The organism is Opitutus sp. GAS368, assembly GCF_900104925.1.
In the GTDB taxonomy this organism is placed as follows: domain Bacteria; phylum Verrucomicrobiota; class Verrucomicrobiia; order Opitutales; family Opitutaceae; genus Lacunisphaera.
The window spans coordinates 1,078,414-1,991,428 of the sequence record NZ_LT629735.1 but is presented as its reverse complement, the minus strand read 5'-3'; the positions used below and the strand labels follow the sequence as shown (position 1 = coordinate 1,991,428).

The following is a 913,015-nucleotide window of genomic DNA, read 5'->3' as shown; positions in this document are numbered from 1 at the left end:
GGCGCAGCAACGGGAGGGCGTTGGGCTTGCCGAACACCGGCACCGAGAATTCGCCGAACACCGCGTAGTTGTGACCGGTCGCCTGCACATGGTTGGCGCTGGCGACCAGCCCGGAGAACCCGGTGCTGTAATTCAAGACGTCGCTGACCACCGCGTCGCGGTTATACGTGCCGCCGAAGGCCATCTTGACCGGGCCGCCGGGCAGGTCGAACAGGTTGCCGTCGGCGGAGAAGTCCCAGGTGCGCGCCTCGGACGAGGTGTCGCGGCTGGGATAATAAGCCATCTTTTCGTAGATGGCCGCCTGGGTGATGCCGGCCACCCGCGCGTCGATGAAGGGGTTCAGCCGCTGCGCGGGATCGGTGTTGGCCAGCGCGGCGGTGATGCCCGAGCCGTCAAAGCTCCGGGTCAATTGGTCGGCCGATTGATGCTGGAAGTTCAGGCCGGTGTCCCACTGCCAGGTCTGGCCGACCTTGCCGCGCACCCCGAGAAGACCGTTATGCGCCTTGGTGTGGGTCTTCTGCCATACGGAGCCGAACTCGTAGTCGACCAGGCCCACCGCGATGTCCTGGCCGAAGGGATTGTAGGCGGCGGGCACGATCGAGGCGAAATTGCCAAAACCGTTGAACGTGGAGGCCGAGGTCACGCCGGGCTGCGTGTTGAAGAGGCCGCGGGTGTCGCTGAAGCTGTAGGTACCGTAGGCCTCGACCAGATCGTTGATCTTGTAGGTGAAATTCCCGGTCACGCCGTAACGTTCGGATTTGGGGATCAGGTCGAGGAACTGCGCGGTGTTGGCGCGCTGGATGTAGGAGGCGCCGTTGGTCTGGCCGGGAAAGGCGCCGGTGAACGAGGACAGCGTGGGCGTGCCGGTCACGCCGGGATTGATCACGGCGAAGCGGGTCGGGTTGACCGCGGGATCGGTGATGCCATTCAGGGTGCCGGTGCGCGCCTGCACGACTCCCGGGTAGCCCCAGAGGAGCCGCAGGTCGCGGCCATAGACCGGATTCCCATTGGCGTCATAGGTGGCGATGACCCCCCGGTGATCCTGGTTCTTGGAAAAACTGCGATCCGAGGCCTTGAGCTCCCCGCGGTCATAGTAGTCGACCGCCACCGAGCCGCTCAGTTTGCCCGCGGCAAAGCCCGTGGTCAGGGTGACCTGCCGCTCACGGCCGCCCCCATGCGCTGACGCCCGGTAGGAGCTGCTGAGCTCGTTGCCCTGCCAGTTTCTTTTCAGCACGACATTGATGACCCCGGCCACGGCGTCGGCGCCGTAGATCGCGGAAGCTCCATCAGTGATCACCTCGATATGGTCGATCATGCCGAGCGGAATCGTATTGAGGTCGACGAAGCCCTGCTGGGAGGAGGTGGAACGGTTGCCGGAACCCGACTTGGCCGCGCGCCGGCCGTCGATGAGCACGAGCGTCGAGCCGGATCCGAGGCCGCGCAGGCTGACGCCCGACACGCCGGTCTGGCCGGGAGGAGCATCTGACGCCCCGAGCACGAAATTGAAGGATGGAAAGGAGTTCTCCGTGCGCTGGCCGAACTCCGGGTTGAGTTCGTTCGGCGCACTGCCCCGCCCGGCGGCGATGCCGGAGTACGTTTGCGGCAGATAGTTCAGGAAGTCCGCCAGCGTCATCGCGCCGGTCGCCCGGATGTATTCGGAGTCATAGATGCTCACGGGCGAGGGACCTTCCGATTCCGTCTGGCGGATGCGGGTGCCGAGCACGGTCACGGTCGCCAGCCTGATGGCGCCGCTCTCGGTCTTCTCGGTCTTCCGCTTCACCCCCAGCGCCCCCGTCTTCTCGTCCTGCACCAGGACGAGGCCGGTGCCCTCGAGCATCCGGGTCAGCGCCTCGACGGGCGTGAACTCGCCCTTGATCGCGGCCGTGCGCACGCCGCGCACGGTCTCGGCCGCGAAGAGCGTCTCGCGGCCCGAGATCTCGGAAAATTGTTTCAACCGGATGCCAGCGTCGCCGGCGGGCAGGTCGTAGGTTTTTTTGGCGGGTTCGCCATCCTTCGCCAAGGCTACGGATGGCAGGGCCGCGAGTGAGAGGATCGACAACGCGACCAAGGTCAGGGCGCGGAGGGGGTGGAGGGGGTGGAGGAATGTGCGCATTGCGGTGTGCGGTGTGTTGTGGGCCGGAAGAATCCGGCCTTCTATCAAGACGAGCCGCGCACGCCGACCCGTAACATTTACGTCACTTCGTCCGGCCGGAAGGGAAAAATCAGGGACCGCTCCGCAGCACGGTCTGCCCGTCCGCGTTGGTCTCGGCCCGGATGTCGAGCGTGGTGGTCAGCAGCCGCACGAAGCCCTCGACGTTGTCCGGCCGGAACGTGCCGTCGATGCGGCGCTTCCTGAGCTCCGGGTCGGCGATGACGATTTGCTGCTGGTTCAGCCGGTTGAACTCCGCCACCGCGTCCGCCAGCGGCGTCTCGTAGAATTGCAGCCACGGCGCCTGCCAGGCCAGTTCCTGGCTGATCTCCTCGGCCGTGACCGGCGCGACCACCGGGACGGCGGGCGTCATCGCCGCCGCCGGGTCGGGCAACGCGACGGTGGCCCGCTCGCCCTGGGAAATCTCGGGCAGGCTCGCCAGGTCGCCGGCCATCTGCTCCGGCGTCGCGGCCACCTTGACACGGCCCTCGGTGACGAGCACCTCGACCGATTTCTCCTCGAGCCGGACGTTGAACGCGGTGCCGACGGCGCGGACCTCGACGCCCGCGGCATCGACGATGAAGGGCCGGCTGGCGTCCTTCCACACCGTGAAATGCGCCTCGCCACCGGTGAGCTTCACGCGACGCTCCCGCTCGGAGTATTGCACCACGACCTTCGTGCCGTCCTTCAATTCCACGCGGGAACCGTCCGGCAGCGCCAGCCGCTCGTTGACGTGCAGGTAGGACCGCGGGGTGAGCGCCATCATCGGCCGGGTCTCCCGCCACGGTTGCTGCCAGGCGAGGATCACGGCGATCGCCGCGGCTGCCGCCAGCGCGGAGGACCAGAGCCACGTCCGGCGGCGCGGCACCGCGAACAGGTCCGGGTTCGGCTCCGTGTCATGGCCCGGCTGCCACTCGTAAAGCTGCATCATGCGCTCCAGCGCGGCGGCGTGCTGCGTGACCGCCTCCGTGTGGCGCGGGTCGGCGCCGAGCCATTGCAAATATTCGTCCTGCTCGGCGGGCGACAGGCCGCGGTCGCGGCGGGCCAGCCAGGCGGCGGCCTTGTCCGCGATGGCGGCGGGGATGGGGTCGTGGGGGCGATGGAAGGGCTCGGTTTTCATGGCGTGTTACCGGGGGCCCCCACCGGCGAAAAATTCCGCGCAGAGCCGGATGCCCTGCGTCATCTGCTTCTCCACCGTGCTGAGCGAGACGCCCAGCCGGTCCGCGATCTGCTTCTGCGTCAGGCCGTAGGCCGTCCGCAGGGTGAAAATCTGCCGGGTGCGCTCGGGCAGCGACTGGATGGCCCGGGTCAAGAGCTCGAGCTCCTGTTGTTTGCTGACGGTTTCGACGACATCGTTGCTATCGGCTAAGACGGACGGCGGCGTCTCATCCGTAATCTGCTCGAAGCGCACCACGCGCTGGCGGCGCACCGCATCGAGGGCCAGGTTGCGCGCCGTGGTGAACAGCAGCGCGCGGGCCGAGCCGATCGGGCCGGTCTCCCGCGCGCGCAGCATGCGGGTCAGGCTCTCCTGCACGAGGTCGTCGACATCCGGCAGCGTGGGGAAGCGCGCCAGCAGCCAAGCCCGCAGGGCCGGACGGTGCGGTTGCACCTCCGTGGCGAACCAGCGGGCTTGTTCGATGTCCTGCGGTGGCATGGCGGGTGTCGGGCAGTGTCGCTCCCCCGCCCGGCAAAATCCAGCCGTTTGCCTCCGGGCCGGCCGGAAAGTGAAATTCGCTTACGGGTTCGTCCGGGCCGTCCGTCTATGGGTTGGCCGCCGGGCGGCCGGTTTCCGGTGCCTGCCGTGGGGCCAGTTGCGACTCATTACACGCGCGAGCGCAAACGCATCGGCCAAATCGACCAGTGATATGCCTTTGCGGCGGTCTTCCGGCGGACAGCACTTATGCCGCGAGAAAAACGATTTCACCCGGGTTCCCTGGTCATCGGCCACAACAACGAAGGTCTCGCCGGTCCGGCAGTTGGCGTGAATGGAAATCTGCCGCTCGACCTTTCCGCTCAACGGGGCGCCCTGGCAATAGTGCACGCAATCGGGCGATTGCAGCAGTTCCGCCAGCCGGGTCGCGTCGGTGTTCATTCCGCCGGCCTCCTGCGAATCGCGTCGATCAACCGACCCTCGTGAACACGCGATCGAGGCTGTTGCGTTTCGCGCCACCACGTCGTCTTCATCTCCAGACCAAGTCCGTAAATGTTGGTGCGGGAACGTGCCCGGCGGGGGACGGCCCGTCTGCGGGCAGCGCGGGAGTCGTGACCACCGCCTGCACCCGCAGGATCACTTCCCAATACTCCCTCAGGCCCAGCATGGTCCTTTCGTCGCAATCGAGCTCGATGCGCAGGCGGACGGTATGCGCGCCCATCGCCTCGCTGCTGAAGAACTCCGGGAACAGCGCGCGAAAGAAGAGCCCGCCCGTGACAAAGGAAAGCAAGCCGGGGCTGCGGCGGTCGGCGGTGATCAGCACGGAGTATTTCATGGTTAAAAGGGAACCGCTGCCGGGACCGGCCTTCCCTATGGACGGCAGGTTCCCGGCAGCGGCATTGCCCCCTTCGCCGAGGCTACGGAGGCCTGACCCAACACACATTGTTCAGTCACACACAGGGGATGATCCTTTAAGACGAACGAACCACGGGTTTCCGCCATGGCCAGGACAGGCGTCCCTGTCGGGTAGCGCCCCCACTCCAACAAGGGCCTAAGAAGGATGCCCGAGGGTTTCCTGTCTCGCCCATGAGGCCCTCACCCCACGCTAGTAAGATGCTGTAAGGATCCTGTAGAGCACCTGTAAGGAGCCTGTAAGGCAGTCAGGGGCCTATCGTTCCCGACCCACCCGGGGCTTCACCCCAAGCCTCGAAGCGCCCCGAAGGAAAGGACTCACGCGAAGACGCGAAAAGCGCGAAGCTGACTATAAACAAATCCTTGTTCCCCTTCGTTCGTGTCTTCGCGTGAACAAAAGCTTCTTTATGTAAAATCCCCAGGTCTCAGGTTTCAGGTTTCTTTTCCCCGCTCTCTACCGCAGCGCCGCGATGAGCCGCATGCGGGAGGACAGGCCAAACTTCCGCAGGCAGGCGCTCAGAGCTGCTCCCACTCGTCGGCTGGGATTTTTCTTTCCAGCACCCTTTCAACCTGCCGCAACAGCATCTTCAGCTGGGGCAACGAGTAGTCCGGGTTGGACGGAATCGTCTGTCGCTTCTGTCGGAAAACCAGAAACTCATGCCGGGTGCCGCGGTAAGGACCGGCGAAACCCAACGCGCGCAACCGGCGGATGAACTCACGCCTTTTGAGAGGATGCCAACCGGCCATGACGACGCTTGTTCAGGTCAATGCCCGCCAGTTTCGGCAGCGGATGGCCCAACCGCAGCCCGACCAGTACCCAGTCCTCCACAGTCGAGCGCAATTCGCGTTCGCATTCCTTGAGCGTGCCGCCAAAAGCCACGACCCCGGCCAGCTTCGGCACCTCACCGGCGTAGGTACCGTCGGCGAGTTTGTCGTAGTGGGCCAGTTCCATCGCGGCCTCGAAATAGGCGGTCAGCGGAAACATCATGCGGGCAAACTAGCCAGCCCCGTCGGCTTGGCAAGCCACGGTTGCGGAACGGCGCAACCAAGGGTTATCGCTCAGCCGCCGGCTTCTCCCACGGGCGCCTCAAGCAGCGCGGCTCATGGCATAAACGCGGAGCGGACTTTCGTGCGTCACCGCAGCGCCGCCATGAGGGCTGAAATCGTTCTCCTTCTCCTAATCGTTCTCTTTCTCTCCAACCGGTTCGGACCGGGAGCACGAGATAGATCCGGAGTAAGAAAACGAGAACGAAGTTAATCGCAGCCCCTTACCGCAACGCCGCCATCAGGCGCATGCGGGAGGTCAGGCCAAACTTCCGCAGGCAGGCGCTGACCTGGTGTTTCACCGTGGGTTCGGCCTTGCCGAGAAACTGGGCGATCTCCTTGTTGCTGTAACCGGCGCAAACGTAAGCCAGCACGCGTTGCTCGGCGGGGGTGACCGGCTCGAGCGTTGGCGGCGATTCGACCGGTCGCGGCAGCAGGCAGTAGCGTTCAGCAACCATCGGATTTCAAGATTTACACAAAGGAGCGAAGCAAGCGAAGGACCTGATTTTCACAGGAGATAACGGAGGAAACCGAGGATTCATCATTCCTATCCAATCTCTGTTCTCTCTGTTACCTCCTGTAAAACAGATCGGGCTTAGAGTTTGAGCAGACGTTTCACCTCGGCCTTGAGCCCGGGCCCGCGCGCGTTGGTCGAGACCACCTTGCCGTCCTGGTCAAGGAGGAACATGGCCGGGATCGAGCCGATATCATACTTGGTGGAGACATCGTTCTTCCACCACTTGCCGTCGAAATACTGCGGCCAGGGCATCTGGTTCTCAGCCGTGAAAGCGAGCATCTTCTCTTTGGCCTTCGCCAGCTTCGCGGCGGCCTGCTCCGCAGTGTCCTTCGGATTGGCGCCGGGATTCTCGAGCGAGATGCCGATAACTTCGAAACCCCTGTCGTGGTAGGCCGCGTAGACGTTCTTCACGTTGGGCAGCTCGGCGATACACGGGCCGCACCACGTCGCCCAGAAATCGACCAGCACCACCTTGCCGCGCAAGGCCTTCAGGTCGACGGGGCGGCCGTCCGCGGCCGTAAACGCGATGTCCAGGGGTTTGCTCGCGAGCTCCGCCCTTGCCTTCAGCCTTTTGGCTCTCTTTTCCGCCGCTTCCCGCAGGGACGCATTGGCGGATGCGGCGCAAAACCGCCACTCGGCCTCGGTGGTGCCCGGCTCGTTGCTCTCGAGCGCGCCCAGAAAATCCCCGGCGCGGGCGCCGAGCACCGGCAACTCCGCATATTTGGCCAGGTGTCTTTGGAAGCGCTCGCGCAGCGGACCGAAATCGTGGGGCTCTCCTTTGCTGTTGGCCGCGGCGGTGGCGTGAAAATCCCGCACAAAGAAAATCCATTCCACGCCTTCCCGTTCCCCGGGCAGCGCGTCCGGCGAGGCGAGGAGCGCCTGCCTGAGCTCGTCCGCCTTTTTCCCCCATGCCGCTTTCGCGCCCTCGTCAATCACGGCATCAGCGAGCCCCTTGGTCTCCGCTTCGGCGCCATACTGCTTCACGTAGAACGGCGCGTTGTTAAGCACCGTGAGCACCACATCCCAGCGGCGCGTATCCGCCGGATGGTTGGCGTAGAACGCGAGCCCGGCCGACTGGATCTGGTGGCGCGATTCATCGAGCCACGCGAAGAATTTCACGCCCCCCATCTCGGCCCGGGTGGCGGGCGGCGCGGCGTTGCGCAGGGCGTCGAAGGCGGCGAAATCATTGTCCGCGGAAGCGGCCGGTTGCCCGGCGGCCGCGAAGGCCGCGGTGGCGCCGACGCAGATGAAAGCGAGGAAAGATCGAAAGTTCATGGCGCGAAAAAATGTGGCGATCTCAGGGCGTGAGCCCGAGGGCTTCGCGGACATGGGGTTCGAGTTTCTCGCCATGGTTGTCGGTTGTCACGAGCCGCCCGTCCTTCCCGAGGAGGAACGCCGCGGGGATGGAGTTGATGGCGAAGCGATGGCCCACGGCGGTTTCCCAATACCGGCCGTCGTAGCCTTGGGGCCATGGCATGCCGTGGGCGGCCGCGAAGTCGCAGACCTGCGCCGCCGTCTTCTCCATCGCGCGGGGCGTGGCGCCGGGCGCCTTGTCGAAGGAGATGCCGATGATCTCGAAGCCCTGGTCGTGGTATTTTTCGTAGACGCGCTTCACATTGGGCATCTCCTCCATGCAAGGGGCGCACCACGTCGCCCAGAAATCCACGAGCACGACCTTGCCGCGCAGGCGGGCGAGGTCGACTTCCCGTCCGTCCGCCGCGGTGAACTTGAGTTCCAGCGGCGTGCGCTTCGCCTCAATGACCGCGAGGAGGCCGGCGGCCATCTGCTTCAGCGCGGGATTCCGGTCCTCGGTGGCGACCAGGCGGCGGAGCCTCGCCTCGGCGGCGGCGGGATCGGCCTTCGCCTTCACCCCGTAAAACTGCTGCTCGGCGAACTTGCGACGATCGGAACCGGGAAGACGGACGGCTATCTGGTCCAGCGTGCGCTCCGCGACCGCCAGGTCGCCCGCCGGTCTGTCATACCAGCCGGTCTCATCGTAGACCTTGAATTCGGCCACATGGAGCCACACCTGGTCGTTGACCCCCGGGGCCGCGAGCAATTGTTCGCGCAGTTCCACGCGCCGCTTCGCCCATCCATCTTTTTCCGCCTGGGCGTCCGGACCGGCAAAGACCCGCGGACTGTCGACCGCGGAGGCTACCGCCTCCCAGTGTCGCGGGTCGTCCGGGTAGTCGACGGCGAATTTTTCGGCCGCCCGGCCCGTCCGGTCGCGGTTCTGGCGGTCCGCCACGGTGCGTTCCTCCTTGCCGAGACCCTCGGGAACGCGCGCCGAGCGCAGGACCATGAGCCGGGCATAATCCTTGTCAGCATTCCCCTGCGGCGCGGCGACCGGGCTGTCAGATGTCGCCGTGGGCAGCGCGAGCAGCTGGCGGACGTTCTGCTCCAGTTTCTCGCCGTGGTTGTCCGTGCTGTAAATGCGCCCGTTCCGGTCCAGCAGGAAAGTCGTGGGCAGCGAACCGACGCCGAAGAGGGCGGCGAACTCGTTGACCCCATGCCGCTCACTGACCGGACGCTGGTCCCAGAGCTGGGGCCAGGGCATCTCCTGCTGGTCGAGGAAGGCCTGGAGCATCGCGGGGGTCTTTTCCACTCCGCGGGGTTTGGCCGGATCGCGCGGCACGATCTCGTCGGCGACGCCGACAATCTCGAGACCCAGATCGTGGTATTGCCGGTAGACGCGCTTGATCTCCGGCATCTGCTCCATGCAGGGCCCGCACCAGGTGGCCCAGAAGTCGATCAGCACGACCTTGCCGCGGAGCTTGGTGAAGTCGACCTCGCGGCCGTCGAACGCGGTGTGCTTGAGGCTGACCGGCTCGCGTCGGAACGCGATGGCCGCCGCTGTCTTTTTGGCCAATTCCGCGACCGGGGCGTTCGGATCAGCGGAAAGCTTCCTGGCATAGGCCTCGGCGGCGGCTTCATCGGCGTGCTCGAGGGCCCGCAGATACTGGGTTTCCGCGTAGGCCCGGCTGCCCGATTGCGGCGCCCGCTGGCGGAACTGCGCCAGCAGTTCCCCGGCCCGCGCCAGGTCCGCCGGTGCGGCGGGCTCGCGTTCGAGCAACGGTTTCATCTCCGCGATATAGGCCTGCGCGAGCACTTTTTCCGGCACCCCCGGCGAGGTGAGGATGCGGGTGCGCACCTCCTGCTGTTGGCGGACAAACGCGGCCGCCTCCGCGGGGTTCGCGGTCTGGCGTTTAAACTGGACGACATATCCGAGCGCCTCCCAAACCCGCGGGTCGGACGGATATTTATCGGCGAACGCCCCGGCGAGCCGGCTCGCGCGGTCGTAACTGACGTCATACCACGCGTGGCGCTTTTCCTGCGGCGTGCCTTCGGGCGGCCTCTGCTGCACCTGTTCCTGCAACTGCCCGAAAAGCGCATCGGCGTCCGACCCGGTTTGCGCGAACGCGGCCAGGGCAAGCGCGAGGAAAACGGTGAGTAATCGGGCTGTCGTCATGTTCGTGTTGGAGGTTAGAACGATTTGCGGATTTGCAGGTAGACATACCGCTGCCGGGGATCGTCCTGCCGGTTATAGAAGGCCGACTGGACGTCGCTGACGAAGCTCGGCTTCTCATCGAGCACGTTGAGCACGCCGAGGGTCCATTTCGTGCCGGCGAACCAGCTCTGCCAGCCCTTGGCGTGAACCTGATAAGGAATCTCACGGGTAAATTGGAGGTCCCAATGCAGGTAGGCCGGGATGCGGCCGCCGTCCAGCCCGGTGGCGGTCGGGAAAGCCGGCGAGGCGGCCGTCGTGCTGCTGGCATAGTGGCCGACATAGCGGCCGGTCAGCGTGACCCCGTAATTGCCTTTCAGCCAGGTGACCGCGCTGTAACCGCGCCAGCGCAATGGCCCGCCGGCACCCGCCGTCTCGATGAGCGCGCTGCTCGGGAGCGCCTGGGTTTGAAAATGATTGGTGAAGGAGATATTCGAATCGAAGATGAATTCGCCGAGATTCCCGAACTTGCGGTCGTATCTGGCCCGCAGGTCCACCCCGTTGGTTTTCAGCTGGCTCACGTTGATCGGACCGGAGTGAACCTCGGTGATGGCGCCCAGCCAGCCGGCGGCCAGATCATCCGCGGTCGGCGCCGCGCGGACAATGTAGGGAGCGAAATTGTCGGGGTTGCCGATGATCTGGACAAAGCTGGTGCGCAGGATGGCGTCTTGTTTCTTCGTGCTCCAACAGTCCACGGTGAGCGACAATCCCGGCACAAAACGCGGGGTGAAGAGCATGCCGTAATTGAACGAGTTCGCCGACTCCGGGCCCAGATTCGGGTTGCCCCCGTTGTAAAGCGTCCACGGCGTGGTCTGAATCGTGTTGCCGCGCTTGGGATCAGGCGTCAGCCCCGAAGCCAAAACCTGCGGGCTGACCAGGTCGCTGACATCGCTCCAATCCGGGGGATAAAAACCCTTGGTGTAGGAAACGCGGAAAGCAATGTCCCGGGTTACCTGAAGCTTGGCGGCGGCGACATAAGTGCTCGAAGCCTTGTTGGCGGCGGTGAAATCGAGCTGGCTCGACTGGTTGTGCCCGTTGGTTTTGTTGGATTCGTGCGAGGCGCTGAGGTTGAAGTCGAAGGCCTCGACCGGAATCGGGCGCCAGCGCTGGCCGATGACCGGAACGACCAGTTCAGCGGCTTCCTGCAGGGTCTCGCGCTGACTGTCGATCGGCAGGTTGCCGGGATCCTGCGGCACCCCGCTGACGAGCATGGCGGAATCGAGGCTGCCATTGAGCTCGCGGCTGCCTTTCAGTTTGAAGGAACGCTGTTTGAGCGCCAGCGAGGTCTGCACGGGCCCGGCGGGCAGCTGAAAGAGTTCGCCGGTGAGGCGCGCATTGCCCTCGGTGACGACCGAGCGGTTGCCCGCGTGGAAAGTAAACCAGAAATATTTCGCCGCATCGTCGGCGGACAGGGGAAACTGGGCATGGTCGGCCAGTATCGGGTAGATCGCGCGGCGGATGCCGACCGGGGCCGCCGCCGCCGGACGGGACAGCGCGGTCAGCTGCGACAGGTAGGTCAGCGGCGTTCTCACGTCGGAGGAGTTGTCCGCGTAGTCGATGGTGCCGTCGACAGACCACTCCCATTTCTCGCTGATCTTGCCCTTGAGACCGAGCACCGCCCGCGCCGTCCAGTATTGCTGGAGCGAGGTGGCGTCGGGGATCTCCCGGGCGTCAAGGTAGACCGTGACCGGCCGGCCGACGAAACCCGGGGTGACGTTGGTGTGAAACGGATTCAGCGGGTCGCTGGCGGTGAGGCTCAGGGACAATATCTCCGGGTAGTTGAACTCTCGCCGGTTGTAGCCGAGGGTGAACTCGCCGTAGGACTCGAGCTTGTCCGGGATGAACTTGTGCTCAACCTGGGCGTTGATGTTCGTGGAATTGATGGGCTCATAGAGCATCATCCGTCCGTAACGCTCCTGGGGCGTAAACTGGCCCGCCGTGCCCGTGAATGAAGCCGGGGTCAGGCTGGCGCTCTGGGCGGGGGAAGTGCCGGCGGAGATTTGGGCGAAGCGAACACCGGGAGCGCCGGGAATGCCGAGATCGTTGACTGCGGCGCTCGGCAGGTTGCCCACCACGATCGTGCCGGGAACGCCCGCAAAAGCCGGCAAGGTGAAGGTCTCGAACGCATACTGGCCGGTTGCCAGGCGCGCGGTGGAAGTCGGGCCGTAGTGCTTGAGCAGTTCATTGAGATAGTCCCGCTGGCTGGCGAGCAGCGGATCGCGATGCTGGTAGTTCAAGGTGAGCGTCAGGCTGGTCCGGCCGGCGTTGAAGGTGCGGCCTTCCACGTAGGTGAAGCGGTATTCGGTCGCGCCGCCGTCCGTCGAGGTGCCGATGTAGGTGGTGAGGTCGCGGCCGGAATAGTCCTTGCGCAGGATGACGTTGATCGCCCCGCCGATGGCGCCCGCGCCGTAGATGGCCGAACCGGCGTAAGGCATGATCTCGATCCGCTCGATGGCGGCGATGGGGATGCGATTGATGTCGGCGCCGCCGGCGGAGGTCGGGCCGGTGCGCGGAAGCGCACGACCGTTGATGAGGATGACCGCCTGCGACGAGGGCAGGCCGCGCAAGCTCGTGGTGGAGAACTGGGCGCCGGAGCCGAAGTTACCGACGACCGTCTCTGAGCTGACCATGGCCGAAGTCGTCTGCGGCAGGTAACGGAAAAGCTCCTCCATGCTGGTCGCCCCGAGGCGCTCGATGTCCGCCCGCGTCACGACACTATGGTAAAGCGGGGCCTCCGCTCCGGCCTGGAGCAGGCCCTTGTTGATCAGGCCGTCGACATGGTGCCCGGTGACCTCGACCGTATCGAGCACCAGCTTGCCGTCTTCAACTTTGCTTGGACTCGGGTGGTCGCTGGTCGGCGCCACCCTTGGGGCGTTTGGGTTGGGGTCCCTCCGCACGGCGAGCGCGCCGGTCTTCTCATCCTGCACGACGACGAGACCGGTGCCGTTGAGCATCCGGTCGAGGGCCGCGCGGGCGGTCAGTTCACCGCTAACCGCGTTGGTCTTGATTCCGCGCACCTGCTCGACGGGATAGACGATCTGCTCGCCCGACTGCTCGGTGAAGGCCTTGAGGCTTTTCACCGCGTCGGCGGCGGGCAAGTTGTAGTTTTTCTTCGGGGCGTCCTCGGCAACGGCCAGGACGGTGAAAGCCAAGGCACTGAACGCGGCGAGCAAAACGCCGCGGAGATTCCGGCGCAACGGCCGGGCAGACAGGGTGGAGGTGATCATGAGGCAGTGTGGTCACCCCTGCCGACGAATCTGCCGGATGTTTCCGTTAGGAACATTTGGGGAAATATTTCAGCCACGGGCAAAGGCAGGTAACCACTAATCCACACTAATTGAACACTAATTCCGGCCGCACGGATCGAGCACTGATAAAACCCAATCACTTGTTCACAGGAGACAACGGAGAGAACCGAGGAGAAACACCGGAACTCTCTGTTTCCTCCGTTGCCTCCTGTGAAATGGTTCGACGGTTTGGCCTCCCAATCCGTGTCTATCCGTGCAATCCGTGGTTAAAAGGCCCGGCCTCTTACGGGACTTTCCGCAGCACGATCTCGTCACCGTGCGGGAAAGCGGTGATCCCGAAGCCGGAATCAAGCAGGCGGACGAAGGTGTCGACGTTGTCGGCGCGGAAGTTGCCGCCGACCAGGATGGCGGCGGTCGCCTCGTCGCCCACGACGAGCTTGCGCCGGTTGTAGCGGTTGAACTCGGCGACGACATCACCCAGCGGCATGTCGACAAATTCCAGCCTCATGCCCTGCCAGGAAAGGGCGCGGTCGATCTCGGCGGGCGTGACGTCCTGCACGGCCGGTGCTGCCTCGGAGGTTAGATTCACGACCATGCGTTGTCCCGCCGTAAGGTATGTAGGGCTGTCGCTAGTCGACATGCCGGGATCAGTGGCAGAAGGTCCGTCGGCGAGCGGCGACCCTACAGACTCAATCACCTGCACCTTGCCCTCGGTCACGAGCACGCCCACCTCGGTGGAGGCGAGCGCCACGCTGAAGGCCGTGCCGACCGCGCGCACGGACACCCGGCCGGTATCGACGAAGAACGGCCGGTCGGCATTGTGCGCGACCGTGAAATGCGCCTCGCCGCTCACGAGCTGCACGCGGCGTTCGCCGGGAGTGAAATGCGCCTCAACCTTCGCCCCCTGGTTCAGCTCGATCACGGAACCGTCGGCGAGCACCAGCCGCTCCGGGCCGGGGTGGATGATGGCCGCCCGGTGCGCCACGGCCGGATCGGAGCGCGAAGGCAGCCAGACATATATGGCCATGCTGATCGCGGCGGCCGCGGCCAGCAACGATGCAGCGCGACCCGCCTTCGCCCAAGGGCTTCGGCGCGGTAGGAGCAGGTCGGGATTCGGAATGGCACTGTGGGCCGGCCGCCATTGCTCCAGCTTGTTGAGCGAAGCCCACACGCGTTCCAGTTGCACGATGGCCCGGCCGTGCAGCGGGCTGGCGTAAAGCCATTCGAGGTAGGTGTCCTGCTCGGCCGCCGACAGCCCGCGGTCGCGCCGTGACAGCCAGACCGACGCGGCGTCCTGGATTTCCTCGGAAATGATGGTGGAATCGGGAGACATCAGGAATTCAGCAGAGGGATTTAACCACGGATTTCACGGATGGGCACAGATAGATGCCCTTGGCTTGTCATCCTGAGCGTAGCGAAGGATCCAGCCACCCGTGCGCAGGCGTGCATCATACTGGATGAGGATGTCGCTGCGCTCGGAACTTCGCTGCGCTCAGAATGACAGGTGTCGTGAGTAAGTCTTTTATCCGTGGTCATCGGTGTAATCCGTGGTCAAAATTCAAGGCAGGCCAAAGCGGGCGAGGAACACGGCGCATTTGCGCATGCCGGTGGCGACCTGCGCCTCGACGGTGTGCTCGGCGATGCCGAGCCGGGCGGCGATCTCCTTTTGGGGCAGCCCGTAGATCTTCCGCAGGGTGAGCACCTGGCGGCAGCGGTCGGGCAGTGACTGGATGGCTTTGGTCAAGATTTCGAGTTCCTGGTTTTTGGCCGCCTGGTCGGCGGCGGTCGGGGCATCCTCGTAGACGGGCAGGTCGGCGATTTCCGCTACCGGGTCGAAGGTGACAACCTGGCGACGGCGCAGCTCGTCAAGGGCGAGGTTGCGGGCCGTGGTGAAGAGCAAGGCCTTGGGCGACTGCACCGGGCCGGTTTCATGGGCCTGCCAGACCCGGGCCAGCGACTCCTGCACCATGTTGTCCGGATCCGTGAGGGCCGGAAACTTGCCGCGCAGCCACGCCCGCAGCTCGGCGGCATGGGGTTGCACCTCCGCGGCAAACCAACCGGGGGAATCTGGATTTTCGGGCGGCACGGCCACCCCACCCTTTCTGCCTCCGCCCGGACCAAGTCGAGGCCATTTCCGTCCCGGCCTGGGTCGGTGAAAATTATTATCTTTCCCCTAACGGAAACCCCCGACCGGTTCGTCTTCGGGGTGGCCGGGGCACCCGACCCATCCCCGGGCTCGGCGGGAAGCGGGACTATCGGGCAAGCCGGGAGGGCTGGTCTTGGACCAGCCGTGGTCGGATGTGGGAGGGGCTTTATGCCCCGACTCAGCCAAATCTGTCGGGGCATAAAGCCCCTCCTACAAGGAATACCAGCTAACGCAGGGCGGCCATCAGGCGCATGCGCGAGGACAGGCCGAACTTCCGCAAGCAGGCCGGATTTTCCCGTCCTGCTGAGGATTTGCCCGGCTGGTTCGTCTAATAGGTCAATCCCCGCCGGCTTGCTTGGCTCCTTCGGCCTATGGCCAGACCAGCGCCCTTGTGCTACGGTTCACCTTCCATGTCCCCTGTTTCAGCTTCATCCTGGTCCCAACCGGAAATCTTTGCCCTCATCGGCCGCACGCCCCTGCTGCCGCTGCGCTTCGGGGCCGAGGGCGTGACCATTTACGCCAAGGCTGAGTTCACCAACCCGAGCGGCTCCATCAAGGACCGGCTGGCCCTCTCCATCCTGCGCGACGCCCGCAACCGCGGCCTGCTCTCGGCCGACTCCATCATCCTCGAGTGCACCAGCGGCAACACCGGCATCTCGCTGGCCCTGGTCGGCACGGCGCTGGGCTACCGCGTCAAGATCCTGATGTCCGAGACGGCCAGCGTGGAACGCCGCCACCTCATGCGGCACCTGGGCGCCGAGATCCAGCTGTTCCAACCCACCCGCGGCTATCTCACCGGCATCGAGCTGAGCCGGACGATGGCGGCCGCCGACCCGCGCATCTTTTTGCCGCGGCAGTTTGAAAACCCGCTGAACGCCCTCGACCACGAGGAGAACACCGGCCCGGAGATCATCATGCAGATGATGAAGAAGGTCGACGCCTTCGTCAGCGGCTACGGCACCGGCGGCACCCTCACGGGTTGCGGCCGGGCGTTGAAGCGCCACAACCCGGCGGTGCAGATCGTCGCGATGGAGCCGGCCGAGGCGGCGATGCTCTCCGGCGAGTCCCCGTGCTGCCACAGCATTGAGGGCGTCGCCGGCGGCTATGTGCCACCGCTGTTGACCGGCGCGGCGATCGACCGGGTGGTGAAGGTCACGAGCGCCGACGCTCTGGCCATGACGCGCCGCCTGGCCCGCGAATTCGGCCTGCTCGTCGGCACCTCTTCCGGCGCCAATATCTGCGCGGCCCTGCAGACCGCCCGCCGGCTCGGACCCGCCGCCCGGGTGGTCACCATTCTCTGCGATCGCGCCGAGCGCTATTATTCCACCAGCCTCTTTGCTTCGCCTGAGTTTCGCGCCAATGAGAACTCGGGACAAATCCCGGGCGGTCAGCTACGCCAAGCGACGGCTGGGACGAACCCCGGGCCCGTAGCAACGGGCAACGGGGCGGCCGCAACGGGACAGCCCGCCCCGATCGAACCGGAAGCCTCCTACGCGATCGGCATTTGAAATAAACCCCTTCCACCCTACTCTCACCCTTCCATGAAACTGCTTCGTTCTCTGTGCCTGTTGCTCGCCCTGCCCGCGCTGGTCCTCGCCGCCGAGTCCGGCGCGGTCAAAAAGGGCGCGGTGAGCGTGCAACTGGTCTCCGACGCGGCGGCCATTGAGCCGGGCAAGCCTTTCACCGTCGCCCTCCGGCTGCAGCACGACCCGCACTGGCACAGCTACTGGATTGCCGCGGGCACCGGTTATCCCACCGCAATCACCTGGACTCTGCCCGCGGGCTTCAAGGCCGGCGACATCCAGTGGCCCACGCCGCACATCCTGCGGGACTCCGCGAACAAGATCGTCGGCAACGGTTACAGCGACGAGGCCTTCCTGCTCGTGGAAATCACGCCTTTGCCTGAGTTTGCGACCTCAGTGGCCGGCAGCGCCAAAGGCGCGGGCAGCCGGCCGGAACAGAACTCAGGACAAACCCCGGGCGGCCAGCAGGCCGCAACGGGGCCCCTCGTCCTTGGCAACACTATTACTCTTTCCGCCGCCGTCGAATGGCTCATGTGCGAGGACGTCTGCATGCCGGGTGACGCGAAGCTCGAAATTGCCTTCACCGCCGGGGCCGCCGCCACCGACGCAAAGTGGACGAAGGCCGTGGCGGAAACCCGCGCCAAGCTGCCCAAGCCCGCCGATGGCTGGGACGTCGCCGCCTCGCACACCGACAAGACCGTCACGCTGCGCCTCACCCCGAAACCCGGCACGAAACACCGACCGACGGACCTGCATTTCTTCTCCGCAGATGCCTACACCGACTATGCGCAGCCGCAGAACGTGAAGGAGGAGAACGGCGGCTGGGTGCTGGAGATGCCGCTCGATGCCGCCGCGGACAAGAGTCTCAAGCGCCTGGTCGGTGTGCTCGCCTCCGCCAACGGCTGGACGGATGGCTCGGGTTACAACGGCCTCGTGATCGACGTGCCGTTCGCGGATGGCTCTCAGCCGTCGGCGGCCAGCGGCCAGGCGGTTGCTGCGCCGTCCAATCCTCAGGTTTCCTCGTCCGCCATAGCCTCGGCGAAGGCGGAAGGTTTCAGGTCTCAGGTTTCTGCCAGCTCCGCGCTCCCAGCTCCCAGCTCCCTGCTGGCTACGCTGGCCCTCGCCTTCCTCGGCGGCGTCATCCTCAACCTCATGCCCTGCGTCTTCCCGGTGCTCGGCATCAAGATTCTCGGCTTCGTCAACCAGTCGGGCAGCGACCAATCGCGGGTGGTGAAGCACGGCCTGGTGTTCACGATGGGCGTGCTGCTCTCGTTCTGGACGCTCGCCGCCGTCCTGCTCGCGCTGCGCGCCGGCGGGTCGCAACTCGGTTGGGGCTTCCAGCTCCAATCCCCGGCCTTCGTGTTCGGCATGGCTGCGTTCCTCCTGATCTTCGCGCTGAACATGAGCGGGCTCTTCGAGGTCGGCCTCGCCGTCACCGGGGTCGGCGGCAAACTGCAGATGCAGGACGGTTTCGCGGGCTCGTTCTTCACCGGCGCGCTGGCGACGCTGGTCGCCACGCCCTGCAGTGCACCGTTCCTCGCGCCCGCGCTTGGCGCCGCGCTGTCGCTCTCCGCCGTCGAGTCGTTTCTCGTCTTCACGGCGATCGCCGTCGGCCTGGCGCTGCCCTACCTGCTGCTCTCCATCTTCCCCGCGGCCATCAAGCTGCTGCCCCGGCCGGGCGCATGGATGGAAACGTTCAAGCAGCTCATGGCCTTTCCGCTTTACGCGACCGTTGGCTGGCTGCTCTGGGTGCTCGCCGGTCAGACCAAGGACGACGACAACGCGCTGCTCTTCATCACGTTTGGCTTCGTGCTCGTCGCCATGGCGGCATGGGCCTACGGCCGCTTCGGCCAGGCCCACGGCAAGCCGGGCAAGCAACTCTTCGGCCGCGTCTTCGCCGCGCTGCTCCTCGCCGGCGGCCTCTACACCGGCTGGCCGAAAACCGCGGAAGCCGCCCCGACCGGCAGCTACCAAGTGACGTGGGAGAAATGGAGTCCCGAGGCCATCGCCACCGCGCAGGCGGCCGGCAAATTCGTCTATGTCGATTTCACCGCGCGCTGGTGCGCCACCTGCCAGACGAACAAGGCCGCGCTCTTCCACAATGACGGGGTGCTCGCGGCCCTGGCGAAGGACAACGTCGTGCTGCTCAAGGCCGACTGGACCAACCGCGACCCGAAGATCACCGCCGAGCTGGCGCGCTGGAACCGCTCGGCCGTGCCCTTCAACCTGATCTACGCGCCCGGCAAGCCCGACCCGGTCGTGTTGCCCGAGCTGCTGACGCCGGCCCGGATGCTCGAGTCCCTGGCGCAGGCCAAGGCGAAGTGACCTCCGCGAACCGACCTACGGCGCGATTGTGACCTTGGCCGTGGTGGCGCCGCCGACAAACTGGGTGTTGAGCAGGATTTTCGTCCCGACCGAATGCGGGCGGGAGATGCGGTTGAGGAGGCGAACCACTGCGGCCCCGCCGATATCTTCGTTTGGCACCCGCACGGTGGTGAGAGCGGGCAAACCATGCGGCGGCTCGATCCCGTCATAGCCCGTCACGGAACAATCTTCCGGCACCCGGATCCCCCGCGCTTTGAGATCCTGGATCAGCTGATAACCCTGGTGGTCCGCGGCACAAACCCAGGCGGTGACCCGATCACGGCGGATCTTTTCGACGACTTGATCCGCGATGGCACCCGGGGAAAGGCGCGGGGCCAGGGCATGAACATTGAACGCGCAATCGGGAAGGAACTCCAGACCCTGCGCGTAAAGCCCCTCCACGAAGGCGCCAAACCGGCGGGCCTCCCACTGGCCGTTGATGCCGTATTCCCAGGCGACGAACCCGATGCGCTTATGGCCGAGCACCGCCAGTTCCCGCACCAGGCGAACCACCCCGATGGCATAATCGGTGTCGATGCTATCGACCCCCAGGTCCACGTAATCCTCCAGCGCCGCAACCGCCGATATCTTGCGCGAGAGAACCCCGATCGCTTCGGACGCGAACGGGTAGACCAGAATGACCCCCCGCCATCTTCCCTCACGAATGCGTCGAAACACCTTGTTGCCCCGCGCTTCAGGGTGGAACTCATCCGGATTCTGATATTGCACCTCGACGAGAACGTTTTCCACCGCCGCGCGTTCATGAATCCCCTTGAGCAGAAACGGGAAGGTCGCCGTGCCGGGCGCCTTGTTGCGCACCCCGATCAAGACCCCGATGGTGATGCTCTTGGCTGACCGCTTCCGATGAACCACGTGCTTCTGTGAAATGCTGAAGCCCATCTCCGCCGCCGTCTTTAGCACCAGCGCGCGAGTCTCCTTGGCGATGGAGGGATGGTTGGCCAGACTGCGCGAAACCGTGGTGCCCGAAAGCTTCAGCTTCCTGGCGAGCAGTTGTTGGGTAAGGGAGCTCATCGGCTGGCGGTAGGGAGAGGCGAGTCAGCAGCAGTCGAAAGGAGATGGCCCATGGCGGGCCGGCGGGCAACTGTTTCCACCATCAGCTCATTGCCGGCCGCCGGGAGACCCGGGGCAAGCGTGACGCTACGTGGTGCATCGGCCGCGGGAGGCAAACCCGGGGTGTATCGGCTGACCACCTCGATGAGCGGGGAATTCCGGGTAAACTCAGTTGTGGTGAACCGGCTCCATTTTGCGGCAATCGTGTCCGCGCTGTCCTGGTTGATGTCCGGAACCGCATTCTGGTTGTTGTTGTAGAAGCCCCAGTTGCCTCCGCCCGGCTCGTCCGCCCCGCCCCGCACCTTGTAGGCCCAATTCGTCCACGAAACATCGAGGGCGTTCAACCCGGTCATCCATTCCGCCCAGACATCATAGAACCCGTAGAGCGAGTATTCACCGGCGTAGATGGGCACATTCCACTCCTTCTGGAAGTGGGCGATGTCCTTTAACGCGTTAACCACCAGATTATGCTGCGCCTCATGGCTCCTGGCGTTGGACATGTCATAGTGGTGGGTCTCGTAGACCACGTTGGTCCAGCCATGGAAAGACGGCGGCGTAATGCCAGTGAAGCCAGACGGCGTGCCGATGTAGGCCGTGTTATCCGGCGGAGCCACGGTATAAGCCGCAATCAGGATGACATGATCGGGATCAGCGGCGCGAACGGCGCGGTAGACCCGGTCGAACAGCCCGGCCTTTTGCAAAGCCGCGTCAGAGTATTTCTGACCGGGACGGGGGGTTTCGTCAAAATGCACCAATGGTTCGTTGATGAGATCGTAGCCGGCAATCGCGGGGCTGGAACGATAGTGCGCGGCGATTTTCTCCCAAAGCCGGATCAAACGCCCTTGATCCTCCGGTCCGGACCAGAAGCCGTTGCAATTCTGCCCGGTGCCGTCGTCCCCTTCCCGCCCGCTGCTGGCCCAGGGACTGGCCCCGCCGGGCACGGCATGCAGGTCGAGAATGACATATATTCCGCGCTGGCGGCAAAGCTCGACGACCCGGTCCAACCGCATCCACGGATCAGGCTTCCAGCTGCCGTCCTCGCGCATGAAGTCCAGCCAGTTGAGCGGAATGCGGACGACGTTCATTCCCATCGTCCTGATGTTGTCGATGTCGGCTTGCCGGATCCAGGTCTCTTGAAAAACCCCGATCAGCCGGTCCGCCTCCTTTTCGCCAAACCGGTCCAACAGGGTCATGCGCACCGTATAGTCGTCGCCCTGCCGCAGATTGATCGCGGCGATCGACCATGGCGCACCCGTGTCTCCGGTCGCGCGTAAATGGAGATAGCGTGCGGTGCAGGAGCCGCCCAGGGTGATGATCTGGCCTCCGGCCGGATTTTGGTCGCTTTGCAACCGCATGTCCGACCAGGTCGCTCCATCCCGCGAAACCCGCAGCGACAGCCCGCGGGGCGGTGACCCCGGGCCGAAATCGATTACCATCTGATCGAAAGCGCGCAGCTGCCCGATATCGAGCGTGAATTCCTCCGCGGCGGCCAGTGCGCCCGGCCCCCACCCCGTCCGACCCTTCGCGTCCAAGGTGGTGGCATGAGTCCCGCGGGATCCAGCCGTCCGCCAACCTTCACCCCGGAGAGTTCCACGGCCGTTCGGTGACATCCAGCCCTCCTGGACAAACCAGCCCCCGAGGTTGGTGCCCCGCAGGGTGACCACCGCCCCTTTTCCTTTTTCCCTTTTCAGCACCGTGCCGTCCACCTTGAGAAAATCCGCCGCCGTGAGTTCCGCCGCCGATATCGGCTGAACCGCCAGGATCAGCCCGGCGGCAACCAAGACTCCGGATTTGAAGCAGATGAGGGTGGACATGGCAGCCTTACACCAGCCGATGCTCGGTTATTACTTGGCTGAACCACCGGGCGCTCAACTTGGGTGTGCGTTTCTGGCTTACGAAGTCCACGTGGACGATCCCAAACCGCCGGTTGTAGCCGTCCTGCCACTCGAAATTGTCCATGAACGACCACAGGAAATAGCCATGCACGGGCACGCCGTCGACAATGGCACGATCGAGTTCCTGCAAACAGCTCCGGGCATATTCGACGCGGTTCAGGTCGAGAACTTCACCGTCAGCTGCCGGCGTTTCATTGTATCCCGCCCCATTCTCCGTGATGAAAACGCTTTTCTCGCCATAGATTTCATGGACATGCCGCGTGCCCCAATAGAGGGCCCGCGGCGCCAGCCAAAGCCAGGGGCTGTCGGCGCGGGGATAATTCTCGGTGAATGGAACGGTTTCCGGGTTTCCGGCGGCATTGGCGCGCACGAACCGGCCGGTGTAGATGTTAAGCCCTAGAAAATCAGCCGGCAGTGAAATCAACTCAAAATCCTTTTCGGTGTGGACCGGCGCATCGGCCCCGGCACGGGCAAGATAGTCCGGATGATAGCGTCCCCGATAGATCGCATCGATGACCCGTGCGTTTTCCGCGACAAAACCCGCCCGGGCCGCGGCGATGTCCGCGGGCGTTTCGCTGACCGGGATCATGACCGCCGCATTGTCTGAAAGGCCCACCCTGGCGCCGCGCCCGCCGTGCTCCCGCACCGCGCGAACCCCATGCCCGTGGCACAGCAAGGCGTGATGGTAGGTCTGGTTGACCACAGCCTGGCTTTCGCGCACGCCCGGCGCCTTCTCGTCGCCGCCATAGGCCTGCTCGGTGAAGCACGAGATCTCGTTCAGGCTGATCCAATTCTTCACCCGGTCGCCGTAGGCCAGCACGATCGTGTCCGCGTAAACGGCAAACGCATCAACGACGGCGCGCGTGCGCCAGCCACCTTCGTTCTCCAATCGCTGGGGCAGGTCCCAGTGGAACATCGTGACCCACGGGGTGATGCCCCTGGCCTGGGCCGCATCGATCAACCGGTTGTAGAAATCGATTCCCTGCTGATTCCGAGGCCCACGGCCGGAGGGAAAGATCCGCGGCCAGGCAATCGACATCCGGTAGTTCTTCACCCCGAGCGCGGCCATCAGGGTGAAGTCGTCTTCAAACCGGTGGTAATGGTCACAGGCAACGTCGAGCGTGTCGCCGTTGTGGACTTTCCCCGGCAGGCGGCAGAACGTATCCCAGATCGAAGGCCCTTTGCCGCCTTCCCACGCCCCCCCCTCAATTTGCGGAGCGGCGGTCGCCACCCCCCAGACAAAACCCGGGGGAAATGACCGCGGCCCCACCCGGGCGAGGGGCGCGATCAGGCGACCAAGGGCATCGGCCCTCGGGGCATTTTCCGATTCAGCGGTTCCAGCGACGCCACCGTGATTTGATGGTGATATCATGACGAAGAGGTTTTAGGCGCCGGCGGCGCCGACGGCGGCCTTGCGCGCCCCTAATTCAAGTTCGATGGCCTTCATTTTCGGCTCATCCAGGCGGTAGAAGACAAGTGATGCGCCGCTCAGCAAAGCGAAGCCCGCGGGAATCAAGCTGAACATCAGGCTGATGGCGCGGACGGTGTCGGCGTTTTGGACCGCGTTGGCGACAAACCCCGAGTAGCTTAGCAGCCAGCCGAGCATCGCACTGCCCACGGCCAGGCCGATTTTTTGCGCAAACACCACCGCGGCGAACACCAGCGCCGTGCACCGCCGGCCCGATTGCCATTCCCCGTAGTCCGCGGTGTCCGCATACATGGACCACACGAGGGCCGGGGTGGGACCCGCCAGAAACGAGCTCACGATGTTCAGCCAGAAGAGCGCGGTGAAGTTCCGGGGCTCGACGAAATAGAATGCCGCGAGAGACAACGCGTTGGTCACGGTCAGGCCGATCATCAGATGCCGGCGGGCGATGAGCCGCAGGAACAGCTTTGTGGACAGGGCCCCGATGATAAACGCCACGGTTCCGCTGGTGCTGAACAAGGTGAACCTCGATTCGTCCCCCACCACATACTTGAAGTAGTAGATGAGCGAGCCATTGCGGATGGCCACGTTCACCAGGTTGGAAAACGCCGCAAAGAACAGGATGAGCCACGGGCCGTTCGCCCCGAGGCTGCGCAGGTCAGCGCGGACCGAGGCGCTTTGCCCGGCCGGCGGGACAACCCGTTCGCGGGTGTTCGCGAACGTGTTCAGAAAAAGCGCGACCGAGACCACGGCGAAGATGGCCATCGTCCTGGAGAATCCTTCCGCCACGTTCCCGTGGCCCAAGGCCTGCGTTAATGGCAGCGTCAGGCCTTGGATCGCGAAACCACCGCCAAACGCGCAGACAAACCGGTAGGTGGCGAGCGAAGTCCGGTCAGCGGACGAGGGTGACATCACGCCCATCAAGGCCGAGTAAGGAATGTTGATCGCCGTGTAGGCGACCCACATCAACGAATAAGTCACATAGGCGTAGGCCAGCTTGCCGCCCGGGCCCAGGGCCGGATTGGCAAACATGACGTAACCGAGCACCCCAAACGGGAGCGCACCCCACAGGATGTAGGGACGAAACTTTCCCCAGCGCGACGTGGTCCGGTCGGCGGCGATACCCATCAGCGGATCGAGCGCCGCGTCCAAAACGCGCGTGACCAGCATCAACGTTCCGACGGCCGCGGCCGACAAGCCGAAGACATCGGTATAATAATAGAACAGGAACAGGTTGAACGCCTGGAAATAAAGGTTCGAGGCCGTGTCGCCCAATCCGTAGGATAGCTTCTCTTTGAAACCCAGCCGTTGCTTTTCTGCGCTCACCGTGAAGGAAGTTGGATGGTTCGGGGAGACTTTCACCTGCGACGGATCGGGCGGAACCCGGTGATCCTTTGCCGGGGTCACCGGCGCCTGAAAGAAAGGACGCACGCACGGGAGACCCGCGCGTGCGTCGGGATTGCTGTTCTTCGGTTAGAAGGTGACACCCAGCGTCACGCGGGCGCTGAGGCCCGGCGCCCAGAGCAGGCCATAGTGATGCTGGTCGTTGAGGAGGTTGTCGATGTTGGCCTGGATATAGGCATCGTGCTTGTCGGCCTTGAACTCGTAGCGCGAAAACACGTTCACGGTCCAGCGCGGCGGCGTGTCCAGGATGATGGGCGAGCCGCTGTTGTCCTTCAGCGCATCACCCGCGTGGGTGAATCCGCTCTGGTATTCCTGCGGGCCGGTCCGCACGACACCTCCGCCAATGGTCAGACCCTTGAGACCGAACCGGCCCATCTTCAGATTCGTGAAGGCGCTCCAGGACCACTTCGGATAATCCATGCCCTGCGCCCCCGGGTAGATCAGCCCCTTGAAGGAGAAGGTCGAGGTGTGGGTTTCGTCCGTATACTGGACGTTCTTGTCATAATAACCCGACAGGCCCCACTGGCCGTTCGGGAACATCCAGGTCGCCCAGCGATCCTTGTCCTGATAGGGATAGTCCGGGAATTGGCCGAGCGAAAGGATCTTGTGATCGTTCTTCTCGAAGCTGAAGAGCAGCTGCCAGTCATCCGTCGGCGAGATGATCAACTGTCCGTCCCAGCCCGTGTTGCGGTCGGACTCGGGCGCCGAAAGCGACGGATTGTTCACGAACGAATTCGTGTCCTGCGAGGCGTTGTTGTAACCGGTGCCGCTGGGGGAACTGTTGAAGAACCAGCCGGGCCAGTTGTCGCTGCCCGGGTGCGCGGTGCCGGCGTCGCGGGTGTAGCCGTAAACCGCATCCATATAGGCCGCGCCGGCCGGATTGGACGCGTTGATCGTGGCATAGGCACTGCCGGGACCGCTGGCCGCGATCAAAGAGGCGAAGGCCGATTCGTTGATCGCGTTGCCGGTTTTGTCCCAGTAACTGACCGCCCCGGCGGATTTCGCCGCCGTCCAGGACGATTGAATCGCCACCCGCTCCGGATTGAGTTTGTCGCTCTGGTAGCTCTGCAGGCCGGCGGTCGTGGCGGTGGCACCGGCGGCACCGGCGGGCACGCCGGACAAGCCGTTCAGATCACCCCAATAGGCGTAATTGTTGTTCCATTGGATGAGCGGCACGGTCGCCCCCGTATTGTCCTTATAGGTGTATTTCGTGGCGGCGTCGGGATTCAGGTCCGTGATGTTGTAAACCACCGGCTTGGTCGGATCGAACTTGTGCGTCGCGGTCTGCGGCGCCCACCAGAAGCTTCCGTTCGGCTGCCCCTCCCGGGTGATTTGGTAGTGTGAAATCGTCCCGGATACCCGGCCGTGGAACAGGTCGAACTTGATGCCGATTTCCTTGTTGGTCGCCTTGACCGCATCCATGGGTTTGCCAGTGAGGTCGCGCGCGCCCGCAAAGTTGGGATTCAATCCCTGGGAACGCATGGCATAGATGCTGATGGCTTTGATCGGGGCAAAGCTCACGCCAATCTGATTCGTGCGGTAAGCCTTCGTGTCGGGGGCGTAGGAACTCGTGGCACCCGTGTCGATGGAACCGTCGGCGTAGTTGTAACCCACATCGTTGGTCGAGACCCCGTTGGAGTCGTTGCGCACGCCGCCCAGCAAGGTGAACATCCCTTTCAGGAACTGCCCCTGGTAAATGGCGTACTCGCCGGTTTCCTTGGCGATCGATCCGCTGGTGTGGCGCAGCCGCAGGGGCAGCGAAGGCGAACCGTCCCCTTGGGTCGCGTAGCGGAACGGGGTGGGATCGGAGGCGCTCTTCCAGTCGTAAACCTGGTTGTTGCCGTCGAGCGTGTAGAGGATGCTCGTGTTCGTGTCCTTCTCGGTCGAGACGCCGACGAGCACGTTGTTCTTGATTTCAAACCACGGATGCTTGTCGAACAGGTCGAGCTTGTAACTCAACTCGGCGCGGCCCTGCTTGGCCCGCTGCCCGTTCTTCACGTTGGACCAGCTGTAGGCCATGATGGAATGCGGCACGGGCGAAGCCGCCCAGTTGGCGTCCGTGTCGCCCCGGGCGGCATCCAGCGGCACGGGATAAACCGTGCTCCAGAGCGAAATCGGCCCGATGTTGTTGCCGACCGAGGCGTTTACGTCGCGGGTGTCGAACGTGACTGAGGACTGGTCATAGCCGACGAGGAAATCGAGGCCTTCGGCGATATGCTGCGTCATCTTGAACTCGATGTTCCCCTGGTAAGTCTTCTGATACGTATCCGGACCGGACCAGCGCATGGTGCGCAGGTGTTCCCCGGGGAAGGTGATAAAGCCCGCGTGCTCCTCCCGTCCGTTGTTGCCGAGCGCGTCCGCCCGGGCCCGGATGCTTTGGAAGCCCAGTCCGGTGGTCTGGTTGCGGCCGTATTCCAGGTCGAGGGTGAACTCCGTGTTCTTCCAAGGGCGATAGGTGAAGATCGGCGCCACGGCAAATTTCTTCACCTTGTAGTAATCCGTGTAGTCGCCGTTCTGCTGCGCCGCCGCGGTAATCCGGTAGCCGGCCTTGCCGTCGGCGAGCGGGCCCGTTTCATCCACCGTGCCGCGGATCAATCCGTAGGTGCCGAAGGTGAACTCCCCCGAACCTTGCTCCTTCGCCTCCGGCTGTTTGATGAGGTAGTTGACGACGCCGCCAAAGTTGCCGATGCCGTAGAGCAACGCGGCCGGTCCCCGCACCACTTCGATGCGGCTGACGTTGGCCGCATCGGTCGTCACCTTGCGCCGGAAGCCATCCCGGAGCGCGTTGTCCGTGGTGAAGCCGCGAATGACAATGGAAGTGTCGGTTTTGTTCGCCGTCTGCATTTCCGGGTTGTTCACGCCACCCGGGTTTTGATACTGGGCCAGGCCGTTGCCCGTGTAATCATTCTGCGACTGGAGCTGGATGCCCGCGCTGTAGCGGAGCGCTTCCCGCAGATTCACCGCACCGGTATCCCGGATGAAATCGGCCGTGATCACTTCCAGCGACATGGGGAGATCCTTGATCGCCGCATCCAGCCGCGTGCCGGAAGTCGCGTTGGTCGCCTTATAGCCCTTGTCCTTGGCCGTGCTGACCACAAAGGGATTCAGCACCAACGTTTCCGTGCCAAGGGCGCTTGAGGGGGATTCGGTTTTATCCGCTGGTTGCGATGGTGCCGTGGTTTGGCCCGATGCAGCAAACGGGGTTCCGAGACAGACAGTCACGATGGACGCTATTTTCAACAGTCGTGAAGCGAACGATTGGTGATGATTCATTGCGATGGGGGGTTGGGGTGTGTGGTTGACCCGGCTCGATACAGTCTTCGCGCCCCAAGAATTGGTCAGAAGTCTTGGGGCGTTTGGGGCTGATCAACTCAGAAAAGGTTGGTCGTGTGATTGCTCAGGCGACCGGGGGCTTCTCCGAGGGGGCGAATTCAGCGAGTCAATGTATTGTCTTAGGCACAAGAATTAATATTATATTATGCACTAAGTATTGCATCATTTTAACTCGTTATATGATACATTGATATGATTTAATCTGTTCCGCGACTTTACGTATTTTGCACATTAATTTGCATCGTTTTTCTCCATTATTTCTAGGCCCACGTAAGCGCGTTCTCCCCTCACTTCAGGCAAAGCGTGCGAAAGGCCCACCGTGTAGTGGGTCAGTTTGGTTTCTTCGCTGTTGTAGGTCGGGGTTTATCGGCCAAGTGACACCACGTCCCGAACGCTCAAGTGACAGGACGTGCCGAACACCGCGACTTGCCTTGGTTCAATGCTACCCCCGCCGAAAGCGATCGAGGATTAGCGGAATGGATTCCGCGATTTCCCCCGGCGTGACCTGAAGGTCGTAATGCGCGCGCAGCTGCCCGCGATATTGCACGAGGTAGGCCTGGGACTGCGCCACGAGCGCGTCGGTGGCCGCGACCGCGGGCACCTGCAGATCAACGAGCTGCCTTTGCTCGAACGTTTCCAGCTCCCGGACCACCCGGTCGAATTCCCGCAGCATCGTGGTGATTTCGAGTTTCATCAGGTTGTTGATGGTTTCCTGCAGCGGAATGATGGTCACCCCGGGCAGGCCGCCGAGTTCCGCGGCCTTGGCGTTCGCCTGCCGCACCCGGGCATCGACGCTGCGGATCAGGCCGCTCGACTGGCCGAACATCTCCCGCGCCGTCGCGGACATCAACTGCGTGCCCCGGTCGTAACCGGCCACGGCATTGTTCCGTGCCTGGCCGAGCATCTTGATCAGTTCGCGCAAATCCGCGCGCAGGTCCTCGATGATCCGTTCCCATTCGGCCAGCCGCACGCGGGCCCGGCTCTGCTGCAGGAAAACCGGCACGGCGGTTTGCAGATAGGCCGCGAGGTGCGAGTCCAGTTGTGCGGTGTAGTGCTGCCCGAGCCGCTCGCTTTCCTGGGCTTGCCGCTGGAGCACCTTTTCGCGCGCAAAAGCCGCTTCGACCTCCTGGGGTGTGGATGGACCGCCCTTGCGTCGCCCCAGTGCGGCCAACAGCCGGCCCGGCAGGGCGGTTCCTTCCCGCGCCTGTCCGGCGGTCGCCCGGGCTTCCTCCAACTGGGACTTGAGCTGGCGGGCATCGGCGCGGACGCAGGCGTCCTCCCTCAGGCATGCATCCAAGGCCTCCGGAAAGCCGGGCGGAGCGGAAGGGGTGGTTTCGCCGGCCATGGTGGAGCCATAACACCGGTCACCCCGCTCCGTCAACCTTCCCACCCGCCTCAGAGGCCCGCCGCGGCCAGCAGCAGCACGCCGCCCGCGGCGGCCAGGCAGTAATAGCCGAAAAGGCTCCAGCGGCCCGTCTCCAGCAGGCGCGACAGGAATTTCAGCGCCAGCAAGCCGGCCGCAAAACTGCAGGCCATGCCGAGCAGGCCGGGCCCGAGCAGCGCGCCGAGATGGAGCTGACCGCCGGTCGGGCCATGCGCCTTCAGCAGGCGCAGCAGCTCGCGCCCGATTGCCAGTGGCGTCAGCACGACGGCCAGGACGAAACTGAATTCCTCCAGGCGCATCCGGCCCACCCCGAGCAGCAAGCCGGTCGAGATGGTCGCCCCCGAACGGGAAAATCCACGGAACGGCAGGCACAGCCCCTGCACCGCGCCGATCCAGGCGGCCGCGCGCCAGTCCGGCGCCCGTTCCGTTCCGGCCGCCGGCGCCCGCCGGCCGGACCAAAGGATCAGCGCACCCGCGGCCGCGAGCGCCGCCCCGACCAGGAACAGGTTGCCAAAGAGCAGCTCGATGTCGCCGTGGCCCAGGAATATTTTCTCGATCAGGTGCTTGAGCACGAGTCCGACCATCCCGGTGAACCCGGTCGCAACGACGCTCAGGACCACGATCTCGCGGAACGCCGCCACGCTGGAGAAATAGCGCTCCCGCCACGCCCGCCAGAAATAGCCGATCACCGCGAACATGGTGCCGGTGTGCAACATCACGAGCAGGAAGGTCATCTCGGGGCTCGCCGGGTCGAGCCCCAGCAGCTTCTCGACGACAATGACATGGGCCGAGCTGGACACCGGCAGGAGTTCGGCGGCGCCCTGAACGAGGCCCAGCAGCAGGATTTGGAGAAAGGTCATGGAGGGTGAAGTGGTTGCATCGGACATCATGGTTGGCCCGATTTGCCCACCTAATTGTGGCCGACCGGCCGGGATTGCACGCCCGGAAATTCGCTCAGGCGTTGACACCCGGGGACTGATTCCGCCCATCGCAAAGCCGTCTGATTTCTCCTGCGCGTCGTCCTGCTGGAGCCTGGCCGGTGTCCTGTTCAAGCTGACGGACTGGCCGCCGCCGGCCGCGGGCTGTTGGTGCGCGGCAAGGCGCTGGAGACGTTTACCTCATTTTCACGAGGCGAGAATGAGGCCAGGAATCGAGCCCCCGGCCGTGGGCTACAGTGCGGGCCGCAGCAAAGCAGGACGCGCGGCGCATTGGTGGTAAGACCTGGTCTTACAACAAAATCAGGCCTGCCTCGGTATACACCGACCCGGCCGCGTGCTAGGCTCAGGCGCTATGCATAATAATAATAAACATACCCAAGGTTTCACGCTCGTTGAAATCATGATCGTCGTGGTCATCATCGGCCTCCTGGCCGCGATGGCCATTCCCGCGTTCCAGAAGGTCCGCCAGTCCTCGCAGGACAAAGCGGTGTTGAACAACGCCCGCCAGCTGTCGGCGGCCGCTGACCAATTCTTCCTGGAGAACGGTGTCTCCACCTGTGCCTCGACTGACCTCGTGGGTGCAACGAACTACGTGAAGGCCGTCAACACGGTCGCGCAGGAGACCTACCCGGTCGGCTTCACCCAGGGTGTCACCATTACGATCTCCGGCGTCGCCGGTGCCCGCACCGTGACCTACGCCCCATGATTTCCGGTGCGGTCCGCCCGGCCGCCGGACCGCCTCGGCCGGGATGACCGCCCGACCCCGCCCCGGTGGCCGGAAACCGGCCGCTTGGTCGCGTCTTAAATGAAAATTGCCGCGGGCCCCGAACCGCGCCATCCTTAGTGCATGGTCCCGCCGCATCTGTCTCGGGATAACAACCCGCCGCCGGGCAACTGGACGGCCGGTTTCTGGCTGCGGATCAGCTCCCTGCATGGCAGCCGGCGCCGGCGGCAGGTGGTATTGGGCGCCGTCGTGCTGGTGTTGCTGGTCGGGCTCGTGGACTTCGTCACCGGGGCCGAGGCTTCGATGCTGGTGTTCTATTTCCTGCCGGTGGCCCTCGCGGTCACCGGCCTGAGCTGGCGGGCCGGCGTCGTGACCGCCCTCGCGTGTGTCAGCATCTGGCTGGTGGGCGAAGCGCTGGCGGACCATCACTACAGCAACCAGCTGGTGCGCTGGTGGAACGCCTGCATCGCCCTCGGCACCTACCTCGTGCTCATCTGGCTGTTGCACAGCCTGCTGACCCTGCAGCGCCAGATGGAAGAGCGCGTGCGCCAGCGGACGGCGGATCTCACCGATGAGATTGCGGAACGCGAACGCCTCGAGAAGGTGATCATGGAGATCAGCGAGCGCGAGCGCCGCCGCATCGGCCGCGACCTGCATGACGACCTCGGGCAGCATCTCACCGGAACCGCGCTGGCCGGCCAGGTCCTCGGCGAGAAACTCCAGGCCCGCTCGGCCGAGGAGGAGCCCGACGCCTGGCACATCGTCACGCTGGTCGAACAGGGCATTGAAAAGACCCGCAACCTGGCCAAGGGGCTCCTGCTGGCGGAAATCGATCCCGACGGCCTGCGCACCGCGCTGCAGGAACTGGCCTCCGCCACGGAGGACCAGGCGCGCATCATCTGCGAATTCCACTGCGCCGAGACCATCCGGCTGGAGGACAGTATCGCCGCGACCCACCTCTTCCGCATCACCCAGGAGGCGATCCACAATGCCCTGCGGCACGGCAAGGCCAGATACATCGAGATCACCCTGCGGGCCGAGGCCGGACAGCTGGTCCTCACGGTGTTGGATGACGGCTGCGGTCTGCCTCCGTCGGCCGCGCGCGGCCACGGGCTGGGCCTGCGCATCATGGCGCACCGCGCTGCGATGATAAACGCCGGTTTCACCATTGAACGCCAACCCGACGGCGGCACGCTGGTCACCTGTCGCCTCCCCGCCTGATCGTTCCCCCATGTCGAAAGACACCCCTCTCATTCTCCCGGTCCAAACCGGCACCCGGATTTTCCTGGTCGACGACCATCCGCTGGTCCGCGAGTGGCTGGGCAGCCTCATCGAGCGTCAGGCCGATCTCGGCATCTGCGGCCAGGCCGAGGATTCCGCCTCGGCTTTCCGGGAAATCTCCCGGTTGAAGCCCGACGTGGTCATCGTGGACCTGTCGCTCCAGGGTGAGTCCGGGCTCGAGTTGATCAAGCAGCTGCAAACGCTGCACCCGGTGCCCCGGGTGCTGGTGCTCTCGATGCATGACGAGGCTTTTTATGCCGAGCGGACATTGCGAGCCGGAGCGCACGGTTACGTGATGAAGCGCGCCGCCACCGGCAAGGTCATCGAGGCCATCCGCAAGATCCTGAGCGGCCAGATCTACCTGAGCGAAAGCCTGGCGGCCCGCATCGCCCAGAAATTCATCGGTTCCAGCGCCCAGCCCGGTGAATCGCTCATGAGCACCCTGAGCGACCGGGAGGTGGAGATTTTCCGCTTCATCGGCCAGGGCTACGAGACCAAGCACATCGCCGAGAAGCTGCACCTCAGCCTGAAGACGGTGCAGACCTACTGCGGCCGCATCAAGGACAAGCTCGCGCTGGCCAATGCCACCGCCCTGACCCACGAGGCGGTGCGCTGGTATGAGCACGAGCAGCGCAATGCCTAGCCCGGCGGGGTTTCGGGGTTTGCCACGCCGGAAAATTCGCTCATGGGTTGCCGCCCGTGACTGATCCCGCCCACCGCAAAGCCGTCGGATTTCTCCTGCTCGCCGCCCTCGGCTGGAGCCTGGCCGGCGTCCTGTTCAAGCTGGTGGACTGGCCGCCGGTGGCCGCCGCGGGCGGGCGGGGCCTGATCGCGGCTCTGTTCCTGATCGCCGTGCGCGGCCGCGCGCTGCGGTTCACGTGGTCGCCGCTCCAGCTCGGCACCGCCTTCGCCTATGCCGGCTGCACCGTCCTCTTCGCCATCGCCAACAAGCTGACCACCGCGGCCAACGCCATCCTGCTCCAATACACCGCCCCGGTCTGGATCGCGCTGTTCGGCGCCTGGCTGCTCAACGAGCGCGCCACCCGCGCCGACTGGTTCACGATCGTCGCCAGTTTCATCGGCATGGCGCTCTTCCTCTACGAGGGCCTGCAGCTGAACAACCTGACCGGCATCCTCGTGGCGCTCGCCAGCGGCATCTTTTTCGCCGCGATGATCATGCTCCTGCGCAAGCAGAAGGATGCATCGCCCATCGAGTCCATCATCCTCGGCAATCTGCTGGGGTTCCTCGTCGGCCTCCCCGCCATGTGGTCGGCGGGCCTGCCCTCCGGCGGCAGCATCGCCGCACTGGTCGTCCTCGGCGTGGTGCAGCTGGGCGTCCCCTACCTGCTCTACGCCCGGGCCATTCCCCATGTGACGGCGCTGGAAGCGGCGCTGCTGCCGGTCATCGAGCCGATCCTGAACCCGGTGTGGGTGATGCTCTTCATCGGCGAGCGGCCCAGCCCGCTGTCGCTCCTGGGCGGCGTGATTGTGGTCGGCGCCGTCACCTGGCGCGCCATCGACTCGGTGCGGAACCGGATCGCGCCGGCGACCTAAGTATACTATTAGTTGACATCAGTCCGGGCGGGCAGGAGGACTGCATCATGGCCAAAACCCCTGCCCCTCTCAGTCTCTGGCCGCTTGAAGCGGTGTTGGACGCCTTGTCGCCGGAAGCCCGGGGTTCGGCCCGGCGGCGGCTGGCGCCCCGGCGCAAGGTCGGCGCCACGACCCGCGTGGGCACCGACACGCCGCTCTGGAACCGCCTGGTCGAGGAGGTGCGGCCCCTGCTGAAGATCCGCGGGGAAAAGGCCCAGCTGTCCCGGCTGCTCGGCGTGCACCGTCAGGCGGTGAATGAATATTTCGTCGGCCGGCGCCGGATGCCGGACGCCGAGCGTGTGCTGCTGCTGCAGGAATGGCTGCGGGTCCGCCGGGCGGGCAAGCGGCCGGCCTGGTAGATTGTCAACTAATAGTATACTTGGGTCCGGTGGCCGGGCCTAAGCTCACGGTCCATTTTTGGCGGCCGCGCCCTCCGAAGCCCTGGCGGAGGAGGGCTTGAGCTGGATCAGCACGTTGGCGACGGTGATGAGGCCGCCGCCGGCCAGCAGGTGCCACGTCAGCTGCTCGTTCGGATAATCGAACCCGCCCCACGTGGAAAACATCGCGGGCAGGAACAGCGCGAGCACCGAGGCAAACAGCGGCTCGATGCAGTAGATCAGACCGGCCTCGGTCGCCGTGATCTTCGGCTGCCACGTGTTCATCAGCACAAAGGAACCAAGCGTGCAGAACACCGTCAGCGCCAGCGTGCCGCCGATCCAGAGCGGCGAGTGCCACGGCGCCAGCAGACCGGCGGCCGAGGGCGTGGTGCCGAGCGCCAACCCGGCGAACAACAGGCCCTCCACCGCGAACATCACGAGCGTCACCGGCAGCGCGCGGTTGCCGGCAAACTCCTTCCGCTCGAGCAGGAAGATCTGCATCATGAAGAACACCGAGCTGAGCAGCGTCTCCCCTTCGCCGCGGCCGAAGCGCATCGCCCCGAAGTCGAAGTTGCCGAGAATCGCCACCCCCGCCAGCACCAGGACACTGCACGCCAGCACCGTGACCGACGGCCAGCGGCGGGAGCGCAGCGCCAGCCAAGCGGGGATCATGATGGCGTAGAACTGGGTCAGGAACGCCGACACGGAGGCCGACGTGAACTGGATGCCGTCGTTCTGGAACAGCATGCCGATGCCGGCCGTCACGCCGATGAGCGCCCCCTGCTTGAACTCGAGCCGCGTGAACGTGCGAAGCTGCGGCCCGAGCAGGCAAACCAGCACCGCCGCGGCGATGAGGAAGCGCGGGGCCACCGTGTAGGCGGTGATGAACCAGCTGCTGCTCCCCGGCACGAGCTGCTGGTGGGCAAAGACCATCGCCTTGATGACCGGGAAGCTCAGCCCCCAAAACAGGTTGGCGAGCAGCAGCATCAACAGCGCCTGCCGGTGGATCGAGGGAGGAGAAGATGTCATGGCTACTGGAGATGAATCTGCGGGAGATGGACGACTCCTGTCGATGCCGGAGGATTTTTAGCCACAAAAAGGCACAAGGGAATTCCGCCTGCCGCGTTGCCCTCCCGCGCGCCTATAGGCGCGACGCAGACTCACTTCGCGAGCCGGATCACTTTGTGCCTTTTCGTGGCCAACTCATCCGACCAAAACAAAACCGCCGCGGATTGCTCCGCGGCGGTTTCAAAGGTTTCGCTAAGAGCGGATGTCTTACGAGACGTGCTTGCTGACCAGCTTGGTCATGTCGAACATGCTGACGGTGGCCTTGCCACCGAACACAACCTTCAGCGCCGCGTCGGCGTTGATGTTGCGGCGGTTCTTGGAGTCTTGCAGACCGTTCTTCTTGATGTAGGCCCAGAGCTTCTTGGTGAGCTCTGTGCGGGGAAGCGGCTTCGAGCCCACGATGGGGGCGAGAGCGGCGTCCGGAGTAACCGGCTTCATGAAAGCGGCGTTGGGTTTACGAGTGGATTTAGCCATAGTGCTAGTCATCAAAGAACCGGCCGGACCCAATGCAACGATTTTCTAGAGGGAAAATCACATTTTCTCAGAGGAGAAACGGGGGGATTTCCGCCAAAATAGTCTTGCGGCAAATGCGCCGCGCGCTTTTCGCGCCACGCGCAAAACCTCGCGGCGGCCGAAAATGGACCGAACGGCTAGGGCCCCGGCGAATCCATCTGCACGAACTGCCGGTAAAGCGCCGCATAGTGGCCGGCCTGCGCCAGCAATTCCGCATGCGTGCCGCGCTCGATCACGCGGCCCTGGTCCAGCACCAGCACCAGGTCGGCGTGCCGGATGGTGCTCAACCGGTGCGCCACCACGAAGCTGGTGCGGCCGCGCAGCAGTTCCACCAGGGCCTTTTGCAGCCGCGCCTCCGTGATCGCATCAATCGAGCTCGTGGCCTCATCGAGGATGACGATCCGCGGATCGGCGACCAGTGCCCGGGTGAAGCAGACGAGCTGCCGCTGGCCGAGGGAAAGCCCGGCGCCGCGCTCGCCGACTTCCGTGGCAAACCCTTGCGGCAGCGCTTCAAGCAAATCCAGACAATCGAGCCGGCGCGCGGCCTCGCGCGCCTCTTCCTCGGTCGCCTCCGGCTTCGCCAGCCGGATATTTTCCAGCACCGTGCCGGTAAAAAGGAGGTTCTGTTGCTGCACCATGCCCATCTGCCGGTGCAGCGAATGGCTGGTGATCGTGCGGATTTCGCGGCCGTCCAACAGCACCTCGCCGCGCGTCGGCAGGTAGAATTTGGAAACCAGGTTGATGATGGAGCTCTTGCCGCTGCCGGTGTGGCCGACGAGCGCGACGGTCTGTCCCGGCCCGGCCGTGAAACTAACGTCGTGCAGCACCGGCTTGGCCGGGTCGTAACCGAAGGTCACGGATCGGAACTCGATCCGCATGCCCGGGGCATGCGAAGTAACAAGGGGCAAGGGACAAGGATCAAGGGCATCGGCCTCCCCTCCTGTTAATTGATCCTTGTCACTTGTTACTTGCGACCCCGTTGCCCGGGGATCGCGCAGCGGGGTCGCCGCCGGGTCGTCCTCCCACTCCGGTTTTACGTCGATCAGACGGAAGACCCGCTCGGCGCCGGCCATGGCCACGAGTGCCTGGTTGTATTGGTTACCGATGATCGAGATGGGGGCGAAGAACTGGTTGGCGAGCAGGAAGAACGTGATCAGGCCGCCCATCGTCATGTCGCCGTTGAACACGCGCCAGCCGCCGAACATCAGCAGGGTGGCGACAAAGAACTGGCTGTTCAATTCCAGCAGCGGCGTGAGGATCGCCGAGGTCCGCGCCAGCGCGATGTTGTATTTGGCATGGTCGGCCAGGAGGCTGCGGAAAAGCCCGGCATTGGTCTCCTGCCGCACGAAGCCCTGCGTCACGCGGATGCCATTGACCGACTCCGCCAGCGTCGCCGTCACGCGACTGAAGCTTTCCTGCGAGGCGCGGGTGTAGTGGCTGAGCCGCATGCGGAAATGCCGGTTGAGCGCCCACAGCACCGGCGCCATCGCCAGCACCACGAGGAACAGCACCCAGTCGCACCAGAGCATCACGACCGCCGAGAAGATGACCGAGCCGAACTGGATGACGCTGACAAAGAGCACATCCTGGATGCCGGTGCGCACGGCCTCGATGTCGCTGGTCACGCGGCCGATGATGCGCCCGATCTTCACGCGGTGGAAAAAGCTCATCGGCTGCCGCATGGTCCGCGCGAAGAGCTCGGCGCGCAGGCCGTTGACCACCGTCTCGCCGATTTCCAGCGCGTAGCGCTGGCGGAAGTGGAAGAGCAGGTCGGTGGAAAGCGCGAGCAGCCCATACACCACCACGCCGGTCATGATGCTCCAGGAAGCGACGTGGAAAAAGCCCCCGGGGCCGGCGGCCGCAGCCCCCGCGGCATGACCGGCGATCGGCCCCTGGATGATCAGCGCCATCAGCCAGCCCAGCGCCGGCAGCTGTGCCGCACGGACCAGCGTCATGAGGACCAGCGCCACGACCTTGCCCTTGATGGGCGCGGTGTAGGTGAAGAGGCGGCGGATCAAGCCCCACTCGAGCGGCTTTTGCAGTTCTTCGTCCTCGTCCTCGCGCACCCGGCGGACGAGGCCGACGTCCTTGATTTTTCCCTCCGGGGTCATGCGCCGCCCTCCCGCTCGCGCAGCTTCAGCTGCTGCAGTTCGCGTGCGTCGACCAGCTGCAGGTTGGCCACGCGCAGATACGGTCCCGGCACCTTCATCAATTCCTCGTGCGTGCCGCGCTGCACGATGCGGCCGTCTTCCAAGACGATGATGAAGTCCGCGCGCCGCAGCGTGCTCAGCCGGTGGGCCACGATGAAGGTCGTGCGGCCGGCAATGGCCCGGTCGAGCGCCTCGAAGATCTCGTGCTCGGTCTCGCTGTCGATCGCGGCCGTCGGGTCGTCGAGCAGCATGATGGCCGGCTCGAGCAGCACCGCGCGGGCGATCGCCAGCCGCTGGCGCTGGCCGCCCGACAGGGTCTGGGCGCCCTCGCCGAGCAGCGTGTCGTAGCCCTGGGGCAGGGCCGTGATGAAGTCGTGCGCCGCAGCGATCTTCGCCGCCTTCTCGACCTGTTCGCGCGTGGCGCCGGGATGACCAAACGCAATGTTGGCCGCGACCGTGTTGGAGAACAGGAAGCTCTCCTGGAAAACGATGCCGATGTTCCGACGCACCTCGTCGAGGTCGAGCCGGCGCACATCCACACCATCCAGCAGCACCCGCCCGGCCGTCGGATCGAAGAAGCGGGGAATCAGGCTCATCAGCACGCTCTTGCCCGAACCGGTGGCCCCGAGGATCGCGACGCACCGGCCGGGCGGCACATCGAGGTCGACGTCGTGCAGGACCGTCTCGGCGCCGTCATAGGCAAAAGAGGCCTGCTCGAAACGCACCGCCCCCACGAGCTTGGGCCGGTGCAGCGCGTCCGGGGCGCTCTTCACCTCGACCGGTGCGTCGAGGATCTCGAATACGCGCCGCGCGCCGATCAGCGACTGCTGCACGCTGTTCACGATGTTCGCGAGGTTGTTGACCTGCCCAGAGAACTGCTCGAGGAAACCGGCGAAGGTGAAGAGCCCGAGGCCCAGCGGCAGCCGGTCATGCGCCACGAGCCAGCCGCCGTAGCCGAGCAGGACTATCATATTGATGCGTGTCAGGAAACCGACGGCGGGCGAGAACAGGCTCATGCGCCAGAAGATTTCACGCTGCTGGTCGAAGCAGGCCTGGTTGGCCGCATTGAACTTCGCCCGCGCCTCGGCCTCGCGGCCGAAACCCTTGGTGACCGCGGCGCCCGAGATGCTCTCGGCCAGAATCTGCACCATCTGCTCCACCAGCGTGCGGTTGTTTAGCATCGCCGGCTGCACCTTCCGGGAAAACCAGGCGGAAAGAATCCACAGGATCGGCGTGGTCGCCAAGCAGGCCAGCGTCAGGCCCGGGCTGAGGGTCACCATGATGGCGACGTAGGCCGTGAGCGAAATGATCATAATGATGCTCTGGATCAGCACCTGGTCCATGAACATGCGCACCGACTGCACGTCGCCCGTCACGCGGGTGATGATCGAGCCGGTGCTGTTGGCGTCGAAGAAACGGAAGCTCAGCCGCTGCAGCTTGTCGTAGACCTCGCCGCGCAGGTCCACGACGAGCTTCTGCTGCACGAGGCGGTTGACCGAAACGGCATAGACGTAGTTCAGCACCGCGCGGACGAGGGCGAAAGACAGGATGAGGCCCGCGAGCAGGCCCAGCACCTTCAGCGGCGGCCAGTCCTCGGGGAGTGTCAGGTGCAGGCGGTTGGCCCCGAGCGGCGTGCCGTCGAGCTTGTGCCGGATGTAATCGATGCCGACGCCCGTGAAACTCAGGCCCCCGATGCCAAGCGTGAGCAGCACCAGCTGGATGCCGAGCACCTGCAGGCAGTGGAGCCGGTAGTGCCAGGCCAGGCCGAACAACCGCCGGACCAGCATCCGGTTGTCGGATGGCTCGGGGGCGGCGGCCTCGCGTGCGGCGGTCATGAACGGTTCACGCTACGGGGAACCCTTTTCAGTGCACGAAATATTTTTGCGGCTGAGGGGAAACCCCCGCGAAATCCGCCGCGGCCCCGTGGCGCGGCGACCCAATAAGCGCTTGCCAAAAATAGCCCCCCGGCCAGCCTCGGCGCCGTTGGGTTGGTTGTTTGTTAGATTCTATCGCTACGGAGAATTGTCAGGTGAGCGACCGTGTTCAGTGATGATTTGAAATCCGGATTTTCGGGGACGGGCGGTAAGGCGACAGCATCAGCTCTCATCATCACATGTCAGAAAACAGCAAGCTCTACGTGGGGAACCTCCCCTTCGCCACCACCGCCCAGGACCTCGAGGCCCTCTTCGGCGAGGTGGGCACCGTCAGTGTCGTCGAGATCATCTTCGACAAATTCACCGGTCGTTCCCGCGGTTTCGCGTTCGTCACGATGGCGAACGGCGAGGAGGCCCAGAAAGGCGTGGAGAAGTTCCACGGCCACCAGCTCGAAGGCCGCGCTCTGGCGGTCAATATCGCCCGGCCGCGTGAAGAGCGCCCGCCCGGTGGCGGTGGCGGTTTCCGCGGCGGCGGCGGCGGTGGTGATCGCGGCGGCTTTGGCGGCGGCCGGGGCGGTCGTGGTGGCGGCGGTGGCTATCGCGGCGGTCGCGGCGGCGGCGGCGGTTACCGCGGCGGCGGTGAACGCGGTGGTGGTGGTGGCTACGGCCGCGAATAAGCCTGCATCGCAGTATACTTTCGAGGCCGGACGTTTGTCCGGCCTCTTTGTTTATCCCATAGGTCTTATTCGACCTATACGTCCTATCTTAAGAACCGCCGCTCCCACTCCGGGTTCGGCAACGGCGTCGGCTGGTATTTCCCGAACAGCGTATAGCGCGAGCGGGCGACCAGCTTGTAGCCCAAATCGCGCACGGGAGCGGGAATGAACCGCATCCAGCCGACCGCGCGCCACAAGCCGCCGCCGGCCACGGCGCACGCCGCCAGCGCCCCGTCGGTGCGCAGCCGGTAGGCCCCGGGGGCGGGGTCATTCCAGTCGGACACAAACACCAGGCTGTCGAAATCCGCCACCGGCAGACCCTGGGCCCGCAGATACGCCTGGGCCGGCTCGCTCTGCAGCGGCGCGTAGTGGAGCCGGCCCGCCCGGTCCGCCCGCAGCAGCCGCTGCACCACCCGGTTGCACAGGCCGCATTCGCCATCGTAGAGGAGGACCGGGCGTCGCATCGGCGCAAGCTAGGCCGCGGGTCCGGCATGGCAACCATGGCGCGGGGGAAAATCCCGCTTGACGTTGGAAACCATAAATACTTTTAAAGTTTCCGTAGGTTTATGGCCCTCTCCGTCCCCAAGCTTCCGCCCCGCCCGGTCGGCGACACCCCGCCGGTGATCACCCGCATCGTGCGGCTGGCCCGCGCCCATTTTTTCACCCACGGCTATAGCCAGTGCACGATGGATGAGCTCGCCGCCGAACTGGGCATGAGCAAGAAGACGCTTTACGTGCACTTCCCCAGCAAGGAGGCCATCATGCGCGCCGTGATCGAGGACCTCGGCCGGGAGATCCGCACTTCGGCGGACGAGCTTTTCGCCAGCCGGCAGCTGAACTTTGCCGAGAAGCTGCGCGGGTTTGCCGAAGGCATGGTGGAACGGCTGACCAAGACGAACCCGCGCCTGCTGCGCGACCTGCAGCGCTTCGCCCCCGACCTTTACCGGCAGGTCGCCGAGATGCGCGAGAAGAACATCCCCTACGTCTTCGGCCGCTTCATCGAGGAAGGCCAGCTCGCCGGCATGGTGCGGCCGGAGGTGGACACCGCCTTCGCCGTGCAATTTTTCCTGCAGGCCATGAACGGCCTCTGCCAACCCGCCACGATGGAGCGGCTGGGCCTGGCCCCGCGCGACATCGCGCCCCGCGCCATCGGACTCTTTTTCGGCGGACTGCTCACCCCCGCCGGCCGCAAAGAACATGAAAAACTATTCCCCCGCTAAACCCGCGCTGGTCGCGCTCGCGGCCCTCCTCCTCGGCGCCTGCACCCGGCACGAGTCATCCGCCTACCAGGGATACCTGGAGGGTGAGTTTGTCTATATCGCCGCGCCGCTCGGCGGCCAATTGGAGAAACTCTCGGTCACCCGCGGCGCGCGGGTCGAGGCCGGCGCCCCCCTCTTCACCCTCGAGCAGAGCGCGGAACTCTCCGCCCTGCGGGAAGCGGCCGAGCGGCTGCGCCAGTCGCAAGCCCGGCTGGCCGACCTGAAGAAGGGCCAGCGCCCGTCCGAACTCGCCGCCCTCGAGGCCCGGCTGGCGCAGACCCGGGCCGCCGCCGAACTCTCGGCCCTCGAACTGCAGCGCGCCACCAAGCTGCACCAGACCACCGTCCTGTCGGACGACGACTTCGATCGCGCGCGCCTGAACCATGAGGCGGACACCAAGCAGGTGATCGAACTGGCCGCCCAGTTGGAAACCGCCCAGCTCGGCGGACGGTCCGATGTCATCGCCGCGGCGGAAGCGGATGCGGCGGCGTCCCAGGCCGCGCTCGACCGGGCCGGCTGGAGCGTGGCCCAGAAGAGCCGCTCCGCCCCGGTGGGCGCGCTCGTTTACGACACTCTTTTCCGCGAGGGCGAATATATCACGGCGGGCCAGCCGGTCGTCGCGCTGCTGCCGCCGGCCAATATCAAGGTGCGTTTCTTCGTCCCCGAGGCGGATTTTGCCGCCCTCAAGGCCGGCGCTGCGGTGAAAGTGGGGATCACCGGCCGCGCGACGCCGCTCGAGGCGCGCATCAGCTACCTTTCGCCCCAGCCCGAATACACGCCGCCGGTCCTCTACAACCGCGAGAACCGCGCCAAGCTGGTCTTCATGGTCGAGGCGGTGTTCGACCCCGCCGCCGCGAAGGATCTTCATCCCGGCCAGCCGGCGGACGTGACCGCCGCGAACTAACCCGCATGAGCGCGACCGACTTCGTCATCGACGTCACCGGCGTCACCAAGCGCTTCGGCCCGAAGACCGTGGTCGACTCGGTGGGCCTGCAGGTGCGGCGCGGCGAGATCTACGGTTTCCTCGGGCCCAATGGCTCGGGCAAGACCACGTTCATCCGCATGCTCTGCGGCCTGCTCACGCCCGACCACGGCTCCGGGACCTGCCTGGGCTATGACGTCCGCACGCAGCAGGCGGAGATCAAGTGCCACGTCGGCTACATGACGCAGAAGTTCAGTTACTACGAGGATCTCACGATCCGCGAGAACCTCGACTTCATCGCCCGGGTTTACGCCGTGCCCGACCGCGCGGCCGCCGTGCAACAAAGCCTCGACCGCCTCGGTCTCGCCAATCGCAGCCACCAGCTGGCCGGCCAGCTCTCCGGCGGCTGGAAGCAGCGGCTGGCGCTGGCGGCCTGCCTGATCCATTCGCCGCAGCTCCTCCTGCTCGATGAACCGACCGCCGGCGTGGACCCCAAGGCCCGGCGCGAATTCTGGGACGAGATCCACCAACTGGCCGCCGGCGGCCTCACGGTGCTGATCACGACCCACTACATGGACGAGGCCGAGCGCTGCCACCGCCTCGCCTACCTCGCCTACGGCAAGCTGCTGACCCACGGCACGCTCGACCAGGTCTTGCACAGCGCGCCGCTCTCGACGTGGACGGTCGCCGGCCCGGACCTGCGCGAGCTCGCCGCCAAGCTGCGCGGCCTGCCCGGCGTGGAGCAGGTCGTCGCCTTCGGCAACCTGCTTCACATCAGCGGCCGCAACGCGGCGCAGCTGGACGGCACCATCGCCTCCGTCCGGGACCCGCGGCACGAGTGGCGGAAAATCTCCTCCGGCCTCGAGGACGTGTTCATCAGCCTGATGGACACGGCGCGCGACAACTTCGCCTGACCATGCCGCGTTTCACCTTCCATCGTCTCTGGGCCATCGTGCTGAAGGAGTTCATCCAGATGAAGCGCGACCGCGTGACGTTTGCGATGATGGTCGGCATCCCGCTGATGCAGCTGATGCTGTTCGGCTTCGCCATCAATTCCGACCCGAAGCACCTGCCCACCGCCATCCGCGCCGCCGACCAGGGGCCGTTTGCCCGCACGTTCGTCGCCGCCCTGCGGCACAGCGACTATTTCACGATCGTGCGCGAAACCGCCACCGAGGAGGAAACCCGCGAGCTGCTCCAGCTCGGCGACGTGCAGTTTGTGATCAATATTCCCGAGGACTTCTCGCGCCGGATCCTCCGCGGCGAGCACCCGCAGGTCCTGATCGAGGCCGATGCGACCGACCCGGCCGCCACCGGCCCGGCCATCGCCGCCGCGCGCACTATCGCCACCACGGCGTTCACCCGCGACCTGCCCGGCCCTCTCGCCCGCCTGCGCGGGACGGACGGTCCGGTGGATTTCTCCATCCACGCCCACTACAACCCGGAGAACATCACCCAATACAATGTCGTGCCCGGCCTGATGGGCGTCGTCCTCACGATGACCATGGTCGTCATCACCGCGCTCGCCATCACCCGCGAACGCGAGCGTGGCACGATGGAAAACCTCCTGGCCACACCGGTGCGGCCCTTCGAGGTGATGGTCGGAAAAATCCTGCCCTACATCGCGGTCGGCTACATCCAGGTCACGCTGATCCTGCTCGCGGCCCGGTTTATTTTCGGCGTGCCAATGGTGGGCAACCTCGCCTTGGTCTACACGGTGGCCTTGCTGTTCATCGCCGCCAATCTCTCCGTCGGCATCACCTTCTCGACCCTCGCGCAAAACCAGCTGCAGGCGGTCCAGATGGCGTTCTTCTTCTTCCTGCCGTCGATCCTGCTCTCCGGTTTCATGTTTCCGTTCCGCGGCATGCCGGAGTGGGCGCAGTGGATCGGCAGCTGCCTGCCCAACACCCATTTCCTCCGCATCGTGCGCGGCATCCTGCTCAAGGGCAACGGCCCGCTCGAGATCGCCCCGGAGATCTGGCCGCTGCTGCTCTTCCTCGTCGTGGCGATGTCCATCGGCGTGAAGCGCTACCGCCAGACCCTGGACTAGGTGGGGCGCGGACTCCGTTCCGCGCCTTGGCGGCGACGGGACTCGCCGCCCTACCCCTTCCCGCCCGCCAGCTGCTTGGCGATCGGGCCGTCGAGGTGCATGACCGAGGTCGGGAACGCGAACGACAGTCCGCGCGCCGCGACCGCGCGCATGAACGCGAGGTTCAGCCGCTGCCGCAGCGCCATGTGCTTTTCGAAATCGGCGTTCTTCGCGACGTAGACCAGCCAGATGTCGAGCGAGGAGGCGGCGAGGTCGCGGAAGTAAACCTGCACCGAGGCCGCATCCACCTCGGGCTCGGCCAGGATGAGGGCGCGGATCTCGCCGACGATGGCCTCCATCTGCGCTGGCGTCGTGTCGTAGGTCAGGTTAAGCACCTGCTCGACCCGGCGCGCCGCGAAGCGCGAGAGGTTCACGATCGCTTCGGAAGAAACGAGCTTGTTGGGCAGGATGACGAGCGACTTGTCCACGAGCCGGATCTTGGTGGAGCGGAGGCCGATGTCCTCGACGGTGCCGGTATAGGTGACGATCCGTACGGTCTCGCCCAGCTTGAACGGCTGGTCGATGGCCACGACGATCGAGCCGAAGAGGTTTGCGATGGTGTCCTGCGCCGCGAGGGCGAAGGCCAGGCCGCCGAGGCCGAGGCCCTGCAGGATGGTGGAGACGTTGTAGCCGAGGCTCTGGACCGTGAGCAGCACCCCGAACACCACGAAGACCGCCACGAGGGTCTTCTTGATCCACGGCATGAACGCCGCCACGCCCATCTGCCTTGCCCGTGCAATCTCGTGGGCGTGGTCGACCAGCGCATCGAGCACATTCAGGAGCGCCCAGAACAGGTTGAGCGAGAAGGCCACGGTCGCGGCGCTGGCCAGATACTGGTCGGTGGTTTCGGAAAGCTTCAGCACCCGCAGCGCACTGAAGATGCCCGTGAGCATGATGAATGTCGCCACGGGTGTCTCGAGAACGGGGAGGAGCCTGTCGTCGAGCGTCGTCTCGGTCTTGGCCGTCAGCCTCCGAAGGTAGCCGAAGATGATGTTGGTCACCACCCGCCGCAGGAGCAGTGCGCCGATCAGGAAGACGGCCGCGATGGCGTAGTGCGTCACCGTGTTCTCGCTGGTCCGCACGTCGAATTGCTCGAGCACCGTGTCCACCATGTGCCGCAAGAATCCCGGCGCCGCCGGCACGTGCGCGGTGGCGGTCGCCGCCGCCGCCGCGGTCGTGTTGGCGTCATGCTGGGCCGCAGCGGGCGCAGGTTCCTGCGCCCGGAGGAAAAGCGCGGACACCAGCCAGAGCGCGGAGGTGATCAGGAGGCGGAATTTCATGACGGGAAAGGGCCCTTGGAAAGCCTTCGCCAGGGGCTTGTCAACGGTTTGGTTGGCTCAAACGGCGTCGTTTTTTTTCCGTGCCTTCCGCCAAACCAGCGCGAGCAGGATCACCCCCAGGGCCAGCAGCCCCTCGACGGTATGAACCAGCCACGGCTCGGGGTGGAAAGCGTCCGCGACGAGCCGGTCGGTCATGATCATGTCTCCGCCCACCTTGCCGAGAATGGCCGAGCCGACATAGATGACCACCGGGTAGCGGTCCATCAGCCTGGCCAGCAGGTTGCTGGTAAAAACGACCAGCGGAATACTCAGGCCCAGCCCGAACAGCAGCAGGCCGAAACTGCCCTTCGAGGCGCCGGCCACGGCCAGGACGTTGTCGAGGGACATCGTGATGTCGGCGACCGTGATAAGCCAGACCGCCTGCCACAGGTTCTGCGCCTCGCCCTTGCCTTCTTCGCCGCCGGTGTTGTCCACCAGCAGCTTGACGGCGATCCACAGGATCAGGAGGCCGCCGATGAGCTTGACGTAACTGATCGCCAGCAATTGGGACGCCACGAAAGTCAGTCCGACCCGCAAGACCACCGCCATGCCCGACCCGATGACGGTGCCCCACAACCGCTCCCGGCCCTTCAGGCGGCGAACGGCCAGGGCGATGACCACCGCGTTGTCACCGGCCAGCACGATGTCGATCAGCACAATGCTGAGGATGGCCAGCAGCCAGTCGATCGGGGTGTTCAAATTGGCGGTCGAGGTCACGACGGCAAGGGTATCGGTCATTTCGCGGCCAAGATTTCCTGTCCGCGGGCCGGCGTCAACGGCAACTGGCCGCGCGGCCGGAACCCGGCCCGGGGCGGAAAATAAAATCGCCGGGGCCGCTAAGCGGCTCCCGGCGATCATGTCCGCACGAGGCGGACTTGCTACCGGCGACCTACCCCTAAGCCTCCGGCAGCCCTTTGTCATAAGCTTGTCCCATGCCAGCGATGGTTACGGGACAAAATAAAACCGCCGGGCGCTGAACACGCCCGGCGGTTGCACACACACGTTCCCCGCTTGCGGCGGGGAGTCTTGCCCAAAAACTTAGTTGAGGGCGATCTTGCGCGGCTTCGCGGCCTCGGCCTTGGGCAGCGTGAGCCGCAGAATGCCGTTCTCGTAGGTCGCGGCCACCTTGTCGGCCTGCACCGCATACGGGAGGCTGAAGCTGCGCGCGAACGAGAGCACCTGCTCGCCCTGCTTGCGCGTGGCGCTGAGGCTGAGCGTGTCGTCGAGCAGCTCGATGCTGATGTCGGCGCGCTCGACGCCCGGCAGCTCGGCGCTGACCTGCAGGTTGTCCTTGTCCTCGTGCACGCTCACCGGGATGGAGCGCGCCGTGTCGGAAAAGGCGGCGGCGAGGAAGGAGTTGATTTCACGGTCAAAGCCGGTCCAGGGCGAACGGACGGCGCTGGTGGCGAGAGGCTGGCTGTAACGAATGAGGCGATACATGGCTGTTTCCTTGTTGGTTGGAGGTTGAACTGTGTGCCGCCTCTTTGCACCGCGCGTGCCGGCGGCCGGTGGTGCCCAACATGCCGCAAAGCCGGCACTTAGCCCGCCTCCCGGCACAGCCGCCGCGCCGGAATGCCCCGCAGTGTGACGGCCGGGCGGGAAACTCCGTCCCGCCGGCTTTTTTCCGTGGCTTCGGGATGCCCCGTGGCTTCTATTGCGCCCTACCCAAATGACCTTCGACTTCGACACCGTCATCGACCGCCGCGGCACCGACTCGCAGAAATGGCAGAAGTATGCCGGCCGCGACATCCTGCCGCTGTGGGTAGCCGACATGGATTTCAAGTCGTCGCCGGCGATCATCGCGGCCCTGCAGGAACGTGTGGCCACCGGCCTGTTTGGTTACGCCCGGCCGGTGAAATCCTCGGTCGACGCCTTCGTCGGCGCCCTGGCGCAGCGCTACGGCTGGCAGATCGACCCGGCCTGGCTCGTCTGGCTGCCGGGGCTGGTCGTCGGCCTCAACCTTACCGCCGAGGCCTTTGCCCAGCCCGGCGAGGAAGTGATGACGCTCACGCCAGTCTATCCGCCGTTCATGAGCGCGCCGAAGAACAGCGGCCGCGTTTCCACCCAGGTTCCCTTCCGGCACGATGCGGTCAACCGTCGTTGGGAGATCGACTGGGCGGCGCTGGAAAAGGCCGTCACGCCGAAAACCAAACTCTTCTTCCTCTGCAACCCGCACAATCCCGTCGCGCGCGTCTGGCGGCGGGACGAACTCGTGCAGCTCGGCGAGTTCTGCGTGCGGCACGATCTCGTGCTTTGCTCCGACGAGATCCATTGCGACCTCATCCTCGACGGGCTGCCGCACATCCCCACGGCGCTGCTCGGCGCCGAAGTGGCCAAGCGCACCGTCACGCTCATGGCGCCGAGCAAGACCTACAATGTCCCCGGCCTCGGCACCTCCATCGCCATCATTCCCGATGCCCAGCTCCGCGCCCGGTTTGTTCGCGCCACCGCAGGGGTCATGGCCGAGGTCACCGGGCTTGGCTATGTCGCCTGCGAGGCTGCCTACCGCGACAGCGAGCCGTGGCGGCAGGCCTTGCTGCAGACCCTGCGCGGCAACCGTGATTTTCTTTTTGATTTCGTCGCCCGCGAACTGCCGGGCGTCGTCATCGAGGCGCCGATCGAGGCCACCTACCTGGCGTGGCTCAATGTCTCCGCCCTCCAGCTCCCCGACCCCATCGCGCACTTCGAGGCTCACGGCGTCGGCCTGAGCGACGGTGCCTTCTTCGGCGTGCCGCGCGGCACGCACGTCCGGCTCAACTTCGGCTGCCCCCGCGCCACGCTCGCCGAGGCCCTCGTCCGGATGAAGCGCGCCATCGCCGCGCGCTGAGCGGCCCCCCATGCGCATCGGGCCCTACGAGCTGGATTCGAATCTGTTCCTGTCGCCGCTGGCGGGCTACACCAACCTGCCCTTCCGGCTCGTGGTCCGCGAAATCGGCGGCGTCGACTGGACCACGACCGACCTCGTCAACGCCCGTTCGCTGCTCGAGAAAAACAAGCGCGCCCTGCAGATGGTCAGCACCTGTCCGGCCGAGAAACGCCTCGCCGTCCAGTTGTTCGGCGCCGTGCCGGAGGAAATGCGCGACGCGGCCGTGATGGTCGAGGCGATGGGCATCGCTTCCGTCGACATCAACATGGGCTGCCCGGTGAAGAAGGTCACCGGCATCGGCGGCGGTTCGGCCATGATGACCGAGCTGAACAAGACCGCGGCGCTGGTGCGCGGCATGGTCGCCGCCGTGAAAATCCCCATCACCGCCAAGATGCGGCTCGGCTGGGACGAGAACAACCTCACGGCCCCGGACCTGGCCCGCGTGCTCGAGGACGCGGGCGTCGCCGCCATCTTCGTGCACGGCCGCACCCGCGCCCAGGGCTTCGGCGGTACGGTCAACCTCGCCGGCATTCGCGCCGTCGTCCAGGCCGTGAAACACATCCCGGTCATCGGCAACGGCGATGTGACCACGCCCGGGGCCGCGAAGCACATGCTGGCGGAGACCGGCTGCGCCGGCGTGAGCATCGGCCGCGGCGCGTTCTACAATCCCTGGATCTTCCGCGACACGCAGCACTACCTAAAGACCGGCGAGTTGCGCCCCGAGGCCGGCTATGCCGAGCGCGTCACCGTCATGCGCCGGCATCTCGAGTTGATGATCGAATTTTACGGGGAGGATTTCGGCTGCCGGCTTTTCCGCAAGCCGGCCGCGTGGTATGCCAAGCGCTTCGGCCCGGCCAAGGAATTCAAGAAGGGCATCACCCAGTTCGGCACCCGCGCGGAGTTCGAGGCCCTGCTCACGGCCTACGAGAAATGGCGCGCGCCCTTCCTCGACGAGCGCGGCGAGCTCAAGGCCCAATACCGGCCCGGCGCCATGGTCGCCTCGTTCATGCTCGATCCCGACGACCCGGCGGTGCTGCGCCGTGAGTCCATCCCCGTGCCCAAGGGCCCGGTGGACGTGTGGTGAGGAATTCAACCCACACCACCTGTCATCCTGAGCGCAGCGAAGGATCCGGTATGATGTGCGCCATCGATCATGCCGCCGGATTCTTCGCTGCGCTCAGAATGACAGGATTAGGATGGCCCTGAGTATTCGTTCCCGCTCAGATTCACTCACGATGTCCAACGTCACGCACCTCTGGGCGATCTTCCTCGGCACGTTCATCGGCCTGCTGCCGATCATCAACCCGCTGGCCGCCGCGCCCACCTTTCTGGCCATCACCGAGGGCGACAGCGTCGCGCGCCGCCGTGAGCAGGCCCGCAAGGGCTGCCTCTACATGGTGGCCATCCTCGTGAGCTTCCTCATCGGGGGCACGTTCATCATGAATTTCTTCGGCATCTCGATCCCGGGCCTGCGCATCGCCGGCGGCATCCTGATGGCCGGCATCGGCATGGACATGCTCCTGGCGCGCAACGCCGCCGCCAAGTCCGAGGACGAGGAGGAGCGCGCCGCCGCCGTGAAGAAGGCCGACATCTCCTTTTCGCCGCTGGCGATGCCGATGCTGAGCGGTCCCGGCTCCATCGCCGTGACCCTCGGTTTCACCTCGCTCGCCGACGGTTGGTTTGACTACCTCGCCATCATCGCCGGCATCATCACCGTGGCGTTGATCACCTATGTGGTGCTGCGGCTCTCCAGCCGGATTGTCGGTTTCATCGGCCCCGTCGGCGTGAACGCGATGACGAAGATCATGGGCTTCCTCATCATGTGCATCGGCGTGCAGTTCGTGGTGAACGGCGTGCTCGGCATCGCGACGGAACCCGCGCTGCTGCGCGCCATCAAGGCCGCGCTCGCGGCGCACTGATTGCCTCGGTTTCGCGCCGCGAGAACCGGGGACAAGCCCCGGGCCCGCAGCCGCGGGCAACGGTGCCGCGGCTCAGTTGCGCCGCTCGACCTTGGCGCCGGTCTTGTCCCGGAAGGTCAGCATGCGGGTCTCGGCATTGTAGCTTTCGAGGGTGATCCCCAGCTGGGGATTGACGAGATCGCCTGTCTGGTAGGACGTGCCGCCGATGAAGACGCGGGGATTGGCGCCGCCGCGCACGCCGCTGATCTTGAGATTCTCGACCGCCGCCCGGAACTGCATGCTCGGTGGAGGGGGCGGCGGCGGGGCCTCCGGTTTGACTTCCACCGGAGCGGTCACCACCGCGGCCGGAGCGGGAGTCACGGCCGGCTTGGTTTCCGCCGGTTTGGCCTCGGCGGGAGCCCGGGTGACGGGCGCGGGCGTGGGCGCGACCGGGGTCGCCGGAACAGCGGCCGGCTTCTCCGCGGGAGTTTGCGCGGGCGGCGGCACCGATTTGACCGCGGGCTTCGGCCGGGGCGGCGGTTCAGGCTGCGGGCGCGGGAAGACAAAGCCGCCGACTACCACGAGCGCTAACACCAAGGCACCGCCGCCGATGAAAAGGAGTTTTTTCTTCGAGCCCGCTCCGCCCTTCTTTTTCTTTGCTGCGGCCGACGGGGGAAAGTTGCCTCCAGGGGGAGGCGGGAACGGCGCGTTGGGCGGAGGCGGGGGAAAGGCCGCTCCGCCGACGAGCCGGGGGGGCGGAAACGGCGCGGGCGCGGCCTGCATGACCGGGGTCTCGGCGGGAATGGCGGCCTCGCTGGCTGGAGCCGGCGGGGGAAAGGGCGAAGGGGCCGCCTCGGCCGCCGGGGCGGGTTCGGCCGGCGCCGGTTCGGCGGTGATGGCGGCTTTGGGTTTCAGGCTGAATTTCGGTTTTTCCGCCACGGGCGCCGGGACAAATTCGACAGGCTCGGCCGGCGGCGGCGCGGGCGGCGGTTCCGGCGCAGGCGCGGCGGCGGGTTCCGGTTCGGGCGCCGGGGTGGTTTCCTGCACCGGAGCGGCCGACAAACGGGGTTTGAGACGGACCGCGGGGGCGGCTTCAGCCGCGGGGGTCGGCGCGGCCACCGGCGTCTCGGCTGGCGCGGTGTCCGGCGTGGCGGGTTGGGACGATGCAGCGGAAGGGTCGGCAGCCAGCTTGGGTTTCAGGCGGAGCTTGGGTGCGTTATCTTCGCTCATGCCTCCATGCCTAGCAGTTTCGCCCTCGCGGCGGAAACAAAAAGATTGCCCCTTCCATCAGCCTTGTGGCCCGGCCACGTGTGCCTTACAAACCGCCCCTACTGATGAAGCGTGCAGCGGGCAGTTATGGCGGAATCAGCTCCGTCGCGGTCAAAAAAGCCACCGGCCAGACGTGGCCCCAATGGCTGGCGCTGCTCGACCAGGCCGGCGCCCGGAAGCTCTCCCACCGGGAAATCGTGCAATGGCTCGAGCGGCAGCCGCGCCTGGCCGACTGGTGGCGCCAGATGGTGGCCGTTGGTTACGAACAGGCCCGCGGGCTGCGGGTGAAGCACCAGAAGACCGACGGTTTCGAGATCAGCGTCAGCAAGACCATGGCCGCCCCGGTCGACCGGGCCTTCGCCGCCTGGAAAAACCCCGACCTGCGCGAGCGCTGGCTGCCCCGCACCCCGCTCACCATCCGCAAGGCCACCCCGCACAAATCCATCCGCATCCTCTGGTCCGACGACACCTGCGTGAGCGTGAATTTCTGGCCGAAAGGCCCGCTGAAGTGCCAGGTGGTGCCGCAACATGGCAGGCTCATCACGCCCGAGGCCGCCGAGAGAATGAAGGCCTTCTGGGCCGGGAAACTCGAGGCCCTGCGGGTCTTCTTGGAAACGTGAGACCTCTCCTGACCATGCTGGCGGCCTTGGCGGCCGTCCTGACCCTGGCCCCCGCGCAGGAGGTCCAGGCGCACGGACTGGTCTTCGAAAAATGGGTACGCGATACGTTTTTCGCCGGCTACCGGCCGGTCAGTTACACGCAGCGCTGGGATATCCCGGCGACGGAAAACAAGGATCACGGCGCCATTCCGGTCAATCCGAGGGTCGCCAGGCTCGGCACCGCCGTGGATCTCGGCGACGCGCTGCGCCAGTATGAGATCGACGAGCCGTTCATGCTCATCATCGGGTTCTGGCAACAGGACGGCGGCGTAAAGCGCATGGTCAACATCATCGCGCCGGAAATCTCCCCGGAGCTGTGGCGCAAATTGTGGGGCCCGGTCACCTATGCCGATTTGCTCAAACTCGACGCGATCATCAAGGACACCGGTCCGGCCATCGAGGAAACCCGCCGCCGCGCGCTGCAGATGAAGAACGCTCCACCCTTCACCGAAGCCATCATCCAGGTGAACCCCAAGATCGACGATCAAGGCCAGCGCCGTCTCCAGTGCTCGATCCGTTTCCGCGATGTGTTCCAATATCTCGCTCCCGGGGCGGACCCGAAACCCCCGGAGCATCCCACCCTCTTTGGCGTCGAATACCCGGGTCCGATCGCCCCGAAGCCACCCGAGCTGAAAAAACCCTGACCGAGCGCCCGCATGACCGCCCCCACCCAACCCCGGCTGGTCCGTGCTCTCGGCCGGTGGACCATGGTGGGGCTTGTCATCAACAGCGTGATCGGCAGCGCCGCCTTCGGTCTGCCCGGCGACCTGGTCAGGTTCGTCGGAAATTCCGCGCCCTGGGCCTATGTGCTGGCGGCCGGCGGCATCGCCCTCTTCATGGGCGTTTTCGCCGAACTCGGCTCGCAGTTCAGCGAGGCGGGCGGGCCTTATCTTTTTGCCCGGGAAGGTTGCGGCCGTTTTTGGGGCATCCAGATGGGCTGGTTTATCTGGCTGGTGCGCCTGACGTCCGCCGCCGCCAACGCCAATCTCTTTGTCGTCTACCTGGGTGAATTCTGGCCCGGCGTGACGGCCACGGGGCCGCGCATTGCGCTGCTCGGTCTGCTGCTGGGCGGACTCGTGCTGGCCAATATCCGCAGTGTCGGCAGCGGGGCGCGGCTTTCCAATTTTCTCACCGTCGCCAAGCTGACGCCCCTCGCCCTGCTGATCCTGGCCGGATTCCTCTGGACCGGCGCCCCCGTCACCCAGCCGCCGGTGGCCGCCACGTCGGCGGGCTGGATGAACGCCGTCCTCGCCCTGCTTTTTGCCTTCGGTGGTTTTGAGGCCGCCCTGATGCCACTGGCCGAGGGCAAGGATCCGCGGCGCGATCTTCCCTTCGCGCTCTTTACCGGCCTGCTGGTCATCGCCTCCTGCCTGTTGCTGACCCAGATTGTCGCCATGCGCACGGTGCCCAACCTCGCCGGGAGCGCCCGCCCGCTGGCCGACGCCGCGCGCGCCCTCGTGGGCCCCGCCGGCGCCGGCTTCATCGCCCTCGGCGCCATGATCTCGACCTCCGGTTACCTGAGCGCGCAGTTGCTGGGCGTGCCGCGCCAGACCTACGCCATGGCCGAACGCGGCGATTTTCCCGCCAGCCTGGGCGGAGTGCATCCGCGTTTTCGCACCCCGTGGATTTCGATCCTGCTGTGGGGCGTGCTCGTGCTGGCGCTGGCCATCTACGGCAACTTCATCTGGAACGCCATCATCTCGGCCGGCGCCCGGCTCATCACCTACGGCATCGCCTGCGTCGCCCTGATCCGGCTGCGACGTCTGCGCCCGCACGCCGACGCCTTCCGCCTGCCCGCGGGCCCGGTGATTGCCGTGGCGGGTCTGGTGCTGTGCGCCGTGCTCGTCGCCCAGATGAGCCTCACGCATGCGGTCGTCATTAGTCTCATCGCCACCATCGGGCTGGTCAACTGGCTGCTGGTGCGTGGTAATCGGCCTTAATCCGCCTTGGGCGCTTCGGCCTTGGGCTCGGCGGGTTCCTCAGCCGGCGCTTCCTCCACCGGTTTCTTCGGCACCGGACGGACGATGGGCTTGCCGGAATTTTCCTTCCACCAGCGCAACCAGCCGTTGCTGCCGCTGTTCTCCTGCCCGGTGAGACTCTGCAATGCTTCGCGGATAGCCCCGGCCAGTTCGCTATCGCTTGCCTCCGCCGGGCGGAGGGCGGCGATGAGCGGCCCGACCGACCGGGTGTGACTCATTTTGCCCAGGGTGCGGACGGCCAGCAACCGGGCCGCCGGGGCGCCCTGGCGCATCACCACAAACAGCGGGTCCAGCAACGCCGGGTCGTCAAGTTTGGCCGCGGCATCCACCAGCAGATAGCCGAAGCGCAACTCCCCGGAGCGATCAAGCAGGGTGATGATCAATGGCGTGGCGTGCCGGTCGCCGCGACGCGCCAGTTCGATCACGGCGATCTCCCTGAACACCGGCCGGGCGCCGTCGCGTTGCGCGGCGGCGAGCAAGACGCCATTGACCCCTTCGCCCTGCACCCGCTCCAGCACATGCCAGGCGGCCTCGGGCGGCGTGTCCACGTCCATCATCGCCAGCAGGGGCTTCGCGGCCGACTCCGGCAGGGGCGGATGTGCTTTTTGCTCCCCGTCGCCGTTGTTTTCCTCCGGCGAATCGAGCGCCAGCAACGCGTGCGAACGCGTCCCCTCGTCCGGATCGGCCAGGGCCGGTGCCAGCACCGGCTCCAACTCCGCGCGATGCCGCGCAAGGAGCATGTCGACCGCCGCCTCGCGCACCGCCGGAACCGGGTCGGACTGCAACACCCGGCCCAGCGCGGCCGTCCCGCCCTCAACGGCGTATTGCGTCAGCCGCACGGCGCCGAGCCGCACCAGCGGATCCGGATCCTCCAAACTGCGGGCAATATCATCCTGCATCGCGGCGGCGGTGGTGTGCGCGTTCATATGCCGCTCCACTATTTCCAGGGCGAAATTCCCCAGCGCCGCCCGCGCCCGGTTGCGCACGAAGGGCTGCGGGTCGGTGGTCAGGGCCAGCAAGGCGTCCGCAACGGGACGCTGTCCGTGGTAATTCGCGGTGCTGAGCGCCGAGATCGCCGCGGCGCGGACCACGAATGATTCATCCTTCAGGGCCGAGAGCAGGGCCTCTCCCGCGATCGGGTCCACCAGCGGGCCGAGCACCAGCGCCACGCCGCACCGGGCCATCGGCGGGGTGGACCGGTCGCGCAGCATCGCCGCGAGCCGCGGGACTTTGTCGGAGGCGGGGTTCTGCAAGAGCGCCCATTGCACGGCTTCCTGCCGGCTGAGCATCGCGACGTCCGCCGCTTGGTCACGGCGGGCGGCCGTTTCAAATTCGTGGTCAAACTGGGTCCAGCTGTTCAGTTGCTCCTCGCTCAATTCCGCCGGATTGGCCGGGTAATCCGGGTCGTCGCGCAAAGCGGCCAGGAGGGCGGGAAAAGCGGAGGCCTCGCCGAACGCCCCGAGGGCCGTGGCGGCGATGGCGCCCAAACGCTCGTCCTTGGCCCGCAGGAGTTCAACCAGCGCCGGGACGGACGCCGCCTCGCCGCGGGCCAACAAGACCTTGGTGGCGGCCACACGGTGCTCGTCCTCGGCTTTCTTCACCGCGGCCAGAACCGGGGGCAGGCCGAACACGGTTTCCTCCACCTTGTAGACGGCCTCCAGGTATTCCGGCCGCAGCCGTTCATATGGCGCGTCCTGTGGCTGGCTGTAGTAGCGGTTGATGCTGGTCGGCGGATGGACGGTGCCTTCAAATTTCTCGTGGATCATTTCCTGCCCCTGATGAAAGAGTGTCACGCTGCCACTCAGTTCCGCCCCGCTGTATTGGTGCCCCATCACCGTGCCGACGTAGTCCGCCCCCAGGGCGCTGCCGTAAGTATCAACCCGCAGTTTCATATCCGCCGGCTCGCCCGGCCCCACGACTTTCCAGCCGGCGAATTCCAACGCCGCCTTGGTGCATTCCGCCAGGGGCAGCGGTTCGCGCGGTTTCTTGTCCCCGGCCGCGCCGTCGGAGGCTTCGGCTTTCTCCGCCTGGTCCTCGGCCCCCCAGGCCCAGCCCTGCTTGATCTCCAGACTCACCGTCCGGGCCTGGCGCAGGAGCTTCGCTTGGTCCGGCGTGAAGGCCCCGTTGTCCGCACCCCGCCCCGCGGCGGCCGCCAGCACGCCGACCAGAAGCATTATGACGGGCCGCGACATGAAATCCGGTTACATCGCGGCCGGTGCTTTCTTCGTGCTTAAGCCGAACGCCTCCCGCAACCAGCTCCAGGCCTTGCGCAGGCCGATGTCGCAGGTGCCGTTGATGCGGTAGGTGCGGGCAAACAGCTCCTCGTGGCCGACATAGCGCGGCGGCAGGAGCAGCAGGGTGCTGTTCTTGTCCGCCACCTTTTCGAAACCCAGCACTTCCGAGTAGAAAAACCCCTTGCCGACCACGATGCCGTCGCGCGGCACCTCGACCATACGCTCGGGCAGCACCAGCCACGGCCGGAACTTGAAGAGCAGTTTGCCGTCGGCGTCCTGGTGCAGCCGGCCGTAGGTGCGCCGCGGGGCATCGGCAATGTCGCGGCCGGTGAAAAGCTTGTTGTCGTCCGCCAGCAGCTGGAACCGGGTGCGCCGGAAGGTGAAGAAATCCCAGCTGAAGACCGAACCGAACACCATCAGGCGGAAGGCCCAGCCCGCCATGAAATACGCCAGGATGATGATGGCGACCGACAGCGTCGCCCCCACCACCGGATCAATGTAGGCCGTGGCCGCGACGAGGGACAGCACGCTGGTCCGGATGCCCTTCAGCGCCGTGTCCAGGCCGCCCCACGGGCTGAGCAGGATGAGCACGTTGATCGCGTGGCCCACCACCCACACGACGGCAAACACCGCGACCGACAGCGGCACCATCAGGAGTGTCAGCAGCCAGGACATGTCGAAGGCGGCGAGCGGCAGCACGCCGAAGCCGCCCGACACCACCGGCGCGTGCCCCAGCAGCCCAGTGGAGTGCATGATGAGCTTGGAACCCACCGTCACCAGCGAGGGAACCACGGCCCCGGCGGCGACCAGTCCGCTGATCTTGTTCTCCACCGTCTCGGCCACATCCAGCGGCTTCTTCATGCCTGGCGGCACCATGACCGCAAAGGTGTCCTTGAACGCGCACACGCCGACCAGCAGCAGCGCCGGCAGCCAGAACGAGACCTGCGCGAACCAAGGCAGCCGCGCCTTCTCCTCCGGTGTGCTCGCCTTCATCCATTGGTAGGCCCCGACTCCGCTGACCCCCAATAGCGGTGAGATGGCAATGCCCGTCACTTGGGAAGCCATGGTGGCCAGCTCGATGCCCGGGGTCTTTTCCTTCTTCTCGGCCGCCGGCGCGGAACCGGTGAACAGGACGGCGCAACACAACGCAAGAACCAGGGGCGCGAGGCGTTTCATGCCCCCCACCATACCGCTCCGCGATGCTTTGAAAAGCCCGCAAAAGACCGCGAAACAGCGACTCTGTAGCGACGGTCTAAGACCGCCGACTCCGGGAACGGCACCCCTGGCGCGCCGCTACCGCACCCTGCAAAAGCTACGGCCCGGCTCCCTTTCGGAGGCCGGGCCGCAACAACACACCTAACAGCTGAACCAAGGAACAAGACCTCATTTCGGGCGGATGATTTCACCCCGTCAAACCGTGAACGTCCCGCCGCCTTTTCTTAACCCGGCCGTGACCTTCCCGCCACAAAGCGCGCTCCTCGCCGTCATGGCGGAGGCCGGGTCTTCGAATCTCTTCCGACCCCATGACCAGGTGGAGCGCGTTGCCCCAACGCGCTTCGGAGCGTGCATCTGCAAACCAGCGTGTGGAGGACAACCCGCTCCACCCCGATTACCTGCAGGCCGGGCCCACAAAGCTTTGCCAACCGGAGCCGGCCTTGCTCATGTCGCTCCATGCCCCTGACGAAAGCCGAGCTCACCCGCCTGCGCGATCTGCGCGACAAGAAGCATCGCGAGGCGGCGGGCTTGTTCGTCATCGAGGGCGAAAAGGTCGTCGGTGAACTCCTCGCGGCGAAATTCCCCCTGCTGGAAATCTACGCGACGCCGGCCTGGCCGGAACTGGAGCGCGGGCGACCCCGCCCGCGGACTGCGGCGGAGTCGCCGCAGCTCCAAGTCTTTGAGGTCACCGTGGAGGACATGGCGCGCGCCAGTCACTTCCCCACCCCTTCAACCGTGCTGGCGGTGGGCCGGATCGCCCGCACCCCATTGGCCGCGGACGCGCTCGATCGCGGCCTGACGCTGGCCCTCGACGGGATCCAGGACCCGGGCAACGTCGGCACCCTGCTGCGGCTGGCCGACTGGTTCGCCCTCGATCGCGTGCTGCTCTCGCCGGATTGCGCCGACCTGTTTTCCCAGAAGGTCGTCAACGCCAGCATGGGCTCGTTCGCCCGCGTGACCGTCCACACCATCCCCTTGGCCGAGGCACTCGCCGGCGTGAAGGTGCCCGTGCTTGGCTGCGAACTCGCCGGTTACGATGTGCATACGCTCAAGCCGGCGCGCGATGCGGTGATTGTCATCGGCAGTGAGGGCCGCGGGCTCTCCCCGACCGTGCAGGCGCTGGTGACGAAGCGGGTGACCATTCCCCGCTACGGCGGCGCCGAGTCTCTCAACGCCGCCATCGCCGCCGCCATCGTGTGCGACAATCTGCGGCGGCTTTCGTCTTGAGGCGGAACGCGGCCTCCGGACGCGTTTTTAACATGCGAGAATCTTAAAAACCCGTCCGGAGGCCGGGTTCCACCTCGAGGCAACCATCGCATTCCCCCTGTCATTCACCGCACATCATTTGCCTCGCTGCCACCACACCACCAGCTGTCACCCATGCGTTCACGTTTTGTCCTTCTCTCACTCTCACTTTCACTCTCGCTCGCCAGCGCCGTCTTCGCCGCGGAGACCGGCCCGTTTGACTACGACAAGTCCGCCCCGCTCGACGTCCGTGAACTCGGCGTCGAGCAACGCGGCGGCGCCACGGTGCACGACCTCACCTTCGTCGGTGTCAAGGACCCCATCAAGGCCTACCTCGTCACGCCCGCCCAACCCGGGCCGCACGCCGCCATCCTCTACGTGCACTGGCTCGGCGACCCGGCGACCACCAACCGCACCGAGTTTCTCGATGAAGCCGTCGCGCTCGCCGGCCGCGGCGTGGTCTCGCTGCTCGTCGACGCAATGTGGGCCCAGCCCAAGTGGTATGGCCAGCGCGTGCCGGAGGAAGATTACGACCGCTCCGTGCAGCAGGTGATCGAGCTGCGCCGGGCCCTGGACCTGTTGCTCGCCCAGCCCGGCGTTGATTCGCAGCGTGTCGCCTATGTCGGGCATGATTTCGGCGCCATGTATGGCATGATTGCGGGCGGACTGGACCGGCGGGCGAAGACCTATGTCTTCATGGCGGGCGTGCCGCATTTCATCGACTGGGCGCTCTTCGCCCGCCAGCCCAAGGACCTTGCGGCCTACCGGCGGCAGATCGCCCCGCTGGACCCGGTGAACTTTGTGCCGGCTCTCGCCCCGGCCACCGTTTTCTTCCAATTCGCGAACAAGGATGAATACGTGAGCGCGACCCAGGCCACCGAGGCTTATGCCGCCGCGGGCGTGCGCAAACAGATGACCACCTATGCGGCCGGCCACGACCTGCACACCGCCGAGGTCGCCGCCGACCGCGTGGCCTGGCTCGCGCAGGAGCTGGGGTTGAAGTAAAGATCCCCGGGGCAAGCCCCGGGGCATTCGGAAAATGGAGGCGGGGCTATTAGCCCCGCGAGGCATGCATCGCGTGACCGCAACCCGCGGGACTGATAGTCCCGCCTCCATCCAAGCCGGAGCAAGCTCCGGGGTATTGAACCCAAAGGGAATAAAAAAGTCCCGCCGTTTCGGGCGGGACTGGGGTAAAAGGCGGCAGTCGGTTCAGCCCTTCTTCTTCGCGATCCAGGCGCGGACGTTTTCCTCGAGGATGTCGAGGGGCACGGAGCCGTTCTTCAACACGAGGTCGTGATATTGGCGGAGATCGAAGGCGGCCCCGAGCTGCTTCTTCGCGAGTTCGCGGAGCTCCAGGATTTTCAGCATGCCGATCTTGTATGAGGTGGCCTGCGCCGGCCACACGATGTAGCGGTTGGTCTCGGTGAAGATGTCGCGCTCGGGGTTCGGCGTGTTGTCGCGGAAATACTGCACGACCTGGTCGCGCGTCCAGTGCTTCGAGTGGATGCCGGTGTCGACCACGAGGCGGACGGCGCGCAGCAGCTCGTCGTTGAGCCGGCCGAAATCCATGTAGGGGTCGGTGTAGAAGCCGAACTCCTTCGGGAAATACTCGCAGTAGAGCGCCCAGCCCTCGACGTAGGCGTTGTTGCCGCCATACATCCGGAATTTCGGGATGCCCTGCAGTTCCTGCGCGATGGCGATCTGCATGTGGTGGCCCGGGATCGCCTCGTGGTGGGCGAGCGTCTCCATCTCGAAGATCGGCACGCCGCGCATGTCGACCGTGTTGACGTAATAGGTGCCGGGGCGGGAGCCGTCGGCGGACGGCTGCTCGTAAAACGCGCCGGCCGCGCCCTGCTCGCGGAACGGCTCGACCTGCTTCACGACGAGCGGGGCCTTCGGCTTGGTGATGAAGAACTCGTCGAGGCGCACGCGCATGTCGTCGATGATCTGCGTCGCGCGCTTCAGGTAGGCGGCCTTCCCCTCGGGCGTGGTCGGGTAGTAGAACTGCGGGTCCTCCTTGATGAACTTGAAGAAGGCCTTCAGGTCGCCCTTGAAGCCGACCTTGGTCATGATTGCCTGCATGTCGCGGTGGATGCGCGCCACCTCGCTCAGGCCCAGCTGGTGGATCTGGTCGGCGGTCATGCGCGTGGTCGTCGCCCCGCGGAGGGCGAAGGCGTAGAACTCGTCGCCCTCGGAGAATTTCCAGGCCCCGTCGTCGTCGGTCGCGATCTTCTGCTGGGCGGCCAGCACGGCGAGAAGCCTTTCGTAGGCCGGCTTCACCGCCTCGAGCAGGGCCGCGCGGCCGTCGGCCAGGAGTTTCGCCTTCGTGGCGGCATCGACATCTTTCAGCGCGCCGACCTTGCCCTCAAAGTCCTCCCACAATGCGCTCTTTTTCGCCGAGCCGTCGAACGGCTCGCCGCTGATAACCTCCTTGATCGAGTCGGTGACCAGCGGGAAGACGAAGCGCGGCGGGATGATGTTCTTCGTTTCGCGGATCTTCACGCCCGCGATGAGCTGGTCGAACATCGGGTCCATGCCGCGGAGCCGGGCGATGTAGGCGCGGGCATCGGCGGCATCGGCGATGGGATGGTAGTTGATGAGGAACGCCGGCGCCTCCGAGTGGAGGCCCGACATCTGGTTGAGCGGGTAGTTGTGGAAGCGCCAGCGCCAGCCCTCGATGCTGCGCTCGGCGTCGTTGACGAACATCCGGTAGCTTACCTTGGCCTGGTCGTTCAACGTCTCGAAGTCGATGGAGCGCTTCAGCTCGGCGAGATTCCGGACGGTGATGACGAGGTCTTCGAGCGCATGGGCGTCGGAGATGTCGTCCCACTTGTCGGTGTCCTTCTTGATGCCGAGCTGGGCCTCGAACATCGGGCTGCGGGCCACGGCCTCGTCAAACACGCGGTCGAAGAACGCGTTGGCCTTGGCGGATTCGGCGGCGATCTGGGCCGGCGTGGGATTATCGGCCGCGGAGGCCGGCCACGCCGCGAACAGGGCGACCGCGCATGCGGTCAGCAGACGGGTGCGGTTTTGCATAGGGGAACGCCTGTGTGCCGCGAAATCCCGCCGGGCGCAAGCCCTGTAGGGCGGGATCACCGCATCCCGCCTTCGTTCGAAAATAATATCACGGTCCAGGCGGGATGCGGTGATCCCGCCCTACAACTCCCCGTCGTATTTCACCCTGACCGCGGCCCGCCAGGCATCGAGCACGGCCATGTTGCCGAGCGAGTCGGCGTGGCTCATGACGGCCGATTCCAATTCACCGCGGGCAATGGCTTCACCCACGGTATCGGCTTCGATCGCATAAATGTCGGCCACCAGCCCGCACGCGATCTCCTCGGCCGCCGCGTCGGGCCGCTGGAGGATGATCCGGCCCGGCCCTTCCGCCGGTTTGCCGGGATGGAACGGGAACGGGACGTGAATGACTCCGTCCGTGCCATAAATGTGCACCGCGATCTCTTTCGCCATGGTCGTGCCGCAGGTGAGCTGGGCGAGCGCGCCGCCGGGAAACTTGAGCGTGGCGGCGGCCTGTTCGTCCACCTGGGCCTCCGGATGGATGCGGCCGGTGCCGAAAAACTCGACCGGCTCGGCAAAGGGCCGCCCTTGGGCCGCGCCGGCGACCAGCCGCGCGATGGACACCGGATAGCAGCCGATGTCGAGGATGCCGCCGCCCCCGAGGGCGCGGTTGTAGAGCCGCAGGGCGGGATTCACGGGCCGGTTGAAACAGAACGCCGCCGACACCAGCCGCAGCTCGCCGATGGCACCGGCGCGCACCAGTTCCGCCAGCTTGGCCGTCTGCGGATGACAGCGATACATGAAGGCCTCCATCAGGAAGACCTGGTGCTCGCGCGCCGCGGCCACCGCCCGGGCGGCGTCGGCCCGGTTGAGCGCCAGCGGTTTTTCGCAGAGGATGTGCTTGCCGGCCCGCGCAGCCCCGATGCACAGCGCCACGTGGGAATCATGCGGCGTGCCGATGTAGACGGCCTGCACCGCCGGATCGGCCAGCAGGGCGTCGTAGCTGGCGTGGCCCTTGATGCCGCCGAATTCCGCCGCGAATTTCTCCGCCGCCCCGCGGGTGCGGCTGCCGACCGCCACCAACCGGCCGGTGCGCGAGGCCGCGAGTGCCGTGGCGAACTCGTGCGCGATGCGCCCGGTGCTGAGGATGCCCCACTGGAGTTTCGCCGTCATCAGTGCGGCCACTCGTTGCGGGCGTCGTCCACCATCTGTTGCAGCACGGGAAAGCGGATTTCCCCGTAGTTGAAGGCGACGCGCAGCTTGCCCTCGCGATAAACCCAGGTCGTGGGAATCCAGGTGACCGGCAGACCCATGAATGAATTCAGCCGGTCGGCGGCCAGTCGCGAGGGATTGGGGTGCGTCAGCAGCAGCAGGTTGGGCTGCGCCCCGAGTCCCGCGGCGGCCAGGCGAGGAGCCGGATCCTGCCCTTTGTGCCAGATGTTGAGAAATACGACCTTCACGTCGGGATTCGCGGCGATGAACTTCGCCCAGCCGGTGGCGGGGTCGAGTTCGGCGCGGCAGTTCGGACACCACGGGGCCCAGAAATGCACGACCGTCACTTGCGGGCCGGCCACGAGCTCGGCCACCTGCATTTCCAGCGGGTCGGTCGCCGGGACCGCGGCCCGGAGCAGGCCGGCGGTCAGCAACGGGAGGAACCAAACCAATCGTTTCATGCCGGACAGGATGCGCAGCCGGCCGTTTTATTCCAATGCTTTCTGTGTCACCGTCAGGGCTGCGTCTCATGCAGCGGGACCGGGACAGATTTCTTGCGCACCTTCAGGTTCAGCAGCTCGACCGCGAAGGAGAAGGCCATCGCAAAGTAGATGTAGCCCTTGTTCACGTGCTGGTGCGTGCCCTCGGCCACCAGCGTCACGCCGATGAGCAGCAGGAAGGACAGCGCGAGCATCTTCAGCGTCGGATGCTGGTGGACGAAATCGCTCACTCCGCCGGCGTATCTCAGCATCACGCCGAGCGCGATCACGACCGCGGCGATCATCACGCCGAGCTGGTTCGCCATGCCGACGGCGGTGATGACCGAGTCGAGCGAGAAGACGATGTCGAGCAGCAGGATTTGCCCGATGATGGCGCCGAACCTCGGCGTGACCTTGCCGGGGCCGGTGTGCTCCTCCGCCCCCTCTAGTTTCTCGTGGATTTCGCGCGTGCTCTTCCAGATGAGAAACAGTCCGCCGCCGAGCAGGATCAGGTCGCGGCCGGACAGGGCGAACCCGAGGAGCGTGAGGAACGGGGCCGTGAGCTTCACCATCCAGGCCAGGCTGCACAGCAGCAGGATGCGGGTGATGAGCGCCAGCATCAGGCCGGTCTGCCGGGCTTTGGCCTGCTGGTCGGCCGGCAGTTTGCCGGCGAGGATCGAGATGAAGATGATGTTGTCGATGCCGAGCACGATCTCGAGCGCCGTCAGGGTCACGAGGCTGATCCAGATCTGCGGGTCGGTGATCCAGTCCATGCCCGCAGCAAGCCCGCCCGTCCGCTGGAGGTCAACGCCCCGCGGGGTGGAAAATCCCGCCGAGTTTCAACCCGGCGGGATCATGGCACCAGGCCCGCAAAAGCCAGGCCGAACCGGAGCCAGAAAGGAATCGTGAACAGCGCCAGCGCCGTCGTGCCGAAGATGATCTGCACGGCCACCAGCGGTTGCCCGCCGTAGACGCGGGCCACGATGATCGAGATCACCGCCGAGGGCATCGCCGCCTGGACCACCAGCACGCGCTTCAGCTCCACCGGGCACGGCAGGAAGCGGGCCGCGAGCAGGAACACCCAGGGCAACACCACCAGCCGCAACAGCCAGGCCGTGAGCGTCACCCGCGGGTTCACCAGCTGCTTCGGATCGTCAAGGTGCGGCTGGATGCTCACACCGGTCATGAGCAAACCAAGCGGGATCGCGCAGGCGGCGAGCACGTGCACAAAGTTCATCACCACCGGCGGCACCTGGGCCGCCGCGCCCGTGAGGTTGACCGTCACCGCGAGCAGCAGGGCCACCACGGGCGCGTTGATCAGCTTCCGCCAGCCCTCCCGCGGCGAGAGACCCGTCACGACGAGGACACCGCCCGTCCAGATGGCCGCTTCCACGCCGACGTTGTGCACCAGCAGCACCGCGCGGCTTTCCGGACCGAACATGGCATCCATCAGCGGCAGGGGCAGGTAGCTGTAATTCGTCAGCCCCACCGCCAGCGCAAAAGTGCGCAACCCGTGGCCGATCGTCAGCCCGAGCGCCCGGGCCACATACCAGCCAAGGGCCATCGACAGCAGCGTCAGCCCGAAGCCCAGGAGGGGCGGCACCAGCAGGTTGCCCGGCTCGCGCATGGCCGGGTTGGTCGCCACGGATTCAAAGATGAGACACGGGGTGGTGACCTTCACCACGAGGTTGAACAGGCTTTCCTCCGCCGACTCGGTGATCAGCTGCGTGCGTCGCAGGAAGGCGCCGAGCACGATCATCGCGAACACCGGCAGGACCGCCAGGAACAGCTGGCCGTAGGACATCATGCCGCCGGCCTCCCCGCCATCGCCCGGCCCGCGAGCCAGCCGCCGGTCCACGCCGCCTGGAAATTAAATCCACCGGTGATGCCATCGACGTCGATCACCTCGCCGGCGAAGTGCAGTCCCGGCACGAGCCGGCTTTCCATGGTCTTGAAGTCCACCTCGCTCAACCGCACGCCACCGCAGGTCACGAACTCTTCCTTGAACATGCTCTTGCCGGTCACGGCGAACTCCCCCTCGCCCACCTGCGCCGCCAGCGCGCGCAGCGCCGCCGCGGGCACGGTCGCCCAGGTCGTATCCGGCTTCAACCCCGCCGCCGGCAGCAGTTTTTCCCAGAGCCGCAGAGGCAGTCCGACCGGGCACCAGGTGCCCAGTTGTTTCTTGGGATTGGCCGCGCGGGCCCGCTCCAGTTCGGCGCGCAAGGCCTCGGCATTGAACGCCGGCGCCCAGTTGACGAGCAGGGTGAACCTGTAGCCGCAATCGTGCAAGGCCCGCGCCCCCCAGGCCGAAAGCTTGAGCACCGCCGGTCCGCTCAGGCCCCAGTGGGTGACGAGCAACGGCCCGCGCTCCTTCAGCGTCGTGCCCCGTACCGCCGTGACCGCCTCTTCGACGGAAATGCCCGCCAGCTCCTTCAGTCGCGGATCGTCGATGTGGAAAGTGAAGAGTGATGGCACCGGCGGCTCGATCGTGTGCCCCAGCCGCGCGGCGATCTCGAGGCCCGCATTGGATTTGTTGCCGCCGGTCGCCAGCAGGAGCCGGTCGCAATCGACAACCTCGCCGGTCGTGAGCGCGACCTGGAAGCCGCGGGCGGTTTTCACGGCCGTCTTCAGGCCTGTGCGCAGCACCAGCCGCACGCCGGCCTGGGTGGCGGCCCCCTGCAGGCAATCCACGATGGTCTGCGAGCTGTCCGTGACGGGGAACATCCGCCCGTCCTTTTCGGTTTTTAGCGCCACGCCGCGCGCCTCAAACCATTCGGCCGTGTCGCGCGGCTGCCACCGGTGGAAGGCCCCGAGCAGTTCGCGCCCACCGCGCGGGTAGCGTTTCACCAATTCCCGCGGGTCAAAGCAGGCGTGGGTGACATTGCAGCGGCCGCCGCCCGAGACCTTCACCTTGGCCAGCGGGTGCGCCGTCGCCTCATAAATTGTCACCGCACAATCGGGATCGGCCTCGGCGCAGGCGATGGCCGCGAAAAAGCCTGCCGCGCCGCCCCCTGCGATGATTGCCTGTCGTTGACCCATGGCCGGCGAGCGTGCGGCGGGGCCGGCGGCTTGTCCAAAAAGAAAAGCGCCGTGGCCCCACGCCACGGCGCTTCTATTGCACACACTGCTGCTTGAGCAGTAAGGGTTATTTGGCGTCGTCCGGCTTGTCGCCCTTCGTCGGACGGTCGCCACCACCGCGGGGACCGTGCTCACGCATCTTGGCGCGCATTTCGTCGAACTTGGTCGCCTGATCGGGAGTCAGGACCGCCCGCCGTTGGTCGGCAAAGCTCTTGTTGATTTCACGCCTCTTGGCCCGCTTGTCTTCCTTGGCCACAGACTTGTCGCCCCGCAGGGCGTCCAGCGCGGTTTTTTCCTGCTGGCCGATGTCCTTCCATTTGGCCTCCTGGTCGGCGTTCAGGCCGAGTTCCTTGGCCGCACGCTCCATCATGGCACCGGGGCCGTGTTCACGCTTTTGTTCGGGTTTGTCGACCGGAGCGACGGTGTCTTCGGCGCGCAGGGCCGGCACGGCGGCCATGGCCAGGATGAGGAAAAGAGGGACCAGTTTGAATCGGTTTTTCATGGAGTCGTTGTTGGGGTTCGGGGGATAGACGCCGCTTCGCCGCCGGCGTTGCATTATTTTGCCGGGATAATTTTCACCGGTGGTGTAACCTGCCCGTCACCCCACCGTCATGCGCCCGCTTTACTCCCGGATCGGCTTCCCCCAAGGTGGCGGGCGGCATTCATCATGAATTTCAAACGACTCACCGCCCTCGCCGAACCCGTGGTGTCCGCGGCGCGGCGCCGCCTGCCAGCGGCGGTGCGGACAGCGGCCGAGCAAGTCCCGGTCTGCTATGAACCGCACCCCAATGCTGCGCTTCAGGCCGAGGGCTGGGAGCCCGATATCCTCGGCTTGTTTGTCGGCCACGAACACCGGGGCGAACTCGCCGAGGATACGCCCCTGCCGCCCCAAATCCTCCTTTTCCTCGAAAACCTCTGGGACTACGCCGAGCAGGACGAGACCGTTTACCGCGATGAAGTGCGGCTGACCTACCTCCACGAGCTGGGCCATTACCTCGGCTGGGACGAGGACGAGATCGCACAACGGGGTCTGGATTGAGCGGCAACCTTCTCCTCGCCAAGGAGTCCCAACCACCGTTCCGGCCGGCCAGCGGGCTAAGTAGGGCTTTCATTCCCCCCCTGAATCTGCATATACCCGTCTTGGAAAACAGCTTTGCGCTCCTCCGGCGCAGCCCCATTCTCCGCTCCATTCACAACATGAAGAAGTTTCTCACCGCCCTTTTCTGCGTGTCCGCCCTCGCGGCCATGCTGCCTGCCGCGACCGGCCTGACCCGCGAGGCCGTGGTCTCGCACCTCGATAGCTGCGAGGCCATCCTGCAGGAAATCCAAGGCAACGTCCGGACCGCCATCCCCGCGGACAAGCTGCGCAACGCCAAGGGCATCGTCATCGTCAACCAGTTCCAGGCCGGCTTCCTGCTGGGCATCAAGGACGGCTATGCGGTCGCGCTGGTCCGCCGCCCGAACGGCAAATGGTCGGTGCCGGCCTTTTTCCGTGCCGGCGAACTCAGTTTCGGCCTGCAGGCCGGCGGCAAGGCCATCAATGCCATCTACCTCCTCATGGACGACAATGCGGCGCGCCTCCTCCTGAAGAACCGCATGAATTTCGGCGCCGAGGCCAAGGCGGTGGCCGGCATCCGCGCCGCCGAGCGCGAGGCCGTGAACAAGCCCCTGCCGGGCGACGCCAACGTGCTCGTCTACTCCACCACCGAGGGCTTCTATCTCGGAGCCGCCGTCAAGACCGGCTATATGTCCCCCGATGAAGATGCCAACCGGCTGTTCTACAATACGAACAGCCGCATGCCGGAGCTGCTCTACAGCGACTGGGTCACCCCGCCCCAAGAAACCCGCTTCATCATGAACTACGTGACGAACCTCACGCGGTAACCAGCCAATTCCCCTTCCTTTTCAACCCGCCGGGCTCCGGCGGGTTTTTTATTGGGCCCGCCACGCCGCCAGATGGGCGACGAGCCGCCCGAGCACATCGTCGGCGATTCGCGCTTGGGCCTCGGTGCGATTCGCGCCCGGCACTTCGATGGTGCCGGAGGTCAGCGCCAACCGGCCATTCGCCAGTCGCTGGCAGATCGCCCACCAGGCCATGGGCGATTTTACGCCGGCGGCGCGCGCGGGCTCGGCGTAACCAGTCGTCGCCACCGCCAGATCCGCCCCGAAGAGCCGTGTGGCGCCAAAGGCCATTTCCACCGCCACGCGCTGGGACACGCAGTTCACGCGTTTCGCGTGTGCGCGGTTCACGCCGAGCAGCTTTACCTTCTGGCGCAGGGTGTAGGCGGTGATGCCGCCGAGAAAATAATCCGAGGCCCCTGACACCGCCGCGATCCGCGCCTGCACATGCCCGGCCGTCAGGCTCTCCGCCACCGCGAGCGTCAGCGGCGGCCGGCGCATCATCAGCTTCTTCAGCTCGGCCGCGTGCGACATCACTTCAGCTCCAGCCCGACCGGACAATGGTCGCTGCCCATCACCTCGGGCGAGATCCACGCGCGCTTCAGCGCCGGTTTCAGTTTTTCCGATGCCACGAAATAATCGACGCGCCACCCGATGTTCCGGGCGCGGCAGTTCATCATCTGGCTCCACCACGTGTAGTGGCCGGGTCCCTTTTCGAATTCGCGGAATGTGTCCACGAACCCCTTGCTGAGCAGGGTGGAGAAGTTCGTCCGCTCTTCGTCCGTGAAACCGGCATTGCGCCGGTTGGTCTTGGGGTTCGTGAGGTCGATCTCCGTGTGCGCCACGTTCAGGTCGCCGCAAAACACCACCGGTTTGCCCTTCTTCTCGAGTTTTTTCAGAAAGGCCAGGAACGCGGGATCCCATGCCTCGGTGCGATATTTCAAGCGCGTCAGCCCGCGCTGCGAGTTGGGTTGGTAGACGTTCACGAGAAAGAAATCCTTGAATTCCGCCGCAATGACCCGTCCCTCGTCATCGTGGTCCGGCAGGCCGATGCCGTTGGTCACCCTAAGCGGCGGCACCCGCGTGAATATTACCGTGCCCGCGTAGCCCTTCTTCACCGCCGAATACCAATGCGGCGTGTAACCGGTCACCCACGCCACGTGCTGGACGTCGCCGGGGTGCGCCTTGGTCTCCTGGAGGCAGATGACGTCGGCGTCCACCTTCGCCATGTAATCGAGAAAACCCTTCTTGAGGGCGGCGCGCACGCCGTTGACGTTCCAGGAAACCAGTTTCATGCGGCCCCCTAGTTCGCCGTTTCAAATGCCGACCGCAACATGTTTTGCCTTTCGCACCCGTGCGGCCGGCCCATGCTGGCCCCATGCCCGGCTGCACCCTTGAGCTGAAGACCATCCCCAACGCCCCGCGCGACGAGATCGCCGGGTGGCTGGGCCCGGCGCTCAAGGTCAAGGTGCACGCCCCGGCCCTCGAGGGCCGCGCCAACGACGCCCTGCTTGATTTCCTCGCCGGCAGACTCGGCCTGCCCCGCCGCGCGCTCACCCTCATCCGCGGCGACAAGTCGCGCCACAAGGTCGTCCGCATCGCCGGACTGACGCTGGCCGAGGTCCGCACCCGGTTGTCCGCTGCCACATGACACAACCCGCCGTTGCCTCGCCCGGTCCCGGCCGGTGAACTCTCCCCTCGCCTCCCATGTCCGTCTTCTCGCCCATCCCGCTCGGTCAGCGCATTCCCGGCAGCCCGCACTCTGTCGCGTGCAGCCTGCCGACCATGCGCGACGTCATCGGGTATGAGGAAGGCCGGCCCGAGACCACGCGCCACATCGCCTCCGGCTACCCGCGTTTTGTCGTCCACACCCACGCCAAGCGGCTGTGCGAATACCTTGGCCGCCGACCCGAGCTCGCCGGCAAGTCGCTGTGGCTGGTCACCTCGGCCAGAATGGCCGCGTCTTTTGCGCACTATCTCGGCCGCACGGACCAGGCTGCCGCCCGACCATTTTCCGTCGAGGGCCTGGATGGCGTCGCCCACATCGACACGCCGGAGCTGAATGCCCGGGGCAAGGTCTATCTTCAGAACATCGGCGGTTTCCTCTCCTCGCGCGCCGCCGAGGATCACCTCGTGCGACTCGGCCTGTTGCCCGCCGTCGCACCGGAGAAGCTCTTCGCCGGTGATGCTGTGGCCGAGATCAGGCGTGTTTTGCGCGGCCCGTTTCCCGTCGCCGACGCCGACCTGCTGCTGGCGCCGAGCGGCATGAACGCCCTTTACGCCGCTTTCCGCGCCATCAGCACCGTGCAGGCGCGCGCCGGCCGCACCGCCTGGGTGCAGCTGGGCTGGCTCTACCTCGACAGCATCGCGCTGCTGAGAAAATTCACGCCCGACCCGGCGCGCGATTACCTGCGGCACGGCGACGTCACCGACCTTGCCGGACTGGAAAAACTCCTCGCCACGCACGGCCCGCGCCTTGCCGGCCTGATCATCGAGGCGCCGACCAATCCGCTCATCCAGACGGCCGACATCGCCGCCGTCACCGCGCTCGCGCGCCGCCACGGCGCCAAGGTCATCCTCGATCCGGCCGTCAGCTCGCCCTTCAACGTCGACCTGCTGCCCCACGCTGATCTCGTCGCCACCAGTCTCACCAAATACACCGCCCACGAGGGTGACGTCATCGCCGGTGCGGTCGTCGTGAACGCCACCCGCCCCGACGCCGCCGAACTCCGCGGACTTGTCGGCGCCCAGCTCGAACCCGTGCACGCGCGCGACCTCGCCCGGCTCGCGGCGCAAATCGATGCCACGTCCGGGGTCGTCGCCCGCATCAATGCCAGCACCCGCCAGGTCGCCGCATTTCTCGAATCACATCCGGCCGTCGAGAAAGTCTGGTGGGCGCTGCAACCCGCCACCAGGGCCAGCTACCTCAAGATCGCCCGCACCCCGGAATCGGCCGGCAGCATGATCTCGTTCACGCTCAAGGGGCCGCTCGCGAAGTTCTACGACGCCGTGCGCCTGCCCAAAGGTCCAAGCTTCGGCATGACGACCACGTTGATCTCCCCGTTCATCTATCTGGCGCACTACGATCTCGTCACGAGCGAAGCCGGCCGCGCCGAGCTCGCCGCCCACGGCCTGTCCCCCGACCTGCTCCGCCTCTCCGTCGGCACCGAACCCGTCGATGCTATCATCGCCGCCCTCAGCGAGGCTCTGGACTGAAGTCCAGCTTTGTTTGTGATGGGAAGTGCTTAGATCGAGTAAAATCTCTCCCTTTCCGAAACTCAGGTTTGCTACGCCGCGTAGCATCTCTTGAATGAGCCTTGTGACCAGCCCCTCCGCTAACTTGCCTGTCAATGACCTCGCCCTTGAGGCTAGTCTACGCGCGGTCTTGGCGGATCTCGTCCACAGGTGTCCATCTCTTACGAAAGCGGAGAAGCGTGAGCTACCATCTGATTTGCCAAAAGTCCGCGCTTCCTTTCTAGCGGACATCCGAAGGCAAATTCGACTAGGCGGGGATCCTTTGGGCGAAGCTTACGCCAGAATATTCTCCCCCGAAGAACGCCGAAGCACAGGAACGACCTTTACCCCAGCCAAAATCATCAGCCAGATGTTCGATTTGGCCGCGCGCTTGGTGCGAGACCCGGGCCTTGTCGTTGACTGTGGCGCTGGCAGCGGTCGCTTCACTATCGCTGCTTTGCGGCATTATCGCAAAGCCCACGTGCTGGCGTGCGAGATCAATCCCCTTCTCGCGCTTATCATCCGAGCCACCGCACGAGTCGCCGGCCTGGACTCGCGCATGAAGGTAGTCTTGGGAGATTTCCGCGCGTTGAAGTTACCTCGGCGCTCTACGCCAACCCTCTTCATTGGCAATCCTCCCTATGTGCGGCATCACGATATCGAGCCCCATTGGAAACGATGGTATCAGGATGAACTCGCCCGGCATCATATTACCGGCAGCCAGCTCGCTGGTTTGCACCTGCATTTTTTTCTAAAAGCCCGCCAACTTGGCCAACCCGGCGATGCGGGGTGTTTTATTACCTCTGCAGAATGGCTTGATGTGAATTACGGTAAGGACCTGCGAAAGCTACTGCTTAATGGTTTGGGTGGACACACGGTCCATCTCTTTCCAGCGGCACATCAGCTTTTTGCTGATGCCCTTACAACTTCCGCCATCACCACCTTTCAGGTCGGCCAGACCCATCATGGCATGGGTTTCACGGAGTCAAATGGGCAGCCACGTCGGCTCACCCATTGGGTGCCCACGCAAGAGCTCCAAGAGGCCCGTGCTTGGTCCAGTTTTGCACGGCCGCTGCGCCAAACAGCAACCGAAGCGACCGCAACGCTTGGTGACTATTTTCTGATCCATCGCGGTCAGGTGACCGGCGCCAATCATCTCTGGATCGCCAATGAGGCGACCCCACCGTTGCCTGCTTCCTGTCTTTTTCCTGCGGTCACTCACGCCAAAGAAATTATCCGGCTCGGTGGCGGCCCGCTGTGCGACCCTACTAATCTGCAGCGCGTCATCGATCTGCCTGCTGACTTAGGTGCCCTTCCCGCGCGAGACCGCCGCGTGGTTGAAGCCTTTATCGCCTGGGCTGAAACTCACGGGGGCACCGCTTCTTATATCGCCCAGCATCGCAGACCTTGGTGGCGAGTGAAACTAAAGGCGCCGCCTTCCATCATTATGACCTATATGGGCCGCCGCCCGCCTGTTTTTGCCCGTAACCTTGCTGACGCACGGTTACTCAATATCGCACATGGGCTTTACCCCAGAACCCCCATCGATGATCCAACCCTTGATGCCCTTGTTGGTTGGTTGAACGAACACGTATTGCTTTCTTCCGGCCGTGCTTATGCTGGGGGCCTGATTAAATTTGAACCTGGCGAGGCTATGCGCATTCCGATCCCACCGCTAGAGCACTTTGTTCATGTGGCCTGACCTAGCACGTCGGTGGACTCCCACGCAGATCACACAGGAGGCGGCAATCTCGCGGGATGATTTTCGCCAGCGCCGCATGGGTGAGCCGCTGCAAAAATACCTTGAAGCTTTTTTGCGTCTCGAAAAAGCGAATCGTCAGATTGTTGGTGGATTGGCCACCATTCTTGAGACTCCGGTTAATCAAAGCGCACTGGCAGAAGTCATGCGCAACCGGGATCTGCTGACTGCCTTGCGGTATGTTGGAGCGCCTCCTGTTTCAGAAGATGACTTGGAAACCCTTAGCGGGGATTCCCTAAACGCCACTCGCATTCTTTCCGACGCAGAATTCGCGACTGCAGTAAAAGATGTCCTCTGCGCAATTCTTGACCCCAAACGCTTCCCTTGGATTGCCGCTCGACGGGAGCCAACCAAGCAGGAACGTAGCGCAGCAATTCTTGCCTCAACAGTCCTGGCGTCATCTCAAGAAGTGCAAACAAAAAGACGCTCTGACGAGCGCCAGATCGTCGAGGGCCTGGTAGAGGGCGTCCTGATCGGACTGGGCTATAAGAAACGTGCCGCTCCACAAAAAGGCATCCAAAGTCTTCTTGGAGCAGATGTGCCAAAACCCGGCGAATACATGACCGGCTGCACGTTGGGTGAAAACAACGCCGATTTTGTTATCGGACTATGGGATAGTCGCTTGCTGGTGATCGAGGCGAAGGGTTCGAATTCGGCCATCAATAGCCGGAAGCGCCTGAACATGGAGGCTGTGCAGAAAGCCAAAGCCTGGGCCACCTTTGGACGTGATGTCATTTCTGCTGCAGCCATTCGCGGAGTTTTCAATCCCGCTGGAGTTGTTAGCGCGCAAGAAACACCACTGGTTATTTTCTGGGCTCATCGCATCGACGACTTGAAGAAGTTTATCGCGGCAACTCGGAGAAAACGAACCAGTCGGCGATAACTATGACTTGGTCAGCCGATGGAAGCGCCAGCCGAGCAGCAACGCGGCGGACCCCAATCCCGCGGCCAGTCCGGTCCACAAACCAACCGCGCCAAGTGAGGTGTGGAACGCCAGCCAGTAGCCGAGCGGCAGCGAGATGACCCAGTAGGCAATGAAGGTGATGACGGTCGGCACGCGCACGTCGTGCAGGCCGCGCAGGGCCCCGACGCTGATCACCTGCCCGCCGTCGAACAGCTGGAAGAACGCCGCCACCACGAGCAGCTCCGCCGCCAGTGACGCCACGTCCGCCGCCGGCGTGAACGCCGCCGTGATGGCGCGGCCCGCCAGCGCAAACGCCAACGCGAAGCCCAGCATGATCACCAGGCCGGTCGCCAGCGCGCCGAAGCCGATGGACCGCAGCGCCCCGGTCCGGCCCTCGCCGCTCGCCCGGCTGATGCGCATGCTCACGGCCAGCGACAGCCCGAGCGGGAACATGAAGGCCAGCGACGCGCAGCCGATGGCGATCTGGTGCGCGGCCAGCGGCACCGTGCCGAGCCAGCCCATCATCAGCGCGGACGCGGCAAACGCTCCGCCCTCGAACAGCAGCATGCCCGCCGCCGGCACACCCAGCCTCAGCAGCGCCCCGAAACGCCCGCGCTCCCAGCCCGCCCACGGTTCAGACCGCACGCAAGCGAATGTCGCTGAACTCCGCAGCCACACCGCGATGGCCGCCACCGCGGTAAAGCGAGCCAGGAGCGTCGCCCACCCGGAACCGACCAGGCCCAGCGCCGGAAAGCCCAGGTGGCCGAACACGAACACCCAGTTGAAAAACGCGTTCAGCGCGATGTCCGCGAGCATGATGCCCATCGGCACCCACGGCCGGCCGAGGGACTCGGCGAACTGGCGTTGCACCTGGAAGAACAGCGCAAACACGATCGAGCCCGCGATCAGCAGGTAGAACGGCCGCACGACCGCCACCACCTCCGCCGGCTGGCCGAAGCGATGGAGCTGCGTGGACAACACCAGCATGCAGCCAAAACCAAGCACGCCCACGACGAGCGCCAGCGCCCGGCCGTGACGGAGCCAGGCGGCGCAGCCGGCATCGTCGCCCGCGCCGTGGTCCCGCGCCGCAAACACGCCGGTGCCGAGCAGCAGCCCGAGGCCGACGATGTAGAAAATGTTGAATATGCCGTGCGTGAACGCCGCCGCCGCCAGCTCCACCTTGCCCACCCGGCCGATGAACGCGCTGTCGGTGAGCCCGATCAACATCTGGCTGACCTGCCCGACGACGATCGGAAAGGCCAGCGTCAGCGTCGGGCGCAGCTCGCGGCGAATCTCAGTGAAATCAAACACCCCGCCACGAAGGCCGCGACCGTGCCGGCCCGCAACCCGGTTTTTTATTGTTCCCCCTGTGCATCCTGCCTTCGTGGTGCACTGTCATGTCCGCCCTCGCGCTCGGTCTCGTCCTCATCGCCGCCATCATGCACGCGACGTGGAACCTGGCCTCGAAGCGCGCCGCCAGCGGATTGCCCTTCATCTGGATCGTCGGCCTGCTGTCGTTTGCGCTGTGGACGCCGGTGGTCGCGGTTTATTTTTGGCTGCACCCGGCGGTTATCACCGCGGCGGGCGTGGGTTTCATGATCCTGAGCGGCGTGTTGCACTCCGGCTACTCGATCTACCTGCAACGGGCGTATCGCACCGGGGATTTTTCGCTCGTCTACCCGCTGGCGCGCGGCACCGGGCCGCTGCTCTCCGCCCTCGCCGCCATCATCTTCCTCGGCGAGCGCCCCTCCCTTCTCGCCCTGGGCGGCATCGCGCTGATTGTTGGCAGCATCTTTTACCTCACGGGCGGCGCCGCGCTCTGGCGCAGCCATCCGCACGGGGTGGCGATCTTCAACGGCGTCACTTGCGGGGTGTTCATTGCCGCTTACACCTTCGCCGACCAGCGCGCGGTGGTCTTCGCGGCGATATCGCCGCTCCTGATCGACTGGGGCGGCAATGTCGCCCGTTCCGGGCTCTTCGCTCCGCTCGCCCTGCGCCGCTGGCCGGAATGCCGCGAAGTCTGGCGCAAAAACTGGCGCGAGTGCCTGACCGTCGCGGTGCTCGGACCGGCCGGCTATATCCTTGTCCTCACGGCCTTGACGCTCTCCCCGCTCAGCTATGTCGCCCCGGTGCGGGAAATCAGCATCCTCATGGGCGCCTATCTCGGCGCCCGGTTTCTACAGGAGGGCGACGTCCGGCACCGGCTCATCGCCACCGGCGGCATGGTCGCGGGCGTGATTGCCCTGGCGCTGGGCTGAAAGTTCGCGTCAACGCGAGCAGGCGTAGAGCACGCCCAGCACGATGGCCGCGAGGAACGCGAAGTTGAGCAGGGTCGCGAGCCAGCCGGCCGGCTTGGGGTTGTGCTTGCCCTCGGTGATGTCGCCGACGCGGATGCCATGCCCGCAGGACGGGCAACCCAATCGGCGATCGGGATCCCCGAAGGCGATATAACCGCCGCCGCCCTGGTGCACCTCCCGCATCACTTCCAGCTGCGCCGGCAGGTTGAGCGACCGGTGGCATTTCGGGCAGATGATCTGGGCGGAGGCCATGGCGGGCAGAGGGTGGATGCGGGGGCGACGCGGGAGGGGTGAACGACTAATCGCGCGTGTCAGGTCACGACCTGAGTGATTTCGCGCACGACCAAGACCCGCACCGCACCGCGCTCCGGATATTGGCGGGTCTCGAAATGACCCTTCACCCCCACCGCGAGACCGTCACGGATCCAGGCAAAGGCATCGATGGGCAGCAGCAGATCGACCCGCTGGTCCTGGTCATAGTGGAGCGACCAGCCCGTGGTCTCACCGCCGAGGGCCACGCGCTGTTGCAGCGTGCCCATGAGCGAGACTTCGCCGGCGGGAGCCGGGGCCGCCAACGGCGCGGGGAGCGAGCGCGGCATGAGCGCGAGCATGGGGAGCGGTGCCAGCGCGAGCCCGAGGAGACAGATTAGTGTTTTCATGGAAGGAAAAGTGGCTCGCGCCCGCCGGATCGGCAATCCCGGTCCGGCGGGCGCGAGTGGTTTAACCGCGCACGCAAGCGCACGCGGGCGGCCGGGGCGGCGGCGGGGGATTGTGGACCGTGCCGCTGGAACTGTTGACCGTGTAGGAACTGGGGTCCGCGTGTGCCGCCGTGGCGGCGGAGACGACGAACCCCAGGAGCAGGAGTAACCTGAGCGGTGTATTTTTCATGGAGGCGGGGGTGGAGGTTGCGGGTTTAATTTTTGCGTTCACCCCTTACTTACCGAGAATCGGCCTGACTCTGCGTGAGATTCGCACTTTTTCGCGGATTGCGCCGGCCGGAGGCGTCGGTTTGCATTCTGCCCATGGGGATCTGCGACGTGTGCAATGCCGGGAGCGATGGCGTGACGGTGCCCGTGCGGACATTCCAACGCGCAGTTGTGGATGGAAAATTCAATCCGTTTCAACTGCGCTTGGCGGTGGGTCGGGCCGGCTGGAGCCATGACCAGAACCTCGCTTACTGGTCAAAGGTGGTCCGCGAGAACGAGACCGACTGGTTTCTCTGCCACGCCTGTCATCGCGCCTTTCATGCGCAAACCCAGTCGGAGGCCGAAGCGGCGGCAACGCCCCGGGCCCCGGTCCAGGAGATCGGCTTGCCGAATTCGCTGGAACCCTTGCGGCGGCTGCACCCGCTGCCGCCACCCCCGGGCGTGCCTGCCGACTGGAAACCAGGCCTGAAAGCGGGACTCTTTGGCCGGGGCAAACCTTGGGGAGATGCCGGCCAGGCCACCGCGCTAATCCGGCACGGCCGAATTTCCGAGGCCCGCGAACTGCTCCAGCGCCTCGTCTTGCACGGGACGGACAATCCCACGCGCCTGCTGTTTTGCTTCGAGGGCCGCCGCCCGCCCCACGACGAGACTTTCAAGATCGGCAAAGTGGTCGCCGAGCTCCCCCCGGCGGACAAGACCCTCATTGACACCCTGGTGGCGTTCGGGGGAAGAGACTACAACTGGCTGGGTGAATCGTTTCTGGCTGCGGCCGCGACCCGACCCTCCTGTGAATTCGCCGCCTTTCTCCTGCTGGCAGACTTTGTGACGATGAGCGACCAGTGGCTGCAAACCCAACTGCTGCACCCACGGAAGCGCGTGTTGGAATCGATGATCGTCTGCCGGCCGCTGCGCGCCGTGGCCCTGTTGCTGGAGCGGCGGCACGACGAAGCCTGGGAATCATTCCATCATTGCATCACGGAGCCGGAGAGCATCGTGACCGCCTATGAAAAAGCGCTGCAACTCCCCGCCACCCCGGCCGAGCGGGCCAAGCTGACCGACGCGGGACGCATCTATGGCGAGGTCGGGCTGGGCCTTGTTTTGTTTGACCTTGGTTACACGTCGGAGCGCCGGACGCATTTCGCCCGGCTTGCGCCCCGGCTGGGCGGCGGGCTGGCCGAGGCCAGCCGGATGCTCGCCTGACTCCGGCGGGCTGACCGATGAGCGACCCCGCCCCCCGCCTCGGCAAATTGCAGCAGGCTCTGCGTGACGCCACCGCGGCGCCAACCCGCAGCCTCGCCCGCCTTTTCGCCTCGGCCGTGCTGCCGGATCACGGAGCTGCGCGCGCGCAGCTCCAGCGCGATTGTGAACTGATCGAACGCGCGCCCTTCCAACCGGGCGACACCATTGGCGACCGCTACCGGGTGGAAAAAATCCTCCGGGGCGGATTCGGCCTCGTGTATATCGGCCGTTACCTCGGGCCCGAGCAATTCACCCACAGCGGCAATCTCGTCGCGCTGAAGACCCCCCTGCCCCGCCACCTTGCCAACCCGGAGCTGCGCGAGATGTTCCTCGCCGAAGCCGCTCACTGCGTCGCACTGGCCCCCCACCCCAACCTGGTGCTCGCCTACGGTGTAGAGGAACACAACCGCCTGCCTTATCTGGTGCTCGAATACATCCCCGGGGCCCGCAGCCTCCAGGACGAGATCCTCGCCGGCACGACCGACTGGCGCACCACCCTGCGCACCGGACTGGGCGTGGCCCGCGGCCTGGCCTTCGCCGGACTGGTGCATGGCGATCTGAAACCGATCAACATCCTGCTCGGCCCGGAGGGCGCCGCCAAGGTCGCGGACTTCGGCCTCGCGCTGACGCCCGATGACGCGGCCGACGACATGCTGCTCGCGGGCACGCGGGGATTTTTTGCGCCCGAGATGCTCTCCGGCCGGCCGGCGCGCACCGTGGCCACCGACCTCTATGCCTGTGGCGTGGTGCTTTACGTTTCAGCCACCCGCTGTTTCCCGTTTCCACTGGAAGAATCCGCGCTCAACGTCGTGCAACCCGCGCCCGATCCGCGGGAAATCGTGGCGGATATCCCGCCGGCGTTTGCCGCTTTGATCCTCCGCTGCCTGGAACGGGATCCCGCGCGCCGACCCGCCGGTTTCGCCGCGCTCGCCGCCGAGCTCACCCACATCCATCGCACCTTGCTCGGCACTGAACCGGTCACCGATCCCGCGCCCGATGCCCCCGACCGGGCCGCCGCCCTCGTCAACGCCGCGCAGTCGTGGATCAACCTCGGCCGCCTCGACCAGGCGAAGGTCGCCGCCAAACAGGCGCTGCAGCTGGATCGGGAAAACTGGAAGGCTCACAGCGCGCTGGGCCTGGTGTTACAGGCCACGCAGGACCTGCCCGCCGCCTTGGCCAGCTTTACCGCGGCGCATGAATTTGCCCCCGATGCGCTGGAGCCCGTCGCCAGCGCCGCGCAGGCGGCGAGCGCCCTCGGCCGCACGGAGGACGCCCGCCGCTGGCTGCGCCTGGCCTTGCGGCACTGCGCGACGGCGGACCGTTTCGCCCCGCTCGACGGCTGCACCCAGCTGGCCATCGAGCTGCTGGAGGAAAAGGAAGCCTACGACCTCATCCACCGGATCCTCACGGAAAATCCCAAGGCGGCCATCACCTGGAACAACCGCGCGATCCTTATGCGCCGGATGGGCGCCTTTCCCCAGGCGCTGGAAAGCGCGGAACAGGCGCTGGCGCTGAATCCCACCTACGCCAAGGCCCATGTGCAGAAGGCCAACGCCCTGCTCGAGCTGGGGCGGTGGACGGAGGCGCTCGAAGCGGCCGGACGCGCCCTGACCCTCGACCAGACCCTGGCCGGCGCCCACAGCGCCAAGTTCTCGGCACTCGCCTCGCTCGGCCGCTTCGCCGAGGCGCGGACCTGTATCGAGCGCGGCCTGGCCATCCTGCCGGGCAATGAATTGCTGCTGCGCGCCCGCCGGAAGCTGGACTGAACCGGCCATCTACTTCGAGGCAATCGCCAGCCAGAGGGTGCCGCGCCCGCGCGCCAAACAGCCCGCTTTATGGATGACAGGACTCAAACCAACCCTCGATGTTGCCGCACTTGGCGCAGGTGCCGTCCGGACGCAGGTAGCGCGCCCGGTCGGTGAACGGCTTGAAAGCCGCTTTCGCCGCCCACCAGGCTCCGGTGACGGACCGGTCGGCCGTATGCTGGCAATGCGCACAGGTGACCGTCAGGTTTCGCGCGATCCGCGCCCCCGGCCAGACCACTTGGTCCGGCGCCTGGTTCTTCGCCCCCGCCCGGGAGTCATTCGCGCAATACTCCGACAAGGCCAGCCTCATGATCGTCACGACACCGGTAAGCGGCATCAGGCTGCGCGCGTGGCCCGACTGACGCACCTGCACCATGAATTCGCACGCTTGGCGGGCCGCCGGGTTCATCAGGTCGTGGTCGCCGCCATACATCGAGCGGTGAAACCAGTAAAACAGCGCGGCCAGCGCGGTGACTGCCAGCCAGGCCGGGTGCGAGAATATCGCCAGCGGTATGCTAACCGCGCCGAAGGCCACGCAGACCTTGGTGTTGAATCCACTCTCCCGCTGTTTGCCGAGCTCCCGCACGAAGACTTGGTCAAAGGTTACTTGGCTCATAAGATCAGGGTTGGCTGAGTTTTTGGAAAAGTTCGCGGACTTCCTCGTCGATCTCCGCCTCACTGCGGGCGTAGGTGGCGATTTCCTCCCGCAACAGGCGCTGATAGGCGCGGCGGGCGGTCACCAGCCGGTTAGCCACTTCCTTCTCGGTCAGGCCGAGCGCGCCCGCCAGCTCGTGCTGGGTGGGCGCGCCGGTGCCCTCGAGAATCGGGGCGATCAGCAGCCGGCGGAAAATCTCATAATGGGCGCGGCGGTCGGGTCCGGCATACTCCTTCTCCAGGACGACCAGCACGCGCCGGATCAGCGTCAGGGCCCAGCCGCGCAGAAAGGCCCGCTCCGGCGTGGCGTGGTCCGCGGGCAGCGCGCCCTCGGGCAGGTCCGCCACGTCGTTCCCGGCAAACCCCCCGGCGGGGCGGCGCCGCAGCGCGTGCTCCGCCCGGTGTGCTTTGGCGGCATAGTGCTGCAGCGCCGTCAGCAGCAGGTTGCGGAAGCGGCCGCGCGAGGCGTCGGCTTTCTCGAACAGTCCGTGCCGGATGGCGTGCAGGAAAAAATCCTGGACCAAGTCCTCTGCCTGCTCGGCCCGGCTGCCCCGGCCCCGGAGATAGGCCAGCACCGGATCGCGGTAGCGCCCAAACAATTCACCCAACACCCGCTGCTTGTCCTCCGCGCGGCCTTCCCGCAGCGCGGCCAAGCGAATCCAGTCGGTCTGCGGAAACGCGCTCATGCCTCGCGCCGGAGGCTATGGGGCCGAGGCCGCGGGTCACAATCCCATATTGCCCCTCAGGGGTGATTGCACTGGCGCCGGGCTGAGCCCGGCCTAGGCTTTCGCCATGCGCTTGCCCAAGGAAATCCTTGTCCTTCTCATTCTGCTGCTGGTGATGATCGCCGGAGTTTCCTGGTATGTTATCGACCGCCGGGCCAAGAATCGCGCCATGTCCCGGCCGGCCGCCGGGCAGTCCGCCTCGCCGGCGCCCGGCAAATAGGCCGCGGCCTACCGGACAACCGCCGCGAGTTCAGCCCGGGCCTCGGCGAGATCGTGCTGGAAGGACTCGCTGTGCAGGAAGTCCCGGGCCAGCTCCTGTCCGAGCACCCGGCCGGCGTAGATATCCGTCGGGTAGTGCACCCCGCCCTGCACGCGCAACCAGCCGGCCTCGCGGCCCTTCGCCAGGATCGCCTCGCGGCGGTCGGGAAAAAGCTCCGCGAGCAGCAGCGCGAAGACCGTGCCGCGGGTGGAGTGCCCGCTGGGATAACTGTAGTGTGTCAGGTCCTCGTGCTCGATGGCGCGCGGGAACCGGTCATGCGCCACGTGGTAGGGTCGCGGCCGCTTGAAGTATTTCTTGGAGTCATCCACCACCGCCTTGGCCTCGGCCTCGACTTCCTTGAAGAGCGCGTCGGTCCGGGGGAATTTGCCGGGCGTGAACCACGCGCCGATGGCCGGCGCGTAGTGGTAGATGGTCAGCGTGTTCTCGTCCTGGCCCAGCGCGATCTCGGCCGGCGTGGCGGCGGTGTGGGCGGTATAGGCGCACTCCAGGTCGAACCTGTCCTCGGCTGAACCAAGGACGGGCGGCGGCGCGAGCAGGGCGTTGGCATCGGGCGTGCCCTTCGGCAGGTAGGCGGCGGATACCCGCAGCGCAAGGAGTGCCGCGAGCAGGAGGAAGGCGGGGAAGCGGTGTTCTTTCATGGGAGGGCTCAGAACTCGGCCGACACCGTCAGGTAATAATCCCGCGGCACCAGCACGTTGTAGGTGCTGTTGAGCGGGTTGGCGTTGACGGATTTCAAGAGCTCAACCTTCCGATCAAGAATATTGTCCACCTGCAGCTTCACCTTGTAGCTGTGCAGGAAACCGTGTCCGGGCAGCTTGCTGCCGTAGCCGATCGCAAGGTCGACCAGGGAATAGCCGCCCTGGACCGCAGTCAGGGCCGTCGGGGGCAGCGGCAGGTCGGGGCTCGGCGCGCCGGAGTAGACGTTGTAGGGCCCGATGTATTTTTCCATCAGCGAGACGGAAAAGCCCGCACGGTCGTAGACGGCGCCAAAGCCCGCCGTGGATTGCGGCACGCCGTCGATCTGGCGCTTGGATTTCTTGTAGACCGCCCGGTTGAGCGAACCGTTGCCGAAGAGACTGAGGCCGCCGCCCACGTAATAGGTTACCTCGGTCTCAAGGCCGCTGTAGTAGGCCCCGCTCGCGGTGGTGTAGATCACGTCATTGGCGTTGGTCGGGTTGGCCGGATTTTGCTGCGTGATGGGAAAATGGACGAAATCAATCCAGTAGGCGTCAAAGTCGGCGTTGAACCGGCCGTGCTTGTAGACGGTGCCGATCTGGTAGTTGGTCGTCTCCTGGGGCGGGATGTCCGTCGTCTCCGGATGGTCGACCTGCAGGGTCGCCAGCGCCGGGGTGAGGAGGCCCTTCGCGTATTGGGCGTAGACCGACCAGTCCGAGGCGACGCGGTAGTTGGCGGTGACGCTGGGCAGCGTCTTCGTCCATTTCTTGGTGAAATACGCGGGCAGAAGATCCTTGGTCTGGTTCACGGAAGCGGCGATCTCGCGGCTGACACTGAGGTATTTGAGCCCCGGGGTGATCGTGAGGGCCGGCAGGGCGCGCCAGTCATACAGCACGAACGGCTGCACCGTCCGGGTGTAGAATTTCATGTTCCAGGCGTAGCCGCCGACCGAGTTCTTGTGGTTCAGGTCGATCATGCCGCCCCTCATGATCGGGCCGGTGTTGGCCGCCGGGTTGTAATCGAGGAAATAGTTGTAGCGCGGGCCATGCTGGTAATCGCCCCAGACGCCGGCCTTGACCGTGCCCATGTCGTCCTCGTGCGAGAGGAGCAGATAATCGCCCAGGCTGCGCACGATGTTCACCTTGAACTGTCCGCCGAGGTCGGTCTTGGCCGGGCCGGAATTGTTGTTCGGGGACTCGTGGCTGAAATTATTGTAGGAAAAGGTGTAGAGCTTGTCGCTCACCTTCCAGCCGTTGCCGAGGTCGGAATCCAACGCGATGTATTCCAGGTCGGTCTGCTTGCTTTGGTAGCTGTAGCCGACGTAGTTGTTGAAATCGGTCGGATCGTTGTCCTGCCCGAAGTTGCGCCCGAGCGTCTGGATCTGCGTCAGGGTCAGCGTGGCGGCGTTGGGATTGTTGAACAGGATGTTGTTATACGAACCGTAGACGGTGACCGTGGTGTTCTTGCCGACCGGCTGCAGGTATTTGAGGAAATAGGTGTTGCGCTTCAGGGTGCCGAGCGTGCGGTAGCCGTCGGTGCTCATGTTCTGATAGCTGGCGATGAGGGAGGCGTTGTGGGCCCCGGCCAGCGTGCCGGTGTTCACCTCGAGGTTGACGAGGCGCGTGTGGTAGCTGCCGTCGCTGAGCGTGGGGGTGAACGAGGGCTCCGCGCGCGGGTCCTTGGAGAACAGCGCGATCGTGCCGCCGAAGGTGGCCATGCCAATCGTGCTGGCGTCGCCCGGGCCGCGATCCACGACCACCCGGCCGAGGATCTTGGCCGGGAAATAACTCGTCGTGTGGTGGGTGTAGTCGTTGCCGTCGCCAAAGGGGATGCCGTCGAAGGTGACGTTATACTGTCCGTCGGTGAAACCGCGCACGATCGGCTTGGACTCGTTCAGGCCCGGGCCGTTGGTGGTGAAATTCGACACGCTCGGCGCCAGGTTGGCAATCAAGGCGTAGTCGGCTGTCGGCGTGATGCTGTTCTGGATGGTCTGCAGATTGATGATGGACTGCGGCTGGTAGGCATCCAGCCGGCTTTCCGTGGGCGCCATGGTCTGGGCGGAGGTCCGCGGGGCGGTGACCTCAAGGTCTTCCAAGCGGATCGCCGAGCCGCCGCCGGCGTCGTCGGCCAAAGCGCTGGTGATCAGCGCGGAGCTCAACAGGCTGGCAGTCAGCCGGCAGAGCAGGGTGAGATTCAAACGGGTGTGCGAGGTGGTAGGTTTCACCGCCCCAGCTTGCCAGCTGCCTGTGGCAAACGCGTTACGCCCGCGTGGCAGAACGGTGAACCTTCAGCCCATCGCGCCGTAATGTTCCGCAAAGTCTTCCGCCTCCACTCCGCGGACCGAGGGGTGCGCCGCGGTTTACCGGGCCGCGCGGACCAGGATGGTGAATTTTCGCGCGAGGTTGTTCCCCGCGGAATAGCGCACCGCCTCGGTGTCGCCCGCCGCGAGGTTCAGCGCCTGCCACGGGGTCTCGTCGCCCGTCGGTACATCTGCCGCATCCTTGAACACACAGCGTACCTGCATGGTGATGGCCTCGCGGCCGTGGTTGCGGAGATTGGCCACCACTTCAAGGCGGCCGGACTCCCCGAAGCGTTCCTGCAGGCCGGTGCAGGACACGGCTTCCTGCACCGGCCGGTCCAGCAGCTGAAATTTCTCCGTGTTCTCCAGCGAATACTTGGCGCTTTCCTCCGGCAAAAAGGCGGCGGGTTCGCTGGCGCAGCCGGCCAGCAGCCAGGACAGGATCAGGGGGGTGAGGGGGATCTTCATGGTGCGCGGTCTAGGGTCTGGGACAGCGTTGCGGGACAAAGTTCGCTTGTCACGGCGGGTTTTTGGGGCCACCAGCCCTTAACCCCACCCTGCCATGCTGAAAGGGAGTTTTGACCTGCCGGTGCTTTTCGACCTCGGGGCGACCTTCGCCTTCGCCCTCACCGGCGCGCTCGCGGCCATCCGCCGCCACTACGATATCGTGGGCGTGCTGGCCCTCGCCCTGGTGTCCGGCATCGGCGGCGGGCTGATCCGTGACGGCATTTTTCTGCGGGACGGCCTCACGCCGCTGCTCACGAACCCCGCCTACATGTATACGATCACGGCGGCCACGGTGGTCAGCCTTTTCTTCCGGCAGCACGTCCATCGTTTCCACCGGCTCATCGCGTGGGTCGATGCGTTGGGGCTGGGCGCCTACGCGGTGTTCGGCGTGCAAAAATCCCTCAACTCCGGCCTGCCGCCCTCGGCCGCCGTGCTCGTCGGGGTGATCAACGCCGTCGGCGGCGGCCTGCTGCGCGATGTGCTCACGCGCGAGGAGCCGCTGGTGTTCAAGCCCGGCCAGTTCTACCTGCTTACGGCGCTGGTAGGCGCTGTTGGGAAAGTGTTAGTTCTTCCGAAGATGGAATATAGCAATAGGTTACGCTTATATCGTCGGTGCCAATCGTGATTTTTTCGACGATGGATTCGATCACCCGGCGCTTTCGCTCGGTGGTCAGCTGGGGCCAGCGCTCGTAAAGCTTTTGGGCGTCCCGCAACACTTGGTCGGCCGAAACCTCGTTGATGCGGAGGAATGCCAGCTCCGCCTCCAAGGCCGGAATCGAAACACCCAACTGGCGCACCTGGTCCTCCAGCGGCCGGTAGAGCGCGGTGAAGCTCTGATCGTTCAACCGGCCGTCCAAGTAAAGTCGGTGCGTCCGAGTCATCTCTTCCTTGGTCTTCTCGATTTCCTGCCGGTGCAACGCGACCCGCTGCTCCTTCTCGTCCGTGTTCTTTTTAGCCGCCAGAAAATGCCGCGTGATGCGCTCCGGGTCGGCAAAGTAGTTCTTCAACTCCTCATGGAAGATGCTTTCCAAGTCCGCCGCGGGAATCTTGTTCTTACACTTATGGCAGACGTATTTCGTGGAAGTGGTGGGCACATACATGCGGTGGCCGCAATGACAGTGGGCGATGCCCGCGAAAATATGCGTCGGCCGCTTGGTGGGGCGCTTGTTCTGCTTCTTCCTCTCCTCGATCATCCGATTGGCCGTGCTCCAAACCTCCTCTGACACGATGGGCTCGATCGGATGCACGAACCACTGATCTTCCGGCTTCTCCTCGGCCGCCCAACTGCCGGTTTTTTTAAATACATTGGAGTAACGCACGCCCTTGGCGGTGGGATGAACAATACAGCGTAATACCGCCGTATCACTCCACGTCGCCCCCGCCCTCGTGCGATAACCCGCCTCGTTGAGCATCCGCGCCACAGTGCCAATACGGCGGTGTTCGAGGAACAGCTCATAGATTTGCTTCCGGATGATCGCTTCTTTGGGTTCGATCACCATTTTGCCGTCTTTCCAGACGTAGCCATAGGGCGAGGTGCCGCTGATCTGCTGGCCGAGTTTTGATCGCGTCGCAACGGACGCCCGGATGCGGTCGGCGATCTCCTCCCGTTCCCATTGGGCCATCGCGGCAATGATCGTATAAAACAGCCGGCCGGCCGGCGTGCCCGTATCCATCTTTTCGTGCAGTGACACCATGTCCGCCCCGTGGGACTGGAAGAAGTCCGAGAACTCCAAAAGCTCCCTGGTGTTGCGAGCGAGCCGCGCGAGCTTGGAGAAAATCAGCGCCGTGATGTGCCCGCGCTTAATGTCGTCCAGCATCCGCTTGGCCTCGGGGTGCTCCATGACCGTCTTGCCCGAAACCCCGGCCAGGTCGTAAACCTCGCGGACATTCCACCCGTTGAACTTGGCGTATTCGCGGGCGCGGGTCTCGTGGATTGCCGGGCTGTCGCCCAGCGCCTGATCCTCCGTGCTCACGCGAATCCAAATCCCCACCTGCTTGGTGAGTTCGGCCTTCTTGGGCCTCTCGGTCATGACGACCTCCTAGAATTTGTCGGGGATGTCGGCTTTCGCCAGCACCAGCGTCTTCCGCGGAATCCAGACGATCCGTTCGTCCGGCCCGCATCCAACCGTCGGCGGCAGCTGGCCCCGGCCGCGCGCGGTGATGTCGATGCCGATGACCGCAAAGTCTCCCGACGCCATCTCCAGGATGTCCGGGCAGCCGCTGAGACCGGCGCTTTTCGCGCCGTTCGCATGCGGGTCGGGTCCGAGGCGACGTAGGAACATGATTTACTTATGACTATAGTCTTATGCTTAGTCAAATTCATTATGACCATAGTATGAAGACGTGATCGCCCAGAAGAACCTCGATGCTGTCGGCTCTCAGGTAGCGGCCATTTTTCGGGCCGAAAGGGAGAGGCAGAAACTCTCCATGAACGGAGTTGCTGAACGCGCCGGGCTTTCACAATCGATGGTTAGTTTGGTCGAGCGTGAGGTGCGCAAGCCCACCCTTGAAACACTGCTGCGGATCTCGACTGCCCTTGATCTCGAACTTTCGGACGTGCTGCAGCGGGCCCAACGCGCAGCGCACCTTAAGGCGACGTAGCCCGGCTTTGTTTCCTCTGTTTGGCCGCGCTATACTGGCGGCATGTCGTGGTTCGCGGACAACTGGTTTACGGCCCTCCAAACGCTGGCGATTGTCAGCGGCTTCGCTTTCACGTGTATCACCCTGCGGCGTGACGCACGCTCCCGTCGGGTGGGTAACTTGTTCCAGTTGACAGCCCACCATCACGACGTGTGGGCCGAATTGTTTAAGCAACCCGAACTGCGCCGCGTTCTCTCGGCCCGGGCCGACCTCGACCGCGAACCCGTCACCGACAATGAAGCCCTGTTCGTCGGCTTCCTCATCCTGCACCTGAGCACCGCCCACCAGGCCATCAAACAGGGGCTGATGGACCCGCTGGACGGCTTGGGGGCGGACATCCGCACTTTCTTTGCGCGTCCCGTCCCGCGCGCCGTCTGGCAAAACCTGCGTCAGTTTCAAGACGCCGGATTCGTCGCCTATGTGGAGGGCTATTTCCATGAACGCGCGGAGAACTAGCGTAATGATTCCACGCCGGTTTTCTCGATCCGGGTAATTCGCCAACCGTTCTCAGCTCTTTCGAAGTGGAATTTACCCTGAAGCCGGAAACCCGCCCCTCGCGCCACCCTCGCCCCCGGATTGGAACTATAAAAAAGCATCTCATCCATCGGCTGCATCTTCCGCGGAGTCGGGGCGAACTGGAATTTGAAGTCCTCCTCCAGCGCCGGCATGAACCGCCAGATACCCTGGGCGTTGCACCGGATATCCGCCTCGAACGACATGACGTAGTGCTGCACTCCGGCCTCGGTGTTCATTAGTCCATCCGTTTTTCTGAATCCGGTCAGCTCGATCGCACCCTGCGACTGCTGGTGCACGACAGCGGCCAAGCCCTGGCCCGCCGCGACCTCTTCCGGCCCCTCCGGCGGCTTGGGCGCTTCGGGCTTGGCTTGTGGCTTGCTTTCCAAGGCCGCAACCCGGTCGCTCAGCTCGGCGACAGCCTTCTCCAAACGCGCAATAGTGGCGCGCAAATCGCCGGTTTCCTCGCCGCGGGCACTCCCACAAAAAGCGGCCAAACAGACCGCGACTAACATACGGATGGTTCTCATAGGTAAGATCAGAGTTTTCGCTTCATCAGGTCGGCGATGGCTTGTATCGCCGCATCCTCGCGCCGCTTTTTCTCCTCCGGCGTCAGTTGTGGATAGATCCGTTTCACCTTGTAGCCCCGGATCTGCTTGGCGGTCGGTTCCGGCGGCACCGGGGGTGGCAGTTCCCGCAAATAGCCGATCAACTCGTCCGGCAGGAAATAGTTCACCTTGGCCGCGGCCGCCTCGCCCAGGCTCTGACGCACGGCATTCTCGAGTCGCGCTAACCGCTCCCTGTCCACACCCACAGCGGCAACCAGCGGGTAACCGGCCTCCAGGCATTTGGCGACATTGCCGACCTCATGGTCAATCGTCGTGGTGATGGAAATCTCGCAGGCGATCGACACCCCGGCCCGCGACAGCGCCAAGTCCACGCTGCCTGAGTTATTGAGGATCGACTGCTCGATGACCGCCCGGAAGTCCAGCACCTCGGCCGCCTCCTTTAACCTCCGTTGCACAGTCGTGTGCTGCATCCCGCCTCTTCCTGCTGCCATTGTCATTCCTGATGGCTGCGCCGCACCGGCCACTGTCGTGTTTCCCATCGGGACTGGCCTGGGCACCGGCTGGCTAACCGGTGGGGTAGCCGGCTCGCTCTGGTTAACAGCGGGTGGCGGTGGTGCCCCCACCCTCGCCGGTTTGGCCCCAGGCTTTTCCTCCGCTTCCTCCGGCCGATGTAACGCGGCCTCCACTTCGGCCCTTGGCGTGGCATATGTCCGCCGCGAAAGCTCTATCACCAGTTCCCGCCTCGCCGCGGCCTCCTCCTCGGCAGGGAAGTCGGGTGGCGGCACATCCAGATTGAAATCATAATCGCTGCGCTCAACCCGGCACACCGCTTCGCCCGTGCCAAGGTTCTGCAAATCCCGAGCCTCGAAACCCGACAGCCCATGCTCAATCGTCCGCGCGTCGGCATCGCCCACCCGGAAGCAAACCCGCGTGTAGGGGTTCGACAGTACGGCGCCAGCCACCTCGGGATCCCGCTGCAACTGCCGTAACTCTTGGTGGGCCAGCGTGAGGCCGAGCCGATACTTCCGGGCCTCCGTCAGGATCCCCGCCATCGAATCCGTCACGAAATTCTGGAATTCGTCCACATACATCCAGAAGTCACGCCGGGCGGTTTCCTGCATCCGCTGCCGGCCCATCGCCATCTGGTGGAACTTCGTCATCAGCAGGCTGCCGAGCAGGTAGGAGTTCTCCTTGCCGATGGCGCCCTGCGACAACTTCGCCAGAAAAATCTTCCCGCTGTCCATGATCTCGCCGAAGTCCAGCCGGTTGGCTGGTTGCGATACCATGTAGCGAATCGGCTTCGGACTGAGGAAGGTCTCCAGCCGCGTCATCACCGGCCCGATGGACTTATTGCCGGAGAGCTGCGTGAAGCCCTTCTTCCAATAGTAGACGACATCCGGATCCTTAACCGTCGACAGAAACTGCTCGCGGAAACCCGGCTCCAGCAGGAAACGCCGTAGGTCGGCTAGTGTGCCGCCCCGCTCGCTCTCGAGGAAGGCCCGGATGGCGTTGCTGAGAACAATGCCCATTTGATCGCCCCAGCTCGTCGAAAGCCGTTGGAAGACCGACACCAAGTCAGAAGCGAGCAGGTTTTTCTCCAAGTCGGAATGAGCCGACAGAATGTTGAACCCGATGGAGAATTCCTCATCGCCGGGATCGAGCAGCACCACGTCACCGATCCGCGACGAGGGAATGCACCCCAAGATACGGTCGATCAGGTCGCCGTGCGGATCGAGCACGGCCAGCCCCTGACCGGCCTCGATATCCTGCCGGATCAGGTTGTAGAGCAGGGTCGTCTTGCCGGTGCCCGATGCGCCGACAATGTGCATGTGCTTGCGGCGCTGCTCGGCCGTCAGCCGCACCTCCCGCGTCTCGCCACCATGTTCATTCGTGCCGAGCAACACCCCTTCCTTGCCGGTCGCCACCACCGGTGCTGCCTTGGTCTTCCGCAGCATGCGCCGAAACTTCGGCGAACGCACCGCGCTCGATGGTAAGTGCACGAACCCGAGCAGTTCCTCAGCGCTCAGGATCATGCCTGCGCGGCGGCTCTGCCGGCGCACCACGTCCGCCACATGCGCTTCGTATGGGTAATCGTCGTTACGTAGCGGAATCAACTCGTTACCGTTAGGGTTGCCGAAGGCCCTTAGCCCGCTCGCCAGCGAGCGCAGGATGCTCGCGGTGCGGTCGTAGTCGGAGCTGCGCGCGGCAATCCGGACCACCGCAGCATACAGCGGCCGGGCCGTCTTGTTCCTCGCTGCCCCGGCTAGCAGAATTATTAGGCCGCAATGGGAGCCTCTAGTTTGTAGGGAGGGATGCCTTGGCCCACGATCCGCAAGGTCTTTTGGTCGATGATGACGCCACAACAATTGCAGATATAGAGGCGACCGTCCCACGAGCCTCCTCTAACCGGCTCTACCTGGCGCCCGGAGGCGTCGCATTCATAGAACCCATCGCCGCACGGTGTATTACCGCAGACACAGACCCATGCGTCCCGATCTCCTTTCTCACGTCTTATCTTTGCCATGCCCTGACCCTACCATGCCGCCTGAAATCACGCAAAGGCGGCCGGGTAACCGATGTGCCGGCTCTCCCCCTAACACGTCGCGCGGGCCAGAGCAGTCGTTGGCGGCTGGCCGGCTCCGCCAACGTCTGCGCCGGCCCGCCTTTTTGGTTCTTTTCCCAAAAGAAGGGCGGAAGCGGTGGCTGCGGGTTGACGGGCGGAGGCGAGGCAGCAGTCGAGCGGAGCCCGGCAACTTGAAGCCTCCGCGGGCGGGCCACGTCTTACCTCGACAGCCTCTCTCCCGCGAGTTTGGTTGGTAACAAACCATTGTTGTGACCGGTCGCCGCCCATCTCCATGCATCGCATTGTTGTTCCCGCGCAAATAAACGCCGCAGGTCTGCCGCACTTCCTTGAATTGATCGGACAACCCGTCACTGAGCGCACTGTCCTGCTAGACTTCGCCCAACTCCGACGCGTCTCGCCAGCCGGAATGGTAGCTCTGGTCGCAACTGTGAAGCGCTGGCAGCGCGACGGCCGCATTGTGTTGTTCGACAACCTTGGATCCTGCGCGATCACCGGCTACCTCCAGCGCATGGATGTGTTGAAGACCTGCGACGTGCAACTGCCCGAGCACTTTACCCGCCACCAAGCCGCGGGTCGATTCATGCCGGTCCAACTGATCGACCACCCGGTCGATGCCATGGGCCACGACATGGCGATGTGCGTCGCCCCCGGAGGCGACGATCTCGACCATCCATTGGCCGCGTTGTATGACCTCGTGTGGTATGTTCTCACTGAGGTCGCAAACAACGTCAGGCAGCACAGCGGCGGAATCGGCTACGCGACGGCGCAGGTCACCCAGCACGAGGGCTTCGTGCGGCTCGCCCTGGCAGACAACGGCAAGGGCATTCGGCAAAGTTTCCGCGACGCGGGGTTCTCGTGGAGTGCGGGACTGGACGATCCGGGCGCCATCCAAAAGGCGCTTGAGCCCTTCGTCTCCAGCAAGGGCAGCCCTACCAACGAAGGCGTGGGATTGACCCTCGTATCGGGACTAGCCCGGTTGACCGGGGCACGACTCCTGATCGTCAGCGGGCGCGGTATGTTAACAATGGACGCGCATGGGCATGTAATCGCTCAAGAACAAGGGCATGGTGCCGTATTTCAGGGAACTTTACTGGCCCTTACTGTTCCTCAAAATCAGGTGCAAGACTTTGCAGCGCTGCTTACTGCCGCCAAAGCCGCGGCTGGACTCTTGCGCCCGCCGGGTCTATCGGATAGCTTCCAACCATGAAACACGAACTGTTCCTCGCGACCGACTTCGGCCCGCAGCTCGCTGATGGCGAAGCAGCGAGCTGTTATCGCTTGGCGCGGGTCGAGCCCTATCTCAGCCTATGTGAGCAGGTCGTGCTTGATTTTACCGGCGTGCGGAGTGCTAACAGTTCATTCGTTAACGCTTTGGTTGCCGGTATTGTCGAACAGCACGGCCAAGACGTGTTGCACAAGGTTGCCTTTAAGGGATGCAACCCTGTCGTCCGAGTGTTGGTAGAAGCCGCCATTGCTTTGGGGCTTCGCAAAGTTGACGGTCGGGTTGACGCCTGAAGCGTCGTTGGGCGAGAAGGTATAACGTCTTGCCCCACGGCAGGTATGTGTTGAACTGACCTTATAGAGGAGTGTTGGTCGGGCCACCAACGCTTCCGATGCCCATGATTTTCGGCCCAGTAAGCTTTTTTGGAAATGGAAGCAGTGGGTTTCGTCGCTTGACATGGTAAGATTTTCTTACACAGTGTAAGGCATCCCGCCCACCATGAGCTACACACGCCCAGAAGTCCTCACCTGCCTAACAAAGGCCGTCCGGAAAATTCTCATTTTCCGAGGCAAAACCGAAGAAGCTGAAGAGCCTATCCCCGAGAACATCGACCCGGTGCTCACCCTCGGGATTCCCTCCCTCGACCTGGCCCAAGTCGGCCCGGAACTCGCCCGTGAATCCGACGAACTGGATCTGCCCAACGAAGTATACGATTGGGCCGATGACTCCAGCGGCACGCGGCGCTATCGCACACTCGGAGAAATTGCCGACCGCGTGATGGATCATCTGGCAAAACACGGAGGCCAGAAACATGAGTGACCTCGAAACTCGTCGCACCGAGATCGCTGATCGCCTTCGCGCGGCCCGAGAGCAGGCCGGCTTGTCCCAAGGTCAGGTCGCAACCCTGCTGAAGCTGCAGCGACCTGCTGTCTCGGAAATCGAAGCTGGTCGCCGTCGCGTAACTGCCGAAGAAATCGCGCAGTTGGCCGAAATCTTCGATGTCAATGTCGAGTGGATAATTTCAGGCACCGCCACGATGGCGGACCCAAAAGTTGAACTGGCAGCCAGAGAGTTAGGGAAGCTCAAGTCCGATGATTTGGACATGGTTCTCAAGCTCCTACGAACCATGAAGAGAAAGTGAGCTTCCCGCAATGGCCACCCTGACTCGCCCCCAAATAGTTAAAGCAATCGATCGTGCGCTCCGTTGCCGGCTGAAGGCCGGCTACGAGGCGATTGAACCGGTTTGCGTCTTCGACCTAGCCACCAAACTGAAGGTCGAGGTGCGCTTCGTGGCGGGCAACAGCTTCGGTGGAATGTATGCGAAAGACTTTGAAAAAATCCTGATTCCCACCAAGCGCCCGCCGGGACGGCAGGCGTTTACCTGCGCGCATGAACTTGGGCATTGGGCGTTCGGTCATGGCACCCGAGTCGAACTCATCGAGGAACTCGACAAAGGCGGATCGGACGATCCCGACGAGCGGATGGCCAATGTGTTCGCCTCACACCTGCTGATGCCCGACTGGGCGGTTGAAGATGCCTTCCGACGGCGCAGCCTGGTGCCGGCACGTTGCGAAGCGCTGGACTGCTACCGCATCGCGAACCAACTGGGGATCGGATACGAGACCCTAGTGCAGCACCTCCGCTACGGTGTAAAGCTGATCAAGGACGACCGGGCCGAGCGTTTGCTTAAGACCAGCCCCAAGGAAATCCGCACCAATGTCCTTGGCACCCCAGACCCACGGCACCTCATCATCGCCGACCAATATTGGTGGCGCGTGCCGATCGATCTGACCGTGGGCGACGCGCTGATTTTGCCGGTGGGCTTCCAAGCCGACGGCGCCGTCTTGCAGCAGATCGGCATTACCTTTCATGGCACGTGGTTCGAGGCGGTCCGGCCGGGTTACTGTCGCGTGTTCTCTGAAGACCACGGCTGGTCCAGTTTCGTGCGGGTGGCCCGCAAAGATTATGTGGGGCGCAGCAAATTCAGATTTTTGGAGGATCCCGATGTCAACGAACCGGCCTGAAATAATTGCTGAGACGAACCTGTCCTATGCTTGGGGCAAGGCGTTCCTGCGCATGATGGGGCCCGATTCGACCCATGCTCCCATCACTCTCTCCGTCGAGGCTTTCACCCCCAAGGGACTGCCCATCGAAGATCCGGTGATTCGTAACGCGACTGATGCTGCACTGAAGGCCCACGGTCTGCTTCCCGTAACCAACACCGCTTACACTATTTTCCCCAACGACGCCTGGGAATTCCAAAAGCAACCGCCACACGAGAAGTTCGCGCCGGGCTTCCGGAAATGGATTTTCCCCTTCATGTATCGTGCCCATCGAGGGAATCGCACGGGCACCTATTTCCAGCGCATGGTCGCGTTCGGGGCCGATATCGACAAGCAAGGACACTTGTCTCCAGCCCATGTCGATCAACCCGCCAAGATCCTGGCGTTCTGGCGCGGGGCCGGTAGTCACCGCCGCTCCGCACTGCAAATGGCGTGCTTCGACCCACACCGCGATCACCACGGGAAAGCCCGAAGCGGATTCCCATGCCTTCAGCAGGTTAGCCTGAGCTACGACAGTCAGCATGAGGGCCTGGCCATCACGGGCTATTATCCGAGCGAATTCATTTTCGACCGCGGCTATGGCAACTACCTCGGTCTTTGCCACTTGGGCCGATATATGGCCAAGAACATGGGTCTGCACCTCATCCGGATGAATTGCGTGATCGCCCACCCCCTACTTGGCGGCGAAGGTGTGAGTAAGACTCCGCTGCGCCCATTGGAAAAACTGATTCGCAACCAAATCGCCGCCGCAGAAGCCGCAGCGGCCGTCGCCTAATCCCGCCATGTCATTCTGGTCTAGTGAAACCCTTCGGCAGCGTATCCCGGCGGGTAACTTGGTTACCCCTTATGACGCTCGGCGCATCAAGCACGCGGCCTATGAGATGAGTTTGGGCAACGAGGCCTACGTCACCTCGTCGCCGATCAAGAAAAAGGTCTCTCTCTGGCCGGGCGATCATGTCGAAATTCCACCCGGCCAATTCGCCCTGCTGCACACGGCCGAAGTCATTAAAGTGCCCGACAGCGCCCTCGCGTTCATCTCCATAAAGGCCAAGATTAAGCTTAAGGGCCTTGTCAACGTATCCGGGTTTCACGTCGATCCGGGGTTCACCGGGCAACTCGTATTTTCAGTCTACAATGCAGGTTGTCGCTCGGTTCGGATCGGCTGCGGAGATCCGGTTTTTCTGATCTGGTTCAGTGACCTGACCGCACCTACGCGTGATCTCTACACCGGCGGTTACTCCGGCCAGCGGGGAATCCAGCCACAGGCCGTCATGGAGATTGATGGGGACATCGCTTCACCCGCTATGCTCACCGAGCGCATTCGCACGCTGGAATCCACCTCCAAGTTCCACGCCAAGCTGCTCTGGAGTTGCCTCGTTGTCCTGATTCTCGGCATTGTGGGGCTAATCATCCAGAATAACACCGGCCACTACTCGAGTAACGAAGCGCCTGCCACGGCTCCTTCCAACAAGAAACCGTAACATGAACCTCGGTCATCTCATTGTCGTCGAGGGGCCCGAGAACACGGGTAAAACCACGCTCGCGCAAGTATTGCCTACAGCCCTTGCCCAGCGGGGGGTTCACGCCGAATACATGTCATTCCCAGGACGCGGCACCGCATCCATCGGAGCCGTGGTCTATGATCTAGAGCATAAACCCGACCGTTTTGGGATCACGGCGCTGCCAGCGGCAACTCGCCAAGTTCTCCATTTAGCAGCACATCTCGATGCAATAGAGTCCCGCATAAAGCCGGCCTTGGCTTCCGGCCGCTGGATTGTGCTTGATCGGTATTGGTGGTCGATGTGGGCCCATGGCCACGCCCAGGGTCTCTCCACCACCTTGCTTAATCAACTCGTCAAAATAGAGTGCGACGCGTGGCAACCTATTAAGCCTGCGGTGATCTTTTGCACCCTACGCCCGGCCCCATTCGACGATCCGCTCACCCCGCAATGGGAAGCCGTCCAAGCTGCTTATCGCCAATTGGTCGAGGTTCAGGGGGCACATGCCCCTATCGACCAACTGGGGCCCACACAATCGGTCGAGGATCGCGTAATATCCTGCTTGGCTCGCCTCACAACGCTCGGTGTGCTCCCGCGACTCTAATGCCTACAACTGCTCGAAGAAACCTCGCCTCTTTCACGCCACCACGACCGAACATTTTGGTTCACCTTTCGCCGGCCAAACCGACCGTCGTTTACGATACTTATTGGAAATTCAGCACCGAGCGGCAACGGATTTTCTTCGCGCGAATCGCCGGCCAGCCTGCACCTTGGACGGACGACCCCGTGCTCCAGGCGCACAAATTCACAAACGCCTACCGGGCCTCTGACCGAGTCAGCCAATATCTCATCCGTTCGGTGATTTACCGCGGAGACCAAGATCCCATTCAGCTTTGTTTCCGCATCCTGCTTTTCAAGATCTTCAACCGGATCGACACTTGGGAACTATTGGAGCGCGAATTTGGCGAAGTTCGTTATGCGCCGGGCTTCGTTCGCGCCTACGATCAAGTGCTGACGCGCGCCATGGCGGCAGGGAAGCGGATTTATTCTCCGGCCTATATCATGCCCTCCGGTGGAAAACTGAACAAGACTGGGCGGAAGCACCGTATGCACCTTGATCTGCTCGCCCGGATGATCACTGACCATCTTCCTCAAAAACTCATTGAGGCCGGCTCCATGCAAGAAGCGTTCTCCCTGCTTCTGGGCTACCCAACCATCGGCGACTTCCTGGCCTATCAATACGTCACAGACCTCAACTATAGCCCGTTGCTGAATTTCGATGAGATGCACTTCGTTGTGCCCGGCCCGGGCGCACTTAATGGCATCGCTAAATGCTTTGCGGACTTCGGCGGACTGACGGAAGTAGACCTCATCAAGATTGTCGCTGAGCGCCAAGAGGCAGAATTCACCCAGCGCGGCTTGAAATTCCAATCTCTGTGGGGTCGAAAACTGCAGCTCATCGACTGCCAGAACCTCTTTTGCGAGGTAGATAAGTATTCACGCGTGGCGCATCCCGAATTCGGCAGTGGTGGGCGCACACGCATCAAGCAGCGCTTCTCGCCACATAGTGCCCCCATTTCCTACTGGTTCCCGCCGAAGTGGAAGATCAATGAGCGCATCACGCTCCGACCCATGGTGCCGCATGATTCACTCCTTTGAAGGCAACACGGCGGACGAGGCCTGGCGCGAAGCGGCCCTCGCCCTCCTACAAGGTCCCGACACCACCGTCCAAGAAAGCCGGGTGGGGAAGACGCGTGAATTGCTGCACGTTGCCTTGCAGATTAAGGATCCTCGCCAGCGATGGATCGTCTCACGAAGAGATGCCCTAAACGTCGCCTTTGCCCTCGCGGAAGTGATCTGGATACTCGAAGGTCGCAACGACGCCCGCTTCCTGGTTTATTTCAACCGAAAGCTAACTCACTATGCTGGAGATGCACCGGTTTATCACGGCGCATACGGTGAGCGGCTACGAAAACGATTCGGTCTCGATCAATTGAGACGGGCGACCAGTGCCTTGCGCGGTAATCCCCAGAGCCGTCAAGTCGTGCTGCAGATTTGGAGCAGCGAGGATGATCTCCCGCACATTGACGGACAACCGGTTTCGGCAGACATCCCTTGCAACCTGGTTTCGATGCTCAAGGTGCGCGGGGGACGCCTTGATTGGACACAAGTCATGCGCAGCAATGACGCTTACCGCGGGACTCCGCACAATATCGTGCAGTTCACATGCCTCCAAGAAGTGATTGCCGGGTGGCTCGGCGTTGGGCTGGGCACCTATACGCACTGGAGCGATAGCCTCCACTTCTACGAGGACAGCCTTCAAAGCAGCCCAGTGGCTCCAGTCCAAGCTACTGTGCATATGAACACAGATACTCTCAGCCTTCCCGAGGCGGAATTCGACCGCATCTGGCCATCGGTAATGCGTCTCGCCGAGGCGATCACTGATGAAACGCATTCCAGCAAGCAGCTCATGGAGATGCTGGCGCAGACAGCTCTTCCGCTCGGCTGGGCTAACATTGTCCGCATTCTGTTGGCCGAAGGCCTCCGTCGCCGTCGAGCGATCAACGATATTCCCGCCGTCGTTGAAAGCGTCAGCAATCCAGCACTAAAGGATCTCTGGGCCCGATGGTTTGTTAGGGTGGGATCGCCCTAGCAAACTTTGGCAGTGAAATGCCTCTGCTGCGCTACAGCCCAGCAATCAATAGATCGTAGGGAAATCGTCTTTCGTTCTCAGATATTTGATCGAGGGCAAAAAACGCTTCGTAGAATTGCCGCAGTGTGCGACCCTCCGTTTCAGCCAGTGCAGCCTTAATCTGCCAATCAGTGACTTTCGGATTAGCTCGGCCTGCTGCTCTGGCTTTTTGGGCCAACTCTTTTCTAACCTGTTTTCTTCTGAGCTTGAAAGGGTCGCGTGCGCGATTTTCGCGAACCACATTTTTGTATGCACCGCGAAATGCTTTTTCGACAGTGAAAAATGCAAATTGCGCACCGCTGAAGATTTTGCCCTGCAAGGCCGCTAGCGCCTTATGGCCATCGTCGGTAGCAACCAATGTTCGGTAAAACGCCTCGAATCCATTGAGCAGTTCCGGCGTCTCCGCTTCGCGGTCACATCCGACGACCCCGACAAATGGCGCCGGTTTAAAAGCAGACATTGCTACAATTTGATGAATCCCAAAACAGCATGAAAAAGTAACCAACAGGTTAAACCGGGTCGCCAAATTAAACCGCAGCAAGTGCGGGCCGAACTCTTCCCATGAAACGAAGCTGTCATCTCTGAGACCGAATCCCTCATCATTCCCGTGCAACTCGAAATGTAGCACAGGAACAGCTGCCGACACCCCGGCGTAGATTGCGTCCATCTCACGAAACAGGTCATCGCGAGAGAGAACAAAATGATAAACCATCTGTATCCCTTCAGGTGTATCGCGATTCCAGTTTTCGGTTAGCCGCCGGCCTGGCTCGCCATCGCTCTCCTTCAACGATTCAATAACGTGTATGGTATCAAATCCGTATTGAGTGGCCATGCCCTATTGGTATGAGTTGATTAGTTCGTGGTCGTCGAGCATTGGATGATTGTTATCTAGGAACAATGCCCGCGAGTGAATTTCATCTACCGGCCGTCTTCGACCTGTGCGCAACGTTCGCTTTTGCGCTCACTGGGGCGCTGGCTGCGATCAAGCGAGGTTACGACATCGTCGGCGTCTTCTTCCTGGCGCTGGCTTCTGGTATTGGCGGAGGACTGATCCGTGATGGTGTTTTTATCACCGGAACCGGACCAACTCCACTCCTCGCCGATCCGCGCTACATTCATGTCGTTGTCGGGGCTACCATCTTTGGCGCCCTTTTCGGAGGTCGAGTAAAGCATCTGCACCGACTCATTGCTGTGCTCGATGCCTTGGGCCTTGGCGCCTATGCGGCCTTCGGCACGCAAAAGGCGTTGGCCTACGATCTTGCCGTTCCGGCCGCCATTCTGGTTGGCGTCATCAATGCCGCCGGCGGCGGCCTGCTCCGCGATATCATCACCCGTGAGGAACCCCTAGTATTCAAGCCGGGCCAGTTTTACGTTTTGACCGCACTAGGCGGTTCGGTCGCGTTCGTGTTTCTGACCATTTATCTGAATATGCCGGCGACTAAGGCTGCGCTTTGGGCGATTGCGATCACGTTCACTTTCCGTGCGCTGACTATTGCCTTCAACTGGCGCACAACCTCGGTCGCTCCGCTAGTGGAACCCGAGAAATAATTCCCAACAGCCGAAACGTGTCAGGTCTGCTGTTGGGTTGCATGATCGGACAACTCGGGATCGAAACCGATGAAAGTAACGACCTTCTCGCGCCGCCATTCGGTAGGATAGTGAAGATTGCGCTCCCAGAAATTCACCGACTCGAAGCTAACTCCTATGATGGCTGCAACTTGCTTTAGGGTTAACTTCCTCTTCAACCGCGCGCACATGAGGTAATCTCCAAGTGATTTTGGTGCCGTAGGGATTACTGAGGTATCTCGCTGTTTTATGGGCCTTGGAGCGGGTTTGGTCACCCGAATCGTGAGTGCATGTTTTGGCAGCAAACCCAGTTGGCGCCGTCACCTTCATCTGCGCCGGTGTCTACCTCGCCATCACCGCTTCCCAGGCGGCGCTGCTGGCCATGGCGGTGACCTTCCTCTTCCGGTCGGTCACCATCGCCTTCAACTGGCGGACGGCCCCGGTGTCCTCCGGCGCCATCTTCACGCAGGGCGACGCCCCGCCCCGCAAAGACTAATCAGTTCTTCGCGACGGCGGGCCGGAACTCGTCGCGCAGCCAGTCGCCCAGCATGCCCTTCTCGTAGCGGAGCGGGTCGTCGCGGATACCGTCAATCCGCATTTGGAAGGACATGTCCTGCAGCTTGCGTTCGCCTTCCTTGATCACCTGGCCGTTTGCATCGGTCAGCTTGAAACTGAAGGTCAGGCGCGGAATGTAGATTTCCTTGATGATGCGGACGTCGTTGAACTGCGGCCCGCGCCACGGCTCGAAGTCGCCGGCGAGGTCGATGTCCGTGAAGGTGATGGTGAGCTTCTGTCCTGGGGCGAGCCGGCTTTCACCCTGCTGCTCCAGGTATTCCTCAATCGGCGGCAGGTAGCGCGCGCGGCCGCGCTCATTGTCGGAGTCCGACGCGTTGTCGCGGAGGTCGGTGAATTTTTCGGGGTGGGAGAAGACCACGGTGACCCGGCTGGCGGGCTTGGACTCGGCGGCAAACAGCGCTCCGGCGGCGGACAAGCCGAGCAGGAGCGTGCAACGGATGAGGCGGGTAAGGTTCATGGCGGGGGTGGGCTGGCTGGAAACCTAGCCCGTTCCCCGTGCATTGCAACCGGCGGAATTCCTCACTTGGCCACGGGAACCGGCAACCCCACCGGGGCCGGGCGACCGCGCTTGTGCGCCAGCCAATGACTGAACCGGTCCATGTAGATGTAGATGACCGGCGTGATGTAGAGGGTGAGCATCTGCGAGACAAGCAGGCCGCCCACCACGGCGAGGCCGAGCGGCCGGCGCGAGTCGGCGCCCGCGCCGAGCCCGAGGGCGATGGGAATGGCGCCCGCCAGCGCCGCAAAGGTCGTCATCATGATCGGCCGGAACCGCACGAGACAGGCCTCGGTGATGGCCTCCTGCGCGTGGAAGGCCGCCCCCTGCTCCTTCTCCTTCGCGATGGCGAAATCGATCATCATGATGGCGTTCTTCTTCACGATGCCGATGAGCAGGATGACGCCGACGTAACCCATGACATTCAGCTCCTCCCGGAAGGCCCAGAGCGTGAACAGCGCGCCGAAGCTCGCCGCGGGCAAACCCGAAAGAATCGTCAGCGGATGGATGAAATCCTCATAAAGAATGCCGAGCACCACGTAAATCACGAGCACCGCCATGATGAGCAGCAACCCGAGGCCCTGGAGCGACGAGGCGAAGGCCTGCGCCGAGCCCTGGAATCCGTAGCTGATGGTCGCGGGGAGTTCCCGGCGGGCCAGGTCGCCGATCGCAACCGCCGCTTCGCCGAGCGAATAACCGGGCCGAAGGTTGAAGGAGATCGTGACCGCCGGCAGCTGGCCAAGGTGGTTGACGGTCAGCGGGCCGACCTCGCGGCGCAGCGCGGCGACGGTGTCAAGGGGGACCAGCTTGCCGTTCCGGTTGCGGATGTAGATCAGGGAGAGCGATTCGGTGTTCTTCTGGAATTCGGGCGCCGTTTCCATGATCACGTAATACTGGTTGGTCGGCGTATAGATGGTGGAGACCTGGCGGGTGCCGTAGGCGCTGTAGAGTGCGTCCTCGATCTGCGCCGGCGTGACGCCGAGGGCGGCGGCGCGGTCGCGGTTGATGTCGACGCGCAGCTGCGGATTGGAAATCTGCAGGTCGGAGTTCACGTCCTGCAGATCGGAGAGCCCGCGCATCTTTCCCTCCATTTTCTGCGCCGCGGCATAGAGTTCCGTCAGGTCGCTGCCGAACAGCGTGAACTGGTAGAGCGCCTTGGTCAGCGTGCCGCCCAGCCGGATGGGGGGCAGGAGCTGGGGGAAAACGCGCAGGCCGGGGATGACCGACAGCTCCTGGCGCAGCTGCTGCACGATCACGGCCGCGTGCGGCCGCTGGTTGCGCGGCTTGAGCAGCATGAAGATGCGCCCCTGGTTGCCGGTGGTCCCCGTCGGCCCGCCGCCGATGGCCGACATGAAGGTGTCCACGTAGGGATTCTTGGCCACGATGGCCGCGGCCGCCTGCTGGTGGCGCACCAACTCGGCGAATGAGACATCCTGCGCCGCCTCGGTGAAGGCGAAGATCTGGCCCGTGTCGTCCGTGGGGATGAACCCGGTGGGCAACACGCGCGCCACGAGGACCGTCAGCACGGCCATCAGGCCGGCGATGCCGACCGTGACCAGCCGGTGGCGCAGCGCGATCCGCAGCGTGCGCCCGTAGAAGTCCCGCATGCCGTTGAACAGATTCTCAAAAACCTGGTAGAGCCGGCCGTGCCGCTCCACCTCGCCCGCCCGGTGCGGCTGCAGGAAACGGCTGCAAAGCATCGGCGTCAGCGTCAGCGACACCACGCCCGAGACCAGGATGGCCGCGGTGATGGTGACGGCGAACTCGTGCAGCAGCCGGCCGAGGATGCCGCCCATGAACAGCACGGGGATGAACACGGCGACGAGCGACAGCGTCATCGAGAGGATGGTGAAGCCGATCTCGGCGGAGCCCTTGAAGGCGGCTTCCCGCACCGGCATGCCCTGCTCGGTGTAGCGGACGATGTTCTCGAGCATGACGATCGCATCGTCGACCACGAAGCCGACCGACAGGGTGAGGGCGAGCAGCGAGAGGTTATCCAGCGTATAGCCGGAAAAATACATCGTGATGAAGGTGCCGCACAGGGCCATCGGGATGGCGACGCCCGGGATGACGGTCGCGCGGAGGTTGCGCAGGAAGACGAAGATGACCAGCACCACGAGGATGATGGCCAGGGTGAGGGTGAACTGCACGTCGTTCACCGACTCGCGCACGGTCTGCGAGCGGTCCGCGAGGATGTTGAGCTCGACGGAAGCCGGCAGCTGGGACCGGAACGCCGGCAGCAGCTTGCGCACCCGGTCGACGACCTCGACCGTGTTCGTGCCCGGCTGTTTCTGCACCGCGAGGATGACCGAACGGTCGCCCCGGGCCCCCCGGTAATACCAGCTGGCCACGTGGATGTCCTGCACGCTGTCGATGACCTTCGCCAGCTCGCCGAGACGGACCGGCGCACCGTTGCGGTAGGCGACGACGATCTTGGAAAATTCCCCGCTGCCCGCGAGCTGCCCGGTGGCAAGGATGGTCATCGCCTGGCGGTTGCCGTCGAGGACGCCGGTCGGCAGGTTCACGTTGTGCGCGGCGAGCGCGGCGCGCACGTCGTCGAGCGCGATGCCCTTCGCCGCGAGGGCGCGGGGGTCGAGCTGGACCCGGAGCGCGTATTTCTGCGCGCCGTAGACCTGCACCTGGGCGATGCCGTCGATCGTGGAAATCCGCTGGGCCAGGGTGGTCTCGGCGTATTCGTCGACGATGGACAGCGGCAGCGTGGGCGAACTCAGCGCCAGGTAGATGATCGGCTGGTCGGCGGGGTTGGTTTTCCGGAAGGAGGGCGGCGCGGGCATGTCGTTCGGAAGCCGTCGCTGCACGGCCGCAATCGCGGCCTGCACGTCCTGGGCCGCGCCGTCGATGCTGCGCTCGAGCGAGAACTGCAGCGTGATGGAGGTCGAACCAAGGCCGCTGGTCGACGTCATCGAGTCGATGCCGGCGATGGTGGAGAACTGCTGCTCGAGCACCGTCGCCACGGCGCTGGCCATGGTTTCGGGCGTCGCGCCGGGCAGGCTGGCGCTGACCTGGATGGTCGGGAAGTCGACGTTGGGCAGGTCGGAGACCGGCAGGAGCTTGTAGGCCATGACGCCGAAGATGGTCAGCGCCGCGGTGAGCAGCGTGGTCATCACGGGCCGGCGGATGCAAAGGGCGGGCAGGTTCATGGCTCAGTCCTCGGTTGCCGCCGCCGGGGCCGGCGCGGCGGCACCCAGCGTGGCGAATTCCACCTTCACGCCCGGCAGAAGCCGGAGCTGGCCGTCGGTGACCACCGTCTCGCCGTCCCGCACCCCTTCCGCCAGCAACGTGTGGTCGCCGTCGGTGCGCGCCACCTTCACCTGGCGGAGCTCGACGGTCTTGTCGTCCTTCACCACGAACAGGGTCGAGCCTTCCTGGCTGTTCTGCACGGCGGTGGTGGGCACGACCACGACCCCGCGGTCAATGTCCACCTCGGTCATCACATGCACGAACTGGCCGGGCCAGAGCGCGTGATCGGCGTTGTCGAAGAGCGCCTTGAGGGTGATGGTGCCGGTGGTGGCATCGACCGTGTTGTCGATGAAATCGAGCCGGCCGTCCGTGCGCACGAGATGGGTGGTGCGCTCGGTGATGCTGATGCCGGCCCGCTTTTCCGCCTGCGCGGTCCGGATGGCCGCCAGGGCGGTTTCCGGCACGGTGTAGGCCACGGCGATCGGCGCCAGCTGGTTGATGGTGACGATGGAGGTGTTGATGTCGTTGGCCTTCACCAGCGCGCCCTCGTGCAGGAGCAGCTGGCCCGCGCGGCCCGCGAACGTTGCCCGGATCTCGGTGTAACCGAGCTGCAGCTCCGCGTTGGCGACCGCCGCCTCCCTGGCCTGCACCTGCGCCCTGGAGGTCTCGGCCTTGGTGGCATACTGGACGTATTCCTCCTTCGAGATCGCGGCCTGGTCGTTCAAGCGCTGGTAGCGATCGAGATCGGCCTGGGCCTGCCCGGCCATGGCGCGGGCGTTGGCGAGGTCGGCCCGGGCCGCGAGCAGCCCGTTCTCGAACGGCCGGCGGTCGAGCGTGACCAGCAGGTCGCCCGCCCGCACGTCATCGCCCTCCTTGAAGTTGACCTGGGCAATGATCCCGTCGACCTGCGACTTCACGGTCACGCTGCGCAGGGCCTGCACATTGCCGATGGACTCGATGCGCCGGGGCACGTCCTGCCGCACGGCTTTCGCCACCTGCACCGGCACGGCGGGTGCGGCGCCCGCGGTCGCGGCATTCTTGCTGCAACCGGCGGCCAGCAGGAGCACGGGCAACGGCGCGAGGGGGATCAACCAACGAAGCAGACGGGAGGGGATGTTCATGAAAGGGAGTGATGGCCGTTGGCCTGCAGGCGGAGGAGGTTGGCCTTGATGTGGGCGAGGTCGTCGAGCAGCGCCGTGCGGCGGGGCGGCGGGAGTCCGCGCAGGTAATCGGCCCGGAGTTCCCCCGCGAGGGTCTCGAGTTTGGCAAAGATTTTCTCGGCCCGCCGCGTGAGGCTCAGGTGATAGGCGCGGCCGTCGGCGGCGTGGTTGCGGCGTTCGATCCAGCCCGCTTTCTCCAGCCGGCCGGCCTGGCGGCTGACGCTGATCCGTTCCATCTGCAGCAACTCGGCGAGTTCGCTCTGCGTGGCGCCGGGCTTCCGGCCGAGGTGGAAAAGGAAGAGCCATTGGGCGCGCGTCAGATCGAGGTGCCGCACCCGGCGGTCGAACTCCCGCCGCGCCAGCCGGTTCACCTCGGCCAGCAGGGAGGCGAGGTTACGATCGGTGGCGGAACTGGGCCGGAGGCCGGGCATGAGGGGCAATTAGTAAGCTAGCTTACCTTTTCTGGCAAGCTTCCGGCGCAAGTTTCCCGGCCGCTGCAGAATCAACTCGGAAATCACCCGTTTGGTCGTGTTCCGGCGCGGTTTGCGCCCGGGCAAACCGGCCAAGTTGATCGCACTTGTTCCCAGATTTTACCCGCCCTTTACGACAAAATTTTCCGGCGTTTTTTGCTCCGGTCGAACCCGCTTCGCCAGCCACGGTCGGTGGCGGTGAACCCTCAACCAAAGGAATCCCACCATGAATACCTATGGTCACAAGATCATCATTGTATCACTGCTCGCCGGCCTCGCTTCGCTGGCTTCTTCCGGCCAGGTGCTGAACGGCGCCGCCGCCGGTGCCACTGCGGTCCGGATGCCGGCCACACCCGTCATACCCCCGCCCCCGCCGCCACCGCCTAGCGTAAACGCCAGCGCGGCGGCCCAGAGCGCCGCGGCCACATCCGCCGCGGTCCGGGCACCGGTCAGTTCCGCTGCCACCAATGCCGCGGGCAGCACCGCGGTCAACGGCTCGGCGTCAACCGGCCTGAACGCCAACGCCACCACCCACGCCGCGGCGCAGGGCCAGGTCAACGGACTCGCGGTCGCCACCGAAGCCTCCAAGCAGGCTTCCGTGACCGTGAACACCGCCGACACGGTCGCGCAGATCCAAACCGCGGCCTTTGCCCGGCGCGATGAGGTGACGACCGAGGTTCAGGCCCGCCTCGATGCCTCGGCCTCTGCCATGGCCGACCTCGAGGTGAAAACCGCCCAGGCGGGTGAAAAGTCCCGCGCGGCCTTCGCCAAGATCCTCGTGGACGTGCGGGCCCGCGAAAAGGCGCTGCGCACCAGCCTGCGGGCCGCCGCCAAGGCCACCAAGGAGGAATCCTGGGGCGCAATCCAATCGGAACTGGCCAAAAACTACGGGGCCTATGCCGAGATCGTCGCGCGCGCGGAAGCCTCCGCTTCAACCGACGCCGGGACCAAGTAATCCCCGCGATCGTTTCCCGTCCGCTGTCGCGCCCCGGGTGAAAATCCGGGGCGCGTTGCGCCACCCCAGCCTTCCCTTCCCCCGACGCATTCCCGCCATGAAAACTGTTTTGCTTTTCGGTCTCCTGACCGCCTTCAGCACCCGCCTGCTCGCGGACCCCAGTGTCTCCCCGTCACCGGCCCCGACCCATTGGCTGCTCGGCACCGGCTTTGACTACAGCCGCGGTGACTACGGTTTCGCCACCGACACCGAGATGTTCTCCGTGCCGCTCAACCTCGGCTGCGACCGCGGCCCCTGGATCCTGCGGGTCGCGATCCCCTGGATCACCATCAAGGGTCCCGCCGCCATCACCGGCACGGGCGGAGCGGCCCGTCCGACCGCGGCCTCCGAATCGGGCCTCGGTGATATCCTGACCAGCGCCACCTATCAATTTGGCGAAGCGCTGGGACCCGTGAAACTGGATTTCACCGGCCGCATCAAGTTCCCGACCGCCGACGAAGCCCGGGGCCTTGGCACGGGGAGGACGGACTTCTACGGTCAGTTCGACTTCTATCGCACCTACGGCGATCTCACGCCGTTCGCCTCGGTCGGGTATCGCGTGCTGGGCAACAGCGCGGTCTACCACCTTCACGACGGCGTTTACGCGTCCGGTGGCACGCACTTCCGGGTTTCGTCCGCGACGGTTTTGACCGCCGCGTTCAATTGGGGCCAGCGCATCATCAACGGCGGCGATTCCTCGACCGACCTGACCCTGGCCTTCACCCACGACCTCGACGCCCAGTGGCAGCTCGGCGGCTATGGGTTGAAGGGCTTCACCAACGCCAGCCCGAACTACGGCGCCGGTCTGCAGATCAACCGTCGTTTTTGACTTCCGGTTTTGCCCGAAGGCCCTGTGCGCGGCGCCCGGCTCCCCGGGCGCCGTTCTTTTTTCCGCGGGCGGCTTGCAACCACGGCCCGGGCCGCAACACTCGGGCTCCCACCCGCCCCGCATGAGTCGCTTCGTCCTCGCGCTCGACCAAGGCACCACTTCGTCCCGGGCCATCGTCTTCGACCGGCATGGCCGGGCCGCAGCGGTGGCCCAACAGGAGTTCCCGCAGCACTACCCCCACCCCGGCTGGGTGGAGCACGATCCGCTCGACCTTTGGGAAAGCACGCGCCGCACCGCCCTCGGCGCCGTGGCCGAGGCCAACCTCACGGCCCGCGACCTCGCCGCCGTCGGCCTCACCAACCAGCGCGAAACCACGCTGCTGTGGGACCGCCGCACCGGCCGGCCGCTCCACCGGGCCATCGTCTGGCAGGACCGCCGCACGGCCGACCTGTGCGCCAAGCTGAAGCGACGCGGGCTCGAACCGTTTTTCCGGAAAAAGACCGGCCTGCTGCTCGATCCGTATTTCAGCGGCACAAAGCTCGCGTGGCTGCTCGACCGCGTGCCCGGGGCCCGCCGCCGCGCCGAAAGGGGCGAACTTGCCTTCGGCACGGTCGACACCTGGCTGCTGTGGCAGCTGACCGGCGGCCGCGTCCACGCGACCGACGTCTCCAACGCCTCCCGCACCCTGCTGCTCGACCTCCGCACCGGCGACTGGGACGACGCGCTGCTGCGCGCGCTCCGCATTCCCCGCGAGGTGCTGCCGGAAGTGCGTGCCAGCAGCGGGATCTTCGGCGAAATTTCCGCGGTGCCGGCCCTGAACGGCATTCCCATCAGCGGCGTCGCCGGCGACCAGCAGGCCGCGCTGTTCGGCCAGGCGTGCTGGCGGCCCGGCATGGCGAAGAACACCTACGGCACCGGCTGCTTCCTCCTCCTGCACACGGGCCGCCAGCCGGTCGCCTCGAAAAACCATCTCCTCACCACCATCGCGTGGAAGATCGACGGCCGGCTCGAATACGCCCTCGAGGGCTCCGTCTTCATCGGCGGCGCCGTGGTGCAGTGGCTGCGCGACGGCCTCGGGCTCATCGCCAAGTCGGTCGATGTCGAAAAACTGGCGGCCAGGGTCACCGACAACGGCGGGATTTATCTCGTGCCGGCCTTCGCCGGCCTCGGCGCCCCGCATTGGGACGCCGCGGCGCGGGGGATCATCACCGGCCTGACCCGCGGCAGCAACGCCGGCCACCTCGCCCGCGCCGCGCTCGAAAGCATCGCCTACCAGAGCGCCGACCTGCTCCGCGCCATGGAAGCCGACGCCGGCCGGAAGCTGCGCGAACTGCGCGTGGACGGCGGCGCGGTCGGCAACAACGCGCTCATGCAGTTTCAGGCGGACCTCCTGCGCGTGCCGGTCGTCCGCCCGCGCACGGCTGAAACCACCGCGCTCGGCGCGGCCTATCTGGCCGGGCTTGCGGTCGGCTTCTGGAAGAACCGCGAGGAAATCGCCGCGCTCTGGTCGGCGGACCACACCTTCCGGCCGCGGGCCCCGGCCGCCACCACGCGCCGCCTGCTGGCCGAGTGGCATGGCGCCGTCGCGCGCGCCAAAACCTCTCCATAATCTGCCCCACCGGCTGCCGGGTAAAGCCCGGGTTAACCAGCTATTTTTTTACCAGACGGCCTCGGGCGGGCTTGCAGCCGGGCCCCCACCCGGGCAAATGTATCCGCCCACACACCAGCTTGCCGCATGAAAATTTTCCGTTCGCTTGCCGCCGTTTTGTTCGTGTTCGCGCTCGGCCTCGCCGCCCATGCGCAGGAAAGCAGCGAGGTCACCGGTCTCCGCGCCAAGGCCGTCAAGGGCAACGGCATCGCCCAATATAATCTCGGCCTGGCCTACGCGCAGGGCCGCGGCATTGCCGCTGATCAGGTCGAAGCCTTCGTCTGGCTGTCCCTCGCCCGCGAAAACGGCGCCCGGGGTCGCGCGCTCGACACCGTCATCGGTTCGCTCGACAAGGCCACGATCGAGCTGGCCACCCAGCGTCTCGCCGAACGCAAGACCGCCCTCGGCGTCCACGCGCCCGCCGCGACGGCCGTCCGCGCCGAAGTCCCGGTCGAGGCGCCCGCGGTCGTCGCCCCGCCCGCCCCGGGTGCCGCGATCGAAACCCGCGGCCCATCCGCCCCGGCGGTTCCCGCCGGCGAGGATTCTGCCAGCGCCACCCTGAAGGCCGAACGCGACGCCCTGGCTGTCCGCGTCAACAATCTCTCCGGCGACCTCGCCGAGCTCCGCGGTGAGCGCGATCGCCTGACCAAGCTGGCCGCGGACAACGAAAAGGCCGCCCGCACGGCCGAAACGCGCCTGGCCGAGCTGGCCCGCGCCACCGAAGCCACGAAGGCGGAGCTCGCGCAGACCCGCCAGGCCCTCGCCGCCAAGCCGCCGGCGCCCAAGCCCGTCGTCGACACGGCCGCGCTGGACGCAAAATCCCGCGAACTCCAGGCCGCGCAGGCCGAGCTCGAAGCGGCCAAGAATTTCGGCCGCCAAGTCGAGGACACCCTCAACAAGGTCAACGATGACCGGGCCCGCGTCGCCGCGAGTGCCGCCGCGGAGCTGGAGGCCGCCAGGAATTTCGGCCACCAGGTCGAGGACACCCTCAACAAGGTCAACGACCAGAAAACCGCGCTGGAGGCCCAGCTGGCCGCCGCGAAGCAGGAACTCGCCGCCAAGCCCGCCGCCCCGGCGTATCCGGACCTCACGGGCAAGGTCGCCGAACTCGAGACCGCACTCGCCGCCGCACGCAACGCCGCGCCGAAATACCCCGATCTCCGCGCCCGCGTCACGGAACTCGAAGCCCAGTTTGCCTCGCAGTCCGCGGAAGCCGGCCGTACCAAGCAGGAAATGGCGGCCCTCGCCAAGGCAAAGGATGACGCGCAGGCCGCGGCCACCGCTCGCGAACAGGAACTGGCCCGCGCCAACACCAAGCTGGCCGGCGACGAGTCTGCTTTCGCGGCCGTCAATCGGGAGCTCGCCGCCGCCAAGTCCGCCCTCGCGGCCAAACCCACGGCGCCCGCCTATCCCGATCTTTCCGGCCGCGTCAGTGAGTTGGAAGCCCAGCTCACCAAGGCCAAGCAGCCCGTCGCCCCGGCCTACCCCGACCTGCGCGCCAATGTGGCTGCGCTGGAGGAACAGCTCGCGGTCGCGAAACAATCCTTGGCGGCCAAGCCCGCCTACCCGGACCTGCGCAGCCAGGTCGGGGAATTGGAGACGAAACTCGCGGCCGCGAACTCCGCAGCCAGCGGCGCCCAACAGCAGATTGCCGCGCTGGCCCAGGCGAAAGCGAACGCCGAGCAAGCCTTGGCCGCCAAACCCGCGGCGCCCGCCTATCCCGATCTCTCGGGTCGCGTCCGCGAACTCGAGGCTGCGCTCACCACTGCGCGCAACGCGACCCCGGCCTATCCCAATCTTTCCGGCAAGGTCGCCGAGCTCGAGGCCACCCTCGCGCAGACCAGCGCAGCCCTCGCAGCCAAGCCGGCTGCGCCGAGCTATCCCGATCTCTCGGGTCGCGTCCGCGAGCTTGAGACCGCGCTCACCGTCGCCCGCAACGCCGCCCCCGCCTACCCGAATCTTTCCGGCCGGGTCGCCGAGCTGGAGTCGAATCTTTCCGCCACATCCGCCGAGGCCAGCCGCGCCAGGCAGGAAGTGGCCGCCCTGACCAAGGTGAAGGATGACGCGACCTCGGCGAAAGCGGAGGCCCTGGCCCAGGTCGCCACGCTGACCCAGGCCAGGCAGAACGCCGAGCAGGCTCTCGCGGCCAAACCCGCCGCTCCCGCCTATCCGGACCTGTCGGGCCGCGTCAGCGAACTGGAAAAGGCGCTCGCCGACTCCAGCCGCCAGCTGGTCGCCGCCCAGAGCGCCAAGGCCGCTCCCGCCTACCCCGATCTTTCCGGCCGCGTCACTGAACTGGAAGGCGCCGTGGCCACGGCCCTGCAGAAATTCGGTGCGGCCGATCAGGCCCGCACGGAGCTCGCGCGGCAATTTGACGACTACAAGAGCGCCACGGCCACGGCCGCCCGCGAGCGGACCACGCTCCAATCGAACCTGAAGATGCTGGAGTCGGACAAGGTTGCGCTCCGCCGCCAGGTGGACGCCGCCACGGCCGAATCGAACCAGCTGCGCACGCAGGTGGCCACGCTGAAAGCCCAAACCGTCGGCATCAAGCCGGCCGCGCCCGCTTACCCCGATCTGTCTGGCAAGGTCGCCGAGCTCCAGGCCGCGCTCGCCGCCAAGCCCGCCGCCCCAAGCTATCCCGATCTGTCCGGTCGCGTCAGCGAACTGGAAGCCGCACTCACGACCGCCCGCAACGCCGCCCCCGCCTACCCGAACCTCAGCGACAAGGTCTCCGAGCTGGAGACCAAGCTCGCCGCCTCGGCCGCCGCCGCCAGCCAGCAAATCGCCACGCTCACCCAGGCGAAGGACGCCGCGGAGAAATCCGCCGCTACCAAGTCCGTCGCGCCGGTCTATCCTGATCTGCGCGACCGCGTCGCCAGCTTGGAATCCGATCTGGCGGCCTCCCGGAAAGCGCTCGCCGCCAAACCCGCCGCCCCGAGCTATCCCGACCTCTCCGGTCGTGTGACCGAGCTGGAAGCCGCGCTCACCACCGCCCGCAACGCCAAGCCGGCTTACCCCAACCTCACCACGCGCGTGGCCGAGCTCGAAACCCAGCTGGCCGCCAAGCCCGCCGCGCCGAGCTATCCCGATCTTTCGGGCCGCGTGAACGAGCTCGAGGCTGCGCTCACCGCGGCGCGCAACGCCGCCCCGGCCTATCCCAATCTCTCGGGCAAGGTCGCCGAACTCGAAGCTTCCCTTGCCCAAACCAACGCCGCGCTCGCCGCCAAGCCGGCCGCGCCGAGTTATCCCGACCTCTCCGGTCGCGTGACCGAGCTTGAGGCCGCACTCACCACGGCGCGCAACGCCGCCCCGGCCTACCCGAACCTCAGCGACAAGGTCTCCGAGTTGGAAACCAAGCTCGCCGCCTCGGCCGCCGCCGCCGGCCAGGCCGGCCAGCAAATCGCCGCACTCACCCAGGCGAAGGACGCCGCGGAGAAGTCCGCCGCCGCCCTGTCCTCCGAAGCCACCAGCGCCAAACAGCAAGTTGCCGCGCTGACCAAAGCGAAGGCGGACAAGCCCGCCGCCCCGGCGTATCCCGATCTTTCCGGCAAGGTCGCCGACCTCACCGGCGAGGTCACCCAGCTCCGCGCCGACCGCGAGCGCATGCAGAAAATGCTCGCCGATTCCGGTCGCCAGCTGGCGGAGGCCACCGCCGCCACCCGCACCCGTCCCGTCGCCCCGCCGGGCTACGCGGACCGCATGCGCGCACTCGAGACCACCCTCGCCGCGACCAAGCAACAGCTGGCCGCCGCGCAGAGCACCCCGGCCTACCCCGACCTCTCGGGCAAGGTCACCGAGCTGGAAACCAAGCTCGCCACCGCGGAGAAATCCGCCGCCGAAAAGTCCGCCGCTCCGGCCTACCCTGATCTTTCCGGCAAGGTCGCCGAACTCACCAGCGAGGTCAGCCAGCTGCGCATCGATCGCGAGCGCATGCAACAGGTGATTGCCACGGCCGGCCGCCAGATGCGCGACACCACGGCGGACAGCACCCGCATCAAAGACCTCGAAACGCAGCTGGCCGCCCTGGCGTCCGAAGCTTCCCGTGCGAAGCAGGAGATCGCCTCGCTCACCGCGGCGAAGGATGCCGCCCAGACGCAGGCCGGCGGCATCGTCAGCGAGCGCGACGCCGCGCGCACCGCCCAGAATGAGCTCCGCAACACCGTCGCCCGGTTGGAGCAGGAGAAAGCCCAGCTCGCGGCCGCCAAGCCCCTCCAAGCGGGCGCCCCCGCCTATCCCGATCTGACCAACCGGGTGCGTGAATTGGAAACCCAACTCACCCGCGCCAACGCCGAATTATCCGCCGCAGGCCCGGCGAAGGCGGACCTCTCGGGTCGCGTCAGCGAACTGGAGGCCCAGCTCGCCCAAGCGAAGGCCGCCCCCCGCGACCGCCCCGCTCCCGCCTATCCCGATCTCTCCGGCCGCGTCCGCGAGCTCGAGACCGCCTTGGCGCAGTCACGGCAGCAACTCGCGACCGCCCAAGCCACCCCGGCGCCCGCTCCGGCCGCCGCCGGCGATACCGGCGATCTGGCCAAAAAACTTGCCGACACGGAAGACCGGCTCGCCACCTCCTTGCGTGGTTACGCCGCCCTGCAGCGCGAGCGCGACGCCCTGGCGGATAGCGCCGGCAAGTCCACCGCTGCCGTCACCGCGGAGCGCGATTCGCTCGCCACCCAGGTCGCCAGCCTCAACGGCCAGGTCGAGCAGCTGCGCACCGCCGCCCAGAACAGCTCGGGCAGCACGCAGGTCGAGCTGAACCGGCTCAACGAGTCGGTCGCCGCCCTCCAGCGCACGTCGACCCAGTCCTCCCGCGATCTCGCCGCCGCCCGTGCCCTTGCGCAGCAGCTGCAGGGCGCCAACTCCGTGCTCGCCGGCGAAAACTACCAGCTGAAGACGATGCTCTCCCGGACCACCGGTAGCCCGACAACGGCCCCGGTCGCGACTCCAGTCTCCGTCCCCGGCGTTCGCACCCACGTGGTGGCCTCGGGTGACTCGCTCTCGCGCATCAGCCAGCGTTATTACGGCACCGCCAACCGCTGGCAGGAGATCTACAACGCCAACGCGACCCTGCTCGGGCCCAACGGCATCCTGAAGGTCGGCACGGAGCTGCGCATCCCGTAGGGCTTGGGCAAGGTGGAGCGGCTTGTCCCCAAGACGTGCTCAGCGCGTTGAGGGCAACGCGCTCCACCTTGAGTTCCGCGCGCCCAGGCCCAGCACCGGCGGCGAGCCCGTTTTGGTATCGCCTCGTGCCGACCGGCGTGTTGCGTTCGGCGCATGTCCTCGCATTCGATCGCGTTCATCGGCACCGGCGTCATGGGCCGCAGCATGGCGGGCCACCTGCTCAAGGCCGGCCACACGCTGCACGTCTTCAACCGCACCAAGGCCAAGGCGGAGGCGCTGCTGGCCGCCGGCGCGCACTGGCACGACACCGCCGGGGCCGCGGCGGCGCAGGCGGACTTCGTGTTCACCATCGTGGGCTTTCCGGCCGACGTGGAAGCGACCTACTTCGGGCCCGGCGGCGTGCTCGCCACCGCCCGACGTGGCGCGGTCCTCGTGGACATGACGACCTCCAGCCCGTTGCTGGCCCGGCGGATTGCCGAGGCCGCGACGGCGAAGGGCCTGGCGGCGCTCGATGCCCCGGTTTCCGGCGGGGATGTCGGCGCCCGCGAGGCGCGGCTCGTCATCATGGTGGGGGGCGACGCGGCGGCCTTCGCGCGGACCAAACCCCTGTTCGAGGTCATGGGCAAGAACATCGTCCTTCAAGGCGGCCCCGGCGCGGGCCAGCATTGCAAGATGGCCAACCAGATCTCCATCGCCTCGATCATGATGTCGTGGTGCGAGGCGCTGACCTACGCGCAAAAGGCCGGACTCGACCCGGCCCGCGTCATCGAGAGCATCGGCGGCGGCGCGGCGGCCAGCTGGTCGCTCAACAACCTCGCGCCACGTGCGCTGAAGGGCGACTTCGCGCCCGGTTTCTACGTGAAGCATTTCCTGAAGGACATGCGCATCGCGCTGGAATCAGCCGAGGCGATGAAGCTCGATCTGCCGGGCCTGAAGCAGGCGAAGAAGCTCTACGACGAGGTTGCGGCCCGCGGCTGGGAGGAGAGCGGCACCCAGGCGCTGCTCAAATTGTATCAGGCTCAGGGTTGAACAGGTAGGGCGAGTCGTCCCGACGAGCCGCGGCTCATCCGGAGGATTCGCCCTACCCGAGTTCCCGCCGTTGACTTAACGGTATAGACAGCGGGTAAATTGCCGGCGGACCGAACCGCTGGTGTCGTGGCATTCTCCTACCCCGATGAAGACCAAATCCCTGCCCCTGTTCGCCGTCTGCACGGCCCTTCTGTCCGGCGCGCTCGCGCCGCTGCGTGCCGCCGATCCGGCGCCCGCCGCCGATTCCGAGAGCCCGGCCGTGAAGGAAAAGCGCCTGGAGTGGTTCCGCCACGACAAGTTCGGCCTCTTCATCCACTGGGGCCTCTACGCCATCCCCGCCGGCTACTGGAAGGGCCAGCGCTCGCCCGGCATCGGCGAGTGGGTCATGAACCGGATGAAGATCCCCGCCGCCGAATACGCGCAGCTCGCGACGCAGTTCAACCCGGTGAAATTCGACGCCGAGGCCTGGGCCCAGTTCGCCGAGGACGCCGGCATGAAATACGTCGTCATCACCTCGAAACACCACGACGGCTTCGCGCTCTTCCGGTCCGCCGCCAGCCCCTACAACGTCTACGACGCCACGCCGTTCCACCGCGACGTCATCAAGGAGCTCGCCGCGGCCTGCGCCCGGCACGGACTGCGCTTCGGCGTCTACTACTCGCAGTCGCAGGACTGGCACGAGCCCGGCGGCACGGGCAACAGCTGGGATTTCCCGAGCAACGAGGAGAAGGACAAGAGCGGCGCCTACGACAAATATCTCCACGAGAAGGTCGAGCCGCAGCTGCGCGAGCTGCTCACGAACTACGGCCCGCTCTGCCTCATCTGGTTCGACACGCCGCAAATGATGACCGGCGACCGGCCCAAGCGCCTGACCGACATCGTGCGCTCGCTCCAGCCGGCCACGCTGATCGACGGCCGGCTCGGCAAGGTGGGTGATTATCGCAGTACCGGGGACAATGTCATCCCGGCGAAAGCTTCCGACGACGCCTGGGAGGTGCCCGCCACGCTCAACCACACCTGGGGCTTCCGCAGCGACGACCACAACTGGAAGTCGCCCGGCGAACTCGTCTTCAAGCTCGTGGACATCGTCAGCAAGGGCGGCAACTACCTGCTCAACGTCGGTCCGCAGGCGGACGGCGTCATCCCGCAGACCAGCCAGGATAATCTCCGGGAGGTGGGAAAATGGCTGAAGGCGAACGGCGACGCCATTTACGGCACCACCCATTCGCCCTTTGGTGAGGAATTCGGCGACAACGCCACCAACCTGAAGGATCGCGAGGGCAAGCCGGTCTTCCTCGCCTTCGCCGACTGGCGCTGCACCGCCAAGCCCGGCAAGCTCTACTTCACGCTCTTCCACGTCGAGCGAGCGGGCCTCGACGGCTACTTCGCCCTGCCGGACTTCAAGAACAAGATCACCGCGGTCTACCAGCTCGACGATGCGAAGCGCACGCCGTTCGAGGTCCAGACCGCAAAGGACGGCCGCCGCTTCATCAACCCGCCGCGCTGGGTTAACGACTCCCTCGGCACGGTCTTCGTGGTCGAATACGAGGGCGCGAAAGTCGAGCGATGAGTAGGGGCCGCCGCTTGCCGGCGCCCGCGGGCGGCGTCAAGCGCCGCCCCTACAAAAATCACTCGATTGTCTTGCTCTCCAGGCCCGGGCAGTCGCGGGTCGTGATGCCGTGGGCGTTGCGGAGGTTGCACGTGGGAACGTCCGCGACCTTCGGCCATGTCACGCTGTCGAACAGCACGCCGGTGGCGTCGTCCAGCATCGCGGCCGGGCGCAGGTCCTCCTTTGCCGTGCGGAGCTCGACCCTCGTGAGGGTCAGGTTCTTCACGTGCCGGGCGAACAGGCCCCAGCTGGGCATGATCCCAAGACGGCCAGGCTCGGGATAGCGGGCCGCCTCATACTTGGGCACCTCGCGGGCCGCCTGCTCCTTCGTGCCGCCGCCGACGAAGTCGATGAAGATGTTGCTCAGCACGACGTCCTCGACCGGGTGGCCTTCCTCGCCGGCGATGAGGATGCCGCTCTCGGCGGCGACGTTGTGCGCGACGATGTTGTCGATCTTGATGCGGCGCGCCGTGCCCACCTCGATCGGCGCCGGGCCGCGCAGGCGCTCGCCGAGGCGGAGGTAGATCGGCGCGTTGTTGATGTCGCGCATCGTGATGTTCGTGATCGTGATGTCCTCCATCAGCCCGCCGTCCACTTCCTCCAGGGCGAGGCCGCGGCAGGATTCGAAGACGCAGTTCGAGATCGTGAGATTGCGGAAGCCGCCATTGGCTTCGGTGCCGAGCTTGATGCGGCCGGTGCCCTTGCCCTTCATCTCCTTGTTCTGGCGCGTGCCGTCGAGCAGCGTGCCCTCGTCGAAGCCGCTGACCTGGCAGTTGGTGATGGTGACGTTCTCGGTCGGCATGACCCGGCCGAGGCCGAAGGAGGCCTTCGGACAGATGCCGTCGTCGTAGGGCGAGTTGACGGTGCAGTTGGACACCCGGACGTTCTGGCAGCAGTCGAAGTCGATGCCGTCGCGATTGGTGTCGATCTTCAGGCCGTCGCAAGTCCAGTTCTGCACGCCGGTGGCGAGGATGCCAAAGTGGCCGCCGTGGTAGATGATGAAGTCGCGGAAGATGACATTGCGACAGTTCTTCAGCGCGATGGCCTTGTTGCCGACGCCGGCCGGCAGGGTGTCGCGGCCGGGATAGGTGAAGGGGCCGGGTTTTTGCGCGGCGACGGCATCGAGCGCGGCTTTGGGCAGCGGGAAGGCCACGCGGTGGTTGCCCTCGGGCGTGCCGGCTTCGCGGCGCGCGGCACGCTCCTCCGGCAGGTAATCGCGGCGCCCGCCGCCCCGGCTCAGGCCGCGGCCGAAAATGCGGCCCGGCCCGGTGATGGCGATGTCGGTCAGGTCCTCGCCCCAGATGAGGCTGTTATGCCAGTGCGAGTGGCCGAAGTCCTCGTAGTAGTCGACATTGGGCACCAGGCCGGTGGTCGCCTCCGGAGCGTCGTAGCCGCGGCTCAGGTCGGCCGGCGGCTCGGCGGCGACGATGGTCGCGCCGGCACCGAGGTGGAGCGCGACATGGCTCTTCAGGTGGATGGAGAAGCTGAGGTAGTTGCCCGCGGGAAAGACCACGGTGCCGCCGCCCGCGGCGGCCGCGGCGTCGATGGCCTTGTTGATCGCCGCGGTGTCGAGGGCGACACCGTCGCCGGTGGCGCCGAAGGAGCGCACGTTAAACTGTCCGTCAGAGACGGCGGCGGGAGCCGCCGGTGCCGTCGGCGGAGTCGTGCAACCGGCCGTGAGCAGCAAGGCCGTGGTGAGGGCGAGGAGCAGCTTGGGGTACCGCATGGAGAAAAGGGGGCGGGTTTATCGGGCGGGCCAGACGCGGATCAAGCATGTGCCATGACGCGGCACCCCGGCAACAAATCCGTCGCCTGACAGTATGATATCCTGCTGGCGCCAGAGGTCGCGCGCCCGCGCGGGCTGGGCGAGCCCGAGCTGCGCCCAGGTAACGGAAATTTTCTGCGTTTCCTGCGCGAGGTTGAAGAAGCCGATGGCGCGTGAACCGTCGGCGAGTTCCTTCACATAGACCTGCTTGCGCCCGTCGACGATGAGCTGCCGCGCCGGCCGGCCGAGCTCGTCCTGGTCGATCGCCAGCACCTCGTCGTTCGTGAGCAGGCTGAGGGTGAAGTCGTCCGCCTTCTCGACCGGGCAGCCGATGAGCAGCGGCGCGGACAGGAGGCACCAGAGGGTGATGTGGGTGTATTGCTCGTTGGGCGTCAGGCGCGAGGGACGGATGCTCCTGCCGCTGCCGACATCAACCGGGCCGATGACGAGCATGTCGGGGTCGTTCCAGTGGCCGGGGCCGGCGAACTCGCGCCATTTTTCCTGCTGGGACCAGATGTTGCGGACGTTGCCCCAGGCGTCGCGGATGTCCCCGGTCGTGCGCCAGGAGTTGGCGAGCGCGGCCAGTGCGGCGGCGTTGGCGAAGGGCGCGTTGTTCGACAGGCTGTAGACGATGTCGCGGCCCGAAGCGCGCAGGGCGTCCGCCATTTCCTTGGTCTCGGGCGCCTCGTTGGGATTCCAGTCGTATTTGAGGTAATCGATGCCCCACTCCGCCCATTGCTGCGCATCGACCGCGGCGAACGAGTGGTCGCCGAGATGCCAGGGCTTGATCTTGCGGTTGGGCTGCTTCGGCGACGGCGGCTTGACCCAGTCACCCGCCGGGTTGTCCGCGCTGCCACCGGGATAACCGGCATAACTGGTGATCCACGGCGTGGAATAGATGCCGGCCTTCAGGCCCATGGCGTGGAGCTCGTCGCAGAATTTCTTCAGGTCGGGAAATTTTCCGTTCGCCTGCAGCGCGTGGGCCGGGCCCGGGCGCGCGCCCTGCCAGGTGTCGTCGATGTTGATATAAGACCAGCCGTGCTCGACCAAACCTTGGGCCACGATGGCGCGGGCGGAGGCGAGCACCTTCTCCTGGTCGACCGACACGCCCCAGCAGTTCCAGCTGTTCCAGCCCATTGCCGGCGTAAGCGCGATTTTTTCCCCGACCTCGATGCGCCACGGCTGCGTGTCGGTGCCGTGGGCGTTGGTCGCGCGGAGCGTGACCCGGTGGGTGCCGGGCGCCGCGATCGCGCCGGTGATGCGGCCGGTCGCGGCGTCGAGTGTCAGCCCGGCGGGCAGGTCTTCGGCCGAGAATTTCATCGGCCGCTCGCCGGTCGCGGGGATCTGGTAGAAGAACGGGTGGCCGGGCCGCACGCCGAACACCCGCGCGCCGTTGAGGCGCGGCGCGGCCGGGGCCTTCGGGGTGAGAATGACATATTCCTCGGCGATGGCCGGCGGAAAGACCGATTTTGGCTTGTCCCCCTCGACGGTGAATTGCGCGTCGGCCCAGTCGGCCAGCGCCTGGGTATAGTTGTTGCCAAGGTCGCGGCAGATGAGGACGAGCGTCTTCTTGCCGCGCACGTCGAGATCGATGGCGGCGGCGGCCTCGCCCTTCTTCATTTCCTGCTGCCAGGCCGTCTGGCCGTCGACCTGCACCTCGAGGTGGACCGGCAGCGCCGACTCGGTGGCGTCGTCCACCCCGGCGAACGCCGTGAAACGCGTGGCGCCGTTCAGCTCGACGGCCGTGCGGTTGTCGGCCTGCGTGCCGAGCCCCTTGGGGTAGGCCCGGCCGGCGATGACCAGCGGCGAGTTTTTCGCGCTTTGGTCGGGCACCGGGCGCGCGTGCTCGTAGTCGGCGTCGCGGATGTTGACGACGGCGGCCAGCGGCACGGTCTCGGCGGAAAGCCGCGCCATCGCCAGGAGGAGGAGCAGGAAGGACCGCTTCATGGGAGTCTAGACGCTGGGAAGGGGTGAACCGGGTAATGGGATGAATCCAGCCGAACCCGGGAACCTACACGTTTGGGCGGGCGGGCGGCGGAGCTTAAGCGCGGCGAAGCTTGTATGCTTAAACCGCCTGCAGGCTCCGGCCGGGGTTCCAGATGCCCTCGACCATGACGGTGTGCGCCTGGGTGGGCAGCCCGCGCTCATTGCGCTCAAGCATGCTGATGAGCGTGTCCATCCCCGTTGCGCCGATAAGCGCGCCGTTCTGCCAGATACCACTCAAGGCGTGCCCCTGTTTCGGACAGGCCAGCGAGGCCAGGCCGACGTCGCCGGGCACGCGCCAGCCGAGACGCTTGAGGTGAGGCTGCAGCACATCGGCGGAGGGCGAGACGATGACGTCGGGCTGTTCGCGCTTGAGCCACGCGGCCATCGGGTCGAGCTGGTCCCAGTTCTCGAGGAGCAGGGAGTGGACGGGCTTGAGCCCCGCGAGCAGTTGGCGGCCGACCCCGATGCCGCCGTCCCACCGGCCGTGAAACCGCTCGAGGTGGCTGTGCAGCGCCACCAAGCCGGGCCGGCGGTAGCCCAGCTTGTGGCACTCGCGCACCACCTGCAGGGAGGAGAAGTAATGGTCATTGCACACCGTGGTGATGGTCAGGGCGGGCAACGGCACGCCCAGGCGGACGGAGGCGAAGTGCTCCCACCGCAGCGCCGGGGTCGGGGCGCCGTAGGCGAGCGGCCCGAGCAGCAGGCCGTGAATGCCCCGGGCATGCAGCATCCCGCTGAAGCGCTCGGGCGACATGCCGTCCTGATGCAGCCAGAATTCCTGGGTGCGGTAACCGCGCAGGGCGGCGCGCTCCACCGCGCCCTCGAGCATCAGGCGCACCGTGGGCGGGGCGGTCTGGCGCCACGCCGCGGGATCGTCGAGGCCGTTGACCAGCGCGATCACGGGCATCTCGCGGTGAGCCCGGCCCTGCCGGCGGATGCGCATCAGCGCCGACACGTAGGGATTGGGGCGGTAGCCGAGGCGCTCGGCCACCGCCTGGATGCGGGTGCGGGTCGCGGGCGGGATACGGGGGTTGTTCGCCAGGCACATCGAGACGGTGGCCTGGGTCACGCCCGCCTGCGCCGCGATCGTCTTCATCGTCACAAGGCTGCTCATGGGGTATTTAACGGTATAAGTATCTGGGCGCTTCTGTCTGCCTTCGCCAAGCTAATAATTATAGCAACCCTGTCGGACCGGGTAAACCCCCGTTCCAGCACCTAACTCCACCCCCCACTATGACCGCATTGAACCGCCGGCCCGCCGGTTTGTTCGCGTGGTGTCTGGCGCTGAGCGCCGTCACTGCGCTCGCCCAGACCACCCCCCCGCCTAAGAAGGAAGAGGTCGTCGAACTTTCCCCCTTTGAGGTCAAATCCCAGGAGAACCGCGGCTACATCGCCGCGGAAACCATGACCGGCACGCGCGTGGCCACCCAGATCAAGGATCTGCCCTACACCGTGAACGTCCTCACCAGCGAGTTCTTCGAGGATTTCGGCATGTTCCAGCTGGACGACACGCTGACCCAGGTCGGCGGCCTCACCGGCCTCGACATCGGCGGCGGCTTCAATCTCCGCGGCTTCAGTTCCACCTCCCAGCTGCGCGACGGCTTCTACCGGCTCGGCCGCTACGGCGAGACGAACGTCGACCGCATCGAGATCATCAAGGGCCCGAACGCCGGCATCTACGGCCGCACCTCGCCTGGCGGCATGGTCAACATGATCTCGAAGGCGCCGAACCCGAAGGATTCCCAGAAGTTCACCCTGCGCTACGGCAGCTTTGACACCAGCCAGGGCACGTTCGAGGCGACGGGCACCGTCGGCTCGCCCCGGACCTACTACATCGTCATCGCCAGCCAGTTCAACCGCGGCGCCGACCAGCCCTGGTTCCACATCCGCGAGAACCAGGGTTTCCTCGCCGTGAAGCATGACTTCGACAACGGCGGCCACCTGCTGGTCTCCGCGGAGTATTTCATGCAATACCGCAACGCCCCGCAGACCTCCGCGCCGATCATCACCGACCAGAAGAACTCCGCGGTCAACACGGTCTTCGAGGTGATCGGCTACGCCAAGAATCTCGCCAAATACAACGCCTTCGGCCCGAACAGTGAACTCAACCGCAGCTCCCAGACCGGCTTCCTCGCCTACGACAAGAAGCTGACCGACGTGTTCAGTATCCGCCTCGGCGGCCAGGTCTTCCAGGCCCGGCGCTGGGACTACAACCAGAACACGGGGTTCGGCGCCATCACCATCAACAGCCTCACGGCGGCCAACAACCTCACCTCGACGCGCGGCGCCACGCCCAACCGCGGCCTGATCTTCGAAAACGGCGGCGGCGTCCAGCTGGACACCGTGGCCCGCTACAACCTGTTCGACGGCGCGGTCGCCAACAAGACCCTCGTGACCATCGACGCCAACGACTACTATCGCTACGATCCCACGCGCAACAGCGGCGCCACCGCCGCCCTGGCGGCCTGGGGTGCGGCCGGCTCGGGCCGCGTGGTTGCCCTCAATCCCGATTACACGCCCACCGCCCCGCTCACCTATTTCTCCTCGAGCCTGGCCGACGGCGGCCAGGGCGCCCTCACCCGTTACACCCGGCGCCGGGCCACCGTCTATGGCGGCCAGTTCCGCCAGGAGTCCCACTGGCTCAAGGACACGCTGCTGACTTATTTCGGGCTGCGCTATGACAACGTGAAGTTCCGGGAGCGGGACTACCTGACCACGATCAACGGCGTCGTGCCGACCCTCGCCACGCCCAACATCGTGAACCGCTCCGTCACCCAGTCGAAGCCCAACATCGGCGCGCTCTACAAGGTGAAGGAAAACTTCCGCGTCTACGCCAACTACAGCGAAAGCTACTTCATCAACCAGACGGACAATCCCATCGACATCGCCAACCCGCTCTACAAGCCCGAGACCGCCAAGGGCTGGGACTACGGCATCAAGGGCTCCCTCTTGGACGACCGTCTGAATTACACCCTCGGCGCCTACAACATCCGCCGCTTCAACGTGCGCGTGACCGACTCGATCGAGAGCCCCGTCGGCTCGGGCAACTTCGTGACCGTCACCCAGCCGGATGGCGACCAGAAGGACACCGGCTGGGAAGCCGACGTCAACTGGACCATCGACCGCGCCTGGTCCACCGGTTTAAGCTACGGCCATGTGCAGGCCATCTACACGAATTTCGGCTCGGCCCGGCCGGAGGCCGTCGGCCGCAAGGTGCAGAACATCTCGCCGGAGAACGGCGGCGTCTACCTCAAGTTCAGCGGCTCCGAGGGCATGTTGAAGGGCTTCTCGGCCAACGTCGGCGTGACCTACGTGTCGGAAACCAACACCGAGGCGCCGGATGCCGGCGACACCGTCGCGATCATCGCCGGCGTGCCCACCGTGACCCGCAGCACCAACCAGTGGAAGCTGACTGTCCCGGCCTTCACGCTCTGGAACGTGGGCCTCACCTACCGGTGGAAGCAAGGCGCGCACGCCGACCACACGCTGCGCCTCAACGTGAACAACGTCTTCGACAAGGATTACCTGAAGGTGAGCAAGAACATCGGCGACCCGCGCGGCATCTACCTGAGCTACACGCTCGGATTCTCCGGCCTGCTCACGCACTGAGCCGCCTTCACCGCACAATTGCCGTCCGCTTGGGACGGCCGCCCGGATCCCCGGGCGCCAGGGGTGTTAGGTCAGAATAAGGAAGCCGGGCCGCAAGGCCCGGCTTCCTTGCGCCCGCCTCTTGTAGGAGCCTGCTTGCAGGCGATCTGGAACATCCGCTTCACCGATCACGCGCCGAATCGCCTGCAAGCCGGCTCCTACAATCGTGCCAAAGAAAGCGGGCCGGCCCGAAGGCCGGCCCGCGGGGGATGAACTCAAACCGATCCGCTCAGAACTCCTTGCGGAGGCTGGCGTAGACGATGCGGCCGTAGTTGTTGGCCGTGCGGGTGTCGTAGCTGTCGTTGAACGCGCCGGCCGCATACGGGGCCAGCTTATCCAGGATGTTGTTCGCTCCCACGGTGAGCGTCAGACCCTGCAGGTAGTGGCTCAGGTTGGCGAATTTGTAGCTGACCTGGGCGTCGAACGTGTCGAACGCGGATATCATCCGGAAACCGCCGACCTTGAGCTGCGTGCTGTCCGCCAGGTAGGCCGCGAACGCCGGATCGGACTTCGGGGTGCCGGCCTGGTAGAAGGCGAGCATCTTGGGCGACAGCACGAAGAGCGGGTCGTCCTGGTAGGAGGCGATGTGGTTGAACGTCAGCATGGCCGTGAGGTCCTTCCAGGCCCAGCGGACGCTGGTGTTGCTCTTCCACTTCGGAATGCTGCCGGGGGAGATCGGGTTGCCCACCGTGCTCACGAACTTGCCGAGATAGCTGACCTTTGGCAGGCCGGGGGCGTTCTGCTGGTCGAACTTCAGGAACTGGTTCGCCTGCGCCACGAACGTGAAGCGGCCCATGTCGGCGGTGTTCCAGACGTAAGTGGCGGTGTATTCCAGACCGGAAACTTCGCGCGAGGCGATGTTCAGGAAGTCGGAGAGCACCGCTCCCTTCGCGGTCACCCCGGGAAATGCGGCCACGAAGCTGCCGGCATTGTTCAACCGGCCGTCGGCCCGCCGGCGGATCTGCGAGGCAAACGGCGCGTTCGGGTTGATCGTCGCCGCGTTGCCGGGGATGAAGCCCGGGCCCTGGCCGGCGGCGTTGGCCGCGAGGATGGCGTTGGCATTGTTGGCGATGATGCCGGACACATCGATCGCGTAATAGTCCACCGTGAGGCTGAAGTTCTTCAGCAGGTTCTTCGGCTGGGCAACCAGCCCGACCGACCAGGCCTTGGATTCGGCGGGTTGGAGCGCGGAGTTGCCGCGGATGACGATGGTCTGCTGCGCGAGCGTCGGAAAGCCGAGCGGATCGGCGATCGTCGGATTGCTCGTGGCCGTCGGGGCAAAGACGGTGGCGGCGGTCGGGGCCAGGAAGCCCTTGCTCCAGCTGCCGCGGATCTTGTAGTCCTCGTGCGGCGAGAACTGGAGATTTACGCTCGGGTTGGTCTTGGTGAAGGTGCGGGAGTCAAACAACCCGGTGGCGGAATTGGTGCCGCGGACCGTCTGATTTTCCCGGCGGGCAAGCGCGCCGACCGAGAGATCGTTGACGAAGGGCAGGTTGTTCTTCTTCGAAAGCAACGGAACCTTGATTTCGGCGAAGACGGAACGGCCCAGATTCTCGGTGTAGTCGTGCGTCGCGAAGGCATTCAGGCCGAGCACCGAGCCGGAGGCATAAAGCGAATCGGCGTCGAAGGTGCTGCTACCCTTGGTGTATTCATAACCGGCGGCCAGGCCGAGCGGGCCGGCCGGAAGTTCGGCCACCGTGCCGGTGACCTTCGCGTTCCAGGTCGTGCCGACCGAATCGGTCAGCTGCCGCGCATGGGTCTCGGCCGCCTTGAGCGCCTTCGCGTTGTCCCAGTTGTAGGTGACGCCGCCGATGGTCGCGCTGCCCGTGGAAAAGGCCAGGGCGAACGGATTGAAATTGCCCAGCTGCACCTGCTGGTCGAGCACCGGCAGGGAGGGCACGCCGGCGTCCAGCTGGCGGAACTGCTGGTTGTCGACGGTGTAGGCGGCCTCCCAGCTCCAGCCGGTGCTGCCGATCTCGCCGCGCAGGCCGACGATGTATTTGAAGTCGTTGAAGACCTGCTCGTTCGTGCGGTTGTTGAGCTCGACCGAGCGGTAGCGGATGAGATCGCCATTGTCGTCGCCGAGCGCGAAGGCCCCCAGCAGCTGGTTGTAAGGGCCCCAGTGGCTGAGGCTGCCGACGGACACGCCGCCGCCGGCGGGCTCGGAATCAAGCGCGAAGGGCGCCGGGGCCAGGCCGTTGAGCGAGCGCAGTTGCGAGTAGAAGAAGTCGCCGAAGAACTCCAACGCCTTGCCCGCGATCTGGTGGTTGATGTCGAAGTAGAGCGAGTTGCGCTTCTGGCCGGGGGCCGAGGGCGAATACTGGCGGAAATTGAACAGCTGGTTCGAGCTGAACGTGTTCTGGTCCATCGTCACGTAATCGGCCGACGAGGTGGGCGTCGCCGTCATGCTGAAGCCGGGCTTCAACACGACGGTGCCCAAGGCCGCGGAAGTGACGTTACCGGCAAAGGTCGGCGAGCCGCCGTTGGTGCCGCCAAAGCGGCGGTTGTCGGCGTTGGCGGAGTTCGGCCGGTCGCCGGCGTAGAGCGTGCGCTTGTTGTAGAAGCTGCCCGTCACGACGATCGAGGTCTTGTCATTGGACACACCGGTGATGAAGGACGCCGTCAGCCGGTCGGCCGTGCCGGGCTTGCGCGTCGCGGCCTCGCCGCCGATGTCCACCGTCAGGCCGGAATAGTGCTTCTTCAGGATGACGTTCACGGCGCCGCCGATGGCGGCGGAACCGTAGATGATGCCCGCACCGTCGCGCAGCACCTCGATCCGCGCGATGGCCTCGATCGGGAGCATGTTGATGTTGGCCTGGCTGCCCGCCGGCCGGCCGTCCAGCAGCACGAGGGTCTGCGCGGCGCCCTGGCCGCGGAGGCTGACGAACGCGGCGCCGCTGCCGCCGTTGGAGTCGTTCTCGTTCGAGTTGGCGCCGCTGCTGACAAAGGACGGCAGGCTGCGCAGGGCCTCGATCGGGGTCATCGCGCCGCTGGCGCGGATGTCGGCTTCGGTGAAGATCGCCACCGGGGCGATCGGCTCGGCCGAGGTCTGGGGAATGAAGGAGCCCGTGACGGTGAATTTTTCGAGCTTCACCGTGTCGCCGGTGCCGGCGCTAGGAGTGGACTGGGCCCAAGCGGCGGAAGCCGCGAACAGCGCCAGGACGGCCGGTGCCAAAAGGCGCGACCCGTCCCGCCGCCAGCAGGAGTTGTTTGGTGTGTTCATGTGTGTCGCGTGGGTTGTCGCAGCCCCGCCCGCCGACACAACGCGACGTCGACCTCCGCGCCGCGGCTCAAGACCAACGCGTCAATTTCCGCCACGACCGTGCTCTGCCGGGTTCCGCGGTGGAACCGGACCGCCGGACCGGTTTGGACCCGCGCCAGTCCCGGTCCATCAGCCCGGCCAGAGACCGGGCACCACCTTGGGCAATGCCGTCAGCGCGACCACCGCCGCACCGCGAGTGAGATCGCCAGCCCGACGCACGTCAGATGGATGCAGAACTGGCCCCACGCCAGCCGCGGGACGAAGGGTTTCGTGTCGGGGATATACAGGCCGCGGAACTGCGCGAGCAGCGGCAGCACGGCCAGGTTCATGGCCAGGTAGACCAACGCGCCGAAAAGCAACCCGCTAAGCACCGCCTGGTCGCGGAGAAACCGCAGGCGCCGGCTGAGCCGGTAGAAGACGACCGTCCACGAGAAGGCCACGCCGAAGTGCAGGCCCAGGCCGAACGCCTTGACGCCCCACCCGCCCGCGAGGGCGGCGGCCCCGAACAACCCGCTGGCGACGACCTGCAGCACGCGCCCCGGCGTCAGACCGGCGTTGAACCACGCGGTGAGGAAGGCTCCGTTGATGTCGAGCACGCCGCAGATGAGACCGCCGGCCACGATGGCCCGCCAAGCCGGGGGTGCTGTTTGGGCGGTCGCGGCCGTCGGGTGGTTCATGGGCGCAAGGGGAGCCTGCCGGGACGCGGCCGGGGTTCAATCCGGCATCGGCGACCGCGACCGCGGGCAAGGCAAACGCCGCGTTTTCCGCCGTGACTCACTTCAAACGGTCCAGCACGGCGCGGTAGCTCGGGCCGATGGTCAGCTTGGTGCCGTCGTCAAGTTCCATGCCGCGACTGCGCGCCATCATCGGCACCACCCGGCGCACGCCGGACAGGTTGACGATGGTGGACTTGTGAATGCGGACGAACTGCCCCGGGTCGAGCGCCTCGTCGATCTTGTTCATCGTCATGCGCACGAGCAGCCGGCCACGATCCTTGAGGTGGATCTTCACGAAGTCCCCCTGCCCCTCCACCCAGCGGATGTCGCGCTGGTTGAGGAAGTGCAGCTGGCCGTCGGCCTTCACCACCAGGCGGGCGTGCTCGTTGGCCGGCGGCGCGGCGACCCCGCCGGCCGACTGGAAGTGCGCCAGCAGCGCGCGCAGCGTCTGCTCCGCGGAGCTGAGGTGTCCATCGTGCAACCGCTGCTTGGCGCGCTCGACCGCCGCCGCGAAACGCGTGTCGGTGAACGGCTTCACCAGGTAGTCCACGGCGTGCAGGTTGAAGGCGGTGAGGGCGTGGTTGTCGTAGGCCGTGACAAAGATGATCTCCGGCCGGCCGGCCGGGGGCAGCTGCTCGATCATCTCGAGGCCGGTGAGCATCGGCATCTGCACGTCCAGGAAGATGAGCTGCGGGCGCAGCCGGCGGATGAGCTCGAGCGCCTGCTCGCCGTCGGCGGCCTCGCCCACGACTTCGAGGGCGTGGTCCTTTTCCAGCAGGCCGCGCAGGGCGCGACGCGCGGGCTTTTCGTCGTCAATGATGAGGGTCTTGATGCGGTCCATAGGAAAAGGGGTCAGGCTGCGGGCGCCGGGTGCCACGGCAGCTCGAGGGTGATGACGGTGCCGTCGGGTCCGTTGATCGCGCAGTCCAGCCGGTGGTGGGGGCCGAACGTGCGCTCCAGCCGGGTGCGGGTGGCGCTCAGGCCGATGCCGTGGCTCTCCCCCTCGCGAACGTGGTGGCCGCCCTCGGCCGGGTCGTTGGCCACCTGCAGGCGCAGCCGGCCGCCGGCGCGCCGGGCGGTGACGGAGACGCGCCCCGGCGTGCGGCGCTGGGCGATGCCGTGCTTCACGGCGTTCTCCACCAGCGGCTGGAGGATCAGCGTGGGCACGAGGGCGTTGAGGCACTCCTCGTCGGCGTCGAAGTGCGGCACGAGCTTGTCCTCGAAACGCACCTGCTCGACCGAAAGGTAGCACTGGGCGTAGTCGAACTCCCGCCAGAGCTCGATCTCGGGCCGGCCGGCGTGGTTCATCAGCTGGCGGAGCAGCGTGGAGAGGAGCGCGAGCGCCTCGACGGCCTTGGCCGACTCGCCCTCGCGCATGAGCGCGGCGACGGCGTTGAGCGAGTTGAAGAGGAAATGCGGCTGCACCTGCTGTTTGAGCGCGGCCAGCTCGGCCTGGGCCAGCTGGGTGCGCAGCCGCTCCTCGCGCAACTCTACCTGGCGCTTCTGCCAGTTGACGTCCGTCACATACGCCACGAGCAGCACCGCCCAGTAGATGTAAAAGTCGATCAGGGTGTAGACGCTGAGCTGGCTGTAGACCGACTTGAGCGAGAGGTATTCCAGCTTCCAGTAGCCAAAGCTGATTTCGATCGCCCAGATGCGCACCACGTTGCCCACCGCCAGGACGGTCAGCGCCCCGAGGAAGTGCAGCGCACCGATGACGGCGACGCTCTGGTGGCGGCGGTTGAGGTCGCGCCGCAACCGAAAGATGAGTGGGGTCAGCAGCGCCCAGAGCCAGGCCCGATACATTTGCGCCACCCAGGTGTAGGCGTGCTCGGTCAAGGTGAAGGCACGGCCGTCCGCCGCCGTCGTGACATACGATTGCAGGATCAGCAAGAAGCCCAGCGCGGTCCACAGACCGAGGACGACGCGCCAGTTGAGCCGGCGGGTTTCAGGCATGGTGCAGGGTTAAGCCGCCGTTCCCGACAAAAGCAAGCACCCGCCCGTCGCGCCGTGCCGCGCCACCGACGCGATTGCAGGGTTCGCCGTGGAATCGCGCCATTCGTCGTGGGCCACGCCGCGGTGGACGATTTTCCCGCCCGCCTGCCTTCGCGTCAGCTCCGCGGCCCCGGCGGGCGGGTCCAGCGCTCGAGCTTGGGGACATTCCGGGCCAAGAACTTCGCGAGGAAACCCGGCAAGCCCATCTCGCGCATCTTGCCCACGACGCGCTCCTGCATCTGGGCCGCGGTGATGTCCGGCGGCGTGAATTCGCCCATCGAGTAGCACTGCGCGCAGTATTTGAGCGACAGGCTGCCGTTCAAGTTTGTGCCGCGATCGACCGCTTTCTTGATCGGCTTGCCGCAACTCTGGCAGGTGGATGGGTTCATGGGGACGCCTTCATGGATAAATAACGGTTGTCTCCCGGCTTGGGATGGAAAACCAACGGGCGGCCCGGGATTCACGATGTATTGCCGCCGGCCCGGGGGAAAGCCCTTAAATTCCTGTCATGTTTGCCCCGGTGGATTGACTCGACCCGGGCCGCGCCGCCAAAGTCTGCCCATGTCCCTGCCCGCCCAGTTCGCCGGCGTTACCGTCCACACCAAGGCCAATGTCTACTTCGACGGCCGGGTCGTCAGCCATACCGTGTTGATGCCCGACGGCGCCAAGAAAACCCTCGGGCTCATCTACCCCGGCAACTATCATTTCGGCACCGGCGCGCCCGAGCGGATGGAGATCGTGGCCGGCGCCTGCCGCGTCACCCTCGACGGCTCGACCGCCGCCAAGGACTACCCCACCGGCACCTTTTTCGACGTCCCGGGCAAGAGCGGCTTCACCATCGAGGTGAAGAGCGGCCTGTGCGAATACATCTGCTCCTTCCTGTGATTGTATAGGTGGGACGCGGCCTCTGGACGCGTTTTTCCCAGCGCACATCCCGAAAGCGCGTCCGAAGGCCGCGCTCCACCTTTCGCAAACGGGCTGGCGTGGCCGGCGAGCGGCGCTATGTTCGCGCCATGCGTTCATTCAAGCCGATGGTTTTGCTGGCCGCGCTGGGGTTCGCCTCCGCCCTCGCCACGGAAAAACTGGCCGACGGCCTCTACGCCGAGTTCACCACGCCGCGCGGGGTTTTTGTCACCGAGCTGCATTACCGCCAGGTGCCGCTCACCGTCGCCAGCTTCGTCGGCCTCGCCGAGGGCACCCTTGCCCCGCGCGACGGGAAACCGTTCTTCACCGGCCTGACCTGGTATCGCGTCGTGCCGGGCTTCGTCATCCAAAGCGGCAACCCCGGCCTCAAGGACACCGGCGACACCCCCGTGCCCTACACCTTCAACGACGAGTTCGTGCCCGGCCTGCATAATCGTGAGATCGGCACGCTCTCCATGGCCAACGCCGGCCCCGACACCAACGGCTGCGAGTTTTTCGTCACCCTCGGCGACTGCACCCGCCTCAATTACCTGCACACCGTCTTCGGCCGCACCATCCAGGGCCTCGAGGTGCTGCCGTTGATCCAGCCCAACGACGCCTTTACGATCAAGATCCTCCGCCTCGGCGCCGAGGCCAAGGCCTTCAAGGCCGATCCGGAAACCTTCAAGGCCCTCGCCGCCAAGGTCGCGCCCTATGCCGGCGCCGCCGAGCCCGGCCTCGCGGCGCATTTCGACGACCCCTCGCAATTGCTGCCGCACCCGATGGAATCCCAGCCGGACGTGCCGCCGCGCGCCAAGAATTTCAACTTCAAGCTGGCCAACTTCGAGCGCGCCACCGGCGTGCGCGTCGTGGGCCGCCTTTTCGCCAAGTCGCCCGCCGCCGCCGAGGATGCCGTGCCCGGCGCCTACATGCACGCGCTGGCCCGGAAACTCGGCGTGGACAAACACGGCGCGCTCGCCGCCTATTTCGCCGACGAGAAGGACTGGCGCGTGTGGCTCAGCGACGCGGCAGCCGATACTTTCCTCGGTCACCACGCCACCGCCGCCGATCTGGCGCCGGAGGGCCCGCTGCATGTGATCAAGACCGCCTTCATCGATGCCGCCGTGGCCGAGGGTGACGCCGCTTTCGCCCGGCAGCAGCAGGCCGCCCCGGCCGATCAGCAACCGCCACCCGCCCAACATTTGAAACTCCAGACCGATGCCATCCTCGACGGCCTCATCCTCAAACTCGAACCCAAATGAAATCCCGCATCTCCTTTTTTGCCCCCTGTTTTCTGTCCTCCGTCCTCTGGGCCCAGGCCGCGGACCTGTCCCCGGTAGCCTTGGCAAAGGGGGACGGCATCCGCGATTTCGTCAGCAACAAGGTCGCCGCCGACTACCCGAAACTCGAAGCCCTCTACACCGACCTGCACCTCCACCCCGAGCTTTCGCTGATGGAGGAGAAGACCGCGGCCAAGGTGGCGACCGAGCTGCGCGCGGCCGGCTACGAGGTCACCGAGAAATTCGGCGGTACCGGCGTGGTCGGCCTGCTCAAAAACGGGCCCGGCCCAACCCTGCTCATCCGCACCGACCTCGACGGCCTCCCGGTGCTTGAGGAAACCGGCCTGCCCTACGCGAGCAAGGACCGGGTCACCAATCTCGCCGGCCAGGACGTGCCGGTCATGCAGGCCTGCGGCCATGACATCCACATGACCATCTTCACCGGCACCGCCCGGATGCTCGCCGCCATGAAGGACAAATGGTCCGGCACGGTGCTTTTTGTCGGCCAGCCCGCCGAGGAGGTCGGCGCCGGCGCCCGCAACCTGCTTGCCGCCGGCCTGTATCGGAAATTCCCCGTGCCGGACTTCGCCATCGCCGTCCATGACAGCGCGACCCTGCCCGCGGGCACCGTCGGCACCATCGAGGGCTTCGGCTGGGCCAACGTCGACTCGGTCGACATCACCGTGCGCGGCCGTGGCGGCCACGGCGCCTATCCGCACACCACCATCGACCCCGTCGTGCTCGCCGCCCGCATCGTGGTGGCGTTGCAGACCATTGTCAGCCGCGAGACGCGCCCGGTGGAACCGGCCGTCGTCACCGTCGGCTCCATCCACGGCGGCACCAAGCACAACATCATCCCCAACGAAGTGAAACTGCAGCTCACCTGCCGCTCCTATTCGGACAACGTCCGCCAGCACACCCTCGCCGCCATCAAGCGCATCTGCCGCGGCGAGGCCATCGCGGCCGGCGTGCCCGACGACCTCATGCCGATTGTTATCACGAAGGAGGATGAATTTACGCCCGCGACCTACAACGACCCGGTCCTGACCCGCCGGATCCGCGGGGCTTTGGTGCAGTGGCTCGGAGCGGACAACGTGAAGACCATCGACGCCGAGATGGGCGGCGAGGACTTCAGCCAGTTTGCCCGCACCGTCGATAAAGTGCCGATCAGCATGTTCCGCGTCGGGGCCGTCGACCCGGCCAAATACGCGGAGAGCCTGCGCACCGGTGAACCGCTCCCCTCGCTGCACTCGAGCAAGTTCGCCCCGCTGCCGGAGCCCACGATCAAGACCGGCGTCACCGCGCTCACCGCCTCCGCCCTGGAACTGCTTGCGAAAAAATAATCCCATGCGCCAGTTCGGCATCCTGCTCATCCTCGGCCTCGTGCTCGCGTTCATCGCGTTCCAGGCCCGCACCGGCATCTTCCGGCGCGCCAACCCCGGCGAGCCCGCCAACAAATACATGCGGCAGATCATGGAAAATCCCCAGCTGAGCGAGGCCGACGCCGCGATCCTGCGCGAGCGCTACGGCAACGCGCACCTGAATCCCTCCGGGTTGCGCTACATCGAGCGCCACCCCGGGACCGGGCCGACCCCGGCCACCGGCAGCGAGGTCGTCGTGCATTACGACGGCTACCTGCTCGACGGGATGAAATTCGACAGCTCGCGCGACCGCGGCACCCCCTATGTCTTCCGTGTCGGCACGGGCAGCGTCATCAAGGGCTGGGACGAAGCCGTGGCCGCCATGAAGCCGGGCGAGAAGCGCACGCTCATCATTCCCTGGTGGCTCGCCTACGGCACGGCGGGCAAGAGTCCGATCCCGCCCAAGGCCACGCTCGTCTTCGAGGTGGAGCTGCTGGAAATCCGGTAGCGCCCGGTCCTGTCGTCCGGCCGCAAACCGCCCGATCAATGTCAACCAATAGTATACTTAAACCTCGGGCTTGAGCCGAAAACGACCGCCAGCTTAAGTATACTATTAGTTGACATTGATCGGGCGGGAAACCCGGACGGTTTCTCGCCTTGTTTGCCAGTGGCGGCCGGCGCTACAGTCCGAGCAGGCTGCCGTTGCGCTTGAGCCACCGCTCGGCGTCGCGCCACCACGGGCAGACCGCCTCGACCCGCGCCCAGAAGCGGTCGGAGTGGTTCATCTCCCGCAGGTGCATCAGCTCGTGGTAAAGGATGTAGTCGCGCACGGTGTCGGGGGTCTGCACGAGCCGCCAGTTGAGGGAGATGGTGCCGCCCGCCGAGCACGAGCCCCAGCGCGAACGCTGGTTGCGCACGGTCACGTGTTTTACGTCGGCCCCGGTCTCGGCCGCCAGCTCCCAGGTGCGCGCGGGGAGCTCGATCTTGGCCCGGCGCGCGAAGTGCGCCTCCAGCGTCGGCCGCAGGTCGCCTTCGAACGACGCCACGCGGAAAATATCCGCGGCGAGGCACACGGTCGGTTTGCCCGGAAATCCCGCGGAGCGCGGAGTTTCCGGGACAAACACCGGGCCGGCGGCAGCCGGCAACGGTGCCGTCGCCCGGCGGATCTCGGTCATTTCCCCGCGCCACAGCACGTGGGTGCCGAGGGTCCAGACCTCCGCCCCCCGCGGCTTGAGCGCGTGGCGCGCGCGCGCCCGCTCGAGCCAGTCGCGGTGTTGCTCGACAAAAACCCTGGCCTCCCGCTCCGAGCCCCGGGCGGGCACCGTGGCCACCGCCACCCCGTCGCGGCGCAGTGTCAGCCGGTAATGCCGGGCGCGCAGGCTCCGGACAAACACCAGGTCGGGCTGGGCCGGGGTCCTCGTTTCGAAAAATTCCTGCTGGTCGCCGCTCACGTGGCACAGGGCTAAACGGGCCCGGGACCCGAGGCCAGCCGGCAATTGCGCCCTTGTTCCATCGGTCCGGCGGCTTTTTTTTGCGGGTCGGCATCGAAAATCTCTTGAAAGAACCCGCCCGTGCAAGCTGTTTCAGCCTGAATGCTTGCACCCGTGATAAATACCGGTAGCCTGCCGGCCTGTTAATCAACTGAATGTCGCAAGGTCCGCACATCCCCCCTTTGGTTCTCCGTCGGTCTAGGGCTTTCACCTTGGTGGAAATCATGGTGGTCGTCGTGATCATCGGCCTGCTCGCGGCCGCTTCCCTGCCCGCCTACCGGCTGATCACGCTCCGTTCCAAGGCGGCCAGCGTCGTCAATGACCTGCGCACCTTTTCGACGGTCTTCATCGCCTACAGCATCCAGAACGGCCGCTACCCCGATGATGGCGACCCGCAGGTCGTCCCGCCCCAGGTGGCCGGCCAGCTGCCCGGCAATTTCAGCCAGCGGACCCCTATCGGCGGCGTCTACAAGTGGAATTTTGACACCCCTGCCGACGGCATCCCCGCCAAGGCCGCCATCATCATCCAGGCGGCGCCCGGCAATCCGATCCTGGACGACCTCGACCAGCTCGAGGCGATCGACAAGCAGATGGACGACGGCAACCTCACCACGGGCAACCTCCAGCTCGGTTCGACCAATTCGCTGGTGTTCATCATCGAGAAATGAGCGTCACCTACCGCATCACCCTGGTCCAGCTCAAGCCCGACGCCGGCGGCGTCGGCAGCGCCAGCGACAAGATCGAGCATGGCACGCACCCGGTCGAGGAAATCGTCCGGCTGGCCGGCAAACTCCTCGTCCTCGACCTCTCGAGCACCAAGGCCGAGCCCGGCATCATCGTCCAGCGCGGCGACAAGGGCTGGCGCATCGGGGTCCACCAGGGCCGCCTGCGCATGCACAAGAGCATGTCGCTCTTCGACGATTTCTGGACCGCCGATGATCCGGCCGCCCTGACCGAGCTCCCGCCGTTCCAGGTCGGCGCCGGTGCGCCCCAGCGCACCGCCTCGACCGCCGCGGCCCCGTCGCGCCACGGCGCCGTGCGCACCGTGATCGAGGCCGTCGGCCTCTTCGCCGCCGCCCTCGTGCTGGTGGCCGTCGGCCTGCGCTTCGGCCTGCCGCAACGCCACCTGAGCGACCTGCCGCCCGGGGTTGCCATCGTCACGGCCTCCGACGAGCGGGACACGATTTTCAAGACCGTGGCCGGCGTCTACTCCACCGACCGGAAGCCGGGCAGCCAGCTGGTCATCATCACGCCCGACGGCCAGGTTTCGGTCGGCACCATCGGCAAGGACGGCAAGGCCACCAAGCCCCGCTTGCAGGAGCAGGCCCGCGCCGGTCGCCAGGGCAGCGTCGCCTGCGTCGTCACCTCCTTCGGCGTCATCGCCGGCATCGCACCCCCGGACGAGGTCATGTTCGGCCGGTTCGCCTGGAAGAAGGCGCCCGCCTCGGTCACCGCGGTCAACTGACCGCGGCTCACAGCAGCTCCAGCCGCCAGTCCGGCGGCGTGCCTTTCTTCAGGATCAGCCAGCCGAAGCTCGCCCGGGCCCCGCGGTTTGGCCGCGTGATGCAGCCTGGATTCAGCCAGCGCACGCCGCGGGCATCGGTCTCGTCCCGCGGCACGTGCGTGTGGCCGTGCAGCAGCAGATGCACGCCCGCCGGTGCGCGGGGCGGCGGGATGTGCACGAGGTGACACTTCACCCCGGCCCGTTCGAGGCGCCGTTCCAGCGGCCAGAGGTTGTGCCATTCGTTGTTGCCGAGCACCGCGAACAGCGGTTTCCCCAGCGCCTCAAATTCCGCGAGCGTCTCCGGCTCGCACACGTCACCGAGGTGCCAGATCTCGTCGGCGGCCGCGAGTCGCGCCGGCAGGTCCGGGGGATACCGGTCGTGCGTGTCGGCGATGACCGCGATGCGCATCGGCGGTCAGCGCACGGCCGCGGCGAAGGCGGCAAGGACGAAGGGAGACATGCCCGGCAGCGTGCGGTTTTCCGTCTGCGCGGCAACCCTGTAGCGGCGGTCTATGACCGCCGATGAACGCGGCATGGTCAGCGTCGGCGGTCATAGACCGCCGCTACAGAATCTACTTGGCCGAAGGGACACCCACCAAGGGTACGTAGGGCTCCTCGTGCAGGTCGGCGGTGCGCCGGCCGGCGAGCAGCTGCCACCACACCCGGGCGCACGCGAGCACAACCAGCACGACGCAGGCGAGGAACACCGCGGTGATCGCTGCGTTGACCTGGGCGTTGAAAATCTGCCGCGCCAGGGCCGCGGACTCCGCCGGGACCGCCCCCGGCAGTTTCTGCGCGAGGCTCGCGGCTTGCGCGAGGAAACCGAGCCGGGGATTCGCGCTGAAGATGAGCATCAGCCCCGCGGTCAGCGTCACGACCAGCAGCCACGCCAGCGGCACGAGCGTAACCCAGGCATGGCGCGCGCGCCCCATCTTGATCAGCACGGTGGTGCCGAGCGCCAGCGCGATGACCGCGAGCAGCTGGTTGGCCACGCCGAAGATCGGCCAGAGCGAACGGATGCCCCCGAGCGGATCGATCACCCCCTGGTAGAGGAACCAGCCCCAGCCTGAGACGAAGAGCAGCGTGGCGGCGAAATTGCCCGCGGCCGACGTCGTGTGGCCGAGCGGTTTCCAGACATAGCTCAACAGGTCCTGCATCAGGAAGCGCCCCACCCGCGTGCCGGCGTCGATCGCTGTGAGGATGAACAACGCCTCGAACATGATCGCGAAGTGATACCAGAGCGCCGTGGCCGCCCGCCCGCCGAGCACGCCGGCGAACATCTGCGCCATGCCGAGCGCGAACGTCGGCGCACCGCCGGCGCGGCCGATCATGGTCTTCTCCCCCACGCTCGCGGCCAGATCGGCCATCTGCGTCTCCGTCACGGGGAACCCGAGCGCGGTGACGTTCGCCGTGACCGCCGCGGCCGGGCCCGTGAGATTGACGGCGAAATATTCGCCGGGCTGCATCGCGCACGCGGCGATGAGCGCCATGATGCCGACGCACATCTCCGTGATCATCGCGCCGTAGCCGACCACCCGGATGTGGTTCTCGTTTGCGATCAGCTTGGGCGTCGTGCCCGACGCGATGAGCGAGTGGAAGCCCGAGACGGCCGCGCAGGCGATGGTGATGAAGCAGAACGGGAACACCGGGCCCGGCAGGATCGGGCCGTTGCCGTGGATGAACTGGGTCAGCGCCGGCATTTTGAGCACCGGCGCGAGCCAGACGATGGCCAGGCCGAGCAGCGCCACCGTGCCGATCTTCATGAAGGTGCTCAGGTAGTCGCGGGGCGCGAGCAGCAGCCAGACCGGCAGGACCGCCGCCACCACGCCGTAGCCCATGAGCCACCACGACAGCGCGGGGCGCGACAGCGTGAGCCACGATTCCAGCGCCGTGCCCGGCAGATACCGGCCGCCCCACACCGCGGCGAGCAGGGCGACGACGCCGAACGCGCTGATCCAGCCCAGGCGCGACGAACCGTGGCCGCCGCGCATCATCAGGCCCATGGCCACCGCGATGGGCACGGTGGCCGCGATGGTGAACAGGCCCCACGGGCTCTCCGCCAGCGCGTTGACCACGACCAGCGCGAGCACCGCGAGCAGGATGGTCATGATGGCGACGATGCTCACCATCGCGACGAGCCCGGCGAACGGCCCGACCTCGTCGCGCACCATCTGGCCGAGCGATTTCCCGCGCCGGCGCACCGAGCAGAACATGATGACACTGTCGTGCACCGCGCCACCCAGCGTCGCGCCGACCAGGATCCAAAGCATGCCCGGCAGAAACCCGAATTGCGCCGCCAGCACCGGCCCGACCAGCGGCCCCGGCCCGGCGATGGCCGCGAAATGGTGCCCGAAGACGACCCACTTGTTGGTCGGCACGAAATCCTTCCCGTCCCCGTGCACCGCCGCCGGCGGCGCGCGCAGCTCGTCGAGCGTGAGCACCTTCGCCATGAGCCACGCGGAGTGAAAGCGGTAGGCCACCGCGAACACGCAGACCGCCGCGATCACCATCCACAACGCGCTGACCGGCTCGCCGCGCGCCAGCGCCAGCACGGCGATGGCCGCCACGCCGAGCACGACGACCAGGGTCCAGGTTCCAACCCGCAGCCAGGAGGGGAATTTCATGGGGTGAACAGGCCGACTAACTAGAGCCGGACGCCCCCGCATCCAAGCGTGAAATGGGCAACCCCTTCCTGTGCCCACCCTCGACCCGGCCGCTTGCGTTTCGCGTCCCGGGAGCTGACGTCAACCAATAGTTGATATCAGCCGGAAGCCCTCTGGATTATTTTTTCCGGACCTTGGATCCCGCGATCTTCCGTTTCAGCCACTTTTCGTAGAGGGCGGCGTCGAGGGGCAGGTCGACCGTCTTCTCCGTCCACGCGGACAGCAGCATGGCGTTGGCCAGCTCGAGCGAGTGGATGCCCTCGACCGCCGGGGCGATGAGCGGCACGCCGTCGAGGATCGCCGCGGTGAAGTTCGTCAGGATCTCGCTGTGCTGCCCGCCGTGGCCCAGGCCGAGGAGTTTTTCCTCGGTCGTGCCCGGCGCGAGGAACAGCTCGCGCGAGGTGCGGCTGAAGACGGAAGCGGGGGTCGCGTTGCGCACCAGCTGCAGCACGTCGTGCTCATAGACGATCCGGCCGCCGTCGGCCGCGATCTCCAGGCGGTTGATGCCGGGCGCCTCGCCGGTCGAGGCGGTGAACGTGGCATGCGCCCCGTCGGCGTATTCGAGGTAGGCGCTGACGTCGTCCTCGACCTCGATGTCGTGGTAGCGGCCGAAGTGGCAATGGGCCCGCACGCGCACCGGCATGCCGGCCAGCCATTGCAGCAGGTCCAGGTTGTGCACGCACTGGTTGAGCAGCAGGCCGCCGCCCTCGCCGGCCCAGGTGGCGCGCCAGCCGCCCGACTGGTAGTAGGCCTCGGGCCGGAACCAGTTCGTGATCGTCCAGTTGATGCGCTGCACCGCGCCGAAACTGCCGCCGCGGATCAGGTCGCGGATTTTCCGGAAATACGGGTCGGTGCGCTGGTTGAAGACGGCGCCGAACACCTGCTTCGGCCGGCGCTTCGCCGCCGCCACGACCTGCAGCGCCTCGGCCTTGTGCACCGCAAAGGGTTTTTCCAGCAGCACGTGCAGGCCGGCCTTCAGCGCCGCGAGCGCGAGCGAGGCGTGCGTCGGGTGCGGCGTCGCGATCAACACGGCGTCGACCAGCCCGGACTTCAGCAGCGCGGCCGGCTCGGCGAAGACTTTCACGCCAGACAGGCTGGGCTGGCGCGTCGGCGAACTCTCCGCCACGGCGGTCAGCGTAAGCCGCGGGATCTTGCCGTTGACCACCTGCGCCGCATGGCCGGCCCCCATGTTGCCGTATCCGATGAGACCGAGGCGGACCCGTTGCATGGCGGTCAGGGTGTGATCCGGCGCGCCACGGCCTGCGCCTTGAGGCAGAGCTCGGCGGCCTTGAACGCGTGGGCCTGCGACATGGCGGTCTCGGTGCGGTTCAGGCAGTCGAGGACGAACTCGCCGAAGAACCGGAAGCCGACCTTCCCGGCCACGTTGATGTGCTGTTCGCCCTTGTCGTCGACGAGGTAGAGGTTGTCGCCGGCCTTGTCGCGGGCGACGTCCACGTATTTGCGGAGCTCGATGTAACCCTTGGTGCCGAGGATCACGAGCCGGCCGTCGCCCCAGGTGCTGAGGCCCGGCGGCGTGAACCAGTCCACGCGGAAGTAGTGGCTCGCGCCGCTGTTGCCGAGCAGCGAGGCCTCGCCGAAGTCTTCGAACTCGGGCGTGTCCGCGTTGGCGAAGTTGCCGACGGCGGCGCTGCTCACCGTCGCGTCCGTCGAGCCGGTGAAATACAGGAACTGCTCGATCTGGTGGCTGCCGATGTCGCAGAGAATGCCGCCGAACTGGGCGCGGTTGTAGAACCACGCCGGGCGGTTGGCTTTGGGGCCGATGCGGTGCGGCCCGAGGCCGAGCACCTGGACAACCTTGCCGATGGCGCCGCCGTGGACGAGATCGCCGGCGTGCATGGCGCACTCCACGTGCAGCCGCTCGCTGTAGTAGACCATGTATTTGCGGCCGGTGGCCGCCGCGACGCCGCGGGCATTGTCCAGCTGGTCGAGCGTGGTGAAGGGCGTCTTGTCCGTGAAATAGTCCTTGCCGGCCTGCATGGTGCGGCAGCCGATGGCACCGCGCTCGTTCGGGATCGCGGCCGCGGCCACGAGCTTCACCGCCGGGTCGGCGAGGATCTCGTCGTAGGACCGCGCGACCTGGGTCCCGGGGTATTTCTCCAAGAAGGCCGCGACCTTCTTCGGGTCAGCGTCGTAGACCCACTTGAGCACGGCGCCGGCCTCGATCAGGCCGTTGCACTGGCCGTAGATGTGCCCGTGTTCTAGGAACGCCGCGGCGAAAAAGAATTCCCCGGGTTTCACCACTGGGCGGGGCTTGCCCTGCGGGGCATAGTTCATCCCATCGGACTTCTGGGGCATCCCGCTAAAAAGGCCTGACCGGCCGCGAACGCAACCCTTTGCGCGTTTTCGGGAGGGTCCGTGGCCGGAAAATCCACCGCCTGTCCCAATCTTTTGCCGTCGTGCTATTGTAGGGTATTACCCACCATGCCGCCTATCCGCGCTTTCCGTGCGGCCAACCCCTGCCCCGATGATCCGTCCACCCCGTCGTTTTCCCCTCCCGCTGGCCGCCTTGCTCGGCACGGCCGTCCTGCTCGCGGGCACGCCCGCCGCATTTGCCCAGGCCAAGAAAAAGCGCGACGCCTCCGGCCGCGTGGATCTCGCGAGCGAGCTGCCGGCGGATGCCCGCCAACTCGCCATCGGCGACGCCGCGCTGGATTTCTCTCTCAAGGGTGTGGACGGCCAAACCTACTCCCTGGCCGATTTCAAGGCCGCCCCCGTCCTGATGGTCGTGTTCCTGTCGAACCACTGCCCCTACTCGCACGCCGCCGAGACCCGCCTGCTGCCGCTCGCCCGTGAATTCCAAGGCCGGGGCCTCGCCGTCGTCGCCATCAATCCCAACAGCCCCCAGGGCGTCGCCATCACCGAGCTCGGCTACAGCAAATACAACGACAGCTACCCCGAGATGATTCTCTACGCCAAGGAGCAGGGTTTCCCCTTCCCTTACCTTTACGACGGCGACACGCAGCAGACGGCGAAAAACTACGGCTGCCTCGCCACCCCGCACGTCTTTCTCTTCGACCGGGCGCGCCGGCTCCGCTACGTCGGTCGCGTTGACGACTCGCGCTTCGCCAATCCGGCCACGGTCACTTCCTTCGACGCGCGCAACGCCGTCGTCGCGCTGCTGGCGGACAAACCGGTGCCTGTCGAAAAAACCCTCGTGGTCGGCTGCTCCACCAAGTGGAAGTCCAACAAGGCGGAAAACGCCCAGGCTGACGCGCGCTGGCAGCAGGAGCCCGTCGATCTCGCGCTGCTCGACGCCGCGGGGGTGGCGGCGCTGGCGAAAAACGACTCCAACCGCCTCCGCCTGATCAATGTCTGGGCCACCTGGTGCACGCCGTGTGTCGCGGAGTTCCCCGGCCTGGTTGCGCTCGCCCGCCAGCTCGGCAACCGCGATTTCGAACTGGTCACGCTCAGCCTGGATGATCCGAAGCAGCAGGCGGGGGCGAAGAAATTCCTCGAGCGGCAGCACGCCGCCCCGCCGGGCCGGCTCAAGCGCCTGCTGAAGGCCGAGGGCCGGGACGCCGTCAATTTTCTCTACACCGGAGCCAGCACCGGTGCGTTGGCCGCCGCGCTCGATCCGCAGTGGCCCGGACCGCTGCCGCACACCGTGGTCATCGCCCCGGGCGGGAAAATCATTTACCGCCATAACGGACCGCTGGACTTCGCCGAACTGCGCGCCGCCTTGATTAATGAACTGGGACCCTACTATAAATAAGACCGCATGTCCTCCGCCCCCCTTGGCTTTGGTCTCGTCGGCGCCGGCACGATTGCGGGTTTTCATGCGCAGGCCATTTCGCAACTGACCGGGGCCCGGCTCGTCGGCGTCGCCAGCCGCTCGCTCGAAAACGCCCGGAAAGTGGCCGACCAGCACGGCGTGCTCGCCACGGCCGACCTGGCGGCGCTGCTGGCCCGGCCGGACCTCCACATCGTCTGCATCACCACGCCCAGCGGCGCTCACCTCGAGCCGGCCCTGGCCGCCATCCGCGCCGGCAAGCATGTCGTCATTGAGAAACCCATCGAGGTCACGACGGCGCGCGCTGACCAGATCCTCGCCGCTGCGGACCAAGCCGGCGTGCGCGTCGCTCCGATCTTCCAGGGCCGCTTTGGTGACGGTGCCCGCACCATGAAAGCCGCGCTCGACGCCGGCCGCCTCGGCCGGATGGTGCTGGCCAGCGCCTACGTGAAGTGGCACCGCACTGCGCAGTATTACACCGGCTACCGCGGTTCGCTCGCGCTCGATGGCGGCGGCGCGGTCATCAACCAGGCCATCCACGGCCTCGATTTGCTCCAGTGGTTCGCCGGCCTGCCGGCCGAGGTGTTCGCCTGGTCGACGCGGCGCGTCCACACCGGCATCGAGGCCGAGGACACCGCGGCCGCCACGCTGAAGTTCCCCGGCGGCGCGCTCGGCGCCTTCGAGGCCAGCACCGCGCTCTGGCCGGGTTGGTCGCGGCGCATCGAGCTCTGCGGCGAGCACGGCTCCATCTCGCTCGAGGACGACCGTCTTGCCAAATGGGAATTCCGCGAGGCCCGCCCGGAGGACGACGCCATCCGCACCGGCGGCGCGGCCAACGCCCTCGGCTCGGGCGCCAGCGACCCCAAGGCCATCAACACCGAGGGCCACCGCCGCCAGCTGCAGGACCTGGTCGATGCGCTCCACGCCGGCCGCGCCCCCGCCCTCGACGGCCGCGAGGGCCGCAAGGCCGTCGCGTTCGTCAATGCGATCTACCAATCCGCCGGTACCGGCAGACCCGTGACCCTCGCCTGAACGACAGGCCCTTTCGTTAGCGAGTCTACCACGACCCGCCTCGCACCCATCGGCGGAAACCCCAAGCTCCAACCTCCAAGCTCCAGAGAATCTTCAATTCCCAGCCTTTGATCCTGAATGCTCTTTGGGATTTGGATGTTGGAGCTTGGAGCCTCGCAGGCGCCCCGAAGAATGCCCGTTCACTCCATGAATTCCCCCGCGCCCTGGTGGCGCACCTTCACCCGCGAGCACTGGTTCGTCTTCACCGTCGCCTCGCTGGCGTGGCTCTTCGACTGCCTCGACCAGCAGATCTTCAACCTGGCGCGCGACGGCGCCATGGAAGCGCTGATCCCGGACCAGACGCTCGCGACGGAATACGGCCCCTACACCACCTCGGTATTCCTGGTCGGCTGGGCGATCGGCGGCCTGATCTTCGGCGCGCTGGGCGACCGCTACGGCCGGGCGAAGGTGCTCACGTGGACCATCGTGCTTTATTCGGTGAGCACGGGCCTGAGCTCGTTCTCGACCGGCATGGCTGATTTCTGCGCCTACCGCTTCATCACCGGCCTCGGCATCGGCGGCGTGTTTGGCCTGGCCGTCGCACTCGTGGCCGACTCGGTGCCGGACCGCGCGCGGGCCCCGGCGCTCGGCCTGCTGCAATCCATCTCCACCTGGGGCAACCTGCTCGCGGGCCTCGCGGGCATGGGCCTCGGCGTGCTGGCCGCGCGGCACCTGCTGCCCTTCGGCCTGGCCCACTGGCAGGTGCTGTTCCTCGTCGGCGCGCTGCCGGCATTCCTCTGCGTGTTTGTCATGCGCCGGCTGAAGGAGCCGCCGAGGTGGGTCGACGCCAAGGCCGCGGGCGAAAAAGCCGGCATCAAGTTCGGTTCCTACGGCGCGCTGCTCGGCCACCCGAAGTGGCGCAAGCACGCCTGGCTCGGCCTCGTCGCCTGCAGCGCCGGCATCATCGGGCTCTGGGGCATTGGCAATTTTCATCCGAAGATCGTCGGCGACATCGTGGAGAAAGCCTTCGCCGGGCAGGGCCTGGACGCGGCCGCCATCGCGGACAAGAAAGCCTTCTGGCGCTCCGCCGGCCTGCTGCTCCAGAACCTCGGCGGCTTTGTCGGCATGCTCTCGCTGGCCAAGTTCGCGCAGGTGAAGGGCCGGCGCATCGCCTTCGGGCTCGCGCTGTTTCTCTCGTTCATTTCCACGCTGCTGGTCTTCCGTTACATGCGGTCGCTCGGTGATCTTTACTGGATGCTCCCGATCATGGGCTTCGGCCAGCTCTCGGTCTTCGGCGTCTACGCCGTCTACCTGCCGGAGCTTTTCCCCACCAGCCTGCGCAGCACCGGCACGAGCTTCTGCTACAACGTCGGCCGCATCATCGCGGCGACCGCGCCCTTCACCATGAGCCAGATCACCAAGCGCCTCGGCGGCGACATCGAGGGCTTCCGCACTGCCGGCATGTGGGTCAGCCTCGTGCTGCTCGTCGGCATCGCCGTCCTGCCCTTCCTGCCCGAGACCAAGGACCAGCCCTTGCCCGACGAGTGATTTGCCGGGCCCCGACCCGGACAAACACCGGGCTGGCAGCCGCCGCCGCGATGCCTTAGTCTTTTTCGGTCATGAGCCCGAACTACGCCATCGCCCACCTCGACGAGATTTCGCCGGTGCCCTGTCCGTGCGGCCAGTCGCGCCGCGCTTTCGTCACGCCCGACAACCCCGTGGCCACCATCCATCTCGTGGACGCCAGGGTCGACACGCAGACGCACTACCACAAGAAGCTCACCGAGATTTACCTCATCCTCGAGGGCACGGGTCACATGGAGCTCGACGGCCTGCTGCACCCCGTGAAGCCGATGAGCACCGTCCTGATCAAGCCCGGCTGCCGCCACCGCATCATCGGCCGGATCAAGTTCGTCAACATTCCCGTCCCCGCCTTCGATCCGCACGACGAGTGGTTTGACTGAGCCGGCCCGCACCTTTCCGCTTTCAACCTCCCCTCCCGCCCCATGCTGTTCCACCGCTTGCTGCCGCTCGCCCTGCTCCTGACCACCGCCCCGCTGCTCGCCCAGCACGGCGACAAACCTGGCGAGGCCCAGCAGGCCGTGCCCGGGCACATCAAGACGCCACCCGCGCCCGTCCTGGTCGCCGAAGAGGCGCTCAAGACCCTGAAGGTCGCCCCGGGTTTCCGCGTCGAGATCGCGGCGGCAGATCCGCTGGTCGGCGACCCGGTCGCGATGACCTTCGGGCCCGACGGCCGCATCTGGGTCGTCGAGATGCGCGGCTTCATGCGCAACGCCGACGGCAAGGGCGAAATGGAGAAAGTCGGCACCATTTCCGTCCTTGAGGATACTGACGGCGACGGGCGCTACAACAAACGCACGGTCTTCCTCGACAAACTCGTGCTGCCGCGCGCCGTCGCGCTGGTCGGCGACGGCGTGCTCGTGGCCGAGCCCCCGCACCTGTGGTTCTGCCGCGACACCAACGGCGACGGCGTGGCCGACGAGAAGACCGAGGTCTTTTCCGACTACGGCGGCACCAGCAACCCCGAGCACACCGCCAACGGCCTGATGTGGGGGCTCGACAACTGGATCTACAACGCCAACCACACCCAGCGCTTCCGCTATCTGGGCAACGGGAAATTCGCCAGCGAGTCCACGCTCGCGCGCGGCCAGTGGGGCCTCTCGCAGGATGACACCGGCCGCATCTTCCACAACAGCAACAGCGACCCGCTGCGCGCCGATCTCGTGCCGACCGCCTACCTGCGCCGCAATCCTTTCCTCACCAACGCCGCCGGCGGCAACGTCCAGCTTGCGCCCGCCGATCTTCCGATCTGGCCCGGCCGCGTCACCCCCGGCGTCAACCGCGGCTACAAGTCGCTCAACGCCGAGGGCAAGATCACCGCCGTCACCGCCGCCTGCGGTCCCCTTGTCTATCGCAGCGGACTTTTCCCGGCGGAATTCTACAACAACGCCTTCTTCGTCGAGCCGGCCGGCAACCTGGTGAAGCGGATGATCCTCACCGAGGCGGACGGCACCATCACCGCCCGCAACGCCTACGAGGGATCCGAATTCATCACCTCCACTGACGAACGTTTCCGCCCCGTCAACACTGCCAACGGCCCCGACGGCGCCCTCTACATCGTGGACATGTATCGCGGCATCATCCAGCACCGCATCTATATGACCACCTTCCTGCGCAAGCAGGTCGAGGAGCGCGGCCTCGCCGACGGCATCGGCATGGGCCGCATCTACCGCATCATGCCCGAGACCGCGGTCCGCTCGAAGGTGAAGTTCAACCTCGCCACTGAGTCCTCCGCGCAGCTCGTCACCCACCTTCGGGCCGCCAACAGCTGGTGGCGCGACACCGCGCAGCGCCTGCTCGTCGAGCGTCGCGATCCCGCCGCCGCGCCTTTGCTGCGTGAGATGGTCCGCTCGGGCCCGCCGCTGGCCCGCCTCCACGCGCTCTGGACCCTCGACGGCAGCGGTCAGCTCGACCGCGACACCATCCTCGCCGGCCTCGGCAGCACGGATGCCCGCGTCGTGGCCGCCGCCATCCGCCTGTCCGAGCCCTTGCTCGCGAAGGGCGACGACGACCTTTACCGCCGCGTGGCGGACGTGGACGCCTTCGCGCCCAACGTGACGCTGCAGCTGGCGCTCTCCCTCGGCGAAGCCAAGTCCCCGGAAGCTCTCGCGGCCCTGGTCGGGATCGCGGAACGCGCCGGCCGCCAGCCCTACATCGCCGACGCCATCGTCAGTGGCCTGGCCGGCCGCGAATTTGATTTCATCACGCGGGTCCTGGCCGACCCCAAGGGTGACGGCGCCGCGCCCGTCCTCAAGCTCGCCGCCGGTGCGGTGTTCAAGTCCGGCGACACCGCCCACATCACCGGGCTGCTGGCCGGCCTCGATCCAAAGACCGGTTTCCCCGACTGGGGCCGCGCCGCCGTGCTCGATGGCCTCGAGCGCTTCCTGCCGAAGACCCCCGAGGGCAAGCTCGTGGCCGGCAACCTGCCGGTCGAGCCGCGCGCGCTGCTGTTGCTGTCGGTGCAGGGCAACACGCCGGAGGGCAAGCAGGCCGCCCGCCTTGCCGGTTTTCTGAAATGGCCCGGCAAGCCCGGCCTGGAGAAGGAGTCCGCCGACATCGCCGCGCGGCTCACGCCGGAACAGAAGGTTCTCTTCGACAAGGGCCGCATCACGTTTGCCACCATCTGCGCCGCGTGCCACCAGGCCGGTGGCGAGGGCATGGCCGGCCTCGCCCCGCAGCTGCTCTACTCGAAATACGTGCTCGGCAACGAACGCCAGCTCGCCCGGATCGTGCTCAACGGGAAGGAAAAGGAGGGCCTGGCCATGCCGCCGCTGCGCGCCCTGGATGACGAGACCATCGCCGGCGCCCTCACCTACGTCCGCCAGTCGTGGGGCCATAATGCGCCGCCGGTCTCGCCCGCCACCATCGCCGAGGTCCGCAAGGCGGTCGGCGACCGCGAGGCGCCCTGGTCCGAGGAAGAACTGCAGACCGTGCCGTAGCTCGGATTTTATAACCCAAAGATCGCAGAGTGCGCAGAGTTGAATCTTCGGTAGGGGCGCTTGGGGGCAAGCGCCCGAGCCGTTGAGGGCAACGGCCCCTACCTCCGTGGTCTCCGTGCACTCTGTGTTTAAAACTGCCTGATCTTGGCTGTCTGCGCGTCCCACAACAGCCACCAACGTCTTAGCCGTTAAGCGCTCACCGGAGTGGCGGCAGCCCGACTGCCCCGATGCCGCCATGCGTGAGCGTTTCCCACGCCATGTGGTGGTTCACGCCGGTGGGCCGGTTGGTGGGGATCACCGCGGCCATGAGCGGCAGCGCCAGCCCGAGCCGGTCGTGGAAATGGTTGTAGGCAATCTCCCAGGTCGGGTGCAGGTTGAACTCGAGGTTGGGCGGCGGGGTCGCGGCATTGGGTTTCAGGAACTGCGCCTGGAATTCCATCGCGGCCCGGATACGCGCCCCTTGCTCGGCGTAGAGGTCGAGGCCCTGCTGACGGGCCGTCTCGGCGCCGTTGACCATTGAGGCGAAGGCCATGTTGGCATGCTGCGAATCGCGCGCCGTCTCCTGCAGCAGGCCGTCCACGAATTGCGGCGTCTTGCCCTTGTTGCCCCAGATCGCCGCCTGGCCGCTGGCCGGCCGCACGGGCGCGGCGCCGTCGGACCTGAGGTAGACCAGGGCCGGGGCGCGGCCGCGCCACATCTTCACGCCGGCATCGTAGAGCGCGCGGTCGTCGGTGAACACCCCGATATTGATCAGTGCCGCGGCCATGGAGATCTCCTTGTTGCCGTTTTCATCGGAGCCGTTGATGAGCGAAGGCACGTATTGCGTCTTCAGCATCGTGGCAAAGCGCGCGATCTCCTCCGGCGGCCAGAAATCGGTGGTGGCGCGGATGATCTCGGCGGCGCGCGGCCATTCCTCGGCGCACCACGCGGCCTGGATCGGGCCGTTGTTGTTGGTGTGGCCGCCGGTGAGCGTGGTCGCCCAGGCGTTCATGATGCGGATGGCGTTGTGCGCGTAGCGGGCATTGCCCGTAACGGCCCAGGCCAGGGCCTGCGTGTAAGCGGCGGCGCTGTCGCGTTGCTCGTCCTTGCAGCCCAGGTCGGGCTTGGAATAGGAGCCGCACTCGACGGTCGCGCGCGGGCTTGCCGTGTAATCCAGCGCCGCCATGGGGCTGGCCAGCAGCGCCGCGAAAGCGGATTTCTGGGGCTCTGCGCCGGCGGCGACGCGCTGCTTGATCAGATCGAGCTGCGCGCGGTTGACCAGGACGCCGGGATGCACGAAGCCGGCGGCCGGTTCGGCCGCGAGCGCCGGGAACGCGACGGAGAGAAAGGCAGCCGCGAGCGCGGCGAAACGGAGGGCACGCATAGGGACAGAGGCAGAAGAAGACGAAACGGGGTTCACCCAGTAATAGCTCCACGCCTTCCGACTAGGACAAATTGCGCCGCGCCTGTCCCAAATCCTGCGACCGGTGCTATTACCTCGTTGAACCCCCTTTTCACCCCGCAGCTGCCGGCCGCTCCGCGTGCCCGGTGCGTTTCCCCCGCCCGCCCATGACCCTCCCTGACCATACCCGTCGTGATTTTATCAAGCGCGCCGCTTTCCTGCCCCTCGCCGCCTCCGGCTTCGGCCTGGGCGCCACCTCCGCGTTCGCCGCGGTCGAACCGGTCAAGCGGGCCGGCGGGCCGTTTCTGAAGGTCTCCTGCAACGCCTACTCCTTCGCCCACCTGCTCGGCAAGAGCGGGGAGATGAACCTGCTGCAGCTCGCGGATGTGTGCGCGAAGCTAAACTTCGACGCGTTCGACCCGACGGGCTATTATTTCCCCGGCTACGAGAAGAACGGGCCGGGCGTGCCGACGGACAAGTTCATCTTCGAGCTCAAGCGCCGCGCGTTCGACCTCGGGCTCGGCATCAGCGGCACCGGCGTGGGCAACAACTTCACCATCGCGGACAAGGCCGCCCGCGCCCTGGACGTCCAGCGCATCAAGAACTGGACCGAGGTCGCGGCCAAGCTCGGCGCGCCGGTGCTGCGCGTGTTCGCCGACACCCAGATGCGCGCGGAGACCTGGGAGAGCGTCTCCCAGGGCGCCACCCGCGACCAGGTCGAGGCCTGGATCGCCGACGACATCCGCGCCTGCGCGGAGCATGCGGCGAAGTTCGGCGTGATCATCGGCGTGCAGAACCACGGCGACTTCCTCAAGACCGCCGACCAGCTCATCGCCCTCATCAAGCGCGTCGACTCCCCGTGGTGCGGCGCGATCGTTGATACCGGCTACTTCAAGGCGCCGGACCCGTATGCCGAGATGGCCAAGGCCGCGCCCTACGCCGTCAACTGGCAGGTCAAGCAGAGCCCCTACGGCGTGGAGAAGCAGGCTGAGGCCCCGACGGACCTGAAGCGGCTGCTGCGCATCGTCCGCGACTCGGGCTATCGCGGCTACCTGCCGATCGAAGCGCTGTCCCCGCGCGGGGCCGGCAGCGGCTATGATCCCTACACCATTGTGCCGAAGTTCCTCGCCGACCTGCGCGCCGCGATCGTCGCCACCGCCTGATTTTCGCCCATGAAATTCTCACCCCTGTTCGCCCTGATCCTCGCCGCCGCCGTCACCGGACGGAGCGCCGTCGAGGAAGCCATCGATTCCCGCTTCAAACCCGCCGCCACCGACCCGGTCATCGGCGACTGGGAAGGGCCGGCGGGCAGTCCCTATGTCGCGCAGGTCAGCCTCGACGAGCACGGCGACTACCAAGCCAACCTCCTGAACCAGTTCGACGTCGCGGACAACGTTGTGGTGGCGACTTTGCGCGGACAAAAACGTGAGGGGCGCCTCACGCTCAAGGGCGGCGGCTGGAGCGGCGTCATCGCCGACGGACATTTCAAGGGCGCCAAGGAGACCGAGGGTTTCGACCTGCAGCGGGTCGCCCGCCCGTCCCCGACGCTCGGCGCCAAGGCTCCCGCGGGCGCCGTCGTGCTCTTCGACGGGAAAAACCTGGACGCGTTCGCGAACAAGAAGGGCAAGGAGTGGCTCGTCGAGGACGGCCCGGCGCCGTGGAAAATCGTCGACGGCGGCATCCTCGAGGTCGTGCCCGGCACCGGCGGCGGCATCATCACGCACCAGAAATTCGGCGACTGCCACCTGCACGTGGAATTCCGCACCCTCGGCGCCCCGAGCAACAGCGGGGTCTTCCTGCAAACGCGCTACGAGGCCAACATCAACGAGACCTACGGCCGCACCGACGGCACGCCCAACGCCGGCTTCGACAACTGCACCGACAACATCCACCCGCGGATCCGGGCCTGCCGGCCGCCGCTGGAGTGGCAGACCTTCGACATCGATTTCCGCGCCCCGCGCTTTGACGCTGCCGGCAAGAAGACCGCGAGCGCGACCGCCACGGTGTTCTTCAACGGCGTCAAGATCTACGACCGGCAGGTGCTGGACCTGCCGCACGGCGCCGCCGGCCGCCTGGGCGAGGCCCCGACCGGGCCGCTCATGCTCCAAGAGCACGGCATGCCGGTGCAGTTCCGCAATATCTGGCTTGTCACCCCGAATCCGTGACGTGGCTCCGCCCGCCACCCCTTCCCCAACCCCCACACCGATCAAACCCCAGACTCCATGCACAACCCCACCCGTCAAATCCTGACCGCGGCCAGCGCCATCCTGCTGCTGGCGCTGGCCGCCCCGGCCCAGACCAACCCGACCGCGCCGGCCAAGGCCGACGAAACCGTCGAGCTTTCGCCGTTCGTCGTGTCGACCGAGCACCGCGACGGCTACATCGCCTCGGAATCCGTCACCGGCACCCGCGTGAAGACCCAGATCAAGGATCTGCCGTTCAGCGTAAGCGTGATCACGAGCGAGTTCATGAACGATTTCGACTTTTTTGACCTCGGCTCGGACCTGGCCTACACCGCCTCGCTGAACAGCGTGGACACCCAGGGCAACTCCACCCTGCGTGGTTACGGCGCGACCTTCATGCTGCGCAACGGCTTTTACCGCCTCGGCCTGATCGACCGCGTCAACACCGACCGCATCGAGATCATCAAGGGCCCGAACGCCGCCATCTACGGCTCCACCTCGCCGGCCGGCCTCATCAATGTCGTCTCCAAGCTGCCCCGGGCCACGCCCTATGAGCGCGTCCAAGGCACCTTCGGCAGCCTCAACATGCAGCGGGGCGAGATCAACGTGAACACCCCGCTCGGCACCGTGGCCGGCATCAACTTCTCCCAGCTGATCAGCGCCGAGGCTCAGGACAACGACACCGCGACGCAATACGCGCACAACAAGAACCGGGTCTTCGGCTACGACCTGCTGGCCAGGTTCAAGGACGGCAGCACCCTCAACTTCGAGTTCGACTGGTCCAAGCGCACCGGCACCGCGGACACCGGCGCCCTGCCCTTTGAATACAACATCAAGACCAAGACCTACTCCTCGATCCTGCGCCCGGACCTCGCCCACTTCAGCCAGGCGGGCCCGAACTCCATCGCGGACCGGAAGCAGCAGTCCATCTACCTGACCTATGACAAGCAATACAACCGGGTCTGGTCCACCCACGCGGGGTTCAACGCCTATCATCGCAAGGCCTTCAATTTCAACAACGGCACCCGCGACCAGTTCGACCCCTCGACCAACCAGTTCACCCGGCCGACCGTGGTCACCGATCCGCTCAATGAGGACGGCTTCGCCGTCCAGGTCGACACCCTCGCCCACTACCCGCTGATGAATGGAAAAATCGACAACAAGACCCTGTTCACCTTCGACGTGTCGAACAACTGGCGTTTCCGGCAGCAAAACGGCGTCAACACCAAGCTCTACACGATCCCCACGATCAATATCACCGCCCCCGACTACTCCCTGCCGCCGCTGGACGCCTTCAACATTGTGACCCGCCGCGACCATGTGCGCTGGCACATCGAGGGCCTGCTGCTGCGCCAGCAGGTGATGGCGCTCGACAACAAGTTGATCGGCTTCGCCGGTCTGCGCTTTGATCGCGTGACCTATAACCTGAACTTCGGCGACCAGTTCAACACCGGTGGCTCGAACCCCGGCAGCCTCAAGACCGCCGGCCAGGTCCTGCACTACACGGACACCGCGTTCTCGCCCAATTTCGGCTTCAACTACAAGCTGACGCCCCACATCGCCCTCTACGCCAGCCATAGCAAATCCTTCTCGCCCAGCGGGCAGGTCGCCAAGCTCGGCACGCCGCGCCTCGACAACGAGACCTCCATTGGCTGGGACTACGGCATCAAGGCGAGCTATCTCAATGACCGCCTCATCTTCACGACCGGTGGCTATTATATAGACCGTTACGGGGTGAAGACGACCCAGACCGATCCCACCACCGGCCTCAGCGAGACCGTCGCGGCCGGCACGCAGCGCGCCCGCGGTTTCGAATTCGAGGGCTCTTGGAGCGCGACAGACGAACTGACGTTCCTGGCCAGCTACAGCATCGTCGGCGCGAAGATCGTCTATAACGGTGACTCCGTCACCGATGTCGGCCGGCCACCGGCGGGTCTGCCGGAGTCGCAAGCCAGCCTGGCGTGGAAATACAACTTCCGGAAAACCGTGTTGAAGGGCTTCGCGTGGAACGGCGGCCTCACCTACTCCGGCCGGTCCTATTTCAACTCCACTGCGACCGACGCCCGGCGCAACGTCTACGCCGCGGGCTCCACGCTGGTCAACACGGGCCTGACCTATACGTGGAAGGGCGAGAATGGGTTCACGCATTCTATCCGCGTCAGCGCCAAGAACCTGCTCGACCGGGTGTATGTGACGAATAACGGCAACCTCGGCAACGACCGGGCCTATTACGTCGCCTACACGCTCAATCACTGAGCCGGGACCGGCTTGGGTTAGGGTGTCTGACCCCGGCGCTGGGTAGCGCCGGGGTCTTTTTTTGGCCGGAAAAAGGGCGCAAACCTGTCCCGATATTCCAGTCTGGCGCTATTGCTTTGATGACGTTCCCTGTCTCTTAACCCCAAAGCCCATGCCCTCGAAAACCCGCTCCTTTCTCGTCGCCCTGCTGCTCACTCCTGCCACCTTCGCGGCCAAGGCCGAGGGCCCGAAGGCCAAGATCATGGCCAAATACGACCTCGACCATGACGGCAAGCTCTCGGCCGACGAGATTGCCACCATTCGCAAGGACTTCGCCGCGGCACCCACCGGCGAACTCGCCCGCTTCGACACCAACAAGGACGGCAAGCCGTCCGACGACGAGATCGCCAAGATGATCCCCGGCTCCGGCAAGAAGGGCGGCGACAAGAAGGAAAAATCCGGCGCGAAATCTGGCGACAAGCCGAAAGACGCCCCGGCCAAGACGGAAGACGCCAAATAACACTGCCGTGACTCCCGCCGCCATGTCCTCCGCCGATCTCACGCTGGACCCCGACAGCCAGAAGCGGCTGATGGCGCTGATGACGCGGCACCAGCGGCAGATCTTCGCCTACATCTTCACGCTCGTCCCCCGGCGTCATGACGCCGAGGATCTGCTCCAGGAGACCAGCGTCGTCATCTGCGAGAAGTTCTCCGGGTTCACGCCGGGGACCGACTTCGTGGCGTGGGCCTGCCAGATCGCCTACTGGCGCATCCGCTACTCGCGCCAGAAGTTCGCGCGCTCGAAGGTCGTGTTCGACCAGACCGTGCTCGACGCGGTCGCCGCGACCGCGGGCACGATGCTGCCGGAAATCGACGCCCGCCACGAAGCCCTCGGCCACTGCCTGCAGAAGCTCCCCAATCGCGACCGCGAACTCGTGCTCACCCGCTACGAGCCCGGCAGCGGGGTCGAGGAGGCCGCCCTCCGCTCCGGCCGTTCGCTCGAGGCCGCCTACAAGGCGCTGACCCGCATCCGCAAACTGCTTTTCGACTGCGTTTCCCACCAGCTGGCCACCGGAGGTGCCCCATGAATCTGACCGACCCTGAAATCCTCGAACTGAACGAGCTCTGCAACGCCGTCATTGACGACACGCTGTCCGACGCCCAGCGCACGCGTCTCTCCTCGTGGCTGGCGGCGTCGGAGCCCGCCCGTCAGTTCTACGTCCGGGCTCTGGGGCAATCCGCCAGCCTGCACAGCTATGCCAGCGAGATGCATGCCGAGGCGCCGCGCGCGATGCCCGCGCGGTTCCCGGCCCGGATCCTCTGGCTCGGCGGTCTGCTCGCCACCGCGACCGCCGTCGCCGTCTTCTTTTCTCTCCGCCCGGGCCCGGCCGAGATGGCGGTCACCGCGCCCAAGCCCGTCGTCTTCGTGGCCCGGCTCAGCGCCGCCAAGGCCATCACCTGGGTCGGCGGCGGCTCCCTCCAACCCGGCGCGCTGCTGCGCAAGGGCCAGCATCTCGACCTCGCCGCCGGTTACGCCGAGGTAACCTTCGATTCCGGCGCGCGGGTCGTGCTCGAGGGTCCGACCTCTTTCGTCATCAACTCCGCCTGGGATTCCACCCTGCGCAAGGGCACGCTCAAGGCCAGCGTGCCGCCGCAGGCCATCGGCTTTCGCGTGTCCAACCCCTCCGTCGAGGTCACCGACCTCGGCACCGAGTTCACCATGATCGCGGACGCCTCGGGCGCCACCGACGTGCTCGTGCTCAAGGGCGAGGTCGAGGCCGCCCCGCACGATTTCGCCGAGTCGGACACGATCCTGCTCAAGGCGCGCGAGTCGCGCCGCTTCGAGGCCGACGGCGTCTCCGCGGTGAGCGACAGCGCGGAGAAGTTCGCCCGCTTCGCCGAGCCGCACCCGCTGGAGCGCTTCTCGACGGGCATCAATTATTTTCACTGGTCTTTCGACGAAATCGCCGGGGACGAGGTGCCGGCCCAAGTTGGCGGCACCGCCCAAAGCGAAGCCGGCACCGCACTGAAGATCGGCAACGCCGGCGACCTGGCCGCCGCGCGCCCGCCGAGTCCGCATGGCCGGGCCCTGCAGTTCGACGGCCGCCGGCAGGCCAGCGCTCATGTGCCGGGCATCTCCGGCAGCTCGCCCCGCACGATCGCGTTCTGGGTCAAGGTGCCCGAGGCCGCGGTCACCGACGCCTGGATGGTCTCCTGGGGCACCGGCCTGAAGAAGCTCAACTCGCGGCCGGTGCAAATCAGCTGGAACCGGCGGCCCGGCGACGGCTCGTTCGGCGCCCTGCGGACGGATTTCGGCGGCGGTTATGCCATCGGCGCGCAGGATTTGCGGGACGGGCGCTGGCATCACATTGCCGTTTACTTCGCCCCCGGGGAGACGTCGGACACGCCGGTGCAGGTGAAGCAATATATCGACGGGCGGCTGGAAAGCAGCCGCATCACCCTCACCCCCGGCACCGCGCGCGCCGCTTCCCCGGCCGCTGTCCCGCCGGCCGCCACCGATGTCGTCTGGCTGGGCTGCCGCCTCACCGGCAAGCAGCCGGAGCGCTTCCGCGGCGAGCTCGACGAGCTGTTCATCGCCGACCGCGGCCTCGAGCCGCAGGAAATCGTTTCCCTGATGAACGACAACCGCCTGCCCGTGACCGGGCTCGCCGCCGCCAACCCCTTCTGATCCATGCGCCGCCTCCTGTCCGCTTTGCTGGCCCTGGTCATGCCGGTCCTCGGGTTCGCCGCGCCGAAGAAAGTGCTGTTTTTCACCAAGTCCTCCAACTTCGAGCACAGCGTCATCAAGCGCCGGGGCGGCCAGCCCAGCTGGGCCGAGCGGGTGCTCGCCCAGGAGGGACCGAAGCACGGCCTGGAGTTCACCTTTTCGAAGGACGGCAGCCTCTTCACGCCGGAGTATCTCGCCCAGTTTGATGCGATCATGTTCTACACCAGCGGCGACCTGCTCGCACCCGGCAAGGACGGCAACCCGCCCCTGACGCCCGCCGGCAAGGCCGCGCTGCTCGATGCCGTCGCGCACGGCAAGGGCTTCGTCGGCGTCCACGCCGCCGCCGACACGTTCCACACCGGCGAGACCGCCGCCACCAACACCGACCAGCCGCGCACCTGGCGCTACCGCCGCGCCGGGACGGACGCCGACCCCTATGTCCGCATGCTCGGCGGCGAGCTCATCGTCCACGGCACCCAGCAGCTCGCCCGCGTCCAGGTCATCGACCCGAAGTTCCCGGGCTTCGCTGCGCGGGGTGACAGCTTCGAACTGCAGGAGGAATGGTATTCACTCACCGACTTCTCGCCGGACCTGCACGTCATCCTGTTGCAGGATACCGCCCACATGCGCGACCTCAACGCCAACGGCACCACCTGGCCGCCCAAGGGCTGGGACACGCCCTACCAGCGCCCGCCCTATCCCTCGACATGGGCGCGGATGCAGGGCACCGGCCGCGTCTTCTACACCTCGATCGGCCACCGTGAGGACACCTGGCTCAACCCGGTCTTCCTCGACCTCCTCTTCGGCGGCCTCGCGTGGGCCGTGCACAACGCCGAGGCCGACGTGACGCCCAACCTCGCGCAGGTTGCGCCCGGCGCCCACCAGCTGCCGCCCGTCTCGGGCCCGGTCGCCGGCCTGCCCAAGGATAAGAAGGCCGAACTCGATAAAACCCCCTTCCCATGAAGCTACCCCTCCGTCTAACCCTGTTTTTCACCGCGGCCGCGCTGGCCCTCGGTGCCGCCGAGCCGAAACGCCCGCGCATCCTCGGCATCTCCCATGCCGCTTTCTACGTGACCGACATGGCCAAGGCCCGTGCGTTCTATGAGGGCTTCCTCGGCTATGCGTCGCCTTTCTCGATCCCGCGCAAGAACGGCGGTGATCTCGTCTGGATCAAGATCAACGACCACCAGACCATCGAGCTCTTCCCGGGCGCGGAAGTCGCGCCCGACGCCCACCGCCTCTACCACATCGCCTTCGAGGTCGATGACGCCGAGGCCATGCGGGTCTATCTCCAATCGAAGGGCGTGAAGGTTCCGGACAAGACCGCGGTCGGCAAGATCGGCAACAAGAACTACTTCATCACCGATCCCAACGGCAACACGGTCGAGATCGTGGAATACCTGCCGGACGGCTGGACGATGCGCGAGAAAGGCAAGTTCCTGCCCGACTCCCGTGTCTCGGTCCATATGCCGCACGTCGGCGTCATGGTCGGCCAGCTCGACGCCTCGCTGAAGTTTTACGGCGACATCCTGGGCTTCAAGGAAACCTGGCGCGGCAGCAAGGGCGGCAAGACGCTGAACTGGGTGAACCTGCAGGTGCCCGATGGCACTGACTACGTTGAGTTCATGCTCTACGACAAATATCCGGTGCTGGACCGCGTCCACACTCTGGAGCACATCTGCCTCGAGGTGGCCGACGTCGCGAAGACCGGCGAACTGCTCAAGGGGCGCACGTTGCCGGAAGGCTGCAAGCCGCCCACCCCGATCGCCACCGGCGTGAACGGCAAGCGGCAGATCAATTACTACGACCCGGATGGCACGCGCGTGGAGGTGATGGAGCCGCACACCTTCGACGGCAAACCCGTCCCGCCCTCGTCCGCGCCGCCGCCGGTGTCACAGCCGCCCGAGCCGCCGGCGGCCGCTCCGCCCGCAAAGGCCGGCTAGAATCCGGCCGTCATCCCCGCCGGCGTCGCCAGACGCTGATGTCAACTAATAGTATACTTAGGCTCGGTCTCTCATGCACCGCCACCAAAGTCTTTCGCGGTTCAAGTATACTATTAGTTGACATTGCGTGCTTCCGCCACGCCGGGCCGCCGCGGCCTTCTTAAAGCAGCTGCGCGCCATCCGCCGCCTGCAAGTGGATCATCTCCGGGGTGCGACCGTGTTTCGCGCTGTAACCCTGGGCGATGCTGGCCGCGTCCTTCTCCGTGAAATTGTCCCTCGTTAGCGCCATCACGGCGCCGCCGAAGCCGCCGCCGGTCAAACGCACACCGAACACCGCCGGATGCTTTTCCAGAAGGTCCACGAGCAGATCGAGCGCGGGGGTGCTGTTCTCAAAATAGTGCTTTGAACTACGGTGCGAGGCCGTCAGCAACCGGCCGACGGTCGCAAGGTCGCCTTGTCGCAGCGCCTCGACCGTGTCGTGCACCCGGGCGTGCTCCTCGATGATATGCTTCGCGCGCTTTGCCAGCATCGGGGTCAGTTTTTTCTCCAGCGGTGGCAGCTGCGCCGGCGTGAGATCGGTGAGCAGGGCCACGCCCAGCGCCTGCGCGGCGGCGAGGCATTCCTGGTGGCGCGTCGCGTAGAGGCCGTCGATCAGCGCGTGCTTTTCACGGGTGTTGAAGATCCAGAGGTGGGCGCCGGTCGGGAACGGCACGCGGGAGAACACCGGGCCGCGGCAGTCGATGTGCACCAGGTGCCCCGCGCGGCCGAAGGCGCTCGTGCCCTGGTCGAGGATGCCGCAGGGCACGCCGACGTATTTGTTTTCCGCCTGGCGCCCGAGCGCGGCGAGCCGGTCCGGTGGCAGGTCCTTCTTTCCCGCGAGGGCCAGCAAGGCCAGCGCCGTGGCCAGTTCGAGCGCCGCGCTGCTGCTCAATCCCGCGCCGGCGGGTAGATCCGAATCAACCAACAGATCGAAGCCCGCGGGCCGCGGCAGGGAGAAATCCTGCAGGCTGCGCCAGACGCCGAGCGGATAGTTGGCCCACGAATCGGAGCCGGTGATCTTCGTGCCGGGGTCGGAGGGCAGCTCGAGCACCGCCGGGCCGTTGGCGCTGAAGAGGCGCAGCCGGCCGGCCGGGTTACCCTGTTCCGCGCTGCTGCGCGGCCGGGGTTTGTCCGGGCCGTCGCCCGGCAAAGGCGCCGCGGCCACCCACACATAACGGTCGATCGCCGCGCCGAGCACGGCGCCACCGTTGTAGTCGGTGTGGTTGCCGATGAACTCCACCCGGCCCGGCGCGCGGGCGATGACGGCGGGCGCGCCGCCATAGGTCCGGCGGAACAACGCGGTGAGGCTTTCAGGCGTCGGAGTGATCACGGGAAAGACGGTGGAAGGGCCCGCCGGCCCTGCAAAGGAAAAATCTGAAACTTGAGCCCTGAAGTTAAACCCTGCCCTGTCTCATCGCGAACCAGGGAGTGTTTTCAAATCCGGTTTGCGCAGCCAAGACCTCGCGGCCCCGGCTGGCAATCCCGCCCCGGCCGGCCGGGGCTTGGCTTCTTCCAGTCTTAACATCGGATTGAACATGCAAGGATCCAGCAGGATTCGCGCGTGCCTCTGAATCCTTCGCCCGGCTCAGGATGACAACCAGAGGATTTTGCGAACATGCCCTGACCTGTCCCTTGATTCCTCACACCTGAAACCTAACTCGCAACACTTCCGCACTCTGCCCCTTGCACGCCCGCGATCACGCCGGATTACCCGCTTCGTTTTCGTCCCGTAAGAACGGCGGCACCGGCCGGTCGGGCTCCGCCCGCCTCGGCCAAGGATGGACAAATCATGCCCGACCACCCAGTTTCGTGGCCTTCCGGTCAACCCCGACCCCAAAAGATGCGTTCGATTTCCTCCCAGGATGACTGATCACTTGTTGCGTGGAAGTTCCGCCCCAAAAATGCGGCCGGTGAAATTTCACCGCCGGTGGGTCCTGCTGGGCGGCCTGGCCTGGCTCGTGGCGGCGGCGGCTTGGGCGGCGACAAACGGGCAGGCGCCTCCGGTCATTTCCATCGAAGATTTCGCCCGCTCACCGGACCTCTCCGCGGCCCAACTGGCGCCCGACGGAAAGTTCATGGGCTATCTTTTCACCCATGAAGGGCGCACAGAGATGGGCTTTCTCGATCTCGCGACCGGCAAGGCGCGGTATTTCAATCCGGGTCGGTCCTTCGTCGGCAGCAATCTGCAGATGGCCGGCTTCAGGTGGGTGAGCAACGAACGGGTGGTGGTCCAGACCACGGTCTGGGGACACTTCATTGCCGGGCTGGCCGCCGTCAATCGCACGACCGCAGGCTGGCTCGGCCTGACGGGGGCCCCGCGTTTGGATTCGATGAGGACTGCTTCAGGGATGCTGCAGGCGTATGAGATCCTGTATGCCTCGGGTCACGATCCCACCCGTGTCCTGCTGCTCGAGCGGACCGCCAATGGCGGCGGGAAATCCCTTTATCCGGATGTGCTCATGATGGATGCAACCACCGGCGGTTATCAACACATCCTGGCGAACCCTGGGGAAGTTACCCACTGGCTGGCGGATTGGGACGGTGTGGTGCGTTTCGGCCTGAAATGGAATGGCAAGCTTTCGCAATTGATCTACCGGGAGCTTCCGACGGCGCCCTGGCAGTTCGTGCCTGATCTGGGGAATTCGGCGGGGGCGCGTTCGTTTGTGGGTTTGGACAAGACCGGCCGGATCATCCATGTGGCCCAGACCAGTCAGAAGGGCCGATGGGCGATCTACCCGTTGGATCTGCAAAAACAGCAGCTGGGCGAAGCCCTCTTCGCGGACGATGAATATGACGTCCTGCCGCCCGACTTCCGCCCCGGTTATGCCGATGAGCCGCTGGCGGAGGCCATCTACTCGGCCAAGACGCGGGAACTCCTCGGCGTGCGTTACATGACCGAAGGTCCCCGCCAAAAATGGTTCAATCCGGCCATCGCCGATTTGCAGCGGCAGATTGATGCGCTGCATCCGGGACTCATCAACCTGATCGTGAGCATGGACCAGGCGGAGGGCCGCCTGTTGGTGCTTTCCTTTTCGGACCGTGAGCCGGGGTTCTACTCCCTGGTCGATCTGGCCGCTCACAAGGTCAGCCCCCTCGGCCAGCGCATGCCGTGGATCAACCCGGAACAGCTGGCCGTGATGTATCCGGTCAAATGCACGGCGCGCGACGGACTGCCCCTGCATGGCTATCTGACGCTGCCGGCGGGGGGCGGCCGGAAGAACCTGCCGCTGGTCATGCTTGTGCATGGTGGCCCTTGGGTGCGGGATGTCTGGGGCTTCGATCCCTTGGTGCAGTTTCTCGCCAACCGCGGCTACGCCGTGCTCCAGATCAACTATCGCGGCTCGACCGGCTATGGGCTGGAGTTTGCGGCCAAGGGCAAGGCGGAAGTCGGCGGCGCCATCCAGGACGACATCACCGATGCGGTCCGCTGGACCATCGAACAGGGCGTGGCCGATCCCAAGCGTATTGCCATCATGGGCGCCAGCTATGGCGGCTACAGTGCGCTTTTCGCCCTGGCCAAGACCCCCGAACTCTATCGCTGCGGCATCGACATTGCGGGTGTGACCGATTGGCCGGACTTGCTGGAGACGCACAACAAGGATGACGACTACAAGATCGCCTATGCCTATTGGGAGGAACGGCTGGGTGAGATTAAGAGCGAAAAGGTGCACCGGCAGCTCACGGAAGCGTCGCCCATGAATTTCGCCGGGCAGATCAAGGCCCCGCTGCTGATCGTGCATGGCAAGGAAGACCAGGTTGTCCCGCTTTCCCAGACGACGCGGCTCGTGGCGTTGATGAAAAAGCAGGGCCTCGTTCCGGAAACCATGTATCTCAGCGACCTCGGCCACTCGTTTCCGCACGACAAGCAGGGCGTTGAATTCCTGCGCAAGCTGGAACGCTTCCTCGCGGCGAACCTAGGGCCGTAGAAAACCCGCCGTCCTGTCCTGGGTAAACCTCGGGGTATAAACTCCGCTGATGCAGGGAAATCGGGCGGCTGGAGAAAACTCTTGCGCGAGGGGTGGCAGGCCGTAGCTTCCCCGATTCCGTGCTGGGTCCCCATCGTCTAGCCCGGTTAGGACACCACCCTTTCACGGTGAGAACCGGGGTTCGAATCCCCGTGGGGACGCCAACGAAAAGCCCACCACGTTTCACACTATAAAACGGCGCGGTTAGTGGCCGGAATGGCCAAGAACCATGTCATTAAAACATGGCCACATACCACAACATCCGTTTGAACCAGCTTATAATGAACGTGTTGCGTTAGACCAAATTCAGATCGGTGGTGTCCTATGGTCCCGAGGGTGCGTGTTCGGGAAGCGTCTTGGCAAAATTTGGCCAGGAACTTTGTCATCAAGATGTGTGAGTTTCACACATCGCGGATTGTCGCAATTGCCTTGGGCGAACACCATGCCCATGTGCCCGATACTGACCATCAAAATTCGTCCCCATTGCTATCGGCCGCCCAGGCTGAGCAGACAGCCGTGTATTTGTTGACGCATCTCGACCAAGTGCCCCATTACATCCTGGCTAAGCGTTATGAGGAGCTCGCCTGTTTCGCTGACTACCTCCATGCCGACGTGCCGCCGGTGCTCGCGCAAACCGACCAGGCACTTTACCGCACCCTGCGGCGGGCCGTGACAGAGGCCCACGTTGCCGGTTATGGGCGGATGGACGGCGCGAACATTCGGGCGATGGCTGCAACCATACATGGAGAAATAAAGTCGGATTAACCGTTTTTGTCTAAAGTGGCGTTAATTACTTAATATGGCCTAATAACTGGATAGATTAGACTGATCGTGACGTCTGTGACGTCGGTCATAGTCCGGTCGCAACCAGTCGAACATCCCAAGAGGCATTTGCAGTAGACAAGCGGGCCTGAATGGTTGCCGGGCTCTCGAATCGTGCGTCGGAGCTCGAGGGATTGATTCCCAAAAGATCGAGGGTCATTTCGGCTCCGGCATGCACTGTCTCGGTAGGCACCAAGAGTGATCGTACGGCGTCTGCAGCGCGCATCGATGCCGGAGCCATAGCGAACAACCAGACCAACCCGACGCCAAACCATAGCCGTCTGGTGTACGAGCCGCAGATCATGACGCGTTGCCTTTCGCGGCGAGCAGAGGGGAAAACGCAACCCGCTCCTGGTAGAAAACCACGGACCAGAGCGCGATGCCGATGAGAGCTGGAGGGATCGCAGCAGGCGCCATGCAAAGGTGAAACAGGACGATGTTAACGAGCAAGGGCGCCAAAATCACCAGCGCAGCCCGCACGAATCGGTTCAGTAAGAGCAGCCCTCCTGCGATCACCTGCAGGGCAAACACGGCGACGAGATAATGCGAGACGAACATGGCACCGAGGAATTGCCCGGCGACTCCGGTCGGCGGTGGTTGCGGGATGAAGTTCAAGAATCCGTTGAGGCCAAAGATGAGAAACATGAGTCCGAGAAGGACTCGTGAGACGATGTAGGCGGCTTTTTTCATGGGAGGGTTTGATGGATGCGCTTCTGAACCGGCGCCACCGACGGAACCTATTTCTCGCGCAACGTCTTCAACGCACCGCCCCAAGCGATCACCTGATCGAGCATCGCGGCGACGGATTTTTCCTGGCGCGGATCGGGCTTGAAAGCACTGAAGTTTTCGAAATCCAAAAACAAGGAGAGCCCAACTTGGGCCCGCACCGTCGCGATTTGCAGTTCCGCCATGATCAGTCGAAGATTTTCGACCGCACGGGCACCTGACATGCCGCCATAGCCGATGAATCCCGCAGCCTTGTTGTTCCATTCCGCGTAGAGGTAATCGATCGCGTTTTTCAATGCTCCGGAGGTCGCGTGGTTGTATTCCGGAGTCACAAAGACATACGCATCAAATGACGCGATCTTCGCCGCCCACTTCTTGGTGTGCGGCTGTGAATATTGGCCCATGCTCGGCGGGACCGGCTCGTCCAGGAGCGGCAAGTTGTAGTCTGTGATGTCCACGAGCTCGAATTTCGCGTCGGTGCGACGGCGCGCGAGTTCGTAAGCCCATTTAGCCACGGCCGCTCCATTGCGACCAGGCCGCGTACTTCCGATGATGATGGCGATTTTGAGCATAATTTACTCCCTTGGGAAATAGGACTCACAAACCATTTGGTGAGATGAGGATCTTCATGGTTTTTGCGTCTCGAAGCCGTTCGAAGGCTCCGGGTGCGTCGTCGATGCCGGCGATCTGTTTGGTGATGCTAGTGAGCTCGGCCTGCGTAAGTGGGTTCTCAAGCTTCCAGCGCCGATACGGCTCGAGGAACAGCATGTTCTGAACAAAGTGTGGCTCAAAGTTGTGCTCGGTGATCGCGCGAAACGTGAAACGGAGTTTCGCTGCGGCCGCCTCAGCGAGCGGCATGCGGTAAGCCTGCTTGCCGGCGGACGCGCATTTTTCGGGAAAATCGACCGCACGGGCTGAGGTCATTGCACTCGGCTTGGTTTCGAATATGGTCGGTGGCCGATTGTCGTTCCAGATTACGAGAAAGTCGGGCCGATAGAACCGTTCTTGCGCACGCGGCAATCCGAGATCCAAGGCCTCCGGTTGTTCGAGGACGTATAGGACACCGCCCAAGCCAAGTATGGTGAGCAGGCCGGCGAACTCCATCTGATGGCTGTGGAGGACGAGCGTTTTGCCGGTCAGTCGGCATGGATAGCGCACGGTATAGCTCCGGCAGCCGTTTGGTGCCATTGACGGGGCAATTTCGCTCTTTTCGATGTAGTCGATTGCTTCCTTAGATAATTTAAGGGCAATGAGATGTGACTTTACATTAGTTGGTAATGTTGAGTTCATGACGGCCACAGGAGCGAACGCACCGTCAAGATGGCGGAAGCTGCATTTCCTAAAGGGCTGGCTCGGAAGATTGAACGTTCAGAGGAAGTGGCTTGCGCGGAGCCTGAAAATTGTCCGCTATCGGCGTGCGGGCCGCACTGAATGGAAGAATCAACCGTTCCGGATTTAACGGCAGCGGCTCGGCATCTCGAGAGCGCCCACACATCACTTGCGGAGGCTGGCCGTTGAACGTTTCCTGAGGCTTACAGCCTATCGTTTACTGCTTACCGCTCTCTCCAATGACTTTCGCCGAGATCGACTCCTCCCTGCCCCAAACCGCCGTCACCACCATCGACGGCCTCCCCTTCCCCCGGATCGCCTCCGGCAAGGTCCGCGAGATCTTCGACCTCGGCGACGCGCTGCTCCTCGTCGCCACCGACCGGCTGTCGGCGTTCGACGTCATCCTGCCCGACGGCATTCCCGGCAAGGGCGCCATCCTCACGCAGATGAGCCACTGGTGGTTCGCACAGACCGCGCACCTCATCCCCAACCACCTGCTGCCCGACCAGACCGGCGAATTCGCCCGCCGCGGGATCACCAGCCGCGACCTGCAGCTCCGCAGCATGATCGTCCGCAAGCTCAAACCCCTCGCCATCGAGTGCGTCGCCCGCGGCTACCTCATCGGCAGCGGCTGGTCGTCCTACCAGAAGACGGGCGAGGTTTGCGGCAACCGCCTGCCCGCCGGCCTGCCCCAAGCGGGCAAGCTCCCCGCGCCCATCTTCACCCCGACCACGAAGGCCCCGAAGGGCCAGCACGACGAGCCGATCAACGACGCCCAGGGCGCCGCCACCGTCGGCGAAGAACTCTACGCCCGGGTCAAGGCCCACAGCCTCGCGCTCTATGCATTCGGCCATGACCGCGCGAGACAGGCTGGCATGATCCTGGCCGACACCAAGTTCGAGTTCGGCACCGACGCCACCGGGAAACTGTTCCTGATCGACGAGGTGCTCACGCCCGACTCGTCGCGCTACTGGCCCGCGGACGAGTATCGCACCGGCATCTCGCCGCCCAGCTACGACAAGCAGTTCGTCCGCGACCACCTGCTCGCGCTCAAGTGGGACCAGAAGCCGCCCGGCCCGCGGCTCCCGGCCGACGTCATCCGCCGCACCCGGGACAAATATCTCGCGGCGCTGAAAAACCTGATTGGGTAATTTAACCGGTGACAATGGAGCCAAGACAGGAGGGTTGAATCTCTCCGTTTCCTCAGTTACCTCTTGGAAGAATAAATCACCTGCTCCCGTGAAATCCCTCCGTCTTCTGTTCTCAGTAATCTGTCTTCTGTGCGCTGCCACTGCGGCGCAGGCCCGCCTCGGCGACACGCTCGCCGAGATCAGCAAACACCGGGGCAAGCCCGTGGGAAAGCCGGACAAGAACAAGGCGGTCTGGGCCTTCGAGGGCGGCGACGAACAGCTGCTCTATGCCGTCAGATTCGACGACGCCGGGCGGTCCATCGGGGAAACGCTGAAGCCCAGCCGGACGGGAGCGCCGCTGCAGCGGGAATTCGTGCTGGATTTTATTGCGGCCCAGCGCGAAGTTCTGGCGGGTTCCACGACCACGCGCGAGCTGGCCGTCGGGGCGAAATACACCTTCGCGGGCCAGAACCTGGTCGTGGCGAACGGTGAATACGTCCTGATCGACGAGCCGCACGGCTTTCTGCTCGTGTGGCTCCGCGGATCACTGCCGTCGGTGACGGTGATCGCCCCCGCGGCCCTGCAATAACGCCACCGGGGGGTAAGGCCCCATAGGCGCCGGCGCGGCGGGGTGCTACGTTGCACCCATGAATCCACTGCTCCTGATCATCATCCTCATCCTTCTTTTCGGTGGTGGTGGTTTCTACATCGGCGGACCGGTCTACGGTGGCAGCGGCCTCGGCCTGATCCTGCTGATCTGTATCATCGTCTGGCTCTTCGGCGGCTTCGGCGGCAGCGCAAAGAAATAAGCTTAATCCCTTTCCCGCGGATAACGCGGATCAGACACGGATGAATGCCTTTATCCGCGGCCATCAGCGAAATCCGCGGAGAATTCCGTTTCCCCATGAAAAAGACCCACCATGACGGCCCCGTCGCGCCCTCGTCCAATTCCCGCAGCTTCATCCATGAAACGATCGCCGCCCGGGCCTACGAAATGTGGGACCACAGCGGCCGGCCCGACCACCAGGCCGATGCCTTCTGGCTCGCGGCCGAGTGCGAACAGGTGACCGGGAAGCAGCGCAGACCGAAGTCAGAGAACTGAAGACCGATGACGGAGGACCGCCATGGCCCTCCGTAACCATTTCCGTCCCCGGTTCTTCTTCATCTGTCATCTGATCTCCGTCCTCTGATCCCCATGTGGCCTTACGCGGCAATGTTTCTGGCGGCGCTGGCCACCGACCTGATCCCGGTGATCGGCCCCCCGGTTTGGACCGTCATGATTTTCATGCTGGTCAAGTATGACCTGAATCCGTGGGGGGTGCTCGCGGTAGGCGTGCCCGGATCGGTGCTGGGCCGCTATGGGCTCAGTCTCTATGTCCCGCGGTTCCTCGGGACGGTCATGAAGCCGCGCAAGAACGACGAGCTGCGGTTTGCCGGGAGCAAGCTGAAGGGGAGCCTCTGGCGCAGCTGGCCCTTCGTGCTGGTCTATTCCCTGCTGCCGATCTCCACGACCGCCCTGTTCTCGGCCGCCGGCCTCGCCCGGATCAAGCCGGTGCAGATCCTGCCGCCCTTTTTCGTCGGCAAGTTCATCAGCGATGCGGTCATGCTCTTCTCCGGTCGCTATGCCGTCACCAACTCCGTCGACCTGGTGTATGGCACCTTTTCCTGGAAAGGCGCCGCCACCATCGCAACCGGCATGGTCGTCCTCGCCGCCTTCCTCTTCCTCGACTGGCGACGGCTGCTGGAGCAGAAACAGGTGCGGATGGAATTCCGCATCTGGAAGTGATGGCGTCCGACCCGCACCCCCGGGCGTTTCCGGTGTCCTAATGGCATGGAAAAACAACCGGTCGTCATCACAGGCAGGATCAGACTCAAGCGTTTCGACCCGGCCTACTGCGGCGGGCGGGACAAGGCGGCGACCAAGGCGCGGACCGAGCAACTCGGCCGGCGGATCGGAGAGCTGCAGCCGAAACTCCACGCGAACGCCCGCCACGCGGTGCTCCTGATCTTCCAGGGCATGGACGCCAGCGGCAAGGACGGCGCCATCCGCACCGTGCTGCAATACGTCAACCCGGCCGGCGTCCAGACCGCTAACTTCAAGGTGCCCTCGGCGGAGGAAAGCGCGCACGACTTCCTGTGGCGCATCCACCAGGCGGTGCCGCGGCGGGGCAGCATCGGAGTCTTCAACCGTTCCCACTACGAGGCCGTGCTCGCCGAGCGGGTGCTGGGCCTCGTCCCCAAGCAAGTCTGGCGGGCGCGCTACGGGCAGATCGTGGATTTCGAGCGCATGCTGGTGGCCAACGGCGTGGTGGTGCTCAAGTTCTACCTGCACCTCAGCCGGCGCGAGCAGGCCGCCCGGTTCAAGGAGCGGCTGGCCAATCCGGAGAAGAACTGGAAGTTTTCCCACGCTGACGTGGCAACGCGCCAGCACTGGGACGACTACATCGCGGCCTACGAGGACATGCTCAACGCGACGAGCCATCCCGCCGCCCGCTGGTGTCTCGTCCCCGCCGATCGCAACTGGTATCGCGACCACGTCATCGCCGCCACGGTCCACCGCGCCCTGAAGGCGCTGAAGCTGAAGTGGCCCAAACCGGCCGAGTGGCAGGCGCGGGTGCGGGTAAAGTAGCTCGTGATTATTTGACCACCAAGACACCGAGCCACAAAGTTCAGAAAATATCTGTCCGGCTTTGGGTGTCTATCTTCTCCGTGCCTCTGTGGTGAACCCTCAGGTCAGCTTGAAGCCCAGGGCCTCGAGTTCGTTCAGGTGGAACGGCGCGCTGGCGAGAACCTCTTCCAACTTGGCCAAGGCCTCGGGCAGCTTGGGTGTGTTGAAAAGCGACGCCCCGTCGTCGGAGTCGTGGACGTTCACCACCCACGAGCCGGTCACCTCGTCCCCGACGTGAAACACGGCCCCGTGCAGGTAGTTGCCGGGCAGCCCGGGATGCGGGCCGGCGCCAGGCACCAGAAAGAGCGTGTGGAGCGGGTCGTGGACGGCGGCCACGCCTTGCTTGGCCCGGTGGTGGATGGCCTTGCCGATCACCGTGGGGCGGAAGCTTTCCGCCCGGGTGCGGTGGTCCAGCGGCAGCGACTGCACATAGCGGTCGTAGATGCTGGCGTTGGTTTCCAGCGCGGTGTCGTCAATCGTCCCGGCGATGAACGCCGCCAGGTTGTGGGCGTGGAAGAACGGGAGGGTGGCCAGCGAGCGTGCCGTGACATGCCCGCCCTTGTGGTCGGCGGAGACGTAAACCTGCTGCGCGGCGTAGAGCCGGCGGAGGGCGTCCTGATAGGCGGGTGTCGTCGGCGCGGCGCCGATGGGGCTCGCGTCAATCTTGTCGAGCACGGCATGGTCAAATTCGGCGTTGGGGTCGGTCATGGGGGAAGCGGCGAAGCCGCCGGAGGGATGAAAACTGAAACCTGAGACCTGAGGGGGGAAAGGCAGCTAAGGCTTAAACATGGAAGACGCCGAACACACGGAATTTCTCCTCCGTGCCGGCGGCGGCCTATTTCGTCGTGGTGGCGTAGGTGCGCGCGTGTCCGCGGGCGGGAACCGTCACGGTGTAACTCCGGCCGTCGGGCGCGACGGAGAGCTTGATCAGGTTGCCCGGGCAGCCATCGGCCGGCTTGAACTCCTCGAGGTTGGCGATGAATTCGTCGGGGGCGTTGGCCGCGGCCGACACGTTCATGCTCTTGTGCACCTGGTAGAGGGCCTGCAGCGAAGCGACGGTCTTCAGGCCGGCGAAGGTCTCGGGCTTGCCGCCCTTGGTCGGGCCGTTGTTCATCACGCACACGGTCGGGGCGAGGCTCTGCAGCAGCACGGGGTTGTTGCTGACCTCGAGGCCGTGGTGGTCGGTCTGATAGACGTCCACCGGGCCGACGACATTGTGCGGCGAGACCAGGCGGGCCTCCCGGTCCCAGGTGAGGTCGCCACCGTCGAAGAACCGGAAGCCGCCGAACGAAAGCAGGAAGACGGCGCTGTTGTCGTTGTCGGTCGGGTCGACGGCGTGCGGGGGCGGCGGCAGCGGGCGGGAATTCGTCACGCGGAGCTGGGCGGCCGTCGGGGCGACCTGTCGCTGGTCGGCGGCGAGGCAGCGGAGCTCGAAGGCCGCGCCCCCGGGAGCCGCGCGCAGCGGCAGCACCACGCCCGGCGCCAGCTTTTCGCGGCGGACCGGGAGGTCGCGCCAGGGCTTGATCTGCAGCGGAAAGGTGGACGGGGTGCGACCATCGGGATCGCCCGGGGGAATGCCGCGCTCGTAGATGGCGCCGACGGGCAGTTGCGCCGCCACTTCCGCGCCGCCGCCGAAGTGATCCACGTGGTAATGCGTGAGCAGCACGTAATCGAGCCGTTCCAACCCCGCGGCCTTCGCCGCTGCCACGATGCGCCCCGGGTCGCGCCCGCCGGGATTGCCCGTGTCGATCAACACGGATTCGCCGGCCGGCGTGACGATGAGCGTCGAACCGCCGCCCTCGCTGTCGATCCAATAGACATCGAGGGTGCCGTCCTTCGCTCCGGCGAAGGCGGCGGGCAGGAGGGCGAGGCCAAGACACAGACCGGGCAGGATCGCGGTGTTTTTCATGGGGCGCTGGCAGGGGAAGAGAGAACCGGAGTAAACCACGGAATCGCTGGAACGCACGGAAGTTTTAAGGCAGATTCTCTGCGGATTTTGCTGATGCCCGCGGATAAAGGCCTCCATCCGCGCCAACCCGCGTTATCCGCGTTATCCGCGGGAAATTTGCCGTCCTTCGCGTGAAACCTAGTCGCCGGAGTAGCCCGGGATTTTCTTCACGTCCACTTCGTCGATCTGCGCGGGGTCGAGGTAGTCCTTGGCGTAGCGCTCGTAGACACGCTGCCGGATGAAGATGTCGAACAGGTCAGGATCGATGTGGCCGTTGAGCCGCATGTGGCCGAGGATGTAGAGCGACTCGGTGAGCGTCTTGCCGGGCTTGTAGGGCCGGTCGCGCGCGGTGAGCGCCTCGAAGATGTCCGCGATGCCCATGATGCGCGCCTGCACCGACATCTGGTCGCCCTTCAGGCCGCGCGGATAACCCTTGCCGTCCATGCGCTCGTGGTGGCCGCCGGCGTATTCGGGAACGTTCTGCAGGTGGCGCGGCCAGGGCAGCGCCTCGAGCATCTGGATGGTGACGGTGATGTGGTGGTTGATGACCTGCCGCTCGGCGGCGGTGAGCGTGCCGGCGCGGATGGTGAGGTTCTCGACCTCGTCGGCCGTGAGAAAATCCACCGGTTCGCCCAGCGGGTTGCGCCAGCGGTATTTCGTCGCGATGTCGTGGACGCGGGCCTGGGCCTGCGGGGTCATGGTCTCGCCCCCGATGTTGCAGAGGCGGAGAAACTCTCGGTCCTCCTGGATCTCCCAGAGGCGGCCGCGGTAGGCCTGGTCGATGGCCTTGGCGTTCGCGCCCGGCTCGCGGGCGGCCTTGAGCGCGGCGATCTCGGCATCGCGCTTGAGGATCTCGAAGCGGGTGTCGATGAGATGGATGCGATCGAAGAGCGTCTGGAGCTTGGTGGCCTTGTCGACGACGTGGACGGGCGTCGTGACCTTGCCGCAATCGTGGAGCAGCGCGGCGATCTTGAGCTCGTAGCGGTCGAGGTCGGTCAGGTGCCAGAGTGCGTGCGGCCCCGACTTGGTCTCGTGCACCGCTTCGGCCAGGAGCATGGTGAGCACGGGCACCCGGTGGCAGTGCCCGCCGGTGTAAGGCGACTTTTCGTCGATGGCCTTGTTGAGCAGGCTGACGAACGACTCGAAGAGATTCTCGAGCTGCGAGATGAGCAGGCGGTTGGTCAGCGCGACGGCGGCCTGCGAGGCGAGTGACTCGGCCAGGCGCTGGTCGGTCTCGCTGAACGGCACGATGGTGCCGGTGGCGCGGTCCTTGGCGTTGATGAGCTGGAGGACGCCGATGATCTCGTCCTCATGGTTCTTCATCGGGACGGTGAGGAACGACTGCGAATGGTAGCCGGTGTGGCGGTCGAAGGCCTTGGTGCCGGAGAAATCGAAGCCCTTCTCCTGGTGGGCGTCCGCGATGTTGACCGTGCGGTCCTTCAGCACGGCGTAGGCGACGACCATGGAGTTGTTGTCCCGGCCGCGACTGTCGCGCAGCTGGATCGGCGGGAACGGAATCTTGACGCCGGTGGTGCCGCCCATGGCGACGCCGAGCGAGTCGGTGCGGATGATCTCGAAGACCAGCGCGTCGGGCTGGTCGGCGTGCCGGCGGTAGAGCGTGCCGCCGTCGGCGTTGGTGATTTTCTTCGCGGCGAGCAGAATGAGTTCCAGCAGCCGGGCGAGGTCTTTTTCCTGCGACAGCGCGACGCCGATCTGGTTTAGCTCCGCGAGCCGGCGATTGAGATCGTCCGGGGGTTCGCGACTGGCCGTGCTGTCCATCGCCCGAGCAAAGGGGAAACCCTCAGCCGATACAATCCCGGTGTGGGCCGGGTGGATGTCAGGCTGGTGAAAAATTACAGCAGCTCCAACTGCACCCCGCCCGGCCGGCGGAAGTGCGCCGTGGAGAGCGGCGCCTCCTCCCGGTTGAGCCCCGCGCGGCGGCAGGCCACCTCGAACATCTGGCTGATCTGCTCGGCGAAGATGCCCTCGCCCCGCAGGCGCGTGCCGAAGGTGGCATCGTAGAGCTTGCCGCCGCGCAGGTCGCGGATTCGCGAGAGCACACGCTCCTTCTTGCCCGGCTCGTGGTCGTCGAGCCACTGGAGGAAAACATCCTTCACCGCGTAGGGCAGCCTGAGCGTCACGTAACCGGCGCGGCGGGCGCCCGCCGCGGCCGCCGCGGCCAGGATGCCGGGCAACTCGTGATCGGTCAGCCCGGGAATCACCGGTGCCACCATGACCCCGACCGGCACGCCGGCATCGGCGAGCAGCTTGATGGCCCGCAGGCGGTGCTCGGGCCGGGCGGCGCGCGGCTCGAGCTTGCCCGCCAGGTCGGAGTCCAGCGTGACGATGGTCAGGTTGACGGCCACGCACTGCCAGCGCGCCAGCTCGGCAAGCAGGTCGAGGTCGCGGGTGACGAGGAAGTTCTTCGTGAGGATGCCGACGGGCTGGCGGAACTCGGCCAGCACCTCCAGGCACTGCCGCGTCAGCCGGAAATGGCGCTCGGCCGGCTGGTAGCAGTCGGTGACGCCGCTCATCAAAATCGGCGCGGGCTTCCATTTCCGTGCCGCCAGCTCGGCCCGCAGCAACGCGGGCGCGCGGCTCTTGACGAGGATCTTGGTCTCGAACTCCAGGCCGCTGCTCCAGCCGAGGTAGTCGTGATAGGGCCGGGCGAAGCAGTAGGCGCAGCCGTGCTCGCAGCCGCGGTAGCAGTTGAGCCCCCAGCCCATACCCAGGTCGGGGCTGTCGTGATGGGTCAGGAGCGATTCGGTGGCGTCGTGAAAAAACTGCGTGCGCGGGTGCGGCACCGACCCCGTGGCCGCGAACTCGGCATCGAGCCACTCGCCGTCGGGCGCGACGTGGATCGGCTCAAAGCGATTCGCGGGATTGAGGTTGGGGCCGCGGCCGGGGATGGCGGTGGAAGGCGGGCGCGCGTTCATCGCCCCCACGGATTGCCCGGCCGGAATAAAACGCAAAAAAATGATTCGGCCGCGGCGAAAGTTTTTATTTGGACGCGCCCGCCGGCCGCGTCTCCGCTCCGCGGCGCCCGAACCTGTCAAGGGGACCGCCGGTCCACCGAGGGAAACACCGCGGCGGCGATTGTCCGGAAATGAATTTGACGTCCGGCCCGCCGCCTACAGCCGGTTTTCCTTCAGCTCGCGCAAGGAATAGAAAGTCCCGCGCCAGATGATGCCGCGCCGCCAGAGCGTCAGCACCGTCGAGCGGACGATGGCGTAGTCCAGCACCGCGATCCCGGCCGGAAGGAACAGCCCGTGCCACCACCGGCCGCCGGCGAAGCGCTGGTGGTCCGCCGCGAGCAGGAGCATCACGGCGACCGCCGCCGCGTAGCACCAGCGCACCTCCCCCGTCGTGCAAAACAACGCCGCGAACGGCCAGAACACGCCGGCGGCATGGCCCGCCAACCCGGCCAGGATCAGCCACCATCGGTAATCCGTGCCCGCAAAGGCATTCTTCTCCAGCCCGCGGACCAGGTCGCCGACCGTGGGATACCACGCCACCGACAGGGCCCTGGCGCCGTGCACGATCTCGCTGAAGCCGCCCGATTTCATCAGCTTGCCGAGTTTGAGGTCATCGTCCGGCCGCAGGTGCAGCGGCACATGCCCGCCCAGCTTTCGGTAGGTGGAGGTTCGCACCAGGTTGAAGGCACCGATGCCGCCGTGGCAGCGGCTGGTCGGGTCGGGCACCCGCCAGGGCCGCACAAATAGGGCGAACACCAGGCTGAACGCCGCCACGCAAATCCCGAGCCAGGTCCCGCCCGCCTGCAGCGCCGGGATGGCGGCGAGATGGTCCAGGCTGTAGGCCCGGGCGTGGGCGACCGCGCGCCGCAACACATCCGGCCGGAAATGAATGTCCGCGTCGGTGAAGAGGATCCATTCGCCCGTGGCGGCCTCGCCGCCGTCGGCCAGGGCGTGGTTCTTGCCCAGCCAGCCCGCGGGCAGCTCGGTGACGTGCACCACCTTCAGCCGCGGATCGGCGGCGGCCAGCCGTTTGAGGATCGCGCCGGTGTCGTCCTCCGAGCGGTCGTTGACCGCGATGACCTCCAGGTCGGGGTAGTCGAGCGCCAGCATGGTCGGCACGGCCGCGCCGATGGTGGCGGCCTCGTTGCGCGCGGCGAACACGACCGACACGCGCGGCCAGACGGCCGGGGCCGGCGCCGCGAGCGTGGCGAGGCGGCGCATCCGGCGGTTGCCCCGGAACACTTCCCGGCCGACTGCCAGCCAGCCCAGCAGGATCAAGACGGCCAAAGCGAAAGTGAGATTGAAAGTGGGAATAGGCAGAAAGGTGGCGCGTTTGAGGCAAGCCCGTCCGGAGGCCGGGCTCCACCCAAATCGCCAGGTTCCTGCAGGCGGGATCACCGTATCCCACCGATTTGCGGCCATGATATCACGATCAAGGCGGGATGCGGTGATCCCATCCCGCCCTACAAATCACATCGGCAGATGGGTGTGGCCGGCGGCGCGCTCGATCTTGACGCGGCGGGCGCGCTCGGCGTTGGCCTCGAGCACGCTGATCCGGTATTCACCGACGGTCGTGTGGTCGTCGCGCTTGGGCACGCGGCCCAGGTGGCGGTGCACCCAGGCGGCGACCGTCTCGCGCGGCGTCCACTCCAGCGGCCAGCCGGTCTCGGCCTGCAGCTCGCGCATGGTGAGCGTGCCGCTGACCGTGATGGCGTGCGCGGAACGCTCGTAGACCGGGCCGCTCTCGATGTCGAACTCGTCGCGGATGTCACCGACGATCTCCTCGAGGACGTCCTCGAAGGTGACGAGGCCGGCGAGCGCCTGCTTGTCGTCGAGCACGACGGCGAGGTGGCTGCGCGAGGTGCGGAAGCGCTCGATCATGGTGTGGAGGGGCGTGGTCAGCTCGAACTCGACAACCTCGCGTACGAGCGGCTCGAAGGGCGTGTCAGGGCCGAGCACGCTGATCTGCCAGAGCCACTCGCGGACAAGGAGCAGGCCCTCGACCTTGTCGAGCGAGCCGGAGCAGACGGGGAAGCGGCTGTGGCCGCTGGTCTGGGCGGTGCGGAGATTCTCAGCCAGCGGCTGGTCGAGCCAGAGGGCGACGACCTGGTCGCGCGGGCGCATGATGTGCCGGGCCTGGGTCGCGCGGGCGCGGAGGGACTGCACCATGAGCTTGTTGATGAGGGCGTCGCCCGGATGGGAATGGCGGGCGTGGCTGAAGACGTATTCCAGCTCCTCGGCACTGAAGGCATGGTCGCCCTCGCCCGCCGGCCCGAGGCCGGCCCAGCGCAGGAAGAGATTCGCCAGACCGTTCAGCGCCCAGATGAACGGGAAGAAGACGTAATAGAAGCCCAGCAGCGGCGCCGCCACCCAAAGCACGACGCCCTTGGACCGCTGGATGGCAAGGGACTTTGGCGCCAGCTCACCAAAAATAATGTGCAGGAAGGTGATGACGACGAACGCTGTCGCGAAGGAGATCGACGAGACGGCGGCCGGGTCCGTGACGTTGAATTTTGCCAGCAGGGGCGCGAGCCGGTGTGCCAGGAAGGGTTCGCCCACCCAGCCGAGGCCGAGACTCGCCAGGGTGATGCCGAGCTGGGTGGCGGAGAGCGCGGCGTCGAGATGTTCGGTGGCCTTGAGCGCCAGGCGCACCTGCCAGCCGCCCGTCCTGGCCATCGGCCGAAGCTGGCTGGCACGGACCTTCACCAGCGCGAACTCGGCGGCCACGAAAAAACCGTTCGCCGCCACCAGCGCGAGGATGCAGAGGATTTCGAGGGAGAAGCCGAGCAGGGAGTGCATGGGAGGGACGCCGGCCGGAAGCTACGGCCCCCCACCCGGCGAGCAAATCATTTGGCCCGACCCGGGGTTAAGTCCCAACCGACAAGGCGGTTAGGCGGGTCAGGCCTTCGGGCCGGTGTCCGCCAAGAAAGCGGCGGCTTTTTGATCATCAAACTCCCCCTCCCAGCGGGCCACCACGACGCTGGCCAGACAGTTGCCGAGGACGTTCACCGAGGTGCGGGCCATGTCCAGCAGGGCGTCGACGCCGAGGATGAGGAAGGCACCGGCGAGCGGGAGCTTGAACGACTCCAGCGCCGCGATCAGCACCACGAACGACGCCCGCGGCACGGCCGCGACGCCCTTGGAGGTCAGCATGAGCACCAGCATCATCGTGATTTGCTGCTCGATGGTGAAATGGATGCCGGTCGTGGTCTCGGCCGCCTGGGCCACGAAGACGGACGCGACCGCGAGGTGCAGCGTGGAGCCGTCGAGGTTGAACGAGTAGCCCGCCGGCAGCACGAAGCCGACGATGCCGCGCGGCACGCCGACCTTCTCCATGTTCTCAAAGGCCTTGGGCAGGGCGGCCTCGCTGTTGGCGGTGGCAAAGGCCAGCGTGAACGGCTCCCGCACCGCCTTGACGAAGGGCCGCAGCGGCACCTTCGCCAGCCAGATCACCGTGCCGAAGACGAACACCACGAAAATGACCAGCGCGCCGTAGAGCGTGAACACCAGCTTGGCCAGCGTCACCAGCGAGCCGAGACCCTGCGCCCCGATCGTCACCGCGATGGCCGCCCCCACGCCGAACGGCGCGAACTTCATGATGAGACCGGCAAACTTGAACATCACCTGGGTCAGGCTGCCGAAGAACGTGAACACGGGCTTGCCGGCCTCGCCCGCCGCGATGACCGCCATGGCGAAAAGCACCGCGAAGACCACGACCTGCAGCACGTCGTTGCGCGCCATGGCGTCCATCACGCTCACCGGGAACATGTGGGTGATGATCTCGCCGAGGGTCAGCGGCTTCGCCAGGCCGGCGGTCGACTGGGCCGCGTTGGCCGCCAGCACCACGCCCGCCCCGGGCTTCACGACATTGACGACCACCAGGCCGACCAGCAGAGCGAAGGTCGTGACGACCTCGAAATAGAGCAGCGCCTTCCAGCCGATGCGGCCGACCTTCTTCATGTCGCCCGTGCCGGCGAAGCCCTGCACGACGCTCGCGAAGATCAATGGGGCGATCATCACCTTGATCAGGTGAAGGAAGATGTCGCGCACGACGCCCAGCCACTCGTTCCATCCCTGCCTCGCCTCCGGCGTCTGGCCGCTCATCCACCACCCGAGCAACACGCCGACGACGAGGCCGAGCAGGATCTGCTGCGTGAGGGAGAATTGATACCACTTGCGCGGTGCGGCGGCCTCGGCGGGAACGGACATGGGGGAGTCCGGCGAATCTGTACGGGCGACCCGGGGAGTGGCGAGCGAAAGTTGGGGCCCATTCTTAACCGGGCGGGCGGAAACCGGCCCGGCAGGCGGTCGGTTGAATTTTACGAGGAACTTGCTTCCCGCGCCGATTATCTAAGAAGGACCATGGACACGACCCACCACGATCCGGTCCTCAGTGACACCCACCTGATCAACCGCAAGAAAAGTTCCCCGTCCGCCGTGGTCATCGCCGTGCTCGCCATCGCCCTCGTGGTGACGGTGGTCACGAACATGACCAAGCTCCGTGACCGCGATACCCTGATCGCCAACCTCCAGACCGATCTCACGCAAGGCAAGACCGGGCTGACCCAGCTGCAGGCGCAGCTGGCCGACGCCCGGAACCAGACCGACGCGCTCGGCAAACAGCTCGAGGGCGCCCAGGCCCGCGCCAAGGATCTCCAAGGCCAGCTCGACCAAGCCAAAAGCGATGCCGCCGGCCTGCAGCAGCAGCTTGCCGACGCCAAGACCGCGGGTACCGGGCTCCAGACCCAGCTCGAAGGGGCCAACGCCAGCCTGGCCGAAGCGCAGAAACAGACCGAAAGCGCGAAGGCCACCGCCACCCGGGCCCAGACGGAGCTCACGCAAGCCCGGACCGACGCCGATGCGTTCCAGGCCCGGCTCAAGGAGGCCAATGATCGCGCGGCCAATCTCGAGCTCCGCGCCATCCGCGCCGAGAACGACCTCGCGGCCCTGCAGAAGGGCAAGAAAAAGTAATCACGGCCGCGAGGCTGAAGCGCCTCCTTCGCCAGGCCGCCGGAGGGCAACCTTCTTTGTCCACTGAATCAAGATTTGCCGCAGGTGGAATCAAAAGTTGACCGCGTTCCGCTGGGGAGCGCGGTCAACCGGTCTTGTGAAAAGAACTGACAGTTGGCCGGGATCATAAAGTGGAACCATCAAGTGGCCAAGATTGCCCGTCTGCTAACAGGATTCTCCGGCAAGTGATTCCAAGCCTGGCTCGACATGACCAAGGGCGGTCACACCATCAAGAAGCACACCCGAACCTCAGTCGATAATCACGCGGACTGACCTTCAAGTTCCGCTGGAAAGTGGTTCGCATGCGTTCTGTGCTTCCAAATCCAATTTGATCCGAAATCTCGTCGACTGATTTATCCGTGTCCTCCAGCAGCCGCCTGGCTTCCTCCAGGCGCATAAACTCAATGGCCTTCGAGGGCGTTCGGCCCGTGGTCGCGGTGTAGACCCGCGCGAAGTTGCGGGGGCTCATGCCGGCATGCGCAGCGAGTTGATCAACGTTCAGGTTTCGATCGCCGAGCCGTTCAATCGCCCACTCGTGTAATCTGGCGAAAGTATTTTTGCCCGCTATCTGCGCTTCCAGCATCGTGCTGAACTGTGATTGTCCGCCCGGTCGCTTCATGAACACGACATGTTGACGGGCAACGGCCATCGCCAGATCGCGGCCGAAGTCCTGCTCCACGAGCGCGAGGGCTAGGTCGATACCGGCCGTAACGCCGGCCGACGACCAGACCGGTCCGTCTTCGATATAGATTGGATCCGTCTCGACCGTCACACCGGGGTTCTGCTCCTGCAACACGCCGCAGTGCGCCCAATGGGTAACCATGCGGCGACCTTCGGCCAATCCAGATGCAGCAAGGAGTCTTCCTCCCGCACAAACTGAACAGACCCGTCGCGCGCGTCGTCCTTGGCGCGCGATCCACGAGAGGAGTTTGCGGTCGGCCAACGCAGCGTCCATCGCCCCCATCGCGCCCGGAATCATCAGTGTGTCGATCCTCTGTCGGGCGAGCCTGCTCGCTGGTTGACTCAAGAAGGCCGCGCCCAAATCCGTGACGATCTTTTTCCCTCTTAGCGACACCACCGGGCACTCGTAGCCATGTTTCCCCTTTTGCTTGAGAAAGTGCGACGCGCCAGCAAAGACGCTCAGGGGGCCGCTCAAATCGAGGGATGAAACGCCGTCGAAAATAATGAACGCCACCACGATCGGGGCACCTCGCGCCTGAGTTCGCGTTGGCGGAATTTCAGGGATCGATGTCATGGCAGTGTCTTCGCTGAAGTTGTAAACTGCACCCAAGTTAACTCAACCACCAACAACTCACCGACCGCCATGATACTCGTAACCCTCATTCTCGCCGGACTCGTTGCAGTCACCGCACTCGACGACTCCGAATCGCAATCGTCCTAACGCGGCGTCACTATGCAATGGTGACGCCGAACATGAATCACGCAGTAATAAAACCAATAAACCTCACACGAACCCAGGCGTTTGCGATGAAACATCCGCGATTCGCCGCTTAACAGGAGAAAATGTTTATGCCAAAGACATGGTTGATCACAGGCAGCTCTCGGGGCCTCGGCCGGGCGATTTCGGAGGCTGTGCTGGCCTCAGGAGACAATCTTGCCGCCACGGCCCGCAACAAGGATGGGCTAAATGACCTGATCGCAAAGTTTGGCGATCGCGTCCTCGTCCTTTCACTGGATGTCACCAGTTTCCGGTCCACTTGCGAGGCGGTAAAGGCAACTGTTCACAAATTCGGGCGGTTGGATGTGGTGGCGAACGTTGCCGGCTACGGCAATCTAGGCCCGATCGAGGACACCGAGATCGAAGACTTTCGAGCCCAAATCGAAACGAACCTATTTGGAACCATCTACCTTTCCAAGGCCGCAATCCCCACGATGCGGCAACAACGCGCGGGTCATATTATCAACTTTTCGTCCGTGGGTGGAAGAATCGGTTCAACGGGACGAGCGGCCTACTCAGCCGCCAAATTTGGCGTTGAAGGCTTTTCGGAAGTCATGGCGACCGAAATGGCGCCGCTCGGCGTGAAGGTGACCGTCATCGAACCAGGTGGCTTCCGGACCGACTTCGCCGGCTCCTCGACAAAGATTCAGGAGGTTCGTCCCGAATACGATTCAACGGTCGGCAAGGCGGCGCGCTTTCAGGTCGAATACAATGGCAAGCAACCCGGAGATCCCGCCAAGGCCGCCCAGGTCATACTTAAAGTGGCCGGGATGGATGAACCACCCCTGCGACTCCTGCTTGGCAGCGACGCGGTTGGAATCGTGGGAAAGGCGGATTTGAGAAAAGCCGAATCCGACAAGAAGTGGCGGCATTTGAGCACGTCGACGGACTTCCTACCGGCCACCTAGAAACAAGCTCTCAAAAAACCCTCAACACTTCAAAAAGTATGAACAAAACAACTTGGTTGATTACAGGCGCCTCCAGCGGCCTCGGCCGCGCCTTAGCGGAGCATGTGCTGAAGCAAGGAGATCAGGTGGTTCTCGCAGCGAGGTCGCTCGAATCCATGCAAACTTTGGCCGCAGCGTTCCCGGATACCGCGCTCGCCCTTTCACTCGATGTCGTCAATCCCGCCCAGAGGGCTGGCGTCATCGAACAAACCGAGAAGCACTTCGGCTCAATTGACTTCCTGGTGAACAACGCCGGGATCGATTTTATCGGGGCGGTTGAGGAGCAGGAGGAAGCCGACTATCGGAAAATTTTCGAGGTCAACTTTTTTGGTGCCGTCGCTCTTCTGCGCCTTGCCCTGCCCGGGATGCGAGCCCGCCGCAAGGGGACGATTGTCAACATGTCGTCCATGGACGGGATCGCCAGCTTCGCGGTGAATGGTTACTATTCTGCGAGCAAGTTCGCGCTCGAAGGAATTACCGAGGCCCTATGGCAGGAGATTGAACCGTTGGGCTTACGGGCGGTGTTGATCGAACCCGGTTCGTTTCGGACTGGGATCGACACCCGCACAAAATTCTCCGGCGAGCAAATCTACGACTATGAGGCAACCTCGGGGCTATTCCGGAAGGCGATGGAAAATGTCGGGGATGAAATGTTCCCCGGAGATCCCGCCCTGGCGGCCCGCGTCATCTACGAGGTGCTCAAATCGAATCGCAAATTGCATCGGATTATCATCGGAAGCGACGCCTACAAGAACATCGGGGGAAAACTCGCCGCGCTTCGAGCCGACTACGAAACCAACGACGCCTGGGCTCATTCAACCGATTTCAAGCAATAGGACGCTCGGAGCCGGGGCCTTGTCGTCTTGTTCTCGTCGTCCTGGTCGGGACAGAGGCGGATCACTCGGGCTGAGACAATCCCTGGATGCTGCCGTGCCAGGGCCCTTTGCTCTTCGGTCAACTCTTACCGCTCAACCAGCCGGTAAACCGAGTTCCGCGTATGGAAGACATCGACGCTCACCAGGGTTACGGTGGTGGAGGCTCTCGCGCAGGGCCACACCACTGCCGACTAAGCAAGTCGACGGTGGATCAGTCGTGTTAGCAGTCCCTTACCCAATAGGAAGCAGTATTTGGCCACAGGCCGATCGGAAGCACCAGCTGTCCGGAACGGCCAAGGAGTGGTTCCGTCGACAAAGAGTCGATTTGCTGATGAAATGACCACTCGTTGAAGCAACAGGTGGCCAAGCTCACTGGGCGACTGTTCTGTAAAACAGTCGCCTTCTGGAATCAAGCGTTGGCCAAATCGGATATTTAGGAATCATCCCATGGCCAAACTTGCACGTCGCACGCCGGCACATGTGTGAATATCGCACCCGTCGGTTGCCATAATCGAGCCAAGGATATTGGCATTCTTCATGTCTGAAGCACACAGACCGAGGCTCCTAGTAGAAATGCAAGCGTGACTAGCCGAACTTGGCGAATGCCGAGGGTTTAGCGCTACTCGAACCTCATACTCATACGGGAGGAGCAGGACAGGTCGCCATTCTTGGATATGGGCCGACCGCTGAGGTAGCATAGATTTTTCCTGTTCATGTCGTTTTTCTCTCTAAAAAACGATTGGACGCCTGAGCTTAAACCGAGTAGCTTTACTGCTAAGACCCTTGCCCATCTCCTTGATTGTGAGGCGCGCTCGGCAGTGATTGCAGGACCTCTTGCGGTGGCCGCCACCCTCAAACTACCCCCACTAACCCCAACTTAGAAAAAGCCTAAGATCGCGGCTATGATCTCCTTCACCTCCAGCCTTAAGGGCGGCGGCCATACGCCCAATGCCTTTTTCGTGGACGTATTATGCCGCCAGATCCGCGCGATCGAGAACAACAATCTGCGCTATCACATTCCGCGCCCGCGCCATCTCTACGAACAGCACGCGCGGATGCCCTACCATTTCAAACCCGAGATGTTCATCCAACTCGGCGGCGTTACGGAATTTTCGTTTCCTGACCAGCACATCACGCTTCAGCCTGGCGAAGTCTGCATCGTTCCGAAAGGCATGCCGCACGGCGAAGTCGTGCGCGCCGACCGCGAACCGTTCGAGAATGTCGTCGTCAGTTACTACAACAACACCGTCGATATCCACGTGGCGCACGAGGTCTCGCCTGGTTACCCGCGGGCGGACGATGTGCATTTCTTCACGACCAGTCTTTTCCACGATCTGATCTCCTATCTCGATCGCATCTGTGAATTCCACGACAGCGATCCGGCGGTGAACGCGCTCGCGATCAAAGGTCTTTTCCTCGCTGAGATTTCACTGTTGCGGACGTTGGTCGAGTCGCCCGATTCCCACCGGCCCGCGACGACTGATCCGGTCGCGCTATGCCAGTGGCTGATCCTGCACAACCTCCAGGTTGAAGCTCTCAGTCTTGAATCGCTTGCGGCGGAGATTGGTTGCTCGCCAAATCATCTCTCAAAGATATTTCACCGCACCACCGGCGAGCGGCTTGTCGAGCATATCAACCGGCTGCGCATCCGGAGCGCTATCGACGCTCTTGGCCGCACTCGCCTCAGCATCAAGGCAATCTCAGCCAGTTGTGGTTTTAGTGACGCAAATTATTTCGCGCGTGTGTTCCGTCAAGCGACCGGCCGGCCGCCACAGCAATACCGTGCCGACGTCCAGCGTCTCGACAGCGCGGTCGAACAGCCGGTGAAGAGCAAGGCGGGTGACGATGAGACTGGTTTCGAGTTCGGGACCGCCGCTGAGCCGCTGCCGTTGCACGCCAGAGCCTGAGCGTACGGCGTCACTTCCCCCTGCGCTGCGGTGACGCAGTGGGCTCGCGTCTTAGCTCTAGCCATGCACAGGCGGGGTAACCACGAGCAATGGCCGCTCCGGCGTGCTCCCTAAGATTTTCCTAGCGATTCCCGTAATCTCCTTGGGTTCGGCGTTGGCAATCGAGTTCCAGAGGCAACCATTTTGCCAGCACTTGCGAGCCCGGCGGCAGTTTTTACTGCGGTCGTTTTTTGCAGGATGCTCCCTAACTCCAATAGTAACCCCATGAACCACCCCCACCATTCTCCCCGGCTGCAGTCGGCCGCACGAGTGTTTGGCCAAATCGCCGCGATATTAGTCGCGTTTCCCTGTCTGATGTCCGCTCAAACAACCGCCCCGGTTCCGGCTCAGGGCACCTCGGCCAAAGATACTACCGGTGAACCAGTCTACGTGTTGAACGCGTTTACGGTCACCGGATCAATCAAGCCGGAGTCGCGGTTGAATAGTCCGCTGGCGATCACGACCATTGATCGCGCGAAGATCGAGACCATGGCACCGCGCAGCATCGACGAGCTGATGAAGGTCATTCCCGGTCTCTACATCGAGTCCAGCGGTGGCGAGGCCAACAACGCGCTCGCGGTCCGCGGTATCGGCGCCGGCAGTGGATTCAAATACGCGGTCATTCTTGAGGACGGTTTGCCGGTCGTCTCTGAGGCCGACACGTCGTTCACCACGGCGGACAACTACACGCGCGTCTCGACGTGGATTGCCAACGTCGAGGGTCTGCGCGGCGGCAGCTCCGGCGTGTTCACCTCCAACGCACCGCTCGCCACGATCAATTTCATCGGCCGCCAGGGCGCCCAGACGCCCGACGGTGAATACAAACTCGAGTTCGGTGACTACGGCTTGATCCGCAACGACGCGTGGGTCTCGGGTCCGGTCAACGCCCAGACCACCTACGCCCTCGGCGGCTTCTACCGCGTGGACGACGGCCTGCGCAGCCCTGGCTACAAAGCCGACAAGGGCGGACAGTTGACCCTCGCCCTCAATCACCAGTTCAAAGACGACAAGGGCTACTTCAAGATAACCGGCAAGGCGCTCAACGACCGCACGGCGTTTATGCTGCCGATTCCGCTCACGGGCACCACTGCGGACCCGAAGACAATCCCGGGTGGGCCTGACCTGCATACCGGCGCAACCGGCTCGCCAGACGTCCGTTTCTTTTCATTTCCCAATTCGCCGATCGGAGCGATCAACCATGACATCGCCGACGGCATTCAGGTAGACCTCAAATACATCGGCAGCGAGCTGCATGTGAAACTCAGCGACCAGCTGGCTCTCGAGAATCGCAACCGCTTCTCAAGCGTGAACAAATCCTGGAATTCGAATCCATTCAGCACGGCCACGAGCCTGCAGAGTATCGCCAACAGCCTCGCCACTTCGGGCAATGTCCCGGCGTCGACGTGGGCGGCGGCGCTCGGCTCCGACGGCAACTATCGTTTCCGACTCACGGCACCGGGACAGGCGGGCGCGGTCGTCGCGGCGGACGCGACAGCGGCCGCGGCGCTCAACGGCAACGGTCTTGGCGATCTAATGAACCACTGGAAGAGCGAGGCTATTTTCCGCGACTTTCAGGACGATCTGCGGCTGATCGCCAGCCTCAACGATGGCAAGACCACCGCGCTCGCAGGTCTCTACATGAAGACAGACGAGGAGACGAGGCTTTGGCAGTGGCAAACGATGCTGGTCGACGTCAGCTCGTCTTACCGCCGGCTTGATCTCTCTTACGTCGACGCCACCACGGGCCAGGTAATCGGACAATACACCTACAATGGCGCCAAGCAGGTGGGCACCACTTACCGCCATGGCACGGCCAACATTGACGAGGTCACGCCTTACTTCGATCTCACCCACACGCAGGGCCCCCTGATTCTCGACGCCGGCGCCCGGTTCCTGAACTTCAAATACCGCGGCTCCTACGAGACCGCCAGGACTTACGACCTGAACAGTTATGCGCAGACCACGGCGAATCCCTACCCGGCGCTACTGAACGCCCAGTTCGGCAGCGGCAACTATAACAACACGAATGCCGCCGAACATAAGGTGGCCTATACGGTTGGCGCCAACTACACATTCAGCCAAAATCAGGCGCTTTTTGCCCGCTACTCATCCGGTTCGCGTCTCTCGAACTCCGACATCATCATCCAGGCCAGCACCAACAAGAATGTTGGCAATGTCGTCCCTGCACACATCGAATCGCTCACCCAATACGAGTTCGGCTATAAATACGGTGGCCAGCACCTGGCGGCGTTCCTGACGTTCTTCTACGCGCGCCAGCGAGACGTGCCTAACACCGGCTTCCAGCTGGTGAATGGCACACCTGTGCCGGTGAGTTTCACCACGGGCCTCAACAACGTGGGTGTCGAACTCGACACCACGTGGAATCCGGTCCGCCATCTTTCGATCGATGTTCGCGGCACGGTGCAACAGCCGAAGATTGTCACGCCGGGTCTGGTCAACATCGCCGGCACGCTTACGTCACTCGACGGGCTGAATCCGACCCGCACGCCTAAGGTCTACGGCTCGGTCACTGGCACCTATACCTTCGACGAGACGTCGATCGGCCGACCGGCGGTCAACCTAGGCATCGCTTACACGGGCAGCCGTCCGACAAACCAGAACGCCAACCCGAATGCGATCCCGCTCTCGGCCTTCACCGAAGTAACGGCTGGATTCAGCCTCGCGTTCCACCACAGCCTTACCTTTCGACTCGAGGTGTCGAACCTGCTCGACAGCGCCGGCCTTACTGAAGGTGATCCGCGAGCGCCCTCCGGCAACGCGGGCGCCTACTTCAACGCCCGTCCGATCCTGCCGCGCTCCATCGTGTCATCGCTCACCTACAGCTTCTAATGCGCGGGACTTCCGGTATCATTATCCCCATGTCGCCTCTGCAGAGTGGGTGACCTCGTGATAGCGAAGGTCTCCCGCGCGGAATTCGCTATCGACTAGGTATTATGAGCGGGGCGCCCGGTGGATCCGGGCGCCCCTTGTGCCGGAGAATGGTCCGGTTTACCTTGCCGTGCGACCGCTGAAATTAAACCTCTAGTTCGCTCATCTTACCCCGGCCATGAAGCATTTCCGCCTCAAGCTTTCCCTGTTCCTGAATTATTTCCTGTTTGCGAGCCTTCTCAATAGCGTCGGCACGGTGATTCTCCAGGTGCAGCGGAACTTTGGCGTCACCTCGACGGCCGCCAGCGTCCTTGAGGCATGCAAGGATCTGAGCATTGCCGTCGCATCCTTCTTTGTCGCCGCATGGCTCCTGCGCATCGGCTACAAGCGCGCCATGCTTGGTGCGCTCGCGTTCATCGGCGTGGTTTGCGCGCTCGTGCCGTCGGCGCCGAGCTTCATGGCCACGCAGTTACTCTTCGTCGCCACCGGCGTGTGCTTCGGCGTGATGAAGGTCTCCGTCTTTTCGACACTCGGCCTGATCGCACGCGAGCAGCACGAACACACGAGCCTGATGAGCTTCCTCGAATCGTGCTTTATGCTAGGCATTCTCTCCGCCTACTTCCTCTTTAGCGCGTTCGTTGACGACGTTTCGCCGGCCTCGACGGACTGGTTCCGCGTTTATTACGTGCTCGCCGGGATCGCGGCCGTGGCTTTCTTGATGCTCTGGAGCGTGCCGCTGGACGAGACTGAGGCGCACAATCCAGCCGACGCCGCCTCGGCCGGTGGCATCGGCGACATGCTGCGGCTCGCGCTCACGCCGCTCGTGCTGGTTTTTGTCGTCGGTGTGTTCATTTACGTCCTCACCGAACAGGCAATCATGAGCTGGCTGCCGACGTTCAACAATCACGTGCTCCACCTGCCGCCCACCCTCAGTATCCAAATGGCGAGCATTCTGGCCGCATCGACCGCGCTGGGCCGCTTCGCTGCCGGCTGGGCACTTCGCCGACTGCCCTGGCTCGCCGTGCTGGGCGTGTGTCTCGTGGCCGCCGCCGTGCTCGTCATTCTCGCCTTGCCACTCGCCGCCGCGGCGAGTGCGCGCGGTGTGCCAATTACCGGCTGGCGCGATGCGCCTCTGGGAGCGTTTGTGTTTCCGATAATCGGACTTTTCCTAGCGCCGATCTACCCGACGTTGAATTCTGTCGTGCTTAGCGCGCTGCCCCCGGCGCGGCATGGTGCCATGTCGGGTCTCATCGTGGTCTTCTCCGCCCTTGGCGGCACCGCAGGTTCGCTCATCACCGGACGCCTATTCCAGCACTACGGTGGGCAAACGGCCTTTTATCTCTCGCTGATCCCACTCACTGCACTGGCCGTCTGTCTCGCGGTGATCTGGCGCATGCAACGCGGACGAACGGCGGGTCAGCACTGATTGCCCCATGCAGATTCACGAATTTAATCCTCTCTTCCGCGACGTGCAGCTGGCGCACGTGTTCGGCGATGACAAAGTCTTGGTCGACTGTCTGCCGCGGCGGTCGTTCGCGGAGATTGATGCGGCCTACGCCCGGCTTGCGTCAACGAATCCGGATCGCCACCGCCTACGCCGGTTTGTTGAAAAGAATTTTATACTTCCACCCAGTCAGGCTCCGGTAGTTCTGCCAACGCGGGGTGGCGATGTTCGCGAGCAGATCCGTCTGCTCTGGCGGACGCTGCGCCGTGAACCCGACGTGGCGTGTGTGGGTTCGACGTTGTTACCGTTACCGGAGCCTTACGTCGTGCCAGGCGGACGTTTCCGGGAGATCTACTATTGGGATTCCTATTTCACGATGCTCGGCCTGCGGGAGAGCGATAATGGGGAGATGGTCGAACACATGCTGGCCAATTTCGTGCACCTGATCACGCAGCACGGGCACATTCCGAATGGCAACCGCAGCTATTATCTCAGCCGCTCGCAGCCGCCGGTGCTGGCGCTGATGGTTGAACTGACCACGGCCGGTCGGCCGCCAGCGGTGCTCGCCAGTTTCCGCGGCGCACTTGAGGCGGAGCACAATTACTGGATGGATTTGACAGCGCCGACGCAACACGTCGTCGAGTTGCCTGATGGTAGCCGGCTCAACCGCTATTGGGACCAACTGGACACGCCGCGACCGGAGTCGTTTAGCCGTGACGAAGAGCTGGCGCAACGGACCAGCCGGCCGCGTGGCGAATTGTTTCGCGACCTCCGGGCGGCCGCCGAAAGCGGCTGGGACTTCAGCAGCCGTTGGCTCGGTGATGGGCAGCATCTCGAGACCATTCGCACGACACAACTGGTGCCGGTCGATCTCAACTGTTTGCTTTGGCAGCTAGAAAGCACCCTGGCCCGGGCGCATTCTGCACACGGCGATGCAGAGGGGCAGGCGCGCTTGGAACGCGCCGCGGAGGCCCGCCACCGCGCCATTGAGAAATACTGCTGGTCGCCCGACGCCGGGTTCTTTTGCGACTACGATCTTACGACACGCGGGCCGGGCACGCAGCTGACACTCGCGGGTGTTACGCCGCTGTTCTTTGGCCTGGTGGCGGCCTCGCAGGCGGCGGCGGTCGCTCGCAAAGTGCGCGAGTCCTTCCTCGCCGCCGGGGGCGTCGTCACGAGCCTGCGCACGACGGGTCAGCAATGGGACGCCCCGAACGGCTGGGCGCCACTCCAGTGGCTGACGGTGCGGGGACTTGTCCGTAGTGGCGAGACCGAGCTCGCGGGGGAAATCGCGCGGCGATGGACCCAGCTGAACATCACGACATTCGTGCGGACAGGCTTGCTGCTGGAGAAATACGACGTCGTAGACACCGGACGAGCACCCGGTGGCGGCGAATACGAATCGCAACATGGGTTTGGCTGGACTAACGGCGTGCTGCTAGAATTCATGCGCGACTACCCGCTGAGCTAAGGACCTGCGCGGCTGGGCAATCCGTATCTCCCATCCCCAACCCGAAGCATGCAATCACACCGCTTCATGAATCTTCACGAAATTTGCCGAAAGCAGGTCAGTTACCTGAAGCGTGATGCATTCAGGTATCGACCGGCAATGGTTTGCCCCAAATACAGGAGTCCCAAGCAAAATGAAAAATGTAACACGGCGTGAATTCTGCGGCAATATTGCCGCGTTGGCAGTGGTCGGCGCCTGGGCAAACCCAGGGACGATGCATGCCGGGGAGGCGTCTCAGACCACAACCCCGCTGTCCGCTAGAGAAAGCAAGTTCGCTCCTTGGACGCCCGGCTGCCTCGATATCCATCATATCGGGACCGGACGCGGCAGTGCGATGCTGGCCATCTGTCCCGACGGCACGACCATGATGGTCGATGCGGGCGCAAAGTATGATTCGCTGAAATATACTATCGCACCAAAACCAAACGCTTCTCGCCGACCAGGCGAATGGCAGGCGCGGTATGTGGAGCGTCATATAAAAGCCGCTCGAGCGGCCGGCATTGATCATTTGCTCGTGAGCCATTTGCACTCTGATCACATCGGGCAATGGACAGCAGAGTTACCCATTGCGTCTCAGGGAGATTTCGCACTGACCGGGATAACCGACATAGCAGAGCAAATCCCGATAAAGAAACTCATTGATCGAGCGTTTCCCGATTACGCTTATCCGTTCAGGGCGTCATTCGTGACCGATCCGGAGTATCGGTTCACATTCCGGAATTACAAAAAGTATGTCGATCACCGCATCGGTCAGGGACAGTTGGTTGAGCGATTTATTCCCGGATCGTCCAAGCAGTTGGGGCTTGTCCATTCCCCGGAGACATACCCTCAGTTCAACGTTCGGAACTTAGCTTCGAATGGCGACGTTTGGACGGGAAAGGGTGATGAAGTGGCTTCCCATTTCCCGCCGCTAGATCAACTGGAATCGAAGTATCAGCCGAGTGAAAATCAATGCTCCACGGCGATCCGTATCCAATATGGCGCCTTCAGTTATTATACGGGAGGCGACTTACCCAGCGAGTTGAATGAATGGTATGATGCCAAGCCATGGCCGAATATCGCTGGCGTTGTCGCGCGGGCCGCCGGCCCAGTCAGTGTGGCGGTCGCACACCATCACGGGTATGCGGACAGCATGGGGCCAGATTGCGTGCGGGCTCTTCGCCCCAAAGCGTTTGTGATTCAAGGCTGGGACTCAGCTCATCCAACGATCAAACCTCTCTACAACATGCTCAGCCGAGAACTATATCCCGAAGAGCGGGATATTTTCCAAACGGCGGTGAAGGAAGAAAACCTGATTGCCACACGCGACTTGGCCAAGCTCAAGAGCCTGAATGGACATGTGGTTATTCGTGTGCCTGCAGACAGTAAGTCGTTTCGCGTGGAGATTCTCGACAACGCTGACGAAGCCGACCGTGTGATCGCGACGCATGGACCCTACCTGCTTGGATAAGGGGAGCCACCATCCTCTGCGATGGCCCAGTGCAGAATACCCCACCATCTCACCACACACGATCTGGTTCCGAATCCGCATGATGGAACATTTCATGCGCTTGGCGACGGTGGCCGTGTCCATCGATGGTCCACTAACGGCTTACGCGAGACTGAACGCATCTGATGGCCAAGCTGGAATGGACGCATCAGGCGTCCCGCTTGGCCAACATGTGGGTTACTCGACAACCGTTTAGTTCTTACCTATCGGGGTATTGGTGGGCGCGCTGGGATTCGAACCCAGAACCAAGGGATTATGAGTCCCCTGCTCTAACCGTTGAGCTACACGCCCGTGTCAGGGCCGGAATGTGCAAACCGGCCGCGGGGAGGCGAGCCTGTTTCCTGCGCATCCGGCCCGGCCTCCACGGGTTTGGCTTCGTGAAGCGCCGGTCGTGGCCGAAGCTGTGCGCGTTTCCTGGGCGCCCGGGCGATTGTATTGCCCCGCGCAGCCCGCACGGCCGGTTAAACCCTAAACCCCGTCCCGCTTTCCCCGGTTGCGGATCGCCTGCAGGCGCCGAGCCTGTGGAATCGCCACCAGCTTGTCCAAGGCGACGGCCAGGGCGAGGAAAGCGACAAAGAAAAGAATGTTGGACATAATGATGGGAATGGTTGCCGGGTCACCGCAGACGGAAGCCCGAATTCTAATTTCGCCCCCAGTATGGGTGCTGAAGGCAATTCCTTCCATCCGTCCCCGTCCGATAGTCGTGTCAGCATTGCTCCTACAACGTCCGGCGGGGTCCACGGCATTTTGTATCTGACAAGTCCGTTGGTAGGGCGAGCGTCCCGCCGGGCCGCCGCCAACAACGGCTCATCCGGGGGGACTCGCCCGGCCTCTAACAAAAAGAGCCGGCCCTCGCGGGCCGGCTCTTGGTTTGAAACTTTTCCGACTCAGCCCTCGTAGGCCGGGAGGGTCTTGTCGACCGACTCCTTGGTGAGCTTCGCGTAGGCGGGCAGGCCGTTGTCGTAGGGCACCGTGACCTCGCCCTGGATGAGCGGGGTGGCGTAACGGAAGAACTGGAAGTTCAGGCTGACGCCGTCCTCGTTGATCCACTCCTTGGGCAGGCGCTTCGGGTTGCCGATGACGTCGCCCAGGGCGGAGAGACCGGTCTCGCAGGTGTAGTTGTCGCCGTCGCCGCGCACGAGCGTGACGAGCTTGTCGGTCTCGCCGGCGATGGCGGCCTTGACCGCGGCCTGGCCGGCAAGGAACGCCTCGTCGGCGTCCGTCTTCGAGGCGAGGTGGGCGGCCGAGCGCTGGGTGATGCCGAGGCGGGCGACGCGGCACTTGGCGCCGAGCTGCGACTCGATGAGATCCTTCAGGAACTCACCGACGCCGCCGAGCTGCGTGTGGCCGGCCGCATCGGTCGAGCTGGTCTCGACGGACACGTAGTTGCCGTCCTTGTCCACGAGGCCCTCGCCGACGACGACCACGGCGTGTTTCTCGCGCTTGAGGACGCGGCGGACATCATCGAGGAACTTCTCGTTGGTGAAGGGAACTTCCGGGAGATAGACGAGGTGCGGCGGATCGTTCGGGTGGTCGCGGCGCTTGGCCAGCGAGGCGCCGGCGGCGAGCCAGCCGGAGTTGCGGCCCATGACCTCTACGAGGGTGACGAGGTCGCCCTGGCCCATGGCCTCGGCATCGAGCGCGAGCTCCTTGACGGTGGCGCCGATGTATTTGATCGCGCTGCCGTAGCCCGGGCAGTGGTCGGTGGCGGGCAGGTCGTTCTCGATCGTCTTCGGGATGCCGATGACGCGGAGGTCGTAGTTCTGCGCCTTGGCGAGCTCGACGAGCTTGGTGGCGGTCTCCTGGGAGTCGCCGTCGCCGAGGTGGAAATAGTAGCGGATGTTGTGCGCCTTGAACACCTCGAGCACACGCTCGAACTCGGCGGGCTTCTTCAGCTTGCTGCGGCAGGTGCCGAGGGCGGCACCGGGCGTGTAGCGGAGGCCGCGGATGGCCTGCTGCGATTCGGCCGCGAGGTCGACGAGATCCTCGCCCAGGAGACCCAGCACGCCGTTGAGCGCGCCGTAGACTTCCTCGATGGCGGCATGGTTCAGGGCCTCGGCGACAACGCCTGCGACGCTGGCGTTGATGACGGCGGTGGGGCCGCCGGACTGGCCGATGAGACAATTACCGGTTAATTCTTCTGCCATGGTGTGTTGTGGTTAAAGCTGTTAAAGAAACGAAAAGAGGGTTCAAAAAAGGCGCCGCTCTTGATGCTGGCAAACTAAAACCTTGGGCCGGCGAAAAATTAATGTCGCGCGCCGCCGCGAAAGAGCGCGCCTTTCGCACGGCCCCGGACCCGCCCCGGGACGGAAACCCTCCTTCCATGTCTTCCGGGCGGGAAATATTTTCGTCGGAATGCGCAGCCTTACAGCAGCTTGCCGGGCCGGTAGTCCCCCGCGCCCTTGTGCTTCCTGGCGAGCGGCGCGACTGCGGCCACGAGGGCGTCGACCTGATGCGGCGCGGCGCCGACGAAGCGTTCGTTCTGGCCGAGGATTTCCTGCAGCTTCTTTTTGGTCAGACTGATCCTTTTATCTCCCGCGAGGCGATCCAACAGGCTGGCCTCGCTTGCCGCGGCGGAGCCCTTGGGCGAAGACGGGCCGCCGTTGCGCAGCGCCTTGGCCGCGGCCAGCGCGTGCTCCTTGATGGCCTCGTGCGCCGTCTCGCGACCCGCGCCCCCCTTCACCGCCTCCATCAGGATCGTCGTGGTCGCGAGGAACGGCAGGTTGCGCTCGTTCTCGGCCGCGATGGCCGCCGGGAAAATCTCCATCTGCCGCAACACGGTCAGGAAGGTCTCGAGCAGGCCGTCGATCGCGAAGAACGCGTCGGGCAGCGCCACGCGGCGCACGACCGAGCACGACACGTCGCCCTCGTTCCACTGGTGGCCGGCGAGGTTGGCCGTCATCGTGACGTAGCCGGACAGGATCGTCGAGAAGCCGCAGACCCGCTCGCAGTTCCGGGCGTTGACCTTGTGTGGCATCGCGGACGAGCCCACCTGCCCTTCCTGGAAGCCCTCGGTCAGCAACCCGGCGCCGGCCATGAGCCGCAGCGTGGTGGCGCAGCTCGCGGCGGCCGCGCCGGCCTGGTGCAGCGCACTGACCACGTCGAAGTCGAGCGAACGCGGATAGACCTGGCCGACCGCGCCGAGCGACGCCTTGAACCCGAGATGCTTCAGGATGCGCGCCTCGAGCTGGTCCACCTTGGCGGTGTCGCCGCCGAGCAGCGTGAGCTGGTCGAGCTGCGTGCCAACGGCGCCCTTGAGGCCGCGCACCGGGTAGCGCGCGACGAGGTCGTCGAGGCGGGCGCCGGCGATGAGCAGCTCCTGCGCGAACATCGCGAGGCGCTTGCCGAAGGTCGTGGGCTGCGCCGGCACGTTGTGCGTGCGGCCGGTGATCATGACGTCGCGGTGCTGCGCGGCGCGCTTCGCGAGCGCAAGCAGCGTGGCGGCGACCTTGAACTGCACGAGCTGCAGCGAGCGGGCCACCTGCAGTTGCTCGACATTCTCGGTCAAATCGCGGCTGGTCAGGCCGAGGTGGATGAACTGGCGCTTGGCCAGGTCGGAAAATTCCTCGAGGCGCGCCTTCACGTCGTGGAGGGTGACGCGCTCGCGCTCCTTGATGCGCTCGACATTCACGTCGCCGCGCACCCGCTCGTAGTCCTTGATCGCCTCGGCCGGGATGGCAACGCCGAGGTCCTTCTGCGCCTTCATCACCGCGATCCAGAAATCGCGCTCCAGCAGGATGCGGCCCGTCGCCGACCAGGTCTCTTTCATCGCGGGCGAGGCGTAGCGCTCGGCGAGCACGTTGGGGATGGTTTCGGCGGGAGGGTTCTGCGGCTTCACGGCGCGCAACGGTTAGGCTGACCCGGCGGGTCTGGCAAGACTGTAGGGCGGGATCACCGCATCCCGCCTGCGTGCGACCAGGATATCCTGATCGAGGCGGGATACGGTGATCCCGCCCTACAGTTTTCGGTCTTTCAACTTTCATCCTTCAACTTTCAACTACCCCCATGGCCCATTCCGTCGAGGGACACCTCAAGCTCAACGTCGCCGATTACGACAAGCTCATCCGCCAGCTCGTGCCGGGTTACGCGGCGATGCGCACCGCCCACATGGCGCTGCTGCGTAAGCTGCTGCCCGCCGACCGGCGCAGCGTGGTGCTCGATCTCGGCGGCGGCACCGGCGCGCTGGCCGAGGCCGTCGCGGAGACGCTGCCGCTGGCCGAGGTGGAGATCTGGGACACCGACCCGGCCATGCTGGCGGTGGCGCGCGAGCGCTGTGCGCGCTTTGGCGGCCGCATCCGTTATGTGGAGCGCTCCTTTGCGAATCCCCTGACGCCATGCGACGCGGTGGTCGCCGGCATTGCGCTGCACCACGTGAAGGACATGGCTGCCAAGGGCGCCATCTACCGGAACATCTTCGCCGCACTGCGGCCGGGCAGAGCTTTCCTCAATGCCGACACGGCCATCGCCGCGGGCGGCGTGCTGCGCGAGTTCTCTTATCAGGAATGGGTCAACGCCATGGCGCCGCACGGCATTACGGAGCCGCAGGCCCGGGCGCATTTTGCCAGCTGGGCCCACGAGGATTATTATCCGCCGCTCGCGACCGAACTGCGCCTGGTGGGCGAGGCCGGCTTCGCCGACCCCGAGTGCTTCTGGCGCGAGATCCCCTTCGTGATCTTCGGCGGGATCAAGTGACGCACCATGCCTGAATCACCGCCCGCTTCGCTGAATGGCGTGAAGATGCACGTGATCACCACGGCGGCCAACGGCGTGGTCGGGCGGGAAACCATCTTTGATTTTCACCAGGAGGGCCGGGTGGTGACCGCGCCCTACCGAGGCGGCAAAATCATGACCGGTTATCTGGCGGGCGTGTGGGAGGGTGACCTGCTCCATTTCCGCTATGTGCAGGTGACCGCGGACCAGGTCGTGCAAGGCGGCAGCTCGACCGCCCGGATATCCCGCTCGGCCGCGGGCCGCCTGCGCCTCGAGGAGAATTCCCAGTGGGACACCGCGGGCGGGGCGGGCACGAACATCTTCGAGGAAATCTGACCCCCGCCGGCCTAGATCACGCCGGGCGCCAGGCAGCGGACGGCCATGTCGCGCAGCACCGCCTCCTGCTCGTTGGGGCGGCGGATGATCTCCTCGAACGCGCGGATGAACTCCTGCTGGTTGTCGATCAACCGGCGCAGCCCCGGCAGTTTTCCCGTGCCGACCAGCTTGCCGACATACCACTGGTTCTGCGTGAAGAGGTTGTAGGCGCTCTTCTCGGTGTCGCCGCCGAAATGTTTCGCGTAGGCGCCCTGGGCGCGGGCCCACGCCGCCTTGTCGAAACCGTAGGGACCGGGCGCGCGCAGTTCGCCGGTGTCGAGCAGCACGCGCACCTGGATCAGGATGCGGTTGCGGTTCTGCAACGCACTGAGCACGGGGCGGGCGTCGTTGCCGTTGAAAAAATGCTGCTGCAGGGCGGCCAGCGTGCCGGACAGGTCGCCGGCGAAGAAGCGCTCGGCCGACGCGAAGAAGTCGCCCTCGGCAAAATTCGGCGTGAGTTCGTCGAGCTGCTCGTCGCCAATGACGCCGCCCTCGCCCACGAAGGTGGCGAGCTTCCGCACCTCCTCGGTCAGGAGCCGGGTGTTCGGACCGATCTTGGAGAGCAGCAGCTCGACCGCGCCGGGCCCGAAAGTCACGCCGCTGTCGCGCGCCTCGGCCAGCGCCACACCCGCCAGGGCCTCGCCGGCCGATTCGCCGTCGCCGCCGGCCAGCGTGAAATCCGCGTTGCTCTCGCACCACTTCGGAAACGAGCGCCGGCGGTCCACCGGGGCGGCGGTGACAACGATCACCACTTCCTCGGCGTTCACCTTCTCCAGCAATTCCTGCAAGGCCTCGACCTGCTTCAGCGTGCCGTCGGCGCGACCGGTCACGGTGTCGGCGAGAAAATTGACGTCCTTGAACCACACGACCCGCTTGCCGCCGAACATCGGGACCGTCTGCACGGCGTCGCGGAAACGGTTCACCGCGGTCTCGACCTCGTCCACGTTGTTGGCGAAGCCGCTGATGATCTCGCGGGAGAAGTCGTCCGCGTTTGCCTCGGACGCCAGCGCCTCAAACCGCTCCCTGCCCAGCCGGTTGACGATGAAGTCATCCGGCCCGCAGAAGATCGCGAAATTTTTGGTGGCGGCGGGCATGGGCGGGGATTTGCCCACGAAACGCGCCAAAGCGCACGCAGATTTTTCCGGGGTGGAACCCGGCCTCTGGACGGGTTTTCGGTGCGTTCGCCCATACAGCCTGCCCGGAGGTCAGGCTCCACCTTCGCCCTACCCGATCAGTTCGCCAGCGGAACCGCCACCCGGCGCGACTCCTTCACCACTTCGCGGCGCAGCCAGTCGATGGCGGCGGTCACGGCGCGCTCCTTCACGGCGCAGCGCGGGCCGGGATAAGTCAGCTTCTTCGTCCAGTCGCCGCCGGGAGCGTGCAAACCGACGTAGATCGTGCCGACCGGGTTGTCGCCGGCGCCGCCGGTGGGCCCGGCAAAGCCGGTGATGGCCACGCCGTAATCGGCGCCCAGTTGCTCGGCCACGCCGGTGGCCATGGCGACCGCGCACTCGGCGCTGACGGCACCGTGTTGCGAGAGCAGGCACTCCGGGCAGTCGAGGAGGAGCATCTTCGAGTCGTTGCTGTAGGAGACGATACCGCCCTGGAAAAACTTCGAGGCGCCGCAGACGTCGGTGAACGAGTTCGCCAGCAGGCCGCCGGTGCACGACTCGGCCACCGCCAGCGTGCGGCCCTGGGTGCGGAGCTGGTCGGCGACGACCTTCACCATGCTGTCATGGCCGAAGCACACAAAGTCCTCGCCCAACAGGCCGGCGCAGTCTTCCGCCAGCGCGCGCAGCGCCGTCATCGAATATTTGCCGTCGGGCGAACTGATGCGGCAGTCCACCTGGCCGAGATGCGCGCAAAAGGCGATACCGAGGCCGGGGTGCCGGTCGAACAGCGGCTGGAACTTGGTCTCGAGGGCCGATTCGCCGACCCCGGCGGTGCGGATCTGGATGTAGGCCTCGCCCTCGGCGAGCAGGCCGCGCGCGGCGAGCCGCGGGATCACCTGCTCCGTGAACATCGGGCGCAGCTCGTTCGGCGGGCCGGGCAGCATGACGAGCACCTTGCCGTCCTGCTCGACCCAGAGGCCGGGCGCCGTGCCGTTGGCGTTGGGCAGCACTTCGCCGCGCTCGAACTTGTAGGCCTGTTTGAGATTGTTGGCGGTCGGAACGCGGTTGAACTTCGCGAAGCGTTCCGTGATCGCCCGCTCGATGGCCGGGTCGAACACCAGCTTCTGCCCCAGCGCCTGCGCGAGGACGTCGCGCGTGCGGTCGTCGCAGGTCGGCCCGAGCCCGCCGGTGGTGATGATGACGGCCGATTTCGCCCAGCTCTCGCGGAATTGTTCGGCGATGGCGTCGGCCTCGTCCGTGATGGTGACGTTGCGCGCCAGCAGCACGCCGCGCCGGCCGAGCTCGGCGCCGATCCACGTCAGGTGGCCGTTGGCCGTCAGCCCCAGCAGCAGCTCATCGCCCAGCGTGAGCAATTCGTAGCGGGGCGCGGCAATGGGCGCGCGCGGTTTTGACGATTCCGAGGTGGCCATACAGTGTGTGGGGGCGCAACCTACCTCGTTTTTCCCAAAATGCCAGCCCCCGCATACAGCGAAGCCCTCCGGGCCAAGATCCGGGCCCTCCCGGACGGGCCCGGCGTTTACCTGATGAAGGACCGGCTGGGCCGCATTATCTATGTCGGCAAGGCCAAGAGCCTGAAGAAGCGCGTCTCCACCTACTTCCAGGCCGGCCGCGAGCGGGCGCTGCGCCACCAGCCGAAGATCCGCACGCTGATCGAGATGATCACCGACCTCGAGATCCTCGAGGTGAAGTCCGAGACCGAGGCGCTGCTGCTCGAGGGCAAGCTGATCAAGCAGTGGCGGCCGAAATACAACACCGACTTCACCGACGACAAGCGCTTCCTCCTTGTCCGGCTGGACCTGGACGCCGAGCTGCCGCGGTTCGTACTCACGCGCTTCAAGAAGGACACCCGCTCGCGCTACTTCGGGCCCTTCGCCCACTCCGGCCTGTTGCGGAAGACACTCGCGACGATGCGCCAGCGTTTCGGCATCCTGCTCGCCGACACCCACCCGAAGAAAACCGCGCCCGACACCTGGCAGCTCTACGATGATGTGCGCGCCGAGCTCTACGGCTGGCCCAACACCGTCACCACCGCCGAATACCGCGCGCGCGTCGCCGAGGCGTGCGCTTTCCTCGACGGCAAGAGCCGCGAATGGCTCGCGTCGCTCCGCGAGGAAATGACCGCGCGCGCCGCCAAACAGGAATTTGAGAAGGCCGCCGAGCTGCGCGATGTCGTGCTGGCGCTCGAGCAGACGCTGGCGCGCACCCGGAAATTCACCCGCGACCTGACCAAGCTGCAGCCCAACCAGGCCGCGCTCAGGGAATTGCAGTCCGCGCTCGGGCTCGAGTCACCACCGGCACACATGGAGTGCTTCGACATTTCGCACATCAGCGGCACGTTCGTCGTCGCGTCGATGGTGCACTTCACCGACGGCCGGCCGGACCGGGACCAATACCGCCGCTTCTCGATCAAGAGCTTCATCGGCAATGACGACTTCAAGGCCATGGAGGAGGTCGTGTCGCGGCGCTACCGCCGGCTCATCGCCGAGCAGAAGCAGTTTCCCGACCTGGTCGTCATCGACGGCGGGCGCGGGCAGGTCGCCGCGGCGCTGAAGGCCTTCGTCGGGCTCGAGTGCATGCCGCCCGCCATGATCGGCTTGGCGAAGAAACAGGAGACGATCATCTTTCCCGACGACCGTGCGCCGCTCAACCTGCCGCTTGGCAACCCCGGCCTCGGCCTGCTGCAGCGCCTGCGCGACGAGGCGCACCGCTTCGCCAATACCTACAACGCCGACCTGCGCTCACGCAAAATCAAGGAGAGCATCCTCGACGATTTCCCCGGCCTTGGGGAAAAGCGGCGGGCGGCCCTCCTCGTCCACTTCGGCTCGCTCGACAAACTGCGCGCGGCCTCCGCGGAACAGATCGCCGAGGTCCCCGGCTTCGGCAAAAAATTTGCCGAACAACTCCACGTCTTCCTCGCGACGGCCAAGCCGGTCACTTCCGCAGACGCACAATGAATTCCAGCGTCCGGTCGGGCAGGAGCCATTTTAGGAGCAGGAATATCTTGGCGTGCAGCGGACCGCTGTAGCGCGGCGCCGGGTTGTCGGCGGTCAATGCGCGCTCGACCAGCCGGGCAATGTCGTCCGGCACGCCCGCAATGCGGCGCATCGTCGCGGTGTTCTCGCTGTAGCCCTTGTAGAAGGGTGCGTAGGGCCCGGCGTGGGCGATGACCTCCGTCGAGGCGGCGTTGGCCGCTTCCACGAACTCCGTGAGGATGAACCCCGGCCGGATGAGCGTCACGCGCACGCCGAACGGCTTGAGTTCGCCGCGCAGGCCGTCGGTGATGGCCTCGAGCGCATGCTTCGTGGAATCATAGATGCTCGAGAGCGGGCGGGAGATCTTCCCGGCCACCGAGCCGATGTTGACGATGCAGCCGGTGCCGCGTTCGCGCATGGGAGGCAGCACGAGCTGGGTCAGGGCGATGAGGGAAAAGAGGTTGGTCTCGAAATTTTTCCGGATGGCGTCGACCGGCGCGATCTCGACAGGGCCGCGCGTGCCGTAACCGGCGTTGTTCACGAGGCCGTCGATCCGGCCGAATTTCTGCAGCGTGGCCTCGACGAGCTTCCGGCGGTCGGCGTCGCTGGTCACGTCGCCAGGCACGGCCAACACGTTTGCTCCCGAGGGATCCAGCTCATGGGCGAGCGCCGTGAGCCGGTCGGGACGGCGCGCGGAGATCACGACCTTCGCGCCACCACGGGCGAGCCGGCGGGCCGCCGCCTCACCGATGCCAGCAGAAGCGCCGGTGATGATGATGACCTGGCCGGAGAGGGTGGGCATGACTCAGCCATAGACAGGATTAAGCATATGAACAGAATTTTGCGCGGTTTCGCCCTGTCTCCGGTCTATCCTGCCCGCATGCTCCGCTCCCTCTCCCGTCTTGCTTGGTTTTGCCTTGGATTCGCCGGCCTCGGCGTCCTTCGGGCCGACGTCACGCTGGCGCCACTGTTCCAAGACCACGCGGTGCTGCAATGTGACCAACCCGTGCCGGTCTGGGGCTGGGCCGATCCGGGCGAAGTTGTCCTCGTCTCATTCCGCGGCCAGCACCAGCGGGTAACCACGAGCGCCGACGGCCGCTGGCTGGCGCGGCTCGCGCCCCTCGCCGCCAGCACCGGATCCGCCGAACTCGTGATCACCGGCAAAAACACGGTGCGCGTGGCCGACGTGTTGGTCGGCGAGGTGTGGCTGTGCTCCGGCCAGTCGAACATGGAGTTCCCCGTTTACGATCCCACGAGCAGGATCTTCCACCTGGACCAGGCCCGCACCGAGGTCGCGGCGGCAAACTTCCCCCTCATCCGGCAGTATAAGGTGGCGCGCGCCGTGGCGGAGAAGCCGGCCGACACCGGCCGCGGCAACTGGGCCGTGTGCTCGCCCGAAACGGTGGGCACTTTCACCGCCGTCGGCTATTTCTTCGCACGGGATCTGCACCGGACGCTCGGCGTGCCCATCGGAATCATCAACAGCAGCTGGGGCGGCACGCCTGTCGAGTCATGGATGAGTGCCGAGGCGCTGGCGTCGGACCCGGCGTTCCACGTCGTGGATGAACGCTGGCAACAGATGCTGGCCGATTATCCCGCAAAGAAAATTATCGCCGGCGAAGCCCTCGCCGCCTGGCGCCAAGCCGAGGCGGCCGCCAAGGCGGCCGGCGCCGGGGCGCACGCCGCTTTCCTGAAACAAAACCACCCGCCCCGGATGCCGCGCGGCCCGGGGGATTCATGGACGCCCCGCGGCCTGTTCAACGGCATGATCGCGCCGCTGGTGCCCGCGGCCTTCCGCGGCGTGCTCTGGTATCAGGGCGAGAGCAACGCCGGGCGGGCGGCCGAGTATCGCGCGCTGTTCGGCGCCCTGATTAGGCAGTGGCGCCGGACGTGGGGCCGCGACGACTTCCCGTTTTATTTCGTGCAGCTCGCCAATTACCGTGTGCCATCCGACGCGACGGGCGAGACCTACGCCTTTCTCCGCGAGGCCCAGTCCCAGACGCTTATGCTGCCGGGCACGGGCATGGCGGTGATCATCGACATCGGCAACCCGGGCGACATCCACCCGGGCAACAAGCAGGAAGTTGGCCGCCGGCTGGCTCTCATCGCCGCAGCGAAAACCTATGGCCACGGCGGCGAATCGTCTGGCCCGGTCTACGCATCCTCCGCCCGGGAGGGCGCCGTTCTTCGGGTGAAATTCTCCCACGCCACCGGGCTCGCCGCGCACACGGAACCGCTCGCCGGTTTTGCAGTCGCGGGGGCCAACAGGATTTTCCACCCCGCGAACGCCTGCATCGAGGGCGACACGGTGATTGTGTCTTCGCCCGATGTGCCGGAGCCGGTCGCGGTTCGCTATGCGTGGGCCAACAGCCCGGCCGCCGGCCTTTTCAATTTTGCCGGTTTGCCCGCCACGCCTTTCCGCACGGACAACTGGTGACGCCCGAGGACGGTAGGACGGATTACTCCGAGTCGTAAATCTGGACGCGGGTCCAGCTGCTCTTGAACTTGGCGATGAACGCCAGGTGGATCGGATCGGCCTGGTAGGCATCGTGCGCCGCGACATCGCGGCACTGCACGATCAGCGCAACGTCGTAGCTGTGGTCGATCACCGGGCGCGGCCCGGTCTTCGCCGGTGCGCCGACCGTGACCTTCATCACGCTCTTGATGCCCGTGAGGGTTTCCACGCCGCGCCGGAATTCCACGCGCCGGGCCGGGGTGAGTTCGGGCTTGAGCCAGAAATAGACGTTGTGGAACAGCATGGCGCCGGAAACCAACACGAGGGCCCGGCCCGAGGCAAACGCCGAGTGGGCCGGTTTTACCAGTTGTTGATTGTTTTGACCGCGCGCGCGGCCACACTCGACCTAAGATACCGGAGCATCGTCCGTCATACCCCCACTCCCTCCCATTAATTCCATGAATTCTCCTCTTCGTTTCCTCTCTGTTCTCAGTCTTCTGTCCTCCGTCCTCTGTCTCGGCGCCGCGCCGGTCAATTCCACCATCTCCGCCGTCACGGTCTACACCGACCGCGCGGTCGTCACGCGCTCCGCCACCGTCGACCTGCCCGGCGGCGCCACCGAGCTCGTCTTCGCCAACCTGCCCCAGGCGCTCGACGACCGTTCGCTGCAGGTCAGCGGCCGCGGCACGGCCCAGGCGCTCATCCTCGATGTCAGCGCGAAGCAAACCTACGTCGACTTTACGCCCAACGCCCGCGTGAAGGAGCTCGAAGACCAGCTCAAGGGCCTCGGCAAACAGGTGCGCGGCCTCGACGACCGCGCCAACCTGCTGAACACCCAGCAGGTCATGCTCGACAAGATGGAGACCGCGCTCTTCGCCCCGCCGACCAAGGACGTGCCGCGGCCCGACCTCAACCAGTTCACCAGCTCGCTCAACTACCTGACGGAGGCGAAGGCCAAGCTGGTCACCGAGCGTGCGACGCTCGACGAACAGCGCGAGGAACTGGCGAACAAGATCAACACCGTGCAGCAGCAGCTCAACGAGCTGCGCGGTTCCGGGGGCCGGGCGTTCAAGACCGTCACCGTCCGCGTCTCCGCCCCGCAGGCCGGCAATCTCGAGGTGGCCCTCTCCTATACCGTCCCCGGCGCCAGCTGGGCGCCGAGCTACGACGCCCGCGTGCTGAGCGGCGAGCGCGCCGTGGCGCTCGGCTACTTCGGCATTGTCCGCCAGAGCACCGGCGAGGACTGGAAGGATGTCGCCCTCACGCTCTCGACCGCCCGCCCCGGCCTCGGTGGTGCCGCCCCCGTGCTGACCGTGTGGAACGTCGATGTGTTCAATCCGATCCTGTTGCGTCAGCAAGCGGACAATGAGCGCCGCCGGGAGATGTCCGCCAAGGCGGCTTACGCCCCGGCACCGGCCATGGCCGGTGCGGTGAACATGCAGACGCTGACCAACGACGCCCCCATGGAAATGAAGGACGCCGAGATGGCCTCCGCCACGATCGAGTCCGGCGCGACCAGCGCCTCGTTCAAGATCGCCGTCGCCTCTTCGGTGCCGAGCGACAACTCGCCGCAAAAGGTGCCAATCACCGCGGTGAAGCTCACCGCCAATCCCGAATATCTCACCGTGCCGAAGCGCCTCGCGACGGCCTACCTGACCGCCAAGGTCGTCAACAACTCCGACTTCCCGCTGCTCGCCGGCGCCATGAATGTGTTCCTCGACGGCACCTTCGTCGCCACCAGTTCGCTGCGCACCGTGATGTCCGGCGAGAAGTTCGACCTGGCGCTCGGCGCCGACGAGGGCATCAGCGTGAAGCACAAGCGCGTGAACAAGTTCACCGAGGACACCGGCCTGACCAACTCCGGCAAGCGCATCACCTACGAATACCTGATCACGATCCAGAACAACAAGCGGACCGCCGAGCGCGTCATCGTGGCCGACCAGATTCCGCTCTCGCGCAACGAAAAGATCGTCGTGAAGCAGCTCACGCCGAGCGCCAGCGAACTGAAGCCGACCGACGAAGGCACGCTCAAGTGGACGCTCGACCTCAAGCCCGGCGAGAAGCGCGAGCTGACCGTGAAGTTTGCCATCGAGTATCCGAACGAGGTGAACGTCACCGGGATCGAATAACAGCCGATGCTGTAGGGCGGGGTCACCGCACCCCGCCTTTCGGCGAGTATATCATCACGTTCGAGGCGGGGTGCGGTGACCCCGCCCTACAGTTTGACATCTGAAAGCGCGATTGAAGGATCCGCGCCACCACGCATGGCCGAGTCGCTCACCCTCCTCGTTGACAACGGCTCGCTCGAGCCCGCCGCCACCCTCGCCCTGCGGGGGCTGGCGGTCCGGCTTTCCGGGCGACTCGGTCGGCCCGTGACCCCGGTGTCATTGCTGCACTCGTCGGGCATCGATCCGAAAGCTCTGGGCGGCGAAGCGGCCGAGATCGTGTTTCCCGCGCTCGAGCGCCGGTTGGCAGCGGGGCAGAACGACTTCATCCTCCTGCCGCTCTTCTTCGGTCCGAGCCGCGCCCTGACGGAATATCTGCCGGAAAACCTGGCGCGGCTGCGCCCGAGGTTTCCTGCCTTGCGCCTGAAGATCGCCCCCCCGCTGCACGCCGCCCGCGACAACCGGCTCGCGCACATCCTCGCCCAGCATGTCCGCGATGAGCTCGATTCAACCGACACCGGCCGGGTCGCTCTCGTGGATCATGGCAGCCCGGTCGAAGCCGTCACCGCCGTGCGCAACGAACTCGCCCAACAGGTGGCCGGTCTGCTCGGCTCACGCGTCGCCGCCGTGACGCCCGCCAGCATGGAGCGGCGCGCCGGGCCCGAATATGATTTCGGCAAGCCGCTCCTCGCCGATCTGCTGGCCGAACCCCCGTGGAATGCCGGCCGCGTGGTCGTGGCGATGCAATTCCTGCTGCCGGGACGTCATGCCGGCCACGACGGCGACGTAGCGAAGATCTGCCGCGCGGCCGAGGCGGCGCACCCCGGATTGAAGACGCACATGACGAAGCTCGTCGTCGAACACCCGCTGCTGCTGGACATCCTGGCCGACCGCTGGCGACAGGCGGGGTGACAATCTCGCGGGCGGGGTCGCCCGCGCTCCATGCGTTCTGGAGCGACGGCGACCTCGCCGTCGGTTCGTTTATTTCACGGCCTGCGCGTGCAGCCGCGGCAGCTCGGCCGCGAAGGACGACAGCCGCACGACCTCGCCGATGACGACGAGCGCCGGCTGCCCGGCGAGGCCGGCGGAAAGTTTTTCGGCGTCGCGCAGCGTGCCCGTGAGGATTTTCTGGGCCGGCAGCGTGGCCTCGCTGATCACGGCGATCGGCATGTCGGCCGTCATGCCGTGACCCAGAAGATTCTGCGCGATCTCCGGCAGCCGGCGCACGCCCATGTAAAAGCAAAGGGTCGCGCGCAGCTTGGCGAGTGCGCCCCAGTCGAGTGCCGACGTGTTGGCCGCGCACTGGTGGCCGGTGACAAAAACGACGGCCGAGGAATAATCGCGGTGCGTCAGCGGCAATCCGGCCGCCGCCCCCGAGGCGGTGGCGGCGGTCACGCCCGGCACGATTTCAAACGGAATGCCCGCGGCGCGCAGGGCCGCGATCTCCTCGCCGGCGCGCCCGAAAATCAGCGGGTCGCCACCCTTGAGGCGGACCACCTTTTTGCCGGCCGCGCCCAGGGTGACCAGCAGCGCGTTGATCTCGGGCTGGGTGGCACTGTGGCAGCCGGCACGTTTTCCAACCGCGTGTTGTTCGCAGCCCGGCGGGCAGTGCGCCAGCAGCTCCCGGTTGACCAGCTCATCATAGACCACCACTTCAGCCGCCTGTAAAAACCGCAGTCCGCGCAAAGTGACAAGGTCGGGTGCACCCGGACCGGCTCCAATGAGCCAGACAAAACCCCTTGCGGATGATGTGCTTGCATTTAACATGACTACTTTAGTCAGTATGACGTTGATTCAACTTTACCCGTTGGCAAACAAGTGCAACCGTTCTCTGCGTCATGCCTGAAAATACACCAGCGCCTGTCAGCAAGAACGAGCTGCTCAAACAGAACGATCCCACCCTCGCGGGACGAATCGCCGCGACGCTGGCCGATGCTACTACGGACCGTTTTTCGGAGGACGACACCCAGTTTACCAAATTCCATGGCATCTATCAGCAGGACGACCGCGACCTGCGCAAGACCGCAAAGAAATACATCATGATGATCCGCAGCCGCATCCCCGGCGGCGTCATGACCGCGAAGCAATGGACCGTTTTCGATGACCTCGCGACCAATCACGGCAACAACACCCTCCGCGTCACCACGCGTCAGTGCATCCAGTTTCACGGCGTCGTGAAATCCGGGCTGGGGCCGCTGATCAAAAAAATCAACGAGTCGCTGCTGTCCACCCTCGCGGCGTGCGGCGACGTGAACCGCAACGTCACCGCCTCACCCACGCCGGCAACGACCAAGGCCCGCGAGAATGTCTACGCCGATGCGCTGCGCACCGCTTACGCCCTCGCGCCGGTAACCAAGGCCTATCACGCCATCTGGATCGACAACGTCCAGCTCAACCTGGAGGCCGAGGAGAACAAAAATTTCAGCGACCCGCTTTACGGCCAGACCTACCTGCCGCGCAAGTTCAAGATCTCCTTCGTGGTGCCGCCGGTGAACGACATGGATGTGTTCACCAACGACCTCGGTTTCATCGCCATCGTCGAAAACGACCGGCTCATCGGCTACAACGTCGCGGTCGGCGGTGGCATGGGCCGCAGCCACGGCAACGTCCAGACGTTCCCGCGGCTGGCCGACGTGATCGGCTTCGTGAAACCGGAGAATCTGATCGAAGTTGCCAGGGCCGTGCTCACGACCTTCCGCGATTTTGGCGACCGCGCCAACCGCAAGCATGCGCGCTTCAAATATGTGCTCGAGGACCGGGGCGTCGATTTCGTTCGCAACGAGATCAACCGGCGCGCCAACCTCATCCTCGGCCCGGTGCGCCCCTACGAATTTTCCACCATGGGCGACCTCTATGGCTGGCATCGGGCCGTCGACGGCTCGCAGTTCCTCACCCTGTTCGTCGAGACCGGCCGCATCAAGGACGTCCCGGGCCATGCGATGAAAACCGCCCTGCGCCAGGTCGCGGAAAAATTCCCGCACCTCGAGTTCCGGCTGTCCGCCAACCAGAACGTCATTCTCGCCAACATCCCCGATACCGACCGCGCCGGCCTCACGGCGCTGCTGGCTGCGCACGGGGTCAAGGTGGAGAACCAGACCTCCCTGCTGCACGCCGCCTCGATGGCCTGCCCCGCGCTGCCGACCTGCGGCCTCGCGCTCGCCGAGTCCGAGCGCATGCTGCCGGGCCTGATCGACCGCATCGAGAGACTCGGCGGCGAACTCGGCCTGGGCGGCGAGGAAATCATCATCCGTTCCACCGGCTGCCCCAACGGCTGCGCGCGTCCCTACATGGCGGAGATCGCCTTCGTCGGCAAGGCCCCCGGCCGCTACCAGCTCTGGCTTGGCGGCAACGCCGCGGGCACGCGCCTCAACCGCGTGTTCAAGGACACGGTCAAGGATGCCGAGATCGAGGCCGAGCTGCGTCCGCTCCTCACCCGCTGGCGGGACGAGCGCTGGCCCGGCGAGCGCTTCGGCGACTTTTGTTCGCGGATTGTGTTGCCCGAACAAATCAAGGCGGGAGCGGCAGGGGATGCCGCTCCCGCTCCCCTTTCCACATGAATGATACCGCCGCCCTCACCCGCTGGAACGCCGAACTGCGCGCCAAGTCGCCGCTCGAGATCGTCCGCTGGGCCGTCGCCCAGGCCGGCGGCCGCGCCATCGTCTCCACCAATTTCCGCCCCTACGAGGCCGCGATCCTGCACGTCGCGACGCAGGTGCAGTCCGACATCCCGGTGCTCTGGGTCGACCACGGCTACAACCGCCCGGCGACCTACCGGCACGCCGAGGCCCTGCGCACGTCGCTCGGCCTCAACCTCAAGCCTTTCCTCCCGCGCCTGACACCCGCGCACCGCGACGCCGTCCATGGCCCGATCCCGACGACCGAGGACGAGGCCGGCCTGAAGAAGTTCAGCGCGCTGATGAAACTCGAGCCCTTCCAGCGCGGCATGCGCGAGCTCGCGCCGACCGTCTGGCTCACCGCGCTGCGCCAGGTGCAGAACCCGAACCGCGCCGGCCTCGACATCGTGTCACTCGACGAAAATTTTGGCGCGCTCAAGGTCAGCCCGTTTTTCTACGCCACCGACGCCGACCTCGAGGCCTACCTCGCGCAGCACGGGCTGCCGAACGAGTGGGATTACTTCGATCCCGCCAAGGCTGACGAAAAGCGCGAGTGCGGCCTGCACGCCGCTTGGGGCAAACAGGCGGTCAACGCCTGACGAAACGTTCTTCCATGTCCCGTTCGCCTTCTTATAAACTGAAGGCGGGGCTATCAGTCCCGCGGGTTTACGGCCGTGCCGCCCTTGCCTCGCGGAACTGATGGTTCCGCCTCCAAAGAAAACGCTTCTTCATCGTCCATGCCGACCAGCTACCATCTCGATCACCTGCAGCACCTCGAAACCGAGGCGATCCACATCATGCGCGAGGTCGCGGGCGAATTCGAGCGCCCCGCCTTGCTCTTCTCCGGCGGCAAGGATTCCATCTGCCTCCTGCGTCTCGCGGAGAAGGCGTTCCGCCCGTCGGAGCTGCCGCTGCCGCTGCTCAACGTCGACACCGGCCACCATTTTCCCGAGCTGAACGAGTTCCGCGACCGCCGCGCGAAGCAGCTGGGTGCGAAGCTCATCGTGCGCAAGGTCGAGGACGCCATCGCCCGCGGCACCGCCACGCCGGCGCCGGGCGAGGTTAGCCGCAACCGGCTGCAGATCCCCGTCTTGCTCGCCGCCATCGAGGAATACCGCTTCGACGCCTGCATCGGCGGCGCCCGCCGCGACGAGGAGAAGGCCCGCGCCAAGGAGCGCTTCTTCAGCTTCCGCGACAGCTTCGGCCAGTGGGACCCGAAGAACCAGCGCCCCGAGATCTGGAACCTCTACAACGGCCGGCTCAACCCGGGCGACAACATGCGCGTGTTCCCGCTGAGCAACTGGACCGAGATGGACGTGTGGGAATACATCCGCCAGGAGGAGCTCGAGGTGCCCAGCATCTATTTCAGCCACACCCGCAAGTGCGTGCGCCGCGGCGGCCAGTGGCTCCCGGTCAACGACATTCTCCCGCCCAAGCCCACCGAGACGGTCCGCGACCTCGTCGTGCGCGTTCGCACCATTGGCGACATCATCAGCACCGGCCTGGTCGAGTCGCCTGCCGCGACGGTGGACGACATCATCACCGAGATCGCCGCCGCGCGCGTCACCGAGCGCGGCTCCCGCGCCGACGACAAGGCCTCCGAGGCGGCCATGGAGGACCGCAAGAAGGCGGGCTATTTCTAAAATGTCCGTGCTCGTATCACCCACCACTTCGCCCGCCCGCGCCGCCACCACCGCCGCGCCGCTGCCGGTCGACATCCTGCGCTTCAACACCTGCGGCAGCGTCGACGACGGCAAGTCCACGCTCATCGGCCGCCTGCTCTACGATTCGAAATCGCTGATGGAGGATCAGATCGAGGCGCTCGAGCGCTCGGCTGACATCACCGGCGGCGGCGCGATCAACCTCGCCAATCTCACCGACGGCCTCCGCGCCGAGCGCGAGCAGGGCATCACGATCGACGTCGCCTACCGCTACTTCGCCACGCCGAAGCGCAAGTTCATCATCGCGGACACCCCGGGCCACATCCAATACACGCGCAACATGGTGACCGGCGCCAGCAACGCCAACGCCTCCGTCATCCTCGTCGACGCCCGCCTCGGCGTGATCGAACAAAGCCGCCGCCACACCGCCATCGCGTCGCTGCTGCGTATCCCGCATCTCGTCGTCGCGATCAACAAGATGGACCTCGTCGGCTGGAGCGAGGCGCGCTTCAACGAGATCCGCGAGCAGTTCGAGGCCTTCCTGCCGCGCCTCGACATCAAGGACGTCAAGTTCATCCCCATCAGCGCGCTCCACGGCGACAATGTCGTCACGCCCTCCGTCCACACTCCCTGGTATCCCGGACCGACGCTGCTCGGCCACCTCGAGAGCGTGCACATCGGCAGCGACTGGAACCTGAACGGTTTCCGCCTGCCCGTGCAATGGGTCAACCGCCCGAACAACCCGACCGACGCCCAGCTCCATGACTTCCGCGGCTGCAGCGGCCAGATCGCCGGCGGCATCGTGCGCACCGGCCAGAAGGTCCTCGTCCTGCCCGCCGGTCTCGTGACGACCGTGAAGGAAATCTGGACCTACGACGGCAGCGTGCCCGAGGCGTTCTGCCCGCAGTCGGTCACGCTCGTGCTCGCGGACGACATCGACGCCGGTCGCGGCAGCATGATCGTCGGCCTGGACAACCCCGCCGGCACCGGCACCGACCTGCACGCCAAGGTCTGCTGGATGCACTCCCGCCCGCTCGAGCGCGGCAAAAAATATTTCCTCAAGCACACGACCAGCACCGTGCAGGCCGTCGTAGCCGACATCGAGCACCGGCTCAACATCGAGACGCTCGATCCCGAGCCGGCGCCGGCCGCGCTCACGGTAAACGACCTCGGCGAGATCCGCCTCCGCGTCTCGAAGCCGCTGTATTACGACAGCTACGCGGTCAACCGCCTGACGGGCTCGTTCATCCTGATCGAGCCGGGCACCAACGCCACCGTCGCCGCCGGCATGTTGCTGCCGTCGCACGAGGCTGTGAAACCCGAGAGCGGCGACTTCATGATCTGAATTCGCGATGATTTTGTAGGAGCCTGCTTGCAGGCGAATTTGCACTCACGCCACCCAATCTCCATCAAATCGCCTGCAAGCAGGCTCCTACATCCAGACTCCGTCTCATGAAAATCTCCGTCAAAGTCGATTATGCCTGCCGCGTCATGGCGGAGCTGGCGCGGCTGCACGGCTCGGGCGAGCTCGCGCAGATCGACCATCTGGCGAAAACCGAGGCGGTGCCGGCCAATTTCCTCGCGCAGATCCTCGGCAAGCTTCGCACCGGCGGCCTCATCACCAGCCGGCGCGGTAATCTCGGCGGCTACACGCTCGCGCGGTCACCGGAGGACATCACGCTTTACGACATCATGATGGCCACCGAAGGCGAGTGCCTTGGCCTGAGCGGCAACTTCGCCGGCCGCAGCGGTCGCCGGCTCAAGCAGGTCTGGGACGACGTGCGCGCCACCCTGGTCGAGAAGACCAAGGAATACACGCTCGACCAGCTGGCCTCGAAGAACCCGACCGAGATGTATTATATCTGAGCCGGCGCGATTAGGTGTAGGGCGGGATCACCGTATCCCGCCTTTTTTGTGGCCGTTTGACAAATGGTGGAGGCGCCATCTATCGGTAAAGTCACCGCATGCTGGAACGCGATCACCTTCGACGATTGAAGGATGTCTGGATCGAGCCACCGATTTATTTTCTGACCGTTTGCACGGCACAGCGTGCGAAGCTTCTGGCCCATCCGCCTGCCGCGAAAATCCTAACCCAGGCGTGGCGCAGCTCACCCGCGATTTATCAATGGGTCATCGGCCGCTATGTGATCATGCCGGATCACGTCCATTTCTTCGCCACTCCGCGACCACAGGCAAGACCGCTTAGTGATTTCATGCGCGACTGGAAGAAGTGGACGACTTGGCGTTTCAATCGCGGCCAGCTTTCTCCAAGCGCGCTCTGGCAGGCTGAATTTTTTGATCACGTTTTGCGTTCCCCAAAGAGCTATGAAGAGAAGTGGCAATATGTCCGACAGAATCCGGTTCGGGCCGGGCTCACCGCTTCAGCCGAGGAATGGCCATATTCAGGTGAATGTGAAATGTTGACCATGTAAGCGAGCGCGGCGGGATACGGTGATCCCGCCCTACAGTCGCCCAGCGCGACTAGCGCCGCAGCGGCAGCATCCACTCCAGCACGTCGCCGATGCGCGCGGCCCAGGCGTGCTCCGTGTGCTCCGCGCCGGGCTCTTCCCGGCAGACGAGATCGACGCCCTCCCGCCAGCCCTTGCCGGCGAGGACGTCGCGGAACAACCGGATGACCTCCCAGCCGGGCTCGTTGGTGCCCATGTCGAGCCAGAGGCGCACCTCGGGTTTCTTGCGGAGCTTGGCGAAATCCTGGAAGACCACCCGGCTGTCCCACCACAGCGACGGCGACAGCGCCGCCACGTGGCCGAACACGCGCGGATGCCACAGCGCGAAGTAGAGTGACACGAGCCCGCCCATCGACGAGCCGACGAGCGCGGTGTCCCGCGGACCGGGCCGGGTGAGGTAGTGCGAATCAATGAACGGCTTCAGCTCCTGCACGACGAACTTCGCGTAGCGCTTGGCGTCGCCGGTGCTCTGGCATTTCTCGCCGTCCCAGCCGGCGAACCCGGCGGGGGTCGGCGCGTATTCGTTCATGCGGTTGAAGCCGGTGTTGTAGATGCCGACCATGACCGGGGCAACGATCCGGTGGGCGCGGATCAGGTCGGTCGCGCGGTCGCCGGCGTGCCAGGCGTTGCCCAGGAAGGCTGTCAGTGGGTCAAAGATGTTCTGGCCGTCCTGGAAATAGACGACCGGGTGCCGGCGGCCGCGGATCAGGCCGTAGCCGGGCGGCAGCCACACGACGATGTCGCGGGTGTTGCGCAGCCCGCGGGAGAGGAAGCGGTGATGAAGCCGGAGCGGGGAGTCGTTTTTGCGCGGGCGCGGCATGGGCGGTGGCCAGCATGCCAGCGACGGGGCCGGGCGAAGCCAAGCGGTTTCTCAAAGATGGAACCCGACCTCCGGGCGGGTATTCAGGGCGTGCGTCGAACCAACCCGTCCAGCCTATCCGCCATAGCCTTGGCGACGGAGGAAGGCCGGGTTCCATCCCGGATGGGCATTGACCCGGCCCGGTAATTGCATGACAGCGGAGGTGCGCCGGTTTCCCGGCGTGGGCTACATCCCGCCATGAACGAGCAACACGTCCGCTGGTATACGCGACACCTGAGCCGGGATTTTGAGATGCTGGTGTTCGGCCACACGGGTTACCCCGTCATCCTTTTTCCCACCTCGCTGGGCCGGTATTACCAGAACAAGGACTTCGGGCTCGTCGGGTCGGTCGCGCCGCTGCTCGATGCCGGCAAGATCAAGATCTACTGTCCCGACGGCATCGACGAGCAGAGCTGGTATAACAAGTCCCTCCACCCGGCCGACCGCGTCCGCACCCACCAGGCCTACGAAAACGTCATCCTGCACGACGTCCTGCCGCACGCCATGCGCGAGACGGGTCACGGCCGCGTCTGCCTGGCCGGCGCCAGCTTCGGCGGCTATCACGCCGTGAACTTTGCCCTGCACCACCCGGACCTGGTCGGCTATTGCATCAGCCTGAGCGGATCCTTCGACATCCGGCCGTTCCTCGACGGCTACTACGACGACAACTGCTACTTCAACAACCCTGTCGACTACCTGCCCAACCTGAGCGACCCGTGGTTCTTGGAGCAGACCCGCCGCATGGGTATCGTGCTCGGGACCGGCGACCGCGACGGCTGCCGCGACCGCAACCTCCACCTCTCGCACCTGCTCAACGCCAAGGGCATCCCGCATTTCCTCGACGACCGCCAGTGGTGCGGGCACGATTGGAATTACTGGCGGGACATGTTCCCGCACTACGCGTCGCTCATCCACGCCTGATCTCCTTTCTCATGAAAAAAATCGGCATTCTGCACGGCAAGGAACGCAGCTTCCCCGCGGCGCTCATCGAACGCATCAACGCCATGAAGGAACCCGGCATCACCGCCGAGGAGGTCCTCATCAACCAGGTCCGGCAGGGCGAACCCACGCCCTACGCCGTCATCCTCGACCGCATCTCGCAGGACGTCCCCTTTTATCGCGCCTACCTGAAGAACGCCGTGCTCAACGGCACCTCGGTCGTCAACAACCCGTTCTGGTGGTCGGCCGACGAGAAGTTTTTCAACAACTGCCTCGCGACCAAGCTTGGTGTCGCCGTGCCGAAAACCGTCATCCTGCCCTCGAAGGACCACCCGGCCGACTGCAGTGCCGAGTCGTTCGCCAACCTGGCCTTCCCCCTCGATTGGGACGGCATCTTCCAATACATCGGCTGGCCCGCCTACTTCAAACCGCACTCCGGCGGCGGCTGGAAGAATGTCTACAAGGTCCGCGACCAGGACGAGTTCTTCAAGGCCTACGCCGAGACCGGCCAGCTCGTCATGCTGCTGCAGTCCGAGGTTCACTTCGACGACTACTACCGCTGCTACTGCATCGGCGGCACCGACGTCCGCATCATGCAGTATGAGCCGCGCAACCCGCACCACCTGCGCTACGTCGTCGACCGTCCGCCGGGTTCGCCCGAGCTGCTGGCGCGCATCGGGCGCGATGTGCTAACGCTCAACCACGCGCTCGGCTACGAGTTCAACACCGTGGAATTCGGCGTGAGCGGCGGCGTGCCCTACGCGATCGACTTCTGCAACCCGGCGCCCGACGCCGACCGCAAGTCCGTCGGCGAGGAGAACTTCGCCTGGGTCGTCGAGGCCGCCGCGAAGATGCTCGTCCGCAAAGCCAAGGCGCACGACCCCGCGCAGAACAACACCGTTTGGGGCGGCTACGTCCAGGGCGCCGTCAAGACGGGCGCGCCCGCGGCCCTGCCGAAGAAGAAATGAGCCCCGTTCCATCAAGTCCGGCATCTGTCATTCTGAGCGCAGCGAAGAATCCAGATGAACTTGCGCATGAAACTGGATCCTTCGCTGCGCTCAGGATGACACGCCTCGGGAATAACCCCCCATCCGTCCTCCGTCCTCTGTCCTCCGTCTCCTGATTTATGTGCGCCACGCGGAAAAAGCACAAATTCACCCTCGGCATCGAGGAGGAGTTCCAGATCGTCGACCCGGTCACGCGTGAGCTGAAATCCCATATCGAGGAGATCATCGAGGGCGGGAAGCTCATCCTCAAGGAGCGCGTGCGGCCCGAACTGCACCAGTCCGTCGTCGAGATCGGCACCGACATCTGCGAGGACATCGCCGCCGCGCGCCGGTCCGTCACCGGCCTGCGCCGCGACCTTGCCGGCCTCGCCAAGAAGGCCAACTTGCGCATCGCCGCGGCCGGCACGCACCCATTCTCGCACTGGATCGACCAGAAGATCTCCGCCGGCGAGCGCTACCAGGGCGTGCTGAACGACCTTCAGCAGGTCGCCCGCGCCAATCTCATCTTCGGCCTCCACGTCCACGTCGGCATGCCGGACCGCGAGACCGCCATCCAGCTGCAGAACACCGCGCGCTATTTCCTGCCGCACATCTTCGCGCTCTCCACCAACTCTCCGTTCTGGGTCGGCCGCAACACCGGCTTCGCCTCCTACCGCCTGCAGATTTTCCAGCGCTTCCCGCGCACGGGCATCCCCGACCTGTTCGATTCCGTCGAGGAGTTCGATGGCTACGTCAACCTGCTTATCAAGACCGGGTGCATCGACAACGCCAAAAAGATCTGGTGGGACATCCGCCTGCACCCGCTTTTCCATACGCTGGAGTTCCGCGTATGCGACATCCCGATGCGCGTCGACGAGACCATCTGCCTCGCCGCCATCATGCAGGCCGTCATCGCCAAGCTCTACAAGCTCCACCGGAAGAACCTCGGTTTCCGCACCTACCGGGCCCGGCTGATCAACGAAAACCGCTGGCGGGCCTCCCGCTACGGCATCAACGGCAAGATGATCGATTTCGGCAAATCCGAGGAGGTCCCCACCCGCGACCTGATCAACGAGCTGCTTGAATTCATTGATGACGTGGTGGATGAACTCGGCTCCCGCACCGAGGTCAACTACGTGCAGGAAATCCTGGCCAAGGGCACCGGCGCCGACCGGCAAGTTGAGGTTTACAACCGCACCAAAGACCTCAAAGCCGTGGTGGACTATATCATTTCCGAAACACACCACGGCCTTGATCTCTGACGTCCCTTCCTCTGCATTTCCGGCTTCTCGCTCCTCGATTCCCGCTCCTCGCTCCTTCGAAATGCCTCATACGACCTCGCTGCCCGCCACTTTCGATCCCGCCCTGCTGGCCGGCGCCCACAACGCCATCCACGTCTGCCTCAAGCTGCAGTCGAACGAGCGCATGACGCTCATCACCGACCGCGCCAGCGCCGAGATCGCCGCCGCCCTCGTGGCCGAGATCGAGAAGACCGGCGCCGACTACCAGGTCCTCGTGCTCGAGGAATACGGCGCCCGCCCGCACCGCGACATGCCGAAGCCCGTCCTCGACGACCTCGCGCAATCCCAGGTCTCCATTTACGCCTGCATCACCCAGACCGGCGAGCTCCGCACCCGCATGCAGATGATGGACGTCATCAACCCGCGCCACATCCGCCACGGGCACATGGTGAACATCAACAAGCAGATCATGGTCGAGGGCATGCGCGCCGACTTCCTCGAGGTCGACCGGCTTTCCCAGAAGCTCATCGAGAAATGCCGCCGGGCGAAGCGGGTCACCTGCAAGACCGCGGCGGGCACCAACTACGTTGCCGAGCTCTCACCGAAACTGAACTGGGTCAAGACCTCCGGCCTCATCTCCCCCGCCAAGTGGGGCAACCTCCCCGGCGGCGAGATCTTCACCTCGCCCTTCAACTCCCACGGCCGCTTCGTCGTGGACGGCGTCGTCGGCGACTACCTCTGCCAGAAATACGGCGACATCGGCACCACCCCGCTGACGATCGACATCAAGGACAACCGCATCGCGAAGCTGGCCTGCAAGAACAAGGAGCTGCTCGCGGAGTTCGACGCCTATTGCCACACGGACGAGAACTCGAACCGCGTCGGCGAGTTCGCCATCGGCACCAACCTGGCCTGCACGCACATCATCGGCCACATCTTGCAGGACGAGAAGCTGCCCGGCATCCACATCGCCTTCGGACATCCCTATAGCGAGCACACTGGCCAGACCTGGAAAAGCACGACGCACATCGACTGCGTCGGCCGCTTCTTCGACATCTGGCTCGACGACGAGCAGGTCATGGCGAAGGGGAAGTTTTTGATTTGAAGGTGATGTCGCGAGTGGACGCGTTTTTTTAGCCACAGATTGCACGGATGAATACGGATAAACTGATTCATCCGGAAATCAGTGAAGCCATCATCGGTGCCGCGATGAAGGTGCTGAACACCCTCAAACCAGGTCTGGATGAAAAGGCTTACGAAAATGCCTTGGTGATCGAATTGCGCAGGCGCGGCCACCGGGTCGATCAACAGAAGCGGTTTGAAGTGCGCTATGAAGACGAACTGGTCGATATCCTTGTTCCCGATATGGTCATCGACGACCTTGTGATAGCAGATCCCAAAGTCGTCGAAGCCTTCAATGAAACGCACTTCGCCCAAATGCAGGGTTATCTGACCATCACCCAGCTTCGCCTGGCCCTGCTGCTGAATTTCAAGTTCGCAGATCTGCGCTGGAAACGGATCATCCGCTAGATCCGCTTCCATCCGTTTGATCCGTGGTCAAATAAAACTCCCGATCGCCTTATGATCCCCGCCCTCCGCCAGCGCTACAATGCCGCGTTCACCGAAGCGCGCTACGCGGCGTTCCTGACGGAGCTGAACAAGGCGGTTTACTGGCCGGTGGATTTCCGCGTGGCGGAGTCGCCGCTGTTTTTCGACGAGGCCACGACCCGCGCGCTCGTTCGCGCCTCGGATGATATCATCGGCCAGCTGGCCAAGCCGGCGTTCCGTGTCCACGCGAAGACGGCCATTCCGCAAGGGCTGACGGTGCCGAAGGAAACCGAGTGGCCGCACTTCCTCGCCGTGGATTTCGCGCTGTGCCACGACGCCTCCGGCCAGGTGCTGCCGCAGTTGATCGAGCTGCAGGGCTTTCCCACCGTCGCGTGCTGGCAGGCGCTGCTGACCGGCGCCTATAAAAAACATTTCCCGGAGATCCCAGCGGAATTTACCCCTTACTTTTCTGCGGGTGGAGCCCGGCCTCCGGACGGGCTTTCAGGATCCACGAACCCAAACCAACCTGCCCGGAGGTCAGGTTCCACCTTTGAAGAACAGGAAGAAGCTTATCTCAACGACCTCCGCCACGCGATGACCGGCGACTGCCTGCCGGAGAACACGGTGCTGCTGGAGATCACCCCCGATCAGCAGAAGACCCGCGTGGATTTCGCCTGCACCCACGCCTTCCTCGGCATCAAGCCGCTGTGCGTCACCAAGGTTCTCAAGCGCGGCAGGCAATTGTTCTACGGCTCCGGCGGCCGCGAGGTGCGGATCGAGCGGATTTTCAACCGCGTGATCTTCGACGAGCTGCTGCGTAAGAACCCGCCGATGAAGTTCAGCTTCTTCGACGACCTCGACGTGCAATGGGCCGGCCACCCCAACTGGTATTTCCGCATCAGCAAGCACACGCTGCCCTACCTCAAGAGCCCGTTTGTGCCCGACTGCCGTTTCGTTAGCCAGCTCGGCGGCGATATCCCGGCCGACCTGGAGAACTACGTCCTCAAGCCGCTCTATTCCTTCGCCGGGCTCGGCGTGGACATCGCGCCGACGCGCGAAAAGATCGCTGCCGTGGAAAAACCCGCCGAGTGGCTCCTGCAGCGCAAGGTGACCTACGCCCCCATCATGGAAACCCCCGACGGCCCAGCCAAGGCCGAGGTGCGGCTGATCTATGCCGGTGACGGCACCGGCATGCCGAAGCTCATCAACCAGCTCGTGCGCCTGACGAAGGGCGCGATGCACGGCGTGGATTTCAACCAGGGCCGCACCTGGGTCGGCGCGAGCGCGGGTTTCCACGCGCCACTGTGATCGGATTTTTTGCCACAAAAAGGCACAAAAATAATCTGTCCGGCCGGCGAAAACATCAACGGGCGCCTATAGGCGCTCCGCACACATGACCGGAGGCTTGGGCTCTTTTGTGCCTTTTTGTGGCCAAACTTCCCGGGTCTTGGTGGAGGGTCCGCGTCCCTGCGGGCCGCGATCTGGTTGCCATTCGCGCAACGGCCCGCAGGGACGCGGGCTCTCCATCGCCAGACGCGAAAGAGCCGCGGTGCACCCCTGCACCGCGGCTCATATGCACACACTCTGCCTTGCGACAGAAGTTGGTTGGAGCCTTAGAACCGGAAGTTTGTTCCCACCGTGAACGTGTTGTTCTGGTGGTCGTCCCGGGCGAGACCCGCGGTGACCGCCCACTGGCTGTCGATCCAGTAGTTGGCTTTCGCCCCGAAGTTCCACGTGCCATTGTCGTTGCCTGCGAGGGTCGGCGTGTCGGTATACTGGATGTAGGGCGTCACGGTGCACGCGGGCGCCAGCTGGAACTCCGCCCCGATGGCGGCCCGCCAGAGCACGGAATTGTCCCGGCCCGCGGGCGTGCCGCGCTGCCACGCGTAGCCGGCGCCGGCCTCGACGTAGGGCTTGCCCCAGGTGTAGGCGTTGCTGAAGGCGCGCAGGCCGGCCGTGACACTCTGGGTGTTCAGGCGGCTGCCTGCGAACAGGCCGGTCTGCGTCCAGTCATAGGCGAACAGGGCATCGAGGCCGGTGTTCAACGGCTGGCTGAAGGCGAACTCGAAGTTGTCCGCGTTGACCGGGCTGTGATCGAGGTTGATGTAGCTATAGGTCAGATTGGCGTATTGCTGACCCAGCAGGCCCTGGTGAACCGGCGTGGTGGCTTCCGGCATGGCCTCGGGCAGGCCGCCCGCCCGGGCCGACACCGCGAGGGCGAGGGCCGCCGCGGCGGAGAGGAGAAGATATTTCAGCGTAGTATTCTGTTTCATAGGTTTTGGTTTGTTGGACCACCGCGCACAAAGTTCGCGGCGACGTCTCCACAGAACACGGCGGAGCCGACCGGGTTCCGCGCCGCAAAAACTTCGCGGGCTTAAACATTTTTTTCCGGAACCGGCCCATGGTCGTATTGTCGCCCGCGCGTTTTCCGGCAGGTTTGGTCGTGGGTCAGTTTGATGTAGGCGAGCTTTATGCCCGACATTCCCCGCGACCTGTCGGGGATAAACCCCGACCTACAACAGTGAAGAAACCAAACTGATACACTACCGGGGTTTCCGTTGCTTGCCAAAGGGTGCGTCCTGGGTAGCGTCGTCTTCCCATGAAAGTTCCCCGTCTCCTCCTGCTCCTCCCCGCCATGTTCCTCTTCACCCGGGCCGCCGCCGAACCGCTCAAGGTCGGCGACCCCGCTCCCGCCGTCACCGGCATCACCGATTCGGGCGAAAAGCTCGCCTTGGCCGACGTATACAAAAAGCAGCCCTACACCCTCGTGTATTTCTACCCGAAGGCCGACACCCCGGGCTGCACCAAGCAGGGCTGCTCGCTGCGCGACGGCTACGAGGCGCTGACCAAGAAGGGCGTGGCCGTCATCGGCGTGAGCCATGACGATGTCGCCGCGCAGAAGGCCTTCAAGGAGAAGTATCACCTGCCCTTCACCCTGATCGCCGACACGGACAAGACCGTCATCAACGCCTTCGGTGTGCCGACCAAGAACGTCCCGCTGATGGGCGAGTTTGCCTCGCGCTCGGCTTATCTGATCAAGGACGGCAAGATCGTCTACACCGACTACAAGGGCACGACCGACAAGCAGGCCGAGGCCATCCTCGCCGAGCTGGCCAAGTAAGCCGACTTTCGCGTTGTCCATTGTCCATCTACCGGGCGGGGGCTTTGACCCCGCCTTTTTATTTGTAGGGTCGGCGCTTGTCGCCGGACCGGGTTTGCCGCACGCCGCGGTCCGCCGGCAAGCGGCGACCCTACAATTTAGAGGTCCGCGTCGTCGACGGGCGCCAGCACCTCGGCCCGCGGGTCGCGCCGGGCGCGCTCGATCCATTCGGCGAACAGCCGCATCTGCCCGAGCCATTCCGGCGGCAGCGGCGCCGCCACGAGGTCGATGATGCGCCACGCGCCCGTCCCGTCGATGACGACGTTGCGGTCGTGCGTGTCGGCCACCAGCCAGGGCACGCCGTCGAGGAAGGCCAGTCGCGGGTGGTCGCGGTCGGTCCGCAAAAACCGCGAGGGGATCGGGATCAGCCGCTCCGGATCGAGGTCGGAGACATCGGTCTTCTCGGGCAGCATCCGGCCCAGGGTCTGTTTCGCCACCGGGATGCCCTCCGGGGTGAGGCCGACCAGCTCGGTCGGGATGCCGAATTCGTGGATGAGCCGCAGTTTCTCGAACAGCATGCGGTAGCTGCCCGGCACGGCGGTCGCCTGCAGCAGGTCGCCCTCGCCACGCGCAAAGGCAAACGTCGCGCCGACATCGCCACCCTCGCGGAACAGGAAAAACTTGTAGACCGATTGCTGCCCGTCGACGAAGGCGAGCGCCTCCACGCCGCCGCCGATGCGACGCAGCTGGGTCGTGTTGGCCTCGAACGGGTCGTCCACCTCCGCGCTGAAGCCGAAATCCTCCAGCCTCACCAGTGGAAGCGTCGCCCGGAAGGCGCGGATGGCCTGACCCAGGGCGGCCCATTCGCCGCCGGTCATCTCCAACAGGCCTACTTCGTCTTCTTCGGCGAGGACGAGAGTGCGGTCTTTATCTGTTGCGATAGCGCATTGGGCTGCTTTTTCGCCCAGCTGATCGAGCGCCCGAAGTCGTTGCCGGTGACCGTCCAGAACAGCGGTCCATCCTTCCGGGCTGGGGAGGTGGGGGCCTGCGAGGAAGGTGGCTCGTCCGGTGAAGGGGTCCGTTTGCTGCATGAGTCGGGCACGCGCCCAAGGTCGCGGCGGCCGCGCCCGAACGCAAAAACTATTTGTCCGCAAGGTGTTCACACTCGAAAGCCGAGGCGAGAAAGTAACGGCCCGGAGCTTGCGCCGGGCTGGTTTCAGGGCAAAACCTCTCGCTTGACACCCCCCGCCCCCCCACGCGAATCTGATCCTCTTTTTGCCATAAACCTATGAAGCCTACATTCCGCCCGCATCGCAAGAAACGCGCCCGCAAGATCGGTTTTCGCGCCCGCAAGGCCACCCGCGGTGGCCGCAAGGTCCTCGCCGCCCGCCGCCGCAAGGGTCGCAAGCGTCTGACGGTCGTCTGAGGATGCACCTCCGCGCCGGGCAACGCCTGCGGCGCAACGCCGACTTCGGTTCCGTTCGCGAACGGGGCCGCCGCCTCGATTGCGGGGCCTTTCTCCTCACCTGGGCTCCGCGCCCGGGCGCGGAGCCCACCGCCCTCCCGCGGGTCGGGGTTGTCGCCTCCCGGGCTTCCGTGGGCAACGCCGTCCACCGCAACCGCGCCAAGCGCCGCCTCCGCGCCATCTACCGCAAACACCAGGCCCTCGTGCCGTCCGGCCTCGACCTCGTCCTCACTGCCCGCGCCGCCCTCCTCCGGCTGCCCTTCGCCGAGGTCGAACAAAGATTCACCGCCGCCTGCCTCAAGCTGGCTCCAAAAACCGCCTGATGCCCGTTTCCCGCCCGACCCTCGTCGATCTTCCCGCCCGCGCCGCGAGCGGGCTGGTCTGGGTTTACCAGAAGACGGTCTCGCCCGCGCTGGTCGTGCTGGACCCGACCGGCGGCTGCCGCTTCGCACCGACCTGCTCGCATTATGCCCGCGGGGCGCTGGCCGGGCACGGCTTCATCGTCGGCACCGGCCTCACGCTGCGCCGGCTCGCCAAGTGCGGCCCGTGGCACCCGGGCGGCGAGGATCCGGTCCCACCGCGCACCCGGCCCGTCTGCACCAAAATTTCCGCCGCTTAATTCCCACCTTTCATGGATAAAAAGAACACAGTCATCGGAGCGCTGCTCCTCATCGCCGCCCTGGCGAGCTTCTACTTCAGCGCCCGTTATGCGCCCCAGCAGCCCGTTCAACCCACCTCCACCGCCACCAGCGGCAGCCCGCTGGCGACGAACCAGGCGCCCGCGGCGGGTCCCGCCAGCTCCCCGAGTGACGCCACGCTCAGCGCGCCGACCACCACGGTCGCGGCGCCCGCCGAGTTTGTCACGCTCGCCAACGAGTTCATCGCGGTGAAGTTCACCAACCAGGGCGGCGCCATCGACTCGATCGCCCTGCTCAAGAAGGCCGCGCACCTCGACACCGCGCACAAGGAATCCGCGGAGCGCTATACCCTCAACGCCAAGCAGGCGGCCCCGGCGTTGAGCCTCGCCGACTTCCCCGGTGCCGACCGCAACGTCGCCTACACGCTCGTGTCCCAGACCGCCACCGAGGTCGTCTACCGCGCCGTCGCCCACAACCTCGAGGTCACGCGCCGCTACTCGCTGGCGAAGGCACCCGGCCTCGACGACTACCAGCTCCGCCACGAGACCACCTTCCGCAACCTGTCCAATGCGCCGCTGGCGCTGCCCCGCGCGGTCTTCAACCTCGGCACCGCCGCCCCGCTCAGCGACACCGACACCGGCATCTACCTCAACGTCGGCTACTATAACGGCGACAGCACCGAGTTTGTCCGCCGCGACCAGCTCGCCAGCGCGGGCTTCATGAGTTCCGGCCCGCCGCCGGCTTTCCTCGATCAGCCCGCCGCCATTCAGTGGGCCTCGGTGAAGAACCAGTTCTTCGCCATGATCCTCACGCCCGACCAGCCGGGCGTCGGCGTGCGCGTCGAGCGCGTGAAGGTGGACCCCATGCAGCCGGCCGAGAACCGCGGCGCCTACGGCGTCACCGCCTACGCCCAGTTCGACCTGAAGCCGCTCGCGGCCGGGGCCAGCACCACCTTCGGCGCCAGCTACTTTGCCGGCCCCAAGGAATACAAGCGCCTGGCGAACACCGACGTCTTCAAGCACCACGAGAACGAGGTGATGCAGTTCAACACCTACCCGGGAAAACTGTTCTTCTCGTCCTTCTTCGCCCCGCTGCTGCTGACGATCATGACCTGGGTGCACTCGGTGGTGCCGAGCTGGGGCTTGGCCATCGTCCTCACCACCCTGCTGCTCAAGATCGTCTTCCTGCCGCTGACCCTGGCCGCCTCCCGCTCCGCCAAGCGCATGGCGAAACTCCAGCCGCACATGGCCGCCATGCGCGAGAAATACAAGGACAACCCCCAGAAGATGCAGACGGAGACGCTGCGCCTCTTCAAGGAGAACCAGGTCAACCCGGTGGGCGGCTGCATCCCGATCCTGATCACGATCCCGTTCTTCATGGCGATGTTCACCATGCTGCAGAGCGTGTCCGAGCTGCGCTTCGCCTCTTTCCTCTGGGTGCACGACCTCTCGGCCCCGGACACCATCTACTCCTTCGGCGCCGTCACCCTGCCGATCCTCGGCCTGACCCACCTCAACATCAATATCATGCCGCTCTTCATGGGCGCCACGATGATCTTCCAGATGCGGCTCACGCCCACACCGACCACGGATCCCGCACAGCAGACCATGTTCAAGGTCATGCCGTGGATGTTTATGCTCTTCTGCTACAACTTCGCGTCCGGCCTCGCGCTCTACTCGACCATCAACGGCCTGTTTACCATCGGCCAGCAGATGGTCATCAACCGGATGCCCGAGCCCCAGCTGCCGATCAATGCCGGCGCCACTCCTGGCACCGTCAAGAACGTCACGCCGAAGAAAAAGAAGTGACGGTAATGGCGGTTGCCCTCAACCGCCCTTCTTCTCTTGTAGGGTCGGCGCTCGCGCCGACCTTGCGCCCCAATCGCGGTGCGTTCCCAGGTCGTCGCAAGCGACGATCCTACATCTCAATGCGGGGCGCTCAGGGCTCCATCTTCGCGCCGGCCTTGACCCAGGCCGCGAGCACCGCGCGCTCCTGCTCCGTGATGTTCGTGACGTTGCCCAGCGGCATGATGCGCGTGACAATGACCTGCTGGTAGAGCCGCGGGGCGTTTTGCACGAGGTCCGCCGGCGTGTGCAGCAGCACGCCCGCCTGCGGCTGGGTGTAGCCCGGATAGGTCGGCTGCGGCGAATGGCACATGATGCAGCGCTGGCCCACGATGGCGCGCACACGGTTGAACGTCACCTCCCCCTCGACCGGCGGCAGCGGCACGATGCGCGGCGCCGTCCACCACGCGACCATGCCGAGCAGCACGGCGCCGAGCGCGGGATATTGCCACGCGTGGACGCCCTTGTGCTTGCGGTTGAAGAAATGCCGGATGACCACGCCCGCCGCCGCCATCAGCATCAGCACCGCCCAGTTCTGCGGGTGCGAATAGGTGGAGCTGTAATGGTTGCTGATCATGATGAACAGCACCGGCAGCGTGAAGTAGTTGTTGTGCACGCTGCGCTGCTTGGCGCGCTGGCCGTCCACGGGATTCGGCGACTGCCCCGCGCGCATCGCCGCCACCATCCGCCGCTGGCCGGGGATGATGACCATCGCAACATTGGCCGCCATGATCGTGCCGATGGCGGTGCCGACATGGATGAACATCGCGCGCCCCCCGAACGCGTGCGACAGGGCCCAGGCCAGGACGCCGATGAAGGCGAAAACCACCACGCCGAGCACGCCGTCGCGCTTGCCGAGCGGGGACTTGCACAGCAGGTCGTAGACGATCCACGAACCGATCATGCTGGCGGCGCCGATGCCCACGGCCTGGAGCGGCGTGAGCGCCATGATGTTGCCGTCGATCATCATGGTCCCGGCCTTCAGCCAGTAGACCAGCACCAGCAGCGCCGTGCCCGAAAGCCAGGTCGTGTAGGCCTCCCACTTGAACCAGTGCAGCTTCTCCGGCAGCGCCGCGGGCGCGACGAGATATTTCTGCGGGTTATAGAACCCGCCGCCGTGCACGGCCCAGAGCTCGCCGCCCACGCCCTTCTTCGCCGCGTCGGAACCCGGCGCCGGCGCATCGAGGCTGTTGTCGAGCCAGATGAAATAGAACGACGATCCGATCCACGCCACGCCGGCGATGATGTGCAGCCAGCGCACCAGCATGCTCAGGAATTCCAGATAGTGTGCGTCCATAAGTTTTGCGCGCCATGCAAGCAGCGCGCCCGCCAGAGGCAACGCGGATTACCCGCGCCACCGCCCGCAAACCCACGCCGGAAATTTGTAATATAATACGTTACAAATTACGGTGCCCCCAGCGGGCGAGCCTGGTCGCCTGCATGAGGCAGACGCAGTCCTCGCCGTCCTCCGTGTGCAGCCAGTGCAGGTCGAGTTCGGGAAAGGCCCGGTCCATCGCCGCGCGCAGGCCGCCGACCTCGAGCACGACCACGCCGTGGGGCTGCAGGCGCTCGCGGGCCTGACGCAGGAGCTTGCGGATGATGTCGAGTCCGTCCTTGCCGCCATCGAGCGCCATGGCCGGCTCCTGCTTGAACTCGGCGGACAGACCGCGCAGCTCGCGGGTCGGCACATAGGGCGGGTTGCTGAGGATCAGGTCGTATTTCACGGCCGGCACGGCGTCGAACACGTCCGAGTGGAACAGCTTCACCCGCGGTGCGAGGTGGTGCCTGGCGACGTTGAACTTCGCCACGGCCAGCGCGTCGGGCGAGAGCTCGATCGCATCGACCCTCGCCTCCGCAAACCGGTGCGCGAGCAGGATGGCCAGGCAGCCCGAGCCGGTGCAGACATCCACGGCGCGCTTCACCGGCTTGCCCGGCGGGAGCCACTGCGGGATCTGCTCCGGCAGCAGTTCGAGGAAATACGAGCGCGGGATGATGACGCGCTCGTCGACATAGAACCGGTGTTCGCCCAGGAACGCCTCGCGCGTCAGGTAGGCCGCGGGCACGTGGTCCTCGGTGCGGCGCCGGAAGATCTCCTTCACGCGCACCTCCTCCTCGGGCGTCAGCTTGCGCCGCAAGACGGCCGGCTTGCTGTCGAGCGGCAGGTTGAGGGTGTGGAGCAGCAGGTAGAGCGCCTCGTCGTGCGCATTCGTGGCGACCTGCCCGAAGGCGACGCGGTGCTTCGCATAAAGTTTCTCCCCCCAGCGCAGCCAATCGCCGAGTGTGGCCCGCTTGCCGGGCCGAAGCCTTGGCGAAGGCCGGTCACCCGGCGTCGCGATGGCCGCGCGGCTCATAGGGCCACCAGCTGCATCACAATGGAGAACGGAATCGTCGCCAATTCCACCAGCAGGCTGATCATGTTCGCCACGGGCCGGATGTTGATCAGGATCAGCATCACCAGGCCGCTCCAGCGGGCGATATGGACGAAGGTCTCCTCCGACATGAACCCCAGGTGGCGGAGCAGGACCCCGCCGGGCAGTGGTGGCAGCGGCAGGCAGTCGAAGACCATCAGCGAGCAATTGATGATGATGATGACCCCGAAAATCTCGACCGGACCCTGATTGTGCAGCCGCAGGCAAATCCCGGCGATCACCGCGGCGACAAGGGAAAGGAGAATGCTGAAGGCGGTGCCGGCGAATTGCGTCAGCAGCACGCCTGTGCGCGGGTTACGGAAGTTGTGCGGGTTGATGGGCACCGGAGCGGCCCAGCCGAGGAAGAACCGCAGGCTCGCCCGGTCGAGCGCCGGCTGCAGGTAGAAGATGCAGATCAACGGCAGCACGATGGTGCCCAGCAGGTCCACATGCGGCATGGGGTTGAGCGTCAGCCGGCCCTCCAAGGCGGGCGTGCGGTCCCCCAGGCGGTGGGCCGTCCAGGCCTGGGCAAAGGCGCGAAGGCACAGGCTCGCCGCCAAAATGATGAAGTAAATCAGCCCATTACGCAGGACGAGGGGATCCATGGTCGGTCATTTCTCGCCCGCTTTGGCGAGCTGGTCGAGCAAAGTCTGCTTTTGCTTCGCGAGCTTGATCTCCGTCACGGTGTCGACCAAGGCGCGCGCCTCGGCGGGCTTGCCCTGCTTGAGCAGCACGTTGGCCTGTTGCAGCCGGAGCGTCTGGTGTTCGAGCGGCGTCTCGACGCCGGCATCGAGCTTCCGCCACAAGGCGAGCGCCTCGTCCCACTTCGGGGTCTCGAGGTCATAGTAGGCCTCGGCGCTCCGGTAGGCGTAACCGAAGTTGGCCGGTGCCAGCTCCGCGGCGCGGAGGAAGGCCTCCAGCATCGCCTTGTCGAGCGCCGGCCGCGTGAACTGCCCGGTCTGGATGAACTCGTCGCGCCCCTCGGTGAGCAGCTTGCCGAGGTGGTAGTGGTAGAGCGGTTCCTTGGGCTCGAGATCGATCGCCGCCATGATCCACGGGAGCGCCTCGACCAGCTTGCCGTCCTCGGCGAGGTGCCGGCCGATCTCGTTTTTCACGAGCGGGAGGTTGGGCTCGAGCTTGTTCGCCTTCAGCAGAATGCCGACCGCCTCGCGCGTCATGCCGACCTGGCCAAGGAGCATGCCGTAGGTGACGTAGGCCGGGGTGAATTCCGGGTTTTTCTGGATGAGCACGTCGTAACTGTTGATGATGGCCTGCAACTCGCCGCGCAGCCGGGCGACATCAACCTGGTCGCCCTCCTTGTCGGCCTTGGCCAGGATGTCGCGCTGGCGCGCGACGATCTCCTTCAGGGTTTTCTCCGCCATGGTCTCGGTCCGCGGCGGCGCCTCGGTCGCCCTCCCCGCGGTTGCGGCGATCAAACCGGCCAGCACGCCCGTGATTTTCCAAAAATTTCGCATCCGCCTACGACACGGACTCCGCCCGATCGTTCAAGGCTTTACGCCATATCTTATGCTGCGCTTCAGCAGCATTCATAACCCTGCCATCCCCTGTTGTAACCTGATTGCAACGTGCGCGATGGCACCAGCCGTGCTACTCTCTGTCCAGTCGTAAGACTATTGCTTTCAAAGGACCCTCCCCAACGAGTTCTTTGACTTTCGGTTGGATTCCCGGCGCGAGGCCGCGGGAGCTCAACCGGGACAGTGTGTAGGATTTCTCTGTCGGGTTGCCGGGATGCGCCGCTTTTGCGCGCCCGGCTTGCCCCAAAGCAGACTTTCGCCGCCGCCGGGCCTTTTAACCCGGCGATGGTGAAACGGGACGCCGATCTGCGGTCATTCCGGCCGGTGGTCGCGTCCTGTCCTGAACAGAAAAAAACCTCCGCCTTACCGCGGAGATATGAAAATGAACACAAAGTCCAAACTAGCCCTCAGCCTCGGTCTGCTCGTGGCGCCCCTCGCCCTGCTGGCGAAAACGCCCGAGAAGGCCTATGTCGAGTCCTACCGTGGCCGCACGGATATCCCGGTGCCCATCTCGGTCGTCACGCCCGAGGTGGAATCCCGGTTTGCCGGGCAGCAGGTAACGCTCGAGTTCGTCGTGGATGCGACGGGCAAGCCGATGCTCATCAGCTCGGCCTCGCCCAAAGCCGACGCCGAACTGGTCGCCGCCGTCACGGCCGCCGTCGCGCAGTGGAAATTCTCCCCTGCGCTGGTGGACGGTCTGCCGGTGGCCAGGAAAGTCGTGTTGCCGGTGAACATTGTCGACAGCCTCGACAATGCCGCCGTCGTCGCGATGAAGGAATAAACAAAGAAAACAACCAAGGCCGTCCCCCCGCGTCAGCGGGGGGCGGCCTTGTCATTTTCCTTTCGGTCCTCCGGCGCTTGCGTAGCGTCCCGCCATGGCGATGCGAGCAAGCGATCTCTGGACCTGGCGCGGCACGCTGGTGCGCGGGGATTATGCCAAGTGGGGGCTGATGCTCTTTGCGATCAAATACAACCTCGATCGCTTTATCGCCGCGGCCTGCTTCGGACGCCCGTGGTTTCCCTGGACTTATCTTTCGAGCATCCCCGGCCCCGCTCCGCGGCCGCCGGCTGCCGACCTGGAGTTGGATCTGATTCTGCTGCTGTTGAGCCTGCCGTTCATTTTCTGGGGCCTCGCAATGACCCTGCGCCGGCTGCGCGATGCCGGTTGGGCGAAGACTCTCCTCGTCCTGTTCTTCGTGCCATTCGTGAACCTGATGTTCTTCGCCTTTCTCTGCCTTCAACCCACCCGCGAGCCGCCGGCGATCAACGCCGCCCCGCCCCGCTGGTGGCGGAGGATTTTCCCGGCGGAAAACCCCTTTGCCGCCGCCGCGCTCGGCATTGCCGCCAGCGTGCTGCTCGGCCTGAGCCTGTCCTATTTCAGCGCCACTTATGTGAAAAACTACGGCTGGGGCCTCTTTGTCGGCACGCCGTTCATGATGGGGTTCTTCGGCGCCCTTTTCCACAGTATCGCCCGGCCGCGGACCTGGATGGAGTGTTCCTTGGTGGCCATTGTCTCGATCCTTCTCGTCAGCGCCTTGCTGGTCGCGCTGGCGGTAGAAGGCCTGTTCTGCTTGCTGATGGCCGCGCCGATCGGGCTGGTGTTGGCCGTGCTCGGCGCCACCGCCGGCTGGATCGTGCAGCTGGAACGTTGGTCGCACCAGCTCGACGAGGTGCGCCTCTACGCCGCAGCATGGCTGCTGGCGCCGGCCCTGCTGACCGTGGAAAGCCGGCTGCCGGCCGCGACCCCGCTGTTCGCGGCCACCACAGTCTGCGAGATCGCCGCGCCGCCCGAAGCGGTGTGGCGGCACGTCGTCGCCTTCGGCGAGCTGCCGCCACCCCGTGAGAAAATCTTCCTCGCCGGCATCGCCTACCCGGTGCGGGCCCGGCTGGACGGCCACGGGGTCGGCGCTGTCCGTTACTGTGAGTTTTCCACCGGCCCGTTTGTCGAACCGATCACGGTGTGGGACGAGAACCGCCGGCTGGCGTTCGACGTGAAGGCCCAGCCACACCCAATGCGTGAGTGGTCGCCCTACACGGAGATCCATCCTGCGCACCTCGAAGGGTTTTTTCGCTCCCGCCGAGGCGAATTCCGGCTCACCGCACTGCCCGGCGGGCGCACGCGATTGGAAGGCACGACCTGGTATGAGCAAAGCATCTGGCCGCAGGCCTACTGGAAGCCCTGGTCCGACTACCTTGTCCATGCCATCCACCGCCGCGTCTTGGAGCACATCAAGGCCGAGACGGAGCGTGCGACGCCATAACCGGGGCGGTCTGCTGCACCCGCCGGCAAAAAACACGACTACGTCACACGGCATGCGAACCGGTTCCTGAGCAGCAAGCCAAGCAGGATCAGCGTCCCCGCGCCAATGACCGGCCCGGCGGGCAGTTGCGACCGCCCGTCCGCCAGGCCGATGCCTAGCGCCGAACCGCCCCATCCGGCCACCGCATAAACCCAAGCGGCTAGCCCGGACCGGCCGCTGCGCGCCGGATAATACACCAGCGCCACGGAGTAGGCCGACACCCCGGCGACATAAAGCCATCCGGCCGCCGCCGGCACCGGCGTTTCTCCGTTGATCAGAAGGCCGGCAATCAGCAGCGAAGCCGCTCCGGCCAAAACCGTCCGCCCCAGCCAGCCCTGGCCGAGCGCCCAACCCGCCAGCACGGCCGCGCCCAGATGCACGCCGGCATTCAACACCAGCCGGCCGGAGCCGGTCCATAAAGCCTCCTTCAACGCCGGGGTGTGCTGGATGACATAAAACGCGGCGCTATCGAGGGCGACCAACGCCATGAAAACCACCACCCACGCCGCGATCCCGCCCTTGGAGTAATCGCCTGCCACCGGTGCGCCCGTCGCAACTCGGGGCACGAGCATGCGGCCACCCGTCAAACCGATGCCCACTGCGAGCAGGGCAAGCAGCGCCTGGGTCGCCGCACCGGCCTCAAAAACCGCAGGCAGGTTGCAAAACGCATAGGCCAGCCCCGTGCCCAGCCCGATGGTTAGCCCTAGGCGCGCATCCCCGACCGCCGGGCGCAGCATCGCCGCCAGCGTGACGGTCACCAGCCCCGTGCCCAGCCCGGTCAGCAGGGCCGCGCCATAATATCCCGCCATGGTTTGCACCGCCATCGACCCGGCCGCGCCACCGGCACAAACCCCGAGGCCCGCCGCCAGCAAGGACCGGCCGCGCGCCTCCTTGAAAACCCGCGCGGCCAACACGCTGCCCGCCACCCCGGCCAGGCCCATCACCGCCATGATCGGTCGCACCACTCCGACGCCTTCGCCCAGCCCCGCCTGCACCGCCCGCAGGAAACCAAACTGCGCGAAAATCAGGAAGTAGGCATAGACCGCCGCCACCGTGATCACGGCTCCCACGATGGTTTTCCCTCCCGGCTGGTAGGTTTGCGGCGCCATGCTTGTCGCTTATGACGCACCAAGTTGCGCAGTCGGCGCCCCGCCGCCACAGGAAAATACTTGCGCCACCCCCGGACCGGAGCCATCAAAGCGACCCTCAGTCCATGGTTTCGAACCACCACCATCACCACGTGAGCTAGCCTTCCCTCCTCGGGAAGGCCTGGAGCGCCTTGCCCGTGGCAGATGGAACCCGATTTTCCAAACCCCCGGCAGGTGCATCCGCCGGGGGTTTTCTTTGCCCCGGTTCCAGGCCCCCGGGACGCGATCCGCCCGCTCCCCGCCTCGCCAAACACTCCACTTTCACTCTCACTCCTTGCCTCGCCATAGCCCATCGGGCGACGGCGGGTCACTCCCTTGTCCGCCATGCCTCCCATCACCACGCCCAAAGACCGCCTCCGCCTCGCCCTCCAGAAAAGCGGCCGGCTCTCCACTGATTCGCTCGACCTGCTCAAAAGCTGCGGGATCCGCGTGAAGTCGCCCAAGGAGAAGCTCCTCCTCCACGCCGAGAATTTCCCCATCGATATCCTTTTCGTCCGCGACGACGACATCCCGCAGCTCGTCATGGACGGCGTGTGCGACCTCGGCATCGTCGGCACCAACGTCCTGGAGGAGGCCGCGCTCGAGCGCCGCACCAACGGCACGGCGGGCGGTTACTTCGTCGAGCGTTCGCTCGACTTCGGCGGCTGCCGCCTCGCCCTCGCCCTCCCCGAGGAGAAGCCCTACGCCGGCGTGAAGGACCTGCAGGGTCTGCGCATCGCCACCTCCTACCCGCAGCTGACCAGGCGCTACCTCGACGAGCAGAAGATCAAGGCCGAGGTCGTCTACCTCAGCGGCTCCGTCGAGATCGCCCCGCGCCTCGGCCTGGCCGACGTCATCTGCGACCTCGTCGCCAGCGGCTCCACGCTCGAGGCCAACAAGCTCCGCGCCGTCGAGACCATCTTCAAGAGCACGGCCGTGCTGCTCCGCAACGCCCGCGAGCTGGCGGCCGAGAAGTCGCACGCCCTCGAGATCCTGCTCCGCCGCCTCGACGGCGTGCAGAAGGCCGCCGACACGAAATACATCATGCTCCACGCCCCCAAGGCCTCGCTGGACCAGATCAAGAAGCTCCTGCCGGGCTCCGAGAATCCCACCATCCTCCCGCTGGCCGGCGACGACACCAAGGTCGCGCTCCACGCCGTCTGCTCGGAGGCCGTCTTCTGGGAGACCATGGAATCGCTCAAGAAGGCCGGCGCCAGCAGCATCCTCGTGCTGCCGATCGAGAAGATGATGCTCTGACCAACCATTCTGTCATTCCGGACGAAGTGAAGAATCCAGCACCACGCCCGCCAACGGCCATCATGCTGGATGCTTCGCTCCGCTCAGGATGACACGCTGAAATGAAACCGTTGATCTGGAAAAAACTCTCCGCCTCCCGCCAGACCGCCGCGCTCCGCCGTCCGGCCCAGTCGGCGCAGCCGGCGGTCGCCGCCGCCGTGCGGACGATCGTCGCAGCCGTGCGCCGCGACGGCGACGCGGCGCTCCGCCGCCTCACGGAGAAATTTGACCGGGTGACCCTGCGCTCGCTGCGCGTGAGCGCGGCGGAGTTTGCCACCGCGGAGAAATCCCTGACGCGCGCCGACCTGGCCGCGCTGCGCACCGCCTACCGGAATATCCGCGCCTTTCACGCCGCGCAGCAGCCGCGCGCTCTCCGCATCGAAACCCAACCGGGCATCGTCTGCGAGAAAACCGTCCGCCCGGTTGGCCGCGTCGGCCTCTACGTGCCGGGCGGCAGCGCCCCGCTGCCGTCGACCGCCCTCATGCTCGGGGTGCCGTCGCAGCTCGCCGGCAACCCGGTGCGCGTCCTCTGCACTCCGCCGGACAAAAACGGCCGCATCAACCCGTGGATCCTCTGCGCCGCGCGTTTTTGTGGCATCACCGAGGTCTACAAGGTCGGCGGCGCGCAGGCCATCGCCGCGCTGGCCTACGGCACGGCCAGCATTCCGAAATGCGACAAGCTCTTCGGCCCGGGCAACGCGTTCGTCACCGAAGCCAAGCAGCAGGTCGCCCGCGACGCCGCCGGGGCCGCCATCGACTTGCCCGCCGGCCCGTCCGAGGTGCTCGTCATCGCCGACCACCGCGCCAACCCCGCCTTTGTCGCTGCCGACCTGCTCTCGCAGGCCGAACACGGCCCGGATTCGCAAGTGGTGCTCGTCGCTTTCAGCGAAAAATTCGCCGCCCGCGTCCAGGCCGCCTTGGCGCGCCAGCTCTCCACCTTGCCGCGCGCCGCTATTGCGCGCCGCGCCCTGGCCAGGAGCCGCATTTTTGTCGCGGCGAATCGCGCCGAGGCCGTCGTCATCGCGAACGCCTACGCTCCCGAACACCTCATCCTGCAGGTGGCCGACCCGCGCGCGTTGCTGGCTTCCGTCACCACCGCCGGCTCCGTCTTCCTCGGCGACCTGACCCCCGAGTCGCTCGGCGATTACGCCAGCGGCACCAACCACGTGCTGCCCACCTATGGCTGGGCCCGCGCCTGCAGCGGCCTGGGGCTCGCCGATTTTCAACGCACCATGACCGTGCAAACCGCCAGCCAGGCCGGCTTGCAAAGGCTCGGGCCGGTCGTCGAGCGCCTCGCCCTGGCCGAGGGCCTCGCCGCCCACCAGCGCGCGGTGCGCGTCCGCCTGGATGATATTTCTGTAGCGGCGGTCTATGACCGCCGTAAAAACAATCGGCGGCGATCATAGACCGCCGCTACAGCCATGCCTTCTGTCGACCAAGTTCTCTCCCTCGTCCGCCCCGACATCCTCGCGCTGACGGCCTACAGCTCGGCCCGCAAGGAATCCAAGGGCGGCCGCGTCTGGCTGGACGCGAACGAAAACCCTCAGACTCCGTCCGCCGCGAAGCCGTTGCTCAACCGCTACCCCGAGCCGCAGCCGGCCGATCTGGTCGCGCAGCTGGCCGCGCTCTACCGCGTCGCCGCCGCGCAGGTGCTTGTGACTCGCGGCTCGGACGAGGGCATCGATCTTCTCCTGCGCACGTTTTGTCGCGCCGGGCAGGACGCCATCCTCATCACGCCGCCGACCTACGGCATGTATGTCGTTGCTGCCGGCATCCAAGGCGCCCGCACCGTCACCGTGCCGCTCATCCGGGAGAAAAACTTCGCGCTCGATGCCGCCGCCGTGCTCAAGGCCGTCCTTGCCGCGTCGAAGCCGTCTGGCGAAGGCGGGACGCCGGAGGTGAAACTTGTCTTCCTCTGTTCACCGAACAACCCGACCGGCGGCCTGCTCGAGCGCGCCGCGGTGCTGTCGCTGGTCAAATCGCTTGCGGGCCGCGCGGTCGTGGTGGTGGACGAGGCCTATGTGGATTTCTCCGGCCAACCGAGCCTTGCCGCCGAGATCCCGGTGAATCCCAATCTCGTCGTCCTGCGCACGCTGTCGAAAGCCTACGGCCTCGCCGGCGCCCGCGTCGGCACGACCATCGCCGACCCGGCCGTGATCGCTGTATTGCAGAAGGTGATCGCACCCTACCCGGTGCCGGCGCCGGTGCTGATTGCCGCCCTCGCCGCCCTCACCCCGGCCGGTCTCGTCGCTGCCAGGAATTCCGTTGCCGCGATCGTTGCCGAGCGCTCCCGTCTGGCCGTGGCGCTACCGAAGCTGCCGGCCGTGAAGCACGTCTGGCCGAGCGATGCCAACTACCTGCTCGTCGAGGTCGCCGATGCCACCCGGGCCATGATGGCCGGCCGCGCCGCCGGCGTCATCTGGCGCGACCGCAGCAAGGACGTTTCCAACTGCATCCGCATCACCGTCGGCACCGCCGAGGAAAACAACGCCACCCTGGAGGTTTTGTCCCGTGTGTGATCCCTGTTCCGCTTTTCCCGTAGGGTCGCCGCCAGCGGCGACCTCGACCACCAGGTCGGCGCAAGCACCGACCCCACACCTGTCATCGTCATGAAGAAAATCCTGTTCATCGACCGCGACGGCACGCTCATTGCGGAGCCGTTCGACCAGCAGATCGACCGCCTCGACAAGTTCGTCCTCGAGCCCGACTGCATCCCCGCCCTGCTCCGGCTGCGCGATGCCGGCTGGACGTTTGTCATGGTCACCAACCAGGACGGCCTGGGCACGCCGAGTTTCCGCGAGGAGGAGTTCCGCCCGCTGCAGAAGCTGCTGCTCGACATCCTTGCCTCCCAAGGCATCGCCTTCGAGGCCGTGCGCGTGTGCCCGCACACCACGGCGGACAAATGCGACTGCCGCAAACCCAAGACCGGCTTGCTCACCGACTACGTGAAGGATGTGTCTTGGTCGCGCGAGTCGTCCGCAGTCATCGGCGACCGCGAGACGGACGTGCAGCTCGCGCAGAACCTTGGCGTGCGTAGCTTCCGTTACGACCGGAAGACTCTCGGCTGGACGGAAATTGCCCGCGTGATTGCCGTCGGGCCCCGGCGCGCCACCATTGTCCGCAATACCAAGGAGACCAAGATCACCGTCGCGGTTGATCTGGACACGCCCGCGCCCGCGCAACTGGCCACCGGCATCGGTTTCTTTGACCACATGCTCGAGCAGATCGCGAAGAACGCCGGCATCGGCCTGGCCATCAAGTGCGAGGGTGATCTCGAGATCGACGAGCACCACACCGTCGAGGACGTGGGCATCGCCCTCGGCACCGCGCTCCGGCAGGCCCTGGGCGACAAGCGCGGCGTGGGCCGCTATGGCTTCGTGCTGCCGATGGACGAGGCTCAGGCCCAGATCGCGCTCGACCTGAGCGGCCGCGCCTATTTCACCTTCGAGGGCAAATTTCCGCGCGAGGTCGTCGGCGAGCTGCCGACGGAGCTCGTGCCGCACTTCTTCCGTTCGCTCAGCGACGCGCTGGCGGCCACGCTTCAGATGAGCGTGAAGGGCGAGAACACGCACCACATGGTCGAAACCCTCTTCAAGGGTTTCGGCCGGGTGTTGCGCACGGCCGCCACCCGCAGCCTCGACGGCGACATACCCAGCACCAAGGGAGTTCTCTGATGAATATTTTTTCCTGGAGGCGCGGCGACTCCGCCGCGCCTGACCAAGCCTCCGTGCCGGGGTCGGTGCGGCTCCAATGCTAGCCATCGTCGACAGTGGCGGCGCCAACATCGCCTCCGTGCGCTTCGCGCTGGAGCGGCTCGGCCTTCACAGCGAGCTGACCGCAGACCCCGCGGTCATCCGCGCGGCCGAGCGCGTCATCCTGCCCGGCGTCGGTTCCGCTGTGGAGGGCATGAAGCGCCTGCAGGCCAAGGGCCTCGTGGATTGCGTGCGCGGCCTGACGCAACCCGTGCTCGGCGTCTGCCTCGGCATGCAGCTGTTGTTCGAGGCTTCCGAGGAAGGAAACACGTCGACGCTCGGTATCATTCCCGGCCAGGTGGCCCTGTTGCCCGATTCGCCCGGCATAACCGTGCCACACATGGGCTGGAACACGCTCACGACCGGCCGCGAGGTCGGCCTGCTCGACGGCATCGAGCCGGAAGCCCGCTTCTATTTCGTTCACAGCTACGCCGCGCCGGTGAACGCCTTCACGCAGGCCAGCTGCCGGCACGGCACGCCGTTCGCCGCCATCGTGCAACGGGGCAATTTTTCCGGCTGCCAGTTCCACCCCGAACGTTCCGGCGTCGCCGGCGCCCGCCTGCTGCAAAACTTCGTGGAGGGCCGCGTATGAACCGCCCGACCCTTCGTAGTCTATCAGACTACCAACTGCGGGGGAGGGCGCGCGTATGATTATTTATCCCGCCATCGATCTCCGCGGGGGCCGCGTCGTGCGCCTGACCGAAGGCAGGTTCGACCAGGAGAAATCCTACGGCGACGACCCGCTCGCCGTCGCGCAGGATTTCGCCGCGTCCGGCGCCACGTGGCTGCATGTCGTCGACCTCGATGGCGCCAAGGATCCCGCGAAGCGCCAGACGGCGCTGGTCGAGAAAATCGCCCGCGGCAGCGGCCTGCGCATGCAGACTGGCGGCGGCATCCGCGACGAGTCGCAGATTGCCGCGCTCCTCGCCGCCGGCGCCCAACGGGTCATCGTCGGCAGTGTCGCCGTCAGGCAGCCTGCGCTGGTCCACGACTGGCTCAGGAAGTTTGGTCCGGAAAAGATCATCCTATCGCCGGACGTCCGCCTCGATGTCGCCGGCATTCCCCGCGTGGCCGCCGCCGGGTGGCAGGAAAGCACCGGCGTGGCGCTGGACGATTTCCTCACCGGGTTTCTCCTGGCCGGGCTGGTCCACATCCTCTGCACCGACATCAGCCGCGACGGCAAGCTGACGGGCCCGAACCGCGCCCTCTATGCCCGACTCGTGAAGAAATTTCCCTCCCTGCAAATCCAGGCCTCGGGCGGCGTGTCGTCGCTCGACGACCTGCGTGGGCTGAAGACCACCGGCAGCGCCGGCGCCATCGTAGGCCGGGCGCTCTACGAAAAGAAGTTCACGCTGAAGGAGGCTCTCGCATGTTGACCAAATCACAAACGCCAAACCCCAAAACTCCAAAGCCCGAATGCAGGGATTCGTCTGTCCTTTGGCGTTTGGCCATTGGCTTTTGGAATTTTTACCCATGCTAGCCCGCCGCATCATCCCCTGCCTCGACGTCCGCGACGGCCAGGTCGTCAAGGGCACACAGTTTCGCGACCACGAGGTCGTGGGCGACATCATCGAGCTGGCCCAGCGCTATCGCGACGAGGGCGCCGACGAGCTGGTGTTCTACGACATCACCGCCAGCAGCGACGGCCGCACGGTCTCGACCGACTGGGTGACCCGCGTCGCTCGCGTGCTCGACATCCCCTTCTGCGTGGCCGGCGGCATTCGCTCGCTCGACGGCGCGCGCCAAATCCTGCACGGCGGCGCCGACAAGATCTCCATCAACTCGCCCGCGCTGGAAAATCCCGCGCTCATCACCGAGCTGGCCACCGAGTTCGGCTCGCAGTGCGTCGTCGTCGGCATCGACAGCCGGCAGGAGGCCGGCGACTACTTCGTGAAGCAATACACCGGCGACCCGGACAAGACGCAGTCCACGCGCTGGCGGACGATCGACTGGGCGCGCGAGGCGCAGAAGCTCGGCGCCGGTGAGGTCGTCCTCAATTGCATGAACCAGGACGGCATGCGCCAGGGTTATGATCTCGCCCAACTGAAGCTTGTGCGCGACGTGCTGCGCATTCCGCTCGTTGCCTCCGGTGGCGCGGGCACCATCGCCCACTTCCATGATGTTTTCCGCCTCGCCGGTGTGGACGGCGCGCTCGCCGCGTCCGTTTTCCACAAAGGCACCATCAAGATTCCCGCTCTGAAGGAACAACTCATCGCCGACGGCATTTCCATCCGCCCATAATTCAAACTGGTAGGGCGGTGACTCCGCTCACCGCCTTGGCGCGGAACGGAATCCGCGCCCTACCCTTATCCCCCTCTCGCCATGAAACTCCCGAAACTCGACTGGAAGAAGAACGCCGGCCTCGTGCCCGCCATCGTGCAGGACGCCGCCACCCTGCAGGTGCTGATGCTCGGCTACATGGACGCCGCCGCGCTGAAGAAGACCCTGCGCACGAAGAAGGTCACCTTCTTCAGCCGCAGCAAGCAGCGGCTCTGGACCAAGGGCGAGTCGTCGAGGAATTTCCTGCACCTCGTGGACGTGAAGGTTGATTGCGACAACGACACGCTGCTCGTCACCGCCCGGCCCGACGGCCCGACCTGTCACCGCGGCACACCGAGCTGTTTTGGTGACGACGGTGCCAGCGGCGTCGGTTTTCTCGCCCAGCTGGAGCGCACGATCGTCGCCCGCCTCAAGAGCGGCGACAAGAAGAGCTACACGGTGCGCCTGGCCAAGGAAGGTGTCGCCCGCGTCGCGCAGAAGGTCGGCGAGGAGGGCGTCGAAACGGCGCTCGCGGCGCTGAAGAACGACAAGGCGGAGTTCGCCGGCGAGGCCGCCGACCTGCTCTATCACCTGATCGTGTTGCTGCGCGTGAAGAAGATGTCGCTCGGCGACGCCCTCACGGTCCTGGAAAAGCGCCACGCGCCGAAGCGCTGACGGGTCAGGGCCGGTCGTTCTTCGCCACCAAGGCGAAGAGACGCGCGGCCGCCGCGCCGCCGGTGGCTTCCGCCACCTTGGCCGGGACCGGCGGGGCCACCATTTTCAACCGCAGCTGCTTCAGGTCGCCGATGTGGTAGTTGTGGCACTGCAGGCAGCTGTCGCCCGCCTTTGCCGGTTGATGGCAGGTCACGCAGGTGGCCTTGGTCATCGGGGCGAAATTGCTCTGGAAGACCGCCGGATCGTGGTTGAGCCCGAAGCCGCGGGCGTGGTCCGCCGTCGCGTCGATCACGTGGCAGGTGGCGCAACCCTGATCGCCCATAAGGCTGAAGTGCGCGGTGTGTTTGAAGGTGGTGAACGGCCGCCGGTCCGGCTGCGGCTGGGCGGTTTCCCAATTGACGACCTGCCGGCCGCCAACCCGGTCCACCGTGTGGCATTTCATGCAGACGCCGGGAGCGCTCTCCGCCGACAGCTGGTTGAAGATCGCCTGCGCGGCCGGCGACGGATCGTTGGCCGTGGCGTCGATCCATGTAGTGAGGAATGGGTCCGCGTGGCCGCCCGGACGATAGTAGAGCGTGTAGTTTTGATCGCGCCGATACCATCCCCCTTCGGTCACGCGCGTCTCGGCATCATCGAACTCGAGGGCGGCGGAGGCCACCCGGGCAGCGGGCGCGGTGGCGGCCACCGGCGCTTGTTCCCCGCGGCGGTGGGCGGCCACCTCGGCCAGCAGGTTCGGCAGCCAGGCTTGCTGCGCGGCCAGCAGGCCGTCGGCGGAAAACTGGCCGGTGCGCCGCTCGCCGGCATCCATGGGTCCGAGCCGGCGCAGGAGCGCGGGCTGGCCCTGCGTGACCAGGTCCGCGAGCAGGCTCTTCACGCTCCAGAGCAAGCGCCCGGCCGCCGCTTTTTGCGCGGGGGTCGCCTTGGCCAGATCAGTGAGGTCCGCGGAACCGAGGTCCTGCAGCGCGGCTCGCGCCGGGGCGTCGGCCTCGAGCAGGCGGCGCAGGAACGGCGTGAGCCCGCCGACACTCTTGGCGGGCCATTCACCGACGACTTCGCCCGCCGCCTCCAGGACCGCGCGATCAAAGCCCGGCAGGCGGATAAACGCCACGCCCTTGGCACCTGTCCGGCCCTCGCCCGTGATCTGCCCGCCGTGGCAGGCCGCGCAGGTCTGCGCGAAATCCTTCACGAGCATCTGGCGGCCGTCGGCGGCCGGCGCATGGCAGGTGGCGCAGGAAGTAGGTGCGCTCTGGGCCGCCAGCCGCGCGTCGGGGAAATACTGACCCCAGTGGGTGGCGTGGTCGAAGCGGAGCTGCGTCCGCCGCTTGTAAGGGTAATCCTTGAATTCCGGGTGGCCGCGCGCAAAGCCATCGAACTGCGCCTGGTGACACACCTGGCATTGCTGGTCGGTCAGGCGCTTGAGATCAAAATCACGCCCATGGTGCTCGAGGTGGCAGGACGCGCAGGCGAGATCGTTCGGGCCGCCGGGCTGCAGCGCGTGCACCGCCGCCAGGGCCAGCGGCCGGGCCGGGGCCGCCGGCTGGTCGTTGCGCGCGAGGGCGGCGAGCTGGGCGCCGGTCAGGCCATGCGGCGAACGGTCCTGCGGGCCGAGGTCGTGGCACTTCAGGCAAAGCTGGTCGTGCGCCTGGCGCCGTTCCGCCCGCGCCGCCGCGGTGAACGCCAGCGGGGCCGATTCCAGGTGGCAGTCGGCGCAACGTTGCGTCGACATCGCGTGTTGGGGCGTGAGCGGCCCGGGATTCGCCCACTGGTTGCGGGCCCCGCCCCAGAGCGCCAGGAGCACGAGCGCCAGCGCGAGGCCGGCCAGTTTCCAGGCCAGCCGGCCGCGCACGCTGCGCAGACTGCGCTGCGGCGTGCAGGGTGGCACGGGACAGCCGCAGGATCCATCGGGCTGCGGACCCGGCTCGCAGGCGCCGCCGAGGGAAATCGCCCGCGTGCAGAACCAACGGTCGCCCTTTTTTGCCGGCAGACACTGGCCGGTGGCGCGGCATTCGCCCTTGGGTCCGGGACCGAAGACGCAGGCCTGGCACTCGGCGGCGCGCCCGCAGGTCCACTCGTCCTGCGGCCGGTCGTAAAGCTTCCGGTTGTAGATGATGCTCTGCAGCAGACGGCGCATGGGTAAAGAGGCGGCTACCGGTGCGAGTAGTGCAGGACCAGCCAGACGTGGCCGGCCGTGAAGACGAGGAGCACAAACGTCAGCGGGATGTGCACGAAGAGCCAGAGCTTGAGCAGGCGCTGGCCCGCGAACTGGTTGTCGAGGTTGCGCTTCGCCTCGATCAAGTCCGCCAGCTGGTCGGCGAGCGCAATTTCGCGGACACTCAGGAACTGGCGCAAGGCCTCCAGCTCGAGCTTGACCCGGTGGTGCTCGGCGTCCCCGCCCGCCAGCGGGGCCAGCCAGGCCGGCACGTGGGCGAAGTAGCCCGCCAGCACCCGCACATAGAAATCGCCCAGCGTGGTGGATTGCGTCTCCGTCTCCGCTCCGCGCACGACCTGCTTGACCTCGGTCACCAGCCGGTGGCGCAACATGGGAATCCGCTCGTAAACCAGGCTCTCGCCCGAACGCGTGAGGCGGGGTGGCAGCCAGCGGCTCAGCCAGAGACCGAGCACGCCGCTCCCGGCCACGAAGACGAAGGCGAGAGCCAGGGGAACCTCGACCGCCCCGTCCGGCCACCGGCCGCCGGTGTGCAGCACGAAGACGACGCAGGCGAGCCAGCCCAGGTAAATGTGCGCCTGCAGCCAGTGGCTCGCGCTGATCAGCGGGAAAAACGGCAGCTTCTTCCGGGCGTTGAAAAAGGTCAGGGCCAGCACCAGGGCCAGCAGCAGCCAGCCGGAATACAGCGCCACCGGCCGCAGGGCCACGCGCCCGATCATCCAGGCCGCGGTCAGGCCGCCGGCCACTACGAGGGTGGCCAGGGATAAAACCAGGCGCCGGGTGAAAAACGATTTCATCGCTGCAGCCAGGCCGTCAGGGTGTCCAGCTGCCGCATGTCGGCCCGCAGGAGCGCGTCGTGCGGACAGGCGCTCACACAGGCCGGGCCACCCGGCTGGTCGACGCAAAGATCGCACTTGGTCGCGCGCCGCACGGGTTCGCCGGTTTCCTCGGTCACAACCGGCAGCCCTTCTTCATCGTGCAGTGCGACCATCTGGATGGTGCCATAGGGGCAGCTCTGCGCGCACACGCTGCAACCGATGCACGTGTCGGGGTTGATGCCCACCTGGCCGTCGGCGCTCTCGCGGTAGATGGCCCCGGTCGGACAGCCGATCATGCAGACGGGGTCGACGCAGTGCATGCACGCGCTGGCCACCATCACGCCGCTCACCTCGGGGCCGTGCCGGATGAAGCGGGGGTTGTTGTCGTGGGTCGCCGCGCAGGCGCGGACGCAGTCGTCGCAGCGGGTGCACCGGTCGAGGTCGATCAACATTGCCGCGCGACCGTTGATGAACCGCTGCGCGACGATGAACTCCAAGAAATTGCTCCCGCCCAATCCCTGCGGGGCGACGACGGCCGGGGCGGGATCCGCCGCCAGCGTGAGCGCCGCCACTTGCGCCGGGTCCAGCCGGGGCAGGACATGTTCCTCCAGCACGGCGGTCGGGATGAAAAGCAAATCCACGTAGCCGAGGGCCCGGAGGCTGTTGCGCAACGGCACGTGCTGCTTGCCGCGCCAGCCGGTGACGATCTCCTTCAAGCCGAAGGCCTGCCCCTTGCCGAGGTAGCTGTCGGTGCGCTCGCCGTGGTTGTAGCGGCTGCTCACGCGGGCGAACCCGCTGCGCACGAGGAGCAGGCCGTTCGGGTAATCGCCTTCGCGCGCAATCACCGGCTCCTGTTCCAGCCGCTGGCGCTCGTCGTCCTTGTGGCCGCGGTGGTAGGCGCTGTGCCAGTCGAATTCGCCGAAGGTCTCGAAGCGGGTCGCGTCGGCGACCAGTCGCAGCGTGGCCTCGGGCAGGTTCCACAGCAGCGGGGTCTCCGCGAGGTGGCGCAGGAGACTGCGCTCGCGGTAACGGCGGTCGATTTCCTTCTTCCATTCCGGCGCATAGCTGCGGATCTCGCGCAGCCCCTGCCAGCGGATTTCCAGCAGCAGGGCCTCGCCGTCGGCCACCACCGTGGTGGTGCGGGGCGTGCGGCCGAGCGCGGCGATCTCGCCGAACAGCTCGCCGGACTGGAGCCGGATGCTCCGGTCGGCGTCGAGCACCCCGGGCACATCCTGCAGGAACAGGCGCGTCTCCCCGCCCTGGCCGAGCCGGAGGCCCGGCGGGGCGCCGCGGGCGCGGGATTGTTCGGCCACCCGGGGCTGCTGCCACCAGCGCCTGAGGCTGCCCCAGACGGACGGGCGCACCTGCTGGCGCCGGCCGAGCAACTCGGCCGCCGGTTCCTTGACCAGCACGCGCACGGCCCCGGACAGGATGACAAAGGCCGAGTGTCCGTAATCCCCGCGGCGGACGATGATCTCGCCCGGCATGAACCGGCGGATGCGCGCGTCGTTTTTCAGGATGCCGCGGAGCGGGATGGAGGGCGGGAACCGCTCGGGCCGGGTCGTGATGAAAAGCGGATGCGCCAGCACGAGGTTCACGTCCGCCTCGCTCATTTCCGTGCTGAACGGTGTGTCCCAGCGCTCCGGTTCCGCCTGCCGGGTGGCCTGGGAAAACGGCGCGAGGGAGCCGGGGACGATCGACGGGCGGGTGGCCGGTTTTGCCATGGCGGGGCGGGCTATCGGAGGCCGGCGACCCGGCAGGGTTCGCCGCGGCGGCTTTCCGGGCCGGGAAGCGTGGGCCCGGGGCTTGTTCTCATCGAGTGCATCGCAGCGGGTTGGCGGCACCGCTGCGCGCGAAGATTGGGGCGGGAAAATCCGGCGCAAGCTGAAACTCCGCCACAATCCGTTTGTCAGCCGCCCGGCGATGTCCGATAACCGCGGCGCGACACCGGTCGCCCCTCCCACCCGCCCATGCCCTGGACCTACCTTGGTGCCGCCCTTCTGCTGCTGGTCATCGGCCTGCTGGGCCTGAACCTGCTGTCAGCACTTCGCCGGATGCGCGAGGACGCCGCGCGGCGGGCGCTGGATCTCGCCCGCTTCCAGGAGGAACTCGCGATCCTGCGCGAGAAGCACCGCAAGGTGACCCTGGAGCCGCTGCCGTGGAACGGATTTCGCAAATTTGTCGTCAGCCGCAAAACGGCGGAAGGCGCCGCGGTCTGCTCGTTCTACCTGACGCCGCACGACGCGAAACCGTTGCCCGCCTTCAAGCCCGGCCAGTATGTCACCTTCCGCCTGCCCGACACGCGCCCCGGCGGCCAGATCATCCGCTGCTACAGTCTGAGCGACCATCCGCACCAGCCGCATTACCGCGTCACGATCAAGCGGGCCGGCGCCCCCGCCGGCGCGGGCACCTCGCTTGCCGGCGTGTGCTCCGGCATTTTCCACGACCAGATCCGCGAGGGCGACATCCTCGACCTGCGCGCGCCCCTGGGCAACTTCACGCTCGAGCCCGCCGACGCGGAACCGGTGGTGCTGATCGGCTGCGGCATCGGCATCACGCCGGTCTTCAGCATGCTCGCCACCCTCATGCACCAGAAAAGCCGGCGCACGATCTGGTTCTTCCACGGGGTCCGCAGCTCGCGCGAGCATCTGTTCAAGGCGGAACTCGCCGCCTTCGCCCGCGCCAACCCGCAGGTCCACCTGCGCACCTGCTACTCGCAGCCGGGCCCCGACGACCGGCTGGGTGAGGATTACCAGGTGGCCGGCCGGGTGACACTCGAACTGCTCCAGCGGGAACTGCCCTCCAATAATTTCCGTTTCTACTACTGCGGCCCGGGCGCGATGATGGAGGAGCTGACCGGCGGCCTCAAACAATGGGGCGTGCCCGACACGCACCTGCACTTCGAGGCGTTCGGCCCACTGAGCGTGAAGCGCGTCAGCCACGTCACCGCCATGCCGGCGACGCCGGCCGCCACGCGCCCGCTGGTCACTTTCCGCAAGACCGGCACGGCGGTGCCGTGGGACGGCACGCACGAGACGCTGCTCGATCTCGCCGAGCACCTGGGCATCGGCATCGCCTCGGGTTGCCGCGCCGGCAACTGCGGCACCTGCGTGCTCGCGATGCAATCGGGCGAGGTTTCCTACATCCAGCCGCCGGGCAGCCCGCCCGAGGCGCGGACGTGCCTCACCTGCATCGCCCAGCCCAAGGGGGACGTCGTGCTCGACGCCTGACCGGGCGGATTATTTCTTCGCGACCGGCACCGCCGGGGCAATGGACACGCGGATCACGCCGCGCCATTCCTGGGCGGCATAGTCCAGGGCCTTGTCCTCGGGGTATTGCTGGTCGAGGGCTTCCTTCACGCCGGGCTGGAAGGTCTTCGGGTCGCCGTGGCAGGCCAGGCAGGACTGCGAGGAGGCGATCGGGCGGTAGACCCGCCACTCGACCGGCTTGCCGGGCTGCTCGATTTTCTGCACGAGCATCTTGTCCACCGACTGGTCTGCCATCAGCTGCTTGTGAATCTTGTTGAGGGCCGCCTGGTCGGCGCCGTCCGGCGTGTTGGCGGGATTGCGGATCAGCAGGCTGGTGCGCCTGATGGCCGTGACCGACGGCTGGCCGGCGACCGGCTTCGGCAGCTCGAGCCGCTTGAGGTGCATGACGCTGACCGCGAGGCGGGGCTCCTTGGTGGCGAGCTCGCGGGTGACCTCGGAGACCAGCTGGCCGCCGACGCGGTCGATGGTCTTGTAGCCAAACTGGGCGATCTCGGCGACCGCCGGGTCGGCGCTGTCGATGAACGTGTAGACGGCGCCATCCGGCCGGGGGCCGGTGCCCACGGTTTCACTGTCGAAATAGGTGACCTTGTCGAGGGCGGGCGCCGGGGCCGGGGGAGTCTGGGCGGCGAGCACACCAACCAGCAGAAAACCGAGTGCGGAGTATTTCTTCACATTCATTGCGGAAACTCCATCCTGACGGGAAAATAATGCAAGCCTGCAAGAATCCCCCGGCCGCCGGGGACTAGCGCCGGGCTTCGGTCTGATCGGGCGGTGCGGCCGTTCCCAGGCTGGCCAGGTAGGCGAGCAGTGCCTCCCCGTCGTTGGCCGGTCCGGGGCCAAACAAGTGCGCATAGGACGGCATCCGCGAACCCGGCGTCACCGCGCGCGGTGCCTGCAGGTGCAAACGCTGCCATTCGCCGGTGCGCCGGGTGCCCACGTTCTGCAGGTCCGGGCCCTGGCGGCGGTTGCCGAACAGCGGGGGCCGTTGCCGCTCGATTTCCGGCAGCGGAAGCGCCGGGCCCCAGCGGTCCTCGTCGGCCGTGCCGGGGCGCACGTATTGCGAATGGCAGTGGATGCAGCCTTCGGCGATGTAGACCTCGCGGCCGCGGCGGATGAGCGCCGCGTCCTGCGCGGTCACGGACCGCACCAGCACCAGGCTGAGCAGGATGATCCGGGCTTCAGTGCGCATCTGGAAAAATCCCGCGCCCCAACAGCCAGGCCTGCGCCGCCGCCAGCAGCAGATCCGTCGCCGGCACGCTCGACCACGCCGGCGCCAGGCGGCCGGTGGCAACGGCCCACGTGGAGAAACAACCCACCGCCAGCCGGAACCAGGCGGTGAGCTCCAGCACGGCGCGCAGCCGTGCCGGCCCGCCGGCCAGACCCCACAGGTAGCTGAAGCCCACCAGGCCGACGAACACCCCGGTGAAACGCAGGTAGGCTTCCGCCTCGGCCCCCACCGGGCCGACCTGCATCAGGCGCAGCATCAACGCCGGCCGAAACACCAGCCCGAGGCCGGTGAAAAAATCCAGCAGGCCGGCGCCGAGCGCGAGCCCGCGGGCGGTTTTCTCAAGTCGGGTCGGTTTCATTTCGTCCGAGGGTTGCCAGCCAGTCAACGGAAGCCAGGAGCATCACGCCGCCGGCGACCAAACGCAAACCGTAGCAGAGATCGGCCACGCCGCCCCGGGTGGAGAGCAGCGCCGGGTGCGCCGCCTCCTGCCAGCCCAAGCCGGCCAGCACCCCGATGTGCAAGGCGCATCCCGCCTGCCACAGCCAGAAGCTCGTGGCGTGGGGCGCGCGGCCGGGCCCGAGGTTGAGCAACAGCGCCAGGTGCAGGCTGGTGACCAGTCCCGCCATTGCGAGGTGCGAATGCGCCACCAGCACGTTGGTGAACTTCACCCGGTCGGCCACCTCCGGCAGGAAGATGAGCCAGCCACTGAGCACGAGCAGCGCCCACCAACCGAACGCCGCGACCAGCCACCGGCGCGAGGCGGGCGCCCACTGAAAGCCGCGCGCATACCACCAGACCAGCGGAATCCAGATGACCAGGCTGCCCAACCCGACAATCTGGTCCGGGCGGTGGTGGGACGCATCGCCGTGGCCGATGCCGGCGTAAAGCGACAGGGACAGCGCGAAGCCCGCGGCAAACCACCGGCGCCGCCACGCCGGGCCGACCGGCGGCAGTCGCAGCAGCCACGGCATCAACCCGAAAATGCCCACGACGCCGAGCGTCGACCCGAGCAGGCTGGCCCCCGTGGCACCGCCTGTGGCGGGGTTGACCGGCGGATAGGCTCCGGGGGCCGCCGCCCAATAAAGCACCAACGGCACCGCGCCCAGCGCGGCCAGCAGCGCCCAGGCCCACGTCGGGATCCCCGTGCGCCGGCGCGCCTGCCACAACAGGCCCAGCCAGAGCACAAGTCCGGCGAACGCCCAGAAGTTCCGTGTCGGCCCGGTCCAGTCGAGGAACAGCTTGCCGCCCGCCCCGCCGGCCAGCCAGCTCAGCCCGCCCGCCAGCAAGGCGCCCGACCAAACCCGCACGGCCCACCGCGCGGCAAACGCCGCCCGGTCGTCCGCCGGCAAATAGTAGTGGAACAGCGCACCCACGAGCGGCAGCGCACACCAGCCGTAAAGCTGCCAGTCCAGGTGCAGCGGCACCCAGCGGCCGTAGGTCAGCGGGGCCAGCCGGTCATTGAGCTCCGGCCAGAGCAACAGCACGGCCAGCAGGAGGCCGACGAGATTGGCCGCGACGAGCCAACCCAGGCTGTGCCGCCGCACCGCGGTGACCGTGCGCGGGTTCACGCCGTTTCAATCCGGCCGGACCGGACGCGCAGCACGCGATCGCATTGCTCGGCGAAGCGCCGCTCATGCGTCGCGAGCACCACGGCGATGCCGCGGGTCTGCACCAGGTGCCGCAGCAGGTTGAAAACGGTGTCGCCCGTCTCCTCGTCCAGCGAACCGGTGGGCTCGTCCGCCAGCAGCAGGCGCGGGGAATTCATCAACGCGCGGCAGATGGCCGTGCGCTGGCGCTCGCCGCCGGAGATGTCCTGGATGCGGTGGTCCAGCCGGGGCGCGATGCCGACGGCTTCCGCCAGCTCGCCGATGCGCGTGCGGGTCGCGGCCGCGGCGGCGCCACTGGCGAGCGCCGGCACGCGGAGGTTTTCCGCCACGGTCAGGTCCGGGATCAAGTTGTGCAGCTGGAAGACAAAGCCCACGTGGCGGCGCCGCAGCGTCAGGCGGTGATCTTCGCGCCGCGGGTCGAGCCCGCAGACGGTGAGTTCGCCGGCGTCCGGCACGTCGAGCCCGCCGAGCAGATGCAGCAGCGTGCTTTTGCCGGAACCGGACGCGCCCCAGAGCGCCACCATCTCGCCGGCGCGCACCTCGAGGTCCACGCCGTCGAGCACGCGGACGCGGCCGGCATCGTAGGTTTTCCGTAAATCGCAGGCGACAATGAGCGGTGGTTGTTCCGATCCGGGGTTCATGGCTGATGTCAACTAATAGTATACTTAGGCTCGGGCGGCGGCGGGCTCATTCATAACGCAGCGCCTCCGCGGGTTGGATCCTCGACGCGAAGCGCGCCGGCCAGAGCGAGCCCGCCACGGCCGTGACGATCGCCGTGGCCATGATGCCGGCCAGCATCCCGGGTTTCACGACCGCCTGGACGTAGCCGTTGAACTGCGGCGTGTGCTCCAGCGCGAACAGGGCCCCGTAGCCCAGCGCCAGGCCGAGCGCCAGGCCGGCCAGGGCGATGACGACCGCCTCGCCCAGGATCAGCCCGGCCACCTGGCCCTTGGAAAAACCGCAGACCCGCAGCACCGCGATTTCGCGGATGCGGCTGAAGACCGACAGCAGCATGGTGTTGGCCACGCCGAGCCCGCCGAGCAGGAAGGCGCAGAGACCGACAGCCCACGCGGTGAAGTGCAGGATCTTGAACTGCGTGTAGCTCTGGTTGAACTCGCGGTTTTCCAGCGCCATCAGCCCCGGGTTCGCGGCCTCGACGGCGTGCTTGAACTCGGCCCCGCGCGCCTGGTCGCGCAGCTTGATGGCCACGACCGACGCCACGCCCTCGCGGCGGAAAAAGGCCTGCGCGTCCTTGAGCGGCAGGAACACGCCGCCGTCCTCGAAGCCGTTCTCCGTGGAGAAAATGCCCGCGACCGTGAACTCCCCCTTGCCGATGGCGATCTTCTGCTCGGCCTTCGCCCCGAGGAATTCGGCCGCGCGGGCCCCGAGCCAGATGCCGTCCTTGATTTTCCCGAATTCCCCGGGCCGGCCGGCCAGCCATTTCGCCCTCGCCAGGCGCGGGTTGGTCGGCTCCAGGCCGAAGCAGGTGATGATCGGCCGGTCGCCGGACGTCACCAGCCCAAAGAGCAGAGGCTCGGCGGAGGCGACGTTGGTCATCCCGCGCAGAACCGCGGTCTGGTCGTCCGGGACGCTGCTGAAAAACAGGTCCGAGACATTTTTCTCGAAGACCAGGTAGTGCGAGTCCACCGCGAGGATGCGTTCGAACATCCCGATGGCGCCGTTGACGATCGAGAGGATGGTCAGCATCGCCGCCACGCCGAAGCCGATGCCCGCGACGCCGATCAGGGCGCGGAGCTTGTGGCGGCGCAGGTTGACAAAGACGAGCGCGAGGAAGCGCATGGTGGGTGGTGGTGGTGCCCGGCCTCTGGCCGGGCTGGCCGCGCGTTCAATCAACCCGTCCGGAGGCCGGGTTCCACCTTAAACTCAGCCTTTCGGCTCTTCCACCGGGACGCCCGTGAGCTTGAAGCGGATCTTCACCTCGGGTGAGACCGTGAACACCAGCGCCATCCGGATCACCTTCAGCTTCCAGTCCTGGTAGTTGATGGTGGTCTCGCCCGTGATGGTGTAGGCGCCGTCGGTCTTGACGATATTGACGGGGAACTCGATGCGCTCGGTCACGCCGTGGAAAATCAGCCGGCCGGAGGCCTGGCCCTGGCCGTCGGGGGTGAGGGCGAGGTTGCCAAGCTCGAAGCGGCCCTCGGGGGTGCCGCCGCCCAGCCATTTGATCATGGCCGTGTCGCGCGAGTCGTTGCCCGTCTTGAGATCGGTGAATTTGAACGTGAACACCGCGCCCTTGATCTTGCCGGCGTCGTCCACCCCGACCTTGGCGTCATAGGCGTCGAGATGCGCGGTGAAGTTCTTGGTCGCGTTGACATCCACGTCCACGAAGGAGCGGCTCCGGTCGATCTTGAGCGTGCGCTCGGCGGCGAGCAAAACGCAGGGCAGCAACAAAAGGGGGGCAAGCAGGCGGAGGGTTTTCATGATCGGGCGAGTGTGGTTGTCCGGGTTCAGACCGCAAACCTCGGTTTCAGTGCCAAACTGTTACTTTTCGCCCCCGCGGCCTGTCGGGGATAAACCCCGCCCTACAGCAGCAAACAAACCAAACCACAACCAGCCCCGCTAGGTCTTGCCTGTTGGCCTGGGCGCAGCAAGCTGGGGGAAATTGTTTCCATGGCCACCCCGCGGAAATCCGCCGACCAATGGTTCGCCGAGTATGGCGAGAGCCATCAGGATCACACCAACGAGACGATCCACTGGATCTGCGTCCCATGTATTTTCTTCAGCGTGCTGGGGCTGCTGTGGTCCATCCCGGTGCCCGCGGCCATCGCCGGCCCGCTGCCGTGGTTCAACTGGCTGCACCCGGTGCTGCTCGCCGTGCTTGGCTTTTATTTCCGGCTCTCCGTGCCACTGGCGTTCGGCCTGCTCGGGTTCGTTTCCCTCTGCTACATCCTGGTCGAGGGACTGGTGCTGCTCGGCTGGCTCCCGGTCTGGGAAATCTGCCTCGGCCTTTTCGTGCTGGCGTGGATCGGCCAGTTCATCGGCCACCAGATCGAGGGCGAGAAGCCGTCGTTCCTCAAGGACGTGGTTTTCCTGCTCATCGGCCCCGCGTGGCTGCTGCACTTCATCTACAAGAAGCTGGATGTCGCGTATTGATCTGCTTGTAGGGTCGCCGCTCGCCGGCGGACCTCCGGGGTAAAGATCCCCGGAGCAAGCTCCGGGGCATTTGATCAAGACAGCTCGAAATCCAACTGCCCCTTGTGCAACTGACGATACTCACTCTTCCCGCCCTGTCCCTGAACATACGCGGCTATCACCTTTTCGCTGCCGTGCTGACCCACCGTGTTTACGAAATAGCCCTCCCCCCAGAACGCTCCGCCCCACAACTTCTGTTTCACTTCCGGCACCTGCGTGAACACCTCCCGTGCAACCACGCTCTTCACGAGCTGCACCATCCGACTCGGACTGTAACTCGGCACGGTTTGGATGAGAAAGTGGACATGATCCCGATCCAACCCGATCTCCAGAAATCGAACCTCCCAGCGCTTCTCGATCTCCAAGCACACTTGCCGTAGCACCTCATCCACCTTCTCACTCATCACCACCCGCCGATACTTCGCCGCGCACACCAAATGATACATCAACACAGAAACGTTGTGCGGCTTGTGCATATACCGACTCTCCATCCCTCATCTTCCCATCCATCCAAGCCGGAGCAAGCTCCGGGGTATTGGACCCAAAGGGAATAAACGCGGCCCGGCGACGAGCGCCGGCCCTACCTTCGGAACGCCAGAACCTACCCCCGCCCGCCGCGGAGCAGCACGACATTGGCGAGGTCGTTCTGCTCAAACTCGGCCCAGTAGCGGTCCTCGATTTTTTTGAGCCGGTCGTCGTGCGACGGCGCCGGGTCGACCCCGGGCGTGTCCATTGCGCGCTTCACCTGATCGCCGGCCAGGTCGCGGTCGGCAAGGCGGGTCACCAGCTCATGCCAAAAGACGTCGTTCTGAAACTCGCTCTGAATTTCGCGCACGCGCTCGTCCTCGGCCAGCTTCGGCGCCGGCTGCAGGCTGCCGTCTTCCATCGATTCCACGAAGTCTGCGCAGCCCGCGCCGGTCGCCATTTCCAGCAGCTTCTGGTCCAGGGCGTAGTAGCGCTTGGCGGCCGCGGTGTCCTCGCCCTGATAGCCGGTGACGGTCCACATGCCGAGGTGCACGAGTTCGAGGAGCTGGCGGTATTCCTTGGCGGTGAACGAGGCTTTCATAACCGCCCACCCTTGCCCGCCCGCCCCGTCCCGCAAGCGCGAAGTGGATGACAAGACGCGGCCTTGACCGCCCGGGGGCGGCTCCTTTCACTCGCCAGCTGCTCCCCACATCCAGTTGGGGGCGATCCTTCCCACCATGTCCAGCTCCGCCGAACCCGCCAACCTCATGGAAGCCCTCGTGTCGCTCGCGAAGCGCCGCGGCTTCATCTACCCGTCCTCCGAGATTTACGGCGGCCTCAACGGCTTTTTCGACTACGGCCCGCTCGGCTCCGAGCTCAAGAAGAACATCCGCGACTGCTGGTGGAACGACATGGTCCGCCGCCGCGACGACATCGTCGGTCTCGAATCCTCCATCATCATGCACCCGAAGGTCTGGGAGGCGTCCGGCCACGTCGCCGGTTTCAGCGACCCGCTCGTGGACTGCAAGGCCAGCAAGCAGCGCTACCGTGCCGACCAGCTTTTCTTTTCCCCCGTCGTGATCGACAGCAAAACGGTCGGCTACGTCTCCGCCCTCGAAAGCGAGAAGACCGGCGAGGAACTGCAAGCCGCCGCCGAGGCGTTCAAACGCAAGAAGGCCATCCAGGGCGCGCTTGCGCCGGTCACGCCGAAGGATTTCACCGAGGCGAAGGAAAGCGAAATTCCGCTCATCCCCTCGCCCGCCACCGGCGAGCCGGGCAGCCTGACGGCGCCGCGCGCCTTCAACATGATGTTCCAGACGAACGTCGGCGCGATGACCGACGCTTCGTCCGTCGCCTACCTGCGGCCCGAGACGGCGCAGGGTATGTTCGTGGACTTCAAGAACGTCGTCGACACGACCCGCGTGAAGCTGCCGTTCGGCATCGCGCAAATCGGCAAGTCGTTCCGCAACGAGATCACGCCGCGCAACTTCATCTTCCGCTCGCGCGAGTTCGAGCAGATGGAGATGGAGTATTTCATCCACGAAGACGCCGACTGGGCCAAGTGCCATGAGGAGTGGATCACCTGGTGCGAGAACTGGCTGAAGAGCATCGGCCTGCCCGCGTCGCACCTTTCGCGCTACGCCCACCCGAAGGAGAAGCTGGCGTTTTACTCCAAGGGCACGGTGGACATCATGTTCAAGTATCCCTTCGGCGTGCAGGAGCTGTGGGGCATCGCCGCCCGCGGCAACTACGACCTCACCCAGCACGCCACCGCCAGCGGCAAGCCGCAGGATTTGTTCGACGAGGCGTCAAAGAAGAAATTCGTGCCGCACGTCATCGAACCCGCCGTCGGCGTCGACCGCATCCTGCTCGCCGTGCTCTGCGCCGGCTACGCCGAGGAGGACGTCAAGGACGAGAAGGGCAACGTCGAGAAGCGCACCGTGCTGCGGTTCTCGCCGCGCATCGCGCCGGTCAAGGTCGCCGTGCTGCCACTGCTCAAGAACAAGGAGGCCCTCACCAACCGCGCCCGCGCGCTCCACGCCAAGCTGCAGCGTCGCTACGCCGTGCAATACGACGACGGCGGCGCCATCGGCAAACGCTACCGCCGTCAGGACGAGGCCGGCACGCCCTGGTGTGTGACCATCGACTTCGAGACCATCGAGAAGCCGGGCGATACCTTTACGCTACGTGAGCGCGACTCGATGCAGCAGAAGCGCATCACCGAGACCGATCTGTTTGCCTTGCTCGACGAACACGTTTATTGATTCCGTCATGTTCTCCACCCTCTCCCCCCGCACCAACTTTCTTGTCCGCGTTGCCCTCGGCTTTGGCATGGGCTTGCTGATGGCCGGTCTGCTGTGAGGCGGTTCCGCTATGGCCTCGACCCGCTCTGTCTGCTCTCCTGCGGCCTCTACGCCGCCTGCCGCTGGCTGATCCGGCCGCACACCAGCGCGGTCTTCTGGCACAGCTATTCCACGGATTACCTGTTCATTCCCGCGGCCCTGCCGCTCATGCTATGGGTCTATCGCCGGCTCGGGCTGCGGGCGCACGATCAGTTTCCGGACTGGCCTGAGATCGGCCTGCACTTCGTGGTGTGGTCCATCGCCGCCGAGGGCGTGGCGCCTCTCCTGTTCAAGTCCGCCACCGGTGACTGGTGGGACGTGGTGACCTACGCCGTCGGGGCGGTGATCGCCGGGGGCTGGTGGACCCTGGCGTCCCGGCCGGGCTTCGACCTGCTGGCGCCGCATTACACGTGGATGGAAAAGGTTCTCGCCGGCCCCCGCCTGCAACGCTGCCGCACGGCGTGGATCGACGAACTGGCCGGAACGCGCCGCCTGCTGGTCGCCGGGGTGGGCCATGGCCCGGCGCTCGCCGCGGTGCTGCGCCGCAACCCCGACCTGCGCGTGACCTGCGTGGACGCAAGTGCACGGATGCTCACGGTCGCCCGGCGGCGGGCCCGGCGCGCCGGGCTGGACATGTCACGCCTGGAATTTGTGCACGCCAGCCTGCCGGCATGGAGGCCGCCGGAGGCCCATTACGATGCCATCGCGACCCATTTCTTCCTCGATTGTTTTCCGCCAAGGGAGCTGGCCGCCGTCATCGCGACCCTCGCGCGGGCCGCAACTCCCGGCGCACTCTGGGTGGTGTCGGATTTTGCGCTACCCGCCCGCGGACCCGCCCGTTGGCGCGCGCGCGCCGTGCACAAGCTCATGTATCTGTTTTTTCGTCTGACCACCGGTCTGCCCGCTCGCCGGCTCACGCCGCCCGACACCCTGCTGGCGGCGCACGGCTTCCGGTTGCAACAGCGGGCGACCCAGGACTGGGGCCTGCTGCATGCCGACCTCTGGGGCCGCCAAGGCTGATTCCGGTTTCCGGAATCCCAAGGGTGGGCCTGCTGGCCCGAGGTTGCCCGGGGGTCATTCCCCAGCCCGGTGATTTGCCTTTGCCCCGCGTCCCGGCGCTGCCTGAATAGCCGCATGGTCTTCCTGCGCCGCTTCCTTCCCCTTCTCGTTCTCACCGCGTTGTGCACGGGCCTGGTGCTGCCAGCCCGGGCCAAGGACGCCCTGGATGAGCGGCGCGACAAAACCCGCGAGATGCGCGACGCGGTGCTGGCCGACCTCTACAAGGATAAGCCCGAGCTCAAGGCCCGCATCAAGAAAGCCGCCGGCTACGCCGTGTTTTCCAACGTCGGCGTGAACATAATCTTCGCCAGCTTTGCCGGCGGCCATGGCGTCGTTGTGGACCGGAAAGGCCACGAGACTTTCATGAAGATGGGGTCCGCCGGGATCGGCCTCGGGCTGGGCGTGAAGGATTTTCGCGGGGTGTTCATCTTTTACGACAAGGATAAGCTCGATAAATTCGTCGAGAAGGGCTGGGACTTCAGCGGCCAGGCCGATGCCGCGGCCAAGTCCGACAACAAAGGCGGGCAGCTCGCCGGCGCGGCCAACATCACCGAGGGCGTCGAGCTCTACCAGCTGACCAAGAACGGCCTCGCCCTCCAAGCCACGCTGCAGGGCACCAAATACTGGAAGGACCGGGACCTGAACTAGCACTACTCCGTTAGGTATAGAATGCCCCGGGCGACACACACCCCCTGACGGGCACCCCTCTCCAGAGGGGACCCAAACCAACGTCGGCGATAATCCCCTCTGGAGAGGGGCCTGTCGGCCATAAGCCCGGCGACAGCCGATAGCGCATAGCGACGGGGTGGGTCGGAATCTGACGGAGCAGTGCTAGGCCTCGGCGTCGATCAGCGCCTCGGGGAAAATCACCCGCGATACCTTGCGCGGATCGTAGAGGATGAAGACCGGCTGCTTTTCGCCAGCGTGTTTGCGTGCCAGGTCGATATCCGCCTTCCTCACGCGCTTCACGGTGACCGGTTGTCCGCCCGCCAGCGCCGGCCCGGCGAGGACGATCCGGCAGACCCGCTGGTTGTTGACCGTCATGTTGGTCTCCTCGACCGACACGACGTCCACCTCGGCCACCAAGCCCGAGCGCAACAAACGGCCCGTCCGTCTCCGGCCCACGAAAAACCATGCGACGAGGCCTCCACCGATCAGCGGGAAGATGGCCACGAATACCCCGCTCCAGCCACCCTTGCTCAACCGCGCCCCTTCCACACAGGCGATTTCGGGGCTGCCGCGCAGGTAGCGGACGGTGACCGCCGCGCCCGTGGCCCAGCGCTGGCCCGTGGTGTAGCAACTCGCCACGCGCACCCGGCCGTCGGCCGGCGTGTAGGCAAAGTCGTATTGGACCACGTGCGTCTTGTTGAGGGACATGTTGGTCTGGACCACGCGGCGGATTTCGCCCGGCGCCGTGCGGTCGCTGGCCGCCAGCTGGAAGTCGTCCAGGAATCTCCAGGGAAAGAATGCCACGACGAAAATCATGCCGAAGCCGCCAAAGACCAGGCCGAACAGCGGCAGGCATCCGCCCTTGCCGCCCCCCGCCGCCGCTTGGGCCACATGCGCCGGCACCTGTCGCGGCGGCGGGCTGGCCAGCAGTTGCGCGATGTCTTCCGCCGTGACTTTCATGGTGCTTGGTTCAATCCGTTCCGCGTTCCAGTTTAGTCCGAAGCTCGGCGATGAGTTCGTCGGTATCCCGGATGAAATCGATCAGTTCCCCCGAGATCGGACCCAGATGCTCCGGCTTGATGAGTTTTTCCTCCTGGCACGATTCCGTGGCGCGCAGCGCATCCTCCAGGTAACCGCGGGCGCGCTTGAGGCGCACGATCGTGTGGGCACAAAAATCCACCTCGGGCGGCCAATATTGACCGTTGAGCGCCCCGGCCAGTTTAGGTCCGGCTATCATCGTGGCGTCGAGCAGTTCGCACACGGGGTGTTCGTTGCCCGCGCTTTTCGGCCGCCATCCCCCGGCCTTCGCCGTATTGCGCAGTTGCAGGGAGAATTCCGTCACGCGCTTCACCAGCGGGTGCTCGAATTCCATCTCCTTTTCCACCTCGGGGTCCGGATTGGCCAGTGCCTCTCCGGCCGCCCGGTTCATATCTTCGATCCACCCTGCGTTGCGCGCCAGCTGTTCGGGCGTGGGTTCGGGCCGGCCTTCCTCGCGATGCAGCCGATCAATCTCTTCCTCGAGGATCTGTTCGTAGTCCGCCTGTTCGCCCTCTCGTCGGAGCCGGGTCTCGATGCAATCGGCCAGGCGTTCGCTTCTTGCCTGCATCGCCTCGGCCTCCTCCTCAGTCTGCGGCCGCGCTTCCCACTCCGCCGGCGTATCGTCGATGATCTTACCAGCCGTCCCACCTGCCGCCCCGGCAAGTCGGTCCATGAAATCCGTCAGGGCCGCGCTGTTGGCCTTGCGCTGATCGGTCTCCTCGACCTCGGACATCTCCCAGGCAGGCTCTCCGGCAACTTTCAGGTCGAAAGCCACCGTCTCAATGACTACGCGGCCGTTGCGCTCGCTGAACCATTCAAGGTAGAGTGAATTACCCCAATGCCACGGGAAAGGTTTCTTGGCCGTGTAGTAGTCTCCGATCTGCTCCGGCGGAATGTCGGGCACCTTGACCCTGCGGGAGGCCGTGATGTCGCCAACCATGCCTTTCTGGTGCCAGGCCAAGTCATCGAGATCCATCGGCCGGGGCTCGGGATTGGTAAACTCAAGTCGCCGGCCGGCAAGATCCCTCCAACCATTGCCCGCCAACTCCAGGAGCATGGGCTCGGTTTTTCCCACGAACCAGATCCGTCCGGTCACGCACCCGCGCACTCGGTTGTCGAGTTCACCACGGATCACCGCCTTGTCGATTCGCCAGGCCATGTGTCGGTTGATTCCCTTATTTCATCGCGAGCTTCCTGTCTGAGGCAATCTCAACCTCGATCAGTTTCAGTTTTGTCTTCTCCGGATGGTAATCGGGTCGCGGCGCGAATTTTTTCCGCATCAGTTTCAGCGCCGAGATTTCCTCCAGCACGAACGTCCGCCAGCCGGGCGGCGGCTCGCTCGCGCTGCCGCCCGAGACCTGCCAGCCGAGCACGGCGGGACGGTTTTCCGTGGCGCGCCCCAGCGCATGCGGCTCCACGCACCGCGCGTAGCCGTGATACTTGAATTGCACCTCGCGGCGTTCCGCCAGCGCCTCACGGAGCCGTTCCTCGACGGTCTTCTTCCGCGCAGCGGCCCAAAGCGCCGGGCCGAGGATCCAAAGCCACAGCCCGGTCGCGCCCACGGCCCGTAGGAAGCCGCGCCGGTTCATATCCGGTCCCGAGCTTGCGCGTCCGGCGCCCCGGGTCAAGAGTCCGTCCGTGATGGATGCCCATGCCCAAGCCCGCGCCCTGATCGACGCCGCGCATTCCGCCGACCCGAAACGCACCGGTGACGGCCGGGCGGCCGAGTTGGTTTATGCCGACCGCATGGAGGCGTGGGTCGCGCGCCTGGTGCCGGCCGCCACCCCGACCCTGCGCCTCGCCGCGCGCTGCCAGCACCTCGAACGCTGGAGTGTTCCCCGCACGACTTTCCCCGACGGCAAGGCCGGCTACCTCAAGTGGCGCCAGTCGCTCTACAAGAAGCAGGCGGACCGCGCCAGGGAACTACTGCTCGCCGCGGGCGTGGCGGCCGCTGAAGCCGACGAGGCCGCCACTTGGGTTTCAAAAACGGCCATGAAAACCAACGCCGGCACCCAGGCGCTCGAGGACGCGGCGTGCCTCGTGTTTTTGGAAAACGAGATCGCGGATTTTGCGGCGCAGCACGCCGACTACCCGCGGGAGAAGTTCGTCGATATCCTCCGCAAGACCTGGAAAAAAATGAGCCCGGCGGCGCAGTCGGCCGCCCTCGGGCTGGCCCTGCCGCCCGCGATCGGCGCGCTGGTGCGTGAAGCCGTCGGCTCCGCCTGACGCCGGCCAGCTTTTTTCACTCGTCGCTTCCGCCTATGGACAAAATCAACCTCGTGGAAAAGCTGGCCAGGTTCTCCGACCATTGGAACCCCAGGATCATCGCGGAGCTGAACGGCCAGCACGTGAAGCTCGTCAAGTTCCAGGGGCCCTTCGTGTGGCACCAGCATGAACACGAGGACGAGCTGTTTTATGTCGTGCGCGGCGAATTCCGGATGGAATTCCGCGACCGCACCGTCGAACTGCGGGCGGGCGACCTCCTCGTGGTCCCGCGCGGCACCGAGCACCGGCCGGTCGCGGACCGGGAGGTCGAGGTCCTGCTCTTCGAGCCGGCCACCACCGTGAACACCGGCAGCGCCGGCGGCGACAAGACCGTGGCGCGACCCGAGTGGATCTAGCCGGACGCGTCTGCCCGATCGCTGTTGCCGCGGCTGGCGCCGCCGTTCTCCATCGTTGCGCCCGGCGGGACGGGCCGCCACGTTGCCGTCCACCCGATGGAAGGCCCGCCCCCCAATTCGCCCCGCCCCTGGCGCTGGATCCCGACGCTCTATTTCGGCCAGGGTATTCCCTACGTGGTCGTGATGACGCTGGCCGTCGTCCTGTATAAGAATCTCGGGATCTCGAACACGGACATCGCGCTCTACACGAGCTGGCTCTATCTGCCCTGGGTCATCAAGCCGCTCTGGTCGCCGCTGGTGGACCTGTTGCGCACCAAGCGCCTTTGGATCGTCAGCCTGCAATTTGTCCTCGGCGCTGCGTTCGCGCTGGTGGCGCTAACCCTGCCGGCGCCCCATGCCTTCCAGGCGACGCTGGCGGTATTCTGGCTGATGGCGTTCAGTTCGGCGACGCACGACATCGCAGCCGACGGGTTTTACCTGCTGGGGATGCCGGCGCATCAGCAGGCGGCGTTTGTGGGCGTGCGCAGCACCTTCTACCGGCTGGCGATGATCGCCGGACAAGGCGGGCTGGTTTATCTGGCCGGCTCGCTGCAGGAATCAACCGGCAGTGTGGTCCGCGCCTGGACTTTGATCTTCTGGTTGCTGGCCGCTTTTTTCGTCCTGCTGTCTTTCTACCACGCGATGGCGCTGCCCAAGCCGACCGCTGATCGCGCCACGGTGCGAACGCACAATTTTTTCCTCGGTTTTGTGGAGGTGTTTGCCGCCTTCTTCCGCAAGCCCGGCATCGGCGTGACGCTGGCCTACCTGCTGCTCTACCGGCTCGCGGAGGCGCAGGCGCTGAAGCTCATTACGCCCTTCCTGCTCGACAAGCGCGAGGTGGGCGGGCTCGGCCTGACGACGAAGGATGTCGGTATCGTTTACGGTACTGTCGGGGTGATCGCCCTGACCGTCGGTGGCATCCTGGGCGGCATGGTCATCGCGCGCTTCGGCCTGAAACGCCTGCTCTGGCCGATGCTCATCGCCATGCATGCGCCCATTGCCGTTTTCCTCGGGCTTGCGCTTCTACAGCCGGCGAACGTCACGATCATCGGGAGCGCGATCGCGCTCGAACAGTTTGGCTATGGCTTTGGCTTCACCGCCTACATGGTTTACATGATGATGGTGGCGGAGGGGGAACATAAGACCGCACACTATGCCCTGTGCACGGGCTTCATGGCGCTCGGCATGATGTTGCCGGGCATGGCCGCCGGCTGGCTCCAGGAGCACCTCGGCTACGTGAACTTCTTCGGCTGGGTGTGCGTGACTACCCTGCCGTCCTTCGTGGTGACGGCGCTGCTCAAGGTGGATCCAGCCTTCGGGCGGAGGGCCGCCCCGGCCGGCTGAATCATTTTGCCACCAAAACCGGGAACCCGTGCTTGCGCAGCGCCCGGTGCAGCTCGCGGATGTGGGCGTGGTCGCGCGTCTCGACCGTGCACACGGCGTTGACCGCCGAGACGTCGGGGCCGCTGAAGGCCCGGTCGTGCTCGATGTCCTTGATGCTTGCGCCGCTCCCGGCCACCACGCGCGTGAGCTCGGCCAGGCCGCCCGGCCGGTCGCTGATCACCGCGGTGAAGCGCGTGAGCCGGCCGTCGTGCACGAGGCCCTTCTCGATGACGCGGCTGAGGATGGCGGGGTCGATGTTGCCGCCGCAAACCGTGAGCACGACCTTCCTGCCGCGCAAGCCGGGCAGGAGGCCGGCCATCAGCGCGGCCAGCGGGGCCGCGGCCGCGCCCTCGACGACGGTCTTCTCCAGTTCGACCATGCGCAGGATGGCGAGCGCGATCCAGTCCTCGGTCACGCGCACGACCTGGTCGACGCGTGAACGCGCCAGCTCAAAGGCGTTGGCGCCGACCTTGAGGACGGCCAGGCCGTCGGCGAGCGTCGCGCGGCGTGGAATCGTCACCGGCCGCCGGGCCTTCAGGGCGGCGGTGAAGCTGGCCGTGGCGACCGACTCGACGCCGATGATCCTGATGCGCGGCTGCAGCGCCTTGGCGGCGACCGCGAGACCGGCGATGAGACCGGCGCCGCCGATCGGGCACACGATGGCATCGATGGCCTTCACCTGCTCCAGGATCTCGAGCGCCATGGTGCCCTGGCCGGCGATGATGGCCGGGTTGTCGAAGCCGTGGATGTAAGCGAGGCCCTCTTGATCGACCAGCGTGTCGGCGTGGGCGCGGGCCTCGGCGAAATCGCGGCCGGACACGATGACGCGGGCGCCGAGCCGCCGGCAGGTGCTGACCTTGATGAGGGGCGCGTAGTCGGGCATCACCACCGTGACCGGGATGTGCAGCAGGCGGCCGTGGTAGGCCAGGCCGAGGGCGTGGTTGCCGGCGGACGCGGCGATGACGCCGCGTTTTTTCTGCGCGGGCTCGAGCTGCAGCAGCGCGTTGCGCGCGCCGCGCTCCTTGAACGAGCCGGTGCGCTGGAAGTTGTCGAGTTTGCAGAAGACGCGCGCGCCGGTTATTTCCGACAGCGGAATCGACTCCGGGCAGGGCGAGACGATGACGCCGCCGGCGATGCGCCGGCGGGCAGCGCGAATGTCTGCGAGGGTGACGGACGGGGTGGTTTTAATGGCGCCGTTCTAGCGCGCCCTCCCTGCTGCGCAACAAAGATGCGGCTACTTGCCCGGGGCCGGAGCTGGCGGCTGCGCCACCGCCGCGTGCTCCTCGGCCAGGAACGCCTTCGCCGTTTTCCTCCACCTAGCGGCGGTCAAAAGGGCGGGTGAAACGGAGCTGGTTTTCATGCCGAGGGGGATATAGGGGTGACGTTGCCTAGACAAGGCGCGTTCATCCCTCCACGGTTACGGCGGCGTCCCCCACCATGTATCAGGTCACTTTCTCCGAACAAAGCATGCGCGAGCTGAACAAGCTCGATAAACTGGCGCAGCTGGACGTCATCGAACCGATCAGCAAGATCCGCCCGACGGACCTGTCGCACCCGCGCGAGCCGCTGGGCAAGTTCCACCGCGGCGGCAAGGATTTCTACCGGCTGCGCGCCGGCGATTTCCGCTTCTATTTCGAGGTGCAGGGCGAGACGCTCCACACCCATTACATCCTGCACAAGGACTCGCTGGAGGACGCCCTTTTCCGGATGAAACTGCCGGTGAGCGAAAAGCAGCTGTTCGAGCAGGACTCGAAGTTCTGGAAATATCTCGAGAGTCTGACCAAGTAACGCCGCCATGTCAGACCTCCAGCAGCGCGACAACCCCTACAACGTCACCCAGGCCAGCCGGATTTATTTCCTGCCGAACCTGATGACGGCGGGCAACCTCTTCTGCGGCTTTGCGGCGGTCATCAAGTGCATCCAGGCGCGGCTGATCACCGACGTCGGTGAATACGCTCAGCTCCACCCCAACCAATCTTGGATGACCCTTTACACCCATGCGGTGTGGCTGATCCTGGCCGCCGTCATCTTTGACTCGCTCGACGGCCGACTGGCGCGCATGGGCGGCCGCACGTCGCTCTTCGGCGCGGAATTCGACTCGCTGGCCGACGTGGTTTCCTTCGGCATGACGCCGGCCCTGATGGTGTTCTTCCTGATCCTGGCGCCGCGGGAGGACTTCCAATGGTTCCGCGAGCTCGGGTGGATCGTGGCGTTCATCTACCTGCTGTGCGGCGCGGTGCGCCTGGCGCGCTTCAACGTCATCACCAACCCGCTGCTGCACCGCGCCGAGGCGGAATCGAGCAAGGATTTCGTGGGCCTGCCGATTCCGGCGGCCGCCGGCACGGTGGCGTCGCTCGTCCTGCTGTTGCTCAACATGGCCGCCAACGCCCGCGAGCTGCGCCAGCTGACGCTCGCCCTGCCGCTCATCCTCATGCTGGTTTCGTTCCTCATGGTGAGCACGATCCGCTACCCCAGTTTCAAGCAGGTGAACTGGGAGACCCGGACCCGCATCCGGACGCTGGTGATTTTCTTCATCGGGGTGGTCTTGGTCGTCCGCCTCCAGGAAGTGGCCCTTTTCTTTCTGTTCCTCGGCTACATCGCCTACGGCCTGTTCGCCCACTATCAGCGCGGCGTCCGCCACGCCCAGATGCGCGCCCTGCGCCGGAAGGTTGTGAAGATGAAGCAGGAAGTTTCCGAATAACTTTCCCCTGTGAACAAGCCGCCGGTTATTCGCGGTTATTCAGGCGGGGCTCACAGCCGCCGGCCGGTCCGCTTTCGCTCCGAAAAAGCCGGGTTATCGGCATAATCGCGCCCTATAATAATACGGATACTTTTCATTATTGTATCTCTCTCTAATCACCCTTTGTTAGTTACCGCACCCTCCCCGCCTTCCGCCGAATGAAATTCAAGATCAACCGCGACCACTTTAGCAACGGCCTGGCCCAGGTCCTCAACGTTGTGGGCTCCAAGGCCGCCATGCCGATCCTGAGCAATGTGCTGATCGAGGCGGAGAAGGACCACATTTCCCTGACCACCACCAACCTTGACCTCGGCATCCGGTGCAAGATCAAGGCCGAGGTGAAGGAAGGCGGCTCCGTCACGCTGCCGGTCAAGCGCCTGGCCACCATCGTGCGCGAACTGCCGAACGTCGACGTCGCCTTCGATTCCAGCGCCAGCCACCAGGTCAAGATCGCCTCGGGCGGTTCCAACTTCCGCATCATGGGCCTCGGGGCCGAGGAATTCCCGAAGCTGCCGGATTCCGGCGACGACAAGGCCTTCACGCTCGAACAGGGCGAACTCGCCACGATGCTGAGCAACGTCTCCTACGCGCAGTCCACCGACGAGACCCGCTACATTCTCAACGGCGTGTATTTCAACTTCAAGGACGGCAAGCTGGCGCTCGTCGCCACCGACGGCCGCCGCCTCGCGCTCGTCAGCAAGGAAATGGCGGTTTCCTCCGCCAACACCGGCGCCATCATCCTGCCAGCCAAAACCGTCGCCGAGCTGCTCCGCCTGCTCGGCAAGGGCGAGAAGCTCAAGATTGCCTTCAACGAGCGCCGCGCGGCGTTCCAGATCGACACGGGCAAGGACAGCAGCGGGCTGACCGACAGCATTTTCCTCTTCTCCAAGGTCGTCGAGGGGAACTACCCGAACTATCAGCAGGTCATCCCGAAGGAGACCCACCAGCGCATCAAGCTCGAGCGGGAGCTCTTCCTGCAGTGCGTGCACCGCGCGGCCCTGGTCACCTCCGAAAAATCCAACTCCGTCAAAATCAAGCTCACCGCCAACCTGCTGGAGATCACCGCGTCGTCGCCCGATTTCGGCGAGTCGCATGAATCGATGGCCATTTCCTACAGCGGCCCCGACCTCCAGGTGGCGTTCAACCCCCAGTTTGTCATGGACCCGCTCCGCGCCCTCACCAAGGACGAGGTGTTCTTCGAGCTGAAGGACGAGGTCAGCCCCGGCGTCTTCAAGACGCTGGAAAGCTTCGTGTGCGTCATCATGCCCGTGCGGCTGAGCTGAGCCCGCCGCGCGGGTCCGCCCGCCCAAAATTCCACCATGCCAGAAACAATCTCCCTGTTTCTCGCCCTGTCCGTCGCGGCGCTGCTGGCGCTGTTCTGGATCAATCTCCGCGTCGCGTCACCCGTGCTGGCGATCCCGATCCGCTGGCTGCGCTGGATTCTGTTCGCCCTCTACGCGGCACAGAGCAACGCGCAGTTCGAGTGGATCGACCGGCCGTTCTGGGCCGTGGCGGCGGCGGTGTTCCTGCTCTGGTTCCTGCTCGAGTCGGGCTTCAACTGGCTCAAGGTGAGCGCCATCAGCCTCAGTCCGCTGCCGCTGTTCCCGCGCTACGTGGTGAACAGCAGCGGCGACGAGTGGCCGACCCAGCAGCGCCTGCTCAAGGTCCGCGACTGGCTGCGGGCCAACCGCTTCACCCCCGTGCAGGCGCTCAAGGCCGAGCTTGGGGGCGGGATCTGGCTGCGCACCTCGGTCTATCACAACCACGATGGCACGCTGCGGCTGCACGTGCTCTTCGTGCCGCAGGAGAACGGCGCCATCACCGTCTGCTACAGCCTCGCCTCCCGGACCGCCGGCGGCCGCCGCTACGTGACCGACAACCTCTACATTCCCTTCGGCGGCTTTTACCCCGAGAGCTGGCACGTGGAACGGCGCCCGTGGCGGCGCAGCCTGGTGAAACAGGTGGCGCGGCACCTGGAGCGGGTGCGGCAGGACGGCGACCCCGTGTTGGCGTGGGACATCAGCCCGATCGAGGACATCAACCAGCAGCAGCAGCAGATGGAGATGATCAACACCGAGCTCGGTTACCTGCTGCCGCACGCCGACCGCGAGGAATACGGCAAAATCACCCCCGAGGGCCGCTTTCGCATCTGGAAGGAAGCCTGGCTGCTGGATTACCTGGGCATCGCGGGCCGCTATCACTGAGGGTGGAACGCGACCACCGGGCGCGTTTTCCGGACCAACCCGTCCGGAGGCCGGGTTCCACCGGTCAAAGCCCGGTTAAACCCCCGGGGCGGGGCAAAAATGACTCGTCTCGCGGCACTTTCCGGCTAACTCGTAGGTTATGCTCCTGCTTGCCGTCACCGCCTTCGAGAAGATCCAGACCCTGCCGCCGGCAATCTGGCTGAAGATCATCATCGCGATCGCGGCGTTCATCCTGACCATTTTCCTTTTCCGGCGGGTGATGAAGATGAACAAGATCATCGCCGCGGTGATCGTCTTCGTCGTCTGCACGGTCGTGTTTTTCTCCTGGGTCTACAACCGCAACGAGCCGGCGTTCCTGACGCCGTTCGTGTCGCGCATCGCGCCGTTTTTCCCCAGCGCCGGCAGCTACGCCGCCAAGCAGGGCAGCCAGCCGAAACCCTGAGCCGGCGCCGCGGGTCGCGCTATCCCGCGGCGGGCCGGGTTTTTATGACAGCGGCCGAAAAACAGGGTGGTTTTCGCCGGCAAAGCCGCGTAGCAAAGACCACTTCTTATGGCCAAATCGCACTCTGACATCGGACTCATCGGCCTCGCCGTGATGGGCCAGAATCTCGCCCTCAACATCGCGGACCACGGCTTCCAGATTTCGGTCTACAACCGCACCACCGAGAAGACCGACAAGTTCGTCGCCGAAAACCCGAGCACCCCCGGCGGGGTCATCGGCACCAAAACCCTCCAGGAATTCGTCGCGTCGCTCGCCAAGCCGCGCAAGGCCGTCATCCTCGTCCAGGCGGGCAAGCCCACCGACGCGGTCATCGACGGGCTCGCCGCGCTGTTCGAACCGGGCGACATCATCATCGACGGCGGCAACGCCCTCTGGACCGACACCATCCGCCGCGAAAAGGCGCTGCGCGAAAAAGGCCTGCGCTTCATCGGCTCCGGCGTGTCCGGCGGCGAGGAAGGCGCGCGCTTCGGCCCGTCGCTCATGCCCGGCGGCGAGTTTGCCGCGTGGCAGGAACTGAAACCGATCTGGGAGGCCGTCGCCGCCAAGGTGGATGCCAAGACGGGCAAGCCGATCCCCGGCGCCGCCCCCGGCAAACCCGTCACCGGCGGCGTGCCCTGCACGACCTACATCGGGGAGAACGGCGCGGGCCACTACGTGAAGATGGTCCATAACGGCATCGAATATGGCGACATGCAGATGATCTGCGAAGCCTACGCGCTGATGTCCGGCCTCCTCGGTCTCAAGCCCGCCGAGCAGGCGGAAATCTTCGCCGAATGGAACCACGGTGCGCTCGACAGCTTCCTCATCGAGATCACGGCCGACATCCTCCAGCAGAAGGACCCGGTCACGAAGAAGAAGGCCTTTGTCGATGTCGTCCTCGACACCGCCGGCCAGAAGGGCACGGGCAAGTGGACCTCGACCAACGCGCTCGACATGGGCGTCCCCGCCCCGACGATCGCCGAGGCGGTGTTCGCCCGCTGCATCTCCGCCATCAAGGACGAGCGTGTCGCCGCCGCGAAGATCCTCAAGGGCCCGGGCAAGAAATACCGCGGCTCGAAGAAGGCCCTCGTGCAAGCCATCCACGACGCGCTCTACTGCTCGAAGATCTGCTCCTACGCGCAGGGCTTCCAGCTCATGCGCACCGCCCAGCAGGAATACGGCTGGAAGCTCAACTTCGGCGAGATCGCCCGGATCTTCCGCGGCGGCTGCATCATCCGCGCCGCCTTCCTCCAGAAAATCACCGAGGCCTACGCGCGGAAGCCCGATCTCGCGAACCTCTTGCTCGACCCGTATTTCAACAAGACCGTGAAGCAGGCGCAGGTCAACTGGCGCAAGGTCGTGTCGCTCGCCGCCGAGTGCGGCGTGCCGGCCCCGACGTTCTTCTCGGCCCTCGCCTACTACGACAGCTACCGCTCGGCCCGGCTGCCGGCCAATCTCCTCCAGGCGCAGCGCGACTACTTCGGCGCCCATACCTACGAGCGCGTCGACCAGCCGCGCGGCAAGTTCTTCCACGTCGACTGGCCCGAGCCGACTCGGCCCCAGCTCGGCGTGTGATGCGCCGGCGGTAAACCCGCGAAAGATTGAATATTCCCGCCACCAGGGTCGTCTGACCAACATGCACCTCGGCCGCCTGCTTCTGATTCTTGGTTGGAGTGGAGCCCTTGCTTCAGGCTGGGCTCAGCCCCGGGAGGACAGAAGCCGTGATCATGACCGCGAGCGCGGTCCGCGGGTCATCCTTTATGAGGAGGCGGATTACCGCGGCGACAGCCTGGTGCTTTATCCCGGGGACGCGTTGGCGTCCCTCCCGGGCCGGACCTTCGAGCGCGGCGGCCGGCTCGATCGCCGGATTTCCTCCATCCGGATCGAGGGCGGGGCCGAGATTTATGTCTACACGGACGCCCATTATCGCGGGACGGCCATGCGGTTGACGGAAAGCGTCCGCGATCTCAGTGACTGTCCGTCGCCCGACGATGAGTCCGCCAGCCTGGACGACAGCATCTCCTCGTTACGGGTGGAGGCCCGGCGCCGCGAAGAACCCCGGAAAGAGCCCGGCCGGGCCAACGAGGCGCGGGTCATCGTTTTCGCGGACGCGGACTACCGCGGCGACAGCCTGGTGCTGCATCCCGGAGATGTGTTGGAGAACCTGTCGGGCAGAACCTTCGAGGGTGGCCGCCGGCTCAATGACGAGATTTCCTCCATCCGGATCGAGGGCGGGGCCGAGATTTATGTCTACACGGACGCCAATTTCCGCGGGGCGGCGATGCGGGTGACCGAGAATGTCCGCGATCTCACCGGCCGGTTGCTGCCCGGCAGCGTGGCAGCCAACTGGAACGACCAGATTTCCTCGCTGCGGGTCGAGACCCGGCGGCGCGACGAACCGCGGGTGGAGCCCGAGGTGATCATCAAGCGGGCCTATCTCGACCTGCTCGGCCGCGAGCCGGATGCCAGCGGGTTGCGCGACTACCGCGCGCTCGTCATAGACCAAGGCTGGACTGAAAGCATGGTGCGCGACCAAATCCGGCGCGGTGATGAATTCCGCCACGAAGGCGCGGACCGGATTGTCCGGCGCGCCTACCTTGAGGTGCTGGGCCGCGAGGCCGATCCGGGCGGACTGAAAACCTATCGCGCCAACCTTTTGGAAAAAGATTGGACCGAGGGGGATGTGCGGGACGCTTTGCGGAAAAGCGAAGAATACCGGAGAAAGCCGGCGAGTCCGCGATAGTCCCGCGGCTTCACGCCAGCTTATGGGGTTGGCGCGCCCGGCTTCATCTTGGCGCGATTTCTCCCGGGGTGGTTGCACCACGGCGCGGCGGGCGCACCGTGGACCGCATGATCGAAGCGAGCGTCATCCTCTTTGTTTTTTTGGTCGCGGGGCTGCTTTTTGTCGGGTCGCGCCTGATGGCGCAGAATGCCCGCAGCAATCCGGCGGCGGAGCTGGTGCGCTTGCAAGAGACTCTGGCCTGGCATGAAGAGCGCCTGCATCAGGCCAAGCAAAAGAACTGGGACTACGACATGATCAACCGCATTGCCGGGGAACTGGCGGAAACGCGGGCACAACTGGCCCGTCTCAATGCCAGACCGGTCGCGGCGCCGGCCTCCGGTTTGGAGCGCTCCTAGTCCGCGCCGCCGGGCACGTGCTTCCGGGGCGACCGGCCGGCAACCGAGTTTTTGCGGAGAAATCCTAGATGGGTGCCCTGGAGCCGGGGCTTCGGTTGACGCCTTGGCGAGGTAACGCATCATCCGGCAATCCTCGTGAGTGCCACCCCGCCCTCAGCCACCAGCAGGCTCGCGCCCGCCCGCCTCTGGATTCATCGCGCCCTGGCTGCGATTGGATTGCCCGTGCTGCTGGTGCTCGGGCTCGAGGGCGGCCTGCGACTGGCGGGCTTCGGCCGCCCCGCCGGTTTTCTCATTCCGGACGAGCAGCCGGGGTTTTACCGGACGAATCCGGATTTCGTCAGCCTGTTCATGCCGGGTGGCTTTGACCTGCGGCCGCTGAATTTCCGTGTCGCAGCCCGCAAGCCGCCCAACACCGTGCGGATCGTGGTGCTGGGCGAGTCGGCGGCGCAGGGCATCCCCGCGCCGGCCTTCGGCTTCGCGCCGCAGCTCCGGGCGCAGCTGCGTGCGCGCTATCCAGACAAGCGCATCGAGGTGCTGAACACCGGCATTGTCGCGATCAACTCGCACGTTGTCTACCGGATCGCCCGCGACCTGGCGGCGTTCTCGCCGGATCTCTTCGTGGTTTATCTGGGCAACAACGAGGTGGTGGGGCCCTACGGCCCCGGCTGCGCCTACCTGGCGGAAATGCCGCCGCTTTGGGTGATCCGCCTCAGCACGTTGGTGCGCGCCACCCGCACCGGCCAGCTGCTGGGCCGCGTGCTGGCGGCGTTCTCCCGGCGTGAGGCCCGACCGGAGGAATGGGGCGGCATGAGCATGTTTGTCGACCGGGCGGTCGCGGGCGACGATCCTCGCCTGGCGGGGGCCTACCGGAACTTCGAGACCAACCTGCGCGACATCGTGCGGGTGGCGGACACCGCCGGGGCGAAGACGCTGCTGTGCACCGTCGTGGCCAACCTCAAGGACTGTCCGCCCCTGCTTTCACTCCACCGTGCCGGGCTTACGGAAGCGGAGCTGGCGGCCTGGCAGCAGGCCTTTGACCGCGGCCGGCTGGCGTGGCGGCTCGGCGATGCGGCGGCGGCCCGGACCGACCTGGAGGAAGCGCGGCGCATCGACCCGCAATATGCCGACACGCTTTTCATGCTGGGCTCGCTGGAGCTGGCGGCCGGCGATCCGGCGCTGGCGCGCGCACGATTGCTCGAGGCGCTGCATTGGGACGCCCTGCGCTTCCGGCCGGATGCCCGCATCAACGAGATCATCCGGGAGGTCGCTGGCGCCGGCGGACCGGTGCAACTGCTGGATGCAGCAAAGTTGCTGGGATCCGACGCCGCATCTCCGGCGCCGCCCGCCGGCCGTGAACTCCTGTTCGAACATGTGCACTTCGACTGGGCGGGAAATTTTCAGCTGGCGTGGGCCATGGCCCAAGGGGCGGAGGCGCTGCTGTTCGGTCGGTCATCCGGTGCGCCGGCCTGGCTCGACTCCGACTCTGTCGCCGCGGCCCTCGCCTACACGCCCCACGAGCGGTTTTCGATGCTGCAACACATTGCCACCATCACCCAGCACCCGCCGTTCACAAACCAGCTGACCTATCCCGAGGACATGGCGCGGCTGGCCCGCGATCTCAACCGGGCGCAGGCGGAGGCCGCCACGGCGGAAAGCCGGCGTTTGGCCAAGACCCTGGTGCAGGCGGCGACAGCGGCCGACCCGGAGAATGCGGACTTGGCGAAAATCGAGGAGACGGTGGATGAGGAACTGGGCGACCCTGACGGGGCCTTGGCTCAGGCGCAACGCGCCCGAAGACTGCAGCCCGCAAACGCCACGCAGGCCGCCGATGAAGCCATCAAGCTCTCCCGGCTGGGACGCTATGACGAGGCGGAGAAGTTGCTGCGGCAGACCGCACTCACGTGCGCGCCCCGGGATCTCACGCTCATGGCGCCCGCTTTCGCCGATCTCTTCACCCGGACCAAGCGCTACGCGGACGGCCGCCGCTACTTTGACGAGGCGATCGCCCGGCGGCCGAGGGACAACAGCCTGCGGATGTTATCCGGCCGGCTGGCCGGGCTGGCGGGTGAGGCCGCGGCCGCGGAACAGGCCTACCGGGCGGTCCTGGCGGATGAACCCGGAAACCAGCCGGCTCTCGAAGCCTTGGTCGGGCTGCTGACAGAAACGGGACGAAGCGCGGCCGTGGAGGAAGCGACGTTCGCCGCCGCGGGAGCGCAGTCCCGGAATCAAGCCAACAACCTGCGCGCGGCCATCATCAGCGAGAACCGCGGAGACGAAGTACAAGCCATCCGGTTCCTGCGGGCCGCGGAGCGCAGCGGCCCGGTGACCTCGGCGGTTGAGCTGCACCTGACCCGGAAACTCCTGACCCGCGGCCAGGCGATGGAAGCGCTGGCGCACCTCGCCGAGGCCCGGCGGATCTCCTGGTATGAGGGTGATGCCGCGGCGACGGAGTCCATCGGGCAGCTGATCGACCAACTGCGGCCCGCCGGGCTGAACCGATGACTGCGATCCTCGGCATCTCCGCCTTTTATCACGACTCGGCCGCCGCGCTGGTGGTCGACGGCCGGATCATCGCGGCGGCGCAGGAGGAGCGGTTCACGCGGCGCAAGCACGACCCGGGTTTTCCGCGGCACGCGGTCGACCACTGCCTGCGCACGGCAGGACTGACGCCGGCCCGGCTGGACCACGTGGTGTATTACGAGAAGCCGTTGCTGAAGTTCGAGCGGTTGCTCGAGACCTACCTCGCGGTGGCGCCGGCGGGCCGGCGGTCCTTCTTCCACGCCGCCCCGCTGTGGGTGCATGAAAAACTCCAGCTGACGCGCGTGCTGAACGAGGGCCTGAGCGGCGAATACCGCCGACCGTATGTTTTCACCGAGCACCACGAGGCGCACGCCGCGAGCGCCTTTTTCCCCTCGCCCTTCGAGGAGGCGGCCATCCTGACGGTGGATGGCGTCGGCGAATGGGCGACAGCCAGTCTGGGCGCCGGGCGCGGCAACCGGATCGAGCTGACGCACGAGCTGCGTTTCCCCCACTCGCTCGGCCTGCTCTATTCCGCGTTCACCTATTTCTGCGGCTTCAAGGTCAACAGCGGCGAATACAAGCTGATGGGCCTGGCGCCCTACGGCACGCCGCGCTTCGCCGGCCTCATCCTGGAAAAGCTGGTCGAGCTGCGGCCGGACGGCTCGTTCCGGCTGGCGCTCGGATATTTCGACTATTGCGCCGGACTGACGATGACGTCGCCGGCGTTCGACCGATTGTTCGGCGGCCCGCCGCGCCGGCCCGAGGCGCCGCTCACGGCCCGCGAGCTGGACCTGGCGGCCTCCATCCAGCAGGTGACGGAGACCATCCTGCTGCGCATGGTGCGGCACCTGCACGGGCAAACCGGATTGAAAAACCTCTGTCTGGCCGGCGGCGTGGCCCTGAATTGCGTCGGCAACGGCCGGTTGCTCCGCGAAGGGCCGTTCGAGCGCATCTGGATCCAGCCGGCGGCGGGTGACGCCGGCGGCGCACTGGGCGCGGCGCTGTTTGTCTGGCACCAGCTCCTGGAAAATCCGCGCCACCCCGCGGCGCCGGACGGCCAGGCCGGTTCGTTGCTCGGGCCGGAGTTTACCCCGGCGGAAATCGAGACGGAACTGGCCGCGCGCGGCGCCGTTTACAGGCGCGCGGCGGATGAAATCACCCTTTGCGAAGAGACGGCACGGCTCATCGCGGCCGGCAAGGTGGTCGGCTGGGTGCAGGGCCGGATGGAATACGGCCCGCGGGCGCTGGGCGGGCGCAGCATCCTGGGCGATGCGCGCAATTCGGACATGCAGTCCACGATGAACCGCAAGATCAAGTTCCGGGAATCGTTCCGGCCGTTCGCCCCGATCGTGCTGGCGGAGCACGCCGCGGAATATTTCGACCTGCCCGCCGGCGCGGAAAGCCCTTACATGCTGGTGGTGGCGCCGGTATCAGCCGGCCACCGTCGGCCCGCGGCGGAAAACGCGGCCGCCGGAATCGCCCGCGTGCGCGAAATCCGCTCGGACATCCCCGCGGTCACACACGTCGACTACAGTGCGCGGGTGCAGACGGTCGACGAGGCCCGCAATCCGCGGCTGCACCGGTTGCTGCAGACGTTCCACCGACAGACGGGTTGCCCGGTGATGATCAACACCAGCTTCAACGTGCGCAGCGAGCCCATCGTCTGCACGCCGGCGGATGCCTACCGGTGCTTCATGGCGACGGATATGGACGTGCTCGTCCTCGGCGAATTCATCCTGATGAAAGAGGCGCAGCCGGCGGGCAACCGGCTCGATCCCCAGGCGCACCTCGATCAATTCGAAATCGACTGATCCCGGCCATGTCCCTCATCCGCATCAACCACCGCCCCGCCGCCCGCCACTTGCTGGTGTTTGCCCTGGCTTGGGGGATTTTTGCCGGAGCAGCCGGCTGGGTGCAGTGGTCCAGGGGTCGCGCGGGCCTCGCCTATGGCTGCTGGACACTCGCGGGGCTGGTGCCGGTGGTCGGCGCCTTCTGGCGCGAGGGGCTGCGGCGGCTTTACATCGGGCTCAGTTACGCCACCTATCCGATCGGCTGGGCGGTTTCCTCCGTGGCCCTGGGCGTGATTTACTATGTCGTCTTGACTCCGCTGGGGTTGATCCTTCGGGTTTGCGGCCACGATCCGCTGCAGCGCCGCCCCGCCGCCAGCTACTGGCACAAGCGGCCGGCGCCCCGCGACGCGGCAAGTTATTTCCGCCAGCACTGACCCATGGACCAAAGCCCCAAGAACGAATTCCAGCAGCAGGCGGCCGGCAAACAGCGCGGATTTTTCGGGCAGTTCCTCGATTTTGCCCGGCACAACAAGAAGTGGTGGCTGACGCCGATCCTGATCCTGCTGTTGCTCGCCAGCCTCCTGATCCTCTTGGGCGGCAGCGGCGTGGCGCCGTTCATCTATACGCTCTTCTGAGACGCGGCCCCGGCGTTCGCTCTCAGGGGGCGAGCAGGAAGGACAGCGGGAGGTCCACGCGCTGGCGCCAGGATTTTTCCGAATGCTCCGCACCGGGGAATTCCCGTGTGATCCAGTCGCGGCCCTCGGTGTAGCCGGCGGCGCGCATGACAGTGTCGACCCGCCGCTGATAGGGTTCGTAGCCGGCGTCGAGCGTCTCCGTGCCGTGGTCGAAATAGAACCGGTGCGCCCCGGGTTTCGGCAGGTGCTGCGCCAGCCAGCCGATGACCACGCCGTCACCGAGCGGCCAGTGCGTGGACACACAGCCTGCGCCACCGAACACGTCGGGATATTCACAGACGGCGTAGGCGGAGATGAGCCCGCCCATGCTCGAGCCCATGGTGGAGGTGTGCTCGCGCTCCGGCTGGGTGTGGTAGGAATGGTCGATGAAGGGTTTCAATTCCTCGACCAGGAACCGCAGGTAGGCGTCGCCCTGCGGGGGAAAGGGTTGGAGTTTGAACTCTGCGACCAAGGCAGCGTATTGCTCCGGTGACACGGCCTTTTGCGGCAGGTATTCGGCGAAGCGGGCCGGCGTGCACCAGATGCCGACGATGATCGCGCCGCGCGTCTTGCCGGCCTGCATGAGCCGCAGCATGGCCTGGTCGGCCGACCACGGCACACCGCCGTAGCTCGTCGCCGGGTCGAAGAGATTCTGCCCGTCGTGCATGTAGATGACGGGGTAGCGTTCGCCGGCATGGGCGTCGTAGCCCGGGGGCAGCCAGACGTCGACATTGCGCGGAGCCACGAAGCGCGAGGAATACGCCGGGTGGTGTTCGATCCGCGCACCCGAGGCCGCCGCCGGCAGCAGCGAGACCTTCACCGGGCCGCTCACCACGGTGCCGGCGAGGTTGTGCACCAGGACACGATACTCGGTGGCGTCGAAGCCGCTGGCGTGGGGCACGGTGTAGGTTGCGCCCGCGGCCCCGCGGATGAATTCGCCGTTGCGCAGCCATTGGTATTCGAGGTCGCCGGAGCCATCGGCCGCGGCGGTCAGGGTGAGCGTTTCGCCAAACACCACCGAAACCTCGGCGGGCAGCAGGGTGGTGAGGCGCGGCGATTTCGCACCGGCAATGCCGAACTGGGCCTTGCTGGGCGCGACGGTGATGCCGCCGACCTTCGCGGCGGCGATATGGCCGCGGAGGTCGTTCACCGTGGCGATGAACTCAAGTTTCTCGCCGGGCGCGAGGTCGGCGGGCGGCGTCCAGAAGACGCGATACGGCGCCGCGTCATCGGTGCCGAGGAGTTCGAACTGCCCGGGCCGCGAGGCGCGGGTCAGCACGAACGTGACCTCGGCCACGCCGTCGCCGCCGGAAACCTCCGCGCGGATCTCACGGCGGGTCGGGAACAAAAGGCCGTCGATCTCGCGCGAGCCGATGCCGAGCACCGCGCCTTCGACCGGCGCGACGAGGGCGATCCGCGGGGCGGCCGCCGGCACGGGCAGCGGAGATTCGGCCCGCCAGAGCGCGAACTGCAGCGGCGCGAGCGTGACGCGCACGGCGCCGTTCGCGTCGGCGGTGAGCGGCTCGTTGCCCGCGGCCTCGGGCGGCCGCGAGTCAAAGAGTGGAGCGAGCCTGGCTCCGGCCGGCTGGCTGGTGGGGATGGCCGCGGTGAGCGTGGCGGAGCGGGAGTTGTTGAAGGCGGCGAGGTATTCGACCTTTTCACCGCGATCGATGCGCGAGAAGGCGAAGAGGCCGGGCTCGGCGGTCGGTCGCAGGATCATCGCGCCGGTGCGGAGTGCGGCGTGGGCCTTGCGGAGCTGGCCGAGCCGGGCGAAGAAGCGGTAAAACGGGTGGTCCGGGTCGAATTTGTCATCGGCGCCGGTGCGTGTGGTGGCGAGGAGCGTGGCGTTCTTGAAGTCGGGTGCCTGCGAGGCGAACATGTCTTCGCGGGCCTGCATGTCGTTGCCGCCCTTGCCGACCATGCCCTGTTCGTCGCCGTAGTGCAGCACAGGCATGCCGCGCGAGAGATACAGCAGGCCGTGGCCGAGGCGCACGAGGTCGGCAAGTTCGTCGCGGGAGGCGCCGGGGTTGTCCTGGAGGAGGAAGTAGCCCCAGCGGCCGATGTCGTAATTGCCGAGCAGGGTCACGCTTGTGTGCACGTTGCTGTCGTGGTCGGTGTAGTAGTCGTCGTGCTGGAAGAAGTCCTCGAGCGCGGCGGCGGTGCCGGCCTGGGAGACGAACTTCCGCATGGCGCCGGCGAAGGCGAAATCGGTCGTGGCATCGGCGGGGATCGAGCCGGTGGAAAACTCGCTGAGGTAGGCGACGTCGCCGACCCCATTCATCACCTCGCCGAACTGCAAGAAGTCCGGTCGGCCGAGCGCGCGGGCCTTGGCGCGGATGGCGGGATTGAAGGCCTGCCAGAACGCGGTGTTCACGTGGCGCATCGTGTCGATGCGGAAACCATCGACGCCCCGTTCGACCCATTGGCTGAAGACATCGATGAAGCCCTGCACGACGCGCGGATGCTCCGTGAAGAGGTCGTCGAGGCCGACAAAATCCCCGAGGCTGGCGCTTTCGCCCTGGAAGGTGCTGTTGCCGCGGTTGTGGTAGAGCGTGACGTCGTTGAGCCACGCGGGGTTCTTGCTGTGCTCCTTGCCGGGCGGGACGACGGGCACGTAGGGGAAACTGCGCCCGGCGGAGAGCTTCGGGAAGGCTGTGGGGTCGTTGAGGCCGTTGTAGGCGACGGCGCGCTCGTCGAAGGGCGTGCCATCGGCGCCGCGATAGGGGGCCGTGGCCTTGTCGATGTAAGTGTATTTGTCGCCCCGGTATTTGATGATGTCAGCCGTGTGGTTGACGACGATGTCCAGATAGACGCGCAGGCCGCGCGCGTGGGCCTGGCGGAGGAACTCACGGTATTCCTCGTTCGTGCCGAGGTGGGGATCGAGGTTGAGGAAATCGGTCGCCCAGTAACCGTGATAGCCGGCGCTGCCGCTCTGCACCGGGTTGTTTTTGAAGGGCGGGGTGGTCCAGACCACCGTCGTGCCGAGCCCCTGGATGTAGTCGAGCTTCTGCGTCGCGCCGAGAAAATCGCCGCCGTGGTAATACCCGATCCGCGTCGGGTCGAAGCCCGTGTCCTCCGGCCCGCCCGGCAGATGGCCGGTGTCGTTGTCCTTGCTGCCGTTGGCGAACCGGTCCGGCATGAGGAGATAGATGGTCTGCCCGGCGCCCGGATGGGTTAGGCGCGGCACGCTGACCGCGGGCTGGGACCGGATCTGGCCGGCCAGCAGCAAAAGGGACGTGGTAAAAAGAAGGCGGACAAGAGGCAGGCGCATGGGGTTGGGTAAAAATAATGAACGCGCCCCGGAGGTGGTCAAACCGCCGGGCCGGGAGAAGACTTCCTTGGACCGGAAAAAACCTAGGTGGCGGGCAAAAGGCCGGCCGGGCCCGGGTGCAGGCGCGAGGCGGCGGTTTTCCCTCTGAAAACCCGGCGGGTCATGCCGGGATCCGCCCGGCCCGGCGGCCCGGCGCGGATGGTCCCGACCTAAGAGTTTTCCAACCCATCGCAGTTTTTTGGGTGGTTTGCGATTCGCGCCGCGGGCTGGGCTGGACGATTTTGACCCCACACACGGCGCACTCCCCCGGTACGCCTCCTACCCTGTTCATTGTTCATCCCTGAACTACCAGACACACCATGCAACCCCTGAACCCCCTCCCCCGATTGACGCGTAGCGCGAGCCTCCTCGCCGCTATTGCCTTCGCCAGCTCACTGGGCCTCGCCCAGCAGACGGCGCCAACCGCCAAGGACGACACCACGCCCGACAAAGACAAGGTCGTCGAGTTGGAAAAATTCACGGTCAAGGCCGGTTTCAGCGGCAGTCTCGCCGCCGCGGCCGAGGCCAAGCAGAACAGCCAGAATATCGTCGAAGTCATCATGTCGGAAGACATCGGCAAGCTGCCCGACGTCAGCATCGCCGACTCCCTCACGCGCCTGACCGGCCTGGCCACGCAGCGCACCAACGGCCGCAGCCAGCAGATCAGCATCCGCGGCCTGACCGGTGATTTCAGCACCGCCATGCTCAACGGCCGCGAGCAGGTTTCCACCAGCCTGAATCGGGGCGTGGAATTCGACCAATATCCGGCCGAGCTGTTGAATTCAGTCGTGGTCTACAAGACCGCGGCGGCGGACCTGACCGGCCAGGGTCTGGCCGGCACCATCGATCTGCAAACGGTGCAGCCTTTGAGCAAGACCGGCCGGACCATCGCCGTGAGCGGCTATTACCAGACGACCCAATTGGGCCAGCTCACCCCCGGGGCCAAGAAGGACGGCAACCGGTTCAACGTCGCCTACATCGACCAGTTTGATGACGGCAAGCTGGGCATCGCGCTGGGTTACTCCCACACGGACACACCGTTCGAGGGCCAGCAATTCCAGGCCTGGGGCTACGCCACCGATGCGGCCGGCAATTTTGCCCTGGGTGGCACGAAATCCTATGTCCGCACCAGCAATCTGAAGCGCGACGGCATCATGGGCGTGATCGAATACAAGCCCAACAGCTTCGTCCACAGCACGATTGATTTCTATTCCTCGAAGTTCGACGAGAAGCAGCTCCTGCGCGGCATGGAAATTCCCCTGTGGCCCGGCTGGGGCACCGGAACGACGGAAACCGCTTACACGGCGACCAACGGCTACCTCTCCTCGAGCACCTATACCGGGGCGCACCCCAACATCCGCAACGACACCTTCCAGCGGAAAGACGATCTCTACGCCGGTGGTTGGAACCTCAAGTTCGGTGACGGCACCGGCTGGACGACGATCTTCGACATGGGCTTCTCCAAGGTCACCCGCTCGGATGAGAACCTGGAAACCTGGTCGGGCCTCGGTTATCATCGTTCGGACGCAGGCGATACGATGACCATCCAGCTGTTCCCGGGCGCGGTGCCAAAGATCACGACGGGCCTGGATTATACGAACGCCAGCCAGTTTTTCCTGACGGATCCGGAAGGTTGGGGCAACAGTCCGACCCCCGGCGTCGCCGGCCCGGGCTACCTCAAGTATTTCCGATCGAAGGACGAGCTCGGCCAGCTCAAGCTTTTGACCAAGCACGAGCTGAAGAATTTCTTCAGCAACATGGAATTCGGCGTCAGCTATTCCGACCGCTACAAGCGGGACGGCGAAGGCCCCTCCGGCTGGGTTTACCTGACCGACGGCAAATCCCAGGATCCGTATCCCCCGGTGATCGGCATCACGGACATGAGCTTCCTCGGGATCAAGGGCATCGCGGCCTATAACCCGCAGGCGCTGGTGGACAACGGCACCCTGAGTTTCTATCCCAACAACGACACCGGGATCGTCGCCAACCGCTGGCAGGTGACCGAGAAAATCACCCGGCCCTACGTTCAGTTCGACATCGATCACAAGATTAACGGGATGCCGCTCACCGGCAACGTGGGTCTCCAGGTGATCAACGTCGACCAGTCCTCGAAGGGATACTCCGCGAACGGCAACACCTTGACGCCGGTTACTGACGGCGCCAAGTACACCGACGCCGCGCCCAGCCTGAACCTGAACTTCATGCCGGCGGAGCTGACGTACATCCGCTTCAGCGTGGCGCGCCAGATCGCCCGGCCGCGCATGTATGACATGAGGGCCTCGCGCACGTGGAGCTACAATTCCACCAACGCGGGCATGACCGATCTCAAGAACAGCCCGTGGAGCGGCGATGGCGGCAATCCGCAGCTCAAGCCGTGGAAGTCAGATTCCATCGACCTTGCCTTCGACAAATATTTCAAGGGCAACAAGGGCTACGTCTCGCTGGCGCTCTTCGACAAGAAGCTCCTCAATTACATCTACGAACAGACGGCGCTGCAGGATTTCACCGGCTACCCCGTCCTTACCGGCCCGGCGCCGACGCTCACCCAAGGCCCGACCAGCCATCCCGTGAACGGGCAGGGCGGTTCCATCAAGGGTTTGGAATTCACCCTGTCGCTGGCGAGCGAGCTGATCAGCCCGGCCTTCAAGGGTTTTGGCCTGGTGATGGGTGGCGCCTACACGGACAGCAATGTCGAGCCGTGGGGCCCCGGCAACGGGACCGCGCCCATCTCCGGCCTGTCGCGGAAAGTCGCCAACGTGACGTTCTACTACGAGCACAAGGGGTTCTCGGCCCGCATCAGCGAACGGTATCGCTCGGATTATCGCGCCTACATCACCACGTTCGGCGTGCCCAACTTCAAGGGTGACGTGCACCCCAATGGCGATTTCGCGGTGACCCAGCCGGAAAAAGTCGTGGACGCTCAGGTCGGCTATACCATGCAGTCGGGCCAGCTCAAAGGGCTGAGCTTCTATCTGCAGGCCTACAATCTGAACAACGAGCCGTTGATCACCTTCAACAGCGGCGATCCGCGCCAGGTCATCAACTACCAGAAATACGGCGCCTCTTACTCCTTCGGCGCTTCCTATAAGTTCTGATCGGGCGGCACCACTCCGTCCGAATCCCCGCGGCCACCAGCGCAAAACTGGTGGCCGCTTTCACTCTCGACCCACCGCCCCCGTGCACGTCCTGGAGTCTCCGGTTATCCGTGCGTGCCGGGCGCACCGCCCCTTCCTTTCGCGCGCTGGCGAACGGCCCATCCTTGGGGTTGGGGGTCGCCGTCAGCCGCCAGCGCGCGAAACCTGACTCCCGTGCTGCTCGCCGCCCCCCAGGATACGCCGACCATGGACCATCCGCCGCACAGCTGGCTCACCACCCGCACTGCCGGGGTGCTGGCTCACGTCTCCTCGCTGCCCGGGGCCTACGGCATCGGCAACCTCGGGCCCGGCGCGCGGGCCTTCGTGGACTTCCTCGCCGAGACCCGGGTGCGCTACTGGCAGATCTGCCCCATCGGCCCGACCGGCTACGGCGATTCACCCTACCAGCTGTTTTCGGGCCGGGCGGGCAACCCGTATTTCATCGACCTCGGCGAGCTGCAGGCCGCCGGGTTGCTCGAGGCCGCGGACCTGGCCCCGTTGCGCGCGCTGCCGGCGGGCAGCGTGGACTACGGCCGGCTCTACGAGATCTTCTGGCCCGTGCTGGCCCGCGCCCACGACCGTTTTGCCGCTTCCGGGGCAGAGCGGCTCGGCGGGTTCGACTCGTCGCTGCGGGAATTTTGCCGCGAGCACGCTGACTGGCTCGAGCCCTTCGCCGACTTCATGGCCTTGAAGGCGCATTTTGGCGGCCGCGCCTGGCCCACCTGGCCGGAGCAATACCGCCAGTGGAACGGCGCGCTCCGCGCCACCGCCCCGGAGAGCGTCCGCCGCGAGGCCGACCGGCACGCCTTCTACCAATACGTGTTCTTCGGCCAGTGGGACCGGCTCCGCCGCCACGCCGCCGGGCGCGGCGTCGGCATCATCGGCGACGTGCCGATCTTCGTCGCCCTCGACAGCGCCGATACTTGGCAGAACCGCGCCGTCTTTCGGCTCGATGCCCACGGCCAGCCGCTGGCGGTCGCCGGCGTCCCGCCCGATTATTTCTCCGCCTCCGGCCAGCTCTGGGGCAACCCGCTCTACGATTGGGATCACCTCGCGCACACCGGCTACGACTGGTGGATCGACCGGCTGCGCGCTGCGTTCGAACTCTACGACATCATCCGGCTGGACCACTTTCGCGGCTTTGACACCTACTGGGAGATTCCCGCCGGCGCGCCCGACGCTCGGGGCGGACGCTGGCTGAAGGGTCCGGGTCGCGCCTTCTTCCACGCGATCCGGGCCGCGCTGCCGGCGGCCCGCATCATCGCCGAGGACCTCGGCTACATCGGGCCCGAGGTGGTGGAACTGCGCCGCGCCGCCGGCCTGCCGGGCATGAAGGTGCTGCAGTTCGCCTACGGCCACGACGCCAACAACGTCAACCTGCCGCACTTCTACCCGCCCGACAGCGTCGCTTACACCGGCACGCATGACAACGTCACGACCCGCGGCTGGCTGGAAACTCTTCCGACGGCCCTCGCGTCCCTGGTGGACGATTACTATCAGCTCGGCGGCGCCCGCTCGGCCTGGCCGCTCATCCGGGCGGTCCTGGCCACGCCTTCGCGCCTGGCGGTGATCCCGATGCAGGACTTGCTCGACCTGCCCGCCTCGGCCACCCTGAACCGCCCGGGTACCAATGAGGGCAACTGGCAGTGGCGCTTCACCACGGCCGGGCTCTCGGCCCTCTCCGGTGAAAAATCCGCCAAGCTCAGCCATTGGATCAAGCTTTACGACCGCACCGGCGACCGCCCTCTGCGGGACTTCAGCGAACCCCCCGGGCACTGACCGCCTCATTCATGAGACCCCTTCGCTCCCTTTCGCTGCCGGCCATCTGGAACATGAGCTTCGGTTTCCTCGGGATCCAGTTCGGCTTCGGGCTCCAGCTGGCGAACATGAGCGCGATCTACGCGAAGCTCGGGGCGGACGCCTCCAAGATCCCCCTGCTCTGGCTCGCCGGTCCGATGACCGGCCTGATCGTGCAGCCCATCATCGGGGCCATGAGCGACCGCACCTGGACGAAGCTCGGCCGCCGCCGGCCCTATTTTCTGGTCGGGGCGATCCTCGCCAGCGTGGCCCTGTTCTTCATGCCGGACGCGCCCGCGCTCTGGGCGGCGGCGGCGATGCTCTGGGTGCTCGACACGAGCATCAACGTGAGCATGGAGCCGTTCCGCGCGTTTGTGGCCGACAAGCTGCCGGACGAGCAGCGCACGCTCGGCTTTGTCATGCAGAGCTTTTTCATCGGTATCGGCGCGGCGGTGGCGAACGCCCTCCCCACCCTCTTCGGACACTTCGGCGTGCACGGCAACGCGGCCAACGGGGTCCCGCTCGCCGTCCAATACGCCTTCAAGCTCGGGGCCGCCGCGTTTCTCCTCGCGGTGCTCTACACGGTCATCACGACCCCGGAGTTTCCGCCCGAGGACATGGCGGAGTTCCTGCGCAAGAAGCGTGAGCACAAGCGCTACAAGCTGCAGCCGAATTATGTCGGTGGCGGCGCCCTGCTGGGCCTGCTGTTCGGCGTGTCTCGCGGCGTGCTGGTGGACGGGGCCCTCGGTCTCTGGCAGCCGCTGGGCGGCGCGGTCATCGGCGCAATCATCGGCGCGGTGCTGAGCGGACCCGAGGTTTCCGCCGCCCTGCGCGAGATGCCCGTGACCATGAAGCGGCTCGCCGTGGTCCAATTCTTCACCTGGCTCGGACTGTTCTGCATGTGGATGATGTTCAGCCTGGCCACGGCGCAGCAGGTCTTCGGGACCACCGACCCGCAATCCCCCGCCTTCGACCAGGGCACGCTGTTCGGCGGCCAGACCTTCGCTTGGTATTCCATCGTGTGTTTCCTCGTGGCGTTCCTGCTGGCCCCGCTCGCGGCGAAGATCGGCCGCCGGCAGGTCCACGGCCTCGCGCTGGTGCTCGGCGGCGCGAGTCTGCTCGCGACGGGATTCATCCACGATCGCACCCTCTGGCAATGCACGATGATCGGGGTGGGTGTCGCGTGGGCGAGCATCCTCGCCATGCCCTACGCCATGCTGAGCAGCGCGCTGCCCGCGGCGCGGATGGGCGTCTACATGGGCATCTTCAATTTCTTCATCGTGCTGCCGGAAATCCTGGCCTCGCTGACCCTCGAACCCGTGGTCCGGCAGGTCTTCCACAACGACCCGGTGAAAGTCGTCATGCTCGGCGGGGCGTCCATGCTGGTGGCCGCGGTGGCCCTCGTCTGGGTGCCGGCCGACCAGCCCAAGGCAGGGACGTGATTTTATGAAACGAGCCCTGTCATTCCTCCTTGGCGCGCTGCTGGCGGTGTTGCCGCTGGCCGGTCGCGCGGCCGCCACCGATCCCTACCAGCCACAGCCCTACGTGAAGCTGAAGCACCCGGAATGGGCGAAGAACGCCACGATCTACCAGATCAACACCCGGCAGTTCACCCCCGAGGGCACCTTCCGCGCCGCGGAAGCACAGCTGCCCCGCCTCAAGGCGCTCAACGTCGACATCCTCTGGCTCATGCCGGTCCACCCGATCGGCGTGAAGAACCGCAAAGGCACGCTCGGCAGCCCCTACGCCGTGCAGGACTACCTCGGCGTCAACCCCGAGTTCGGCACGCTCGCCGACCTGAAGCATTTCGTCGCCGCAGCCCACGCCCAGGGCTTCCATGTGATCCTCGACTGGGTGGCCAACCACACCGCGTGGGACAACCCGCTCGCGACCGAGCACCCCGACTGGTATCAGCACGATCATCAGGGACACTTCCGCCCGACCCCGTGGTTTGACTGGGACGACATCATCAATCTCGACTACCGTTCGCCGGGCTTGCGGAAATACATGACCGACGCCCTGAAATATTGGGTGCGCGAGGCCGACGTCGACGGCTATCGCTGCGACGTGGCGGGCTTCGTGCCCGTGGATTTCTGGAACAACGCCCGCAAGGAGCTCGATGCGATCAAGCCCGTCTTCATGCTCGCCGAATGGGAGACGCGCGACCTCCACGCCGAGGCCTTCGACATGACCTACGCCTGGAGCTGGTATGACGACATGGTCAACATCGCCAAGGGCAAGGCCGACGCCGGCGCCCTCTCCGGCTACTACGCGTGGGACGAGGGCTTCTTCCCGGCGGACATCTTCCGCATGACCTTCGTCAGCAATCACGACAAGAATTCCTGGGACGGCACGGAGTTCGAGCAGTTCGGCGACGCATTGCCCGCCACCATCGCCCTGTCCGTCGTGGGCAACGGCATGCCGCTGATGTATAACGGTCAGGAAGCGGGCAATCCCAAGCGCCTGAAATTCTTCGAGAAGGATCCCATCGAGTGGCGCCAGCACCCCAACGGCGAACTCTACCGCCGGCTCTTCGCGCTCAAGCACGCCAACACCGCGCTGTGGAACGCGCACTGGGGCGCCCTCATGGTCCAGGTGCCGAACGATGCCGGGGTGTTCAGCTTCGTGCGGCAGAACGACCGCGACAAGGTCTTCGCCGTTTTCAACTTCACCAAGGACGTCAAGACCGTGACGTTCAAAGACGACCTCTTTCCCGGCACCTACACCGAATACCTCAGTGGCGAAAAAGTGACGCTGGACGCCGGCACGCGGCTCACCCTGCCGCCGTGGGGCTTCCGGATTTATGTTCGGTAGGAGCGGTTGCCCTCAACCGCCTTATTTTCCCACTGAAGGCGCCGTTTTCTCCGCCGGTACGCCGTGGGTGAAGTCGAGCCGGTCGTGATAGACCGTCTTCGGCTGCTCGTCCTGCAGCTGGCGCTGGGCCTCGAGCCGGGCGCGGTATTCCTGGGGCGTCGTCCCCTTGTGCTGCTTGAACACCCGGGCGAAGTAGGCCGGGTCGGAAAAACCGCTGGCATAGGCGATCTCCGAGATCGTCAGGGTGGAGGTCTCGAGCGCGAGGATGGCGCCGTCGATGCGGATCCGCTGGATGTAGTGCGTCAGCCGCTCCTTCGTCTCGGTGTGGAACAGGTGGGAGAGGTAGTCGGGCGAGCAGCCGAGCAGCTCGGCGATGTGTTGCACGCCGAGCTCGGCGTTGGCGAACTGCTCGCGCACGAGGCATTTCGCCTGGAAGACCTTCCCGATGTCGCTGTTGAGCCCGCCGGTGCCGGTCTCGACGATGTTGCGGAAGAGCCCGAGCAGGGCGAGGAGCAGGCCCTTGAGCACGGCGTCGCGCGCCGGGCCCTGCGTGCTGTGGGTCTGCGCCGTGGTGTTGGCCAGCGTGAGGAAGACCTCGAGGTTGGGCGCGTCAAAGAACTCGATCACCTCGATGTCGGGCTTGCCGGACCGCACCTCGTGCGCGAAGTGCAGGCTGAGGGTGTTGTTGTAGAAGCCGGCCACGAGGTTGCGGAAGGGCTTGTCCGGTTCCGGGTGCACGACCTCGCCGTGCGGCACGCCGGCGGGGATGATGCACATCTCGTCCGGCCCGAGCCGGAAACTCTCGCGGGGAAAGCTGAAGTTGGTCGCCCCCTGCAGGCCGAGGAAGATCTCGGGCCGGTAGTGGTAGTGCATGCCGCGCTTGTTCTGCACCGGCTTGAGCTCATGGGGCACGCGCAGCGTCAGGCGGTTGCGGTCGACCAGTTTCAGCGCCTGGTCGAAGGCCGCGCGCATTTCGGCGCGATTGTGCGCGCTCATCGAGCGGGCGGTGAAAAGAGCGTGAGGCGCGCCTGGGGCAGACATGGGGATGTCCCGGGCCGGTGTGTCGGCGGACCGGATCCTTGGGGTTGCCGGAAGCAATGCGCGCAAATGCCGGAAACATCAAACGGGAAATGATCCCGCGGCAGTCCTCCGGGATCAACGCAACGTCAACAGCCGCGTCTCGCCGAAGTCCAATGTCGTAAACTCCCCAGCGGAGACCCCTTGCGCCGCGCGGGCCGCCGCCAGGCCGTGCAGCGGGGCGTCGAGGCCCTCATCCGTGAGCTGGAAAGTGCCGAAATGCATGCCGATCGACTGCCGGGCACCGAGCGCGCGGTGGGCGCGGACGGCCTCGTCGGGATTCATGTGCACGGCTTCCATGAACCAGCGGGGTTCGTAGGCCCCGATGGGAATCAGGGCGAGCTCCGGGGCGCCCAGCCGGACGTTGATCTCGGCGAAATGCGGTGCCCAGCCCGAGTCGCCGGCAAACAGGATTTGGCCCGCGGTCGTGCGCAACAGGAACCCGCCCCACAGCGTCCGCCGCGCATCCCATGGCGTCCGCGCCGCGAAATGCTGGGCCGGCGTGCAGACGACGCCCAGCTCCGGCGTGGCGTCGCCGGTCTGCCACCAGTCGAACTCGCTCACGCGGTGCACCCCGCGCGATTCCAGCCAGGCTTTGTTGCCCAGCGTCGTGACAATCCGCGGCCGGTGCTGCCGGGCCAGCCACCGCAGGGCGGTGATGTCCAGATGGTCGTAATGGTTGTGACTGAGCACCACGACATCGATGCGCGGCAGCTCCCCGAGCCGCAGCGCCGGCGGCCGGGCGCGCTTGGGACCCAACAGGCCGAACGGCCCCGCGCGCGAGGCGAAGACCGGATCCGTCAGGATATTCAGGCCCGCCAGCTGCAGCAGGAAAGTCGCATGCCCGATGAAAGTGACCGCGACCCGACCCGCGGGCACGGCGTCCGGCAGGATTGGTTTTCGCGGCGCCGGCACCGTGCGCGGCCAGCGCTCACCTTGGCCCTGGACAAGCCGCTGATACCACCAGCGGGGCAATTGGGCGAAACCGCGCGCTTGCAGCCGGCCCGCCGGATTGAAGAAATGCGTGCCATCGCAATGGTCGCTGCGGGGAAAAGCGGTCGGCATGGCGGTGGTCGTCGCGCGGAGGAATCCCCGGCGGGAAATTGGCATCCGGCGGACCATGCCCAGCTTGCCCGCGTGCGCAAGCCTCTCCTCGGGTGGGAACGTGGCGGAATGCCTTGGCGTGGTTTTAGCCGGGTTCAGGCCGTGGACGGTAACTCATCGCAAGGGCCCGAACCAAACAGGCTTCACCCCAAGGCTGCGTCCGGCTTCGCCTTATCGATGTAGAATCCAAATCTACGGGACGTTAGTATTGGCGGACTCCGGCCGGCCATCCGGTCAGCCGCCTAGATGGCGCTCCATGGAATCGCGCGCTTCATCGATGAAAGGCAGTTCATCGGCCAATTCCAGACGGATATCCAGCCGGTCGGCGAGCGGTTGCAACGCCATCACCCATTCGGGCCGGCGAATGACGATGACCGCCGGGCGATCTCGCAGCGCGGTCAGGGCCTTTTCCCACACGATCGTGACCAGGTCGGCCCAAGCGCGGTCGGGGCTGGCCAGCTCCATCGTGTAGATGTAGCCGGTTTTGCCATCGACCATCAGGCCCAGGCGCGGGAAATAAGGCCGCCCACCGTCCGAAGATGGTATCATCGCGTGGAAAATGTCGAATTCGAGCACGCACTGGGAATTCTTGGCCCGTTCGGCCAACGCCCGCCACGTGGGCGGCACGGTTGGCGCTGGCGGACTGGGAAGAGGGGGCAACAGCCACCGCCGCCACTCGATCTGGGCGGCTTGGAGCGGGCCCTGCCGTGTCGCCGCCATCGTCACCGTGGGGAGCACAGCCCCGTCGAGGGCGCATGACGCAAAGAAGTCCGGCTGCCCGCGGGCCAGCTCCGCGCAGGCCAGGAGAGCCCGGGTGCCGGCGGTGAAGGCCCGCGCCTCCGCCTCATCAAAGTGCCACGGAAACCAGCCGGGCGAATGGCTTCGGAAGGAAGGCCAGGCGTGGCGCTCGCGTGAGCGTGGACGATGGCCGAGCGCGGCGAGCACGGAAAGATCCTCCGGGGCGAGATCCTGCTTCGCGCCCCACTCGAGCAGCAGCGCGTCCTGCAGGAACGCGGCGTCGCGCGGTGAATCCTCCAGTGCCGGCACGGTCTCGGCCAGGAACCGCAGCCCGGATTCACCGCGATGCAGGGCGAGACCAAAGACCAGCCCGGCGGAGCCGAGCACCGAGGGGAACCAAGGCCGGCCATCGTCGTCGATCACGGCGAATATGTCCGCATCGTCCAGCCAGGTCCAAGGCTGCGCGGTCCGGAACGCGTTGGCCGCCACGAGCAGTTCCTGCCAGACAGGCAGCGGCACGGAAGGAAGTTTGGGTTGGCGTCGGGCCATGGGATGCGAAAGCAATCACCGCAGTTTCGCCCGGGCCTGCGCCCAATAGGCCAGCAGCGCGCGGAAATCCTGCTCCTTGGTGCCGCTGTGGATCACATAGTCGTAGGCATTGCGCTCCGCCAGCTCGAGCTCCGCACTGTGCAGCCGGCGCTCCAGCTCCTCGGCCGTCACGGCGCCGCGGCCCTGCAGGCGCTCGCGCAGCACCTCGAGGGAGTCGGGCGAGACGAAGATCGTGACCAGCCGCTCGCGCAGCAGCGGCATCTGGGCCGCGGCGGCGCGGATGCTGCGCACGCCCTGCACGTCCACGTTGGCGACCAGGCTCGTGTGCGGCAGCCGGTCGAGCACGGCGGACTTGAGCGTGCCGTAGCGGTATTTGCGGTGCACCCAGGCCCATTCCAGAAAATCTCCGGCGGCAAGCCGCGCATCGAATTCCGGTTCGGACAGGAAGTGATAGTCGCGGCCGTTCACCTCGTTCGGGCGGGGCGGCCGGGTGGTGGCGGTGATGACGCGCTCGAAACCCGGGACCTCGGCGACGAGGCGGTCGCAGAGCGTGCTTTTGCCGACGCCGGCGGGGCCGGCCAGGATCAGGAGCACGGTCTTGGTCGGCACGGGCATGCTCAATAGGTGAACGCGGCGGCGGCGGTGGCCAGACCGTAGGAAAGCAGGATGGCGCCGACCAGCCGGACCCGCGAGGGCCGCTGGAAGAGCCAGTCGAAAAAGTCCCGCAGCCGGTAGGGCGCCGCGGCCAGATAGAGCGCGAGGCCGAGGCCGAGGTAGACGGCGGTGACCATCAGCAGCCGCTGCGGGTGCGAGTATTCCATGTAGGCAGCGTAGAGCAATGGCTCGGCGGCGAGCAGCATCAGCACGCACAGCCCGCGCACCGCCAGGAAGTCCGGCGTGTAGACGAAGGCCAGCACGGCCAGCACGCCGAAACCGATCATCACCGGTCCGGGGGTCTTGAAGAAGATCAGGTCCGACTCGTTCAGCTGCGAGCACCGCCAGATGAACCACACGGCCCCGGCCCCGAAGAACAGCCAGGCGCCGCGGTTTGACCGCGGCAAGGCCTTGGCGGTCGAGCCCACGAGGGAGTTGTTCCAGAGCAGCACGGCGCCGAGCAGCGCGACGAAGAGGCCGGGAAGGAGTGTGGCGAGGAAGAGACTCATGAAACGGATGGCCACGAAAAGGCACAAAAAGGCACGAAAACGGAAGAACTCTTTTTGGGCATTTTTGTGGCTAGGGGTTTTCTACGCCGGCGAGCGCCAGCGAGCCGTAGAGCACGGCGGTCGAGGCGCGCTCGATCTTCACCGGCGCCAGCGCGCCGATGAGCCGTTCGTCGGCGGCAAAGTGGACGATGCGGTTGCCGCGGGTGCGGCCCATGAATTGCAGGTCCTTCTTGTCCGGACCCTCGACCAGCACTTCCTGGGTGGTGCCGAGCAGCGTGGCGTTGCGGCGGTTGGAGTTGGCCTCGAGCAGGCCGAGGAGAACCTGGTTCCGCTCCTCCTTCACCGCGTCGGGCACCTGGTCGGCCAGGGTGGCGGCCGGCGTGCCGGTGCGGATCGAGTATTTGAAGATGTAGGCCATGTCGTAGTTGCAGGTCTCGAACAGCTCGCGGGTCTGCGCGAAGTCCTCCTCCGTCTCGCCGGGGAACCCGACGATGACGTCCGTGGAAAAATACATGTCGGGCCGCACGGCGCGGAGCGCCGACACGATTTCAAGGTAGCGCTCGCGGGAATAGGGCCGGTTCATTTCCTTCAGGATGCGGTTGGACCCCGACTGGAGCGGCAGGTGCACGTATTCGCAGAGTTTTTCCAGCCGGCCGTAGGCCTGGATCAGGTCGTCCTTGAACCCGCGCGGGTGCGGCGAGGTGAAGCGGATGCGCTGGAGGCCGGGGATGGCGTTCACCCGCTCGAGCAGCTGCACGAAGGGCGTCACCCCGCCCGTGTGGACGTAGTCGCGCCGGCCGTAGCTGGTGACGATCTGGCCGAGCAGGGTGATTTCCTTCACGCCGCGCTCCGCCAGCTGCTCGCACTCGCGCACGATGTCGTCCATCGGCCGCGAGCGCTCGTCGCCGCGGGTCTTCGGAACGATGCAAAAGGCGCAATCCATGTTGCAGCCCTGCTGGATCGAGACGAACGCCGAGACCTGCTGTGCCTCGAGCACGTGGTCGCGGATGGTGTTCTGCGAACCGGCCTCCTCGGCGATGTCGATGATGGTCGAGCCGATCGGCGCGCCCGCAGCCTGTGCGGCCCGGAGATTGTCGAGGTAGCCCGGCACCTGGTGGAATTTCTGCGTGCCGACGATGAGGTCGACGTCGGGCAGGCGGTCGAGCAGTTCGGCGCCGCGGTTCTGCGCCATGCAACCGAGGATCCCGAGGACGAAGTCGGGCTGCTTTTTCTTGCGGGCCGCGAGGTGGGCGGCCTTGCCGATGGCCTTTTGCTCGGCGGCATCGCGCACGCTACAGGTGTTGAGCAGGAGCACGTCACAGTTCTCCTCGTTCGCGACGATGCGGTAGCCCCGGGCGCGCAGCAACGCCGCGACGGCCTCGCTGTCGCGCTCGTTCATCTGGCAGCCGTAGGTTTTGATATGGACCCGGTTCACGAGGGAAGAGGGCCTTAACTACCTGCCCCGCCCGCCCGGTCAACGCGGGAAACCGGCCCGGCCGGACGCAAGGCTTGCCGCCCTCGCTCCGGATCCCGCAAACTGTCCCGCGTGAACCTGTTCCGCCGCCTCGCCTGGGTGCTGTTGCCGTCGCTCGCCTTCGGGCTGCCCGGATGGGCGGCGGGTCCGGAAGCACTGGTGATCCTCACCGGCGACCAGCACTCGGCCTATGACCGCACGGCGCAGGTGGTGGCCGCGGTGGACCGCTTGAAGGCCGAACATCCCGGCCTGCCGCTGGCCATCCTGCTCAACGGCGATACGCTCGAATACGGCAACATCGTCGCGCGCCGCAGCGCGGGCGCGGTGGACTTTGCGATGTTTGCCGCCCTCGCCCGCCGCGCCCCGACCGTCGTCAACCTCGGCAACCACGAGCCGGAATTCTACGACCTCGCGGAAACCGTGGCGCGGCTGCAAACGGCCGGCCTCACCGTGGTCACCAACATCACCAATCGCGCCACCGGACAGCTGTTCGCCCCGGCTTCGGCCAGGATCAGGCTCGGCGCCACCGAGGCGGTCGTGGTCGGCGTGACGACCGACAGCCTGGCCACCTATCGCGTGGCGGTGCGGCCCTCGCTCGATCTCGCCGACCCGGTGGTCTGGGCGCAGGCGAATTTTCCCGCTCTGCTCGCGGGGGCCCCGCTGCCGATCGTGCTGAGCCACGCCGGCATCAAGGCGGACCGCGCCATGCTGCCGCTCGTGCCGCCCGGCACGCTTTTCGCCGGGGCACACGACCACCAGCGCTTTGTGCACCCGTTTGACCACGGCGTGTATGTCCACTCCGGGTCGTGGAACGAATACCTGACGCTCGCGTGGCTGCACCGCGACGCCACCGGCGCCCCGCGCTGGGAAGTGGAGCAGACACGCCTCGAGCCGGACGGCCCGGCCGATCCGGAACTCGCCGCGCTGATTGGCGCGACCCGGCAAAAATACCTGACGCCGGAAGACACGGTCTTGGTAGCCCGCACCCCCGCAGCCCTCGGACCGGCCGCGGCGGCGCGGCAGGTGGTCGGGGCGTTGCGCGCCGCCGCCGGCGTGGACGCGGCCTTCATCGGCAACACCACCTTTGGTGCCGGACTACCGGCCGGCGGGGTCACGCGGGAGCAGTTTGACGCCTGCGTGCGCTTCGATGGCGCGATCTTCACCGCCGAGGTGGACGGGGCGCGGCTGCGACAACTGCTGGCGGCGGCCAACCTCGGGCCGGACACGCCGTTCGAACAGCGGCGGGGTGAGTTCTCCTTTGCCGACGGTCCCGCGGAAATCGACCCCGCCAAAACCTACCGCATTGCCACCACGGACTGGGGGGCGAAAAACACGGCGCGCTACTTTGGCGAGCCCGCCATTGCGTGGCGGGAGCAGCCGGTCCTGAAACTGAAGGCGGCGGTGCTGTCCGCTTGGCCGCGATCTTGAGCCGCGTCAGTCATTCCCGCGCCGGCCGCGGACCTTGCCGCGGCGGTTTTCCGCGCGGTGGTGCCGGGGGGCGCACCAGTCGACGATTGCCTCGCGGATCCAAAGCGCAATCAGCGCCAAGACCACCGGGCCCAGCACGATGAGAAGGATTTCAATGGCGCCTGGTTTCATGGGGGTCCCCGTAACGGAGGCCCCGGAGCCCATCTTTCAACAAAAGCGCCTCGCGTTGGCGGCGGGGATTACTTTGCTCGCCCTCCATGGGATTCTTCGACCGCAAGCCCGCCGACCAACCCGAGCCCGCCCCGGCGGGAGAGAAAACCGGCACGTCCGGCGGCGTCCTGCCGCAACTCGCGGCGGCGCGGGAAAAGCTGAAGGCGAAGGACGTGCCCGCCGCCATGGCCATCTACGAGGCCGTGCTGACCGGCGCCGGCGACCGGGCCGACGTGCTCGTCACCATCTCGGGTGACCTCGGCACGGCGGGCAACGTGAATGAGCTCATCGAGCTGCTCGCCCCGCGCTACGACGCCCAGCGGCATGGGGCGGCCGCCGGCATCAATCTGCTGCAAGCCTATCTCGTCACCCGCAACACCGACGCCGCCCAGCACCTGCTCGACCTGCTCTTTGAATTGCGCCGGCCCGAACTGGAGTCGCGGCTGGTGGGTTTTTCCAACGCCCTGGCCGAGCTGTTTGTCAGCGACACCGAGGCCGCGAATACGGCGCTGCCCGCGGAGGTCCCCAAGGTCGGCCTGGTGAGCATCAGCAAACCCATTTGGTTCTACGGGCTCGAGGCGCTGGCGCCGCACCTGCTGCCGCGCAAGGAGGGGAAGCGCCGCCGCGTGGCGTTCGCCCAGTGCGCCCTGCCGGGTCTGGAGGATGCCGCCACCCGGGCCGCGCAGCCGGAGGATTCTCTCGGCCGCCTGAGCCGCGGGCTGCCGCTGTGGTTTGCGGACACCTTCGCCGCCGGGGCGGGTTACGACACGATCGCCGCCGTGGCTGTGTCCGACCGGAAACACTACGCGCTTTTTCCCCTGGAGTGGGTGGCGGAGAACGTCCGTCAGCTGAACGACTCGGTCGAAGGCGGGCTCGACTATGTCGTCACCGGCGTCCTGCGGAACCGCAACGACGACTTCGAACTCAGCCTCCGCATCTGGGAGGTGAAAAAATACCGCGAGCTGAAGCTGTTCACCGCGCGCTGGACACCCTCGAACGCCGACGAGGAGCTCGGAAAATTCCAGGAGATCATCCGGACCTACATGGAGTGGTCGGCCCTGCCCGCGGGCAACGGTCTGGCCTACACGGTGCCGGTGGCGCCGCTGGCCTACGCGCACGCGCTTGGCGCCGAGCTCACGCTGTTCCTCGGGGAAAAGGACACGCTCGCGCCCGAACAGGTGCCGGCCGGCACGGACCTCCTGTTGCAGGCGGCGCAGGCCAATCCCGCCGCCGCCCGCGCCCAGCTGGCGCTCGTGGCCGCGCTGCTGCGGCTCAAGGCGCAGGGCCGCCCGGCCGACGCGGCCGCCTACCAGCACGCCAGCGCGTGGCTCGCGTCCCCCGCGGCGCAGGCGGCGGACGCGGCCGCGCTGATCATGAAGCTGGCGTGAGGGTTTGAAGATAACGCGGGCGAGGTCGCCCGCGCTCCATCCATTACTGGAGCCACGGCGACCCCGTCGTGGTTTTTCCCAACAAAAAGGCCCGGCGTAGAGCCGGGCCGGACTAGAACCAACGACGCGCGAAATCCCTTACGGGTGCTTGGCGTTGTAGTAGGCGATGAAATCGGCCGTCAGGTCGGCCTCGGGCTTGGCGTCAATCAGGCCGTCGCCTAGCTTGGCCAGGTCGAAAAGCAGGGTGATGTCGCGGGCGGTGGCGAAGGCGTGCAACTCCTTGCCGATCTCGGCGCTTACCGGGCCCTGGGCCTCTTGCTGGCGCTGGCCGTAGGCCTGCTGGGCGGCCTGGGACTTCTGCTGGAGCTCCTGCTGCAGGGCGAGGCCGGCGGTCTGTTTCTCCTCGATGGCCTTGGTGTTGGGGGTCGCCTCGGCGCGCAGCTTCGCGAGCTCGCCCGCAACGGTCCGGAGCTTCTCCTGCAACAGCGACAGTTCGCTCTGCTGGGAGCTGAACTCAAGCTCGAGGCCCTGGAGGACCTTGACGAGCTGCTTGATGCCGGTGGCGGGCTCGCTGAAGGCGCCGCTGTTGACAAAGGCCACGCGGGACGGCTCGACGGCCTTGATCACGGGAGTTTTGACGGGCTGGGCCGACAGCGGCGCGAGCAAGGCGGTGGCCAGCAGAGGAAGGGAGAGAAGGCGGACGAATTTCATGGGATGCTGACACGTAGACCTCCGCCGGGCTTTGGCAAAGGTTAAATCGTGCGCGTCTTGCCAGGTTTTAGGGTGGTCGCCGGTGCCGGAAAACCTGTCCGGCCTGTCCGCCACAGCCTTGGCGACGGCGGAAGGCCGGGTTGCGCCTCAAGGCGGAAGGGTGGCCAGCTGCCCGCACCCGGCGGCGATGTCGATGCCCCGGCGCTGGCGGATGGTGCTGGGCAGGCGGTATTCGCGAAGAATCTGCTGGAAGCGCCGGGCCGCGTCCTGGCCGGTCGGGGCGCCGCCGTAACCGGCCGTCGGGTTCAGCGGGATCAGGTTCACCTGGGCATTCTGGCCCTGCAGCAGCCGGCCGACGGCGTGGGCGTTGTCGGCGGAATCGTTTTTCCCTTCGATCAGGGTCCATTCGTAGAAAATCCGGCGCTGCTGCTTCGCGATGTAGTAACGACAGGCGTCCATCAGCTCGTCGAGCGGCCACTTCTTCGCCACGGGCACGAGGGCGGCGCGCTCCGCCTGGGTGGCGCCGTGCAGTGACACGGCGAGGTGGATGGGGCGGCCCTCGTCGGCGAGCCGGAGGATGCCCGGCACCACGCCGACCGTGCTCAGTGTGACCTGCTTCGTGCCCAGCGACAGGCCCGCGGAGTCGCAGAGGATCTCGGTGGCCGTCATCACGGCGTCGTAATTGTGCAGCGGTTCGCCCATGCCCATCAGCACGATATTGCGCAGGCGTTCGCCCCGGCTCGTCGGCCCGGGACCCTTGTAACCTACTAGGTTACAAGAGGCCTGGCGCAGCACCCGGTCCACGTGCAGTGCCTGGGCCACGATCTCGCCGGCGGCGAGGTGGCGGGCAAAGCCCATCTGGCCGGTGGCGCAGAAGACGCAGCCCATCGCACAGCCGGCCTGACTGCTGATGCAGGCGGTCACGCGCCCCGTGTAGCGCATGAGCACGGTCTCGATCCGGCGGTCGTCGGCCAGCGCGAGGAGATATTTGCGGGTGAAGCCGTCGGCGCTGTGCGTCTCGGTCGCCACGGGCAGCCGGGGGAAGGCGAGTTCGCCCTCGGCCTTGGCGCGGAAGCGCACCGGCAGCTCGGGCATGTCAGCCCAGCGCTCCAGGCCCTCGAGATAGACATAGGCCCACAACCGCGCGGCGTGCACCGGGCTGAAACCCCAGCGCACGACCTGCAGGCGCAGCGCCTCGCGGGTCAGGTCATGGAAGTTGACGGGAGCGGGTTTCATCAGCTGTAGGAGGGGCTTTATGCCCCGACCGGTCGCGGCGTAAAGCCGCTCCTACAGTTGCCATGCAATTATTTCCCGCCAACCTCCGTTTCCATGGCAAAAGTCATCCTGGCGGGCGGCAGCGGGTTCCTCGGGCGGGCGTTGGGCCGCACCCTGGCCGCGGCCGGCTGGGAGGTGGTTGTGCTGACGCGCGACACCGACCGCGTCCCCCCGTCGGACGACATGCCGGCGCTCCGCGCGGTGATGTGGAACGGCGAGACCGGCGGGGCCTGGGCGGCGGAACTCGAGGGGGCCGCCGCGCTCGTGAACCTGGCCGGCCGGAGCATCAACTGCGTCCACTCGCTGGAAAACAGCCGCGAGATCCTCAAGTCACGCCTCAACGCCGTGAAGGCCCTCAACAAGGGCTATGCGCGGACCAGGCATCCGCCGGCGGTCTGGGTGCAGTGCAGCGCCACGGGTTTTTACGGCAATGCCGGCGACCGCTTTTGCGAAGAGTCGCTGCCGTCGGGACCGGGCTTCCTCGCGGAGGTCTGCCGCCAGTGGGAAGAGGCGTTCGCCGCCCTGGACCTGCCCGACGTGCGCCGCGTCGTGCTGCGGCTCGGCCCGGTGCTCGACCGGAAGACGGGGCCGTTCCCGGCGATGCTGGGCCTGACCAAAAAATTCCTCGGCGGGGCCGCCGGCAGCGGCCGGCAGTTCCTGAGCTGGGTGCACCGCGACGACGCGGTCGCCGCGTTCGAGGCGGCCATCACCAACGCCGGGATGGCCGGGGTCTACAACGTCTGTGCACCGGGGGCCGTGACCAACACCGAGTTCATGCGCGAGCTGCGCACCGCCACGTGGCGGCCGTGGTGCCCGCCCGCGCCGGAGTTCATCGTGCGTTTCGTGGCCGAGCACCATTTCTACACCGACGGCAACCTGGTGTTGCACGGCCAGCGGGCCACGCCGCAAAAGCTCCTCGCGACCGGTTTTAAGTTCAAGCACCCGGCGCTGAATAGCGCGCTCCGCGACCTGCTCTGGACGGTGCGCTGAAGGTTGGCCCTGCCGCGTTGCTTTTTAACGGTTCCCCAAGCTAGCCTGCAGCCATGCTCGAGTGGCTGACCAAGTTCCTGCAGGCGTTCATCCCGCTCTTCGTGGCCATCGACCCGATCGGGCTGGCCGCCATCTTCCTCGGGCTCGGGCAGAACGTCGCGATCGAGCGCCGGCAAAAGATCGCCGGCCAGGCGACGTGGACCGGCGGGCTCGTGGCGCTGGGTTTCCTTTTTCTCGGGCAGAGCGCGTTCAAGGCGCTCGGTATCTCGGTGAGCGATTTCCAGGTCGCGGGTGGGCTGATCCTGTTCATCCTCGCGGCCAAGGACCTGGTTCAGTCCGCCGCCGAGCCGGAGAAAGTGCCGGAAGATTTCGGCGTCGTGCCGCTCGGCATGCCGCTCATCGCGGGGCCGGCCTTGATCACCACCCTGCTCGTGCTGGCACAGAACCAGTCCCTCGGCCTCGCGATCATCCTGGTCGCGCTGGCGGTGAACCTGGGCCTGGTCGTGCTGGCCCTGCATTACAGCGAGTGGCTTGGCCGCCGGGTCGGCGCGACCGGCATGCGCGCCATCTCGAAGATCATCGCCATGTTGCTGGCGGCCATCGCGGTCAGCATGATCCGGCAGGGCTGGAAGGGCTAGTTCCAGACAGCATGAACAGAATTTACAGGATGCTGCTGCTGCCCGGATCTATTTGGTAGATTATGTTCATTCGGTCCAAGATCCCGCCAGTGGTCCCTTCCCTTCTTGTTGGGCTTGCGCTCATCGCGGTGGGACACGCGCAGGAGTCTGACCTGCGGACCGCGGCGCTCCAACGGGCTGTCGTTGGCGCAGTATGGGACACGCAGGCGGAGTTCACCAGTCCCGCGCTCAAGGTGGACCAGCTCGGGATCACCGTGATCGACCTGCGCGGGGCGGCGCCCGTGCGCGCCAGCTATCGCGGCAGCGAACGGTTTTATCCCGCGAGCGTGATCAAGCTCTGCTTCCTCGCCTACTGCCACCGCCTGATGGAAGACGGCAAGCTGGCGGACACGCCCGAGCTGCGCCGCGGGCTGCGGGACATGATCGTTGATTCCTACAACGAGGCGACCAGCTACGTGGTCGACGCGATCACCGGCACCACCAGCGGGCCCGAACTGCCGCCGGCCGCGCTGGCGGCGTGGCATGAACAGCGCGGCGTGGTCACGCGTTACTTTGAGGCGCTCGGCTACCGGAACGTAAACGCGCAGCGCAAGCCGTGGGGCGAGGGACCCTATGGCCGCGAAAAACAGGACATCGCGGCGAACCCGCCGGCGCGAAACTTCCTTTCCACGGACGACACGGCCCGGCTGCTCGAGGAAATTGCGACCGGGCGGTGCGTCACGCCGGAGCGATCGGCCCAGATGCTGGAGTTGATGCGACGCGATCCTTTCACCCCCAGCGCCGATCCTGACAACCAGAGCGTCGGGTTCAGCGGCCCGGCGCTGCCGCCAGGGGCGAAACTGTGGTCGAAGGCCGGCTGGGTCAGCTGGGCGCGGCACGACGCGGCGCTGATCGAGCTGCCCGGCGGCGGCCGCGTCATCATCGTCACCTTCACCGACGGGCGGGAGCACGCCAACAACCGGGCGATCATCCCCGCAGTCGTGCGGCGCATCCTCGCGGCCCTGCCACCGACAAAATAATGGAATCAGAATATATAAAACGCGGAGATGTGCAGGGACACTTAAAGGTCATGGAATTGCTGCGTAAGTGGGATCCTATCGGTGTTCTGCAAACACCCAATGCGCCAAAAGATGAATATGATTTATATAGTGCAGATATTGTTCGGCTGTTGGATGCGGGCATAACGGAAGAACAGCTGAGCAAACACCTGAATAACATAGCGACTCAGCGCATGGGGCTAACGCGCGATATAAGTGGCGACCGTCCAATCGCACGAGAACTGGTTTCGTATTGGGTCGGTTGGAAGACTACTGCTTGAACGTCGTCAGCAGGTCGGCGTAGATCTTCGCCGAATCGGTCAGGTCCTTGAGCCGGGCGCGTTCGTCCACCGCGTGATAGTCGAAACCGCCCGGGCCGTAGCCGAGCGTCGGGATTTTCCGCACCGAGGCGAAGAAGTGCATGTCGTTGAAGCCGGTGGACACGGTGAATTTAGCCGGGCGGCGGCGGACGCGCGCCACGCTCGCGCGCATGGCACCGAACAACGGATGGGTCGGCGAACTGTAGCACGAGAAGTTGTCGGAGATCTTCTCGATGGTGATCCGGCACTGCGGGATTTTCTTCGCCGCGGTCCGCAGGAAGGCGCGGAGTTCGCGCTCGGCGTCGCGGATGCTTTCGATGGGCAGCACACGGCGGTCGATGGAAAAGCTGGCGGCGGCGGGCACGGTGTTGACCTTGCCGCCCTCGCCGGAGGCAAAGACGCCGCCGAGATTGACGGTCGGGTGCAGGCGCCGGCCGTCAGGCGAACGGAAGGTGCGCCGGGCCAGCCGCTGCTTGTAGGCGTTGAGGGCGAGCACGAGGGCGGACATCTTCTCGAGGGCGTTGATGCCGGCCGAGGGCGTGGAGCCGTGGGCGGCACGGCCGTGCACGCGGACATTGAGCCACACGACGCCGTTGTGGCCGCAGCATACGCCGTCGCCCTCGCCGCCCTCGCCCACCACGGCATAGTCGGCGCGCAACTTGCCGTGGCTCGTGACCCAGCCCGTGCCGAGCGTGCTGTCGGTCTCCTCGTCGGCGGTGAAAGACACCTCGACGTTGAAGCCGGGCTTCACGCCGACGGCGCGCAGGGCTTTCAGGGCAAAGACGATGCTGGCGATGGCGCCCTTCATGTCGGCGGTGCCGCGGCCGTAGATCCAGCCGTTCTCCACGACCGGGTGGAACGGGCTGCCGTGCCGCCACGAGCCGGACACCGGCACCACGTCGTAGTGGGCGTTGAAGTGGATGGTTTTCTTCGCCCCGGTGTCCCAGAAACCGATCACGTTGTAGCGCGGGTAGGCCAGCAGCTCCGGCTGCGTCTTTTTTTGCAGCGCCCGGGGGACCGGCAGCCGGCGCACCTGCAGGCCGAGCTCACGCAGGGTGGCCGCGAGCAGGGCGGTGATTTCGCCGTAGTTTTCGCCCGGGGGATTGACCGTGCGCAGCCGGATCAGCCTTTGCAGGAAGGCGACCAGGTCGGCCTGGTGGCGGTCGAGATAACGGGCGGGCGACATGCCGGCATCATGAACGGGCGGCGAGGCTGGCGTAAATGAGTTTCAGCGCCACCAGCGTGGCCATGACGAGGAAGATCGGCCGCACGAACCGGGCGCCGCGGGTCATGGCCAGGTGGGCGCCGAGCCGCCCGCCGACCACCTGGCCGGCACTCATGGCCAGGCCGGGCAGCCAGGCCACCAGGCCCGCCGTGGCGAACAACCCCACGGCCGCCAGGTTGCTGGCAAAGTTCATGACCTTGGTGTGGCCGGCCGCCCGGACAAAATCGTGCCCGAGCACCGTGACGAACGCGATCGTCCAGAACGAGCCGACGCCCGGGCCGAAGAAGCCGTCGTAGAAGCCCAGCCCCAGCCCGAACAACAGGTAGAAGGGCCAGCGTTCCATGCGATGGTGCCGGCTGGTCGCACCGAGGGCGGGCCGGAAGATCATGTAGATCACGATGGCCCCGAGCAGCCACGGGATGAGCGCCCCGAGGAATTGCGGGTCGAGCAGGTGGACCGTGAAGGCGCCGCCCAGCGCGCCGAGGGCGGTCAGCGCGAACCCCAGACGGCACTCGTGCAGGTCAACCGCACCGCGCCGCACAAAACTCCACGCTGCCGAGCCGGAGCCGAAGGCGCCCTGCAGCTTGGAGGTGCCGAGCGCCAGCGGGGCGGGCAGGCCGATGCCAAGCAGAACGGGCAGCGTGATCAGCCCGCCCCCGCCCGCGATCGCATCCACGGTGCCCGCGACCAGCCCGGCGGCGAACAGCGCGAGAAAGGCCCACGGCGGCAGATCGGGAACGGGTGGCATGGCGGGAATCAGCGTGCAGGGCGCGGATGATTTTGACAGCGCGGAGTGTAGGGCCACGATGACGGCACCATGGCACTGGCCGATATGCGGAAGGACTACAGCCTGGCGGGACTCCTCGAAAAGGACCTCGCGAAAAACCCGTTCCGCCAGTTCGAGCAGTGGTTTCAGGAGGCCGAGGCGGCGAAGATCGCCGAACCGAACGCCATGACGCTGGCCACCACCGGCCGCGACGGCCGGCCCGCCGCCCGCACCGTGCTGCTCAAGGGCTGTGACGGTCGCGGCTTTGTCTTCTACACCAATTACGAGAGCCGCAAGGGCCGCGAGCTCGACGCCAACCCCCGCGCCGCCCTGCTCTTCCCGTGGGTGGCGATGGAGCGGCAGGTCACCGTTGAGGGACCCGTGGCGCGCGTGAGCCGCGAGGAGTCCGAGGCCTATTTCCACAGCCGGCCGCGTCAGAGCCAGCTGGCCGCCTGGGCCTCGCCGCAGAGCACCGCCGTCGCCGGCCGCGCCGTCATCGAGGAAAGCTACCGCGTGGTGGAAAAAAAATACGAGGGGCGCGAGGTGCCCCTGCCGCCCAACTGGGGCGGATTCCGGCTGGCGCCCGAGACCGTCGAGTTCTGGCAGGGCCGGCGCAGCCGCCTGCACGACCGGCTGCGCTACCGCCGGGAAACCGGCGGCGATTGGGTGATTGAACGGCTCTCGCCCTGACCTGATGTCCGCCAAGAAAGCGAAACCGTCCCCGGCCAAGGCGGTCGCCCATCCGCCGGACCTGCCGGCGGCGCTCCCGCCGGCCATCGCCGCGTTGACCGGCACGCTGGCCACCCTCGGCGACGCCACGGTGGTCACCACCGACGGCTGGCAGGGCGGCGGCGTGGAGATACTGGTGGCCAACGAGAAATTTGCGGAGCTGACCGGCTATCCCGCGGCGGGTCTGACGGGACAGAACACGCGTTTGTTGCACGGCCCGCGCACCGACCTGCTGGCGCCCGGGGCGACCCAAGGCGACCGGGCCACCCGCCTGGCGGCGGGCGAAGGCTGGCTTTACCGCCGGGACGGGACGGTTTTCTACGGTGCGTGGAATTTTTCCCCCATCATCTTCCAGGGCCGGCCCAGCGGCTGCCTGGTCGGCATCTACCGCGATGTATCCGAGAACCGGCGTCTGCGCGAAGCGCTGCTGCAGTCGCAGAAGCTCGACACCGTCGGCCTGCTGGCGGGCGGCGTGGCGCACGACTTCAACAACCTGCTTTCCATCATCAACGGCTACTGCGAGATCCTCAGCGGCAAGCTCGCGGCCGTGCCCCACGCGCAGAAGGATCTGCAGGAAATTCACCGCGCCGGCCTCAAGGCCTCGGCCCTGGCCCGCCAGATCCTCGAGTTCAGCCGCCGGCAGGAAACCGAGGTCAAGGTCGTCAACTTCAACACGCTCATCCGCGAGATCGCCGAGATCGTCCGCCGGGTCGCGGGCGAGGAGATCGCGGTGGAGCTGCGGCTCGCCTCCGACCTCGGCAACGCCCGCATCGACCCCGCGCACTTTCAGCGGGTGCTGCTCAACCTCTGCTTCAACGCCCACGAGGCCATGCCGCGCGGCGGCAAGCTCACCATCCGCACCTGCAACCACCGGGTCGCTTCCGCCGCCGACCGCCGCGTGCCGGAAATGACCGACGGGCTCTACGCGGTCATGCAGGTCACCGACACCGGCCTCGGCATCGAGCCGGTGGTGCTGCGGAACATCTTCGAGCCCTTCTTCACGACCAAGGCCCACGGCACCGGCCTCGGCCTGCCGACGGTGCTCGGCATCGTCCGGGAAAACGGCGGGCACGTCGCGGTGCAGAGCCGGCTTGGCGCCGGCACCACCTTCGAGATCTTCCTGCCCGAGACCGCGGAACCCGAGCAGACCTCCGTCACCAAGCTCGGCGCCCTGCCGGCCATGCGCGGCACGGAGAACGTCCTCATCATCGAGGCCGACGACATCCTGCGCAAGATGATCGCCGGCATCCTCGCCACCGACGGCTACCGCGTGACCGAGGCGGCCACCCCCGAGGCCGCCGCCGCCGCGCTCGCGCAGACGAATCTGTCGCCCCAACTCGTGCTGGTGCACAGCCACACCAAGGCCGGCGCGGCTCTGGTGCGCCGGCTGCATGCCGCCAATCCGCGGCTCCGCGTGATCAGCACCTCGGCCACGTCGCCCGCCGCCCTCCCGCCGGATTTCCCGCCCGGGGCGCTGGTCCACCTGCCCAAGCCCTTTGCCCTGAGCACGCTGCTCCTCAAGGCCCGCAGCCTGCTTGATGCGGCGGGAAATTGACCCCAGGCAATCGCAAAGGCGTTGCGCCGCACCGGCGAAAGAACCAACCTGCGCGCGTCTATGGCCCTTGGCACCTCCAGTCCTCTCGGCCCCGGCCAACGCTCGCTTGCGGCCATTGTCTTCACGGACGTCGTGAGCTTCAGCGCCCGGATGCAGGCGGACGAGGAAACGACCCTGACCCTGCTGCAGCGCGACTTCGATGCCATGCGCGAAGTCTGCGTGCAACACCAGGGCTCCGTGCTGAAGACCACCGGCGACGGGCTGCTGCTGTATTTTTCGAGCGCCGTGCAGGCGGTCGCCTGCGCCCTGGCCATGCAGCGGTTCTTCGCCGAGCAGGCCAAGACCCGCCCCGCCGCCCAGAGCCTCGTCCACCGTCTCGGCATCCATCTCGGCGACGTCTTCGTCAACGAGCAGGACGTGATGGGCGACGGCGTGAACATTGCGGCGCGGCTGCAGGCCGAAGCCGAGCCCGGCGGCATCTGCATTTCCCAGACGGTCTACGATGTCGTGAAGAACAAGCTGGCGCTGCACGTCATCCGGCTGAGCCCGCGCGAGCTGAAGAACATCTCGCAGCACATCCCGATCTACAAGCTGCTGCTCGAGGCCGCGGCCGCCGAGACCGGGACCGAGGAGGCCTATCCCGAGGAGCCGGCGCCTGCCGGCAAGGGGCCCGCGAAGCGGCTCAGCCCGGGCATGAAAATCGCCCTGGCCGCCGTGCTGGGCGCGGCCTTGGCCGGCCTCATCGGGCTGGCGGGGTTCTCCTGGCTGCAGGAGAGAAGGGAAGCCGCGCGGGCCGAGGCCGCCCAAAACGCGATGGCCGCGACCATCGCCGAGGCGACGGCGGATGCCACCAGCCGCGAACGCGTCGCCAACACCCTGGCCGCCTGGCGCAGTGAGTTGCAGGACCAGCGGTCGACCGCGGCGGAGGAATACAATTTTGCCGAGCTGGCGAAGGGCGTGCGCGACCCCCGGTCCCCGGTGGCGGGCAAGCCCGAGGCCCAGCTCCGCCTCCAGGTGCTGGCGCGGATGCAGGGGCTCTTCGGCTGGCTGGCCACGGCGCTGCAACGCTACAACCGCGACAGCCCGCTGATCGTCCACGAACTGTCCGGCACCGCGCCGAAGGAAATCCGCGTTTTCGTGGGCATCGACCGGCAGCTCTATTACGCCGAGGGCGGTGCCACCCGCCAGCGCAACTGGGCGGAACTCCAGCCGCCGACCCTGGCCGCGATCATCGCCGGCGCGCTGCATGACGCGCAGCCCTTCCCGCCGCGCGACGCGGTGCTGGGCGCGCAGGCCTTCGCCGGGTTCTACCAGTTGCCCGAACTGCTGGAGGCCTTGCGCAAGGCCCGGCCCAAGCGTCCCGGCAAGTGAAGCTGCACGTCCTTCCCGTCCGCACCGGTGCCGCCGCGGAGAACATGGCGCTGGATTTCCTGCTCCTGCAGCGTTACCCGGAGCCGGCCGCCCCGCGCTTCCGGCATTACGAATGGCGCACCCCGGCTTTCACCTTCGGCTACAGCCAGAAAATCGAATTCGTCCGCGCCAATTTACCCCCCGAAGCCTCGGCGAAGGGGGGTGACCTTTGCCGCCGGCCCACCGGCGGCGGCATTGTCGACCACCGCCACGACTGGACCTATTCGCTCGTCCTGCCCCGCGGCCACGCCCTCTACGACGAGCGGGCCGCGCAATCCTACCGTATGGTCCACGAATGCCTGGCCGCGGCGCTGGACGCCCTCGGCCAGCCGGCCGCGGTGAAAACCGAGTGCGACAAGGTGGAGCGCGCTGACCCCGGCGCGCTTTCAGGGGAAGCGTCCTGCGGTCAGGCCGCCCCGCTCCCAGGAATCTGTTTCCAGCGGGCCGAGCTCTACGACGTCGTGCATCCCGCGACGGGCGGGAAAATCGCCGGCGCCGCCCAGAAGCGGAACAAGCACGGCCTGCTCTTCCAGGGATCGATCGAGAAGTCCGCGGTCGGGCCGGTGGACTGGGAGGAGTTCTCGGTGTGTTTTGTTGCCGCCCTGGCGCGCGCCTTGCGCGCCGAGGCGCAGGAAACACCGTGGCCGGACTTGAACGAGGACGAGGTCTCGGGCCTGACCGAGCAGTATTCCGCGCCGGAGTGGATTGGCTACCGCTGATACGTCTTCTGTAGGAGCCTGCTTGCAGGCGATAGGCGGACCATATCGCGTTCGAATCGCCTGCAAGCAGGCTCCTACAAGGATTGCCTCTTGCGCTCTATCAATCAGGCTCGCCCGCCTATGAAATCCCCTCGCGTCATCGCGTTGCTCCTCACGCTGGCGTTGTCCGTCACGGTCGTCGGCGCGGACAAGCGACCCCTCACCCCGCAGGACCTCTGGGCCGTCAAGCGCCTCAGCAGCCCGGCGGTTTCCCCCGACGGCAAGACCGTCGTGTTCACCGTCCAGGAATGGTCGATCGAGAAGAACAAGAGCACGTCGAACCTCTGGCTGGTCGACACGGCCGGCGGCGCCCCGCGCCGGCTGACCACCGCGGCCGGCACCGACAACGCCGCCGCGTGGAGCCCCGACGGCACGCGTCTGGCCTTCACCTCGAAGCGCGGGGACGACGAGGCCGCCTCGCTCTACGTGATGCACATCGACGGGGGCGAACCGGAGAAGATCCTCGAACTGCCCTTCGGCGTCTCGAGCCCCAAGTGGCTGCCCGACGGCTCGGGCCTCGTGGTCGTCACCACGGTGATCCCCGAGCTGGCCGGCACGTTCGCCAAGGCCGACCTCGCGGCCATGAAGAAGGAGATCAAGCGCCGCAAGGACTCCAAGATGACGGCTCACGTCACCGAGAACCGCCAATACCGCTACTTCGACCACTACATCACCGACAGCGCCGCGAACCGGCTGCTGGTCGTCTCGCTCGCCACGAAGGAGATCAAGGACCTCACGCCGAAGTGGGACCGGCTCTTCACGGTCAGCGGCGAAGTCGCCTACGATCTCTCGCCCGACGGCAGGTGGATCGCGCTGACGATCAACACCACGCCCCCGCCTTACCGCGACTATCCCAATCACGACGTCTATCTGCTGCCCACCGACGGTTCGGGCACCCTGAAGAACCTGACACCGGAGAACCGCGGCGACGACGGCAACGCGGTCTTCGCCCCGGATGGCAAATCGATCATCTTCGGCCGGCAGGAAACGCCCTATTACAGCGGCGAGTTCACCAAGCTCTGGCGGCACGACCTCGCGACTGGCAAAAACACCCCGCTCACCGAGGCGCTCGACTACTCGATCGACGGCGTGAAGTTCTCCCCCGACGGGAAAACCCTCTGGGCGGCCGTCGAGGCCAAGGGCGTGGTGCCGGTCTTCAAGCTCAACGCCGACGGCACCGGCCTCACTGCGGTCTACTCGCAGGGCACGTCCAGCGCCCTCGACGTCGCCGCCGGCACGCTGGTGTTCCTCAACGACAACACCAGCCGGCCCAACGAACTCTTCGCCCTCGACCCGGCGACCGGGGCCGTCCGCCAGCTCACGCACATCAACGACGCCTACATGGCGCAGATCAACCTCGGCAAGGTCGAGAGCTACTGGTTCGAGGGCGCCAACCACGAGCAGATTCACGGCTGGCTCGTCTATCCCCCGGATTACGACGCCACCAAGAGATACCCGCTCATCGAGCTGATGCACGGCGGCCCGCACACGATGAACCGCGACAGCTGGAGCTACCGCTGGAACACGCAGCTCTTCGCCGCGCCGGGCTACATCGTCACCTGGGTCAACCGCCACGGCTCGACGGGCTTCAGCGAGCAGTTCTGTCGCAGCATCCTCAACCAGTGGGGCGACATGCCGTTCGAGGACATCATGAAGAGCGCCGACTTCCTGATAAAGAAGCTGCCCAACATCGATCCGGATCGGCTGGCCGCGGCCGGCGCCAGCTACGGCGGCTACATGGCCGCGTGGGTGCTTGGCCACACCGACCGATTCAAGTGCATCATCGACCACGCCGGCGTGAACAGCTCCTACGCCCAATACGCGACCGACGTGCCGCACGGCTTCCCCGAAGTCATGGGCGGCAAGCCCTGGGACAACGTCGAGGGCCTGCAGAAGGAAAACCCGATGTTCTATGCGAAGAACTTCAAGACCCCGACCCTCGTTATCTGCGGAGAAATCGACTACCGAGTGCCCTATGGCAACGGCCTTGAGCTTTACGGCGTGCTTCAGGCGATGAACGTGCCGAGCCGACTCATGGTGTTCCCTGACGAAAATCACTGGGTGCTGCACCCGCAGAACGCCATCTACTGGCACTGGGAGATGCAGAACTGGCTCAGCCGCTACATTGGCGGCAAGCCCGTGATCGAGAAGCCGGTGTTCGATTCGGAAACAAAATAAGGTGGAGCGCGTTGTCCCCAACGCGCTTCTGTAGCGGCGGTCTATGACCGCCGTCCGGCGCTCACAGAGCGCCGCTACAAAACAAGCAGGCGCCGGTGCGAACACCGGCGCCTTTTCTTTTATGGCCAGCGGCCGCCGGAGCGGTCGGGGGTCGCAGCACTCAATGGTGCTGTTTGTCGGCGCGGCGCCGCAAGGCGGCACAGCGCAAGGAACCAACGGACTTTCTGCCCGCATTATCCCACAGTTTCCGAAAAAAACCACCAGGAGTTATTCACCAGCCTTCGCCAAGGCTTCAGCTGGCACGACCGGCCTTGAGGTGGAGCGCAACCTCCGGGCGCGCTGGGAAAACCCGCCCGGAGGCCGGGTTCCACCTTACGGCTTCGGCGCCGCCAGGCTGTAGATGAAGTGGTCCACGTGGCGGCCGTAGAGCCACTCGGCCTTTTTCAGCATGCTCACCTGCTTGAAGCCCAGCCGCATCGGGATTTTTTGCGCCCGGGTGTTGCCCGTGGCCGCGGCGACGACGAGCTGCTTGAGTTGCAACTCCGTGAACGCGTGCTCAATCACAACGCGGCAGCATTGGGTCATGATGCCCTGCCCGGCGCTGTCGGGCGCGATCCAATAGGCCGGAAAGCCGATGCGGTTGGCCCAGTCGATCCGGTTGTGGCCGATGACGCCCACCAGCCGGCCCAGAGACCAGATGCCACAGGTGAAGGCGCGCGTCTCCCGGTCGTCGCGCACGGTGCCGGCGATGTAGGCCGCGCTGTCGGCGACCGTGTTGGTGGCGTCCACCCAAGGCAGCCACTCGCGCAGGCTGGCCCGGTGCGCGTCAACGACAGCGAAAAGTGCCGCGGCGTCGACGGGTTGCAGCGGGCGCAGCTCGAGGCCGGGGTTTAATTTGCGGGAGAACACAGACGATTTGGTTTTTACAGGAGGAAACAAACGACGCGGAGAAGAAAAATGTAGGGCCGGTGCTCGTCGCCGGGCCGGTTTGATCTCTGTTATCTCCGCGGCCTCCTGTTCAAAAATTATCCGCCCTTCACCAGCGTGATCACGCACTCGAGGTGGCGCGTCTGCGGAAAAAGGTCGAAGGGCTGCACGGCCGTGAGCCGGTAGCCCGCGGCGAGGAAGCCCTTGAGGTCGCGCATCTGCGTCGCCGGGTCGCAGGACACATAGACCACGGCGCGCGGGCCGAAGGCGAAGAGCTGGTGGAGGAAGGACTCGTCGCAGCCCTTGCGGGGCGGGTCGATGACCACGGCGGTGTCGGCCGGCGCGAAATCCAGCCCGGCGAAGATCTGCGCGGCGTCGCCGGCGCGGAAAGTGGTGTTGGCAATGCCATTGGCCGCGGCGTTCTCCGTGGCGAACTTCACCGAGGTTTCGCTCAGCTCGATGCCCGTCACCCGCGTGAAGGCCGGCGCGCAGCTCAGCGCAAACAGCCCGCTGCCGCAGTAGGCGTCGACGAGGAACTTCGCCCCGCTGCCGGCGGCCTGCTCGCGGACGTAGCCCGTGAACGCCGGCAGGATGAACGGGTTGTTCTGGAAAAAGTCGCGGGCGAGGAAATGGAGGCGGAGCGGCTGCTTGGGTGGAACCCGGCCTCCGGACGGGTTTGCGGTAGACGCGGCCAAGCCTGCCCGGAGGTCAGGCTCCACCCCGAGCACCTCGTGAATCACCGCGTCGTAATCCGTGACGACCCCTTCTTGGGCGTGCCGGAGAAGCAGCGTCGAGTCGCGTTTGTATTCGCCAGCGGCAAGCCGCGCCTGGGTTTTGGCCCGCACCTCGGTCAGTTTCTCGTTGATCTCGGGAGTGGCGATGGGGCAGGTCGGAACATCAATGATATCGAATCGGGTGCCTTGCTTCAGAAAGCCGATGGGCTGGGCGGTAGGGCGAGTCGTCCCGACGAGCCGCGGCTCATCCGGAGGATTCGCCCTACCCGCATGAAAATGCGGCGTGAGCTTCGAACGGTAGCCGAACTCGCGGGGCGAACCGATGACGGGCATTACGGAGAACTCCACGCCCGCCATGTATTTCAACAGCTCCGCAACCTGCCGGCGTTTCCAGACCAGCTGCTCGGCGTAGGTCAGGTGCTGGTATTGGCAGCCACCGCACGAGCCGAACAGCGGACACTTCGGGGCGATGCGGTGTGGCGAAGGCGTGAGGACGGCGAGCAGGTCGGCCTCGGAGTAGTTCTTGTGGTTGCGGTAGACGCGGGCGCGCACTTTCTCCCCCGGCAGGGTGAAGGGAACCATGACGACCCAGCCGCCGGAAGGGTCCCGTTGCTGGCTGCTGCCAGCCCGGGATTTGTCCTGGCCGTCGCCAGGCAAAGCAACGCGGCCGAGGCCGACGCCGAGGTTGGTCAGCGTGGCGATCTCCATCTCCAGCTCGTGGTGATAGGGGAAGGGCTGGTCGTTGAATTTTCGGTTTTTAACCACGGAACACACAGAACACACGGAAAGAGGCGGTTAAAAGGAAATTGCTGCGGTTTGTTTCCGTGTATTCCGTGTGTTCTGTGGTTTCTCCCGAAAAGATCACCAGCCTCCAGAACCCCCGGGTCAAACAGCTCGTCAAGCTGCGCGAGCGCCGCGACCGCGACGAGGCCGGCCTGTTCCTCGTTGAGGGCTACCGCGAGATCCGCCGGGCGCTGGAGAAGGGCGTCCGGCCCAAGGAGCTGTATTTCAGCCCCGAGTGGTTTCTGGGCGAGAATGAGCCCGCGCTCATCGAGCAGGCGCAGCAGGCCGGGGCCCAGCTGTTCGAGCTGTCGAAGGATGCCTTTGCCAAGGTCGCCTACCGCGAGCGCCCCGACGGCCTGCTCGCCGTGGCGCCGCAGTGGAAGCACGGCCTGACCGACCTGACGCTGTCGCCCCGCCCCTTCCTGCTGGTCGTCGAATCAATCGAGAAACCCGGCAACCTCGGCACGATCCTGCGCAGCGCGGACGCCGCCGGCTGCGACGCCGTGATCGTGTGCGACGCGGTGACCGACATTTTCAACCCCAACGTCGTGCGCGCCTCGACGGGGGTGCTGTTCTCCGTGCCGATCGTGGTGGCGGACAGCGCCTCGGTGCACTCGTTCCTGGTGGAGAAAGGCATCCGGGTGGTGGCAACCACGCCGGATACGCCGAATCTCTACTCGCACGCCGACCTGCGCGGCCCGCTGGCGATCGTCATGGGCAGCGAGCAATACGGGCTCAGCCAGTTCTGGCTCAAGGAAAGTAACCTGCTCGTGCGCATTCCGATGGCCGGCCAGGCCGACTCGCTCAACGTCGCCATGGCGACGATCATCACGCTCTTCGAGGCGGTCCGCCAACGAACCGCTGATCGTTCCACCCAACACTAAACATGATCCCCTCCACCTATTCGCTCCGTGCGGCAGCTTGGTTGGCCGGGCTGCTTCTTCTGCCCGCTGCCGCCCGCGCGGCCGAGTCCCTCATCCCCGTCGAAACATTCTTCAGCCTGCCGGCCATCAGCGGTCCGGAACTCTCGCCCGACGGCACCAAAATTGCGTTCCTGTTTCCCAAGGACCACCGGATGGCGATCGGACTGTTCAACCGCCAGACCAACGAGGCGCGGATGATACTGGAAGGCGTGGATGAGAGCATCATGTTCTTTCACTGGAAAGGAAACGAGCACCTGGTCTTCGGTGCCGACGTCAACGGCAGCGAGTCCTATTTCATTGGCGTGAGCGACTTGACGGGGAAGAAGGTTCAGCGCCTGGCGGAGTCTCTCCGCCGCGGCGACCCGGACACGATTTACGGCAGCATGGCCAGAATCGTGAGCCTGCTGCCCGAAGATCCGGAGAACATCATCCTGGAAGGCACCTTTGTAAGCAACCCGGACAACCTTGTGTGGCTTAACACGACCGGAGAGATTGTGCGCTACAATTTCCGGACACAGTCCCGCACTCATCTCATTGGCATGGCCGATTCGGTGGACACGAAATTTGAGGATTTCGTAGCGGACAATACGGGCGTGCTGCGGCTCGCGCTGCGTCGCAAGAATCATGAGATTGCCTGGTTGATCCGACCGGACAGCAAGTCGCGGTTTAGTGAGATCGCGAAATCGCCCGAGCACGGTTATGCCGAACAGTGGGAGCCGCTGGAGTTCGCCGCGGACAACACCACCCTTTGGATTCTTTCCCGCGAAGAACAAGATCGGGGAGCGCTCTACGCCTATGACACCGTGACCGGACAGCACGGTGCGGCGCTCTTTGTCCCACCGGAGGGAGAAATCGATCACATTGTCACCGATTATCACCGCCAGCACCTGCTGGGAGTCGCCTATTTGTCCGATCGCATCCATTATCATTGGTTCGATGCCGGGCGACAGTTGCTGCAAGGAAAGCTGGAGAAGACCTTTAGTGGCAAAGCCTGTCACATCGTCAGCAGTTCAGCCGACGACACCGTGCATCTCGTCCGGGTCTCCAGCGACTGCGATCCGGGGGCCTATTATGTGCTCGATCTCAAGCACCCGGCCTTGGTGCAATTCAAGCGCATCCGGCCTGATATCGATCCGGACAAAATGCAGCCGATGCACACCTTCACCTTCAAGACGCGCGACGGGCTTGAGTTGCAGGGTTATCTGACGCTGCCGACGGGTGCCGAGGGCCGGCGGGTGCCGCTCATTGTGCATCCGCACGGCGGTCCCTTTGGTGTGCGGGATGCATGGGGTTACAACGGCGAGGTGCAGTTTTTGGTCAGCCGCGGCTATGCCGTGCTGCAGGTCAACTATCGCGGCTCCGGTGGCTACGGACGGGATTTCATCGACAAGGGCCGGTGCCAGTGGGGTCGCGCCATGCAGGATGACTTGAGCGATGCCGTCAAATGGGCGGTCGGCCAGGGAATTGCCGATCCCGCGAGAATCGCGATTTATGGCGCAAGCTACGGCGGCTACGCGGCACTGGCCGGCGTCACGCTTACACCCGAGCTCTACTGCTGCGCGGTCAATTATGTCGGGCCGTCTGACCTCAACATCACTTTCAAGAACCTGGGTGACGATGCCTTCAGGACCGATCAGGATTTCAGTTATCAAAACGCCTGGGTCGGTTCAGACAAGGCGTATCGCGATGCGACGTCGCCGGTGAATTTGGTGGAAAATATCCGGGTCCCCACGTTGCACGTCTACGGCATCAATGATCCCCGGGTGCGCATCGATCATTGGAAGCGGTTGGAGACGCAGTTGAAAAAATATCACAAGCCCTACGAGACCCTCACCGAAGAGCATCAGGGCCACGGATTCCGCGACGAACTGGCGTCGATTCACTTCTACAAGACGATGGAAGCTTTTTTCGCGCGGAACCTGGCGCCGGAACGCCCCGTCGCGGCCGGGTCGAAGCCCTGAGGGCGCCGGCGGATATACTCGCCGGTGGGGTCAGCCAGCGGTGGTCCGCCGCAGGTGCTCGATCAGCTCCGTGGTGCCGTCGGCCACGGTGACCAGCGGATGATAACCGAGGTCGCGGCGCGCGGCGGAGATGTCGAACCAGTGGTCCGTCGCCATTTCCTTGGCGACAAAGCGCGTCATCGGCGGCTCGCCCGGGAGCGGCAGCATGCGCCAGAGGGCTTCCATCAGGCCACCGGCGGCATAGGCCACCGGTCGCGGGACGTGGCGGGTGATTTCCGTAATGCCCACGCCGCGCAGCAGCTGGTTGATCCAGTCCCACAGGACGACAGGTTCGCCGTTGGTGATGAAATAGGCGCGGCCACCCGGTGGTGGGGCCCCGGATCCTTTGTAGCCTATTGGGTTACAAAGCGCGCCTTCCGCGAGCAGATGGGCGTCGACGACGTTGGAGATATGGGTCACGTCCACCCGGTTCCGGCCGGAGCCGATGATCTTCAGCCGGCCGGCCTTCGCCAGCGCCAGCACGCGCGGCACGACGTTTTTGTCGCCCGGCCCCCACACGAGGTGCGGCCGGAGCGCGACCGTGGCGAAGCTCGGGCCGTGGGCCGCCAGCACGACACGCTCGGCCGCGGCCTTGCTCGTCGGATAGCCGCACGGCGCCTGCACGCAGAGCGGGGCGGACTCGTCGATGCCGGCCAGGTCGCCGCCGTTGTAGACTACGCTGGGCGAGCTGGTGTAGACTAGGCGCGCCACGCCGGCTTCGCGGCAGGCATGGATCACGTTCTGCGTGCCGCCGACATTGACCGCGAAGAACTCCCGGCGGGAGCCCCACACGCCGACGCGGCCGGCGACGTGGAAGACGGTCTCGGCGCCGAGGCAGCCGCGCCGCAGGGCATCGGGGTTGTCGAGATCGCCCGGGATCACCTCGGCGCCAAGGGCCTCCAGGTGCGGCAGCGGCCGGCGGGCCAGCACGCGCACGCGCCGCCCGTCGGCGAGCAGCCGCTCGGCAATCTTGCCGCCGATGAAGCCGCTGGCGCCGGTGACGAAAACGGGGAAGTTTTTGCGGACGAGGAGCACAGGAATGGCAACTTGACGGGGATCAGCCCCGATCGACCAAGGCGGGTTTGGCCACAAAAAGGCGCAAAAAATCGACGGCCAATGCGACCGGCAAGGCGCCTAAAGGCGCGCGAAACATGGACGAAGCCACGGAAGGCACTTTTCGTGCCTTTTCGTGGCTAAAAAACCGATCGGCAGAATCGCTCATTGCTTCAGGACATCCCGGGGGATCTCGCGCTTGTCGAGCTCGTAGCCGTTATTGCCGGCGGCCCAGCGGGCGAGCGCGAGGCGGTGGATTTTGGCGTTGTGGCGGACATCGACCGGGAAATGCGGGTGCAGGTAGGCGAGCCGGATTTTGTCCGTGTGCTCATGGGCCGCGCCGAGTTCGCGCAGTTCGCGCACCAGTTTGCGCCGCAGCGAGGGGGTGGCGACCACCGCGCGCGACACCGGCTCGACCACGATGGCCGGGCGGCGCCCGTCATGGCCGGTGGCGATGAGCGCGCTGCGCGCGACGTTGGGGTGGGCGTTGAAAATCGGCTCCACCTGCGCGGGATAGAGCGGGCCCGAGCGGGTTTCGACCCGCTCGGCCTTGCGGCCGCAAAACCAGAGGCGGCCCGAGGCGTCGAGATAACCGGCATCTCCCATCCGGTGCCAGACGGCGGCAGGGCCGCCGGGTTGAGAGTCCTGAATTTTGGCCAGAGCCGTGGCTTCGGGCAGCTGGTCGTATTCGCGGGTGACGACCGGGCCGCGGACGATGATCTCGCCGATTTCGCCGGGCGGCAGCTCAGTCGCATTCGCCAGCGCGCCGATGGGCGCATCGGTGAGCACGATGATCTTGATCCCGACTTCCGGCACCGGCCGGCCGACACAGGTGCCTTTGCCGGCCGCGATCGCCGCGGCGGTTTCGCCGAGGACTTCCGGCGCGCTGATGCTGGCGATCGGGAGCGACTCGGTCGCGCCATACGGGCTGTGTGCCGTGCCGTTGGGCAGGATTTTCTGCAGGTCGGCGAAGAGATCGGGCGGCACCGGTGCGCCGGCCATGAGCACGCGCTTCACCGACGGGAGGGTCAGATTGTTCTTCAGGCAATACCGGCTGATGATCCGCCAGAGCGTCGGCGACCCGAAGGTGTTGGTAACTTTCTCCTGCTGGATGGCGCGGACGATTTTTTCGGGATCCACCGTGGCCGGCCGGCTCGGGTCGATCTCCGGCACGATGGTGGTCATGCCCAGCGCGGGGTTGAAGAGCGCGAAGATCGGCAGCATCGGCAGGTCCACTTCGCCCGGCCCGATGCCGTAGGTGTCGCGCACCAGCCGCAGCTGCGCCTCGAACATGCCGTGCTCGTAGCAGACGCCCTTGGGCGCACCGGTGGAGCCGGAGGTGAAAAGGATGGCGGCGAGATCGGAGGTAGTGACTTCGCAACATTGTAGGGTCGGCCCTTGTGGCCGGACCGGTCCGCCGGCAAGCGGCGACCCTACAGGAAACGTAAGCCGCGCCGTGGCTGAACCGCGGGCCCACACGCGGATCTCGACTGACCTGAAGGCCGAGCGGAACACGTGGCTCATCACCTGGGCCGGTGGGATGCCCAACAGCACGCGGGGCCGGGAGCGGGCGACGCAGGCGAGAAAGTTTTTCCGGCCCATGCCCGGGTCGATGATGACCGGCACGGCGCCGAGCTTGAAGAGGGCGAAGGCGGCGGCGATGAGCGGCAACCCTTGGCGGACCATGACCAGCACGCGGTCACCCCGCCGCACGCCGCGGGCCGTGAGGTTTCCGGTCCACGCGTCCACCTCGGCGTCGAGTTCGCGGAAGGAGAGGGCGAGATAATCGATGCCGCCGTCCGCCGTCCGCCCGCGCGGGATCTTCACCGCCGGATGGTCCGGCTGGCGTGCCGCCATCAGCGGCAGGTGGCGGGCGATGTTGGCGGAGTCGGTCAAAGGAGCTTTCGGATTTGGAGGGCTCGCGTCCCTGCGAGCCGCGGTCCGCAGAGACGCGGACCCTCCAGAGGATGGGTCAGCTTTTCCAGGCAGGCTCGGCCTTGAGCAGTTTTGCCTGCCACGGCAGCAGCACGGCGTCGATGGAGGAGGGATCACGGGCGATCAGCACGAGCTGGGAGCGGGTGGCGATGAGCGTGGGGTCGAGGTTGAGGCCCGACGCGAGGCGGTCGCGGTCGGCCTTGATGCGGTCCTGCCGGGCGAGTTCGTCCGGCGTCATCGGGCTGAAGTCGCGGCGGCGCTCGCGGCGTGGCAGCGTGTGCGGGTCGATCGCGAAACCGCGGCGGATGGCTTCGGCCAGCGAGGGGAACAGCCGGTCGTGCCGGCGGCCGAGGTTGACGCGCATGACTTCCTCCGGCGGCGCGCCCTCGTCGGCGGCGCGGGCAATCCGGACCAGCATCTCGTTGCCGACGACCTTGAACGGCGGGGTATTGATCTTCTCCGCCCAGCTTTCGCGCCAGTGCCAGAGGGCGTTGAGCACGCCGAGGCCGCGGCCGCGGAGTTTCTCCGAGCCGTTGACGCGCCACGCATTCTCGTCGGGGGCGGCGAAGCCCTCGCGGCCGGCCTCCATCTGCCAGCGGCAGCGCTGCTCGAGCCACTCGAGGCGGCCGAGCTTGACGAGTTCGTCGCGCAACCGGTCGCGCAGCGCAAACAGGTGAAACACATCCATCGCGGCGTAATCGAGCATGTCGCGGTCGAGCGGGCGCTGCGACCAGTTGGCCTTCTGGTGGTCCTTGTCGAGCTGGACGCCGAAGTTCGTCTCGAGGAGCGCGGCCAGGCCGAAGCGCGGGATGGCCAGCAGCTGGGCGGCGAACATGGTGTCGAACAGGCTGTGCGGTTGGAAGCGGCAGAGCTCCCACAGCAGGCGCAGGTCATAGTCGCTGCCGTGCATGATGAGCGGCTTGGCGGCGAGGCGGGGCCAGAGGGCGCCGAGGTCCAGGTCGGCCAGCAGGTCGACGAGGTGGATCTCGCCAACCACGTGGATCTGCAGCAGGCAGACCCGCGTCTTGTAGCGGAAAAGGTTGTCGGCCTCGGTATCGAGCGCGATTTCGGAGCAGCGATCGAGCGCGGCGTAGAGCGGCGCCAGCTGTTCGGGCCGGGTGATGAGCTGGTAATGCGGGATGGTGTTCAAGCGGACGGGGTCAGTTGTTCCAGGTGGTGAGAAAAGCATCGATGAGTTGCGGCAAGTCGGGACTGTAGCCGCCCTCGAGGACGGCGGCGGCCGGCCGGCCGCTTTCGCGCAGCCAGCGGCCGAGGGTGGCGAAGTCGTCGCGCTCGAGCGTCATCTCGGTGATCGGGTCGCCCGCGTAGGCGTCGAAGCCCGCGGACACGAGCACGAGGTCGGGTTGGAACGCCAGCACTACTTCCCACGAGCGGGCAAGCGCGGCCATGTGCGCGGTGCGCGGCGCGCGCGGCGCAACGATGAAATTGTGGCAGTTGGCGAAGGACGTCGTGCCGGTGCCGGGGTAGCCCGGATACTGGTGGACCGAGGCGAACAGCACGTTCGACCGGTCGCGCAGGATGTCCTCCGTGCCGTTGCCGTGGTGGGCGTCGAAGTCCCACACGGCCACGCGCCGGCCGGCGGCAGCGGCGTGGAGGGCGGCAATCGCGATCTGGTTGAGGTAGCAGAAGCCCATGGCCTGGCCGCGCGTGCAATGGTGGCCGGGCGGGCGCATCAGCGCAAAGGCGGGTTGCCCGGTCAGGGCGCGGTCCGCGGCGGTCAGCGCGGCGCCCACCGCCCGGCGGGCGTGTTCGTGGATGCCGGGGAAGTAAGGGGTGTCGTCGTCGATGTCCGGCGCATGCTGGATCCGCTTCAGGAGGGCCGGGGTGTGGGCGGCGAGCAGGGCGGGCTCGTCCGCGGCGGCGGGTTTTTGCCAGGTCCAGCCGGGGTGGACGGCCTGCAGGTGGGCCGCGGAGCGCAGCACGCGGGCCGGTTGCTCGGGTCGCATGGACGAGCCGTATTCGGCGCAAAGGGGATCGTGCAGGATGATCATCAAAGTTTGTCCGCCCACGGACAGCAAGGAACCACGAAAAAAGCCCAAATTGGCGTCCCAGTAAAGCGGGATTATCGCCTGATTTGCGGGCGGAGAATTCTTGTGTCCTTTGCCTGTTTTGGCAGCCATTGATACCGCATGAAAGTCGTCGTCCTCTGCTCGGGTGGGATGGATTCGGTGACCGCGCTCCACTGGGCGCGGGCGCACCACACCGTCGCCGCCGTGCTGAGCTTCGACTACGCGGCCAAGCACAACCACCGCGAGATCCCCTTCGCGGTCGAGCACGCGTCCCTGGTCGGCGCGCCGCACCAGACCGTGCCGCTGGATTTCATCGGCAAACTCTTCACGTCCGACCTGCTGGTGAGCGGCGGCGACATTCCCGAGGGCCACTATGAGGACGGCAATATGAAGCGCACCGTCGTGCCCTTCCGCAACGGCATCATGCTGGCCGCGGCCTGCGGCTTCGCCGAAAGTGCGCGGGCGGACGGCCTCGTCATCGCGGCCCACGGCGGCGACCACGCGATCTATCCCGACTGCCGCGAGGACTTCATGTGCGCCATGGGCGAGGCCATGAAGTCCGGCACCTACGCCGGCATCCAGCTGCTCCGGCCGTTCATCACCATGACCAAGGCCGGGATTGCCGCCGAGGGTGCGCGGCTCGGCGTGGATTTCGCCCGCACCTGGTCGTGCTACAAGGGCGGCGAGGTCCACTGCGGAAGGTGCGGCACCTGCGTCGAGCGGCGCGAGGCGTTCCAGCTGGCGGGTATGCCGGACCCGACAAAATACGAGAGCACGCCGCCGCTACCGAGGGGACCGGCGGTTTGATATAAGACCTATAAGACTCATAGGACCTATGTTAATCGCAGAAATCTTCCATTCGCTGCAGGGCGAAGGCGAGCTGACGGGCGTGTCGTCCGTCTTTGTCCGCACCAGCGGCTGCAACCTGCGCTGCAACTGGTGCGACACCCCCTACGCGTCGTGGTCGCCCGAGGGCGTGCAAATGCGGGTCGACGAGATTGTGGCCGAGGTGACGAAGCGTCCGGCCCGGCACGTGGTGCTCACCGGCGGGGAGCCGATGGTGGCGAGGGAAATCCGCGAGCTGGCCGCGGCGCTGAAAAAACTCGGCTACCACATCACCATCGAGACGGCGGCGACCATCGCGCCCGACAGCATTGCGTGCGACCTGGCCTCGCTCAGCCCCAAGCTGAGAAACTCCGCGCCCGACGAGCGCCTGTCGGCCGCGTGGCGCGGGAAGCACGAGGCCTTGCGCTGGCAGCCGGAGGTGGTGAAGGCCTGGCTCGCCGGCTACGGGTTCCAATTGAAGTTCGTGGTCGCTCAGGTGGCGGACGTGGACGAGATCGAGGGGATGCTCGCGCAGCTCGGCCGCGACATTCCCCGCGCCAAGGTGCTGCTGATGCCCGAGGGCACGACGGTCGAGGCGTTGCGGGCCAAGGCCGGCTGGCTGGGCGAGCTGTGCAAGGTGCGCGGCTACCGCTACGCCCCGCGGCTGCACATCGAGCTCTACGGCAACAAGCGCGGCACATGAACATCCCGCTGCTGCCCGTCGTCCATCCACCCCGGAAACTTTCGGCGGAACTCGCCGACCTGCGGGTGCGCGTCGCGGAGCGCGCCGTGACGATCCGGGAACTGCTCTACGTGTTGAAGGGCCGGGCCTACATGCTGCTGGTGATCCTGCTCACCCTGCCTTTTTTGCTGCCGCTACCGCTTCCGGGATTATCCACGCCGTTCGGCTTTGCGATCATCCTGATCTGCCTGCGGCTGGCGCTTGGGCAGCGGCCCTGGCTGCCCAAGAGCGTCCAGCGCCGGCAGTTGCCGGCGGGTTTCATCCCACGGTTGCTCGACCTGGCCGCGAAAATCATCGGCGGGCTGGAGCGGGTGTTGCGGCCGCGGTGGCTCGTGCTCACCGAGCACGCGCTGATCCGGCAGCTGCACGCCCTCGTGATGGTTGCCGGCGCCGCCATCCTTTTGCTGCCGCTGCCCATTCCCTTTTCCAACGGCCTGCCGGCCTGGTCCATTTTGCTCGTGGCCAGCGGACTCCTGGAGCGCGACGGCCGCGCGATCGCGCTGGGCTACGTGGTGTTCGCGCTCAGCGTGGTCTACCTGTGGCTGTTCGGCGAAGCAGCCCAGGGACTGGTGGAGGCCGGAATGAAATGGCTGCGGCGCCCGTGACGGACCTTGTTTTTTGGAGGGCTCGCGTCTCAGCGGGCCGTTGGGATATCATGTGCGAGCGGCCCGCCGAGACGCGGGCCCTCCAACTAGGCGGGATGCGGTGATTCCGCCCTACATCGACAGCCCGATTTTCCCGAACTGCGCGCCCGCTTCCATGTGCCGGAAGGCCGCCTCGGCGTCCGCCAGGGCGAAAGATTGGTCCACCACCGGTGCGAGCCGGTGCATCTCGACGAACTGCTGCATGCCGTGGAAATCCGCCGGCGAGCCCATCGTCGTGCCGAGGATGCTGATCTGGCGGAAGAAACTTTTCCGCAGGTCGAGGCCGGGCGGATTGCCGGTGGTCGCGCCGAAGAACGCGATGCGCCCGCCCGGCCGCGTGAGCTCGATGAGCTTGCCGAAGCCCTCGCCACCCGCGCTGTCGATGATGACGTCGAACAGGCCGCCGGCCTTCTTCTGCAGCTGGGCCGGCCAGCCGGCGTCACGATAACTGACGCCACCGGCCGCGCCGAGGGTTTGGGCGCGGGCAATCTTTTCGGGCGAACTTGAGGTGACCCACACCTCGGCGCCGGCGGCCGCGGCGAATTGCAGCGCGAACAGCGCCGCGCCGCCGCCCACGCCGGTGACGAGCACGCGCTCACCGCCCGTGAGCTGCGCGCGCGTGAAAAGCGCCCGCCAGGCCGTCATGCCAGCCAGCGGCAGCGCCGCGGCCTGCGGCCACGAGAGATGCACGGGCTTCGGGGCGAGGTTGGCGACGGGAATGGAAATCTTCTCCGCGAACGTGCCGCTGTCCGGCAGGCCGAGGATGCGGAATTGCGGACCCTGGGCGCGGGTATCGTGGCCCCAGTCGAGCGACGGGTTGATGATGACCTCGCGGCCGATCCACGGCTGGTCGGCGGCGTCGCCCACGGATTCGACCACGCCGGCGCCGTCGGAGCCGGGAATGACCGGCAGCTTGATGCCGGCGTAAAGCCCGAGCTGGATCCACAGGTCGCGGTGGTTGAGGGCGGCGGCTTTGAGGCGCACGATGGCCCGGCCGGGCACAGCAGCGGGCTCGGGCACCGATTGGAAGGCGACAGGCTTTTTGACCTCGGTGATGACGGCGGCGTTCATGCGCTGAAGAATAAAAGGGCCCGGTGGGAACGCAAACGTTCAGGCCGGGCGATGATTGAATGTAGGGGCGGTGCTTGACGCCGCCCGCGGGCGCCGACGAGCGGCGCCCCTACAATAACTAGCGCGGGCCGTCGGTGAACACCTGGCCGTTGATCACCGTGTTGGTGCAATGGCTGGTGTATTCGAACGGATCGCCGTCGTAGAGCGCGAGGTCGGCGTCCTTGCCCTTCTCGAGCGAGCCGGTGCGGTCGGCGATGCCGAGGAGCTTGGCGGCGTCGCTGGTGACGCTGGCGAGCGCGGCGTCGAAGCCGAGGCCGTTGGCGGCGGCCACCGCGGCCTCCAGCAACACGACGCGGGTCTTCGGCACGTAGCCCTCATAGCTGCTCTGCAGGGCGATGGGCACGCCGGCGGCGTGGAGCCTGCTGGCGGTTTCCACACTGAGGTTTTCCATGTCCTCGTTGCTGCGCTGCATCGTGGGGTGGACGATGACCGGGAAGCCGCTGGCCTTGATCTCGTCGAGCACCAGCGGGGCGTCGGCGCAGCCGTCGAGGACGATCTTGAGGTTGAACTCCCGGGCAAGGCGCAGCGCGGAGGCGATGTCCTGCTGGCGGTTCGCCGTGATGAGCAGCGGCTGCGTGCCGTCGATGGCGCGCAGCAAGGTCTCGTATTTCAGGTCGCGGCCGGGGCGCTTGGTCTCGTCCTTGGCCTCGCGCTTCTTGGCGTATTCCTGCGCCTTGATGAGCTCGGCGCGCAGCATGGCGACAGCCTTGGAGCGGTTGCCGGGTGACTTGCTGGCGGACGGACCGCCCTGGCCGGGCGCGCCTTCGACGACCGTGAGGCCGTTGCGCCCGAGCGTGACCGAGGTCATCGCGGCGGGATTGACGACATCCTCGTCGGCCGTGCGGCCGAGCGTCTTGATGATCATCGTCTGGCCGGAGATGAGGGCCGCCGGCGCGTGACCGGTGTTGACGGTGGTGACGCCGAACGAACGCACCCAGGCGACGAGCGGATCCTTGGCGTTGTAGGCGTCGATCGCACGCAGCTCGGGTTGCACGGACGAGGACTTGTCGAGCATGTCCTGATCCTGCGTTTGGTTGAGCAAACCGGACAGACCGACAGTGGCGTGGGCATCGATGAGCCCCGGCGTGACGACCGCAGCCTTGAGCACGCGGTAGCCGGCGGGGATTTTCACCGAGGCGGCGGGGCCCACGGCCTCGATCTTGCCGTCGTGCACGAGCACGACGCCGTTTTTTAGGGGCGCCCCGGCCATGGTGTAGACGGTGTCACCCGTGATGGCGAGGTCCTCGGCGCGCAGCGCGAACGGCGCGGCGAGGAGCGAGGCGAGGAGGAAGAAGCGGATAGCGGTTTTCATTGGTCACCTCCATTGGCGGCGGCGATAAGGTCCCAGGCACTGGTGAAGCAGCAGAGCTGGGCGCGGCGGGAATCGCCGGCGCCCGGGCCACCGACGGCGTAAAGGTGATCCTCGGGACGCGAGCGGTCGAAGACCTTCTTGCCCTCGACCCACGTCTCCTCGACGTGGGTGTAGACGCTCAGCGGGTCGCCCGAGAGCAGGATGAAGTCGGCGTCCTTGCCGGGCTCGAGCGAGCCGACGCGGGCGTCGAGGCCGAGGATCTTGGCGTTGGCGATGGTAACGGCCTCAAGCGCGCCCTTGCGCGTCATGCCGGCGCGGACTGCGAGCGCGGCCGAGCGGATGAAGAGGCGGGAGTCGGTGATCGGATCGTCGGTGTGGAAGCCGACGAGCACACCGGCTTTTTCCAGGATGGCGGGCGTGCGCCAGTCGGCGTCGCGCGTCTCGAGCTTGCCGCCCGGGGAGTCGATCATGATGACGGAGCACGGGGCGTGGGCGGCGGCGATCTCGTCGGCCACCTTCCAACCCTCGCTGACGTGGTGGAGCACGACCTTGAAGCCGAATTCCTTGGAAAGGCGGAGCACGGTAAGGATGTCGTCGTGGCGGTGCGTGTGGTTCTGGACGATGCGCTTGCCGTCGAGCACCTCGACGATCTCCTCGAGGGCCAGGTCGCGCGGCGGCATTTTCTCGGGGTCGCCGTTGGCGCGCTTGATCTTGTCGCGGTATTCCTGGGCTTTGATGTATTCCTCGCGCACGAGCGCGGCGGACTTGGCGCGGGTGCCGGGGAAACCGTTGGCGCCCTTCATGGAATTGGTGCCGTTGGCCATCTTGAGCCCGCCGGCGTTGGTGCCGTCGGGCAGCTTGATGAGCAGGTCGTCCACGACGCGGGCGGAGCGCAGCTTGAGATAAAGGGTCTGGCCGCTGATGAGATGGCCGGAACCGGGCATGACGTTGACGGTGGTGATGCCGCCGGCGCGCGCTTTCTGGATGGAAGCGTCGCGGGCGTCGAGCGAGTCGAGCACGCGGGCGTCGGGCTGGATGGGGCCGGAGCCGTCGCCGCCGCTGCCGGCGCCGATGTGGCTGTGGGAGTCGATGAGGCCGGGCATGAGCACCTTGCCGGTGGCGTCATGAATCTCGGCCCCGGCGGGGATGGGGACCTTGTCGGCGGCACCGACGGCGACAATCTTGCCGCCAACGACGACGAACACGCCGTTGGCGATGGGCTCGCCGGCGATGGGTATGATCTGCGCGCCCTTGAAGACCTGGGTCTTCTCTTGCGCACCGAGACTGGCGGCCAAACCAAGCACTGCCGCCAGGCATAACAGGGGACGTGTATGCATAGGCGGGCGATACTACCGGTCCGCGACACCCCGGCAAACGCAAAGACACAGTCGGCCCCAAAACCCGGCAAACAGCGGAGTGGCGGTTTGACGCAAAAGCGGTCATGGCAAACCTCCATTGATCGCATGACCGCCGCCGCCCACGCCGACAAGAAGCTCCACTATGCCTGGATCGCCGCCGGCGTGACTTTCTTCACGCTGCTGGCCGCGGCGGGCGCGCGCGCCACGTCGGGCGTCATCCTGCTGCCGTTCGGCAACGAGTTCCAGTGGAGCCGCTCGACGGTGTCGACGATCGTGGCGATCAACATCTTCCTCTACGGGCTCATCGGGCCGTTCGCCGCGGCTTTGTATCAGCGCTTCGGGCTGCGGCGGACGATGGTGGCGGCCATGGCGCTGCTGTCGGCGGGCTACGGGCTGTCGACGGTGGCGACCCATTACTGGCAGTTTGTGATCTTGTGGGGCGTGGTGGTGGGCATCGGTTCCGGCATGGCGGCGGCGGTGCTCGGCGCAGCGGTGGCGAACAAGTGGTTCACCGAGAAGCGCGGGCTCGTGATGGGCCTGCTCACGGCCAGCACGGCGACCGGCCAGCTGATTTTCCTCCCGGTCCTGGCGAGCGCGGTGACGACCTACCACAACTGGCGCGCGGCGCCGTGGATCGTGGCGGGTGCGACCCTGCTGGCGATCCCGGTCATCTGGTGGCTGATGCGCGACGGCCCGCGCGACGTCGGCCTGCGGCCGTATGGCGAGACCGGGCCGGTCGAGACGGCCGCGCCGGCGGCCGTGGGCAATCCCGCGAAGCGCGCCATGGATACCTTGATCGAGGCCATGCGCGTGCGGGATTTCTGGCTGTTGGCCGGCTCGTTCTTCGTGTGCGGCGCCAGCACCAACGGGCTCATCGGCACGCACCTGATCTCCGCGGCGTTCGACTGCGGCATCCCCGAGGTGCGGGCGGCGAGCCTGCTCGCGCTGATGGGCCTGTTCGACCTCGTCGGCACGACGGCGTCGGGCTGGCTGAGCGACCGCTACAACTGCCGCTACCTGCTGTTCATGTATTACGGGCTGCGCGGGGTCTCGCTCCTGTTCCTGCCCTCCGCGCTACTCGGGCCGACCGCCGGGCTGGGGGTCTTTGCCCTTTTCTACGGACTCGATTGGATCGCCACTGTGCCGCCGACGGTGAAGCTGACCGGCGAAGTGTTTGGCCGCGAGAAGGCCAGCATCGTCTTCGGTTGGATCGCGGCGGCGCACCAGGTGGGAGCGGCGTGTGCCGCCTATGCGGCCGGCGCGCTGCGCACGGCCACCGGAACCTACACGCTGGCCTTCTTCAGCGCGGGCGCACTGTGTGTCGTCGCTGCGCTGATCGTGCTGCCGATCGGCAAAGGACGGGCGCTGGCGCCGCAGCCGGCGTGAAGTTTGGAGGGCCCGCGTCCCTGCGGGCCGTTCCGCAGGTGATATCCCCTCGGCCCGCAGGGACGCGGGCCCTCCAGCAGAAGGCAACCGCCTTTACCGCTTCAGCTTCGCCCGGAGTTTCTTCACTTCCGGGCTGACGGCGGCGCAGCCCTCGCTGCCACAGCCGGGATTCTTCCGTTTGGCGAACGAACGCCAGGCGAACCACGCGACGGTCACGGCGACGATGGCCAGGGCGATAATCGTCTGGAGTTGCGGGCTCATGTCAGTAACCCAGCGCGCGGCCGGTCTGGTAGATGACGAAGCACACAACCCACGCGGTGCCGGTCATGTAGGCGAACTGGAACAGCGGCCATTTCCAGCCATTGGTCTCACGCCGCACCACGGCGACGGTGCTCATGCATTGCATGGCGAAAACATAATACACCATGAGCGTGAGGCAAACGAGCGGGGTGAAAAGTTTGGCCCCGCCCGGCCAGGTGGCCGTGGTGAGCGAGCGGCGCAGGGGCGCGACGTCGGCGTTTTTGCCGCCCGCGAAGTTGTCGACGCTGAACACGACGGCCATCGAGCTGACGAACACCTCGCGCGCCGCCATCGAGGTGATGAGCCCGATGCCGACGCGCCAGTCGAAACCGAGCGGCTTGATGACGGGCTCGAGGGCGTGGCCGGCGCGGCCGGCGAAACTCTGGGCGATCTGCTCGGTGGCCGTCGCAGCGGGATCCGGGTGCTTCGGGTAGGCGGTGAGGAACCAGAGCACGATGCTGATGCCAAGGATGATGGTGCCGGCGCGCTTCAGAAACAGGCCGGCGCGCTCGAACATCTGCAGGGCCACGTCGCGCAGCCGCGGCAGGCGGTAAGGCGGCAGTTCCATGATCATCATCGGCGGCGCGCCCTTCAGCAGGGTGCGCTTGAAAAGCCACGCGAAACCGAACGCGCCCAGCGTGCCGAGCGCATACATGAGCAGCATGATCCCGGCCTTGGTCAGCGCCGGCACGGCGTCGCCCGGCAGCAGCGCCGCGATCATCAGCAGGTAGACGGGCAGCCGGGCCGAGCAGCTCATCAGCGGCGCAACGAGGATGGTCACGAGCCGGTCCTTGGGATCCTCGATGGTGCGCGTGGCCATGATGCCGGGAATCGCGCAGGCGTAGGAGCTGAGCAGCGGGATGAACGACTTGCCGTTCAAGCCGACCCGGCTCATCAGCCGGTCCATGATGAACGCGGCGCGCGCCATGTAGCCGGTGTTCTCGAGCAGCCCGATGAAGAAAAACAAAATCAGGATCTGCGGCAGGAACACCAGCACGCCGCCGACGCCGGAGATGACGCCGTCGGTGAACAGGTCGCGCAAGTCACCCGGGGCCATCACGCCCTGCACCCAGGTGGCGAACGAGGCGATATGGGCGTCGATCCAGTTCATCGGGATCTCGGCGAACGTGAAAATGGAAAGAAACAGCGCGGTCATCACGCCGCCGAGCACCAGCCAGCCCCAGAGCGGGTGGATGACGACGGCATCGATCTTGTCCGATGCGGATGGGCCCGTGACCCCCGATTGCTGGACCAGGTTGGTGCACAGCTTGGCGATGGATTCGTAGCGGCTGGCGACGAGCGTGCCGGACCAGTCGGTCCCCTCACCTTCCCAGCGCTGCTGCCAGTGCGCGAGGATGTCCGTCGTGCGCTGGCTGAGCGGGGTGGAGCCGGCGACGCGCACGGTGTCGAAATCGGTCAACAACAGCAGTGCCTCGGCGCGCGCGACGAGCGGCGAACGATCGTCGCGGTCGGTGAGGGCCGCCTGCAGCTCGGCCACGGCGGGGGCGACGGCGGCGGGCACATCCCAGCTGTGGCGCGCGAGCGGCAGGTCGATGCGGCTCATGGCGAGCTTCAGCTCGACGAGGCCCTTGCCGTTGACCGCCTCGCAGGCGATGACCGGGATGCCCAGTTCCTGCTCGAGGCGGCCGACGCGGACCTGCAAGCCGGCGGTTTTCGCGAGGTCCATCATGTTCACGACGAGGATGACGGGGCGGCCGAGATCGAGGATCTGGTGGACGAGGTAGAGGTTCCGCTCGAGATTGGTGGCATCGACGATGCAAAGGATGCGGTCGGGCTGCGGCGTGTCGGTGCGACGGCCGAGGAGCACGTCGCGCGTGACCGCCTCGTCCGGCGAACGGGCCGCGAGCGAATACGCGCCCGGAAGATCGATGAGCTTGATCGGTTTGCCGTGCTGCGAGTAGGTCTCGCCCATCCTCTTCTCGACGGTGACGCCCGGATAGTTGCCGACCTTCTGCTTCAGGCCGGTGAGGGCGTTGAAGAGCGTGCTCTTGCCGCAGTTGGGATTGCCGACCAGCGCGTAGATCGGCGTGCGATCGCTGTGCGCGGCACGTTTCTTGCCCGAAGATACAATATGCGGAGGCAGTTCGGGCACGGCTCAGGACTCCACGGTGATTTGCGCGGCCTCGGCCCGGCGCAGCGTCAGGTGGTAGCCGCGGAGCTTGAACTCCAGCGGGTCGCCGAGCGGCGCCGCGCGCACGAAGGTGACGGTCGTGCCGGGCAGCAGGCCCATCTCGCGCAGGCGGACGAAGGTCGCGCCGGTCTTCGGGAAATCCTTCACGCGTGCACTGGCGCCAAGCGCGAGCTCCGAAAGTTTGAGCGAGGCGGACATGGCGCGGGCTTCAGCGCGCGCTTTCGGGCAGCGGCTCCACGAGGATGTTCATGGCTGCGCCGTGGCTGAGGGCGAGGCGGGTGCCGTTCACCTGGCAGAGGATCGTGGTGTTGCCGGAAACCTTGGTCACGAGGGCGGCCTCGCCAAAACCCATCTCGCGGACACGCTGGCAGAAGCTGTCGTCGCCGGTCAGCTCGCACACGCGGCCGGTGGTACCGGCGGGAAGCTGGCACAGGGGTGAGAGGTGGAGGTGCGGGGTGGGCATTGAAGATGAGACTGAGTATCAGGACAGAATCAGAAAAAAGCCCCGGGTCAATCTACTACCGTAGATTACTCAGGGCGAATGGTTTACCGGCGACGGCGTTTGACGGCGAGTTGGACGCCGGCGTAGCGCACGAGGCTCTGCAGGTGCTCGTATTGCTGCGGGTCCATGTCCTTGGCGGCCTTGAGCTCGTCCTGGGCGCGCTTCATGGCGGCTTCGACGACGTGTTCGTCAATCTTCTCCTCGGTGATCGCGTGCTCGGCAAGCACGCGGACGCGGTCGCCCTCAATCTGTGCGAAGCCGCCGCCGACGGCGAGCCACGAAGTGGCGCCGCCTTTGGTCACGCGGAGCTCACCGTCCGCAACCTGGGCAAGCAGCGGGATGTGGCCGGGCAGCACGCCGATCTCGCCCTCGACCGTCGGGACGACGACGGAGTCGATGGTGTCGGTATACACCTTGGCTTCCGGAGTGACGATTTCGAGGGTGAGGGGCATTTTGCAGGAAGGATTAAGTGACAAGGATCAAGTATCAGGATTGATGGCTTGGGCTCTTGTTACTTGGAACTTGTTACCTGTTACTTCGCGTGGAACGCGGGTTATTTCTTCGCAGAAGTGGCGATGACCTCGTCGATGCCGCCCTTCATGTAGAAGTCACCCTCGGCCACGTGATCGAGCTCGCCGTCGAGAATCATCTTGAAGCCGCGGACGGTCTCCTTGACGGGAACGTATTTGCCCGGCGTGCCGGTGAACACCTCGGCGACCGCGAACGGCTGCGAGAGGAGGCGCTGGATCTTGCGGGCGCGGTAGACCATGAGCTTGTCCTCGGGGGAGAGCTCGTCGAGGCCGAGGATCGCGATGATGTCCTGAAGATCCTTGTAGCGCTGGAGGACGCGCTGCACCTCGCGGGCGACCTTGTAGTGCTCCTCGCCGACGATGTCGGGCTGGAGGGCCTTCGACACGGAAGCGAGCGGATCGACCGCGGGATAAATGCCGAGCTCGGCGATGGAGCGCTCGAGCACGATCGTGGAGTCAAGGTGCGCGAACGTGTTGGCCGGCGCGGGGTCGGTCAGATCGTCGGCGGGCACGTAGACGGCCTGCACGGAGGTGATGGAGCCCTTCTTCGTCGAGGTGATGCGCTCCTGGAGTAAGCCCATCTCGTTGGCGAGCGTCGGCTGGTAACCGACGGCCGACGGCGAGCGGCCGAGGAGCGCGGACACCTCGGAGCCGGCCTGCGAGAAGCGGAAGATGTTGTCGACGAAGAGAAGCACGTCCTGGTTTTTCTCGTCGCGGAAATACTCGGTCATCGCGAGGGCCGAGAGCGCGACGCGCATACGGGCACCCGGGGGCTCGTTCATCTGGCCGTAGACCAGCGCGACCTTGGACTTGCTGAGGTCCTTCTGGTTGATGACGCCGGCCTCGGACATCTCGTGGTAAAGGTCGTTGCCCTCGCGGGAACGCTCGCCGACGCCCGCGAACACGGAGTAGCCGCCGTGCGCCTTGGCGATGTTGTTGATGAGCTCGAGAATGACGACGGTCTTGCCGACGCCGGCGCCGCCGAAGGCGCCGGCCTTGCCGCCCTTGATGAAGGGGCAGATGAGGTCGATGACCTTGATGCCGGTCTCGAGGATCTCGGCCTTGGTATTCTGGTCGGTCAGCGAGGGAGCCGGGCGGTGGATCGGGTAGCGTTTGGTGAAATTGACCGGGCCCTTGCCGTCCACGGCGTTGCCGGTGACGTCGAAGATGCGGCCGAGCACGCAGTCGCCCACGGGGACAGTGATCGGGGCGCCCGTGTCGACGACCTCCATGCCGCGCACGAGACCCTCGGAGGAGGACATGGCGATGGCCCGGGCCACGCCGGCGCCGAGGTGCTGCTGCACCTCGAGCGTCAGGAGCTCTTTCTTGCCGGAGACGGTGAAGCTGATGGTCAGCGCCTGGTAGATGGGCGGGATGGAGTTCTCGGCGAACTGCACGTCGACGACGGCGCCGATGACTTGGACGATTTTGCCGGTATTGCTCATGGGGAGGAAGGGCTGAAAGACTGAATGGCTGAATAGCTGAAATACTTCAGCGGGTTATTTGAGAAGGGTGACAAAGATGGCGACAAGCTCGCCGGCTTCCTGCTTGAGCGGGCCGATAAGCGCGGGCTTGAAACAGCCCTCAAGCTCGAGGAGCTCCATCCAGAACAACGATTCATCGGCTTCACGAAGGCAGTCGCCGAGCTTGGAACGGTATTCCGCGCGCGACCGACCACGTTGCGCTTCGCGATAGTTTGCGCCGACGGAGCCGCCGGCACGAAGAAGCTGGTCGCCCCACACGCGGGCGACGTTGTCCCGTCCGGGAAGTGTCCGGCAAGCACGGGCGATCCGGCGCGCAAACTCGCGCGTGCGGTCTCGCAGGTCTCCGTGTTGATGGAACATTGGTTTTTCATTGGCCCGTTTCAGCTTTTCAGTCCTTCAGTTATCCGGCCTTTACGTGGCGGAGAAGGCGGCGGCCGCGATCTCGAGAATTTCCTGGGTGATGCCCGCCTGGCGGGCCTTGTTGTATTCCAGCGTGAGGTCGCCGAGGAGCTTGGTGGCGTTGTCCTTGGCGGTCTTCATCGCGACCATGCGGGCGCTCTGCTCGGAGGCCTTGGCGGAGAGGACGAGCTGGTAGATGTAGCGGTTGACGTAGAACGGCAGCAGGGCCTCGAGCACGGACTTCACATCCGGCTCGAACAGCATGTCGCGGTCGTCGGTGAACTTCACCCCGTCGGCGCCGGTGCGGTTCTGCGCGATGAACTCGCGGACGTTGGTCAGCGGGAGCACCGGGCGGATGATGGCCTCCTGCACGAGGGTGTTCTTGTAGCGCGGGTAGATGACCTCGACGGTGTCGATCGTGCCCTCGAGGAACAGCTTCACCATGAACTCGACGACGACCTTCACCTCGTTGAACGCCGCGCGGTCGGAGACGGTGAAGTCGGCGAGGATGTCGCGCTTGGTGCGGGCGAGGAACTGCGCGCCCTTGCGGCCGATGGCCACATACTTGGCGGGCGTCTTGATCTCGGTGACGAGCTTGAAGAGGTTGGCGTTGAGCGGACCGCACAGGCCCTTGTCGGTCGAAACCACCAGGATGCCGCGGGTCTTCACCTCGCGCTTGGCGATCAGGGGATGCTCGAAGATGTTTTCGACGCGACCGGCGAGCGCGGCGAGCATGTCGGCCATCAGCTGGGCGTAGGGCCGGCCCGCGAGGGCGGCCGACTGCGCCTTCTTCATCTTCGACGCGGCGACGAGCTCCATCGCCTTGGTGATCTGGCGGGTGTTCTTGACCGACTTGATGCGCCGGCGGATGTCGCGGGTGGAGGCCATGGATTACGAAAGGCTGAAAGGCTGAAGGGCTGAAGGGCTGAAGCCAGTCAGGCGGGACGGCAGGCGATTGAAGCGGGTGCGCACTTTCGTTTTGGGGGAAGGATGAAGATATTCAGCCGTTCAGCTTTTCAGTTCTTCAAGCTTTCGTGACGAACGTCGCCTTCCACTCGTCGGCCGCGGCCTTGAGGCCGGCCTCGATCTCGTCGGAGAGCTTGGCCTCGTTGCGGATCTTGGCGAGAAGGGCGTCCTTCCGGCTGGTGAGGTAGTCCTTCCATGCGCTGGCGGCGGCCACGACGTTCTTCACCTCGATGGCGTCGAAGTAATTCTTCTGGAGGGCCCAGAGGATGGAGGCCTGGACCTCGATGGAGAGCGGGTTGAGCTGCGGCTGCTTGAAGAGCTCGACGATACGGGCGCCGCGCTCGAGCTGGGCCTTGGTCTTGGCGTCGAGGTCGGAACCGAATTGCGCGAAGGCCGCGAGCTCGCGGAACTGGGCGAGCTCGCCCTTGAGTTTGCCGCCGACCTGCTTGGTGACCTTGATCTGCGCGGACGAACCGACGCGGGACACGGAAAGACCGACGGACACCGCGGGGCGGATGCCCTGGTTGAAGAGATCGGTCTCGAGGAAGATCTGGCCGTCGGTGATCGAGATGACGTTGGTCGGGATGTAGGCGGACACGTCGCCGGCCTGGGTCTCGATGACGGGCAGCGCGGTGAGCGAGCCCTTGCCGTCGAGGCGCGCGGCGCGCTCGAGGAGGCGGGAGTGGAGGTAGAACACGTCGCCCGGATACGCCTCGCGGCCGGAAGGACGCTTCAGGATGAGCGAGATCTGGCGGTAGGCGACGGCGTGCTTGGAGAGATCGTCATAGACGATCAGCGCATCCATGCCGTTTTCCATGAACCATTCGCCGATGGCCGCGCCGGAGAACGGGGCGAGGTATTGGTTGGCGGGATTGTCGGCCGCGGTGGCGGAGACGATGACGGTGTATTCGAGCGCGCCGGCGGCCTCGAGGGCCGAGATGGTGCGGACGACGTTCGACTGCTTCTGGCCGACGGCGACGTAGATCGAGTAGACCGGGCGGAAGTCCTTGTTGCCCGAGGCCAGGCCGACCTTGTTGATGCGCGCCTGGTTGATGATGGTGTCGATGCAGATGGTGGTCTTGCCCGTGCCGCGGTCGCCGATGATGAGCTCGCGCTGGCCGCGGCCGATCGGGATCATGGAGTCGATGGCCATGATGCCGGTGAAGAGCGGCTGGGTGACGGATTTGCGGACCATGATGCCCGGGGCGATCTTCTCGACGGGGTAGAATTCCTTGCTGTCGATCGGGCCCTTGCCGTCGACCGGGCGGCCGAGGGCGTCGACGACGCGGCCGAGGAGGGCGCGGCCGACGGGGACGGAGAGGAGCTTGCCGGTGGTCTGGACCTCGTCGCCTTCCTTCAAGGAGGAGACGTCGCCAAGGACGACGCAGCCGACCTCGTCTTCCTCGAGGTTGAGCGCAATGCCGATGGCGCCGCCCGGGAACTGGACCATCTCGTTATACATGACGTCGGAGAGACCGTCGAGTTTGGCCACGCCGTCGGCGACGGAGCGGATGGTGCCGGTGTTTTTCTTGACGGCCTTGCTCGAGAGCCTGGCGATCTGTTGTTCAATCTGGTCGATGACGGTGCTCATCCTGAGTGGTGGTTAAAGGGAAACGCGGGGTTAGACGGCGGACGAAAGGGCGGCCAGCTGGCCGGCGATGGTGGACTCGTAGACATCGGAGCCGATGCGGACGCGGAGGCCGGCGAGCAGCTTCGGGTTGGGCTTCGCGGTGGCGGTGACCGGGCGGGAATAGTTCCGGGTCATGGCCGCCTCGATCGATTGCAGCGTGCTGTCACCGATCGGGCCGGCATGCTCGACGACGGCGTTGGACTTGGCGAGCTCGGTCGTGATGGCGCGGTGGTAGAGCTTGAGGACGGCGAGACCGTGACGCGGGACGTTCTTCTCAATGTAGCCGAGGACGCCGGTGACCTGCTCGGGCGAAACGGTGCCGTTGACGACACTCAGCTTGAAGAGCTGCTTCGCGAGGGCCTTGGTCTTTTTGTCGGCGCGCATCTTTTAAATCAGCTGACGGACAGTTCCTTGCTCGCGGCGTCGTTGTAGGCGGCGCGATCGGCGTCGGAGAGCTTCTTGGCGAGGACCTGCTCGGTGGTCTTGACGACGAGGCGGGCGATCTCGCCGCGGGCCTCGTTGAGCATTTTCTTGTGCTCGAGCTCGATGGCCTGCTGGGCCTTGGCGAGGGTGTCGGCGGCGCGGGTGGTGGCCTCGGCGTTCTGCCGGTCGGCGAACTCCTTCGCGGACTTGCGGGCCTCGTCGACGAGCTTCGAAGCGTCGAGCTGGGCGGCCTTGATGAGGGCGGCGCTCTCCGTGGCGGCGGCCGCGAGACGGGCCTGCGTCTCCTCGGCGTGCTTCAGGCCGTCGGCGATCTTCCTGTTGCGCTCCTCCATCGTGGCGATGGTGGGCTTGATGCCGAACCAGTAGAGGATGCCGAAGAGGATCAGGAAGCTGACAATCTGCATCGCGAGCAGCTTCGGTTCGACGCCGAAGTGCATGAAGGTCTCTTTCAGGCCTTCGATGGGACCGGGAGCGGCGCCGTGGGCGGCGGGTTCGGTGACGGCAAGCAGGAGGGTCAGCATGGCGGGAAAGGGATTGGCGGCGCGAAGCGGAAGAGGCGGCGCGCCGCCGGTTCAAACGGGATGATTACTTCGCGAGGAACAGCGCGAGGATGCCGAGACCTTCGGCGAGCGCCATACCGATGATGGCCTGGACGAGGATCTTGCCGGACGCGCCGGGATTGCGGCCGACGGCTTCGGCGGCCTTCTGGCCGATGAGACCGACGCCGATGGCGCCGCCGAGAAGACCGAAGGCGCTGGCGACGTTGCCAGTGAGTTCAGCGAGGATGGGATACATATGGTGGATGGATTTGTGGTTGCGGTTGCCGCCGTGCGCACGCGAGGCACGCTCCCGGCGGTAAAGTGGTCAGTGGTGGGATTCGGCGGCATGCCCTTCGGCGTGATCGTGGTCATGATCGTCGCCGTGGTTGCAGATAAGGCCGATGTAAACGGAGGAAAGCAGGGTGAAGACGACGGCCTGGATGAGGCCGACGAGCAGCTCCATGAAGTAGAACACGAAGATGAAGCCCGTGCCGTGGAGGAGGTTTTCGCCGCCGAACACATTGCCGAACAGGCGCACCGACAGGGTGAACGGCCGGATCATGATCGAGAACACCTCGATGAAGCCGACGATTAGGAAGACGAGCGACAGAAAGGGATAGAGCCAGGCGGGGGTTTCCTTCTTGTCGGCCTTGTTGCCAAAGAGGTCCCACAGGATGAGCTTTGGGCCGGCGTATTTGAAGATGATGACGAGGTAGGCGCCGAAGGAAACCAGGGCGAGGGCGATGGTGCCGTTGAAGTCCGAGTTGAACGGACGGATCCAAGGGCTGGTCAGGTGGAACTGCCCGTCGACGTCGTGGCCCCAACCGAGGGTGCCGACGCCCGGCAGCAGGCCCATCCAGTTATGGATCAGAATGAAGATGAAAAGAGTGACGAGCAGCGGAAACGCGGCCGGGAACGCCTTTTTGCCGATGATCGGCTCGAAAAGGTCGCGCAGGGCCTCGAGCAGAGATTCGAAAACCGACTGGGCCTTGCCGGGAAGAATCTTGGGCTGACGGATCGCGAGCAGGATGAGGGCAATAAACACCGCCGAGGTGACCCAACCGGTGGCCATGCTGTTCGTGATCGCCCAGCCGTTGCCGAAATCAACCAGTTTGGCGGCGGCCGGGGCGACTCCCTCGCCTTCTTCCGCGGCGAACGAAACCGTCGCAAAGCTCAGAGCGGCAGCCAGACCAAGGAGTTTCTTAACAGTGTGCATTTATTTTCCGGTGGGGTGTCTCGGAGGGAGCCCAAATAGGTAGGTTTTAGCCCTTCAAAGGGTCAACCCTCGAAATCAAAAAAGCCCAAGAGTTTGGTGGAATTAGCCCCGCCGTAACTTCAACCAGTCAGAACTAATGACGAAGCCGGCTTGCCTCGGCCTCGGTCTTGCGGTCATTTGTAAAGGATGGACCAAGCCACGCAGGACTTGCTCGCCGGGACCGAGCCGCCGCACCGCCCGAATGGCGAACGCAAGCTCGCGCACAATGTCTTCATGCAGATTACCTGGGGCCTACTGGGGGTGGCGGCCTTGGGGCAGCTGTTTCTGTTGGTGTGGCTGGATGTGATGTCCTGACCGCCACCAGCGACTGGTAGGCGGGAGCCCGGGCCTGAAAGACGGTTTCCTGCTCCAGCGGCCACGGCGCGGCCGGATCGAGTCGCCAGGTTTTCAGCGCCGGCAGCAGCGTCGCGACCGCGCGGAAATACTCGGTGTGGTCGGTGCGGAAATAGAGCCGCGTGCCCTCCCCCGCCCGGTTGGCCAGAGCCTCGAAGAAGTCGGCTTGCAGGATCCGGTTCTTGTGGTGGCGCTTCTTGGGCCACGGGTCGGGAAAGAGCACCCAGATCTCCTGCAGGGTCGCGCCGGACGGCAGGGCGTCGAAGAACTCCCGGGCCTCGGCCTGCACGAAATGGCAGTTGGCCAGTTTCGCCCGGTCGCGCTTCTTGCCGCTGCGGTTCAGCCGGTCGCGGATGATGTCCACGCCCACGCAGAATTTTTCGGGGAACGCCGCCGCATACTGCACGAGGAAATGCCCGTGGCCGGAGCCGATCTCCCAGGTGAGCGCCGGGCGCGCCGGTAGCAGCGCCGCGAGCTCCGCGCGCAACGCGGCCCGGCGTTCGGTGATGCGGGCGAGAAACTCGGGCTTGTAGGTCAACGCGCCCCATTGGTCTGGAAAAATCCCAAACGCCAAGAGCCAAATCGCAAATGGGTGGGGCGCGCTGACCTCAGCGCGCTGAGGGGAGAAGCGTCCTGGGGTCAGGCCGCGCCACCTTGGGGCACTCAGGCCTTCTGCACCCGGGGCAGCCGGACGAGGATGGCCAGTCCACCGCTCTCGCGGTTTTCCGCCCAGACCCGGCCGCCGTGCAGCTGCACGATGTGCTTCACGATGCTGAGGCCGAGGCCGGTGCCGCCGGTCTCGCGCGAGCGGCCCTTCTCCACGCGGAAAAAGCGCTCGAAGATGTGCGGGAGGTCCTCGGCGGGGATGCCGGTGCCGTTGTCGCGGACATAGCACTCGATCTCGTCCTCCATCGTGGCTTGCGCGCCGATTTCCACCCGTGAGCCCTTCGGGGTGTATTTGAGCGCGTTCTCGAGGAGATTGCCGAAGACCTGCGTGAGCTTGTCGCTGTCGGCTTCCACCGGCCCCATTTCCGCGGGCACGTTGACCACGATGTCGTGGTCGGCGCCGGCCGGCCGCCGGCGATACTCCTCGGCGAGGCCGTGGAAGAAGGGCGCGAGGGTCAGGGGGGCGAACTTCAACCCCGGGGTCGCCGATTCCAGGCGGGAGAGGACCAGCAGATCGTCGATGATCGACTTCAGACGGTCGCTGTGGCGCTGGATGGTTTTCAAAAACTTCGCCCGGTCCTCCAGCGCCATGGTCTCGTGGCCATCGACGAGCGTCTCGATGTAACCCTTGATGATGCTCAGCGGCGTGCGCAGCTCGTGCGAGGCGTTGGCGACGAAATCGCGTCGGACGCGCTCGAGCTTGCGCTGGCTGGTGAGGTCATGGATCACGAACAGCGCCCACTGCGATTTGCCGTCGGGGGACGGGATGGGCGCACCGGAGGCCTCGATCCAGTGCAGGTTCGAGCCATCGATGATCTCGAATTCCTCGCGGGGCAGTTCCTTGCCCGCGCGGGTGGCGCGCACGTAGTCGAGGAACGGCCCGCTGCGCACGATCAGTTCGAGCCGCAGGTTCACCAGGTCGCGGGTGCCGGGAAAAATCTCTCGCAGCGCGCGGTTGGCCAGGTGGATGTAATTGGACTCGTCCACGATCAGGACCGCCTCGCGCAGGTTGCCGAGGGTGGCTTCCAGCTGGGCCAGCTGGTCGGTGCGCTGCTGGCGGAGGGCGGAGTTGTCGGTGATGAGCTGGTTGACCGTTTCGGTCAGCGCGGGCCAGGCCGGCAGGCCGCCGTCGGAGGATTCCTCGCGCAACAGCGGCTGGCCGCGGCGCACGGCCTCGCGCAGGTGCTGCAGCGCCCGGTTCTGCCTCCGCAGCACCCACAGCAATCCCAGCAGGGCGGCGGTGAGGAGGGCGGAAAGCAGGACGGTCATGCAGGCAGTTTTTTGTCGGCAATCCGATACCCCACCCCGCGGATGGTTTCAATCCATCCCGCCTCCGGGCCGAGTTTTTCGCGCAGGCGGCGGACGTGCGTGTCCACCGTGCGGGTCTCGATCTCGGTCGAATAATTCCAGACGTTGAGCAGCAGGTGCTCGCGGGTCTGCACGCGGCCCTGGCGCTCCATCATCAGGCGGAGCAGCTTGAACTCGGTGGCCGTGAGCTCGAGCAGGGCGCCCCGGACGGTCACGCGATGGGTGTCGCTCTCGAGGAGAATGTCGCCCACATGCAGCTTGGCTGAGACGGCTTCCTTGGGCGCGGCCAGGCGGCGCAGGATGGATTCCACGCGCAGGACGAGTTCCTTCGGGCTGAAGGGCTTTCCCATGTAGTCGTCGGCTCCGGACTCGAGCCCCTCGATGCGGTCATGCGGCTCGGCCTTGGCCGTGAGGAAAATGATCGGGACCTTCGCGAGTTTGTTGTCGGTGCGCAGGATCCGGCAGATCTGGATGCCACTCAGGTGTGGCATCATTATGTCTAATATGAGCAGATCGGGCTGGTAGTTGCGGGCCTTGGAGATGCTCGCCGTGGCGTCGTTGATGGCTTCCACGTGAAACCCCTTCGCCTTGAGGTGGTAGGCGACCAAATCCGTGACATCGGGCTCGTCGTCGACGACCAGTATCTTTTTCTTCTCCATTATTGGCGGCGATTATTGGCGGTGGCAGGGGCCTTTCCAGTGAATTAACCGGCGTCACCAGATTGTCACACCAACCTCACATGGCGAGGCGACACAGGGTGGCTCAGGGCTTTTTTTCGCGCCGGCCGGCCGCGATCAGCACCATCAGGATGCTGATGTCGGCCGGATTCACGCCGCTGATGCGGCCGGCTTGGCCAAGATTTTCCGGACGAAGTTGGTTGAGTTTCAGGGCGCTTTCGCGGCGCAGGCCCGGGATCGCCAGGTAGTCGAGCGAGGAGGGGATTTTGATTTTTTCTACGTCCTTCAGTTTTTCGATCTGCCGCCGCTCGCGCTCCAAATACCCGCGATAAGTAACGCGATAGAGCACCTCCGCGCGCACCTCCTTGGACTCGGTGAGAAATGCAGCCGGCAGCGCTGCCGCGGCTTTATCCCGACGAATGGCGTCGGCCCACGAGCCGCCAGTGGTCTTATTGTTCTCGAGGTATTGTTCCCAATGCGTGATCTGGCTTAGTTTGCCAGATATTTTTCTCAAACGGCTTTCAGATAACAGTTTATGAATCTTTGCGTGCTCGAAAAGGCGAAGTTCGGCACTGCCGTGATTGAAGAGCAGTCGGTGCTCGGCCCGGCTCGTGAACATGCGATAAGGTTCGGTCGTCCCCTTGGTCACCAAATCGTCGATCAAGACGCCGATATAGGCCTCATGGCGTTGGATGATGAGCGGCGGCTCTCCCCTCGCCTTCAGGGCAGCGTTCACGCCAGCGACCAAGCCTTGGGCGGCCGCCTCCTCATAGCCAGAGGTGCCGTTGATCTGTCCGGCCAGGAAGAGATTCTCGACCTTGCGCGACTCGAGCGAAGGAAACATCTGCGTCGGTGGCGCGAAGTCGTATTCGACGGCATAGGCCGGCCGCAACAACATGGCCTGCTCAAGCCCCGGGATGCTGTGGACCAAGTCCAGCTGCACATCGAACGGCAGGCTCGTGGACAGTCCATTGATGTAGTATTCGTTCGTGTTGCGCCCTTCTGGTTCGAGAAACAAGAGGTGGCGGGGCTTATCGGCAAAGCGCACAAACTTGTCCTCGATGCTGGGGCAATAGCGTGGCCCCACCCCGGCGATCTCCCCGGAATACATCGCAGACTTGTGGAGGTTGTCCCGCACGATGCGTTCGGATTCCGGTGTGGTATGGGTCATCCAGCAGGAAACCTGCTCACTGCCCGGCTTCCAGCCAGCCCTGCGCTCCCCCGTCTGTTCCACGTGGAACAGGTCGCCTTGGTCCCGGGTGTCATGGAAGGCAAAGAGCGTCGGCTCGGCATCTCCCTTCTGCTCCTGCAGGCCGCTAAAATTGATACTCCGGCCCAGGATGCGCGGTGGAGTTCCGGTCTTCAGCCGGAGAAGCTCAATCCCCGCTTCCAGCAGACTACCCGACAAGGTCTTGGCACTGAAGTCCCCCAGCCGCCCGCCTTCGTTCTTGTTCTGACCTACGTGCATCAGTCCACGCAGAAACGTGCCGGTCGTAATCACGACGGTCTGCCCGAGGAAATCGATATCCAGGCTTGTTCGACAGCCCACGACCTTTCCGTCCTTGTAGATCAGCCCCGTCACGGTGGCCTGAAACACCTGCAGGTTTGGTTGCAGTTCCAAGGTGTGCTTAAGGCGGAATTGGTAGGCTTTCTTGTCGCATTGGGCGCGGGGCGACTGCACGGCCGGGCCCTTCGATTCATTGAGCAATCTGAACTGGATCCCGGTGACGTCAGTATTGATCGCCATCTCGCCACCCAACGCGTCGATTTCCCGGACCATCTGTCCCTTGGCCTGGCCGCCGATTGCCGGGTTGCAGCTCATCTGGGCGATCGTGTCGATGTTGCCAGTGAGGAGCAGGGTAGAGACACCCATCCGGGAGGCCGCCAAGCACGCCTCCACCCCCGCGTGGCCCGCTCCGCAGACGATCACATCAAATGGCTTTGGGTTATAAATCACGACTGGATAGATTCCTTATCAAATTATATATTTTGATATGGTATCATTTTCCGATGCAAAACGAGGCGAAGAGCCGATCGAGGACTTTCTCGTTGTCTATTTTGCCGGCGACCTGGCCAAAAGCCTCAAGTGAAACACGTAAGTCGCTCGCCACCAGCTCACTGGCTTCATTAGCCGCAAGTTTCTCCCCGGCGCTGATCAAGGCGGCCTTGGCTTGTCCAAGGGCATGCGCATGGCGGGCGTTGATCGCGATGAGCTCGTCGCCAGTTTCCACGTGGAACGCCTCGGCCAAGCGGACCACGGCGATCTCGAGCGCTTCAAGACCCGTCCCTTGCAGCGCGGAAATGTTCACCACTGGGAAAGCGTGCGGCAAATCACCGCGCGTGCCTGGCGGCAGATCGATCTTGTTGAACACGGCGATGGTGTTGGCCGGTGACATCCGCGACGCGAGCGAATCCGGCAGCGCAGGCCGCGCCCGCGAGGAATCAATCACCCAGAGGAAAAGATCCGCCTCGGCGGCCTGCTCGAGGGTCTTGTCGATACCGCGTTTCTCGAGCGGAGAAGGCAGGGCGTTGAGCCCGGCCGTGTCGATCAGCCGCAGCCAGTGCGGTCCGATCGCGATGCGCTCCTCAAGGTAATCGCGCGTCGTGCCGGGCTCGGGGCTGACCAACGCGCGCTCCCGGCCGACGAGCCGGTTGAGCAAACTGCTCTTGCCCGCGTTCGGCTCGCCGAGGATGACGGTCTTGATACCCGCGCGCAGCAATTCGCCGTAATGCGTCGTGGCCAGCAGGCGGCTGGTGCCGGTCAGCAGCTCCGTGAGTTGAGCCTGCACTTTCTTTCGGTCTTCGTCCGGCAAGTCTTCCTCGGGGAAATCAATATAGGCCTCGGTCATCGCCAAGATATTGACCAGCTGCGAGATAAGCGAGTCCATGTGCCGGCCAAGCGCGCCACGCAGCTGCTGATTGGCCGCAGCCAACGCACGTTCACTGCGAGCATGGATGAGGTCCATCACGGCTTCTGCCTGGCTCAAGTCCATGCGCCCGTTCAGGAAGGCGCGCTTGCTGAATTCGCCGGCCTCCGCCGGCCGGCAGCCGCGAGCGAACAGATCCTCGAGGATCTTTTGCGCGATGAACGGATTTCCGTGGCAGGAAATCTCCACCGTATCCTCACCCGTAAACGAATTCGGCCCGGCAAAATACGTGAAGAGCACGTCGTCCGTGAGCGCACCGCCAAGGTCGCGATAATCCGCGTGCTGCGCCTGGCGGGGCGGGGGTGGGGGGCCGAAAATCGCCCGTACCAGTTCCGCCACCTGCGGGCCGCTGGCGCGCACGATGGCGATCGCTGACGTGCCCGCCGGCGTCGCTAGGGCCGCAATGGTATCTCCGGAAAAGGACATCCGCTTCACGCAAACGAACCCCGCCCTTAAGGCAAAAGCGAAAAGCACCGGGGCGGCGCATCACTTTCACCGTGCGCCGCGCCGGCGTCCGTGTTTGCTTCTTCCCATGGGACTCGAAGCCAGATGTTCGCTGCGGATGGGGCGCTGAAGATCACGCACACCGGCGGTTTCGCGACACTCGGCCTGGCCGACCGGGCCACGGCGGAGAAATGGGCGTTGAAAATCCGTTATCCGAAAAGCCTGATCGACAAACTGGGCGTGAAACCGGATTCGCGCATCGCCGTGTTGGGCGTGACCGACCTGGAATTTCTCGCGCAGGCGCAAGAGCGCCTCGGCGCACCGCCGCCCCGGAAATCAGGCGCCGCATTGGATTTCATCTTCTACGCCGCCGACAGCGCCGCGGAACTGGCGGAATTGAAATCGCTGAAGACGCACCTGCAGCCCGCGGGGGCGATCTGGGTCGTTTCACTCAAGGGCAAGGCGGCCACGATCAAGGACACGGATGTGATGAAAGCCGCGCGGGCCGCCGGACTCGTGGACAACAAGGTCTGCGGTTTTTCCGCGACGCACACCGCGCTGAAGCTCGTGATCCCGAAGGACCGGCGCAAGGGGTGGTCCCTGTAGGAGCCTGCTTGCAGGCGATTCGAACTGGTCTCAAACGCTGCACGTCCTGATCGCCTGCAAGCAGGCTCCTACAAAAAAACGTGACAGAACGCTACGGCTTGCCGGGAGTCACGCCCTGCAGGGTGGGCGTCATCGGCACCGCGATCTTGGGCGAAGCCACTGGGTCTGGCTTGGGCGCCGCGAGCGCCGGCTTCTCCGCCTGAGGAGCGACGGGTGCGATCGGCTTGTTGAGCAACGTCGCGTGCACGACGGCATTGGGCAGGTCGCCGACTATCTCAGCCGCGCGCGCCTCGGCGGCCGCGATATCGGCGGGGCGGCGCGCGATCCGGTTGCGCACCTGGGTTTCGGCGTCAGACGGAGCTCCGGCCTGCTTGGCGACGATCAACCAGGCGAGGCCTTCGATGTAGTCGCGCTTCACGCCGCGGGCGCTGACGAGCATGGCGCCGATGTTGTGCTGCGCCTCGACCACGCCCGCCTTGGCTGCCGTGGTGAAATATTCCAGCGCCCGGCCGTAGTCCGGCGCATCAAGCAGTCCGTCGTGATAGATTTTCCCGAGCCGGAACCAGCCGTCGGCTGCGCCGGCCTTGGCGGCTTGTTCGTAGAGCGCGGCGGCCTTGGTCACGTCGCGCGGCACACCGTCGCCCTCAAGGCTGCGGTCACCGAGCTCGAGGCATGCCGCTGGGTCGCCCTTCGCGGCGAACACCAGCAGTTCGGGGACGTTTTTCCATTTCGGCCCGCCACCCGTGGTGGAAATCAGCTGGGGCGGGGCGTCGGCGGGTTCGGCAGCCTTCTTCGCGGCAAGCAGCGGGACGAAACTCGCGCAGAGCAGGGACAGCAGCAGGCGCGGGGTGGGGTGCATGGCGGGTCTCATTGGGACGGCTCCGGCAGGATTGGGTTCCGCTCCGATTTGGCAAGGCCGCGCGAGGACGGCGCGGTCTTGCTTTGACATTGTAGGGCGGGGTCACCGCACCCCACCTCGAACATGATATCCGTTTCGAACGAAGGCGGGATACGGTGATCCCGCCCTACACAGGACGCAAAAAAACCGCAGCGGGTGCTGCGGTTTGAAAAGGGGAGTCGGGACGCCTCAGTCTTCCGTCTCGGCGGTGATGGATTCGCCGCCCTTGACGCTGACCTTCTCGAGGATGGCGGCCGTCACCTTGGCGGCGAGGGCGGCGTTCGTGCGGAAGGCCTCCTTGGCAGCCTCGCGGCCCTGGCCGACGAGCTCGCCGTTGAAGGCGATCCACGCGCCCTTCTTCTCGAGCACCTTGTGGTCGAGGCCGAGGTCGATGAGCGAGCCGCTCGTCGAGATGCCCTCGTCATACATGATGTCGAATTCCACCTCGGTGAACGGCGGGGCGACCTTGTTCTTCACGACCTTGATCTTGGTGCGGTTGCCGATGACCTTGCCGTCGGGCGTCTTGAGCTGGTCCTTGCGCCGGATGTCGATGCGGATCGAGGAGAAGAACTTCAACGCGCGGCCGCCGGAGGTGGTCTCGGGGTTGCCGAACATCACGCCGATCTTCTCGCGGATCTGGTTGGTGAAAATGCACACGCAGTTCGTCTTGCTGACGACGGAGGTGAGGCGGCGCATGGCCTGGGACATGAGGCGGGCCTGGCTGCCCATGGTCATGTCGCCCATCTGGCCGTCGAGCTCGGCCTTGGTGATGAGGGCGGCGACGGAATCGAGGACGATGATGTCGATGCTGTTGGAGCGGATGAGCGTCTCCATGATGTTGAGCGCGTCCTCGCCGGAATCGGGCTGGGAGACCAGGAGGTCGTCGAGGCTGACACCCACAACCTTGGCGTATTTCGGGTCGAGGGCATGTTCGACGTCGATGAAGGCGGCGAGGCCGCCCTTGCGCTGGGCCTCGGCGATGACGCTCAGGCAGAAGGTGGTCTTGCCGGACGACTCCGGGCCGTAGATCTCGACGATGCGGCCCTTGGGCAGGCCGCCGACGCCGAGGGCGAGGTCGATGGCCAGGGAGCCGGTCGAGAGGGTCTCGACCTTCATCTTGGTGTTGCTGCCGAGGCGCATGATCGAGCCCTCGCCGAACTGCTTCGTGATCGAAGAGACGGCGAGCTCGATGTTTTTCTCGCGGGCGGGATTGGAGGACTTCTCGGCGGGAGCGACGCGCGAGTCGGACTTGGTGGCTTTGGACATGGGATCGTGTATGAGGGGTTAAAACAGCATCCTAGCGGATGGGACTGACAACAGTATGTCAGGAGCCTTTCGCCCGCGTTCGCACCCGGCAAGCGCGGAGTGGCCGAAAAACGGCCTAAAATAGGGCGGCGAATTTCTCAGGCACCCGGCGCGGCCGCCTTGTTGAAACCGAAGGCGAAAAACACCGCCAGCCCGATGAACGCGAGGCTCACGGCGTAGTTCCACTTCAGTTTTTCGCCCAGCACCAGCCACGCGAAACCGACGAACACCACCAGCGTGATGGCCTCCTGCATGATCTTCAGCTGGTAGCCGCTCCATGCGCCGTAGCCGAGGCGGTTGGCCGGCACCATCAGGCAGTATTCGAAGAAGGCGATGCCCCAGGAGGCGAGAATGGCGACCCACAGCGGCTTGTCGTGAAGATACTTCAGGTGCCCATACCAGGCGTAGGTCATGAAAACGTTGGAAACGGCGAGCAGCAGGATCGTGTTCATGAACCGGAATGCTGTGCAGCCGCCGTCCGGCCGCTAGAACAAATTTACCCGGCCGCTCGGCATGATCTGTAGGGCGGGATCACCGCATCCCGCCTTCGTTCGTATGTGATATAACCTGCGTGGCGGGATGCGGTGATCCCGCCCTACATTATTCCGTCATCGTATACACCGCGAACGACGGCAGCCAGTGCGAGCGGTTGAAGTCCTGGGCGTCGAGCAGGGGCAGGGCGGCGGCGTAGTGCGCCGCGCCGGCCTCGATGGCCAGCGTGCGCCGCGGGTCCTCGGCGTCAAGCAGGCCCGCCAGCCGGCGCCACACCCAGCCCTTGTTGAGGTTGAGGCCGATCAGGTGGGCGATCTTCGGGTCGGTCGGATCGCTGATCTTGGCGGGCTTGAGCAGGTTGGCCGGCTGGCCCTGCGCGAGGCGCGGCAGGAACAGGTCGAACCAGCGCAAAAACTGCTCGCGGGGCAGGATGCGCGCCATCAGCCCGGCCTCCACGAGACAGGGGGAATAGAAATCCTCGCCGGAGGGCTCGTAATGGCCCGGATAATCCTTGTCGTGGCCGAACCAGTAGGCGGCCCGCGACGTGCAGAAAAGCTTCAGCTCCTGGTCGTCGTGCGCGCGGGCGTGGCCGAGCACGAGCGCGACAGCCACCGCGGTGTTGCCGTGGATGCCGTTGCGCACCGGCGTGGTCAGCGCGCGCAGGTAGCGCATGAAGCCGGTGCGGATATACGAGACCAGTGGCGCCATGTTGACCTCGAGCTGCGCATCATAGGCGCGGACCTCCTGCGCCAGCTTGAGCAGCCACGCCCAGCCGTAGGGCCGTTCGAAGAATTCGCGGCCCGGCGCCTGGAAATACGCCGCCTCGGCGAGCATGTTCTCGGCCGTCAGGTGCTCGTGCAGCACGCGGCTGATCTCGGCGCGCTCGGGGAGGTTGGGGAACATCAGCGACAGGCGCACCAGCATCCAGTGCTGGTGGACGCACGAGTGCCAGTCGTAGCTGCCGTAGAAGGCCGGGTGCAGCTCGCGCGGCGGGCGGGCGTCCGCGGGGCCGTTCAGCATGTGCTGCAGGTAGTGCGGATACTCCCGGCGGATGTTGGTCAGGCCCAGGCGGGCGAACTCCGAGGCCTGGACGGCGGAAAGGATGGGAAAGGAGGCGGACACGGACGGGGAAAGGGACTATGCGGGGCGAAAGTTTAAGTTGAAGAAGAAAGGGTGCCGCATAAGTTGTGCCGTCCACACACTTCCTGCACCACACCATGAAAATCAAAGCCTATCTCAAACCCTCTTGCGGCTGGTCCAACGGCGTTCGCGCCATCATGCGCAAGCACAACCTCGCGTTTGAGGACATCGACATCATCAACAACCGCGCCAACTACGAGGAGATGGTGCGCAAGTCCGGGCAGCCCCTGTCGCCCTGCGTCGAGATCGACGGCGTGATGCTGGCCGACATTTCCGGCGAGGAGGTCGAGAATTACATGCTGGCCAACAACCTCGTGCAGGCCAACGCCGCCCCGGTGAACGTCGCCCTCAACGCCGGCTGCTCCGCCGAGGAGCACGAGAAGATGGCCGCGAAACCGGTCCGCTTCTTCTGAGCGCAAGCCGACGAAGGAATGATTTTTCCGGCCCGCCTTTTTGGCGGGCCTTTTTGTAGGGTCGCTGCTTGCGGCGACCTCGTGAGGGAGGTCGGCGCAAGCGCCGACCCTACAGTGCGAACCATCCACGGCGAGGTCGCCGTGGCTCCAGTAAATGGGGCGCGGGCGACCCCGCCCGCGGAATTCCTCAATACAGCAGCCGCGCGCGGATGGTGCCGGGCACGCTCTGCAGCTCGTCGATCGCGATCTCGCTGGCGGCGGCGTCCACGTCCATCACGCAGTAGCCGATGTGCTCGTTGGTCTGCAGGTATTGGGCGGAGATGTTCACCTTGTGCTCGCTGAAGCGCTCGTTGATGTGCGCCAGCACGCCGGGGACGTTGCGGTGGATGTGCAGCAGGCGGCTCTTGCCGGTGCCGGCGTGCTCGGGGAGGGTGACCTCGGGGAAATTCACCGCCGTCACGGTCGAGCCGTTGTTCGAGTAGCGGATGAGCTTGTCGGCGACCTCGGTGCCGATGTTGGCCTGCGCCTCCAGCGTGGAGCCGCCGATGTGCGGCGTGAGGATGACGTTGTCGAACTTCCGCAACGGCGACAGGAATTCCTCGTCATTGCCCTTGGGTTCGACCGGGAACACGTCGATGGCCGCGCCGCCGAGGTGGCCGCGCTCGAGGGCGTCGGCCAGGGCGTCGATGTCAACGACGGTGCCACGCGCGGCGTTGATGAGGTGCGCGCCCTTCTTCATGGCGGCGAACTGGGCCCGGCCGATCATGTTCTTCGTCTGCGCGGTCTCGGGCACGTGCAGCGTGACGACGTCGCTCTCGCCGAGCAGCGTGGCGAGCTTGGCCACGGGCCGGGCGTTGCCGAGCGGGAGCTTGCCGGAAATATCATGGAACAGCACGCGCATGCCCAGGTGCTCGGCGAGGATGCCGAGCTGGGTGCCGATGTGGCCGTAACCGACGATGCCGAGCGTCTTGCCGCGCACCTCGACGCTGCCCTCGGCGCTCTTGGTCCAGCCGCCGCGGTGAACGAGGGCGCTCTTCTGCGGGATGCCGCGCAGCAACATGATGGCTTCGCCGAGCACAAGTTCGGCGACGCTGCGGGTATTGGAGTAGGGGGCGTTGAAAACCGGGATGCCGCGCTTCGCGGCCACGGCGAGGTCGACCTGGTTGGTGCCGATGCAGAAACAGCCGATGGCGGCGAGCTTGGGCGCGGCGGCCAGCATCTCCTCCGTCAGCTCGGTGCGCGAGCGGATGCCGAGGAAATGCACGTCCTTCAGCGCGGTCTTGAGCGCGTCGCCGGTCAGGGACTTGGGCAGGCTGCGGACGGACGCATAGCCGTCGGCCGTCAGCGCGCTGGTGGCGTTGGCGTGGATGCCCTCGAGGAAGAGGAACTTGATGCGGCGTTTGTCGAAGGAGAGCTTTTGCATCGGAGGGCGGACATTCATCAATAAAACCCGCGTCCGGCAAGGCCCGTGTGCGTCACCCGGGCTTGCCAGTTGGGTGCCAATGGGTTCGCCTCGACGCCGTCATGCCCTCGAAACCCATCCCCGGCTCGTCCGGTGAAGTGCTGACCGGCCTGCCCCCGACCTACGTGCCGCACGCCGCGACAGGGCTGCTGCATCTGCCGCGCTTCATCGCCAAGGCCAAATACGTGAAGGCCAACGGCGCCCTGCCGCCCAGCTACGCCAAGAACTACAAGCGCGGCATGGACCGCTTCCTCTGCCTGCACCTCGGCGTCGACCCGGCGGCGGTGGAGAAGATCGTCTTCGAGTCGGCGACCGACGACGAGATCGACGGCAAGCTGAAGGCGCTGTTTCCAGCCGACGTGCGCGCCGCCAGGTGGAACCGCGACTACGTGCAAAAAGGCATGACGCCCTCCGGCCGCGAATTTTTGAAGGAGGCGCTGACCAACATGGGTTGCGCCGACCGCGTGGACCAGATCATCAGCGTGGTGGATTTGATCGAGTTTGATGAGGGGCGCATTGAGTAAGCGGCGACCACCCTTCGCCAAGGCTACGGCCGGCAAGCGAGGGCCGGATCGAGTAACGATTGTCATCCTGAGCGCAGCGAAGAGAAGGCGCGGGCGGTATTTTTCATCGTTCAATGTTCATTTCGGGAGCAGGTGAACAACGAATAATGGAAATTGAACAATGAACAATATCGGCGGTGGTTACCGCCGGCCGCGGCCCTCACGCGGGCGCCGCCGCCGCCAGCCGCTGGCGCACGAAGACCAGGTGGCCGCGCAGCTCGTAGAACTGGGAGGCGAACGAGGCCGGCACCTTGAGGCGGTTGACCTCCGCCTCGATCTCCGCGAGCTGCCGCAGCAAATCCTCCCGGCGTTCGGCGGTCAGCGGCCCGGTGGCATCGCGCTCGAGGCGCAGCAGCGGACGGTAGCAGCGGTAGATCCGCAGCGAGATGTTCCAGCGGTAGAGGACCGGGAGCATGCGGATGGCCGGGATGATCACGAGGGCGAGCGGCACGAGCGCGACCAGGACCCGGTTGAGGATGCTCGACAGCCAGAACGAGTTGGAGAGGCGGTAGAAGAACCCCATGCCCGACTTGTAGTAGACCCGCGCGTCGTCGCTGATCGGGAACTCGTGCTCGAGCGGCGCGGGAAACTCGCCGCGCTTCTGCAGCAGGCCCGCCTTGCCGTGGATCTCCTTCGCCGTCTCGAGCAGAATGTCGGACAGCGCCGGGTTCAGGTCGTCCCGCGCCACCAGCTCGACGGTGGGGCCGACGAGCACGACCTCCTTCACCGGCAGGTCCTTGCCAAGGTCGAACGAGCCCTCGGGCAACACCATCCGGTTCAGGGAGGGGAAGCGCCGGAGGTAGGCGTCGGCCTGGGCGAAGTTGAACAGCTGGACCTCCGGCGACTGCACGAGGTTGCGCAGGGTCTGGATGGGGGCCGAGTCGCCCATGAGGAACACCGCGTCGATCTTTCCCTCGAGCAGGCCCGCCGCCGCGGCCTGCGCATCCAGGTCGTCAAACTTCGTCGGTTCGCCGGTGATGCCGTTGGCCTCGAGGAGGGCGAGCGCCAGCGTGCGCGTCCCGCTGCCCGGGGCGCCCACCGCGAGGCGCTTGCCCGCCAGCTCGGCCAGGCGGCTGATCGGCGCTGCGTTGCGGTAGAAGACCAGCAACGGCTGGTAGGCCACGCTGCCCAGCGACACCAGGCTGTCCAGCTTCGCGTCCTTCGCCAGCCCGCCCTGCACGAAGCCGACGTCGACGCCCGGGCGGGGCGCCTGCAGCCGCCGCAGGTTCTCCGACGAACCCTGCGAGGGCAGGATGTTCAGCGTCACGCCGTGGGTGGCCAGGATCTTCTGGTAGCCGTCGGCGTAGCGCGCGAAGGAGCTGCCCTCGGGACCGCTGGTGATCGTGAGGGAGCGCGGCGGGGCGGAATGGACGACCCAGGCCAGCGCCAGGAGGCAGAGACTCGAGATGCCCAGGGCCACGACGAACGCCCAGGCCGGGCTGAAGCCGAAGGTCTCGACCAGCGCGGTCACCATCGGGAAACGGCTCTTGTTCTTGGAAGCATCCATGGGAAGACAGACCGCCGCCCGCAAGCTAGGTGCCCGGCCCGCCGAGCCAAGGGGAAAGCGAAGAGAAACCTGAAACTTGAAACCGGAGACCTGAAACAAGATTCACAGAAAGGCGCCAAGGCACGAAGTATAAGAGGGTGGAGGGCCCGCGCTTGTCGGGCCATAGGCTTGGCGACGGCCGATCCCTGCGGGCCGGGGATCTCACACGAAGAAGCAAAGCAGCGAAGGACGGACTGAAGCAGGGAAGCCCCCTTTGTTTCTTAGCTTCTTGGTGTGAAAACGCCTTTCTTGGATTCCCGCGCGGCCTTGCTGCGCCACCCCCCATTTCCCGCTTCCTTCCCCGGGCCGTTTGTGAGAATAATTCGGGGCACCCCAACCCCGAAACATTGCACAGGAGATGACGGAGAAAACCGAGAAAGACGAATCTGCGAATCTGAATCTCTGTTCCCTCCGTTTCCTCCTGTAAGAATTCACCCCATGAATGCCCTGCTCTCCCTCTGGCTGCCGATCCTGCTCAGTGCAGTGACCGTGTTCGTGATCAGTTCCCTCATCCACATGGTCCTCAAGTGGCACGCCTCCGATTACGGAGCCCTCACCAACGAGGACGCCGTGCGCGCCGCGATCCGCGCCGGCCATCCGGCGCCCGGCCGGTATGTCATCCCGCATTGCAAGGACATGAAGGAGATGGGCGGCGACGTGATGAAGAAGAAATACGAGGAGGGCCCGGTGGGGCACATCACGCTGCTCCCGAACGGCCCGCACAACATGGGCAAGTATCTCGGGCTTTGGTTTCTCTGGAGCCTGGTCATCTCCGCCGTCGCGGCCTGGCTGGCGGCGAAGGTCTTCGGGGTGGACCACGTCTATGCCCGCCCGGCGGCGAAGCTCGCCGCCGCGATCACGTTCATCGCCCACGGCTTCGGCACGGTCACCGAGTCGATCTGGATGGGGCGCCCGTGGTCCTCGAGCGCGAAGCATCTCCTCGACGCCGCGCTTTACGCGGCCGGTTCCGGGCTGGTGTTCTGCTGGCTGTGGTGAGCCGGCGGAGCCGGCGAACAGAGAACAGACGTCAGATATCAGACGTCAGACCGGGCATCTGCTTAACACAGAGCTCGCAGAGATCCCGGAGTTCAAGCCAATGGATTTATACCAATCGCCTCAAGCGACTACACTCTACACCAAGGTCGCCAAGACCGCGAAGCAGATCCTGCGAAGGGAAATATCTCTGCGTTCTTTGCGGCCTTCGTGTAAAAGCTTTGGGTGTTTGGTATTATACCCAGGGCTCTGCACTCTCTGCGTCCTCGGTGTTTAATTTGACGGGCGCTTGAACAGCACCTCGGCGAGGTCGGCTTTCAATTCCGCCAGGCTGTAGGCCTTCTGCACGGGCACATGCAGCAACGGCAGGCCGGCGCTGGCGAAGGTTGAATCCACGAAGGCGTCGCGCTGACGGCGGTCGTCGGCCTCGTGGGAGGAGTCGTCGAGTTCGATGCCGGCCAGCGGCGCCAGGTCGCTTTCCTTCACGAGCAGGAAATCCACGTGCTTGCGGTTGATCTTGTTCCGGGCGGCCAGCCGTTCGGCCCGATCCAAGCCGCGCGCCACACCGAAGATGTCCTCGAGGCGCACCTTGCCGAAGACGCGCACGCCGGCGGGCACGGCCCGTTCCAGCACCTCGAGGAAGACGCGCTCGGCCGGGGTGAAGAGGGATTTCCGCAGGTAGTAGACACCTTTCCGCCGGCCCGCCAGCTGGGCCTTGATGACGGCCCAGAGGAAAAACGCGACCAGGACCACGGCCACCAGGATGGAGATCGGTTGCATGTCTGAATTCGGCGAGGCCGCGCCACCCTCAGACCACCTAAACCGCCCGAGGTGGCATGGCAGTGGCAAAAGACCTGAGACCTGAGACCTGAGACCTGAGACCTGAGACCTGAGACCTGAGACCTGAGACCTGAGACCTGAGACCTGAATATATCTCACGCGACGTAGCGCGCAGCGAGAAGATGGTCAACCGACGGTTGGACCCGGAGTTCAGAGAGGCGGGAATCAAACCCTCAATGCAATGGCTCTGTGGACCTCTGCGCGCTCTGTGTTAAAATATCCGGCTCCCTCCCTCCAAGCCGGTTAAGAGCAAAAGAGCCTAAGAAGGATGCAAGAAGGTTACCAGAAGGTTGAGCGAAGGATAAGAGAGGGATGGAAGACCAGGCCAGCCAGGTCGACAGCCGGGCGTCCCCAAGTCAGTAGGCTCCAGTAAGGAGCCTGTATAGCACCTGTAAGGATCCAGTAAGGCAGAGGCGGGAGCTGCACTCTCGGTCTCAAGCAAGGTGTTTCCCCCCAGGATGGAACCAATGTGGAGCCAGAGTGGAGCCAGTGTGGAACCAAGTTGCGGGACCATGAACCCGCCACTCCCCCGGCCTCATGCAGGGTTGCACCCCCAGGTTAAAGCCAATCTAAAGCCAAGCTAAAGCCTGTCTATGGCCAAAGTATGGGGAAGCCATGGAACCAACCCTCCCGATGCGCCTCGGGGATTCACCCCGCACCCGAGCAAAGCCCGACCAAAGCGTGGCCAAAGCTCGACCAAAGTATGGGGATCCTCGGAGCCCAATACTCCCGATTCATCCCGGGGCTTCACCCCAAGCAGTGAGGCACAGCGAAGGGAGAACGAAGGGAGAACGAAGGAAGAGCGAAAGCACTCCGAAGGAACCCCGATCATTTTTTAACACAGAGGGCACGGAGGTCGCAGAGAGGAAACACCCCGAGGCAATTGACCTTGGGCATTCTGGGCGGCGCAGTGGTCACCTACTGGGCGGACGATGCGGTATCTGGCCATAGGTAGAAATTATCGCCAGTGGCCCCGGGCGATAGCCGGAGACTGGGCAACCGGCCGGATGCGTCAAACGCCAAGCGGCCCGGCTCAATTCAACCGACGACTGAAAGACATAAAACCTGACGCCTTTAGGTCCCTTAAAATACTTCTTTCCAGGATATTTTTGCGGGACACGAATGGGGTCCAAGTTAAAGACGTAGTCATCAGTCTTTGTGAACCAGAGGATAGTTTCATAGCGTCCTGAGAAGCGATTAGAGCAATGTAGCCCGTGTTCGAAGTGCCATATAATGCGGTTGCGAAGCTTTAGCCCTAGTTCTGCGAATATGCTGAATATTGCTATATCAAGCGGGACAATACTCCCAATGCCTCTTTTATCGACGAAGTTTCCAACCTGCCAACATATGCTGCCCTGAGGCTTCAGGGCCTTAACGCATGCCGTAATAGTGGCCTTTTGGAATTCCAGATAAGATTCAAGAGGACTCCGTTTTTCATAACTTTTGCCGATGTTATATGGCGGCGAAGTTACGATTAGCTGCATCGATTCGGCCGGAAGCTCGGCAAGCAAGTCCAAGCAACTCCCCTCGTAGACAACCGCGCGGGCGTCATGGCGAAAGCTCGAATAAATCTTCGGAGAGGGTTGCATCCAGATAGCGGCTATTAGTGCCAACTTTGCCGCTCTTGCAAGCTTCGCCCCAGGGAAGGGCTGGGCATCCTGACTCTTACCGCTTTGCGCTCTCCACCGGAAAGGGGGCTACAGTCTGCAAGGGAGGTTTTGGTTTCCGGGGGAGCCAGCGGGGGACGTCGCGTTTGTAGTCTTCGTAGATCGCCCCGAAGTTGCGGCGGAGGACGGTCTCCTCATACGCCAGCACCCAGACATGGATAATGCACACGAGGAGGACGAAATAGACGGCGATGTGTCCCGAACGCAGGAACAGGGCCTCGGCGCCGACTAGGCTAAAGACGGCGAGATACATCGGGTTGCGCACCCATTTGTAGAGGCCGCGGCGCACGAACTTCTTCGGCGGGTCGATCGGCGCGGGCGTCCCCTGGCCCTTCACGGCGAACAGCCACTGGCAGTGCAGGAAAACCAGGGCTCCGAGCCCGAACAATGCCGCACCGGTATATTGCTGCCACGCCCACACCGCCGGCCACTGGGGATGACGCTCGAACAGGTTCAACGGCACCCAGCCCACTATGAAGCCCGGGACCAGGATGGTGAAAGCGAGATTCTTTATGAGAAGCGTGAACGCTTTCATCGGGAAACCTGAAACCTGAGACCTGAAACCTGAAGGAGGGGCGGATTCACACTAAGAAGCGAAGAAGCTAAGTCGGTTTTTACCGCGGATTACACGGATAAACACGGATGGGGGTGGGGAAGATATTACTGAGGACAGATGACGGAGGACAGGCTGCGGAGGTTAACCGCGAAGGGCGCGAAGGTTGGGTATTGGATTCTTCCATTCGTGAAAATTCGTGTCCTTCGTGGTTAAATGATGGGGGTTGGGGAATGAGTTAAACCACGGACGAAGGCTTTGGGAGATGGCGTAGCATACACAGAACACACGGAAAGGGGCTGACCCGGATTTTTAACCACTAATGGTCACTAATCAGCACTAATGCAAAGAACAGTATCAGGCTGTATCAATTAGTGCACATTAGTGTGGATTAGTGGTTAAGCGGTTTGGGATCTGTTTAAGCGCGAAGGGCGCTAAGGGGGCGCGAAGGTTGGGTATGGGATTCTCCCATTCGTGAAAATTCGTGTCCTTCGTGGTTAAACGTTTGGAGTATTAAAAATTCAGGTCTCAGGTTTCAGGTCTCGCTCGGCGCGCTCAGCTCGCGCCGAGGATCTGATCCGCCTTCAGCGCGCCGAGGCCCTGATGGATGTTGTGGCGGAGGGTGTCGAGGTTCGCGCGGACCAGCGCGCCCATGCTCTCGCACTGAAGGTAGCGGTCGTTCTTGAAGTGCGCGGCCAGGCCTTCGCGCAGCAGCACGACGTTCTCCGGCGGGGCGATGGTGTCGCGCGCCATGGCGGTGAGCAGGACGTCGAGGCGCGACGCGGCCAGCTCGGCGCGGGCGAGCATGAGCGTCTGCTCCTCGCGCTGGTATTGGAACGCGGTCTTCAGGTGCAGGTGCTTCTTGCAGAACTCGACCAGCGGCAGGTTCTCCTTGAAAAACTGCGGCAGGTAGAAGGTCTTCCGGCCGTTGTGCGCCTGCTGGTCGAAGTCCATCGCGCGGATGCGGATCTGCGAGCCCTCGAAGTCGGGCGTGATGACGACCACGAAGTTGTAGCTGCGCATGTCGCCGAGCAGCTGGACGAAGCTGCGTTCGTTGAACTTCACCAGCTCCTTGGCGATGCGGATGGGGCGCAGCTCGGGGCGGTGCAGCCAGCGCTCGATGAAGATGTCGCCCGGGATGCCGGCGATGTGCTCCTCGACCAGCGTGGTGCCGGCGGTGAGGAAGTTCAGGCGGTTGGGCGAGAGCAGGTGTTCGAGCTCGAGGCCGTAGACGCGCGAGGCGTCGGCCTTCTTGATGTAGAAGTAGTCGGGATTGTCGTTGTAGGCGTTGACGATCTTGATGCGGAACGGCGTCGAGTTGCCGAAGCTGCAGAAGTCAATGCGGTCGATGTAGAGGTGCTGCATGACCGAGAAGTCGCCGTCCACGCGGAGCAGGGCGTAGATGCGCTTCAGGTCCTCGTTGAGCCCCGGGATCTCCTCGGCGGGGTAGGCGACGGACTCCCAGAGGGTGTTGCGGCCCTCGGTGTCCATCAGCGGGTGGGACTCGTGGAAGTGTCGCAGCCGCTCGTAGGTGACGGGCAGCTCGCGCTCGCGGCGGTAGCGCTTCAGGTAATTGCGCAAATCCTCGCCGACCGGGTAGCTCGGCTTCTTGCGCGTGCGCGCCTCGGGCGGGGGGGTGGCATCCATCCGGCGTGAATCTGCCCTACAATACCCGGATGACAAGACGGTAGGGCAGATTCCAGAGGACAGAGGACGGAAGACGGAGGACAGACTGCAAGGCAGGCTTGACCCGGAGTGATTGACCACGGATTGCACGGATGAACACGGATAAAGGCCAAGGCAGTGTTTTCACAGGAGCACGCGGAGAAAAGGCATGAGGACGAACTCTCTGTTATCTCTGCGGCCTCCTGTAAAATGATTGGGCTGTTTTCAATCCGTGTTCATCCGTGCAATGGTGGTTAAAAATCTTCACGGCCTTGCGCCCTGGCGTTAAACCATCTTCCGTTCGCGACATGCCGTCCCTGCGCCCCGAAACCCTCTCCCGCCTCGCGCGGGTGGCGCTGCTGGTTTTCTTCGCCTGGCTGACGGGCCGCTTCTGGCATCCCTATTACGGGTTCACGCGCTTCCTGCAGATGGACGAGGACAGCATGGCCCACACGCTGCCGGAGCTGCGCACGGCGCCGATCTTCCTCTACGAGGATGGCTACGACGGGCACTACTATGCGCAGCTGGCCGCGCGGCCGGCGGTGAACGACCCGGCGCTGCGCGGCGCCATCGACAACGTCGGCTACCGCGCGCGACGGATTTTGCTCAGCTGGACGGCCTGGGCCGCCGGTGGCGGCGACCCGGTGGCGGCGGTGCGCATCTACGCGTGGCTGAACCTCGTGATCTGGGCCGGGCTGGCCGCGCTGCTGGGGCGGATTTTCCCGCACGACTGGCGCGGCACCCTGACGTGGGCGGGGGTGCTGTTTTCCGCGGGAGCACTGCACAGCGTGCGGCTGGCGCTGACCGACCTGCTGGCGTTGCTGCTCGTCGCCGGCGCGACGGTGTTGGCGGAGCGCAACCGGCGCGGACCGGCGACGGCGCTCCTCGGATTGGGCGGGCTGGCGCGCGAGACGGTGCTGCTCGGCGCCGTGACCTTGCTGCCGCCCGGGAAGGGCCCGCGGGCCGACTGGCTGCGGGCGGTGGGCCGCGTGGGGCTGGTCGCCGTCCCGCTGGTGCTGTGGCTGCTGTATCTGCGCTTGCGACTGAATCCGATCCAGCCGGGCCTGCACAACTTCGCGCTGCCGGTCACCGGCTGGGCGGCCAAGTGGACCGAGATGTGGCGCCGGTTGCACACGGAGCCCGACCAGTATCTCACCCTGACGACGCTGCTCGCACACTTCGCGCTGACCGTGCAGGCGCTTTTCATTATTTCGCGGCCCAAACCGCAGGACAACTGGTGGCGGCTCGGAGCCGTCTACGTGGGGTTGATGCTCTTCCTCGGCCCGGCGGTGTGGGAGGGACATCCCGGAGCGGCGTCACGCGTCCTGCTGCCGCTGACGCTGGCCTTCAACGTGCTGGTGGTCCGCACGCGGGTTCCGTGGCTCTGGCCCGTCCTCGGCAATCTCTCGTTGTTGAGCGGCGTGCTGATGCTGTGGCAGGTGCCGCCCGGCCGGCACGAACTGACCGCCGGGTGGAGCCCGGCCGGCAGCTACGTGGTGCACACCGATGCGCACTGGTATGAGACCGAGGCCGGCCGGACGAGGAGCTGGGCGTGGTGTGCGCAGGAAGGCGCCCTCCGTCTCGACTTCCAACCCCGCCGGTCAGAAGCGGTGAACCTGCAGGTGGCCGTGAAGGGCTTCACGCCGCGGCGGTTGGAAATCAGGCAGGGCGGCCGCGTGCTGTGGCGGGGCGACCTGGCCCCGCGGGCCCAATGGATCCACCTGTTCGGCGTGGCGGTGACGGACGGCCACGCGCAACTGGAGTTCGCCAGCCCGACGCCGCCCCTGACGGAAAACGCGGCCAGCGGCCGCGAGCTGGGGTTTGCGGTCTACGAGGTGAAGGTGGAGTGAGGACGGGGGACCGAGGACGGAGGGCAGAAGACGGAGGACAGATTCCAGAGGACAGAGGACGGAAGACAGAGGACGGAGGACAGACGGCAAGGCAGAGCTGACCCGGAGTGATGGACCACGGATTGCACGGATGAACACGGATGGGTTCCAAACCAACCAAGGCGGGTCACCACTAGGGAGTGTTTTCAAAGCTCGGAAGGGGGACCACTAAAAGGATTCCGCCAACGGCGGAATCTACTTTCACTGCTCCGGCTGATCGCCGCCGCCGACAGGTTCAGGGGGCGGCTGATCGCCGCCCTCTCTGCCCGCGATTAGCGGGCCCCCGAAGCCCACCGCGCAGGCGATCAGCCGGAGCGGTTTCTGTGGATTTCACCCTTGGTGAAATCTCATTAGTGGTTCTTTTCGGAGGTTTGAAGACACTCCCTAATGGTCGCTAATCGGCACTAATTAAGAAAAGCAAACCGACTGGTTTTCATTGGCGTTCATTAGTGTGGATTAGTGGTGAAACAGCCTGGTGCCTTAAATCCTCAGGTCTCAGGTTTCCGGTTTCAGGTCTCCAAGCGGCCTTTAGGCCGCGCTCCGCCCTTGCCGCAGGCGGTCGAGGAGCACGGCGGCGATGATGATGCCGCCGGTCACAATCTCCTGCACCCAGTTGGAGAGGCCGACCTTGGTGCAGCCGTTGGCGACGACGCTCATGATCAGCGCACCGACCAGCGTGCCGGTGACCGTGCCCTGGCCGCCGGCCAGACTGGCGCCGCCGATGACGACCGCGGCGATGATGTTGAGCTCCAGGCCGACCGCGGTCGTGGGGTCGCCGCCCGTCAGGTAGGCAAATTGCAGCACACCGGCGAGCCCGGCGAAGAGCCCGCCGAGGGTGTAAACGAGGAGTTTCACGCGCTCGACCGGCACGCCGCAGAGGCGCGCGGAAAGTTCGTTGGAGCCGACGGCGAACACATGGCGGCCGAAGCGCGTGTAGCGCAGCACCAGCGCGACCAGCGCGGCGAAGACCAGCATCAGCCACACGCCGCCGGGCAGCGACCCGCGGCCGCCGAGGAGCATCAGCTTGTTCAGCCAGGTTTCGTCGGGATAGATCGTCTGCTCCCCGGCGAGGCCCTTGGCGGCGCCGCGGAGGGTGCCCATCATGCCGAGCGTCACGACGAACGGCAGCAGCCGCAGCCGCGTGATCAAAAGGCCGGAGAATGCCCCGCAGGCGGCGGCGGCGGCCACGCCGGCCAGGGCCGCGGCGAGCGGCGACCAGCCGTGCTGCACGAGCTGGGCGATGACCACGGTGCCGAGCGCGATGATGGAACCGACAGACAGGTCGATGCCACCGGCGATGATGACCAGCGTCATGCCCAGCGCGGCGATCCCGATGACGGCCGTTTGCTGGAGGATGATGGCGAAGTTATCCCAGGAGGCGAAGGTCGCCCAGCGCAGCGCCGCGAAGAAGGCGCTGATGGCGACGAGGCCGAGGAACGGGCCAAAGCCGGTCAGGAGGCGGCGGGCGAAAGAAGGTGTGGCGGAATCACTCATGTCAGGCGGCGGCGCCAGTGGCGGCGAGCATGATGCGGTGTTCGTTCCATTCGGCCACCGGGCGGGCGGGGCCGAGCACGCCGCGGCACATCACGGCGATGCGGTCGCAGGTGCCGAGCAATTCGGGCAGGTAGCTGCTCACCATGAGGACGGCCTTGCCGGAACAGGCCAGCTCGTCGATCAGGCGGTAGATGTTCTGCTTCGCCCCAATGTCGACGCCGCGCGTGGGTTCGTCGAGCAGGAGCACGTCGGCGCCGTTGCGGAGGAGGCGGCCGAGGGCGATTTTCTGCTGGTTGCCCCCGGAGAGGCGGCCGATGGGCTGGCCAGGACCGGCGCAGCGCACGCCGAGTTTGTCGATCCAACCGGCGGTCTCGGCGGCGAGCGCGCCCGGGTGGATGCGCCAGCCGAGTTTCGGCAGGGTGAGGTTGTGCTCCAGGCTGAGGTTGAGCGCGAGGCCCTCGGTCTTGCGATCCTCACTGAGGAGGCCCAGGCCCTGCTGCCAGCGCAGCCGCGGCGAGGCCGGGCCGGCGTAGGCGCCGACGCGGACGGAGCCGGCGCGAACCGCGTCGAGGGCGAAGATGGTGCGCAGCAACTCGCTGCGGCCGGCGCCGACGAGCCCGGCCAGGCCGAGCACCTCGCCGCGGCGGAGCGTGAGCGAGGCGGAGGACGGTTTCACCGGGCCGGCGAGGTCGTTCACCTCGAGCACGGTCCCGCCGGGGACGCGGGCGGTGCGCGTGTAGAGTTCGTCGACGGTGCGGCCGACCATCAACTGGGCGAGGGCGCCCATGGTCGTGTCGGCGGTGCGGCCGGTCGCGACGCTCCGGCCGTCGCGCAGCACCGTGTAGCGGTCGGACAGCGCCTGCACCTCCTCGAGGAAGTGGGAGATGTAGATAATGGACTGGCCCTGGCCGCGCAGGCGGCGGACCAGCGCGAAGAGCTGCTCGGCGTCCGTGCGCGTCAGGCTGCTGGTAGGCTCGTCGAGCACCAGCACGCGGCAGCCGAGGACGATGGCGCGGCCGATTTCAACCAACTGCTGCTCGGCGACGCTCAGCGAGCCCGCGGGGACGTGCAGGGGGATGTCGGGGCGGCCGAGCTGCGTGAGGGCGTCGGTGGCGAGGCGCCTTTCCTCGGCGTGGCGCAACCACCCGCGACGCGTGGGCTCGGCGCCGAGCACGAGGTTTTCGGCGACGGTGAGATGGGGCGCGATGGCGAGTTCCTGGTTGACCATCGCGACCCCGGCGCGGCGGGCGTCGAGCGGAGCGCGCGGCGCGAAGGCTGCGCCCTCGAGGGCCATGGTGCCGGCGTCGGGCGCATGGACGCCGGACAGGATCTTCATCAGCGTGCTCTTGCCCGCGCCATTTTCGCCGACGAGGGCGTGGACCTCACCCGGAGCGAGGTCGAAGCTGACGCCATCCAGGGCGATCGTCGCGCCAAAGCGCTTGCGGACGCCGGAGAGACGGAGGCGGGAAGTCATGAGAGCCGGATGATCACCACGGAATACACCGAACACACGGAAAGGCGGCGATTCTCACAGGAGGAAACAGAGGGAACGGAGGACGTTTTTGGGCGGGATTCTCCATGTTCTCCGTTGGCTCCGGTGCAACCGACCGGGTCAGTTCCCGAGCACGGCCTTCACCTCGGCGCTGGCCTGGTTGGCCGAGGTGACGAGGACGCAACCGGTGTCGATGAGGGGCGCGACTTTTTCGCCGCGCAGGTGCTTCACGGCGGTGGCGACCCCGAGGTAGCCCATGCGGGCCGGGTTTTGCGCGACCAAGGCCTGGATGTCGCCCTTGTTCAGGGCGCTGAGCAGGGCGGGCGAGGTGTCGAAGCCGACGAATTGCTTTTTGCCGGCGAGACCGGCCTGGCGGAGAGCGAGCAGCATGCCCTGCGTGCTGGATTCGTTGGGGCAGAAGATGCCGTCAGCCTCGCGGAGTTTGTCGACGAGGTTCATGGCCGCGTCCTGGGCGGAGGCAACGGTCGCGCCGCCGTAGCGGTTGTCGACGGTGACGGTGATGCCCGGGTGCTGCTTCATGACCTCGAGGAAGCCGGCTTCGCGCTGGGCCGTGCTGTCGGAACCCTCGGAGTAGCGGAGGAGGACGACCTTGCCCTTGCCGCCGAGCAGGCGGGCGAGTTCCTCGCCGCCGAGGCGGCCGCCGGTCTTGTTGTTGGTGGCGACGAAGCTGATGAAGTCCTTGCCCGCCTCGCCCTTGAGGCCGGAGTCGATGATCACGACGGGAATGCCATGTTCGCCGGCGCTTTTCACCGGGGTGCGCAGGGCGGTGTCATCGAGCGGGGCCAGCACGATGGCGCTCACACCCGAGCCGACGAATTGCTGGACGACACCGATCTGCTGGGCGCGGTCGTCCTCTTTCAGAGGGCCTTTCCAGAGGATCTCGACGCCGAACTCGGCGCCGGCCTTCCGGGCGCCGGCCTCGACGGATTTCCAGAAGCTGTGGGTCGTCCCCTTGGGGATGACGGCGATCTTGAGCGGCTCGGCCGCACGGAGAGCGGTGAGTGCCGCGAGGGCAAGAACGGGGGCGAGGAGTTTTTTCATGAAAGAGTGACAGGAAAAATGAAAGTGGGCTGACCCGGATTTTAACCACTAATGGTCACTAATCGGCACTAATCAGGAAGGGAGACGGGCCGGGATTCATTAGTGTCCATTAGTGTGGATTAGTGGTTAAAGGGCTTGGGATCGGTTCAACCGCGACAAGCACTAGGGAGCGCGAAGATTGGGAGGGTTCCTATTCGAGAAACTTCGTGTCCTTCGTGGTCAAACGTTTGGGGTTGTGGCATGACGACAGACGGAACTGCCTGCGTCAACCCGCCCGCGGTTCTGACAGACAACTTCGATGCTTATGCCGTTAAAAGCCGTTCAGTGGTCGGTCGAGAAACCGCGAGCCAAAGCTCAGGCGGATCATAGCGTCCCAAAGCGACCGTTGTTGACGCGGCGAAAAGCAGGGCATTTGCTCAAAGCCAAAGCCCATGATTGCTGGCGCAAGGCACGCACAAGCCATTCTATTGTTTTTAGTGTTTGCCGGCGTGATATCGGCGGAAGCACTCAAGAAGGATGAACTAAAGGCGGCTTTGGCCGACCTCACCACCAATATAGAGAGCGTCGACAATGCCGGATTCGAAAAGGCCGGCCGGGTCTTGATCAATGCGCTTTCCGACACCACGGAATCGCGGCTCAACTATCCCGCGGATTGTCTGGTTTGGGGATATAGCCCGCGAATGGATGTGAAGCCGACGGACATACTGGTGATCGCTTTCATGGCCGGGGTGACGCAGGAGCGCGTCTACGGTGATCCCAAGCAGGCCCTTTATCGCGGGTGGCTGAATGTGGCCAAGTATTACCAGCATTATCACGCTGACGGCACGATGGAAAAGCTCAAGGCAGTGGAGAAATTGTTAAGAATGGAGAAGGCCGGCGCTTTGCTGGCGGAAGCGCAAAAGGTGCAGGCGCTGCATCCGGAACTTTTCGACCGGATCGAGCTCGATCTCTCAAAGCACGACCTGCTTAACGAGCATCAGTGGGAGAGATGCGGCACAGTGTCGTTGCCATTGCCCGAAGGCTGGTCGGCCGTGGATAAACAATACGGACAAAACACCTACACGTTTCTACTGACCCCAAAATCCGGCAAAAAAGCCGAGATGACGCTCGTGTTTCTTCAGCACGCAATGAAGAGCAAGGACGAGATCCGCGATCTGACCACCAGATTGGAGCGAGGGCTGAGCACGTTGCTCGCTTACTCCGATGAGAAAAAGATCACCCCCCTCACATTGGGAATGAACCGGGGCGTCGGATTGATCGGCCAGCTCACCGGGGACGCACTCATCGATAAGCCGCCCCTCGAGGTCAAACACCGGGTGGTCTGGATGGCGGTGGGAGCGCCCGATGCGCACTGCACCATGATGGGCATCATGCAAATGGATTCCCCGGACAGCCCCGAAGCAGCGGAAATGATGGGGATTTTCACTAAGGCGGGATTCCGGCGTTCAGCCCAGAGCGAAGTGCTGGAAATAGAGGAAGTGAACGGGTGCTATGTCCTGGCGGTCCCCGTCGCGAGTTTGCGCCTACTGATTCCTCGGGGCGAGCTGATCGAGGGTCTCGACAACGCGCGGAACTTAAGGCGCAGTCCGAGGTATTTTTATTTCACTGATACCCGACAGGGCCTACAGGTCTCGGGCTGGTTTGAATCGGACAAGGACTACAAAGGGGCCAAGGATTTCTGGAAAACGGAAAACAAGGGCAACCGGTTGAATGCCCGGGAGGTTTCCTTTGAACAGAGCGGTCCGTGGGATCTGATATTCTATGAGACGGCGTTGCCGGAAATACAGCTGAATGGAAAACAGGCCGTGAAATTGACATCCACCACCATGCGAGCCGAATACACCGCAGCTGGCACCTGGATTGACCTGCACTGTTCAATCATAGCGCCAAACACCAGCCGTGACTCGCGCGCGACTCTACGGACATTTCTTCAGGGTGTGAAAGTAGACGGAAAATGATTGGAGGATTTTGGGGATGGATCGCGTGCCGTGTCAGTTACGGCGCCAGCAGCCGCTCGCACAGGACCACGAGCCGGACGCGCAGCGGCTGGCTGCGGGCGGCGAAGTCGCGCTGGAGCGTCTCGTATTCGGCGCGGCCCTCGGGGGTCTCGATGCGGATGGGCGCGAAGCCGAGTTTCTCGAGGTCGTAGGGGCTGGCGCGCATGTCCACCTCGCGGATGTCGCGGGCCAGGGCGAAGCAGTCGGCGATGAGTTCCGCCGGCGTGAACGGCGCGAGTTTGAACGCCCACTTGTAGAGATCCATGTTGGCGTGCAGGCAGCCGCGCTGCTCGAACTGCGGCCCGGTGGCGCGCTCGGGCTGCAGGCGGTTGAGCGGGCGCGCCGGTGCGGTGAAGAAGCGGAAGGCGTCGAAGTGCGAGCAGCGCACCGGCTGGGCCTCGACGATCCGCGCCAGCTCGTCCGGCGGGAAGCGCAGCGGCCAGGCGTTGTGCCGGATCTCCTCCGGCGACTGGCGATAGACCATCGCCCACTCGTGCAGGCCGAAGCAGCCGAAGGCCGGCGGGCGCTCCGCGGTAAGACGCAGAAGATTCAAGATCCACGCCAGGCTGTCGCGGCGCGCCGGGTCGAACGCGGCGACGTTCAGCGCCACGCCGCCGTCGGCCTCATGGTATTCCGGCCAGCGCAGGAATTCGCGCGCCGTGTCGCCCCGCAGCACGACGTCGGGGCCCGGGTGCCAGCGCTTCAACCACGACGGCCGGAAGCGGTAGTATTCAAAGAGGAAATCATGGACCGGGTGCTTCTCGCCGCGGGCGGTGCGGGCTTGGTGGGGATCGGTCCACGCGCGGACGCGCTGCTCGTGGGCGGCGCGGCGCTCGCGCCACGCGGCTTCGGGGAGGACGAGGCGGGAGACGGCGGCGACCATCAGGGCCAGACGATGACGGCGGTGCCCGCGATGATCAGCGCGCAGCCGATCGCGGTGCGGAGGGTGAGCGCCTCACCGAGCACCAAGGCGGCGAGCACGAGGGTCAGCGCCAGGCTGGATTTGTCCACGGCGCTGACCAAGGAGGCGGGGCCCAGTTGCAGGGCCTTGAAGTAGAAGAGCCACGAGGCGCCGGTGGCGACGGCCGACAGGACCAGAAACAGAAACGGACCGCGCGCGATGGCCGTCACGGCGCCGAGATTGCCCTGCAGCGTCACGACACCCCAAGCCAGGACGAGCACGACAGAGGTGCGGATGGCAGTCGCGACATTGGAGTCGATGCCCTTCACGCCGACTTTGGCGAGAATGGCGGTCAAGGCGGCAAAGACCGCCGAAAGGAGAGCGTAGGTCCACCACATGGGGACAGGATGAAGGACCAATGGTCAGGTAACAAGTGACAACACCAGCCCTACCGCGCAGCCAGCAGCAACCGGCGCACGCCCTCGATGGGGGCGGTGTCCAGGAAGCGCAGTTCGACGGGCCAGTTCAGCTGGCTGGCCAGCGAGCGGAGGGCCGTGGCCGCCGGCGGGCTGTTGAGGATCCGGCCGCTGACGCCGCAGGGCAGCGGGGCCGTCGGCCGGGGAAAGTGCCGGTGAATGACGTCGTCCGCCTGCCGCGCGAGGTCGGTGAGGGAATCGGCGATGACCTGCTGGGCGGGGCCGCAGTTCGCCGTGGCGAGCTCGACCACGCGCGGGGCGAAGGCGGCGATCTTGGCCTGCGCCGCGGCATCACTGTAAAAATACCGCGAGTTGGCCGCGTAGTCCTCCAGCCCGGTGTGGGCGCACAGCGCCGCGGCCAGCGGCGAGAGGGCGGCGCCGGCGGGGCGGGCCTGCAATTCCAGCAGGGCGACGGCGAGCCCGCGCCGGCCGAGGTCGAAGCCGCTGCCGGGATCGCCAAACTTCCAGCCGAGACCGCCGACATAATGGATGGAACCGCCGGGATCGCGCGCGCTGACGAACGAGCCGGTGCCGGCGTGCAGCACGAGGCCCGGCGCGCCGCCGGTCGCGAGTTCGAGCACGGGCGCGGAGTCGGGCCCGGTCACGACCGTGCCGAAACCGCTGAGCGCCGCGCCGACCTCCCGCCAGAAAGCGGGGGCGCCGGCCATGTAGAGATGGGTGGTTTGGATGACCGCGCCCGGCTGCTGGGCGCGCAGCGTCCGCAGGGCCTCGAGCAGGATGGTCCGCGCCTGGTCGGGGCCGACCTGGCTCGGGTTGCAGCCCGGCGCCATGTAGGTGGCGACGCCGGCGCCCGCCGGATCCACGAGAATCAGTTCCGTCTTGGTGCCGCCACCGTCCACGCCGATCTTGAAAGAGGAATTATTCACACGAAGAAACAAAGAAGCGAAGGGACGGCAGGGTGATCACGCCACTTGGCGGCTGAGGCGGCCGCGGTATTTCTTGGCCAGCTCGCGGTTGTATTCGATGGCGCCCGGCAGGTTCTGGCTGCGCAGGATGGGCAGCGGATGGCCGCCGGCCTTGAGCCAGGCGATCAGCTCGAGCGAAAGCAGGTTGAGCAACGTGGCGCCGATGAGCGTCGAGGTCGGGCCGGCCATGACGTCATCGGCCACCGGCGTGATCGCATCACCCGGCACGCCGCAGTTATCGAGAACGTAGTCGGCGATCGCGTGGAGATTTTTCCCGCCCGGGTGGACAGTCGCGGCGGTCCTGGACATCTCGACGCAGGTCAGGCCGACGACGTGCAGGCCCCGGGCCTTGGCGTAGAGGGCGACCTCGATCGGCGAGGAGTTTTTGCCGGAGTTGGAGATGACGATGATGGTCTCGCCCGGCAAGAGGCCGTATTGGCGGTCGTAACGCTCGGCGAGCTTGGTGCCGTAGCCGGCCAGGTTCTCGATGAAGCCGCCGGTCGGGTCAGAGATCCCGGTGATGCACATGAGTCCGCCGGCGCGGCCGATGATTTCGCGGGAGATGATTTCGCTGTGGCCGCTGCCGAAGAGGTGGAGCATGCCGCCCTTGGCGAGCGACTCGCCGATGACCGGGCCGAGCTGTTTCAGAACCGGCGCGTTCTGCGCGCAGGCCTTTTCGAGCAACGCGGTCGCCGTGGCGAGGTAGTGGGCGGGGAGGGACATTAGGAGAAACCTGAAACCTGAGACCTGAAACCTGAAAACGAAAACACCGGAGACAGAGAGCAGGATCGAACTAAGCCATTAGCGGGCATGGGTGTGGATTAGGGAGTATTTTCAAACCCGGTTTGTCATCCTGAGCGCAGCGAAGGATCCACCGCAGCGAAGACCATATCACGAGCGAAAGCATGGATTAGGATGTCGCTGCGCTCGGAACTTCACTTCGTTCAGAATGACAGGAAACGAGTATTTGATGGGTTTGAAGACACTCCCGAGTGGTCAAGGGGTTTTGGGTGTTTAATACTCAGGTCTCAGGTTTCAGTTCTCAGGTTTCGTTTTAGGTGGCTTCCCAGCGGCCGAAGATGCCGCAGGGGAGAACCTTGCCGTCGCGGCGGATGGGCAGGCCGACCTCGCCGCCGGAAATGCGGCCGCCGGCGCCGGACAGGAGGCCGGCGAGCAGGTTGACGACGACGGTCGGCGAGAGGCGCGCGGTGTAGGCGTTGATGAGGACGAAGACGGGGCGGTCGCTCAGCACCTCCTGGCACTCCTTCAGCAGCTCCCAGAGGTGGTCCTCGAGTTTCCACATCTCACCGGTGCTGCCGCGGCCGTAGGTCGGCGGGTCCATGATGATGGCGTCGTATTTGCGGCCGCGCTTGATCTCGCGGCGGACGAACTTGAGGCAGTCGTCGGTGATGTAGCGGACGGGCGCCTCGGCCAGGCCGGAGAGCGCGGCGTTTTCCTTGCACCACTTGACCATGCCCTCGGCGGCGTCGACGTGGCAGACACTCGCGCCGGCGGCGGCCGCGGCGACGGAGGCGGCGCCGGTGTAGCCGAAGAGGTTGAGCACGCTCACCTCGCGGCCGGCGGCCTTCGCGGCCTTGATGCGCGCGGTGAACCAGTCCCAGTTGACGGCCTGCTCGGGGAAGAGCCCGGTGTGCTTGAAGCTGGTCGGGTGGATCTTGAACGTCAGGTTGCCGTAGCGGATGGACCAGTGGTCGGGCAGGGGCTTGCGGTATTCCCATTTGCCGCCGCCGGTCTCGCTACGGTGGTAGAAGCCGTCCCAGTTTTCCCAGCGGCCGTTGCCGCCGGTGCGTGGCCAGATGATCTGCGGGTCGGGGCGCACGAGGGTGTAGGGACCCCACTGCTCGTGCTTCATGCCCAGGCCGCAGTCGAGCAGCTGGTAGTCCTTCCAGCCGTCGGCGACGATGAGGCCCGGGCGATCGATGGTCATGGGGCGCAACTTGGCGGCGATTCGCGCCGATGAACACGAAAAAATGGAATGCCGGGCGGGGTTGTGCACTCTCATGGCCATGCGTTTGCTGCTCCTGCCCGTCCTGCTGGCCGCCCCGCTCGCGGCGGCCCCGCTCCATTTCACCAGCGGCGAGGGCCGCACGCACCTGCTCGAGCTCTACACCTCGGAAGGCTGCAGCAGCTGCCCGCCGGCCGAGGAGTGGCTCGGCAGCCTGCGCGATGCGCCCGGCTTGTGGCGCGATTTCGTGCCGGTGGCCTTTCACGTCGTCTACTGGGATCACCTCGGCTGGCGCGACCGTTTCGCCAGCAAGGAATTCACCGCGCGCCAATACGCCTACTCCGCCGCGTGGGGCAGCGACACGGTCTACACGCCCGGCTTCGTGCTCGATGGTGCGGAGTGGCGGCGGAGCACGCCGCCATCCGCGTCCGCGGGGAAGACCGGCCTCCTGGCGGTGGAATATGCGGACGACGGCGCGTGCCGGGTGACGTTCGCCGCGGCCGGCGATTATGAGGTCCATGTGGCCTTGCTCGGCGGCGGGATCGTGTCCGGCGTCAAGGCCGGGGAAAACGAAGGGCGCACGTTGCACCACGAGTTTGTCGCGCTGGCACTGACCGTGGCGCCACTCCGCGACGGCGCGGCGGAACTGAAGCTGCCGCGAAAGGCCGAGCCAGGCGTCACCCGCCAGGCGCTGGCGGTGTGGATCACGCGGCGCGGCGATCCCACATCGCTGCAGGCGACCGGCGGCTGGGTGGACTAGCGAGTGTTGGCAAAAGCTGTAGGAGGGGCTTTACGCCCCGATGGGATGATATCTCCGTCAGCAGAATCGGGGCATAAAGCCCCTCCTACAGTTGGAGAAGCGGCCGTTTCGCATTTTGCAAACGCACCTCAGGCCGGCCAGGGCAGCTCGAGCGTTTCGCCCGGCGGCAGGGCGCGCCAGCGGGTGAGGAGAACGGCGAGACGTTCGCGCATCGTGCGGAACGCGGCGTCGTCAATGGCGGGCACGGCGGCGGCGGGTCGCTGCGCGCGGACAGCTTCGCGCACCAGCCAGCTGAAATCGGCGGTCGTGACTTCCGGGCCGCCCAACACGGTGTTGGTGAGCTGGCCGACGATGCACTCGGCCACGATGGCCTCGTCCGGCAGGCGGGCGGCGGTGCCCTTTTCCTCGAAGTCGGTGATATTCCAGCCCGCGGCCAGCAGGCCGTAGAAACCCTGCTGCAGACCGAGGGTCATCTCGACCGCGTAATGCGTGAGGTCATGCACCGGGCCGAAGTCGCCCGCGCCCAGCCGGCCGGTGGTGCTGGAGCCGTCGGCGCGCACAAAGGTGACCGTCGGGCGGCCGTCCTTCGCCTTTTTCAGGCCCACCTTCATCGTGAATCAGGTCCCGTAGAGCCGGTCGCCGAAATCGCCGAGGCCGGGCAGGATGTATTTCTTCGCGTTGAGGGTGCGGTCGAGCGCGCCGGTGTAGATCGCCACCTCGGGGTGGGCCTGCTGCATCGTCGCGACGCCCTCGGGGGAGGCGACGATGCACACAAAGACGAGCTCCTTGCCGCCGGCGGCCTTGACGACATCGACGGCCTGCGCCGCCGAGCCGCCGGTGGCGAGCATGGGGTCGACAATGATCGTGCGGGTGTTGGCGAGCGGCGGGAGCTTGCAGTAATAGCTGCGCGCCACGGCGGTCGTGTGGTCGCGCTCGAGGCCGACATAGCCGACGGAGACATCGGGGAAGACGTCGTGGAACGGCTGCAGCATGCCGAGGCCGGCGCGGAGAATCGGAACGACGACGAGGGGCTTGGCGAGCACGAGGCCGGTGAAGGGCTCGAGCGGCGTGTCGATGGATTTTTTCTCGGTGGCGAGGTCGCGGGTGGCCTCGAGGGCGAGCAGCAGGGAGATCTGGTAGCTCAGCGTGCGGAAGAGGGCGGGCTTGGTGGTCTTGTCGCGCAGGTGGGTGAGCACGTGGGCGCCGAGCGGGTGGGAGAGAACGTGGAGGGACATGGTGGCGGAGGACGGAGAGCGGCGGACGGAAGACAGAGGACCGAGAACAGAAAAGCAGGAGAAACTACTGCGGCTTGAGGGTCAGGGTGTGTTGCGCGGGCCCGGGCAGCAGCGGGGTCGCCGCGCCCTGCACCCACGCCTCGTGCCCGGCGCGGTAGTAAGGGGACAGCGGGTGGCCGCTCTGCCCGCCGGGCATCTCGAAGATGCCCTCCGCCTCGTGGCCGGGCGACACGACGAGCCGCTCGGACTGGCCGAAGCGCGGGCCCAGCACGCGCGGCATGTCGCTGTCCCCGGGCAGTTGCACCGCCGGCATGTCGAGCAGCCGGGCGACGGCAGCGGGCAGGAAGCGGCCGAAGGGGTGTTGCATGGCCAGCGTGTTGCGCGCGCCCCAGGTGAAGTGCGCGAGCGAGCCGCCGGTCTTCGCCACGTCGGCCGTGACGTCGTCCGCCGCGGCGAGGAGCAGCGCGGCCCACGAGGGCTGGGCGGGAGTGAGCAGCTTGGCCGGACGCGCGTGCACCAGCAGCCAGAGGGCGTCCTCATACCGGAAACCGTGCCAGGAGAAGGCGGGATATTCCCGCTGCGCCTGCTCGGCGAAGGGCGCGAAGGTGCGCTCGGCGACATGCAGGCGGAACGACCGCACCACCCGGTAGGCGACCGAGCCGGTGTCGGCGCGGCCGGACCAGGTGCGCACAGCGTCGCGCAGGGCGGCGCGGGACGGGTTTTGGGCGACAGCCTGGTCGTCCAGCACCGCGAGCAGGAATTTCTGCCAGCGGTCGAGGAACAGCGCGCGGTCGTCGAGCTGGATGGCGAGCAGGTCGGCCGGCACGGCTTTCCGGCCGGAAGCGAGCAAGGCGCGCAGGTCGTCGCGGATCTGGCCGCCGCGGGCACCGTCATCATAGCCGCTGTCGCCCAGCTTGGCGTAGGCCTCGCCGCCGACCGCGCGGTTGTTGGCGGTCCAGAGGGCGCCTTCCGCCGGGTTGGTGATCACCGGGATCTCCTCCGGTTTCAGGTAGCCGTCCCAGCGGCGGTCGCCATAGCCCCACGACACCGGCACGCGGCCGTCGTAACCGACGCGACGCGGCACCCGGCCGAGGATGGTCCAGGCGATGTCGCCCGCGGTGTCCCCGATGATGATGTTTTCATTGGGAAAGCTGGCGTGGTGGGCGACCGCGAGGCCTTCGGCCGTGGTGAGCGCGGTTTCCATGTCCAGAAAATGCAGGTTGGTGGCCTCGGCGTCGTGGGCGCTCCAGCGCAGGACCAGGCCGTGGCCGTCCTTGGGGCCGTCGATGACCGGGCCCCACCGGGTCCAGCGGGCGGTGAACGGCACGGGCTTTTCGCCCTTCACCCGGATCTCCTCCTTGCGCTCCTCGATTTCCTTCCAGCCGTCCGGGGTCTTGTAGAAGCTGTTCGCCGTGATCTCGGTCGCGATGGTGATGACATCCGACGTGTCGACGTAGGCGTCGGTGAAGCCCCAGGCGACGTGGCCGTTGCTGCCGACGACCATGAAGGGCAGGCCCGGCAGGGTGACGCCCACCACGCGGCGCGGCGCGGTCGCATCCGTCCACTGGAACACGGCGCGATACCAGACGTGGGGCACGCCGAGGTTGAGGTGCATGTCATTCGCCACGAGGGCGGCGCCGGTCGCCGTGTGCGCGCCACTGAGCGCGAAGGCGTTGGAGCCGACCACTTCCTTGCCGGCCGGCTCGAGCGCGGCGAAACCGGCCGCGGGGTCGGCCGCCGGCGCCTCGAAGCGCAGGGCCGGCGGCGGGGCCGGGGCAAAGGTGCTGCCGTCGAGCGCGGCGTCCCAGGAATTGCCGCGCGGGGCGAGGAAATCCATCGTGGCCGAGCCCAGTGTCACGCGAAGGGCGTCGCGGTTCAGCTCGAAGGAACCCCGGGAGTCCTGCAGGTCGAACCACATGGCGTAGATGCAGAGCACGGAGTCCTCCTCGCGCCAGGGCTGCGGTGCCGTACGCAGGACCAGGTATTCCCACGGGACATTTCCGAGCGCGGCGAGGCCGGCGTTGACCCCCTCGGTGTAGGCGGTGAGCACGGCGCGCTCGGCGGAGCCGGCCGACGCCACCACCTGCGTGGCGGTGCGCCGGAAACCGTGGAGGCGTGCGCTTTTGTCGAGGTCGACGGCGACCGTCCCGAACAGCTCGGAGAGTTCGCCCGCGCCACGCCGGCGCAACAGATCCATCTGGAAAAACCGGTCCTGCGCGTGGAGATAACCCGTGGCGCGGGCCACGTCGCGCCGGGTCGCGCCGGTGAGCGTCGGCACGCTCGCGGCGTCGCGCTCGATCTTCACCGGCGCCGTGAGGCCGGCGACCGTCCGTTCGCCGTCCAGCGGCGGCAGGCTGCCGCGCAGCTGCCACCAGCCCCAGGCCACCGCTGCGGCCACCAGCAGCGCCAGCCCGCCGAGCACGGCGGACAACCAGCGGAGGCGGGTGCGCCAGGCGGCCATATCACTGCTCCCAGGCGCGGGTGCCGACGGGATCGCGCCCCTCGTCGAAATCGAGGTAGTCGAACATGGTCATGACGGGCGCCGCCTCGAGTGCGCTCTCCTTGATGCGCTTGGCGAGCACCTCGGCGCCGGCGTCGCGCCAGCCGCGCTTCATCATGAAACCGTTCCAGATCTCGCACTCCTCGTCGGTGCGCGGCCCGCCCGTTTGGTGGCACCAGGCGAGGAGCTTCTCGTCCGCGCCGCCGGCCAGCACGCGGGCCTTGAGCGCGTCGTAGTGGATGCGCAGGAAATTGCAGCAGCGGCCGTCGAACCCCTTGCCCAAATTCGCGGCGTAATCGGCGGCGGGCAGCCGGCCGGCGGCGTGGAGGCGGATCTTGTCGAGCATGCGGCCGAAGTAAACCAGGCGGCCGACCTTGAGGTAGGGGCTGCGGAGACCGGGAACGTTTGCCATGCCGCCAGAATCCCGCAGAGTGGGCATCGAGGCCAGAATGAAAATATTTCCGCCCGGGAATAAGCCGGCCCCGCGCCGGTTCCCACCCCGGCCGCCGGACCATGGGTCCGGCGGCACCCCAACCCCCAGGCCCGTCCGCTCATGACGCTCCACGGCCTGGGCCCCACGCTGCAGCGCCTCGTGGCGCGACCGCGACGCCGAGCCCGTTTTGCTCAGGTTCCACGAAGTCCGGGCCCGGGCCGACTTCGAGCTGACCACGTCCGGCCTCTGCCAGCCGGGCAAGAAGTGACCGCCACCTTACTCGTGCCAGTAGTAGGCGAGGGTGGCGAGCAGCCCGAGCAGAAACGTCGGCACGTTGATCCACAGCTGGTGGAACGGCACGGCGTAGTGGTGCACCGCCCAGATGACCGCCACGTGTTTCACCGCGATCAGGCCCCAGCAGATGAGGATCAGTTTCTCCACCCGCGGGTCGCGCGGCACCGGGCGGCTCGCGTGCACCTCCTCCACGAAGGCGTAGTCCGGCGCATCCGGGCCGCGGCGGGTGATCCACTGGAGGAGGTTGGCGAACATCGCCGCCAACCTAGCCCGGCCGGGCCAAAACGCCAGCCTGCGGCGGCCGGGACCGTGGAAAAACTCTCGCGGCCGGCGCCCGCACCGCCAAGCCTGACCGCCGTCCAACCGGCCCACCCCGCCGCGCCCATGAAAATCAATTCCTCCGGCAACGAGATCAACTACCTGCTCCAGCAGACCCGCGTCCACCACATGCAGCTGAGCAGCATGGCCGACCTCAAGGCCAACATGCTCCTCACGATGGCGTCGATTGTCGTCACCCTCGCGGCGCCGCAGGCCATGAAGGCCGGCTCGCAGGCCCCGCTGCTGGTGCTGATCGGCTTCAGCCTGCTCACCATCCTGCTCGCGGCCTACGCGGTCATGCCCAAGCTGCCGTTCTCCGGCCGCCACGCCGCGGTGCCGGACGTGCAGAGCCCGCAGTTCAACCTGCTGTTCTTCGGCGATTTCATCGGCCTGACCTACGAGCAGTTTGAGGAGGAAATGGAGCAGGTGATGAACGACCCCTCGCGGGTCTTTCAGGTGCAGGTGCGAGAAATCTACACGCTCGGGGTCTTCCTCGCGCAGAAGAAATACCGTTACCTGCGGCTCGCCTACATGACGTTCATCCTCGGCCTGTTCGCGAGCTTCATCACGCTGCTGCTGACCGGCCGGGCGTGACGGCGCCCTAGCCGAGGATCGTCAGGACGATGCCGGTGAGCACGCCGAGCACGGCCAGGAATTTCTGGCGGCTGGGGACCTCGCCGAACAGCCACAGCCCGCCCGCGAACGCCACCAGCGTGCTGCCGCGACGCAGGCTGGAAACGAGCGAGACGAGGGCGGCGGGGTTGCGCAGGGCGTCAAAGTAGACGAAGTCGGCGAGCAACAGCGCGAAGGAGACGACCAGGATGCTCCAGCGCCAGTGAAAGACTTGGCGGGACCAGAGCCGCAGCTTCCAGCCGACGGCCAGCGGCAGGAAGAGCGCGGCGAGGTAGATCGAGAACCAGCATTGGACGGTCGCCGCGGAAAACCCCGCCCGGCCCAGCAGGAACTTGTCGTAGAGCCCGCTCAGCGCGCCCAGCAGCGTGCCCGCGAGCAGGAAGCCGAACCACTGGTCGCGGTGGAAGTGGATGCCCTCGCGCTGCCCCGCGAACGACAGGCCGACAAACGACGCCAGCGTGATCGCGATGCCGACGCCCTCCAGCGCACTTGGCCGCTCGCCCAGCACCAGCACGGCGCCGAGGAGGGTCCACATCGGGCCGGTGGCGCGCACGGGCGAGGCGAGGGATACCGGCAGGTGCTTGATCGCGAAATAACTGCAGACCCACGAAGCCGCCACGAGGGCCGACTTGCCCAGCAGCAGCAGGTGCTGGTGCCCGGTCAGCGGGGCCACGAGGAGCCCGGCGGGCAGCAAGCCCGGCGCGACGGCGGCCCCGGCGAGGAGGACGGCCCAGACCGTGGCGCTGCAGACATTGGCGAAAAACAGCACCGGCAGCACGGCGTTGTCGCGCACGGCGTGCTTGGTGCCCAGTTCGTAGCATCCGAGGAACAGCGCGGACAGGAGGCTGGCGGCAATCCAGGGCATGAAGCCGCGAGGTGTGATGACTGCGCCTCGGTAGCGCAAGCCCAAGACGGAAGGACATTGGCCGGGCTTGAAATTGCAGGGCGGGATCACCGCATCCCGCCGGCGTTCGAACATAATATCACGTTCGAGGCGGGATGCGGTGATCCCGCCCTGCAACAACGCAATCCACTACACGCGTCAGGCCAGCTTCGCGCAGGCGGCGTGCCGCGGGCAGGTGACGAGGTGGTCGTTGACCAGGCCGGTCGCCTGCATGAACGCGTAGCAGATCGTGGTGCCGACGAATTTGAAGCCGCGGAGCTTCAGATCCTTGCTCAGCGCGTCGGACTCCGCGGTGCGAACGGGAATCTGGGTGTGCTTCTTCAGATTGTGCTGGATCGGCCGACCGCCGACAAAGGCCCAGAGATAGCGATCGAAGCGGCCGAACTCCGCCTGCACGGCGAGGAACGCACGGGCGTTGAGCACGGAAGCCCCGACCTTGAGGCGGTTGCGCACGATGCCGGCGTTGGCGAGCAGGCGGGCCTGGTCCTTGGCGGTGTAGCGGGCGATGCGGGTGGCGTCGAAGCTGTGGTAGGCCGCGCGGTAGTTCTCCCGCTTTTTCAGGATGGTCGACCAGCTCAGCCCGGCCTGCGCGCCCTCCAGGATGAGCATCTCGAACAGGTGGCGGTCGTCGTGCGACGGCACGCCCCACTCGGTGTCATGGTAATGGTGCTGGAGTTCGGCCTCGGCCCAGGGGCAGCGCCCGCCTTCGCCCTTCGGGCTTCGGCGCGGCCGCTGACGCGGGTTTTGAATGGATTTATAGCTCATGCGGTAGAATGGCACAGAAGGCTGACAACAGCCTGTCAGGAGACTTGCCGTCGGCGCAAACCCCGTCGTAGTCTGACCTTCCTATGGGACGCCAATGGCTTCATGCGAAACGCGCGATCGTCAACCTGAAGAAGGGCCAGACGGTCGGCAAACTGGTCAAGGAAATCACGGTGGCCGCCAAGCTCGGCGGCGGCGACCCGGCGGGCAACGCCCGGCTGCACGCCGTCCTCGAGAAGGCCCGCAAGGCCAACGTGACGCGCGACGCCATCGAGCGCGCCATCGCCAAGGGCACGGGCGCCGGCGGGGACAAGAGCTCGCTCGACCATGTCGTCTACGAGGGCTACGCCCCGCACAAGGTGCCGGTGATCGTCGAGGTCTACACCGACAACCACCAGCGCACCGCGCCGGAGATCCGCGTGCTGTTCAAGAAGGGCGTGCTCGGCGCGGCCGGCAGCAACAAGTTCCTGTTCGACCACGTCGGCATCGTCGAGGCCCACACCGCCGACGCGGCGGCCGACCTGGAGGCGGTGGCCATCGAGGCCGGCGCGAACGATTTCAGCCCGCTGACCCACACGCAGAACGACGACATCCCGGAGGGCGCCACCGGGGCGCACTTCGTCACCGACCGCACCGCGCTGCATGCCGTCTCCGTCTGGCTGAAGCAGCACGGCTGGCACGTCATCACGAGCGAGATCGGCTACGTGGCCAAGCAGTATCCCGTGCTGGATGACGCGCACCGCGCCGAGGTGGGCGAATTCCTGCAGGAGATCGAGGACCACGACGATGTGCAGCGCGTCTGGGCCGCGGTAAAATAAAAATCCCCGCACCGGACGGTTGCGGGGAGGGAGGGAAAAAACGCCGGCTCAAAGAGCCGGCGTTGAGGGGAGAGAGAAGGAGCAACGCAAGCGTTACTTCTTCTTTTTCTTGCCGGCTTTCTTAGCCTTTTTCTTTTTAGCCATGACGCAGTGTCGGAAATTTTCCGCGCAGTTGCACTAAAAATATAGTCGTTCGTGAAAATATTTTCGGCGCGGAAAAATCCGGCAAATCCGGCGGAAATATTTCCCTGAAGGAAAAAATCAGTGGCCGGAAAAATTTCCGGTCATGCTGAACGCGGTGAAGAATCCAGGCGTTCGCTCATGACGCCACGTCCGTCGCCGTGGATCCTTCGCTCCGCCCAGGAGGACAGGCCGGAGGTCACCGGCCTCAGCGGCCGTGGAGCGCGGCGAGCTTCCGCCTTCGCCAAGGCTTCGGCGGACAGGCGCGGACTAACGACCATAGAGCGCGCAAAGTTCGCGCAGGTAATCCGTCGTGCCGCCGAAGAATTTCTCGAGCGCCGGCGCGCGGTAGCGCCACTGCCAGTTGCCCCCGGCCTTCGACGGTGTGTTGAAGCGCGCGGCGGAACCGAGCGCAAAGAGATCGGGCAGCGTGACGACGGCGAGGCGCGAGGCGCTGGCGTAGCTGGCGCGGACGAAATCCCAGGCGACGTCGGTCCCGTCGACCCGCAGGTAGCGCCGCACGTAGTTGCGCTCCGGCTCGGGCGCGGCCTGATACCAGCCGACGGTCGTGTCGTTGTCGTGCGTGCCGGCGTAGATGACGGAGTTCGGCGTGGCGTTGTGCGGCAGGTAGCCGTTCTTCGCGTCACTGCCCCAGGCGAACTGCAGCACGAGCATGCCGGGCAAGCCGGAGTCCTCGCGGAGTTTCACGACTGAGTCTGTGAGCACGCCGAGGTCCTCGGCGATGATGCGGGCGGACGGGTCGGCGGCCTGGAAGGCGCGGAACAGGTCGAGGCCAGGGCCGGGCACCCATTCGCCGATGCGGGCGTTCTTCGCCGGGTAGGGAATCCGCCAGTAGGCGTCGAACCCCCGGAAATGATCGATGCGCACGATGTCGCAGACCTCGAAGGTCGCGCGCATGCGGTCGAGCCACCAGGCATAGCCGTCGGCCTGGTGGGCGGCCCAGCGGTAAAGCGGGTTGCCCCACAGCTGGCCGTTATCGGAGAAATAATCCGGCGGCACGCCGGCAACGGCGACCGGCAGGAAGGTCTTCGGGTCGAGCTCGAAAAGTCCCGGGTGGGCCCAGGCGTCGGCGGAGTCGCCGGCGACGAAGATCGGCAGGTCGCCGATGATCTCGATGCCGCGCTCGCGGGCGGCGGCGCGCACCAGCGTCCACTGGCCGAAGAACAGATACTGGCCGAACTGGTAGGCTGCGATGGCATCGGCGAGCCTGGCGCGCAGCGGGGATTTCTTCGCGCGGGCGAAATCCCGCGCCTCGAGCGGCCATTCCCACCACGCGGCGCCCTGGAAATGGTCCTTCAGGGCGCGGAAGTAGGCGTAAGCGTCCAGCCAGGCCGCGCTCTTTTTGCAGAACGCGGTAAAGTCGCCGTAGGGCAGCGCCGGGCGCTTCTGCTTGAACTGCGCGTAGGCGGACTCGAGCAGCTTCGGCTTGAGCGCATAGATGGCGCCGTAGTCGGTCTGGTCGGCGGACAGCGCGGCGAGCGGCGCGAGGTCGGCGGGCTGGATCAAGCCGAAGGGAATGAGGGCGGCGAGATCGACGAGGGAGGTGTTGCCGGCGAAGGCCGAGAAGCACTGGTAGGGCGAGTCGCCGTAGCCGGTGGGACCGAGCGGGCAGACCTGCCAGTATTTCATGCCGGCCGCCTGCACGAAATCGAGGAAGCGCACCGCGTGCCGGTCGAGCACGCCGCAACCCTGGTCGCCCGGCAGGCAGGTGGGGTGCAGCAGGATGCCGGCGCCGCGCGCCTTGAGCCAGTTGAACAGGGGAAGTGGCACGGCTTTTTGGGGAGCTTTCTTCTGGGCGGAGGCCTTCATGAAATCAGAGAGTAGATCCAAGCAGGTTTGTCATTCTGAACGAAGTGAAGAATCCAGCAGTATTAACGCTGGCGCACGTCGTGCTGGGTTCTTCACTGCGCTCAGAATGACAGGGAATGGGCGTCGGTCGGTTGAAATCCGGTTTCAGTAGCCCGCGGCCTGGCCGTCCTTGCGGCTTTCGCTGGCGCCCCAGTAAACCTTGTTCACCGGGTCCCAGCGGATGGCCTGGTAGCCGCCGAAGGCGCCGATGCCGCCGACGATCACGTGGCCGCGCTGGGCGAGGGCGCGCGTGCTCGCGTAGGGAATGCCGCTCTCGACCTGCACCGTGCCGCCGTCGGTCATCTTCTCGCCGGTGGGCTCGCTCGAGCCCTCGTGCTGCCAGCGCGCGGCGTCGCCGGCTTCCTGGACGTTCATGCCGAAGTCGATCTGGTTGACGAGCACCTGGACGTGGCCCTGCGGCTGCATCGCGCCGCCCATGACGCCGAACGCCTCCCACGGCTGGCCGTCCTTCATGACGAAACCGGGGATGATGGTCTGGAACGGGCGCTTGCCGGGCGCGTAGACGTTGGCGTGGCCGGGCTCGAAGGTGAACATCTCGCCGCGGTCCTGTAACGTGAAACCGAGGCCGGGCACCGTGATGCCGGAGCCCATGCCGCGGTAGTTCGACTGGATGAGCGACACCATGTTGCCCTCGGCGTCGGCCGTGCACAGGTAGATCGTGTCACCGTCCTTGAGCGCGGGGTTGCCGGCGTCGTAGGTGCGGGCGGCGCGCGCCAGGTTGATGAGCTTGCGGCGCCCGGCGGCGTATTCCTTCGAGAGCAGGCCCGGCAGCGGGATTTTCGCGAAACCGGGGTCGGCGTAGAATTTCGCGCGGTCCTCGAAGGCGAGCTTCTTGGCCTCGATCAGCACGTGCAGGGCATCGGGCGAGTTGTAGCCCATTTTCGCCAGGTCGTAGCCCTCGAGGATGTTCAGCATCTGGAGCGCGGCGATACCCTGCGAGTTGGGCGGCAGCTCATAGACGTCGTAGCCGCGGTAATTGACCGAGACCGGCTCGACCCAGGTGGGCGCGTTCTTCTCGAAATCGACTTTGCGCAGAAAGCCGCCGTTCGCGCGCATGAAGGCGTCGATCTGGTCCGCGATCTCACCCTTATAGAAGGCGTCGCGGCCCTGGATGGCGATCAGGCCGAGCGTATGGGCCAGCGCGGGGTTCCTGAAAATCTCCCCCTCGCGCGGGGCCTGGCCGCCCGGCGCGTAGACGTCGAGGAACGCGCCGGGAAACCGGTCGGCCTTCGCATTGCGCACGCCGATGCCCCAGAGGTAGGCGATGTATTGGGTGACGGGGAAGCCCTCCGTGGCGTAACGGATGGCCGGCGCGAGGATGTCCTTCATCGGCAGCCGGCCGAATTTGCCGTGGAGCGCGAACCAGCCGTCGACCGCTCCGGGGACGGAGATCGGCAGGAAACCGCGGGGCGGGATGTGGCTGGGCGTGGCGGTTTTCGCCAACTCGGCCTTCATCTGTTCGTAGCTGAGTCCGAGCGGGGAGCGGCCGGAGGCGTTGAGGCCGTAGAGCTTCCCGGTCTTCGCGTCCCAGACGATGGCGAAGAGGTCGCCGCCCACGCCGTTGCTCACCGGTTCCATCAGGCCGAGTGCGGCGTTGGCCGCGATGGCGGCGTCGATGGCGGAGCCGCCGGCCTTCAGGATGTCGAGGCCGGCCTGCGTGGCGAGCGGGTGGCTGGTGCACACCATGCCGTGCGCGCCGAGCACGGGCGAGCGCGTGGCGAAGGCGCGGCCGTTGATGCGGTCGATCTGGGCGTTGAGCAGGGAACAGAGGACAGGGAACAGAAGACAGAGCAGGGTGGACCGGCGGATAGTCATGCCGACACCCTAGAGCCCGCCGGGGCCGCGTCAACGCGGGTCAGGGCACGATCGCCACGACCGTGCGCGGAGCGCCGCCGAATTTTTCCAGCTCGTCCAGCACCCCGTTGATGGCGCCGGCGTCGAGCGGCACCGTGCGGGTGACAATGGGCCCGAGGTCCAGTTTCCCCTCCAGGGTCAGCCCCAGCAACTCGGGGATTTCCCGGGCCAGATGGTCCGACACGCCGATGATTTCCGCCTCCGGGCCGAGTAATTCCGTGTAGGGCTGGATCGCCAGCGCCTGCCGGGTCAGGCCGGCGAGCGCCGCGCGGCCCAGCGGGCCGAGCACGCGCACCGCCTGTTGCATGGTCAGCGGCAGGCCGATGAGTTCGAGCGCCACATCGACCCCGCGGCCGCCGGTGAGGGCGCGGATGATCGTGACCGGGTCGGCGGTGCGGGCGTTGACCGGAATCGCGCCGAATTTTTCCGCCAGCGCCAGCTTGGCCGGATTGAGGTCGACGGCGTAGACGGCGGCCGCGCCGAGGGCGCGGGCCAGCTGGACGGCGGAGGCACCCAAACCGCCGAGGCCGAACACCGCGACGCTTTCGCCGGGTTGGAGGCGGGCCTTGCGCAGCGCGTGCAAAGCGGTCGCGGAGGAACACATCAGCACGGCGCCGTGCGCGAAGGAAATCTCCGCCGGCAGCGGAAACACGCTGGCCGCGGGCAGGACGATGTATTCGGCGAAACCGCCGGCGCGGTGCTTGCCGATCATCTGGCCGGTGGCGCAAAACTGCTCGTGCCCCCCGGCGCACCACGGGCACGCGCCGCAGGTGGCGAGGTAGTGCAGGCAGACCCGGTCGCCGGCCCGCACCCGGCTCACCTGCGGGCCGCAACGCTCGACCACGCCGGCGACCTCGTGCCCGAGCGTGAGTGGCAACGGCCCGGCGGGCGAGACGCCGGCGCGGTAATGGGCATCGGAGTGGCAGATGCCGGCGGCGTGAATCCGCACCCGCACGTCGCCGGAGCCCGGGTCGGGCACCGGAATCTCATGCAGTTCCAACGGGCGCCCCGGAGTGACGAGGCGGACGGCTTTCATGGGGGAGGCGGGCGGTTCGGGCTCAAGACGCGCCGCGATCAGAGCAGCTTTCGCGAAAAAGAAAAGGCCGGCGCCACCGGCTCAGGCCGGCGGCTGGATCAGCCGGTGCACCTTGAGCAGCAGCGTCTCGGGCTTGAAGGGCTTGGGGAGGTAGTCGTTGGCGAACTGCTCGGGCTTCTCCGTCTCGCTGCCGGCGGGCCCGCTGGTGAGGCCGCTGATGGCCAGGACCTTGAGGCCCGGCTTGATCCGCTGGAGGATGCGGGTGAGCGAGGCGCCATCCAGGTTGGGCATGTGCAGATCGGTGATCAGCAGGCGGATTTCGTCGGACCGGGGGATGAAGAGGGACACGGCCTCGGTGCCGCTGCCCGCGGCCAGCACGCGGTAGCCGTAGCGGGCGAGCGTGGCGTGGGTCACATCGCGATTGGTGGACTCGTCGTCCACCAGCAACAGGAGCTGGCCGTCACCCCGCGGGAGGAACGGCGCGGGCACCACGGCGTCGGCCGAGGCATCGGCTTCCGCGGCAGGGATATTGATGGAGAAGGTGGTGCCGCGATCGGGGGCGGTCTCCAGTTCAATGAAGCCCTGATGGGATTCCACGATGCCCCGCACCGTGGACAGGCCCAGGCCCGTGCCCTTGCCGGCCTCCTTGGTGGTGAAGAACGGTTCCCAGATGTGCTTCAGCGCCTCCGGCGAAATGCCGGTGCCGCTGTCCGAAACCTCGATGGTGACATAGGGTCCGGGCCGGGCGCCGGGGATTGCGCGGGCCTGCGCCGCCTCGAGCCGGCGGTTGGAGGTGCGGAGACGCAGCTGGCCGCCGCGGGGCATGGCGTCGCGGGCGTTGACGCAGAGATTGAGCAGCACCTGGTGAATCTGGGTGGGATTGGCCCGGATCGGCCAGGTATCGGAGGAAAAATCTTGCTTCAGCTTGATGGACTTGGGGAAGGTCCCCTCGATGACCTCGATGATGTCGCGGGCGAGAAGCTTCACCTGCATCAGGCGGGGCTCGCCGGTGGTGCCGTGGGCGAACGCGAGGATCTGCCGCACGAGCGCCGCGCCGCGTTCGGCGCTGTGCTCGAGGGTCTGGAGGAGGCGCTGGTCGAGAGGGTCGGTGGCGCGGACGCGCAGCATGGGGCCGGCCATAAGGATGGGCGTGAGCACGTTGTTGAGGTCGTGGGCGATGCCGGCGGCCAGCATGCCGATGCCCTCCAGCCGCTGGGCGCGGAGGAACTGCTCCTGGAGCTTCCGCTTCTCGGTGATGTCCGTGCCCACGCCGATCAGGCAGCGCCGGCCGTCGATCATGATCAGGCTGCCGGTAAAGAAGTAGGGGATGTGTTCCAGCTGCTTGGTGACGAAGTTGGCCTCGGCGTCGGACAGCCCCTTGCTGAAGACCTCGCCGATGCGCCCCTGGATGAAATCCTTTTCCTTGCCGGCGAAAAAATCGAGCGGGGACATGTGGGTGATCTCGGAATCCGTATAGCCCGAGACCTGGCTGAAGCGGGAGTTCCAGCGGATGAATTTCCCCTGCTCGTCGAAAAGATAGAAGATGCCCGGGAGGCTGTTGAGCACGGCATCGGAGAAATCTCGCTCCCGGGTGACGGCGGCCAGGGCCAGCTTCTGGGCGGTGATGTCCTGGATCGATCCGAGTATGCGGTAGGGGTGGCCGGTGGCATCGCGCAGCACGTAGCCGCGGTCCAGCACGTCGGCGTAACTGCCGTCGGCGCGGCCGTAGCGGTATTCATCCGTCCAGGTGGTCAGGCCGCGGGCAATGGCCTGCTTGATTCCGTCGTGGACGCGCGTCCGGTCGGCGGGGTGGATGCGGGCGATCCACGCGGCCCCGGTCGACCCGGCGGGGTTCGGCGGGTAGCGGAAGAGGATGCTGTGGCTTTCGTTCCACCACATGTCATCCGTCAGGAGATTCCAATCCCACACCGCGTCGTTGGTGGCGCGGGCGACGAGCTGGAAGCGCTCATTGCTCTCGCGGAGGGCGGCCTCGGCCTGCTGGCGGCTGCGCCGCTCCTCGCTTTCGCGCAGGGCGCGACGGATGGCGGTCGTCAGCCGCTGCATCCGGTCCTTGATCACGTAGTCGGAGGCGCCGGCGTGCACCGCCTCGATGGCGCGTTCCTCGCCGATGGTGCCGGACACGAAGATGAAGGGGATGCCGGGGGCGTGCTCATGGGCCAGCTTGAGCGCCGAGGTGCCGTCAAACCGCACGAGGGTGAAATCCGAAATGATGAGATCGTGGGTTCCGGCCTGGAGCGCGGCGACGTATTCCCGTTGCCCGGCGACCACCGTGACCCGGCAGTCCGGCCACTCCTCGGCGAGAATCTCCCGCACGAGCTCGGCATCATGGGCGTTGTCCTCAAGGTGGAGAATTTTCATGGCGGAGGGAAGCGGCGCTCAGACCGGGGGAGTGGAATTCAGCGGGGGCGGCTCGTTGAGCAGGGCCCAGAAGAAGCCGAGCTTGCCGACGGCGGAGATGAACTCCTGGAAGTCCACCGGCTTGACGACAAAGGCGTTGGCGCCGAGCTGGTAACTGGCCAGCAGGTCGCTTTCCTCGCGCGAAGAGGTAAGGACGACGACCGGAATGTGGCGCAGCTCCGGGTCGGTGCGCACGTGGCGGAGCACCTCGCGGCCGTCCACCTTGGGCATCTTGAGGTCGAGCAGGATGACCGCGGGCTGCGGGCCGGTGCGGGCGGCGTAGGCCCCGCGCCGGTGCAGGAAGTCGAGCGCTTGTTCGCCATCGTGGGTGACATGGATCTCGTTCACGAAGTGGGCATCCTGGAAGGCGGCGAGGATGAGCTCGACGTCGTTGGGGTTGTCCTCGGCGAGGAGGATGGGGCGGGGATTTTTCATGCGGCGGCGGAGGTGGAGGTGGCGGGCAGCGAGAAATAGAACGTGGCACCCTGGCCGGGCGCACCTTCGGCCCAGGTGCGGCCACCGTGGCGCAGGATGATGCGGCGCACGTTGGCGAGGCCGATGCCGGTGCCCTCGAACTCGGCCGGGCCGTGCAGGCGTTGGAAGACGCCGAAAAGCTTGTCGACATAACGCATGTCGAACCCGGCGCCGTTGTCGCGAACGAAGAACACCTGCTCGCCGGTGGCCGGGTCGCTCCGGGCCCCGACCTCGATACGCGGCGCCGGAACCTTGCCGGAGTATTTGACGGCGTTGTCGAGCAGGTTGGCCCAGACCTGCTGCAGCATGGCCTGGTCGGCGTGGACGCGCGGCAGCGGGGCGATGTGCCATTCGATGGGTCGGCCCGCCCGGTCCCAGCGGCCGTCGCGGATAATCGCGGCGAGCAAGGCGTCGTGGTCCGCGACCTCGCGCAGCTGGAGTGCCATCCGGCCCATCCGGGAAAACGACAGCAGATCGTCGATCAGCCGGCCCATCTGCCGGGCGGAGTCGGAGATGGTGGTCAGGTAGTGCCGGCCCTGGTCGTCCAGCTTTGCGGCCGAAAGCTTTTGGAGCAGGTTGGCGAAGCCGTCGACATGCCGCAGCGGGGCGCGCAGGTCGTGCGACACGGAATAGGAGAAAGCCTCCAGCTCCTTGTTGGCGGACTCGAGCAGGGCCGCCCGCTGTTTCAGGTTGGTGTTGAGCTGGCGGATCTGCGCCTCGACGAGTTTTTGCTCCGTCACGTCCCGGGCGATGGCATACATCAGCCCGTCATAGGGCACCGATCGCCAGGAAAGCAGGCGCCAGGAGCCGTCCTTGTGGCGGTAGCGGTTTTCAAACTGCAGGACCTTTTCACCGGTGGCGATCTGTCGCTCGACCTCGCGGAGCGTGGCGGGGCGGTCGTCGGGATGGACCAGGTCGATGTAGGGTTGCGCGAGGAACTCCGCCACGGTCCACCCCAGGATGTCCGTGACGGCCGGGCTGACGCGCTTGAAATAACCGTCAGGGCTCGAAATGCAGAGGAGGTCGAGCGACAGGCTGAAAAAGCGGTCCCGCTCCTCCTCGGCCTGCCTTCGCTCGGTCAGATCGCGAGTCACCTTGACGAAACCGAGCAGTTCGCCCGCGGGATTCCGCATGGCGCTGATGACAACGTTGGCCCAGAAACGCGTGCCGTCGCGGCGCATCCGCCAGCCTTCGTCTTCGAAGCGGCCCTGCGCCGCCGCCAGCCGGAGTTCAGTCTCGGGAAAACCAGAGCGGACGGCGTCCTCGGGATAAAAACAGGAGAAGTGCCGGCCGATGATTTCCCCGGCGGGGTAACCCTTGATCCGCTGGGCCCCGGAATTCCAGCTGGTGATCCGGCCGCCGGGATCGAGCATCAGAAGGGCGTAGTCGCGCACGCTGTCGATCATCAGGCGGGTGCGCATCTCGTTTTGCCGCAGTGCGTCCTCGGCCTCCTGCCGGCGCAGGAAATCGCGGCGCACGATGAACCCGGCGGCGACCACCAGCAGCGTGGCAACGAGGGAGCCGAGGCCGAAAACCATCACGGCCTGGCGCTGGCCGGCCTGCGCGGCGGCCGAGCGCGCGGCGAGCAGGCGGCGTTCCGCCGTTTCCATTTCGTTGAAACCTTTAAGGACCAGGTCCATGGTCGCCCAACCGGTGGTGTTGGGCGGGGGGTTGGTCACAGCCTCGAGCCCGACATTCCGGCGCAGCGCGATCCGCTCGCGGAAAAGATCGATGGCGCGGGCAACCAACGGGTCGAGCCGATCAAACCGCTGCAATTGCGCCGGGTTGTCGGCGATGACCTGGCGCAGACTGCGCCAGTTTTCACGCGCCACGGCTTCGTCGGCCTCATACGTTTGCAGCAGATCCTCTCTGGCGGTCAGGGCGTAACCCCGCGAGCTGGATTGCAGGACGAGCAGCTTGGTCAGCGTGACTTCCAGCCGGTAAAGCACCGCATGCGTGTGATCCACCCACCGGAAGGTCTCGGCCGAACGAGCGGCACTCCACCAGGCGGCCCCGCCGATAAATAGCATAAACCCCACGGCTGCAGCGAAACCGGCAGCAATCTTATTTTCCAATGTAAGGAGCACGTGGAATACCCTCCTTGGTCAGGGTTGGACAAAATTGGCCCGCTAAACTGTGGATTATCGTTAGAGGAGTAGCGGTGGAATTGAGGAGGCGCCCGGTTGCGGAGAGGTGAGGGGATCTGGATATTACTAGTGCAAGTTATCAGCAACCCCAAAAGCGTCTGTAAAATCAACCAAGCCATTCTCTTATCAACGAATGGCGCGCAAGGAGACCGGACTTGGATCAAAAGACCGGGACCAAAACAAACGTCCGCCGGCGCACGGGGCGCGGGCGGACGTTGGAAGCGGACCGGATTTACTTCGACTGGCGGAGGGTGATCTCGCCGTTCATGGACGACAGCTTGATGTCGACACCGCCGCCGTTGAGCGTGCCGGTCACGACCTTGCCGCCGGTGATGGTGGCGATCGGGGGGCGCGGCGCGCGGGGCGGCCGGGGGGCCATCGGCGTTGTCGGGGCGCGGGGCGCGGTCGGGTTGGCGGCGGCTTCGGCGGCCTCCTTGTCGGCCTGGGCCTCGTCCTTGTCGGCCTCCTTCTGGGCGCGCTCGGCTTCGCGCTTCATCTCGCGCGCGGCTTCCCGGGCGGCATCGGTGGCGGCGCGGATGGCGTCGCGCGAAGCTTCCATCGCGGCGCGCGCGGCCTCGCGGCCCGCCTCCGAGGCGCCGTAGGCGTAACTGTAGCCGGCGTGCCGGCTGCTCTCGGTCTTGGTCTTGAGCACGTCCTCGCTGAAATCCGTGAGGATGGATCCGTTGTGGGTGTTCATGCGGACGTTGGCCTTGGTGTCGGCGGGGACATGGAGGTTGATCTCACCGTTCATGGAGGTGATGTTGACGAGCTTCTGCGGGGCCTTGGTGTAGGTGGCGCGGACCTCGCCGTTCATGGTCTTGACCACGGTCGAGCCGCTGATGCCATCGAGCACCACGTCGCCGTTCATGCTCTCGACGACGATGTCGCCGTCGATGTCCTTCACCGAGAGGTCCCCGCCCATGTCGGTCTTGAGTTCGAGCGCCATGCTGCGGGGCACGGAGATCTTGAACTCGGCGTCGTGGCCGGCCCAGGGGCTTTCGCCGGCGAGGTTGAGGCTGACGATGTTGTCGTGCTCGGTGAGCTCGAACGTCACCTCGTCGTCAAGCCGGCGCAAACTGCCGGCTTTGGCCGGCTTGTTGTTCTTCTGGGAAAGGGTGGACGCGACGGTCACGGTGTCACCGTCGGTGCCGGTGATGCGGATGTCGGCCCAGGGCACGTCGAGCCGGAGGGTGGCCGGCTTGCCGGGGGCGGAGAGCTTGACGCTGGCGGTGGAGCCTTCGTCGTCGGCGCGGAGAGTGGCGCCGGTCAACGCGAACGCGAGGATCGCGGCGGGGATGAAACGGAGGACGGGGATGTGGGTTTTCATGTGAGAGCGGGCTTGGCGGAGGGCTTGAGGGTGGCGGAGGGGCTGTTCGCAGGTTCCGCGGGCAGGCGCAGCACGGCCAGCGCGCGGCGCGCGGCATCGCGGACGTTCTTGTCGGCGGCTTCGTCGCGGCTGAGCTGCTCGAACACGGATTGGGCGGCCAGATCGCGGGCGTTGGTGAGCAGCTCGATCATCGCGACCTGCACCAGGGGCGCCCGCTCGCGGGTGAGGGCGGAGCGCACGCCGGCGCGGACCAGCGAGTCGTCCGCGTGCGGTGCGAGCGCGTCGACCGCGGAGAGGCGGACGTTGACCGACGGATCGAAGGCGAGGGCGCCGACCAGTTCGCTGAGCACCTTCCGGTCGGGGGTCTTGAGGTCCATGGTGGCGAGCACGGTTTGCAGGCGCTCGCTCGTGGACTGTTGCTGGAGCAGGGAGTAGGTGACGAGCTGACCCATCGAGTCCATCTGGGCCTTCAGCGAGGCGATTTCCTTTTTGGCCGAATCGTCGGCCGGCGCGACCACGACGGGTTTGGCGAGATAGTGCTGTCCGGCGAGCAGGCCGACGACAAGCAGGGCCATGGCGAAGGCGAACTGGAGGGCCGGCTGCGCGGGCAGCAGCGCGGCAAAGAAGCGGTCGATGCGGCCGCGGGCGAGAGCGAAGGGGCTCGGGGCGTCGGCCTCGCGCTGGTGCGTCTCCAGCATGGCGTAGAAATTCTCCCGCAGGCGCGGGCTGGGTTCCGCCGCGGGCAGGGCGTCGAGCTTGCGCGTCATCTCCTGGAGGGCGGCCCACTCGCGCTGGCAGGTGGGGCAGCTGGCCAGGTGGGCGCGGAGCTGGGCGGATTCGTCGGCCGGCAGCGAGCCGTCCTGGTAATCGATGAAGCTATCCTGGACGCGTGAGCAGTTCATGGTGGATCCCCGGTGGTGTAATGAGGGGCGGTCAGGCCGCCTTTTCCTTTCTGATTTTGAAATAGACTTCGCGCAGCTCCTTGAGCGCGCGGTGGGCGCGGACCTTCACGGCCCCGACGGAGCAATCGAGCAGCCTGGCGATCTCCTTGTGCTCCAGATGCTGGAGGCGCGACAGCACGAGCACCTCGCGATGCTCGAGCGGCAGGCGGGCGAGGGCCGTGCGGAGCAGCACGACATCCTCGGCGGTGGCGGCCTGCTCGGAGGGCTGGGGCTCGGGCGCGGGTTGCTCGTGCAGGACGGCGGGGTCGGTGGGCGTCGGGGTTGAGGCGTGTTTGCGGAAGTGGTCGGCGGCGACCTTGCGCGCGAGGTGGTAGATCCAGGCGGAGAACTTGCCCTCGTCGCGGTAGGTGTGCCGATATTTCAGGATGCGGTAGAAAACAATCTGCACCAGGTCCTCGCCGACCGACGGCTGGTTGGTCAGGCGCACGAAGAAACCGTAAAGCGGCTTGTGGTAGCGCTCAAACAGGTCGCCCAGCCGGCGGATTTCACCCGCGCGGACGGCAATCATGAGTTCATGGTCGGACGTGGTTTCCACGGCGACGGGCAGGCTAGCGGCGACGGGCCGGGAGGGAACTCGGAACTGGGTGACGGCGGCGAGCATCATGGGAAGTGGTCATACGGGTGTGCGGCGGGTAATACCGCCCGGGGATGGAAAGGTTACAGTTTTCCACAAAAGGGCTGGTCCGGCCCGCCCGGGGCGCTAGCCTTAAGTCATGAATCGCCGCGATTTCCTGCTCAAATCCGGGGTCGCCGCCTCGCTGGGCCTGCTCGCGAGGGGCCCACTGTCCGCTCAGACGCCTGCGCCCGCCGCCCCGGCGGCTTCCGTTCCCGTCCGGCCGCCGCCGCCGGTGACCGAGTTCAAGGCGTTGCGGCGCAACGTCGGCTATTTCACCGGTCGCGGCGGCAGCATCGGGTGGCTCGTCAGTCCCGCCGCCGTCGTGGCGGTGGACACGCAGTTTCCTGACACGGCGGCGATCTTTCTTCGTGATCTGCACGGCCGTGATGGCCGGACCCTCGATGCCGTCATCAACACACACCACCACGGCGACCACACCGGGGGCAACGGGGTGTTCCGGCCGGTGACGAAAACGATCGTGGCCCACGCCAACGTGCCGGAGCTGATGCGGGCCGCGGCGGCGCGCAGCCCGAAGCCGCCGGCCGAGGCGGAACTGGCGCCCATGATTCCCGACGCCACGTTTCCCGACGCGTGGCGGCACGACTTCGGCGACGAGACGATCAGCGCGCGGTATTTCGGCCCGGCCCACACCAAGGGCGACATCGTCACGCTGTTCGAGCGCGCGAACGTCGTGCACCTGGGCGACCTGCTCTTCAACCGCATCTATCCCGTCGTCGACCGGCCGGCCGGCGCGAGCTTCCGGGGCTGGCACACCCGCTTGGAGGAGATCGTGAAAAACTATCCCGCCGACGCGATCTACGTCTGCGGGCACGGGCACGCGAAATTCGGCGTGACCGGCGGCCACGCGGACATCCTGGTTTTCCGGGATTACATCGCGGCGTTGCTGGCCCACGTGGAAACGGAAATCAAGGCCGGCAAACCAAGGGCGGAGATCGTGAAACTCGATAATTTTCCCGGGTTCCCCGACCTGCACGTGCCACCCGGTCCCGGCAACCGGCTCGGCGGCAACCTGGGCGCGGCCTATGACGAGCTGACGGGGGCGTGAAGTGGCGCCCCGCGCTCGGCCGGCTTGCATATCGATCATTGTCCGCCTTCGCCAAGGCGACGGCGGACAATTTCCTTTCCGCTTCGGAAAGGAAATTGGTGGAGGTGAGGGGAGTTGAACCCCTGTGCCCCGGGCCTTCACGCGCCGCATCTACCTATATAGCGTCTTGTAGAGTCTCATCCCCCGGGCACCAAGCCGCGAGCGCTCCGGGGAACCAGCCGTGGTTTGAAGATACCGCGGCGACGTCACGACGGCCGTCACCGTTATTCCTGCTGTCGACGTTCCTATCCCCTAGCAGGTGTCAGGGTAGCAACGTGGCTGCAATTTTTAGGCAGCCAGGGGCATTTCTTCGAATGTGCCGTTTGTTTGTTTTGAAGAGGGATTAACGAGAGACCTTCACTCTCGACAGGCAGCTGCGCGCTCCAACCTAGGGTCGAATCCAGAACACCCCCAAAGGGAGAAAGTGATGAATTGACCGGATGTGTTGAGCACACCGTCAAAGAACGTGGGAGCGGGAACGTGCCACATCGCGCCGCGAAAGCAAGCCGGGTGAATTCCGCCGCGCGGGGGCGTTTAATCCCAAAGAGTTAAAACGACCGGGAGGGCCTCGCACCCGTTGACGGTGGCGGCCGGCGAGAGTTTACTGCCGGCAACCCAACTGCGCGGCCCGTTTCGCCGCCACCCCGCCATGTCCTCCGTCGCCGAACCCCCGTCCCAGAAAAAACCGGCCGATGACGGCAAGTCCGTCATCGACATGTCGAAGATGAACGAGGGCCAGCGCGCCGCCCTCCAGGTCACCGAGGCGGCCCGCGAGTCGCACGACGACATCAGTTTTGTCGCCAATCTTTTCATGGGGCGCTGGAAGCCGGAGAAGCTCCACCCGCTGACCGACATCGACGCGGACGAGAAGCCCCGGGCGGACAAATTCCTGGCCGAACTCGCGGCGTTCCTGCGCGAGAAGGTCGACGCCGACCTGATCGACCGCACCGGGGAGATTCCCGAGGAAGTGCAGGCCGGGTTCCGCCGGCTCGGCGCCTACGGCATCAAGGTCCCGCAGCAATACGGCGGACTGGGTTTCTCCCAGACGACCTACTGCCGGGCCTGCCTGCTCATGGCCAGCCACTGCGGGAACACCTTCGCCCATCTTTCGGTGCACCAGTCCATCGGCGTGGCCCAGCCCATCCTGCTTTTCGGCACCGAGGAACAGAAGAAGAAATGGCTGCCGCGCTCCGCCGCCGGCGAGCTGTCAGCCTTCGCGCTCACGGAGAAGGGGGTCGGTTCCGATCCCGCGCGCCTGACGACCGAGGCAAAGCCCGAGGGGGACGACTTCATCATCAACGGCGAGAAGCTCTGGTGCTCGAACGGCACCCGCGCCGGGCTGCTCATCGTCGCCTGCAAGACGCCGTCGAAGCTGGTCGACAGCAAGCCGCGGACGCAGATCACCACCTTTGTGGTCGAGGCCAGGACCCCCGGCATCGAGGTGGTGCACCGCAGCCAGTTCATGGGCTTGCACGCGCTCTACAACGGCGTGATCCGCTTCACCAACGTTCGCGTGCCCAAGGCCAACGTCGTCGGCGGCGAGGGCCGCGGCCTCAAGGTCGCGCTGAGCACGCTCAATTCCGGACGCCTTTCCATTCCCGCCTCGTCGATCGGCGTCGCCAAGCGCGCGGTGCAGATCGCCCGGGAGTGGGGCCGGGAGCGCATCCAGTGGGGCGTGCCCATCGGCCAGCACGCCGCCGTGGCGGAGAAAATCCGCCGGATCGCCGCGCATGCGTTTGCGATGGAGGCCATGCTCATCACCACCTCGCGCCTGGTGGACCGCGACAAGAAGGCCGACATCCGCCTGGAGGCCTCGATGTGCAAGATGTGGGGCACGGAGAAGGCCTGGATGTGCCTCGACGAGCTGATGCAGCTGCGGGGCGGGCGGGGCTACGAAAACGTGGAGTCGCTGAAGGCCCGCGGCGAGAAGCCTTATCCCGTCGAGCGCATGATGCGCGACAACCGCGTCTCGATGATCTTCGAGGGCTCCTCCGAGATCATGCGGCTTTTCATCATGCGCGAGGCGCTCGATCCGCACCTCAAGATCGCCGGCGTCGCCCTCAATTCCGAGCGCCCGTGGGGCGAGCGGATCAAGAGCGCGTTCGCCGCGGCCGGCTTCTATGTCTGGTGGTATCCGAAGCAATGGCTGCCCTTCGGCGGCGGCGCGCCGGCCGGCATGCACCCGCGGCTGGCCGGGCACCTGGACGAGGTGGCCGGCCTCAGCCGCAAGCTGGCGCGCACGCTCTTCCACCAGATGGTGAAGTTCGGCCCGAAGCTGGAGAAGCGCCAGGTGCTGCTCGGCCGCATCGCCGACATCGGCACGGATCTCTTCGCCATCGCGGCGACCTGCATCTTTGCCCAGAAGCAAATCACGGACGGCCAGGCGGCCGACAAGGTGCTCATGCTGGTCGATGACTTCCAAGCCCAGGCGAAGCTGCGCATCGACCAGAACTTCCTGGGCATCGGCCGGAACGCCGACCAGCACGGCTACGATTTGGCCCAGCAGGTGATCAACGGTGACCACCAGTGGGTGGAGAAGGGCATCGTCTAAACCGTAGGAGCCTGCTTGCAGGCGATCCAGAGTGTGGCGGTCGGCGGGAACAACGAATCGCCTGCAAGCAGGCTCCGACAAAATGCCGCCAGAGATCAAATCTGTCGGTAACTCGCGACCACCGGCAAGTCGGCGGGCGCGAGGTCATAGTCCTTCAGCTGGTCCGGCGTGACCCAGGCCAGGGCGACATGCTCGTGCGGGTGGGGGGCGGGCGAGCCCGGCGCGAGCACGCAGACAAACGGGATCATCTCGATGACCACGCGGGTGTAGTCATAAGGGAAGCGCGGCAGGGCGCGGGTGATGACAATTTCGCAACCGAGCTCCTCGCGGATCTCGCGCACGATGGCGGTGGCCGGATCCTCGCCCGGCTCGACCTTGCCGCCGGCGAATTCCCACTTGAGCGGCAGGTGCTTGTCCACCGGGCGCTGCGCCAGGAGCAGGCGCCCCTCGCGCTCGATCACGGCGCAGACGACGGGAATGGGGCGGGAGGCGGACACGTGTGATGCTTGAACAAGGAGTTGCGGGTTGGTGCAACTTTTCTCCGCGTGTCGTGTTTTTGGGGTATGAAAACTTTCCTCAAAGTCCTCCTCCTGGCGGTCCTCCTGATCATCGCCATCAAGTTCAGCCCTGTGATCTTTCTCGGGGCCATCGTCGGCCTGATCCTGGCCGTTGTGCTCGGGGCGGTCGGCATCTCCCTCATCGCGGCGCTGTTCGCGGTCGTGCTCGCCCTGGCCGTCGCGCTCTCGCCCATCTGGATCCCCGTCCTGGTCGTGCTGGGTTTGATCAGCCTCTTCCGCAAGAGCGAGCGCACCCCGCCGGTGGTCACCGCCTGAGATTGTTTTCAAGCCAACCCCAAGCGGCGTCCGTCCGGGCGTCGCTTTTTTGCGTCCGGCCACTTGCCATGGCGGAGCCCCGCTGCCTCACTCGGCGGATGTCCCAGCCGGCCGGCGCCTCCCATTCTTTTGTTTCCCGCATCAGTCTCGTGGGCCGCAGTTCCGGCCTGGTGAAAAACCTCTCCGGGTTCCGCAAGCAGCACCACACGGTGCCGGATGCGGTCAACGCGGCGACCACGGCGTTTCTCGGCAAGCTGTGCGTGGCCGAGCTGGCGGCGGAGGCCGAGCGCTTTTTCCAGCGGAGCAAGGCGGCGTTTGCCTACAAGCGCACCGACCTCGCCCTCGAAGTAACCAGCCCGGCGGCGGTGCTGACCGCCCGGGACTTCACTTTCGAACTGGCCTACGCGCTCGAGCCGGCCGATCCGGCAGGCTACGGGGTGGTCCGCACCCTGCACAGCCTGAGTGACGGCGAACTCGTGGCGCGCCCGGCGTTCAACGAGCTGTTCGTCACGATGTTCACGGGGATGGTCTTCGCCCTGGCGAAGGGCGTGAAGGTCGAGGCGGTGATTGATGCGGTCGAAGCGCGCGGCGGCGCGGACGGCCTCGCGGTCAGCTACCCGTCGGACTGCCGGCAATGCGTGCTGCAGGTGGATGGGGTGGCCGCGGAAGTGATCTGCGACGGGGCAACCCTGGAGATGCGTTTTCCGAGACCGGGTTCGCCGGCGGAACTGGTGGAAGCGTTCGCGGCCGTGCGGTCGGCGTTTGCCCTGAGCAAGAGCCGCGTGCTGGCGGAGTTGCTGTGAATTTGATGCAGGGGTGGTGCTTGACGCCGCCCGCGGGCGCCGACGAGCGGCGCCCCTACAAAAGAAAGGCGGCCCGCAGGGGCCGCCGAGAGAACGAGCAGGATTATTAGGAGAACGAGAACGATTATTTTATCAGGTCGGCCACAAAGGCGCGCTCCTCGGCGAGCTCCTTGTTGGTCGCGGCGATCTTGGACTTCGCGAAGTCGTCCATGGCGTAGCTGGTGATGACCTCGTAGCTACCGGGCGTCGTGGTGCGCACGGGCATGCCGGCCCAGACGTTGGCGTCGAAGCCGTAGCGGCCCTCGCTCTTCACGGCGATCGAGTGGATCGCACCGGGCGTGACCAGCGAGCGGACGTGGTCGACGAGGGCGTTGGCGGCGGAGGCGGCGGACGAGAGGCCGCGGGCCGCGATGATGGCGGCGCCGCGCTTGCCGACGGTCTCGCAGAAGGGCCCCTGCAGCCAGGCGCGGTCCGTGATGACGGAAGTGGCCGGCTGGCCGTTGATGGTCGCGTGGGCGAACGCCGGGAACATGGTCGGGCTGTGGTTGCCGTAGATGAAGATGTCCTTCACCGCGGTGAGGTCGACGCCGGCCTTCCTGGCCAGCTGGGTCTGCGCGCGGTTCTGGTCGAGGCGCACCATCGCGGTGAAACGCTCGGCCGGGAGGCGCTTGGCCTGTGAGGCGGCGATCATGCAGTTCGTGTTGGCCGGATTGCCGACGACGGCGACGCGCGCATCGGCCGCGGCGACGGCGTCGATGATCTTGCCCTGCTCGATGAAGATCCTGCCGTTGTCCTTGAGCAGGTCGGCGCGTTCCATGCCGGGCCCGCGTGGTTTGGCGCCGATGAGCAGGCACCAGTTGGCGTCCTTGAAGCCGACGGCAGCATCGGAGGTCTGGACGATGCCCTTGAGCAGCGGGAAGGCGCAGTCGTCGAGTTCCATGGCGACGCCCTCGAGTGCCTTAAGGGCCTTCTCGATCGGAGCCTCGATCAGCTGCAGGATGACGGGTTGATCGGGGCCGAACATGGCGCCGGACGCGATGCGGAAAAGGAGCGAGTAACCGATCTGGCCGGCGGCACCGGTGACTGCAACACGGATGGGGGTTTTCATAGAAGCGGGCAGGTTAAGCCGGCCGGCGGCGCGAATCCACGTGAATTTTTCTTCAGGCCGGGAAATCAGGCGCGGTTCTGGCCGCTATCACTTGAAGCGGGGGGCGAGGGCGGTGTGGATTTCGCGCACCAAGGCCTCCGTCGTCGGCCAGTCGATGCAGGCATCGGTGATCGAGACGCCATAACGCAGCCGGTCCTTGGGTTGGGGGAAGGCCTGGTTGCCGGCGCCGAGATTGCTCTCGATCATGGCGCCCATGATCGAGCTGCTGCCCGCGGCGATCTGGCCGAGCAGTTCGCGCATGACCTCGGGCTGGCGCTCGGGCTGTTTGGCGGAGTTGTCGTGCGAGCAGTCGACGAGGATGGACTTCATCAGGCCGGCCTTCGCGAGCAGCTGCTCGGTCTGGGCGATGTGCGCGGGCGAGTAGTTGGGGCCGGTGCCGCCACCGCGGAGGACGACGTGGCAGTCGGGATTGCCGCGGGTGACGATGGCGGAGGCCGAGCCGTCGAGGTTGATCCCGAGGAAGGTGTGGGGCTGGGCTGCGGCCTTGATGGCGTTGATCGCGGTGGCGATGGAGCCGTCGGTGCCGTTCTTGAAGCCGAGCGGCATGGAAAGGCCGGAGGCCATCTGCCGGTGCGTCTGCGATTCCGCCGTGCGGGCGCCGATGGCGGACCAGCAGATCAGGTCGGCGATGTATTGCGGCGTGATGGGGTCGAGCAGCTCGGTCGCCGTGGGCAGGCCGAGGTCGAGCACGTCGCGCAGAAAGGTGCGGGCGAGCCGCAGGCCGGTGGCGATGTCATGCGAGCCGTCGAGATGCGGGTCCATCACGAGCCCTTTCCAGCCGACCGTTGTGCGCGGTTTCTCGAAATAGACGCGCATGACGATCAACACGCGGTTGTTCACCTCGCGGGCCAGCGCGGCGAGCCGGCGCGCGTAATCGCGGCCCGCGGCCAGGTCGTGGATGGAGCACGGGCCGATGACCAGCAGGAAGCGCCGGTCGTCGGTGAAGATCACCCGGTGGATGTCGCGGCGGGTGCGGGTGACGAATTCGGCCTGGGCCTCGGTCTTGGGCAATTCCGCGAGCAGCGCGGCGGGCGAGGGCAGGGCGCGGGTCTCGACGACATTGATGTCGGAAGTCTTCTGCATGAAGGGCCAGCTTGGGGCGGCCGGGCGGCGAGGATCAAGTCCTTGCTGTGTGCTACGAACTTAGGCAAAGAAAAGGCCGGTCGCCTACCCCTAAGCGACCGGCCATTGCTTTCTTAGTTACCCCAAAACTCCCCGCTAGGCGGGGAGAAGTGTTAGTTGACTGACATACTTCTACCTCGTTCCATGCGTTCGTCAACCAGAAGATCATAAGTTTCTTAAATTCTGTGTCAATATACTCAAAACCAGATACTTAAGTAATACAAAAATATGATTTCCTCTACGGCAACCCTCTTCGGATATCACCCCGAAACCCGGCTAAGAGTCACGGGGGAGGACGCCTTTGGTTTTCTCCAGGGGCAATTCACCAATGACTTGCGACAACCGCCGGGCCGCGCGACCTACGGGCTCTGGCTTAACCAGAAGGGAAAAATTCTGGCCGACAGCCACGTGCTGAGAATGGGCGAAAAGGAATTCCTCATGACCAGCGCGCATTCACCGGTGGCGGTCATTCGGCAGCGGCTTGAGGACTATATCGTCGCGGACGATGTGGTGCTGACCGACGAAACAGCCACCGCGCAAGGGCTGTTACTCAGCGGACCAGGGAGCGCGACAATCGTCCGACATCTGCTGGGTGAAGTGCCCGCGCCGGGTCGCTTTGGGCGCCAGGGTGAGATCCTGGTCTATGGCGGGCAGCGGTTGCCGCGGGAGAGTTTCGAGCTGCTCGGACCGGAAAGGGTCATCACGGAAATTCGCCGGCAGTTCGTGGCGCAGGGCGCGATTGAAGCGGCCGCCGCTGAAATCGAATTTGCCCGGATCTCGGCGGGGATTCCCTCTGTGCCGACGGACTTGGGGCCGGGCGATCTGCCGAACGAGGGCGGCCTGGAGGACTCGGCGCTGTCCTACACGAAGGGTTGCTACCTCGGGCAGGAAGTCATGGCCCGGTTGAAAAACCTGGGACAGGTGCGGCGCCGGCTGCACGTCGTGCGCGGACGCGGGGCGGCGCCGGCCTCGCTGGCGGCACTTTTCCAAAGAGAGAAGAAAGCGGGCGAGCTCCGCTCGGTCGCCAGTCGCGGCGAGGAGTTTGTCGCGTTGGCCATGCTCTCGCTGATCAATTTCAATCCAGACGCCGGGCTCAGCTTCGTTCCGGGCGGCCCCACCGTCGTTACGGCCGATCGCCATGGATGAGCTCGCCCAGCTGACCAAGCTCTGCCGCGGGCTCGGCGCCACCGTTGAGCAAGCCGACGCCATGGCGCGGCAGTTGATCAAGCGCGCCGATCAAATCGTCGCCGAGCGCGGACAGACACGGGAGGCGGCGATGGCTTATCTGCTGCGATTGGTGGTGCAGGGCCGCAGCGGGGAGGTGCCGCCGGAATTCCAACCGCCCGTCCCGGAAACTCAGAACAAGCCCGACAGTTCCGCGAAATAGGCGTCCACCCAGCGGTGGGCGCCGAAGAAATAGATCAGGGCGGCCACGCCCAGCATGGGGCCGAAAGGCACGTGCACGCCAAAGCCCAGTTCCGCCGGCTGCCCCTCGGGGGTTTCCGCGGGCGGCGCGACCGGAGAAGCGCGGCCGGTGGCCTTTTGCCAGAGCATCGCGGCGACAAACCAGGCGCAGCCGAGCATCGCGCCGCCGAACATGCCGAACAGCGCGCCCTTCCAGCCCACGAACGTGCCGAGCGCGCCCAGGAATTTCACGTCACCGAAGCCCATCGCTTCTTTTTTCAAAATCGCTTCGGCCCAGAGTGCGATCCACAGCACCACCGCCGAACCCACGCACAGGCCAAGCAGGGCGTCCCGGCCGGACCGCAGGCTGGCGACGGCGAAGAAGTCGTGGCTCTGGCCGTGCAGCGAGGGCAGCAGCAGCGAGAGCAACACGCCCGTCGCGGCGCCCCAGACCGTAAAGACATCCGGGATGATCATGTGGTCGAGATCGATGAACAGGGCACAGATCACGATGGCGCACAGCACGGCGCCGGCGACCGCCTTGCCAGCCGGGAACAGCAGCCAGCACGCGAGGAAGAGCAGGGCGGTCAGCAACTCGATCGCGGGGTAGCGGAAACTGAAGGGCCGGCCGCAGCATCGCGCCCGGCCGCGCAGCAGGAGCCAGCTCAGCACCGGGATGTTGTCATGCCAGGCGATGGGTTTGCCGCAGCCGCAGTGCGACGGCGGGGAGATCACGGACTCGTTCTGCGGGATGCGATAAATGCAGACATTGAGAAAACTGCCCACGCAGGCGCCGACGACGGCGATGAACAACGGGTAGAGCCAGGGGAAGAGCTTGGCGGCTTCTTGGTAGACTTCCATGTTCAGGCCGGGTTGAGCGCGGCCCGGGCTGCGGCCTGCATGACCGGCACGGGCACGGTCCCGCCGGTCCAGATCTCGAGGGAGCGGGCGCCTTGGTGGATCAGCATCGAAAGGCCGTTGGCGTGGGGGAGGCCCAGTTCGGCGGCCTGACGCAGCAGGGTGGTTTGAGGCGGGCGGTAAATCATGTCGTAGACCCGGGCGGGAGCGGGGATTTTTTTCAAGTCGAGGGGCGGAGCATCGGTGGGGGCGAGTCCGAGCGAGGTGGCGTTGATCACCGTGGCGCCCGCGGGCAGGCCGGGCGGCGGATTGGCCAGGGTGAAGCCGCGCACGACCGATTCGCCCGCGAACATCTGGAGGTTGAGCAGCAGCGCGTCCAGGGTCGCCGCGGTGCGGTTGCCAATCCAGAGCGACGCACAACGGGCCCGCAGGCACTCAACCGCGGCGCCCCGCGCCGCCCCGCCGGCCCCGAGCAGGATGATGTGGGCGCCGGCCAGCTCGGCGCGCAGGTCCTCCCGCAGGGCGGTGGTGAGGCCGTAGCCGTCGGTGTTGGCCCCGCGCCAGCCGGATTCGGAGTAGGTGAGCGTGTTGGCCGCCCCCGCGGCCCGGACAAAGGCGTCACTGGTGACCAGGTGCTCCACCGCGAGCGACTTGTGCGGCACGGTCAGGTTGAGGCCATGGAACCGGTTCTTATGGAAAAGGGAGAGGGCGCGCGGAAGTTCCGCCGGGGCGATGTCGAACTTGAAGTAATGCCAGTCCGCATACTTGGGCTGCGCCTGCGCGAGCTCGGCCAGGGCGGCATTGTGGATCGCCGGACTGAGCGAGTGCGCGACCGGCCGGCCGATGACGGCCAGAGCCGTGCCGGGAAAGGACCAGGCTTCCAGGTCGGCCAGGGTATGGATGGATTCGGCAACGGCGCTCATCAAGCGGCCGGAGCAAAGCCCGTTTCCCCGCGGAGAACGAGCCCGATTTTAAACCGGAGGACGACGGGCACGAACCCCGACAGAGCGAACTGATCTCACCCGGCAGGCGCGAAGCGCCCGGGCTTTTTAAACCGGCCGCCTTTACGGCTGCGCGTGCCGCTCGTGGGTCGACTCGAACTCGGCGACAAACTCGGCGAACAGCCGCGCGCGCTCCGGTTCGCTCGCGGCGGTGTAGTGGTTGACGAGATTGCGGCAGCAGCGGCACAGCACCTCGCGCACCGGGGTCGGGGCCAGGTCGGAGACGGAAGCGTGGACGCTGCCCGAGCGAAGCAACGCGAAGACCTCGCCGGCGTTCAGGAAGACCCCGGCGTTGAACGGGTCGATGAAGAACGGCACGTGTTCCTCGTAGCAACCGACCATGAAGTGACCGGGCAGGCCGACCGCCGAGAGGTTCAGCCCCGCGCGCTCCGCCACCAGCAGGTAGACGATGGAAAGTGAGATCGGGATGCCCTTGCGGCGGACCAGGACCTGGTCGAGGTAGCTGTTGAGCGGGTCGGTGTAATGGTCGGTGTTGCCGCGCAGGCCGTATTCGTGGAACAGGACGCGGTTCAGCACGCGGCATTTCTCGCGGGCGGTGGCGGGTTCGGCGATCAGCTGCCGGCAGCGGGCGGCCATCGCGTCCAGCTGCGTGCAGCAGGCGCCGATGTCGACGTCGGGATTGACGGTGCGACTGAGCAGCAGCGCCCCCGTCTCCAGTTCGTAGTTGAGTGAGCGGATGAAACCGCGGAACTCCGTGACCGGGTCGGAGAAATTCAGCTCGCGCAGATAGGAGGCGGCATGCAGGGCCAGCACGCGGTTGGACTGGCTGGTGAAGGAACGGAGCAGATCGACGCTTTCGCGGCCGTGCCGGGCGAACTGCGCGAGGAGGGCGGCGCGCACCGCGGGGGAGGGATCATCCAGCAGCGCCTCCAGGGCTTTTCGCTGCGCGGCCGTGAATTTTTTCGCTTCCACGGAAGAGCAGCCAAGTTGCTTCCGGCCGCAGCGCAACGAGGAAAGTTTTCACGGGCCGTAAGATTTTGCTGGTGTCGCGGGAACTAATCGCGCGGCCCGTAAAGGGCGGAACCGATCCGCACCAGCGTGCTGCCCTCGGCGAGGGCGGCATCAAGGTCGCCGCTCATGCCCATGGACAGTTCCCGCAGCGGGACGCCGGAGCGGGCGGCCAGCTGGTCGCGGATCGTCCGGAGATGGGCGAAGGTGCGGCGCGCCACGGCGGGATCATCGGAGAGCGGCGCGATGGTCATCAGGCCTTCGACCTGCAGGTGCGCCTTGGTCAGGGCGAGTTCGAGCAGGCGGGGGGCGTCCGCGGGCTCGGCCCCGAACTTGGCCGGATCGTTGCCGGCGTTGATCTGCAGCAGGACGGGCAGCTTGCGGCCGAGTTCGCCGGCGGCGCGATCGAGGACGTTCAGGAGCTTTTCGCTGTCGACGCTCTGGATGCGGCCGAAATGTTCGACGGCCAGCTTCGCCTTGTTGGACTGCAAGTGGCCGATGAGCTCCCAGCGCACGGCGGCGGCGGTTTGGGTGCGCTTTTCCGCGGCTTCCTGCACGCGATTTTCCCCGACCGCGGCCAGACCGTAGCGCGCGGCGTAATCCGCGGCGGCGGCGGGATGGGTCTTGGTCACGGGTAAAAGAGTCACTTCCCGGGGGTTGCGACCCGCCGCCCGGCATTGCTCCCCTATTCGATGGAGCAGGGCATCGGCGCGCATTCGGAAAGTTTCGTAATCGATAAACATCTAGGACAGCAGCTTTTAGGGTGGATTGCAGATAAGCATTGTTTATGCTGAACCCAATCCTAAAGGCCGCATGCAAATCGAAAACTTCAAAATCTTCGCCGATCTGGTCGAAACCAAGAGTTTCTCCAAGGCCGCGAAGTTGAACGGCATCACGCAGTCGGCGGTCAGCCAGCAGGCCCGGTCCATGGAACGGAATTTCAAGACGCTGATGATCGACCGGAGCCAGAAGCAGTTCAACCTGACCCGCGAGGGGCAGCGGATTTACGAGGCGGCCAAGGAAATCCTGCACGTCTATGAGAAGCTGGAGAGCGAGCTGCAGGAGATGAAAAAGGTCATCAGCGGCACCATCCGGATCTCGACCATCTATTCCATCGGCCTGCACGAGCTGCCGCCCTACATCAAAAAATTCCTGCACGACTACCCCTCGGTCAACGTGCGGGTCGAATACCGCCGCTCCAACCTGGTCTACGAGGATATCCTGCATAACTCGGTCGATTTCGGCCTCGTCGCCTTCCCGCAGCGCATCCGGCAGATCGAGAACATTCCCTTCCGCAATGACACCCTGGTGCTGATCACCCACCCCCAGCATCCGCTGGCGCAGGTCGGCGACGTGGACATCAAGGCGCTGGCCGGCCACAAGTTCATCGGCTTCGATCCCGACATCCCGACCCGCAAGGCCGTCGACCAGATTTTCCGCGACTACAAGCTCGAGATCACGCCGGTAATGGAATTCGACAACATCGAGACGGTGAAGCGCGCCGTCGAGATCGACCACGGTGTCGCCATTGTCCCGCATGCGACCGTCGTGCAGGAAGTGAAGCAGGGCACGCTCACCGCGATCAGCTTCAAGGGGAAGGAGTTCACCCGGCCGCTCGCCATCCTGCACCGCAAGGGCCGGGTGCTGACCCCGGCGATGAAGAAGTTCATCGAGATCCTCAACGTCGAGCCGACCGGCGAATAAAGCGCCCCCGAAGCCGCTTTTTCCGGGAACAAGACCGGAGCTGGTGTCTCCCACGACCACGCGCATGACTTCTCTCCGCCTCGCCTCCGTTCTCGTCGTTGTCGCCGCACTGGTCGGCGGAGCGGTGCTCCTCCAGAAAAACCGCCGCGGTCCGGCGCCCGCACAGATCGCCACGACGGCGCTGCCGGCCCCGGCCTGGAAGCTCAAGGATCTGGACGGCCACGAGGTCAGCTCCGACCAGTTCAAGGGCAAGGTGGTCGTGCTGGATTTCTGGGCGACCTGGTGCGGGCCGTGCGTCGAGGAGATTCCCGGCTACATCGCCCTGCAGAAGAAATACGCCGCCGCCGGCCTGGTTGTCGTGGGGGTGTCGATGGATCGCGCCGGTCCGGTCCGCGTGAAGCAGTTCGTGCAGGCCAACGGCATGAACTACCCGATCGTCATGGGCGAGGATGCCACGGTGGAGGCGTTCGGGAACTTCTCCGCCATCCCCACCACCTTTCTCATCAGCCGCGAGGGCCGCATCCTGAACCAGAAGACCGGGGCGGTGCCGCCCGAGGAATACGAAAAGCTGGTCAAGTGGGCGCTGAATTGAGCGCGGACCAGCCTGACCAGGCCGACGCCCAGCGGGCACGGTAGGCGGAAATCACCAGGGATTCCGTGTGCGCGGATACCGCTCTGCGCTCAGGCCGCCAGCCGGTCGGGCTTGGCCGGTTCCTCGCGCGATTTCTGTCCAGCCGGCCGCAGAGGCGGTTCCGGGGAGGGATGCACGGTCGAACCCGCCGACTCGGGCTCAGTGGCCACGAGCAGCGAGAGCAGCGTGATGACGATAATGGCAGAAATCATTGCTTGGTGAGGCCGGCGCTGGGTCAGAGCACAGGCGGCTGAAATTGTTCCGTTGCTTCTCTTAACGCAACGCAGCGGGGCTTTGTTGCGGGAATCCGCGGTCTTCGCGGCGTGGTCAGCGCCCCGAATGGCGGAGAAGAGAGGCAGATTCCGCTCCAGCGCAAGCTGCGCGTGCAAAAAACAGCCTGTAGCAATGTGCGGCGGCCGCAGGATTAGAAAGGCTATCGGATTATTGGCTGATCGACTCAGGCGGCCCAAAGACCCGGACGGCAAATTGCACGAACCGGGCCCGGGCCGCGGCCTGATCGTTGTCGCGGCAAATGCCACGGGTCAGATCTTTCATCCGGGGCAGGGTTGCGAGGGCGTGCAGCATGGCGCCGACCACGAAACTGAGCCGCCAGAGAAAATCCTCCGGGCTCAGCGTCGGGGCATGGCGGCGCAGCGCCTGCCCGAAGCGGGACATCACCGGCTGGAATTCCTCGGCGAGGAATTTCGTCATGAAAGGCAGGGGCTCGACCAGGCTGCGCCCAATGAGCCGCGCCGCGTGCCGACCGCCGTGGTCGGTATCCGCATATAATTCGAACAGGGGGCGAGCCATGATATCCACGAGCGTGTCCAGCGGCACCGGGGCCTCGCCTGCCTGCAGCTCGGCCTCGGTGAGGTTCCGGAGCCGGGACTGATTGATGGGTTGAAGGCGGCGCCGGATAATCTCCAGATACAAGCTCTCTTTGTCACCATGGTGATAATTGACCGCGGCGAGATTAACCTTCGCGAGCTGAGTTATCTGCCGCAAGGTTGTCCCATCGTAGCCATTCTCTGCAAATAACGACTCCGCTGCGATTAATACACGATCGAGCGTTTCGTTTGGCCGGGCATCACTCATGATATACGATAGTATTAAACGATCGTATTAATTCAGGTCAATCTTTCCTGAACCCAACCTGGCCCTTAGACATCGGCCCAAACCAGGTAGTGGGTCAGTTTGGTTTCTTCGGTGTTGTAGGTCGGGGCTTATCCCCGACCGAGCGCGTGGAATGTCAGCATAATGCCCGACCTGCATCAAACTGACGCACTACCCCAAACCGGCAGCAGTTGCGTCCGGAACCAACCCCCTAAGTTCGTTTCAAACGCCCACCCTATGAAGACAAAATTATTCCTGACTGCTTTTCTTGGTTTGGTCGCGGCCGGTGCCGCCTCGGCCGCGAGTGCGGACAAACCGGCCGCGCCGATTGAAGTGACTTTCATCGCGCCGGAAAAATTCACCGACGTGAAGGATGATGCGATGGGCACCGATCGCGGTCGCGACGCAGTGCTCGGCGAGTTGAAAGAGCACCTCGTGACGCAGGCGGCCAAATATATGGTGCCGGGCCAGCAGCTGGAGATCAAGGTGACCGATGTCGATCTCGCGGGCGATTTCGAACCGTGGCGGGGCCCGAATTTCAATGATATCCGCATCGTGAAGGATATTTATCCGCCGCGGGTCGACCTGGAGTTCCGCCTGCTTGGGGCCGACGGCAAGGTCGTGAGCGAAGGCAAGCGCCAGCTGCGGAACCCGGATTATCTGCTGACCGTGGCGCGGCCCACCGCGGACCGCCTGCGCTATGAAAAGGAAATGCTCAGCGACTGGCTGCGGCAGGAATTCAAGCGGGCCTCCTGAGCGTTGGATCGGGCGATGATTTTACGGGCGCCGGCATCGCCGGCGCCTTTTCTTTTGACCGGGCCGGGCGGGTGCCGGCACTCTGGCCGGGTGAAAGACGCGGTGCCACCCCCGGAGGACGCCCCTTTGCCCGAGGCGCAGGGAGTCTACTCGAAGTTCGAGACCGAACTGCAGGTGCGGCCCGACGACATCGACATGTATCAGCACGTCCACAGCAGCCGCTACATGGATTACGTGCTCGCGGCCCGGTTCGACCAGATGGAGCGTTGCTACCGGATGCCCATGGCTGAATTCCAGCGGCGCGGTTACGGGTGGTTCATGGCCGCGACCCAGATGAACTTCAAACGCCCGCTCGGACTCGGCGACCGCGTCATCGTCCGCACCTGGATCGAGCGGTTCACCCTCATCGGGGTGAAGGTGCAGTTCCAGATCGAGCGCGCGGCGGACAAAAAACTCAGCTGTGACGGCTGGTTCGACTACGTCATGGTTTCCATGGAAACGGCCCGGGCTGTGCGCCTGCCGGAGGATATCCGCGCCAAATACGCGATTTGAGACCCGGCGACCGCCCCGGCCAACCCGCTATCAGCCGGCGAGTTGCCCGCGGCGTTTAAAAAATACCCTTGCATTGTGGCCGCGGCTGAGGCTCTTTACCACCCTCGTTAGAGACAGCGTTTTGATGACAGGATCTGGTGAGTCGTAGGCTGAGCATACGCTTAAGTGATGATTTCGAAACCCACAGTGGGAACGGACTGGCAGATGGCGAAGGATCTACGATTTATCATATGAGCAATTCCAAACTATACGTTGGAAACCTGTCGTTCAACACCACCGAGGGCGAACTCCGTTCGCACTTCGAGCAATTCGGTTCCGTCACCGACACCTATGTCGCCATGGACAAGATGACCGGCCGCCCCCGCGGTTTCGCGTTCGTCACCATGGGCACCCCCGATGAGGCCAAGATGGCCATCGAGAAGACCAATGGTGTCGAGCTCGGCGGTCGCGCCCTGCAGGTCAATGAGGCCCGTCCGAAGGAAGAGCGCCCGGGTGGCGGCTTCGGCGGCGGCGGCGGTCGCGGCGGCTTCGGTGGCGGCGGCGGCGGTCGTGGTGGCTACGGCGGCGGTCGCGGTGGTCGCAGCGGCGGCGGTGGCGGCTACGGCGGTGGTGGCGGCGGTCGCTACTAATCCCCCGTTCGCACCCGCGAACAAACTTTCAAGGCGGAGCCCTTTGCGGCTCCGCCTTTTTCTTTTCCTATTTCCATCCAGAGCCGTGCGCCCAGCATCGCCGCGCATGACTCCCTCCGTTGCAGCCGTCAAAACCCACCTGGCCCGGCTCTCGGCCTGCGCGCTCTGTCCGCAGATGCAGAAACCCGTCGTCGTCGGCCGGCCGGTCGCGAGCCGGATCCTGCTGGTCGGCCAGGCCCCGGGAGACAAGGAGCCGAAACTCGGCCGCCCCTTTGCGTGGACTGCCGGCAAGACGCTCTTCAAGTGGTTCAATGAGGCGCCCGGCTGGACCGAGGACGAGGTGCGCGAGCGCATTTATTTCGCCGCCGTCTGCCGCTGTTTCCCGGGCAAGAAGGAAACCGGCGGCGACCGCGTGCCCGCCGAGGACGAGATTGCGAACTGCTCGCGCTGGCTCGCGGCCGAAGTGGCGCTGCTGCAGCCGCAGCTCGTGTTGCCGGTGGGCAAGCTGGCGATCACCCAATTCCTGCCGCCGGCCCCGTTGAATGATCTCATCGGGAAAAAACTCGCGATCGCCTACCGCGGCCACGCCATGGACTGCATCCCGCTGCCCCATCCCTCGGGGGCGTCGCCCTGGCACCGGATGGAGCCGGGCAAGACGCTGCTGCGCCAGGCCCTCGCGCTCGTGGCGGCCCATCCCGCAGTCCGGGCGGCCGGCTAGTTGACCTTGTTCCACACCGGCTCGCCGCGCACGGCGGCACGGGCGATTTTCGCGGAACTGGTGCGCATCTCGATCATACCCTCGGGGCTGCAGAACGCCGCGTGGCAGGTGACGATCAGGTTGGGCGTCGCGGCTTCCTCCGCCGTTTGCAGCGGCTCGTGCTCGACGACATCAAGCCCGGCGCCGGCGAGGCGGCCCGCGCGCAGCGCGGCGAAGAGCGGCGCCTTTTGCACGATGTCGCCGCGCGCGGTGTTCACGAGATACGACGCCGGCTTCAGCAGGGCGATCTCCCGGGCGCCGATCATGCCGTGGGTTTCCTTGGTCAGCGGGCAGTGGACCGACACCACGTCGGAAGACCGCAGCAACTCGTCGAGCGATTCCGCGCGCTCAATGCCCAGGGCCTTGCGCGTGCCGCGGGGCAGGTAAGGGTCGAAGAAGACGACGCGAAAACCCAGGGCCTTGGCCCGCAGCGCCGTGGCGGTCCCGATCGCGCCGAGGCCGATGAGCCCGAAGGTCAGCGTGCGCAGCCGGCGCATCTTCGCGGCCACGTTGATTTTCCAGCCCAGCCGCTTGGCCTCGGCGTCCAGCGGAAAAAGCTGCCGGCACAGCGCCAGGGTCAGCGCGATGGCATGGTCGGCCACCTCCTCGGTGCCGTAATCGGGCACATTGCAGACCGGGATGCCGCGGGCGGCCGCGGCCGCCGTGTCCACGCTGTCGTAGCCCACGCCGTTGCGGATGAGCGCCCGGCAGTTCTTGAGTTGGGCGACGACCGCCGCGTCGATGGGAATGTTGTGCCAGAGCAGCAGCACGTCCGCCGCCAGCGCCGCCGCCGGCAGCGGTTCGTGGAAATCCAACGCGATGGTCCGCACCTCGGCGGTGCCGTCGAGCACCCCGCGTTCCACGGCGGCGGGGTCGCTGAAGGTGAATTCCTTGGGGCAGAGGATGACAACGAGGGGCTGGGCCATGGCAAAAAGCAGCTAATCGCCGGCCCGGCACCCCCGCAAGCCGGGGCTCGCGGAAATTTGGTTGCACGGCCCGGGGCGGCCCGCTGCCTTGGCGCTTTCCATTTTCCATGATCACCGCCCGTCGCCTCTTCCTTTTTCCCCTGCTGGCCCTCGGCTGCGCCGTGGACGCGCCGGCGGCCAAGACGGCCGCCACCCGCCCGGCCTACGTCGGGGCCATCGTGACCGAGGCGGAGTCCGGCCGGGTGCTGTTCGAGGACAGCGCCGACACGGCGAATCCGCCGGCCAGCATGACGAAGCTGATGACCTTCGCCGTGCTGCAAGACAAACTGGCCGACGGTTCCCTCAAGCTCGACACGCCCGTCACGGTCGGCCGCGAGGATGCGAAGTTTGCGATGAAGTCCGACAGCACCGCGGTCTGGCTGAAGGAGAAGGAAACCTTCCCGGTCGAGGAGCTGATCTACGCCATGATGATCCAGTCGGCGAACGATGCGGCGCTGGTCCTGGCCCGGGCGGCGGCCGGTTCGCCGGAGGCGTTCGTGGAGCTGATGAACGCGAAGGCCCGCGCCCTGGGCATGACCCGCACGACCTTCCGGACGCCGCACGGACTGAGCAAGGGACGGGTTGATCCCAGCACGACCGACCTGACCACCCCCCGCGATTACGCGATTCTCTCCCGCCATCTGGTGCTGCACACCGATGTGCTCAAATACACGTCCATCAAGACCCGCCAGTTCGGCGCGGGCCAGCGCACACAGCTGGTCGCGATGCGCAACCACAACAACCTGCTGGGGAAATTCGCGGGATTGGACGGCCTCAAGACCGGCTTTACCGGCGGCGCCGGTTACTGTCTCGCCGCCACCGCCGAGCGCAACGGCCGGCGCATCATCGTTGTGGTGATGGGCAGCCCGGATTCCAAGGGCCGCGATCTCAAGGTCATGGAGCTGTTCGAGCGGGGTTTTGCCGCGACCCCGGTGGCGCTGCCCGCAATGAAGACCGAAGGCCCGGCCGCCGCCCCGGCCAAGCCGGCGGAGATACCCACCGTCAAGACCGACAAGACGGTTCCCGCCAGCCCCGCGCCGGCCAAGCCGCCTGAACAGGCCTCGACCGCCGCGGAACCCATGTTTAATTTCCGCGTCACACCTCCACCCGCCAAAAAACCGTGAATACCCCTGTCCTTCGCCGCCTTGCCTATGTCCTGCTCGCCCTCCTGGGCCTGAGCGCCGCCCCGCTTCACGCACAGCGCGAGAAGCTGCCGATGGAAGACTTGGAGTTCGTCGAGAAGAAATGGCCCGATGCCAAGCGCACCTACACCGGCCTGCGTTACCTCATCCTCAAGCCCGGCGATGCCAAGGGCCCAATGCCGGAAAAAGGCATGGAGGTCACCGTGCTCTACAAGGGCATGCTGCTGGACGGGACCGTCTTTGACGAGTCGCCCGATGCGGAGCACCCGCTCAAGATGCGGATCGGCCGCGGCAACCTCATCGAGGGCTGGGAGGAGGCCCTGCAGAAAATGCACAAGGGCGAGAAATGGCTGCTGATCGTGCCGCCGGAGATGGGCTACGGTGCGCGCGGCAAGCTGCCCACCATCAAACGCGACGCCACGCTCGTGTTCGAGATGGAGCTGATCGGCTTCATGAAGTGACGGAGCTGTAGCGGCGGTCTATGACCGCCGACGCAGGACATGCGATGTTCGCCGGCGGTCATAGACCGCCGCTACAGGTCTACTTCATCATCTCGGCCAGCGGCTTCTCGATCGCCTCGGCCCAGAGCTGGTAGCCGGCCGCGGTCGGGTGCAGCTGGTCCGGCATGATGGTCCACGGGATTTTCCCGTCCCGGCCGAGGAAGATGGCGTTGGTATTGAGGAAGCGCACGTTCACGCCGTCGCCCAGCTTGGCGAGCAGGTCGTTGGCCCGGTCGTTGGCGGCCACGCGCTTGCCCGCGTCCTCGATGGCAGCCTCGGTGATAAGGCCGTCGGTGTTGCGGCGGGCGTCGCGGGGCAGGATGGCAAGCAGCAGCACCTTCACCCCCGGGATCTTCGTCCGGGTCAGGTCGATGATCTTTTTGACGGCGTCCGCGATCTGCTCGCCGGTGTGGGAGGCGGAATTGTTGGTGCCGATCATGAGGACCACGACCTTGGGGCTGATGCCGTCCAGTTCGCCGTTCTCGATGCGCCAGATCACGTGCTGGGTCTGGTCGCCCCCGATGCCGAAGTTGGCCGGCTGGTATTTGCCGAAATAGTGCTCCCAGATGTGCGGGGCTTTGCCCCAGCCCTCGGTGATGGAATCGCCGAGGAAGAGCACGCCGATCGGACCCGCCTTGCCGCGGGCCAGGAAGGAGTCGTGCAGCTCGAAGAAGCGCTTGTTGCCGACCTTCGGCGCGCCGACCGAGGCATCGACCGGGGTGGTCGGGGCCATCATCGGGGTGGCGGGCACGGGGGCCGGCGCGGGCGTCTGGGCGACGGCAAGGGAAACCAGCCCGGCAAACGCGGGCACAAGGAAGCGGAGCAGCTTTTTCATAGGGTAGGCGGGGCAGTCAAATGACGGCCCGGTTTGAGGCAAGGCTTCCCCGCGTCACGCCGCTCAGCCCGCGCCGACGGACTTGAGCAGCAGCCGGCGCTGGGTCCAGAACCCGTCGGCGCTGTAGAGGGCGAGCCCGCACCAGATGAATCCATAGGCCTGCAGGCGCGCGGCGTCGAACGGCTCGCGGTAGAGAAAGTAACCGAGCAGGAACTGCACGCTGGGGGCCAGGTATTGCAACAGGCCGAGTGTGGTCAATTGGATGCGCTGGGCGCCGTAGGCGAACAGCAACAGCGGCACGGCGGTCACCACGCCGACGATGAGCACAAGCACGTGGTGCCAGGCGTCGACGCGGCCCAGGGCGCCCTCGCCGGTGTGGTTCCACCAGAGCAGCGCGCCCGCGGCGAGGGGGAACAGCAGCAAGGTCTCGACCGTGAGGCCGGTGATCGCGCCGAGCGCGGATTTTTTCTTCAACAGGCCGTAGCCGGCCCAGGTCACCGCCAGGGACAGGGCGATCCACGGCACATGGCCGACGCGGAACAACAGGAAGCCGACGCCGAGCGCGGCGCAGCCGATGGCGGTCCATTGCAACGGCCGCAGGCGCTCGTGCAGGAGCAGGGAACCCAGCGTGACGTTGACCAGCGGCACGAGGAAATAGCCGAGGCTGGATTCGATGACATGCCCGGTGTTGACCGCCCAGATGTAGACGGTCCAGTTGGCGGCGAGCAGCAGGCTGCTGAGCAGGTTGAGCCCGACCAGCCGGGAATCCTTGAAGGCGGCGCGCAGCACGGGAAAATTGCCCTGCCAGGCGATCACCCCCAGCAGGAACACCAGCGACCACACGATGCGATGAGTGATGAGCTCCAGCGGGGCCACGGCCGCCAGCTGCTTCCAGTAAATCGGCACCAGGCCCCAGATCAAAAAGCTGCCGGTGGCGGCGAGGGCGCCGCGGGTGGCATCGGGATGAGGGGAAATCTTGGACAAGGCCGGCCAACGTGGGGCGCCCGCGGGGTCGCGTCAACCCGCCGGGCAGTGTGCCGCACCGTAGCACGGGCTACTGTAGGGCGGGATCACCGTATCCCGCCTGCGTTCGCCGATGATATCACGGGCGAGGCGGGATACGGTGATCCCGCCCTACAGGCTATGGTTTTGGCTCGGCCGGCGCCGGGTTCTTGCAGGATTGCCAGGCGAGGAAACGCCACGCGCCGGCCTCCTCCCGCCAGACGGCGAGGAAATTCAGGTCGTTGACGACCTTCTGCCCGGCATTGCTCGCATGGATGACCACGCGCCCGGTCATGAGCACCACCCCCGGCCCGGCGGCCTTGAAGGTGCGTTCCTGATACTTGAAGGATTCGTAGACGGTGTTGTGGCTGGTCAGTGCCTGGACGTAGGAGGTCTTGGTGTCGACCTTGCCGCTCGAGTGGGCGTAGCGCAGCTCATCCGAAAAGATGGCGGCGAGGCGGGCCGGATCGGCGGCCAGGGTGGCGGCGATGCGTTCGTCGTCGGCCGCGCGGGCCGCGGCGATCGACTTGTCCTCGGCGGCGCGCAAGGCACCGGCGGCCAGGGTGAGCAGGAGCAGGAGGCGGGGTAGTGTTTTCATGGAGGACGGGGCCGGTCAGGTCCGGTGCACGGGCTGGGGCCGGCCGGCATCATCGATGGCGACGTAGGTGAACACGCCCGCGGTGACGCGCACCAGCTCGCCGCCCTTGGTGCGCTGGGCCCAGGCCTCGACCGCAATGCGCATCGAGGTGCGGCCGACCTTGAGGAGGGTGGCGTGACAGCTGACGATGTCGCCGACGTAGACGGGCGCGATGAACGTCATCGCGTCAATGGCGACGGTCGTGACGCGGGAGCGGGAAAGGTTGCGCGCATAGATGGCGGCGCCGAGGTCCATCTGCGAGAGCAGCCAGCCGCCGAAGATGTCGCCGTTGGCGTTGGTGTCCGCTGGCATCGCGATGGTGCGGATGACCAGCTCGCCTTGCGGCTCGGAGGAGGTGGGGGCAGGCGGATGGGACATGCGGGGCGAGGGTAGGCCGGGGCCGGGCGACTGGCAAGCGCCGGCCGACTTTGGCGTTGTTTTCAAGGGGCGGAGGTCGGATATTACGCGAACCATGACAGGCACAGCGCAGGCCGCTTTCGGGCGGTTGTTCCATGATATCGGCACCGTTGACCAGGTGGGCATCGAAGAGCGTGTCGCCAAATACACCACCCGCAGCATCAAGAAGGGCGCGAAGCTTTTCGGCCTGAAATTGGCCGCCTCGATGGTCGACCTCACCACCCTCGAGGGCAAGGACACGCCCGGCAAGGTCGCCTCGCTCTGCCAGAAGGCGCTCAGCCCCTCCGATGACCCCGACGTCCCGACCGTCGCCGCCGTCTGCGTCTATCCGTCCATGGTGAAATACGCCCGCCGTGCGCTGGGCGAGGACACACCCGTCCGCATTGCGTCGGTCGCCACCGCCTTTCCGTCCGGCCAGGCCCCGCTCAAGACCCGCCTCGCCGAGGTGAAGGCCGCCGTCGCCGATGGCGCGGACGAGATCGACATGGTCATCAACCGCGGCTCGTTCCTCGCGGGCGAGTTCCAGCTGGTGCAGGACGAGATCGCCGCCGTGGTGCAGGCCTGCGGCCCGGCGACCCTCAAGGTCATCCTCGAGGTCAGCGAGCTGGAGACCTACGACAACATCCGCGCCGCGTCCTTCCTCGCCATGCGCGTGCTGCGGCCGAACGACTTCATCAAGACCAGCACCGGCAAGACCTCGCTCAACGCCACGCTCGGCAACAACCAGGTGATGATCGAGGCCATCCGCGACTTCTACCTCGATACCGGCACCCCCATCGCGATGAAACCCGCCGGCGGCATCCGCACCGCCAAGCAGGCCCTCCAGTTCCTCATCGCCGTCAAGGAGACACTCGGCGACGAGTGGCTCAACAACACCCGCTACCGCTTCGGCGCCTCCTCGCTGCTCAACGACCTGCTCCGCCAGATCGAGAAGGAGCGCACCGGCGCCTACCAGGCCCCGTATTACTTCAGCGAAGCCGCCGAAAGCTACTGAGCTACTGAACAAAACCACGAATGGACACGAATTCACACGAATGGCCGCAGGTCGGACTAAATTCATCTTCGTGTCTATTTGGGTCCATTCGTGGTTAAAATCATTCCTCCCATGCCCACTCTGACGGAAAAAAAACGTCCCGCGTCCCGGTCCGCCGGCCGCCCGGCGCCCGAGCTCATCTTCGGCGACCTCTGGGAATACGATCCCGCGCCCGAGACCGCCGACCCGAAGCTCAAGGCCCGCTACGATTTGTTCATTGGCGGCAAGTTCACCGCCCCGGCCTCCGGCAAGTATTTCGACTCCATCAATCCGGCTAACGAATCGAAGCTCGCCGAGATCGCCCACGGCAGCGCGGCCGACGTCGAGGCGGCCTACGCCGCGGCCAAGAAGGCTCACGATAACGTCTGGGGCAAGATGCCCGGCAAGGAACGCGCCAAATACATCTACCGCATCGCCCGCCTGCTGCAGGACCGCGCCCGCGAGTTTGCCGTCGCCGAGACGATGGACGGCGGCAAGCCGATCAAGGAGTCGCGCGACTTCGACATCCCGATGGCCGCGGCGCATTTCTTCTATCACGCCGGCTGGGCCGACAAGCTCGACTACGTGGCGCCCGGCCGGAAGGTCGCGCCGCTCGGCGTCGTCGGCCAGGTCATCCCGTGGAATTTCCCGCTGCTGATGATGGCGTGGAAGCTCGCGCCCGCGCTGGCGATGGGCAACACCGTCGTCATCAAGCCGGCCGAGACGACCAGCATCACCGCGCTGAAGCTCGCCGAGATCTTCCAGGACGCCGGCCTGCCCGCGGGCGTCGTCAACATCGTCACCGGCTTCGGCGACACGGGTGCGGCCGTCATGAGCCACCCGACTGCGGCGAAGGTGGCCTTCACCGGCTCGACCGAGGTGGGCAAGATCATCATGCGCTCGCTGGCCGGCACCGACAAGAAGATGACCATGGAGCTCGGCGGCAAGGCGGCGAACATCGTGTTCGACGACGCGCCGATCGGCCAGGCCGTTGAGGGCATCATCAACGGCATCTTCTTCAACCAGGGCCACGTGTGCTGCGCCGGTTCCCGTCTGCTCGTGCAGGAGACGGTGGCCGCCGAGGTGCTCGCGAAACTGAAGACCCGCCTCAAGGTGCTGCGCGTCGGCGACCCGCTCGACAAGAACACCGACGTTGGCGCCATCAACTCGAAGGAGCAGCTCGGCACGATCGAGCGGCTCGTCGCCGCCGGGGTGAAGGAGGGTGCAACGCTCTATCAGGCGCCGTGCAAGCTGCCGGCCAAGGGCTATTATTTCCGCCCGACGCTCTTCTCCGGCGTTTCGATGAGCCACCGGATCGCCCGCGAGGAGATCTTCGGCCCGGTGCTCAGCATCCTGACGTTCCGCACGCTCGAGGAGGCGGTCGAGAAGGCCAACAACACCGCCTACGGCCTGAGCGCCGGCGTGTGGACCGACAAGGGCTCGCGCATCCTGAAGATGTCCACCGAGCTCAAGGCCGGCGTCGTCTGGGCCAACACCTACAACAAGTTCGACCCCACGTCGCCGTTCGGCGGCTACAAGGAGTCCGGCTTCGGCCGCGAGGGTGGCCGCCAGGGCCTGCTCGACTACTGCAAACTGGTATGAGAAACCACGAATGGACACAAATGGACACGAAGAGGGCCAAATCCTCCATAAGGAGCTGGTATACTCGGTTGTCGGTTGTGCCCTCGAAGTGCTCAAGGAAGTGGGACATGGGCTCCATGAGAAGCCTTATGAAAATGCGTTGGTGGTTGAGTTTAAACTCAAGGGTATCTCTTGCGAACAACAGCGACGCTTTGATGTGCTATACAAGGGCATTCAGGTCGCTGAATTTGTCCCGGATCTTATCGCAGGCGGTGTCGTGGTCGTTGATACCAAGGTCATTGAACGCATCACCGATCTGGAGCGCGGCCAGATGCTGAATTATCTTCGGATCACCAAACTGCGTGTCGGCCTCATCATTAATTTCAAGCGCGCCAAACTGGAGTGGGAGCGGATTATCCTCTGATCCCATTCGTGTGAATTCGTGTCCATTCGTGGTTTTCCCCAATCCTGATGTCTAACACCCCGTATCTCACCGCCCCGCAGAAACTGACCACGATGCCGCCGGGCATCCCCTACATCGTGGGCAACGAGGCCGCCGAGCGGTTCAACTTCTACGGGATGCGCGCCGTCCTCGTCGTGTTCATGACGAAGTATCTGGTCGACCGCAGCGGCACGCTGGCGCCGATGAGCGAGAACGACGCAAACAAATGGTATCACCTGTTCCTCTCGGCCAACTACTTCTTCCCGGCGATCGGCGCGATCGTCTCGGATGCCTTCTGGGGCAAATACAACATGATTATCCGCCTCTCGCTGGTCTACTGCCTCGGCAGCCTGGTGCTGGCGTTTGACCACACGCGGCTCGGCCTGACGCTGGGCCTCACGCTGATCGCCATCGGGGCCGGCGGCATCAAACCCTGCGTGTCCTCGCATGTCGGCGACCAATTCGGCGCCGGCAACCAGCATCTCCTCGCCCGCGCCTTCGGCTGGTTTTACTTCTCGGTGAACTTCGGCTCGTTCTTCTCGATCCTGCTCATCCCGGTCCTGCTCGACAAATCCGGCGCCGGCCTCGCCTTCGGCGTGCCAGCCGGGCTCATGCTGCTGGCCACGGTGATTTTCTGGAGCGGCCGCTACAAATACGCGCACATCCCGCCGGGCGGGAAGACCTTCCTGCGCGACACCTTCAACGCCGAGGGATTCGCAACCCTCGGTCGCATCGCGATCATCTTCGTGTTTGTTGCCGTCTTCTGGTCGCTCTGGGACCAGAGCGGCGGCGAGTGGGTGACGCAGGCGCAGAAGATGAACCTGCACTTCGCCGGCATCGACTGGCTTGCGGCCCAAATCCAGGCGCTCAACGCGATCATGATCTTGGCGTTCATCCCGCTCTTCCAATACGTGATCTACCCGGCGATCGATCGCGTGTGGCGGCTCACGTCGCTGCGCAAAATCGGCATCGGGCTGATCGTCACCGGGCTCTCGTTCCTCGTCAGCGCCTGGATCGAGACCCAGATCGCCGCCGGCCTGCGACCCAGCATCGGCTGGCAACTGCCCGCCTACGCGCTGCTCTCGGCGGGTGAGGTGATGGTGTCGATCACCGGTCTCGAGTTTGCCTACACCCAGGCCCCGAAGCACATGAAGGCGATGGTGCAGGCCATCTACCTGCTCGCGGTTTCCGCCGGCAATCTCTTCACGGCGCTCGTCCATGTGTTCATCGCCAATCCCGACGGCACCGTGAAACTGCACGGCGCGTCCTACTACAATTTCTTCGCGGCACTCTCGATCGGCTGCGTGGCGTTCTACGTCTTTGTCGCCAGAGCCTACAAAGAAAAATCCTACCTGCAGGGCGACGCGCCCAGCACTGAAATCGAAGCCGAAAACGCCGCCACCACATGAGCCGCCTGCCCATCACCAAGACCCCGAAGGTTTACGTCGGCGGAGCCTTCATCCGCTCCGAGAGCGCGCGCACCTTCCCGATCAAGGACGCCGCCGGCAGCTTCTTCGCCAACATCCCGCAGTGCACCCGCAAGGACCTGCGCAACGCCGTCGAGGCCGCCGCCAAGGCCGGCCCGGGCTGGGCCAGGCGCACGCCCTACAACCGCGGCCAGATCATCTACCGCCTTGGCGAGATGCTGGAGGCGCGCAAGGCCGACATGGCCGACGCGCTCCTGGTCGGTGGCGCATCCAGGCCCGCCGCCGCCAGGGAAATCGCCGCGACGATCGACCGCCTCATCTATTACGCCGGCTGGGCCGACAAATACGAGCAGGTGCTTGGCAACGTAAACCCCGTCGCCTCGCCGCACTTCAACTTCACTGTCACCGAACCCATGGGCATCGTCGGCCTGCTCGCGCCCGAGGAGGCGCCGTTGCTGGCGCTGGTGTCGCTCATCGCCCCGGCCATCACCAGCGGCAACACGGTCGTCGCGCTCGCCTCCACGGCGCAGCCCTATCCGGCGATTGTGCTCGGCGAGATGCTCGCCACAAGCGACCTGCCCGGCGGGGTGGTCAACCTGCTCACCGGTTTCCGCAAGGAGATGGTCCCGACTTTTGCGACGCACACCCACCTCCGCGCCATCGCGGGCGTGGCCAGCGCCGACGAGCGCAAGGCGCTCAAGCTCGGCGCGGCCGAGAGCGTGAAGCGGGTGAAGCTCGCCAAGGCCGAGGAGCCGGTCGACTGGTTCTCCGACAAGGCGCAGAGTCTCTACGACCTCCGCGACCACCTCGAATTCAAGACCACCTGGCACCCCATCGGCGCATGATGCCCGGCTACGACGACCGGAAGATCAAGAGCCGCCTCAAGGTCTGGTGGATTACCTGGGCCTTGGTCCTGATCTGGTTGCTGCTGGCCTATTCGGCTCTCACTCGCGGCAAGCCACTGCCCGCACCGACCAAGGACAACTCGCTGACCGGACTGATCGCCGTCGTGCCGCTGTTCGTCAGCATTGTCATTCGCTGGCTCGTGCTGCCGCGCGCCACGGACCCCAACCGGGCGTTTGTGCTCTTCATCGTGGGCATCGCTCTGGCCGAGGGCTGCGGCATTCTCGGCACCGTCTTCGGCGGGCCGTATCGTGACAGTCTCTTCGTGCTCGGCGGGCTGGGGATCGCCCAATACGTGCCGTTCTACGCGAGGAAGCTCTTCGACCCGAAGGGCGCGGGCTTCATTCCGAACAATTAGTCCTCACGACGGCCTCGTAGGGCGCGCCGTCCGAGCGGGGCAGGGAGGCGAAGATGGTGTCGGTCAGGTCAACCGAGACGAAGCCGGCGGTGTTGATGAGCCGCTCGAGCGCGGCGAACAGACCGCGGGCGGCCGGGGTCTTGGCGGGGGGAGTAGCGGCGGAAAGGGAGGTGGGCGGACAGCAAGTGTTCATGATGCGGCCACCCTACTCCGGTTACGCCCGGGCGCCATGGGCGGGTGGCTGGTTTCGCGCTGTGCTCCCGGCGATTCCGTCGAAGTGTGCTGCTACCTTACCCTGTAGGGTCGGCGCTTGCGCCGACCTATACACGCGAGGTCGCCGCAAGCGGCGACCCTACATTCAATCGATCAGCCGCCGAGCTTACCGGTCTCGGCGAGCCGCTCGAGGAAGATCCAGCAGCGTTTCGCGCGGACCTCGGAGCTTTTGGCCTGCTCGATGTAGCGGACGACCTGCCGGCGCATCGCGACGCTGTGCGCCTGCCAGCGTTCCCGCAGTTCGGGACGCGTGCGGAACGTGCGCGCCATCTCTTCGGGCAGATCCGGCTCGCGGGAGGCGGTGTCGCGCTCGAGCGTGAACTCCACGGTGTCACCGGCGTCCACGCCGGCGGCCTTCAGCAGCTCAACCTTGAAGGCAAACTTGAAGTGACCGCGCTTGCTGCTGGCGAACAACGTGACGCGATCGAGGTCGTCGTTGAAGCGGAGCAGGGCGTTCCAGCCCTTGATCGCGCCCTTGATGTCGGCGGGCGTGAGCGCGAGCGGGGCGACGGCCGCCTTCGGCACGTCGACCCAGCGGACGAGCGCGACCTTGTAGAGCTTGGCGCGAAGTTTGACCATGAGGCCTCGTTTCCTTGTAGAAGCCTGCTTGCAGGCGAATCGGACGCGTGGAATCGCCTGCAAGCAGGCTCCTACCAAAGATCCGGAAATGCAGTTTTGTTATTCGGGCAGCTTGACGCGCTCCTTGATCCACGCGTCGATGGCGGGGAGCTCGCGCTTTTTCACCACGGCGCGCAGGCGGATGAGGTCGGCGCCCTTGGCGGCCTCGGCGAAGGCGTCGACCGGCAGCTTCTGGCGCACGTAGTCCTCAAGCTCCGTGGCGCGGGCGGCGTTGGTGGAGGCGCGGGCGATGCCGGGCAGGAAGACGTTGCGGCCGAAGAAAGTGGTGCGCTGGAACAATTCGTCGGTGTGCGCCTGGGCAAATTCCCAGGCGAGGTCGGCATGCTCGTTGTTCGCGACCGCCGCGACGTTGCGCGAGGACTCGGTGGCGGACATCTCATCGCCGAGCGTGAGGGCCAGCGTCTTGGCGGCGAGCACGGGGTCGAGCGCGGCCTGCATGCCGCCGTAGGCGCGGCGTTTCTCCTCGGTGGTCTTGGCGGCCCGGGCCAGCTGGTGCAATTGCTCGTAGGTCTCGGGCGTGGCGTAGCGGCCGACGACATCGAGCACGGCGCCGCGCAGGTTGCCGGGCAGGCTGGCCGGATGGGCGAGGTAGGCCTGGAACCGGCGCGTGCACTCCTCGACGGTGGCGCGGTCGCCGTAGTTGCCGAGGGCGTCGACCACCTTCACGCGCAGGGTGGCGTCGAGCGCCGGCTCCTCCGGCTTGGCGTCCCAGCCAAGCCGGGCCAGCTTGGGCGAGAGCAGCTGGCAGGCCCAGGCCTGGAAGGCGCGGCGGCCGGGCTGGTCGAACTGGAGGCGGTCGATCAGCGCGAGCTTTTCCAGAATGTGCTCCCAGACAGGCTGACTCGGGCTGCTGCGCAACTGCTCGGCCAGGCCGAGCCAGGAGGTCGCGGGTTGCCGGCCGGCCTCGACCAGCGCCCAGGTGTCGCCGAGCAGGTTGAGCTGGTCGGTGACCGGCAGGGTGGTAATCTCGCGGCGCAGAGCGTCGCCCAGCGCGTCGTCGTAGAGCACGCGGTAGAAGCCCGTGTTGCGGAGATTGGCCTTGGGCGTGCCGCTGCCGGCGGGCCACGGCACGGTGACAGGATCCTTGTCGAGGAGGGTCAGGGAAACCGCGGAGAGATTCGCGGTGTTGGCAAGCGTGACGGGAATCCGCCACGTGAGCGGCGCGGCGGCGGGATCATTGACGGTGAAGCGTGACTGTTCGAGGCGAAGCGAGCGGGTTGGCATAGGGGCGCCGCTGGCCGGTGCCCGGGCGTCGACAAGCGACGCCCCTACGGTGGAGACGAGCACGATCGGGAAGCCGGGCTGCTCGGTCCAGCCGGCGGCGACGGACGCCACAGGTTTGCCCGAAGCCTCGCCCAGCGCGGCCCAGAGGTCGGCGGTGGTGCTGTTGGAATACTTGTGCTGGTCGACATAGCGGCGGAGGCCGTCGCGGAAGATATCCGGCCCGAGATAAGCCTCGAGCATCTTGAGGAACCCCTGGCCCTTTTGGTAGGAGATGGTGTCGAACGCATCGTTGGCCTGGCTCTCGTTGGCAATGGGCCGCTGGATGGGATGCGTGGTCTTGCGGGCGTCGAGCCCCATCGCGCCTTCCTTGGCCTCGGCGGCGCGGACCCAAAGCTGCCAGTCGGGGTTCAGCGCATCGCTGGCCTTGGTGCCCATCCACGAGGCGAAGCCCTCGTTGAGCCAGAGGTTGTCCCACCACGCCATGGTGACGAGGTCGCCGAACCACTGGTGCGCCATCTCGTGGGCGATGACGGCGAAGACGCGCTCGCGGCGTTCCGGCGAGGAATTCACCGGGTCGAACAGCAGCGCGGGGTCGATGTAGGTGATGCAGCCCCAGTTTTCCATAGCGCCGAAGGTGGCGAAGGCATTGGGCACGGCGATCTGGTCGAGCTTGGGCAGCGGGTAGCGGACGCCGAAATACTCGTTGTAGTAGGCGAGGATGCGCTTGGTGGACTCGAGCGCATAGGCGGCGGTGGCGCGCTTGCCCTCGGTGGTGATGATGCGGAGCTTCACGCCGTCCTGCTCGCCCTCGACGGTCTCGAACTCGCCGGCGTAGAGCGCGACGAGGTAGCTGGCCATCGCCGGGGTGCGCGCGAACACGACCTCCTTCAGGCCGTTGCCGAGCGGTTTTTCACTCACGGCGGGCATGTTGGCCACGGCCATGAGCTTCTCGGGCACGACGAGCGTGACGTCGTAAGTGGCGCGGTAGACCGGCTCGTCCCAGCACGGAAAGACGCGGCGGGCGTCGGTCGGCTCGAACTGGGTGCCGAGCATCAGCTTGTCGCCGGTGGGCGTGGGGTATTTGTCCACGAAGAAGCCCTCGGCCTGCGTGCCGATCTTGCCGCGGTAGGTGATCGTGATCGTGTGCCGGCCGGCCGGAAGCGCGGCAGGGAGCGTGAGCGTTTGCTTCGCCGGATCGAGGCGCGGCGCCAGGGCGCGTGGCGCGGCGGGTTCGTCGGTGAGCGCGGCGGAATCGATCGTGAGCTCGTTGGCGTTGAGCACGAGCTCCGCGACCGGCTGGAGCACTTCCAGCTCGATGGTGGCCGTGCCCGTGGTGGTGCGGGCGGTGAGATCAGGCGCGATGCGCAGCGTGTAGTGGCGCGGCACGACCGTCTTCGGCAGCTGGCCGGGAGTGTCGGTGAAGGCGAAGGGTTTTTCGGCGAGCAGCGCGGCGGGCAGGCAGCAGGCAAGCAGCACCGCTCGCGTGCCGCGGAGTGAGGTCAGCATAGGGTGAGGGAACGCTTGTCCGGCTCCGGCCGGGTGTCAACGGCCGGGCGACAAGACGGGCTAGCGGTGGTCGCGCTTCTTGAGGAAGCGGGCGATCTCGCGGGCGATGGGCATGGAAGGCGCGGTGCCCGGCTGCATGACGGACAGGGCGGCCACGGCGCTGGCATAGTGGGCGGCCTCGAAGATGTTGTGCTTGAACTTCACGAGCCCGGCGGCGAAGCCGCCGACAAACCCGTCCCCGGCGCCGGCGGTGTCCACCACCTCGACGTCGTGGGCGCGGATGCGCAGGTAGACGTCCGGCTGGGAGACGAAGCAGCCGCGGGCGCCGAGCGTGACGATGACCACCGGCACCTGCAGGCAGCGGCAGAGCCGGTGCAGGGCCTCGGGGCTGAGCGCATGCAGCGTGGCCTCGGTGAACTCGCCGCCGGCGTTGAAGGGCGCCGTGCGCAGCAGCGCGGCGCAGGACGGGCACTGTTTCACGAGGGCGGCGAACTCACTCTCGTTGGGAATGAGGACCTCGGTGTGCCGGAGCACGGCGGGATCGAACTCGGGCCGCATCGGCGCGGGATTGAAGACGGTGATGGCGCCGTTGCGGCGGGCGGTGCGCAGCACGTGGCCGACGGTGGCGTAAGCGGACTCGCCCTGGCAGACGACAACCTGGGCGGGTGCGAGCAGCGGCGCCGGGATGTCGCGCGGCTTGAGGCCGAGGTTGGCGCCGAGGGAGATGATGATGTGGTTCTGGCCCGCGCCGTTGACGGTGACGACCGCCGCGCCGGTGGCGTGCTTGGGTTTTTCGACCAGGTGCAGATGGAGGCCGGCGGTGCGGGCGAACTGCCGGGCGCCGGCGCCGGCCGCATCGGGCCCGACGGCGCCGATGAACAGGGTGGGGATGCCGGCGCGCGCGGCGGCGACGGCCTGGTTGAAGCCCTTGCCGCCGGGCCCGGGCCGGAAGTCGCCGACCACGGTCTCGCCCGGCCGCGGAAAGTTTTTCGTGTAGAACGCCAGGTCCTGGACAAAGCTGCCGACGACGACGACCGAGGATTTCATGCGCGGTCAGTTCAGGGTGGCCTCGCGCAGGACGTCGCGGAGCGAGTCGGTGCTGAAGGGTTTCTGGAGGAAACCGTTCAGGTTCTGGCCGGCAAAGCGCTGTTGGGCGTCCTGGGCGCTGTAGCCGCTGAAGACCACGATGCGCTGGTCGGGCTGCAGCTGGCGGAGCGCGGTGAAAGTCGCGTAGCCGTCCATCCCCGGCATGGTCAGGTCCAGCAGCACGAGGTCGAAGCGGCTGCCGCGCTGACGGAGAAAATCCAGCGCTTGCTGGCCGGACTCGGCCTGCTTCACGGTGAAGCCGAAGAAGGCGATCATCTGGGCGGCGGTGGCGCGCACCGCCTGCTCGTCATCGACGATGAGCACGGTGCCGCTGCTGCGCCAGGTGGGGGCGGACGGGGCGGAGGCCACGGACTTGGGGGCGGGCCTGGCATTGGGCGGGAAGGCCAGCGTGAAGGTGGCGCCCTGCCCGGGCTCGCTCACCAGCCGGAGCGCGCCCTTGTGACTGCGCATGATGCCGAGGGCCGCGGCCAGCCCGAGCCCCCGGCCGCTGCCCTTGGTGGAGAAAAAAGGATCGAACACCCGGGACCGCGCCGCGCGGTCCAGACCCGGGCCGTTGTCGGTCACCTCGAGGCAGACATAGGCGGCGGGCGGCAGCTCCCGGCCGCTGCTGGCCTCGGCCAGCCAGGCGGCATCCACCGCCAGGACGCGGGTGGTCAGCGTGATCACGCCGTCGCGGCGGCCGATGGCCTCGGCGGCGTTCTGCACGATGTTGAGCAACACCTGCCGGATCTGGGCCGGGTCGGCCATGAGGCCCGGCAGGTCCGGGGCCAGGTTGAGCCGGAGCTGGGCGTGATTGCCGATGGAGAGGCGGAGCAGGTCGGTGGTCTCGCGGACCAGCGTGTTGAGGTCCGTTATCTGCGGGTCGAGGCGACTGCGACCGGCATAGGCGAGCAACTGCTGGCACAGTCCGGCGGCGAGCTGCGAGGCCTGCTCGACCTGGTCCAGATTGCCGGTCAGCGGCGAGCCGGGTGGGAGGGACTGCCGCGCCAGGCTGGTGTTGCCCATGATGGCGGTGAGGAGGTTGTTGAAGTCGTGGGCGACGCCGCCGGCGAGCACCCCCAGGCTCTCAAGCTTCTGCACCTCGAGCAGCTTGTGCTCGATCTTCTCCCGCTCCCGCGCCGCGGCCACGCGGTCGGTGACATCGATGGTGATGCCGATCATGCCGGTGATGCGTCCGTCCGCCTCGCGTTGGGGCATGCAACGACCCTCGAAGATCACGCCGTTGATTTCACGCTGGATCGCGAGGGACTCGCCGGCGAGCGCGCGGCGAATGTCGCCGAGGATGTCCGGCCGGGCGGCGTAGCGGTCGAAAATCGACTGGCCCACGGCCGCGCCCGGCTGGTAGCCGATCGCCGTCAGGGCGGCCCCCTCGCACAGGGTGTAGATCCCCTGCAGGTCGGTCGCGAAGAGGATGATCGGCGCGTGCGCGAGGATGGCGGCGAGCTGCTTCTGGCGGAGATGCAACTCGGACTCGACCTGCCGGCGCTCGGTGATGTCGGTGACCTGCCCCACGAAAAACCGCGGCGCCCCCTGTTCGTCCCGGGCGAGGCCGACGCTGAGCGCGGCATGGATGACGGAGCCGTCCTTGCGGATGTAGCGCTTTTCCAGCTGGCCCACCCGGATTTCGCCGGAAGTGATCTGCCGGTTCAGCGTCAGGTTTTTTCCCACATCGTCCGGGTGGGTGATCTGCACGAAGCTCAGCTGCAGCAACTCGTCCCGCCGGTAGCCCAGCATGGTGCAGAGGGCGTCGTTGACCTCGAGGAGGCGGTTGTTCAGGTCGGCCAGGGCGATCCCGCCCGGGGCGTGATCGAAAATTATGCGTCGCACCTCGGCTTGCTCGCGCAACTGCACCTCGACCTGACGGCGCCGCTGCAGGTCGTGCCGCAGGACGGTGACGAGCAGGGCGGGGCCGGTGAAGAGGAGGATCGCGCCGCCCAGAAACCACAGGGTCATGAGGCGGGCCCGGGTGCGCTGCTCCAGCCACTGGGTGGCGTCAAAATCCACGCCGAGGACGGCCTCGACCAGGCCGCTGGCGTTGCGCAAAGGGGCAAACACGCTGACCCACCGGCCCCGGCGGTCCTCGACGATGTCCTCGTCAAAGATGAGTTCGCCCCGGAACGCGCGGTTGAGCGCAGGGGTGAGGCCTTCGTAAATCTCCCCCGGCGGGGTACGCTGTCCGCGCGCGCTCGCGATGCGGCCGTTGTGGTCGTAGTCCGTCTCCGAGTCCGCCAGCAGGAAGATCGCCCCATCGGCGCGCCGTCGGAAGGTGTAGACGTCGGCGATGGCGGGGTTGAGCTTGAGCCAGTTGATTTCCATCTGGATCAGCTTTTCATACAGGGCATCGCCGGGAGGCGGGTTGTCGGCCAGGCGCGCATGGCCGGCCTGCTGCATTTCCTGCACGTAGTAGGGCACCAGCAGCTCGACCTGCCGGCGGATGTTGCCCTGGGCGTCGTAACCCGCGCGGTTTACCGCCCACCACCCACCGCCGGCCACCACGGCCAGCAACAACCAGGTGATCTTGGGCAGGGACGCCAGCCGGCCGGTGCGGTGCAGCCACAGGCCCAGCCCCAGCCACAGGCTGGCCACCAGGACGAGGAACACCAGGTAGTCGGTATTTTGGGTGAACCAGCCGCTCATCGAAGCCCACATGAAGACAGTTCCCCGCGGCAAGGCAACCCCGGCCGCGGCCACTCATCCCGCACGCGGGCCGTTTGTCCAGTCCGCCCTGTCACCACGGGCGTTTCTCCCTGCTCATGTCCGGCGATGCCAGCTGAACAGGTCTCCCCGCTGCCCCGGCCGCGTCCGACGGACGGGCTTGCCGCCGCGCACCCGGGATTGTTTCGTGGCGCCATGACCGCTGCCCCCGTGATCGATGCTGCCGCCAAATTGCAGCGGGCGAAGGAGCGGCTCTATGTGTTGTGCCAGGTCGGCGGCTGGGGCACGTATCTGACCTCGCAGTTGGTTTTTTCGCGGGCGTTCGCCGACAAGACGGTCTCGCCCGGTCGCGACCCGCTGACGGAGGCCGCAATCATAGTGATGGTGGTCCTGATGGGCGTGGTGCTCACGCATTATGCCCGGCCGTTCATGACCCGGTGGGGCTGGCAGCAGCTGGGCTGGCGGGCGCTCCTGCCCCGGGTGCTCCTGATGAGCGTGGTGCTCTCGGTCCTGTGGAGCGCGGTGGGTTATGGCTATGTCTACGGCGTGGTCTGTGTGGCCTGGACCTCCAAATACAGCCCGTGGCTGGTTTTCCTGGCCAGCTGCCTCTACGGCGGCGGCATGCTGTTCGGCTGGCTGTGCCTGTATTTTTTCTACCATATCTTCGAGCGGCTGAACCGCCTGCAGGTCGACCAGCTGCGCCTCGCCGCCAGCGTCAAGGAAGCCGAGCTGCGCGCCCTCAAATCCCAGGTCAACCCGCACTTCCTCTTCAACTCGCTCAACAGCCTGCGCGCCTTGATCGACGAGGATGCGCCGCGCGCCCGCGAGGCGGTCACGCGCCTCGCCAACATGCTGCGCTACTCCCTGCAGTCGGGCCAGCAGGAGACGGTGTCGCTCGACGAGGAGATCCGCATCGTCGAGGACTACCTGGCGCTGGAGCAGATCCGCCATGAGAGCCGCCTGCGCGTCCGGTGGGAGGTCGCCGCCGAGGCGCGCCTGCTCAACGTGCCGCCGATGCTGCTGCAAACCCTGGTGGAAAACGCCGTCAAATACGGCATCAGCACGCGCCGGGAGGGCGGCGAGCTGGTGATCTCGGCCCGGATCGACGGCGCCGCCCTCAACATCCGCGTCTCCAATCCCGGCGACCTCGGCGCGCCCACGAGCGCGGCGGCCGCCCGCGCGGGTTCCTCCACCGGCGTCGGCCTGCGCAACGCCTCCGAGCGCCTGAAGCTCCTCTTTGGCGACCGGGCGACGCTCAGCCTGCTGGCCGAGCCGGCCGGCTGTGTCACCGCCGACGTCCTGATCCCGCTGAACCCCCCCGCCCGATGAAAGCCCTCCTCGTCGACGACGAGCGCCTGGCGCGCAACGAACTCCGCCGTCTGCTGGCGGCCCACGCCGACATCCAGATCGTCGGCGAGGCCGTGGACGTGGAGGACGCGCTGACCAAGGTGGGCACCCTCAGGCCGGAGCTGCTCTTTCTCGACGTGCAGATGCCCGGAGCCGACGGTTTCAGCCTGCTCGAGCAGCTCGAGCCGCCGCTCCCGCAGGTGATCTTCACCACGGCCTACGACGAGTTTGCCGTGAAGGCCTTCGAGTTCAGCGCGCTCGACTACCTGCTGAAGCCCGTCGATCCCAACCGCCTCGTGGCCGCGCTGGAGAAGCTCCGCCCGCGCGGCAGCGCGGCGCCGTTCGCGCCGGGCACCGCGTCGCACCGCCTGACGCTGGAGGACAAGGTTTTCGTCCGCGAGGGCGACCGCTGCTGGTTCGTGCCGGTGAAGAACCTCCGGCTGCTCGAGTCCGAGGGCAACTACACCCGCCTGTATTTCGACGACCAGAAGCCGCAGCTTTTCCGCTCGCTCACCGCGATGGAGGAACGGCTCGACGCGAAGAGCTTTTTCCGCGCCAACCGCAAGCAGGTCATCAATCTCGCCTGGGTCGAGGGCATCGAGCCCTGGTTCAGCGGCGGCCTGCTCGTGAAGCTCAAGGGCGGAATGAAGGTTGAGCTTTCCCGGCGCCAGGCGCAGGACTTCCGCGACCGCATGAGCCTATGAGAAAAAGACTGAAGGGCCGAATGACCGAAGGGCTGAACTTGGACCGGAAAACCTGGTGCCAACCCGGCTTCGGTCTTCTACGCCGGCTTTCAGCCTTTCAGTCCTTCAGTCTTTCAGCCTTTTTATGATCGAAGCCCACAACCTGACCAAGACGTTCAAGGACAAGAAGCGCGGGGTCATCACCGCGGTGGACAATGTGTCCTTCACCTGCCGCCCCGGACAGATCTACGGCCTGCTCGGCGCCAACGGCGCGGGCAAGACCACCACGCTCCGCCTGCTGGCCACGCTGCTGCAACCCACGAGCGGCACGGCGACTCTCGCCGGGCACGACGCCGCGACCGCCCCCGACGCGGTGCGCGCCAACGTCGGCTTCCTCGCCGCCAGCACCGCGCTCTACGGCCGCCTGACCGCCCGCGAGATGATCACGTATTTCGGCGAACTCAACGGCCTCACCGAGGCCGCCATCAAGGCCCGGATCAAGCAGCTGGCCGACGAGCTCGACATGCACGAGTTCCTCGACCGCCGCTGCGAGAAATTCTCCACCGGCATGAAGCAGAAGACCTCCATCGCCCGCACGCTCATCCACGACCCGGCGGTGATGATCTTTGACGAGCCCACGCTCGGGCTCGACGTCATGACCGCGCGGTCGATCGTCAAGTTTGTCCGCGAGTGCCGCAACCGCGGCAAGACCGTCATCTACTCCACCCACATCATGAGCGAGGTCGAGAAGCTCTGTGACACGGTTGGCATCATCCATGACGGCCGTCTGGTCGCAGAAGGGACGCTCGACGACCTCCGCCGGCGCTTCGGTGAGACCGACACCGAGGAGATGTTCGTCAAGGCCGTGGGCGGCGAAGCCGCACTGGTCGCCGCCGCCAACAAATAAATCCTCATGAAACTCCAAGCCATTCTCGCCGTTTATGTGAAGGAACTTCGCGAGGCCGTCCGCGACCGCCGCACGCTCATTTCCGTCATCGTCATCCCAACGGTCGCCATTCCGCTGATGTTCTTCTTCGTCGGCAAGGCGATGTCCCGCGCGTTTTCCCAGGCGCAGGAAGAACTCCCCACCGTGATGATTGTCGGCGGGGAAGACTCGCCCGGCATCGTGGCGACGCTCAAGTCCGCGCGCCATCCCGATCGCGACCGTCCGCTGGCGCGCATCGTGCCGCTGGGTGACTACACCCAGCAGATCACCAACAAGCAGCTCAGCGTGGCCGTGGAGATTCCCGCCGGATTCGAGGCGGCGCTGCAGGCCGGCGGCGCGCAGAAGGTCCGCCTCGACTACTTCGAGGGCGAGATCAAGTCGGGCATCGCCGCGGCCGACCTCGAGAAGTTCTTCAACGAATACCGACGGAAACTGGTGGAAAAGCGGCTGACCGACCGCGGTCTGTCGCCGACGGTGATGACGCCGTTTACGGTCGAGCGCAAGAACGTCGCCCCGCAGCAGCGCGTCGACGGCGCGAAGTTCGGCGGTTTCATTCCCTACCTGATCATCATCCTGTGCTTCACGGGCGCGATGTATCCGGCGATGGACACGACCGCCGGGGAGAAGGAGAGAGGCACGATGGAAACGCTGCTGTGCAGCCCCGTGCCGCGGCTCAACCTCGTGCTCGGAAAGTTCCTGCTCGTCCTCACGGGCTCGCTGACGGCGATTGTGTGCTCGCTGACTTCGATGGCCGTGATGGGCGTCGTCGCCGGCACCGTGTTTGGTGGCGGGGGCGGCCCGGTTGCGGCGAAGGCCTCGACCACCTTCACGATGATGCCCGCGATCGACCCACTCGGCATGTTTGGCGTGATGGCGATGGTGCTGCCGGTAGCGATGCTGTTCGCCGCGGTTGCGCTGACCATTTCACTTTTTGCCAAGAGCATGAAGGAGGCGCAAAGCTACCTCGCGCCGATGATGTTTGTCGTGGTTATGCCTGCAATCCTGGGACTGATGCCCGGCATCGAGCTCACTGCGCGCACGGCGTTGATCCCCATCTTCAACCTTTCCCTCGTCTGCAAGGAAATGCTCTCGGGTGTTTGGCACTGGAACTACATCGCCTTGATCTTCGGCTCGAGCGCCCTCTACGCAGGTCTCGCATTCGCGCTTTGCGTGCGAATGTTCAATCGCGAGAGCGTGATGTTCCGGGCCTGATTTTTGGTGTGGGTGCAAGCTGAGAGCCGCCCCATCGGGGCGGCTTTCATATTTCCGTAAAACCCGGCCGGCTGGGGGTAAACCCCGGGTAAATAGGCCCTAGGCCTCTAGTCGCGGCGAACCAAGCCTGCTATGTTGCGGTCGCACTTCTCACATCACCATGAACACGCCCACCAGACCGGCCACGCCGGACACCGCCCAGGAGGCCGCGCACCTCAAGAAACTGCGCGATCAGATTTCCACGGACATCGAGGCCATGCAGCAAAAGGAGGCCAGCCTGAAGGAATACGAACAGCGCCTGCGCCTGCTCATGGAGCACAACCAGCAGGGCCAGCCGGCTGCGCAGGCCAACCAGCACTACGTCACCGCCGGGCCCAACAGCCAGGCCGCGCTCGATGAGGAATGGGAGAAATACGACCGGGCCCACGCCCTGCTCGAGGCGGCCCGCCGCGGTCTGACCGACGACCGCCTGGCCCTCAAGGAGCGCGAGGAGAAGCTCGCCCGGCGCGAGGTGGATGTCGCCCGCCGCGAAGCCTGGATCAAGGCGCGCGAACAGGAGCTCGCGGCGGTCCCGGTTGTCGTCAAGGCGCCTGCGCCGGACTCGAACCCCTCCTTTGTCACCTCCCCGCTGCGGGCCACCCGCAAGCTGTTCCAGCCCAAGAAAACCAACGGCTGAGGCTCAGGCTTTTTCCAGCTCGGCCAGCCGGGCGGCGGCGGTTTCCCACGCGGAGGTCGCTGCCTGCAGCTGGTCGACAATGACGGAAAGTTCGCGGTTCAGGTGCTGGGCCTTGCCGGGTGAGGCATAGGTCTCGGGCGCCTCGAGTTCGGAGGTGAGCTCGTTCTGCTTGGTCTCGAGTTGCGCGACCTTCTCCTCGAGGTGGCCGACCTCGGTGCGGAGTTTCTTGATCTCGGCGGGATTGGGTTTGCTGGCCTTGGGCTCGGCTGACTTCTGACCTCGGACCTCTGTCTTCTGCACAGGGCGGGCGTCGGTGAAGCCGGCGGTCAGCGCGGCGCGGGCGTTGCCGGCCTTGGACTTCTCCAGGTAGTAGTCGTAGTTGCCGGCGTAGGGCGTGAGCCGGCCGGAGTGGACGTGCAGGACGGTCTGCGCAAGCGCGCGGATGAAATACACGTCGTGGCTGATGAAGATGAACGTGCCCTCGTAGCTCTTGAGCGCGTTGACCAGCGCGTCGATCGACGGGATGTCGAGGTGGGTCGTGGGCTCGTCCATCAGGAGCAGATTGGGCGGATTGACGAGGAGGCGGGCCAGCGCGAGGCGGGACTTCTCGCCGCCGGAGAGCACCGAGACCTTCTTGTGGACGTCGTCCTTGCGGAAGAGGAAGCCGCCGAGCACGGCGCGCGCCTGCTGCTCGGTGAGCTGGTTCTCGTTCGTGCGGAGCTCCATCACGTTCTCGAACACGGTGAGGTCGAGCTTGAGGTTGTCCGCGCGGTTCTGGGCGAAGTAGCCGGGCACCACGTTGCTGCCGAGGTTGATCTCGCCGCCCTGGATGGGCACGACACCGGCGAGAATCTTGAGGAGCGTGGACTTGCCGGCGCCGTTGGGGCCGACGAGCACGATCTTCTGCGCGCGCTCGGCCTCGAAGTTCAGGTCGGTGTAGACCACGTGGTCGCCGTAGGCCTGCCGGACGTTCTTGAGATTGACGACCTTGAGCCCGGAGCGCGGCGGCTGGGGAAAGCGGAAATTGATCTTCTTGAGGTCCTCCCAGGGCTCCTCGACGGCGACATCCTTGAGGCGCTCGATCTGCTTCTCCTTGGATTTGGCGCGGGAGGCCATCGAGGCCTTGGCCCCGAAGCGGTCGACGAACTTCTGGAGGTGGGCGATCTCGCGCTGCTGGTTCTTGAATTGCGCGGCCTGCTGCTCCTTGCGGGCGTCCTTCTCGTTCAGGTAGTCGTCGTAATTCCCGGTATATTTGTTGAGCGTGCCGCTGCGCAGCTCGAGGATGCCGTTGCAGAGCGAGTTCAGGAACTCGCGGTCGTGGGAGATGATGACCAGGCCGCCGGGATAGCGCGTCAGGTAGTCCTGGAACCAGAGCAGCGCCTCGAGATCGAGGTGGTTGGTCGGCTCGTCGAGCATGAGCAGGGCGGGCTCGCTGACGAGGAGGCGGGCGAGATGGGCGCGCATGACCCAGCCGCCGGAGAAGGACTTGGCGGGCTTGTCGTGGTCGGTCTCGCGGAAACCGAGGCCCGCGAGGATCTTCTTGGCGCGCGGCTCGAGCGTCCAGTCGATGTCGTAATCGTCGTCGTTTTCCGGGACGAGCTTCTTGCCGCTGGTGGCGATGGCGAGGATGCTCTCGTCGCGCACCGGGGCGCTCTCCTGGGGCAGGTAGCCGAAGTCGGCGCCGCGCTCCCACTCGATGGTGCCCTCGTCGGCCTGCTCCTCGCCGAGGATGAGGTTGAAAAGGGTGGATTTGCCCGCGCCGTTGGGCCCGACCAGGCCGAAGCGGTCGGTGCGCGCGACGAAGAGCGACACCTCGGAGAAGAGTTCCCGGGTGCCGTAGGACTTGGCGACATCTGCAATGGTCAGCATGGCGAACCCGCGAGTGAGCCCGCTGGCCACGCCTCCGTCAAGGGCTTTGCTCGGGCCGGGAAATTCAGGTCCCCGGCGGCACGCAGACCGTGGCGCGAGTCTGCAAACTGTCCTGGCTCAGGGCGAAGCGATAGCGTCCCGGGTAGTGCCGTTCGAGGCTAGCCCGCACGTCGGCCACGCCGTTTTCCGCCGTCACCGGCATCGGGGCCCGGCTTTGGCCCAGCCGGCCGGAATTGGCGACCTCCAGCAGGGTGAGCCCGTCGGTGGCCCGCTGGACCGTGACGGTGATTTCCAGCGGTTGTGCCGCGGTGCCGCGGCCCTCGTTGACGGCTTTTTCGACCAAGGGGAGGAGCAGGATGGGCGGAAGGGACTGGGCCAGCAGGGCGTCTTCCAGCGCAAAACGGATCCGGAGTGTTTCGGGTTGCCGCAGGCGCTCGATTTCAAGATAGGCCCGGACGAGGGCGATCTCATCGCCGATGGTGGTCGCCCGCTGCTGGTCGGTCTGGCGGACGGTGCTCCGGTAGAAGTCGGCGAGCCGGGCGGTCATGGCCCGGGCGGCCGCCGGGTTCTGGCCGATCTCGTGGCTGATGGTGGCGAGGGACCGCGCGAGGAAGCCCGGGTTGAGTTGGTAGCGGAGCAGTTCGAAACGGTGCCGCTCCTCCGCCACGGCGGCCTGGAACGCCTGGGCGCGGTTGGCCAGCAGCGACTTGATCAGGACATACGCCAGGGTCCAGATCAGGTAGATGGCGGTCCGGAAGAAAAAGAGGCCCGAACTGAGAATCTCCGCCGGCCCAAAAAATCCGAAGTAGTGGTTGACCGGGAGGCTGACCAGCACGTCCAGGGCGCCGGCGGTCATGCAACCGGCCAACACCAACGCCGCCGCCGATCCGAGCGCGCGCTCGGTGGGCCGGACCCGGCGGAAAAAGAGCCGCAGCAGACAGGTAAGGGTGATGCTCAGCGGCAATTGATAGGCTGTGATCAACAGCGCGGCCGGCATCGAGTCATAGACCGTCACTTTCAGCGGCAGGGACAGCAGCATGAAGCCGCTCCAACCGGCGAGCTGCAGCTGCCAGAAAAGCGGCACGCGCAGGAGCGGCGAGGGGGTGGGCGGACGCGAAGGGTCGGGCATGCGGGGAGGGACGAGGCGCGCCCATAACGCAACCCGGCCCGAATTGTTCAAACCCTATTTTCCCTCAGGCGGCTCGGGAGTCCGCGGCGGGATTTGCAATCGCGCGGGGCTTGGCGTTTCCTGCCTCGATGCCCAATCGCCTCGCCACGGAGCCATCCCCCTACCTGCGCCAGCACGCCGACAATCCCGTGGACTGGCGGCCGTGGGGCGAGGAAGCCTTCGCGCAGGCCCGCGCGGAGCAAAAGCCCATTTTCCTGAGCATCGGCTATTCGACCTGCCACTGGTGCCATGTGATGGCGCACGAGTCTTTCGAGAACCCGGACGTCGCCGCCGTGCTCAACCGCGACTTCGTGCCGGTGAAGCTCGACCGCGAGGAGCGGCCTGACCTCGACCGCGTCTACATGACCTATGTGCAGCAGACGACCGGCCACGGCGGCTGGCCGATGAGCGTCTGGCTGACGCCGGACCTGAAGCCGTTCTACGGCGGGACCTATTTTCCCCCGGAGGACCGGCATGGCCGGCCGGGCTTCGTCACGGTGCTCAACGCCATCACGCGCCACTGGCACGAAAAACGGGAGAAGATTCTCGCCGGCGCCGACGAGGTGGTGGCGGCGCTGCGACGCCAGGCGGCGGAGGGGCCGGCGCGACCCGCGCCCGAGGCGGGCGCACCGGCTCCCACCCTGCCGGAGGCGGCGAGCGAAGCCCTGACCAAGGCGTTCCAATATTTCTACGAGGCGCACGACGCAAATTGGGGCGGTTTTGGCGGCGCACCCAAGTTCCCGCGCCCGGCCGTGCTCAATTTCCTTTTCCGGCTGGCGGCATTGCAGGGAGCCCGGACCGCCGTGGGCACGGAGATGCTCAAGATGGCCACCCTCACCCTGCGCAAGATGGCCGAGGGCGGCCTGCAGGATCATGTCGGCGGCGGGTTCCACCGCTACGCGGTGGATGAAAGGTGGTTCGTCTCGCATTTCGAGAAGATGCTCTACGACCAGGCGCAGCTGGCGGTGAGCTACCTCGAGGCGCGGCAGGCGACGGGGCTCGAGGTCTATGGGTGGATCGCCCGCGATATTTTCACCTATGTGCAGCGCGACCTGACCGGCCCCGCCGGCGGGTTTTATTCCGCGGAGGATGCGGACAGCCTGCTGGCCCACGGCCGGCCGGAGCACGCCGAGGGCGCCTTCTACGTGTGGACCAAGGGCGAGATCGACGCGGTGCTCGGGGCCGACGCGGCGTTCTTTTGCGCCCATTACGGCGTGAAGCCCGACGGCAACGTGGAGCATGATCCGCAAGGCGAGTTCACGGGCCGGAACGTCCTGATGCAGCGCCAGTCGCTGGCGGTGACCGCGCGCGAGCACCAGCTCGAGCTGCCGGCGGCGAGCGACAAGCTGCTCGGCTGCCTGGAAAAACTCCGCACCGGGCGGGCCCGGCGGCCGCGGCCACAGCTCGATGACAAGATCATCGCCGCGTGGAACGGGCTGATGATCTCGGCGTTTGCGCGGGGGGCGCAGATGCTCGGCGAACGTCCGTATCTGGCCACGGCGACCCGGGCGGCGGAGTTTCTGCAGCGCGAACTTTACGACGGGAAAACCAACACGCTCTACCGGAGCTGGCGCGAGGGCCGCGGCGCCATCGCGGGCTTTGCCGAGGACCATGCGTTTCTCATCCAAGGCCTGCTCGATCTCTATGAGGCGGGCTTCGATATCCGCTGGCTGCAATGGGCGGAGCGCCTGCAGGTCGCGATGGACGAGCGGTTCGCGGACCCGGTCCGCGGCGGCTATTTCAATTCCCGCGCCGACGACCCGCATGTGATCGTGCGTTTGAAAGAGGACCACGACGGCGCCGAGCCGTCGGCCAATTCCATCGCGGCGCTGAATCTTCTCCGGCTGGACTGGATGCTGGGTGGTGGAGCGCCGCCGACCCCGGCGGCGAAGCGCCGCGAGGTCGCCGCGCCTCCAGGGGCCACCTATCGCGAGCGGGCGGTGCGGACCATCGCGGCGCTGCGCCCGGAATGGGAGGCCAGGCCGCAAGGGCTGCCGCAGCTGTTGTGCGCAATCGAGCTGGTGGTGGAGGCGCCGCGCACGGTTGTCCTGGCCGGCGATCCCGCGGCGGCGGACTTTCACGCGCTGGCGGCGGTGGCGGTGGAACGACCGGGTCCGCGCCGCGCCGTGCTGGGCGCCGATGGCGGGGCCGGCCAAAAATGGCTGGCGGCCCGGCGGCCTTACCTGGCGGACATGAAGCCCGTCGGAGGACGCGCCACGGCTTACGTGTGCGAGAACTTCGCCTGCCAGGCGCCGGTGGCGGATCCGGCGGCGCTGCGCCAGTCGCTCGCCTGAGCCCTAGATGGGCGGGCCCGGTTACTCGTCCTCGGCCACCTTGAGCTCGGCGGTGCCGCCCGCCGTGGTGTGCAGGAGATCCTGGATTGATTCAATGATCGCCAGCATTTCCGGATGCCGGGCGGCGAAGGTCAGCAACCGGATCCTCCGTTCATCAAGCTTCGCCTGGCGCACGGCGTCCATCAATTGGCGGGCCGCCAGGCCCAGGGCCCGGTCGTAAACCGCCAGTTTTTGCCGGACGGGCCCCAAGGTTGCCGGGTCGGCGAGATCGACTCCGCTCACGGATTCCAGCCAGAGCAGGGCAAGGCTGGCCATCTCGGGGGAATCGGACGGGTAGCCCATTTTGGCCATCAAGCGCGCAATGGTCTTGAACTTCACCGGGCGTCCGCTCTCGACATTCAAAATCGTATTGCGGTGGCAACGCGCCAACTTGGCCAAAGCCTCGTGGCTCAGGTCTTTTTGCTCCCGCAACCGGCGGAAAAGCTGCGCATATTGCATCGGGTGGTTGCATGATGGCGGTCCGAAACTTTGTCAACGCAGGCGACGTGCAAGAAAAGTTGTTGACAAAACATGTGCGCACAAAAAAGTTGTTAACCGCGATGAAACCCCACCGTCAGGGCCGGACGGGGGCGAGGGAGCAAGCGTTACGCCGTGCCCACGCCCACCGATTGCTCATGACCCTGGCGGGCATCTGCCGGGAATTGCGCTGGGCGCAATCCGACGAAGTGGTTTGCGCCGCCTACCTTGAGGTCGAGCAACATCTCATGAAACTGGTGCAGCAGTCGCAAAAAGAAAAATGGACGTGCACTCCGCCGATCAAGCTGCGCTGAGGCGCCGGCGGGCCCCCCGCGACCGCGTCCGGTTGCTCGTGGTCGAACAGGACGGGTTGATGCGAAGCGCTTTGGCGCAACTTTTGCAACGCGCGGGTTACGCGGTGCAGACGGCCGCGACGGCCCACGAGGCCTTGGCGGCCGGCCAGCAGTCGGACTGGGACTGCCTGGTGACGGAGCTGGACCTGCCCGACGCAAGCGGCCTGGAGCTGTATGCGCGGTTGCTTTTTCAAGGTCGGGAGCGGCTCCCGGCGGTCTTTCTGACCATCCGGCCACAGGCGATTCTGGAGTTGAGCCTCAAGGAGGCCTATTGGGTCCGGCTGCTGCGCAAACCGTGCGCTTTCACCGATCTTCTCGCGGCCTTGGAGCAATGCTTGGGCGCGTCGCAAACCCTTTGACGGCGATCACCGGGCCAGGGCGGCTTTCACCAGCCGCCGGTCGCCGTCATTGGGGGCGGGTTTGATGCCGAGCGCGGCGCAGAGCAGGTTGTAGACGTGGATGTTGTCCACGTCGGGAATCTCGACGCCGTGCTTGAAGGCGGGGCCGCTGGCGATAAAGAGCGCGCCCATGTTGGCGAGGGCGGGATCCCAACCGTGGCTGCCCTTGTTGTAGGTGAGCACGCGATTGGGCCAGCCGACCCGGCTCTCGATATTCCAGTGGTCGTCGGGGATGAGCACGACGTCAGGGATGCGCGGATTGCCCCGGTAGTGAAAACGCTCGGGGGTTTCGTCGCGGAGCCAGACGTGCAATTGCGGCGGGGCCTTGGCTCGGATGTGCGCGGCGAGTTCCGCCGCGGTGCCCGTGCCGGGCTTGGGGCGCACGCCGCCGGTCGGCCCGGTGGATTCCACCCGCACCCGGGCGACGTCCATTAAGTCCTCGAGAAAGATCACCCGGTCGGGGCCCTGCTCCGACATTCCGTGGTCGGACACGATCACGAGGCTGGTATGGTCGCGCAGGCCCAGGCGTTCCAAGCCGGCCAGCAGCCGGGCGATGGCGGCGTCCGCCCGTCGGACGGCATCCCCGGTTTCGGGCGCATCCGGGCCGAAAGTGTGGCCGGCATGGTCGACGATATCAAAATACAGCGTGCAGAAACGCGGGCGCTCCGCCGCGGGCGCGGTGAGCCAACCCAGCAGCTCGTCCACCCGTTGTTCCGTCGGGATCTTGCCGTCGAAGGGCTTGAAACGGCTGGGCCGCAGGCCGTGATTCTCCACCTCGGACCCCGGCCAGAAATAGCAAGCGCTGCGCACGCCCTGTTTTTCCGCGGTGATCCACGCCGGTTCACCCGCGGCCCACCAACGTTCCTCCTTGTTGCTGGCCGGCTTGCCCATGCTGAAAGTCTCGTTGAAGGCCGGGTCGAAGAACTCGTTGCCGACGATGCCGTGGTGCGCGGGATAGAGGCCGGTGACGAGGGTGTAGTGGTTGGGGAAGGTTTTCGAGGGGAACGAGGAGGTCATGCGCGTGGCATGAACACCGTCCCGCGCGAGGGCGCGCAGGGTGGGCGCGTCGTATTTCTGCAGGTAGTCCCAGCGGAAGCCGTCGATGGAAATGAGGATCAGCAGCTGGTTGCGCGGGGCGGCGGGCGGGGGCGTGGTGCACGCCGCCAAGCCGAGGATGAACAGCAGGCCGGCCAGGAGGCGGGGTGAAAGTCGGGGCGACATGGTTCAGCGGGCCAGCACTTCGCGGGCGAGGCGGTTGTCCCCATCGTTTGGCGCGGGTTTCACCCCCAGGGTGGCGCAGAGGAAATTATAGAGATGAATGTTTTCCACGTCGGCGAATTCGTGGCCGTGGCGGAACGAGGGGCCCTGCGCGATGAAAAGCGCGCCCATGTTGGGCGTGGCCGGGTCCCAGCCGTGGTTGCCGCGATCGAGATTCCCGGTGAACCTTTTCAGGACCGCCTTGCTTTCCACGTTCCAGTGGTCGTCCGCGATGAAGACGACGGCCGGGATCCGTGGATCGGCGCTGTAATGGTAGCGCGCCGGCACGGCCTCGCGCGCGTAGACCTGCACCTGCGGCGGGGCCTTGGCGCGCATCTGTGCGGCGAGCTCGGCCGGAGTGACCGTGCCGGGCTTGGGCCGGACGCCGCCATTGGGCCCGGTGGACTCCACCTCCACCTGCGAGATATCCAGCAGGTCCTCAAGGAACACGAACCGGTCGGCGCTCTGCTCGGACATGCCGTGGTCAGACACCACGACGAGGTTGACCTGGTCCCGCAGACCGCGGGCGGTGAGGCCGGCAAGCAGGCGGGCGATGGCGTCGTCGGCCTCCTTGACGGCGGCGGCGGTCTCGGGCGCGTCGGGCCCGGCCTTGTGGCCGACCGCATCGACGATATCTATATAAAGCGCGGCGAAGCGCGGGCGCCGGTCCGCCGGCAGGTCGAGCCAGGCGAGCAGGTCGTCCACCCGGCGGGCGGCGCCGATGCGGCCGTCAAAGGCCTTGTGGAGGCTCGGCCGGGTGCCGTGGATTTCCGCCTCGCTGCCCGGCCAGAAATAGACGGCGCTGCGCACGCCCTGTTTCTCCGCCGTGATCCAGATCGGCTCGCCCTGCTGCCACCAGCGCGCATCCGCGTTGTCCCCGGGCAGGTTCTTGCTGAAGGAGGCCTGCCGGACCGGGTCGTAGAAGTAATTGGAGACGATGCCGTGGTGCTCGGGCCGCAGGCCGGTGACGAGAGTGTAGTGGTTGGGGAAAGTCTTGGACGGGAACGACGGCGTCATCCGCCGGGCGTGCACGCCGGCGGCGGCGAGAGCCGTGAGGGTGGGCGCGTCGTATTTCTGCAGGTAGTCCCAGCGAAAGCCGTCGAGCGAAACCAGGATCAGCGGGCCGGCCGCCGGGGGCGGCGGGGTGGAGCAGGAAAGGAGCAGGCCGCAGAGCAGAAGGCCGAGGGCGGCCGAAAAGCACTTCATCCCCGCAAGTTGGTGGATTGCCTCGGGTCGCGCAACCTGCTTCCTGTGGGTGCATGACGGAAATCGAACGCCTGATCCTGCTGGAGGAACGCTACGCGCACCTGCAGCGCCACAGCGCCGAACAGGACAAGGTCATGCTTCAGCTGGCCGACGAACTGGCGAAGCTCCGGAAGGAGCTGGCGGCGCTGCGCACGCAGCAAGCGGGCGGACGCGACAGCGAGGAGGCGCCGGACGAGCGCCCGCCGCACTATTGAGACAGCTGGCAGGCCGGCCGGATTTTGTAGGGTCGTCGCTTGCGACGACCTCGCCTCACAACCCAAGGTCGCCGCAAGCGGCGACCCTACAACGGAGAAAGGCGATCAGAACAGCGCGGTGACCTCGACGTGCTGGCCAGGCTCGAGGAAAATCTCGCCCGAGACCGCCGCTGTCTCGTCGTTCTTGTAGAGCTTGCACGCAACGGGCCCCGTGGCCTCGTCGGTCGCCCAGCCCCACTTGCCGATGGAAACGAATTTCATCGGCAGACCCTTGTCCCAGCTGAGGCCCGGGCCGTCGCCGCGGATATAAAGCTTGTTGCCGATGCCGATGTAAGCGGTGACCAGCAGGCGGGTGGCGCCGTCGGCGGAGACGGAGGGCTCGACCGTGGCGGCGGCCTCGGCGGTGAGGTCATCGGACGGCGCGGCGGCCGTGTCGGCCGGGGAGTCGGGGAAAGCGGCTTCGCCGGAATTTTCGGTTGGCGTGTCACCCGGCATCGCCTCGGACATGGCGGCGAGCGTGTCCTCGGGCTTGGGCTTGCGCGGGGCGCGGGGTTTCTTCGGCTTGGGCTCCTCGACGATGGCGACGGGGGATTCCGTGACGGAGACGGATTCGACGACAGGCACGGCCTTGGGCTCTTCCTGTAACGGCGGTCTATGACCGCCGTCTTCCGTCAGCGTGGTTTCGGCCCGGCGGTCATAGACCGCCGCTACAGGGGCTGACGCAATTGCGGCGAGCTTCGCGTCGAGCGCGGCCACGGCGGCGGTGAGGCGGGCCTCGAACTTGCCGACGGCGGCGTCCTGGGCGGCGGCGAGCGATTTGCGGGTGGCGGTCTCCAAGGCGGCCAGCTCGGCGGTGGCCTTGTGAATCTTGTCGGCGATGACCGCCAGGCGCTCGCTTTCGCTCTGGCGCAGGGTGGCGAGCTCCTCGGTCAGGCGCTCCTTCTCCTCGTCCTCGGAGGTGGCCAGCTGCTGGTTGAACTCGGCGAGCTTCTCCTGCATGCGGTAGGGCAGGTTCTCGGCGGCGTGGGCGGTCTTGTGCACGGCCTCTTCGACCGCCTTGATCTGCGCGGCGGCCCGGGCGAGGCTCTCGCTGGCGGCGTTGAGGCGCTGGACATGGTCGGAAACCTTGGTGCGCTCGGTCTGGACGTATTCCGCGGAGTCGGCGGCGTAGTCGATGAGGAACGGGATCAGGCCGATGATGGCGGCCAGCCCGACGCAGACCACCGCGCTGACAAAGGGCAGGGGGGCGTAGGGGTTCTTGTCATTGAAAAAGACGATGATGAACGCCGTGAGCAGCAGGCCGAGGTCGATCACCAGAAAGATCCATTTGGGCAGACGGGGGGCGGGGTCCAGATTCATAGGCGAGTCGCGCGCACGCTTCTTTTCACGGGGCGCGGGCGGTTTCTCAAGGCTAAACGCAGTGGCGGCGCCGCCGGAAAAGAACCTTGAGCAGCCGGCGGAGCCGGGCAGACTGCCGGCACAGCCGATGAACTTTTCCCACTTCGTGCGGATCGACCGGGAGCGCCGCGGGCTGGAGTGTCACTACGTGGTGCACACCGGCAATCCGAAGTTCACGGTGGAACTGACGCCGGACCACGAGGCGCCGGACAAGCTCGGGCGGGGCGTCATCAAGCGGGTGTGCGTGCCGAACTCCTGGGCCGGGGACTACGGCCAATACGGCCAGTTGCTCGCCGCGGCGCAGGAGTTTTTCGGCCAGTCGCACCCGGGCGACGCCCCGGCGCGCCGGTAGGGCGGCGAGTCCCTCTTGGCCGGCCATAGGCTTGGCGAAGGCTGCCCGCCGCCGTGGCGCGGATCCGGCTTCGCCAGCGCTACGACGGACAAGGCGGAGCCCGCTGCCCTGCCTCACGCCATCAGCTGGCGCCAGGACTGGGCCAGGAACGAGACGAGCATGCCGATGCGGATCGAGCCCTCGAAGGTCAGCACGACCAGCACCCACTTGAGACCGCAGGTGCTGCGGATGAGATAGCCGGCGCCCGTCACCAAGATCAGCACGACGCCTTGGGCGCGGCCGACCGGGTGCAGCAGCAGCGTGAGCATCCAGGCATAGTAGAAGAGCAACCCGCCGGCCCAGGTGGCGGCCATCCAGCCGGCCATCGGCAGCTCGCGCGGGTCGGCGTTGACCCGGATCTGCTTGATGCCGAGGTAGCGCTCGCTGACCACGAGCTGCCAGAGCTCGAAGGCGAGGAAAAGCGGCGCAAGCAGCGCGGAGGGATTCATGGACGGAGTCAATTTCGCGGCCCGGCCGCCGCGAGGCCAGATTTTATTCCCTTTGGGTTCAATCTCCCGGAGCTTGCTCCGGCTTGGTCTTGAGATTCCACGGCGAGGTCGCCGTGGCTCCAGAACGAATTACTGGAGAGCGGGCGACCCCGCCCGCGGGTGGTTCGATCAATGCCCCCGGGGCTTGCCCCGGGGATCTTTACTGCGGATAGGTTTAGCCCCGCGCTCCGCGCGGGCTAAACCTGCGCGGAGCGCAGGTTCCACCAAAGACAGTGCACCGCATTCCGGGATGGAATTCCGCGGCCCGGGCGGTATGGTGCGGGCAGCGACCGACGTGCTGCCGGCCGTGCAATCCCAACCCCGGAGTCAGCCATGACCGCAATGTTCCTCGTGAAGTATCTTTGCACCGCGCTGGTCGCGGGCGTGAGCGGCGGCCTCGCGATGCAGCTCGCCATGCGGCTCATCGCGCACGGCGGCCACGTCAAAGGCGACATGATCCTCGCCCTCGGCAGCCTCATCACCAAGTCCCGCGACAACGCCTACCGGGTCGGGCTGATCGTACACGTGACGGCGGCGATCGGGTTCGGGCTGGTTTACACCCTGCTGATGGTGACGCTCGGCTACACGCACATGCCCATTTCACTCATGCTCGGGCTGGGGGTCGGCGCGCTGCACGGCCTGATCGTCAGCCTGATGCTGGTGTGGGTGGTGGCGGACCAGCACCCGCTGGAGGAGTTCAAGGAGACCGACCTGCTCGTCGGCCTCAGTCACATGGCCGGCCACGTGGCTTACGGTGGGGTGATCGGGTTGATCGTCGGCTTGTCGCCGCTCTGAGAAACTAGCTGCAACTTCGGGGTGGGGCGGGGTGTTTCAAGGGGCAACTCCCCCACACCATGCTGTCCGACCTCCGCCTTTCCCTGCGGACTCTCACCAAGAGTCCGGCCTTTGCCTTGATCGCCATCAGCACGCTGGCGCTCGGCATCGGCGTGAACACCGCGATGTTCAGCATCGTCGAGGGCATCGCCCTGCGCGGACTGCCGTTCCCGGAGCAGGACCGGCTCATCTCCATCTACACCACCACCTCGGGCAACCCCGACGACCGCGGGGGCCTGTCATGGGGCGAATTCACCGACCTGCGCGCGCAGCAGCAATCCTGCATCGATTACGCCGTTTATCAGGATCGCACGACCACCCTCAGCAGTGCCGGCGGCGACCCCGAACGTGTCGAGGGCACGGCGATCACGGCCGCGGGCCTGGCGACCCTGCATGCGCCCATCGAGCTCGGCCGCTGGTTCAATGCCGCGGAGGACAATCCGGGCGCGCCCGCCACCATCGTGCTTGGCCATGCGCTCTGGGAGAACCGCTTCAAGGCCGACCCCGCCATCCTTGGCCGGCAGGTGAAACTCAACGGCGAGTCCGCCACCGTCATTGGCGTCGCCCCGGCCGCGTTCCGCTTTCCGGAAAACGCCGACGCCTTCCATCCGGTGCGGGACATGTTTCGTGAGGACCAGCGCGACAACCGTCAGCTGTCCGTCTTCGGCCGGCTCAAACCCGGGGTCTCCGTGGCGCAGGCCCAGGCGGAGTTCGCGGCCATCGGGCAGCGCTTCGCGGCCGGGCATCCCGTGGAGACGAAGGGCGTCGGCTACCACGTGCAGACGCTGCGCGAGGTTTTCGTGGACCAGGAGACCCGCCTGCTGCTCGGCGTCATGCTTGGGGCGGTGTTTTTCGTGCTGCTCATCGCCTGCGCCAATGTCGCCAACCTGCTCCTCGCCCGCGCGGCCGCCCGGGAAAAGGAGCTGGCCGTCCGGGCCGCGCTGGGCGCCGGCCGCGGCCGCGTCGTGCGCCTGCTGCTGACCGAGACGGCGGTTCTGACCGGGCTCGGGGCCCTGGTCGGCCTGGTGCTGGCCTACGCCGGCGTCGTGCTCTTCCGCAACAACATCTCCGACCTCAAGCCACCCTACTGGATGGTCTTTGAACTCGACGGCACCGCGCTGCTCTACGCCGCCGGCATCACGACCGCGACCTGCCTGCTCGCGGGCCTCTACCCGGCGCTGCGCGCTTCGCGCACGGACCTGAACTCGGTGCTGAAGGACGGGGGGCGCGGCTCGACGGCGGGCGGACTGGGCCGGTTCACGCGCCTGCTGGTCATCGGTGAGATCGCCATGTCCTGCCTGCTGCTCGTCCTCTCGGGCCTGATGGTGCGCACCGTCGTAAAAATGCAGAGCGCGCCGCTCGGCTTCGACACCGCCGGCATCTACCACGGCCGGGTCGCGCTCCTCGACCGGGAGTCGAAGGGCGCCGCGCAACAGCGGGCGTTCTTCAAGCAGCTCGCCGCGCGGCTCCAGGCCGCCCCGGAAATCGCCAGCGCCGGCCTGGTGGATTCGCAGCCGACCTACGGGGGCAATGAACCGGTGGTCATCGACGGCCGGGCGCCGGAGCCCGCCGGCACGCGCGGGCCCGTGGCGACGGTCAAGGCGGCGTCCCCCGGCTATCTGCCGACGCTGGGCATCCCGATCCTGCAGGGCCGCAATCTCACCGAGGCGGACGCGGCCGAAGCGCCGGCCGTGGCGGTCATCAGCACGAATTTTGCCGAGAAATACTGGCCCGGTCGCAGCCCGCTCGGCCAGCGGTTCCGCCGGGGCGGCGGAAAACCCGGCGAGAAGCCGGAGTGGATCACGGTGGTGGGCGTGGCCCGCCAGGTCATGCAGGGGCGCTTCGACAACGAGGTGACGCCGCAGGCCTACGTTTCCTACCAGCAGACGGCCAACGCCGAGCTCGACCGCATGAGCGTGTTCGCCCGCGCGCGCCGCGGGGACGCCGCGCTGCTGGCTCCCGTCCTGCGCCGCACCGTGCGGGAGGTGCGCGACGACCTGCCGGTCTATTTCGCCCAGACGATGGACCAGATGCTGGCCGAGGCGGCGGCCTCGAAAAAAATCATCGCCTGGCTCTTCGGGGTGTTCGGCGCCGTGGCCTACGGTCTCGCGGGCATCGGCCTCTATGGCGTGATGAGCTACGCGGTCAGCCAGCGCACGCAGGAGATCGGGGTGCGCGTGGCGCTCGGGGCGACCCCGGGTGACATCCTCGCGCTGGTCTGCCGCCAGGGTGGCTGGCAACTGGGCCTCGGTCTCGGTCTCGGCCTTGGCGCCGCGTTCTTCGCCGGCCAGCTGCTCGCCACGTTCCTCTACGGCGTGAGCCCGCGCGATCCCGTGACGTTCGGCACCACGTTGCTCTCCCTCGGGCTGGCCGGCGCGCTGGCGCTGCTCATGCCGGCGCTCCGCGCGCTGCGGGTCAACCCGGTCGAGGCGCTGCGTGGCGAGTGAGGCGGTCAGTAGCCGACCGCCTTGCTGTCGGGCTTGCGCGAGTCCGCGGCGCCGAGCCGGAGGTGGGTGGCCGGATCGACCATGATGGTCATCGTGTCGTTCGGGTAGCGCTCGATGACGGGCACGCGCTGGGCGCCGAAAAAGTTGCGCTGCTCGAGCTGGTGCCCCTTTGCGCGCAGCGCCTCCATGGTGTCGGTGCTGAGCCCGTAGGGATCGTAGTTCACGACATCGGGCATCCACTGGTGATGGATGCGCGGCGCTTCGACGGCGAGCGAGACCGGCAGGTCGAAATCGATGACATTGGTGATCACCTGGAAAACCGCGTTGATGATCGTCGAGCCGCCGGGCGCGCCGGTGACGAGGAAGATCTTTTTGTCCTTGAACACGAAGGTGGGCGCCATGGACGAGAGCGGGTGCTTGCCCGGCGCGATGGCATTGGCCTCGCCCTGGATCAGGCGGAACTGGTTTGGCGTGCCGGGCTTCGAGGTGAAGTCATCCATTTCGTTGTTCATGAGCACGCCCGTGCCCGGGATCGTCACGCCGGAACCAAAGCCGCCGTTGAGCGTGAAGGTGTTGGCGACCGCGTTGCCGTCGGCATCGACGATCGAGAAGTGCGTGGTCTCGGTGGACTCGGCGGCCAATTCGGCGCGTCGCGCCTGGAGCATGGCGACCTTCGGCGGTTCCCAACCGGCCGGATTGCCCGGGGCCAGTCCGGCCGAGGGCGTGGCCTTGTTGGGGTCGAAATTTTTCATCAGCCCGGCGATATAGCCGCGATCCAGCAGGCCGGCGACCGGCACCTTGACGAAATCCGGATCGCCGAGGTATTCCGCGCGGTCGCGGTAGGCGCGGCGCATGGCCTCGATGAAGAGGTGGTATTTCGCGGCGGAATTCGGCCCGAGCGCCGCGACGTCGAAGGGTTCGATCATGGCGAACATCTGCAGGAGCGCGATGCCGCTCGAGCTGGGCGGCGGCATCGTGACGATCTCGTAGCCGCGGTAGGTCGTGCGCAGCGGCACCCGCTCGACCGCCGTGTAATTCTTCAGGTCGGCGAGGCTGATGGTGCCGCCGTTCCGCGCCATGGCGTCGGCGATCAGGCGCGCCGTCTCCCCTTCGTAGAACTCGCGGGGGCCGTTCTGCTGCAGCCGCGCGAGCGTCGCGGCCAGCTCGGGCTGGCGCCAGAGATCGCCGGCGCGCCAGAGCGCGCCGCCGTTGAGGAAGATCTTCTTGGAATCGGGAAACGCGCCGAGCTTCTCGGCCTGGCCGCGGAAGCGCGCCGCCGTGAATTGCGTGAGGCGGTGGCCGTCCGCGGCCAGGCGGCGCGCCGGCTCGATGAGCTCGGCCCACGTGAGTTTGTGGGAGCCGTATTTCTCGAGGGCGAGCGCCCAGCCGGCGACGTCGCCGGGCACGCCGCTCGCGCGCCAGCCGAAGGTGGACGAGCCGGGGCCCTTGAGCACGTTGCCGTCGGGGCCGAGATACATGTCGCGCGAGGCGGCGGCCGGCGCGCGTTCGCGATAGTCGATCGCGATGTCCCGGCCGTCGGCCAGGTGGATCATCATGAAGCCGCCGCCGCCGAGCGGCCCGGCCCAGGGATAAACGACGCCGAGCGCGAAACCGGTCGCCACCGCCGCATCCACGGCGTTGCCACCCCGCTGCAGCACATCGGCGCCGACCTGGGCGGCGAGTTCGTGCGCCGACACGACCATGCCGTGCTCGGCCTCGACCGCCATGCGCTGCGCGAACGCCGTGAGGGGCGCGGCCAGCACCAGCGCGGTGATCACCGGGGGGACGACAAAACGCGGGGTAAATCTCATGCGCGCATCATCCCGCGGCTCCGGGCCGGCTCAAGTCACAAACGCCGCGACCGGCCCCGCCGGATGATATCACTTGTTTCGGACGGAGGGTTGGCTATTGAATAACCGACCACCTAACCGGCCTGTAAGCAGGCTGAGCGTTCTTCCTTAACACCGTATGAATACCAAGATGTCTGATTCCCGGGCCGCTCACCGAGCCGGCCCGCGGCGGATGCGCGTTTTCGCGTCTCTCGCCTTGTTAGCCACGGCCACGGCCGCTTTCGGCCAGACGACCGCCGCCGCCCCCAAGGACGAAGTCGTCCAGCTGGAGAAATTCGTCGCCACGGGTTCCCGCTTCAACGACCGCACGGTGACCCAGTCGCCGGTGCCGATCGACGTGATCAGCGGCACCGAGATGAAGCAGGGCGGCTACAACGAGACCAGCCAGATGCTGCAGGCCAACATCCCCTCGTTCAACTTCCCGCGTCCGTCCCTCACCGACGGCACGGACCACATCCGGCCCGCCACGCTGCGCGGCCTCGCCCCCGACCAGACGCTCGTGCTGATCAACGGCAAGCGCCGCCACACCAGCGCGCTCGTCAACCTCAACGGCTCCATCGGCCGCGGCTCGGTCTCGACGGATTTCAACGCCATCCCGGCGTCCATGATCGAGCGCATCGAGGTGCTGCGTGACGGGGCCTCCGCCCAATACGGCTCGGATGCCATCGCCGGCGTCATCAACGTCATCCTCCGCAAGGACGCCGGCTGGGGCCTGAACCTCGGCTACGGCAAGACCAAGGTGGGCGACGGCGCGGACTACAAGCTCGATGCCTTTGCCGGCACCGCGCTCGGGGACAAGGGCTCGCTCTTCGTCAGCCTCTACCTGCGCGACCATGGCGCCACCAACCGGATCCAGCCGGATACGCGCCAGCAGTATTTCGGCATCAGCACCACGACGGGACTCCCCGTGCTGCCCTCCGGCAACTACGGCTCGGGCACCGGCCTCAGCCCGTCGAACGGCACGCTCGATCCCCGCGAGGCGACCGTCAACCGCATCGACCACCGCTTCGGCGACCCGAAGACCAAGGACAAGGGCATCTGGTTCAACGGCGACTACCCGCTGGCCGACGGCATGGACCTCTATTTCTTCGGCGGCGCCAGCGACCGCCACGCCAATGGCGCCGGGTTCTTCCGCCGTTCCGGTGACGACCGCACCATCCGCGCCATCTGGCCCGACGGTTTCCTTCCCTTCATTGATACCGTGGTCAAGGACTACTCCTTCGGCGGCGGCGTCAAGGGCAAGGCCACCGACTGGAACTACGACCTCAGCACCACCTATGGCACCAACATCCTGGATTACCGCACGTCGAACTCGGAAAATGTCACGCTCGGCAACGCCAGCCCGACCGCCTTCTACGACGGCCGGCTGAAGTTCGACCAGTCGACCACCAACCTCGACCTGACCAACTCGTTCAACGCCGGCCTGGCCACCCCGCTGAAGCTCGCCACCGGCGCGGAGTTCCGCGCCGAGAAATACACCATCACCGCCGGCGAGCCCAACTCCTACATCAACGGCGGCATGACCATCATCGGCGGCCCGTCCAACGGCAACCTCGGTGCGGTCGGCGCGCAGGTGTTCCCGGGCTTCAAGCCCACCGACGCCGGCGCCCACACCCGCAACTCCAAGGCCGTCTACCTCGACTTCGAGCAGAACCTGACCGACAAGTGGCTGGTCGACCTGGCCGGCCGCTTCGAGGACTACAGCGACTTCGGCAACAACAGCACCGTGAAGCTCGCCACCCGGGTCGAGGTCACCGACACGCTGGCCCTGCGCGGCTCCGTGAGCACGGGCTTCCGGGCCCCGCACCTCGCGCAGGAGTGGTTCAGTTCCACCGCCACCAACTTCATCGGCGGCGTGCCCTTCGACATCCTGACCTTCCCGGTCAGCAATCCGGCCGCCGTCGCGCTGGGCGCCAAACCGCTCACCCCGGAGAAGTCGACCAACTACAGTTTCGGTGGCACCTGGAACACCAAGACCGGGTTCTCGGCCTCCATCGATTACTACGACATCAAGATCAAGGACCGCATCGTGCTGTCCTCGAACTTCACCGGCGCCTCCGTCATCGCGCTGCTCGCCACCCAGGGCATCACGGGCATCGGCGGCGGCCGCTACTTCACCAACGCGGTCGACACCACGACCAAGGGCCTTGACGTCAGCGGACGCTACACGTGGAAGACGACCGACGCGGGCAAGTTCACGTTCACCGCCGGCTATAACCACAACACGACGAAGGCCGACAAGATCAAGCAGGCCCCGGCCAACCTCGCGGCCATCACCACCACGCCGCTGTTTGACCTGACCGAGACCACCCGCCTCGAGAAGGGCCAGCCGCGCGACAACCTCAACCTCTCGACCACCTGGGAAATCGGCAAGTTCTCCATCCTGGCGCGCGAGGTGCGCTATGGCGAGGTCTCGGCGGTGCAGTTTGCCAGCGCCACGCAGGCGCAGATCGACGCGCTCACGCCGGGGTATGATGTCTCGTTCGCGCCGGCGGTCCCGGGCGCGGTCGGCGGCACCACCGCCAACCAGCAGATCATCCAGACCTTCGGCGCCAAGTGGCTCACCGACCTGGATGTGACCTACCACTACAGCAAGAACATCACCGTTTCGATCGGCGCGAACAACCTGTTCGACGTTTATCCCGACCAGAACATCCGCTCAAAGGTCGTCAACGGGGTGGCCTTCAACGGGGCCGACAACGTCGGCATCTTCCCCTACAGCGGCATCTCGCCCTTCGGCTTCAACGGCGCGTTCTACTACGGCAAGCTGAGCTTCAAATACTGAGTTCGGCCGGGTCATCTTCAAGGCGCGGACCACCCGGTCCGCGCCTTTTTATTTTCCGGTCCACCAGCGGGTTGGACGGTATAACGCGACGGGAGATTGCCGACGGGGCCCGGCTGCGCACTGTGGGCGCGCCATGATCCTCTCCGTCGGCTGCGCGCTGGACTACCAGGTCCTGTCCCCCACCGCGCACTTCACCTTCAACGTCCTCGCCAACACTGACGCCCACCAGCGCCTGCTCGACGAGTCGTTGACGTTCACGCCGGAGGTCGTGCCGGAGAAGGTCTCAACGTCGAAGGGCAACCGCGTCGTCCGCGCCGAGGCGCCAGCGGGGCCGTTTGAGGTGCGCTACGCCGCCGAGGTCGAGGTCACCCGCCCGGTGTTGCCGGCCGAGGTCAAGGCCGACAATCCCGGCCGCCTGCCGCTCACGGTGCTCACCTACCTGCTGCCCAGCCGCTATTGTGAAAGCGACCGGTTCGCGCAGCTGGCCTGGGAACTCTTTGGCCAGACCGAAAACCGGGCCGAGCAGGTGCGCGAGATCTGCCGCTGGCTCGACGCCAACCTCACCTACGCGATCGGCTCGACCGACGGCCGCACTTCGGCGTGGGAGGTGTGGCAGGGCCGCAAGGGGGTGTGCCGCGACTACTCGCACCTCGCCATCGCCTTCTGCCGGGCGCTCAACATCCCCGCGCGCTACATCGGCGGCTACGCGGCCGGGCTCGACCCGATGAACTTCCACGCCTGCTTCGAGGCCTACCTTGGCGGCCAGTGGTATCTCTTCGATCCCACCGACCAGATCCCGCCCGACGAGATCGTGATCATCGCGCGCGGTCGCGACGCCACCAATGCGGCGCTCACCACCATCTTCGGCAAGGTGCAGATGACCCCCGTGCGCGTGACCACCGCGAAGATCCTGCCGCCGCCCGCCCAGGCCGCGGGCTGAGCCTCACGCCGGCCACAGCGAGCCGGGCGGACCGAAGCGCGTGTCGGCGGAGAAATGCAGGTCGAAGTGCTGAGCGAGCACCGTGAGCAGTTCCTCGGGGGTGGCGATCACGCGCTGCTCGAGAATCTCGGCGCCGCGCCGGTGGGTGAACTCACGATTGAGAACACTCCGGCGTGTGCCGTCCAGGCCGGCGCGCGCGGCGGTCAGGCGCTGGCGGAAATTTGATTCGGGGTTTGTGCTCGTCCACCAGTTGGCCAGCTCGCGGTCGATGAGCGGCATCTCCTCGCCGGTGAACTCGCAGACATCCACCCAGTCGTTCACCACCCTGACCTGATGCATGAGGACGCCGCCTTCGCGCACGAAGCGCCGCGGCTCATGGGGCGTGGCCTGCTCGGTGTTTTCCTCGAGACGGATGGCGGCGGTGAGCGAAAAGCTGCCGACACCGCAGTCGACCACCCACGGCGCACCGTCGAGGTCGACTTTCACGAAAAGATGCGTGCGCGGCGGGATGAAGTCGCGGGCCCGTTGCAGACGCACGCGCGCGGAGAGCGGCGTGACGTTGAACCCGAGCGCGCCGAGCACGTGCAGCAGCAAGCCGTTTTGCTGGAAGCAATAGCCGCCACGTCGCGCGTGCACGAGCTGCTGTTCGAGCGACGCGGGGTCCAGCTTCGGCGGCCGGTTGAGCAACACGTCGAGATTCTCGAACGGAATCGCCGCGGCCTGGTGCGCCGCGATGGCGTGCAGCGTCTCGAGCACCGGCGTGCGCGGGCCGGTGTAGCCGATGCGGGCGAAGTAGGCGTCGAGGTCGGGGACCATGGCCTGACCGTGGCATATTTCCGGGTGCCGTGCCACCAACCGATTAGTGTAACGGCAAATTTCCCGGAAATTGTCATGGAGATGGCGGCAGGTCTTGAAACCGGCCGTAAGCCAGAAAATGGGCCGCCTGGCGGATCGCCGTCCGGTCGCGCATCAGAAAAGGATGGGAGCACGGCAGCACCAGGTGGCTGGTCATGCCGGCCACCCGCGTCCGCTCGACGGAGACCTTGCCATCGTCAGGTCCGGGGATGAGCAGACTGTTGATCCAATTGATGGAATGGCGGCCGGCGATCACGCCGACGGGATAAGTCACCGGACCAAGCCGGTTGGGCACAGAGTCGGTGCCGGTGCCGAGCTGCCGGCCGGCGGGACCGTTGATCGCGGCGAAGAACCGCCAGGAGCCAAGCCCGTCGACGACTTCGCTCCCCTGGTTCGGCGGACCGAGCATGACGACCCGGCCAAGGGCCGGCAGCGCATGGTGGGCGAGATATTCGCGCACGAGGATGCCGCCGAGCGAGTGGGTGACGAAGTGAATCCGGGATGCGCCGGCCCTCTCGCAAGCTGCGACGGCGGGAGCGATGGCCCGGGCGGCGAGTTCCTCGATCGGCGCCGTGCGCGAGGGATAGTCAACGTTGTGGACGACGTAGCCGGCCGCTTGCAGTGCGTCCGCCATCGGCTGCATCGAGCGGCTCGTGCGACAGAGTCCATGAAGCAGAATGACGTGCTCGGTCGATGCGAGAGAACGGGCGCAGGGGGCGAGTGCGAGCATAAGGCAAAGCGACCGGCCGAACATGGTGCGAGTGAGGCGAGCGGCTCAGGCCCTTGAACCGGGCGGGCAGAGCGTGCGAAGAACTTCAAGCATGCGATCGTTGGTCGCGGCGTCCTTGACGGCGATACGGATGCTGCGCGGCCCGAGCCGGGCGCCCATGCGGACGGCATCGCGCAGGAACAACCCCTCGGCCCGGGCCAGGCGCACGAGGGTGTCGGCGTCCGGGCTGTTCACCGGCAGGTGGCACAGCAGAAAATTGGCGATGCCGGGCAGCACGTCCCAGCCGAGGGTGCGCAATTCCCGCGCCAGCGATTCGCGCAACGCGGCGGTTTCCCGATAACGGGCGGCATAATAGGCCGGATCCTGCAGGGCGCGGACGGCGGCGACCTGGGCCGGCAGGCCGATGACCCACGGCGGGGTGATGGCACGCAAGGCCTCGAGCTGGTGCGGGCCGGCACACAGGTAGGCGGCGCGGGCGCCGCTGAGCGCATAGACCTTCGACATGGACTTGGCCACGATCACGTTCTCCGAGGCGGCGGCGAATTTTTCCAGCGACTGGCCCGGCCCGGCATACTCGACGTAGGTCTCATCAATCCAGACGCGGGTGTGCCACGGGGCCGTGCGCAGCACGGCCTCCAGTTTTTCGCGGGGCACCTGCCGGCCGGTCGGGCTGTTCGGGTTGACGAGCGCGACCAGGTCATAGTCAAGGGCCAGCGCGGCCTCGAGTTTCGCGAGATTGACCGCGTAGCCCTTCGCCCGGTCGAGCGGCAACCGGTCCACGGTGCAGCCGATGACCTTTTCCAGCACGTGCGAGTATTCGCCGTAGGTCGGGTCGAGGATCAGCACGCGCGAGTCCGCGGTGAGCCAATGGCGGAAGACGCGGAAGATCAGGTCGGACGAACCGGCGCCCGGCAGGATGTTTTCCGGCGCGACGCCGCGGGCGGCCGCGAGGGTTTCGATCAGGCCGGCGCAGTCGGTTGGCGGCGAGGTACGCAGCAGCCAGGGCAGGTGGGCTTGCAGGGTGTCGGTCACGCCCGGGGCCGGCGGGAACCACGCGTCGAGCACGTCGGCGTTGATGATGTCGTGCCGGCGTTCGAGCGTGTCGAATTGTTCGCCGATGGCGGAGAAGAACGCCCCGCCGTGAAAACAGCTGGCCGGCTGGCGGAACGGGAACGGCAGCCGCCAGGCGGTGCGGGCCTCGAGTCGCGCCAGCAGCGGGGAAAACTCCATGGTGCGCTGCCGCAGGCCGGTGATCGTGCCGAGCACGAGGTCGTAGGTGACGGCGCCTGACTGGGTGGAAAGCCCGACCGGCTCCAAGCCGACCCGGCGGTAGAGGTCCATGACCTCGCGCCGGCCGATGCCGACGATGCGGGTGCCGCCGTGGGCCTCGACCCAGCGGTAGGCGGCATACATGAGCAGCGTGGCCAGCTCGCGCCCGCGGTGCGGCTGCAGCACCGTGAGCAGGCGGACCTCGTAGAGCCGGTCGTCGAAGGCAAACGGCAGGCTGCTGCGCGCGAAATACTTGTCCACGGAGAACGACGGTGCGCGCGGCGGCGTGATGCTGACGAAGCCGGCGATCTCGGGGCCGCAGCGGGCGGTCAGGTAGATGTTCACCGTGTCGAGCGCATCCCGCAGTGCGCCGGCGTGGTTCACGGCGTGCTGGCCGAGCTCGCGGGCGTAGATCTCGTGGCGCAGGCGGAAGATCTCCTCGCGGTCCTCCGCGTCGGCCAGGCCGAGCACGTAGGTGGCCTCGGTCTGCGGGAAGGAGAAGATTTGCGCGGGTCGGCGGGACAGGGTGGCGGTCGGGCTCATGGCGGGTGGGATTCAGTTGGCGACCGGGCAGGTCTTCTTGAGCACGAAATGGGTGGGCACGTAGACTAGGCCGATGAGCGCCGCGATCCACGCCCACAGGTAGGCGAAGGCCGGCAGCAGCCGCTGCGGCTGGGCGTCGCTCAGGCCGAAGACATAGTTCACGTTGCGCGGGGTCTTGGGATCCGCGAGCACGGCGCCGGCGCCCGGCAGGAAGAAATACGCCGCCAGGCACAGGCCCACGCTGAGCAGCGTCCAGCCGAGGAAAGCGCGGCGGTCGTAGCCCAGCTTGCGGACGAGATAGAACACGAGGAAGGGGAGCCAGCCGTGGAACAGCGACAGGCCGCGCAGGAAGACCGAACGGTTCCGGTCGAACATATAGTCGGTCATGCCGGTGAGCTTCCAACCCAGCAGGTGGGCGGCGAAGTCCGTGCACCACAGCGCCTGGGGCAGCAGGATACCGACCGCCGGCAGCGAGGAGAGCAGGGGGCTTTCCGTCCAGAGACCCACCAGGGTGAGCAGCAGGGCGACATCGCAGAAGTAGAGGAAGTTGGTCGGGCCGTAGTTGGCCCAATACACCGGGATCAGCACGGCAAGGAACGCGGTGTAGGCGACTTTCAACCAGAGCGGCACGCGGCGGGGACGCGGCGGAAGGAAGACGAAGGCATTCATGGGACGTGGTTGGGTTGAGGTTGACGGGGAAAAATGGGCAAGGCGGTAGCCTTGAGGGGTCTAAAACCGGGTCAGGCGGCGATCAGTTTTTCGAGTTCGCGGTGGTTGGTCTTGCCGGTGCCGAGCTTGGGGATGCTCGGCACGACGGTGATTTCGCGCGGGACGCAGAGATTGCTGAGCCCCTTCGCCTTGATGGCGGCGCGCAGATCGGCGAGCTGCAGCTTCGGTTCGTTGGTCACGGCGATGAGCTTCTCGCCCTTGTCCTCATCGGGCCGGGTGATTACGGCCACGGCGCAGCGGAGTCCGAACTGCGGGAAGGCGCCGGCGAGCGCGTCCTCGACCGCGGTGAGGCTGACCATCTCGCCGCTGACCTTGGCAAAGCGCTTCAGGCGGCCGCGGATGTGCAGGTAGCCGTCGACGTCCACGTGCACGATGTCGCCGGTGTCATACCAGCCCCCGAGCGCGGCGAACTTCACCTGCGCATCGGGATTGAGGTAGCCCTTCATGACATTCGGGCCGCGCACGAACAGCCGGCCGCCTTCCTCGACGCCTTCAACGGCTTCCAGCTTGTGCTCGAGACCCGGCACGAGGCGGCCGGCCGAACCGATGGACGGCTCCATGCGCGTGTTGAGGCTGATCATCGGGCTGCACTCGGTGGCGCCATAGCCCTCGAGAATGCGCACGCCGAACTTGCGCGCCCAGGTGTCGAGCGTGGCGGTCTGCACCTTTTCCGCGCCGGCGATGAGGTAGCGCAGGGAGTTGAAGTCGTAGGGGTGAGCCTTCCGCGCGTAGCCGTTGAGGAAGGTGTTCGTGCCCAGCAAAACCGTGCAGGTCTTGTCGTAGACCAGCGTCGGCACGACGCGGTAATGCAGCGGCGACGGATAGAGGAAGGTGTAGCAGCCGCGCACGAGCGGGAAGAGCGTGCCGCCGAGCAGCCCGAAGCTGTGGAACATGGGCAGCGCGTTGAAGAACCGGTCGGCATCCGTTACGTCGATGACCGCGATGGCCTGGCGGACGTTGGCGAGCAGGTTGCGATGACTGAGCTCGACGCCCTTGGGCACGCCCTCGGAGCCGCTGGTGAACAGGACGACGGCCGTATCCTCCGCGGCGAGCGGGGTGTCGCGCAGCCCGGCACCGCAATTCCAGGTGTGCCGGGCGAGCGCGGCGAACTTCGCGAAGCCGGAAATCCCGGGGCGGATCTCCTCGAGATAATGGAAGACGATGCCCGCCTCGGCCAGCGGCGCGATGTTGAGCCGCGCCTTCTCGAGGAACTGCCGCGAGGTGACGATGTGCTTCAGGCCCGCGAGCTGGGCGCAGAGCAGCATGACCGGGATGCCGGTGGAAAAATTCAGCATGGCCGGCACCTTCTGCGCGGCCCACAGGCTGAGCAGCGTGACGGGCTGGGTGTTGACGTTGGGCAGCAGCACGCCGACGCGTTCACCCGTGACCGGGCCGAGGCGGCGGCGCCATTCGTCCGCGAGCACGTCGGCCCCGACCAGCAGGCGGCGGTAGGTGAGTTCCTGGAAGGTGACGTCCTCGAGGGCGATGCGGCCGGGGATGTTGGCGGCGGTCTCGGCCACGGCCGCGAGCAGATTGGGCGGGCCGAATTCCATTTCCGTCTCGAATTGCTGCAGCGTCATCCGATCGCGCAGCCAGGTGGTGATTTTCTGCCGGGCCACCGTGTTCGAGACGTTTTCAAACGTCGGGGCCGTCAGCGCTTCGCTGAAATGCGCCGTGACGCGCGGAAACCAGCGGGTCCAGCCGTGGTGCCGGACGAAGCGCACGCGGGTGGCGCCGCGCAGGTAGCAGGTGATGATCCTGGCGTTGGTCTGGCGGATGAGGAAGCCGGTGCCGTCGTAGACCTTCATGAGGCTGCCGCTGAGCGTGATCCGGCCCTCGGCGAAGAGCACAAGACGGCCGCCCTGTTTGAGATGTTCAGCCATGTCCCGCACGGCATAGGGCGAGGCGTTGTCCACCGGGAAGGTGCGCGCATTGATCATCATCTTCCGGTGCAGCCAGCTCGTCTGGGCGGTCGTGCTGGAGGTGACGAACTTCCAGTCGTCGCCGAGCACCGCCGCCAGAAAGAGCCAGTCGAGCCAGGACACGTGGTTCGGCACGAGCAGCACCGGGCCGGGCGTCGTCAGCGCCGCCGTGTTGTAGGCGCGGAACCGGAAACAAAGGCGGGCGATAAGGCGGAGCAGCGCTTTCATGGTGAGACGGGCTTGGCCGCGAATTTCATCCAGGCCACGATGGCGGCGACGCCGAGGGCGAGGCCGAGGAACACGCCGCTGGAGCTGAGCCCGACCTTCACGCCGGCGAACACATAGGCGCCGGCCAGCAGCATGCCGAGGTTGTCGCCGAGGTTCTGCACGGCGATCGTCTTGCCGAGCTTGGCCGGGTCGGACTCGGCCTGCAGTGCGGCGTTGAGCGGGATGAGGAACAATCCGGCGGCCACGCCGGTGGCGATGAGCAGCAGCACGACCGGTACGACCAGGTGCAACGGCCCGAGCTGAACGACCGGCGTGCGCCAGAAACCGAGCGTATTGACCGTGGACAGCAGTGCCAGCATCGCGGCCAGGGCGAAACCGTAGGTCTTGGCGCGGCTCAGGTCGCCGACCGCGTGCAACTGCCCGGCGAGGATGCTGCCGAGCATGATGCCCACCGCGAGCCAGGCGCTGAGCAATGCGATCTGGGTGTTGTCCGACAAGTGCAGCACCTCGAGGCCCCAGGGCTGGAAGTTGATCTTCATTGCGGCGCCGCAGACCCAGAAGAGCGCCGTGCCTACGATCACGCGCCGGAGCCGGGCGCCGGCCAGCAGGTCGCGCAGGTGGCCGGTAAACTCGCCGATGCTTTCGCCGAGCCGGATGTCGGGCTTGTGCGGCGTGGGCGTCATCAGGAAGTTGAGCAGCAGCGCGGTGCCAAAGAGCACCCCGAGGACGCCGTAGGAGACAAGCACGCGGTCTTTGAAGACATCGGCCAGCGCCGAGCCGGTGATGTAGCCGCTGAGAATCGCGACGAGCGTGAGCAGCTCGACCGTGCCGTTGGCCTTGACGAGGCGTTCGCGCGGCAGGATCTCGGGCAGGATGCCGTATTTGGCCGGACCGTAGAAACACGCGCCGATGCCGACCACGAGGTAGCCGAGGCCCTGCCAGGTGGGGCCAAACCACACGCTCAGGGCGCACAGGCCGGTGCCGAGGAGCTTCAGCGCGTTGCCGCCGACGAGCCACATGGTCTTGGCGAAGCGGTCATTGAGGTAACCGGCGAGCGGGGCGAGCAGCACATACGGCACAAACAGCAGGCTCGTGTAGATCGTGTTGCTCGTGCGCAGCTGCTCGGCGGTGATCGCGCCCGCCTTCTGCAGGTAGGTGAGCTGGCCGACGATGACGGCGAGGATAGCGTTGTCGCCAAAGGCGCTGAGAAACTGGCCGGCGAGCAGGAGGAGGTAGTTGCGGTTCGGTTTCATCAGGAAACGGCAGAGGGTGGCGAGGCAGAGCGAACGGCCCGCCCCAGCGGAAGACAAAACCGGATGGGCCGCGACAGGAAAAAGACCAGCGCGGTCCCGGCGCCGGCGATATGCGCCAGGGTGGAAGGCCGGATGTCGGGTGAGTCGAATTGCGCAAACAGCGCCTGCGTGTGACTGGCATCGAAGGCGCATTTGGCCACGATCAGCGCCAACATGCCGGCCCACCACACCCGCGCTGTGCCGGTCTGGGCGAGCTGCGTCAGGGCGAGCAAAGTGATGGTCCCCGTGGCCAGGCCGGACAGGCCGCCGTAGGTGTGCATCGTGAGTTCTCCTACCAGCAGCCCCAGGCTGATCAAGGGCGAGCCGATTAAGATATAGCGGAGGAGCCAGCCCGGCCGCAGGTGTTCCAGCCAGGTGCCGGCGCCGAGCAGGACGGCCAGGTTCCAAGCGAGATGGGAGAAGGAGAAGTGCACCCAATGCCCGGTCCACAGCCGCCACCACTCGCCCCGGAGGATCGCGGTGCGATCGTAGAGGAGCGCGCCGTGGGTGGCCGGGGTGAACCAAAGCAGAATCGCCGGCAACACCGCGAGCAGCAGGACTGGGCGGAAGGATTTCATCAGTGCTCGGGTTCGTTGTAGGAGCCTGTTTACAGGCGATTGGGTAGGTGGCCTGCTGTCGGGCGTTTCGAATCGCCTGCAAGCAGGCTCCTGCAAATGAGGGGACAGGCGAAACGGCCGGCGAGCAGCAGCACCAGCAGCGCGGCGAACCAACCGTCCAACGCGCCGCCGCCGGTGTAGCCGGGCTTGTGCTCGATGTGGATGCTCTGCGGCTCCTCCTTGGCGCGGACCTTGAAGAGCTCGAGTTCCTGCTGCAGGTTGACGGTGAGATCCTTGGCGGCCTCGTCGAGGCTGCGCGCCGAGTCGGCCCGCAGTTCGGCGTCGGTGCGGATGGGAGTGGAGTGACCGTTGACCATGCTCACCCCGGGCGCGCGGAAGAGCAGGCTCCGGCTGGGAATGTCGTAGACGACGGCCTCCATGAGCGTGTGGGTGTCGTTCTTCTGGGCCGGCACGAAATACGCCCCGACAATGGTCCAGTAGGAAAGACTCCACGGGGTGTCGCTGGTGTTCTGGGCCTGGTCATAGGACACCAGGGCGACGACATCGATGCCCATGAGCCCATGGAGCTGGTCCAGGTTGTCAAACCCGCCGCCCGGGCGCAGGTAGGTCGTCGGCACGATCTCGATCGACTGGACAAAGGGCAGCGCCTTGAACTCCGCGGCCACCCGGCGCAGCAGGAGGGCTTTCTGCGTCTCGGAAATCATCTCGGGCGCGCGCCAGGCCTGGCCCTTGCTGGGTGCGGGCGGGACGAAGGCCACGCCGACCCGCAACGGCAGCCGCAAGGTAGGAATCTGCGGCTGGATGAAGGGCTGGCTCTGGTCCGGGTAAAGGAACTGCACGACGCTGTTCGCCTCGTGGCGGCTGCTGTTATACCAGGTGGCGCAACCGCCAAGACCGAGGGATAGGATCGCGCCGAGGAGCAGGGGCAAGGACTTGGATTTCATGGTGCGCAGGATACCGGAAAGGCCGCGGCCGCGTTAATCGATAAACCCGATGCGGGCCATTGAGCGGCCCAATGGATGACCGTAGCGGCGCTCTATGCGCGCCGTTTCCGGATGGCGGCGGTCATAGACCGCCGCGACAGGCCGAACTACATTGCGTCCGTCACGTGGTCTTGCACTGTCTGGCCTCGCATGAACATCCACCACCTGGAGCTGTTCTACTATGTGGCGCGGCACGGCGGCATCAGCCGCGCGGTGCGCAACATGCCCTACGGCATCCAGCAGCCGGCGGTCAGCAGCCAGATCCTGCTGTTGGAGGAGGATCTCGGGGCGAAGCTCTTCGAGCGCCAGCCGTTCAAGCTCACCCGCGAGGGGGAGGAGCTCTATGAGTTTGTCCGGCCGTTCTTCGACAACCTCTTTCCGGTGGCCGAGAAACTGCGCAAGCAGTCCGCCCCGTCGCTGCGCATCGGGGCTTCCGAGCTGGTGCTGCGCGACTACCTGCCGGCCGTCGTCGAGCAGCTGCGCCGCCACGAGCCGAAGCTGCGGCTCGGCCTGCGCTCGGGTTTCCAGCACGAGGTGGAGCAGTGGCTGCTCGACCGGGAGATCGACCTCGCCATCGTTCCGCTCGAGAGCAAGCCGCCCGCGCGGGTGCGCTGCCTGCGGTTGTTGCGCCTGCCGCTGGTGCTGCTGGTGCACAAGAAATCCAAGCTCAAGTCCGCCGCGACACTCTGGGCCGGCGGCGAAATCACCGCGCCCCTCATCTGCCTGCCGCCCACGGAGCCGATGACCAGGAATTTCCGCACGGGTCTGCAGCGCCGGCAGATCGACTGGCCGCACTCGATCGAGGCGAGCTCGATGGAGCTGGTCACGCGCTACGTGGCCAACGGCTACGGCATCGGCGTGAGCCTCGGCGACACCGAGGTGGTCAAACACCCGGACGTGCGCGTGCTGCCGCTCGAGGGTTTCGATCCGCTCGAGATGGCGGCGCTGTGGAGCGGCGAGCCGTCGCCGCTCGTGCGCGTGGTGCTCGAGGAATCGCAGCGCTTCGTGGCGAAACACTGGCCCGACCTCGCGGTGTCGGACCGGTTGGGGTAGGGCGCGGACTCCGTTTCGCGCCCGGCGGCGAAGGGACTCGCCGCCCTACCGCTTCGCCGCGACCCAGTCGTCGACCTCCTGCGCCAGCACGGCCAGCGGCACGTTGCCGTTCTGCAGGACGAGATTGTGGAATTGCTTGATCTCGAACTTGGGCCCGAGCGCGGCCTTCGCCTTGGCGCGCAGCTCCAGGATCTTCAGCTGGCCGATCTTGTAGGAGCAGGCCTGGCCGGGCCAGACCACGTAACGCTCCACCTCCGAGGGGGGAATGCCGTAGTCGATCGCCTGCTGGCGCGTCCATTTCATGGCGTGCAGGCCGGTGTCGACCACCAGCCGGCGGGCGCGGAAGAGCTCGTCGTTGAGCTGGCCGAGGTGGCCGACGAGGTCGCCGTCATACCAGTTGTTCTCCGCGGCCAGCTGCTCGGCGTAAAGCGCCCAGCCCTCGGCGAAAGCCGAGCCGCCGCCGAACACGCCGTCGCGCCGGTAGCGCGGCAGGCTGTCGGTCTCGCGCTGCAGCGCGATCTGGAAGTGGTGGCCCGGGACGCCCTCATGGTAGACGAGCGTGCGCATTGTCACCATTTCGAACTTGGGGCCGGGCAGCGGCGCCCAGAACGTGCCGGGGCGGGAGCCGTCCTTGGCCGGGCCGGTGTAGTGGGCGGCGGCGGTCTTCTCGGTGAACGGCGGCTCGCGCTTCACGACGACGGGCGCTTTGGGCGTGATGTCGAACACCAGCTTGGACCGCTCCTGCGCGTCCCGGAGGATCGATTCGAAACGGGCCAGGAGGGCGGGGCGCGGGTCGGCTTCCTTCGGCTGCTGGTCGGCCTCGAGCTTTTCCATGCGCTCCTTGATGGTGCCGTCCTGGTAGCCGAGTTGCCGGAACAGGGCGTCCATTTCCTTCTCAATGCGCGCGACCTCCGAGAGGCCGAGCGCATGGATCTGCTCGGCCGTCATGTCGGTGGTCGTGCTGCGGCGGAGGGCGTTGGCGTAGGCTTTGTCGCCGCCCGGCAGCCAGCAGATGCCGGCGTGGTCGGTGGTCAGCGGGAGCTGCGCTTGCAGCAGCGCCTGCGCGCGCTTGAAGGCGGGGATGATCGCCTCGGTGGTGATCTTCTCGGCCTCGGCGACAAACTGGGCGCGCTCGGCTTCCGTGACATCCTTGAGCTTGGCGGCGCGCTCGTCGAGCGAGGCGACGAACCGGTTCTGGCGCGGGGCGTCGGCGAGGAAGCGCTCGAACTGGCCGAGCGCGGACTTGGTGATGAAGTCCGGCATGAGAAACCCGCGCGCGGCGGCGTCCCTGGCCTGGGCGACGCCCTCGTCCATCTGGCCGGCGATGAGCGCGAGGCGGGCCAGGTAGTTCTCGACGTCGCGCTTGTTCCGGATGGGGTGCGACTGGCTCATGAAGTTCACGAGGTTCACGTGCAGCCCTTGGAACTGGTTGAAGACGTAGCTGTAGTCGGCGAACGGCTCGGACTCGATGATGCCCTTGAGCGACCACTCGATGGTGGCGGCGGAGACGCGCTGCTGGGCGTCCAGCGAGGCGCGGTCAAACTTCGCGAGCTCCGCGAGCCCGGCCCTGGCCTTCGCGACGCGTTCGGCGCGAGCTTCCTTGGTGATCTTGGTCAGCTGGCGGTCGAGCGCGTCTTGTTCGCCGGCGGGCAGGTATTGCTGGATGGTCGAGAACGTCGGGTTCGAGCGCACCCAGTCGGCGGAGAAGGTCTCGGCCCAGGTGTCGAAGTTTTTGTCGGCGGCGAACAGCGCGGAAACGCTGGTGGCAAGCAGGGCAAGCAGGCGGGTGGGTTTCATGGGGATGAAGTTTTACCACGGAATACACGGAACACACGGAAGGCTAGCCGAGAAAGACCAATGCGCCAAAAATTGCTTTTACAGGAGGAAACAGAGCCAACGGAGAAAAGCACAGCCTCCTGCCTTGCCTCCGTTTTCTCCTGTGCAAAACTTGCCTCCATGCCCCGAGTTGACGGCCTCCGCTCGCCCTCCGACAAGACCCTCGCCGGCCTGCACCACCTTGGCCGCATGCTCGACAAGATGCGCCTGAAGCTGGCCGGCCGGCTGCCCGAGGACTACCACCGCAACTACGGCCTGTCGGTCGGCCTCGACGGCAACCTGTGCGGTTTCCTCGACGTGAAGTTTGAGGAGGTCGAGGCGCGCGTGGCGCAGGGCGGCACGGACGAGGAGATCGCGGAATGGATTTTCGCTCGCGGCCTGCGCCCGAACCGCGGCCAGGCCAACGTCTGGAACGAATATGTGCGCAAGCTCGGCTGGAATGACCGCGTCTCCGGCTTTGTTGCCAAGGTGAAGAAGGAAGCCGGGCTGGAGGCGCATCCCGCCTGCACCACTTTCGAGCTCATCGACCTCAGCGAGGGCCGCGAGCCGCCGGTGCAACGGACCTGATTACCCACGAAGGCACGCGCCGTTGCCCGCTGCTGCCGGGCCCGGTGTTTGCCCCGAGAACTCCGTCCTCCGGCGGATTCTCAGGCAAAAAAGCACGAAGGTGGAGCGGCTTGACCGCAAGCCGCCCGAACATCTCCATCGGCCTGCCGGAGGAAACGCGCTGGACCGCGCGGCGTTGCGGAAAGTGCTGAGGTAGGTGGAACGCGGCTTCCGGACGCGTTTGTTGAATGCGCGAAAGACAAACCCGTCCGGAGGCCGGGTTCCACCCCTGGTGGAAAAGAAAAACCGCGGCAATTTGCCGCGGTTTGAATGAGGGAAAGATAGCGCGTTGAGGTCAACGCGCTCCACCTCAGGCTTTCTTCGCCGTGTCGACCGGGATGCGCATGCCGTAGAAGCTGCGATACACGAACACGAGCGCGACGACGAAGATCGCGGCGCCGAGCGCGTGCTTCAGGCCGGGCTCCATTTTCACGGCGATCTCGACGGCGAGGAGGCCGAAGAGCGTCGTGAACTTGATGACGGGGTTCAGCGCGACGGACGAGGTGTCCTTGAACGGGTCGCCCACGGTGTCGCCGACGACGGTCGCGGCGTGCAGCGGGGTGTTCTTCATCTTGAGGTCGACCTCGACGATCTTCTTGGCGTTGTCCCAGGCGCCGCCGGCGTTGGCCATGAAGATGGCCTGGAAGAGGCCGAAGAAGGCCATGCCGACGAGATAGCCGATGAAGAAGAACGGGTCGAAGAACGCCAGCGCGAGGCTGAAGCAGAAGATGACGACGAAGATGTTGATCATGCCCTTCTGCGCATACTGCGTGCAGATCTTCACGACCTCCTTCGAGGCCTCGGTCGCCGCGGTGGCGGCGTCGAGCTTCATGTTGTCCTTGATGTAGACCACCGCGCGGTAGGCACCGGTGACGACGGCCTGCGTGGAGGCGCCGGTGAACCAGTAGATGACCGCGCCGCCCATCAAGAGGCCCATGAGCGCCTCGGGGTGCACGAGCGAGAGGCGCTCGAGGACGCTGAAGTGCGGGTCGAGGGCCGAGTAGTGCGCCTGCAGCATCATGATGATGCCGAAGACCATCGTGGTGGCACCGACGACCGCGGTGCCGATGAGGACGGGCTTGGCGGTGGCCTTGAAGGTGTTGCCGGCGCCGTCGCCCTTCTCGAGCTGGTGCTTGGCGCCCTCGAAATCGGGCTTGAACCCGAAGTCCTTCTCGATCTCGGCGGCGATGCCGGGCTTGCCCTCGATCTGCGAGAGTTCGTAGACGGACTGGGCGTTGTCGGTGACCGGGCCGAAGGAGTCGACGGCGATGGTGACGGGGCCCATGCCGAGGAAGCCGAAGGCCACGAGGCCGAACGCGAAGATCGGCGCGGCGAAGCGGAACTGGTCGGGCATCATCGCCTGGAGGGCGGGGTGGCCGGAAAAGTAATACGCGCCGAACATCAGCGAGAGGATGCAGAGGCCGGTCCAGAACGCGGAGAAGTTGCCCGCGACGAGGCCGCTGAGGATGTTGAGCGAGGCGCCGCCCTGCTTGGAGGACGTGACGACCTCCTTGACGTGGCGGCTTTCGGTGGAGGTGAAGATCTTGGTGAACTCCGGGATCAGCGCGCCGGCGATGGTGCCGAGCGAGATGATGGTCGAGAGCACCCACCAGAGGTCGGGGTAACCCATGCGGTGGCCGAGCAACACGTAGCTGGCGGCGTAGGTGACGCCGATCGAGACGATCGAGGTGATCCAGACAAGGTTGGTCAGCGGGTGCTCGAGGTTGAAGTTCTTCGCGTTGCCCCAGATGGCCTTCGAGACGGCGTCGTTGATCCAGTAGCTGGCGAGCGACGTCAGCACCATCAGGATGCGCATGGCGAAGAGCCAGACGATGAGCGTGGCGCAGAGCGCGGGGTTGGCGGCGAGGGCGAGGGCGAGGAAGGCGATGAGCGCCACGCCGGTCACGCCGTAGGTCTCGAAACCGTCGGCGGTCGGCCCGACGGAGTCGCCGGCGTTGTCACCGGTGCAGTCGGCGATGACGCCGGGGTTGCGCGGGTCATCCTCCGGAAGCTGAAAGACGATCTTCATCAGGTCGGCGCCGATGTCGGCGATCTTGGTGAAGATGCCGCCGCAGATGCGAAGCACCGAGGCGCCGAGGGACTCGCCGATGGCGAAGCCGATGAAGCACGGGCCGGCGAGATCGCCCGGCAGGAACGCCAGGATGCAGATCATGAAGAACAGCTCGATGGCGACGAGGACCAGGCCGACGCTCATGCCGGACTTGAGCGGGATGAGGAGGGTGGCGAGCGGGTTGCCCTGGAGGGCGGAGAACGCCGCGCGGGAATTGGCGACGGTGTTGATGCGGATGCCGAACCACGCGACGCCATAGCTGCCGAGGATGCCGAGCACCGAGGCCAGCAGGATGATGATGACGTGCCCGGTGGAATTGCCCGAGAGCACGCCGAAATAATAGCCCATGCACACGGCGATGAGGACCCAGAGGCCGGCGAGGAACTTGCCCTGCTGGAAGAGGTAGGTCTTGCAGGTTTCCCAGATGATCTGGGAGACGTCGGCCATCGACTTGTGCACCGGCAGGTTCTTCGTCTGCACGTATTGCATCCAGCCGTAGATCATCGCGAGGACGCAGACCGCGAGTCCGATCATCAGGACGTTGTTGCCGCTCAGCGAGCCGCCAAGGAACTTGACGGAGTTGAGGTCGGGGATGTGGATGTCGGCCTCGCTGGCGAGGGCGGGGGAAGCGGACGCGGCCAATGCAGTGGCCAAGGCGCCCGCTCGTTTCCAGGGGTAGGATTTAAGCATAGCTGGGGGGATTGAGTGGGGGTGTTGGGCGCGGAACTTGGCAAACGCGCGGAAGTGAGGCCAGTTAAATCTGGGCGCCGGGGCGGAACCATTGACCTCTGAGGGAGTTTAATCCTACCTGCTGTTTCCCTCATGCCACTGCTCGAAATCAAGGATCTGGTGAAGACCTACGCCCGGCCGGGCGGCGGGGAACACCGGGTGGTGGACGTGCGGGAGTTCACCCTCGACGCCGGCGCCCAGCAGGCCCTGCGCGGCGAGAGTGGCACGGGCAAGACGACCTTCCTCCATCTCATCGCCGGCATCCTGGCCCCGGACAGCGGCAGCATCCGGCTCGACGGACGCGAGGTCGCCACGCTCGGCGAGGCCCGCCGCGACCGGCTGCGGGCCGAGGCCATCGGTTACATTTTCCAGACCTTCAACCTGCTGCAGGGGCATACGGCCTTGGAGAACGTCGAGCTCGGCATGGCGTTCGGCCGCGGGGTGGACCGGGCGCACGCCGCGTCGCTGCTCCAGCGCGTGGGGCTCGGCGACAAGCTCGGGCATTTCCCGCGCCAGCTCTCGACCGGCCAGCAGCAGCGCGTGGCGGTGGCCCGCGCCCTGGCCAACCGGCCGAAGCTCGTCCTCGCCGACGAGCCGACCGGCAACCTCGACCGCCGCCATGCGCGCGAGTCGCTCGAGCTGATCCGCGAGGTCTGCCGCGAATCCGGCGCCGCGCTGCTGCTCGTGAGCCACGACGAGCGGGTGCTGGCGGCCTTCGAGCACATGCAGGACTTTTCGGCGATGAACCGGGCGCTCAACATGACTGCATCATGAAATCCCAAACGCCAAAGGTCCAAAGGCCAAAGCAGAATCCTGAAGGTTCGGATTTTGAACTTTGTTGGGAGTTTAGCCCCTTGGTCTTTGGAGTTTTCCTGCCGTGATCTTCAACCTCATCTACCGCTCGCTGCGGCAGCATGCGCTCTCGACCGTCGTGACCGCCGCCAGCATCGCGCTCGCGGCCGGCCTGCTGCTGACGGTGTGGGTCGTGAAGACGCAGTCGCAGTCCGTGTTCGCCGCGACCAACTCCGGCTTTGACGCCGTGCTCGGCGCGCGCGGCTCGAAGCTGCAGCTCGTGCTCAACGCCATCTTCCACCTCGAGGCCTCGCCCGGCAACATCGACGCCAAGGACTACGAGATGATCCGGCACCACCCGGCGGTGAAGGCGGCCATCCCGATCGCGGTGGGCGACAACTTCCGCGGCTGGCGTATCGCCGGCACCGTCGAGCAACTGTTCAGCGACATCGAGTATGCCCCGGGCAGGCGCTACGCCCTCGTGCCGGGCGGGCGGAACTTCAAGATCGGCGAACACGAGGCCGTCGTCGGCAGCTACGCGGCGAAACAGCTCGGCTGGACCGTCGGCAGCACGTTCCGGCCGTATCACGGGCTGGCGTTCAATCCCGACGGCGAGCAGCACGAGGAAGTCTACACCGTGGTCGGCGTGCTCGCGCCGACGAACTCCCCGGTGGACCGCGTCATCTGGATCCCGCTCGAGGGCGTGCAGACGATGAGCGGCCACAACCCGCTGGCGAAGACCGAGCTCAGCGCCGTGCTCATCCAGTTGCGCGCGCCGACCGCCGGCCTGATGCTCAACAACCAGCTCAATGCCTCGGGCGGCAAACTCACCTTCGCCTATCCCATCGGCAGCATCGTGGCCGAGCTCTTCAACAAGATCAGCTGGGTGGACAAGGTGCTGACGCTCGTCGCGTGGCTCGTGGCCGCGGTGGCCGCCGGTTCGGTGCTGGTGAGCATCTACAACTCGATGAGCGCCCGGGCGCGCGACATCGCCATCCTGCGCGCGCTCGGGGCGCGGCGCCGCACGGTGTTCGGTGCCGTGGTGGGCGAGGCCGCGGCGATCGGCCTGCTCGGCTCCGCGGCGGGCTTCGCGGTGTTCGCGGGGCTGGCTGCATTCGTGGCGTCGATCATCCAGGCGCAAACCGGCGTGGTGCTCGAGCCGCTGCAATGGAACCCGGTCTTCTGGTGGGGCCCGGCGACCTTCACCGGCCTGGCGGTGCTCGGCGGCTTGGTGCCGGCGCTCAAGGCCTACCGCGTGCCGGTGGCGGAGACGATTGCGCCGGTGTCGTAGGTTTTTGTGTAGGAGCCTGCTTGCAGGCGATTCGGAGCCCGCGCCGACAGTCAACGCCGGGATCGCCTGCAAGCAGGCTCCTACATGGGAAACGGCTTCATGAGGTCATGCCTCCCACCAAATTCTTTGACGCCCGGCCGCCCATGGCTAGGTTCCGTGCCATGAAAAATCCGTGGCGCATCCTCTCCCTTCTGCTGACCGGCGCGCTGGTGCTGCGCGCGGACGAGCCCGCGAAGACGGACGGCTATGAGAATGTCGGCTTCGACCGGCTGGCGTCCTACACCTACACGCCGCCGGAGACCGAGACCGCCAAGCCGACCGACCAGATTCCCGCGCCGATCAAGGCGCTCGACCAGCACAAGGTGGCGGTGACGGGGTTCATGCTGCCCACCAAGATGGACAAGGGCCTCGTCACGGAATTCCTCCTCGTGAAGGACCCGATGATGTGCTGCTACGGCGTCATGCCGAAGGTCAACGAGTGGGTGGTCGTCAAGATGGTGGGTGGCGGGGTGAAGCCGCTGATGGACCTGCCCATCACCTTCGAGGGCAAGCTGAAGGTCGGCGAGATGTTCGAGAACGGTTACCTGACCGGGGTCTACCTGCTCGAGGGCGACCGGATGGCGGACACGAAAGGATAGGGCGCCTCGTCTGGGGCGAGGTAGACGCGGTAGATCTTATCGTCGGTGACGAAGCTTTCGCTCCATGGGATTGGCGGGCCGGGTGCCTTGGGCACGCGGCAGGATTTATGCGAGATGGCGCTCAACTGCCGGGCGTTGAGCTGCCCGGCGCCGGGGAGGGGCCGACCTTGCGGGTGGGTAGTGGTCAGCTTGATGTAGGTCGGGCTTTACGCCAATCGCCTCAAGCTACTACACTCTACACCAAGGTCGCCAAGGCCGCGAAGCAGATCCTGCGATGGGAAACATCTCTGCGTTCTTTGCGGCCTTCGTGTAAAAGCTTTGGGTGTTTGGGATTAGGCCCGACATGCCACGCGACCGATCGGGGATAAACCCCGACCTACAACAGCGAAGGGGCCAAACCGACCCATTGCCTGCGGGGGCGTCAGTTCCGGTAGGTGCCGAAGGAACTTAGGCCCGCCTCCACGGTGACTTGGAAGGTCTGCTTCACCTTGGTGTCCTTGAGGCTGAGCGTGGCGGTGTATTCGCCGGGTGGCACGAAACGGTTCACGTCGTCGCCCATGTACTCAAAGTGGTAGTCCTTCTGCAGGCGCAAATCCCAGTTGAACCGGTTGAAGCCGGGCACGGCGGGCTGCTCGAACTTGGCGACTTCGCGGCCGGTGGCGTCGGCGATGGTGAGCTTGAATTTCTCCCCGGTGAATGCCTTCACCCAGACGGTGAGGAGCACGCCTTCGGGCGGGTTTTTGCCCTCGAAGAAGCCGGTGCCGCCCGAGTCCACCCAGCCGGGCAGCAACATCCGGGCGTGGGCGGACCGGATGCTGAAAAGATGGATGTCCTTGGCCGCGATCTCGGGCGTGAATTCACGCAGGGGCCGGCTGTCGTCGAGCACGTAGAGCGAGCGGCCGTGCGTGGCGACGACCACATCGGCCTCGCCGGGGTGAATCTGGATGTCGTCGACGCGCACCGCGGGCAGGCCGCCGAATTTCACCCAGTTCCTGCCGGCGTTAAGCGAGGTGAAGAGTCCGAACTCGGTGCCGAGGTAGAGGAGGTTGGGGTTCACCAGGTCCTCGCGCAGGACGCAGGCGGTGGTGTTGGCGGGGAGATCGCCCGTGACCCGCGTCCATTCCGCGCCGAGCTTGGAGTACCTGTAGACGTAGGGCGTATCGTCGCCCGTGCGGTAAGCGGTGAAGACGACGTAGCCCGAATCGGCGTCGTAATGGCTGGGCTCGATGCGGGCGACCCACTTGCCGCGGGCCTCGGCCGGCACCTGGGCGGTGAGCTCGGTCCACTGCTGGCCCTCGTCGGAGGTGACCCAGAGGCGGCCGTCATCGGTGCCGGCAAAGAGGCGCCCGGCCTTGAGTGGGGATTCGGCAAGGGCGTAGACGACGGCGTAGTTCTCGGCGTTGCTGCCGACCGTGGCGGTTTTGTCGCCGTCGTTGTGCGAGAGGTCGGGGCTGATGATCGCGAAGGTTTCGCCGTGGTTGGTGAGCTTGAAGACGCGGTTGCCGCCGAGGTAAAGCACGTCCTTGTTGTGCGCGCTGCCGATGAGCGGAGCGCACCACTGGAAGCGGAAGCCCTTGGTGCCCTCGGTGGGCTTGGGCTGGGAGTCGCGCATCTCGCCGGTGCGGGCGTTGAAGCGGTGAACGGAGCCGCCCTGGGACTCGGCGAAGATGACGTCCTTGTCCGTCGGGTCGAACACCGCATAGAAGCCGTCGCCGCCGCCGATCATGGTCCAGTCGGAGTTGCGGATGCCCTCCTTGGTGAAGGTGCGCGAGGGCCCGACCCAGTTGGTGTTGTCCTGCAGGCCGCCGGCAATCCGGTAGGGCGTGGAATTGTCGAGCGCGATGCGGTAATACTGGCCGGCCGGCACGGAGTTCAGGAACTGCCAGTTTTCACCGGCGTCGAAGGTCTGATAAAGGCCGCCATCGGTACCGATGAGGAGACGCGGTGAGAGCGGGGGCGTGGGCTTGTCGTCCTTGTCGTCGGGTTTTTTCTTGGGCGGCGGCGGCACGCTGCCGGTCTGGATGGCCAGGGCGTGGACGTCGGCGTGCACGTTGCCGGAGCGGTCCTCGCGGAAGGTTCCGCCGGCATTGTCGGAGACGTAAACGTGCCAGGCGATGACGTAGACGCGCCGGTCGTTGGCGGGGTCGATCTCGATGCGGCTGAAATAAAACGGCCGGGGGTTGAAGGGATTGACCCGGGCCCAGGTGGCGCCGGCATCTTCGGAACGGAACACGCCGCCGCGGCGGCTGTGGTTCGTGTCGATGTCGCTCGTGCCGCCCTCGTCGCTCTGGACGATGGCCATGACGGTGCCGGGTTTGCTTTTGGCGACGGCCAGCCCGATGCGGCCGGTCTGGCTCGGGAGGTTGTTGGTCAATTTGGTCCAGGTCGTGCCGCCGTCGACGGACTTGAAGATGCCCCCGGTGTCCGCGCCGTCCCGGGTGGCGTTCACGCCGTAAAGAAAGGCCCAGGGTTTGCGCTGCCGGGCGTAGAGCGCGGCGTAAAGCACGTCGGGATTGACCGGATCCATCACCACGTCGGAGCAGCCGGTGATGGCGTCGTGCGGGGCGGGGGCGCCGAGGACGAGTTTCCAGGACTTGCCGCCATCGATGGTGCGGTAGAGTCCGCGTTCCCCGCCGTCGGTCCAGAGCGAGCCGCCGGCGGCGGCGAACACAATGTCGGGATTGGTCGGATGGATGACCAGGCGGCGGATGGTGCGGGAGTCCTTGAGGCCGGCGAACTCCCACTTGCCGCCGCCGTCAGTCGATTTGAACAGGCCGACGCCCCAGCCGGAGGAATTGCGGTCGTTGCCCTCGCCGGTGCCGGCCCAGACGATATCGCTGTCCGAAGGGGCGACGGCCACGGCGCCGATGGACTGGGCGGGCTGGTCATCGAAGACGGGGGAAAGGGTCACGCCGTTGTTGGTGCTCTTCCAGACGCCGCTGGTGGCGAAGCCGACGTAGAAAACCGACGGATTGTGCGGGTCGATGGCGATGTCGGAGATGCGGCCGCCCATGATGGCGGGACCCAGGGCGCGGGCCTTGAGCCCCTTGAGCTGGGCCTCATTGACGGGTTGGGCGGTGGCAATCAGGACGGGCAGTGACGCCAGGAGGGGGATCAGGGTGCGCAGCTTCCTCATATTCATAGGATGGGCATGACACCGGAGCCGGCCGGAGAGGGCAACCAAAAGCAGCAATGAAACGGGAGACGGGGCCTACCGCGAGATGTCGCGTTGCGTGAGGACCTTGAAGCCCTGCGTGTTGAGGGCGCTGGCGGCCAGGTCGTTGTCCTCGACACTGAGCACGAGGGCGGATTTTCCGCGCGGACGCATCAGGAAGGAATAGGCGTAGTGGATGTTCACCTCGACGGTCAGCAGCGCGCCCAGCACGGCGCTGAGCTGGGATTCGTTGCTGATTTCCACGGCGACCACCTCGCACTCGGTGAAGAAAAAATTGTTCGCCGCCATCAGCTCGCGGGCGCGGTCGGGGTCGTCCACGACGAACCGGTCGAGCGCGGTGTCGGTCTGGTCGATGGTGGTCATCGCCATGATGTGGACGTTGTGCTTCCCGAGGAGGGCCACGAGGTCGTGCAGCCGTCCGACGCGGTTCTCGATGAACACGGAGAACTGTTTGACGGGATCGGCGGCGACCGGTGCAGCGGTGTCAGACATGGGCGACAGGCGGCACCCTAGGGCGGCCGGACGGGGCGGTCAATGCCGCCTTGTGCCGGTGGGGTGTAAACCTAGTGTGCGCGAGTGCCCTCCCCGACCGACCGCCACACGACCGTGACGCAGCGCGCCGAAACCAGCGCGCGTTTTGTCGCGACCGGCATCCTGCTGAATCTCGTGCTCGGCGTGGCCAAGCTGGCCGGCGGCATTTTGGGTCACTCCTATGCCCTGGTGGCCGACGCGGCGGAATCCCTGCTCGACACCCTGTCGTCGCTGCTGGTGTGGGCGGGCTTCCGCGTCGCCGCCAAGCCGCCCGATGCGGACCATCCCTACGGCCACGGCAAGGCCTCGGCGGTGGCCGGGCTGTTCGTGGCGGGCACGGTCTTCGTGGCGGCCGCCGCCATCGCGTGGGAGAGCGTGCACGCGATCGTCACGCCGCACCAGGGGCCGCACTGGCTGACCCTGCCGCTGCTCGCCATCGTGGTGGCGCTGAAGGAGTTTTTCTCCCGCCGGATGCTGCGGCTGGACGCGCAATACGGCGCGACGGCGCTCAAGGCCGAGGCGTGGCACCACCGCAGCGACGCGCTCACCTCGGGCGCGGCCTTCATCGGCATCGCCATCGGCGTCATCGGGGGCAAGGGCTACGAGGCGGCCGACGACTGGGCGGCGCTGGCGGCGTGCGCGCTGATCACCTACAACGGCGTGGGTATCGCGCGGGCGGCGCTCGGCGAGATCATGGACACGGCGGTGCCATGGGAGACCGAAACGGAAATCCGGCGGCTGGCCGGCGTGGTGCCGGGCGTGCGCTACGTGGAGAAATGCCGCGTGCTGCGCAGCGGACTGAGCCTGCTGGTGGACATCCACGTGCACGTCGACGGCACGCAGAGCGTGCGCGAGGGCCACGAGATCGCCCACGCGGTGAAGGATGCGCTCATGGCGGCGCCGCTCGCCATCACCGACGTGGCCGTGCATATCGAGCCGGCGCGGATGTGATCAGGGCAGTTGGCGGGGGCTGACGACCACGCCGTCGTCGTCGCTGTAAACCCAGCTGCCCGGAGTGAAAGTCGCGCCGCCGAAAGTCACCGGCCCGTCGACGGTGCCCGTCATCGCCTTGGCGCTCTTGCGGGGGTTGGAGCCGAGGGCCTTGATGCCGAGGTCGATCCGGCCGAGGGCCACGGTATCCCGCACGGCTCCATGCAAGATGACGCCGGCCCAGCCGTTTTCCCGCGCCGAGGTCGCGATCATGTCGCCCAGCAGGGCGGTGCGCAATGAGCCGCCGCCGTCCACCACCAGCACGGCGCCGGCGCCGGGTTCACCCAGCAGTTTCTTGATCAGGGCGTTGTCCTCCCGGGTGCGGATCGTGCGCACGGGGCCGTGGAAAAACCGCCGGCCGCCATACTGGCGGAACTGGGTCTCGCAGCTCAGGAGCAGGTCCCCGTGCTGATCAATCAGGTCGGCGGTATTAATGGGCATGGGGCAGGGAAGTGGCTTCATCCTAGGCGCCGCCGCCGGCTAGTCGAGCGGCGGATCGCTTAAAAATAATTCAGAACAGGTTAAGGTTAGCTTTAGGGGCCGGTGCGATAGTGGGTCGGCTTTCCCCCACCATCCCCGCAACCCCTATCCCGAGAAGCTTATGAAAACCGCCCTCAAACTGCTTTGTGCATTCGTCCTCGGTGCCACCGTGCTGTGCGCCGCCGAGGCCCCCAAGAAGAACTGGACGCCCCCGGCCCAGAAGATCCAGGCCCAGGTGCTGTCTGACGAGATCATGGCCAACCACCCCGAGCTGATCAGCATCACCTTCCACGGCGTGCCCCCGGGCATGTCGAAGGTCTACACGATGTTCGCCGGCTCCTACCCGGACCGCATCGGCAACCCGGACGACCCGGATGACGTGATGATCATCGAGCTCGGCATCACCATCCTTGATGCCCGCTGGCACCGCCTGAAGGACCCGGTCAAGAAGTTCGTCATGATGATGCCGCTGCGCGACGCCGCCGGCGAAAACTGCGGCCTGCTGGTCGCCGCCTACAAGAACCCCGATTTCTCGCCCAACGGCAGCAACGCCAAGCTCGAGGCCGAGTTCTTCGCCAAGGGCACCAAGCTCCGCGACGAGCTGCAGAAGAAGATTCCGAGCTACGAGGGCCTGTTCGCCCCGGCCAAGTAACCTCCGTCCGCCCGTCCTCATGAAACTCAAGCTTGCCGCGCTTGCGGTGCTCACGTGGGCCGGCCTGTCGGCCGCCCCGCAATTCTACCGGCTGGAATCGGCGCTCACCATCAAGAGCCCGACGGTTCCGTCGTGGGATTACCTGACCTTCGACCCATCGCGGGACTGCCTCTACATCGCGCGCCGCGACGACGGCATCTTGGTTTACGACACCAAGGCGAAGCAGATCACCAGCGCCCTCGAAGGGTCCGCGGGCGGCAACTCCACGATCCTCGTGCCGGAGTTCGACCGCGCCTACGTCGTCAAGCAGGACGGCAATCTCCTGGTTTACCAGCTCTCCACGCTGAAGAAGACCGGCATCATCAACGTCGGCGACAACGCCGACAACGCCTTCTACGACCCGGTCACCCAGCAGCTCCTCGTCACCCAGGGCGACAGCAGCCAGGTGACCTTCGTCGACGCCAGGACCGGCGCCGCCAACGGTGTGCTCAAGATCGACAGCGAGAGCATCGAGGGCTGCGTCGCCGACGGCGAAGGCAACTTCTACACGGCGCTGCGCGACAAGGACAAGGTCATCAAGATCGACGCCCGGAAGCGCACGCTCCTCGGCGAGTGGACGATCGGTGGCCACGTGAAGCCGAACAGCGTCGCGTTCGACCCGGCGACCAAGCGCCTCTTCGTCACCACCCGCGGCGAAAACCCCGCGCTGCTCGTGTTCGACCCGACCGGCAAGATCGTCGCTGAAAGCACGATCGGCCGCGGCAACGACCAGATCGTCTTCGACGCCGGGACGAAAAAGATCTACACCGCGAACGGGTTCGACGGCACGCTGGTCATCATCGACCAGGTCGACGCCGACACCTACAAGCTCGCCGAGGCGGCCACCACGCGGCCCTACGCCCGGACCATGGCGCTCGACCCCAAGACCAAGACGGTCTACCTGACGACCGCCGAGGGCACGGTAGACCCGGCCAAGAAGCAACGCGCCGAGATCGCGCCGTTCTACCCGAACAAGTATTTCAAGGACACCTTCACGCTGCTGACTTACACGCGCCGCTGATCCGGCCCAGCCCCTGTTCCTTCCATGAATACCCCGTCATTCCTCACCGCGCCGCGGCTGGCCCTCGCCGCCGCGCTTGCCCTGGTCGCCTCCAGCCCCGCCTTCGCGCTGAAATACGCCGCGGTCGAGCACCACCTCAAGGCCGATCCGGCCATTCCCGCGTGGAAACCCGGCCCGGTCGCGTCCGTCCCCGAGGAAGAACTCAATCTCGTCGGTGCCGACATCATGGACGAGATCACGCTCGGCTGGATCAAGATGTTCCGCGAGGCCTACCCGCGCCTCAGCGTCACGATGGAGGCCCGCGCCTCCGGCAGCGGCGTGCCCGCGCTGACCGCCGGCATCGCGCACCTGGCGCCCGTCGGCCGCGAGGCCCTGCCGAAGGAGCACGATGATTTCGTGAAGAAGTTCGGCTACGAGCCGTTCGCCATCAAGGTCGCCACCGGCAGCCTCGGCTCGCTCGGCAAGACCGCGACCAGCATCGTGCTGGTGGCGAAAAGCAACCCGATCAAGGGGCTCACCTTCAAGCAGCTCGACCAGATCTATTCCAAGTCGCACAACCGCGGCGGCGAGGCGATCACGACCTGGGGCCAGCTCGGCCTCACCGGCGAGTGGGCCGACCGTCCGATCCACCCCTACGGCCTCAGGCCGCCCAACGGCATCGAGCAGTTCTTCAAGTGGAAGGTGCTGAACAACGGCGAATGGCGCGACGGCATCCAGAACGTCAAGGGCCAGGGCTTCACCCACGCGTTCACCGTCGCCTCGAACGACATGCACACGCAGCTCGGCGGCCTCACCTACGCGCTGCTCGCCAACGTCACCGACGACGTCCGCGTCGTGCCGCTGGCCGAGAAGGACGGCGACCCGTTCATCGCGCCGACGATCGACACGGTGTATCACCACGTCTATCCGCTCAGCCGCTACGTCTATATCTACGTCAACCGTCCGCCGGGCACCAAGCTCGAGCCCAAGATCAAGGAGTTCCTGAAGTGCGTGCTCAGCCAGCAGGGCCAGAACGTCGTGGCCGCCGAGGGCGTCTTCATGCCGCTGCTGCCCGAGGTTGTGCAAGAGGAGCTCGCCAAGCTCGACTGACGTGAAAGTCAGCCTGTCAGTCTCAGCCCTCGCCTTGCTGGCGGGGGCTTGTTTTTTGCGGGCGGCGGAGCTGCCCTGCGCCAGCGCCGAGAGCATGGACGGCCTGATGCAGGCCTGGACGGCCGGCTTCACCGCGCAGCACCACGGCACGCCGGCGCGCATCACGCTCCGGGCGAAATTCTCGGCGGATTTCACCGATCCGTTGGCGCGGGGCGAGGTGCGGGTGGCGCCCTACGCGCGCGAGCTGTTCGCCACCGAGCAGGCGCGCATCACGCAGCTCGCCGGGGGCGCGCCGCAGCTGGTGCCCGTGGCCACCGGCAGCCGGGCCACGAAGGGCGGCACGCACGCCATCGTGATTTTCGTGAACGAGAAGAACCCGCTGGCGCGGATCTCCCTCGCCCAGCTCCGGGAAATCTTCTCCCGCGCCGGCCAAATCACGACCTGGGGCCAGCTCGGCCTGACCGGCGGGTGGGCGGCGCGGAAAATCACCCTGCACGGGATGAAGGTGCGCCGCGAGACCGGCAACCCGCCCGGCATCGTCAACTTTCTGGAAAACCGCCTGCTCGCCGGCCGCGTATGGTGCGACGATCTGCACGAATACACCGACGTGCCCGGTGGCGCCCAGTCGCTGGAGCAAATCACCCGCGCGGTGGCGGCCGATGAGACCGCGATCGGCTACAGCGGCTTCGCCTATGCCGTGCCCGGCGTGAAGGCGCTCGCGCTCGGCGAGGCGGACACCGGCCCGTTCTACACCGGCACGGAGGCGGAAATCGCGCAACGCCGGTATCCGCTGGCGCGGACCATCTATCTCGTGACCGGGCCGGCACCGGATGCCGTGACCCGGGAGTTTTTGCGCTATGTGCTCGGCCCGGAAGGGCAGGGGGCCATCACGGCCGATGCGCAGGGGTTCTTCCCACTGGTCTCCGCCCCATGAACCCCGTCCAACGCGACTCGGACCGGTGGTTTGCGGAGCAGGTGCTGCCGCACGGCCCCGCCGTGCTGGCGTGGCTGCGGGCCCGGTTTTCGACGCTGTCCGATGCCGAGGACTTGGTGCAGGAAGCCTATGTCCGCGTTCTGAAGGCCCACGCGAAGGGGCCGATCGCCAATCCCCGCGCCTTTCTTTTCACCACGGCGCGCAATCTGGCGCTCAACCAGTTGCGGCACTTGCGATATTCGCAACCGAATGGCTTAACGGAAACCGACCTTTCAACTGTCTTGGATGGTGGCGCGGGCATCCCCGAGACGATCGTCCATGCCGAGGAACTCCAATTTTTGATCGCCGCCATCCAATCCCTGCCCGAACGCTGTCGCCAGATCATCACCTTGCGGAAAATCTACGGCCTGTCCCAAAAGGAGGTGGCGGCGCGGTTGCACATCTCCGAGCACACCGTCGAGGCCCAGGGCGGCATCGGTCTGCGAAAATGCGTGGAGTATTTCCGCAAACATAACCACGCGCGCTGATGCACCGGAATCATTACCCGGAAGCGGATGAAGACCCGTTGGCGGCCCACGCGGCGGAATGGGTGTTGCGCCAGGACCGCGGTCTGACCGCGGTCGAGCAGGACGAGCTGTCCCAGTGGCTGGCGGCCGACCCGCGACACCGCACCGCGTTTGCCGAGCACAGCCGCGGCTGGGATGAGCTTGACCGGCTGGCGGGCCTGCAGGCCTCGGTGCAGGCGAGACCCGATCCGGACTTGCTGGCCCCTCCGCCGGTGGCGGTTTTCCCCCGTCGGGCCTGGCGGCTTTATGCGCCCTTGGGCCTGGCGGCGGCCGCCGCCCTGATCCTCGGCCTGTTTTTCTCCCGCCCCGCGCCCCCGTCTTCCGCCCCGGCGGCCGGGCGCTGGGCTCCCGTGGCCCCGATCGAGGAGCGCCTCCTGACCGATGGCTCCGAGGTGCAATTGAACCGCGGCTCGGTGCTGACCGTCGAATTCACGCCCAGTGAACGCCGGGTCCGCCTGGTGTGCGGCGAAGCCCATTTCAGCGTGGCGAAGAATCCGCTGCGCCCGTTTGTCGTGGTCGCGCACGGGATCGAGGTGCAGGCGGTCGGCACGGCGTTCAATGTCCGGCTCGGCTCCTCGGCGGTCGAGGTCCTTGTCACCGAGGGCAAGGTGCACGTCGAGCATCCCGACGAGCACTCCCCCAATGGCATGAGCCCGGCGACCCCGCTGCTGCTGCCCGGTGACTGCGCCGTGGTGCCGTTCTCCCCGGCGACGGCCCAGGTCGCCCAGCTGTCGGGCGAGCAGATGGCGGAGCAACTCGCCTGGCAGCCGCGCCTGCTGGATTTCTCGGATGCGACCCTGGCGGACATCGCCGCCGAGTTCAACCGCCACAACCCGGTGCGGCTGGTGCTGGCGGATCCCGCGCTGGGCCGCGTCCGGTTGAGTGCGAGCTTCCGCTCGGACAACATCGAGGGCTTTGTTCGCCTGATGGAATCGGACTTCGGCATGCGGGCCGTGCGCAGTGATGAGGCGGAGATCAGCTTGCAGCACTGAGCCGCGGGCGGCGCCAAATACCTTTAGCGGAAAATTGTCCGCGGCGTTTCTTAGCAGGTGAACCCCAACCCCACACATGAAGTCCCCGTTTACCCTCTTGCGCCGGGCCCTCTGGCCCGTGTTCGGCTTGCTGCTGCTTTCCGGATCATTCCCCGCCCGGGTCTTCGCCGCGCCGGCGGAGCCGGTGGCCTTTGATATTCCCGCCGGGCCGGCCGGCCAGACGCTGAAACAGTTTGCCGCCCAGGCCGGGCGGGAGATCGTCTTCTCCCCGGAGGCGGTCGGTGGGGTTCAGACCCGCGCGGTCAAGGGATCGCTGCGGCCGCGGGAGGCCCTCGACGCCCTGCTCGCCGATACCGGCCTGGCCGCCAGCGAGGACGCCAAGACCGGCGCGCTGGCCGTGCGGCGCTCGGCTCCGGTCAAGGCGGACAAGAATCCCGCGCCGGCACCCAAGGCGGGGTCCGAGAATGCCGAGGAGGTCACCAGGCTGGAGACCTACGTCGTCACCACCGGATCGAACATCCCGACGGCGGCCGACGCCGCGGCCGTGCCGGTCGTCGTGCTCGGCCAGCATGACATCGCCCAGACCGGATTGAATTCCAACCTGCTTGAGATCCTGCGCAAGCGCATCCCGGCCTTCGCCGGTCGCAGCAACGCCGGCAACAGCAATGCGACCAACACCAACCAGAGCACCGCCGGCGGCTCGCAGATCGCCCTGCGCAACCTCGACACGCTCGTGCTCATCAACGGCCGGCGTATCGCCACCAGCGGCATCAATGGCAATGGCGGCAAGAGCTTCGTCGACATCAACATGATTCCCGCCGCCGCCATCGAGCGCATGGAGGTGCTGACGGACGGCGCCTCGGCCATCTACGGCTCCGACGCCATCGGCGGCGTGGTCAACATCATCCTCAAGTCCGACTACCGCGGCGGCGAGGTGGGCGGCCGCTACGCCTTCACCACCAACACCGGGCATTACAGCGAACGCTCCGGCTACTTTGTCGCCGGCGCCCACGCCGGGGACGCGAACATCACCGTGACCGGCAGCTGGTCCAAGACGGACCCGCTCTTCCAGGCGGACCGGCCCTTCCTCTACTCCCGCTACAACGCGGCCGGCGTCCTCGATCCGGCCCACGCGACGGATCCGGTCAACGCCAACCTGAAGCCCGGCACCAATTTCCCGGGCTTCGTCGCCGGCAACTACCTGAAGCCGACGCTGAACTCGCCCAGCCAGTCCAATCCCGTGGGCACCGCGGCGACGGCCGCCGGCATGGCCGACCTGATCGCCAACGGCACCTACGTCGCCGCCGGCGACCCCTCCATCCCGCTCTTCAATGTCGCGCCCTACACCAACATCCTGCTCGCCCAGGAGCAGCGCTCCGCCGTCATCAGCTATTCCGCGGTCATGATCCCGAAGAAACTGACGGTCTTCGGGGACCTGATGACCGCCGACACCCGCAGCTCCACCCAGAACCTCGGCGGCAACGGCAACTTCCTCGGCAACCTCCGCACCGTCACGGTGCCGGCGGGCGCGCCCTACAATCCCACGACCGGTGCGGTGGCCGGCGTCGTCGCCGGCACGCTCGACACCCGCGTGAAGACCTCCAACCACGCTCGCGGCGACCGGCTGACCTTCGGTATGCGCGGCGAGATCAATCCCGACTGGAACTGGGAGGTCGGCTACACCTACAGCGAGAACAAGCTCGACCAGCGCCTCGCCAACGTCGTCTTCGTCCCGAACTTCCTGCCGGCCATCAACGGCGGCTTCGACGCCTCCGGCGCGGTCATGGCCGGCGGCAAGTTCAGCAAGGTTACCTCGCTGGCCACCGGCGCGACCGTCGTCCAGCCCGCGCTCGATCCGTTCGCCCGCGCCGGCCTCGATCCCGCGGCCCTCGCCAACGTCTACGGCACCGAGCTGATCAAGGTGGACAGCCGGCTGACGTCGGTCGATGCCAAGCTCGTGGGCGCCTTCGGCGAACTGCCGGCGGGCCGGGTCGGCCTCGCGCTCGGCGGGGCCCGGCGCCGCGAATCGCTCTCCGGCCTGCCCGACAACAATTCCTACCGCGGCGACCTGACCAAGTCGAACTGGGCCGGCGGCGTGCTCTTCGACCCGTTCGGCCAGGGCCGGGACATCGACTCGCTCTTCGCCGAGGTCCGCGTGCCGGTCACCGGCGACAAGCTCGCCCCGCCCGCGTTGCACGCCCTCGACCTCACCTTGGCCGAGCGGTATGAGAAATACAGCGACGCCGGCAAATCCACCGTCCCCAAGATCGGCCTGCGGTGGCAGCCGGTGGACGAGCAGGTCACCCTTCGCTACACGTATTCGCGGTCGTTCACGGCCCCGACCCTCAGTGCGCTGTTCTCCACGCCCAACGGCGGCTTTGTCACCAACACGATCCTCGCCACCGCGCTGTTGGACCCGACGGTCGGCACCAAGACCTTCTTCTCCGGCAACGGCAACAACCCGGGGCTTCAACCGAGCAAATCGCACTCGAGCTCGTTCGGCGTCGTCGTGTCGCCCAAGGCCGTCAAGGGCCTGAGCGTGACGGTCAACTACGTCGACGTCACCCAGAACGGCCTGCCCGCCGGTATCGGCGGCAACGTCATCGTCGCCAGCGTCAACACCCTGGGTTCCGCCTCGCCCTATTTCCGCAACGCCGCGGTCGGCAACATCCCGGGCGGTCCCGGTTCCAGCCAGGCGCTGCTCGCCGCGCCCGGCGGCCTCAAGACCTACATCACGAGTCCCGGCTACGCCGGCGACCTCTACATCCTGGACAACCAGGCGAACTCCGGCACGGTGCACGTCAAGGCGATGGACCTCAGCCTGGAATACGAGCTGCCCGCCACCAGCCTCGGCCGGTTCACGGTCTCGACCACCGGCACCTACCTGCAGTCCTTCCTCGTCCAGCGCCTGCCCACCGACCCGGTCTACGAATACGCCGGTTACTCCACGAACGGCCAGACGATGAGCGGCACGTTCCCGAAATACAGCTTCTACTCCACGCTCGAGTGGAAGCAGGGCGACTGGGCCGCGCAGCTGGGCAGCACCCATGTCAGCTCGATGACGGACATCCTCAGCGGCCAGATCCCCGACCTTTACCTGGCCAATCCCGCGACGCCGCCCGCGACGAAGGTCGCCGCCTACACGACGTTCGACCTGCAGGGTTCCTTCACCTTCGGGAAGGGTGAGGCCTCCGCGCTGTGGAAATGCCTCAAGGGCCTGAAGGTCACCGTCGGCGTGAACAACTTGACCAACAAGATGCCGCCCTTTGCGCCGAAGTCGCAGCCCGCCGGCTCGAACAACAACAACGTCGACGTGGCGCAATATTCCCCCGTCGGCCGCCTTTGGTTCATTTCCGCCGATGTCAAATTCTGAGTCAGGCGGATGACTGGGTGAAGCAACCGGGGGTCGCGGGACCTCCGGTTTGCCCGCCCCGGATAAACGAGAATTAATGCACGATTCAGCTTCGGTTCATGGGACGGGGCCAAGATGCTCCCTCTTCCCGCGGGCAGACTGATTTCCCCTCCAGCCAATCCATTATGAAAAACCACCCCAAATCCGCGTTGCTCGCCGTTCTCGCCCTGACCGTTTCCGCCGTTTCCACCTTGGCCGCGGAGACCTCGCCCGACCCCACCTGGCGCAAGCCGGGCGACAACAAGATCTATGCCCAGCAGCTCGTGAACGAGCTGATGGCCAAACACCCCGAGCTGGTCGTCGTCGGCCTCCATGCCACGGTGCCCGGCGCCAAGACCGAGACCATGATCGCCACCAACCTCGATCGCGTCGGCAAGGTGGATGACGATGATGACATCGCCGTCGCCACCGAGCACAAGACGATCCTCGCCCCCAACATGAAGGACCCGGCCAGGTTCGAGGTGCAGATCCCGCTCAAGGACAGCGCCGGCAATTTCCTCGGCGCCTCCTGCGGCCTGGTGTTCAAATACAAGGCGGGCGACGACGAAGTGCAACTCCACGTCAAGGCCCTCGCCATCCGGGACTGGCTCGCCAGGAAAACCCCGGACCTCGCCACCCTCCTGCAGCCCGTCAAATAAGCCCGCCCCGCGTTTTTCCCTTCCGCCCATGATCACATCCCGCCACCTGCCCCGACTTTCCCTCGCCGCCCTGGCCGCCTGCCTCGGCGTCGCCGGCCTCCGCGCCGCCGACGGGAAAGTCCTGCTCACCCCCGATCGCTCGGTCAAAATCGCCGGCTCCAAGGGCAAGTTCGACTTCCTCGAGGTCGACACCAGGAACAACCGCCTCCTCGCCGCCCATGAGAAAGACGAGACCGCCGATTTCATCGACCTGAAGACCGGCACCGTGCTCGCCCGGCTCAAGACCGGCCCGACGGTCGGCATCACCACCAACCCCGCCGGCGACACCTACTACGCCAGCGTGCAGGACGACAAGCGCATCGCCATCATCGACGCCAAGTCCCTCAAGGAAACCGGCTCCATCGCGCTCACCGGCGAGACCGACGCCATCATCTTCGATGCCAAGGATGGAGCCCTCTACGTGACCCATGACAACGGCGACGAGGTCTGGGCCATCGATGCCGCCGCCGCGAAGGTCAAGGCGACCATCCCGGTGCCCAACGGTCCGGAGGGCATGGCGCATGACGCCGGCGCGGACCGCGTCTACATGAACAGCAAGACCACCAGCCAGGTCGTCGTCATCAGCACGAAGACCAACACCGTCGTCGCACAGTGGCCCACCGCTCCCGCCACCGGGCCGCACGGCCTCGCGTTCGACGCCGCGGCCGGCCGCATCTATGTCTCGGGCGACAACGGCATCCTGGTCGCGATCGACACCAAGACCGGCAAGGTCATCGGCTCGACCGAGATCACGAAGAAGGTGGATCAGATCGCCTTTGACGCCGGCACGAAGCGCATCTTCTGCGCCGGTCCCGGCCAGATGTCCGTCGTGCAGGCCACGAAGGACGGGGTGAAATTCCTTGGCAACGTTGCCAGCGCGGACACGGCGAAGAATGTCGCCGTCGATCCGGCGACGCACCAGGTGTGGACGACCTACACCGACGGCACCGACGCTTACGCCAAGTCGTGGCGGCAGCCTTGAGCCCGCACCCAACCTGATCGGGCGACCCCCTCCGATATGAGGCGTTTGCTGATACTCCTGCTGGGTGGAGCCGCGCTGCCCTTATGGTCGGGCCGGGCCGAGCCTTTGGAGCTCCCACCTTACGAGCCGCGGCCGGTGGTGGCGCCGCAGGGCGCGCATTATGTCACGCCCGACGGGGCGCTGGCCGTGATCGGCTACAACGACATGGAGCAGATGCTCGAGATGCTTGGCACGCGGTTCGCGGCGCTGCATCCCGACATCCGGTTCGCGCTCACGCTCAAGGGCACGCGCACGGCGCCGCCGGCCCTGGCCCGCAGCGAGTCGGCCTTTGCCCCGATGGGGGCGGAGTTCTCCCCGGAGCAGCTGGCGGACTACCGGGCGGTGACGGGCAGCGAACCCAGGATGTTCCGGGTGGCCCATGCTTCACTCGATCCCGTCGCCTTGAGCGGGCCGCTGGCGATCATCGTGCACCGGGACAACCCGCTCACGGTGCTCACGCTGGCCGAGGTGGCGGACATCTTCTCCGGCCGGACGGTGCGGGGGCTGCATCCCTGCGGCCTGTTGCCCACCACAGCCCTGGGGTTGTTCATGCGCCAGCGCACGATGGCCGGCGGTAATTTTGGCGAAGGGTTCAAGGGATTTCCGCAATCACGCGATGTGGTCGAGGCGGTGGCCGCCGACCCGCAGGCCATCGGCTTTGCGGCCGCCATGCGCGCCATGCCGGGGGTCAAGATCCTGGCCCTGGCCCCGGGATCCGGGGTGCCGCCCGTGCCGCTGACCGATGAGACCATTCGGAGCGGGCGCTACCCGCTGGATCGTTTTTTACTGATTTACACCCGCCAATCGCTGGAGCCCGTGGTGCGTGAATACCTGCGCTTCATTTTGTCCCGGGAAGGGCAGGAGGCAATCGCACGCGGCACACTGGGCTACCTGCCGCTCAATGCCGCGGAGCTCGCCACGGAACGGGCGAAACTTGATTGAGGAACTCAGGCTGGACCCCACCTGAAGGCGATTTAAGGTAGGGTTCAGATTGGCTTTAGCAAAATACCCTAGGGTGAGATTGCAGTCACTTGGATTGCCCGGCGCTTCACCGGTCACCTCTACCCTAACTCCAGACCCCACCCATGAACACCCCTGTTGCCCCCGCGGCACGTCGCGCCGCTTTCGCCTTTGGCTGGGCGTTTTCGGCCGCCCTGGCGGTTGCCCAAACCGCCCCGGAAACCCCCGCCACGCCGGCGCCCGCCGAGGAAAAGACCTCCGGCGAGGTCGTCCAGCTCGACACGCTCACGGTCACGACGGCCATCGGCACCTACCATCAGGAGACCTCCTCGATGGCCTCGAAGATCCCGATGGATCTGAAGGAACTCGCGTCCTCGCTCCAGATCATGAACGCCACGGCCATCTCGGACCGCAATGCGGTCACGCTGGTGGACGTGTTCGGCTACGTCGTCGGTGCCAACCAGTCGCAGTCCAACATCAACGGCTTCACCTTCCGCGGCTTCCCGAACACGGGCAGCTACACGCAGAACATCCAGTTCGACGGCCTCATGGGTCCCACGCTGAAGAAGGCCGCGACCAGCGCGGCCAACGTGGACAGCATGGAATTCCTGAAGGGACCGAACGGCGTGCTCTACGGGCAGATGAATCCCGGCGGCCTGCTGAACATCGTCACCAAGAGCCCCAAGGAAGTGCAGGAATCCTACATGCGGGTGACCGCGGGCGTCTATGCCGGCGAATTCAACAGCTTCGGTTCCAAAGTCACCAACACCTTCAGCTATGACACCACGGGCCCCGTCCCGGGCGTCAAAGGCCTGTTCTACCGCTTTGTCGCCGACATCGGCAGCGTGCCGACCTCGCGGCCGGGCAACTGGGACCGCATCTACACCTTCTATCCCTCGCTCACCTACAAGTGGAGCGCGGACACCAGCTTCACGGTCAAGATGGAGAACAGCCGGGATCGCCGCCGCGCGGATGACGGGCAGATGCCGATCTTCACCAGCGCGCCCATCACGGTGGTCCTCGGTGGGGTGAACGTCGTGACCGCGGCCTACGGCGAAAATGCCACCTTTGTCACCGCGCCCCTCAACACGGTTTACGGCGACCACAAGGACGGCAATCTCGACTATGGCGACGCCATCTCCACCTTCTTCCACACCGCGATTGGCGAGTGGCAGTTCCGTCTCAATTCCCGTTCGGTCTGGCATGTGGACGACGTGCAGCAGTTCACGCTCAACAATGCCAATGTCTGGTTCCCGACGTCCAAGTATGCCACGCCGACCTCCCTCATCCGGCGCCAATACAACCACGTCAAGAACGGCCACCGCTACAATTACATCGATGCCAATGCCTTCCGGAAATTCAAGACGGGTTCGCTTGAGCACACCGTGCTCTTCGGCGTCGGCGGCGGCTGGGAATTCTTCGGCAACAAGCGCATTGCTTTCGGCCCGAACGTGACCGCCGCCCAGGCCATCACGCTCTACAACCCGATCCTCGACCAGGTCCCGTATCCCGCCGAGGGCACCGGGGCCACCGACCAGAAAACCGACCAGACCGCCTTGGGCGAATATGTCTCCGACCAGATGAGATGGGGTAAACTCCATGTATCGGTCGGCGCCCGTCACGATCACCAGGAGGTTAGCGGCCTCGACAAGCTCAATCCGGGCCCGACCACCTTCTCCAACGTCCTCGATGCCTATACCAAACAGGCCGGCGTGGTCTACGATGTCACCCCGCAGGTTTCCGCTTACGCGAGCTTCAGTCAGTCGATCAAGCCGCAGACGGTCATCGCCTACGACACCAACGGCTTTTCCGACTTCCCGCCGGAGACGGGCGAGCAAAAGGAGCTCGGCGTGAAATTCGAGACGCCCGGCAAGAATCTCAACGTGTCCCTGGCCGGTTACGAGATCACGCGCACGAATGTCCTGGTCCCCACCGGCCAAAACTTCACGGTGGCCACGGGCAACGCCACGGCCGGCGCGGCCATTTCCCGCCTCGACGGCGGGCAGAAGAGTTCCGGCGTCGAGATCGAGGTGCAGTGGCAGCCCGTGAAAAACTGGCAGGTGCAGGCCGGCTATGCCTATTCGCATGCGCGCATCACGGCCTCCTTGAAATTCCCCGAATCGGTCGGCGCGGACCTTAACAATGCCCCCCGCAATACCGGCAATCTCTGGACCCGCTACAACTTCCCCACCGGCAGCCTGAAGGGCTTCGGCGTCGGCACCGGCATTGTCTACACCGGCGAAGCCTGGGGCGGCGACCCGACCTCGTCGGTCTACTTCAAGATGCCGGCCTGGAGCCGCGTGGACTCGGCCTTCTACTACAAGTGGAAGCGCTACGACTTCTCCCTGAACATCCAGAATCTCTTCGACCGGCGCTACATCTCGTCCGCCTTCAGCGCGCAGCTCCTCAACGTCGGCGAGCAGCGCAAGCTGACCTTCTCGGCCGGCATGAAGTTCTAAAGCGGGCGCCATCTGGTTCTGCCCTTCGTGGCCGCCGCATCCCGGCGGCCATTTTTTTTGCCCCCGGTTTCTTTAGAAAAATTCAGCGAAGCTTCATGCTGGCTTCAGGAGCCTTTGGCATGCTGGCCCCGCTTTCATTCCCGGCCCGCTCGGACGCTTTCCTCCATCACCCCATGAAATCACCCCGCCGTCTCGTTGCCGTGCTGCTGCTCTTCAGCGCACTGCTCGCTCCGTTTCTCTCCGCCGCCCCGGCAAGGATCAAGATCAAGCTGGCGCCCATGCCCGGCATCGGCCACCTCGTGCCGGAGCTGGCGCGCGGGCTCGGCTATTTCGAGCAGGAGGGCATCGAGGTGGAATACGTCAACGTCATGAACTACCGGGACGAGGATTTCTACTCCACCGAGCTGTTCAAGGACGGCACGATCGACGCCGAGATCTGCTGGTATCAGCGCGTCGTGTTCGGCATCGGCAATGACGCGCCCGCCCGGGCGGTCCTCCTGATCGAGAACAGCCCGCACCTGACGATCTCCGTGGCCAACCGGCTGAAGGACCAGATCAAGACGGCCGCCGATTTCAAGGGCCGGACCATCGCCGACTCCGAGGGGTTCTCGACCAAGCGCTACCTGACGGACACCGTCATCGCCCACGCCGGCCTGACCCCGGCCGACTACACCCCGGCGCCGGGGGAGCTCACGGCCAAGCTGCCCCTGCTGGTCAAGGCCCTCCAGGCCAACCAGGTCGACATTGTGTCGAGCATGGAGCCGCTGACCACCGGACTGATGGCCACCAAGCTCGTCACCCCGCTTTTTGACCTGGCCACGGGGGAAGGCACGCGCCGCGCCCTGGGCGATGTCTGGCCCGCCCGCTGCCTCTACCTGGCCCCGGACTACATCAAGGCGCATCCCGACCGGGTGCAGCGGCTCGTCAACGTCTTCGTCCGCACCCTGCGCTACATCGACACCCACAGCGCGGAGGAGATCATCGCGAAGCTGCCCGCCGGCTACTTCGCCCCGGACATGAACAACGATCTCTGGGCCGAATACAAGAAGGGGAAGATCGACGAGATCGCGAAGATCAAGCCGGGCATGGCGCACGGCGACTACTCGATCCCGCCGTCCGCGGCGAAGCTCGCCTGCGAGGTCCTCTTCCACACGAACTTCGATGACAGCCCGGAAGGCAAGTATCGCCGCGCCGCCGCCCAGAGCGGCAAGGTCCGCCCGGAGGACACCTACGACAACCGCTTTGTCGAAAAGGCCATGAAGGAGATCAAGTGATCCGCGGCAAAAACCGGACGGCGTGAAAACCTTCCTCCAGTCGGCCGCGCGCACAGGCCTGCTCGGGGCGATGCTGGCCCTGGCGTCCGTCGCGCGCGGCGCGGACTTTGACCCGGCCGGCCGGCCGGGATATTCCGCGCAGACCCCCAACGTGCACGGCGTGGTGCGGATCCACGACAGCGAGCTCACGCAGCACCTCGTGCACCTCTGGCAGGACGGTTTCCTGAAGCTCCATCCGCTGGTGCGCTACGACGAATACACCGTGCCGGCCTGGTTCAACGGGCTGTGCGCGGACACCGCCGACCTCGCGGTAGCCGGCCGGCGCGTCTACCTGACCGAGCTCAAGGGCTTCGAGAGCATTTACGGTTATCCGCCGCTCGAGATCACCTTCGCCACCGGCGGCTTCGACCAGCGCAAGGGCAACACGCCGGGTGTGATCATCTTCGTGCACAAGGACAATCCGCTGCAGCAGCTGACGCTCGACCAGCTCGACGGCATCCTCGGCGCCGAGCGCACCGGCGGCTGGTCCGGCTCGAAATGGACCGCCGACGCGGCGCGCGGCCCGGAGAAGAACCTCCGCACGTGGGGCCAGCTCGGCCTGACGGGCGAATGGGCGGACAAGCCGATCAGCATCTTCGGCATCGATGCCACGCTCAGCGGCTGGTCCGGCCTGATCCAGCAGGTGGTGTTCAAGGGCGGCGACAAGTGGAACCCCGTCATCCACGAGATCGTGCGCGGCGGCACCGAGGTGCCGGCCGACGCCCAGATTGTCGCCGGCGTGGCGCAGGACCGCTACGCCATCGGTTTCAGCTTCATGCGGGTGGTGGAGCAGAATCCCGGGGTGAAGCCGGTCGCGCTCGCCCGCGAGGCGGGCGGGCCGTTCGTCGCGCCGACGGAGCAGAGCTTTGCCGCGCGCAGCTACCCGCTGGTGACCTCGCTGTATATCTACCTCAACCGCCCGCCGGGGAAGCCGGTTCCGCCGCGGCTGAAGGAGTTCCTCGCCTACATCCTCAGCCGCGAGGGCCAGCAGGCGGTCGCCGCGGACGGCATGTATATCCCGCTGAGCCCGGAGGCCGCGCAGGCCGAGCTCAAGAAACTCGAATGATGATACAGCCATGAGGTTTTTGCGTTTTATTCGCTGGGAGTGTGATGCCCCGGAGCTTGCTCCGACGTGGATGAGGCGTTGTAGGAGCCTGCTTGCAGGCGATTCGGGCCAGCATCGCCTGCAAGCAGGCTCCTACCAAAGGAAGGCATACCGCATTGCTTCCTTCGTTGGGGCCGCCTTGGCGGCGCTGGCCGCTGCCGGCGCGCCCGCGGCGGAAACGCCGCCGCTGCCGGATTACCAGCCGGCCGCCAAAGTTTCAGGCGTGATCCGCACCTGGGGCAACCCGCATATGGCGGAGCTGTTGAAACGGTGGGAAGCCGGCTTCCAGCGCTACCACCCCGGCGTCTATTTTTCCGACAACCTGAAAAGCAGCGCCATGGCGATCGCCGGCCTGAGCGAATGGACCGCCGATCTCGCCCTCATGGGCCGGCAGATCCACACGTTTGAGTATTACGGCGTCTACCGGCGCTCGCTGCTGCTGCCGGTCGAGATCGAGGTGGCCACCGGCAGCCTGGACACGCCCGCCAAGTCGTCTGCGCTGTCGGTTTTTGTCCACCGGGACAACCCGCTTGCGCGCCTCACCCTGCCGCAACTCGACGGCATCTACGGCGCCCAGCGCGAGGGCGGCTGGCAGGGCATGAAATGGGAGCGCACGGTCGCGCGCGGCCCGGAGAAGAACCTCCGCACGTGGGGCCAGCTCGGGCTGACGGGCGAGTGGGCGGACAAGCCGATCCATGTTTATGGTCCGCCCGGGCTCGCCCCGGGCGGCGTGTCGTTTTTCCAGTGCCGGGTGATGGGCGGCGCCGACACCTGGGCGGAGGGGCTGAGGGAATTTGCCGACGAGAAGGAAATGATGGAGGCGCTCAGCAAGGATCCCTATGGCATCGCCTACACCGGGCGGTGTTACCAGACGCCCCGGACCAAGGCGCTCGCTCTGGCCGATAATTCCGGCGGGCCCTTCGTCGCCGCGACACGCGAAAGCGTGGCCAGCCGCACCTATCCGCTCGCCCGGCCGGTCTACATTTATTTCTCGCCGGACAACCCCGGCGGCGAGCCGGTGGCCCCCGATCCCAAGCTGCGCGAATTCCTCCGCTACATCCTCAGCCGCCAGGGCCAGGCGGACGTGGCGGGGGAAGGGGACTACCTGCCGCTGACCGCCACGGTCGCCCACGAGCAGCTCAAAAAGGTGGATTGAGCCTTGTCCGGCCCGTGAGGGCCGTGCGTCCGATGGAATGAATTAAATTTAAGGCAGGGTTAAGCATGAGTTAATGTCCTTTTGCGAATATCTGGCCGCCAATAGTTGTCAGTCCGGGCCCCGGCCCGATCACCCTTCACCCCTCCGTCATGAATCACGTTGCCCCTGTTCCGGCCGTCCGCCTTGCGCGGCGGCTTGCCCTGACCTTTGCGCTCTGCCTCGGCGCCCTCGCGGCCGTCGCGGCCCCGACAAACGTCCTCATTCGCGTGCCCGCCGGCACCCCGTCGCCGGCCGGCCTGCCCGAGCTGCTCGCGAAGTGGCGCCAGTCCGGCCAGGTTGCCAACGTGCTTTTCCTCACCCAGGGGAAACCGGAGAAGGCGGAGCACCCGGCCAAGTTCGAATCGCTCGTGGTGCTCGAGTTCCAGAGCGAGGGTTCCTATGAGTCCTGGCAGAAGGAGGCCGCCCCCGCGCTGCCCGCCGGCCTGATTGTGCGGCGCGCCGACGCGCTGGCGCACGGCGAGCTGACGCCCCGCGACTCGAACCGCTCCGTCTTCATCGTCAACACCTACACGCCCATCGTGCCCGCCGAAAAGTTCGCCGAGTTCGTGCAGGGCTACGTGAAGCCCCTCTACGAAGGCATGCGCGGCACCAAGCACCTCGTGCGCTACACCGCCTACCTCGAGCGGGGCGAGACCGGCAAGATCGACGCCCTCAACGTCCTGGAATACCGCGATCCCGTCGCCTTTGAGACGATGGGCAAGATCAAGGGCGGCATCCGCGAGAAGGTCGCCGCCGCGACGCCGACCTACGGGCAGTTCGACAAGATCAAGGACACGCTGCGCGTCGACGGCTTCGGCACGTTCGCCAGCTACACCGAGCTGCCGCCGCCGGACCTCAGCGACCTGCCGGCCTATGTGCCGGAGGTAAAGATCATCGGCGCCTTGCGCATCATGGGCAGCGAGCTCAAGAACGCCGTCGACCAGCTGGCGGAAGGCTTCAAGCACTTCCATCCCGAGGCGCGCGTCTCGACCAACTTCATGACCAGCAGCGAGGGCGGCCTGGCCGGCCTCTATTGCGGTGTGTCCGACGTCGCGCCGATGGGCGACGACGCCAAGATCACCGACCAGATGCCGTTCTTCAACACCTTCGGCTACATGCCGACGGAGATCTCGGTCGCGACCGGCGGCTCCGAGAAGCGCGGCTCGCTCTGGGCCTGGGCCATCGTCGTCAACAAGGACAACCCGCTCGAGGAAATCTCCGTCGACGAGCTCGAGCGCATCTTCGGCGCCGAACGCACCGGCGGCTGGGAGCTGGTGAATGGCGATTACCGCTACACCGCCAAATACGCCCGCCCGGCCGACACCAACATCCGCACCTGGGACCAGCTCGGGTTCAAGGGCGAGTTCGCGGGCAAGGAGATCTCGACCTTCGGTTACATCGCGCCAGGCTTCGAGATCGCGATCGAGCGCACCTGGTTCCACTGGTCGGACAAGTGGAACCCCAATTTCCGGGAATACGTCGAGGCCAAGCAGACCACGGCCGACGCCGACGGCGCGGCGGTCGCCAGCGAGCGGCCCCTCGAGGATCTTTCGCACAACAGGTTCGCCATCGGCATCGCCGGCCTGATGCACGTGAAGGACTATCCGAACGTGAAGGTCCTGCGCATCTCGAAGAAGAAAGGCGGCCCGGCCTACGCCCTGACGCCGGACAATGTCGCCAACCGCACCTATCCGCTGCTCCGCGACGCCTACTTCTACGTCAACAAGGCGCCCGGCCAGCCGCTGGACCCCAAGGTCCGCGAGTTCATGCGCTTCGTCCTCAGCCGCGAGGGTCAGCAAATCATGGCGAAGGTCGGCTTCTATTACCCGCTGAACAAAGCGTATTTGGAAGAGCAGCGCAAGAAGCTCGACTGAGATGACCGGGTAGGGCGAATCCTCCGGATGAGCCGGGCCTTGCGCGCGGCTCGTCGGGGACGACTCGCCCCACCGTTCCCCAACGCCCGCGACCCATGAGATTCGTCGGCATAATCGGACCGTTGTTGGCCGGGCTTTTCCTCGGCCCGCTCCGCGCCGACGAGGGCCGCAACGCCTCGCCGTACGCGCAGCAGGTGGTGGCGTCGCTGCCGGCCTTCCGGCCGGCGCCCGCGCCGGCGGGAGTCATCCGCCTGTGGGGCCACGGCAGTTTTTCGCGGCCGTTCATGCGGCTGCTGGTCGCGCGGTGGGCGCGGGGCTTTGCGCGCTTCCATCCCGACATCACCATTCGCGAGGAAACCTACGGCACATCGTCGGCGATTCCCGCGCTTGCGCTGGGCGCCGGCGACCTCGCCATCCTCGGCGAGGAGATCCTGCCCGAGGCGGTGGATACGTTCAGGCGCGTGAAACTCTACGAGCCGTTCAGCGTGGAGATCGCGAACGGCAGCGTGGATGTGCGAAACTTCGACTACGCGCAGATGTTTTTCGTCCACAAAGACAACCCGCTCGCGCAGCTCACGCTGACCCAGCTCGACGCCATCTTCGGCGCCGAGCACCGGCGCGGAGCCCCGCGCAATTTCCGCACCTGGGGCGACGTCGGCCTGACCGGGGAGTGGGCGGACAAGCCGATCACGCCCTACGGCTGGCGGACCGACGACAGCTTCGGTTTCTACCTGGAGCAGACCCTGCTTGCCGGCAGCCACCGCTGGAACAGCGCGCTGCGGGAGTTCCGGCACATCAACCGGCCGGACGGCAGCATCTACGACCATGGCCAGCAGGCGCTCGATGGGCTTGCGCAGGACCGCTACGGCATCGCGGTCTCCAATATCCGTTACGCCGGGCCGGACGTTAAGGCGCTCAAGGTGGCCGAGCACGAAGGCGCGCCCTATGTGGCCGTCACCGCCCGGACGCTCATCGACCATACTTATCCGCTCAGCCGCACGATCCCGGCCTTTCTCGACCGCGCGCCCGGCCAGCCGGTCGAGCCGAAGGTGAAGGAGTTTCTCCGCTACATCCTGAGCCGCGAGGGCCAGCAGGACATCGTGGACGACGGCCGTTATCTGCCGCTCGCCCCGGCCATGGTCGCGGCCCAGCTGAAAAAACTGGAATGAACCATGGGGAGAAAAGTTCGCTTTGGGTGGAACCCGGCCTCCGGACGGGTTTGCCTTCTTGCGCACCGAACAAACCCGTCCGGAGGCCGGGTTCCACCTGGTGGCATGGCAGGTTGGCGCAAGTAAGGCAGATTGCCGCCGGGCTGATTTGGACCGTCGCGCCGCTGGCCGCGGCGGAAGCGGTGCCGCTCAACCCTTATCAGCCGCCGGTCAACGCGACGCAGACGATCCGCATCTGGGGCGACCGCCACATGGACGCGCTCACCCGCGCCTGGGCCCGGGCCTACCGGGTGGCGCATCCCGAAATCAGTTTCGAGATCAAGCTGCTCGGCAACGGCACCGGCATGCCCGCGCTCTACCTCGGGCTCGCTGACCTCGCGTTCTTCGGTCGCGACCTGATCGTCACCGACAAGGACGGGTTCAACCACGTGATGAAATACGACCCGGTGCGCATTGAACTCGGCACCGGCAGCCTCGATGCGCCGGGCAAGGCCACCGCGCTGGCGCTGTTCGTGCACCGCGACAATCCCCTGGCGCAGCTCACGCTCGCGCAAGTCGACGCCATCTTCAGTGCGCAACGCCGGCGCGGCGCGCCGGCCGCCATCCGCACCTGGGGCCAGCTGGGCCTGACGGGCGAATGGGCGGACAAACCCATCAACCTCTACGCCGATGACACGCAGAGCATGGCCGCGCTTTTCTTCCAGCGGGTGGCGCTGGGGGACAGCCGCATGATGAACTGGGAGCATTTCACCGAATTCCAGGACATCCGGCACCCGGACGGCACGGTGACCGAGGCGGCGGCGCAGAGCATGGCGGCGCTGCGCGCGGACCGCTACGGCCTGGCGGTTTCGAACCTGCATTACCTCGATGCGCAGGTCCGGCCGGTCGCACTCGCGGCGCAGGAGGGTGGGGCGTATGGCCTGCCCACGGCGGAGAACCTGATCTCACGCCGTTATCCGCTGACGCGCACGATTTTCGCCTGCGCCAACCAAGCGCCCGGCCGGCCGCTGGATCCGAAGGTCCGTGATTTTCTCCACTTCATCCTCGGTCCCGAAGGCCAGCAGGTGCTGGCGCAGGACGGCCAGTATCTCCCGCTGATGGCGGCCACGGCGCGCCAGGAACTGGCCAAGCTTCCCTGAGCCGGGATCAGGCCATCGGTGGTGGAGCGGGTTGACCCTGGTCGCCTCTGGCGCCGCCACAGGCGGGTAACCCCAACCGGCTGGTTGGGTGCGAACACCCTGAAGCGCTGGGGTCAGCGCGCTCCACCTTGCCCTGGGCCGCTGGCGAATGGAGTGAACTTCAACTGCCTGAGTCCGGCTGAGCGCCGGGAAGCTGAACAAATTTTCAGGTGGCGTTAAGCCACGGTCTAGGTTGCAGGCGCATGCTGCAGGCTCACCCCGTTTGGTTCACCCCTTCGCTTATCGATGAAGCTTGCCGGATTCCTGTTGCCCGCGGGCCGGGCCTGCCCGTTCCCCGCCAGGATGATCCGCGCCCAGCGCGCGCCACTCCCATGAAATCGTCCGCCCCCTCCTGTTTCGTCGCCGCGGCCCTGCTGGCCGCTTCGCTTCTGCCGCCACTGCACGCCGAGCCCGCCCCGTCGGCGGACATGGTCAACGCCCTGAAGGCGCAGGCCGAGCACTTCCGCATCGTGCGCGAGCGCGGCGAGAAGGCCTATTACCAGCCCCGGTTCGACCTGAGCGCGCTGCCGCATTACCAGCCGTCCAAGCTGCTGACGGGCTGGCTGCGCATCCACGGCAACAACTACATCGCCGACGGCCTGCTGGGCGAATACTGGCAGAAAGCCTTCGCCAAGTTCCAGCCGGCCATCCGCATCTCCTATTACCTGCCGACCTCCGCCGGCTCCTTCGGCGCCCTCGATTACAACCAGGCGGACCTGATCTTTTCGCACCGGCCGGGTTTCTACGACCTGCTCGCCTACGAGCGCATGAAGAACTGCGACCCGGTGGAAATCACCGCCGTGACCGGCTCCTATGACGTCGGCGGCTGGGAAAATTCGTTCACGATCATCGTCAACGGCGACAATCCCATCAAGGGCCTCACGATGGAGCAGCTCGACGGCATCTTCGGGGCGGAACGCGAGGGCGGCTGGGTCGGCACCAACTGGCGGCCCGACCTCGCCCGCGGTCCCGACAAGAACATCCGCACGTGGGGCCAGCTCGGCCTGACGGGCGAGTGGGCGGACAAGCCGATCCACGTCTACGGTTTCAGCCTGCGCTACAATACCGCGACGGCCTTCTGCGACCTCGTGCTCAAGGGCAGCGACAAGTGGAACGAGACGATCAAGGCCTACGGCAACTACATGGCACCGGACGGCAAGCGCTACGTCGAGGCCGACCAGATCACCGGGGCCATCGGGAAGGACAAATATGCGATCGGTTTCAACCGCTACCGCGGCGAGCGGCCGAATGTCCGCCGGATCGCGATCGGCGACGGGAAAGGCCCGCTGGTCGAGCACACGATCGACAATATCCAGAACGGCTCCTACCCGCTGCTGACCCAGGTCTACTTCTATACCACGGTGCTGCCGGGCCAGAAGATGGACCCGATGGTGAGGGAATTCCTCCGCTTCATCCTCAGCCAGGAGGGCCAGGCCGAGGTCCAGCGTGACGGCAAATACCTGCCGCTCACCGCCGAGATGGTGCGCGAGCAATTGAAGAAACTCGAGTGAGCCGCCCCGGCGTCGCGCGAACCCCCGAAACCCTCCGCCCGTGACCGGCAAAACCAACCTTGGGCTGGGCAAAGCACTTGCGCTGGGCGGCATGCTGCTGGCCGCTGCGTCCGTCCGCGCCACGGAGCCGGATCTGCCGCCCGCCTACCGGCCGTCGCGGCCGGTGACCGGCACCATCCGCAGCTGGGGTCACGGCTTCCTGCGCCCGATGATGAAGCTGTGGGAGGAAGGCTTTCAGAAATACCACCCGGGCGTCCGGTTTAAGGACAAGCTGGTGACGAGCGCCGCCGCCATGGCCGGGCTCTACACCCAGCGGGCCGACCTGGGCGTGCTGGCCCGGGAGATCACGCCGCCCGAGGTGGCGGCCTACGAAAAGATGGTCCGGCAGAAGCTGACCCCGGTCACGGTCCTGACGGGCAGTTACGGCAACCAGGACAAGATCATGGCGCTCGGGATTTTTGTGAATCAGGACAACCCCGTCTCCCGGCTGACTTTTGCCCAGCTGGACGCCATCTGGGGTGCCGAGCACAAGCGCGGCGCGAAGGCGAACATCCGCACCTGGGATCAACTGGGCGCGACCGGAGAGTGGAGCGGACAGGCGATCCATCCTTACAGCGGCCTGGCGTTCGAGGCGCCGGCGTATTTCTTCTCCCAGACGGTGATGAAGGGCAGCGTGCTCTGGAACGAAGCGCTGCGGCAGTGCGAAAACGACGAGGACGAGGTCCCGTCGCGCGGTGATGAAAAGGTGACACCGAAGATCACGCGGCACGTTGACGCCTACCAGAAAGTGGTCGATGCCGTCGGGGCCGACCGCCAGGGCATCGGCCTGGCGGGAGCGGGCTATCGGAACCCTCACGCGAAACTGGTCGCGCTGGCGGTGGAGGAGGGCGAACCTTTTGTCGAGGCGACCGGCGAGAATGTGGCGAATCTCAGCTATCCGCTCGCGCGGCCTGTCCGGTTCTACATCAACAAGGGATCCACCGTCCCGGCGAACCCGGACGTGATTGAATTTCTCCGTTTCATCCTGAGCCGCGAGGGCCAGGCGTTGGTCGCTCGCGAGGGGGACTTCCTGGCACTGCCGGCCGCGGTCGCCCGCGAGGAGCTCGCGAAACTCGAATGAGATCAAGCTCCGCTGCACCGATGAAACGTCTCCTGACCCTTTTGCTCACCCTGGCCGCCCTCACCGCGGCGAACGCGCAATCCCGCGACGGCCTGGAGGTCCAGAAGGCCCGCGCGGAGCACGTCACCAGCCGGGGCAAGATGGCTTACTACACGCAGAAGTTCGACCTGGGCGGGCTGCCCGACTACGTGCCGCAGCAGGAGGTCACGGGCACGATCCGGCTGTGGGGCAACAACTACATCGAGGACAGCAACCTCGGCGCCGATTGGGAGCGGGAGTTCCGGAAATTCCATCCCGCGGTCAAATTCGACCGCAGCGGCCTGAAGAGCGGGTTGGTCGCCACCGCCGGTCTCGTCGCCGGCGTGGCCGACATCGTCGGCAACCGCCGCATCACCTTCGCCGAGGTCGAATCCTTCGAGCGCATGTTCAATTACGAACCGCTGGAGATCACCATGGCCCGCGGCTCCTACGATGTGCCGGGCTGGATGACGACCTTCTGCATCGTCGTCCACCGGGACAACCCGATCACGAAGCTGACCCTGAAACAGCTCGACGGGATTTTCGGGGCCGCCCGCGACGGCGGCTGGGAGGGAACGAGCTGGCATCCGGAGGCCGGGCGCGGCGCGAAGGAAAACATCCGCACCTGGGGCCAGCTCGGCCTCACCGGCGAGTGGGCCGACAAGCCCATCAACGTCTACGGGCTGAACCTCCGCTACAACAACTGCGACATGTTCGAGCACGTCGTCTTCCACGGCGGCGACAAGTGGAACGAGAACCTGCGGGAATACGCGAACTATGCCCGGGCCGACGGCACGCTGGCGATCGCCGCGGCGGAGTTGATCAAGGATCTCGGCCACGACCGCTACGGCATCGGCTGGAGCGGCATCCAGAATGTGACGCCGCAAACCAAGGCCCTGGCGCTCGCCGCTACGGACGGCGGGCCTTATGTCGCGCTCACCATCGAGAACGTCCAGAACCGCACCTATCCGCTGGCCTTCGACATGTTTTTCTATGTCAACCGCGCGCCCGGCCAGCCCCTCGACCCGAAGGTGAAGGAGTTCCTTCGCTTCGTCCTGAGCCGCCAGGGCCAGGAAGCGGTCCAGCGCGACGGCAAGTATCTCCCGCTCACGGCCGAGGTCGTGCGCGAGCAGCTCAAGAAACTCGAATGAAACCCGGCCACCGATTCTCGCTCTGGCGCGTTCTGCAATGGAGGCGGGACCATCAATCCCGCTTTGGAGGGCTGGTCTCCGCACCAGCCGCGGCCGGTCCGGAGACCGGCCCTCCACCGTCAATCAGCGGGACTGATGGTCCCGCCTCCAGTTGGGCGGCGTTTTGGCGCGAGGCCGCGGCCTTGTTCGTGATCTTGGTTGGCGCGGTTGTGGCCGCGGGCAATGCCGTTTCCGCGGAAGTTTCGTCCGACGCGCAGGCTGCGGCGCTGTCACCCCGACCGGTGCCGACCCTTGGCGCGCAGCTTGTCTGGATCGCGCCGGGAACCTTCACGATGGGCAGCCCGGCGACCGAGGCCGGCCACCGCCCCGACGAGACGCCGCAGACCGGGGTCACGCTGACGAAGGGCTTCTGGCTCGCGACCCTCGAGGTCACGAACGGGCAGTGGAAAAAGCTGATGGGCACCGACGTGCTCGAGCAGGCGCGCCTCGGGTTGGAGAACGACGAGAAGTTCCTCATCGGCCGGAAGGAAAAGATCCCGGTGCGCGATTTCTTCGGCTGGAAGAAGGGCGACGATCCCGGCCAGCTCATCGGCAACACCGACGACAACATCGCCATGCTCTGGGTGAGCTGGAACGAGGCCGTGGAATTCTGCCGCAAGCTGACCGCGTTGGAACGGGCCGCCGGCCGCGTGCCCGCGGGCTATGAGTTCCGCCTGCCGACCGAGGCCGAGTGGGAATACGCGTGCCGCGCCGGCACGACCGGCGCGACCTACGCCGGCGACATGGTGCTGCAACCCGACCACTCCGCGCCGGTGCTCGACGACATCGCGGTCTATGCCGCCAACTGCTCGGTTGATTATGCGGGCCACCGCATTGGCACGCCGGCGTGGCCGGACAAGAAATGGGGCTACGAGCGCGGCGGACCGAAGGCCGTCGGGTCGAAGCGCCCCAATGCCTGGGGGCTCTACGACATGCTCGGCAGCGCCGCCGAGTGGTGCTACGATTGGAGCGGACCGTTGCCCGGCGGCCATGTGACCGACCCGACGGGCCCGCCGACAGGCGAATATCACGTCCGCAAGGGCGGATCCTGGAGCAGCCTCGCCACGCAGACGCGCGCCGCCTACCGCAACTGGCACGAGCCCACCTACCGCTGGATCAACCTCGGCTTCCGCGTCGCCCTCGCGCCGGTGCTGCCGGCCCGGCCCTGACCCATGAAATCAAACCCGCTTCCCCTGACATGACCACCCGGACCGACGGCATCGCCGTGGCCGGGCCCCGGTCCAACTGATTCGCGAACCGCACAAGAAACTCCCATGAAACCTCATACCCTGATCCTGGCCCTCCTGCTTGGCACCACGGCGCTTGCCGCCGACACCTACCAGCCGGCCAAATATGACCTGAGTGCGCTGCCGGGCTACGCTCCCACCCAGCGCGTCACGGGCGTGCTGCGCATCTACGGCACGCCCCTGGAGGATCTCGTCGGAAAATGGGCCAACGCCTTCCGCGGCCACCACGGACAGGTCCGCCTGAACGCCTACCTGATCAACACCTCGCAGGCCTTCGCGGGTCTTGTGACCGGCTCGGCCGACATCGGCGTGATGGGCCACCGGCAGTGGCGCAACGGCTTTCAGGCCTTCGAGGCCCAGTTCGGTTATGCGCCGCTGGAGATCCGGTTCGGCACCGGCTCTTACGACGACCCGGCAGGCACGACGCCCGGGCTGATGTTCATCGTGAACAAGCGCAATCCGCTCGCCGGACTCACGCTGGAACAGATCGACGGCATCTACGGCGCCCAGCGCAGCGGCGGCTGGGTCAACGGCCGGTGGTCGACGGCGGTCGCGCGCGGCCCGGAGAAGGACATCCGCACCTGGGACCAGCTCGGCGTGACCGGCGAGTGGGCCGGCCAGCCCATCCACCTCTACGGTTCGGACGTCACGCTCAGCAACTGGGCGGACCTGATCGAGCGCGAGGCCTTCCAGGGCGGCACCAAGTGGAACCCCGCCCTCGTCGAAGAGCCGCGCGCCGACATCGGCACCAAGGCCAAGGGCAAGACCCGCGACCAGCAAGTGCTCGAAGCAGTGGAAAAGGACCCCTATGCGATCGGCTTCATCTTCCAGCGCGTCATCAACGCCAACCACGGCGACGTGCGCGTGCTGCCGCTCGCCCGGAACTCCGGCGGGCCGTTTGTCGTGCCGGGTGCGCAGACCTTCTTCGACGGCAGCTATCCGCTGCACAACGGCGCCTATATCTACCTCAACCGCGTGCCCGGCCAGCCGCTGGGTGTCCGCGAGAAGGAGTTCGTGAAATTCATCCTCAGCCGCGAGGGCCAGCAGATCGTGGCTGAAAACCGCCTCTTCATCCCCCTCAACGCCGAGCAGGTGAAGGCCGAGCTCGCCAAACTCGAGTGAGCCAAGCGCTCCCGCCGCCATGAAAACGAATTTCTCCGCCCTTTTTTCCCGCGCCGGCCTGTTGGCCGCCGCGTTGCTCGCCACGCCCTGCGTCCTCTCCGCCGCGGACGACCTGCCGGACTACCGGCCGCAGGTGCACGTCACCGGCGTGCTGCGCGGCTGCGGCAATCCACAGATGGCCGCCTTGATGAAACGTTGGGAGACCGGCTTCAAGCGCCTGCAACCCGACGTCCAGTTCGCCGACGACCTCAAAAGCAGCGCGTCGGGGCTGTATGGCCTCGACATGCGCACCGCCGACCTCGCCCTGCTCGGCCGGCCGGTCTACCCGTATGAACGCTACGGCATCTACGAACGTTCCTGGGTCTATCCGGCCGTGATCGAGGTCGCGACCGGCAGCGCGGGGGCCCTGCACAAGTCGCCCGCCTACGCGGTTTTTGTGCACAAGGACAACCCGCTGGCGCGGCTGAGCGTGCGCGAGCTCGACGGCGTGTTCGGCGCCGAGCGCGCGGGCGGTTGGAACGCCCTTACCTGGGACACGAGCGTGGCCCGCGGCGGGAAGGACAATCTCCGCACGTGGGGCCAGCTCGGACTCACGGGCGAATGGGCGGACAAGCCGGTCCACGTCTACGGGCAGCCCGGCCTGGGCGCGGGCGCCATCACTTATTTCCAAGCCCGCGTCTTCGGCGGCGCCGAGACCTGGAACGAGGGCCTGCGCGAATACGCCGACCGGCAGAAGATGCTGGCCGACCTCGCCCAGGACCCGCTTGGCATCGCCTACGCGCCGGCCGCCTACGCCAACGCCGGCGTGAAGACCCTCCCGCTCGCCGAGACCAAGGCCGGTCCCTATGTCGCGCTCAGCCCGGCAAGCGTGGCGGATCGCACCTATCCGCTGCACCGCCCGGTCTATGTCGTCTACACGATGGACGACCGGAACACCGACCTGACGCCGACCCTCGGTGACCCGCGGGTGAAGGAGTTCATCCGTTACATCCTGAGCCGGCAGGGCCAGCAGGACGTCGTCGCGGAGGGCGGCTACCTGCCGCTGCCGGCCCCGGTCGTGCAGGCGCAACTGCAGAAGCTCAACTCCACCGCGATTCCGCCCGAGCACCAGTTCATGGAGAACTGAATCCCGCAACCAAACCCGACACCTTCCAACCAACCCGACCCATGAACCCATTCCCATTCCGTTTTCCCACCGGCCTGAAGCCGGTGCTGTTCACCCTCGGTGCGCTCCTCACCGCGGCCGCCGCCCCGGCGGCGGACAACCTGATCAAGGTCCGCATGAGCTTCGACGACGACATGGTCGTCACGCGGCTCGCCGACAGCCTCGGCTACTTCAAGCAGGAGGGCATCGAGATCGTCCCGGTGGACATCATGACGCTCGCCAAGGACGACTACCTGCTGCAGGAGCCGCTGGTGAAGGGCCAGATCGACGCCGCCGAGCACTGGTTCAACCACACGATCTTCGGCGCCCGCCACGGCTTCCCGATCAAGGCCGTGATGATGCTCGATGACGCGCCGGCGATGAAGATCATTGTCGCCAACCGGGTGAAGGACCAGATCCACAGCGCCGCGGACTTCAAGGGCCACGTCGTGGCCGAGGGCGCGGGCTACGCCACCAAGGCGGTCATCACCGGCTACATGGCCCACCAGGCCGGCCTGCCGCGCAAGAGCTATACCTCCATCAACCACCCGACCGAGAACCGCCTGCAGCTGGTCGTCGGCGACCTGAAGGCCGACAAGCTGGACGTCATGACCTTCCAGGAACCGATTACCTCGGGCATCCTGGGCACCAACCTGGCCACGACGCTCTACGACTTGACCAGCCGGGAGGGGACCGTGAAGGCGCTGGGCACCCCGTTCCCCGCGCAGTCGATCCTGATGGCACCGCAGTTCATCAAGGACCACCCCGACACCGTGCAACGGCTCGTCAACGCTTACGTCCGCGCGATGCGCTACCTCAACAGCCACACGGCCGACGAGGTCATCGCCCGGCTGCCGGTCGATTTCTTTGGCGACAAGGACCGGGCGAAACAGGTCGCGCTCACCAAGAAGACGCTGACCAGCTACGCCAAGGGGGATTATTCGTTTCCGGCCGACGCGGTCCATCTGGTCGTCGACGCGATGCTGTGGGCCCGGTTCGACAACAGCGAGGAGGGTGTCTGGCGCGCCTCGGGCGACGCGTCCAAGGTGAAGGTCGACGAGCTCTACACCAATGAGTTCGTCGAGCGTGCCATGAAGGCAATCCCGGCGGCCACGGCGTCGGCGGAGCCGGCCAACGCCGGCGTCAGCATCTGGACGCAGAACGTCACCGGCTTCCGCAAGGAGCACGGCTCCGTCGGCGGCTATACCAAGCAGTGGGACCTGGGCGACCTGCCGCACTACGTTCCGAAGGTTCATCTCACGGGCACGCTGCGCGTCTGGGGCAACAATTACATCCGCGACGGTTACCTCGCTGGGTATTGGCAGGAGGCCTTCAAGAAGTTCCAGCCGGACGTCACCATCGAGTATCACCTGCCCACCACCGGCATCGGCATCCCCGCGCTGTCGTGCGGCGTGGCCGACGTCGCGATGAGCCGCCGGGCGATCATCATGGACCTGCTGACGTTCGAGCAGGTCTACCACCACCCGGTGACCGAGGTGGATGCGGTCACGGGCTCCTACGACGTCTATGGCTGGTCGCCGCCGTTCATCATTGTCGTCCACAAGGACAACCCGCTCGACCGGATCAGCCTGAAACAGCTCGACGGCGTCTTCGGCGGTGCGCGCACGGGCGGCTACGTCGGGAGCGTCTGGCACACGGAGTATCCTTTTGCCCGCGGGCCGGAGGAAAACATCCGCACCTGGGGCCAGCTCGGGCTTACCGGCGAATGGGCGGACAAGCCGATTCATACCGGCGGTCAGACCCTGCGCGGCAACCAGACCTCGCAGTTTTCCGATCTCATTCTCAAGGGCAGCGACCAGTTCGTCGAGGGCTACCAGGCTTTCGCCAATTACATCACGCCCGAGGGCAAGATCAACAGCTGGAGCCTGCAGGCGCAGCGGGCGATCGTGAAGGACAAGCAGGCGATGTTCTACGTCTCGCCGATGACGCTGAGCCCGGACATGAAGGAGCTGGCGGTCCAGGCTTATGACGGCGGTCCCTATGTGAAACGCACGCTCGAGACCGTCCACGACCGCACCTTCCCGCTTTACGGCCGGTATTTCTTTTATTTCAACCGCGAGCCCGGCCAGCCGGTCGACCCGAAGGTCGACGAGTGGCTGCATTTCATCCTGAGCCAGGAAGGGCAGGACTGCGTGCAGCGCGAAGGCCGCTACCTGCCGCTCACCGGCGAAGTGGTGCAGGCCCAGCTCAAGAAAATCGAATGATCCCGCCGATGAAAACCATCCCAGCTCTCGTCTTTCTGGCAGTGCTCGGCGGCGCCAGCCTGTGGGCTGAGGAGCCGAAGAAAACCGAGGAACCGAAGAACGCTGGGGTCAGCATCTGGACGCAGAACGTCTCGGGGTTTCGCAAGGAACACGGCTCGGTCGGCGGCTACACCAAGCGCTGGGACCTCAGCGACCTCCCTCATTATGTGCCCAAACAGCAGCTGACCGGCGTCATCCGGATCTGGGGCAACAACTACCTCACGGACGGCCCGCTCGGCGGTTACTGGGTGGAGGCGTTCAAGAAATTCCAGCCCGGCCTCACGATCGAGTATCACCTGCCGACGGGCACCATCGCGGTCTCGGCCGTCGCGGCCGGCATCGCCGACCTCGGCATGAATTACAAGGCCACCCTGTCGGACCGGCTCATCTTCGAGCAGGTTTTCCATCATCCGCTCACCGAGATCACGGCGGTGACCGGGTCCTATGACGTTTACGGCTGGGGACCGGCCGGCATGGTCGTCGTTCACCGGGACAACCCGCTCACGCAGATCAGCGTCAAGCAACTCGACGGGGTCTTTGGCAGCGCGCGGCTCGGCGGTTACGCCGGCAGCGTGTGGCACACGGAGTATCCGTATGCCCGCGGCCCGGAGGAGAACATCCGCACGTGGGGCCAGCTCGGCCTGACGGGCGAGTGGGCGGGCCGGCCGGTCCACGCCGGCGGCCAGAATCTGAGCTCCGGTGCGATGCTGCAGTTCTCCAACGAGGTGCTTATGGGCAGCCTGCAGTTCGTCGACGGCTACCAAGCCTACACCAACTACATCACGCCGGACGGAAAGATCAACAGCTGGAGCGTGCAGGTGCGGCGCGCGGTGGCGCGGGACAAATACTCCATGTTCTACGCCTCGCCCTCCACGCTGTCGCCGGACATGAAGGAGCTCGCGATCCAGGCCCGCGAGGGCGGGCCCTTTGTGCCCCGCACGCTCGAGACGGTGCGCGACAACAGCTATCCGCTCACCCACCACTCCTATTTCTACCTGAACCGCGAACCCGGCAAACCGGTCGACCCCAAGGTGGAGGAGTTCCTGCGTTTTGTCCTGAGTCAGGAAGGACAGGACTGTGTGCAGCGCGAAGGCCGCTACCTGCCGCTCACGGGCGCCATCGTCCGCGAGCAGCTCAAGAAACTGGAATGATCCGCGGCCACCCCTTTTTTTCATGAACCCAACCCCCGCCCTCACCATGAGCCGCGCGGTGCTTTGCGCACTGCTGGCTTTCCCCCTCCTGCTCACGGCCGACGACAAGCTGACGGTCGCGCCGAACGTCGCGAACGAGCCGACGAACGCCGGCGTCAGCATCTGGACCCAGAATGTCACGGGCTTCCGCAAGGAGCACGGCATCGTCGGCGGCTACACCAAGAAGTGGGACCTGGGCGAGATGCCGCACTACGTGCCCAGGCGGCAGCTGACCGGCACGCTCCGGATCTGGGGCAGCAATTACATCAAGGACGGGGATCTGGCGCAATACTGGCTCGAGGAATTCAAGAAATTCCAGCCGGGCCTCACCATCGAGTATCACCTGCCGACGGCCACGATCGCCGTGTCCGCCCTCGCATGCGGCGCCGCCGACCTCGGCCTGTGCTACAAGGCGCGGCTGACGGACCTGCTCGTGTTCGAGCAGGTGTTTCACCACCCGGTCACCGAGATCACGGCGTTCACCGGCTCCTACGACGTCTACGGCTGGTCGCCGGCGACCATCATCGCGGTGAACAAGGACAACCCGCTCGACCGGATCAGCCTGAAGCAGCTCGACGGGGTGTTCGGCGGCGCGCGGACCGGCGGCTACGTCGGCAGCGTGTGGCATACCGAGTATCCCTATTCGCGAGGGCCGGAGGAAAACATCCGCACGTGGGGCCAGCTCGGCCTGACCGGCGAGTGGGCGGGCAAGCCGATCCACACCGGCGGACAGAACCTGACCGCCGGCGCTTCCTATGACTTCCAGATCAAGGTGCTGCGCGGCAGCTACCAATTCGCCGAGGGTTACAACGCGGTCACCAATTACATCACGCCGGAGGGCAAGATCAACAGCTGGAGCCTCCAGGCCCGCCGCGCGATCGCCAAGGACAAGTATGCCATGTATTATATTTCCCCGGCCTCGATGGGTCCGGAGCTGAAGGAACTGGCGGTCCAGGCCTACGAGGGCGGGCCGTATGTCACGCGCAGCGTGGAATCGATCCACAACCACACCTATCCGCTCTACCACGAGTCCTACTTCTACCTCAACCGCGAGCCCGGCCAGCCCATCGACCCCAAGGTCGAGGAATTCCTGCGCTTCATCCTGAGCCAGGAAGGCCAGGACTGCATCCAGCGCGAGGGTCGCTACATGCCCCTCCTGCCGGACATCGTGAAGGAGCAGCTCAAGAAACTGGAATGATGGCGGCCCGCCCGGCCCGATCCCCTTTGTTTATGACTACCCAGCCCCACCGCTTCCTTGCTCTCGCATTTCTCGCGCTCGCGGCCGTCCGCGGTCCGGCCGCGCCGGCCGGGCTGCCGCACTACCAGCCCAGGCAACAACTGACCGGCGACATGCGCACGGTCGCCGAGAGCTCCGCCGACCCGCTGATGCTGGGCTGGGTCGAGGGCTTCAAGAAATACCACCCGCACTTCACGATCATCGACAAGGGCACGGCGCCGCTGGCCTGCGTGCCGGGCGTGATCTGCGGCGGCTACGATCTCGGCTTCCCCGCCCGGGAGATCTGGGCCTTTGAGGAAGACCTGTTCAAAAAGATCCGCGGCTACGGCTCGTTCGTCATCCAGGTCGGGCTCGGCGCGCAGAAGACCACGGGCCTGACCCCGACGCTCGCCGTCTACGTCAATGCCGGCAATCCGATCGAGCGGATCACGCTGGACCAGCTCGACGCCATTTATTCGGCCGAGCGTCGCCGCGGGCTCGGCCAGGACATCAGGACGTGGGGCGATCTCGGCGTGAAGGGCGAATGGGCGGGCCGTCCCATCAAGGCTTACAGTCACCGGCTGCCGAACGGGATCGACTACTTCGTCCAGAAGGTGGTCACCAAGGGAGCGGACTTCAAGAAGACGACCGTCGAGCTGCCCATGCGGCGCGCGAACTTCGGCCCCGACGATCTCATGGCCCAGGCCGTCGCCGCGGATGCGAACGGCATCGGGCTCGGCTGTTTTGGCAATATCATCCCGGGCATGAAGGCCATCGCCGTGGCGGATACGGACCGCGGCCCCTATTACACCGGCACCTTCGAGGAGGTGCAGGGCATGAAGTATCCCCTCTACCGCCCGATCTACATGGTGATCGACCGCGCCCCCGGCCAGCCGATCGACCCCCGCTTGGAGGAATTCCTGCGCTTCGTGCTCAGCGCCGAGGGCCAGGCAATCGTCACGGCCTCGAACGGCTGGATCGCCCTGTCGCCGGCGGTGGCAAAAGTCGAGCTGGCGAAATTGCACTGAGCCCGCTCCGACGATTTCCCGCCCGCGTTCCGAAAATCCAACCCCAACCGCCATGCCCCGCCCCTTGATCATGAAAAACCGCGTGCTGCTTGGCGCGCTGCTGACTTTGCCCCTGGGCGCGGCAGTGCGCGCGGCCGACGAAAAGCCGGCCGCCACCAAGGGACCTGAGAACGTCGGGGTCAGCATCTGGACCCAGAACGTCTCCGGGTTCCGCAAGGAACACGGAGCCATCGGCGGCTACACGAAGCGCTGGGACTTGGGCGACCTGCCACATTACGTGCCCAGGCAGCAGCTCACCGGCACGCTGCGGATCTGGGGCAACAACTACCTCAAGGACGGTTACCTCGGCGAATACTGGCAGGAGGGTTTCAAGAAGCTCCAGCCCGGCGTCACCATCGAGTATCACCTCCCGACGGAGGCCATGGCCATTCCGGCCCTCGTCTGCGGCGTCGCCGATCTCGGCATGTCGAACAAGGCCACGCTGACGGACCTCCTGTCCTTCGAGCAAATGTATCATTATCCCGTCACGGCGGTCTCGGCCACGACGGGCTCCTACGATGTCTACGGCTGGTCGCCGGCCTACATCTTGGTCGTGAACAAGGACAATCCGCTCACGCAGATCAGCGTGAAGCAGCTGGACGGGGTCTTTGGCGGCGCGCGGTCCGGCGGCTACGTGGGCACCGTGTGGCACGGGGAATACCCGTATGCCCGGGGCCGCGAGGAAGACATCCGCACCTGGGACCAACTGGGTCTCAAGGGCGAGTGGGCGGGCAAGCCGATCCACGCGGGCGGCCAGAACGTGCGGGCCGGCGCGAGCACGGGGTTCTCCGACAAGATCCTCCGCGGCAGCGGCGAGTGGGTGGAGGGTTACCGGGGCTTCACCAACTACATCACCACGGGTGGCAAGATCGTGACCTGGAGTGCGCAGGCCCGGGACGCCGTCGCCAAGGACCGCTATGCCATGTTTTATGTCTCGCCGCTCTCGCTGAGCCCCGACCTCAAGGAGCTCGCGGTCCAGGGCTACGATGGCGGGCCCTACGTTCCGAGGACCATCGAGACCGTGCGTGACCGCACCTATCCGCTCTTCAACCAGCAGCTCTTCTTCCTGAACCGCGCGCCCGGCAAGCCGGTTGATCCGATCGTGGAGGAATTCCTCCGCTATGTCCTGAGCCAGGAGGGCCAGGAATGCGTTGAGCGCGAGGGCCGCTACCTGCCGCTTACGGGCAAGGTCGTGCAGGAGCAGCTCAAGAAACTCGAGTGATCCCGCCGTCCATGAAAACCATCACCGGTCTGTCCGTCGCCGTCGCGCTCGCCACCCTGCCGCTCCTCCGGGCCGAGCAGAAAAATTCCAGCGGCCTCGCCATGCAGGAGGCGCGGGCCGAGAACCTCAAGCTCAAGGGCCCGAAGACTTATTATCCCGCCGACCAGTGGGACCTGGGCGACCTGCCCGCCTACGCCCCGAAGGAGCAGGTCACCGGCACGATCCGGGTCTGGGGCAGCAATTACATCACCGACGGCAAGCTCGGTGAATACTGGGAGAAGGCCTTCCAGCAATTCCACCCGGACGTGAAGTTCGAGTTCAACATGCTCACGACGCGCGCCGCCGTGCCGGCGCTCGTCTTCAGCGTGGCCGACCTCGGCATCGGCCGCAAGATCAAGACCGAGGAGCTCCAGCTCTACCAGCGCTACAAGAACCGCGACCCGCTCGAGATCGTCGTCGCGACCGGCTCCTACAACGTCACCGGCTGGAACCCCGGCTTTGGCATCGTGGTGGCGAAGTCCAATCCGCTCACGAAGATCACCCTCGAGCAACTCGATGGCATTTTCGGCGCCGAGCGGCTGGGCGGCTGGGTGGGGACCGACTGGCACCCCGAGAAGGCGCGCGGCCCCGAGAAGAACCTCCGCAAGTGGGGCCAGCTCGGCCTGACCGGCGAGTGGGCCGACCGGGAGATCACGCCCTACGGCCTGAACCAGCGCTACAGCCAGGCGTCCTGGATCTCCGATCGCATCCTCGGCGGCAGCGACAAGTGGAATGAGCGGCTGCGCATCTATGCCAACTACGCCTCGAGCGAATCCGGCGGCGCGGGCTCCAACATGGGCTTCGGCCGCCTCAAGCGCGGCCTGAACGAGGACCTGTCCAAGGACCCGTCCGGCATCGCCTACGTGGGCTCGCCCGTCGGCCCGAACCTGCCGCCCGAGTGCAAGCTCCTCGAGGTCGCCGAGACCGCCGCCGGGCCCTACTACGCCTACACCATCGAGAACCTGCGCAGCCGGAAATACCCGCTGCACGACGAGATCTACGCTTATTGCGACACGGAGAACGGCCGGCCCGCGGACCCGCGGGTGCGCGAGTTCCTGCGCTTCATCGCCAGCCGCGAGGGGCAGGAGGCGGTGGCGCGCGATGGCAAATACCTCCCTCTCACCGCCGAGGCCTCCCGCGAACAATTGAAGAAGCTCGAGTGACACCATGAAGATCAAACCCACCCGCGCGCTGTGCGCCCGTGCCCTTGTCTTTGGCCTCGCCGTCCTCGGCGCCGCCGCAGCCTGGGCCCAGGCACTGCAGACGAAGGAAGCGATCGAGCTGCAGGATCTGCGCAGCCGGATGATCGCCGCGAAGAAGGCCCAGGTCTATTACACCGGCAAGCGCTTCGACCTGGACCAGCTGCCGCACTACACTCCCGCGGCCGAAAAACTCTCGGGCACGATCCGCATCTGGGGGCTCAATTACCTGGGCGACTGCATGCTGGGCGAGTATTGGGCGAAGGGGTTCCGCAAATATTTCCCCGGCGTTAAGATCGAATACACGCTGCCGACGGCGCTCACCGCCACCAGCGGGCTCGTGGCCGGCACGTGCGACATCGGGGCCAACCGCAAGATGACCTTCACCGAGCTGCTCCAGTTCGAGCGCGTATTCAACCACGACCCGCTGGAGATCCCGCTCGCCACCGGTTCGCTCAACGTCACCGGCTGGTCGGATGTGATGGCGGTCTACGTCCACAAGGACAATCCGGTCGAGCGGCTCACGCTGGACCAGCTCGACGGCATCTTCGGCGCCGAACGGCAGGGCGGGTGGGTGGGCACCGTGTGGCATCAGGAATTCGCCCGCGGCCCGGAGAAGAATCTCCGCACGTGGGGCCAGCTCGGCCTGACCGGTGAGTGGGCGGACCGGCCCATTCATCCCTTCAGCGCGACCGTCCGCTACGACACGGCCACGAAGTTCTCCGACGCGGTGCTCCACGGCAGCGACAAGTGGAACGAGCAGACCCGGATGTTCGGCAACTACGCCGGTCCAAACGGCAGGTTCGTGATCTGGGCGGAGCTGATCGCCGAGGGCATCTCGGGCGACCTGGACGGCATCGGCTACTGCGGGGCGCAGAACCAGACCAAGGACATGAAGCCGGTCGCCATCGAGGCCTACCCCGGCGGGCCCTTCGTGCTGCCCACGCTCGAGACCATCCAGGCGCGGACCTATCCGCTCTTCCAGGCGAACTACTGGTATATCAACCGCGCGCCCGGCCAGCCGCTCGACCCGAAGGTGCGGGAATTCCTGCGCTACGTCCTCAGCCAGGAAGGCCAGGCGGAGGTCGTGCGTGACGGCAAATATCTCCCGCTCAACGCCGGTCTCGTGCAGGCCGCCCTGAAATCACTCCAATGAAACTCCCCCTGTTAAAATCACTCATCCCCGTATCCACCCTGGCCCTCGCTGCCGCTGCACATGCGGAAGAATGGGACCTCAGCTCCTTGCCTCACTACCAGCCCCGGCAGCAGGTCAGCGGCACCATCCGCATGGGCGGTGCGCAGATGGCCGGACTCGTGGCAATCTGGGAGAAGGCGTTTCAACAGCGTCAGCCTGGCATCAAATTTGCCAACGAGCTGCCGAGCAGCGATGTGGCCATGGCGGGCATGATCATGGGGACCGCCGACATCGCGCCGTGCGGACGCGAGCCCGCCTTGGAGGAAATCCTTGGGTTCACCGAGAAGTATTCCTACGACGTGACGCCGATCGTGGTCGGCTCCGGCGCCTGGAACACCCCGGGCGGCAGCAGCTGGTCGCCCGTGGTCTTTGTCAGCCAGGACAATCCGCTCACCCAGCTGACGCTGAAGCAGCTCGACGGGATCTTCGGCGCGGAGCGCACGGGCGGTTACGAGGAGAACAGCGCCCTTTTCGTGGCCCGCAACGCGCGCGGCCCGGATAAAAACATCCGCACGTGGGGTCAGCTCGGCCTCACCGGCGAGTGGAAGGACAAGCCCATCCAGACCTACGGCTATTCGCACACCGGCATGCGGCATTTCTTCGAGCTGCGGGTTTTCGGGGGCGGCGACAAGTGGAACCCCAACTACCGCGAGTATGCCGAGAGTGGCACGAAGATGGTGGCCGACGGCTCCGGCACCGGCAGCCACGACATGCTCGTCGCGCTGGCGCATGACAAATACGGCATCGGCTGGAGCGGCAACGGGCACGCCGCGAGCGTCCCGGGCCTGAAGGCCATCGCGCTGGCGAAGGACGACGGCAGCCCGTATTTTGCGCCGACCGAGCGCAACATGCAGACGCATGATTATCCGCTTTCGCGCATCGTCTTCATGTATGTCAACCGGGCCCCGGGCCAGGCGCTCGATCCGAAGGTGAAGGAGTTCCTGCGGTTCATCCTGAGCCAGGAAGGCCAGGACATCCTCGCCCACAACGGCCTGCACCTGCCGCTCCCGGAACCGATGCTGCTGGCCCAACGCAAGAAACTCGAGTGAGTCCCGCGATGAAAATATTCCGGGTGGCCGCAGGGATCGCCGCGTTGTTCACGGCCGCGGGTGCGCTCGGCGCGCAGAATTCCGCGCTGCCCGATTATCAGCCGGGCGCGCCGGTGTCCGGCGTGATCCGGATTTCCAGCGGCAAGGTCTACGGGGCGAAGCTGCTGGCGAACTGGGAGGCGGGCTTCCGGAAGTTTCATCCCGACGCGCGTTTTGAAATCAGCTACGGCAAGGGCTCCGGCGCGCCGCTGCGCGTGCTGTGTTCCAAGCAGTCGGATGTCGCCCTGATGGGCCGCGAGATGACGCCGCTGGAATGCGTGGGCTATTACCGGGAGTTCACCAACGACCCGCTGACCATCACCGCGGCGACGGGCTCCTACATCGCCCTCGACAAGACGATGGCGCTGGTCGTCATCGTGCACCCCGACAACCCGCTCGCGAGCCTGACCTTGGAGCAGCTTGACGGCATTTTCGGCGAGCAGCGCGCGGGCGGTTACGAGGGACAGTATTGGCGGACCGACCGTGCGCGCGGCCCGGAGAAAAACCTCCGCACGTGGGGCCAGCTCGGGTTGAAAGGCGAGTGGGCGGACAAGCCCATCCAGACCTACGGCTACGACATCCTGCGCAACGGCTTCTCCTTTTTCTTCAGCCAGCAGGTGCTGCACGGCGGTGACAAATGGAACCCCAATCTCACCGAATTCGGCTTCAGCATCGCCAACGGAGAGATGGGCATCAAGGGGGCCTCCCACCTCAAGGGCTCCGCCCCGCTGGTCGAGGCCGTCGCTGCCAACCGCTACAGCATCGGCTTCTGCACCGCCGGCGACCTGGCGCCCAGTGTCCGCGCGCTGGCCCTCGCCCCGGCGGGCGGCGCCCCGGTCGCACCGAGCAAGGAAAACGTGATCAGCCGCGCCTACCCGTTGACGCGGTCGATTTACCTGATCCTCAACCGCCCCGCCGGCGCGGAGATCGAGCCGAAGCTGCGGGAATTCCTGCGCTACGTCCTGAGCCGCCAGGGGCAGGATGCCGTGGCCCACGAAGGCGACTACCTGCCGCTGCCCGCCGCGGTTGTCCGCGAAAACCTCCAGAAACTCGAGTAAGACGCCTTTGGTCCCAGCAATCTTGACTACCCCCATGAAAGCCTTCCGAACCCCCATCGCCCTGCTTGCTGTGGCCGGCTGTCTGGCTTCCGCCATCTCCATCCAGGCGCAATCCGCGGCCGAGGTGCAGAAGAACCTCGAACTGTTCCGTCTCAACCCGAAATATGCGGGCGACTACCGGTCCTACGCCGACGGCCGGTTCAACCTGAACGACCTGCCCGCCTACCAGCCCAGGCAGGCCGTCTCGGGCTGGATCAAGATCCACGGGGCCGCCACCCTGGCGCAGGGCCGGCTGGCCAAACTCTGGGAGGAAGGCTTCATCAAGTTCCACCCCGACGTCCATTTCTCATATTACCTGCCGACCACCGAGGTGGCGCTCACGCCGCTCTATTACCACCAGGCGGACATTTCCTTGGTCCACGAACTGGGCTTCTACGACATCCTGCCGTATGAGCGCGTCCTCAATTCGCAGCCGCTGCGCATCGCGGCCTTCACCGGTTCCTTCGACATGACCGGCTACGCTCCGGCCTACAAGATCATCGTCAACAAGGCGAATCCGCTGACGAAGATCACGATCGACCAGCTCGACGCAATCTTCGGCGCGGCGCGCGACGGCGGCTGGGTCGGCACGGCGTGGCGCATCGACCTGGCCCGCGGCAAGGAAAAGAACATCCGCAACTGGGGCCAGCTGGGCCTCACGGGTGATTGGGCGGGCCACGCGATCCGGCCGCACGGCTTCAGCATGCGGGACCCGGCGGGCGTGTCCTTCAACGACCGCGTCATGAAGGGCAGCGACAAATGGAACGAGCAGATCATGACCTATGGCCCGCGCTTCGATCCGGCCGGCCGGCCGGTTTCGGTCGAGGAGCAGCTCAACCGCGCGGTCGCCGCCGACAAATACGCCATCGCCTACACCCTGGGCGGCGTCGATTCGCCCGACGTCAAGGTGCTCAGCGTCGCGCCGGCTTCCTCCGGCGACTATGTGGCGCTCACGCCCGAATCGGTGCAGTCCCGCCAGTATCCGTTTTTCCGCGAGGGCGCGATCTTCGTCAACCTGCGGCCGAACGGGAAACTGGAACCCCTGGTCGAGGAATTCCTGCGCTATGTGCTGAGCCGCGACGGCCAAAGCCAGGTGCAGCACGACGGAAAGTATCTGCCCCTCAACCGGGAGACGGTCGAGGCGCAGGTCGGGGTCGTCGATGCCGTCGGCGTCCATGCGGTGGTGGCCGCCCCGCCGAAGGACGCGAATGCGGAGGCGACGCTGCGGACGCAGGCCCTCCGCGCGGTCGCCATCGCCAAGCGCGGCGAGCAAAGGATGTATCCGCCGGACCAGTTCGACCTGAGCGACCTCCCGCCCTACAAGCCGAAGGCGATCCTCGACGGCTGGATCCGCATCCACGGCCTGAACTACATTGAAACCGGAAAGCTCAGGAAATACTGGGAGGAGGCCTTCGCCAAGGTGCAGCCGGGCATCAAGATCTCGTGGTTCCTGCCCACCAGCGCCGTCGGCTACGCCTCGCTCTACTATAATACGGCCGATCTGCTGCTGGGCGCCCGGCGCGGTTTGAGCGACAGTCTCGCGTATGAAAAGATCATGGGCCGCCAGCCGTTCGCGATCCAGTCCAACACCGGGTCGTTCGACCTGCCGGGCTGGGCCAACACGCCGGTCATCATCGTCAATGACAAGAACCCGCTCTCGAAGATCAGCATGGAACAGCTGGACGGCGTGTTCGGCGCGGAGCGCAATGGCGGCTGGGAAGGCACCACCTGGCATCCGGAATACGCCCGCGGGCCGGAGAAGAACATCCGGACGTGGGGCCAGCTCGGCCTCACCGGCGAATGGGCTGACAAGCCCATCCACGTCTACGGCTTCAACCTTCGCTACAATACCTCCGAGGGCTTCTCGGACCGCATCCTGCACGGCAGCGACAAATGGAACGAGGACCTGGTCGCCACCGGCAACTTTGCCAAGTCCGACGGCAAGCGCGTCGTGGGCGGCGACTTCATCGCCCGCGCCGTGGCCGAGGATCCCTACGCGATCGCCTACACCAACTACAGCGAGGAATACAAGCAGCCCGGCGACAAGGTGCTGGACCTGGCCGAGAAGACCGCGGGACCCTACGTGAAGCTGAGCATCGAGAATGCCCGCAACCGGACCTACCCGATGGTCAACTCCAACGCCTTCTTCATGAACGAAACCCCCGGCACGCCGATGAACCCGCTGGTGAAGGAATTCCTGAGCTTCATCCTGAGTCGCGAGGGCCAGGCCGAGGTGCAGCGCGACGGCAAGCACCTGCCGCTGACCGCGGCGATCATCGCGCGCGAGCGCGAAAAGCTGGAAAAAGGGTGGGGCAGCGAACCCTGAACATTTCACGCCAACCCGCAACTCGACCATCAGAACCATGAAATCATTCCCCTCTTCATTCCGGCGCAGCTTGTTCGCGCTGCTCGCGGCCGCTGCTTGCTTCGGCTGCGGCCTCAGCGGCGCGGCCGCCGACGAGCGGCTGCCCGCCTACACGCCCCCCGCCGGGCCCAACAAGGGCATCCTGCGCGTCTTCGGCGCCGGGCTGCACGGCCTCATGAACGCCTGGGAAGCCGGCTACATGAAGCACAATCCCGACGTGCGGATCGCCGACAACCCCGGCGGCAGCGATGCCGCCATCGGCGCGCTCCAGCACGGCACGGCGGAGATCGCGGTCTTCGGCCGCGAGCTCGAGTTGAACGACTACCTGGGCTTCTTCGAGGACAAGGGTTACAACCCGACCGAGGTCACCATCGCCAGCGGCACCTACGATGTGCCGGGCGGGAGCTGGGCGCTGATCATTTTCGTCAACAAGGAGAATCCGCTCGCGCAGCTGACCATGCAGCAGCTCGACGGCATCTTCGGCTCCGAGCGCACCGGCGGTTACGAGGGCTACGTGTGGAAACCCGAAAACGGGCGCACTGCGAAGGAGAACATCCGCACGTGGGGCCAGCTCGGCCTGACCGGCGAGTGGGCAAACCGGGAAATCCAGACCTACGGCTACGCCGCCGGCGGCATGGCGCACTTCTTCGAGATCGAGGTCCTGAAGGGTTCCAACAAGTGGAACGGCAACTACCGCCAATACGTCGAGAACGGCACCAAGATCCTCACCCCCGGCCGCGAGTCCTCCGGCGTGCTGGCCATGCTGGCCGAGCTCGAGAAGGACAAATCCGGCATCGCCTGGGCGGGCATGCCGCAGTGGAACCAGGTGCCGCAGATCACGGGCATCAAGGCCATCGCGCTGGCGCGTTCGCCCGGCGGCCCGTTCGTCGCGCCGAGCAAGGCGACGCTCACCGACCGCACCTATCCGCTGACCCGCAGCATCTACATCTGCCTCGACAAGGAGCCCGGCCGTCCGCTTTCGCCCAAGGTGAAGGACTTCATGAAATACATCCTGAGCGAGGAAGGGCAGGAGATTGTGCACCAGAACACCACCTATCTCCCGCTGCCCGCCGCGGTGGTCCGCGAGCAGCTCAAGAAGCTCGAATAACCCCCGCCCGGCATCCCCATGAAAATCAAAACCACCATCATGCTGCTGACCGTGCTCGCCGTGGCCCGCACGGCGTCTGGCGCCGACGGCGACAAGGTTTCCACCGGTCTCGCCATGCAGGAAGCGCGCGCCGCGGGCCTCAAGACCAAGGGCAAGAAGGCCTACTATCCCGCCGACCAGTGGAATCTCTCCGACCTGCCCGCCTACCAGCCGAAGGCGCCGGTCACCGGCACCATCCGGATGTGGGGCAGCAACTACATCACCGACGGCAACCTCGGCGAATACTGGGAGAAGGCGTTCCAGAAATTCCACCCCGGGGTGAAGTTCGAATACAACATGCTGACCACCCGCGCGGCCGTGCCGTCGCTGGTGTTCGGCGTCTCGGACCTCGGCATCGGCCGCAAGATCACCACCGAGGAACTCCAGCTCTACCAGCGCTACAAGAACCACGACCCGGTCGAGATCACCATCGCCACGGGCTCCTACAATGTCACGGGCTGGCAGCCGGCTTTCGGCATCGTGGTGTCGAAGGACAATCCGCTGGCAAAAATCACCATGGAGCAGCTCGACGGCATCTACGGCGCCGAACGGCTGGGCGGCTGGGTCGGCACCGACTGGCATCCCGAATTCGCCCGTGGTCCCGAGAAGAACATCCGCACCTGGGGCCAGCTCGGCCTGACCGGCGAGTGGGCGAACAAGGAGATCACGCCCTACGGCCTGAACCAGCGCTACCACCAGGCGGTGGAGATTTCCGACTGGATCCTGCAGGGCAGCGACAAGTGGAATGAGCACCTCCGCATCTACGCGAACTACGTCGGCGCCGATGACGGCAAGGGTAGCTCGATGGGCTTCGGCCGGTTGAAGCGCGGGCTCAACGACGACTTGGTCAGGGACCGCTACGGCATCGCCTACGTGGCCGCGCCCGTCGGCAAGAACCTGCCGCCGGAGCTGAAGGCGCTCGAGGTCGCGCGCACGGCGGACGGGCCCTATTACGCCTACACGATGGAGAACCTGCGCAGCCGGAAGTATCCGCTGGTCGACGAGATCTACGCCTACGCCGACGGCGCCACCGGCCCGGCGCTCGACCCGAAGGTGCGCGAGTTCCTCCGCTTCATCGTGAGCCGCGAGGGCCAGGCCGAGGTGATGCGCGACGGCAAATACCTGCCGCTCACCGCCGAGGTCTGCCGCGAAATGCAGAAGAAACTCGAATGAAACTCCACCACGTCATCCTGCTGCTGGGTCTCTGCGCCCCGGTCCTGTCTCGGGCGGACGAGACGGCGCCGTCGCCCGAGGTGCACCGCGACGCCCTGGACGTCCAGAACGCCCGGGCCGCTCGCGGCGCCACGCAGCGCGACAAGCAGTTCTATACCCGGACCTGGGACCTCGGCGCGTTGCCGGACTATGTGCCGGAACAGAAGGTGGCCGGCGTGATCCGGCTCCGCGGCAACGACGCCATCAACCGCGGGCACCTGTTCCAATACTTGGTGGAGGGTTTCCGGAAATTCCAGCCGGATGTCACCCTGGACATCGATCTGAAGTCGTCGGCCGTGGCGATTCCCGCGCTGGTGTGCGGCGTCGCCGACATCGGTATCGGCCGGCACATCCAGTTCATGGAGCTGCTGGGCTTCCAGCGGACCTTCAACCATGACCCGCTGGAGCTGGTGCCGCTCAACGGCGCCTACGACACGCTCGGCTGGAATCCCGCCTGGGTCGTGGTTGTGAACAAAAACAACCCGATCACCGGCCTCACCGTGAAGCAGCTCGACGGCATCCTCGGCGCCGAGCGCAACGGCGGCTGGGTGGGGACCACCTGGCATCCCGAGTTCGCCCGCGGCCCGGAGGGCAACATCCGCACCTGGGGCCAGCTCGGCCTGACGGGCGAGTGGGCGGACAAGCCGATCCACGTCCGGATCATGAGTCTGCAATACGACCCGACCAACACACTCTGCCGGCTCCTCCTCAAGGGCAGCGACAAGTGGAACGAAACCCTCACGCAGTATTGCCAGTATGTGCGCCCCGACGGGAAACTCGGCATCGGCGCACAGGATCTGGTCGACGATACCGGCAGGGACCCCTACAGCATCGGCGTGAGCAACCTCGCCTTTCTCACCCCCGAGACGAAGGCGCTGCCGCTGGCGGTCGCCGATGCCGGCCCTTACATCGCGCCCACCATCGAGAACGTCCAGGACCGGAGCTATTACCTGCACAGCAACAATTATTTTTATATCAACCGCGAACCGGGCAAGCCGGTGGACCCGAAGGTCCGGGAGTTCATCCGCTACATCCTGAGCCGCCAGGGACAGGAGGCGGTCGTGCGCGACGGCAAGCTGCTGCCGCTGCCGGCCGACGCCGTCCGCGAACAACTGAAAAAACTCGAATGAAGAACACGGACCCTGTTTCCCGATTTCCCCTGAGCCAGGGTGGAACGCGGCCTCCGGACGCGTTTGCTCCTGCCAGCATCCTGCAACGCGTCCGGCCGCCGCGTTCCACCTTCGCTTGGGGGTTTCTCTGCGTGCTGTTGCCGGCCGCGGCGTTCGCGACCGGCAATGCCGGCGCCCCCGAGGTGGCGTTCGTGGACGCGTTGCCGCTTTATGCCCCGGCCACGAAGGTTTCCGGCACGATCCGGCTCTGGGGCCACGGCAGCCCGAAGCACGACTTCATGGGCCGGATCATGGACGCATGGATCGCGGGCTTTGCGAAATACCAGCCGGACGTGAAATTCGAGAACCACATGTATGGCACGGCCTCGGCGATCGGCGCGCTCTACACCGGGGCGGGGAACCTCGCGATCCTCGGCGAGGAGATCAGCCCGGCCACCGCCGCGGCGTTCGAACGCGAGAAACACTACGCGCCCACGGGCATCCAGATCGCCACCGGCAGCCTGGACGTGAACTACTTCGACTATGCGCACATGGTTTTTGTCCGGAAGGACAACCCGATCAAGGGGCTGACGCTGGCGCAGCTCGACGCCGTCTTCGGGGCCGAGCACCGTCGCGGCCCGCGCAACATCCGCACCTGGGGCGAACTCGGCCTGACGGGGGAGTGGGCGGACCGCCGCATCCAGCCCTACGGCTGGCAGGTTGACGTGGACTTCGCGCTTTTCTTCCGCGAGGCCGTGCTGGAGAACAGCCACCGCTGGAACACCGACCTGAAGGAGTTCGTGCACGTCCTCCGGCCCGATGGCACCCAATACGACCACGGCCAGCAGATCCTCGACACGCTGGCGAAAAATCCCGCCGGCATCGCCATCTCAAACGTGCGCTACGCGAACCCGGAAGTGCGGGCGCTGCCGCTGGCGCGCAACGCGGGCGAGCCCTTCTACGAGCCGACCAAGGAGAACCTGATCGCGCAGACTTATCCGCTGGGGCGGATCATCCCGGCCTTCATCGACGTGCCGCCCGGCGGGCGCGCCGATCCGGCGGTGCGGGAGTTTCTCCGCTACCTCCTCAGCCGCGAAGGCCAGCAGGCGGTGGTGCGCGAGAGCGATTACCTGCCGCTCGGCGCCGACGCGATCAAACGGCAACTGGAGAAACTGCCATGACCAGACCAGACCAAAGCACATTCCAGGTGGAACCCGGCCTCCGGACGGGTTGGTTGGACACACGATCAAGAAAACCGGCCCGGAGGTCCGGCTCCACCTGGATGGCGGCAATGCTTCTGGCGCTGATGGGATTGCCTTCGTTGGCGGCGCAGCCTCTTTCCGGCGTGCTGCACGTCGCCGGCAACCCCGAGATGGCGGCCGTGGTGGCGCGCTGGTCGGCTGCGTTCCAAAAGCAGCACCCGGGGGTTCGCGTGGAGCCGCACCTCACGGGCAGCGACACGGGCATGGCCGCGCTCTACACCGGCAAGGCCGACCTTGCGCTGGTCGGACGCGCGCCGACCCTGAGCGAGCTCCAGGCCTTCGAATGGATTTTTCACTACAAACCGGCGCAAGTGGAGGTCGCGACCGGCAGCCTCGACCGCCCCGGCCAGTCGCCGGCGCCGGTGCTGTTTGTGCACCGGGGCAATCCGCTCGCTCAGCTTACACTCGCGCAACTCGACGCCATTTTCGGCACCGAACACCGGCTGGCGCCCGCGGACATCCGCACCTGGGGCCAGCTCGGCCTGACCGGGGAGTGGGCGGACAAGCCCCTTCATCTCTACGCACCCGACGCCATGTCGGGCACGGGGCGCTTCTTCCGCCATGTGGTGCTCAACGACAGCCGCATGATGAACTGGACGCAGCTCACGGAGTTCAGCGACACGGATGTGCCCCGCGCCGCCACGCATGACGCCGGGCGGCAGATTCTCGCCGCGCTCGCGCAGGACCGCTACGGTCTCGCGGTCGCCAGCCTCGGCTTCGTGCAGGACGGGGTCCGCCCCGTGGCACTGGATGGAATCCCGGCCACCCGCGACAGTTTGGTCAGCCGGCAGTATCCGCTGACGCGGGCCGTCACGGCCTGTTTCAACCGCAAGGCCGGCGCGCCGGCCGATCCGCTGGTCGCCGGGTTCCTGCGCTACATCCTCAGCCCTGCGGGCCAGCAGGAAGTGGCCGGGGCCAGCGCCTACCTGCCGCTCACGGCCGAGCTCGCTGCCGCGCAGGTCCGCCGGCTCGACTGAGCCTTCCCCCATGCAAAAATCATCCCTTCTCTTCAAACTGGCCGTCGGCCTGGCCGTGCTGTTCGGCGGCGCCGGGTTGTGCGCCGCCGAGGTGCCGAAATACACCCTCGCGACGGACAACCACATCTACGCGCAGCAGCTCGTGACCGAAATCATGGTCGCGAATCCCGGACTGGTGGCCGCCGGCCTGCACTGTGTGCCGCGGGGCGGCGACCGGCAGGCGATCATCGCCTCGACGCTGGATGTCATCGGCAAGCCCAGCGACCCGGAAGATATCCTGCACGGGGCCACGACCATCGTGCCGAGCACCAAGGCCCCGAAGCTGGGGGTCATGCTCCCGCTGCTCGACCGCACCGGGAAGGAAATCGGCTCGCTGGCCCTCCAGTTCAAATTCCAGGCGGGGGAGGACCAGGTGAAATATCTGGCCGAGGCCACCGCCATCCGCGACCATGTCGCCCGGCAGATCCCGGCCCTGGCCGAGCTGTTCAAACCCACCCCATGAAAACACTTGGTCGTGATTTTCTGACCGTCATCGTGGCCGGCCAAACAGGCAGGGCGGGTCGTCCCCGCCGAGCCGTGCATCGAACGGCTCATCCGGAGGATTTGCCCTGCCACCAACCAACCCATCAATGAAACCGGTCTCCTTATTGCCTGCTTTTTTTGGGCGCACGCTGCTTGGCGCCGGTCTGGTTGCGTGTCTTGCTGCCAACTCCGCGGCCGGCGAGTTCGATTTGAGCGGGTTCCCCGCCTACGCCCCGCAACAGACGGTTTCCGGCGTGATCCGCAATTACGGCTTCGGGTTCGGCGGGCTGTTCAGGATTTGGGAAGCCGGGTTTCAAAGATACCACCCCGGCGTCACCTTCCACGACACGTTCCCGACGAGCGACGCGGCCTTTCCCGCGCTGGTGACCGGCGTGACCGACCTGGCCCCGGACGGCGGCGAGCCGGCCATCACCGAGGTCCTGTCGTTCTACGAGGTCTATGGCTACCACGCCACGGACATCACGGTCGCGTCCGGCACCTACGACGTGGAAGGGCGGTCGCCGGGCATCGTGATCTACGTGCATCCCGACAACCCGCTGGCCCGGCTCACGCTGGCACAGCTCGACGGGATTTTCGGCAGCGAGCGCAACGGCGCGCTGCGCGGCTTCAAGTGGGACCTCAAGGCCGCGCGCGGCCCGGAGCAGGACATCCGCACCTGGGGCCAGCTCGGCCTGACCGGCGAGTGGGCGGACAAACCCATCCACACCTACGGCCACGCGCCGTCGGGCACCACGCGCTTCTTCCAGCTCCGCGTCCTGCACAACAGCGACAAGTGGAACCCCAACTACCGGGGCTACGTCGAGACCGGCAGCAAGATGATCGACGACGACGACAAGGTGGAACAGCGCGGCGGCGTGCAGCACATGCTCCGCGAGGAGCTGCTGCAGGACAAATACGGCATCGCGTGGACCATCGTGCCCCAGGCCGCCAAAGTGCCCGGCCTGAAGCCGGTCGCGCTGGCGGTGGCGGCGGGCGGCCCGTTCGTGGCGCCCAGCAAGGCGACTTTCCAGGACCGGACCTACCCGCTGGTGCGGAACCTTTATTTCTACCTCAACCGCAAGCCCGGCACGGCCGTCGACCCGAAGCTGCGCGAATTCCTCCGCTACATCCTGAGCCGCGAGGGGCAGGAGGCGATCGTCGCCAATGGCAACTACCTGCCGCTGCCGGCGGATTTCGCGGCGGCCCAACGGGCACGGCTCGACTGAAAAGGCGAGCCCGGCCCCCCTTATCTTATGGAAAATCCACCGACCCCCAAGACCGAGATCCTACGCCACACGCTTTCCGTGCGCGTCATTCACTGGTTGATCGCAATCGGCTTCATCCTCGCGATGGCGACCGGCCTGGCGCTCTACTGGTCCAGCATCCTGCACTGGCTGGTGCCATATTTCGGCGGGGAACAGAGCACCATCGCGATCCATTTTGTGGCGGGGCTGGCGCTCGCCGTCTCGGCCATCCCGATTTTTTTCCTGTGGCGCAAGCGGATGCGCTGGACGGCGACGGACACCTATTTCATCCGGCACCTGCAGGATCACGCCCTGCGGCCGGATCAACTGCCGCCCGCCGACACGGGCTTTTTCAACGGCGGCCAGAAACTTTATTTCTGGGCGTTCATCTTCAGCACCGCCTGGCTGCTGGTCACCGGCCTGGTGTGGTGGTGGCGGCGGGAGCCGTGGATGCCGCGGGAGGTGTATGTGGTCAGCCGTACCAGCCACCGGGTGGTGAGCGTGATCATGTCCGGCAGCCTGCTCATCCACATCTACAAGGCGACCGTGGGTGAACCCGGCACCTTCGCCTCCATGCTGAAGGGCACCGTCACGACCAACTGGGCCCGCCTGCGGAGGCCCGGCTGGTTCCGGGATCTGGGGCTGAAATAAGCCGCCCATGGCCGCACCCGCTCGCCGCTGGATTTTTCAAGTTCACCTCTGGTCGGCCCTGACGGTGGGGTTGGTGCTGCTGCTCATGTCACTGACCGGTGCGTTGCTGGTGTTCCGCCCCGAGCTCGATCCGGTTTTCAACCGGGACCTGTTCGCGGTCGCGCCCGGCGGGGCGCCGCGGACGCTGGATGACTTGGTGGTGGCGGCGCAGCAGGCGCATCCCGGGGCCAAGGTCGATTACGTGCGGTTGGCGCGCGAGCCCGGCGCCACGGTGCAGGTGGCCTTCCTCGACAAACAGGTCGTGTTCCTGCACCCGGCCACGGCGGCTGTGCTCGGCCGGCGCGGCCGCTACGAAGGGTTCTTCGGCCGCTGCGAGCAATGGCACCGGTTCCTGCTGCTGGGCAGCGTGGGCCTGTTCATCGTCCGCGCCGGCGCGATGCTGACGGCGCTGGTTTTGCTGACGGGTTTTTATCTCTGGCTGCCGCCGGTGCTCCGGGTGCTGCGGACCGGCCTGACACTCAATTTCAAGCTCAAGGGCCGGGCCTGGCACTTCAACCTGCACAAGGTCGCGGGATTTTATGCGGGCGTCGTGGTGCTGGGCAGCGCGCTGACCGGGCTGCCGCAGTCCTTCGATTGGCTGCAGCACGGGACCTACCAGGGCTGGGGTGCGGCGCCGGCCGCGGAGCTTCATTCCACGCCGCCGGCGGGGCCGGCGCACCCCGTGGCCCTGCAGGCCTGGCTCGACCAGGCCCGGCGGCTGGCGCCGGAGGCCGGTGCCCTGATGATCTATCTGCCGCGCAAGCCCGACGCGCCGGTCGAGATTTTTGCGACGGAGCGCGCGGCGGCCCATGAAAACGCCCGCAGCTATCTTTTCCTCGACGCCTATTCCGGGGCGGTCCTGCGCTGGACGCCGTATGCCGAGAGCCCGGCCGGGGTGAAATTCTACCTCACGGCCCTGTCCTATCATTTCGGCCAGTTCGGGGGCTGGGCCGGGCGCCTGATCCTGCTCGCCGGCATGCTCGCCGTGCCTATTCTGGCGGTGACCGGGCTCGCCATGTTCCTCCAGCGCGGGCGCGCGCGGTCAGCTTAACAGGAATTCAGCTGGAGTTCAGCTGGCTTTTATCCACGGCAGGCATGCTGGCTCCGGTCAGTCACCCCGCCGACGGACCCCCATACCCCCGCGCATTACCCCTCCCGCCTTATGAATACCCCCAAACCCACCCCGCCCGAGTCCGCGTCCTCTCCGTCGGGCTTCTGGCCGCACGGCTGGTGGAAGCTGATGGAGCGGCGCGTCGGCATCCTGCCGGTGCCGGTGCTCGTCGTGCTGGTCATCGTGCTGGGCGCGTTCATCTATACCGGGAAGTTCCCCGCGTCCGGCAAGACCCCGAACGATGTGTGCACGATGCTCGCGGTCCTCGCGGTCGGCGGCTTCGTCTGCGCCGAGATCGGCAAACGCATTCCGGTCATCAAGGACATCGGCGGCGCGGCGATCTTCGCGACCTTCATCCCGTCCTACCTGGCTTTCCACAGCTACATCCCGCCGGTCATCACCCAGACGGTGACGGATTTCACCAAGCAGACCAACTTCCTCTATCTCTTCATCGCGTGCATCATCGTCGGCTCGATCCTGAGCATGGACCGCACGGTGCTGATCAGGGGCTTCCTCAAGATCTTCATTCCGCTCGCCGCGGGCTCCGTGGCCGCGGCGCTCGTGGGCACGGGCGTCGGCACGCTGCTCGGCCTCGGCGCGAAGAACACCTTCTTCTATATCATCGTCCCGATCATGGGCGGCGGCGTGGGCGAGGGTGCCATCCCGCTTTCCGTCGGCTATGCGGAGATCCTGCACCTGAAGCAGGGCGAGGAGTTCGCCCGCGTGCTGCCGCCCGTCATGTTCGGCAGTCTCACGGCGATCCTGCTTTCCGGCACGTTGAATTTCGTCGGCAAGAAGTTCCCGCACCTCACCGGCGAGGGCCGGATCCAGCCCGGCGAGAACGACGAGCTGCACCCGCAGGAAGAGGCCATCACCGGCCACATGGACGTGGGCCACATCGCCGCCGGGGCGAGCATCGCCATCGCCCTCTACCTGCTTGGCGTGGCCGTGAACACGCTGCCGCCCGAGACCTTCCGCCTGCCCGCGCCGGTCGTGATGCTCTTCCTCGCCGTGGCGGTCAAGCTGGTCTCCGGCGTGCCGCCCCAGCTCCAGCACGGCGCCGGCGTCGTCTACAAGTTCTTCCGCACCGCCGTGACCTACCCGCTGCTCTTCGCCATCGGCGTGGCCCTCACGCCGTGGGACAAGCTCATGGAGGCGCTGCATCCCGCCAACCTCGTGACGATCGTCGCCACGGTGACGACGCTGATGGCCACCGGCTTCTTCGTCGGGCGCTGGGTGAAGCTCTACCCGATCGAGGCCGCCATCGTGAACGCCTGCCACAGCGGCCAGGGCGGCACGGGCGACGTGGCCATCCTGACGGCGGCGAACCGCATGCAGATGATGCCGTTTGCGCAGATCGCCACCCGCATCGGCGGGGCGATCACCGTCACCCTGGCGCTCATCGCCCTGAAGGCGATGACTTGAGCGAAGGCTCCGCCGTGCCGCTGTTTCGCGCCAGAATCATCCGCCCATCGCTCCGGCTTGGCGAATCCGTTCCCGCATAATGCTGGCATAATCATTGCCCTGATATTCTCCGCCTTCATTCTTCGAATCCCGTGAGACCGCTTGAAGCCCGCTCCCTCCGCCCGTCACTGTCCGCCGCCCGCCGGTGGCTGCCGGCCCTTGCGCTGTTGCTGACCGGCGGCTGTGCGACCTACCACCGCCAGCCGCTCGACGCCGCGGCCGTGGAGGCGGCGCTGCATCCGCCGCTGGCGGAGGCCCGGGTCACCGCGGCGAAGTTCCAACACCCGCTGATCAAGCCGCTCGCGATCGACGGCCGCGACGGGTTCACGCCGGACGAAATCGCCCTGCTGACCGTGATCACCAGCCCGCAGCTGCGCGCCTTGCGCGACCAGCGCGGGGTGGCGCAGGCGCAGGTCGTGCAGGCCGGGCTTCTGCCGAATCCCCAGCTGGGCTACACCCTCGACCAGCAGTCGGGCAACAGCGATCCGGCGCTCATCAACGGCGGGAGCCTCGGCCTGAGCTGGGAGGTCACCTCGCTGCTGGGCTACCGGGACCGGCTGGCCGCGGCCAAGTCCACCGCCGGCGCGCTCGACCTGGACATCGCCTGGCAGGAATGGCAGGCCGCCCAGGCCGCGCGGCTCGCGGCCTACCGCGTGCTGTCGCTGGAATCCCGCCTGCCGCTGGCGCAGGCGACCGAGACGGAGCTGGCGGATGCCCTGGCCCTGGCCCGGCAGGCGCACACGCAGGGCCATGCGACCACGGCCGAGCTCGCCGCGGCGACCGAGGCCTGGAGCGCGGCCCAGGACGCGCGCTTCGCCCTCGAGCAGGACCTGACGGCCCAGAGACTTTCCCTCAACCTGGCGCTCAACCAGCCGGCGGACACCCCGCTGAAATTGAAGGCGGGCGCGAATCCGCCGGAGTTGCCGTCGACCGCGGCCGCGGCGTTGCTCGACGGCCTGGAACAGCGCCGGCTCGACCTGGTGGCGCTCACCCTCGGCTACGAGAGCAGCGAGGCCGGCCTGCGCGCGGCCGTGAAGGCGCAGTTCCCGAGGATCGGCCTCAGCTTCGCCAAGGCGCATGACACCAGCAACGTGAAGACCCACAGCTACGGGGTCAGTGTCGACCTGCCGCTGTTCGACCGCAACCAGGGGGCGATCGCCGCCGGCCAGGCCACACGGCAGCAGCTCTTCGACGAGTATGTCGCGCGGGTCGCCGAGGCGCGCGCCAATGTCGTGCAGATCCTCTCCAGCCTGGCGGTGGCCCGCACCCAGCTCCGCACGCTCGAGGCCGAGCTGCCCGAGCTGGAACAGATCGCCGCCGCGCTCGACCGGGCGATGCAGACGCGCAATGCCGATGCCGCCGCGTGGCGGGACGCCCACGGCGTCCTGCTCGCCCGCCGCACCGAACAGGCGAAGATGCAGCAGGACATCCTCGAGCTCGGGGTGGCCCTGGAGCTCGCCACCGGCCGTCCCCTGCTCAGCCCCGGCGCCCTCAACTGATTTCCGTCATGAAAAAAATCCTGATCGCAGTGTCCGTCCTGGCCGTGGTTCTGCTCGGCTGGTATTTCCTCAAGCCGCACGGCACCGCCGCCGGGGAGGAAGGCGCCAAGCCCGCCGCCAAGGTCGAGACCGTCGCGCTCGCCGACCAGGCCATCGCCCAGACCATCGAGGTGTTCGGCGTCGTGGCCGCCGCGCCGTCGGGCGAGCAGGTCCTGGCCGCCCCCTACGACCTCCTCGTGCGCAAGATCAATGTCAGCGCCGGCAGCACGGTGGCCGCCGGCGACGTGCTGCTGGAGGTCGAGCCGAGCCCGGACGCGAAGCTCGCGGCCGATTCCGCGCGCAGCCTGTCCGCGCTGGCGACCAAGGCCCTCGCGGCCGTCCAGGAGCGTTACGACCTCAAGCTGGCCAACCGCCAGGAGCTCCTCACCGCCCGGCAGGCCGCGGAGGACGCGAAGCTCAAGGCCGACAGCTTCACCGCGCGCGGCCTGGGCGGCGACGGCCGCATCACCGCGGCCGCGGCGGGCGTGGTCAGCAAGCTCGACCTGTTGGCGGGGGCCCTCGCTCCCACCGGCACCGCGCTGGTCACCGTTTCCACCGGCGGCCAGCTCGAGGCGCGCCTCGGGGTGGAGGCGGCCGACGTCGTGGCGGTCGTCGCCGGCCAGGCGGTGACGCTCGAGTCTTCCAACCGCGCCGAGCCGGAAAAAGTCTCCACCAGCGTGCGCACGGCCGGGGCCGCGCTCGACCCCGCCACCGGCGCGGCCGAGGTGCGCGCGGCGGTTCCCGCCGGCGCCCCGCTCCTGCTCGGTGAGCACGTGCGGGCGCAGATCGAATTGCAGAAGAAGGACCACGCCCTGGTTGTGCCGCGCAGCGCCGTGCTGCCGGACGACGACAAGCAGGTCATCTTCACCGTGAAGGACGGCAAGGCCGTGCGGCACGAGGTGAAGCTCGGCCTCGCCACCGATGAGCTGCAGGAGGTCATCGGCGAGGGCCTGAAGGCGGGCGACCTCGTCGTCACCCTGGGCAACTACGAACTGGAGGACGGCATGGCCATCCAGGCGCCGGAGAAGGAGGACAAGAAGGACGACGCCAAGGAATCCGCCAAGCCGGCGGACGAGAAAAAGGCCGGGGACAAGGCCAAGGACGAGGCGAAGCCCGCGACGGAGGCCAAGCCGTGAATTTTGTCGCATGGATGCAGGCGCACCGGCGCTCGGTGCTGTTTCTTCTCGGCCTGCTGGTCATCGGCGGCGGCTTTGCGGCGTGGACCCTGCCGGTGGCGCTGTTCCCGCACGTCCAGTTTCCGCGCATCGTCGTGAGCCTCGACGCCGGCGACCGCCCGGCCGAGCGCATGACCGTCGAGGTCACGATGCCGGTCGAGGAGGCCGTGCGCTCCGTGCCCGGCCTGCGCAGCCTGCGCTCGAACTCCAGCCGCGGCAGCTCCGAGATCTCCATCAACTTCGAGTGGGGCCAGGACATGATCTCCGCCATGCTGCAGGTCGAGTCGGCGATCAACCAGACGCTCTCGGCCCTGCCGGCCGGCACCAAGTTCGAGGTGCGGCGCATGGACCCGACGGTGTTTCCGACTGTCGCCTACACGCTGACCTCCGAGAAGCAGTCGCTCACCGCGCTGCGGGACATCGCCTATTACCAGCTGCGCCCGCTGCTTTCCACCGTCCCCGGTGTCGCCAAGGTCGCCGTGATGGGCGGCGCCCAGGCGGAATACCGCGTGACCATCGATCCGGCCCGGCTGCAGGCCCACGGCCTGACGCTGGACGACGTGGCCAAGGCGCTTTCGGCGGCCAACACCATCAGCGCGGTCGGCAAGCTGGAGGATCACTACAAGCTTTACCTGGCCCTGGCCGACAGCCGCTTTCACAGCATCGACCAGATCGGCGAGACCGTCCTGCTCAAGGGGCCGTCCGGTGTGCTGCGCGTCGAGGACGTCGGCACGGTCGAGCTCGGCACCGTGCCGCAATGGACGCGCGTGACGGCCGACGGTCGCGACGCGGTCATCTTCCAGGTCTACCAGCAGCCCGACGCCAACACCGTGCAGATCGCCCGCGACGTGCAGGCGCTGCTCCGCGACTACCGCGGCCAGCTGCCGCGCGGCGTCAAGATCGCCAACTGGTATGACCAGAGCGAACTCATCGTCAGCTCCGCCGACAGCGTGCGCGACGCGGTGCTGATCGGCGTGCTGCTCGCCGGCGCCGTGCTGTTTGTCTTCCTGCGCAACGGCAAGATCACCCTGATCGCGATGGTGTGCGTGCCGGCGTCGCTGGCGGCCACCGTGCTGCTGCTCAAGGTGCTCAACAGCAGCTTCAACATCATGACGCTCGGCGGCATGGCGGCGGCGGTCGGCCTCATCATCGACGATGCCATCGTGATGGTGGAGCACATCGTGCGCCGGCTGCGCGGCGTGCACGGCGCGCACCGCGGCCGGGTCTGGTCCGCCGCGGCGGAGTTCACCCGCCCGCTCGTGGGTTCTTCGCTCTCGACCATCGTCATCTTCGCGCCGCTCGCGTTCCTCTCCGGCGTGACCGGCTCCTTCTTCAAGGCGCTTTCGCTCACGATGGCGGCCAGCCTGGTCATCTCGTTCCTCATCGCCTGGCTCGCGGTGCCCATCCTGACCGACCACTTCCTGGGCGAAAAGGATGCGGAGCAGGAGGAGGGGGGGCCGTTCACCGCCCGCGTCCACCGCGGGTATGCGGCCCTCATGCGCCGCGTGCTCGTCCGCCCTTCGCTGGTGCTCCTGGGGATCGTGCCCCTGCTGCTTGCCGCCTGGCTGTGCTACCAGCGCGTCGGCTCGGGCTTCATGCCCTCCATGGACGAGGGCGGGTTCATCCTCGATTACCGCGCGCCTTCCGGCACCTCGCTCACCGAGACCGACCGCCTGCTCCGCCAGGTGGAGGCCGTGCTCCAGGAAACCCCCGAGGTGCAGACCTACTCGCGCCGCACCGGGCTCCAACTCGGCGGCGGCCTGACCGAGGCCAACGAGGGCGACTTCTTCGTCCGCCTCAAGCCGCAGCCCCGCCGCGACATCGACGAGGTGATGGACGACGTGCGCAAGGAGGTCGAGCAGAAGGTTCCCGGCCTCGAGATCGAGATGGCCCAGCTGATGGAGGACCTGATCGGCGACCTCACCGCGGTGCCGCAGCCGATCGAGATCAAGCTCTATTCCGACGACGCCAAGCTGCTGGAAACGACGGCGCCGCAGGTGGCCGCCACCATCGGCAAGATCACCGGCGTCGTCGACGTGAAGAGCGGCATCGTGCTCGCCGGCGACGCCCTCACCATCAGCGTCGACCGGGCGAAAGCCGCCCTGGAGGGCATGGACCCCGATTCGGTCACGACGGCGCTGAACGCCCTGCTCACCGGCTCGACCACCACGACCAGCGTCGAGAGCGGACCCAAGCTGGTCGGCATCCGCGCGTGGATTCCCGAAAAGAACCGTCGCACGGCGGAAAACGTCGCCCAGCTCCGGATTCGCGCGCCGGACGGGCATTTCTTTCCGCTGCAGCGCGTGGCCGAGATCACACCGGTCATCGGCCAGCCGCAGATCGTGCGTGACGACCTCAAGCGGATGATCCCCGTGACCGGCCGCATCAGCGGCCGCGACCTGGGTTCGACCATCCGCGACGTGCAGGCGGCGCTCGCCAAACCGGGCCTCGTGCCGCGCGGGGTGTATTTCGCGCTGGGTGGCACCTATGCCGAGCAGCAGAAGGCGTTCAGCGGGCTCATCGCCGTGTTCGGCGGTGCCGTCGCGCTGGTGTTCCTGCTGCTGCTCTTCCTCTACGAAAGCTTCCGCACGGCCTTCGCCATGCTCGGCTGCACGCTGCTGGCCCTCTCGGCCGTGACCATCGGGCTGTGGCTGACCAACACCGAGCTGAACATCTCCTCGATGATGGGCATGACCATGATCGTCGGCATCGCCACCGAGGTGGCCATCTTCTATGTGTCCGAGCTCGTCTCGCTGCCCGATGACCTGCCGCCGCACCAGGCCCTGATCGAGGCCGGCGTGAACCGCATGCGGCCGATCGCCATGACCACCTTCGCGGCGATCCTCGCGCTCCTCCCGCTCGCCCTCGGCATCGGCGCCGGCTCCGCCATGCAGCAGCCGCTGGCCATCGCGATCATTTCGGGGCTCGTCCTCCAGATGCCCGTCGTGCTCATCATGCTCCCCGTGCTCCTGTCGCTGCGCTCGCCCGCGTCCCCGCCGCCCGCCGCCGCCGCGGTTTCGTCCCCGTGAACTGCCGCCTTTTGCTGCTCCTGGCGTTCGCGGCGGGCCGGCTCTCCGGCGTGATGATCGACGAGATCCAGGTTTACACCGACGACCTCAACGCGCCGGGCAAATTCGGGCTGGAGCTGCACGTCAACACGACCCTGCAGGGGCGCGACACGCCCGACTATCCCGGCGAAATCACGCCGCAGCACGGGCTGCGCCTGACGCCGGAATTTTCCTATGGATTGCCCCACGGGTTCGAGGCGGGGCTCTACCTGCCCGCGGAGCGCACGGGCGGCGGATCCTATCTCCTGGCCGGCTCCAAGGTCCGGCTCAAGTGGCTGCCCGTGCTGCCCGACGAGAAGCTCGGCGGCTGGTTCTTCGGACTCAATGGCGAACTGTCCTACCTCCAAGCCCGCTTTGACCAGGCGCAGTGGGGCTTCGAATTGCGGACGATGGCCGGCTACCGCGCCCCCGGCTGGCTGCTGGCGGCGAATCCCGTGCTCGGCTGGGGCCTCAGCGGCCCGGACAAGAGCGGCCGGCCCGAGACGGAACTGCAACTGAAGGCCGCGCGGGAAATCGTCCGTGGCGTTTCCTTCGGGCCGGAATATTACGCCGACTTCGGCCGGCTCGGCCGGGCGCTGCCCTCGGCGGCGCAGGCTCACACGCTTTATGCGGCCTTCGACGTCGACCTCCATCCCTGGGTCTTCAACTGCGGCATCGGGCGCGGTCTCACCAGCAGCGCCGATCGTTGGACGCTGAAGTTTATCTTCGAGGTGCCGTGGTAAGCCCCCAGCCCAGCCGACCATGACCACCCCGGCCAAAGCCACCCGCGAAATCACCCTGCGCTTCCTCGCCGAGCCGGGCGACGTGAACTTTGGCGGCAAGGTCCACGGCGGCGCCGTCATGCGGTGGATCGACCAGGCCGGCTACGCCTGCGCGGTCAGCTGGAGCGGACACTACTGCGTGACGGTCTATGTCGGCGGCATCCGTTTCCTGCATCCCATCCTCATCGGCTACCTGGTGGAAGTGAATGCGCGACTCATCCACACGGGCCGCACCAGCATGCACATCGCCATCACGGTGCGGGCGGGCGATCCCCGCGAGGGCGGGTTGACCGAGACCACCCGGTGCACGATGGTCTTTGTGGCGGTGAGTTCGACGGGGGCTCCCGCGCTGGTCCACAAGTGGGTGCCGGCGACCGCGGAGGATGTCGCCCTGGAAAATTACGCGCTCAAGCAGATGGAACTGCGCCAAGCCATGGAGGCGGCGCTGGTGCCACCGGCCGGCTGACGCGCGATCAGGCGACGCCCAGCAGCACGGTGGCGTTCCAGATCATCGGCCGCGGCTCGTCGCCGAGGGTGCGTTGCGTCACGGTGCGGAATTGCGTGATGCCCAGTTCGTCCTCGGTGACGCCGCCGCGCAGCAGCGCCATGATGAATCCCTGGCAGAGCAGCAGGCCGATATGGCGCTCCGCATTGCAGCGATCGAGGTGATGCACGGCCGATTCCTTCACGAAACGGAAACGGCCGCTCTCCCGCATCCGGGTGGCGTGGCCGGATTTGTCCCAGTGCCGGAGGTTGTGCACCAGGCCGCGGGCCTGCTCGAGGCGGCGGCCCGCCCGGAAGCAGGCGTCAAAGGCCTGGTCGGCTTCCCACGATGCGGTCGTGGGCGGCCACTCGTAGTCGCACACCACGAAGATCCCGCCGGGCCGGAGGAGGCGGCCGGCCTCGGCGAAGGTCCCGGCCGGTTCCATCCAGTGCAAGGCCTGCATGCAGATGACGAGATCGGCGCTCCCGGTTTCCAGTCCGGTCTCGTGGGAAAAGCCGGCGCGAAAGGAGACATTCGGGGCCGTGGTGACTTTCTCGGCCTGGCGGCGCATGTCGGGCGTCGGCTCGATCCCGATGACGCGCGCCGCCTTGTCGGCCCAATAGCGCGTCGAGAGCCCCGTGCCGCTGCCGAGGTCAACCACCAGGCCGGGCGTCGTGGATCCCGCGTATTGCCGGACCAGGTCAGCCAGCGCCGGGGGCGGACCCGCGCGATGACGGTCATACCGGTCCGCGAAGCCGGTGAACCGGCCGATGTTGCCCGCGAAGGATGTGGAATCGGACATGGACGGATCAGTTGAGGATTGAGGGATGGGAGTGGAGAGACATGAGCAAAGACGGAGGGCGCTGGTGATACTCGCCGCCGGCCGCTACTCCAGTTTCGCCAGCTCTGCCGCCACCTCGTCGGCGCGGAGCGGGAAATAGGCCGAGGTCGGGATGAACTCCTGGCCCTCGCGGCTGAGGATGAAGCGCAGGAACTCGCGGACTTGCGGCGGCAGCGGCCGGCCCGGCTCGCGGTTCAGGCGGATATACATGTAGCGCGTGAGCGGATAGCGGCCGCTCGCGACGTCGGCGGCATTGCCGGCGATGAAGGCGCCGCCCGTTTTCGCGGCGACCGGAACAGGGCGCAGGCCCGGGCCGCCTTCCTCGAAGCCGCCGAAGGCGATCGCGCCCGGCTCGCGCGCCACGGCCGCGGCGACCTCGGCGATCGAGCCCTCGTGCACGGCGGGACTCCAGGCGCCGCCCTTGAGCACGGAAATCTGGACGGACATCGAGTTGGGTGCGATGCGATAGGGCACGTAAATCGTGATCGGCCGGTCCGCCCATTCGCCGGTGAGGCCGAGCTGGCCCCAGGTGGTGATGGCCGCGGGCGAGCCCTGCCGGCGCTCGCGGCCGAAGATCGCGTCGATCTGCGGCACGGTCAGGCCGGCGAGCGGGTTGTGCTCGTTCACAAAGATGGCCTGCGCCGTGGTGCGCTGCGGGGTGTTGAAGCCGCCGCGTGCCACGCGGATCTCGAGCGGCTCGGGCTGGCCGCGCACGGCCTGGTAGATGACCTTCTCGCCCGGCCACAGTTCGCGGCCCATCGGCGCGAGGTCGGTCTCGCCGGCGAGCAGCGCCTGGTAGCCGTTCAACGTGCCCTGGTGGGACCAGCGCGCGCCGCGGTGCACGCCGGGCTGGAGCCGGGTGAAGGCCGCCATCCATTTTTCCATGAGCGATTCCATGCCGTCGCTGCCGACGTTGGCGATCGGGCCGCTGACCTGCGCGGTCGCGCGGTAGGACGCGATGGCCGGATCGACCGGGGCGAGATAACCGGCGAGCTTGGCGCGCTCCACCGCGGCGGCGGGGGCGTTCAGGGCGAAGAAGTATTTGTAGTCCGCGACTATCTGCTGGCCCTCGCGGCTGAGCACGAAGGCGAGGAACTCCTTCGTCTTCTGCGGCAGCGGTGCGCCCGGGCGCTGGTTCACCGCGAGGTAGAGATCGCGGGTGAGGGGGTAGGTGTGGTTCGCGACCGTCGCCTCGGACGCGGTGACGAATGGCCCGGGGTCGGCTTCGGCGAGCGCGAGGGTCTTCGTGCCCGGGGCGTCCATGAAGCCGGCGAAGGCGATCGCACCCGGCGTGGCCGCCACTTTCTGCAGCGCGGCGGCCGGGTTGGGCGCGATTTCCAGCCCGGCGGTCCACAGGCCATCCTGTAGCACGCGATGCTGGAAGACGAGCGCCAGGGTCGAGTAGTCCGGCATCGCCACCGCGACGACCGGCCGGTCGGCCCACTCGCCAGCCAGGCCGAGCTGGCCCCAGGTGAGCAACGGGGCGCGGCCGCCGCGTTTGCGCTGCGCACCGAAGAGGGCGTCGAGCTGCGCGAGCGAGAGTTGCGCCAGCGGATTGGCGGCGTTGACGTAGACCGCGAGCGCGCCGGACTGCCCGGCCGGCGTGAAGCCGCCGGTGCCCACGCGGACGAGCAGCGGTTCCTTCATCATGTCGCCCTTGAACTGGTGGCCGTAGGGCGCGAGCTCGGCGGGCCACGGTTCGCGGCCGAGCGGGGCCACGTCGGTCGTCTCCAGCATGAGCGCGCCGAAGGCCGCCGCGCCGCCGGGGTGCGCCCAGCGTTCCCCGCGGGTGACGCCGGGCTGGTGCTTCTGAAAGGCCGCGAGCCAGGCGTTCATGAGCGGCTCGATCGCGTCGTCACCGACGCTGTTGAGCCCGCCGCGAACCGTCTGTTCCGGTTTATATTCCGGCAGCGCCGGGTCGAGCGGGCCCGCGGCACGGAGCGCGCCGGCCAGCAGCAGCAGCGCGACAATCCGCTTCACTTGAGCAGGGCCCGGCTGGCGTCGGCCTGCCCGGCGCGCAGCGGAACAAAGGTGGCTTGGTCGAGGACGACCTGCTGGCCCTCGCGGCTGAGCAGGAACCTGAGGAATTCCTCCAGCACCGGATCGAGCGGCTGGCCGGGGCGTTTGTTCGTGTTGAAAAAGACCAGCCGGCTGAGCGGATAGCGGGCCTGGTAGACCTCCTCTATGCCCGGCGCGACGGCGGGGCCGCCAGTTTTTACTCCGAGGCTGAGCAGCTTCACGTCATCGCCAATGTAGGCGAGGCCGGCGTAACCGAGGGCATAGCGGTCGGCGGCCACGGCCGGTGAGATCGGGAAGACCGTCTCGGTGAAATGGATGTCGGGGCGCCATTCGCCGCGCTTGGCGCCGACGCTGAGCGCGCGCTGGCGGATGAATTCCTCAAAGCCGTTCCACGGCTTCACGCCCCAGAGATGAACGGGCTTGTCCGCCCACTCGCCGGTCAGCCCCAGCTGGCCCCAGGTGGTGATGGCGCCGCCCCCGCGGTGGTGCGTGGTGGAGTAGAGGGCGTCGATCTGGTCGAAAGTGAGCTGCCGGAGCGGATTGTCCGGGTGGACGAAGAAGGCGATGGCGTCGAGGAAGCCGAAGTGCCGGTAAGTGCCGCCCGAAATGGGCGCGCTGAACGGGGGATAGCCGAACTTTTCCGCGAAGCCCGAGATGTCGGTCGGCTTCAGCTCGCGGGAGACCATGACAAACTGCAGGTCGCCCTTGATGAGCTCAAGCGCGCCAAGGCTGCCGGCGTAGGGCGGTGGCACGTCGAGGACGACCTTGGGGTAGTATTTCTGGAAGGCGGCGATCCACTGCTTGGTCAGCAGCGCGAGCACGTCGGAGGCGGCGCCCTTGAAGTGGCCGCTCAGTTCGATGTCGCGCCGCGGCACGTAGGCGGGCAGGGCGGGGTCGAGGGTGGGTTGCTGCGCCTCGGGCACGGGCAGCGTGCGGCCCTGCTGTTTCCAGAGGTTTTGCTCGGCCGGGGTGGGCGGCTGGGGCAGGGTTCGGCCGGAAAGCGGGGCAAGGGCGCACGCGAGCAGGGTGAAACAGGTGGCGAAACGCAGCGGGGTGGGCATGGGCGGGTAGGGGTCCGGGGTTGGGGAAGGCGGGCGCGAGGCCCACACACGGCAGTATCGGCGAGGCGCCTTAATCGAAGGTTAATCCTCTCCTAACAAAAATTCAGTTTGGGCGCGGGATCGCCGGGCCCCCGTCCGCCCCGGCCAGGGGGAGCTCGAAGACCACCCGGAGGCCCTTGCCGGAGGCCGGCGCCTCGGCCCAGATGCGGCCTTGGTGCAGGGTGATGATGCTGCGGCTGATGGCGAGGCCGAGGCCGCTGCCCTTGTCGTGCTGGGCCGGGTGCGCCAGCCGCACGAAGCGCTCGAAGATGCGCTCCCGCTGGTCGGCGGGTACGCCCGGGCCCTCGTCGTCCACCGCCACGCGCCAGCCGGTGGTGCCGAGCTGCGAGGTGACGGTGACGCATTTGCCCGCGGGCGTGTAGCTCAGCGCGTTGGCCAGCAGGTTGAGCAGCACCTGCCGGAGCCAACGGGCGTCGAATTCCACCCGGCCCTCGCCGCCATGGATGTCGGCGAGGCGCACGCCGCGGCTGTCGGCGAGCACCCGGGCGTCCTGCGCGAAGTTTTCCATGAAGACCCGCGGGTCCTGCGGGCGGCGATCAAGGGTGATGGCGTCGGCCTCGGCACGGGACAGGAAGAGCAGCTCCTCGATGATCGTATTGAGGCGGTTGATTTCCTCGAGCACGATATGGAGCGACTCCTCCTGCGCGGGGTTGAGACCGCCGTCCATCAGCATCTTCTCGGACTGGAGGCGCATCAGCGAGAGCGGGGTCTTGAGTTCATGCGAGGCCTCCGCGGTGAACCGCCGCACCTGGTTGAAGGACGACTCCAGCCGGTCGAACATCTGGTTGAGGAGCCGGGCCAGGTCGGAAATCTCGTCCTCCACCGGGGCGACCGGGATGCGCTCGCTGAGGTTGTCGGAGCTGATGTGGTTGGCGGTCTCCTGGATCAGGCGCACGGGGCGCAGCGCCACGCGGCTCAGCCCGTAGCCGATGCCGGCGCTGGCCAGCAGCATGAACACCAGCAGGACGCCGGAGATTTCGTCGTAGCCCTTGATGGTCTCCGCGACCTGCACCTTGGGGGTGGCGATCAGCACGCTTAACGGGCCGAGGGCAAACTCGCCCACGCGGAGCTCGCCGAGGTCGTCCAGCATCACGTTGAAGGTGCGTTTGGCGGGCACCAGGCGGGAGTCGGAATTGCGGTAGCTGAAGACGGCGGCGAAGAAATTGGCGGAAAAATCCGGCTTGAAAGCGACGCGGGGAATGCTGCGGCGGCCGAGATTGCGCGAACTGTAGACGGCCCCATCGCCGGGTTGGTGGAGTTCGATGTAGAAGCGGGCGTAGGCCGGCTCATTGCCATCACGCATGCGCTCGCGGATCTCGGCGGGGGTGAGGGCGCCGGGATCGGGGCCGAAGTGCTCCTTGACCTGCTCGAACTGGGTGGCGTTGAGGAGGTCGAGGCTGCGGATGACGTGTTGTTCCAGCAGGTAGCGGCCGGCGCGGAACAGCAGCGCCAGGGTCAGCACCGAGGCCAGCGCATACCAGAAGGCCAGGCGGACACCGACCGACTTCATGTCAGCTGGTAGCCGACGCCGCGCACGGTCTTGAAGAGCGGCTTGGCGGGGTCGGCCTCGAGCTTGGTGCGCAGCTTGCTCATGTAGACGTCGAGCAGGTTGGTATCGACGTCATAGTGCGACTCCCAGATTTTCTCACAGATGAGGGTGCGGGGCAGCACGCGGCCGGCGTTCTGCAGGAAGACCTCGAGCAGGGCGAACTCCCGCGTGGTCATCTCCACAGACGTGCCGTTCTGCGTGACGGTGCGGGCCAGCAGGTCGACCCGGATGCCGCGGTGTTCGAGCACGGTTTCCTTGGTCGTCGCCTGGCGCCGCAGCAGGGAGCGGACGCGGGCGAGCAGCTCCTCCAGACTGAAAGGCTTGGGCAGGTAGTCGTCGGCGCCGAGGTCCAGCCCGCGGATGCGGTCCTGGACCGTGTCGCGGGCGCTCAGGATCAGCACCGGCTCGTTGAAGCCGCTCTGGCGCCATTCGCGCAGCAGATCGAGCCCGTCGCCGTCGGGCAAGCCGAGGTCAAGGATGATGCCGTCGTAGTGTGTTTCGCACAGGGCGTCCCGGGCCTCGGCGCAGTTTTGCGCCCAGGTGGTGGTGTAGCTGTGCTCGGACAGGCCTTTCTTGAGAAACTGGCCAAGGCGCTTCTGGTCTTCGACCACGAGGATTTTCATGGGGCTGGGGGTGGGGAACCTACCCGGAAGATGGGCCACGGGAGGGTCCGGGCGCCAGAGCAAATTACCGATTTAAGCCTCGGCCGGCTAAGTCACGCCCACCCGCACCCGCGCGCTCCAAAGGAAGGGGCGCGGGGCCTCCCCCAGGTTTTGCCCGGCGATCTGGCGCAGGGCGGGGATGCCGAGGGCGGCTTCCGTGACGCCCTTTTTCAGGAGGCTCTGCACGAAGCCCTGGCTGAGGAGCAGACCGGTGAGCCGGTCCGCATTGCCCCGGTCGATGTGATGCACGGCGATTTCCTTCACGTAGCGGAAACAGCCGCTGGCCTCCATGCGCGCCAGATGGCCGGCCTTGTCCCACCGTTGGAGTCCGGCCTCGACCTGGAGTTCCCGGCCAAGCTCGCGCGCAGTGCGCCAGCACGATTCGAAAGCGGCGTCCGCCTCCCACGAGCCGGTGGCGGGCGGCCAGTCATAGTCGCAGGCCGCAAAGACCCCGCCGCGCACCAGAATCCGGTTCACCTCGGCAAAGGTGGCCGTCGGTTCCATCCAGTGCAGGGCTTGCATGCAGCAGGCGATTTGCGCGCATCGGGCCCGCAGGCCGGTGGCATGGGAGTAGCCCGCGTGATAGGACACGTTGCGCGCTCGCGTGACCGTCGCGGCCTGCCGGATCATATCGGGCGTGGGTTCGATACCGGTGACGCGTTCCGCGTGGTCTGCCCAGTAACGGGTGGAGAGGCCTGTGCCGCAACCCAGATCGATCACGAGCGCGGGCCGGGACATCCCCGAAAACCGGGCCAGCAGTTCCGCCAGCACCGCCGGGGGCGAGGCGCGGTGGCGGTTGTAGAGGTCGGCAAAGCCGGTGAAGCGTGCAAGGTTCGGTGAAAAATCAACAGCAGGCATGGGAAGATTCCGGTTTGTCCGGCCCGGAGCAGGGCCCGGGCGGCCCGCCCTGCCGGGCCCGCCAGGGCCGAACAACAGCGGGGCGGGACATCGTCCTGCCCCGCGAAGTGAGGGCCCGCCCCGCCGGGGACCAGACTGGCCATGCGGGGCGGATTCCGGGGCCGGATCAGAACGGAAAGCGCACCGAAGCGGTGATCTTGCGCGGGGAGCCGGGCACCACGTCGGTCGGGGCATCGCCGCCGGCGATATAGGACTTGTCGGTGATGTTGTAGATGTTCACGGCGAAGTCATACCGGTGCCACTTGTAGTAGAGGGCCAGGTCGGCGCGGGTGACGGATGGGATGGTGAGTTTGGCCGTGTCGCGGTTGTCGAGGACCAGATTCTGCTGGCCCGTGTAGATGATGCCGAAACCCACGCCGAAGCCGCGCAGGGAACCCGAGGTGAAGTTATAGCGTGTCCAGAAATTCGCGCTCTGCTTGGGCGCGTTGGCCAGCTGGGCGTCGATCAGGTTGGTGGCGGCGGACTGGGTGACCTTCGCGTCGTTGTAGCTGATGCCGACCTGATTCTGCCAGTTCGGCACCGGCTGGTAGTTGAGCGACAGTTCCACGCCCTTGCTCTGACTCGCGAGCGTCCGGTAAACCTGGATGCCGGTGACCGGATCGAACACGTTCGGGACGGGCTCGATGACGTTCTCGCGGGTGATATCATAGAGGGACAGGAGGACGCCGAGCTTGCGCTCCATGAAATCGGCCTTCATGCCGATTTCCTTCTGGTTCGCGGTCTCCGGTCCGGGCTGCGGGGCGCCTTGGGCGACGCCCTGCGGCGGGGTCGGCTTGAACGACTTGGCGAAGCTCGCGTAGAACGACAGCGTGTCGTTCACCTCATAAACCAGGCCGAAGGAGGGCACCGTGGACTTGGGGTGGTTGGCCTGGCCGGGATTGACCACGTTGCCGGTCGAGAGGAGGACCGCCGAGTCCGTGTATTTGGTGTCGTACTTTTCGGTGTGCACGCCGACGTTCGCGCGCCAGTGCTTGCCCATGGAGATCTGGTCCGAAACATAGGCGCCAAGGTTGTAATATTTCGAGATGGCGATCTGGGTCGGTCCGGTGCCCGTGGTCGAATTGACGGTCGGGTAGGTCGTCAGGTTGTGGACCGGGTGGTAGACGCTGATGGGGGCGCCGATGGTGTTCTGGAAGATCCAGCGGGTGAAGTTGTGCGTCTCATAGCCGCTGTTCAGGCCGAACAGGAGGGTCTGCTTGAAGGTCTCGGGGCCGAAAGTGCCGTAGAGATTGAGGTCGAGATAGGTGTAGCGCCGGCGGTTCCAAGTGTCGCGCAGCCGCTGCGTGATCGTGCTGGCGTCGAGGGGGGTGGTGACGTTGATGCTCCGGTTCTCCAGGAGCCGGCGGCCGTCGGTGTGCTGCACGTCGCGGGAATTGAACTTCAGCGTCCATTGGTTCTGGAAGTGGTGGACGAACGAGAGATTGTAGACGTCGCCGAGCTCGTAGGACTTGTTCTCCGGATCCTGGTAGACCAGGGAATGATCGGTCGGCACGTTGGCCGCCAGGTTGAGGGGCGCCACCAGCGCCTGGTCCTGGATCGCGAAGCGGTGCTCGCGGTGGAACTCGAGCTTGAGGGTCGCCTCGGTGTTCTCGTCGAACCGGTAGGTAAGGGAGGGGAAGATGTAGTAATTCTTGGACCAGTCGAACTGGCGCCACGTGGGGGCGTCCTCATACGAGGCGATGAAACGATACAGCCAGTGCTTGCCGGCATCGAGCGGCCCCGTGCTGTCGAGCGAGGCCGAGTAACCCATGCTGTTCGTGCCCTGGCTTCCGGCGAAGCTGCCCACGGAAGTGGACAGGCTGTGGCTGGTCTTCACCGCCGGCTGCTTGGTGACGATGTTGATGAGGCCGCCCGGGTTCATCGCGCCGTAGAGGACGGAGTTGGGTCCCTTGAGCACCTCGACCCGGTCGACGTTGGCGGTGGTGGGCGAACCGAAGCGGGACGCGCCGCCCGGCAGGCCGTCCGTCTGCAGGTTGTTGATCATCGTGTTCGTCGCGCTGTTGGTGTAACCGCGCAGCGTGAAACCGGCGGCGGCGGGGCCCTCGCGCGTCATGCCGACGATGTAGGGGTAGAGGTCGTCCAGGGCCGTCGCCACCTTGTCGTTGATGAACGAGGTGTTGAGCACCTGGAGCGTGGCCGCCAGGTCCTTCATGTCGATGGGCATCTTGCTCGACGACATGCTGCGGTCCTCCTTGTAGGTGTCGATGGCCGTCGTGACCTTGTAAGTGTCGAGGGTCACCGTGTTTTCCGGCTCGGCCGAGGGCGTGGGGTCGGCCGCGAAGGCAGTGAGGCGGCAGGTCAGCAGACCGAGTGAAAGCAGCGCGAGCCGGCTGAAAACACGGCCCGAAGCCGTGGCAAGTGGGGTGGTTTGGTTCATGCAGGGTGGTGGGGTTCCTGCCTGAGACGATCTCGCCCCGGCAACACACTAAGGTTTTCTTTGCCCAAATCGCACCCCCCGGCCGGCAGGCGGCCCGACCTGCATGGCGCAAGCGGGCGCTAGAAGGCGTAGCGCGCTGACACGGTGATCTTGCGGGGCGCTCCCGGCACCACATCGAGTTCGGTGTCCGCACTGGCGATGTAGGACTTGTCCAGGAGGTTGGTGATATTCAGGCCGAGATCCCCGCGCTTCCACTTGTAGTAGAAGGCCAGATCCAGGCGGAAATTGGACGGAATCTGCATGCTCTGCGCGGGAATGTTGCTGAGCAGGCCGGGCCGGTCGCCCGTGAAGATCAGGCCGAGGCCCACGCCAAAACCGCGCAGGGCGCCCTGCGGCACATTGTAGCGGCCCCAAAAGTTGGCGCTATGGCGGGGGGCGTTCGGCACCCGGGCGCCCAAGGTTGCCGGATCCGACGATCCGGTGATCTTCGCGTCATCGAAACTGTAGCCCAGCTGCATCTGGCAATAGGGCCGGGGCTGGTAGTTCACGGACAGTTCGACGCCCTTGCTCTCCTGCGCGGTCTGGCGGAAAAGCGGAGCGTTGGTGACGGGATCGAACGAGAGCGGTATCGCCTGGGTGACCCCATCCCGCTTGATGTCGTAGACGGACAGCAGGACGTCGAGCGTGTTGGCAAGAAAGTCGAGCTTGGCGCCAACCTCAACCTGTCCGGCCTTTTCCGAGGGCAGGGTGGCGGCCGCCGGGTGCGTGGGAGTGGGGAGCGGGGCGGATTGGGGGGGCGTCGGCTTGAATCCCTGGCCGTAGCTGGCGTAGAACGATGTCGTATCGTCGGGTTGGTAAACCAAGCCGACCGAAGGCACGGTGGCCTTGGGCTTGTTGGTTTGCCCGGGGTTCACGACCGTGGTCGTCCGCTTGATGAAGGCGGAGTCGTAATACCTCGTGTCGTAGGACTCGTGGCGGAGGCCGGCCGAGGCCCGCCAGTGTTGCCCGATCTTCATCTGGTCCGACACGTAGGCGCCGTAGTTGTAATAGTGGGAGACGGCGTCCTGCGGCTGGTTGTTGGTCAGGTCCACCACGCCCAGCTCGTAAGGCTGCGGCCGGACGTTTTGCACCGGATGGTAAACATTGATCGCGCCGGGAAGATCCACGGAGAACAGGCGGTGGAACTCGTGGGTTTCATAACCGGCACTGAGACCGAACAGCAGCGTGTGCTGGAATGTCTCCGGCCCGACCGTTCCGTAAACATTCAGATCGTAGTAGGCATAGCGCCGGGTGTTTATGGAGTAGCGGTAACGCTGCACGATCGAGCTGTCTTCCACGGGCAGCACGCTCCTGAGCGTGTGACTCTCATCCAGGGTGCGACCGTCCCCGTGTTGCACGTCCCGGACGTTGAGCTTCAGGGTCCATTGGTTGTCGAACCGGTGGCGGAACACGAGATTGTAGGTCTCGGCCTTGTCGTATTCCTCGTTGTTCCGGTCGGTGTAGGACAGGGAGTGATCCGCCGGCACATTGGCGATGAGCAGGAACGGCGCCGCCAGATAGGAATCCTGGGAGGAATAACGGCGCTGCCGGTCGATCTCGATTTTGAAGGTCACTTCCGTGTCCGGGTCGAAACGGTAGGTCAGGGAGGGATAGAAGTAGTAATTTTTGCCAAAATCGAACTGCCGGAATCCGTTCAGATCCTCGTAGGACGCGATGAAGCGATACAGCCAGTGCCGGCCCTCGTCGAGCGGCCCCGTGCTGTCCAGGGTGGCGGTAAGACTGACGTCCTGGCCGAGTGGGCTGTGCTGGCCGGCAAAACTCGCCGCCGAGATGACAAGAGAGCTGCCCGGCTTCACCGACGGCTGCTTGCTGATGATGTTGATGATGCCGCCGGGGTCCATGACGCCGTTGATCACGGAGCTCGGGCCCTTGAGCACCTCCACCCGGTCGACATTGGCGGTCGGGGGTGAGCCGAAGCGGGACGCCCCGCCCGGCAGGCCGTCGAACTGGATGTTGTTGATCATCGTATTGGTGAAATTGTTGCTGAAGCCGCGCAGCGTGAAGCCGGAGGCGGCCGGGCTTTCCCGGGTCATGCCGACGACATAGGGGTAGAGGTCCTCCAGGGAGCGCGCCTGCTTGTCCTCGATGAACGACGCGTTGAGCACCTGCACGGTGCCGGCGACGTCCTTCGTGCTCATCGGGGTCTTGCTGCCGGCCGTGGTGGTGGCTTCCCGGTAGGTGCCCACGCTCGTGGTGACCGTGAAAGTGTCGAGATGCAGCACCCTTTCCTCATCGATCTTGGCCGCCTTGGGTCCGACCGGCGCGGCCGGGGAGGCGGGTTGCCGTTGCACGATGAGGGCGCCGGATTGTTTGTCCCACACCACGGTAAGCGCCGTGTTGGCGGTCAGGAGATCGAACGCCGCTTCCGGGGTGAAATCACCCTTGACCGCATTGGTTTTCACCCCGCGCACGAGCTTGGCCGGGAACACGATTTCCATGCCGGCCTGCTGCGCCGCGCGCTTCAGCGTGCTGATGGCGTCCCCGGCGGGGACGTCGAAGACCCTGGTGGCGCCTTGGGAGGCGGTGACCATGGCCGCGGGCAGCAGGGCCGGCAGAACTGTCCACCAAAGTGCGGCCAACCAACACAAACCACGGCAGGTAACCGCGGCATGGGGTATGAATTGATGCATGGCGAGAGGCGGCGGAGTCACCCAACACGTTTCCCGGAGGAGATTAGGCAAGAACCGTCCCCCGTGGGCGAGGACGTTCGTGAAGAAAATGCGGGGTGCATTTTGTCCGCCTCGTCCGCCGCCTGGCTCCTACCGGACTTTGTGCAGCACGATCTCGTGTTCGCCGCGGCGCTCGGCCCGCACGTCGCCGGTCAGCTCCAGCGTCCGGACAAAGCCTTCGATGTTGTCCGAGCGGATTGAGGCCACGATGGGCAGGCTTTCGAGTTCCGGGTCGGCGATGACGAGCCGGATGCCTTGGGTGGCCCCGGTGCGCCGGTTGAATTCGGCCACCACCTTGGCGAGGGCCGTGGACGAGAAATCCAGCAGTTGCGGCTGCCAGGCGAGCCGCTGCGCCATTTCCTCCGGGGAGACGTCCAGCACGCGGGGCGGCGGGGCGGCCGGGGCAAAGGAGATCACGGTCCGCTGGCCGGCGGCGAGCACGGGCACGGAGGCCGCGGGCAACTGGACCTGCACGTGGCCCTCGGTCACCAGCACCTCGACCGATTCCGGGTCGAGCCGGACATCGAAGGCGGTGCCGACCGCCCGCACATCGACGCCGTTGGCGCGGACAATGAATGGACGCAGGGGGTTTTTCGCCACGGCGAAATGGGCTTCGCCCCGCACCAGGTGCACCCGGCGTTCGGCCGGCGTGAATTCGACCTCGATGGCCGCGCCCCGGTTCAATTCCACTTCCGAGCCATCGTCCAGCACGCGGTGCTGGATGGCGGTGGCCGTGGTCAAAGCGGTCCAGTCCTCGGCGGATTTCGCCCAGGGGCGCCACACCGCGAACAGCAGGGCCAGGCCGGCGGCCACCGCCGCGGCGGCCGGCCAGAGCCAGCGAGGGCCGGCGCGGCGGCGCGCCAGGAGATCCGGGTTTGGTTCACTGCTGTGCTCCGGCCGCCATTCGGCCAGCAGGTTGAAATCGCGCCAGGTCCGGTCGTGAATCGACAGCCACTCGCCGTGCCGGGGGTCCTCGGCCAGCCATTGGAAAAACTCATCCTGCTCCTGCGCCGTGAATCCGCGGTCGCGGCGCACCAGCCATTCCGCGGCGGCGAGGTCGATGGGTGATTCGGGCCGGTCTTGCGGCGGTTGCTCGTTCACGGCCGGCCTCCTCTTTCCCGGCGATGGCGGGCGAAATGGGCCGTGCACTTGTGCAAGGCGATCGTCAGTTGGGCGGACACGGTGTGTTCGGAGATGCCCAGCTGGGTGGCGATGTCTTGCTGGGACATGCCGTAGACCTTCCGCAAGGTGAACACCTGGCGGCAGCGGTCGGGCAATGACTGGATGACTTCGGTCAAGAATTCCAATTCCTGGTTGTGGGCGACCAGGTCGGGAATGCTGGTGCCTTCCTCCAAGACGGCCTGCGTGTCGGTTTCCACTAAGGAAATCATGGGCACGATCTTCTGGCGGCGCACCTGGTCCAGCGCCAGGTTGCGCGCCGTGGCAAAAAGAAACGCCTTCGGGGACTGCACTTCGCCGCGTGCCCAAGCCTGGCAAACCCTCACCAGGGCTTCCTGCACGAGGTTGTCGATGTCACATTCGGGGGGAAACCGGCTTTGCAGCCACGCGCGCAGCATGGCCTGATGGGGCTGCACTTCGGTGGCGAACCACCGGGCTTGGCTGGAATCTTGGGGGGGCAAGGGGCGGCTGTGCCCCGGGCACAGCGTCGATGAGTATGCATGGACCGCCTGAAATGGCCATGAACTTTCCCTGAATAATTTTTAATTTCCGCCGGCGCGGCGTCGGGGCCTCGCGGAACCTGAATACAATTTCAGCGGACATTAATATTGAGGCAAGCCGGCCGGCCAATAGTCAGGGCCATGGCCCATACCCCCGATCGCCTTCACCTGCTGCTTCTAACCGGTGTGCTCTGGCCGGCCGCCCTGTGCGCCCAGACCGGACCCACCGTCGAGGAGCGGTTGCAGGCGCTGGAGCAGCAGGTCCAGGGCCTGACGCGGGAAAACGCCGATCTGAAAAAGCAGCTCGGGTGGAAGGACGCCACCCCGCCCGTGCTGCCCCAGCCGGGTGGTACGGAGGCGAGGCTGGTGGTGGGCGGCTTTCTCCAAGGGCAGGCGGAATTCGGCCGGGCGTCGGATCCGCGCTGGGCCGGCGTGCGCGACCGGTTCTATTTCCGCCGCGCCCGCATCTACCTCGCCGGCAGTTTCGCGGAGGACTTTGATTTCAAGGCCGAGCTCGACCTGCAGGGCAACACCCTCGGGGCCGGCACCGGCCAGCTCGCCCGCGCCAACGAGGTCTTCATCAACTGGCGCAAGTATCCGTTCGCCAACCTGCGCTTCGGCCAGCTCAAGCCCGCCTACGGCGGCGAGGCCCTCGCGAGCGACACCAAGATCCCGACGATCGAGCGGTCGCTGGCCAACGACCGCCTGACCGAAAGCCGGCAACTGGCCGTCGCCGCGATCGGCGATCTGCCCGGCAAGCAGGTCTCTTACTATGCCGTTGTCGCCAATGGCAACGGCACCAACGTCAGCGCGAACGACAACAGCAAGTTCCAGAAATCCCTGCGCGTGACTTATACGCCCGTGGCCACCGCGGCCGACAAGCTGACCTTCGGGGTGGACGGGCTCTGGACGGATGATGTCGGCGTGGCCAAGAGCGACCTGGGTTTCACCGGCAACTTGTTTACGGGCCGTCGGGCGATGCGCGGCGCCGACCTGCTCTGGTCGCACGGCCCGCTCGACCTGAACGCCGAGTGGCTGCGCGGCACCTTCCAGCCTACGGCGGCGGTCCCGGCGGCGAAGTTCGACGCCCAGGGCTGGCAGGTCACCGCGGCGTATTTCGTGATCCCCGGCCGGCTGCAGGCGGTGATCCGCGGCGAGGAATTCGACCCGAACACGTCGGTGGGCGGCAACACCGTGCGCTCGTATACCCTCGGGTTGAATTATTTCGTGAAGGGCGACGACATCAAGCTGGCCGTCGACTATCTCCACGGCCAGGTGCCGGGCTCCACGACCGATGGCGGCCGGCTGCTGACCCGGGTGCAGGTGGTGTTCTGACGCACGCCGCGGCGGCGCTCACTTGTAGTGCTGCGCGACCTTCCAGCCGACGTAGACGCCGAGGACGCTGCCCACTCCGCTCAGGAAGAAGGAGCCGAGCGAAAAAGCCTCCATGCCAAACAGCGTGGCGAGCAGGCCGCCCAGGGTGCCGAAAATTGTCGTGCCGGCGAAAATGCAAAGCTTGTTCACGTCGGCCAATATGACGGGTTGGTTTTTACACGCGAGCCGCAATGCGCTGCCGCTAATGATTAAAGGAATTTAACTTTAATCACTCCGCGCGGCCGGTCTTTCCCGTTTACTCACTCTCGCCGTCGGCGTAACTTCGGGGCATGAAGTCTACCTCCAAGCCCCTGAGCAAGAATCCGCATCTCATCCAGTGGGTGAAAAAGATGGCCGCGCTCTGCCAGCCCGAATCGATCCACTGGATCGACGGCTCGCAGAAGGAATACGACGCCCTCTGCGCGCAGATGGTGAAGGGCGGCACCTTCATCAAGCTCAACCAGAAGAAATGGCCGGGCTCCTACCTTGCGCGTTCGGACGCCGGCGACGTGGCGCGCGTCGAGGACCGCACCTTCATCTGCTCGCATTCCAAGGAGGCCGCCGGCCCGACCAACAACTGGGTCAATCCCTACGAGATGAAGAAGACCCTGCGCGGGCTCTTCAACGGCTGCATGCGCGGCCGCACGATGTATGTGCTGCCGTTCAGCATGGGCCCGCTCGATTCGCCGATGGCGCAGATCGGCGTCCAGCTGACCGACTCGCCCTACGCCGTGGTCAACATGCGCATCATGGCCCGCATCGGGAAGCCGGTCTTCGAACTTATCGACAAGGACAACAAGCGCGTCGTGCCTTGCCTGCACTCCGTCGGCGCTCCGTTGAAGAAGGGCCAGAAGGACGTGCCTTGGCCGTGCAACAAGGAGAAATACATCGTCCACTTTCCCGAAACCCGCGAGATCTGGTCCTACGGCTCCGGCTACGGTGGCAACGCCCTGCTCGGCAAGAAGTGCTTCGCGCTGCGCATCGCCTCCGCCATGGCCCGCGACGAGGGCTGGATGGCCGAGCACATGCTCATCCTCGGCGTCGAGGATCCGCAGGGCCGCAAGACCTATGTCGCGGCCGCGTTCCCCAGCGCCTGCGGCAAGACCAACTTCGCGATGATGATCCCGCCGAAGTCCTTTGCGCAAAAGGGCTGGAAGGTGTGGACCGTCGGCGACGACATCGCGTGGATCAAGCCCGACGCCAACGGCCGCCTCCGCGCGATCAACCCCGAGGCCGGCTTCTTCGGCGTCGCGCCCGGCACGGGCAACAACACCAACCCGAACGCCATGGCGTCGCTCGCGAAGAACACGATCTTCACCAACGTTGCGCTGACGGACGACGGCGGCGTCTGGTGGGAGGGCATGACCGACACGCCGCCCGCGCACGCCATCGACTGGCAGGGGAACGACTGGACGCCCGCGCTGGCGAAGGAAAAGGGCGTCAAGGCCGCGCACCCGAATTCCCGCTTCACCGCGCCGGCGAAGCAATGCCCCACGATCGATCCCGATTGGGAAAGCCCCGAGGGCGTGCCGATCCACGCCATCGTCTTCGGCGGCCGCCGCGCCACGACCATGCCGCTCGTTTATCAGGCCTTCAACTGGTCGAGCGGCGTCTACGTCGGCGCCACCATGGGCTCCGAGATGACCGCGGCCGCCGCCGGCACGATCGGCAAGGTCCGCCGCGACCCGATGGCCATGCTGCCGTTCTGCGGCTACAACATGGGCGACTACTTCCGCCACTGGATCAACATGCAGCGCAATCTCAGCGAGACGCCGCGCATCTTCCACGTGAACTGGTTCCGCAAGGACAAGGACGGGAAATTCATGTGGCCGGGTTTCTCGGAAAACATGCGCGTGCTGAAATGGATCGTCGACCGCGTCCGCGCCGGCGGCCGCGCCAAGGAGACGCCCATCGGCTGGATGCCGCGCTACCAGGACATGGAGTGGGAGGGCTTGGATTTTCCGAAGGAGAAGTTCGAGGAGCTGCAGACCTTCGACCGCGCCGCCTGGCGCGCCGAGGTGCTCGGCCACGAGGAGCTCTTCCTCGACCTGCACGCCCACCTGCCCAAGGAGCTCATGTTCGAGCGCGAGCTGCTCATCTGCCGCATGTGATCTGCGGCACCAATAAAATTGCCGAAACAAATCCCCGGCGCATGGTCTCAAGACCATGCGCCTTTTGCTTTTCCCGCTGCTGTTTCCCGGCTTGCTGACCGCCTTGCGCGCGGATGATGTTCCGCGCCCCGCGACCGCGGAGGAGACGGCGCTGTTTCAGGACGCCCTGCGGAACAGCGCGCAGGACACCGAGCATTGGGCCTACACCGAGACGACCCGGGCGAAGGTGCCCAAGGGCCTCGTGCCCGGCGAGACCGTCGTGCGCTTCGACCCGTCCAAACCCTACGCCGAGCAATACACGCCGCTGCAGATCGACGGCCAGCCGCCGACCGAAAAGCAGCTCAAGGAATACCGCCGGCGCGGTGAGAAGCGTGGCGCGCGCGTGGCCGAGGCCGCCCGGAACTCCGGGCCGCCGCCGGCGTCGCAGCTGAAGATCGCCGGCGGCAATGTGACGCTGGACCCGGATCATCCGCGGGTCGCGCGCACGGAGGAAGGGCGGGTGGTGTTCGAGGTGCCGATGCTGAGCGCCCGCAACGACATCCCGGTCGACAAATTCCTGGTGCTGGCCGCGGTGGACCGGGCGACCCGACAGGTCGAGCGCGTGGATTTGCGCGTGCGCGAGTCCTTCCGGGTGAAGCTGGTGGCCAAGGTGAAGGCCGGGGAGGCAAGCTTGGGTTTCACGGTGGTCGACCCCCGTTTCGGCCCGGTGGTCAGCGCGATAAGCGGCGATTTCAGCGCCTCGCTGCTGTTCATACCGGTAAATGGCACCTTCGAGCGCACCCGCGCGGACTGGAAACGGGTGAAATCCTACAACGAGCGTCTCCAGGTGAAGCTCGGCCCGCTGCAGCTGTCGGACTTCTAGGGGGTGTCAGACAAGTTCGGTTCATATTGTAGGAGCCTGCTTGCAGGCGATTTTGACCCGCGGAGCCAATCCCCACGCCTGAATCGCCTGCAAGCAGGCTCCTACATTCGGGAATTGGTCTCTTGAGATTATGCAGCGAACTTATCTGACGGGACACCAGGCCGGCCGGTTCTGACGTTCCGCAGAAATCCCGGATTGCCTGCCGGGGGCGCGCCGCCATGTTCCTGCGCAATGTCCACGCCCCCGTCGCCCCCGGATGTCGTGCATGGCGAGGAGTTCCTCCGCTCCCTCATGCGCCGGCAATTGAAGCTTTCCGTGGCCTGTGCGGCCACGTTCCTGGTCGTCCTGCTCGGCCTGCCGCTTGCCAATTATTTTGCGCCCGAGGCGATGGCGGTGCGCGTCTTCGGGTTCACGCTGAGCTGGTTCATTCTGGGTGTGCTGTTCTTCCCGTTCGTGTGGGTCATTTCCTGGCTCTTCATCCGGCGCTCCATCGCGCTCGAGGCGGACGAGGTGAAATCTGTCAGGCGCTGACGCCATGAACCTCCTGTTCGCTTTCCTCGACGGTGTCGACCCGTGGATCTTCGCGTTCTCGTTCCTGACGGTGGCGGCGACCATCTGGATGGGTTTCCGCTCGGCGAAGACCTCCAAGACCGCCAGCGATTTCTTCGTGGCCGGCCGCTCGGTGTCCGTCGGCTGGAACGCCTCGGCCATCTCGGGCGAATATCTTTCGGCCGCGTCGTTCATGGGCATCGTCGGCATGGTGATGGCGAACGGCTACGACGTGCTGTGGTATCCGGTGTGCTATGCGTGCGGCTACCTGTTCCTGCTCCTGTTCATCGCCGGGCCGCTGCGTCGTTTCGGTGCCTACACGATCCCGGACTTTGCCGAGGGCCGCTACGACTCGCCGCTCTTCCGCAAGATCGCCGTCTGCTTCGTGCTGTTCATCGGGTTCGTCTACACGTTGCCGCAGATGAAGGGTGCGGGCGTTACGCTCGCCTATATTTTTCCCGGCATGCCCTATTGGGGCGGCGTCCTGCTGGTCGGTGCGGTCATCACGCTGAATGTCGCGCTCGGCGGCATGAAGGGCATCACGCTCGTGCAGGCCTTCCAGTATTGGATCAAGATGTTCGCCATCAGCCTGCCGGTCTTCGTGCTGATGGCGGTCTACGGTTTCTACGGCGCCCACCTCGGGGCCAACCACACCGCCGCTGCGCCGGTGGCCATGGTCCAGGATGCCGGGGTGGCCCGCAAGCCGCTTGGGGAAAAGGCGCCGAAGGACGACAAGTGGGTCGCACCCTTCGGCCCGCTCACGACCAAGGCGGTTGGCGCCGCGGCCGCCGCGCTGCCCGCGGAACAGCGCGCGACCTACCTCGCGGAATACCAGAAGCCGTATTCGCTGCTCTACACCTACTCGCTGATCATCGCGCTCGTCTGCGGCACGGCCGGCCTGCCGCACATCCTGGTGCGCTTCTACACCAACCCCGACGGCGGCGCGGCCAAGCGCACGACGATGTGGGTCATGATCCTCATCGGCATCTTCTACGTCTTCCCGCCGGTGTTCGGCGTCATCGGCCGCAACCTCATGCCGGAACTCTACGCCGCGACCGGCGCCAAAGGACCGGACAAAATCGTCCTCGAGCTGCCGCGGATCCTCAACGGGCGCTTCGGCGTGCTCGGCAGTGTGCTCAGCGGCATCACTTGCGCGGGCGCATTCGCGGCGTTCATGAGCACGTTCAGCGGCCTGCTGGTCTCGATGACCGGCGCGTTCGCCCACGACATCTACGGCCGCATCCTCAAGCCCGGCGCCACGGCGGAAGAGCGTCTGCGCATGTTCAGGTTCGCGGCGGTGTTCATCGGCGGTATTTCGATCCTGCTCGGCACCCAGGTCGAGCAGCTGCAGATCAATTTCATGGTCGGGCAGGCGTTCGCCATCGCCGCCTCCAGCTACTTCCCGCTGCTCTTCATGAGCGTGTGGTGGCGCGGCATGACGATGAAGGGCGCCGCCACCGGCATGCTCGGCGGCGGCCTGTGCGCGCTGCTTTGCACTGGCACGATCATCTTCGGGGATATCGGCAGGATCGACCTCGTCTCGTTCTGGGTGCGCCACCCGCTGCTCCGCATCCTCGTCGAGCAGCCTGCCATCTGGACCATGCCGCTTTCCCTCGGCCTGATGTTTGTCATCTCGAAGGCGACGGCGGCCTCGGTGCCCGCCGACATCCGCATGAAGATGCTGGTGCTGCACGCGCCGGAGCAACTCGGACTCAAGCAGGAATACATCCAGGAACACGCGGCCGGCGCCGGGCACTAGGCCGCCGCCTTGACCAAGGCCAGGGCGGCCGCGCGAGCCTGCCCGGCCGCCTGTCGATCGCCAAAGGTGTGGGCGGTCACGATGGCGCCCTCGAGGAGCAGCGAGATTTGCCGGGCGACGGTTTCCGGTTGAACCACCTCGAGCTCGGCCAGCAGTCCGGCCAGCAAGTCGATGCCGCGCTGCTTGTGACGGACCACGGCCTGATGGACGGGCGAGTCGAGCGCCGGGTATTCCGCGACGGCGCGGATGAAGGGGCAGCCGTTGAAATCCGCGCTGGCAAAGCGCTTCTCCTGCTGGTCGAGCAAGGCGAGCAGCCGCTTGCGCGGCGAGGGGCCGGCGGCCTCCAGCAAGGCCGCCTGCCGGGCGCGCACCTCCGCGGAGCGGCGCTCCAGCACCGCGACGATCAGCTCCTCCTTCGAGGCGAAATGGTGGTAGAGCGTCATCTTCGCCAGCTTCGCCTCGGCGAGGATCGTGTCGATGCCGACCGCGTGGTAACCGTCGCGGTAGAACAGCCGGAAGGCGGTGGCGAGCAGGTGGTCGCGTTTGGGCGTGCTGGGGGCGGGGGAGTCGGTGGTCGCGGGCATGCCGGCAGCCAAGCCGGCTCCGGCACCGGGTTCAAGATTAGACAGGTTTGTCTAAAATGGGCTTGACTGCAATTAGACAGAACTGTCTAACAGTCGCCCATGACTTCTTCTTTTCCGTCCGGCGCCCTCTGCCTGTTAACCGTCTTCCTGGGCGCCATCCGGCTGTCCGCACAAGCCGCCGCCGACTTGACCGGCACCTGGCAGCTGGTCGCGGTCGACAACATCCTGCCGGATGGCAAACGGGTGAAACTCTACGGCGATGATCCGGTCGGCCGGCTGGTGTTCGATGCCGACGGCCACTACGCGCTCCAGATGATGAAGATTGGTCGGCCGCGCTTTGCCGGCAACGACAAGAACAACGGCACCGCCGAGGAAAACCGCGCGGCGGTGCAGGGGCTCAACACCCACTTCGGGCGTTACGAAGTCCGCCCCGACGAGGGGCTGGTCGTTTTCCGGATCGACCACGCGTCCTACCCCAACTGGGAGGGCACGGTGCAGGAGCGCCTGTTCAGACTGCAGGGCGAGGTGCTGACCTACACGGTGCCGCGGCCGACCACCGGGGCCGGGGCCACCAGCGAGGTGGTCTGGCGGAAGTTGAAAAAATAAGCCGGACGCGCGGGCCGATCAGGCTTCTTCCTCGGGCGGCGTGAAGCCGCGGCGCATGACGTTCTCGGCGACCGACCGCGGAAACAGGAAGTTTTCGAGGTAGCCCTTGCCGCCGGCCTTGGTGCCGCCGCCGGACATCTTGAAGCCGCCGAACGGGTGCCGCTCGACGATGGCGCCGGTGCAGCCGCGATTGAGGTAGAGGTTGCCCACGAGCATCTCGTTCTGCGCGCGCTCCAGCGCCTTCGGGCTGCGGGAGAAGAGGCCGCCCGTCAGCGCGTAGTCGGTGCCGTTCACGAGCGCGAAAGCCTCGTCGAGGTTCTTCGCCTTCAGGATGGCGACGACCGGCCCGAAGATCTCCTCGCGGGCGATGCGGTGCTCGGGCTTCACGTTCACAAAGACGGTCGGCGGGACGAAGTAGCCCTCAGCGGGCGCCTTGCCCTGGAACGCGAGCTTCGCCTCCTTCTTGCCCTGATCGATGAGGCCGAGAATCTTCTGCTGGGCGTCGGCGTCGATCACCGGGCCGACCATCGTGCCGGGCAGCGCCGGATCGCCGATGGGGAACGAATCACAGGCGGAAATGAAGCGCTCGAGGAAATGATCGTAGACCTCGTCGAGAACGATGAGCCGCGAGAGCGCGGAGCACTTCTGGCCGCTGAAACCGAAGGCGCTGTAGAGCGCGGCCGGGATGGCCTCGTCGAGGTCCGCGTCGTTGTCGATGACCAGGGCGTTCTTACCGCCCATCTCGCAGACGACCTTCTTGAGGTTTTGCTGGCCGGGCTGCGTCTTGCCTGCGGTTTCCCAAATCCTGGTGCCGACGGCGCGCGAACCCGTGAAGGCGATGAAGTCGACCTGCTTGTGGCCGACGAGGTGCGCGCCGACGTCCTCGCCGAAGCCGGGGAGGAACTGGAGCACGCCGGCCGGCACGCCGGCCTCGACCAGGAGGTCCATGAGCACGGCGCCGATGACCGAGGTCTGCTCGGCGGGCTTCATGATGACGCAGTTGCCGGCGACGAGCGGGGCGACCACGAGGCCGGTGAGGATGGCCAGCGGGAAATTCCACGGCGCGATGGCGACGCCGACGCCGCGGGGCGTCCAGGTCTGCACGCAGCGCTCGCCCGGGACGGCCTGCGTGACGACCGGCTTCGCGAGCTTGCGCATCTCGACGGCGTAGAAGCGGCAGAAGTCGATCGCCTCGGAGACGTCGCCGTCGGCTTCGATCCAGGGCTTGCCCGCCTCGAGGATGAGGAGCGCGTTCAGCTCCAGGCGGCGCGACTCCATGAGGTCGGCGGCGCGCTCGAGCATTTTGGCGCGGTCGTCGGCCGGCGTGGCGCGCCATTTCGGAAAGGCGGTCAGCGCGGCCGCGACGGCGGCCTCGGCGTCCGCGACCGTGGCGCGGGCCCACGAGCCGATGACCTGCGAAGGCTTGGCGGGATTGACCGAAGGGATGTATTCGCGATCGGAGATCTTTTTGCCGTTGATGATGAGCGGCCACTTTTTGCCGAGCTTCGCGGCGTAGGCGATGAGCGCGGCGCGCTGCTGGTCGCGGTTGGCGGCGATCGTGTAGTCGGTGTTGGCGGCGTTCTTGAAAACTGGAGCGGCGGCGACCCCGCCGCCGACGCGCGGCGAGGTCGCCGCGCCTCCAGCAGGAATTTTGCGCGCCAGCGGCTCGGGCGCGGCGGCGATGGCGCTGACCGGATTGCCGAGGAGCTGGTCCTTGGTGGCCTCGCCCATGTTCTTGATGCGGAGGAAGCCTTCGTTCGAGGTGTTCTCAAGCAGGCGGCGGACGAGGTAGGCCATGCCGGGGAGCAGTTCCCCGACGGGACAATACTCGCGGACGCGGTGGCCCATCTGGATGAGCGAGGCCTTCAACTCGTCGGCCATGCCATAGAGCGCCTGGAACTCGTAGGCGCGCGCGTCGAGGCCGAGACGCTCGGCCTGGGCGATGACATGGGCGACCGAGCGGACGTTGTGCGAGGCGAAATTCGGCGTGACGATGTCGATGTTCTCGAGGAGGAAGAGCGAGAGCTTCTCGTAGTTGGCGTCGGATTCGGGTTTCTTCTGCCAGACGGGGATGGGCCAGTCACGCTGCTGGGCGATGATGGTCTCGTAGTCCCAGTAGGCGCCCTTGACGAGGCGGACGCTGAGCGGACGGTTGTTCTTCCGCGCCCAGGCGACGAGGTCGCGCAGGTCGGCCTCGCAGTCGCGCAGGTAGGCCTGGATGGCGATGCCGATGGCGGGTTTCTGGGCGAACTCGGGTTCTTCGAAGATGGATTTGAAGAGCGAGAGCGTGAGGTCCTTCAGCTTGTAGCTCTCCATGTCGAAGTTGATCAGCGCACCGACTTCGGCCGCGCGGCGGAGGATCGGGCGGAAGCGCTCCTTGAGTGCGGCGATGGAGTTCTCCGGGTCGGCCGGATGGACGTCGGGCGTGAGCGCGGAGATCTTGACCGAAAGATTGAGGCGGGGCAGGGGGCCCTTGGGGCCGAGATCGCTGAAGCACGGCTCCGGCTCCTTCGTGTAGAACTTCGAGACGGAATCGAGGATCTCGAGGTTGCGCTGGAGGAACACGTCGGCCTCGGCGTCGTTAAGGACGGTCTCGCCGAGCAGGTCGATGGTGGTGGCGAGGCCGAGCCTGGCGTTCTTCTTGATCTGCTTGAGCAGGTCCTCGCCGGTCTGGCCGGCGACGAACTGGCCGGCCATGTCCACGATCTGGGCCTTGACCGGGGTGGCAACAAGCGCGGGGGCGAAGGACGAGGCGGCGAGGCCGGCCTTGAGGGCGGGGTTGAGCTCGACGGCTTTGTCGCCGAGATATTCCTGCAGGTGGCGGACGATCTCGCCGGACGAATTGAGGGAAGGGAGGACGTCGACGAAGCGAAAGAGCTGGGTCTTGAAGACCGGGTCCTTCATCGACCACTCCATCAGACGGGCGTAGGCACCCTTCTTGGAAAACAGCGCAGGGGGCGGCTGCTGGTCCATGAGGGCGAAGAGCTGTTCGCCCTTGGCGCGCACGGCGGATTCAATTTTCGGATCGGGAGTCAGGAAAACGGACATGGGAAAGGTAGCGGCGCAGTTTCGCCCGGTGTCATAAATAGGCAAGGGCGGCCCGGTCGGCCAAAAGGACCAAAAACGGGGCTTATCGGGGTCGTTAGGGCGGCCGTCAGCGAGGGGCACGACTTCCCCTCCACCCCGGGTGTTCTGCCTGCTTATGGGCTTGGCGTAACGTAATTTGCGTGGCAGGAGGTTTCTGCAACTCTGCCGCGCGGCGCCGTGTTCTTAGCGTGAATGAAGATCCTACAGTGCACACAACCACTACCGAAGGCGTAACGGCTCCGCCCGACTTCACGACGTTCATGCGCAATTACCAAGACATGGTCTATTCCACCGCGGTGCGGCTCATCGGCAATGAGACGCAGGCGGAGGACATTGCCCAGGAAGTCTTCATCAAGGCGCACGAACATTTCGAAAACCTCCGGGCCAGCCCCTCGGCCGGCGGCTGGCTCAAGACGGTGGCCACCAACCTCTCGATCAACCACATCCAGCGCTACAAGAAGCGCTGGAGCTTCTTCTCCGACCTCGTCCACAAGGACGACGAGGGGGGCGAGAAGGAGGTCGAGTTCGCCGCGCCCGACACGTTTTTTGCCGGCGTCGATTCCTCCGAGCGCCGCGAATGGGTCGAGCGCGCCCTGGAAAAACTCCCCGAACACCAGCGCGTGCCGCTGGTCCTGTATCATTTCGAGGACATGCCCTACGAGGACATCGCGAAGAAGACCCGCGTGTCCCTCAGCAAAGTGAAGACCGACATCCTCCGCGGCCGCGAGGCCCTGGCGAAAATCCTGGGGCGCAGCGGCTCCAGCCACGAGAAATTCGCCACCTGAAGGTGCCCATGAACAAAAAAATGACACCGGAGGATCTCGAGAAGTTCATCCATCGCGAATTGCGCGCGCTCCCGCCCCGCAAGGCGCCTCCCGGCTTTGAGCAGCGCCTGCAGGCGGCGGTGGAGGCCCGCCTCGCCCGGCAGACCGCCGCGCCGGAGCAACTCGAGCAATTCATCCACCGCGAATTGCGCGCCCTGCCGCCGCGCCGCGCGCCCCGCTCGCTCGAGTCGCGTGTGCTGGCCGCCATCGAGCACCAGGCGGCCGTCGCGTGGTATCACAAGTCCTGGGCCTACTGGCCCGCCGCCGTGAAGGCCGCTTTCCTCGCGGTCGGCACGGGTATCAGCGGGGCCGTCATCACCGCTTCCTACCTGATGAGCCAGGGCGTCGACACCGGCGCGATTGCCGCTGGGGCGGGCCACCGTCTCGGTTTCCTCGTCAGCCTCTACAGTGCGGGAAGCTGGATCGTGGAATTTGGCAGCAGGGCTTTCGGCAACATCCCTTCTCTCTGGCTTTACGGCGGCTTGGGTATCGTCGCCGCCCTTTACGCGACCTTCTTCGGTCTGGGCGCCGTTGCTTACCGCACTCTTTACCATCACGACTGATTTGATTTTCATGAAATTCCCTCGCCGACCATTACCCCTTGGCGTCCTGTCGCTGACTTTTTCCCTTTTCCTCGGCTCCATCCTGCGTGCGCAGGCCCCGTCCACGCCGCCGGCCGACCATAAACCGGAGGTCACCCAGCCGGCCCCGGCTCCGGCCAAGATCGAACCGGCGCCGATCCCCGCACCGGAGATGGTGCCGGTTGCCCCGCCGCCGGCCGCCCAAGCTGTGCCGCCTCCCGCCCAGACAAGTGCGGACCCGACGGCCGAGAAGGCCCGGCCGGATAATGCCAAGTCCGCAGAAAAGGCGTCGGATGATGCCGGACAAATGGACCAGCAGGCACCGGAGGCCGCACCGTCAGAGGGAAAGGCTTCCCGTCGCCACCATCGATCCACCCGCGATTCATCCGGCGACAGTGTGGCCGTGATGAATGACAACCATGTGCCCGCCGGGGTCACCGTCACCGGCGACGCGGTGGCGGTCATGGGCAGCCTGACCGTGGATGGGGAAGTGAACAGCGATGCGGTGGCGGTGATGGGTAACAACACCATCAATGGCATCGTGCATGGTAACGTTGTGACGGTAATGGGTGATGTTACCCTCGGTCCGAAGGCCAGGATCGAAGGCGATCTGGTCGGCGTCGGCGGCGAGATCCACCGTGACCCCGGCGCCATGGTGACGGGCCAGGTGACGGTGATACCTTTCGGTTCCGAGTTCAAACTCGACTCCGTGTCGAGCTGGTGGACGCACGGGCTCCGGATGGGGCGCCCCCTCGCCATCGGCGCCCATTTGGGCTGGCTTTGGATCGTCACGGGCTTCTCGGTGGCGTTCTACGCCCTTCTGGCGCTGCTCTTCCCGAAAGGCATCCGCCGCTGCGGCGACAAGCTGGTGCACCAGCCCGGCCTGACCATTCTGGCGGCCCTGCTCGGCATGCTGGCCTTGCCCGTCCTGTTCATACTGCTCTGCATCACCCTGATCGGTATCCCGGTCGCCCTCTTTTTGCTGCCGTTGGCGTGCATCATGGCCGTCCTATACGGCAAGGCGGCGATCTACACCTTGGTGGGCCTGAAGATTTCCGGCGACCGGCTGCACCCGGCGGTGGCGGCGATCATCGGAGCGCTGCTCTTTGTTCTCTTCTATCTCGTGCCCTTCGTCGGCTTGCTGCTTTCGGTCTTGGTTTCGTTTATCGGTTTCGGCTGTGTGCTCCTCACGCTCTCCACGCCGTCGCCCAAGGCGGCGGTTCAGCCGCCCGTTGCCCCGGTGGTGCCGCCGGCGCCGCCGGGCAACACGAGCCTGCCGCTGGTCGTGGGTGGTGGGGCGGCGGCACCCATTGGCGATGTGCCCCCGCCGGTCAGCCCCGCGCCGCCGGCCACACCGGCCGCCTTCGCCCCGCTGGCCGTGCCGCCCATCTCGGCGGCCACCCTGCCGCGGGCGGGCTTTTGGCATCGTCTTGCCGCCAGTGCCCTTGATGCGGTTTTGGTCGGCATGTTGTGCGGCTTCCTGAGCCACATGTGGCACGGTTTCGGCGTGTTCCCGTTCTGGTTTGCGCTCTATGGCGTCGTCATGTGGGCAAACAAGGGCACGACGATCGGCGGCATCATCTGCGGCCTGAAGGTCGTGCGCCTTGACGACCGCCCGATCGATTGGGGCGTGGCCATCGTGCGCGGCCTCGGCGGATTCCTCTCGCTGGCCGTGGCCGGCCTCGGGTTCATCTGGGTCGCCTTCGATGACGAGAAGCAATCCTGGCACGACAAGATCGCCGGCACGACCATCGTCCGGGTGCCGAAGGGCACGTCGCTGCTGTGAAAGCGATCGGCGATAAGCAGTAAGCTGTAAGCAGGACAGGGTTTCGCCCTCGCCTTTTCCTTTGCTGGACTTGGGCACTCCTAGCTCACAGCTTGGTGCTTAAAGCTTATGGCTTCATCACCACTCGTCGGAATCATCATGGGCAGCTCCTCGGACTGGGAGACAATGTCGCATGCCGCCGCGACCCTCGCGGCCCTCGGCGTGCCGTTCGAGAAGCGCATCGTCAGCGCCCACCGCACGCCGAAGCTGATGGTGAGCTATGCCGAGACGGCCGAAAAACGCGGCCTGAAGCTCATCATCGCCGGCGCCGGCGGCGCCGCCCACCTGCCGGGCATGACGGCCTCGCTCACCACGCTGCCGGTGCTCGGGGTGCCGGTTGAGTCCAAGGCGCTGCACGGCCTCGATTCGCTCCTTTCCATCGCGCAGATGCCCGGCGGCGTGCCGGTGGCCACCTTTGCCATCGGCAAGGCCGGGGCGATCAATGCCGCGCTCTTCGCCGCCTCGCTGCTGGCCCAGAGCGACGCGAAGACGAAGCGGGCGTGGGAGAAATTCCGCGCCACGCAGACGAAAAAGGTCCTGAAGGCGAAGCTGCCGTGAGCGCGGGCGAGGCGATTCTTCCCGGGAAAACCATCGGCGTGCTCGGCGGCGGCCAGCTCGGCCGCATGCTCGCGCAGGCCGCGACGCGGCTCGGTTACCGCGTGCATGTCTACGAGCCCCAGGCCAACTGTCCAGCGGGTGCCGTGGCACACCAGGAAGTCAACGCCCCCTACGAGGACACCGCGGCGCTGACGGCCTTTGCCAAGGAGTGCGATGTCGTGACCTACGAATTTGAGAACGTGCCGGCGCCGCCGCTGAAGGCGATCGAGGCAGTGACGTTGCTGCGGCCGCACTGGAGCGTGCTGGAGACAACGCAGAATCGCTCGCGCGAAAAGCGCTGGCTGCGGGACAACGGGTTCCCGCACGCGAAGTTCGCCGAGGGCACGGACATCGCGGCCGGCATCCGCGAAGTCGGCGTGCCGTGCGTGGTGAAGACCGCGGACTTCGGTTACGACGGCAAGGGCCAGTTCAAGGTGATGACGGACGCCGACATCCCGGCGGCGGTGAAGAAGTTCGCCGGCCAGCCGGTGGTGATCGAGCAGTTCATCGACTTTGCCTGCGAGGTTTCGGCCGTCGTCGCACGCTCGCCGGGTGCCGCGGTGCGCGTGTTTCCGATCGCGGAGAACATCCACACGAACCACATCCTGGATTTCTCCATCGTGCCGGCGCGCGTGGCGCCGGCCGTGATCGCCGCCGCCGAGAAGCTGGCGCGGCTCATCGCCGAGAAGATCAACCTCGTCGGCGTGATGGGCGTGGAGCTGTTCGTCACGAAGACCGGCGAGGTGCTGGTCAACGAGCTCGCGCCGCGCACCCACAACAGCGGGCACTGGACGCTCGACGCGTGCATGACCTCGCAGTTCGAGCAGCAGGTGCGCGCCATCTGCGGGCTGCCGCTCGGCGCGGTCACCCTGCTGTCGCCCGTCGTGATGGTGAATATCCTCGGCGATGCCTGGAAAAACGGCGAACCGAAATGGGACGCGCTGCTCGCGCAGCCCAACGTGCGGCTGCACCTCTACGGCAAGGCCGGGGCGCGCCCCGGGCGGAAGATGGGCCATTTCACCGTGACGGCGCGCGACGCCGACATGGCGCTGGAGTTCGCCGAGAAATACAAGGCACGGCTGGCCGGCTGAGCCGGTCCCCAAAACCTCCCGCGGGCTCCGGCCGAGGCGCTAAGTATACTATTGGTTGACATCAGCGCCTTCCGGTTGATGTCAACCAATAGTATACTTAGGCCCGGGGAGCGACGCGGCAGTCACAGACTGCGGCTGTCGGATGGTCATCCGCCCAGCGCGTAGAAGGCGTGGTCGCCCGGGAAGCTCGGGACGGGATGCGCGCCCAGCGGCCGCGCGGTGGCGGTGAGGGCCAGGGTCTTGGCGGCCGTCTCGCTCAGCACGCAGGTGGCGCCGAGCGGCTTGGTGGATTTCTCCATCCGGAAAAGGAAGATGACGTCGGTGCCGGCAAGCGATTCGCCCTGCAGGCCGCCGCTGATCCGGATACGGCCGTGGTGCAGGATGATGCGGAAAGGCCGGTGGCTGGTCGTCTGCAGCGCGACGAGCTCCTGCACGGCGGCGGCGACCTTCTCGGCGGGGTGCCGGTCCTGGCGCCAGTAAGCGAAGAGCGCGTCGCCGAGGTAGGCGTTGATGGTGCCGCCGGAGCGGACGAGGCCGGGGCGGACGAACTCGAGCCAGCGCTTGAAATCGGCCGAGGCCTGCTCGGCGCCGACGGCGTGCGTGTGCGCCGTGTGACCGATCAGGTCGAGCATGAGCAGCCAGCAATCGCCGGAGTGGATCTGCACCGAGGTGGCACCGGCCTCGGTGGTATGGTCGGCGGTCTGCCGGCAGCGGAAGGTCAGGGTGGTGTCGCCCAACTCGATCTTGTCGCCGTCGTGGAGCGCGACGCCCTGCTCGAGGCGGAGGCCGTTGTGGTAGGTGCCGTTGGTGCTGCGGAGATCGGTCAGCAACCAGCCGCCGCCGGGCGTGGGCTGGATCATGGCATGGCTGCGCGACAGGCCGGGCTGGTCCAGCGCGAGCGTGTTCGAGGCGATGCGGCCGATGGTGCAGGCGTTCTTGTCGAGCCAGTGCATCCGGCCGTCGGCGAACTCAAGCCAGGCTTGGGGAAGGGGGGCGTCCATGCGGCCGCGGGCGGTTACTTCAACCGCAGCCGCCAGAGGTTGTAGGCGCCACCGCGGTTGGAGAGGAAATAGACGACGGCCGGGTCGGTGGGCGACCAGGCGGGCAGGATGTCGTCGGAACCGTTGGCGGTGAGCTGCTGCACCTGCGAGCCGTCGGCGTTCATCACGTAGATGTTGTTGTTGGCCCGGCCCTGGTCGTCCTTGTCGCGGTCGGAGACGAAAAGGATGCGGACGGGACTGGCGAAGCTGGCGACGGGGTTGAAGCAGTTCGCGGCGAGGAAGGAGTCGTCGGAAATGAGGTTGGTCTCGAGGCGGCCGTCGGGCTCGACGGAGTAGATCTGGCGCTTGCCGGTGGACTCGTCGACGCGGGTGAAGTAGACCTTGGAGTGTTCGCGATGGCTGACCTCCTCGGCGTTGATCTGGAACTGGGTGGGCAGGGCACCGTCCAGCTTGACGTTGCTGAGCTGGGGCTTGGCGAGCGGATAGTTGGGCTCGAGGGAGAGGTAGACGACCTCGCGGTTGCTGTCGGTGTAGGTCGGGCCGTAGTTGAAGCGCTGGTCGTTGGTGATGCGGGAGACGCCGCCGGCCACGCGGTTGTCGGCGAAGTTGATGCGGAAGACGTCGGGCTTGCTGAGGTCGCCACGGTTGGACTGGAACACGAGGATGCCGCTGCCGTCGGGGGCGATGATGGGGAAGCAGTCGAAGTAGCGCTTGTTGTTGTCGATGAGCCGGGCGGTGCCGCCGCCGTCGTCCTCGATGCGCTTGAGGAAGAGGGCCGAGTAGAACTTGCCGGCGTCGTCCTGCGAGGTGACGGAGAGGATGGCCGACTCGCCGTCGGGCGTGATGGCGTAGGAGTTGAGGCCCTGCAGCGGGGCCTTGGGGTTCTGGTCGCGGCGGACGAAGCGGGTGAGGCGGGAGAGGCCGGCGATCTCGGTGGCGCGCTCGCCGGTGTCGAGCGTGGCGAGGCGGACGGCCTGGTTGACGACCATGCGCGCGCCGGTGGCGGTCATCTCGACCGTGGGCACGTAGAGGCCGACGGAGAGTTCGGTGACGGGCTTGAGGGTGAGGGCGAAGATGTCCTTGTAGTCGTGGGTCAGCGTGACGGCCGCCGGCTGGTAGATGGTCGGGATCTCGGCGGTCAGGGCGAAGGTCGGCCAGGGCCTGGTCTTGTCGGCGCGACTGAAAACCACGGAGACCTTCTGCGGCGCGGCGCCGAGTTCCTTGCCCTCGAGCGTGAGGCCGGCCGCAATGGCGGAACCGTCGGGGGCCTTGACCTCGACGCTGAAGACGCGCTCCTTGCGCAGCTGGCCGAGCATCAGTGCGGCGGAGGGATTGTCGTAGCCGAGGCTGAAGGATTCGCTCTGGTAGTCGGGCTTGGTGACGGTGATCGCGAGCGGCTTCCACGGGGCCGTCTTGGTGTCGCGCGTAAAGGTGGCGGTCTTGACCAGGGGCGTCGTGCCGGCCGGCTTGCCGTCGATGGCGACGCTGGCGCCGTCGGGACCGGACTTGATGGAGATTTCCTTCTCGGCGGTGAGCGGCGAGAGGGTGACGAAAATCTCACGGACCTTCTCCCTGGTGTTCCACGAGACGGTCTCGGTCTGGAAGCCGGGCTTCTCAATGGTGAAGGTATAATTGTTGTCGCGGCGCTTGAGCTCGATGGCGGCGGGGGCGGGGAGCCGCTGGCCGGTCTCGGTGGCGACGACGGTGGCGCCCGCGGGGCTGACGTTGATTTTGAGGGTGACGGCCGCATCGGCGATGGCCGTGGCGAGGGCCAGCACCAGAAACGAGGCAAGGCGGCGAAGCAGGCGCGTCATGGTGCGGGTAGCTAAGCCCCGGAGGGGAAGGCCGGTCAACCCGGCATTTTGGTTTCGTTCTGGCGTCGGGCCGGGCGGCCGATTGACTGCAGGGTGCACCACATGGACGGCCAGCCCGAAAAGACGGTATTTGTCCCGCGCAGCAGCAGCGCGCCGAAGGACCTGTTCCAGCCCGGCGACGTGGTCGGGCAATACAAGGTGGAGCGGGTGCTCGGCAAGGGCGGCATGGGCGTGGTCTACCTGGCGAAGCACACGGCCCTGAAGAAGGACTTTGCCCTGAAAGTCCTGCCGACGTTGCTGGCCCAGGACCAGTCCTTCGTGTCCCGGTTCAAGAAGGAGGGTGTGATGGTGGGCCGGCTCAAGCACAACCACATCGTCAACGTCACCGACTTCGGCGAGAGCGAGGGCAAGCTCTACCTGGTGCTCGAATATGTGGACGGCGGTTCGCTGGAGGAGTGGTTCGAGAAAAATCGCAAACCCGGCGGGGGCGCCCGGGCCGCCGAGGTGCAGCGGTTGACCATCCAAATCCTGCAAGGTCTCGCTCACGCCCACGAGGCGGGGCTGGTGCACCGCGACCTGAAGCCGGCCAACGTGTTGTTGGAGAAAACCGGCGAGGCCAAGATCTCGGACTTCGGCCTCGCCCGGGTGGGCGACGAGGCGGAATACCGGCGGGCCGGCGGCACGGCGTCGCCGTTCGCCGGCGACAGCGTCACGACGACCGGGGCCATGGTCGGGACGATCGACTTCATGTCGCCCGAGGCGCGCAACATGCAGCCGTCGGATGCGCGTTCCGACATCTGGGCGGTCGGCGTCATGACCTATTACCTGCTGACCGGGAAAAAACCGCACGGCTTTGCCGAGCCGCCGTCCAGGCTCGTCCCGGGCCTCGACCCCAAGTGGGACAAGTTCATCAAGGTGTGCCTGGCGGTGGACCCGGCGCAACGCTACCAGACCGCGGCCGCGGCCCTGGCGGCGCTGCGTCAGATCCCGCAAGGGAGCGGCGGCAGGAGCTGGCTCGCACCGGTCGGATTGGCGGTCGTTGCGGCCATCGGCGTGGCAGTGTGGCAGTGGCCACGGCCCGTCCCGGCCGGGGCGACGCCGGCCCCCGCGATGAAACCCGAGCCTTTCCCCGTGCCGCCCAAGGTGGAAACCAAACCGATGCAACCGGCGGCGCCGATTCAGCGCCGGTTCGCCCTGACCGGCCTGCCGGTCGGCGCGGTTGTAACCTATCGAGATCGGAATCACACGGTCGGGGCCAGCGGCCGGATGCTGCTGGACTTGCCGCCGGGCCCGCAGATGGTGCGCGTAACGACACCCGGTTATCTGGATTGGGAGGGCGAGATCGGCGGCACGGCCGGCGAGCTGGAGGTGGTCATCCCGCTGCAACTTGTGCCCCCGCATCCCGTGCGGTTCACCGGGCTGCCGGCGCAGGCACAGGTGAAGATCGCCGACCAGACGGTGGCGGCGGACGCCACCGGCGCCGCGTTGGTGGAACTGCGACCGGGCCACGTGACGCTCACGGCCACCGCGCCGAAATACGAGACGCTCGAGTTGGGCATGGACATCCTGCCCGGCACCGAGACGCTCGCGCTCGCGATGAAGCGCCTGCCGCCGGCACCGGAGGTGGTGGTGAAGCTGCCCGACGGCACGGCGTTGAAATTCAAGTGGGTGCCCGCGGGCAGTTTTTACCTCGGTTCGCCGGCGGACGAGCGCGGCCGCCAGCGCAACGACCTGCCGCGCGCCAAGACGGAGATACCGAAGGGCTTTTATATCGCCGAGACGGAGACCACCCAGCGCCAGCACCGCGTGCTTACCGGGAAGAACCCGAGCACCAGCCGCGCGCTGGGTGACGAAACGCGGCCGGTGGAGCAGGTGGCCTGGCGCGATCTCACCGGCCCCGGTGGCGCGATCGAGAAACTCAACGAGGTGCTGCACCGGCTCGAGCTGCCCTACCAAGCCGACCTGCCCGGCGAGGTCGAGTGGGAATACGCCTGCCGCGCCGGCACCGACGGGGCGCTGAGCGACGGCAGCAACCTCACCAACGAGCGCGACGACCCCGCGTTGAACGCGCTCGCGGTCTACGCGCGCGGCGGCGGGTCGCAGGACGCCCCTTCCCCCGTGGCCAAGCGCAAGGCCAACGCGTGGGGCCTCTTTGACATGCAAGGTAACGTCGCGGAATGGACCTACGGCATCCGCGGCAAACGCGAGCCCGTGCTGCGCGGCGGCAGCTGGAAGGTCGGCGCCGTGCACTGCCGCGCGGCGTCGCGCGTCGAGGTCACGCCCGAGACGCGGCCGACGGACGCGATGGGCTACCGGCTGCTGCTGCGGCCGCTCGAGGACTAGGCCGTCGCCGGCAGCACCACGCCGCGGCATTCGCCGAGGCCGATCCGCCGGAATCCGGCGCGCTCGGCAAACCCGCGCAGAATGACTTCGTCACCATCCTGGAGAAAGCCGCGTTCCTCGCCGCCGGGCAGGCGAAGCGGTTCGGCGCCGCGCCGCGTGAGTTCGAGCAGGCAGCCCAGTGAGTCCCGGGTCGGGCCGGAGACCGTGCCACTGCCGAGCAGGTCGCCCGGCCGCAGGTTGCAGCCATTGCTGGCATGGTGACCCAGCAGCTGCGCCAAGGTCCAATACATCTCCCGGAAATTGCCGGAGCTGAGGCGGTGCGCCGGTTGGCCGGCGGCGCGCATCCGGGCGGTGGTGAGCCAGGCCTCGAGAGTGAGGTCGAGCCCGCCGTGCGCGGCATCACCGGCGTCGGCAAGGTAGGACAGCGGGGCGGGGTCGCCGGACGGACGGGTGAAGGCCGGAACGCGAAACGGGGCGAGGGCCTCCAGGGTCACGACCCATGGAGAGATCGTGGTCGCGAAATTTTTCGCCAGAAAGGGGCCGAGGGGCTGATATTCCCAGGATTGGATGTCGCGCGCCGACCAGTCGTTCAACAGCACGACCCCGAAGAGGTGGCCGGCGGCCTCTTCGAGCGGGATCGTTTCACCCAAGCGGTTGCCCGGGCCGACGAAGGCGCCGAGCTCCAGTTCGTAATCGAGCGACTGACTCGGGCCGAAGATCGGGGCGGAGGATTCGGCAGACTTGGCCTGGCCGCTCGGGCGTCGCACCGGGGTGCCGCTGACGACGATGGACGAGCTGCGGCCATGGTAGCCGATGGGCACCCATTTGTAGTTGGGCAGAAGCGGCTGGTCGGGGCGGAACAGCGCACCGACATTGGTGGCATGATGGATGGAGGCGTAGAAATCGGTGTAACCGCCGATTTGCGCCGGAAGGCGCATGGTCGCGCCGGTTTGCGGCACAAGGCAGCCGCGGACCTTGGCGCGGAGCGGGGCAGGGCAGGAGCTCGCGCCGAGCAGCTCGCTCAACCCCGCGCGGAGCTCAGCCCAGGCGGGGGCGCCAAGCGCCATCAACGGATTGAGATTCGGCTGCTGGCAGACGGCGGCCGTCTGGGCAGGCAGCAGGCCGGCCTTTGCGGCAGCGCGAAGATCGAGGACCTGATCCCCGATGGCGACGCCCAGGCGTTCCGTCTGGTCCACGGCGGTGACGAATACGCCGTAAGGCAGGTTTTGCAGGGGAAAGTCTGCGATCGGTGTGTTGGCCGATTCGATCCAGCTCAGGCGTGCCGGATCATGGGTCTGAAGGGGGGGCATAACCGGTGAAAGGTTTTCAAACCTACGATGGGTTCAAGGAACGAACAAGAACCGAACGAACGACAGAGGAATCGGCGGGTTTCGGCGATTTACCGGGGCGAGCCGAATGCGTCCGACAGGGTTTAGTTTTCAAGCGACATTGGGAAGTTTTCGGTCACGGGCTCAGGGAGAAGACTGCACCGTGCAACGGACGATGCACCCCGGCAGTGGTCTTGTCCACTCACCGATATCGGAACAGGCGGGTGGAGGCCCCCGACAGAAAATGGAACGCAACCGGACGCAGCTGAATGACTCCGCCGAGATGGCCCATCCGTTGTTACCCTGCTTCGGACCGGGTGAGGCGCCCTGTTCCAGTTTGAAAATGCGCCAAGCCATTCACCGCAGATGACGCGCCGGAGTGGACCATTCATTGGTCCGCGGATCACGGTTGCTGCAACAGGCGCCGCATCATCTCCAGGTTCCTCTGCGCATTCCTGTTCCCGGGATTCAGCTGGAGCACCACCGTGAGTTGCTGGATGGCGTCGTCCAATCGGCCGCTGCGATAGTATGCTCCCGCCAGGTTGTTACGGGCTTCCAAAAAATCAGGTTTCAATCGCACGGCCGTTTCATAATGAGCAATGGCCTCGGGCAGGCGCGGCGGGAGCTTGGCCAGCTCATTGGCCAGATTGTAGTGCGCATAAAAATGATCCGGCCTCAGCCGCAGCACGCTCTCGTAGTGTGCGATAGCTTCAGAAGTCCGTCCAGGCAGCTGCGCGAGCACAGCCGCGAGGGAGTAATGGGCTTCGACGTAATCGGGCCGAAGCCGCAGAGCCATTTCGTAATGTGCCACCGCCTCCGGGAGGCGTTCCGGTGACATCGCCAGCGCATTGGCCAGGCCATGGTGCGCCTCGGGATAATCGGGCTGCGCTTGCAGCGCCGCCTTGTAGTGCTCGATTACCAATGGCAACCGTCCCGGGATCTTGGCCAACTCCACCGCGAGATTATTGTGCGCTTCAGCGTAACCAGGGCGGAGCCGCAAGGCGGTTTCATAGTGCGTGATGGCTTCCGCCGCCCCGTCCGGGCGCTTCCCGAGTTCAATCGCCAGGTTATAATGGGCGTCAGCGAAATCCGGCCGGAGCTGCAGGGCGGTTTGGTAATGGCGCAAGGCCTCGTCTTCCCGGCCGGGGAAACGCGCCAGCTCGATGGCCAGATTATTGTGGGCCTCCGCGTAGCTGGGCTGCAGCTGGAGAGACTTTTCGTATTCGCTGATCGCTTCCGCGTGCCCTCCCGGCATCCGCGCCAGTTCGACGGCGAGGTTGTAATGTGCGCGGTAGTTATCCCTTTGTTTTAGCGCGGTGTCGCGCCACAGCGTCACGGCGTCGCGGTAATCCTCGTTGCGCTGCACGGTCAATCCGCCGCACGCCAGGACGAGCACGGCAAAAACGCCAAAGCTGCCTTTTCCCAGCAAACCGAAAAGTCCGAGGACGACGGCCGCCACCACGGCGGCCAGCGGCAGATACATCCGGTGTTCGGCGACGGTCTGTCCGATCAGCGGCACGATACTGGAGCTCGGCATCAGGATGACAAAAAACCATGCACCGAGAAAACCGAGCGCGGGCCGACGCCGAAGCGCCACGAGCGTGCCGGCGATCAGGAACAGGAGCGTCAGGGCCTGCGGTGCGACCGGCCGGATTGTGTTCACGACGTCCACGCCGTAGTCCAAGATCAGCGGGTGGGGCCAGCACGACAGCCGCAAATATAGCACGACGGCCTCGCATTGCTTCAGCGCGTAGGACCACCAACTGACACCGAGCCCCAACCCGGCTCCGGCGCCCCGCGTTCCACCTCCACCGGCGACCAGCCAGAACAGCGGTAGCCACGCCGCGAACAGTCCGATATAAAAAGGCCGCCGCCGCTGAAGTGCCTCGCGGAATGTTCCGGCGACAAAGGTGCGATCGTAGAGCAGCACCATGAAAGGCGCGGTAGCCATTACTTCCTTGCACGCCATGCCAAGGGCGCAGCATGCGACCGTCAGCAGCAGCCAGCCTTTTGGCGCAGCCGTCGCATCCATGGCCCTGGAGAAAAAATACAGCGCCGCCAGGTAGCACAGGCCCATGAGCGATTCCGAACGCTGGACGACAAGGGTCACGGATTCGGTCTGCAGCGGATGCACCGCCCAAAGCAGGGCCGTGGTAGCAGCGAGAAGGGTGGCCGAGTCCGAGAACCGACCGTGGAACACCGGCTTGAGCAAAGTCCGTCGAACGAGGCCAAACAAGGTCAGTCCCGCCAGCAGGTGAATCAGGAGGTTCGATATATGATATCCCCGCGGGTCCGTGCCACCCCAGGCATAATTGAGCGCAAAAGTGAGGTTCAGAAGCGGCCGCCCGGTGACGGCGCAGCCGTCATTGGGCGGCCGCAACACGTCGCCCAGACGGGCAAGATGCCGGATGGTCGGGTTGTCCACAATCGCCGGAAGGTCATCGAAGACGAACGGTCCGGAGAGGCTGTTCCAATAGGCGGCGATGATGGCCAGTGCGATCATACCCCCCGGCAGCAACCGACGCCAAATCGGCGGGATGGCGGGAAGGGTAACCGGGGGTGATGGAATTGACCGGGCCAAAATTAACGGCGGCCTTTCTCAGAGGAGACTGACGGGGATGCTGGGATCAGGCACCAGGGAAACCGGCACTCTCTCAAGCCATGGACTCAGTTAGATTTTTCCTTGGCCGGCATTTCCTGGGCCTGCACGGGCGCGAGCCGGACGGAAGGATCGTTCGCGTCCATGTATTTCGCGAGGAATGTTTCCATTCGCCGGTAGAAATTGGTCCGCGCCGCCTCATTTCTGAATCCGTGGCCTTCATTGTCCTCGATGATAATTTCGTAGGTTTTGCCGTATTGCTTGAACTTCGGCTCGAGCCGTTTCCAATGGTCTATGTCGACCCGGGGGTCGTTGAACCCATAGGCGTTAAGCACGGGGATCTTGATGCGATCGACGAAATTGACCGGCGAATGATCATGTTTGTATTGGGCATCATCACCGATCCATTCCTTGGCATAGAGGTCGGAACCGCGACCAAAGCGGCTGCGACTCCAGCTAGTGATGATGGTTAGATCGGATACGCCGACATAGTTAACGGCGCAGCGATATAAGTCGGGGGTGAACGTCGCCCCGGCCAACGCGGCGTAACCACCATAGCTGCCGCCATAAATGGCGACGTGTCCGGCATCGGTGATGCGCTGGCTGATCGCCCATTTTACGCCGTCGGTAAGATCGTCCTGCATCTTTCCGCCCCATTCCCGTTTGCCGGCATTTTCAAATGCAGTCCCGTAACCACCAGAGCCGCGATAGTTGATCTGGAGCACGGCGTAGCCGCGGTTGGCGAGAAACTGCACCTCGCCATCATAACCCCAATAATCACGGGGACCATAAGGCCCGCCGTGGGGATTTATGATCAGCGGCACCGGGTGGGAATTGGCATTCGCGGGACGGGTTAGATAGCCGTGTAGCGTCAGTCCGTCGCGGGCCGTAAAAACGATGGGCTCCATTGGCCGCATCTTGTCCGGATCGATCTGGTGGTTAACCTTGCCGACGGCGCCGAGGCGACCGCGGGCCAAATCGAGCACGTAATAAGTGCCGGGATCGCAATCGCTTGTAGCAATTATCAGCAGCAATTTCTCATCCTGAGAGGTGCTGGCGATGTAATTCTCTGTTTTCGGTAAGGCGGCGTCGACCCGGGCTTTGAGCGTCGCCCAATGGCTGTCGAAGAAATGATAATGGGTTTTCTCCGTCGAATACATGACCCCATACAGCTTGGTGTAATCCCAAGACGTGATGATACGGTCGATTTCACCCTGCGGAGAGTTGAACAGTGGCGGGCTGAGTTGACCGGTGCGGACGTTTAATGCGCGGAGGCTTCCGGTGTCGGAGTGCTCTTTGCTGATAAGGTAAAGCGTTTCATTGTCGGCGGCGAATTGGAGGAATTCCCACAGTGGATCGTTGATGGGAAATTCAGCCGCTTTCGTGAAGAGGGCATCGGGAGTCGGGCGAATTTCGAACAGGATCTTATCCCCGCTGAAACGTTCGCGGGCCCGCATGATGCCATTGTTGTCCGCCACATAATTGCCCGCATCCACGGCATATCCGCCGGTGTCGACCGACCGACGCTCGCCGGTGCGAATATCCACGAGCCAATAGCGGAAATTATAACTGCCGATGCTCTTATTCCCTTCGATTAGTATGTGAAACGGGTCGAATCGGAGCGTATCTATCACACGCGCTTGATTGGCCATGTCCGAGTAGCGTTCACGATAGGACTCGGAAAGCTCCACTACTTTGCGCTTGTTGATGCTGATGGAGCGATAAGCAGGGGACTCATTGCCGCCGAGATCGCCGGAATAAACGATGTAGTCGCTGCCCTTCCAGAAATATTGCTTAATGTTTTCATCTTTGGCTGAGACGAGGGGTTCCATTTTGCCGGTGGCCAGATCCATGAGGGCGATACCGACCTTGCCGGTGCCCAGGGTGGTAAGAAACGCGAGGTATTTGCCATCCGGCGATAGCTGGACGGAGCGCATGTCAGGCTCGGCGAAAAAAGCTTCAAGTGGAAGAGCCGGTGCTTTGTCGGCGCCCCGGCCAAGGCCGGTCAGCAGGATCGCGACACTCACGGCAAAAAAACGGGGCAGCAAACGCAGGCATTTCAGTGGGGTGTGCATGGGGTCAAAAATCGCGCATCTCCCGTGCGGGAGTCAACGGGACAGCGCGATTACGCGGTTGAGGTTGGGTCGACTTACGCAAGTGGGAGGTTTTACATAAATAAAATAAAGTTGATACTCATCTATGGAAATGCTGCATTCATCGTAAGAAATTAGCCGGTTACGGGTAGTTTCCTACCAACACAACACACCTAGACTATGAACAATAGCTCCGTAAGTTATCTACGGAAGGCTTTGGCGCTGCTTAGCGTCGGGCTTTCTTTGTTCGCGGCCCAAGCCGCTTTTGCCCAGCAGACGGCTGCTGCCGCCAGCACCACCACCGACGACACGCTGAAATTGGATAAATATGTCGTAACTGGTTCGTATTTGCCTCCTGCGGCTGATGCCACTGCGGTCCCGGTGATCACGGTTGACGCCAACACCATCCAGAATTCGGGCAATAACACCAGTGTGCTGGAGATTCTGCGGAAAACCGTGCCGCAATTCACCGGTAACGGCAACATCGGCACCAACAACGCGAACGTCGGTAGCGGCAACACGCAGGGCGGCTCTTCGTTGTCGTTGCGCAACACCAGCACCTTGGTGCTGATCAACGGCCGTCGGGCGGCCTATTCGCCGACTTCCGCCTCGGGTGGCGCCCAATTTGTCGACGTCAGCCTGATCCCGGTTGCGGCCATTGAAAAGATTGAAGTGCTGGCCGACGGCGCGTCGGCCATCTACGGCACGGATGCGGTCGCCGGCGTGGTGAACATCATCCTGAAGACCGACTTCCAAGGTTTTGAAGCCGGGGTGCGCTATGGCTGGAGCTCCAACACCGGCCATTACGAGAACAAGTCGGCTTACATCGTGGGTGGTGTCACCAGCGGCAAGACCAGCATCACGATTTCGTCGGAGTATAGCAAATATACGCCCATCATGAACTGGCAGAGGCCCTATTCCGCGGTCACCTATGGCACGCCGACCTTTCCCGGTTCGGTGAACATCGGCGGCAGCTACTACTATCTCGACCCGTCCATCACGACCCCGACGGTCGCGCCGGGTGGCACCAGTGCAGCCGCTTTGGTCGCGGCCAACACCTATTCCGGTCCGCGCTCGGCCGGCGCCCAGTTCACGCTCTTCAACCTTTCCCAGTATGTCACGCAGACCGTCGGTGGCGATCGAAAGTCCCTCACCATGGCGTTTGACCACGAAATCAGCGATTATTTGAAGGTGTTTGGTGACTTCATGTTTGCCAACACCACCACCCACTCGCAGATCAACGGCCAGCCGATCAATGCGCAGCAGGCCATGAAGGATATCTTCAAGGCGACCGGTGGCGCCATGGGCTCGGCCAATGGCAATGTCCCGGCCGGTCAGTTTGGCAATCCCTTCAATGTGGCGGTCAATGCCCGCAATCGCCTCATTACCCACCCGCGCGAGTATAACAATGACGACACCAGCTACCGCGGGGTCGTTGGACTCCTGGGCAAAATTGCCGACAGCGGCTGGACTTGGGAAGCGGCGGCGGACTACAACCATGTGCTTGAGAATTACGCCAATCCCGGGGTCATCAATCAGCCCCACCTGAGCAATGCCACGCTGGTGGGTGACTTCAACTTCTTCTCCCGCGCCCCGATCAGCGCCGCCAACCAGCTGGCCGACCAGGTCGTCGGCACCGCGACGGGCTCTTTCATCAGCATCCTGAAGAACTTTGACTTTAAGGTGCGCGGCAAGCTGTTTGACCTCCCCGGCGGACCCGTGGACATGGCGCTCGGTGGCGAGATTCGTCGTGAGAACCTTAGTGGTATCGCCGACCCCCTGAGCGTGATCGACCCTGTCACCGGTGCCCTCGGCTGGAGCGGGGCCACCACGTTCTATCCGTTCAACGCTTCGCGCCAGGTGAAGTCGGAATTTGCCGAAGTCCGTCTGCCGCTGGCCAAGGATCTCCCCGGCGCCCATTTGCTGGAAGTGACCGGCGCGGTCCGTCACGAGGCGTATAGTGACACGAGCAGCCCGACGGTGCCGAAAATCTCGTTCCGCTATCTGCCGGTCAACGACGAGCTGGCCTTCCGTGGAACCTACTCGAAGTCGTTCTCGGCTCCGCAGCTCTACAGCCTCTTCGGCCCCGGTGGCATTGGTTTCACATCACCGTTTACCCTCACCACCAGTTCCGGCGGAACGGTCGCCAATTTCCAGACCAATTCGCAATCCGGTTCCAACCCGAACCTGAAGCCCTCCACCTCCAAGAACTATTCGTTCGGCGTGGTCTATTCCCCCAAGGCGCTGAAGGGTTTTTCGGTCTCTGTCGATTACTGGCACATCAAACAGGTCGACTTGGTCAGCACGGTCGGGTCGGCTAATATTCTCAACAGTGTCGAAGCGCTGGGCGCCTCATCGCCGTATATCAATGCGGTCGGCCTCGGCAGTTTCACTGGCCCGCACCCCACCGCCCCGGGTCAGATCAGCTCCGGTGTGCCGGATAATATCTATGTTACCGACACGCTCGTGAACATCGCCAGTCAGGAGCTGGCCGGCATTGATGCCACCATCAAATATACTTGGAACTCCGACCAAATCGGCCGCTTTGATTTCGCCTCGAACATCGGCTACTACTCAACCTATAAGACCAAGACTTTGCCGGACGTTGCGGCAGAAGAAGATGCCGGCCATTCGAGCGGCCTAAACGGAACGATTCCGCGTTGGCTGGCTTATTCTTCGGTTGCTTACAGCCGGGGTAAGTATGGTGCCTACCTCGCGTGGCAGCACATCCCGGGCGTCAACGATCTCAACGATGGAACCAACACCTCCAGCTTCGATTCGTTCGACTTGAGCGCGTCCTACACCTTCGGTTCCGAGGTCAAGTATCTCGCCGGGGCCAAGCTCACCCTCGGGGTTAATAACGTGTTCAACAAGTTTGGCCCGCTTGATCCTGGAGTTTGGACTGACTCGAACGTTGACGTCGGAACCTATGGCGCTGTGGGCCGCATGTTCTTCGCCGACATCAAGATTAAGTTCTAATTCGTCGGGCGCGAAAAGTTTTCGCTTTCTTTCAAGGCGGCCCGGTTTATCCGGGCCGCCTTTTTTTGCCCGCAAAAAACGGTGGCACCGCACGGCGGGAGGTTCATGGTCAGGACATGAAGCGATTTAAGGCAATTGCCCTCTTTCTGACTCTCATGGTTCGGCTGGCCGCGGCGGATGAATTCTGGCAGCAGCTCACCCCGGACGAACGCGCTGCCGCTGGCCTTGAGCAGCTCACTCCCGAACAGCGGGCGGTCCTCGACAGGCTGGCGGCCCGTTACGCGAAGGAAGGTGCACGCAGGGCGGTCGAAGTGGCAAAGGAAAAAGCCAAGGAAGAGGGCCGGGCCGAGGCCCGCGCCACGGCCCAGGAGAAAAAGAAGGCCAGCATCGGCCTTGCCCCGCGCGAGGACGATGAAACCGAGGTCGTGCGCACGCATATTCAGGGAGATTTTCATGGCTGGACCGGCCATACTGATTTCGTGCTCGAAAACGGGCAGCGCTGGCAGCAGGTGGATTCCGACCAACGGTTTTTCCCGAAAATGGTGGATCCCGAGGTGGAGATCCGGCCCTCCCGGTTGGGTGGCTGGAAAATGACCCTTCTCAGCGAAGGCCTTTGGATCAGAGTGAAGCGCATCCGCTGATTCGCGCTGCTTGGGAGAAGATCAATCCGCCACGGTCATCGCGCCGGCGTGAACAATGTTCTCAACGAAGGCCTTCCGGTAGCGTTGATAGACCCAGCCATCCAGGGTGCCGGACAGGCGTTGGGGCGGCACAAAGGTGGATCTTTGGTCTGAAGCTCGTTCAATCCTCTTTAGTTCCTCCTTAATTCCCTCGGGACCCGTCGGTCACCCTTGGGCTCTCTTGGGGCTATCCTAAGGCTATCTTTGCGCTATTCTTGGAGGGGCAAAGTCCGTTCCTCCTGACGAGCCGGAGCAAAACATCGCGCTACAGCGCGGGGAACGCCTGACGGCCAGATAAATCCGGGCTTCGGCTTCGACTCGTTCCTTGCCACCCCGGTTCCACCATTTTAAAACACGCCTTGGGGCAGGTGGATGTGCAGCGCCAGCAGTACGGTCACCATCATTTTTGTTGCGAACGCCCCGTTTGTTATTCCGCATCGGCGCATCGCGAGTCGAATGAGCATCAGGCGCCGTATCGCTTCACTGGCCCTTGGCCGCCCGTCATCGGAGGAAGGGCGTGTTGCCCGGCTGCAGTTCGGCCTGTTGCTGGTTCTCAGCCTGCTGTTGAATATCGGCTTCGAGCGCGCGCGCGAGTGGCAGCGCGTCGCCGAGGAGGAACAGCTCATCACCCATCTGCTGGGCTGGGACGGCCTGGCCTGGTATGCCTGGCTTCTGGCGGCGCCGTTCATGCTGCGGATGATCCGGAGCCATCCCTTGGACCTGGCTCCGCGGTTGGGACGGAACCTCGGCTGGCTCCTGCTTTGGAGCGTGCTGCTTTATCTGCTGGTGGTGAACCTCCGCTCCCTTCTGCACCTGTTGCCGAACCTCTGGTTGCCCGACGAGCAGGGCTTGCCGACCGACTGGCACAATTATTTCTACAATACCTTCCGCCTCTGGCCGCTGGATTTTCTGACCTACGGCGGCTTCTTCGCCGTATCCTTCGCCCTGGATTATTACTCCAAATACCGCCGGCATGCCGCGACGGCGGTGCAACTCCAGCTGCGGACCGCCCGTCTCGAGTCGGAGCTGACGCGGGCGGAACTCGCGGCTTTGCGCGGGCAGCTGCATCCGCATTTCCTCTTCAACAGCTTCAACGCACTGGCCACCCTCGTGCGGCAGCGGAAGAACGACCAGGCCGTGGAGATCATCGCCCAGCTGAGCGCCTTGCTCCGCCTGGCGATCGACCAGAACGGCCTGCACGAGACGCCGCTGGAGGAGGAACTCGACTTCATCCGACGCTACCTGGCGATCGAGCAGGTGCGGTTCGGCGAGAAACTGCTCGTCGGGTTTTCCATCGAACCGGAGGCGCTGGGCGTGCTGGTGCCCAACATCATTTTGCAGCCGCTTGTGGAAAACGCCGTCAAGCACGGCATCTCCCGCCGCACCACGCCCGGGTGGGTGACCGTGAGGGCCCGGCGGCGGGATGACCGGCTGCAGATCGAGATCGAAAATGACGGGGCCGACCCGGCGCCCGCGGCGATCGCCCCTTCGCAAGACAAGAAGCCGGGTATCGGATTGGCCAACACCCGGGCCCGGTTGACCCATACCTTGGGTTCGGATTTCGCCCTGGAGATAAATCCGCGGCTTGACGGCGGCGCGGTCGTGTCACTCAACCTGCCCTGGCGGCTTGCGCCGCAATCATCCCCTCCCCATGAAAAAAATCCGCACCCTGATCGTCGATGATGAACCCTTGGCTCGCGAAGGAGTGGCCGCCATGCTGGAGGGTGACCACGAAATCGAGGTCACCGGGACCTGTGCCGATGGACAGGCTGCCTTGGCTGCCATCAGGAGTGGCCGCCCCGATCTAGTCTTTCTCGATGTGCAAATGCCCAAGCTCAACGGCCTCGAGGTGCTCTCCGCGCTCAGGCAGGAAGAACGTCCGGTGGTCATCTTTGTGACCGCCTATGACAAATTTGCCATCCAGGCCTTCGAGCTGTGCGCGGTGGACTATTTGCTCAAGCCGTATCGAGACGCGCGCTTTGCCGCCGCCCTGGCAAAGGCCAAGCGGCAAATAGCACAAGCCCGGTCCGATGACATGGGCCAGAAAGTGGAACAGCTGCTTGGTTATGTGCAGCAAATGGTCCGGGCCGGGGAAAAGCCGACCGCCGTGCTTGTGCCCGAGCCGGGGGACCGGGTGGTTCTGAAGGCCGGCAGCGACCTGCATTTTATCAGGACATCCGACATCATCTGGGTCGAATCCCAGGCCGATTTCATCAAGGTCCATACCACGGGGGCCGCCAGGTTGGTGCGCGAAACCCTCCAAAACCTGCAGGACCGGGTGGATCCTGCGAGGTTTCTCCGCATTCATCGCTCTTCCTTGGTCAACCTCGATCATGTGAAGAAGGTCACGCCAGCGCTTTACGGCGACTACACGGTGTTGATGAGCGACGATACGAAATTGAGGCTGAGCCGGAAGAATCGCGGCAAGCTCAAGCAGTTGATCGCCAGTCTCTCGGCCAACGACAACGGCTGAAGCCGGGCAGTGGTGAGGCTTCCCGGGGTCCGGCCAGTGCTCTGGCCGGGTAAAACCGCATGGTGGCGTTCAAAAAAAGCCATGCACTCCGTCGGACATTGTTAGCCGTCGGTAAGAGGTAAGGAGCATTCAGTCGATATGCGGTTGCTGCGCGAGGGGGTGCAATTACCCAGCCCTCAAACACAACGACGTGTTTACACAACACCACTGAACTATGAATAAGAGCTCCGTAAGATCTCTGCGAAAGCCTTTGGCGCTGCTTGGCGCCGGGCTTTCTTTGTTCGCGGCCCAGCCCGCTATTGCCCAGCAAACCGCTCCGGCGGAAAACACCACAGACGCGGTTAAGTTGGAGAAATTTGTGGTCACGGGTTCCTACCTGCCGGTGGCGGCCAACTCGGTGGCGATCCCGGTGATCACGGTGGACAGCAAGTCCATCGAGAATTCCGGCAACAACACCAATGTCCTCGAGATCCTCCGCAAGACGGTGCCGCAGTTCAGCGGCAACGGCAACCTGGGCAGTGCCAATTCCAATGTTGGCAGCGGCTCGACCAACGGCGGCTCGCAGCTGGCCTTGCGCAACACCTCGACCCTGGTCCTCATCAACGGGCGCCGCGTGGCCTACTCGCCGGTCAGCTCCTCCGGCGGCTACCAATTCGTCGACGTCAACATGATCCCCGTCGCCGCGATCGACCGCATCGAGGTCCTCGCCGACGGTGCCTCCGCCATCTACGGTTCCGATGCCGTCGCCGGCGTCGTGAACATCATCATGAAGTCCAGCTACCAGGGCTTCGAGATCGGCGGCCGTTATGGCTGGACCACCAACCAGGGTCACCAGGCGACCCGTTCCATGTATCTCGTGGGCGGCGTGAGCAACGCCAAGACCAGCATCACGATCTCCTCGGAGTGGACGAAGGAAGACCCGATCTTCGCCTATGAGCGGCCCTATTCGGCCCAGACTTTTGGCACACCGTCGTTCGCGGGCTCGGTCAACATCGGCGGGGATTTCTACCTGCTCAAACCGAGTATTACGACCCCGACCGTGACTCCGGGTGGCCTGAGCCCCGCGGCCCTTGTTGCCGCGGGCACCTACTCCGGCCCCCGTTCTCAGGGGGATCAGTTCCAGTTCTTCAACCTCTCGAAGTATGTGACCCAGTCCATCGCCAACGAGCGCCAGAGCTTCTCGATGGCGTTCGAGCACAAGTTCAACGATTCCCTCCAGTTCTTCGGCGATCTGCTCTACGTGAACACGAAGACCGCCTCGCAGATCAACGGTCAGCCGCTCAATACCACGCAGGCGATGAAGGACATCTTCGCGAAGACCGGTGGCGCCCAAGGTTCGGCCAACGGTCTCGTGCCCGCCGGCACCTTCGGCAACCCGTTCAACGTCGGCGTCACTGGCCGCAACCGACTGGTCACGAGCCCCCGCCAATACCTGGATGACACGACCTCGATCCGGGGCGTCTTCGGGGTCAAGGGCTCGATTGCGGACACCGGTTGGAACTGGGAGGCTGCGGCCGACTACAACCGCGCCAACCAGCAGTATCAGAACCCGGGTGTCATCAACCAGCCCAACCTGAGCGCGTCGGTCCTCGCCGGTCACTTCAATTTTTTCTCCTATCAGCCGATTTCTCCGGCGGATTTTGCCACCGATGCCATCGTCGGCACCGCGCAGGGCGGTTTCATCAGCACCATGTCGAACTATGATGTCCGTGTGAATGGCAAGGTGTTCGACCTGCCGGCCGGTGCCGTCGATCTGGCGCTCGGTTCCGAGCTCCGCAAGGAAAACCTCAGTGCCACGGCTGATCCGCTCAGTCAGATCAACCCGGTCACCGGCGCCCTCGGCTGGAGCGGCGCGACCACGCTGTATCCCTTCAACTCGAGCCGCAAGGTCACCTCCTACTTCGCCGAGGTTCGCATCCCGGTCCTGAAGGATGCCCCCGGGGCCCACCTCCTCGAGCTGTCCGGCGCGGTCCGCCACGAGAACTATAATGATACGACCGACCCGACGGTGCCGAAGGTCACGTTCCGCTACCTGCCGATGAACGACGAGTTCGCCGTGCGCGGCACCTACTCAAAGTCCTTCTCGGCGCCGACCCTCTTCAGCCTGTTCGGTCCCTCCAGCATCGGTTTCACCACGCCGTTCACGCTTAACAAATCCGGCGGCGGCACGGTGGCCAATCTGCAGACCAACTCCATGAGCGGGTCCAACCCGAACCTGAAGCCGTCGAACTCCAAGAACTACACCCTCGGCGTGGTCTATTCCCCGAAGGCGATCAAGGGCTTTTCGGTCTCGCTCGATTACTGGAACATCAAGCAGACGGACCTCGTATCCTCCATCGGCACGACGACCATTCTGCAGGACGTCGAGACCAAGGGCGCGGCGTCCCCGTATGTCGGCAAGGTCCACTTCCTGAGCTTCACCGGCGCCAATCCCACGGCCCCGGGGCAGATCAGCGTCGGCCACGCCCCGGATGACATCTATGTCGTCGATACCTCCGTCAACATCGCGGGCGTCAAGCTCTCGGGCTTCGACGGCAAGATCAACTACACCTACAACGCGGACAACATCGGCCGTTTCGATTTCACGTCGAACATCGGCTACTACTCGAAATACGAGGTGACCTCGCTCCCGGGTTCCGCGCCGGAGGACGACACCGGCCTCGCCAGCTTTGCCAACGGCACGCTGCCGCGGTGGTCGAGCTACAGCACCGCCGAGTATAGCCGCGGCGCCTACAACGGCTTCATCGGCTGGCGCCACCTCCCGTCCGTGCGGAACATCGTCACGGATGAGAAACTCGCCTCCTTTGATTCCTTCGATCTGTCAGCCTCCTATAGCTTCGGCTCGGCGGTCAAGTATCTTGCCGGAGCCAAGCTGACCGTGGGCGTGACCAACGTGTTCAACAAGTTCGGCCCGCTCGCCCCTGATATCTTCACCGATTCCGGCGTCGACACGTCGGCCTACGGCTCGATGGGCCGGTTCATCTACGTCGACCTGAAATATAAGTTCTAAACGGCGCATCGTGCCCGTTTTCCCCGTAGGACGGCCCGGCTTTCTGGCCGGGCCGTCTTCACGTCAACACCAACACCCGCACATAACATGAACCCTAGCTCAGTTAAGAACCGGCTGGCCGCGATCCTTCTGATCGCCGGCATCATTGTCCCCGCCGTCGCCCAGCCCATCGCTTCGGAGAACGAGGCCAAGAAACAAGAGACCGTCCAGCTCGAGAAATTCGAGGTCACCGGCTCTCGCATCAAACGCACGGACATTGAGACGCCGCAACCGGTCGTCACCTATTCCTCCGAGTTGATCAAGAACAGCGGCTATTCATCGCTCGGGCAGTTTGTCCAAAGCCTGCCGTTCAACACCGGCTCCTCGAACTCGGTGTTTCAGGGCGCAAGTTTTACGCGGGGTGCGGCTACCGCCAATCCGCGCGGCCTGGGAGGCAACCGCTTCCTCACCCTCGTCAACGGTCGGCGCGCGCCGACCTATGCGCTGACCAACAGCGCCAACCAGTCCGTCTTCGATTTCAACAGCATCCCGCTCGCGGCGATTGACAGCATCGAGTTCCTGAAGGACGGGGCGTCCGCCATCTATGGCTCGGATGCGATCACCGGAGTGCTCAACATCAAGTTGAAAAAGGAATACACCGGTGTTTCCACCAACCTCTATGCCGGCAATACCCTGGGCCATGACAGCCTGGTCAAGTCGGGCAGTTTCCTGGCCGGTGGCGCCTCGGGCAAAACCTCGGCGATGGTGGTTTTCAACTATCAGGGCGGCAATTCCAGCTACATCCGGGATTACAACCGCTCGAAGACCACCGATTATTCCTTCGAGGCTCCGCGGGGCATCAATCAGAACAGTTCGAACAACTGGCCGGCCAATGTGAACTTCACCGCCGCGCAGGCGGCCGCGGCCGGTCTCACCGGGGGTTCCGGCCTCTATGTGCTTTCTGGTGGCGTTCCGACGGGGACTCCGACCAAATCGCAGTTCGTCCGTGTGGCGACGGCGCCGAACGAGAATCGCTATGACTTCGCGCAGGTCTACCAGTTGTCGCCACCGTTCGACTACTATGACACTTACGCGCACCTGAATCATGAGTTTTCCGACAAGCTTTCGGCCTTTGCGGAACTGTCCTACAGCAGCCACGTGACTCTTCTCGGCTTTACGCCCGCGGTCATCGCGAGCACGCAGAATGCCGGCACGGGTCCGACGGGTCTCCTCAATGTTCCGGCCTCGAATCCTTACAACCCCTTCGGGATCGATCTCACGAACTTCCTCTACCGGACGAGCTTTGGCCCGGCCCGGCAATTCGACACCGAATCGACCGGAGCGACCTTTCTCGTCGGATTGAAAGGCAAGATCAACCCGGACTGGTCTTGGGAACTGGGCGCCACGCGTGGTTTCAATGAGGTGGTGACCACGTCACGCAACCAGATCCGCGCCTCTGATTTGCAGGCGGCGCTCAACGGCACGACCCGCGCCACGGCGCTGAATCCTTTTGGCCCGTCGGATAACCAAGCCTTGGTGAACAGCCTCTTCACCATCTCCAACAGCAGCTCCCGGGTCGAGGCTTACGCGTGGGACTTCACGGTCTCGGGCAACATTTCTCAGCTGTCCCTGCCTGGCGGGGATGTTGGGGTGGCGGCGGGCGCCGAGTGGCGCCATGAGAAGCAGGACAGCCGGCCGGACACCCAGTCCTACGTCGGGAGTGGCGGCGGCCTGCCGCTGACCGGCGCGCGCATCGTCAAGTCGGCCTACGTCGAGTTCTCCTTGCCGATCGTCAAGATGCTGGAGGTCCAGCTCGCCGGCCGCCATGAGGAATACAGCGACTTCGGCAAGACGAACAAGCCCAAGGCCAGCGCCCTGCTGCGCCTGCCGGAGAATGACTATGTGTCCGTCCTGCTCCGCGGCTCCTATTCCAAGTCGTTCAAGGCGCCGGATCTCGGCCGTCTCTACGCCTCCCAGACCGTGGCCTTCTCCAGCAACCTGCTGCAGGATCCCCTCAGGCCGCAGGATCCGCCGACCCAGATGCGTATCGTGACGGGCGGCAATCCCAACCTGAAGCCCGAGAACGCCCGCGTGCAATACGTCGGCGCCGTCTTCGAGCTGTCCAAGAAGGTGAAGAATCCATGGCTGAAGAACCTCAGCCTCTCGGTCGACTATTTCGACTTCCTGATCGATGACGTCATCAGCACGCCGAACGCAAACTTCATCCTCAGCACACGCGGCCAGCAGCTCTACCCGAACGCGATCATCCGCGACAACTCGACGGAGAATCCGGGCCCGATCCTGCGTCTGTCGACCGTTCCGGTCAACCTGGCCAAGCAGTTCTACAAGGGCTACGACTTCGAGCTCGATTACGGGATCAACGATACCCGCATCGGCTCGTTCCGGTTCAAGGCCGCCGCGACCTACATCTCCTACATCGGCTCGGATGCCGGCACCGGCGCCGGGGCCATCAATAACGTAGGCCTCTATAACAATCCCCGTTTCATCGGCACCTTCGGCGCCGACTGGAGCTACCGCGACCACTGGAGAGCCGCCGTGACGGCCCGCTACTCCGGCCAATACTTCAACGACGGCTACACCGCGGCCGGCTGGGGTGAGAATCCCACCACCACGATCAATCCGTCGATCACGTATCGCGGCCTGTGGAATACGGACATCACCATCGGCGCCAACAACGTGATGAACCAAGAGCCGCCTCGCAACGGTTACGAGACTCTCAACTTCGACGGGAACACCTACGGCAATCTCTCCGCCGGTCGGGTTCTGTATATCAGAGTTAGTAAACAATTCTGATAAACCACCTTAGTTCGTAAAGGCATTTACCCAAATCAAACCTATTCTAAAAGGGACCCTTATTTATGAACATCATTCGACCAACCTACATTTGGAAGATCCTTCTCTGTGTGGTCGCCATTCTATCAGCGACCGCGAGTGCTCGTGCGCTCCCTCCTAGCTATGAAGAAGTCCTCGATTATGTCACAGCTAATATACCGAGCGCCACTAGCGAATACATGGAATACTTCACTGCAGGACCAAATGGGCTCCTGTGGAAGACAAGCATCACTATCGAAATGTGGGGTGATGGCACCTTTACGTTTACATACAGCAGCGAGTTGGTCCGTGTTGGTGGCGATGTTAGAGACGCTAACTAACCGAACCGATAATTTTGTCGGGGGTTTTAAGCCGACCTGACAACTTGCGGCCCTTGCCCTTCCTATCGTTTGGGGCAAGGGCTTTCTCTTTAAGACCATCCTTCATTTTCCTATATGCACGTCCTGAGTTCTTTTTCATATCTCTTGGCCCTGCCCGCCCTTTTGACTGTTTCTTTTGCGGCACCGCCGCCCGAGTTGCCGGTCGCGACGTTTTTCAAGCAAGCTTCACTGGCGCAGCTCGCCTTTTCTCCGGACGGCAAGCGCATCGCTTGTCTGGTCCCGTATGAGCACCGCATGAACCTGGCGGTTATCGACCTTGAGAACCGGCAGAAAAACCTGCTGACAAATTTTACTGACAACGACGTCGGCTCGCTGCGCTGGGCGGGCAATGACCGGCTGATTTTCACCAAGGATGGTGAGTTTTTGAAGAAGCGGATCCCGGCCAGCGCGGCGAGAAAAGAGCCGCAGGCCAGTCAGCGTGTGTCAGCCTAGGCCAGGAAATTGAGTGGCAGCAGGGGGCTGCTTGGCCCGGACTCGATCTTGGGCAATCCACGCTGCGGTGCCGGCTGACCGAGGATTCGCTTGGCCCGGTAATTCCTCGGGGTAAGGCGGCGAACTCCGTCGGTCAGCACCGCGTGGCTGATTGCAACCTGACCGACGCCGTGCACGGCAAGGCGGAGGGGCGTATCCGGGGTCGGGACTGGCACTGTAAACTCGCGCTTGAGCCGGCAGTGCGGGCGGGCGGCCTGGGCGCGGAATTCGATCGTGTAACGCGCAGCTAGCGGTCGCCACGTGCCGTCCGCATCCTGTTGTTCGACGATCACTTTCTGCACGGCCGGAGCGAAGTTGTGCACCATGAACTGCAGTTGCCAGACCCCGCATACCGGGGTGGCCTGCCAGACCAGCTCGGGGTTTCTAATCACGCGCTTCAACCAGTCTCTCCAGTCGGTCAACCGGGTTTCGTCCGCTTCGATCACAGCCTCGTTCTGGCCGCGCACCTGTGGGTCGCGGGTCCGCGCCCACATCGCCTGGGCGGCCAGCCGGCCGGTCTTCAGATCCCGGGCAAACTCCACCGCGGCGGCCTGCATGGCCTTGAGATGGAGCCCGGCCTCCGGACGGGCTGGTCCCAGCCGGCGCAACTTGAAGACTTCGCGGGCCGCCTGGCGCACGAAGACATCGCGACGGGCCAGATAATGCCGGAAAGCGAGGCTGGCGGCCAAAGCCTTCGGCCACGCCAAACCCGATGCGAGCAGGCGGGCGAAGAAGCGCTCCTCGTTTTGATACGGTTTGAGGCTTTCGCTGCCGGCAAATACGTCCCAGCGGTCGTTGATCTGCCAGCGGGCATAACCGGCGAACGCGTGCTCGTCGGCGGCCAGCAGCGCGCGGGCGGAAGGCCGCGCCGCCGTCATCTTAAAGGTCCGTTCCAAGCCCCGGGCCAGCATCGCCGTGGCGTCGTCCTGTGCGGGTTCCAGCCAGAGATTCGCCGCGGCCGCATCCACCAGCGTGGTCGTTTCCAGGGCGAGCCGGTAGGCCTCCCAGGAAGTCACGAGGAATCCCTCGGCCTTGACCGCGGTGCAGCGTTCCCACCACGAACGGATGTTCGCCAGCCGGTCGCCGAACACGGGCAGCGGTTCGTGGCGGAATGCACCGTTCATTGGGCAGCCGTAGTAGGCGATGCCGTGTTTCTGCAGTGCCGGTTGCAGGTCGCGTTCCGCAAAATTGAAGAACTCGACGCGTGGCTTCTTCGCGAAGGGATAATAATACCAGTCGTAAGCCGTGATGCCCCGGGGCAGCAGCGGAATGGCCTCGGGGGTGAAGTAGAGCATGTCGGCCCAGATCCCCAGCTGCAGGCCTTGCGTCGCGGCGACGCCGTGCAGCCGGTTGATGTGCCCGGCAAAATGCCCGCCGAGGCCGAGGCGCGCGACCTCCGCGCGGCAGCGCGGGCATTTGCCGAGGTGAAACGACTCGTCGAGCCCGACGTGCACCTTGCCCGCGGTGCAATACGGCGCCAGGTCCCGCAAAAGCCGCTCGGCGACCTCGCGGGTGCGCGGGTGCAGCGGACAGATCTGGCCGTGCGGCAGCGGACGATCGCGGTCGTCGCGCAGCTCGTTCAAGTCGCGCCACTCGGGGTGCTTGATGAGGTATTGCGTGTGGCCCAGCAGATTGACGATGGGCACGACGCGGATGCCATGCTGCGCCGCGGCCAGCACCAGTTCACCCAGCTGTTCATAGGTGTAGGCGTCATCGCGGCCGATGCCGGGCAGGCTGGGGTAGTGCACCGCGTCCTCGAGGTGCAGGTAAAGTTCCTGGTAGCCCCACGCCGCGTAGCGCGGCAGGAGGGCCCGCAGGAAATCCAGCTGCTCGACCTGCCGCGCGAGATCCCACTGGAAGGCTTTAATCGGCGTGGATTGCATTGTAGGAGCCTGCTGGCAGGCGATTTCGCGCGCCGAATCGCTTGCAAGCAAGCTCCTACGACAAGCGCCGGGACAGTCAGAAACTCAGCCGCGCTTCTGCTTGATGAGCTGCTCGAGTTTGACGATGTCGGCGGCGAATACGCGGATGCCCTCGGCGGTCTTCTCCGTGGCCATGGCGTCTTCGTTGAAGGCAAAGCGGAAGCCCTTCTCGTCAAAGCCCACCTTCTTGATGTCCGCGGTCCTGGCCTTGGCGGGGTCGAGCTTGCGCCCGAGCGGCTCGGTGCTGGCTTTGAGTTCGCCGAGCAATTGCGGGCTGATGGTCAGCAGGTCGCAGCCGGCGAGCTCGGTGATCTCGCCCTTGTTGCGAAAGGACGCACCCATGACCTCGGTCGCGTGGCCGAACTTCTTGTAGTAGGTGTAGATTTCCGTGACGGACTTCACGCCCGGGTCCTCGGCCGGGGCGTAATCCTTCCCGGTGCTCTTCTTATACCAGTCGAGGATGCGGCCGACGAACGGCGAGATGAGCTGGACCTTGGCCTCGGCACAGGCGACCGCCTGGGCGAAGGAGAAGAGCAGCGTCAGGTTGCAGTTGATCTTTTCCTGCTGCAGCAACTCGGCGGCCTTGATGCCCTCCCAGGTCGAAGCGAGTTTGATGAGGATGCGTTCGCGCGGGATGCCGGCCTTCTCATAGAGGCCGATGATCTCGCGGGCCTTGGCCATCGAACCGTCGCGGTCGAACGAGAGGCGCGCATCCACCTCGGTCGAGACGCGGCCCGGCACGATCTTGAGGATTTCCTGACCGAAGAGCACGAGCAGCCGGTCAATGATCTGATCCGTGCGCGCGGCGACGCCGGCGTCCTTGACCGCCTGGTCGAGCAGGTGGGCGTAAGCCGGCAGGGCCGCGGCCTTGAGGATCAGGCTGGGATTGGTCGTCGCGTCCTGCGGCGCGTATTCCTTCATGCTGGCGAAGTCGCCGGTGTCGGCCACGACCTTGGTGAATTGCTTGAGTTGATCGAGTTGGGTGGGAGTGCTCATGGTGAAGGAGTGGAAGAGGAGGATAAAACCGGCGGATGGGCCCGCAAATAGTTTCGCATCCACTCGAGGCCGCCGGCCTCGTCGGCAAAGGCGCCGTCGAGCTGCGATTCGAAGGCGGCATCGAGGGCGGGTTTGAACTGCGGTCCCGGCGGCAGGCCCAAGGCGATGAGGTGGCGGCCCAGCACAATGGGCTTGGGCGCCGCGTGTTCCAGCATCAGGCGCCGGGCGGCGGTGCGCAGGTGATCCAGGCGCCGCACCGTTTCGGCGGAAACCAGCGGAGGGCGGCCGAGGTGGTCGGCCTGCATCACGGCGATGAGTTCGTCGAGGGTCGCCGGCTCGATCTTGCGGGCAAGGCGCCGCACCGTGGTGTCCCGGTATTCCTCGGCGCCCTGGTGGTGCAGGAGATGGTTGACGACCAATTGGCGCACGTGGGGAATCAGGTCGAGCGGCGAGCCGATGCGCTGGAGGAAACTCTCGGCCAGCGGCCCGCCCGCCGCCTCATGCTCGGGGCTCGTCCAACGCAGCATGCCGCGGCGCTCGGCCTGCCTGGTCGTGGTGGCCTTGCCGAAATCATGCGCCAGCACGCTGAGGGACAGAATCCGGCGGACCTGGGGCGGACCCTCGCGCCAGGAAGACAGGCCGACCAGGGCATCGAGACAGTGATTGGTGTGGATCAGCACGTCGCCCTCGGGGTGCCACTCGGGTTCCTGCGGGACGCCATCGAGCGCGGCGATCTCCGGGAAATGTTTCAGCCAGCCGGCCTGTTTGAGGGCCATGATGCCGAGCGAGGGCTTTACAGCCTTGGTCGCCCACTTGTCCCACTCGCCCCAGACGCGTTCGATCGCCAGCTCCTGGTAGCTGTCGGAGATTGACCGGCACAGCGCCGCGGTCTCGGGCGCGAGCGTAAGCCCGAAGCGCGCGGCGAATTGGAAGGCCCGCAACACCCGCAACGGATCCTCGACGAACGCCGGGCCCGTGTGGCGCAGGATTTTCTTCTTCAGGTCCTCGGCCCCGCCGTGGAAATCGAGAATCCGGTTGTCCAGCGGATCGTAGGCGATGGCGTTGATCGTAAAGTCGCGCCGGGCGGCGGCCTCGGCCTCGGTCAGCGTTGAATCCGGCGCGACCTTGAAGCCGCGATGCCCGGCCCCGGTCTTGGACTCGCGCCGCGGCAGGCTGAAGTCGTATTCGGCGCCGTCGAGTCGGACTTTAATCACGCCAAAACTACGACCGACCAGATCCGTCGGTCCGAACGGCGCCAAGGCGCGCCCCAGCGCCTCGTAGTCGAGGCCATAGACCTCGATGTCGAAATCCTTGGGCTCGAGCCCGAGCAGCCAGTCGCGCACGCAGCCGCCGACCAGGCGCGGCCGGCCGCCGGCGGAGCGCAGGGCGGCAAGGGCGGCGAGCAGGGGCGGTGGCAGCTTCATTCCCGGGGCGACTTGAAGGCGTGCCAGGCGAGCAGCGTCCAGCCAAGCAGGAGAGCCGCGCCGCCGAGCGGCGTGACCGGACCGAGGACTTTCGGCCCGCCGAGGGCGAGCCAGTAGAGCGAGCCGGAAAACAGGACCACGCCGGCCGTCCAGCAGCGGCCGACCCAAGGCCAGCCCGGGAGGGCCACCAGCGCCACGGCGTGGATCAGGTGGTAGAGGACGGCCGTGCGCCAGGTATCGAGGGTGCCCGCGGCCGCGAGGGTGTCCTTGAGGACATGCGCCCCAAAGGCTCCCAGCGCGACGCCGGTGAAACCGAGCAGGCCGGCGGCAAGAAGGTTAAAGCGGGTGGGAGACTTCATGGGCAGAACGAGTGTGTGGACAACGGAGGCAAAAACAAACACATCCATGGCCAGTATGGTTTGTCATTCTGAGCGCAGTGAAGAATCCAGTTGGGCGATGGTTGTGCCCGCGCCGAAAGGCTGGATTCTTCGCTGCGCTCAGAATGACAGGAGAAGTGGAGTCGTTTGGGGAATAGGGGTGTTTCTCCTGCTGGCGGGTGCGATCCGTGCGCAGATCGACGAAGCCCCACCGGTGCGCATCGATGTCGCCTATGCCTCAAGCTACGTGTTTCGGGGTGTCGAACGGGCGGGTGATTCCGCGCAGGCGGCGGTGGAGTTCAACCGCGACAACCTTCGCGGCGGGCTGTGGATCAACCAACCCTTCAGCCAAGGCGATACCCGCGAGGTGAACCTGAACGCCGCCTATGCATGGCGGCCGGCGGATGCGGTCACGCTGGAAGCCTCCGTGGCGCACGCCTGGTTCGATGATGTGCCGGGCGGAGGTGTGAAACGTTCGCTCGAGGCGGGTCTGAACGCGACCCTCGCGCCGATCCAAGGCTTCACGCCGGGCCTGGCGTATTATCACGACTTCCGTTTGCGCGCGGACACGGTGCAGGCCTCGCTGGCGCGCAGCATCGCGCTGACGAAGCTGGGCGCGTTCCTCGAATTGAACTTCTTCACGGGGTGGGTGAGCGGCGACGACTGGCGGCCGGACGCACCGGGGCCACGGCGAGCTGACAGCTATGGTTATTGGGGCGGGGAGGCGCACGTGCCTTACCGGGTCGGACCGCATTCGACTGTGGTGGCCGGGCTGCATTATGCAGACAGCTTTGGGCGCTCGATAACGAATGGCCCGTTTGGTCGGACCGGACACGGGAAGTTGGGGGTCACACTCGGTGTAAACCTCGACTTTTGAGGGGTTAAGGCGTTCGCGGAGCGGTTTTCAGGAATGTGAAAGGTTCGGGGTTGACAGGGGTAGGCGAAATCCTTCCCTTTGGCCCCTTTCCGCAAATGAAAACCTATCTGGCCAAGAAAGAGACAGTGCAGCCCAAGTGGTATCTGATCGATGCCGAAGGCAAGGTGCTGGGCCGTCTCGCCGTTAAAGCCGCCAACATCCTGCGCGGCCGTCACAAGCCCACTTACACGCCCCACGTCGATACCGGTGACTTCGTTGTCGTCATCAACGCGAACAAGGTCGTCCTCACTGGTAAGAAGGAAGAGCACACCGAATACATGTCGTTCTCCGGCTACGTCGGCGGCGAGAAGTATCGCAAGCTCACCGATGTCCGGCGCGACAAGCCCGAGTTCATCGTCTCGCAGGCCGTCAAGGGCATGCTCCCGCGGAACCGCCTCGCGGCCAAGATGCTGACCAAGCTCCGGGTGTTCCCCGGCGCGACGCATGACCATGCGGCCCAGAACCCCGTCGTCCTTAAGTAATCCATGAGCGCTGAATCCTCCGTTTATCTCGGCACCGGCCGTCGCAAGTCGGCCACCGCCCGCGTCCGCATCCTCGCCGGCACCGGCGTGACCTCGGTCAATGACCGCAAGTTCGAAGTCTATTTCACGCACGATAACTTCGTGCGCCGCGCCCTCGCCCCGCTCGTCACGGCGGACAGCAAGGACAAGTTCGACGTCATCGTGAACGTCGCCGGCGGCGGCATCAGCGCCCAATCCGGCGCCGTCGCCCATGGCATCGCCCGCGCCCTGTTGAAGTTCAATCCCGAGCTCCGCGTCACCCTCAAGAAGGCCGGTCACCTCACCCGTGACCCCCGCGAAAAAGAGCGCAAGAAGGCCGGCCAGCCCGGCGCCCGCAAGCGCTTCCAGTTCTCCAAGCGTTAATCGCCCGAAACTGGAACACGTTTTCCCCCGAAGCGGAGCGCCTCACGGCCTCCGCTTCTTTCTTTGGCGGTCACGAAACTTCTCGATTCCCCCGGGGGAATTCATAATTCTACCACTTCCTTAAATGAATGTCGGCATTGTCGGCGCGTCGGGTTACTCCGGCGAAGTTCTGGTCAAATTCCTCCTCGGTCACCCGCAGGTCAAACTGACGGCGGTCACGTCGCGTCAGCACGCGGGCAAACCGGTCTCGGCCGTCATCCCGGCCCTGCGCGGCACCGCCGCCGACCAGCTCAAATTCATCGATTCCGACGCCCAGGCCCTCGCGGCGCGGGATGACATCGCCCTCTGGTTCCTGGCCCTGCCGCACGGCGCCGCGGCCGACTTCGCCAAGGCTTTGCTGCCGGCCGGCCGCAAGGTCGTCGATCTGAGCGCCGACTTCCGCGTCGCCGACCTGGCCACCTATGAGAAGTATTATGGCCGGCACCACGCCCCGGAGCTGCTGCCGGCGGCGAAGTTCGTCCTGCCCGAGCTGACCGACCCGAAGTGGAAGTCCGAGCTCAAACTGGCCGCCGCCCCGGGTTGCTACCCGACCAGCACGCTCGTGCCCCTCGCGCCGTTGCTCAAGGCCGGCCTCGTTTCGCGCGAGCACATCGTCGTCAATTCCTTCAGCGGCGTGAGCGGCGCCGGCAAGAAGGTCGAGGAACAGTATCTCTACGTCGAGCGCTCCGAGAGCGCCAAGGCCTACGGTCTGACCAAGCACCGGCACCTGGCCGAGATCGAGGAGCAGCTCTCCGCCGCGACCGGCGCGAAAATCGTGCTTCAGTTCAACCCGCACCTGGCGCCGATGCGGCGCGGCATCGCCACGACCATCACGGTCCCCGCCGCGAAGGGCGCGACGATCGAGGCGGTCTACGCCGCGTGGCAGACCGCCTATGCCGGCCGGCCCTTTGTGGCCATCCTGCCGGCGGGCGAAACCCCGGACACCGCGCATACGCTCGGCACCAATCGCGTCGACATCTCCGCCGTGCACGATGCGCGGACCGGCAACTTCGTGATCACCTCCGCCCTCGACAATCTCGTCAAGGGCGCGAGCGGCCAGGCCGTCCAGATCATGAACCTGTGGCTCGGGCTGCCCGAGGCCGCCGGGCTCGCCTGATTTTTTGCCCATGACCCAATTGATCGTCACTCCAGACAGCGCCGGCATCACGGAGGTGCCCGGCTTCGAGGCGGCCGGCGTGGCCTGTGACATTCGCGAGAAGCACGATCTCAAGCGCCTGGACCTCGCGTTGCTCTTTTCCCTGCGCCCCTGCACCGCGGCCGGCACGTTCACCAAGAACGCCGTCAAGGCCGCGCCCGTGCTGCTGTGCACGAGGCATCTCGCGCACGGCGGACCCTTCCACGGCATCGTCGCCAATTCGGGCAACGCCAACGCCTGCACGGGTCCGGACGGCCTGGCGGACGCGCATACCACGGCGCAACGCATCGCGGCCTCGCTCAACCTGAAGCCGACCTCATTCTTCGTCTGTTCGACCGGCCGCATCGGCCAGCCGCTGCCCATGCCGAAGCTGCTGAAGGGCCTCGAGCGCGCCGTCAGCGAGAAGGGCCGCACGGCCGACCACGGCCACAAGGCCGCCAGCGCCATCCTCACTTCCGACACGAAGCCCAAGACCGTCACGGTGAGCTTCACCTACGACGGCAAGAAACACTTCGTCGCCGGCATCGCCAAGGGCGCCGGCATGATCCAGCCGAACATGGCGACGATGCTCGCGTTCCTCGCGACGGATTTTTCCGTGCCGCGCAGCTTCCTCCAGAAAACCCTCTCCGAGGCCGTCGCCGGCACCTTCAACTGCATCACCGTGGACGGTGACATGAGCACCAACGACACCGTGCTGATGCTGGCCAACGGCCACTCCGGCGTCAGCGTCGGCGACAAGAGCCCGCGCGAGCTGCGGGTCCTGTTCGCCGAGGCGGTCTGGAAGGCCTGCGAGGTCCTGGCCGACAAGATCGTCTCCGACGGCGAGAAGATCACCAAGGTCATTGAAGTGAAGATCACCGGCGCCGCCTCGGCGGAGGACGCCGAGAAAGTGGCGCGGGCCATCGGCAACTCCCTCCTCGTGAAGTCCTCCTGGTATGGCGAGGACCCCAACTGGGGCCGGCTGGCCGACGCGGCCGGCTACGCGGGCGCCAAGCTCGTCGAGGCCAAGCTGGACATCCTCTACAACGACACGCCGGCCATGACCGCGGGCACGCCGCACGCCGACCTGAAGCCCAAATGGAAGGAGATCGTGAAGGCCCGCCGCTTCACCATCACGCTCAACCTGCACCTCGGGAAAGCGTCGTTCCGGCTGCTCGCGACCGACCTGACCGAGGGCTACGTGCACTACAACAAGAGCGAGTGAGCCTGGGGATCCTTGCAAGGACGGTTCCTTTGCAGGTCGGGGTTTATTCCTGACCGCGCCGGTTACATCGGGCATAAAGCCCGGCCTGCACCAATTTGGTCCATGGCCGGCCGCGTGACATTTGCGACCGGTTGCATTTTTTTAGTGAAATCTGCGCGCATTGCCTTAACAGATTCATCCACCCAACAACTGATGAACGCCGCGCCGCATTTCTCCGCCCACTCCTGAACGCCTGATGGACGTTTCCGAGGTCATTGCCAAAGCGCGCGTGCTTCTTGAGGCCCTGCCTTACATCCAGGACTTCCACGGCTCCACGTTCGTCGTCAAATACGGCGGCAGCTTCATGGACGACCCCGATTCGACCGTGCGCAAGAGCGTGGCCACGGACATCGCGTTCCTCTCCGCGGTCGGCATCAACGTCGTCGTCGTGCACGGCGGTGGCAAGGCCATCTCCAAGGCGATGGACGCCTCCGGCCTGAAGGCCAGTTTCGTCAACGGCCTCCGCATCACCGACGAGGCCACCATCGCCATCGTCAAGAAGACGCTCGACGAGATCGTGAACAAGGAAGTCTGCGACACGCTCGCCGCGGTCAAGGCCAAGCCGAAGGGCCTGGCCGGCGACAGCGTGCTGGTCTGCCAGAAGCTCGAGACCGACGACGACGGCAACAAGGTCGACCTGGGCTTCGTGGGCGACGTCACCGAGGTGAAGGTGAAGCTCATCAAGAAGGAGATCGCCGATGGCTTCATGCCGGTGATCTCGCCCGTGGCCGAGGGCTATGACGGCAAGCCTTACAACGTGAACGCCGACACCGTGGCCGGCCGCGTGGCCAGCGCCCTGCGGGCCCGCCGCCTGGTCTACATGAGCGATGTGCCCGGCTTGCTGGCCGATCCCAAGAATCCCGCGACGCTCATCTCCACGGTCAAGGTCGGCGAGGTGGAGGGCCTCAAAAAGAAGGGCATCATCGACAAGGGCATGCGCCCGAAGGTGCAGAGCGCGGTGCGCGCCCTGCAGGAGGGCGTCCAGCGCGTCCACTTCGTGGACGGCCGCATGCCGCACAGCCTGCTGCTCGAGATCTTCACCGACAAGGGCGTGGGCACCGAAATCGTGCACGGCTGAGCGCCGGCACGCGGCGCATTGCGCGCGTGCATTTGCCCCCTGGATCCGTAAACTGCCGCCCTCCTTCTTTTCCATGAGCCTGCCGACCATTGTCCGCACGAACACCGCCGAGCTTTACGACGCCTACGTCATGAAGAACTACGGGCGCGCGCCCCTGACGATTGTGCGCGGGGCGGGGGTCAACGTGTGGGACGACACCGGCCGCGAGTATCTCGACTTCACCTCGGGCGTCGCCGTGGCCGCGCTCGGGCATTGCCACCCGGTCTGGGTGGAGGCCATCCGGCGCCAGGCCGGCGAGCTCATCCATTGCAGCAATCTGTTCCGCCACCCCAACCAGGGCGAGCTGGCGCGGCGTTTGGTGCAGCAGGCCGGTCCCGGCCGGGTCTTCTTTTGCAACAGCGGCACCGAGGCCAACGAGGGCCTGATCAAGCTCGCGCGCCTGCACGGCCTGCGGAAGTCGGGCGAGGAAGGGAAGTGCATCAAGATCATCGGCGCCAAGAACGCATTTCACGGCCGTACCTTCGGCGGCATGAGCGCCACCCCGCAGGAAAAAATCCAGAAGGGATTCCGGCCGATGCTGACCGGCTTTGCCTTCGGCGAGCTGAACAACCTGCAAAGCTTCGCCGATCTCATTGATGGAAACACCGCGGCCATCTTCCTCGAGACCATCCAGGGCGAGGGCGGCGTCACGCCCTGCACGGACGAGTTCCTCTGGGGCGTGCGCCAGCTGTGCGACCAGCACAACCTGCTGCTGATGCTCGACGAGGTGCAGTGCGGACTCGGTCGCACGGGAACGTTCTACGCGTTCCAGCACTCCGGCGTGCGTGCCGACGCCATCGGCATGGCCAAGGGCCTCGGTGGCGGTTACCCGATGGGGGCCATCTGGGCGGCGGAGAAGCATGCCGAGCTGTTTACCCCTGGTTCGCACGGCTCGACTTTTGGCGGCACGCCCCTGGCGTGTGCGGCGGCGCTGGCGGTGCTCGACGTCATCGAGCGGGACAATCTCCTGCAGAAGGTGCAGACGAACGGCACGGTCTGGAAGGCGCAGCTCGAGAAACTCATCACGGAATTTCCGAAACAATTGAAGGCGGTCACGGGTCGTGGCTACATGCTCGGCCTTTTGCTACACGGCGAACCCGGCCCCTGCGTTGCCGCCCTGCGCGACGCCGGGCTGCTGGCCCCCCAGGCCGGCACCAACACCGTGCGGCTGCTGCCGCCGTTGATCGCCACCAAGGAACATCTCGACCGCGCGACGGCGATCATCCACGCGGTGTTCACCCAGAAAAACTGACCCCGCCATGAAACACTTCCTTCAGGAAACCGACTTTTCCCGCGACGAGGTCGCGCAGATCTTTGCCCTGGCCCGCCGGTTCAAGCAGGAGCGCGGCCATCACGAGAAGCCGCTGGCCGGCCAGACCTGGGCGATGATCTTCGCCAAGTCGAGCACGCGCACCCGCGTGTCCTTCGAGGTCGGCATCCACGAGCTCGGCGGCAATCCGCTTTTCCTCAACACCAACGATATCCAGATCGGCCGGGGCGAGCCGATCAGCGATACCGCCAAGGTGCTGGGCCGTTTCGTGCACGGATTGGTGGTGCGCACCTACGCCCATGGCGACATCATGGGATTGGCGCAGGACAGCGGCGTGCCGGTGGTCAACGCCCTGACGGATTTCCTGCATCCCTGCCAGATCTACACCGACGCATTCACCGCGGCGGAGCGCTGGGCCGGGCCGGCCGGCGACCTGTTCGCCTCGCTGCAGGGCCGCAAGGTGGCGTTCCTTGGCGACACCGGCTTCAACATGGCCAATTCCTGGATCTTGGGGGCGAATCTGTTCGGCATGAAGGTCTCTCTGGGCGGCCCGGCCAGCGACGGCCCGGGCAAGCTGATCAGGATGATGGCCGAGAAGATGGGCGGTTCCTTCCATTTTACCTCCGATCCCCACGAGGCGGTGGCCGACGCCGACATCGTCTACACCGATGTTTGGGCCAGCATGGGGCAGGAGGGCGAATCGGCCGAACGGCAGAAGCGGATGATGCCGTTCCAGGTGAACAAAAAGCTTTTCGAGGCGGCCAAACCCGATGCGCTCTTCATGCACTGCCTGCCGGCGCACGCCGGCGAAGAAGTGACCCAGGAGGTGCTCGACCACCCGCGTTGCGTGATCTTCGACGAGGCGGAGAACCGCCTGCATGTCCAGAAGGCCATCCTGGCGATGCTGGCACGCAGCCGGGGCTAAGGTCCGCGCAGCGGGTCAGTTCTTCTCGAGGACGAGAATCACGCGGTTGGCAGCCGTCTTTTGGAAGTTGCCCGTGCTGAGATTGCCATCGTCCAGCTTGGCGTCGATTTGCTGCAGCTGTTCGTCCGTGCAGGTGAAACCGATGATACAAATGCCCGCGGTGCCGGTGGAGGTGAGGGAATTGTCCCACTGCCACAGGCCGCCGATGGTGGTGGCACTCTGCCAACTCGCGGCCTTCAGGGTGTCGGTGATGGAGGTCGGGAGGTTGGGCACGACCCCCGGGGCGGCCGTGACCGGCCAGCCACCGTTGTTGGTGTTGAATATTTCAAAAGCCTGGGTGAAGACGCGAAAATCATTGATCACGCGGGTGTTTTGGGAGGAGCGCTGGCTGCGCCGGATGGCCGGAATCGCGAGTGCGGCCAGCAGGCCGATGATCACGACTACGATCATGATCTCCACGAGGGTGAAGCCGCGGGTTGGGCCAGTGCTGAACCGGGGTGGCGTGGTGTTCATACCGCGGGAGAGAGGATCCTCCCGGCCGGGGGGAAACGCAATCTTGGAGGCGGCGGGGAGCGCCAAATACCTGATTTTTACTTTGCGCAGGCGGGATGATTACCAACACTGCAAATCCTATCATGAAGATCGTCCTCGCATACTCAGGAGGCCTCGACACCTCCGTCATCGTCAAATGGCTGAAGGAAACCTACGACGCCGAGATCGTCACCTTTGCGGCTGATGTCGGCCAGGAAGAGGAGCTTAAGGGCTTGGACAAGAAGGCGCTGAAGACCGGCGCGTCCAAGCACTATACCCTCGATCTCGTCGAGGAATTCGCCCGCGATTTCATCTATCCGATGATCCGCGCCAACGCGATTTACGAGGGCCAGTATTATCTTGGCACCTCGATCGCCCGCCCGCTCATCGCCAAGGCCCAGGTGGCCATCGCGAAGAAGGAAAAGGCGGACACTGTCGCGCACGGTGCCACCGGCAAAGGCAACGACCAGTGCCGCTTCGAGCTGACCTACATGGCACTCGCGCCCAACCTCCAGATCATCGCCCCGTGGAAGATCGAGGCCTACCGCGAACTTTTTCCCGGCCGCGCCGAGATGATCGCCTATTGCGCGAAGCACAAGATTCCCGTCGAGGCCTCGCTCAAGAAGCCGTATTCGATGGACCGCAATCTCCTCCATATTTCCTACGAGGCGGGCATCCTCGAGGATCCGTGGTTCGATCCGACCACCAAGGCGAACAAGGCGATGTTCAAGCTCTCCGTCGCGCCGGAAGATGCGCCGGACAAGCCCGAGTATGTCGAAATTGATTTCGTGCAGGGTAACGCCGTCGCCGTGAACGGGAAGAAACTCACCCCCGGCGGCGTGCTGAAGGCGCTCAACAAGCTCGGAGGAAAACACGGCATCGGCCGCGTCGACCTCGTCGAGAACCGCTTCGTCGGCATGAAGTCCCGTGGTGTCTATGAGACCCCGGGTGGCACGATCCTGATGCAGGCGCACCGCCAGGTGGAGTCGCTGACGCTCGACCGCGAGGTGCTGCACTTGCGCGACGGGTTCATCCCGAAATACGCCGAGCTCGTCTACAACGGCTTCTGGTTCGCGCCCGAGCGCGAGATGCTGCAGGCGATGGTCGACGAGAGCCAGCGTTACGTCACCGGCACCGTCCGGCTCAAGCTTTACAAGGGCAACATCATCACCTGCGGCCGGAAGTCGAAGTATTCCCTCTACGACGACAAGATCGCGTCGATGGAAGGCGTGAAGAGCTGGTATAACCAGAGCGACGCCACCGGCTTCATCCGCCTCAACGGCCTGCGCCTGCGCGCGCGCAATCTCGCCCAGGGCGGGCCCAAGGCATAAGGCATAGGGAACTTTCCCCGGAAACCAGGCGGTCTTCCCGGGCCGCCTTTTTCGGGTCCGTGCGGTCCGGCGCGAAATTATGCCGGCTCGTCGCGCCCGTCGGCAGGCTGGCACTGGGAGCAGTCGGCCGACGGCGGCAAGACGTGGACGACCGTCTTCGACGTCCGCTACCGCAAGAAGGACCAGCACTACTCCGTCAGGTATATGATGCATCGAGCGACACACCCCGCCCTGCCGGGCACCCCTCTCCAGAGGGGACCCAAACCAACGCCGGCGATAATCCCCTCTGGAGAGGGGTGGCGCGTAGCGACGGGGTGGGTCGGAACCTAACGGAGTAGGGCTAGCTGTTCAGGGCCGCCGGACGGTGTGGCCCGCGGCGGTGAGCACCTGCTCCACGGCGTCAAGGCGGTCGGCCTTCACCAGCAGATAGTCGGTATCGAACGTCGCGACGGCCAGTGAGCTGATCGCGGCGGCCGCCAGCGGCGCGGCGACCGACGCAAGGATGCCGACCGCCCCGAAGTCGAAAGGGCCGGCAAATTTCAACAACCGCCAGCCAGCCTCATGCTTCACGCCCGCCGGCACCTGCGCGGCCGGGCACATGATGGACAGCTCGTCCGCCGTTCGCGTGGTGGAGCTGAAGACCGCGGAGCCGGCCCAGGCGGGAAAGGGCGCCGCGGCGGGCAGCCGGCACACGGCGAATTCGCCAGGAATGAGCTGGAGGCTGAGGGGCATTGCGACCGGGTGGGCGGAGTCTCCGGACGGGCCGGGGAGGGACAGCTCATCGGGGCGATCCGCCTGATCGAGCAGCCGGCATCAGAAGAGTTTGCCGGCCACGACGCCGACGGCGGTGATGGGGCCTGAGTCACCCATGCCATCGATGGCGCGATCCGCCTTCTTAAGGGTGGCCTGCACGTCCTTGTAGAGGCCGTCGTCGGCGAGCAACTTGCCGAGCGTGCCCTCACCCTTGGCGATCTTGTCGGAAACGCTGCGGACGTTGGCGACGCTGATCTTGAGGTTGTCGGCGGTCGATTGGTCGTAGAGCAGGACGCCGAGCGCGCCCTTGCCGCTTTTCACATCGGCCACGATGCCCTTGGTGTCGCTCATGAAGGTGCGCGCGTCGGCCGCGGCGAGCTTGATCTCGCCGACCGAGGCGAGCAGTTCGTCGTGCAGCTTCGGGTCGTTGACCAGCTTGCCGAGCGTGCCCTCGCTGCCCTTGATCTTGGCGGTGATGTCCTCGAGGTTGCTGATGGTCGCGGTGAGCTTCGGGCCGTTTTCGGCGACGAGCTTATCAAGGCGGGAGAAGATGTTGCCGCCGTCGCCCCCGCCGCCCATGGACTTGCCGATGTCGCCGACGACCTGTTCGAGCTTGGAACCGAGGTTGCCGAGCTGGCTGATGACCTCGCTCATGTCCACGGTGGGCTTGGTCTTGATCTCGTCGCCGTCCTTCAGCAACGGCCCGCCCGGGGTCCCGAAGGTGACGCCGAGATAGTTGCTGCCGAGAAGGCTGGACTGTTCGACGCTGGCGACGGCGTCCGTGGGGATCTGGATGCCGGGCTCGACGTCGATCACGGCCTCGACCCGGTGGCCGGCGAGGCGGGTCAGCCCGACGGCGCCGACCTTGACGCCGGCCATGCGCACCTCGTCGCCGGTCTTGAGGCCCTTGAGGTTGGCGAAGCCGGCCACGAGGGTGTAGCCCGGTTTCTTGAAGAGCCGCCCGCCGTTGAGCGACTCGAAGGTGATCCAGGCGAGCGCCAGGCCGAGCAGAAAGAAAAGGCCGACGCGGATGCTTTGGGATGTATTATTCATGGCTGTTCTCCAGTTGTTTGAAGCGGGGATTCTTGAGGTCGATGACCGGGTTGAGAAAGTTGGCGATGACCGGGTCGGTCGGGTGCTTGAATTCGGCGGGGGTGCCGACGCCGCGGATTTTGCCGTCCATCACGAAGGCCAGGCGGTCGGCGATGGCAAACGCGAGGTCGCGGTCGTGGGTGACCACGAGGCTGGTGACGGCGGTCTGCTCGCGCAGGGTGGCAATGATCTCGGTCAGCGTGGCCGACATCACCGGGTCGAGTTCGGAGGTCGGCTCGTCATAGAGCAGCAGCTGGGGCTCCATCACGAGGGCGCGGGCGATGGCGACGCGCTTCCTCATGCCGCCCGAAAGATCGGAGGGAAACTTGTTGGCCGCCTTCTCGAGCGACAGGATCGAGAGGGCGTGCATGACCCGCTCCCGGATGCCGGCCTCGTTGCACTGGCGGTGTTCGCGGGGATAGAGGGCGAGATTGTCGTAGACCGACAGAGAGCTGAAGAGCGCCCCGGCTTGGAAGACGAGGGCGAGGTGGACCTTGTTGCGGGTCTCGGGGTCGGCGGCGTCGAACTCGCCGATGCGGACCTCCCCGTTCGTGGCCTGCTCAAGGCCGGCAACGTGCTTGAGGAGGACGCTCTTGCCGGAGCCGCTGGGCCCCATGATGCAGAAAATCTCCCCGGGCTTCACCTCGAGGTTGATGTCCGTGAGGACGGTGGTTCGGCCGAATTTCTTGGTCAGGTGACTGACGGTGACGCCGAACGTCTTGCCGACGAAGGGTGAGGCGGTGAAGGCAGAGGTCATGACATGAGGAGGGCTTTGGTGACGAAGTAGTCGAGCACCAGGATGAGGATGAGCGAGGCGACGACGGCCTTGGTGACGGAGGCGCCGATCTCGCGCGGACCGCCGCGAGTGTTGAGCCCGATGTAGCAGCAGACATTGATGATCACGAAGCCGAAGACCTCGGCCTTGATCAGGCCGTCGACGATATCCCGCGGCTTCATGTAAACCTTGAGGGCGGTGAAGTAGGCCTCGGAGTCGACGGAGATGGAATGGGTGTATTGGCAGACGAGCGCACCGCCATACCAGCCGCAGAGGTTGGCGATGATGGCGAGCACCGGCATCATGACCGTGATCGCCGCCAGCCGCGGCAGCACCAGCATCCGCTCGGGCGGGATGTTCATGGTCGTGAGGGCGTCGATCTCCTGGTAGACCTTCATCGAGGCCAGTTCGGCCGTGATGGCCGACCCGACCCGGCCGGCGATCAGGATGGCCACCATGACCGGGCCGAGTTCGCGCGCCATGGTGAGGCCGACCAGCGTGCCGATGAACTGCTTGGCACCGAAATTCTCCATGCTGTAGCCGCTTTGCAGCGCGAGCACGCTGCCGATGAAGAAACTCAGGATGGTGACGATGGGCAGGGAAGTGTAGCCGATGAGGTAGCACTGCTCCATGAAGCGGGCAAACTGGCGCGGCAGCGTGGGCAGGTATTTCAGCGAGCGCACCAGCAGGAGCAGGGTGCCCCCGATATGGCCGATGATGGTGGTCAGGTAATTCATGGCGACGGCGGGGCCGCAAAGGTGTTGTTAACTGCTTTCGGGGAAAAATCGAACAGGGAAAATTTCCAGGGGCCCGTGCCTGGCGCGCGCGACCAGGCGAGCGGGCCCAAATGGAACTCCCGGCCCGTCGGGGAGTTTTTCCAACTGACCAGACTGAACAGGATGGAGCCGCGGGTGTCACCCGGTGCGCGCTGGTCGTAGCGGTAGATGGCCGTGAGCGGAGACCAGAGCTGGCGGACGGGCTCGTTGGTGGGAAAGAAGACCTCGAAGGGGCTGAGCACCTGCAACTGGCGCTGGCCCGCGCCGTTGTCCCACGAGCTGAAAAGCGGCCAGAGGTGGGTCTTGTGCGCCGGAGCGGCGGCGGGATTGGTCGTGCTGCGCTGGGTGAGCGACCAGTAAAGAAACCACAGCACCTGGTTTTGCTCCTGGGCGATGCCGTTGTCGGTCCAGCGCGCATGGCGGAACAGCGGCCAGGCGAACCAGGTCTTGTCGTAACCCTTGATCACCGAGTGCGTGTAGAAGGGGCCCCAGCGGTTCACCCGGCGCTGATCGCCGCGGCCCTGCACGAGAAACGGCCAGAAGTAACGCCGCTCGTCATAGCGATAGGGGTCGGTGCGGTGCGTGTAGCCGAAGAAGGGCCAGGCATAGTTCTCGCTGACATAACCGGGCGCGGTGTCGCGCGTGTAGAAGGGCAGCACCCCCAGTTTCACGTCGGGCTGCGGTTCGGAGAGATTTTTCGCGGAATGGTAGATCAGCGGCCAGAGATAAAACCAGTCGTCAAAATCGCCCTCTTTTCCCCGGTGGCCGAACAACGGCCAGAACTCGAAGCCGTGTTGCCCGGCCCCGTGAATGAAACGCAGAAAGGGCCACGGGGCATGCGTCGTGTGCGCCCCGCCTTTCTCCGTGTCCGCATAAAGAGGGAAGAGCACGAAATGAATGCGATCGTAACCGAAACGGGACTTGATCGTGCCGCCGACCGGCAACAGGGCCCGATAGCTTTCGGCCGGCTCGCCGGTGTCGCGGGAAAAATAAAACGGCCAGACGTCGAAACTGCGGACCGTCTGGCGGTCTCCGCCGGTTTCCTGCCGCCGGTTGATCAACTGGAAAAAACTGAATGAACGGTAGCCGTCGTCCCGTTGCCAAGTGAAGAACGGATACAGCAGCAGGGTGCTGGTCTTTGCGCCCTCCCGGGAGTGCAGGTAGAACGGCCGGAAGCCTTCCACCTCAGCCCCGTCTGTGCCAGTCTTCCGGAACAGAAAAGGCCCGAGGTATTCCCCGGATTCGGTGGCCCCGTCAGCTTTCACCTGCCGGACGGAAAAGGGCCAGAAATTCACTTCCTCGGCACGCAGGACGGCGCCCGTCATGAGGGCAGCACAGGACAACGTTACGATGAGCCGGGAAAACATGCTTGGTGAATTGGGTAAAGGCATTGCCTTTGCGCGACCCGGAAGCCAGTTAGGTGGCTGGCTGGGCCGGCCGGAAAGAGGTAAGCCGCCCCCCGTCCACGTGCAAATGCTATGTTGATACAACCACAGGCAGCAGAAAGTGTTCCCTTGTTTTCCCAGGCGGGTTGCCGGGTGGAAACCGGCCTAAACGGAGCAGAGCCATGCGGATAACCGGCGGGAAAGCCCGGGGCATCCCCTTGCTCCTGCCCAAGGGCGACGCGGTGCGCCCGGCGACCGACGCCATGCGGCAGGCGGTGTTTTCCAGTCTGGCGGCCCGGGTGGAGGGCGCGCGGTTCCTCGACTTGTTTGCGGGCAGCGGGGCCTATGGCCTTGAGGCGCTCAGTCGCGGCGCGGCTGGCGGGGTGTTTGTGGAGCAGAACGCCCGCACGGCGGATTTCATCCGCCAGAACATCGGGGCGGTCTGCAAGAGCCTCGGCCGCGAAACCACCGGATTGCAGGTGGTCACGGCGGATGCCACCCACGTGATGCCGGGCGGGGCCCCGGATCTGGTGTTCATCGATCCGCCGTATGAGATCATCCCGGAAGTGGCGCCGAAGCTTTTCGCGCGGCTCGAGGAATTGCTGGCACCGAAGGCGGACGCTCTCGTGGTGTTCGAGATGCCCGGAGGGCTGGAACTTTCGCCCGCCGGCTGGACCTGCGTGAAACGGCTCGGCAAGGGCGCGCGCCAGCCGACGGTGGCAATCTTCAGATCCAGCCGCGCTGCGCCTTGAGGAGCGCGACAGCGGCGATGCAGGCCGTCTCGGTCCGCAACACCCGCCCGCCCAGATGGACAAAGGCAAAACGGCCGGTGCGCAGCTGCGCCCGCTCATTCGCCGACCAGCCGCGTTCGGCGCCCAGGGCGAGCGCCACCGGCTGTCCCGCCACCGCCGGGGTCCGGCTGAGCGCCGCGGGCGATTCATAATTGTCGAGCGCCAGCCGGGCCGACCCGGCCGGCAGCGTGGCCATGACCTCGGCGAGGGTGCGGCCGTGCGAGACCTCCGGCAGCCGCGTGCAGAAGGCCTGCGCGGCACCGCTTATGACGCACTCCTCCCAGGCGCCGGAGGTCCACAGCGTGCTCCGGGCGTAGCTCGCCTCGCCCTTTTCCGTGCGGATGAAATGCAGCGCCGCCACGCCGAGCGCCGTGGCTTCGCGCAGGATGTCGCGGGCGGTCTGCGGCCGGGGCAATCCGATCACCAGAGTGAGCGGGTTGAGTGGAGGTGGGGATTCGCCCCACGAAAACGTGATGCGAAGCCGCTCCTCTTCCACTGCGACGAGCGTGCCCTTGCCGCGCGGTCCGTTCACCAAACCGGCGTCGAACGTGTCGCCGGGCCGCCGGCGCAGCACGGTGAGGATGTGCTGCGCGCGCGGATCGCGCCGGGGCAGGGGAAGCTCGACTTCCGAAGAACGAAACAAGATGATGTTCACGTGAATAGATTGAAGCAGCAACAGGTTGTAACACCGGGCAGACCGAAATGCGCCCGGTGACGCCAGCCACCCGGCGGCGGCTCGCTCCAACCCTATTTCAAGACAAGCCAGTGAACTCAGCGGACACAATCCCAGGAAAAAGCCCCGCCGGCCCGGTGGCCCGCGGGCGTGTCGTCATTGTGGAGGACCAGCGGATCGTGGCGGAGTTTTTCACCTACCACTGCCGCGATCTGGGCCTGCAGGTGTTGCAGGCCTGCGGGACTTGCGAGGAGGGCCTCGCCGCCATCCGCAAGCACCGGCCCGATCTGGTCCTGATGGATATCTCGCTGCCGGACGGTGACGGGTTGGAAATGTCCAAGGTCGTCCTCGACGAGCTGCCGTCCGTCAAGATTCTCGCGATCTCGTCGCACCGCGATCCGTGGACGATGCTGCAGGTGCAGCGCATCGGGCTCCACGGCTTCGTGGACAAGAACGAGCAGCGTCCGGAGGTGCTGTCCGAGGCCATCCACGCCGTCCTGGGCGGGCGGGTCTACTACACGCCCATCGTGAATGAATCGAGCGCCAGCATCCGGCGCGATCCGCGGGCCTTCATCCGGGTGCTCTCCGACTACGAGACCCGCATCCTCTCGATGATCGGCGAGTCCAAGACCGACGACGAGATCGCCACCGTGCTGGCCATCAGCCCCGCCACCGTGCAGTCGCGCCGGCGCGACATCATGCGGAAGCTCGACATCCACACGACCCCGAAGCTGATCCACTACGCGATCGTCAACGGACTCACGCGGGCGGAGCAGCTGGGCCAGAAGAAGCCGCCACTCTGACCCGCAGGTCGGCCAGCTGGACGGCGAACTCGCCCAAGAGGCGGCGCACCTCATCCCAGTGGGCACTGCCGACGGCGGCCTCGAGCGTGCGCTGGGTCTGTTCCATCTCGCGCTCGTAGATGAAACCGCAACGGCCGACGAGCAGGTGGGCGCAGCGGCCCGCCTCGGCGGCATCCGCTTGCGCCACGGCGGCCTCGAGTTGCCCGAGCTCGACCTCGAGCTCGGAAAGATACAGCGCCAGCTCGTCGGCGAAAGGGACGCCCTTTTTGCGGGCCAGCAGGCGCAGGTTGCCCAGCCGGTCGGCCGGGCCGCTGGAGGCCCGGGCAGACGGTTGCGCCACCGGCGCGGCGACTGGGGCGGGGGCGGTTGCCACCGGCTGGAGACCGGCGAGCGCCTTGGCCAGCCGTTCCCTGGTAACGGGCTTGCCGAGGAAGGCGTCCATCCCGGCGTCCAGGCACTGCGCCCGTTTTTCCGGCGTGGTGAACGCGGTGGTGGCGAGGATCAGGGCGTGGGCGGAGGCGTTGGGCAGGGTGCGGATGGCGCGGGCGACATCGACCCCGCTGAGGCCGGGCAGGTTGAAATCGAGGAAGACGACATCGAAGGTCTGCCGGCCGGCCAGCGCGAGGGCGGCCGAGCCTTCCTGCGCGGCGTGCACGATGAAGCCCATCGACTGCAGCAGGTCGGCCAGCACGATGCGGTTGTATTCCTGGTCGTCGACCACGAGCGCGGTGCGGCCCGCCGGGGCGGCCGCGGGGGTGGCGCCGGCGGCCGGCTCGGCGGCCGCCGCGGCGACGGCAAAGGGGGCGCTGAAATAAAGGCACGAACCCTGGCCCAGTTCGCTTTCCAGCCAGATCCGGCCGCCCATTTTCTCGGCGAGACCCTTGCACAGGGCGAGGCCGAGGCCGGTGCCGGGCACCCGGCCCTTTTGCGCGGCCGCGCCGCGCTCGAAACGCGTGAAGAGCCGCGCCTGTTCCTCGGCGGAAATGCCCGGTCCCTCGTCGGACACGGCGAAGATCACCTCGGTTCGCGCGATCCCCAGGCTCTTGCACCAGACGGTGACGCTGACCTGGCCGCGTCCGGAAAACTTCAGGGCGTTGCTGACAAAGTTGATCAGAATCTGGCGGATGCGGCGCGCGTCGCCCACCAGCTCGCGGGGCACGGCGGGTGAAACGGCGAGTTCCACCGGGACGCCGTATTTCTCGCTGTCGGCGCGGGTGATGGCGGCGACGGATTCGACCAGCTCGGGCAGGTCGAAGGGCTTCGGGTCCAGCTCGATCGCGCCCGCCTGCACCTTCGAGAAATCAAGGATGTCTTCCAGCAGCGACGAGAGGTGGCTGGCGCACTGCCGGAGCAGGCTGAACTTGCGGCGGCTCTCGGCGTCGAGGCCCTCGGTCCGGAAATTCTCGGCAATGCCGATGACGCCGTTCATCGGGTTGCGGATCTCATGGCTGACGCCGGCGAGGAATTCGTCCTTGGCGGCGCTGGCCTTGACGAGCTCGGCGGTGCGGACCTCGACCAGGGTCTCGAGCTCCTGGTTACGGGCCCGGATCCGGCGCTCGCGGACACGGATGAAGCCGAACACCGCCAGGCCGAGGGCGGCAACGTAGCCGGCGAAGGCCCAGCCCGAGCGATACCACGGCGGCAGGATGCGGAAGGTGAAAACGGCCGGTGCGCTGGTCTGGCCCGCACGGTTGACCGCACGGACCTCGAAGCGATAGTCGCCTTCGGACAGATTGGTGTATTCGAAGGAGCGGCGCGCGGAAGCGGAGGACCACTCTCCGCCACCCTCGCCGAGACGCGTTTGGAAAACCAAGTCCTTGCTGCGGACATAATCCCCGGTGAAAACCCTGAACTGCACCCGGTGGTTCTTGTGTGGGTAGGAGGGAACCGGACCGCCGGGCAGGTCCGGGACCTTGATGATAGGCGGTGCGGGTGGCAGCAGGGTCGGGATCTTGTCGTAGTCGAGGCGCAGGATGCCCTGCATGCCGCCCAACCACAGAATGGGCCGGTGGTTCTCCTCCGCAAAGGTGGCGGTGCGAATCGACCCGATGGCATCCAGGGAGCCAAGGTCGAGTTCGCGCCAGCGGGCCAAGCCGTCCCGGTCGAAGGAAAGGACTCCCGCGCCGTGCAGCGGACCTTGAGTGCCCGCCGGCAGCCGATAAACAACCAGAACATCCTCGCTTCCGGGGATGGCGCGCACGATGGACGGGGTGATGACCGGCAGGTTCGGTAGTTCGCGCAGGTCCCGGCCTTGCGGACCGGCCTGGAGCACGTGGTCTTTGAGAAAGAAAAGGAGGCGAGCTTCGTTTCCGACAACCCAAGTCAGCCCTTGGGTTGGCTGGGCGGTAACCGGGTCGATCAGCGGGGTGAGTCGCCTGGTGGCGGGATCATAGCAGAAAGCACCCTTGGCGACAGTGCCGAGCCAGAGACGGCCCGAAGAGTCTTCGTGCAGGCTGATGCATGTATCGGGCAGCTCCAAGAAACGGCTGCTCGCAAAAGAGCCATCAGCCTGTCGGTCCAACCGGACCAGCCTGTTTACTTCCGCTACATAGAACAATCGAGGATTCGTTCTGGCCGGTTGGACAAAAATGGCAGAGTTGGCTTGAAGCGGATAGACCGTGCGAGTGGTCGTGCCGTCGAACCAGTCGACCCCGCCAAAGCGCGAAAGCAGTAGGCCGTCATCACAAGGCAACATGTGGCCGGAACTCACGGCCAAGGAAGGCACGGCTTGGAATTGGGCGACTCCCTCGGCCGAAGTGTCCAGTCGATAGATGCCATCGTCTGTGGCGGCGTGCAGGGTGGACCGCCAGAACACAAGATCGTTGACGGCCTGCCCCTTCAGGCCGTTCAGAGCGTTGAACACCGTGCTTTCCCCCGTCGCCGGCAGGTGAAAGAAATCGGTGGGCGTCGTGCCGAGGATCTCTCCGGAGGTGTCAGTCGTCAGGCTGGTTATTTCGCGGCCGGGCAGACCGCTGCCCGTGTCGGCCCAGATGCGAATCACCCCGCCGGAGTGGTTGGCCAGGACCAGCCCACCCGAGACGGTGCCGATCGCAAGATTGCCGTTGGGCAACTCGGTAAAGGCACTTACGCGGTGCTGGGTCAGGTATTGGTTCAGACGTTCCGACGAAAACGGGGCCGGCTCACCAGGGCGGATCAAGCCCTCATTGCTGATGGTAATCAGCCCTGATTCATCCCGGATCAGGCCGATGATCAGCTTGGTCCCTAGCTGGCTCGCGGGCACACTCAGCTGCGGGCCGGCCTCGGTCAGTCGATAAAGACCAGTTTCGAGGTGATGAAACCAAAACTCGTCCCCGATTTTCAAGGGCGACAGGCGCAAGCTGGTAGGGAAAGGCGTTGCCTGGAAAGCCTGTCCGTCCCAGCGCAACAACTGGTCCTTGCCAAAGAAATAGATGTCGGAGCCGACAGATGCGCAGCCCCAGACGGCGCCGATTTCACGAAGTGACGGCGGCAGCTGCGGGACAAGCGAGTGATACTTGAAGGTCCCGAGCGGCTCCTCCGTGAAGTAACCGATGTCGGTGAACATGGCAGTCCACAGCCGGCCCACTTTATCCGGGATCAGGGAACGCAGGGAGTAGGGGCTGGGTTTGGCATGGGAGCTCCACGATTGGCCGTCGAAAACCTGCAGCGAATCCGATCCGATGAGAATCCGGCCAAGCCGGTCCTGCTGGATCATGGATTTGCGGGCATCCCCGCCCATGGCCCTGGCCGGGGTGATTTCCACCGGCGGCAGACCGGCGGTTCGGTCGGTCCAAGCGGCGTGCAAAATGGCCGGGTCATCGCCAAGCAGCAGGCAAAGAAGGAGGGTCGCTGCTTTTGAAAACCGGTGATGCACTTGGGAATAGGAAAGTAAATTATCGGCCGGCTGCAACCTCTTGTCCACACCTTGACTTAGGTCGCACGTCGCGAGTGGCAGCAGGTTGAGGGTCCCTCAATACAGGCGAATTCATCGGTCGGGTTTTTCGGGGTTCTCGGCCAGAATGCATCCATGTCCTCCTTCCTCTATTCTTTTAACGGGCTCGCCTCGAGCCTCCTCCTTAATGTCGGCCTGACCTCCCTCGCGGAGAAGCTCGACCCCATGCAGCGCGACGGCGGCGCCATCAAGAATGTCTTGAACATTCGCTCCGCCGCGTTTTGTGACACGGTGTGCAATTTCCAGACCGTAGCTTTCTGCGATACCGTGTGCAATTTCCGGACCGCAGCTTTCTGCGATACCGTATGCAATTTCCGGACCGTGGCCTTCTGCGACACGGTGTGCAATTTCACGCCGCAGGGCTCGTGATGAATCCGGCGCGCCCGGCGGCCGGGTGCGCTTATGTTTAGCCTCGCCGCGTATCGTTACCGCAACGTCCTCGCGTCCGCGGGGGGGCCGATCGAGCGGCTGGAATTCATCGAGACCGAGGTGCTGGGCGAGCGGCGGTTTCTCGCCAACGCCTATTTGAAAGAAGGCTTGGGCCCCAATCAAGCCGGGCGCCAGCTTTACAGCGGCGCCAATGGTAGCGGGGCATCGACCTCGCCGATGGTGGCCCGGTTCATGGCCATCTCGGAGGCCATGGAGCGCTGGGCTCATTGGCAGCTCCAGGCGGATGGCGCCCAAGGTGGCTACGGATTTGAGGTCGATTCATCGACCAATGGCATGTCCGCCTTTCCCGGCCTGTGGCGGCGGCAGGCCCGCGGCGGCGCCCTATTGGAGGCCGCGGAGCGCTTCAACATCCTGCATTGGTGGGAAGGCCACCTACGGGCGACCGAGTCGCCGAGCTACTGGCCGGACGTATCGGCCGCCACGATCCACTCACGGGCGCCAGGGGTGACGGTGATCCTGTTTCGGCGGACCAAGGCCGGCTTCGTCTCCTATGGGCACGCCGCGGCGGCGGACTACGTCACCGCCTGCCGCAAGGCCGCCGGGGAAATGGAGCGGCATGCGAGCGTGGTGGAGATCTTCGCGCGCAATCACGGCGGGCAGCTCCACGGTCAGCTGCCGTCGGACGCCCATCCCATTGAGCGGCGCAGCCTGTTTTTTGCGACCGATCAGGGGCACGAGCTTTTCCTGCAAAGGCTGCATGCCATCCCGACTGGCAAGGCCGCGGAGCCGCGTTTGGTTTTTGACGGACTGATCCCCGGTCCTTGGAGCCGGTATGCGGATGTCTGGCGGGTGCTCTACGTTCCACCCAGCCGCCGCTTCCTGGGCATGGAAGAGGATTATTTTTTCCTCTGAGAATGTTGGCTGGAAAATTTTGGTAAAAACCGCCGGCCCGACACCCTCCTGCGCCAAAGCCTCCGCTGTCGCTCCATGAAGCTATGGCGGACAGGACAAAGGATCGTCTGAGCTGGCCTGCCAGCCGTAGCCACCACACTCCAATCGCAAGTGAAATGTCCTCCTCCGCCAAGGCTTCGGAGGACAGCCTTCGCCATCGCTTCGCTCGGCGAAGGCTGGAGCGGCTAGTCGGAATCGAACCGACGACACCTGCTTGGAAGGCAGAGGTTTTACCATTAAACTATAGCCGCATTTTCGCTGGGAAAGAGTGCCCCCGGCCCCCCGGCCTTCAAGCTTTTGTTCGTTTCTCTTCAGGCCCCGGGGGATTGGGTGGAAAGGGATTGCCGCCGTTGAGCGAATAGGCCTAGCTTGCGCACACTATGGCGACTCCAGCGGCGGCAAAATCTCAGCAATCCAGCGTCAGGGCGGCCCAAGCACTGGCCAAACAGAAATCCCTCGAGAAGAAGGCCAAGACTTACGGACTCGGCCTCGCCGAGCTCTCCATTTTTACCAGCCAGCTCGCTTCCCTGCTGCAAGCCGGTCTGCCACTCGTGTCCTGCCTGGAGGCCCTGCAGGACCAGACGGAGGACCAGATTTTCCGCATCGTCATCCGCGATGTGCGCAACGACATCTCGACCGGCACGTCGTTCTCCGCCTCGGTGAAGAAGTTTCCCAAATCCTTCCCCAATCTCTTCATCTCCATGGTCGAGGCCGGTGAAGCGTCCGGCGGCCTCGCCGAGATTCTCGGCAAGGTGGCCGGCTACTTCGAGTCCACGGTCAAGCTGACCAAGAAGGTCAAGTCCGCCATGACCTATCCGGTCGCGGTCATCGGCCTGGCGATCGCGCTGGTCAACGTGCTGCTGATCTTCGTCATCCCGGTGTTCGCGGCGATGTTCGCGGACTTCGGCGCCAAGCTGCCCAAGCCCACGCAGATGCTCATCGACCTGAGCGATTTCATGAAGGCGATGCCGCCACATCTTGGCGGGTGGACGCTCGTCTTGGCCGCTTATGGCATCTATTTCTTCGGCAGCAAATACATCGCGACCCCCAACGGCCGCCGCCAGAAGGACAACTTCCTCGTGAAGGCGCCCATCTTCGGCAACCTCGTGCACAAGATCGCCCTCTCCCGATTCTGCCGCACCTACGCCACGCTCATGCGTTCGGGCGTGCCCATCCTGCGCACGCTGGAAATCGTCTCGTCCGCCAGCGGCAAGTGCCAGGTCGAGGACGCCTGCGCCGAGATCGCCAAGCACGTCAGCCAGGGCGGCCAGGTCTCCGACATCATGGCGGTCAATCCCTTCTTCCCGCCCATGATGAAGCACATGGTCAAGGCCGGTGAAACCACCGGCAACGTGGACGGCATGATGAACAAGATCGCGGACTTCTACGATACCGAGATCGATGCCACCGTGGGCGCGCTCACCTCCCTGATCGAGCCCTTGCTCATCGTGTTCCTCGGCGTGGTGGTCGGCGGCATCGTCATGGCCATGTTCCTGCCGATCTTCCAACTCGGTGCGGTGGCCGGCGGCCTGCAGTAACCTCCGCCCGGCGCTGAAAGCTCCTTGCCGGCCCGCGGTGACGCGGGCAACTTGCCCGCCTATTTCCCATGCCTTCCCTCCTCATTGTCGATGACCTCATCTCGATCCACGAGATGCTCGAGGCTGTGATCCAGCCGACCGGTTACAAGACCGCGTTCGCGACCGACGGGGAGAAAGGGCTGGCCCGCTACAAGGCGGAGAAATACGACCTCGTGCTCGCCGACATCGACATGAAGCCGATGGACGGCATCACGCTGCTCAAGCAGCTCAAGGCCTATGATCCCACCGTGGTGGTCATCATTATGACGGCCTACGCCAGCACCGAGAGCGCGATCCAGGCCTTGAAGTTCGGTGCGTTCGACTACCTGCAAAAACCCTTCAAGGTCGATGAGCTCATGCAGGCGCTAAAGCGCGGCCTGGAGTTCCGCCGCTCCGTCCTCGAACGCGAGACCTTGGGCACCGCTCCGGCGGTCCAGGCCGGGGATTTCGAGGCCCGGCTCCCGGGGCCCAGCGCGAAGATCAAGCGGCTCATCGCCCAGCTCAAGAAGCTCGCCACGGCGCGCACCCCCGTCCTCATCTCGGGCGAAATCGGCAGCGGCCACCTGGTGGCCGCGGAACTGCTGCATGCCGCCGGCTCGCCCGCGGGCAGCCCCTTCATCACGATCGATTGCCGGCAGAGCTCCCTGGAGACGCTGCGGGCCGGCCTGCTCGGGCAGAATGGCGCGGGCGGCGCCTGGGTGCAGGAGGCCCAGGGCGGCACGCTTTTTCTGCAGCACCTGCAAAGCCTGCACAAGGATGCGCAGGTGGAGATGATTTCCGTGCTCCGCAACAACGCCCATACTTTCCGCCTCGTGTGTTCCAGCGAGGAGGACCTGGAGAAGCTGGCGGAGGAGGGCGGGTTCAACGAGGAACTGTTCTACCGGGTCGCCGCGCTGCCGGTGCACCTGCCGCCGCTGCGCGAACGTCCCGAGGATATCCCGGTCCTGCTCAAGGAGGCGGCCGCGAAAGTCACGAACCCGCAGTTTGATGCCAAGATGGTGGAGTTTGCGGAGGACGCGCTGGCGGCGTTCCGCGCCTATTTCTGGCCGGGCAATTTGTTCGAGTTTACCCAGGTCGTTTCGCGGCTGGTCGCCTCCACCGAGACGCGGGTCATCACCGCGGCCCAGCTGCCGGTCTCTCTCCGCGAATTGAAGGACTGGCCGCCCCTGGCCGACTACCTCGCCGCCCAGGAAAAGGACTATCTCGCCCGCGCCCTGCAGGCTTGCCGGGGGGACAAGGCCCGCGCGGCCAGGGCGCTCGGGATTGACGTCAGCCGCTTCGGTTGAGGCCGGCGCGGCTCACCGCACCCACAACACGGGATTGCGGATCGGAAAGTTCCGGCGGATTTCCCCGACCGTCGGGTCCGGGTCGAGCTTTTGCCAGAGTTCCAGCCAGTCGCGCCGGCCGGTGGCGAGCGCGCCGAAAATCAGGCTGGGCTGCCGCACCGGCCAGTTGTCCCAATACATCACGTCGGGTTTCACGAGTTCGTTCGTCGGCTTGGCGGCGCCATCGGGCCCGGGCGCGGCCCGGTGGACGGTTTTCAGCCAGAGATTCTTGTCGGCGAGAAACGGCGCGAGCCAGGTCACGCCTTGCGCCAGGTTGCGGCCGTCGGGCAGTGACCACGTCATCAGGTTGTCGCCGGGCGTGGAGCACACGACGGCAAGCGCCGTCATCACGTCGAGGTTGAAAATGGAATAGCCGTAGGGCTTGGTGCGGCGCAGCTCCTCGGGGAAACTGCCGTCGGCGGCGAGCTGGCCCGGGAGCAGGACTCCCTTCAGGCGCGCCCGGCTCTCGGCCAGCGCGGCCTGGTCGCCGGTGAGCCGGGCGAAACAGGCGATCTGCAGCCAGGCGCAGGTGCCGTGGTTGTTCTTCGCGTTGCTCTCCTCGACGCCGTAGGGATGCGTGCGCAGCCAGTGCAGGTAGTCGCGGAACCAGCCGGTGAGCGCGGCGTCCTCGGCCGGGGTCAGCGCCTTCGAGCCGCGCAGGGCCTCGACCCCGAGCGCCACCTCGGCGAGGTGCAGGGTGTCGATCACCCCGATGCTGCGGCCGGTGCTGCGACCCTTGATGGCCTGCGAGTAGAGCAGGCTGGGGTTCATCCGCGTGGCCGGGTCGACAAACCACTTGTGCGCATGGCGCACGGCGGCGGCGGCGAAGCGTTCGTCGCCGCTGACGCGCCAGGCCGCCGCCAGCGCGCCGAAGTCCCGGGCAAAGCCGAGCAGCAGCTGGCGGTGGGCGACGAAGTTGTCGGGATTGGTCAGCCCGTCGCGCTGGAGGTAGGGACCGGCGGGATTGGCCGGGTCGGGCCACCAGTAGTCGCCCTCGGAGGAAAAGTCGTGCGGGCCGCCGGCGCTGCGGGGGTTGACGGCCGTGGTGATGCTGCGCGGTTCGCTGGCCAGGGCCGCCTCGGCGACCTGGACAATGCGGGGGCGTTCGAAGGCCTGGAGGTTGAAATCGAGGGGCATTTGATCGGAGGACAGAGGAAAGAAGACGGAGGACAGATCTGGAAAGGGGTGGCTGGAGCGGTCTTCGGTCTCCGGTTCTCTATCCTCCGTCTTCTGTCCTCGGTTCTCCGTGCCGGCAAGGCATCAGATGGTTGCATCGTTCAGCGCCGGCCCGGCGTTTATGTCACCGGAACGCCGTCGGATTTGCTCAATTCCCGCTTGCGCCACCCTAGGGGCGACTCAAACCTCGTTGAAATCTACGCGCATGCCCAAACGCACCGACCTTAAGTCCATCCTCATCATCGGCGCCGGCCCCATTATCATCGGCCAGGCCTGCGAGTTTGACTACTCTGGCACGCAGGCGTGCAAGGCCCTCAAGGAAGAGGGCTACAAGGTCATCCTCGTGAACTCCAACCCGGCCACGATCATGACCGATCCGGAGTTCGCCGACGTCACCTACATCGAGCCGCTCACGGTCGAGATTCTCGAGAAGATCATCGCCAAGGAACGCCCGTCCGCGCTGCTGCCCACGCTGGGTGGCCAGACCGCGCTCAACCTCTCGATGGCGCTGCACAAGGCCGGCATCCTCGAGAAATACGGCTGCGAGATGATCGGCGCCAAGCCGCCGGCGATCGAGATGGGCGAGGACCGCAACCTGTTCAAGGAGGCCATGCTCCGCATCGGCCTCGACGTCGCCAAGTCCGGCGTCGTCCACACGCTCGAGGAGGCCCGCCTCGCGGCCGAGAAGATCGGCACCTTCCCGCTCATCATCCGTCCGAGCTTCACGCTCGGCGGCACCGGCGGCGGCATCGCCTACAACCGCGAGGAATTCGAGCAGATCGTCAACGGCGGCCTCGAGGCCTCGCCGACCCACGAGGTCCTCGTGGAGGAATGTCTCCTCGGCTGGAAGGAATACGAGATGGAGGTCATGCGCGACCATAAGGACCAATGCGTCGTCATCTGCTCGATTGAAAATTTCGACCCGATGGGCGTCCACACCGGCGATTCCATCACCGTCGCTCCGGCCCTCACGCTCACCGACAAGGAATACCAGGTGATGCGCGACGCCTCGTTCGCCGTCATCCGCGAGATCGGCGTCGAGACGGGCGGCTCCAACATCCAGTTCTCCATCGACCCGCAGACCGGCCGCCAGGTCGTCATCGAGATGAACCCGCGCGTGTCGCGTTCCTCGGCGCTGGCGTCCAAGGCCACCGGCTTCCCGATCGCCAAGATCGCCGCCAAGCTCGCCGTGGGCTATACGCTCGACGAGCTGCGCAACGACATCACGCGCCTCACGCCCGCCAGCTTCGAGCCGACGATCGACTATATCGTCACGAAGATGCCGCGCTTCGCCTTCGAGAAGTTCCCCGGTGCCAACACCACGCTGACCTCGGCCATGAAGTCCGTGGGCGAGGCCATGGCCATCGGCCGGACCTTCAAGGAGTCGTTCCAAAAGTGCCTGCGCTCGCTCGAGATTGGCGCGCGCGGGTGGGGTGGCGGCGGCAAGTTCGGCGGCGACGAGCTGCCCGACGAGGCCACCATCCGCCAGAAGCTCGGCACGCCGAACGCCGAGCGCGTGTTCTATCTTCGCTGGGCGTTCATGGCCGGCCTCACCGAGGAGGACATCTTCAACCTTTCCAAGATCGACCCGTGGTTCCTGCGCCAGCTGCGGGAGCTCCACGAGATGGAACTGGAACTGAAGAAATTCACGCTCCAGACCATCGACATCGCGCTCCTGCGCCGGGCCAAGCAGTTCGGCTTCTCCGACGCCCAGCTGGCGCACATCCTGCAGTCCGATTTCGACACCGCCCGCGCCCACCGCAAGAAGGCCGGCATCCACACGACCTTCCGGCTCGTCGACACCTGCGCCGCCGAGTTTGAGGCGTTCACCCCCTACTACTATTCGAGCTACGGCGATGAGAACGAGGTGAAGCCCTCGACGAAGAAAAAGATCATGATCATCGGCGGCGGCCCGAACCGGATCGGGCAGGGCATCGAGTTCGATTACTGCTGCGTGCACGCGTCGTTCGCCCTGCGCGAGGCCGGCTTCGAGACCGTGATGGTCAACTCGAACCCCGAGACCGTCTCGACCGATTACGACACCTCCGACCGCCTCTACTTCGAGCCGCTGACGCTCGAGGACGTGCTGGAGATCTACGAGCAGGAGGGCTGCATCGGCGCGATCGCGCAGTTCGGCGGCCAGACCCCGCTCAATCTCGCCAGCGCGCTGAAGGCCCGCGGCGTGAACATCATCGGCACCTCGCCCGAGAGCATCGACACCGCCGAGGACCGGAAGCTCTTCGCCGCCGTCCTCGACCAGGTGGAGCTCAAGTCTCCCGCCAACCGCATCGCCATGACCGAGGCCGAGGCCATCACCTCCGCCGCCGAGCTCGGTTACCCGGTGCTCGTGCGTCCGTCATTCGTGCTCGGCGGCCGCGGCATGTTCATCCTCTACAGCGAGGCCGAGCTGAAGGACGTCGTCCGCCAGGTCTTCGACGTGATGCCCGGCAAGCCTGTGCTCATCGACAAATTCCTCGAGGATGCCATCGAGCTCGACGTGGACTGCATCAGCGATGGCGAGACGACGCTCGTCGGCGGCATGCTCGAGCACATCGAATATGCCGGCGTGCACTCCGGCGACGCCGCGATGGTGATGCCGCCGCACACGCTCTCGAAGGAGATGCTTGGCACGGTCAAGCTGGCCACCTACGCGCTGGCCAAGGCCCTCAAGGTCGTCGGTCTGATGAACGTCCAGTTCGCGATCAAGGACAACCAACTCTATGTGCTCGAGGTCAACCCGCGCGCGTCGCGTACCGTGCCGTTCGTGGCCAAGGCCATCGGGGTGCCGCTGGCCAAGCTCGCCGCGCGCGTCATGGCCGGCGCCAAGCTGAAGGACCTCGGCTTCACCAAGGAAATCCAGCCGAAGCACTGGTGCGTGAAGGAGGCCGTGTTTCCCTTCAACCGCTTCCCCGGCGCCGCGATCATGCTCAGCCCCGAGATGCGCTCGACCGGCGAGGTCATGGGCATGGACGACGATCTCGGCATCGCCTTCGCCAAGACCCAGATGGCCGCCAAGCCGGCGCTGCCGCTCAAGGGCAAGGTCTTCATCAGCGTGAAAGATGCCGACAAGCCGCACGTCGTGGAACTTGCCAAGGGCTTCATCGAACTCGGCTTCACCGTCTGCTCGACGACCAACACGACCAAGCTCCTGCAGGCGCAGGGCGTCGCCGTGCAGCCGGTCTTCAAACTCAACGAGGGCCGGCCGAACTGCGTCGACATGATCAAGAACGGCGAGATCTCGCTCGTGGTGAACACGCCGCGCGGCATGATCCCGCGCCACGACGAGAACGCCATCCGCGCCGCGGCCTACGCCAACAACGTCTGCATCATGACGACCATCACCGGCGCGCGCGCCGCCATCAATGGCATCCGCGCGATGAAGGCCAAGCTCGTCGACGTCCGCGCACTGCAGCTCTACAAGGGCAGCGTCGTGCCGATGTGACGGAGGGGGCAAGGGGCGGGCTGGTGGTCGCCGGGTTCCATATCGGCGACAGACCTCAATAGGAAAACCGGCACCCGCTCAAAAACCCGGCGATGTTTCGCCGTGATGACACACTTTGCCCGTGCCCATCGGGCAACCCGTGGTTAGTTCCTGCTCATGAAGCCGCCTGCCACGCTTGTCGCCCTGCTGCACGGCCCCGACCAGCCGGGCATCGTGGCGAAGACCGCCGGTTGGATCTTTGCGCGGCACGGGAACATCCTGCACGCCGACCAGCACCGCGACATGGAAGCAGGCGAATTTTTCCAGCGCATCGAGTGGGTCCCCGCCGGCGCCGACGCGGCACAGGAGGCCGCCGACCTTCACACCTTTGCCGCGACGCTCGGCATGGCGGCGCGCGTGGCGGTGTCGCCCCACCGCGCCAAGGGCGTGATCTTCGTCTCGAAGGAGGACCACTGTTTCCACGACCTCGCGCTCCGCTGGAAAGCAGGGGAGTTTGCCGGGGATTTTGCGTGCGTGATTTCCAACCACCCGGACCTGGGGGACGTGGCGCGGCACTATGGGCTGGCGTTCCACCACGTGCCGGTGACCTTGGCGACCAAGGCGGCGGCCGAGGCGCAACAGTTGGATATCCTGCGCGCGACCGGCACGGAGTTCGTGGTGCTCGCCCGCTACATGCAGGTACTGTCGGAGGATTTCCTGAAAAAAGCCGGCCAGCCGGTCATCAACATTCACCACTCGTTCCTGCCGGCGTTTGCGGGGGGCAAACCCTACCACCAGGCCCACGAGCGCGGGGTGAAGCTCATCGGCGCCACGGCGCACTACGTCACCGCCGTGCTCGATGACGGTCCCATCATCCAGCAGGACGTCGTGCGCGTGACCCACCGGCACAGCGTGGAGGACCTGGTGCGCAAAGGGCGTGATTTGGAGAAACTTGTGCTGGCTCAGGCCCTGCGCTGGCATCTGGACAACCGGGTGCTGGTCTACGGCAACAAGACCGTGGTTTTTGATTAAGGCCCGGAGGCTTTAACCACTAATCCACACTGATATATCACTAATCCGGATTGGTGAGGCCTGAGTGACCATGAGTGGTTAAAAGGGTTTTGGTCTTTTGCCTTGAGACGCTCCGGCACGCCGCTCAACCTGCGCGGTTCCATGAGTCAACTTCCCCCCGCCGACCAGTCGCCCCAGGCCACCACCCCGGTCTACGAGCCTGCCTTTGAAACCGCCGTCCAGACGTTCTGGGTCAAGAACCGCCAGGGCATCCTGGTGATGTGCGTCACGGCGCTGCTGGCCATCATCGGCACCTATGCGTGGCAGGCCGTCGCCGCCGGTCGCGAGTCGGACGTGCAGGCCGAATACGCGAAAATCGCCGACCAGCCCGCCAAGCTCGAGGGCTTTGCCGGCGCGAATGCCGGCCACCCGCTCGCCGGCGTCGCCTGGCTGCGCCTGGCCGATGAGAAATTTTCCGCCGGTGACTTCAAGACGGCCGCCGCCGATTACCAGAAGGCGGCCGGCAGCCTGAAAAACGAGGCCCTCCTCGGCCGCGCCAAGCTCGGCGCCGCGGTGAGCCAGCTCAATGGCGGCGACGTGGCCGGCGGTTCGGCCGCGCTTAAGGCCGTCAGCGCCGACACCACGCTCGGCAAGGGCGCGCGCGCGGAGGCGGCCTACCAGCTCGTCTCGCTTGCGGCGGATGCCGGCAAGACGGACGAGGTGAAGAAGCTCGCCGAGGAAGTCTCGAAGATCGACGCCACCAGCAGCTGGGCGCAGCGCGCCACCCTGCTGGTCATCAGCCCGGCCATCGCGGCCAAGCCCGGCGACGCGAAGCCCGCGGATACCGGCCTCAGCTTCAAGACGCCCGGTAAGTAACCGGCGCCATACTCAAAACGAAAGCCCGCCAATCCGGCGGGTTTTTCTGTTTTTGGAATCGATTCCGTTCAGGCGACCCGTTGTAGCCGGCGCCGGCGGATCAACACGCCGGCGAGCGACACCACGCCGAGAATGGCCGCGTAGGTGGACGGCTCCGGGATGGCGGTGGCTGAAGCGGTGTAAGAGAAATTGTCTATTGCGAGCGTGTTCCAGCTGGTGCCCGTAGTGGCGGTATTATCCAACCGGAAGGTGACTTGGCCGGACTGGTTGTTGAGAACGCTCAGCTGGGCTCCCGTGAGGGTGATGGTCGTGAGAGTAAGGGGATTTTGCGCCGGGTTGTTTGTGTAGGAGGTCGAAGCCAATTGAGTGAAGGTCCCGCTGGTTCCGATCTGGTATTGCAATTGAAAAGTGCCTGCGGTTCCTGCGCTGTTCGGAGTGAAAAGTTGAAAACTCAAGCCGTTGAAATTATAGCCCGCAGTATTGGTCAGAGAGAATGTGATGGAACCGTCCCGACTGGACGCGTCGCCAGCGCGCCAAGCGAGCGCGCGATCGCTGCCGGAGGACAGGCCCGCGGACCAAATCTGCCCGGCCCCGGGCAGGTTGCGGAAATAATTGGCGGTCGAGGCCGCGGCGTTGTTGGCCACCGGGGTGGTGTTCCAGGTGAAAGCAGACCCATTGCTAGTGGCGGTCGAATTTGTCCAGACGCCCCAGCCGGCGGGCAAGGCGGTTCCGAGGGAGTTGAAATCCTGCGTGTAGCCGGTGGTGATTGCGATCTGCGCTTGCGCTGTGCAGCCCAGGCCCAGCAGCGCCAGGCTCAGCCATCGATGGAGCGGTGTTTTCATGCACTGATTTATGCCGCAATCGTGAGCTGACGCCGAAAGGCCAAACGACCCCTTTTAAGGCGGTGATTTTGCGGCCACGTTCCGACCGTCTGTCGCCCGGTAGCTATTCACAGCGGGGCAGTTTACCGATACCTTAACTCCATGGCCCTGTTTTTTACGATCCCGCCGCTTGCCTAGGAAGCCGCAAATTAGCTCCAACTCAGGATTGGAAGATATTCGTTAGCGTCAGTTTTTCCTAGAGTGAGGACCACCGGATTGGAACAGGTTGATTAGCTTCAGCGCCAGGGCACCCTTATTAAGCAAACTCCGTGGACAGAAAACCCCGCGGCCTGCATCCTAAATCCACATAAGGGCGGCGAATTGCTCCACGATGCTGGCGACCAGGTTTTGCGTCATCTAACCGCGGCCTACGAGGCGCTGTTCAAGCTATGGAAACTCGGCGAATCACCGGACAAGGATCTGCTCGCTGCAAGGGGCAAAGTCATGAACGAGATTTTCCCACACGCGCACCCAGTGGAAACGCTCGCCTTCGCCGTGGAGACCGTCCTGAACCTGTATTATCCGACCGATCTTCCGACCTCTTCGCCGCTCCAGTTCTTCCGCCAACGCGAATGGAAGATCGTGCCCAATATGGCTTACAAGGGGGTCTGGCACTAAGATTCATTTCGTGCCTATGGTAGCTCGTCACTGATTCCGAAGAAAGACGTGCTTCCTAGCCTGCACCCGTGTGTTTGCGTGGCATTCGGCCGGAGCAATCGTATGGCGGGCTCGTGTGGGTCAGCTTGGTCGTGCGCTCGGCGTCGTCGATATGGACGGTATTCGTCGCAAACTAGGCTCAAAGTGGGCCTATCGACTTAGAGAGAGCATCACACTCAGCAGCGAGGAGGATTGGCAAGAACTGCTAGCCCTCCTTGCTGGCGGACAATTCACCCTTGAGCGAACGTTCGGAGGCGTTAATTGAATCCTAAGCTGAAACGCTTTTACGGGCCATAATCGCGGAGTCAGGAATTCACCCTTGGTTTTCTTCAACATGATAACCCGTAACGCCCTGCACTTTTCCTGCGTGAAACGGCGGTTGGCATATACATAGTTAGGCGTAGAAAAACGACGCGATGCAAACTCCCATTCACGACCCCAATTCTGTTTTCGCCACAGTCGCCCCGGCTGACACGCCACGCGTTATGGAAGCGCTGCGGAAGAAGAGAGTGAGGTTTAGCGTTTCTAATAATCCTGAGCCACAAGCCGACGAGTCGGGAGAGGACATTTTCTGGTTCTTTCCGACTGACGATATTCCCCGCATTCAAGCGACCATCCGTGAAGTCATTTCCAAGAAAGCCTAACCAATCCTCGCAGCCAACCCCACCGGAGGGTGGCTGAACTCAACGTTAGGCAGAACATCCTCTCCGTGCGTTCTCCTGAAGAAATCGCTGCAGCCCAAAATGTCACCGTTGTCCGTCTTATTGGCGTCGATCAGCCGCGTGTTCGTTACGGAGCAGAGAAGGAAGATTGGGGCGCAGATCGTAAGCCGTGTCACGATTGCGGCGTTTCAAAGGGGCAGCTTCATGTCCCAGGATGCGATGTAGAGAGATGCCCGGTATGCGGAGGACAAGTGATCTATTGCGACTGCGAAGAAGATGCCTAACCAGCCACTAGAGCCAACGTTCCCCGTCCCGCCTGATTCGCCCATGCCATCCCCGCTCTCGACTCCGTTCTCTTTTCGGGTGAGCGTGGCTCACCTTTAACAATCGGCGAACAGAACATGCCAGGCAGAGGATTTAAGATTCCCGAGGACATGTTACCCGAATTGCGCGGGCTTTCTTCCCTTGCCCGAAAAGAAGTCATCAGGGAGTGGTCTCGGATTACCAGAAAGTCGGGCACGGCGCTCGCTCTCGGGTTCATCAGCGCGCTCGGCGTATTCCTATTATTCGTTTGGCTCGGCCCATTGTGGGCGGATGTGCACGACTCCATCGCGAAGTGGTTCCTAGTATTCTGGACAGTTCTCGTTGCCATGGCTGCCGGTTTGTTTTGCGCCTATTCGGTCACACTAGAGGAAGCAGCAGCAATAGCACGGAGGCTCATTGAGCAGACGAAGAAAGAGCCGATCCAGTTGCCAGAGACAACGCGCGGGAAGTGACCGTGGTTCGCATGGCCCAGCTCCGCTCCACCTCTCCCCTAATTTCAGGTTCAGAGCGCGCTCGCCCGCGCGTGTCTCATCGTTAATGATCGGCGGAATATAGATGAAAGAAAGTCCATGGCTGCTTTTGGCTGCGATACCAGGTCTGCTTCTGGCGGGCAGCACCTTCGTGGTCCTCATTGTTTGGATTCTGTGTATCGCGGATATTTTTATTGGCAGCTATGCTCGTGTCTTCAGGGGTGGCGACCGCATCGAGCTAGACAAGTATCAGGGACTAATACTCCCACTCGATTGGTTGAAGAAGAAGATGCGAGCCAAGACTTGGTGGCAGTTGATCATTCGGATTTGGCTTCTCGGCGTAGCCTTGATTCTGGCCTCTGGCTCTTACTTCATAGTCGTAGGCTTATTGCAGAAGGACGCCGTCCGTCTCGTCACTATACCGAGCAAGAACTGAGTGCGCTGTTTTCCATCTCATCCGACCGAGTCCTGTTTTATCAAATGCTGTTCTATACGGCAGGCCGCAAAGGAGAGGTAGCATCCTTGGTCTGGGGAGACTTCACACTGAACAATCTTGAAGCGGCATCAGTTACGTTCCGCGCGAATGTCACAAAAACAAAACGGGAACGCGTCGTCCCTCTTATTCTACCTCTGGCTCAAAAACTGTGGATTCTCCGAGGAGAACAATACCGCAACGACTCCGTTGTTTTTCAGTGCATTCCGACGCGCAAACAACTGCTTCGTGATCTGTTCTCGGCGGCAATAGAACGCAAAGACGCTCTTGGTTGTGTCGTTCACTTTCATGCCTTCCGGAAAACGGCGCGGACACTCGCCATTGCGCATGGGGTGAGCGAGCGCGTGTGTGACGCGATACTTGGGCACGAAAGCGAACACCGGATGGGCACTCGATACACTGATATGCGCGGTGTTCCCCTGAGCGACTGGCTGAAACTGCCCTGGTTGGGCAGGGGAGGGGATAACGCACAACTACACTCACTCGTTTCACCTGAAATGCCCAATATTCGGCAGTTGGTCCTCCAGCTTGTCGAAGCTGTTAAAGTCCATTCATCAGACGGAAGAGAATGGTCGGGGCGACAGGATTCGAACCTGCGACCTCCTGGTCCCAAACCAGGCGCTCTACCAGGCTAAGCTACACCCCGTTAAGTGCGAGGCATGGGACGCGCTGCGGAGCCAGGTGTCAATGGCCAGGTTACCTGCCTCGTAAAACCGCGGGCCGACCCGCCCGGGCAAGAGGTTAGGGAGGTCAACCGGGGTGAAAAGTGCCTATAAATGCTTCTTGCGTCGTTACAGGAACCGCCCGTATATACGCCCCCTCAATCTCTTAAACAAATGGATACTCTTTCTCGCGATAGTAACAGCTCCGGCAGCGTCTTGCCTCTCGTTGGCGTGATCGCCGGCGGTCTCGCCTTGGTCCTCTCGATCGTGGCTCTCGTCAAACTTTCCACGCTCCAAAAGACCGTGGGTGAGCACACGGAGGCGATCTCCAGCAAGATCCCCGCCCTCGAGGCTTCCGTGAGCGCCGCCTCGGCCAAGGCCGAGACCGACATCAAGGGCCTGCGCACCGGTATCCAGACCGCCCTCGACCAGGTCGGTAACGAGATCGGCACAATCAACGCCAAGCTCACCAAGATGGAGGAGGCCATGAAGAAGCCCGCCCCCGCTCCGGGCAAGGGTGGTGCCGCCGCCGCCCCGACCGGCGTGCTGAACGCCGACGGCACCTATTCCGTCGCCCCCGGTGACACGATCTCGAAGATCGCGAAGAAATTCGCCGTCAAGGTCGATGCCATCGAAGCCGAGAACCCCGGCCTCGACCCGACCAAGCTTAAGGTCGGCCAGAAGATTCACATCCCGAAGAAGTAATTCCTCGGGAAATAAATTCGATGCCTCCCAGACCTTGCGTCGCGGAGGCATTTTTATTTTGGCGGGACGAGCAAGGTCTTTGGCCACGGATGCCACGGATGGCACGGATGGGTTTTATTTGTAGGAGCCTGCTTGTCGGCGATTCGGGCCGCCCTGCGAAATGCGATGCACGGAATCGCCGGCAAGCAGACTCCTACAACTGACCGGCGTTTAATATCCGTGATAATCAGTGGAATCCGTGGTTAAAAACATCCCCGACCAATCCCATGGCTGAACAACCGCCGCCGCCGAAACGTTGGAAAAAACTGGGCGCCCGCACGGTCGCACACACGCGCATCTTCGACGTGCTGAGCGTCGACTTCCACCATCCCGCCCGGCCGAAGCCACAGGATTTTTTTGTCATCCAGCCGCCCGACTGGGTGAACGTCGTGGCGCTGACCCCCGCGCGGCACCTCGTGCTCGTGCGGCAGTTCCGCTACGGCATCGATGATTTCTCGGTGGAGATTCCCGGCGGCGTGATGGATCCGGGCGAGGACGCCATCGCGGCCGGCGTGCGCGAACTGCGGGAGGAAACGGGCTACGTCGGCACGTCCGCGCGGCTGCTCGGCAGCGTCCACCCGAATCCGGCCATGCAGAACAACCGCTGCCACCTTGTGCTGGTGGAGAACGCCCGGCCGGTGGCGAAACTCGACTGGGACCCCGACGAGGAATTCGAGATCATGACCCGTCCGGTGGACGAGGTCTACCAGCTGGCCTACGCCGGCGGCATCACCCATGCGATGGTCCTGGATGCGCTGCTGCTTTTCACGCCCGTGTGGGCCGGGCTGAAAAAAGCATGAAGCACCCTGCAGGCTCCTGTTCCGTTGCCACGTGCTCGTGGCCCGGGGTTTGTCCCGAGAACTCCGTCCTCCCGCGGATTCACGGGCCAAGGCCCCCGTTTGACTTTGCCGGCGGCCAGCGTTAACTCCCCGGACCCAATGGAATCCACCGCGCCCGCTTCCGTCTTTGCCAACGCCCCCGCGGCGTTGGGTGCGGCCGGTCCGGGCGGCCTGCCGGCGCCGTTGGAGCAGGAGGTCCGTGCCATCTACCGGCGCAGCCCGCTTTACGGCCAGCGCTTCCCGCTGCACACCGAGCCGCTGCAGTGGTCCTGCTACCGCGAAATCCCGGTGCTGACCAAGCAGGAGATCCTGGACCGCGGGCACACGGCGTTCTTCGCCGATTACGCGGAGATCGAGCGCGGGTTCGCGCAGAAGAAATACGAATACGAGCACACCTCGGGCTCCACGGCGCGGCCGATGACCGTGGTGATGGAGGACGGCTGGTGGAACGCCCAGCTCAAGCGCGCCTACCTCGCGCACCCGCAGCTGGCGCAGTATGCGGAGCGGCCCTACCGCAAGGCCGTGCTCGCGCCGATCGGCTGCTCCAGCAACCTTTGCCCCTACGAGGACCATCCGTTCCCGCACCGCTATTTCGACGGCACCGTCTACCTGAACCTCTCGAGCGATCCGTTCGTCTTCGCCGAGGCCGAGTGGGACCGCATTGTGCTGGAGCTGCAGGCGCTCAAGCCCGAGGTCATCGAGGGCGAGCCCGTCTATCTCTCGCTGCTGGCGCGGGCCGTGAAGAAACGCCGCGTCAGCGTGCCGAGCGTGCGCACGATCATCCTGACCTACGGCAAGGCCAGCCGGCAGCACAGCCGCCGCCTCGCGGAGGTTTTTCCCGGCGCCGTGCAGGTGGATCTCTACGGCTCGACCGAGGCCGGCTACATTTTCGTGGGCGACGCGTTTGCCGACAACCTGCGGGCGATCGACGGCAACGCCTTCGTCGAGCTCGTGGCCTGGCGCCCGGAGCTGCCGGAGGTTTTCCAGATCAACGTGACGACACGCGACCGCGAGGCGATGCCGCTGCTGCGCTATTTCACCGGGGATATCGTGCGGCGCACGCCCGCGGGCTACCGGATCCTCGGGCGGGAGCGGGACCTGTTCTTCAGCGCGGATGGGCGCGTGGTGTCGGCGTTCGAGATCGACGCGGCGATGCCGGAGAACTTCGCCTGCTGGCACTGGAGCCTGGTGCAGGGCTCCGACAACCGCTGGGATTTCCAATACGTGGCCGATGAGGCGGCGCCGGCCGGGCTGGATCAGGCGATCGCCGGGGCGCTGGGCGAGGGGATGCGCGTGAACCTGTTTCGCCGGAAATTCATCCAGCCCGCGTCGAGCGGGAAATTCGCGCTGCTCAAGCCGCTGGCGCGCTGAGGGCGCGGCGGGCCGCGCCGCCAGCCGGTGGGCGCCCCGGGCCGGGCTTCTCAGGTGATTTAGACCCCCTAATTAATCGGGGGCCGGGCCCGGCGAGGCCTTTACATTATTTGGGTGCGTTGGTCTATTTAGCGGGTCAGGCCGCCCGCACACCCGCCACGTATCCCAGCCTCCCCGCGATGAATCTTCTTGGTTCACTCTTTCAGTCGTCCATCGGAAAGAAATTCCTGATGGCCTTCACCGGGTTGGTGCTGTTCGGGTTCGTCACCGGGCACCTCGTCGGCAACCTGCAGATTTTCCTGCCGCCGGCCAAGATCAATGCCTACGCGCACATGCTTGAGTCGCTGGGCGCCGCGCTGTGGCTCATCCGAGCCTTCCTGCTGCTCTGCCTTGTGATCCATGTATGGCTGGCGATCCAGCTCACGCTCGAGAATCGCGCGGCCCGTCCGCAGGCCTACGGGGTCGAGCACGTCAACCGCGCCACGCTGGCTTCCCGCATCATGGCCCGCACCGGCCTTGTCGTGCTGGCGTTCATCCCGTTCCACCTCGCGCATTACACACTGCGCCTCGGCCATCCGGGCTGGGGCGAACACACCTTCAAGCTCGCCGACGGCACGATGGTGCGCGACGTCTACAGCATGATGCTGCAGGGCTTCGGCAACCAGCTCGTCTCGGGCTTTTATATCCTCGCCGTCGGCATCCTGGCCTACCACCTCAGCCATGGCATCGTCAGCTCGATCCAGACGATCGGCCTGAAGAACGAGAAATGGACCGGCCAGCTCCAGCGTTTCGCCACGGCCTACTGCTGGCTCTATTTCCTCCTCAACGCAGCCATCCCGCTCGCCGTGCTCGGCGGCTTCGTCCACGCCTGATCTTCTCCGCCATGGCCAAACTCGAATCCAAGGTCCCCTCCGGCCCGCTCGCCGACAAGTGGCGCAAGCACAAGACGGAGATCAGGCTCGTCAACCCGGCCAACAAGCGGAAATACGAGGTCATCGTCGTCGGGGCCGGCCTCGCGGGCTCCTCCTGCGCCGCCACGCTGGCCGAGCTCGGCTACAAGGTGAAGAGCTTCGTCTTCCACGACAGCCCGCGGCGGGCGCATTCCATCGCCGCGCAGGGCGGCATCAACGCGGCCAAGAACTACCAGAATGACGGCGACTCGGTCCACCGGCTCTTTTACGACACGCTGAAGGGTGGCGACTATCGCGCCCGCGAGGCCAACGTCCACCGCCTCGCCGAGGTCTCGGTCAATATCATCGACCAGTGCGCGGCGCAGGGCGTGCCCTTTGCCCGCGAATACGGCGGCCTGCTCGCCAACCGCTCCTTCGGCGGCGCCCAGGTGTCCCGCACCTTCTACGCCCGCGGCCAGACCGGCCAGCAGCTCCTGCTCGGCGCCTACAGCGCGCTCTCCCGCATGGTCGGCGCCGGCGGCGTCGAGCTGCACACCAATTCCGAGATGCTCGACCTGGTCGTCGTCGACGGCCACGCCAAGGGCATCATTGTCCGCGATCTCATCACCGGTGCGGTCACCCGCCACAGCGCCGATGCCGTCGTGCTCGCCACCGGCGGCTACGGCAACGTCTTCAATCTCTCCACCTACGCCCGCGGCTCCAACGCCACGGCCATCTGGCGCGCCTACAAGCGCGGCGCCTGTCTCGCCAATCCCTGCTACACGCAGATCCACCCGACCTGCATCCCGGTGAGCGGTGACTACCAGTCCAAGCTCACGCTGATGTCGGAATCCCTCCGCAACGACGGCCGCATCTGGGTGCCGAAACGGAAGGAGGACGCGAAGAAGAACCCCGCCGACATCGCCGAGGCCGACCGCGACTACTATCTTGAGCGCATCTACCCGGGCTTCGGCAACCTTGCGCCGCGCGATGTCTCGTCCCGTGCCGCGATGCGCATGTGCGATGAGGGCCGCGGTGTCGGCGAAACCGGCCTCGGCGTCTACCTCGATTTTGCCGATGCCATCAAGCGCCTTGGCGAGCCGGCCGTCCGTGAGCGCTACGGCAACCTGTTCGACATCTACCACGAGATCACCGCGGAGAACGCCTACCAGACGCCGATGCGCATCTTCCCGGCCGTGCACTACACGATGGGTGGTCTGTGGGTGGACTACAACCTGATGTCCAACATCCCGGGCCTGTTTGTGCTCGGCGAGGCGAACTTCTCCGACCACGGCGCCAACCGCCTCGGCGCCTCCGCGCTCATGCAGGGCCTGGCCGACGGCTACTTTGTCATTCCTTACACGATCGGCGATTACCTCGCCGGCCAGAAGCCCGGCTCGCGACCCGCGACGGACCGCGCCGAGTTCAAGCAGGCGGAGGAGAACGTCACCGGCATGACGAAGCGTTTCCTGTCCAACCAGGGCAGCCAGCCCGTCAGCCATTTCCACAAGCGCCTCGGCAAGATCATGTGGGAACACTGCGGCATGGCGCGCACCAAGGCCGGTCTCGAGGCCGCGCTCCAGAAGATCCCCGCGCTGCGCGAGGAATTCACGGCCACGGTCAAGGTGCCCGGTTCCGCCGATACACTGAACCAGTCGCTCGAACAGGCCGGCCGCGTCGCCGACTTCATCGAACTCGGCGAGCTGCTCTGCCGCGACGCGCTCACCCGCGAGGAAAGCTGTGGCGGTCATTTCCGCGAGGAATTCCAGTGGCCGGACGGCGAGTGCAAGCGCGACGACGAGAAGTTCGCGCACGTGGCCGCCTGGGAATACCAGGGCGAGGGGAAGACCCCGCTGCGCAACACCGAGCCCCTCAACTACGAGTTCACCAAGATGAGCGTCCGCTCCTACAAGTAAGCCGAGGCCCCTCCCATGGTCGCTCCCACCAGCAAGAAACTTTTCTCCGTCACCCTAAGGGTCTGGCGCCAGGCCGGCCCCGCCGCGCCGGGCAAGTTCGTCGACTATCCGGCGAAGGGCGTGAATCCCGACATGTCGTTCCTCGAGCTGCTCGACGTCGTGAACGACGGGATCACGCTCAAGGGCGAGGAGCCGATCGCGTTTGCGCACGACTGCCGCGAGGGCATCTGCGGCACCTGCTCCTGCACCATCAACGGCAAGCCGCACGGTCCGGGCAAGGGCATCGCCACCTGCCAGCTCTACATGCGCAGCTTCCAGGAGGGCGACACGATCATCGTCGAGCCCTTCCGCGCGAAAGCCTTCCCAATCCAGAAGGATCTCGTCACCGATCGCGCGGCCTTCGACAAGATCCAGCAGGCCGGTGGTTTCATCTCGGTCCGCACCGGCGCCGCGCCGGACGCCAACTCCCTGCCGGTGCCGAAGGAGGACGCCGACCTCGCGATGGACGCGGCGGCCTGCATCGGTTGCGGGGCGTGCGTGGCGGCGTGCAAGAACGCCAGCGCGATGCTCTTCGTGGCCGCGAAAGTTTCCCACCTCGGCCTCATGCCGCAGGGCCAGCCCGAGCGCGACAAGCGCGTGCTCGCCATGGTGCAGACGATGGACGAGGCCGGCTTCGGCAACTGCACCAACCAATACGAGTGCAGCGCCGTGTGCCCCAAGCTCATCTCGCACGATTTCATCGCCCGCCTGAACCGCGACTACGTGGCGGCGCTGTTCAAGGCCAGGTTCAAGCCGGCTTCCAATGCGGCGGGCGGCGGGGCGGGCTGATTCCTTTCCAAGCTGTTACGGTTACAGGGTTGGACGGACGGGCACGGGGGTGTTGTTACCACTCACATCCCCTAACTACGGCCCATATGAAAACTGTCCTCCGTTCCCTCGTGATGAGCGCCTTGCTCATCTCCGTTACGCCGGTGTTCGCCCTGGCGAATACTGTCCCGGCGCCGCTCGCGGTGTCGCAAACCAAGCTGGCGTCGGCGCCGACGATCGTGTCGCAGCACACGGCCTTGTCCGCCGCCGAACTGGCGAAATATCAGCAACTGGAGCAGGCCGCCAAGGCCGAGACCGAAAAACAGGCCGCCGGCGAAGGCTTGGATAAATCCACGTGGATTATCATCGGGGTTATCGCCGTGGTGGTCGTTGTCGCAGTCGCGGCCGGCGGTGGCGGCGGCGGCGGTAGTGGTGGTGGCGGATATTGATTTCCCGCGAACCCAAACTGGCAACACCCTGCCGGTCGGTTTCCGATCGGCAGGTTCCTTTCTTGTGAGCATCTCCATCCGGTTGGCGGCGGTTCTCGCGGCCCTGCTGATGGGGGGCTGCACTTCGGTGAAGTCGTTCCGGGGGCTTTCGCTCACGGGCGACAGTCTCTACGTCAGCGGGCTGCCGCCGCTCCGGCAGAACCAGGATTACGCCTGCGGGCCGGCCTGCGTGGCGGCCGTGGCCGCCCACTGGGGCGTCGGGCTGGCGGAATTCAAGGCCAAGTGCCCCGCGGCTCCGCAGGACACCACGGGGCCGGACCTGCGGGCCATCGCTGAATCGCTCGGCCTCCGGGGCCTGGTTTACCAGGGCTCCATGTCTGACCTGCAGGACAACCTGAGCCAAGGACGGCCGATGATCGTCATGATTCCGCAGCCACCGAATCCAGCCTTGCGTCAGGCCGGGCTGATTGGCGCCCTCGCCTTGTCCGTGAGCGAGCATGTGCCTCATCCGTCGCACTGGGTGGTGGTGATCGGTGTCACCGCCGATCACCAGGTGATCGTGCACGATCCGGCGGCGGGTCCGTTACAGATCGAGTCGGCGGTCTTTGAGAAATGGTGGCGGCGGATGAACCACCTGTGTGTGTTGGTCGTCCCGGGGTAGCCGTGGCTTTTTGCCCTCGGCGCAAGCCTTTGCACGATTCTGCAACTTTCCCGGGAGCGGGGGTGTTCTTCAGGCATCAACCAACTGATCCATGAAAACCGCTCTCATCTCCGTTCTCACCGCGACCCTTCTGGGCTTCGCGTCCTTCGCGAGCGGTCGTCCCTTCGACGCCGCCGACTTCACCGCCATCATGTTCACCACCGGCCTGGTAGCTTGGACGATTGATCAATACAGCCGCGCCCCCCGGGCACTGACGCTGACCCCGATCATCCGGTTTCCGGCCCGCGTGAACGCCAAGGCCCCGGTCATCCGGCTGGCCGCCTGAACGGCCCCGTTTCTCCCGCTCGGCGGCTCCGGATGATTCCGGCGCCGCCTTTTTATTTAGCCGTGACGGGGACCGTGCCGGTTGCCGTCAGGTTGCTCTTGTCGGTCGTCTCGCCGTAAAGCTGGACCACGATGGTCGATTCCACGCGATAGGCGCCGGATCCGGCGGTCGCGGCCGCCGCGAGGGCGCTGTCAGCCGCCGGGCCGGCGGAGGCCAGCGGGCTGGTCCGTTCTGAGTGGGCTTGCGGCAAGACCGCCAAGGGCTCCCGGTCAATCACGGTGCCGATCAGCACGCCATTGAGATAGATCCGGTGGGTGGTCTGGGACACGAGGTAGGAAATGACATTGGGGTTGATCACGCGCCAGGACACCCGGGTGCTGCCGTCACTGGCGCGGGCCAGACCGGTGAGCCCGATTTTCACGCCGGCCGTGATGTTGTTGGAGCTGCTGCAGCCGGCGAGCAGGGCGAGCGAGGCGACCAGGAAAAACGGGGCAAGGAACTTTTTCATCGTCCCGCATATTGCGGGGCCCGGCACGTGCGGCAAGGTTAGTCGTCCTTGTCCTTGGCTTTCTTTTTCCCGCCGCTGCCGCCCAGTTCAAACTGGGCGATGACCCCGACGCAGGCCAGGGCAAGGATGGCCGGGAACATCCAGGGGTGGTTGTCGATGAGCGCCGGCAACTGGTCCGGCTGGCGGAAGTAATACACCCAGTCGATCTGGTTGGTGAAATAGGCCAGGGCCAGCATCGCGCGGAACGATCCCAGCAGCGCCGTGGACAGCATGATCAGCACCCGCTGGAGCTTCACGGCCAGGAAGCCGCCCACGACGCCCAGCACGCAGCCGCTCAGCAGGGCGACCATGTGGTGGAAATTGGCCAGCAGCAAAATGCCGAGGGTGGCGCCAAAACCGAATCCGGCCACAAACACCGCCGCGATATAAAGCAGGAACGCCAGGCCCGCGCCGAGCAGGCCGCCGACAATCAGGCTGGCCGTGATGCCGCCCGGTCCGAACCCCAGGGCGGTGGCCGCCATCTGGCCCGCCACGGCGCCGAGGAGGCCGCCGACGAGCGCGAGGGTGATCTTGAAAACCCGGTAGCCGAAAAAGCAGTCCAGCACGCCCCATGCGATCGCGGCGACGGAAATCCAGGGATAAAGTTCAGCGCTGGGTTGCACAGCGCCGGCACTAAGCCATGGCGCGGGCCAGCCGGTCAATCTGCTTTGTTGGCCGGGCGGTCGGCCCGGATAAAATCCCGGGCCGCCCACGAACGGCAACGGGACACGCCGTTCAGAACAGCATCACGGCCCGGGCGCTCTCGAGCACGATCCAAGCCGCGGCAAACGCGCTGGCCCACAGGAACAGCCCCTTGGCGACGCGGCGGCGGCGCAGGCCGCGCTCGTAGCGGTCCACGTTGAAGGAGCGGAAGCCGCTTTCCCCCAGGAAACTCGCAAACTGGGCGTGTTTGACCCGGGTCGTCCGCAGGCGCTTGTCGCTCCGCATGCCGAGGGCGATCGGCAGGTGGTTCAACAGGCGGCGGAACGTGTAGGACATGGGCACCATCCATTGGAAAATAGCGCTTCCACTCAAGGGGAATCTGGCTATCTGGACACCTTTCACGCTCACTTTACCTCGATGCACCACTTCCATTACACCGGCCAGAAACTGCACTGCGAGTCCGTCGACCTGGCGGCGGTGGCCCGGCTCCACGGCACGCCCACCTACGTTTACAGCGCCCGGACGATTGAGGACAACTACCGCCGTCTGGCCGCCAGCCTGACCGGGCTCGACCTCCAGATCTGCTACGCGATGAAGGCGAACTCCAACCTCGCCGTGCTCCGCCTCTTTGCCAACCTCGGCGCCGCCTTCGACCTCGTGAGCGGCGGAGAGCTCAAGCGCGTGACGGCCGCCGGCGGCAGCACGGCCCGCAGCGTTTTCGCCGGGGTCGGCAAGACCGAGGCCGAGATCCGGCTCGCGCTCGAGACCGGCGTGTTCGGCTTCCACGTTGAAAGCGAGCCCGAGCTGGCGCGCATCAACCACGTGGCCGGCCAGCTGGGTCGCAAGGCGCCCATCGCCATCCGCGTCAACCCCGACGTCGACGCCAAGACCCACGCCAAGATCACGACCGGCAAGAGCGACAACAAGTTCGGCATTCCCCTCAAGGTGGCCGCCGCCGCCTACGAGGCCGCCGCGAAATATCCGCACCTCGAGATCAAGGGCGTGCAGATGCACATCGGCTCGCAGCTCACCTCCGCCGAACCCTTCGTCGAGGCCGTGCAGAAGGTCATCCCCTTCGTCGAGCAGCTGAAGCAGGCCTACGGCATCAGCTATTTCAGCGTCGGCGGCGGCATCGGCATCGTCTATCAGGACGCCCTGGCCAGCGGCGACGCCGCCTGGTGGAGCGCCAGGCCCGAGGGCGAGCGCCCGCTTACGCCCGAGGCCTACGGCGCCGCGCTCAAGCCGCTGCTCGCCCCGCTCGGGCTCAAGATTCTGCTCGAGCCCGGCCGCTTCCTCGTCGGCAACGCCGGGGTGCTGCTGACCCGCGTCGAATACCTCAAGCGCGGCTCGAACAAAAACTTCCTCGTGGTGGACGCCGCGATGAACGACCTCGTGCGCCCCGCGATGTATGAGGCCTACCATGAGCTCGTGCCGCTGCTGCGCGACAGCGCGCGGCCCGCGCTGAAGGCCGACATCGTCGGCCCCATCTGCGAGTCGGGAGACTGCTTCGCCAAGGACCGCACGCTGCAAACGGTGGGCGAGGGCGAGTTCGTCGCCTTCATGAGCGCCGGCGCCTACGGCTACACCATGGCCAGCCGCTACAACACCCGCGCCATGGCGGCCGAAGTGCTCGTGTCCGGCAGCCGGTTCGAGCTGGTCAACGCCCGCGAAAATTTCGATGCTATGCTCGCCGGCGAGAAAATCCCCGGCTTTCTCAAAACCTGACGGCCCGCCCCATGTCCGACCCGCGCCCCCTCAATTTCACGATCATCGGCGCGGGGGCGTGGGGCACCGCGATGGCCGTGCACCTGGCGCGCCGCGGCCAGCAGACCACCCTGGTCACCCGCCGCGCGGAGCATGCCGCCCAGCTCCGCGCCACCCACGAGAACCGCGACTACCTGCCGGGCATCAGGCTGCCCGAGTCCCTCGTCGTAACCCAGGACCTGCGGCCGGCGCTCCTCGAGGCCGACGTGGCGCTCATCGCCTGCCCGTCCCAGTCGCTGCGCGCCTGGTGCGAGCAGATGCGCACCGTGCTCCACGACACCTCCCGGCTCCAGCTTTTCCTCAGCCTGGTCAAGGGCCTCGAGATCGGCACCCATCTCCGGCCCAGCGAGATGATGGCCCAGGTGTTGCCGGGGCTGAATTGCGGCACCCTGACCGGCCCGACCAACGCGGCCGAGGTCGCGCGCGGCCTGCCGGCGGCCATGGTCATGGCGGCGCAGCGCACCGACGAATTCGTGCCCAAGGTCCAGGCGGCCATGAGCGGCTCGACGCTGCGCATCTACATCAGCGACGACCTGGCCGGAGCGGAATACGGCGCCAGCCTGAAGAACATCTACGCAATCGCGGCCGGCCTCTGCGACGGCCAGCGGCTGGGCGACAACGCCAAGGCCGCGCTGCTGACCCGCGCGGTGACCGAGATGGTCCGCGTCGGCGCCGCGCTCGGCGCCAAACCCGAGACCTTCTACGGCCTCAGCGGCTTCGGCGACCTCGTCGCCACCAGCCACGGCGCGTGGAGCCGCAACCGCGAGTTCGGCGAAAAGATCGGCGCCGGCAAGTCCGTGGCGGAACTGCTCGCCGGCCGCAAAACGGTCGTGGAGGGGCACCGCACCACCGAGGCGCTCCACGGCCTGTGCCAGGAACGCGGCATCACCGCGCCGATCCTCACCGAGGTCTATGCCATTCTCTACCAGGACAAGAAGCCCACGGACGCGCTGCACGCCCTGATGACCCGCGAACTCAAGCGCGAGACCGCGGCACCGTTCGCGAAAAAGTAATCCGGTCGCAATCGATCGGCGGGCCGCAGCCCGGCCACTAGGGGGCTGGAGTGGCCGCAGTTTCAGGCGCGGGACCTTCGCCATCCCGGTGGGCGGTCAGCAGGCGGGGCAGAAAGGGGATGACCAGCAGCACGACGGCGGAGCTGCCGGAGTTCAGCAGGATCATGCCCGCGAAGCTGTGGTGAAACTGCTCGAAGATCCAGGAGCCCATCAGATCCGAGCCCGAGACCGAGAGGCTGCCCAGGCTGAAGATGAGGGCATAGCCGAGCGCGGCGAAATTCCTGGGCGTGGCCCGGGCCAGCAGGTCGAAGATCGGCATGAAGGCCAGGGCGGTGCAGAGCCCGTACAAGGCTTCGATCACGATGGCCGGGCCGACCGACCGGTAGCCGAAATAAGCCAGCGCCGCGGCCGTATGCAGGCTTACCCCCAACCAAAGCAGCCGGCGGAGGGCGATGTGGCGGCAAATCCGCATGTAGACGAGGCTGCCGCCCAGCCCGGCGGCAGCCGACACGAAACCGAGATACCCGATATACTGCGGCGTGAATCCGAGGGTCTCGCTCTGGTAATAAAACAACGGCGTCCCGAACCCGGGCGAAAACTTGATGAGCATCCAGAAGCCGGCGGCCGTCCAGAGCGTGCGGTGTCGGAACAGTTCCTTGAAGTGCGCCCGGGTCCGCTTGGGTTTGTCCGGCCCGGCCGGAGGGGCTTTGTTTTCCCGAAGCGTCTTCGCAAAAAGCCCGGCCAAAACGAGCATGAGGGCGGCATTGATCAGGAAGCCGTAATGGAACAGATGCGTGGCGATCCAGCCGCTGACGAGTCCCGTGAGAAGCCAGCCCAGGCTCTCGACGCCGCTGCGCACCGCACTGATGCGGCCGGTGGCGCCCAGCGTCTGGCCCACCTCGACCAGCATGCCGCCCAGCGTCGTGTGCACCATCATCAGCGCAAAGTTGATGGCCACGACCAGCCACAGCATGAAGCCGTAGGAGTCGTGCGCCAGGGGCAGGACCAGCCAGAGCACACCGGCCCCCGTGGAAAAGACGACCAGGTATCCCTTCCGGCGGGTGCCGAACAACCGCACGTTGTCGGCGAGCAAGCCGGCGAAGGGCTTGCAATACCACGCAAGCTTGGTGATCGCAAAGAAGCCGGCCAGCTGGGTCGCCGTCAGGTACAGGTGGTCCTTCAGCAGGAACCGCAGGGCTAGGTTGGCGATCCCCTCCCGATAGTCGCACAAGGTCAGGAACAGATACCCGGCCCCCACGAGCATCATGGCCGACCGCAACCGGGCGGCCGCCGGCTGGTCTTCGCGGCCAAAGGAAAGACCGTTGATCGCACCGGCCGGCGGTTCCCCGGGGCCGGCTTTACCGCTCATTTTTTCCGGCGGGTTCGATGACCACCCCGGCGGCAATCAAGCGGGCGTAGTCCGGGTCATCGACGCCGATTTCCCGCAAAATGGGGCGGTTGTGCTCGCCCAGGTCCGGGGCGCGGGAGCGGATCGAACCGGGCGTGCCCAGCAACCGGGGCACGACATGGTGCATCGGCAGCGTCGTCGTTTCCGGGTCGGGGTAGTCGGCGACAATCTCGCGCTGGATGAAGTGGGGGTCCGCGAGGATCTGCGTGACGTCGTAGATCGGCCCGACGGTGACCTCCGCCTTCTCGAAGAAGGCGACGTTCTCCGCCTGCGTATGCCGGGCGATGAAGGCGCCGATGATGGCGTCGAGCTCATCGACGTGTTTCAGGCGATCGGCGTTGGTGCGGAAGCGCGGATCGTCGTTGAGGTCGGCGCAGCCAATGGCGCGGAACAGGCGCTCGGCCATGCCCTGCGTGGAGCCCGACACGGCGACATGCTTGCCGTCCGCGCAGCGGTAGACGTTGCGCGGGGCGGAGTTGGTCGAGCGGCTGCCGGTCCGGAGCTTGATCTGGCCGGTCAGACGGTAGTTGGCGGCCTGAGGGCTGAGGATGGCAAACAGCGGATCGAGCAGAGGCAGGTCGATGACCTGGCCGCGGCCGCCGTTTTTCTCCACCTCGCGCAAGGCGATCATGACGGCCGAGGCGCCGTAGAGGCCCGCGACGCCATCGGCGAGATACATGGGGGGCAGCACGGGTTCGCGATCGGCGAAGCCGTTGAAGGAGGCGAAGCCCGACATACCCTCGATGATGGTGCCAAAACCGGGGCGTTGGCTGTAAGGCCCGTCCTGGCCCCAGCCCGAGATGCGGACGATCACCAGCCGCGGGTTGAGCTGGAGGAGGTCGGCGGGCGCGAGTCCCATCTTTTCGAGGACGCCGGGGCGGAAGCTCTCGATGAAGAGCGTGGCGGAGGAAACCAGCCGGCGGATCAGGTCGATGGCCTCGGGTTTGCGCAGGTCGAGGGCGAGGCTCTTTTTGTTGCGGGAATAGATCTTCCAGTGCGTCGACACGCCGTTGGTCTGCCAGGCCCGGAGGGAATCGCCCTCGGGTGGTTCGACCTTGATAATCTCGGCGCCATAGTCGCCGAGGATCTGGGTCAACACGTTGCCGGCGAACAGGCGCGACAGGTCGAGCACGCGGATGCCCTGCAGCGGGCCGCGGGCGCCGGGATCATAGTCGCGCTTTTTCAGGGGCATACGAGGAAATCAGGCGAGCTGGCGCGCGATGGCGAGGACGGCGTGGGCGCGCTTGAGGAAAGGCGCATCGATCATCCGTCCGTCGACGGTGAAGGCGCCGGCGGTCGCTTTTCCCGCAGCCTCGACCACACGGTGCGCGAAGGCGATTTCCTCCGCCGTGGGCCGGAAGATTTCATTGGCCGGGGCAATCTGGCTCGGGTGGATGCAGGACTTGCCAATATAGCCGAGGCGTTTGGCCGCGAGGGCTTCGGCCCGGAAACCCTCGGTGTCCTTGATGTTCGCATAGGCGGCATCGCAGGCCCAGATGCCGGCCTCGCCGGCGGCCAGGCGCACCGCCAGCTGAAGGTGGTGGATGGCCGCCGTGTCGGTGCGGTCGATGCCGAGCGGTTCCAGCAGGTCGGCAAAACCGACCTGCAGGCCGGTGACGCGCGGATCGGCGCCCGCGATCTCGGCGGCCAGGCGGAGCCCGCGGGGTGATTCGACATTGGCGAGGATGCCGATGGGGCGGGTCAGGCCGCGCGCCGCCTCGAGGCGGGCGAGGGTTTGGGCCGCCACGCGGATGTCGTCGGCTGATTCCACCTTGGGCAGATTGACCAGGTCGAGCCTCGGCCCGACCACGGCGGCGAGATCCGCCGCGAAATGCGGCGTCGTGAGGCCGTTGACGCGCACCATCAGGATTTTCTTGGACGCAATGAACTCGGCCGACTGCAGGGCTTGGCCGATGAGACGGCGCGCCTCGGGTTTGGCCGCCTCCAGCACGGCGTCCTCCAGGTCGAACGCCAGGCTGTCCGCCTGGCTCGCGAGGGCCTTCGGAAAAAGTTCTGGGCGGGAGCCGGGGACGAAGAGCTTGCTGCGCATGACGGGAGTGGGATTACTTGCCCGCGGGTTTAACCGGCGGCTTCACCAAGTAGAAGCGATATCCGTAGCTGTAGAGTCCCATCCGCAGGATGCCGGCGGGGGGCAATGCCTCGCCGGTCTTCAGCTCGACCAGCCCGCCCGTATCAAGGCCGCTGAGATTCACCTCGATTTTTTGGAAACCGCGCTGGAAATTGAGCACGACGAGCACCCGTTCGCCGCCTCCCGGAGCCGTGCGGAGAAAGGCGTAGTATTTGTCGTCGGCATTGGTCGGCACCGGGCGACGGCTGCCGGTCTGCTGCAAGGCCGGGTGGTCGCGCTTCAGGCGCAGCAGCCACTGCAGTTCGCCGTCGGGCTCGACCTTCATGTCGCGCCGGTCGTAGCCGATCAGGTCGCCGAGGCCGATTTGTGTGGCGAAGGCGAGGTGCGGCGCCTCGCGTCGCGTGGGGGCGGCCGGGTCCTGGAACAGGAGCGCCGAGGCAAAGAGGATGCCGCCGGCCTGTACCACGCGGTCGTGGGAGTTGCGGAGCGCCGTCTCGATCGGGTGTGGATCGCCGGCCTGGAATCCCTTCACGATCACATGGCTGCCGGCCACCCACCACGTGCCAAGGCCGTAATCCTCGACGCTGTTCCAGCCGCCTTCCTCGATCCAGGGCACCGGGTCCTCGCCAAATCCGCCCGCGCCCTCGCCTTGGATCCAGACGTTGCCGTAGGAGGCCATGACGTTGGTGATCTGCCGGCGGTTCTTCTGCCAGTCGCTGTTGCTGTTCCAGTTGACCGCGTCCATCATGATGCCGTCGATGCCGGTGTTCATCCAGAAGCGGACGATACGCTCCGCTTCCTGCAGAAATTCCGGACTCGACCAGTCATATTGGGGAAACCGGACGTCGACATCATGACCGTCCGCCCCGCCCCAGCGGGTCCAGTAGTGTTTCTTGGCCCGGGCGCTGTATTCCCAGAAGCCACGGCCGGGCGGGTTGAAGAAGATGTTCTGGGGAGGCGGAGGGGCGTCGCCGCTTTCACCCCAGACGAACCAGTGGGCCTCGGGGCTGCTGCGCCCCTCGCGGACGTCATCGCAGGCCTTCAGCCACGCGGGGGCGTCCGTGCTGATGTAACCGAGGTTGTAGGAGATGGCCACGGCCAGGCCATTCGCATGAGCGATCTGCACCAGCCGGCGGAAATCATCCATGTTACCCGCATCGGCGCGGATGGCGTAGTGATTCTTGGTGTCGAGTCCGCCGAAGCTGACACCGCCGTCCGCGGGCGAGACGATGTGGATGGCGGAAAATCCCTGGGCGTGCACTTGCTCGAGCAGGGCGGTCGTGCGGGCCACATCCTGGATCGGAAGCAGCTCGCGATCCTTCTGACTCGGGCTGAGGACGAAATACCGGCTGGCCGAGGCCTTTTCCCACCAGCGGGCCGGCAAATTGCCGCGGCCGGTATCGGCCGGGCTCGGGTGGGGGGCGGGTTGCGCGAGGCCGGTGACGGCGCTCAGCAAGGCAAGGACGGCAGGGACCGGCAAACCGCGGTTGGCTTTCATGGGGTGGGGTTGTGGGCAGGAACGGGCGGGATTCAACCGGCGTCGACCACGCAGCGGAAGCCGAGCATGCCGCTGCGGTCCTTGCCGGGGGACATCAGCAGGTATTTGCCGTGCTGGTCGAGCTGGTAGGCCTGCGGGAAATACCAGTGCGAGGTCTGCGGTTGGTAAGCGCTGCCGCCGCGGAGCGCCGCCGCGCGGGTGTGCTCGTCCATGAACTCATCGGTCCACTGCCAGACGTTGCCGACCAAATCCATCACGCCAAACGGGCTGGCGCCGCCGGGGTGCGCGTCGACGTCAGCGGGCGGCAGCAGGGTGCGGCCGCGATTGGGCTGGGGCAGGTTCGCGGTATTCCAGTCGTTGCCCCACGGATAGAGGCGGCCGTCGGTGCCCTGCGCGGCGTAATGCCATTCCCATTCGTGCGGCAGGCGCTTGCCGGCCCATGCCGCATAGGCCCGGGCGTCCTCGAGCGAGACCCACGTGACCGGCTTCTTTTCCCATCCCGCCTGCGGTGCGCCGTTTTTCCAGTCGCGGAGAAAGTGGTGCGCGTCCTTCGGCTGGTAGCCGGTTGCATCGGTGAACTTCTTGTAGTCGGCGTTGGTGACCGGGTGGCGGTCGATGTGGAATGACTTCACGGCCATCCGGTGCCGGTGGGCACGGCGGGCGGAGGGTTCCCACGGATATTGGAAGTCGAGGCCCTCCCAGGTGAAACCCTCGATTTCGATGCCCGTGACCTTGAAATCGAATTCGCCGGCGGGGATCGTCACCATGCCCGCGGGTGCGGCGGCGGCCGGCTTGGTCGGGGCGATGGGCACGATCTGCTGCGGCGCGGCCCGCCATTGGGCGGAAAGGGATTGGAGCGGCGCGGCGGTAAGCGCGCGCCGGCGCGCCAGGTAAGCGTCCAAGCCGGCGGGATGCACGCCGGCCTCAACGCCGAGCACGGCACCGAAGCCGCGGTTCTCCAGCGGGAAGGCGAGCGTGGCCTTGCCGTCGGTCAGGCGCGGGGTGAGTTCGGCTCCGTTCCACACGTCGTAGTAGCGGCGGCCGGCCTGATGGGCGACCAGCAGCTGGTCCCCCGCCAGGTCATAGTCGTAGCGGTTGACGACCGTCCAAAGAATCTGGCCCGGGCCGGGGAACATCGACGCAAAGACGCCGGCTTGCAGCGTGTGCGCGTAAGGCTCCCACTCGAGACTCACGAGCAGGTCGGGGAACTGCCGGTAGAGGTGCGCGATGCGCTGGAGCGCGGCACCATCACGCGGGGTGAACTGGTTCCAGACACCCCAGATGTTCTCCCAGGCGTTGTAGCCGGAACCGTTGAAGAAGATGTAATGAAAGTCGTTCGTGCGGTCGCGGCCCCACCGGTTCTCGGTGTTGCTCATATGGCGCGGCTCAAGCCACTTCAACTTGCTGACGGGGAGAATGACTTCGGTCGGGAGGAGCTTGCCCCAGCTCTGGAGATTCCACATCAGGGCTTCGTCCGACAGCGGCACGGCCTCGGGCTGAAACACGAGCGGATGACCGAGCTGGTCGGCCGTCTCGAGAAAAGCACGCGGCACACCGCTGTAGGTGTCGCCGTTGACGCCGTCGGCTCCGATCGCCTGGGCGAGGCGCACGACCGCTTCCCAATCGGACCGGCCGGCCGGTTGCGTGCCGTTGTCCCAGGCCATGGTGGGGATGAAGACCCTGACGCCGCGGCGCTGAAAATCAGCGACAGCCTGTTTAAGGCCGGCGAGCCCGCCGGGCAGGTCCGAGGCCAGCGCAGTCTGGTTGCGGTCATCGATGCCGATGTTGGGGTAAACATACCAGATGAGCACGCTGTCGATGCCGCCGAAACGGCGTTCGAGGTCGTCGAGATACTTGTCCACGGTGTATTTCCCGGCCACCGGGTCGTAGAAATACCGGTCCTCGACCATCATCTGGGCGTGGACGAAGTTGCGCTGCGCCCAGCGGAACTCCGCCCGCTCGTAGTTCGCCCCGCTGTAGCCCATGCGGGTGAGGTGCTCGTGGCGCCACTCGCGGAAATCGCGCCGCCAGGTCTCGGCGCGGCGGTTCACGTCGATCCGCCAATGGCCGATGTTCTGGAACGGCCAGCCCGGCACGCTGCCCGGGAGCGGGAGGTGCGGGCCGTTGCGGGCGTGCGACAGTTGAAACTCGGTGGTCTGGGCCGACGGGGCGCGTTGCGGTTCGCTCATGCGGGAAAGGGGGTGACACCGGACACCTTGGCAGAGTTTGCGGGGGAGAACATGACGAAAGTGGGGTCGGGCGCGGGCGAGGGGCGGAGCGAGAGAACTAGCGCAAACGTTTGCGTAGACTGCGCGGTCTGTCTATCAAAATCGTGCCTTGCCTGGGGCGGGCGTTGCGCGCAACGTGACGTCTCGTCCCCGCCGGACCCGCGCCCGCCTTCCCGTCCCCATGAAAAAACCCGCCAGCCTGATCGACGTGGCCCGCCGGGCGAAGGTGAACATCTCGACCGTCTCGCGCACGATCAACCAGACGGGCAAGATCGGCTCCGAAACCCAGGCGCGCGTGCTCAAGGCCATGCGGGAGCTGGGCTACAAGCCCAACCGGGTTGCGCGCCGGCTGCGCACCCAGGAGGGCAGCAGCCATCTGCTCGGTCTGATCATCCCGAACATCCAGAACAGTTTTTTTGCCGATCTGGCGCGGGGCGTCGAGGACGTGGCCTACAAGAACAACTTCGCCCTGCTGCTCTGCAATTATGATGAGGACGAGGCCAAGGAGCGCTTTTACCTGGACGTGCTGCAGTCGGAGTCCGTGGATGGCATCATCCTGCCGCCGATCCATGAGAATGATCCCGCGGTGCTGCAGGTGGTGCGCAACGGCATCCCGGTGGTCTGCGTCGACCGCAGTCTCTCGAGCGGAAACCTCGACAAGGTGGAGGTGGACAACCACACGGGCGCCCTGAAGGCGGTCGAGCACATCATCGCCCAGGGGCACAAGCGCATCGGCCTGATTGGCGGCCCCGCGGATTCCTCGACGGGACGGGAGCGCCTGCGCGGCTACAAGGACGCGCACACCCAGGCCGGGCTGCCGATCAAGGCGGAGCTGATCCGCTTCGGCGACTTCAAGCAGGAGAGCGGGCAAACCCTGGCGCACGAACTCCTCTCGCTCGCCGATCCGCCCACGGCGCTGTTTGCGTGCAACGGCCTGATGACGGCCGGGGCGCTCGAGGCCATTGCCGCGCGCGGCCTGAAGATTCCCAAGCAGGTCGGCATCGTGGGCTTTGATGAGCTGCCGCTGTCGAGCGTGTTCAACCCGCCGCTCACCGTCGTCCGCCAGCCGGCCTACGAGGTGGGCAAGTATGCGGCCGAACTGCTGCTGAAGCGCATCGAGGATGCCAAGCGTCCGGCCACAAGCCTCAAGCTCATGCCCGAGCTGATCATCCGGAAGTCCTGCTGAGCGCCCGGAAAGGTTTCGCTTGACGCAACGCACATGCAAACGTTTGCATGACGTTGCACCCCTTTTGCCCTGAATCGCGCAAGCCCCCCGGCCCCCGCGCAGCCCCTCTTCCGCTTTCCATGCCTCCTTCACCCCAGGTCGTCGTCGTCGGCAGCATCATGCAGGACCTGACCTTTGCCTGCGCGGAATTTCCCCGGGCGGGGGAGACGATCATGGCCCGGCTGGCCGGCGGGCAGGGCGGCAAGGGATCCAACCAGGCCATCGCGTGCGGCCGGACGGGGATGAAAACCGTCTTCATCGGCGCCATGGGCCGGGATGGGTTCGCCGGCCAGGTGACGGCCTTCTACCGGCGGGAAAAAATCGGCTGTCACCTGGTCCTCAAGGCCGGCCAATCCACGGGTACCGCGGTGATCCTGCTCAACCGCGAGGGCCAGAACCAGATTGTGATCGAGCCGGGCGCCAACGCCGCGCTGGCCCCGGCCGATGTGCCGCGGTCGCTGCTGGCCAAGGCCCGGGTGGTGGTGACCCAGCTGGAATCAAACCTCGCGACCACGGCCCATGTGCTCCGGGTCGCGCGGCAGGCGGGGGTGACGACCATTTTGAATCCGGCGCCGATGCGGACTGATTTTGGCCCCGCGCTGCTGCGGCATGTCGACATCCTGATTCCGAATGAAAGCGAATTTGTGGCGCTGGTCCGGGCCTTGCCGGGCATCCGCCGGCGCGGCTTCGATGAACGGGCGCTGCAGGCCATGCCCCGCGAAGCGCTGCACGGATTGTGCCGCCAGCTTGGCGTGCCAACGCTCATCGTGACCCTCGGCCGCCGGGGCTGCTTCATCTCGGAGCGGAGCGGCCATCATTTCATCCCGGCCCACCGGGGCATGCGGGTCGTGGACACGACCGGCGCGGGCGACGCGTTTTGCGGCGGTTTCGCGGCGGGGTTGGTCCGCCACAAGGGGGAGGTCGTCGCGGCGGCCCGCCTTGGCACGGCGGTGGCGGCGCTGTCGATCACCAAGCCCGGTGCCGCTTTTGCGATGCCGACCCGGTCCGAGCTGCAGCGTTTCCTACGGAAGACCGGGGCGGCCTGAAGACCGCCCGCGGCCAGCTTACCCGGGGGCGATTTGCAGCCAGGTGAGGCGCCAGGCGCCATCGGCCCGCCCCCCCGCCTCGAAATACGGACTGAAGGTCAGAGGGGGCCGATAGCCGAGGTTGAGCCGCACGGCCCGGGCCTCGCTGCCCGCGGGTGGGTCGAGCAGCTCGAGCGCCGCCTCGGGCTTGGACGGCAGGCGGATGGTCTCCTCGCTCTTGAAACCATCGATCAGGCCGGTGGCATAAACCAGCGGGCCGCGCGTGATCGCGGCGTAATCGAAATGCAGCACTTCCTGACTGACCGGCGAGCCGTCCGGGGTGCGCGATTCCTGGAGATTGCGATTCACTTGCCGGTGCAGCCGCGGCGGCATCGGCAGCTGCAGGGTGATGACATCGCCCGATTGCCAGACTTGTTCGAGCGCGGCGAAGGAATTGGGCCGGGCGGGGACAGCAACCACCGCGCCGTTGACTTGAATGACCGCCTGCTCCGCCCAGCCGGGAACGCGCAGCAGGATCGCGAATTTCGCGGACCGCTCCGGTTCAACCGTGATCCGAATGTCGCCCTCGAATGGATAGCGCGTGACTTGCTCGAGCCGGACGGCACCGGCGAACGGCGACGTCAGGGTGACCTGGCCCGGGCCGTAAAGGTTGACGGTGAGATGACCTTCACCCGTCACACCATAGGCGATCGGGGGCAGTTCCTCGAGGGCCCAGGGGCCGCTCGACTTGCAGCAGCGCCAGTAGGTGGTGAACACCCGCTTGCCGTTAGGGAATGAATAGTAGCACCAGTTGTCACCGTCCGGCGCCTGGGCGCCGAGCAGGTCGTTGTAGGCGGATTTCTCAATCTCGTCGGCATACCGGGCCTCGCCGGTCAGGGCGAGGAGCTCGCGGTTGAGCTGGATCCAGGAAAAAGTGGAACAGGTCTCGACGTAGCCGTAGGGGCTGAAGACGTGCGGCGGATTGAAGACTTCGCGGGACCGGTGGGCCACGCCGCCCCACGGACCGCCCCCGAGGGTCAGGTGATGCTGCCGGATGCTCTCCCATACCTGCTGCACGGCCTGCAGGTAACCGGGTTCGCCGGTCGCCCGGTAGAGCTTGGCCAGCCCGACCAGATTCCACGACAGTTGGTAGGCCTTGCCCGTGGCGATGAAAGCGGCGTCGGCGCCGCCGAGGATCTGCGGCAACAGCTCGAGGGCGGGGGCTTCGTTCGCCTGCTGCAGGATGAGTTTGGCGAGCTCGAGATATCTCGGCTCCCGGGTCACCAGGTAAAGTTCCACCGCCGGATCCAGCAGCACGGTGGCCGAGAGGCCGTGGTGATTTCCGAGCGAAGTGATGGCGATGCCGCCCTCGCTGAGCGTCCGCCAGCAGAGATCGCCAATCTTTCGCGCCGCGGCGATGTAACCGGGTTGGGCGAGGACCCGCCCGGCCGCGAGCAAGCCGAGGATGAGATAGCTGTGGACCCAGATATCCCAGGTGCGCTGGCCGGGAGCGCCGTCCCACGTGCGCGGGCCCGCCACCTGCCGGCACATGAAACGCCGGGCAGGGGCATAGGTGCCCAGGTAACCTGCGGCGTCCTGCACGCTCACCAGGTAGTCGGCGACGCGGCGCAAGCTGGATTCCAACCGGGGGTCGCCGGTGCGTTCCACGGCCTGCGCGGCGGCGCAGAGCCACTTGCCGGCATGTTCGCCATACCAGTCGCCCTCGTGGTTATGCGCCGTGTGCTGGGGGCAAAAGAGGGCGATCGGCGGACTGTCCTTGTCCTGGATGAAGCGGGCAAGGTGGGCGGTCTGGCTGGCAGCCAGGGCCCGGCCGAGCAGGCCGTTGAGCCTTACCTGCGCAGGGGAGGGGAAATTCATGGGGTGGCGCATGCGGGATGCCGAAAGGGTAGGGTGACAAAAAAGTTGACACGAGGGTTAAAAACAAAATGTTCGTCGTGCAAACGTTTGCTCATCCTTTTTGCCGGCGACCCCGCCGACCCCCGTCCGCCAACCACGTTACCCCTGTTGCCGTCCCGCCGGAACCACCTCCCGCTCCTCCCTCGCCCCTCCGGGCGTCGGTGACCCGTGCCCGGCTGTTCCCTGACTTTTCTCTCCGTTAATCTCCCCGTAAGCGCAAACGTTTGCTTAACACCTGCCCCAATGAATAAACACCCCGCCCGCTCCCACTCCGCCGCCGCGCTGCTTGCTGCGCTGCTGCTTGTCTCGTGCGTCACCCGCGGCCTGGCCCAGACCACCGCCGCGGCCAAGGATGACGACAAGAAAACCGATGTGGTCCAACTGGACAAGCTGACCGTCACCACCGGCTATCGGTCGCCCAAGGCGATCGACCAGATTCCCGGCGCCATCACCCTGATCTCCCCGGATGAAATCAACAATGCGCTGCTGCTCTCGGATGATCTGACCGCCGTGCTCGCCCGGACCGTGCCCGGCTATGCGCCCGCGACCCAGCAGATGCAGAACACCGGTGAGACCCTGCGCGGTCGCGTCGCGCTCCGCCTCTTCGACGGCATCTCCCAGACCACCCCGCTGCGCGAAGGCAGCCGCAACGCGACCTTCACCGACATGGACATCGTGTCGCAGATCGAAGTGATCAACGGCCCCTCGGCTGCGGAAGGCATCGGTGCGGCCGGCGGCATCATCAATTACATTTCCAAGAGCCCGACCAAGGATGGCAGCGAAGCCACCCTGCGCACCAAATTCTTCGGCCAGGGTTACAGCGACAGTTATGGCTACCGGGTCGGCCTGAACTACACCCACAAGGAAGGCGCCAATGATTTGATTTTTGGCGCGGCCTTTGAGAAACGCGGCGCGCCTTACGATGCCAACGGCCGGCTGCAGGGCTTGGGCGCGAGTGGTTCCGACAGCGATACGCAGTCCAAGAATCTGTTCATCAAGGCCGGGCACAGTTTTGGCGAAAACAACGCCCAACGCCTCACGCTGACGGTCAGCCAGTTCCGCATCGAGGGCATGGGACATTATGTTCAGTTGCTTGGCGACCGCACGCAGGGCATCACGGACTCCGCCATCCGCGGCGTGCCGCCCGGAGGGAGAGCCTCGTTCAATGATTTCAGCCAGTATGCACTGGCGTATAAAAACGACGCTCTTTTCGGCGGGTCACTGAATGTCCAGGCCTACAAGGCCAGTCAGGCCATGCGGTTCAACCCCGAGGTCGTCGCCCCCGACAAGGCTGATCCGGTCCTGGCTCCGCTGGGCGTGGGGATCGATCAGTCCGAAATCAACTCCCAGAAGAAGGGCGTGCGGAGTTCCTGGTCAGGCAAGGACGTTTTTGGGCTCACGGGCCTGGAGCTGACCCCGGGGTTCGACTATATGGATGAAACGGCCCAGCAACTGCTCGCGCTCACGGGGCGCACCTGGGTGCCCCCGATGAATTACACCAGCAAGGCCCCCTTCGCCCAGGCCTCTTACACCCAAGGCCCGGTTACCGTCAGTGGCGGGGTGCGTCACGAAGGCGGCACGCTCCAGGTGGACGACTACACCACGGTCTACTTTGCGCACAACACGTTTGTCAAAGGCGGCACCCTGGAATACAGCAGCACCCTGCCCAATGCGGGTGTCATCGTGCGGCTGCCGCAGAACTGGTCGGTCTTCGGTTCCTACAGCAAGGGCTTCTCGCTGCCGAACGTCGGCATCCCGCTGCGCAACGTGAATACCCCCGGCCAGACGGTGAACGGCATCGTCGACCTGCAGGCGGTGATCTTTGACAACAAGGAAGGTGGCGTAAGCTGGCACGGCAAACAGTTCAGCTTCAGCGGCTCCTACTATCGCTCCTATTCCGACCTCGGCTCGAGCCTGTCGGTGGATCCGGTGACCAAGGATTTCATCCTGCAACGCCGGCCGGTCCTGCTGCGCGGCCTCGAGTTCAGCGGGGAATACAAGATGAACGCGGCGCTCAAGTTCACGGCGATCTTCTCGCATACCACGGGCTACACCCGGACTTCCGATACCGGCCCGCTCATCCGCCAGCAGGGCATGAGCAATGTCAGCCCCGACAAACTCAACCTGTCCTCGACGTGGAAATTCTATCCCCGGGCCAGCCTGACGCTCGATGTGGAGCATCTCTTCTCCCGCGATATCAACATCGGCGCGCCCGGCGAGGAACACACCGTCGGGCTCACCCTCGCGCACCTCACGGCGACCTACTCCACCAAGAAGTGGGGTGACTTCTCGCTGGGCGTCGAGAATCTGCTGAACCACTACTACATCCTGCCCTGGGCCCAGATCGACCAGTTCCAGAACTACTTCGCCGGCCGCGGCCGCGTGATCTCGATCTCGCATGTGGTGAAGTTCTAAGCGAACACCCGGCGGCTTCCTCCTCCCGCCCGATGCTTTTCCGCGGACTGTGTTTCAGCCCCGGAGGGCATCGGGCGTTTTTTTATCCGCCCGTTGGTGTCGCCCGGTGCCGCCGCTGTAACTTTCCCGTGACGGCCAGTTGGTAAACGCCCATAGTGTGAAGATTCCCCCCGAGCCCCTCCGTTTCCTGAGAACCACCGGCGCGTTGCTGCTGGCGCTGGGCTGCGCCGCGTTGGTGGGGGCGGCCCCGCTGCTCCCGGTGCGCCTGACCGACCAGGGCAGCGTGACCGCGGGCGCCGGCAGCCAATTGGCGGTGGTGGATGGAATTCCCCTCGTGCTCGAAGGCGGCCGCGGCTGGAGGCAAACGGGAGCAAACAGCTGGCAGGAGCTGGCGTGGCGGCCCGCAGGCACGCTCACCGCGGTATTCGGGGACGGCCAGACGGCCTTTGCGCTGCTGGCGGACGGCCCGACCGACGCGACACAAAAGGTCCACCAGCTTTTGTTGACGGATGGACAGCTCTCGTCCCGCCCGTTGCCGGCGTTGCCCATGCCCTTGCGGGCCGTCCACGGCGCGGTCAAGGACGCCAAGGTTTTTGTCCATGGCACGGATCAGTCCGGTGTCAGCCGCCTTTTCGTCTGGTCGCGCAAGGACGGCGCTCCCGCCTGGAGTGCCTACGCCGGGATTGCCGCCGGCCGGGTCGAGGCGCTTGTGGCCCAGCAGGATTCGCTCTTTGCCGTGGTGACTTCCACAGACGGCACCGGTCAACGGCTGCACCAGTGGTCGGCGGGAGGGACCTGGATCGAGGCCTCGCCCTTGCCCGGGCCGCTCGCCGCCGGGGCGGCGCGGGCCGTGGGACAGGCCCACATTCTTTGCATGGTCGGCGACGGCGCGGCGCGGCGGATCGTGACCTATTACACGGTCACCCGCGTTTGGGCGGAACTCGGCCAAGTAGCCTTCGCCGGGATCCAGCCCGGCGCGGCGTGGGGCAACGGCTTTCTTCTCGCCCGGGCCGGCGACCGGCAGCTCACCCTGAGTCTCGTCGAACTGGTACCGACCAAGCTTCTGCTCCGGCCGCTCGACTGGGTCATGATCGTCCTCTATCTGGCGCTCATCGCCGGCATCGGGGTTTACTGTTTTCGCCGGGAAAAGAAGCAATCGACCGCGAGTTTTTTCGTGGGCAGCCGGACGATTCCCTTCTGGGCCGCGGGCATCAGCCTCTATGCCACCAATTCAAGTTCCATCGGCTACATCGCGACCACCGCGAAGGCCTTCGCCACGAACTGGCAGTATCTGCTGGGCAACATCTTCGGGGCGCTCGGCCTGATGTTCGTGGCGGTGTGGATCGTGCCCCTGCTGCGGCGACTGGAGCTCATGTCCGTTTTCACCTACCTCGACCAGCGGTTCCACAAGTCGGTGCGCCTCGCGGCCAGCGCGTTCTGCATCACGATGCACATGAGCGGCCGGCTGAGTGTGATCCTGTTCCTGCCGTCGCTCGCCATTGCGACCATCACCGGACTGAACGTGATCTGGAGCATCATGATCATGGGGCTGGTCACCATCGCCTATACGGCGTTGGGCGGCATGCGGGCGGTGATCTGGACGGATCTGGCGCAGGTCATCGTCAAGGTCGGCGGCCTGATCTTCGCGGTGGGTTTCATCATCTCCCGGCTCCACGGCGGGGCGGGCGAATTCGTGGCGACAGCGATGGCGGACGACAAGATGAAGATGTTCGACTGGAGCTTCGACCTGACCAAGGCGACCGTGTGGTGTTTCATCTTCCTGACCCTGCTCGAGACGGTCCTGACTTTTCCCAAGGACCAGATCCTCATGCAGCGGGTGTTCACCACCAAGTCCGAGAAGGAGGCGAGCCGGTCGGTCTGGGTGTTTGCGGTGATGGTCATCCCGGCGAGCGCCCTGTTCTATCTCATCGGCACGGGCCTGTATGTGTTTTACCACAGCCATCCGGAAAGGATGAACCCGCTGCTGCCGATTGACGCGACGTTTCCGCTGTTCATCGCGGCGGAGCTGCCGACGGGGGTAACCGGCCTGATGATTGCCGGGCTGTTTTCCGCCGCCATGGCGACGAGCTCCAGCATCCTGAACAGCGTCTCCACGATGGTGTCCGTGGATTTCTACGAGAAAATCGCCAAGCAGCCGAGCCAGGCGTTCAGCATCCGGCTGGCGGAGTGGGTCACGGTGATTGCCGGGCTCATCGGCATCGGTCTGGCGATCCTGCTCTCGCGCTTCAGCATCAATTCATTCCTGGACACCTCGATCGAGCTGGTCGGGCTCTTTGGCGGTGCCTTCGGCGGTGCCTACACGCTGGGCATGTTCACCCGGCGGGCCAACTGGCAGGGCGTGTTGATCGGCATGATCGTCAGCTTCGTCGTTACGTTCGCCGTCTGGTGGCTGCACCTGGTGCATCCGTTCCTCTATCTCGGGTGCTCGATTCTCATCTCCATTGTGGTCGGCTACCTGGCGAGCCTCTTCTTCCCGGCGCCGTCCGAGGAATCCATCGCCGGGCTCACGATTCTCACGCCGAAGCGCAAGCCGGTTGCCGGCCCGGCCTGATCAACGTCCCGGGGTGGGCGCCGGTTTGAGCCGGGTAAACACATATTCAATCCCCTCGACAAAGGTGGGTCGCCAGGTGTCCCAATTGTGGGTGCCGGCCACGACGCGCAACTGCGAGGTGGTCTTCGGCACGCGCCGGATTTTGTTGTAGAGCGTGTGCGCCTCGTAATCCAGGTCGTGCGCCGCCTGCGCCGGATCGGCCAGGGCATGTTCGTCGTCGCCCACGGCGATGAACATCACCAGCGGCAGCCCCTTCGCGACGAAGGCCGGGATGGTCGCCGGGTAATTGAGCGCGGTGTAGGTGTCGGCATCGAAGACCGCCGGCCCCTTGCCAAACGCGCCGAATTCCCGCGTGCTGGAATCCGGCGGCGGGAGCGGGAAGTAGACCGCCGGGCTGAGCACAATGGCGGCGCCGAACAATTCCGGATGGGCGAGCGAATAACGCAGCGCGCCATAGCCGCCCATCGAGTAACCGCCGACGATGCGGCTGTTTCGCTCCGGGCGCGTCGGGTAGGTGGCATCGACGTGGGCGACCAGGTCGCGCGTGAAGGCGCTTTCCACCGCTTCGCCCGCCGGCAGATCCTTGGTTCCGGCAAACTGCGAATCAATGTAGTAGCCGGCCCGGCGGCTCGACGACGCGTCTGGCATGACGGCGATCACGGCCGGGATCCGATGTTCGCCGATCAGACGGTCCAGGTCCGGCTTGATGGTGGTCCAGGCGGCCATCTTGTCGCCGCGCCCGTGCAAGAGGTAGAGGACGGGATAACGCACGGAGCCATCCGCCACATAGCCCGGGGGCAGGTAGAGTTGGTAGCTGATGCCGTGGCCGAGAACGGCGGATGCGCAGGCGCGCGATTCAATCGTGCCGGCTGGTTCCGCCGCCCAGCCCGGAAGCCCGGTGGCAAGCAGGCCCAGCAGAGCGAGGATCGGGTGGAAGCAATATCTCACGGCCCGATTCTTTGCGGGAGGTTCACGGCACGCAATCCGCGATGCGCGGCGCGGCGGGCAGGGGTGCCTCCATGAGCATGCAGTGATAAGAGGGGTGCATGCCGCGATCGGCAAAGCCGAGTGAACGGTAAAGGGCGATCGCGTTGAGGTTGTCCGGGAAAACATAAAGCGAGTAGCCGGTGATGGTCGGATGCAACTTGAGCGCCTCGCGCATCAGCGCCGTGCACAGGGCGCGACCCAGGCCCAGCCCGCGATGATGGGGCGATACGATGATGCGGGCGAGATGGCCGTAGGTCTGCTCGCGGAACCGTACCTGGCCGAAACCAACGAGTCCGTGCCCCGGGGATCCGAAGGCGAAGGCCGTGGTGTCCGCGTGATTGATATCCGTCCACAGGGACTCCGGCGTGGCCGGACAGCGGGTGCTGGGCCCGGCCCAGCGGCGCAGGGCGTCGTCCTCCGGGGTCCACGACAACGCCACGGCGGCGTCGGCGGGAGTGGCGCGGCGCAGGACGGGCGGCGGATTCACTTCACACAATCCGCGAAACGCGGCTGGGCGGCGGCGTGTCGCCGGTGCACTTCGGTGTAGATTTCGTCCGCGGTGCGGTCGATCTCGGCCCCGGCCATGAACTTCTTGCTGAAGCCGGAGATCTGGTCATCGATGGCCCGGGTGGCCGCGAGGAAATCGCCGATGAGCTCGCGGGGCGATTCGTCGCCGACCGAGATGCGGATGGTGGTCGGTGTGATGCCTGCCTCCTTGAGCGCCGCGGGGCCGAGTTCGGAATGCGACGTGAGTGCGGGGCAGAGCACGAGCGTGTTGCTCTGGCCGAGCGACACCATGTGGCCGAACATCGGGGCCAGCGAATCGAAGAAGCGCTCGAGCGTGACGCGCGAGATTTTCGCCGCCTCGAAGTTGATGGTGAACAGCGGCGCGGGCAGTCCGAGATAGGAGAGCCGGGCGGCGGTGGCGTGGTTCGGGTCCTCCGGGTTGGCCGGGCCGCTCACGGTGACGAGCGGGTTGGAGGCGAGCCAGCGCGCGAAGACCAGCGTGTTGATGCATTTCTTGAGCATGCGCTGCTCGAGCGTCTTCATGCCGGTCAGCACCTCGAACGCCTTGTCGGAGTCGAGGAACGCGCCCTTGATGTAGTAGACGTTCCAGAAAAGCGTGTCGTGCCAGCTCTTGCCGGACGGCGAAGTGTCGCCCTTCGGCAGGAACATGTCCTCGTTGCGGCCGATGACGACGCCGGCGGTCGTGGTGCCGTGGCCGGTAAGATCCTTGGTGTAGCTGTGGATCACGTAGTCCGGGCGCTCGGCGGGATTGGGCTGCTGCAGCGGGCGGACGAGGAAGGGCGTGCCGACGGTGGAGTCGCAGATGACGGTGAGGCCGGCCGCGTGCGCCGCGGCGCAGATGCCCGGCACGTCGAGGAACACGCCATGCGGGTTGCACGGGCTCTCGAGGTAGATGTAGATGCGGCGGCCGGTGGTGAGCTGTTCGGAGTATTTCCGTTTCACGGCGGCGAGCGCCTTGGTGAAGTCGGCGGTGGTGAAGCCGTCGAAGAACTCGACGCCCACGTCGAGATTCGAGCGCTTGCCGAACCAGTCGTGCAGGAGCTGGTAGGCGCCGCCATAGATGTTGCGCGAGGAGAGGACGACGTCGCGGTAGCCGATGAGGTGCGAGAGCGCGGCGTCGATCGCGCCCATGCCGGAGTTGAAGTTCCAGGCCATGTATTCGCCCGCCATCGGGCCGGCTTCGATGTCCACGATGTGGTTGGCGAGCGAGATGGACGTCGGGTTCATCAGGCGCGAATAGATCTCGTGCAGGAACTCGCGGCCCTGGAAGGCGTCGTCGATCCACTCGGAGCAGGCGTAGAGGTAGGTCGCGGTGCGGGTGATGACCGGCGTGGCCGAGAAGATGGCCGTGACGTTGTCGAAGATCGGGTAGGGGCCCTTCGCCAGCATCGTCGTGTTGCTGTAGCGGAGCGACTGGTGCGTTTTGCGCGACGGGTTCTGCAGCGTGTCGAGCAGCTTCGCCAGCTGGAAGGAGAGGAACTTCTTGGCGTTGAACAGCGCCAGCCGGTCCTGCCGCGGCAGGCGGCCGAGTTCGCGCGTGGTCGCCTCCCACAAATCCATCACGTCGCCGTGCGCGGCATAGAGTTTCTCGGCGAGTGCGAGCAGCGGCTTGCCCGCCTCGCTCCGCGGGTCGATGTGGAAATGCTCGAGTTGTTCGACCGCCAGTTCGTGGAGCGTGGTGGCCTGCGTGGTCTTGCGGCGCGGGGAAAGCAGTCGCGCCGGCGGGGCCTCCGGCTTGTGGGGTTTCTTGGGGGAAGCCGGGGTCTTTTGCATGGCGTAAAGTTGCTGTGTCATAAACGCGGTTGCAAGCAGCGGCTGGTGGCGGTCAGCTCATTCACCCATTTGGATTTAATGATGCATCCCAATCTCGACCAGGCCCGGCGGCTGCTCTGCCGGCTGCAGGACGCCATCCGCGATTCCGTGCGGACGGCGCAACGCCGCGGGGCCCGGCGGCTGACGCGCGTGGCGGCGGTCACCACGGCAGACACGATTTACGGCATCGACAAGGTTAGCGAGCACGCCGTGCTGGCCTGGTTCGGGAAAAACTGGCCAAAACGCTGGCCGGTCGAGTTGGTGATGGAGGGACTCGAGGGAGCCGCGGTCACCTTTCCCCGCCGCACCCCGATAAAGCAGACCCTCTTCAAGTGCATCCTCGATCCGATCGACGGCACCCGCGGGCTGATGTATGACAAGCGCAGTGCCTGGAGCCTCGCCGCGCTCGCGCCGCAACGCGGGGCGAAGACCAATCTCAGCGACATCATCGTCGCGGCCATGACGGAGCTGCCGACGGGCAAGGCGGGCTTCGCGGACCAGCTCAGCGCGGTGCGCGGGCAAGGCGTGCGGGCGGACCGGCTCGATCTGCGCACCGGCCGGCGGCGAAAATTTGTGCCGCGGCCTTCTCGCGCGCGCGACTTGGCGCACGGGTTCGCGTCGTTCGCGAAGTTTTTCCCGCCGGGCAAGGTGTGGCTGGCCAAGCACGAGGCGAAGCTCTGGCGGGCGCTCGGTGACAGCCCGCACATTTTCGACGACCAATACCTGAGCACCGGCGGCCAGCTCTATGAGCTGCTGATGGGACACGACCGCTTCATCGCCGACCTGCGGCCGCTGGCCTTTGCCCGGCTGCGCCTGCCGTCGGCGCTGACGTGCCACCCCTACGACATTGGCACGGCGCTGATCGCGCAAGAGCTGGGCTGCGTGGTCACGGCGCCGGACGGCAAGCCGCTGCGCGTGCCGCTCGACACGACCTCACCCGTGGCTTGGGTCGGCTACGCGAACCCAAGTTTGGCCCGGTTGATCGGGCCGAAACTCAAACGGCTGTTGTAGGGGCGTGGCTTGACCGCGCCCCTACCGATGGACCTCAGTCCTTCGACTGCTCGATCACCGTGGCCTTGCCGTCCCGGAAGGTGACGCGGATGCGTTCCTCTTTTTCCGGCCGGTAGGTCTCGATGTAGGCCGGGTTGTAGAAGACGCGGTAGCTGCGCAGATAGGGATCGTAGTAAATGCGCCGGTAGTAACCGACCATATTCGTGCCATCGTAGCGGTCGTAGTAGGTGTTGTAGATCCACACGACCGAGGTGCCTTCCGTGCGGACCGCCTGCCGCTTTTCGTCCGGCTTGCCGAGGGCGAGATAGACCATGTCTTGGGTGTAGCCGAGGTCGACGATGCCTTGCTTGATCTTGTCCTGCGTGGCGGCATCGAGCTTGGCGAAGACGTCGGGCTTTTGCTTGATGCGATCATCGACCGACTGGCAACCGGCCAGAAATCCGAGGCTGGCGGCGAGCATGAAGGTGGAGAGTAGGCGGTGGTTCATGATGGAAGGGGTAGACCCCGGCAATCTAACCGGGTTTCACGGAAAAACCAGCGCTGCTTCATGCCCGGTGATGGGTCAGGCGGTGAATGCCGCCCGCCACGGCCGGCCGGGCTCCACGCGGGCGAAAATTCCCGCCGCGGTGATCTCGCCGAGCTTGCGGTAGCTCTCCCATTGCGCCTCGTCGAAGAACTGGTCGGCGGTCGTTTCCTGGGGAAATTCCCGGTGCGCCGCGTGGTAGTTAAGGATGTCCATCGGTTCGGTGCCCGTGACGGTCGGCTTGAGCAGGAGAAGGAGGGATTCCTGTCCGTTGTCCTGGAACACGGCGCGGGCGAGCAGGGCACCGGTGGCGGAGAAGCCGGTTTTCCCGTCGATGTCCATGACCTCGGTCAGCGAGCCGGGTTGCACAGCCGACGGTTTGCCGACCGGCTTGGGCGGGAGCACCGTGATCTCGGCATTGAAGTCGAGCCGGGCCTTGCGGACGAGGTTGGCGAAATCATCCATCTGGCGTTCCGCATCGCCCCCGTCGTCGCAGATGACGATGAAGGGCAGCCGGCGGCGGAGGAGTTCGTAGGCGGCGGTGTTCTCGAAGTGACCGCCGTCGGTGAGATACCAATGCCGCCGGGCGGAGCCGTAGAAGCGCGCCTGAAACTCATTGAGCAACTGCGACTGCATGGGGAACAGGAAGCCGGGCAAATGCAGGAGAAAATCCGTCACGCGCGCCGGGAGGCTCGCGTGGCGCGCGGCCGGGATGACGCCGCTATCCCACCACCAGCCGAGGCGGACGTTGAAGAAGCCGCAGAGAAAACTCAGGCCGGGACTCGTGCGGGCGCCCAGCGCGGTGCTGACCGCCGCGCCCGAGATGCCGATCCACTGGCCGAGTTCCTTCTGCTCGATCTTGTGGGATTTGAGGCCGGTGCCGCCGAGGCAATGGAATTCGCTGCCGTTGTCGACGGGCTGGACGGCGGCGCGCGGCTTGCCGTCGTCCGCCATCCAAAGCGCATGGTGCCGCACCGCCGCGGAAAGGCCCACGGGTCCGATCGCAAGGTTGAAGCCCTGGCGGTCCATCTGCTCCGTCTTGCTGCGACCGTCCTGGGTTTCGTTCACCGTGACGTTGATCAGATGGAGCGGACCGCCGACCTCCTCGGGCGCATAGGTTTCATAAGGCACGACGTCGCCGGGGATGGTCTCGGTGATGCCCTGCTCGTCGAGGTTCCGCCGCCGGGGATTCGAGGCGCCGAGATAGGCCCGGGTCAGGCGGGCGCCATACAGATTGGCCTGTGAGGAGAGGTTCAGGAACCCGAGCTGCAATCCGCCGAGGAGGGCCAGGACGGTGAGGACATAGAGGCTCCGGGGCCATCGGTCCATCAGGGCGTGCGCGGCGGTATCGAGGGTGGTCAGCCAGAGGATCGCGAGCCCGAGGGCGGCGACCGAGGCCAGCCAGTCCAGGCGCACGCTGATCTTTTCCTTTTGGGAAACCAGCTTCGTGAGGAAATCGCGAGCCTTGCCGGCAAAGAGCAGGAGCACGGCGCCGACTCCGCCGGCCCTTACGGCCCACGCGCAATAAGCGTCCTTCAAGGCGTGCCTGTCGTCCCAGATGGTGGCACCGGCGGTGTCGAGCAGTGCCAGGCCCGCCAGGCCAAGCACGGCAATGAGGCAGTTCTTCAGCCAGCGCGTATAGCGGTTGCGGGCGTCGCCACTGAGGCTCGGCACCCAATACAGCGCACCGACCATGATCCCGAGCGCGAGCGGCGGCAGCACGGTCCAGAACCACGGGCTCCACTGGATGGGTATCTTGACCAGCTGGCCACACCAGTCGAGCCCGACGGGCGGCGGCTCGGGCGGCTTCCGGTCGACCAGGCTGACCAGGCAGAAAATCATGGTGAGAAACACCGCGAGGACAAACTGGATGGAGAGCCAGTTGCGGAGCGTGGCGGCGGCGGCGAGCAGCGCGTCGCCCGAGCCGTTCGGCATGAGGTAGCGGCCGTTTTGGCGGAGCCAGGAAACCTCGAACGAGTCGGAATCGGCGAGGGCGCCTTCAACTTTTCCAAAGTGGCCGGCGACCGGCGCGGACTGGCGCAGGTCGCGATGCCAGAAGAACACATTTGATTTGAGCCAGCTGGCGTCGGGTTGCTTTTCCGCGCGACCGCGGTTCAACCACGCGCCGTAGAAGCTGCCGAAGTAGCCGCCGCCGGAGACGGTCGAAAGGAAATCAATCTGGCCGAGAAGTTTTTTCCGGGCGAGGGCCTGGAACACGCCGAGGCAGAATGTGGCGCTGCGAATGCCGCCGCCGGATAGCGCGAAGCCGACGGTGTCGGGTGGGAATTCCGCGGGCGGGGCGCCGTGTTTCTCCGGCGGCACGCCCTTGAGCGTCTGGCGCCGCGCGTGCAGGGCGGCCAGCTCAAGCTGTTTGAATTTGGCGGGATAATAAGCGTCAGCGGAAGACTGCGCGGCGGGCTCGCCCGCGGGCGAGGAATCGTTGGGGGTGGACATGGTGGTGCATGGCCCGTGGAGGGACTACTAGGCCGCGCGGGCGGCGGCTTCAATCCCAATGCGGCCGGTCCCGATCGGTGGAGAAAGGCGCGGCCGGTGCCGTTGCCGGATCAGCGGGTTTCGGCCGCCGGGGCGGGACAGGCGGCGACCACCGGGCGCGGGGGAGCCGGGACGGTTTTCTTGTTTTTCGCGATGGTGATGACCGCCACGCCGGCGATGATCACGCCGGCCGCGACAAAGATGCGGGGCGAGACGGGCTCGTGCAGCACGAACCAGCCGAGGAACACGGCGACGACCGGGTTGACGTAGGCGTAGGTGCTGACGCGCGCCGGGGTGCTGTGCTTCATCAACCAGGTGAAAGTGCTGAACCCGATCAGTGAGCCGAAGACGACGAGGTAAGACCAGGCAAAGACCGAGCGGCCGGTGATGGCGGCAGGAGTGAAATGCAAAAGTTCGCCGCTGGCCACGCTGGCGAGCAGGAGCCAGCCGCTGCCGCAGAGCATCTGAATGCCCGAAGCGGTAAAGGGCTCGGCGGGGCCGGACGCGTAGCGCATGTAGAGCATGCCGACGCCCCAGAGGAGTGTCGCCGCCAGCAGCCCGAGCACACGCCAAGGGTCGAGGCTGCCGACGCCGGTCGCCAGCACGTCGGGGCCGACCAGAATCGTCAGGCCGACAATGCCCAGGGCCAGGCCGACGAAAGTGAGCGCCGCCGGCTTCGTGCCGCGCTTGCCGTCCTTGAAAAAGGCGTGGACGGCCCAGTCCATCAGGACAATGAATACCGGGCCGGCGGAGATGATGAGGGTGGCGATGCCCGAGGGGATCTTCTGCTCGGACCACGACACGAGGCCGTTGCCGCCGAGGCAGAGGAAGCCGCCGGTGATGGCGTTGTCGCGCCACTGCTTGCGCGTGGCGCGGAAGCCCTTGGTGAAGGCGATGAACGCGGCGACGATCCCGCCGGCAACGAGAAAGCGGACACCCGCCATCAGGAACGGCGGCATCGTCTCCACGGCGATGCGGATACCGAGGTAGGTGGAACCCCAGATGAGATAGATGGCGGCAAAGCCGGCGATGAGGGCGGTCTTGGTGGGATGATTGGTGGGCGTGGTCACAAAAGAGATGGGGTTCAGCGGGCGACGCCTGTATCGTTGAGCCAATGGTATTCCATGTAGCGGGCGGTCCGGGTGGCGGCGGCTTCGCCCAGCAGCCGGGCGACGATGTGCAGCGACAGGTCGATGCCGGCGGAGATGCCGGCGGAGGTCAGGACCTGGCCGTTGTCGGTGAAGCGGGTGTCCTCGACCAGGTCGGTGTTGGGGGCGAGGGCGGCCAATTCGGCGAAATTCTCGTGGTGGGTCGTGGCGCGGAGATTGTTCAGCAGGCCGGCCTGGGCCAGCACCAGCGAGCCGGTGCAGACAGAGGCGACGACCTCGGCCTTGCGCGCCCGCTGGCGGATCCATTCAAGCACCGTGGGTTTCTTCAGCAAAGGACGGGTGCCGGCGCCGCCCGGCACGACGAGAATGTCCGGCGGCGGGGCCGTCTCCAAGGTGAAGTCGGGCACGACCTTCAGGCCGTTCCGGGCGCGGATGCTGCCCGGCAGCTCGGCGACGGTGAACGTGTGGAACGTCTCGAATCCCGTCAGCTCGTTGGCGACGGCGAAGACCTCGAAGGGTCCGGCGAAGTCGAGCACTTCGACCTCGGGAAAGATGAGAATGGCAACGTGGCGTTTCATGGCCGTCTGTCCGCCTGCCGACAGCAAAAACCCGCGCGGGTGTCGCTACCGGGCGGGACGCGGTGTTCTCTGCGGGCGGGGGCGGTCATCGCGGGAAGATAATCGGAAATAAGAATCGGAGTATTGGCCGGTCGGCCAACCCGCCTACGCTCCGGAGGTGCTTCGGCGCGGTAAACGGCGGAAAGCGGGCGGTGAATTCGCACGCTCAGAGCTGTTTTTTGATCAGGTCGCCGAGCGTCTTGAGCGCGGCCTCGATCTCGTCGGACCACGGCAAGCCGCAGCTCATGCGCAGGCAGTTGTTGTAGCGGTTCTTCACCGAGAACAGCGCGCCGGGCGCGGTGTTGATGCGGTGCTTGAGCGCCTCGTGGTGGAGCTTGAGCGTATCGACCTTCGCGGGGAGCTCGACCCAGATGACGTTGCCGCCCTGCGGCCGGCTGTAGCGCGTGCCCTCCGGGAAGTAGCGCTGCATGGACTGGGCGAACTGGTGCAGCTGCTGGTGGTAGGCGCGGCGGAGCGTGCGCAGGTGGTGGTCGTAGCCGCCGTCGCGCAGGAACTCGGCGATGGTCTTCTGCAGCACCACGGGCGTGCCCATGGTGTTGGTGAACTTGAGCCGGCGCACGCGTTCGAGGTAGCGGCCGGGCGCGGTCCAGCCGATGCGGAAGCTCGGGGCGAGGGTCTTGCCGAAGGAGGAGCAGAGCATCACGCGGCCGTCCTTGTCCCAGGCCTTGAGCGGCTTGGGCCGGAAGTCGCCGCAGTGCGTGTCGGCGTAAACGTCGTCCTCGATGGCGGGCAGGTCGTATTCGCAGAGCAGGTCGTAGAGCCGCTGCTTCTTCTCATCGGGCATGAGGCTGCCGAGCGGGTTGTGGAAGTTCGGCATCACGAGCACGACCTTGACGTCGTTCTGCTCGATGGCGTCGCGCAGCTCGTCGAGGCAGATGCCCTCTCGGGAGGAGGTCGGGATCTCGAGGGCGCGGAGGTTGAGGCTCTCGATCATCTCGAGGAAACCGAAGTAGGCGGGCGTCTCGATGGCGACGGTGTCGCCCGGCTTGGTGACCGCGCGCAGGCAGAGGTTGAGGGCCTCGGAGCAGCCGATGGTGACGACCAGCTCGTCGTGTGCAAGCGGCACTCCGCCTTGCAGGTAGCGGCGGGAGATCTCGCGGGTGAGCGGCTCGTAACCCCAGTTCATGCTCTCGCGGCTGATGAGCGTGGGGTCGCGGCGGGCGACGGAGCCGAGCAGGCGCGCGAGCTTCTTGTTCGGAAACAGGCTGTGGTGCGGGCAGGCGGCGCCGAAGGGGATGTAATCATGGTCGACCGAGCGCTCCATGATCGCGGTCGTGAGATCCTTCACGCCGACGTAGGCCGGCTTAGCCATGGGCTTGGCCATGCGCGGCTCGGGGCTGAGGAATGGCGGGCGCGGGCGGACGTAGTAGCCCGATTGCGGCCGAGCCTCCAGGTAGCCGCGATTTTCCAGCACCGTATAGGCCTGCAGCACCGTGGCGATGCTGACGCCGCGCTGGAGCGACATGCGGCGGACGGACGGCACGCGATGGCCCGGGCGCAGCGTGCCCTGCTCGATGAGCGACTGGAGGGAGGTGGCCAGCTCGGCGTAGAGCGGCTGCGACAGCGGGGTTTCAACCGGCTTCGCGAGGGGCGAGGGCAGCGTTTGGATCATGGCGTGGAGAAAGGGACGGGCAGAAGGTAGCGGAAACCGCTGGAACACGGCAGCAGCAGCGTGGTTTAATTGAAACCAGCACAGTTGCCATGTTACGATTCTGTGACCAACACAATTTTCCCGAAAGCGGGAAAACCGGGATGAAAAAAGGCGGCCCAATCGGACCGCCTGGGTGATTTTCCGTTAAAATCCCGACTCAAACCTCGATTGCGCCGCGCAGGTAGAGGACAGCGTGGCCGGCGATCTTCACGCGGTCACCGGGCGAGCGCGCAGAGCAGATCATCGCCGCGGGAGGAAAGCTGCCGGGCGTCAGCGCGGTCCTGCCCAGGCGCTGCACCGGTTTGCCGATCACCTTGGGTCGGCGATGTCGCGCAAGCGACCTCAGGCATACTGAGTGAGCGCCGGTCCGGTAAGCCGGCAGATCTGCCATTCCTTCATCCGGCGGGCCCCGAGGGCCTCGTAGAATTTGATCGCCGGCTCGTTCCAGTCGAGGACGGACCACTCCATGCGGCCGCACCCGCGGGCGTTGGCGATCTTCGCGAGGTGCAGGAGGAGCGCCTTGCCGGTGCCGCCGCCGCGGAATTCCGGTTTAACGAACAAGTCCTCGAGATAGAGGCCGGGCTTGGCGAGGAAGGTGGAGTAGTTGAAAAAATAAAGCGCGAAGCCCGCGGGTTGGCCGTCGACCTCGGCGATCACAACCTGCGCGGCCGGCGGCGAACCGAAGAGCGTGCGACGCAGGGCGTCCTCGGTGGCGACGACTTCGTGCGCGAGTTTTTCGTAGACCGCCAAGCCGCGGATGAGGTCGAGGATCAGCGGGACGTCGGCGGCAGTGGCGGAGCGGAGGAAGCAAGGCATGGGCACTGACATAGGCACCGGGGCGGCAAAGGCGAGTGCATGAACGAGGGCGGACCACTGCACCGCCCGTAAAAAACAGGTCAACAGTCCGGGAATATTTTCGGAGCAAATCCTGGCCGACCCGGTCTGAGTTGAGCTATGAAACATTCCATTCAGTCTGCCCATGGATCCGTTCGTGTTCTCTTGGTTGCTCTCGGGCTGGCCCTGGCGGCCACCGGCCTGACCGGCTGTTTCGCCGTTGTGGCCGCGGGTGCCGCGGGCACCGGGGTGGCTTGGTATCGAGGCCAGCTCGAGGCCAATCTGGGCAACAATATCGATGCCGTCTTCACCGCATCGCAAAAGGCGCTCACCCAGCTGGAGTTTGCCAACATCAGCAACCAGAAGAGCAGCGTCGACGCCCAGCTCGTTTCCCGCACCGCGCTTGATAAAAAAGTCGAGGTCAGGCTCGAGAAGGTGACGGACCGTTCCACCAAGGTGATCATCCGCGTCGGGGTTTTCGGCGACGAAACCCTGTCTATGTCCATCTTGGACAAGATCAAAGCCGCCCTTTGAGTTTCCGGGTTTGCCGGGTCGAGATGTGGGATTGCAATGCGGGCAGTGGGCCCTGATACCAAGGCCTACTATTCCATGCTACGTAAGTTAATTTCCAAGATCCGGCAGACCTTCACCGCGGACGCCAAGCGCCCCGAAACCAAACCGGCCCACCCCAAGTCCAACCGGCCCGCGCCCAAAGGCGCCCAACCCCGCCACGACAAACGGGGCGGTCATGCCCCCCGTTCCGAGGCGCCCCGGCCGGCCGCGCCGACCCACGCCCCGGTCAGGCCCGCTGCCCATGCGCCGCGCGCCGCCCAGGCCGCCAAGCCGCTGCCCGAGGTGCCGAAGATGGACACGCCTTTCACCGCGCTCGGACTCGGCGACCGCATCGCCTACGCCGTGCAGAAGAAAGGTTACGAGACCCCGACACCCATCCAGGCCCAGGCCATCCCGGTCGTGCTCAGCGGCAAGGACGTCATCGGCTCCGCCCAGACCGGCACCGGCAAGACCGCGGCCTTCTCGCTGCCGATCCTCCAGCGGCTCGGCACGCACGGCCCGATCCGCTGCCTCGTGCTTGAGCCCACCCGCGAGCTCGCGCTGCAGGTCGAGGAGTCGTTCAAGGAATATTCCAAGTTCACCGACCTGCGCACGACCGTCATCTACGGCGGCGTCGGCTACGGCAAGCAGCGCGAGGACCTGGCGCACGGCATGGATATCCTCGTCGCCACCCCGGGCCGGCTCCTCGACTTCATGGAACAGGGCGAGATCAAGCTCGACCAGGTCCAGACGCTCGTCCTCGACGAGGTGGACCGCATGCTCGACATGGGCTTCCTCCCCGACGTGAAGCGCATCGTGGCCAAGGTGCCGAAGTCGCGCCAGACGCTGTTCTTCACCGCCACGCTGCCGCCCGAGATCGAGCAGCTCGCCGCGTGGGCGCTGCGCGATCCGTTCAAGATTTCCGTCAGCCGCGAGCGCTCGACCGCCGAGACCATCTCGCACGCGTTTTATCCCGTGGTGCAGGCCCAGAAGTTCGAGCTTCTCGCGCACCTGCTTGAGCAGACCCAATACCACAGCGTCATCATCTTCTCGCGCACCAAGAGCGGCGCCGACTACGTCGCCAGCCGCCTCAAGCAGGCCGGGCACACCTGCGCCGTCATGCACTCCGACCGCAGCCAGCAGGAGCGCGTCGACGCGCTCAAGGGCTTCAAGTCCGGCAAGCACGAGGTGCTGGTCGCCACCGACATCGCCGCCCGCGGCCTCGACATCGCGGACGTGTCGCACGTCATCAACTTCGACGTCCCGGAGAATCCCGAGGACTACGTCCACCGCATCGGCCGCACCGGCCGCGCGCAGAAGACCGGCGACGCCTTCACCCTCGTCACCGAGGAAACCTGGCGCGACGCGCGCAGCATCGAGCGCTTTATCGGCATGAGCATCGAGTGGAAGAAGGTCGAGGGCTTCAACTACACCTACTCGGGCATCTTCGACGGCGGCGGCATGCCGCAGGCCGCGCCTGAGAAGCCGAAGAGCCGCCTGATGCGCGGCGGCCGGCGCTAAAATCGAGCCTCCCGCCGGGGAGGCTTTTTTCGGTTGAACTATATTCCTTGGTAAGCATATAGATTTCGCGTGGAGCTGATCCCAATCTACGAATGCCTCTGCGATCCCACCCGCTTGCGCCTGCTGAACGTGCTGGCGCAGGGCCCGCTGTGCGTCTGCCACTTCCAGGAAATCCTCGCTGAGCCGCAGGTAAAGATCTCCAAACACCTCGCCTACCTCCGGGCCCGGGGCCTGGTCGAGGTCGAGCGGCAGGGCAATTGGATGGTTTATGGGCTGCCGGCGAAGCCGGCCCGCGAGTTGAAAGCCAACCTGGCGTGCCTGCAGGACTGCGCGCAGGAGGACCCGGTGTTCAAGCGCGACCTGGCGCGGCTGAAAAGGCTGGCGCCGAAGTTTGCCGAGACGAGCCCGTGCGGCTGCAGCTGAATCCCCCATGACCACCAAGACTCCCTACAAGGTTCTCATCCTTTGCACCGGCAACTCGGCCCGCAGCATCCTCGGCGAATACCTGCTGCGGGCGAAGGGCCAGGGCCGCTTCGAGGTGCACAGCGCCGGCTCGCACCCGACCGGCCGCGTCAACCCGCTCGCGGTGCGCACGCTTCGCGAGAAATACGGCATCGAGGCCGGCGGCGCCCGCTCGAAATCGTGGGACGAGTTCAAGGCTGTGCGGTTCGATTTCGTGATCACGGTCTGCGACAACGCAAAAGAGGCGTGCCCAATCTGGCCGGGCCAGCCGATGATAGCCCACTGGGGTTCCCCGGACCCTGCCGCCGTCGAAGGCACGGAAGAGGAGAAATTCCAGTTCTTCGTCAACGTGGCCTCGCAAATCGCCCGTCGCGTGGACCTGTTTTGCGCCTTCCCGGACGACCGGTTGCTCGATGCCGTCGCCGTGCGCGACGTGGGGCGGCAGTTCAAGCTGGAGGGCGAGGCCGGCCTGAAGCGCTGACCATTTCAAACCAACCAAGAACATGAACCTGCAAGAACTGAAGGCCTGCCTGCAAAAATGTCCCGAACTCGGTCTGGCCATCGCATTGCCGGACGGCCGCCGCGTGCCGGCCCATTGCCACGTGACCGAGGTCGGGCACGTGACGAAGAAGTTTGTCGACTGCGGCGGCGCCTTCCGCGCCTCCGAGGCGTGCGTGCTGCAAACCTACGTGGGATCATCCGTGGACGACGGCCACCGGCTGACCGCCGGCAAACTGGCGCACATTCTCGGGTTCGCGGATTCTTTTTTGCCCACGGGTGAACTTCCGGTCGAGGTCGAATACGAGGATGAGCTTGTTTCGCAGTATCGTGTCGAGGGTGCCGGCCTGGTCGGCGATGTCCTGACCCTGCAGCTCGGTCTCAAGCACACCGATTGTCTCGCCAAGGAGAAATGCGGCATCGACGAGGGTTGTGGCTGCAGTAACGAACCTGAATCTGCCGAAGCCGGCAGCGGGGCGTGCTGCTGACCCGGCCGCCGCGCACGCAACGTTTGGCGTTGCGCGGAGCAGGGCGGGCGTTTCGCTGGCCGGCGCTGATGAAACTCGACATTCCCGCCGGCGATTTCGCCGGCTACATCTTCGACCTCGATGGCACGCTGGTGGACACCATGCCGCTGCATTACCGCGCCTGGAACCGGGCGATGCAGCACGCGGGATTGAAGGAGGAGTTGAGCGAGGACCTGTTCTACTCGCTCGGCGGCATGCCGACGCGCGGCGTCGCCAAGGTTTTCGCGGACCACTACGGGCTCACGCTGGATGTGGAGAAGGTCTTCCACCAGAAGGAGGCGCTGTTCCTCGAGCTGAAGTCGGAGATGAAGGTGATCGAGGCGGTGGTCGCGTTTGCGCGGAAGGCGGTGAGCCAGGGCCGGCCGGTCAGCGTGGCGTCGGGCGGCCCGCGCGACATCGTGCGGCATACGCTGGAGCTGATGCACCTGCAGGATCTTTTCCCGGTGGTGGTGACGCCCGAGGATGTAGTCCACGGCAAGCCGGCGCCAGATATGTTTCTGCTCGCGGCGAAAAGAATGGGTGTCGCGCCGGCGCGCTGCCTCGTGTTCGAGGATGCGGTGCCGGGCATCCAGGCGGCCGAGGCGGCCGGGATGAAGTGGGTGCGCGTGCCGAGCCGGGCCTGAGCGGGCGGCCGCTTTTGATTTGAACCGGCGCCCGTCAGACGGTGGGCTGGCCGCATGACTTTTGCCGAACTCGCCAACAAGGGGATCCTGACGCAGCCGGTGTATGAACCGGGCAAGCCGATCGACCAGGTGGCGCGCGAGCTCGGCCTGGACCCGGCGGGCATTGTCAAGCTGGCGTCGAACGAGAATCCCTTCGGGCCGTCGCCCAAGGCGATGGCGGCGGCGGAGCGCGCCGTGCGCGAGATGAACCTCTACCCCGATGGCGGCTACTACGCCCTGCGGCAGAAACTGGCGGCCAAGTGGAGCCTCGGCCTGGACCAGTTCATCATCGGCGACGGGTCGAACGAACTGCTCGAGCTGCTCGGCCACGCGTTCCTTGCGCCGGGCGTTGAGGGCGTGATGCACCAGTCGTCCTTCATCGTCTACAAGCTGGTCACGCTGATGTTCGGGGCGACGCCCGTCGAGGTGCCGCTGGTCAACATGCAGCAGGACCTCAAGTCGCTCGCCGCGGCCATCACGCCGCGCACGCGCCTGGTCTTCCTCGCGAGCCCGAGCAACCCGGTGGGCGCGGTCAACAGCGCGGCGGAGATCACGGCGCTGGTGCGCGGGCTGCCGCCGCACGTCATCCTCGTGCTCGACGAGGCGTATGCGGAGTATCTCGACGAGGTGTTCGACCTGCGGCCGCTGATCGCGGAAGGACGGAAGGTGATCGGCCTGCGGACCTTCTCGAAGATCTACGGGCTGGCGGCGCTGCGCGTCGGCTACGGCTACGCCGCCCCGGAGCTGATCGCGATCGTGCAGCGCGCGCGGCAGCCATTCAACGTGAACGGCATCGCCGTCGCGGCGGCCGGCGCCGCGCTCGACGACCATGAATTCGTGGAGAAATGCCGGCGCGAGAATGCGGCGGGGCGGACGTTCCTGGGCGACGGATTCAAGCGGCTCGGGCTCGCGTTCGTGCCCGGCGGCGGAAATTTTCTGCTGGTGAAGGTGGGCGACGGCGCCGCGGTGTTTGCCGCGTTGCAGTCCCGCGGCCTGATCACGCGACCGGTCAAGCCCTACGGCCTGCCGGAATGGCTGCGCATCACCGTGGGCACCCGCGCGCAAAACGAGCGCCTGCTGGCGGCCCTGGCGGAAGTCATCCGTGTCTAGAGGCGGCGCGGACCGAGGGCGGTCTGCAGCGCGGCGAGGAGATCTTTTTGGGCAGGCAGCAGCAGGAGCCGGTCGCTGCCGAGCGCGGTCCGGGCCCGGGAGAGGATTTCGCGCGAAGGCTGGCGGGTGCGCAGGAACTGTCCGAGGTGGACGGGCAGGTTTGCGGCGGCCCCCGTGTCGAGCTCAAGCCGGATCAGATGGGTCAGCGCGGCCTGGTTGAGTGGATCGGCCTCGGCGGCGCGGCCCAAGACGGCGAGGGCCAGCTCACGGGCGCCCAGGGTGGAGAGCCGGTTGGCCACGGCGACGAGATTGTCGGCGCGGAGATTTTTCTGCGTGAGCAGATGGTCGAGCGAGAGCCGGGCCTCGTCCGTCCGTCCGAGTCCGCTCAGGGCGACCGCCTGCAGGCCGTTCAGGACCGGGGCGAACTGGCTGGTCCACTCGGGGTATTCGCGCGTGGAGCCGGCAAGGAGGTCGAGCGCCGTCTTGAATTCGCCCGCGACGATGTGCGCCTCGGCGACCATGAGGGCGGCGGCACCGGCGTTTTCGGGATAGGGGGCGAGGGACTGCTGCACACGGCGGGCCAGGGCGGGCTGGCCGGTGCTCGCGGCGAAGTCGGCGAGCAGCAGCAAGGCGGCGGGATCGCGCCCAAACTGCCGGAGGAAGGTCGCCGTTTCCCGTTCCAGCCGGACTTGGTCGCCCCGCCGGTGGTGGAGCTGAAGGTAGGCCACGCGCGGCGCCGGCGCGAGCGGATCGCCGGTTACGCGCTCGACGAGGGCGGACTCCCATTCGCTGCTGCGGCCCAAGGATTGGTAGTAGCCGGCCAGCAGGGCGAGGGCCGCATCGTGCTGGGGGTGGGTCGTCAGATGCTCCTTGAGGTGAAGCAGGGCCAATTCGGGATAGCCGCGTTCCCAGGCGATGCGTGCCTGCAGGAGGACACCGTCGGCGGTATCACCCAGGCGGTAGCGCATAAGCAGATGCTCCGCCTCGTCGTAATTGCCGTGATAATAGGCCGCGGTGGCCGCAAAGGTGGCAAGGAGAGGCTTGGTGGCGGAGTTGGTCGGCGCGGCCAGCATCCGGCTGGTGATCTGGAGCAGCTTGGCGTCTTCCCGGAACTCCAGCAGGAAGGACAGCGTGCTCTGCAGGTAAGCGGTATTGTCCGGCAGGCAAGCCAGTCCGTCGATCAGCACCTCCCGGGCGAGGTCGGGCCGGCGGTAGGCGAGATAGACCCGGGCGAGCAGCGTGCGGCCCTGGGTATTCGCGGGCGCCTTGCTCACGCCGATGCGCAGCTTTTGCACGGCGAGGGTGTAATCTCCCTGCCGGAGCAGGGCTTCGCTTTGCGCGATGTAGTGATTGCCCTGATTTACCCGGTATTGCGGCCACCGGCCGGGCCACAGCAGGTCGACATACTTTACCTCAGGGAAGTCCCGGCGGTATTTGACAAAGAGCCAGGCGCCAAAAGTGAGGAAAAGCCATGCTCCCACTCCCAAAATACCGGCCACCACCCCCAATCGGCACCACCAGATGCTTAAAATCAGCCTTTGCGGGCCTAAGTCCGATTTTTTAACAGGTCGCTGGTTCACGATGTGATTTAAATCCGCTGAATTTTCCTCACTAGCAAACAACCTTCAGACCGAGTGAGCCAGGCCTCTTTGTCATCGAAAAATGGCATAGTATAGGCTTGAATAAGAAAGTGATTTGCAGTTCTTTCGCCCACCTACTCTCAAACTGACCTAAGACTCTACACTGGAGCCTGATTAATGAAGCACTACATCACTAAAATCGCACTGTTCTCTCTCTGCCTAGGCCTGTCCACGGCTAAAGCCGCTCCATTCATGGCGGTTGGAGACAATGCCGAACTCTTCGTCACGGCCGGCGCACTGCTCTCTTCGGACGATAACATCTATCTGGGCGCCTCGGGCAAGAGCGATACCATCTACAGCTTTACCCCTGGTTTGGATCTGGTGTTTGGCAAAGGATCGGCCGTCACTGGCGACGTCTACTACAACGAGGAAATCCGCCGCTACAGCTCGCAGTCCAAGCAGAATGTTAATCTGGCCACGGTCGGAACCAGGGCGGCCTACTCCAATGGAGTTTCGAAAGCTGATTTCAACGCCTCGTATGCTGAAATCGCCCAGAATCAAGTCGGAGCAACCCTATCCAGCGACATCGCCCGGCGCAATGTCACGAACTTGAGCGGGAAGACGGAATTCGGTCTTACGGAAAAAACATCACTCTCCATCGGCTTGGCCTACGACAAGGTCCACTATGTTCCGGTTGCCTTTACGAGCAGCGATGTGTTGACGATCCCCGTCGATGTCTACTTCAAAGCCACCCCCAAACTCGACTGGAGTGCGGGCTATTCCTACCGGTCCACCGCCTTGTCGGGCAGCGGCGATGACAGTCGCGACAGTTTCTTCAATATCGGCGCCCGCGGTGAATTTACCCCCAAGCTGACCGGGCAAGTCCGGGTGGGTTATACCGCCCGCTCCTTCGACCGGGCCGGCAGCCAGTCTCTCGTTGGTTTGAGCGGGGGCCTCACCTACGCTTATTCCGAGAAAACGAGCGTCCTGATTAATGCCAGCAATGACTTCGGCAACTCCGGCACCGGTGACTCGACCAAGAACCTCTCCTTTGGCGCCAGTATCGCCAACCATCTCTCGGAACAGTGGGCCCTGAATGCCGGCCTCAGCTGGCGCTCGACCAAATATCCCACCCGCACCGATGATTATGTCGAAGGCTCGATCGGGGCGACCTACAGTTACAATGCTTACCTGAACTTCAACGCCAACTACATCTACCGGGACAACAGCTCGAACATGGCCAGCGCCGGAACAGCGTTCACCAACAATGTGTTCAGCCTTGGGGCCAGCGTCCGCTATTGAGGGCCTCGGTTGATTTTTTGACGGAAGAAGGTCGTCGATCTTCTTCCGTTTTTTATTCCTAAACTCCATGCGATCACGACTCATCGGGCTGCTGCCGCTCCTCGCCCTGCTGTTGGGCGTGCTGCCGGCCGCCGAAACGCCGGCCCCGACGCCGACTCCGGCGCCGACGGATTATGTGCTGCAGCCCTCGGACTTGATCAGGGTCCTGATCTTCCAGGAACCCGATCTCCTGCGCGAAGTGCGCATCACCCAGGAATACACCATCAACCTGCCGATGATCGGCACGATCGACCTTCGCGGCCGCACGGTGCGGCAGGCGGAAGAGATCATCCGCAGCCTGTATGATCGGGACTATCTGGTGAACCCGCAGGTCAACCTGACGGTGCTGGAATACTCGCAGCGGACGGTGCAGGTGGTCGGGGCGGTCAACTCACCCGGGTCCGTGGTGTTCCCGCCCGAGCAGAAAATGGGGCTGGTGGAGGCGATCGCCCGCGCCGGCGGGCAATCCCGCATCGCCGACCTGAAACGGGTGCAGCTCACCCGCACCAGTGCCGAGGGCAAGACCGAGACTTTCACCATCAATGTGGTCGACCTGATGAAGGGCGCCTCCGGGGAACAATGGCTCCTGCTCAAGGGCGATGTTGTCCTTGTGCCCGAAAAACTTTTCTGATTTGCGCAACATGGACACAGTGCCGAAAGCCGAGAAAGCCCAGGGATCGGGCGAAGCCTATCCCTACACCTACTATGGCACGAGCTACAGCGGCTACGGCTCGCCCGGGCATGGCGACAACCAGATGCAGCGCAGCATGCAGGATTACGTGCTCATCCTGCGCGAGCGGGCCTGGTATATCGTGCTCGTCTTCGCCCTGGTCTTCTCGGCGGCCACGATCTTCACGTTCACCCGCGTGCCCCAATACCAGTCCGTCGCCAGCGTGCAGGTATTTCGCCGCGATCCGGTCGTGATGCAGGTGCAAGGCGTGGTGGACAATGAAATCCGCTCGGCGGAGGACCTGAACACGCAGGTGAAGGTGCTGGAGAGTTTCGCCATCGTCCAACGGGTCGCCGACCGGCTCACGGGCGAGGACCTGAAGGCCTTCCTGGCCCCGTATCAGAAATCCGCGGCCTCGTCTCCTCCCAGTCCCGCCGAGATCATCTTCCGGGAACGCAAGATCGTGCCGGTGCGCCTGAGCCTCGTGCTCCAGGTGCAATACGCCCACCCCGACCGGCATGTCGCCGCCAAGGTCGCCAATCTGTTCATCGACGAATACATCGCCTACAACTCGCGGCTGCGCATCGAGGACTCCATGAAGGCCGTCGACGACCTGAAGGAGCGCGCCGAGCAACAGAAGAAGAAGGTCGAGGAACTGGCCATCAACCTGCAGGCCTACCGCGAGAAGAACAAGATGGTCTCGCTCGACCAGCGCAAGGACATCGTCACCGAGAAACTCAAGGCCCTCAACGCCTACGTCACCCAGACCACCTCGCGCCTCAACGAGGCGGAGATCCGCTGGCGCCAGGTGCAGGAGCGCAAGGCCACGCCGGCGCAGCTGCTCGACCTGCCCTTCATCTCGAGTTCGCAGCTGATCGGCCAGCTCGTGCAGCAGGTGTCCGCCCAGAAGATCGTCATGTCTCAGCTGCGCGAACACTACCGCGACAAGCATCCCAAGATGATCGAGGCGGTGAATTCCCTCGCCCAGACGGAGCGGGAGCTCAGCCGCGCCATCGACTCGACCGCCGCCATGTTCGAGGCGGATTTCCAGACGGCCAAGCGCAACGACGAGGAGGCGCGCGCCAACCTCGTCCGTCAGGAAAGCGAGTCGCTGGAGCTGGACCGCTACGCGGTGGAATATTCCAATCTCGTCCGCGATTACGACATCAACGAGCACCTGCTGAACAGCATCCTCGGCCGCATGCGTGAGACCTCGATGAGCAGCACCATCGAGACCCAGAGTGCGCGGGTGGTCGACCGGGCCGCCCCGGCGCTCAAGCCCTTTTCGCCCAATATTCCGCTCAACCTCGCCCTCGGTTTCCTCGGCGGCCTCGCGCTCGGCACGGCCTTCGCCTTCTTCGTCGCTTACATCGACGACCGGGTGAAGAGCTCCTTCGACATCGAGTCGGTGGTCGGCCTGCCGCTGATCGGCATCGTGCCCGAGATCAAGCGGCTCGACCAGCCCGAGAAGGCCCAGATCGTGGCCAACAACCAGGACAAGCAGGTCGTGGAATCCTTCCTCACGCTGCACTCCAGCCTTCGCCTCAAGGACGAAAGCAAGCGCGCCCAGGCCATCCTCGTGACGAGCACCATTCCCGGCGAGGGCAAGTCCTTCACCACGACGAACCTCGCCCTCACCTTCGCCGCCCACGGCGAGAAGGTCGTCATCGTGGACTGCGATCTCCGCAAGCCGAACATCCACAAGTCGTTTCGCCTGGAGAATCTCAAGGGTGTGATCGACGTGTGCGCGGGCACGCAGACGGTCGACCAGGTGCTCTGCCGGAACGTGCACCCGAATCTCGACGTCATCCCCGCCGGCGGCCGGGCCAAGAACCCCACCCAGATCCTCAACAGCAAGAACTTCGAGCTGATGCTCTCCGAGCTGCGCAAGCGCTACGACCGTATCTTCATCGACACCCCGCCGCTGGCGGCCGTGAGCGACGCCCTGATCATCCTCCCGCTGCTCGACGGCTCGCTGTTCACCATTTTCTTCAACCGCGTCCGCCGCAAGGCCGCGCAGTTCAGCGCCCGGAAGCTGCTCGAGGTGAATGTGCCGTGCTTCGGCGCCGTGCTCAACGGCCTCAACCTTGCGGTCTCCGGCTACTACTACGCCCAGTATTACGACAAGTCCTACAAGGACTACTACGTGACGATGGCGAAGCAGGACCCGGGCACGGTCGAGCGCTGAGCCCGGTTGAAGGCGGAGCGCGTTGACCTCAACGCGCTTGGTTGGTGATTCATGTAGGGGCGCGCCTTGTGCGCGCCCATGGGCGTGGACGAGCCACGCCCCTACATTCGACGCAAATGCTTCAGCGCCGTGCCGCGGCGCGCTTCAACCGGTCGTTGATGGCCGTCGCGAGCCCGCCGGGGTCGCCCGGCAGCGGCTCCATCCAGATCTGCCGGTAACGGCCCGCATCGGCCCGGCGCAGCACATCGTAGAGGTTGCGCGCCATCTCGGTCAGCGCTCCACGCCGGCTGAGCCAGAAGACATCTTTGGCCGGCTTGATGGCGGGCTGGCGCAGCAGCACGCCGGCGACACCGGCCGACAGTTTGGCGGGCGGCCGGCGCAGGACGAGCGGTGTGCGCGGGCTGTAGTGTCGTTCCAGCATGCCCGGGGCGAGCTGGCGCGTCCGCGAGCCGCGCGACTTGGCGCCAGACACCTTCACGCCAAGCAACTGCTGGATCTGCGCGGCGGTCACGACTCCAGGCCGCAGGATGCGCGGCCGCGCCGGGTTCGTGATATCCAGCACGGTCGATTCCACGCCGACGGCGCATGCGCCACCGTCGAGGATGTGCGGGATGCGTGAACCCAGACCTTCGCTCACATGGGCTGCGGTGGTGGGACTGATATAGCCGAAAAGATTGGCGCTGGGCGCGGCCAGCGGGATTTTCGCCAGCTGCAGCAGACGGCGGGCGAGGGGATGCGCGGGGGCGCGGATCGCCACGGTCGGACCGCCGGAGGTCACAAGGCCAGGCACGCAGGGCTTCTTCGGCAGCACCAACGTCAGCGGGCCGGGCCAGAATCGGCGCGCGAGGCGCCGGGCCGCCGGGTTGAACTCCGCCAGTTCCTCCGCGTGGGCCAGGTCGAGCACATGCACGATCAACGGGTCGTTGGCCGGCCGGCGCTTGGCGTGGAAGATCGCCCGGCAGGCCTTGGCGTCGAGCGCATGGGCCGCCAGGCCGTAGACCGTCTCCGTCGGGATCGCCACGAGTTCGCCGCGCTGCAACGCCGCGGCCAGGCGGCGCAGGTTGGCGGGGGTCGGGCGATGGATTTGGGCCTGCATGGATCCGGGCAATAAAAAAGCCGGAGCGAAGGCTCCGGCTGAAAGGCTAAGCCGGCAACGGCTTATTGCATCGTCAGCATGTTGCGCGCGCGCTTGATCTTGGCCGTGACCTTGCGCTGCTGCTTGGCCGAGAAGCCGGTGTATTTGCGCGGCAGGATCTTGCCCGTGTCCGTGATAAAGCGGCTCATCAACTGGGGGCTGGTGAAAGGAATTTCCTCGGGCTTGAGGGTCTGGGTCTTGGTTTCGGTCGTGCTCATGTTTGAAAAAGGAGTCGGAAGGTTGGCTTTCCACCCCGGCCTGTCAACGGGCATTTTTGGTTTGCCAAACCCCGTCCGCGGGCATGTCTGGAAATGGCTTTAGTCCCCGTAGCTCAAATGGATAGAGCACGCGTTTCCTAAACGTGTGATCCCGGTTCAATTCCGGGCGGGGGCACCAGCCTTCGCTCCTTTGGAGCTACGGCCCGGCAAGCCACTCTCGGGCGAAGGCGGTCGCGCCGAAGCTCGCCGAACATGGGCGGCTGCTACATTCCGCTGCGGAAGGTCTTGTGGTCCACGGTGCCGCTGGTGCGCACCAGCTTCAGGGCCTTGCCGTATTCCTCCAGTAGGCGCAACGCATAGCGGAGCCGCTGGCGCTGGAGGGTGTCCTCCTTGCCGAGGTCCGTCGCGCCGTCCGGTGTATTCAGGTTTTGTTCGGCGTGGTGGATGATGACATGCTCCGGGATCCAGCACAGCCGGTTGTTTTTGTAGCCGCTCATGCGCAGCTCGGCCACCGGGTAGCTGCCGCCGCGCATGGCCGACACGGTCACGATCAGGCCGGGTTTGTGGCCGATCTCGCCAGCGGTGCAGTTGAGCAAAAAGTTCTTCACGCCGGGCGTGGCCATGCCGCTCCACTCAGGGGTCAGGACCACCAGCGCGTCCGCCGCTTGCAATTCGGCCGAGATCGGATCCCACAGCGCATCGGGTGCGCCGCCCGTCGTCTCATCCCACAGGGGCAGGGGGTTCCCGCTCAGGCTGTAGAGATGCGCCTCGGCTCCGGGATGCTCGCGGGTCAGCACCGACTGCACATACTTCGCGACCTTGAGCGTCTGCGCTTCCGCCCGGTGGCTGCCGCTGAGGATGAAGAACTTCATGTGCGAACCTATGCCTTACCTAGGGCTTGCTTGCAAGCGGGCCGCGCGCAAACATTCCGCCCCGTGTCCAACTCCTTCGGCCAGAATTTCCGCATCACCACCTGGGGCGAAAGCCACGGGCCGGCCGTGGGCGTGGTCATCGACGGCTGCCCGGCGCGCCTGCCGCTGACGGCGGAGGAAATCCAGACCGACCTCGACCGGCGCCGCCCCGGGCAGAGCGATATCACGACACCCCGCAAGGAGGCCGACAAGGTCGAGATCCTGGCCGGCGTGTTCGAGGGCCTCACGACCGGCGTGCCCATTTCCCTGGCGGTGCACAGCAGCGACCAGCGTCCCGCCGCCTACGACGAGATGAAGGAGAAATTCCGTCCGTCGCACGCGGACTACACCTACCAGGCCAAATACGGCCATCGCGACCACCGCGGTGGCGGACGGTCTTCGGCCCGCGAGACCATCGGCCGGGTGGCGGCGGGGGCGGTGGCGCGGAAAATACTCTACCTCGCGAACAAGCTCGAGATCCGCGCCTACGTCACGCAGATCCACGATATCATCGCCCCGCCGATGGGCGGTTTCCCGACGCTCGCCGAGGTGGAGGCCACCTCGGTGCGCTGTCCGGACGAAAGCACCGCCACTCGCATGATCGAGCGCATCAAGCAGGCGCGCAGCGCGGGCGACTCCGTCGGCGGCATCATCGAGTGTCGCGTGCGGAATGTCCCCGTGGGACTGGGCGAACCGGTGTTTGACCGGCTCGAGGCCGACCTGGCCAAGGCCATGCTCTCGCTGCCGGCGACCAAGGGCTTCGAGATCGGCAGCGGTTTCGCCGGCACCCTGCTCAAGGGTTCGCAGCACAACGACGCCTTCGTGACGAAGGGCGGCCGGATCCGCACCGCCACCAACCATTCCGGCGGCGTGCAGGGCGGTATCAGCAACGGTGAGGAGATCGTCTTTCGCACCGCCTTCAAGCCCACCGCCACCATCCTCCAGACCCAGAAAACGGTTGATATTCGCGGGGCCGAGACCGAACTGCTGGCCCGCGGCCGCCACGATCCGTGCGTGCTGCCGCGCGCCGTGGTCATTGTCGAGGCCATGACGGCCCTGGTGCTCGTCGATCACTGGATGCGCCAGGCCGCGCAGAACCAAACCTTCAAGTTTTGATTTTACACCAAGAACGCAAAGTTCGCTAAGCGGCTTTGCCTTGGTTGCATTCTTGGCGCCCTTGGCGATCTTCGTGTGAAAATGAATTCTGTTTACTTTATCCTGGGCACGCCCGGCTCCGGTCGTCGCGCCATCGTGCGCGACCTGATCGAAAACGGGCTCGCGCCGGAGGAGAGGGCGCTGGTGCTGCTGGCGGAGGACGAGGAGGCCGACCCGGCGGACACCAAGCTGGTGGGCCTGCCGAACACCGAGCTTCGCCGCTGGAAGTGGACCGAGCCGGCGCTGCCGCCGGTCGAAGGGCTGGGAGCCGCAACGGTCTTCTTTATCGCCGACTCACGGATCAGCCCGATGGACCAGCTGGAAGCGCTCAAGCCCTGGCTCGAGGAGCACGGGGCCACGCTCGCCCGGATCTTCTGCGTCGTGGACTGCCAGCTCGCCGAAAAGCAACCGGTGCTCCGGCAGTGGTTCGACGCCTGCATCCATTTTGCCGACGTCGTGTTCCTCACCCGCCGTGAGGGCCTGGCCAACAAGTGGCTCAGTGATTTCATCGGCCATTTCAAGGACCAGCATTTCCCCTGTCATTTCGTGCAGGTCAAGACGAAGGGCGACCTCATCACGCCCCTGGTGTGGCTCGACCCCACCGCGCGCCGCGTCTCGCAATACTTCGACGAGGGCGAGAGCTATGAGATCGAAGGCCTCGAGACCGACGATGAGGAGGATGACGAGGAGGACTCCGGCCTGCTCCCGCCCGAGCCTTATTTCGTGCGGCTGAGCAGCGGCCGGCGCGAAAAGGAAGTCCCCGACCTCCGCGACTACCTGCCGAAGAAATAACCCGCCCGATTATCGGCGGAATCGCGGCAAGCGGTTGCGCTATACTGGGCGCATGATTCAACCAGAACTTTCCTTGGCCGCTTCTATCCAGTCCCTGCCCACGCCGCGCACGATGTATCGGGCGCTGGCCCGGCGCGACGCCGCCTACGAAGGCGTGTTTTTCACCGGCGTGAAGACGACCGGCATCTTCTGCCGCCCGACCTGCCGGGCCAAAAGGCCGAAGCCCGAGAACGTCGAGTTCTTCCCCTCGATCAACGAGGCGCTGCATGGCGGTTACCGTCCCTGCCGGCTCTGCCGGCCGATGGACAGCACCAAGCCCGTGCCGCCGCTCGTCGAGCGCCTGCGCCGCGCCGTCGAGGAATCCGCCGAGGGGCGCGTCAGTGACAAGGACCTCGCCGCCATGGGCATCGAGCCTTCGACCGCCCGCCGGCAGTTCCAATCGTATCACGGCATGACCTTTCATGCCTACCAGCGAGCCCGGCGGATGGGCCTAGCTTTGCGCGATGTGAAAGCCGGCAAGGCGGTCATCGATGTGCAGCTGGCGCGCGGCTACGAATCCACCAGCGGCTTCCGCGAGGCGTTCACGCGGGTTTTCGGCACGCCGCCGCGCGGGGCCAAGACCGGCCAGTGTCTGCTCGCTCAACGCATGGAAACCCCGCTGGGCACCATGCTGGCGCTGGCCGATGAGCAGAGCCTGCGCCTGCTGGAGTTCGCTGACCGCCGCGGGCTCGAACGCGAGCTCGTGCTGCTCCGCCGCCGGTTGAAATGCGCCATCGTGCCCGGCAGCAACGCCGTGCTGGCGGAAACACAGCGGCAGCTGACGCGCTACTTTGCCGGTGAGTCGCTGCGGTTTGACCTGCCGCTCGCGCCGGTCGGCTCCGATTTTCAGCGGCGCGTCTGGGCCGAACTGCGGCGCATCCCGGCCGGCCGCACCCGCAGCTACAAGGAAATGGCGGCGCGCGTCCGGCTGCCCAACGGGCACCGGGCGGTCGCCCGCGCCAACGGGTCCAACATGCTCGCCCTCGTGATTCCCTGCCACCGGGTCATCCGGTCGGATGGCGACCTTTGCGGTTACGCGGGCGGCGTCTGGCGCAAGCAGCGGCTGCTGGAACACGAGCGCAAGTTTGCCTTGGGTGGAGCACGCTGACCCAGTACGCGGTGTTTCCCCATGTTTCCGGATGGGTCCCGATGTGCTCTTCAGAGGGGAAATCAGAAACCCGATGTTTCCCGAAGGGGTCGAAAAGCGCCGAAACGGAAAGAGATGTAGAAATCAGGGTGTAGAAAAACACCAGCCATCTCCGGCGAGAATATAGATAAGCTGGGGACTGACGATCTAGTGTCCCGTCAGATAAGTTTGCTGCATAATCTCAAGAGACCAATTTCCGAATGTTGCAGGCGATTTTGACCCGCGGAGCCAATCCCCCACGCCTGAATCGCCTGCAAGCAGGCTCCTACACTATGAACCGAACTTGTCTGACACCACATTAGGGTGTGTTTGCAAAATACCTTAACCGCCCAATCTGGCGCTCAATCCATCACTTTCGCTGCCGGTCATCCTGAGCCGGGCGAAGGATCCAGAAGCACGCGTGACTCCTGCTGGATCCTTCGCCCGGCTCAGGATGACAATCAGAGGATTTTCCAAATACACCGCAGTAGCGCTCTCCTTCTGACCGGCTGGAAAAAGGACGGTCGGCAGGCCGAGGAAATTGCTTACACGCGGTAGAATTGCTCGGCGTTGCGCACGTAGAGCCGGTGCTGTTCATCCGGTGAGGTTCCGGACACGGCCTGGTCCAGCACCTCCACCCACCGCGGGTAGTCGGCGGCCTGGGTGGACACCGGCCAGTCGCCGCCGAACATCACGCGGTCAAAACCGAAACAGTCGATCACGTGGTCCAGGTAAGGGCGCAGGTCGGCCGGCTGCCACCGATCAAAGTCGGCTTCGGTCACGAGGCCGGAAATCTTGCACCAGACGTTGGGCCAGCGGGAGAGTTCGCGCAGTTCGGCGCGCCAGGGATCGAGCAGGCCGGCCTTGATGTCGGGTTTGGCAATGTGATCGAGCACGAAGCGGACCTCGGGGCATTGGCGCACGAGCCGGATGGTGCGGGCGAGCTGGCGGTGGTTGACGCACAGGTCGAAGCTCAGGCCGTGGCGAGGCAGTAGTTGCACGCCGCGCACGAAGCCGGGCTGCAGGCAGAATTCCGGGTCGGCCTCGAACTGGATGATGCGCCGGATGCCCTTGATGAGCGGGTTGGCCGCAAGGCGCGTGAGGTCGGCCTCGACCGCGTTTCCTTTCTCGAGCGGAGCCCATGGCACGATACCACGGATGCGCGGCTCAACGGCGGCGACCTCGGCGACCCAGTCTGCTTCCTGCTGGAATTGGGCGAAGTCGCACTCGCACTGCAGGAACACCATCTTCGCGACCTGCACCGGGCCGCAGGCGCGGCGGTAGTCCCCGATCAGGTGGTTGCGATTCAGCCGGGGGACATTCGCCAGCCAGGGATAGCGGAGCCGGCCGAGATCCCAGAGATGGAGATGGGAGTCGACGATCGGGAAGGCGGGCATGTGGGTGCGAACGGCAGGTTCGGTTACCGGTTCACCTGGTTCTTGAGCCGCTCGCCGCGCAGGCCGCGGGCGGCCTCCTTGGCGGCGAGGCGCTGGAGGCGCGGAATGCTGCTCTCGCTATACCAGGCGACGTGGGAGGTCAGCAGGGCGTTGGGCGCCGCGCGCAACGGATGATCGGCGGGGAGAGGTTCCGTCTCGAACACATCCAGGCCGGCGCCGGCGATCGTGCCGGCGGTGAGCGCGGCGGCGAGCGCGGCGGTGTCGATCAACGGGCCGCGCGCGGTGTTCACGACCACGGCGGTGCGCTTCATGATGGCGAAGCGCGCGGCGGACACGAAGTGCCTCGTCTCGGCGGTGAGCGGCAGATGAAGCGAGAGCAGGTCGGCCTCGGTGAAGAGCGCTTCCAGCCCGATTTTTTCCACGCCGTCGCGGGCCATGGTCTCGGCCGGCACGAAGGGATCGTAAGCGATGCGTCGTCCGCCAAAACCGCGCATGATCGCATGCGCATGCCGGGCGATGCGACCGAAGCCCGCGGTGGCGAACACGGATGCGCCGAGCGCGGGCATGGGTCGGTCGGGCGTGATCTTCCAAGTCCCGGTCCGCAGACGGGCGTCGGTCTGCGGCAGCTGGCGGGCCAGCGCCAGCGCCAGCGACACGGCGTGCTCGGCGACCTCGTTGACCCCATAGTCCGGCACATTGCAGACCGGGATGCCGCGGGCCTTGGCGGCGGCGAGGTCCACGTTGTCGTAGCCGATGCCATAGCGCACGATGACCTTGCAGCGGGTGAGCGCGGCGATGACGGTGGCGTTGATCGGCGCCCACTGCACGAGCAGCGCGTCGGCCTCGCGGGCCGCGACGACGACTTCCTCGGGCGTCTTGCACTGGGCGGCGGTGAGGGCGCTGCCGGCCGCGGCGAGGACGCTTTCCTCGGCGCGGAGATGGGGGAATCCGTGGTCGGTGATGACAGTGTGGAACTGGTTCATGGGATAATTCAGCGGCTGCCGGCGATCCGGGTATTCTGGCCGAGGCCCTCGGGACCAAGGCCGTTGTAACCGCCGTCGACCGGCAGGTCGGTGCCGGTGATGAAGGAGGCGTCGTCGCTCAGCAGGAAAAGCACGGGCCCGGCTATCTCCACGGGGTGGCCCAGGCGGCCCAGCATGTGGAACTGGCCCCAGACCGGGTCATAGGTGGTGCGATCGCCGCCGGCGGCTTTGTCCACCTCGCGGGTCCAGATCCAGCCGGGACTGACACTGTTCACGCGGATCCGGTGCGGAGCGAGGTCGAGGGCGGCGCAACGGGTGAGCTGGGCGACGGCGCCTTTGGCGGTGTTGTAGGTCCAGCGGTTGGGCTGGGCGATCCAGGCGGAGATACTGGAGACATTCACGATCGCGCCGCCACCCTGGCGTTGCATGGGGCCGGCGACGAGCTGGGTCAGCTGCGCGAAGGCGAAGGGGCCGACGGTGAAGCTGCGGAGAAAATCCTCGCGCGTGGCCTCGAGCCCCTTGGCGACGAAGGAAAACGCATTGTTCACGAGGCAATCGATCCGGCCGTGCCTCTCGAGGGCGGCGGCCACGAGTTGGCGGCAGAAGGCCTCGTCGGCCATGTCCCCGGCGAGAAGCAGGGGGGTGAAGCCGGCGGCCGCGAACGCCGCGCGGCCTTCCGCGAGGTCGGCAGGCAGGCCCGTCGCCACGACCTGAGCTCCCTCGCGCAGCAGCTCGAGGGCGATGGCGTGGCCGATGCCGTTGGTGCCGCCGGTGACGAGGGCGACCTTGTCGTGGAAACGCTGCAGGATCGGGGTGCGGGTGGGCGGGATAGGCATGGCGGGGCAGGGAATCGCTAGGGGCAAATGACGGCCTTCAGGTCGGCGCCTTGGGCGGCGAGCATGCGGTGGAAGGCGGGCACGGCGTCCTTCAACTCGAAACGCTGCACCCAGGAGAGCGTTTCGACCTGGCCGGAGGCCATGAGGTTGAGAGCCTGGCGGAGCTCGTCGATCTTCGCGGCGTAGGTGCCGAGCACCTGTTTTTCCGGCAGCGTGATGCCGTAGGTGTCGACAGGCAGGGTGTTCTCGTGGAGGCCGATCCAGACGGAGGCGCCGCCGGGGCGGAGCGCCTCGAGGGAGGTCCGTTTCGTGATCGCGCTGCCGACCGCATCGACGCTCAGGTCCGCACCCTCGCCGGCGGTGGCGGCGCGCAGGATATCGGCGACATCCTCCTCGCGCGGATTGATGACGCGGGCGGCGCCGAGCCTTCGCGCGACCGCGAGACGTTCCGGGCTGAGGTCGGCGACGAAGACGCGCGTGCCCCGCAGCACTTGCAGGGCCTGCAGGCAGAAGAGACCGATCGGGCCGGCGCCGATGACCAGGGCGGTGGCGGCGGGCAGGTGGCGCGTGAGGTTGACGACGTGGATGCCGTTGGCGAGCGGCTCGGCCAGCGCGGCGGCCTCGGCGGGCAGGCCGGCGGGCCAGGGGATGAGGCAGCGCGCCGGGACGTTGACGAACTCGGCGAAGGCGCCGGGCCGGTGCATGCCGAAGATCTGGCGGTCGGCGCAGAGATGGGTGTCGCCTCGCCGGCAGCGCACGCAGCGGCTGCAGGGCACAAGGGAATTGCTCACGACGCGCGCGCCCGGCCGCCAGTCACAGACCGCGGCGCCGGACTCGACGATCACGCCGCAGAATTCGTGGCCCATCACGAGCGGCGGGGTGCGCCGCGGGCTGCGGTTCTTGAAGGTTTCCAATTCGCTGCCGCATAGTCCGCAAGCGGCCACGCGTAACCGGACTTCGTCGGGCAGCAAAGGCAGGGAGGCGATCTCGGCGATTTCAAGGCGATCGAAGGCGGGGTAATACAATGTGCGCACTTTGTTCCTTTCGAAGGCTACCAGCCGTAGCCGATGGCGGTGGTGATCCGCTGGTCAGTCCGGTAGGCCGGGTTCAGCACGGATTGGTCATACAGATATTCGTATCGTAAACTGAGCGTCGAGCGGTTCACCGCGCGACTCACCAGGGCGGAGTTAAACCTCAGCCGATAATTGCCGCTCCCGAGGGGACCATGGGATGATACTCCCGGGTCGATGGGGAAGGTGGTGACGGTCTCGCTTGAGAGGGCTGCGCTCAGCTCCTGGCTGAAATGCAGGCCGTTGCCCCACGAGCGGGAATAGTCCTCGAACATCATGCCCAGAATCCCCTGGCTGTTGGGAGCGTCGCCGTGCTCCTGGAAGCGTCCGGAAACGGCAAAGCCTACGTGGGCGGCCTGCTTGGAGTTTTCGGCCAGGCGCAAGCCCACTCCGGCCTGTTCCTCGGCGCTGAGTTTGATGTTCCGGATGCCATCCCTGAATCCGGTGCTTAACGACTGGATGAATATGCGCTGAGTCAGGTCGTGGCGCCAAAGCAGGTCCGCGTCCAACCGGTCCGTCTGTCTGGTTCCGGCCAGCTCGGATTGGAGCAGCTTGGCCGTGATGCGATAGGAGTCCGGCCCGTCCTTGCCCGTGATCTCCACGCGCGAGCTGAGGTTTCGCACCAAGCTCACGCCCGACTGCTGGGAATAGCCAAACTCGATCTGTCTTCTCCAGGCGGCGCGCGTTGGCCTTTGGGTCGGATTGGCCGGAGCGATCCGCGCTGCGGCCTGCAGATCGGAATCCGTCATGATGGGCGGCGGCACGGCCAGGGCGGTGCGCGGAATGGAGATTTCACCAAGGGCATCATGCCATATCACGATGGTGTCCGCCGTTTCCCGGATCTGCTGCCCGCTGACCCGGTCCCCGTTGGCGAGACTCCAGGTCGCCGCCACGCCGGCGCCCGGCTGCAGGAGCCCAAGCCCGATCAGCAGTCCGGCGATGGCAAGGGGGAAGCGACTGGCAGAGTGCATGGGGTGGCTCAGAAGTGCTTCGGGTCGGCCGGATCCTGATAGCGGGTCGTGTAGGTTTTTTGGCTGGCAGCGAGCTTCAGGAAGACGTCGACCGGCACGACCTCGGTCGGGCCGCTGAGCTGCTTTACGATGTCGACGAGGCTGTTCACGTCATTGGACTCGCGGACGTGCACGAGGAGGAAGTAGGGCCGCTTGGCGTTGAGGGCGATGAGCTCGTTCAGGTCGGCGGCGACCTCCTCGCGCGGGCGGCGCGGGTCGATGTAGTATTCGTAGGAGAGCATCGGCCGGGTGTCGCGCAGGTCGCGCGTGCGAGCCGGGCCGTAGCCGTTGATGAAGCCGATGACGTTCGGGAAGGCCGCGTAATAGCGGTCGACGGTCTCCTTGGTGAGGTCCGTGTTGCCCACGTTCCCGTCGGCGGCGGAGTTGTCCATGATCTCCATGATGTGCTCGTCAAGGGCGGCCATCATCTCGCGGGCCTCCTGCATGAGCAGCGGAAAGCGGTCGGCCGGGATGTGGTTCGGATACATGTAGCCCGGACCGGAGAGCCCGCCGATGAAGTAGTCGTTGGGGGTGGCGCTCTCGTGGAAATACTCGAGCGCGGCGGGGGAGAACTTCGTCCAGTTCATCGTGACCTGCCACGCGAAGGGCAGTTTGCCGCGGCCGGGTTTGGTCCAGACGCCGATGCCGATGCTGTCGGACTGCACGAAGGCGAGGTAGACCTTCGGTCCGGCCGTGAGCCTGGCGTCGGGGGCGACGTGGCCGGGGTTGGTAAACTTGAAGCCCGGGGTGAAGCCGAACTGGCAGTTGAAACTCAGGTTGGGGAGGTTGTGCAGGCCCTCCATCTTGAGCCCGTAGCCGGAGAGCAGGGTGGTGTGCTGCTCCTCGGTGTCCTTGCCGTAGGCATGCCAGCCGAAGACGATCGAGCCGGGCTTCAGCTCGGAGAGCAGGCGTTTCTCGAGCGCGAGTTCCTCCGGATGCTGCGGATTGGCGGAGAGGTCGTGGAAGAACATCTTCTGGCGGATGCCCCAGTCGGCCATGGCGGGCTGGCGCACGGCGCCGCGGTGGCCGCCCTGGAGCATGATGGCATCGTGCGTGCAGCGCGCCCAGTAGCGGTCGACCGCGTCGGCGTAGATCTGTGCGTCGGTGCGGCCGGTGTAGCGGCCGGTGAGGTCGTCGATCTTCCGCAAGCCGTGTTTTTCAACGAGCGGGACCTGGGCGGGCGTGACCACCAAAGCGTCCTCCAGGCCCGCGATGGTGAAGGCGACGTTGAGCGAAGCGGGGACCGCCGGATCCCAGACGACGTAGCCCTTGGCGCTGCCGTTGAAGCGGGCGAGCGCCTCCTCAGCGGTCTTGAGCTCGGCGAAGCGCACGTCGTGCTTGCGCTGGTAGAACTCGAAGAGCGGTTCGGTGATCTCCCACTGGAAATCCTTCGGGTGAATGACGTAGAACTGCGGGGCGGCGCGGTTGGCGAGGCCCTGCAGGCTGAGAAGCAGGGTCTTTTCCGGCAGGCCGCCGGCCACCTGCCAGTCGCCGTCCCAGCGCATGAACGCGGCGGAACGGGCGGAATCGGCGGCGAAGGCGCCGGTGCTGCAGATCAGGGCAAAAAGTAAAATGAGACGGCGCATGGATTATTTCTCCTCGGAAACCTTGGTGAAGCGGTAGACGAGCGGACGGGGGCGGGAGCTGTGGAGCTCAATAAGCAGCAGTTCGCGGTCGCCCTCGACGAGGCGGTATTCGGCGTAGATCCGCATCACGGCCTGCCCCTGGGAGATCTCGATCGGTGCATCCGCTTCGACACGAAGCGTGCGGCCCGCGTCCAGCCACGCGGCGCGGACGGGCGTGGGCTGGCCCTTGGCGGGATAGAGCGCCATGTGGCGCTGCTCGACGCGGAAGAAGGCCGGCAGGGAGACGGGATGCGCGGTATCGACGGTGTTGGTGGCGGAGAAATCGGTCCGGCCCCACTTCAGGTCGTGCCGCAGGCTGACCTGGCTGCCGGTGACGCTGATGACGAGGTCCCACGCGTGCCAGCCGTCAAGGACGGTGCTGCGCGAGCGATCGAGGCGCCAGCGGCCCTCGAAGGGCGAGGTGGCGGCCAGTGCCACGATAGGCAGAAGCAAGAAGAAAAGGACCGGAGCGAGGAATGATCGGAGGTGTCGCATGATGGATGGGCGTGAATCGAAAGTGGAGGGGCGGGAAAGTTACGGCGTGTCGCGGAAGCGGAGTTTCTCCGCGTCGCGGTCGAGGTAGGGGATGCCGCGGGTCATCCAGTCGGGCGCGGGGGCGCCCTTGAGGAAGTGGTCGAAGAACTGGTGCATGCGGCGGGCGAAATCCTCCTGGTCAACGCGGCGGCGCGGACTGTGGAATTCGCCGTTGTAGTTGAACAGGTAGGCTTCCTTGCCCGCCCGGCGCAGCGCGAGGAAGAACTCGACGGCCTGCGGCCACGGCACGATGTCGTCGTGGTCGTTGTGCAGGATCAGCAAGGGCGTTTGCACCTGCTGCGCAAAGAACACCGGCGAGTTTTCCAGGTAGAGGAGCGGCGCGTCCTGCAGAGTGACGCCGAGGCGGCTCTGGTTCTTCTCGTATTTGAACTGGCGCGAGCGGCCCGAGCTCTCCCCGATGCCGGCGGCGGCGCTGGTCATGTTGCCCACGATCGCCCCGGCCTCGGCGGCGCGGAAGCGGTTCGTCTGTGTGATGATGTAGGAGGTCTCGTAGCCGCCCCAGGAATGGCCCTCGAGGCCGAGGGCGTTTTCGTCGACGCAGCCCCGGCGGACCACGGCGTCGACCGCCGGCATCACGCAGCGGTAGGCGCTCTGGCCCGGATGGCCGGTGGTGTAGGCGATGTCGGGCATCAGCACGAGGTAGCCGTTGCTGGTGTAGAAGGAGGGGTCGATGACGGCGGACGGCGTCGGCGAGAAGAACCGGTGCAGGTTGCCCGACAGCCGCTCGTAGATGTAGACGATCATCGGGTATTTTTTCCGCGGATCGAAATTGGCCGGCTTGCAGAGCATAGCGGTCAATTCCACGCCGTCCGTGCTGCGGTAGCTGATCAACTCGTCGGAGCCCCACGTGAACGGCGCCAGCTGGGCGCCGCCGTCGGTGATCTTGCGCGGCTGGGCAAAGGCCGGGTCAGTCGCGAGAATGTCGGGGAACTCGTCGAAGCGCGATGCGGTGAGCAGGAGGACGTCGGCGGACAGCGCCCGGCCGAGGTAGCGATAGTCCTTGTCCGCCCACAGGAGGAGCTCCGGCGGGGTCCGGCCGTCGGACGTGAAGCGATAGAAGCCGGTCGCGCGCGTCGCCTCTTCTTCGCCGCGAAGGATGAGCGGACGGCCCAGGTCGGCGCCGCGGGGCTCGGCGCCCGGCAGGTTCGCTTCGATCGGTTGGAGGCGCAGCTGGATCCGGTGCTCGCGGCCGAAGCCGCCGGTCAGGTTGCGGGCGGGGCGATTGTCGGGAAACACCTGCCAAAGGTCGAAGCGGTCGTAGATCAGCAACGAGGCGCCGTCGGCGGTCCACCCGGCCGTGCCATAGGCACCGGGCATTTCCGGCATGTCGTGATTCTCGTCGAAAACCGCGAAAGGCAGGCTCCGGCTGAGCGGGTGGACCGAGCCGTCGCGAGCGTCGAGGGCGAACCACTGGCGGTCTGCGTAGTAGGCGATCCAACGGTTGTCGGGCGACCAGCGGACGCCGGCCTTCTCCCCCAGCGCGCGGACCGCGAGCTGGCGCGCGCCGGTGGCGGCGTTGACGAGATAGAGGTCGGAGTAGGCGCCATCGTAGTCGAGACGCGCGCGGTAGGGGCGGTCGTCCAACCCGAAGGCGAGCGAGCCGTCGTCGTTGAAGGCGAGCGTGGCCAGCGCCGGATCGGCGAGCTGGCGGAAAGCGTGGCTCTCCACGTCAAGTTCGCCCACGTAGGCGCGCTTGCGGTCCTGCTCGGCGCGGACTTTCTGCAGCGGTTGGATCACCTCGTCGTTCCAGCGCCAGAGATCGGCGGAGACTTTTTCCTCATCGAGCAGCGCAGCCAGACGCGGATCGGGTGCCGCGGGCTCTGGTGCGGTGGACACGTAGAGCTTGCGGCCGTCGAACGAGAACGCCGGCGTCACGTCCCCACTGAGCACGCTGCCCGCCGGCACGCCGGGCGAGTAGGCGGACAAAACGGCGGTGGCTCCGGCTGAGCCCCGGTGCCAGTAATAAAGGGAAAGCCCCGGTCGTTTCGCGCCGGCCTCGCCGCGGTCGCTGAGGAAGATGCCCTGGCCCTGCGCCCGGTCCCACGTGAACCGCACGTAGCGTCCCGGACCGGTGGCGAGCGTAACGGGCGGCGCCGGATCGCCCGGGGTGACGGCATAGGCACCATCGGCCGATTCGTCCCCGACGGAGACGAGGAACACGAGGGTCCGGCCGTCGCGGGCCCAGACATACTCGGTGACGTGGGGAAATACGCGCTCGGTGGCCGCCGCGAGATCACGCAGCACGAGTTCGGCGCCGATCTTGCTCTCCTGAGGCTTGCTGGCGGGCCCGTTGGCGACAGCGGAACCGGGTGCGGCCGTCCTGAGATAGGCCAGCCAGGCGCCGCCGTTGGCTGGGATCTGATGGCTCTGCACGCCGGCGAGGTGCGTGACCTCGCCGGTGGCCAAAGTGACGATGGCGAGGCTCTCGGATGGAAGTTCGGCGGCCTTCTTCCCGGCCCGTTTCGCCGCCAGCGTCTCGGCTTGGGGCGGAAAGACTCCGGCGATCGCGAAGCGGCTGTCGCTGGTGAGGCTGATCGATACGCTTCGGCGCGGGGCCGGGCGCTCCGGATCCGCCTCAGATCCATTCAGCGGCGGCGCGGGCAGGGCGCCGGCCGGCACCCGCTGCTCGCGGCCCGTGGCGAGTTCCCGCACGATCACCTCACCGTCCCCCTCAAGCGGCATATAGGCGTAGGCGAGGTAGCGGCCGTCGCGAGAGATCGCCTCGTTGGTGATCGATCTCCAGCCGTCAAAGTCGCGATGTGAGAGAGGTCGCCGGGCCGGTTCGGCCGCGAGGGCGGGAAACTCGGCCGCGAGGACGAGAGCGATCGTGGCCAGAATGTGACTGAGGCGCATGGACGTGATTTTGCCTTACGGATTCCGGTCCACCGGATCGGTCGGCTGCTCGAAGTTGGTCCGGTAGGTCTTGGCGCTGGCGGCAAGCTTGAGGAAGACGTCGAGCGGGACGACCTCGACCGGTTCACTGAGACTGCCGAGAATCTGCGAGACCTTCTCGACGGTGTTGGACTCGCGGACGTGGAGCAGGAGGAAGTAGGGGCGCTGCGGGTTGAGCTGGATGAGTTCCTCGAGGTCGGCGGCGGCTTCGTCGACGGGGCGCTGCACGTCGAGATAATAGTCGTAGCTGATAAGGGGACGGCCGTCGCGGAGGTCGAAGGTGCGGGCGGTGCCGTAGCCGTTGATGAAGCCGATGGCGTCGGGATATTGCGCGTAGTAGCGGTCCACGACCTCCTTCGGCAGGTCGGTGTTGCCGAGGTGGCGGTTGCCCTCGGAGTAATCCATGATCTCGAGCACGCGGAGATCGAGGCGCTTCATGAGGTCGCGGCCGACGGCGGTGAGTGCGGGCCATTTCCCGGCGGGGATGGCCTTGGGATACATGTAGCCGGGGCCGGAGAGGCCGCCGATAAAGTAGTCGTTGGGGGACTTGTCCTCGTAGAAATACTGGAGGGCGGGTGGATTCATCCAGGCCCAGTTCATGAGCACCTGCCAGGTGTAGGGGATCTGGCCGCGGCCGGGTTTGGTCCAGGCGCCGATGCCCATGGCGTCGGTGGCGACGGCCGCGACGTAGACCTTCTTCTCCGCCGGGCGCGTCTCGGCCGGCTGCACGTGATGGTTGTTGGTGAACTTGAAGTCGGGCGTCAGCGGGATCTGCGAGGTGAAGGAGACGTTGGGGAGGTTGTGCAGGCCCTCCATGATGAGGCCGTAGCGGCCGACGAGCGAAGTGTGCGACCCCTCGGTGTCCTTGCCGTAGGAATGCCAGCCGAGGACGACGCTCGGGATGTTCTGGCGGCCGAGGATTTTGTTGAGCAGGGCAAGTTCCTCCGGGTCCTTGGGGTTGGAGGAGAGATCGGAGAAGAACGCGCGCTGGCGGATGCCGAAGTCGGCGACGCCCGGCTGCATCTCGGGGCCCGCGTGGCCGCCCATGACGACGTAGTAGTCGCGCGAGCAGCGCTCGAAATAGTGGTCGTAGGCCCATTGGTAGATCTGCGCGTCGGTCTGCCCGGTGAATCGGCCGCGGAGGTCGACGATGGGCTTCAGGCCGTGCTTGGCGGCGAGCGGGAGCTGGTCCTCGGTGACGGTCACGAGGTCCTCGACGCCGGCGATCGTGAAAGCGACGATGAGGGAGGAGCGAACGGACTTGTCCCAGACGACGACGCCCTTGGCGTATTGGGCAAAGCGGCCGAGCGCGTCGTCAGCGTCGTCCAGGCCGAGGCGGTCGAACTTAACCCCGTGGCGCTTTTCGAGGAAGGTCTCGAGCGGGCGGACGATCTCCCACTGCCAGCTTTTCGGATACTCGAGGTAGAGGCGGGGGTAGTCGCGGTTGGCCAGACCCTGGAGAGAGATGAGCAAGGCATGGACCGGCACATCGCCGTCCATGCGCCAGTTCTCGGAGAGCGGGACGATAGTCGCGGCGGCCGGGGCGTGGGCGACCTTCTTGGGGGCGAGGCGCTCGATGAGCGAGGAGTCGGCGGCGAGGCCGGCGGTGGCGCCGAAGACGAGCAGGGCGGAGAGAAGGGGTTTCATTTCGCGGCGGCGGTGGCGCGGGTGAAGACGTAGACGACGGGCCGGTTGCGGGTGCTGCGCAGTTCGGTGAGGGTGAGCAAGGTGCCGTGGGCGGAAACCTTGTAGTCGCTGAGAATGTTGACCGCGCGAGCCCCCTGCTGGGTGACGAGGACGAGGTCGGTGTTGAGGCGGAGAATGCGCCCGGTGTCGATCCACTCGGCGCGGACGCGCTTGGTGTGATCGGGGCTGATGTAGGCGCCGAGGTGGCGGTTGTCGGGCCACAGGAGGACGGGGACGGTGACCGTGGTGCCGGTTGTGACGGTCATCTCGTCGTCGAAAGACCGGCGGCCCCAGGCGAGGTGGCGGTGAATGGTCAGCGATTCACCGGCGACGGTGATGGTGAGATCGTAGCTTTTCCAAGGGCTGAGTTCGGTGCTGCGGGCGAGATCGATCGACCATGAGCCGGCGAGCGGGGAGGCGGACGGGGCGGCCGCGATGGCGTCCGCCGGGGCGGCGCCGAGGAGGGCGAGGAGGCCGAAAAGGGAGCAGAAACGGAGGAGGGGTGACATGGCCGGATGAGTCGCGGATATTAAAAAGGCGGAGGCCGTAGGGGCCTCCGCCTTGAAGGCTGACGAGCGGACGGCTTAGAAGTTGACGCTCGTGCGCAGGGTCCAGCTGCGCGGATCGGCGGGGGCATAGTTGCCCTCGTAGTAGACCTTGTCGGTCAGGTTGGTGACGCCCAGGGACGAGACCATCCTGTAGCCGAGCACTTCCCACGGGTAGGAAATGTTGCCGTCGAACACGCAGTAGTTGCCGGCCTGGAAGCCGCCGCGGTCGGGGTTCCAGTCGATGCTGCGGCTGACGACAGTCTTCGAGGAGTAGCGGGCGCCGAGCGCAAGGCTGAGGCCGCGCGCCGCGCCGGTGGTGAAGGTATACTTGTTGAAGACGTTCAACCGGTATTCCGGCACGTTCTCGATGCGGTTGCCGTAATACATCGAGTCGAAGATCTGGGTCGCCACCGCGGCGTTGTTGTAGGCCGTCGAGCCCGGGTGGGCGTAGAGCGGGTTGTCGATCGTCGCCGCCTGCCACATGTAGGCGCCGTTGATCACGGCCTGGTAGTTGCGATTAGGCGTCCAGGTGATGTCGAAGTCGGTGCCGGTGATCTGGTTTTTCACCCCCACGGCGCGCCAGCGGAAGTTGCGCGTGTTGTAGTAGGGCGAGGTGGGGGCGAACATCGTGGTGCTGTAGTTGAACGGCTCGTTGACATTGGCCTGCGCATTGCTGTCATCGAGCTTCTGGTCCTGGCGGATGCCGCGAAACAGCGAGAACGTGGTGACGAGCTGGTTGTTCCACAGCGCGGTCTTGACGCCGACCTCGAAGTTCTTGCCGGACTCGTTGTTCAGCGGCTTGTTGGCGCCATCCGCCTCGATGGCGGCGAGACCTTGGGCGACGCTGGTGATCGTCTGGCCGCGGTAGCTGAAGCTGCCGCCGTTGTTGGTCAAGGCGTCATTCAGCAGGTTGTTGATCCCCAGGGTGTCGTAGCCGCCGGCGGAGCCGGTGTTCAGCTTGAAGGTCTTGGACACCGTGGCGTAAACCGAGACTTCCTTGGTGATGGCGTAGGAGACGCCGCCCATCCAGGAGTCACCGTAGACGGTGCGGAAGCCCTGCGGGTCGCCGGCGTAGCTCGGCGAGTAGTTGTAAACGCCCGGAGGATAATTCGCCTGGTCGAGGTAAGCCGTATTGGGGACGACGAACCAGGGATCGTTGGAGGTCAGGTTCTGGCCGAAACCCTTGCTGCCCTCGCGGCGATAACCGCCGAGCATGGTGAGCTTGTCATCCTTGAGCGCCGTGCCCTGCCAGTTGAGGTAGAGCGCCGTGTTGGTGGAGCGATAGCCGTCGAGCAGGTTGCGGTTGATGTTGTAGATCTTGGAGACGGGGGGCTGGATTTGGACGGAGGGATCCCACATCGAGTAGACCTGCTGGGCGGTGAGGATGTTGCCGTTGCGGTCCTTCAACACTTGCAGCACCGGGACCATGCTGCCGGGGGACGGCAGGTTGTTGGGGTTGTTGGCCGGATAGTTGTAGCCGGGAACCGCGTAGTAGACCGCGCCAATCGAGGCCATGTATTGCTGGAAGGGCTGGCTGTAGACGCCGCCGAAGAGGAACTTGTTCTTGATGCCGAGGAAGTCGGCCTTGACGATGACGTCGATCTGATGGTCCTGCGTCCGGCGGTAATAGCCGTTGCCGCCGCCGCCACTGGCGGCGTTGAAGGTCATGCCGTCGGCGTTGGGAGCGTTTTGCGCGAAGATGTTGTTAAAGCGATCGTTGTCCTTCGTGTAAACATAGCGGGCATCCAGCCAGCTGAAGGGCGAGAAATCGACCGTGGCCGTGAAGGTGTTCACTTCGTTCGAAGAGAAGGCGCCCGAATTCGTGAAGTTGAAGTGCTTGTCTTGGACGCGATTGCCGTTCAGGTCCGTGTAGGAGGCATAGGGCGAGACCACGGACTGGGTGTAGATCGGCAGGCCGGGATCGTTCGCCGCCTTGCGCACGTCAGCCATGTAGTTGCCGAGGCTGTTGAAGATGCGGGCGCGATAGGCCGCGATCGGATCGGCGGCGCCGGAAACCGAGGCGGGGGCGGCGGCGATCAGGGCGGCGGAGGGATTCTTATAGGCATCGAACCAGCCTTGCGGATAGAGCCAGGCGGAGTCGTTGGCATTGTAGGACTCGGTCAGATGCTCGAGCTCGAGATTGACATGCAGCTTGCCGCTCTTGAACGGATTGAGGGTGAGCGATGGCGTGAAGTTGTAGTTCTTGTGGAACTCGCCGGTGCGGAATCCCTTTTGGTCGGCCCAGGCGCCGACCACGCGGAAGGCGGCGTTTTCCGCCATCGGGGCGTTGTAGTCCACCGTGACCTTCTGGCCGGCGTTGGACATGACCGCATAGCTGATCGCGGCAATCGGCTTGTCGAACAAGGGCTTTTTGGTGATGTAGTTGATGACACCGCCGGGATAGCCCTGGCCGAAGAAGACGGCCGCCGGTCCCTTCACGATCTCGACGCGGTCCACGTTGTCGAGGTTGTAGGCCGAGTAGCGGAAGATGCCGTCGCGGAGCAGGGAGTTGACCGTGAAGCCACGGAGGGTGAAGTTGCCCTGCGGGGTCGCGGAGTTGCCGGGCACCCGCATCGCGAAGCGCGAGTCGGGCGAGCCGGAGGAAGTGTAGCGGAGGATGTCGGTGATGGACTGGACGCCGGTGTCCTTGAGGAAATCCTCGCTCATGACCGAGATGTTCATCGGCACATTCTGAATGGCCATGCCGATGCGCGTCGCGGTGGCGGCGTTGGTCTTCAGGTAGCCGTAGTCGTTGCCGCTTTTCACCTCGAAGGGCGAGAGGGCGTAGGTCTCCTTGTCCTGGGGCTCCGCAGCGGTGGCGGGGCGGGCCGCACTGGTGGCGGCGGACACGGGAGAGGTCGGGGTGGCAGAGGCGGCGGCAGCCGGATGGCTCTGCGCCTCGATTTCGGCGAGACGCTTCCGCAGGGTAGCGTTCTCATCTTGGAGGCGGCGGAGGGCATCGGAGTCGGCCGACTGCGCAAGCGCAGCGGAACTCGTCACCAGCGCCGCCAAGCCGACGGCCAGCAACTTGCTGGCGCGGCGCGTGGAGGGGGTATTGGTAGGTATCATACTATTGGTTTGTTTTCGTTAACCGGCATTAGGTCCCGGTAAATTGGCCCCGCAAGAGGCGGGCACGGGTTACCGCGCGCGGCTGCCCGATGCTTCGGGGGTGATCAAGCGCGGGGAGACGATGATGCCGATGCGTCCGGCCGCATGGGGATTGTCGATGCGCCAGAGAAGGTGATCCACGACCTTGCGGACAAGCATGGGGAGGTTGATGTCGATCGCCGCGGGCGAGTGGTCGAGGTTGTGGTAGATGACCGGATTGTAGTTGCCCAGGACGGCCTCAAAGTCCTTGCCGGGCCTTTGGCCTGTTTCCCGCAGGGCCCGGAAAAAGGAGCCGCAGAAATGATCCACCGGAATATAGAGCCCGGTGGCCTTGGGGGTGCATTCCAGCAGGCGTTGGACGAGAATGCTGCTTTCGCTGTGCACCGGTGCGATTTCCAGATAGCTCGTGCCGCCGGGCTTGGCCTGGCCCAGAATCGTATGCACGGCGAGCCCGAGCGCGGTGGCTCGCTCAACGAAAGCCTCGTTGCGGCGGACAATGGCGCTGTAGTCCGGGTCGGTGGAGATGACCGCGACTGACTTGTGGCCGCGGGAATGAAGATAATCGGCCGCCATGCAGCCATTCTCGATATTGTTGGGCTCGACGTAGTCGCCCGGGTAAGCGGCCGACCGGCGGGTCATGAACCAGACGTGCGGGATCTCGCGCAGCTGGGCCAGGCACTCGGGCGACGGCTCCATGCCCTGGACGATCAGTCCATCAAGTTGCTCGTTCGCGATATTGCGGGGCAACTCTCCGGGATGGCTGGAGAAGAGCACGCGCAGGTCGACGCCATAGCTGGAATCGGCGGACTGCACCTGCAGCAACTGGTCCTGAAACCAATTCAGGCTGGGATTGTTGACCTTGGCCCCGACGAACCACACCCCAATCCGCTTTTGCTCCGCCCGGTGAACCTTGGGTCCGCGGCGGCGGTTAACCGGAGCCGGAACGTAGTTGTGTTCCCGCATTACCGCCCGGATACGGGCCAGGCTGTCTTGCGCGACCAATTGAGGTTGGTTGATCGCTCGTGAGACGGTTGCAGGAGAGACACGTGCCTTGTGGGCGATTTCTGTAATCAACATGGGATAGGGGTTCCCTTTCAGAACGTTTCATGATAAAAGCATGAAAATTACCGACTGAGTCAAGGGATTTCAGCCGAAAAACTTACTTTAAGTTTTTACGCCGTGCGTCGGAAGGCACGTCTCCAAGCGCCAAGCAGTTCCTTGCGACAGCGAATCGTGTCGGGCCACACCGGCGGATTGGTGCTGACGTGATATCCCACGGTCGTGCCCAGTTCGGGGCAGACCCAGAGTTCGCCCCGGGGCGCCGGGCCTTGCAGCCAGACGGTGAAAAGGTCTTCGGCAAACGCCAGGTAGTCGCGAAACTCGGGAGTCAGCTTTCCTCGGCCGTTGGTTACCGGGATCTGGCAGTGCTGGCTGCCAAACGGCCGGCAGTGAAACAGCCGGGATTGCTGGATCAGGCGGGGTTGGTCCAGCAGCCGGCGGGAGAAATCCTCCGGCAGCATGTGCTTCATCACCGCGGGATGGGAGTGGTCCCAGGTCACGGGTAGCAGGGTCCCCGTCTTTCTCCTATAGAGACGGGCGATTTCAGCGAGTTTCTCCGGGGTTTCCGTGCAAGTGTCCCGGTGGCTCTCGAGATGCGCGGACAGGCCGAGTTTCCGGGCGATGCGCACGGTCCTGATGATCAGCCGCGTGGCCGCGGCCGGGGTCGTGTCGTGCGCTCCCAGCATGCAGTTGACGTATTTGGCGCCACCGGCCGCCTCGATCTTCAGCAGGCCCTCGACATCGCGCCCGTCCCGGGAAAAGACGCGGCCGCAGATATCCAAGCCAAGGCGCTGCAAGTGAGGCGCCAGCTCGGGACGAAACATTTCCGCCACACCATCAAAGCCGGCGGCCTGGATGGCGGTCATCTTGCGTGCCAGCGACCACTCGCGCCGCGCGTTGGGGTGGCCGACCAACGACCAAAGGGTGGCGCAGAAATAGAGGCGGGGCGGGGGTGAAACAGTTTTCATGATTGAGATGAAAAGATATGAAAATAGATGTTGAAAAAAAAGGGAAAGCCAGCCCAATTTTTAAGCTTTAAGCCGATCCACGGCCTTAACCGGGTCACCCCGCCCGGCCCCCAGCCACTTTCCTGTTATGTTACCCCTTCCTTTTGTTCAGCGCGCTTCCTGGATTTGGTCCGCCGAAGGCACCCATGCGGCGCCGGAGGCGGGCGAGGGTTCGCCTTCGCACTATCAGGTCCGCTATTTCCGTCGCACCTTCGAGCTGGCCGATCTGGCGGGTTTGGCCCTTACGGTGCACCTCTCGGCTGACAGCCGGTATGTATTCTACTGCAACGGCGTCTGCTTGGGGCGCGGTCCGGCAAAGGGCGATGTCAACCACCACTTCTACGATACATTCGATCTGACGCCCCACCTGCGTGCCGGCCGGAACGTGCTCGCGGCGATCGTGCTGGATATGTCGCGGGTTGCCCACCGCCCCGCGCTGCTCGGGGCGCCGTGTTCGGTAATGACTTACGCCGGCGGCTTCGTGCTGGAGGGGGTCGTGGTGGACCGGGCCGGCACCAGCTTGGTCGATTTGCGGACCGACGCCCACTGGCGTGTGGCGGTGGATCGCGGCCACCGTTTTCAAAACGAGCACACCACCTTCGAGGGCTATCTGGGTTACTTCGAGCACCGCGTGTCCCGGCTGGTGCCGGCGGGATGGCACACGGTCGAGTTCGACGATTCTGGCTGGCCGGCGGCCTGCGTGCTTTACAAGGCCGAGCGCCTTGAGCACCGGCGCGATCCGGCCAGCCCCTACGGCCTGGTCCCGCGCATGATCCCGATGATGGAAGAGGGGGCGCCGGCGGCGTTCCCCGATGCATACGTCCGTGGCGGCGGCGCGGTGTCGTCGGAGTGGGCCGCGATGCTCGCGGGCGGTGCCCCGCTGACGCTCGCGGCCGGGGAGAGGGTCGATCTCGTTCTGGACTTGGGCGTGCTCACGACCGCCTTTCCCGTGATCACCGCAGCCGGTGGCGCCGGCAGCGTGGTGCAGCTCACCTACGCCGAAGCGCTGCGGTTGCCGTGGAATACGCCCGGCGCGAAACTGCTCGGCCGGCCGCAGCCGCTGGCCAACCTGGCCTCGCACTTTGCGGACGAGAGCTCGGGCTGGACCTTCGATCGCCGCGGCCGCGTCACGGGCTGGTGCGACATTTGGGAGCCATCCGGTCGGAAGGAAATTTTCGAGCCGTTGCACTGGCGCGCGTTCCGCTATGTCGGCCTGCAGCTCACGGTGGGATCCGAGCCGCTGACCATTCACGCCGTGCAGCAGCGCTTCACGGCCTACCCCTATCGGGTCGCGGCGACGTTTGCGTCTTCCGATCCCGGCCTCGACAAGATCTGGCAGGTCGGTCTGCACACGATGCGCCTGTGTTCGCATGAAACCTTCGTGGACTGCCCGCATTACGAGCAGATGCAGTATGCCGGCGACACCATGATCACCTCGAAGCTCGCGATGATGACGACGGGCGATTGCCGGCTGAGCCGCCAGGCGCTCCATCACTTCGATTGGTCGCGGCTCTCCGACGGACTGACCCAGGCGCGGTATCCGTCGCGGCTCGTCCAGATCATTCCCGCGTGGAGCATCCACTGGATAACGAACATCCGGGACTACTTCCTGTGTTCGGGGGACGCCCAGACGGTCCGGGAACTCCTGCCGGGGGTGCGCGCCGTGCTCGACTGGTATCGCCGGCACACCGACGCGGACGGACTGCCGGCCAAGCTGCCCTATTGGAACATCACCGATTGGTGCGCCTGGTGGCCGCGCGGGGTCGTGCCCGGAGCGGACGACGGCCCGACCTGCCTGCACGCCGCCCAATACATCAACGCGCTCGATGAGGCGGCCTGGATGATCGGCCGCCTGGGTCGGCCCGCGGAAGCGGCCGCCCTTTCAACCGAGGCGGCGGCGCTCCGTCGCACTGCGCACGCGCGCTTCTGGTCCGAAGCGGAGGGCCTTTACTTTGACCGCCCGGGCGGTCCGGAAGTCAGCCAGTATGGCAATGCCTGGGCGATCGTCGCCGGCCTGGCCGGCGAGCGGGAGCGCGCGATCATCATGAAGCGCTTCCCGTCCGACGCCAAACTCGCGCCCGGCTCCTTCTTTTGGTGGCACACGGGCTTTGGCGCGCTTGCCCGCTGCGGCCGCTACGACGAGATGCCGAGCCACCTCGGGCCGTGGCACGAGTCCATTGGTTACGGGCTTTCGACCTTCGTGGAGGAGAACAGCTACTGGCGGTCGCTTTGCCATGCCTGGTCCGCGCACCCGGTGCTCGAGTTCCAGCAACGCATCCTCGGGGTGGTGCCGACCGAGCCGGGTTTTGCGCGGATCACCCTGGCGCCCCATCTCTGCGGACTGACCTCCGCGCGCGGCAGTGTATGCACGCCTCGCGGCCTGATCGAGGTGGCGTGGCAGGTGGAGCAGGAGACCTTTACCCTGGAAGCCAAGGTTCCGGTCGGGACGCCGGTCTCGATCATCCTGCCTGACCGTTCCCGCCATGAATCCGCGGGCGGTGACATCCGGCTGTCGGTGACCCTGCCATGAACCCGGAATTGGAGCTCAAGGCGGAAACCAGCGAGGCGGTGGAGATCCACCGCCGGGACGGCGGGTTGTTGCTGCGCTATGTTTACCGGCCGGAGACCCTTGCGGACGAGGCGCCGCGACCATACGCCCATCCGGTCAATACGCTGGCCGGTGAGCAGCTCACGAATTTCCGCCCCAATGATCACCGTTGGCACCACGGGCTGAGCTTTACGATCAACTGCCTGGGGGGCTTCAATTTCTGGGGTGGCGCCACCTACCGCCGGGACGAGGGCTACCGGTTCCGGGCCGATCACGGCTGCCAGCGGCATGTGGTCTGGCGGGAGCGGACGGCCTACCGGCTGGCACATGCGCTCGAGTGGAGAGTCGGAGCCACGGGTGAACTCTTGCTGCACGAGGAACGGGCGCTCGTCCTGGCCGTGATCTCGCCCACGGTGTGGACGCTGCGTTGGACGGCGATATTGCGCAACGTGGCGCCGCGCACCTTGGACCTCGGCCAGTATGATTCCAACCAGGGCTTGGCGGGATCGCATTATACCGGCCTGCAGTTCCGCGGGGCCCGGGACCTGCTGGACGATCATGGCGACGACGGAATCGGGATCCGGGCCGAGGGTGGACTCGAGGGTGAATCCGCGGTGCACGGTGCCGCGGCTGGCTGGATGGAGTGGCACGGGCAGAAAGATGGTTCGCAGAGGCGCGTGCGCATCCGTTTCGCCAATCCGGCGGGTCCGCTGCACTGGTTTGTGCGGCGCCACAATCCGCTGGCCGCCTTGCCCTTTCAATACGCCCGCGACTTGCCGCTCGCCGCGGGCGCGGCCCTCAACCTCGACCACACCCTGACTTTTTCCGACGAATGAAACTCAACCGCCGCAGCTTCCTGCAGGGGCTCGGACTCGGGGCCATCAGCGCCCTGGCCGCCCGGGCCTCCCTCCCGGCCCTGCCCCCGTTCGGGACCCTGAGCGACGACGCCTTCTGGCGCGCCGTGCGCGCGCAGTATCCGTTGAGCGACGATCCGGTTTACCTCAACACCGGCGGCCTTGGGCCCGCATCGCAGCGGGTGCTCGACGCGGTGGATGCGACCATGCGGCAACTGCAGGAGCACTCCGAGACCGGCCACAACCTGCTGGAACCGGCCCGGGAGACAATGGCGCGATTCCTCGGGGCGGCGGCCGACGAGGTCTGCTTTGTCCGGAATGCGACCGAGGGCAATTCGATCATCGCCGCCGGTCTCGGGCTGAGGGCGGGCGACGAGGTGATCTTCGAGAGCCACGCGCACCCGGGCGGATCCTTCCCGTGGCTCAACCAGGCGCGCTTGCACGGCGTCGTGGTGCGCCTGTTCGAGCCCGACCCCGCCAGTCCGGAGGCGAATCTGGCGCGGATCCGCGCCCTCGTGACGCCGCGGACCAAGGTCATCCAGGTCAGCCACATCACCTGCACCACGGGGCTGGTGTTCCCGGTGGCGGCGATCGCGGAGTTTGCGCGCGCGCGCGGCATCTGGTTCCACATCGATGCGGCGCAATCCGTCGGGATGATCCCGGTCAACCTGCGGGAAATCGGCTGCGATTCCTGCGCGTTCAGCGGTCACAAGTGGCTGGGCGGCCCGCATGAGACCGGCGTGCTCTATCTGCGCCATGATCGGCTGGACGCGGTGGCGCTCACGGGGGCGGGGGCCTACTCCGGCGAACTGGCTCGGCTGCCGGGCGAGATCAAGGATTTCAACGCGGCTTCGCGGCATGAATACGGCACGCGCAACGCCGGCCTGATTGTCGGGCTGGCCGAGGCGGTCAGCTTGCAGGAGCAGATCGGCCGCGCCCGCATCGCCGCCCACGGCGGGGCCCTGGCGGCCGGGCTGATTCAGGAGTTGTCCCGGATCAAGGGCATCGAGGTGCTCACGCCGCGTTCCGAGTCCTTGCGCGCCTCGATCACCACGATCCGTCATGCCCGGGCCGACGCCGGAAAACTTTTTGGCTACCTCCTTGGGAAACACCGCCTGCGTTGCCGGCCGGTGACCGAGCAGGATCTCGGGGCCGTGCGCATTTCCACCCACGTTTTCACCTCCCGGGCCGAGGTCGAACGCACCATCAGCGCGGTGCGCGCCGCGGCGCACGATCTCTGACCCAACCCGATTTCGCATGACAAGAATCCTCTCCTCCCTCGTTCTCCTGGCCTTGCTCGCCAGCCAGGCCGGTGCCGCCCCGCAGCACGACCTTTACCTCTGCGCGGCCTTCAATAACGGCAGTCGCGTCATGGGCGCGAAGGACGGCTCGTCCAACGGCGTCTTCGTGCGCACGGGGCCGGATGAATTCGGGCATGTCGGCATCAACTATGCGCTGGCGACCTCGGTCACGTTTGATCCGCGCGAGGCCAACGTTTTCTACGTCGCCTGCCTGAGCGGGGTGCTGCGCACCCTCGATGGCGGCAAGTCGTGGCGGCTGGTCACGGGCTGGGACGAGACGGAGCCCAAGTCGATCGCGGTCGATTTCCAGGAGCCCGACACCGTCTACACCGGCCTGCCCGACGGCATCGTCGTCTCCCGCGACCGCGGCCAGACCTGGCAGCGCCGCGAGCAGGGCCTGCCGGAGCGGGGCAAATACACCCAGGTGGTGCGGGCGGATCGCACGCGGCGGGGCCGGGTGCTCATCGGCTGCGAGTCGGGCATCTATCTGACCGAGAATGGCGCGGCCTCCTGGAAGCGCATCCTGTCCACGGCGGATACGGTCGACGACATCCAGCAGTCGCCGCATGACCCGCAACAGTGGATCGCCGTCACCCAGAGCGCCGGCGCCCTGCTCTCGCGCGATGGCGGCGCCACCTGGAAAAAGATCGACGCTGTGCCCTCCGACAAGGCGCTCTACAACGTCGCCTTCGATGCGCGGGACCCCCGGCGCCTGGTCATCGCGAGCTGGAGCTACGGCCTGCTGGTCAGCGAGGACGCCGGCACGACCTGGACGGCGCGCAACGCCGGCCTGCCCGAGCCGGCGCGCGTCTGGCGCGCCGCCATCGATCCCGACAACGGAGAGTTCTACGCGGCGGTCTTCGGTCATGGGCTTTACGCTTCGGGCGACGCCGGCCGCACCTGGCGCACCGTTCCCGGCCTGCTGGGCGCCTCGATTCAAACCTTCACCTTCGTGCCGAAAACCGGCCGCTGAGCCCGGACCGGCCCCCAACCATGAAACGCATTCTTTCCCTTTTCTTCCTGTGTGGCGCGCTGGCCGGCCCGGCGCGGGCGCAACCTTCCACCACCGGCCCGATGCCGGCGCCGGTGACGGACTTCGCCACTGACGCCCGCCGCACGGCCTATCTGGCGCGGGCGAACGAAGTGCTGCAGTGGTATGTCGACTCGATCAAGCCCGGCGACCCGGCGACGTTCGGCTCCGGGCAGATTGCGGCCAAGCTCGCGCGCCACGAGGACGCCGCGACCGTTTCCGCCCGGGTGATCGAGCTGATGAGCGGGCCGCAGAGCCAGGACATGTTCTGGATGTTCCCCTGGACGGCGATTTCCTTCCTGGGCCGCGACCAGCTCTCGCCCGCCGCCAAGGCGGCGATCCGCGATGCCTGGCGCACCTATTTCCCGATGCGCGGCGACACGGAGAACCACTGGGCGATGTATTACACCTCGCTCTACCTGATGACCGAGCTCCACCCCGGCGAGCCGGCGGCGAGCTGGTTCAACGGCAAGAGCTCCGCCGAGAACAATGCCGAGGCGCGGGCCTACCTCATCCATTGGATGGATCTCGCGACCACGATCGGGCAGGGCGAATTCAATCCGACGCACTACATCGGCGAATACGCCATCCCGATGCTCTATCTCGCGACCTGGGCCCGCGACCCGGAGATGAAGATCCGCGGGCACATGAAGCTCGACTGGCTGCTCGCCGATCTCGCCGAGAACACCCTCAACGGCGTCCTGCGCGGCCCCAATGCCCGCACCGATGACACCTCGGTCATCCAGCGCTGGATGGCGCTGTCGTCCTATTTCAGCTGGCAGTGCTTCGGCAACACGCCGCCGCCGGCGGGCTACGGCGGCTTCGGCATCTGGTTCGCGGCCGCCGCGGCCAACTACGAGGTGCCCGAGGTCATCTTCCGCCTCGCGAACGACCGGTCGGAGGATTACCTCCAGCATGACCTCAAGCGCAGCCGCCGTCGCTGGCGCTACAGCGACGTGCTGATGGCGCCCGTCTACAAGACCAACTACATGCGCCACGATTACGCGGTCGGCTCCTATCAGGGCGGTCTGGTCGACCCGATCCAGACGCACGTGTGGGACGTCACCTGGGCCGTGCCGGACCCCCGCGGCGTGCACAACACGATGTTTTCGGCGCATCCCTATGCCTCGGCCCGGGTGATGCAGACCTATTTCACCGAGCTGCCCGACCACATGCTCGAGCTGCTCGCGAGCCAGGGCAAGCCGTCCTACGACGTGCCGGACAAGATCCTTGGCGGCTCCCCCTACGAGCATGTGTTCCAGGATCTCGACACGGTGATCGCGCTCTACGACATTCCCGAGGGCACGCGGTTTCCGCGGATCAACGGTTTCTTCTCCAAGGACCTCGTGAACGTCACCGAGGACAAGTCCGGCTGGATCTTCGCGCAGGGTGGCAACACCTACCTGGCCTACCGGCCGCTCGCCCCGTTCCACTGGGAGCACCTGCTCGGCTACAAGTCGCTGCCTTCGCCCAGCGGCTACAAGTGGGAGCGCGTCGACCTGGGAGAAAAGGGGGACAAGCTCCTCGTGAGCCCGCACCTGAAGAACGGCACGATCGTGCAGGCCGCGAGCGCGAGCGAGTTCAAGAGTTTCGACGCATTCAAGGCGGCGGTCGTGGCCCTGCCCCTCGAGTTCAAGCTGGAGCCCGTGCCGACGGTGAGGTTGAAATCGCTGCGCGGCCACGAAATCGTCTGCACGTTCGGCCAGGCACCGCAGGTCGACGGCCGGCAGATCGACTACACGAAATGGAAGCTCTTCGAGGGGCCGCACCTCAACGCCGGGAAGGGTTCGCGCAAACTGACCATCACCGAGGGGAAGCTCGAGCGCGTCCTGGACTTCAACACGCTCACCATCACCGACCGCGTCAAACCGTGAAGACGGCTCGTCCCGGTGGCGGGTCCTTGCTCTTTCCGCCCGTTGCTGGCCCGGCCTGAAATCACGCGTTGTCCGGCCGCCGCCCCCGTCACCCAACCACTCAAGTTTCAGATGAGTTATCCCTCCTCCCTCGCCCTGCCGCTGGTCCGCTTCGACCGCGGTTTCCTCGCGGGCCGGGCCCGCCTGGTCCGCGAAACCGTGATTCCCTACCAATGGGAGGCCCTGAACGACCGCCTTCCCGGGGCGGAGCGCAGCGGCTGCGTCCACAATCTTCAGGTGGCGGCCGGTGAAAAAGCCGGGCAGTTCCACGGCCTGTTCTGGCAGGATTCCGACCTCGCCAAATGGATCGAGGCCGCCAGCTACCGGCTCGCCACCCATCCGGATCCGGCGCTCGAGGCGACACTGGACCGGCTGATCGTCACCATCGCGAAAGCGCAGGTCGCCGACGGCTACCTCAACACCTACTTCCAGCTCGTCGAGCCGCAGAATCGCTGGGCCAACCTGCGCGACTGCCATGAGCTTTACGTTGCCGGCCACCTCATCGAGGCGGGGGTGGCGCATTTTGGCGCGACCGGCAAACGGACGCTGCTGGACGTGGTCTGCCGGCTGGCGGACCTGATCGCCCGCACCTTCGGCCCCGGCCCGGACCAACTGCCGGGCTACTGCGGGCACGAGGAAATCGAGCTCGCCCTCGTGCGCCTGGCCCGGGCGACGGGGGTCGAACGCTACCGCGACCTCGCCCTCTACTTCATCGAGCAACGCGGCCGGTCGCCGAATTATTTCGAGGCCGAGGCGGCGCGGCGGGCGGGCGACGACGGCAAGCTGCCCTGGCACATGCATCACGACGGCCTGGCCACCCTGCAGGCCGCCCGGCCGGTGCGGGAGCTGACCGAGCCCGTCGGGCACGCCGTGCGGATGATGTATCTGCTGGCCGCCATGATCGACCTGGCCGGCGACCGCCACGACGCGCCGCTGGCCGCCCAGTGCCGTGCGCTCTGGCAGGCCATCGTGACGCGGCACCTCTACCTCACCGGCGGCGTGGGCACCGAGCCCTATGGAGAAAAATTCTGCGAGCCCTTCGACCTGCCGCCCGACCGGGCCTATGCCGAGACCTGCGCCGCCATCGGCGTGATGATGTGCGCGCGACGCCTCCTGGAACTGGAGCTGCACGGCGGTTATGCCGACGTGATGGAGCGCGCCCTCTACAACAACGTGCTGTCCGGACTCGCGCTCGACGGGCGGACCTTCTTTTACGTCAATCCCCTCGAGGTGGTGCCGGCGGTCGCCAAGCGCCGCTACGAGTGCCATCTCGTCAAGACCCAGCGCGTGCCCTGGTTCGGTTGCGCATGCTGCCCGCCGAATGTCGCCCGTCTTTTTGCCTCGCTGGGCGACTATGCCTACTCGCAGATGCCCGACGGGCTGGCCGTCCATCTCTACGCCGAGGGCGAGGCGGGATTCCAGTCTGGAACCGGGGCGGTGCGGCTGCTCGTGCGGACCGACTATCCCTGGCAGGGGCGCGTCGAATTTCGCATCGAGCCGGAGTGGGCCGCCGCGGAATTCACCCTGCACCTGCGGATCCCGGGCTGGTGCCGGCAGCCCGGCCTGGTGCTGAACGGTGTCGCCCGGGAACCGGGGGCGGTCGATGGTTACGCCCGCATCAGCCGGATTTGGCGGAGCGGCGACCGGGTCGTGCTGGACCTGCCGATGCCGGTCGAACGGGTCCGCGCCAACACCCGCGTGTTTGCGGCGGCCGGCCAGGTCGCCTTGCAGCGCGGCCCCGTGGTCTACTGCGTGGAGGAAGCCGACAACGGCCCGCAGCTTTCGGCCCTGGGCCTGCCGCGCGACAGCCAGCTGACGGCGCGGCCCGAGCTCGACCTGCTGGGCGGTTGCGTGGTGCTGGAGGGCCCGGCGGTGCGCGCGGCGACAGGCGGCGCCTTGTATTCAACCGAGCCGGTGCCGGAAACCCCGGTGCAATTGCGGGCCGTGCCGTATGCCCTCTGGGCCAATCGCGGCGAAGGCGAAATGCGCGTCTGGCTGAGGGAAACATGAAAGCTTCAACCAGTCTTGGGCCAGGGCGAATCTCCTGGGTGAACCGCGGCGTGGGCGCGGCTCTTCGGGGACAACTCGCCCTGCCGGTGGCGCTGGCTTGCGGACTTCTGCCTCCGGCGGGCCGCGCAGCCGAATCCTTCGACGACTCCGCCCACGCCGCGCATGCGATGCTGACGCAGTTATGCGACGACTTTGGCGGACGGCTCACGGGTTCGTCCAACAACCGCGGGGCGATGGACCGGCTCGCGGCGGAACTGCGGACCCTCGGGCTGCTGCCGGAAATCGTGCCGTTCAAGATGCCCGGCTGGGAACGTGGGGCGGATTCGGTCCAGCTGATCGTGCCGGTGGCCCGGCCGCTGCGCATCGCGGCGCTGAGCTACACGCAGCCGCACCCGGCATTTGAAGCCGATGTGGCCGATGTCGGCGCGGGCGCGGCGGCGGATTATCCGGCGGATGTGCGGGGCAAGATCGTGCTGTTAAACCAGTCGTCGGCCCTGTCGGCGCGGGAATTCTCGCGCATCGCGGCGGAACGCGGCGCGCGCGGCGTCTTGTTCATCAACCGCGAGGGCGGCGGGCAGCTGCTCGCCCGCACGGGCAGCTTTGTCGGCGAGGCTCTGGTGCTGCCGGTGTATTCGCTCGCGCAGGAGGAGGGCGCGTGGCTGCGGCGGCTGCTCGCGCGCGGCCGGCCGGTGCGGGTGCGCATGGAAACCAAGTCGCATTGCCGGGAAGTCGACACCGCCAACCTGCGGCTGGTGTTCCCGGGCCGTTCGCCGGAGCGCGTCATCGTCGGGGCGCACTTTGACAGCTGGGACCTGGGGCAGGGCGCCTTGGACAACGGTCTCGGCACGGCGCAGCTTTTCGCGCTGGCGCGCGCGCTGCGCGGGCGCGAGCTGGCCCGCACGGTCGAGCTGGTCTGGTTCAACGGCGAGGAGCAGGGCTTGTGGGGCTCGCGCCACGCGGCGGCCACCCTCGGCGCCGCGCCCGTCGTGGCGATGATCAATCTCGACATGGTCGGCGTGCCGATCGCCGTCAACGCGCTGGGTGACGCGTCGCTCGTGCCGGCCCTCGAGCGCTGGAACGCCGGTCGCGGCGACCGCAAACTGCCGCTGGGGGTGGAGAACATCAACTGGTTCGGCAGCGACCACACGCCCTTCCAGCTGGCCGACGTGCGGGCGATCACCTTCAACGCGCCGATTCCCCGCGAATCCGTGCGCTACTATCATGATTTCGGCGACACCATCGACAAGCTGCCGGAAGAGATCGTGGTGAAATCCACCGCGATCATTGGCGACCTGGTGCTGGCGCTGGCGGGCGACCCGTCGCTCGGCGCGTTCCGTCGCGCGCCGGCCGAGACGGAGAAGCTCTTCACCGTATTTGGCCTGGAGCGGCGCATGCAGGCCATCGGTTACTGGCCGTTCCATTGACGAGCCCCCTCTTTTGCGGCCTAGCTGAGATCAGCCCCAACCCCCAACCACCCCCTCATGCATTTCTTCGGCCTCCACTGGATCGACGGACTTATCATTGTTGCCTACGTCGTCGCCGTGCTGTCGATCGGCAAGCTGCTGGCGCACGGCGTCAAGGGGCAGGGCGACTTTTTCCTCGGGGGCCGCTCGCTGGGCAAGTGGTTCCAGTTTTTCCTCAGCTTCGGCAGCATGGCCGACCCCGGGCAGGCCACGACCACGTCGAGCTCCGTCTACCGGCAGGGCGCCGGCGGCGCGTGGCTCGCGCTCATCACCCTGTTCCTCACCCCCTACTATTGGTTCCTCAATGTCTGGTTCCGCCGCGTGCGCCTGACGACCACGGCCGACCTGTTCGAGGACCGTTTTGGGCGGCGTTTTCTCAGCTCGCTCTACGCGAGCACGACGCTGATCATGATCATCGTGACGATCGCGGGCGGCAACGTCGTCGCCCTGAAGACGCTGCAGCCGCTCATGGTCAAGGAGCCGGCCGCTTACACCCCGGAAGAGAGGCGGATGGTCGACAATTACGGCGAGTTCATCCGGCTCCGCGCAGACCGCGCAGCCAATGTGCTGCCGACGGAGTCGATGGCCCGCTACGACCTGCTGAAGAACTACTACGATCGCGGCGAGCTGCAGCCGTATGTGACCTACCTGCAGCCGGCGCCGTTCTATCTCGCCTCCTCGCTGCTGGTGGCGGTCTTCATCGTGCTCGGCGGCCTCAAGGCCTCGGCCATGGTCGACGCCGTGCAAGCCGTCCTCGTCATCCTGATCTCGGTGATCCTGATCCCGTTCGGGCTGGCGCGGCTCGGCGGCGTCGGGACGTTGCACCAGAAGGTGCCGGAGGTTATGTTCAATCTCTTCGGCGGGGGCGCGATGAGCGAATACACCTGGTATTCCATCGGCGCGCTCCTGCTGGTGCAGTTCCTCGGCATCTCCGGCTCGCAGGCCAACATGACCATCGCCGGCTCGGCCAAGAACGAGCTGGCCGCGCGGCTCGGCGCGGTCACGGGCGGCTTCAGCAAGCGGTTCGTGACGATCGCGTGGGCCTACTGCGGCCTCATCGCCCTGGCCCTGTTCGGGCCCGGGCTGTCCGACCCCGACCAGGTCTGGGGCCTGCTGACCAAGTCGCTCCTGCCCGTCGGCCTCGTTGGCGTGATGATCATCGGCATCCTCGGCGGCAAGCTGGCCCTGCTCGGCGCGCAGTCGGTCGTGATGGCCGGCCTCGTCGTGAAGAACATCTACGAACCGATCTTCCCGGGCAAATCCGAGAAGCACTACATGGTCGTCGCGCGCCTGACCGTGCCGGTCTCCCTGGCGCTCGGCATCGCCATCGGCCTCTATCTCAACAGCGTGATCGCGCTGCTGAAATTCGCCATCGTGTTCCTTGTGATCTGGGGCGTGCCCATCACGCTGCTCTTCGTCTGGCGGCGCGTGACCGAAATGGCGGTGCGCGTCCAGGTCTTCACCATGCTTTTGCTGATCGTCGTGATGCCGTGGACGGTCCCGCAGATCCCGGCGCTGGCCCGTTCCGCCGCGCTTACGGTGATGACGCGCGAGCGCGTGGTCACGAGCGAGGCCGCGGCCACGGCGGCCGATGTCGCCGCCGGGCGGTCGGCCGCGGTCGGGACGACCTTGACCCGGACGCAGCGCCTCGAACCGGTTTCGGTTTTCTTCGAGGAAGGGGTCGTCCGCGCGGACCCGCAGGACCCGGCCTCGCCAAAGACCGGTCGCGGGCTCTTCCGGGCGGAGGTGTGGCTGATCTCGCTGCTGGGGGTCGACGTCGCCGGGTTCAATTCCGCGCAACTGATGACGACGCGCTACCTGGTGGACGCGCTGCTGCCGATCCTGATCCTGCTGGTCGTCAGCTGGCTGACGCCGCCGACCGACCCGGCGCGCGTGGCGCGCTTCTATGCGCGCATGAAGACCCCGGTGGCCGCGACGCTCGAGGACGATGCCAGGGAAGTCGCGGCGAGCTACGCCGACCCCACGCGCCTCGACCACACCAAGCTCTTCCCGGGGTCCAACTGGGAGTGGACCAAGTGGAACCGGCAGGACGCTCTTGGCTTCGCCGGCTGCTGTGCCCTGGTCGGGTTGATCCTGATCATCTTCAAGGCTGTGCTCGTGATCGGGAGCTGAAAGCCGCTGGTAACAGTAATATGTTACCAGGGGAATCGGATGACATGTTCCCGTTGCCCAGGACCACGATCATTCTCGATGAATCGTGCGCGGAGTTGCACGACGCCGTGGCCACGATGGCGCCCGTCTTTGTCTTCCGGCGCCGGAACGGCTTTCTCCCCACGTCTCCGGCTGCCGCGGCAGACGAACTGCATGAGGCGCTGACGGCGGGCCATGTGGCACCGCCCTATGTCTTCGTAGCCGCGTCCTTTGGCGGGTTTACGGCGCTGGCCTACGCCGCCCGGTATCCGGCCACACTCGCCGGTCTGGTGCTGGTCGATTCGTCGCACCCGGAGCAGGGCGCTGCCGCGGCTGCGGCGATTCTGCCCGGCGAACTTGGCATACCCGCGGTGGCGGCTTTCCAGCAACACCTGCAGGGTTTCGGTCCGATCTGGATCGAGGGCCGTGCGGTGGTGGCCGGGATTCGCGATCTCGGCGATCTGCCCCTGATCGTGCTGGCCGCAGGCCGCCCGGACATGCCGGCGGAATTGAGCGAAGCAACGCGGAGGGCGTTGACCCAAGGCTGGCATGCCCTGCAGCGTCGGCACGCGGCGCTGTCGCCCCGCGGCGAGTTGCGGATCGTGCCGGGCGCCGGCCACAACCTCGTGGCCACCGCCCCAGCCGCGATCGTGGCGGCGATCCGGAAACTGGTCACGCCCAGCGATAATTTGTAACGCATTACGTTACAAATTATCCGGTCAGTTGGTTCGGGAAATACCAGGCTGACCGGCTGGCCGGGCTGGATCTCGATGAGGCCGTCCTGGGCGGAGGCCGGGGGGGCGAAGCCGGCGTGCTCCAGGCTCGCAGTGTGGAGGACGATGCGGATTTTCTTGTCGGCTCGGTTGATGGGCTCGACTTTCAGGGTCGCGGTGCGGCCGTCGAGGGAAACGGTGAGCGCGAGCGTCACCGTGCCGGCGCCAGTCTGCCAGGCGTCGAGGCGGTTGACGGCGCCCGGGTGCAGCCACTCGACGGGCACGCTGCCGAGCAGGTGCACGGTATTTTCGCGATCATAGGCGAGCATGGAGCCGGCGAGCTGGACGAACATCGCGGCGGCGAAGCAATGCGGCTGGTCGCCGGCCAGCTTTAGCGGATCGCCGATGAGCGACTGCTCCTCCACCCAAGTGCCGCGCGGCGAGGCGTGGTTGGCTGCGGCATAAAGCATGTCGGCGGTCTTGGCGTCGTGTCCGAGCACCAGGTGCTGGAAGGCGATGAACAGCCCCATGCCGGCCCAATTGCCGCCGGGCATCCAGCCCATGCTCACCGGTAGACCCTGCCGTTCGACGGAATCGAGCACGGCGAGAGTGCCGGTCACAAGCTCGTGATCGGACGGGATCCAACCCTCGCCATTGAGGTGGGCGTCGAACACGGCCCATTGGGTGAGCTGGGGGATGGGGTCGTCGCCCTTGAGCCCGACCCGCACGGGCAGATAGAGGTTGCCTTGGCGGTCGCGTCGCTGGTCTCGCAGGCGGTGCCGGTCGTAGGCCGCACGGAATTCCGCCGCGAGCCGGGCGATCTCGCCGGCGTCCTGGTGGAGGCCGAGCGCTTCGGCCGCGCGGACGGTCGCGCGCAGGCCGGTGATCGTGCAATAGACGGAGGAATACTCCGCGCCGATGTCGAGGATGCCGCCGTCGCTGAATCCCGGCGGGAACATGCCGCCATACGGCGCGTCGGGCTGGGCGAGGGTCTTGTCCCGCAGGGCACGGATGCCCGCCACGCCGCGCATGATCTGCGGCCAGCGTGCCCTGGCGTAACTCCAGTCGCCGCTGATCTCGGCGTCGCGCGTCACCGCCCACAGCACCTCCGCGGTGGTGCGGTAGATCTGTTGCGGATGCAGCTCGTCGATGATGCCGTCGGTGTTCTGCTGCGCGAAAAGCGCATCCAGGGTCTGGCGGCCCGTGGCGGAGTCGCCGAGCATTGCCGCGAGGCTGGTCAGGTAAACGGCGTCGCCGGCCCAAAGCCCGCGATAGAGGGAAAAGCTGGAATCGAACTGTGACTGGCCGTTGATGTTCTCCCGCGCCTGGTAGAGCGTGCGGATCGAACCGTCGACGAAGGCCTGGATCCGGGGGTCGGCGACGGTGATGCGCCCGTAGGGAATCGCGATCCTGGCCCAGCGTTCGCGGCTCAGCCCGAGGGCCGCGGCGGGCGTCAGGGCCCGGGCGGCCGCAACGGTGGCGGCGTCGGCCTGGCCGGAAAAAACCCAGGCGCTGATCTCCGGGGTGCCGGGGGCGAAATCGAGCTGCCAGCCCGTCGCGGTCTTTGCCAGCCCGGTCGCGCGCGGTGCCGTCAGCACGAAGGGAACGCCGTCATCGGTGACGACACCGTCGGCGCGAAGCTCGAGCGCCCGGCCGGTCGCGAGGGTGAGCGTCGGTTGCGCCCGGTTCGAATACCGGGCGTGGATCAGGTCGGTGCGCGGCGGCGCCCGGCGGGCTTCGGTGCCGCAGGCGATGCGCAGCTCGGCGCGGTCGGCGGGCCCGCGGGAGCCGGCGACGAGTTCGGCGCGGGTGAGCCGGAGATCCGCCGGGTAAACCGCAATGGTGGCGAGCGTGGTGTTGGGATCGTGGCCCTGCGGTGCCAGGACCGTGACGTCGATCCAGCCGTTCCGGTCGGTGTCAATGGCATCGAACAGGAAGACCTGCGGCTGGTTGAGCGGGGCATTGAGGGCGAGATCGAGGGTCAGCGCCGGTGCGCCCTCCACGTGCATCTCGGCGAGGCGGTCGCCCAGGCGGAGCTTGTAGCTCTCGCAGAAACCGAGCATGACGCGCTTGGCGGCGCCGGGCGCGACGCGGAAGCGGTAGCGCAGCGGGCGCGTGATGCCCCAGGCGACGTTGCGAAATTCCGGCGAGGCCTCGCCCGGAGGTTTCGCCCAGCCGAGCGCGCCCGTGATGCCGTCCAGGCGCTCATAGGTGGCGGTGCGGCCCTCGGAAGGAGCGGGGGCGGCGGGCGGCAGCGCCAGCGTGGTGATCTCGATGGTGTCCGGGCCGCGGCGCAGCACGGTGCGCAGGGCCGGCAGGCGGGGGGAGTCGACCCAGTCCTGGCGTTCCAGGGCGAAGGGTTTGCCGGCGGCCGCGGCGGCGACCGTCGTGGCGGGCTGCACGTAGGGTCCCGGGCCGAAGTCGTAGAGGAGCGCGCCGCGCTCGTCGGCCATCGGCTTGTGCCAGTCGTCCGGCACGCCGAGCGGCTGGTGCCAGGTCGGTATCCCAAAACGCAGGTCGACCGTGCGATCCGCGGCGAGGACGGTCAGGGGAACAACCAGCAACAATGACCGCAGGGCGGGAGTGGACGCCAGAAACCGGGAAACCATGCGGCGAGGATTGATTTGCGCGGAACCGGGGCGAAATGAATGTTTATGAAAATTTCCGCCCAGATTGAATGTCGGGGAAAATTTGTTCTCCTTGGGCACCCCGTCATGCGTTCCCGGCCCCGACTTTTGCTGCTCTGTCTCCTGCTGCTGCCCGGATTGCTCCGGGCTGCGTCGCCCTCCGTGCTCGTGTGCGGTGGCGCCATGATGAACGGCGATCACTTCGCCGACAGCACCCTCGCGCTGATGCGCGAGCACTATGCCGGCTGCAAAAGGATCGCGCTGGTGCTCGACGCCACGGCGCCCGCCGAGCGCGACCACATGGAGCAGCGGCTGCAGGCGGCGTTCGCCCACCTGAACGGGGCCCGGTCGGAATCGCTGCACCACCTGGATGTCGCCGGCCAGCGGGCGCTGTTGGAAAAGGCCGATGGCATTTTCGTCGGTGGGGGCGAGACCTTCGTCCTGCTGGCGGCCCTGTATCGCACCGGTCAGCTGGCGCTGATCCGGGCGCGCGTGGCCGCCGGCGTGCCCTACGGCGGCTCGAGCGCCGGCGCGAATGTGGCGGGGCTGCGCATCGGCACCACGAACGATTTCCCGACGGCGGACATCCCGAGCCGCGAATCGCTCGGCCTCTTCCCGGCGGTGATCAATCCGCACCACCCGCGCCCGGCGCTCGCGACGGATTTCAAGGGCCGGGCGGACAAGATCGCGGGTTATCTTAAATTCAATCCCACCGAAACCGTGCTGGGACTGGGCAACACCTCGATCGCGCGCCTGCACGACGGTCGTGTGACTCTCGCCGTCGGCGAAGGCTGGCTTTACCGCGCGGACCGCGTGCGGGCCCTGCAGCCGGGCGATGAGATGGTCGAGCTGGAGCACACCGGGTCGTGAGTGGCGCCCCGTTCCTCCGGGAGAATTTTATTATGGACCGACAAACCCTCGTTCTCGGCTTCGCCCTCGTCGCGCTCCCGGTTTTGGCCGCGGCCGGACCGCTCCCGGCCACGGCCCCGCAGGTCGATTTTGGCTATGCTTTCGGCTACCCGCACCGGCTGACCGTGGCCCTGCCGGACAGCGGGGACAAGACGCTCGTCGATTGCGAACCCGGCCAGGTGACTCTCGCGTGGAGCTACGACAACCTGCTCAGCTTTCCGGTCGGGAATTTCTTCGGGCCGGCGACCCAGTGGAAGGTGACGCTGCGTCCCGAGGTGGATGGCGTCAGGCTCATGGCGTCGACGTGGCGCCGCAGCGAAGGCTGGCTGCCGGTGCTCACGGCGGAGTTCACCGGCCCCACGGTCCGCGCGACCCTGGAGGTTGCCGGCGGCAGCCGGGCGGCGCTCGTCCGGGCCGAGTTTACGAATCTCGATGCCACCCATTCCCACACGGCCGCGATCGATTGTGCGGTGCCCGGCAACTGGCGCGGCGTCAACCCCGCCGGCGTCGATCCCGGTCTGCCGGCCAATGCCCGCGACGCGTTGGTTGCCGGCTGGATGGCCCGGGCCGACCGCGTGATCCTGGCCGCCGTCGGCGGCGACGGCTACCAAGTCGCCGCCAACACCCTGCACCCGACCCTCGAGCTCAGGCCCGGCGAAACCCGCAGCCTTTGGCTGGTGCGGCCCTATCGCGTCTATGAGTCCATGCTCCCCGAGCTGCGCCGGCGCGACTGGGCGCAGGAGTTTGCCGACGCGAAGGATGTCTGGCGCCGGCTGATCGGACACACGACACGGATCGAACTGCCCGACGAAGGGGTGCGGCGCGCATATTACGCCGGCTTGGCGGACATCTTCATCATGCGCGAGCCCGTGCCCGGCGACTACATCGGCACGCTGCCCGGCACCGAACTTTACCGCGCCACCAATCCCGTCGAGGCGGCGATCGCGTCCATTGCGCTCGACGAAGCCGGCCTGCCGGTCGAGGCCGCCGACGGTTACCGCGTCGCCCTGGACTCGCAGAATTTCGACGGCTGCTGGTCGGAGTCGCAGGGCTGGGCGCGCACCATGTGGGTGGCGGCGGGCTTCAAGAGCTGGTTCGTGATGGAGCATTACCGCCTCACGCGCGACCGGGAGTTCCTGGCCAATGTCTTCCCGCGGATGCTCGCCAGCAGCCGCTGGCAGGAACAGCAGCGCCGGCGCACGCGGGTGCTGGCGGACGGACCGCGCCCGCTCACCTACGGGCTCCTGCCCCGGGGCATGGGTGACGGCGGACTCAAGGACGACGCCAGCCTCTACGGCGTCTTCCTGCCGCACAACATCTGGGCGGTCTACGCGGACCAGCAGGCGCTGCGGGCCGCCGAGGAATTGGGACTCACCCTGGAAGCCGCGGAACTGCGCGGCATCTACGAGACGGCGCGCACCGACCTGCTTGACGCGATCCGCCGCGGGGCAATCCAGGAAGACGGCTACCGGTGGATTCCGGGGGTCGCCGGCAAGACCAGCGGCAGCCGCTGGGGCGTGCTCAACGCGGCCTTTCCCGCCCGCCTGCTGCCGGCGGCGGACGAACTGATCACCGGCACCATCCGGAAAATGGAATCGAAGATGAGCCCGGGCGGCCTGCCGATCCACACGGGCTGGATGGAGGACGGCATGTGGGTGGCCATCGCCCCCGACAATCTCGGCGAAACACTGCTCCTGCGGGGCGACGGCGACGCCGTGGCCCGATACCTCTATGCCACCCTGAACCATGGCACGCCGCTCTACTCCTGGTGCGAGGAGCGGGGACCCGAGCCTGGCGCCGCCAAGACCACCGGGGACCGGCAACACCTTTGGACGCCCGTTGCGGTCCTGCGCCTGCTGCGCGACAGCCTGGTGTTCGAGGACGGCGACACGCTCCATCTTGCGCGCGGCACGGACCGGTCGTGGCTGGATCGCGGCGCAGTGGGCGGCACGGCGTTCCAGACGCACTTCGGCCCGGTGGCCTATGAACTGACTTATGCCGCCGCCTCGCGGCAGGTGCGCGGCCAGGTGGACCTGGCTGCCGGCCGCCCGCCCGCCGTGCTGCAAGTCCACGTGCGCCTGACTGGGGGGAAGAAGCTAGCCTCCGTGAGTGACCCGGCGGCCCGCGTGCTCCAAGACGGTGAGACGATCGAGTGGTCGCACCCGGGAACGCAGATCCGCTTCACAGCCGCCGTGAAGTAGGGCGGCACGAAGCGGAGCGCGGCGTGCCGATGCCGGGCTCCCGATCGTTCAGCCCAGCAGCACGGCACCTGTATCCGAGTCGAACACCGTTGTGCTCTTCGACGGCAGCGTGACCTGGACGACCCGGCCGTTTGGCAGCCGCAGCGTGCGCGGGCCGCCGGCGGCGGTGTGGACGAGCAGCAGGCCGTCGCCGAGGAGCGTGGTCTCATCGTGTTCGTTGAGCACACGGCATCCCGCCTGACGGGCGAGCGCGCGCCAGGTGGACGGCTTGTTGGGCGGCAGGGCGAAGGACCACCAGGTGGAGGTCGCATCCGCACGGCGCACCGCACTCGGTTCGCCGTCCGCCCAGCGGCCGATGACCTGCGCGTCCGGGGCGGCGAAGGCCGGCACCGGGAACGCGCGGTCGAGCGAAAGCACCTCCGTGCGTCCGTCGAACTGGAGGGTCTGCACGGCGGGAGAAGCCGGGTGCAGCCGGGTGGAGAAACGGGTCCACCGGTTGGCAAGTTCCGGGCCGACGGCCGTGCCGTTGCTCCAGCCGGCGTAGCCGAGCAGCACGACGTGGCGCCCCGCGACGGCGATCTTTTCCATGATCAGTTTCCATTGGACGTCGTCCAGCACCACGGTCGTGGCGAACACCACCATCCGATAGGGCGAAAAATCGAGCGCGGGCAGCTCGGACAACAGGGCGTCACCATGGATGACGCCGGATTGATGGAACGACTCGACCACGCCGTCCGTGAGCAGCCGGGAGACGGGATCGACCGACGAGATCGGCATGACGCCAAAGACCGTTTTTTCGGGGATGTGCCGGGCGCTGGCGATATGAGCGAACGACCAGGGGTCATGGATCACGAGCACGTCGGCCTCGCGGACGAAGGGTCGGCCGGCGCGCGACTGCGCGAGGGCGCGGATCCGGCCCCATTCCCGCTGGATGGTGGGCTCGTCCCACCAGCCGATGTTGCCCATGCGGGCAAACGCCGGCGTGCCGGCAATCGGGCCAAAGTCGAAGCACCAGGCGCCGCCGCCGCGGGTGACAGGCACGAGGAGGTTGCGCCGCAGCACCGCCACGTCCTCCTCCAGGGTGCTCGTGAAAGTCTTGTCCCACGGGCAGGGGCTGACGGTGGTCGCGCGGTCCATCTCGTCGACCCAGACCTTGCCGGCCCGGCGCACGGCGTCGACGACGCCGCGCGAATTGCCCGAACCGCCGAGCGGCATGGCGGTCGGCGTGTAGGCCGGCGTGGCGCAGACGAGATCAAGGTGGGGCGAGGCCAGCACGCGCGCGATCCCGAGGTGGCCGCCGGCGGCCTCGCGGCCGAAAAGGCAGTAGAAGTAGCCGAAGAACGAGGCCGTCGCGATCGGCCGCGGCCAGGAGTCGCGCACGGTCTTCGCCATCGCGATCACCGTGTCGGCGGTCTCCTCGTGCAGGAAGGTGTAGTAGTCGATCACGGCGCGCTGCCGGGCCGGATCGCGCAGCAGGGCGAGGTCGGCGGCTTCGCGGGCGGGCGACGCGGGCGGGGTCACCCCGGCCCAGGTCAGGCCCGGCTGCGCCCAAGCGCGGGCCAGCGCGGCCTCGTCGCCGTAGCGCGCCTGCACCCAGCGCCGGAAGACGCCGGTGGCGGCGGGGCTCGTGTCGGGATCGTGGCAGAAGAAACCCCATTGGTGCCATTCGCCGTAGACGCCATTGGCCACCTGGAGGGAGAACACGGCGGCGCCTTCCGGGGTCGCGGCGAGTCCGGCACAGAAACGCGCCAGCTGGCGGCGGGCCCACGCGCGCCACTTGTCCGAGTAGAAACTGGCGCGCACCGGCATGTCGTTGTCCCGGCCGACCCAGCGCTCGAGGCCCCAGCGCACCTCGGGCTGCGCGGGGCCGTCGGCATAGGCGCAGCATTCGTCGGGGTGGGCCGTGCACCATGCGGGCGGCGCGTTGAGGTGGACGCGGAGCATCACGTAGGCGTTGGGCGCCGCCGCCAGCACGCCGGCCACCTGCCGGCGGACGAGGGTGAAGTCCATCGTATCGTCCGGCCCGAGCAGTTGTTCCAGCCAGATGTCGGCCTGGAAGAGTTCGCCGCCCTGGGCGGCAAAGAGCGCGATGTTGCGCGCCGGCACCTCCTCCCAGGTCCAGCGGGCGCCCGGACAATCCGTCAGGGCGTAGATCTGCGGGGTGACCGGACGGCCGTCGAGCAGCAGCGTGGCGCGACCGGCGCGGGATTCGACCGTGGCGTGAACGGGGTTTCGCATGAGGTGATGATCAGGGACAGAGGGTAGCGCCCGCCGGGCCCGTGGAGGAAAATACGAAGCGGACCGGACCGCGATAAGCGAACTGAATGTCGATGAAAATTTCCCGCCGGCCGGGATCTGGCTACGAGGGGGTGTTGGCAAAATACCTTAACCGTCCAATCTGGCGCTCAATCCATCACTTTCGCTATCGGTCATCCTGAGCCGCGCGAAGGATCCAGCAGAATTCGCGCGCGCCTCTGGATCCTTCGCGCGGCTCAGGATGACAATCAGAGGATTTTGCCAACACCCCCTAGAAGACCGGGCCGAACGTGTAGCGCAGGCTCCACTCCTGGGTCTGGCCGGGGGCGAGGTCGAGGACCTGATAGGGCTCGATCGAGAACGTGTTGCTGTTGCCCCATACCAGGCACTCGCTCGGGGCAAAACTCGTCTCGAAATCGACGTGGGTGAGCACGGGATGCGTGAGCCGGACGGCGAGGTTCCCGCCCGCGGGCAGGCGCAGGAAATCCAAATGCCCGTCCTGCTCGTGGGCGAACCGGCGTTTTTGCGTGAACGCGCGGCCGGCCAGGGCGAAGCCGGGATTTTCCGGGAGCCCGGAGCCTTCCGGCAGCGTGGCGTCGATGACGCCGTCGGTCAGCGCGAAGAAGGGATGGCAAAACCACTCGAGGTGGAGCGGGGCGAGGCCCCGGTTGGTGAGCCGCGTGGCCGAGCGCACGGTGCGGCCGGTGAGCCCGATTTCGCGGCGCAGGGCATAGTTGCGGCCGGCGGCTTCCTGGTCCGTCTCAAAGACCAGGCGGTCGGCGTGCGCGGCCACGCGCCACTGGCACGCGCGGGTGACGGTGACCCCGCCGGCGGCGTCGAGCGCGAGCGCGCCTGCGCCCAGGGCGACGCCCTCGGCGCCTTGCCACGTGAGCGGCCGGCCGTCGCGGGTGCGGTGGCGGAAGGACTCCGGCAGGCCCTGGCTGTTCCACGCCGAAGGATCGGGCTTGGGCCACTCGGGGCCGGTGAGGACCGGGCCGGCGTGGCGGTCGTGCACCTGCCAGAGGCTGCCGCCCCAGCAAAAGCGCGGGCCGAGCCGGGCGCGGTCCGTCGTCGGATCGAGCAGTTCCAGGCGAAGGTCGGAGTTCGCGAGCGTGAGCACGGTGGATCAGCGCAGGCGCATGACGCGGATCGTGGTGTTGGCACCCTCCACGATCAGGGCGAACTGGCCGTGCGGCCGGGCCTGGATCTCAATGTCCTTGCCGACGAGTTCGTAGGGGATCGCCTCGTAGCCTTCCCAGATCTGGCCGTTGTCGAGCTTGAAGCGGTTGGCGGATTCCCAGGCGAGCACCCTGGCCTTCAGCGGCGGGAGGGTGCGCCAGTCGGTGTCGGAAAAAACGGGCAGGCCGAAGCGCTGGAGCAGCCCGCGTTTTTGCTCGGCGGACACCGCCGGAGTGGCGGCCGGCACCGTCGCAGCGGCCGCGCGGGTGGCGGTGAGATCGGCCTGCAACCGGGCGGTTGCGCCGGCCTCGTGGCGGATGAGCGCGGCGTCGATGACGCCGATCTCATCGGGCGTAAGACGGTCCAGCCCGGCGCGCTGCCATTCGGCGGTGGAGAGTACGGCCTTGAGTCCGGGGAAAACAGGCTGGGCGGAGCCCAGGCTGGTGCAGAACAGGAAGACGACGGCGAGGAGCGGGGTTTTCATGGGAAGCATTCAGGGGCGAAGGATGCCCTGGCCGGTGTCTTGCGCGGCGACCAGCCGGGCGAAGGCACCGCCGCGGGCGATGAGCGTGTTGAAATCGCCTTCCTCGAGGATGCGGCCGCCGTCGAGCACCACGACCCGGGTGGCGTTGCGGATGGTGGAGAGGCGGTGGGCGATGGTGATGACGGTGCGGCCGGCGGCAAGGCGGTCGAGCGCCTCCTGGATCAGGCGCTCGCTCTCGTAGTCGAGGGCGGAGGTGGCTTCGTCAAGGATCAGGACCGGCGGATTGCGCAGGATGGCGCGGGCGATGGCGAGGCGCTGGCGCTGGCCGCCAGAGAGCGTTGCGCCCCGTTCGCCGACGAGCGTCGCGTAGCCCTCGGGCAGGCGGTTGATGAACTCCTCGGCGTTGGCCTGCTGCGCCGCGGCGCGGATCTCGGCCGCGGTGGCGTCGGCGCGGGCGAAGCGGAGGTTCTCCGCGATGGTGCCGGAGAGGAGAAGGCTGTCCTGGAGCACCACGGCGAGTTGGCGGCGAACCCAGCGCATGTCCCATTCGGCCTGCGGCACGCCGTCAATGAGGATGCGGCCGGCACCCGGGGCGTAGAGGCCGAGCAGCAGGTTGGCGAGCGTGCTCTTGCCGGAACCGGAGGCGCCGACAAAGGCGATGTGTTCGTTGGGTTGGAGGCGGAGGTTGATGTCGTGCAGCACGCGGCGGTCGGGCGCCGTGGGGTAGGAGAAGGCGACGTGCTCGAAGACGATCTCGCCGCGGAGGCGCTGAACCCGGCGGGTGCCGTGCCACTCCTCGACGTAGGTCGAGTCGACCAGTTCCTTGATGCTCAGGTAGCTTTCGCGGCCGATGAAATACTGTTCGCTCAGCGCCACGAACGCCTGGATCGGCCCGAGCACGATCGGCAGGCCCGCCACGAAGGCGAAGAGCGTGCCGTAGGAGATGGTGCCGCGGATGGCGAGCAGGGCGCCGCCCGCCATGATGATGAGGGCGATGACCTGGCTGCTGACATACCAGAAGGTGCCGTAGATGGCATTCAGGTAGCTTTGGTGCACGCGCTGGCGGGCGAAATCCAGGCTGGTCCGGTCCAGGTCGGCCTCGGCCTGGCGTTCCTCGCCGAAACTGCGCACGAGCCGGAGGGCGGAGATGTATTCGCTGGCCGTGCCGGTGAGTTTTTCCTGGGCGAGGCGCGCCGAGTGGTTGCTGTGCTGGAGGCGGTCGAAGAAATGGTATTTTGCGAAGCTGTAGACGGGCAGGACCAGCGCGAGCACGCCGGCCAGGCGCCAGTTCAGGATGGCGAGGATCGCAAAGATGCTGGCGCCATAGAGGACGTTCGGCAAAAACTGGTTGAGGATGTTGTAGAGCAGCGCCTCGACCTTCTGGGTGTCGAACGCGTATTTCGAGAGCAGGCGGCCGGTCTTCTGCTGGTCGAGGTAGCCGAAGCTCAGGAACTGCAGCTTGAAGAAGAGCCGGCTGCGCAGCTCGACCATCATTTGGGCCATGGCCTGCGCGATCTCGTTGGCGCCCCAGACCGAGAAGATGTAGTGCACGCCGAGCAGCAGGAGGAAAATGCCGCCCAGCCCCGCGATGGCGGCGGGGTCGCGGGCGGGCACGGCGACGTCGATCATGCGCTGGAACAGCCACGGGCAGGGGGCGACGGCCAGCGAGCGCAGCAGGGCAAGCCCGAGCCCGCGCCAGAGACGGCCGCGGCTGGCCCAAAGGTAGCCGGTAAGTGAGCGCGATGCGATCGCCTCGCGGGTCATGGCGTGGACTCAGCCGGCCCGGGTCGGTTCGCCCTTCAACCGCTTGGGTGCGCGCTGCCCGTGCAGCGCGGTATAGAACGGGTCGCCCGGCCGGATGGAGCCGCGGGTGACGATTTCGCCGGTGAATCCCGATTTGTAGATGGCGGTCAGCAGCTCCAGCGTCTGGCGGGCCTGGTCCCCCGAGGTGAGCGGGCGGCGGTGGGCGTCCATGTCGCTGACAAAGGCGTTGAGCTGGGCGCCGTGGGTGGAGCCGAAGTCCGGCGGGAAATTATGCCAGGCCTGCAGCAAGCCGTCGTCCTGCGCCGGGGGGACCGGCGTGAGCTTCCAGTTGTCGCGCGTGTAGCTGTAAAGGTGGGTGAGCTCGACGGTGGCCTTCTGGTAGTCCAGCCGGAGGTAGGTTTCCTGGCGGGGACTGAGGGCGCTGTTGACGATGGAGCCGACGGCGCCGTTGGCGAAGGTGACGAGCGCCAGCGAGACGTCCTCGACCTCGACGGCGCGGTCGAGCGTGCGGACCACGGCGCGCACCTCGCTCCACGGCCCCATCAGGTGCAGGAAGTGGTCCATGGCGTGGATGCCGAGGCCCATGGTGGGTCCGCCGAGCTCCGTTTCCCAGCGGCCGCGCCACGGCACCGCGTAGTAGGCGGCGTCGCGATACCACAGCGTGTTGCAGACGCCGACCAGGGGCCGGCCGAGCTGGCCGCTGTCGGCGAGCCGGCGCAGGTGGCCGGTCACGGCGCCGAAGCGCATCTGGAAAATGCAGGCGGTGAAGCAGCCGGTGCGCTGTTCCGTGGCCTCGATCTGGTCGAGCTCGGCGAGCGAGCCGCAGAGCGGTTTCTCGCAAAGGGCCCAGGCGCCGGCCTCCATGGCGGCGATGCACATGCCGGCGTGCTGGGCGGGCGGGGTCGCCACCAGCACGAGGTCGGGCTTCTCCGCGGCCAGCATCGCGGCGTAGTCCGTGTAGTGGTGCGGGATGCCGTGCTTCCGGGCGAACTCGCTTACGCGGGCCGCATCGATATCGACCGCGGCTTCCAGGGTGACACGCCCGGCGGTGCCTTCTATGGCCCGGACATGAGCTTCGCCAATGGAACCGGTGCCGACGAGCGCGGCGCGGTAGGTTTTCATGTGGGCATCAGGCGGTGTTTTGGTCGGCACGGTCGAAACGGGATCAGACGCAAGGTCAGGCGTGGAATGGGAAGGGGCGGAGGTTCAGAAAAAAACGCATCGGCAGGGAATGCGCGATAGGAATCATTCTGCAAATGAATGAAAATTAAAACGACGAAGGGTGCGGCGTTGGGGGAGCATCTGGCCGCACCCGGTTTTCCGGGGAACGGTGAACGTCCGGACCGGGAGTGGGATCAGCCCACGCCCGCGAGACGGAGCAGCTTGCGGCCGGTCAGCCGACGGTCCGGCGGGAGGGCGTGCGGGGTAAGGCCGCCATGCGTTCCGGCCAGTTCCGCAAATTTCGCCCGGGTCGCGGCGACAAACTCGGCCACCGGCCGCCGCTCGCCGCCCAGCGCCATGATCTCCGGCAGCCAGCGATGGCCGTAGCGGACATGATTCTGCTCGTCGTTGCGGTCGAACGCCAGGAGCGTGTCGGCCTCGAAGTCGTTCAGCTCGCGCACGCGGTCCATGACAAGGGCCTTGGTCGGGAAGCTCCCGGCCTCGAATTCCATCGTCATCATCGCGTAGCGCTCGTGCGGCGGCATCCGGACGAGGAGGTGGTAGAGGTCGAGCGGGTGCTCGAGCGTCATGAGGTCCACCCCGAGTTTGGGCAGCTGCCGGTAGCCGAACTGGCTGTGCCGGGACTCGTCCCACAGGTGGCGCGCCAGATCGTGGTGCAAGTCGAACGGCGCGGCGGGTGTGTCGATGAAGAGGGTTGCGAGGTAGTCGACGGCGTCCAGCTCCATCATCAGCCACACATAGACCATGAGGCGGATGACGCGCGCGTCGGTCTTTGGGTCGACGAGCCAGGGGCGGACGATGGGGGTCTCGTCGGGATCAAGGCTGAAGGCGCTGGAACAGGTCGGATACTTGCCGCGGTTGCAGGTGGCGGGATGGACATAGGGCCGGAGCGCGGATTCCCAGACGAAGCCGGAGGACAACGGGGTGCGCGGGTGATCGCCGAGAAGGCCGCCATGGGCGGCGAGGGCCAGGCGCAGGTGGCGGATTCCCTCCGTCGCGTCGACTGTATCGAGATAGGGCTCCAGCTCGCGCGCATGGCGTTCCTCGTCGGCCACAAACTCCTCGACGAGCTTGCGCGAGGGCCAGTCGGCGAGGTGGTGGGTGGCCGACAGGTAGTGACGATAGGCTCCGAGCAGGGCGGGCTTGAGCACGCGGTAAAAGCCGGCGAGCGCAACGTAGCCGTCGGCGGGCATCGCGGCCTCGGTGAAGATCCGGCTGAGTTCCGGGCGCACGCTTTCGCCGGCGCCGAAGCCGCTCAGCTCGCGGCCGCGCTCGCGCAGGAAGCGCGCGTGGCCGGCGGATTCCCAGACGTGCTGGCAGAGCAGGTATTTCAGCTCGGGCTCACCGACGCGGCAGATGAGGGTCGTCGCGGTGCGGACGAACTCGCGTTCGATCTCGAAGAGCAGGCGCATGAGCCGGGCCATGTCCTGCACGGCGGCCATGCGGCCGGTGGCGGAGGTGGCGGGGGCGGGGGGCGTGGATGTGGGGGCGACCATGGGGTTTGGTGAGAGGGTCGATGGAGCTTATAACTCCCGTCGGCCCTCTAAAAAACTTTCGCTCAGCAGATGCGCCCCCGCTTGCCGGCGGTGCTGTGGCCCGGCGGATTGAGGCCGACCCACCGATCATCAACCGGCTCGCTGGCCCGCTGGTAGCGGGAATCGCTGGAGATGCGCAGGCGGTTGTCGGAGCGGTTGTCGAGGGAAGCGTGCACGAGAAACATGCCGAAGGTGATGAAGTCGCCGGCCTTGAACTCCGTGGTGAGCCAGCGACCGCCGAACTTGTTGCGCACGACCGGGGGGTTATGCGACAGCGTGCCGGTGAAGGTCCACTTGCCGGCCTTCGCGGCGTCGGCGTCCTTGGGCTTGTTCTCACAGTAGGCGTCGACGTCGCGGTAGACGTAGCTTTCCAGCAGGTCCATGCGCTTGTGCGAGCCCTCGAGGATCATCAGGCCCCCGAGCGTGAATGAGATGTCGCCGTAAGGCACCCAGCAGGTCATGTGCGAATGCGTGCCGCGGCCCATGTAGGGGAGGTCGCAGTGCGGGTTGGTGCCCTTGCCCGGCCCGATCGCGCGCAGCCAGGTGAAGTCATAGTGGCGGATCGGCTCGTTGAAGAACATCGCATAGAACTCCGGCAGGCGGCCCGCGTAGAGGAGCTGCTGGATCCTCGGGTTGTTATTCGTGAGCTCGGGCTTGAAGACGTAACCGGCGCCGGGCCGGCACACGGCGTCAATGGCCGGGTGGGTGGGGTCCAGCACACCGGCCGCGGCCAGGCCGTCGGTCAGCGAAGCCCGCGCGGCCAGCACTTCGTCGCGGTCGAGATAACCGGGCAGGTAGAGGTAGCCGTCCGCGGCAAACCGGCGGTGCAATTCCTCCCGGTCGTGGGCCGCGTCGGTTGAATCGCGCAAGAGGCCGACCTTGTCGTCGGCCATCTCCAAGGCGTGGCCGTAGGAATAGAGCTGGGGCAGCGGCGTGGTGGTAAGCATGGTGTCACCATACAGCCGAACGGGGCGGGAAAAAATGGTTGAAGTGGGAGAAGTCATGTAAATTTTGGGCGGATGCCCCCGCACCCCAAATACCGCTCCGAACCGTGGCTGCAAAGCCCCCTGCGCACTCCGGTGGGGGAGATCGAGCTGGCCGGCCTGCTGCGGAACGCGCAGGGCATCGACCCCACGGGCATGCGGATTTTGAGACGCTTCACCCTGGTGCTGATGGTGGAGGGCCAGGGCTACTACCGGGATGCGCGCGGCACCAAGCTCGAGCTGGGCCCGGGCGACGTGGTGCTGGTGTTCCCGGAGATCGCGCATGCCTACGGGCCGCTGCCGGGCGGCGAATGGACGCAGATCTACTTCGTGTTCGACGGGCCGCAGTTCCAGCTGTGGCGGGCGCAGGGCCTGCTTTCGCCGGAGCACCCGGTGCTGCGGCTCGGTTCGATGGACTACTGGCGGCGGCGCCTGCATGAGGTGACGAAGAGCGAGCCGCTGCACACGGCGGGGGCGCCGTTGCGCGCGCTGGGCCGCCTGCTCCACGTACTGACCGACATGGTGGCCGCGGATGCGGAGAGCACCCGGCAGGCGGGCCGGGACGCCTGGCTGGAAAACAGCCTGCGGCTGCTGGGCGACCGGAGCGCGGCCGGCTGGCTGACGCCACAGGAAGTCGCGCTGCAGGTCGGGCTGAACTACGAGAATTTCCGCAAGCGCTTCGTGGAGCTCACGCATGAGTCGCCCGGGCGCTACCAGAAGCGGCGCCGGCTCGAGTGGGCCTGCGCGGCGATCTACCACGGCGACTCCTCGCTGAAGCAGATCGCGGACACGCTCGGGTTCTGCGACGTGTTCCATTTCTCCAAGGCGTTCAAGCTGGAGATCGGGATCACGCCGTCGGATTACCGCCGCCGGGTCCGCGGGCATTGAGCCCGGGCCGACCCGGCGGCGGCGTCCGCACACACACAGCCAATTCAGGCATTCACCGTGCCGGCGGTCGCGGCCCAGCCTTCGGGCCAGGTCGTGCCGGGGATCGGGCGCCAGAAGATGTCCTGGTCGATGCGCGGCTGGCGGTGCCGGTATTTCTCCGTCAGACGCAGCTTCGTCTTCAGGTGCTCAACGAGATTCTCGCCGTAGAAGTAGGTGTTCTCGGCGACGCCGGAGAGCACGAGCACCTCGGACTGGGTCGTCTCCAGCAGCTCGATGAGACCGCGGATGTTCCCGAGTTCGAAGTCGATGGCGGCCTGAAGGCTTTTCTCGAAGGTTGCCTTGGTCGCGTCGTCCTGGGCGGCGAGGTAGCCGTAGACGTTTTCGCACCAGGCGCAGACGCTGCGGAGGGAGGAGACCCAGTGCAGGTAGGCGCGGACGCGGTCACGCAGGTCGGCGAACACGACGGCGGCCTGGCCGCCCGAGGATTTGGCCGTGGCATCGAGCCGGGCAATGAGCGGGCGGAGGCGGGTGAGGACGTTCTGGTCCATGTCGGCGGCCATCTTCGCGCCGGACTGCTGGGTGATGAGATCGAAGAGCACATCCTTGCCGAGATCGATGAGCCCCGGATTGTTGTGCTGGAAGCAGCCGTGGCGCTCGTAGTATTCGCGCTCGGCGGCGGGCACGGCTTCGGGGTCGGGGACGAAGGGGCGGTCCCAGGTGCGCTGCCAGCAGAAGCCGAAGGCGCAGTAGAGGCCGACGAGCGGCTGATACATCAGCGCTTCCTCGAATTCCCGCCAGGCGTGGGAGAGCTCGGCGGCCTGGGCGCTGCCGACCAGGGAAGTGGCGAACTCGGTGAGGACGGTCTCGATGGATTTATGCGGAAAGAACTGCGCGGCGCGGAGGGCGACCGGGTTGGGCCAGTAGGGGGCCCGGCCGGTGTTGGTCAGGCCGCCGAGGGCACTGATGCGGGCGACGCCGGTGTCGCGCACCGCCGCGAGTTTCTGATGGATCGAACGCGGGAACGGCAGGCCGAGCAGCGGCTCGTGGTTCATCACGCTCGAGGCGGAGTAGTGCAGCACGGGCTCGGCGCCGAGCTGGCGGGAGGCGGCGAGCGCCTCCTTTTCGCCTGCGTCCATCGTCGTGTGGAAAATGCTGCCGGCGACAGCCTGGTTCTCGGGATATTTCGGGTGCGAGTAGGGCACGTGGTAGCCGCGCACCATGAGCGACGGGCCTTCCCAGGTGACGTGCGGGCCCATGCCGGCCTTGATGTGGTCCTGCTCGACCTTGAAAGGCTCAAGGCGGAGGATCACGTCGAAGTCGGGATTGATCGTCGCGGCGGCCGACTGGAGGTTTTTGAGATAGCGGACGATGCTCTCGCCGGCGGCCTGGGCAATCTTGTCGTGGTTGCGCCACTCGCGGATCATGTAGGGGCCGCCGTTGCGGCCGACGTAGAGCGACGAGGTGTGCTCGAAGCCCGAGCCGCTGTCATTCGTCCAGACCGACATGTAACTGAGGTCCGGCACCGAACGCATCAGCTTCTGCAGGCACTCGCGGTAGTGGCGCTGCACGATCGGGTGGTCCTGCGCCAGGGTGTAGCGCGGCAGGCGGGAGCGGAACGGATGGTCGACCCGGGCGCCGCGGAGCGTCGGGTATTTGGCAAAAAAGCGCTCCGGCAGCGTGCGCGGCTCGAACATGCACACGCCCGGCTTCAGGCCGTATTGGCGGCCGAGGTTGGCGAGCTTGACGAGGTTGTTGAGATTCGCGTCGAGGTAGTGGCCGGGCCAGATGCCCTTGGTCAGGTCGGAATCGACGAAATGGTTGAAGCCCGGCGCGTAGGTGTAGAACTGCGGATAATATTCGTGCGCGACGAAATCCTCGAGCGGCATGTGCGCCTGCAGGCCGTTGACCTCGCAATGGGTGAAGCCGGCCTCGGCGAGTGAGGCGACGTAGTGCTCCTGATCGAAGTTGCGGGCGCTGCGCCAGTATTGGGTGAGGCAGGCGTCCCAATGCGGGCGGTGCCAGGCGAAGCTCGCGGGCAGCAGCACGCCGGCGGCGAGTTTTTCGCGGGTGAGGTCGCTGGTGGCGGTGGCGAGCAGCCGCACGGCGGCGAACAGGAACGAGCCGTGCGTGGCGCAGATTTCGCCGGAGCCGTCGTCAGCGACGCGCAACCACATCCATGCCGGGGCGTCGGCGGCGGCCGAAGGCAGCCTGGCCGGCCGGCCGCGCGCTGCCAGGCTGACGCTGACTCCGGGTCCGGCCGGAGCGACGCGGGCGCCGGTCAGTTTTGCCAGCTCGCGGGCGGCGGTGATTTCCCCCGGCTCGGCGGCCGCGGGATGATAGACGAATTTCAGGGAAAGGGGCGAAGGGGTTGACATGAGGTAAGGGAGTCGGGGCAGGTTTAAATCGCACCCGGTGTTGGCAACCGCAAAGCCCGCTCGACGCCAAGGAACACCAAACAATTCCCAGGAAACACATCGCCCAGAACACGGCTTTCCGGATGGACGGGCAACTTCTTGAGGCCGGCCCTGGCTGGGGCGGGCCGGGAGGGCTTCCGCCCAGTGGCACTCCCGCAGGGATATTCCTCCCATCTCCCTATGCCACAGGACCATCTCACCTTGGCCGAGCTTGAGCCGCCGATTAGCTGCCTTTCACCCACGGCCGCCTTGCCGTCGGTCGCGCGGTCTGGACCCGACCACGGCGCAGCGAGACTGCGGCGCCCAAAAAGCGCATCATCCATCAGCGTGGGGCGCGCTTGCACGGACCGGCGCGACCATTGCGGCGGGGTTGCGGCCGCCGGCGGAGGGCCGCGCTCCTCCGGCGGCTGTGCACGGGGCTCGCCGGTGCGCGGGGGTTTGGCGGCAACCAGAGCGAGGTTGACTGGGCTATTGGGACGACCGTTTCTGCGGTTACGCGGGCATGCTGACCGATCAATTCGGCGTGCTGGAAGCCGTCTTCTGGCGGTGGGGCCGGCGGCGCAGCCGAGCGGAGACGCCGCCGCTGTTGCGCCACGCCAGCGGACTGGTGCCCTCGGCGGCCTTGAAGGTGCGGTAGAAGGTCGTGATGTCCTCAAAGCCGCACTCATAACCGATGGAGGTCGCCGAGCGTCCCGTTTCCCGCAGCAGGCGCCGCGCATGGGCCAGGCGGTACAGCCGCAGCCGCTCCAGCCAGGACTCGCCGGTGATCCCGCGGAACAGCTGGGTGAAATGCCGCCGGCTCAATCCCAGTGCGGCGGCCGCCGCGTCCACGCTTTGCCGGTGGTAGAAGGTGCGGGACAGTTCCGCCGCGTAAGCTGCGACCCGGGCCTGGGCGGGCAGATGGGTGCGTTCCCCGCGCAGGGGTTGCCGGCCGCTGGCCGCGCGCGCAATATGGCCCAGGGCCTGCCAGGTGAGGCCGAGCATCATGAGGTCGGAGCCCGGCCGGCCCAGCGTTTGCTCGTGCAGCAGGTGCCGGATAAGCCCGCGAAACTCGGGGCCCCAAGGCGGAGAGGGAAAGTGGCGGTAAGCCCGGAAGACGCCGCCGGTCACGGGCGTCGGGGCAGCCGGGGCCACACACAACGCGTAGAGGCTCAGCGGGCGCGTGCCGCTGTCCTCGATGTGATGGCGCTCTCCGGCCGGCACCAGCACGACATCCCCCGGCTGCAGCGGCACCCGGAGTCCCTTGCGCACCAGCCAGCCGCCGCCGGCAAACGGCTGGATGACCTTGAGGAAATCGTGCCGCACCGGCGGCATGCGGAACCCACGCGTGTGATGGCTTTCCAGCACGAAGATCCCGTGGGCGGGAAAGGTGACTGCGACGGGTCGCAGGGCGCGGGAGGAGAACACGGGGCCCAGCCTGCGCAAGATCGCCCGAATTGCAAAGACCCATTGCCCGGGATGCCGCGACGCCGCCCCGCAAACCTGCTACTCTGGCTTTCGCCCCATGACCCTCACCGAGGATGCCGTCTTCAAATCAATGCGCCGCACCTGGCAGCCGGTGGGAAACTCGGCCGACCTGCCGGCGGGCCGCGTCACCGGCTACACGCTGCTGGAGACCGAGCTCGTCATCGCCCGATTTGCAAACGGCCAGGTGCTGGCCGCCGACGTCGCCTGTCCGCACAAGGGCGCCCGGCTTTCGCAGGGTTGCATCCGCGACGGCGACCTGATGTGCCCCTACCATGGCTGGAAGTTTGATGCCGGCGGCGCCTGCCGGTCGATCCCCTCGTTGCTCGAACCGAATGCCGGGAAGCAGGCGCTGTCGCACCTGCGGACCTATGCCGTGCAGGAGCGTTACGGCTTCATCTGGGTGCAACTGGAGCCGGGGCCGCTGGCGGACGGAAGGGAACATGCCTTGCCGCCGGTGCCCGAGTTCGAGGATCCGCGCTGGGCCTACCGGATGGGGCCTCCGATGGCGTTTGCCGCCGGCTGGCGGCGCGAGGTGGAGAACTATCTCGACATGACACATTTCGCCTTCGCCCACAGCGGCACCCTGGGCGTCTCGGCCGATCCGCGCATCCGCGGCATGGAGATCAAGGTCACCCCGGACGGCGGCTACCAGATGGACGCGCCGTTTCCCGCGCTGGAGACCGCGCACGAAATGCCGGGCAAGCTCCAGAGCGCCCACCACCGCCAGCAGCGCAGCTGGCTCCCGAACTTTACGACCATCCGGCAGCGCTTCACCGACGGGGACGAGCGGGTGCTCGTCCACATCCCGTCTCCCAACACGCGCGAAAGCTGCACCTGCTTCTGGTCGCTGGCGATCTCGCCGGGCTTCCGGGGGCCGCCGCCCGAGGCGCAGATGGACTTCGCGATCAAGGTGCTCGAGGAGGACCGCCGCATGTGCGAGATGCAGCTGCCGCGCGAGGTGCCCATCAATCCGGCGCGCGGCGGCTGGGGGGTGCTGGTGATGCCCGGCGACACGCTGGCCAACACTTTTCAGAAACAGCTCCGTCGCTGGCTGGCCGCCGGCGCTGCGGACTGAGCCTTCCCCGCAACCAACCCCAATAATCCCATGTGCGAATCCTGCCCGTCCTCCCACAGCTCCGTCAGACTGTCCACTGCCGCCAAGCCGGGGCGCGCGCAAGCCGCCGCCGCGGCGCGCGCGCCGTCCAAATCCGCCAAGCCCGCGAGCGCCGGCAACCCGAAGGCACCGCGCATCCTCACCACCACCGTCGGCTCGTATCCGGTGCCGGACTGGCTGGCGGCCCTGCCGAGCGAGCAGGGCGTGATCGACGCGACCCGCGTGGTGTTCGACATCCAGCGGCAGGCCGGCATCGACCTGCCGACGGATGGCGAACTCTACCGCTTTGACGTCAACCATCCGGACACGAACGGCATGATCGAATATTTCATCCGGCCGATGGCGAACGTCTCCGCCGTGGTCGGCCGCTCCGTGGCCGAGGAATTCACGCGGCATGCGCCGATGGGCTTCCGGCGCAAGCCGGCGGGAGTGGTGACCGGCCCGCTCGGCGAGGGCTCGCTCAACCTGCCGGCCGATTGCCGGCGCGCGGCGCTGGTCGCCGGCGGGCCGTTCAAGTTCACCGTGACCAGCCCCTACATGCTGGCGCGCACGCTGCTCGACCACCACTACCGCGACTTTGCCGCGCTCACGCTCGCCATCGCCGACGTCCTGGCGGCGCAGATGGCCGGCCTGCCCGCCGCGTGCGTGCAGGTGGACGAGGCGAACATTCCCGGCAATCCCGCCGATGGTCCGCTCGCGGCCGCCGCGATCAACCGCGTGCTCGACGCCATCGATCCCGGGACCGGGCGCGCCGTGCATTTCTGCTTCGGCAACTACGGCGGCCAGACCATCCAGGCCGGCGGCTGGAGCAAGCTGCTCGAATTCCTCAACAGCCTGCATTGCGACCACCTCGTGCTTGAGCTGGCCCACCGGCCGGCGGCGGACATCGACGCGCTCAGGCAGATCGACAAGAAGATCTCCCTTGGCATCGGCGTCGTCGACATCAAGGTCAACCACATCGAGACCCCCGACGAAATCGCGGCGCGCATTGCGGCCGTGGAGAAAAAGGTCGGTCCGGGCCGCGTGAAGTGGGTGCACCCGGACTGTGGCTTCTGGATGCTCAAGCGCTCGGTGGCGGACCGGAAGATCGAGGCGCTCGTCCTGGGCCGGGACAAATACCTCGCGTGAGCGGGGGTACGCCGGTCAGAACTCGTCGTAGGAGATGCAGCCCGCGGAGCCGCTGCCGGTCCGCTTCGGGCTCAAGATCACCCTCAGTATCGGGGCCGCGGCGCTGTCTTTTCGTTTTCTCGAGCAGCGATTCTTGCGCCTGAAGGACCGCTTCACCGACAAGCCGGCCATGTCTTGACACGAGGAACTGCCGGGGAAGCTCCGCTGGCCGCGGGCGGGCTACGGCCGCACCGGGAGCGAAGTGCGCCAAGCGTCGCGCTCGAGGCCCATCTGGGCGAGCGGAAGGGTGGCGAAGCCGAGCCGCGCGAGGGCCGCGGGATCGTGGGCGCTGAAGAGCAGCGCGGCCGGATCGAAAGTGCCGGGCGCCACCGGGGTGAGCTCGTTGCCGGGGAATTCCCGGCGGGTCTCGGCGCTGTCGGTCGGGAGCAGCGTGTAGCCCTCCTGGGTGTCGATGTTGAGATAATACGGGTCGAGCGTGGCCTCCGGCCGGGCGCGGCGGCGCATGAATCCAGCGTCGGCGACGAGGTTGTCGCGCATGGTGACGGTGCGGTGGAAATCGAAGGCGTAAAAATCGTAGGCATCGCACCAGCGGCCGGCACCCCAGGAAACGTTGGCCTGGATGACGTTGCCCTTGGGCACGGCGGGATCGTCCTGCAGGATGGTCTTCAGCCGCGGATACCGCGCGGCGTAAGGCGGCTGGTCCGCGTGCATTTCCCGGAACCGGTCGAAGAGCCAGGGAAAATCGCCGTTGAAATAATTCTGCGCCCAGCCGAGGCCGCGGGCGTCGATGTGCACGGCGGGATGACACTCGACGAAAAGGTTGTTGGCGACGGTGTTGTCGCGGCCGCCCCCGAGCTGCACGGCGCGGCCGGCGCGGTAAAAGACGTTGCCGCGAATCTGGTAGCCGCTGGAGAAATCGTCGAGGTAGACGGCCGTCACGCCGTGCAGCCCGGGGCCCTGCAGGTCATGCCAGTAGTTGTAGCGGATGACGTTGCCCTGCCAGGTGAAGTCACGGCCGGTATGAATGGCCCCCGCGTCGCCGGTCTCGGTGCAGACGTGGTGCACCTCGTTGAACTCGATCACATGGTCGTTGCCGCGCAGATACATCGCCTCGAACGGCGCGTCATGGATGAGGTTGTGCGCGACGAGCTGGCCGACGCCGTCGATGAACACGCCATACTGGCCGGTGCGCAGCCACTGGCTGAAGTCGTGGATGTGGTTGTTGCGGATCTCGTGGCCGGCGGGACTGAGCGTGGCGCGGTCGCCGCCCGCCACCCGGATGGCGCCGTTGGCAAGGTCGTGAAAGTCGCAGCTGACGACCAGGTGCCGCCGGCCGCCGCTGATGACGAGGGCTTCGCCGCCGAGTTCGCGGAACGTGGCGCCCGCGATCCGGCAGTCCTCCCCGCCGGTGATGATCACGCCGCTCCCGCGGCCGTGCTCGAAGATGAAACCCTCCAGCGCGACGTGCGCGACGCCGTCGAGCGTGACCAGCGGCGCGGCGAGCACGGACACGACCGTCGAGCCGGGTTCCATCGGTGCGGGCGGATAGAAATACACGCGGCCGGCTTTGCGGTCGAGATACCACTCGCCGGGCTGGTCGAGCTCCTCGAGGACGTTGAGGAAACGGAAGCGCTGCCGCGGCGCGTAGCCGTAGCTGTGATGCGGCGCGGCGAAGGTGATCTCATGCCGCACGGGGTCGATGGACTGGATGCGCTGGAAGGAGTCGTTCCAATCCCAGACCCAGTAACCCTGGGCGTAGATTTCGTCGTCCGGCGCCCAGGCCGCGGGCCGGTCGCCGTCATAGGTGATGCGCCCGTAGTGGCGGCCCACGGGCACGCCATCGAAACGCTTCTCGCGCTCCAGTCCCTCATTGAAGCGCTTGGGCCCGGATTGCGGCACGCCTGCGGTGAGCAACCAACCTTCGTTGGGATACCGCGCGAGCGGCATGCGGCGATCATGGAAGAACAGCTCGAGGCCTGGGCTGCCGCGCTGCTCGATGCGACCGAAGTCCCTGATGCCGGCGGAGCGAAGATCCGCGGTCCGCACCTGGCGGCGGCTGGCGGCGGGCAGGCGGGCGGCGATGACGGGGTCGGTGACGGGTTGCCAGTCGTTGAGTTCGCATCCGCCGGAGATGACCACCCGGGCTCCCGGCGCCGCGCGCCAGACGATCGGGGCGGCCGCGGTGCCGCTGTCTGCGGCGGTGAGGGCCAGCGGAGCGGAAAGCACATAGGTCCCTTCCGGAATTTCGACGATGACGCCGCCCTCGGGAAGCGGACCGCGAGCCTTAAGCGCGACGATGGCGGCGCGGGCTTCGGGGAGCGGCACGGTGATGATGACGGGGGTGGCATGGAGCGCCGCCGCGAGCAGCCATGCCGGAGTGATAATGCGGACGCAGCGGAGGGTGGAAAGCATGGCCTGAATCTTGGTGACCAGCTGAAGTAGGCAAGCGCCCGTAGGAAATAATTGAGGCGGGTTATGAAATTTTCATACCCAGTTCCCGCTGGGCGTTCGTTGCCCGGGCCTCATTGCCAGGCGCCTTGCTCGCGCCATATGTGGGAACCAAAAATCTGGCGACGGATGCCCGGGGAGCATCGCAAGCTCCAGGGTGGTCGGCAGGTCCTTTCATCGCGTGGCGTGTATGGTTTTTGTCCGGGGTCGGAACGGCCTGATCTTGGTCTGCTGGAACAGGCCGGAAACATTTTCTTCACGTCCGTATTCGTCTTCCCGTCAGTATCTGCCGTATTTCTCGCTGCGTTTATGAGCCTTTGGGTCTTCATCGAAGATATGGCCATCGGGTATCCGGTCGGATGGCGATCTTTGCGGTCATGCGGGCGGTGTCTGGCGCAAGCAGCGGCTGCTGGAACACGAGCTCGAATTTGCCTTGGGTGGAGCGCGCTGACCACTGCGCGCTTGTGGGAAACGCGTTGGGGTCAACGCGTTCCACCTCCGCAACAAAGTTCTTGCGCCACCCCGGGCGGAACGTATCCATGGCCCTTCCGTTTTTTGCCCGGGTGGTGGAATTGGTAGACACGCAGGTCTCAGAAGCCTGTGCCTAACCGCATGGGGGTTCGAGTCCCCCCTCGGGCACCATTTCGACAAGTAGACACCTTTGGTCAGCGATGACCAAAGGTGTTTTCTTTTGGTCAGTAGCGGTCGGTTTGCTTTCATTCCGCGGGACGAGCCAAGATCAGGGCTGATTTCCGGCCGGAAGTTACGGGCTTCCTTCACGGATCCGTCGAGTATTCGTCGTCAATTCTTCGGTTATTCTTCGGGTGTCCTTCGGGTGTCCTTCGGGTGTCCTTCGGGTAGGTTCACACTCCCTTCTTGCCAGCGAGCTGTAGGCTCCAAGGCAAGAACGAAAGGCAGGTGGCTGTTGGAAGAACTAAGTTTGGCCAAGCGGGTCGGCGACTTGGCGGCTGAGTTTCAACAGACCAAATCTTGGATGAGAGGTTCCTGCTTAGGCGCCGTGGGCGTGAACTTGACGGCCTCGCGGATGAAGGCCTCGGCCTTGGCGCCCTTGACGTCGTCATTGATGTGCAGCGTGCAGAGGCGCGTGCCGGCGGCAACAGGCTCGCCGATCTTGATGAGGTCGGCGATGCCGACGGCGTGGTCGACGTGGTCGGTCACGGCCGCGCGACCGCCGCCGAGCGCCATGATGGCGTGGCCGCATTTGAGGGCGTCGACCTCGCTGACGAACCCCCTGGCGTCGGTCGGAGCCTTGACCTCGAAAAACTTCTTCGCGGTCGGGAGAATCTTATAGTCGTCGATGACCTTCGGGTCGCCGCCCTGCGCAATGCACATCTCGCGAAACACCTTGAGCGCCGCGCCGTTGGCGATGGCCGCCTCCATCTGCTTGCGGGCGTCGGCCTCGTTCGTCGCCTTGCCCCCAAGGATCAGCATCTGGCCGGTGAGCGCATAGGTGACTTCCATGAGATCGGCCGGGCCGCGGCCCTTGAGGCACTCGATGGACTCGATGACCTCGGTGGTGTGGCCGGCGGCGCGGCCGAGCGGCTGGTTCATGGCCGTGAGGAGCGCGCGCACCGGTTTGCCGCCGGCGCGGCCCACCTCGACCATGGCGCGGGCGAGCGTAAGGGCGTCCTCTTTTTTCTTCATGAACGCGCCTTTGCCGAACTTCACGTCGAGCACGAGCGAGTCGATGCCCTCGGCGAGTTTCTTGCTCATGATGCTGGCGCAGATGAGCGGGATGCACTCGACGGTGCCGGTGACGTCGCGCAGCGAGTAGAGTTTTTTGTCGGCGGGCACGACCTGCGGGGTCTGGCCGATCATGGCGCAGCCGACCTGCTGCAGGATGGCGCGGAACTCCGGGACGCTGAGGTTGACCTTGAAGCCCGGGATGGCCTCGAGCTTGTCGAGCGTGCCGCCGGTGTGGCCGAGGCCGCGGCCGCTCATCATCGGGACCTTGAGGCCGCAGGCGACGGCGAGCGGGGCGAGGATGAGCGAAACCTTGTCACCCACGCCGCCGGTGGAGTGCTTGTCGACCTTGGCGCCGGGCAGGTCGCTCAGGTCGATGACGTCGCCGGAACGCATCATGGCGTCGGTGAGCCAGGCGGTTTCCTGCGGCGTCATGCCGCGCCAGAAAATGGCCATGAGCAGCGCGGTGGCCTGGTAGTCGGCGAAGGTCTTGCCGTCGGCCACGCCGCGGGCGAAGAACTCGATCTCGTCCTTGGTCAGCGCGCCGCCGTCGCGCTTCTTGATGATGATGTCCTGCGGGAAAAAGGTGGGGGTGCTCATGGGGATATAAACGAAGGGAGGGTAACCACGAATGGACACGAAAAGACACGAATGAAATCCACGGCGGGGTCGCCGTGGCTCCAAAGATCGCAATCCTGGAGCGCAGGCGACCTCGCCCGCGATGGCTTCGCTTTAAGCATAGCGCTCTTCCTTCCAAGGGTCGCCGACGTTGTGGTAGCCGCGGACTTCCCAGAAGCCGAGGCGGTCCTCGGCGAGAAAAGTGATGGTCTTGACGAATTTCGCGCCCTTCCAGGCGTAAAGTTTCGGGATGATGATGCGCGCCGGGCCGCCGTGTTCGCGCGAGACGGGTTCGCCACCGAACTTCGTGGCGAGCAGCACGTCGTCGTCGAGGCAGTGGGCCAGCGGCACGTTGGTCGAGTAACCGTCGTAGCTGGTGAAATAGACGAACTTTGCCTCCGGTCGCGGGGACACCAGCTCGAAGAGGGTGGTGAAGGCGACCCCGCTCCACTCGCAGTCGTATTTGCTCCAGGTCGTGACGCAGTGGAAGTCGCTCACATCGGTCACCTGGGGCAGGGCGTTGAGCTGCGCCCAGGCCAGCACGGCAGGTTTCTCCACGAGGCCATCGAGCGTCAGGCTCCACTCGGCCAGCGGGATGTCGGGCTGCACGCCAAGGTCGAGCACGGGGAAGCCGGCCGTGAGCTTCTGGCCCGGAGGCAGGCGGTCGGTCGCGGCGGTGTCGCGGGGCTTGAAACCCTTGGCCAGCTGCTTTTCGGCCCACTTCTCCTTGGCCGCGATGTAGCGCTCCTTCGACATGGGTGGTAAGAAATAGCCGGCCCGGAAAGTTAGGCAAGCGGGTCTTAATACACCGACTGGGTCGGCGGCCTCGGCGTCACCGCCAAGGCTGCCGTCACCAGCCGGGTCTTGCTCCGGTAATAAAGGGCCATGCCGCCTTGATAGATGATCGAGACCACAGCGAAAGTAAGGTAAGTGGCCAGGAAGGTGGTGCGCACCAGCGGCAGGATGTCCCCTCGCGCCAGGCCGGCTTCCTTGAGCAAGGCTTCCATGTCGGGGGTGAGGCTGGCCATGGCCGTGTCGGCATCGAAACTGCCCAGCCGGGTGACGCAGTAGACCAGGATCACGCTGAGCAAAAACAACTGCGAGCGCACGAGCCACGTCATCCCCGCCGGGTCGCGCCGCCGGAGCATCCGGTGCCCGCGGACTTCCATCCAGCCTGCGGCCGCCGCCAGCACGCCGATGAAGGTGCCCACCAGGTCGCCCAGCAGCAACGTGACCATGACACCCAAGCCGGCGATCACGATGACGCTCCAGCCGTTGAAACGGGCGATGGCCAGGACCCGCTTCAGGGTCTTGGCCTGCGGGGAGAGCTCGGGGACGGTCATGCGATTTGACTTTGCCATTATTGGCCGTGCACGGAACCTCTAATTTCACCCGTCATGCCGCCCCGTCCGAAGAAACCCTGGCCCTTCCGGATCGAGTATCCGCCCGAGCTGCCCATCAGCGCCCGGGCGGACGAGATCATTGCGGCCATCCGCGACCACCAGGTGCTGGTGCTCGCGGGCGAGACCGGTTCGGGCAAGACCACGCAGATCCCAAAGATGTGTCTCGTGGCCGGCCGCGGCGAGAAGGGGCGCATCGCCTGCACCCAACCCCGCCGCGTGGCCGCCACCTCGGTGGCCCGGCGCGTGGCCGAGGAGCTCAATGTGCCCCTCGGGCGCGAGGTCGGCTGCAAGATCCGTTTCGCCGACCAGACCTCCGATGACACCGTCATCAAGTTCATGACCGACGGCATGCTGCTCGCCGAGTTGCAGGCCGATCCGGAGCTGCGCGCCTACGACACCATCATCGTGGACGAGGCGCACGAACGCTCGCTCAACATCGACTTCATTCTCGGCCACCTGCGCCGGTTGCGCGTGCGCCGGCCGGACCTGAAGATCATCATCACCTCGGCGACGATCGACACCGAGGCGTTTTCCAAGGCCTTCGATGGTGCACCGATCATCGAGGTCTCGGGCCGGGTTTATCCGGTGGAGGTGATTTACTCGCCGCTGGAGGAGATGGGTAGGGCGAATCTTCCGGATGAGCCGCCGGGCAAGGCGGCTCGTCGGGACGACTCGCCCTACCAGAAGAAAAGCCGGCCGGACGACTTCACCTACATCGACGCCGCCGTCGAGGCCGTCGAGCGCGTGCTGCTTGAGAGCTCGGCCGGCGACGTGCTGGTGTTCATGCCCACCGAGCGCGACATCCGCGAGACGCGCGACTTGCTCGAGGGCCGCCGGCTCGGCCGAATCGAGGTCGTGCCACTGTTCGGGCGTCTGACTAACGCCGAGCAGCAACGCGTCTTTGCCTCCACCCAGGGCCGCAAGGTCATTGTCGCGACCAACATCGCCGAGACCTCGCTGACGATCCCCGGCATCCGGTTCGTCATCGACACGGGCCTGTCGCGCTTCAGCCGCTACACGCCGCAGAGCCGCACGCGCCGGCTGCCGGTCGAGCCGGTCTCGCAGAGCAGCGCCGACCAGCGCAAGGGCCGCTGCGGCCGCGTGAGCGACGGCGTGTGCATCCGGCTGTATTCCGAGCAGGATTTCAACGACCGGCCGCGCTTCACCCAGCCGGAGATCCAGCGCAGCAACCTGGCGGATGTCATTTTGCGCATGAAGGCTTTCGGTCTCGGCGACATCGAGGAATTTCCGTTCCTGAACGCGCCGCCGGCCAAGGGCATTCGCGCCGGTTACGCGCTGTTGCACGAACTCGGGGCGATCGACGATGCCGGCGTGTTGACCGATCTCGGCCGCGAGCTGGCGCACCTGCCGGTGGACCCGACGGTCGGCCGCATGATTCTGCAGGCTCGGAACGAGAAGGCGTTGCGGGAGGTGTTGATCATTGCGGCGGCGCTCAGCATCCAGGACCCGCGGGAACGGCCGCTCGACCAACAGCAGAAGGCGGACACGGCCCACAAGCGATTCACGCACCCTGACTCCGATTTTCTCACCTTGCTCGCCATCTGGGAGATCTACCACGACGAGTTCGAGGCCATGACGCTCGGCAAGCAGCGGAAGTTCTGCACGGCGCACTTCCTGTCGTTCATGCGGATGCGCGAATGGCGCGACGTGCACGCCCAACTTGAGGACACGCTGCGCGAGCGCGACGGCTTCACCCGGACCTCGATCTACGACGGCGTGAAGCAGGGACAGGAGGTGAAGCTCGCGCTCGGCACGCCGGCCTTCGCGGCGATCCACCGGTCCATCCTCGCGGGGTTGCTCGGCAACATCGCCACACGGACGGACGAGGGCGATTACCACGCGGCGCACGACCGGCGGGTGAACGTGTTCCCCGGTTCGGCGTTGTTTGAAAAAACGGAACGGAAACACAACCCGTCCGGAGGCCGGGTTCCACCGCCGAAGGCGAAGGTTGCGCGCTGGCTCATGGCCGCGGAAATCATGGAGACAGCCCGCATCTACGCCCGCACGTGCGCGCGCATCGACCCGCACTGGGTGCTCGACCTCGGGGCGCATCTGCTGCGCGTGGCGCACAGCGAGCCCTTCTGGAACGCCGAGGCCGGCCGCGTGCTGGTGAAGGAGCGCCGCCGGCTCTACAACCTCGAGCTGGAGACGCGCTCGGCGAGCTACGGCAGGATCAACCCCGCGCACGCCACCGAGATCTTCATCCGCGAGGGGCTCGTCGGCGACACGGTCACCTGGCCGTTTGATTTTCTCGTCCACAACCGCCGCATCCGCGACGAGGCCGAGACGCGGCTGACCCGCACGCGCAGCTCGGGCTACATGAATCTCGACGAGGCCGTCTACCGGTTCTACGCGCGGGAGTTCGCCAAGGTGGAGCCCGGCCTCCGGACGGGCTTGCAGGAATCCGGTAACGGGGAAAACCTGTCCGGAGGCCGGGTTCCACCTCAAGGCATCAGCAGCGTGCCCGAACTCATCGACTTCGTCCGCCACCAGCAGGCCACCAGGCCGAAATTCCTTTTCATGGCGGAAGACAGCCTCCGGTCCGACGAGGAAGTGGCGCATGATGCCACGGCATTCCCGGAGGCGATGCCGGTGGACAACCGCGTGCTGCCGCTCGCCTATGCCTACCAGCCGGGCAAGGAGGCCGACGGAGTCACCGTGCGTGTGAGCCTGGCCGAGGCCGAGGCGCTGACGGCCGCTGCGCTCGACTGGGCGGTGCCGGGTCATCTGCCCGAGAAAGTTGAGCTGATGCTCAAGGCGTTGCCGAAGGAGCAACGGCGCAACCTGATCCCCCTGACGGAGACGGCGCAGAAGCTGGTGCGCGACCTCGCTCTCATCAGCGCGCGGCCCAAACAACCGACGCTGGCCGAGGCGCTGGCGGAGCTGTTGTCGCCCCGGCTCGGCGTGCGCATCGATCCGGCGCTGTGGGACGCGAAGATTTTTCCCGACCACCTGCGGGTGCGCGTCGAGGTCGTGGACAACCGCGACCAGGTCCTGGGCGCCAGCCGCGATCTGGCGGAGATCCAAGCGCAGCTGCACAGCCGTTCGCGCGACGTGAGCAAGCAGGCGGCGACGGTGGACAACAGCGCGTGGCGAGCCGCCCGGGCCAAGTGGGAGGGCGAACCGGCGGCCGAATGGAAATTCGGCGACCTGCCGGAAAAAATCCTCGTGAGCGAACACCACGGGGTGCCGGTGCACGCCCATCCCGGCCTGAAGGCGCTGCCGGCAGGCGTGGCCGTGCGGCTGTTCGCCACGCCCGAGGAAGCCACGGCGGCGTCCCGCGCCGGGTTGGTGAAACTGTTCGAGACGCAGCTGCGCCACGACCTGGGTTGGCTGGAGAAGGATCTCAAAGCCCTGCGGATGCTCGGGACGCTGGCGGTGACGCTCACGACGCCCGACGCGCTGCAGGCGGACGCTTTCGAGTCGATCCGGCGCTGGGTGTGCGATGCGGGACGGATGGGTAGGGCGAATCGTCCCGATGAGCCAAAGGGCACGGCTCGTCGGGACGACTCGCCCTACCAGCTGACCAAAGCCGCGTTCGAACAGGCAATCATCAGAGCGAAGCAGGATTTGCGCGGGCTGGTGCCGAAGCTCGGCGACTGGCTGAAGGAGATCTTCACGCTCCGGCTGGCATTGCAGACCGCGAAGCAGACCTACCCCGGCATGGCCGACGACCTGGCGGCGCTGCTGCCGCCGGATTTCCTCCGCACCACGCCGTTCGAGCGGATCGCGCACCTGCCGCGTTACCTGAAGGGCCTGCAGGCGCGGGCCGAGCGCGCCCGGCGCGATCCGGCCAAGGATGCGGCGCGCGCGGCGGAACTGGCGCCATTCGTCAAAGCTGTAGCGGCGCTCTATGAGCGCCGGTCCGGCGGTCACAGACCGCCGCTACAGGGGAAGGCCGGCGAATTCCGCTGGCTGGTGGAGGAATTCCGCGTGAGCCTGTTCGCGCAGGAGCTGGGCACGGTGGAGCCGGTGTCAGCGGTGCGGCTGGAACGCATGCTGGCCGAGGTGGGTGGGGCGAATCCTCCGGATGAGCCGGCTCGTCGGGACGACTCGCCCTACCTGAAGCCGGCTACCGCAACATCAAAAAAGGGCGCCCCGCTGAAGAGTCTCGGCGCGCTGGACCAGCTGTTCCGGAAATAGGGCCGGGGTGAGATTTGGCGTTGTAGCGATGGGTGGGAACCGGGTAGGCTCCGCCCAATCTAATTACCCCCAATGAACACTTCGATAGCTACGCTGTTGGAAGGGAAGGGCCGCGCTTTGCACACGGTGCCGGCCCACGTGACGGTCTTTGAGGCCGTCCAGAAAATGAACCAGCACCGCATCGGCGCCATGCTCGTGCAGGACGGGCCGAGGCTGGCCGGCATCTTCACCGAACGCGACGCGCTCACCCGCGTGATCGCCGCCAGCCTCGATCCCAAGACGACCCCGCTGGCAAAAGTCATGACCACCAGCGTGCTCACCGTCGGGCCCGAGGCGACCGTCCAGCAGGTGATGGACATCTTCGCGGAGAAACGCTGCCGCCACCTGCCCGTGATCCAGGACGGCAAACTGACGGGCCTGATTTCCATCGGTGACGTGTCCCGCTGGGTGGCCAACGCCCACCGCGCCGAGGCGGAATCACTGCGGCAATACATTGCAGGCGGCCTCTCGACCTAATCATACCCTGAAAGGGTGGGGCGCCCGGGGGAATTCCCTTGCGAGAGGGGTTGGCGCTGTGGCTTGCTTGCCCCGATGAGTCCCCCGAATGTCCCCCGCCAGCCGGTGGAACCCATGCGCCAGGACATTGTGCTGCGGGTCGAGGCGGAGATGACGCGGCTGCTCTATCGCACGGCGGGCTTCGGGCTGTATTCCAATTTCGTGCTGGCGATCGTGCTGGCGGCCGGGGTCTGGACGTATTTCCCCATGCGGCTGACCCTGGGGTGGCTGGCGGTCATCTGCACGGTGAGCGGCGTCCGCCTGCTCCTGAACCAAACCTTTGCGCGCAAGCTCCTGCGCGACGACCAGCTCCGGCTGTGGCGCTCGCTGTTCTACTTCGGCGTGATCGCCGCGGGCTGCACCTGGGGCGTGGCCGGCTGGCTCTTCCTGCAGACCAACGAGCTGCTGCCGCGCTGTCTGGTCGTCTTCATCCTCGCGGGCATGAACGCCGGCGCGGCCCGTTCGCTCGCCTCGGTGCGCCTGTGCTACGCCGCGTATATCGTCACGACGCTGACGCCGGCGACGCTCGCCTTCCTGGTCTACCGCGAGCCCGGGAGCTGGACGCTGGTGGCGTGCACCTTCACGTATGTGCTCTTCCTGCTGAACACCGCGCGACTGCACCACCAGGACCTGCGGAAGCTTTTCTCACTGATCTTCGAGAACGAGGAACTGGTGGCCACCCTGAGCGACGCCAAGCGCCGCGCCGAGTCGGCCAACCAGGCCAAGACCGAGTTCCTCGCCACCATGAGCCATGAGATCCGCACGCCGATGAACGGCATCCTCGGCATGCTGCAGCTGCTCAACGATACCCCGCTGACCCCCGACCAGCAGGTGCAGCTCGGCGTCGCGGGCAAGTCGGCCGACACGTTGCTCCGCCTGCTCGACGACATCCTTGACCTGTCGAAGGTGGAGAGTGGCAAGCTGGACCTGGAGGAAATCGATTTTTCCCCGGCCGAGGCGGGCGAGGAGGTGGCGGCGCTGTTCCAGAACCAGGCGGCGGCCAAGCAGCTGCCCGTGCACTACCATCCCGGTTCCAACCTGCCGGCCGCCGTCACGGGCGACCCGACGCGCATCCGGCAGGTGTTGCTCAACCTCGTCGGCAACGCCGTGAAGTTCACCGAGCAGGGCAGCATCGATTTGTATCTCGAGACGGTCCGCATTGACGGCGGGGAGGCGGTGCTGCGGTTCCGCATCCGGGACACCGGCATCGGCATGGACGGGGCGACCCAAGCCAAGCTGTTCCAGAAATTCAGCCAGGGCGACAGCTCGATGACGCGGCGTTACGGCGGCTCGGGTCTCGGGCTGGCCATCTCGCAAAGCCTGGTGCGGCGCATGGGCGGCGAGATCAAGGTGACCAGCGCCCCGGGCCAGGGATCGGAGTTCTGGTTCGACCTGCCGCTCCCGCTGGCGCAATTGGCGGGCCCGGACCAGGCCGCACCGCGCCCGCCCCGGGGCCGGCTCAGCGGCCGGGTGCTGGTCGTCGATGATGACTGGGGCAGCCAGCGCGTCGTCGAGACGTTCCTGCGCAAGCTCGGCCTCGAGACGGTGATCGTGGACAATGGCGCCGAGGGCATCGAGCTGGCCGTCCGCGAGCAATGGGACGCCGTGCTCATGGACATCCAGATGCCGGGCATCGACGGGTTCGAGGCCGTGCGCCGCATCCGACGGCGGATCGAGGGCCGGTGGCTGCCCATCATTGCGCTCACCGCCAACGTGCGGACGGAGGATCGCGCCGCGGCCGAGGCGTCCGGCATGGATGACTTCCTGACCAAGCCGATCCGGCAGTCCGAGCTCCGCGCCAGCCTCGAGCACTGGCTGGAGCACCCGAAATGATTGCGCGGGATTGAATTTTGTCCGCGGCCCGCTAAGGTGCAGGCATGAATGTATCCCGATTCCTGCTGGCCGGTCTCGCCTTGGGCGCGGCCGAGGTGTTGAGCGCGAAGATTGTCACGAAGCCGGTCGCCTATGAGCACGCCGGCGTGAAGCTCGAAGGCTACCTCGCCTACGACGACACCAAGGTCTCCGCGGCCATGCCGGCGCCCGGCGTGCTGGTCATCCCGGAATGGTGGGGTCTGACCGATTACCCGAAAGGCCGGGCCGAGCAGCTGGCGAAGCTGGGCTACGTGGCGTTTGCCGCCGACATGTATGGCGCCGGCGTCACGACCACCGACCCGAAGAAAGCCGGGGAACTCGCCGGCCAGTTCTACGGCAAGCCGCTCATGGCCGACCGCGCCCGGGCGGGCCTCGACCAGCTGCTGGCCACGGGCCTGGTGGATCCCGCGCGGGTGGCCGCCATCGGGTATTGCTTTGGTGGTGCGACGGCGCAGGTGCTCGCCTACAGCGGCGCGCCGCTCGCGGGCATCGTGAGTTTCCACGGGGCCCTGGTCCCGGCGTCGGCGGAGGCCGCGGCGAAAAACCACGCGAAGTTCCTGCTCTGCCATGGCGCGGTGGACCCCTTCGTCAAGCCCGAGGAAGTCACCGCCTTCATGAAGTCGATGGAGGACGGCAAATTCGACTACCAGTTCATCAGCTATGCCGGTGCGGTGCATGCGTTCACCAACCCCGGTGCCGATGCCATCGCCAAAGCCACGGGCTTGCCCATCGGCTACAACGCCGCCGCCGACAAGCGCTCCTGGGCGCACATGAAGGGGTTCTTCGCGGAAATCTTCAAAGCGAAGCGGTGAGCCGACTCATCGCCTACCTGCACCCCAAGTGCAGCACCTGTGAGCGGGCCCGGCAGTGGCTGCGGCGCCGCGGCGTGGATTTTGCCGAGAAAGACATCCGCGCCACACCGCCATCCCCGGCCGAACTGCGCACCATGCTGGCGGCGCTGGGTGGAAAACGGGGCAGGCTGTTCAACACCTCGGGGCTGGAATACCGTGCCCTCGGCCTGGCGGCCAAGCTGCCCGGTTTGGACGATGCCGGGGCCCTCGCGCTGCTCGCGGGCAGCGGCATGCTGGTGAAGCGGCCGTTTTTGCTCGGTCCAGGCGTCGCCCTGGTCGGTTTCGACGAGAAAGCCTGGGCGGCGGCCCTGGCTCCGGCCTGAAGAAAAGGGTAACTTTTCGCCGGCGGCCGTGTTATCAGGGACACAACCCTATGAAATCCCTGCTTTCCCTCCTGACCCTTGGGGCCCTGCTGGCGGCGCCGGCCGTGCTTTCGGCCAAGATCACCCGCACCGTCGACAAGACCTTCACCGTGCAGCCCGGTGGCAACCTCAAGGCCGTCACCCAAGGCGGCGATATCACGATCCAGACCGCCGACACCCCGGAGGTCCGCATCCACGTCAAGCAGGTGATCCGCGCCTCGAGTGAAAAGGAAGCCGATGAGATCCTGGAGAAGTTGAGCCTGACCATGGAGCAGACCGGCAACGACGTAACCGCCGAGGCCAAATACGAGTCACGCCCGATGGGCTTCCATTTCGGCAGCTGGCCGCCGGTCAGCGTCTCGTTCGAGGTCACCGTGCCCAGGAATTTCAACCTGAACCTCAACACCTCGGGTGGCGACATCACGGCTGCCAGCGTGCAGGGCAACGTCCGCGCCCGCACCAGCGGCGGCAACCTGAAGTTCGACCGCGTCGACGGCGAGATCGACGCCCACACCTCGGGGGGCGACATTGTCCTCAAGGAGAGCACGGCCCGCGCCAAGCTCGGTACTTCCGGCGGGAACATCGAGGTTGACCGCGCCGGCGGCCCGACGGAGGTCTCCACCTCGGGCGGCGACATCACCATCAATGCCGTCGCGCAGCTGATCAGCGCGACCACCTCGGGCGGCAACGTCCGTGCGACCCTCACCGAGCCGCTCAAGCAGGACGCCGTCCTCAGCACCTCCGGCGGCGACGTGCGCGTGCACATCGTGAAGGGCGCCGGCTTCGAGCTCGACGCCAGCACCTCCGGTGGCGACGTCCGGGCCGAGGGCCTGACCATCACCATCGCCAAGGGCGGCGTGGGCAAGAGCCGGCTCGTCGGCAGCGTCAACGGCGGCGGTCCCCGCCTGAAGCTCCGCTCCAGCGGCGGCGACATCTCGGTGCGGACCGACTAAATTTCACCAGGCAAACTGGTGTGTGTGCAAAGGAAGCCAGCGCGAAAGCGCTGGCTTCTGACTTTCAGGGCATAACTTTCCTTGCTTGTCATTCTGAGCGAAGCGAAGAATCCACGCGTTCGCCGGCCATATCACGTTCGTGGCCGTGAATCCTTCGCTTCGCTCAGGATGACAGAAAACAGATCATGGGATTGATTGATACGCACACGCACCTCGAATCTTTCGCCAAGCGCGGCGAACTGCCCGGGATTTTGTCCCGCGCGAAGGCCGCCGGGCTCGAGGCGATGGTGACCATCGGCACGGACACCGACGACTGGACGCTCTATCGCGACCTGGCGCGCGAGCATGCCGGGCTGGTTCGCTACACCGCCGGGCTGCATCCCTGCAGCGTGGAGGCGGATTGGGCCGGGCGCGTGGCGCAACTGGAAGCTTACTGGGGTAGGGCGAGTCGTCCCGACGAGCCGCCGATATCCACGGCTCATCCAGAGGATTCGCCCTACCCGGTCGCGCTGGGCGAAATCGGGCTCGACCGGTTTCATCTGCCCAAGGAGCCCGCCGAGGCGGAGCAGATCCTCGGCTGGCAAAAGGCGGCGTTTGCCGAACAGCTTGGGCTGGCGAGGAAGCTCGGTTGCCCCGTGGTCGTGCATTCGCGCGGGGCCTTTGCCGAGTGCGTCGAAATGATCGACACCTCCGGCGTGGCGTGGGGGAAGGTGGTGTTCCATTGCTTCACGGAGGGACCGGCCGAGATGGCCGAGCTGACCCAGCGCGGCGGCTACGGGTCATTCACCGGCATCATCACCTACAAGACCGCGGAGGCAGTGCGGGCGGCGGCGCTGGCGCAGGGACTGGACCGGCTGATGATCGAGACCGACGCGCCCTATCTGACGCCCATGCCGCACCGGGGAAAGCCCAACGAACCGGCCTACCTGAAGCATACGGCGGAATTCTGCGCCGGAGTATTCGGGGTCAGCCCGGAACGGCTGGCGGAGGCCACGACCCGGAACGCCCGGCAATTTTTCAGCCTGTAGGGCCGCCGCTTGACGGCGCCCGCGGGCGTCCACGAGGGACGCCCCTACATCAAAAAAGCCGGTCGTTCGACCGGCTTCCGTGCTTCCGCTCCTTCGCGTTTCCGCGATTCGCCTTGGCTCAGGCCTCGTCGAACTTCTTGGCGAACAGCGCCTCGATCTCGGCCAGCATCGCCGGGGCGTCCTCGCCCGTGGCGATGAACTTCACCTTCGAGCCCTTGGCTGCGGCCAGCATCATGAGACCCATGATGCTCTTGCCGTTGACCTGCTCCTCATCCTTCTCGACCAGGACCTCCGCCTTGAATTTGTTGGTCACGCGCACGATCATGGCCGCCGGACGGGCATGGATGCCCATCTTGTTCTGCACGAGGAGTTCCTTCATGTGGGCGTTGGCTGGCGTAGTGGTGCTCTTTTCCATTGCGATTGGGCTGCAGGGTCGGATTAAAGGATAACGCAAAAGCCGGTCGTGCCCCGGCTTGCAATCACAAAGACCCCCGCATGCCAGCCTTCGCCATCATCGTGCCGTGCCGTTTGGAGTCCACGCGATTCCCGCGTAAGCTTTTGCATCCGATTAAGGGCAAGCCGCTTGTGCTGTGGGTGGCCGAGCGCATTGCGGCCCAGGCACCGGACTATCCGCTGTGGTTCGCTGTGGATCATGAATTACTGGCGGAATGCATTGAGGGAGCTGGGTTTAGGGCGATAATGACCGATGTCAGCCATCCCAGTGGCACCGACCGCATCGCCCAAGCCAATCGCACAGTCCGTGCCAGTTATGTTCTCAACGTCCAGGCTGACGAGCCGCTGGTCACCGCCGGCCAGCTCAACGCCCTGGCCCGGCTCATCCAGGGCGATTGTCCCATGGCGACGCTCTGCACGCCGTTCAAACGCATCGTGGATTTCTACAATGTCAACCAGGTCAAGGTGGTCATGAGCCAGACCGGCCGGGCGCTGTATTTCTCGCGGTCCCGGATGCCCTATTCGCGCGACCTCGGCCTGACCATTGACGACGCGTGGCTGGCCCAGAACACCTGCTACAAGCACCTCGGGCTTTACGCCTACAAGGCCGACTTCCTCGAGAAATTTGTGGCCATGCCGCCGGGCCGGCTGGAGCAGATCGAGAAACTCGAGCAACTGCGCGTGCTGGAGGCGGGCTATCCCATCGCCATCGACGTCACCGAGGATCCGACCATCGGCGTGGACACGCCCGAGGACGCGAAGAAGTTCGAGGCGCTAGTGTAGGGGCGTCCCTTGCGGACGCCCGCGGGCGGCGTCAAGCGCCGGCCCTACAGGAAGGCCTCAGATTTTCCCGGCCTTCCGCTTCTCGACCATCGTATAGAAGTCGGTGAAGAGCGGGTCGGCGTCGTTCGGGCCGGGGGCGGCCTCGGGGTGATACTGGACGGAGAACACCGGCAGCTCCTTGTGGCGGAGGCCCTCGACGGTGTTGTCGTTCAGATTGATCTCGGTGACCACCGCGCTGCGCTTCTCGAGCGACTTGGGGTCGGTGGCGAAGCCGTGGTTCTGCGCCGTGATCGAGACCTTGCCGGTCTCGAGGTTCTTCACCGGCTGGTTGCCGCCGCGGTGGCCGAACTTGAGCTTGAAGGTCGTGCCGCCGACCGCGTGCGTGAGCATCTGGTGGCCGAGGCAGATGCCGAAGATCGGGTAGTCCGGCAGCAGGCCGCTGACGGTCTGGTGGATATAGGGCAGGGCGGCCGGGTCGCCGGGGCCGTTGGAGAGGAATACCGCGTCCACGCCGTATTCGCGCACCTGCTCGTGCGTCGCCGTGGCGGGGAACACATGCACGTCGAAGCCGTGGCGGACGAGCTTGCGGAAGATCGTGAACTTCGCGCCGTAGTCGAACGCGGCGACCTTGAATTTCTTCTTGGGCGTGACCGTGGCGCCCTGCCTGGTGCCGACGGGGAGATATTGGGCGTTGTGTCGCGAGGCATCGCCGGCCTGCCAGTGGTAAGGCGCCGGGCAGGTCGTGTCCTTCACGTAGTCGCTGCCGGCCATGTCCTGCCAGGCCTTGGCCCGCTTGATCGCCTCGGCGTCGCTGAGCGGCAGGGTGGACAGGCAGCACTTCATCGCGCCATCGACACGGAGCTTTTTCGTCAGCGCGCGGGTGTCGACCTCGCTGATGCCCGGGATGCCGTATTTCTTCAGATAGGCGTCGAGCGACAGCTGGCTGCGCCAGTTGCTGACGATCGGCGAGACCTCGCGGACGACGAAGCCCGAGCATTTGGGCGCGGCGTGCTCCTCGTCCTCGGCGTTGATGCCGTAGTTGCCGATTTGCACGGCCGTCATGGTGACGATCTGGCCGAAGTAGGAGGGATCGGTGATGATCTCCTGGTAGCCGGTCATCGAGGTGTTGAAGACACACTCGCCGGCGATGGTGGCCTCGGCGCCGAAGGCGGCGCCACGGAAAACACTACCATCTTCAAGAGCCAGGATCGCGGGTTTGGGAGCGGACATTAAAGAGGCACGAAAAGCACTTCGTCCCCTCCTGTCTAGTGGTTTTCGAGGCAAACCCGTGAAATGTGCGCGGGTAAGGCGCGGACTCCGCGCCGCGCCTCGGCGGGCACCAGCCTTCGCCAAGGCTACGGTCTGGCAAGGCGGAGTGTCCGCCCTATCTTCAACCCTCGACCAGCCGGTAGCCGATGCCGGCGTCCGTCTTCAGGTGGCGCGGCGTGTGCGGGTCGGCTTCGAGCTTCTGGCGCAGGTGCGTCATGTGCACCCGCAGGTAATGGGTGTTCTCCTCGGCGTTGGGCCCCCAGAGTTCGCGCAGGATCTGCCGGTGCGTGACGACCTTGCCGCGGTGCTGCACGAGCAGATGGAAGAGCGCGTATTCCCGGGCGGTCAGGTGCACCTCGGTGCCGGCCCGGCGCACGAGGCGCGCCGCCTGATCCACCTCGATATCGCCGATTTTGACCACGGCCGGTTCGCTGGCCGCCGGCGTGCGGCGGAGGATGGCCCGCACCCGGGCCAGCAATTCGCGGCCGCTAAAGGGCTTGGTCAGGTAATCGTCCGCCCCGGCGTCGAGCGCGGCGATCTTGTCGTCCTCGCCTTCGCGCACGGAAAGCACGAGCACCGGCACCTTGGACCACTCGCGCAGCCGCCGGATGACCTCCGTGCCGTCGAGGTCGGGCAGGCCGAGGTCGAGAATGATGCCGTCGGGCGCGGCGTGCGCCAGCTCCTGCAGGCCGAGCTGGCCGGTCTCGGCCTCGCGCACCTTGTAGTGTTCCGCCTCGAGGGTCACGCGGAGCAGCCGGCGGATCTGGACCTCGTCGTCGATGACGAGGAGCGAGGACTTGGCGGCGGCGGCAATCACGACGGCAACATACCTGGGCCGACCGCAGCGTAAAGCCCGCAGAAGCACCGGCCCGTCGCGACCATCCGGCCCCGGAAAACTTGCGGCCCCTTTCACCACGAAAGGGGCCGCTTTGCTTATGAGTTATGAGCTAACCCAAAATTCAGGCGGAAAAACCGCTCAGACGGCGCTGTCGCCATGCTCGTTGGTGCGGATGCGGACGACATTCTCCAGCGGGACCACGAAAATCTTGCCGTCGCCGATCTTGCCGGTCTTCGCGGCGGAGGTGATGGCGTCGATCACCTTGCCGGCGATGTCGTCAACGACGGCGATCTCGATCTTCACCTTGGGCAGGAAATCCACGGTGTATTCGCTGCCGCGGTAAATCTCGGTGTGGCCTTTCTGGCGGCCAAAGCCCTTGACCTCGGTGACCGTCAGACCCTCGACTCCCGCGGTGCCCAGCGCCGCCTTCACTTCGTCGAGTTTGAACGGCTTGATGATGGCGATGATGAGTTTCATGCAAACGGGTCGTCGGGGTGGGTCAGGGCTTGGCGTCGGGGAGGGGGCTGGTGCCGGCGGGCATTGGGCTGGTCCGCTTGCTGCAGTGCGCATACCACCGCCCATCAACGCGGCTTCAAAACGAAGCCGGGAAACATCAACAGAGCATCAACCACCCGCCGCGGCCGGGATCGCTCAATCGGTGTCGAGCCGGTAGCCCGACCCGGCCTCGGTGATGAGGAACCGCGGCTGGTTGGGCTCCTCCTCTATTTTCTGGCGCAGGCGCGCCATGTAGACCCGCACGTAATGCGTCTGGGCTTCCGCCCCCGGCCCCCAGAGTTCCCGCAGGATCTGCCGGTGCGTGATGACCTTGTTGCGGTGCGTGACCAGCAGCCGCAGCAGCGCGTATTCGCGCGCGGTGAGTTTCAGCTCCTGCCCGTGCTTGGTCACCACGCGGCGCCCCAGGTCGACGGTCACCGGGCCGAACTGCGCCACGTTTGCCTCCACGGCGGCGGGTTCGCGCCGCAGGAGCACCCGGAGACGCGCCAGCATCTCGCCCCAGCCGAACGGCTTCGTCATGTAGTCGTTCGCGCCGGCGTCCAGCGCCTCGATCTTTTCCTTTTCCTGACCGCGCACCGAGAGGATGAGCACCGGCACCTGGCTCCACTCGCGGAGCCGCCGCAGGATCTCCAGCCCGGACAGGTCGGGCAGGCCGAGGTCGAGGATGATCACGTCCGGCCGGTGGTGGGCCACCTCGCCGAGGCCGCTCAAGCCGTCGCTGGCCTCGCGGACACGGTAGCCGGCGGTCGTGAGCGCGCCGCGGAGCAGGCGGCGGATCTGGTCCTCATCGTCGATGACGAGCACTTCGGACTGGGGGCCGGCCGGGTTCATTCGGCCGGGACACTGTCGTGCTGTTCGAGCGGCAGCAAGATGACAAACCGCGCGCCGCCACCCGGTTGGTTCTCCGCCGTGAGGCTGCCGCCGTGGGCTTCGACAAAACCACGGGCGATGGAAAGCCCCAGGCCAAGGCCGCCGGCCCGGTTGGGCTGGCCGCGGAAAAACCGTTCAAACAAGCGGGCCCGCAGGTCTTCGCTCAACCCGGGTCCGGTGTCACTCACGGCCAGCCAGATCCGTTGGTTGGACTCGTCCACCCCGGCTGACACGGTGATTTCCGCCGGGGGTGGTGCGTGGCGGCAGGCATTGTGCATCAGGTTCACCAAGGCCTGTTGCAACAGGTCGGAATCGCCGTGCACCAGGGGCAGGCCGGGGTCCAGCCGCACGTGCACCGTGCGGCCGGCGCGGACGTCGGCAATGCTTTTCAAGGCGGCGTTCACGAGATCGGCGGCGTCACACCAGTCGCGTTGCGCGCGCACGCCGGCATCGAGCCGGGTGGTGTCCAGCAGGTTGGTCACCAGGCGGCGCAGCCGCTGGGCGGCGACATGGATTTCGCCCGCCAGCGCCGGATCGGCCGGTCCCGTCGCGGCTTGCAGGCTCTCCGCCGCGGAAGCGATGACGGCCAGGGGGGTCTTGAGCTCATGCGAGACGCTGTCGAGCAGGGCGCGGTGCAACTGGTCGGAAGCGGTCTGCACGCGGGCCGACTCGTTGGCGGCGCGCAGCCGCTCGTGCTCCAGCGCCACGGCGATTTGCGCGGCAAAGCTCGCGAGCACGTCGCGCTGCGCCAGCGGGAAATCCCTTCCGGGCGGAATCTCGACCGCCATCACGCCAAGCAACCGGCCGGCGGCCGCGAGGGGAAAATGGAGGCCGTCGCCGCCTGTCACCGCCCGGGTGGAGCGGCCTGATTCCCCGTGGGCGCGAAAGATCCGGAGGGCGGCGGCCTGTTCGGTCTCGCTGATCGCGTAGGAGGTGGCCGGGTGCAGCGTGAGGTGACCGGGTCGGGCCGGGTCGGCGATCAGCAGGGCGAGCCGTGCGCCGAACAGCTCCCGGGCCTGATCGGCGGCGGTGCGCAGGACCTCGTCGGCGGATTGGGCCGAGGCGAGGAGCTGGGTGAGCTGGAGCAGGGCGGTGGCCCGTTGCGCGCGTTGCCGCTCGGACTGTTCCTGCTGGCGGATCCGCCCGGTCAGCCGCCCGGCGACGATCGCGATGGCAAAGAACAGGAAGAACATCATCCAGTCTTCGAAGCGCAGCAGCACGAACGTGAAAAGCGGGGGAAAAAACAGGTAGTCCCAGGTCAGCGCGCCCAGCGCGGCGGCGAACAGGATCGGCCCCTGGCCCAGCCGCAGGCTGAGCAGCACGATCATGAACAGATAGATGACCGCCACCGCCCAGTAGTCCGACCACGGCCGGATGAGAAAGCCGAAGCCGGTGGCGGTCGCAATGGCCAGGCTGGCCGCCAGGTATTCCCGCGCGGGCGAGGATGCGCCCGTGCCGCCCTTCAACCGGTGGAGGAAAGACGGTTGCGGTGCGGAGGAGTTCGGCGGCTGGCTCATGCGGTCACGGGTCGTTCACACGGGAGCCGGACGTCGGTGCCGCCGGCCTCAATGTTTTCCGTGTCGGGTGAAATACCACAGCATCAGGCCGAATCCAATCACCTGTAACGCGACAAAAAAGAGGATCAGGGGCATGGCCCGGAACCGGCCCTTCCACGGCCGGACGGGCTGAAGGTTGCGGAAGCGCTCGGTGAGTGGAACGATTTCGTAGTCGTCGAGCTCGGCCTTCATTTTCGCCGCACTTTCGTAGCGTTCGTCGGGGTTGCGCGCCAGCGCATGCAGGACGATCTCCTCCATCACGGGCGTCAGATGCGGGTTGAGTTTGCGCGGCGCCACGGGGTCGCCGGTGGTCCGGATGTTCATCACCACGTAAGGGCTCTCGCCTTCGAAGGGCACCTTGCCGGTGACCATCTCGTAGAGGATCGCGCCCAGGCTGTAGATGTCGGTGCGATGGTCGCCGCGGCGGCCGTTGACCTGCTCGGGCGCCATGTAGTCCGGCGTGCCCATGGTCGGCGAGAATCCGGCAAAGGTGAGCCGGCGCATCCGGGCGGCCTTGGCGATGCCGAAGTCGAGGATGCGGATGCTGCCGTCCTTGCAGACCATGATGTTCTGCGGTTTCAGGTCGCGGTGCACGATGTTCCGCTGGTGCATGTGCTCGAGCGCCTCGCAGACGCGGCTGACGATCTTCGCGGCCTCCTTTTCCGGCAGGGGCTTGGTGGCCTCCATCACCTTGTCCAGCGTCTGCCCGTCGAGATACTCCATGACCAGGTAGGGACGGCTCTTCGGTTTGTCGACCGGGATGATCTTGAGGATATAGGGATGGTCGAGCTGCCGGCCGATCTCCTCCTCGCGTTGGAACCGGGTGAAGGTCGCCACGTCGCTCTCGAACTGCATCAGCGGGACCTTCAGCGCCACGACCTGCTGGGTCTGGTGGTCGCGCGCCTTGAAGATGCAGGCCATGCCGCTGCGGCTGATCAGCTCGGTCACCTCAAATCGCTCATCAAGGACGTTGCCCGGTTCGAGTTCACTGCTCACGTTGCTGGGGTTGGGTTGGTTTTGGTGGACGAGCGGGATGCCGCGGAAATAAGTGATGAGGTCGGTCTGGTCGACGCGGATGATTTGGACGGAGATGTTATCGTCAACCTGCCGTTTCTCAGCCAGCGCAATCAGGCGCTGGCAGGCCTCTTGCGGCGGGAAATGGCTCGCGATTTCGCCGATCTCCTCGTCCACCACGAAGGCGTAGAGCCCGTCGGAGCATTGCACCACGATGTCCCCCTTGACCAGGGTTTCCTGGTTGCTGTCGAACTTTGCGATCGGCTCGTGGCCGACACTGCGGGTGAGCACGGAACGCATGGGGCTCGTCATGGCCCAGTGCTCGTGCATGACGCGGAATTTGACCGACAAGGCCACGTAGCAATGGTCGGTGGTGAGCCGCCGGATCTTGCCGTTGCGGACGAGGTAGACGCGCGAGTCGCCCACATGCGCGACATGCAGCACATTGTCGCGGAAAAAGGAGACCGTCAGCGTGGTCGCCATCTTGCCCTGCTCCGGCGTGGCGACGGCCGTGTCGTAGACCGCCCGGCTGGCCGCATCGAACATCGTCCGCTGCAGCACGCCGGCCGGCGTGGCGGGCAGCGCTTTCTGGAAGGCGATGAGCGCCGCCGTCACCGCCAGCTGGCTGGCCACCTCCCCGCGGCTCTCCCCGCCCACGCCATCCGCGAGGATCCAGGCCATGCCCTTGGTCCGGACCTGTTCTCCTTCCTCGTGCTGCCAGAACGAGATGAAGTCCTCGTTCGTTTCGCGAACGGGGCCGGCCACGGAGAGCTGCGCATGGGTGACTTGCACGGGGGGTAAAAGCGCGGGCCCTCGGATTGCTCCGAGGGCCGCGGGGCCGGTCCGGCGGAGCGGAGATCAGGTCTGGGACTGGACCGGGGCGGATAGCAGGACGGCCTTGCCAGCCGCCTTGCTGCGCCGCAGCAGATAGACGAAGCCCCAGACGCCCCAGAGGGCGACGACGCCCAGGGCGATGTAAGGCTCCTTCCAGCTCATGCCCGGGACCAGGCTCGAACCGTTCACCGGCAGCGGCCCGATGAGATAGAACAGCATGCAGGTGAAATTGGCGATCACGCCGAACACCGGCACGACCACGTGCTTGAACCCGCTGAAGCTGTGGTGCTCCTTGAAGGCCACCATCGCCACGATGCAGGTCGTCATGTAGAGCAGGAAGGTGCCGAAATTGCTGATCAGGGTGACGATGAGCAGCGTGTTGGGCAGCTTGGCGTAGGTCTCGGGCGAGAAGATGCCGAAGCCGTACCAGAAGTTATGCTTGTCGAGCGCCGCGGGCGTCGTGCTGCCGAGATACAGCCAGACCGTCACGATGCCGACGAAGATGGAAAGGATGCCCAGCGTCCAGATGGCGCGGTGGGGCGTCAGGGTCTTTTCGTGCAGGATGCCGAAGTGCGCGCCCATTTCCTCGTCGCGGCCCATGGCGTAGGTGACGCGGGCGCCGGTGTTGAGGCAGGCCAGCGTGGTGCCGATGAGCGCCAGGAACACGGTGAAGGCCTGGACCAGCATGAAGGCCGTGCCGGCCTTCGCGCTGCCGAAGGCCCAGGTGCCCACGATCTTCATCATGTCGCCGATCGGCGCGCTCGAGGCGCCGGCGGCCGGCATGGTGTAGCCGTTGTTCAGGAAGTAATTCGCGCAGAAGTATTCGATCAGGTAGCAGACCGCGCCCTGGATGACGAGCGACAGGATGATGGCCCGCGCCACGTCGCGCTTCGGGTTCTTCGCCTCTTCGGCCATCGAGGAGACGGACTCGAAGCCGACCAGGCAGAGCACCGCGATGCAGGCCTGCACGAACAGCCAGCTGAAATTGTGCGGCGCCACGACGGAGACCGCCGAGCTGTGATAGTTGAAGGTCAGCGGATCCGTCGCGCTGCCGGCCGTCCCGCTGATGCCGCCGTCCTTCTCCGTGTAGCTGATCGTGAAGAGGGTGGGGGTCAGGTGGCCGTCCTTGTCCTTGACCCACTTGCCATCCTTGTCCTTGTCGAAAAGCGGATAGGGATCGCCGCTGGCCAGGCCCATGGCGGTCAGCGCCGCCAACAGGTCGGGATCCTTGTTCTTGTCCTTGTTCAGGTCGTCATCCGTGACGGTGCGGTCCTGCTGCTTGATGGCGGCGAGCGGCACCGGCTTGCCATCCTTGTCGAGCACGGGTTTGCCGCTGGCATCGGTCTGGTTGATCACCGCGCCCTTGTCGTCGGTCTGGTATTTGGCCGAACCGTCGGCCCAGGTGTCGGGCACAGGTGCGCCCTTGTCGTCGGTCACATTGGCCTGGTCCACCTGGTAGTTGATGGCGGTGCCGTTGGAGAGGTGGATGGCGGTCGCCCCCTCCTTGTGGTTCATGCGGTAGCTCAGCGCCATGATGGAGAAGACCATGAGGGCGATGATCTGGATCACGTTCATGGCGATGTTCACGCCGGTCGAGCCGGACACGCCGCGTTGCGCGATCCACGACACGAACAGCGAGAACACGATGCAGATGAGAATCATCAGCAGGGGGCTGTTGTAGTTGCCGCTGAAGGTGTCGGGCCAGAACTGGGCGGCCAGATAACCGCCCAGCAGCGCCGTCACCCCCACCATGAGGCCGGGATAGATCCAGTAATACAGATGGCTCGCCCAGCCGGTGAAGAACTTGATGACGCGCGCATACTTGAACGCCTTCTTTTTCGAGATGAAGGCCTGTTCCGCGTAAAAGTAGGAAGAGCCGGTGCCGGGATACAGCTTGGACAGTTCGGCATAGCTGATGGCCGTCGCCAGGCACAGCAGCAGCGCGAGGAAGAAACCGAACCACATGGCGGCGCCGGCCATCGGCGCGCCATAAAGGGCCTGTTCTTCATACGTCAACCAGAGGAAAGCACCGGGAGCGATCAGCGCCATCGCGTTGAAGGTCAGGCCAGTAAGCCCGAGGGTAGGCTTCATCGAAGCGGTAGTTTTTTCAGCCATGGTATGTGTGTTTTGGGTTTTTGCCGAGGAACACGCACGTTTCTGCATCCGTTATACCACCGGGCATTAAGGTGCCGTTAACAAAGCCGCCAAAAGCATAAATAAATCGAAAACAAGTCGCCCACCGCCTGCCCGGCCCGGGGCTGACGCACGGCTGAGCCTCAAGCTTGCGGGGCGCACCACCACTTGCGCACAGCGACTACGGACCAGACGGCCTCCACGACGCCGAACGGCCATGCGCCCTGCAGGAATCCGTAAACCGAGCCGAGCGTGCACGATGCGGCGAACGCCAGGACGAACCACCGGCTGCGCGCCTCCAGCGCATAGCAGACCAGCATGGCGGAGACGGCGAACAGGCCGAAGAGGGAGAGTGGGTCCATCGGCGCAGTCACGCAGTGCGCCGCTGCCGGCGGACCGGAGCGAGCCGGCCCATGAGCCGGCTCGCGGCAATGGCGGTCGGACCTCTCATTCGTGGAGCACGGCACTGGGCGGGGTGTGCGGCAGGTAAATGGTGAACACGGCGCCGCCGCCGGGATTTTCGCCGACCATGACATCGCCGCCCTGGGCGGTCACGAAGCCCCGCACGATCGACAGGCCCAGGCCGAGCCCGCCCGCGTGCGCCGCGTCGCCGCGCTCGAATTTCTTGAACAGCCGCTCGCGCATCTCCAGCGGGAAGCCGGGCCCGCGGTCCGCCACGGTGAAAAACGCCCGGGTGCCGCTGCGCTCGATGCCGGCGGTCAGGAACACCTGCGTGCCTTCCGGGGTGTGGCGCGTGGCGTTGAGCAGGAGGTTGGCGAGCGCCTGTTCCATCAGCGCGAAATCGGCGCGCACCGGTGGCATGTCGTCGGGCAGCACCACGTCGAGCGGGTGGCCGGCCAGCGCGTCGCGCACGCCGTCGAGGGCGGCGTTCACGAGGTCCCGGGCGTCGCACCAGTCGAGCCGCGGCTTCAGCGTGCCGCTCTCGAGGCGGGTCTGGTCGAGCAGGTTGCCGACGAGCCGGTTGAGGCGGCGGGCGGCGGCCCGGCCCTCGCCGATCAGTTCCGCCCGCAGCTCCGGGGTGGCCTCCGCCAGGTTCTCCAAGGCGCCCGTGATCACGGCCAGCGGCGTGCGCAGCTCGTGCGAGACGCTGTCGAGCAGCACGCGGTGCAGCTTGTCGGACTCGGCCAACAGTTTTTCCCGTTCGCCGGCCGCGCGCAGGTGCTCGCCCTCGACGTTGAGCGCGAGCTGCCGGGCGAAGGCTTCCAGCAGGTCGCGCTGCGCCAGGGTCAGCGTGCGCTCCGGCGGCACGACGATGCCCAGCACGCCCACGGCCCGTTCCTCGCGCACGAGCGGCAGGTAGAACGCCGCGCTGGCGGGCAGGGTGTCAGTGAAGCGTCCGGCAGGGCGGCGGTTCCGGAAAACCCATTCGGCCACGCCGCGTTCCTTCTCGTCGAGCGCGAACGAGCCGGCGAAATGCGGGATGGCGCCGCCGGCCTCGTCGGCGAGCAGCAGGGCGGTCTTGGCCCCGAAGAGTTCATCCGCCTGGCGCAGCGCGGCGAACACGGCGTCATCCAGCGTCCGGGCCTCGGCCAGGGCGCGCGTCAGCTCGAACAGCGCCGTGGCCCGCTCCTCGCGCAGCTGCTCGTTCTGCGCCTGGGCGCGGATGCGCGAGGTGAGGTGGCCGGAGACGAGCGCGACCACGAAGTAGGTGCCGAACAGCGTCGCGTCCTCCACCTTGCTGATGGCGAAGGTGAATTGCGGGGGGATGAACAGGAAATCCCAGGTCAGCGCGCTCAGGACGCCCGCGGCGAACACCGGCCCGCGGCCGACCCGCAGGCTGAGCATGATGATCGCCAGCAGGTAGACCAGGCCGACGGCCAGGTAGGTCTCGGCGGCCAGCAACCGTCCGAGGAGCGTGATGACGGCGACGGTGCCGGCGGCCACCGCGTATTCCCGGGGCGCGCTGCGCAGGCCCCGGTTCATGGTCAGCAGCGGGCGGTGGCGGGCGGACTCGGCCGGGACGACGTAGATGTCGATGTTGCCGCCGAGCCGGAGCAGCCGGTCGACCAGCGTGCCGCGCACGAGGTCGAGGAACCGCCGGGCGCGCGGCTTGCCGACGACGATCTGGGTGGCGTTGTGCTGCAGCGCCGTGCGCACGAGGGCCGCGGCGATGTCGTCGTCATGGGTGACCACGATCTCGGCGCCGAGTTCGCGGGCCAGGGCCAGGTTCTTGTCCAGCAGCCGCTGGTCCTCCGCCGACAGGGCGACCGAGGGCTCGATGTAGACGGCGACCCACGGCGCGCCGAGGGCCGCCGCCATGCGCCGGGTCCAGCGCACCAGCTGGAGGGAGAACGGGCTCGGCCCGACCGCGACCAGCAGCCGTTCGCCGCTGCGCCAGACGGTCTGCTTGGCAGCCCCGGCGCGCAGGTGGTGCAGCTGCCGGTCCACGCGCTCGGCCACGAAGCGCAAGGCCAGCTCGCGGAGGGCGGTGAGGTGGGTGTCCTTGAAAAACCCGGCCTGCGCCGCCGCGGCCCGCTCGCCGAGATAGACCTTGCCCTCGCGGAGCCGCTCGAGCAGCGCCTCGGGCGTGAGGTCCAGCAGCTCGATCTCGTCGGCGAGCTCGAACACCGAGTCGGGCACGGTCTCGTTGACGGTCGCGCCGGTGATCTGGCGGACGGCATCGGCGCGGCTCTCCAGGTGCTGCACGTTGAGCGTGGTGTAGACATCGAGGCCGGTGTCGAGCAGCTCGACCACGTCCTGGTAGCGTTTCGGATGACGGGAACCGGGGGCGTTGGTGTGGGCGAACTCGTCCACCAGCACGAGCCGCGGCTTCCGGGCGAGGACGGCTTCGAGATCCATCTCGGCCAGTTGGGTGCCGCGGTAGTCGATCTGCTTGCGCGGGATGACGGTCAGGCCGGCGAGCATCGCCTCGGTCTCCGCGCGCCCGTGGGTCTCGACGACCCCGATCGCAACCTCCACCCCGGACGCGCGTTCCTGCTGCGCGGCGCGGAGCATCGCGTAGGTCTTGCCGACCCCGGGACACATGCCGAAAAAGACCTTCAGCCGGCCGCGGCGGGCCCGGGCTTCATCGCGATGGAGCGAGGCGAGCAGGGCGTCGGGATCGGGGCGGACGTTGAGCATGGCAGGCGATTTTACCCGTCAGTTTGCCGGGGCGGTGCGGAAACACCACTCGTAATCGTCGCGGACTGGCCTCAAGGTTTGACCGGCTGGGCGGGCGGCCAGGCAATGCGGGAGTGTCCGGAGGGCTGGTGGGAAGGATCCATGAACCAAAGCACGATGGTGAGGACAGAAAGCAGGATGAGCACAATCATGAACGCCACCTGGTCACGGGGCATGGGGCGGCGGGCTTTCATGGCGGGTTCCGGTCAGGGATCATTTTGCCGGGGCAAAATGATCGAGGGCGAGATTGAGCTGGAGCACGTTGACGACGGGCTCACCGAAGACGCCCCAGTCGCGACCCTGGGTGTTTTGCTGCACGAGCAGCTGCACCTGCGTGGGCGGAAGCCCGCGGGCCTTCGCGACCCGGGCGGCCTGCAGCTGCGCGTTGGCGACGCTGATGTGCGGATCGAGGCCGCTGCCGGAGGAGGTGACGGCGTCGGCGGGCACGGCGGTGTCGGCCGCAAGGCCGTTGGCGGTGCGGTAGGCGACGACGGCGGCCTTGATGGAGTCGGCGAGCTTCTGGCTCGTCGGACCGAGGTTGGTGCCCGAGGAGTTCGTCGCATCGTAGCCGGTGCCCGCGGCGGACGGGCGCGGCTGGAAGTATTTGTCGCTGGAAAAATTCTGCGCGAGCAGCCGCGAGCCGCGCACGGTGCCGTCCTTGTCGGTGACGAGGCTGCCGTTGGCCTGGTCGGGGAAGAGGGTCTGGGCACCGGCCCACACGGCCAGCGGATAGGCGCCGCACAGCAGCACGGCGAAGACCAGCGTGAGGAGGAGCGAGGTTTTGAATTCGGCGAGGAAGGTTTTCATGGCGTGGTTTGATTGGTAGGGGCGTCCCTTGCGGACGCCCGCGGGCGCCGGCAAGCGGTGCCCCTACAGTTGATTTTCAGACAAGGTGGGCCGCGGTGATGAGGACATCGATGAGCTTGATGCCGACGAAGGGGATGAGGATGCCGCCGACCCCGTAGAGCAGCAGGTTGCGGCGGAGCATGGCGGCCGCGCCGACGGGCCGGTAGGCCACGCCGCGCAGCGCCAGCGGGATGAGCGCGATGATGACGAGAGCGTTGAAGATGACGGCGCTCAGGATCGCGCTGAGCGGCGTGGCGAGGTGCATGACGTTGAGCGGGGCGATGGCGGGGAACACGCCGACAAGCATCGCGGGGATGATGGCGAAATACTTGGCGACGTCGTTCGCGATGCTGAAGGTCGTGAGCGAACCGCGCGTGATGAGCATCTGTTTGCCGATCTCGACGATCTCAAGGAGCTTCGTCGGGTTGCTGTCGAGGTCGACCATGTTGCCCGCCTCCTTGGCGGCTTGGGTGCCGGTGTTCATCGCGACGCCGACGTCGGCCTGGGCCAGCGCGGGGGCGTCGTTGGTGCCGTCGCCGGTCATGGCGACGAGGTGGCCCTTGGCCTGCTCCTCGCGGATGCGGGCGAGTTTCATCTCGGGCGTGGCCTGGGCGAGGAAGTCGTCCACGCCGGCCTCGGCCGCGATGGCGGCGGCGGTGAGGGGATTGTCGCCGGTGATCATGACGGTGCGGATGCCCATGGCGCGGAGCTGCGCGAAGCGCTCCTTGATGCCGCCCTTGACCACGTCCTTCAGGTGGATGACGCCCAGCACCTCGCGGCCCTCGGCCACCACCAGCGGGGTGCCGCCGCTGCGTGAGATGTTGTCTACGGTCTCGGTGACCGCGGCGGGGTAGACGCCGCCCTGGGCCTCGACCCAGGCCTTGACGTTGGCCGCGGCGCCCTTGCGGATCTGGCGGACGACCTGATTCGGGGTGACCGCGGCGAAGTCCACCCCGCTCATGCGGGTCTGCGCGGCGAAGGGGACGAACGTGGCGTGTGGCGCCGCGATGTCACGGCCGCGCAGGTTGAATTTCTCCTTGGCGAGCACCACGATGCTGCGGCCCTCGGGCGTCTCGTCGGCGAGAGAGGCGAGCTGCGCGGCGTCGGCGAGGCGCTCGGCGGGGATGCCGGTCGCCGGCAGGAACTCGGTCGCCTGGCGGTTGCCCAGGGTGATGGTGCCGGTCTTGTCGAGCAGCAGCACGTCGATGTCGCCGGCGGCCTCGACGGCGCGGCCGGAGGTGGCGAGAACGTTGCGCTGGAGGAGGCGGTCCATGCCGGCGATGCCGATGGCGCTGAGCAGGCCGCCGATGGTGGTGGGAATGAGGCAGACGAGCAGCGCGATGAGCGTGGTGATGGAGAAGGCGACGTTGGCATAGATGCCGAAGGGTTTCAGCGCGATGATGACCAGCAGGAAGATGATGGTGAGCGCGGACAGCAGGATCGTGAGCGCGATCTCGTTGGGGGTCTTCTGCCGCGAGGCGCCCTCGACCATGGCGATCATGCGGTCGATGAAGGTGTGGCCGGGCTCCGAGGTGACACGGATGACGATGCGATCGCTCAGCACGCGCGTGCCGCCGGTGACGGCGCAACGGTCGCCGCCGCTCTCGCGGACGACGGGCGCGGACTCGCCGGTGATGGCGGATTCGTCGACCGAGGCGATGCCCTCGATGACGTCGCCGTCGGCCGGAATGATGTCGCCGGTCTCGCAGACGACCAGGTCGCCCTTGCGCAGGTCGGTGGCGGCAACCTTTTCCTCCGTGCCGTGGCGCAGCCGGCGGGCGAAGGTCTGCGTGCGGGCGCGCTTGAGCGAGTCGGCCTGGGCCTTGCCGCGGCCCTCGGCGACGGCCTCGGCGAAGTTGGCGAACAGGACGGTGAACAGCAGCCAGAGGGCGACCTGCAGGACGTAGCCGAACGGCTCCTTGGAGGTGAAGAGCTGCTCGAACGTCAGCAGGGCGCCAATGAGGGTGACGAACATCACCGGGTTCTTCAGCTGGGTGCGCGGGTCGAGCTTCTTGAAGGAATCGGCGACGGCCTGGCGGAGGATGGCGCGGTCGAAAAGGGAGACGGCTTTGGTGCTCATGGGATTCGGGAAAGGATGATTTTAAAAAGCGGAACTCAGGAAATCAGGAATGGACGCATCTGGCCTTGGCCGGCTTTCCTGATTTCCCCATTGGAATTTAGAACAAGGTCCCGGCGTGCATCAGGTAGTGCTCGACCACGGGGCCCATCGCGAGGGCGGGCAGGAAGGTGAGCGCGCCGACGAGCACGACGGTGCCGATGAGCAGGATAATGAAGGTGGCGCCCTCGACCTTGAAGGTGCCGGCGCTGGCGGGGACGAGCTTCTTGCCCGCGAGGCTGCCGGCCAACGCGAGGATCGGGACGATCATCAGGAAACGGCCGATGAGCATCGCGAAGGCGCCGGTGACGTTGTAGTGCCAGTCGCCGTTCGCCGGGTTGCCGGTGAGGCCGGCGAAGGCGGAGCCGTTGTTGCCGACGCTCGAACTGTAGAGGTAGAGAATCTCGCTGAAGCCGTGCGGCCCGGCGTTGTTGAGGCCCGCCTGGCCCCAGTCGGTGACGCTGGCCCACGCGGTGCCGCCGAGAATCGTCGCGGAGAGGACAATCAGGACCAGCATCACGAGCTTCACGTCGTAGGCCTGGATCTTCTTGCCGAGGTATTCCGGCGTGCGGCCGACCATCAGGCCGGCGATGAACACGGCGAGGATCACGAAGATCAGCATGCCATAGAGCCCGGCGCCCACGCCGCCGAAGATGACCTCGCCCGTCTGGATGTTGAAGAGCGGCACGAGGCCGCCGAGCGGCGTGAAGGAGTCGTGCATCGCGTTGACGGCGCCGCACGAGGCGTCGGTCGTGATGGTGGCGAAGAGCGCGGAGTTGAAGATGCCGAAGCGGACCTCCTTGCCCTCCATGTTGCCGTCCGCGGCGGCGACGCCGAGCTGCTGGTGGATGGGATTGCCCGCGGCCTCGGCCGGCCAGCAGACCAGCGCGCCGGCGACGAACAGCGCGAACATCGCGCCCCAGACGGCCCAGCCATGGCGCTGGTTCTTCACCATGCGGCCGAGATACCAGGTGAGCGCGCTCGGGATCGCGAAGATCGAGAGCATCTGGAGGAAGTTGGAGAGCGGCGTGGGGTTCTCGAACGGATGCGCGGCGTTGGCGTTGACGTAGCCGCCGCCGTTCGTGCCGAGCATCTTGATGGCGATCTGCGAGGCCACCGGGCCCTGCACGATGATCTGGGTGTCGACCTTCTGGTCCACCATCACCGGCTGGTCCACCATCACGGGCTTGCCGTCGGGGCCGGCGGCCGGCCGGCCCTTGTCGTCAAGCTTCGGCGCCGGCGCCGTCACGGGCTGGCCCTTCTCATCGGTCTTCTGGACCTGGGTCGTGTAGGGCTCGAAGGTCTTCGCGACCGTGTAGGGCTTGAAATTCTGGATGATGCCCTGCGAGACGAGGAACAGCGCGAACACCAGGCAGACCGGCACGAGCAGGTAGTAGGTCACTCGGACGGTGTCGGTCCAGAAGTTGCCGATGGTGCGGGCGGTCTGCCGCGCGATGCCGCGCACGAGGGCGGCGGCGATGGCGAGGCCGACGGCGGCCGAGGTGAAGTTGTGGATCGTCAGCGCGACCATCTGCGAAAAATACGACATGGTCGATTCGCCGGTGTAGTTCTGCCAGTTGGTGTTGGTCGTGAAGCTGGCCGCGGTGTTAAACGCGAGATTCGGGCTCAGCCCCGGCAGGCCCTGCGGATTGAGCGGCAGGTGATCCTGGAAGCGCAGGATGAAGTAAGTGAACAGCAGGCCCACGAGGCTGAACGCCAGCATGGCGATTGTGTATCCGATCCAGCTTTGCTCGTTTTCCGGATCAATCCCGCAGACCCGGTAGGTCAGGCGCTCGATCGGACGCACGACCGGGTCGAGCCAGGTCTTGCCGCGGGCATCGAGCACCTGCACGAGGTAGAGCCCGAGGGGCTTCGTGATCAGGAGCAGCGCGCCGACATACAGCGCAAATTGGAACCAGGCGTTGAAATTGTTCATGGCAGGGACGATCAGAATTTTTCGGGCCGCAGCACGGCCACGACCAGGTAGACGAGGAGGGCGAGGGCGATGAGACCGATGAGGAGATTTTCCATGGGAGAAGGGGCCGGTGGGTAAGGCGGTTTAGCGCAGCCGCTCGCAGAAGACGGCGTAAGCGGCGCAGAGGATGAAAAAGCCCGCGGCCAGGGCGGCAAAAATCAGGTCGTTCATGTTCATGAGAGAAGAAAGATTCCCGGCACGGTAACAGAGCGGCCGGGCGCAGGCTAATTAAGAGGCGAGGCGCGGGCATTAAGAATTCGCTAAGGCCGCCGGCGCGCCGGTCGACCCAGCCGGGAAGGGGGGCCGCGCCCACGGTGCATCCGGCCGTTTGACACCCCGGCCAAAGCAGCTATCTCTGCAGTCCGCCCATGCCCTACACCGAAGACCGCACCACTTGGTTCGCCGGGCAGGGTCTATGGTCGCACGTGCCGGAAGCCGATTGGAAGGACTGGGTCTGGCAGCTCAAGAACCGGATCACCACGATCGAGCAGCTCGAGCGCTACATGACGCTCACGCCGTCGGAGAAGGCCGGCTGTTTGTTTGCCAAGGACAAGCTGGCCCTGGCGATCACGCCGTATTTTTTCAACCTGATCGACCGCAACGATCCGGATTGCCCGATCCGCAAGCAGGTCATCCCGCGCAGTGATGAGATGGTCATCTCCTCCGGCGAGATGCTCGACTCGCTCGGCGAGGACGAGCACTCGCCCGTGCCCGGCCTCGTCCACCGCTACCCGGACCGCGTGCTGTTCCTCGTTACCGACCGTTGCGCCGCCTACTGCCGCTACTGCACCCGCAGCCGGCTGGTGAGCAACGCGCAGGACTACAACTTCCATCCCGAATACGAGCAGGCCCTCCGCTACATCGAGGCGCACCCGGAAATCCGCGACGTCCTGCTCTCCGGCGGCGACCCGCTGCTGCTTTCGGACAAGAAGCTCGACCACCTGCTCGGCCGCCTGCGCGCCATCAAGCACGTGGAGTTCATCCGCATCGGCTCGCGCATCCCGGTGTTCCTGCCGTCGCGCATCACGCCGGAATTGGCGGACATCTTTAAGAAACACGGCCCGATCTGGATGAGCGTGCACCTCAATCACCCGAAGGAGGCCACGCAGGAATTGAAGGACGCGTGCGAGCGCCTGTCGTTCGCCGGCGTGCCGCTGGGCAACCAGAGCGTGCTGCTCAAGGGCGTGAACGACGACCCCGACGTCATGAAGGCGCTCGTGCACCGGCTGCTGCGGATGCGCGTGCGGCCCTATTACATCTACCAGATGGACCTCATCACCGGCGGCGCCCACTTCAAGGTGGATGTCCGCAAGGGCATCGAGATCATCCGTGCGCTGCGCGGCCACACGACCGGCTACGCGGTGCCGCAATACGTCATCGACGCGCCCGGCGGCGGCGGCAAGGTGCCGGTCAATCCCGACTACGTGGAGCAGATCACCGACGACGAGGTCGTCTTCCGCAATTTCGAGGGCAGGCAGTTCCGTTATCCGCTGAAGGCGGTGCCGGTCCCGGAGAAGTCCGCCGGCCTCGTGATGCCGGCGGAGATCCATCTGTAGTGGGTGGAACCCGACCTCCGGGCGGGTTTGTTCGATGTGCGTCCTGAAAACCCGTCCGGAGACCGGGTTCCACCTTGGTGAAGACGCATCACTTCATTTCATTGCGAACGTCACGGCGATGGTGGCGGTGATGGTCTTGTCCAGCGCGGTGGTGTCGTTGTTACCCTCCCAGCTCGTCGACGAGGAATAAAGCGGGTTGATCTGGACGACGCCCATCCGCGCGGTGCGCAGCTCCTTGATCGTGCGGCCACCCTGCGTCGCAATCTGCTCGGCACGGCTGCGCGCGTCCTTCGTGGCCTCGGCCATCATCTCGACCTTCGCGTCCCCGGCCTTCGTGTAAATGAACTCGAAGCCGTCGGATACGAACGCGACGCCCTGTTGCAGCAATTCGCCGGAATCGCTCGCAAGTCGCGGCACGCGCTCGACCTCGGGCGAGTGCACCTCGATCGACTGGCTGAGCCGGTAGCCGGTGCGCACGTTGGTCACGGTGTCGTCCTCCTGGTTGCGCTGCTTCGCGGTGAGCTCGCGGATCTGCACCGCGGAGGCGGTGAAGCCGTCGATGCCGCGCGCCGCGAGGAACGCGGCGACCTTGACGGAGTCGGCGCGCAATTTCTGCTGCGCCTCCAGCAGCGTGGGCGCGTCGGCGGAAAAACTGGCGCGCCACACGACGAGGTCGGAGCGCACATTTTTTCGCGCGGAGCCGGTGACGTTGATGACTTGGGACTCGGCGATGCGGGTCCACGCGTTGGCGAAGACGAGGGCGGCGAAGACCAGGCCCGCGGAAAGCGCGAGGCCGGCCAGCACGCCGAAGAGATGCGGACGGGAGGCGGAGGGTGTGTTCATGATTTCGTAAGTTTATGACAAGGCGGAGCGCATTACTGCGCCCGGAAATCGGAACCCAACCGCTGCGTAACCAACTGCAGCCCAGTGCGAAGCACCAGCAAAATTCCGGATAACTTATTCACAAAAATTACTGCAAGAAAGATTCAACGTTTTCGAACGAGTCGCGTCTATCCTAACGACATCAGTGCGTCGTTTTCATAGACGAACATTGTTTGTAGTTCTTACGGTTTGCTTGGTGTTAGGTCATGCAGGGCGTCCCGCAAGGGGCGCCCTTCATGTTTATGGGGTTGGAAAATCGCCCGGCGGGACATATCTCGGGCCGTCCGCTGCACCAAAGCGCCTCTGGCTACTGCGGCCGCCGGTCATAGGGGGAAGTTTTTCTTGCGCCGGCCGGCGCCAGGCGTATCGCTGGCGTTGCCTGTAGGGGTGTCCTCCGCGGAGGACTGAGATTGCGGTGCGCTCGGCCGCTCGACCCTTCGAACCTGGACGGATCATGCCGACGAAGGAAACAGCAGGCGCCGCGAAAGCGCCATGGGGCGCGTGGCGCCCCTTCTTTGGGAGTCCGTTTGGGGCCGGGCCTCAAATCCATGCAACTCCCGAACCGAATCCTCCCTCTCGCCCTCGCGCTGACAGTCCTATCGCTGCGCGCCCAGACCCAAGGTGGAGCGCGGCCTCCAGACGCGCTGGTCGGACAACCCGTCCCAAGGCCGGGTTCCACCCCGGAAGCAGTCGCGCTTGATCCACTCCGGGTGACCGCGGACCTCTGGGAGCAGCCGCTCGCCCGCATCCCGGCCAGCGTTTCCGTTTACGACGAGGCTGCGCTGCGCGCCGGCGCCGTCCGGCACTTTGGCGACCTGGTCGACGAGATCCCGAACCTGACGTGGACCGGCGGCACGTCGCGCCCGCGCTACCTGCAGATCCGCGGCATCGGCGAGACCTCGCAGTTCGAGGGCGAGACACCCGACTCGGCCGTCCGCTTCCTGGTCGACGACCTCGACTTCACCGGTCTCGGCACGATCGGGAGCACGCTCGACGTGCGCCAGGTCGAGGTGTTGCGCGGCCCGCAGGCCGGCGCGTTCGGCGCCAACGCCGCGGGCGGCGTCGTCCGGCTCGTGACCAACGCCCCCACGCCGTTCTGGACCGGCGCGGCCGAGGCCACCTACGGCGAGGACGCGCTGCGCACGGGCAGCTTCGCCATCGGCGGTCCGCTCATGCCGGCCAAGCCGGAGGAATTGATGATGCGCTTCGCCATCCAACAGAGCGACAGCGACGGTTTCCGGCGCAACCTCACGCTCAACCGCGCCACGAACGCGCGCGACGAGTTCACCAGCCGGCTCCGGCTCACGTGGAACCCGAACGACCTCTGGCACTGGGAGGCCGCGGTGCTCGCCGCCGACTTTGACAACGGCTACGACGAGTTCGCCCTCGATAACAACGGCCGCTACACCTACAGCGACCAGCCCGGCGTCGACACGCAGCGCTCGCTCGCCGCGAGCCTGCGCGGCACCTACCGCGGCTGGGACGGCGTGCGCCTCACGACCGTGACCGGGGTCACGCGCACCCGCTCGCGCTACGCGTTTGACGACGACTGGACCGCCGCCTCCTACATGGGCTTCAGCGACCTGCGCCGCCTGCGCTGGGTCGTGAACGAGGAGCTGCGCCTCGATTCCGAGCCGGGACAGGCCGCCGGGGCGATCAGCCGCTGGACGCTCGGGGCGTTTTACTCCGCCCTCGATGAAACCTCCCGTTACGGCTATCAGGATCTCTACAGCACCGATGACCTGAAGGTCGCCTATCACTCCCGGAACACGGCGCTATTCGGCCAGGTCGGCCACGACTTCTCCCCCGCCACGCGCCTGGTGGCCGGCCTGCGCGTCGAACGCATCGCCCTCAACGGCACGGGCAGCGATCGGGGCGTGGTCGTGCAGCCGTCGTTCAACGACACCCTCGTTGGCGGCAAGCTCACGCTCGAGCACGACCTGAGCGACCATGAGATCGCCTTCGCCTCGGTCACTCGCGGCTACAAGGCCGGCGGCATCAACATCGACGCCCGCATCGACATCGGGGTGGACCCGCTCACCTACGCGACCGAGACGCTCTGGAACTACGAGGCCGGTCTGCGCGGTCACTGGCTCGACCAGCGCGTCACCGGCGAGCTGACGGCCTTCTACCTGCAGCGGCAGGACGCGCAGGTGCGCGACGCCGCGGGCTTCGGCGGGACCTACCGGTTCTTCACCGACAACGGCCGGGACGCCCACGTCTACGGCCTCGAGGCCGCCGGCGCCTACGTCCTGGCCAAGGACTGGTCGGTGCGCGGCTCGCTCGCGCTGATGCGTTCGGAGCTGGATCCGTTCACGCTCGCCAACGGCAACCCCGGCGGCGGGCATGACATGGCCAACACCCCGCACTACGGCTACACGCTCGGCACACGCTACGGTGCCGACCGCGGCTTCTTCATCAGCGCCGAGCTGGTCGGCCGGGCGCAGCAGTTCGACTCGAACAACGAGAACGAGGCGCGCCGGGCCTTCCGCGTGGTCAACGCCTCGCTGGGCTATGCCTGGCGCGAGTGGACCTTCACCCTCTGGGCGAAGAACCTGCTCAACGAGAACTACGACAAGCTCGTGTATTTCTTTGGCAACGCGGACCCCGACTACATCCCGACCCGCTACGACGACCGCGCGGACCCGCGCCAGATCGGCGTGACCGCGGCGTATCGCTTCTAGTCCGGTCACCCAGGCATCAAGTATACTATTGGTTGACATCAGACCCTCGGGGCAGATGTCAACCAATAGTATACTTGGGTGGCGGGCCCGGGCCGACTGGTGAAGTGAGGGCGCGGGCTCAGCCGCGGGCCCCGTCCTGGCGCCGCAGGAGATACATCGGCGTGGTTTCGAAATTCTTGGCCGTCGTGAGGTGGCCCACGTATTCGGAGGTCACGCCGCTGTCCGGCTCCAGCCGCAGCAGCGCGGCGAAACCGGTCGTCACGTAGACCTCGCCCGTCGGCGTGCGGGGCTCGATGCGGGCGGCGCGCGTGAGGCCGCGGCCCATCACCATGGGCAGCCGCAGCACCGGGTCATAGACCGGCACCAGCGGCGCCACGTGGCCGCCGAGCCGGAGGCCCATGTCGGCCGGCAGGCCCGCGGCCGCGAGGTCGACCGACTGCAGGCGTTCCTGCAGGTCGAGCGCGAGGCGGGCGCCGTTCAGGGCGTTGTCGATCACCACGAACAGGCCGTCGCCCCAGGTGTTGCGCACGATCACGTGTTCACCGTAGCGGTCGAGCACCTCCGCCACCGGCTGCATGACGGTGGCGAGGAAAAGCTTGATGTGCTCGTCGTGCAGCCGGCTGAAGCCCTTGAAGTCGCCGAAAAGCACCGCGCGGATGACGCGCTTGGAGGAGACCGCGACGAAGGGCGCCGTCGTGGTCGTGCGCGTCGAGCGGACGGGGATGACCTCGGTCGTGCCGCCCGCGAGCCGCCACTGTTGCATGTCGTGCGCGGTCCCGGCCTTGTCGCTCGACTCGTCGCCGTCGAACACGGCGAGCTGCCAGGCGCGGGTGTCGATGCTGGCCGCGCGGTTCATGGCCTGGCCCATGGCGATGCGGCCGGCGTAGGAGAACAGCACGTCGTCCCCGTTGTAGGCGCTGTCGCTGGCGATCGTGACCGAGGTCGCCGCGCCGAGGCAGTGCCGGAAACGTGCGACCCAGTCGGGGCCGGCGGGCTCCACGCTGATGGCGATGAATTCGTCGATGGAGAAGGGCAGCACCAGGTGCAGCTCGACCCCAAGCTCCAGCGCGGCTTCCGCGATGATGATGTCGGCGCCGCTGGCCAGCGAGCCGTGCGCGAAGCCGACCCGGTGGGCCTGCAGGCTGGCGCGCACCTGCGCCGCCACGGCCGGTTGTTGCTCATGGGGAAACCGCGCGCGCCCCCCCGGTGGCGCCGTCATGTGTCCGCAAAAATGGATCACCTCGGGCTGGGCCAGGACCTCGAGGATCGGCGCGGGGTCGGCGCCGACGGCGTGGCACAGGAAGCGGAGCTGGCGGCGGGTGGTGGCGTGCGCGCCGAGGTCGTCCTGGGCCCCCACGGCGGCGGTCTGCAGCGCGGCGATGGCGCCGTCGGTGTCGCCGAGGACGAGCAGCGCCTCGGCCTTGGTGACCCAGGCCCAGTAATGGCCGGAGTCGGCGGGGCCGGTGAGGGCCGCGGTTTCCCGGGCGACGACCTTGAGCACATCGCGGGCGAGGGCGTGGGCCTGCGTCTGGCGCCCGGCGATTTGCCAGAGGGTCGCGGCATTGACGCCGGCATAGGAACGGCCGAGGCGCCGGTAAACGTCCTCGTAGGCGGCGGCGGCCGCGGCCGCCAGGGGCGGGCGTTCGGACGGGGCGGCCTGCAGCGCGCGGTCCTTGGCGATGCGGGCGGAAAGGGCGGCGATGTCCTCGGCGAGCGCCGGGGGCAACTGGTCGGCGGGCAGGGTGGTCTGGAGGCTGGCCGCCTCGGCCGCCGCGCGCTTCGAATTGCCGGACCGTGCCAGCGCCAGCACGCGCAGATATTGGATTTCCGCCCGGGCGACGGGGGTGAAGGGGGGGTGAAACTCATGCGTCGCCGCCTCCTCCGCGACGTCGTAGGCGGCGAGGTATTGGCCCCGCCGGATCAGGCCGCGGATCGCGCCGATCACCTCGGCGCTGCTCATGGTCGCGGTCAGCGCCGGCTTCACTGTGGGGACGGGAGAGGGCATTCGGCCTTACTGAGGTATTTCAACGGGTGTCAGTGAGGGTTTGGGCTGGCAAGGACTAAGCATAACCGCCATGAACTACGGGGACTTATGCCGGACAACACACACTCGCCCGGCGGCGTTTTTCCCAGCCTTGCGCGGGAAGACACAGACGCGGCCCGGCGCATCGCCGAAGCGATGCGGGCCTCCGGCGTCGGCGCATGGTTCCGGCCCCTTAACTGAACATGTCCGAGCCGACCAAAGCCGTTTTCCTGAGTTACGCCCGCGAGGACACGGACGCGGCCCGGCGCATCGCCGATGCATTGCGCAGCCAGGGCGTCGTGGTGTGGTTCGACCAGGAGGAACTGCGGGGCGGGGAGGCGTGGGACGCGAAGATCAAAAAGCAGATCCGCGAGTGCGCGCTGTTCCTGGCCGTGGTGTCCGAGCACACGCAGGACCGGCCCGAGGGCTATTTCCGCCGCGAGTGGAAGCTGGCGGTGGAGCGCACGCATGACATGGCGGCGGGCGTGGCCTTCCTGGTGCCGGTGGCGATCGATGAAACGGCCGGGACGGAGGCGCTCGTGCCGGATGAATTCATGCGCGTGCAATGGACGCGGCTGGCGGGCGCGCTGCCTACGCCGGACTTTGTCGCACAGGTGAAAAACCTGCTGGCGGGCGGCAACCGCCGCCGGCCGTCCTTGGCGCCGATGGACGCAAAGCTCACCACCGCTCCGACGCGCACGCGGCCGCCCATGACCGCGCTGCCGCCGCCCGCCCCCAAGCCCGTGGCGCCGGTGGCACCCGAGACCCCCGCGTCCGCCAGGAAATCCGGCCGCCCCGCCTGGCTCTGGGGCCTGGTGGCCGTCGCCATCATCGGAGTCGGGGTCGGCGGCTACTTGTTCTGGCCCCAGCCGGAACCGCCCGCGCCGCCGCCGCGGCCCGTCGCCGTCAAGAAACCCGCGCCCATTGTCCCCATTGCGCCCGCGCCCCCAGCCTGGACCACGAGCGAAAAATCCATCGCCGTCCTCCCGTTCACCAACATGAGCGAGGACAAGGACAGCGGCTATTTCGCCGACGGCATCCACGAGGACATCCTCACCAACCTCGCGCACATCGCGTCGTTGCGCGTTGTCTCGCGCACCTCGGTCATGGAGTATCGCGGCAAGACGGAGAACATCCGCCAGATCGCCCAAAAGCTCGGGGTGAGCTTCGTGCTGGAAGGCAGCGTGCGCCGGGCCGGCAACAAGGTGCGGGTGACGGGCCAGCTCATCCATGCCGCCACCGACGAGCATATCTGGGCCCAAAATTACGACCGCGACCTCACCGACATTTTCGCCATCCAGGCCGAGCTGGCGCAGGAAATCGCCAAGGCCCTTTCCGCCGCCCTGTCGCCCCAGGAAAAGGCGCGGCTGGAGCATCCGGCGGCCACCAATCCCGCGGCCTACGATCTCCTGCTGCGGGCGCGGCAGATCGACCGCAACGGCAACGACACCCGGCAGGAATTGGACACGGAGGAGACGATGCTGCAAAAGGCCGTCACGCTCGACCCCGCCTTTGCCAGTGCCTGGGCCAACCTGGGTGTGGTCCACGCCCAGATGCGGTTCAATGCCCTCGACACCTCGGAAGCCCGGCTGGCCAAGGCCCGGACGGCGATCGACACGGCGCGGCGGCTGGATCCGGACAACGCGGATGTGATCCTGTGCACCGGCGCCTATTTCTATTACGGTCTGCGCGATTACCCGCACGCGCTCGAGCAATTCGGCCGGATGACCCAGCTGTGGCCCAATTTCTACTTCGGGCCCTTCATGACCGGCCTGGTCCAGCGGCGGCAGGGCAAGTGGGTGGAATCGCTGGCCAACTTGCGCCGGGCTTTCGAGCTCGATCCCGGCTCGGCGGAGCACGCGCGCAACCTGATGATCTCGATGGTCGCCATGCGGCGCTATCCGGAGGCGATGGCCGAACAGGAGCGCCGCGTGCGCCTGCTGCCCGAGTCCCTGCGCGAATCGTTCGAGGTGGCGCGGCTGAAATATTTCATGAACGGCTCGACCAAGGAAGGTGACGAGTTGCTGGCCGGTCCGATCGCCGGGCGGGCCGACCCGGTGACCGCAGCCGGTTATCGCAAGCTCTGGGCGGCGATGAAGGGCGATCTGGCCACCGTGGCCCACCTCGACCGGGAACACCCGGATGCGTGGGCTCCGGGTCTGGGCAGCGGCGGCGGATCCCCGGGGGAGTATGCCTGGAACAACGCGGTCGTCATGGCGGCACAGGGCGACATCGCCGGCGCCCGGAAGCGCGTGGAGAAATACCCCGCCGAGTTGCGCGCCCGGCTGATGAACGAGCCGCAGAACGCCGTGGTTCTGTCCCAGCTGGCGCAGATCGAGGCACTGCTCGGGCACAAGAAGGAGGCGCTGGCCGCGGCCCAGCAGGCGCGGACAATCTTGCCGGAGGCGGTGGATGCGCTCTCGGCCCGTGGCCCGCATCTGGCCCTGGCCTTTGTGCTCGCCTGGACCGGCGACAAGCCGGCCGCCTGCGCCGAGCTGAAGCAGCTGCTCGCCACGGGCGGGCAGCCCAATGTCAATTGGCTGAAAAACGGCCCGTGGTTTGCGCCGCTCAAGGACGTCCTGACCTTCAAGGCCCTGCTCGCCGACCCGAAGAACAACGCGCCGCTTTACTGACATGGCCGACCCGACCAAAGCCATCTTTCTGAGCTACGCCCGCGAGGATGCCGATGCGGCCCACCGCATCGCCGAGGCGCTGCGGGGCTTTGGCCTCGAGGTGTGGTTCGACCAGAGCGAGCTGCGGGGCGGGGATCAGTGGGACCAGAAGATCCGCGGGCAGATCAAGGCCTGCGCCCTTTTCATTCCCGTCATCTCCGCGACCACCCAGTCGCGCGACGAGGCCTACTTCCGGCTCGAGTGGAAGCTCGCCGACGACCGCTCGCACCTCATGGCGGCGGGCAAGACGTTCATTGTCCCGGTCGTCATCGACGACACGCCGGAAGCCGGCGCCGTGGTGCCCGACTCCTTCAGCCGATCCCAATGGACGCGGCTCCCCGGGGGCGAACCCGCCACCGCGTTCATCGAGCAGGTGAAGCGGCTGCTCGACGCGCCGAGAAAGCCGGCGCTGAAACCCGATCTGCCGCGGCCGCCGACCCTGCCGCCGGAATTCAAGCAGGCGGCCCAGGCCAAGGCGGCGGCGGAGGCGGCGGCAAAAGCCAAGCCGGCTGTGCCGGGTTGGATGTGGGGTGTGCTGGCGGCTGTGCTGGTCGCGGTGGGTGTCGGCGTGATGTTCCTGCGCCGGCCCGAACCGGTCGTCCCGCCGCCGGCTCCCGTGACGGTGGCGACACCCAAGCCGGCCCCGGCGGCTCCCGCCCTCAGCGACAAGTCCATCGCCGTCCTGCCGTTCACCAACATGAGCGAAGACAAGGAGAGCGGCTTTTTCGCCGACGGCGTCCACGAGGACATCCTGACCAATCTCGCCCTGGTCCGTGAACTCCGCGTCGTCTCCCGCACCTCGGTCATGCCCTACCGCACGACGACGAAATCCATGCGGCAGATCGCGCAGGAACTGGGCGTCGCCTACATCCTCGAGGGTAGCGTGCGGCGTTCCGGCAACAAGGTGCGCGTCACCGGCCAGCTCATCCACGCCGCGACCGACGAGCATGTGTGGGCGCAGGCTTACGACCGCGACCTCACCGACATCTTCACGATCCAGGCCGAGCTCTCGGCGCAAATCGCCGGCGCCCTCAAGGCTGCGCTCTCGCCGGAGGAGAAGGTCCTGCTTGCGCGCCGGCCGACGGAGAACCTGGCGGCCTACGATGCCTACGTGAAGGCGCGCCAGATGGCGCTCAGCGGCACGACTCAATTGCTGGAGTCCCGCACCATCGAATCCCTCCTCAAGCAGGCCGTGACGCTGGATCCCAGGTTCGCCGCCGCCTGGGGCGAACTCGGGCGGCAGATCGTCTTCCTTTACTTTAACGAGCTGGATCGATCGCCCCAGCGCCTGGCGGAGGCCAAGGCGGCCATCGAGACCGCCGTGCGCCTAGCGCCGGACGCGCCCGAGGTCATTGAGAGCTATGGCGACTATTTTTATTACGGCTACCGCGACTACGTCCGGGCGGGCGAACAATACGAGCGCCTCGCCGTGCTCCGGCCCAACGACGCCAGCGTGTTCGGTTCGCTCGGGCTCATCCACCGCCGGCAGGGTCGCTTCAAGGAGGGGCTCGCCGAACTGCAGCGCGCGGTCGAGATCGAACCGAGGAACCTTCGCTACCTGCGCACGCTCCAGCAGCTGATGCAGGGTCTCGACCGCTATGACGAGGCTGCCGCCCTGCAGCGGCGCGTGATCGATCTCACGCCCGGCGATCCGATCGAGGAGGCCAACCTCGTGCAGATTCCGTTCTTCGCGCGCGGCTCCACGAAGGAGTGCACGGATTTGCTGACCCAGACCAAACCGAAGACGGCCGGGGAGGTTTCCATCGTCAACTTCGGGCGCAAGCAATGGGCGGTGCAGATCGGGGACTGGACCGAGGCGATCCGGCTCGACGGGGTGGAGCGTTATTTCGAGAACCCCTCTTTCCCGCATTGGGGTCAGGATCTCACGATGGCCTTCGCCCTCGCCGCCCATGGCGACCAGGCGGCGGCCCGGGTGCGCGCCGAGGCGGCCCTGCCCGCGGTGCAGGCCGACTTGGAGAACAAGCCGTCCGCGACCGCCTGGGACGCGCTGGCCGGGATTTATGTCCTTACTGACCGCAAGAACGAGGCGTTGCGCGCGGCTCGCCGCGCGATGGAGCTGGTGCCCGAGGCGGGCGATGCCGTGGCTGGTCCCGGCATCAGCCTGGTCTACGCCTCCACACTGGCCTGGACCGGCGACAAGGAGGCGGCCCTCGCCGAGCTCGCCCGGCTCCTCCGCACGCCCTTCGGGGAGAACATCTACTCGGCGAAATCCAGCCCTCTCTGGCTGCCACTGCACGGCGATCCGCGCTTCGAGGCGCTGCTCAACGACCCGAAGAACAACGCGCCGCTCTTCTAACATGAGCGACACGAGCAAGGCCGTCTTCCTGAGCTACGCTTCCCAGGATGCCGAGGCCGCGAAGCGCATTGCCGATGCGCTGCGCGCCGCGGGCGTCGAGGTGTGGTTCGATGCCGAGGGCGGGCTGGAGCACGGCGACGAATGGGACGCCAAGATCCGCCGGCAGATCAAGGAGTGCGTGCTCTTCATCGCCGTCATCTCGGCGAACACGCAGGCGCGGGAAGAGGGCTATTTCCGCATCGAGTGGGAACTGGCAGCGCAGCGCGCCCTCGGCATCGCCAGCGGCGTGGCTTTCATCCTCCCGGTCGTCATCGACGGCACCAGGCAACCCGGCGCGCTGGTGCCCGACCGATTCCGCAGCGTGCAATGGACCAAGCTGCCCGGTGGCAACGTGCCGCCCGACGTGCTGCAGCGCTTCCTGAAACTCTGGTCGCACCGCGCCGGCATGTTGAAGCCGGCGGCGGCCGAAGTGGTGGCGGATGGATCGGGTGGTAGCGAGACACCGCGCGGCGCGGGTCGATCCCGTCCGATCTGGCCCTGGCTGGTGTTGGGCGTGCTGGCCGTGGGCGTGGCATATTTGATTTTCAAGCCCCGGCGCAGCCCGGAGGAGATCGCGAAGATCGTGGCCGATACGCAGAAGCTCGCGCAGGCCGTCACGCCGCCCGCGGCCCCCCTGCCCGGCGACTGGCCAAAAGACCCGGAGCTCCGGCGCGCGATGGACCTGCTCAACGGCTCCGAGGCCAACTCGGAGGACTTCACGCTTGCCGAGGAGATTGCCAACCGCGCCCTTACGCAGCGGCCGACCGATCCGGAGGCGGTGATCGTCATGGCGCGCACGCAGGGAGCGTTCCTGCAGCGCGGCTTCGACCGCTCGGACGAGCGCATCGCCCTGGCCCGCCGCTACGCGGAGCGGGCCGTGCAGCTCGCCCCGAACGACGCCGAGGCTCTGGCCGCGCTGGGGTCGTTCGTCGCCCGCTCCGACCAGGCGCGCGCGATCGAGTTGCTCAACAAAGCCATCGCATTGAGGCCGGCCGAGCCGTTTATTTACCGGCAACGGGACAACGCGATGTTCAACAACCCGCAGGTGCCGGCGGCCGACGCCATTGCCTCCACGGAGAAAACCGCGGCGCTTTTTCCCGGCGACGCCCTGGCGCACTACGAGCTCGCCCGCCACTATCGCGACGTCGGTCGCATCGCCGAGATGGAGCAGGAACTCGACCGCACCATTGCGATCACCCCGATCGCCAACGCCATCGTCTGGAAATCGCGCATCGCGCTCTGGGGGCGCGGTGATCCGGCGGAAATGAAGGCGCTCCTGGAGCGGGTGCCGGGGCGCGTGCGTTCGCTGGAGCGGGTCGTGTTCAGCCGCTGGGCCTACGCGATGGCGACCGGGCAGTGGGAAGAGGGCCGGATCGCGCTGGAGGACCTGACGAGCAACTGGATCGAGGATTTCGACTACATCGGGCCCAAGGCGCTGCTCGCGGCGCAGCTGCTGGAGCAGCAGGGCAAGCCCGAGCTCGCCCGGTTGAAATACGAGGCGGCGCTGGCCGAGCTGCGCGCCCGGCAGGCGCGCACCCCGGGCAACGCCACGCTGCGCTCGCTCGAGGTCTGGATCGCGCACGGCCTGGGCCGGGACGAGGACGCCCGCACGCTCAACCGCACGCGGCTGGAGTCCATCCGCCGGCCCTACCAGTTCGCCCAGCTTTCCGACTGGTGGTTCTCGGCGATTCCCAGCTGCCTGCTCATCGGCGACCGCCCGACCGCGCTCGCGCTCATCCGCGAGGCGGTGACGCCGGCCAAGGCGGTGGCGTGGGACCGGACGGAGGCACAAAGACTGGGGGAGGGCGCGCCGGACACGACGGCCGCGGGCGGGCGGGCGGCGCTCCGGATGCGGTTCAAGTTCGACCCGCGCATGGCGCCGTTCCGCGGCGACCCGGAAATCCAGGCATTGCTGGCCGAGCCGGGGGAGAAATCCGCCGCGGCCACGCCGAACATTGACGACAAATCCGTCGCCGTGCTGGCCTTCGCCAATCTTTCCGACGACAAGGCCAACGAGTATTTTTCCGACGGCATCAGCGAGGAACTGCTCAATGTGCTGGCCAAGGTGCCGAAGCTGAAGGTGGCGGCCCGGACCTCGTCGTTTTATTTCAAGGGCCGCAACGAGCCCATCCCTGAGATCGCGCAGAAGCTCGGCGTGGCCTACGTCGTCGAGGGCAGCGTGCGCAAGGCCGGCGACAAGGTTCGCATCACGGCGCAGCTCATCAAGGCGGCCGACGGCTTCCATGTCTGGTCGGAGACCTATGACCGCGACCTGAAGGACATCTTCGCCGTGCAGGACGAGATTGCGAAGAACATCCTCGGCGTCGTGAAGGGCAGCCTGCTGGGCGAGGCGGAACTGCCGCACGCCACGACGACCAAGATCGAGGCCTACACGTTTTTTTTGCAGGCGCAGGGGGCGTTCGCCAAACGCGGCGAGGCCAACCTGCGGGAATCCATCCGCCTGTTCGAGGCCGCGCTGGCGATCGATCCGGACTACGTGCCGGCCCTGGTCGGCCTGGCGCAGGCCCGCGTGGTGCTGCCCAACTACGCCTACCTGAGCGGGGTCAAGGCGCGGGAGATCACGGACGGAGCGCTGCAGGCGGCGCGGCGGGCGCTCGCGCTCGATCCGCAGAACGCCGCGGCCCATGCGGTCATTGGGTGGGAGCTGTTCCAGTTTGAATGGCGGTGGAGCGAGGGCTTGGCGGAGGTGCTGCGCGCCCGGGACCTGGCGCCCAACGACCCATGGAACTGGAATTGCCTCGGCGACTATTACCGCTACGTCGGCGACTATCCCCAGGCGCTCAGCGCCAAGCAGCGGGAATGGGAACTCGACCCGCTCAGTCCCAACAGCCACTGGGACCTCAGCTACAGCAATCTGGTGGGGGGCAATTACGACCAGGCCATCCACTGGTCCGAGATTTGCGTGGGTCTGGCGCCGCACAACGTGGACAGCTACATGCCCGCGATCCTGGCCGCCGGGCGGGCCGGCCGGCTGGACCTGATGCGCCGGACCCTGGCGGCGGCCCGGCAGAATATTCACGAAGGCGAGGGGATGCTGCTCCTGCTCGGAGCCTACTGCGCGATCCTGGAAAAAAAGCCCGATGAGGCGCACCGGTTGCTCGCCCAGGCGGTGCCGCTGGCGGAGGGAGCCAGCGCCTCGCCCTCCTACCTCGGCTACTGCTACCTCCTGCTGGGGGAGGCCGATCAGGCGCGCATCTGGCTGCAGCGCGGCTACGACCGCTACGACGAGGCGATGGTTTGGAACGAAATCATCGATTTCGACGTGATCGCGGCCAACCCGAAGACCCGGCCGATTCTCGACCAGCCCAAGCTGAAGGAGCTCTATGAACTCCGCCAGCGCAACGCCCGCGCGGGCTTGAACAAACTGTGAGCGCCGCGGAGAACAAAGCCGTCTTCCTCAGCTACGCCTCGCAGGACGCCGAGGCGGCGAAGCGCATCGCCGATGCCCTGCGCGCCGCGGGCGTCGAGGTGTGGTTCGATGCGGAGGGCGGGCTGGAGCACGGCGACGAATGGGACGCCAAGATCCGCCGGCAGATCAAGGAGTGCGTGCTCTTCATCGCCGTCATCTCGGCGAACACGCAGGCGCGGGAAGAGGGCTATTTCCGCATCGAGTGGGATCTCGCCGCCGAGCGCGCCCGCGGCATCGCCAGCGGCGTGGCTTTCATCCTGCCCGTGGTCATCGACGACACCAAGGAATCCGGTGCACTGGTGCCGGACCGCTTTCGCACGGTGCAATGGACCAAGCTGCCGGGCGGGAATATTTCGTCCGAGGTGCTGCAGCGTTTCCTGAAACTCTGGTCGCACCGCACCGGAGCGCTGAAGCAGACGGCGGCTGATCCTGGTAACGCCGGGCTCGGTTCGGCCAGGGTCTTGCCGGCGTCGAAACGCCGGGTTGTCTGGCTCCTGCCCCTGGGGATCGCCTTGCTGGCGGCGGCGGGACTCGTACTCTGGCGGATGTCGCTCAAACCCGACGCGACTCCGGCCGTCGCTCCTCTTTCCGCGACTCGCCAGCTGGCGGCGAAGTCTCGCGCCCTGCTCGCCGCGGGGCGGGTCGTCAGTCGTGAAACCCTGGCCGCGGCGGATGATCTGGCCGGACAGGCCCTGAAGCTCGACTCGACGGACGCCGAGGTGCTCGCCACCTCTGCTCAGGTGGATGCCTTCATGGTCTACCGGGGGTTTGATATTTCCGAGGGGCGACGCCAGTCTGCGGCCAAGCGGGCGCAACGGGCCCTCGCGCTCGCCCCCGGTTCCTTCGAGGCCCGGCATGCCCGGGCGGTGGTGGCCGGATTTCTCCCGGGGTCGCCGGACATGCTGGCCGAATCGGAACACATTTATCGGGAGCTCTGGCAGGAACGACCGGCCGACGACGTCCTCGGGCAGGAACTCGGCCGGGTACTGCAGGACGAGAATCACTTTGCCGACGCCGCGGCGGTCTTTTTGCGGGTCAAGCAGCCGTTGGATGCCGGTTGGGCGTATTTTTTCGGCGGTCAATTTCAGGAGGCGGACAAGGTCGCGGACCGCCTGCTGGCGGAAAAGCACGACGCGCTGACCTTCGTCCTCAAGGCCAACGTGGAGCTGTTCGGTTTCGGGGACATGGCCGCCGCGCAAGCGGCCGTCGGCCAGCTGACCCCGACGGAATTGCTGAACGATGACGCGGCCGGCATCGCCTTGCGGCTGGCGGTGGTCCAGCGCGATGCACCTCGGATCCTGCAATTGCTCGGCGCCTTCGCGAATCCCTTCGTCTCGATCGGGGGGGTCAACTACCCCCGGCAATATTGGACCGGCCATGCCCAGCAGATGTTATCACATCCGGAAGCGGCCCGGAGCGAATGGCACGGTGCGTTGCAGGCGGTGGAGGAAAGGCTCAAGTCAAATTCCGCTGACGCCGAGTCCCTCGGTTGGGTCGCCGTGTTGCAGGCGCTGCTCGGGGAAAAAGAGGCCGCCGGGCAAGCGCTGCGACTTTACCTCAATTACAACCCCGTCGCCCCCGGGAGATGGGATTGGTGGGAAGGGTTGACGATCCTGCATTTGGGCGGACGCAATGACGAGGTCCTGGACCGGCTGGCGGGCGAACTCCGGCGACCTCACGGCCACCGGATGCTCTATCTTTTCGCCCGCTCCGGTCCTGAATTCGATCCCCTCCGCGCTGATCCGCGGCTGGAGGCTTTGCTCCGGGAGACCTTGCCCGCGGGCATGAAGCCATTCACCGCAACCACCGACCAGCCGGCCGGGGCCAAGGTCGACGATAAATCCGTCGCCGTGCTGGCGTTCGCGAATCTCTCCGACGACAAGGCCAACGAGTATTTCTCCGACGGCATCAGCGAGGAGCTGCTCAACGTGCTGGCGAAAATCCCTGGGCTGAAGGTGACGGCGCGGACGTCGTCGTTCCACTTCAAGGGCAAGGACACCTCCATCCCCGAAATCGCCCGGCAACTCGGCGTCGCCTACGTGATCGAGGGCAGCGTGCGCAAATCCGGCGACAAGGTCCGCATCACGGCGCAGCTCATCAAGGCCGCAGACGATGCCCACGTGTGGAGCGACACTTTCACCCGCGACCTGAGGGATATCTTCGCCGTGCAAGATGAGATCGCCGGCCTCGTGGCGCGGAATCTCCAGCTCAAGCTCGGGACGGCCGAGGTCCGGCGTGAAGTGGACCCCGAGGCGCACCGGCTGGTGCTTGAAGGGCGGCATTTCTGGAACTTGCGCTCGGAGGACGGATTCACCCGGGCCGAGGCGGCATTCCGCCGGGCGATTGCGCTCGCCCCGGAATTCGCCGCCGCCCATGCGGGTTTGGCCGATGTGTTGGCGACCCGGGCCGGTTACCGGGCCTACGAAGGCGTGCTCGATTCCTCCATCGGGTTGGCCCGGACCGAGGCGGAGCGGGCCATCGCCCTGGATCCGGCGATGCCGGAGGCATATCCCGCCCTGGGCCTCATCCGCATTTGGGAGGGCCACCCGGCCGAGGCGGAGGAGATCTTCCGAAAGGCGCTGTCGTTGAACCAGAACTATGCGCTGCCGCATCACTGGCTGTCGCTGGTCTATGAAACCGGGGGCCGGATCGACCAGGCGCTCACCGAGATCGGCCGGGCGGTCGCACTCGATCCGTTGTCCGGCATCGCGGTGGGCACCCACGGGCGGATGCTGATGGAAGCGGGCCGGTATGCCGACGCGATCGTCGCCTACGAACGGGCCGCGGCGCTGCTGGCCGACCGGCCGACGTTGCAAGCCGGCCCGGCGCTCTGCCTGTTCCGCCTGAACCGTGGCGAGGAAGCGGTGGCCCGGGCGAGAAAAACCCTGGCCGGGCAAACGCGTGAGCTGCGTCTTACGGCTGATGCCGAAGCCATCTATGTGCTCCGGCGGAACGGACATGAAGCCGAAGCAGCTGATCACGCCGCCCGCGTCCTGCCGGGTTTCCGCGCGGACAGTTACCAGCGCGGCGCGGTGCTGGCGGCACTGGGCCGCTGGGCCGAGGCGGCGCCTTACCTGGAGCGCACCCTCCCGATCATGCGGTATGTGTTTTACTGGGATCCGATGTGGGATGAATGGCGCGACGATCCGCGCTTTCAACAGCTGCTGGTGAAGCTCGATTGCGCGGAGGAATACAAGGTCGCGCGTGAGACCCTGGTCCGCCTGCAACAGGAACGGAAAGCCAAGGAATGAGCGACGCCACCAAAGCCGTCTTCCTTTCTTACGCGTCGCCGGCCTTCGCCAAGGCTACGGCCCGGCAGGCAGGACGCCGTCTGAAATCGGAGGGCAGGCATGAGTGAACCGGGCAAAGCGGTTTTCCTGTCGTATGCGTCTCAAGATTCCGAGGCGGCGAAACGCATTGCCGATGCCCTGCGCGCGGCCGGTGTCGAAGTGTGGTTCGACCAGAGCGAGCTGGTCGGCGGCGACGCGTGGGATGCGAAGATCCGGAAGCAGATCAAGGAATGCGCGCTGCTGATCCCGATCATCTCGGCGAATACGCAGCAGCGCACCGAGGGCTATTTCCGGCTGGAGTGGCGGCTGGCTGATCAGCGCACGCACCTGATGGCAACGGGCCGGGCATTCTTGCTGCCGGTGGTCATCGACGACACGCGCGACGCCGAGGCCCATGTGCCGGACTCGTTCACCGAGGTGCAATGGACGCGCCTGCCCGGCGGCGAAACGCCGCCGGCGTTCACGGCGAGGGTCAGGAAGCTATTGAGCGGCGCGGAAATAGAGCCCGGGCGACCCCGCCCGGGACATGAAACACGCGGCGAGGTCGCCGCGCCTCCAGGAAGCCGCGGCCCATCCAGGTGGTGGTGGGTGTTGCCGATCTTCGGCGTGACGATGGCGCTGCTCCTCGTGATGAAGGAAGGGCGCAAGGAACCGCCGCCGGTCGTCGCGCCATCCGCCTCCTCCACCCAGGCCGAAACGGAGCAGTTGCGGCGGCAGATCGTGCCCGACCGGTGGCAGCAGGAGGATTTCCAGGCGATGGCCCCGCGGCTCGACCGCATCATCCGGGACGACCCGGACAACGCCGACGCCTGGGCGCTGCGCAGCCTCATCGAGAGTCTGCAGGTCACGCGCAATTTCGACGCGGGCACCAAGCCGCTGGAGGCCGGCAAGAACGACGCCGACCGCGCCTTGCGCCTCGCCCCGCAGTCGCCCCTCGCCAGCCTGGCCATGGGGATGCACCTCGTCGCGATGATCAGCCGCGGCGGCGACGCCCAGGCCTGCCGGCCGTGGCTTGATCGCGCGGTGGGGGCGCTCCCGGCGAGCCCCTTGACGAGGTATTGCGGCGGGGTTTCACGCTGGCTGTCCTATGACTTCGCCGAGTCCGAGCGGGAGATGCACGCCTGGATCGAGGCGGAACCGCACGCCGGATTCCCCAATTGGATCCTCGCGCAGCTGAACATGGTCGCGCGGCGGCCCGACCAGGCGGAACAGTTTGCGACCGAAGCGGCCCGGGATGACGGCATCACGGGGATCAGGGCGCGCTACACGCTGTTCGAGTCGAGCTACTATCTCCGCGCCGACCTGGCCCGGAGTCGCGAGATTCTGCAGGGGATCCCGGCCGGTGGCAGCACGGTGCACCGCGTGGTGCATGCGCGCTGGCTGGTGGCCATGGCGGGACACCGGTGGGACGACGCCCTGCAGGAGCTCGCCCGCCTGCCCGAGAATTTTCTCTTCGACCGGGCGTTCCACGGACCGAAGGCGCTGCTTGCCGGCATGGCCCATGCGCGGGCTGGCCGGGCCGACGCCGCGAACGCGCAGTTCCGCGAGGCCGAGCGCCTGCTGCGCGAGCACCTGGCCGCGGACCCGGACAACGAGGAGCTGCATGCCGTGCTGGCGGTGGCCCTGGCCTGCCTCGGCCAAGCCGACGCGGCCCGCAGCGAGCTGGCCCTCGTCGAGCCGTTGGTGAGCGGCCGCGCGGCCAATGTCTACCGTGGTTCGCTCGTTATCCAGATCGCCCAGGTCCGCTGCCTGCTCGGCGACTACAGCGCCATGGCGACCTGGGTGCGGAAGCTGTTCGCCGAGAAATCGGCGTTTCCCTTCACGCCCGCCTCGTTCGCGCTCGACCCCCGCTTCAGCGGCGGGCTGGACGCGCCCGGGATCCGCGCGCTGCTGCAGGAGTTCGCCGCTCTCGCCCCGGCCCAGGCAAGCAGCGATGGCAAGTCCGTTGCGGTGCTGGCGTTCGCGAACCTCAGCGACGACAAGGCCAACGAGTATTTCTCCGACGGCATCAGCGAGGAGCTGCTCAATGTGCTGGCGAAGATCCCCGGGCTGAAGGTCTCGGCGCGGACGTCGGCGTTTTATTTCAAGGGCAAAGAGGTGCCGGTGCCGGAGATCGCGCGGCAGCTCGGCGTGGCCTACGTCGTCGAGGGCAGCGTGCGTCGGCAAGGCGACAAGGTCCGCATCACGGCGCAGCTCATCAAGGCGGCGGACGGCTTCCACGTGTGGAGCGATACCTTCACGCGCGACCTGAAGGACATCTTCGCCGTGCAGGACGAGATCGCCGGGCTGATCGCGAAGAATCTTTCCCTCAAGATGGGCATGGTGGCGGCCCGCCCGACGGTCGACCTGGAGGCCTATCAGGAGTATCTCACCGGGAAGGCGCTGTTCGCCAAGGCCAGCAACAACGATTTGCGGGCGGCCGTCGGGCACTTCGAGAAGGCGGTGGCGATCGAGCCGGGCTTCACGGCCGCGTGGGTGCAGCTGGCCAGCGCACATACGCGGCTCGGGCGTTGGGGCGGCACCCCGACCCTGCAGGCCTGGGCGGCGGCCCGGGCGGCAATCGACAAGGCCCGGGCCCTCGAACCCGAATCGCCGGAGGTGTTGCTGGCGCTGGGCTGGATTCTGCGCACGGCCGAGTGGGATTGGCGCGGGGCCGAACAGGCTTTCCGCCGCACGCTCCAGCTGCAGCCCAACCAGCCTGACGCACTGGCGGGCGCCGCAGTCCTGTTGTTCAACATCGGCAAGACGGAAGAGGCTTATCGTTTGGCCCAACAAGCAGTGGAACTCGACCCGCTCAATGCCTCTACGCAAATCGACCTGAGTATCATGTTTTACATGAATAAAAACTGGGCCGAGGCGGAACGGACGGCGCGCCAGGCCCTGCAGCTGGCGCCCGGCGGGTCCAGCTACCGTAGCATTCTGGCGTGGGGCCTGATCGGCCAGTGGCGTTATGCCGAGGCCGAGGCCGAAATCGCCCAGGACCGAGACGGGATCGACCGGATCAACGCCAAGGGCCTCCTGGCCCTCGCCCGCGGACAGGAGAAGGTGGCCCGTGATCAGCTTGCCCAGCTCGAGGGAGAATCCCGCGCCGATGGCGATCTCGCCGACCTGCAGCAGTCGATTGCATGGCTGTGTGCCTGCCTGGGTGAGAAAGACCGGGCCTTCGCCGCACTGGAAAGAGCAGCCGCTTCACGAGACCCGAGCATGGCGTGGTTGATCAACAGCTGGTATTTGGAACCGCTGTATTCCGATCCACGCTGGCCGGTGCTGGTGCGCAAGCTTGGCCTCGCGGACGACCAGTTGAAGCAGCCCTAGAACTCGGCCGCGATCTCGGCGACCTGCCGCTCGTAGGTGATGCCGCTGTCGGGCGGGAAGTGCTTCAGGCCGTCGGCGCGCAGGGTCGGGGCGTGGAGGCGGACGTAATCGTCAAATGCCTTGCGCGAGGGGAAAACATATTGCGTCTCCACGACGGCCGGGGCGGTGTTGCTGGCGCGGTCGGGCAACACGATGCGCACGCCCGTGGCGCCGCCTTTCATCACCTCGATCACGTGATTGGGCGAAAGCCATGCGAGGTAGCGGCCGCGGACTTGGACGGACGGGCAGGTGGTGCGGACGGTGTAGAGGATGGCGGGCATGGGGAGAGCGGAGGACGGAAGACAGAGGACAGAAGTCAGATTCAAACCACGGGAAGTCAAAATACAAACGCCCGCCGGGTGGCGGGCGTTGATGGAGGTGGAGCGCGGCGTCCTGCCGCGCTTTTAAAAACCCGTCCGGAGGCCGGGTTCCACCTTACTTACTTGGCGACAGCGCCCGGAACCGTGCCGGCCTTGATGAGATACATCTGGTCGGGATTGAGGTGTTTCTTGATGGCGCCGTTGACCTGTTCGAGCGTGAGCCCGCGGATGACGTCGGAATACTGGTCGAGCCAGCCCACGTCCTTGCCACGCTGGACGGCGATGAGCAGGTTCTGGGCGAGGCCGTTGGTGGTGGCGAGACTCACCTTGAAGGAGCCGATGAGGTTGTCCTTGCGGCGGGCGAGCTCGTCGGCGGTGACACCCTCCTTATACCAGAGGTCGAGCTGACGCTTCGTGGAGGCGATGCCCTTGTCGAGCAACGACGGGGCGAAGGTGGCCGTGATGGACCAGTCGCCGTCGGTGAAGGTGTCGTTCTTGAGCGAGGAGCCGATGCCGTAGGTCAGGCCCTCCTTGTCGCGGACGTTGCCCATGAGGCGGCCGGTGAAGCCGCTGCCGAGGATGGCGGTGGCGGTGCGCAGGGCGAAATAATCCGGATCGCCGTAATGCAGGCCGGTGGCCTGGCCATAGGTGACGCTCACGCTGGTCTTGTCGGCCATGAACACGGTTTGCTCCCGCGGGGCGTCGGTCGGCGCGGACTTGGGCACGGCGAGGGGCGGCGTGCCGCCGGTCCAGCCGGCGAAGCTCTTGCCGAGCTCGGCCTGCAAGGCGGGGATGTCGAGGTCGCCCGCGGCGATAATGGTGAAGTGAGCCGGGCCATAATGCCTGGCGTGAAACTGCTTCACCTGATCGAGGGTGGCGGCTTGGACGGCGGCGATCTTTTCGTCGGGCGGGGCCTGGCGGTTGGGATGACCGGTGGAGTAGACCGCGCGGGTGAAAGCGTCGGTGGCGCGGAAGTCGGTGCTTTCCTGCGCACGCTTCAGGTGGCCGACCATCTGCTGCTTCAGGCGGTCGAACTCCTCCTGGGTGAAGGCCGGCTCGCGCAGCTGCTCGGCGATGAGCGAGACGACCAGCGGCACGTCCTTGGCGAGGCAGCGGGCGTTGAACTCTGCGTCGTGGTCCCCGGCGGAGAAGTCGATGGAGGCGCCGACAGCGTCGAGCATCTCGGTGATCTGGGCCTTGGTGTGCTTGGTGGTGCCGCGGTCGAGCATGCCGCCGACCAGACTGGCGATGACGGGGTTGTCGGCCGGGTCCTTGGCGTCGCCGGCGGGCAGCGAACCGCGCAGGTAGACGACGTCCTTCACGCCGGTCTTGCAGGCGATGACGTCGATGCCGGCGACCTTGGTGCGGACAGTGCCGGCGGCGATCTGGGCGGACGCCGCGGAAACGATGATCCCGAGGGCGGAGAGGAGATAAAACAGGCGTTTCATGTTATGGTTTGTCATTCTGAACGGAGTGAAGAATCCAGGGGCAGTCGCGAAGCGTTTCAGGTGCGGGAATTCCGATGGATCCTTCGTTGCACTCAGGATGACAGGTTGTGGGTGTTGTAAGTGTTATTATTTGGCGGGCTTGGGCGCGGGCGCGGCGCCGGCCGCGAGCGGGATGAACCACCCGGTGGTGCTCTGGTCGCCGTTGAAGTACTTGTTGGCGATGCTCTGCACCGAGGCCGGCGTGACCTTCTTGAACTTGTCGCCGACAAGCACGAAGTTCTGCCAGTCGCCCGTGGCGATGTGCTCGTTGAGCTGGCCCGCGATGGCGAAGGAGCCGTCGCGTTGGAACGACATGTCGGTGATCTGCTTGGCGACGGCGGCGTTGACCTCCTCCGGCGTGACGCCCTCCTTCTTCAGCTTCTCCACCTCCTCCAGGATGATCTTCTCGACCTGGTCGTGCGTGGCGCCGGGGGCCATCGCGGCGAAGAGGATGGCGAGGGACGGGTCGCGGAAGTAGCCGGGGAAACCAAAGACATTCGTCGCGAGACCCTTGTCGACCAGCGCGCGGTAGAGGCGGCTGTTGTTGCCGTCGGTCAGGATGTCGGAGAGGATCTGGACGGAGGCCCAGTCGTCGTGGAGGCCGGCCGGGCTCTTGTAGCCGACGGCGACAACGCCGAGCTGGCCGGCGCGCTTGACGGTGACGCGGCGCGGGCCGGACTGCTCCGGCTCCTCGGTGTACATGTCGGGGATCGGGTGCGGGGCCTTCGGGTAGACGCCGTAGAACTTTTTGACCAGGCCGAGCGCCTCCTCCGGCTTGAAGTCGCCGATGAGGGTGACGGTGGCGTTGTCGGGCCAGTAGAAGGTGTCGTAGAACGCGCGGAGCTTCTCGATCGGCACGCGCTCGATGTCGCTGCGGTGGCCGATGGTGGAATGGTGGTAGGGGTGGGCGACGAAGGCAGCCTGGTAGATCTCCTTGATCAGCGCCTGGACGGGCGAGTTCTCGCCGCGCTCGAATTCGTTGCGGACGACGGTCATCTCGGGCTTGCGGTCGTTGTCGTCGAGCTTGAGGTTGCGCATGCGGTCGGCCTCCATCTCGACGACCATCGCGAGGTGCTCGCTGCCGAGGGTCTCGTAATAGTTGGTGCGGTCGAGATAGGTGGTGGCGTTGTACTGGGCGCCGGTGCGCTCGAGGAGCTGGTCGACGTTGTTGCCCTTGGCGCGGTCGCGGTTGAGGGTGCCCTTGAACATCAGGTGCTCGAGCAGGTGGGTCGAGCCGGTGCTGCCGGTGACCTCGTTGCGGGAGCCGACGCGGTAGGTGACCATGAAGGTCAGCACCGGCACGGAGTGGTCGGGCAGGAGGAGGACCTGCAGGCCGTTCGAATCGAGGCGGTATTCATCGATGCCGCCGAGGGACTTGACGTAGCTGAAGCCCTCGACCGACGCGGGCGCTGCGGACAGCGCGGCGGTCGAAACGAGGAGCACGCACAACGCGAGGAGACGTTTCATCATAAGCATGGGGGAGGAAGCGCCCAACCTAGTGTTCCCGGTCCCTGCTGCAACAAGACAAAAGCGACCGGGCGCCAATAAACCAGGCCTGTAGGGTCGGCGCTTGCGCCGACCTAGTCCGCAGCGTCCGGAAGCGATTTTCCAAACTGCCGGGCCTCCGCCAGCCATTCCGGTTGCGGGAATCCGCCTGATCTCATTTTATCCTCAAATCCCTACCGCACATGCCGGCCTGGAATCCATCCGGGCCAGGATTGTTGCAACGGGCAGAGGTTTGCGCAGTAGGGATTCATGAAAATATAGAAGGCGAAGTCTTCGGTCGAAGCCGTCTCGCGCAGACGGTGCTCGAAGAAATTCAACTGTCACGTCATCCGGTTGCTCGTGCGGGTGATCGCCGCCTTGATCTTGGCGACCACCTGGCTGACGGTGAGCCGCACTCCAAGTTCCAGCAAAAGATGAATGTGATCCGGCATGATGGTGCCGGCGAGGAGGGTGCCATCACCTGAGGCATCAATGGCCAGCAGGGATTGCCGCGCGATTGTTCGGGTGGGATCAACGATCAGCAGCGGCGCGCGTTTGGCGGTGCACCAGGTCAGGAAATAGCGGGTGCCGGGAGCCGAAGCGCGGCCCTTGAGCAGGTTCTCGGTGTGGCGGAGCTTGAAGGCCATGCGGGAACGTCCCGGTGGGCGTAGGTCGGCGCAAGCGCCGACCCTACAGGGAATGCAGTATCTTCTCCCGCAGGTGGGTGCACCGGAGTTTCGACTCGGCATTGCGCACGGCCATGCCGTAGGCCGCGGGCTCGCCGACGATGAAGACCTTCTTCCGGCCGCGCGTGATGGCGGTGTAGATGAGGTTGCGCTGCAGCATCACGAAATGCGCCTTGAGCAGCGGCACGATGACGACGGGATACTCGCTGCCCTGCGACTTGTGGATGCTGATGGCGTAGGCGAGGGCGAGGTCGCTGAACTCGCCGCGCTCGAAGGTGTGCTTCGCGCCGTCGAAGTCGGCCGTGAGCGTGCCCTTCACGCCGTCAATGGAGCGCACCTGCCCGATGTCGCCGTTGAAAAGATCCTTGTCGTAGTTGTTGCGCAGCTGGATGAGCTTGTCGCCCGGGCGGAACTCGCCGCTGACGGTCTTGAGGCCCGGCGTGCGCCCGTTGAGCGCGGCCTGGAGCGCGGCGTTGAGGTTGCCGACGCCGGCGACGCCCTTGTGCATCGGGGCCAGCACCTGCACGTCGTTGACGGGATCAAACCACTTGAAGTGCTGCGGAATGAACTTCGTGCAGAGTTCCGTGACCTTCGCGAGGCAGTCCTCAGGCGAGGACGCAGCGATGAAGTTGAGGTCGCTCCACGCCTGCGCCTTGGCGACCTCGCTGACGACCGGCGGCGGCGTGTTGTTGCCGCCGTTGATGGCGTGGGCGACCGTGACGATGAGGCTCTGGTCCTTCTGACGGTAGACGACCTCCAGGCGCGTGACCGGAATAAGGGCTTGGGAGTAGGAACCTTGTAGGGTCGGCGCTGGTCGCCGGACCGGTCCGTCCACAAGGGACGACCCTACGGCAATCAGATCCTTCAACACGTTGCCGGCACCCACGCTGGGCAGTTGATCCACGTCGCCGACGAGCACGAGGTGCGCGCGGACCGGCACGGCGGACAGCAGCGCGGCGGCGAGGCGCGAGTCGAGCATCGAGGCCTCATCCACGATGAGGAAATCCGTGGCGAGCGGCGCCGACTCGTTGACGGTGAAGCCCAGCTTCGTGCCCTCGAACTTGAGCAGGCGGTGGATGGTCGAGGCATAGCCGCCGGTCGTCTCGGCGAGGCGCTGGGCGGCGCGGCCGGTGGGCGCGGCGAGGTGCACGCGGGCCTTCTTGGCCTTCAGGATCTCGACGAGGGCGCGGAGGATGGTCGTCTTGCCGGTGCCCGGGCCGCCGGTGAGGATGCTGAACTTGTGGGAAAGGGCGTGGTGCAGCGCGGCACGCTGGAGGTCGTGGAATTGGAAGCCGGCCTTCTCCTGGGCCCAGGTGATGGCCGCCTCGACCTTGATGGCGGGCAGGCCGGAGGGGACGGAGTTAAGGCGCTGCACGACCTCGGCGATCTTGCGCTCGGCGCGGTCGTTGGCGGGCAGCTGCAGGAACGATGACGGATCGCGGAAAGGTGGAGCGCGGCCTCCGGACGCGCTTTCAGGATTCGCGACCGCAACAAACCCGTCCGGAGGCCGGGTTCCACCTTCATGCTGCACAATGCTCTTATCCTTGAGCAGCGCATCGATGCGGACCTGCAGCAGTTCCGCGGAGGTTTCGAGGAGGGTCGCGGAATAATCGACGAGTTCGCCGCGCGGGTAGGCGGTGTGGCCCTCCTCCTGCAGCGTCTCGAGGGCGTAGATCAGGCCGGCGTCGAGGCGCGGCGGGGCGTCGTTGGCGTAGCCGAGGTTGATGGCGATGCGGTCGGCGGTCTTGAAGCCGATGCCGTCGATCTCGCGGGCGACGCGGTAGGGCTCGTCGGTGATGACGCGCCTGGCCTCGGGGCCGTATTTGTTGACGAGCTTCACGCACTGCGAGGTGGTGACGCCGTAGGTCTGGAGGAAGATGTGCACCTCGCGCAGGGTCTTCTGTTCCTCCCAAGCGGTCTTGATGGCGGTGGCGCGGACCTTACCGATGCCCTCGACCTTGCGGAGCTTGCCTGATTCCTCGCTGAGGACGCGGAAGGTGTCGGTGCCGAAGGTGTCGACGATCTTGTTGGCGTAGACCTTGCCGATGCCCGGCACGAGGCCGCTGCCGAGGTATTTGCGGATGCCGTAGACGGAGGAGGGAAGCTCGGATTTGTGCGTGGCGATCTTGAACTGGGCGCCGTGCTGCGCGTGCTTCGTCCACTCGCCGGTGAGCTGCAGCGTCTCGCCGCACTGCACCCCCGGCAGCGCGCCCACGATGATCACCCGATCCTCGGCGGTCTTCGCCGCCTCGGGCCGCAGCTCGGCGATGGTGTAGTGGTTCTCCTCGTTGAAGAAGATGATGCGCTCGAGGACGCCGGTCAGGGAGATGGGGACGGGAGCAGCCACGGAGGCCTACAGATGCACACAGATGCGCGGCGAGGCAACACCGGGCGTGCAAACCCGGTTTCTGTAGCGGCGGTCTATGACCGCCGCCCGGCGCTCATGGAGCGCCGCTACAGGTTGTTCGACTTCTCCTCCTCAGGGTTTATGGCTCAGGCATGCGTTATTTCGAGGACCTGAAGGTCGGGGATAAATTCAACACCGCGGAATACGAGATGACCGCGGCGGAGATCATCGCCTTCGGGCAGAAGTTCGACCCGCAGCCCTTCCACACCGACCCGGCGGCGGCGGGCGGCACGCTGTTCGGCCGGCTGGTCGCCAGCGGCTGGCACACGGCGGCGGTGAGCATGCGGCTGATGGTGCTCGGCGAGATGGCGCTCGACGGTGGCGTCATCGGGCAGGGCATGGAGTCGCTCCGCTGGCCGCGCCCGGTGCTGCCCGGCGACCGGCTGCGGGTGGTGACGGAGATCCTGGAGCTGCGTGACGCGCCGGCCCGGCCCGAGCGCGGGCTGATCAAGCTGCGCTGCCGCACTTACAACCAGGACGGCAAGGTCGTGCAGGAGATGACGGCCACGCTGCTGGCGGCGCGCCGCCCGAAGTTGTAGGGCCGGCGCTTGCCGCCGGGCCGCAGAAAGTCCGTCGACGAGCGACGACCCTACAGACAGGCTGGCATAAAAAAGCCCGCCGGGCCGGGCGGGCTGGAAGAGGAAGCGGAGGCGCTCAGGGTTTTTGCGCCGGGGCGGGCATCGCCTTGGTTTCCTTCATGTCGGCCTCGAATTGCGTGGTCAGATCCTTCATCTTCGGCATGAGGTCGCGCTGCATGGACTGCATGAGCGGCATCATGCGCTGCATGATCTGCGGCTGCTTCGCCAGCATGGACTGGCCCTCGGCCGACTTGAAGAAGGCCACCATGGCCTTGAGCTCGGCCTCGCTGTAGACGTCGGCGTAGATCTGGTCCATCTGCGCGAGCATGCCCTTGGCGGATTCCATGGAGAGGTCCATGATCTTGCCCTGAAACTCGTCGAATTTCTTCCGCTGCGCGGGCGTGGCCTGCGGCGGGAGCGCGCTGGAGGCCATCTGCGCGGACATCTGCTTCATCTGGGCCATCATGCTGTCGAACATCTTGTCAGCCTTCACGGCGGCGATGGCCTCGCGCGCGAGGGTGAGCTTGGTGGCGTTGTTGTCCTGGGCGAAAGCGCCGGTCGCGAGCGCGAGCAGCACGGGAAGGAGGCGGGTGAATTTCATGGGGTGAAAGGATGGGCGCGGACAGCCTCGCGATCCGGGCGGCGGACGCAATGCCATTGCGCGGGCTTTGCCCTTGTTGCGGCGGCGGCCGGGGATAGAAACGGGGCATGACCCCCGCCGCCAACGTCCTGATCGCGCTCGTCGCGCTGCTGCACCTCTGGTTCCTCGTGCTCGAGATGTTCCTGTGGACCACGCCGTATGGCCGCCGGGTGTTCCAACTCACCCCGGAGAAAGCCGGGCTGACCAGGTCGCTGGCGATGAACCAGGGCCTCTACAACGGCTTCCTCGCCGCCGGGCTGGGGTGGGGACTGCTGGCCGGCGCGGACGGCCATGTCATCAAGGTGTTCTTCCTCTCCTGCGTGGTGCTCGCGGGCGTGTTCGGTGCCGCCACGGCCAGCCGGAAGATCCTGTGGGTGCAGGCGGTGCCCGGCGCGGTGGCGCTGGGTCTGGTCTGCGCGGCCGGATGATCTGAACTTGTAGGAGCCTGCTTGCAGGCGATGCGAAAGCGATGCGGTTCTCGGGTCGCCTGCAAGCAGGCTCCTACAAAATGAGTGCGCGGCCGGCCGCGGCGAGGTCGGGGAAGACCGCCGTGGCGCCGGCGGCGCGCAGCTCCGCCGCCGTGTGCGTGCCGGTGGTGACGCCGAGGAACGCGAGGCCGGCGTTGTGCGCGGTGGCCAGGTCGTAGGGCGAGTCGCCCACGAGCGCCGTCGTGGCGGCCGCGCCGCCGATGGCCGCCAGCACGTGCGCCACGAACCGGGCGTCGGGCTTGAGCCAGGGCGTGTCGTTGGCCCCGAACACGCCGGCCAGCAGCGGGTCCAGGCCGAGGTGCGTGCAAACCTGGCGCGCGGCGGGACCGCGCTTGTTGGTCAGCACGCCGCAGCGGGTGCCCGCGGCCGCCAGCTCCGCCAGCAACCCGGACGCGCCGGGCAGCAGGATGACGTCGTCGAGATTGGTGGCGTTCCAGTGCTCGATGAAGAGCGGCAGCGCCGCGGCGACGTTTTCGCGGCCCGCGAGCCGGGCGATGGCCTCGTCGAGCCCGCCGCCGACCGCGGCGCGGACCTCGGCGAGGGTCGGCTCGCGCAGCCCGAGGCGGCGCATGGCGTAGACATGACAGCGGTGGATGGCCGAAAAATGGTCGATGAGCGTGCCATCGAGGTCGAAGAGGACGGTGCGGAAACGCATGGGACGCCCGCAGGGAAACCACGAAACATACGAAAGACACGCAAAATACGGGAACAGAAAATTCTCGTCCCGGTTGAATAGGGGAGTGAGAGTAACGCCATGAGTCAACCTGGAGCCCCTGCCCGTGCCGGCGCCTCGCTGGCGGCTGACACGCTGACGGTGCAGGTGGCGGGCGACTGGCGCATCACGGCCCCGCACCCGGACTGGACCGACCTGATCGGTGACCGGCTGCCACGGCGCGTGGTGCTGTCGGGGGCGGAACTGGGCGCGTGGGACAGCTCGCTGGCGCTGTTCGTCTCGGCGGCCCGCCGCTGGAGCGAAGCCAACTCCATCGCCCTCGAGTTGGAAGCGCTGCCCGCCGAGGCCCTGCGGCTCGCCGCCCTGCTGGTCGAAGAACCGCCCGCGCCCGCGACGCAGCCGCTGGGCCTGCCCAACCTGCCCACCGCCATCGGCACGGAGACCGTCCGGCTCTGGCGGGAAACGAAGGACCTGGCCCAGCTGGTCGGCGAATGCGCGTTTAGCATCGGTCGGTTTTTCCGCGGCCACGCCCAATTCCGCTGGCGCGACTGTTTTGCCGAAATGCAGCAGTGCGGCGCCATGGCGCTGCCCATCGTGGGCCTGATCAGTTTCCTGGTCGGCGTCACGCTCGCCTACACCGGTTCGCTGGTCGTGCGCCAATACGGCGGCGACATCTGGATCGCCGACATGGTGGGCCTGGCGGTCGTGCGCGAGATGGGCCCCATGATGGCGGCCATCGTGCTGGCCGGCCGCACCGGCGCCGCCTTCGCCGCCACGCTGGGCAACATGAAGGCCAACGAGGAGATCGACGCCCTCGCCACGCTCGGCGTCTCGCCGATCGACTTCCTCGTCATGCCCCGGATCGTCGCGCTGTTCTGCATGATGCCGTTCCTCGCGCTCTATTCGGACGTCGTCGGCATCCTCGGCGGCATGGCGATCGCCGGGGCCCAGCCGCTGAACATCCCGGCGAACCTCTATTTCTCGGAGATGCAGACGATCGTGGACCTGTCGGACATCAACACCGGCGTGATCAAGGCGGGGGCGTTCGGCCTGCTCATCGGCCTGGCCGGCTGCTGGCGCGGCCTGCAGGCGGACCGCAGCGCGGCCGGCGTGGGGCAGGCGGCCACGGCCGCCGTGGTGACGGCCATCCTGCTCATCATCGTGTCCGATTCCATCTTCGCCGTGGCCTTCAACATCCTCGGTTGGTGAACCCCGCATGAACGTCGCCCCCGCCAACCCAGTCCCGGCCATCGAGGTCACCGACCTGGTGTGCGCCTACGGCGACCGCGTCGTGCTGGACCAGGTGTCGTTTGCGGTGAAACGCGCGGAGGTCTTCTTCATCATCGGCGGCAGCGGTTGCGGCAAGAGCACGCTGCTCCGCCATATGGTCGGCCTGCACACCCCGGTGGGCGGCACGGTGAAGTATTCCGGGCGCGACTTCACCGCGGCCTCCGCCGCCGAGCGCAAGGAACTGCTCCGCACCTTCGGCGTGCTCTACCAGTCCGGCGCCCTCTGGAGCTCCATGACCGTGGGCGAGAACGTCGCCCTGCCGCTCGAGCTGCTGACCGACCTCCGGCGCCGCGAGCGGGAGGAGATCGTCGCCCTCAAGCTCGCCCAGGTCGGCCTCGCCGGCTATGCCGACTACTATCCGGCGGAGATCAGCGGCGGCATGAAAAAACGCGCCGGCCTGGCGCGCGCCCTCGCCCTTGACCCGGCCATCGTGTTCTTCGACGAGCCCTCGGCCGGCCTCGACCCCATCACCTCGCTCAAGCTCGACGAGCTGGTGCGCCAGATCCGGGACACGCTGGGCACCACCATCGTCATCGTCTCGCACGAGCTGGCCAGCATCTTCGACCTCGCCGACCGGGTGGTGATGCTCGACCGCGACGCCAGGGGCATCATCGCCGAGGGCGATCCGCGCCGGCTGCGGGAGGGCAGCGCGGACCACCGGGTGCGGGAGTTTTTGAATAGACGTGGCGCGACGGTTCGGCAACAAGAGGAGCCTGCCCCGTGAAAACCAAACTGAGTCCCGCCACCGTCGGCATGTTCATCCTGGGGGCCCTGACGCTCTTTGTGGTGGGATTTCTCTCGTTCGGCGGCTCCAACATCTTCGTCAAGCCCGCGCGGTTCCTGATCTATTTCAGCGAGTCGGTCAGCGGCCTCGACCCGGGCGCCCCGGTCAAGCTCAACGGCGTGCGCGTGGGCCGCGTGGCGGCCATCAACGTCCGCTATGACGCGGCGAGCAAGGAGGCGCTCGTGCAGGTGACCTGCGAGGTGAACCGCAACATCCTCACCGACAGCACCGGCGTCCAGGTCGACCTGACCAACCCGGCCCGGATGCAGGAGCTCATCGACCGCGGTCTGCGCGCCCGCGTCAACCTCACCGGCATCACCGGCCTGCTCTTCGTGGAGCTCGATTTTGAGGACGTCCGCAAGTATCCCCCCAACCCCCGCTTCATGGCCGAGCCCCTGCCGGTCGTCCCCGCCATCACCTCGCCCATCGCCGAGGTGCAGCAGAGCATCGTGGAGATCGTGGCCAACCTCAAGCAGGTGGATTTCACCGGCCTCTCCCGGCAGCTGAAGACGCTCCTCGCCACCACCAACGACAAGGTGTCCGCCCTCGACACGAAGGCCCTTGGCGACAAGGTCGGCGGCGCTGCCGACGCCATCACGGCCTTCGTCAACTCCCCCGAGGCGAAGCAGACCTTTCTCAACCTCAACGCCGCCCTCACCGACCTCCGCGTGGTGCTGGCCCGCCTCGACGGCAACATCGGGCCGCTCAGCGACGAGATGAAGAAGACCATGGCCGACGCGCAGACCGCGCTGAAGTCCCTCGAGGCCGCCGCCGCCACCACGCAGCGCTTCGTCGCCTCCCAGGGCAACCTGGGCGACGAGGTCACCACGTCCCTCCACCAGCTCTCCGATGCCGCCGCGGCCCTCGAGCGGCTGTCCGACGCCCTCGCGCGCAACCCCAGCTCCCTCATCGTCGGCAAGAAGAAACCCGGCCAGCCATGAAGAACTTCGCCCGCTTTTCCGTCCTCGGTCTTCTGTCCTCCGTCTTCTGGTTGCTCGCCGCCTGCAATCTCCCCGCGCCGCAGGCCGACACCGTGCGGTATTTCACGCTCAGCGGCCCGGTCGCGGCGGCGGCCGACGGCGCCACGGTGCGCCCGGTGCAGCTCGCCGGCCACCTGCGCAACCGGGCGATGGCGGTGCGCATCTCGGCGAACGAGATCGTCTACAACGAGGATGTGCGCTGGGCCGAGGCGCTCGACGACGCCGTCACGCAGCTCCTGCGCGCGCGCGTCGGCGCGGCCGGCGCCGGCAGCATCATCACCGTGCAGATCCAGCGTTGCGAGCTGGTCCGCGCGGAGGGCAACAGCGTGCAGCTCGCGGCGACCTGGACGATCTTCACGCCGGCCACCGATGGCGGCGGCGGCGCGCGGCATGGCAGCTTCACCGCCAGCCCGCGCACCTGGGACGGCAAGGACTACGGCACGCTCGTCGGCCAGATCCGCGATGCCGTCAACGAGCTCGGTGACGCCCTCGCCGCCGCGGCGGGCGGGAAGTAACGGAGAACAGAGAACCGAGGACGGAGAACAGAGGACAGATACCGCCACACAGCCAAAACAAACCTAGCGACCCGACGCTTAATCCGTTCTCAATCGTCCGTCCTCGGTCCTCTGTAATCCGTCCTCCGAAAAATGGCCTCCGCCGTTGAATCCAAGCTCCGCGACCTGCTCGAACTGGCGCAGGTGGTCCTCGACGACCTGCCCGTCGGCCTGCTCGTCCTCTCCGCCCACGGCAAGCCGCTGTGGTTCAACCGCGAGGCCGAGGTCGTGTGTGCCGTGTGGAACCGCACGCCGCTCCGGCGCGACGCCCTGCCGCTGAAGCGCGCCGATTTCACCGTGCCCGAGGTGTTGTGGAAGGAATGCCAGGCGCTGCTTGCGGCGGACAACCCGGCCCGCGCCGCGCCCGATGCCCGCATCATCGGCGAGGCCGACCGCGGCCTGCACGCCGTCATCCGCCTGCAGCGCCGTCCGGGCCGCACCGGGCCGCCCGCCTGCTTCCTCCAGCTCGACTACCGCCGGCCCCGCGGCGATCGCGACCGTCCGATTTCCCCCGGCGCGCTCAGCCTGCTGTCCCGCCTGACCTTCCGGGAGCGCGAGGTGGCCCTGCGCGTCCGCGACGGCCTGACGACGGAGGAGATCGCCAAGGAACTCCGCCGCAGCAAGCTCACGATCAAGACGCAGCTCGCCGGCATTTTCCGCAAGCTCGGCGTCGCGAACCGCTCGCGCGTGACGGCGATGCTGAATCGCTGAGCTTTTGGACCGCCTGATTCAAGGCGGCCCAGCGCTACGCAAAATTGCGTAGTCGCGAATCTTTCGCGGCCGGCCCCGGCGCTCATTCTGTGGGCAGAATGAGCATGCGTGCAGTCGAGATACCGGTTCTTCAAGGGCATATTCGGACGAGAGCCACCGTCTTCGCAAACACCACCCATATGACCGATTTCAGCCTTAGACCGTCACCCAAGGCGATTCCCCGGGGAAACTAAAATACTAACAATAAACCAAAAGAGGAATGCCATGAATGATGCGAATGAACCCAAACCCACGCGTAAACGGGCTATCTGGATAGCCATGTTAGTCACGTTGGTGGGATTGACGATCCTGCCAGGCTTCACCTGCACAGCGGAAAAGGGTGCAGATGGGAGCTTCAAGGGGTCGATGCAGACATAATAATCCCACAGGCGGCCGCCTAGTGCGGCCGCCTGTATCTGCATGAAAGCTGCAATGAGTTCACGACTGCTTTTTTCTCTGCTGCTGGCCTCTGCGCTGGTTGGGTGTAACTGGACGCAGATTCTTGCTTTCCGGTCGCAGATGCGCGCCATCACTGAATTCACGGCTTGGGAAGGAAATGAAAACGCGACCTTCGTCTTTAAGCAGCCGCTGTTGACGATACGGGATTTGAATGATTTTGACGTGTATCCTGAGATGCTCGATGAGCGGAACGCCGTGCTGCGCTATCATCGGGTGAATGCCCCTCCCGGGACAGCGGTGGACTATGAAATCCGCCTGCTGTTTGTTGAGGGCAAGCTTGCCGGTTTAATATTTCCTCCTCCCTTGCGGGACGGTCTCGGGAAGGGGAACATTGTCGGGTTTTTTGCGATGATGGGCGGCGGAGATTTTCCGCCCGGTGTAGGGCTGAGGGCTTTCCCCAAGTCACAGTTAGTTGCAGCCAATCTTTTCCCAAAAGCGATGGAACCCCTGGGTCGCGAAGCCATGGTCCTATTAATACCAGCAGATAGCCGGAATCGACCGATCGATATCAAGATGACCGAGCGAGAAAAGCAGCCCGGGTATTACAGCGAATGCCTCATCAGTTTTAAACGCCGTACCGAGGCAAGTTGGACAAGATAGCAATCTCAACACCCCCCGCGCTTCGCGCCACTCCTATTCATGGTGGAAGGGGATCCAATCGATATTTGCATGAATCCCCTCTGTGCAGAGGGTTACCCGGAGGGCAGGGTGTGCAGGATTGAAGGATAACCCCCTTTCTATGGTCGAAAGAGGAAAACGCGCTGGGGTCGGCGCGGCTCCACCACCAAACTCACTTCAGCGCGGCGGCGATGCGGGCCAGGGCGGTGGTGACGTTCTCGCGGGAGTTGAAGGCGCTGATGCGCACGTGGCCCTCGCCGCACTTGCCGAAGCCGGCGCCGGGCGTGCAGACGACCTGGGCCTTGTTCAGCAGCAGGTCGAAGAATTCCCAGGAGTCCCGGCCGGTGTTGACCCAGATATAGGGCGCGTTGTCGCCGCCGATGCACGTCATACCGAGCTTTGTCACCGCCTCGCGGATCAGCTTGGCGTTGCCGAGGTAGAAATCCGTCAGTTCGCGCGTCTGCTTCTGGCCCTCGGGCGTGTAGACCGCGGCGGCGGCCTTCTGCACGGGGTAGGAGACGCCGTTGAACTTCGTCGTGTGCCGGCGGTTCCAGAGCGCATGGACGGCCTGTTCGTGGCCAGCGGCATCGCGAGCCTTGAGCGTCTTCGGGACGACGGTGTAGGCGCAGCGCAGGCCCGTGAACCCGGCGAGCTTCGAGTAGCTGCGGAACTCGATGGCGACGTCCCGCGCGCCCTCGATCTCGTAGATGGAGCGGGGGATGCCCGGCGTACGGACATAGGATTCGTAGGCGGCGTCGTAGAGGATGATCGCGTTGTGCTGCTTGGCGTAGGCGACCCAGGCGGCGAGCTGGGCCTTGGTGGCGACGGCGCCGGTCGGGTTGTTGGGGAAGCAGAGGTAGATGAGGTCGGCGCCGGTCGACGGCGGCGACGGCACGTAGCCGTTGGCCGCGGTCGAATCGAGGTAGGTGATGCCCGAGTAGCGGCCGTCCACGTTGGCGCCGGTGCGGCCGGCCATGACGTTGGTGTCGACGTAAACCGGATATACCGGGTCCGGGATGGCGAGCTTGGTATCGGCGGCGAAGATTTCCTGGATGTTGGCGACGTCGCACTTCGAGCCGTCGCTGACGAACACCTCGTCGGGCTCCACGTGGGCACCGAGGGCCTTGAAGTCGTGCTGCGCGATGGCCTCGCGGAGGAAGGCGTAGCCCTGTTCGGGGCCGTAGCCCTTGAAGGTGGAGCGGTTCGCCAGCTCATCGGTGGCGGCGTGCAGCGCCGCGATGCACACCGGCGGCAGCGGCTCGGTGACGTCGCCGATGCCGAGGCGGATGACCGGCTTGCCGGGGTTGGCGGCGACGTAGGCGTTCACGCGCTTGGCGATGTCGGCAAAAAGATAGGAAGCCTTCAGTTTCGAGTAATGGTCGTTAACGCGGATCATGGGAGCGGAGAGAAAGGGTGGCTGGGGCGCCCCTCCTTCGCCCTGTTGGGCTACGGAGGGCTCGTCCCCGGCATAAATGCCGAGGCGAGGAGGCTTGATAAAGGTAATCGCTTCTGGATAGTTCAAGCCCGTTCCGGGTCATGCAGAAGCTAGACAAAATCAACGCGATGCAATCCGCCGCCGCCGAGTTACGGTCGGCCGGCCGGCGCGTGGCGCTGATCCCGACCATGGGCGGCCTGCACGCCGGCCACGCCAGTCTCATTCGGAAGGCGCAGGAGGGTGGGGCGGCCGTCGTGGTGTCCGCTTTTGTGAATCCGTTGCAGTTCGGCCCCAGCGAGGATTTCGCCAAATACCCCCGCAACCCGTCCGGCGACGCCCAGCTGTGCGAGAAGGAAAACGTGGCGGTGTTATTCGCCCCGCCGGCCGAGGAGATGTTTCCGCGCGGATTTTCCACCCATTTGCAGGAAGAGGCCGTCAGCAAGCACCTGTGCGGCGTGTCGCGCACGGCGCTGTTCCGCGGCATGCTGACCTGCTGGCTGAAACTCCTCAACATCGTGCGGCCCGATCTGCTCGTGATGGGCGAGAAGGACGCCCAGCAGATCGCGGTGGTGCGCAAAGCCGCCGCCGACCTCTTGCTGCCGGTGGAAATCGTGACCACGCCGATCGTGCGCGACGCCGATGGCCTCGCCGTGAGCACCCGCAACAATTACCTGTCGCCCACCCAGCGCGAGGAGGCCCTGGCGGTCTACGCTTCGCTGCGCCGGGCGAAGGAAATGGTCGAGTCGGGGGTAAAAAGCACCGACCGGCTTGTCGCGGAAGTCACTCACCTGATCGCGGCCAAGCGGCGGCTGCGCGTGATCTATATTTCGGTCGTTGATCGCCATACGATGGAGCAATTGCGCGAGGTCACGCCCGGCCAGTGCCTCATGGCCATCTCCTTCTGGGTGGATGAGGTGCGGCTGACCGATAACATGCCTTTGTAGAAGGAACTGGAGCGCGGGCGACCCCGCCCGCGAGAATCGGCCTGACCACGGCGAGGTCGCCGCGGCTCCAGTTGTAGGGCGGGATCACCGCATCCCGCCTTCATGTTCATCGGATGGAGGTGGAGCGACTTGACCCCAAGGCGCTCAAGGACGTTCGCCGGCGGACAAAGCACGATGAGGTCGGCGCGCTCCACTCCACCAAGAAGGCGCGGTGCTGGAGCGCGGGCAACCCCGCCCGCGAGAATCGGTCTGACCACGGCGAGGTCACCGTGGCTCCAAGGAAGGGGGTAGCAGCACGCCAATCAGGGCTGTGAATAACTTGTCAGTCGCCCCCGGGTTTTCGCTCTGAGTCAGGGGCGTTCGAGTTTCTGTGAACAGCCCGTGGACATGCCATGAGTGACGCAAAAGCCGCGCCGGGGGTGATCAGGCTTTTGGCATGCCCAGCTGCAGCATAAGAGGACATCCCCCGGGCCAGGCGCGCAAAATGCTGGGGTTTATGCGATAAGGAAGGGCTTCCCCGTGAGCCGGGTGTTTCAGCAAGGATTCAGCAAGGGTCCAGCAAGACAGTAGGTCAGCAGCGGGCCCCGGCCAAGCCCGGACGCTCCGACGGCCAAGTCGGGGTTTTTACCGCGTCACGATGGGGTGACATCCGGGTGTGAATGAAAGCGGTGAAAGGGGCAGTTGCAGCGGGGTTGGCCGGTGACTGAGGAGTTGTATTTTTTGCGCATCTTTGTGACGACTGAGGCGTTGTGAGCGCCCATCTTCCTACCCATCCCCGCATAGCCATCGTCGGTGCCGGCGCGCTCGGCTGTTATTACGGCGCCCGGCTGGCCAGGGCCGGCCAGGAGGTCCATTTCCTCGTGCGCAGCGGCCGGGCGGCCATCATGGCCCGGGGCATCCGCGTCAAATCGCCGGGCGAACGCTTCCATCTCAAAAAGGTGCAGACCCACGCCTCGGCCGAGGACATCGGCCCGTGCGACCTCGTCATCGTCACCGTCAAGGCCACGGCCAACGCCGCGCTGGCCAAGCTTCTGCCGCCGTTGATGGGTCCGAACACGCTCGTGCTCACCCTGCAGAACGGCCTCGGGGTCGAGGAACCCGTCGCGGAGGTCGTGGGCGGCGAGCGCGTGCTCGGGGCCATTTGCTTTGTCGGCGTCACCCGCACCGCGCCGGGCGTGGTGCAGTGTTCCTTTCCGGGCCTGATCATGCTGGGCGAGTTCGGCCGGCCGGCGCAGGCCCGCACGCGCGAGGTTGCCGCGCTCTTCGAGGCCGCCGGCGTCAAGTGCGAGGCGCAGGACAATCTCGAGGAACTGCGCTGGAAGAAGCTCGTGTGGAACGTGCCGTTCAACGGCCTCGCCATCGCGGCGGGCGGCGTCACGACCGACGTCCTCATGGCCGACGAGGGCCTGCGCACGCTGGCCCGGCGCCTGATGGAGGAGCTCCTCGAGGCGGCGGCCAAGTTCGGACACACGATCCCGCGCACGTTCATGGACCTGCAGTTCGACCGCACGGCCCGGCTCGGCAAATACGAGCCGTCGAGCCTGATTGATTTTCGCGAGGGCCGCCCGATCGAGCTCGAGGAAATCTGGGGCGAGCCCGTGCGCCGCGCCAAGTCCGTCGGCGTGCCTGTGCCGCGCCTGGAGATGCTCTACTGGCTGATCAAGCGGCTGCTGGCCGCGCGGGACGGGCCGAAGAAGCGCCGCTGATTTTTGGAGGCGGGACTATCAGTCCCGCGAGGCATCAGCATCGTTTCTGGCAACCCGCGGGACTGATAGTCCCGCCTCCAGGCGGAAGAATCACCTCTCATCCCGAGGCTTGATGCCGGGCGGGCGGGCTCGCAGTGTGCCGTATGCAAAAAGACCAAGGTGTTCGCGAACTCACGGTCCGGGGTGTCATTTTGGGTGGTGCCATCACGCTGCTGTTCACCGCCGCCAACGTGTATCTGGGGCTGAAGGTCGGCCTGACCTTCGCCACTTCGATCCCGGCGGCGGTCATCTCCATGGCGCTGCTGCGCCTGGTCGGGAATTCCAACATTCTCGAGAACAACATCGTCCAGACGATCGCCTCCGCCGCCGGCACGCTGTCCGCGATCATCTTCGTGCTCCCCGGCCTGATCATGGTCGGCTGGTGGCAGGGCTTTCCCTACTGGACCACGGTGGCCGTCTGCGCGATCGGCGGGACGCTGGGAGTCATGTTCTCCGTCCCGCTGCGCCGGGCGCTGGTGACGGGCTCCGACCTGCCTTACCCGGAGGGCGTCGCCGCCGCCGAGGTGCTGAAGGTCGGCTTCGGCTCCGCCGAGGGCAAGGCGGAGAACGCCAAGGGCCTGCGCATGATCATCGTCGGCTCGCTGATTTCCGCCGGCTACGCGCTGCTTGGAGCGATGCGCCTCGCGGCGAGCGAGGTCGCGAAAAACTTCAAAATCGGTTCGGCCGCCACGGGTGCCTCGACGAGCCTCTCGATGGCGCTTATCGGCGTCGGCCACCTCGTCGGCCTGTCGGTCGGCATCGCCATGCTGGTCGGCATGCTCATCTCCTGGGTTGGCCTGGTGCCGCTGCTCACCGCCATGCACGGCGTGGGCGACAACGTCGACAAGATCGTCAACACCACTTTCCGCACCGAGGTGCGGTTCATCGGTGCCGGCGTGATCGGCGTCGCGGCGCTGTGGAGCCTGTTCCGGATCATGGGCCCGATCACCAAGGGCATCCGCGCGGCCATGGCGGCGTCCAAGGCGCGGTCGGCCGGGACCGAACTCGAGCTCACCGAGCGCGACCTGCCCATCGGCCTCGTCGGCGGCGTCATCCTCGCCCTGCTCGTGCCGATCGCCGCGCTCCTCTGGTATTTCAGCTCCGGCACCGCCATCGCTCCGGGCATCTGGCCGGTCATCCTCGGCACGCTGGTCTTTGTCGTCGTGGTCGGCGCCATCATCGCGTCGGTCTGCGGCTACATGGCCGGCCTGATCGGCGCTTCGAACAGCCCCGTCTCCGGCGTGGGCATCCTCAGCGTGATCGGGGCGGCGGTGCTCCTCGTGCTGTTCTATGGACACGGTGGCAGCCCGGAGCAGACCAAAGCGCTCGTCGCCTACGCGCTCTTCACCACCGGCATCGTGTTTTCCATCGCGACGATCGCGAACGACAACCTGCAGGACCTGAAGACCGGGCAGCTGGTCGGGGCGACGCCCTGGCGGCAGCAGGTGGCGCTGGTTTACGGCGTCATCTTCGGCTCGCTGGTGATCCCGCCCGTCCTCGACCTGCTCAACAAGGCCTTCGGCTTCGCCGGGGCGCCCGGAGCGGGCGAGCATGCGCTGGCCGCGCCGCAGGCCGCGCTCATCTCCGCGCTGGCCAAAGGCGTGCTCGGCGGCGACATCAGCTGGAACCTCATCGGCTGGGGCGCGCTGCTCGGTGTGGGCACCATCATCCTCGACGAGGTGCTGCGCAAGACCGGCAAGATGCGGCTGCCGCCGCTGTGCGTCGGCATGGGCATCTACCTGCCGATGGCGCTGACCCTCCTGATTCCCGTGGGCGCCGTGATCAGCCACTATTACGACAAATGGGCCGACGGCCAAAAGAACCCCGAGTTTGCCAAGCGCATGGGCGTGCTGGCGGCCACCGGGTTGATCGTAGGTGAGAGTCTTTTCGGCGTCGCGTTCGCCGGCGTCGTCGCCGTGGCGGGCACCGACACGCCGCTGGCGGTCGTCGGGGACAGCTTCGAGAAGCCGGGCATCATCATCGGGATACTGCTGTTCGCGGGCGCCATCGCCGCGTTGTATCGCTACTCCCGCCGCAGCTGCCAGACGGGCTGAGGCCTGCCCAGCACGAGGGAGTGTTTTCAAACCCGGTTTGTCATCCTGAGCGGAGCGAAGGATCCACGGCAACGAAGGCCATATCGCGAGCGAACGCATGGATTCTTCACTTCGTTCAGAATGACAGGAAACGGGTATTTGTTGGGTTTGAAAACACTCCCTAAAAGGATTCCGCCAACGGCGGAATCTACTTTCACCGCTCCGGCTAATCGCCTCCGCCGCCAGGCTCAGGGGGCGGCTGCTCGCCGCCCTTTCTGCCCGCGATTAGCGGGCCCCTGAAACCCACCGCGCAGGCGATCAGCCGGAGTGGTTTCCGTGGATTTTACCCTTGGTGAAATCTCATTATACCAAACACCCAAAGCTTTTACACGAAGGCCGCAAAGAACGCAGAGATATTTCCCATCGCAGGATCTGCTTCGCTGTCTTGGCGACCTTGGTGTAGAGTGGAGTAGCTTGAGGCGATTGGTATTAGTGGTCCTTTTCGGAGATTTGAAGACACTCCCTAGCCCTACTCCGTCAGGTTCCGACACTCCCGTCGCTACGCGCCATCAGCCGTTGCCGGGCCTATGGCCGACAGGCCCCGCTCCAGAGGGGATTATCGCCGGCGTTGGCTTGGGTCCCCTCTGGAGAAGGGTGCCCGGCAGGGCGGGGGGTGTCGCTCGAGGCATCATATACCTGACGGGAGTAGTGCTAGTAGGCCGGGGAGTAGGGGATTCCCCTAATTTAGGGTCGCCTTTGCGGGGCGGAGCGGCCTTATTGCAATCACTATGAAAACGACGCGGGTAATGCTTGGTTCGTTTTTCGCGGTGGCGGCGCTGTCTGCCGGACTGCCGCTTGGCGCTCAGACGATTCAGTTCATCACTATTAACCGAGCGCAACAAATGGTGCAAACGGACGCCACCACCACCAGCGCGGATCCCACCGTGCCTTTCACTTTCAGCGCTGAGGTCGACGGCAATAGCATGACAGCGTCCAGTCCGTTGACTGCAGCCAGTGTGACGTTCCCGAACTCGACGATGCAAAGCCTTACAGCGCCCAACATAAATAATTCCCAATGGAAATATAATGCCGGTTCCTATTCGAGTCTCGGCAACCTTGTGACCGCTTTCCCGAGCAGCACGTATACCATGAGCCTGACCGGTGATGCCACGCATTCGTCCTATACCGGCACTGCGAACATAACCCTCACGGATCCAACCGTAAGTCTCGTTGCGACACCCCTGCTTACGTTGACCGGTGGCGCGGGTGATGGTTGGAGCGGGGGAGTGTATCACCTGGATCCGAGCCATTCGCTGACCATCACCTTCAATCAGGTATTCACCGGGTCCCCTGTTGCCCACCAGGGATACCATTATGACGCCGCCGTCTTTGGCTCGACGAATACTTCGGCCATAGCTCAACCCTCAGGGTTTTTGCATTGGGATCCCACGGCCAATGCTGGTGCCGGTGCCGTGGCGGCAAATACCGCGCCTTCGTTCACGATCAGCGCGGGACAACTGGGCTACGGCGGAACATACACGCTCGAATCCCACTTCGACGATATTCAAGCTTTCACCTTGGGCGCTTTGGGGGCCAACGCCGCTGCCGGCCTGTTCGAAATCAGGACGCAACTCACCATCCAGACCGCCGTCCCCGAGCCCTCGACCTATGCCGCGATCTTCGGCGTGGTGGCGCTGGCGAGCGTGATGATCCGTCGTCGCCGTCGCGCGGCGGCCTGAAGCTAACCCAAGTCGTTTTCTTAAGCCGGGCAAGCCGCCCGGCTTTTGTTTTGGGTGTGCCTTGTCATCCTGAGCCGCGCGAAGGATCCATCAGGACAATCGCTCGCTGAAAACGCTTCGTTTAATCCAACTGGATTCTTCACTGCGCTCAGAATGACAAACCTTCTTGGACGCCTTCAAGCCACCCTATCTCATTCCTCGCCGTCCCAGTAATCGGCTTTGGTCATGCGGAAGAATTTTCCCTGCGGCCGGATGCCCCACTTGCCGGTGTCGGGGTAATGGAAAATGTCCACCGGCGGGTTGTCGGCGACGACATAGAAGACGAGATCCTTCTTTCCGGTGTTGATGAGCTGGTGCGCCTCGAGCGGCGGGTGCATGAACGCGTCGCCGGCTTGCACCTTGTGCCGCTCCTTGCCGCAGCGCGCCGTGCCGGTGCCGCTGACGATCACGTAGAGTTCCCACTGCGTCGTATGGGAGTGGAACGGGCACGCCGGCTTGCCGGGCGGCACTTTCACCAGCTCAAGGTTGAAAGGATGTCCCTTCTTCGGCCAGCCGCGGCGGACGTCGCCGAGGGCGCCGGAGATGTTCTTGCCGGCCTGGACGAACTTGCCCTTGGGCGATTTCCAGGGATCCCACTTCAGCTGGGCGATGTTGATTTTTTTCATTTTCCGCGGATGGCGCGAATAGACGCGGATGGCCGGAGGTATTTATCCGTATTCATCCGCGTAATCCGCGGTAATGTTTTAGTTGATCACCGGGTTGGTGAGCGTGCCGATCTTCTCGATCTCGACGACAATCGTATCGCCCGCCTTCAGCCAGACCGGCGGGTTGCGGGCGAAGCCGACGCCCTCGGGCGTGCCGGTGAGGATGAGCGTGCCGGCGGGCAGCGTCTTGTCGGCGCTGAGGAACTCGATGATCGCCGGCACGTCGAAGATCATGTCGGCCGTGTTCGAGTCCTGCATCGTCTGGCCGTTGAGGATCGAGCGGATGCGCAGGGCGTTGGGCTGCGGGACTTCGTCCCTGGTCACCAGCACGGGACCGAGCGGGCAGAAGGTATCGAAGCTTTTGGCGTGGTTCCACTGGCCGCCGCCGAAGTCGCGCTGCCAGTCGCGGGCGCTGACATCGTTGGCGCAGGTGTAACCGAGCACAAAGTCGAGGGCGTTGGCGCGGGTAGCGTTGCGACACTCCTGGCCGAGCACGATGGCCAGTTCGGCCTCGTAATCCACCTTGGTGCTCGGCTGCTTCGCCGGCAGGCGGATCGGGTCGCCCGAAGGCACCACGGCGCCGGGCAGCTTCATGAACCAGACGGGCCGCTCCGGCGGCGGCTTGCCGCCCTCGGCCGCATGCTTGGCGTAGTTAAGGCCGATGCAGACAATCATCGCGGGCGCAATGGGCGCGAGAAGCTTGCCGGGTTTGACGGTTTTGTCCGTCACCCGCCAGGAGCCGAGGATGTCGCCCTCGACGGCGCGGGCGGAACCGTCGGGTTGAAGTGCCGCCCAGGCCGGGCCGGTAGGAGTAAGGTGACGAATCAGTTTCATGAAGGTTTTTTAACCACGGATTGCACGGATGATCCCGGATGAAACCCCAAGGCAGTTGCACAGGAGGTAACGAAGGAAACAGAGAAAAGCAGATGGGATATCTCCGTTCGCTCGGGTTTCTCCAGTGAGGGTCGGACTTTCATACCGGAAGGTTTCACGCGAAGCCGCGAAGGTGCAAAGCTGAAAAGGGCGGGGCTGGTTGAGGTGCTGATTGAGGTGTAGCCACGAGCGTGAGCGAGTGGATTCAGTGAGGTTGAATCAGGCGATGATGAATTCGCCAGAATAACCCCCGGTAGTCTTCCTGACGGAGGTCGAGATCAGGATAGCCCGCAACACAAACTCCTGTGAAAGGATGATCCTGCCAGCGGGCGACTAACCCGGCTCGGACGGGATTTTGGAGGATGTAATTTGCCACTGCAAGAAACGCCCCGGACAAGGTCTCGTTGTCACGCAGAACCCGGTCATGCACCTGGTGCTGCCATTGGGCCGGCGCCAATTCCGGCCGGAGATGTTTGCGGGCGAATTCAATGGCAACCCGCTGGTCTGACTCAGGGCCGAGCCCCAGCCAGAGCAGGTGCATGTGATCCGGCATGAGCACATAGACAGGGCAAGCCAGACCGTAACGGGCGCAGACATGGAGGAGGATTTCGCGAAAGTGAGAGTGAAAACCGGGCGTCAACCAGCCGGTCGCACGATTCTCCAAGGTGAGTGTCCAGTGAACCGGGACCAAGCCGCGATAGGCTACGGGGGCGAGCCGGGGCAGATGGGATTTGTCCACTCGCTCACGCTCGTGGCTACTTTCGGAGAGAGGATCCATGGGTCGCGTTCAGCTCACGAGCCGAGGTGGACACGGAAGATCGCCGCGAGCCCCGCCTTGTCGAGGCGCTTTTCGGCGATGCCGATCATGGCGTCGTAGAGCTGGGCGTCGTCATATTTTTCAATGTCGATGCCATTACCTTCGAGAAAAGTGAGGGCCGAAGCCATGGCGGTGCGTTTGTTGCCGTCGATGAAAGGTTGGTTTTGCGCGATATGAAAGGCGTAAGCAGCGGCAATGGCGGCCAGGTCACCTTGTCCATAGAAGTAAGTCGCCTCGGGCTGCATCAGGGCCGAGTCCACCAAGCCGGGTTCGCGGAGCCCGTCGAGACCGCCATGCTGTTCGAGTGAGATGCGATGCAACTGCATCACCTTCTCGCGGGAAAGGAAAACGGGCTCATTCATATACCAAGAGGGGCGGTGTTCACCCCCCAGGCTATTGAGCCAGTTTGCGGAAGAGCTCGTGATGAGTTTTGAAAACCTTATCCGCCGCCTTCTTAAACGCGGCATCGTCCATGTAGCGCACACCGGTATTTCCGGCCTCAGGCGCAGGCGCCGCCTTCACCGGCTTCTTGGCGGGGTAGGGGGTGGCAGCTTCCTGGACTTTGCGCGGCTTCTTGTTCACGCGAGTAATGTGCGCCGCCGGTTGCCGGGTGTCAACGGGGGCGGAATACAGCAATCACTGTAGACCGGGCGCAGCTGTGCCGAGCCTGGAGGAGCGGCTTTACGCCGCGATGCAACAACCATCGGGGCGTAAAGCCCCTCCTACAACTGGAGGCGGGACCATTGGTCCCGCAGGGTGCTGCTGGCGTTTGCGCGGCTTCCCGTCTTACTCAAGTTCCGGGCGACGCCTGACGAGGTGGCAACAACGGCGGATTGGGCTGTTTGGTCACGTTTCCGGGGTGGATCACCCGGGTGGATCGGGAGCGGTTGGCCCTTGGCTGCCTTACAGGATCCTTACTACTCCTCTACAGGATCCTTACTGGATGCTACAGGCGTGGGGTGAGGACCCCGGGTCGTGACAGAAACCTGAGACCTGAAGGATGCTTCCCAAACCCGACTTCCTTCGCTTTTCCTTCGGGTATCCGGGTATCCTTCGGGCAACCTTCTTATACCAAACACCCAAAGCTTTTACACGAAGGCCGCAAAGAACGCAGAGATATTTCCCATCGCAGGATCTGCTTCGCGGCCTTGGCGACCTTGGTGTAGAGTGTAGTAGCTTGAGGCGATTGGTATTAGGCTCTTTCCGATTGAGGGTAGCGAGACCGTTTGACGCAGGGCAGGGCTGACTGCAACGGCCCCTGCCATGGTTCAGCTGGAGCTGAGCCCTCCACTCACGCCTTCGCGGGCGCGGCGTAAGCTTCAGGCGTGCGTGGGGGATGGCTTCGCCGCCTCCGCATACGCCTCCATCCCCACGCACGAGCACACCAGGTTGCGGTCACCGTAGACGTTGTCCACGCGGCCGGTGGCCGGCCAGAACTTCGCGGCGCGCGTCCACTTGTCGGGGAAGGCCGCGCGCTCGCGCGTATACGGGTGCGGCCACTCGGTGGCGCAGACGACCGCGGCGGTGTGCGGGGCGTGCTTGAGCGGGTTGTTGAGCTTGTCGCTCTCGCCGCTGGCGACGGCCGCCATCTCGCCGTGGATCGCCACGAGCGCGTCGCAGAAGCGGTCGAGCTCGGCCTTGGTCTCGCTCTCCGTCGGCTCGATCATGAGCGTGCCGGGGACGGGGAAGGACATGGTCGGAGCGTGGTAGCCGTAATCCATCAGGCGTTTCGCCACGTCCTCGACCTCCAGGCCGTGCTTTTTCCATGGGCGGAACTCCAGGATGCACTCGTGGGCGATCAGGCCGCCGGCGCCCCGGTAGAGCACGGGGAAGAGGGCATCGAGGCGCTTGGCGATGTAGTTGGCGTTGAGGAGCGCGAACTTCGTCGCGCGCGTCAGGCCGTCGGGACCCATCATCCGGATGAACATCCAGGAGATGACGAGGATGCTGGCGCTGCCCCACGGTGCGGCGCTGACGGCGCCCATGTGGTGGCCGCCGGTGTCATGGTGCAGCGGCACGACCGGGTGGCTCGGCAGGAAGCCGACGAGGTGTTTCGCCACGCCAATCGGGCCCATGCCCGGGCCGCCGCCGCCGTGCGGGATGCAGAAGGTCTTGTGCAGGTTGAGATGGCAGACGTCCGCGCCGATGTAGCCGGGCGAGGTGAGGCCGACCTGCGCGTTCATATTGGCGCCATCCATGTAGACCTGGCCGCCGTGGTCGTGGATGGCCTTGCAGATGGACTTGATCGAGGTCTCGAACACGCCGTGGGTGGACGGGTAGGTGACCATGAGCGCGGCGAGGTTCGCGGCGTGCTCGGCGGCCTTGGCCTTGAGATCGGTGACGTCGATGTTGCCGTTGGCGTCGCAGGCGACGGGCACGACCTTGAAGTTGCACATCGCGGCGCTGGCGGGGTTGGTGCCGTGCGCCGAGGTGGGAATGAGGCAGATGTTGCGGTGACCCTCGCCGCGCGACTCGTGGTAGGCGCGGATGACGAGCAGGCCGGCGTATTCGCCCTGCGAGCCGGCGTTGGGCTGGAGCGATACCGCGGCGAAGCCGGTGATCTCGCTCAGCCATTTCTCAAGCTGGGCGAACATCTTGGCGTAGCCCTTGGTCTGGTCGGCGGGGGCGAACGGGTGCAGCCGGCCGAACTCCGGCCAGGTGACCGGGAACATCTCGCTCGTGGCGTTGAGCTTCATCGTGCACGAGCCGAGCGAGATCATCGAGTGGACCAGCGAGAGATCCTTGGTCTCGAGCCGCTTGATGTAGCGGAGCATCTCATGCTCGGTGTGGTATTTGTTGAAGACGGAGGCGGTGAGGAATTCCGAACTCCGCGCGAAGGGCGCGGCGTAGTCGGACTCAACTGGAGCCGCGGCGACCTCGCCGCGGTCGGTGTGCAGCGAGGTCGCCGCACCTCCAAAAAGAGAGATCAACACCTGCAGATCCTCCACCGTCGTCGTCTCATCGAGCGAGATCCCGACGGTCGAGGCGTCGACCGGGCGGAGGTTGAGCCGCGCGGCGGCCGCGGCGGCATGGATCTGGGCGGCGGCGATGCCCGTGACGGTGAGCGTGTCGAAGACCGGCTCGGCGTTGATCTTCGCCCCGGCGGCCTTGAGGCCGTCGGCGAGCATCCGGGTGAGCAGGCGCGTCCGTTGGGCGATGCGCTTCAGGCCCGCGGGGCCGTGGTAAACGGCATACATCGACGCCATGACGGCGAGGAGCACCTGGGCGGTGCAGATGTTGGACGTGGCTTTGTCACGGCGGATATGCTGCTCACGCGTGCCGAGGGCGAGGCGCATGGCCGGGTTGCCCTGGGCGTCTTTGGAGACACCCACGAGACGGCCGGGCATCTGGCGCTTGAACTCGTCCTTCGTGGCGAGAAAGCCGGCGTGCGGTCCGCCGAAGCCCATCGGCACGCCGAAGCGCTGCGCGGAGCCGACGGCGACATCCGCGCCGAACTCGCCCGGCGCGCGCAGCAGCGTGAGCGCGAGCAGGTCGGTCGCCACGACGCAAAGCGCGCCGGCGGCATGGGCTTTTTCGAAGAAGGCCGCAAAGTCGTGGATGCTGCCCGTGGTGTCCGGGTATTGCACCAGCACGCCAAAGACCTTGCCGGCGAAATCATAGGTGCGGTGATCACCCGTGACGACGGAGACATTGAGCGGCTTGGCGCGGGTCTTGACGATGTCGATCGTCTGCGGCTGACACTTGTCCGAGACGAAAAACACGGATGCGTCGTGGCTCTCGCCGAGCTTCACGCGGTGGGCGAGCATCATGGCTTCGGCGGCGGCGGTGCCCTCGTCGAGCATGGAGGCGTTGGCGATCTGCAGGCCCGTCAGGTCGGTGACGACCGTCTGGAAGTTCAGCAGCGCCTCGAGCCGGCCCTGCGAAATCTCGGCCTGGTAGGGCGTGTAGGCGGTATACCAGGCCGGGTTCTCGAGGATGTTGCGCTGGATGACGCCCGGCGTGGCGGTGTCGTAGTAACCCATGCCGATGTAGCTGCGGAAAACCTTGTTCTTCGACGCGATGGCGCGCAGTTCGGCCAGGGCGGTGCTCTCGCTGGCGGCCGCGGGCAGGCGCAAGGGGCGCTTCAGGCGGATGTTGGCCGGGACGGCGGCGTCGGCCAGGGCGTCGACCGAGTCGAAGCCCACGGTCTGCAGCATCCCGGCGACATCGGCGGCGGGGGAGCCGGTGTGGCGGCGTTCAAAGGTGTCGAGCGGGGCGAGCAGGTCGCGCGGGGAGGCCATGGTCGGACGGTAGGCGAGGGCAGGGGCCGCGCAACTGAGATTTGGTCGGCGCCGGGGACAATTAAGCGTTGTTTTGCCGGCGGGGGCGCAGCTTATCGCCGGACATGACGGTAGGAGCCTGCTTGCAGGCGATTCCCGGGCGGACAATGTCCTGATCGCCTGCAAGCAGGCTCCTACACCATGCCAGAAGCTTTCACCTCCCGACAGGCTCGCGCCGCCTTCGTGGCGCGCCGCCTGGCGGAGCTTTATCCGGAGACGCCCATCCCGCTGGACCACAAGGATCCTTACACGCTGCTAGTGGCGGTATTGCTTTCGGCCCAGTGCACGGACAAACGCGTGAATCTGGTCACCCCGCAGCTGTGGGCTGTCGCCGACAATCCCGCCGACATGGCGCAGGTGCCCGTGGCGAAAATCCAGGGGATCATCCGGCCGTGCGGCCTCTCGCCGCAAAAGGCGAAGGCCATCAGCGGGCTCTCGCGGCTCATCCTGGACCGGCACGCGGGCCAGGTGCCGCGGACCTTCGAGGAGCTCGAAGCTTTGCCCGGGGTGGGGCACAAGACCGCCTCGGTCGTCATGAGCCAGGCGTGGGGCGTGCCGGCCTTTCCGGTGGACACCCACATCCACCGGCTGGCCCAGCGCTGGAAACTGACCACCGGACGCAACGTGGAACAGACTGAGCACGATCTGAAGGCCCTCTTCCCGTCCGAGCAATGGAATCAGCTGCACCTGCGCATCATCTATTACGGCCGCGAGCACTGCACGGCGCGCGGCTGCGACGGCACGGTCTGCGAGATCTGCCGGACACTCTTTCCGGGGCGGACACGGGCCGTAAAAACCCGCAAATAATCCCGAAGCGGCGGTTAAACGATAGGGGCGGCAACGGATGCCGGAGATTGCGCAAGATATGCGCAGTCGATCCGGCACCGATCTGTGATAATGGCGGCCGGGCCAATGAACATTTCACGCATCATGGCCGCTTCGCGCATCGATTCCCCATTCAGGCTGACTCTGGCCTATGTCCTGTTCGGGACAATCTGGGTCGCGGCGAACAACAGTCTCTTGATCTGGTGGCAGCCGGAGGACCGCACGATCTGGATGGCCGATGCGGCGAAGGATCAGGCGTTCGTCGTTATCACGGCCTCGCTGCTCTATGGCCTGACCAAACGGTTGGTCGAGCGGTGCGAGAAGACGGCGGAGTCGCTGCGCGAAAGCCAGCTGCGCTGGCAGTTTGCCCTGGAGGGGGCGGGCGACGGCTTGTGGGACTGGAACGCCGAGACCAACCGGGTGTTTTTCTCCAAACAATGGAAGGCCATGCTGGGGTATGCCGAGGATGAGATCGGCGACACCCGGGCGGAATGGGAAACCCGGGTGCATCCGGATGACCTGCCGCAAGTCCACGCCGAGATCGCCAGCCATCTCAAAGGAAAGTCGCTCGACTATGCGAGCGAATACCGGCTTCGCACCAAGGATGGCGCCTATCGGTGGATTCTCGGCCGCGGCCGGATCGTCAGCCGCAGTCCTGACGGCCGGCCCCTCCGGGTGATTGGCACGCATCTGGACATCACGGACCGGAAAAGCGGTGAGCGGCGGGTCAGAGACGCCCTGGGTTTCATGCAGGCCGTGCTGCACTCAGCCCCGTATGGCATCATCGTCTACAAGGCCGACGGTCGCACGGTGATCGCCAATGAGTCGGCCGCCCGCCTGGTCGGGACGGATGTGGCCGGCCTTCTCGGGCAGAATTTCCGTGAGCTGGAATCCTGGCGACAGCACGGCCTGCTGGCCGCGGCTGAGCAGGCCCTGGCTGCCGCCCGCCCGATGACGCACAACGGACCGTTGGTCACGTCGTTCGACCGGTCCATCTGGGTCGAAACGCGGTTTGTGCCGTTCCTCTACGAGGAGGAGAAACACCTGCTGCTCATCATGGTCGACGAGACGGACAAACGCCGCACCTTCGACCGGCTCCACCTGATGCACGCCGCGGTGGTGGTCGCGCCCGTGGGCTGGGTGGTGACGGATGCTTCCGGAACCATCGAATGGGTCAACCCGGGCTTCACCAAGCTGACCGGCTATACGGCCGAGGAGGCCGTCGGTCGCAATCCCCGGGTGCTCAAATCCGGGCGGCACACGCCCGGATTTTATGCCAATATGTGGGCGACCATCAAGCGCGGCGAAGTCTGGTCGGGCGAGATGTTCAACCAGCGCAAAGACGGCGGCCTGTATCACGAGTTCATGACCATTGCGCCGATCTCCGGGGAAAACGGGGAGATCCGGCACTTTGTCGCAATCAAGCAGGACATCACCGAACGCAAGGACCTGGAGAAGCAGCTCGCCCGGGCGCAGCGCCTGGAAAGCATCGGGATGCTCGCCAGCGGCATCGCGCACGATTTGAACAACATCTTCGCCCCCATCCTGCTTTCGCTCGAGCTGCTGAAGCTGAAGTATCCGACCGCGGACGCACGGAAGACGCTCGAGATGATCGAGAGCGCCGGCCAGCGCGGCGCCGGCATCGTGCGCCAGGTGCTGACCTTTGCGCGCGGCATCGAGGGGGAGCGCAGGCCGGTCCAGCCGAAATACCTCGTCAAGGAAGCGGCGCAGATCCTGGGCGAGACCCTGCCGCGCAACATCCGGATTGAAACCGAGCTGGCCGCGGGATTGCCGCCGGTGATGGGTGATGCGACCCAGCTGCACCAGGTGTTGCTGAACCTCGCCATCAACGCCCGGGATGCGATGCCCGCCGGCGGCTGCCTGGTGCTGGGCGGGCAAGCCTTGTTGGTGGATGAGGCCCGCGCGGCCCGCAACCCGCCGCTCAAGCCGGGGCCCTGCCTGGCCCTGACCGTGGCCGACAACGGCAGTGGCATACCCCCCCAGGTGCTGGAACACATCTTCGAGCCGTTCTACACGACCAAGCCGCTGGGCAAAGGCACGGGGCTCGGGTTGTCCACGGTCTACGGCATCGTGCGCAGTCATGGCGGGGCGGTGGAGGTCGCCACCCAGCTGGGGACCGGCACCGTGTTTACCGTCCTGCTCCCCGCGCTCGAAAGTCCGGCGGAACGGGTGGATTCGCGTCCGCCGCAAGCGGTGCCTTTCAGCGGCGCCGGCCGCCGGGTGCTGGTGGTTGACGATGAGGAAACCATCCGGCTGATCACGCTGCATGCGTTGCAGCGGCACGGGTTCACGGTCGAGGTCGCGGAGGACGGCCAGGAAGCCCTGGAAACCTTCCGGGCCGACCCGGCCCGGTTTGCGCTGGTGCTCACCGACCTGATGATGCCGCGCATGAACGGGCGTCAGCTGGCGCAGCAGATCCGGCGGCTCGCGCCCAGCCTGCCCATCATCGCCTCGTCCGGTTTGGCGGTGGATGGCAGCGGATCGGCCGAGGGTGAGATGAGCCTCAGTGCGCTGGGGGTGCGCATATTGCTGCGCAAGCCCTACACCGAGGCCGAGTTGCTCACGGCCATGCGGCAGGAACTGGAGCCGTGGGTTGCGGGGCAAAAGAATGGTTGATTCGCCCTTTGCGGCTGTTAACCGTCTGCCCCTCGTTATGGACGCTTAGCTCAGTTGGTTAGAGCACGTGCTTCACACGCACGGGGTCACAGGTTCGAGTCCTGTAGCGTCCACCAGTCTTCGCTCCTCCGGAGCCACGACTCGGCAAGCCAAGATCGATTAATCCCAAGGCTCTTATGCCATACGGCGAAGACTGCCGCGGCGAAGCACAGCGTAGCCGGGCAAAACCAATGAACGCGACGGCCGGCTTTCACTATGTCTACATTCTCCACTCGGAGGCTGGTGAGTATTTCTATGTCGGCCTGACCGACGATCTGGCCAGCAGGTTGGCCCGACACAATGCCGGTGCGGTGCCGCACACGGCCCGGCGTCGGCCATGGCAAATCAAAACGGCGGTCGCCTTCCGTGATCGCGAGCAAGCGGCTTTGTTTGAGAAGTAGCTGAAATCATCATCAGGTCGCGCCTTTGCCAAAAAGCGACTGTAGAGCCAGCCCGAGGGCGCTTTATCAACACTGCAAGGAACGTGCCACGTCAGCAGATGCGGCAAGGTAGGCGCCGCCGCTACGAACGGTGCGAATCGTTCTGGCTGCGCACCGAATTGGTTCTCACCAAGGCGGCAGCGATGACGCCTTTTTCTTTTGGGACGCATGCCGAAGCGTGCGTGCGCCGGCCTGCGCCGCGCCTTTCCTTGCTCAATCTCAACGTAACTGACCGCAGGGACCGGACAGCCAAGGCCCGGATGGTAGGTGACGTCCTAATTTGAATCTGGCTCCCATCATCTCGTTCGGCCACTGCTTGATCGAATGGGCGCCAACCAATGGGAGCAATGCCTTATGTAAGCCGACATAATCCTCATCTGCTCGTTTCGCATGTCTGCCCCTCTTTCTCCATTCGCTCACCAAACGTCTGTAACCATGCCATCGTCGAAATGGCATAGGGCACCGGCCATTCTGGTCCTCACCGTCCTGGCGCTTATTACCGTTGGCGGATTCGCGCATTCATGGTTCTCGCGGCAGCCAGGGGACCCGGCTGCAACTCTCTGGCTGGCGGCCGGCGGCGTGGCCGCCACAATCATTGCTCTGAGCCATGCCATCCACATTGCGCGCGCGTCGGAGAAAGCGCGAACCGAGATGGAGCGGCGCGCACTGGCCAACAATGCCACCCTGGTGCAACTCAAGGCCTTTTGGGAAACCGCCCCGCTCAGCATCATGCTTTTGGAGCCCTATGATCCGGAGGTGCCGGTCAAAATAATCGATTGCAACCCCATGTGCTGCGAGATCCACGGTTATTCTCGCGAGGAATTGATCGGTCAGAGTGTCGATCTTATCGAGGCCCAGCCCTGGACTGGAGAACACGCGGGCCGTTGGATCCGTGAACTCCATGAACACAGCCGCCTTGAAGGCGAGAGCAAGCACAGGCGGAAGGACGGCACGGTTTTCGACATCGACTACTTCACCAACCTGCTCGTCGTGGACGGCCATGAGCTCGTCCTCGGCATGGATCACGTTGCCACCGCGCGCAAGCAGGCGGAGCTGGCGAGGGACCAGATGCACCAGCAGTTGCGGGATGCGTCCAGGCAGGCCGGCATGGCCGAGGTGGCAACCGATGTGTTGCACAACGTCGGCAACGTGCTCAATAGCGTCAACGTCTCCGCCACGTTGGTGACAGACCAGCTGCGGCACTCCAAGGCGGCCAATCTGACCAAGATCTGCGAATTACTGGACCAGCACCGGGAGGATCTCGCGGGTTTTCTCACCAATGATCCCAAGGGCGCCATGATCCCGCTCTACCTGGGCACCTTGGCGGAGAATCTGGCCGGAGAGCAAAAAGTCATGACGGCCGAACTGGAACGCCTTCGCAAGAACATCGAACACATCAAGGACATAGTCGCGATGCAGCAGGACCACGCCAAGACCGCCGGCGTCATCGAGACGGTTTCCGTGCCTGACCTGCTGGAGGATGCCATCCGCGTCAACGCCGGCTCGCTCGCCCAGCACAATGTCGACACGGCGCGTGAGTATCTGGCTCGGCCCGTGGTCACGCTCGACAAGTACAAGGTCATGCAGATACTGATTAATCTCATACGCAACGCCAAGCACGCTTGCGACGAATCGGGCCGGACGGACAAGCGGATCACAGCGCGCATCACGGCAGACGACCAGCAGGTCCACATTGCCATCATCGACAACGGCGTCGGCATCCCCCAGGAAAACCACACCCGGATCTTCAACCAGGGCTTCACCACCCGCAAGCATGGGCACGGTTCCAGCCTACACAGTGCAGCGCTTGCCGCGAAGGAACTCGGCGGCGCCCTTAATGTGCAGAGCGACGGCCCCGGCTACGGCGCCACATTTATCCTGGAACTGCCCTTAAAGCCGGAGACGACCATTCATGAACCCCCCGTCCTCTGAAAAAATCTGCGCATCCTGATCGTTGACAACAATCCAAGCTGCCGCCCGCCCCTTTGACGCGAAGGAATGAAGTCAGCCGGGCCGATAAAGTTTTCTCAAATCCTAATATCTCAGACCAAGAAACCAAGAAACCGAGCAACCAAACGGCAACCAAAGTCTGAGCCCAGAGGGTGGGGTGCGGCTCCTGTAGCGGCCACCAGTCTTCGCTCCTCCGGAGCCACGACCCGGCAAGCCAGGATCGACCAGGGAGTGTCTTCAAACCCAACTAATACTCGTTTCCTGTCATTCTGAACGAAGTGAAGTTCCGAGCGCAGCGACATCCTCATCCATGCTTTCGCTCGCGATATGGTCTTCGCTGCCGTGGATCCTTCGCTCCGCTCAGGATGACAAACCGAGTTTGAAAACACTCCCTAATCCAAAGTCTCCCATGCCATGCGGCGAAGACTGCAGCGGCGCAGCGGACCAGGTCAATGAGCGCGACTCTCCGCTTAACGATACAAAGTCCCCGGGCCTTGCGACGGACATTCCCTATTGCTGAATTGTCCGTCTATGCCCCGTTCCGTGAAGACCGTCCTGCTCGTGGCCAATGGCGACCTGCGCCAGTCGGCCAATCAAGTCTGCTGGCCCGCCCAGGTGGCGATGGAGCGGAAGCTGACACAGGCCGTGGCCGCGCAGGGCGGCCGGCTGCAGCGGGCGCATCCCTACAAGCCGGCCGTCAAGCACGGCTTCATCGCCTCGCAGCAGGAGGGTCTGGCGGTTTTCGCCCGGCTCGATCCCGCCGCCCCGCTCATCGTGGCCGAGGCGGTCTGGCAGTATTCGCACCACCTGCTGGCGGGGCTGATCAGCCACCGGGGGCCCATCCTCACCGTGGCCAACTGGAGCGGTCAATGGCCGGGCCTCGTCGGCATGCTCAACCTCAACGGCTCCCTCACCAAGGCCGGCGTGAAATACTCCACGCTCTGGAGCGACACCTTCGACGACGACTATTTCCTGCAGGGCCTGGCCCGCTGGTTGAAGACCGGCGTCACCACCCACCGCACGCCGCATGTGCGGCCGTTCGGCCGGGCCCGGGTGCCGGCGAAAGCGAAGGCCGTCGCCCGGAGGATCGCGACCGACCTGCGCGTGAGGAAGTCCATCATGGGCATCTTCGACGAGGGCTGCATGGGCATGTATAACGCCATCATCCCCGACGACCTCCTCTACCGCGTCGGCGTCTGCAAGGAGCGCCTCTCGCAGTCCGCGCTCTACTACGCCGCCACGCAGGTGCCCGACCGGGAGGCGAAGGCCGTCTTCAACTGGTATCTGAAGAAGGGGTTCAAGTTTCACTTCGGCCGCGACGAGGCGACCGAACTGACGAAACACCAGGTGCTCTGGCAGTGCAAAACCTACATTGCCGCCTGCCGCATCGCCGACGCGTTCGGCTGCGAGAGCATCGGCATCCAATACCAGCAGGGCCTCAAGGACCTGCTGCCGGCCTCGGACCTTGTCGAGGGCACGCTCAACTCCACGGACCGGCCGCCGGTGAAGAACGCCGCCGGCCAGGTCATCCGCCCCGGGCAACCCATCGTGCATTTCAACGAGGTGGACGAGTGTGCGGGGCTCGACGGCGTGTTCACGAACCGCGTGCACGCCGCGCTCGGCCAGCCCGTCGCCAACACGCTCCACGACCTGCGCTGGGGCGATTGGGATCACTCCGGCACGACCAGCGACTACGTCTGGGTCTTCCTCATTTCCGGCAGTGCGCCGGCCGACCACCATATTGGCGGCTGGGCGGGCTCGGACTCGCTGCGTCAACCGCCCATGTATTTCCGGCTCGGCGGCGGCACGCTCCGCGGCATCGCCAAGCCCGGCGAGATCGTCTGGAGCCGCGTGTTCGTGCAGGGCGGCAGGCTCAAGCTGGACCTCGGTCGCGCCAAGGTCATCACCCTGCCACGCACCGAGACCGAGCGCCGGTGGAAGGAGACGACCCCGCAGTGGCCCATCATGCACGCGGTCACCTACGGCGTGGATCGCGACCTGATGATGGCGCGCCACCAGGCCAACCACATCCAGGTGGCCTACGCGAAGTCCGCGGCGGCGGCCGATCTCGCGGCCTACACCAAGGCGTCGCTCGCCGCCCAGCTGGGCCTCGAGGTGTCGTTCTGCGGCACCAAGGCCGACGGTTCGGCATTCTGATTGGAGGGCTCCGCCTCCCTGCGGGCCGGCTTGAATTATGCCGCGCTCACGGCCCGCAGGGACGCGGGCCCTCCAGTGTTACCGGTCAGATCACGGTCGGCGCGCTCGCCGTGGAAATCCTCGCCGGCCAGCTCCAGCACAACAAATACGGCGTGCCGGAAATCCCGACGACCACCTACGTCGAGGGCACCTGGCACGACGGCGCCACCTGCCCGATGCCGGCGAAGCGCTCGGCTGGGATCCCTGTAGGGTCGGCGCTTGCGCCGACCTGGCCTAGGTCGCCGCAAGCGGCGACCCTACACTGCGTCAACCGGCCACTTTTCGCTTCCCATAATCCGTCTGCCGGCAAATCTCTCCGCATGAGCGGTTACACCCCCGACCCGAAGCGCTACGAGTCGATCCCGTATGCCCGCTGCGGCCGCAGCGGGTTGAAGCTGCCCCGGCTCTCGCTGGGGCTGTGGCACAACTTCGGCGGCGCGGACCCGATCGACAACCAGCGCGCGCTGCTCCGCCGCGCCTTCGATCTCGGCATCACGCATTTCGACCTGGCGAACAACTACGGCCCGCCGCCGGGCTCGGCCGAGGAGAACTTCGGCCGCCTCCTGCGCGAGGATTTTGCCGCGCACCGGGACGAGCTCATCATCTCGACCAAGGCCGGCTATTACATGTGGCCCGGTCCCTACGGCGAGTGGGGCTCGCGCAAATACCTGCTCAGCTCGCTCGACCAGAGCCTGAAGCGCCTGGGCCTGCCTTACGTCGACATCTTCTACCACCACCGGCCAGATCCCGACACGCCGCTGGAAGAATCGCTGACCGCGGTGGCCGACGCCGTGCGCTCGGGCCGCGCGCTCTACGCCGGCATCTCGAACTACAACGCTGAACAAACCCGCTGCGCCGCCGCCATCCTCAAGGGGCTTGGCGTGCCGCTGCTCATCCATCAGCCGGTCTACAACATGTTCAACCGCTGGGTGGAGCCGGAGCTGTTGCCCGCGCTCATGGAGGCCGGCGCCGGCTGCATCCCGTTTTCGCCGCTCGCCCAGGGCCTGCTGACCAACCGCTACCTGGCGGGCCTTCCGGCCGACTCGCGCGCCGTGAAATCGGGCGTCTTCCTCAAGCCCGGCCAGATCACGCCCGCGGTGCTGGCGAAGATCCAGGCGCTCAACGAGGTCGCAAAGGCGCGCGGCGCCACGCTCGCCCAGCTGGCGACGCTCTGGCTGCTGCGCCGCCCCGAGATCACCACCGTCCTCATCGGCGCCAGCAAGGTGGCGCAGATTGACGACATTCATGCCGGCCTGACCCAGCCGCCGCTGGCCGCCGCCGAGCTGGCGAAGATCGAATCCATCCTCGGCAAGAGCTGACTTGGCGTCCGGCGTTTTTTAGTGGAGGGTAAGGCCGCCTCTTCAACCCCAGTCCCGCCCCGTTTCCGCCATGCCCAGACCTGTCACGCTGTTCACCGGCCAGTGGGCCGACCTGCCCTTGGTCAAACTCGCGCCGCTCGCCCGAAAAATGGGCTACGATGGACTGGAGCTCGCCTGCTGGGGCGACCACTTCGACGTCGATGCGGCCGCCGGTTCCGCGAAATACTGCCGCGAGAAATGGGCGCTGCTGGCGGACCACGGACTGAGCTGCCACGCCGTTTCGAACCACCTGGTCGGCCAGGCGGTGTGCGACCTGATCGACGAACGGCACCGGGCGATCCTGCCCGCGGATGTCTGGGGCAACGGCGATCCCGAGGGCGTGCGCCGGCGCGCCGCGAAGAAAATGATCACGACCGGCGAGGCCGCGCGGGCGTTCTTCGACGCGAAGCCCGGCAAGTCCGGGGGCCAGGCGGCGGCGGTCGTCAACGGTTTCACCGGCTCGTCGATCTGGCATTCGCTCTACGCTTTCCCGCCGACCTCCGCGGAATACTGGGAGCGCGGCTTCTCGGACTTTGCCAAGCGTTTCGGACCGATCCTCGAGGCTTACGACAAGCTGAATGTGAACTTCGCCCTCGAGGTGCATCCGACGGAAATCGCCTTTGATACCGCGACCGCGCAGCGCGCGGTCGCGGCGATCAAGGGGCACAAGCGGTTCGGCTTCAACTACGACCCCTCGCACCTTGGCTATCAGGGCGTGGACTATGTCGGCTTTATCCGCGCGCTCGGCCGCCGCATCTTCCACATGCACGTCAAGGACGTGTGGTGGGGCCACGGTGACGGCAGCGTCGGTGTCTTCGGCGGCCATGCGGGCTTTGGCGACGCGCGGCGCTTCTGGGATTTCCGTTCGCCCGGTCGCGGCGACATCAGGTTCGAGGACATCATCGTGGCCTTGAACGACGCCGGTTACGCGGGCCCGCTCTCGGTGGAGTGGGAGGATGTCCGCATGGATCGCGTGCACGGCGCCACCGAGGCGGCGGCCTTCGTGCGGCAACTGGACTTCACCCGCAGCACGCTGGCCTTTGACGCGGCCTTCGACAAAAAGAACCAATAACCTTGAACAGGAGGGAACAGAGAAAACTGAGATATTTCTTCCCTCTGCTTCCTCCGTTACCTCCTGTGAGAATTTTCCCCATCTGATGAATCGCAAACTTCGCTTCGGCATGATCGGCGGCGGCCGCGGGGCCTTCATCGGCGCGGTGCACCGCATCGCCGCCCGGATGGATGGCGAGGCCGAGCTTGTGGCCGGCGCGTTTTCCAGCGATGCCGCCCGCTCCCGCGCCTCGGGCGCCGACCTGCACCTGGATCCGAAGCGCGTCTACGGCAGCTACCAGGAGATGGCGCGCGCCGAGGCGAAGCGGCCGGCGGGCGACCGGCTCGACTTCGTGGTCATCGTCACGCCGAATCACCAGCATTTCCCGCCGGCGAAGCTGTTTCTCGAAAAAGGTTTCAATGTCGTCTGCGACAAGCCCGTCACGCTCAACCTCGCCGAGGCGAAAAAGCTGCAGGCGATCGTGAAGCAAGCGAAGAAGGTCTTCGTCCTGACGCACAACTACACCGGCAACGCCATGGTGAAGCAGGCCCGGGCACTCGTGGCCGCCGGCCAGCTCGGCCAGATCCGCAAGATCATCGTCGAGTATCCGCAGGGCTGGCTGTCCACGCGGCTCGAGGCCACCGGCCAGAAGCAGGCGGCGTGGCGCTCGGACCCGAAGAAGAGCGGCGCAGCCGGCGCGATGGGCGACATCGGCACGCACGCCGAGAACCTCGCGCGCTACATCACCGGCCTGCACATCGCCGAGCTGTGCGCCGACCTCACGAGCTTCGTGCCGGGCCGCAAGCTGGACGATGACGGCAACATCCTGGTCCGTTATCGCGGCGGCGCCAAGGGCGTGCTGCACGCCTCGCAGATTTCCGTCGGCGAGGAGAACAACCTGAGCATCCGCGTCTGGGGCGAGAAAGCCGGGCTCGAGTGGAAGCAGGAGCACCCCAACGAGCTCACCGTGAAATATCCAGACCGGCCCGCCGAAATCTGGCGGCGCGGCAACGGTTACGTGGGCGCGGCGGCGAAGAAGGCCGCGCGCATTCCGCCGGGCCACCCCGAGGGCTACCTGGAAGCGTTCGGCAACATCTACCGCGAAGCGTTCCGGGCCATCGCCGCCGAGGTGACGGGCCGGCGCCCGCCGCGCGACCTGGATTTCCCGACCATCGCCGACGGCGTGGAGGGCATGCAGTTCATCGAGACCGCGGTGCGCAGCGCCAAACTTGGCGCCCGTTGGGTGAAGTTTCCCCAATGACCGCTGCTCTCCATCGCTTGCTTGTAGGAGCCTGCTTGCAGGCGATTCAGGACATTCTCTGCCGGCGTAAATTCCGGGTCGCCTGTAAACGGGCTCCTACAAATTAAAACAGCCCCATGCCCCTCATCACCCCGGCACAACTGCAGAAAGGCTACGATGTCATCATCGTCGGCTCCGGCGCCGGCGGCGGGCAGACGGCCTACACGCTGACGCTCGAGGGCATCAAGGTGCTCATGCTCGAGGCCGGCCGCAATTACGTGCCCGAGACCGAGACGCCGATGTTCGAGACGGCCGACCAGGCGCCGCTGCGCGGGGCGGGCACGCCGGACAAGCCGTTCGGTTTCCACGACTCAACCATTGACGGCGGCTGGACCGTGCCGGGGGAGCCCTATACCAGCGCCATCGACCAGCCCGGGCGGAAATTCGAGTGGTGGCGGGCGCGCATGCTCGGCGGCCGCACGAACCATTGGGGCCGCTATTCGTTCCGCAACGGCCCGTATGACTTCAAGCCGCGGTCACGCGACGGCCTCGGCTTCGACTGGCCGATCGATTACCCGGATCTCGCGCCGTATTATGACAAGGTCGAGATGCTCATCGGCGTCTACGGCGCGAACGACGGCCTGGAAAACACACCCGATTCCTCGCCCGGCGTGCTGCTGCCCCCGCCCAAGCCGCGCGTCAGCGACCTGCTGGTGCAGAAGCACGCCCGCGGGCTCGGCGTGCCGGTCGTCGCGGCGCACCGCGCGGTGCTGACCAAGCGGCTCGATTTCGACCGGTTGCCCGCCAAACTCCACCCGGGAAACGCCTTTGCGCAAAAACACCTGCGCGCCGCCATGGAGGGACGCGCGGCCTGCTTCTGGGCCACGGAATGCGGGCGCGGCTGCGCCATCCGGGCCACCTACCAGTCGACCACGGTCCACCTGCCGCCGGCCATGGCCAGCGGCAACCTCGACCTCGTCACGAACGCCATGGCCCGCGAGGTCACCACCGGGCCCGACGGCAAGGCCACCGGCGTCACCTTCATCGACAAGACCACCGGCCATGAACACCACGCCGCCGGGCGCGTCGTCGTGCTGGCCGCCAGCTCGGGCGAGACGGTGCGCCTGATGCTCAATTCCAAGTCGGTCCGCTTCCCGTTCGGCCTCGCCAATTCCAGCGGGTTGGTCGGCAAATACCTCATGGACACGGTTGGCGCGAGTTTCTCCGGCCAGATCCCGGCGCTGGAAAGCCTGCCGCCGCACAACGAGGACGGGGCCGGCGGCGCGCACATGTATGCGCCGTGGTGGCTCTACAAGGACGCCGGCAAGCTCGGCTTCGCGCGGGGCTATCACATCGAGTTCGGTGGTGGCCGCCGTCAGCCCGGCATGGGCACGGCGGGCGGGTTGGAGTGGCTGACGGACGGCAGCTACGGCAAAAAATTCAAGGAGGACGCCCGCCGCTACTACGGCTCGTTCGTGGGTTTTGCCGGACGCGGTGAGATGATCCCCAACCGGGATTCGTTCTGCGAACTCGACCCGGTGGTGAAGGACAAGTGGGGCATCCCCGTCATGCGCTTCCACTGGCAGTGGTCCGAGCACGAGATCCGCCAGGCCGCGCACATGCAGCAGACCTTCGCCGACATCATCACCGCGATGGGCGGCCGGATGCGGCACCCGCCGCAGCAGGACGGCGCCAAGGCGATCGCCAACGGCGGGGTCATCATCCACGAGGTCGGCGGCGCCATCATGGGCGACGATCCCGCCAAGTCGGTGACCAACCAGTGGTCGCAGACCTGGGACGTGCCGAACCTCTTCCTGACCGACGGCGCGCCGTTCTGCAGCAACGCGGACAAGAACCCCACGCTCACCATCATGGCGCAGGCGTGGCGCGCGGCCGACCACCTTGTCGCCGAGCTGAAGAAGCAAAATCTCTGACTATGATTTCCATAATCCCAGGCATGGTTTCGGATATCGCCAAGTGGGAGGGGCTTTATGCCCCGACTTGGCGCGATGCCGACATGCGGTCGGGGCGTAAAGCCCCTCCCACATTGGGCTAACTCCGAACCTCTGACTAACCCATGAGCACCGACCCGCTGTCCCGCATGGACCGCCGCACCGCCCTGAAATGGATGCTGGCGGCCGCCGCCACGACGGCCCTAGCGCCACGCTTCGCCCGGGGCCAGGCCGGCACGCCGGCGGCCAAGGGTTACGGCACCGACCCGGACCTGATGAAGCATTACCAACCCGGCGAACTCTGGCCGCTGACGTTCAGTGACGCGCAGCGCCGCACCGCGGCTGCATTGTGTGACGTCATCATTCCGGCGGACGCCGAGTCGCCCGCCGCCTCAGCGGTCGGGGTGGTGGACTTCCTCGACGAGTGGATCAGCGCGCCGTATCCCGAACAGCAGAATGATCGCAAGATCGTGCTGCCGGGGCTCGCGTGGATCGACGAGGAGGCGACGAAGCGCTTCGGCCGGCCGTTCGCCGATCTCACCGACGCGCAAAAGGCGGCGATCTGCGACGACATCTGCCACCCGGCCAAAGCCAAACCCGAGTTCAAGCCGGCCGCGAAATTCTTCGCCACCTACCGCAACCTGACGGCCGGCGGGTTCTACACCACACCGCAGGGCCGCAAGGATCTGAAGTATGTCGGCAATATCCCGCTCGCCACCTTTGACGGCCCGCCGCCCGAGGTGCTCCGCCAGGCCGGCCTCCTCTGAATTTCTTATCCCCCCCATCCCATGAAAACAAAATTCCCCGTGCTCGCCGCCTTTTGCGCCCTGCTGGCCGCCCTGCCCGCCGCCGAGATGAACACCCTGACCCCGGCTGAGTCGGCGGCGGGCTGGCACCTCCTGTTCGACGGCAAGTCGATCGCCGACTGGCGGGCCAGCGACCAGCCCGGCACGTTTTCGGTCGCCGCCGGCGAGATTGTCGTGAAAGGTCCGCGCTCGCACCTGTTCTACGAAGGGCCGGTCGCGAACCACGACTTCAAGAACTTCGAGCTGTCGGTCGAGGTCCTGACGAAGCCCAAGGCGAACTCGGGCGTATATTTCCACACCGAGTGGCAGCCCGAGGGCTGGCCGGCGAAAGGCTTCGAGGTGCAGGTCAACAACACCCACAGCGACCCGAAGCGCACCGCCGGGCTCTACGGCATCAAGGACACCTACGACCAGGTCGCGAAGGACAACGTCTGGTTCACGATGTTCATCCGCGTCGAAGGCCGGCACATCGTGACCAGCGTGGACGGCAAGGTGATCATCGACTACACCGAGCCGGAAAACTGGACCCCGCCCGCCAATTTCCCGGGCCGCCGCGTGGCCCACGGCACTTTCGCCCTGCAGGGCCATGATCCCGGCAGCGAGACGCACTTTCGCAACCTCAAGATCCGTCCGCTGCCCTGAACCCCGCCCGCCCATGAAAACCAACCTGACCCGGCGCGACGCCCTGAAAACCCTCGCCGGCGGCCTCGCGCTGGCCTCGTTTCCGCGCACCGGCTTCGCCACCGGGGTCGCGCCCGCCGCCGAGACGACCCCGGGCGGCTTCCATCACTCGGTGTGCAAATGGTGCTACAAGGACATCCCGCTGGCAGAAATGGCGGCGGCGGTGAAAGGGTTTGGCCTCGAGTCGATCGAGCTGCTCGACCCCGCCGACTGGCCGGTGGTGCGCGCGGCCGGGCTGACCTGCGCCATGGCCAACGGCACGACGACGATTCCCAAGGGCTTCAACCGCCTCGAACACCACGCGGCCTACGTGCCCTCGATGATCGGGCGCATCAAGGCCTGTGCCGAGGCCGGCCTGCCCAACGTGATTGTTTTCTCCGGGAACCGGGCCGGGATGTCCGACGAACAGGGGCTCGAGAACTGCGTCGTCGGCCTCAGGCAGATCGTGGGCGAGGCCGAGAAGCGCGGCGTCACCGTGTGCATGGAGCTGCTCAATTCCAAGGTGAACCACAAGGACTACATGTGCGACCACACGCCGTGGGGCGTAGAACTGGTGAAGCGGGTCGGCTCCGAGCGGTTCAAGCTGCTCTACGACATCTACCACATGCAGATCATGGAGGGGGACGTCATCCGCACGATCGAGGAGAACCACGCTTACATCGCCCACTATCACACCGGCGGTAATCCGGGGCGCCACGAGATCGACGAGACGCAGGAACTCAATTACCCGGCCATCATGCGCGCCATCAAGGCGAGCGGATTCACCGGGTTTGTTGCACAGGAGTTCATCCCGCTCAAAAAGCCGCCGCTCGATTCGTTGCGCGCGGCGGTGAAACTGTGCAGCGTGTGAGGTGGAACCGGGCCTCTGGACCGGTTTGTTTGGCGTGCGTCCTGAAAACCCGTCCGGAGGCCGGGTTGCACCTCGTCTCTAGGGCGCCGCGCCCGCCGACGAGCGGAGTTCCGCGGGCGGTTTGAAGCCGACCAGCAGGATGACGGCGGCGACAGTCGCCAGGCCGGCGGGCACGAGCATCAGCTGCCGGTAGTCGACCACGCCGTCGTGGGTCAGCTTCGCCTGCAGCGGGAGGAAAAGCCATTTGGCGGCCAGGTCGCCGAGGCCGAGCACCAGCAGGTTGAACAGGCCCTGCGCGCTGGTGCGCACATCGGTGGGGAAGGCCACGTCGATGAAGATATAAAGCGTGGCGAAGAAGAACGCGTAGCAGACGCCGTGCAGCAGCTGCACCGCCACGACGGCGGCGACCTGGTCGCTCATAAAGGCGAACACCAGGAACCGCGCCGCATGGCCGAGGATGCCGATCGTCATTGTCCAGCGCCAGCCGAGGCGCTTCAGGCAGAAGCCCAGGCCGGCCATCGTGACGATCTCCATCACCTGGCCGATGCTCATAATCGGCATGATGTTCTCGGGCTTGATGCCGATGTGCCCGAGAAAGCCACCGGTCAGCAGGAAGTAACCGTTGTGCACCGTCGAATCGATGAAGGTGACGATAAACAGGACAAGGAGGAACGGCTTCTTGAGGAGCACGCCCAGCGCCTCGCGCCAGGCGAGCGCCTCGGTCCCGCCGCCGGCCGGCTTTGGCGGCGTGTGCGGCAGCGTCAGGCTGAACGCCGCCAGCAGCAACGAGGCGCCGCCGGCCACCCAGAAAATGTAGCCGAGCGCGTGCTGCAGCTCGGCGCCGCTCACGCCCTTGAGCACGAAATACAGCGGCCACGAGGCGAGGATCCAGCCGATGGTGCCGCCCATGCGCACGCGGCCAAACTCCGCCTGCGCGTCCTTCAGGTGCGAGAACACCAGGCTGTTCGCGACCGAGATCGTCGGCACATAGCAGATCGAGTGGATCAGCATCAACCCGAAGAACACCGTGAAGTCCTTCGTAAAGAAGAGCCCGATCATCGCGAGGCCGCCGATCAGGTGGCTGCCGGCCATGAAACGCTCGGCCGCGAACGTGCGGTCGACGAACTGGTTGCCGGCGAAGATGGCGAGCACCGAGGCGATGGCAAAGGCGCTGCCGATGAGCGCGATCTGCGTGCCGGAGAAACCGAGGCCCTCCATGTAGCCCCAGATCAGGGGCAGCCAGGCGCCCCAGATGAAGAACTCCAGCAGCATCATGCCGAAGAGCCGGAAGGTGAGGGAGCGGGCCGGGGCGGAGGTCTGGTTCATGGAGCGTAGGGTAATTTGTCTGGTTGTAGGAGCCTGCTGGCAGGCGATAGGATGCGGAGGCGGTTGACGTGCGGGGTCGGAATCGCCTGCAAGCAGGCTCCTACATGGGAAACCAATCTGGTCAGGGTTTGAGCGTCTTCAGGTAGCGCAGGCTCGCCGGGATGTCTTTCAGCGGCTGAACGCCCTCGTCCTCGATAAAGGAGTGCGTCACGCCGGCCTTGGCCGCGGCATCGAACACGGCGGGCCAGTCGATCTGGCCGTCGCCGACGGCGACCTTGTCAGTCGGCGGGGCGGAGCCGGTCGAGAGGCCCGTGACGGCACCCTTGCGGATGTCCTTCACATGGAGGAAACGCCAGCGGCCGGGATATTGCTGCAGCAGTTTCACCGGGTCCTGCCCGGCATGGAAAACCCAGAACACATCCAGCTCGAAGCACACGAGATCCGGTTTGGTCTCCCGCGCGATCACGGCGAACGGCGTGTCGCCGTGGGCGTCGGCCACGAACTCGAAGCCGTGCGGGTGCCAGCCGAACTGCAGGCCGGCGGCCCGGCAGGCCTCGCCCCAGGCGTTGAAGTCCGCGGCCACGCGATGCGCGTCGGCGACGCTGAGGCCCTTCTCCCTGTCGTGCGGGATCCAGGGGCAGATGATGGTCTTGGCGCCGAGAGCCTTGGCGTCGGCGATGGCCTTGGGCAGGTCATTCTGCAGGGCCTCATAGCCGGTGTGGGCGGCGACGGCCATGAGGTGGCGGGCCGACAGTTCCCTGGCGAAGTCGGCGACGCTGAGGTTGCCGGTGCCCGCGGTTTCCACTTCGGTAAAGCCGAAGCCCACGGCCAGGTCCAGCGCGCCGGTGGTGCTCACCTTGGTCTGGTCCCGCAGGCTCCACAACTGGAGGCCGAGATGATCGTGGAAGCCGGCCGCCGCCGCGGCGTGGCCGGTGAGGAGGGTCGCCGTGCAGGCGAGGGAACGCAGGAATTTCATCGGAGGGGGTTGGGGTAATCGGTCTGTCATCCTGAGCGGGGCGAAGGATCCACGGCAACGAACACTAGGTCATGGGCGAAAGCATGGATTCTTCACTTGGTGCAGAATGACAAAACGGATTGGAGCGGTTCAGATGAGCCACACGTCACCCTTCTTATAGGGCACGTTGCCGTCATAGCGGCCCGGCACCTCGACGTAGTGCAGCGCCTTCGTCGCGCCAGTCTCGGAAGTGAAATAGCCGAGGAGCGTGAGCTCGCGCATCATGCGGAAATAGTGGGGCGGCGGTGCATCGTCGTCTTCGTCCCTGGCCTTGCGCCGGTGCCCGGCGGCGTGTTGGCGCTGCTCGGCGTCGAGGGTGTTGAGGAACTGCGTGCGGTTCTCCGGTTTGCCGCCGATGAATTTCTCCCCGTAACGGGCCTCATAGTCCGCGGGGAGGCGGACCAGGCCGGTGCGGAACACCGCCTGCGCCGGGGGCGCGTAGCAATCGGCGACCATCATCGCGATGAAGGCGCCGATGTTCGCGGCCCGGGCGCCGGGGATGGTCGTGGCGGGGATGATGGTCTCGCCGATCTCGTCGAGCAGCGCGATGTCGCCGGCGCTGAAGTCCAGCGGCGTGGCCCGGCCGAAGTTTTTGGCCAGCAGCCGCGGGCCCACCACCGAGGCGCCCATCAGGACCGCCAGCTTGATCACCGCTTCGCGTCGGGTCATGTTCATGGGGCGGAGGGTCAGAGATTCTGGCGCTTGAGCTCCGCGACCGCGAAATCGGCGGCGCGCGCGGTCAGGGCCATGTAGGTCAGCGAGGGGTTGACGCAGGCGGCGGAGGTCATGCACGCGCCGTCGGTCACGAAGACGTTGGGCGCGTCCCACACCTGGTTGTTCCCGTTGAGCACCGAGGTCTTCGGGTCGCGGCCCATGCGGGCGGTGCCCATCTCGTGGATGCCGCGGCCGAAAGTGTAGCCCGAGTCATGGGGCTTCACGTTTTTGACCCCGGCGGCGGTGAGGGTCTCCGCGGCGTCGTTGATCATGTCGACGCGCATCTTGCGCTCGTTTTCCCGGATCTCGCAGTCCATCGCGAGCACGGGCAGGCCCCACTTGTCCTTCGTCGAGCGGTCGAGGAATATCCGGTTGTCGTGGTGGGGCAGGATCTCGCCGAAGCCGGTCATGCCGATGGTCCAGGGGCCGGGCTCGCTCAAGGCCTCCTTCAGCGGGGCGCCGATGCCAAGCTCGGCGATGTTGCGCGACCAGCCCTCGCGGCTGGCGCCGCCCTGGTAGCCGAAGCCGCGGACGTAGTTGCGGGGCTCGCTGCCCGCCACATTGCGGAAGCGGGGAACGTAGAAGCCGTTCGCCCGGCGGCCGTAGACCACGCGGTCGTCGAAGCCGTCGACGAGGCCGCTGGCGCCGACGCGGAAGTGATGGTCCATGGCGTTGTGCCCGAGCTCGCCGCTGCCGCTGCCGAGACCATCCGGCCAGACGTCCGTGGCGGAGTTCATCAGCAGCCAGGTGGAGTTGAAGGACGAGGCGCAGACAAAGACGATCCTGGCGCCGAACTCGTGGGTCTGGTTCGTCTCGGCATCGAGCACCTCGACGCCGCGGGCCCGCTTCGCGTCCTTGTCGTAGAGGATCCGGGTGACGATCGAGAAGGGGCGGAGGGTGAGGTTGCCGGTCGCCATGGCCGCGGGCAGTGTCGACGACTGCGTGCTGAAATACGCGCCGAACGGGCAGCCGAGCCAGCATTTGTTGCGGTATTGGCAGTTCACGCGGTTCTGGATCGGCTGCGTGATGTTGGCCGTGCGGCCGATGATCAGGCGGCGCGAGTCGTTGAAGGCGGTTTTGATGCGCGCGGCGACGTGCTTTTCCACGCAGTTCAGCTCCATGGGCGGCATGAACTGGCCGTCAGGCAGCTGGGGCAGGTGTTCGATCGAGCCGCTGATGCCGGCGAAGCGCTCGACGTAGTCATACCACGGCGCGATGTCCCGGTAGCGGATCGGCCAGTCGACGGCGATGCCTTCCTTGGCGTTGGCCTCGAAATCGAGGTCGCTGTGACGGTAGCTCTGGCGACCCCACATCAGCGAGCGGCCGCCCACATGGTAGCCGCGGAACCAGTCGAACGGCTTCTTCTCCACGTAGGGGTGCTCCCGCTCGTCGCACCAGTAGTCTCGGTTGTCCTCGTTGAGGATGTAGTCGCGACGCTGCACCGGGTGCGCCGCCAGGTCGGCGAGGGTGGGGCGGCCGCGGTGGGGGGTCTCCCACGGGCCCTTGAGGGCATTGACGTAATCCTTGATGTGCTCGATGTTCCGGCCGCGCTCCAGGAGCAGGACCTTCAGGCCTTTCTCGGTGAGCTCCTTGGCGGCCCAGCCGCCACTGATGCCCGAGCCGACGACGATCGCATCAAATTCCGAGGTAAGGGGAGATACCATGACGAAGGGGTGGACCATTGAGGCCGGCGGCCCGACGGGGAGCAATGAATTTCACGTGGAAGGTCTCCCTCATTCGAGGGGGGCCTTGGCGACCGGTCGTGGTGCCGGTGGTTTTCCCCGGCCGGTTGCGCTCCCCGACGGGTGGATAAAAGCCCGCTTGACAGTGGCGCGGGCGTGGGCACTTATGCCCCTCCCCTTGATGCAGGGTGGAGCAGCCTGGTAGCTCGTCAGGCTCATAACCTGAAGGTCGCTGGTTCAAATCCAGCCCCTGCACCCAATTTCCCAGTATGTCCGGAAATGTCACGAAGTGACATGAGATGACTAAGCTGCTCGCTACCAGCAGCCCGGACCGCGGCGACGAGTTGTGCGACAATGTCGTTGAGTGACACCGGATGGCTTGGCTTCCCGCATTTTTGTGCGTCCGGTTGTGCGTTGGTCCCCGCGGCTGTGACCCACGGCAGCTTTGCCATCTCCGCTTTCATCCCGAGACCGGCCCTATCGGTGTATACCTTGGCCGTCAGATTGGCGTCGGAATGGCCTAGAACGTCCTGTGCGGCCCTCTGGTTAACGCCGTGGTCTGCTCCCCAAGTTTGAAACGTCTTACGCAGGGAATGCAGGTGAATCACGAGACCGAGCGCGTTCTTGTGCTCGATGCCCGCCCGGGTGAGATGCTTCCGAAATAGATCATAACATGCGAGACGACCCTTTAAGGCCCTGTCAGTGGGTGACGCGTTGGCGTCGCGTGCAGCCTTTAGCAGCTCCACAAGCTCGGCTTTAAGATCAACGCGACGGCTATTGTCATTCTTCGTGGTCCCCTCACGCAATAGAACGTAAGGCGATTCGCCCTCTAGGTTCAGATCACCCCACACCACCGCATAGGCTTCGGACCACCGGCAGCCGGTATACAGCAAGAACTGATACCCGAGAGCGTATTGCGCGGCCACGCCCAAGAGCTGAGCAAATTCTTTCTGAGTATAATAACGAGATTGGCGGACCTGCTTCCCCTTGGTGTCCGGCTTGTCTAGCTTCGCGAGCGGATTTTTGGCAAGACGCTCGGTGCTAACTAGCCAGTTCAAAAAGGCACACGCTGAAACCTGATACTCTTTTTTGGTTTTTTGGGAGCAGGTGAGGGTGGTCTGCCAACTTTGGAAAGTGTCGGGCCGCACGTCATTGACTGCACGCCAGCCAATCTCTTTCGCCATGCGACTAAGACGGGTGGTTGTGTCGTGGGCGTGCTTCTTCGCGCACCCTTGGCTCAGAAGGTATTTTTCATATTCTGTCACCAAGACCGACACCGGCTTAGCTGCCGTCTCCCGCTGTGAATCAGGCGCGGACATGCCCTCTTGCACGCGCTGGGCTTGCAGGGCCATTTCCATGATCCGTTTTTGGGCGATCTCGCGGCTAGGTGTGCCAAGGGCCTTCCACACTCGTGGCCCGCTTTGCACCAACGTGAAATAGCCGCGGTGATTCACCACGACCTTTTTGCCGCCAACAAGAGCGGTAATCGGGTAAACGCGGGTATGAAATACTTTGTTCATTTGCTCTGAGCCTGGACGAAGCTTGCGGTGCGGCTACTCAGGCAGGCATTCAGATCACTAAGCCGGACACGCGGCCGACGTTCGCTCACCCGCACAATCGGAAGCGCCCCGGTGTCGATATATACCCGCCGAAACTGACGCAGGGACAGGCGCACGTATTTGGCGGCCTCATGGTAGGCCAGAGCTGGGTCGAGTGTGCAGGCGTTGCTCATTGCTATAACGTGAAGCGACCCTCCGCTTTGGCGCGAGAAATTGGCCCGAGCTGTTCAATAGCTTCCAGTTTGGCCTGTTCGATTTCTGGAAAAGACCACACGACGCCTCTTTCGAGCACGGCGAGGATGTCACAGCTCGTAGCCATGCGGTCCGCGATAGTAAAAACGACTTCCTCTCTGGATTTAAGGGGCTCGGTGTTTAAGCCGGCATCGTCTCGCGCTATGATAAGAGCGAAATCCGGCAAGAGTTGGGTAGAGCGAACTATCGCAATAGCTTCATTTAAGGCGTTGGCCCATTTCTTGGCAGCTTCTTCGGATGACGGAATATTCACAGGGCGATCCTGTGCTTCACTCAGAAGTTCATCGAAAATGCCTCCCTCGTTTATGCCATTTCTCCGAAGTTCATCCCATTGCTGCTTTTTCAGATGACGGCGCAGTGATTTGAAAGAGGTAAAGAAAGCACTCGGCCCGAATGCACCCGTATTTCCGTCTTCGAATTCTAGGCTCAGGCGCAAGCCAGTGAAATCGAAAGCTAAACCGAATGAGAAATCAGTGGGAACGAGGCGCCGGATTTCATCGACTAACATTAGGGTCGTTTCGCGGAGGGGAGAGGGGAGCAGAGCAATATTCTCGCGGTAGTCACCGGAGTGCAGGAAAACGGAACGCTCCTCAACGAGACATGAAGCGAGAAGTTTACGCGAAAGACGGGCAATGTTGTCGGCTGTCATGGTTCACTCCTTCTCGGTGAATTGGTCGAAAAGCTTTTGACTAGAACGGATCTTCTCTTGGCATTCGTCCAAGAATTCCAGCAGCGCAGCTCGCTTTGATTGAGATCGCGGTGATTCCATCGCTGCAGCCATGAAACGCGTTGCGACCTCTGTTAAAATGGCCGACCGGCGCATATGGGAGCACATGCTCAGAGCGTCTATAGCTTTTTGTTCTGCCTCGGTGACGGTAAAGCAAACAGTGTTGTTGCGTGGCTCATCGGGTCGACGGCCGGGACGATGCCCAGTTAAGGGCACATTTTGGCCGTGCATGTTATGTGCGGTGGCAGTCATGCCAGCATCAGGGAGGGACCTATAGGTTAAGTCAAGCGATAACCTATAGGTAATCTACAAATACGATATCTGGGTCTTTTCGGCTTTGATCCTGGACTAAGCAGGGACTGGAACGCTGCGAGCAACGGCCAGTTCTTCCGCAGACAATCCAAATAGGGCGGTGACTCGCTGTTCGATTTGTTCGCGCAGAGCAGTTGCTGTGCGCTCGTTAAGGCTGCGCTGATCTGGAGTGCGAGCCGCTAAGGCCGCATCGTTGGCCGCAATTAATTCTCTGACCAGTTGCTCGATGAAAGCACGTTCGGCAGTGCTTGGGATCGGCATAGGCAGATGCTCGATAAATTGTTTTCCGTGAGAATAGTAACCACCCCTGAAAGGGCTAGTGTTTGTGCGAACCATCGCCTCGCAGAGGGGATGATGTAGCACCGCAAGCAAGTATTCTAAGCTGACATTTGCCCCCAGTGTCGGCCGGATCATATAGTAGGGTCCATTGCCTCCTCCGGTGACGGTAATATTTGCGTCGTCGTAGGCGTATCTAGCTTCAAGTGAGAGAATTGGCAGTATGATCTTCGGGCCGTTAAATTTCGTAAGGCTTTGGGACCTACCAAACTGATAGAATTGCGTAAACCCTCTGGTTCCACCGACGACATTGCGACGAGCAAGCTCCGCTTGCCGGGCCGTTAAGTAAGCTAAGCAGTTTGGAAATAACCGCGCCATGTCCGCAGGCTGTATCAACTGCGCTTGCAGTCGCCCGCGCTCGGTAACGATCTGATAAGGGAATATCATCCAACGGTTCGCCTTTGCCCTAGAGAATGGGGAAAGAGGCATATCTTGCATGCAAGGCCGCAAAATCCCGCGCTCAATCGGCCAATCGCGACCATTCCATTCTAAGGTCGCGGTAGCTGCGTCATCTGCTTTCGCCTCGAATATATAAATGTCATCTTTGCTAGTTTGAACGCCAACGAAGATTTCGGCAACTTCGCCGAGTGGAGTAGGGAATGCTGCTCTAATACGCGAAAAGAGCGCGCGAGTAACATCGTCAGCAAATTCCCATGGCTCTGCCCCGAGATTCGCAGCAGGCAGCAACATAATTCTTCCTCGACTTCCATAACGCCACGCATCGAGGGTCTCTACACGTTCGATCTCCACCTCGGAAACACCGCGGCGATTCAAAACCAAAATACAAGTGTAGTTGGAAGCATCCCGGCCAAAGACCTGCTGCACACCAAAGTGAACAATCTTCTCCAGGGGATATCCGGTCGTTAATAGCTGGCGTAATGCCCTCCCTGCATGCGTCGTCATGAACTTGTGAGGCACAATAACGCCAAGTTTTCCGGACACTAACAGCAATGCGACCGAACGTTCTAAGAAAAGTGCATACTTATCGAAATTATCCTGACGAGCAGTAGTGTATGGCGAAGATGGATTCTGATAAAAGGCAGCTTCTTCCGGAGAGTAAGCCATCATGTTCTGAATGCGAATGTAGGGCGGGTTGCCGACTATTACGTCGAAACCGCCTCGGGACATTTCCTCTGGAAACTCAGTTTCCCAAGAAAATGGGTTTACCCTGTCGCGCAGCGCAGGCGGAAGCTGTCCCAGCACCGTGGTCCACTCAGCCGGGCGAACCAAACTATTGCCTGATCGGAGAACCCCATTGAGCGCTGGTAATGCAGCATGGCGATGCCGGGTGACGTAGTCACGCAGCCCGTCAGCAGTTTCGTTCTCAATCAACTTCAGTAGCAGACTAAATCTCGCGATCTCTACCGCGTTGCCGTCGATATCAACTCCCCGGACATGCGTAAGGAGAATACGCCTTTTTTCCGCAAAGGTTAGGCGCCATTGATCGCCTGCACTTTCGTAGATGGTGGACCCAGTATGCCGGTCTCGGTCATGAGTTAGATACCAGCTGAGGTGATGATCCAAAAGGAATTCATAGGCAGAGAGCAGGAAGATGCCCGATCCGCAGCAAATGTCCGCAACCGTTAATGATCTTATTTGTTCCGGGCTTTTCCCGTGTAAACAAGGTCCGAGAGTCCGATCAACGATTGCCTCCACAATATAGCGCGGAGTCGGCACTACTCCACCACTTTCGCGCACTTCTGGTTTGCTGACAATTTCAACGCTTGCCGCATTGACCGTTATGACTTCGCCAAGAAATTGTTCGTAAATTTCTCCGAGCACTTCTGTCTCTACAACGGCAAAAGTATAGGGACTTTGAGGGTAATAAAGTTCCTCGATAATGCTTTCAAGCACGGCATCACTGATGCGAATCCCAAGACGTTCGTCATCTATCAGGTGAAAGAGCCCCGAGTCATAGAAAGCGTCCGCACGCCGCAATTCGCTCATCAGTGCGTTAAACGTGTTCGCCGAATCAAGCCCACGTAAAGTCTCGTAGCGTTCGATTTCTCTATCCTCGCAAATACGCAAAAAGACTATGCGAGAAAGAAAAAGCTGAACTGCGTATGTTAGCTCACTCGAAGATAGTCCTGGCGTGTTAGCGTGAATATCAACAGCCAGGCGTTCTCTCCACGACCGCACTTGCCCAAGGAAAAAATCATCGAACTGCTCAGCTCCATGCCGTGTTACGCCGACGGCAAAACGACGGTCGAAGTCACCAGAGTAAACCGTCGCACGGGATAGCAGATTCCAAAGCTCATCAAAGTGGGCTTCAAATTCGTCGTATTTGACAAGCATGAGACGAGCGACATGTGCCTCGTCTGTCTGGCTAGGCTGTGGCAAGCAGTCATAAACAGCCAACTGATGAAAGTTGGTTAATACGGAAATTGGCAGACTCGCAGAATAACCATAGCGTCGAGTTTGGAATGCCGCGTCTCGGTTCCTTTCAATGTGGACGCTAGGTTTTTTTGCTTCGACGAAAATCTTCCGCTGCCTCGCAAGGCGAAGTTCGTAATCGGGCTTCTTAGAAACGCGCTCTTCAGCGACATCGACTGTCGCTTCTTCGATTACCTCGCGCAGGCCCAGAGATTGTGCCGCGCTATTATGCACGTCCCAACCGAAAGCCTCGAGCAAAGGCGTAATAAAATCTGTGCGAGCCTGAGTTTCGTTGTAAGTCGTGCTTAAATAGTCCGCTTCGTGTCGTCTAAAACTCTGCACTAACGCCGCAATAGAAGCACGAGCCCTAGATTTCGGGTCGGCAGTCATACGTTGGTCAGTGCATCAGTATTTTGCACACTGCGCCGACGTGCCATACGCCGATCCCTCATTTTGATCCATATATCACGCAAGATGCTGCACTCCCTCGCAGTCATTCCCATGTGCTGCATTAGCACTATACGGGCATTCGCCTCGAGCACGGAGTCCAGCTTGCCAGCCCGAATGAGCTTATCTGCATCAGCAAGCGGCATGGCTCCGTTCAACTCTGCGGGCATGAGCAGGCGTTCAGCCTCAGTAGGCTCAAGCTCGAGAACACCACCGCCATAACTTCTGCCTTCGATCTCAGCAGAGGCTGCGGTCATCCAAGTGTAGGTATTTGCTACGATCCGTTCAGGTTTGGCGATCTTACAGGAAATACGATGTATCGTATCGGTAGAAGTTGCTTCCGTATTGTTCAATACGGCACGCGGGAAATCATAGATTTGCCGGAATAAGAAACCGTCGGGAGTCCAAATCGACGGAACTGCATACCAAGGTTTCCGGATCGAACATTTATAGCCCTTATGAAATTCTTTAGATTCACCGTAGCGAATATACTTACGGAGCTTTTCAGGCAGTTTCTCGGTATGGCCATTAGCAATATTGAGAAGGTATACGCGATCACCTGCTTCTGAGAGCGACTTCCAATCCGTTTTCCCGATACGCGTGCCTTTAAGTTGAACGGAACGTGAGACAAGCGGTGTAGTGTAATCGAAAAGGGCCATCTCTTTGACCTGTCCTTCCGAAAGAACGAAGAACTCATTCTTGCCGGTCACAACACCGACATCGACGCTAGCATGCGTTGCCATTGTCGTGGTGATTTTATTGGAGCGCAGTTGGCGTATGAATTCGATTTCCTGGGGCGACAGGAAATATTTCAGCCACTTTTCATTATCGTGACTGATGGTCTTGGCTTGCGCCGACTTTAAAAGTGACGCCGGAGTTTTGCGTGTGATCTCTGCAACAGTTGCCGTCTCGGTCATAGTTACGCGGCAAACGTTTACTTCGGAAGCTTTAGCCAAAGCCTCATCAGCGAGTAGCAAGACGACTTCTTGCTCGGCTTTTTCAAAAAACAGTTCGTTACAAGCAACAATGTCGATACGGCCAAAATGATCTGTGAGAAAAGATCGTAATTGAGCGGCGTAGGTCACTTGCAGAAGCTCCGCAGGCAACACAAGTGCCATGCGCCCGCCTGGCTTGATGCTCATGGTTGCTGCGACGACGAAGGGGACCCAGATGTTCGTCAGGCGGTTTGGCGTGAGGCCAAAGCCTTCCATGATGGTCATTGCTTTGCTACGGTGTGGTTCCGGGAAGGTCTGGTAACGGATGAAAGGCGGGTTTCCGACCACAACGTCAAAAGCAGGCTGTTCGCTTTTTTGCCACCACGTGAAGAAATCTGACGTTTTGACGACACCTTTGGCTTGAGATGTGAGAATGGGGTGTAGCCGCCGACGAGCTTGCTCTGCTTCTGGGCCTAGAATCTCAATTCCGGTAACTTGTGAAGCGATGGCCGCATTGCTAAGGCCAAGCTCGACTAGCCGATCAACCGCAGCGACAAGAAATGAACCATCGCCACAACTAGGCTCAAGCACATGCTCGGTTTTCTCGCGAATCGCCCATTTGCAAAGCCATGCGGCGATTTGGGCAGATGTGTAGTAGCCGCCGCGCAGTTTATCAGCGTCAAGCTCTATGAAGCGACCACTGCTGGTGGTCTTATTCGTCGTTGTGCTGCGCGGGTTCATTTTGATGCTAGCTTGCTTAAGTTAACGTTTCTCACCCCAAGTCAAAAACGGTAACATTCCTTAACGCGAGACTCATTCCTTACTGAAAATTACATAGGTCTGTGGAATTTGGAGTTTCGATACGACATCGCAGAACAAAGAGGATTTCAGCCCATTGTTCGGGTGAAGCCAAAGTGATAGTTTCCCGCAAACGGTATGCCCATTTTGGGCCGATCTTAGCGCGAAGCCCGTCCATATCAGAAACATCCAAACAGCGGGCCAGTTCTGCCACACGAGCCCGCCAAGCTATTGCTCCGGGAGAGTGCCACGCAAAAACACGGGTGCAAGCGAGCCAGACGATTTTGTTGCGACGATCAAACTCCACACGCCGGCATCCCTTCCATGAGTGTTTGCGGATGACCAGCCCCGCCTCGAGATACTTACCGATATACTCTGAAATCGCTTCCTTCCCTTTGCGGATGGGCAGCAGCTCCGCCCGGCCAAGACCGTAGCGTGGAAGCACCTTGCGGAGAAGTTGCCACATAGCGACCAGCTCAGGGGCGGCACATGCCTTGTAGCGGGCACGCAGCTCGCGGAAAAGGGCGGTGGGGCCATTCTCACGGCGTTCCTTTTGGCACCCGTCAAACGCCTGCCAATCGAAAGCATCCGGCCTTGTGTCCCAATTGACGGCGACAAGCAGGTGATAGTGGGGCCGGCCCTGCTTTTGGGGCTCCAGGACGCGGATATAGCTGACGATCCATGCGCCGTTACGCACGAGAAAGCTATTCCAGCGGCGAGCAAAGAGGGTCGGGTGCAGGTTGTGTTCATCGGTGACGGTGAAGAACAGGCAGCGATTGCGGCCCCAATGCTGGATAAAGGCCGCGACATTGAGCCGGAGGTGAAAGGCCGACCGGGCCTCGGCCCCCGTTGGCATCCCGAGCCGGTGCAGGGTGTCGTCGTCGTGCTTGTCCCAGACGTGCTTTTTCTCTCGGTCGGTGTAAAAATTCGGCGCATGAGGGACCGGAAATAAACTGTATCTGGATTTTGGTTTGTTGGAATTGTTACTATTCTGACAAGGAAGGCCGGCGGTCGCCGGCGCGGCCGCTCCGCGGCCGCATCCGGCTGCCCGTCCGGCCATCTCCTGACAGCCCGTAGTCACTTTCCCGCACCCCCAGCCGCGCTTTCGACGAGCGTAAGGATTGCCGCTTGCAGTTCAGGGCGCAGGGTAGGCCATGCGCTCAGCACCCGGAGCAGTTTAGCGACGTTTTGTGCGTCCCATTGTGCTTTTTGACCCTCCTTCCCTCGGAAAACGGCTGGTTCAAATCCAGCCCCTGCACCCAATTTCAAAGCCCTCCCACTGCTCGGGAGGGCTTTTCGTTTAACGGGTTACAGCGCCGAAAAAACGCGGCGTTTGAAATGTAATACAGGGCAATACTAGGCGATTCAGGGCAATAAACTCCGTAAAATCTCCGTAGGTCGTAGTGCGGACAAGTGCGGGCGCCAGCAGGCGCGCCGTAGCTCTGCATAGATGAAAATACTCCATGTCTCCGACTTTCACTCGCGAGCCGCTGGCACTGACTAACATGAACGAGCCGGCTGTGCGCACCGTGTGCGCAGAAGCTTGCAATGGGGTCGGGCAATAATAGGTTGAAACAACCTTTTATATGCCCAACCAACTCTCCAAGACCAAGCGACGGCAAAGCCTCGCGGAACACTCCGCGGTATTGGCCGCGCTTGCGACCATCGCCCGGCGGGAGAAGACGACCGTCATGGCCCTGTTGCGGGAGGCGGCGCGTGAGACCGTTCGCAAGCGCACGGTGCTTCCTGAACAAGTGAATGAACTGCGGGCCGTCGTGCGCCGGCTGGAGCCCCGGATGCCGGCGCAATTCAAGACGCCCGCCCACTTGTCCCGCTACAAGCGCGCGCAGCGGGAGTTTGACCAGGTCATGCTCGATCTGAAGCTCGCCGCGCCGGCCGAAGTCCAGGACCGCAACTCGCTCGTGCGCGCGAGCCAGCCACTTCGCCTCCTCAACTTCGCGCAAGCGCATGCATCCGTCTGATTCCACTCCGCGTCCGCCCGGTGACTTTGCGGATGCCTTTGCCACGCCCAAGCCGCTCCTGTTGGTCGGCGGCCAAGCCGTCAACCTCTGGGCCCTTTACTATCTCGACCCGAAATCTGAACTGGCTCCCTTCGTTTCCCGTGATGCGGACGTGCTTGGCGACGAGGACACCCTGAAACTCCTGGGACAGGTCACCGGTCAGAAGCCCCGTTTCTTTCCTCTGAGGCCGCCGACCAACGAGGTCGGGGTGATCGTCGCCCGGGATGCGTCCGGGGCACCGCTCCTGATCGAAGTGCTCCGCTATGTCCACGGTGCGACCAACGAGGAGTTGCGCGAACCCGCCTACCTGTTTGCGCTCGGTGAGAAGGCGGTTCAAGTGCAGGCGCCCGGGCCCATCGCCCTGCTTCGCGCCAAGATCGCCAATCTCGTTGATCTCAACCAAACCGGCCGGCAGGACGCGCGCCACGTCCTGATCCTGGTCCAGGCGCTCCCGCGTTATCTTGCTGATTTGCAGACCACCGCCCGGAAGGGGACCATGACCGAACGGAAACTCATCGATTTCCTCGAACTCCTGCTGGCGGCTTTGACCTCGCGGAAGGGTCGTCAGGTATGCACTGATCTGATGATCGATCCGGCGCAGATTTTCAAAGGCCTGTCCGCCGAAGGTATGCCACGGGTAGAGGCGTTTCTCACCAAGCGCCTCCCGCAGGCGCTGGCGACACGCAAAAAGTGACCCCGCCCCAAGGGGCATTATCTACAGCAGGGCATGCCCGCCCGGGCGGCCGGCCCCGGAGGACCGGGCCGCTATGCATCGCCCGGAGCCAGGATTAGAACGGCACATCCTCGGGTTCCTCATGACAATCGGAATCATGGTTGATCGACAGGTGAGGGCAATGGAGCGCAGTGTAGACATCGATGATCGGACTGTGTAAGAATTGCGCAAGGCCACCGGGAGTTGATCCCTTCTAACAAACCGCATGATTCAAGTCCTGAAAGTCGCTGATAGCTGGAGCCGCCGCCGGAAGTTCTGCGCCTGCGCCCGAGAGGTGACTCGTTGGGCGGGCCTCGGGCTCGCCTTGCTCGTGTTGGCCTGGGTTTCCCCCCAGGCCCGGGCCCAGGCGGCCATCGCGACACCACGAACCATCCGGGTCGTGCTGGATAACCATTACGCGCCTTACTCGTTTCGATCGAACGAAGGCAGGCTGCAAGGCATCCTGGTCGATCAATGGCGGGCGTGGGAAAAGAAGACGGGCATCAAGGTTGAACTCGAAGCGCTGGACTGGGGCGAGGCCGTGCGGCGCATGCGCGCAGGGGAGTTCGATGTGATCGACTGCATCGTCGAGACGGTCGAGCGGCGGGACTATTTTGATTTTACCCCGCCCTATGCCAAGATCGAGGTGCCGGTCTTCTTCCGGAACGACATTTCCGGCATCACCGACCTCGCGTCACTCAAAGGATTTCCAGTCGGGGCCGAGATGGGCGACCAGCATGTTTACAAACTCAGAGCGGCGGGAGTGACCGATCTGATCCTTTTTCAAAATTTCGAAGAGATGATCAAGGCGGCGAAGCAGCGTAAGATAAGTGTCTTCGTGGCCGATGCGCCGTCCGCGCTTTATCTGCTGAACAAGGCGGGCATCGAGACTGAATTCCGGCAGTCGGCGTCGATCTTCCGCGAGGGGATCCAGCGGGCCGTGCACAAGGGCGATACAGCCCTGCTGCAGCAGGTGGAGGCGGGCTTCGCGGCCATCGACCCGGGCGAATTGAAGCAGATCGACGAGAAATGGTTCGGCCGCACGATCAATTGGTATGGCCGCTACCTGGTTTACGCGGGCTACAGTGCGATCGTGGCGGTCCTGATCATCGCCGGCCTGGCCGGGTGGAATCGCCTGCTCAGAAAAAGAATCCAGCAGCGGACCGCAGCCTTGGTCGAGAGCGAACAGCGCTTCCGGCAGATCGCCGAGAACATCCATGAAGTCTTCTGGCTGACCACGATCGATCTGAGCGAAGTCCTCTACGTCAGTCCCGCGTATGAGGCGGTCTGGGGCCGGTCCCGCGAGAGCGCGCACCAGGATCCCCGCTCTTTTATCGCGGCCATTCATCCGGACGACCGCCCCCGCGCGGTCGAGGCCCTGGTGGGAAAGCGCGAGCGCGGTTTCGACATCGAATATCGGGTGGTGCGACCGGATGGCTCCGTCCGTTGGATCAGGGACCGGGGGTTCCCGATCAAGGATGAAGCCGCGCACGTCTATCGTATCGCCGGAATTGCGGAAGACATCACCGAGCGGAAGCTGGCCGAAGCGGTCGTGAAACAGACCGAAGATCGTATCCGGCTGATCATCGATACGATTCCCATGATGGCTTGGAGCGTTCGGCCCGACGGCGTCGTGGATTTCCTCAATCAGCGCTGGCTGGACTATGCCGGTCTTTCCTTGGAAGAGTATGTCAAAGATCCGCTGGCCGTGATTCATCCCGAAGACGCGCCCCGGGTCTTGGAAAAGTGGCGCGCGAACATGGCGGCGGGGGAACCGTCGGAGGATGAAATGCGCCTGCGGCGGGCCGACGGGGAGTTTCGCTGGTTTCTGGTCCGCACCGCGCCGCTGCGCGACGAGCAGGGGAACATCGTCAAATGGTTCGGATCAAGCGTCGATATCGAAGACCGCAAGGAGGCCGAGGGGGCGCTGAAGCGGGCCGAAAACAGCCTCCGCATCGTCCTGGACGCCACGCCCGCAATGATCCACACGGCGCGTCCTGACGGATACCTGGATTACTTCAATGCCCGTTGGCTGGACTATGCGGGACTTTCTTTGGAGGAGCTGCAGGGCTGGGCCTGGATGGCCGCCATTCATCCCGAAGACATCGAAGGAGAAGTGAAGCAGTGGCGCGCGTGCGTCGCGAGTGGCGAGCCATTCGAGTGGGAAGTGCGGATGCGCCGGGCGGATGGAGAATATCGCTGGATGCTGCACCGTAAAGTGGCCGTGCGAGACGTGAACGGGAACATCGTTAAATGGTATGGATCGGGCATCGATATCGATGATCGCAAGAAGGCCGAGGAGGCGCTGCGGCAAAGCGAGGAACGCTTTGCGGCGTTCATGGACAATCTGCCCGGCTATGCCTGGATGAAGGACCTCCAAGGCCGCTATGTGTATGTCAACGAGATGGTCCGGGGGTTGCCGGGATACCGGTCCCTCGGGAAGACGGATGCCCAGATCTGGCCGGCTGATCTTGCCGCCGAGTATCGTGCAAATGATCAGCAGGTGGTCGCGACGAAAAAGCCGTTCCATACGGTCGAGCATTATCAGCAGGAAGGGAAACAGCATCATATGGTGGGGAGCAAATTTCCCATCTTCGACAAGACCGGCGCCGTCGCGCTGGTGGGCGGGGTCGGCGTCGATATCACCGATCGCGTCGAGGCCGAGGAGGCGCTGCGAAGCAGTGAGCAGAAGCTGCGCGAGCAGGAGGAATTCTACCGGTTGCTGACGGAGAACACGAACGACTTTATCCGGATGCACGAACTCGACGGCCGGAGCATCTACGCCAGCCCCTCGGTGGTACAACTCTACGGCCGGGAGCCGGCCCATCTTTTCCAGTTCGCCCACCCCGAGGACCGCGAGCCGGGCCAGAAATGGTTTGCGCATGTGCTGGCCGGAGAGCGGCAGCGCCTCATCTGGCGGGTCCGCGACAAAAACGGGAGCTGGCGGTGGATGGAGACGCAGGGTTCGCTCGTCCGGCACGAGGGCCGGCCACGCGTCATGACCGTCTGTCGCGAGGTGACCGAGCGGAAAGAGGCCGAGGAGGCGTTGCGCGGCAGCGAGCGGCAATTGCATTCACTCGTCGGCCGGCTGAACACCGTGCGGGAGGACGAAGCGAAACGCATCGCCCGCGAATTGCACGACGACCTTGGGCAGAAACTCACCGCCCTCAACATGGAACTGGAAAATCTGGAGATGAAGCTGGCGGAGGCCACCCCCGGTCAGCGGGCCCAGATCGCCCGGATGCACGCCACCGTGGATCAGACGATCGCGGCCGTGCACGAGCTTTCCAGCGAACTCCGCCTCGGCCAGCTCGACCTGCTGGGGCTCACCGCGGCGATCGACTGGCAGTTGCAGGAATTCTCCCGCCGCTCCGGGATCCAATGCGTGGTCACGCGCCTGGATGAAATCACGAATCTGTCCGATGCCCGGCGCACGGCCGTCTTTCGCATCCTGCAGGAAGCGCTGACCAACATCGTGCGCCACGCCGGCGCCACCCGGGTGGAGATCAGCCTGCAGGCCGGGCCCGGCCTGCTGGCTCTGCGCATCCATGACAATGGCCGCGGGATCACGGCCGAGGAATTGAACGACCGGCAGGCCATCGGCCTGCTGGGCATGCACGAACGCGCCCAGGGGATCGGCGGCACCGTCAAGATCACGGGCGGGGACGGCCGGGGCACCACCGTGCTCGTCACGGCGCCGCGGGAACCGGCCGGGAGGATTTCCGCATGAGCCTGCGCAATCTGAAGGTGCTGATCTGCGACGACCACGCACTGATCCGGGAGGGCCTGAAACGCATCCTGCTCGATACGGGGAAGGCGGATCACGTCGGCGAGGTGACCACCGCCGAGGAAGCCGTCGCGGCGGTGCGGCGGGAGGCCTGGGACATCGTGATTCTCGACATCAATCTCGGCCGGCGCAGCGGGCTGGATGTATTGAAGGAGATCAAGGCCGAGTTCCCCCGGCTGCCCATCCTGATTCTCAGCGTGTATCCCGAGGAACAGTTTGCCCTGCGCGTGATCCGCGCCGGCGCCAATGGCTACCTGAACAAAAACCTGGCGACGAAGGTCCTGATCGAGGCGATCCGCCAGGTGCTGGCCGGCGGGCAGTATCTCAGCCCGAAGGTGGCGGAGCAGCTGGTCAACGCGGTCAAGCAGCCGGCCGGCCAGCCCTTGCATGCCGCACTGTCCGACCGCGAGGACGAGGTGTTGCGCCTGATCGCCATCGGCCGCACGGTGGGGGAAATTGCGCGGCAGCTCGACCTGAGCGTCAAGACCGTGAGCACCTACCGGAGCATCGTGTTGCGCAAGCTCGGCATGGAAAACAATGCCCAGCTCATGCGATATGCGCAGGAGCACAAGCTGGGTGGGTGGTAAACCTAGGACAAACACCTAGTTCAGAATTGGTTGTGCGCTGATTCACACGCGCGGCGGCTCGTGCTAGAGTGAGCGTTGCCAATCGCTTGCCATACGCTCGTTTCACCATGGCCCGCCTCCTGCTCATCGACGACGACGAACTGCTCCGCGAAGTGCTGGCGGAGGTCCTCACCTCGGTCGGCCACACGGTGACCCAGGCGGCCGATGGCCGGTCGGCCCTCGCCCACCCGGGGATCGAACTGGTGATCACCGATCTGGTCATGCCCGGCTGCGAAGGGCTCGAGACCATCGCCGCGCTTCGGCAAAAGCGCCCGGGCCTGCCGATCATCGCCATTTCCGGTGCGTCCACCAATTCCCAGATCTACCTGAAAATGGCGGCCCAGCTGGGGGCGCACCGCGCGCTGTCCAAACCATTCGAATTCGCTGAACTCCTCCGCCTTGTCGATGAGCTCCTGGCGCGGCCCTCCGAATCCGCCGGCACGTCCCGATGAAGATCCTCCACGTCGAAGACAATCCCGCCGACGCCGAACTCGTCGGCGCAATCCTCTCGGCCGAGTTTCCCGGCTGTATCATCACGGTCGTTCAGTCCCGGGAACCGTTCCTCGCGGGCCTCGCGACCGACATCCCACCCGACATCATCCTCTCGGATTTCACCCTCCCGACGTTCGACGGGATCATCGCCCTGAATCTCGCCCGCGAGCACGCGCCGGGCATCCCGTTCATCTTCCTGTCCGGCTCCATCGGCGAGGAGCGCGCCATCGCGGCGATCCGGGCCGGGGCTTACGATTACGTGCTCAAGGACAACATGGCGCGCCTGGCCGTGGTCATCAGCCGCGCCCTCGCGGATTTCGCCCAGCGGCGCCAGCGCAAGGAGAATGAGCGCCGGCTCCTCGAACTCGCCGGCATCATCGAGCGGGCCAGCGAGGCCATCGTCGTCAGCGACATGGCCGGGCTGATCACCCTTTGGAACAACGGCGCCGTGCGGCTCTACGGCATCCCGGCGGCCGACGCCCTGGGCCGCCTTTCCGAGGAGATCTTGTCCCATAGCGAGCTCATCCATGTCCGCGCCGCCCACGAGGCCACGCTCGAAACGGGCGAGTGGCAGCGGGAACTCAGCATCACCACCCGCGATGGCCGGGATCTCGTCATCGACCTCCGCATGACCCTCGTCTGTGACGAGGCGGGCCGCCCCAGTGCGCGTCTCAGCATCGCCACCGACATCACCGCGAAAAAGAAACTCGAGGCGCAGTTTCTCCGCGCCCAACGCGTGGAAAGCCTCGGCATGCTGGCGGCCGGCATCGCCCACGATTTCAACAATGTCCTTACCCCGGTGGGCATGGTGGCCGCGCTGCTGCGCCCGCGCCTCACCGAGCCGGGCGATATCCGGATGCTGGACGTTCTCCAGAAGAGCGCCGAGCGCGGGGCGGACCTGGTCCGGCAGATCGTCGGCTTCGCCCGCGGGGCCGGCGGCGACCTTCGCCTCACGCCGATCCAGCCCATCCTCCGGGACATCATTGACGTCGTTCAGATGAGTTTCCCCAGGTCGATCGTCCTCGCCGAGCACGTGCCCGGCGGTCTCTGGCCGATCCGGGCCAACCCCTCGCAGATTCACCAGATCCTGCTCAATCTCGTGGTCAATGCGCGGGACGCCATGCTGCCCCAGGGCGGCACGCTGCACCTCCGCGCGGAAAATCTGCGACTCACGGCCAGCGACGCCGCCGTGATCGAAGGTGCGCAGCCCGGCGAGTTTCTGGTCATCACCGTCAGCGATACCGGCACTGGCATCGCTCCCGAGGTGCTCGCGCGCATCTGGGAGCCATTCTTCACGACCAAGGGTGAAGGCACGGGCACGGGTATCGGCCTTTCCACCGTTCGCGGCATCGCGGCGGCCCATGGCGGGTTCGTCACCGTCGATACGCGGGTCGGTCGCGGCACCACCTTTCGCGTCTTTCTGCCCGCAAACAAGCCCGACTCAGAATTGACCGGGCGGAGCTCTTAGGCCTTGAACCAAATGAAGATGAGATGCATCAATCAATATGTCGCTTGGGCCAGGCGGCAAGCCATGTCCACGCCGCATGTCAGCAGATGGTCCATGAGCCGGAGCACTATCCGGACGATTTTGGTTATGTCTGGGCTGATGGTCTGGACCGGGCGGAGTGCGGCGCAAACGGCCACCGATCCTTCTCCGGTGCCCTCGCTTAAGCAGCTGAGCCTGGATGAATTGCTGGATATCGAGGTTACGTCGGTTTCCCGGCGCCCCGAAAAGCTTTCCGAGACAGCCTCGGCCATCCAGGTCATCACCGGGGACGATATTCGCCGGGCGGGCGCCACCAGTCTGCCCGAGGCGCTCCGGCTCGCCTCGAACCTTGAGGTGGCGCAGATCGATTCGCGCCAGTGGGCCATCAGTGCGCGCGGTTTCAACGGCTCTTCCGCCAACAAACTCCTCGTGCTGATGGACGGCCGCACCCTTTACTCGCCGCTGCACGCCGCGGTGTTTTGGGATGTGCAGGACACGCTGCTCGAGGATGTCGCCCGCATCGAGGTCATCAGCGGCCCCGGCGCCACGCAGTGGGGCGCCAACGCCGTCAACGGCGTCATCAACATCACGACGAAAAGCGCAAAGGACACGCAGGGCCTGCTCGTCGAGGGTGGCGGTGGTTCGGCGCTGAGCGGCTTCGGCGGCGTGCGCTACGGTGGCACCCTCGCACCCGGCGTATACTACCGGATTTACGGGAAATATACCGGCCTGGACAGCACCCGGTTGCTCAATGGCGGCGACGGGGCGAACGACTCGGCCATGCGCCAGGGCGGCTTTCGCGTGGATTGGGATGCCACCGCTGACAACCTGCTCACGCTGCAAGGCGACGTCTACGCCGGCCGCATCGGTCAGCCCGGCGCGGCGGACATCGAGGTGCGCGGGGCCAACGTCCTCGGCCGCTGGACGCGCACGCTGTCCGGCAGATCCAGCTTCTCGCTGCAATGGTATTATGATCACACCTATCGTCGCATCCCCGGCACCTTTGCCGAGGACCTTGGCACCTACGACGTCGATTTCCAGCACCGTTTCACGCTCGGCGACCGGCATGACATCATCTGGGGCGCCGGCTACCGGTTGATCGACGACCAGCAGCACAACGACTATCCCGTGCTTGCGTTCCTTCCAGCGGACGTCGCGCGCGGGTCGTTCAACGTGTTCGCCCAGGACGAAATCACGCTGGTGCCGGACCGGCTGCACCTGACGTTCGGCACCAAACTCGAGCACAACTTCTACACCGGCTTTGAATTGGAGCCCAGCAGCCGGCTGGCGTGGCTCGTCAGCAAGGAACAGACCGTTTGGGCCGCCGTTTCCCGGGCGGTGCGCACGCCCTCGCGCATCGACGGCGAATTCTACGCCCCCCGCGATCCGCCGTTCACACTGTTGCAGGGCAATCCGAATTTCCTCTCCGAGGAGCTTCTGGCCTACGAATTCGGCTGGCGCGTGCAGCCCCGGCCGCAGCTCGCCCTCGCCCTCGCCGCATTTTACAATGATTACGACAGACTCCGCTCGGTGGAGCGGGTCAATCCGGCGACACCGTTGCCCTTTTATCTCGGCAATGGCACGGAAGGCAGGTCCACCGGCGTGGAACTGACGGCGGACTACCGGGTGACCAACTCGTGGCGGCTGCGGGCGGGTTTCACCCAAACGCATCTCCACCTCCACAACACGCCCGGCAGCACCGCCGCCGCTCCGACGGACGACGATCCCGAACATCAGTTCTCGGTGCGTTCCTCCGTGGATCTGCCCGGCCATTGGACCGTCGACACCTCCTACCGGTTCGTGGCGCGTCTCACGAACTCCCACGTGCCCGCTTACGACGAAGCGGACCTGAGCGTCGGCTGGACGCCCACGCCCGCACTGGAATTTTCTGTGGTCGGCCAAAACCTCCTGCACGCCCGCCATGCGGAATTCAACGCGCCGGCTTCGCGTCAGGAAATTGCGCGCAGTGGCTACGGAAAAATCACATGGCGCTTCTAGGCACAGGCCGGGGATGGGGTGAGGCGCCCCGGCTCCGGGGCTGGCTGCTGCTCGCGGCGCTGACCTTGGGCGGCAGCGCCGGGGAGGCGCAGACCCCGTCGGTGCACGAGTATCAGGTCAAGGCGGTCCTCCTGTTCAACTTCACCCATTTTGTCGAATGGCCGTCCACGGCCTTTGCCGGCCCGGAAGCACCGCTGGTCATCGGCGTGCTGGGCGCAGATCCTTTCGGCCCGGCGCTCGACGAGGCCGTGCGGGGCGAAAAGGTCGGCGCCCGGCCACTCCTCATCCGGCGTTACCCGCGGGTCGAGGACATCGACACCTGCCACCTGCTTTTCATCAGCCGTTCCGAAGCGGGCCGGCTCGATGGGATCGTCGCCCGGCTCCAAAACCGGAGCATCCTGACCGTGAGCGATGCCGAGGGCTCCGCCCTGCGCGGAATCATGATCCGGTTGGTCACCGAAGAAAACCGGATCCGCCTGCGCATCAACCTGAATGCCGCAAAAGCGGCCGGTCTCGTCCTCAGTTCCAAGCTGCTCCGCCCGGCGGAAATCGTCACCACGGACGGAAAATAACCATGCTCCGCAACATACCCATCCGGCAAAAGCTGATCCTGATCATCCTGATGATCAGCGGGGTGGTGATGCTGCTGACGCACGGTGCGTTCTTCACCTACGAATACCTGGTTTTCCGCCGGACGACCCTCCGCCAGCTCTCCACGCTGGGTGAGATGCTCGCGGCCAACAGCACGGCCGCCCTGGCCTTTGACAACCCGGACGATGCGCGGGAAATCCTCGCGGCGCTCAAGGCGGAGCAGCATGTCGTGGCGGCGGCGCTCTACGACGGGAAAGGCCAGCTGTTCGCGCGTTACCCGGACCATGCGTCCCCGGCTGCCCTCCCGGCCGCGCCCGGGGAAACCGGTTATCGCTTCGCCGACGCACGCCTGGCCGGTTATCAGCCCGTGATGCAGGATGGGCGGAGGCTGGGCACGCTCTATCTGGAATTCGACACGGGGGTCATCCTGCGGGCGTGGCTCTGGGACTCCCTTGAGATTGCGCTGGCGGTGATGGCGATCGTCCTGCTGGTGGCCTACGGGCTGTCCCGGTCACTTCAAAAACAGATTTCCTCGCCCATTCTTGCTCTCGCCGAGACCGCGCGCGCCATTTCCGAGCGCCGTGATTATTCGGTCAGGGCCGTCAAACTGGGCGACGATGAAGTGGGGTTCCTGACCGATGCATTGAACCTGATGCTGGGGCAAATTCATGAACAGAACCAAGCCCTGCAGGAAAGCGAGGGCCGCCTGCGCGCCGTCCTGAATGCGGCGCTCAGTGCCGTGACTGTGATTGATACAGCGGGCAGGATCATCGACTGGAATGCGCGGGCTGAAAAGATGTTCGGCTGGTCCCGCGCCGAGGTGCTGGGCCAGGAACTCGCCCACCTGATCATCCCGTCGCGCCACCGTGAGGCCCACCGTCGCGGCATGGGGCATTTTCTCTCGACCGGCGAGGGTCCCGTCCTGAACCGCACCGTTGAGATGAGCGCGTTGCGCCGCGAGGGCCATGAGTTTCCCGTGGAATTGTCCATCAGTCCGCTCAAGACCAACGACGTGGTGACGTTTTGCGGTTTCATCACCGATATCACGGAACGCAAGCGGGCCGAGGCGGAGATCCGCGAGCTGACGCAAACATTGGAGCGGCGGGTGGTCGACCGCACCGCGCAGCTCGAGGCCGTCAACAAGGAGCTGGAGGCTTTCAGCTACTCGGTCTCGCACGACCTGCGCGCCCCGCTGCGGCATGTGGACGGCTTCGCCGGCCTCCTCCTCAAGTCGGATGGCCACCTCGTGTCGGAACGCGGGCGCGGCTACCTGGCCAACATCGCCAGCGCCGCGAAGCAGATGGGGATGCTGATCGACGACCTGCTGGTCTTTTCCCAGATGGGCCGCAGCGAGATGCGGCTGGCCCCGGTCGACCTGAAGACGCTCGCGGAGGAGACGATCCAGACGCTGCGCAGCCAGAACCCGTCGCGGAACATCATCTGGCGGGCCGGGGCGCTCCCCGTCGTGCAGGGCGACCGCCCCATGCTGCGGCAGGTGCTCGTCAACCTGTTCGCCAACGCCGTGAAATACACCGGCCCGCGCGACCCGGCGGAGATCGAGTATGGCTGCACGGACGACCCGGCGAACGGGCGGGTGTTTTTCGTGCGCGACAACGGCGTGGGCTTCGAGATGGCCTACGCGCACAAGCTCTTCGGGGTCTTCCAGCGGCTGCACCGCGCCGAGGAATTCGAGGGCACCGGCATCGGGCTCGCCAACGTCCGGCGCATCATCACCCGGCACGGCGGCCGCACCTGGGCCGAGGGCGAGCCCGGCCGAGGCGCCACTTTCTATTTCACCCTCCCGTCAACCAAGGAACTCCCATGAAATTACTCAAACGCATCCTCCTCGTCGAAGACAGCCTGCAGGACGTCAACCTGACCCTGGCCGCCCTCGGCGAGCACAACCTGGCCAATGAGGTCGTGGTGGCGCGCGATGGCGCCGAGGCCCTGGACTACCTACACGCCCGCGGCGCCTTCGCCGGGCACGAAAACGGGCTCCCTGCCGTGATGCTGCTCGACATCAAGATGCCCAAGGTGGACGGACTGGAGGTTCTCCGGCAAATGAAGTCGGATCCCGCGCTCAAGACCGTGCCCGTGGTCATGCTCACCTCCTCGCGCGAGGAGCCCGACCTGGCCAAAAGCTACGCCCTCGGCGCCAACGCCTACGTCGTGAAGCCGGTGGATTTCCAGCAGTTCTTTGCCGCCGTCGAACAGGTCGGCGCCTTCTGGGCCGTCCTCAACCAGCCGCCCCCCGGCACCGCCCGGGCCGCGCATCCCGGCTCATGAACCCCGCTGCGCTTCCTCCACCTGGAGGATAACCTGCCGGCGCCGGGTTGGTCCAAGCCCCGCTCAGCGAGGAAGTCTCCGTATTCGCCCCCCAAGCGCCCAAGCCGCGGATCATGAGCCTGACGTCGGCCGGCTCATAACCTGAAGATCGTTGGTTCAAATCCAGCCCCGGCGCCCAATTTAAACGCCGCCCCCGCCGGGCGGCGGGATTGTTTTGGCGGCTGCACAATACCTATTTGCGTGGGAGCGTCCGGGCCTCAAGCATGATGGTGTTCATGAAACCCAAGCCGGTCATCTCGCGGATCAAATTCGAAGGGCTCGATGCGGTCGAGCTGCGCACGCCGCTGCTGCGGGTGGTCGCGATCACGGCCAAGGGCCCACGGCTCGCCTTCTGGGGCCGGCCGGACGGGAAGAACCTGCTCCTGTGGGCGCCGGGCAAATACCGGCGCGGCCGCTGGGACCTGATGGGCGGCCACCGCCTGTGGGCGGCGCGGCCGGGCGCCGACGAGGCCGAGGAAACCTACGCCACCGACAACCAGCCCTGCCAGGTGACGGCGCAGGCCAACGGATTCACCGTCACCGGGGCGCTCGATCCGGTGCAGAAGATCCGGCGCGGGTTCACGGTGACCGTAACAGTCGACGGCCGCGTCACCCTCGATCATTTTTTGCAGAACGAGAGCGACATGCTCTGGAGTGGCGGGCTCTGGGCGCTGACCTGCACCGTGCCGTCCAAGCGGGCGACCTACACGCTGCCGCTGGGCGACGAGTCATCCTGGGATTACGCGACCATCGTCGCTTTCCGCACCTGGGGCGGCGGGCACGGCGGCGTGGGCTTCGACGATCCGCAGTTCAAGTTCACCGCGGATGCCGTGGTGCTGCACCCCTCCGGCCGCGAGAACAAGCGGATGATCAAGGCCGATGCGGGGCTCATCGCAGGGTACGATCCCGTGCAGAAACTGCTTTTCGCCAAGCACGCGGCCTACGACCCGGCGGGCAACTACCCACTCGGCACCAACCTCGCGCTTTATGTCGGCCCGGACAACTTCATGGTCGAGATGGAGACGATGGGCGCGACAGCGACCCTCAAGCCCGGCCAGACCATGAAGCACCGCGAGACCTGGCTCCTGGCCACCGCGAAATCCGCGCCGTCGGCGAAAGCGTTGCGGGAATTGTTCTGAGGTGGAACCCGGCCTCCGGACGGGTTTTCAGGACGCACGCAGAAGAAACCCGTCCGGAGGCCGGGTTCCACCTCAGGGTCAGGCCGCCGCCACGCCCGCCATCAGCCGCATCAACGCCGCTTCGCTGAAGTCGGCGCGGGCGACCTCGCCGGCGATGCCACCGTTGCGCATGACGAGGATGCGGCGGCAGAGGCCGATGAGCTCGGGCAGTTCGGAGGAGACGACCAGCAGCGCCTTGCCCTCGCACGCGAGCTCGTCGAGCAGCTGGTAGATCTCGGCCTTGGCGCCGACGTCCACGCCGCGCGTCGGTTCGTCGATCAGCAGCACGTCGCAGGAACGGGCGAGCCACTTGGCCAGGGCGATCTTCTGCTGGTTGCCGCCGCTGAGGCCGGCGGTGATGGTCTCGAGCGAAGGGGCCTTCACGCGCAACCGCTGCGTGTAGCGCCGGGCCAGCTCGCGCTCGGTGACGCGGCGCACCCAGCCGAGCGTGGTCAAGGAGGGCAGCGCGGCGAGGCAGGTGTTCTCGCGGCAGTTCAGGCCGAGCACGAGGCCCTGGCGCTTGCGATCCTCGGGCACGAGGCCGAGGCCGGCGGCGAGCGCGGCGTCGCGCGAGCCGCCGGGCAGCGGGGTGTGCTTCACCGTGATGCGGCCGGTGACGGCGGGATCGAGGCCGAAGATGGCTTCGACGACCTCGCTGCGACCGGCGCCGACAATGCCGGCGACACCGACAATCTCGCCGGCGCGGACGGAGAGATCGATGTTGGAAAACTTCCGGGGTGAGGCGAGGCCCTCGACGCGAAGGCGTTCGTCGCCCAGCGGCTTGGCCAGGTGGTTCGGGGTGGCGATGAGCAGCTCGCGGCCGATCATCTGGGTCACGACGCGATGCGGCGTGGTGTCGGCGATGCGCTCGGTGGCGACATGTTTGCCGTCACGCAACACGGTGATGTTGTCGCACAGCGCGAACAGTTCCTCGATCCGGTGCGAGACGTAGATGAGGGTGATGCCGCGGGACTTCAGGTCGCGGACGAGGCGGAAGAGCTCGGCGGTCTCGGCGGCGGAGAGCGAACTGGAGGGTTCGTCCATCACAATGACCTTGGCGCCGGTGCCGACGGCGGCGGCGATCTGCACGAGCTGCTCGCGGCCGGTGGAAAGGGTGCCGATGATGACGTCGGGGTCGATGTCGGCGCCGATGGTGGCGAGCATGGCCTTGGCGCGCGCCCGGAGCTCGGTGCGGTTGACGAAGCCGGCGCGCCGGGGCAGGTCGCCGAGGCAGAGGTTCTCGGCGACGCTCAGGTTCGGGCAGAAGGCGAGTTCCTGGTGGACCATCGCGATGCCCAGCTCACGGGCGGCCAGCGGCGAATCGGGAGCGATGACCTTGCCGTCGAGCCGGATCTCGCCGCCGTCGGCGGTCTGCACGCCGGCGAGGATCTTGCCCAGCGTGCTCTTGCCGGCGCCGTTCTCGCCGATGAGGGCGTGGCAGGTGCCGCGTTCCACGCTGAAGCCGACCCCGTCGAGCGCGAGCACGCCCGGGAAACGCTTCATGATGCCCTTGAACACTAAAAAATCCCCCGCAGCTTGCGGCGGGCTGTCCCTGGTGTCGTTAGGACGCGAAGCGTTCAACTCGAGGAAGGCCATGGCTCTAATGTAGGGTCGGCGCTTGCGCCGACCTGGTGCGCGAGGTCGCCGCAAGCGGCGACCCTACATTCTGAATGTGAATGCAGGTAACGCTCATGCGGCGGAGAGTTGTTCCCGCATCCAACCGGGTCGGTTGGTCGTGAGCCCGTCGATCCCGGCGGCACGTTGGGCGCGCGCCACGGCCGGGTCATCGACCGTCCACGTGTAGAGTTTCAGCCCGGCACCATGGACTTTTTGGACGAAGGCCGCGTCGATCGGGAACTTGTAACCGAGGTCGAGTCCGTCGAGTCCGGCCGTTTTCGCCTGGCGGATCAGGCCGTCGAGCGGGGCCGGCGGCTCCGCGACCCAGCAGACCTCGTGGGCCGGCAGGCGGAGTTTCACCGCGCGCGCCGTGGCGAGATCGAAGGTGATGAGGGCGAGCTGAGCCGGGGCGAGGCCGGAGGCCCGGAGCACCCGCTCGAGTTCCGGGAGGATTTCCGCGCCGACCTTGAGCTCGACGAACAGCCGGCGGCCGGCCGGCACGAGGGGGAGGACGTCGGCGAGGGGCGGGATATTTTCGGAGAAGGCCGAGGCGTGCCATTTGCCCCATTGGCCGACATTGAGCGAGCGCAGCTCGGCCAGGGACTGGGCGGCGACGGCGTGTCGCAGGCCGGCGGTGCGGCCGGTGTCCGCATCATGGTGCACCACGATGCGGGCGTCCCGGCTGAGATGGACGTCGACCTCGCCGGCGTCGGCGCCCTGCGCGTAGCCGAGCCGGAGCGCCGCGAGGGTGTTCTCGGGGGCGTCGTGCGAGGCGCCGCGATGGGCGATGAGTTTCAAGGGGAGGGCAGGGGTGGAACCGGACCTCTGGGCCGGTTTTCTTGTTGTGGGTCTGGCCAAACCCGTCCGGAGGCCGGGTTCCACCTTATTAGCTCAGTGCGGCAGCCACTTGACCCAGTTCTTGCCGAACTCGTCCACGTTGGCCTTGGTGACGGGGATCAGCGCGCTGACCTCCTTCACGGCGGGCGGGTTCTTGTGGTCGACGATTTTCTCGATCAGCAACTCGACCGTGCGGTGACCCCACTCGTAGCACTGCTGGGCGAGGAGGACCGGCACGTGGCCGCTGCGGATGTAGGCGAGCTCCGCGGGCAGGGCGTCCACGGCGACACACTGCACGGTGCCGGGCTGCCACTTGAGGGCGTTCTCGGTGAAGAGCGGCCAGCCGCCGATCATGGCCCAACCGGTGATGTCGGGGTTGGCCTGCATGACCTGCTCGACCTTGGCGGCGGCGTCCTGCGGCGTCTCCTTGTGGTAATAGGTGTCGCGGATCGTGATGCCCGGATACTTGGCGGCTTCCTTCTTCGCGCCGGCGACGCGCTTCTGGAGGTTGGGCGCGTTGGGATTGCCAGCGAGGATGGCGACGACGCCCTTCCCGTTCATGACCTTGGCGAGCTCGGCCATCGTCTGCGCGCCGCATTGCTCGTCGTCGACCCCGTAGGTGACGAAGCGCTTGGAGGCGGGGGCGTCGGAGTCGAAGGTCGCGACCGGCACGCCGTTGTCGACGGCGTGGTTGATGGCGTCGGTGAGCTTGTTGGCGTCGGAGCAGCTGACCGAGATACCCTCGGCGCCGGCGAGCACGAGTTGCTCGATGGCCTCGGCCTGCTTCTGGGCGTCCTCCTCGTTGGGGGTGCGCCAGTCGATCTTGATGTTCATGCCGTATTTGGCGCTGAGCTCCCTGGCGGCATCCTGTGCGCCGACGCGGGCGGCTTGGAAGACGGCGTTGCCCTGGGACTTGGCGACGACGCCGATGACGATGGTGCGGGGCGCGGCGGAGGCCGGCGCGGCGCCGATGGTGAGACCGGTCGCGAGGAGCAGGAGTAGTTTTTTCATGAGGATTAAGGAAAGAAGGTTTCGGGAACCACTAATTGACACTAATGAACACTAATTGGGGCCAAGGCAGTTATGGCCACGAAAAGGCACAAAAAGATCGTTGATGGTGGCGAGGATTACCCGCGCGCCTATGGGCGCGACGCAAGCTTCAGCCGGCAAAGTTGATTCTTTGTGACTCTTTGTGGCCATAAAAACAAGTCAGCCGGCATTCGCCGTCAGCCGGCGTTTCGCCAGCCACGTGTTGAAATTGTCGAGCACCACGGCGGCGATGACGACCGTGCCGATGATGATCTGGCTGTAATTTTGGTCGATGCCGAGGATGACGATGCCGCTGGAGATCATCTGGATGATGAGCGCGCCCAGCACGACGCCGAGGGCCGAGCCGCGGCCGCCGCTCAGGCTGGCGCCGCCGACGACGGCGGCGGCGATGACGTTCAGCTCGTAGCCCTGGCCGTCGCCCGAGGTGGCGGCGCCGTAGTAGCCCAGCGACAGCAGCGCGGCGATGCCGGCGGTCAGGCCCGAGAGGAGATAGATGCCGAGCTTCACGCGCTCGACCCGGATGCCGCTGAAGCGCGCCGCGAGCTCGTTGCCGCCGATGGCGTAGACGCGCCGGCCGGCGGCCAGGCGCGACAGGAAGATCCAGCCGGCGACCGTCACCAGCACCATGACGGCCAGGGGCACGAAGCTCAGCCCGTCACCGACCTCCTGGCGGACGAAATCGCGCAGCCCGGCCGGAAAGCCGCCGACCGACTGGCCCTTGGTGACGACGAAGGCGATGCCGCGCAGGATCGCCATCCCGCCGAGGGTGATGATGAACGGGTGCACGCGCAGCGCCACGATGAGCCCGCCGGTGAAGAGGCCGCAGAGGAGGGACGTGCCCAGGCAGGCGCCGATGCCGAGGGCGATGCCGAGGGCGGGCGAATTGAGCTCCTCCGGCCCGTAGTGGCGCAGCACCAGCGCGCCGAGCACGGAGGCGAGGGCGTAGATGGAGCCGACGGACAGATCGATGCCGCCCGCGATGATGACGACCGCCATGCCCACGGCCATGATGGCGGTGAAGCTGGTGTCCTTGGCCAGCTGGGCGAGGTTCTGCGCGTTGAGAAATTTGTTCTTCTCGGCGAAGGCCGGCACGCGCTCGCCTTCGGCGCTGACCGTGAACACCCGCTGCCGGCCGCCGCCGGCCGTGCGCTCGAAGAGCGGGGTCCGCACGGTGCCGCTGAAGGCCGTGAGCAGCAGGCCGAGCGCGAGGATGACGAGCAGCAGGCCGCTTTCCTGGAACTTCAGTAGGGAACGAAGGGGCGATGACATGGGGTGCAAGTCAGAAGGCAGGTGCCTCAAGACTGCACCGGCGAAGCCTTGTTTCGTCAATCATTACCCGGCGTCTGCGGCCCCTTCCGAGGGGTATGACAGGACGGCCTCCCCCAAGGGAGGATGGCCCAGCGGGGTGGAGCGGGTTGACCTCAACACGCTGGTTTGAGGACGGTCATCCTGAAGCGCGCTGGGGTCAGTGCGCTTCACCTTTTAGCCGACCGGACGATGACCGGTTCTACTTCTGGCCGTAATAGGCGTCGGGGCCATGCTTGCGCTTGAAATGCTTGTTGAGCAACTCGGGCTCGATGGCCTTCAGCTGCGGGTCGAGGGCAAGGGACATCAGCGCCAGGTGCGCGCAGCACTCGGCGGCAACGGCGACCTCGACGGCCTGGGCGACGGTCTCGCCCCACGTGAACGGGGCGTGACGGTTGACCAGCACGCCGGGGTGGTCGCGCGGGTCGAGCAGGATGCCCTGCTTGCCGGAAGAGTAGTTGACCACGCAGGTGCCGAGTTCGGCGCCATCCGCGCAGCGGACGACGAGGGCGCGTACCGGGTTGGTGCCATAATCGATGCCTAGGGTGTGCACGGGCTCAACATGTTTAGGGCGTGCGGCAGCAGGGGGAACGGTCAAGTTGGCTTACAGTAACATTGCGCTGTCTGGCTTGGCTCGAATACCTGGCGACAGAGGCATCTGGAAAGACGGCAAGGCAGATCCCGAAAGGCTGGGGTGAAATCGCTTATCATATTACCGTGCAGTCTATTAAAATAGATACGGTCACGGGAAAAGAATCAAATTATGGGCCAAAGGCGGCAGAACCCGGAAAAACCGCGGAATCGGTCTTGCCAAGGGTGGGGGCGTTCTCTCTTTTCGCCCTTCCTGTTCCTTCAACCCATCAACCGTTAACCGCAGTTACGATCGCAAGGCGGCCCAGTTTGGCCGACCTGTGTCTCGTTATTCCGACATAGATCCCATGAACCTCACTCCCAAAGACCTCCTCGATGCCGGCGTCCACCTCGGTCACCAGACCAAGCGTTGGAACCCGCGCTCCAAGCCCTACATTTTCGACCACCGTCAGGGCATCACCATCATCGACCTCGAGAAGACGCACGCGGCGCTGGCCAAGGCCTGTGCCTTCATCGAGCAGCTCGTCGCTGGCGGCGGCGACATCCTCCTGGTCGGCACCAAGCGCCAGGCCACGGAACTGATCAAGGAGGCGGCCACGACCACCGGCATGCCCTACGTCACCACCCGCTGGATGGGCGGCACGCTCACCAATTTCGAGACCATCAAGAAGTCCCTCGCCAAGTTCAAAAAATACCAGGCGATGGACGCCAGCGGCGAGCTCGGCAAGTTCTCCTCCAAGGAGGAGTCCGCCATCCGCCGCGAGATGGCCCGCATGACCCGCAACTTCGACGGCATCATCGGCCTGACCGGCCTGCCCGCCGCGATGTTCGTCATCGATACCAGCTACGAGGAGATCGCGGTGGCCGAAGCCAAGCGCATGAACATTCCCTCGGTCGGCCTGGTCGACACCAATTCCGATCCGACCCAGCTGACCTACCCGATCCCGGGCAATGACGACGCGGCGAAGTCCGTCCGCATCATCACCGAGGCGGTCGTCGAGGCGATCACGCAGGGCCTGGCCCACCGCGAGACCCGCCGCAACGCGCACGCCGAGGCCAAGGCCGCGGCGTCGGGCGTCAACGCCGCCGGTGAGGTCGACCTCGACAAGGTCGCCATCCCCGCGAACCTGAAGGGCCTGGTCGAGGAGGAGAAGCCGGTCGTCAAGAAGCGCACCAGCCGCACCGGCGCCAAGAAGTCCGCCGTCACCACCGACGAGGTCTGAGCCCAACGCAGCCTTTAATCACATGCCTACCGTTACCACTTCCATGATCAGCGAGCTCCGGGAAAAAACCGGCGCGGGACTGCTCGACGTCAAGAAGGCCCTCGATGAGGCCCAGGGCAACCCGGAGGAGGCCATCACCATCCTCCGCAAGAAGCTCGGCAGCAAAATCGACAAGCTCGCCTCCCGGGCGACCAAGGAAGGGCTCGTCCATTCCTACATCCACGTGGGCGGCAAGGTCGGCGTGCTCGTCGAGATCAACTGCGAGACGGACTTCGTCGCCAAGACCGACGACTTCAAGGCGTTCTGCCAGGACGTGTGCCTGCAGATTGCCGCGGCCTCCCCGAGCTATGTCCGCCGCGAGGAGGTCCCCGAGGCCGACCTGGCCAAGGAACGCGACATCGCCGCGGCGCAGATGGCCGGCAAGCCGCCGGCCGCCGTGCAGAAGATCGTCGAGGGCAAGCTCGAGAAATATTATTCGCAGGTCTGCCTGCTCGAGCAGCCGTTCGTCAAGAACCCGGACAAGATGATCAAGGACATCCTGTCCGAGAACGTCGGCAAGCTCGGCGAGAACATGGTGATCCGCCGCTTCACCCGCTACCAGCTCGGCGCCTGAGCGTCGCTCCGCTGAAAGCTTTCAAGGCGCTCCCGCAACGGAGCGCCTTTTGTTTTTTCAGCCTGTAGGGTCGCCGCTCGCGGCGACCTGAAGTTCGCGCGCACGAGGTCGTCGCAAGCAACGACCCTACACGTCCGGGCTAATGCGAGGGGAGCCGCCGGGTAATTTCAGATTCCGCGGTCTTTATTAGTGCCCATTAGTGTGTATTAGTGGTGCCTCTTCCTCTCATGCAAGTCACCCGCGGCCAGATCATCGCCCGAGGCCTCGCCAACCGCTGCCCCAACTGCGGCGGGCGCACGCTGTTCAAGACCGGCACGCTCTTCGAGCTGGACCGCACGTGCCGCGACTGCGGGCTGAAGATCGAGAAGGACGAGGGCTTTTTCCTCGGAGCCATGGCCATCAACTATGGCGTGACCTGCGTGGGCCTGCTCGCGCCGGTGGTCATCCTGTGGTATCTCGGGGCGCTGAGCGGCCGGGTGGCCGTCGGGCTGGCGCTGGCGCTGGCGGTGCTGGCGCCGCTGGCGCTCTACCGGTCCTCCCGCAGCTGGCAGCTGATGCTGTATTACTTCTTCCTGCCCCAGCACCTGCCGGCCAACCGCCGGGAACTGGGCGCCTTGGAGGACGAAAACGTCTGAGTTCGGACCAGGTCACCACGAAATACACAGAATACACGAAAAGAATCCCACCCCCAGCCAGCCGACCTTTTATCTCAGCTTTTGGTGTGTTTCGTGTATTTCGTGGTCAGAAATTGACTTGGGTTTGGGTATTACTTTCGGCTTCCGTTTTGCAGGGCAGGGCCTACGTTCCGGCCCCTCATGCCCTCCGTAGCCTCGGCGAAGGAGGGGGATCACGGAGAGGTGGCAGAGTGGTCGATCGCGCCTGACTCGAAATCAGGTGGGCCGCAAGGTCCCGGGGGTTCGAATCCCTCCCTCTCCGCCATGTGCCACCGGCACATGGCGAGCCGGCGAAGCCGGTGACTGGCGCGAAGCGGCAGCTGAGGAGGGATATGGGGCGCGCGGAGCGCGAGTGCTCGGCACCTGCCGACGGCAGCCAATCCCTCCCTCTCCGCCACTTTACTCCCGTGAGGGAGAACTCGTTATCGGCAAAAACGGGTGAAGGTGTGGAATTGAAATCTACAACGTGTGGCCAAGGACTTTTGAAAGTCAGGGCCAACGATTTTTCGGCCACAAGTAAGTTCGGGTCGATTTTTTTGAGGAAATCGCGTTTTTCTTCCGGTTTTCCTGCGGCGAGCAGATTTCCCCCGTGTTTAGCCTCCAGAACGAACCGGATGGCCGGTTCGAACCGATTGAGGCGGTTCCTGCGGCGGCAACGAGCGATTCACCGCTCACGGCTGCGTGGCCGCAATCCGGTGGCCTACCGGGCGGATTACCTGCGCGTCATCCACGCCCACCGGATCACGCTGGGTTGGGTCGAGCCCAAGCTTTATAGCTTCGCGGAGAAGGAACTGGCATTAAAGAAGCCGCTTACGTCGCTGCTGGCACTTGGCCCGCTCCAGTTGAAAGCACTGGCCGGGTTGGTGCGACGGGAAGCGGCAAAAGCCGTCGCTTGACTTCTCCAGGATGGATAATACAGGTAATTCTATGAAATCTACCGTTAGTGTCTCTGAGGGGCAAAATACCTTCCCCGCGCTGGTCAAGGCGGCGGAGAAAGGGTCCGTCGTGACCGTCACTCGCCATGACGAGCCGGTCGCCTGCGTGATGGGCTACCAGCGCATGAGTGCCGTGGCCGAGACGTTGGAGATCATGGGCAACGCCGCCGCGATGGAGGCCTTGCGCGAGCACAAGGAGGGCAAGACCAAGTTCGGCAAGCTCCACGACATTCCCGAATGAACCGCGTCCTGCGTCCGGCCGTCCAAGTGATCGACTTCGCGAAGCGGCTGGCCCCGGAGTCCCGCCGGGCGGTGAAACACGCTTTGCAGGAACTCCGGGCCGAACGCGGCGACATCCGGGCATTGGAAGGCAACCTGGCCGGCTATTACCGGCTGCGGGTCGGCCGGTTTCGGATTATTTTCGCCTACGCCGCGGACGGGGCCCTCGAGGCCGTTTTCATGGAAGAGCGGGCTTTCGTCTATGACCTCTTTGAGGCCGAATTCATCAAACGGTTGAAGTCGTAATGGGCACCGGTGCGCTTACCAGCGCACCGGAACAGTTGGTCTGCAGGCGCGAGCATGGATACGTCACTTGCTCCCTCGAATATCAGAAAGACTGCGGCCGCATGATCGCCCCGCACCGGGTCTCAGGACGGGAGGAGCAAGGGCTGGCCGGAGACGCCAGTCAGCTCGGTGGCGCATTTGGCTATCGCCTCTCCACCCCATGGAATACCCCGGGATATCGAACAGCCTCGTGTCACAATTGGGGCAATGGTCCATGACGAAAAATCCCGGCCCACTTTGTCCGCACAACAGTGCGGGGTTTCGTCCGGACGTTCTCCCTCGGGCGACTGCGCCGGCCCAGGGGTGAGCCTTACCATTGTGGCCTGTCTCATCGGGAAACTTGACGGCCGCTGTTGGGCGACCACGGCGGACCAACCGGAGAAACGGGTGGAGGTCCGTGAGCGGGTATCAAAAATTTCCCACCCGCCGCGAAACCCAGCCCAACCAGCTGCCGGCGAGGGCTGGCGCCAGGCCCGGCAGGCTTTTGGCGCATGCGGTGAACAAAAGTTTGCGGGATCGTCACGCCGCACCGTGGCACTTTGGTCAGTCGTGTGCGTCGTACGCCGCATGCTGCGCCGGAAGGCCAGCTACGGCAACACGGCGGCGCCAGGAATGCCTTTGTCGAGAGTCGCGAATTGAGCTTTGTTAGCTCGCGCCAGCTCGAACAGATGCCCGTCGGTGAGTTTCGGAGGCGTTTTAGCGAAGCCCGGCAACCGGTCGACGCCGAGCGCGTCGTTTATCATCTCGAACGGGATCGAACTCGATGACTTTAGGGCGGCCAGGGCCTTGCGTGCGGCCGGCACGTCGGTTTGCAGACCTGCTTGAACCGCGACGCGCACGAACCCCAATTCAGTGATCGCGCAGGTGCAAAAGGTGGTCGTCGACCCCGCCAAAGAACGATACCAAGCGATGGCCCTCGTGTGGTGGACATGGGCGGAGTGCCCGAGGGCGATCAGCGTATTGATGTCGAGGAGGTGCTTCATGGGAAATCGGCCAGAATAGCCCGAACCGTATCGCCCGTGACCGTCGGTCCGTTCTCCGGTCCTTGGGTGATGGTCAGCCCGGTGGCGTGATCGCGGACCAAACGCGGCCGGCCTGGCGGGAGCGTTTTCGGGGTCAGCACGATCGAGCCATTGGTAACCCGGCAGGCGAATCTGGTGCCTGGACGAAGTGCGAGCTTTCGCCTGGCGCCTTGTGGCACCACGACCTGGCCTTTTGTTGAAAGTGTAGTTTCCATGTCTTACCGTCTTACCCTTTTAGCCCAAAAGCAATCGGGTAATTGAGATTGAATGCCGGCTTCCTTCCTCAGTGCATTTTGAAAGGTCGATTACTTAAAAAGCGCAACAAAGTAGGTCGGTTCAAAAGCCGCAGGCTTTGGAGCGCAGCCCTGAGCGAAGCGAATCCTTCCTTCCCTTTCCGCATTGGAAAAAGCCCGGGGGCACCGCCGCAGCACGCGGTCTTTTGCCGATCGGCCGCCCGGCCTGGTTTGCGGACGGTCCGGCCGAACCGGCGCTTCCTGCGGCGGAACGTTCCATCCGGAATATTGAACCTGCGGCCGGCCGGCGCGATCGAGTCGCGCCGATCCCCATCGCCCCGAAGGCGGATTTCCCCCTCGGCCGCGAAGGATCCCGCCTGGTCTGCGCCTGATGTTTTTTTGCGGAGACCAACCCGGCATCCGGTCCAAAATACCGGCGCGGGTCGCGTTGAAGGGGTCTGATTTACAGTAGCATTATTGTTAAAAACATAGTCGCTACTGCCATTTTTTAAAAGGGACCTCATTTGTATGATACAACAATTAACCCGGCGTTGGTTGTGAACTCCCACTTGAATCATCCCCAAACCTCCCTTTTTCCGGTGTGTCCCGCGCGGCCCAGTCGCGCGGGGTGCAAGCTCCTTCGGGGCCGGCCGCGCAGCGCGGCCGCCGGCGAACCGCGCGGTTTCGGGACTCAGGCAGCAAGCGGCGACCGCGGAGATTTGGCTGTAGATGCGTTGCGATAATCCCTGACCATGATAACGACACTAACCTTCACTCCTGTCCTTCCGCCGCGTTCCCGCGGTGTTCGAAAAGTTGCTTTCCTCCGCTCCGCCTGCGCCTTGGCGGCTCTCGCCCTGGCGGGCGGGCTTTCCGCCCAAACCGCGGCCCCGGCCGACTCCAAGCCGGCCGACCCCGACAAGACGATCCAGCTCGAGAAGCTCGTCGTGTCGGGTTACCGCGCCAGCCTGGCCGCCTCGCTCGATGAGAAGCGCAAGGCCGGGGCCAACATCGACGTCATCACCGCGCAGGACGTGGGCAAGTTCCCCGACACGAACCTGGCCGAGTCGCTCTCCCACATCCCGGGCGTGACCATCGACCGGCTCTTCGGCGAGGGCGAGCGCGTGAGCATTCTTGGCACCGACCCGAGCCTCAACCGCACGTTGCTGAACGGCCAGCCGATCGCGACCGCAGACTGGTATATCCTCGATACGCCCAGCCGGCAGTTCAACTACGCCCTGCTGGCACCCGAGGTCATCGGCCAGGCCGCCGTCTACCGCACGTGGGAGCCCCGCCTGCTCGAAGGCTCCATCGGCGGCACGATCATCGTCAACACGGCGAGCCCGCTGAAGGGCCAGCCCTTCGCGGCCGCGGTCTCCGCCACCGAGAGTTACAACGGGCTCAGCAAGAAATATGAGCCGAGCTTCAGCGGCACCGTGAGCTGGCACAACGACAGCAAGACCCTGGGCATCATGGTCGGGGCGCAGGATAGCAAGGACTACATCCGCCGCGACGGCGTCGAGGCGCTCGGCGTCCTGGGCAACTACACGGATTCATCCGGCATCGTGGTGCAGAACAACTTCAGCGACCCCTCCTATCCGCAGGTGGGCGTGGCCACGCAGCCGAGTGCGGCCGGCCCGAACAAGGGGTTCGTCATGGATGAGGTCATCAACACGGCGTTGTTCGAACAGCTCCGCCACCGGCAGGGAGCGAATGGCGCCATCGAATACAAGGTATCCGAGAACTTCGAAATCGATTACACCGGGTTGTTCGTCAACGAGAACATGGACAACACGAACACCTCCTTCTACCCGATGTATATGACCGGCAGCCCGGTCGCGAACCCGACGTTCAGCAACGGCCTGCTGACCTCGGGCAGCTACACCGGCAACCAGATCGAAGTCGATCTCTTCGCCCGCAAGGCGCAGATCAAGACGCAGGTGCATGACTTCAAGTTCATCTACACGTCCGGTGACTTCAAACTCACCGGCGACGTGGGCTACACCCGCGCCACCGGCGGCACCACGATGCAGGCCTACCGCGGGGCGAACATCTTCGACCCCTATAGCATCACGGAGGGTCCGAGCTCGGCCTCCTTCACCGCCGTGACCGGACCGACCTATGCGACGACGGGCGACGTGACACTCAATTCCAGCCAGAATGCCGGCTGGGGCGGCCTCGTCGAGGAGCCCGAAGTCGATCAGGAAAAATGGGCCCAGGCTGATTTTGAGGTTCCCCTCAAGAACGACTTCCTGAGCAAACTGCTGGTGGGTTTCCGTTCCAGCGCGCATGACACCTCGGAATTCTCCGCCCACCAGGTCGCGTTCTTCGGACCGGGCGAGCGCAATTACCTGGCTCTCTTCCAGGCGGCCCCGGGGAATTTCCTTTCCGGCCTGAGCGGCATCACCTCATCGATGGCCACCCATCCGGTCGGGAATTTCAACGCGATCTTCAACCAGACCGCGAACACCCCGGCGTCGGCCACCGATATTTCCGCCGGCTACTGGCCGGGCGTCACCGCCGGCCAGACCCTGGCCCAATATTCCGTCGCGCATCCCTATGCCGTGATCAACGACTGGCTCGCGCTGCCGACGGACTCCGCCACGGTCGGGCCCACCTTCAATGCCAAGGAAGTCATCAATGCGATGTATTTCGAGGCCCCGTTCCATGCCGGCCACCTCAGCGGCAACTTCGGTGTCCGTTTTGTCGAGACGGCGACGACCGGCACATCGATCAATGTCGGTCGGATCTCGGGCTCGCCCTATGCCGGTGCACTGCCCGGCGGCCAGCCGCTGACAGCCGCCTCGCTCGGCCAGTATGGCGCCCCGGGCTATCAGCCCATTCCCGTGCCGGCGCCCGGCCAGACCCAGGCGCAGGCCAACATGGCCGCTTGGACGCAGGCCCAGTATGACGCGACGGAAGTTCCCATCACGGCCAAGGTGGACAACACCTACACCAACATTCTCCCGGCCTTGAATCTCGCCTACGACGCGGGCCGGGACCAGGTCATTCGTTTCGCGATGGCGGAGGTCATGTCCCGCCCGAACCTCCTCCAGGAGTTCGGCTATACGACGCTGTATCCCATCAACACCCCGGGTGACATTGGCGGCAACGGCGTGGGCGGCACCACCGGCCTCAATCCCTACAAGTCGGTGAACCTCGACCTGGACTACGAGTATTACTTCGCGAAGAACTCATACTTCTCCGTCGATGTTTTCTACAAGGACATCGAGAACTACATCGTCAATGTCACGACGCCCGAGATCCACGCCAACACCACGACCTGGGAGGACCAGTATTTCTACGTCACGCGTCCCCAGAACGGCGGCAAGGCCACCTCCAAGGGTGTCGCGCTGTCCTACCAGCAGGAGTTCGCGAACGGGTTCGGTCTGTCGGCCAACTACACGCACCTTTCCGCCCAGGGCGTGAACGGCCAGCTGCCGTTCGCCTCGAAGAACCAGATCAATATCGGTCCCTACTTTGAAAACCGGCGCGGCCTGGTCCGTCTGACCTACTCCTGGCGCGACGATTTCGCCACGGGTTCGTTCAACGGTTCCTCGACGGTCTTCACCCGGCCGTATACTTCGCTGGATGCCAACGCTTCGATCAACCTGGGCAAGAACTTCTCGCTGACCCTGACGGCCCGCAATCTCCTGAACGAGTCCTACCAGCAGTATTTCTCGAACCCGATCGCCGGCGGCAGCCAGCTGTTCGCGGACGCCTACAAGACCGGCCGGGGCTACTCGGCGGGTGTGCACTACAAGTTCTGAGTTCCGCCGGGCGGTTTTCTGCCCGAAAGAATCAAGACGGCCAATTCAGGGCCCGGATGCGCAAGCATCCGGGCCTTTTTCTTGGACGGATCTCTCGATCACGGCAAAGTGCCGGCCATCACCCGTCGGGATCAACCGGGAACCGCCGGCGAAAATCACCTGTGCCGCGTGGAACCCTTGCGGTGGCGCGGGCCGCCGTGGGGGCCGACGGACTGCCGGTAGGCGACCGGGGGCTGGCCGAAGGCGGCATGAAACGCGCGGCTGAAACTGTAGATCGAGTTGAAGCCGCACTGCTCGGCGATCTCCGACACCCGGTTGGGGGTCAGCCGGAGCAGGCCGCTGGCGCGCTCGAGCCGCAGGCGCCGCAGGTGGCGGCCGATGCTCACCCCGCACGAGGCACGGAAACGCGCCCGCAGATGGCTCTGGCTGATCCCGAGCGCGGCGGCGATTTCCTTGATGCCGAGCGGCTCGTTGGTGCGGTGCGCGAGCTGGTTGACCTGCATGAGCATGCCCTGGGCCGCGACGGGCACATGCTTGCGGCGGGGCGCCGGTCCCTGCCGGCGCAGGCGGGCGAGCAGCAGCGCCAGCAGCAGCGCAGGCAGTTCCGACATCCGTCCCTCCTTCTCATAGGCGGCGATCAATTCCGTCGCCAGGACCCGGGCCGCCGGCGTGAACAGGAAGGGGCGGTATTGCATCGGTTGCAGCGACTCGGAGTCCGCCAGGTCGAAGGTGATGAAGATCCAGAGCAGGTCCTTCTGCCCGGCGTCGATGTAATGGTGAAACTGGAAGGGGAACACCAGCAGGCCCTCGCCGGACCCGAGCCGGATCACGCGATCGTCCACGCAGACCGACACCGACGCCTGCAGCGCGATGATGAGCACGAAACGGTGGTGCAGCGCCCGGCCCCGCCGCGGCCGGTTCAGCTCGGAGGCGGCCCGCCGCTGGAAACACACGATATTGTCGGGCAGCACCAGCGGTCCGGGCCGGCGGCCCAGCAGCTGGTGCGGGGGCTGGGGCAGGCCGGCGGCCAGCGTCTCGAGGGTGGGGGATTCAGGCAGTGGCATTTATGATAAAAACATAGTCGTTATTGCCATTTTTTCTAGCGGGCTCCAGCCTTATTATGCGCAGGCTACTCCAGACTTTCCGATGAACACCCTCACCCCCCTAGTGCGTTGCAGCCACGAGCAGGTGCCGCTGGCCGTGTTCGCCGACAACGCTGCGGCCGCCCGGGCGGTGGCCGGCGAAATCGCCGGGCTCATCCGCTCGCGCCCGGCGGGCACGCGCCCGGTGGTGCTCGGGCTGGCCACCGGCTCGACCCCCCTCGGCCTCTACGCCGAGCTGATCCGGCTCCACCGCGAGGAGGCGCTGAGCTTCGCCAATGTCGTCACGTTCAACCTCGACGAATACTACCCGTTGGCGGCCGACCATCCGCAGAGCTACCACCACTTCATGCGGACCCACCTGTTCGACCGCATCGACATTCCGCCGGCGAATGTCCACCTGCCGGATGGCGCGGTGCCGCAGGCCGGGGTGGACGCGCACTGCCGCGCCTACGAGGAGATGATCGCCGCCGCCGGGGGGATTGATTTCCAGATCCTTGGCATCGGCCGCACCGGCCACATCGGCTTCAACGAACCCGGCAGCCCGCAGCGTTCCCGCACCCGGCTGGTGACCCTCGATCCGATCACGCGGCGGGACGCCGCCGGGGATTTTGGCGGGGAGGAGCACACGCCGCGCTACGCCCTGACCATGGGCGTGCGGAGCATCCTGGAGGCCCGCCGGATCGTGCTCATGGCCTGGGGCCAGCACAAGGCCGGCATCGTGCGCAACGCCGTGGAGGGCGGGGTCACCGCGCAGGTCACCGCGTCGTTCCTGCAGGAACACGACAATGCCATCTTCATCCTCGATCACGCCGCCGCGGGCGCGCTCACGCGCTTCCGGACCCCGTGGTTGCTGGGCCCGCTGGAGGACCAGGGTCTTGCCTGGGACGAGCGGATGACCCGCCGGGCGATACTCTGGCTCTCGGGCCAGCGCGGGAAGGCCATCCTCAAGCTGACGGACGACGACTACAACGAGGCGGGGCTGCAGGATTTGCTCCGCGTCCACGGCTCGGCCTATGAGGCCAACCGCACCGGCTTCTACCAGATGCAGCATACGATCACCGGCTGGCCGGGCGGGCGCGATCCGCGCCGCACGCAGCCGGGCGACGCGCCGGCGCGCCCGCTCCGCGCCTCGTCCGCGGGGGTGTTTCCAAAGCGCGTGCTGGTCCTTTCCCCGCACCCCGACGACGACGTGATCTCGATGGGCGGCACGCTCTGCCGCCTGGTGGAGCACGGCCACGAGGTGCACGTGGCCCATCAGGTCTCCGGCGCCAATGCCGTCTCCGACGAGACGCTCTGGCGTACGCTGCTTTTCGCCCGGGCGGCCGGCCTGGCCGGTGGCGCCACCGGCGCCCAGCTGGGCGAGTGGTGCGCGGCTTACGAGACGAAGGGCGCGCTGCCCGCGATCCCGGAGGTGAAGCGCTGGAAGGGCCTGGTCCGCCGGCAGGAGGCGGCGGCGGCGGCGCGGGTTTGCGGCGTGGCGAAGGAACGGCTGCATTTCCTCGATCTTCCGTTCTACGACGCTCCGGTGGCGCGGCGGCTCGGGGTGGCGGACGTGGATATCATGCACCGGCTGCTGGACGAGGTGCGGCCTCACCTGGTCTACGCGGCGGGCGACCTCGACGATCCGCATGGCACGCATCGCATCTGCCTGCATGCCTTGCGCGAGGCGCTGGTGCGCAGCGCGCAGGAGCCGTGGTTTGCCGAGGCCGAACTCTGGCTGTATCGCGGCGCCTGGGCGGAGTGGGAGCTCGACGAGATCGACCTGGCGGTGCCGTTGAGCCCGCAGGAGGTCCTGCGCCGCCGCCGGGCCATCTTCCGGCACGAGACCCAGAAGGACCAGGCGCTGTTTCCCGGCGACGACCGGCGCGAATTCTGGCAGCGCACCGAGGACCGCAGCCGCCGGCTCGCGGAGTCCTACAACACCCTGGGCCTGGCCGAATATGAGGCGATCGAGGCCTTCAAGCGTTACGCGCCCGACGAATTTCTCCGCCATGTCAAACTTTGAGCCCCGCCGTGACGGCCGTTTCCCTCTGCGCGCACTCGCCGGCCTTTTGTTGATCTCGGGCTGCGGCGCGCTGTCTGCCGCCCCGGCGGGGCACAACCTGATGCCGGCACCGGAGTCCCTGCAATATGCGGCCGGCCGACTGGCGGTCACGCCGCTCTTTCGGGTCGCGGTGCACGGTCATGACGATGCGCGGCTGCGCGACGGGCTCTTCCGTCTGCTGCGCGCGGCGGAGGAACGCACCGGACTGACCTTCCCGCATACCCTCGCCGGCGGGTTCGCCCTCGCCGAGGATGCGACGCGCGCTTCGCTGGTGATCGAGTGCGGCGGTCCGGCCCCGGCCGTGCCGGCCCTGGGCGAGGACGAGTCCTATACGCTTGGGGTCACGGCCACGCAGGCCGTGCTGCAAGCGCCCACGGTGACCGGCGTCCTGCGCGGTTGCGCAACGTTGCAGCAGCTGCTCCAGGCGGACTCCGCGGGTTGGTTCCTGCCGGCGGTGAGCATCAATGATCATCCGCGCTTTCCGTGGCGGGGGCTGATGATTGATGTCTGCCGCCACTGGCAGCCGTTGGAGGTCATCAAGCGCAACCTCGACGGAATGGCGCTGGTGAAGCTCAACGTGCTGCACCTGCACCTGACCGAGAACCAGGGGTTCCGCATCGAAAGCCGGAAGTTCCCGCGCCTGCATGAACTGGGCTCAGACGGTCTTTATTTTACCCAGCAGGAGATGCGCGAAATCATCGCCTACGCCGCGGCGCGCGGCATCCGCGTGGTGCCGGAGTTCGACATCCCCGGCCACGCCACGGCCTGGGTCGTCGGTCATCCCGAGCTGGCGAGCGCCCCCGGTCCCTATGTGATCGAACGCGAATGGGGGGTGTTCGATCCGGTGCTCGATCCGACCAACCCGCGGGTTTACGAGGTGCTCGACGGCTTCCTCGGTGAGATGGCCGCGCTCTTCCCCGATCCCTACATCCACATCGGCGGCGACGAGAACAACGGGGTGCAATGGAACGCCAGTCCGCGCATCCAGACCTACATCAAGGAGCGCAACCTCCGGGACAACGCTGGCCTCCACGCCTATTTCAACACCCGCGTGCACGCGATCCTCGCCAAATACGGCAAGCAGCTCATCGGGTGGGACGAAATCCTGCACCCCGATCTGCCGGCCGGCAGCGTCGTTCATTCCTGGCGCGGTCCCGAGGGTATCGCTGACGCCACCAAACACGGATTCGAGACCATCTTGTCCAACGGCTACTACATCGACCTGAACCATCCGGGTTGGGAATATTACCTCAATGACCCGGTGCCGGCCGGCACCGCCCTCACTGCGGCGCAGCAAAAGCTCGTCCTGGGCGGCGAAGCCACGATGTGGTCGGAGTGGGTGACGCCCGAGACGATCGATTCGCGCATCTGGCCGCGCACCGCGGCGATCGCGGAACGCCTGTGGTCGCCGCGCGAGGTGCGCGACGTGCCGGACATGTATCGCCGGCTCGGCTTTGTCAGCCGCCGGTTGGAGGAGACCGGGCTCCGGCACGAAAGTTATCTCGAGCCGGCGCTCCGCCGTCTCGCCGGCGACCAGGCGGCGCCGGCCGCCCTCGCCGCCTTGCGCGACTTCGTGGACCTGCTCGAACCGGTGCGGGATTACCAGCGCGGCCGGCAGCAGCCCGGCGCCAACCAGTTGACGCCCCTCACGGACCTCGTCGATTGCACCCGGCCGGACGGCGCCGCGGCGCGGGCGTTTGCCGCGGCGGTCGAAGCCTGCGTTTTTGCCCCGGCTCCGACCGGGGCGGATTTCAACGTGGTGTCCCGGCAGCTGGCGGCGTGGCAGCAGACCGCCGGCATCCTTGGCCCGGGGCTCGCGGGCCAGTCGCCACGGCTGCTGGAAGCCGCGCCGTTGGTCCGCGCCTTGGGGGAGGCGGGTGCCGCGGGACGCGCCGCCGTGCAGTTGCTCGTGGCCGGACAAGCGCCGGCCGCCGGCTGGCTGCAGGCCCGGTTGGCGGAACTCGACCTCGCCGCGCAGCCGCACGCGGCGGCGGAACTCTCCGTCATGGCCCCGCTCCGCCTGCTGGTCGTCGCGGCGGCCGAGCAGGATCAACGCAAGACCCTCGGCGCCGATGCCTGGCGTCGGCACGTGCAGGACATGGCCAGGCCCGCCGTCCAGCCCTGAACCCGTTTCCCGCGCGCTACCCCAACCCTCACCGCCCCTCATGCCCATCACCCCTGCCGCCCCCACCGCGAATTCCCTGGCCGCCTACAACCGCAAGCTCCTCTTCGTCGCGGGACTCGGTGGCCTGCTCTACGGCATCGACGTCGGCATCATCGCCGGGGCGTATCCGTATATGGAGGCGACCTCCGGCTTCAATGCGGGGCAGCTGTCGTTCATCGTCGCGGCGGTCCTGCTGGGCAGCGCGATCTCGACCCTGTTCGCCGGCATGCTGGCCGACTGGCTGGGCCGCCGGACCCTGATGACCTTGAGCGGCGTGCTGTTTGTCGCGAGCATCCCCACGATCGCGTTGTCGCACGGCTACGGGCCGCTGGTCTTCGGGCGGTTGCTGCAGGGCGTCAGCGGCGGCTTGGTCGGCGTCGTCATTCCGCTCTACCTCGCGGAATGCCTGGACGCGAAGGATCGCGGCAAGGGCACCGGCGTCTTCCAGTGGATGCTGGTCTTCGGCTTCGTCATCGCGGCCATCATCGCGCTCTATTTCAGCTACCGGGTCGATGAGGTCGCGAAGCTCGGCGACGCGGCCCGGCTGCTGGCGTTCAAGGACACGGCATGGCGCAGCATCTTCTGGGTCTCGCTGCCCCCCGGCCTCCTCTTCGTGACCGGCAGCTTTCTCGTGGCCGAGTCGCCGCGCTGGCTCTTCCTGCGCGGCCGGAAGGACGCCGCCCGTGCCGCGCTGCTGCGGTCCCGCGACGCGGCCCAGGCCGGGGTCGAGCTGGCGGAGATGGAGGCGAGCGCGGCCGCCGAGCGCGACAAGGCGTCGGCCGGCGGCGGCGCGAGGGAATCGCTCCTCCGTCGGAAATACGTGATCCCGTTCATCCTCGCCTGCGTGATCCTCGCCTGCAACCAGGCCACGGGCGTCAACTCCATCATCGGGTTCAACGCCAATATCTTCATCCAGAGCGGGCTCTCCGATGTCCAGGCGCACTACGGCAACCTGATCTTCACCCTCGTCAACTTCTTCATGACGATGGTCGCCGTCATGCTGGTCGACCGCAAGGGGCGCAAGTTCCTGCTGTCCCTCGGCACGGCCGGCATCATCGCCTCGCTCGTCATCGTCGGCCTGCTTTTCCAGCGGACGGAACGGCTGCGCGTCGATGTGGGCCCCCGGGTCCAGGCCCTGGTCGCGGCGGACCAGACCGCGAAGGTCGTTTTCAACGCGGACACCGCGCGCGCGCTGCTGGCCCCGGCGGGCGACGCCGGCCGGGCGCTTCCCGGCCAGCCGCTGACCCTGAGCGTCATCTATTCCTACGGCGGCTTCCGCGCCACCACTGCGATCGTGCGTTCCGACGACGCGGCGGCGGCCCCGCTCCAGATCACCCGGGACAACTGTGTGCCCGGCAACAAGGTCAGCGCGTTCTTCTCGAACCCGTTCGCCAGCCTCGAGGCGGCCCGGACGGCCCCGCTCGTCATTGAGAACGCCCTGGTCACGCCGGTGCCGAGCACGCAAAACGGCTGGCTCACCGCCGTCTTCACCTTCTGCTTCATGGCGTTTTTCGCCATCGGCCCGGGAGTGTGCGTGTGGCTGGCGCTGTCGGAGCTGATGCCCACGCGCATCCGGTCCAACGGCATGAGCATCGCGCTCACGCTCAACCAGGCCGTCTCCACCACGATCGCCGCGGTCTTTCTGCCCACCGTCGGCAAGCATGGCTACTCGACCATGTTTTTCCTGTTCGCCGGCTGCACCGTCGTCTACTTCGTCACCGCCGCGTTTTTCCTGCCCGAGACCAAGGGCCGGACGCTCGAGGAGATCGAGGCGGCGTTTGAAAAAGGCGCGCGCAAAACCTGAGCCGTTGCCGCGATCCGCGTAGCTACGGCTTTGCCCGATTATTTCCACTCCTTGTCTTCCCATGTTTGATCTGCACCCGCGTTTCCTTTCCGCCCTGGAGCCGGATTTCCGGCCCGCCTCGCTCTGGAACCGCGCCTACCAGTCGCTGGTCGCCCGCGACCCGGGCGCCCGGCCTTGCGCCATCACGCTGGGCCGGCCCGACGGCACGGTCTCGCGCCACGACACCCGCCTGCTCGGCCCCGCGCATCCGGCCGCGGCGCTGACCCTGGAATATGTGGAGCGGCTGCTGAAGTTCCTGCTCTGGCAAAAAGGCGGCTCGGAGGTGCTGGTCGCCGGGGCCGACGAGGTGACCGCCCGCCTGGCCCGGATTTACCACCCGGCCGGCGAACGGACCTTTGACCACGCCTTCATGGGCGAGACGGTTTACGGCCGGCCGTTCCGGATTGCGGCGGCGGGATTTGCCGCGCTGCCGGAGGAGCGGTCGCCCGGTCTGCCGCTCGGGCGCAACCTCCAGGGCTGCCGCATCGGCTTCGACATCGGCGGCAGCGACCGCAAGGTGGCCGCGGTGGTTGACGGCCGCGTGGTCTTTTCCGAGGAGGTCGCCTGGGACCCGTATTTCCAGCAGGATCCGGCCTACCATATCGAGGGGGTGCACGCCTCGCTGCAGCGGGCGGCGGCCCACCTGCCGCGCGTGGATGCCATCGGGGGCAGCGCGGCGGGGGTCTACGTCAACAACGAGGTGCGGGTCGCCTCGCTCTTCCGGGGCGTGCCGCCAGAACTTTTTGAGAGACACATCCGCCGGATGTTCTTCACCCTGCGCGAACGCTGGGGCGGCGTGCCCTTCGAGGTGGCCAACGACGGCGAGGTGACCGCGCTCGCCGGCTCGATGTCGCTCAGCGACAACGCGGTGCTCGGGGTCTCCATGGGCACCAGCATGGCCGGCGGCTACGTGCGCGCCTCCGGGGAGATCACCGCGTGGCTCAACGAGCTGGCCTTCGCTCCCATCGACCACAATCCGGGCGCCCCGGGCGACGAATGGTCCGGGGACATCGGCTGCGGCGTCCAGTATTTTTCGCAGCAGGGTGTCGCCCGTTTCGCGCAGCGCGCGGGGTTTGCCTTTGCGGCGGGCATGCCGGTCCCGGAACAACTCGTTATGGTCCAGCAGGCGCTGGCCGCCGGCGATCCCCGGGCCCGCGCCGTCTACGAGGCTGTGGGCATCTGCTTCGGCTACGCCCTCGCGCACTATGCTGACTTCTACGAGTTCCGGCATCTGCTGCTCCTCGGCCGGGTGACCTCCGGCGAGGGTGGGGCGGTGATCCTCAACCGGGCGGCGGCGGTCCTGCGGGACGAATTCCCTGACCTGGCCGCCCGGCTCCAGCTGCACATGCCGGATGAAAAATCCAAGCGTCACGGCCAGGCCATTGCCGCCGCCAGCCTGCCGGCCCTCGGCCAACCCGCCCCCGCCATCCATTCCCTGCCATGAAACTCTCCCATCCCTCGGCCGATATCTTCGTGCCCGCCGGCGAACAGACGCCGGAAGCGGCCCTTCGCCGGGTCACCCACCTCTGCATCGGCGCGCACCAGGACGACATCGAGATCATGGCGCACGCGGGCATCAGCGATTGCCTCGATGCCCCGGGCAAGGCGTTTGGCGGCGTGGTCGTGACCAATGGCGCCGGTTCGCCCCGCACGGGCTCCTACGCGCACCTGAGCGATGATGAGATGCAGGCCGTCCGCCGCGATGAACAGCGGAAGGCGGCGCAGATCGGGCGCTACGCCATCCAGCTCCAGCTCGCCCATCCCAGCGCCGACGTCAAAAACCCCGGCCATGCCGGTGTGGCCGCCGATCTCGCGGCCATCTTCCGCGGCTGCACGCCCGAGGTGGTCTACCTGCACAGCCCGGCGGACAAGCATGACACGCACGTGGCCGTGCTGCTGCGCTGCCTCGAAGCGCTGCGCGCCTTGCCCCCCGGGCTTCGTCCCCGCCGGGTCCTGGGCTGCGAGGTCTGGCGGGATCTCGACTGGCTGGTGGATGCCGAGAAGGTGGCGCTCGATGCGGGCCGGCATCCGGCCCTCGCCCTCGACCTGCTCAAGGTGTTCGATTCCCAGGTGACGGGCGGCAAGCGCTACGACCTGGCCACCCTCGGCCGGCGCGCGGCCAACGCCACCTTCAACACGTCGCACGCGACGGACAAGTATGAGGGCATCACCTGGGCGATGGACCTGACGCCGTTGGTGACCGATGCCACGCTTGATGTCGCGGCCTACACGCTGGCCTTTGTCGCACGTTTGCAGGCCGACATCGCCGGCCGGATTGCCAAATTTCGTTGAAGAGCGCCGCCTTCGCGAAAAGTGAAGCCAAGCCGGACGGCGCAACACCATCGCCGGCAGGAAATCACGACTCGCTCCGGCCGAGCGGTATGCCCTTGAGCAGGCCGCAGCGGATGAAGGTCTCGCGGACCGCAGTCAGCCGGAGGGGCTTGGCGAGGTAGTCGTCCATCCCGGCGCTCAGGCATTTCTGGCGCTGGCCCGGCAGAACATGCGCCGTGAGCGCGATAATCGGCACGCGCGGATTGACGCCCGGCTCCTGCCCGGACCGGATCCGCCGGGTCGCCTCGTAGCCATCCATGACGGGCATCTCGCAATCCATCAGCACCGCGTCGAAGTTTCCCCCCGCCAGCCGCTCCAAGGCCTCCTGGCCGTTCTCCACGATGGCGACGGCATGCCCCATCTTCTCGAACATCATGCGCAGCACGAGCTGGTTGTCCTTGTTGTCCTCGGCGAACAGCAGGTTCAGCCCGCCGGGGGCGGCCTTGGCGGCCGGTGGCGTCGCGGCCAGCGCGGGGACACCCTGGCCGCCGAGGATTCGGGCGAGACAGCGCTGCAATTGGGCCTCGCGGACCGGCTTGATCAGGCAGGCGGCGAAGCCCACGGCCGCGGCGGTGGTGGGATCCTCCACCGGGCCGGCCGAGGACAACATGACGAGCGGGATGTGACGGAGCGTCGGGTCGGCGCGGATCTCGACCGCCAGCTGCAGCCCGCTCATGCCCGGCATGTGGTAGTCGAGGAGCACGAGATGGCAGAACTCGCCGACGGCGGCTTGCGCCCACAACCAGGCGAGGGCCGCCGAGCCGTCGGCCACGGCCTTGATCTCCAGGCCGAAGGGGGCGAGTTGCTCGAGCAGGATCCAGCGGTTGGTCGCGTTGTCATCCACGATCAGCACGCGCAGGCCGGCGGGCAGGGTGGCCAGAGGTTCGCTGGCGGGCAGGGCGGCCCCTCGCGGCAGTTCGAGTTCGAACCAGAAGATCGAACCGTGGCCGGGCGCGCTGTCGTAGCCGATGCGCCCGCCCATCAGTTCGACGAGCTGCCGGCAGATGGCGAGGCCGAGTCCTGTGCCGCCGAAGCGCCGGGTCGCGGAGCCGTCGACCTGGGTGAAGGGCTCGAACAGCCGGGCGCGCGCCTCCGGGGGAATGCCCGGGCCGGTGTCGTTGACCGTGACCCGAAAGACCTTGCGGCCGGCCGGCTCGCGCAGGGTGTCCACGCGCACCGACACCTCGCCCTGTTCGGTGAACTTGATGGCGTTGCTCACGAGGTTCGTCAGCACCTGCCGGATCCGGCCGGCATCGCCGTGCAGGGGCTGGGCGAGGGAGGGGTCGCAGGCGCACAGGAGCTCCAGGCCCCGCTGGTGTGCGCGCGGGGCGAGCAGGGCGAGGGTTTCCTCGACCACCAGCCGGAGGTCGAAGTCGGCGGGATCGAGCCGCAGCTTGCCGGCCTCGATCTTGGAGAAATCCAGGATGTCATCGAGGATCGAGAGCAGGCTGTCGGCGCTGGTCTGGATCACGCGGCCCATCAGCCGCTGTTCGGAGGTCGGGTCGGTGTCCATCAGCAGCCCGGACATGCCGATGATGGCGTTCATGGGCGTGCGGATCTCGTGGCTCATGGTGGCCAGGAACTCGGACTTGAGGCGCGAGGCCTGCAGCGCCTCGTCGCGCGCCTGCGCCAGCGACTGTTCCAGCCGCTTGCGCTCGGTCATGTCGCGCACGATTTTCAGGAAACCGGCCGGCTGGCCGTCGGGGCCGCGCAGGGCGGTGACGACCACATTGGCCCAGTAGATCGAGCCGTTCTTGCGCAGGCGCCAACCCTCGTCCTCCACGCGCCCCTGCGCGGCGGCGGCGGCGAGTTCGCGGGCCGGCTTGCCCGCGGCAATCTCGGTCTGGGTGTAGAACACCGAGGAATGTCGGCCGATGATCTCGGCGGCGGTGTAGCCGGTATTGCGCTCGGCGCCGGAATTCCAGGTGGCCACGTGACCCAGGGCATCGAGGGCGAAGATGCCGTAGTCCTGCACATTGTCGATCGACAGACGGAAGCGCTCCTCGCTGGCGTTCAGCTCTTCGGTCCGTTCCGCGGCCAGGGCGCGGGCCCGGTGGCGGGCGGACTGCAGGCTGACGACCAGCCCGATCATCAGCAGGGAGACGAGGCCCGAGCTGGTGGCGGCCCAGACGGCCGCCGACGGGCCCGCCGCCACGAAAGCCGGACCGCGGTTCCAGCCGAGGGTGAAAATCTGGCCGTCCATTTCGAGCCGGGTGGTGCGCTCGATGGCCGGGGCACCGCCGCGATTGGCCGCCGGGCCATAAAGGAGTTGTTCCCGCACGGCGGCCGGACCCTCATAAAGCTGCAGCGCCAGCTCGCGCGGCTCGGGACCGAGCACCCCGCGGAGAAAAAGTTCCGTGATGAACACGCCATCCACCCAGCCGATCAGCGCGGCGCGGCGCTGGGCCACGGTCTCCATGGGCTGGCCCGGCTGATAAGCGGGGACGAAGAGCAGGAAACCCGGACGCTGGTCGGCATCCTGCACGGGAATGATGCGCCGGGAGATGCGTGGCCGGCCGCTGTCCCGTGCCGCTTCGGCGGCGGCGCGACGGTTGGGTTCCGCGGCGTTGTCGAGGCCCAGCGCCGGGCGGTTGTCGGCCAGCGGTTCGATGTAGCCCAGCACGAATTGTTCGCCCCGTTCCGGGTCGATGGGTGCGCCCGGCGGGCGGTGGATCGCAAAGTCGGGCGCGCCCTCCCGGCGCATCCGGGCGAGAAATCCCGCGGTGTTCTCCGGGGTTACGGGAAAAACCACCCCGAGGCCCTGCACGCCGGGATACCTTTCCAGCAGCTGGAGGGAATCCACATAGGCGCGCCATTCCGCCGGCCCGGTGGACTTGGCCGCCCCGAGCAGGCCGGCGCCGCCCCGCAGCGTGTCCTCGTAGGTGACCAGCCGCTGGTGAATGCGGCCGGTGGCCTCTTCCACCAGCCGGTCGAAGTGGAGGGCATCCGCTTTGAGGCGGTCCTGATGCAGCGAGGAGAAAAGCCAGCCGCTCAACGCCCACCCCGCCAGCAGCAGCAGGCTCGACGGCAGCAGCCGGCCGGTGGCGCGGAACACCGGCAGAAGCAGCGCGGCCGCGGCGACCGAGGTCAGAAACAGCTGGAGATGCAGCAGATCTTCGTTGAGCGAACCGCCGGCGAAGGGCCCGGTGCCCAGGAAGGCGGCCCCGATGCCCAGCGCCGAAATCAGGAAGGCGGTGAGCCGGGCGCCGACGGCGCCAAACCAAACCACCGCGAGCAGCAGCACGGGGAAAATGGCGAAGAGAAACCCGTTGCCCACCGGCTGGAAGAACACGAGCCAGCCCACGGCGTCCGCTGCGACCAGCACCAGCAGGGCCCGGCCATAATCGCGCAGGGTGCGCGGGCGCCAGCTGCGGATGAGATCCCGTCCGGCCAGCAAAAGCGGGGTCACGACCAGGGCGCCAAGGGCGTCGCCCACCCACCACGTCCACCACAATGTGCCGCTGATCGACCAAGGGATGGCGTCGCCGGCCAGCAAGGTCAGCACGCCCCAGCTGGCGCTGATCACCGGGGCCAGGGCGGCGGCCAGCGCCAGCCCCGCGGGTTCCGCGAGGTAGGAAAATTCCCCGTGCCGCAGGGCGGCAATGCACCGGCGCACGATCCACGCGCCCGCCAACGCCTCCAGGGTGTTGCCGGTGCCGATCGCCGCCGCCACCAGGAGCGAGACCGGGGTCAGGGCATTGGCCAGGAACGCCCCGAGGGCGACCCCGGGCCAGAGCCGCCACCCGCCGAGCAGCAGGGCCCCGATGGCCACGCCGGTCGCCGGCCAGACCGGCGACACATTGCCGTGCACGCTGGCCAGCAGCAGGCCGAGCCGGGCCGCCGCAAAGTAGACGGCCGCCACGAACAACAGGGAAACCAGCCACATGCCCGGCTGCAGGTTGGCGACCGTGAAAGGACGCCGGGGAGGAACCATGGGGAGGGTGGAGTGTTCCGCCACGGCTGAAGCGTCTGGTTCAGGAAGATTTCCCGGCGACCTGCCGGTCGGCGCGGGACGGGGACGGGATCGTAGAAAACGTTGGCACCATCGCGACGTATGACGGATGACGCCTCACGCCGGGACAGTCCACCCCAATTACGGCCGGAGTGTCCGGGGCGACGCGGACTGCGCCAGCGGCCGGTGATCGCGTTGCCGACAGCATTTTGATTCCCGCCGTGAGGTGAGCGCCCTGATTTTGGGGGCGAGCGCCGGCGGGGTCGCGCCGCCTGATATTCCCGATTGTTAATGGGGGTTTTCCTGTGTTGTCGCTGCTCGGCGAAATCCGGCACGTTCGCTGCTACAAAAACAACGGCCCGTGAAGAATTTCCGCGAACTCTACTGCACGCAGCGTCGCATCCCCGTGGAGCGGTTCGAGCGGGATCTGGTGAGCCGCAGCCTTCACCGGCATGCAAAGCCGATCTATTGGCTGCTGGGTTTGAACCGGGACTATGTCTCGCCGGATTTCGAATTCGTGCGCGGCGTGGGTGAACTGCGCAACCGGCGCGAATTTCGCGACGAAGCGGCGGAATTTCATTATCATCCGCACAATCGCGGGCTGCTGCGCAGCGTGCTGAAGCTGCGCGTTTCCACGCACCGGTTGCAGCGGATTTTCGAGACGGAGATCGAGGAACACGGCAGCCGGCCGCCGATGTAGGCCGGCGGTGGGGGGAGTGCGGCCGGTCGTTTAGGGGTTGAGCCGTCCAACAGGCGGAACGTATCCTAAGGACAATCATCCCCCCAGGCCATTCCCCTCCCGCCTTCTCCGTCCGGCCTTGGCCTTGGGCCTTTTGTTGCCCGCCGCCCTGCTGACCCAGGTCCGGGCCAAACCCGCCGACTTCGCCGCCTTCCAAGCCCAGGCCGCCGCCCGCCAGGCCACCGAGGGCTTCGCCACGCGCCGCCAGCTCGCGCTCGGCCTCATCGATCTTGCGTTCCACGCGGTGCCCGCCGCTGACGCGCAGAAAATGGACGTCGTCGCCGTGAGCAACGCCGTGCTCAAGCGCGTGTCGGTCGCCCCGCCGGCGGACACCGCGTTGGTCGCCTATTTCGGCCACCTCGCCGGCTACGATGCCGGCTATCAGTGGGCAGTGGGCCAAGGTGCTCGCGATCGACATGGCCAGCGTCTTCCAGGCGGCGCCGGGCGGCTTCCTCGACGGGAAGGTCGGCCGCCGGCTGCGCGACGAGGTCTACGGCGTGGGCCACACCCACGACGTGGCCGAGTCGGTCGAGAAGTTCCTCGGCCGCGCGCGCAGGAACCCTACCTCGCATATGTCGGCATCAAGGCGACGAAGTAACCGGGACTTCCCGTCACTTCTAGGGATGATTCCCGGCTTCCCTTGGGGCCGGGAATTTTTTTGAACCAAGCGACACCCGGCCGGTCGGTAGGGTCAGTCCTTGTTGCACAATCCTTCCATCGAACTGCAGTCCGCTGCCGCCGGCGTTGCGCGCGTGGTGCGGCAGATCTGCCTGCTGCGCGAGCAGGGCGACACACCGCAAGCCGCACAGCTGCAGGAAAATGAACTGGCCGACGCCGTGCGCGACCTGCGGCTGGCGCACGGCCCGGCGGTCCTGCCGGACACGGAGTTGCAGGCGATGTTTGCCGCGGAGGAGCGGCGCGTGGCGGAGGCCGTGATTTTGTCCGAACTTCTGATCCCGCGGCTGGTCGAAAATTGGCCGGCGGAACCCCGCCCGCCCCGCTCCGGCGGGCTTCGCTCCAGTCCTGCGTCGGCGCCCGTGGCCGTCGCTCCGCCAGCCGGGCCGCCGGCCATTCCCGATTTGCTCGACGCCATGCTGGCGGCCGAGCGCCCCGGCCGCCGTCCGCCGCCGGCCACCCACCGCGAGTCCTGAACCACCACGAAAAATGACAACCACCACTGCCACCACCGAAAAGAAGTCCGTCACCACCACCGAGCGTTCCGCGACAGCAATCCTGGACCGTCCCGCCGAGTCCGTTCCGCTGCGCCGGCCCGGCGACCGCCGGAAGATCCTCGTCGGCTTCGACCTCGGCACCAACGCCTCCTGCATCCTCGCCGGGCCCGCCGAGGGCAAGGACACCACCGTCAGCAAGATCATCCCGACCGTCGTCGGCTACGCCCGCGAGGGCCTGGTGGACGGGATCATCGCCAACAATGCCACCACGCTCATCGGCGAGGAGGCGCTCAACCACCGCCTGCAGATGAAGATGATCGCCCCGCTCGAGGACGGCATCATCGCCCAGGTCGAGCCGGCGCGCGACTTCATCCGCCGCGTGCGGGCCGTCATCGATCCGACCAACTCGGCCGAGATCCGGGCCGTCATCGGTGTGCCGGCCAATGCCGGCCAGCCCGCGCGCGAGGACATCCGCAACTGCGCGGCCGGCGTCTTCGACCGCGTGCTGCTCATCCCCGAGCCGTTCCTCGCCGCGCTCGGCTTCCGCGACGAGTCGCGCCTCGGCCAGCCGAACTACGTCGACCCGGTCACCAACTCGCTCTTTATCGACATTGGCGGCGGCACCAGCGACCTCTGCCTGATCCAGGGCTATTTCCCGACCGCGGACGACCAGATCAGCCTGGCCTTCGCCGGCGACGCGGTGGACAAGCTCATCGAGGACGACCTGCAGCGCACCTACCCGAACAACGGCCTGTCGCGCGCCACGATCCGCTCGATCAAGGAGGAACACTCCTACGTCGGCGCGATCCGCAAGCCGATCGACGTCAAGGTGCTCATCGGCGGCAAGAGCCACACCCTCGAGCTCGGCGACACCATCGGCCGCGCCTGCAACCGCCTGCTGGAAAAAATCTATCCGGCGCTCACCACGCTGATCAGCCGCGCCTCGTCCGACTCGGTGGCGCAGCTCCTGCAGAACATCGTCATCACCGGCGGCGGCAGCCGCATCCGCGGCCTCGACACGGTGATCCAGCAGAAGCTGGCGGACGACGGATTCGAAGCGCCCAAGGTCAAGCTCGCCGGCCCGGAATACAAGCGCTTCGTGGCGGTGGGCGCCCTCAAGGCCGCCCGCTCCGCCCGCGAAGACCAGTGGCAGCACCTCCTGGCCTGAGCTTCAGGCCGTGTTTTTGGTCGCCCCGCGCCTCCGGTGCAAGCCGGGGGCGCGCCGGTAACGTATTTAGGTAGGGCGGGCACTCCGTTGCCCGCCGAGGCGCGGACGGAGTCCGCGCCCTACCTCAGACGGTCTCGAGCAATTGGGAGAGGCGGGCGACCATCCGCCTTCGCCAAGGCTACGGCGGACACGGACGGGTTAGACCGTTTCGAGAAGCTTATACAACCGGGCGACCATCGGCGTGGCGTCCTCGAGCATCCCGGCGGAGATGAGGGCGTTGTCGAGGATCTGCTCGGCGACGAGCTTCGCCTTGTCCGGTGCCGCCGTGTGGATCTCAAAGAGGCGCTTGATCACCGCGGAGCGGGGATTGATCTCGAGGTTCGCCTTCTGGGGCAGGTCCGAGCCTTCCTTGTTCATGGCCTTCATCATGCGGCGCATGTGGGCGGACATGAACGCGTCGGCGTTGATGGCGAGGGCGGGGGAGTCCACGAGGCGGTCGCTGGCCTTCACGTCGGCCACGCGGTCGCCGAGCGAGGTCTTGAGCCAGGCGGTGAGCGTCTTCGTGTCGGCTTCGCTGAGCGCGCCCTCGGGCTTCGGGATGTCGCTGAGCTTCACGTCGGCGTGGTCGGCGGCGATGAGCTTCTTGCCGTCGAACTCGCGGACGTTGTTCATCACGTATTCGTCCACGGGCTCGTAGCAGAACAGCACCTCGAGGTTGCGGGCCTTGAAGCCCTCGAGGTAGGGGCCGCTCTCGATGGCGGTGCGGTCCTTGCCGACAAGGTAATAGATCTCCTTCTGCTCGCCGCCCATGCGCGAGACATAGTCGGCGAGGGAGGTCTGCTTGGTCTTGTCCGTCAGGGACGACTCGAAGCGCAGCAGCTTCATGAGCTGCTCCTTGTGGGTGTGGTCGAGCGCGGCGCCCTCCTTCAGGAAGAGGCCGAACTTCGCGTAGAATTTCACGTAGCCGTCGGGGCGCTGGGTGGCCTCCTCGTCGAGGAACTTGAGGAAGCGCTTGGTGATGACCTTGCCCAGCTTGTCGAGCAGGGCCTTGTCCTGCATCGTCTCGCGCGAGATGTTCAGCGGGAGATCCTCGCTGTCCACCACGCCCTTGAGGAAGCGCAGCCACTCGGGCAGCAGGTCCTTGGGCGCCGCGTCGATGAGCACCTTGCGGCAGTAGAGCGCGACCCCGGGCTCGAAGCGGGCGAAGCCGAAGCTCTCGGTGTTCTCCGACGGGACGAAGACAAGGGCGTTGATCGAGAGCGGGGCGTCGGCCGAGAAGTGCAGGCGCAGCAGCGGGTCGTCGTAGGCGTGGGCCTGGAACTTGTAGAACTCGGTGTATTCCTCGTCCTTGATCTCGTTTTTCGAGCGCAGCCAGAGGGCCTGGACGGTGTTGACGCGCTTGCCGTTGAGGTTGATCGGGAACGACACGAAGGCGCTGTAGCGCTCGACGATGCCCTTGATGCGGCCGTCGGTCGCGTATTCGCCGCAGTCGTCCTTCAGCTCGACGACGATCTTCGTGCCGCGGGCGACGTCGGCGGCCTCCTCGATCTCGTAGCTGCCGGAACCGTCGCTCGACCAGACGTGGCCGGGCTCGCCGGCCTGCCACGAGTGGGAGTAGACCTTGACGGACTTGGCGACCATGAACGCGGCATAGAAACCGACGCCGAACTGGCCGATGAGGTTGGTGTTCTTGGCGCCGCCCTCGCCCAGGGCCTGGAGGAATTTCTTCGAGCCGGAGTGGGCGATGGTGCCGAGGTTCTCGATCAGCTCGGCGCGGGTCATGCCGATGCCATAATCCTGGATCGTGAGGGTCTTGGCCTTGTCGTCGGTGGTGACGTTGATCTCGAGGGCCTGGTCGCCGAAGACGTCCTTCGCGGTCAGCGAGGTGTGGCGGAGCTTCTCGAGGGCGTCGGAGGCGTTGGAGACCAGCTCGCGGACGAAGATTTCCTTCTCCGTGTAGAGCGAATGAATGACGATATCGAGAAGCTGCTTGATCTCGGCCTGGAACTCGAATTTCTGCGGTGTGGTGGTGGACATGTTGGTAAAAGGAGGCGGGACCCGCTTGCGCTCTGGCGAGCTACGGCGCGGCAAGAAAACGAAAAGGGCGGCCAACCTACTGGCCGCCCGGCAAAAATCAAGGGGTTGAATGGATTGTTGTAGGGGCGCGGCTTGACCGCGCCCGGGCGTGGTCAAGCCACGCCCCTACATGCGGAGTAGGCAGCCTATTTGATCCGGACTTCCACGATCTCGGGCTTTTTGCCCTCCCGGGTCTGGATCAGCATCTCGAACTCCTTGGTGCCGCGCCCGAAGCCGCTGGCCTGGTTGTTGACGAACTGGCGGTAGGCTTTGCCCTCGACGCGGTAGCGGCCGGTCCAGCCCGGCACCGGCTCGGGATTCTCAAGGTAGATGTCCGAGCCGATCACGTTGCCGATGTTGGAGAGCGGGTCGTCCTGGTATTTGAAATAGGACTTGGCGCGATTCTCGGCGAACTTGGCCACTTCCGCCACCGTCGCGTCGGGCTGGATGGCGGTCTTTTCGGCGACTTTCACGTTGAGGTCCCGGCTGGCGGCGCGGGCGGCCTTGGCCTCTTCCTCGGCCTGCCGCTGGCGGCGCTCGGCGTTTTCCGCGGCCCGGGCCCGGTCGGCCGCCTCCTGTTTTTTCTCCGCTTCCAGTTCTTCCGGGGATTGCACCGGGGTCAGATCCTGCAGCTTGGCGCGCACGTCATCCGGCAGCAGGGAGGTGCGCACGCTGATCAGGTCCTTGTTGACCGACAGCATCACGGTGCCAGCGGCAGTGTTCACGCTGCGCACGGCGACCTCGGTGAACAGCAGGCCGTCCTTCAGGCGCAGTTCCTTGTAGGGGAGGTTGACGTCGACGATCACAGCCGCGGCTGACACGGCGAGCAGCCCGGCGAGGGAGATGATGATGCGGCGGAACATGCCGGGAAGCTAGGCCGGCCGGCCGGATTTCGCAAGAGCCGGAGTTTGACCACGAAAAGGCACGAAGATGCACAATATAGGGCAGTTCCCTTTTGTGGCGGATAACGGACAGTCAGAGGGGTTCGAAGGTGGAGCGTGACCTCCGGGCGGGCTTCAGGATGTTCGCAAGCAAACCCGTCCGGAGGCCGGGTTCCACCTTCAACCACCCAAATAGGCGGCCTTGAGCTCGGGATTGTTCCGGAGCTCGGCCGACGGACCCTGCATCGCGACCGTGCCGGTCTCGAGCACGTAGGCGTCGTGGGAGATCTCCAGCGCGAGGTTGGCGTTCTGCTCGACGAGCAGGATGGTGATGCCGTGGCTCTGGTTGATCTCCACGATCTTCTCAAAAATGGTGCTGATGAGCTTGGGGGCGATGCCCAGCGAGGGCTCGTCGAGCATGAGCAGCTGCGGCTCACCCATAAGGGCGCGGCCGATGGCGAGCATCTGCTGCTCGCCGCCCGAGAGGGTGCCGGCGGCCTGGGCGAGGCGCTCCTTCAGGCGCGGGAACACGCTGAAGACGTAGTCGCGGTTCTGCGCGATCTTCGCCTTGTCGGTCTTCAGGTAGGCGCCCATCGCGAGGTTCTCCTCCACCGTGAGATTGGAGAACACCATGCGGCCCTCGGGCACATGGCAGAGGCCGCGGGCGACGATCTGGTGCGGCGGGAGCTTGGTGATGTCCTCGCCCTTGAAGGTAATGCCGCCGCGCTTGGCGCGGAGCAGGCCGGAGATGGTGCGCAGCGTGGTGGTCTTGCCCGCGCCGTTGGCGCCGATGAGCGTGACGATGCGGCCGGCCTCGATGGAGAACGACACGTCGCGCAGCGCGCTGATGGCACCGTAGCAGACCTCGAGGTTTTTGACGGAGAGCATTTTTATTTTGCCACGGATTGCACGGATGAGCACGGATGCAAATCACCGATGCCGGTCATTCTGAGCGGAGCGAAGAATCCAGAATGATTTCCGCCGGCGGTCATGTCGCTGGATTCTTCGCTCCGCTCAGAATGACAGGAGGGGGCCATTAGTGGTGGGACAAAGATTTCTGGTGGTCCTCGCCGAGGTAGGCCTCGATGACCTTCGGGTCGGACTGGATCTGGGCCGGGTTGCCCTCGGCGATCTTCACGCCGTAGTCGAGCACCGCGATGCGCTGGCAGACGCCCATGACGACCTTCATCGAGTGCTCCACGAGGAGGACGGAGAGGCTGTATTGCTTCTGCACCTGCTGGATGAGGCGGATGAGGTCGACCTTTTCGGTCGGGTTCATGCCGGCGGCCGGTTCATCGAGCAGGAGAAGCTTCGGCTTGGTCGCGAGGCAGCGCACTATTTCGAGGCGACGCTGTTCGCCGTAGGGGAGGCTCTTGGCGGGCGCATCGCGGAAGCGGCGCAAATTGAAGATGTCGAGCAGCTCCTCGGCGCGCTTGGTGACGGCCGCCTCGTCCTGCTTGAAGGCGCCCATACGAATGAGCGACTGGATCGGAGAGGTCCCACGGTGGAGGTTGCAGGCGACGCGGACGTTGTCGAAGACGGAGAGTGAGCCGAAGAGGCGGATGTTCTGGAAGGTGCGCGCAATGCCGAGCTCGACGATCTCGTTGACGCGCAGGCCGGCCAGCGGCCGGCCGTCAAAGTGGATCGAGCCGGACGTGGGCTGGTAGACGCCGGTCATGAGGTTGAAGACGGTGGTCTTGCCCGCGCCGTTGGGGCCGATGAGGCCAACCAGCTCGCCGTCGTTGACGGTGAAGTCGACCGCGTTGACGGCGGTAAGGCCGCCGAACCTGATCGTCGCCTGGTTGAGCTGGAGAAGGGCGGGCACGGTGGGTTAGAGGGAAGGCACCGGATCAGTTGGCCGCAAAAAGGCACAAAAATCATCCGGGGCTTCGGCGTGAATCATCTGCGCGCCTATAGGCGCGACGCAGATGGTAGCCGGCAGGAGTAATTTTTTGCGCCTCTTTGTGGCCATAAAATGATTTAACGACCGTTTCAAAGCGTGGTGGTCTTGCCGAACTTGAAATTGAAGAGCCCCTGCGGCCGCACGATCATCAGCACGATCAGGAGCAGCGAGTAGATGATCATCCGGTATTCGGCGATCGGGCGCAGCACCTCGGGCAGCAGCGTGAGCAGGATGGCGGCGAGGATGACCCCGATGGTGTTGCCCATGCCGCCAAGGATGACCATGACGACGATCTCGATGCTCTTCGTGAAGTCGAAGCCGGTCGGCGTGATGGTCATCTTGAAGTGGCCGTAGAGTCCGCCCGCCGCACCGGCGAAGAAGGCGCCGATGACGAAGGCCACGATCTTGTAGCGCGTGGTGTTGAGGCCGACGGCCTCGGAGGCGACCTCGTCGTCCTTGGTCGCGAGGAAGCCGCGGCCATAGGTCGAATGTACGAGGCAGGTGACGGTGAAGACGGCGAGCGCGACGAAGGCGAGGACCCAGAAGATGGACGTATAAGCCGGGATGCCGTTGAGGCCGAGCGCGCCGCCGAGGACCTCGACGTTCTGGAAGATGACGCGGATGATCTCGCCGAAGCCGAGCGTGACGAGCGCGAGGTAGTCGCCCTTGAGGCGGAGCGACGGCACGCCGACCAGGAGACCGGCGCAGGCGGCGCCGAGGCCGCCGGCGGTGAGCGCGGCGAGGAACATCAGGCCCTGCTGCAGCGCGGTGCCGCCGTCCTCGCCGAGGATTTTCGGCCCGAGGAACAGCGAGACCGCGGCGGCGCCATAAGCGCCGACCGACATGAAGCCCGCGTGGCCCAGCGAGAACTGGCCGGTGTAGCCGTTCACCAGGTTGAGCGAGACGGCGAGGAGGATGTTGATCCCGATGCCGATCAGGACATCGAGGTAGTAGGGATCGATCCGGTCGGAGAACCACGAGAGGCCGAAGGCGGCCAGCAGCGCGACAAGGAGGTAGAGATGCGGGCGCGGCATGGCTCAGGCGGAGTTCTTGCCCACGAATTGCACGGATAAAACGGATAAATGCCCGAATCCTGCCATTCTGAGCGGAGCGAAGAATCCATCCGTATAACCGCCGGGGTGAATCATGCTGGATTCTTCGCTGCGCTCAGAAGGACAAGCCTGGGAAATTGGATCCGTGTTCATCCGTGTAATCCGTGGTTAAAATGGCTCAGACCTTCTCGACGGTGGACTTGCCCAGCAAGCCGGCGGGACGGAAGAGCAGGATGATGATGAGGATCGCGAACGCGATGGCGTCCTTGTAGGTCGACCACTGGCTGCCGTTCACGAACGTCTCGACCGTGCCCAGCAGGAGGCCGCCGAGGGCGGCGCCGGGGATGTTGCCGATGCCGCCGAGGACGGCGGCGACGAAGGCCTTGAGGCCGGGCATCACGCCCATCAGCGGGTCGATCGAGGGGTAGTTGAGCGCGTAGAGGATGCCGCCGGCGGCCGCGAGGGCGGAGCCGAGGCCGAAGGTGAAGGAGATGACGATGTCGTTGTTGATGCCGACGAGCTGCGCGGCCTTCGGGTTGAGCGAGACGGCGCGCATCGCGGTGCCCATCTTGGTGCGGTAGACGATGAGCTGCAGGCCGACCATCAGCAGCGCGGTGACGACGATGACCACGACCTGGTTGGAGGAGATGACGAGGCCGCCGAGGGTGAAGTTGACCGAGGGGAACACGGCGGGGAAGGTGCGCGGCGTGGCGCCAAAGAACACCTGGCCGGAATACTCGAGCAGCAGCGAGACGCCGATGGCGGTGATCAGGACGTTGAGCGTGGCAGCGCCGCGCAGCGGCCGGTAGGCCAGCCGCTCAATGACCATGCCGAGCACGGCGCAACCCAGCATGGCGACGATCAAGACCACGAGGCCGCCCCAGACCGTGTTTTCCGGCACGAGCTTGCCGATGTAGTAGCCGATGAAGGCGCCGACCATGAACACGTCCGAATGCGCGAAGTTGATGAAGCGCAGGACGCCATAGACCATCGTGTAGCCGAGCGCGATGAGCGCATAGATGGCCCCGAGGGACAGGCCGTTGAGGAGTTGCTGGAGATATTCGGACACTCGGAAAGGTGGCGATATTTGGGGGGGAGGCGGCGTGTCCGTCAATGGCCGTGTTTGATCCACAGCCCATCTGTAGCGGCGGTCTAATGAGCGCCGTCGTAGGCCTAATGACCCAAACCCGGCGGTCGCAGACCGCCGCTACAGGTCAAGGGCCGCGCCGCGCTCAGGGGTCCACCGTCTCGACGTAGGCGAATTTGCCGTTTTTCACCGTCAGGATGACCGCCGACTTGGTCGCGTTACGGTCCGGGTCGATGGTAATGTGGCCGGTGACCCCCGAGAAGTCCCTGGTCGTAGCAATGGCCTCGCGCAGCTTGGCGCTGTCGGTGGTGCCGGCGCGCTTGAGGGCGTCAAAGAGCAGGGCG

General features: G+C 65.7%; 776 protein-coding genes, 9 tRNA genes, 1 other RNA gene and 1 riboswitch (2 of these 787 running past the window's edge). Of the genes, 414 read left to right on the top strand and 372 right to left on the bottom strand.

The window, feature by feature from the left end; translation table 11 throughout:
• The 13 genes from BLU29_RS08540 to BLU29_RS08485 all read right to left on the bottom strand — a co-directional run.
• Positions 1–2,113, bottom strand: partial view of a TonB-dependent receptor gene (locus tag BLU29_RS08540; protein ID WP_091056707.1) — the 5' portion only. The gene continues 1,025 nt to the left of window position 1, outside the view; the window shows 2,113 of its 3,138 coding nt (coding positions 1–2,113); it begins with the start codon at positions 2,111–2,113; its stop codon lies off the left edge, out of view.
• A 109-nt stretch (positions 2,114–2,222) separates the two neighbouring features.
• Positions 2,223–3,269, bottom strand: a complete 1,047-nt coding sequence (locus BLU29_RS08535; protein WP_091056704.1) for a FecR domain-containing protein — start codon at positions 3,267–3,269, stop codon at positions 2,223–2,225.
• A 6-nt stretch (positions 3,270–3,275) separates the two neighbouring features.
• Positions 3,276–3,803 carry an RNA polymerase sigma factor gene (locus BLU29_RS08530; protein WP_091056702.1) on the bottom strand — a complete coding sequence of 176 codons (528 nt, stop codon included), beginning with the start codon at positions 3,801–3,803 and terminating at the stop codon, positions 3,276–3,278.
• An 81-nt stretch (positions 3,804–3,884) separates the two neighbouring features.
• Positions 3,885–4,241, bottom strand: a complete 357-nt coding sequence (locus BLU29_RS17990) for a hypothetical protein (protein WP_157693732.1) — start codon at positions 4,239–4,241, stop codon at positions 3,885–3,887.
• Between the two features lie 88 nt (positions 4,242–4,329).
• Positions 4,330–4,635 (bottom strand): hypothetical protein, encoded by a 306-nt coding sequence (locus tag BLU29_RS08525; protein ID WP_091056699.1) that lies wholly within the window; start codon positions 4,633–4,635, stop codon positions 4,330–4,332.
• Positions 4,636–5,228: 593 nt separating this feature from the next.
• The gene (locus BLU29_RS18305) at positions 5,229–5,459 is read right to left on the bottom strand and encodes a type II toxin-antitoxin system HicA family toxin (protein WP_172830237.1); all 231 of its coding nucleotides are present in this window, start codon (positions 5,457–5,459) and stop codon (positions 5,229–5,231) included.
• A complete protein-coding gene (locus tag BLU29_RS08515; RefSeq protein WP_091056695.1) occupies positions 5,428–5,700 on the bottom strand; it encodes a type II toxin-antitoxin system HicB family antitoxin in 273 nt (90 codons plus the stop codon). The genes BLU29_RS18305 and BLU29_RS08515 overlap by 32 nt, the downstream gene beginning before the upstream one ends.
• A gap of 280 nt (positions 5,701–5,980) precedes the next feature.
• Positions 5,981–6,214: a LuxR C-terminal-related transcriptional regulator gene (locus tag BLU29_RS08510; RefSeq protein WP_091056693.1), complete on the bottom strand. Its 234-nt coding sequence runs from the start codon at positions 6,212–6,214 to the stop codon at positions 5,981–5,983.
• Positions 6,215–6,351: 137 nt separating this feature from the next.
• The gene (locus BLU29_RS08505) at positions 6,352–7,548 is read right to left on the bottom strand and encodes a TlpA disulfide reductase family protein (protein ID WP_157693731.1); all 1,197 of its coding nucleotides are present in this window, start codon (positions 7,546–7,548) and stop codon (positions 6,352–6,354) included.
• Between the two features lie 22 nt (positions 7,549–7,570).
• Entirely contained in the window at positions 7,571–9,742 is a 2,172-nt protein-coding gene (locus BLU29_RS08500; RefSeq protein ID WP_091056688.1) for a TlpA disulfide reductase family protein, read from the bottom strand.
• A gap of 14 nt (positions 9,743–9,756) precedes the next feature.
• Positions 9,757–13,005: a TonB-dependent receptor gene (locus BLU29_RS08495; protein WP_091056685.1), complete on the bottom strand. Its 3,249-nt coding sequence runs from the start codon at positions 13,003–13,005 to the stop codon at positions 9,757–9,759.
• A gap of 304 nt (positions 13,006–13,309) precedes the next feature.
• Positions 13,310–14,359, bottom strand: coding sequence for a FecR domain-containing protein (locus tag BLU29_RS08490; protein WP_091056683.1), 1,050 nt, complete (start codon positions 14,357–14,359; stop codon positions 13,310–13,312).
• Between the two features lie 225 nt (positions 14,360–14,584).
• Entirely contained in the window at positions 14,585–15,067 is a 483-nt protein-coding gene (locus tag BLU29_RS08485; RefSeq protein WP_157693730.1) for an RNA polymerase sigma factor, read from the bottom strand.
• A gap of 515 nt (positions 15,068–15,582) precedes the next feature.
• Between BLU29_RS08485 and BLU29_RS08480 the strand changes: the two genes are divergently transcribed.
• Both BLU29_RS08480 and BLU29_RS08475 read left to right on the top strand, forming a co-directional pair.
• The gene (locus BLU29_RS08480; RefSeq protein ID WP_157693729.1) at positions 15,583–16,680 is read left to right on the top strand and encodes a cysteine synthase family protein; all 1,098 of its coding nucleotides are present in this window, start codon (positions 15,583–15,585) and stop codon (positions 16,678–16,680) included.
• A gap of 33 nt (positions 16,681–16,713) precedes the next feature.
• Positions 16,714–19,020, top strand: coding sequence for a thioredoxin family protein (locus tag BLU29_RS08475; RefSeq protein ID WP_091056677.1), 2,307 nt, complete (start codon positions 16,714–16,716; stop codon positions 19,018–19,020).
• 15 nt (positions 19,021–19,035) lie between these two features.
• Here BLU29_RS08475 and BLU29_RS08470 read toward each other — a convergent pair whose 3' ends face one another.
• The 7 genes from BLU29_RS08470 to BLU29_RS08440 form a co-directional block, all read right to left on the bottom strand.
• Positions 19,036–20,091, bottom strand: a complete 1,056-nt coding sequence (locus tag BLU29_RS08470; protein WP_091056675.1) for a LacI family DNA-binding transcriptional regulator — start codon at positions 20,089–20,091, stop codon at positions 19,036–19,038.
• On the bottom strand, positions 20,088–21,944 hold the full coding sequence (locus BLU29_RS08465) for a cellulase family glycosylhydrolase (protein WP_091056674.1): 1,857 nt from the start codon (positions 21,942–21,944) through the stop codon (positions 20,088–20,090). Before BLU29_RS08465 ends, BLU29_RS08470 begins: the two co-directional genes overlap by 4 nt.
• A gap of 7 nt (positions 21,945–21,951) precedes the next feature.
• Positions 21,952–23,397 carry a GH1 family beta-glucosidase gene (locus BLU29_RS08460; RefSeq protein ID WP_091056673.1) on the bottom strand — a complete coding sequence of 482 codons (1,446 nt, stop codon included), beginning with the start codon at positions 23,395–23,397 and terminating at the stop codon, positions 21,952–21,954.
• 12 nt (positions 23,398–23,409) lie between these two features.
• A complete protein-coding gene (locus tag BLU29_RS08455; protein WP_091056672.1) occupies positions 23,410–24,777 on the bottom strand; it encodes a glycoside-pentoside-hexuronide (GPH):cation symporter in 1,368 nt (455 codons plus the stop codon).
• A gap of 147 nt (positions 24,778–24,924) precedes the next feature.
• On the bottom strand, positions 24,925–27,951 hold the full coding sequence (locus BLU29_RS08450; protein ID WP_172830236.1) for a TonB-dependent receptor plug domain-containing protein: 3,027 nt from the start codon (positions 27,949–27,951) through the stop codon (positions 24,925–24,927).
• Positions 27,952–28,630: 679 nt separating this feature from the next.
• Positions 28,631–29,533, bottom strand: coding sequence for a hypothetical protein (locus BLU29_RS08445; RefSeq protein WP_091056669.1), 903 nt, complete (start codon positions 29,531–29,533; stop codon positions 28,631–28,633).
• A 50-nt stretch (positions 29,534–29,583) separates the two neighbouring features.
• On the bottom strand, positions 29,584–30,432 hold the full coding sequence (locus BLU29_RS08440) for an undecaprenyl-diphosphate phosphatase (protein WP_091056668.1): 849 nt from the start codon (positions 30,430–30,432) through the stop codon (positions 29,584–29,586).
• A 430-nt stretch (positions 30,433–30,862) separates the two neighbouring features.
• Between BLU29_RS08440 and BLU29_RS08435 the strand changes: the two genes are divergently transcribed.
• The 5 genes from BLU29_RS08435 (at position 30,863) to BLU29_RS08415 (ending at position 34,467) form a co-directional block, all read left to right on the top strand.
• Positions 30,863–31,216, top strand: coding sequence for a prepilin-type N-terminal cleavage/methylation domain-containing protein (locus BLU29_RS08435; RefSeq protein ID WP_091056666.1), 354 nt, complete (start codon positions 30,863–30,865; stop codon positions 31,214–31,216).
• Between the two features lie 141 nt (positions 31,217–31,357).
• Positions 31,358–32,455 carry a sensor histidine kinase gene (locus BLU29_RS08430; protein WP_091056662.1) on the top strand — a complete coding sequence of 366 codons (1,098 nt, stop codon included), beginning with the start codon at positions 31,358–31,360 and terminating at the stop codon, positions 32,453–32,455.
• A 10-nt stretch (positions 32,456–32,465) separates the two neighbouring features.
• Positions 32,466–33,158, top strand: a complete 693-nt coding sequence (locus tag BLU29_RS08425; RefSeq protein WP_091056660.1) for a response regulator transcription factor — start codon at positions 32,466–32,468, stop codon at positions 33,156–33,158.
• 56 nt (positions 33,159–33,214) lie between these two features.
• On the top strand, positions 33,215–34,069 hold the full coding sequence (locus BLU29_RS08420) for a DMT family transporter (protein WP_231962338.1): 855 nt from the start codon (positions 33,215–33,217) through the stop codon (positions 34,067–34,069).
• A 47-nt stretch (positions 34,070–34,116) separates the two neighbouring features.
• The gene (locus tag BLU29_RS08415) at positions 34,117–34,467 is read left to right on the top strand and encodes a helix-turn-helix domain-containing protein (RefSeq protein ID WP_157693727.1); all 351 of its coding nucleotides are present in this window, start codon (positions 34,117–34,119) and stop codon (positions 34,465–34,467) included.
• Positions 34,468–34,512: 45 nt separating this feature from the next.
• Here BLU29_RS08415 and BLU29_RS08410 read toward each other — a convergent pair whose 3' ends face one another.
• The 4 genes from BLU29_RS08410 to BLU29_RS08395 form a co-directional block, all read right to left on the bottom strand.
• A complete protein-coding gene (locus tag BLU29_RS08410; RefSeq protein WP_091056654.1) occupies positions 34,513–35,514 on the bottom strand; it encodes an EamA family transporter in 1,002 nt (333 codons plus the stop codon).
• A 246-nt stretch (positions 35,515–35,760) separates the two neighbouring features.
• Entirely contained in the window at positions 35,761–36,027 is a 267-nt protein-coding gene (locus tag BLU29_RS08405; protein ID WP_091056652.1) for an SWIB/MDM2 domain-containing protein, read from the bottom strand.
• A gap of 176 nt (positions 36,028–36,203) precedes the next feature.
• Positions 36,204–38,177 carry an ABC transporter ATP-binding protein gene (locus tag BLU29_RS08400; protein ID WP_091056650.1) on the bottom strand — a complete coding sequence of 658 codons (1,974 nt, stop codon included), beginning with the start codon at positions 38,175–38,177 and terminating at the stop codon, positions 36,204–36,206.
• Positions 38,174–40,051: an ABC transporter ATP-binding protein gene (locus tag BLU29_RS08395; RefSeq protein WP_091056647.1), complete on the bottom strand. Its 1,878-nt coding sequence runs from the start codon at positions 40,049–40,051 to the stop codon at positions 38,174–38,176. Before BLU29_RS08395 ends, BLU29_RS08400 begins: the two co-directional genes overlap by 4 nt.
• Before the next feature lie 278 nt (positions 40,052–40,329).
• On the opposite strand from BLU29_RS08395, the gene BLU29_RS08390 reads away from it, so the two are divergent.
• Complete coding sequence (locus BLU29_RS08390; protein WP_091056646.1) at positions 40,330–40,767, top strand: RNA-binding protein; 438 nt, start codon at positions 40,330–40,332, stop codon at positions 40,765–40,767.
• An 83-nt stretch (positions 40,768–40,850) separates the two neighbouring features.
• On the opposite strand, the gene BLU29_RS08385 is transcribed toward BLU29_RS08390, so the two are convergent.
• Positions 40,851–41,270 (bottom strand): DCC1-like thiol-disulfide oxidoreductase family protein, encoded by a 420-nt coding sequence (locus BLU29_RS08385; RefSeq protein ID WP_091056645.1) that lies wholly within the window; start codon positions 41,268–41,270, stop codon positions 40,851–40,853.
• A gap of 102 nt (positions 41,271–41,372) precedes the next feature.
• Here BLU29_RS08385 and BLU29_RS08380 point away from each other — a divergent pair, with 102 nt between their 5' ends.
• Genes BLU29_RS08380 through BLU29_RS08365 form a run of 4 tightly spaced genes read left to right on the top strand, consistent with a single transcriptional unit; the run spans position 41,373 to position 45,037 of the window.
• Entirely contained in the window at positions 41,373–42,026 is a 654-nt protein-coding gene (locus BLU29_RS08380; RefSeq protein WP_091056643.1) for a TetR/AcrR family transcriptional regulator, read from the top strand.
• On the top strand, positions 42,004–42,969 hold the full coding sequence (locus BLU29_RS08375) for an HlyD family efflux transporter periplasmic adaptor subunit (RefSeq protein ID WP_091056641.1): 966 nt from the start codon (positions 42,004–42,006) through the stop codon (positions 42,967–42,969). The genes BLU29_RS08380 and BLU29_RS08375 overlap by 23 nt, the downstream gene beginning before the upstream one ends.
• A gap of 5 nt (positions 42,970–42,974) precedes the next feature.
• Positions 42,975–43,901, top strand: coding sequence for an ABC transporter ATP-binding protein (locus tag BLU29_RS08370; protein WP_091056639.1), 927 nt, complete (start codon positions 42,975–42,977; stop codon positions 43,899–43,901).
• 2 nt (positions 43,902–43,903) lie between these two features.
• Positions 43,904–45,037, top strand: coding sequence for an ABC transporter permease (locus tag BLU29_RS08365; RefSeq protein ID WP_091056637.1), 1,134 nt, complete (start codon positions 43,904–43,906; stop codon positions 45,035–45,037).
• Positions 45,038–45,087: 50 nt separating this feature from the next.
• Here BLU29_RS08365 and BLU29_RS08360 read toward each other — a convergent pair whose 3' ends face one another.
• From BLU29_RS08360 to BLU29_RS08350, 3 genes are all read right to left on the bottom strand, one after another.
• Positions 45,088–46,356 (bottom strand): mechanosensitive ion channel domain-containing protein, encoded by a 1,269-nt coding sequence (locus BLU29_RS08360; protein WP_091056635.1) that lies wholly within the window; start codon positions 46,354–46,356, stop codon positions 45,088–45,090.
• A gap of 57 nt (positions 46,357–46,413) precedes the next feature.
• The gene (locus BLU29_RS08355) at positions 46,414–47,133 is read right to left on the bottom strand and encodes a TerC family protein (RefSeq protein ID WP_091056633.1); all 720 of its coding nucleotides are present in this window, start codon (positions 47,131–47,133) and stop codon (positions 46,414–46,416) included.
• A 300-nt stretch (positions 47,134–47,433) separates the two neighbouring features.
• On the bottom strand, positions 47,434–47,835 hold the full coding sequence (locus tag BLU29_RS08350; RefSeq protein WP_091056631.1) for an Hsp20/alpha crystallin family protein: 402 nt from the start codon (positions 47,833–47,835) through the stop codon (positions 47,434–47,436).
• 229 nt (positions 47,836–48,064) lie between these two features.
• Between BLU29_RS08350 and BLU29_RS08345 the strand changes: the two genes are divergently transcribed.
• The 3 genes from BLU29_RS08345 to BLU29_RS08335 all read left to right on the top strand — a co-directional run bounded on the left by BLU29_RS08345 (position 48,065) and on the right by BLU29_RS08335 (position 51,180).
• Positions 48,065–49,222, top strand: coding sequence for a PatB family C-S lyase (locus tag BLU29_RS08345; protein ID WP_091056626.1), 1,158 nt, complete (start codon positions 48,065–48,067; stop codon positions 49,220–49,222).
• Positions 49,223–49,232: 10 nt separating this feature from the next.
• Positions 49,233–50,345, top strand: a complete 1,113-nt coding sequence (dusB, locus tag BLU29_RS08340; RefSeq protein ID WP_091056623.1) for a tRNA dihydrouridine synthase DusB — start codon at positions 49,233–49,235, stop codon at positions 50,343–50,345.
• A gap of 151 nt (positions 50,346–50,496) precedes the next feature.
• Complete coding sequence (locus BLU29_RS08335) at positions 50,497–51,180, top strand: MarC family NAAT transporter (RefSeq protein ID WP_091056621.1); 684 nt, start codon at positions 50,497–50,499, stop codon at positions 51,178–51,180.
• Between the two features lie 72 nt (positions 51,181–51,252).
• Here BLU29_RS08335 and BLU29_RS08330 read toward each other — a convergent pair whose 3' ends face one another.
• Positions 51,253–52,389, bottom strand: a complete 1,137-nt coding sequence (locus tag BLU29_RS08330; protein ID WP_157693726.1) for a hypothetical protein — start codon at positions 52,387–52,389, stop codon at positions 51,253–51,255.
• A 104-nt stretch (positions 52,390–52,493) separates the two neighbouring features.
• Here BLU29_RS08330 and BLU29_RS08325 point away from each other — a divergent pair, with 104 nt between their 5' ends.
• Genes BLU29_RS08325 through BLU29_RS08315 form a run of 3 tightly spaced genes read left to right on the top strand, consistent with a single transcriptional unit; the run spans position 52,494 to position 55,027 of the window.
• Complete coding sequence (locus tag BLU29_RS08325) at positions 52,494–53,048, top strand: hypothetical protein (RefSeq protein WP_091056617.1); 555 nt, start codon at positions 52,494–52,496, stop codon at positions 53,046–53,048.
• On the top strand, positions 53,045–53,731 hold the full coding sequence (locus BLU29_RS08320; RefSeq protein ID WP_157693725.1) for a hypothetical protein: 687 nt from the start codon (positions 53,045–53,047) through the stop codon (positions 53,729–53,731). The genes BLU29_RS08325 and BLU29_RS08320 overlap by 4 nt, the downstream gene beginning before the upstream one ends.
• A 12-nt stretch (positions 53,732–53,743) precedes the next feature.
• Positions 53,744–55,027, top strand: a complete 1,284-nt coding sequence (locus BLU29_RS08315) for an APC family permease (RefSeq protein ID WP_091056611.1) — start codon at positions 53,744–53,746, stop codon at positions 55,025–55,027.
• On the opposite strand, the gene BLU29_RS08310 is transcribed toward BLU29_RS08315, so the two are convergent.
• Positions 55,024–57,258, bottom strand: coding sequence for a HEAT repeat domain-containing protein (locus BLU29_RS08310; RefSeq protein WP_091056610.1), 2,235 nt, complete (start codon positions 57,256–57,258; stop codon positions 55,024–55,026). The genes BLU29_RS08315 and BLU29_RS08310 overlap by 4 nt on opposite strands.
• Before the next feature lie 9 nt (positions 57,259–57,267).
• Complete coding sequence (locus BLU29_RS08305) at positions 57,268–58,476, bottom strand: hypothetical protein (protein WP_231962337.1); 1,209 nt, start codon at positions 58,474–58,476, stop codon at positions 57,268–57,270.
• A 495-nt stretch (positions 58,477–58,971) separates the two neighbouring features.
• Here BLU29_RS08305 and BLU29_RS08300 point away from each other — a divergent pair, with 495 nt between their 5' ends.
• Positions 58,972–59,742 carry an RNA methyltransferase gene (locus BLU29_RS08300; RefSeq protein ID WP_091056606.1) on the top strand — a complete coding sequence of 257 codons (771 nt, stop codon included), beginning with the start codon at positions 58,972–58,974 and terminating at the stop codon, positions 59,740–59,742.
• Positions 59,743–59,895: 153 nt separating this feature from the next.
• On the top strand, positions 59,896–60,765 hold the full coding sequence (locus BLU29_RS08295; RefSeq protein ID WP_091056605.1) for a hypothetical protein: 870 nt from the start codon (positions 59,896–59,898) through the stop codon (positions 60,763–60,765).
• A 204-nt stretch (positions 60,766–60,969) separates the two neighbouring features.
• Here the strand turns inward: BLU29_RS08295 and BLU29_RS08290 are convergent, their stop codons facing one another.
• The 7 genes from BLU29_RS08290 to BLU29_RS08260 form a co-directional block, all read right to left on the bottom strand.
• Positions 60,970–62,796: a DUF885 domain-containing protein gene (locus tag BLU29_RS08290; protein WP_091056603.1), complete on the bottom strand. Its 1,827-nt coding sequence runs from the start codon at positions 62,794–62,796 to the stop codon at positions 60,970–60,972.
• 120 nt (positions 62,797–62,916) lie between these two features.
• A complete protein-coding gene (locus tag BLU29_RS08285) occupies positions 62,917–63,948 on the bottom strand; it encodes a Gfo/Idh/MocA family oxidoreductase (protein WP_091061035.1) in 1,032 nt (343 codons plus the stop codon).
• Positions 63,948–64,448 carry a thioredoxin family protein gene (locus BLU29_RS08280; RefSeq protein ID WP_157693724.1) on the bottom strand — a complete coding sequence of 167 codons (501 nt, stop codon included), beginning with the start codon at positions 64,446–64,448 and terminating at the stop codon, positions 63,948–63,950. Before BLU29_RS08280 ends, BLU29_RS08285 begins: the two co-directional genes overlap by 1 nt.
• Positions 64,449–64,501: 53 nt before the next feature.
• A complete protein-coding gene (locus BLU29_RS08275; RefSeq protein WP_091056600.1) occupies positions 64,502–65,239 on the bottom strand; it encodes a TerC family protein in 738 nt (245 codons plus the stop codon).
• Positions 65,240–65,319: 80 nt separating this feature from the next.
• The gene (locus BLU29_RS08270; RefSeq protein WP_091061032.1) at positions 65,320–66,273 is read right to left on the bottom strand and encodes an AEC family transporter; all 954 of its coding nucleotides are present in this window, start codon (positions 66,271–66,273) and stop codon (positions 65,320–65,322) included.
• Entirely contained in the window at positions 66,270–67,505 is a 1,236-nt protein-coding gene (locus BLU29_RS08265) for an NAD(P)/FAD-dependent oxidoreductase (protein ID WP_091061029.1), read from the bottom strand. The genes BLU29_RS08270 and BLU29_RS08265 overlap by 4 nt, the downstream gene beginning before the upstream one ends.
• A 106-nt stretch (positions 67,506–67,611) precedes the next feature.
• Complete coding sequence (locus BLU29_RS08260) at positions 67,612–68,100, bottom strand: hypothetical protein (protein WP_091056598.1); 489 nt, start codon at positions 68,098–68,100, stop codon at positions 67,612–67,614.
• Positions 68,101–68,211: 111 nt separating this feature from the next.
• Here BLU29_RS08260 and BLU29_RS08255 point away from each other — a divergent pair, with 111 nt between their 5' ends.
• Together BLU29_RS08255 and BLU29_RS08250 are read left to right on the top strand one after the other, a co-directional pair.
• The gene (locus tag BLU29_RS08255; protein WP_091056596.1) at positions 68,212–68,583 is read left to right on the top strand and encodes a metallopeptidase family protein; all 372 of its coding nucleotides are present in this window, start codon (positions 68,212–68,214) and stop codon (positions 68,581–68,583) included.
• A gap of 158 nt (positions 68,584–68,741) precedes the next feature.
• The gene (locus tag BLU29_RS08250; RefSeq protein WP_157693723.1) at positions 68,742–69,428 is read left to right on the top strand and encodes a lipid-binding SYLF domain-containing protein; all 687 of its coding nucleotides are present in this window, start codon (positions 68,742–68,744) and stop codon (positions 69,426–69,428) included.
• 48 nt (positions 69,429–69,476) lie between these two features.
• On the opposite strand, the gene BLU29_RS08245 is transcribed toward BLU29_RS08250, so the two are convergent.
• Positions 69,477–69,977 (bottom strand): CinA family protein, encoded by a 501-nt coding sequence (locus tag BLU29_RS08245; RefSeq protein ID WP_091056593.1) that lies wholly within the window; start codon positions 69,975–69,977, stop codon positions 69,477–69,479.
• Positions 69,977–70,738: an exodeoxyribonuclease III gene (locus BLU29_RS08240; RefSeq protein WP_091056592.1), complete on the bottom strand. Its 762-nt coding sequence runs from the start codon at positions 70,736–70,738 to the stop codon at positions 69,977–69,979. Before BLU29_RS08240 ends, BLU29_RS08245 begins: the two co-directional genes overlap by 1 nt.
• Before the next feature lie 83 nt (positions 70,739–70,821).
• Here BLU29_RS08240 and BLU29_RS08235 point away from each other — a divergent pair, with 83 nt between their 5' ends.
• The 4 genes from BLU29_RS08235 to BLU29_RS08225 all read left to right on the top strand — a co-directional run bounded on the left by BLU29_RS08235 (position 70,822) and on the right by BLU29_RS08225 (position 75,319).
• The gene (locus BLU29_RS08235; protein WP_091056590.1) at positions 70,822–71,094 is read left to right on the top strand and encodes a DUF167 domain-containing protein; all 273 of its coding nucleotides are present in this window, start codon (positions 70,822–70,824) and stop codon (positions 71,092–71,094) included.
• A gap of 56 nt (positions 71,095–71,150) precedes the next feature.
• Positions 71,151–72,659, top strand: a complete 1,509-nt coding sequence (locus tag BLU29_RS08230) for a PLP-dependent transferase (protein ID WP_091056589.1) — start codon at positions 71,151–71,153, stop codon at positions 72,657–72,659.
• Positions 72,660–72,960: 301 nt separating this feature from the next.
• Positions 72,961–74,379, top strand: a complete 1,419-nt coding sequence (locus BLU29_RS17985) for a methyltransferase domain-containing protein (RefSeq protein WP_172830235.1) — start codon at positions 72,961–72,963, stop codon at positions 74,377–74,379.
• 76 nt (positions 74,380–74,455) lie between these two features.
• Positions 74,456–75,319, top strand: coding sequence for a XamI family restriction endonuclease (locus tag BLU29_RS08225; RefSeq protein ID WP_157693721.1), 864 nt, complete (start codon positions 74,456–74,458; stop codon positions 75,317–75,319).
• Here the strand turns inward: BLU29_RS08225 and BLU29_RS08220 are convergent, their stop codons facing one another.
• A complete protein-coding gene (locus BLU29_RS08220) occupies positions 75,320–76,651 on the bottom strand; it encodes an MATE family efflux transporter (RefSeq protein ID WP_231962336.1) in 1,332 nt (443 codons plus the stop codon). It lies immediately after the preceding gene.
• Positions 76,652–76,737: 86 nt separating this feature from the next.
• On the opposite strand from BLU29_RS08220, the gene BLU29_RS08215 reads away from it, so the two are divergent.
• A complete protein-coding gene (locus BLU29_RS08215) occupies positions 76,738–77,598 on the top strand; it encodes a hypothetical protein (protein ID WP_091056586.1) in 861 nt (286 codons plus the stop codon).
• Between the two features lie 9 nt (positions 77,599–77,607).
• Here the strand turns inward: BLU29_RS08215 and BLU29_RS08210 are convergent, their stop codons facing one another.
• From BLU29_RS08210 to BLU29_RS17980, 3 genes are all read right to left on the bottom strand, one after another.
• Entirely contained in the window at positions 77,608–77,889 is a 282-nt protein-coding gene (locus tag BLU29_RS08210; protein WP_091056584.1) for a hypothetical protein, read from the bottom strand.
• A 59-nt stretch (positions 77,890–77,948) separates the two neighbouring features.
• The gene (locus BLU29_RS08205) at positions 77,949–78,296 is read right to left on the bottom strand and encodes a hypothetical protein (RefSeq protein WP_157693720.1); all 348 of its coding nucleotides are present in this window, start codon (positions 78,294–78,296) and stop codon (positions 77,949–77,951) included.
• Between the two features lie 61 nt (positions 78,297–78,357).
• The gene (locus tag BLU29_RS17980) at positions 78,358–78,525 is read right to left on the bottom strand and encodes a hypothetical protein (protein ID WP_157693719.1); all 168 of its coding nucleotides are present in this window, start codon (positions 78,523–78,525) and stop codon (positions 78,358–78,360) included.
• A gap of 134 nt (positions 78,526–78,659) precedes the next feature.
• Between BLU29_RS17980 and BLU29_RS08200 the strand changes: the two genes are divergently transcribed.
• Together BLU29_RS08200 and BLU29_RS08195 are read left to right on the top strand one after the other, a co-directional pair.
• Entirely contained in the window at positions 78,660–79,763 is a 1,104-nt protein-coding gene (locus BLU29_RS08200) for a hypothetical protein (RefSeq protein WP_157693718.1), read from the top strand.
• A gap of 17 nt (positions 79,764–79,780) precedes the next feature.
• Positions 79,781–81,568, top strand: a complete 1,788-nt coding sequence (locus BLU29_RS08195) for a serine/threonine-protein kinase (protein WP_091056579.1) — start codon at positions 79,781–79,783, stop codon at positions 81,566–81,568.
• Positions 81,569–81,635: 67 nt separating this feature from the next.
• On the opposite strand, the gene BLU29_RS08190 is transcribed toward BLU29_RS08195, so the two are convergent.
• Together BLU29_RS08190 and BLU29_RS08185 are read right to left on the bottom strand one after the other, a co-directional pair.
• The gene (locus BLU29_RS08190; RefSeq protein WP_091056577.1) at positions 81,636–82,223 is read right to left on the bottom strand and encodes a hypothetical protein; all 588 of its coding nucleotides are present in this window, start codon (positions 82,221–82,223) and stop codon (positions 81,636–81,638) included.
• Positions 82,224–82,227: 4 nt separating this feature from the next.
• Positions 82,228–82,947: a sigma factor gene (locus BLU29_RS08185; RefSeq protein ID WP_091056575.1), complete on the bottom strand. Its 720-nt coding sequence runs from the start codon at positions 82,945–82,947 to the stop codon at positions 82,228–82,230.
• A 106-nt stretch (positions 82,948–83,053) separates the two neighbouring features.
• On the opposite strand from BLU29_RS08185, the gene BLU29_RS17975 reads away from it, so the two are divergent.
• Positions 83,054–83,206, top strand: a complete 153-nt coding sequence (locus BLU29_RS17975) for a hypothetical protein (RefSeq protein WP_157693717.1) — start codon at positions 83,054–83,056, stop codon at positions 83,204–83,206.
• 8 nt (positions 83,207–83,214) lie between these two features.
• Here BLU29_RS17975 and BLU29_RS08180 read toward each other — a convergent pair whose 3' ends face one another.
• The 3 genes from BLU29_RS08180 to BLU29_RS08170 all read right to left on the bottom strand — a co-directional run bounded on the left by BLU29_RS08180 (position 83,215) and on the right by BLU29_RS08170 (position 86,708).
• Complete coding sequence (locus BLU29_RS08180; protein ID WP_091056574.1) at positions 83,215–83,904, bottom strand: phosphatase PAP2 family protein; 690 nt, start codon at positions 83,902–83,904, stop codon at positions 83,215–83,217.
• Positions 83,905–83,912: 8 nt separating this feature from the next.
• Complete coding sequence (locus tag BLU29_RS08175) at positions 83,913–86,165, bottom strand: TonB-dependent receptor (protein ID WP_157693716.1); 2,253 nt, start codon at positions 86,163–86,165, stop codon at positions 83,913–83,915.
• A 135-nt stretch (positions 86,166–86,300) separates the two neighbouring features.
• Positions 86,301–86,708 carry a hypothetical protein gene (locus tag BLU29_RS08170; RefSeq protein WP_091056570.1) on the bottom strand — a complete coding sequence of 136 codons (408 nt, stop codon included), beginning with the start codon at positions 86,706–86,708 and terminating at the stop codon, positions 86,301–86,303.
• 94 nt (positions 86,709–86,802) lie between these two features.
• On the opposite strand from BLU29_RS08170, the gene BLU29_RS08165 reads away from it, so the two are divergent.
• Positions 86,803–87,372, top strand: coding sequence for a TRIC cation channel family protein (locus tag BLU29_RS08165; protein WP_091056568.1), 570 nt, complete (start codon positions 86,803–86,805; stop codon positions 87,370–87,372).
• Here the strand turns inward: BLU29_RS08165 and BLU29_RS08160 are convergent.
• Both BLU29_RS08160 and BLU29_RS08155 read right to left on the bottom strand, forming a co-directional pair.
• Complete coding sequence (locus tag BLU29_RS08160; protein WP_091056567.1) at positions 87,278–88,777, bottom strand: recombinase family protein; 1,500 nt, start codon at positions 88,775–88,777, stop codon at positions 87,278–87,280. The genes BLU29_RS08165 and BLU29_RS08160 overlap by 95 nt on opposite strands.
• 9 nt (positions 88,778–88,786) lie before the next feature.
• On the bottom strand, positions 88,787–89,029 hold the full coding sequence (locus BLU29_RS08155) for a hypothetical protein (RefSeq protein ID WP_091056565.1): 243 nt from the start codon (positions 89,027–89,029) through the stop codon (positions 88,787–88,789).
• Positions 89,030–89,090: 61 nt separating this feature from the next.
• Between BLU29_RS08155 and BLU29_RS08150 the strand changes: the two genes are divergently transcribed.
• Positions 89,091–89,348: a helix-turn-helix transcriptional regulator gene (locus tag BLU29_RS08150; protein WP_231962335.1), complete on the top strand. Its 258-nt coding sequence runs from the start codon at positions 89,091–89,093 to the stop codon at positions 89,346–89,348.
• 42 nt (positions 89,349–89,390) lie between these two features.
• On the top strand, positions 89,391–89,843 hold the full coding sequence (locus tag BLU29_RS08145) for a hypothetical protein (RefSeq protein ID WP_091056564.1): 453 nt from the start codon (positions 89,391–89,393) through the stop codon (positions 89,841–89,843).
• Here BLU29_RS08145 and BLU29_RS08140 read toward each other — a convergent pair.
• Positions 89,840–90,430: a hypothetical protein gene (locus BLU29_RS08140; RefSeq protein ID WP_091056562.1), complete on the bottom strand. Its 591-nt coding sequence runs from the start codon at positions 90,428–90,430 to the stop codon at positions 89,840–89,842. The genes BLU29_RS08145 and BLU29_RS08140 overlap by 4 nt on opposite strands.
• 8 nt (positions 90,431–90,438) lie before the next feature.
• Complete coding sequence (locus BLU29_RS08135; RefSeq protein WP_091056560.1) at positions 90,439–92,688, bottom strand: type IV secretion system DNA-binding domain-containing protein; 2,250 nt, start codon at positions 92,686–92,688, stop codon at positions 90,439–90,441.
• 636 nt (positions 92,689–93,324) lie between these two features.
• On the opposite strand from BLU29_RS08135, the gene BLU29_RS08130 reads away from it, so the two are divergent.
• From BLU29_RS08130 to BLU29_RS08085, 10 genes are all read left to right on the top strand, one after another.
• Positions 93,325–94,260 (top strand): hypothetical protein, encoded by a 936-nt coding sequence (locus tag BLU29_RS08130; protein ID WP_091056559.1) that lies wholly within the window; start codon positions 93,325–93,327, stop codon positions 94,258–94,260.
• Entirely contained in the window at positions 94,257–94,568 is a 312-nt protein-coding gene (locus tag BLU29_RS08125) for an STAS-like domain-containing protein (RefSeq protein ID WP_091056557.1), read from the top strand. Before BLU29_RS08130 ends, BLU29_RS08125 begins: the two co-directional genes overlap by 4 nt.
• 205 nt (positions 94,569–94,773) lie before the next feature.
• Positions 94,774–95,094: a hypothetical protein gene (locus tag BLU29_RS17970; RefSeq protein ID WP_157693715.1), complete on the top strand. Its 321-nt coding sequence runs from the start codon at positions 94,774–94,776 to the stop codon at positions 95,092–95,094.
• Entirely contained in the window at positions 95,087–95,416 is a 330-nt protein-coding gene (locus tag BLU29_RS08115; RefSeq protein WP_091056553.1) for a helix-turn-helix transcriptional regulator, read from the top strand. The genes BLU29_RS17970 and BLU29_RS08115 overlap by 8 nt, the downstream gene beginning before the upstream one ends.
• Positions 95,417–95,426: 10 nt before the next feature.
• Positions 95,427–96,299, top strand: coding sequence for an ImmA/IrrE family metallo-endopeptidase (locus BLU29_RS08110; protein ID WP_091056552.1), 873 nt, complete (start codon positions 95,427–95,429; stop codon positions 96,297–96,299).
• Positions 96,280–97,113: a hypothetical protein gene (locus BLU29_RS08105; RefSeq protein WP_091056550.1), complete on the top strand. Its 834-nt coding sequence runs from the start codon at positions 96,280–96,282 to the stop codon at positions 97,111–97,113. The genes BLU29_RS08110 and BLU29_RS08105 overlap by 20 nt, the downstream gene beginning before the upstream one ends.
• Positions 97,114–97,120: 7 nt before the next feature.
• Positions 97,121–97,819, top strand: a complete 699-nt coding sequence (locus tag BLU29_RS08100) for a hypothetical protein (protein WP_091056549.1) — start codon at positions 97,121–97,123, stop codon at positions 97,817–97,819.
• 1 nt (position 97,820) lies between these two features.
• Positions 97,821–98,441 (top strand): hypothetical protein, encoded by a 621-nt coding sequence (locus BLU29_RS08095; RefSeq protein ID WP_091056547.1) that lies wholly within the window; start codon positions 97,821–97,823, stop codon positions 98,439–98,441.
• A complete protein-coding gene (locus BLU29_RS08090) occupies positions 98,441–99,496 on the top strand; it encodes a nucleotide kinase domain-containing protein (protein WP_172830234.1) in 1,056 nt (351 codons plus the stop codon). The genes BLU29_RS08095 and BLU29_RS08090 overlap by 1 nt, the downstream gene beginning before the upstream one ends.
• Complete coding sequence (locus BLU29_RS08085) at positions 99,480–100,490, top strand: thymidylate synthase (protein ID WP_157693714.1); 1,011 nt, start codon at positions 99,480–99,482, stop codon at positions 100,488–100,490. The genes BLU29_RS08090 and BLU29_RS08085 overlap by 17 nt, the downstream gene beginning before the upstream one ends.
• 31 nt (positions 100,491–100,521) lie before the next feature.
• On the opposite strand, the gene BLU29_RS17965 is transcribed toward BLU29_RS08085, so the two are convergent.
• Positions 100,522–101,361 (bottom strand): hypothetical protein, encoded by an 840-nt coding sequence (locus BLU29_RS17965; RefSeq protein ID WP_157693713.1) that lies wholly within the window; start codon positions 101,359–101,361, stop codon positions 100,522–100,524.
• Between the two features lie 65 nt (positions 101,362–101,426).
• Between BLU29_RS17965 and BLU29_RS08080 the strand changes: the two genes are divergently transcribed.
• On the top strand, positions 101,427–102,077 hold the full coding sequence (locus BLU29_RS08080; protein WP_091056543.1) for a TRIC cation channel family protein: 651 nt from the start codon (positions 101,427–101,429) through the stop codon (positions 102,075–102,077).
• 313 nt (positions 102,078–102,390) lie between these two features.
• Positions 102,391–102,591 carry a hypothetical protein gene (locus BLU29_RS08070; protein ID WP_091056540.1) on the top strand — a complete coding sequence of 67 codons (201 nt, stop codon included), beginning with the start codon at positions 102,391–102,393 and terminating at the stop codon, positions 102,589–102,591.
• Here the strand turns inward: BLU29_RS08070 and BLU29_RS08065 are convergent, their stop codons facing one another.
• The 4 genes from BLU29_RS08065 to BLU29_RS08050 form a co-directional block, all read right to left on the bottom strand.
• Complete coding sequence (locus BLU29_RS08065) at positions 102,592–103,128, bottom strand: DUF3016 domain-containing protein (RefSeq protein ID WP_091056538.1); 537 nt, start codon at positions 103,126–103,128, stop codon at positions 102,592–102,594. It abuts the gene before it with no gap.
• Between the two features lie 62 nt (positions 103,129–103,190).
• A complete protein-coding gene (locus tag BLU29_RS08060) occupies positions 103,191–106,328 on the bottom strand; it encodes an efflux RND transporter permease subunit (protein WP_091056537.1) in 3,138 nt (1,045 codons plus the stop codon).
• A 3-nt stretch (positions 106,329–106,331) separates the two neighbouring features.
• Positions 106,332–107,489 carry an efflux RND transporter periplasmic adaptor subunit gene (locus BLU29_RS08055; RefSeq protein ID WP_091056535.1) on the bottom strand — a complete coding sequence of 386 codons (1,158 nt, stop codon included), beginning with the start codon at positions 107,487–107,489 and terminating at the stop codon, positions 106,332–106,334.
• Positions 107,486–107,959: a MarR family transcriptional regulator gene (locus BLU29_RS08050; protein WP_091056533.1), complete on the bottom strand. Its 474-nt coding sequence runs from the start codon at positions 107,957–107,959 to the stop codon at positions 107,486–107,488. The genes BLU29_RS08055 and BLU29_RS08050 overlap by 4 nt, the downstream gene beginning before the upstream one ends.
• 265 nt (positions 107,960–108,224) lie before the next feature.
• Here BLU29_RS08050 and BLU29_RS08045 point away from each other — a divergent pair, with 265 nt between their 5' ends.
• The 6 genes from BLU29_RS08045 to BLU29_RS08020 all read left to right on the top strand — a co-directional run bounded on the left by BLU29_RS08045 (position 108,225) and on the right by BLU29_RS08020 (position 119,189).
• Positions 108,225–108,953, top strand: coding sequence for a hypothetical protein (locus BLU29_RS08045; RefSeq protein WP_091056531.1), 729 nt, complete (start codon positions 108,225–108,227; stop codon positions 108,951–108,953).
• Between the two features lie 97 nt (positions 108,954–109,050).
• Positions 109,051–109,821, top strand: coding sequence for a hypothetical protein (locus BLU29_RS08040; protein WP_157693711.1), 771 nt, complete (start codon positions 109,051–109,053; stop codon positions 109,819–109,821).
• Between the two features lie 121 nt (positions 109,822–109,942).
• Positions 109,943–111,430, top strand: a complete 1,488-nt coding sequence (glpK, locus tag BLU29_RS08035; RefSeq protein ID WP_091056528.1) for a glycerol kinase GlpK — start codon at positions 109,943–109,945, stop codon at positions 111,428–111,430.
• Between the two features lie 126 nt (positions 111,431–111,556).
• Positions 111,557–116,590, top strand: coding sequence for a LysM peptidoglycan-binding domain-containing protein (locus tag BLU29_RS18735; RefSeq protein ID WP_091056526.1), 5,034 nt, complete (start codon positions 111,557–111,559; stop codon positions 116,588–116,590).
• Positions 116,591–116,743: 153 nt separating this feature from the next.
• Entirely contained in the window at positions 116,744–117,619 is an 876-nt protein-coding gene (locus BLU29_RS08025) for an NAD(P)-dependent oxidoreductase (protein ID WP_091056524.1), read from the top strand.
• 145 nt (positions 117,620–117,764) lie between these two features.
• Positions 117,765–119,189, top strand: a complete 1,425-nt coding sequence (locus tag BLU29_RS08020; RefSeq protein WP_091056523.1) for an alpha-L-fucosidase — start codon at positions 117,765–117,767, stop codon at positions 119,187–119,189.
• A gap of 58 nt (positions 119,190–119,247) precedes the next feature.
• On the opposite strand, the gene BLU29_RS08015 is transcribed toward BLU29_RS08020, so the two are convergent.
• The 3 genes from BLU29_RS08015 to BLU29_RS08005 all read right to left on the bottom strand — a co-directional run bounded on the left by BLU29_RS08015 (position 119,248) and on the right by BLU29_RS08005 (position 124,093).
• Positions 119,248–120,954, bottom strand: coding sequence for a glycosyl hydrolase family 28-related protein (locus BLU29_RS08015; RefSeq protein ID WP_091056521.1), 1,707 nt, complete (start codon positions 120,952–120,954; stop codon positions 119,248–119,250).
• Positions 120,955–120,972: 18 nt separating this feature from the next.
• Positions 120,973–122,940, bottom strand: a complete 1,968-nt coding sequence (locus BLU29_RS08010; protein WP_091056520.1) for an NPCBM/NEW2 domain-containing protein — start codon at positions 122,938–122,940, stop codon at positions 120,973–120,975.
• A 118-nt stretch (positions 122,941–123,058) separates the two neighbouring features.
• Positions 123,059–124,093, bottom strand: a complete 1,035-nt coding sequence (locus BLU29_RS08005) for a LacI family DNA-binding transcriptional regulator (RefSeq protein ID WP_091056518.1) — start codon at positions 124,091–124,093, stop codon at positions 123,059–123,061.
• A gap of 119 nt (positions 124,094–124,212) precedes the next feature.
• On the opposite strand from BLU29_RS08005, the gene BLU29_RS08000 reads away from it, so the two are divergent.
• Positions 124,213–126,588, top strand: coding sequence for a TonB-dependent receptor (locus BLU29_RS08000; protein WP_091056516.1), 2,376 nt, complete (start codon positions 124,213–124,215; stop codon positions 126,586–126,588).
• Positions 126,589–126,856: 268 nt separating this feature from the next.
• On the opposite strand, the gene BLU29_RS07995 is transcribed toward BLU29_RS08000, so the two are convergent.
• The 5 genes from BLU29_RS07995 to BLU29_RS07975 form a co-directional block, all read right to left on the bottom strand.
• The gene (locus tag BLU29_RS07995) at positions 126,857–129,850 is read right to left on the bottom strand and encodes a TonB-dependent receptor (protein WP_091056515.1); all 2,994 of its coding nucleotides are present in this window, start codon (positions 129,848–129,850) and stop codon (positions 126,857–126,859) included.
• Between the two features lie 209 nt (positions 129,851–130,059).
• The gene (locus tag BLU29_RS07990) at positions 130,060–130,566 is read right to left on the bottom strand and encodes a hypothetical protein (RefSeq protein WP_091056513.1); all 507 of its coding nucleotides are present in this window, start codon (positions 130,564–130,566) and stop codon (positions 130,060–130,062) included.
• A gap of 97 nt (positions 130,567–130,663) precedes the next feature.
• A complete protein-coding gene (locus BLU29_RS07985; RefSeq protein ID WP_091056512.1) occupies positions 130,664–131,446 on the bottom strand; it encodes a LytTR family DNA-binding domain-containing protein in 783 nt (260 codons plus the stop codon).
• A gap of 11 nt (positions 131,447–131,457) precedes the next feature.
• Complete coding sequence (locus tag BLU29_RS07980; RefSeq protein ID WP_091056510.1) at positions 131,458–132,561, bottom strand: histidine kinase; 1,104 nt, start codon at positions 132,559–132,561, stop codon at positions 131,458–131,460.
• Between the two features lie 155 nt (positions 132,562–132,716).
• Positions 132,717–132,989 carry a zinc ribbon domain-containing protein gene (locus BLU29_RS07975; protein WP_091056508.1) on the bottom strand — a complete coding sequence of 91 codons (273 nt, stop codon included), beginning with the start codon at positions 132,987–132,989 and terminating at the stop codon, positions 132,717–132,719.
• A gap of 172 nt (positions 132,990–133,161) precedes the next feature.
• Here BLU29_RS07975 and BLU29_RS07970 point away from each other — a divergent pair, with 172 nt between their 5' ends.
• From BLU29_RS07970 to BLU29_RS18515, 4 genes are all read left to right on the top strand, one after another.
• Complete coding sequence (locus tag BLU29_RS07970) at positions 133,162–133,485, top strand: pyrimidine/purine nucleoside phosphorylase (protein WP_091056507.1); 324 nt, start codon at positions 133,162–133,164, stop codon at positions 133,483–133,485.
• Positions 133,486–133,613: 128 nt separating this feature from the next.
• Positions 133,614–134,765, top strand: coding sequence for a peptidylprolyl isomerase (locus BLU29_RS07965; RefSeq protein WP_157693710.1), 1,152 nt, complete (start codon positions 133,614–133,616; stop codon positions 134,763–134,765).
• The gene (locus BLU29_RS07960; protein ID WP_091056503.1) at positions 134,762–136,126 is read left to right on the top strand and encodes an amidohydrolase; all 1,365 of its coding nucleotides are present in this window, start codon (positions 134,762–134,764) and stop codon (positions 136,124–136,126) included. The genes BLU29_RS07965 and BLU29_RS07960 overlap by 4 nt, the downstream gene beginning before the upstream one ends.
• Before the next feature lie 4 nt (positions 136,127–136,130).
• Positions 136,131–136,652 (top strand): FKBP-type peptidyl-prolyl cis-trans isomerase, encoded by a 522-nt coding sequence (locus BLU29_RS18515; RefSeq protein WP_091056502.1) that lies wholly within the window; start codon positions 136,131–136,133, stop codon positions 136,650–136,652.
• 172 nt (positions 136,653–136,824) lie between these two features.
• Here BLU29_RS18515 and BLU29_RS07950 read toward each other — a convergent pair whose 3' ends face one another.
• On the bottom strand, positions 136,825–137,595 hold the full coding sequence (locus tag BLU29_RS07950; protein WP_231962334.1) for a SprT family zinc-dependent metalloprotease: 771 nt from the start codon (positions 137,593–137,595) through the stop codon (positions 136,825–136,827).
• A gap of 254 nt (positions 137,596–137,849) precedes the next feature.
• Here BLU29_RS07950 and BLU29_RS07945 point away from each other — a divergent pair, with 254 nt between their 5' ends.
• Together BLU29_RS07945 and BLU29_RS07940 are read left to right on the top strand one after the other, a co-directional pair.
• Positions 137,850–138,302, top strand: a complete 453-nt coding sequence (locus tag BLU29_RS07945; protein WP_343125159.1) for a hypothetical protein — start codon at positions 137,850–137,852, stop codon at positions 138,300–138,302.
• Positions 138,299–139,099, top strand: a complete 801-nt coding sequence (locus BLU29_RS07940) for a hypothetical protein (RefSeq protein WP_091056497.1) — start codon at positions 138,299–138,301, stop codon at positions 139,097–139,099. Before BLU29_RS07945 ends, BLU29_RS07940 begins: the two co-directional genes overlap by 4 nt.
• 7 nt (positions 139,100–139,106) lie before the next feature.
• Here the strand turns inward: BLU29_RS07940 and BLU29_RS07935 are convergent, their stop codons facing one another.
• The 4 genes from BLU29_RS07935 to BLU29_RS07920 form a co-directional block, all read right to left on the bottom strand.
• Positions 139,107–139,547 carry a metallophosphoesterase family protein gene (locus tag BLU29_RS07935; RefSeq protein WP_091056496.1) on the bottom strand — a complete coding sequence of 147 codons (441 nt, stop codon included), beginning with the start codon at positions 139,545–139,547 and terminating at the stop codon, positions 139,107–139,109.
• Between the two features lie 163 nt (positions 139,548–139,710).
• Positions 139,711–141,762 carry a carbon starvation CstA family protein gene (locus BLU29_RS07930; protein WP_091056494.1) on the bottom strand — a complete coding sequence of 684 codons (2,052 nt, stop codon included), beginning with the start codon at positions 141,760–141,762 and terminating at the stop codon, positions 139,711–139,713.
• Between the two features lie 157 nt (positions 141,763–141,919).
• Positions 141,920–143,029, bottom strand: coding sequence for a Gfo/Idh/MocA family oxidoreductase (locus BLU29_RS07925; protein ID WP_091056493.1), 1,110 nt, complete (start codon positions 143,027–143,029; stop codon positions 141,920–141,922).
• Positions 143,030–143,034: 5 nt separating this feature from the next.
• On the bottom strand, positions 143,035–144,117 hold the full coding sequence (locus BLU29_RS07920) for a Gfo/Idh/MocA family oxidoreductase (RefSeq protein WP_091056491.1): 1,083 nt from the start codon (positions 144,115–144,117) through the stop codon (positions 143,035–143,037).
• Between the two features lie 169 nt (positions 144,118–144,286).
• On the opposite strand from BLU29_RS07920, the gene BLU29_RS07915 reads away from it, so the two are divergent.
• From BLU29_RS07915 to BLU29_RS07895, 5 genes are all read left to right on the top strand, one after another.
• Positions 144,287–145,534: a redoxin domain-containing protein gene (locus BLU29_RS07915; protein ID WP_091056490.1), complete on the top strand. Its 1,248-nt coding sequence runs from the start codon at positions 144,287–144,289 to the stop codon at positions 145,532–145,534.
• Positions 145,535–145,540: 6 nt separating this feature from the next.
• Positions 145,541–146,584, top strand: a complete 1,044-nt coding sequence (locus tag BLU29_RS07910) for a Gfo/Idh/MocA family oxidoreductase (RefSeq protein WP_091056488.1) — start codon at positions 145,541–145,543, stop codon at positions 146,582–146,584.
• A 186-nt stretch (positions 146,585–146,770) separates the two neighbouring features.
• On the top strand, positions 146,771–148,111 hold the full coding sequence (locus tag BLU29_RS07905) for an MFS transporter (RefSeq protein WP_197677784.1): 1,341 nt from the start codon (positions 146,771–146,773) through the stop codon (positions 148,109–148,111).
• A gap of 71 nt (positions 148,112–148,182) precedes the next feature.
• Positions 148,183–148,527, top strand: coding sequence for a cupin domain-containing protein (locus BLU29_RS07900; protein ID WP_091056485.1), 345 nt, complete (start codon positions 148,183–148,185; stop codon positions 148,525–148,527).
• 42 nt (positions 148,528–148,569) lie between these two features.
• On the top strand, positions 148,570–151,083 hold the full coding sequence (locus tag BLU29_RS07895; protein ID WP_091056483.1) for a PVC-type heme-binding CxxCH protein: 2,514 nt from the start codon (positions 148,570–148,572) through the stop codon (positions 151,081–151,083).
• Between the two features lie 196 nt (positions 151,084–151,279).
• Here BLU29_RS07895 and BLU29_RS07890 read toward each other — a convergent pair whose 3' ends face one another.
• Entirely contained in the window at positions 151,280–152,446 is a 1,167-nt protein-coding gene (locus tag BLU29_RS07890) for an alginate lyase family protein (protein WP_091056482.1), read from the bottom strand.
• A 185-nt stretch (positions 152,447–152,631) separates the two neighbouring features.
• Between BLU29_RS07890 and BLU29_RS07885 the strand changes: the two genes are divergently transcribed.
• From BLU29_RS07885 to BLU29_RS07850, 8 genes are all read left to right on the top strand, one after another.
• Positions 152,632–153,627, top strand: coding sequence for a sugar phosphate isomerase/epimerase family protein (locus tag BLU29_RS07885; protein WP_091056480.1), 996 nt, complete (start codon positions 152,632–152,634; stop codon positions 153,625–153,627).
• A 9-nt stretch (positions 153,628–153,636) separates the two neighbouring features.
• Positions 153,637–154,629 (top strand): DUF1080 domain-containing protein, encoded by a 993-nt coding sequence (locus tag BLU29_RS07880; protein ID WP_091056479.1) that lies wholly within the window; start codon positions 153,637–153,639, stop codon positions 154,627–154,629.
• Between the two features lie 57 nt (positions 154,630–154,686).
• A complete protein-coding gene (locus BLU29_RS07875; RefSeq protein ID WP_091056477.1) occupies positions 154,687–156,903 on the top strand; it encodes a TonB-dependent receptor in 2,217 nt (738 codons plus the stop codon).
• A 151-nt stretch (positions 156,904–157,054) separates the two neighbouring features.
• Complete coding sequence (locus BLU29_RS07870; RefSeq protein WP_091056475.1) at positions 157,055–157,402, top strand: hypothetical protein; 348 nt, start codon at positions 157,055–157,057, stop codon at positions 157,400–157,402.
• A 22-nt stretch (positions 157,403–157,424) separates the two neighbouring features.
• Positions 157,425–157,970, top strand: a complete 546-nt coding sequence (locus tag BLU29_RS07865) for a sigma-70 family RNA polymerase sigma factor (protein WP_091056474.1) — start codon at positions 157,425–157,427, stop codon at positions 157,968–157,970.
• Entirely contained in the window at positions 157,967–159,571 is a 1,605-nt protein-coding gene (locus tag BLU29_RS07860; RefSeq protein ID WP_091056472.1) for a LamG-like jellyroll fold domain-containing protein, read from the top strand. The genes BLU29_RS07865 and BLU29_RS07860 overlap by 4 nt, the downstream gene beginning before the upstream one ends.
• Before the next feature lie 3 nt (positions 159,572–159,574).
• Complete coding sequence (locus tag BLU29_RS07855; RefSeq protein WP_091056471.1) at positions 159,575–160,573, top strand: ThuA domain-containing protein; 999 nt, start codon at positions 159,575–159,577, stop codon at positions 160,571–160,573.
• The gene (locus tag BLU29_RS07850; protein WP_091056469.1) at positions 160,570–161,553 is read left to right on the top strand and encodes a VOC family protein; all 984 of its coding nucleotides are present in this window, start codon (positions 160,570–160,572) and stop codon (positions 161,551–161,553) included. Before BLU29_RS07855 ends, BLU29_RS07850 begins: the two co-directional genes overlap by 4 nt.
• Before the next feature lie 160 nt (positions 161,554–161,713).
• Here BLU29_RS07850 and galK read toward each other — a convergent pair whose 3' ends face one another.
• Entirely contained in the window at positions 161,714–162,922 is a 1,209-nt protein-coding gene (galK, locus tag BLU29_RS07845; RefSeq protein ID WP_231962332.1) for a galactokinase, read from the bottom strand.
• A 580-nt stretch (positions 162,923–163,502) separates the two neighbouring features.
• On the opposite strand from galK, the gene BLU29_RS07840 reads away from it, so the two are divergent.
• The 3 genes from BLU29_RS07840 to BLU29_RS07830 all read left to right on the top strand — a co-directional run bounded on the left by BLU29_RS07840 (position 163,503) and on the right by BLU29_RS07830 (position 166,322).
• Entirely contained in the window at positions 163,503–165,518 is a 2,016-nt protein-coding gene (locus BLU29_RS07840; protein ID WP_157693709.1) for a S9 family peptidase, read from the top strand.
• A gap of 126 nt (positions 165,519–165,644) precedes the next feature.
• Positions 165,645–165,721, top strand: a tRNA-Glu gene (locus tag BLU29_RS07835).
• A gap of 286 nt (positions 165,722–166,007) precedes the next feature.
• Entirely contained in the window at positions 166,008–166,322 is a 315-nt protein-coding gene (locus tag BLU29_RS07830) for a hypothetical protein (RefSeq protein WP_157693708.1), read from the top strand.
• 357 nt (positions 166,323–166,679) lie between these two features.
• Here BLU29_RS07830 and BLU29_RS07825 read toward each other — a convergent pair whose 3' ends face one another.
• The 3 genes from BLU29_RS07825 to BLU29_RS07815 are packed head-to-tail and all read right to left on the bottom strand — an operon-like array spanning position 166,680 to position 168,395.
• A complete protein-coding gene (locus BLU29_RS07825; protein ID WP_091056465.1) occupies positions 166,680–167,069 on the bottom strand; it encodes a hypothetical protein in 390 nt (129 codons plus the stop codon).
• 47 nt (positions 167,070–167,116) lie between these two features.
• Entirely contained in the window at positions 167,117–167,677 is a 561-nt protein-coding gene (locus BLU29_RS07820) for an NAD(P)H-dependent oxidoreductase (protein ID WP_091056463.1), read from the bottom strand.
• A 25-nt stretch (positions 167,678–167,702) separates the two neighbouring features.
• Positions 167,703–168,395, bottom strand: coding sequence for a hypothetical protein (locus BLU29_RS07815; protein WP_157693707.1), 693 nt, complete (start codon positions 168,393–168,395; stop codon positions 167,703–167,705).
• A 278-nt stretch (positions 168,396–168,673) separates the two neighbouring features.
• On the opposite strand from BLU29_RS07815, the gene BLU29_RS07810 reads away from it, so the two are divergent.
• From BLU29_RS07810 to BLU29_RS07790, 6 genes are all read left to right on the top strand, one after another.
• Positions 168,674–169,585, top strand: coding sequence for a phosphoribosylaminoimidazolesuccinocarboxamide synthase (locus tag BLU29_RS07810; RefSeq protein ID WP_091056460.1), 912 nt, complete (start codon positions 168,674–168,676; stop codon positions 169,583–169,585).
• A gap of 88 nt (positions 169,586–169,673) precedes the next feature.
• The gene (locus tag BLU29_RS07805; RefSeq protein WP_091056459.1) at positions 169,674–170,153 is read left to right on the top strand and encodes a hypothetical protein; all 480 of its coding nucleotides are present in this window, start codon (positions 169,674–169,676) and stop codon (positions 170,151–170,153) included.
• A 58-nt stretch (positions 170,154–170,211) separates the two neighbouring features.
• A complete protein-coding gene (locus BLU29_RS17960; protein WP_157693706.1) occupies positions 170,212–170,373 on the top strand; it encodes a DUF3309 domain-containing protein in 162 nt (53 codons plus the stop codon).
• 95 nt (positions 170,374–170,468) lie between these two features.
• The gene (locus BLU29_RS07800; RefSeq protein ID WP_157693705.1) at positions 170,469–170,666 is read left to right on the top strand and encodes a DUF2934 domain-containing protein; all 198 of its coding nucleotides are present in this window, start codon (positions 170,469–170,471) and stop codon (positions 170,664–170,666) included.
• Positions 170,667–170,759: 93 nt separating this feature from the next.
• Positions 170,760–171,350, top strand: coding sequence for a hypothetical protein (locus tag BLU29_RS07795; RefSeq protein ID WP_091056456.1), 591 nt, complete (start codon positions 170,760–170,762; stop codon positions 171,348–171,350).
• A 45-nt stretch (positions 171,351–171,395) separates the two neighbouring features.
• Positions 171,396–172,193, top strand: coding sequence for a PPK2 family polyphosphate kinase (locus BLU29_RS07790; RefSeq protein WP_091056454.1), 798 nt, complete (start codon positions 171,396–171,398; stop codon positions 172,191–172,193).
• Between the two features lie 99 nt (positions 172,194–172,292).
• On the opposite strand, the gene BLU29_RS07785 is transcribed toward BLU29_RS07790, so the two are convergent.
• The 7 genes from BLU29_RS07785 to BLU29_RS07755 all read right to left on the bottom strand — a co-directional run bounded on the left by BLU29_RS07785 (position 172,293) and on the right by BLU29_RS07755 (position 181,364).
• The gene (locus tag BLU29_RS07785; RefSeq protein WP_091056453.1) at positions 172,293–172,940 is read right to left on the bottom strand and encodes a hypothetical protein; all 648 of its coding nucleotides are present in this window, start codon (positions 172,938–172,940) and stop codon (positions 172,293–172,295) included.
• Between the two features lie 127 nt (positions 172,941–173,067).
• Complete coding sequence (locus BLU29_RS07780) at positions 173,068–174,141, bottom strand: MBL fold metallo-hydrolase (RefSeq protein ID WP_172830233.1); 1,074 nt, start codon at positions 174,139–174,141, stop codon at positions 173,068–173,070.
• Positions 174,142–174,318: 177 nt separating this feature from the next.
• The gene (locus BLU29_RS07775; RefSeq protein ID WP_091056450.1) at positions 174,319–175,959 is read right to left on the bottom strand and encodes an HD family phosphohydrolase; all 1,641 of its coding nucleotides are present in this window, start codon (positions 175,957–175,959) and stop codon (positions 174,319–174,321) included.
• A gap of 74 nt (positions 175,960–176,033) precedes the next feature.
• Positions 176,034–177,116, bottom strand: coding sequence for a PA0069 family radical SAM protein (locus tag BLU29_RS07770; RefSeq protein WP_091056448.1), 1,083 nt, complete (start codon positions 177,114–177,116; stop codon positions 176,034–176,036).
• A gap of 195 nt (positions 177,117–177,311) precedes the next feature.
• The gene (locus BLU29_RS07765) at positions 177,312–178,442 is read right to left on the bottom strand and encodes a glycosyltransferase family 2 protein (protein WP_157693704.1); all 1,131 of its coding nucleotides are present in this window, start codon (positions 178,440–178,442) and stop codon (positions 177,312–177,314) included.
• A 183-nt stretch (positions 178,443–178,625) separates the two neighbouring features.
• Positions 178,626–179,954, bottom strand: a complete 1,329-nt coding sequence (locus tag BLU29_RS07760) for a hemolysin family protein (RefSeq protein WP_091056445.1) — start codon at positions 179,952–179,954, stop codon at positions 178,626–178,628.
• Between the two features lie 99 nt (positions 179,955–180,053).
• Complete coding sequence (locus BLU29_RS07755; RefSeq protein WP_091056443.1) at positions 180,054–181,364, bottom strand: cation:dicarboxylase symporter family transporter; 1,311 nt, start codon at positions 181,362–181,364, stop codon at positions 180,054–180,056.
• Between the two features lie 153 nt (positions 181,365–181,517).
• Between BLU29_RS07755 and BLU29_RS07750 the strand changes: the two genes are divergently transcribed.
• Positions 181,518–182,126, top strand: a complete 609-nt coding sequence (locus BLU29_RS07750) for a hypothetical protein (RefSeq protein WP_091056442.1) — start codon at positions 181,518–181,520, stop codon at positions 182,124–182,126.
• A 268-nt stretch (positions 182,127–182,394) separates the two neighbouring features.
• Here the strand turns inward: BLU29_RS07750 and BLU29_RS07745 are convergent, their stop codons facing one another.
• The gene (locus BLU29_RS07745) at positions 182,395–183,420 is read right to left on the bottom strand and encodes a DJ-1/PfpI family protein (RefSeq protein WP_091056440.1); all 1,026 of its coding nucleotides are present in this window, start codon (positions 183,418–183,420) and stop codon (positions 182,395–182,397) included.
• A gap of 275 nt (positions 183,421–183,695) precedes the next feature.
• Between BLU29_RS07745 and BLU29_RS07740 the strand changes: the two genes are divergently transcribed.
• From BLU29_RS07740 to BLU29_RS17955, 7 genes are all read left to right on the top strand, one after another.
• Positions 183,696–184,532 carry an oxidoreductase gene (locus BLU29_RS07740; RefSeq protein WP_091061017.1) on the top strand — a complete coding sequence of 279 codons (837 nt, stop codon included), beginning with the start codon at positions 183,696–183,698 and terminating at the stop codon, positions 184,530–184,532.
• Positions 184,533–184,570: 38 nt separating this feature from the next.
• Positions 184,571–185,407, top strand: a complete 837-nt coding sequence (locus tag BLU29_RS07735) for an SDR family NAD(P)-dependent oxidoreductase (RefSeq protein WP_091056439.1) — start codon at positions 184,571–184,573, stop codon at positions 185,405–185,407.
• A 941-nt stretch (positions 185,408–186,348) separates the two neighbouring features.
• Positions 186,349–187,353 (top strand): helix-turn-helix domain-containing protein, encoded by a 1,005-nt coding sequence (locus BLU29_RS07730; protein ID WP_091056437.1) that lies wholly within the window; start codon positions 186,349–186,351, stop codon positions 187,351–187,353.
• Between the two features lie 264 nt (positions 187,354–187,617).
• Positions 187,618–190,242 (top strand): TonB-dependent receptor, encoded by a 2,625-nt coding sequence (locus BLU29_RS07725; RefSeq protein WP_157693703.1) that lies wholly within the window; start codon positions 187,618–187,620, stop codon positions 190,240–190,242.
• A gap of 217 nt (positions 190,243–190,459) precedes the next feature.
• The gene (locus tag BLU29_RS07720; protein WP_091056434.1) at positions 190,460–191,707 is read left to right on the top strand and encodes an MFS transporter; all 1,248 of its coding nucleotides are present in this window, start codon (positions 190,460–190,462) and stop codon (positions 191,705–191,707) included.
• A gap of 7 nt (positions 191,708–191,714) precedes the next feature.
• Entirely contained in the window at positions 191,715–193,196 is a 1,482-nt protein-coding gene (locus BLU29_RS07715; protein ID WP_091056433.1) for a trehalase family glycosidase, read from the top strand.
• A 172-nt stretch (positions 193,197–193,368) separates the two neighbouring features.
• Entirely contained in the window at positions 193,369–194,685 is a 1,317-nt protein-coding gene (locus BLU29_RS17955; protein ID WP_157693702.1) for a hypothetical protein, read from the top strand.
• A gap of 254 nt (positions 194,686–194,939) precedes the next feature.
• Here the strand turns inward: BLU29_RS17955 and BLU29_RS07705 are convergent.
• The 4 genes from BLU29_RS07705 to purB form a co-directional block, all read right to left on the bottom strand.
• Positions 194,940–195,015 (bottom strand) — tRNA-Ile (locus BLU29_RS07705).
• Between the two features lie 177 nt (positions 195,016–195,192).
• Complete coding sequence (locus tag BLU29_RS18675) at positions 195,193–195,318, bottom strand: hypothetical protein (protein WP_255401203.1); 126 nt, start codon at positions 195,316–195,318, stop codon at positions 195,193–195,195.
• Between the two features lie 293 nt (positions 195,319–195,611).
• Positions 195,612–196,871, bottom strand: a complete 1,260-nt coding sequence (locus BLU29_RS07695; RefSeq protein ID WP_091056428.1) for a 6-phosphofructokinase — start codon at positions 196,869–196,871, stop codon at positions 195,612–195,614.
• 218 nt (positions 196,872–197,089) lie between these two features.
• Positions 197,090–198,562 carry an adenylosuccinate lyase gene (gene purB, locus BLU29_RS07690; protein ID WP_231962331.1) on the bottom strand — a complete coding sequence of 491 codons (1,473 nt, stop codon included), beginning with the start codon at positions 198,560–198,562 and terminating at the stop codon, positions 197,090–197,092.
• A gap of 167 nt (positions 198,563–198,729) precedes the next feature.
• Here purB and BLU29_RS07685 point away from each other — a divergent pair, with 167 nt between their 5' ends.
• Together BLU29_RS07685 and BLU29_RS07680 are read left to right on the top strand one after the other, a co-directional pair.
• Positions 198,730–199,416 carry a class I SAM-dependent methyltransferase gene (locus tag BLU29_RS07685; protein ID WP_091056427.1) on the top strand — a complete coding sequence of 229 codons (687 nt, stop codon included), beginning with the start codon at positions 198,730–198,732 and terminating at the stop codon, positions 199,414–199,416.
• Positions 199,417–199,422: 6 nt separating this feature from the next.
• The gene (locus BLU29_RS07680) at positions 199,423–199,770 is read left to right on the top strand and encodes a hypothetical protein (protein WP_157693701.1); all 348 of its coding nucleotides are present in this window, start codon (positions 199,423–199,425) and stop codon (positions 199,768–199,770) included.
• Between the two features lie 11 nt (positions 199,771–199,781).
• Here BLU29_RS07680 and holA read toward each other — a convergent pair whose 3' ends face one another.
• A complete protein-coding gene (gene holA, locus BLU29_RS07675; RefSeq protein WP_091061012.1) occupies positions 199,782–200,903 on the bottom strand; it encodes a DNA polymerase III subunit delta in 1,122 nt (373 codons plus the stop codon).
• Positions 200,904–201,040: 137 nt separating this feature from the next.
• A complete protein-coding gene (locus BLU29_RS07670; RefSeq protein WP_091056424.1) occupies positions 201,041–202,351 on the bottom strand; it encodes a CinA family nicotinamide mononucleotide deamidase-related protein in 1,311 nt (436 codons plus the stop codon).
• 39 nt (positions 202,352–202,390) lie between these two features.
• Between BLU29_RS07670 and BLU29_RS07665 the strand changes: the two genes are divergently transcribed.
• Complete coding sequence (locus BLU29_RS07665) at positions 202,391–203,896, top strand: excinuclease ABC subunit UvrC (protein WP_091056422.1); 1,506 nt, start codon at positions 202,391–202,393, stop codon at positions 203,894–203,896.
• Here the strand turns inward: BLU29_RS07665 and BLU29_RS07660 are convergent.
• Positions 203,874–204,716: an SDR family NAD(P)-dependent oxidoreductase gene (locus BLU29_RS07660; protein WP_091056421.1), complete on the bottom strand. Its 843-nt coding sequence runs from the start codon at positions 204,714–204,716 to the stop codon at positions 203,874–203,876. The two genes, BLU29_RS07665 and BLU29_RS07660, sit on opposite strands and share 23 nt — an antisense overlap.
• A gap of 78 nt (positions 204,717–204,794) precedes the next feature.
• Here BLU29_RS07660 and BLU29_RS07655 point away from each other — a divergent pair, with 78 nt between their 5' ends.
• Positions 204,795–206,351, top strand: coding sequence for a sialate O-acetylesterase (locus BLU29_RS07655; protein WP_091061010.1), 1,557 nt, complete (start codon positions 204,795–204,797; stop codon positions 206,349–206,351).
• Positions 206,352–206,373: 22 nt separating this feature from the next.
• On the opposite strand, the gene BLU29_RS07650 is transcribed toward BLU29_RS07655, so the two are convergent.
• Positions 206,374–206,673, bottom strand: a complete 300-nt coding sequence (locus tag BLU29_RS07650; RefSeq protein WP_091061008.1) for a Dabb family protein — start codon at positions 206,671–206,673, stop codon at positions 206,374–206,376.
• Between the two features lie 154 nt (positions 206,674–206,827).
• On the opposite strand from BLU29_RS07650, the gene BLU29_RS07645 reads away from it, so the two are divergent.
• The gene (locus BLU29_RS07645; protein WP_091056419.1) at positions 206,828–208,498 is read left to right on the top strand and encodes a mucoidy inhibitor MuiA family protein; all 1,671 of its coding nucleotides are present in this window, start codon (positions 206,828–206,830) and stop codon (positions 208,496–208,498) included.
• A 135-nt stretch (positions 208,499–208,633) separates the two neighbouring features.
• A complete protein-coding gene (locus BLU29_RS07640; protein WP_091056418.1) occupies positions 208,634–209,446 on the top strand; it encodes a hypothetical protein in 813 nt (270 codons plus the stop codon).
• Between the two features lie 69 nt (positions 209,447–209,515).
• Here the strand turns inward: BLU29_RS07640 and cobA are convergent, their stop codons facing one another.
• Positions 209,516–210,301 carry a uroporphyrinogen-III C-methyltransferase gene (gene cobA, locus BLU29_RS07635; protein ID WP_091056416.1) on the bottom strand — a complete coding sequence of 262 codons (786 nt, stop codon included), beginning with the start codon at positions 210,299–210,301 and terminating at the stop codon, positions 209,516–209,518.
• A gap of 71 nt (positions 210,302–210,372) precedes the next feature.
• Between cobA and BLU29_RS07630 the strand changes: the two genes are divergently transcribed.
• The 6 genes from BLU29_RS07630 to BLU29_RS07605 all read left to right on the top strand — a co-directional run bounded on the left by BLU29_RS07630 (position 210,373) and on the right by BLU29_RS07605 (position 216,241).
• Positions 210,373–212,091, top strand: a complete 1,719-nt coding sequence (locus tag BLU29_RS07630; RefSeq protein ID WP_091056415.1) for an NADPH-dependent assimilatory sulfite reductase hemoprotein subunit — start codon at positions 210,373–210,375, stop codon at positions 212,089–212,091.
• The gene (locus BLU29_RS07625; RefSeq protein ID WP_091056413.1) at positions 212,088–212,747 is read left to right on the top strand and encodes a phosphoadenosine phosphosulfate reductase family protein; all 660 of its coding nucleotides are present in this window, start codon (positions 212,088–212,090) and stop codon (positions 212,745–212,747) included. Before BLU29_RS07630 ends, BLU29_RS07625 begins: the two co-directional genes overlap by 4 nt.
• Before the next feature lie 138 nt (positions 212,748–212,885).
• Complete coding sequence (gene cysD / locus BLU29_RS07620; RefSeq protein ID WP_091056411.1) at positions 212,886–213,791, top strand: sulfate adenylyltransferase subunit CysD; 906 nt, start codon at positions 212,886–212,888, stop codon at positions 213,789–213,791.
• 61 nt (positions 213,792–213,852) lie between these two features.
• The gene (locus BLU29_RS07615; protein ID WP_091061005.1) at positions 213,853–215,154 is read left to right on the top strand and encodes a GTP-binding protein; all 1,302 of its coding nucleotides are present in this window, start codon (positions 213,853–213,855) and stop codon (positions 215,152–215,154) included.
• Positions 215,155–215,261: 107 nt separating this feature from the next.
• Entirely contained in the window at positions 215,262–215,675 is a 414-nt protein-coding gene (locus BLU29_RS07610) for an Rrf2 family transcriptional regulator (RefSeq protein ID WP_091056410.1), read from the top strand.
• Between the two features lie 98 nt (positions 215,676–215,773).
• A complete protein-coding gene (locus BLU29_RS07605) occupies positions 215,774–216,241 on the top strand; it encodes a transposase (protein WP_091056408.1) in 468 nt (155 codons plus the stop codon).
• A 49-nt stretch (positions 216,242–216,290) separates the two neighbouring features.
• Here the strand turns inward: BLU29_RS07605 and BLU29_RS07600 are convergent, their stop codons facing one another.
• Positions 216,291–217,097: an alpha/beta hydrolase-fold protein gene (locus BLU29_RS07600; protein ID WP_091056407.1), complete on the bottom strand. Its 807-nt coding sequence runs from the start codon at positions 217,095–217,097 to the stop codon at positions 216,291–216,293.
• A 237-nt stretch (positions 217,098–217,334) separates the two neighbouring features.
• On the opposite strand from BLU29_RS07600, the gene BLU29_RS07595 reads away from it, so the two are divergent.
• From BLU29_RS07595 to BLU29_RS07570, 6 genes are all read left to right on the top strand, one after another.
• Entirely contained in the window at positions 217,335–218,057 is a 723-nt protein-coding gene (locus BLU29_RS07595; RefSeq protein WP_091056405.1) for an alpha/beta hydrolase-fold protein, read from the top strand.
• A gap of 11 nt (positions 218,058–218,068) precedes the next feature.
• The gene (locus BLU29_RS07590) at positions 218,069–219,043 is read left to right on the top strand and encodes a hypothetical protein (RefSeq protein ID WP_091056403.1); all 975 of its coding nucleotides are present in this window, start codon (positions 218,069–218,071) and stop codon (positions 219,041–219,043) included.
• Positions 219,044–219,201: 158 nt separating this feature from the next.
• Complete coding sequence (locus BLU29_RS07585; protein WP_091056402.1) at positions 219,202–220,323, top strand: carboxylate-amine ligase; 1,122 nt, start codon at positions 219,202–219,204, stop codon at positions 220,321–220,323.
• 61 nt (positions 220,324–220,384) lie between these two features.
• A complete protein-coding gene (locus BLU29_RS07580) occupies positions 220,385–221,407 on the top strand; it encodes an aminopeptidase (RefSeq protein WP_091056400.1) in 1,023 nt (340 codons plus the stop codon).
• Positions 221,408–221,454: 47 nt separating this feature from the next.
• Positions 221,455–221,832: a GxxExxY protein gene (locus tag BLU29_RS07575; protein ID WP_091056398.1), complete on the top strand. Its 378-nt coding sequence runs from the start codon at positions 221,455–221,457 to the stop codon at positions 221,830–221,832.
• A 51-nt stretch (positions 221,833–221,883) separates the two neighbouring features.
• Positions 221,884–223,158, top strand: a complete 1,275-nt coding sequence (locus BLU29_RS07570; protein WP_091056397.1) for a hypothetical protein — start codon at positions 221,884–221,886, stop codon at positions 223,156–223,158.
• Between the two features lie 305 nt (positions 223,159–223,463).
• Here BLU29_RS07570 and BLU29_RS07565 read toward each other — a convergent pair whose 3' ends face one another.
• A complete protein-coding gene (locus BLU29_RS07565) occupies positions 223,464–224,123 on the bottom strand; it encodes a hypothetical protein (RefSeq protein ID WP_091056395.1) in 660 nt (219 codons plus the stop codon).
• Between the two features lie 326 nt (positions 224,124–224,449).
• On the opposite strand from BLU29_RS07565, the gene BLU29_RS07560 reads away from it, so the two are divergent.
• Positions 224,450–224,971 carry a peroxiredoxin gene (locus BLU29_RS07560; protein WP_091056394.1) on the top strand — a complete coding sequence of 174 codons (522 nt, stop codon included), beginning with the start codon at positions 224,450–224,452 and terminating at the stop codon, positions 224,969–224,971.
• 137 nt (positions 224,972–225,108) lie between these two features.
• Here the strand turns inward: BLU29_RS07560 and BLU29_RS07555 are convergent, their stop codons facing one another.
• A complete protein-coding gene (locus BLU29_RS07555) occupies positions 225,109–225,828 on the bottom strand; it encodes a hypothetical protein (RefSeq protein WP_231962330.1) in 720 nt (239 codons plus the stop codon).
• Positions 225,829–226,238: 410 nt separating this feature from the next.
• Here BLU29_RS07555 and rpmH point away from each other — a divergent pair, with 410 nt between their 5' ends.
• From rpmH to yidC, 4 genes are read left to right on the top strand one after another with little or no spacing between them, the layout of a single operon-like run.
• Positions 226,239–226,376, top strand: a complete 138-nt coding sequence (rpmH, locus tag BLU29_RS07550) for a 50S ribosomal protein L34 (RefSeq protein ID WP_091056391.1) — start codon at positions 226,239–226,241, stop codon at positions 226,374–226,376.
• A 2-nt stretch (positions 226,377–226,378) separates the two neighbouring features.
• The gene (gene rnpA, locus BLU29_RS07545) at positions 226,379–226,738 is read left to right on the top strand and encodes a ribonuclease P protein component (protein ID WP_091056389.1); all 360 of its coding nucleotides are present in this window, start codon (positions 226,379–226,381) and stop codon (positions 226,736–226,738) included.
• Positions 226,738–227,034 carry a membrane protein insertion efficiency factor YidD gene (gene yidD, locus BLU29_RS07540; RefSeq protein ID WP_091056387.1) on the top strand — a complete coding sequence of 99 codons (297 nt, stop codon included), beginning with the start codon at positions 226,738–226,740 and terminating at the stop codon, positions 227,032–227,034. The genes rnpA and yidD overlap by 1 nt, the downstream gene beginning before the upstream one ends.
• A 12-nt stretch (positions 227,035–227,046) precedes the next feature.
• Entirely contained in the window at positions 227,047–228,861 is a 1,815-nt protein-coding gene (gene yidC / locus BLU29_RS07535) for a membrane protein insertase YidC (RefSeq protein ID WP_091056386.1), read from the top strand.
• Between the two features lie 130 nt (positions 228,862–228,991).
• On the opposite strand, the gene BLU29_RS07530 is transcribed toward yidC, so the two are convergent.
• From BLU29_RS07530 to BLU29_RS07515, 4 genes are all read right to left on the bottom strand, one after another.
• Complete coding sequence (locus BLU29_RS07530) at positions 228,992–230,194, bottom strand: urate hydroxylase PuuD (RefSeq protein ID WP_091056384.1); 1,203 nt, start codon at positions 230,192–230,194, stop codon at positions 228,992–228,994.
• Positions 230,195–230,294: 100 nt separating this feature from the next.
• A complete protein-coding gene (prmB, locus tag BLU29_RS07525; RefSeq protein ID WP_091056382.1) occupies positions 230,295–231,248 on the bottom strand; it encodes a 50S ribosomal protein L3 N(5)-glutamine methyltransferase in 954 nt (317 codons plus the stop codon).
• Positions 231,245–231,910, bottom strand: coding sequence for a site-2 protease family protein (locus BLU29_RS07520; protein WP_091056380.1), 666 nt, complete (start codon positions 231,908–231,910; stop codon positions 231,245–231,247). The genes prmB and BLU29_RS07520 overlap by 4 nt, the downstream gene beginning before the upstream one ends.
• 6 nt (positions 231,911–231,916) lie before the next feature.
• Positions 231,917–232,780: a hypothetical protein gene (locus tag BLU29_RS07515; protein WP_091056379.1), complete on the bottom strand. Its 864-nt coding sequence runs from the start codon at positions 232,778–232,780 to the stop codon at positions 231,917–231,919.
• 442 nt (positions 232,781–233,222) lie between these two features.
• On the opposite strand from BLU29_RS07515, the gene BLU29_RS07510 reads away from it, so the two are divergent.
• Both BLU29_RS07510 and BLU29_RS07505 read left to right on the top strand, forming a co-directional pair.
• The gene (locus BLU29_RS07510; RefSeq protein ID WP_157693700.1) at positions 233,223–233,621 is read left to right on the top strand and encodes a TonB family protein; all 399 of its coding nucleotides are present in this window, start codon (positions 233,223–233,225) and stop codon (positions 233,619–233,621) included.
• A 94-nt stretch (positions 233,622–233,715) separates the two neighbouring features.
• Positions 233,716–235,101: an SRPBCC family protein gene (locus BLU29_RS07505; RefSeq protein ID WP_091056376.1), complete on the top strand. Its 1,386-nt coding sequence runs from the start codon at positions 233,716–233,718 to the stop codon at positions 235,099–235,101.
• A 38-nt stretch (positions 235,102–235,139) separates the two neighbouring features.
• On the opposite strand, the gene BLU29_RS07500 is transcribed toward BLU29_RS07505, so the two are convergent.
• Positions 235,140–236,249, bottom strand: coding sequence for a hypothetical protein (locus BLU29_RS07500; protein WP_091056374.1), 1,110 nt, complete (start codon positions 236,247–236,249; stop codon positions 235,140–235,142).
• 363 nt (positions 236,250–236,612) lie between these two features.
• On the opposite strand from BLU29_RS07500, the gene hisG reads away from it, so the two are divergent.
• The 8 genes from hisG to hisIE all read left to right on the top strand — a co-directional run bounded on the left by hisG (position 236,613) and on the right by hisIE (position 244,249).
• Positions 236,613–237,524, top strand: a complete 912-nt coding sequence (gene hisG, locus BLU29_RS07495; RefSeq protein WP_091056373.1) for an ATP phosphoribosyltransferase — start codon at positions 236,613–236,615, stop codon at positions 237,522–237,524.
• 101 nt (positions 237,525–237,625) lie between these two features.
• The gene (gene hisD, locus BLU29_RS07490; RefSeq protein ID WP_091056371.1) at positions 237,626–238,969 is read left to right on the top strand and encodes a histidinol dehydrogenase; all 1,344 of its coding nucleotides are present in this window, start codon (positions 237,626–237,628) and stop codon (positions 238,967–238,969) included.
• Between the two features lie 15 nt (positions 238,970–238,984).
• Positions 238,985–240,082, top strand: coding sequence for a histidinol-phosphate transaminase (gene hisC / locus BLU29_RS07485; protein ID WP_091056369.1), 1,098 nt, complete (start codon positions 238,985–238,987; stop codon positions 240,080–240,082).
• Positions 240,083–240,172: 90 nt separating this feature from the next.
• Complete coding sequence (gene hisB / locus BLU29_RS07480) at positions 240,173–241,237, top strand: bifunctional histidinol-phosphatase/imidazoleglycerol-phosphate dehydratase HisB (protein WP_091056367.1); 1,065 nt, start codon at positions 240,173–240,175, stop codon at positions 241,235–241,237.
• 76 nt (positions 241,238–241,313) lie between these two features.
• On the top strand, positions 241,314–241,907 hold the full coding sequence (gene hisH / locus BLU29_RS07475) for an imidazole glycerol phosphate synthase subunit HisH (protein ID WP_091056366.1): 594 nt from the start codon (positions 241,314–241,316) through the stop codon (positions 241,905–241,907).
• A gap of 55 nt (positions 241,908–241,962) precedes the next feature.
• On the top strand, positions 241,963–242,691 hold the full coding sequence (gene hisA, locus BLU29_RS07470; protein ID WP_172830232.1) for a 1-(5-phosphoribosyl)-5-[(5-phosphoribosylamino)methylideneamino]imidazole-4-carboxamide isomerase: 729 nt from the start codon (positions 241,963–241,965) through the stop codon (positions 242,689–242,691).
• 97 nt (positions 242,692–242,788) lie between these two features.
• Positions 242,789–243,556 (top strand): imidazole glycerol phosphate synthase subunit HisF, encoded by a 768-nt coding sequence (gene hisF / locus BLU29_RS07465; RefSeq protein WP_091056364.1) that lies wholly within the window; start codon positions 242,789–242,791, stop codon positions 243,554–243,556.
• 81 nt (positions 243,557–243,637) lie between these two features.
• Positions 243,638–244,249, top strand: coding sequence for a bifunctional phosphoribosyl-AMP cyclohydrolase/phosphoribosyl-ATP diphosphatase HisIE (hisIE, locus tag BLU29_RS07460; RefSeq protein ID WP_091056363.1), 612 nt, complete (start codon positions 243,638–243,640; stop codon positions 244,247–244,249).
• A gap of 4 nt (positions 244,250–244,253) precedes the next feature.
• On the opposite strand, the gene BLU29_RS07455 is transcribed toward hisIE, so the two are convergent.
• From BLU29_RS07455 to BLU29_RS07445, 3 genes are read right to left on the bottom strand one after another with little or no spacing between them, the layout of a single operon-like run.
• A complete protein-coding gene (locus BLU29_RS07455; protein WP_091056361.1) occupies positions 244,254–246,380 on the bottom strand; it encodes a cytochrome c3 family protein in 2,127 nt (708 codons plus the stop codon).
• Positions 246,381–246,394: 14 nt separating this feature from the next.
• A complete protein-coding gene (locus BLU29_RS07450) occupies positions 246,395–247,213 on the bottom strand; it encodes a hypothetical protein (RefSeq protein ID WP_091056360.1) in 819 nt (272 codons plus the stop codon).
• Complete coding sequence (locus BLU29_RS07445) at positions 247,210–248,958, bottom strand: cyclic nucleotide-binding domain-containing protein (RefSeq protein ID WP_091056358.1); 1,749 nt, start codon at positions 248,956–248,958, stop codon at positions 247,210–247,212. The genes BLU29_RS07450 and BLU29_RS07445 overlap by 4 nt, the downstream gene beginning before the upstream one ends.
• Before the next feature lie 246 nt (positions 248,959–249,204).
• Between BLU29_RS07445 and BLU29_RS07440 the strand changes: the two genes are divergently transcribed.
• Positions 249,205–250,464: a 2Fe-2S iron-sulfur cluster-binding protein gene (locus BLU29_RS07440; protein WP_091056356.1), complete on the top strand. Its 1,260-nt coding sequence runs from the start codon at positions 249,205–249,207 to the stop codon at positions 250,462–250,464.
• Positions 250,465–250,473: 9 nt separating this feature from the next.
• Here the strand turns inward: BLU29_RS07440 and BLU29_RS07435 are convergent, their stop codons facing one another.
• The 7 genes from BLU29_RS07435 to BLU29_RS07405 form a co-directional block, all read right to left on the bottom strand.
• Positions 250,474–251,181: a DUF3365 domain-containing protein gene (locus BLU29_RS07435; protein WP_172830231.1), complete on the bottom strand. Its 708-nt coding sequence runs from the start codon at positions 251,179–251,181 to the stop codon at positions 250,474–250,476.
• A 64-nt stretch (positions 251,182–251,245) separates the two neighbouring features.
• Positions 251,246–251,692, bottom strand: coding sequence for a cbb3-type cytochrome c oxidase subunit II (locus BLU29_RS07430; RefSeq protein WP_091056353.1), 447 nt, complete (start codon positions 251,690–251,692; stop codon positions 251,246–251,248).
• Entirely contained in the window at positions 251,682–252,089 is a 408-nt protein-coding gene (locus tag BLU29_RS07425) for a hypothetical protein (protein WP_091056352.1), read from the bottom strand. Before BLU29_RS07425 ends, BLU29_RS07430 begins: the two co-directional genes overlap by 11 nt.
• A complete protein-coding gene (locus tag BLU29_RS07420; RefSeq protein ID WP_091056349.1) occupies positions 252,070–253,299 on the bottom strand; it encodes a hypothetical protein in 1,230 nt (409 codons plus the stop codon). The genes BLU29_RS07425 and BLU29_RS07420 overlap by 20 nt, the downstream gene beginning before the upstream one ends.
• The gene (locus BLU29_RS07415) at positions 253,296–253,979 is read right to left on the bottom strand and encodes an ABC transporter ATP-binding protein (protein ID WP_091056348.1); all 684 of its coding nucleotides are present in this window, start codon (positions 253,977–253,979) and stop codon (positions 253,296–253,298) included. Before BLU29_RS07415 ends, BLU29_RS07420 begins: the two co-directional genes overlap by 4 nt.
• Positions 253,980–254,025: 46 nt before the next feature.
• The gene (locus BLU29_RS07410; RefSeq protein WP_091056346.1) at positions 254,026–255,138 is read right to left on the bottom strand and encodes an FtsX-like permease family protein; all 1,113 of its coding nucleotides are present in this window, start codon (positions 255,136–255,138) and stop codon (positions 254,026–254,028) included.
• 84 nt (positions 255,139–255,222) lie between these two features.
• On the bottom strand, positions 255,223–255,780 hold the full coding sequence (locus BLU29_RS07405; RefSeq protein WP_091056345.1) for a YceI family protein: 558 nt from the start codon (positions 255,778–255,780) through the stop codon (positions 255,223–255,225).
• A 189-nt stretch (positions 255,781–255,969) separates the two neighbouring features.
• On the opposite strand from BLU29_RS07405, the gene BLU29_RS07400 reads away from it, so the two are divergent.
• The gene (locus tag BLU29_RS07400) at positions 255,970–256,452 is read left to right on the top strand and encodes an Mpo1-like protein (RefSeq protein ID WP_091056343.1); all 483 of its coding nucleotides are present in this window, start codon (positions 255,970–255,972) and stop codon (positions 256,450–256,452) included.
• 74 nt (positions 256,453–256,526) lie between these two features.
• Here BLU29_RS07400 and tnpA read toward each other — a convergent pair whose 3' ends face one another.
• Both tnpA and BLU29_RS07390 read right to left on the bottom strand, forming a co-directional pair.
• Positions 256,527–256,982 carry an IS200/IS605 family transposase gene (gene tnpA / locus BLU29_RS07395; protein WP_091056341.1) on the bottom strand — a complete coding sequence of 152 codons (456 nt, stop codon included), beginning with the start codon at positions 256,980–256,982 and terminating at the stop codon, positions 256,527–256,529.
• Positions 256,983–257,092: 110 nt separating this feature from the next.
• Complete coding sequence (locus BLU29_RS07390; RefSeq protein ID WP_091056339.1) at positions 257,093–257,557, bottom strand: hypothetical protein; 465 nt, start codon at positions 257,555–257,557, stop codon at positions 257,093–257,095.
• Between the two features lie 136 nt (positions 257,558–257,693).
• On the opposite strand from BLU29_RS07390, the gene BLU29_RS07385 reads away from it, so the two are divergent.
• From BLU29_RS07385 to BLU29_RS07375, 3 genes are all read left to right on the top strand, one after another.
• The gene (locus BLU29_RS07385) at positions 257,694–259,220 is read left to right on the top strand and encodes a glycine--tRNA ligase (RefSeq protein WP_091056338.1); all 1,527 of its coding nucleotides are present in this window, start codon (positions 257,694–257,696) and stop codon (positions 259,218–259,220) included.
• Between the two features lie 93 nt (positions 259,221–259,313).
• Positions 259,314–260,318 (top strand): class I SAM-dependent methyltransferase, encoded by a 1,005-nt coding sequence (locus tag BLU29_RS07380; RefSeq protein ID WP_091056336.1) that lies wholly within the window; start codon positions 259,314–259,316, stop codon positions 260,316–260,318.
• 114 nt (positions 260,319–260,432) lie between these two features.
• Complete coding sequence (locus BLU29_RS07375; protein ID WP_091056335.1) at positions 260,433–261,005, top strand: hypothetical protein; 573 nt, start codon at positions 260,433–260,435, stop codon at positions 261,003–261,005.
• 183 nt (positions 261,006–261,188) lie between these two features.
• On the opposite strand, the gene BLU29_RS07370 is transcribed toward BLU29_RS07375, so the two are convergent.
• The 3 genes from BLU29_RS07370 to BLU29_RS07360 are packed head-to-tail and all read right to left on the bottom strand — an operon-like array spanning position 261,189 to position 263,653.
• Positions 261,189–261,986 carry a DUF3592 domain-containing protein gene (locus tag BLU29_RS07370; protein ID WP_091056333.1) on the bottom strand — a complete coding sequence of 266 codons (798 nt, stop codon included), beginning with the start codon at positions 261,984–261,986 and terminating at the stop codon, positions 261,189–261,191.
• Between the two features lie 10 nt (positions 261,987–261,996).
• Positions 261,997–263,223: a hypothetical protein gene (locus BLU29_RS07365; protein ID WP_091056331.1), complete on the bottom strand. Its 1,227-nt coding sequence runs from the start codon at positions 263,221–263,223 to the stop codon at positions 261,997–261,999.
• A gap of 16 nt (positions 263,224–263,239) precedes the next feature.
• Positions 263,240–263,653 carry a WYL domain-containing protein gene (locus tag BLU29_RS07360; RefSeq protein WP_091056330.1) on the bottom strand — a complete coding sequence of 138 codons (414 nt, stop codon included), beginning with the start codon at positions 263,651–263,653 and terminating at the stop codon, positions 263,240–263,242.
• A 52-nt stretch (positions 263,654–263,705) separates the two neighbouring features.
• Here BLU29_RS07360 and BLU29_RS07355 point away from each other — a divergent pair, with 52 nt between their 5' ends.
• From BLU29_RS07355 to BLU29_RS07345, 3 genes are all read left to right on the top strand, one after another.
• Positions 263,706–264,290 (top strand): DUF4202 domain-containing protein, encoded by a 585-nt coding sequence (locus BLU29_RS07355; protein ID WP_091056328.1) that lies wholly within the window; start codon positions 263,706–263,708, stop codon positions 264,288–264,290.
• Between the two features lie 35 nt (positions 264,291–264,325).
• Positions 264,326–264,685, top strand: a complete 360-nt coding sequence (locus BLU29_RS07350) for a cupin domain-containing protein (protein ID WP_091056327.1) — start codon at positions 264,326–264,328, stop codon at positions 264,683–264,685.
• A gap of 96 nt (positions 264,686–264,781) precedes the next feature.
• Positions 264,782–266,068 (top strand): MFS transporter, encoded by a 1,287-nt coding sequence (locus BLU29_RS07345; RefSeq protein ID WP_091056325.1) that lies wholly within the window; start codon positions 264,782–264,784, stop codon positions 266,066–266,068.
• A 1-nt stretch (position 266,069) separates the two neighbouring features.
• On the opposite strand, the gene ilvA is transcribed toward BLU29_RS07345, so the two are convergent.
• Positions 266,070–267,227 carry a threonine ammonia-lyase gene (gene ilvA, locus BLU29_RS07340; protein WP_255401290.1) on the bottom strand — a complete coding sequence of 386 codons (1,158 nt, stop codon included), beginning with the start codon at positions 267,225–267,227 and terminating at the stop codon, positions 266,070–266,072.
• Positions 267,228–267,544: 317 nt separating this feature from the next.
• On the opposite strand from ilvA, the gene BLU29_RS07335 reads away from it, so the two are divergent.
• The 12 genes from BLU29_RS07335 to BLU29_RS07280 all read left to right on the top strand — a co-directional run bounded on the left by BLU29_RS07335 (position 267,545) and on the right by BLU29_RS07280 (position 279,615).
• Complete coding sequence (locus BLU29_RS07335; RefSeq protein WP_091056321.1) at positions 267,545–267,895, top strand: cytotoxic translational repressor of toxin-antitoxin stability system; 351 nt, start codon at positions 267,545–267,547, stop codon at positions 267,893–267,895.
• Positions 267,896–267,902: 7 nt separating this feature from the next.
• A complete protein-coding gene (pssA, locus tag BLU29_RS07330; protein WP_091056320.1) occupies positions 267,903–268,808 on the top strand; it encodes a CDP-diacylglycerol--serine O-phosphatidyltransferase in 906 nt (301 codons plus the stop codon).
• 197 nt (positions 268,809–269,005) lie between these two features.
• Positions 269,006–270,130, top strand: a complete 1,125-nt coding sequence (gene dnaN / locus BLU29_RS07325; RefSeq protein WP_091056318.1) for a DNA polymerase III subunit beta — start codon at positions 269,006–269,008, stop codon at positions 270,128–270,130.
• A 36-nt stretch (positions 270,131–270,166) separates the two neighbouring features.
• On the top strand, positions 270,167–271,051 hold the full coding sequence (locus BLU29_RS07320) for a hypothetical protein (RefSeq protein WP_231962329.1): 885 nt from the start codon (positions 270,167–270,169) through the stop codon (positions 271,049–271,051).
• A gap of 139 nt (positions 271,052–271,190) precedes the next feature.
• Positions 271,191–271,493 (top strand): hypothetical protein, encoded by a 303-nt coding sequence (locus BLU29_RS07315; protein ID WP_091056317.1) that lies wholly within the window; start codon positions 271,191–271,193, stop codon positions 271,491–271,493.
• Positions 271,494–271,601: 108 nt separating this feature from the next.
• Positions 271,602–273,107 carry an NADP-dependent phosphogluconate dehydrogenase gene (gndA, locus tag BLU29_RS07310; protein WP_091056315.1) on the top strand — a complete coding sequence of 502 codons (1,506 nt, stop codon included), beginning with the start codon at positions 271,602–271,604 and terminating at the stop codon, positions 273,105–273,107.
• 61 nt (positions 273,108–273,168) lie between these two features.
• Complete coding sequence (locus tag BLU29_RS07305) at positions 273,169–274,275, top strand: hypothetical protein (RefSeq protein WP_091056313.1); 1,107 nt, start codon at positions 273,169–273,171, stop codon at positions 274,273–274,275.
• Between the two features lie 107 nt (positions 274,276–274,382).
• On the top strand, positions 274,383–274,670 hold the full coding sequence (locus BLU29_RS07300; protein ID WP_091056312.1) for a hypothetical protein: 288 nt from the start codon (positions 274,383–274,385) through the stop codon (positions 274,668–274,670).
• Between the two features lie 135 nt (positions 274,671–274,805).
• Complete coding sequence (locus BLU29_RS07295) at positions 274,806–277,172, top strand: tetratricopeptide repeat protein (RefSeq protein ID WP_157693698.1); 2,367 nt, start codon at positions 274,806–274,808, stop codon at positions 277,170–277,172.
• Positions 277,169–279,001, top strand: a complete 1,833-nt coding sequence (locus tag BLU29_RS07290) for a carbamoyltransferase (RefSeq protein WP_091056309.1) — start codon at positions 277,169–277,171, stop codon at positions 278,999–279,001. Before BLU29_RS07295 ends, BLU29_RS07290 begins: the two co-directional genes overlap by 4 nt.
• An 8-nt stretch (positions 279,002–279,009) precedes the next feature.
• A complete protein-coding gene (locus BLU29_RS07285; RefSeq protein WP_091056307.1) occupies positions 279,010–279,414 on the top strand; it encodes an SxtJ family membrane protein in 405 nt (134 codons plus the stop codon).
• Positions 279,415–279,417: 3 nt separating this feature from the next.
• Positions 279,418–279,615, top strand: a complete 198-nt coding sequence (locus BLU29_RS07280; RefSeq protein ID WP_091056306.1) for a DUF5989 family protein — start codon at positions 279,418–279,420, stop codon at positions 279,613–279,615.
• Between the two features lie 22 nt (positions 279,616–279,637).
• On the opposite strand, the gene BLU29_RS07275 is transcribed toward BLU29_RS07280, so the two are convergent.
• Positions 279,638–282,925, bottom strand: a complete 3,288-nt coding sequence (locus BLU29_RS07275) for an alpha-amylase family glycosyl hydrolase (RefSeq protein WP_091056304.1) — start codon at positions 282,923–282,925, stop codon at positions 279,638–279,640.
• A 359-nt stretch (positions 282,926–283,284) separates the two neighbouring features.
• Between BLU29_RS07275 and BLU29_RS07270 the strand changes: the two genes are divergently transcribed.
• From BLU29_RS07270 to BLU29_RS07255, 4 genes are all read left to right on the top strand, one after another.
• Positions 283,285–286,059, top strand: a complete 2,775-nt coding sequence (locus tag BLU29_RS07270) for a TonB-dependent receptor (RefSeq protein WP_231962328.1) — start codon at positions 283,285–283,287, stop codon at positions 286,057–286,059.
• A 213-nt stretch (positions 286,060–286,272) separates the two neighbouring features.
• Positions 286,273–287,877 (top strand): 4-alpha-glucanotransferase, encoded by a 1,605-nt coding sequence (malQ, locus tag BLU29_RS07265; protein ID WP_231962327.1) that lies wholly within the window; start codon positions 286,273–286,275, stop codon positions 287,875–287,877.
• Positions 287,878–287,888: 11 nt separating this feature from the next.
• On the top strand, positions 287,889–289,337 hold the full coding sequence (locus BLU29_RS07260) for an MFS transporter (RefSeq protein WP_091056303.1): 1,449 nt from the start codon (positions 287,889–287,891) through the stop codon (positions 289,335–289,337).
• Between the two features lie 4 nt (positions 289,338–289,341).
• Entirely contained in the window at positions 289,342–290,709 is a 1,368-nt protein-coding gene (locus tag BLU29_RS07255) for an alpha-amylase family glycosyl hydrolase (protein ID WP_091056301.1), read from the top strand.
• A gap of 21 nt (positions 290,710–290,730) precedes the next feature.
• On the opposite strand, the gene BLU29_RS07250 is transcribed toward BLU29_RS07255, so the two are convergent.
• The 6 genes from BLU29_RS07250 to miaB all read right to left on the bottom strand — a co-directional run bounded on the left by BLU29_RS07250 (position 290,731) and on the right by miaB (position 296,775).
• Positions 290,731–291,750 (bottom strand): helix-turn-helix domain-containing protein, encoded by a 1,020-nt coding sequence (locus BLU29_RS07250; RefSeq protein WP_091056299.1) that lies wholly within the window; start codon positions 291,748–291,750, stop codon positions 290,731–290,733.
• Between the two features lie 114 nt (positions 291,751–291,864).
• Complete coding sequence (locus BLU29_RS07245; RefSeq protein ID WP_197677781.1) at positions 291,865–292,896, bottom strand: MBL fold metallo-hydrolase; 1,032 nt, start codon at positions 292,894–292,896, stop codon at positions 291,865–291,867.
• 228 nt (positions 292,897–293,124) lie between these two features.
• Positions 293,125–294,147, bottom strand: a complete 1,023-nt coding sequence (locus BLU29_RS07240; RefSeq protein ID WP_157693697.1) for a hypothetical protein — start codon at positions 294,145–294,147, stop codon at positions 293,125–293,127.
• Positions 294,148–294,192: 45 nt separating this feature from the next.
• A complete protein-coding gene (locus BLU29_RS07235) occupies positions 294,193–294,792 on the bottom strand; it encodes a guanylate kinase (RefSeq protein WP_091056296.1) in 600 nt (199 codons plus the stop codon).
• Positions 294,793–294,794: 2 nt separating this feature from the next.
• Complete coding sequence (locus BLU29_RS07230) at positions 294,795–295,340, bottom strand: hypothetical protein (RefSeq protein WP_231962326.1); 546 nt, start codon at positions 295,338–295,340, stop codon at positions 294,795–294,797.
• 70 nt (positions 295,341–295,410) lie between these two features.
• The gene (gene miaB / locus BLU29_RS07225; RefSeq protein WP_091056293.1) at positions 295,411–296,775 is read right to left on the bottom strand and encodes a tRNA (N6-isopentenyl adenosine(37)-C2)-methylthiotransferase MiaB; all 1,365 of its coding nucleotides are present in this window, start codon (positions 296,773–296,775) and stop codon (positions 295,411–295,413) included.
• A gap of 111 nt (positions 296,776–296,886) precedes the next feature.
• Between miaB and BLU29_RS07220 the strand changes: the two genes are divergently transcribed.
• Positions 296,887–298,242, top strand: a complete 1,356-nt coding sequence (locus BLU29_RS07220; RefSeq protein WP_091056291.1) for a 5'-nucleotidase C-terminal domain-containing protein — start codon at positions 296,887–296,889, stop codon at positions 298,240–298,242.
• A gap of 6 nt (positions 298,243–298,248) precedes the next feature.
• Here BLU29_RS07220 and BLU29_RS17950 read toward each other — a convergent pair whose 3' ends face one another.
• Positions 298,249–298,413, bottom strand: a complete 165-nt coding sequence (locus tag BLU29_RS17950) for a hypothetical protein (RefSeq protein ID WP_157693696.1) — start codon at positions 298,411–298,413, stop codon at positions 298,249–298,251.
• Positions 298,414–298,499: 86 nt separating this feature from the next.
• On the opposite strand from BLU29_RS17950, the gene BLU29_RS07215 reads away from it, so the two are divergent.
• Positions 298,500–299,840: a hypothetical protein gene (locus BLU29_RS07215; RefSeq protein ID WP_091056289.1), complete on the top strand. Its 1,341-nt coding sequence runs from the start codon at positions 298,500–298,502 to the stop codon at positions 299,838–299,840.
• A 138-nt stretch (positions 299,841–299,978) separates the two neighbouring features.
• Here BLU29_RS07215 and BLU29_RS07210 read toward each other — a convergent pair whose 3' ends face one another.
• Complete coding sequence (locus tag BLU29_RS07210; protein WP_091056288.1) at positions 299,979–300,551, bottom strand: OmpH family outer membrane protein; 573 nt, start codon at positions 300,549–300,551, stop codon at positions 299,979–299,981.
• A 147-nt stretch (positions 300,552–300,698) separates the two neighbouring features.
• Entirely contained in the window at positions 300,699–301,787 is a 1,089-nt protein-coding gene (gene rlmN / locus BLU29_RS07205; RefSeq protein ID WP_091056286.1) for a 23S rRNA (adenine(2503)-C(2))-methyltransferase RlmN, read from the bottom strand.
• A gap of 93 nt (positions 301,788–301,880) precedes the next feature.
• On the opposite strand from rlmN, the gene BLU29_RS07200 reads away from it, so the two are divergent.
• The 4 genes from BLU29_RS07200 to BLU29_RS17945 all read left to right on the top strand — a co-directional run bounded on the left by BLU29_RS07200 (position 301,881) and on the right by BLU29_RS17945 (position 304,772).
• A complete protein-coding gene (locus tag BLU29_RS07200; RefSeq protein WP_091056285.1) occupies positions 301,881–302,816 on the top strand; it encodes a TIGR01777 family oxidoreductase in 936 nt (311 codons plus the stop codon).
• Positions 302,817–302,869: 53 nt separating this feature from the next.
• Complete coding sequence (locus BLU29_RS07195; protein WP_091056283.1) at positions 302,870–303,454, top strand: MarC family protein; 585 nt, start codon at positions 302,870–302,872, stop codon at positions 303,452–303,454.
• Between the two features lie 89 nt (positions 303,455–303,543).
• A complete protein-coding gene (locus BLU29_RS07190; RefSeq protein ID WP_197677780.1) occupies positions 303,544–304,473 on the top strand; it encodes a serine hydrolase in 930 nt (309 codons plus the stop codon).
• On the top strand, positions 304,473–304,772 hold the full coding sequence (locus BLU29_RS17945; protein WP_172830230.1) for a hypothetical protein: 300 nt from the start codon (positions 304,473–304,475) through the stop codon (positions 304,770–304,772). The genes BLU29_RS07190 and BLU29_RS17945 overlap by 1 nt, the downstream gene beginning before the upstream one ends.
• Here BLU29_RS17945 and BLU29_RS07185 read toward each other — a convergent pair.
• The gene (locus tag BLU29_RS07185) at positions 304,762–305,997 is read right to left on the bottom strand and encodes a M20 family metallopeptidase (RefSeq protein ID WP_091056279.1); all 1,236 of its coding nucleotides are present in this window, start codon (positions 305,995–305,997) and stop codon (positions 304,762–304,764) included. The genes BLU29_RS17945 and BLU29_RS07185 overlap by 11 nt on opposite strands.
• Positions 305,998–306,004: 7 nt before the next feature.
• Positions 306,005–306,784, bottom strand: coding sequence for a TSUP family transporter (locus tag BLU29_RS07180; RefSeq protein ID WP_091056278.1), 780 nt, complete (start codon positions 306,782–306,784; stop codon positions 306,005–306,007).
• Between the two features lie 69 nt (positions 306,785–306,853).
• On the opposite strand from BLU29_RS07180, the gene pdxH reads away from it, so the two are divergent.
• From pdxH to BLU29_RS07155, 5 genes are all read left to right on the top strand, one after another.
• A complete protein-coding gene (pdxH, locus tag BLU29_RS07175; RefSeq protein ID WP_091056276.1) occupies positions 306,854–307,492 on the top strand; it encodes a pyridoxamine 5'-phosphate oxidase in 639 nt (212 codons plus the stop codon).
• Between the two features lie 4 nt (positions 307,493–307,496).
• Entirely contained in the window at positions 307,497–309,086 is a 1,590-nt protein-coding gene (locus BLU29_RS07170) for an ATP-binding protein (RefSeq protein WP_091056274.1), read from the top strand.
• 60 nt (positions 309,087–309,146) lie between these two features.
• Positions 309,147–310,457, top strand: coding sequence for an adenylate/guanylate cyclase domain-containing protein (locus tag BLU29_RS18380; RefSeq protein ID WP_197677779.1), 1,311 nt, complete (start codon positions 309,147–309,149; stop codon positions 310,455–310,457).
• Complete coding sequence (locus tag BLU29_RS07160) at positions 310,454–311,215, top strand: hypothetical protein (protein WP_091056273.1); 762 nt, start codon at positions 310,454–310,456, stop codon at positions 311,213–311,215. Before BLU29_RS18380 ends, BLU29_RS07160 begins: the two co-directional genes overlap by 4 nt.
• Before the next feature lie 120 nt (positions 311,216–311,335).
• Entirely contained in the window at positions 311,336–313,432 is a 2,097-nt protein-coding gene (locus BLU29_RS07155; RefSeq protein ID WP_091056271.1) for a S9 family peptidase, read from the top strand.
• Between the two features lie 372 nt (positions 313,433–313,804).
• Here the strand turns inward: BLU29_RS07155 and BLU29_RS07150 are convergent, their stop codons facing one another.
• Together BLU29_RS07150 and BLU29_RS07145 are read right to left on the bottom strand one after the other, a co-directional pair.
• Entirely contained in the window at positions 313,805–314,341 is a 537-nt protein-coding gene (locus tag BLU29_RS07150; protein ID WP_157693694.1) for a GNAT family protein, read from the bottom strand.
• A 116-nt stretch (positions 314,342–314,457) separates the two neighbouring features.
• Positions 314,458–315,867 (bottom strand): class I SAM-dependent RNA methyltransferase, encoded by a 1,410-nt coding sequence (locus BLU29_RS07145; protein WP_091056270.1) that lies wholly within the window; start codon positions 315,865–315,867, stop codon positions 314,458–314,460.
• Between the two features lie 68 nt (positions 315,868–315,935).
• On the opposite strand from BLU29_RS07145, the gene BLU29_RS07140 reads away from it, so the two are divergent.
• Both BLU29_RS07140 and BLU29_RS07135 read left to right on the top strand, forming a co-directional pair.
• Entirely contained in the window at positions 315,936–316,760 is an 825-nt protein-coding gene (locus tag BLU29_RS07140) for an RNA methyltransferase (RefSeq protein WP_091056268.1), read from the top strand.
• 2 nt (positions 316,761–316,762) lie between these two features.
• Positions 316,763–318,760 carry a S9 family peptidase gene (locus BLU29_RS07135; protein ID WP_091056267.1) on the top strand — a complete coding sequence of 666 codons (1,998 nt, stop codon included), beginning with the start codon at positions 316,763–316,765 and terminating at the stop codon, positions 318,758–318,760.
• Positions 318,761–318,790: 30 nt separating this feature from the next.
• Here BLU29_RS07135 and BLU29_RS07130 read toward each other — a convergent pair whose 3' ends face one another.
• From BLU29_RS07130 to BLU29_RS07115, 5 genes are all read right to left on the bottom strand, one after another.
• Positions 318,791–319,834, bottom strand: a complete 1,044-nt coding sequence (locus tag BLU29_RS07130; protein ID WP_091056265.1) for an NAD-dependent epimerase/dehydratase family protein — start codon at positions 319,832–319,834, stop codon at positions 318,791–318,793.
• A gap of 22 nt (positions 319,835–319,856) precedes the next feature.
• On the bottom strand, positions 319,857–320,021 hold the full coding sequence (locus tag BLU29_RS18300; protein WP_172830229.1) for a hypothetical protein: 165 nt from the start codon (positions 320,019–320,021) through the stop codon (positions 319,857–319,859).
• Positions 320,018–321,748, bottom strand: a complete 1,731-nt coding sequence (locus BLU29_RS07125; protein ID WP_231962324.1) for a fatty acid CoA ligase family protein — start codon at positions 321,746–321,748, stop codon at positions 320,018–320,020. Before BLU29_RS07125 ends, BLU29_RS18300 begins: the two co-directional genes overlap by 4 nt.
• A 76-nt stretch (positions 321,749–321,824) precedes the next feature.
• Positions 321,825–322,937 carry a ribonuclease D gene (locus BLU29_RS07120; protein WP_231962323.1) on the bottom strand — a complete coding sequence of 371 codons (1,113 nt, stop codon included), beginning with the start codon at positions 322,935–322,937 and terminating at the stop codon, positions 321,825–321,827.
• A 10-nt stretch (positions 322,938–322,947) separates the two neighbouring features.
• Positions 322,948–323,799 carry a histone deacetylase gene (locus BLU29_RS07115; protein ID WP_231962322.1) on the bottom strand — a complete coding sequence of 284 codons (852 nt, stop codon included), beginning with the start codon at positions 323,797–323,799 and terminating at the stop codon, positions 322,948–322,950.
• 138 nt (positions 323,800–323,937) lie between these two features.
• On the opposite strand from BLU29_RS07115, the gene queC reads away from it, so the two are divergent.
• The 3 genes from queC to BLU29_RS07100 are packed head-to-tail and all read left to right on the top strand — an operon-like array spanning position 323,938 to position 325,989.
• A complete protein-coding gene (queC, locus tag BLU29_RS07110) occupies positions 323,938–324,624 on the top strand; it encodes a 7-cyano-7-deazaguanine synthase QueC (protein ID WP_091056261.1) in 687 nt (228 codons plus the stop codon).
• A gap of 28 nt (positions 324,625–324,652) precedes the next feature.
• Complete coding sequence (locus BLU29_RS07105; RefSeq protein WP_091056260.1) at positions 324,653–325,345, top strand: 7-carboxy-7-deazaguanine synthase QueE; 693 nt, start codon at positions 324,653–324,655, stop codon at positions 325,343–325,345.
• The gene (locus BLU29_RS07100) at positions 325,342–325,989 is read left to right on the top strand and encodes an exopolysaccharide biosynthesis protein (RefSeq protein ID WP_091056258.1); all 648 of its coding nucleotides are present in this window, start codon (positions 325,342–325,344) and stop codon (positions 325,987–325,989) included. Before BLU29_RS07105 ends, BLU29_RS07100 begins: the two co-directional genes overlap by 4 nt.
• A 111-nt stretch (positions 325,990–326,100) precedes the next feature.
• On the opposite strand, the gene BLU29_RS07095 is transcribed toward BLU29_RS07100, so the two are convergent.
• From BLU29_RS07095 to BLU29_RS07085, 3 genes are all read right to left on the bottom strand, one after another.
• Positions 326,101–327,099, bottom strand: a complete 999-nt coding sequence (locus BLU29_RS07095; RefSeq protein WP_091056256.1) for a zinc-binding dehydrogenase — start codon at positions 327,097–327,099, stop codon at positions 326,101–326,103.
• A 118-nt stretch (positions 327,100–327,217) separates the two neighbouring features.
• Positions 327,218–328,471, bottom strand: a complete 1,254-nt coding sequence (locus BLU29_RS07090) for an amidohydrolase family protein (protein WP_091056254.1) — start codon at positions 328,469–328,471, stop codon at positions 327,218–327,220.
• Positions 328,468–329,808 (bottom strand): amidohydrolase family protein, encoded by a 1,341-nt coding sequence (locus BLU29_RS07085; protein WP_091056253.1) that lies wholly within the window; start codon positions 329,806–329,808, stop codon positions 328,468–328,470. Before BLU29_RS07085 ends, BLU29_RS07090 begins: the two co-directional genes overlap by 4 nt.
• A gap of 126 nt (positions 329,809–329,934) precedes the next feature.
• Between BLU29_RS07085 and BLU29_RS07080 the strand changes: the two genes are divergently transcribed.
• Entirely contained in the window at positions 329,935–331,215 is a 1,281-nt protein-coding gene (locus BLU29_RS07080; RefSeq protein WP_091056251.1) for an MFS transporter, read from the top strand.
• A 93-nt stretch (positions 331,216–331,308) separates the two neighbouring features.
• On the opposite strand, the gene BLU29_RS17940 is transcribed toward BLU29_RS07080, so the two are convergent.
• From BLU29_RS17940 to mnmE, 18 genes are all read right to left on the bottom strand, one after another.
• On the bottom strand, positions 331,309–331,476 hold the full coding sequence (locus BLU29_RS17940) for a FeoB-associated Cys-rich membrane protein (RefSeq protein WP_157693693.1): 168 nt from the start codon (positions 331,474–331,476) through the stop codon (positions 331,309–331,311).
• A 1-nt stretch (position 331,477) separates the two neighbouring features.
• A complete protein-coding gene (gene feoB / locus BLU29_RS07075) occupies positions 331,478–333,628 on the bottom strand; it encodes a ferrous iron transport protein B (RefSeq protein WP_091056250.1) in 2,151 nt (716 codons plus the stop codon).
• 3 nt (positions 333,629–333,631) lie between these two features.
• Positions 333,632–333,865 (bottom strand): FeoA family protein, encoded by a 234-nt coding sequence (locus tag BLU29_RS07070; protein ID WP_091056248.1) that lies wholly within the window; start codon positions 333,863–333,865, stop codon positions 333,632–333,634.
• 10 nt (positions 333,866–333,875) lie between these two features.
• A complete protein-coding gene (locus tag BLU29_RS07065; RefSeq protein ID WP_091056246.1) occupies positions 333,876–334,130 on the bottom strand; it encodes a FeoA family protein in 255 nt (84 codons plus the stop codon).
• An 83-nt stretch (positions 334,131–334,213) separates the two neighbouring features.
• A complete protein-coding gene (atpC, locus tag BLU29_RS07060; RefSeq protein WP_091056245.1) occupies positions 334,214–334,621 on the bottom strand; it encodes an ATP synthase F1 subunit epsilon in 408 nt (135 codons plus the stop codon).
• Between the two features lie 101 nt (positions 334,622–334,722).
• Complete coding sequence (gene atpD / locus BLU29_RS07055; protein WP_091056243.1) at positions 334,723–336,144, bottom strand: F0F1 ATP synthase subunit beta; 1,422 nt, start codon at positions 336,142–336,144, stop codon at positions 334,723–334,725.
• A 54-nt stretch (positions 336,145–336,198) separates the two neighbouring features.
• Positions 336,199–336,543: a four helix bundle protein gene (locus tag BLU29_RS07050; protein ID WP_091056242.1), complete on the bottom strand. Its 345-nt coding sequence runs from the start codon at positions 336,541–336,543 to the stop codon at positions 336,199–336,201.
• Positions 336,544–336,594: 51 nt separating this feature from the next.
• Complete coding sequence (atpG, locus tag BLU29_RS07045) at positions 336,595–337,470, bottom strand: ATP synthase F1 subunit gamma (RefSeq protein WP_091056240.1); 876 nt, start codon at positions 337,468–337,470, stop codon at positions 336,595–336,597.
• 136 nt (positions 337,471–337,606) lie between these two features.
• The gene (gene atpA, locus BLU29_RS07040) at positions 337,607–339,139 is read right to left on the bottom strand and encodes a F0F1 ATP synthase subunit alpha (protein ID WP_091056238.1); all 1,533 of its coding nucleotides are present in this window, start codon (positions 339,137–339,139) and stop codon (positions 337,607–337,609) included.
• A 30-nt stretch (positions 339,140–339,169) separates the two neighbouring features.
• Positions 339,170–339,562, bottom strand: a complete 393-nt coding sequence (locus tag BLU29_RS07035; protein WP_091056237.1) for a F0F1 ATP synthase subunit delta — start codon at positions 339,560–339,562, stop codon at positions 339,170–339,172.
• A gap of 8 nt (positions 339,563–339,570) precedes the next feature.
• The gene (atpF, locus tag BLU29_RS07030; protein WP_091056235.1) at positions 339,571–340,143 is read right to left on the bottom strand and encodes a F0F1 ATP synthase subunit B; all 573 of its coding nucleotides are present in this window, start codon (positions 340,141–340,143) and stop codon (positions 339,571–339,573) included.
• 64 nt (positions 340,144–340,207) lie between these two features.
• Positions 340,208–340,417 carry an ATP synthase F0 subunit C gene (locus BLU29_RS07025; RefSeq protein WP_091056234.1) on the bottom strand — a complete coding sequence of 70 codons (210 nt, stop codon included), beginning with the start codon at positions 340,415–340,417 and terminating at the stop codon, positions 340,208–340,210.
• A gap of 69 nt (positions 340,418–340,486) precedes the next feature.
• Positions 340,487–341,377 carry a F0F1 ATP synthase subunit A gene (locus tag BLU29_RS07020; RefSeq protein ID WP_197677778.1) on the bottom strand — a complete coding sequence of 297 codons (891 nt, stop codon included), beginning with the start codon at positions 341,375–341,377 and terminating at the stop codon, positions 340,487–340,489.
• Positions 341,378–341,657: 280 nt separating this feature from the next.
• Positions 341,658–342,308, bottom strand: coding sequence for an SAM-dependent methyltransferase (locus tag BLU29_RS07015; RefSeq protein ID WP_231962321.1), 651 nt, complete (start codon positions 342,306–342,308; stop codon positions 341,658–341,660).
• 125 nt (positions 342,309–342,433) lie between these two features.
• The gene (locus tag BLU29_RS07010) at positions 342,434–343,705 is read right to left on the bottom strand and encodes an ATP-binding protein (protein WP_091056232.1); all 1,272 of its coding nucleotides are present in this window, start codon (positions 343,703–343,705) and stop codon (positions 342,434–342,436) included.
• Positions 343,702–344,403, bottom strand: a complete 702-nt coding sequence (locus BLU29_RS07005) for a response regulator transcription factor (RefSeq protein ID WP_091056231.1) — start codon at positions 344,401–344,403, stop codon at positions 343,702–343,704. The genes BLU29_RS07010 and BLU29_RS07005 overlap by 4 nt, the downstream gene beginning before the upstream one ends.
• Before the next feature lie 103 nt (positions 344,404–344,506).
• A complete protein-coding gene (gene mnmG, locus BLU29_RS07000) occupies positions 344,507–346,378 on the bottom strand; it encodes a tRNA uridine-5-carboxymethylaminomethyl(34) synthesis enzyme MnmG (RefSeq protein ID WP_091056229.1) in 1,872 nt (623 codons plus the stop codon).
• A 43-nt stretch (positions 346,379–346,421) separates the two neighbouring features.
• Positions 346,422–347,774 carry a tRNA uridine-5-carboxymethylaminomethyl(34) synthesis GTPase MnmE gene (gene mnmE / locus BLU29_RS06995; protein ID WP_091056227.1) on the bottom strand — a complete coding sequence of 451 codons (1,353 nt, stop codon included), beginning with the start codon at positions 347,772–347,774 and terminating at the stop codon, positions 346,422–346,424.
• Positions 347,775–347,897: 123 nt separating this feature from the next.
• Between mnmE and BLU29_RS06990 the strand changes: the two genes are divergently transcribed.
• Positions 347,898–348,398, top strand: a complete 501-nt coding sequence (locus BLU29_RS06990; RefSeq protein WP_091056225.1) for a DUF3052 family protein — start codon at positions 347,898–347,900, stop codon at positions 348,396–348,398.
• 91 nt (positions 348,399–348,489) lie between these two features.
• On the opposite strand, the gene BLU29_RS06985 is transcribed toward BLU29_RS06990, so the two are convergent.
• The 4 genes from BLU29_RS06985 to BLU29_RS06970 all read right to left on the bottom strand — a co-directional run bounded on the left by BLU29_RS06985 (position 348,490) and on the right by BLU29_RS06970 (position 352,215).
• Entirely contained in the window at positions 348,490–349,257 is a 768-nt protein-coding gene (locus BLU29_RS06985) for a tetratricopeptide repeat protein (protein WP_172830228.1), read from the bottom strand.
• A 228-nt stretch (positions 349,258–349,485) separates the two neighbouring features.
• Positions 349,486–350,562 carry a recombinase RecA gene (gene recA, locus BLU29_RS06980; protein WP_091056222.1) on the bottom strand — a complete coding sequence of 359 codons (1,077 nt, stop codon included), beginning with the start codon at positions 350,560–350,562 and terminating at the stop codon, positions 349,486–349,488.
• Between the two features lie 137 nt (positions 350,563–350,699).
• Positions 350,700–351,053 carry a DMT family protein gene (locus BLU29_RS06975; RefSeq protein WP_091056220.1) on the bottom strand — a complete coding sequence of 118 codons (354 nt, stop codon included), beginning with the start codon at positions 351,051–351,053 and terminating at the stop codon, positions 350,700–350,702.
• Between the two features lie 148 nt (positions 351,054–351,201).
• The gene (locus BLU29_RS06970; protein WP_091056219.1) at positions 351,202–352,215 is read right to left on the bottom strand and encodes a DUF2891 domain-containing protein; all 1,014 of its coding nucleotides are present in this window, start codon (positions 352,213–352,215) and stop codon (positions 351,202–351,204) included.
• A gap of 95 nt (positions 352,216–352,310) precedes the next feature.
• On the opposite strand from BLU29_RS06970, the gene BLU29_RS06965 reads away from it, so the two are divergent.
• A complete protein-coding gene (locus BLU29_RS06965) occupies positions 352,311–352,646 on the top strand; it encodes a glutaredoxin domain-containing protein (RefSeq protein ID WP_091056217.1) in 336 nt (111 codons plus the stop codon).
• Positions 352,647–352,833: 187 nt separating this feature from the next.
• Here BLU29_RS06965 and serA read toward each other — a convergent pair whose 3' ends face one another.
• A complete protein-coding gene (gene serA, locus BLU29_RS06960; RefSeq protein WP_091056215.1) occupies positions 352,834–354,069 on the bottom strand; it encodes a phosphoglycerate dehydrogenase in 1,236 nt (411 codons plus the stop codon).
• A gap of 101 nt (positions 354,070–354,170) precedes the next feature.
• Here serA and BLU29_RS06955 point away from each other — a divergent pair, with 101 nt between their 5' ends.
• On the top strand, positions 354,171–354,632 hold the full coding sequence (locus tag BLU29_RS06955; protein WP_091056213.1) for a DUF5069 domain-containing protein: 462 nt from the start codon (positions 354,171–354,173) through the stop codon (positions 354,630–354,632).
• A 199-nt stretch (positions 354,633–354,831) separates the two neighbouring features.
• Here the strand turns inward: BLU29_RS06955 and BLU29_RS06950 are convergent, their stop codons facing one another.
• Positions 354,832–356,178, bottom strand: a complete 1,347-nt coding sequence (locus BLU29_RS06950; protein ID WP_091056212.1) for a TAXI family TRAP transporter solute-binding subunit — start codon at positions 356,176–356,178, stop codon at positions 354,832–354,834.
• A gap of 477 nt (positions 356,179–356,655) precedes the next feature.
• On the opposite strand from BLU29_RS06950, the gene BLU29_RS06945 reads away from it, so the two are divergent.
• Complete coding sequence (locus BLU29_RS06945; RefSeq protein ID WP_091056210.1) at positions 356,656–357,213, top strand: hypothetical protein; 558 nt, start codon at positions 356,656–356,658, stop codon at positions 357,211–357,213.
• A gap of 270 nt (positions 357,214–357,483) precedes the next feature.
• On the opposite strand, the gene BLU29_RS06940 is transcribed toward BLU29_RS06945, so the two are convergent.
• The 4 genes from BLU29_RS06940 to BLU29_RS06925 all read right to left on the bottom strand — a co-directional run bounded on the left by BLU29_RS06940 (position 357,484) and on the right by BLU29_RS06925 (position 361,917).
• A complete protein-coding gene (locus BLU29_RS06940) occupies positions 357,484–357,990 on the bottom strand; it encodes a DUF2726 domain-containing protein (protein WP_091056208.1) in 507 nt (168 codons plus the stop codon).
• A 974-nt stretch (positions 357,991–358,964) separates the two neighbouring features.
• The gene (locus BLU29_RS18800; protein ID WP_091056206.1) at positions 358,965–359,639 is read right to left on the bottom strand and encodes a site-specific DNA-methyltransferase; all 675 of its coding nucleotides are present in this window, start codon (positions 359,637–359,639) and stop codon (positions 358,965–358,967) included.
• Positions 359,640–359,715: 76 nt separating this feature from the next.
• Complete coding sequence (locus BLU29_RS06930; protein ID WP_091056204.1) at positions 359,716–360,252, bottom strand: isoprenylcysteine carboxylmethyltransferase family protein; 537 nt, start codon at positions 360,250–360,252, stop codon at positions 359,716–359,718.
• A 573-nt stretch (positions 360,253–360,825) separates the two neighbouring features.
• Entirely contained in the window at positions 360,826–361,917 is a 1,092-nt protein-coding gene (locus tag BLU29_RS06925) for a hypothetical protein (protein ID WP_091056202.1), read from the bottom strand.
• A gap of 326 nt (positions 361,918–362,243) precedes the next feature.
• Between BLU29_RS06925 and BLU29_RS06920 the strand changes: the two genes are divergently transcribed.
• A complete protein-coding gene (locus BLU29_RS06920; RefSeq protein WP_091056201.1) occupies positions 362,244–363,785 on the top strand; it encodes a hypothetical protein in 1,542 nt (513 codons plus the stop codon).
• A 567-nt stretch (positions 363,786–364,352) separates the two neighbouring features.
• Here BLU29_RS06920 and BLU29_RS06915 read toward each other — a convergent pair.
• The 3 genes from BLU29_RS06915 to BLU29_RS06905 all read right to left on the bottom strand — a co-directional run bounded on the left by BLU29_RS06915 (position 364,353) and on the right by BLU29_RS06905 (position 367,872).
• Positions 364,353–365,318, bottom strand: a complete 966-nt coding sequence (locus BLU29_RS06915; protein WP_091056199.1) for an ABC transporter permease — start codon at positions 365,316–365,318, stop codon at positions 364,353–364,355.
• Between the two features lies 1 nt (position 365,319).
• A complete protein-coding gene (locus tag BLU29_RS06910; RefSeq protein WP_091056197.1) occupies positions 365,320–366,792 on the bottom strand; it encodes a sugar ABC transporter ATP-binding protein in 1,473 nt (490 codons plus the stop codon).
• Between the two features lie 138 nt (positions 366,793–366,930).
• Positions 366,931–367,872: a substrate-binding domain-containing protein gene (locus tag BLU29_RS06905; RefSeq protein ID WP_091056196.1), complete on the bottom strand. Its 942-nt coding sequence runs from the start codon at positions 367,870–367,872 to the stop codon at positions 366,931–366,933.
• 431 nt (positions 367,873–368,303) lie between these two features.
• On the opposite strand from BLU29_RS06905, the gene BLU29_RS06900 reads away from it, so the two are divergent.
• The gene (locus BLU29_RS06900) at positions 368,304–369,830 is read left to right on the top strand and encodes a hypothetical protein (protein WP_091056194.1); all 1,527 of its coding nucleotides are present in this window, start codon (positions 368,304–368,306) and stop codon (positions 369,828–369,830) included.
• Between the two features lie 37 nt (positions 369,831–369,867).
• Here BLU29_RS06900 and BLU29_RS06895 read toward each other — a convergent pair whose 3' ends face one another.
• The 5 genes from BLU29_RS06895 to BLU29_RS06875 form a co-directional block, all read right to left on the bottom strand.
• Positions 369,868–370,752, bottom strand: a complete 885-nt coding sequence (locus tag BLU29_RS06895; protein ID WP_091056192.1) for a 3-methyladenine DNA glycosylase — start codon at positions 370,750–370,752, stop codon at positions 369,868–369,870.
• Entirely contained in the window at positions 370,752–371,168 is a 417-nt protein-coding gene (locus tag BLU29_RS06890) for an EamA family transporter (RefSeq protein WP_091056191.1), read from the bottom strand. The genes BLU29_RS06895 and BLU29_RS06890 overlap by 1 nt, the downstream gene beginning before the upstream one ends.
• A gap of 50 nt (positions 371,169–371,218) precedes the next feature.
• Positions 371,219–372,133: a BadF/BadG/BcrA/BcrD ATPase family protein gene (locus BLU29_RS06885; RefSeq protein ID WP_157693692.1), complete on the bottom strand. Its 915-nt coding sequence runs from the start codon at positions 372,131–372,133 to the stop codon at positions 371,219–371,221.
• A gap of 36 nt (positions 372,134–372,169) precedes the next feature.
• Complete coding sequence (locus tag BLU29_RS06880) at positions 372,170–372,895, bottom strand: sugar isomerase domain-containing protein (protein WP_091056187.1); 726 nt, start codon at positions 372,893–372,895, stop codon at positions 372,170–372,172.
• A 331-nt stretch (positions 372,896–373,226) separates the two neighbouring features.
• Complete coding sequence (locus BLU29_RS06875; RefSeq protein WP_091056186.1) at positions 373,227–374,120, bottom strand: class I SAM-dependent methyltransferase; 894 nt, start codon at positions 374,118–374,120, stop codon at positions 373,227–373,229.
• Between the two features lie 79 nt (positions 374,121–374,199).
• On the opposite strand from BLU29_RS06875, the gene BLU29_RS06870 reads away from it, so the two are divergent.
• Entirely contained in the window at positions 374,200–374,898 is a 699-nt protein-coding gene (locus BLU29_RS06870) for a DUF1223 domain-containing protein (RefSeq protein ID WP_157693691.1), read from the top strand.
• 128 nt (positions 374,899–375,026) lie between these two features.
• Here BLU29_RS06870 and BLU29_RS06865 read toward each other — a convergent pair whose 3' ends face one another.
• The 5 genes from BLU29_RS06865 to BLU29_RS06845 form a co-directional block, all read right to left on the bottom strand.
• Positions 375,027–375,509 carry a hypothetical protein gene (locus BLU29_RS06865; protein WP_091056182.1) on the bottom strand — a complete coding sequence of 161 codons (483 nt, stop codon included), beginning with the start codon at positions 375,507–375,509 and terminating at the stop codon, positions 375,027–375,029.
• A gap of 6 nt (positions 375,510–375,515) precedes the next feature.
• Entirely contained in the window at positions 375,516–376,133 is a 618-nt protein-coding gene (gene upp / locus BLU29_RS06860; RefSeq protein ID WP_091056181.1) for a uracil phosphoribosyltransferase, read from the bottom strand.
• A 64-nt stretch (positions 376,134–376,197) separates the two neighbouring features.
• Positions 376,198–378,594, bottom strand: coding sequence for a penicillin acylase family protein (locus BLU29_RS06855; RefSeq protein ID WP_091056179.1), 2,397 nt, complete (start codon positions 378,592–378,594; stop codon positions 376,198–376,200).
• Between the two features lies 1 nt (position 378,595).
• Positions 378,596–379,045, bottom strand: a complete 450-nt coding sequence (locus BLU29_RS06850; RefSeq protein WP_091056178.1) for a DUF5069 domain-containing protein — start codon at positions 379,043–379,045, stop codon at positions 378,596–378,598.
• A gap of 297 nt (positions 379,046–379,342) precedes the next feature.
• Positions 379,343–379,615, bottom strand: a complete 273-nt coding sequence (locus tag BLU29_RS06845) for a hypothetical protein (protein WP_091056176.1) — start codon at positions 379,613–379,615, stop codon at positions 379,343–379,345.
• 129 nt (positions 379,616–379,744) lie between these two features.
• On the opposite strand from BLU29_RS06845, the gene BLU29_RS06840 reads away from it, so the two are divergent.
• On the top strand, positions 379,745–380,272 hold the full coding sequence (locus BLU29_RS06840; protein ID WP_091056174.1) for a Pycsar system effector family protein: 528 nt from the start codon (positions 379,745–379,747) through the stop codon (positions 380,270–380,272).
• A gap of 7 nt (positions 380,273–380,279) precedes the next feature.
• Here BLU29_RS06840 and BLU29_RS06835 read toward each other — a convergent pair whose 3' ends face one another.
• The gene (locus tag BLU29_RS06835; RefSeq protein ID WP_091060977.1) at positions 380,280–381,176 is read right to left on the bottom strand and encodes a DMT family transporter; all 897 of its coding nucleotides are present in this window, start codon (positions 381,174–381,176) and stop codon (positions 380,280–380,282) included.
• 177 nt (positions 381,177–381,353) lie between these two features.
• A complete protein-coding gene (locus BLU29_RS06830) occupies positions 381,354–381,980 on the bottom strand; it encodes a DNA-3-methyladenine glycosylase I (RefSeq protein ID WP_091056172.1) in 627 nt (208 codons plus the stop codon).
• Positions 381,981–382,063: 83 nt separating this feature from the next.
• Between BLU29_RS06830 and BLU29_RS06825 the strand changes: the two genes are divergently transcribed.
• Positions 382,064–382,795 carry a YebC/PmpR family DNA-binding transcriptional regulator gene (locus BLU29_RS06825; RefSeq protein ID WP_091056170.1) on the top strand — a complete coding sequence of 244 codons (732 nt, stop codon included), beginning with the start codon at positions 382,064–382,066 and terminating at the stop codon, positions 382,793–382,795.
• A gap of 450 nt (positions 382,796–383,245) precedes the next feature.
• On the opposite strand, the gene malQ (BLU29_RS06820) is transcribed toward BLU29_RS06825, so the two are convergent.
• The 9 genes from malQ (BLU29_RS06820) to BLU29_RS06780 form a co-directional block, all read right to left on the bottom strand.
• Entirely contained in the window at positions 383,246–384,805 is a 1,560-nt protein-coding gene (gene malQ / locus BLU29_RS06820) for a 4-alpha-glucanotransferase (RefSeq protein ID WP_091056169.1), read from the bottom strand.
• A gap of 144 nt (positions 384,806–384,949) precedes the next feature.
• Positions 384,950–386,680, bottom strand: a complete 1,731-nt coding sequence (gene ggt / locus BLU29_RS06815) for a gamma-glutamyltransferase (RefSeq protein ID WP_091056167.1) — start codon at positions 386,678–386,680, stop codon at positions 384,950–384,952.
• Positions 386,681–386,720: 40 nt separating this feature from the next.
• The gene (locus BLU29_RS06810; protein WP_091056165.1) at positions 386,721–387,755 is read right to left on the bottom strand and encodes a zinc-binding dehydrogenase; all 1,035 of its coding nucleotides are present in this window, start codon (positions 387,753–387,755) and stop codon (positions 386,721–386,723) included.
• 81 nt (positions 387,756–387,836) lie between these two features.
• Entirely contained in the window at positions 387,837–390,134 is a 2,298-nt protein-coding gene (locus BLU29_RS06805; protein WP_091056163.1) for a response regulator, read from the bottom strand.
• Positions 390,135–390,152: 18 nt separating this feature from the next.
• On the bottom strand, positions 390,153–390,608 hold the full coding sequence (locus BLU29_RS06800) for a response regulator (RefSeq protein ID WP_091056162.1): 456 nt from the start codon (positions 390,606–390,608) through the stop codon (positions 390,153–390,155).
• On the bottom strand, positions 390,605–392,677 hold the full coding sequence (locus tag BLU29_RS06795; protein WP_091056160.1) for a PAS domain S-box protein: 2,073 nt from the start codon (positions 392,675–392,677) through the stop codon (positions 390,605–390,607). The genes BLU29_RS06800 and BLU29_RS06795 overlap by 4 nt, the downstream gene beginning before the upstream one ends.
• Positions 392,678–393,026: 349 nt before the next feature.
• Entirely contained in the window at positions 393,027–394,121 is a 1,095-nt protein-coding gene (locus BLU29_RS06790; protein ID WP_091056158.1) for a DUF4097 family beta strand repeat-containing protein, read from the bottom strand.
• On the bottom strand, positions 394,118–395,023 hold the full coding sequence (locus BLU29_RS06785; protein WP_091056156.1) for a zf-HC2 domain-containing protein: 906 nt from the start codon (positions 395,021–395,023) through the stop codon (positions 394,118–394,120). Before BLU29_RS06785 ends, BLU29_RS06790 begins: the two co-directional genes overlap by 4 nt.
• A gap of 31 nt (positions 395,024–395,054) precedes the next feature.
• Positions 395,055–395,687, bottom strand: a complete 633-nt coding sequence (locus BLU29_RS06780) for an RNA polymerase sigma factor (protein ID WP_091056155.1) — start codon at positions 395,685–395,687, stop codon at positions 395,055–395,057.
• Between the two features lie 109 nt (positions 395,688–395,796).
• Between BLU29_RS06780 and BLU29_RS06775 the strand changes: the two genes are divergently transcribed.
• Positions 395,797–396,765 carry an MBL fold metallo-hydrolase gene (locus BLU29_RS06775; protein WP_091056153.1) on the top strand — a complete coding sequence of 323 codons (969 nt, stop codon included), beginning with the start codon at positions 395,797–395,799 and terminating at the stop codon, positions 396,763–396,765.
• A 96-nt stretch (positions 396,766–396,861) separates the two neighbouring features.
• On the opposite strand, the gene ssrA is transcribed toward BLU29_RS06775, so the two are convergent.
• Positions 396,862–397,217: a transfer-messenger RNA gene (gene ssrA / locus BLU29_RS06770) on the bottom strand.
• Between the two features lie 236 nt (positions 397,218–397,453).
• Between ssrA and BLU29_RS06765 the strand changes: the two genes are divergently transcribed.
• Positions 397,454–399,355 (top strand): acyl-CoA dehydrogenase family protein, encoded by a 1,902-nt coding sequence (locus BLU29_RS06765; RefSeq protein ID WP_091056151.1) that lies wholly within the window; start codon positions 397,454–397,456, stop codon positions 399,353–399,355.
• A 95-nt stretch (positions 399,356–399,450) separates the two neighbouring features.
• Here the strand turns inward: BLU29_RS06765 and BLU29_RS06760 are convergent, their stop codons facing one another.
• Positions 399,451–399,852, bottom strand: coding sequence for a (deoxy)nucleoside triphosphate pyrophosphohydrolase (locus BLU29_RS06760; protein WP_091056149.1), 402 nt, complete (start codon positions 399,850–399,852; stop codon positions 399,451–399,453).
• Positions 399,853–399,918: 66 nt separating this feature from the next.
• On the opposite strand from BLU29_RS06760, the gene BLU29_RS06755 reads away from it, so the two are divergent.
• Together BLU29_RS06755 and BLU29_RS06750 are read left to right on the top strand one after the other, a co-directional pair.
• A complete protein-coding gene (locus BLU29_RS06755) occupies positions 399,919–400,188 on the top strand; it encodes a hypothetical protein (protein ID WP_091056148.1) in 270 nt (89 codons plus the stop codon).
• 98 nt (positions 400,189–400,286) lie between these two features.
• Entirely contained in the window at positions 400,287–400,991 is a 705-nt protein-coding gene (locus BLU29_RS06750; RefSeq protein ID WP_091056146.1) for a hypothetical protein, read from the top strand.
• Positions 400,992–401,115: 124 nt separating this feature from the next.
• On the opposite strand, the gene BLU29_RS06745 is transcribed toward BLU29_RS06750, so the two are convergent.
• Both BLU29_RS06745 and BLU29_RS06740 read right to left on the bottom strand, forming a co-directional pair.
• Complete coding sequence (locus tag BLU29_RS06745) at positions 401,116–402,099, bottom strand: malate dehydrogenase (protein WP_091056145.1); 984 nt, start codon at positions 402,097–402,099, stop codon at positions 401,116–401,118.
• Positions 402,100–402,186: 87 nt separating this feature from the next.
• On the bottom strand, positions 402,187–403,242 hold the full coding sequence (locus tag BLU29_RS06740) for a 3-deoxy-7-phosphoheptulonate synthase (protein ID WP_091056143.1): 1,056 nt from the start codon (positions 403,240–403,242) through the stop codon (positions 402,187–402,189).
• A 267-nt stretch (positions 403,243–403,509) separates the two neighbouring features.
• Here BLU29_RS06740 and BLU29_RS06735 point away from each other — a divergent pair, with 267 nt between their 5' ends.
• Complete coding sequence (locus BLU29_RS06735; RefSeq protein WP_091056142.1) at positions 403,510–404,427, top strand: hypothetical protein; 918 nt, start codon at positions 403,510–403,512, stop codon at positions 404,425–404,427.
• Positions 404,420–404,668, top strand: coding sequence for a hypothetical protein (locus tag BLU29_RS06730; protein ID WP_091056140.1), 249 nt, complete (start codon positions 404,420–404,422; stop codon positions 404,666–404,668). Before BLU29_RS06735 ends, BLU29_RS06730 begins: the two co-directional genes overlap by 8 nt.
• Here the strand turns inward: BLU29_RS06730 and BLU29_RS06725 are convergent.
• From BLU29_RS06725 to BLU29_RS06710, 4 genes are all read right to left on the bottom strand, one after another.
• Complete coding sequence (locus BLU29_RS06725) at positions 404,638–405,546, bottom strand: A24 family peptidase (RefSeq protein ID WP_091056139.1); 909 nt, start codon at positions 405,544–405,546, stop codon at positions 404,638–404,640. The genes BLU29_RS06730 and BLU29_RS06725 overlap by 31 nt on opposite strands.
• 2 nt (positions 405,547–405,548) lie before the next feature.
• Positions 405,549–406,466, bottom strand: a complete 918-nt coding sequence (locus BLU29_RS06720) for a shikimate dehydrogenase (RefSeq protein WP_091056137.1) — start codon at positions 406,464–406,466, stop codon at positions 405,549–405,551.
• Between the two features lie 141 nt (positions 406,467–406,607).
• Positions 406,608–407,477, bottom strand: coding sequence for a transglutaminase-like domain-containing protein (locus BLU29_RS06715; RefSeq protein ID WP_157693690.1), 870 nt, complete (start codon positions 407,475–407,477; stop codon positions 406,608–406,610).
• A gap of 83 nt (positions 407,478–407,560) precedes the next feature.
• Positions 407,561–408,229: a YggS family pyridoxal phosphate-dependent enzyme gene (locus BLU29_RS06710; protein WP_231962341.1), complete on the bottom strand. Its 669-nt coding sequence runs from the start codon at positions 408,227–408,229 to the stop codon at positions 407,561–407,563.
• A 97-nt stretch (positions 408,230–408,326) separates the two neighbouring features.
• On the opposite strand from BLU29_RS06710, the gene BLU29_RS06705 reads away from it, so the two are divergent.
• Both BLU29_RS06705 and BLU29_RS06700 read left to right on the top strand, forming a co-directional pair.
• On the top strand, positions 408,327–409,217 hold the full coding sequence (locus tag BLU29_RS06705; protein ID WP_091056131.1) for a LysR family transcriptional regulator: 891 nt from the start codon (positions 408,327–408,329) through the stop codon (positions 409,215–409,217).
• A 64-nt stretch (positions 409,218–409,281) separates the two neighbouring features.
• Complete coding sequence (locus BLU29_RS06700; RefSeq protein WP_091056130.1) at positions 409,282–409,809, top strand: TlpA disulfide reductase family protein; 528 nt, start codon at positions 409,282–409,284, stop codon at positions 409,807–409,809.
• An 89-nt stretch (positions 409,810–409,898) separates the two neighbouring features.
• Here BLU29_RS06700 and BLU29_RS17935 read toward each other — a convergent pair whose 3' ends face one another.
• Together BLU29_RS17935 and BLU29_RS06695 are read right to left on the bottom strand one after the other, a co-directional pair.
• The gene (locus BLU29_RS17935; protein ID WP_157693689.1) at positions 409,899–410,060 is read right to left on the bottom strand and encodes a hypothetical protein; all 162 of its coding nucleotides are present in this window, start codon (positions 410,058–410,060) and stop codon (positions 409,899–409,901) included.
• A gap of 229 nt (positions 410,061–410,289) precedes the next feature.
• Positions 410,290–410,943: a TetR/AcrR family transcriptional regulator gene (locus BLU29_RS06695; protein ID WP_091056128.1), complete on the bottom strand. Its 654-nt coding sequence runs from the start codon at positions 410,941–410,943 to the stop codon at positions 410,290–410,292.
• 162 nt (positions 410,944–411,105) lie between these two features.
• On the opposite strand from BLU29_RS06695, the gene BLU29_RS06690 reads away from it, so the two are divergent.
• From BLU29_RS06690 to BLU29_RS06675, 4 genes are all read left to right on the top strand, one after another.
• Positions 411,106–411,717 carry a DUF3016 domain-containing protein gene (locus tag BLU29_RS06690; protein ID WP_091056127.1) on the top strand — a complete coding sequence of 204 codons (612 nt, stop codon included), beginning with the start codon at positions 411,106–411,108 and terminating at the stop codon, positions 411,715–411,717.
• Between the two features lie 90 nt (positions 411,718–411,807).
• Positions 411,808–412,269, top strand: a complete 462-nt coding sequence (locus BLU29_RS06685) for an acyl-CoA thioesterase (protein WP_197677777.1) — start codon at positions 411,808–411,810, stop codon at positions 412,267–412,269.
• 230 nt (positions 412,270–412,499) lie between these two features.
• Complete coding sequence (locus BLU29_RS06680) at positions 412,500–412,898, top strand: RNA-binding protein (protein ID WP_091056124.1); 399 nt, start codon at positions 412,500–412,502, stop codon at positions 412,896–412,898.
• Positions 412,899–413,004: 106 nt separating this feature from the next.
• Positions 413,005–413,616: a uracil-DNA glycosylase family protein gene (locus BLU29_RS06675; RefSeq protein WP_091056122.1), complete on the top strand. Its 612-nt coding sequence runs from the start codon at positions 413,005–413,007 to the stop codon at positions 413,614–413,616.
• Here BLU29_RS06675 and BLU29_RS06670 read toward each other — a convergent pair.
• Positions 413,613–414,581 (bottom strand): C-terminal binding protein, encoded by a 969-nt coding sequence (locus tag BLU29_RS06670; protein ID WP_091056120.1) that lies wholly within the window; start codon positions 414,579–414,581, stop codon positions 413,613–413,615. The two genes, BLU29_RS06675 and BLU29_RS06670, sit on opposite strands and share 4 nt — an antisense overlap.
• A gap of 107 nt (positions 414,582–414,688) precedes the next feature.
• On the opposite strand from BLU29_RS06670, the gene BLU29_RS06665 reads away from it, so the two are divergent.
• Both BLU29_RS06665 and BLU29_RS06660 read left to right on the top strand, forming a co-directional pair.
• A complete protein-coding gene (locus tag BLU29_RS06665; protein ID WP_091056118.1) occupies positions 414,689–415,744 on the top strand; it encodes a D-alanyl-D-alanine carboxypeptidase family protein in 1,056 nt (351 codons plus the stop codon).
• The gene (locus BLU29_RS06660) at positions 415,741–416,223 is read left to right on the top strand and encodes an FKBP-type peptidyl-prolyl cis-trans isomerase (RefSeq protein WP_091056117.1); all 483 of its coding nucleotides are present in this window, start codon (positions 415,741–415,743) and stop codon (positions 416,221–416,223) included. The genes BLU29_RS06665 and BLU29_RS06660 overlap by 4 nt, the downstream gene beginning before the upstream one ends.
• 79 nt (positions 416,224–416,302) lie before the next feature.
• Here the strand turns inward: BLU29_RS06660 and BLU29_RS06655 are convergent, their stop codons facing one another.
• The 4 genes from BLU29_RS06655 to BLU29_RS06640 form a co-directional block, all read right to left on the bottom strand.
• Positions 416,303–417,097 (bottom strand): GDSL-type esterase/lipase family protein, encoded by a 795-nt coding sequence (locus BLU29_RS06655; protein WP_091056115.1) that lies wholly within the window; start codon positions 417,095–417,097, stop codon positions 416,303–416,305.
• A 63-nt stretch (positions 417,098–417,160) separates the two neighbouring features.
• Entirely contained in the window at positions 417,161–418,081 is a 921-nt protein-coding gene (gene rarD, locus BLU29_RS06650) for an EamA family transporter RarD (RefSeq protein WP_197677776.1), read from the bottom strand.
• Between the two features lie 157 nt (positions 418,082–418,238).
• Entirely contained in the window at positions 418,239–418,697 is a 459-nt protein-coding gene (locus tag BLU29_RS06645) for a nuclear transport factor 2 family protein (protein WP_091056113.1), read from the bottom strand.
• Between the two features lie 15 nt (positions 418,698–418,712).
• Positions 418,713–419,114, bottom strand: coding sequence for an acyl-CoA thioesterase (locus BLU29_RS06640; protein ID WP_091056112.1), 402 nt, complete (start codon positions 419,112–419,114; stop codon positions 418,713–418,715).
• Between the two features lie 94 nt (positions 419,115–419,208).
• Between BLU29_RS06640 and deoC the strand changes: the two genes are divergently transcribed.
• From deoC to BLU29_RS06610, 6 genes are all read left to right on the top strand, one after another.
• Positions 419,209–420,147, top strand: a complete 939-nt coding sequence (gene deoC, locus BLU29_RS06635) for a deoxyribose-phosphate aldolase (protein WP_091056110.1) — start codon at positions 419,209–419,211, stop codon at positions 420,145–420,147.
• Between the two features lie 111 nt (positions 420,148–420,258).
• Complete coding sequence (locus BLU29_RS06630; protein ID WP_091056108.1) at positions 420,259–421,767, top strand: aldehyde dehydrogenase family protein; 1,509 nt, start codon at positions 420,259–420,261, stop codon at positions 421,765–421,767.
• Between the two features lie 10 nt (positions 421,768–421,777).
• The gene (locus tag BLU29_RS06625) at positions 421,778–422,170 is read left to right on the top strand and encodes a GxxExxY protein (RefSeq protein WP_091056106.1); all 393 of its coding nucleotides are present in this window, start codon (positions 421,778–421,780) and stop codon (positions 422,168–422,170) included.
• A gap of 47 nt (positions 422,171–422,217) precedes the next feature.
• On the top strand, positions 422,218–423,597 hold the full coding sequence (locus tag BLU29_RS06620) for a POT family MFS transporter (RefSeq protein ID WP_091056105.1): 1,380 nt from the start codon (positions 422,218–422,220) through the stop codon (positions 423,595–423,597).
• Positions 423,594–424,460 (top strand): aldehyde dehydrogenase family protein, encoded by an 867-nt coding sequence (locus BLU29_RS06615; protein WP_091056103.1) that lies wholly within the window; start codon positions 423,594–423,596, stop codon positions 424,458–424,460. The genes BLU29_RS06620 and BLU29_RS06615 overlap by 4 nt, the downstream gene beginning before the upstream one ends.
• A complete protein-coding gene (locus BLU29_RS06610) occupies positions 424,457–424,876 on the top strand; it encodes a hypothetical protein (protein ID WP_091056101.1) in 420 nt (139 codons plus the stop codon). The genes BLU29_RS06615 and BLU29_RS06610 overlap by 4 nt, the downstream gene beginning before the upstream one ends.
• Here BLU29_RS06610 and BLU29_RS06605 read toward each other — a convergent pair.
• From BLU29_RS06605 to BLU29_RS06585, 5 genes are all read right to left on the bottom strand, one after another.
• Complete coding sequence (locus BLU29_RS06605) at positions 424,860–425,069, bottom strand: hypothetical protein (protein WP_091056100.1); 210 nt, start codon at positions 425,067–425,069, stop codon at positions 424,860–424,862. The genes BLU29_RS06610 and BLU29_RS06605 overlap by 17 nt on opposite strands.
• A gap of 173 nt (positions 425,070–425,242) precedes the next feature.
• Positions 425,243–425,728, bottom strand: a complete 486-nt coding sequence (locus tag BLU29_RS06600) for a YdeI/OmpD-associated family protein (RefSeq protein WP_091056098.1) — start codon at positions 425,726–425,728, stop codon at positions 425,243–425,245.
• Positions 425,729–425,827: 99 nt separating this feature from the next.
• Positions 425,828–428,518: a M1 family metallopeptidase gene (locus BLU29_RS06595; protein ID WP_091056096.1), complete on the bottom strand. Its 2,691-nt coding sequence runs from the start codon at positions 428,516–428,518 to the stop codon at positions 425,828–425,830.
• A gap of 60 nt (positions 428,519–428,578) precedes the next feature.
• Positions 428,579–429,565, bottom strand: coding sequence for a ribokinase (locus tag BLU29_RS06590; protein WP_091056095.1), 987 nt, complete (start codon positions 429,563–429,565; stop codon positions 428,579–428,581).
• 6 nt (positions 429,566–429,571) lie between these two features.
• Positions 429,572–432,262, bottom strand: coding sequence for a PAS domain S-box protein (locus BLU29_RS06585; RefSeq protein ID WP_172830227.1), 2,691 nt, complete (start codon positions 432,260–432,262; stop codon positions 429,572–429,574).
• Between the two features lie 213 nt (positions 432,263–432,475).
• Here BLU29_RS06585 and BLU29_RS06580 point away from each other — a divergent pair, with 213 nt between their 5' ends.
• The 5 genes from BLU29_RS06580 (at position 432,476) to BLU29_RS06560 (ending at position 437,144) form a co-directional block, all read left to right on the top strand.
• Entirely contained in the window at positions 432,476–433,609 is a 1,134-nt protein-coding gene (locus BLU29_RS06580; protein ID WP_157693688.1) for a histidine kinase, read from the top strand.
• Complete coding sequence (locus BLU29_RS06575; RefSeq protein WP_091056091.1) at positions 433,606–434,331, top strand: response regulator; 726 nt, start codon at positions 433,606–433,608, stop codon at positions 434,329–434,331. The genes BLU29_RS06580 and BLU29_RS06575 overlap by 4 nt, the downstream gene beginning before the upstream one ends.
• 124 nt (positions 434,332–434,455) lie before the next feature.
• Positions 434,456–435,217, top strand: a complete 762-nt coding sequence (locus BLU29_RS06570; RefSeq protein ID WP_091056089.1) for an ATP-binding cassette domain-containing protein — start codon at positions 434,456–434,458, stop codon at positions 435,215–435,217.
• A gap of 6 nt (positions 435,218–435,223) precedes the next feature.
• Entirely contained in the window at positions 435,224–436,468 is a 1,245-nt protein-coding gene (locus BLU29_RS06565; protein WP_091056087.1) for an ABC transporter permease, read from the top strand.
• Between the two features lie 160 nt (positions 436,469–436,628).
• Positions 436,629–437,144, top strand: a complete 516-nt coding sequence (locus BLU29_RS06560; protein WP_091056086.1) for a hypothetical protein — start codon at positions 436,629–436,631, stop codon at positions 437,142–437,144.
• Between the two features lie 3 nt (positions 437,145–437,147).
• Here BLU29_RS06560 and BLU29_RS06555 read toward each other — a convergent pair whose 3' ends face one another.
• Positions 437,148–439,013, bottom strand: a complete 1,866-nt coding sequence (locus BLU29_RS06555; protein WP_091060968.1) for an ABC-F family ATP-binding cassette domain-containing protein — start codon at positions 439,011–439,013, stop codon at positions 437,148–437,150.
• A gap of 64 nt (positions 439,014–439,077) precedes the next feature.
• A complete protein-coding gene (locus BLU29_RS06550; protein WP_091056084.1) occupies positions 439,078–440,142 on the bottom strand; it encodes a histidine kinase in 1,065 nt (354 codons plus the stop codon).
• Positions 440,143–440,270: 128 nt separating this feature from the next.
• Here BLU29_RS06550 and BLU29_RS06545 point away from each other — a divergent pair, with 128 nt between their 5' ends.
• On the top strand, positions 440,271–442,475 hold the full coding sequence (locus BLU29_RS06545) for a thioredoxin domain-containing protein (protein ID WP_091056083.1): 2,205 nt from the start codon (positions 440,271–440,273) through the stop codon (positions 442,473–442,475).
• Positions 442,476–442,496: 21 nt separating this feature from the next.
• On the opposite strand, the gene BLU29_RS06540 is transcribed toward BLU29_RS06545, so the two are convergent.
• Complete coding sequence (locus BLU29_RS06540) at positions 442,497–442,973, bottom strand: helix-turn-helix transcriptional regulator (RefSeq protein WP_091056081.1); 477 nt, start codon at positions 442,971–442,973, stop codon at positions 442,497–442,499.
• 11 nt (positions 442,974–442,984) lie between these two features.
• On the opposite strand from BLU29_RS06540, the gene BLU29_RS06535 reads away from it, so the two are divergent.
• The gene (locus BLU29_RS06535) at positions 442,985–443,305 is read left to right on the top strand and encodes a hypothetical protein (protein ID WP_091056080.1); all 321 of its coding nucleotides are present in this window, start codon (positions 442,985–442,987) and stop codon (positions 443,303–443,305) included.
• Positions 443,272–443,703 carry a response regulator gene (locus BLU29_RS06530; protein WP_091056078.1) on the top strand — a complete coding sequence of 144 codons (432 nt, stop codon included), beginning with the start codon at positions 443,272–443,274 and terminating at the stop codon, positions 443,701–443,703. Before BLU29_RS06535 ends, BLU29_RS06530 begins: the two co-directional genes overlap by 34 nt.
• A gap of 6 nt (positions 443,704–443,709) precedes the next feature.
• Here BLU29_RS06530 and BLU29_RS06525 read toward each other — a convergent pair whose 3' ends face one another.
• Together BLU29_RS06525 and BLU29_RS06520 are read right to left on the bottom strand one after the other, a co-directional pair.
• Positions 443,710–444,963, bottom strand: a complete 1,254-nt coding sequence (locus BLU29_RS06525) for an ectonucleotide pyrophosphatase/phosphodiesterase (protein ID WP_091056077.1) — start codon at positions 444,961–444,963, stop codon at positions 443,710–443,712.
• 3 nt (positions 444,964–444,966) lie between these two features.
• Positions 444,967–446,205 (bottom strand): ectonucleotide pyrophosphatase/phosphodiesterase, encoded by a 1,239-nt coding sequence (locus BLU29_RS06520; protein WP_091056075.1) that lies wholly within the window; start codon positions 446,203–446,205, stop codon positions 444,967–444,969.
• Between the two features lie 53 nt (positions 446,206–446,258).
• Between BLU29_RS06520 and BLU29_RS06515 the strand changes: the two genes are divergently transcribed.
• Complete coding sequence (locus BLU29_RS06515; protein WP_091056074.1) at positions 446,259–446,459, top strand: SlyX family protein; 201 nt, start codon at positions 446,259–446,261, stop codon at positions 446,457–446,459.
• Positions 446,460–446,564: 105 nt separating this feature from the next.
• On the opposite strand, the gene BLU29_RS06510 is transcribed toward BLU29_RS06515, so the two are convergent.
• The gene (locus tag BLU29_RS06510; RefSeq protein WP_091056072.1) at positions 446,565–447,818 is read right to left on the bottom strand and encodes a hypothetical protein; all 1,254 of its coding nucleotides are present in this window, start codon (positions 447,816–447,818) and stop codon (positions 446,565–446,567) included.
• 127 nt (positions 447,819–447,945) lie between these two features.
• On the opposite strand from BLU29_RS06510, the gene BLU29_RS06505 reads away from it, so the two are divergent.
• Complete coding sequence (locus BLU29_RS06505) at positions 447,946–448,209, top strand: hypothetical protein (protein ID WP_157693686.1); 264 nt, start codon at positions 447,946–447,948, stop codon at positions 448,207–448,209.
• Positions 448,210–448,322: 113 nt separating this feature from the next.
• On the opposite strand, the gene BLU29_RS06500 is transcribed toward BLU29_RS06505, so the two are convergent.
• Positions 448,323–448,697 carry a hypothetical protein gene (locus BLU29_RS06500; RefSeq protein WP_091056069.1) on the bottom strand — a complete coding sequence of 125 codons (375 nt, stop codon included), beginning with the start codon at positions 448,695–448,697 and terminating at the stop codon, positions 448,323–448,325.
• A 372-nt stretch (positions 448,698–449,069) separates the two neighbouring features.
• Here BLU29_RS06500 and BLU29_RS06495 point away from each other — a divergent pair, with 372 nt between their 5' ends.
• Both BLU29_RS06495 and BLU29_RS06490 read left to right on the top strand, forming a co-directional pair.
• Positions 449,070–449,531, top strand: a complete 462-nt coding sequence (locus BLU29_RS06495) for a hypothetical protein (RefSeq protein ID WP_157693685.1) — start codon at positions 449,070–449,072, stop codon at positions 449,529–449,531.
• 59 nt (positions 449,532–449,590) lie between these two features.
• Positions 449,591–452,017 (top strand): ABC transporter permease, encoded by a 2,427-nt coding sequence (locus tag BLU29_RS06490; protein WP_091056066.1) that lies wholly within the window; start codon positions 449,591–449,593, stop codon positions 452,015–452,017.
• A 5-nt stretch (positions 452,018–452,022) separates the two neighbouring features.
• On the opposite strand, the gene ggt (BLU29_RS06485) is transcribed toward BLU29_RS06490, so the two are convergent.
• Entirely contained in the window at positions 452,023–453,828 is a 1,806-nt protein-coding gene (ggt, locus tag BLU29_RS06485; protein WP_091056064.1) for a gamma-glutamyltransferase, read from the bottom strand.
• A 235-nt stretch (positions 453,829–454,063) separates the two neighbouring features.
• Here ggt (BLU29_RS06485) and BLU29_RS06480 point away from each other — a divergent pair, with 235 nt between their 5' ends.
• Both BLU29_RS06480 and BLU29_RS06475 read left to right on the top strand, forming a co-directional pair.
• Positions 454,064–456,652, top strand: coding sequence for a TonB-dependent receptor (locus tag BLU29_RS06480; protein WP_172830226.1), 2,589 nt, complete (start codon positions 454,064–454,066; stop codon positions 456,650–456,652).
• Positions 456,653–456,785: 133 nt separating this feature from the next.
• Positions 456,786–457,592 (top strand): transglutaminase family protein, encoded by an 807-nt coding sequence (locus BLU29_RS06475; RefSeq protein ID WP_091056061.1) that lies wholly within the window; start codon positions 456,786–456,788, stop codon positions 457,590–457,592.
• A gap of 3 nt (positions 457,593–457,595) precedes the next feature.
• Here BLU29_RS06475 and BLU29_RS06470 read toward each other — a convergent pair whose 3' ends face one another.
• From BLU29_RS06470 to rhlP, 8 genes are all read right to left on the bottom strand, one after another.
• Positions 457,596–458,408: an arylamine N-acetyltransferase gene (locus BLU29_RS06470; protein ID WP_091056059.1), complete on the bottom strand. Its 813-nt coding sequence runs from the start codon at positions 458,406–458,408 to the stop codon at positions 457,596–457,598.
• Positions 458,409–458,481: 73 nt separating this feature from the next.
• Positions 458,482–459,177: an alpha/beta fold hydrolase gene (locus BLU29_RS06465; protein WP_091060966.1), complete on the bottom strand. Its 696-nt coding sequence runs from the start codon at positions 459,175–459,177 to the stop codon at positions 458,482–458,484.
• 45 nt (positions 459,178–459,222) lie between these two features.
• Positions 459,223–460,989: a histidinol-phosphate aminotransferase family protein gene (locus tag BLU29_RS06460; RefSeq protein WP_091056058.1), complete on the bottom strand. Its 1,767-nt coding sequence runs from the start codon at positions 460,987–460,989 to the stop codon at positions 459,223–459,225.
• A 12-nt stretch (positions 460,990–461,001) separates the two neighbouring features.
• Positions 461,002–461,658 carry a hypothetical protein gene (locus BLU29_RS06455; protein WP_091056056.1) on the bottom strand — a complete coding sequence of 219 codons (657 nt, stop codon included), beginning with the start codon at positions 461,656–461,658 and terminating at the stop codon, positions 461,002–461,004.
• Positions 461,659–461,729: 71 nt separating this feature from the next.
• Positions 461,730–463,868 carry an AMP-binding protein gene (locus tag BLU29_RS06450; RefSeq protein ID WP_091056055.1) on the bottom strand — a complete coding sequence of 713 codons (2,139 nt, stop codon included), beginning with the start codon at positions 463,866–463,868 and terminating at the stop codon, positions 461,730–461,732.
• The gene (locus BLU29_RS06445) at positions 463,865–465,121 is read right to left on the bottom strand and encodes an MFS transporter (RefSeq protein ID WP_091056053.1); all 1,257 of its coding nucleotides are present in this window, start codon (positions 465,119–465,121) and stop codon (positions 463,865–463,867) included. The genes BLU29_RS06450 and BLU29_RS06445 overlap by 4 nt, the downstream gene beginning before the upstream one ends.
• Positions 465,121–465,738: a rhombosortase gene (gene rrtA / locus BLU29_RS06440; protein WP_091056051.1), complete on the bottom strand. Its 618-nt coding sequence runs from the start codon at positions 465,736–465,738 to the stop codon at positions 465,121–465,123. Before rrtA ends, BLU29_RS06445 begins: the two co-directional genes overlap by 1 nt.
• Before the next feature lie 29 nt (positions 465,739–465,767).
• The gene (rhlP, locus tag BLU29_RS06435; protein WP_091056050.1) at positions 465,768–466,682 is read right to left on the bottom strand and encodes a rhombotarget lipoprotein; all 915 of its coding nucleotides are present in this window, start codon (positions 466,680–466,682) and stop codon (positions 465,768–465,770) included.
• 189 nt (positions 466,683–466,871) lie between these two features.
• Here rhlP and BLU29_RS06430 point away from each other — a divergent pair, with 189 nt between their 5' ends.
• On the top strand, positions 466,872–467,774 hold the full coding sequence (locus BLU29_RS06430) for a LysR family transcriptional regulator (RefSeq protein ID WP_091056048.1): 903 nt from the start codon (positions 466,872–466,874) through the stop codon (positions 467,772–467,774).
• Positions 467,775–467,819: 45 nt separating this feature from the next.
• Here the strand turns inward: BLU29_RS06430 and BLU29_RS06425 are convergent, their stop codons facing one another.
• The gene (locus tag BLU29_RS06425; protein ID WP_091056047.1) at positions 467,820–469,571 is read right to left on the bottom strand and encodes a DUF885 domain-containing protein; all 1,752 of its coding nucleotides are present in this window, start codon (positions 469,569–469,571) and stop codon (positions 467,820–467,822) included.
• 159 nt (positions 469,572–469,730) lie between these two features.
• Between BLU29_RS06425 and BLU29_RS06420 the strand changes: the two genes are divergently transcribed.
• A complete protein-coding gene (locus BLU29_RS06420; protein ID WP_157693684.1) occupies positions 469,731–470,177 on the top strand; it encodes a DUF5069 domain-containing protein in 447 nt (148 codons plus the stop codon).
• 349 nt (positions 470,178–470,526) lie between these two features.
• Here the strand turns inward: BLU29_RS06420 and BLU29_RS06415 are convergent, their stop codons facing one another.
• A complete protein-coding gene (locus BLU29_RS06415; RefSeq protein ID WP_091056043.1) occupies positions 470,527–472,977 on the bottom strand; it encodes a sodium-translocating pyrophosphatase in 2,451 nt (816 codons plus the stop codon).
• 132 nt (positions 472,978–473,109) lie between these two features.
• Here BLU29_RS06415 and BLU29_RS06410 point away from each other — a divergent pair, with 132 nt between their 5' ends.
• From BLU29_RS06410 to BLU29_RS06400, 3 genes are all read left to right on the top strand, one after another.
• A complete protein-coding gene (locus BLU29_RS06410) occupies positions 473,110–473,790 on the top strand; it encodes an ABC transporter ATP-binding protein (RefSeq protein ID WP_091056042.1) in 681 nt (226 codons plus the stop codon).
• 103 nt (positions 473,791–473,893) lie between these two features.
• Positions 473,894–475,099, top strand: a complete 1,206-nt coding sequence (locus tag BLU29_RS06405) for an ABC transporter permease (protein WP_091056040.1) — start codon at positions 473,894–473,896, stop codon at positions 475,097–475,099.
• Between the two features lie 161 nt (positions 475,100–475,260).
• Entirely contained in the window at positions 475,261–475,737 is a 477-nt protein-coding gene (locus BLU29_RS06400; RefSeq protein ID WP_091056039.1) for a DUF3299 domain-containing protein, read from the top strand.
• A gap of 421 nt (positions 475,738–476,158) precedes the next feature.
• Here the strand turns inward: BLU29_RS06400 and BLU29_RS06395 are convergent, their stop codons facing one another.
• Positions 476,159–478,879, bottom strand: a complete 2,721-nt coding sequence (locus BLU29_RS06395; protein ID WP_091056037.1) for a sialidase family protein — start codon at positions 478,877–478,879, stop codon at positions 476,159–476,161.
• Between the two features lie 69 nt (positions 478,880–478,948).
• On the bottom strand, positions 478,949–479,404 hold the full coding sequence (locus BLU29_RS06390; protein ID WP_091056035.1) for an acetolactate synthase: 456 nt from the start codon (positions 479,402–479,404) through the stop codon (positions 478,949–478,951).
• Positions 479,405–479,488: 84 nt separating this feature from the next.
• Here BLU29_RS06390 and BLU29_RS06385 point away from each other — a divergent pair, with 84 nt between their 5' ends.
• Positions 479,489–480,394: a cation diffusion facilitator family transporter gene (locus BLU29_RS06385; RefSeq protein WP_231962320.1), complete on the top strand. Its 906-nt coding sequence runs from the start codon at positions 479,489–479,491 to the stop codon at positions 480,392–480,394.
• Here BLU29_RS06385 and rraA read toward each other — a convergent pair whose 3' ends face one another.
• Positions 480,395–480,874, bottom strand: coding sequence for a ribonuclease E activity regulator RraA (rraA, locus tag BLU29_RS06380; protein ID WP_091056034.1), 480 nt, complete (start codon positions 480,872–480,874; stop codon positions 480,395–480,397).
• A 160-nt stretch (positions 480,875–481,034) separates the two neighbouring features.
• Here rraA and BLU29_RS06375 point away from each other — a divergent pair, with 160 nt between their 5' ends.
• From BLU29_RS06375 to BLU29_RS06140, 48 genes are all read left to right on the top strand, one after another.
• The gene (locus BLU29_RS06375; RefSeq protein WP_197677774.1) at positions 481,035–481,565 is read left to right on the top strand and encodes a hypothetical protein; all 531 of its coding nucleotides are present in this window, start codon (positions 481,035–481,037) and stop codon (positions 481,563–481,565) included.
• Positions 481,566–481,584: 19 nt separating this feature from the next.
• Entirely contained in the window at positions 481,585–482,625 is a 1,041-nt protein-coding gene (locus BLU29_RS06370) for a YncE family protein (RefSeq protein ID WP_197677773.1), read from the top strand.
• 24 nt (positions 482,626–482,649) lie between these two features.
• Positions 482,650–483,714, top strand: coding sequence for a substrate-binding domain-containing protein (locus BLU29_RS06365; protein ID WP_091056032.1), 1,065 nt, complete (start codon positions 482,650–482,652; stop codon positions 483,712–483,714).
• Between the two features lies 1 nt (position 483,715).
• Positions 483,716–484,648 (top strand): substrate-binding domain-containing protein, encoded by a 933-nt coding sequence (locus BLU29_RS06360; protein ID WP_157693682.1) that lies wholly within the window; start codon positions 483,716–483,718, stop codon positions 484,646–484,648.
• Positions 484,645–485,175 carry an RNA polymerase sigma factor gene (locus BLU29_RS06355; protein ID WP_091056031.1) on the top strand — a complete coding sequence of 177 codons (531 nt, stop codon included), beginning with the start codon at positions 484,645–484,647 and terminating at the stop codon, positions 485,173–485,175. The genes BLU29_RS06360 and BLU29_RS06355 overlap by 4 nt, the downstream gene beginning before the upstream one ends.
• Positions 485,175–486,206, top strand: coding sequence for a FecR domain-containing protein (locus tag BLU29_RS06350; protein WP_091056029.1), 1,032 nt, complete (start codon positions 485,175–485,177; stop codon positions 486,204–486,206). Before BLU29_RS06355 ends, BLU29_RS06350 begins: the two co-directional genes overlap by 1 nt.
• A 76-nt stretch (positions 486,207–486,282) precedes the next feature.
• Entirely contained in the window at positions 486,283–489,579 is a 3,297-nt protein-coding gene (locus BLU29_RS06345) for a TonB-dependent receptor (RefSeq protein WP_091056028.1), read from the top strand.
• Between the two features lie 164 nt (positions 489,580–489,743).
• The gene (locus tag BLU29_RS06340) at positions 489,744–490,256 is read left to right on the top strand and encodes a hypothetical protein (RefSeq protein WP_091056026.1); all 513 of its coding nucleotides are present in this window, start codon (positions 489,744–489,746) and stop codon (positions 490,254–490,256) included.
• A 28-nt stretch (positions 490,257–490,284) separates the two neighbouring features.
• On the top strand, positions 490,285–491,277 hold the full coding sequence (locus BLU29_RS06335; RefSeq protein WP_091056025.1) for a YncE family protein: 993 nt from the start codon (positions 490,285–490,287) through the stop codon (positions 491,275–491,277).
• Positions 491,278–491,313: 36 nt separating this feature from the next.
• The gene (locus tag BLU29_RS06330) at positions 491,314–492,258 is read left to right on the top strand and encodes a substrate-binding domain-containing protein (RefSeq protein ID WP_091056023.1); all 945 of its coding nucleotides are present in this window, start codon (positions 491,314–491,316) and stop codon (positions 492,256–492,258) included.
• 143 nt (positions 492,259–492,401) lie between these two features.
• Positions 492,402–494,735, top strand: coding sequence for a TonB-dependent siderophore receptor (locus BLU29_RS06325; RefSeq protein WP_091056022.1), 2,334 nt, complete (start codon positions 492,402–492,404; stop codon positions 494,733–494,735).
• A 173-nt stretch (positions 494,736–494,908) separates the two neighbouring features.
• Positions 494,909–496,009, top strand: a complete 1,101-nt coding sequence (locus tag BLU29_RS06320; protein ID WP_157693681.1) for an ABC transporter substrate-binding protein — start codon at positions 494,909–494,911, stop codon at positions 496,007–496,009.
• Positions 496,010–496,031: 22 nt separating this feature from the next.
• A complete protein-coding gene (locus BLU29_RS06315) occupies positions 496,032–497,114 on the top strand; it encodes a substrate-binding domain-containing protein (RefSeq protein WP_091056019.1) in 1,083 nt (360 codons plus the stop codon).
• A 178-nt stretch (positions 497,115–497,292) separates the two neighbouring features.
• Positions 497,293–498,309, top strand: coding sequence for a substrate-binding domain-containing protein (locus BLU29_RS06310; RefSeq protein ID WP_157693680.1), 1,017 nt, complete (start codon positions 497,293–497,295; stop codon positions 498,307–498,309).
• A 149-nt stretch (positions 498,310–498,458) separates the two neighbouring features.
• Entirely contained in the window at positions 498,459–500,222 is a 1,764-nt protein-coding gene (locus BLU29_RS06305; RefSeq protein ID WP_091056015.1) for a substrate-binding domain-containing protein, read from the top strand.
• A gap of 95 nt (positions 500,223–500,317) precedes the next feature.
• Positions 500,318–501,391: a substrate-binding domain-containing protein gene (locus tag BLU29_RS06300; RefSeq protein WP_157693679.1), complete on the top strand. Its 1,074-nt coding sequence runs from the start codon at positions 500,318–500,320 to the stop codon at positions 501,389–501,391.
• 113 nt (positions 501,392–501,504) lie between these two features.
• The gene (locus BLU29_RS06295) at positions 501,505–502,530 is read left to right on the top strand and encodes a substrate-binding domain-containing protein (RefSeq protein WP_157693678.1); all 1,026 of its coding nucleotides are present in this window, start codon (positions 501,505–501,507) and stop codon (positions 502,528–502,530) included.
• Between the two features lie 371 nt (positions 502,531–502,901).
• Positions 502,902–504,080 carry a substrate-binding domain-containing protein gene (locus BLU29_RS06290; protein ID WP_157693677.1) on the top strand — a complete coding sequence of 393 codons (1,179 nt, stop codon included), beginning with the start codon at positions 502,902–502,904 and terminating at the stop codon, positions 504,078–504,080.
• 40 nt (positions 504,081–504,120) lie between these two features.
• Positions 504,121–505,200, top strand: a complete 1,080-nt coding sequence (locus BLU29_RS06285) for a substrate-binding domain-containing protein (protein ID WP_091056008.1) — start codon at positions 504,121–504,123, stop codon at positions 505,198–505,200.
• Positions 505,201–505,220: 20 nt separating this feature from the next.
• On the top strand, positions 505,221–506,369 hold the full coding sequence (locus BLU29_RS06280) for a substrate-binding domain-containing protein (RefSeq protein WP_091056007.1): 1,149 nt from the start codon (positions 505,221–505,223) through the stop codon (positions 506,367–506,369).
• A 281-nt stretch (positions 506,370–506,650) separates the two neighbouring features.
• Positions 506,651–507,577, top strand: a complete 927-nt coding sequence (locus BLU29_RS06275; protein ID WP_172830225.1) for a formylglycine-generating enzyme family protein — start codon at positions 506,651–506,653, stop codon at positions 507,575–507,577.
• A 105-nt stretch (positions 507,578–507,682) separates the two neighbouring features.
• Positions 507,683–508,777 (top strand): substrate-binding domain-containing protein, encoded by a 1,095-nt coding sequence (locus BLU29_RS06270; RefSeq protein ID WP_091056004.1) that lies wholly within the window; start codon positions 507,683–507,685, stop codon positions 508,775–508,777.
• Positions 508,778–508,796: 19 nt separating this feature from the next.
• On the top strand, positions 508,797–509,903 hold the full coding sequence (locus tag BLU29_RS06265; RefSeq protein WP_091056002.1) for a substrate-binding domain-containing protein: 1,107 nt from the start codon (positions 508,797–508,799) through the stop codon (positions 509,901–509,903).
• A 41-nt stretch (positions 509,904–509,944) separates the two neighbouring features.
• Positions 509,945–512,146, top strand: coding sequence for an ABC transporter substrate-binding protein (locus BLU29_RS06260; RefSeq protein WP_091056001.1), 2,202 nt, complete (start codon positions 509,945–509,947; stop codon positions 512,144–512,146).
• Between the two features lie 8 nt (positions 512,147–512,154).
• Positions 512,155–513,336: a substrate-binding domain-containing protein gene (locus BLU29_RS06255; protein ID WP_157693675.1), complete on the top strand. Its 1,182-nt coding sequence runs from the start codon at positions 512,155–512,157 to the stop codon at positions 513,334–513,336.
• Positions 513,337–513,358: 22 nt separating this feature from the next.
• A complete protein-coding gene (locus BLU29_RS06250) occupies positions 513,359–514,573 on the top strand; it encodes a hypothetical protein (protein ID WP_157693674.1) in 1,215 nt (404 codons plus the stop codon).
• A 32-nt stretch (positions 514,574–514,605) separates the two neighbouring features.
• Positions 514,606–515,619: a substrate-binding domain-containing protein gene (locus tag BLU29_RS06245; protein ID WP_091055996.1), complete on the top strand. Its 1,014-nt coding sequence runs from the start codon at positions 514,606–514,608 to the stop codon at positions 515,617–515,619.
• Between the two features lie 52 nt (positions 515,620–515,671).
• The gene (locus BLU29_RS06240; RefSeq protein WP_091055995.1) at positions 515,672–516,880 is read left to right on the top strand and encodes a substrate-binding domain-containing protein; all 1,209 of its coding nucleotides are present in this window, start codon (positions 515,672–515,674) and stop codon (positions 516,878–516,880) included.
• An 11-nt stretch (positions 516,881–516,891) separates the two neighbouring features.
• A complete protein-coding gene (locus tag BLU29_RS06235) occupies positions 516,892–518,082 on the top strand; it encodes a substrate-binding domain-containing protein (protein WP_091055993.1) in 1,191 nt (396 codons plus the stop codon).
• A gap of 4 nt (positions 518,083–518,086) precedes the next feature.
• Positions 518,087–519,274 carry a substrate-binding domain-containing protein gene (locus tag BLU29_RS06230; RefSeq protein WP_091055992.1) on the top strand — a complete coding sequence of 396 codons (1,188 nt, stop codon included), beginning with the start codon at positions 518,087–518,089 and terminating at the stop codon, positions 519,272–519,274.
• A complete protein-coding gene (locus BLU29_RS06225; RefSeq protein ID WP_091055990.1) occupies positions 519,271–520,362 on the top strand; it encodes a substrate-binding domain-containing protein in 1,092 nt (363 codons plus the stop codon). The genes BLU29_RS06230 and BLU29_RS06225 overlap by 4 nt, the downstream gene beginning before the upstream one ends.
• An 8-nt stretch (positions 520,363–520,370) precedes the next feature.
• The gene (locus tag BLU29_RS06220; RefSeq protein WP_091055988.1) at positions 520,371–521,459 is read left to right on the top strand and encodes a substrate-binding domain-containing protein; all 1,089 of its coding nucleotides are present in this window, start codon (positions 520,371–520,373) and stop codon (positions 521,457–521,459) included.
• Positions 521,460–521,493: 34 nt separating this feature from the next.
• Positions 521,494–523,824, top strand: coding sequence for a substrate-binding domain-containing protein (locus BLU29_RS06215; RefSeq protein WP_157693673.1), 2,331 nt, complete (start codon positions 521,494–521,496; stop codon positions 523,822–523,824).
• A gap of 37 nt (positions 523,825–523,861) precedes the next feature.
• Entirely contained in the window at positions 523,862–524,971 is a 1,110-nt protein-coding gene (locus tag BLU29_RS06210; protein ID WP_091055986.1) for a substrate-binding domain-containing protein, read from the top strand.
• An 18-nt stretch (positions 524,972–524,989) separates the two neighbouring features.
• Positions 524,990–526,183 carry a substrate-binding domain-containing protein gene (locus tag BLU29_RS06205; protein WP_091055984.1) on the top strand — a complete coding sequence of 398 codons (1,194 nt, stop codon included), beginning with the start codon at positions 524,990–524,992 and terminating at the stop codon, positions 526,181–526,183.
• Complete coding sequence (locus BLU29_RS06200) at positions 526,180–527,352, top strand: substrate-binding domain-containing protein (protein ID WP_091055983.1); 1,173 nt, start codon at positions 526,180–526,182, stop codon at positions 527,350–527,352. The genes BLU29_RS06205 and BLU29_RS06200 overlap by 4 nt, the downstream gene beginning before the upstream one ends.
• On the top strand, positions 527,349–528,512 hold the full coding sequence (locus tag BLU29_RS06195) for a substrate-binding domain-containing protein (RefSeq protein ID WP_172830224.1): 1,164 nt from the start codon (positions 527,349–527,351) through the stop codon (positions 528,510–528,512). Before BLU29_RS06200 ends, BLU29_RS06195 begins: the two co-directional genes overlap by 4 nt.
• A gap of 125 nt (positions 528,513–528,637) precedes the next feature.
• On the top strand, positions 528,638–529,570 hold the full coding sequence (locus BLU29_RS06190; protein WP_157693672.1) for a substrate-binding domain-containing protein: 933 nt from the start codon (positions 528,638–528,640) through the stop codon (positions 529,568–529,570).
• A gap of 10 nt (positions 529,571–529,580) precedes the next feature.
• On the top strand, positions 529,581–530,072 hold the full coding sequence (locus BLU29_RS06185) for a hypothetical protein (protein ID WP_091055978.1): 492 nt from the start codon (positions 529,581–529,583) through the stop codon (positions 530,070–530,072).
• A 127-nt stretch (positions 530,073–530,199) separates the two neighbouring features.
• The gene (locus BLU29_RS06180) at positions 530,200–531,318 is read left to right on the top strand and encodes a substrate-binding domain-containing protein (RefSeq protein WP_091055977.1); all 1,119 of its coding nucleotides are present in this window, start codon (positions 530,200–530,202) and stop codon (positions 531,316–531,318) included.
• A gap of 27 nt (positions 531,319–531,345) precedes the next feature.
• Positions 531,346–531,987, top strand: coding sequence for a cytochrome b/b6 domain-containing protein (locus tag BLU29_RS06175; RefSeq protein ID WP_091055975.1), 642 nt, complete (start codon positions 531,346–531,348; stop codon positions 531,985–531,987).
• A gap of 7 nt (positions 531,988–531,994) precedes the next feature.
• Entirely contained in the window at positions 531,995–533,077 is a 1,083-nt protein-coding gene (locus tag BLU29_RS06170; protein WP_091055973.1) for a PepSY-associated TM helix domain-containing protein, read from the top strand.
• Positions 533,078–533,188: 111 nt separating this feature from the next.
• Positions 533,189–534,562: a 2-hydroxycarboxylate transporter family protein gene (locus BLU29_RS06165; protein WP_091055972.1), complete on the top strand. Its 1,374-nt coding sequence runs from the start codon at positions 533,189–533,191 to the stop codon at positions 534,560–534,562.
• A 131-nt stretch (positions 534,563–534,693) separates the two neighbouring features.
• Entirely contained in the window at positions 534,694–536,100 is a 1,407-nt protein-coding gene (locus BLU29_RS06160; RefSeq protein ID WP_091055970.1) for a TolC family protein, read from the top strand.
• Between the two features lie 8 nt (positions 536,101–536,108).
• Positions 536,109–537,275 carry an efflux RND transporter periplasmic adaptor subunit gene (locus tag BLU29_RS06155; protein ID WP_091055969.1) on the top strand — a complete coding sequence of 389 codons (1,167 nt, stop codon included), beginning with the start codon at positions 536,109–536,111 and terminating at the stop codon, positions 537,273–537,275.
• Positions 537,272–540,343 (top strand): efflux RND transporter permease subunit, encoded by a 3,072-nt coding sequence (locus BLU29_RS06150; protein ID WP_091055967.1) that lies wholly within the window; start codon positions 537,272–537,274, stop codon positions 540,341–540,343. Before BLU29_RS06155 ends, BLU29_RS06150 begins: the two co-directional genes overlap by 4 nt.
• Positions 540,340–541,104 carry a hypothetical protein gene (locus BLU29_RS06145; RefSeq protein WP_157693671.1) on the top strand — a complete coding sequence of 255 codons (765 nt, stop codon included), beginning with the start codon at positions 540,340–540,342 and terminating at the stop codon, positions 541,102–541,104. Before BLU29_RS06150 ends, BLU29_RS06145 begins: the two co-directional genes overlap by 4 nt.
• A 19-nt stretch (positions 541,105–541,123) precedes the next feature.
• Positions 541,124–541,609, top strand: coding sequence for an acyl-CoA thioesterase (locus BLU29_RS06140; RefSeq protein ID WP_091055963.1), 486 nt, complete (start codon positions 541,124–541,126; stop codon positions 541,607–541,609).
• Between the two features lie 7 nt (positions 541,610–541,616).
• Here the strand turns inward: BLU29_RS06140 and BLU29_RS06135 are convergent, their stop codons facing one another.
• From BLU29_RS06135 to BLU29_RS06090, 10 genes are all read right to left on the bottom strand, one after another.
• A complete protein-coding gene (locus BLU29_RS06135) occupies positions 541,617–542,429 on the bottom strand; it encodes a class I SAM-dependent methyltransferase (protein ID WP_091055962.1) in 813 nt (270 codons plus the stop codon).
• An 84-nt stretch (positions 542,430–542,513) separates the two neighbouring features.
• A complete protein-coding gene (locus tag BLU29_RS06130) occupies positions 542,514–544,448 on the bottom strand; it encodes a substrate-binding domain-containing protein (RefSeq protein ID WP_091055960.1) in 1,935 nt (644 codons plus the stop codon).
• A complete protein-coding gene (locus tag BLU29_RS06125; protein ID WP_091055958.1) occupies positions 544,445–545,548 on the bottom strand; it encodes a substrate-binding domain-containing protein in 1,104 nt (367 codons plus the stop codon). Before BLU29_RS06125 ends, BLU29_RS06130 begins: the two co-directional genes overlap by 4 nt.
• A 103-nt stretch (positions 545,549–545,651) precedes the next feature.
• Positions 545,652–547,118, bottom strand: coding sequence for an ATP-binding protein (locus BLU29_RS06120; RefSeq protein WP_091055957.1), 1,467 nt, complete (start codon positions 547,116–547,118; stop codon positions 545,652–545,654).
• Positions 547,115–547,780 carry a response regulator transcription factor gene (locus BLU29_RS06115; protein ID WP_091055955.1) on the bottom strand — a complete coding sequence of 222 codons (666 nt, stop codon included), beginning with the start codon at positions 547,778–547,780 and terminating at the stop codon, positions 547,115–547,117. Before BLU29_RS06115 ends, BLU29_RS06120 begins: the two co-directional genes overlap by 4 nt.
• 87 nt (positions 547,781–547,867) lie before the next feature.
• The gene (locus BLU29_RS06110) at positions 547,868–548,677 is read right to left on the bottom strand and encodes a class I SAM-dependent methyltransferase (RefSeq protein WP_091055954.1); all 810 of its coding nucleotides are present in this window, start codon (positions 548,675–548,677) and stop codon (positions 547,868–547,870) included.
• Between the two features lie 166 nt (positions 548,678–548,843).
• Positions 548,844–551,114 (bottom strand): TonB-dependent receptor, encoded by a 2,271-nt coding sequence (locus tag BLU29_RS06105; protein WP_091055952.1) that lies wholly within the window; start codon positions 551,112–551,114, stop codon positions 548,844–548,846.
• A 119-nt stretch (positions 551,115–551,233) separates the two neighbouring features.
• Positions 551,234–553,705, bottom strand: a complete 2,472-nt coding sequence (locus BLU29_RS06100; protein WP_157693670.1) for a TonB-dependent receptor — start codon at positions 553,703–553,705, stop codon at positions 551,234–551,236.
• Positions 553,706–553,933: 228 nt separating this feature from the next.
• Positions 553,934–554,944: a FecR domain-containing protein gene (locus BLU29_RS06095; RefSeq protein ID WP_172830223.1), complete on the bottom strand. Its 1,011-nt coding sequence runs from the start codon at positions 554,942–554,944 to the stop codon at positions 553,934–553,936.
• A complete protein-coding gene (locus BLU29_RS06090; protein WP_157693669.1) occupies positions 554,941–555,483 on the bottom strand; it encodes a sigma-70 family RNA polymerase sigma factor in 543 nt (180 codons plus the stop codon). The genes BLU29_RS06095 and BLU29_RS06090 overlap by 4 nt, the downstream gene beginning before the upstream one ends.
• Before the next feature lie 180 nt (positions 555,484–555,663).
• Between BLU29_RS06090 and BLU29_RS06085 the strand changes: the two genes are divergently transcribed.
• Entirely contained in the window at positions 555,664–556,857 is a 1,194-nt protein-coding gene (locus BLU29_RS06085) for a porin (protein WP_091055946.1), read from the top strand.
• A gap of 18 nt (positions 556,858–556,875) precedes the next feature.
• Here BLU29_RS06085 and BLU29_RS06080 read toward each other — a convergent pair whose 3' ends face one another.
• Complete coding sequence (locus BLU29_RS06080) at positions 556,876–557,046, bottom strand: hypothetical protein (RefSeq protein WP_157693668.1); 171 nt, start codon at positions 557,044–557,046, stop codon at positions 556,876–556,878.
• Positions 557,047–557,186: 140 nt separating this feature from the next.
• Here BLU29_RS06080 and BLU29_RS06075 point away from each other — a divergent pair, with 140 nt between their 5' ends.
• The 4 genes from BLU29_RS06075 to BLU29_RS06060 all read left to right on the top strand — a co-directional run bounded on the left by BLU29_RS06075 (position 557,187) and on the right by BLU29_RS06060 (position 562,177).
• A complete protein-coding gene (locus BLU29_RS06075; protein WP_091055942.1) occupies positions 557,187–559,007 on the top strand; it encodes a phosphoenolpyruvate carboxykinase (GTP) in 1,821 nt (606 codons plus the stop codon).
• A gap of 55 nt (positions 559,008–559,062) precedes the next feature.
• Complete coding sequence (locus BLU29_RS06070) at positions 559,063–559,869, top strand: hypothetical protein (RefSeq protein ID WP_091055941.1); 807 nt, start codon at positions 559,063–559,065, stop codon at positions 559,867–559,869.
• Positions 559,870–560,100: 231 nt separating this feature from the next.
• The gene (locus tag BLU29_RS06065) at positions 560,101–560,400 is read left to right on the top strand and encodes a DUF485 domain-containing protein (RefSeq protein ID WP_091055939.1); all 300 of its coding nucleotides are present in this window, start codon (positions 560,101–560,103) and stop codon (positions 560,398–560,400) included.
• Positions 560,401–560,404: 4 nt separating this feature from the next.
• On the top strand, positions 560,405–562,177 hold the full coding sequence (locus BLU29_RS06060) for a cation acetate symporter (RefSeq protein WP_091055938.1): 1,773 nt from the start codon (positions 560,405–560,407) through the stop codon (positions 562,175–562,177).
• Here BLU29_RS06060 and BLU29_RS06055 read toward each other — a convergent pair.
• A complete protein-coding gene (locus BLU29_RS06055) occupies positions 562,174–562,761 on the bottom strand; it encodes a TetR/AcrR family transcriptional regulator (RefSeq protein ID WP_091055936.1) in 588 nt (195 codons plus the stop codon). The genes BLU29_RS06060 and BLU29_RS06055 overlap by 4 nt on opposite strands.
• A gap of 99 nt (positions 562,762–562,860) precedes the next feature.
• Between BLU29_RS06055 and BLU29_RS06050 the strand changes: the two genes are divergently transcribed.
• Complete coding sequence (locus BLU29_RS06050; protein WP_091055934.1) at positions 562,861–563,367, top strand: lipocalin-like domain-containing protein; 507 nt, start codon at positions 562,861–562,863, stop codon at positions 563,365–563,367.
• A gap of 18 nt (positions 563,368–563,385) precedes the next feature.
• On the opposite strand, the gene pruA is transcribed toward BLU29_RS06050, so the two are convergent.
• Positions 563,386–566,415, bottom strand: a complete 3,030-nt coding sequence (pruA, locus tag BLU29_RS06045) for an L-glutamate gamma-semialdehyde dehydrogenase (protein ID WP_091055933.1) — start codon at positions 566,413–566,415, stop codon at positions 563,386–563,388.
• A 299-nt stretch (positions 566,416–566,714) separates the two neighbouring features.
• Here pruA and BLU29_RS06040 point away from each other — a divergent pair, with 299 nt between their 5' ends.
• The 5 genes from BLU29_RS06040 to BLU29_RS06020 all read left to right on the top strand — a co-directional run bounded on the left by BLU29_RS06040 (position 566,715) and on the right by BLU29_RS06020 (position 571,372).
• Positions 566,715–567,239: an RNA polymerase sigma factor gene (locus tag BLU29_RS06040; RefSeq protein WP_091055931.1), complete on the top strand. Its 525-nt coding sequence runs from the start codon at positions 566,715–566,717 to the stop codon at positions 567,237–567,239.
• An 8-nt stretch (positions 567,240–567,247) separates the two neighbouring features.
• Positions 567,248–567,841 carry a hypothetical protein gene (locus BLU29_RS06035; RefSeq protein ID WP_091055929.1) on the top strand — a complete coding sequence of 198 codons (594 nt, stop codon included), beginning with the start codon at positions 567,248–567,250 and terminating at the stop codon, positions 567,839–567,841.
• 10 nt (positions 567,842–567,851) lie between these two features.
• Entirely contained in the window at positions 567,852–569,645 is a 1,794-nt protein-coding gene (locus BLU29_RS06030) for an RDD family protein (RefSeq protein ID WP_157693667.1), read from the top strand.
• 108 nt (positions 569,646–569,753) lie between these two features.
• Complete coding sequence (gene purE, locus BLU29_RS06025; protein WP_091055926.1) at positions 569,754–570,242, top strand: 5-(carboxyamino)imidazole ribonucleotide mutase; 489 nt, start codon at positions 569,754–569,756, stop codon at positions 570,240–570,242.
• Positions 570,239–571,372, top strand: coding sequence for a 5-(carboxyamino)imidazole ribonucleotide synthase (locus BLU29_RS06020; protein WP_172830222.1), 1,134 nt, complete (start codon positions 570,239–570,241; stop codon positions 571,370–571,372). Before purE ends, BLU29_RS06020 begins: the two co-directional genes overlap by 4 nt.
• Before the next feature lie 146 nt (positions 571,373–571,518).
• Here the strand turns inward: BLU29_RS06020 and BLU29_RS06015 are convergent, their stop codons facing one another.
• Both BLU29_RS06015 and BLU29_RS06010 read right to left on the bottom strand, forming a co-directional pair.
• Positions 571,519–572,373: an FHA domain-containing protein gene (locus BLU29_RS06015; RefSeq protein WP_091055924.1), complete on the bottom strand. Its 855-nt coding sequence runs from the start codon at positions 572,371–572,373 to the stop codon at positions 571,519–571,521.
• 14 nt (positions 572,374–572,387) lie between these two features.
• Positions 572,388–574,187: a PD40 domain-containing protein gene (locus tag BLU29_RS06010; RefSeq protein WP_091055922.1), complete on the bottom strand. Its 1,800-nt coding sequence runs from the start codon at positions 574,185–574,187 to the stop codon at positions 572,388–572,390.
• 102 nt (positions 574,188–574,289) lie between these two features.
• On the opposite strand from BLU29_RS06010, the gene BLU29_RS06005 reads away from it, so the two are divergent.
• On the top strand, positions 574,290–576,530 hold the full coding sequence (locus tag BLU29_RS06005) for a bifunctional serine/threonine-protein kinase/formylglycine-generating enzyme family protein (protein WP_091055920.1): 2,241 nt from the start codon (positions 574,290–574,292) through the stop codon (positions 576,528–576,530).
• Here BLU29_RS06005 and fahA read toward each other — a convergent pair.
• From fahA to BLU29_RS05990, 3 genes are all read right to left on the bottom strand, one after another.
• Entirely contained in the window at positions 576,527–577,840 is a 1,314-nt protein-coding gene (gene fahA, locus BLU29_RS06000; protein ID WP_091055918.1) for a fumarylacetoacetase, read from the bottom strand. The genes BLU29_RS06005 and fahA overlap by 4 nt on opposite strands.
• A 421-nt stretch (positions 577,841–578,261) precedes the next feature.
• Positions 578,262–580,361 (bottom strand): tetratricopeptide repeat protein, encoded by a 2,100-nt coding sequence (locus tag BLU29_RS05995; RefSeq protein ID WP_091055917.1) that lies wholly within the window; start codon positions 580,359–580,361, stop codon positions 578,262–578,264.
• A gap of 164 nt (positions 580,362–580,525) precedes the next feature.
• Positions 580,526–582,532, bottom strand: coding sequence for a S9 family peptidase (locus BLU29_RS05990; protein WP_091055915.1), 2,007 nt, complete (start codon positions 582,530–582,532; stop codon positions 580,526–580,528).
• 198 nt (positions 582,533–582,730) lie between these two features.
• On the opposite strand from BLU29_RS05990, the gene BLU29_RS05985 reads away from it, so the two are divergent.
• The 7 genes from BLU29_RS05985 (at position 582,731) to BLU29_RS05955 (ending at position 595,336) form a co-directional block, all read left to right on the top strand.
• On the top strand, positions 582,731–585,529 hold the full coding sequence (locus tag BLU29_RS05985; protein ID WP_091055914.1) for a TonB-dependent receptor: 2,799 nt from the start codon (positions 582,731–582,733) through the stop codon (positions 585,527–585,529).
• 155 nt (positions 585,530–585,684) lie between these two features.
• Positions 585,685–586,170: a hypothetical protein gene (locus BLU29_RS05980; protein WP_091055912.1), complete on the top strand. Its 486-nt coding sequence runs from the start codon at positions 585,685–585,687 to the stop codon at positions 586,168–586,170.
• A 495-nt stretch (positions 586,171–586,665) separates the two neighbouring features.
• Positions 586,666–587,892, top strand: coding sequence for a sensor histidine kinase (locus BLU29_RS05975; protein WP_157693665.1), 1,227 nt, complete (start codon positions 586,666–586,668; stop codon positions 587,890–587,892).
• The gene (locus BLU29_RS05970; protein WP_091055909.1) at positions 587,861–588,682 is read left to right on the top strand and encodes a LytTR family DNA-binding domain-containing protein; all 822 of its coding nucleotides are present in this window, start codon (positions 587,861–587,863) and stop codon (positions 588,680–588,682) included. The genes BLU29_RS05975 and BLU29_RS05970 overlap by 32 nt, the downstream gene beginning before the upstream one ends.
• A gap of 358 nt (positions 588,683–589,040) precedes the next feature.
• Positions 589,041–591,692: a TonB-dependent receptor gene (locus tag BLU29_RS05965; RefSeq protein ID WP_172830221.1), complete on the top strand. Its 2,652-nt coding sequence runs from the start codon at positions 589,041–589,043 to the stop codon at positions 591,690–591,692.
• 87 nt (positions 591,693–591,779) lie between these two features.
• Positions 591,780–594,485, top strand: a complete 2,706-nt coding sequence (locus tag BLU29_RS05960; protein ID WP_091055906.1) for a TonB-dependent receptor — start codon at positions 591,780–591,782, stop codon at positions 594,483–594,485.
• A gap of 503 nt (positions 594,486–594,988) precedes the next feature.
• Positions 594,989–595,336 (top strand): hypothetical protein, encoded by a 348-nt coding sequence (locus BLU29_RS05955; RefSeq protein WP_157693664.1) that lies wholly within the window; start codon positions 594,989–594,991, stop codon positions 595,334–595,336.
• Here the strand turns inward: BLU29_RS05955 and BLU29_RS05950 are convergent.
• The 4 genes from BLU29_RS05950 to BLU29_RS05935 form a co-directional block, all read right to left on the bottom strand.
• Complete coding sequence (locus tag BLU29_RS05950) at positions 595,333–597,258, bottom strand: family 20 glycosylhydrolase (RefSeq protein ID WP_091055903.1); 1,926 nt, start codon at positions 597,256–597,258, stop codon at positions 595,333–595,335. The genes BLU29_RS05955 and BLU29_RS05950 overlap by 4 nt on opposite strands.
• 84 nt (positions 597,259–597,342) lie before the next feature.
• On the bottom strand, positions 597,343–598,293 hold the full coding sequence (gene tal / locus BLU29_RS05945; RefSeq protein ID WP_091055901.1) for a transaldolase: 951 nt from the start codon (positions 598,291–598,293) through the stop codon (positions 597,343–597,345).
• A complete protein-coding gene (locus tag BLU29_RS05940) occupies positions 598,290–599,717 on the bottom strand; it encodes a polynucleotide adenylyltransferase (RefSeq protein WP_091055899.1) in 1,428 nt (475 codons plus the stop codon). Before BLU29_RS05940 ends, tal begins: the two co-directional genes overlap by 4 nt.
• Positions 599,714–600,076: a DUF423 domain-containing protein gene (locus BLU29_RS05935; RefSeq protein WP_091060950.1), complete on the bottom strand. Its 363-nt coding sequence runs from the start codon at positions 600,074–600,076 to the stop codon at positions 599,714–599,716. Before BLU29_RS05935 ends, BLU29_RS05940 begins: the two co-directional genes overlap by 4 nt.
• Positions 600,077–600,254: 178 nt before the next feature.
• Between BLU29_RS05935 and BLU29_RS05930 the strand changes: the two genes are divergently transcribed.
• The 8 genes from BLU29_RS05930 to argF all read left to right on the top strand — a co-directional run bounded on the left by BLU29_RS05930 (position 600,255) and on the right by argF (position 607,644).
• Positions 600,255–600,971, top strand: a complete 717-nt coding sequence (locus BLU29_RS05930) for a hypothetical protein (RefSeq protein WP_091055897.1) — start codon at positions 600,255–600,257, stop codon at positions 600,969–600,971.
• 95 nt (positions 600,972–601,066) lie between these two features.
• Positions 601,067–601,492, top strand: a complete 426-nt coding sequence (gene rplM / locus BLU29_RS05925; RefSeq protein ID WP_091055896.1) for a 50S ribosomal protein L13 — start codon at positions 601,067–601,069, stop codon at positions 601,490–601,492.
• Between the two features lie 3 nt (positions 601,493–601,495).
• Positions 601,496–601,894: a 30S ribosomal protein S9 gene (gene rpsI / locus BLU29_RS05920; RefSeq protein ID WP_091055894.1), complete on the top strand. Its 399-nt coding sequence runs from the start codon at positions 601,496–601,498 to the stop codon at positions 601,892–601,894.
• Positions 601,895–602,018: 124 nt separating this feature from the next.
• The gene (argC, locus tag BLU29_RS05915; RefSeq protein WP_091055892.1) at positions 602,019–603,050 is read left to right on the top strand and encodes an N-acetyl-gamma-glutamyl-phosphate reductase; all 1,032 of its coding nucleotides are present in this window, start codon (positions 602,019–602,021) and stop codon (positions 603,048–603,050) included.
• A gap of 10 nt (positions 603,051–603,060) precedes the next feature.
• Positions 603,061–604,293, top strand: a complete 1,233-nt coding sequence (gene argJ, locus BLU29_RS05910; protein ID WP_197677772.1) for a bifunctional glutamate N-acetyltransferase/amino-acid acetyltransferase ArgJ — start codon at positions 603,061–603,063, stop codon at positions 604,291–604,293.
• Between the two features lie 235 nt (positions 604,294–604,528).
• Positions 604,529–605,410, top strand: coding sequence for an acetylglutamate kinase (gene argB, locus BLU29_RS05905; protein ID WP_091055889.1), 882 nt, complete (start codon positions 604,529–604,531; stop codon positions 605,408–605,410).
• A 73-nt stretch (positions 605,411–605,483) separates the two neighbouring features.
• A complete protein-coding gene (locus BLU29_RS05900; RefSeq protein ID WP_091055888.1) occupies positions 605,484–606,701 on the top strand; it encodes an aspartate aminotransferase family protein in 1,218 nt (405 codons plus the stop codon).
• A gap of 7 nt (positions 606,702–606,708) precedes the next feature.
• Complete coding sequence (gene argF, locus BLU29_RS05895) at positions 606,709–607,644, top strand: ornithine carbamoyltransferase (RefSeq protein ID WP_091055886.1); 936 nt, start codon at positions 606,709–606,711, stop codon at positions 607,642–607,644.
• 15 nt (positions 607,645–607,659) lie between these two features.
• Here the strand turns inward: argF and BLU29_RS05890 are convergent, their stop codons facing one another.
• Positions 607,660–608,157 (bottom strand): prepilin-type N-terminal cleavage/methylation domain-containing protein, encoded by a 498-nt coding sequence (locus tag BLU29_RS05890; RefSeq protein WP_091060947.1) that lies wholly within the window; start codon positions 608,155–608,157, stop codon positions 607,660–607,662.
• A gap of 122 nt (positions 608,158–608,279) precedes the next feature.
• Between BLU29_RS05890 and BLU29_RS05885 the strand changes: the two genes are divergently transcribed.
• A complete protein-coding gene (locus tag BLU29_RS05885) occupies positions 608,280–609,506 on the top strand; it encodes an argininosuccinate synthase (RefSeq protein ID WP_091055885.1) in 1,227 nt (408 codons plus the stop codon).
• Positions 609,507–609,854: 348 nt separating this feature from the next.
• On the opposite strand, the gene BLU29_RS05880 is transcribed toward BLU29_RS05885, so the two are convergent.
• The 5 genes from BLU29_RS05880 to BLU29_RS05860 form a co-directional block, all read right to left on the bottom strand.
• The gene (locus BLU29_RS05880; protein WP_091055883.1) at positions 609,855–610,238 is read right to left on the bottom strand and encodes an ACT domain-containing protein; all 384 of its coding nucleotides are present in this window, start codon (positions 610,236–610,238) and stop codon (positions 609,855–609,857) included.
• Positions 610,239–610,319: 81 nt separating this feature from the next.
• Positions 610,320–611,312 (bottom strand): MlaD family protein, encoded by a 993-nt coding sequence (locus tag BLU29_RS05875; protein ID WP_091055881.1) that lies wholly within the window; start codon positions 611,310–611,312, stop codon positions 610,320–610,322.
• Complete coding sequence (locus BLU29_RS05870; RefSeq protein ID WP_091055879.1) at positions 611,305–612,108, bottom strand: ATP-binding cassette domain-containing protein; 804 nt, start codon at positions 612,106–612,108, stop codon at positions 611,305–611,307. The genes BLU29_RS05875 and BLU29_RS05870 overlap by 8 nt, the downstream gene beginning before the upstream one ends.
• Positions 612,105–612,863, bottom strand: coding sequence for an ABC transporter permease (locus BLU29_RS05865; RefSeq protein ID WP_197677771.1), 759 nt, complete (start codon positions 612,861–612,863; stop codon positions 612,105–612,107). Before BLU29_RS05865 ends, BLU29_RS05870 begins: the two co-directional genes overlap by 4 nt.
• Positions 612,860–614,227: a hypothetical protein gene (locus tag BLU29_RS05860; protein WP_091055877.1), complete on the bottom strand. Its 1,368-nt coding sequence runs from the start codon at positions 614,225–614,227 to the stop codon at positions 612,860–612,862. Before BLU29_RS05860 ends, BLU29_RS05865 begins: the two co-directional genes overlap by 4 nt.
• Positions 614,228–614,469: 242 nt before the next feature.
• Here BLU29_RS05860 and BLU29_RS05855 point away from each other — a divergent pair, with 242 nt between their 5' ends.
• Complete coding sequence (locus BLU29_RS05855; protein WP_091055876.1) at positions 614,470–615,039, top strand: RsmD family RNA methyltransferase; 570 nt, start codon at positions 614,470–614,472, stop codon at positions 615,037–615,039.
• On the opposite strand, the gene BLU29_RS05850 is transcribed toward BLU29_RS05855, so the two are convergent.
• Positions 615,014–615,721 carry an RsmE family RNA methyltransferase gene (locus BLU29_RS05850; protein WP_231962319.1) on the bottom strand — a complete coding sequence of 236 codons (708 nt, stop codon included), beginning with the start codon at positions 615,719–615,721 and terminating at the stop codon, positions 615,014–615,016. The two genes, BLU29_RS05855 and BLU29_RS05850, sit on opposite strands and share 26 nt — an antisense overlap.
• Positions 615,722–615,888: 167 nt before the next feature.
• Between BLU29_RS05850 and BLU29_RS05845 the strand changes: the two genes are divergently transcribed.
• Positions 615,889–616,554: a response regulator transcription factor gene (locus BLU29_RS05845; protein WP_172830220.1), complete on the top strand. Its 666-nt coding sequence runs from the start codon at positions 615,889–615,891 to the stop codon at positions 616,552–616,554.
• On the opposite strand, the gene BLU29_RS05840 is transcribed toward BLU29_RS05845, so the two are convergent.
• On the bottom strand, positions 616,511–620,296 hold the full coding sequence (locus BLU29_RS05840) for an ATP-binding protein (protein WP_172830219.1): 3,786 nt from the start codon (positions 620,294–620,296) through the stop codon (positions 616,511–616,513). The genes BLU29_RS05845 and BLU29_RS05840 overlap by 44 nt on opposite strands.
• A gap of 264 nt (positions 620,297–620,560) precedes the next feature.
• Here BLU29_RS05840 and BLU29_RS05835 point away from each other — a divergent pair, with 264 nt between their 5' ends.
• Both BLU29_RS05835 and BLU29_RS05830 read left to right on the top strand, forming a co-directional pair.
• Positions 620,561–620,854 carry a hypothetical protein gene (locus tag BLU29_RS05835; RefSeq protein WP_091055871.1) on the top strand — a complete coding sequence of 98 codons (294 nt, stop codon included), beginning with the start codon at positions 620,561–620,563 and terminating at the stop codon, positions 620,852–620,854.
• A gap of 33 nt (positions 620,855–620,887) precedes the next feature.
• Positions 620,888–621,787, top strand: coding sequence for a hypothetical protein (locus BLU29_RS05830; protein WP_091055869.1), 900 nt, complete (start codon positions 620,888–620,890; stop codon positions 621,785–621,787).
• Positions 621,788–622,003: 216 nt separating this feature from the next.
• Here BLU29_RS05830 and BLU29_RS05825 read toward each other — a convergent pair.
• A tRNA-Gly gene (locus tag BLU29_RS05825) sits at positions 622,004–622,077 on the bottom strand.
• Between the two features lie 129 nt (positions 622,078–622,206).
• On the opposite strand from BLU29_RS05825, the gene BLU29_RS05820 reads away from it, so the two are divergent.
• Both BLU29_RS05820 and BLU29_RS05815 read left to right on the top strand, forming a co-directional pair.
• Complete coding sequence (locus BLU29_RS05820) at positions 622,207–623,364, top strand: type II secretion system F family protein (protein WP_091055868.1); 1,158 nt, start codon at positions 622,207–622,209, stop codon at positions 623,362–623,364.
• A 68-nt stretch (positions 623,365–623,432) separates the two neighbouring features.
• On the top strand, positions 623,433–624,689 hold the full coding sequence (locus BLU29_RS05815) for a sigma-54 dependent transcriptional regulator (RefSeq protein WP_091055866.1): 1,257 nt from the start codon (positions 623,433–623,435) through the stop codon (positions 624,687–624,689).
• A 12-nt stretch (positions 624,690–624,701) separates the two neighbouring features.
• On the opposite strand, the gene BLU29_RS05810 is transcribed toward BLU29_RS05815, so the two are convergent.
• Positions 624,702–625,865, bottom strand: a complete 1,164-nt coding sequence (locus BLU29_RS05810) for an alginate lyase family protein (RefSeq protein ID WP_091055865.1) — start codon at positions 625,863–625,865, stop codon at positions 624,702–624,704.
• Between the two features lie 244 nt (positions 625,866–626,109).
• Here BLU29_RS05810 and carB point away from each other — a divergent pair, with 244 nt between their 5' ends.
• From carB to BLU29_RS05795, 3 genes are all read left to right on the top strand, one after another.
• A complete protein-coding gene (carB, locus tag BLU29_RS05805; RefSeq protein WP_091055863.1) occupies positions 626,110–629,346 on the top strand; it encodes a carbamoyl-phosphate synthase large subunit in 3,237 nt (1,078 codons plus the stop codon).
• A gap of 156 nt (positions 629,347–629,502) precedes the next feature.
• Positions 629,503–630,357 (top strand): formyltetrahydrofolate deformylase, encoded by an 855-nt coding sequence (purU, locus tag BLU29_RS05800; RefSeq protein WP_091055862.1) that lies wholly within the window; start codon positions 629,503–629,505, stop codon positions 630,355–630,357.
• Positions 630,358–630,498: 141 nt separating this feature from the next.
• Positions 630,499–631,212, top strand: a complete 714-nt coding sequence (locus BLU29_RS05795; RefSeq protein ID WP_157693661.1) for a tetratricopeptide repeat protein — start codon at positions 630,499–630,501, stop codon at positions 631,210–631,212.
• 68 nt (positions 631,213–631,280) lie between these two features.
• On the opposite strand, the gene BLU29_RS05790 is transcribed toward BLU29_RS05795, so the two are convergent.
• Complete coding sequence (locus BLU29_RS05790; protein WP_091055858.1) at positions 631,281–632,054, bottom strand: PEP-CTERM sorting domain-containing protein; 774 nt, start codon at positions 632,052–632,054, stop codon at positions 631,281–631,283.
• A 360-nt stretch (positions 632,055–632,414) separates the two neighbouring features.
• Here BLU29_RS05790 and BLU29_RS05785 point away from each other — a divergent pair, with 360 nt between their 5' ends.
• The 4 genes from BLU29_RS05785 (at position 632,415) to BLU29_RS18510 (ending at position 634,642) form a co-directional block, all read left to right on the top strand.
• Positions 632,415–632,711: a hypothetical protein gene (locus BLU29_RS05785; RefSeq protein ID WP_091055856.1), complete on the top strand. Its 297-nt coding sequence runs from the start codon at positions 632,415–632,417 to the stop codon at positions 632,709–632,711.
• Positions 632,712–633,166: 455 nt separating this feature from the next.
• Positions 633,167–633,394 (top strand): hypothetical protein, encoded by a 228-nt coding sequence (locus BLU29_RS17930; RefSeq protein ID WP_157693660.1) that lies wholly within the window; start codon positions 633,167–633,169, stop codon positions 633,392–633,394.
• Between the two features lie 452 nt (positions 633,395–633,846).
• On the top strand, positions 633,847–634,188 hold the full coding sequence (locus tag BLU29_RS05775) for a hypothetical protein (RefSeq protein ID WP_157693659.1): 342 nt from the start codon (positions 633,847–633,849) through the stop codon (positions 634,186–634,188).
• A gap of 103 nt (positions 634,189–634,291) precedes the next feature.
• Positions 634,292–634,642, top strand: a complete 351-nt coding sequence (locus BLU29_RS18510) for a hypothetical protein (protein WP_231962318.1) — start codon at positions 634,292–634,294, stop codon at positions 634,640–634,642.
• Between the two features lie 626 nt (positions 634,643–635,268).
• Here the strand turns inward: BLU29_RS18510 and BLU29_RS05765 are convergent.
• Positions 635,269–635,345, bottom strand: a tRNA-Pro gene (locus tag BLU29_RS05765).
• A gap of 190 nt (positions 635,346–635,535) precedes the next feature.
• Here BLU29_RS05765 and BLU29_RS05760 point away from each other — a divergent pair.
• From BLU29_RS05760 to BLU29_RS05720, 9 genes are all read left to right on the top strand, one after another.
• On the top strand, positions 635,536–636,066 hold the full coding sequence (locus tag BLU29_RS05760) for a LysM domain-containing protein (protein ID WP_157693658.1): 531 nt from the start codon (positions 635,536–635,538) through the stop codon (positions 636,064–636,066).
• Positions 636,067–636,332: 266 nt separating this feature from the next.
• Positions 636,333–636,905 (top strand): NUDIX hydrolase, encoded by a 573-nt coding sequence (locus tag BLU29_RS05755; RefSeq protein ID WP_091055850.1) that lies wholly within the window; start codon positions 636,333–636,335, stop codon positions 636,903–636,905.
• 138 nt (positions 636,906–637,043) lie between these two features.
• Positions 637,044–638,315, top strand: coding sequence for a CoF synthetase (locus BLU29_RS05750; RefSeq protein ID WP_091055848.1), 1,272 nt, complete (start codon positions 637,044–637,046; stop codon positions 638,313–638,315).
• A 179-nt stretch (positions 638,316–638,494) separates the two neighbouring features.
• On the top strand, positions 638,495–639,187 hold the full coding sequence (locus BLU29_RS05745; RefSeq protein ID WP_091055846.1) for a succinate dehydrogenase cytochrome b subunit: 693 nt from the start codon (positions 638,495–638,497) through the stop codon (positions 639,185–639,187).
• An 11-nt stretch (positions 639,188–639,198) separates the two neighbouring features.
• Positions 639,199–641,121, top strand: a complete 1,923-nt coding sequence (locus tag BLU29_RS05740) for a fumarate reductase/succinate dehydrogenase flavoprotein subunit (RefSeq protein WP_091055844.1) — start codon at positions 639,199–639,201, stop codon at positions 641,119–641,121.
• Positions 641,122–641,136: 15 nt separating this feature from the next.
• A complete protein-coding gene (locus tag BLU29_RS05735; RefSeq protein ID WP_091055842.1) occupies positions 641,137–641,949 on the top strand; it encodes a succinate dehydrogenase/fumarate reductase iron-sulfur subunit in 813 nt (270 codons plus the stop codon).
• 86 nt (positions 641,950–642,035) lie between these two features.
• Positions 642,036–642,377, top strand: coding sequence for a hypothetical protein (locus tag BLU29_RS05730; RefSeq protein WP_157693657.1), 342 nt, complete (start codon positions 642,036–642,038; stop codon positions 642,375–642,377).
• A gap of 64 nt (positions 642,378–642,441) precedes the next feature.
• Positions 642,442–643,038 carry a cysteine peptidase family C39 domain-containing protein gene (locus BLU29_RS05725; RefSeq protein ID WP_157693656.1) on the top strand — a complete coding sequence of 199 codons (597 nt, stop codon included), beginning with the start codon at positions 642,442–642,444 and terminating at the stop codon, positions 643,036–643,038.
• A gap of 91 nt (positions 643,039–643,129) precedes the next feature.
• Positions 643,130–643,363, top strand: a complete 234-nt coding sequence (locus BLU29_RS05720; protein ID WP_091055837.1) for a hypothetical protein — start codon at positions 643,130–643,132, stop codon at positions 643,361–643,363.
• A gap of 52 nt (positions 643,364–643,415) precedes the next feature.
• Here the strand turns inward: BLU29_RS05720 and BLU29_RS05715 are convergent, their stop codons facing one another.
• From BLU29_RS05715 to BLU29_RS05705, 3 genes are all read right to left on the bottom strand, one after another.
• A complete protein-coding gene (locus tag BLU29_RS05715; protein WP_091055836.1) occupies positions 643,416–643,871 on the bottom strand; it encodes a hypothetical protein in 456 nt (151 codons plus the stop codon).
• Between the two features lie 38 nt (positions 643,872–643,909).
• Entirely contained in the window at positions 643,910–644,533 is a 624-nt protein-coding gene (locus BLU29_RS05710) for a DUF4203 domain-containing protein (protein ID WP_157693655.1), read from the bottom strand.
• Positions 644,534–644,645: 112 nt separating this feature from the next.
• Positions 644,646–644,909: a hypothetical protein gene (locus BLU29_RS05705; protein WP_091055833.1), complete on the bottom strand. Its 264-nt coding sequence runs from the start codon at positions 644,907–644,909 to the stop codon at positions 644,646–644,648.
• An 81-nt stretch (positions 644,910–644,990) separates the two neighbouring features.
• Here BLU29_RS05705 and lysA point away from each other — a divergent pair, with 81 nt between their 5' ends.
• Complete coding sequence (lysA, locus tag BLU29_RS05700; RefSeq protein WP_091055831.1) at positions 644,991–646,298, top strand: diaminopimelate decarboxylase; 1,308 nt, start codon at positions 644,991–644,993, stop codon at positions 646,296–646,298.
• Between the two features lie 11 nt (positions 646,299–646,309).
• Positions 646,310–647,350 (top strand): NAD(P)H-dependent glycerol-3-phosphate dehydrogenase, encoded by a 1,041-nt coding sequence (locus BLU29_RS05695; protein WP_091055829.1) that lies wholly within the window; start codon positions 646,310–646,312, stop codon positions 647,348–647,350.
• A 37-nt stretch (positions 647,351–647,387) separates the two neighbouring features.
• Here BLU29_RS05695 and BLU29_RS05690 read toward each other — a convergent pair whose 3' ends face one another.
• The 5 genes from BLU29_RS05690 to BLU29_RS05670 are packed head-to-tail and all read right to left on the bottom strand — an operon-like array spanning position 647,388 to position 654,534.
• A complete protein-coding gene (locus BLU29_RS05690; RefSeq protein WP_091055827.1) occupies positions 647,388–648,719 on the bottom strand; it encodes an MFS transporter in 1,332 nt (443 codons plus the stop codon).
• Positions 648,709–649,950, bottom strand: a complete 1,242-nt coding sequence (locus BLU29_RS05685; protein WP_091055826.1) for a CoA transferase — start codon at positions 649,948–649,950, stop codon at positions 648,709–648,711. The genes BLU29_RS05690 and BLU29_RS05685 overlap by 11 nt, the downstream gene beginning before the upstream one ends.
• Before the next feature lie 9 nt (positions 649,951–649,959).
• The gene (locus tag BLU29_RS05680) at positions 649,960–650,808 is read right to left on the bottom strand and encodes a CoA ester lyase (RefSeq protein WP_091055824.1); all 849 of its coding nucleotides are present in this window, start codon (positions 650,806–650,808) and stop codon (positions 649,960–649,962) included.
• Between the two features lie 13 nt (positions 650,809–650,821).
• Complete coding sequence (locus BLU29_RS05675) at positions 650,822–652,345, bottom strand: alpha-amylase family glycosyl hydrolase (protein ID WP_091055822.1); 1,524 nt, start codon at positions 652,343–652,345, stop codon at positions 650,822–650,824.
• 32 nt (positions 652,346–652,377) lie between these two features.
• A complete protein-coding gene (locus tag BLU29_RS05670) occupies positions 652,378–654,534 on the bottom strand; it encodes a formylglycine-generating enzyme family protein (protein WP_091055821.1) in 2,157 nt (718 codons plus the stop codon).
• A 220-nt stretch (positions 654,535–654,754) separates the two neighbouring features.
• On the opposite strand from BLU29_RS05670, the gene BLU29_RS05665 reads away from it, so the two are divergent.
• Positions 654,755–655,759 (top strand): LacI family DNA-binding transcriptional regulator, encoded by a 1,005-nt coding sequence (locus BLU29_RS05665; protein WP_091055819.1) that lies wholly within the window; start codon positions 654,755–654,757, stop codon positions 655,757–655,759.
• A gap of 119 nt (positions 655,760–655,878) precedes the next feature.
• On the top strand, positions 655,879–656,844 hold the full coding sequence (locus BLU29_RS05660; protein WP_157693654.1) for a ribokinase: 966 nt from the start codon (positions 655,879–655,881) through the stop codon (positions 656,842–656,844).
• 18 nt (positions 656,845–656,862) lie between these two features.
• Here the strand turns inward: BLU29_RS05660 and BLU29_RS05655 are convergent, their stop codons facing one another.
• Complete coding sequence (locus BLU29_RS05655; protein WP_091055816.1) at positions 656,863–658,701, bottom strand: beta-L-arabinofuranosidase domain-containing protein; 1,839 nt, start codon at positions 658,699–658,701, stop codon at positions 656,863–656,865.
• Between the two features lie 282 nt (positions 658,702–658,983).
• On the opposite strand from BLU29_RS05655, the gene BLU29_RS05650 reads away from it, so the two are divergent.
• Both BLU29_RS05650 and BLU29_RS05645 read left to right on the top strand, forming a co-directional pair.
• Positions 658,984–661,155, top strand: coding sequence for a TonB-dependent receptor (locus BLU29_RS05650; protein ID WP_091055814.1), 2,172 nt, complete (start codon positions 658,984–658,986; stop codon positions 661,153–661,155).
• A 157-nt stretch (positions 661,156–661,312) separates the two neighbouring features.
• On the top strand, positions 661,313–663,727 hold the full coding sequence (locus tag BLU29_RS05645; protein WP_091055812.1) for a sodium:solute symporter: 2,415 nt from the start codon (positions 661,313–661,315) through the stop codon (positions 663,725–663,727).
• Here BLU29_RS05645 and BLU29_RS05640 read toward each other — a convergent pair whose 3' ends face one another.
• Genes BLU29_RS05640 through BLU29_RS05630 form a run of 3 tightly spaced genes read right to left on the bottom strand, consistent with a single transcriptional unit; the run spans position 663,728 to position 667,015 of the window.
• Positions 663,728–664,675, bottom strand: coding sequence for an alpha/beta hydrolase-fold protein (locus BLU29_RS05640; RefSeq protein ID WP_157693653.1), 948 nt, complete (start codon positions 664,673–664,675; stop codon positions 663,728–663,730).
• A gap of 22 nt (positions 664,676–664,697) precedes the next feature.
• On the bottom strand, positions 664,698–665,201 hold the full coding sequence (locus BLU29_RS05635; RefSeq protein WP_157693652.1) for an N-acetyltransferase: 504 nt from the start codon (positions 665,199–665,201) through the stop codon (positions 664,698–664,700).
• Complete coding sequence (locus BLU29_RS05630) at positions 665,198–667,015, bottom strand: PLP-dependent transferase (RefSeq protein WP_091060937.1); 1,818 nt, start codon at positions 667,013–667,015, stop codon at positions 665,198–665,200. The genes BLU29_RS05635 and BLU29_RS05630 overlap by 4 nt, the downstream gene beginning before the upstream one ends.
• A gap of 78 nt (positions 667,016–667,093) precedes the next feature.
• Between BLU29_RS05630 and BLU29_RS05625 the strand changes: the two genes are divergently transcribed.
• Positions 667,094–668,065 (top strand): inositol monophosphatase, encoded by a 972-nt coding sequence (locus BLU29_RS05625; RefSeq protein ID WP_091055809.1) that lies wholly within the window; start codon positions 667,094–667,096, stop codon positions 668,063–668,065.
• Positions 668,066–668,099: 34 nt separating this feature from the next.
• Here BLU29_RS05625 and BLU29_RS05620 read toward each other — a convergent pair whose 3' ends face one another.
• The 7 genes from BLU29_RS05620 to BLU29_RS05590 form a co-directional block, all read right to left on the bottom strand.
• Positions 668,100–668,552: a hypothetical protein gene (locus BLU29_RS05620; protein ID WP_091055808.1), complete on the bottom strand. Its 453-nt coding sequence runs from the start codon at positions 668,550–668,552 to the stop codon at positions 668,100–668,102.
• Between the two features lie 75 nt (positions 668,553–668,627).
• Positions 668,628–671,042 (bottom strand): hypothetical protein, encoded by a 2,415-nt coding sequence (locus tag BLU29_RS05615; protein ID WP_091055807.1) that lies wholly within the window; start codon positions 671,040–671,042, stop codon positions 668,628–668,630.
• 110 nt (positions 671,043–671,152) lie between these two features.
• Positions 671,153–672,151 (bottom strand): EamA family transporter, encoded by a 999-nt coding sequence (locus BLU29_RS17925; RefSeq protein ID WP_172830218.1) that lies wholly within the window; start codon positions 672,149–672,151, stop codon positions 671,153–671,155.
• 14 nt (positions 672,152–672,165) lie between these two features.
• A complete protein-coding gene (locus tag BLU29_RS05600) occupies positions 672,166–672,768 on the bottom strand; it encodes a DJ-1/PfpI family protein (protein WP_091055803.1) in 603 nt (200 codons plus the stop codon).
• A gap of 205 nt (positions 672,769–672,973) precedes the next feature.
• Complete coding sequence (locus tag BLU29_RS05595) at positions 672,974–674,440, bottom strand: PLP-dependent aminotransferase family protein (RefSeq protein ID WP_091055802.1); 1,467 nt, start codon at positions 674,438–674,440, stop codon at positions 672,974–672,976.
• Positions 674,441–674,636: 196 nt separating this feature from the next.
• Complete coding sequence (locus tag BLU29_RS17920) at positions 674,637–674,792, bottom strand: hypothetical protein (protein ID WP_157693650.1); 156 nt, start codon at positions 674,790–674,792, stop codon at positions 674,637–674,639.
• Positions 674,793–674,821: 29 nt separating this feature from the next.
• A complete protein-coding gene (locus tag BLU29_RS05590; protein ID WP_091055800.1) occupies positions 674,822–675,295 on the bottom strand; it encodes a GNAT family N-acetyltransferase in 474 nt (157 codons plus the stop codon).
• Between the two features lie 138 nt (positions 675,296–675,433).
• Here BLU29_RS05590 and BLU29_RS05585 point away from each other — a divergent pair, with 138 nt between their 5' ends.
• The 7 genes from BLU29_RS05585 (at position 675,434) to hisC (BLU29_RS05555) (ending at position 680,645) form a co-directional block, all read left to right on the top strand.
• A complete protein-coding gene (locus tag BLU29_RS05585; protein WP_091055798.1) occupies positions 675,434–675,847 on the top strand; it encodes a DUF3568 family protein in 414 nt (137 codons plus the stop codon).
• A gap of 75 nt (positions 675,848–675,922) precedes the next feature.
• Positions 675,923–677,386: a DEAD/DEAH box helicase gene (locus BLU29_RS05580; protein WP_231962317.1), complete on the top strand. Its 1,464-nt coding sequence runs from the start codon at positions 675,923–675,925 to the stop codon at positions 677,384–677,386.
• A 69-nt stretch (positions 677,387–677,455) separates the two neighbouring features.
• On the top strand, positions 677,456–677,809 hold the full coding sequence (locus tag BLU29_RS05575; protein ID WP_091055796.1) for a metalloregulator ArsR/SmtB family transcription factor: 354 nt from the start codon (positions 677,456–677,458) through the stop codon (positions 677,807–677,809).
• A 7-nt stretch (positions 677,810–677,816) separates the two neighbouring features.
• A complete protein-coding gene (locus tag BLU29_RS05570) occupies positions 677,817–678,329 on the top strand; it encodes an arsenate reductase ArsC (RefSeq protein ID WP_091055795.1) in 513 nt (170 codons plus the stop codon).
• Between the two features lie 22 nt (positions 678,330–678,351).
• Positions 678,352–678,834: a DUF6428 family protein gene (locus BLU29_RS05565; RefSeq protein WP_197677770.1), complete on the top strand. Its 483-nt coding sequence runs from the start codon at positions 678,352–678,354 to the stop codon at positions 678,832–678,834.
• A gap of 68 nt (positions 678,835–678,902) precedes the next feature.
• Entirely contained in the window at positions 678,903–679,496 is a 594-nt protein-coding gene (locus tag BLU29_RS05560; RefSeq protein WP_091060930.1) for an HAD family phosphatase, read from the top strand.
• 54 nt (positions 679,497–679,550) lie between these two features.
• Entirely contained in the window at positions 679,551–680,645 is a 1,095-nt protein-coding gene (hisC, locus tag BLU29_RS05555) for a histidinol-phosphate transaminase (protein WP_091055793.1), read from the top strand.
• Here the strand turns inward: hisC (BLU29_RS05555) and BLU29_RS05550 are convergent.
• Complete coding sequence (locus BLU29_RS05550; protein WP_091055792.1) at positions 680,642–682,126, bottom strand: tetratricopeptide repeat protein; 1,485 nt, start codon at positions 682,124–682,126, stop codon at positions 680,642–680,644. The two genes, hisC (BLU29_RS05555) and BLU29_RS05550, sit on opposite strands and share 4 nt — an antisense overlap.
• A gap of 276 nt (positions 682,127–682,402) precedes the next feature.
• On the opposite strand from BLU29_RS05550, the gene BLU29_RS05545 reads away from it, so the two are divergent.
• The 3 genes from BLU29_RS05545 (at position 682,403) to BLU29_RS05535 (ending at position 686,424) form a co-directional block, all read left to right on the top strand.
• Positions 682,403–683,527 carry an outer membrane beta-barrel protein gene (locus BLU29_RS05545; protein ID WP_091055790.1) on the top strand — a complete coding sequence of 375 codons (1,125 nt, stop codon included), beginning with the start codon at positions 682,403–682,405 and terminating at the stop codon, positions 683,525–683,527.
• A gap of 67 nt (positions 683,528–683,594) precedes the next feature.
• Positions 683,595–684,197 (top strand): polysaccharide biosynthesis/export family protein, encoded by a 603-nt coding sequence (locus BLU29_RS05540; RefSeq protein WP_091055789.1) that lies wholly within the window; start codon positions 683,595–683,597, stop codon positions 684,195–684,197.
• A 10-nt stretch (positions 684,198–684,207) separates the two neighbouring features.
• Positions 684,208–686,424 carry a polysaccharide biosynthesis tyrosine autokinase gene (locus BLU29_RS05535; protein ID WP_091060928.1) on the top strand — a complete coding sequence of 739 codons (2,217 nt, stop codon included), beginning with the start codon at positions 684,208–684,210 and terminating at the stop codon, positions 686,422–686,424.
• A 121-nt stretch (positions 686,425–686,545) separates the two neighbouring features.
• Here the strand turns inward: BLU29_RS05535 and BLU29_RS05530 are convergent, their stop codons facing one another.
• Both BLU29_RS05530 and rpsR read right to left on the bottom strand, forming a co-directional pair.
• Entirely contained in the window at positions 686,546–687,520 is a 975-nt protein-coding gene (locus BLU29_RS05530) for an L-threonylcarbamoyladenylate synthase (RefSeq protein ID WP_091055787.1), read from the bottom strand.
• Between the two features lie 62 nt (positions 687,521–687,582).
• Positions 687,583–687,777: a 30S ribosomal protein S18 gene (rpsR, locus tag BLU29_RS05525; protein WP_091055786.1), complete on the bottom strand. Its 195-nt coding sequence runs from the start codon at positions 687,775–687,777 to the stop codon at positions 687,583–687,585.
• 102 nt (positions 687,778–687,879) lie between these two features.
• Between rpsR and BLU29_RS05520 the strand changes: the two genes are divergently transcribed.
• Positions 687,880–687,955, top strand: a tRNA-Arg gene (locus tag BLU29_RS05520).
• Between the two features lie 85 nt (positions 687,956–688,040).
• Here the strand turns inward: BLU29_RS05520 and BLU29_RS05515 are convergent.
• Positions 688,041–688,649 (bottom strand): NAD(P)H-dependent oxidoreductase, encoded by a 609-nt coding sequence (locus BLU29_RS05515; protein ID WP_091055784.1) that lies wholly within the window; start codon positions 688,647–688,649, stop codon positions 688,041–688,043.
• 63 nt (positions 688,650–688,712) lie between these two features.
• Here BLU29_RS05515 and aroC point away from each other — a divergent pair, with 63 nt between their 5' ends.
• From aroC to BLU29_RS05500, 3 genes are all read left to right on the top strand, one after another.
• Positions 688,713–689,804: a chorismate synthase gene (aroC, locus tag BLU29_RS05510; protein ID WP_091055783.1), complete on the top strand. Its 1,092-nt coding sequence runs from the start codon at positions 688,713–688,715 to the stop codon at positions 689,802–689,804.
• A gap of 81 nt (positions 689,805–689,885) precedes the next feature.
• A complete protein-coding gene (locus BLU29_RS05505) occupies positions 689,886–690,635 on the top strand; it encodes a hypothetical protein (RefSeq protein WP_091055781.1) in 750 nt (249 codons plus the stop codon).
• A 73-nt stretch (positions 690,636–690,708) separates the two neighbouring features.
• Positions 690,709–691,782, top strand: coding sequence for a trifunctional transcriptional activator/DNA repair protein Ada/methylated-DNA--[protein]-cysteine S-methyltransferase (locus BLU29_RS05500; RefSeq protein WP_197677769.1), 1,074 nt, complete (start codon positions 690,709–690,711; stop codon positions 691,780–691,782).
• 563 nt (positions 691,783–692,345) lie between these two features.
• Here the strand turns inward: BLU29_RS05500 and BLU29_RS05495 are convergent.
• The 13 genes from BLU29_RS05495 to BLU29_RS05435 all read right to left on the bottom strand — a co-directional run bounded on the left by BLU29_RS05495 (position 692,346) and on the right by BLU29_RS05435 (position 709,537).
• Entirely contained in the window at positions 692,346–693,197 is an 852-nt protein-coding gene (locus tag BLU29_RS05495) for an amidohydrolase family protein (RefSeq protein WP_091055778.1), read from the bottom strand.
• 23 nt (positions 693,198–693,220) lie between these two features.
• Positions 693,221–694,180: a C-terminal binding protein gene (locus BLU29_RS05490; RefSeq protein ID WP_091055776.1), complete on the bottom strand. Its 960-nt coding sequence runs from the start codon at positions 694,178–694,180 to the stop codon at positions 693,221–693,223.
• Between the two features lie 8 nt (positions 694,181–694,188).
• Positions 694,189–695,016, bottom strand: a complete 828-nt coding sequence (locus BLU29_RS05485) for an SDR family oxidoreductase (RefSeq protein WP_091055774.1) — start codon at positions 695,014–695,016, stop codon at positions 694,189–694,191.
• A 17-nt stretch (positions 695,017–695,033) separates the two neighbouring features.
• Positions 695,034–696,041 carry an alcohol dehydrogenase catalytic domain-containing protein gene (locus tag BLU29_RS05480; RefSeq protein WP_157693648.1) on the bottom strand — a complete coding sequence of 336 codons (1,008 nt, stop codon included), beginning with the start codon at positions 696,039–696,041 and terminating at the stop codon, positions 695,034–695,036.
• A 26-nt stretch (positions 696,042–696,067) separates the two neighbouring features.
• A complete protein-coding gene (locus BLU29_RS05475) occupies positions 696,068–697,057 on the bottom strand; it encodes a DUF481 domain-containing protein (RefSeq protein WP_091055771.1) in 990 nt (329 codons plus the stop codon).
• 8 nt (positions 697,058–697,065) lie between these two features.
• Complete coding sequence (locus tag BLU29_RS05470; RefSeq protein WP_091055769.1) at positions 697,066–698,682, bottom strand: GxGYxYP domain-containing protein; 1,617 nt, start codon at positions 698,680–698,682, stop codon at positions 697,066–697,068.
• Between the two features lie 3 nt (positions 698,683–698,685).
• Complete coding sequence (locus tag BLU29_RS05465; RefSeq protein ID WP_231962316.1) at positions 698,686–699,174, bottom strand: hypothetical protein; 489 nt, start codon at positions 699,172–699,174, stop codon at positions 698,686–698,688.
• 81 nt (positions 699,175–699,255) lie between these two features.
• The gene (locus tag BLU29_RS05460; protein ID WP_091055766.1) at positions 699,256–702,129 is read right to left on the bottom strand and encodes a prolyl oligopeptidase family serine peptidase; all 2,874 of its coding nucleotides are present in this window, start codon (positions 702,127–702,129) and stop codon (positions 699,256–699,258) included.
• Between the two features lie 15 nt (positions 702,130–702,144).
• A complete protein-coding gene (locus BLU29_RS05455) occupies positions 702,145–703,815 on the bottom strand; it encodes a GxGYxYP domain-containing protein (protein WP_091055764.1) in 1,671 nt (556 codons plus the stop codon).
• Complete coding sequence (locus BLU29_RS05450; RefSeq protein WP_091055763.1) at positions 703,812–704,363, bottom strand: hypothetical protein; 552 nt, start codon at positions 704,361–704,363, stop codon at positions 703,812–703,814. Before BLU29_RS05450 ends, BLU29_RS05455 begins: the two co-directional genes overlap by 4 nt.
• A gap of 75 nt (positions 704,364–704,438) precedes the next feature.
• Positions 704,439–707,471 (bottom strand): TonB-dependent receptor plug domain-containing protein, encoded by a 3,033-nt coding sequence (locus tag BLU29_RS05445; RefSeq protein WP_091055761.1) that lies wholly within the window; start codon positions 707,469–707,471, stop codon positions 704,439–704,441.
• Positions 707,472–707,540: 69 nt separating this feature from the next.
• On the bottom strand, positions 707,541–708,389 hold the full coding sequence (locus BLU29_RS05440) for a substrate-binding domain-containing protein (RefSeq protein ID WP_231962315.1): 849 nt from the start codon (positions 708,387–708,389) through the stop codon (positions 707,541–707,543).
• 293 nt (positions 708,390–708,682) lie between these two features.
• Positions 708,683–709,537, bottom strand: a complete 855-nt coding sequence (locus BLU29_RS05435) for a xylose isomerase (protein ID WP_157693647.1) — start codon at positions 709,535–709,537, stop codon at positions 708,683–708,685.
• A 127-nt stretch (positions 709,538–709,664) separates the two neighbouring features.
• Here BLU29_RS05435 and BLU29_RS05430 point away from each other — a divergent pair, with 127 nt between their 5' ends.
• The 8 genes from BLU29_RS05430 (at position 709,665) to BLU29_RS05395 (ending at position 722,828) form a co-directional block, all read left to right on the top strand.
• The gene (locus tag BLU29_RS05430) at positions 709,665–712,106 is read left to right on the top strand and encodes an alpha-L-rhamnosidase C-terminal domain-containing protein (RefSeq protein WP_091055756.1); all 2,442 of its coding nucleotides are present in this window, start codon (positions 709,665–709,667) and stop codon (positions 712,104–712,106) included.
• Entirely contained in the window at positions 712,103–712,960 is an 858-nt protein-coding gene (locus BLU29_RS05425) for a DUF6807 family protein (protein WP_091055754.1), read from the top strand. Before BLU29_RS05430 ends, BLU29_RS05425 begins: the two co-directional genes overlap by 4 nt.
• The gene (locus BLU29_RS05420) at positions 712,957–714,219 is read left to right on the top strand and encodes an aminotransferase class V-fold PLP-dependent enzyme (RefSeq protein ID WP_091055752.1); all 1,263 of its coding nucleotides are present in this window, start codon (positions 712,957–712,959) and stop codon (positions 714,217–714,219) included. The genes BLU29_RS05425 and BLU29_RS05420 overlap by 4 nt, the downstream gene beginning before the upstream one ends.
• A gap of 16 nt (positions 714,220–714,235) precedes the next feature.
• Entirely contained in the window at positions 714,236–715,252 is a 1,017-nt protein-coding gene (locus BLU29_RS05415; RefSeq protein WP_091055751.1) for a YCF48-related protein, read from the top strand.
• Positions 715,253–715,272: 20 nt separating this feature from the next.
• Positions 715,273–717,183 (top strand): hypothetical protein, encoded by a 1,911-nt coding sequence (locus BLU29_RS05410; RefSeq protein WP_091055749.1) that lies wholly within the window; start codon positions 715,273–715,275, stop codon positions 717,181–717,183.
• 111 nt (positions 717,184–717,294) lie between these two features.
• Positions 717,295–719,232 (top strand): beta-L-arabinofuranosidase domain-containing protein, encoded by a 1,938-nt coding sequence (locus BLU29_RS05405; protein ID WP_091055746.1) that lies wholly within the window; start codon positions 717,295–717,297, stop codon positions 719,230–719,232.
• The gene (locus BLU29_RS05400) at positions 719,229–720,656 is read left to right on the top strand and encodes a M28 family peptidase (RefSeq protein WP_091055744.1); all 1,428 of its coding nucleotides are present in this window, start codon (positions 719,229–719,231) and stop codon (positions 720,654–720,656) included. Before BLU29_RS05405 ends, BLU29_RS05400 begins: the two co-directional genes overlap by 4 nt.
• 57 nt (positions 720,657–720,713) lie before the next feature.
• A complete protein-coding gene (locus tag BLU29_RS05395; RefSeq protein WP_091055742.1) occupies positions 720,714–722,828 on the top strand; it encodes a hypothetical protein in 2,115 nt (704 codons plus the stop codon).
• A 271-nt stretch (positions 722,829–723,099) separates the two neighbouring features.
• On the opposite strand, the gene BLU29_RS05390 is transcribed toward BLU29_RS05395, so the two are convergent.
• The gene (locus tag BLU29_RS05390) at positions 723,100–726,168 is read right to left on the bottom strand and encodes a hypothetical protein (RefSeq protein WP_091055741.1); all 3,069 of its coding nucleotides are present in this window, start codon (positions 726,166–726,168) and stop codon (positions 723,100–723,102) included.
• 105 nt (positions 726,169–726,273) lie between these two features.
• Between BLU29_RS05390 and BLU29_RS05385 the strand changes: the two genes are divergently transcribed.
• Both BLU29_RS05385 and BLU29_RS05380 read left to right on the top strand, forming a co-directional pair.
• Complete coding sequence (locus BLU29_RS05385; RefSeq protein ID WP_157693646.1) at positions 726,274–727,056, top strand: Type 1 glutamine amidotransferase-like domain-containing protein; 783 nt, start codon at positions 726,274–726,276, stop codon at positions 727,054–727,056.
• A gap of 32 nt (positions 727,057–727,088) precedes the next feature.
• Positions 727,089–729,296, top strand: coding sequence for a hypothetical protein (locus BLU29_RS05380; protein ID WP_091055738.1), 2,208 nt, complete (start codon positions 727,089–727,091; stop codon positions 729,294–729,296).
• 48 nt (positions 729,297–729,344) lie between these two features.
• Here the strand turns inward: BLU29_RS05380 and BLU29_RS05375 are convergent, their stop codons facing one another.
• From BLU29_RS05375 to BLU29_RS05345, 7 genes are all read right to left on the bottom strand, one after another.
• Positions 729,345–731,534, bottom strand: a complete 2,190-nt coding sequence (locus BLU29_RS05375) for a beta-galactosidase (RefSeq protein ID WP_091055736.1) — start codon at positions 731,532–731,534, stop codon at positions 729,345–729,347.
• 289 nt (positions 731,535–731,823) lie between these two features.
• The gene (locus BLU29_RS05370) at positions 731,824–732,672 is read right to left on the bottom strand and encodes a hypothetical protein (protein ID WP_091055735.1); all 849 of its coding nucleotides are present in this window, start codon (positions 732,670–732,672) and stop codon (positions 731,824–731,826) included.
• Positions 732,673–732,678: 6 nt separating this feature from the next.
• The gene (locus BLU29_RS05365) at positions 732,679–733,215 is read right to left on the bottom strand and encodes a hypothetical protein (RefSeq protein WP_157693645.1); all 537 of its coding nucleotides are present in this window, start codon (positions 733,213–733,215) and stop codon (positions 732,679–732,681) included.
• A gap of 9 nt (positions 733,216–733,224) precedes the next feature.
• The gene (locus BLU29_RS05360) at positions 733,225–734,979 is read right to left on the bottom strand and encodes an ABC transporter ATP-binding protein (RefSeq protein ID WP_091055731.1); all 1,755 of its coding nucleotides are present in this window, start codon (positions 734,977–734,979) and stop codon (positions 733,225–733,227) included.
• A 9-nt stretch (positions 734,980–734,988) separates the two neighbouring features.
• Positions 734,989–736,101: a Gfo/Idh/MocA family oxidoreductase gene (locus BLU29_RS05355; protein ID WP_091055730.1), complete on the bottom strand. Its 1,113-nt coding sequence runs from the start codon at positions 736,099–736,101 to the stop codon at positions 734,989–734,991.
• Between the two features lie 233 nt (positions 736,102–736,334).
• A complete protein-coding gene (locus BLU29_RS05350) occupies positions 736,335–737,657 on the bottom strand; it encodes a DUF455 family protein (RefSeq protein ID WP_091055728.1) in 1,323 nt (440 codons plus the stop codon).
• A gap of 62 nt (positions 737,658–737,719) precedes the next feature.
• The gene (locus tag BLU29_RS05345; RefSeq protein WP_091055727.1) at positions 737,720–738,643 is read right to left on the bottom strand and encodes a phytanoyl-CoA dioxygenase family protein; all 924 of its coding nucleotides are present in this window, start codon (positions 738,641–738,643) and stop codon (positions 737,720–737,722) included.
• A 72-nt stretch (positions 738,644–738,715) separates the two neighbouring features.
• On the opposite strand from BLU29_RS05345, the gene BLU29_RS05340 reads away from it, so the two are divergent.
• The gene (locus BLU29_RS05340) at positions 738,716–739,567 is read left to right on the top strand and encodes an AraC family transcriptional regulator (protein ID WP_091055725.1); all 852 of its coding nucleotides are present in this window, start codon (positions 738,716–738,718) and stop codon (positions 739,565–739,567) included.
• A 44-nt stretch (positions 739,568–739,611) separates the two neighbouring features.
• On the opposite strand, the gene BLU29_RS05335 is transcribed toward BLU29_RS05340, so the two are convergent.
• On the bottom strand, positions 739,612–741,942 hold the full coding sequence (locus BLU29_RS05335) for a hypothetical protein (protein WP_091055723.1): 2,331 nt from the start codon (positions 741,940–741,942) through the stop codon (positions 739,612–739,614).
• Positions 741,943–742,494: 552 nt separating this feature from the next.
• Positions 742,495–743,388 carry an AraC family transcriptional regulator gene (locus BLU29_RS05330; protein WP_091055721.1) on the bottom strand — a complete coding sequence of 298 codons (894 nt, stop codon included), beginning with the start codon at positions 743,386–743,388 and terminating at the stop codon, positions 742,495–742,497.
• 97 nt (positions 743,389–743,485) lie between these two features.
• Between BLU29_RS05330 and BLU29_RS05325 the strand changes: the two genes are divergently transcribed.
• From BLU29_RS05325 to BLU29_RS17915, 3 genes are read left to right on the top strand one after another with little or no spacing between them, the layout of a single operon-like run.
• Positions 743,486–744,523 carry an aromatic ring-hydroxylating dioxygenase subunit alpha gene (locus BLU29_RS05325; RefSeq protein ID WP_091055720.1) on the top strand — a complete coding sequence of 346 codons (1,038 nt, stop codon included), beginning with the start codon at positions 743,486–743,488 and terminating at the stop codon, positions 744,521–744,523.
• A gap of 30 nt (positions 744,524–744,553) precedes the next feature.
• Positions 744,554–745,690 carry a cobalamin-independent methionine synthase II family protein gene (locus tag BLU29_RS05320; protein ID WP_091055719.1) on the top strand — a complete coding sequence of 379 codons (1,137 nt, stop codon included), beginning with the start codon at positions 744,554–744,556 and terminating at the stop codon, positions 745,688–745,690.
• Positions 745,691–745,724: 34 nt separating this feature from the next.
• Positions 745,725–745,868 carry a hypothetical protein gene (locus tag BLU29_RS17915; protein WP_157693644.1) on the top strand — a complete coding sequence of 48 codons (144 nt, stop codon included), beginning with the start codon at positions 745,725–745,727 and terminating at the stop codon, positions 745,866–745,868.
• A gap of 41 nt (positions 745,869–745,909) precedes the next feature.
• Here BLU29_RS17915 and BLU29_RS05315 read toward each other — a convergent pair whose 3' ends face one another.
• Positions 745,910–748,102, bottom strand: coding sequence for a right-handed parallel beta-helix repeat-containing protein (locus BLU29_RS05315; protein ID WP_091055717.1), 2,193 nt, complete (start codon positions 748,100–748,102; stop codon positions 745,910–745,912).
• Positions 748,103–748,463: 361 nt separating this feature from the next.
• On the bottom strand, positions 748,464–748,679 hold the full coding sequence (locus tag BLU29_RS18505) for a hypothetical protein (protein WP_091055716.1): 216 nt from the start codon (positions 748,677–748,679) through the stop codon (positions 748,464–748,466).
• Positions 748,680–748,695: 16 nt separating this feature from the next.
• On the opposite strand from BLU29_RS18505, the gene BLU29_RS05305 reads away from it, so the two are divergent.
• Positions 748,696–748,780 (top strand) — tRNA-Leu (locus BLU29_RS05305).
• A gap of 333 nt (positions 748,781–749,113) precedes the next feature.
• On the opposite strand, the gene BLU29_RS05300 is transcribed toward BLU29_RS05305, so the two are convergent.
• The 3 genes from BLU29_RS05300 to BLU29_RS05290 form a co-directional block, all read right to left on the bottom strand.
• The gene (locus tag BLU29_RS05300; RefSeq protein ID WP_091055714.1) at positions 749,114–750,442 is read right to left on the bottom strand and encodes a thymidine phosphorylase; all 1,329 of its coding nucleotides are present in this window, start codon (positions 750,440–750,442) and stop codon (positions 749,114–749,116) included.
• Positions 750,443–750,574: 132 nt separating this feature from the next.
• Complete coding sequence (locus tag BLU29_RS05295; protein ID WP_091055712.1) at positions 750,575–751,216, bottom strand: sulfite oxidase-like oxidoreductase; 642 nt, start codon at positions 751,214–751,216, stop codon at positions 750,575–750,577.
• A gap of 44 nt (positions 751,217–751,260) precedes the next feature.
• A complete protein-coding gene (locus BLU29_RS05290; protein ID WP_091055711.1) occupies positions 751,261–751,803 on the bottom strand; it encodes a hypothetical protein in 543 nt (180 codons plus the stop codon).
• A gap of 54 nt (positions 751,804–751,857) precedes the next feature.
• Here BLU29_RS05290 and hrpA point away from each other — a divergent pair, with 54 nt between their 5' ends.
• The 7 genes from hrpA (at position 751,858) to BLU29_RS05255 (ending at position 761,648) form a co-directional block, all read left to right on the top strand.
• Positions 751,858–756,027 (top strand): ATP-dependent RNA helicase HrpA, encoded by a 4,170-nt coding sequence (gene hrpA / locus BLU29_RS05285; RefSeq protein ID WP_091055710.1) that lies wholly within the window; start codon positions 751,858–751,860, stop codon positions 756,025–756,027.
• 72 nt (positions 756,028–756,099) lie between these two features.
• Positions 756,100–756,543, top strand: a complete 444-nt coding sequence (locus BLU29_RS05280) for a CBS domain-containing protein (protein WP_091055708.1) — start codon at positions 756,100–756,102, stop codon at positions 756,541–756,543.
• A 75-nt stretch (positions 756,544–756,618) separates the two neighbouring features.
• Positions 756,619–758,415: an ATP-binding protein gene (locus tag BLU29_RS05275; protein ID WP_157693643.1), complete on the top strand. Its 1,797-nt coding sequence runs from the start codon at positions 756,619–756,621 to the stop codon at positions 758,413–758,415.
• A 44-nt stretch (positions 758,416–758,459) separates the two neighbouring features.
• Positions 758,460–759,266 (top strand): dienelactone hydrolase family protein, encoded by an 807-nt coding sequence (locus BLU29_RS05270; protein ID WP_091055705.1) that lies wholly within the window; start codon positions 758,460–758,462, stop codon positions 759,264–759,266.
• A complete protein-coding gene (locus BLU29_RS05265) occupies positions 759,263–759,628 on the top strand; it encodes a Spx/MgsR family RNA polymerase-binding regulatory protein (RefSeq protein WP_091055703.1) in 366 nt (121 codons plus the stop codon). The genes BLU29_RS05270 and BLU29_RS05265 overlap by 4 nt, the downstream gene beginning before the upstream one ends.
• A gap of 50 nt (positions 759,629–759,678) precedes the next feature.
• Positions 759,679–760,620, top strand: a complete 942-nt coding sequence (locus BLU29_RS05260) for a DUF4097 family beta strand repeat-containing protein (RefSeq protein ID WP_091055701.1) — start codon at positions 759,679–759,681, stop codon at positions 760,618–760,620.
• 185 nt (positions 760,621–760,805) lie between these two features.
• Complete coding sequence (locus tag BLU29_RS05255; RefSeq protein WP_091055700.1) at positions 760,806–761,648, top strand: TatD family hydrolase; 843 nt, start codon at positions 760,806–760,808, stop codon at positions 761,646–761,648.
• 118 nt (positions 761,649–761,766) lie between these two features.
• On the opposite strand, the gene BLU29_RS05250 is transcribed toward BLU29_RS05255, so the two are convergent.
• The gene (locus tag BLU29_RS05250; RefSeq protein WP_091055698.1) at positions 761,767–762,063 is read right to left on the bottom strand and encodes an HPr family phosphocarrier protein; all 297 of its coding nucleotides are present in this window, start codon (positions 762,061–762,063) and stop codon (positions 761,767–761,769) included.
• Between the two features lie 80 nt (positions 762,064–762,143).
• Here BLU29_RS05250 and kdsB point away from each other — a divergent pair, with 80 nt between their 5' ends.
• Positions 762,144–762,884, top strand: coding sequence for a 3-deoxy-manno-octulosonate cytidylyltransferase (kdsB, locus tag BLU29_RS05245; protein ID WP_091055697.1), 741 nt, complete (start codon positions 762,144–762,146; stop codon positions 762,882–762,884).
• Between the two features lie 57 nt (positions 762,885–762,941).
• Here the strand turns inward: kdsB and carA are convergent, their stop codons facing one another.
• From carA to kdpF, 14 genes are all read right to left on the bottom strand, one after another.
• Positions 762,942–764,114 (bottom strand): glutamine-hydrolyzing carbamoyl-phosphate synthase small subunit, encoded by a 1,173-nt coding sequence (carA, locus tag BLU29_RS05240; protein WP_091055695.1) that lies wholly within the window; start codon positions 764,112–764,114, stop codon positions 762,942–762,944.
• A 160-nt stretch (positions 764,115–764,274) separates the two neighbouring features.
• Positions 764,275–764,967 carry a response regulator gene (locus tag BLU29_RS05235; protein ID WP_091060925.1) on the bottom strand — a complete coding sequence of 231 codons (693 nt, stop codon included), beginning with the start codon at positions 764,965–764,967 and terminating at the stop codon, positions 764,275–764,277.
• Between the two features lie 162 nt (positions 764,968–765,129).
• Positions 765,130–765,468, bottom strand: a complete 339-nt coding sequence (locus BLU29_RS05230) for a P-II family nitrogen regulator (protein WP_091055693.1) — start codon at positions 765,466–765,468, stop codon at positions 765,130–765,132.
• A 174-nt stretch (positions 765,469–765,642) separates the two neighbouring features.
• Positions 765,643–766,338: a response regulator gene (locus BLU29_RS05225; protein WP_091055691.1), complete on the bottom strand. Its 696-nt coding sequence runs from the start codon at positions 766,336–766,338 to the stop codon at positions 765,643–765,645.
• Complete coding sequence (locus BLU29_RS05220; protein ID WP_091055690.1) at positions 766,335–767,894, bottom strand: ATP-binding protein; 1,560 nt, start codon at positions 767,892–767,894, stop codon at positions 766,335–766,337. Before BLU29_RS05220 ends, BLU29_RS05225 begins: the two co-directional genes overlap by 4 nt.
• A 48-nt stretch (positions 767,895–767,942) precedes the next feature.
• Entirely contained in the window at positions 767,943–769,739 is a 1,797-nt protein-coding gene (locus tag BLU29_RS05215; protein ID WP_091055688.1) for a bifunctional protein-serine/threonine kinase/phosphatase, read from the bottom strand.
• 66 nt (positions 769,740–769,805) lie between these two features.
• Entirely contained in the window at positions 769,806–771,896 is a 2,091-nt protein-coding gene (locus BLU29_RS05210; protein WP_172830217.1) for an amino acid permease, read from the bottom strand.
• A 161-nt stretch (positions 771,897–772,057) separates the two neighbouring features.
• On the bottom strand, positions 772,058–772,276 hold the full coding sequence (locus BLU29_RS05205; RefSeq protein WP_091055684.1) for a hypothetical protein: 219 nt from the start codon (positions 772,274–772,276) through the stop codon (positions 772,058–772,060).
• Between the two features lie 85 nt (positions 772,277–772,361).
• On the bottom strand, positions 772,362–775,016 hold the full coding sequence (locus BLU29_RS05200; RefSeq protein ID WP_091055683.1) for a sensor histidine kinase KdpD: 2,655 nt from the start codon (positions 775,014–775,016) through the stop codon (positions 772,362–772,364).
• A 71-nt stretch (positions 775,017–775,087) separates the two neighbouring features.
• A complete protein-coding gene (locus BLU29_RS17910; RefSeq protein ID WP_157693642.1) occupies positions 775,088–775,249 on the bottom strand; it encodes a hypothetical protein in 162 nt (53 codons plus the stop codon).
• Positions 775,250–775,268: 19 nt separating this feature from the next.
• Complete coding sequence (gene kdpC / locus BLU29_RS05195) at positions 775,269–775,862, bottom strand: K(+)-transporting ATPase subunit C (protein WP_091055681.1); 594 nt, start codon at positions 775,860–775,862, stop codon at positions 775,269–775,271.
• A 76-nt stretch (positions 775,863–775,938) separates the two neighbouring features.
• A complete protein-coding gene (gene kdpB, locus BLU29_RS05190; protein WP_091055680.1) occupies positions 775,939–777,981 on the bottom strand; it encodes a potassium-transporting ATPase subunit KdpB in 2,043 nt (680 codons plus the stop codon).
• Between the two features lie 97 nt (positions 777,982–778,078).
• Complete coding sequence (gene kdpA, locus BLU29_RS05185) at positions 778,079–779,953, bottom strand: potassium-transporting ATPase subunit KdpA (RefSeq protein WP_091055678.1); 1,875 nt, start codon at positions 779,951–779,953, stop codon at positions 778,079–778,081.
• Positions 779,954–779,964: 11 nt separating this feature from the next.
• On the bottom strand, positions 779,965–780,048 hold the full coding sequence (gene kdpF, locus BLU29_RS18795) for a K(+)-transporting ATPase subunit F (RefSeq protein WP_091055676.1): 84 nt from the start codon (positions 780,046–780,048) through the stop codon (positions 779,965–779,967).
• Between the two features lie 312 nt (positions 780,049–780,360).
• Here kdpF and BLU29_RS05175 point away from each other — a divergent pair, with 312 nt between their 5' ends.
• The gene (locus tag BLU29_RS05175) at positions 780,361–781,548 is read left to right on the top strand and encodes a KamA family radical SAM protein (RefSeq protein WP_091055675.1); all 1,188 of its coding nucleotides are present in this window, start codon (positions 780,361–780,363) and stop codon (positions 781,546–781,548) included.
• 93 nt (positions 781,549–781,641) lie between these two features.
• Here BLU29_RS05175 and BLU29_RS05170 read toward each other — a convergent pair whose 3' ends face one another.
• On the bottom strand, positions 781,642–782,391 hold the full coding sequence (locus BLU29_RS05170) for an SIMPL domain-containing protein (RefSeq protein WP_091055673.1): 750 nt from the start codon (positions 782,389–782,391) through the stop codon (positions 781,642–781,644).
• A gap of 412 nt (positions 782,392–782,803) precedes the next feature.
• Positions 782,804–782,916: riboswitch (TPP riboswitch) on the top strand.
• Between the two features lie 224 nt (positions 782,917–783,140).
• On the opposite strand from BLU29_RS05170, the gene BLU29_RS05165 reads away from it, so the two are divergent.
• Complete coding sequence (locus BLU29_RS05165; protein ID WP_172830216.1) at positions 783,141–785,114, top strand: TonB-dependent receptor; 1,974 nt, start codon at positions 783,141–783,143, stop codon at positions 785,112–785,114.
• A gap of 118 nt (positions 785,115–785,232) precedes the next feature.
• Here the strand turns inward: BLU29_RS05165 and BLU29_RS05160 are convergent, their stop codons facing one another.
• The gene (locus BLU29_RS05160; protein WP_091055670.1) at positions 785,233–787,119 is read right to left on the bottom strand and encodes a TRAFs-binding domain-containing protein; all 1,887 of its coding nucleotides are present in this window, start codon (positions 787,117–787,119) and stop codon (positions 785,233–785,235) included.
• A 221-nt stretch (positions 787,120–787,340) separates the two neighbouring features.
• Here BLU29_RS05160 and BLU29_RS05155 point away from each other — a divergent pair, with 221 nt between their 5' ends.
• The 5 genes from BLU29_RS05155 to BLU29_RS05135 all read left to right on the top strand — a co-directional run bounded on the left by BLU29_RS05155 (position 787,341) and on the right by BLU29_RS05135 (position 802,200).
• Complete coding sequence (locus tag BLU29_RS05155; protein ID WP_091055668.1) at positions 787,341–789,770, top strand: TIR domain-containing protein; 2,430 nt, start codon at positions 787,341–787,343, stop codon at positions 789,768–789,770.
• Position 789,771: 1 nt separating this feature from the next.
• Complete coding sequence (locus tag BLU29_RS05150) at positions 789,772–792,126, top strand: TIR domain-containing protein (RefSeq protein ID WP_091055667.1); 2,355 nt, start codon at positions 789,772–789,774, stop codon at positions 792,124–792,126.
• Between the two features lies 1 nt (position 792,127).
• Positions 792,128–795,556, top strand: coding sequence for a TIR domain-containing protein (locus tag BLU29_RS05145; protein WP_157693641.1), 3,429 nt, complete (start codon positions 792,128–792,130; stop codon positions 795,554–795,556).
• The gene (locus BLU29_RS05140) at positions 795,553–798,846 is read left to right on the top strand and encodes a TIR domain-containing protein (protein WP_091055663.1); all 3,294 of its coding nucleotides are present in this window, start codon (positions 795,553–795,555) and stop codon (positions 798,844–798,846) included. Before BLU29_RS05145 ends, BLU29_RS05140 begins: the two co-directional genes overlap by 4 nt.
• A 99-nt stretch (positions 798,847–798,945) precedes the next feature.
• On the top strand, positions 798,946–802,200 hold the full coding sequence (locus BLU29_RS05135; protein WP_091055662.1) for a TIR domain-containing protein: 3,255 nt from the start codon (positions 798,946–798,948) through the stop codon (positions 802,198–802,200).
• Here BLU29_RS05135 and BLU29_RS05130 read toward each other — a convergent pair.
• From BLU29_RS05130 to BLU29_RS05110, 5 genes are all read right to left on the bottom strand, one after another.
• The gene (locus tag BLU29_RS05130) at positions 802,197–802,520 is read right to left on the bottom strand and encodes a DUF4286 family protein (protein WP_091055660.1); all 324 of its coding nucleotides are present in this window, start codon (positions 802,518–802,520) and stop codon (positions 802,197–802,199) included. The two genes, BLU29_RS05135 and BLU29_RS05130, sit on opposite strands and share 4 nt — an antisense overlap.
• Positions 802,521–802,678: 158 nt before the next feature.
• Complete coding sequence (locus tag BLU29_RS05125) at positions 802,679–804,007, bottom strand: pitrilysin family protein (protein WP_172830215.1); 1,329 nt, start codon at positions 804,005–804,007, stop codon at positions 802,679–802,681.
• Between the two features lie 126 nt (positions 804,008–804,133).
• Positions 804,134–805,516, bottom strand: a complete 1,383-nt coding sequence (locus BLU29_RS05120; RefSeq protein WP_231962314.1) for a pitrilysin family protein — start codon at positions 805,514–805,516, stop codon at positions 804,134–804,136.
• A 356-nt stretch (positions 805,517–805,872) separates the two neighbouring features.
• The gene (locus BLU29_RS05115; RefSeq protein ID WP_157693640.1) at positions 805,873–806,178 is read right to left on the bottom strand and encodes a transposase; all 306 of its coding nucleotides are present in this window, start codon (positions 806,176–806,178) and stop codon (positions 805,873–805,875) included.
• Between the two features lie 43 nt (positions 806,179–806,221).
• Positions 806,222–808,564, bottom strand: a complete 2,343-nt coding sequence (locus BLU29_RS05110; protein ID WP_091055656.1) for an AAA family ATPase — start codon at positions 808,562–808,564, stop codon at positions 806,222–806,224.
• A 152-nt stretch (positions 808,565–808,716) separates the two neighbouring features.
• Between BLU29_RS05110 and BLU29_RS05105 the strand changes: the two genes are divergently transcribed.
• Positions 808,717–809,163, top strand: coding sequence for a MaoC family dehydratase (locus BLU29_RS05105; protein WP_091055654.1), 447 nt, complete (start codon positions 808,717–808,719; stop codon positions 809,161–809,163).
• A gap of 115 nt (positions 809,164–809,278) precedes the next feature.
• On the opposite strand, the gene BLU29_RS05100 is transcribed toward BLU29_RS05105, so the two are convergent.
• Positions 809,279–809,803: a DUF2059 domain-containing protein gene (locus BLU29_RS05100; RefSeq protein WP_157693639.1), complete on the bottom strand. Its 525-nt coding sequence runs from the start codon at positions 809,801–809,803 to the stop codon at positions 809,279–809,281.
• A gap of 107 nt (positions 809,804–809,910) precedes the next feature.
• On the opposite strand from BLU29_RS05100, the gene BLU29_RS05095 reads away from it, so the two are divergent.
• Positions 809,911–810,270 (top strand): DUF1304 domain-containing protein, encoded by a 360-nt coding sequence (locus BLU29_RS05095; protein WP_091055651.1) that lies wholly within the window; start codon positions 809,911–809,913, stop codon positions 810,268–810,270.
• Positions 810,271–810,343: 73 nt separating this feature from the next.
• Here BLU29_RS05095 and BLU29_RS05090 read toward each other — a convergent pair whose 3' ends face one another.
• Positions 810,344–810,985 (bottom strand): HAD family hydrolase, encoded by a 642-nt coding sequence (locus BLU29_RS05090; RefSeq protein WP_091055649.1) that lies wholly within the window; start codon positions 810,983–810,985, stop codon positions 810,344–810,346.
• Positions 810,986–811,084: 99 nt separating this feature from the next.
• Here BLU29_RS05090 and BLU29_RS05085 point away from each other — a divergent pair, with 99 nt between their 5' ends.
• The 6 genes from BLU29_RS05085 to BLU29_RS05060 all read left to right on the top strand — a co-directional run bounded on the left by BLU29_RS05085 (position 811,085) and on the right by BLU29_RS05060 (position 816,420).
• Entirely contained in the window at positions 811,085–812,212 is a 1,128-nt protein-coding gene (locus tag BLU29_RS05085) for an ABC transporter permease (protein WP_091055647.1), read from the top strand.
• A gap of 7 nt (positions 812,213–812,219) precedes the next feature.
• Entirely contained in the window at positions 812,220–813,017 is a 798-nt protein-coding gene (locus BLU29_RS05080; protein WP_091055645.1) for an ATP-binding cassette domain-containing protein, read from the top strand.
• Positions 813,014–814,018 (top strand): MlaD family protein, encoded by a 1,005-nt coding sequence (locus tag BLU29_RS05075; RefSeq protein ID WP_091055643.1) that lies wholly within the window; start codon positions 813,014–813,016, stop codon positions 814,016–814,018. The genes BLU29_RS05080 and BLU29_RS05075 overlap by 4 nt, the downstream gene beginning before the upstream one ends.
• A complete protein-coding gene (locus tag BLU29_RS05070) occupies positions 814,015–814,572 on the top strand; it encodes an ABC-type transport auxiliary lipoprotein family protein (RefSeq protein ID WP_091055642.1) in 558 nt (185 codons plus the stop codon). The genes BLU29_RS05075 and BLU29_RS05070 overlap by 4 nt, the downstream gene beginning before the upstream one ends.
• Positions 814,573–814,704: 132 nt before the next feature.
• Positions 814,705–815,322, top strand: a complete 618-nt coding sequence (locus BLU29_RS05065) for a helix-turn-helix transcriptional regulator (RefSeq protein ID WP_091055640.1) — start codon at positions 814,705–814,707, stop codon at positions 815,320–815,322.
• 471 nt (positions 815,323–815,793) lie between these two features.
• Positions 815,794–816,420: a hypothetical protein gene (locus BLU29_RS05060; protein ID WP_091055639.1), complete on the top strand. Its 627-nt coding sequence runs from the start codon at positions 815,794–815,796 to the stop codon at positions 816,418–816,420.
• A gap of 190 nt (positions 816,421–816,610) precedes the next feature.
• Here the strand turns inward: BLU29_RS05060 and BLU29_RS05055 are convergent, their stop codons facing one another.
• Positions 816,611–817,834, bottom strand: a complete 1,224-nt coding sequence (locus BLU29_RS05055) for an LL-diaminopimelate aminotransferase (RefSeq protein WP_091055637.1) — start codon at positions 817,832–817,834, stop codon at positions 816,611–816,613.
• Positions 817,835–817,974: 140 nt separating this feature from the next.
• On the opposite strand from BLU29_RS05055, the gene panC reads away from it, so the two are divergent.
• From panC to BLU29_RS18500, 4 genes are all read left to right on the top strand, one after another.
• Positions 817,975–818,817, top strand: coding sequence for a pantoate--beta-alanine ligase (panC, locus tag BLU29_RS05050; RefSeq protein ID WP_091055636.1), 843 nt, complete (start codon positions 817,975–817,977; stop codon positions 818,815–818,817).
• Positions 818,818–819,566: 749 nt separating this feature from the next.
• Positions 819,567–820,523, top strand: a complete 957-nt coding sequence (locus BLU29_RS05040; RefSeq protein WP_172830213.1) for a 2-dehydropantoate 2-reductase — start codon at positions 819,567–819,569, stop codon at positions 820,521–820,523.
• Positions 820,524–820,666: 143 nt separating this feature from the next.
• The gene (locus tag BLU29_RS05035; RefSeq protein ID WP_091055632.1) at positions 820,667–822,616 is read left to right on the top strand and encodes an oligopeptide transporter, OPT family; all 1,950 of its coding nucleotides are present in this window, start codon (positions 820,667–820,669) and stop codon (positions 822,614–822,616) included.
• 767 nt (positions 822,617–823,383) lie between these two features.
• Positions 823,384–824,334 carry a PEP-CTERM sorting domain-containing protein gene (locus BLU29_RS18500; RefSeq protein WP_091055631.1) on the top strand — a complete coding sequence of 317 codons (951 nt, stop codon included), beginning with the start codon at positions 823,384–823,386 and terminating at the stop codon, positions 824,332–824,334.
• A gap of 191 nt (positions 824,335–824,525) precedes the next feature.
• Here BLU29_RS18500 and BLU29_RS05025 read toward each other — a convergent pair whose 3' ends face one another.
• The 6 genes from BLU29_RS05025 to gcvP form a co-directional block, all read right to left on the bottom strand.
• Entirely contained in the window at positions 824,526–824,999 is a 474-nt protein-coding gene (locus BLU29_RS05025) for a cupin domain-containing protein (protein ID WP_091055629.1), read from the bottom strand.
• 78 nt (positions 825,000–825,077) lie between these two features.
• Entirely contained in the window at positions 825,078–825,872 is a 795-nt protein-coding gene (locus BLU29_RS05020) for a fumarylacetoacetate hydrolase family protein (protein WP_091055627.1), read from the bottom strand.
• A gap of 244 nt (positions 825,873–826,116) precedes the next feature.
• Positions 826,117–826,689, bottom strand: coding sequence for a hypothetical protein (locus tag BLU29_RS17900; protein WP_157693637.1), 573 nt, complete (start codon positions 826,687–826,689; stop codon positions 826,117–826,119).
• 14 nt (positions 826,690–826,703) lie between these two features.
• Positions 826,704–827,090, bottom strand: a complete 387-nt coding sequence (locus BLU29_RS05015; protein ID WP_091055625.1) for a type II toxin-antitoxin system death-on-curing family toxin — start codon at positions 827,088–827,090, stop codon at positions 826,704–826,706.
• Positions 827,091–827,121: 31 nt separating this feature from the next.
• Positions 827,122–827,310, bottom strand: a complete 189-nt coding sequence (locus tag BLU29_RS05010; protein WP_091055623.1) for a hypothetical protein — start codon at positions 827,308–827,310, stop codon at positions 827,122–827,124.
• A gap of 737 nt (positions 827,311–828,047) precedes the next feature.
• The gene (gene gcvP, locus BLU29_RS05005) at positions 828,048–830,969 is read right to left on the bottom strand and encodes an aminomethyl-transferring glycine dehydrogenase (protein WP_091055622.1); all 2,922 of its coding nucleotides are present in this window, start codon (positions 830,967–830,969) and stop codon (positions 828,048–828,050) included.
• Positions 830,970–831,149: 180 nt separating this feature from the next.
• On the opposite strand from gcvP, the gene nth reads away from it, so the two are divergent.
• The 13 genes from nth (at position 831,150) to BLU29_RS04940 (ending at position 847,033) form a co-directional block, all read left to right on the top strand.
• Entirely contained in the window at positions 831,150–831,815 is a 666-nt protein-coding gene (gene nth / locus BLU29_RS05000) for an endonuclease III (protein WP_091055620.1), read from the top strand.
• Between the two features lie 105 nt (positions 831,816–831,920).
• Positions 831,921–834,470, top strand: coding sequence for a PAS domain S-box protein (locus BLU29_RS04995; protein ID WP_172830212.1), 2,550 nt, complete (start codon positions 831,921–831,923; stop codon positions 834,468–834,470).
• A gap of 39 nt (positions 834,471–834,509) precedes the next feature.
• Positions 834,510–834,586: transfer RNA gene (locus BLU29_RS04990), tRNA-Val, on the top strand.
• Between the two features lie 114 nt (positions 834,587–834,700).
• Positions 834,701–834,910 carry a GIY-YIG nuclease family protein gene (locus tag BLU29_RS04985; RefSeq protein WP_091055617.1) on the top strand — a complete coding sequence of 70 codons (210 nt, stop codon included), beginning with the start codon at positions 834,701–834,703 and terminating at the stop codon, positions 834,908–834,910.
• A gap of 474 nt (positions 834,911–835,384) precedes the next feature.
• Positions 835,385–836,881: a PAS domain-containing sensor histidine kinase gene (locus BLU29_RS04980; protein WP_172830211.1), complete on the top strand. Its 1,497-nt coding sequence runs from the start codon at positions 835,385–835,387 to the stop codon at positions 836,879–836,881.
• Between the two features lie 549 nt (positions 836,882–837,430).
• Positions 837,431–839,056: a fucose isomerase gene (locus BLU29_RS04975; RefSeq protein ID WP_091055614.1), complete on the top strand. Its 1,626-nt coding sequence runs from the start codon at positions 837,431–837,433 to the stop codon at positions 839,054–839,056.
• A 359-nt stretch (positions 839,057–839,415) separates the two neighbouring features.
• Positions 839,416–840,414, top strand: coding sequence for an aldo/keto reductase (locus BLU29_RS04970; RefSeq protein WP_091055612.1), 999 nt, complete (start codon positions 839,416–839,418; stop codon positions 840,412–840,414).
• 70 nt (positions 840,415–840,484) lie between these two features.
• Positions 840,485–841,525, top strand: coding sequence for a sugar phosphate isomerase/epimerase family protein (locus tag BLU29_RS04965; protein WP_091055610.1), 1,041 nt, complete (start codon positions 840,485–840,487; stop codon positions 841,523–841,525).
• 85 nt (positions 841,526–841,610) lie between these two features.
• Positions 841,611–842,765 (top strand): Gfo/Idh/MocA family oxidoreductase, encoded by a 1,155-nt coding sequence (locus BLU29_RS04960; protein ID WP_091055609.1) that lies wholly within the window; start codon positions 841,611–841,613, stop codon positions 842,763–842,765.
• 116 nt (positions 842,766–842,881) lie between these two features.
• Complete coding sequence (locus tag BLU29_RS04955) at positions 842,882–844,678, top strand: GMC family oxidoreductase (protein WP_091055607.1); 1,797 nt, start codon at positions 842,882–842,884, stop codon at positions 844,676–844,678.
• Between the two features lie 143 nt (positions 844,679–844,821).
• The gene (locus BLU29_RS04950) at positions 844,822–845,463 is read left to right on the top strand and encodes a gluconate 2-dehydrogenase subunit 3 family protein (protein ID WP_197677766.1); all 642 of its coding nucleotides are present in this window, start codon (positions 844,822–844,824) and stop codon (positions 845,461–845,463) included.
• Positions 845,464–845,484: 21 nt separating this feature from the next.
• Positions 845,485–846,144: a DUF1080 domain-containing protein gene (locus BLU29_RS04945; RefSeq protein ID WP_091055606.1), complete on the top strand. Its 660-nt coding sequence runs from the start codon at positions 845,485–845,487 to the stop codon at positions 846,142–846,144.
• 13 nt (positions 846,145–846,157) lie between these two features.
• A complete protein-coding gene (locus BLU29_RS04940; RefSeq protein ID WP_091055604.1) occupies positions 846,158–847,033 on the top strand; it encodes a TIM barrel protein in 876 nt (291 codons plus the stop codon).
• 78 nt (positions 847,034–847,111) lie between these two features.
• On the opposite strand, the gene BLU29_RS04935 is transcribed toward BLU29_RS04940, so the two are convergent.
• From BLU29_RS04935 to BLU29_RS04920, 4 genes are all read right to left on the bottom strand, one after another.
• Complete coding sequence (locus BLU29_RS04935) at positions 847,112–848,359, bottom strand: nucleoside permease (protein ID WP_091055603.1); 1,248 nt, start codon at positions 848,357–848,359, stop codon at positions 847,112–847,114.
• A gap of 121 nt (positions 848,360–848,480) precedes the next feature.
• Positions 848,481–849,335: a sugar phosphate isomerase/epimerase gene (locus BLU29_RS04930; RefSeq protein WP_157693636.1), complete on the bottom strand. Its 855-nt coding sequence runs from the start codon at positions 849,333–849,335 to the stop codon at positions 848,481–848,483.
• A gap of 129 nt (positions 849,336–849,464) precedes the next feature.
• Positions 849,465–850,049: a gluconate 2-dehydrogenase subunit 3 family protein gene (locus BLU29_RS04925; protein ID WP_197677765.1), complete on the bottom strand. Its 585-nt coding sequence runs from the start codon at positions 850,047–850,049 to the stop codon at positions 849,465–849,467.
• Between the two features lie 11 nt (positions 850,050–850,060).
• The gene (locus BLU29_RS04920) at positions 850,061–851,752 is read right to left on the bottom strand and encodes a GMC family oxidoreductase (RefSeq protein ID WP_091060913.1); all 1,692 of its coding nucleotides are present in this window, start codon (positions 851,750–851,752) and stop codon (positions 850,061–850,063) included.
• Between the two features lie 200 nt (positions 851,753–851,952).
• On the opposite strand from BLU29_RS04920, the gene BLU29_RS04915 reads away from it, so the two are divergent.
• Positions 851,953–852,029, top strand: a tRNA-Met gene (locus BLU29_RS04915).
• Positions 852,030–853,504: 1,475 nt separating this feature from the next.
• Here BLU29_RS04915 and BLU29_RS17895 read toward each other — a convergent pair.
• The 5 genes from BLU29_RS17895 to BLU29_RS17885 form a co-directional block, all read right to left on the bottom strand.
• Positions 853,505–854,230 (bottom strand): hypothetical protein, encoded by a 726-nt coding sequence (locus BLU29_RS17895; RefSeq protein WP_157693635.1) that lies wholly within the window; start codon positions 854,228–854,230, stop codon positions 853,505–853,507.
• Positions 854,231–854,233: 3 nt separating this feature from the next.
• Positions 854,234–854,560 carry a hypothetical protein gene (locus tag BLU29_RS17890; protein WP_157693634.1) on the bottom strand — a complete coding sequence of 109 codons (327 nt, stop codon included), beginning with the start codon at positions 854,558–854,560 and terminating at the stop codon, positions 854,234–854,236.
• 96 nt (positions 854,561–854,656) lie between these two features.
• On the bottom strand, positions 854,657–857,719 hold the full coding sequence (locus BLU29_RS04900; RefSeq protein WP_091055598.1) for an N-6 DNA methylase: 3,063 nt from the start codon (positions 857,717–857,719) through the stop codon (positions 854,657–854,659).
• Positions 857,716–859,452 carry an N-6 DNA methylase gene (locus BLU29_RS04895; protein ID WP_091055597.1) on the bottom strand — a complete coding sequence of 579 codons (1,737 nt, stop codon included), beginning with the start codon at positions 859,450–859,452 and terminating at the stop codon, positions 857,716–857,718. The genes BLU29_RS04900 and BLU29_RS04895 overlap by 4 nt, the downstream gene beginning before the upstream one ends.
• A 79-nt stretch (positions 859,453–859,531) precedes the next feature.
• Positions 859,532–860,590, bottom strand: a complete 1,059-nt coding sequence (locus tag BLU29_RS17885; RefSeq protein WP_172830210.1) for a hypothetical protein — start codon at positions 860,588–860,590, stop codon at positions 859,532–859,534.
• A gap of 505 nt (positions 860,591–861,095) precedes the next feature.
• Here BLU29_RS17885 and BLU29_RS04885 point away from each other — a divergent pair.
• From BLU29_RS04885 to BLU29_RS04835, 11 genes are all read left to right on the top strand, one after another.
• Positions 861,096–861,491 carry a hypothetical protein gene (locus tag BLU29_RS04885; RefSeq protein ID WP_091055593.1) on the top strand — a complete coding sequence of 132 codons (396 nt, stop codon included), beginning with the start codon at positions 861,096–861,098 and terminating at the stop codon, positions 861,489–861,491.
• 61 nt (positions 861,492–861,552) lie between these two features.
• Positions 861,553–862,224 (top strand): hypothetical protein, encoded by a 672-nt coding sequence (locus BLU29_RS04880; RefSeq protein ID WP_157693632.1) that lies wholly within the window; start codon positions 861,553–861,555, stop codon positions 862,222–862,224.
• A 244-nt stretch (positions 862,225–862,468) separates the two neighbouring features.
• Complete coding sequence (locus BLU29_RS04875) at positions 862,469–865,972, top strand: PAS domain S-box protein (RefSeq protein ID WP_091055590.1); 3,504 nt, start codon at positions 862,469–862,471, stop codon at positions 865,970–865,972.
• Positions 865,969–866,616, top strand: a complete 648-nt coding sequence (locus tag BLU29_RS04870) for a response regulator transcription factor (protein ID WP_091055588.1) — start codon at positions 865,969–865,971, stop codon at positions 866,614–866,616. Before BLU29_RS04875 ends, BLU29_RS04870 begins: the two co-directional genes overlap by 4 nt.
• A gap of 107 nt (positions 866,617–866,723) precedes the next feature.
• The gene (locus tag BLU29_RS04865; RefSeq protein ID WP_091055587.1) at positions 866,724–867,107 is read left to right on the top strand and encodes a response regulator; all 384 of its coding nucleotides are present in this window, start codon (positions 866,724–866,726) and stop codon (positions 867,105–867,107) included.
• Positions 867,104–868,615, top strand: coding sequence for an ATP-binding protein (locus tag BLU29_RS04860; protein WP_091055585.1), 1,512 nt, complete (start codon positions 867,104–867,106; stop codon positions 868,613–868,615). Before BLU29_RS04865 ends, BLU29_RS04860 begins: the two co-directional genes overlap by 4 nt.
• Before the next feature lie 189 nt (positions 868,616–868,804).
• A complete protein-coding gene (locus BLU29_RS04855) occupies positions 868,805–870,631 on the top strand; it encodes a TonB-dependent receptor (RefSeq protein ID WP_172830209.1) in 1,827 nt (608 codons plus the stop codon).
• Positions 870,619–871,203: a YfiR family protein gene (locus BLU29_RS04850; RefSeq protein ID WP_091055582.1), complete on the top strand. Its 585-nt coding sequence runs from the start codon at positions 870,619–870,621 to the stop codon at positions 871,201–871,203. Before BLU29_RS04855 ends, BLU29_RS04850 begins: the two co-directional genes overlap by 13 nt.
• A 2-nt stretch (positions 871,204–871,205) precedes the next feature.
• A complete protein-coding gene (locus BLU29_RS04845) occupies positions 871,206–873,047 on the top strand; it encodes a PAS domain S-box protein (RefSeq protein ID WP_091055581.1) in 1,842 nt (613 codons plus the stop codon).
• Positions 873,044–873,508 carry a response regulator gene (locus BLU29_RS04840; RefSeq protein ID WP_091055579.1) on the top strand — a complete coding sequence of 155 codons (465 nt, stop codon included), beginning with the start codon at positions 873,044–873,046 and terminating at the stop codon, positions 873,506–873,508. Before BLU29_RS04845 ends, BLU29_RS04840 begins: the two co-directional genes overlap by 4 nt.
• A gap of 275 nt (positions 873,509–873,783) precedes the next feature.
• A complete protein-coding gene (locus BLU29_RS04835) occupies positions 873,784–874,686 on the top strand; it encodes a hypothetical protein (RefSeq protein ID WP_157693631.1) in 903 nt (300 codons plus the stop codon).
• Positions 874,687–874,764: 78 nt separating this feature from the next.
• Here BLU29_RS04835 and BLU29_RS04830 read toward each other — a convergent pair whose 3' ends face one another.
• The 5 genes from BLU29_RS04830 to BLU29_RS04810 form a co-directional block, all read right to left on the bottom strand.
• On the bottom strand, positions 874,765–876,228 hold the full coding sequence (locus BLU29_RS04830) for a sugar ABC transporter ATP-binding protein (protein WP_172830208.1): 1,464 nt from the start codon (positions 876,226–876,228) through the stop codon (positions 874,765–874,767).
• Positions 876,229–876,414: 186 nt separating this feature from the next.
• A complete protein-coding gene (locus BLU29_RS04825) occupies positions 876,415–877,140 on the bottom strand; it encodes a glycerophosphodiester phosphodiesterase family protein (protein ID WP_157693630.1) in 726 nt (241 codons plus the stop codon).
• Positions 877,141–877,233: 93 nt separating this feature from the next.
• Positions 877,234–878,190 carry a substrate-binding domain-containing protein gene (locus tag BLU29_RS04820; protein ID WP_091055573.1) on the bottom strand — a complete coding sequence of 319 codons (957 nt, stop codon included), beginning with the start codon at positions 878,188–878,190 and terminating at the stop codon, positions 877,234–877,236.
• A 198-nt stretch (positions 878,191–878,388) separates the two neighbouring features.
• Complete coding sequence (locus BLU29_RS04815) at positions 878,389–879,498, bottom strand: ABC transporter permease (protein ID WP_091055571.1); 1,110 nt, start codon at positions 879,496–879,498, stop codon at positions 878,389–878,391.
• Positions 879,499–879,736: 238 nt separating this feature from the next.
• Positions 879,737–880,087: a class II aldolase/adducin family protein gene (locus BLU29_RS04810; protein WP_231962313.1), complete on the bottom strand. Its 351-nt coding sequence runs from the start codon at positions 880,085–880,087 to the stop codon at positions 879,737–879,739.
• Between the two features lie 385 nt (positions 880,088–880,472).
• Between BLU29_RS04810 and rpsB the strand changes: the two genes are divergently transcribed.
• The 7 genes from rpsB to BLU29_RS04775 all read left to right on the top strand — a co-directional run bounded on the left by rpsB (position 880,473) and on the right by BLU29_RS04775 (position 884,095).
• Entirely contained in the window at positions 880,473–881,348 is an 876-nt protein-coding gene (gene rpsB / locus BLU29_RS04805) for a 30S ribosomal protein S2 (RefSeq protein WP_091055570.1), read from the top strand.
• A 22-nt stretch (positions 881,349–881,370) separates the two neighbouring features.
• Positions 881,371–881,961: a translation elongation factor Ts gene (locus BLU29_RS04800; RefSeq protein ID WP_091055568.1), complete on the top strand. Its 591-nt coding sequence runs from the start codon at positions 881,371–881,373 to the stop codon at positions 881,959–881,961.
• A 227-nt stretch (positions 881,962–882,188) separates the two neighbouring features.
• Positions 882,189–882,596 (top strand): DUF983 domain-containing protein, encoded by a 408-nt coding sequence (locus tag BLU29_RS04795; protein ID WP_091055566.1) that lies wholly within the window; start codon positions 882,189–882,191, stop codon positions 882,594–882,596.
• Between the two features lie 216 nt (positions 882,597–882,812).
• Positions 882,813–882,900 (top strand) — tRNA-Ser (locus BLU29_RS04790).
• A 142-nt stretch (positions 882,901–883,042) separates the two neighbouring features.
• Complete coding sequence (locus BLU29_RS18290; RefSeq protein ID WP_172830206.1) at positions 883,043–883,531, top strand: hypothetical protein; 489 nt, start codon at positions 883,043–883,045, stop codon at positions 883,529–883,531.
• A 31-nt stretch (positions 883,532–883,562) separates the two neighbouring features.
• Positions 883,563–883,811, top strand: a complete 249-nt coding sequence (locus BLU29_RS04780; protein WP_157693628.1) for a type II toxin-antitoxin system prevent-host-death family antitoxin — start codon at positions 883,563–883,565, stop codon at positions 883,809–883,811.
• The gene (locus tag BLU29_RS04775; protein ID WP_091055560.1) at positions 883,808–884,095 is read left to right on the top strand and encodes a hypothetical protein; all 288 of its coding nucleotides are present in this window, start codon (positions 883,808–883,810) and stop codon (positions 884,093–884,095) included. The genes BLU29_RS04780 and BLU29_RS04775 overlap by 4 nt, the downstream gene beginning before the upstream one ends.
• A 626-nt stretch (positions 884,096–884,721) precedes the next feature.
• On the opposite strand, the gene BLU29_RS04770 is transcribed toward BLU29_RS04775, so the two are convergent.
• A complete protein-coding gene (locus BLU29_RS04770) occupies positions 884,722–885,117 on the bottom strand; it encodes a PIN domain-containing protein (RefSeq protein WP_091055559.1) in 396 nt (131 codons plus the stop codon).
• Positions 885,118–886,228: 1,111 nt separating this feature from the next.
• Here BLU29_RS04770 and BLU29_RS04755 point away from each other — a divergent pair.
• A complete protein-coding gene (locus BLU29_RS04755) occupies positions 886,229–889,156 on the top strand; it encodes a TonB-dependent receptor (protein ID WP_157693627.1) in 2,928 nt (975 codons plus the stop codon).
• 155 nt (positions 889,157–889,311) lie between these two features.
• On the opposite strand, the gene BLU29_RS04750 is transcribed toward BLU29_RS04755, so the two are convergent.
• Positions 889,312–890,220, bottom strand: coding sequence for an AraC family transcriptional regulator (locus tag BLU29_RS04750; protein WP_091055553.1), 909 nt, complete (start codon positions 890,218–890,220; stop codon positions 889,312–889,314).
• A gap of 82 nt (positions 890,221–890,302) precedes the next feature.
• Between BLU29_RS04750 and nagB the strand changes: the two genes are divergently transcribed.
• From nagB to BLU29_RS04725, 5 genes are all read left to right on the top strand, one after another.
• The gene (nagB, locus tag BLU29_RS04745) at positions 890,303–892,264 is read left to right on the top strand and encodes a glucosamine-6-phosphate deaminase (protein WP_091055551.1); all 1,962 of its coding nucleotides are present in this window, start codon (positions 890,303–890,305) and stop codon (positions 892,262–892,264) included.
• Positions 892,251–894,428: a family 20 glycosylhydrolase gene (locus BLU29_RS04740; protein ID WP_172830205.1), complete on the top strand. Its 2,178-nt coding sequence runs from the start codon at positions 892,251–892,253 to the stop codon at positions 894,426–894,428. Before nagB ends, BLU29_RS04740 begins: the two co-directional genes overlap by 14 nt.
• Before the next feature lie 40 nt (positions 894,429–894,468).
• Positions 894,469–896,271: an MFS transporter gene (locus BLU29_RS04735; protein ID WP_091055549.1), complete on the top strand. Its 1,803-nt coding sequence runs from the start codon at positions 894,469–894,471 to the stop codon at positions 896,269–896,271.
• A 61-nt stretch (positions 896,272–896,332) separates the two neighbouring features.
• Positions 896,333–897,754 carry an ROK family protein gene (locus tag BLU29_RS04730; RefSeq protein ID WP_091055547.1) on the top strand — a complete coding sequence of 474 codons (1,422 nt, stop codon included), beginning with the start codon at positions 896,333–896,335 and terminating at the stop codon, positions 897,752–897,754.
• Positions 897,751–898,602 carry a PIG-L family deacetylase gene (locus tag BLU29_RS04725; protein WP_091055546.1) on the top strand — a complete coding sequence of 284 codons (852 nt, stop codon included), beginning with the start codon at positions 897,751–897,753 and terminating at the stop codon, positions 898,600–898,602. The genes BLU29_RS04730 and BLU29_RS04725 overlap by 4 nt, the downstream gene beginning before the upstream one ends.
• 64 nt (positions 898,603–898,666) lie before the next feature.
• Here BLU29_RS04725 and BLU29_RS04720 read toward each other — a convergent pair whose 3' ends face one another.
• Positions 898,667–902,575 (bottom strand): CHASE domain-containing protein, encoded by a 3,909-nt coding sequence (locus tag BLU29_RS04720; RefSeq protein ID WP_091055544.1) that lies wholly within the window; start codon positions 902,573–902,575, stop codon positions 898,667–898,669.
• Between the two features lie 379 nt (positions 902,576–902,954).
• Between BLU29_RS04720 and BLU29_RS04715 the strand changes: the two genes are divergently transcribed.
• The 4 genes from BLU29_RS04715 to BLU29_RS04700 all read left to right on the top strand — a co-directional run bounded on the left by BLU29_RS04715 (position 902,955) and on the right by BLU29_RS04700 (position 905,672).
• Positions 902,955–903,293, top strand: coding sequence for a hypothetical protein (locus tag BLU29_RS04715; RefSeq protein ID WP_091055542.1), 339 nt, complete (start codon positions 902,955–902,957; stop codon positions 903,291–903,293).
• A 118-nt stretch (positions 903,294–903,411) separates the two neighbouring features.
• The gene (locus BLU29_RS17880; RefSeq protein ID WP_172830204.1) at positions 903,412–903,930 is read left to right on the top strand and encodes a M3 family metallopeptidase; all 519 of its coding nucleotides are present in this window, start codon (positions 903,412–903,414) and stop codon (positions 903,928–903,930) included.
• A gap of 103 nt (positions 903,931–904,033) precedes the next feature.
• Complete coding sequence (locus BLU29_RS04705; protein WP_157693624.1) at positions 904,034–904,483, top strand: hypothetical protein; 450 nt, start codon at positions 904,034–904,036, stop codon at positions 904,481–904,483.
• A gap of 13 nt (positions 904,484–904,496) precedes the next feature.
• A complete protein-coding gene (locus BLU29_RS04700; protein ID WP_091055537.1) occupies positions 904,497–905,672 on the top strand; it encodes a rod shape-determining protein in 1,176 nt (391 codons plus the stop codon).
• A gap of 198 nt (positions 905,673–905,870) precedes the next feature.
• Here the strand turns inward: BLU29_RS04700 and htpG are convergent, their stop codons facing one another.
• From htpG to BLU29_RS04665, 7 genes are all read right to left on the bottom strand, one after another.
• Positions 905,871–907,709, bottom strand: a complete 1,839-nt coding sequence (htpG, locus tag BLU29_RS04695; RefSeq protein ID WP_091055536.1) for a molecular chaperone HtpG — start codon at positions 907,707–907,709, stop codon at positions 905,871–905,873.
• A gap of 185 nt (positions 907,710–907,894) precedes the next feature.
• Complete coding sequence (locus BLU29_RS04690; protein ID WP_091055534.1) at positions 907,895–908,611, bottom strand: hypothetical protein; 717 nt, start codon at positions 908,609–908,611, stop codon at positions 907,895–907,897.
• 198 nt (positions 908,612–908,809) lie between these two features.
• Entirely contained in the window at positions 908,810–909,517 is a 708-nt protein-coding gene (locus BLU29_RS04685) for an ABC transporter ATP-binding protein (RefSeq protein WP_091055532.1), read from the bottom strand.
• Positions 909,518–909,665: 148 nt separating this feature from the next.
• Positions 909,666–910,454, bottom strand: a complete 789-nt coding sequence (locus tag BLU29_RS04680) for an ABC transporter ATP-binding protein (protein WP_091055530.1) — start codon at positions 910,452–910,454, stop codon at positions 909,666–909,668.
• Between the two features lie 167 nt (positions 910,455–910,621).
• Positions 910,622–911,566, bottom strand: coding sequence for a branched-chain amino acid ABC transporter permease (locus BLU29_RS04675; protein ID WP_091055528.1), 945 nt, complete (start codon positions 911,564–911,566; stop codon positions 910,622–910,624).
• 196 nt (positions 911,567–911,762) lie between these two features.
• Positions 911,763–912,653 (bottom strand): branched-chain amino acid ABC transporter permease, encoded by an 891-nt coding sequence (locus BLU29_RS04670; protein WP_091055526.1) that lies wholly within the window; start codon positions 912,651–912,653, stop codon positions 911,763–911,765.
• Positions 912,654–912,816: 163 nt separating this feature from the next.
• On the bottom strand, positions 912,817–913,015 hold the end of the coding sequence (locus BLU29_RS04665; RefSeq protein WP_231962312.1) for an ABC transporter substrate-binding protein. It continues 896 nt past the right edge of the window; only the last 199 of its 1,095 coding nucleotides appear in the window; the start codon falls outside the window, past its right edge; it ends in the stop codon at positions 912,817–912,819.

What these genes read in the sequence shown, in the direction of transcription:
- BLU29_RS18505 (WP_091055716.1), bottom strand. Translation starts at nt 748,679, where the DNA reads ATGGATACGTTCCGCCCGGGGTGGCGCAAGAACTTTGTTGCGGAGGTG.
- BLU29_RS07245 (WP_197677781.1), bottom strand. Translation starts at nt 292,896, where the DNA reads ATGCCAATTTCCCGCCGGGGATTCCTCCGCGCGACGACCACCGCCATG.
- ggt (WP_091056064.1), bottom strand. Translation starts at nt 453,828, where the DNA reads ATGAGATTTACCCCGCGTTTTGTCGTCCCCCCGGTGATCACCGCGCTG.
- BLU29_RS07760 (WP_091056445.1), bottom strand. Translation starts at nt 179,954, where the DNA reads ATGCACTCCCTGCTCGGCTTCTCCCTCGAAATCCTCTGCATCCTCGCG.
- BLU29_RS06740 (WP_091056143.1), bottom strand. Translation starts at nt 403,242, where the DNA reads ATGCAGAAGACTTCCGACATCAATGTCGTCGAGACCCGCGCCCTGCCC.
- BLU29_RS08020 (WP_091056523.1), top strand. Translation starts at nt 117,765, where the DNA reads ATGAAGACCAAATCCCTGCCCCTGTTCGCCGTCTGCACGGCCCTTCTG.
- BLU29_RS05150 (WP_091055667.1), top strand. Translation starts at nt 789,772, where the DNA reads ATGGCCGACCCGACCAAAGCCATCTTTCTGAGCTACGCCCGCGAGGAT.
- BLU29_RS04965 (WP_091055610.1), top strand. Translation starts at nt 840,485, where the DNA reads ATGCCCAGACCTGTCACGCTGTTCACCGGCCAGTGGGCCGACCTGCCC.
- BLU29_RS05690 (WP_091055827.1), bottom strand. Translation starts at nt 648,719, where the DNA reads ATGAGCGGTAAAGCCGGCCCCGGGGAACCGCCGGCCGGTGCGATCAAC.
- BLU29_RS08535 (WP_091056704.1), bottom strand. Translation starts at nt 3,269, where the DNA reads ATGAAAACCGAGCCCTTCCATCGCCCCCACGACCCCATCCCCGCCGCC.
- BLU29_RS07870 (WP_091056475.1), top strand. Translation starts at nt 157,055, where the DNA reads ATGCCCTCGAAAACCCGCTCCTTTCTCGTCGCCCTGCTGCTCACTCCT.
- BLU29_RS07980 (WP_091056510.1), bottom strand. Translation starts at nt 132,561, where the DNA reads ATGCCTGAAACCCGCCGGCTCAACTGGCGCGTCGTCCTCGGTCTGTGG.
- rpmH (WP_091056391.1), top strand. Translation starts at nt 226,239, where the DNA reads ATGAAGCCTACATTCCGCCCGCATCGCAAGAAACGCGCCCGCAAGATC.
- BLU29_RS06585 (WP_172830227.1), bottom strand. Translation starts at nt 432,262, where the DNA reads ATGAGCGGCTGGTTCACCCAAAATACCGACTACCTGGTGTTCCTCGTC.
- BLU29_RS05450 (WP_091055763.1), bottom strand. Translation starts at nt 704,363, where the DNA reads ATGTCACCCCTCCTCCGTTTCTGCTCCCTTTTCGGCCTCCTCGCCCTC.
- BLU29_RS05295 (WP_091055712.1), bottom strand. Translation starts at nt 751,216, where the DNA reads ATGTCGAAGGAGCGCTACATCGCGGCCAAGGAGAAGTGGGCCGAAAAG.
- BLU29_RS08315 (WP_091056611.1), top strand. Translation starts at nt 53,744, where the DNA reads ATGACCGCCCCCACCCAACCCCGGCTGGTCCGTGCTCTCGGCCGGTGG.
- cobA (WP_091056416.1), bottom strand. Translation starts at nt 210,301, where the DNA reads ATGTTAAATGCAAGCACATCATCCGCAAGGGGTTTTGTCTGGCTCATT.
- BLU29_RS05425 (WP_091055754.1), top strand. Translation starts at nt 712,103, where the DNA reads ATGAACCCGGAATTGGAGCTCAAGGCGGAAACCAGCGAGGCGGTGGAG.
- BLU29_RS08500 (WP_091056688.1), bottom strand. Translation starts at nt 9,742, where the DNA reads ATGACGACAGCCCGATTACTCACCGTTTTCCTCGCGCTTGCCCTGGCC.
- BLU29_RS08310 (WP_091056610.1), bottom strand. Translation starts at nt 57,258, where the DNA reads ATGTCGCGGCCCGTCATAATGCTTCTGGTCGGCGTGCTGGCGGCCGCC.
- BLU29_RS08010 (WP_091056520.1), bottom strand. Translation starts at nt 122,940, where the DNA reads ATGAAGCGGTCCTTCCTGCTCCTCCTCCTGGCGATGGCGCGGCTTTCC.
- BLU29_RS04800 (WP_091055568.1), top strand. Translation starts at nt 881,371, where the DNA reads ATGCCTACCGTTACCACTTCCATGATCAGCGAGCTCCGGGAAAAAACC.
- holA (WP_091061012.1), bottom strand. Translation starts at nt 200,903, where the DNA reads ATGCCCGCCGCCACCAAAAATTTCGCGATCTTCTGCGGGCCGGATGAC.
- BLU29_RS06570 (WP_091056089.1), top strand. Translation starts at nt 434,456, where the DNA reads ATGATCGAAGCCCACAACCTGACCAAGACGTTCAAGGACAAGAAGCGC.
- kdpB (WP_091055680.1), bottom strand. Translation starts at nt 777,981, where the DNA reads ATGAGCACCAAAGCCGTCTCCCTTTTCGACCGCGCCATCCTCCGCCAG.
- BLU29_RS06195 (WP_172830224.1), top strand. Translation starts at nt 527,349, where the DNA reads ATGAAGAACACGGACCCTGTTTCCCGATTTCCCCTGAGCCAGGGTGGA.
- fahA (WP_091055918.1), bottom strand. Translation starts at nt 577,840, where the DNA reads ATGCCCCCCCTTCAGACCCATGATCCGGCACGCCTGAGCTGGATCGAA.
- argJ (WP_197677772.1), top strand. Translation starts at nt 603,061, where the DNA reads ATGACCCAATTGATCGTCACTCCAGACAGCGCCGGCATCACGGAGGTG.
- BLU29_RS08435 (WP_091056666.1), top strand. Translation starts at nt 30,863, where the DNA reads ATGCATAATAATAATAAACATACCCAAGGTTTCACGCTCGTTGAAATC.
- hisG (WP_091056373.1), top strand. Translation starts at nt 236,613, where the DNA reads ATGCCTCCCATCACCACGCCCAAAGACCGCCTCCGCCTCGCCCTCCAG.
- cysD (WP_091056411.1), top strand. Translation starts at nt 212,886, where the DNA reads ATGCCGACCAGCTACCATCTCGATCACCTGCAGCACCTCGAAACCGAG.
- BLU29_RS05745 (WP_091055846.1), top strand. Translation starts at nt 638,495, where the DNA reads ATGAATCTTCTTGGTTCACTCTTTCAGTCGTCCATCGGAAAGAAATTC.
- BLU29_RS17895 (WP_157693635.1), bottom strand. Translation starts at nt 854,230, where the DNA reads ATGACAGCCGACAACATTGCCCGTCTTTCGCGTAAACTTCTCGCTTCA.
- atpF (WP_091056235.1), bottom strand. Translation starts at nt 340,143, where the DNA reads ATGCTGACCCTCCTGCTTGCCGTCACCGAACCCGCCGCCCACGGCGCC.
- BLU29_RS05070 (WP_091055642.1), top strand. Translation starts at nt 814,015, where the DNA reads ATGAAGAACTTCGCCCGCTTTTCCGTCCTCGGTCTTCTGTCCTCCGTC.
- BLU29_RS08515 (WP_091056695.1), bottom strand. Translation starts at nt 5,700, where the DNA reads ATGATGTTTCCGCTGACCGCCTATTTCGAGGCCGCGATGGAACTGGCC.
- BLU29_RS07530 (WP_091056384.1), bottom strand. Translation starts at nt 230,194, where the DNA reads ATGGACGCACACTATCTGGAATTCCTGAGCATGCTGGTGCGCTGGCTG.
- BLU29_RS07800 (WP_157693705.1), top strand. Translation starts at nt 170,469, where the DNA reads ATGAAAAAGACCCACCATGACGGCCCCGTCGCGCCCTCGTCCAATTCC.
- BLU29_RS06680 (WP_091056124.1), top strand. Translation starts at nt 412,500, where the DNA reads ATGAGCAATTCCAAACTATACGTTGGAAACCTGTCGTTCAACACCACC.
- BLU29_RS06475 (WP_091056061.1), top strand. Translation starts at nt 456,786, where the DNA reads ATGATCCTCTCCGTCGGCTGCGCGCTGGACTACCAGGTCCTGTCCCCC.
- BLU29_RS06240 (WP_091055995.1), top strand. Translation starts at nt 515,672, where the DNA reads ATGCCCCGCCCCTTGATCATGAAAAACCGCGTGCTGCTTGGCGCGCTG.
- BLU29_RS05855 (WP_091055876.1), top strand. Translation starts at nt 614,470, where the DNA reads ATGCGGATAACCGGCGGGAAAGCCCGGGGCATCCCCTTGCTCCTGCCC.
- BLU29_RS07510 (WP_157693700.1), top strand. Translation starts at nt 233,223, where the DNA reads ATGAACACAAAGTCCAAACTAGCCCTCAGCCTCGGTCTGCTCGTGGCG.
- BLU29_RS06610 (WP_091056101.1), top strand. Translation starts at nt 424,457, where the DNA reads ATGATGCCCGGCTACGACGACCGGAAGATCAAGAGCCGCCTCAAGGTC.
- BLU29_RS07590 (WP_091056403.1), top strand. Translation starts at nt 218,069, where the DNA reads ATGAAAAAAATCGGCATTCTGCACGGCAAGGAACGCAGCTTCCCCGCG.
- BLU29_RS18515 (WP_091056502.1), top strand. Translation starts at nt 136,131, where the DNA reads ATGCGCCAGTTCGGCATCCTGCTCATCCTCGGCCTCGTGCTCGCGTTC.
- BLU29_RS06990 (WP_091056225.1), top strand. Translation starts at nt 347,898, where the DNA reads ATGTTCGCTGCGGATGGGGCGCTGAAGATCACGCACACCGGCGGTTTC.
- purE (WP_091055926.1), top strand. Translation starts at nt 569,754, where the DNA reads ATGGCTTCATCACCACTCGTCGGAATCATCATGGGCAGCTCCTCGGAC.
- BLU29_RS07630 (WP_091056415.1), top strand. Translation starts at nt 210,373, where the DNA reads ATGCCTGAAAATACACCAGCGCCTGTCAGCAAGAACGAGCTGCTCAAA.
- BLU29_RS04845 (WP_091055581.1), top strand. Translation starts at nt 871,206, where the DNA reads ATGCTCCGCAACATACCCATCCGGCAAAAGCTGATCCTGATCATCCTG.
- BLU29_RS05275 (WP_157693643.1), top strand. Translation starts at nt 756,619, where the DNA reads ATGAGTCCCCCGAATGTCCCCCGCCAGCCGGTGGAACCCATGCGCCAG.
- BLU29_RS05280 (WP_091055708.1), top strand. Translation starts at nt 756,100, where the DNA reads ATGAACACTTCGATAGCTACGCTGTTGGAAGGGAAGGGCCGCGCTTTG.
- BLU29_RS07940 (WP_091056497.1), top strand. Translation starts at nt 138,299, where the DNA reads ATGAGCGTCACCTACCGCATCACCCTGGTCCAGCTCAAGCCCGACGCC.
- BLU29_RS05695 (WP_091055829.1), top strand. Translation starts at nt 646,310, where the DNA reads ATGTCCGACCCGCGCCCCCTCAATTTCACGATCATCGGCGCGGGGGCG.
- BLU29_RS06705 (WP_091056131.1), top strand. Translation starts at nt 408,327, where the DNA reads ATGCAAATCGAAAACTTCAAAATCTTCGCCGATCTGGTCGAAACCAAG.
- BLU29_RS05200 (WP_091055683.1), bottom strand. Translation starts at nt 775,016, where the DNA reads ATGCTCAACGTCCGCCCCGATCCCGACGCCCTGCTCGCCTCGCTCCAT.
- BLU29_RS06540 (WP_091056081.1), bottom strand. Translation starts at nt 442,973, where the DNA reads ATGCAATATGCGCAGCTTTTCCGCCGGTTGCGGGAGCAAAAAGACCTG.
- BLU29_RS08205 (WP_157693720.1), bottom strand. Translation starts at nt 78,296, where the DNA reads ATGAAAACACTAATCTGTCTCCTCGGGCTCGCGCTGGCACCGCTCCCC.
- BLU29_RS06345 (WP_091056028.1), top strand. Translation starts at nt 486,283, where the DNA reads ATGAAGTCCCCGTTTACCCTCTTGCGCCGGGCCCTCTGGCCCGTGTTC.
- BLU29_RS04820 (WP_091055573.1), bottom strand. Translation starts at nt 878,190, where the DNA reads ATGAAAAAACTACTCCTGCTCCTCGCGACCGGTCTCACCATCGGCGCC.
- BLU29_RS07595 (WP_091056405.1), top strand. Translation starts at nt 217,335, where the DNA reads ATGAACGAGCAACACGTCCGCTGGTATACGCGACACCTGAGCCGGGAT.
- BLU29_RS07275 (WP_091056304.1), bottom strand. Translation starts at nt 282,925, where the DNA reads ATGCGCCTGCCTCTTGTCCGCCTTCTTTTTACCACGTCCCTTTTGCTG.
- BLU29_RS06580 (WP_157693688.1), top strand. Translation starts at nt 432,476, where the DNA reads ATGACCGCTGCCCCCGTGATCGATGCTGCCGCCAAATTGCAGCGGGCG.
- BLU29_RS07685 (WP_091056427.1), top strand. Translation starts at nt 198,730, where the DNA reads ATGGCCCATTCCGTCGAGGGACACCTCAAGCTCAACGTCGCCGATTAC.
- BLU29_RS08080 (WP_091056543.1), top strand. Translation starts at nt 101,427, where the DNA reads ATGCCCGCGAGTGAATTTCATCTACCGGCCGTCTTCGACCTGTGCGCA.
- BLU29_RS08395 (WP_091056647.1), bottom strand. Translation starts at nt 40,051, where the DNA reads ATGACCGCCGCACGCGAGGCCGCCGCCCCCGAGCCATCCGACAACCGG.
- BLU29_RS05390 (WP_091055741.1), bottom strand. Translation starts at nt 726,168, where the DNA reads ATGGTTTCCCGGTTTCTGGCGTCCACTCCCGCCCTGCGGTCATTGTTG.
- BLU29_RS07135 (WP_091056267.1), top strand. Translation starts at nt 316,763, where the DNA reads ATGATCCCCTCCACCTATTCGCTCCGTGCGGCAGCTTGGTTGGCCGGG.
- BLU29_RS06745 (WP_091056145.1), bottom strand. Translation starts at nt 402,099, where the DNA reads ATGAAAACCCCCATCCGTGTTGCAGTCACCGGTGCCGCCGGCCAGATC.
- BLU29_RS04980 (WP_172830211.1), top strand. Translation starts at nt 835,385, where the DNA reads ATGCCATCGTCGAAATGGCATAGGGCACCGGCCATTCTGGTCCTCACC.
- BLU29_RS08460 (WP_091056673.1), bottom strand. Translation starts at nt 23,397, where the DNA reads ATGATATCACCATCAAATCACGGTGGCGTCGCTGGAACCGCTGAATCG.
- BLU29_RS18500 (WP_091055631.1), top strand. Translation starts at nt 823,384, where the DNA reads ATGAAAACGACGCGGGTAATGCTTGGTTCGTTTTTCGCGGTGGCGGCG.
- BLU29_RS06495 (WP_157693685.1), top strand. Translation starts at nt 449,070, where the DNA reads ATGACCGCAATGTTCCTCGTGAAGTATCTTTGCACCGCGCTGGTCGCG.
- BLU29_RS05990 (WP_091055915.1), bottom strand. Translation starts at nt 582,532, where the DNA reads ATGCACACCCCACTGAAATGCCTGCGTTTGCTGCCCCGTTTTTTTGCC.
- BLU29_RS07565 (WP_091056395.1), bottom strand. Translation starts at nt 224,123, where the DNA reads ATGAAACAGAATACTACGCTGAAATATCTTCTCCTCTCCGCCGCGGCG.
- BLU29_RS07895 (WP_091056483.1), top strand. Translation starts at nt 148,570, where the DNA reads ATGCTGTTCCACCGCTTGCTGCCGCTCGCCCTGCTCCTGACCACCGCC.
- BLU29_RS06615 (WP_091056103.1), top strand. Translation starts at nt 423,594, where the DNA reads ATGAGCCGCCTGCCCATCACCAAGACCCCGAAGGTTTACGTCGGCGGA.
- BLU29_RS06365 (WP_091056032.1), top strand. Translation starts at nt 482,650, where the DNA reads ATGAATACCCCGTCATTCCTCACCGCGCCGCGGCTGGCCCTCGCCGCC.
- BLU29_RS07430 (WP_091056353.1), bottom strand. Translation starts at nt 251,692, where the DNA reads ATGCGCACTGAAGCCCGGATCATCCTGCTCAGCCTGGTGCTGGTGCGG.
- BLU29_RS08065 (WP_091056538.1), bottom strand. Translation starts at nt 103,128, where the DNA reads ATGAACCTTACCCGCCTCATCCGTTGCACGCTCCTGCTCGGCTTGTCC.
- BLU29_RS05420 (WP_091055752.1), top strand. Translation starts at nt 712,957, where the DNA reads ATGAAACTCAACCGCCGCAGCTTCCTGCAGGGGCTCGGACTCGGGGCC.
- BLU29_RS06855 (WP_091056179.1), bottom strand. Translation starts at nt 378,594, where the DNA reads ATGGCCGCCTGGCGCACCCGCCTCCGCTGGTTGTCCGCCGTGCTCGGC.
- BLU29_RS05715 (WP_091055836.1), bottom strand. Translation starts at nt 643,871, where the DNA reads ATGAAAAAGTTCCTTGCCCCGTTTTTCCTGGTCGCCTCGCTCGCCCTG.
- BLU29_RS08440 (WP_091056668.1), bottom strand. Translation starts at nt 30,432, where the DNA reads ATGACCTTTCTCCAAATCCTGCTGCTGGGCCTCGTTCAGGGCGCCGCC.
- BLU29_RS06985 (WP_172830228.1), bottom strand. Translation starts at nt 349,257, where the DNA reads ATGCACCCCACCCCGCGCCTGCTGCTGTCCCTGCTCTGCGCGAGTTTC.
- BLU29_RS07745 (WP_091056440.1), bottom strand. Translation starts at nt 183,420, where the DNA reads ATGACATCGATCCCTGAAATTCCGCCAACGCGAACTCAGGCGCGAGGT.
- BLU29_RS08295 (WP_091056605.1), top strand. Translation starts at nt 59,896, where the DNA reads ATGCGTTCACGTTTTGTCCTTCTCTCACTCTCACTTTCACTCTCGCTC.
- BLU29_RS08360 (WP_091056635.1), bottom strand. Translation starts at nt 46,356, where the DNA reads ATGAAATTCCGCCTCCTGATCACCTCCGCGCTCTGGCTGGTGTCCGCG.
- BLU29_RS05540 (WP_091055789.1), top strand. Translation starts at nt 683,595, where the DNA reads ATGCGATCACGACTCATCGGGCTGCTGCCGCTCCTCGCCCTGCTGTTG.
- BLU29_RS07660 (WP_091056421.1), bottom strand. Translation starts at nt 204,716, where the DNA reads ATGCCCACCCTCTCCGGCCAGGTCATCATCATCACCGGCGCTTCTGCT.
- BLU29_RS05410 (WP_091055749.1), top strand. Translation starts at nt 715,273, where the DNA reads ATGAAACGCATTCTTTCCCTTTTCTTCCTGTGTGGCGCGCTGGCCGGC.
- BLU29_RS08530 (WP_091056702.1), bottom strand. Translation starts at nt 3,803, where the DNA reads ATGCCACCGCAGGACATCGAACAAGCCCGCTGGTTCGCCACGGAGGTG.
- BLU29_RS08330 (WP_157693726.1), bottom strand. Translation starts at nt 52,389, where the DNA reads ATGAGCGAAGATAACGCACCCAAGCTCCGCCTGAAACCCAAGCTGGCT.
- BLU29_RS07850 (WP_091056469.1), top strand. Translation starts at nt 160,570, where the DNA reads ATGAAGCTACCCCTCCGTCTAACCCTGTTTTTCACCGCGGCCGCGCTG.
- BLU29_RS07935 (WP_091056496.1), bottom strand. Translation starts at nt 139,547, where the DNA reads ATGCGCATCGCGGTCATCGCCGACACGCACGACCGGTATCCCCCGGAC.
- BLU29_RS04960 (WP_091055609.1), top strand. Translation starts at nt 841,611, where the DNA reads ATGAATCGCAAACTTCGCTTCGGCATGATCGGCGGCGGCCGCGGGGCC.
- BLU29_RS07235 (WP_091056296.1), bottom strand. Translation starts at nt 294,792, where the DNA reads ATGCCCGTGCCGACCAAGACCGTGCTCCTGATCCTGGCCGGCCCCGCC.
- BLU29_RS05025 (WP_091055629.1), bottom strand. Translation starts at nt 824,999, where the DNA reads ATGAAAAAAATCAACATCGCCCAGCTGAAGTGGGATCCCTGGAAATCG.
- htpG (WP_091055536.1), bottom strand. Translation starts at nt 907,709, where the DNA reads ATGTCCACCACCACACCGCAGAAATTCGAGTTCCAGGCCGAGATCAAG.
- BLU29_RS08400 (WP_091056650.1), bottom strand. Translation starts at nt 38,177, where the DNA reads ATGACCCCGGAGGGAAAAATCAAGGACGTCGGCCTCGTCCGCCGGGTG.
- BLU29_RS06280 (WP_091056007.1), top strand. Translation starts at nt 505,221, where the DNA reads ATGAAACGTCTCCTGACCCTTTTGCTCACCCTGGCCGCCCTCACCGCG.
- BLU29_RS08025 (WP_091056524.1), top strand. Translation starts at nt 116,744, where the DNA reads ATGTCCTCGCATTCGATCGCGTTCATCGGCACCGGCGTCATGGGCCGC.
- hisC (WP_091055793.1), top strand. Translation starts at nt 679,551, where the DNA reads ATGACTTTTGCCGAACTCGCCAACAAGGGGATCCTGACGCAGCCGGTG.
- BLU29_RS18510 (WP_231962318.1), top strand. Translation starts at nt 634,292, where the DNA reads ATGAAAGAAAGTCCATGGCTGCTTTTGGCTGCGATACCAGGTCTGCTT.
- recA (WP_091056222.1), bottom strand. Translation starts at nt 350,562, where the DNA reads ATGTCCAAAGCCACCAAGTCCGACTCGCGCGTCGCTCCCGCCGAGAAG.
- BLU29_RS07345 (WP_091056325.1), top strand. Translation starts at nt 264,782, where the DNA reads ATGGAAGGCCCGCCCCCCAATTCGCCCCGCCCCTGGCGCTGGATCCCG.
- BLU29_RS07915 (WP_091056490.1), top strand. Translation starts at nt 144,287, where the DNA reads ATGATCCGTCCACCCCGTCGTTTTCCCCTCCCGCTGGCCGCCTTGCTC.
- BLU29_RS07415 (WP_091056348.1), bottom strand. Translation starts at nt 253,979, where the DNA reads ATGAACCCCGGATCGGAACAACCACCGCTCATTGTCGCCTGCGATTTA.
- BLU29_RS07730 (WP_091056437.1), top strand. Translation starts at nt 186,349, where the DNA reads ATGATCTCCTTCACCTCCAGCCTTAAGGGCGGCGGCCATACGCCCAAT.
- BLU29_RS06840 (WP_091056174.1), top strand. Translation starts at nt 379,745, where the DNA reads ATGAAAATCAATTCCTCCGGCAACGAGATCAACTACCTGCTCCAGCAG.
- BLU29_RS06560 (WP_091056086.1), top strand. Translation starts at nt 436,629, where the DNA reads ATGAACACGCCCACCAGACCGGCCACGCCGGACACCGCCCAGGAGGCC.
- BLU29_RS06945 (WP_091056210.1), top strand. Translation starts at nt 356,656, where the DNA reads ATGAATGCCCTGCTCTCCCTCTGGCTGCCGATCCTGCTCAGTGCAGTG.
- BLU29_RS07515 (WP_091056379.1), bottom strand. Translation starts at nt 232,780, where the DNA reads ATGCGAAATTTTTGGAAAATCACGGGCGTGCTGGCCGGTTTGATCGCC.
- BLU29_RS07645 (WP_091056419.1), top strand. Translation starts at nt 206,828, where the DNA reads ATGAATTCTCCTCTTCGTTTCCTCTCTGTTCTCAGTCTTCTGTCCTCC.
- BLU29_RS17935 (WP_157693689.1), bottom strand. Translation starts at nt 410,060, where the DNA reads ATGATTTCTGCCATTATCGTCATCACGCTGCTCTCGCTGCTCGTGGCC.
- BLU29_RS06525 (WP_091056077.1), bottom strand. Translation starts at nt 444,963, where the DNA reads ATGTCGCCCCGACTTTCACCCCGCCTCCTGGCCGGCCTGCTGTTCATC.
- BLU29_RS07200 (WP_091056285.1), top strand. Translation starts at nt 301,881, where the DNA reads ATGGCAAAAGTCATCCTGGCGGGCGGCAGCGGGTTCCTCGGGCGGGCG.
- BLU29_RS05360 (WP_091055731.1), bottom strand. Translation starts at nt 734,979, where the DNA reads ATGACCCGCGAGGCGATCGCATCGCGCTCACTTACCGGCTACCTTTGG.
- BLU29_RS17900 (WP_157693637.1), bottom strand. Translation starts at nt 826,689, where the DNA reads ATGGATCCTCTCTCCGAAAGTAGCCACGAGCGTGAGCGAGTGGACAAA.
- BLU29_RS04675 (WP_091055528.1), bottom strand. Translation starts at nt 911,566, where the DNA reads ATGCCGCGCCCGCATCTCTACCTCCTTGTCGCGCTGCTGGCCGCCTTC.
- BLU29_RS08090 (WP_172830234.1), top strand. Translation starts at nt 98,441, where the DNA reads ATGCCTACAACTGCTCGAAGAAACCTCGCCTCTTTCACGCCACCACGA.
- BLU29_RS05160 (WP_091055670.1), bottom strand. Translation starts at nt 787,119, where the DNA reads ATGCCCTCTCCCGTCCCCACAGTGAAGCCGGCGCTGACCGCGACCATG.
- BLU29_RS05125 (WP_172830215.1), bottom strand. Translation starts at nt 804,007, where the DNA reads ATGAAACGCCTGTTTTATCTCCTCTCCGCCCTCGGGATCATCGTTTCC.
- BLU29_RS08280 (WP_157693724.1), bottom strand. Translation starts at nt 64,448, where the DNA reads ATGAAACGATTGGTTTGGTTCCTCCCGTTGCTGACCGCCGGCCTGCTC.
- BLU29_RS06645 (WP_091056113.1), bottom strand. Translation starts at nt 418,697, where the DNA reads ATGAAAACACTACCCCGCCTCCTGCTCCTGCTCACCCTGGCCGCCGGT.
- BLU29_RS05445 (WP_091055761.1), bottom strand. Translation starts at nt 707,471, where the DNA reads ATGATACCTACCAATACCCCCTCCACGCGCCGCGCCAGCAAGTTGCTG.
- BLU29_RS06835 (WP_091060977.1), bottom strand. Translation starts at nt 381,176, where the DNA reads ATGCCCTGGATTGCCGCCAGCCTCCTGTCCGCGCTGTTCCTCGGATGC.
- BLU29_RS07365 (WP_091056331.1), bottom strand. Translation starts at nt 263,223, where the DNA reads ATGGCCTGGCGAATCGACAAGGCGGTGATCCGTGGTGAACTCGACAAC.
- BLU29_RS06450 (WP_091056055.1), bottom strand. Translation starts at nt 463,868, where the DNA reads ATGAAAGCGCTGCTCCGCCTTATCGCCCGCCTTTGTTTCCGGTTCCGC.
- BLU29_RS07785 (WP_091056453.1), bottom strand. Translation starts at nt 172,940, where the DNA reads ATGACCGACCCCAACGCCGAATTTGACCATGCCGTGCTCGACAAGATT.
- hisIE (WP_091056363.1), top strand. Translation starts at nt 243,638, where the DNA reads ATGAAACTCCCGAAACTCGACTGGAAGAAGAACGCCGGCCTCGTGCCC.
- BLU29_RS05430 (WP_091055756.1), top strand. Translation starts at nt 709,665, where the DNA reads ATGTTACCCCTTCCTTTTGTTCAGCGCGCTTCCTGGATTTGGTCCGCC.
- BLU29_RS06510 (WP_091056072.1), bottom strand. Translation starts at nt 447,818, where the DNA reads ATGAATCTGGACCCCGCCCCCCGTCTGCCCAAATGGATCTTTCTGGTG.
- atpA (WP_091056238.1), bottom strand. Translation starts at nt 339,139, where the DNA reads ATGAGCACCGTCATCGACCAGATTGAACAACAGATCGCCAGGCTCTCG.
- BLU29_RS05395 (WP_091055742.1), top strand. Translation starts at nt 720,714, where the DNA reads ATGCATTTCTTCGGCCTCCACTGGATCGACGGACTTATCATTGTTGCC.
- BLU29_RS05755 (WP_091055850.1), top strand. Translation starts at nt 636,333, where the DNA reads ATGGCTGAACAACCGCCGCCGCCGAAACGTTGGAAAAAACTGGGCGCC.
- BLU29_RS05220 (WP_091055690.1), bottom strand. Translation starts at nt 767,894, where the DNA reads ATGAGCCAGCCGCCGAACTCCTCCGCACCGCAACCGTCTTTCCTCCAC.
- BLU29_RS06890 (WP_091056191.1), bottom strand. Translation starts at nt 371,168, where the DNA reads ATGTGGTGGACCTACGCTCTCCTTTCGGCGGTCTTTGCCGCCTTGACC.
- BLU29_RS06460 (WP_091056058.1), bottom strand. Translation starts at nt 460,989, where the DNA reads ATGAGCCCGACCGCCACCCTGTCCCGCCGACCCGCGCAAATCTTCTCC.
- BLU29_RS07315 (WP_091056317.1), top strand. Translation starts at nt 271,191, where the DNA reads ATGCTCCTGCTTGCCGTCACCGCCTTCGAGAAGATCCAGACCCTGCCG.
- rpsB (WP_091055570.1), top strand. Translation starts at nt 880,473, where the DNA reads ATGAACCTCACTCCCAAAGACCTCCTCGATGCCGGCGTCCACCTCGGT.
- BLU29_RS08465 (WP_091056674.1), bottom strand. Translation starts at nt 21,944, where the DNA reads ATGTCCACCCTCATCTGCTTCAAATCCGGAGTCTTGGTTGCCGCCGGG.
- BLU29_RS06350 (WP_091056029.1), top strand. Translation starts at nt 485,175, where the DNA reads ATGCACCGGAATCATTACCCGGAAGCGGATGAAGACCCGTTGGCGGCC.
- BLU29_RS07500 (WP_091056374.1), bottom strand. Translation starts at nt 236,249, where the DNA reads ATGGCGCCGCAAACCTACCAGCCGGGAGGGAAAACCATCGTGGGAGCC.
- BLU29_RS07755 (WP_091056443.1), bottom strand. Translation starts at nt 181,364, where the DNA reads ATGTCCGTTCCCGCCGAGGCCGCCGCACCGCGCAAGTGGTATCAATTC.
- BLU29_RS05960 (WP_091055906.1), top strand. Translation starts at nt 591,780, where the DNA reads ATGAACCCTAGCTCAGTTAAGAACCGGCTGGCCGCGATCCTTCTGATC.
- BLU29_RS05735 (WP_091055842.1), top strand. Translation starts at nt 641,137, where the DNA reads ATGGTCGCTCCCACCAGCAAGAAACTTTTCTCCGTCACCCTAAGGGTC.
- rhlP (WP_091056050.1), bottom strand. Translation starts at nt 466,682, where the DNA reads ATGAAATCCAAGTCCTTGCCCCTGCTCCTCGGCGCGATCCTATCCCTC.
- BLU29_RS07575 (WP_091056398.1), top strand. Translation starts at nt 221,455, where the DNA reads ATGAATACGGATAAACTGATTCATCCGGAAATCAGTGAAGCCATCATC.
- BLU29_RS07320 (WP_231962329.1), top strand. Translation starts at nt 270,167, where the DNA reads ATGCCAGAAACAATCTCCCTGTTTCTCGCCCTGTCCGTCGCGGCGCTG.
- BLU29_RS06420 (WP_157693684.1), top strand. Translation starts at nt 469,731, where the DNA reads ATGCCCCGAGTTGACGGCCTCCGCTCGCCCTCCGACAAGACCCTCGCC.
- kdpA (WP_091055678.1), bottom strand. Translation starts at nt 779,953, where the DNA reads ATGAACAATTTCAACGCCTGGTTCCAATTTGCGCTGTATGTCGGCGCG.
- argB (WP_091055889.1), top strand. Translation starts at nt 604,529, where the DNA reads ATGGACGTTTCCGAGGTCATTGCCAAAGCGCGCGTGCTTCTTGAGGCC.
- BLU29_RS04700 (WP_091055537.1), top strand. Translation starts at nt 904,497, where the DNA reads ATGACAACCACCACTGCCACCACCGAAAAGAAGTCCGTCACCACCACC.
- BLU29_RS04955 (WP_091055607.1), top strand. Translation starts at nt 842,882, where the DNA reads ATGCCCCTCATCACCCCGGCACAACTGCAGAAAGGCTACGATGTCATC.
- BLU29_RS06710 (WP_231962341.1), bottom strand. Translation starts at nt 408,229, where the DNA reads ATGCGCGCCGATGCCCTGCTCCATCGAATAGGGGAGCAATGCCGGGCG.
- BLU29_RS18380 (WP_197677779.1), top strand. Translation starts at nt 309,147, where the DNA reads ATGGCCCTTGGCACCTCCAGTCCTCTCGGCCCCGGCCAACGCTCGCTT.
- BLU29_RS04920 (WP_091060913.1), bottom strand. Translation starts at nt 851,752, where the DNA reads ATGGTATCTCCCCTTACCTCGGAATTTGATGCGATCGTCGTCGGCTCG.
- hisH (WP_091056366.1), top strand. Translation starts at nt 241,314, where the DNA reads ATGCTAGCCATCGTCGACAGTGGCGGCGCCAACATCGCCTCCGTGCGC.
- BLU29_RS07680 (WP_157693701.1), top strand. Translation starts at nt 199,423, where the DNA reads ATGCCTGAATCACCGCCCGCTTCGCTGAATGGCGTGAAGATGCACGTG.
- BLU29_RS06975 (WP_091056220.1), bottom strand. Translation starts at nt 351,053, where the DNA reads ATGAACACGATCCTGCTGCTCGCCGTTTCCAACGTTTTCATGACCTAC.
- BLU29_RS06795 (WP_091056160.1), bottom strand. Translation starts at nt 392,677, where the DNA reads ATGCTATTTATCGGCGGGGCCGCCTGGTGGAGTGCCGCTCGTTCGGCC.
- BLU29_RS05055 (WP_091055637.1), bottom strand. Translation starts at nt 817,834, where the DNA reads ATGATCCGCGTTAACGACCATTACTCGAAACTGAAGGCTTCCTATCTT.
- BLU29_RS06065 (WP_091055939.1), top strand. Translation starts at nt 560,101, where the DNA reads ATGTCCACGCCCCCGTCGCCCCCGGATGTCGTGCATGGCGAGGAGTTC.
- BLU29_RS06785 (WP_091056156.1), bottom strand. Translation starts at nt 395,023, where the DNA reads ATGAACTGCTCACGCGTCCAGGATAGCTTCATCGATTACCAGGACGGC.
- BLU29_RS06780 (WP_091056155.1), bottom strand. Translation starts at nt 395,687, where the DNA reads ATGATGCTCGCCGCCGTCACCCAGTTCCGAGTTCCCTCCCGGCCCGTC.
- BLU29_RS05595 (WP_091055802.1), bottom strand. Translation starts at nt 674,440, where the DNA reads ATGATCCAAACGCTGCCCTCGCCCCTCGCGAAGCCGGTTGAAACCCCG.
- BLU29_RS04930 (WP_157693636.1), bottom strand. Translation starts at nt 849,335, where the DNA reads ATGAAATTCCTGCGTTCCCTCGCCTGCACGGCGACCCTCCTCACCGGC.
- gcvP (WP_091055622.1), bottom strand. Translation starts at nt 830,969, where the DNA reads ATGGCCTCCCCGCGCGACCTGCTCGCCCCGCTCGACACCTTTGAACGC.
- BLU29_RS04945 (WP_091055606.1), top strand. Translation starts at nt 845,485, where the DNA reads ATGAAAACAAAATTCCCCGTGCTCGCCGCCTTTTGCGCCCTGCTGGCC.
- BLU29_RS05210 (WP_172830217.1), bottom strand. Translation starts at nt 771,896, where the DNA reads ATGGCTGAAAAAACTACCGCTTCGATGAAGCCTACCCTCGGGCTTACT.
- BLU29_RS04940 (WP_091055604.1), top strand. Translation starts at nt 846,158, where the DNA reads ATGAAAACCAACCTGACCCGGCGCGACGCCCTGAAAACCCTCGCCGGC.
- BLU29_RS05130 (WP_091055660.1), bottom strand. Translation starts at nt 802,520, where the DNA reads ATGCCCGCCATCCTCTACACCGTCCGCACCACCTGCCCGTCCGTCCAA.
- BLU29_RS04730 (WP_091055547.1), top strand. Translation starts at nt 896,333, where the DNA reads ATGTTTGATCTGCACCCGCGTTTCCTTTCCGCCCTGGAGCCGGATTTC.
- BLU29_RS06605 (WP_091056100.1), bottom strand. Translation starts at nt 425,069, where the DNA reads ATGAACACTTGCTGTCCGCCCACCTCCCTTTCCGCCGCTACTCCCCCC.
- BLU29_RS06920 (WP_091056201.1), top strand. Translation starts at nt 362,244, where the DNA reads ATGCCGTCCCTGCGCCCCGAAACCCTCTCCCGCCTCGCGCGGGTGGCG.
- BLU29_RS17975 (WP_157693717.1), top strand. Translation starts at nt 83,054, where the DNA reads ATGCGCTTGCCCAAGGAAATCCTTGTCCTTCTCATTCTGCTGCTGGTG.
- BLU29_RS07385 (WP_091056338.1), top strand. Translation starts at nt 257,694, where the DNA reads ATGTCCAGCTCCGCCGAACCCGCCAACCTCATGGAAGCCCTCGTGTCG.
- BLU29_RS06165 (WP_091055972.1), top strand. Translation starts at nt 533,189, where the DNA reads ATGAATACCCCCAAACCCACCCCGCCCGAGTCCGCGTCCTCTCCGTCG.
- BLU29_RS06005 (WP_091055920.1), top strand. Translation starts at nt 574,290, where the DNA reads ATGGACGGCCAGCCCGAAAAGACGGTATTTGTCCCGCGCAGCAGCAGC.
- BLU29_RS08415 (WP_157693727.1), top strand. Translation starts at nt 34,117, where the DNA reads ATGGCCAAAACCCCTGCCCCTCTCAGTCTCTGGCCGCTTGAAGCGGTG.
- BLU29_RS06875 (WP_091056186.1), bottom strand. Translation starts at nt 374,120, where the DNA reads ATGACCATCGATCGCCCGGGCCTCATCGTCGCCGACGGCTGGAAGGAC.
- BLU29_RS06140 (WP_091055963.1), top strand. Translation starts at nt 541,124, where the DNA reads ATGACCACCCCGGCCAAAGCCACCCGCGAAATCACCCTGCGCTTCCTC.
- BLU29_RS06965 (WP_091056217.1), top strand. Translation starts at nt 352,311, where the DNA reads ATGAAAATCAAAGCCTATCTCAAACCCTCTTGCGGCTGGTCCAACGGC.
- BLU29_RS05730 (WP_157693657.1), top strand. Translation starts at nt 642,036, where the DNA reads ATGAAAACTGTCCTCCGTTCCCTCGTGATGAGCGCCTTGCTCATCTCC.
- BLU29_RS07885 (WP_091056480.1), top strand. Translation starts at nt 152,632, where the DNA reads ATGACCCTCCCTGACCATACCCGTCGTGATTTTATCAAGCGCGCCGCT.
- BLU29_RS06530 (WP_091056078.1), top strand. Translation starts at nt 443,272, where the DNA reads ATGGACGTGCACTCCGCCGATCAAGCTGCGCTGAGGCGCCGGCGGGCC.
- kdpC (WP_091055681.1), bottom strand. Translation starts at nt 775,862, where the DNA reads ATGAAAACCTTCCTCGCCGAATTCAAAACCTCGCTCCTCCTCACGCTG.
- BLU29_RS07050 (WP_091056242.1), bottom strand. Translation starts at nt 336,543, where the DNA reads ATGTTCCATCAACACGGAGACCTGCGAGACCGCACGCGCGAGTTTGCG.
- BLU29_RS05585 (WP_091055798.1), top strand. Translation starts at nt 675,434, where the DNA reads ATGAAACATTCCATTCAGTCTGCCCATGGATCCGTTCGTGTTCTCTTG.
- BLU29_RS06335 (WP_091056025.1), top strand. Translation starts at nt 490,285, where the DNA reads ATGATCACATCCCGCCACCTGCCCCGACTTTCCCTCGCCGCCCTGGCC.
- BLU29_RS05760 (WP_157693658.1), top strand. Translation starts at nt 635,536, where the DNA reads ATGGATACTCTTTCTCGCGATAGTAACAGCTCCGGCAGCGTCTTGCCT.
- BLU29_RS07085 (WP_091056253.1), bottom strand. Translation starts at nt 329,808, where the DNA reads ATGCATACACGTCCCCTGTTATGCCTGGCGGCAGTGCTTGGTTTGGCC.
- BLU29_RS06270 (WP_091056004.1), top strand. Translation starts at nt 507,683, where the DNA reads ATGAAACCTCATACCCTGATCCTGGCCCTCCTGCTTGGCACCACGGCG.
- BLU29_RS05060 (WP_091055639.1), top strand. Translation starts at nt 815,794, where the DNA reads ATGAGTTCACGACTGCTTTTTTCTCTGCTGCTGGCCTCTGCGCTGGTT.
- gndA (WP_091056315.1), top strand. Translation starts at nt 271,602, where the DNA reads ATGGCCAAATCGCACTCTGACATCGGACTCATCGGCCTCGCCGTGATG.
- BLU29_RS06125 (WP_091055958.1), bottom strand. Translation starts at nt 545,548, where the DNA reads ATGCCCACCCCGCTGCGTTTCGCCACCTGTTTCACCCTGCTCGCGTGC.
- BLU29_RS07440 (WP_091056356.1), top strand. Translation starts at nt 249,205, where the DNA reads ATGCCCTGGACCTACCTTGGTGCCGCCCTTCTGCTGCTGGTCATCGGC.
- BLU29_RS06865 (WP_091056182.1), bottom strand. Translation starts at nt 375,509, where the DNA reads ATGAAGGTGGGCCTGAAAAAGGCGAAGGACGGCCGCCCGACGGTCACC.
- BLU29_RS06070 (WP_091055941.1), top strand. Translation starts at nt 559,063, where the DNA reads ATGCGCCTTTTGCTTTTCCCGCTGCTGTTTCCCGGCTTGCTGACCGCC.
- BLU29_RS08410 (WP_091056654.1), bottom strand. Translation starts at nt 35,514, where the DNA reads ATGACATCTTCTCCTCCCTCGATCCACCGGCAGGCGCTGTTGATGCTG.
- BLU29_RS07970 (WP_091056507.1), top strand. Translation starts at nt 133,162, where the DNA reads ATGTCCCTGCCCGCCCAGTTCGCCGGCGTTACCGTCCACACCAAGGCC.
- BLU29_RS07965 (WP_157693710.1), top strand. Translation starts at nt 133,614, where the DNA reads ATGCGTTCATTCAAGCCGATGGTTTTGCTGGCCGCGCTGGGGTTCGCC.
- BLU29_RS05225 (WP_091055691.1), bottom strand. Translation starts at nt 766,338, where the DNA reads ATGAACCCGGCCGGCCCCCAGTCCGAAGTGCTCGTCATCGACGATGAG.
- BLU29_RS05835 (WP_091055871.1), top strand. Translation starts at nt 620,561, where the DNA reads ATGTCCTCCTTCCTCTATTCTTTTAACGGGCTCGCCTCGAGCCTCCTC.
- BLU29_RS08105 (WP_091056550.1), top strand. Translation starts at nt 96,280, where the DNA reads ATGTCAACGAACCGGCCTGAAATAATTGCTGAGACGAACCTGTCCTAT.
- BLU29_RS07195 (WP_091056283.1), top strand. Translation starts at nt 302,870, where the DNA reads ATGCTCGAGTGGCTGACCAAGTTCCTGCAGGCGTTCATCCCGCTCTTC.
- BLU29_RS05650 (WP_091055814.1), top strand. Translation starts at nt 658,984, where the DNA reads ATGAATAAACACCCCGCCCGCTCCCACTCCGCCGCCGCGCTGCTTGCT.
- BLU29_RS04935 (WP_091055603.1), bottom strand. Translation starts at nt 848,359, where the DNA reads ATGAACCAGACCTCCGCCCCGGCCCGCTCCCTCACCTTCCGGCTCTTC.
- BLU29_RS05120 (WP_231962314.1), bottom strand. Translation starts at nt 805,516, where the DNA reads ATGATGAAACGTCTCCTCGCGTTGTGCGTGCTCCTCGTTTCGACCGCC.
- BLU29_RS05470 (WP_091055769.1), bottom strand. Translation starts at nt 698,682, where the DNA reads ATGCGCCGTCTCATTTTACTTTTTGCCCTGATCTGCAGCACCGGCGCC.
- BLU29_RS07770 (WP_091056448.1), bottom strand. Translation starts at nt 177,116, where the DNA reads ATGAACGCGCGCCCGCCTTCCACCGCCATCCCCGGCCGCGGCCCCAAC.
- BLU29_RS07505 (WP_091056376.1), top strand. Translation starts at nt 233,716, where the DNA reads ATGGCGATGCGAGCAAGCGATCTCTGGACCTGGCGCGGCACGCTGGTG.
- BLU29_RS08510 (WP_091056693.1), bottom strand. Translation starts at nt 6,214, where the DNA reads ATGGTTGCTGAACGCTACTGCCTGCTGCCGCGACCGGTCGAATCGCCG.
- BLU29_RS05950 (WP_091055903.1), bottom strand. Translation starts at nt 597,258, where the DNA reads ATGCAATCCACGCCGATTAAAGCCTTCCAGTGGGATCTCGCGCGGCAG.
- BLU29_RS07425 (WP_091056352.1), bottom strand. Translation starts at nt 252,089, where the DNA reads ATGAAACCGACCCGACTTGAGAAAACCGCCCGCGGGCTCGCGCTCGGC.
- BLU29_RS06600 (WP_091056098.1), bottom strand. Translation starts at nt 425,728, where the DNA reads ATGGTCAAACTTCGCGCCAAGCTCTACAAGGTCGCGCTCGTCCGCTGG.
- BLU29_RS17910 (WP_157693642.1), bottom strand. Translation starts at nt 775,249, where the DNA reads ATGAAAGCCCGCCGCCCCATGCCCCGTGACCAGGTGGCGTTCATGATT.
- BLU29_RS05320 (WP_091055719.1), top strand. Translation starts at nt 744,554, where the DNA reads ATGTGCGAATCCTGCCCGTCCTCCCACAGCTCCGTCAGACTGTCCACT.
- BLU29_RS06790 (WP_091056158.1), bottom strand. Translation starts at nt 394,121, where the DNA reads ATGAAAACCCACATCCCCGTCCTCCGTTTCATCCCCGCCGCGATCCTC.
- BLU29_RS05065 (WP_091055640.1), top strand. Translation starts at nt 814,705, where the DNA reads ATGGCCTCCGCCGTTGAATCCAAGCTCCGCGACCTGCTCGAACTGGCG.
- BLU29_RS05685 (WP_091055826.1), bottom strand. Translation starts at nt 649,950, where the DNA reads ATGCCCCTGAAAAAGCGCGACTATGATCCCGGCGCCCGCGGCCCGCTG.
- BLU29_RS04875 (WP_091055590.1), top strand. Translation starts at nt 862,469, where the DNA reads ATGATTCAAGTCCTGAAAGTCGCTGATAGCTGGAGCCGCCGCCGGAAG.
- BLU29_RS08275 (WP_091056600.1), bottom strand. Translation starts at nt 65,239, where the DNA reads ATGGACTGGATCACCGACCCGCAGATCTGGATCAGCCTCGTGACCCTG.
- BLU29_RS07715 (WP_091056433.1), top strand. Translation starts at nt 191,715, where the DNA reads ATGCAGATTCACGAATTTAATCCTCTCTTCCGCGACGTGCAGCTGGCG.
- BLU29_RS08235 (WP_091056590.1), top strand. Translation starts at nt 70,822, where the DNA reads ATGCCCGGCTGCACCCTTGAGCTGAAGACCATCCCCAACGCCCCGCGC.
- BLU29_RS07925 (WP_091056493.1), bottom strand. Translation starts at nt 143,029, where the DNA reads ATGCAACGGGTCCGCCTCGGTCTCATCGGATACGGCAACATGGGGGCC.
- BLU29_RS08015 (WP_091056521.1), bottom strand. Translation starts at nt 120,954, where the DNA reads ATGCGGTACCCCAAGCTGCTCCTCGCCCTCACCACGGCCTTGCTGCTC.
- BLU29_RS08005 (WP_091056518.1), bottom strand. Translation starts at nt 124,093, where the DNA reads ATGAGCAGCCTTGTGACGATGAAGACGATCGCGGCGCAGGCGGGCGTG.
- BLU29_RS05415 (WP_091055751.1), top strand. Translation starts at nt 714,236, where the DNA reads ATGACAAGAATCCTCTCCTCCCTCGTTCTCCTGGCCTTGCTCGCCAGC.
- BLU29_RS05995 (WP_091055917.1), bottom strand. Translation starts at nt 580,361, where the DNA reads ATGATCGCACTGGCCATCATCGCCGCCTATTGGAACAGCCTCTCCGGA.
- BLU29_RS06135 (WP_091055962.1), bottom strand. Translation starts at nt 542,429, where the DNA reads ATGTCCGATTCCACATCCTTCGCGGGCAACATCGGCCGGTTCACCGGC.
- BLU29_RS07305 (WP_091056313.1), top strand. Translation starts at nt 273,169, where the DNA reads ATGCACCTCGGCCGCCTGCTTCTGATTCTTGGTTGGAGTGGAGCCCTT.
- BLU29_RS05935 (WP_091060950.1), bottom strand. Translation starts at nt 600,076, where the DNA reads ATGAAGTCTCCCACCCGCTTTAACCTTCTTGCCGCCGGCCTGCTCGGT.
- BLU29_RS04950 (WP_197677766.1), top strand. Translation starts at nt 844,822, where the DNA reads ATGAGCACCGACCCGCTGTCCCGCATGGACCGCCGCACCGCCCTGAAA.
- BLU29_RS06730 (WP_091056140.1), top strand. Translation starts at nt 404,420, where the DNA reads ATGGATGAGCTCGCCCAGCTGACCAAGCTCTGCCGCGGGCTCGGCGCC.
- BLU29_RS07095 (WP_091056256.1), bottom strand. Translation starts at nt 327,099, where the DNA reads ATGAACGCCGCCGTCATCACCGAGGTCAAAAAGCCTGTCGCCTTCCAA.
- BLU29_RS06720 (WP_091056137.1), bottom strand. Translation starts at nt 406,466, where the DNA reads ATGAGCGCCGTTGCCGAATCCATCCATACCCTGGCCGACCTGGAAGCC.
- BLU29_RS05660 (WP_157693654.1), top strand. Translation starts at nt 655,879, where the DNA reads ATGCCTCCTTCACCCCAGGTCGTCGTCGTCGGCAGCATCATGCAGGAC.
- BLU29_RS05020 (WP_091055627.1), bottom strand. Translation starts at nt 825,872, where the DNA reads ATGAAACTGATTCGTCACCTTACTCCTACCGGCCCGGCCTGGGCGGCA.
- BLU29_RS06800 (WP_091056162.1), bottom strand. Translation starts at nt 390,608, where the DNA reads ATGAAAAATCCCCGCCCCATCCTCCTCGCCGAGGACAACCCCAACGAC.
- BLU29_RS05455 (WP_091055764.1), bottom strand. Translation starts at nt 703,815, where the DNA reads ATGAAACCCCTTCTCTCCGCCCTGCTCGTCTTCGGCGCCACCGCCGGC.
- BLU29_RS08055 (WP_091056535.1), bottom strand. Translation starts at nt 107,489, where the DNA reads ATGAACATCCCCTCCCGTCTGCTTCGTTGGTTGATCCCCCTCGCGCCG.
- BLU29_RS06810 (WP_091056165.1), bottom strand. Translation starts at nt 387,755, where the DNA reads ATGAAAGCCGTCCGCCTCGTCACTCCGGGGCGCCCGTTGGAACTGCAT.
- BLU29_RS06015 (WP_091055924.1), bottom strand. Translation starts at nt 572,373, where the DNA reads ATGGACGCCCCCCTTCCCCAAGCCTGGCTTGAGTTCGCCGACGGCCGG.
- BLU29_RS08255 (WP_091056596.1), top strand. Translation starts at nt 68,212, where the DNA reads ATGAATTTCAAACGACTCACCGCCCTCGCCGAACCCGTGGTGTCCGCG.
- BLU29_RS05340 (WP_091055725.1), top strand. Translation starts at nt 738,716, where the DNA reads ATGCCCCCGCACCCCAAATACCGCTCCGAACCGTGGCTGCAAAGCCCC.
- BLU29_RS05880 (WP_091055883.1), bottom strand. Translation starts at nt 610,238, where the DNA reads ATGCCCCTCAGCCTCCAGCTCATTCCTGGCGAATTCGCCGTGTGCCGG.
- BLU29_RS06390 (WP_091056035.1), bottom strand. Translation starts at nt 479,404, where the DNA reads ATGTCTGACACCGCTGCACCGGTCGCCGCCGATCCCGTCAAACAGTTC.
- BLU29_RS06955 (WP_091056213.1), top strand. Translation starts at nt 354,171, where the DNA reads ATGCCCTCGAAACCCATCCCCGGCTCGTCCGGTGAAGTGCTGACCGGC.
- BLU29_RS05205 (WP_091055684.1), bottom strand. Translation starts at nt 772,276, where the DNA reads ATGGACCCACTCTCCCTCTTCGGCCTGTTCGCCGTCTCCGCCATGCTG.
- BLU29_RS06565 (WP_091056087.1), top strand. Translation starts at nt 435,224, where the DNA reads ATGAAACTCCAAGCCATTCTCGCCGTTTATGTGAAGGAACTTCGCGAG.
- BLU29_RS06085 (WP_091055946.1), top strand. Translation starts at nt 555,664, where the DNA reads ATGGCCCATACCCCCGATCGCCTTCACCTGCTGCTTCTAACCGGTGTG.
- tnpA (WP_091056341.1), bottom strand. Translation starts at nt 256,982, where the DNA reads ATGGAGAGTCGGTATATGCACAAGCCGCACAACGTTTCTGTGTTGATG.
- BLU29_RS04830 (WP_172830208.1), bottom strand. Translation starts at nt 876,228, where the DNA reads ATGAAGCGTTTCCCGGGCGTGCTCGCGCTCGACGGGGTCGGCTTCAGC.
- BLU29_RS08365 (WP_091056637.1), top strand. Translation starts at nt 43,904, where the DNA reads ATGCCGCGTTTCACCTTCCATCGTCTCTGGGCCATCGTGCTGAAGGAG.
- BLU29_RS05870 (WP_091055879.1), bottom strand. Translation starts at nt 612,108, where the DNA reads ATGACCTCTGCCTTCACCGCCTCACCCTTCGTCGGCAAGACGTTCGGC.
- BLU29_RS05175 (WP_091055675.1), top strand. Translation starts at nt 780,361, where the DNA reads ATGCCCTACACCGAAGACCGCACCACTTGGTTCGCCGGGCAGGGTCTA.
- BLU29_RS05015 (WP_091055625.1), bottom strand. Translation starts at nt 827,090, where the DNA reads ATGAATGAGCCCGTTTTCCTTTCCCGCGAGAAGGTGATGCAGTTGCAT.
- BLU29_RS06905 (WP_091056196.1), bottom strand. Translation starts at nt 367,872, where the DNA reads ATGAAAAAACTCCTCGCCCCCGTTCTTGCCCTCGCGGCACTCACCGCT.
- BLU29_RS08480 (WP_157693729.1), top strand. Translation starts at nt 15,583, where the DNA reads ATGTCCCCTGTTTCAGCTTCATCCTGGTCCCAACCGGAAATCTTTGCC.
- atpD (WP_091056243.1), bottom strand. Translation starts at nt 336,144, where the DNA reads ATGAGCAATACCGGCAAAATCGTCCAAGTCATCGGCGCCGTCGTCGAC.
- BLU29_RS06050 (WP_091055934.1), top strand. Translation starts at nt 562,861, where the DNA reads ATGACTTCTTCTTTTCCGTCCGGCGCCCTCTGCCTGTTAACCGTCTTC.
- BLU29_RS05035 (WP_091055632.1), top strand. Translation starts at nt 820,667, where the DNA reads ATGCAAAAAGACCAAGGTGTTCGCGAACTCACGGTCCGGGGTGTCATT.
- BLU29_RS05290 (WP_091055711.1), bottom strand. Translation starts at nt 751,803, where the DNA reads ATGACCGTCCCCGAGCTCTCCCCGCAGGCCAAGACCCTGAAGCGGGTC.
- BLU29_RS07860 (WP_091056472.1), top strand. Translation starts at nt 157,967, where the DNA reads ATGAATCTGACCGACCCTGAAATCCTCGAACTGAACGAGCTCTGCAAC.
- BLU29_RS05100 (WP_157693639.1), bottom strand. Translation starts at nt 809,803, where the DNA reads ATGAAATTCACCCGCCTCCTTCCCGTGCTGCTCGCGCTCGCGACCGGC.
- BLU29_RS04740 (WP_172830205.1), top strand. Translation starts at nt 892,251, where the DNA reads ATGTCAAACTTTGAGCCCCGCCGTGACGGCCGTTTCCCTCTGCGCGCA.
- BLU29_RS08475 (WP_091056677.1), top strand. Translation starts at nt 16,714, where the DNA reads ATGAAACTGCTTCGTTCTCTGTGCCTGTTGCTCGCCCTGCCCGCGCTG.
- BLU29_RS07795 (WP_091056456.1), top strand. Translation starts at nt 170,760, where the DNA reads ATGTGGCCTTACGCGGCAATGTTTCTGGCGGCGCTGGCCACCGACCTG.
- BLU29_RS07335 (WP_091056321.1), top strand. Translation starts at nt 267,545, where the DNA reads ATGTATCAGGTCACTTTCTCCGAACAAAGCATGCGCGAGCTGAACAAG.
- BLU29_RS05570 (WP_091055795.1), top strand. Translation starts at nt 677,817, where the DNA reads ATGACCACCAAGACTCCCTACAAGGTTCTCATCCTTTGCACCGGCAAC.
- BLU29_RS07375 (WP_091056335.1), top strand. Translation starts at nt 260,433, where the DNA reads ATGGTCTTCCTGCGCCGCTTCCTTCCCCTTCTCGTTCTCACCGCGTTG.
- BLU29_RS04725 (WP_091055546.1), top strand. Translation starts at nt 897,751, where the DNA reads ATGAAACTCTCCCATCCCTCGGCCGATATCTTCGTGCCCGCCGGCGAA.
- BLU29_RS07405 (WP_091056345.1), bottom strand. Translation starts at nt 255,780, where the DNA reads ATGAAAACCCTCCGCCTGCTTGCCCCCCTTTTGTTGCTGCCCTGCGTT.
- BLU29_RS06105 (WP_091055952.1), bottom strand. Translation starts at nt 551,114, where the DNA reads ATGAACCAAACCACCCCACTTGCCACGGCTTCGGGCCGTGTTTTCAGC.
- lysA (WP_091055831.1), top strand. Translation starts at nt 644,991, where the DNA reads ATGCACCACTTCCATTACACCGGCCAGAAACTGCACTGCGAGTCCGTC.
- BLU29_RS04835 (WP_157693631.1), top strand. Translation starts at nt 873,784, where the DNA reads ATGAAACCCAAGCCGGTCATCTCGCGGATCAAATTCGAAGGGCTCGAT.
- BLU29_RS06455 (WP_091056056.1), bottom strand. Translation starts at nt 461,658, where the DNA reads ATGAATGCCTTCGTCTTCCTTCCGCCGCGTCCCCGCCGCGTGCCGCTC.
- BLU29_RS05975 (WP_157693665.1), top strand. Translation starts at nt 586,666, where the DNA reads ATGAGCATCAGGCGCCGTATCGCTTCACTGGCCCTTGGCCGCCCGTCA.
- BLU29_RS07185 (WP_091056279.1), bottom strand. Translation starts at nt 305,997, where the DNA reads ATGTCGCCCGCCCGTTATCTCGACCGCCACCAGGCCGACCTGGTCGCC.
- BLU29_RS06575 (WP_091056091.1), top strand. Translation starts at nt 433,606, where the DNA reads ATGAAAGCCCTCCTCGTCGACGACGAGCGCCTGGCGCGCAACGAACTC.
- BLU29_RS08325 (WP_091056617.1), top strand. Translation starts at nt 52,494, where the DNA reads ATGAAGCGTGCAGCGGGCAGTTATGGCGGAATCAGCTCCGTCGCGGTC.
- dusB (WP_091056623.1), top strand. Translation starts at nt 49,233, where the DNA reads ATGCGCATCGGGCCCTACGAGCTGGATTCGAATCTGTTCCTGTCGCCG.
- BLU29_RS06395 (WP_091056037.1), bottom strand. Translation starts at nt 478,879, where the DNA reads ATGAATATGAGGAAGCTGCGCACCCTGATCCCCCTCCTGGCGTCACTG.
- BLU29_RS05495 (WP_091055778.1), bottom strand. Translation starts at nt 693,197, where the DNA reads ATGCCCGCCTTCCCGATCGTCGACTCCCATCTCCATCTCTGGGATCTC.
- BLU29_RS08390 (WP_091056646.1), top strand. Translation starts at nt 40,330, where the DNA reads ATGTCAGAAAACAGCAAGCTCTACGTGGGGAACCTCCCCTTCGCCACC.
- BLU29_RS08490 (WP_091056683.1), bottom strand. Translation starts at nt 14,359, where the DNA reads ATGTCTCCCGATTCCACCATCATTTCCGAGGAAATCCAGGACGCCGCG.
- rpsR (WP_091055786.1), bottom strand. Translation starts at nt 687,777, where the DNA reads ATGAGCACGACCGAAACCAAGACCCAGACCCTCAAGCCCGAGGAAATT.
- rraA (WP_091056034.1), bottom strand. Translation starts at nt 480,874, where the DNA reads ATGCCCATTAATACCGCCGACCTGATTGATCAGCACGGGGACCTGCTC.
- BLU29_RS06200 (WP_091055983.1), top strand. Translation starts at nt 526,180, where the DNA reads ATGAAACTCCACCACGTCATCCTGCTGCTGGGTCTCTGCGCCCCGGTC.
- BLU29_RS05810 (WP_091055865.1), bottom strand. Translation starts at nt 625,865, where the DNA reads ATGCCCCTCGATTTCAACCTCCAGGCCTTCGAACGCCCCCGCATTGTC.
- BLU29_RS17955 (WP_157693702.1), top strand. Translation starts at nt 193,369, where the DNA reads ATGAAAAATGTAACACGGCGTGAATTCTGCGGCAATATTGCCGCGTTG.
- BLU29_RS06425 (WP_091056047.1), bottom strand. Translation starts at nt 469,571, where the DNA reads ATGAAACCCACCCGCCTGCTTGCCCTGCTTGCCACCAGCGTTTCCGCG.
- BLU29_RS08445 (WP_091056669.1), bottom strand. Translation starts at nt 29,533, where the DNA reads ATGGCCGGCGAAACCACCCCTTCCGCTCCGCCCGGCTTTCCGGAGGCC.
- BLU29_RS05315 (WP_091055717.1), bottom strand. Translation starts at nt 748,102, where the DNA reads ATGCTTTCCACCCTCCGCTGCGTCCGCATTATCACTCCGGCATGGCTG.
- carA (WP_091055695.1), bottom strand. Translation starts at nt 764,114, where the DNA reads ATGTCCGCTCCCAAACCCGCGATCCTGGCTCTTGAAGATGGTAGTGTT.
- BLU29_RS08045 (WP_091056531.1), top strand. Translation starts at nt 108,225, where the DNA reads ATGAATACCTATGGTCACAAGATCATCATTGTATCACTGCTCGCCGGC.
- BLU29_RS05260 (WP_091055701.1), top strand. Translation starts at nt 759,679, where the DNA reads ATGAAATCCCTGCTTTCCCTCCTGACCCTTGGGGCCCTGCTGGCGGCG.
- atpC (WP_091056245.1), bottom strand. Translation starts at nt 334,621, where the DNA reads ATGCCCCTCACCCTCGAAATCGTCACTCCGGAAGCCAAGGTGTATACC.
- rpsI (WP_091055894.1), top strand. Translation starts at nt 601,496, where the DNA reads ATGAGCGCTGAATCCTCCGTTTATCTCGGCACCGGCCGTCGCAAGTCG.
- BLU29_RS06500 (WP_091056069.1), bottom strand. Translation starts at nt 448,697, where the DNA reads ATGAATCCCTCCGCGCTGCTTGCGCCGCTTTTCCTCGCCTTCGAGCTC.
- BLU29_RS06845 (WP_091056176.1), bottom strand. Translation starts at nt 379,615, where the DNA reads ATGTTCGCCAACCTCCTCCAGTGGATCACCCGCCGCGGCCCGGATGCG.
- BLU29_RS07090 (WP_091056254.1), bottom strand. Translation starts at nt 328,471, where the DNA reads ATGAAAACCGCTATCCGCTTCTTCCTCCTCGCCTCGCTCCTCGCCGCG.
- BLU29_RS05090 (WP_091055649.1), bottom strand. Translation starts at nt 810,985, where the DNA reads ATGCGTTTCCGCACCGTCCTCTTCGACCTCGATGGCACGCTCATCGAC.
- BLU29_RS06655 (WP_091056115.1), bottom strand. Translation starts at nt 417,097, where the DNA reads ATGAAAAAGCTGCTCCGCTTCCTTGTGCCCGCGTTTGCCGGGCTGGTT.
- BLU29_RS05250 (WP_091055698.1), bottom strand. Translation starts at nt 762,063, where the DNA reads ATGGAAAAGAGCACCACTACGCCAGCCAACGCCCACATGAAGGAACTC.
- BLU29_RS06470 (WP_091056059.1), bottom strand. Translation starts at nt 458,408, where the DNA reads ATGGTCCCCGACCTCGACGCCTACTTCGCCCGCATCGGCTACACCGGC.
- BLU29_RS05535 (WP_091060928.1), top strand. Translation starts at nt 684,208, where the DNA reads ATGGACACAGTGCCGAAAGCCGAGAAAGCCCAGGGATCGGGCGAAGCC.
- BLU29_RS04975 (WP_091055614.1), top strand. Translation starts at nt 837,431, where the DNA reads ATGCCCCGTTCCGTGAAGACCGTCCTGCTCGTGGCCAATGGCGACCTG.
- BLU29_RS05830 (WP_091055869.1), top strand. Translation starts at nt 620,888, where the DNA reads ATGTTTAGCCTCGCCGCGTATCGTTACCGCAACGTCCTCGCGTCCGCG.
- yidC (WP_091056386.1), top strand. Translation starts at nt 227,047, where the DNA reads ATGGATAAAAAGAACACAGTCATCGGAGCGCTGCTCCTCATCGCCGCC.
- BLU29_RS05655 (WP_091055816.1), bottom strand. Translation starts at nt 658,701, where the DNA reads ATGAATTTCCCCTCCCCTGCGCAGGTAAGGCTCAACGGCCTGCTCGGC.
- BLU29_RS05740 (WP_091055844.1), top strand. Translation starts at nt 639,199, where the DNA reads ATGGCCAAACTCGAATCCAAGGTCCCCTCCGGCCCGCTCGCCGACAAG.
- BLU29_RS07350 (WP_091056327.1), top strand. Translation starts at nt 264,326, where the DNA reads ATGGACAAAATCAACCTCGTGGAAAAGCTGGCCAGGTTCTCCGACCAT.
- BLU29_RS06515 (WP_091056074.1), top strand. Translation starts at nt 446,259, where the DNA reads ATGACGGAAATCGAACGCCTGATCCTGCTGGAGGAACGCTACGCGCAC.
- BLU29_RS08355 (WP_091056633.1), bottom strand. Translation starts at nt 47,133, where the DNA reads ATGACCGATACCCTTGCCGTCGTGACCTCGACCGCCAATTTGAACACC.
- purU (WP_091055862.1), top strand. Translation starts at nt 629,503, where the DNA reads ATGAAGCCGCCTGCCACGCTTGTCGCCCTGCTGCACGGCCCCGACCAG.
- BLU29_RS06375 (WP_197677774.1), top strand. Translation starts at nt 481,035, where the DNA reads ATGAAAACCGCCCTCAAACTGCTTTGTGCATTCGTCCTCGGTGCCACC.
- BLU29_RS17980 (WP_157693719.1), bottom strand. Translation starts at nt 78,525, where the DNA reads ATGAAAAATACACCGCTCAGGTTACTCCTGCTCCTGGGGTTCGTCGTC.
- BLU29_RS05815 (WP_091055866.1), top strand. Translation starts at nt 623,433, where the DNA reads ATGCCTTCCCTCCTCATTGTCGATGACCTCATCTCGATCCACGAGATG.
- BLU29_RS07665 (WP_091056422.1), top strand. Translation starts at nt 202,391, where the DNA reads ATGCCAGCCCCCGCATACAGCGAAGCCCTCCGGGCCAAGATCCGGGCC.
- kdsB (WP_091055697.1), top strand. Translation starts at nt 762,144, where the DNA reads ATGCCAGCCTTCGCCATCATCGTGCCGTGCCGTTTGGAGTCCACGCGA.
- BLU29_RS06210 (WP_091055986.1), top strand. Translation starts at nt 523,862, where the DNA reads ATGAAATCATTCCCCTCTTCATTCCGGCGCAGCTTGTTCGCGCTGCTC.
- BLU29_RS06305 (WP_091056015.1), top strand. Translation starts at nt 498,459, where the DNA reads ATGAATCACGTTGCCCCTGTTCCGGCCGTCCGCCTTGCGCGGCGGCTT.
- BLU29_RS06520 (WP_091056075.1), bottom strand. Translation starts at nt 446,205, where the DNA reads ATGAAGTGCTTTTCGGCCGCCCTCGGCCTTCTGCTCTGCGGCCTGCTC.
- BLU29_RS05255 (WP_091055700.1), top strand. Translation starts at nt 760,806, where the DNA reads ATGGGATTGATTGATACGCACACGCACCTCGAATCTTTCGCCAAGCGC.
- BLU29_RS06675 (WP_091056122.1), top strand. Translation starts at nt 413,005, where the DNA reads ATGACTCCCTCCGTTGCAGCCGTCAAAACCCACCTGGCCCGGCTCTCG.
- BLU29_RS05625 (WP_091055809.1), top strand. Translation starts at nt 667,094, where the DNA reads ATGATGCATCCCAATCTCGACCAGGCCCGGCGGCTGCTCTGCCGGCTG.
- BLU29_RS06190 (WP_157693672.1), top strand. Translation starts at nt 528,638, where the DNA reads ATGGGATTGCCTTCGTTGGCGGCGCAGCCTCTTTCCGGCGTGCTGCAC.
- BLU29_RS04815 (WP_091055571.1), bottom strand. Translation starts at nt 879,498, where the DNA reads ATGTCATCGCCCCTTCGTTCCCTACTGAAGTTCCAGGAAAGCGGCCTG.
- BLU29_RS08495 (WP_091056685.1), bottom strand. Translation starts at nt 13,005, where the DNA reads ATGATCACCTCCACCCTGTCTGCCCGGCCGTTGCGCCGGAATCTCCGC.
- queC (WP_091056261.1), top strand. Translation starts at nt 323,938, where the DNA reads ATGAAAGTCGTCGTCCTCTGCTCGGGTGGGATGGATTCGGTGACCGCG.
- BLU29_RS05775 (WP_157693659.1), top strand. Translation starts at nt 633,847, where the DNA reads ATGTTACCCGAATTGCGCGGGCTTTCTTCCCTTGCCCGAAAAGAAGTC.
- BLU29_RS04720 (WP_091055544.1), bottom strand. Translation starts at nt 902,575, where the DNA reads ATGGTTCCTCCCCGGCGTCCTTTCACGGTCGCCAACCTGCAGCCGGGC.
- argC (WP_091055892.1), top strand. Translation starts at nt 602,019, where the DNA reads ATGAATGTCGGCATTGTCGGCGCGTCGGGTTACTCCGGCGAAGTTCTG.
- BLU29_RS08140 (WP_091056562.1), bottom strand. Translation starts at nt 90,430, where the DNA reads ATGAGAACCATCCGTATGTTAGTCGCGGTCTGTTTGGCCGCTTTTTGT.
- BLU29_RS08000 (WP_091056516.1), top strand. Translation starts at nt 124,213, where the DNA reads ATGACCGCATTGAACCGCCGGCCCGCCGGTTTGTTCGCGTGGTGTCTG.
- BLU29_RS06110 (WP_091055954.1), bottom strand. Translation starts at nt 548,677, where the DNA reads ATGCCTGCTGTTGATTTTTCACCGAACCTTGCACGCTTCACCGGCTTT.
- BLU29_RS08225 (WP_157693721.1), top strand. Translation starts at nt 74,456, where the DNA reads ATGGGTGAGCCGCTGCAAAAATACCTTGAAGCTTTTTTGCGTCTCGAA.
- BLU29_RS04860 (WP_091055585.1), top strand. Translation starts at nt 867,104, where the DNA reads ATGAAGATCCTCCACGTCGAAGACAATCCCGCCGACGCCGAACTCGTC.
- BLU29_RS04985 (WP_091055617.1), top strand. Translation starts at nt 834,701, where the DNA reads ATGAACGCGACGGCCGGCTTTCACTATGTCTACATTCTCCACTCGGAG.
- dnaN (WP_091056318.1), top strand. Translation starts at nt 269,006, where the DNA reads ATGAAATTCAAGATCAACCGCGACCACTTTAGCAACGGCCTGGCCCAG.
- BLU29_RS04735 (WP_091055549.1), top strand. Translation starts at nt 894,469, where the DNA reads ATGCCCATCACCCCTGCCGCCCCCACCGCGAATTCCCTGGCCGCCTAC.
- BLU29_RS07280 (WP_091056306.1), top strand. Translation starts at nt 279,418, where the DNA reads ATGGACCAAAGCCCCAAGAACGAATTCCAGCAGCAGGCGGCCGGCAAA.
- BLU29_RS06030 (WP_157693667.1), top strand. Translation starts at nt 567,852, where the DNA reads ATGAAATTCCCTCGCCGACCATTACCCCTTGGCGTCCTGTCGCTGACT.
- rrtA (WP_091056051.1), bottom strand. Translation starts at nt 465,738, where the DNA reads ATGAAATCCTTCCGCCCAGTCCTGCTGCTCGCGGTGTTGCCGGCGATT.
- BLU29_RS07880 (WP_091056479.1), top strand. Translation starts at nt 153,637, where the DNA reads ATGAAATTCTCACCCCTGTTCGCCCTGATCCTCGCCGCCGCCGTCACC.
- BLU29_RS05875 (WP_091055881.1), bottom strand. Translation starts at nt 611,312, where the DNA reads ATGAATAATACATCCCAAAGCATCCGCGTCGGCCTTTTCTTTCTGCTC.
- BLU29_RS07960 (WP_091056503.1), top strand. Translation starts at nt 134,762, where the DNA reads ATGAAATCCCGCATCTCCTTTTTTGCCCCCTGTTTTCTGTCCTCCGTC.
- deoC (WP_091056110.1), top strand. Translation starts at nt 419,209, where the DNA reads ATGACAGGCACAGCGCAGGCCGCTTTCGGGCGGTTGTTCCATGATATC.
- BLU29_RS07250 (WP_091056299.1), bottom strand. Translation starts at nt 291,750, where the DNA reads ATGTCTGCCCCAGGCGCGCCTCACGCTCTTTTCACCGCCCGCTCGATG.
- nagB (WP_091055551.1), top strand. Translation starts at nt 890,303, where the DNA reads ATGAACACCCTCACCCCCCTAGTGCGTTGCAGCCACGAGCAGGTGCCG.
- BLU29_RS08245 (WP_091056593.1), bottom strand. Translation starts at nt 69,977, where the DNA reads ATGTCGCACGCGGCCGAGCTGAAGAAGCTGATGATGCGCCGGCCGCCG.
- BLU29_RS08300 (WP_091056606.1), top strand. Translation starts at nt 58,972, where the DNA reads ATGCCCCTGACGAAAGCCGAGCTCACCCGCCTGCGCGATCTGCGCGAC.
- upp (WP_091056181.1), bottom strand. Translation starts at nt 376,133, where the DNA reads ATGTCCCTCCACGTTCTCTCCCACCCGCTCGGCGCCCACGTGCTCACC.
- nth (WP_091055620.1), top strand. Translation starts at nt 831,150, where the DNA reads ATGCCAGAAGCTTTCACCTCCCGACAGGCTCGCGCCGCCTTCGTGGCG.
- BLU29_RS07445 (WP_091056358.1), bottom strand. Translation starts at nt 248,958, where the DNA reads ATGGCAAAACCGGCCACCCGCCCGTCGATCGTCCCCGGCTCCCTCGCG.
- BLU29_RS05170 (WP_091055673.1), bottom strand. Translation starts at nt 782,391, where the DNA reads ATGAACACACCCTCCGCCTCCCGTCCGCATCTCTTCGGCGTGCTGGCC.
- BLU29_RS07180 (WP_091056278.1), bottom strand. Translation starts at nt 306,784, where the DNA reads ATGCCACCCGTTCCCGATCTGCCGCCGTGGGCCTTTCTCGCGCTGTTC.
- BLU29_RS08210 (WP_091056584.1), bottom strand. Translation starts at nt 77,889, where the DNA reads ATGGCCTCCGCCCAGATCATCTGCCCGAAATGCCACCGGTCGCTCAAC.
- BLU29_RS08180 (WP_091056574.1), bottom strand. Translation starts at nt 83,904, where the DNA reads ATGAAAGAACACCGCTTCCCCGCCTTCCTCCTGCTCGCGGCACTCCTT.
- BLU29_RS05145 (WP_157693641.1), top strand. Translation starts at nt 792,128, where the DNA reads ATGAGCGACACGAGCAAGGCCGTCTTCCTGAGCTACGCTTCCCAGGAT.
- BLU29_RS07555 (WP_231962330.1), bottom strand. Translation starts at nt 225,828, where the DNA reads ATGACCGGCGGCGAATGGGCCGCCCTGGGTCAGGCCATCCGCGCCTTC.
- BLU29_RS07820 (WP_091056463.1), bottom strand. Translation starts at nt 167,677, where the DNA reads ATGCTCAAAATCGCCATCATCATCGGAAGTACGCGGCCTGGTCGCAAT.
- BLU29_RS05355 (WP_091055730.1), bottom strand. Translation starts at nt 736,101, where the DNA reads ATGAAAACCTACCGCGCCGCGCTCGTCGGCACCGGTTCCATTGGCGAA.
- BLU29_RS06185 (WP_091055978.1), top strand. Translation starts at nt 529,581, where the DNA reads ATGCAAAAATCATCCCTTCTCTTCAAACTGGCCGTCGGCCTGGCCGTG.
- BLU29_RS07360 (WP_091056330.1), bottom strand. Translation starts at nt 263,653, where the DNA reads ATGAACCGGCGCGGCTTCCTACGGGCCGTGGGCGCGACCGGGCTGTGG.
- BLU29_RS06775 (WP_091056153.1), top strand. Translation starts at nt 395,797, where the DNA reads ATGAATCGCCGCGATTTCCTGCTCAAATCCGGGGTCGCCGCCTCGCTG.
- BLU29_RS08260 (WP_091056598.1), bottom strand. Translation starts at nt 68,100, where the DNA reads ATGCAACGCCGGCGGCGAAGCGGCGTCTATCCCCCGAACCCCAACAAC.
- BLU29_RS06430 (WP_091056048.1), top strand. Translation starts at nt 466,872, where the DNA reads ATGAACATCCACCACCTGGAGCTGTTCTACTATGTGGCGCGGCACGGC.
- BLU29_RS06055 (WP_091055936.1), bottom strand. Translation starts at nt 562,761, where the DNA reads ATGCCCGCGACCACCGACTCCCCCGCCCCCAGCACGCCCAAACGCGAC.
- BLU29_RS05365 (WP_157693645.1), bottom strand. Translation starts at nt 733,215, where the DNA reads ATGAAAACCCCGCTCCTCGCCGTCGTCTTCCTGTTCTGCACCAGCCTG.
- BLU29_RS06300 (WP_157693679.1), top strand. Translation starts at nt 500,318, where the DNA reads ATGAGATTCGTCGGCATAATCGGACCGTTGTTGGCCGGGCTTTTCCTC.
- hisB (WP_091056367.1), top strand. Translation starts at nt 240,173, where the DNA reads ATGAAGAAAATCCTGTTCATCGACCGCGACGGCACGCTCATTGCGGAG.
- BLU29_RS06040 (WP_091055931.1), top strand. Translation starts at nt 566,715, where the DNA reads ATGCGCAATTACCAAGACATGGTCTATTCCACCGCGGTGCGGCTCATC.
- BLU29_RS05380 (WP_091055738.1), top strand. Translation starts at nt 727,089, where the DNA reads ATGGACCGACAAACCCTCGTTCTCGGCTTCGCCCTCGTCGCGCTCCCG.
- BLU29_RS17965 (WP_157693713.1), bottom strand. Translation starts at nt 101,361, where the DNA reads ATGGCCACTCAATACGGATTTGATACCATACACGTTATTGAATCGTTG.
- BLU29_RS06670 (WP_091056120.1), bottom strand. Translation starts at nt 414,581, where the DNA reads ATGGCCCAGCCCCTCGTTGTCATCCTCTGCCCCAAGGAATTCACCTTC.
- BLU29_RS04840 (WP_091055579.1), top strand. Translation starts at nt 873,044, where the DNA reads ATGAAATTACTCAAACGCATCCTCCTCGTCGAAGACAGCCTGCAGGAC.
- BLU29_RS08160 (WP_091056567.1), bottom strand. Translation starts at nt 88,777, where the DNA reads ATGACCGAGAGGCCCAAGAAGGCCGAACTCACCAAGCAGGTGGGGATT.
- BLU29_RS06370 (WP_197677773.1), top strand. Translation starts at nt 481,585, where the DNA reads ATGAAACTCAAGCTTGCCGCGCTTGCGGTGCTCACGTGGGCCGGCCTG.
- pruA (WP_091055933.1), bottom strand. Translation starts at nt 566,415, where the DNA reads ATGTCCGTTTTCCTGACTCCCGATCCGAAAATTGAATCCGCCGTGCGC.
- BLU29_RS05105 (WP_091055654.1), top strand. Translation starts at nt 808,717, where the DNA reads ATGCGTTATTTCGAGGACCTGAAGGTCGGGGATAAATTCAACACCGCG.
- BLU29_RS07005 (WP_091056231.1), bottom strand. Translation starts at nt 344,403, where the DNA reads ATGGAGAAGAAAAAGATACTGGTCGTCGACGACGAGCCCGATGTCACG.
- BLU29_RS06035 (WP_091055929.1), top strand. Translation starts at nt 567,248, where the DNA reads ATGAACAAAAAAATGACACCGGAGGATCTCGAGAAGTTCATCCATCGC.
- BLU29_RS08230 (WP_091056589.1), top strand. Translation starts at nt 71,151, where the DNA reads ATGTCCGTCTTCTCGCCCATCCCGCTCGGTCAGCGCATTCCCGGCAGC.
- BLU29_RS06250 (WP_157693674.1), top strand. Translation starts at nt 513,359, where the DNA reads ATGAACCCAACCCCCGCCCTCACCATGAGCCGCGCGGTGCTTTGCGCA.
- BLU29_RS07875 (WP_091056477.1), top strand. Translation starts at nt 154,687, where the DNA reads ATGCACAACCCCACCCGTCAAATCCTGACCGCGGCCAGCGCCATCCTG.
- BLU29_RS07155 (WP_091056271.1), top strand. Translation starts at nt 311,336, where the DNA reads ATGAAATCCCCTCGCGTCATCGCGTTGCTCCTCACGCTGGCGTTGTCC.
- BLU29_RS06490 (WP_091056066.1), top strand. Translation starts at nt 449,591, where the DNA reads ATGCTGTCCGACCTCCGCCTTTCCCTGCGGACTCTCACCAAGAGTCCG.
- BLU29_RS07670 (WP_091056424.1), bottom strand. Translation starts at nt 202,351, where the DNA reads ATGGCCACCTCGGAATCGTCAAAACCGCGCGCGCCCATTGCCGCGCCC.
- BLU29_RS06355 (WP_091056031.1), top strand. Translation starts at nt 484,645, where the DNA reads ATGAACCCCGTCCAACGCGACTCGGACCGGTGGTTTGCGGAGCAGGTG.
- BLU29_RS06830 (WP_091056172.1), bottom strand. Translation starts at nt 381,980, where the DNA reads ATGAGCTATAAATCCATTCAAAACCCGCGTCAGCGGCCGCGCCGAAGC.
- BLU29_RS08130 (WP_091056559.1), top strand. Translation starts at nt 93,325, where the DNA reads ATGCATCGCATTGTTGTTCCCGCGCAAATAAACGCCGCAGGTCTGCCG.
- BLU29_RS17960 (WP_157693706.1), top strand. Translation starts at nt 170,212, where the DNA reads ATGAATCCACTGCTCCTGATCATCATCCTCATCCTTCTTTTCGGTGGT.
- BLU29_RS05860 (WP_091055877.1), bottom strand. Translation starts at nt 614,227, where the DNA reads ATGACGGGCGCCGTCCTGCGTGCCGAGGAAGTGAATTTCTGGCCCTTT.
- BLU29_RS06205 (WP_091055984.1), top strand. Translation starts at nt 524,990, where the DNA reads ATGAAAATCAAAACCACCATCATGCTGCTGACCGTGCTCGCCGTGGCC.
- BLU29_RS07825 (WP_091056465.1), bottom strand. Translation starts at nt 167,069, where the DNA reads ATGAAAAAAGCCGCCTACATCGTCTCACGAGTCCTTCTCGGACTCATG.
- BLU29_RS07390 (WP_091056339.1), bottom strand. Translation starts at nt 257,557, where the DNA reads ATGAAAGCCTCGTTCACCGCCAAGGAATACCGCCAGCTCCTCGAACTC.
- BLU29_RS05885 (WP_091055885.1), top strand. Translation starts at nt 608,280, where the DNA reads ATGAAGATCGTCCTCGCATACTCAGGAGGCCTCGACACCTCCGTCATC.
- BLU29_RS05720 (WP_091055837.1), top strand. Translation starts at nt 643,130, where the DNA reads ATGAAAACCGCTCTCATCTCCGTTCTCACCGCGACCCTTCTGGGCTTC.
- BLU29_RS07215 (WP_091056289.1), top strand. Translation starts at nt 298,500, where the DNA reads ATGGGATTCTTCGACCGCAAGCCCGCCGACCAACCCGAGCCCGCCCCG.
- BLU29_RS07560 (WP_091056394.1), top strand. Translation starts at nt 224,450, where the DNA reads ATGAAAGTTCCCCGTCTCCTCCTGCTCCTCCCCGCCATGTTCCTCTTC.
- BLU29_RS08170 (WP_091056570.1), bottom strand. Translation starts at nt 86,708, where the DNA reads ATGAAGATCCCCCTCACCCCCCTGATCCTGTCCTGGCTGCTGGCCGGC.
- BLU29_RS17970 (WP_157693715.1), top strand. Translation starts at nt 94,774, where the DNA reads ATGAGCTACACACGCCCAGAAGTCCTCACCTGCCTAACAAAGGCCGTC.
- BLU29_RS07780 (WP_172830233.1), bottom strand. Translation starts at nt 174,141, where the DNA reads ATGAAAAACACCGCGATCCTGCCCGGTCTGTGTCTTGGCCTCGCCCTC.
- BLU29_RS06880 (WP_091056187.1), bottom strand. Translation starts at nt 372,895, where the DNA reads ATGTCCCTCCCCGCCCACTACCTCGCCACGGCGACCGCGTTGCTCGAA.
- BLU29_RS07455 (WP_091056361.1), bottom strand. Translation starts at nt 246,380, where the DNA reads ATGCGCCGTCTGCTGCAGAGCATCATCTACAACCGGAAGCTTTACGAC.
- BLU29_RS07735 (WP_091056439.1), top strand. Translation starts at nt 184,571, where the DNA reads ATGAACAAAACAACTTGGTTGATTACAGGCGCCTCCAGCGGCCTCGGC.
- BLU29_RS07025 (WP_091056234.1), bottom strand. Translation starts at nt 340,417, where the DNA reads ATGTATCCCATCCTCGCTGAACTCACTGGCAACGTCGCCAGCGCCTTC.
- BLU29_RS06220 (WP_091055988.1), top strand. Translation starts at nt 520,371, where the DNA reads ATGAAAATATTCCGGGTGGCCGCAGGGATCGCCGCGTTGTTCACGGCC.
- BLU29_RS07370 (WP_091056333.1), bottom strand. Translation starts at nt 261,986, where the DNA reads ATGAAAGTCACGGCGGAAGACATCGCGCAACTGCTGGCCAGCCCGCCG.
- BLU29_RS07260 (WP_091056303.1), top strand. Translation starts at nt 287,889, where the DNA reads ATGAGACCCCTTCGCTCCCTTTCGCTGCCGGCCATCTGGAACATGAGC.
- BLU29_RS07625 (WP_091056413.1), top strand. Translation starts at nt 212,088, where the DNA reads ATGAATGATACCGCCGCCCTCACCCGCTGGAACGCCGAACTGCGCGCC.
- BLU29_RS07720 (WP_091056434.1), top strand. Translation starts at nt 190,460, where the DNA reads ATGAAGCATTTCCGCCTCAAGCTTTCCCTGTTCCTGAATTATTTCCTG.
- hisF (WP_091056364.1), top strand. Translation starts at nt 242,789, where the DNA reads ATGCTAGCCCGCCGCATCATCCCCTGCCTCGACGTCCGCGACGGCCAG.
- BLU29_RS07750 (WP_091056442.1), top strand. Translation starts at nt 181,518, where the DNA reads ATGGACACGACCCACCACGATCCGGTCCTCAGTGACACCCACCTGATC.
- BLU29_RS05900 (WP_091055888.1), top strand. Translation starts at nt 605,484, where the DNA reads ATGAGCCTGCCGACCATTGTCCGCACGAACACCGCCGAGCTTTACGAC.
- BLU29_RS07100 (WP_091056258.1), top strand. Translation starts at nt 325,342, where the DNA reads ATGAACATCCCGCTGCTGCCCGTCGTCCATCCACCCCGGAAACTTTCG.
- BLU29_RS04885 (WP_091055593.1), top strand. Translation starts at nt 861,096, where the DNA reads ATGCCCAACCAACTCTCCAAGACCAAGCGACGGCAAAGCCTCGCGGAA.
- BLU29_RS06925 (WP_091056202.1), bottom strand. Translation starts at nt 361,917, where the DNA reads ATGGATGCCACCCCCCCGCCCGAGGCGCGCACGCGCAAGAAGCCGAGC.
- BLU29_RS06535 (WP_091056080.1), top strand. Translation starts at nt 442,985, where the DNA reads ATGATGGCGGTCCGAAACTTTGTCAACGCAGGCGACGTGCAAGAAAAG.
- BLU29_RS05675 (WP_091055822.1), bottom strand. Translation starts at nt 652,345, where the DNA reads ATGAAAGCCAACCGCGGTTTGCCGGTCCCTGCCGTCCTTGCCTTGCTG.
- BLU29_RS06265 (WP_091056002.1), top strand. Translation starts at nt 508,797, where the DNA reads ATGAAAACGAATTTCTCCGCCCTTTTTTCCCGCGCCGGCCTGTTGGCC.
- BLU29_RS17950 (WP_157693696.1), bottom strand. Translation starts at nt 298,413, where the DNA reads ATGAAACCAGGCGCCATTGAAATCCTTCTCATCGTGCTGGGCCCGGTG.
- BLU29_RS06505 (WP_157693686.1), top strand. Translation starts at nt 447,946, where the DNA reads ATGAACTTTTCCCACTTCGTGCGGATCGACCGGGAGCGCCGCGGGCTG.
- BLU29_RS08345 (WP_091056626.1), top strand. Translation starts at nt 48,065, where the DNA reads ATGACCTTCGACTTCGACACCGTCATCGACCGCCGCGGCACCGACTCG.
- BLU29_RS07410 (WP_091056346.1), bottom strand. Translation starts at nt 255,138, where the DNA reads ATGCGCTTCCTCGCGCTCGTCTTTGTCAACCTGCGCCGCCACAAGCTC.
- BLU29_RS06545 (WP_091056083.1), top strand. Translation starts at nt 440,271, where the DNA reads ATGCCCAATCGCCTCGCCACGGAGCCATCCCCCTACCTGCGCCAGCAC.
- BLU29_RS06155 (WP_091055969.1), top strand. Translation starts at nt 536,109, where the DNA reads ATGAAAAAAATCCTGATCGCAGTGTCCGTCCTGGCCGTGGTTCTGCTC.
- BLU29_RS05270 (WP_091055705.1), top strand. Translation starts at nt 758,460, where the DNA reads ATGAATGTATCCCGATTCCTGCTGGCCGGTCTCGCCTTGGGCGCGGCC.
- BLU29_RS17945 (WP_172830230.1), top strand. Translation starts at nt 304,473, where the DNA reads ATGGAATCAGAATATATAAAACGCGGAGATGTGCAGGGACACTTAAAG.
- ggt (WP_091056167.1), bottom strand. Translation starts at nt 386,680, where the DNA reads ATGACTATCCGCCGGTCCACCCTGCTCTGTCTTCTGTTCCCTGTCCTC.
- BLU29_RS06180 (WP_091055977.1), top strand. Translation starts at nt 530,200, where the DNA reads ATGAAACCGGTCTCCTTATTGCCTGCTTTTTTTGGGCGCACGCTGCTT.
- BLU29_RS05705 (WP_091055833.1), bottom strand. Translation starts at nt 644,909, where the DNA reads ATGTCCTACACGTTCCGCCGCCTGTTGAACCACCTGCCGATCGCCCTC.
- BLU29_RS08145 (WP_091056564.1), top strand. Translation starts at nt 89,391, where the DNA reads ATGTCGTGGTTCGCGGACAACTGGTTTACGGCCCTCCAAACGCTGGCG.
- BLU29_RS06805 (WP_091056163.1), bottom strand. Translation starts at nt 390,134, where the DNA reads ATGAAAATTCTCCACCTTGAGGACAACGCCCATGATGCCGAGCTCGTG.
- BLU29_RS05080 (WP_091055645.1), top strand. Translation starts at nt 812,220, where the DNA reads ATGAACGTCGCCCCCGCCAACCCAGTCCCGGCCATCGAGGTCACCGAC.
- BLU29_RS06750 (WP_091056146.1), top strand. Translation starts at nt 400,287, where the DNA reads ATGTCCCAGCCGGCCGGCGCCTCCCATTCTTTTGTTTCCCGCATCAGT.
- BLU29_RS06590 (WP_091056095.1), bottom strand. Translation starts at nt 429,565, where the DNA reads ATGAAATCCTCGGTCGTCGTCGTCGGCAGCTTTGTCCAGGACCTGGCG.
- BLU29_RS07810 (WP_091056460.1), top strand. Translation starts at nt 168,674, where the DNA reads ATGACTTTCGCCGAGATCGACTCCTCCCTGCCCCAAACCGCCGTCACC.
- BLU29_RS06695 (WP_091056128.1), bottom strand. Translation starts at nt 410,943, where the DNA reads ATGAGTGATGCCCGGCCAAACGAAACGCTCGATCGTGTATTAATCGCA.
- BLU29_RS18735 (WP_091056526.1), top strand. Translation starts at nt 111,557, where the DNA reads ATGAAAATTTTCCGTTCGCTTGCCGCCGTTTTGTTCGTGTTCGCGCTC.
- BLU29_RS04690 (WP_091055534.1), bottom strand. Translation starts at nt 908,611, where the DNA reads ATGTTCCGCCGCATCATCATCTCCCTCGCCGGGCTGCTCGCCGTGTCA.
- BLU29_RS06625 (WP_091056106.1), top strand. Translation starts at nt 421,778, where the DNA reads ATGGACACAAATGGACACGAAGAGGGCCAAATCCTCCATAAGGAGCTG.
- BLU29_RS05940 (WP_091055899.1), bottom strand. Translation starts at nt 599,717, where the DNA reads ATGAAGCTGCCACCGCCCCTGCTCGCCGCCCTTGCCGCCCTGCGCTCC.
- hisD (WP_091056371.1), top strand. Translation starts at nt 237,626, where the DNA reads ATGAAACCGTTGATCTGGAAAAAACTCTCCGCCTCCCGCCAGACCGCC.
- BLU29_RS06930 (WP_091056204.1), bottom strand. Translation starts at nt 360,252, where the DNA reads ATGAAAGCGTTCACGCTTCTCATAAAGAATCTCGCTTTCACCATCCTG.
- BLU29_RS06175 (WP_091055975.1), top strand. Translation starts at nt 531,346, where the DNA reads ATGGAAAATCCACCGACCCCCAAGACCGAGATCCTACGCCACACGCTT.
- BLU29_RS17915 (WP_157693644.1), top strand. Translation starts at nt 745,725, where the DNA reads ATGCAGCCCGCGGAGCCGCTGCCGGTCCGCTTCGGGCTCAAGATCACC.
- BLU29_RS06075 (WP_091055942.1), top strand. Translation starts at nt 557,187, where the DNA reads ATGAAGTCTACCTCCAAGCCCCTGAGCAAGAATCCGCATCTCATCCAG.
- BLU29_RS05590 (WP_091055800.1), bottom strand. Translation starts at nt 675,295, where the DNA reads ATGCCTTGCTTCCTCCGCTCCGCCACTGCCGCCGACGTCCCGCTGATC.
- rlmN (WP_091056286.1), bottom strand. Translation starts at nt 301,787, where the DNA reads ATGAAACCCGCTCCCGTCAACTTCCATGACCTGACCCGCGAGGCGCTG.
- BLU29_RS05350 (WP_091055728.1), bottom strand. Translation starts at nt 737,657, where the DNA reads ATGGTCGCCCCCACATCCACGCCCCCCGCCCCCGCCACCTCCGCCACC.
- tal (WP_091055901.1), bottom strand. Translation starts at nt 598,293, where the DNA reads ATGAGCACTCCCACCCAACTCGATCAACTCAAGCAATTCACCAAGGTC.
- BLU29_RS07450 (WP_091056360.1), bottom strand. Translation starts at nt 247,213, where the DNA reads ATGAAATCGTTTTTCACCCGGCGCCTGGTTTTATCCCTGGCCACCCTC.
- BLU29_RS18675 (WP_255401203.1), bottom strand. Translation starts at nt 195,318, where the DNA reads ATGTCCAACATTCTTTTCTTTGTCGCTTTCCTCGCCCTGGCCGTCGCC.
- BLU29_RS04895 (WP_091055597.1), bottom strand. Translation starts at nt 859,452, where the DNA reads ATGAACCCGCGCAGCACAACGACGAATAAGACCACCAGCAGTGGTCGC.
- BLU29_RS07255 (WP_091056301.1), top strand. Translation starts at nt 289,342, where the DNA reads ATGAAACGAGCCCTGTCATTCCTCCTTGGCGCGCTGCTGGCGGTGTTG.
- BLU29_RS06225 (WP_091055990.1), top strand. Translation starts at nt 519,271, where the DNA reads ATGAAACTCCCCCTGTTAAAATCACTCATCCCCGTATCCACCCTGGCC.
- pdxH (WP_091056276.1), top strand. Translation starts at nt 306,854, where the DNA reads ATGGCACTGGCCGATATGCGGAAGGACTACAGCCTGGCGGGACTCCTC.
- BLU29_RS08270 (WP_091061032.1), bottom strand. Translation starts at nt 66,273, where the DNA reads ATGATGTCCTACGGCCAGCTGTTCCTGGCGGTCCTGCCGGTGTTCGCG.
- BLU29_RS08385 (WP_091056645.1), bottom strand. Translation starts at nt 41,270, where the DNA reads ATGCGACGCCCGGTCCTCCTCTACGATGGCGAATGCGGCCTGTGCAAC.
- glpK (WP_091056528.1), top strand. Translation starts at nt 109,943, where the DNA reads ATGAGTCGCTTCGTCCTCGCGCTCGACCAAGGCACCACTTCGTCCCGG.
- BLU29_RS08250 (WP_157693723.1), top strand. Translation starts at nt 68,742, where the DNA reads ATGAAGAAGTTTCTCACCGCCCTTTTCTGCGTGTCCGCCCTCGCGGCC.
- BLU29_RS05545 (WP_091055790.1), top strand. Translation starts at nt 682,403, where the DNA reads ATGAAGCACTACATCACTAAAATCGCACTGTTCTCTCTCTGCCTAGGC.
- BLU29_RS05970 (WP_091055909.1), top strand. Translation starts at nt 587,861, where the DNA reads ATGAAAAAAATCCGCACCCTGATCGTCGATGATGAACCCTTGGCTCGC.
- BLU29_RS08185 (WP_091056575.1), bottom strand. Translation starts at nt 82,947, where the DNA reads ATGAGCGCGTTTCCGCAGACCGACTGGATTCGCTTGGCCGCGCTGCGG.
- BLU29_RS08190 (WP_091056577.1), bottom strand. Translation starts at nt 82,223, where the DNA reads ATGAGCCAAGTAACCTTTGACCAAGTCTTCGTGCGGGAGCTCGGCAAA.
- pssA (WP_091056320.1), top strand. Translation starts at nt 267,903, where the DNA reads ATGTCAGACCTCCAGCAGCGCGACAACCCCTACAACGTCACCCAGGCC.
- BLU29_RS07905 (WP_197677784.1), top strand. Translation starts at nt 146,771, where the DNA reads ATGAATTCCCCCGCGCCCTGGTGGCGCACCTTCACCCGCGAGCACTGG.
- BLU29_RS07115 (WP_231962322.1), bottom strand. Translation starts at nt 323,799, where the DNA reads ATGATCATCCTGCACGATCCCCTTTGCGCCGAATACGGCTCGTCCATG.
- rnpA (WP_091056389.1), top strand. Translation starts at nt 226,379, where the DNA reads ATGCACCTCCGCGCCGGGCAACGCCTGCGGCGCAACGCCGACTTCGGT.
- BLU29_RS05375 (WP_091055736.1), bottom strand. Translation starts at nt 731,534, where the DNA reads ATGCGAAACCCCGTTCACGCCACGGTCGAATCCCGCGCCGGTCGCGCC.
- BLU29_RS17890 (WP_157693634.1), bottom strand. Translation starts at nt 854,560, where the DNA reads ATGACTGCCACCGCACATAACATGCACGGCCAAAATGTGCCCTTAACT.
- BLU29_RS08525 (WP_091056699.1), bottom strand. Translation starts at nt 4,635, where the DNA reads ATGAAATACTCCGTGCTGATCACCGCCGACCGCCGCAGCCCCGGCTTG.
- BLU29_RS08050 (WP_091056533.1), bottom strand. Translation starts at nt 107,959, where the DNA reads ATGCCCGGCCTCCGGCCCAGTTCCGCCACCGATCGTAACCTCGCCTCC.
- BLU29_RS04685 (WP_091055532.1), bottom strand. Translation starts at nt 909,517, where the DNA reads ATGCTCTCCGTCAAAAACCTCGAGGTCTGCTACGGTGCCATCAGCGCG.
- BLU29_RS05515 (WP_091055784.1), bottom strand. Translation starts at nt 688,649, where the DNA reads ATGAAGTTCTTCATCCTCAGCGGCAGCCACCGGGCGGAAGCGCAGACG.
- BLU29_RS06700 (WP_091056130.1), top strand. Translation starts at nt 409,282, where the DNA reads ATGACTTCTCTCCGCCTCGCCTCCGTTCTCGTCGTTGTCGCCGCACTG.
- BLU29_RS06900 (WP_091056194.1), top strand. Translation starts at nt 368,304, where the DNA reads ATGATTGCTGGCGCAAGGCACGCACAAGCCATTCTATTGTTTTTAGTG.
- BLU29_RS06445 (WP_091056053.1), bottom strand. Translation starts at nt 465,121, where the DNA reads ATGAAACCGAACCGCAACTACCTCCTCCTGCTCGCCGGCCAGTTTCTC.
- BLU29_RS17990 (WP_157693732.1), bottom strand. Translation starts at nt 4,241, where the DNA reads ATGAACACCGACGCGACCCGGCTGGCGGAACTGCTGCAATCGCCCGAT.
- BLU29_RS04970 (WP_091055612.1), top strand. Translation starts at nt 839,416, where the DNA reads ATGAGCGGTTACACCCCCGACCCGAAGCGCTACGAGTCGATCCCGTAT.
- BLU29_RS05665 (WP_091055819.1), top strand. Translation starts at nt 654,755, where the DNA reads ATGAAAAAACCCGCCAGCCTGATCGACGTGGCCCGCCGGGCGAAGGTG.
- BLU29_RS07995 (WP_091056515.1), bottom strand. Translation starts at nt 129,850, where the DNA reads ATGAACACACCAAACAACTCCTGCTGGCGGCGGGACGGGTCGCGCCTT.
- BLU29_RS18305 (WP_172830237.1), bottom strand. Translation starts at nt 5,459, where the DNA reads ATGGCCGGTTGGCATCCTCTCAAAAGGCGTGAGTTCATCCGCCGGTTG.
- BLU29_RS06060 (WP_091055938.1), top strand. Translation starts at nt 560,405, where the DNA reads ATGAACCTCCTGTTCGCTTTCCTCGACGGTGTCGACCCGTGGATCTTC.
- BLU29_RS06465 (WP_091060966.1), bottom strand. Translation starts at nt 459,177, where the DNA reads ATGCTCGCACTCGCCCCCTGCGCCCGTTCTCTCGCATCGACCGAGCAC.
- panC (WP_091055636.1), top strand. Translation starts at nt 817,975, where the DNA reads ATGCAGAAGCTAGACAAAATCAACGCGATGCAATCCGCCGCCGCCGAG.
- BLU29_RS08380 (WP_091056643.1), top strand. Translation starts at nt 41,373, where the DNA reads ATGGCCCTCTCCGTCCCCAAGCTTCCGCCCCGCCCGGTCGGCGACACC.
- BLU29_RS18300 (WP_172830229.1), bottom strand. Translation starts at nt 320,021, where the DNA reads ATGAGCGATTCTGCCGATCGGTTTTTTAGCCACGAAAAGGCACGAAAA.
- BLU29_RS07790 (WP_091056454.1), top strand. Translation starts at nt 171,396, where the DNA reads ATGGAAAAACAACCGGTCGTCATCACAGGCAGGATCAGACTCAAGCGT.
- BLU29_RS05670 (WP_091055821.1), bottom strand. Translation starts at nt 654,534, where the DNA reads ATGAGCGAACCGCAACGCGCCCCGTCGGCCCAGACCACCGAGTTTCAA.
- carB (WP_091055863.1), top strand. Translation starts at nt 626,110, where the DNA reads ATGCCCAAACGCACCGACCTTAAGTCCATCCTCATCATCGGCGCCGGC.
- BLU29_RS08195 (WP_091056579.1), top strand. Translation starts at nt 79,781, where the DNA reads ATGAGCGACCCCGCCCCCCGCCTCGGCAAATTGCAGCAGGCTCTGCGT.
- BLU29_RS05795 (WP_157693661.1), top strand. Translation starts at nt 630,499, where the DNA reads ATGAGTCAACTTCCCCCCGCCGACCAGTCGCCCCAGGCCACCACCCCG.
- BLU29_RS07400 (WP_091056343.1), top strand. Translation starts at nt 255,970, where the DNA reads ATGGCCACCCCGCGGAAATCCGCCGACCAATGGTTCGCCGAGTATGGC.
- kdpF (WP_091055676.1), bottom strand. Translation starts at nt 780,048, where the DNA reads ATGGAAAATCTCCTCATCGGTCTCATCGCCCTCGCCCTCCTCGTCTAC.
- BLU29_RS06765 (WP_091056151.1), top strand. Translation starts at nt 397,454, where the DNA reads ATGTCCTCCGTCGCCGAACCCCCGTCCCAGAAAAAACCGGCCGATGAC.
- BLU29_RS05475 (WP_091055771.1), bottom strand. Translation starts at nt 697,057, where the DNA reads ATGCACTCTGCCAGTCGCTTCCCCCTTGCCATCGCCGGACTGCTGATC.
- BLU29_RS07020 (WP_197677778.1), bottom strand. Translation starts at nt 341,377, where the DNA reads ATGCACACTGTTAAGAAACTCCTTGGTCTGGCTGCCGCTCTGAGCTTT.
- BLU29_RS07300 (WP_091056312.1), top strand. Translation starts at nt 274,383, where the DNA reads ATGATCGAAGCGAGCGTCATCCTCTTTGTTTTTTTGGTCGCGGGGCTG.
- BLU29_RS07170 (WP_091056274.1), top strand. Translation starts at nt 307,497, where the DNA reads ATGTCCGCCAAGAAAGCGAAACCGTCCCCGGCCAAGGCGGTCGCCCAT.
- BLU29_RS06630 (WP_091056108.1), top strand. Translation starts at nt 420,259, where the DNA reads ATGCCCACTCTGACGGAAAAAAAACGTCCCGCGTCCCGGTCCGCCGGC.
- BLU29_RS06290 (WP_157693677.1), top strand. Translation starts at nt 502,902, where the DNA reads ATGAAATCGTCCGCCCCCTCCTGTTTCGTCGCCGCGGCCCTGCTGGCC.
- BLU29_RS08375 (WP_091056641.1), top strand. Translation starts at nt 42,004, where the DNA reads ATGAAAAACTATTCCCCCGCTAAACCCGCGCTGGTCGCGCTCGCGGCC.
- BLU29_RS05345 (WP_091055727.1), bottom strand. Translation starts at nt 738,643, where the DNA reads ATGCTTACCACCACGCCGCTGCCCCAGCTCTATTCCTACGGCCACGCC.
- BLU29_RS04850 (WP_091055582.1), top strand. Translation starts at nt 870,619, where the DNA reads ATGGCGCTTCTAGGCACAGGCCGGGGATGGGGTGAGGCGCCCCGGCTC.
- BLU29_RS18800 (WP_091056206.1), bottom strand. Translation starts at nt 359,639, where the DNA reads ATGCAACCCTCTCCGAAGATTTATTCGAGCTTTCGCCATGACGCCCGC.
- BLU29_RS06690 (WP_091056127.1), top strand. Translation starts at nt 411,106, where the DNA reads ATGCCCGACCTGCATCAAACTGACGCACTACCCCAAACCGGCAGCAGT.
- BLU29_RS06260 (WP_091056001.1), top strand. Translation starts at nt 509,945, where the DNA reads ATGAACCCATTCCCATTCCGTTTTCCCACCGGCCTGAAGCCGGTGCTG.
- BLU29_RS04795 (WP_091055566.1), top strand. Translation starts at nt 882,189, where the DNA reads ATGCAAGTCACCCGCGGCCAGATCATCGCCCGAGGCCTCGCCAACCGC.
- BLU29_RS06215 (WP_157693673.1), top strand. Translation starts at nt 521,494, where the DNA reads ATGAAAGCCTTCCGAACCCCCATCGCCCTGCTTGCTGTGGCCGGCTGT.
- BLU29_RS08305 (WP_231962337.1), bottom strand. Translation starts at nt 58,476, where the DNA reads ATGAAACGCCTCGCGCCCCTGGTTCTTGCGTTGTGTTGCGCCGTCCTG.
- BLU29_RS08155 (WP_091056565.1), bottom strand. Translation starts at nt 89,029, where the DNA reads ATGTTCCTACGTCGCCTCGGACCCGACCCGCATGCGAACGGCGCGAAA.
- BLU29_RS07270 (WP_231962328.1), top strand. Translation starts at nt 283,285, where the DNA reads ATGCAACCCCTGAACCCCCTCCCCCGATTGACGCGTAGCGCGAGCCTC.
- BLU29_RS06895 (WP_091056192.1), bottom strand. Translation starts at nt 370,752, where the DNA reads ATGGTCGCCGCCGTCTCCCGCCTCGTCCTCCCCGAAGCCGCGTGGCGC.
- BLU29_RS05155 (WP_091055668.1), top strand. Translation starts at nt 787,341, where the DNA reads ATGTCCGAGCCGACCAAAGCCGTTTTCCTGAGTTACGCCCGCGAGGAC.
- BLU29_RS06230 (WP_091055992.1), top strand. Translation starts at nt 518,087, where the DNA reads ATGAAGATCAAACCCACCCGCGCGCTGTGCGCCCGTGCCCTTGTCTTT.
- BLU29_RS07230 (WP_231962326.1), bottom strand. Translation starts at nt 295,340, where the DNA reads ATGAGTCTCTTCCTCGCCACACTCCTTCCCGGCCTCTTCGTCGCGCTG.
- BLU29_RS08430 (WP_091056662.1), top strand. Translation starts at nt 31,358, where the DNA reads ATGGTCCCGCCGCATCTGTCTCGGGATAACAACCCGCCGCCGGGCAAC.
- BLU29_RS06245 (WP_091055996.1), top strand. Translation starts at nt 514,606, where the DNA reads ATGACTACCCAGCCCCACCGCTTCCTTGCTCTCGCATTTCTCGCGCTC.
- BLU29_RS05400 (WP_091055744.1), top strand. Translation starts at nt 719,229, where the DNA reads ATGAAAGCTTCAACCAGTCTTGGGCCAGGGCGAATCTCCTGGGTGAAC.
- BLU29_RS07930 (WP_091056494.1), bottom strand. Translation starts at nt 141,762, where the DNA reads ATGAAATTCCCCTCCTGGCTGCGGGTTGGAACCTGGACCCTGGTCGTC.
- BLU29_RS07740 (WP_091061017.1), top strand. Translation starts at nt 183,696, where the DNA reads ATGCCAAAGACATGGTTGATCACAGGCAGCTCTCGGGGCCTCGGCCGG.
- BLU29_RS05435 (WP_157693647.1), bottom strand. Translation starts at nt 709,537, where the DNA reads ATGAAAACTGTTTCACCCCCGCCCCGCCTCTATTTCTGCGCCACCCTT.
- BLU29_RS07975 (WP_091056508.1), bottom strand. Translation starts at nt 132,989, where the DNA reads ATGAACCCATCCACCTGCCAGAGTTGCGGCAAGCCGATCAAGAAAGCG.
- BLU29_RS04870 (WP_091055588.1), top strand. Translation starts at nt 865,969, where the DNA reads ATGAGCCTGCGCAATCTGAAGGTGCTGATCTGCGACGACCACGCACTG.
- BLU29_RS06940 (WP_091056208.1), bottom strand. Translation starts at nt 357,990, where the DNA reads ATGCAACCGATCTCCATCCTGGTGGCCGTGGTCCTGGTCGCGTTTTTC.
- BLU29_RS08085 (WP_157693714.1), top strand. Translation starts at nt 99,480, where the DNA reads ATGATTCACTCCTTTGAAGGCAACACGGCGGACGAGGCCTGGCGCGAA.
- BLU29_RS06555 (WP_091060968.1), bottom strand. Translation starts at nt 439,013, where the DNA reads ATGCTGACCATTGCAGATGTCGCCAAGTCCTACGGCACCCGGGAACTC.
- BLU29_RS06330 (WP_091056023.1), top strand. Translation starts at nt 491,314, where the DNA reads ATGAGGCGTTTGCTGATACTCCTGCTGGGTGGAGCCGCGCTGCCCTTA.
- BLU29_RS05335 (WP_091055723.1), bottom strand. Translation starts at nt 741,942, where the DNA reads ATGTCAACCCCTTCGCCCCTTTCCCTGAAATTCGTCTATCATCCCGCG.
- BLU29_RS08165 (WP_091056568.1), top strand. Translation starts at nt 86,803, where the DNA reads ATGCTGAAAGGGAGTTTTGACCTGCCGGTGCTTTTCGACCTCGGGGCG.
- BLU29_RS06755 (WP_091056148.1), top strand. Translation starts at nt 399,919, where the DNA reads ATGAAAACTTTCCTCAAAGTCCTCCTCCTGGCGGTCCTCCTGATCATC.
- BLU29_RS08370 (WP_091056639.1), top strand. Translation starts at nt 42,975, where the DNA reads ATGAGCGCGACCGACTTCGTCATCGACGTCACCGGCGTCACCAAGCGC.
- BLU29_RS08335 (WP_091056621.1), top strand. Translation starts at nt 50,497, where the DNA reads ATGTCCAACGTCACGCACCTCTGGGCGATCTTCCTCGGCACGTTCATC.
- BLU29_RS07815 (WP_157693707.1), bottom strand. Translation starts at nt 168,395, where the DNA reads ATGAACTCAACATTACCAACTAATGTAAAGTCACATCTCATTGCCCTT.
- BLU29_RS08505 (WP_157693731.1), bottom strand. Translation starts at nt 7,548, where the DNA reads ATGAACTTTCGATCTTTCCTCGCTTTCATCTGCGTCGGCGCCACCGCG.
- BLU29_RS05620 (WP_091055808.1), bottom strand. Translation starts at nt 668,552, where the DNA reads ATGAACCACCGCCTACTCTCCACCTTCATGCTCGCCGCCAGCCTCGGA.
- BLU29_RS07900 (WP_091056485.1), top strand. Translation starts at nt 148,183, where the DNA reads ATGAGCCCGAACTACGCCATCGCCCACCTCGACGAGATTTCGCCGGTG.
- BLU29_RS07105 (WP_091056260.1), top strand. Translation starts at nt 324,653, where the DNA reads ATGTTAATCGCAGAAATCTTCCATTCGCTGCAGGGCGAAGGCGAGCTG.
- BLU29_RS05600 (WP_091055803.1), bottom strand. Translation starts at nt 672,768, where the DNA reads ATGAAACGCCACGTTGCCATTCTCATCTTTCCCGAGGTCGAAGTGCTC.
- BLU29_RS08095 (WP_091056547.1), top strand. Translation starts at nt 97,821, where the DNA reads ATGAACCTCGGTCATCTCATTGTCGTCGAGGGGCCCGAGAACACGGGT.
- BLU29_RS07010 (WP_091056232.1), bottom strand. Translation starts at nt 343,705, where the DNA reads ATGACCGTCCTGCTTTCCGCCCTCCTCACCGCCGCCCTGCTGGGATTG.
- BLU29_RS05085 (WP_091055647.1), top strand. Translation starts at nt 811,085, where the DNA reads ATGAGTCAACCTGGAGCCCCTGCCCGTGCCGGCGCCTCGCTGGCGGCT.
- BLU29_RS08470 (WP_091056675.1), bottom strand. Translation starts at nt 20,091, where the DNA reads ATGAGCTCCCTTACCCAACAACTGCTCGCCAGGAAGCTGAAGCTTTCG.
- BLU29_RS07650 (WP_091061008.1), bottom strand. Translation starts at nt 206,673, where the DNA reads ATGCTGTTCCACAACGTCTATTTCTGGCTCAAGCCCGAACTCACCCCG.
- BLU29_RS04925 (WP_197677765.1), bottom strand. Translation starts at nt 850,049, where the DNA reads ATGAACATGACCCGACGCGAAGCGGTGATCAAGCTGGCGGTCCTGATG.
- BLU29_RS07655 (WP_091061010.1), top strand. Translation starts at nt 204,795, where the DNA reads ATGCTCCGCTCCCTCTCCCGTCTTGCTTGGTTTTGCCTTGGATTCGCC.
- prmB (WP_091056382.1), bottom strand. Translation starts at nt 231,248, where the DNA reads ATGAGCCGCGCGGCCATCGCGACGCCGGGTGACCGGCCTTCGCCAAGG.
- BLU29_RS07070 (WP_091056248.1), bottom strand. Translation starts at nt 333,865, where the DNA reads ATGTCCGCCTCGCTCAAACTTTCGGAGCTCGCGCTTGGCGCCAGTGCA.
- BLU29_RS05985 (WP_091055914.1), top strand. Translation starts at nt 582,731, where the DNA reads ATGAACAATAGCTCCGTAAGTTATCTACGGAAGGCTTTGGCGCTGCTT.
- BLU29_RS05490 (WP_091055776.1), bottom strand. Translation starts at nt 694,180, where the DNA reads ATGAACCAGTTCCACACTGTCATCACCGACCACGGATTCCCCCATCTC.
- rplM (WP_091055896.1), top strand. Translation starts at nt 601,067, where the DNA reads ATGAAAACCTATCTGGCCAAGAAAGAGACAGTGCAGCCCAAGTGGTAT.
- BLU29_RS06665 (WP_091056118.1), top strand. Translation starts at nt 414,689, where the DNA reads ATGATCACCGCCCGTCGCCTCTTCCTTTTTCCCCTGCTGGCCCTCGGC.
- BLU29_RS05135 (WP_091055662.1), top strand. Translation starts at nt 798,946, where the DNA reads ATGAGTGAACCGGGCAAAGCGGTTTTCCTGTCGTATGCGTCTCAAGAT.
- BLU29_RS06255 (WP_157693675.1), top strand. Translation starts at nt 512,155, where the DNA reads ATGAAAACCATCCCAGCTCTCGTCTTTCTGGCAGTGCTCGGCGGCGCC.
- BLU29_RS07580 (WP_091056400.1), top strand. Translation starts at nt 220,385, where the DNA reads ATGCCTCATACGACCTCGCTGCCCGCCACTTTCGATCCCGCCCTGCTG.
- BLU29_RS04770 (WP_091055559.1), bottom strand. Translation starts at nt 885,117, where the DNA reads ATGAAGCACCTCCTCGACATCAATACGCTGATCGCCCTCGGGCACTCC.
- BLU29_RS05325 (WP_091055720.1), top strand. Translation starts at nt 743,486, where the DNA reads ATGACCCTCACCGAGGATGCCGTCTTCAAATCAATGCGCCGCACCTGG.
- BLU29_RS06640 (WP_091056112.1), bottom strand. Translation starts at nt 419,114, where the DNA reads ATGTCCCATCCGCCTGCCCCCACCTCCTCCGAGCCGCAAGGCGAGCTG.
- BLU29_RS07920 (WP_091056491.1), bottom strand. Translation starts at nt 144,117, where the DNA reads ATGCCCCAGAAGTCCGATGGGATGAACTATGCCCCGCAGGGCAAGCCC.
- atpG (WP_091056240.1), bottom strand. Translation starts at nt 337,470, where the DNA reads ATGGCCTCCACCCGCGACATCCGCCGGCGCATCAAGTCGGTCAAGAAC.
- BLU29_RS06915 (WP_091056199.1), bottom strand. Translation starts at nt 365,318, where the DNA reads ATGAGTGATTCCGCCACACCTTCTTTCGCCCGCCGCCTCCTGACCGGC.
- BLU29_RS07285 (WP_091056307.1), top strand. Translation starts at nt 279,010, where the DNA reads ATGTCCCTCATCCGCATCAACCACCGCCCCGCCGCCCGCCACTTGCTG.
- BLU29_RS07640 (WP_091056418.1), top strand. Translation starts at nt 208,634, where the DNA reads ATGGCCGAGTCGCTCACCCTCCTCGTTGACAACGGCTCGCTCGAGCCC.
- BLU29_RS08350 (WP_091056631.1), bottom strand. Translation starts at nt 47,835, where the DNA reads ATGTATCGCCTCATTCGTTACAGCCAGCCTCTCGCCACCAGCGCCGTC.
- BLU29_RS08200 (WP_157693718.1), top strand. Translation starts at nt 78,660, where the DNA reads ATGGGGATCTGCGACGTGTGCAATGCCGGGAGCGATGGCGTGACGGTG.
- BLU29_RS07985 (WP_091056512.1), bottom strand. Translation starts at nt 131,446, where the DNA reads ATGGACCGCATCAAGACCCTCATCATTGACGACGAAAAGCCCGCGCGT.
- BLU29_RS06100 (WP_157693670.1), bottom strand. Translation starts at nt 553,705, where the DNA reads ATGGTCACCGCCTCCCAAGGCGCCACCAGGGTCTTCGACGTCCCCGCC.
- BLU29_RS04780 (WP_157693628.1), top strand. Translation starts at nt 883,563, where the DNA reads ATGAAATCTACCGTTAGTGTCTCTGAGGGGCAAAATACCTTCCCCGCG.
- BLU29_RS08215 (WP_091056586.1), top strand. Translation starts at nt 76,738, where the DNA reads ATGTCCGCCCTCGCGCTCGGTCTCGTCCTCATCGCCGCCATCATGCAC.
- BLU29_RS05615 (WP_091055807.1), bottom strand. Translation starts at nt 671,042, where the DNA reads ATGTCCACCCCCAACGATTCCTCGCCCGCGGGCGAGCCCGCCGCGCAG.
- BLU29_RS05630 (WP_091060937.1), bottom strand. Translation starts at nt 667,015, where the DNA reads ATGCAAAAGACCCCGGCTTCCCCCAAGAAACCCCACAAGCCGGAGGCC.
- BLU29_RS06550 (WP_091056084.1), bottom strand. Translation starts at nt 440,142, where the DNA reads ATGCCCGACCCTTCGCGTCCGCCCACCCCCTCGCCGCTCCTGCGCGTG.
- BLU29_RS17940 (WP_157693693.1), bottom strand. Translation starts at nt 331,476, where the DNA reads ATGAGCCCGCAACTCCAGACGATTATCGCCCTGGCCATCGTCGCCGTG.
- BLU29_RS07585 (WP_091056402.1), top strand. Translation starts at nt 219,202, where the DNA reads ATGTGCGCCACGCGGAAAAAGCACAAATTCACCCTCGGCATCGAGGAG.
- BLU29_RS05460 (WP_091055766.1), bottom strand. Translation starts at nt 702,129, where the DNA reads ATGCGCCTCAGTCACATTCTGGCCACGATCGCTCTCGTCCTCGCGGCC.
- BLU29_RS07725 (WP_157693703.1), top strand. Translation starts at nt 187,618, where the DNA reads ATGAACCACCCCCACCATTCTCCCCGGCTGCAGTCGGCCGCACGAGTG.
- BLU29_RS17930 (WP_157693660.1), top strand. Translation starts at nt 633,167, where the DNA reads ATGCAAACTCCCATTCACGACCCCAATTCTGTTTTCGCCACAGTCGCC.
- BLU29_RS06620 (WP_091056105.1), top strand. Translation starts at nt 422,218, where the DNA reads ATGTCTAACACCCCGTATCTCACCGCCCCGCAGAAACTGACCACGATG.
- BLU29_RS07080 (WP_091056251.1), top strand. Translation starts at nt 329,935, where the DNA reads ATGACCGCCGCCGCCCACGCCGACAAGAAGCTCCACTATGCCTGGATC.
- BLU29_RS08040 (WP_157693711.1), top strand. Translation starts at nt 109,051, where the DNA reads ATGAAAACTGTTTTGCTTTTCGGTCTCCTGACCGCCTTCAGCACCCGC.
- BLU29_RS05560 (WP_091060930.1), top strand. Translation starts at nt 678,903, where the DNA reads ATGAAACTCGACATTCCCGCCGGCGATTTCGCCGGCTACATCTTCGAC.
- BLU29_RS08125 (WP_091056557.1), top strand. Translation starts at nt 94,257, where the DNA reads ATGAAACACGAACTGTTCCTCGCGACCGACTTCGGCCCGCAGCTCGCT.
- BLU29_RS08240 (WP_091056592.1), bottom strand. Translation starts at nt 70,738, where the DNA reads ATGAAACTGGTTTCCTGGAACGTCAACGGCGTGCGCGCCGCCCTCAAG.
- BLU29_RS06400 (WP_091056039.1), top strand. Translation starts at nt 475,261, where the DNA reads ATGAAAAATCCGTGGCGCATCCTCTCCCTTCTGCTGACCGGCGCGCTG.
- BLU29_RS07600 (WP_091056407.1), bottom strand. Translation starts at nt 217,097, where the DNA reads ATGCCGCGCCCGCGCAAAAACGACTCCCCGCTCCGGCTTCATCACCGC.
- BLU29_RS05300 (WP_091055714.1), bottom strand. Translation starts at nt 750,442, where the DNA reads ATGAGCACCCCCACCTTTTTCCCGCAGGACATCATCATCAAGAAGCGC.
- BLU29_RS06235 (WP_091055993.1), top strand. Translation starts at nt 516,892, where the DNA reads ATGAAAACCATCACCGGTCTGTCCGTCGCCGTCGCGCTCGCCACCCTG.
- BLU29_RS07890 (WP_091056482.1), bottom strand. Translation starts at nt 152,446, where the DNA reads ATGCGTGCCCTCCGTTTCGCCGCGCTCGCGGCTGCCTTTCTCTCCGTC.
- BLU29_RS08060 (WP_091056537.1), bottom strand. Translation starts at nt 106,328, where the DNA reads ATGAACCTGCCCGCCCTTTGCATCCGCCGGCCCGTGATGACCACGCTG.
- BLU29_RS04900 (WP_091055598.1), bottom strand. Translation starts at nt 857,719, where the DNA reads ATGACTGCCGACCCGAAATCTAGGGCTCGTGCTTCTATTGCGGCGTTA.
- malQ (WP_091056169.1), bottom strand. Translation starts at nt 384,805, where the DNA reads ATGAAGGCCTCCGCCCAGAAGAAAGCTCCCCAAAAAGCCGTGCCACTT.
- hrpA (WP_091055710.1), top strand. Translation starts at nt 751,858, where the DNA reads ATGCCGCCCCGTCCGAAGAAACCCTGGCCCTTCCGGATCGAGTATCCG.
- BLU29_RS06910 (WP_091056197.1), bottom strand. Translation starts at nt 366,792, where the DNA reads ATGACTTCCCGCCTCCGTCTCTCCGGCGTCCGCAAGCGCTTTGGCGCG.
- BLU29_RS07065 (WP_091056246.1), bottom strand. Translation starts at nt 334,130, where the DNA reads ATGCCCACCCCGCACCTCCACCTCTCACCCCTGTGCCAGCTTCCCGCC.
- BLU29_RS07210 (WP_091056288.1), bottom strand. Translation starts at nt 300,551, where the DNA reads ATGAAATTCGTCCGCCTTCTCTCCCTTCCTCTGCTGGCCACCGCCTTG.
- BLU29_RS07605 (WP_091056408.1), top strand. Translation starts at nt 215,774, where the DNA reads ATGCTGGAACGCGATCACCTTCGACGATTGAAGGATGTCTGGATCGAG.
- BLU29_RS04775 (WP_091055560.1), top strand. Translation starts at nt 883,808, where the DNA reads ATGAACCGCGTCCTGCGTCCGGCCGTCCAAGTGATCGACTTCGCGAAG.
- BLU29_RS07520 (WP_091056380.1), bottom strand. Translation starts at nt 231,910, where the DNA reads ATGGATCCCCTCGTCCTGCGTAATGGGCTGATTTACTTCATCATTTTG.
- BLU29_RS06320 (WP_157693681.1), top strand. Translation starts at nt 494,909, where the DNA reads ATGAAATCACCCCGCCGTCTCGTTGCCGTGCTGCTGCTCTTCAGCGCA.
- BLU29_RS06825 (WP_091056170.1), top strand. Translation starts at nt 382,064, where the DNA reads ATGGGACGCCAATGGCTTCATGCGAAACGCGCGATCGTCAACCTGAAG.
- BLU29_RS05505 (WP_091055781.1), top strand. Translation starts at nt 689,886, where the DNA reads ATGAATTCTGTTTACTTTATCCTGGGCACGCCCGGCTCCGGTCGTCGC.
- BLU29_RS07990 (WP_091056513.1), bottom strand. Translation starts at nt 130,566, where the DNA reads ATGAACCACCCGACGGCCGCGACCGCCCAAACAGCACCCCCGGCTTGG.
- hisA (WP_172830232.1), top strand. Translation starts at nt 241,963, where the DNA reads ATGATTATTTATCCCGCCATCGATCTCCGCGGGGGCCGCGTCGTGCGC.
- BLU29_RS05405 (WP_091055746.1), top strand. Translation starts at nt 717,295, where the DNA reads ATGAGTTATCCCTCCTCCCTCGCCCTGCCGCTGGTCCGCTTCGACCGC.
- BLU29_RS06735 (WP_091056142.1), top strand. Translation starts at nt 403,510, where the DNA reads ATGATTTCCTCTACGGCAACCCTCTTCGGATATCACCCCGAAACCCGG.
- BLU29_RS06325 (WP_091056022.1), top strand. Translation starts at nt 492,402, where the DNA reads ATGAACACCCCTGTTGCCCCCGCGGCACGTCGCGCCGCTTTCGCCTTT.
- BLU29_RS06340 (WP_091056026.1), top strand. Translation starts at nt 489,744, where the DNA reads ATGAAAAACCACCCCAAATCCGCGTTGCTCGCCGTTCTCGCCCTGACC.
- hisC (WP_091056369.1), top strand. Translation starts at nt 238,985, where the DNA reads ATGCCTTCTGTCGACCAAGTTCTCTCCCTCGTCCGCCCCGACATCCTC.
- BLU29_RS07435 (WP_172830231.1), bottom strand. Translation starts at nt 251,181, where the DNA reads ATGAATGTGAAGAAATACTCCGCACTCGGTTTTCTGCTGGTTGGTGTG.
- BLU29_RS05680 (WP_091055824.1), bottom strand. Translation starts at nt 650,808, where the DNA reads ATGCGCAGCAAGCTCTTCGTCCCCGGCTCCCGCCCAGAACTTTTTCCG.
- BLU29_RS08425 (WP_091056660.1), top strand. Translation starts at nt 32,466, where the DNA reads ATGTCGAAAGACACCCCTCTCATTCTCCCGGTCCAAACCGGCACCCGG.
- BLU29_RS06950 (WP_091056212.1), bottom strand. Translation starts at nt 356,178, where the DNA reads ATGGATGCTTCCAAGAACAAGAGCCGTTTCCCGATGGTGACCGCGCTG.
- BLU29_RS08110 (WP_091056552.1), top strand. Translation starts at nt 95,427, where the DNA reads ATGGCCACCCTGACTCGCCCCCAAATAGTTAAAGCAATCGATCGTGCG.
- BLU29_RS05530 (WP_091055787.1), bottom strand. Translation starts at nt 687,520, where the DNA reads ATGCAGGCCCAAATCCATCGCCCGACCCCCGCCAACCTGCGCCGCCTG.
- serA (WP_091056215.1), bottom strand. Translation starts at nt 354,069, where the DNA reads ATGCAAAAGCTCTCCTTCGACAAACGCCGCATCAAGTTCCTCTTCCTC.
- BLU29_RS08100 (WP_091056549.1), top strand. Translation starts at nt 97,121, where the DNA reads ATGTCATTCTGGTCTAGTGAAACCCTTCGGCAGCGTATCCCGGCGGGT.
- BLU29_RS05485 (WP_091055774.1), bottom strand. Translation starts at nt 695,016, where the DNA reads ATGCCTATCCCGCCCACCCGCACCCCGATCCTGCAGCGTTTCCACGAC.
- BLU29_RS07910 (WP_091056488.1), top strand. Translation starts at nt 145,541, where the DNA reads ATGTCCTCCGCCCCCCTTGGCTTTGGTCTCGTCGGCGCCGGCACGATT.
- BLU29_RS06410 (WP_091056042.1), top strand. Translation starts at nt 473,110, where the DNA reads ATGCCACTGCTCGAAATCAAGGATCTGGTGAAGACCTACGCCCGGCCG.
- BLU29_RS06870 (WP_157693691.1), top strand. Translation starts at nt 374,200, where the DNA reads ATGCGTTTGCTGCTCCTGCCCGTCCTGCTGGCCGCCCCGCTCGCGGCG.
- BLU29_RS05095 (WP_091055651.1), top strand. Translation starts at nt 809,911, where the DNA reads ATGACCCCCGCCGCCAACGTCCTGATCGCGCTCGTCGCGCTGCTGCAC.
- BLU29_RS06725 (WP_091056139.1), bottom strand. Translation starts at nt 405,546, where the DNA reads ATGGAAGTCTACCAAGAAGCCGCCAAGCTCTTCCCCTGGCTCTACCCG.
- BLU29_RS05385 (WP_157693646.1), top strand. Translation starts at nt 726,274, where the DNA reads ATGCGTTCCCGGCCCCGACTTTTGCTGCTCTGTCTCCTGCTGCTGCCC.
- BLU29_RS05980 (WP_091055912.1), top strand. Translation starts at nt 585,685, where the DNA reads ATGGTTCGGCTGGCCGCGGCGGATGAATTCTGGCAGCAGCTCACCCCG.
- BLU29_RS08115 (WP_091056553.1), top strand. Translation starts at nt 95,087, where the DNA reads ATGAGTGACCTCGAAACTCGTCGCACCGAGATCGCTGATCGCCTTCGC.
- BLU29_RS06120 (WP_091055957.1), bottom strand. Translation starts at nt 547,118, where the DNA reads ATGAAGTCGGTCGGTGTCCGCCTGGCCTTCTGGTATGCGCTGGCCTCG.
- BLU29_RS04750 (WP_091055553.1), bottom strand. Translation starts at nt 890,220, where the DNA reads ATGCCACTGCCTGAATCCCCCACCCTCGAGACGCTGGCCGCCGGCCTG.
- BLU29_RS07610 (WP_091056410.1), top strand. Translation starts at nt 215,262, where the DNA reads ATGAAAATCTCCGTCAAAGTCGATTATGCCTGCCGCGTCATGGCGGAG.
- BLU29_RS06595 (WP_091056096.1), bottom strand. Translation starts at nt 428,518, where the DNA reads ATGCTGACCTCACTCCGCGGCACGCGAGCGGTGCTGCTTGCCTGCTGC.
- BLU29_RS07865 (WP_091056474.1), top strand. Translation starts at nt 157,425, where the DNA reads ATGTCCTCCGCCGATCTCACGCTGGACCCCGACAGCCAGAAGCGGCTG.
- BLU29_RS05820 (WP_091055868.1), top strand. Translation starts at nt 622,207, where the DNA reads ATGGCGACTCCAGCGGCGGCAAAATCTCAGCAATCCAGCGTCAGGGCG.
- mnmE (WP_091056227.1), bottom strand. Translation starts at nt 347,774, where the DNA reads ATGTCCTTTTCCGGAGATACCATTGCGGCCCTAGCGACGCCGGCGGGC.
- BLU29_RS06115 (WP_091055955.1), bottom strand. Translation starts at nt 547,780, where the DNA reads ATGAAAATCCTCGTGGTCGAAGACCAGAAGCGCCTTGGCCAGTTTCTC.
- argF (WP_091055886.1), top strand. Translation starts at nt 606,709, where the DNA reads ATGAAACACTTCCTTCAGGAAACCGACTTTTCCCGCGACGAGGTCGCG.
- BLU29_RS05890 (WP_091060947.1), bottom strand. Translation starts at nt 608,157, where the DNA reads ATGAACACCACGCCACCCCGGTTCAGCACTGGCCCAACCCGCGGCTTC.
- BLU29_RS07855 (WP_091056471.1), top strand. Translation starts at nt 159,575, where the DNA reads ATGCGCCGCCTCCTGTCCGCTTTGCTGGCCCTGGTCATGCCGGTCCTC.
- BLU29_RS07695 (WP_091056428.1), bottom strand. Translation starts at nt 196,871, where the DNA reads ATGGCAGAAGAATTAACCGGTAATTGTCTCATCGGCCAGTCCGGCGGC.
- BLU29_RS04865 (WP_091055587.1), top strand. Translation starts at nt 866,724, where the DNA reads ATGGCCCGCCTCCTGCTCATCGACGACGACGAACTGCTCCGCGAAGTG.
- BLU29_RS05580 (WP_231962317.1), top strand. Translation starts at nt 675,923, where the DNA reads ATGCTACGTAAGTTAATTTCCAAGATCCGGCAGACCTTCACCGCGGAC.
- BLU29_RS05750 (WP_091055848.1), top strand. Translation starts at nt 637,044, where the DNA reads ATGGAATCCACCGCGCCCGCTTCCGTCTTTGCCAACGCCCCCGCGGCG.
- BLU29_RS05115 (WP_157693640.1), bottom strand. Translation starts at nt 806,178, where the DNA reads ATGGCCTTCAAGCTCCGCCACACCGAGAACCTGCTCAAGGGCCGCGCT.
- BLU29_RS07290 (WP_091056309.1), top strand. Translation starts at nt 277,169, where the DNA reads ATGACTGCGATCCTCGGCATCTCCGCCTTTTATCACGACTCGGCCGCC.
- BLU29_RS07775 (WP_091056450.1), bottom strand. Translation starts at nt 175,959, where the DNA reads ATGGACAGCACGGCCAGTCGCGAACCCCCGGACGATCTCAATCGCCGG.
- BLU29_RS06415 (WP_091056043.1), bottom strand. Translation starts at nt 472,977, where the DNA reads ATGCTTAAATCCTACCCCTGGAAACGAGCGGGCGCCTTGGCCACTGCA.
- BLU29_RS08285 (WP_091061035.1), bottom strand. Translation starts at nt 63,948, where the DNA reads ATGACGGCGAAACTCCAGTGGGGCATCCTCAGCACCGGGCGCATCGCG.
- BLU29_RS07035 (WP_091056237.1), bottom strand. Translation starts at nt 339,562, where the DNA reads ATGCGCGCCGACAAAAAGACCAAGGCCCTCGCGAAGCAGCTCTTCAAG.
- BLU29_RS04995 (WP_172830212.1), top strand. Translation starts at nt 831,921, where the DNA reads ATGAACATTTCACGCATCATGGCCGCTTCGCGCATCGATTCCCCATTC.
- BLU29_RS05790 (WP_091055858.1), bottom strand. Translation starts at nt 632,054, where the DNA reads ATGAAAACACCGCTCCATCGATGGCTGAGCCTGGCGCTGCTGGGCCTG.
- BLU29_RS07355 (WP_091056328.1), top strand. Translation starts at nt 263,706, where the DNA reads ATGGATGCCCATGCCCAAGCCCGCGCCCTGATCGACGCCGCGCATTCC.
- BLU29_RS08290 (WP_091056603.1), bottom strand. Translation starts at nt 62,796, where the DNA reads ATGCAAAACCGCACCCGTCTGCTGACCGCATGCGCGGTCGCCCTGTTC.
- BLU29_RS08405 (WP_091056652.1), bottom strand. Translation starts at nt 36,027, where the DNA reads ATGGCTAAATCCACTCGTAAACCCAACGCCGCTTTCATGAAGCCGGTT.
- yidD (WP_091056387.1), top strand. Translation starts at nt 226,738, where the DNA reads ATGCCCGTTTCCCGCCCGACCCTCGTCGATCTTCCCGCCCGCGCCGCG.
- BLU29_RS05865 (WP_197677771.1), bottom strand. Translation starts at nt 612,863, where the DNA reads ATGAATTACCTGACCACCATCATCGGCCATATCGGGGGCACCCTGCTC.
- BLU29_RS08265 (WP_091061029.1), bottom strand. Translation starts at nt 67,505, where the DNA reads ATGGGTCAACGACAGGCAATCATCGCAGGGGGCGGCGCGGCAGGCTTT.
- BLU29_RS06850 (WP_091056178.1), bottom strand. Translation starts at nt 379,045, where the DNA reads ATGGCAAACGTTCCCGGTCTCCGCAGCCCCTACCTCAAGGTCGGCCGC.
- BLU29_RS06170 (WP_091055973.1), top strand. Translation starts at nt 531,995, where the DNA reads ATGGCCGCACCCGCTCGCCGCTGGATTTTTCAAGTTCACCTCTGGTCG.
- BLU29_RS05565 (WP_197677770.1), top strand. Translation starts at nt 678,352, where the DNA reads ATGAACCTGCAAGAACTGAAGGCCTGCCTGCAAAAATGTCCCGAACTC.
- BLU29_RS05230 (WP_091055693.1), bottom strand. Translation starts at nt 765,468, where the DNA reads ATGAAACTCATCATCGCCATCATCAAGCCGTTCAAACTCGACGAAGTG.
- BLU29_RS06010 (WP_091055922.1), bottom strand. Translation starts at nt 574,187, where the DNA reads ATGACGCGCCTGCTTCGCCGCCTTGCCTCGTTTCTGGTGCTGGCCCTC.
- BLU29_RS07570 (WP_091056397.1), top strand. Translation starts at nt 221,884, where the DNA reads ATGATCCCCGCCCTCCGCCAGCGCTACAATGCCGCGTTCACCGAAGCG.